842 protein-coding genes, 10 tRNA genes, 3 rRNA genes, 2 other RNA genes, 9 pseudogenes and 1 riboswitch (2 of these 867 running past the window's edge) are annotated in these 899,461 nt (G+C 65.7%); of the genes and pseudogenes, 353 read left to right on the top strand and 513 right to left on the bottom strand.

Features of this window, described 5'->3' with window-relative positions; genetic code table 11:
- The 7 genes from FOC67_RS06605 to ycaC form a co-directional block, all read right to left on the bottom strand.
- Nucleotides 1-750 carry the 5' portion of an NAD(P)/FAD-dependent oxidoreductase gene (locus FOC67_RS06605; RefSeq protein WP_003086655.1) on the bottom strand. It extends 750 nt beyond the left edge of the window, so 750 of the gene's 1,500 nt are visible here — the first part of the coding sequence; the start codon lies at nt 748-750; its stop codon lies off the left edge, out of view.
- 166 nt (nt 751-916) lie between these two features.
- Nucleotides 917-2,758 carry a glutathione-regulated potassium-efflux system protein KefB gene (gene kefB / locus FOC67_RS06600; protein WP_003086638.1) on the bottom strand — a complete coding sequence of 614 codons (1,842 nt, stop codon included), beginning with the start codon at nt 2,756-2,758 and terminating at the stop codon, nt 917-919.
- A 2-nt stretch (nt 2,759-2,760) separates the two neighbouring features.
- Entirely contained in the window at nt 2,761-3,234 is a 474-nt protein-coding gene (locus FOC67_RS06595) for an SRPBCC family protein (RefSeq protein WP_009315492.1), read from the bottom strand.
- A gap of 159 nt (nt 3,235-3,393) precedes the next feature.
- Nucleotides 3,394-4,341, bottom strand: coding sequence for a pirin family protein (locus tag FOC67_RS06590; protein WP_009315491.1), 948 nt, complete (start codon nt 4,339-4,341; stop codon nt 3,394-3,396).
- A 26-nt stretch (nt 4,342-4,367) separates the two neighbouring features.
- Nucleotides 4,368-4,925, bottom strand: a complete 558-nt coding sequence (locus FOC67_RS06585; RefSeq protein WP_003082483.1) for an NAD(P)H-dependent FMN reductase — start codon at nt 4,923-4,925, stop codon at nt 4,368-4,370.
- A gap of 28 nt (nt 4,926-4,953) precedes the next feature.
- The gene (locus FOC67_RS06580) at nt 4,954-5,361 is read right to left on the bottom strand and encodes an OsmC family protein (protein ID WP_003086631.1); all 408 of its coding nucleotides are present in this window, start codon (nt 5,359-5,361) and stop codon (nt 4,954-4,956) included.
- A 142-nt stretch (nt 5,362-5,503) separates the two neighbouring features.
- The gene (gene ycaC / locus FOC67_RS06575) at nt 5,504-6,121 is read right to left on the bottom strand and encodes an isochorismate family cysteine hydrolase YcaC (protein ID WP_003082476.1); all 618 of its coding nucleotides are present in this window, start codon (nt 6,119-6,121) and stop codon (nt 5,504-5,506) included.
- Nucleotides 6,122-6,421: 300 nt separating this feature from the next.
- Here ycaC and FOC67_RS06570 point away from each other — a divergent pair, with 300 nt between their 5' ends.
- The gene (locus tag FOC67_RS06570) at nt 6,422-7,336 is read left to right on the top strand and encodes a LysR family transcriptional regulator (RefSeq protein ID WP_003082475.1); all 915 of its coding nucleotides are present in this window, start codon (nt 6,422-6,424) and stop codon (nt 7,334-7,336) included.
- A gap of 7 nt (nt 7,337-7,343) precedes the next feature.
- Here FOC67_RS06570 and FOC67_RS06565 read toward each other — a convergent pair.
- The 5 genes and pseudogenes from FOC67_RS06565 to ddaR form a co-directional block, all read right to left on the bottom strand.
- Nucleotides 7,344-8,005, bottom strand: a pseudogene (locus FOC67_RS06565) (O-methyltransferase).
- Between the two features lie 19 nt (nt 8,006-8,024).
- Nucleotides 8,025-8,558 carry a C40 family peptidase gene (locus tag FOC67_RS06560; protein WP_003086623.1) on the bottom strand — a complete coding sequence of 178 codons (534 nt, stop codon included), beginning with the start codon at nt 8,556-8,558 and terminating at the stop codon, nt 8,025-8,027.
- A gap of 82 nt (nt 8,559-8,640) precedes the next feature.
- Entirely contained in the window at nt 8,641-9,258 is a 618-nt protein-coding gene (locus FOC67_RS06555; protein WP_003082470.1) for a C40 family peptidase, read from the bottom strand.
- Nucleotides 9,259-9,323: 65 nt separating this feature from the next.
- The gene (locus FOC67_RS06550; protein ID WP_003112457.1) at nt 9,324-10,094 is read right to left on the bottom strand and encodes an NAD-dependent deacylase; all 771 of its coding nucleotides are present in this window, start codon (nt 10,092-10,094) and stop codon (nt 9,324-9,326) included.
- Nucleotides 10,095-10,106: 12 nt separating this feature from the next.
- Entirely contained in the window at nt 10,107-11,507 is a 1,401-nt protein-coding gene (gene ddaR, locus FOC67_RS06545; protein WP_009315488.1) for a transcriptional regulator DdaR, read from the bottom strand.
- 210 nt (nt 11,508-11,717) lie between these two features.
- Between ddaR and ddaH the strand changes: the two genes are divergently transcribed.
- Complete coding sequence (ddaH, locus tag FOC67_RS06540) at nt 11,718-12,482, top strand: dimethylargininase (RefSeq protein WP_003086612.1); 765 nt, start codon at nt 11,718-11,720, stop codon at nt 12,480-12,482.
- Nucleotides 12,483-12,586: 104 nt separating this feature from the next.
- Nucleotides 12,587-14,005, top strand: a complete 1,419-nt coding sequence (locus tag FOC67_RS06535; RefSeq protein WP_003082465.1) for a basic amino acid/polyamine antiporter — start codon at nt 12,587-12,589, stop codon at nt 14,003-14,005.
- 1 nt (nt 14,006) lies between these two features.
- Here FOC67_RS06535 and FOC67_RS06530 read toward each other — a convergent pair whose 3' ends face one another.
- Both FOC67_RS06530 and ttcA read right to left on the bottom strand, forming a co-directional pair.
- A complete protein-coding gene (locus tag FOC67_RS06530; protein ID WP_009315487.1) occupies nt 14,007-14,678 on the bottom strand; it encodes a DNA-3-methyladenine glycosylase I in 672 nt (223 codons plus the stop codon).
- A gap of 46 nt (nt 14,679-14,724) precedes the next feature.
- Nucleotides 14,725-15,549 (bottom strand): tRNA 2-thiocytidine(32) synthetase TtcA, encoded by an 825-nt coding sequence (gene ttcA, locus FOC67_RS06525; RefSeq protein ID WP_009315486.1) that lies wholly within the window; start codon nt 15,547-15,549, stop codon nt 14,725-14,727.
- Nucleotides 15,550-15,651: 102 nt separating this feature from the next.
- Here ttcA and FOC67_RS06520 point away from each other — a divergent pair, with 102 nt between their 5' ends.
- The 3 genes from FOC67_RS06520 to FOC67_RS06510 all read left to right on the top strand — a co-directional run bounded on the left by FOC67_RS06520 (nt 15,652) and on the right by FOC67_RS06510 (nt 17,668).
- A complete protein-coding gene (locus tag FOC67_RS06520; RefSeq protein ID WP_003082458.1) occupies nt 15,652-16,245 on the top strand; it encodes a DNA-J related domain-containing protein in 594 nt (197 codons plus the stop codon).
- Nucleotides 16,246-16,403: 158 nt separating this feature from the next.
- Nucleotides 16,404-17,003 (top strand): Yip1 family protein, encoded by a 600-nt coding sequence (locus FOC67_RS06515; RefSeq protein WP_003082455.1) that lies wholly within the window; start codon nt 16,404-16,406, stop codon nt 17,001-17,003.
- 167 nt (nt 17,004-17,170) lie between these two features.
- Complete coding sequence (locus FOC67_RS06510) at nt 17,171-17,668, top strand: SprT family zinc-dependent metalloprotease (protein ID WP_003082453.1); 498 nt, start codon at nt 17,171-17,173, stop codon at nt 17,666-17,668.
- 1 nt (nt 17,669) lies between these two features.
- On the opposite strand, the gene FOC67_RS06505 is transcribed toward FOC67_RS06510, so the two are convergent.
- The 4 genes from FOC67_RS06505 to FOC67_RS06490 all read right to left on the bottom strand — a co-directional run bounded on the left by FOC67_RS06505 (nt 17,670) and on the right by FOC67_RS06490 (nt 21,826).
- Nucleotides 17,670-18,851, bottom strand: a complete 1,182-nt coding sequence (locus tag FOC67_RS06505) for a CaiB/BaiF CoA-transferase family protein (protein WP_003082450.1) — start codon at nt 18,849-18,851, stop codon at nt 17,670-17,672.
- Between the two features lie 88 nt (nt 18,852-18,939).
- Nucleotides 18,940-20,079 (bottom strand): acyl-CoA dehydrogenase family protein, encoded by a 1,140-nt coding sequence (locus FOC67_RS06500; protein WP_009315484.1) that lies wholly within the window; start codon nt 20,077-20,079, stop codon nt 18,940-18,942.
- 101 nt (nt 20,080-20,180) lie between these two features.
- Complete coding sequence (locus FOC67_RS06495) at nt 20,181-21,200, bottom strand: LLM class oxidoreductase (RefSeq protein WP_009315483.1); 1,020 nt, start codon at nt 21,198-21,200, stop codon at nt 20,181-20,183.
- A complete protein-coding gene (locus FOC67_RS06490; protein WP_003140525.1) occupies nt 21,197-21,826 on the bottom strand; it encodes a glutathione S-transferase family protein in 630 nt (209 codons plus the stop codon). Before FOC67_RS06490 ends, FOC67_RS06495 begins: the two co-directional genes overlap by 4 nt.
- A 201-nt stretch (nt 21,827-22,027) precedes the next feature.
- Here FOC67_RS06490 and FOC67_RS06485 point away from each other — a divergent pair, with 201 nt between their 5' ends.
- Complete coding sequence (locus tag FOC67_RS06485; RefSeq protein ID WP_003109209.1) at nt 22,028-22,918, top strand: LysR substrate-binding domain-containing protein; 891 nt, start codon at nt 22,028-22,030, stop codon at nt 22,916-22,918.
- 74 nt (nt 22,919-22,992) lie between these two features.
- Here the strand turns inward: FOC67_RS06485 and dctA are convergent, their stop codons facing one another.
- On the bottom strand, nt 22,993-24,303 hold the full coding sequence (gene dctA / locus FOC67_RS06480; protein ID WP_003082442.1) for a C4-dicarboxylate transporter DctC: 1,311 nt from the start codon (nt 24,301-24,303) through the stop codon (nt 22,993-22,995).
- 335 nt (nt 24,304-24,638) lie between these two features.
- Here dctA and FOC67_RS06475 point away from each other — a divergent pair, with 335 nt between their 5' ends.
- Complete coding sequence (locus FOC67_RS06475; RefSeq protein ID WP_003106595.1) at nt 24,639-25,640, top strand: AraC family transcriptional regulator; 1,002 nt, start codon at nt 24,639-24,641, stop codon at nt 25,638-25,640.
- A 3-nt stretch (nt 25,641-25,643) separates the two neighbouring features.
- On the opposite strand, the gene FOC67_RS06470 is transcribed toward FOC67_RS06475, so the two are convergent.
- From FOC67_RS06470 to FOC67_RS06455, 4 genes are all read right to left on the bottom strand, one after another.
- The gene (locus tag FOC67_RS06470; RefSeq protein ID WP_009315482.1) at nt 25,644-29,006 is read right to left on the bottom strand and encodes a diguanylate cyclase; all 3,363 of its coding nucleotides are present in this window, start codon (nt 29,004-29,006) and stop codon (nt 25,644-25,646) included.
- Nucleotides 29,007-29,107: 101 nt separating this feature from the next.
- Nucleotides 29,108-30,454: a two-component system sensor histidine kinase PhoQ gene (phoQ, locus tag FOC67_RS06465; protein WP_003082438.1), complete on the bottom strand. Its 1,347-nt coding sequence runs from the start codon at nt 30,452-30,454 to the stop codon at nt 29,108-29,110.
- On the bottom strand, nt 30,451-31,128 hold the full coding sequence (phoP, locus tag FOC67_RS06460) for a two-component system response regulator PhoP (RefSeq protein WP_003082436.1): 678 nt from the start codon (nt 31,126-31,128) through the stop codon (nt 30,451-30,453). Before phoP ends, phoQ begins: the two co-directional genes overlap by 4 nt.
- A 79-nt stretch (nt 31,129-31,207) precedes the next feature.
- On the bottom strand, nt 31,208-31,810 hold the full coding sequence (locus tag FOC67_RS06455; RefSeq protein WP_003082431.1) for an outer membrane protein: 603 nt from the start codon (nt 31,808-31,810) through the stop codon (nt 31,208-31,210).
- A gap of 221 nt (nt 31,811-32,031) precedes the next feature.
- Here FOC67_RS06455 and napE point away from each other — a divergent pair, with 221 nt between their 5' ends.
- Genes napE through FOC67_RS06425 form a run of 6 tightly spaced genes read left to right on the top strand, consistent with a single transcriptional unit; the run spans nt 32,032 to nt 36,615 of the window.
- Nucleotides 32,032-32,199, top strand: coding sequence for a periplasmic nitrate reductase, NapE protein (gene napE, locus FOC67_RS06450; RefSeq protein WP_003082429.1), 168 nt, complete (start codon nt 32,032-32,034; stop codon nt 32,197-32,199).
- Nucleotides 32,200-32,207: 8 nt separating this feature from the next.
- A complete protein-coding gene (napF, locus tag FOC67_RS06445; protein ID WP_009315481.1) occupies nt 32,208-32,699 on the top strand; it encodes a ferredoxin-type protein NapF in 492 nt (163 codons plus the stop codon).
- A complete protein-coding gene (locus FOC67_RS06440) occupies nt 32,692-33,021 on the top strand; it encodes a chaperone NapD (protein WP_009315480.1) in 330 nt (109 codons plus the stop codon). The genes napF and FOC67_RS06440 overlap by 8 nt, the downstream gene beginning before the upstream one ends.
- On the top strand, nt 33,002-35,506 hold the full coding sequence (gene napA, locus FOC67_RS06435) for a nitrate reductase catalytic subunit NapA (RefSeq protein WP_003107632.1): 2,505 nt from the start codon (nt 33,002-33,004) through the stop codon (nt 35,504-35,506). The genes FOC67_RS06440 and napA overlap by 20 nt, the downstream gene beginning before the upstream one ends.
- A gap of 10 nt (nt 35,507-35,516) precedes the next feature.
- Nucleotides 35,517-36,008: a nitrate reductase cytochrome c-type subunit gene (locus FOC67_RS06430; protein ID WP_003082414.1), complete on the top strand. Its 492-nt coding sequence runs from the start codon at nt 35,517-35,519 to the stop codon at nt 36,006-36,008.
- Between the two features lie 10 nt (nt 36,009-36,018).
- The gene (locus tag FOC67_RS06425) at nt 36,019-36,615 is read left to right on the top strand and encodes a cytochrome c3 family protein (RefSeq protein WP_003082412.1); all 597 of its coding nucleotides are present in this window, start codon (nt 36,019-36,021) and stop codon (nt 36,613-36,615) included.
- A 31-nt stretch (nt 36,616-36,646) separates the two neighbouring features.
- On the opposite strand, the gene FOC67_RS06420 is transcribed toward FOC67_RS06425, so the two are convergent.
- On the bottom strand, nt 36,647-37,843 hold the full coding sequence (locus FOC67_RS06420) for a lytic murein transglycosylase (protein WP_003133821.1): 1,197 nt from the start codon (nt 37,841-37,843) through the stop codon (nt 36,647-36,649).
- 456 nt (nt 37,844-38,299) lie between these two features.
- On the opposite strand from FOC67_RS06420, the gene FOC67_RS06415 reads away from it, so the two are divergent.
- On the top strand, nt 38,300-39,034 hold the full coding sequence (locus FOC67_RS06415) for a TerC family protein (RefSeq protein ID WP_009315477.1): 735 nt from the start codon (nt 38,300-38,302) through the stop codon (nt 39,032-39,034).
- A 43-nt stretch (nt 39,035-39,077) separates the two neighbouring features.
- Here the strand turns inward: FOC67_RS06415 and FOC67_RS06410 are convergent, their stop codons facing one another.
- The 3 genes from FOC67_RS06410 to FOC67_RS06400 form a co-directional block, all read right to left on the bottom strand.
- A complete protein-coding gene (locus FOC67_RS06410; protein ID WP_009315476.1) occupies nt 39,078-41,135 on the bottom strand; it encodes a lipoxygenase family protein in 2,058 nt (685 codons plus the stop codon).
- Nucleotides 41,136-41,212: 77 nt separating this feature from the next.
- Nucleotides 41,213-41,533, bottom strand: coding sequence for a hypothetical protein (locus FOC67_RS06405; protein WP_003082401.1), 321 nt, complete (start codon nt 41,531-41,533; stop codon nt 41,213-41,215).
- 499 nt (nt 41,534-42,032) lie between these two features.
- Nucleotides 42,033-42,704: a polysaccharide lyase family 7 protein gene (locus tag FOC67_RS06400; protein ID WP_003082396.1), complete on the bottom strand. Its 672-nt coding sequence runs from the start codon at nt 42,702-42,704 to the stop codon at nt 42,033-42,035.
- Nucleotides 42,705-42,879: 175 nt separating this feature from the next.
- Between FOC67_RS06400 and FOC67_RS06395 the strand changes: the two genes are divergently transcribed.
- The gene (locus FOC67_RS06395) at nt 42,880-43,668 is read left to right on the top strand and encodes a dienelactone hydrolase family protein (RefSeq protein WP_003086555.1); all 789 of its coding nucleotides are present in this window, start codon (nt 42,880-42,882) and stop codon (nt 43,666-43,668) included.
- 227 nt (nt 43,669-43,895) lie between these two features.
- Nucleotides 43,896-44,624 (top strand): 4'-phosphopantetheinyl transferase, encoded by a 729-nt coding sequence (locus FOC67_RS06390; RefSeq protein ID WP_003082383.1) that lies wholly within the window; start codon nt 43,896-43,898, stop codon nt 44,622-44,624.
- On the opposite strand, the gene tcdA is transcribed toward FOC67_RS06390, so the two are convergent.
- Entirely contained in the window at nt 44,625-45,437 is an 813-nt protein-coding gene (gene tcdA, locus FOC67_RS06385) for a tRNA cyclic N6-threonylcarbamoyladenosine(37) synthase TcdA (RefSeq protein ID WP_003086553.1), read from the bottom strand.
- A gap of 211 nt (nt 45,438-45,648) precedes the next feature.
- Here tcdA and ndvB point away from each other — a divergent pair, with 211 nt between their 5' ends.
- The 4 genes from ndvB (at nt 45,649) to FOC67_RS06365 (ending at nt 50,728) form a co-directional block, all read left to right on the top strand.
- Nucleotides 45,649-48,258, top strand: coding sequence for a glycosyltransferase NdvB (gene ndvB / locus FOC67_RS06380; protein ID WP_009315475.1), 2,610 nt, complete (start codon nt 45,649-45,651; stop codon nt 48,256-48,258).
- Nucleotides 48,259-48,372: 114 nt separating this feature from the next.
- A complete protein-coding gene (gene dapE / locus FOC67_RS06375) occupies nt 48,373-49,524 on the top strand; it encodes a succinyl-diaminopimelate desuccinylase (RefSeq protein WP_003082377.1) in 1,152 nt (383 codons plus the stop codon).
- Entirely contained in the window at nt 49,524-50,327 is an 804-nt protein-coding gene (locus FOC67_RS06370; protein WP_003140543.1) for a putative RNA methyltransferase, read from the top strand. The genes dapE and FOC67_RS06370 overlap by 1 nt, the downstream gene beginning before the upstream one ends.
- Before the next feature lie 17 nt (nt 50,328-50,344).
- Entirely contained in the window at nt 50,345-50,728 is a 384-nt protein-coding gene (locus tag FOC67_RS06365; RefSeq protein WP_003082373.1) for a hypothetical protein, read from the top strand.
- Nucleotides 50,729-50,833: 105 nt separating this feature from the next.
- Here FOC67_RS06365 and FOC67_RS06360 read toward each other — a convergent pair whose 3' ends face one another.
- The 3 genes from FOC67_RS06360 to FOC67_RS06350 all read right to left on the bottom strand — a co-directional run bounded on the left by FOC67_RS06360 (nt 50,834) and on the right by FOC67_RS06350 (nt 53,773).
- Complete coding sequence (locus FOC67_RS06360; RefSeq protein WP_003082372.1) at nt 50,834-51,043, bottom strand: cold-shock protein; 210 nt, start codon at nt 51,041-51,043, stop codon at nt 50,834-50,836.
- Nucleotides 51,044-51,362: 319 nt separating this feature from the next.
- Nucleotides 51,363-52,979 carry an ATP-binding protein gene (locus tag FOC67_RS06355; protein WP_003109067.1) on the bottom strand — a complete coding sequence of 539 codons (1,617 nt, stop codon included), beginning with the start codon at nt 52,977-52,979 and terminating at the stop codon, nt 51,363-51,365.
- Nucleotides 52,980-53,062: 83 nt separating this feature from the next.
- The gene (locus FOC67_RS06350) at nt 53,063-53,773 is read right to left on the bottom strand and encodes a winged helix-turn-helix domain-containing protein (protein WP_003082360.1); all 711 of its coding nucleotides are present in this window, start codon (nt 53,771-53,773) and stop codon (nt 53,063-53,065) included.
- 732 nt (nt 53,774-54,505) lie between these two features.
- Between FOC67_RS06350 and FOC67_RS06345 the strand changes: the two genes are divergently transcribed.
- The 4 genes from FOC67_RS06345 to FOC67_RS06330 all read left to right on the top strand — a co-directional run bounded on the left by FOC67_RS06345 (nt 54,506) and on the right by FOC67_RS06330 (nt 60,888).
- Nucleotides 54,506-57,397: a ribonucleoside-diphosphate reductase subunit alpha gene (locus FOC67_RS06345; protein WP_009315474.1), complete on the top strand. Its 2,892-nt coding sequence runs from the start codon at nt 54,506-54,508 to the stop codon at nt 57,395-57,397.
- Nucleotides 57,398-57,660: 263 nt separating this feature from the next.
- The gene (locus FOC67_RS06340) at nt 57,661-58,908 is read left to right on the top strand and encodes a ribonucleotide-diphosphate reductase subunit beta (RefSeq protein WP_009315473.1); all 1,248 of its coding nucleotides are present in this window, start codon (nt 57,661-57,663) and stop codon (nt 58,906-58,908) included.
- A 359-nt stretch (nt 58,909-59,267) separates the two neighbouring features.
- Nucleotides 59,268-59,801 carry a transposase gene (locus FOC67_RS06335; protein WP_009315472.1) on the top strand — a complete coding sequence of 178 codons (534 nt, stop codon included), beginning with the start codon at nt 59,268-59,270 and terminating at the stop codon, nt 59,799-59,801.
- A gap of 532 nt (nt 59,802-60,333) precedes the next feature.
- The gene (locus FOC67_RS06330) at nt 60,334-60,888 is read left to right on the top strand and encodes a Bro-N domain-containing protein (protein WP_009315471.1); all 555 of its coding nucleotides are present in this window, start codon (nt 60,334-60,336) and stop codon (nt 60,886-60,888) included.
- Nucleotides 60,889-61,093: 205 nt separating this feature from the next.
- Here FOC67_RS06330 and FOC67_RS06325 read toward each other — a convergent pair whose 3' ends face one another.
- The 9 genes and pseudogenes from FOC67_RS06325 to FOC67_RS06290 all read right to left on the bottom strand — a co-directional run bounded on the left by FOC67_RS06325 (nt 61,094) and on the right by FOC67_RS06290 (nt 65,224).
- Nucleotides 61,094-61,327, bottom strand: a complete 234-nt coding sequence (locus FOC67_RS06325) for a pyocin S6 family toxin immunity protein (RefSeq protein WP_019725958.1) — start codon at nt 61,325-61,327, stop codon at nt 61,094-61,096.
- Nucleotides 61,324-61,577: pseudogene (locus tag FOC67_RS06320) on the bottom strand (colicin E3/pyocin S6 family cytotoxin). The gene FOC67_RS06325 and the pseudogene FOC67_RS06320 overlap by 4 nt, the downstream one beginning before the upstream one ends.
- Nucleotides 61,578-61,743: 166 nt before the next feature.
- A complete protein-coding gene (locus tag FOC67_RS06315) occupies nt 61,744-62,016 on the bottom strand; it encodes a colicin immunity domain-containing protein (protein WP_083842339.1) in 273 nt (90 codons plus the stop codon).
- A 166-nt stretch (nt 62,017-62,182) separates the two neighbouring features.
- Nucleotides 62,183-62,535, bottom strand: a pseudogene (locus tag FOC67_RS29815) (hypothetical protein); the annotation flags it as partial.
- Nucleotides 62,532-62,791: pseudogene (locus tag FOC67_RS06305) on the bottom strand (hypothetical protein). The pseudogenes FOC67_RS06305 and FOC67_RS29815, both read right to left, overlap by 4 nt.
- Nucleotides 62,792-62,889: 98 nt before the next feature.
- Nucleotides 62,890-63,153: a pyocin-S1/S2 immunity protein gene (gene imm, locus FOC67_RS06300; RefSeq protein ID WP_031627698.1), complete on the bottom strand. Its 264-nt coding sequence runs from the start codon at nt 63,151-63,153 to the stop codon at nt 62,890-62,892.
- Between the two features lies 1 nt (nt 63,154).
- Nucleotides 63,155-63,328, bottom strand: a complete 174-nt coding sequence (locus FOC67_RS29910) for an HNH endonuclease signature motif containing protein (protein ID WP_372242497.1) — start codon at nt 63,326-63,328, stop codon at nt 63,155-63,157.
- A 32-nt stretch (nt 63,329-63,360) separates the two neighbouring features.
- A complete protein-coding gene (locus tag FOC67_RS29905) occupies nt 63,361-64,020 on the bottom strand; it encodes an S-type pyocin domain-containing protein (RefSeq protein WP_231279756.1) in 660 nt (219 codons plus the stop codon).
- Nucleotides 64,021-64,358: 338 nt separating this feature from the next.
- Nucleotides 64,359-65,224 (bottom strand): annotated as a pseudogene (locus FOC67_RS06290) (hypothetical protein).
- A gap of 462 nt (nt 65,225-65,686) precedes the next feature.
- On the opposite strand from FOC67_RS06290, the gene FOC67_RS06285 reads away from it, so the two are divergent.
- The 5 genes from FOC67_RS06285 (at nt 65,687) to FOC67_RS06265 (ending at nt 72,122) form a co-directional block, all read left to right on the top strand.
- Nucleotides 65,687-66,055, top strand: a complete 369-nt coding sequence (locus FOC67_RS06285) for a DUF2195 family protein (RefSeq protein WP_003082340.1) — start codon at nt 65,687-65,689, stop codon at nt 66,053-66,055.
- Between the two features lie 27 nt (nt 66,056-66,082).
- Entirely contained in the window at nt 66,083-66,862 is a 780-nt protein-coding gene (locus FOC67_RS06280; RefSeq protein WP_003082336.1) for an ATP-grasp domain-containing protein, read from the top strand.
- Nucleotides 66,863-67,172: 310 nt separating this feature from the next.
- Nucleotides 67,173-69,089 (top strand): exotoxin A, encoded by a 1,917-nt coding sequence (toxA, locus tag FOC67_RS06275; RefSeq protein WP_009315468.1) that lies wholly within the window; start codon nt 67,173-67,175, stop codon nt 69,087-69,089.
- A gap of 259 nt (nt 69,090-69,348) precedes the next feature.
- The gene (locus FOC67_RS06270; RefSeq protein WP_009315467.1) at nt 69,349-70,839 is read left to right on the top strand and encodes an APC family permease; all 1,491 of its coding nucleotides are present in this window, start codon (nt 69,349-69,351) and stop codon (nt 70,837-70,839) included.
- A gap of 101 nt (nt 70,840-70,940) precedes the next feature.
- Nucleotides 70,941-72,122 carry an iron-containing alcohol dehydrogenase gene (locus FOC67_RS06265; RefSeq protein ID WP_003133856.1) on the top strand — a complete coding sequence of 394 codons (1,182 nt, stop codon included), beginning with the start codon at nt 70,941-70,943 and terminating at the stop codon, nt 72,120-72,122.
- A gap of 4 nt (nt 72,123-72,126) precedes the next feature.
- Here the strand turns inward: FOC67_RS06265 and FOC67_RS06260 are convergent, their stop codons facing one another.
- Complete coding sequence (locus FOC67_RS06260) at nt 72,127-73,029, bottom strand: LysR family transcriptional regulator (protein ID WP_009315466.1); 903 nt, start codon at nt 73,027-73,029, stop codon at nt 72,127-72,129.
- Nucleotides 73,030-73,522: 493 nt separating this feature from the next.
- On the opposite strand from FOC67_RS06260, the gene FOC67_RS06255 reads away from it, so the two are divergent.
- The 5 genes from FOC67_RS06255 (at nt 73,523) to FOC67_RS06235 (ending at nt 78,417) form a co-directional block, all read left to right on the top strand.
- Nucleotides 73,523-74,857 carry an MFS transporter gene (locus FOC67_RS06255; RefSeq protein ID WP_003140556.1) on the top strand — a complete coding sequence of 445 codons (1,335 nt, stop codon included), beginning with the start codon at nt 73,523-73,525 and terminating at the stop codon, nt 74,855-74,857.
- Between the two features lie 67 nt (nt 74,858-74,924).
- Entirely contained in the window at nt 74,925-75,578 is a 654-nt protein-coding gene (locus FOC67_RS06250) for an HAD family phosphatase (protein WP_003086534.1), read from the top strand.
- A gap of 81 nt (nt 75,579-75,659) precedes the next feature.
- Complete coding sequence (locus FOC67_RS06245) at nt 75,660-76,376, top strand: UTRA domain-containing protein (RefSeq protein WP_003086532.1); 717 nt, start codon at nt 75,660-75,662, stop codon at nt 76,374-76,376.
- A gap of 165 nt (nt 76,377-76,541) precedes the next feature.
- Entirely contained in the window at nt 76,542-77,444 is a 903-nt protein-coding gene (locus tag FOC67_RS06240; RefSeq protein WP_003109090.1) for a LysR family transcriptional regulator, read from the top strand.
- A 136-nt stretch (nt 77,445-77,580) separates the two neighbouring features.
- Nucleotides 77,581-78,417 (top strand): bifunctional allantoicase/(S)-ureidoglycine aminohydrolase, encoded by an 837-nt coding sequence (locus tag FOC67_RS06235; RefSeq protein ID WP_003086528.1) that lies wholly within the window; start codon nt 77,581-77,583, stop codon nt 78,415-78,417.
- A gap of 97 nt (nt 78,418-78,514) precedes the next feature.
- Here FOC67_RS06235 and FOC67_RS06230 read toward each other — a convergent pair whose 3' ends face one another.
- Together FOC67_RS06230 and FOC67_RS06225 are read right to left on the bottom strand one after the other, a co-directional pair.
- Complete coding sequence (locus FOC67_RS06230) at nt 78,515-79,363, bottom strand: CAP domain-containing protein (protein ID WP_009315465.1); 849 nt, start codon at nt 79,361-79,363, stop codon at nt 78,515-78,517.
- Nucleotides 79,364-79,453: 90 nt separating this feature from the next.
- Complete coding sequence (locus FOC67_RS06225) at nt 79,454-80,329, bottom strand: LysR family transcriptional regulator (protein ID WP_003101845.1); 876 nt, start codon at nt 80,327-80,329, stop codon at nt 79,454-79,456.
- 145 nt (nt 80,330-80,474) lie between these two features.
- Between FOC67_RS06225 and FOC67_RS06220 the strand changes: the two genes are divergently transcribed.
- A complete protein-coding gene (locus tag FOC67_RS06220; protein ID WP_003082297.1) occupies nt 80,475-81,461 on the top strand; it encodes an NAD(P)H-quinone oxidoreductase in 987 nt (328 codons plus the stop codon).
- 6 nt (nt 81,462-81,467) lie between these two features.
- Here FOC67_RS06220 and FOC67_RS06215 read toward each other — a convergent pair whose 3' ends face one another.
- Complete coding sequence (locus FOC67_RS06215) at nt 81,468-82,199, bottom strand: PA1136 family autoinducer-binding transcriptional regulator (RefSeq protein ID WP_031627697.1); 732 nt, start codon at nt 82,197-82,199, stop codon at nt 81,468-81,470.
- Between the two features lie 171 nt (nt 82,200-82,370).
- Here FOC67_RS06215 and hchA point away from each other — a divergent pair, with 171 nt between their 5' ends.
- The 3 genes from hchA (at nt 82,371) to FOC67_RS06200 (ending at nt 84,332) form a co-directional block, all read left to right on the top strand.
- The gene (gene hchA, locus FOC67_RS06210; RefSeq protein ID WP_009315463.1) at nt 82,371-83,246 is read left to right on the top strand and encodes a glyoxalase III HchA; all 876 of its coding nucleotides are present in this window, start codon (nt 82,371-82,373) and stop codon (nt 83,244-83,246) included.
- 255 nt (nt 83,247-83,501) lie between these two features.
- A complete protein-coding gene (locus FOC67_RS06205; RefSeq protein WP_003163116.1) occupies nt 83,502-83,915 on the top strand; it encodes a thiol-disulfide oxidoreductase DCC family protein in 414 nt (137 codons plus the stop codon).
- Nucleotides 83,916-83,981: 66 nt separating this feature from the next.
- A complete protein-coding gene (locus FOC67_RS06200; protein ID WP_003133878.1) occupies nt 83,982-84,332 on the top strand; it encodes a hypothetical protein in 351 nt (116 codons plus the stop codon).
- Between the two features lie 9 nt (nt 84,333-84,341).
- Here FOC67_RS06200 and FOC67_RS06195 read toward each other — a convergent pair whose 3' ends face one another.
- Nucleotides 84,342-85,031, bottom strand: coding sequence for a hypothetical protein (locus FOC67_RS06195; protein ID WP_073647482.1), 690 nt, complete (start codon nt 85,029-85,031; stop codon nt 84,342-84,344).
- Between the two features lie 311 nt (nt 85,032-85,342).
- Here FOC67_RS06195 and FOC67_RS06190 point away from each other — a divergent pair, with 311 nt between their 5' ends.
- Nucleotides 85,343-86,611 carry a tetracycline resistance MFS efflux pump gene (locus tag FOC67_RS06190; protein WP_009315461.1) on the top strand — a complete coding sequence of 423 codons (1,269 nt, stop codon included), beginning with the start codon at nt 85,343-85,345 and terminating at the stop codon, nt 86,609-86,611.
- On the top strand, nt 86,599-87,576 hold the full coding sequence (locus tag FOC67_RS06185; RefSeq protein ID WP_003082283.1) for a rhamnosyltransferase: 978 nt from the start codon (nt 86,599-86,601) through the stop codon (nt 87,574-87,576). The genes FOC67_RS06190 and FOC67_RS06185 overlap by 13 nt, the downstream gene beginning before the upstream one ends.
- Here FOC67_RS06185 and FOC67_RS06180 read toward each other — a convergent pair.
- Complete coding sequence (locus FOC67_RS06180; protein WP_003082280.1) at nt 87,573-87,980, bottom strand: FosA family fosfomycin resistance glutathione transferase; 408 nt, start codon at nt 87,978-87,980, stop codon at nt 87,573-87,575. The two genes, FOC67_RS06185 and FOC67_RS06180, sit on opposite strands and share 4 nt — an antisense overlap.
- Before the next feature lie 34 nt (nt 87,981-88,014).
- Nucleotides 88,015-88,926 carry a LysR family transcriptional regulator gene (locus FOC67_RS06175; RefSeq protein WP_003086503.1) on the bottom strand — a complete coding sequence of 304 codons (912 nt, stop codon included), beginning with the start codon at nt 88,924-88,926 and terminating at the stop codon, nt 88,015-88,017.
- 134 nt (nt 88,927-89,060) lie between these two features.
- Between FOC67_RS06175 and FOC67_RS06170 the strand changes: the two genes are divergently transcribed.
- Both FOC67_RS06170 and FOC67_RS06165 read left to right on the top strand, forming a co-directional pair.
- A complete protein-coding gene (locus tag FOC67_RS06170; protein ID WP_003082273.1) occupies nt 89,061-90,050 on the top strand; it encodes an aldo/keto reductase in 990 nt (329 codons plus the stop codon).
- 94 nt (nt 90,051-90,144) lie between these two features.
- Entirely contained in the window at nt 90,145-90,732 is a 588-nt protein-coding gene (locus tag FOC67_RS06165; RefSeq protein WP_003082271.1) for a DUF4234 domain-containing protein, read from the top strand.
- 6 nt (nt 90,733-90,738) lie between these two features.
- On the opposite strand, the gene FOC67_RS06160 is transcribed toward FOC67_RS06165, so the two are convergent.
- Both FOC67_RS06160 and dgt read right to left on the bottom strand, forming a co-directional pair.
- On the bottom strand, nt 90,739-91,491 hold the full coding sequence (locus tag FOC67_RS06160) for an NAD-dependent deacylase (protein ID WP_003082269.1): 753 nt from the start codon (nt 91,489-91,491) through the stop codon (nt 90,739-90,741).
- A gap of 13 nt (nt 91,492-91,504) precedes the next feature.
- Nucleotides 91,505-93,001 (bottom strand): dGTPase, encoded by a 1,497-nt coding sequence (gene dgt / locus FOC67_RS06155; RefSeq protein ID WP_009315460.1) that lies wholly within the window; start codon nt 92,999-93,001, stop codon nt 91,505-91,507.
- A gap of 230 nt (nt 93,002-93,231) precedes the next feature.
- On the opposite strand from dgt, the gene FOC67_RS06150 reads away from it, so the two are divergent.
- Together FOC67_RS06150 and FOC67_RS29695 are read left to right on the top strand one after the other, a co-directional pair.
- On the top strand, nt 93,232-93,552 hold the full coding sequence (locus tag FOC67_RS06150) for a DUF2025 family protein (RefSeq protein WP_003082265.1): 321 nt from the start codon (nt 93,232-93,234) through the stop codon (nt 93,550-93,552).
- Nucleotides 93,553-93,684: 132 nt separating this feature from the next.
- Entirely contained in the window at nt 93,685-93,816 is a 132-nt protein-coding gene (locus FOC67_RS29695) for a hypothetical protein (RefSeq protein WP_003086493.1), read from the top strand.
- Between the two features lie 33 nt (nt 93,817-93,849).
- Here FOC67_RS29695 and def read toward each other — a convergent pair whose 3' ends face one another.
- Complete coding sequence (gene def, locus FOC67_RS06145) at nt 93,850-94,389, bottom strand: peptide deformylase (protein WP_003086490.1); 540 nt, start codon at nt 94,387-94,389, stop codon at nt 93,850-93,852.
- Nucleotides 94,390-94,598: 209 nt separating this feature from the next.
- On the opposite strand from def, the gene yfiR reads away from it, so the two are divergent.
- The 5 genes from yfiR (at nt 94,599) to FOC67_RS06120 (ending at nt 98,266) form a co-directional block, all read left to right on the top strand.
- On the top strand, nt 94,599-95,171 hold the full coding sequence (yfiR, locus tag FOC67_RS06140) for a diguanylate cyclase inhibitor YfiR (protein WP_003086488.1): 573 nt from the start codon (nt 94,599-94,601) through the stop codon (nt 95,169-95,171).
- On the top strand, nt 95,171-96,478 hold the full coding sequence (tpbB, locus tag FOC67_RS06135; protein ID WP_003116327.1) for a diguanylate cyclase TpbB: 1,308 nt from the start codon (nt 95,171-95,173) through the stop codon (nt 96,476-96,478). The genes yfiR and tpbB overlap by 1 nt, the downstream gene beginning before the upstream one ends.
- Nucleotides 96,450-96,956 carry an OmpA family protein gene (locus FOC67_RS06130; protein ID WP_003133895.1) on the top strand — a complete coding sequence of 169 codons (507 nt, stop codon included), beginning with the start codon at nt 96,450-96,452 and terminating at the stop codon, nt 96,954-96,956. Before tpbB ends, FOC67_RS06130 begins: the two co-directional genes overlap by 29 nt.
- A 274-nt stretch (nt 96,957-97,230) precedes the next feature.
- Entirely contained in the window at nt 97,231-97,785 is a 555-nt protein-coding gene (locus FOC67_RS06125) for a magnesium transporter (RefSeq protein ID WP_009315457.1), read from the top strand.
- A 106-nt stretch (nt 97,786-97,891) separates the two neighbouring features.
- Nucleotides 97,892-98,266, top strand: coding sequence for a hypothetical protein (locus tag FOC67_RS06120; RefSeq protein WP_009315455.1), 375 nt, complete (start codon nt 97,892-97,894; stop codon nt 98,264-98,266).
- A gap of 9 nt (nt 98,267-98,275) precedes the next feature.
- Here the strand turns inward: FOC67_RS06120 and FOC67_RS06115 are convergent, their stop codons facing one another.
- The gene (locus FOC67_RS06115; RefSeq protein ID WP_003082250.1) at nt 98,276-99,115 is read right to left on the bottom strand and encodes a S1 RNA-binding domain-containing protein; all 840 of its coding nucleotides are present in this window, start codon (nt 99,113-99,115) and stop codon (nt 98,276-98,278) included.
- A 254-nt stretch (nt 99,116-99,369) separates the two neighbouring features.
- Here FOC67_RS06115 and FOC67_RS06110 point away from each other — a divergent pair, with 254 nt between their 5' ends.
- Both FOC67_RS06110 and FOC67_RS06105 read left to right on the top strand, forming a co-directional pair.
- Complete coding sequence (locus FOC67_RS06110; RefSeq protein ID WP_003109109.1) at nt 99,370-101,694, top strand: LTA synthase family protein; 2,325 nt, start codon at nt 99,370-99,372, stop codon at nt 101,692-101,694.
- A 103-nt stretch (nt 101,695-101,797) separates the two neighbouring features.
- Nucleotides 101,798-102,133, top strand: coding sequence for a lysozyme inhibitor LprI family protein (locus FOC67_RS06105; protein WP_009315452.1), 336 nt, complete (start codon nt 101,798-101,800; stop codon nt 102,131-102,133).
- Nucleotides 102,134-102,135: 2 nt separating this feature from the next.
- Here FOC67_RS06105 and hcuC read toward each other — a convergent pair whose 3' ends face one another.
- Nucleotides 102,136-103,902, bottom strand: coding sequence for a hydrophobic compound transporter HcuC (gene hcuC, locus FOC67_RS06100; protein WP_003086478.1), 1,767 nt, complete (start codon nt 103,900-103,902; stop codon nt 102,136-102,138).
- A 469-nt stretch (nt 103,903-104,371) separates the two neighbouring features.
- Here hcuC and FOC67_RS06095 point away from each other — a divergent pair, with 469 nt between their 5' ends.
- Nucleotides 104,372-104,563 carry a hypothetical protein gene (locus FOC67_RS06095; RefSeq protein WP_003109112.1) on the top strand — a complete coding sequence of 64 codons (192 nt, stop codon included), beginning with the start codon at nt 104,372-104,374 and terminating at the stop codon, nt 104,561-104,563.
- 100 nt (nt 104,564-104,663) lie between these two features.
- Entirely contained in the window at nt 104,664-104,885 is a 222-nt protein-coding gene (locus FOC67_RS06090; RefSeq protein WP_003082243.1) for a VF530 family DNA-binding protein, read from the top strand.
- A 3-nt stretch (nt 104,886-104,888) separates the two neighbouring features.
- Here the strand turns inward: FOC67_RS06090 and hcuB are convergent, their stop codons facing one another.
- Both hcuB and hcuA read right to left on the bottom strand, forming a co-directional pair.
- The gene (gene hcuB / locus FOC67_RS06085) at nt 104,889-106,037 is read right to left on the bottom strand and encodes a hydrophobic compound transporter HcuB (RefSeq protein WP_003133903.1); all 1,149 of its coding nucleotides are present in this window, start codon (nt 106,035-106,037) and stop codon (nt 104,889-104,891) included.
- Between the two features lie 91 nt (nt 106,038-106,128).
- The gene (hcuA, locus tag FOC67_RS06080; RefSeq protein ID WP_003086467.1) at nt 106,129-106,752 is read right to left on the bottom strand and encodes a hydrophobic compound transporter HcuA; all 624 of its coding nucleotides are present in this window, start codon (nt 106,750-106,752) and stop codon (nt 106,129-106,131) included.
- A 112-nt stretch (nt 106,753-106,864) separates the two neighbouring features.
- Between hcuA and FOC67_RS06075 the strand changes: the two genes are divergently transcribed.
- Nucleotides 106,865-107,575 (top strand): rRNA pseudouridine synthase, encoded by a 711-nt coding sequence (locus FOC67_RS06075; protein WP_003086466.1) that lies wholly within the window; start codon nt 106,865-106,867, stop codon nt 107,573-107,575.
- A 4-nt stretch (nt 107,576-107,579) separates the two neighbouring features.
- Here FOC67_RS06075 and FOC67_RS06070 read toward each other — a convergent pair whose 3' ends face one another.
- Nucleotides 107,580-108,359 carry a helix-turn-helix transcriptional regulator gene (locus FOC67_RS06070; RefSeq protein WP_003082235.1) on the bottom strand — a complete coding sequence of 260 codons (780 nt, stop codon included), beginning with the start codon at nt 108,357-108,359 and terminating at the stop codon, nt 107,580-107,582.
- An 89-nt stretch (nt 108,360-108,448) separates the two neighbouring features.
- Here FOC67_RS06070 and FOC67_RS06065 point away from each other — a divergent pair, with 89 nt between their 5' ends.
- The 3 genes from FOC67_RS06065 to FOC67_RS06055 all read left to right on the top strand — a co-directional run bounded on the left by FOC67_RS06065 (nt 108,449) and on the right by FOC67_RS06055 (nt 111,831).
- Nucleotides 108,449-109,606, top strand: coding sequence for a multidrug effflux MFS transporter (locus FOC67_RS06065; protein ID WP_003109115.1), 1,158 nt, complete (start codon nt 108,449-108,451; stop codon nt 109,604-109,606).
- Nucleotides 109,607-109,722: 116 nt separating this feature from the next.
- Complete coding sequence (roeA, locus tag FOC67_RS06060) at nt 109,723-110,919, top strand: diguanylate cyclase RoeA (RefSeq protein WP_009315449.1); 1,197 nt, start codon at nt 109,723-109,725, stop codon at nt 110,917-110,919.
- A 198-nt stretch (nt 110,920-111,117) separates the two neighbouring features.
- A complete protein-coding gene (locus FOC67_RS06055; protein ID WP_003086461.1) occupies nt 111,118-111,831 on the top strand; it encodes a TorF family putative porin in 714 nt (237 codons plus the stop codon).
- 4 nt (nt 111,832-111,835) lie between these two features.
- Here the strand turns inward: FOC67_RS06055 and fliJ are convergent, their stop codons facing one another.
- From fliJ to FOC67_RS05870, 37 genes are all read right to left on the bottom strand, one after another.
- The gene (gene fliJ, locus FOC67_RS06050) at nt 111,836-112,279 is read right to left on the bottom strand and encodes a flagellar export protein FliJ (protein WP_009315448.1); all 444 of its coding nucleotides are present in this window, start codon (nt 112,277-112,279) and stop codon (nt 111,836-111,838) included.
- A 13-nt stretch (nt 112,280-112,292) separates the two neighbouring features.
- Complete coding sequence (gene fliI / locus FOC67_RS06045) at nt 112,293-113,648, bottom strand: flagellar protein export ATPase FliI (protein ID WP_009315447.1); 1,356 nt, start codon at nt 113,646-113,648, stop codon at nt 112,293-112,295.
- Nucleotides 113,638-114,444: a flagellar assembly protein FliH gene (gene fliH, locus FOC67_RS06040; RefSeq protein ID WP_003082217.1), complete on the bottom strand. Its 807-nt coding sequence runs from the start codon at nt 114,442-114,444 to the stop codon at nt 113,638-113,640. Before fliH ends, fliI begins: the two co-directional genes overlap by 11 nt.
- A gap of 1 nt (nt 114,445) precedes the next feature.
- The gene (gene fliG / locus FOC67_RS06035; protein WP_003082212.1) at nt 114,446-115,462 is read right to left on the bottom strand and encodes a flagellar motor switch protein FliG; all 1,017 of its coding nucleotides are present in this window, start codon (nt 115,460-115,462) and stop codon (nt 114,446-114,448) included.
- Nucleotides 115,463-115,467: 5 nt separating this feature from the next.
- Nucleotides 115,468-117,264, bottom strand: a complete 1,797-nt coding sequence (gene fliF, locus FOC67_RS06030) for a flagellar basal-body MS-ring/collar protein FliF (RefSeq protein WP_003109118.1) — start codon at nt 117,262-117,264, stop codon at nt 115,468-115,470.
- Nucleotides 117,265-117,286: 22 nt separating this feature from the next.
- Complete coding sequence (gene fliE, locus FOC67_RS06025; protein WP_003086454.1) at nt 117,287-117,616, bottom strand: flagellar hook-basal body complex protein FliE; 330 nt, start codon at nt 117,614-117,616, stop codon at nt 117,287-117,289.
- 246 nt (nt 117,617-117,862) lie between these two features.
- The gene (gene fleR, locus FOC67_RS06020; protein WP_003082202.1) at nt 117,863-119,284 is read right to left on the bottom strand and encodes a sigma-54-dependent response regulator transcription factor FleR; all 1,422 of its coding nucleotides are present in this window, start codon (nt 119,282-119,284) and stop codon (nt 117,863-117,865) included.
- Nucleotides 119,285-119,288: 4 nt separating this feature from the next.
- Nucleotides 119,289-120,497 carry a sensor histidine kinase FleS gene (gene fleS / locus FOC67_RS06015; protein ID WP_003109120.1) on the bottom strand — a complete coding sequence of 403 codons (1,209 nt, stop codon included), beginning with the start codon at nt 120,495-120,497 and terminating at the stop codon, nt 119,289-119,291.
- A gap of 112 nt (nt 120,498-120,609) precedes the next feature.
- Entirely contained in the window at nt 120,610-122,082 is a 1,473-nt protein-coding gene (gene fleQ / locus FOC67_RS06010) for a transcriptional regulator FleQ (protein WP_003086448.1), read from the bottom strand.
- A 281-nt stretch (nt 122,083-122,363) separates the two neighbouring features.
- Nucleotides 122,364-122,657 (bottom strand): flagellar protein FliT, encoded by a 294-nt coding sequence (locus FOC67_RS06005; RefSeq protein WP_003086445.1) that lies wholly within the window; start codon nt 122,655-122,657, stop codon nt 122,364-122,366.
- A gap of 25 nt (nt 122,658-122,682) precedes the next feature.
- On the bottom strand, nt 122,683-123,063 hold the full coding sequence (gene fliS, locus FOC67_RS06000) for a flagellar export chaperone FliS (RefSeq protein WP_009315446.1): 381 nt from the start codon (nt 123,061-123,063) through the stop codon (nt 122,683-122,685).
- A 58-nt stretch (nt 123,064-123,121) separates the two neighbouring features.
- The gene (gene fliS / locus FOC67_RS05995; protein ID WP_009315445.1) at nt 123,122-123,520 is read right to left on the bottom strand and encodes a flagellar export chaperone FliS; all 399 of its coding nucleotides are present in this window, start codon (nt 123,518-123,520) and stop codon (nt 123,122-123,124) included.
- Entirely contained in the window at nt 123,520-124,956 is a 1,437-nt protein-coding gene (gene fliD / locus FOC67_RS05990; RefSeq protein ID WP_009315444.1) for a flagellar filament capping protein FliD, read from the bottom strand. The genes fliS (FOC67_RS05995) and fliD overlap by 1 nt, the downstream gene beginning before the upstream one ends.
- A 77-nt stretch (nt 124,957-125,033) precedes the next feature.
- Entirely contained in the window at nt 125,034-125,420 is a 387-nt protein-coding gene (locus tag FOC67_RS05985) for a flagellar protein FlaG (RefSeq protein WP_003086436.1), read from the bottom strand.
- Nucleotides 125,421-125,499: 79 nt separating this feature from the next.
- Complete coding sequence (locus FOC67_RS05980) at nt 125,500-126,663, bottom strand: flagellin (protein WP_003086434.1); 1,164 nt, start codon at nt 126,661-126,663, stop codon at nt 125,500-125,502.
- Between the two features lie 226 nt (nt 126,664-126,889).
- Nucleotides 126,890-130,396 (bottom strand): glycosyltransferase, encoded by a 3,507-nt coding sequence (locus tag FOC67_RS05975; protein ID WP_009315443.1) that lies wholly within the window; start codon nt 130,394-130,396, stop codon nt 126,890-126,892.
- Between the two features lie 120 nt (nt 130,397-130,516).
- Entirely contained in the window at nt 130,517-131,683 is a 1,167-nt protein-coding gene (locus tag FOC67_RS05970) for an FkbM family methyltransferase (RefSeq protein WP_015503346.1), read from the bottom strand.
- Nucleotides 131,680-132,294 (bottom strand): acetyltransferase, encoded by a 615-nt coding sequence (locus tag FOC67_RS05965; RefSeq protein WP_003086429.1) that lies wholly within the window; start codon nt 132,292-132,294, stop codon nt 131,680-131,682. Before FOC67_RS05965 ends, FOC67_RS05970 begins: the two co-directional genes overlap by 4 nt.
- Nucleotides 132,291-133,421, bottom strand: coding sequence for an aromatic ring-hydroxylating dioxygenase subunit alpha (locus FOC67_RS05960; protein WP_009315441.1), 1,131 nt, complete (start codon nt 133,419-133,421; stop codon nt 132,291-132,293). The genes FOC67_RS05965 and FOC67_RS05960 overlap by 4 nt, the downstream gene beginning before the upstream one ends.
- A 17-nt stretch (nt 133,422-133,438) precedes the next feature.
- Nucleotides 133,439-134,071, bottom strand: a complete 633-nt coding sequence (locus FOC67_RS05955; protein ID WP_003086423.1) for an acetyltransferase — start codon at nt 134,069-134,071, stop codon at nt 133,439-133,441.
- A 10-nt stretch (nt 134,072-134,081) separates the two neighbouring features.
- Nucleotides 134,082-134,849, bottom strand: coding sequence for an SDR family NAD(P)-dependent oxidoreductase (locus FOC67_RS05950; RefSeq protein WP_003086422.1), 768 nt, complete (start codon nt 134,847-134,849; stop codon nt 134,082-134,084).
- Nucleotides 134,850-134,874: 25 nt separating this feature from the next.
- The gene (locus FOC67_RS05945; protein WP_009315440.1) at nt 134,875-135,915 is read right to left on the bottom strand and encodes a ketoacyl-ACP synthase III; all 1,041 of its coding nucleotides are present in this window, start codon (nt 135,913-135,915) and stop codon (nt 134,875-134,877) included.
- Nucleotides 135,916-135,917: 2 nt separating this feature from the next.
- Complete coding sequence (locus FOC67_RS05940; RefSeq protein ID WP_003086419.1) at nt 135,918-136,142, bottom strand: acyl carrier protein; 225 nt, start codon at nt 136,140-136,142, stop codon at nt 135,918-135,920.
- A gap of 54 nt (nt 136,143-136,196) precedes the next feature.
- A complete protein-coding gene (locus FOC67_RS05935) occupies nt 136,197-137,333 on the bottom strand; it encodes a DegT/DnrJ/EryC1/StrS aminotransferase family protein (protein ID WP_003086416.1) in 1,137 nt (378 codons plus the stop codon).
- A gap of 288 nt (nt 137,334-137,621) precedes the next feature.
- A complete protein-coding gene (flgL, locus tag FOC67_RS05930) occupies nt 137,622-138,923 on the bottom strand; it encodes a flagellar hook-associated protein FlgL (protein ID WP_003086414.1) in 1,302 nt (433 codons plus the stop codon).
- A gap of 38 nt (nt 138,924-138,961) precedes the next feature.
- Nucleotides 138,962-141,010 carry a flagellar hook-associated protein FlgK gene (flgK, locus tag FOC67_RS05925; protein ID WP_003133935.1) on the bottom strand — a complete coding sequence of 683 codons (2,049 nt, stop codon included), beginning with the start codon at nt 141,008-141,010 and terminating at the stop codon, nt 138,962-138,964.
- An 18-nt stretch (nt 141,011-141,028) separates the two neighbouring features.
- Complete coding sequence (flgJ, locus tag FOC67_RS05920) at nt 141,029-142,231, bottom strand: flagellar assembly peptidoglycan hydrolase FlgJ (RefSeq protein ID WP_003116316.1); 1,203 nt, start codon at nt 142,229-142,231, stop codon at nt 141,029-141,031.
- A gap of 10 nt (nt 142,232-142,241) precedes the next feature.
- On the bottom strand, nt 142,242-143,351 hold the full coding sequence (locus FOC67_RS05915) for a flagellar basal body P-ring protein FlgI (RefSeq protein WP_003082169.1): 1,110 nt from the start codon (nt 143,349-143,351) through the stop codon (nt 142,242-142,244).
- Nucleotides 143,352-143,362: 11 nt separating this feature from the next.
- Nucleotides 143,363-144,058, bottom strand: a complete 696-nt coding sequence (gene flgH / locus FOC67_RS05910) for a flagellar basal body L-ring protein FlgH (RefSeq protein WP_003082166.1) — start codon at nt 144,056-144,058, stop codon at nt 143,363-143,365.
- A 45-nt stretch (nt 144,059-144,103) separates the two neighbouring features.
- On the bottom strand, nt 144,104-144,889 hold the full coding sequence (flgG, locus tag FOC67_RS05905) for a flagellar basal-body rod protein FlgG (RefSeq protein ID WP_003082164.1): 786 nt from the start codon (nt 144,887-144,889) through the stop codon (nt 144,104-144,106).
- Between the two features lie 46 nt (nt 144,890-144,935).
- A complete protein-coding gene (gene flgF, locus FOC67_RS05900; RefSeq protein WP_003082159.1) occupies nt 144,936-145,685 on the bottom strand; it encodes a flagellar basal-body rod protein FlgF in 750 nt (249 codons plus the stop codon).
- Between the two features lie 217 nt (nt 145,686-145,902).
- Nucleotides 145,903-147,291, bottom strand: coding sequence for a flagellar hook protein FlgE (flgE, locus tag FOC67_RS05895; protein WP_003086405.1), 1,389 nt, complete (start codon nt 147,289-147,291; stop codon nt 145,903-145,905).
- Nucleotides 147,292-147,318: 27 nt separating this feature from the next.
- Nucleotides 147,319-148,032 carry a flagellar hook assembly protein FlgD gene (flgD, locus tag FOC67_RS05890; protein WP_003082153.1) on the bottom strand — a complete coding sequence of 238 codons (714 nt, stop codon included), beginning with the start codon at nt 148,030-148,032 and terminating at the stop codon, nt 147,319-147,321.
- A 12-nt stretch (nt 148,033-148,044) separates the two neighbouring features.
- Entirely contained in the window at nt 148,045-148,485 is a 441-nt protein-coding gene (gene flgC, locus FOC67_RS05885; RefSeq protein ID WP_003082150.1) for a flagellar basal body rod protein FlgC, read from the bottom strand.
- 5 nt (nt 148,486-148,490) lie between these two features.
- Entirely contained in the window at nt 148,491-148,898 is a 408-nt protein-coding gene (flgB, locus tag FOC67_RS05880; RefSeq protein ID WP_003082144.1) for a flagellar basal body rod protein FlgB, read from the bottom strand.
- Between the two features lie 252 nt (nt 148,899-149,150).
- Nucleotides 149,151-149,513 carry a DUF5064 family protein gene (locus FOC67_RS05875; protein ID WP_003082140.1) on the bottom strand — a complete coding sequence of 121 codons (363 nt, stop codon included), beginning with the start codon at nt 149,511-149,513 and terminating at the stop codon, nt 149,151-149,153.
- 66 nt (nt 149,514-149,579) lie between these two features.
- Nucleotides 149,580-149,897 (bottom strand): DUF2288 domain-containing protein, encoded by a 318-nt coding sequence (locus FOC67_RS05870; protein WP_003086400.1) that lies wholly within the window; start codon nt 149,895-149,897, stop codon nt 149,580-149,582.
- A gap of 298 nt (nt 149,898-150,195) precedes the next feature.
- Between FOC67_RS05870 and FOC67_RS05865 the strand changes: the two genes are divergently transcribed.
- From FOC67_RS05865 to FOC67_RS05845, 5 genes are all read left to right on the top strand, one after another.
- Nucleotides 150,196-151,317, top strand: a complete 1,122-nt coding sequence (locus FOC67_RS05865; RefSeq protein ID WP_003086396.1) for a branched-chain amino acid ABC transporter substrate-binding protein — start codon at nt 150,196-150,198, stop codon at nt 151,315-151,317.
- Nucleotides 151,318-151,577: 260 nt separating this feature from the next.
- Nucleotides 151,578-152,501, top strand: a complete 924-nt coding sequence (gene livH, locus FOC67_RS05860; protein ID WP_003086391.1) for a high-affinity branched-chain amino acid ABC transporter permease LivH — start codon at nt 151,578-151,580, stop codon at nt 152,499-152,501.
- Nucleotides 152,498-153,751, top strand: coding sequence for a high-affinity branched-chain amino acid ABC transporter permease LivM (locus FOC67_RS05855; RefSeq protein ID WP_003082131.1), 1,254 nt, complete (start codon nt 152,498-152,500; stop codon nt 153,749-153,751). Before livH ends, FOC67_RS05855 begins: the two co-directional genes overlap by 4 nt.
- On the top strand, nt 153,748-154,515 hold the full coding sequence (gene livG / locus FOC67_RS05850) for a high-affinity branched-chain amino acid ABC transporter ATP-binding protein LivG (RefSeq protein WP_003082125.1): 768 nt from the start codon (nt 153,748-153,750) through the stop codon (nt 154,513-154,515). The genes FOC67_RS05855 and livG overlap by 4 nt, the downstream gene beginning before the upstream one ends.
- A gap of 2 nt (nt 154,516-154,517) precedes the next feature.
- Entirely contained in the window at nt 154,518-155,219 is a 702-nt protein-coding gene (locus FOC67_RS05845; RefSeq protein WP_003086389.1) for an ABC transporter ATP-binding protein, read from the top strand.
- 76 nt (nt 155,220-155,295) lie between these two features.
- On the opposite strand, the gene FOC67_RS05840 is transcribed toward FOC67_RS05845, so the two are convergent.
- The 3 genes from FOC67_RS05840 to FOC67_RS05830 all read right to left on the bottom strand — a co-directional run bounded on the left by FOC67_RS05840 (nt 155,296) and on the right by FOC67_RS05830 (nt 160,550).
- A complete protein-coding gene (locus FOC67_RS05840) occupies nt 155,296-157,590 on the bottom strand; it encodes a hypothetical protein (RefSeq protein WP_009315439.1) in 2,295 nt (764 codons plus the stop codon).
- 36 nt (nt 157,591-157,626) lie between these two features.
- Nucleotides 157,627-159,537, bottom strand: a complete 1,911-nt coding sequence (locus FOC67_RS05835) for an ATP-binding protein (RefSeq protein WP_083842338.1) — start codon at nt 159,535-159,537, stop codon at nt 157,627-157,629.
- A 98-nt stretch (nt 159,538-159,635) separates the two neighbouring features.
- Nucleotides 159,636-160,550 (bottom strand): LysR family transcriptional regulator, encoded by a 915-nt coding sequence (locus FOC67_RS05830; RefSeq protein WP_003082110.1) that lies wholly within the window; start codon nt 160,548-160,550, stop codon nt 159,636-159,638.
- Nucleotides 160,551-160,655: 105 nt separating this feature from the next.
- On the opposite strand from FOC67_RS05830, the gene FOC67_RS05825 reads away from it, so the two are divergent.
- The gene (locus FOC67_RS05825) at nt 160,656-161,255 is read left to right on the top strand and encodes a short chain dehydrogenase (RefSeq protein ID WP_009315437.1); all 600 of its coding nucleotides are present in this window, start codon (nt 160,656-160,658) and stop codon (nt 161,253-161,255) included.
- A gap of 10 nt (nt 161,256-161,265) precedes the next feature.
- On the opposite strand, the gene FOC67_RS05820 is transcribed toward FOC67_RS05825, so the two are convergent.
- Nucleotides 161,266-161,664 carry a DUF488 domain-containing protein gene (locus FOC67_RS05820; protein WP_009315436.1) on the bottom strand — a complete coding sequence of 133 codons (399 nt, stop codon included), beginning with the start codon at nt 161,662-161,664 and terminating at the stop codon, nt 161,266-161,268.
- Nucleotides 161,665-161,758: 94 nt separating this feature from the next.
- On the opposite strand from FOC67_RS05820, the gene FOC67_RS05815 reads away from it, so the two are divergent.
- Nucleotides 161,759-162,424, top strand: a complete 666-nt coding sequence (locus tag FOC67_RS05815) for a COG3650 family protein (RefSeq protein ID WP_003082099.1) — start codon at nt 161,759-161,761, stop codon at nt 162,422-162,424.
- Between the two features lie 28 nt (nt 162,425-162,452).
- On the opposite strand, the gene FOC67_RS05810 is transcribed toward FOC67_RS05815, so the two are convergent.
- The 11 genes from FOC67_RS05810 to FOC67_RS05760 form a co-directional block, all read right to left on the bottom strand.
- Nucleotides 162,453-162,704 carry a hypothetical protein gene (locus FOC67_RS05810; RefSeq protein WP_009315435.1) on the bottom strand — a complete coding sequence of 84 codons (252 nt, stop codon included), beginning with the start codon at nt 162,702-162,704 and terminating at the stop codon, nt 162,453-162,455.
- Nucleotides 162,701-163,222 (bottom strand): GNAT family N-acetyltransferase, encoded by a 522-nt coding sequence (locus tag FOC67_RS05805; RefSeq protein ID WP_003086379.1) that lies wholly within the window; start codon nt 163,220-163,222, stop codon nt 162,701-162,703. Before FOC67_RS05805 ends, FOC67_RS05810 begins: the two co-directional genes overlap by 4 nt.
- 10 nt (nt 163,223-163,232) lie before the next feature.
- Nucleotides 163,233-164,330 carry a PLP-dependent cysteine synthase family protein gene (locus FOC67_RS05800; protein ID WP_003086377.1) on the bottom strand — a complete coding sequence of 366 codons (1,098 nt, stop codon included), beginning with the start codon at nt 164,328-164,330 and terminating at the stop codon, nt 163,233-163,235.
- Nucleotides 164,331-164,340: 10 nt separating this feature from the next.
- Nucleotides 164,341-165,246, bottom strand: a complete 906-nt coding sequence (locus FOC67_RS05795) for a DMT family transporter (RefSeq protein ID WP_003140610.1) — start codon at nt 165,244-165,246, stop codon at nt 164,341-164,343.
- Between the two features lie 113 nt (nt 165,247-165,359).
- Nucleotides 165,360-165,707: a Na+/H+ antiporter subunit G gene (locus FOC67_RS05790; protein WP_003086373.1), complete on the bottom strand. Its 348-nt coding sequence runs from the start codon at nt 165,705-165,707 to the stop codon at nt 165,360-165,362.
- A complete protein-coding gene (locus FOC67_RS05785; protein WP_003082079.1) occupies nt 165,704-165,973 on the bottom strand; it encodes a K+/H+ antiporter subunit F in 270 nt (89 codons plus the stop codon). The genes FOC67_RS05790 and FOC67_RS05785 overlap by 4 nt, the downstream gene beginning before the upstream one ends.
- Complete coding sequence (locus FOC67_RS05780; protein WP_003086371.1) at nt 165,958-166,482, bottom strand: Na+/H+ antiporter subunit E; 525 nt, start codon at nt 166,480-166,482, stop codon at nt 165,958-165,960. The genes FOC67_RS05785 and FOC67_RS05780 overlap by 16 nt, the downstream gene beginning before the upstream one ends.
- Nucleotides 166,479-167,978: a monovalent cation/H+ antiporter subunit D gene (locus tag FOC67_RS05775; protein ID WP_009315433.1), complete on the bottom strand. Its 1,500-nt coding sequence runs from the start codon at nt 167,976-167,978 to the stop codon at nt 166,479-166,481. Before FOC67_RS05775 ends, FOC67_RS05780 begins: the two co-directional genes overlap by 4 nt.
- Complete coding sequence (locus FOC67_RS05770; protein ID WP_003082068.1) at nt 167,975-168,313, bottom strand: Na+/H+ antiporter subunit C; 339 nt, start codon at nt 168,311-168,313, stop codon at nt 167,975-167,977. Before FOC67_RS05770 ends, FOC67_RS05775 begins: the two co-directional genes overlap by 4 nt.
- Nucleotides 168,313-171,114 (bottom strand): monovalent cation/H+ antiporter subunit A, encoded by a 2,802-nt coding sequence (locus FOC67_RS05765; protein ID WP_003108684.1) that lies wholly within the window; start codon nt 171,112-171,114, stop codon nt 168,313-168,315. The genes FOC67_RS05770 and FOC67_RS05765 overlap by 1 nt, the downstream gene beginning before the upstream one ends.
- Nucleotides 171,115-171,442: 328 nt before the next feature.
- The gene (locus FOC67_RS05760) at nt 171,443-171,907 is read right to left on the bottom strand and encodes a glycine zipper 2TM domain-containing protein (RefSeq protein WP_003082056.1); all 465 of its coding nucleotides are present in this window, start codon (nt 171,905-171,907) and stop codon (nt 171,443-171,445) included.
- Between the two features lie 187 nt (nt 171,908-172,094).
- Here FOC67_RS05760 and FOC67_RS05755 point away from each other — a divergent pair, with 187 nt between their 5' ends.
- Nucleotides 172,095-172,337, top strand: a complete 243-nt coding sequence (locus FOC67_RS05755; RefSeq protein ID WP_003082053.1) for a hypothetical protein — start codon at nt 172,095-172,097, stop codon at nt 172,335-172,337.
- Here FOC67_RS05755 and FOC67_RS05750 read toward each other — a convergent pair.
- The 8 genes from FOC67_RS05750 to dinG form a co-directional block, all read right to left on the bottom strand.
- On the bottom strand, nt 172,316-173,461 hold the full coding sequence (locus tag FOC67_RS05750) for a glycerate kinase (RefSeq protein WP_003108682.1): 1,146 nt from the start codon (nt 173,459-173,461) through the stop codon (nt 172,316-172,318). The two genes, FOC67_RS05755 and FOC67_RS05750, sit on opposite strands and share 22 nt — an antisense overlap.
- 41 nt (nt 173,462-173,502) lie before the next feature.
- Nucleotides 173,503-174,861 (bottom strand): GntP family permease, encoded by a 1,359-nt coding sequence (locus FOC67_RS05745; protein ID WP_003116305.1) that lies wholly within the window; start codon nt 174,859-174,861, stop codon nt 173,503-173,505.
- 159 nt (nt 174,862-175,020) lie between these two features.
- On the bottom strand, nt 175,021-176,133 hold the full coding sequence (locus tag FOC67_RS05740; RefSeq protein WP_003112517.1) for a CdaR family transcriptional regulator: 1,113 nt from the start codon (nt 176,131-176,133) through the stop codon (nt 175,021-175,023).
- Between the two features lie 7 nt (nt 176,134-176,140).
- Nucleotides 176,141-176,788, bottom strand: a complete 648-nt coding sequence (gene pdxH / locus FOC67_RS05735) for a pyridoxamine 5'-phosphate oxidase (protein WP_003086357.1) — start codon at nt 176,786-176,788, stop codon at nt 176,141-176,143.
- A gap of 98 nt (nt 176,789-176,886) precedes the next feature.
- Nucleotides 176,887-177,768 carry an OmpA family protein gene (locus tag FOC67_RS05730; RefSeq protein WP_009315422.1) on the bottom strand — a complete coding sequence of 294 codons (882 nt, stop codon included), beginning with the start codon at nt 177,766-177,768 and terminating at the stop codon, nt 176,887-176,889.
- A gap of 205 nt (nt 177,769-177,973) precedes the next feature.
- Nucleotides 177,974-179,119 carry an EstA family serine hydrolase gene (locus FOC67_RS05725; RefSeq protein ID WP_009315420.1) on the bottom strand — a complete coding sequence of 382 codons (1,146 nt, stop codon included), beginning with the start codon at nt 179,117-179,119 and terminating at the stop codon, nt 177,974-177,976.
- A gap of 109 nt (nt 179,120-179,228) precedes the next feature.
- Nucleotides 179,229-181,502, bottom strand: a complete 2,274-nt coding sequence (locus FOC67_RS05720) for a beta-agarase (RefSeq protein ID WP_083842336.1) — start codon at nt 181,500-181,502, stop codon at nt 179,229-179,231.
- Between the two features lie 78 nt (nt 181,503-181,580).
- Entirely contained in the window at nt 181,581-183,725 is a 2,145-nt protein-coding gene (gene dinG / locus FOC67_RS05715) for an ATP-dependent DNA helicase DinG (protein WP_003086351.1), read from the bottom strand.
- A 129-nt stretch (nt 183,726-183,854) separates the two neighbouring features.
- Here dinG and FOC67_RS05710 point away from each other — a divergent pair, with 129 nt between their 5' ends.
- Nucleotides 183,855-184,319, top strand: coding sequence for a CopD family protein (locus FOC67_RS05710; protein ID WP_003082024.1), 465 nt, complete (start codon nt 183,855-183,857; stop codon nt 184,317-184,319).
- Between the two features lie 38 nt (nt 184,320-184,357).
- Here FOC67_RS05710 and FOC67_RS05705 read toward each other — a convergent pair whose 3' ends face one another.
- The 3 genes from FOC67_RS05705 to FOC67_RS05695 form a co-directional block, all read right to left on the bottom strand.
- Complete coding sequence (locus tag FOC67_RS05705; protein ID WP_009315414.1) at nt 184,358-185,167, bottom strand: hypothetical protein; 810 nt, start codon at nt 185,165-185,167, stop codon at nt 184,358-184,360.
- Nucleotides 185,160-185,459, bottom strand: a complete 300-nt coding sequence (locus FOC67_RS05700; protein ID WP_003086345.1) for a DUF1145 domain-containing protein — start codon at nt 185,457-185,459, stop codon at nt 185,160-185,162. Before FOC67_RS05700 ends, FOC67_RS05705 begins: the two co-directional genes overlap by 8 nt.
- A 115-nt stretch (nt 185,460-185,574) precedes the next feature.
- Entirely contained in the window at nt 185,575-186,207 is a 633-nt protein-coding gene (locus tag FOC67_RS05695; RefSeq protein WP_003082015.1) for an OmpA family protein, read from the bottom strand.
- Nucleotides 186,208-186,337: 130 nt separating this feature from the next.
- On the opposite strand from FOC67_RS05695, the gene FOC67_RS05690 reads away from it, so the two are divergent.
- The 4 genes from FOC67_RS05690 (at nt 186,338) to FOC67_RS05675 (ending at nt 188,331) form a co-directional block, all read left to right on the top strand.
- Nucleotides 186,338-186,835: a DUF6231 family protein gene (locus tag FOC67_RS05690; RefSeq protein WP_003086343.1), complete on the top strand. Its 498-nt coding sequence runs from the start codon at nt 186,338-186,340 to the stop codon at nt 186,833-186,835.
- Between the two features lie 2 nt (nt 186,836-186,837).
- Entirely contained in the window at nt 186,838-187,311 is a 474-nt protein-coding gene (locus FOC67_RS05685) for a YchJ family protein (protein WP_003125052.1), read from the top strand.
- A complete protein-coding gene (locus FOC67_RS05680) occupies nt 187,311-187,628 on the top strand; it encodes a hypothetical protein (RefSeq protein WP_009315410.1) in 318 nt (105 codons plus the stop codon). The genes FOC67_RS05685 and FOC67_RS05680 overlap by 1 nt, the downstream gene beginning before the upstream one ends.
- 82 nt (nt 187,629-187,710) lie before the next feature.
- Complete coding sequence (locus FOC67_RS05675) at nt 187,711-188,331, top strand: trimeric intracellular cation channel family protein (RefSeq protein WP_003081997.1); 621 nt, start codon at nt 187,711-187,713, stop codon at nt 188,329-188,331.
- A gap of 117 nt (nt 188,332-188,448) precedes the next feature.
- Here FOC67_RS05675 and FOC67_RS05670 read toward each other — a convergent pair whose 3' ends face one another.
- Complete coding sequence (locus FOC67_RS05670; RefSeq protein WP_004348538.1) at nt 188,449-189,009, bottom strand: hypothetical protein; 561 nt, start codon at nt 189,007-189,009, stop codon at nt 188,449-188,451.
- Nucleotides 189,010-189,323: 314 nt separating this feature from the next.
- Here FOC67_RS05670 and FOC67_RS05665 point away from each other — a divergent pair, with 314 nt between their 5' ends.
- The 4 genes from FOC67_RS05665 to quiP all read left to right on the top strand — a co-directional run bounded on the left by FOC67_RS05665 (nt 189,324) and on the right by quiP (nt 193,500).
- Complete coding sequence (locus FOC67_RS05665; RefSeq protein WP_003123186.1) at nt 189,324-189,818, top strand: LEA type 2 family protein; 495 nt, start codon at nt 189,324-189,326, stop codon at nt 189,816-189,818.
- Nucleotides 189,819-189,825: 7 nt separating this feature from the next.
- Entirely contained in the window at nt 189,826-190,026 is a 201-nt protein-coding gene (locus FOC67_RS05660; RefSeq protein ID WP_003081984.1) for an SEC-C metal-binding domain-containing protein, read from the top strand.
- A 166-nt stretch (nt 190,027-190,192) separates the two neighbouring features.
- Nucleotides 190,193-190,834, top strand: coding sequence for a glutathione binding-like protein (locus FOC67_RS05655; protein WP_003081964.1), 642 nt, complete (start codon nt 190,193-190,195; stop codon nt 190,832-190,834).
- Between the two features lie 122 nt (nt 190,835-190,956).
- The gene (gene quiP, locus FOC67_RS05650) at nt 190,957-193,500 is read left to right on the top strand and encodes an acyl-homoserine-lactone acylase QuiP (protein WP_009315399.1); all 2,544 of its coding nucleotides are present in this window, start codon (nt 190,957-190,959) and stop codon (nt 193,498-193,500) included.
- A gap of 154 nt (nt 193,501-193,654) precedes the next feature.
- On the opposite strand, the gene rmuC is transcribed toward quiP, so the two are convergent.
- The 5 genes from rmuC to FOC67_RS05625 form a co-directional block, all read right to left on the bottom strand.
- Nucleotides 193,655-195,016, bottom strand: coding sequence for a DNA recombination protein RmuC (gene rmuC / locus FOC67_RS05645; protein ID WP_083842341.1), 1,362 nt, complete (start codon nt 195,014-195,016; stop codon nt 193,655-193,657).
- 771 nt (nt 195,017-195,787) lie between these two features.
- A complete protein-coding gene (locus FOC67_RS05640; RefSeq protein WP_009315395.1) occupies nt 195,788-196,543 on the bottom strand; it encodes an RES family NAD+ phosphorylase in 756 nt (251 codons plus the stop codon).
- A gap of 134 nt (nt 196,544-196,677) precedes the next feature.
- On the bottom strand, nt 196,678-197,046 hold the full coding sequence (locus FOC67_RS05635; protein WP_003086329.1) for an antitoxin Xre/MbcA/ParS toxin-binding domain-containing protein: 369 nt from the start codon (nt 197,044-197,046) through the stop codon (nt 196,678-196,680).
- Nucleotides 197,047-197,118: 72 nt separating this feature from the next.
- Nucleotides 197,119-198,405, bottom strand: coding sequence for an FAD-binding oxidoreductase (locus tag FOC67_RS05630; protein WP_003086327.1), 1,287 nt, complete (start codon nt 198,403-198,405; stop codon nt 197,119-197,121).
- Between the two features lie 55 nt (nt 198,406-198,460).
- Nucleotides 198,461-199,954, bottom strand: coding sequence for an aldehyde dehydrogenase family protein (locus tag FOC67_RS05625; protein ID WP_003086325.1), 1,494 nt, complete (start codon nt 199,952-199,954; stop codon nt 198,461-198,463).
- A 173-nt stretch (nt 199,955-200,127) separates the two neighbouring features.
- On the opposite strand from FOC67_RS05625, the gene FOC67_RS05620 reads away from it, so the two are divergent.
- A complete protein-coding gene (locus tag FOC67_RS05620) occupies nt 200,128-200,604 on the top strand; it encodes a hypothetical protein (RefSeq protein ID WP_003086322.1) in 477 nt (158 codons plus the stop codon).
- Between the two features lie 2 nt (nt 200,605-200,606).
- Here the strand turns inward: FOC67_RS05620 and FOC67_RS05615 are convergent, their stop codons facing one another.
- The 13 genes from FOC67_RS05615 to FOC67_RS05555 form a co-directional block, all read right to left on the bottom strand.
- Nucleotides 200,607-200,882, bottom strand: coding sequence for a zinc ribbon domain-containing protein (locus tag FOC67_RS05615; RefSeq protein ID WP_023088486.1), 276 nt, complete (start codon nt 200,880-200,882; stop codon nt 200,607-200,609).
- Nucleotides 200,883-200,980: 98 nt separating this feature from the next.
- On the bottom strand, nt 200,981-202,231 hold the full coding sequence (locus FOC67_RS05610) for an OprD family porin (RefSeq protein WP_009315389.1): 1,251 nt from the start codon (nt 202,229-202,231) through the stop codon (nt 200,981-200,983).
- Nucleotides 202,232-202,309: 78 nt separating this feature from the next.
- Nucleotides 202,310-203,296: an NADH:ubiquinone reductase gene (locus tag FOC67_RS05605; protein WP_009315388.1), complete on the bottom strand. Its 987-nt coding sequence runs from the start codon at nt 203,294-203,296 to the stop codon at nt 202,310-202,312.
- Between the two features lie 16 nt (nt 203,297-203,312).
- On the bottom strand, nt 203,313-204,230 hold the full coding sequence (locus FOC67_RS05600) for an SDR family NAD(P)-dependent oxidoreductase (protein WP_003116998.1): 918 nt from the start codon (nt 204,228-204,230) through the stop codon (nt 203,313-203,315).
- Between the two features lie 40 nt (nt 204,231-204,270).
- Nucleotides 204,271-205,416, bottom strand: coding sequence for an acyl-CoA dehydrogenase family protein (locus tag FOC67_RS05595; RefSeq protein WP_003086301.1), 1,146 nt, complete (start codon nt 205,414-205,416; stop codon nt 204,271-204,273).
- Nucleotide 205,417: 1 nt separating this feature from the next.
- The gene (locus FOC67_RS05590; RefSeq protein WP_003086299.1) at nt 205,418-206,179 is read right to left on the bottom strand and encodes an enoyl-CoA hydratase/isomerase family protein; all 762 of its coding nucleotides are present in this window, start codon (nt 206,177-206,179) and stop codon (nt 205,418-205,420) included.
- On the bottom strand, nt 206,179-207,243 hold the full coding sequence (locus FOC67_RS05585; RefSeq protein WP_009315383.1) for an acyl-CoA dehydrogenase family protein: 1,065 nt from the start codon (nt 207,241-207,243) through the stop codon (nt 206,179-206,181). Before FOC67_RS05585 ends, FOC67_RS05590 begins: the two co-directional genes overlap by 1 nt.
- 140 nt (nt 207,244-207,383) lie before the next feature.
- A complete protein-coding gene (locus tag FOC67_RS05580) occupies nt 207,384-207,791 on the bottom strand; it encodes a PaaI family thioesterase (RefSeq protein WP_003108633.1) in 408 nt (135 codons plus the stop codon).
- A gap of 23 nt (nt 207,792-207,814) precedes the next feature.
- Nucleotides 207,815-209,170 (bottom strand): MFS transporter, encoded by a 1,356-nt coding sequence (locus FOC67_RS05575; RefSeq protein ID WP_003108631.1) that lies wholly within the window; start codon nt 209,168-209,170, stop codon nt 207,815-207,817.
- Between the two features lie 81 nt (nt 209,171-209,251).
- Nucleotides 209,252-210,118 (bottom strand): MaoC/PaaZ C-terminal domain-containing protein, encoded by an 867-nt coding sequence (locus FOC67_RS05570; RefSeq protein ID WP_003086287.1) that lies wholly within the window; start codon nt 210,116-210,118, stop codon nt 209,252-209,254.
- Nucleotides 210,102-212,249 (bottom strand): acetate--CoA ligase family protein, encoded by a 2,148-nt coding sequence (locus FOC67_RS05565; protein ID WP_003112541.1) that lies wholly within the window; start codon nt 212,247-212,249, stop codon nt 210,102-210,104. The genes FOC67_RS05570 and FOC67_RS05565 overlap by 17 nt, the downstream gene beginning before the upstream one ends.
- A 109-nt stretch (nt 212,250-212,358) precedes the next feature.
- Nucleotides 212,359-213,510, bottom strand: coding sequence for a thiolase (locus FOC67_RS05560; protein ID WP_009315370.1), 1,152 nt, complete (start codon nt 213,508-213,510; stop codon nt 212,359-212,361).
- Nucleotides 213,507-213,893 carry a Zn-ribbon domain-containing OB-fold protein gene (locus FOC67_RS05555; protein WP_003086280.1) on the bottom strand — a complete coding sequence of 129 codons (387 nt, stop codon included), beginning with the start codon at nt 213,891-213,893 and terminating at the stop codon, nt 213,507-213,509. The genes FOC67_RS05560 and FOC67_RS05555 overlap by 4 nt, the downstream gene beginning before the upstream one ends.
- A gap of 157 nt (nt 213,894-214,050) precedes the next feature.
- Between FOC67_RS05555 and FOC67_RS05550 the strand changes: the two genes are divergently transcribed.
- The gene (locus FOC67_RS05550; protein WP_003112543.1) at nt 214,051-214,851 is read left to right on the top strand and encodes an IclR family transcriptional regulator; all 801 of its coding nucleotides are present in this window, start codon (nt 214,051-214,053) and stop codon (nt 214,849-214,851) included.
- Nucleotides 214,852-214,890: 39 nt separating this feature from the next.
- Here FOC67_RS05550 and wapB read toward each other — a convergent pair whose 3' ends face one another.
- From wapB to dapA, 6 genes are all read right to left on the bottom strand, one after another.
- Nucleotides 214,891-215,883: a 1,2-glucosyltransferase WapB gene (gene wapB / locus FOC67_RS05545; RefSeq protein WP_073651541.1), complete on the bottom strand. Its 993-nt coding sequence runs from the start codon at nt 215,881-215,883 to the stop codon at nt 214,891-214,893.
- 350 nt (nt 215,884-216,233) lie between these two features.
- A tRNA-Ser gene (locus FOC67_RS05540) sits at nt 216,234-216,323 on the bottom strand.
- A 93-nt stretch (nt 216,324-216,416) separates the two neighbouring features.
- Nucleotides 216,417-217,127 carry a phosphoribosylaminoimidazolesuccinocarboxamide synthase gene (purC, locus tag FOC67_RS05535; RefSeq protein WP_009315365.1) on the bottom strand — a complete coding sequence of 237 codons (711 nt, stop codon included), beginning with the start codon at nt 217,125-217,127 and terminating at the stop codon, nt 216,417-216,419.
- A 28-nt stretch (nt 217,128-217,155) separates the two neighbouring features.
- A complete protein-coding gene (locus FOC67_RS05530; protein WP_009315363.1) occupies nt 217,156-217,914 on the bottom strand; it encodes an MBL fold metallo-hydrolase in 759 nt (252 codons plus the stop codon).
- On the bottom strand, nt 217,853-219,043 hold the full coding sequence (gene bamC / locus FOC67_RS05525; protein ID WP_003086271.1) for an outer membrane protein assembly factor BamC: 1,191 nt from the start codon (nt 219,041-219,043) through the stop codon (nt 217,853-217,855). The genes FOC67_RS05530 and bamC overlap by 62 nt, the downstream gene beginning before the upstream one ends.
- A 17-nt stretch (nt 219,044-219,060) precedes the next feature.
- A complete protein-coding gene (gene dapA / locus FOC67_RS05520) occupies nt 219,061-219,939 on the bottom strand; it encodes a 4-hydroxy-tetrahydrodipicolinate synthase (RefSeq protein ID WP_003086270.1) in 879 nt (292 codons plus the stop codon).
- 183 nt (nt 219,940-220,122) lie between these two features.
- Here dapA and FOC67_RS05515 point away from each other — a divergent pair, with 183 nt between their 5' ends.
- Nucleotides 220,123-220,680 (top strand): glycine cleavage system protein R, encoded by a 558-nt coding sequence (locus tag FOC67_RS05515; RefSeq protein ID WP_003086267.1) that lies wholly within the window; start codon nt 220,123-220,125, stop codon nt 220,678-220,680.
- A gap of 11 nt (nt 220,681-220,691) precedes the next feature.
- Nucleotides 220,692-221,165: a peroxiredoxin gene (locus FOC67_RS05510; protein ID WP_009315359.1), complete on the top strand. Its 474-nt coding sequence runs from the start codon at nt 220,692-220,694 to the stop codon at nt 221,163-221,165.
- Nucleotides 221,166-221,225: 60 nt separating this feature from the next.
- Here the strand turns inward: FOC67_RS05510 and FOC67_RS05505 are convergent, their stop codons facing one another.
- Together FOC67_RS05505 and FOC67_RS05500 are read right to left on the bottom strand one after the other, a co-directional pair.
- Complete coding sequence (locus FOC67_RS05505) at nt 221,226-222,299, bottom strand: AI-2E family transporter (RefSeq protein WP_003108615.1); 1,074 nt, start codon at nt 222,297-222,299, stop codon at nt 221,226-221,228.
- A gap of 33 nt (nt 222,300-222,332) precedes the next feature.
- A complete protein-coding gene (locus tag FOC67_RS05500) occupies nt 222,333-222,584 on the bottom strand; it encodes a sulfurtransferase TusA family protein (RefSeq protein WP_003086258.1) in 252 nt (83 codons plus the stop codon).
- A gap of 162 nt (nt 222,585-222,746) precedes the next feature.
- Here FOC67_RS05500 and FOC67_RS05495 point away from each other — a divergent pair, with 162 nt between their 5' ends.
- Nucleotides 222,747-224,180, top strand: coding sequence for a M48 family metallopeptidase (locus FOC67_RS05495; protein WP_003086256.1), 1,434 nt, complete (start codon nt 222,747-222,749; stop codon nt 224,178-224,180).
- 108 nt (nt 224,181-224,288) lie between these two features.
- Here the strand turns inward: FOC67_RS05495 and nadA are convergent, their stop codons facing one another.
- Entirely contained in the window at nt 224,289-225,347 is a 1,059-nt protein-coding gene (gene nadA, locus FOC67_RS05490) for a quinolinate synthase NadA (RefSeq protein ID WP_009315357.1), read from the bottom strand.
- 749 nt (nt 225,348-226,096) lie between these two features.
- Here nadA and mvfR point away from each other — a divergent pair.
- Nucleotides 226,097-227,095 carry a multiple virulence factor transcriptional regulator MvfR gene (gene mvfR, locus FOC67_RS05485; RefSeq protein WP_003086252.1) on the top strand — a complete coding sequence of 333 codons (999 nt, stop codon included), beginning with the start codon at nt 226,097-226,099 and terminating at the stop codon, nt 227,093-227,095.
- Here mvfR and phnB read toward each other — a convergent pair.
- The 7 genes from phnB to pqsA all read right to left on the bottom strand — a co-directional run bounded on the left by phnB (nt 227,048) and on the right by pqsA (nt 234,729).
- Nucleotides 227,048-227,650: an anthranilate synthase component II gene (phnB, locus tag FOC67_RS05480; protein WP_003086250.1), complete on the bottom strand. Its 603-nt coding sequence runs from the start codon at nt 227,648-227,650 to the stop codon at nt 227,048-227,050. The two genes, mvfR and phnB, sit on opposite strands and share 48 nt — an antisense overlap.
- Complete coding sequence (locus FOC67_RS05475) at nt 227,628-229,220, bottom strand: anthranilate synthase component 1 (RefSeq protein ID WP_003140752.1); 1,593 nt, start codon at nt 229,218-229,220, stop codon at nt 227,628-227,630. Before FOC67_RS05475 ends, phnB begins: the two co-directional genes overlap by 23 nt.
- 116 nt (nt 229,221-229,336) lie before the next feature.
- Entirely contained in the window at nt 229,337-230,242 is a 906-nt protein-coding gene (gene pqsE / locus FOC67_RS05470; RefSeq protein WP_003086247.1) for a 2-aminobenzoylacetyl-CoA thioesterase PqsE, read from the bottom strand.
- On the bottom strand, nt 230,236-231,249 hold the full coding sequence (gene pqsD / locus FOC67_RS05465; protein ID WP_009315354.1) for an anthraniloyl-CoA anthraniloyltransferase: 1,014 nt from the start codon (nt 231,247-231,249) through the stop codon (nt 230,236-230,238). The genes pqsE and pqsD overlap by 7 nt, the downstream gene beginning before the upstream one ends.
- Before the next feature lie 42 nt (nt 231,250-231,291).
- Nucleotides 231,292-232,338, bottom strand: coding sequence for a 2-heptyl-4(1H)-quinolone synthase subunit PqsC (gene pqsC, locus FOC67_RS05460; protein ID WP_009315353.1), 1,047 nt, complete (start codon nt 232,336-232,338; stop codon nt 231,292-231,294).
- Nucleotides 232,331-233,182 (bottom strand): 2-heptyl-4(1H)-quinolone synthase subunit PqsB, encoded by an 852-nt coding sequence (gene pqsB, locus FOC67_RS05455; protein ID WP_003140753.1) that lies wholly within the window; start codon nt 233,180-233,182, stop codon nt 232,331-232,333. The genes pqsC and pqsB overlap by 8 nt, the downstream gene beginning before the upstream one ends.
- Complete coding sequence (gene pqsA, locus FOC67_RS05450; protein ID WP_003086238.1) at nt 233,176-234,729, bottom strand: anthranilate--CoA ligase; 1,554 nt, start codon at nt 234,727-234,729, stop codon at nt 233,176-233,178. Before pqsA ends, pqsB begins: the two co-directional genes overlap by 7 nt.
- 558 nt (nt 234,730-235,287) lie before the next feature.
- On the opposite strand from pqsA, the gene FOC67_RS05445 reads away from it, so the two are divergent.
- Nucleotides 235,288-235,809: a methylated-DNA--[protein]-cysteine S-methyltransferase gene (locus FOC67_RS05445; RefSeq protein WP_003086236.1), complete on the top strand. Its 522-nt coding sequence runs from the start codon at nt 235,288-235,290 to the stop codon at nt 235,807-235,809.
- Nucleotides 235,810-235,888: 79 nt separating this feature from the next.
- Here the strand turns inward: FOC67_RS05445 and FOC67_RS05440 are convergent, their stop codons facing one another.
- The 4 genes from FOC67_RS05440 to FOC67_RS05425 all read right to left on the bottom strand — a co-directional run bounded on the left by FOC67_RS05440 (nt 235,889) and on the right by FOC67_RS05425 (nt 240,714).
- A complete protein-coding gene (locus FOC67_RS05440) occupies nt 235,889-238,408 on the bottom strand; it encodes a fimbria/pilus outer membrane usher protein (protein WP_009315351.1) in 2,520 nt (839 codons plus the stop codon).
- Between the two features lie 95 nt (nt 238,409-238,503).
- Nucleotides 238,504-239,217, bottom strand: a complete 714-nt coding sequence (locus tag FOC67_RS05435; protein ID WP_009315348.1) for a molecular chaperone — start codon at nt 239,215-239,217, stop codon at nt 238,504-238,506.
- 57 nt (nt 239,218-239,274) lie between these two features.
- Nucleotides 239,275-239,892: a fimbrial protein gene (locus FOC67_RS05430; RefSeq protein ID WP_003086231.1), complete on the bottom strand. Its 618-nt coding sequence runs from the start codon at nt 239,890-239,892 to the stop codon at nt 239,275-239,277.
- Nucleotides 239,893-240,336: 444 nt separating this feature from the next.
- Entirely contained in the window at nt 240,337-240,714 is a 378-nt protein-coding gene (locus FOC67_RS05425; protein ID WP_003134050.1) for an Hpt domain-containing protein, read from the bottom strand.
- Nucleotides 240,715-241,312: 598 nt separating this feature from the next.
- On the opposite strand from FOC67_RS05425, the gene FOC67_RS05420 reads away from it, so the two are divergent.
- Entirely contained in the window at nt 241,313-241,951 is a 639-nt protein-coding gene (locus tag FOC67_RS05420; protein WP_031627694.1) for an NUDIX hydrolase, read from the top strand.
- Between the two features lie 377 nt (nt 241,952-242,328).
- A complete protein-coding gene (locus FOC67_RS05415; RefSeq protein ID WP_003108605.1) occupies nt 242,329-242,889 on the top strand; it encodes a hypothetical protein in 561 nt (186 codons plus the stop codon).
- A 120-nt stretch (nt 242,890-243,009) separates the two neighbouring features.
- Here the strand turns inward: FOC67_RS05415 and FOC67_RS05410 are convergent, their stop codons facing one another.
- From FOC67_RS05410 to aspS, 19 genes and pseudogenes are all read right to left on the bottom strand, one after another.
- Nucleotides 243,010-243,414, bottom strand: coding sequence for a thioesterase family protein (locus tag FOC67_RS05410; RefSeq protein WP_003108604.1), 405 nt, complete (start codon nt 243,412-243,414; stop codon nt 243,010-243,012).
- A 392-nt stretch (nt 243,415-243,806) separates the two neighbouring features.
- Complete coding sequence (gene spcU, locus FOC67_RS05405; RefSeq protein ID WP_003134054.1) at nt 243,807-244,220, bottom strand: CesT family type III secretion system chaperone SpcU; 414 nt, start codon at nt 244,218-244,220, stop codon at nt 243,807-243,809.
- On the bottom strand, nt 244,217-246,280 hold the full coding sequence (exoU, locus tag FOC67_RS05400; protein WP_003134060.1) for a type III secretion system effector cytotoxin ExoU: 2,064 nt from the start codon (nt 246,278-246,280) through the stop codon (nt 244,217-244,219). The genes spcU and exoU overlap by 4 nt, the downstream gene beginning before the upstream one ends.
- 136 nt (nt 246,281-246,416) lie before the next feature.
- Nucleotides 246,417-246,993: pseudogene (locus tag FOC67_RS05395) on the bottom strand (integrase core domain-containing protein); the annotation flags it as partial.
- 234 nt (nt 246,994-247,227) lie between these two features.
- Nucleotides 247,228-247,303, bottom strand: a tRNA-Lys gene (locus FOC67_RS05390).
- Nucleotides 247,304-247,362: 59 nt separating this feature from the next.
- Nucleotides 247,363-248,037, bottom strand: coding sequence for a 7-cyano-7-deazaguanine synthase QueC (gene queC, locus FOC67_RS05385; RefSeq protein ID WP_003111415.1), 675 nt, complete (start codon nt 248,035-248,037; stop codon nt 247,363-247,365).
- Between the two features lie 15 nt (nt 248,038-248,052).
- A complete protein-coding gene (queE, locus tag FOC67_RS05380) occupies nt 248,053-248,700 on the bottom strand; it encodes a 7-carboxy-7-deazaguanine synthase QueE (RefSeq protein ID WP_003111416.1) in 648 nt (215 codons plus the stop codon).
- A 219-nt stretch (nt 248,701-248,919) separates the two neighbouring features.
- Nucleotides 248,920-249,744: a tol-pal system protein YbgF gene (ybgF, locus tag FOC67_RS05375; protein ID WP_003140772.1), complete on the bottom strand. Its 825-nt coding sequence runs from the start codon at nt 249,742-249,744 to the stop codon at nt 248,920-248,922.
- Between the two features lie 9 nt (nt 249,745-249,753).
- Complete coding sequence (gene pal / locus FOC67_RS05370; protein WP_003111417.1) at nt 249,754-250,260, bottom strand: peptidoglycan-associated lipoprotein Pal; 507 nt, start codon at nt 250,258-250,260, stop codon at nt 249,754-249,756.
- A 52-nt stretch (nt 250,261-250,312) separates the two neighbouring features.
- On the bottom strand, nt 250,313-251,611 hold the full coding sequence (gene tolB / locus FOC67_RS05365; RefSeq protein ID WP_003086128.1) for a Tol-Pal system beta propeller repeat protein TolB: 1,299 nt from the start codon (nt 251,609-251,611) through the stop codon (nt 250,313-250,315).
- Nucleotides 251,608-252,651, bottom strand: coding sequence for a cell envelope integrity protein TolA (gene tolA / locus FOC67_RS05360; RefSeq protein ID WP_003134218.1), 1,044 nt, complete (start codon nt 252,649-252,651; stop codon nt 251,608-251,610). Before tolA ends, tolB begins: the two co-directional genes overlap by 4 nt.
- 2 nt (nt 252,652-252,653) lie before the next feature.
- Nucleotides 252,654-253,094, bottom strand: a complete 441-nt coding sequence (tolR, locus tag FOC67_RS05355; protein WP_003086126.1) for a protein TolR — start codon at nt 253,092-253,094, stop codon at nt 252,654-252,656.
- Nucleotides 253,095-253,116: 22 nt separating this feature from the next.
- Nucleotides 253,117-253,812, bottom strand: coding sequence for a protein TolQ (gene tolQ, locus FOC67_RS05350; RefSeq protein ID WP_003086125.1), 696 nt, complete (start codon nt 253,810-253,812; stop codon nt 253,117-253,119).
- A gap of 1 nt (nt 253,813) precedes the next feature.
- The gene (gene ybgC / locus FOC67_RS05345; protein WP_003086124.1) at nt 253,814-254,260 is read right to left on the bottom strand and encodes a tol-pal system-associated acyl-CoA thioesterase; all 447 of its coding nucleotides are present in this window, start codon (nt 254,258-254,260) and stop codon (nt 253,814-253,816) included.
- A 52-nt stretch (nt 254,261-254,312) separates the two neighbouring features.
- Nucleotides 254,313-255,371 carry a Holliday junction branch migration DNA helicase RuvB gene (gene ruvB / locus FOC67_RS05340; RefSeq protein WP_003086123.1) on the bottom strand — a complete coding sequence of 353 codons (1,059 nt, stop codon included), beginning with the start codon at nt 255,369-255,371 and terminating at the stop codon, nt 254,313-254,315.
- Nucleotides 255,372-255,381: 10 nt separating this feature from the next.
- The gene (ruvA, locus tag FOC67_RS05335) at nt 255,382-255,987 is read right to left on the bottom strand and encodes a Holliday junction branch migration protein RuvA (RefSeq protein WP_009315344.1); all 606 of its coding nucleotides are present in this window, start codon (nt 255,985-255,987) and stop codon (nt 255,382-255,384) included.
- Between the two features lie 16 nt (nt 255,988-256,003).
- Nucleotides 256,004-256,528 carry a crossover junction endodeoxyribonuclease RuvC gene (gene ruvC / locus FOC67_RS05330; protein WP_003112575.1) on the bottom strand — a complete coding sequence of 175 codons (525 nt, stop codon included), beginning with the start codon at nt 256,526-256,528 and terminating at the stop codon, nt 256,004-256,006.
- 84 nt (nt 256,529-256,612) lie between these two features.
- On the bottom strand, nt 256,613-257,359 hold the full coding sequence (locus FOC67_RS05325; protein ID WP_003086107.1) for a YebC/PmpR family DNA-binding transcriptional regulator: 747 nt from the start codon (nt 257,357-257,359) through the stop codon (nt 256,613-256,615).
- A gap of 66 nt (nt 257,360-257,425) precedes the next feature.
- Nucleotides 257,426-259,201 carry an aspartate--tRNA ligase gene (gene aspS, locus FOC67_RS05320; RefSeq protein WP_003123218.1) on the bottom strand — a complete coding sequence of 592 codons (1,776 nt, stop codon included), beginning with the start codon at nt 259,199-259,201 and terminating at the stop codon, nt 257,426-257,428.
- Nucleotides 259,202-259,640: 439 nt separating this feature from the next.
- Here aspS and FOC67_RS05315 point away from each other — a divergent pair, with 439 nt between their 5' ends.
- Together FOC67_RS05315 and FOC67_RS05310 are read left to right on the top strand one after the other, a co-directional pair.
- On the top strand, nt 259,641-260,111 hold the full coding sequence (locus FOC67_RS05315) for a Dps family protein (RefSeq protein WP_003086103.1): 471 nt from the start codon (nt 259,641-259,643) through the stop codon (nt 260,109-260,111).
- Nucleotides 260,112-260,325: 214 nt separating this feature from the next.
- Nucleotides 260,326-260,940: a cold-shock protein gene (locus FOC67_RS05310; RefSeq protein WP_003106665.1), complete on the top strand. Its 615-nt coding sequence runs from the start codon at nt 260,326-260,328 to the stop codon at nt 260,938-260,940.
- 47 nt (nt 260,941-260,987) lie between these two features.
- On the opposite strand, the gene FOC67_RS05305 is transcribed toward FOC67_RS05310, so the two are convergent.
- Together FOC67_RS05305 and FOC67_RS05300 are read right to left on the bottom strand one after the other, a co-directional pair.
- Nucleotides 260,988-261,197, bottom strand: coding sequence for a SlyX family protein (locus tag FOC67_RS05305; protein WP_003086099.1), 210 nt, complete (start codon nt 261,195-261,197; stop codon nt 260,988-260,990).
- Nucleotides 261,198-261,626 (bottom strand): HIT domain-containing protein, encoded by a 429-nt coding sequence (locus tag FOC67_RS05300; protein WP_003086095.1) that lies wholly within the window; start codon nt 261,624-261,626, stop codon nt 261,198-261,200. It abuts the gene before it with no gap.
- Nucleotides 261,627-262,344: 718 nt separating this feature from the next.
- Here FOC67_RS05300 and FOC67_RS05295 point away from each other — a divergent pair.
- A complete protein-coding gene (locus FOC67_RS05295) occupies nt 262,345-263,670 on the top strand; it encodes an OprD family porin (protein WP_003109949.1) in 1,326 nt (441 codons plus the stop codon).
- A 63-nt stretch (nt 263,671-263,733) separates the two neighbouring features.
- Here the strand turns inward: FOC67_RS05295 and FOC67_RS05290 are convergent, their stop codons facing one another.
- Nucleotides 263,734-264,141: a PaaI family thioesterase gene (locus FOC67_RS05290; protein ID WP_003086091.1), complete on the bottom strand. Its 408-nt coding sequence runs from the start codon at nt 264,139-264,141 to the stop codon at nt 263,734-263,736.
- A gap of 107 nt (nt 264,142-264,248) precedes the next feature.
- Here FOC67_RS05290 and FOC67_RS05285 point away from each other — a divergent pair, with 107 nt between their 5' ends.
- Together FOC67_RS05285 and FOC67_RS05280 are read left to right on the top strand one after the other, a co-directional pair.
- The gene (locus FOC67_RS05285; RefSeq protein WP_009315343.1) at nt 264,249-265,964 is read left to right on the top strand and encodes a proline--tRNA ligase; all 1,716 of its coding nucleotides are present in this window, start codon (nt 264,249-264,251) and stop codon (nt 265,962-265,964) included.
- Between the two features lie 8 nt (nt 265,965-265,972).
- Entirely contained in the window at nt 265,973-266,929 is a 957-nt protein-coding gene (locus tag FOC67_RS05280) for a hypothetical protein (RefSeq protein ID WP_009315342.1), read from the top strand.
- Nucleotides 266,930-266,945: 16 nt separating this feature from the next.
- Here FOC67_RS05280 and FOC67_RS05275 read toward each other — a convergent pair whose 3' ends face one another.
- Complete coding sequence (locus tag FOC67_RS05275) at nt 266,946-267,221, bottom strand: acylphosphatase (RefSeq protein WP_003102385.1); 276 nt, start codon at nt 267,219-267,221, stop codon at nt 266,946-266,948.
- Complete coding sequence (locus tag FOC67_RS05270) at nt 267,221-267,685, bottom strand: TlpA disulfide reductase family protein (RefSeq protein ID WP_009315341.1); 465 nt, start codon at nt 267,683-267,685, stop codon at nt 267,221-267,223. The genes FOC67_RS05275 and FOC67_RS05270 overlap by 1 nt, the downstream gene beginning before the upstream one ends.
- Nucleotides 267,686-268,029: 344 nt before the next feature.
- Here FOC67_RS05270 and FOC67_RS05265 point away from each other — a divergent pair, with 344 nt between their 5' ends.
- Nucleotides 268,030-268,413 carry a hypothetical protein gene (locus FOC67_RS05265; RefSeq protein ID WP_003102388.1) on the top strand — a complete coding sequence of 128 codons (384 nt, stop codon included), beginning with the start codon at nt 268,030-268,032 and terminating at the stop codon, nt 268,411-268,413.
- 10 nt (nt 268,414-268,423) lie between these two features.
- Here the strand turns inward: FOC67_RS05265 and FOC67_RS05260 are convergent, their stop codons facing one another.
- Both FOC67_RS05260 and FOC67_RS05255 read right to left on the bottom strand, forming a co-directional pair.
- On the bottom strand, nt 268,424-268,609 hold the full coding sequence (locus FOC67_RS05260) for a hypothetical protein (protein WP_003112577.1): 186 nt from the start codon (nt 268,607-268,609) through the stop codon (nt 268,424-268,426).
- Nucleotides 268,610-268,767: 158 nt separating this feature from the next.
- A complete protein-coding gene (locus FOC67_RS05255; RefSeq protein ID WP_009315340.1) occupies nt 268,768-270,003 on the bottom strand; it encodes a YihY family inner membrane protein in 1,236 nt (411 codons plus the stop codon).
- A 124-nt stretch (nt 270,004-270,127) separates the two neighbouring features.
- On the opposite strand from FOC67_RS05255, the gene arsC reads away from it, so the two are divergent.
- The 3 genes from arsC to FOC67_RS05240 are packed head-to-tail and all read left to right on the top strand — an operon-like array spanning nt 270,128 to nt 271,495.
- The gene (gene arsC / locus FOC67_RS05250) at nt 270,128-270,481 is read left to right on the top strand and encodes an arsenate reductase (glutaredoxin) (protein ID WP_003109944.1); all 354 of its coding nucleotides are present in this window, start codon (nt 270,128-270,130) and stop codon (nt 270,479-270,481) included.
- On the top strand, nt 270,478-271,074 hold the full coding sequence (gene wrbA, locus FOC67_RS05245) for an NAD(P)H:quinone oxidoreductase (protein ID WP_003102394.1): 597 nt from the start codon (nt 270,478-270,480) through the stop codon (nt 271,072-271,074). Before arsC ends, wrbA begins: the two co-directional genes overlap by 4 nt.
- A gap of 1 nt (nt 271,075) precedes the next feature.
- Entirely contained in the window at nt 271,076-271,495 is a 420-nt protein-coding gene (locus FOC67_RS05240) for a DUF2069 domain-containing protein (protein ID WP_003086072.1), read from the top strand.
- A gap of 198 nt (nt 271,496-271,693) precedes the next feature.
- On the opposite strand, the gene hda is transcribed toward FOC67_RS05240, so the two are convergent.
- A complete protein-coding gene (hda, locus tag FOC67_RS05235; protein ID WP_003102398.1) occupies nt 271,694-272,398 on the bottom strand; it encodes a DnaA regulatory inactivator Hda in 705 nt (234 codons plus the stop codon).
- A gap of 201 nt (nt 272,399-272,599) precedes the next feature.
- On the bottom strand, nt 272,600-273,637 hold the full coding sequence (locus FOC67_RS05230) for a DUF2066 domain-containing protein (RefSeq protein ID WP_003123220.1): 1,038 nt from the start codon (nt 273,635-273,637) through the stop codon (nt 272,600-272,602).
- A gap of 213 nt (nt 273,638-273,850) precedes the next feature.
- On the opposite strand from FOC67_RS05230, the gene purM reads away from it, so the two are divergent.
- Genes purM through FOC67_RS05215 form a run of 3 tightly spaced genes read left to right on the top strand, consistent with a single transcriptional unit; the run spans nt 273,851 to nt 276,289 of the window.
- A complete protein-coding gene (gene purM, locus FOC67_RS05225) occupies nt 273,851-274,912 on the top strand; it encodes a phosphoribosylformylglycinamidine cyclo-ligase (RefSeq protein WP_003109942.1) in 1,062 nt (353 codons plus the stop codon).
- Nucleotides 274,912-275,580: a phosphoribosylglycinamide formyltransferase gene (gene purN, locus FOC67_RS05220; RefSeq protein ID WP_003086063.1), complete on the top strand. Its 669-nt coding sequence runs from the start codon at nt 274,912-274,914 to the stop codon at nt 275,578-275,580. The genes purM and purN overlap by 1 nt, the downstream gene beginning before the upstream one ends.
- Nucleotides 275,573-276,289 (top strand): DUF3108 domain-containing protein, encoded by a 717-nt coding sequence (locus tag FOC67_RS05215; protein WP_003086061.1) that lies wholly within the window; start codon nt 275,573-275,575, stop codon nt 276,287-276,289. The genes purN and FOC67_RS05215 overlap by 8 nt, the downstream gene beginning before the upstream one ends.
- A gap of 53 nt (nt 276,290-276,342) precedes the next feature.
- Here FOC67_RS05215 and FOC67_RS05210 read toward each other — a convergent pair whose 3' ends face one another.
- A complete protein-coding gene (locus FOC67_RS05210) occupies nt 276,343-276,903 on the bottom strand; it encodes a MarR family winged helix-turn-helix transcriptional regulator (RefSeq protein WP_009315339.1) in 561 nt (186 codons plus the stop codon).
- A 115-nt stretch (nt 276,904-277,018) separates the two neighbouring features.
- Between FOC67_RS05210 and FOC67_RS05205 the strand changes: the two genes are divergently transcribed.
- From FOC67_RS05205 to FOC67_RS05190, 4 genes are all read left to right on the top strand, one after another.
- A complete protein-coding gene (locus FOC67_RS05205; protein ID WP_003086058.1) occupies nt 277,019-277,252 on the top strand; it encodes a thioredoxin family protein in 234 nt (77 codons plus the stop codon).
- An 11-nt stretch (nt 277,253-277,263) separates the two neighbouring features.
- The gene (locus FOC67_RS05200) at nt 277,264-277,518 is read left to right on the top strand and encodes a DUF2024 family protein (RefSeq protein WP_003086057.1); all 255 of its coding nucleotides are present in this window, start codon (nt 277,264-277,266) and stop codon (nt 277,516-277,518) included.
- Nucleotides 277,519-277,523: 5 nt separating this feature from the next.
- Nucleotides 277,524-277,850 carry a Rho-binding antiterminator gene (locus FOC67_RS05195; RefSeq protein ID WP_009315338.1) on the top strand — a complete coding sequence of 109 codons (327 nt, stop codon included), beginning with the start codon at nt 277,524-277,526 and terminating at the stop codon, nt 277,848-277,850.
- Between the two features lie 93 nt (nt 277,851-277,943).
- Entirely contained in the window at nt 277,944-278,135 is a 192-nt protein-coding gene (locus FOC67_RS05190; RefSeq protein WP_003112587.1) for a hypothetical protein, read from the top strand.
- 40 nt (nt 278,136-278,175) lie between these two features.
- On the opposite strand, the gene FOC67_RS05185 is transcribed toward FOC67_RS05190, so the two are convergent.
- Together FOC67_RS05185 and FOC67_RS05180 are read right to left on the bottom strand one after the other, a co-directional pair.
- Nucleotides 278,176-279,504: a Wzz/FepE/Etk N-terminal domain-containing protein gene (locus tag FOC67_RS05185; protein WP_009315337.1), complete on the bottom strand. Its 1,329-nt coding sequence runs from the start codon at nt 279,502-279,504 to the stop codon at nt 278,176-278,178.
- Nucleotides 279,505-279,691: 187 nt separating this feature from the next.
- Nucleotides 279,692-280,231 carry a DUF2058 domain-containing protein gene (locus tag FOC67_RS05180; protein ID WP_003086049.1) on the bottom strand — a complete coding sequence of 180 codons (540 nt, stop codon included), beginning with the start codon at nt 280,229-280,231 and terminating at the stop codon, nt 279,692-279,694.
- A 232-nt stretch (nt 280,232-280,463) separates the two neighbouring features.
- On the opposite strand from FOC67_RS05180, the gene lpxO2 reads away from it, so the two are divergent.
- Entirely contained in the window at nt 280,464-281,402 is a 939-nt protein-coding gene (lpxO2, locus tag FOC67_RS05175) for a lipid A hydroxylase LpxO2 (protein WP_003140793.1), read from the top strand.
- Nucleotides 281,403-281,444: 42 nt separating this feature from the next.
- On the opposite strand, the gene mazG is transcribed toward lpxO2, so the two are convergent.
- The 7 genes from mazG to pirR form a co-directional block, all read right to left on the bottom strand.
- On the bottom strand, nt 281,445-282,275 hold the full coding sequence (mazG, locus tag FOC67_RS05170) for a nucleoside triphosphate pyrophosphohydrolase (protein ID WP_003086045.1): 831 nt from the start codon (nt 282,273-282,275) through the stop codon (nt 281,445-281,447).
- Nucleotides 282,276-282,379: 104 nt separating this feature from the next.
- A complete protein-coding gene (gene relA / locus FOC67_RS05165) occupies nt 282,380-284,623 on the bottom strand; it encodes a GTP diphosphokinase (RefSeq protein WP_003086042.1) in 2,244 nt (747 codons plus the stop codon).
- 84 nt (nt 284,624-284,707) lie between these two features.
- Nucleotides 284,708-286,060, bottom strand: a complete 1,353-nt coding sequence (rlmD, locus tag FOC67_RS05160) for a 23S rRNA (uracil(1939)-C(5))-methyltransferase RlmD (RefSeq protein ID WP_009315336.1) — start codon at nt 286,058-286,060, stop codon at nt 284,708-284,710.
- 8 nt (nt 286,061-286,068) lie between these two features.
- Nucleotides 286,069-286,968, bottom strand: a complete 900-nt coding sequence (gene cysM, locus FOC67_RS05155) for a cysteine synthase B (RefSeq protein ID WP_003086037.1) — start codon at nt 286,966-286,968, stop codon at nt 286,069-286,071.
- 249 nt (nt 286,969-287,217) lie between these two features.
- On the bottom strand, nt 287,218-289,446 hold the full coding sequence (gene pirA, locus FOC67_RS05150; RefSeq protein WP_003117107.1) for a TonB-dependent siderophore receptor PirA: 2,229 nt from the start codon (nt 289,444-289,446) through the stop codon (nt 287,218-287,220).
- A 235-nt stretch (nt 289,447-289,681) separates the two neighbouring features.
- Nucleotides 289,682-291,019 (bottom strand): sensor histidine kinase PirS, encoded by a 1,338-nt coding sequence (gene pirS / locus FOC67_RS05145; protein ID WP_003120716.1) that lies wholly within the window; start codon nt 291,017-291,019, stop codon nt 289,682-289,684.
- Complete coding sequence (pirR, locus tag FOC67_RS05140; RefSeq protein WP_009316375.1) at nt 291,019-291,738, bottom strand: response regulator transcription factor PirR; 720 nt, start codon at nt 291,736-291,738, stop codon at nt 291,019-291,021. Before pirR ends, pirS begins: the two co-directional genes overlap by 1 nt.
- A 185-nt stretch (nt 291,739-291,923) precedes the next feature.
- Here pirR and gacS point away from each other — a divergent pair, with 185 nt between their 5' ends.
- The 5 genes from gacS to FOC67_RS05115 all read left to right on the top strand — a co-directional run bounded on the left by gacS (nt 291,924) and on the right by FOC67_RS05115 (nt 298,670).
- A complete protein-coding gene (gacS, locus tag FOC67_RS05135) occupies nt 291,924-294,701 on the top strand; it encodes a two-component system sensor histidine kinase GacS (RefSeq protein ID WP_021264334.1) in 2,778 nt (925 codons plus the stop codon).
- Nucleotides 294,702-294,703: 2 nt separating this feature from the next.
- Complete coding sequence (locus FOC67_RS05130; RefSeq protein ID WP_003086027.1) at nt 294,704-295,693, top strand: 2-hydroxyacid dehydrogenase; 990 nt, start codon at nt 294,704-294,706, stop codon at nt 295,691-295,693.
- Nucleotides 295,694-295,728: 35 nt separating this feature from the next.
- Nucleotides 295,729-296,154: a hypothetical protein gene (locus tag FOC67_RS05125; RefSeq protein ID WP_003086023.1), complete on the top strand. Its 426-nt coding sequence runs from the start codon at nt 295,729-295,731 to the stop codon at nt 296,152-296,154.
- A 67-nt stretch (nt 296,155-296,221) separates the two neighbouring features.
- A complete protein-coding gene (locus tag FOC67_RS05120; protein ID WP_003086021.1) occupies nt 296,222-296,629 on the top strand; it encodes an META domain-containing protein in 408 nt (135 codons plus the stop codon).
- Between the two features lie 112 nt (nt 296,630-296,741).
- Complete coding sequence (locus tag FOC67_RS05115; RefSeq protein WP_003109931.1) at nt 296,742-298,670, top strand: sulfatase-like hydrolase/transferase; 1,929 nt, start codon at nt 296,742-296,744, stop codon at nt 298,668-298,670.
- A gap of 6 nt (nt 298,671-298,676) precedes the next feature.
- On the opposite strand, the gene dinB is transcribed toward FOC67_RS05115, so the two are convergent.
- Entirely contained in the window at nt 298,677-299,726 is a 1,050-nt protein-coding gene (dinB, locus tag FOC67_RS05110) for a DNA polymerase IV (RefSeq protein ID WP_003109930.1), read from the bottom strand.
- A 146-nt stretch (nt 299,727-299,872) separates the two neighbouring features.
- Here dinB and FOC67_RS05105 point away from each other — a divergent pair.
- Nucleotides 299,873-299,949, top strand: a tRNA-Met gene (locus FOC67_RS05105).
- 178 nt (nt 299,950-300,127) lie between these two features.
- On the top strand, nt 300,128-300,442 hold the full coding sequence (locus tag FOC67_RS05100; protein ID WP_003109929.1) for a transcriptional regulator: 315 nt from the start codon (nt 300,128-300,130) through the stop codon (nt 300,440-300,442).
- A gap of 14 nt (nt 300,443-300,456) precedes the next feature.
- Here FOC67_RS05100 and FOC67_RS05095 read toward each other — a convergent pair whose 3' ends face one another.
- On the bottom strand, nt 300,457-300,816 hold the full coding sequence (locus FOC67_RS05095; protein ID WP_009315327.1) for a hypothetical protein: 360 nt from the start codon (nt 300,814-300,816) through the stop codon (nt 300,457-300,459).
- A 248-nt stretch (nt 300,817-301,064) separates the two neighbouring features.
- Between FOC67_RS05095 and mprF the strand changes: the two genes are divergently transcribed.
- From mprF to FOC67_RS05080, 3 genes are all read left to right on the top strand, one after another.
- On the top strand, nt 301,065-303,710 hold the full coding sequence (gene mprF, locus FOC67_RS05090) for a bifunctional lysylphosphatidylglycerol flippase/synthetase MprF (protein ID WP_009315325.1): 2,646 nt from the start codon (nt 301,065-301,067) through the stop codon (nt 303,708-303,710).
- Nucleotide 303,711: 1 nt separating this feature from the next.
- Complete coding sequence (locus tag FOC67_RS05085; protein ID WP_009315323.1) at nt 303,712-304,995, top strand: virulence factor family protein; 1,284 nt, start codon at nt 303,712-303,714, stop codon at nt 304,993-304,995.
- A 160-nt stretch (nt 304,996-305,155) separates the two neighbouring features.
- Complete coding sequence (locus FOC67_RS05080) at nt 305,156-305,704, top strand: cytochrome b (RefSeq protein ID WP_009315320.1); 549 nt, start codon at nt 305,156-305,158, stop codon at nt 305,702-305,704.
- Between the two features lie 55 nt (nt 305,705-305,759).
- Here FOC67_RS05080 and FOC67_RS05075 read toward each other — a convergent pair whose 3' ends face one another.
- A complete protein-coding gene (locus tag FOC67_RS05075) occupies nt 305,760-307,664 on the bottom strand; it encodes a potassium transporter Kup (protein WP_003086004.1) in 1,905 nt (634 codons plus the stop codon).
- Between the two features lie 246 nt (nt 307,665-307,910).
- Here FOC67_RS05075 and rimO point away from each other — a divergent pair, with 246 nt between their 5' ends.
- From rimO to FOC67_RS05060, 3 genes are all read left to right on the top strand, one after another.
- Nucleotides 307,911-309,233 (top strand): 30S ribosomal protein S12 methylthiotransferase RimO, encoded by a 1,323-nt coding sequence (rimO, locus tag FOC67_RS05070; protein ID WP_003086001.1) that lies wholly within the window; start codon nt 307,911-307,913, stop codon nt 309,231-309,233.
- 62 nt (nt 309,234-309,295) lie between these two features.
- Nucleotides 309,296-309,757, top strand: a complete 462-nt coding sequence (locus FOC67_RS05065) for a DUF1456 family protein (protein WP_003085999.1) — start codon at nt 309,296-309,298, stop codon at nt 309,755-309,757.
- The gene (locus tag FOC67_RS05060; protein WP_003085997.1) at nt 309,750-310,142 is read left to right on the top strand and encodes a hypothetical protein; all 393 of its coding nucleotides are present in this window, start codon (nt 309,750-309,752) and stop codon (nt 310,140-310,142) included. Before FOC67_RS05065 ends, FOC67_RS05060 begins: the two co-directional genes overlap by 8 nt.
- Before the next feature lie 49 nt (nt 310,143-310,191).
- Here the strand turns inward: FOC67_RS05060 and mgtE are convergent, their stop codons facing one another.
- Nucleotides 310,192-311,640, bottom strand: a complete 1,449-nt coding sequence (mgtE, locus tag FOC67_RS05055) for a magnesium transporter (protein WP_003085996.1) — start codon at nt 311,638-311,640, stop codon at nt 310,192-310,194.
- Nucleotides 311,641-311,966: 326 nt separating this feature from the next.
- Between mgtE and FOC67_RS05050 the strand changes: the two genes are divergently transcribed.
- Nucleotides 311,967-312,482 (top strand): DUF4124 domain-containing protein, encoded by a 516-nt coding sequence (locus FOC67_RS05050; protein WP_009315318.1) that lies wholly within the window; start codon nt 311,967-311,969, stop codon nt 312,480-312,482.
- 45 nt (nt 312,483-312,527) lie between these two features.
- Here FOC67_RS05050 and FOC67_RS05045 read toward each other — a convergent pair whose 3' ends face one another.
- The 5 genes from FOC67_RS05045 to FOC67_RS05025 form a co-directional block, all read right to left on the bottom strand.
- Nucleotides 312,528-312,980: a hypothetical protein gene (locus tag FOC67_RS05045; RefSeq protein ID WP_009315316.1), complete on the bottom strand. Its 453-nt coding sequence runs from the start codon at nt 312,978-312,980 to the stop codon at nt 312,528-312,530.
- A gap of 52 nt (nt 312,981-313,032) precedes the next feature.
- Nucleotides 313,033-313,536, bottom strand: coding sequence for a hypothetical protein (locus FOC67_RS05040; protein WP_009315314.1), 504 nt, complete (start codon nt 313,534-313,536; stop codon nt 313,033-313,035).
- A 91-nt stretch (nt 313,537-313,627) separates the two neighbouring features.
- Entirely contained in the window at nt 313,628-313,903 is a 276-nt protein-coding gene (locus FOC67_RS05035) for a phage holin family protein (RefSeq protein ID WP_003085989.1), read from the bottom strand.
- Nucleotides 313,896-314,270: a phage holin family protein gene (locus tag FOC67_RS05030; protein WP_003085986.1), complete on the bottom strand. Its 375-nt coding sequence runs from the start codon at nt 314,268-314,270 to the stop codon at nt 313,896-313,898. The genes FOC67_RS05035 and FOC67_RS05030 overlap by 8 nt, the downstream gene beginning before the upstream one ends.
- A gap of 164 nt (nt 314,271-314,434) precedes the next feature.
- Nucleotides 314,435-314,965 carry a hypothetical protein gene (locus FOC67_RS05025; protein WP_009315311.1) on the bottom strand — a complete coding sequence of 177 codons (531 nt, stop codon included), beginning with the start codon at nt 314,963-314,965 and terminating at the stop codon, nt 314,435-314,437.
- Between the two features lie 170 nt (nt 314,966-315,135).
- Between FOC67_RS05025 and alpR the strand changes: the two genes are divergently transcribed.
- Entirely contained in the window at nt 315,136-315,849 is a 714-nt protein-coding gene (alpR, locus tag FOC67_RS05020; protein ID WP_003085982.1) for a transcriptional regulator AlpR, read from the top strand.
- A gap of 97 nt (nt 315,850-315,946) precedes the next feature.
- Here the strand turns inward: alpR and FOC67_RS05015 are convergent.
- The 14 genes from FOC67_RS05015 to aruC form a co-directional block, all read right to left on the bottom strand.
- Nucleotides 315,947-316,023, bottom strand: a tRNA-Arg gene (locus FOC67_RS05015).
- Between the two features lie 111 nt (nt 316,024-316,134).
- Nucleotides 316,135-316,211, bottom strand: a tRNA-Arg gene (locus tag FOC67_RS05010).
- Nucleotides 316,212-316,328: 117 nt separating this feature from the next.
- Nucleotides 316,329-316,419, bottom strand: a tRNA-Ser gene (locus tag FOC67_RS05005).
- A gap of 61 nt (nt 316,420-316,480) precedes the next feature.
- Entirely contained in the window at nt 316,481-316,666 is a 186-nt protein-coding gene (gene csrA / locus FOC67_RS05000; RefSeq protein WP_003085981.1) for a carbon storage regulator CsrA, read from the bottom strand.
- A 184-nt stretch (nt 316,667-316,850) separates the two neighbouring features.
- A complete protein-coding gene (locus FOC67_RS04995) occupies nt 316,851-318,089 on the bottom strand; it encodes an aspartate kinase (protein WP_003085971.1) in 1,239 nt (412 codons plus the stop codon).
- A gap of 147 nt (nt 318,090-318,236) precedes the next feature.
- A complete protein-coding gene (alaS, locus tag FOC67_RS04990) occupies nt 318,237-320,861 on the bottom strand; it encodes an alanine--tRNA ligase (RefSeq protein WP_003112602.1) in 2,625 nt (874 codons plus the stop codon).
- Between the two features lie 121 nt (nt 320,862-320,982).
- Nucleotides 320,983-321,987: a low-specificity L-threonine aldolase gene (ltaE, locus tag FOC67_RS04985; protein ID WP_003111717.1), complete on the bottom strand. Its 1,005-nt coding sequence runs from the start codon at nt 321,985-321,987 to the stop codon at nt 320,983-320,985.
- 144 nt (nt 321,988-322,131) lie between these two features.
- A complete protein-coding gene (gene astE / locus FOC67_RS04980) occupies nt 322,132-323,130 on the bottom strand; it encodes a succinylglutamate desuccinylase (protein ID WP_003134260.1) in 999 nt (332 codons plus the stop codon).
- 13 nt (nt 323,131-323,143) lie between these two features.
- Nucleotides 323,144-323,434: a hypothetical protein gene (locus tag FOC67_RS04975; protein ID WP_003085959.1), complete on the bottom strand. Its 291-nt coding sequence runs from the start codon at nt 323,432-323,434 to the stop codon at nt 323,144-323,146.
- Nucleotides 323,435-323,447: 13 nt separating this feature from the next.
- Complete coding sequence (gene astB, locus FOC67_RS04970) at nt 323,448-324,794, bottom strand: N-succinylarginine dihydrolase (protein ID WP_003085956.1); 1,347 nt, start codon at nt 324,792-324,794, stop codon at nt 323,448-323,450.
- Nucleotides 324,791-326,257 carry a succinylglutamate-semialdehyde dehydrogenase gene (gene astD / locus FOC67_RS04965; RefSeq protein WP_083842334.1) on the bottom strand — a complete coding sequence of 489 codons (1,467 nt, stop codon included), beginning with the start codon at nt 326,255-326,257 and terminating at the stop codon, nt 324,791-324,793. The genes astB and astD overlap by 4 nt, the downstream gene beginning before the upstream one ends.
- A gap of 42 nt (nt 326,258-326,299) precedes the next feature.
- Nucleotides 326,300-327,322, bottom strand: a complete 1,023-nt coding sequence (astA, locus tag FOC67_RS04960; protein ID WP_003110258.1) for an arginine N-succinyltransferase — start codon at nt 327,320-327,322, stop codon at nt 326,300-326,302.
- An 11-nt stretch (nt 327,323-327,333) separates the two neighbouring features.
- Nucleotides 327,334-328,350 carry an arginine/ornithine succinyltransferase subunit alpha gene (gene aruF, locus FOC67_RS04955; protein ID WP_003085950.1) on the bottom strand — a complete coding sequence of 339 codons (1,017 nt, stop codon included), beginning with the start codon at nt 328,348-328,350 and terminating at the stop codon, nt 327,334-327,336.
- A gap of 198 nt (nt 328,351-328,548) precedes the next feature.
- Nucleotides 328,549-329,769, bottom strand: coding sequence for a bifunctional succinylornithine transaminase/acetylornithine aminotransferase (gene aruC, locus FOC67_RS04950; RefSeq protein ID WP_003085948.1), 1,221 nt, complete (start codon nt 329,767-329,769; stop codon nt 328,549-328,551).
- Between the two features lie 166 nt (nt 329,770-329,935).
- Here aruC and FOC67_RS04945 point away from each other — a divergent pair, with 166 nt between their 5' ends.
- Nucleotides 329,936-330,259, top strand: coding sequence for a hypothetical protein (locus tag FOC67_RS04945; RefSeq protein ID WP_022580718.1), 324 nt, complete (start codon nt 329,936-329,938; stop codon nt 330,257-330,259).
- Nucleotides 330,260-330,279: 20 nt separating this feature from the next.
- Here the strand turns inward: FOC67_RS04945 and argR are convergent, their stop codons facing one another.
- From argR to FOC67_RS04865, 16 genes are all read right to left on the bottom strand, one after another.
- Entirely contained in the window at nt 330,280-331,269 is a 990-nt protein-coding gene (gene argR, locus FOC67_RS04940; protein WP_003085944.1) for a transcriptional regulator ArgR, read from the bottom strand.
- Between the two features lie 32 nt (nt 331,270-331,301).
- Nucleotides 331,302-332,066 (bottom strand): arginine/ornithine transport ATP-binding protein AotP, encoded by a 765-nt coding sequence (gene aotP, locus FOC67_RS04935; RefSeq protein ID WP_003085940.1) that lies wholly within the window; start codon nt 332,064-332,066, stop codon nt 331,302-331,304.
- An 18-nt stretch (nt 332,067-332,084) separates the two neighbouring features.
- Nucleotides 332,085-333,197: a M14 family metallopeptidase gene (locus FOC67_RS04930; protein WP_003085938.1), complete on the bottom strand. Its 1,113-nt coding sequence runs from the start codon at nt 333,195-333,197 to the stop codon at nt 332,085-332,087.
- Nucleotides 333,198-333,210: 13 nt separating this feature from the next.
- Nucleotides 333,211-333,909 carry an ABC transporter permease gene (locus FOC67_RS04925; RefSeq protein ID WP_003085936.1) on the bottom strand — a complete coding sequence of 233 codons (699 nt, stop codon included), beginning with the start codon at nt 333,907-333,909 and terminating at the stop codon, nt 333,211-333,213.
- Between the two features lie 16 nt (nt 333,910-333,925).
- Nucleotides 333,926-334,615, bottom strand: coding sequence for an ABC transporter permease (locus FOC67_RS04920; protein ID WP_003085934.1), 690 nt, complete (start codon nt 334,613-334,615; stop codon nt 333,926-333,928).
- A gap of 118 nt (nt 334,616-334,733) precedes the next feature.
- Nucleotides 334,734-335,513 carry an ABC transporter substrate-binding protein gene (locus tag FOC67_RS04915; RefSeq protein ID WP_003085932.1) on the bottom strand — a complete coding sequence of 260 codons (780 nt, stop codon included), beginning with the start codon at nt 335,511-335,513 and terminating at the stop codon, nt 334,734-334,736.
- A 540-nt stretch (nt 335,514-336,053) separates the two neighbouring features.
- The gene (gene acs, locus FOC67_RS04910) at nt 336,054-338,009 is read right to left on the bottom strand and encodes an acetate--CoA ligase (RefSeq protein ID WP_003110260.1); all 1,956 of its coding nucleotides are present in this window, start codon (nt 338,007-338,009) and stop codon (nt 336,054-336,056) included.
- A 182-nt stretch (nt 338,010-338,191) separates the two neighbouring features.
- Nucleotides 338,192-339,475 (bottom strand): C4-dicarboxylate TRAP transporter large permease protein DctM, encoded by a 1,284-nt coding sequence (gene dctM, locus FOC67_RS04905; protein ID WP_003085927.1) that lies wholly within the window; start codon nt 339,473-339,475, stop codon nt 338,192-338,194.
- A complete protein-coding gene (locus tag FOC67_RS04900) occupies nt 339,472-340,110 on the bottom strand; it encodes a TRAP transporter small permease (RefSeq protein ID WP_009315302.1) in 639 nt (212 codons plus the stop codon). Before FOC67_RS04900 ends, dctM begins: the two co-directional genes overlap by 4 nt.
- A gap of 48 nt (nt 340,111-340,158) precedes the next feature.
- The gene (locus FOC67_RS04895; RefSeq protein WP_009315301.1) at nt 340,159-341,154 is read right to left on the bottom strand and encodes a TRAP transporter substrate-binding protein; all 996 of its coding nucleotides are present in this window, start codon (nt 341,152-341,154) and stop codon (nt 340,159-340,161) included.
- A gap of 113 nt (nt 341,155-341,267) precedes the next feature.
- The gene (locus FOC67_RS04890) at nt 341,268-342,095 is read right to left on the bottom strand and encodes a CoA ester lyase (RefSeq protein WP_003134274.1); all 828 of its coding nucleotides are present in this window, start codon (nt 342,093-342,095) and stop codon (nt 341,268-341,270) included.
- A gap of 10 nt (nt 342,096-342,105) precedes the next feature.
- Nucleotides 342,106-343,308, bottom strand: coding sequence for a CaiB/BaiF CoA-transferase family protein (locus FOC67_RS04885; protein ID WP_003110264.1), 1,203 nt, complete (start codon nt 343,306-343,308; stop codon nt 342,106-342,108).
- 55 nt (nt 343,309-343,363) lie between these two features.
- Complete coding sequence (locus FOC67_RS04880; RefSeq protein WP_003134275.1) at nt 343,364-344,716, bottom strand: MmgE/PrpD family protein; 1,353 nt, start codon at nt 344,714-344,716, stop codon at nt 343,364-343,366.
- Between the two features lie 38 nt (nt 344,717-344,754).
- Nucleotides 344,755-345,135, bottom strand: coding sequence for a VOC family protein (locus FOC67_RS04875; RefSeq protein ID WP_003085915.1), 381 nt, complete (start codon nt 345,133-345,135; stop codon nt 344,755-344,757).
- 14 nt (nt 345,136-345,149) lie between these two features.
- A complete protein-coding gene (locus FOC67_RS04870) occupies nt 345,150-346,310 on the bottom strand; it encodes an acyl-CoA dehydrogenase family protein (protein WP_003085913.1) in 1,161 nt (386 codons plus the stop codon).
- A 45-nt stretch (nt 346,311-346,355) separates the two neighbouring features.
- Nucleotides 346,356-347,183 (bottom strand): MaoC family dehydratase N-terminal domain-containing protein, encoded by an 828-nt coding sequence (locus tag FOC67_RS04865; RefSeq protein WP_003085910.1) that lies wholly within the window; start codon nt 347,181-347,183, stop codon nt 346,356-346,358.
- Between the two features lie 116 nt (nt 347,184-347,299).
- Between FOC67_RS04865 and FOC67_RS04860 the strand changes: the two genes are divergently transcribed.
- Entirely contained in the window at nt 347,300-348,196 is an 897-nt protein-coding gene (locus FOC67_RS04860) for a LysR substrate-binding domain-containing protein (RefSeq protein WP_003085908.1), read from the top strand.
- A gap of 21 nt (nt 348,197-348,217) precedes the next feature.
- Here the strand turns inward: FOC67_RS04860 and FOC67_RS04855 are convergent, their stop codons facing one another.
- Entirely contained in the window at nt 348,218-349,162 is a 945-nt protein-coding gene (locus FOC67_RS04855) for a LysR family transcriptional regulator (RefSeq protein WP_003085907.1), read from the bottom strand.
- 219 nt (nt 349,163-349,381) lie between these two features.
- Between FOC67_RS04855 and FOC67_RS04850 the strand changes: the two genes are divergently transcribed.
- On the top strand, nt 349,382-351,577 hold the full coding sequence (locus tag FOC67_RS04850) for an FUSC family protein (RefSeq protein WP_003105982.1): 2,196 nt from the start codon (nt 349,382-349,384) through the stop codon (nt 351,575-351,577).
- A 268-nt stretch (nt 351,578-351,845) separates the two neighbouring features.
- Nucleotides 351,846-352,112 (top strand): DUF2790 domain-containing protein, encoded by a 267-nt coding sequence (locus tag FOC67_RS04845; RefSeq protein WP_003085904.1) that lies wholly within the window; start codon nt 351,846-351,848, stop codon nt 352,110-352,112.
- A 217-nt stretch (nt 352,113-352,329) separates the two neighbouring features.
- Here the strand turns inward: FOC67_RS04845 and FOC67_RS04840 are convergent, their stop codons facing one another.
- Nucleotides 352,330-353,889, bottom strand: a complete 1,560-nt coding sequence (locus FOC67_RS04840) for a sigma-54-dependent phenylalanine hydroxylase transcriptional regulator PhhR (RefSeq protein WP_003105980.1) — start codon at nt 353,887-353,889, stop codon at nt 352,330-352,332.
- A 284-nt stretch (nt 353,890-354,173) separates the two neighbouring features.
- On the opposite strand from FOC67_RS04840, the gene phhA reads away from it, so the two are divergent.
- The 4 genes from phhA (at nt 354,174) to pbpG (ending at nt 357,864) form a co-directional block, all read left to right on the top strand.
- Nucleotides 354,174-354,962, top strand: a complete 789-nt coding sequence (gene phhA, locus FOC67_RS04835) for a phenylalanine 4-monooxygenase (protein ID WP_009315300.1) — start codon at nt 354,174-354,176, stop codon at nt 354,960-354,962.
- A 104-nt stretch (nt 354,963-355,066) separates the two neighbouring features.
- Nucleotides 355,067-355,423 (top strand): 4a-hydroxytetrahydrobiopterin dehydratase, encoded by a 357-nt coding sequence (locus tag FOC67_RS04830; RefSeq protein WP_003085898.1) that lies wholly within the window; start codon nt 355,067-355,069, stop codon nt 355,421-355,423.
- Nucleotides 355,420-356,619 carry an amino acid aminotransferase gene (locus tag FOC67_RS04825; protein ID WP_003110269.1) on the top strand — a complete coding sequence of 400 codons (1,200 nt, stop codon included), beginning with the start codon at nt 355,420-355,422 and terminating at the stop codon, nt 356,617-356,619. The genes FOC67_RS04830 and FOC67_RS04825 overlap by 4 nt, the downstream gene beginning before the upstream one ends.
- A 312-nt stretch (nt 356,620-356,931) precedes the next feature.
- Complete coding sequence (gene pbpG / locus FOC67_RS04820) at nt 356,932-357,864, top strand: D-alanyl-D-alanine endopeptidase (RefSeq protein WP_009315299.1); 933 nt, start codon at nt 356,932-356,934, stop codon at nt 357,862-357,864.
- Nucleotides 357,865-357,886: 22 nt separating this feature from the next.
- Here pbpG and arfB read toward each other — a convergent pair whose 3' ends face one another.
- The 4 genes from arfB to hppD all read right to left on the bottom strand — a co-directional run bounded on the left by arfB (nt 357,887) and on the right by hppD (nt 361,746).
- Nucleotides 357,887-358,300 carry an alternative ribosome rescue aminoacyl-tRNA hydrolase ArfB gene (gene arfB / locus FOC67_RS04815; RefSeq protein ID WP_003105972.1) on the bottom strand — a complete coding sequence of 138 codons (414 nt, stop codon included), beginning with the start codon at nt 358,298-358,300 and terminating at the stop codon, nt 357,887-357,889.
- Between the two features lie 120 nt (nt 358,301-358,420).
- Nucleotides 358,421-358,804, bottom strand: coding sequence for a lysozyme inhibitor (locus tag FOC67_RS04810; protein WP_003085889.1), 384 nt, complete (start codon nt 358,802-358,804; stop codon nt 358,421-358,423).
- Between the two features lie 152 nt (nt 358,805-358,956).
- Nucleotides 358,957-360,375 (bottom strand): amino acid permease, encoded by a 1,419-nt coding sequence (locus tag FOC67_RS04805; RefSeq protein ID WP_003085884.1) that lies wholly within the window; start codon nt 360,373-360,375, stop codon nt 358,957-358,959.
- A gap of 297 nt (nt 360,376-360,672) precedes the next feature.
- A complete protein-coding gene (gene hppD / locus FOC67_RS04800; RefSeq protein ID WP_003134288.1) occupies nt 360,673-361,746 on the bottom strand; it encodes a 4-hydroxyphenylpyruvate dioxygenase in 1,074 nt (357 codons plus the stop codon).
- Nucleotides 361,747-362,067: 321 nt separating this feature from the next.
- On the opposite strand from hppD, the gene FOC67_RS04795 reads away from it, so the two are divergent.
- The 3 genes from FOC67_RS04795 (at nt 362,068) to FOC67_RS04785 (ending at nt 364,098) form a co-directional block, all read left to right on the top strand.
- Entirely contained in the window at nt 362,068-362,856 is a 789-nt protein-coding gene (locus tag FOC67_RS04795) for a helix-turn-helix transcriptional regulator (RefSeq protein WP_003117130.1), read from the top strand.
- Nucleotides 362,857-362,939: 83 nt separating this feature from the next.
- Nucleotides 362,940-363,113, top strand: a complete 174-nt coding sequence (locus FOC67_RS04790; protein ID WP_003109411.1) for a DUF1427 family protein — start codon at nt 362,940-362,942, stop codon at nt 363,111-363,113.
- 25 nt (nt 363,114-363,138) lie between these two features.
- A complete protein-coding gene (locus tag FOC67_RS04785) occupies nt 363,139-364,098 on the top strand; it encodes a zinc-binding alcohol dehydrogenase family protein (protein WP_003085871.1) in 960 nt (319 codons plus the stop codon).
- Between the two features lie 51 nt (nt 364,099-364,149).
- Here the strand turns inward: FOC67_RS04785 and FOC67_RS04780 are convergent, their stop codons facing one another.
- From FOC67_RS04780 to FOC67_RS04750, 7 genes are all read right to left on the bottom strand, one after another.
- Nucleotides 364,150-364,932 (bottom strand): TenA family transcriptional regulator, encoded by a 783-nt coding sequence (locus FOC67_RS04780; protein ID WP_003106577.1) that lies wholly within the window; start codon nt 364,930-364,932, stop codon nt 364,150-364,152.
- Between the two features lie 74 nt (nt 364,933-365,006).
- Nucleotides 365,007-367,463 carry an EAL domain-containing protein gene (locus FOC67_RS04775; RefSeq protein WP_003134291.1) on the bottom strand — a complete coding sequence of 819 codons (2,457 nt, stop codon included), beginning with the start codon at nt 367,461-367,463 and terminating at the stop codon, nt 365,007-365,009.
- Nucleotides 367,464-367,757: 294 nt separating this feature from the next.
- Nucleotides 367,758-369,548, bottom strand: coding sequence for an ABC transporter ATP-binding protein (locus FOC67_RS04770; protein ID WP_003106581.1), 1,791 nt, complete (start codon nt 369,546-369,548; stop codon nt 367,758-367,760).
- Nucleotides 369,541-370,143: a DsbA family protein gene (locus FOC67_RS04765; RefSeq protein ID WP_023980573.1), complete on the bottom strand. Its 603-nt coding sequence runs from the start codon at nt 370,141-370,143 to the stop codon at nt 369,541-369,543. Before FOC67_RS04765 ends, FOC67_RS04770 begins: the two co-directional genes overlap by 8 nt.
- Nucleotides 370,144-370,182: 39 nt before the next feature.
- A complete protein-coding gene (locus tag FOC67_RS04760; protein WP_003109414.1) occupies nt 370,183-371,121 on the bottom strand; it encodes a rhodanese-related sulfurtransferase in 939 nt (312 codons plus the stop codon).
- Between the two features lie 164 nt (nt 371,122-371,285).
- The gene (locus tag FOC67_RS04755; protein WP_003109415.1) at nt 371,286-371,591 is read right to left on the bottom strand and encodes a BolA family transcriptional regulator; all 306 of its coding nucleotides are present in this window, start codon (nt 371,589-371,591) and stop codon (nt 371,286-371,288) included.
- 13 nt (nt 371,592-371,604) lie between these two features.
- On the bottom strand, nt 371,605-372,153 hold the full coding sequence (locus tag FOC67_RS04750; RefSeq protein ID WP_003120754.1) for a DUF2059 domain-containing protein: 549 nt from the start codon (nt 372,151-372,153) through the stop codon (nt 371,605-371,607).
- Nucleotides 372,154-372,320: 167 nt separating this feature from the next.
- On the opposite strand from FOC67_RS04750, the gene FOC67_RS04745 reads away from it, so the two are divergent.
- From FOC67_RS04745 to FOC67_RS04725, 5 genes are all read left to right on the top strand, one after another.
- A complete protein-coding gene (locus tag FOC67_RS04745) occupies nt 372,321-373,340 on the top strand; it encodes a DUF2804 domain-containing protein (protein WP_003109416.1) in 1,020 nt (339 codons plus the stop codon).
- A 128-nt stretch (nt 373,341-373,468) separates the two neighbouring features.
- The gene (locus FOC67_RS04740) at nt 373,469-374,863 is read left to right on the top strand and encodes a class II fumarate hydratase (RefSeq protein WP_003085854.1); all 1,395 of its coding nucleotides are present in this window, start codon (nt 373,469-373,471) and stop codon (nt 374,861-374,863) included.
- On the top strand, nt 374,856-375,479 hold the full coding sequence (locus FOC67_RS04735; protein ID WP_003140847.1) for an NAD(P)H-dependent oxidoreductase: 624 nt from the start codon (nt 374,856-374,858) through the stop codon (nt 375,477-375,479). The genes FOC67_RS04740 and FOC67_RS04735 overlap by 8 nt, the downstream gene beginning before the upstream one ends.
- Before the next feature lie 279 nt (nt 375,480-375,758).
- Nucleotides 375,759-376,928, top strand: coding sequence for a chitin-binding protein CbpD (cbpD, locus tag FOC67_RS04730; RefSeq protein WP_003109418.1), 1,170 nt, complete (start codon nt 375,759-375,761; stop codon nt 376,926-376,928).
- 176 nt (nt 376,929-377,104) lie between these two features.
- Nucleotides 377,105-378,067, top strand: a complete 963-nt coding sequence (locus FOC67_RS04725) for a threonine dehydratase (protein ID WP_009315294.1) — start codon at nt 377,105-377,107, stop codon at nt 378,065-378,067.
- Nucleotides 378,068-378,077: 10 nt separating this feature from the next.
- Here FOC67_RS04725 and FOC67_RS04720 read toward each other — a convergent pair whose 3' ends face one another.
- The 3 genes from FOC67_RS04720 to FOC67_RS04710 form a co-directional block, all read right to left on the bottom strand.
- Nucleotides 378,078-378,497, bottom strand: a complete 420-nt coding sequence (locus FOC67_RS04720) for an MAPEG family protein (protein ID WP_003085846.1) — start codon at nt 378,495-378,497, stop codon at nt 378,078-378,080.
- Nucleotides 378,498-378,750: 253 nt separating this feature from the next.
- Nucleotides 378,751-379,701, bottom strand: coding sequence for a thioredoxin-disulfide reductase (gene trxB / locus FOC67_RS04715; protein ID WP_003109420.1), 951 nt, complete (start codon nt 379,699-379,701; stop codon nt 378,751-378,753).
- Between the two features lie 133 nt (nt 379,702-379,834).
- A complete protein-coding gene (locus FOC67_RS04710; protein ID WP_003085842.1) occupies nt 379,835-380,434 on the bottom strand; it encodes a peroxiredoxin in 600 nt (199 codons plus the stop codon).
- Nucleotides 380,435-380,618: 184 nt separating this feature from the next.
- On the opposite strand from FOC67_RS04710, the gene FOC67_RS04705 reads away from it, so the two are divergent.
- The 6 genes from FOC67_RS04705 to FOC67_RS04680 all read left to right on the top strand — a co-directional run bounded on the left by FOC67_RS04705 (nt 380,619) and on the right by FOC67_RS04680 (nt 390,273).
- Entirely contained in the window at nt 380,619-382,574 is a 1,956-nt protein-coding gene (locus FOC67_RS04705) for a diguanylate cyclase domain-containing protein (protein ID WP_023980572.1), read from the top strand.
- Between the two features lie 84 nt (nt 382,575-382,658).
- Entirely contained in the window at nt 382,659-383,399 is a 741-nt protein-coding gene (cysZ, locus tag FOC67_RS04700) for a sulfate transporter CysZ (RefSeq protein WP_003085838.1), read from the top strand.
- A gap of 378 nt (nt 383,400-383,777) precedes the next feature.
- Entirely contained in the window at nt 383,778-385,790 is a 2,013-nt protein-coding gene (gene cerN / locus FOC67_RS04695) for a ceramidase CerN (RefSeq protein ID WP_009315291.1), read from the top strand.
- A gap of 341 nt (nt 385,791-386,131) precedes the next feature.
- The gene (locus tag FOC67_RS04690) at nt 386,132-388,324 is read left to right on the top strand and encodes a phosphocholine-specific phospholipase C (protein ID WP_009315290.1); all 2,193 of its coding nucleotides are present in this window, start codon (nt 386,132-386,134) and stop codon (nt 388,322-388,324) included.
- 17 nt (nt 388,325-388,341) lie between these two features.
- Complete coding sequence (gene plcR / locus FOC67_RS04685) at nt 388,342-388,965, top strand: phospholipase C accessory protein PlcR (RefSeq protein WP_009315289.1); 624 nt, start codon at nt 388,342-388,344, stop codon at nt 388,963-388,965.
- 87 nt (nt 388,966-389,052) lie between these two features.
- Nucleotides 389,053-390,273 (top strand): glycosyltransferase family 1 protein, encoded by a 1,221-nt coding sequence (locus FOC67_RS04680; protein WP_003085828.1) that lies wholly within the window; start codon nt 389,053-389,055, stop codon nt 390,271-390,273.
- A gap of 3 nt (nt 390,274-390,276) precedes the next feature.
- Here the strand turns inward: FOC67_RS04680 and FOC67_RS04675 are convergent, their stop codons facing one another.
- The 5 genes from FOC67_RS04675 to FOC67_RS04655 form a co-directional block, all read right to left on the bottom strand.
- Nucleotides 390,277-391,236 (bottom strand): DegV family protein, encoded by a 960-nt coding sequence (locus FOC67_RS04675; RefSeq protein WP_003085826.1) that lies wholly within the window; start codon nt 391,234-391,236, stop codon nt 390,277-390,279.
- A gap of 190 nt (nt 391,237-391,426) precedes the next feature.
- Nucleotides 391,427-392,539, bottom strand: a complete 1,113-nt coding sequence (locus FOC67_RS04670) for an NADH:flavin oxidoreductase (RefSeq protein ID WP_003085824.1) — start codon at nt 392,537-392,539, stop codon at nt 391,427-391,429.
- Between the two features lie 40 nt (nt 392,540-392,579).
- Nucleotides 392,580-393,170 carry a TetR/AcrR family transcriptional regulator gene (locus FOC67_RS04665; RefSeq protein ID WP_003085819.1) on the bottom strand — a complete coding sequence of 197 codons (591 nt, stop codon included), beginning with the start codon at nt 393,168-393,170 and terminating at the stop codon, nt 392,580-392,582.
- 152 nt (nt 393,171-393,322) lie between these two features.
- Nucleotides 393,323-393,805 (bottom strand): glutathione peroxidase, encoded by a 483-nt coding sequence (locus tag FOC67_RS04660; protein WP_003109429.1) that lies wholly within the window; start codon nt 393,803-393,805, stop codon nt 393,323-393,325.
- A gap of 205 nt (nt 393,806-394,010) precedes the next feature.
- Nucleotides 394,011-394,496, bottom strand: coding sequence for a peptidylprolyl isomerase (locus FOC67_RS04655; RefSeq protein ID WP_003085816.1), 486 nt, complete (start codon nt 394,494-394,496; stop codon nt 394,011-394,013).
- On the opposite strand from FOC67_RS04655, the gene FOC67_RS04650 reads away from it, so the two are divergent.
- The 4 genes from FOC67_RS04650 to FOC67_RS04635 all read left to right on the top strand — a co-directional run bounded on the left by FOC67_RS04650 (nt 394,465) and on the right by FOC67_RS04635 (nt 399,205).
- Nucleotides 394,465-394,803, top strand: a complete 339-nt coding sequence (locus tag FOC67_RS04650; protein ID WP_003109430.1) for a DUF3565 domain-containing protein — start codon at nt 394,465-394,467, stop codon at nt 394,801-394,803. The two genes, FOC67_RS04655 and FOC67_RS04650, sit on opposite strands and share 32 nt — an antisense overlap.
- Complete coding sequence (locus FOC67_RS04645; RefSeq protein WP_003085814.1) at nt 394,803-395,987, top strand: acetate kinase; 1,185 nt, start codon at nt 394,803-394,805, stop codon at nt 395,985-395,987. The genes FOC67_RS04650 and FOC67_RS04645 overlap by 1 nt, the downstream gene beginning before the upstream one ends.
- A gap of 62 nt (nt 395,988-396,049) precedes the next feature.
- Nucleotides 396,050-398,164 carry a phosphate acetyltransferase gene (gene pta, locus FOC67_RS04640; protein WP_003085813.1) on the top strand — a complete coding sequence of 705 codons (2,115 nt, stop codon included), beginning with the start codon at nt 396,050-396,052 and terminating at the stop codon, nt 398,162-398,164.
- A gap of 126 nt (nt 398,165-398,290) precedes the next feature.
- On the top strand, nt 398,291-399,205 hold the full coding sequence (locus tag FOC67_RS04635) for an acyltransferase (RefSeq protein WP_003085811.1): 915 nt from the start codon (nt 398,291-398,293) through the stop codon (nt 399,203-399,205).
- A gap of 69 nt (nt 399,206-399,274) precedes the next feature.
- On the opposite strand, the gene FOC67_RS04630 is transcribed toward FOC67_RS04635, so the two are convergent.
- The 3 genes from FOC67_RS04630 to oruR all read right to left on the bottom strand — a co-directional run bounded on the left by FOC67_RS04630 (nt 399,275) and on the right by oruR (nt 401,856).
- Nucleotides 399,275-399,988 carry an OmpA family protein gene (locus FOC67_RS04630; protein WP_003085808.1) on the bottom strand — a complete coding sequence of 238 codons (714 nt, stop codon included), beginning with the start codon at nt 399,986-399,988 and terminating at the stop codon, nt 399,275-399,277.
- 105 nt (nt 399,989-400,093) lie between these two features.
- Complete coding sequence (locus FOC67_RS04625) at nt 400,094-400,735, bottom strand: MBL fold metallo-hydrolase (RefSeq protein WP_003085806.1); 642 nt, start codon at nt 400,733-400,735, stop codon at nt 400,094-400,096.
- Nucleotides 400,736-400,836: 101 nt separating this feature from the next.
- On the bottom strand, nt 400,837-401,856 hold the full coding sequence (gene oruR, locus FOC67_RS04620) for an ornithine utilization transcriptional regulator OruR (protein WP_003114220.1): 1,020 nt from the start codon (nt 401,854-401,856) through the stop codon (nt 400,837-400,839).
- A 124-nt stretch (nt 401,857-401,980) separates the two neighbouring features.
- On the opposite strand from oruR, the gene FOC67_RS04615 reads away from it, so the two are divergent.
- Nucleotides 401,981-402,814 (top strand): metal-dependent hydrolase, encoded by an 834-nt coding sequence (locus FOC67_RS04615; RefSeq protein WP_003109433.1) that lies wholly within the window; start codon nt 401,981-401,983, stop codon nt 402,812-402,814.
- 134 nt (nt 402,815-402,948) lie between these two features.
- Here the strand turns inward: FOC67_RS04615 and FOC67_RS04610 are convergent, their stop codons facing one another.
- Both FOC67_RS04610 and FOC67_RS04605 read right to left on the bottom strand, forming a co-directional pair.
- Nucleotides 402,949-403,890: an alpha/beta fold hydrolase gene (locus FOC67_RS04610; protein ID WP_009315286.1), complete on the bottom strand. Its 942-nt coding sequence runs from the start codon at nt 403,888-403,890 to the stop codon at nt 402,949-402,951.
- 108 nt (nt 403,891-403,998) lie between these two features.
- Entirely contained in the window at nt 403,999-404,682 is a 684-nt protein-coding gene (locus tag FOC67_RS04605) for a TetR/AcrR family transcriptional regulator (RefSeq protein WP_003085795.1), read from the bottom strand.
- A gap of 87 nt (nt 404,683-404,769) precedes the next feature.
- Here FOC67_RS04605 and FOC67_RS04600 point away from each other — a divergent pair, with 87 nt between their 5' ends.
- The 3 genes from FOC67_RS04600 to FOC67_RS04590 all read left to right on the top strand — a co-directional run bounded on the left by FOC67_RS04600 (nt 404,770) and on the right by FOC67_RS04590 (nt 407,125).
- Entirely contained in the window at nt 404,770-405,648 is an 879-nt protein-coding gene (locus tag FOC67_RS04600) for a hypothetical protein (protein ID WP_009315285.1), read from the top strand.
- Nucleotides 405,649-405,709: 61 nt separating this feature from the next.
- Nucleotides 405,710-406,062: a transfer-messenger RNA gene (ssrA, locus tag FOC67_RS04595) on the top strand.
- A gap of 187 nt (nt 406,063-406,249) precedes the next feature.
- Nucleotides 406,250-407,125 carry a toll/interleukin-1 receptor domain-containing protein gene (locus FOC67_RS04590; protein ID WP_009315284.1) on the top strand — a complete coding sequence of 292 codons (876 nt, stop codon included), beginning with the start codon at nt 406,250-406,252 and terminating at the stop codon, nt 407,123-407,125.
- Here the strand turns inward: FOC67_RS04590 and FOC67_RS04585 are convergent.
- Nucleotides 407,113-407,868 (bottom strand): tyrosine-type recombinase/integrase, encoded by a 756-nt coding sequence (locus FOC67_RS04585; protein ID WP_234306245.1) that lies wholly within the window; start codon nt 407,866-407,868, stop codon nt 407,113-407,115. The two genes, FOC67_RS04590 and FOC67_RS04585, sit on opposite strands and share 13 nt — an antisense overlap.
- Nucleotides 407,869-408,029: 161 nt before the next feature.
- Here FOC67_RS04585 and FOC67_RS04580 point away from each other — a divergent pair.
- The 8 genes and pseudogenes from FOC67_RS04580 to FOC67_RS04545 all read left to right on the top strand — a co-directional run bounded on the left by FOC67_RS04580 (nt 408,030) and on the right by FOC67_RS04545 (nt 416,822).
- A protein-coding gene (locus tag FOC67_RS04580; RefSeq protein ID WP_174707710.1) for an IS3-like element ISPa32 family transposase occupies nt 408,030-409,168 on the top strand; the annotation gives its coding sequence in 2 pieces (ribosomal slippage) (nt 408,030-408,279 and nt 408,279-409,168; 1,140 coding nt in all).
- 234 nt (nt 409,169-409,402) lie between these two features.
- Nucleotides 409,403-409,909 (top strand): hypothetical protein, encoded by a 507-nt coding sequence (locus FOC67_RS04575; RefSeq protein ID WP_009315282.1) that lies wholly within the window; start codon nt 409,403-409,405, stop codon nt 409,907-409,909.
- A 90-nt stretch (nt 409,910-409,999) separates the two neighbouring features.
- The gene (locus FOC67_RS04570) at nt 410,000-412,408 is read left to right on the top strand and encodes an AAA family ATPase (protein WP_009315281.1); all 2,409 of its coding nucleotides are present in this window, start codon (nt 410,000-410,002) and stop codon (nt 412,406-412,408) included.
- A 705-nt stretch (nt 412,409-413,113) separates the two neighbouring features.
- On the top strand, nt 413,114-413,752 hold the full coding sequence (locus FOC67_RS04565; protein ID WP_003109444.1) for a hypothetical protein: 639 nt from the start codon (nt 413,114-413,116) through the stop codon (nt 413,750-413,752).
- Between the two features lie 240 nt (nt 413,753-413,992).
- Nucleotides 413,993-414,328: a TM2 domain-containing protein gene (locus FOC67_RS04560; protein ID WP_003140884.1), complete on the top strand. Its 336-nt coding sequence runs from the start codon at nt 413,993-413,995 to the stop codon at nt 414,326-414,328.
- 173 nt (nt 414,329-414,501) lie between these two features.
- Nucleotides 414,502-415,019: pseudogene (locus FOC67_RS04555) on the top strand (PAAR domain-containing protein).
- Nucleotides 415,016-415,717 carry a VRR-NUC domain-containing protein gene (locus tag FOC67_RS04550; RefSeq protein WP_009315280.1) on the top strand — a complete coding sequence of 234 codons (702 nt, stop codon included), beginning with the start codon at nt 415,016-415,018 and terminating at the stop codon, nt 415,715-415,717. Before FOC67_RS04555 ends, FOC67_RS04550 begins: the two are co-directional and overlap by 4 nt.
- A gap of 16 nt (nt 415,718-415,733) precedes the next feature.
- Nucleotides 415,734-416,822, top strand: a complete 1,089-nt coding sequence (locus FOC67_RS04545; protein WP_009315279.1) for a DUF3396 domain-containing protein — start codon at nt 415,734-415,736, stop codon at nt 416,820-416,822.
- 375 nt (nt 416,823-417,197) lie between these two features.
- Here FOC67_RS04545 and FOC67_RS04540 read toward each other — a convergent pair whose 3' ends face one another.
- From FOC67_RS04540 to FOC67_RS04530, 3 genes are all read right to left on the bottom strand, one after another.
- Entirely contained in the window at nt 417,198-417,521 is a 324-nt protein-coding gene (locus FOC67_RS04540; protein WP_009315278.1) for an XRE family transcriptional regulator, read from the bottom strand.
- Nucleotides 417,522-417,543: 22 nt separating this feature from the next.
- A complete protein-coding gene (locus FOC67_RS04535; protein ID WP_031627689.1) occupies nt 417,544-417,879 on the bottom strand; it encodes a type II toxin-antitoxin system RelE/ParE family toxin in 336 nt (111 codons plus the stop codon).
- 263 nt (nt 417,880-418,142) lie between these two features.
- A complete protein-coding gene (locus FOC67_RS04530) occupies nt 418,143-418,382 on the bottom strand; it encodes a hypothetical protein (RefSeq protein ID WP_049877205.1) in 240 nt (79 codons plus the stop codon).
- Nucleotides 418,383-418,588: 206 nt separating this feature from the next.
- Here FOC67_RS04530 and FOC67_RS04525 point away from each other — a divergent pair, with 206 nt between their 5' ends.
- Entirely contained in the window at nt 418,589-418,861 is a 273-nt protein-coding gene (locus FOC67_RS04525) for a hypothetical protein (RefSeq protein ID WP_009315277.1), read from the top strand.
- Nucleotides 418,862-418,891: 30 nt separating this feature from the next.
- Here the strand turns inward: FOC67_RS04525 and FOC67_RS04520 are convergent, their stop codons facing one another.
- Nucleotides 418,892-419,317 carry a VOC family protein gene (locus tag FOC67_RS04520; RefSeq protein WP_003111827.1) on the bottom strand — a complete coding sequence of 142 codons (426 nt, stop codon included), beginning with the start codon at nt 419,315-419,317 and terminating at the stop codon, nt 418,892-418,894.
- 100 nt (nt 419,318-419,417) lie between these two features.
- On the opposite strand from FOC67_RS04520, the gene FOC67_RS04515 reads away from it, so the two are divergent.
- The gene (locus tag FOC67_RS04515; protein WP_003140892.1) at nt 419,418-420,302 is read left to right on the top strand and encodes a LysR substrate-binding domain-containing protein; all 885 of its coding nucleotides are present in this window, start codon (nt 419,418-419,420) and stop codon (nt 420,300-420,302) included.
- Here FOC67_RS04515 and FOC67_RS04510 read toward each other — a convergent pair.
- Nucleotides 420,275-421,228, bottom strand: a complete 954-nt coding sequence (locus FOC67_RS04510; protein WP_003085661.1) for a LysR family transcriptional regulator — start codon at nt 421,226-421,228, stop codon at nt 420,275-420,277. The two genes, FOC67_RS04515 and FOC67_RS04510, sit on opposite strands and share 28 nt — an antisense overlap.
- A 220-nt stretch (nt 421,229-421,448) precedes the next feature.
- Here FOC67_RS04510 and FOC67_RS04505 point away from each other — a divergent pair, with 220 nt between their 5' ends.
- From FOC67_RS04505 to FOC67_RS04480, 6 genes are all read left to right on the top strand, one after another.
- On the top strand, nt 421,449-421,883 hold the full coding sequence (locus FOC67_RS04505; protein ID WP_003158601.1) for a RidA family protein: 435 nt from the start codon (nt 421,449-421,451) through the stop codon (nt 421,881-421,883).
- Nucleotides 421,880-423,127, top strand: a complete 1,248-nt coding sequence (locus FOC67_RS04500) for an aminotransferase class V-fold PLP-dependent enzyme (RefSeq protein WP_009315276.1) — start codon at nt 421,880-421,882, stop codon at nt 423,125-423,127. Before FOC67_RS04505 ends, FOC67_RS04500 begins: the two co-directional genes overlap by 4 nt.
- A gap of 288 nt (nt 423,128-423,415) precedes the next feature.
- The gene (locus FOC67_RS04495; RefSeq protein WP_003085656.1) at nt 423,416-424,711 is read left to right on the top strand and encodes a 3-keto-5-aminohexanoate cleavage protein; all 1,296 of its coding nucleotides are present in this window, start codon (nt 423,416-423,418) and stop codon (nt 424,709-424,711) included.
- Nucleotides 424,708-425,955 (top strand): MFS transporter, encoded by a 1,248-nt coding sequence (locus FOC67_RS04490; protein WP_003085654.1) that lies wholly within the window; start codon nt 424,708-424,710, stop codon nt 425,953-425,955. The genes FOC67_RS04495 and FOC67_RS04490 overlap by 4 nt, the downstream gene beginning before the upstream one ends.
- Before the next feature lie 30 nt (nt 425,956-425,985).
- Nucleotides 425,986-426,687, top strand: a complete 702-nt coding sequence (locus FOC67_RS04485; protein WP_009315275.1) for a haloacid dehalogenase type II — start codon at nt 425,986-425,988, stop codon at nt 426,685-426,687.
- 106 nt (nt 426,688-426,793) lie between these two features.
- Entirely contained in the window at nt 426,794-428,110 is a 1,317-nt protein-coding gene (locus FOC67_RS04480; protein ID WP_003106624.1) for an Nramp family divalent metal transporter, read from the top strand.
- Nucleotides 428,111-428,161: 51 nt separating this feature from the next.
- Here FOC67_RS04480 and FOC67_RS04475 read toward each other — a convergent pair whose 3' ends face one another.
- The 3 genes from FOC67_RS04475 to FOC67_RS04465 form a co-directional block, all read right to left on the bottom strand.
- Nucleotides 428,162-428,635, bottom strand: a complete 474-nt coding sequence (locus tag FOC67_RS04475; protein WP_003085649.1) for an SRPBCC family protein — start codon at nt 428,633-428,635, stop codon at nt 428,162-428,164.
- 68 nt (nt 428,636-428,703) lie between these two features.
- Complete coding sequence (gene ampDh3 / locus FOC67_RS04470; protein WP_003114198.1) at nt 428,704-429,471, bottom strand: N-acetylmuramoyl-L-alanine amidase AmpDh3; 768 nt, start codon at nt 429,469-429,471, stop codon at nt 428,704-428,706.
- A gap of 626 nt (nt 429,472-430,097) precedes the next feature.
- Entirely contained in the window at nt 430,098-430,493 is a 396-nt protein-coding gene (locus FOC67_RS04465; RefSeq protein WP_009315274.1) for a hypothetical protein, read from the bottom strand.
- 560 nt (nt 430,494-431,053) lie between these two features.
- On the opposite strand from FOC67_RS04465, the gene FOC67_RS04460 reads away from it, so the two are divergent.
- Nucleotides 431,054-431,281, top strand: coding sequence for a hypothetical protein (locus FOC67_RS04460; RefSeq protein ID WP_003085644.1), 228 nt, complete (start codon nt 431,054-431,056; stop codon nt 431,279-431,281).
- A 209-nt stretch (nt 431,282-431,490) separates the two neighbouring features.
- Here FOC67_RS04460 and FOC67_RS04455 read toward each other — a convergent pair whose 3' ends face one another.
- The 5 genes from FOC67_RS04455 to FOC67_RS04435 all read right to left on the bottom strand — a co-directional run bounded on the left by FOC67_RS04455 (nt 431,491) and on the right by FOC67_RS04435 (nt 435,006).
- A complete protein-coding gene (locus FOC67_RS04455) occupies nt 431,491-432,312 on the bottom strand; it encodes an aldo/keto reductase (RefSeq protein ID WP_003109743.1) in 822 nt (273 codons plus the stop codon).
- 31 nt (nt 432,313-432,343) lie between these two features.
- The gene (locus tag FOC67_RS04450) at nt 432,344-432,784 is read right to left on the bottom strand and encodes a VOC family protein (RefSeq protein ID WP_003109744.1); all 441 of its coding nucleotides are present in this window, start codon (nt 432,782-432,784) and stop codon (nt 432,344-432,346) included.
- Between the two features lie 85 nt (nt 432,785-432,869).
- Entirely contained in the window at nt 432,870-433,193 is a 324-nt protein-coding gene (locus FOC67_RS04445) for a DUF3325 domain-containing protein (RefSeq protein WP_009315272.1), read from the bottom strand.
- On the bottom strand, nt 433,193-434,713 hold the full coding sequence (locus tag FOC67_RS04440; protein ID WP_009315271.1) for a PepSY domain-containing protein: 1,521 nt from the start codon (nt 434,711-434,713) through the stop codon (nt 433,193-433,195). The genes FOC67_RS04445 and FOC67_RS04440 overlap by 1 nt, the downstream gene beginning before the upstream one ends.
- On the bottom strand, nt 434,710-435,006 hold the full coding sequence (locus tag FOC67_RS04435) for a DUF3649 domain-containing protein (RefSeq protein WP_003085639.1): 297 nt from the start codon (nt 435,004-435,006) through the stop codon (nt 434,710-434,712). The genes FOC67_RS04440 and FOC67_RS04435 overlap by 4 nt, the downstream gene beginning before the upstream one ends.
- A gap of 655 nt (nt 435,007-435,661) precedes the next feature.
- Between FOC67_RS04435 and FOC67_RS04430 the strand changes: the two genes are divergently transcribed.
- A complete protein-coding gene (locus FOC67_RS04430) occupies nt 435,662-437,653 on the top strand; it encodes a DEAD/DEAH box helicase (protein ID WP_003140910.1) in 1,992 nt (663 codons plus the stop codon).
- A gap of 13 nt (nt 437,654-437,666) precedes the next feature.
- Here the strand turns inward: FOC67_RS04430 and FOC67_RS04425 are convergent, their stop codons facing one another.
- Nucleotides 437,667-438,317 (bottom strand): class I SAM-dependent methyltransferase, encoded by a 651-nt coding sequence (locus FOC67_RS04425; RefSeq protein WP_003118644.1) that lies wholly within the window; start codon nt 438,315-438,317, stop codon nt 437,667-437,669.
- A 117-nt stretch (nt 438,318-438,434) separates the two neighbouring features.
- Here FOC67_RS04425 and FOC67_RS04420 point away from each other — a divergent pair, with 117 nt between their 5' ends.
- From FOC67_RS04420 to prpD, 6 genes are all read left to right on the top strand, one after another.
- Nucleotides 438,435-439,157, top strand: a complete 723-nt coding sequence (locus FOC67_RS04420) for a GntR family transcriptional regulator (RefSeq protein ID WP_003085635.1) — start codon at nt 438,435-438,437, stop codon at nt 439,155-439,157.
- A 10-nt stretch (nt 439,158-439,167) separates the two neighbouring features.
- Nucleotides 439,168-440,064, top strand: a complete 897-nt coding sequence (gene prpB, locus FOC67_RS04415; protein ID WP_003085630.1) for a methylisocitrate lyase — start codon at nt 439,168-439,170, stop codon at nt 440,062-440,064.
- Between the two features lie 92 nt (nt 440,065-440,156).
- Nucleotides 440,157-441,284, top strand: coding sequence for a 2-methylcitrate synthase (prpC, locus tag FOC67_RS04410; RefSeq protein WP_003085628.1), 1,128 nt, complete (start codon nt 440,157-440,159; stop codon nt 441,282-441,284).
- A gap of 130 nt (nt 441,285-441,414) precedes the next feature.
- Nucleotides 441,415-444,021 (top strand): Fe/S-dependent 2-methylisocitrate dehydratase AcnD, encoded by a 2,607-nt coding sequence (gene acnD / locus FOC67_RS04405; protein WP_009315270.1) that lies wholly within the window; start codon nt 441,415-441,417, stop codon nt 444,019-444,021.
- Between the two features lie 118 nt (nt 444,022-444,139).
- Nucleotides 444,140-445,327: a 2-methylaconitate cis-trans isomerase PrpF gene (gene prpF, locus FOC67_RS04400; RefSeq protein WP_003103056.1), complete on the top strand. Its 1,188-nt coding sequence runs from the start codon at nt 444,140-444,142 to the stop codon at nt 445,325-445,327.
- Nucleotides 445,328-445,461: 134 nt separating this feature from the next.
- The gene (gene prpD, locus FOC67_RS04395; protein WP_003109750.1) at nt 445,462-446,946 is read left to right on the top strand and encodes a 2-methylcitrate dehydratase; all 1,485 of its coding nucleotides are present in this window, start codon (nt 445,462-445,464) and stop codon (nt 446,944-446,946) included.
- On the opposite strand, the gene FOC67_RS04390 is transcribed toward prpD, so the two are convergent.
- On the bottom strand, nt 446,924-447,712 hold the full coding sequence (locus FOC67_RS04390; protein ID WP_009315269.1) for a helix-turn-helix domain-containing protein: 789 nt from the start codon (nt 447,710-447,712) through the stop codon (nt 446,924-446,926). The two genes, prpD and FOC67_RS04390, sit on opposite strands and share 23 nt — an antisense overlap.
- A 106-nt stretch (nt 447,713-447,818) precedes the next feature.
- Here FOC67_RS04390 and FOC67_RS04385 point away from each other — a divergent pair, with 106 nt between their 5' ends.
- Nucleotides 447,819-448,634 carry a sulfite exporter TauE/SafE family protein gene (locus FOC67_RS04385; RefSeq protein ID WP_003085615.1) on the top strand — a complete coding sequence of 272 codons (816 nt, stop codon included), beginning with the start codon at nt 447,819-447,821 and terminating at the stop codon, nt 448,632-448,634.
- 121 nt (nt 448,635-448,755) lie between these two features.
- Here the strand turns inward: FOC67_RS04385 and FOC67_RS04380 are convergent, their stop codons facing one another.
- From FOC67_RS04380 to FOC67_RS04370, 3 genes are all read right to left on the bottom strand, one after another.
- On the bottom strand, nt 448,756-450,171 hold the full coding sequence (locus tag FOC67_RS04380; RefSeq protein WP_003109752.1) for an amino acid permease: 1,416 nt from the start codon (nt 450,169-450,171) through the stop codon (nt 448,756-448,758).
- 322 nt (nt 450,172-450,493) lie between these two features.
- On the bottom strand, nt 450,494-451,159 hold the full coding sequence (locus FOC67_RS04375; RefSeq protein ID WP_009315268.1) for a bifunctional 2-polyprenyl-6-hydroxyphenol methylase/3-demethylubiquinol 3-O-methyltransferase UbiG: 666 nt from the start codon (nt 451,157-451,159) through the stop codon (nt 450,494-450,496).
- Nucleotides 451,160-451,163: 4 nt separating this feature from the next.
- On the bottom strand, nt 451,164-451,373 hold the full coding sequence (locus tag FOC67_RS04370) for a hypothetical protein (RefSeq protein ID WP_009875978.1): 210 nt from the start codon (nt 451,371-451,373) through the stop codon (nt 451,164-451,166).
- A 154-nt stretch (nt 451,374-451,527) separates the two neighbouring features.
- On the opposite strand from FOC67_RS04370, the gene FOC67_RS04365 reads away from it, so the two are divergent.
- The gene (locus FOC67_RS04365) at nt 451,528-454,653 is read left to right on the top strand and encodes a transglycosylase domain-containing protein (RefSeq protein ID WP_031627687.1); all 3,126 of its coding nucleotides are present in this window, start codon (nt 451,528-451,530) and stop codon (nt 454,651-454,653) included.
- A gap of 4 nt (nt 454,654-454,657) precedes the next feature.
- On the opposite strand, the gene FOC67_RS04360 is transcribed toward FOC67_RS04365, so the two are convergent.
- From FOC67_RS04360 to azoR1, 3 genes are read right to left on the bottom strand one after another with little or no spacing between them, the layout of a single operon-like run.
- Entirely contained in the window at nt 454,658-455,821 is a 1,164-nt protein-coding gene (locus FOC67_RS04360) for an AAA family ATPase (protein ID WP_009315266.1), read from the bottom strand.
- A gap of 55 nt (nt 455,822-455,876) precedes the next feature.
- A complete protein-coding gene (locus tag FOC67_RS04355; RefSeq protein ID WP_003103070.1) occupies nt 455,877-456,182 on the bottom strand; it encodes a multidrug efflux SMR transporter in 306 nt (101 codons plus the stop codon).
- Nucleotides 456,183-456,191: 9 nt separating this feature from the next.
- Nucleotides 456,192-456,830: an FMN-dependent NADH-azoreductase AzoR1 gene (gene azoR1 / locus FOC67_RS04350; RefSeq protein WP_003085596.1), complete on the bottom strand. Its 639-nt coding sequence runs from the start codon at nt 456,828-456,830 to the stop codon at nt 456,192-456,194.
- 126 nt (nt 456,831-456,956) lie between these two features.
- Between azoR1 and FOC67_RS04345 the strand changes: the two genes are divergently transcribed.
- The gene (locus FOC67_RS04345) at nt 456,957-457,886 is read left to right on the top strand and encodes a LysR substrate-binding domain-containing protein (RefSeq protein ID WP_023875769.1); all 930 of its coding nucleotides are present in this window, start codon (nt 456,957-456,959) and stop codon (nt 457,884-457,886) included.
- Nucleotides 457,887-458,030: 144 nt separating this feature from the next.
- Here FOC67_RS04345 and putP read toward each other — a convergent pair whose 3' ends face one another.
- Both putP and putA read right to left on the bottom strand, forming a co-directional pair.
- Complete coding sequence (gene putP / locus FOC67_RS04340) at nt 458,031-459,551, bottom strand: sodium/proline symporter PutP (protein WP_003085592.1); 1,521 nt, start codon at nt 459,549-459,551, stop codon at nt 458,031-458,033.
- 311 nt (nt 459,552-459,862) lie between these two features.
- Nucleotides 459,863-463,045, bottom strand: a complete 3,183-nt coding sequence (gene putA / locus FOC67_RS04335) for a bifunctional proline dehydrogenase/L-glutamate gamma-semialdehyde dehydrogenase PutA (RefSeq protein WP_003085590.1) — start codon at nt 463,043-463,045, stop codon at nt 459,863-459,865.
- Between the two features lie 463 nt (nt 463,046-463,508).
- Here putA and FOC67_RS04330 point away from each other — a divergent pair, with 463 nt between their 5' ends.
- Entirely contained in the window at nt 463,509-465,572 is a 2,064-nt protein-coding gene (locus tag FOC67_RS04330; protein WP_003101985.1) for a TonB-dependent receptor, read from the top strand.
- Between the two features lie 120 nt (nt 465,573-465,692).
- Here FOC67_RS04330 and FOC67_RS04325 read toward each other — a convergent pair whose 3' ends face one another.
- Complete coding sequence (locus tag FOC67_RS04325) at nt 465,693-466,445, bottom strand: AraC family transcriptional regulator (RefSeq protein ID WP_009315261.1); 753 nt, start codon at nt 466,443-466,445, stop codon at nt 465,693-465,695.
- Nucleotides 466,446-466,635: 190 nt separating this feature from the next.
- Between FOC67_RS04325 and lon the strand changes: the two genes are divergently transcribed.
- The 6 genes from lon (at nt 466,636) to cmoB (ending at nt 472,915) form a co-directional block, all read left to right on the top strand.
- Nucleotides 466,636-469,035, top strand: coding sequence for an endopeptidase La (gene lon / locus FOC67_RS04320; protein WP_003085583.1), 2,400 nt, complete (start codon nt 466,636-466,638; stop codon nt 469,033-469,035).
- 110 nt (nt 469,036-469,145) lie between these two features.
- The gene (locus tag FOC67_RS04315; protein WP_003085581.1) at nt 469,146-469,550 is read left to right on the top strand and encodes a protease inhibitor I42 family protein; all 405 of its coding nucleotides are present in this window, start codon (nt 469,146-469,148) and stop codon (nt 469,548-469,550) included.
- Nucleotides 469,551-469,648: 98 nt separating this feature from the next.
- Nucleotides 469,649-470,401 (top strand): ABC transporter substrate-binding protein, encoded by a 753-nt coding sequence (locus tag FOC67_RS04310; protein ID WP_009315260.1) that lies wholly within the window; start codon nt 469,649-469,651, stop codon nt 470,399-470,401.
- A 131-nt stretch (nt 470,402-470,532) separates the two neighbouring features.
- Complete coding sequence (locus FOC67_RS04305; RefSeq protein ID WP_003085577.1) at nt 470,533-471,105, top strand: hypothetical protein; 573 nt, start codon at nt 470,533-470,535, stop codon at nt 471,103-471,105.
- Nucleotides 471,106-471,209: 104 nt separating this feature from the next.
- Nucleotides 471,210-471,950 (top strand): carboxy-S-adenosyl-L-methionine synthase CmoA, encoded by a 741-nt coding sequence (gene cmoA / locus FOC67_RS04300; RefSeq protein WP_003123029.1) that lies wholly within the window; start codon nt 471,210-471,212, stop codon nt 471,948-471,950.
- Nucleotides 471,947-472,915, top strand: coding sequence for a tRNA 5-methoxyuridine(34)/uridine 5-oxyacetic acid(34) synthase CmoB (cmoB, locus tag FOC67_RS04295; protein WP_003085573.1), 969 nt, complete (start codon nt 471,947-471,949; stop codon nt 472,913-472,915). Before cmoA ends, cmoB begins: the two co-directional genes overlap by 4 nt.
- Nucleotides 472,916-473,005: 90 nt before the next feature.
- Here the strand turns inward: cmoB and pdxJ are convergent, their stop codons facing one another.
- The 12 genes from pdxJ to rpoE form a co-directional block, all read right to left on the bottom strand.
- On the bottom strand, nt 473,006-473,752 hold the full coding sequence (gene pdxJ / locus FOC67_RS04290; protein ID WP_009315257.1) for a pyridoxine 5'-phosphate synthase: 747 nt from the start codon (nt 473,750-473,752) through the stop codon (nt 473,006-473,008).
- Nucleotides 473,745-474,446, bottom strand: a complete 702-nt coding sequence (gene recO / locus FOC67_RS04285) for a DNA repair protein RecO (RefSeq protein WP_003085569.1) — start codon at nt 474,444-474,446, stop codon at nt 473,745-473,747. Before recO ends, pdxJ begins: the two co-directional genes overlap by 8 nt.
- Nucleotides 474,447-474,506: 60 nt before the next feature.
- Nucleotides 474,507-475,424, bottom strand: a complete 918-nt coding sequence (gene era / locus FOC67_RS04280; protein ID WP_003085566.1) for a GTPase Era — start codon at nt 475,422-475,424, stop codon at nt 474,507-474,509.
- A complete protein-coding gene (gene rnc / locus FOC67_RS04275; RefSeq protein WP_003085565.1) occupies nt 475,417-476,106 on the bottom strand; it encodes a ribonuclease III in 690 nt (229 codons plus the stop codon). Before rnc ends, era begins: the two co-directional genes overlap by 8 nt.
- Nucleotides 476,103-476,480, bottom strand: coding sequence for a DUF4845 domain-containing protein (locus FOC67_RS04270; RefSeq protein ID WP_003085562.1), 378 nt, complete (start codon nt 476,478-476,480; stop codon nt 476,103-476,105). Before FOC67_RS04270 ends, rnc begins: the two co-directional genes overlap by 4 nt.
- Nucleotides 476,481-476,648: 168 nt before the next feature.
- On the bottom strand, nt 476,649-477,503 hold the full coding sequence (gene lepB, locus FOC67_RS04265) for a signal peptidase I (protein WP_003085558.1): 855 nt from the start codon (nt 477,501-477,503) through the stop codon (nt 476,649-476,651).
- 5 nt (nt 477,504-477,508) lie between these two features.
- Entirely contained in the window at nt 477,509-479,308 is a 1,800-nt protein-coding gene (gene lepA / locus FOC67_RS04260) for a translation elongation factor 4 (RefSeq protein WP_174707709.1), read from the bottom strand.
- A gap of 149 nt (nt 479,309-479,457) precedes the next feature.
- Complete coding sequence (mucD, locus tag FOC67_RS04255) at nt 479,458-480,882, bottom strand: serine protease MucD (protein WP_009315254.1); 1,425 nt, start codon at nt 480,880-480,882, stop codon at nt 479,458-479,460.
- A gap of 39 nt (nt 480,883-480,921) precedes the next feature.
- Entirely contained in the window at nt 480,922-481,377 is a 456-nt protein-coding gene (gene mucC, locus FOC67_RS04250; protein WP_174707708.1) for an alginate biosynthesis regulator MucC, read from the bottom strand.
- Nucleotides 481,374-482,324, bottom strand: coding sequence for a sigma factor AlgU regulator MucB (gene mucB / locus FOC67_RS04245; RefSeq protein ID WP_003085548.1), 951 nt, complete (start codon nt 482,322-482,324; stop codon nt 481,374-481,376). The genes mucC and mucB overlap by 4 nt, the downstream gene beginning before the upstream one ends.
- Nucleotides 482,325-482,332: 8 nt before the next feature.
- Complete coding sequence (gene mucA / locus FOC67_RS04240) at nt 482,333-482,917, bottom strand: anti-sigma factor MucA (RefSeq protein ID WP_003101958.1); 585 nt, start codon at nt 482,915-482,917, stop codon at nt 482,333-482,335.
- Nucleotides 482,918-482,948: 31 nt separating this feature from the next.
- Nucleotides 482,949-483,530: an RNA polymerase sigma factor RpoE gene (gene rpoE / locus FOC67_RS04235; protein ID WP_003085543.1), complete on the bottom strand. Its 582-nt coding sequence runs from the start codon at nt 483,528-483,530 to the stop codon at nt 482,949-482,951.
- 408 nt (nt 483,531-483,938) lie between these two features.
- Here rpoE and nadB point away from each other — a divergent pair, with 408 nt between their 5' ends.
- A complete protein-coding gene (gene nadB / locus FOC67_RS04230; protein ID WP_009315252.1) occupies nt 483,939-485,555 on the top strand; it encodes an L-aspartate oxidase in 1,617 nt (538 codons plus the stop codon).
- Here the strand turns inward: nadB and FOC67_RS04225 are convergent.
- Together FOC67_RS04225 and FOC67_RS04220 are read right to left on the bottom strand one after the other, a co-directional pair.
- Nucleotides 485,524-485,976: a protein YgfX gene (locus FOC67_RS04225; protein ID WP_003085534.1), complete on the bottom strand. Its 453-nt coding sequence runs from the start codon at nt 485,974-485,976 to the stop codon at nt 485,524-485,526. The genes nadB and FOC67_RS04225 overlap by 32 nt on opposite strands.
- Nucleotides 485,960-486,214, bottom strand: a complete 255-nt coding sequence (locus tag FOC67_RS04220) for a succinate dehydrogenase assembly factor 2 (RefSeq protein WP_003085532.1) — start codon at nt 486,212-486,214, stop codon at nt 485,960-485,962. Before FOC67_RS04220 ends, FOC67_RS04225 begins: the two co-directional genes overlap by 17 nt.
- Before the next feature lie 272 nt (nt 486,215-486,486).
- Between FOC67_RS04220 and FOC67_RS04215 the strand changes: the two genes are divergently transcribed.
- Both FOC67_RS04215 and FOC67_RS04210 read left to right on the top strand, forming a co-directional pair.
- The gene (locus FOC67_RS04215) at nt 486,487-487,431 is read left to right on the top strand and encodes a folate-binding protein YgfZ (RefSeq protein WP_009315251.1); all 945 of its coding nucleotides are present in this window, start codon (nt 486,487-486,489) and stop codon (nt 487,429-487,431) included.
- A 100-nt stretch (nt 487,432-487,531) separates the two neighbouring features.
- Nucleotides 487,532-488,368: an HDOD domain-containing protein gene (locus FOC67_RS04210; RefSeq protein WP_003085528.1), complete on the top strand. Its 837-nt coding sequence runs from the start codon at nt 487,532-487,534 to the stop codon at nt 488,366-488,368.
- Nucleotides 488,369-488,375: 7 nt separating this feature from the next.
- On the opposite strand, the gene FOC67_RS04205 is transcribed toward FOC67_RS04210, so the two are convergent.
- Nucleotides 488,376-489,758, bottom strand: coding sequence for a sensor histidine kinase (locus FOC67_RS04205; RefSeq protein ID WP_003085526.1), 1,383 nt, complete (start codon nt 489,756-489,758; stop codon nt 488,376-488,378).
- Nucleotides 489,751-490,422 carry a response regulator gene (locus FOC67_RS04200; RefSeq protein ID WP_003085524.1) on the bottom strand — a complete coding sequence of 224 codons (672 nt, stop codon included), beginning with the start codon at nt 490,420-490,422 and terminating at the stop codon, nt 489,751-489,753. Before FOC67_RS04200 ends, FOC67_RS04205 begins: the two co-directional genes overlap by 8 nt.
- A gap of 210 nt (nt 490,423-490,632) precedes the next feature.
- Here FOC67_RS04200 and FOC67_RS04195 point away from each other — a divergent pair, with 210 nt between their 5' ends.
- Genes FOC67_RS04195 through FOC67_RS04175 form a run of 5 tightly spaced genes read left to right on the top strand, consistent with a single transcriptional unit; the run spans nt 490,633 to nt 496,006 of the window.
- The gene (locus tag FOC67_RS04195; RefSeq protein WP_003140943.1) at nt 490,633-491,916 is read left to right on the top strand and encodes an OprD family porin; all 1,284 of its coding nucleotides are present in this window, start codon (nt 490,633-490,635) and stop codon (nt 491,914-491,916) included.
- A 29-nt stretch (nt 491,917-491,945) separates the two neighbouring features.
- On the top strand, nt 491,946-492,929 hold the full coding sequence (locus tag FOC67_RS04190; protein ID WP_009315250.1) for a tripartite tricarboxylate transporter substrate binding protein: 984 nt from the start codon (nt 491,946-491,948) through the stop codon (nt 492,927-492,929).
- Between the two features lie 48 nt (nt 492,930-492,977).
- On the top strand, nt 492,978-493,448 hold the full coding sequence (locus tag FOC67_RS04185) for a tripartite tricarboxylate transporter TctB family protein (RefSeq protein ID WP_003085516.1): 471 nt from the start codon (nt 492,978-492,980) through the stop codon (nt 493,446-493,448).
- Nucleotides 493,449-493,458: 10 nt separating this feature from the next.
- Nucleotides 493,459-494,976 (top strand): tripartite tricarboxylate transporter permease, encoded by a 1,518-nt coding sequence (locus FOC67_RS04180; RefSeq protein WP_003110251.1) that lies wholly within the window; start codon nt 493,459-493,461, stop codon nt 494,974-494,976.
- On the top strand, nt 494,969-496,006 hold the full coding sequence (locus FOC67_RS04175) for an AbrB family transcriptional regulator (RefSeq protein WP_009315249.1): 1,038 nt from the start codon (nt 494,969-494,971) through the stop codon (nt 496,004-496,006). Before FOC67_RS04180 ends, FOC67_RS04175 begins: the two co-directional genes overlap by 8 nt.
- Before the next feature lie 125 nt (nt 496,007-496,131).
- Here the strand turns inward: FOC67_RS04175 and ung are convergent, their stop codons facing one another.
- The 3 genes from ung to FOC67_RS04160 all read right to left on the bottom strand — a co-directional run bounded on the left by ung (nt 496,132) and on the right by FOC67_RS04160 (nt 498,686).
- Entirely contained in the window at nt 496,132-496,827 is a 696-nt protein-coding gene (ung, locus tag FOC67_RS04170) for a uracil-DNA glycosylase (RefSeq protein ID WP_009315248.1), read from the bottom strand.
- 99 nt (nt 496,828-496,926) lie between these two features.
- Nucleotides 496,927-497,748, bottom strand: coding sequence for a VanW family protein (locus FOC67_RS04165; RefSeq protein WP_003085508.1), 822 nt, complete (start codon nt 497,746-497,748; stop codon nt 496,927-496,929).
- A gap of 56 nt (nt 497,749-497,804) precedes the next feature.
- Nucleotides 497,805-498,686 (bottom strand): AraC family transcriptional regulator, encoded by an 882-nt coding sequence (locus FOC67_RS04160; protein WP_009315247.1) that lies wholly within the window; start codon nt 498,684-498,686, stop codon nt 497,805-497,807.
- A gap of 132 nt (nt 498,687-498,818) precedes the next feature.
- Between FOC67_RS04160 and FOC67_RS04155 the strand changes: the two genes are divergently transcribed.
- The 7 genes from FOC67_RS04155 (at nt 498,819) to FOC67_RS04125 (ending at nt 506,014) form a co-directional block, all read left to right on the top strand.
- Nucleotides 498,819-500,327, top strand: a complete 1,509-nt coding sequence (locus FOC67_RS04155) for a CoA-acylating methylmalonate-semialdehyde dehydrogenase (protein ID WP_003085501.1) — start codon at nt 498,819-498,821, stop codon at nt 500,325-500,327.
- 11 nt (nt 500,328-500,338) lie between these two features.
- Nucleotides 500,339-501,502: an isobutyryl-CoA dehydrogenase gene (locus FOC67_RS04150; protein WP_003085499.1), complete on the top strand. Its 1,164-nt coding sequence runs from the start codon at nt 500,339-500,341 to the stop codon at nt 501,500-501,502.
- A 65-nt stretch (nt 501,503-501,567) separates the two neighbouring features.
- Complete coding sequence (locus FOC67_RS04145) at nt 501,568-502,386, top strand: enoyl-CoA hydratase (protein WP_003085498.1); 819 nt, start codon at nt 501,568-501,570, stop codon at nt 502,384-502,386.
- Nucleotides 502,387-502,444: 58 nt separating this feature from the next.
- Nucleotides 502,445-503,548 (top strand): enoyl-CoA hydratase/isomerase family protein, encoded by a 1,104-nt coding sequence (locus FOC67_RS04140; RefSeq protein WP_003114169.1) that lies wholly within the window; start codon nt 502,445-502,447, stop codon nt 503,546-503,548.
- A gap of 111 nt (nt 503,549-503,659) precedes the next feature.
- Nucleotides 503,660-504,556: a 3-hydroxyisobutyrate dehydrogenase gene (gene mmsB / locus FOC67_RS04135; RefSeq protein ID WP_003116513.1), complete on the top strand. Its 897-nt coding sequence runs from the start codon at nt 503,660-503,662 to the stop codon at nt 504,554-504,556.
- Between the two features lie 56 nt (nt 504,557-504,612).
- The gene (locus FOC67_RS04130) at nt 504,613-505,257 is read left to right on the top strand and encodes a potassium channel family protein (RefSeq protein WP_003085490.1); all 645 of its coding nucleotides are present in this window, start codon (nt 504,613-504,615) and stop codon (nt 505,255-505,257) included.
- Nucleotides 505,258-505,372: 115 nt separating this feature from the next.
- A complete protein-coding gene (locus tag FOC67_RS04125) occupies nt 505,373-506,014 on the top strand; it encodes an NAD(P)-dependent oxidoreductase (RefSeq protein WP_003110820.1) in 642 nt (213 codons plus the stop codon).
- Nucleotides 506,015-506,048: 34 nt separating this feature from the next.
- Here the strand turns inward: FOC67_RS04125 and FOC67_RS04120 are convergent, their stop codons facing one another.
- Entirely contained in the window at nt 506,049-508,025 is a 1,977-nt protein-coding gene (locus tag FOC67_RS04120; RefSeq protein ID WP_009315246.1) for an alkyl/aryl-sulfatase, read from the bottom strand.
- A 102-nt stretch (nt 508,026-508,127) separates the two neighbouring features.
- On the opposite strand from FOC67_RS04120, the gene FOC67_RS04115 reads away from it, so the two are divergent.
- Nucleotides 508,128-509,042 (top strand): LysR family transcriptional regulator, encoded by a 915-nt coding sequence (locus FOC67_RS04115; protein WP_009315245.1) that lies wholly within the window; start codon nt 508,128-508,130, stop codon nt 509,040-509,042.
- Between the two features lie 3 nt (nt 509,043-509,045).
- Here FOC67_RS04115 and FOC67_RS04110 read toward each other — a convergent pair whose 3' ends face one another.
- The 4 genes from FOC67_RS04110 to FOC67_RS04095 all read right to left on the bottom strand — a co-directional run bounded on the left by FOC67_RS04110 (nt 509,046) and on the right by FOC67_RS04095 (nt 510,433).
- Complete coding sequence (locus FOC67_RS04110; protein WP_009315243.1) at nt 509,046-509,234, bottom strand: hypothetical protein; 189 nt, start codon at nt 509,232-509,234, stop codon at nt 509,046-509,048.
- A 122-nt stretch (nt 509,235-509,356) separates the two neighbouring features.
- Entirely contained in the window at nt 509,357-509,602 is a 246-nt protein-coding gene (locus FOC67_RS04105; RefSeq protein ID WP_003085479.1) for a DUF1145 domain-containing protein, read from the bottom strand.
- Nucleotides 509,603-509,718: 116 nt separating this feature from the next.
- Entirely contained in the window at nt 509,719-510,168 is a 450-nt protein-coding gene (locus FOC67_RS04100) for a hypothetical protein (protein ID WP_009315242.1), read from the bottom strand.
- Between the two features lie 91 nt (nt 510,169-510,259).
- On the bottom strand, nt 510,260-510,433 hold the full coding sequence (locus FOC67_RS04095) for a hypothetical protein (protein ID WP_009878032.1): 174 nt from the start codon (nt 510,431-510,433) through the stop codon (nt 510,260-510,262).
- Nucleotides 510,434-510,665: 232 nt separating this feature from the next.
- Between FOC67_RS04095 and FOC67_RS04090 the strand changes: the two genes are divergently transcribed.
- The 8 genes from FOC67_RS04090 to FOC67_RS04055 all read left to right on the top strand — a co-directional run bounded on the left by FOC67_RS04090 (nt 510,666) and on the right by FOC67_RS04055 (nt 517,093).
- On the top strand, nt 510,666-511,742 hold the full coding sequence (locus FOC67_RS04090; protein ID WP_009315241.1) for a DUF2157 domain-containing protein: 1,077 nt from the start codon (nt 510,666-510,668) through the stop codon (nt 511,740-511,742).
- Nucleotides 511,739-512,554: a DUF4824 family protein gene (locus tag FOC67_RS04085; RefSeq protein ID WP_009315240.1), complete on the top strand. Its 816-nt coding sequence runs from the start codon at nt 511,739-511,741 to the stop codon at nt 512,552-512,554. The genes FOC67_RS04090 and FOC67_RS04085 overlap by 4 nt, the downstream gene beginning before the upstream one ends.
- An 80-nt stretch (nt 512,555-512,634) precedes the next feature.
- Entirely contained in the window at nt 512,635-512,847 is a 213-nt protein-coding gene (locus FOC67_RS04080; protein WP_009315239.1) for a cysteine-rich CWC family protein, read from the top strand.
- The gene (locus tag FOC67_RS04075) at nt 512,847-513,539 is read left to right on the top strand and encodes a pseudouridine synthase (RefSeq protein WP_003085458.1); all 693 of its coding nucleotides are present in this window, start codon (nt 512,847-512,849) and stop codon (nt 513,537-513,539) included. The genes FOC67_RS04080 and FOC67_RS04075 overlap by 1 nt, the downstream gene beginning before the upstream one ends.
- 135 nt (nt 513,540-513,674) lie before the next feature.
- Entirely contained in the window at nt 513,675-514,718 is a 1,044-nt protein-coding gene (locus FOC67_RS04070) for a L,D-transpeptidase (protein WP_003134392.1), read from the top strand.
- 79 nt (nt 514,719-514,797) lie between these two features.
- Complete coding sequence (locus FOC67_RS04065) at nt 514,798-515,535, top strand: murein L,D-transpeptidase catalytic domain family protein (protein WP_009315238.1); 738 nt, start codon at nt 514,798-514,800, stop codon at nt 515,533-515,535.
- Between the two features lie 451 nt (nt 515,536-515,986).
- Nucleotides 515,987-516,889 (top strand): (R)-3-hydroxydecanoyl-ACP:CoA transacylase, encoded by a 903-nt coding sequence (phaG, locus tag FOC67_RS04060; protein WP_003085447.1) that lies wholly within the window; start codon nt 515,987-515,989, stop codon nt 516,887-516,889.
- 130 nt (nt 516,890-517,019) lie between these two features.
- Nucleotides 517,020-517,093 (top strand) — tRNA-Gly (locus tag FOC67_RS04055).
- A gap of 332 nt (nt 517,094-517,425) precedes the next feature.
- Here FOC67_RS04055 and FOC67_RS04050 read toward each other — a convergent pair.
- The 10 genes and pseudogenes from FOC67_RS04050 to FOC67_RS04000 all read right to left on the bottom strand — a co-directional run bounded on the left by FOC67_RS04050 (nt 517,426) and on the right by FOC67_RS04000 (nt 525,433).
- Nucleotides 517,426-518,415, bottom strand: a pseudogene (locus tag FOC67_RS04050) (tyrosine-type recombinase/integrase).
- A complete protein-coding gene (locus tag FOC67_RS04045; protein ID WP_009315235.1) occupies nt 518,415-519,707 on the bottom strand; it encodes a hypothetical protein in 1,293 nt (430 codons plus the stop codon). The pseudogene FOC67_RS04050 and the gene FOC67_RS04045 overlap by 1 nt, the downstream one beginning before the upstream one ends.
- Before the next feature lie 229 nt (nt 519,708-519,936).
- On the bottom strand, nt 519,937-521,211 hold the full coding sequence (locus tag FOC67_RS04040) for a zonular occludens toxin domain-containing protein (protein ID WP_009315234.1): 1,275 nt from the start codon (nt 521,209-521,211) through the stop codon (nt 519,937-519,939).
- 3 nt (nt 521,212-521,214) lie between these two features.
- Nucleotides 521,215-521,571, bottom strand: a complete 357-nt coding sequence (locus tag FOC67_RS04035; protein WP_003114150.1) for a DUF2523 family protein — start codon at nt 521,569-521,571, stop codon at nt 521,215-521,217.
- Nucleotides 521,572-521,575: 4 nt separating this feature from the next.
- A complete protein-coding gene (locus FOC67_RS04030; RefSeq protein ID WP_031627684.1) occupies nt 521,576-522,838 on the bottom strand; it encodes a hypothetical protein in 1,263 nt (420 codons plus the stop codon).
- Nucleotides 522,839-522,973: 135 nt separating this feature from the next.
- Nucleotides 522,974-523,222 carry a major capsid protein gene (locus tag FOC67_RS04025; protein ID WP_003125072.1) on the bottom strand — a complete coding sequence of 83 codons (249 nt, stop codon included), beginning with the start codon at nt 523,220-523,222 and terminating at the stop codon, nt 522,974-522,976.
- A gap of 12 nt (nt 523,223-523,234) precedes the next feature.
- Nucleotides 523,235-523,486 (bottom strand): hypothetical protein, encoded by a 252-nt coding sequence (locus FOC67_RS04020; RefSeq protein WP_003115979.1) that lies wholly within the window; start codon nt 523,484-523,486, stop codon nt 523,235-523,237.
- 121 nt (nt 523,487-523,607) lie between these two features.
- Entirely contained in the window at nt 523,608-524,042 is a 435-nt protein-coding gene (locus FOC67_RS04015) for a hypothetical protein (RefSeq protein ID WP_003140508.1), read from the bottom strand.
- 515 nt (nt 524,043-524,557) lie between these two features.
- Complete coding sequence (locus FOC67_RS04010) at nt 524,558-524,848, bottom strand: DUF5447 family protein (RefSeq protein ID WP_031627683.1); 291 nt, start codon at nt 524,846-524,848, stop codon at nt 524,558-524,560.
- A 369-nt stretch (nt 524,849-525,217) separates the two neighbouring features.
- Nucleotides 525,218-525,433 (bottom strand): hypothetical protein, encoded by a 216-nt coding sequence (locus FOC67_RS04000; protein WP_009315230.1) that lies wholly within the window; start codon nt 525,431-525,433, stop codon nt 525,218-525,220.
- 113 nt (nt 525,434-525,546) lie between these two features.
- Between FOC67_RS04000 and FOC67_RS03995 the strand changes: the two genes are divergently transcribed.
- The 4 genes from FOC67_RS03995 (at nt 525,547) to FOC67_RS03980 (ending at nt 529,105) form a co-directional block, all read left to right on the top strand.
- Nucleotides 525,547-525,819 (top strand): DNA-binding protein, encoded by a 273-nt coding sequence (locus tag FOC67_RS03995; protein ID WP_083842333.1) that lies wholly within the window; start codon nt 525,547-525,549, stop codon nt 525,817-525,819.
- A gap of 151 nt (nt 525,820-525,970) precedes the next feature.
- Entirely contained in the window at nt 525,971-527,041 is a 1,071-nt protein-coding gene (locus FOC67_RS03990) for a DNA cytosine methyltransferase (RefSeq protein WP_009315229.1), read from the top strand.
- Complete coding sequence (locus tag FOC67_RS03985) at nt 527,026-528,627, top strand: TIGR02391 family protein (RefSeq protein ID WP_009315228.1); 1,602 nt, start codon at nt 527,026-527,028, stop codon at nt 528,625-528,627. The genes FOC67_RS03990 and FOC67_RS03985 overlap by 16 nt, the downstream gene beginning before the upstream one ends.
- Before the next feature lie 55 nt (nt 528,628-528,682).
- The gene (locus tag FOC67_RS03980; protein ID WP_083842332.1) at nt 528,683-529,105 is read left to right on the top strand and encodes a very short patch repair endonuclease; all 423 of its coding nucleotides are present in this window, start codon (nt 528,683-528,685) and stop codon (nt 529,103-529,105) included.
- A gap of 308 nt (nt 529,106-529,413) precedes the next feature.
- Here FOC67_RS03980 and FOC67_RS03975 read toward each other — a convergent pair whose 3' ends face one another.
- The gene (locus FOC67_RS03975; RefSeq protein ID WP_024100039.1) at nt 529,414-529,890 is read right to left on the bottom strand and encodes a hypothetical protein; all 477 of its coding nucleotides are present in this window, start codon (nt 529,888-529,890) and stop codon (nt 529,414-529,416) included.
- Nucleotides 529,891-530,121: 231 nt separating this feature from the next.
- Nucleotides 530,122-530,415 carry a DUF2845 domain-containing protein gene (locus tag FOC67_RS03970; RefSeq protein ID WP_003120795.1) on the bottom strand — a complete coding sequence of 98 codons (294 nt, stop codon included), beginning with the start codon at nt 530,413-530,415 and terminating at the stop codon, nt 530,122-530,124.
- Nucleotides 530,416-530,754: 339 nt separating this feature from the next.
- Here FOC67_RS03970 and FOC67_RS03965 point away from each other — a divergent pair, with 339 nt between their 5' ends.
- Nucleotides 530,755-531,012, top strand: coding sequence for a YjhX family toxin (locus tag FOC67_RS03965; protein ID WP_003085431.1), 258 nt, complete (start codon nt 530,755-530,757; stop codon nt 531,010-531,012).
- A gap of 59 nt (nt 531,013-531,071) precedes the next feature.
- Nucleotides 531,072-531,578 (top strand): GNAT family N-acetyltransferase, encoded by a 507-nt coding sequence (locus FOC67_RS03960; RefSeq protein ID WP_009315226.1) that lies wholly within the window; start codon nt 531,072-531,074, stop codon nt 531,576-531,578.
- Nucleotides 531,579-531,621: 43 nt separating this feature from the next.
- On the opposite strand, the gene gloA is transcribed toward FOC67_RS03960, so the two are convergent.
- Together gloA and FOC67_RS03950 are read right to left on the bottom strand one after the other, a co-directional pair.
- A complete protein-coding gene (gene gloA, locus FOC67_RS03955; protein WP_009315225.1) occupies nt 531,622-532,017 on the bottom strand; it encodes a lactoylglutathione lyase in 396 nt (131 codons plus the stop codon).
- A gap of 44 nt (nt 532,018-532,061) precedes the next feature.
- Entirely contained in the window at nt 532,062-532,358 is a 297-nt protein-coding gene (locus tag FOC67_RS03950; RefSeq protein ID WP_003085421.1) for a putative quinol monooxygenase, read from the bottom strand.
- A 115-nt stretch (nt 532,359-532,473) separates the two neighbouring features.
- On the opposite strand from FOC67_RS03950, the gene FOC67_RS03945 reads away from it, so the two are divergent.
- The 8 genes from FOC67_RS03945 (at nt 532,474) to FOC67_RS03910 (ending at nt 540,827) form a co-directional block, all read left to right on the top strand.
- Complete coding sequence (locus FOC67_RS03945; RefSeq protein WP_009315224.1) at nt 532,474-533,328, top strand: LysR family transcriptional regulator; 855 nt, start codon at nt 532,474-532,476, stop codon at nt 533,326-533,328.
- 285 nt (nt 533,329-533,613) lie between these two features.
- Nucleotides 533,614-534,393: a toxA transcriptional regulator ToxR gene (gene toxR / locus FOC67_RS03940; RefSeq protein ID WP_003120800.1), complete on the top strand. Its 780-nt coding sequence runs from the start codon at nt 533,614-533,616 to the stop codon at nt 534,391-534,393.
- 92 nt (nt 534,394-534,485) lie between these two features.
- Nucleotides 534,486-535,124, top strand: a complete 639-nt coding sequence (catB, locus tag FOC67_RS03935) for a type B chloramphenicol O-acetyltransferase (RefSeq protein WP_009315223.1) — start codon at nt 534,486-534,488, stop codon at nt 535,122-535,124.
- Between the two features lie 254 nt (nt 535,125-535,378).
- On the top strand, nt 535,379-536,281 hold the full coding sequence (migA, locus tag FOC67_RS03930; RefSeq protein ID WP_003098436.1) for an alpha-1,6-rhamnosyltransferase: 903 nt from the start codon (nt 535,379-535,381) through the stop codon (nt 536,279-536,281).
- A gap of 33 nt (nt 536,282-536,314) precedes the next feature.
- Nucleotides 536,315-536,935: a CatB-related O-acetyltransferase gene (locus tag FOC67_RS03925; RefSeq protein ID WP_003116522.1), complete on the top strand. Its 621-nt coding sequence runs from the start codon at nt 536,315-536,317 to the stop codon at nt 536,933-536,935.
- A gap of 126 nt (nt 536,936-537,061) precedes the next feature.
- Entirely contained in the window at nt 537,062-538,456 is a 1,395-nt protein-coding gene (locus FOC67_RS03920) for an amidase (RefSeq protein ID WP_009315222.1), read from the top strand.
- Between the two features lie 70 nt (nt 538,457-538,526).
- A complete protein-coding gene (locus FOC67_RS03915; protein WP_009315221.1) occupies nt 538,527-539,843 on the top strand; it encodes an MFS transporter in 1,317 nt (438 codons plus the stop codon).
- A gap of 78 nt (nt 539,844-539,921) precedes the next feature.
- Complete coding sequence (locus tag FOC67_RS03910) at nt 539,922-540,827, top strand: sterol desaturase family protein (protein ID WP_003085391.1); 906 nt, start codon at nt 539,922-539,924, stop codon at nt 540,825-540,827.
- Here the strand turns inward: FOC67_RS03910 and FOC67_RS03905 are convergent.
- The 22 genes from FOC67_RS03905 to gspG form a co-directional block, all read right to left on the bottom strand.
- Nucleotides 540,810-541,475 (bottom strand): helix-turn-helix domain-containing protein, encoded by a 666-nt coding sequence (locus FOC67_RS03905; RefSeq protein WP_003085387.1) that lies wholly within the window; start codon nt 541,473-541,475, stop codon nt 540,810-540,812. The two genes, FOC67_RS03910 and FOC67_RS03905, sit on opposite strands and share 18 nt — an antisense overlap.
- Before the next feature lie 71 nt (nt 541,476-541,546).
- Nucleotides 541,547-542,533 carry a LysR family transcriptional regulator gene (locus tag FOC67_RS03900; protein ID WP_003120804.1) on the bottom strand — a complete coding sequence of 329 codons (987 nt, stop codon included), beginning with the start codon at nt 542,531-542,533 and terminating at the stop codon, nt 541,547-541,549.
- Between the two features lie 9 nt (nt 542,534-542,542).
- Nucleotides 542,543-542,968 carry a hypothetical protein gene (locus FOC67_RS03895; RefSeq protein ID WP_009315220.1) on the bottom strand — a complete coding sequence of 142 codons (426 nt, stop codon included), beginning with the start codon at nt 542,966-542,968 and terminating at the stop codon, nt 542,543-542,545.
- Nucleotides 542,968-543,912, bottom strand: coding sequence for a peptidylprolyl isomerase (locus tag FOC67_RS03890; RefSeq protein WP_003110839.1), 945 nt, complete (start codon nt 543,910-543,912; stop codon nt 542,968-542,970). The genes FOC67_RS03895 and FOC67_RS03890 overlap by 1 nt, the downstream gene beginning before the upstream one ends.
- Before the next feature lie 4 nt (nt 543,913-543,916).
- On the bottom strand, nt 543,917-544,396 hold the full coding sequence (locus FOC67_RS03885) for a YbjN domain-containing protein (RefSeq protein WP_003098446.1): 480 nt from the start codon (nt 544,394-544,396) through the stop codon (nt 543,917-543,919).
- Between the two features lie 28 nt (nt 544,397-544,424).
- A complete protein-coding gene (locus FOC67_RS03880; RefSeq protein ID WP_031627681.1) occupies nt 544,425-545,087 on the bottom strand; it encodes a hypothetical protein in 663 nt (220 codons plus the stop codon).
- Nucleotides 545,088-545,121: 34 nt separating this feature from the next.
- Nucleotides 545,122-546,828 (bottom strand): putative porin, encoded by a 1,707-nt coding sequence (locus FOC67_RS03875; protein WP_009315218.1) that lies wholly within the window; start codon nt 546,826-546,828, stop codon nt 545,122-545,124.
- A gap of 67 nt (nt 546,829-546,895) precedes the next feature.
- Nucleotides 546,896-547,642: an energy transducer TonB gene (locus tag FOC67_RS03870; RefSeq protein ID WP_003098450.1), complete on the bottom strand. Its 747-nt coding sequence runs from the start codon at nt 547,640-547,642 to the stop codon at nt 546,896-546,898.
- Between the two features lie 8 nt (nt 547,643-547,650).
- Nucleotides 547,651-548,070, bottom strand: a complete 420-nt coding sequence (locus tag FOC67_RS03865) for a biopolymer transporter ExbD (protein ID WP_003085366.1) — start codon at nt 548,068-548,070, stop codon at nt 547,651-547,653.
- A 10-nt stretch (nt 548,071-548,080) separates the two neighbouring features.
- A complete protein-coding gene (locus tag FOC67_RS03860) occupies nt 548,081-549,928 on the bottom strand; it encodes a DUF2341 domain-containing protein (RefSeq protein ID WP_003116530.1) in 1,848 nt (615 codons plus the stop codon).
- A gap of 23 nt (nt 549,929-549,951) precedes the next feature.
- Complete coding sequence (locus FOC67_RS03855; protein WP_003110842.1) at nt 549,952-551,586, bottom strand: ShlB/FhaC/HecB family hemolysin secretion/activation protein; 1,635 nt, start codon at nt 551,584-551,586, stop codon at nt 549,952-549,954.
- A gap of 164 nt (nt 551,587-551,750) precedes the next feature.
- Complete coding sequence (locus FOC67_RS29900) at nt 551,751-552,353, bottom strand: transposase (protein WP_003085362.1); 603 nt, start codon at nt 552,351-552,353, stop codon at nt 551,751-551,753.
- Nucleotides 552,354-552,744: 391 nt separating this feature from the next.
- A complete protein-coding gene (locus FOC67_RS03845; protein ID WP_174707707.1) occupies nt 552,745-565,287 on the bottom strand; it encodes a filamentous hemagglutinin family protein in 12,543 nt (4,180 codons plus the stop codon).
- 158 nt (nt 565,288-565,445) lie between these two features.
- Nucleotides 565,446-566,546 carry a substrate-binding domain-containing protein gene (locus FOC67_RS03840; RefSeq protein WP_003112210.1) on the bottom strand — a complete coding sequence of 367 codons (1,101 nt, stop codon included), beginning with the start codon at nt 566,544-566,546 and terminating at the stop codon, nt 565,446-565,448.
- An 85-nt stretch (nt 566,547-566,631) separates the two neighbouring features.
- Entirely contained in the window at nt 566,632-567,738 is a 1,107-nt protein-coding gene (lapA, locus tag FOC67_RS03835; protein WP_009315215.1) for an alkaline phosphatase LapA, read from the bottom strand.
- 513 nt (nt 567,739-568,251) lie between these two features.
- Nucleotides 568,252-569,466 carry a type II secretion system inner membrane protein GspF gene (gene gspF, locus FOC67_RS03830; protein WP_022579875.1) on the bottom strand — a complete coding sequence of 405 codons (1,215 nt, stop codon included), beginning with the start codon at nt 569,464-569,466 and terminating at the stop codon, nt 568,252-568,254.
- On the bottom strand, nt 569,466-570,875 hold the full coding sequence (gspE, locus tag FOC67_RS03825; protein ID WP_003120811.1) for a type II secretion system ATPase GspE: 1,410 nt from the start codon (nt 570,873-570,875) through the stop codon (nt 569,466-569,468). Before gspE ends, gspF begins: the two co-directional genes overlap by 1 nt.
- The gene (gene gspD / locus FOC67_RS03820) at nt 570,872-573,283 is read right to left on the bottom strand and encodes a type II secretion system secretin GspD (RefSeq protein WP_009315212.1); all 2,412 of its coding nucleotides are present in this window, start codon (nt 573,281-573,283) and stop codon (nt 570,872-570,874) included. Before gspD ends, gspE begins: the two co-directional genes overlap by 4 nt.
- Nucleotides 573,280-573,873: a type II secretion system protein M gene (locus tag FOC67_RS03815; protein WP_009315211.1), complete on the bottom strand. Its 594-nt coding sequence runs from the start codon at nt 573,871-573,873 to the stop codon at nt 573,280-573,282. The genes gspD and FOC67_RS03815 overlap by 4 nt, the downstream gene beginning before the upstream one ends.
- Nucleotides 573,860-575,071 carry a type II secretion system protein GspL gene (gene gspL, locus FOC67_RS03810; RefSeq protein ID WP_009315210.1) on the bottom strand — a complete coding sequence of 404 codons (1,212 nt, stop codon included), beginning with the start codon at nt 575,069-575,071 and terminating at the stop codon, nt 573,860-573,862. Before gspL ends, FOC67_RS03815 begins: the two co-directional genes overlap by 14 nt.
- A complete protein-coding gene (gene gspK, locus FOC67_RS03805) occupies nt 575,068-576,033 on the bottom strand; it encodes a type II secretion system minor pseudopilin GspK (protein WP_003085351.1) in 966 nt (321 codons plus the stop codon). The genes gspL and gspK overlap by 4 nt, the downstream gene beginning before the upstream one ends.
- A 7-nt stretch (nt 576,034-576,040) precedes the next feature.
- Entirely contained in the window at nt 576,041-576,490 is a 450-nt protein-coding gene (gene gspG / locus FOC67_RS03800; RefSeq protein ID WP_003085349.1) for a type II secretion system major pseudopilin GspG, read from the bottom strand.
- A gap of 233 nt (nt 576,491-576,723) precedes the next feature.
- Here gspG and gspI point away from each other — a divergent pair, with 233 nt between their 5' ends.
- Nucleotides 576,724-577,098: a type II secretion system minor pseudopilin GspI gene (gene gspI, locus FOC67_RS03795; RefSeq protein ID WP_003085347.1), complete on the top strand. Its 375-nt coding sequence runs from the start codon at nt 576,724-576,726 to the stop codon at nt 577,096-577,098.
- Between the two features lie 2 nt (nt 577,099-577,100).
- Here gspI and FOC67_RS03790 read toward each other — a convergent pair whose 3' ends face one another.
- The gene (locus FOC67_RS03790; protein WP_003085345.1) at nt 577,101-577,532 is read right to left on the bottom strand and encodes a type II secretion system protein N; all 432 of its coding nucleotides are present in this window, start codon (nt 577,530-577,532) and stop codon (nt 577,101-577,103) included.
- Between the two features lie 147 nt (nt 577,533-577,679).
- Here FOC67_RS03790 and gspH point away from each other — a divergent pair, with 147 nt between their 5' ends.
- Both gspH and FOC67_RS03780 read left to right on the top strand, forming a co-directional pair.
- Nucleotides 577,680-578,129, top strand: coding sequence for a type II secretion system minor pseudopilin GspH (gspH, locus tag FOC67_RS03785; protein ID WP_003085343.1), 450 nt, complete (start codon nt 577,680-577,682; stop codon nt 578,127-578,129).
- The gene (locus tag FOC67_RS03780; RefSeq protein WP_003085334.1) at nt 578,113-578,754 is read left to right on the top strand and encodes a type II secretion system protein J; all 642 of its coding nucleotides are present in this window, start codon (nt 578,113-578,115) and stop codon (nt 578,752-578,754) included. Before gspH ends, FOC67_RS03780 begins: the two co-directional genes overlap by 17 nt.
- A 9-nt stretch (nt 578,755-578,763) precedes the next feature.
- On the opposite strand, the gene vreR is transcribed toward FOC67_RS03780, so the two are convergent.
- The 3 genes from vreR to vreA form a co-directional block, all read right to left on the bottom strand.
- On the bottom strand, nt 578,764-579,723 hold the full coding sequence (gene vreR, locus FOC67_RS03775) for an anti-sigma factor VreR (protein ID WP_003106396.1): 960 nt from the start codon (nt 579,721-579,723) through the stop codon (nt 578,764-578,766).
- A 69-nt stretch (nt 579,724-579,792) separates the two neighbouring features.
- A complete protein-coding gene (gene vreI, locus FOC67_RS03770; protein WP_003085329.1) occupies nt 579,793-580,338 on the bottom strand; it encodes an RNA polymerase sigma factor VreI in 546 nt (181 codons plus the stop codon).
- Nucleotides 580,335-581,051: a TonB-dependent outer membrane receptor VreA gene (gene vreA, locus FOC67_RS03765; RefSeq protein WP_009315209.1), complete on the bottom strand. Its 717-nt coding sequence runs from the start codon at nt 581,049-581,051 to the stop codon at nt 580,335-580,337. Before vreA ends, vreI begins: the two co-directional genes overlap by 4 nt.
- A gap of 165 nt (nt 581,052-581,216) precedes the next feature.
- Between vreA and FOC67_RS03760 the strand changes: the two genes are divergently transcribed.
- Nucleotides 581,217-581,537, top strand: a complete 321-nt coding sequence (locus FOC67_RS03760) for a hypothetical protein (RefSeq protein ID WP_003085325.1) — start codon at nt 581,217-581,219, stop codon at nt 581,535-581,537.
- Between the two features lie 116 nt (nt 581,538-581,653).
- Here FOC67_RS03760 and pigA read toward each other — a convergent pair whose 3' ends face one another.
- Nucleotides 581,654-582,250 (bottom strand): biliverdin-producing heme oxygenase PigA, encoded by a 597-nt coding sequence (gene pigA / locus FOC67_RS03755; RefSeq protein WP_003085321.1) that lies wholly within the window; start codon nt 582,248-582,250, stop codon nt 581,654-581,656.
- Nucleotides 582,251-582,501: 251 nt separating this feature from the next.
- Between pigA and imuA the strand changes: the two genes are divergently transcribed.
- Genes imuA through dnaE2 form a run of 3 tightly spaced genes read left to right on the top strand, consistent with a single transcriptional unit; the run spans nt 582,502 to nt 587,601 of the window.
- Nucleotides 582,502-583,107 carry a translesion DNA synthesis-associated protein ImuA gene (gene imuA, locus FOC67_RS03750; protein ID WP_031627677.1) on the top strand — a complete coding sequence of 202 codons (606 nt, stop codon included), beginning with the start codon at nt 582,502-582,504 and terminating at the stop codon, nt 583,105-583,107.
- A gap of 7 nt (nt 583,108-583,114) precedes the next feature.
- A complete protein-coding gene (locus FOC67_RS03745) occupies nt 583,115-584,530 on the top strand; it encodes a DNA polymerase Y family protein (RefSeq protein ID WP_003085289.1) in 1,416 nt (471 codons plus the stop codon).
- Nucleotides 584,506-587,601, top strand: a complete 3,096-nt coding sequence (gene dnaE2, locus FOC67_RS03740; protein WP_083842331.1) for an error-prone DNA polymerase — start codon at nt 584,506-584,508, stop codon at nt 587,599-587,601. The genes FOC67_RS03745 and dnaE2 overlap by 25 nt, the downstream gene beginning before the upstream one ends.
- Nucleotides 587,602-587,955: 354 nt before the next feature.
- Here dnaE2 and rrf read toward each other — a convergent pair.
- The 5 genes from rrf to FOC67_RS03715 all read right to left on the bottom strand — a co-directional run bounded on the left by rrf (nt 587,956) and on the right by FOC67_RS03715 (nt 593,113).
- Nucleotides 587,956-588,071: ribosomal RNA gene (rrf, locus tag FOC67_RS03735) — 5S ribosomal RNA — on the bottom strand.
- A gap of 144 nt (nt 588,072-588,215) precedes the next feature.
- Nucleotides 588,216-591,106 (bottom strand): 23S ribosomal RNA (locus FOC67_RS03730).
- 226 nt (nt 591,107-591,332) lie between these two features.
- Nucleotides 591,333-591,408: transfer RNA gene (locus FOC67_RS03725), tRNA-Ala, on the bottom strand.
- Between the two features lie 28 nt (nt 591,409-591,436).
- Nucleotides 591,437-591,513 (bottom strand) — tRNA-Ile (locus FOC67_RS03720).
- 64 nt (nt 591,514-591,577) lie between these two features.
- Nucleotides 591,578-593,113, bottom strand: a 16S ribosomal RNA gene (locus FOC67_RS03715).
- Together the 16S, 23S and 5S rRNA genes with 2 tRNA genes alongside form the textbook arrangement of a ribosomal RNA operon.
- 672 nt (nt 593,114-593,785) lie before the next feature.
- On the opposite strand from FOC67_RS03715, the gene FOC67_RS03710 reads away from it, so the two are divergent.
- Both FOC67_RS03710 and FOC67_RS03705 read left to right on the top strand, forming a co-directional pair.
- Entirely contained in the window at nt 593,786-595,015 is a 1,230-nt protein-coding gene (locus FOC67_RS03710) for an exonuclease SbcCD subunit D C-terminal domain-containing protein (protein ID WP_009315984.1), read from the top strand.
- Nucleotides 595,016-595,023: 8 nt separating this feature from the next.
- A complete protein-coding gene (locus FOC67_RS03705; protein WP_009315983.1) occupies nt 595,024-598,659 on the top strand; it encodes an AAA family ATPase in 3,636 nt (1,211 codons plus the stop codon).
- 21 nt (nt 598,660-598,680) lie between these two features.
- Here FOC67_RS03705 and recD read toward each other — a convergent pair whose 3' ends face one another.
- The 5 genes from recD to FOC67_RS03680 all read right to left on the bottom strand — a co-directional run bounded on the left by recD (nt 598,681) and on the right by FOC67_RS03680 (nt 609,819).
- Complete coding sequence (recD, locus tag FOC67_RS03700) at nt 598,681-600,846, bottom strand: exodeoxyribonuclease V subunit alpha (protein WP_009315982.1); 2,166 nt, start codon at nt 600,844-600,846, stop codon at nt 598,681-598,683.
- Nucleotides 600,843-604,580, bottom strand: coding sequence for an exodeoxyribonuclease V subunit beta (gene recB, locus FOC67_RS03695; RefSeq protein ID WP_009315981.1), 3,738 nt, complete (start codon nt 604,578-604,580; stop codon nt 600,843-600,845). The genes recD and recB overlap by 4 nt, the downstream gene beginning before the upstream one ends.
- Entirely contained in the window at nt 604,577-608,092 is a 3,516-nt protein-coding gene (recC, locus tag FOC67_RS03690) for an exodeoxyribonuclease V subunit gamma (RefSeq protein ID WP_174707706.1), read from the bottom strand. The genes recB and recC overlap by 4 nt, the downstream gene beginning before the upstream one ends.
- 40 nt (nt 608,093-608,132) lie before the next feature.
- Complete coding sequence (locus FOC67_RS03685; RefSeq protein ID WP_003110110.1) at nt 608,133-608,816, bottom strand: biotin/lipoate A/B protein ligase family protein; 684 nt, start codon at nt 608,814-608,816, stop codon at nt 608,133-608,135.
- Between the two features lie 112 nt (nt 608,817-608,928).
- Nucleotides 608,929-609,819 (bottom strand): DMT family transporter, encoded by an 891-nt coding sequence (locus tag FOC67_RS03680; RefSeq protein ID WP_003093799.1) that lies wholly within the window; start codon nt 609,817-609,819, stop codon nt 608,929-608,931.
- 99 nt (nt 609,820-609,918) lie between these two features.
- On the opposite strand from FOC67_RS03680, the gene FOC67_RS03675 reads away from it, so the two are divergent.
- A complete protein-coding gene (locus FOC67_RS03675) occupies nt 609,919-610,722 on the top strand; it encodes a helix-turn-helix domain-containing protein (RefSeq protein WP_004364263.1) in 804 nt (267 codons plus the stop codon).
- 54 nt (nt 610,723-610,776) lie between these two features.
- On the top strand, nt 610,777-611,982 hold the full coding sequence (gene chrA, locus FOC67_RS03670; RefSeq protein WP_058150797.1) for a chromate efflux transporter: 1,206 nt from the start codon (nt 610,777-610,779) through the stop codon (nt 611,980-611,982).
- Here chrA and FOC67_RS03665 read toward each other — a convergent pair.
- Nucleotides 611,979-613,595, bottom strand: coding sequence for a methyl-accepting chemotaxis protein (locus tag FOC67_RS03665; RefSeq protein WP_009315977.1), 1,617 nt, complete (start codon nt 613,593-613,595; stop codon nt 611,979-611,981). The genes chrA and FOC67_RS03665 overlap by 4 nt on opposite strands.
- A 430-nt stretch (nt 613,596-614,025) precedes the next feature.
- Here FOC67_RS03665 and FOC67_RS03660 point away from each other — a divergent pair, with 430 nt between their 5' ends.
- A complete protein-coding gene (locus FOC67_RS03660; protein WP_009315976.1) occupies nt 614,026-614,277 on the top strand; it encodes a hypothetical protein in 252 nt (83 codons plus the stop codon).
- A gap of 143 nt (nt 614,278-614,420) precedes the next feature.
- A complete protein-coding gene (locus FOC67_RS03655; protein WP_003093821.1) occupies nt 614,421-615,890 on the top strand; it encodes an inorganic phosphate transporter in 1,470 nt (489 codons plus the stop codon).
- Nucleotides 615,891-615,961: 71 nt separating this feature from the next.
- Here FOC67_RS03655 and pprA read toward each other — a convergent pair whose 3' ends face one another.
- Nucleotides 615,962-618,733 (bottom strand): two-component system sensor histidine kinase PprA, encoded by a 2,772-nt coding sequence (gene pprA / locus FOC67_RS03650; protein ID WP_009315975.1) that lies wholly within the window; start codon nt 618,731-618,733, stop codon nt 615,962-615,964.
- A gap of 9 nt (nt 618,734-618,742) precedes the next feature.
- Entirely contained in the window at nt 618,743-619,249 is a 507-nt protein-coding gene (locus FOC67_RS03645) for a TadE/TadG family type IV pilus assembly protein (protein ID WP_003120840.1), read from the bottom strand.
- Between the two features lie 63 nt (nt 619,250-619,312).
- Here FOC67_RS03645 and fppA point away from each other — a divergent pair, with 63 nt between their 5' ends.
- A complete protein-coding gene (gene fppA / locus FOC67_RS03640; RefSeq protein WP_009315974.1) occupies nt 619,313-619,795 on the top strand; it encodes a type 4b pilus Flp prepilin peptidase in 483 nt (160 codons plus the stop codon).
- A 120-nt stretch (nt 619,796-619,915) separates the two neighbouring features.
- Nucleotides 619,916-620,743, top strand: a complete 828-nt coding sequence (pprB, locus tag FOC67_RS03635) for a two-component response regulator PprB (protein ID WP_003103959.1) — start codon at nt 619,916-619,918, stop codon at nt 620,741-620,743.
- A gap of 25 nt (nt 620,744-620,768) precedes the next feature.
- On the opposite strand, the gene tadG is transcribed toward pprB, so the two are convergent.
- Genes tadG through rcpC form a run of 9 tightly spaced genes read right to left on the bottom strand, consistent with a single transcriptional unit; the run spans nt 620,769 to nt 629,938 of the window.
- A complete protein-coding gene (gene tadG / locus FOC67_RS03630) occupies nt 620,769-622,439 on the bottom strand; it encodes a type 4b pilus Flp biogenesis protein TadG (RefSeq protein ID WP_003141184.1) in 1,671 nt (556 codons plus the stop codon).
- Between the two features lie 24 nt (nt 622,440-622,463).
- Nucleotides 622,464-622,748, bottom strand: a complete 285-nt coding sequence (locus FOC67_RS03625) for a DUF3613 domain-containing protein (protein ID WP_003103957.1) — start codon at nt 622,746-622,748, stop codon at nt 622,464-622,466.
- A gap of 22 nt (nt 622,749-622,770) precedes the next feature.
- Nucleotides 622,771-623,508: a type 4b pilus Flp biogenesis protein TadD gene (gene tadD / locus FOC67_RS03620; RefSeq protein ID WP_003134587.1), complete on the bottom strand. Its 738-nt coding sequence runs from the start codon at nt 623,506-623,508 to the stop codon at nt 622,771-622,773.
- Nucleotides 623,505-624,416: a type 4b pilus Flp biogenesis protein TadC gene (gene tadC, locus FOC67_RS03615; RefSeq protein WP_003093845.1), complete on the bottom strand. Its 912-nt coding sequence runs from the start codon at nt 624,414-624,416 to the stop codon at nt 623,505-623,507. Before tadC ends, tadD begins: the two co-directional genes overlap by 4 nt.
- A gap of 9 nt (nt 624,417-624,425) precedes the next feature.
- Entirely contained in the window at nt 624,426-625,310 is an 885-nt protein-coding gene (gene tadB / locus FOC67_RS03610) for a type 4b pilus Flp biogenesis protein TadB (protein ID WP_003093848.1), read from the bottom strand.
- Complete coding sequence (gene tadA / locus FOC67_RS03605; protein WP_003093851.1) at nt 625,307-626,572, bottom strand: type 4b pilus Flp biogenesis ATPase TadA; 1,266 nt, start codon at nt 626,570-626,572, stop codon at nt 625,307-625,309. Before tadA ends, tadB begins: the two co-directional genes overlap by 4 nt.
- Nucleotides 626,569-627,753 carry a type 4b pilus Flp biogenesis protein TadZ gene (tadZ, locus tag FOC67_RS03600; protein WP_003093855.1) on the bottom strand — a complete coding sequence of 395 codons (1,185 nt, stop codon included), beginning with the start codon at nt 627,751-627,753 and terminating at the stop codon, nt 626,569-626,571. The genes tadA and tadZ overlap by 4 nt, the downstream gene beginning before the upstream one ends.
- Nucleotides 627,754-627,762: 9 nt before the next feature.
- A complete protein-coding gene (gene rcpA, locus FOC67_RS03595; protein ID WP_003110119.1) occupies nt 627,763-629,013 on the bottom strand; it encodes a type 4b pilus Flp secretin RcpA in 1,251 nt (416 codons plus the stop codon).
- 13 nt (nt 629,014-629,026) lie between these two features.
- Nucleotides 629,027-629,938, bottom strand: a complete 912-nt coding sequence (rcpC, locus tag FOC67_RS03590) for a type 4b pilus Flp biogenesis protein RcpC (RefSeq protein ID WP_003110120.1) — start codon at nt 629,936-629,938, stop codon at nt 629,027-629,029.
- Nucleotides 629,939-630,347: 409 nt separating this feature from the next.
- Between rcpC and flp the strand changes: the two genes are divergently transcribed.
- Nucleotides 630,348-630,560: a type 4b pilus Flp major pilin gene (gene flp, locus FOC67_RS03585; RefSeq protein ID WP_003141191.1), complete on the top strand. Its 213-nt coding sequence runs from the start codon at nt 630,348-630,350 to the stop codon at nt 630,558-630,560.
- A 188-nt stretch (nt 630,561-630,748) separates the two neighbouring features.
- Nucleotides 630,749-632,647 (top strand): methyl-accepting chemotaxis protein PctC, encoded by a 1,899-nt coding sequence (gene pctC, locus FOC67_RS03580; RefSeq protein ID WP_172441027.1) that lies wholly within the window; start codon nt 630,749-630,751, stop codon nt 632,645-632,647.
- Between the two features lie 103 nt (nt 632,648-632,750).
- Here pctC and FOC67_RS03575 read toward each other — a convergent pair whose 3' ends face one another.
- Nucleotides 632,751-634,241: a helicase HerA-like domain-containing protein gene (locus FOC67_RS03575; protein WP_003093869.1), complete on the bottom strand. Its 1,491-nt coding sequence runs from the start codon at nt 634,239-634,241 to the stop codon at nt 632,751-632,753.
- A 399-nt stretch (nt 634,242-634,640) separates the two neighbouring features.
- Here FOC67_RS03575 and pctA point away from each other — a divergent pair, with 399 nt between their 5' ends.
- The 5 genes from pctA (at nt 634,641) to FOC67_RS03550 (ending at nt 641,833) form a co-directional block, all read left to right on the top strand.
- Nucleotides 634,641-636,530: a methyl-accepting chemotaxis protein PctA gene (gene pctA, locus FOC67_RS03570; RefSeq protein WP_011666750.1), complete on the top strand. Its 1,890-nt coding sequence runs from the start codon at nt 634,641-634,643 to the stop codon at nt 636,528-636,530.
- Nucleotides 636,531-636,766: 236 nt separating this feature from the next.
- Entirely contained in the window at nt 636,767-638,656 is a 1,890-nt protein-coding gene (gene pctB, locus FOC67_RS03565; RefSeq protein ID WP_003141216.1) for a methyl-accepting chemotaxis protein PctB, read from the top strand.
- 309 nt (nt 638,657-638,965) lie between these two features.
- Nucleotides 638,966-640,081, top strand: coding sequence for a glycosyltransferase family 1 protein (locus FOC67_RS03560; RefSeq protein WP_003110035.1), 1,116 nt, complete (start codon nt 638,966-638,968; stop codon nt 640,079-640,081).
- Nucleotides 640,074-640,835, top strand: coding sequence for a DUF2334 domain-containing protein (locus tag FOC67_RS03555; protein WP_003093883.1), 762 nt, complete (start codon nt 640,074-640,076; stop codon nt 640,833-640,835). The genes FOC67_RS03560 and FOC67_RS03555 overlap by 8 nt, the downstream gene beginning before the upstream one ends.
- A complete protein-coding gene (locus FOC67_RS03550) occupies nt 640,832-641,833 on the top strand; it encodes a lysylphosphatidylglycerol synthase transmembrane domain-containing protein (RefSeq protein ID WP_003093885.1) in 1,002 nt (333 codons plus the stop codon). The genes FOC67_RS03555 and FOC67_RS03550 overlap by 4 nt, the downstream gene beginning before the upstream one ends.
- Here FOC67_RS03550 and FOC67_RS03545 read toward each other — a convergent pair.
- Together FOC67_RS03545 and purU are read right to left on the bottom strand one after the other, a co-directional pair.
- On the bottom strand, nt 641,808-642,020 hold the full coding sequence (locus tag FOC67_RS03545; RefSeq protein WP_003093886.1) for a hypothetical protein: 213 nt from the start codon (nt 642,018-642,020) through the stop codon (nt 641,808-641,810). The genes FOC67_RS03550 and FOC67_RS03545 overlap by 26 nt on opposite strands.
- Nucleotides 642,021-642,069: 49 nt before the next feature.
- Complete coding sequence (gene purU, locus FOC67_RS03540; RefSeq protein ID WP_009315969.1) at nt 642,070-642,921, bottom strand: formyltetrahydrofolate deformylase; 852 nt, start codon at nt 642,919-642,921, stop codon at nt 642,070-642,072.
- 259 nt (nt 642,922-643,180) lie between these two features.
- Between purU and mvaT the strand changes: the two genes are divergently transcribed.
- Entirely contained in the window at nt 643,181-643,555 is a 375-nt protein-coding gene (mvaT, locus tag FOC67_RS03535) for a histone-like nucleoid-structuring protein MvaT (RefSeq protein WP_003093888.1), read from the top strand.
- An 84-nt stretch (nt 643,556-643,639) separates the two neighbouring features.
- Here the strand turns inward: mvaT and sbcB are convergent, their stop codons facing one another.
- The gene (gene sbcB, locus FOC67_RS03530; RefSeq protein WP_003120852.1) at nt 643,640-645,082 is read right to left on the bottom strand and encodes an exodeoxyribonuclease I; all 1,443 of its coding nucleotides are present in this window, start codon (nt 645,080-645,082) and stop codon (nt 643,640-643,642) included.
- Nucleotides 645,083-645,306: 224 nt separating this feature from the next.
- On the opposite strand from sbcB, the gene FOC67_RS03525 reads away from it, so the two are divergent.
- Genes FOC67_RS03525 through FOC67_RS03495 form a run of 7 tightly spaced genes read left to right on the top strand, consistent with a single transcriptional unit; the run spans nt 645,307 to nt 653,026 of the window.
- A complete protein-coding gene (locus FOC67_RS03525; RefSeq protein ID WP_003101171.1) occupies nt 645,307-646,044 on the top strand; it encodes a hypothetical protein in 738 nt (245 codons plus the stop codon).
- A 37-nt stretch (nt 646,045-646,081) separates the two neighbouring features.
- On the top strand, nt 646,082-646,879 hold the full coding sequence (locus FOC67_RS03520; RefSeq protein WP_024947524.1) for an RDD family protein: 798 nt from the start codon (nt 646,082-646,084) through the stop codon (nt 646,877-646,879).
- Nucleotides 646,876-647,856 (top strand): stage II sporulation protein M, encoded by a 981-nt coding sequence (locus tag FOC67_RS03515; RefSeq protein ID WP_003134640.1) that lies wholly within the window; start codon nt 646,876-646,878, stop codon nt 647,854-647,856. The genes FOC67_RS03520 and FOC67_RS03515 overlap by 4 nt, the downstream gene beginning before the upstream one ends.
- A complete protein-coding gene (locus FOC67_RS03510; RefSeq protein ID WP_009315967.1) occupies nt 647,843-649,414 on the top strand; it encodes a DUF4129 domain-containing protein in 1,572 nt (523 codons plus the stop codon). The genes FOC67_RS03515 and FOC67_RS03510 overlap by 14 nt, the downstream gene beginning before the upstream one ends.
- On the top strand, nt 649,411-650,694 hold the full coding sequence (locus FOC67_RS03505; RefSeq protein ID WP_009315966.1) for a DUF4350 domain-containing protein: 1,284 nt from the start codon (nt 649,411-649,413) through the stop codon (nt 650,692-650,694). The genes FOC67_RS03510 and FOC67_RS03505 overlap by 4 nt, the downstream gene beginning before the upstream one ends.
- Nucleotides 650,691-651,698 (top strand): MoxR family ATPase, encoded by a 1,008-nt coding sequence (locus FOC67_RS03500; protein WP_003093896.1) that lies wholly within the window; start codon nt 650,691-650,693, stop codon nt 651,696-651,698. Before FOC67_RS03505 ends, FOC67_RS03500 begins: the two co-directional genes overlap by 4 nt.
- The gene (locus tag FOC67_RS03495) at nt 651,695-653,026 is read left to right on the top strand and encodes a DUF58 domain-containing protein (protein WP_003110040.1); all 1,332 of its coding nucleotides are present in this window, start codon (nt 651,695-651,697) and stop codon (nt 653,024-653,026) included. Before FOC67_RS03500 ends, FOC67_RS03495 begins: the two co-directional genes overlap by 4 nt.
- A 4-nt stretch (nt 653,027-653,030) precedes the next feature.
- Here FOC67_RS03495 and FOC67_RS03490 read toward each other — a convergent pair whose 3' ends face one another.
- The 3 genes from FOC67_RS03490 to FOC67_RS03480 form a co-directional block, all read right to left on the bottom strand.
- The gene (locus FOC67_RS03490; protein WP_003093898.1) at nt 653,031-653,390 is read right to left on the bottom strand and encodes a PilZ domain-containing protein; all 360 of its coding nucleotides are present in this window, start codon (nt 653,388-653,390) and stop codon (nt 653,031-653,033) included.
- Between the two features lie 60 nt (nt 653,391-653,450).
- The gene (locus FOC67_RS03485; RefSeq protein ID WP_003093901.1) at nt 653,451-653,873 is read right to left on the bottom strand and encodes a DUF4124 domain-containing protein; all 423 of its coding nucleotides are present in this window, start codon (nt 653,871-653,873) and stop codon (nt 653,451-653,453) included.
- A gap of 100 nt (nt 653,874-653,973) precedes the next feature.
- Entirely contained in the window at nt 653,974-654,357 is a 384-nt protein-coding gene (locus FOC67_RS03480; RefSeq protein ID WP_003120855.1) for a tol-pal system YbgF family protein, read from the bottom strand.
- Nucleotides 654,358-654,450: 93 nt separating this feature from the next.
- On the opposite strand from FOC67_RS03480, the gene FOC67_RS03475 reads away from it, so the two are divergent.
- The 3 genes from FOC67_RS03475 (at nt 654,451) to pyk (ending at nt 657,790) form a co-directional block, all read left to right on the top strand.
- Nucleotides 654,451-655,257 (top strand): tetratricopeptide repeat protein, encoded by an 807-nt coding sequence (locus FOC67_RS03475; protein ID WP_009315965.1) that lies wholly within the window; start codon nt 654,451-654,453, stop codon nt 655,255-655,257.
- An 84-nt stretch (nt 655,258-655,341) separates the two neighbouring features.
- A complete protein-coding gene (locus FOC67_RS03470) occupies nt 655,342-656,256 on the top strand; it encodes a universal stress protein (RefSeq protein ID WP_009315964.1) in 915 nt (304 codons plus the stop codon).
- Between the two features lie 82 nt (nt 656,257-656,338).
- Complete coding sequence (pyk, locus tag FOC67_RS03465) at nt 656,339-657,790, top strand: pyruvate kinase (RefSeq protein WP_003093930.1); 1,452 nt, start codon at nt 656,339-656,341, stop codon at nt 657,788-657,790.
- Between the two features lie 189 nt (nt 657,791-657,979).
- Here pyk and FOC67_RS03460 read toward each other — a convergent pair whose 3' ends face one another.
- The 3 genes from FOC67_RS03460 to FOC67_RS03450 form a co-directional block, all read right to left on the bottom strand.
- Complete coding sequence (locus FOC67_RS03460; protein ID WP_003110043.1) at nt 657,980-658,753, bottom strand: enoyl-CoA hydratase; 774 nt, start codon at nt 658,751-658,753, stop codon at nt 657,980-657,982.
- A gap of 65 nt (nt 658,754-658,818) precedes the next feature.
- Complete coding sequence (locus FOC67_RS03455; protein ID WP_003134650.1) at nt 658,819-659,745, bottom strand: iron-sulfur-binding ferredoxin reductase; 927 nt, start codon at nt 659,743-659,745, stop codon at nt 658,819-658,821.
- Nucleotides 659,738-660,865, bottom strand: coding sequence for a diguanylate cyclase (locus FOC67_RS03450; protein WP_003093937.1), 1,128 nt, complete (start codon nt 660,863-660,865; stop codon nt 659,738-659,740). Before FOC67_RS03450 ends, FOC67_RS03455 begins: the two co-directional genes overlap by 8 nt.
- A 277-nt stretch (nt 660,866-661,142) precedes the next feature.
- On the opposite strand from FOC67_RS03450, the gene FOC67_RS03445 reads away from it, so the two are divergent.
- The gene (locus FOC67_RS03445; RefSeq protein WP_003093938.1) at nt 661,143-662,666 is read left to right on the top strand and encodes a fumarate hydratase; all 1,524 of its coding nucleotides are present in this window, start codon (nt 661,143-661,145) and stop codon (nt 662,664-662,666) included.
- Between the two features lie 96 nt (nt 662,667-662,762).
- Here the strand turns inward: FOC67_RS03445 and FOC67_RS03440 are convergent, their stop codons facing one another.
- The 16 genes from FOC67_RS03440 to FOC67_RS03365 all read right to left on the bottom strand — a co-directional run bounded on the left by FOC67_RS03440 (nt 662,763) and on the right by FOC67_RS03365 (nt 678,075).
- Entirely contained in the window at nt 662,763-664,019 is a 1,257-nt protein-coding gene (locus tag FOC67_RS03440) for an Nramp family divalent metal transporter (protein WP_003134654.1), read from the bottom strand.
- Nucleotides 664,020-664,152: 133 nt separating this feature from the next.
- Entirely contained in the window at nt 664,153-664,461 is a 309-nt protein-coding gene (locus FOC67_RS03435; RefSeq protein ID WP_003093942.1) for a ribbon-helix-helix domain-containing protein, read from the bottom strand.
- A gap of 20 nt (nt 664,462-664,481) precedes the next feature.
- Complete coding sequence (locus tag FOC67_RS03430; RefSeq protein ID WP_019485779.1) at nt 664,482-665,066, bottom strand: DJ-1/PfpI family protein; 585 nt, start codon at nt 665,064-665,066, stop codon at nt 664,482-664,484.
- 103 nt (nt 665,067-665,169) lie between these two features.
- Nucleotides 665,170-665,781 (bottom strand): DUF2846 domain-containing protein, encoded by a 612-nt coding sequence (locus FOC67_RS03425; RefSeq protein WP_003093944.1) that lies wholly within the window; start codon nt 665,779-665,781, stop codon nt 665,170-665,172.
- A 93-nt stretch (nt 665,782-665,874) separates the two neighbouring features.
- On the bottom strand, nt 665,875-667,155 hold the full coding sequence (locus tag FOC67_RS03420; RefSeq protein WP_003141232.1) for an acyltransferase: 1,281 nt from the start codon (nt 667,153-667,155) through the stop codon (nt 665,875-665,877).
- A gap of 99 nt (nt 667,156-667,254) precedes the next feature.
- The gene (locus FOC67_RS03415) at nt 667,255-668,334 is read right to left on the bottom strand and encodes a phosphatidylserine/phosphatidylglycerophosphate/cardiolipin synthase family protein (RefSeq protein WP_003120863.1); all 1,080 of its coding nucleotides are present in this window, start codon (nt 668,332-668,334) and stop codon (nt 667,255-667,257) included.
- A gap of 74 nt (nt 668,335-668,408) precedes the next feature.
- Nucleotides 668,409-668,981, bottom strand: a complete 573-nt coding sequence (locus FOC67_RS03410; RefSeq protein WP_003093949.1) for a YceI family protein — start codon at nt 668,979-668,981, stop codon at nt 668,409-668,411.
- Between the two features lie 64 nt (nt 668,982-669,045).
- A complete protein-coding gene (locus tag FOC67_RS03405) occupies nt 669,046-669,816 on the bottom strand; it encodes an IclR family transcriptional regulator (RefSeq protein WP_009315962.1) in 771 nt (256 codons plus the stop codon).
- A gap of 99 nt (nt 669,817-669,915) precedes the next feature.
- Entirely contained in the window at nt 669,916-671,400 is a 1,485-nt protein-coding gene (locus tag FOC67_RS03400; protein ID WP_003093953.1) for an amidase, read from the bottom strand.
- Entirely contained in the window at nt 671,401-672,720 is a 1,320-nt protein-coding gene (locus tag FOC67_RS03395; protein WP_003093955.1) for a citrate-proton symporter, read from the bottom strand.
- A gap of 37 nt (nt 672,721-672,757) precedes the next feature.
- Nucleotides 672,758-673,978: a M20 aminoacylase family protein gene (locus tag FOC67_RS03390; RefSeq protein ID WP_003093956.1), complete on the bottom strand. Its 1,221-nt coding sequence runs from the start codon at nt 673,976-673,978 to the stop codon at nt 672,758-672,760.
- Nucleotides 673,979-674,142: 164 nt separating this feature from the next.
- A complete protein-coding gene (locus FOC67_RS03385; RefSeq protein WP_003093959.1) occupies nt 674,143-674,733 on the bottom strand; it encodes a YceI family protein in 591 nt (196 codons plus the stop codon).
- Nucleotides 674,734-674,793: 60 nt separating this feature from the next.
- On the bottom strand, nt 674,794-675,129 hold the full coding sequence (locus tag FOC67_RS03380; RefSeq protein WP_003093963.1) for a hypothetical protein: 336 nt from the start codon (nt 675,127-675,129) through the stop codon (nt 674,794-674,796).
- A complete protein-coding gene (locus FOC67_RS03375) occupies nt 675,126-676,241 on the bottom strand; it encodes a serine hydrolase (RefSeq protein WP_009315960.1) in 1,116 nt (371 codons plus the stop codon). The genes FOC67_RS03380 and FOC67_RS03375 overlap by 4 nt, the downstream gene beginning before the upstream one ends.
- A gap of 67 nt (nt 676,242-676,308) precedes the next feature.
- The gene (locus FOC67_RS03370; protein ID WP_009315959.1) at nt 676,309-677,094 is read right to left on the bottom strand and encodes an MBL fold metallo-hydrolase; all 786 of its coding nucleotides are present in this window, start codon (nt 677,092-677,094) and stop codon (nt 676,309-676,311) included.
- An 84-nt stretch (nt 677,095-677,178) separates the two neighbouring features.
- Nucleotides 677,179-678,075, bottom strand: coding sequence for an acyl-CoA dehydrogenase family protein (locus FOC67_RS03365; RefSeq protein ID WP_003093969.1), 897 nt, complete (start codon nt 678,073-678,075; stop codon nt 677,179-677,181).
- Nucleotides 678,076-678,277: 202 nt separating this feature from the next.
- On the opposite strand from FOC67_RS03365, the gene olsB reads away from it, so the two are divergent.
- On the top strand, nt 678,278-679,033 hold the full coding sequence (gene olsB / locus FOC67_RS03360) for an L-ornithine N(alpha)-acyltransferase (RefSeq protein ID WP_003093970.1): 756 nt from the start codon (nt 678,278-678,280) through the stop codon (nt 679,031-679,033).
- Nucleotides 679,033-679,809, top strand: a complete 777-nt coding sequence (olsA, locus tag FOC67_RS03355; protein WP_003112769.1) for a lyso-ornithine lipid O-acyltransferase — start codon at nt 679,033-679,035, stop codon at nt 679,807-679,809. Before olsB ends, olsA begins: the two co-directional genes overlap by 1 nt.
- Here the strand turns inward: olsA and FOC67_RS03350 are convergent.
- Both FOC67_RS03350 and FOC67_RS03345 read right to left on the bottom strand, forming a co-directional pair.
- A complete protein-coding gene (locus FOC67_RS03350; protein WP_003093974.1) occupies nt 679,806-680,666 on the bottom strand; it encodes a universal stress protein in 861 nt (286 codons plus the stop codon). The two genes, olsA and FOC67_RS03350, sit on opposite strands and share 4 nt — an antisense overlap.
- A 149-nt stretch (nt 680,667-680,815) precedes the next feature.
- Entirely contained in the window at nt 680,816-681,388 is a 573-nt protein-coding gene (locus tag FOC67_RS03345) for an ACP phosphodiesterase (RefSeq protein WP_009315958.1), read from the bottom strand.
- Between the two features lie 152 nt (nt 681,389-681,540).
- Here FOC67_RS03345 and pyeR point away from each other — a divergent pair, with 152 nt between their 5' ends.
- The 3 genes from pyeR to FOC67_RS03330 are packed head-to-tail and all read left to right on the top strand — an operon-like array spanning nt 681,541 to nt 684,147.
- The gene (gene pyeR, locus FOC67_RS03340) at nt 681,541-681,843 is read left to right on the top strand and encodes an ArsR family transcriptional repressor PyeR (RefSeq protein WP_003093978.1); all 303 of its coding nucleotides are present in this window, start codon (nt 681,541-681,543) and stop codon (nt 681,841-681,843) included.
- A 48-nt stretch (nt 681,844-681,891) separates the two neighbouring features.
- Nucleotides 681,892-683,058, top strand: coding sequence for an MFS transporter (locus FOC67_RS03335; RefSeq protein WP_003103801.1), 1,167 nt, complete (start codon nt 681,892-681,894; stop codon nt 683,056-683,058).
- Between the two features lie 36 nt (nt 683,059-683,094).
- Nucleotides 683,095-684,147 (top strand): alkene reductase, encoded by a 1,053-nt coding sequence (locus FOC67_RS03330; protein ID WP_003120873.1) that lies wholly within the window; start codon nt 683,095-683,097, stop codon nt 684,145-684,147.
- Nucleotides 684,148-684,207: 60 nt separating this feature from the next.
- Here FOC67_RS03330 and FOC67_RS03325 read toward each other — a convergent pair whose 3' ends face one another.
- From FOC67_RS03325 to FOC67_RS03310, 4 genes are all read right to left on the bottom strand, one after another.
- On the bottom strand, nt 684,208-684,450 hold the full coding sequence (locus FOC67_RS03325) for a FeoC-like transcriptional regulator (RefSeq protein ID WP_003093982.1): 243 nt from the start codon (nt 684,448-684,450) through the stop codon (nt 684,208-684,210).
- The gene (feoB, locus tag FOC67_RS03320) at nt 684,450-686,750 is read right to left on the bottom strand and encodes a Fe(2+) transporter permease subunit FeoB (RefSeq protein ID WP_009315957.1); all 2,301 of its coding nucleotides are present in this window, start codon (nt 686,748-686,750) and stop codon (nt 684,450-684,452) included. The genes FOC67_RS03325 and feoB overlap by 1 nt, the downstream gene beginning before the upstream one ends.
- Before the next feature lie 17 nt (nt 686,751-686,767).
- On the bottom strand, nt 686,768-686,995 hold the full coding sequence (gene feoA / locus FOC67_RS03315) for a ferrous iron transporter A (protein ID WP_003103819.1): 228 nt from the start codon (nt 686,993-686,995) through the stop codon (nt 686,768-686,770).
- 215 nt (nt 686,996-687,210) lie between these two features.
- A complete protein-coding gene (locus FOC67_RS03310) occupies nt 687,211-688,047 on the bottom strand; it encodes an ATPase (RefSeq protein ID WP_003093989.1) in 837 nt (278 codons plus the stop codon).
- Between the two features lie 290 nt (nt 688,048-688,337).
- Between FOC67_RS03310 and FOC67_RS03305 the strand changes: the two genes are divergently transcribed.
- The gene (locus FOC67_RS03305; protein WP_003103821.1) at nt 688,338-688,601 is read left to right on the top strand and encodes a hypothetical protein; all 264 of its coding nucleotides are present in this window, start codon (nt 688,338-688,340) and stop codon (nt 688,599-688,601) included.
- Here the strand turns inward: FOC67_RS03305 and FOC67_RS03300 are convergent, their stop codons facing one another.
- On the bottom strand, nt 688,602-689,591 hold the full coding sequence (locus FOC67_RS03300) for an NAD(P)-dependent oxidoreductase (RefSeq protein WP_003103823.1): 990 nt from the start codon (nt 689,589-689,591) through the stop codon (nt 688,602-688,604).
- 184 nt (nt 689,592-689,775) lie between these two features.
- Between FOC67_RS03300 and FOC67_RS03295 the strand changes: the two genes are divergently transcribed.
- A complete protein-coding gene (locus FOC67_RS03295; RefSeq protein ID WP_003093996.1) occupies nt 689,776-690,834 on the top strand; it encodes a trans-acting enoyl reductase family protein in 1,059 nt (352 codons plus the stop codon).
- Here FOC67_RS03295 and FOC67_RS03290 read toward each other — a convergent pair whose 3' ends face one another.
- Nucleotides 690,835-691,737: a LysR family transcriptional regulator ArgP gene (locus FOC67_RS03290; protein ID WP_073656334.1), complete on the bottom strand. Its 903-nt coding sequence runs from the start codon at nt 691,735-691,737 to the stop codon at nt 690,835-690,837.
- Between the two features lie 97 nt (nt 691,738-691,834).
- Here FOC67_RS03290 and FOC67_RS03285 point away from each other — a divergent pair, with 97 nt between their 5' ends.
- From FOC67_RS03285 to bifA, 4 genes are all read left to right on the top strand, one after another.
- The gene (locus FOC67_RS03285; RefSeq protein WP_003094000.1) at nt 691,835-692,236 is read left to right on the top strand and encodes an ACT domain-containing protein; all 402 of its coding nucleotides are present in this window, start codon (nt 691,835-691,837) and stop codon (nt 692,234-692,236) included.
- Between the two features lies 1 nt (nt 692,237).
- Nucleotides 692,238-692,840, top strand: coding sequence for a LysE/ArgO family amino acid transporter (locus FOC67_RS03280; RefSeq protein ID WP_003094003.1), 603 nt, complete (start codon nt 692,238-692,240; stop codon nt 692,838-692,840).
- Between the two features lie 346 nt (nt 692,841-693,186).
- A complete protein-coding gene (gene sodB, locus FOC67_RS03275) occupies nt 693,187-693,768 on the top strand; it encodes a superoxide dismutase [Fe] (protein ID WP_003094005.1) in 582 nt (193 codons plus the stop codon).
- A 180-nt stretch (nt 693,769-693,948) separates the two neighbouring features.
- Entirely contained in the window at nt 693,949-696,012 is a 2,064-nt protein-coding gene (gene bifA, locus FOC67_RS03270) for a cyclic-di-GMP phosphodiesterase BifA (protein ID WP_003094007.1), read from the top strand.
- Here the strand turns inward: bifA and FOC67_RS03265 are convergent, their stop codons facing one another.
- Together FOC67_RS03265 and FOC67_RS03260 are read right to left on the bottom strand one after the other, a co-directional pair.
- On the bottom strand, nt 696,013-696,915 hold the full coding sequence (locus tag FOC67_RS03265) for a GIDE domain-containing protein (protein WP_009315955.1): 903 nt from the start codon (nt 696,913-696,915) through the stop codon (nt 696,013-696,015).
- Between the two features lies 1 nt (nt 696,916).
- Nucleotides 696,917-697,489, bottom strand: coding sequence for a LemA family protein (locus FOC67_RS03260; RefSeq protein ID WP_003134692.1), 573 nt, complete (start codon nt 697,487-697,489; stop codon nt 696,917-696,919).
- Nucleotides 697,490-697,682: 193 nt separating this feature from the next.
- Between FOC67_RS03260 and FOC67_RS03255 the strand changes: the two genes are divergently transcribed.
- The 7 genes from FOC67_RS03255 to pncB all read left to right on the top strand — a co-directional run bounded on the left by FOC67_RS03255 (nt 697,683) and on the right by pncB (nt 708,527).
- Nucleotides 697,683-699,023: an imelysin family protein gene (locus FOC67_RS03255; RefSeq protein WP_009315954.1), complete on the top strand. Its 1,341-nt coding sequence runs from the start codon at nt 697,683-697,685 to the stop codon at nt 699,021-699,023.
- 162 nt (nt 699,024-699,185) lie between these two features.
- Nucleotides 699,186-700,607 (top strand): di-heme oxidoredictase family protein, encoded by a 1,422-nt coding sequence (locus FOC67_RS03250; protein ID WP_009315953.1) that lies wholly within the window; start codon nt 699,186-699,188, stop codon nt 700,605-700,607.
- Nucleotides 700,608-700,616: 9 nt separating this feature from the next.
- On the top strand, nt 700,617-701,681 hold the full coding sequence (locus tag FOC67_RS03245; protein ID WP_003094017.1) for an imelysin family protein: 1,065 nt from the start codon (nt 700,617-700,619) through the stop codon (nt 701,679-701,681).
- A gap of 10 nt (nt 701,682-701,691) precedes the next feature.
- Nucleotides 701,692-702,786 carry a DUF1513 domain-containing protein gene (locus tag FOC67_RS03240; protein ID WP_003110734.1) on the top strand — a complete coding sequence of 365 codons (1,095 nt, stop codon included), beginning with the start codon at nt 701,692-701,694 and terminating at the stop codon, nt 702,784-702,786.
- Between the two features lie 169 nt (nt 702,787-702,955).
- Nucleotides 702,956-704,086 (top strand): multidrug efflux RND transporter periplasmic adaptor subunit MexV, encoded by a 1,131-nt coding sequence (mexV, locus tag FOC67_RS03235; protein ID WP_003102651.1) that lies wholly within the window; start codon nt 702,956-702,958, stop codon nt 704,084-704,086.
- Between the two features lie 50 nt (nt 704,087-704,136).
- A complete protein-coding gene (gene mexW, locus FOC67_RS03230) occupies nt 704,137-707,193 on the top strand; it encodes a multidrug efflux RND transporter permease subunit MexW (RefSeq protein ID WP_003110732.1) in 3,057 nt (1,018 codons plus the stop codon).
- A 137-nt stretch (nt 707,194-707,330) separates the two neighbouring features.
- Nucleotides 707,331-708,527, top strand: a complete 1,197-nt coding sequence (gene pncB / locus FOC67_RS03225; RefSeq protein WP_003102657.1) for a nicotinate phosphoribosyltransferase — start codon at nt 707,331-707,333, stop codon at nt 708,525-708,527.
- Nucleotides 708,528-708,651: 124 nt separating this feature from the next.
- On the opposite strand, the gene FOC67_RS03220 is transcribed toward pncB, so the two are convergent.
- The 5 genes from FOC67_RS03220 to FOC67_RS03200 form a co-directional block, all read right to left on the bottom strand.
- Complete coding sequence (locus FOC67_RS03220) at nt 708,652-708,894, bottom strand: hypothetical protein (RefSeq protein WP_003102660.1); 243 nt, start codon at nt 708,892-708,894, stop codon at nt 708,652-708,654.
- A complete protein-coding gene (locus tag FOC67_RS03215) occupies nt 708,891-709,595 on the bottom strand; it encodes a lipopolysaccharide kinase InaA family protein (protein ID WP_003094029.1) in 705 nt (234 codons plus the stop codon). Before FOC67_RS03215 ends, FOC67_RS03220 begins: the two co-directional genes overlap by 4 nt.
- Before the next feature lie 2 nt (nt 709,596-709,597).
- The gene (locus tag FOC67_RS03210) at nt 709,598-710,281 is read right to left on the bottom strand and encodes a class I SAM-dependent methyltransferase (protein ID WP_003094031.1); all 684 of its coding nucleotides are present in this window, start codon (nt 710,279-710,281) and stop codon (nt 709,598-709,600) included.
- A gap of 79 nt (nt 710,282-710,360) precedes the next feature.
- Nucleotides 710,361-711,641 carry a HAMP domain-containing sensor histidine kinase gene (locus FOC67_RS03205; RefSeq protein WP_003094037.1) on the bottom strand — a complete coding sequence of 427 codons (1,281 nt, stop codon included), beginning with the start codon at nt 711,639-711,641 and terminating at the stop codon, nt 710,361-710,363.
- Nucleotides 711,631-712,314, bottom strand: a complete 684-nt coding sequence (locus FOC67_RS03200; RefSeq protein WP_003094039.1) for a response regulator transcription factor — start codon at nt 712,312-712,314, stop codon at nt 711,631-711,633. The genes FOC67_RS03205 and FOC67_RS03200 overlap by 11 nt, the downstream gene beginning before the upstream one ends.
- A gap of 216 nt (nt 712,315-712,530) precedes the next feature.
- Here FOC67_RS03200 and FOC67_RS03195 point away from each other — a divergent pair, with 216 nt between their 5' ends.
- Nucleotides 712,531-713,325, top strand: a complete 795-nt coding sequence (locus FOC67_RS03195) for a phosphatase PAP2 family protein (RefSeq protein ID WP_003110730.1) — start codon at nt 712,531-712,533, stop codon at nt 713,323-713,325.
- Here FOC67_RS03195 and FOC67_RS03190 read toward each other — a convergent pair.
- Together FOC67_RS03190 and crcB are read right to left on the bottom strand one after the other, a co-directional pair.
- Nucleotides 713,268-713,597 (bottom strand): DUF190 domain-containing protein, encoded by a 330-nt coding sequence (locus FOC67_RS03190; protein ID WP_003094048.1) that lies wholly within the window; start codon nt 713,595-713,597, stop codon nt 713,268-713,270. The two genes, FOC67_RS03195 and FOC67_RS03190, sit on opposite strands and share 58 nt — an antisense overlap.
- A gap of 19 nt (nt 713,598-713,616) precedes the next feature.
- Nucleotides 713,617-714,000 carry a fluoride efflux transporter CrcB gene (crcB, locus tag FOC67_RS03185; protein ID WP_003094051.1) on the bottom strand — a complete coding sequence of 128 codons (384 nt, stop codon included), beginning with the start codon at nt 713,998-714,000 and terminating at the stop codon, nt 713,617-713,619.
- Between the two features lie 64 nt (nt 714,001-714,064).
- Nucleotides 714,065-714,127, bottom strand: a riboswitch (Fluoride riboswitch).
- A gap of 102 nt (nt 714,128-714,229) precedes the next feature.
- Here crcB and FOC67_RS03180 point away from each other — a divergent pair.
- Nucleotides 714,230-714,916, top strand: coding sequence for a ParB-like protein (locus tag FOC67_RS03180; RefSeq protein ID WP_003094054.1), 687 nt, complete (start codon nt 714,230-714,232; stop codon nt 714,914-714,916).
- Nucleotides 714,917-714,972: 56 nt separating this feature from the next.
- Here FOC67_RS03180 and groL read toward each other — a convergent pair whose 3' ends face one another.
- The 4 genes from groL to FOC67_RS03160 all read right to left on the bottom strand — a co-directional run bounded on the left by groL (nt 714,973) and on the right by FOC67_RS03160 (nt 718,426).
- Nucleotides 714,973-716,616 (bottom strand): chaperonin GroEL, encoded by a 1,644-nt coding sequence (gene groL, locus FOC67_RS03175; RefSeq protein WP_003094059.1) that lies wholly within the window; start codon nt 716,614-716,616, stop codon nt 714,973-714,975.
- A gap of 50 nt (nt 716,617-716,666) precedes the next feature.
- Nucleotides 716,667-716,960 carry a co-chaperone GroES gene (locus FOC67_RS03170; protein WP_003094064.1) on the bottom strand — a complete coding sequence of 98 codons (294 nt, stop codon included), beginning with the start codon at nt 716,958-716,960 and terminating at the stop codon, nt 716,667-716,669.
- Nucleotides 716,961-717,155: 195 nt separating this feature from the next.
- Nucleotides 717,156-717,623 (bottom strand): FxsA family protein, encoded by a 468-nt coding sequence (locus FOC67_RS03165; RefSeq protein ID WP_003094066.1) that lies wholly within the window; start codon nt 717,621-717,623, stop codon nt 717,156-717,158.
- Between the two features lie 68 nt (nt 717,624-717,691).
- A complete protein-coding gene (locus FOC67_RS03160) occupies nt 717,692-718,426 on the bottom strand; it encodes a HugZ family protein (RefSeq protein ID WP_009315950.1) in 735 nt (244 codons plus the stop codon).
- 108 nt (nt 718,427-718,534) lie between these two features.
- Here FOC67_RS03160 and FOC67_RS03155 point away from each other — a divergent pair, with 108 nt between their 5' ends.
- Complete coding sequence (locus FOC67_RS03155) at nt 718,535-719,293, top strand: SDR family oxidoreductase (RefSeq protein ID WP_003094072.1); 759 nt, start codon at nt 718,535-718,537, stop codon at nt 719,291-719,293.
- A gap of 58 nt (nt 719,294-719,351) precedes the next feature.
- On the opposite strand, the gene FOC67_RS03150 is transcribed toward FOC67_RS03155, so the two are convergent.
- Both FOC67_RS03150 and FOC67_RS03145 read right to left on the bottom strand, forming a co-directional pair.
- On the bottom strand, nt 719,352-720,359 hold the full coding sequence (locus FOC67_RS03150) for a DUF481 domain-containing protein (RefSeq protein ID WP_083842351.1): 1,008 nt from the start codon (nt 720,357-720,359) through the stop codon (nt 719,352-719,354).
- A gap of 114 nt (nt 720,360-720,473) precedes the next feature.
- Nucleotides 720,474-721,475 (bottom strand): DUF481 domain-containing protein, encoded by a 1,002-nt coding sequence (locus tag FOC67_RS03145; RefSeq protein WP_003120893.1) that lies wholly within the window; start codon nt 721,473-721,475, stop codon nt 720,474-720,476.
- Between FOC67_RS03145 and FOC67_RS03140 the strand changes: the two genes are divergently transcribed.
- Nucleotides 721,474-721,857 carry an MGMT family protein gene (locus FOC67_RS03140; protein ID WP_003094074.1) on the top strand — a complete coding sequence of 128 codons (384 nt, stop codon included), beginning with the start codon at nt 721,474-721,476 and terminating at the stop codon, nt 721,855-721,857. The genes FOC67_RS03145 and FOC67_RS03140 overlap by 2 nt on opposite strands.
- 42 nt (nt 721,858-721,899) lie before the next feature.
- The gene (ampG, locus tag FOC67_RS03135) at nt 721,900-723,684 is read left to right on the top strand and encodes an MFS transporter AmpG (protein WP_003094076.1); all 1,785 of its coding nucleotides are present in this window, start codon (nt 721,900-721,902) and stop codon (nt 723,682-723,684) included.
- Nucleotides 723,685-723,739: 55 nt separating this feature from the next.
- Here the strand turns inward: ampG and FOC67_RS03130 are convergent, their stop codons facing one another.
- Nucleotides 723,740-724,576 (bottom strand): mechanosensitive ion channel family protein, encoded by an 837-nt coding sequence (locus FOC67_RS03130; protein ID WP_003094078.1) that lies wholly within the window; start codon nt 724,574-724,576, stop codon nt 723,740-723,742.
- Nucleotides 724,577-724,808: 232 nt separating this feature from the next.
- Nucleotides 724,809-725,288, bottom strand: a complete 480-nt coding sequence (locus FOC67_RS03125) for a YajQ family cyclic di-GMP-binding protein (protein WP_003094081.1) — start codon at nt 725,286-725,288, stop codon at nt 724,809-724,811.
- Between the two features lie 103 nt (nt 725,289-725,391).
- Here FOC67_RS03125 and FOC67_RS03120 point away from each other — a divergent pair, with 103 nt between their 5' ends.
- Genes FOC67_RS03120 through FOC67_RS03105 form a run of 4 tightly spaced genes read left to right on the top strand, consistent with a single transcriptional unit; the run spans nt 725,392 to nt 730,170 of the window.
- The gene (locus FOC67_RS03120) at nt 725,392-726,492 is read left to right on the top strand and encodes a response regulator (RefSeq protein ID WP_003110161.1); all 1,101 of its coding nucleotides are present in this window, start codon (nt 725,392-725,394) and stop codon (nt 726,490-726,492) included.
- A 36-nt stretch (nt 726,493-726,528) separates the two neighbouring features.
- Nucleotides 726,529-727,440 carry a putative 2-dehydropantoate 2-reductase gene (locus tag FOC67_RS03115; protein WP_003110160.1) on the top strand — a complete coding sequence of 304 codons (912 nt, stop codon included), beginning with the start codon at nt 726,529-726,531 and terminating at the stop codon, nt 727,438-727,440.
- Between the two features lie 50 nt (nt 727,441-727,490).
- Nucleotides 727,491-729,587: an ATP-binding protein gene (locus FOC67_RS03110; protein WP_003106517.1), complete on the top strand. Its 2,097-nt coding sequence runs from the start codon at nt 727,491-727,493 to the stop codon at nt 729,585-729,587.
- A 4-nt stretch (nt 729,588-729,591) separates the two neighbouring features.
- On the top strand, nt 729,592-730,170 hold the full coding sequence (locus FOC67_RS03105) for a cob(I)yrinic acid a,c-diamide adenosyltransferase (protein ID WP_003094089.1): 579 nt from the start codon (nt 729,592-729,594) through the stop codon (nt 730,168-730,170).
- A gap of 70 nt (nt 730,171-730,240) precedes the next feature.
- Here FOC67_RS03105 and FOC67_RS03100 read toward each other — a convergent pair whose 3' ends face one another.
- The 5 genes from FOC67_RS03100 to FOC67_RS03080 form a co-directional block, all read right to left on the bottom strand.
- On the bottom strand, nt 730,241-731,188 hold the full coding sequence (locus FOC67_RS03100) for a Nudix family hydrolase (protein WP_003110158.1): 948 nt from the start codon (nt 731,186-731,188) through the stop codon (nt 730,241-730,243).
- Between the two features lie 53 nt (nt 731,189-731,241).
- Nucleotides 731,242-731,877, bottom strand: a complete 636-nt coding sequence (locus FOC67_RS03095) for a glutathione S-transferase family protein (RefSeq protein WP_009315946.1) — start codon at nt 731,875-731,877, stop codon at nt 731,242-731,244.
- Nucleotides 731,878-731,997: 120 nt separating this feature from the next.
- Nucleotides 731,998-733,215, bottom strand: a complete 1,218-nt coding sequence (gene argJ, locus FOC67_RS03090; protein WP_003094095.1) for a bifunctional glutamate N-acetyltransferase/amino-acid acetyltransferase ArgJ — start codon at nt 733,213-733,215, stop codon at nt 731,998-732,000.
- 146 nt (nt 733,216-733,361) lie between these two features.
- On the bottom strand, nt 733,362-736,112 hold the full coding sequence (gene secA, locus FOC67_RS03085; protein ID WP_003110155.1) for a preprotein translocase subunit SecA: 2,751 nt from the start codon (nt 736,110-736,112) through the stop codon (nt 733,362-733,364).
- Between the two features lie 133 nt (nt 736,113-736,245).
- Nucleotides 736,246-737,169, bottom strand: coding sequence for a M23 family metallopeptidase (locus FOC67_RS03080; protein ID WP_003094103.1), 924 nt, complete (start codon nt 737,167-737,169; stop codon nt 736,246-736,248).
- 146 nt (nt 737,170-737,315) lie between these two features.
- Between FOC67_RS03080 and FOC67_RS03075 the strand changes: the two genes are divergently transcribed.
- Nucleotides 737,316-737,711: a DciA family protein gene (locus FOC67_RS03075; protein WP_003134732.1), complete on the top strand. Its 396-nt coding sequence runs from the start codon at nt 737,316-737,318 to the stop codon at nt 737,709-737,711.
- Nucleotides 737,712-737,771: 60 nt separating this feature from the next.
- On the opposite strand, the gene lpxC is transcribed toward FOC67_RS03075, so the two are convergent.
- The 18 genes from lpxC to rsmI form a co-directional block, all read right to left on the bottom strand.
- Nucleotides 737,772-738,683 (bottom strand): UDP-3-O-acyl-N-acetylglucosamine deacetylase, encoded by a 912-nt coding sequence (gene lpxC / locus FOC67_RS03070; RefSeq protein ID WP_003094111.1) that lies wholly within the window; start codon nt 738,681-738,683, stop codon nt 737,772-737,774.
- 112 nt (nt 738,684-738,795) lie between these two features.
- The gene (ftsZ, locus tag FOC67_RS03065; protein ID WP_003094113.1) at nt 738,796-739,980 is read right to left on the bottom strand and encodes a cell division protein FtsZ; all 1,185 of its coding nucleotides are present in this window, start codon (nt 739,978-739,980) and stop codon (nt 738,796-738,798) included.
- Between the two features lie 50 nt (nt 739,981-740,030).
- Nucleotides 740,031-741,284, bottom strand: coding sequence for a cell division protein FtsA (gene ftsA / locus FOC67_RS03060; RefSeq protein ID WP_003094115.1), 1,254 nt, complete (start codon nt 741,282-741,284; stop codon nt 740,031-740,033).
- Nucleotides 741,285-741,305: 21 nt separating this feature from the next.
- Nucleotides 741,306-742,169: a cell division protein FtsQ/DivIB gene (locus tag FOC67_RS03055; RefSeq protein ID WP_003094118.1), complete on the bottom strand. Its 864-nt coding sequence runs from the start codon at nt 742,167-742,169 to the stop codon at nt 741,306-741,308.
- A gap of 3 nt (nt 742,170-742,172) precedes the next feature.
- Entirely contained in the window at nt 742,173-743,132 is a 960-nt protein-coding gene (locus FOC67_RS03050; RefSeq protein ID WP_003094120.1) for a D-alanine--D-alanine ligase, read from the bottom strand.
- Complete coding sequence (murC, locus tag FOC67_RS03045) at nt 743,129-744,571, bottom strand: UDP-N-acetylmuramate--L-alanine ligase (protein ID WP_003094121.1); 1,443 nt, start codon at nt 744,569-744,571, stop codon at nt 743,129-743,131. The genes FOC67_RS03050 and murC overlap by 4 nt, the downstream gene beginning before the upstream one ends.
- The gene (gene murG, locus FOC67_RS03040) at nt 744,564-745,637 is read right to left on the bottom strand and encodes an undecaprenyldiphospho-muramoylpentapeptide beta-N-acetylglucosaminyltransferase (RefSeq protein ID WP_009315945.1); all 1,074 of its coding nucleotides are present in this window, start codon (nt 745,635-745,637) and stop codon (nt 744,564-744,566) included. Before murG ends, murC begins: the two co-directional genes overlap by 8 nt.
- A complete protein-coding gene (gene ftsW, locus FOC67_RS03035) occupies nt 745,627-746,826 on the bottom strand; it encodes a putative lipid II flippase FtsW (RefSeq protein WP_003094125.1) in 1,200 nt (399 codons plus the stop codon). The genes murG and ftsW overlap by 11 nt, the downstream gene beginning before the upstream one ends.
- Nucleotides 746,826-748,172, bottom strand: coding sequence for a UDP-N-acetylmuramoyl-L-alanine--D-glutamate ligase (gene murD, locus FOC67_RS03030; protein WP_009315944.1), 1,347 nt, complete (start codon nt 748,170-748,172; stop codon nt 746,826-746,828). Before murD ends, ftsW begins: the two co-directional genes overlap by 1 nt.
- Nucleotides 748,173-748,185: 13 nt before the next feature.
- Complete coding sequence (gene mraY, locus FOC67_RS03025) at nt 748,186-749,268, bottom strand: phospho-N-acetylmuramoyl-pentapeptide-transferase (protein ID WP_003094129.1); 1,083 nt, start codon at nt 749,266-749,268, stop codon at nt 748,186-748,188.
- Complete coding sequence (murF, locus tag FOC67_RS03020) at nt 749,268-750,644, bottom strand: UDP-N-acetylmuramoyl-tripeptide--D-alanyl-D-alanine ligase (RefSeq protein ID WP_009315943.1); 1,377 nt, start codon at nt 750,642-750,644, stop codon at nt 749,268-749,270. The genes mraY and murF overlap by 1 nt, the downstream gene beginning before the upstream one ends.
- Entirely contained in the window at nt 750,637-752,100 is a 1,464-nt protein-coding gene (locus FOC67_RS03015) for a UDP-N-acetylmuramoyl-L-alanyl-D-glutamate--2,6-diaminopimelate ligase (protein ID WP_009315942.1), read from the bottom strand. Before FOC67_RS03015 ends, murF begins: the two co-directional genes overlap by 8 nt.
- Complete coding sequence (gene ftsI, locus FOC67_RS03010) at nt 752,100-753,839, bottom strand: peptidoglycan D,D-transpeptidase FtsI (protein ID WP_003094139.1); 1,740 nt, start codon at nt 753,837-753,839, stop codon at nt 752,100-752,102. The genes FOC67_RS03015 and ftsI overlap by 1 nt, the downstream gene beginning before the upstream one ends.
- A complete protein-coding gene (gene ftsL / locus FOC67_RS03005) occupies nt 753,836-754,129 on the bottom strand; it encodes a cell division protein FtsL (RefSeq protein WP_003094142.1) in 294 nt (97 codons plus the stop codon). The genes ftsI and ftsL overlap by 4 nt, the downstream gene beginning before the upstream one ends.
- The gene (rsmH, locus tag FOC67_RS03000) at nt 754,126-755,067 is read right to left on the bottom strand and encodes a 16S rRNA (cytosine(1402)-N(4))-methyltransferase RsmH (RefSeq protein ID WP_003134737.1); all 942 of its coding nucleotides are present in this window, start codon (nt 755,065-755,067) and stop codon (nt 754,126-754,128) included. The genes ftsL and rsmH overlap by 4 nt, the downstream gene beginning before the upstream one ends.
- Before the next feature lie 2 nt (nt 755,068-755,069).
- Nucleotides 755,070-755,525, bottom strand: coding sequence for a division/cell wall cluster transcriptional repressor MraZ (mraZ, locus tag FOC67_RS02995; RefSeq protein WP_003103101.1), 456 nt, complete (start codon nt 755,523-755,525; stop codon nt 755,070-755,072).
- Nucleotides 755,526-755,839: 314 nt separating this feature from the next.
- Nucleotides 755,840-756,189, bottom strand: an RNA gene (rnpB, locus tag FOC67_RS02990) — RNase P RNA component class A.
- Between the two features lie 40 nt (nt 756,190-756,229).
- A complete protein-coding gene (rsmI, locus tag FOC67_RS02985; RefSeq protein WP_003134739.1) occupies nt 756,230-757,078 on the bottom strand; it encodes a 16S rRNA (cytidine(1402)-2'-O)-methyltransferase in 849 nt (282 codons plus the stop codon).
- Between the two features lie 126 nt (nt 757,079-757,204).
- Here rsmI and FOC67_RS02980 point away from each other — a divergent pair, with 126 nt between their 5' ends.
- The 4 genes from FOC67_RS02980 to FOC67_RS02965 are packed head-to-tail and all read left to right on the top strand — an operon-like array spanning nt 757,205 to nt 760,590.
- Complete coding sequence (locus FOC67_RS02980) at nt 757,205-759,019, top strand: penicillin-binding protein activator (RefSeq protein WP_009315940.1); 1,815 nt, start codon at nt 757,205-757,207, stop codon at nt 759,017-759,019.
- Nucleotides 759,016-759,393, top strand: coding sequence for a YraN family protein (locus tag FOC67_RS02975; RefSeq protein WP_031627741.1), 378 nt, complete (start codon nt 759,016-759,018; stop codon nt 759,391-759,393). The genes FOC67_RS02980 and FOC67_RS02975 overlap by 4 nt, the downstream gene beginning before the upstream one ends.
- A 28-nt stretch (nt 759,394-759,421) precedes the next feature.
- The gene (locus tag FOC67_RS02970; RefSeq protein ID WP_003094149.1) at nt 759,422-760,015 is read left to right on the top strand and encodes a phosphoheptose isomerase; all 594 of its coding nucleotides are present in this window, start codon (nt 759,422-759,424) and stop codon (nt 760,013-760,015) included.
- Complete coding sequence (locus tag FOC67_RS02965; RefSeq protein WP_003094151.1) at nt 760,012-760,590, top strand: BON domain-containing protein; 579 nt, start codon at nt 760,012-760,014, stop codon at nt 760,588-760,590. Before FOC67_RS02970 ends, FOC67_RS02965 begins: the two co-directional genes overlap by 4 nt.
- Nucleotides 760,591-760,645: 55 nt before the next feature.
- Here FOC67_RS02965 and FOC67_RS02960 read toward each other — a convergent pair whose 3' ends face one another.
- The 7 genes from FOC67_RS02960 to rplM form a co-directional block, all read right to left on the bottom strand.
- Nucleotides 760,646-761,053, bottom strand: a complete 408-nt coding sequence (locus FOC67_RS02960; RefSeq protein ID WP_003094153.1) for a ClpXP protease specificity-enhancing factor — start codon at nt 761,051-761,053, stop codon at nt 760,646-760,648.
- A gap of 11 nt (nt 761,054-761,064) precedes the next feature.
- Nucleotides 761,065-761,682, bottom strand: a complete 618-nt coding sequence (locus tag FOC67_RS02955) for a glutathione S-transferase N-terminal domain-containing protein (protein WP_003094155.1) — start codon at nt 761,680-761,682, stop codon at nt 761,065-761,067.
- An 85-nt stretch (nt 761,683-761,767) separates the two neighbouring features.
- A complete protein-coding gene (locus tag FOC67_RS02950; RefSeq protein WP_003455493.1) occupies nt 761,768-762,550 on the bottom strand; it encodes a cytochrome c1 in 783 nt (260 codons plus the stop codon).
- Nucleotides 762,550-763,761 carry a cytochrome bc complex cytochrome b subunit gene (locus FOC67_RS02945; protein ID WP_003094159.1) on the bottom strand — a complete coding sequence of 404 codons (1,212 nt, stop codon included), beginning with the start codon at nt 763,759-763,761 and terminating at the stop codon, nt 762,550-762,552. Before FOC67_RS02945 ends, FOC67_RS02950 begins: the two co-directional genes overlap by 1 nt.
- Entirely contained in the window at nt 763,761-764,354 is a 594-nt protein-coding gene (gene petA, locus FOC67_RS02940; protein ID WP_003100631.1) for a ubiquinol-cytochrome c reductase iron-sulfur subunit, read from the bottom strand. Before petA ends, FOC67_RS02945 begins: the two co-directional genes overlap by 1 nt.
- Nucleotides 764,355-764,603: 249 nt before the next feature.
- The gene (rpsI, locus tag FOC67_RS02935; protein WP_003098810.1) at nt 764,604-764,996 is read right to left on the bottom strand and encodes a 30S ribosomal protein S9; all 393 of its coding nucleotides are present in this window, start codon (nt 764,994-764,996) and stop codon (nt 764,604-764,606) included.
- Nucleotides 764,997-765,010: 14 nt separating this feature from the next.
- Nucleotides 765,011-765,439 carry a 50S ribosomal protein L13 gene (gene rplM, locus FOC67_RS02930; RefSeq protein WP_003094164.1) on the bottom strand — a complete coding sequence of 143 codons (429 nt, stop codon included), beginning with the start codon at nt 765,437-765,439 and terminating at the stop codon, nt 765,011-765,013.
- 245 nt (nt 765,440-765,684) lie between these two features.
- Between rplM and FOC67_RS02925 the strand changes: the two genes are divergently transcribed.
- Entirely contained in the window at nt 765,685-766,722 is a 1,038-nt protein-coding gene (locus FOC67_RS02925; RefSeq protein WP_003111840.1) for an NADP(H)-dependent aldo-keto reductase, read from the top strand.
- 84 nt (nt 766,723-766,806) lie between these two features.
- Here FOC67_RS02925 and FOC67_RS02920 read toward each other — a convergent pair whose 3' ends face one another.
- Nucleotides 766,807-767,952 (bottom strand): acyl-CoA dehydrogenase family protein, encoded by a 1,146-nt coding sequence (locus FOC67_RS02920; RefSeq protein WP_171946555.1) that lies wholly within the window; start codon nt 767,950-767,952, stop codon nt 766,807-766,809.
- A gap of 253 nt (nt 767,953-768,205) precedes the next feature.
- On the opposite strand from FOC67_RS02920, the gene FOC67_RS02915 reads away from it, so the two are divergent.
- Nucleotides 768,206-769,105, top strand: coding sequence for a GlxA family transcriptional regulator (locus FOC67_RS02915; protein WP_003120906.1), 900 nt, complete (start codon nt 768,206-768,208; stop codon nt 769,103-769,105).
- Nucleotides 769,106-769,263: 158 nt separating this feature from the next.
- Nucleotides 769,264-770,226: a hypothetical protein gene (locus FOC67_RS02910; protein ID WP_003110032.1), complete on the top strand. Its 963-nt coding sequence runs from the start codon at nt 769,264-769,266 to the stop codon at nt 770,224-770,226.
- A 64-nt stretch (nt 770,227-770,290) separates the two neighbouring features.
- Here the strand turns inward: FOC67_RS02910 and zapE (FOC67_RS02905) are convergent, their stop codons facing one another.
- From zapE (FOC67_RS02905) to FOC67_RS02895, 3 genes are all read right to left on the bottom strand, one after another.
- A complete protein-coding gene (zapE, locus tag FOC67_RS02905; protein WP_003094297.1) occupies nt 770,291-771,385 on the bottom strand; it encodes a cell division protein ZapE in 1,095 nt (364 codons plus the stop codon).
- A gap of 94 nt (nt 771,386-771,479) precedes the next feature.
- Nucleotides 771,480-772,826: a tryptophan--tRNA ligase gene (locus FOC67_RS02900; protein WP_003094300.1), complete on the bottom strand. Its 1,347-nt coding sequence runs from the start codon at nt 772,824-772,826 to the stop codon at nt 771,480-771,482.
- A gap of 67 nt (nt 772,827-772,893) precedes the next feature.
- A complete protein-coding gene (locus FOC67_RS02895) occupies nt 772,894-773,523 on the bottom strand; it encodes an alpha/beta hydrolase (protein WP_003094302.1) in 630 nt (209 codons plus the stop codon).
- 144 nt (nt 773,524-773,667) lie between these two features.
- Between FOC67_RS02895 and FOC67_RS02890 the strand changes: the two genes are divergently transcribed.
- Entirely contained in the window at nt 773,668-774,114 is a 447-nt protein-coding gene (locus tag FOC67_RS02890; RefSeq protein WP_003094304.1) for a YhcB family protein, read from the top strand.
- Nucleotides 774,115-774,187: 73 nt separating this feature from the next.
- Here the strand turns inward: FOC67_RS02890 and cysN are convergent, their stop codons facing one another.
- Nucleotides 774,188-776,089: a sulfate adenylyltransferase subunit CysN gene (gene cysN / locus FOC67_RS02885; RefSeq protein ID WP_009315932.1), complete on the bottom strand. Its 1,902-nt coding sequence runs from the start codon at nt 776,087-776,089 to the stop codon at nt 774,188-774,190.
- An 11-nt stretch (nt 776,090-776,100) separates the two neighbouring features.
- Nucleotides 776,101-777,018: a sulfate adenylyltransferase subunit CysD gene (cysD, locus tag FOC67_RS02880; protein WP_003094311.1), complete on the bottom strand. Its 918-nt coding sequence runs from the start codon at nt 777,016-777,018 to the stop codon at nt 776,101-776,103.
- A gap of 344 nt (nt 777,019-777,362) precedes the next feature.
- On the opposite strand from cysD, the gene mltB reads away from it, so the two are divergent.
- The gene (mltB, locus tag FOC67_RS02875; RefSeq protein ID WP_009315930.1) at nt 777,363-778,466 is read left to right on the top strand and encodes a lytic murein transglycosylase B; all 1,104 of its coding nucleotides are present in this window, start codon (nt 777,363-777,365) and stop codon (nt 778,464-778,466) included.
- Here the strand turns inward: mltB and FOC67_RS02870 are convergent.
- Nucleotides 778,453-779,211 (bottom strand): Nif3-like dinuclear metal center hexameric protein, encoded by a 759-nt coding sequence (locus tag FOC67_RS02870; RefSeq protein WP_003094318.1) that lies wholly within the window; start codon nt 779,209-779,211, stop codon nt 778,453-778,455. The two genes, mltB and FOC67_RS02870, sit on opposite strands and share 14 nt — an antisense overlap.
- A 116-nt stretch (nt 779,212-779,327) precedes the next feature.
- On the opposite strand from FOC67_RS02870, the gene algW reads away from it, so the two are divergent.
- Entirely contained in the window at nt 779,328-780,497 is a 1,170-nt protein-coding gene (algW, locus tag FOC67_RS02865) for a Do family serine endopeptidase AlgW (RefSeq protein WP_009315929.1), read from the top strand.
- A gap of 42 nt (nt 780,498-780,539) precedes the next feature.
- On the opposite strand, the gene hisC is transcribed toward algW, so the two are convergent.
- The 10 genes from hisC to FOC67_RS02815 form a co-directional block, all read right to left on the bottom strand.
- On the bottom strand, nt 780,540-781,595 hold the full coding sequence (hisC, locus tag FOC67_RS02860) for a histidinol-phosphate transaminase (RefSeq protein WP_023100218.1): 1,056 nt from the start codon (nt 781,593-781,595) through the stop codon (nt 780,540-780,542).
- Between the two features lie 2 nt (nt 781,596-781,597).
- Nucleotides 781,598-782,920 (bottom strand): histidinol dehydrogenase, encoded by a 1,323-nt coding sequence (hisD, locus tag FOC67_RS02855; RefSeq protein ID WP_003094326.1) that lies wholly within the window; start codon nt 782,918-782,920, stop codon nt 781,598-781,600.
- A gap of 125 nt (nt 782,921-783,045) precedes the next feature.
- The gene (gene hisG / locus FOC67_RS02850) at nt 783,046-783,681 is read right to left on the bottom strand and encodes an ATP phosphoribosyltransferase (protein WP_003094331.1); all 636 of its coding nucleotides are present in this window, start codon (nt 783,679-783,681) and stop codon (nt 783,046-783,048) included.
- Nucleotides 783,682-783,698: 17 nt separating this feature from the next.
- Nucleotides 783,699-784,964, bottom strand: coding sequence for a UDP-N-acetylglucosamine 1-carboxyvinyltransferase (gene murA, locus FOC67_RS02845; protein ID WP_003094332.1), 1,266 nt, complete (start codon nt 784,962-784,964; stop codon nt 783,699-783,701).
- A 20-nt stretch (nt 784,965-784,984) separates the two neighbouring features.
- The gene (locus FOC67_RS02840) at nt 784,985-785,224 is read right to left on the bottom strand and encodes a BolA family protein (RefSeq protein ID WP_003094334.1); all 240 of its coding nucleotides are present in this window, start codon (nt 785,222-785,224) and stop codon (nt 784,985-784,987) included.
- Between the two features lie 116 nt (nt 785,225-785,340).
- The gene (locus FOC67_RS02835; RefSeq protein WP_003094335.1) at nt 785,341-785,649 is read right to left on the bottom strand and encodes a lipid asymmetry maintenance protein MlaB; all 309 of its coding nucleotides are present in this window, start codon (nt 785,647-785,649) and stop codon (nt 785,341-785,343) included.
- A complete protein-coding gene (locus FOC67_RS02830; protein WP_003094337.1) occupies nt 785,646-786,293 on the bottom strand; it encodes a phospholipid-binding protein MlaC in 648 nt (215 codons plus the stop codon). Before FOC67_RS02830 ends, FOC67_RS02835 begins: the two co-directional genes overlap by 4 nt.
- 11 nt (nt 786,294-786,304) lie before the next feature.
- The gene (gene mlaD / locus FOC67_RS02825) at nt 786,305-786,778 is read right to left on the bottom strand and encodes an outer membrane lipid asymmetry maintenance protein MlaD (RefSeq protein ID WP_003094339.1); all 474 of its coding nucleotides are present in this window, start codon (nt 786,776-786,778) and stop codon (nt 786,305-786,307) included.
- Nucleotides 786,779-787,576 (bottom strand): lipid asymmetry maintenance ABC transporter permease subunit MlaE, encoded by a 798-nt coding sequence (mlaE, locus tag FOC67_RS02820; protein WP_003094341.1) that lies wholly within the window; start codon nt 787,574-787,576, stop codon nt 786,779-786,781.
- Nucleotides 787,576-788,385, bottom strand: coding sequence for an ABC transporter ATP-binding protein (locus FOC67_RS02815; RefSeq protein WP_003094343.1), 810 nt, complete (start codon nt 788,383-788,385; stop codon nt 787,576-787,578). Before FOC67_RS02815 ends, mlaE begins: the two co-directional genes overlap by 1 nt.
- Before the next feature lie 413 nt (nt 788,386-788,798).
- Between FOC67_RS02815 and kdsD the strand changes: the two genes are divergently transcribed.
- The 10 genes from kdsD to FOC67_RS02765 all read left to right on the top strand — a co-directional run bounded on the left by kdsD (nt 788,799) and on the right by FOC67_RS02765 (nt 795,885).
- Nucleotides 788,799-789,779 (top strand): arabinose-5-phosphate isomerase KdsD, encoded by a 981-nt coding sequence (gene kdsD / locus FOC67_RS02810; protein WP_003094347.1) that lies wholly within the window; start codon nt 788,799-788,801, stop codon nt 789,777-789,779.
- Nucleotides 789,779-790,318, top strand: a complete 540-nt coding sequence (locus FOC67_RS02805) for an HAD family hydrolase (protein WP_003094350.1) — start codon at nt 789,779-789,781, stop codon at nt 790,316-790,318. Before kdsD ends, FOC67_RS02805 begins: the two co-directional genes overlap by 1 nt.
- A gap of 8 nt (nt 790,319-790,326) precedes the next feature.
- Complete coding sequence (lptC, locus tag FOC67_RS02800) at nt 790,327-790,899, top strand: LPS export ABC transporter periplasmic protein LptC (RefSeq protein WP_003094353.1); 573 nt, start codon at nt 790,327-790,329, stop codon at nt 790,897-790,899.
- Entirely contained in the window at nt 790,886-791,413 is a 528-nt protein-coding gene (gene lptA, locus FOC67_RS02795; RefSeq protein ID WP_003120916.1) for a lipopolysaccharide transport periplasmic protein LptA, read from the top strand. The genes lptC and lptA overlap by 14 nt, the downstream gene beginning before the upstream one ends.
- Nucleotides 791,413-792,138 (top strand): LPS export ABC transporter ATP-binding protein, encoded by a 726-nt coding sequence (gene lptB, locus FOC67_RS02790; RefSeq protein ID WP_003094355.1) that lies wholly within the window; start codon nt 791,413-791,415, stop codon nt 792,136-792,138. Before lptA ends, lptB begins: the two co-directional genes overlap by 1 nt.
- A gap of 225 nt (nt 792,139-792,363) precedes the next feature.
- Nucleotides 792,364-793,857 carry an RNA polymerase factor sigma-54 gene (locus FOC67_RS02785; RefSeq protein ID WP_009315926.1) on the top strand — a complete coding sequence of 498 codons (1,494 nt, stop codon included), beginning with the start codon at nt 792,364-792,366 and terminating at the stop codon, nt 793,855-793,857.
- Nucleotides 793,858-793,934: 77 nt separating this feature from the next.
- On the top strand, nt 793,935-794,243 hold the full coding sequence (gene hpf / locus FOC67_RS02780) for a ribosome hibernation-promoting factor, HPF/YfiA family (RefSeq protein ID WP_003094359.1): 309 nt from the start codon (nt 793,935-793,937) through the stop codon (nt 794,241-794,243).
- 13 nt (nt 794,244-794,256) lie between these two features.
- Complete coding sequence (gene ptsN, locus FOC67_RS02775) at nt 794,257-794,721, top strand: PTS IIA-like nitrogen regulatory protein PtsN (protein WP_003098853.1); 465 nt, start codon at nt 794,257-794,259, stop codon at nt 794,719-794,721.
- A gap of 1 nt (nt 794,722) precedes the next feature.
- Nucleotides 794,723-795,583: an RNase adapter RapZ gene (rapZ, locus tag FOC67_RS02770; protein WP_003094361.1), complete on the top strand. Its 861-nt coding sequence runs from the start codon at nt 794,723-794,725 to the stop codon at nt 795,581-795,583.
- 29 nt (nt 795,584-795,612) lie between these two features.
- Nucleotides 795,613-795,885, top strand: a complete 273-nt coding sequence (locus FOC67_RS02765; RefSeq protein ID WP_003094362.1) for an HPr family phosphocarrier protein — start codon at nt 795,613-795,615, stop codon at nt 795,883-795,885.
- A gap of 96 nt (nt 795,886-795,981) precedes the next feature.
- Here FOC67_RS02765 and FOC67_RS02760 read toward each other — a convergent pair whose 3' ends face one another.
- The 6 genes from FOC67_RS02760 to pmbA all read right to left on the bottom strand — a co-directional run bounded on the left by FOC67_RS02760 (nt 795,982) and on the right by pmbA (nt 801,295).
- Nucleotides 795,982-796,914, bottom strand: coding sequence for a ZIP family metal transporter (locus tag FOC67_RS02760; RefSeq protein WP_003120918.1), 933 nt, complete (start codon nt 796,912-796,914; stop codon nt 795,982-795,984).
- A gap of 18 nt (nt 796,915-796,932) precedes the next feature.
- Nucleotides 796,933-797,544, bottom strand: coding sequence for a superoxide dismutase (locus tag FOC67_RS02755; protein WP_009315925.1), 612 nt, complete (start codon nt 797,542-797,544; stop codon nt 796,933-796,935).
- 12 nt (nt 797,545-797,556) lie between these two features.
- Nucleotides 797,557-798,006 (bottom strand): hypothetical protein, encoded by a 450-nt coding sequence (locus FOC67_RS02750; protein ID WP_003094369.1) that lies wholly within the window; start codon nt 798,004-798,006, stop codon nt 797,557-797,559.
- Nucleotides 798,007-798,033: 27 nt separating this feature from the next.
- A complete protein-coding gene (gene fumC / locus FOC67_RS02745; RefSeq protein WP_003098863.1) occupies nt 798,034-799,410 on the bottom strand; it encodes a class II fumarate hydratase FumC in 1,377 nt (458 codons plus the stop codon).
- Nucleotides 799,403-799,798 (bottom strand): hypothetical protein, encoded by a 396-nt coding sequence (locus tag FOC67_RS02740; protein ID WP_003094374.1) that lies wholly within the window; start codon nt 799,796-799,798, stop codon nt 799,403-799,405. The genes fumC and FOC67_RS02740 overlap by 8 nt, the downstream gene beginning before the upstream one ends.
- Before the next feature lie 147 nt (nt 799,799-799,945).
- Entirely contained in the window at nt 799,946-801,295 is a 1,350-nt protein-coding gene (gene pmbA, locus FOC67_RS02735; protein WP_003110024.1) for a metalloprotease PmbA, read from the bottom strand.
- A gap of 98 nt (nt 801,296-801,393) precedes the next feature.
- On the opposite strand from pmbA, the gene yjgA reads away from it, so the two are divergent.
- Nucleotides 801,394-801,918, top strand: coding sequence for a ribosome biogenesis factor YjgA (gene yjgA, locus FOC67_RS02730; RefSeq protein ID WP_003094378.1), 525 nt, complete (start codon nt 801,394-801,396; stop codon nt 801,916-801,918).
- A 30-nt stretch (nt 801,919-801,948) separates the two neighbouring features.
- On the opposite strand, the gene tldD is transcribed toward yjgA, so the two are convergent.
- From tldD to mreB, 8 genes are all read right to left on the bottom strand, one after another.
- A complete protein-coding gene (tldD, locus tag FOC67_RS02725) occupies nt 801,949-803,391 on the bottom strand; it encodes a metalloprotease TldD (protein ID WP_003098866.1) in 1,443 nt (480 codons plus the stop codon).
- Nucleotides 803,392-803,393: 2 nt separating this feature from the next.
- Nucleotides 803,394-804,242, bottom strand: coding sequence for a carbon-nitrogen hydrolase family protein (locus FOC67_RS02720; protein ID WP_009315924.1), 849 nt, complete (start codon nt 804,240-804,242; stop codon nt 803,394-803,396).
- A 49-nt stretch (nt 804,243-804,291) separates the two neighbouring features.
- A complete protein-coding gene (locus tag FOC67_RS02715; RefSeq protein WP_009315923.1) occupies nt 804,292-808,122 on the bottom strand; it encodes a YhdP family protein in 3,831 nt (1,276 codons plus the stop codon).
- A 14-nt stretch (nt 808,123-808,136) separates the two neighbouring features.
- Entirely contained in the window at nt 808,137-809,594 is a 1,458-nt protein-coding gene (gene rng, locus FOC67_RS02710; RefSeq protein WP_003094386.1) for a ribonuclease G, read from the bottom strand.
- 33 nt (nt 809,595-809,627) lie between these two features.
- Entirely contained in the window at nt 809,628-810,233 is a 606-nt protein-coding gene (locus FOC67_RS02705; protein WP_003145924.1) for a nucleoside triphosphate pyrophosphatase, read from the bottom strand.
- 89 nt (nt 810,234-810,322) lie between these two features.
- Nucleotides 810,323-810,817, bottom strand: a complete 495-nt coding sequence (gene mreD, locus FOC67_RS02700) for a rod shape-determining protein MreD (RefSeq protein ID WP_003094389.1) — start codon at nt 810,815-810,817, stop codon at nt 810,323-810,325.
- Nucleotides 810,817-811,809 (bottom strand): rod shape-determining protein MreC, encoded by a 993-nt coding sequence (mreC, locus tag FOC67_RS02695; RefSeq protein ID WP_003123307.1) that lies wholly within the window; start codon nt 811,807-811,809, stop codon nt 810,817-810,819. The genes mreD and mreC overlap by 1 nt, the downstream gene beginning before the upstream one ends.
- A 79-nt stretch (nt 811,810-811,888) precedes the next feature.
- Entirely contained in the window at nt 811,889-812,926 is a 1,038-nt protein-coding gene (gene mreB, locus FOC67_RS02690; protein WP_003094393.1) for a rod shape-determining protein MreB, read from the bottom strand.
- Nucleotides 812,927-813,165: 239 nt separating this feature from the next.
- Between mreB and gatC the strand changes: the two genes are divergently transcribed.
- From gatC to FOC67_RS02665, 5 genes are all read left to right on the top strand, one after another.
- Nucleotides 813,166-813,453 carry an Asp-tRNA(Asn)/Glu-tRNA(Gln) amidotransferase subunit GatC gene (gene gatC, locus FOC67_RS02685; protein WP_003094397.1) on the top strand — a complete coding sequence of 96 codons (288 nt, stop codon included), beginning with the start codon at nt 813,166-813,168 and terminating at the stop codon, nt 813,451-813,453.
- 15 nt (nt 813,454-813,468) lie between these two features.
- Entirely contained in the window at nt 813,469-814,923 is a 1,455-nt protein-coding gene (gene gatA, locus FOC67_RS02680) for an Asp-tRNA(Asn)/Glu-tRNA(Gln) amidotransferase subunit GatA (protein ID WP_009315920.1), read from the top strand.
- 91 nt (nt 814,924-815,014) lie between these two features.
- Nucleotides 815,015-816,475 (top strand): Asp-tRNA(Asn)/Glu-tRNA(Gln) amidotransferase subunit GatB, encoded by a 1,461-nt coding sequence (gatB, locus tag FOC67_RS02675; protein WP_228379463.1) that lies wholly within the window; start codon nt 815,015-815,017, stop codon nt 816,473-816,475.
- A 59-nt stretch (nt 816,476-816,534) separates the two neighbouring features.
- Complete coding sequence (locus tag FOC67_RS02670) at nt 816,535-816,918, top strand: septal ring lytic transglycosylase RlpA family protein (protein WP_003109016.1); 384 nt, start codon at nt 816,535-816,537, stop codon at nt 816,916-816,918.
- 31 nt (nt 816,919-816,949) lie between these two features.
- Complete coding sequence (locus FOC67_RS02665; protein ID WP_003094405.1) at nt 816,950-817,336, top strand: carboxymuconolactone decarboxylase family protein; 387 nt, start codon at nt 816,950-816,952, stop codon at nt 817,334-817,336.
- 114 nt (nt 817,337-817,450) lie between these two features.
- Here the strand turns inward: FOC67_RS02665 and FOC67_RS02660 are convergent, their stop codons facing one another.
- The 8 genes from FOC67_RS02660 to FOC67_RS02625 all read right to left on the bottom strand — a co-directional run bounded on the left by FOC67_RS02660 (nt 817,451) and on the right by FOC67_RS02625 (nt 829,739).
- Nucleotides 817,451-818,242, bottom strand: coding sequence for a YfaP family protein (locus FOC67_RS02660; RefSeq protein ID WP_023096992.1), 792 nt, complete (start codon nt 818,240-818,242; stop codon nt 817,451-817,453).
- A gap of 4 nt (nt 818,243-818,246) precedes the next feature.
- Nucleotides 818,247-819,896 (bottom strand): YfaQ family protein, encoded by a 1,650-nt coding sequence (locus tag FOC67_RS02655; protein ID WP_009315918.1) that lies wholly within the window; start codon nt 819,894-819,896, stop codon nt 818,247-818,249.
- The gene (gene magD / locus FOC67_RS02650; protein ID WP_031627736.1) at nt 819,893-824,443 is read right to left on the bottom strand and encodes an alpha-2-macroglobulin MagD; all 4,551 of its coding nucleotides are present in this window, start codon (nt 824,441-824,443) and stop codon (nt 819,893-819,895) included. The genes FOC67_RS02655 and magD overlap by 4 nt, the downstream gene beginning before the upstream one ends.
- A 26-nt stretch (nt 824,444-824,469) precedes the next feature.
- Complete coding sequence (locus tag FOC67_RS02645) at nt 824,470-825,108, bottom strand: DUF1175 domain-containing protein (protein WP_003094413.1); 639 nt, start codon at nt 825,106-825,108, stop codon at nt 824,470-824,472.
- Complete coding sequence (locus FOC67_RS02640) at nt 825,105-826,874, bottom strand: DUF2138 domain-containing protein (RefSeq protein WP_009315915.1); 1,770 nt, start codon at nt 826,872-826,874, stop codon at nt 825,105-825,107. The genes FOC67_RS02645 and FOC67_RS02640 overlap by 4 nt, the downstream gene beginning before the upstream one ends.
- Nucleotides 826,875-826,912: 38 nt before the next feature.
- Complete coding sequence (locus FOC67_RS02635) at nt 826,913-827,722, bottom strand: YfaP family protein (protein WP_003094417.1); 810 nt, start codon at nt 827,720-827,722, stop codon at nt 826,913-826,915.
- 162 nt (nt 827,723-827,884) lie between these two features.
- On the bottom strand, nt 827,885-828,445 hold the full coding sequence (locus FOC67_RS02630; RefSeq protein WP_003094419.1) for a response regulator transcription factor: 561 nt from the start codon (nt 828,443-828,445) through the stop codon (nt 827,885-827,887).
- A gap of 25 nt (nt 828,446-828,470) precedes the next feature.
- Nucleotides 828,471-829,739 (bottom strand): ATP-binding protein, encoded by a 1,269-nt coding sequence (locus tag FOC67_RS02625; protein WP_003094421.1) that lies wholly within the window; start codon nt 829,737-829,739, stop codon nt 828,471-828,473.
- A gap of 276 nt (nt 829,740-830,015) precedes the next feature.
- On the opposite strand from FOC67_RS02625, the gene FOC67_RS02620 reads away from it, so the two are divergent.
- The 3 genes from FOC67_RS02620 to FOC67_RS02610 all read left to right on the top strand — a co-directional run bounded on the left by FOC67_RS02620 (nt 830,016) and on the right by FOC67_RS02610 (nt 834,284).
- Nucleotides 830,016-830,726 carry an SIMPL domain-containing protein gene (locus tag FOC67_RS02620; RefSeq protein WP_003094423.1) on the top strand — a complete coding sequence of 237 codons (711 nt, stop codon included), beginning with the start codon at nt 830,016-830,018 and terminating at the stop codon, nt 830,724-830,726.
- Between the two features lie 252 nt (nt 830,727-830,978).
- Nucleotides 830,979-832,592 (top strand): ABC transporter substrate-binding protein, encoded by a 1,614-nt coding sequence (locus FOC67_RS02615; RefSeq protein WP_009315914.1) that lies wholly within the window; start codon nt 830,979-830,981, stop codon nt 832,590-832,592.
- A 93-nt stretch (nt 832,593-832,685) separates the two neighbouring features.
- Entirely contained in the window at nt 832,686-834,284 is a 1,599-nt protein-coding gene (locus tag FOC67_RS02610) for an ABC transporter substrate-binding protein (RefSeq protein ID WP_009315913.1), read from the top strand.
- A gap of 67 nt (nt 834,285-834,351) precedes the next feature.
- On the opposite strand, the gene mdpA is transcribed toward FOC67_RS02610, so the two are convergent.
- Nucleotides 834,352-835,569 (bottom strand): metallopeptidase MdpA, encoded by a 1,218-nt coding sequence (mdpA, locus tag FOC67_RS02605; protein WP_009315912.1) that lies wholly within the window; start codon nt 835,567-835,569, stop codon nt 834,352-834,354.
- A gap of 168 nt (nt 835,570-835,737) precedes the next feature.
- Here mdpA and psdR point away from each other — a divergent pair, with 168 nt between their 5' ends.
- The 8 genes from psdR to FOC67_RS02565 all read left to right on the top strand — a co-directional run bounded on the left by psdR (nt 835,738) and on the right by FOC67_RS02565 (nt 845,491).
- Nucleotides 835,738-836,301: a transcriptional regulator PsdR gene (psdR, locus tag FOC67_RS02600; RefSeq protein ID WP_003094433.1), complete on the top strand. Its 564-nt coding sequence runs from the start codon at nt 835,738-835,740 to the stop codon at nt 836,299-836,301.
- 265 nt (nt 836,302-836,566) lie between these two features.
- On the top strand, nt 836,567-838,168 hold the full coding sequence (locus FOC67_RS02595; RefSeq protein WP_009315911.1) for an ABC transporter substrate-binding protein: 1,602 nt from the start codon (nt 836,567-836,569) through the stop codon (nt 838,166-838,168).
- Between the two features lie 224 nt (nt 838,169-838,392).
- The gene (locus FOC67_RS02590; protein ID WP_003141335.1) at nt 838,393-839,847 is read left to right on the top strand and encodes an OprD family outer membrane porin; all 1,455 of its coding nucleotides are present in this window, start codon (nt 838,393-838,395) and stop codon (nt 839,845-839,847) included.
- Between the two features lie 49 nt (nt 839,848-839,896).
- Nucleotides 839,897-841,492 carry an ABC transporter substrate-binding protein gene (locus FOC67_RS02585; protein ID WP_009315909.1) on the top strand — a complete coding sequence of 532 codons (1,596 nt, stop codon included), beginning with the start codon at nt 839,897-839,899 and terminating at the stop codon, nt 841,490-841,492.
- Between the two features lie 67 nt (nt 841,493-841,559).
- A complete protein-coding gene (locus FOC67_RS02580; RefSeq protein ID WP_003105448.1) occupies nt 841,560-842,570 on the top strand; it encodes an ABC transporter permease subunit in 1,011 nt (336 codons plus the stop codon).
- 11 nt (nt 842,571-842,581) lie between these two features.
- Nucleotides 842,582-843,493 (top strand): ABC transporter permease subunit, encoded by a 912-nt coding sequence (locus FOC67_RS02575; protein WP_003105451.1) that lies wholly within the window; start codon nt 842,582-842,584, stop codon nt 843,491-843,493.
- A gap of 52 nt (nt 843,494-843,545) precedes the next feature.
- Entirely contained in the window at nt 843,546-844,520 is a 975-nt protein-coding gene (locus tag FOC67_RS02570) for an ABC transporter ATP-binding protein (RefSeq protein WP_003094451.1), read from the top strand.
- A complete protein-coding gene (locus FOC67_RS02565; protein ID WP_003110330.1) occupies nt 844,520-845,491 on the top strand; it encodes a peptide ABC transporter ATP-binding protein in 972 nt (323 codons plus the stop codon). Before FOC67_RS02570 ends, FOC67_RS02565 begins: the two co-directional genes overlap by 1 nt.
- A gap of 32 nt (nt 845,492-845,523) precedes the next feature.
- Here FOC67_RS02565 and FOC67_RS02560 read toward each other — a convergent pair whose 3' ends face one another.
- Nucleotides 845,524-846,156, bottom strand: coding sequence for a LysE family translocator (locus tag FOC67_RS02560; RefSeq protein ID WP_009315908.1), 633 nt, complete (start codon nt 846,154-846,156; stop codon nt 845,524-845,526).
- Between the two features lie 141 nt (nt 846,157-846,297).
- Between FOC67_RS02560 and FOC67_RS02555 the strand changes: the two are divergent.
- A pseudogene (locus FOC67_RS02555) lies at nt 846,298-846,758 on the top strand (Lrp/AsnC family transcriptional regulator).
- 4 nt (nt 846,759-846,762) lie between these two features.
- On the opposite strand, the gene FOC67_RS02550 reads toward FOC67_RS02555, so the two are convergent.
- From FOC67_RS02550 to FOC67_RS02540, 3 genes are read right to left on the bottom strand one after another with little or no spacing between them, the layout of a single operon-like run.
- Nucleotides 846,763-847,692 carry a biotin-dependent carboxyltransferase family protein gene (locus FOC67_RS02550; protein WP_009315905.1) on the bottom strand — a complete coding sequence of 310 codons (930 nt, stop codon included), beginning with the start codon at nt 847,690-847,692 and terminating at the stop codon, nt 846,763-846,765.
- Complete coding sequence (pxpB, locus tag FOC67_RS02545) at nt 847,689-848,366, bottom strand: 5-oxoprolinase subunit PxpB (RefSeq protein ID WP_009315904.1); 678 nt, start codon at nt 848,364-848,366, stop codon at nt 847,689-847,691. Before pxpB ends, FOC67_RS02550 begins: the two co-directional genes overlap by 4 nt.
- The gene (locus tag FOC67_RS02540; protein ID WP_009315903.1) at nt 848,363-849,118 is read right to left on the bottom strand and encodes a 5-oxoprolinase subunit PxpA; all 756 of its coding nucleotides are present in this window, start codon (nt 849,116-849,118) and stop codon (nt 848,363-848,365) included. Before FOC67_RS02540 ends, pxpB begins: the two co-directional genes overlap by 4 nt.
- Nucleotides 849,119-849,247: 129 nt before the next feature.
- On the opposite strand from FOC67_RS02540, the gene lpxO reads away from it, so the two are divergent.
- The gene (gene lpxO, locus FOC67_RS02535) at nt 849,248-850,147 is read left to right on the top strand and encodes a lipid A hydroxylase LpxO (protein WP_009315902.1); all 900 of its coding nucleotides are present in this window, start codon (nt 849,248-849,250) and stop codon (nt 850,145-850,147) included.
- 170 nt (nt 850,148-850,317) lie between these two features.
- Here lpxO and FOC67_RS02530 read toward each other — a convergent pair whose 3' ends face one another.
- Entirely contained in the window at nt 850,318-852,870 is a 2,553-nt protein-coding gene (locus tag FOC67_RS02530; protein ID WP_009315901.1) for a sulfite reductase flavoprotein subunit alpha, read from the bottom strand.
- A gap of 215 nt (nt 852,871-853,085) precedes the next feature.
- A complete protein-coding gene (piuA, locus tag FOC67_RS02525) occupies nt 853,086-855,347 on the bottom strand; it encodes a TonB-dependent siderophore receptor PiuA (protein ID WP_003116241.1) in 2,262 nt (753 codons plus the stop codon).
- A gap of 217 nt (nt 855,348-855,564) precedes the next feature.
- Here piuA and FOC67_RS02520 point away from each other — a divergent pair, with 217 nt between their 5' ends.
- From FOC67_RS02520 to FOC67_RS02510, 3 genes are all read left to right on the top strand, one after another.
- A complete protein-coding gene (locus FOC67_RS02520; protein ID WP_003110338.1) occupies nt 855,565-856,245 on the top strand; it encodes a Fe2+-dependent dioxygenase in 681 nt (226 codons plus the stop codon).
- Between the two features lie 2 nt (nt 856,246-856,247).
- Nucleotides 856,248-857,063 carry a tetratricopeptide repeat protein gene (locus FOC67_RS02515; RefSeq protein WP_003141344.1) on the top strand — a complete coding sequence of 272 codons (816 nt, stop codon included), beginning with the start codon at nt 856,248-856,250 and terminating at the stop codon, nt 857,061-857,063.
- A 122-nt stretch (nt 857,064-857,185) separates the two neighbouring features.
- Nucleotides 857,186-858,988, top strand: coding sequence for a phosphoethanolamine transferase CptA (locus FOC67_RS02510; protein WP_003141345.1), 1,803 nt, complete (start codon nt 857,186-857,188; stop codon nt 858,986-858,988).
- Between the two features lie 55 nt (nt 858,989-859,043).
- Here FOC67_RS02510 and FOC67_RS02505 read toward each other — a convergent pair whose 3' ends face one another.
- The 6 genes from FOC67_RS02505 to FOC67_RS02480 all read right to left on the bottom strand — a co-directional run bounded on the left by FOC67_RS02505 (nt 859,044) and on the right by FOC67_RS02480 (nt 867,216).
- Nucleotides 859,044-859,469, bottom strand: coding sequence for a VOC family protein (locus tag FOC67_RS02505; RefSeq protein ID WP_003094613.1), 426 nt, complete (start codon nt 859,467-859,469; stop codon nt 859,044-859,046).
- A gap of 115 nt (nt 859,470-859,584) precedes the next feature.
- On the bottom strand, nt 859,585-860,748 hold the full coding sequence (locus FOC67_RS02500; protein WP_003094617.1) for a type III PLP-dependent enzyme: 1,164 nt from the start codon (nt 860,746-860,748) through the stop codon (nt 859,585-859,587).
- A gap of 451 nt (nt 860,749-861,199) precedes the next feature.
- The gene (locus FOC67_RS29895; RefSeq protein WP_343147655.1) at nt 861,200-861,865 is read right to left on the bottom strand and encodes a methyl-accepting chemotaxis protein; all 666 of its coding nucleotides are present in this window, start codon (nt 861,863-861,865) and stop codon (nt 861,200-861,202) included.
- A 1,545-nt stretch (nt 861,866-863,410) separates the two neighbouring features.
- Nucleotides 863,411-864,247 (bottom strand): regulatory signaling modulator protein AmpE, encoded by an 837-nt coding sequence (gene ampE, locus FOC67_RS02490; protein WP_003141346.1) that lies wholly within the window; start codon nt 864,245-864,247, stop codon nt 863,411-863,413.
- Nucleotides 864,244-864,810 (bottom strand): 1,6-anhydro-N-acetylmuramyl-L-alanine amidase AmpD, encoded by a 567-nt coding sequence (ampD, locus tag FOC67_RS02485; protein ID WP_003112844.1) that lies wholly within the window; start codon nt 864,808-864,810, stop codon nt 864,244-864,246. Before ampD ends, ampE begins: the two co-directional genes overlap by 4 nt.
- A gap of 150 nt (nt 864,811-864,960) precedes the next feature.
- Nucleotides 864,961-867,216 (bottom strand): DUF1631 domain-containing protein, encoded by a 2,256-nt coding sequence (locus tag FOC67_RS02480; RefSeq protein WP_009315900.1) that lies wholly within the window; start codon nt 867,214-867,216, stop codon nt 864,961-864,963.
- Nucleotides 867,217-867,501: 285 nt separating this feature from the next.
- Here FOC67_RS02480 and nadC point away from each other — a divergent pair, with 285 nt between their 5' ends.
- Nucleotides 867,502-868,350, top strand: a complete 849-nt coding sequence (nadC, locus tag FOC67_RS02475; RefSeq protein ID WP_009315899.1) for a carboxylating nicotinate-nucleotide diphosphorylase — start codon at nt 867,502-867,504, stop codon at nt 868,348-868,350.
- Nucleotides 868,351-868,402: 52 nt separating this feature from the next.
- Here nadC and FOC67_RS02470 read toward each other — a convergent pair.
- Together FOC67_RS02470 and pilA are read right to left on the bottom strand one after the other, a co-directional pair.
- Nucleotides 868,403-868,478 (bottom strand) — tRNA-Thr (locus FOC67_RS02470).
- 83 nt (nt 868,479-868,561) lie between these two features.
- Nucleotides 868,562-869,011, bottom strand: coding sequence for a type 4a pilus biogenesis protein PilA (pilA, locus tag FOC67_RS02465; protein ID WP_031627735.1), 450 nt, complete (start codon nt 869,009-869,011; stop codon nt 868,562-868,564).
- A 231-nt stretch (nt 869,012-869,242) separates the two neighbouring features.
- On the opposite strand from pilA, the gene pilB reads away from it, so the two are divergent.
- From pilB to yacG, 5 genes are read left to right on the top strand one after another with little or no spacing between them, the layout of a single operon-like run.
- Complete coding sequence (gene pilB, locus FOC67_RS02460) at nt 869,243-870,943, top strand: type IV-A pilus assembly ATPase PilB (RefSeq protein WP_003112841.1); 1,701 nt, start codon at nt 869,243-869,245, stop codon at nt 870,941-870,943.
- 3 nt (nt 870,944-870,946) lie between these two features.
- Nucleotides 870,947-872,167, top strand: a complete 1,221-nt coding sequence (pilC, locus tag FOC67_RS02455) for a type 4a pilus biogenesis protein PilC (RefSeq protein WP_009315898.1) — start codon at nt 870,947-870,949, stop codon at nt 872,165-872,167.
- Nucleotides 872,168-872,170: 3 nt separating this feature from the next.
- Entirely contained in the window at nt 872,171-873,043 is an 873-nt protein-coding gene (pilD, locus tag FOC67_RS02450) for a type IV prepilin peptidase/methyltransferase PilD (RefSeq protein ID WP_009315897.1), read from the top strand.
- Entirely contained in the window at nt 873,040-873,651 is a 612-nt protein-coding gene (gene coaE, locus FOC67_RS02445; RefSeq protein WP_003094654.1) for a dephospho-CoA kinase, read from the top strand. Before pilD ends, coaE begins: the two co-directional genes overlap by 4 nt.
- Entirely contained in the window at nt 873,648-873,848 is a 201-nt protein-coding gene (gene yacG, locus FOC67_RS02440) for a DNA gyrase inhibitor YacG (protein ID WP_003094656.1), read from the top strand. The genes coaE and yacG overlap by 4 nt, the downstream gene beginning before the upstream one ends.
- A 36-nt stretch (nt 873,849-873,884) precedes the next feature.
- On the opposite strand, the gene FOC67_RS02435 is transcribed toward yacG, so the two are convergent.
- The 4 genes from FOC67_RS02435 to FOC67_RS02420 form a co-directional block, all read right to left on the bottom strand.
- Nucleotides 873,885-874,094 (bottom strand): hypothetical protein, encoded by a 210-nt coding sequence (locus FOC67_RS02435; protein WP_003094660.1) that lies wholly within the window; start codon nt 874,092-874,094, stop codon nt 873,885-873,887.
- A 105-nt stretch (nt 874,095-874,199) separates the two neighbouring features.
- Nucleotides 874,200-874,889, bottom strand: a complete 690-nt coding sequence (locus tag FOC67_RS02430) for an energy-coupling factor ABC transporter permease (protein WP_003094662.1) — start codon at nt 874,887-874,889, stop codon at nt 874,200-874,202.
- Nucleotides 874,886-875,356 (bottom strand): hypothetical protein, encoded by a 471-nt coding sequence (locus FOC67_RS02425; RefSeq protein ID WP_003094664.1) that lies wholly within the window; start codon nt 875,354-875,356, stop codon nt 874,886-874,888. Before FOC67_RS02425 ends, FOC67_RS02430 begins: the two co-directional genes overlap by 4 nt.
- The gene (locus FOC67_RS02420; RefSeq protein ID WP_003103865.1) at nt 875,353-875,778 is read right to left on the bottom strand and encodes a GNAT family N-acetyltransferase; all 426 of its coding nucleotides are present in this window, start codon (nt 875,776-875,778) and stop codon (nt 875,353-875,355) included. The genes FOC67_RS02425 and FOC67_RS02420 overlap by 4 nt, the downstream gene beginning before the upstream one ends.
- Before the next feature lie 132 nt (nt 875,779-875,910).
- On the opposite strand from FOC67_RS02420, the gene FOC67_RS02415 reads away from it, so the two are divergent.
- From FOC67_RS02415 to FOC67_RS02400, 4 genes are all read left to right on the top strand, one after another.
- Nucleotides 875,911-876,540, top strand: coding sequence for a DUF1780 domain-containing protein (locus FOC67_RS02415; RefSeq protein WP_003094668.1), 630 nt, complete (start codon nt 875,911-875,913; stop codon nt 876,538-876,540).
- A complete protein-coding gene (locus tag FOC67_RS02410; protein ID WP_003094670.1) occupies nt 876,537-876,986 on the top strand; it encodes an MOSC domain-containing protein in 450 nt (149 codons plus the stop codon). Before FOC67_RS02415 ends, FOC67_RS02410 begins: the two co-directional genes overlap by 4 nt.
- Nucleotides 876,987-877,011: 25 nt before the next feature.
- Entirely contained in the window at nt 877,012-877,182 is a 171-nt protein-coding gene (locus FOC67_RS02405) for a DUF3094 family protein (RefSeq protein ID WP_003094672.1), read from the top strand.
- 63 nt (nt 877,183-877,245) lie between these two features.
- Nucleotides 877,246-878,553: an NAD(P)/FAD-dependent oxidoreductase gene (locus tag FOC67_RS02400; protein ID WP_003112837.1), complete on the top strand. Its 1,308-nt coding sequence runs from the start codon at nt 877,246-877,248 to the stop codon at nt 878,551-878,553.
- A gap of 39 nt (nt 878,554-878,592) precedes the next feature.
- Here FOC67_RS02400 and zapE (FOC67_RS02395) read toward each other — a convergent pair whose 3' ends face one another.
- Nucleotides 878,593-879,684 carry a cell division protein ZapE gene (gene zapE / locus FOC67_RS02395; RefSeq protein ID WP_079390154.1) on the bottom strand — a complete coding sequence of 364 codons (1,092 nt, stop codon included), beginning with the start codon at nt 879,682-879,684 and terminating at the stop codon, nt 878,593-878,595.
- A 548-nt stretch (nt 879,685-880,232) separates the two neighbouring features.
- Here zapE (FOC67_RS02395) and FOC67_RS02390 point away from each other — a divergent pair.
- From FOC67_RS02390 to dnaB, 11 genes are all read left to right on the top strand, one after another.
- Nucleotides 880,233-881,870 (top strand): ShlB/FhaC/HecB family hemolysin secretion/activation protein, encoded by a 1,638-nt coding sequence (locus FOC67_RS02390; RefSeq protein ID WP_033951920.1) that lies wholly within the window; start codon nt 880,233-880,235, stop codon nt 881,868-881,870.
- A gap of 48 nt (nt 881,871-881,918) precedes the next feature.
- Nucleotides 881,919-886,118: a two-partner secretion system exoprotein TpsA4 gene (gene tpsA4 / locus FOC67_RS02385; protein WP_009315894.1), complete on the top strand. Its 4,200-nt coding sequence runs from the start codon at nt 881,919-881,921 to the stop codon at nt 886,116-886,118.
- Nucleotides 886,119-886,485: 367 nt separating this feature from the next.
- The gene (locus FOC67_RS02380; RefSeq protein WP_003158180.1) at nt 886,486-887,346 is read left to right on the top strand and encodes a ParA family protein; all 861 of its coding nucleotides are present in this window, start codon (nt 886,486-886,488) and stop codon (nt 887,344-887,346) included.
- A 1-nt stretch (nt 887,347) separates the two neighbouring features.
- Nucleotides 887,348-888,073, top strand: a complete 726-nt coding sequence (locus tag FOC67_RS02375; protein WP_009315893.1) for a hypothetical protein — start codon at nt 887,348-887,350, stop codon at nt 888,071-888,073.
- Nucleotides 888,070-888,567 carry a hypothetical protein gene (locus FOC67_RS02370; RefSeq protein WP_009315892.1) on the top strand — a complete coding sequence of 166 codons (498 nt, stop codon included), beginning with the start codon at nt 888,070-888,072 and terminating at the stop codon, nt 888,565-888,567. The genes FOC67_RS02375 and FOC67_RS02370 overlap by 4 nt, the downstream gene beginning before the upstream one ends.
- Before the next feature lie 5 nt (nt 888,568-888,572).
- A complete protein-coding gene (locus tag FOC67_RS02365) occupies nt 888,573-889,394 on the top strand; it encodes a hypothetical protein (protein ID WP_174707760.1) in 822 nt (273 codons plus the stop codon).
- On the top strand, nt 889,391-890,077 hold the full coding sequence (locus tag FOC67_RS02360; protein WP_003122071.1) for a hypothetical protein: 687 nt from the start codon (nt 889,391-889,393) through the stop codon (nt 890,075-890,077). The genes FOC67_RS02365 and FOC67_RS02360 overlap by 4 nt, the downstream gene beginning before the upstream one ends.
- Nucleotides 890,077-890,778, top strand: a complete 702-nt coding sequence (locus tag FOC67_RS02355; RefSeq protein ID WP_009315890.1) for a DUF2786 domain-containing protein — start codon at nt 890,077-890,079, stop codon at nt 890,776-890,778. Before FOC67_RS02360 ends, FOC67_RS02355 begins: the two co-directional genes overlap by 1 nt.
- Nucleotides 890,775-891,254, top strand: a complete 480-nt coding sequence (locus tag FOC67_RS02350; protein ID WP_009315889.1) for an HNH endonuclease signature motif containing protein — start codon at nt 890,775-890,777, stop codon at nt 891,252-891,254. The genes FOC67_RS02355 and FOC67_RS02350 overlap by 4 nt, the downstream gene beginning before the upstream one ends.
- Nucleotides 891,238-891,462 (top strand): hypothetical protein, encoded by a 225-nt coding sequence (locus FOC67_RS02345; RefSeq protein ID WP_009315888.1) that lies wholly within the window; start codon nt 891,238-891,240, stop codon nt 891,460-891,462. Before FOC67_RS02350 ends, FOC67_RS02345 begins: the two co-directional genes overlap by 17 nt.
- Nucleotides 891,459-892,802, top strand: coding sequence for a replicative DNA helicase (gene dnaB / locus FOC67_RS02340; RefSeq protein ID WP_009315887.1), 1,344 nt, complete (start codon nt 891,459-891,461; stop codon nt 892,800-892,802). The genes FOC67_RS02345 and dnaB overlap by 4 nt, the downstream gene beginning before the upstream one ends.
- A 438-nt stretch (nt 892,803-893,240) precedes the next feature.
- Here dnaB and FOC67_RS02335 read toward each other — a convergent pair whose 3' ends face one another.
- On the bottom strand, nt 893,241-893,687 hold the full coding sequence (locus FOC67_RS02335) for a hypothetical protein (RefSeq protein WP_031627734.1): 447 nt from the start codon (nt 893,685-893,687) through the stop codon (nt 893,241-893,243).
- A 177-nt stretch (nt 893,688-893,864) separates the two neighbouring features.
- Between FOC67_RS02335 and FOC67_RS02330 the strand changes: the two genes are divergently transcribed.
- The 10 genes in view from FOC67_RS02330 to FOC67_RS02285 are tightly spaced (at most 27 nt apart) and all read left to right on the top strand, a layout consistent with a single transcriptional unit that may run on beyond the window.
- On the top strand, nt 893,865-894,050 hold the full coding sequence (locus tag FOC67_RS02330; protein ID WP_009315885.1) for a hypothetical protein: 186 nt from the start codon (nt 893,865-893,867) through the stop codon (nt 894,048-894,050).
- The gene (locus FOC67_RS02325) at nt 894,040-894,567 is read left to right on the top strand and encodes a hypothetical protein (protein ID WP_009315883.1); all 528 of its coding nucleotides are present in this window, start codon (nt 894,040-894,042) and stop codon (nt 894,565-894,567) included. Before FOC67_RS02330 ends, FOC67_RS02325 begins: the two co-directional genes overlap by 11 nt.
- Complete coding sequence (locus FOC67_RS02320) at nt 894,564-894,821, top strand: hypothetical protein (RefSeq protein WP_009315881.1); 258 nt, start codon at nt 894,564-894,566, stop codon at nt 894,819-894,821. Before FOC67_RS02325 ends, FOC67_RS02320 begins: the two co-directional genes overlap by 4 nt.
- Nucleotides 894,814-895,308, top strand: a complete 495-nt coding sequence (locus tag FOC67_RS02315; protein WP_159068403.1) for a hypothetical protein — start codon at nt 894,814-894,816, stop codon at nt 895,306-895,308. The genes FOC67_RS02320 and FOC67_RS02315 overlap by 8 nt, the downstream gene beginning before the upstream one ends.
- Nucleotides 895,301-895,534, top strand: a complete 234-nt coding sequence (locus FOC67_RS02310) for a hypothetical protein (RefSeq protein WP_009315877.1) — start codon at nt 895,301-895,303, stop codon at nt 895,532-895,534. Before FOC67_RS02315 ends, FOC67_RS02310 begins: the two co-directional genes overlap by 8 nt.
- Nucleotides 895,534-896,550: a nucleoid-associated protein YejK gene (gene yejK, locus FOC67_RS02305; RefSeq protein ID WP_174707705.1), complete on the top strand. Its 1,017-nt coding sequence runs from the start codon at nt 895,534-895,536 to the stop codon at nt 896,548-896,550. Before FOC67_RS02310 ends, yejK begins: the two co-directional genes overlap by 1 nt.
- A gap of 2 nt (nt 896,551-896,552) precedes the next feature.
- On the top strand, nt 896,553-896,807 hold the full coding sequence (locus FOC67_RS02300) for an Arc family DNA-binding protein (protein ID WP_009316384.1): 255 nt from the start codon (nt 896,553-896,555) through the stop codon (nt 896,805-896,807).
- Entirely contained in the window at nt 896,804-898,546 is a 1,743-nt protein-coding gene (locus tag FOC67_RS02295; protein WP_174707704.1) for a ParB family protein, read from the top strand. The genes FOC67_RS02300 and FOC67_RS02295 overlap by 4 nt, the downstream gene beginning before the upstream one ends.
- Nucleotides 898,547-898,573: 27 nt before the next feature.
- On the top strand, nt 898,574-899,329 hold the full coding sequence (locus FOC67_RS02290) for a DUF2857 domain-containing protein (RefSeq protein ID WP_009315870.1): 756 nt from the start codon (nt 898,574-898,576) through the stop codon (nt 899,327-899,329).
- Nucleotides 899,326-899,461 carry the 5' end (the start) of an STY4528 family pathogenicity island replication protein gene (locus tag FOC67_RS02285; protein WP_009315868.1) on the top strand. It continues 1,190 nt past the right edge of the window, so the window shows 136 of its 1,326 coding nt (coding positions 1-136); it begins with the start codon at nt 899,326-899,328; its stop codon lies beyond the right edge, outside the window. The genes FOC67_RS02290 and FOC67_RS02285 overlap by 4 nt, the downstream gene beginning before the upstream one ends.

Genomic DNA, 899,461 nt, shown 5'->3' with positions numbered 1-899,461 from the left:
GACCATCTGCATGGCCACGTTGCGCGCCCGCGCCTGGCGGTAGATCCAGGTTTCCGGAAGGAAGCGGCGGAGGAAATTGGAGATCGCGTCCTTCTGCGGCAGGGTGATCACGTAGGACGGCGAGCGCTGCAACATGGTGACGTGGGCGGCCTTGTCGGTCAGCGACGGCACCAGGGTCACGGCGGTCGCGCCGCTACCGATCACCACCACCTTCTTGCCGCTGTAGTCGAGGTCCTCGGGCCACAGCTGCGGATGGACGACCTGCCCGGCGAAGTCCTCGCGACCGACGAATTCCGGGGTATAGCCGGCCTCGTAGCGGTAGTAGCCGGTGCACATCAGCAGGAACTGCGCGGTCATGCGCAGCGGCTCGGGCTCGTCACCGCGCTGCACGTCGAGGTTCCAGCGCGCATTGGCGGAATCCCAGTCGGCCCTGAGCACCCGGTGGCGGTAGCGGATCTTCCGGTCGATGCCGTTCTCCCGCGCGGTCTCCTCGATGTAGCGGCGGATCGACGGACCGTCGGCGATGGCCTTGGGATCGCTCCATGGCTTGAAGTTGTAGCCGAGGGTGAACATGTCCGAGTCGGAACGGATGCCGGGGTAGCGGAACAGGTCCCAGGTACCGCCCATCGCCGCGCGCCCTTCGAGCAGGGCGAAGCTCTTGCCGGGGCAATGCTTCATCAGGTGGTAGGCGGCGCCGACGCCGGACAATCCGGCGCCGACGATGAGTACGTCCAGGTGTTCGACAGGCATAAGGTTCCTCGTTCGGCGGAAGCGTCCAGCCGTCTGCTGGGCTGATGCCCTCCACCCTACAGAGGGGATGCCGCGCGGGTATCCCAACCTTCGTACTGCGATATCCGCAAAGTATGGACCCAGGCGTGGGAATCACCCATGCCGGCGTACCGGCATGGGTCGGGCGCTAGGAGGCGCGGGAAGGTTTCTCCGGGGTCTCCGCCGCTACCGCGCCACGGTCTTCCAACTGGTCGGTCTGGAACAGCGTCTCCAGCTCGACCCGCGCCTCGCGAGCGCTTTTGATCAGCGCGTCGCGGTCGTTGTAGAACAGGTGCTGGGAGGCCAGGACCTCTTCGTCGTGCCGACGGAAACGACGGATCCGCGCGTCCGCCTGTTCCTCGCTCAGACCCAGGCCGCAGAGCACCATGCGGCTCATCTCCAGGCTGGAGAAGAAGGTCTCGCGCACCGGCTCGACCCCGGCGTCGAGCAACAGGTGGACGTGCTGGCGGTTACGCGCGCGGGCGATGATCTTCAGGTGCGGATAGAGCTTGCGCACGCGCTTGGCCGTCTCGATGTTGGTCTCCGGGTCATCGGTGGCGATGACGAAGAACTCGGCCTTCTCTACCTGGGCCGCGCGAAGGATCTCCGGGCGCATCGGGTCGCCGTAGAAGATCGGGATCGCGCCGAGGGTACGGGTCAGCTCGATGGTCTCCACCGAGGTGTCCAGGGCGATGAACGGCACGCGCTGGGCGCGCAGCACGCGAGCGACGATCTGGCCCATGCGGCCGACCCCGGCGATCACCACGCGCGGGGTGTCGTCGTTGTCGATGCGTTCCATTTCCGGCGGCGGCTTCGTCGCCTCCGGCTCCTTCGCCAGCAGGCGCGCGAGGCCGAGTACCAGCAACGGGGTCAGGGCCATCGACAGGGTGATGGAAAGCACCAGCAGGTTGTGCAGGTCGTTCTGGAACAGGCCCTGGTCGCGGGCCATCTTGAACACGACGAAGGCGAACTCGCCGCCGGCCGCCAGGACCACGCCCAGGCGCAGCGCCGAGGCCTTGTCGAGGCCGCCGGAAATGCGTCCGACGAAGTACAGCACCGGCGCCTTCAGGGCGATCAGCAGCACGGTCAGGCCGAGCACCATCCACGGCGACTTGAGCAGCAGGCTGATGTCCGCGCTCATCCCCACGCTGATGAAGAACAGGCCGAGCAACAGGCCCTTGAACGGCTCGATCTGCGCCTCCAGTTCGTGGCGGTACTCCGAGTCGGCCAGCAGCAGGCCGGCGAGGAAGGCACCGAGGGCCATGGACACGCCGGCCAGCTCCATCAGCAGCGCGGTACCCATCACCACCAGCAGCGCAGTGGCGGTGGACATGTCCTGCAGCTTGGTCTGGGCGACGATGCGGAACACCGGGCGCAGCAGGTAGCGGCCACCGACCACCACCGCGGCGATGCTGCCGACTACCTTGAGGGTCTGGGTCAGTTCGCTACCGCCGGCGTCGCTGTGCGCACCGCTGAGCAGCGGGATCATGGCGATCAGCGGGATCGCCGCGATATCCTGGAACAGCAGGATGGCGAAGGCCAGGCGGCCATGGGGCTGGGTCAGTTCCTTGCGCTCGGCGAGGATCTGCAGGCCGAAAGCGGTGGACGACAGCGCCAGGCCCAGGCCGAGCACCACCGCGCTGTTCACCGGTTGGTCGAAGCCGACCAGGGCCACGGTGCCGATCACCACGCCGGTCAGCAGCACCTGCAGCAGGCCGACGCCGAACACCGACTTGCGCATCACCCACAGGCGCCGCGGCGACAGCTCCAGGCCGATGATGAACAGCAGCAATACCACGCCCATCTCGGAGATCTGCGCGACGCTTTCCGGGTTGTCCACCAGGCCCAGCACGCTGGGACCGATCAGCACGCCGGCCAGCAGGTAGCCGAGCACCGCGCCCAGTTGCAGGCGCTTGGCCAGCGGCACCATGAACACCGCCGCGATCAGGAAGACCACGCCGGACTGGAGAAAACTGCTTCCGTGTTCCACGCTCAACTCCCGCTGGCGGCGCTGGCGCCGAACCGGTCGCGGATGGTGGCGATGGTCTCCACATCCATGGCGATATAGGCCTGCTTGACGAAGGCGTCGTAGGGCAGTTCGTCGCCCAGCGGCTGCAGGTAGCGGGTGCAGTAGGCGAAACGCACGAACAGCGAGCCGGGCTCCGGCTCCTCGATGGTCATGTCGAGGCTGCCGCCGGCCACCTCGGCGCTCGGCTTGATGCTGTAGTGGGCACTGGCCGGCGCCTTCAGCACGACTTCGTCCTCGACCACCAGACCCGGCAGGTACAGGCGCCGGTGCAGGCGGTCGCCGTCATCGACGAGGATCTCGAAACGCTCCAGGCCGACGACGAAATACTGTGGCTCGCGCGCACGGCAGACCAGGCCTTCCCAGAGTTGCAGCCGGTCGAGGACCGGCAGGTCGACAAGCGTCCGGTCGTTGACCTGGACCAGGTGTTCGAATTGCATGTGGCTCACTTCCTGTTCGGTGCATGCGATAGGCGAGTTCTGACCGGCGATGGGTGCAGAAAGTTTTCCCGCTGCCGGCGAATCGCCAGACCGCAGGTCCGCAACGATCGCCGACAGGCATTCGAGGACGCCGCCGGGGCACCCGGCGGCACATCGACCTCACTCGGCGTCGATCTTCCAGGGAATCGGCGGAGCGCTCAAGCGCGGCCCTTCCAGGGCGTCGAGCCGGCCGAAGCGAGCATCCCCCTCCTCCCAGGCCTTCTGCGCCCGGGCGATCTCACCCTTGCTGTGGCCGACGAAGTTCCACCACATGAAGATCTCCGCGCCGAACGGTGCGCCACCCAGCAATAGCACCCGCGCGCCAGGGTCGAGTTGCAGTTGCAGGCCGTCGCGGCCGTCGCCCAGGTAGGCCAGTTCGTTCACCGCGAAATGCTCGCCGCCAACTTCCAACCCGCCTTCCAGCGGCAGCAGGCCGTACTCGAAGTGCGGGTCGAGCGTCAGTTGCAGGGTCGAGGCGTCGTGGCAGGCCAGGTCGGCACCGAGCAGCGGCGAGTAGAGCCGGCACGGCGCCTGCCGACCGTCCAGAGCGCCGGCCAGCAGGGTGAAGGTGACCCCCTGCTCCTGCCAGCGCGGCAGGTCGGGATGATGGTCGAAGGCCGGGGCGATGTCGCGCTGCTCGTAGGGCAGCGCGATCCACAACTGCGCGGCGTGGGCGTGGCGCTCGTCGGGCAGCGACTCCTCGGTGTGGGCGATGCCATGGCCGGCGGTCATCAGGTTGACCTGGCCCGGACGGATCACCTGGACGTTGCCCAGGCTGTCGCGGTGCAACGCCTCGCCCTGGATCATCCAGGTGAAGGTCTGCAGGCCGATGTGCGGGTGCGGGCCCACGGCCAGGCCGCCGCCGGGTTCGAATTCGGCGGGACCGGCATGGTCGAGGAAGCACCAGGCACCGATCATCCGCCGCTGGCGCGACGGCATCAGCCGACTGACGGTGATCCCGCCGCCGATTTCCGCGGCACGCGCGGTGACCCGTTGCAGCAGGTGTTCGTGGCGTTCCGGACAGTCCCGCGAGGAGGACAGGTCGCAACGCTCTTCGGTATTGCTCATGTTCAGGCTCTCCGGTGACGAGGCATTCAACCGCGCAGGCGGCGCACCCATAGCTGCAGGGCCTGCAACTGCTGCTGGATCAGCTCGCGCGCCTTGTCGTCGAGCAGCCGGCCCTGGGCATCGAAGGCGTTCTGCGCGCTGGAGATCATCACTTCCGGCTTGTTCAGCGGATGAACGTCGAGGAACACCAGCGTCTGGCGCAAGTGATACTGCGCCCGCGCGGTGCCGAAACGCCCGGCACTGGCGCCGAGGATCGCCGCCGGCTTGCCGGAGAACGGCTGCTCCGGCGGCCGCGAGGCCCAGTCGATGGCATTCTTCAGCACCCCGGCCATCGAATAGTTGTATTCCGGGGTGGCGAACAGCAGCGCGTCCGCCGCGCGAATCTGCTCGCGGAAGCGTTCCACCGCGGGCGGGAAGCCGAGGGCGTAGACGTCCTCGTTGTACAGCGGGATGCCGGAGATGTCCGCCAGCTCGATGCTCATGCCCGGCGGGACCAGACCGATCGCCTCCTGCAGCGCCGCGCTGTTGTAGGAGCCGCTGCGCAGGCTGCCGGAAATGCCCAATACCTTGATGTCGTCGCTCATGCCGTGCTCCTCGATGTGTGTGCGGGGTTCAGTCGCGCAGTTGGCTGCTGACGCTGACCTCTCCGGAGAGTACACGATGGATCGGGCAGGCATTGGCGATCTCCAGCAGACGCTGGCGTTGCTCGGCGTCGAGATCGCCGGCCAGGCGGATGTCGCGGCGGATATGGGTGAAAGGCTCCGGCTTGGTGCGTTCCTCGACGATGTCCAGTTGCACGTCGATGCCTTCCAGCGGCCACTCCTTGCGCTGCGCGTACATCGCCACGGTGATCGCCGTGCAGGCGCCCAGCGCCGAGAGCAGGATCTCGTGCGGCGAGGGACCGCTGTCGCCGCCGCCGAGGGCGGCCGGCACGTCGCTCAGCCACTGGTGGCTGTCGTCGCCGAGGGTCACGCGATAAGGGGTGGCGCCGAGGGAAGCGTTGACGACCTGGGTAGCCATGGGGTTTCTCCTGTGCATGGGGGGCGTGCCGGAACCTCGGGTTCCGGCGAAGCGGCGTTCCGATGAAAACACCTGGACGGAAAACGACACAAGGCACCCGATGGTCGGAGTGCCTTGTGTCCGGGACAGCGGCGAAGCCGGCTTACTTCTTCGTGCCGAAGCTCTGGATCAGGTTGGCGTACGCCGGCAGGTGGCCGCCGAGGATGGCACCGAAGCCTTCGATGTCGTTGCGCCAGTCGCGGTGCAGTTCGCAGCCGACGCTGAACCAGTTCATCAGTTGCGCGCCGGCGGCGGTCATGCGCGCCCAGGCGGCGTCGCGCACCACCGGGTTGAAGGTGCCGGAGGCGTCGGTGACGACGAATACGTCAAACCCCTCCTCCAGCGCCGAGAGGGTCGGGAAGGCTACGCAGACATCGGTCACCACGCCGGCGATGATCAGTTGCTTCTTGCCGGTGGCCTTGACCGCCTTGACGAAGTCCTCGTTGTCCCAGGCGTTGATGTTGCCGGGGCGGGCGATGTACGGGGCCTGCGGGAACATTTCCTTGAGTTCCGGCACCAGCGGGCCGTTGGGGCCGTCCTCGAAGCTGGTGGTGAGGATGGTCGGCAGGTTGAAGAACCTGGCGATGTCGGCCAATGCCAGGACGTTGTTCTTGAACTCGTCCGGGCTGAAATCGCGGACCAGGGAGAGCAGGCCTGCCTGGTGGTCGACGAACAGCACCGCCGCATCGTTCTTGTCGAGTCGCTTGTAGGTGAAGGACATGGTGTTTCTCCGGTCTCGGGCGGCGTCCGTCGCCGCGCGGTGTGAAACGAAGCGCCTCCTGGGAGGCATGCATGGGCGGTCTCGGGAGCGCACGCCGCCCATCAAGAGTAGTGACAGCGACAGCGATTTACCGCCCGGCAAAATGCGAAAACGGTGTTCTCGATACCAGAACAATGCCATTCCCCGGGCGCGCTACGCTTGCCCTGCCATTGCCGTTCCTGCACGTTCGACGCGCGCGTCCCCTTACCAGGAGTTCTCCCGCATGCGACAGTCTGCCTCCCGATTGTTTCGAGATTCGCCATGAGCCTGCGCCTTGAAGACATACAGGCCTTCCTCAACGTGGTCGAGCTGGGCAGCATCAGCGCCGCCGCCGAACGCATGAGCCTGTCCAAGTCCGTGATCAGCAAACGCGTCAGCGACCTGGAGCGCCACCTCGGCGTGCGCCTGCTCTACCGCTCGACGCGCAACGTCGAGCCGACCGAGGCCGGCGGCTTCTTCTACAAGTCGGCCAAGGCCTCGCTGCAGGACCTGAACAACGCCGCGGAAAGCGTGGCCCTGCGCGAGAACGACCTGTGCGGGGAATTGCGGGTGATGGCGCCGATGAGCTTCGGCACGCTCTGGCTGGGGCCGCTGGTGATGGAATTCATGGCGCGCAACCCGCGCCTGGAAGTGGTCCTGCAACTGGACGACCGGATCGTCGACTTCGAGAAGGAAGGCTACGACCTGGCGATCCGCATCACCCGCCTGCAGGACAGCTCGCTGATCGCCCGCCAACTGGGCACCAGCCGCCGGGTAGTGTGTTGCAGCCCGGAATACCTGGAACGGCACGGCCCGCTGCAACGTATCGAAGACATCCTCTGCCATCCCTGCATCGGCTACAGCCACAACACCCCGTCGCAGCTATGGAGCTTCGAGCCGCGGGTGGCCGGCGAGCCGGCGCGGATGATCACCCCGCGCGGACGCTTCAACACCAACAACGGCCAGACCATGCGCGACGCCGCGGTGCGTGGCCTGGGCCTGGCGATGCTGCCGCTGTTCATCGCCGCCGAAGACCTGGCCGCCGGCCGGCTGGTCGAGGCCCTGCCCCAGGAGCGGCCGCTGGACGACCTGATCTACGCCATGTATTCGCGAGCGGCGACCCTCTCGCCGAAGGTGAAGCTGTTCGTCCAGTTTCTCCAGCAGGCCCTGGGCAGCCCGCCGTGGGGCGTGCGCTGAGCCTCGCTCAGCGCTTGCGGCAGACGCTCAGCCCGTCGCCGATCGGCAGCAGCGAGTAGTCCACCCGCGCGTCGTTCTTCAGCGCCAGGTTGAGCTGCTGGATGCCGCGGGTATCCGCACTCTTCGGCTGCGCTTCGAGCACCCGGCCGCTCCACAGCACGTTGTCGAAAAGCACCAGCCCACCCTGGCGCACCAGCGCCAGCGCGGCTTCCAGGTATTCGGGGTAGTTGGCCTTGTCGGCGTCGATGAAGGCCAGGTCGAATTGCCGGCCAGGCCTTCGTCGAGCAACGCACGCAGGGTTTCCAGGGCGGGCCCGAGGCGCAGCTCGATGCGCTCCTCGACAGCGGCTTCGCGCCAGTAGCGGCGCGCGGTGAGATGGTAGTCGCCGGGCAGGTCGCAACAGGTAAGACGCCCCTGCTCGCCAAGGGCGGTAGCCATGCACAGGGCGCTGTAGCCGGTGAAGGTGCCGACCTCCAGCGCCCGCCGCGCACCGATCAGGGTCAGCAGCAAGGCGATGAACTGGCCCTGCTCGGGGGCGATCTGCCAGCGCGCGTTGGGCAGCTTCGCGGTTTCCTCGCGCAGGCGGGTCATCAGCGGGGTTTCCCGCAGCGAAACGTCCAGCAGGTAGCGGTAGAGGTTGTCGTCGAGGTTGAGGGTGCGGGTGGTCATCGGCCCTGACCTCCCCGCCTCAGGGCATCCGCGCCAAGGGCGACGGCGCGACCAGCACGCGCTTGGCGTCCAGGTACGCGCGTTGCCAGTAGCTGTTCTGCAGGCTGTCCAGGCGCACCGTGCCGCCGGTGCGCGGCGCATGCACGAAGCGACCCTCGCCGACGTAGATGCCGGCATGGCTCACGGTGCGTCCACCGGAGGTGGCGAAGAACACCAGGTCGCCGGTCTGCAGGGCCTGCACCGGCACGCTGGGCGCGCGCATGGAAATCATCTCGCGGGTCGAGCGCGGCAGCTTGATGCCGGTCATGTCGCGGTAGACGAAGTTGATCAGGCCGCTGCAATCGAAGCCCGAATCGGGCGTGTTGCCGCCCCAGCGGTAGGGCGTGCCGACCAGGCCGAGGGCACGGAACAGCACATCGTCGGCGGCGGGCGAGAAATTCGTCGCCGGACGGAATACGACCTGTTTGGCGGGCGCGGGGGGCGGCGCTTTGCTGGCGCAGGCGGTAAGCAGCGCAGCAAAGGCGAGGATCGAGAATCGGGCCAGTGCATGCATAGTGGAAGCCTTCCTGGTGAGGAATGCTTCCACTTTGCTACGACAAGGAGTTAAACGCAATACTTAAAGTAAAACTTTAAGTTTAGCGCTTGCTCGTCAGGGCGTCCTTGTAGCCGGGTTCGAGCACCCGCTTGGCTTCCATGTAGCTCAGGCTCCAGTAGCTGGAGTCCAGGCTGTCCACCCGCACCCCGCCGCCGCGACGGCTGGCGGAATGGATGAACTGGCCATCGCCGATGTAGATGCCGGCGTGGCTGACGCGGCCACGGCCACGGTTGTTGAAGAACAGCAGGTCGCCCGGCTGCAGCTCGTCCTTGGAGACCAGCGGCACGTCCATATCGATGAGTTCGCGGGTGGAGCGCGGCAGCTTGATGCCGGCCTCCTCGCGGAACAGGTAGCCGACGAAGCCGCTGCAATCGAAGCCTTTCGCCGTCGTACCGCCGAAACGGTACGGCGTACCGATCAGTTCGAAAGCGCGCTCGAGGATGCTGGACGCCAGCGCAGGCGTACCAGCCGATGAATTGTCCGCCCCTTCGTCCTCAACATCCTGCCAAGCGATCGCGTCGCGTTCGACGTCGATGCTGCTCTTGGCTGCGGTCGGCTCTTTGGCGACCTGCGGCTCCGGCGAATGGCTGGCGCAAGCGGCCAGCAGCAGAACGAAACTCATGGGCACGAGGGGTGCTAAGCGTTTAAGCATGGGCACGACCGTGTCTCATTAGTTTTACTAGCGGGCTAATTTGCCTTCTCGATCAATCCTATGCAAGTTTTTTATCGATAAATGTGACTTACCACCTGCGGCATGATGTCTAAGGCTCGTCCTGTCATTTTCACATCGACCCGCTCGCTGAGGTCGGTCACGCCAGGATTCACCTCCGCGGTGAAGCCTCCCGCCTGCCGCGTGCGCAGCACCGGTTCGACGATATAGGGGAAGCTCGCGGTGGTTCCCACCACCAGCACCGCATCGAAGCCTTTGCGCAATTCGCGGTACAGGGTATCGATCGCCTCTTCCGGCAACATTTCCTCGAACAGCACCACCGGCGGCCGCAGCACCCCACCGCAAGCGGCGCAGCGCGGCGGCAACTGGCCGTGCAGATGCTCCTCCAGGCCGCCGCTCTCGGCACCGCAGGACTGGCAGTAGAGCGGCGCCAGTTCGCCATGGATCTCGATCAGCCGCTCGGCCGGCGAGCCGGCCTGGCGATGGAAGCCGTCGATGTTCTGGGTCAGCACCCAGCATTCCGGTTTGTGCTTCTGCAACTCGGCGATGGCTTCGTGGCCGGCGTTGGGTCGGGCCGCCAGGCAAGCCTTGCCGAGTTCCGCGAGGTACTTCCAGCACAGCGCCGGATCGCGCCGCAGCATCGGTCCGGAAAGTGCCGCCTCGATCGGCAGGCCCTCTTCCGTGCGACCGTTGTAGAGACCGCCGAGGCCGCGATAGGTGGGCATACCGGAGTCCGCGGAGAGGCCGGCGCCGGTGATGACCAGGATGCGTTCGGCGCGCCGCAGGGCCTGGGCGACGGTGGCGATCGGGCTGTGGCTGTCCATGGTTGGCTCCTGTCAGGCTGGCGGATCGAGGGAAGCCGGCAAGCCGAGCCGGCGCATGCGCCCGAGCAGGGTCGTGCGCGGAATCCGCAACCGGGCGGCGGCCCGGGAGAGATTGCCGCGCGCCTGGCGCAAGGCGTCTTCTATCAGGTTGCGCTCCTGTTGCGCCAGCGCCTCGCGCAGGCCTCCGACCGCCGCGCTGTTCATCGAGCGCGCGGCCTCGCCGCCCACGGCCTCGGCGCCGTCGTCGGCGAACGCCACCTCATCCAGCAGTGCGCCGCCCTCCCCGTGCAGCAACAGGCTGCGCCGGATCACGTTTTCCAGTTGCCGGACGTTGCCCGGCCAGTCGCAGGCCAGCAACTGCGCCAGCGCCCGCTCGCCAAGAGCGGTGACACGCGGGTTGAGGCTGCGCGCATCGCGACGGACGAACGCCCGTGCCAGCAGTTCCACATCGCCGGGGCGCTCGCGCAGCGGCGGGATGCACAGGCTGCCCACGTCCAGACGGTAGTACAGGTCCTCGCGCAGGCGTCCCTCGGCGATCGCCTGGCGCGGCGGCTGGTTGCTCGCCGCGATCAGGCGTACATCGGCCCGCTGCGGGCTCAGACTGCCCAGAGGCAGGTAGCTGCCGTCCTGCAGGACCCGCAGCAGCTTGCTCTGCATGGCCATCGGCATGGAATTGATCTCGTCGAGGAACAAGCTGCCGCCCTGCGCCAGGGCGAACATGCCCTTGCGGTTCTCGGCGCCGGTGAAAGCGCCGCGGGTGGTGCCGAACAGGGTACTTTCCAGCAGCGTCTCGGGAATCGCCGCGCAGTTCAGGCTGATCATCGGACCGCTGCGTCGCGGGCTCAGGGCATGGGCGCGACGGGCGAACAGTTCCTTGCCGGTGCCGGTCTCGCCATGGATCAGCAGCGGCAGGTCGGTGGCCGCGAAGACGTCCAGGCGCTGCAACTGCCGCAGCAGGCTCGGCGCCACGCTCAGGATGTTCGGGCAATCCGCCGGGCCTGCGGCCTCTTCGGTCTCGGCGACGACTTCGCCGAGCTCCATCGCGCCGAGCAGGGAACCGTCGCGCCCGCGCAGCGGGATCGCCCGGTGGCGATACTGCAACAGCTCGCCGCCGGCCCCCACGTAGGCCTGCAGCGTATCGATCGACGGCCGCCCTTCGGCCAGGCAACGCAACAGCGTGCTTTGCTCGGCCGCCAGCCAGGGAGCGCTCTGCAACAGGTGCATGCCCAGCGCCCGCTGCGGGTCGAGACCATCGAGCAGGCCGCTGGCACGGTTGTAGTAGACGAAGCGACCGGAGGGGTCGACCACCGTGACCGGTTGCCGCAGGCCGTCGAAAATCGGCGCCAGGCAGTCCACCAACCAGGCCAGTTCACCGCTTCGCGCGGAAATCGTCGGCTCCTCGACAAGCGCCATGCTCTCCCCCTCGGTTTCCCGGATGTCGAAATCTCGTCAGTTGTCCCATCTTCGACGCAGCGCGACCGAGCATCCTTGGCGTGGATCAACCAAGTCCTCGGAAAACCAGGAAAATCCTCCGATTTATCAAGGATTTCCAAGGCAATTCCCGGGCGTTGGCTGGCGCGTGGCTTGCAACGACCTCGTCGTCCCCACACGAGGAAAATCGTCATGTTCAAGCACATCATCGCTCGCACGCCCGCCCGCAGCCTGGTCGACGGCCTGACCTCCAGCCACCTCGGCAAGCCGGACTACGCCAAGGCCCTGGAGCAGCACAACGCCTACATCCGCGCCTTGCAGACCTGCGACGTGGACATCACCCTGCTGCCGCCGGACGAACGCTTCCCCGACTCGGTGTTCGTCGAGGACCCGGTGCTCTGCACCTCGCGCTGCGCCATCATCACCCGCCCCGGCGCCGAATCGCGGCGCGGCGAGACCGAGATCATCGAGGAAACCGTGCAGCGCTTCTATCCGGGCAAGGTCGAGCGCATCGAGGCACCCGGCACGGTGGAAGCCGGCGACATCATGATGGTCGGCGACCACTTCTACATCGGCGAATCGGCCCGCACCAACGCCGAGGGCGCCCGGCAGATGATCGCGATCCTGGAGAAACATGGCCTCAGCGGCTCGGTGGTGCGCCTGGAAAAGGTCCTGCACCTGAAGACCGGGCTCGCCTACCTGGAACACAACAACCTGCTGGCCGCCGGCGAGTTCGTCAGCAAGCCGGAGTTCCAGGACTTCAACATCATCGAGATCCCCGAAGAGGAGTCCTACGCCGCCAACTGCATCTGGGTCAACGAAAGGGTGATCATGCCCGCCGGCTATCCCCGGACCCGCGAGAAGATCGCCCGCCTCGGCTACCGGGTGATCGAGGTGGACACCTCCGAATACCGCAAGATCGACGGCGGCGTCAGTTGCATGTCGCTGCGCTTCTGAATCATGCCGCGGCGGACCGACCCGCCGCCTCCCGCCGTCGCACCCCGGCGCAGGCTCCGCCTGCGCCTGGCGCGACATACCGGATGCAGTTTCGGAGGTGCCACATGGCCGATTCGGACAAGGGAAAACTGGGGCTGCCGGCGCTGACCGCGCTGGTGGTGGGCGGCATCATCGGCAGCGGCATCTTCAGCCTGCCGCAGAACATGGCCGAAGGCGCAGGCGCAGGCGCGATCCTGATCGCCTGGGCGATCACCTTCGTCGGCATGCTGACCCTGACGCGGATATTCCAGTGGCTGTCGACCACCCGCCCCGAACTGGACGACGGCGTCTACGGCTACGCCCGCGAAGGCTTCGGCGAATACCTGGGGTTCAATGCCGCCTGGGGCTACTGGATTTCCGCCTGGGTCGGCAACGCCGGCTACCTGGTGGTGCTGTTCAGCGCCCTCGGCTCGTTCGGCGCGCTGGCCTTCTTCGGCGACGGAACCACCTGGCCGGCGCTGCTCGGCGAATTGACGGTGCTCTGGCTGATGCATGCCTTCGTCCTCCACGGCGTGCACAACGCGGCGATCACCAACGCCATCGTAACCCTCGCCAAGGTGGTGCCGATCGCCCTGTTCATCCTCTGCGTAGCCCTGGCCTTCCGCATCGAGACCTTTCACCTGGACTTCTGGGGCAGCCCGGCACTGGGCAGCGTCACCCGCCAGGTGGAAACCACCATGCTCTACACCGTCTGGGTATTCCTCGGCATCGAGAGCGCCACGGTCTATGCCAGCCACGCGCGGCACGCGGCCGATGTCAGCCGCGCAACCCTGCTCGGCTTCGTGGTCACCCTGCTGTTGCTGGTCTGCGTCTCGGTGCTGTCGCTGGGCGTGGTGCCGCAGCACGAACTGGCGCAGATGAAGAACCCCTCGATGGCCCAGGTGATGGCCGCGGCGGTGGGCCCCTGGGGCGCCACGCTGATCAACGTCGGGCTGATCGTTTCGGTCGGCGGCGCGCTGCTGGCCTGGACCATGCTCGCGGTGGAAATGCTCTACCTGGCCAGCCGTGGCCCAACGCACACCGCGCCGGCACTGTTCGGCCGCACCAATGCGGTGGAAACCCCAGCGCCGGCACTGTGGCTGACCAGCACGCTGATCTCTGCGCTGCTGCTGGTGGCCTTCCTCAACGCCTCGGGCTACAACGCGCTGATCCAGTTGGCCACCTCGATGGCGCTGATCCCCTACCTGCTCTGCGCCGGCTTCTGCCTGAAGCTGGTGGCGCGCCGCCCGCACTCGGGCGCGATGCTGGCGCTGGCGCTGTTGGGGACGCTCTACGGGGTTTGGCTGATCTACGCCGCCGGGCTGAAATACCTGCTGCTGTCGATGATCCTCTACGCGCCGGGCCTCGGCTTCTTCCTGCATGCCCGTCGCCAGCGCGGCCTGCCGGCGTTCGGCAATCGCGCCGAAGGCAGCGTCGCGGCGCTGGTGCTGGTCCTCGCGCTGGCGGCGCTGTGGATGATCGGCAGCGGTCGGCTGAGCCTCTAGCTCAGTGATTGACCGTATGCGCCAGCATCACCGACAGCTGGCACAGCGGCCGACCGCTCTCCTCGCGCCACTGGTTGAAGGCTCCCTGGACGGCCGCCAGGTCCTTGAGGCTGGTGGGCGGTTTGTCGATGATCTCCTGGGCCTTCAGCGCGGCGACCATGTCGTCGCTGGGAATGAAGGTGTCCTTGCCGGCCATCCGCAGGAAACGCGGCGCCGACAAGCCGCCGAGCTGGTTGCCGCGCTTGCTCAGCAGCTTCCACAGGCCGACGATGTCGGTTTCCGGCCAATCCGCGAGGAAGTTGCCGAAGCTGCCATGCTCGCGGGCCAGGTCGAGCACCATCTGCGCATTGCGCGGCACGCTCTTGAGCTTGCCCAGGTGGCGGATCAGGCGGGCGTCCTGCATCAGCCGCTCGAGATGCTCGGCGCTCATGAGCACGACCTTCTGCGGATCGAAGCCGAAGAACACTTCCTCGAAGGCCGGCCACTTGGCGTCCACCAGGCTGTGCTTGAGGCCGGCGCGGAAGATCCGCAGGCTGATCAGCGACAGGTAGCGGTCGTCACCCACCGTGCGCAGCTCGGCGGCGCTCTTCGGCTGCGGCAGGCGCGCTTCCAGCGCCTCCCTGGAGCCGAAGCGGTTCAGGCAGTATTCGTACATCCAGGCGTAGTCGCGCATCGGGAATCCTTGCAGACCGTAGGGAAGAACTGACCGGCGGCGCGGCTCAGAGGTTCATCACGTCGAGGAAGCGCGGCGCGGCGTTCTCGTCGATGCGCAGGTTGGCGAAGTCGAACAGGTTGCGGTCGGCCAGTTGCGACGGCACCACGTTCTGCAGGGCGCGGAACATGATCTCGGTACGCCCCGGCGATTTGCGTTCCCATTCCAGCAGCATTTCCTTGACCACCTGGCGCTGCAGGTTCTCCTGCGAACCGCAGAGGTTGCAGGGGATGATCGGGAACTCCTTGAGCTGGGAATAGGCCTCGATGTCCTTCTCGCTGCAATAGGCCAGCGGCCGGATCACCACGTTGCGCCCGTCGTCGGCCAGCAGCTTCGGCGGCATGGCCTTCAGGGTGCCGCCGTAGAACATGTTGAGGAAGAAGGTCTCGAGGATGTCGTCGCGATGGTGACCGAGAGCCATCTTGGTCGCGCCGATCTCGTCGGCGAAGGTGTACAGCGTGCCGCGGCGCAGGCGCGAGCACAGCGAGCAGGTGGTCTTGCCTTCCGGGATCTTCTCCTTGACCACCGAGTAGGTGTCCTTCTCGACGATGTGGTACTCCACGCCGATCGACTTCAGGTACTCCGGCAGGACGTGCTCGGGAAAACCGGGCTGCTTCTGGTCCATGTTCACCGCGACGATCTCGAAGCGGATCGGCGCGACCTTCTGCAGGTAGAGCAGGATGTCGAGCATGGTGTAGCTGTCCTTGCCGCCGGACAGGCAGACCATGACCTTGTCGCCATCCTCGATCATGTTGAAGTCGGTGATGGCCTCGCCGGCCAGGCGGCGCAGGCGCTTCTGCAGTTTGTTCTGATTGACCGAAAGGGTGCCCATGGTGCTCTGGAATCCGGGTGTTCGAGGAGAAAAGCTGGCTATTTTACGCACAAAGCGACGCCGACCCCAGCCCCTCCCGACGCCCGATGCTAGTCTTGCCCCATGACTCCCGACCTCGACCACCGCCTCGACCTCGCCGGGCAGATCCTCTGCCTGCTGCGCGAGCATCCCGAGGGGCTTTCCGAATACCAGTTGATCCAGCTGCTGAAGGCCCGCCATTCGACGCATATCCCCCATCGCGAACTGGCCGACAAGCTGGTGCTGTTCCGCACCCATTTCCTCCTGTTCAACGCGCTCTACCACCTGCGCGACCACCTCTGGGCCGAGCGCGAGGCGCACCTGGAGATCAGCCCGCTGAGCCTGCGCCTGCATCCTTACGTGGATGGCACGCAGGCGCTGGAACAGGGCGATCCGCTGCGCGACTACTACCTCGACCTGCGCCACCTGGGAGAGACCAGCGAGGCCGACGTCGAGCGGCTGCTGCAGAGTTTCTGGACGCGCATGCAGGGCAGCGAGGAGAAGGCTGCCGCCCTCGCCCTGTTCGAGCTGGAGGGCGCGGTCGACTATCCCGCCATCAAGCTGCGCTACCGGCAACTGGTCAGCCAGCACCATCCCGACCGCGGCGGCAGCACCGCGCGCCTGCAATCGATCAACAAGGCGATGGAAATACTGCAACGCTATTACAGCCGGCCATGAAGCTTCGATTTGCTCTAACCCCGCGAGCGACGCGGGCTCGGGCCGTTCCTATACTGCGACATAAGGTCGCATAGGTCGGCCGAGCACCGGGTGGCGCTGTCCATGCGCGCCCGGCGCTTCGCTGGGGGGCGACCACATAAGAACGAGGAGGAAACGGCATGATCCATCATGTATGGGGGCTCTTCACCCATCCCGATCAGGAATGGCAGGAAATCCGTGGCGAAGAAGAAAGCATCAGCCACATGTACCTGACCCACATCCTGATCCTGGCTGCCATTCCGGCGATTTCCGCCTATATCGGCACGACCCAGGTCGGCTGGGTGGTCGGCGGCGGCGATCCGGTCAAGCTGACCCAGGCCAGCGCGTTGCAGATGACGGTCCTCACCTACCTGGCGATGCTCGCCGGGGTGGCGGTGATGGGCGCATTCATCCACTGGATGGCGCGGACCTACGACGCCAACCCGAGCCTGACCCAGTGCATCGTGTTCGCCGCCTACAACGCCACGCCGCTGTTCATCGCCGGGCTGGCGGCGCTGTATCCGCACCTCTGGCTGGGAATGATCGTCGGGGTGGCGGCGATCAGCTACACGGTCTACCTGCTCTACGTGGGGATTCCCACCTTCATGAACATCCACAAGGACGAAGGCTTCCTGTTCTCCAGCTCGGTGCTGGCGGTGGGCCTGGTGGTGCTGGTGGCGATGATCGCCCTGTCGGTGATCCTCTGGGGCAGCGGGGTCGGCCCGGAATACACCAGCTGACGTCCAGCGAACGCATCGTACGACCGGGCCGCGGGCAACCGCCGCCCGGTTTTTTCTTGCCCGCCGCCGCGCTTGCCTGATCCTGCACCCCGGACGAGCGGTCGTCCCGACGCCTGCGCCCGCCCTCCTGTCTCCGGCATAATCGCCCGCTGCTGGAGTCTTCCCGAATGCCCGAACACCTCAACGCCCGCGTCGAGGCCTGCTATCGGCAGGCCGAACACTTCTTCCAACGCAGCTTCCCCCGCCCGACCGTCAGCTTCCGCCTGCGCGGCCAGAAAGCCGGGGTCGCCCATCTCGACGAGAATCTGCTGCGCTTCAATCCCCAGCTGTACCGCGAGAACCGCGAGCACTTCCTGGAACAGACCGTGGCCCACGAAGTCGCGCACCTGATCGCGCACCAGTTGTTCGGCCCGCGCATCCGCCCCCACGGCGAGGAGTGGCAGTTGATCATGCGCGGCATCTACGGCCTGCCGCCGGACCGCTGCCACACCTACGCGGTCAAGCGCCGCGCCACCACCCGCTACCTGTACCGCTGCCATTGCCCGGAGCACAACGACTTCCCGTTCTCCCCGCAACGCCACACCCTGGTGGCCAAGGGGCGCCGCTACTACTGCCGGCGCTGCAAGGCGACCCTGGTGTTCACCGGCGAAGTGCTCCGCGAGTGATTCAGGCGATGGCCCCGGCCGCCTTCAGCTCGGCGATCCGTTCGGCGGAGTAGCCCAGGCCTTCGAGCACCGCCACGGTGTCGGCGCCGAGCGCCGCGCCGATGTGGCGAGGCGCCGGCAGGCCGGCGGAAAACTTGATCGGACAGGCCATCTGCGCCTGGCTGCCGCCGTCCGCCAGCGGCACCCGGGCAACCAGCCCGCGCGCCTGCAACTGCGGGTGCTCCAGCGCCTCGGAGAGCGGCAGCAGCGGCTCCACGCAAGCATCCAGGGCGGCGAACACCGCCTGCCATTCGGCGAAGTCGCGTTTCTCGAACTCCATCTCGATCTCGCGCTTCAGCGCCCGCTGCTCTTCCGGCTTCGGCGACAGGCCGCGGGCGGCCAGTTCCGGGCGGCCGATGGCGGCGCAGAACTGCTGCATGAACTGCGGTTCCAGGCTGCCCACCGAGAACCAGCGGCCATCGCGGGTGCGGTAGTAGTCGTAGAAGCTGCCGCCGTTCAGCGCCAGCGCCTCCATCTCCGGCTCGACCCCGGCCGCGAGATAGCCGGCGCCGGCCATGCCGTTCAGGCTGAAGGCGCAGTCGGTCATGCTGATGTCGACGAACTGCCCCTCGCCGGTCTGCTGCCGGTGGATGACCGCCGCCAGCAGGCCCATCACGCCATGCAACGAACCGCCGGCGAGGTCCGCCAGTTGCACCCCCAGCGGCAACGGGCCACGCTCGCGGCGCCCGGTGTAGCTGGCGACGCCGGCCAGCGCCAGGTAGTTGATGTCATGCCCGGCGCGCTCGCGGTACGGCCCGGTCTGGCCGTAGCCGGTGATGGCCACGTAGATCAGCCGCGGGTTCGCCGCCTTCAGCGCCTCGTAGCCGACGCCGAGCTTGTCCATCACCCCCGGACGGAACTGTTCGAGGACGATGTCGTATTCGCGTACCAGCTCCAGCACCACCTCGCGTGCGCCCTGCCGCTTCAGGTCGAGGCCGATGGAACGCTTGTTGCGGTTCAGGTAGGCATGGCTGGCCGAGGTGCCGTCGACGTGCGGCGGCAGCACCCGCACCAGGTCCATGCGCCCGGGCGACTCCACGCGCAGCACGTCCGCCCCCATGTCGGCCAGCAGCAGCGAGGCGAACGGCCCCGGCAACAGGGTCGAGAAATCCAGCACTTTCAACGATGACAACGGGCCTTTCATGCTCCCTCCTCTGGGTCGCCGGGCATTGGTCGGGATCGCCTGCCGAGCAGCCTATCCACCCGCCGCGCGGCGCGACATGGCCGTGGCGTCAGAGCTTCATTCCGCGGCTGATGATCTCTTTCATGATCTCCGAGGTACCGGCGAAGATCCGCTGGATGCGGGCGTTGGCGTACATCCTGCAAATCGGATACTCCCACATGTAGCCCCAGCCGCCATGCAGTTGCACGCCTTCGTCGACCACCTTGCCCAGCAGCTCGGTGGTGAACAGCTTGGCTTCGGCGGCGACCTCGGGGGTCAGCTTCTTCTGGTTGTGGTCCATCACGCAGCGGTCGGTGAAGACCTGCGCCACGTCGATCTGGGTACGCATTTCGGCGAGCTTGAAGCGGGTGTTCTGGAAGTGCGCCACCGACCGGCCGAAGGCCTGGCGCTCCTTCACGTAATCGATGGTCGCCTGCAACGCCGCCTCGGCCCCAGCCACCGCGCCGCAGGCGTTGGTCAGGCGTTCCTGGGCGAGCATGTTCATCAGGTAGAAGAAGCCGCCCTTGGCGTCGCCCAGCAGGTTTTCCTTCGGCACCCGCACATTGTTGAAGAACAGCTCGGCGGTGTCCTGGCTCTTCATGCCGAGCTTCTTCAGGTTGCGCCCGCGCTCGAAGCCTTGCATGCCGCGCTCCACCAGGAACAGGCCCATGGCGTGCTTGTTCGCCGGATCGGTCTTCGCCGCGACGATCACCAGGTCGGCCAGCAGGCCGTTGGAGATGAACACCTTGGAGCCGTTGAGCAGCCAGTGGTCGCCCTTGTCCACCGCGGTGCTGCGCATGCCGGCCAGGTCGGAGCCGGCGGACGGCTCGGTCATGGCCACGGCGAGGATGGTCTCGCCACGGACGATCCCCGGCAACAGGCGGGCCTTCTGCTCGGCGCTACCGTATTCGGCGATGTACGGCCCGCACAACGCCGAGTGCAGCGGGATCATGAAGCCCGGCTCGTTGATCCGCGCCAGCTCCTCGCACATGATCTGCTCGTAGCGGAAGTCCTTGAGCCCGGCGCCACCGTACTCCTCGTCCGCCCAGGGCAGCAGGAAGCCCATCTCCCCCGCCTTCCTCCAGACAGCGCGGTCGACCACCCCGGCCTCTTCCCAGGCGTCCTGGTGCGGCACCACCTCTTTGTCGAGAAAGGCGCGGAAGGCATCGCGGAACAGGTTGTGTTCGGTCTCGAAGATCTGCCGTTGCATGTACGGGGACTCCCTGCGGTCAGTGGTTCCGCAGGGTAGGCGGCGCCGGCCGGCGCCCTCAATGACGCGAGCGCTCAGGCTCGGTTGACCGAATCGGTCAGCTACCAGTCCATGCTCGCCGGCTGCACGCCCGGGTGGGACGGGAACAGCGGCAGCACCTCCTCGGCCAGTTCCTGGATGACTTCCGCTGCCGGCCTGGCGGAGAACTGGATGCCCAGGGCGGCATGGTTGACGCCCGCCGCACGCCATTCGCCGAGCAGCTCGATCAGGCCGTTGCGCCCGGTGCGCAGGACGTAGCCGCCATGCAACGACGTACGCGGATACGCCGGGTCGTCCACCAGGTCCAGCCATTCGTTGGTCATGTGCGGGCGGAACCCGCCGTCCGCGATGGACATCCTCCAGGCGCGGATCCTCCCGGCCAGGCGACGTGGTCCGGACGCATCGACAGTCGACTCCGGATAGGTCAGCCAGCCATCCGCCTGGCGTGCCAGCCAGTCCGCCGGCTGCCGCGCGGAGCCGGTGACGACCAGCGGGATGGCGCCGGCCGGCGGACGCGGCAACAGTTCGGCGTCGTCCAGCGTACCGAGCGGCGAGGCGACGTGCCGGCAGCCGTGCAGCAGTTGGCGCAGGTAGTCCAGGCCCTGGGCGAACCGCTCGCCGCGCTGCGCATGCTCCAACCCGTAGGCGGGGAACTCCACCGGCCGGTCGCCGGAGGCGAGGCCCAGCACCAGGCGTCCGCCGGACAACCGGTCGACGCTCGCCGCGGCCTTGGCCAGGTCGACCGGTTGGCGCAGGGCAAGCACCGCGCTGCCGGTGGCCAGGGCGATACGGCGGGTCCGCGCGGCCAGATAGCCAAGGTAGGTGAACGGGTCGAACACTTGTCCGGCATCGCCGAAGCGTGGGTCGAACAGCGGTACGTCGCGTACCCAGACGGCGGCGAACCCCAGTCGATCGATTTCTTCGACCAGCCGCGCCTGGCCCAGCAGCACCCGCATGTCGCCCTGGTAGAAACGCAACGGCAGGAACAGGCCCAGGGTCAGCGCGTCTGCGGCGAACATGCGCCGATAGCCAGGGTGCCCGACGAAGGCCGGCGCCGAGGCGCCTTGCAGCAGGGCGCTCATGGACCCACCGCCGGTTCTGGCAGGACGATCCCGCGCTGCACCGCAGGCCGCAGGGCCATGCGCCGGTGCCAGTCGTCCAGGTGGCGATAATGGCTGAAGTCGAAGTCGACGATCCGCGCCGTATGGGTCCAGCCGAAGGTGGCGATATCAGCGATGGAGTATTGCTCACCGGCCAGCCAGGGCCGTCCGGCCAGGCGCTGGTCGAGGGTGGCGAAAACCTCCTCGGAGAGCCGCCGATAGCGTTCGATGGCCGGCGGGTACCGCTCTTCGGCGAAGATCTCGAAATGCACGCGCTGGCCGAGGATGGGGCCCATGCTGGAAGCATGGAAAGTCAGCCAGGTCAGGGCCTCCCAGCGTTCCCGGGGGGCGTCGGGAAGCAACCGCCCGCTGGTCTCCGCCAGGTACTGCAGGATCGCCGCCGACTCGAACAGGGTGATGCCGGCGGCCCGGTCTACCAGCACCGGTATCCGGCCATGTGGATTCAGGCGCAGGAATTCCGGGCGGCGTTGCTCGCCATGGTCGATGCGAACGTGGTGCAGTGCGTAGGGCAGCCCCAGTTCCTCGAGGGCGATGGTGATCTTGAATCCGTTGGGTGAACTGTCGCTGTAGAGCTGGAGGGAAGGCATGGCAAGTATCCTTGCAGCGCTGGACTATCCGGCGCCTGGGCGATGGGGGCGGCGCCGACCGGGGAAACCGCCTCGGCCGCTTCCCGCACACCGAAGAAAGCAGCTAGGCTAAAGTCTCTCGTTTCGCCACACATGCTGAAGCCCAGGTCGGCGGATGAAAAACGATCCTTTCTACAACCTGTTTATAGAAAAACTGAATTCATGGGTGCCGTCCTCCCGCTCCTCGCGCTACGCGCTTTCGTCGAAACCGCCCGCCACGGCAATCTCACCCGCGCGGCCGCGGCCATGGGCGTCACTCCCGGCGCGGTAAGCCAGCAGCTCAGGGCTCTGCAGGCGCGCACCGGCGTCGTCCTGTTCCAGCGCTTCAGCCATGGCATGCGCCTGACGCCGGAGGGCGAGCAGGTCTATCCCGGCCTCCGCCAGGCCTTCGAGCAGATCACCGCGAGCCTTGCCCAGCTGGAGGCGATCAATGCCCGCCAGACCCTCACGGTCAGCACCGAGCCCTCCTTCGCCGCCACCTGGCTGGTGCCGCGCCTCGGTCAATTCAGCGCGTCGCACCCGCAGGTGGAAGTCCGCGTGGAGGCTACGGCACTGCTCGCCGACCTGCGCCGGGAACGAATCGACGTCGCCATCCGCCACGGGCTCGGCGACTACCCCGGACTCGACGTGCAGGCGCTGATGGCCCCGCCGCTGATCCCGGTGGCCAGCCCGCGCCTGCTGGCGGAAGGCCCTGAGATCCGCGAAGCGATCGATTGCCTGGCCTACCCGCTGTTGCAGGAGTCGGAGCGCAATGACTGGCGCCTGTGGCTGCGGGCGATGGGGGTGGAGGACGACCCGCGCAGCGAGAGAGGTCCGGCTTTCGCCGACGACCTGCTGCTGGTTCGCGCCGCCGAGGCCGGCCAGGGTATCGCGCTGGTACGGGAGATCCATGCCCGCGCCGAGATCGCCAGCGGCCGCCTGGCGGTCGCCCTCGAGCGGCCCTGGCCGAGCCGCTTCGCCTATTACGCGGTGAGCCTGCCAGGAGCGGCGCAACGAGCACCCCTCTCGCTGTTCCTCGCCTGGCTGCGCGAGCAGGCCGCTGCCGAGGCATAAAAAAACCCGCCACGAGGGCGGGTTCGAAGGGCGGCAGGGAGCTCTTCACTTCCCCCTGCCGAACAGGTTTGAGCTTAGACCGCTTCGCGGCCGCCCACCGGAATATCGCTGGCAGGCGACGAAGCGTTGCCCTCGCCGGCCAGTTCGCGCTGCAAGGTGCCCTCGTCGAGCTGCTTGCACCACTTGGAAACCACTACCGTGGCCACGCCGTTGCCGACCAGGTTGGTCAGCGCGCGGGCTTCGGACATGAAGCGGTCGATGCCGAGGATCAGCGCCAGGCCGGCGACCGGCAGGTGGCCGACGGCGGAAAGGGTCGCGGCGAGCACGATGAAGCCGCTGCCGGTGACGCCGGCGGCGCCCTTGGAAGCGATCAGCAGCACCAGCAGCAGGGTGATCTGGTGGGTGATGTCCATCGGCGTATCGGTGGCCTGGGCGATGAACACCGCGGCCATGGTCAGGTAGATCGAGGTGCCGTCGAGGTTGAAGGAGTAACCGGTGGGAATCACCAGGCCGACCACCGACTTGTTGCAGCCGAGCTTCTCCATCTTGTCGATCATCCGCGGCAGAGCCGACTCGGAAGACGAGGTGCCCAGCACGATCAGCAGTTCCTCGCGGATGTACCTGATAAAGCGCAGGATGCTGAAGCCGTGGGCGCGGGCGATGCCGCCGAGGACGATGAGCACGAACAGGATGCAGGTGATGTAGAAGCACAGCATCAGCTGGCCGAGCTGCACCAGCGAACCCACGCCGTAGGCGCCGATGGTGAAGGCCATGGCGCCGAACGCGCCGATCGGGGCGACCTTCATGATCACGTTGATGATGTTGAACATCACGTGGGAGACACGCTCGATGAACTCGAACACCGGCTTGCCGTAGCTGCCCAGGCGATGCAGGGCGTAGCCGAAGAGCACGGAGAAGAACAGGACCTGGAGGATGTCGCCGTTGGCGAACGCGCCGACCACGGTGCCGGGGATCACGTTCATCAGGAAGTCGACGGTGCTCTGCTTCTCGCCGGCAGCGGCGTAGGCAGCGATCTTGCTGGTGTCGAGGGTGTTCGGGTCGACGTGCATGCCGGCGCCCGGCTGGACCACGTTGACCACTACCAGGCCGATGATCAGGGCCACGGTGGAGACGACCTCGAAGTACAGCAGCGCCATGCCGCCGGTCTTGCCGACCGACTTCATGCTCTGCATGCCGGCGATGCCGGTGACCACGGTGCAGAAGATGATCGGCGCGATGGCCATCTTGATCAGCTTGACGAAGCCGTCGCCGAACGGCTTCATCGCCACCGCCGTTTCCGGGTACCAGTGGCCGAGCGCGATACCGATGGCGATGGCGACCAGAACCTGCACGTACAGGCTCTTGTAGAAGGGTTGTTTGGTCATGGGCAGAGTCCTCACGGGGGCGCTTCGCCAGTTCCCTGGAACGCGCTCACCGGTAGCGTTACCCCCCTTGCTGGGGAGATTTTTTGTCGTGAACCGCCGCGGCGGAACCTTGCCCAGGCATTGCAGAGGCTGTGCCAGGATGCTCTTTCTCTAAATAAAATCCTTATATATCAACAAGTTAAATAAAAAATGAAAATTGCATAGCGGGCTAAGCGTGGCGGATTACCGCCCGGCGGGCCGGCTGTGCCGCGCGAGCATGGCGGGAGTCCGCCACCACCCTTGTCGTCTTCCGGGTGGCGCCCTACCATCGCCGTTCCAACAACAAGGACGCCGCCATGCGTGAGCGCACCATCGCCAGCCATTTCGTCCGCGCCGCGTTGCGCGGGGCCACGCGCCAAGGCCTGGACGGCCCCGCCCTGCTGCGTCGCGCCGGCATCCAGCCGGCCCTGCTGGACGAACCGCGGGCACGCATCGCGCCGGAGCAGTTCACCCGCCTGATGCAGTTGCTCTGGGAAGTGCTGGACGACGAATACATGGGCTTCGGCGAAGTCCGCAGCAAGCGCGGCACCTTCGCCATGATGTGCCACACCCTGATTCATTGCCGGACCCTGGAAAAGGCCCTGCAGCGCGGCGAACTGTTCTACGGCCTGTTCCCCCAGGCGCCGCTGATCCACCTGCGGCGCGACGGCGACCTGGTGCGCCTGAGCCTCGAGGAACGCCACCTGTCGGACCCGGATCACTTTCTCGCCGAAAGCCTGCTGGTGATCTGGCACCGCCTCGCCAGTTGGCTGATCGGCCAGCGCATCCGCCTGGAGGAAGCCACCTTCAGCTACCCGGCGCCGGACCACCAGGCCGAGTACGACCTGCTGTTTCCCTGCCCCCGGCGGTTTTCCGCCGGCTGCACCAGCCTGCTGTTCGCCGCCCGCTACCTGGGCATGCCGCTGCTGCAGGACGAACGCACCCTCAAGCAGTTCCTCCAGCACTCTCCCGCCGACCTGCTGGCGCGCCCGGACGGCGGCGACAGCCTGACCAGCCAGATCCGCCGCCTGCTCGGCCGCGACTGCCGGCGCTGGCCGGACCTCGACCAGGTCGCCCGCCAGCTGCACATGAGTTCGCAGACCCTGCGACGCCACCTGCGCGAGGAAGGTGGCAGCTTCCAGCAACTCAAGGACCACCTGCGCCGCGACCTGGCGATCTACCACCTGGGTCGGGACGAGCTATCGATCCAGGACATCGCCGAGCAGCTCGGCTTTTCCGAGCCCTCGGCCTTCCATCGCGCGTTCAAGAAGTGGACCGGCCTCACCCCCGGCGCGTACCGGCACCAGGCGGAAGCCTGAAGCTCAGCCCAACTCCTGGCGACGAAGCCCGCTGCGCAGTTGGTCGAGCACCGTGGCGAACGGCTGCGGCCGACCGACCGCGTAGCCCTGGGCGAAATCCACCCCGAGGCGCGCCAGGTGATCGAGGATTTCCCGGCTCTCGACGAACTCGGCCACAGTCACCGCGCCCAGGCGGTGGGCGATCTGGTTGATGGAGTCGACGATGGCCTGGTCCACCGGGCTCTTGTCCAGGTTGCGGACGAAGCTGCCGTCGATCTTGATCACGTCGACGACGAAATTCTTCAGGTAATTGAAGGAACTCAGGCCGGAGCCGAAGTCGTCCAGCGCCACCTTGCAGCCGAGGTCGCGCAGCTTGGCGACGATCCGCGAAGCCACCGACAACTGGTTCATCAACGCCGTCTCGGTCAGCTCGAAGTACAGGCGCTCCGGCCTCAGCGGCGAGTGTTCGATGCGATCCAGCAGGTAAGGCAGGAACAGCGGGTCGTTGAGCGAGTTGCCGGACAGGTTGATGCCGATGCTCAGGCCCTCCACCGCGGCGATCCGCGCGCCGAAGTTGATCAGCGCCTCGTTGATCACCCAGCGGTCGATGCTGGCCATCAGGTTGAAGCGCTCGGCGGCCGGGATGAAGGCGCCCGGCGGAGTCATCTGGCCATCCGGATCGTACAGTCGCAGCAGCAGCTCGTAGTGCCGGTCGCCGTCGCGGCGGGGGCCGACCGGGACGATCTCCTGCGCCTGCAACTGGAAGCGGTCGTTCTCCAGGGCCTCGCGCAGCCCGCTGGCGAGGAGTATGTCGCGGTGCTGGCGCTCCACTTCCTCATGGCCGAACTGGTACACCGAAACCCGGTTGCGCCCGGCATGTTTGGCCGCGTAGCAGGCCACGTCGGCCTGGCTCATCAGTTCGCTGGTGCTGCGCGAGGTGGCGGTAAGGGCGGTGATGCCGATGCTCGCGCCCACGTCGTAGAGCCGCCCTTCCCAGGGGAAGCGCACCGAGCAGATCTGCTCGATGAGCTTGCTCGCCACCTGCTCCGCCTCCGCCAGGTAGCAATCGAACAGCAGCAGGCCGAACTCATCGCCGCCCAGCCGCGCCAGGGTGTCGGAGGCGCGGGTGCGGTCGGCGAGAATCCGGCTCAGCTCGCGCAGCAGCATGTCGCCCGCCGCGTGCCCGGCGGAATCGTTGACCACCTTGAAGCGGTCGAGGTCGATGAAGCACAGCGCATGCTGGGTCGCCCGCTCCTGGGCGTTGGCCAGGGCGCGTTGCAGCTCCTCCTCGAACTTGGTGCGGTTGAACAGCCCGGTGAGGGCATCGTGGGAGGCGTGATAGCTCAGCTCGCGCTGCATCGCCCGGGCCTTGGTGACGTTCTGGAACACCAGCACGGTGCCGATGATCTCGCCATCGCGGGTGCGCACCGGCGCCGCGCAATTCTGGATATCGTGCTGCTCGCCCTTGCGGCTGATCAGCGTGGCGCCGTCCTCCAGGTAGAACACCCGGGTGTTCTGCAGGCAGCGTCGCACCGGGCTTTCCAGGGCCTCGCCGGTGTCGCTGTCGAGCACGTTGAAGACCAGTTCGTGGGGCGCGCCGATGGCGTCCTGCAAGGTCCAGCCGGTCATCGCCTCGGCCACCGGGTTCATGAAGGTCACGCGGCCGCCGGCGTCGGTGGTCAACACGGCATCGCCGATGGAATACAGGGTCACCTGCAGGCGTTCCTTTTCCTCGTGCAGGGTTTCCGCCAGGGTGCGGATCTCGGTGATGTCGCTGTTGATGCCGATCATCCGCACCGGACGGTTGTCCTCGTCGCGCGTCAGCGTGGCGATCGCCCGCAGGTGGCGAACCTCGCGGTTGGGGCGGACGATACGGAACTCGCAGTCGAATTTCTGCAACCCGCTGACGGCGCGCTCCAGCTCGCGCAGCACGCGGTCGTGATCCTCGGCATGCAGGCTCGCCTTCCACTGCTCCACCGTGGTCTCCCCGGGACCGCTGCGGATGCCGTACAGGTCGAACATGCGGAAATCCCAGTGCAGGCGGTTGCGCGCCAGGTCCCACTCCCAGATGCCGATCTGCCCGGCGTCGGTGGCCAGCTTGATCCGTTCGGCGAGGCGCTCGCGCTCCAGCTCGGCACGCTTGCGACTGTCGATATCCTCCACCTGGGTGACGAAGTACTGGGCGACTCCCTCCTCGTCGCGCACCAGCGACACGCTGATGCGCGCCCAGAAGGTTTCGCCGTCCTGGCGCAGGTAGCGCTTCTCCATCTGGTAGGAGTTGATACGCCCGGCGAGCAGGTCGCGCACCAGGTCGAGGTCCAGTTCCAGGTCGTCCACATAGGTGATCTCCTGGAACGACAGCTCGCCCAGGCGTTCGGCGGAATAGCCGAGCATCCGGCACAGCGCCTCGTTGACCTTGAACAGCCGCCCCTCCAGCGACACCAGGGCCATGCCGATCGCCGAGAATTCCATGGCGCCGCGGAACTGCGCCTCGCCGATGGCCACCTGATGCTGCTCGCGGCGGCTGCGCTCCATGATCACCGAGACCAGGAAGGCGGGAATGAGGGTCAAGGCCATCGGCAGGTACAGCAGCGGCTCGCCGAAACGCTGCTGGGACGACTCGGGGACGAACACGCCGAGGGCGATCAGCACGGCGATGAAACAGGTGTTCAGGCAGCCGATCAGCGCGGTGCCGAACACGCTGGTGCTGGCGGCGGCCACCAGCAGCGGCAGGAGCACGTAGATGAAGGCGTAGGGCAGGCGCGTCAGGGCCACGAAGCTGATCACCAGGGTCACCAGCAGGAGCATCGCGTTGTCCACTCCCGCCCGCCCCGACAGAGCGTGACGCCAGGCCGCCAGGTTGCTGGCCATGCACAACGGCAGCAGCGCGAGCATGCCCATCGCATCGCCCACGTACCAGCGCGCCCACATTTCCGGGAAACGCCCCATGCCGAAGACGCTGACCAGCACCGCGCCCACCGAGGCACCGAGCAAGGGCGGGATCAGCGCGCCGGCCCAGAGCACGCGAACCGCCGAATGCAGGTTGAACTCGAAGTCCTCGCGCACCCGGTTGATGCGTAACAGCATCGCGGCGAAGATCGCTTCGCTCAGGTTGGCCGGCAGGAACGCCGCGCTCATCCACAGGCTGTCGCCATACAGGCGGTTGGCCGCCAGGTTGGCCACGGCGGAGCAGAGCAGGATCGCCGGCCACTGGCGCAGCGGCGCGCGCAGCAGGGCGGCGGTGAGGATCGCGTTGGGCAGCCAGATCGCCGCGATGGTGGCAGGCTGGCGCGACAGGTAGATGCAGGCCAGGGCGGCGAGAAAGAACAGCACACCGGCCTGGATGCCCGCCCACAAGCCCCTGTCGTCGGTTTTGCCACTGAACATCCGCTCGAATCCCCGGTACCTGCGTCAAAGGAACTGCGCCAGCCGAACAGACTTCAGCGTAGCGCGGAAACACCTCAGACGTAGGTAACGGCCGCCAAGTCTCAGACTGTAGCGAAACGTATGCGGAAGCAGGCGCCGCCCAGCTCGGAATCGTCCAGGCTCAGTTCGCCGTCGTAGCTCTCGATGATGTCCAGCGCCACGGCCAGGCCGATGCCCTGCCCCGGGTGCTGGGTATCGGCGCGCTCGCCGCGGCGGATGATTCGTGCGCGCTGTTCGGCAGGCACTCCGGGACCATCGTCCTCGACCCACAGCTCCGAGTAACCCGGCCCCAGCCGGGCGCCCACGCGGACCCGGCCCAGGCACAGGCGATAGGCGTTCTCCAGCAGGTTGCCGAGCAGTTCCAGCAGCGCGCCGCGCTCCACCGGCACGCTGAAGGACGGCGAGAAGTCCCGCTGCAGGCTTACCCGCTTGTCGCGATAGACCTTGTCCAGCGCGTCGCACAGGGTCTCCACCAGCGGCGCCAGTTGCTCGCGATGGCGTACCAGGCCGCTCTTGCGCAGGCTGGCGCGCTGCAACTGATAGCCTATCTGCTGGCTCATGCGCTCGATCTGGCCCTGTAGCACCCGCACCTGCTCGCGGTTGCCGGGCTCCTCGGCGAGCTGGTCGCCGACCCCCTGCAAGACCGCCAGCGGCGTCTTCAGACTGTGCGCCAGGTCGCCGAGGGAGTGGCGGTAGCGCTCGCGCTGCTTGTGCTCGCTGCGCAACAGGCGGTTCAGCGAGTGGGTCAGGCGCAGCAGCTCGCGCGGATGCTCCTCGCTCAGACTCTCGCGCTCGCCGGATTCGATCTGGTCCAGCTCGGAACTCAACCCGCGCATCGCCCGGAAGCCCCAGGTCAGACCTAGCCAGAGCAGCCCGAGCAAGACCAGCAGGGCGCCGCCGAGCCACAGGTAGAGTTGCTCGCGGAACCCCTTGAGCAGGCTCTCGAACTCGCTGACCGATTGCATGGTGACGATGCTGTAGGCCGCCTGCTTGCCGCGCAGCAGGTCGATCTCGACGTCGAACACGAAGAACTCCTCGCCCTTCGCGTCGCGGGTGGTGTGGAATTCATTGCCGCGGCCGTCGTAGCGCGGCGTGTAGTTGATCGACTCGTCGGCCGCCGAGGTGGAGCGCCAGAGCAGATCGCCATTCTGGTCGTAGATATAGCCGAGGACCTTGGCCTCCGGCAGGTTGAACTCCTCCACCGGCAGGTGCTCGGGCATCACCAGGCGGCCCTTCTCTACCCGCGCCGCCGAGACCAGGGTCGCCACGTCGGCGGCCAGGCGCTGCTCGATGGTGTTCTCCAGGGCGATGCCGAAGGCCCGCTGCAGGGCCGGCAGCAGCGCCAGCATGAACAGCACCGCCAGGGCGGCGGCGCCGAGCATCAGGCGGATGCGCAGGGAACGGATCACCGGCAGCGCTCGGTGAACAGGTAGCCCTGGCCGCGCACCGTATCGATCGGCTTGAAGCCGCCGCAGGCCTCCAGCTTGCGCCGCAGGCGGCCGACCAGCACCTCGATGACGTTGGCGTCGCGCTCCTCGTCGTCGGGATAGAGCTGTTCCATCAGGCGTTCCTTGGCCACCACCTGCTGGTGATGCCGCATGAGGTATTCGAGGATGCGGTATTCGTAGGCGGTCAGCGCCACCGGTTGCTCCTCGACCAGCGCCTGCTTGCGGTTCAGGTCGAGGACCAGGGGGCCGGCCTCGATGGTCGACTGGACGAACCCCGAGGAGCGTCGCAGCAGCGCGTTCAGGCGCGCTTCCAGTTCCTCGAACTGGAACGGCTTGACCACGTAGTCGTCGGCCCCGGCGGCCAGGCCTTCGACCTTGTCCTGCCAGTTGCCGCGGGCGGTGAGGATCAGGATCGGGAAGGACTTGCCCTGCGAACGCAGCTCGCGGATCAGGTCCAGGCCGCTCATGCCCGGCAGGCCGAGGTCGATCACCGCCAGGTCGTGGTGGTATTCGCTGACCCGGTAGAGGGCTTCCTCGGCATCCGGTACCGCGTCCACCACGTGCCCCTGTTCACCCAGGCGGGTATAGAGGTGGTGGCGCAACAGCGCCTCGTCTTCCACTACCAGCAGTTTCATGAGGTTCCTCCGGATGAGATGCGGCCGGACCTTCCGGCCCGGCCATCGAAGCATGCCCTCGCGGGCGCTGCGCGGTCATTTAGAACTTGTAGTTGGCGCCCAGGTAGAATTGCGAGCTGCTGTGCAGGTCCAGGGAGCCCAGCTTGTTGCCGCCATGCGGGGTCATCTCGGTGCTGGCGTTGGTGCGCAGGTAACGATAGCCGCCTTCGATCGAGGCATTCTTGCTCAGCTCCTGCAGGATACCGGCCTGCAGCCCGGCAGCGTAGCCGACATCGCTGTCGCGCTTGAAGCCCTTGCCGTCCTGTTCCAGCTTGACCAGGCCGAGGGTGGCACCGCCGAACAGCTTGGTGTTGTTGTCGCCGATCGGTAGGAAGGCGTCGTAGCTGCCGAGCAGGTTCTGCTGGCGCAGCTTGTTGCCGCTGCTGGTGTCGGAGATGTTCTCGTAGGTCGCGTAGTAGCGGCCCTGCTCGAACTGCTGGCCGGCGCGGATGCCCCAGGTGCCGGTGTTGTCGATCACCTTGTCGAGGTTCGGGCTGTTCAGGTTGCGGTTCAGCGACTTGGATTTCTGGATGTTGTTGCTGGTCTCGCCCCAGGTCAGGCCGACGAAGTTGTCGGCGGCCTGGACGCCGGCGGCGGAACCCAGCAGGGCGGTGGCGATGAAGAGAGTCTTGAGTGCTTTCATGGTGTTTCTCCGTTCTGCGAGAGTCGTGTCGTTCACGGCTTGCAGAGTACGGACAGGGTACTGAACCGCCCCTGAACGCTTGCTGAACCCGGGCTGAACGACTCGCGTTTGCCGGCGAACGCTCTGTTTCCAGGCTGCCGCGCGCCGGCTCGGCGAGGTTTTTGCCCGTACTGCAAGTAGGGTCTAGGCTTTCTACAGTCGCCTGCATAGAGGCTGGGCCAATGAACGAACAACCCGACCAGGGACGCGTCAAGGGCATGGAAGCCAGGCTCTTCCTGTTCCTCGTGATCTGCCTGTTCCCGCTGCTGTCCGTCGCCCTGGTCGGCGGCTTCGGTTTCTGCGTCTGGATGTACCAGCTACTGGCCGGCCCGCCCGGGCCGCCGGCCTGAGGTCGGGTATGAGCAGTCGCCGAGAGCTGTTCCGCCGCCTCGGCGGGCACCCGCCGACGCGGCGCCCGCCGTGGACCGCCGCCGACTTCGCCGAAGGCTGCACAGGCTGCGCCGCCTGCGTCGAGGCCTGTCCGGAAGGCGTGCTGAAGCTCGGCGCCGGTCGGCTCGTCGAACTCGACCTCTCCAGCGCCGGCTGCACGCTGTGCGGGGAATGCGCCAGCCGCTGCGAGGCCGGCCTGTTCGATGGCGCGCGCCCGGCCTTCCCCTGGATCGCCACGATCGGCGAAGCCTGCCTGGCCCTGGCCGGGATCCACTGCCGCAGTTGCCAGGACGCCTGCGAACCCGCCGCGATCCGTTTCCGCCCGGCTCCCGGCGGCGTCGCCCTGGCCGAGCTGGACAGCCAACGCTGCAACGGCTGCGGCGCCTGCCTGGCGCCCTGTCCGAGCCAGGCCATCCAACTGCGCGCGCTATCCACCAAGGAGTCTCCACGACATGTCTGAAGCCCTGCAGATCGCCAGCCTCATCCTGCATTGCCGGCCCGAGCGACTGCCGGCGGTGAAGGCCAACCTGGCGCTGCTCGACGGCCTGGAGATCTACCAGGAAAGCCCGCAGGGCAAGCTGATTCTGGTGCTGGAAGCCGAACGCGAAGAACAGATTCTCGACACCCTGGGCCAGTTGCAGAACCTGCCAGGAGTGCTCAACGCCGTGCTGGTCTACCACGAGATCCTGCACGACGACGATAGCAACGACGCGGCGGCCATGACCGACCGCGCGATACCGTGCTCGCCCGAGGAGACAATCGATGAACCTCACCCGTCGTGAATTCGCCAAGGCCAACGCCGCCGCCATCGCCGCGGCGGCGGCCGGCCTGCCGATCCTGGTCCGCGCCAGCAACCTGGTGACCGAGGCGGACGTCACCAGCCTGGTCTGGAACAAGGCCCCCTGCCGCTTCTGCGGCACCGGTTGCAGCGTGATGGTCGCCACCCGCGACGGCCAGGTGGTGGCCACCCATGGCGACATCAAGGCCGAGGTCAACCGCGGGATCAACTGCGTGAAGGGCTACTTCCTGTCGAAGATCATGTACGGCAGCGACCGCCTGACCCGCCCGCTGCTGCGCATGAAGGACGGCAAGTTCGACAAGCAGGGCGAGTTCCAGCCGATCAGTTGGGAACAGGCCTTCGACATCATGGCCGAGAAGTTCAAGGCCGCGCTCAAGGCCAAGGGACCGGAGTCGGTCGGCATGTTCGGCTCCGGCCAGTGGACGGTCTGGGAAGGCTATGCGGCGAACAAGCTGTTCAAGGCCGGCCTGCGCAGCAACAACATCGACCCCAACGCCCGCCACTGCATGGCCTCGGCGGTGATGGGCTTCATGCGCAGCTTCGGCATGGACGAGCCGATGGGCTGCTACGACGACATCGAGGCCACCGACAGCTTCGTCCTCTGGGGCTCGAACATGGCCGAGATGCACCCGGTGCTCTGGTCGCGGGTCACCGACCGCCGGCTCAGCGCGCCGCAGGTCAAGGTCGCGGTGCTGTCCACCTTCGAGCACCGCAGCTTCGAGCTAGCCGACCTGCCCATGGTGTTCAAGCCGCAGACCGACCTGATCATCCTCAACTACATCGCCAACCACATCATCGAGAGCGGCGCGGTGAACCGCGACTTCGTCGAGCGCCACGTGCGCTTCGCCCATGGCGCCGAGGACATCGGCTACGGCCTGCGCCCGGACGACCCGCTGGAGAAGAAGGCGAAGAACGCCGACAAGGCCAACACCTGGAGCGACATCGACTTCAAGGCCTTCGCCGAGTTCGTCAAGCCCTATACCCTGGAGCGTACCGCGCGCGAAAGCGGCGTGCCGGCCGAGCGGCTGAAGGCCCTCGCCGAACTCTACGCCGACCCCAAGCGCAAGGTGGTGTCGTTCTGGACCATGGGCTTCAACCAGCACACCCGCGGGGTCTGGGCGAACAACCTGATCTACAACATCCACCTGCTCACCGGGAAGATCAGCGAACCGGGCAACAGCCCCTTCTCGCTCACCGGCCAGCCCTCGGCCTGCGGCACCGCGCGCGAGGTCGGCACCTTCTCCCACCGGCTCCCCGCCGACCTGGTGGTGACCAACCCGAAGCACCGGGAAACCGCGGAGAAGATCTGGAAGGTGCCGGCCGGGACCATCCAGGAGAAGGTCGGCTTCCACGCCGTGCAGCAGAGCCGGATGCTCAAGGACGGCGTGCTCAACGTCTACTGGACCCAGGTCAGCAACAACATGCAGGCCGGTCCCAACGTGATGCAGGAAGTGCTGCCCGGCTGGCGCAACCCGGACAACTTCGTGATCGTCTCCGACGTCTACCCCACCGTCTCGGCCCAGGCCGCCGACCTGATCCTGCCCAGCGCCATGTGGGTGGAGAAGGAAGGCGCCTTCGGCAATGCCGAGCGCCGCACGCAGTTCTGGCACCAGTTGGTGAAGGCACCGGGCGAGGCGAAGTCCGACCTCTGGCAACTGGTGGAATTCTCCAAGCGCTTCACCACCGACGAGGTCTGGCCCGCGGAACTGCTGGCGAAGGCCCCCGAGCTGAAGGGCAAGACCCTCTACGACGTGCTGTTCCGCAACGGCCAGGTCGACCGCTTCCCGGCCAGCGACCTGGCCAAGGGCTACGCCAACGACGAGGTCGACGCATTCGGCTTCTATATCCAGAAGGGTCTGTTCGAGGAATACGCCGCCTTCGGTCGCGGCCACGGCCACGACCTCGCCCCCTTCGACGCCTACCACGAGGCGCGCGGCCTGCGCTGGCCGGTGGTGGACGGCAAGGAGACCCGCTGGCGCTACCGCGAGGGCTACGACCCCTACGTGAGCAAGGGCAGCGGCGTGCAGTTCTATGGCTATCCGGACAAGAAGGCGATCGTCTTCGCCCTGCCCTACGAGCCGCCGGCCGAGGCGCCGGACCAGGACTACCCGTTCTGGCTCGCCACCGGCCGGGTGCTCGAACACTGGCACACCGGGAGCATGACCGCGCGGGTCCCGGAGCTGTACAAGGCGGTGCCCGACGCGCTGGTCTACATGCACCCGGAGGATGCGCGCCAGCTCAAGCTGCGCCGCGGCAGCGAGGTCAAGGTGGTGAGCCGGCGCGGCGAGATCCGCGCGCGGGTCGAGACCCGCGGGCGCAACAAGCCGCCCCAGGGGCTGGTGTTCGTGCCGTTCTTCGACGCCAACAAGCTGATCAACAAGGTCACCCTGGACGCCACCGACCCGATTTCCAAGCAGACCGACTACAAGAAGTGCGCCGTTCGCATCGAACTGCTCAACCTGGCCTGAGGAGCGCGCCATGAAACCTCTGCTGACTGCCCTGCTCCTCGTCCTGCTCGGCGCCCCCGCGGCCTTCGCCGCCGACCTCGGCTACCCGCTGGACGCGCCCGCCCCCGACGGCCGCCGCCCCGGCGGCACGCTGGCCGAAAGCCGCCCCGCGCCGCCGCTGGCGGCCGAGGAAAACAAGGACCTGAAACGCGAGCGCAACTACCCCGAGCAGCCGCCGACCATTCCCCACAGCATCGTCGGCTATCGCATCGACAAGGACAGCAACAAGTGCCTGTCCTGCCACAGCCGCGCCAACAGCGCGCGAACCCAGGCGGTGATGATCAGCATCACCCACTACATGGACCGCGACGGCCAGCCGCTGGCCGCCGTCTCGCCGCGCCGCTACTTCTGCGTGCAGTGCCATGTGCCGCAACAGGACGTAAAGCCGCTGGTCGACAACCGCTTCGAGAACATCGACCAGATCCTCGAGAAAGAAGCCGCCAATGCGGCGCGCAAACCCTGAGGGAGGCCGCATGAAAGCACTCATCGCCTGGCTGGCCGGTTACTGGCGGGTCCTGCGTCGTCCCAGCGTGCATTTCAGCCTGGGCTTCCTCACCCTCGGCGGCTTCATCGCCGGGATCGTCTTCTGGGGCGGCTTCAACACCGCCCTGGAGGCGACCAACACCGAGACCTTCTGCATTTCCTGCCACGAGATGCGCGACAACGTGTTCGTCGAACTCAAGGACACCATCCACTACAGCAACCGTTCCGGAGTCCGCGCCACCTGTCCCGACTGCCACGTGCCACACAAGTGGACCGACAAGATCGCGCGCAAGATGCAGGCCTCCAAGGAGGTCTGGGGCAAGATCTTCGGCACCATCAACACCCGCGAGAAATTCCTCGATCACCGCCGCGAGCTGGCCGAGCACGAATGGGCACGGCTCAAGGCCAACGATTCGCTGGAATGCCGCAACTGCCACAACTTCGAGTTCATGGACTTCACCCGGCAGAGCGTGCGCGCGCGGCAGATGCACTCCACCGCCCTGGCCAGCGGCGAAGCCACCTGCATCGACTGCCACAAGGGGATCGCCCACCACCTGCCGGACATGACCGGGGTGAAGGGCTGGTAGCGCCGCCCGCGGACCGGGCGGCGCGGCGCAATCAGGGCTGGGCGCCCTTCAGCGCCTCGAGGATCTTGCGCCCGGCGCGACCGTCGGCCGGGGTCAGGCCGAGGCGCTTCTGCTCGGCCTGGATCGCCTTGCGCGTGCTGGTGCCGATCAGCCCGTCGGCCTCGCCGATGTCGTAGCCGCGCGCCAGCAACGCCTTCTGCAATTGCTTGCGCTCGAGCCGGCTGATGCCCGGGTCGTCGGTCGGCCAGGACGCCACCAGGCCGCTGCCGCCGCGCAGGCGGTCGGAAAGCAGGGCGATGGCCAGCGCGTAGCTTTCCGCGGCGTTGTAGGAATAGATCGCATCGTAGTTGCGATAGACCAGGAAGGCCGGGCCCTGGGCCCCGGTCGGCAGGAGGATCGCGGCCTTCTCGTCGCCGCCCGGCAGCGGCTGGCCGTCGGCCCGCTTCACCCCGCGGGCGACCCAGGCCGACAGCGGCTGGCGCTTGCCGCGCCCGGCCAGGCTGGCGGGGAAGTCGGCCGGCACCTTCACTTCATAGCCCCACGGCTGTCCCGTGCGCCAGCCAGCCTTCTTCAGGTAGTTGGCGGTGGAACCGAGGGCATCCGGCACGCTGCCTACCAGGTCGCGACGACCGTCGCCGTCGAAGTCCACGGCGATCCGCGCGTAGGTCGATGGCATGAACTGGGTATGGCCGAAGGCCCCGGCCCAGGAGCCGGTGATGCCGGCGTCGCGGATGTCGCCGGCCTGCAACAGCTTCAGGGTGGCGAGGAACTCGCCCTGGAAGAACGACTGGCGGCGCCCGTAGCAGGACAGGGTCGACAGCGAGGTCAGCAGCGGACGCTTGCCGAAGATCCGCCCGTAGTCGCTTTCCACGCCCCACACCGCCACCACCGTGTACTTGTCCACGCCGTAGCGCGCGGCCACCTGGTCGAGCAGCTTGTCGTGCTGGGCGAGCATCGCCTTGCCATCGCTGACCCGCTGCTCGTCCACCAGGCCGGCCAGGTAGTCCCACAGCGGGGTGGTGAACTCCGGCTGCGCGTCGAGCAGGTCGAGCACGCTGAGGTCGGCCTGCAGGCCGCTGGTGAAGCGCTCATAACTGTCGGCGGAAATGCCCTGCGCCTGGGCCTTCTTCTGCAGGCCGGCGAGGCAGGAAGGGAAGCTCGAGGCGTCGGGTTGCGCCAGGGCCAGGGCGGGTAGCAGGGCCAGCGAGGAGAGAAGAAGGCTGCGCATGGGGTTTCCTTGTACGGTGAACGGTCATCCATGGCACCGGCGGGCTTCCCCCGGCGCCGAAGGCCTGGTGGCCTGTACGGTTGACTCGGTGATCGGCGTTCGACTGGTCGAGTCAGCCACACGGGCCACTAGCCTACCGTCCCGCCGGGTGCGGCGCCATCTCCGCCCTGAAAGGCGGGTGAAACCTTGCTCGGGCAGACTGGCGACGGAATACGCATGCCGGGTGTCTCGCGGCCGATCCGCCGCGTCACATCCGTGCCCGAACGCGCTGCGCCACCCGCGCGTCCGTTTTCCGGGCACTGGCCGGGCGTTCGCCTGTCCAAGCAGTGTTCCCCGCCTCCGTCCACAAGCCGGAGCCGGCCCCGACGGTCCCAGACCACCGCAGGAAAGCCGGGCGGCCGCCACCCGCCACCGCCCCGGGCTTTCCACCCTCACTACACGTTTCGGAGTACAACCTTGATCCACTGGTTGAGCGACCCGACGTTCTGGACAGCCCTGCTGCAGATCGTCGCCATCGATATCCTCCTGGGCGGCGACAATGCCGTAGTCATCGCCCTCGCCTGCCGGCACCTGCCGGCGCACCGGCGCAAGCAGGCGATCTTCGGCGGCGTCGCCGGCGCCATCCTGATCCGCATCCTGCTGCTGTTCTTCGCCCTGCACCTGCTCGACCTGCCCTACCTCAAGGCGATCGGCGCGCTCCTGCTGCTGTGGATCGGCATCAAGCTGCTGCTGCCGGAGGAGGAGGACGGCGACGACATCAAGGGCAGCACCCACCTGCTCGGCGCGATCAAGACCATCATCATCGCCGACGCGGTGATGAGCCTGGACAACGTCATCGCCCTGTCCGCCGCCTCGGCCGGGGATTTCTTCCTGGTCTCCCTGGGCGTGCTGATCAGCATCCCGATCATCGTCTGGGGCAGCCAGCTGATCCTGCGCCTGATCGACCGCTTCCCGCTGATCATCCTCTTCGGCGGCGGCCTGCTCGGCTGGATCGCCGGCGGCATGCTGCTCACCGACAGCGCGCTGAAACCCTGGCTGGCGCCCTACGCGCAATGGGATTCCTACCTGCACTACGGTGCGGCGGCCTTCGGCGCGCTGTTCGTGATCCTCCTCGGTAGCCTCCTGGCGCGCCGCCAGTTGAAGCAGCGGCATGCCGCGCCGACGGCCGCCGCCGAAAGCGAAGGCCGCTAAGAGCGACGGGGCGCCCAGGGGCGCCCCGTCCTCTTTCTCCGTCTCAGATATTGGTGCTCGCCGGGATCCGGCTCGGCAACAGGTACTCGTAGGGCCTGCGGCGCGCCTGGTTGCGCGTGCGAATGGTCGCCTCGATCTCTTTCAGACGTGCCTGGAAGCGCTCCAGCGGGCCGCCGCTGGCGGTCACCCGCCTGTCCGAGAACACCGGCGCGTAGGGGAACCCGGTCTGCCGGTAGTCGCCGAGGCGACCGTGGTAGACCGAACCGAGCAGGTGATAGATGTTCACCTTCTCCAGCGCCACCAGGGTCGGCGGCATCATCTTCAACCAGTCGGCCTCGCTCTTGCCGCTCGGCGAGTCCGGTGCCGGCGCCGCGCTCATGGCGCAGATCGCTGGCGCGTAGGTCATCATCGAAGGCTGGGGAAAATTGACCGCCGCATGCTGCGCAGAGGCGGTGAAGATCACCATGGTCAGCACCTCGACCAGTTGGCTGCGACCGGTGATCGGGCGGAACCCGGCCACCTTGCCGCTGCCGATCACTTCGCCGACCCAGGCCGCCAGTTCGACGTCAGCGGTGACGTCGCCGTCGCTGGCGTAGTACACCGCCACGTAGTCGGCCGCCCACTGGCGGATCGCATTCCACACCAGCAGGCCGTCGTCGCGGTAGGGGTAGTCCGGTAACGCGGCCGGGTCGTCGACGTTCCGCGCCTTCAGGCTCTCCGGCAACATGCCGCGGTAGAAGTCGAACCCCAGCCGGTTGCCGCCGGCGGTGGCCTGGGTGTCCTGGATCGGCGCGGCGAACATCACGTCGATGAAGCCCGCGCTGGGCAACAGGATCCGCGCCGCCCCCTCGTTGATGAACAGGGTGCCCTCGAAGTGCGGGGCGAGCAGGACGTGCAGCGGATGGCTGGGCGCCAGGGTGCGCTGGGTGGCCAGGCAGAACGCCTCGCTCACCAGGTGGGTCTGGGCCAGGTGGACGAACATCTCGTGGTAGTTCTCCTCGGCGACCTGGACCACCGTCTTGGCCATCTGCCAACCCCAGTACAGATCACTCTCCGACTCCGCGGGACGCACGAACATCGGATGGGTAGCGGGGTCCTGGCCGCACTGGATGGCCACCGGCAACAGCCTCGCCCGATCCTTGCCAAGGGCGAACAGGGCGATCGGCGCATAGGCGAAGCCCGTCCCGGTGAGCAGTTTGTCCACCGCTCCCGACGGCGCCAGCTTGCCCAGCTCGGAGTAGTCCAGCAGGTACAGGCGGCGGCTGGCGGCGGCCTCCAGCAAGCTGTCGTCGGCGCCCATCACCCGGCGGAACTGCTCTTCGCCCAGCGGAAAGTTGGCCGGCAGCGCATCGACGCGGCGGATCAGCAGCGGATTAGGCCCGGCCACCCGCCAGTAGGCGAACGCTTCGTCGTCACGGAAGCTGTCGGCGACCTCCGGCAGGCGTAGGGTGCCGAACACCGCGCGGAAGCGATTCAGGCCGTCGCCCTGTCCACCCTGGGTAACCAGGTTGCTGGCGCTCTTGAGGATGTCGTCGACCAGCAGGCCGACCCGCGTCAGCAAGGCGATCACCCGCGTCTGCAATTCCGTGAAGCGCAGCAGCAGGCTGCCGGCCGCGGCCGGATCGTTCTTCGCCTCCTCCAGCAACGCCTCGTGGACCTGGCGCGCCGCTTCCAGGTCACCGCTGAGCCCGGCGGCGATCCGCTCGAACTGCGCGGCGGCCGACGCCGGCAACGAGGCGACGAAATTGACGATCAGCTCGACGATCACCCCGGCGGTCTTCAACAGCCAGTCGACATTCGGCAACTCGCCCAGCGGCACCGAGCGGGCCATCGGCACGCCTTTGACATTGGCGAAGTTCTCGGTCCAGACATATACCAGTTTCTTGCTGGTCAATACCGCACGCCGCGCCAACTTTCCGGCCAGGTTGTCATATTGCGGCAAACTCGGCGGAATCAGGTTGTCCAGCAAACTTCGCGAGGCATCGATAGATCGCTGTTGTTCCGCCCCGAGGTATTTCAAGGGCGAAAAGAATATCGAGTCATTGGCCAGTGCGGTTCCACTCAGGGCGACACCCGACAAGAGCACACTCCTGCGTTTCATATCATCGACTCCATCAATGCATTAACCAGGAACGACTCGATGCCTGAGCATCGAATCGCTCTTTCAACAGGTTGCGATCAGCTGTAAAGCCCTTCGCCGCTTTCCTTGTTGTAATGCAACGGAACATTGTGGTTGTCGGTCCCGCCGAGAATCTTGCCGACGGTGATCGCCGCCACCGAAGGCACCTGGAAGGCCAGCAGGTCGACCAACTCGTGGGTACGGTTGAGGCCGATGGCGCTGGCCGCGTTGCCGATGCTGGAGAACAGCGGCGAGTTCAGGAAGGAGTTGGCCGCGTAGACGCCATTGATGATGGCATCGCCCAGGAAAGTCCCGGCGCCAGAAACTTGTTCGATTTCACCCACACTTAGAACCGCCAGGGCATTCACCTGATTTTTCATGTCTGAATCTCCACGTATTCAAATGATCGAAACGAATGGTTCTCGCTGAAAACAGCAAAGAAACCTGTACGTCCGAACTTCTTCGGAACGTGGAGAAAGCAATAGCGAGAGGGAAAATCGGCAATAAGCTGACGCTTCGCACAGTTGACAGGAAAAGCCTGAAACAATAGTTATCCACAATAATTATTGACGGCAAACTTTTGACTTGCAAAGAACTACGCCGGACAACGGCAATAGCCGATTTTATCCCGCCAGGCCTCGACCCATTGTGCAAACCCGGCAGGGCGTTGCGCAGAACGTGGCATTTATTCGGGGCGATCCGCCAAGGCGATTTCATGTACTGAAGTACCAGAATCAGCGGATCGTGAGACCTATTTCCCCTTGGAACGATACGGATATTTTTTCCCGCGCCCGGTTTCCTCTCTTCCGCGCCTGCCAGATCTGGCAGTTGCAAAACGCCACGGCAACGCGAAGTCCGCGGCGCAGACGCCTCGACCGCTCATTGATGGCTAACGCGCAGCTCGCTGAACGTCGCCCGCCCGCCCTCGCTGGACGGCCCGCGGTTGTCCTGTAGATAGAGTCCGGCCTTGAAATAGAGGCCCTGGTAGGCCCACTGCGGGTCCAGTTGCTGCTCCAGGGCGCTGCCATTCACCGACACGCTGAGCAATCCGCTACGAGACACGCCGATGCGGTAGCTGAACGACTGGCCGAGAGGAATCCCGTCCATCAGCGTGTAGGCCCTGGTCCCGCCATCGTCCGGTCGCTCGCGGACCAGCGCCTGGACCCGCCCCTGGTCGAGCCGCAACTGGTAGAGCAGCTTCACCAGAGGCGCGGCCTGGCCGCTATTGCTGCCATCGCTGTGGATCTGGCCGATGATCATGCGCCGGGTCGAGGGCACCGCCTCGATGCGCAGGGTCGCCTCCAGCCAGTTGTCGGCCCTGGCGTAACGCCAGTTGTAGGGCCTGCCGCTGGACAGGGTCTCGCGCAACTCGCTGCGCGGAAACTCGCTGTTGCGCGTGTGGCTGCCGTTGACCGGCACCCAGAAGCGAATGCCGTCGGCGGTGCGTTGGAAATAGTCGCTGCGGTAGTCGCGCTGCAATTGGCTGGTGGAGATGGTGATGGCCGGGCGGCCCTGGGGAATGGTCAGGTTCCAGGTACTCAGGTCAGGCATCCAGACGGTGTCCTAGCGAGGGGAAGGGACTCGCCCATAGGGTAGATGAGCGGCGCACCCTTTGCCTGGCCGAATGGCCCGCGTTTGAGCGGCGCAAGGCCGGCACCGAGGGTTTTCCCCGCGTCCCGCGCACAAGCGTCTATCTTGATCGGGGACCCTTTCACGGAGAGATGCCATGCGCCTGCTCTGCGCCCTGCTGCTCATCGCCTGCGCCGCCAGCGCCCAGGCCGCTATCCAGACCCGCGAGATGCCTTACCGGAGCGCAGACGGCACGCGCATGGTCGGCTATTTCGCCTACGACGACAGCAAGCCGGGGATCCGCCCTGGGGTCATCGTGGTCCACGAATGGTGGGGGCTCAACGACTATGCCAAGCGCCGCGCCCGCGACCTCGCCGAACTCGGCTACAGCGCCCTGGCCATCGACATGTACGGCGAAGGCAAGCACACCGAGCACCCGCAGGACGCGATGGCCTTCATGCAGGCCGCGACCCGGGATGCCGACGCCGCCAAGGCGCGCTTCCTCGCCGGCCTGGAACTGCTGAAGCGGCAACCGCAGACCGATCCCAGCCAGATCGCCGCGATCGGCTACTGCTTCGGCGGCAAGATCGTCCTCGACATGGCCCGCCAGGGCCTGCCGCTGGCCGGCGTGGCGAGCTTCCACGGCGCCCTCGGCACCGCCACCCCGGCCAGCAAGGGCAGCGTCAAGGCGAAGATCCTGGTGGAGCACGGCAGTGCCGACAGCCTGGTCCCGGCCAAGGACCTCGACGCCCTGAAACAGGAACTGAGCGCCGCCGGCGCCGACTACCGGGTGGTGATCCAGGACGGCGCCAAACACGGCTTCACCAACCCCGACGCCGACGCGCACAAGGGCCACGGCCTGGACATCGGCTACGACCGCCAGGCCGACCGACGCTCCTGGGCAGACCTGCAGGCGTTCCTCAAGGACATCTTCGGGCAGGGTTGAACCCTGCGCCGACGCATAAAAAAACGGGAGTCCCCGGAGGGACTCCCGTCTTGAAAGGTCGAGACAGGACAGTATCCCGTCATCAACAAACAACCTCACCTGCATTCCACTGGAATGCGCGGCGCAGTCTGTCAAAACCGGGCCTTGCGGTCCGTTTTCCTTTGTTGCGCTTTTGCAATCTTGTGTAAGCGTCGCGTGACTGGTGGGCCACGTCGGGAACCGGCACAATGCGCGCCATGAACGACCGTCTCCCCTCCTTCTGCACCCCGCTGGACGACCGCTGGCCGCTGCCCGTCGCGCTGCCCGGCGTGCAACTGCGCAGCACCCGCTTCGACCCGGCGCTGCTGCAACCCGGCGACTTCGCCCTGGCCGGCATCCAGCCGCCGGCGAACATCCTCCGCGCGGTGGCCAAGCGCCAGGCCGAGTTCCTCGCCGGGCGCCTCTGCGCACGCGCCGCCCTGTTCGCCCTCGATGGCCGCGCCCAGACGCCGGCCGTCGGCGAGGACCGCGCACCGGTCTGGCCGGCCGCGATCAGCGGCTCGATCACCCATGGCGACCGCTGGGCCGCCGCCCTGGTGGCGGCGCGCGGCGACTGGCGCGGGCTCGGCCTGGACGTGGAAACCCTGCTCGAAGCCGAGCGGGCGCGCTACCTGCATGGCGAGATCCTCACCGAAGGCGAGCGCCTGCGCTTCGCCGACGACCTGGAGCGACGCACCGGCCTGCTGGTGACCCTGGCGTTCTCGCTGAAGGAAAGCCTGTTCAAGGCGCTCTATCCGCTGGTGGGCAAGCGCTTCTACTTCGAACATGCGGAACTGCTGGAATGGCGCGCCGACGGCCAGGCCCGGCTGCGCCTGCTCACCGACCTGTCGCCGGAGTGGCGCCACGGCAGCGAGCTGGATGCCCAGTTCGCCGTGCTCGACGAACGCCTGCTCAGCCTGGTGGCGGTCGGCGCCTGATCAGGCGTTCCCCGGCGTGCGCCGCGACGGCCGCAGCGCGCGGCCTTCCGCCAGGCGCTCGACGGCGCGGGCGGCGGCGACCATGCCGAAGGTGGCGGTGACCATCATCACCGCGCCGAAGCCGCCGGCGCAGTCCAGCTTCACCCCTTCGCCGACGAAACTCTTCGACTGGCACACCGTGCCGTCCGGCTTCGGGTAGCGCAGCTGCTCGCTGGAGAACACGCAGGGCACGCTGTAGGTGCGCCCCGGCGTGCGCGAGAAGTTGTAGTCGCGGCGCAGGGTGGAACGCACCTTGGCCGCCAGCGGATCGTTGAAGGTCTTGTTCAGGTCGGCGACCTGGATCTGCGTCGGGTCGACCTGGCCACCGGCGCCGCCGGTGGTGATCACCGGGATCTTGCGCCGCTTGCACCAGGCGATCAGCGCGGCCTTGGCGGCCACGCTGTCGATGCAGTCGATCAGGTAGTCGAAGTCGACGATGTACTCGGCCATGGTCTCGCGGGTGACGAAATCGGCCACCGCGTGGACCCGGCAGGCCGGGTTGATGGCCCGGATGCGCGCCGCCATCACCTCGACCTTGGCCTTGCCCACCGAGCCTTCGATGGCATGCACCTGGCGGTTGGTGTTGGTCACGCAGACATCGTCGAGGTCGAACAGGGAAATCTCGCCGACGCCGCTGCGGGCCAGCGCTTCCGCCGCCCAGGAACCGACCCCGCCGATGCCGACCACCGCGACGTGGCTATCGGCCAGGCGTTGCAGCCCCTCGCGACCGTACAACCGGCCGATACCGCCGAAGCGCTGTTCATCCACCTGCATCACCAACCACCTCTGAAACCGAATCGCGGATTGCCGCGCGCATTATAAAAAGCCGCGGCCGCCGCGTCGCCTGCGTTCTTACGGCTCGTCGCGCAGGCCGGACTAGACTTGCAACAGACCCGCCGGCCCGGCGCCTGTACACCCCGGGGGGTGCGGGGTAGCATCCGCCGCCCCGTGTTCAGCGAAACATCCGGAACCTGGTTTCATCTCTATGTCTTCACGCAAGATCGGGCTCAACCTGGTGGTCATCGTCGCCCTGGCCGCCCTCTTCACCGGCATCTGGGCCCTGTACAACCGTCCGGTCAGCGTACCGGACTGGCCGGAACGCATCTCCGGCTTCTCCTTCTCGCCGTTCCGCCTCAACCAGAACCCGCAGAGCGGCCGCTACCCCAGCGCCGAACAGATGCGCGCCGACCTGGAACTGGTCGCCCGGCACACCCACAGCATCCGCACCTATTCGGTCCAGGGCGCGCTCGGCGACATCCCGGCGCTGGCCGAGGCGTTCGGCCTGCGCGTCAGCCTGGGCATCTGGCTCGGCCCGGACCTGGCCGGCAACGAGGCCGAGATCGCCCGCGCCATCCGCATCGCCAACGAGTCGCCGAGCGTGGTGCGGGTGATAGTCGGCAACGAGGCGCTGTTCCGCCGCGAGGTGACGGCGGAACAGTTGATCGCCTACCTCGACCGGGTCCGCGCGGCGGTCAAGGTTCCGGTGACCACCGCCGAACAGTGGCACGTCTACCGCGAACACCCGGAACTGGCGCAACACGTCGACCTGATCGCCGCCCACGTCCTGCCCTACTGGGAGGCCACGCCGGTGGCCGACGCGGTGGACTTCGTGCTCGAACGCGCGCGTGAACTCAAGGCCGCCTTCCCGAGGAAGCCGCTGCTGCTCGCCGAGGTCGGCTGGCCGAGCAACGGGCGCATGCGCGGCAGCGCCGAGGCGACGCCCGCGGACCAGGCCATCTACCTGCGGCGCCTGACCAACGCGCTCAACGGCGAAGGCTACAGCTACTTCATCATCGAAGCCTTCGACCAGCCCTGGAAGGTCAGCGCCGAAGGCTCGGTGGGCGCCTACTGGGGCGTCTACAACGCCGACCGCAAGGCCAAGTTCAACTTCACCGGGCCGGTGGTGCCGATTCCCAAGTGGCGCGCCCTGGCCATCGCCTCGGCGGTACTCGCGGTACTCGCCTTCACCCTGCTGCTGATCGACAGTTCCTCGCTGCGCCAGCGCGGGCGGACCTTCCTCGCAGTGGTCTCGTTCGCCTGTGCCTCGGTGCTGGTGTGGATCGCCTACGACTACAGCCAGCAGTACAGCACCTGGTTCAGCCTGACCGTCGGCGCGCTGCTGGGCATCGGCGCGCTGGGGGTGGTCATCGTGCTGTTCACCGAGGCCCACGAACTGGCCGAGGCGGTCTGGACGCACAAGCGGCGCCGGCCGTTCCTGCCGATCACTGCCGCGCAGGCCTATCGGCCCAAGGTGTCGATCCACGTGCCCTGCTACAACGAGCCGCCGGAACTGCTGAAACAGACCCTCGACGCCCTCGCCCGCCTCGACTACCCGGACTACGAAGTCCTGGTGATCGACAACAACACCCGCGACCCGGCCGTCTGGCAGCCAGTCGAGGCGCACTGCGCGCGCCTGGGCGAGCGCTTCCGCTTCTTCCACGTCGCCCCGCTGGAAGGCTTCAAGGCCGGCGCGCTGAACTTCGCCCTGGGCCACGTGGCGGCGGACGTCGAGGTGGTCGCGGTGATCGACGCCGACTACTGCGTCGACCCCGACTGGCTCAGGCACATGGTGCCGCACTTCGGCGACCCGCGGATCGCCGTGGTGCAGTCGCCGCAGGACTACCGCGACCAGCACGAGAGCGCTTTCAAGCGGCTCTGCTACGCCGAGTACAAGGGCTTCTTCCACATCGGCATGGTCACCCGCAACGACCGCGACGCGATCATCGAGCACGGCACCATGACCATGATCCGGCGCAGCGTGCTGGACGAGCTGAGATGGCCGGAATGGTGCATCACCGAGGACGCCGAGCTGGGCCTGCGGGTGTTCGAGAAGGGCCTGTCGGCCGCCTACTTCGAGCGCAGCTACGGCAAGGGGGTGATGCCCGATACCTTCATCGACTTCAAGAAGCAGCGCTTCCGCTGGGCCTACGGCGCGATCCAGATCATGAAGCGGCATACCGACGCCCTGCTGCGCGGCCGCGGTCCCGACGGCAGCCGCCTGACCCGCGGCCAGCGCTACCACTTCGTGGCCGGCTGGCTGCCGTGGATCGCCGACGGCCTGAACATCTTCTTCACCCTCGGCGCGCTGCTCTGGTCGGCGGCGATGATCATCGTGCCCAAGCGCGTCGACCCGCCGCTGCTGATCTTCGCGATCCTGCCGCTGGCCCTGTTCGCCTTCAAGGTCGGCAAGATCCTCTTCCTCTACCGGCGCACCGTCGGCGTCGACCTGCGCGACTCGTTCTTCGCCGCCCTCGCCGGCCTGTCGCTCTCGCACACCATCGCCAAGGCGGTGCTGTACGGCTTCGTCACCCGCGGCATCCCGTTCTTCCGCACGCCGAAGATGCGCTCCAGCCACGGCCTGCTGGTGGCCCTGGCGGAGGCCCGCGAGGAAGTCTTCGTGATGCTCCTGCTGTGGGGCGCGGCGGCCGGCATCGTGGCGGTTCAGGGCGTGCCGAGCCGCGACCTGCTGATCTGGGTCGCCATGCTTCTGGTGCAATCGCTGCCCTACCTGGCGGCGCTGGTCATGGCCCTGCTCTCGTCGCTGCCGAAACCGCGCGAGGAACTGGCCGGCGGCGCCGAGCAGATCGGCGGTTGAGGTCGGGCGAGGCGTCGGGACGGCCGGCTCCGCTCGCCTAAACGGCGTCCCTTCGCCCGCGTTTATGCTTTAAGATTCCCCCTTTCCGCTCGACCCGCTCAGGATGCCCTCCCCATGACCGCCTCTTCGCCGAGTCTCTCGCCGACCCTCGAACTCGCCTGCGAGTTGATCCGCCGCCCCTCCGTCACGCCCCTCGACGCCGACTGCCAGGCCCTGATGATGCGCCGCCTGGAAGCCGCCGGCTTCGCCCTGGAGCCGATGCGCATCGAGGAGGTGGACAACTTCTGGGCACGGCGCGGCGGCGACGGCCCGGTGCTGTGCTTCGCCGGGCACACCGACGTGGTCCCCACCGGCCCGCTGCAGGCCTGGCAGCACCAACCCTTCGACGCCCTGATCGACGACCAGGGCATGCTCTGCGGGCGCGGCGCGGCGGACATGAAAGGCAGCCTGGCGTCGATGATCGTCGCCGTCGAGCGCTTCGTCGCCGACCACCCGGAGCACAAGGGCGCCATCGCCTTCCTCATCACCAGCGACGAGGAAGGCCCGGCCCACCACGGCACCAAGGCGGTGGTCGAACGCCTCGCCGCACGCGGCGAGCGCCTGGACTGGTGCATCGTCGGCGAACCGTCGAGCACCAGCCTGGTCGGCGACGTGGTGAAGAACGGCCGCCGCGGCTCCCTCGGCGCCAAGCTGACCATCCGCGGCGTACAGGGCCATGTGGCCTACCCGCACCTGGCGAAGAACCCGATCCACCTGGCCGCCCCGGCGCTGGCCGAACTGGCGGCGGAACACTGGGACGACGGCAATGCCTTCTTCCCGCCGACCAGCTTCCAGGTTTCCAACCTGAACTCCGGCACCGGCGCCACCAACGTCATCCCCGGCGAACTGACCGCGCTGTTCAACTTCCGCTTCTCCACCGAATCCACCGTCGAAGGCCTGCAGAAACGCGTCGAGGCGATCCTCGACAAGCACGGCCTGGACTGGCACGTCGAATGGGCGCTGTCCGGCCTGCCGTTCCTCACCGAGCCGGGCGAACTGCTCGATGCGGTGGCCGCCAGCATCAGGGCGGTCACCGGCCGCGAGACCCAGCCCTCGACCAGCGGCGGCACCTCCGACGGACGCTTCATCGCCACCATGGGCACCCAGGTGGTCGAACTCGGCCCGGTCAACGCCACCATCCACCAGGTCAACGAGCGGGTCCTGGCCAGCGACCTGGAGCTGCTCACCGAAATCTACTACCAGACCCTGGTGAGGCTGCTCGCCTGATGCTGATCTGCCCGCTCTGCTCCGCCGCCCTGGGCGAGGTCGACAACGGCGTCGCCTGCCCCGCCGGGCACCGCTTCGACCGCGCCCGCCAGGGCTACCTGAACCTGCTGCCGGTGCAGCACAAGAAAAGCCTCGATCCGGGCGACAACGCCGCCATGGTCGAGGCCCGTCGCCAGTTCCTCGGCGCCGGCCACTACGCGCCGCTGGCCCGGCGCCTGGCCGAACTGGCCGTCGAACGCGCGCCGCGACGCTGGCTGGATATCGGCTGCGGCGAGGGCTACTACAGCGCCCGGCTCGGCGAAGCCCTGGCCGGCGCCGAGGGCTACGCCCTGGATATCTCCCGCGAGGCGGTGAAACGCGCCTGCCGCCGCGCGCCGCAGTTGTCCTGGCTGGTGGCGAGCATGGCCCGGCTGCCGCTGGCCGACGCCAGTTGCGAGCTGATCGCCAGCGTGTTCAGCCCGATCGACTGGAACGAAGCCGTGCGCGTCCTCGCCCCCGGCGGCGGCGTACTGCGCCTGGGCCCGGCCAGCGCGCACCTGCTGGAACTGCGCCAGCGGCTCTATGACGACGTGCGCGACTACGCCGACGACAAGCACCTCGCCGGCCTGCCCGCGCAACTGAGCCTGCGCCACACCGAGACCCTCGAGTTCCGCCTGGCGCTGGACAGCTACGACGCGCGGGAAAACCTCCTGGCCATGACCCCGCACGGCTGGCGGGTCAACCCCGAGCGCCGCGCGCGAATCCTGGCCGAACCCTTCGAAGTCAGCGTGGCGGTGCGCTACGATTGGCTGCAACGCGACTGACCGTCCCCGAGGACCCCATGCGCCAACCGGATATCGAGATCTACCTGAAAGACGCCGAGCACGCGGCCGTCGCCGCCTGGCTGGAACAGGCGCTGGGGCCCTGCGGCCCATGGCAGGAGCACGGCCAGACCCTCAAGTGCACCGCCCGCGGCGAGCACGGCGCGGTGCGCGTCACCTGGCTGCCGAAGGCGGTGGGCAAGTGGCACAGCCTGTTCTTGGAGAGCGACAGCACGCCCTGGGACGACGACCTCGCCTGCGCCAGGGCCGCGCATGCCGCGCTCGGCGTGGAGATCCGCTGCGCGCCGGGCGGCTGGGAGGAAAACCAGGGCGAAGAGGACGCCGACCGCTGGCTGCGGGTCGACGCCGGGGGCGTCGAGGAAATTACCTGGCGCACCGCCTGAACGACGAAAACCCCGCGCTGCGAGGGGCCACCCAACGGGGGCCTGGCGGGGTGGATGCATTGGATGACAAAAGCCCGTCTCGCGACGGGCTTTTGCTTGCGGGAATCAGACCTTGGAGACGTCTTCCGCTTGCAGGCCTTTCTGGCCCTGGATCACCGAGAATTCCACTTTCTGGCCTTCCACCAGGGAGCGGTGACCCTCGCCGCGGATGGCGCGGTAGTGAACGAACACGTCCGGACCGCTATCGCGTTGAATGAATCCATAACCTTTGGCGTCATTGAACCACTTGACGGTTCCGACCTCACGATCAGCCATTACCACACTCTCCAACTTGCAATTTTTTATAAGTGGCCTTCCCAATCCGGGAAGACTTCGACGGTTCGGCTGCGCAACGCTGTTCTTGTTATCCGACCCCGGCAAAATGCCGTTGGAGCGGGCATTTCGAATGGCGTTCCACTAGCCACCGCGTCCCGGAGTATAAACAAACGAGTCCAACTGAAAAGGACTTTTTTAGCCCCTGGCGGAATACCCGCCACGCCCGGCGGGACTGGCCTTTCGATATGTTTTCGCTACGCCTGGAATACGTCTGCGCAAGCACTTGCAGATAGCTAGCCGCCATATTTCCGTCAACTTTTCAGCGGTCGCGCAGACCTGCCTTGCGCGGCCAGGCCAGGGTGAAGCAGGCACCGCCCAGAGTCTCGCTGCGGCCGATGGAGGCCCGGCCGCCATGCCAGTAGACGATCCGCCGGACGATGGACAGTCCCAGGCCATGCCCGCCGGAAGCACGGGTCCGGCTGTCGTCCAGGCGTAGGAATGGCGTAAAGAGCCGCTCCCATTGCGCCTCCGGCACCCCCGGCCCGTCGTCCTCGACATCCACCCGGCAACGCTCCAGGCTGACCCGGTAGCTGATCCTGACCCGACGATCGGCATGCCGCAGCGCATTGGTCAGCAGGTTCTGCAAGGCCCGATGCAGGTAGCGCGGCTCGGCCTCGATCCAACTGCCCAGCTCCTCAGGCACCAGCGCGCCCTCCTCGCAACTGACCAGCACCTCGCGGCGCAGCGGAGCGATCTCCTCCACCACCTGGCGCACCAGCACGCCCAGCTCCAGGCGCTGGTAGGTCAGCGGCGGCGAGCCCTGTTCCAAGCGCGCGTAGGTGAGCATCTCGTCGACCAGCTTGTCGAGGTCCTGGATATCGTTGTCCATGCCCTCCAGGTACTTCAGGCGGGCGCCGTCGGTCTCGGCGGTCTCGATCATCTCCAGGCCGAAGCGCAACCGCGCCACCGGCGTGCGCAGCTCGTGGGACACCGCGCGAACCATCTCGCGCTGCACCGTCAGCAGCCGGTGGATGTGCTCGGCCATATGGTTGAAGGCCGCGCCCAGGCGTCCCACCGAGTCGCCTCCGCGCACCTCGACGCGAGTATCCAGGCTGCCGCGGGCGATCCGCGTGGCGGCCGCCTCCAGGCTGCGCAGGCGCTGCTCCAGACGACGCACCAGCAGGTAGGTGATCAGGCCGATGAAGCTCAGGCACAGCGCGCCGAGCAGCAACAGCAGCTGCGGCGGATAGAGGTTCATCTGGAACAGCGGGCCCAGCTCCAGCACCCAGGGCGTGTCGAGGATGCCGGCGAAGATGCGGATCGAGTCGCCGTCCTTGCCCAGCGCCATCACCGTGTCGCCCTCCACCACCCGCCGGCGCTGGTCGTCGTCGAGGTCCAGCTCCTTGACCTGGAGCAGGTGCACCGGGAAGCCGAAGCGCTTGTCGCGGACGATCCGCGCCAGGTGGTAAGGCTGTTCGCTGGCCGGGTAGCGCACCAGTTCGTCCATCAGCAGGTAAACCGTGGCCCGCGCCAGTTGCTCGCTGACCTGCTGCACCTCGCCGCTGAGCACCAGGTTCTCGGCGGCGCTGGCCTGTGTATAGACGGTGACGGCGTGCTCGGCGGTCTGCTTCACCAGCACCTGGCCGTTCATCAGGCGCGCGCGGCTGCGCCCATCCATCCGCAGCTCATCCAGCCCGCGCAGTTGCAGGGGAATCCCCAGCAAGCGGCTCCACTGCGCCAGGGCGCGCTTGCGCTCGGTGGCGGTCATCGGTTGCAGGTTGTCGGCCATCAGGCGGAAGGTGCCGCGCGCCAGCTCCTCGCGGTAGTGCTCGCCGCGCACCTCGTTGATCCAGTGCAGGCCGAGCAGGCCCAGGCCGCTGACCAGCAGCAGGGCCAGGAGCATGCCGCCATAGATGCGCAGGAAGATGGATTTCATCGGCGAGCCCCCGGCCGCTGTCCGCTGCTGTTGATTCTGGCCGACCGGGACGCCCGCGCCCCGGCCCGCAGGAAAAAAGCGCCTCAGCCCTCGCCGACGAACAGGTAGCCCTTGCTGCGCACGGTCTTGATCAGCCGCGGGTGCATCGGGTCGTCGCCGATCTTCGGGCGGATCCGCGAGATGCGCACGTCGATGGAGCGGTCCTGGCCGTCGTACTCGATGCCGCGCAGGGCGTTGAAGATCTCCTCGCGGGAGAGAATGCGCCCGGCGTTCGCCGCCAGCAGCCAGAGCAGGTCGAACTCAGCGCTGGTCAGCTCGATGGTGGTCCCGTCCAGCCAGGCCTCGCGCATCGCGTTGTCGATCACCAGGCGACCGAACGCCAGGCGCTTGCTGTCCGCCGCCGGGGCGCCCGCTTCCGGCGCCTCGCTGCGCCGCAACAGGGCACGGATGCGCGCCAGCAGCACACGCGGGCGCACCGGCTTGCACACGTAGTCGTCGGCGCCCATCTCCAGGCCGAGCACCTCGTCCATGTCGTCGGTGCGCGCGGTGAGCATCAGGATCGGACCGTCGAATTGCGGACGCACCTGGCGGCAGATGGACAGGCCGTCCTCGCCCGGCAGCATCAGGTCGAGCACCACCAGGTCCGGGCGTTCGGCGAGGATACGCGCCGCCGCCAGTGCGCCGTTGGCTTCGATGTCGACCTTCAGGCCGTTGCCTTCCAGGTATTCCCGGGTCAGCTCGGCCAGGCGTCGATCGTCCTCGACGATCAGGATGCGCCAGGCTTCTTGCTCCACACAGCCTCCTCGTATCGCGGTCCCGGAGCCGCCGCGCGGCCCCCTCAGAGCGGCCCGCATTGTAGCCAATACGGGGGCCGCGCGGCAGCACGCGAGGAACATCTTGCAAACACTACATATTGTGGGTAGGGTGCGCGCCCCGAAAGGTTGGGGAGTAGGTCTGCGCCGGTGCTTTCCGAGGGCGACGAATGGCATTCTCCAGCGCTGCCGCGGCCTACGGACGCTTCCTAGGACTCACGCACAGAAGACCCACACTTTATCCACAGGTTTCCCCCAGACTGTCACCTTGCAAACACCCCATTAGCGCATTATCTTGTATCCCCATCGTCGCCACCCCCTATATCTTGGGTTTCGAGCGCACGAACGGCTACAACGGAACCAACCGCGCACGGACCACTCTGATGGCTCCGGCGGCTCCGCAAAAAAGCATTTTCCAGACGTACTGAAAGCATCGACGGCGCTCACCGCAAGGAGCCCTTCATGACGATGGAAAAGCGGTACGGGTGTTGCAACGGACGCTGTAAACAGACAGTCAACACCACTAGGTATTGTGTTCGACGGCAAAACGCCACGAACCCGCCAGGGCCAGGGAGGCACGCACAGTCCCCACCCTCAGCATTCGAATGAAGCAGCCGCCGCGAGGCCGGCTGCCCGGCTCTTTATCGATTCAAGGGAATGGGCGCCCCGGCGCCCGCTAGCAAAACCATTACGAGAACGTGGAGATACCCACCCATGCATACCGACACCACACGCGAGAACCCGCAGGCCAGCGCGCCGCAGGCCGCCGATTCGTCGCAGGATCTGGCCGCCACCGCGCCGGGCCAGCTGCGCGTGATCAAGCGCAACGGCACCGTAGTCCCCTACACCGATGACAAGATCACCGTGGCCATCACCAAGGCGTTCCTCGCCGTGGAAGGCGGCACCGCCGCCGCCTCGTCGCGTATCCATGACACCGTGCGCCGCCTGACCGAGCAGGTCACCGCCACCTTCAAGCGCCGCATGCCGTCCGGCGGCACCATCCACATCGAAGAGATCCAGGACCAGGTCGAACTGGCCCTGATGCGCGCCGGCGAGCAGAAGGTCGCCCGCGACTACGTGATCTACCGCGAAGCCCGCGCCGCCGAGCGCAAGAACGCCGGCGCCGCCAGCGACGTCGCCCAGCCGCACCCGAGCATCCGCATCACCCGCGCCGACGGCAGCCTGTCGCCGCTGGACATGGGCCGCCTGAACACCGTCATCAGCGAAGCCTGCGAAGGCCTGGCCGAGGTGGACGGCGCGCTGATCGAGCGCGAGACCCTGAAGAACCTCTACGACGGCGTCGCCGAGAAGGACGTCAACACCGCCCTGGTGATGACCGCGCGCACCCTGGTCGAGCGCGAGCCGAACTACTCCTACGTCACCGCCCGCCTGCTGATGGACACCCTGCGCGCCGAAGCCCTGGGCTTCCTCGGCGTGGCCGAGAGCGCCACCCATCACGAAATGGCCGAGCTGTACGCCAAGGCCCTGCCGGCCTACATCGAGAAAGGCGCCGAGTTCGAGCTGGTCGATGCCAAGCTGAAGGAATTCGACCTGGAGAAACTGGGCAAGGCCATCGATCACGAGCGCGACCAGCAGTTCACCTACCTCGGCCTGCAGACCCTGTACGACCGCTACTTCATCCACAAGGACGGCATCCGCTTCGAACTGCCGCAGATCTTCTTCATGCGCGTGGCCATGGGCCTGGCCATCGAGGAGAAGGACCGCGAGGCACGCGCCATCGAGTTCTACAACCTGCTGTCGTCCTTCGACTACATGAGTTCCACCCCCACCCTGTTCAACGCCGGCACCCTGCGTCCGCAGCTCTCCAGCTGCTACCTGACCACCGTACCGGACGACCTGTCGGGCATCTACGGCGCCATCCACGACAACGCCATGCTGTCGAAATTCGCCGGCGGCCTGGGCAACGACTGGACCCCGGTGCGCGCGCTGGGCTCCTACATCAAGGGCACCAACGGCAAGTCCCAGGGCGTCGTGCCCTTCCTGAAAGTGGTCAACGACACCGCGGTCGCGGTCAACCAGGGCGGCAAGCGCAAGGGCGCGGTCTGCGCCTACCTGGAGACCTGGCACCTGGACATCGAGGAATTCCTCGAGCTGCGCAAGAACACCGGTGACGACCGTCGTCGTACCCACGACATGAACACCGCCAACTGGATCCCCGACCTGTTCATGAAGCGCGTCTTCGACGACGGCTCCTGGACCCTCTTCTCGCCGTCCGACGTCCCCGACCTGCACGACCTCTACGGCAAGGCCTTCGAGGAGCGCTACGAGTACTACGAGGCCCTGGCCAGCTACGGCAAGCTGAAGCTGCACAAGGTCGTCCAGGCCAAGGACCTGTGGCGCAAGATGCTCTCCATGCTGTTCGAGACCGGCCACCCGTGGCTGACCTTCAAGGACCCGTGCAACCTGCGCAGCCCGCAGCAGCACGTGGGCGTGGTGCACAGCTCGAACCTCTGCACCGAGATCACCCTGAACACCAACAAGGACGAGATCGCCGTCTGCAACCTGGGCTCGATCAACCTGGTCAACCACATCGTCGACGGCAAGCTGGACACCGCCAAGCTGGAGAAGACCGTCAAGACCGCGGTACGCATGCTCGATAACGTCATCGACATCAACTACTACTCGGTCCCGCAGGCGCAGAACTCCAACTTCAAGCACCGTCCGGTCGGCCTGGGCATCATGGGCTTCCAGGACGCCCTGTACCTGCAGCACATCCCCTACGGTTCGGACGCGGCCATCGCCTTCGCCGACCAGTCCATGGAAGCCATCAGCTACTACGCGATCCAGGCTTCCTGCGACCTGGCCGACGAGCGCGGCGCCTACCAGACCTTCCAGGGCTCGCTGTGGTCGCAAGGCATCCTGCCGATCGACTCGGAGAAGAAGCTGATCGAAGAGCGCGGCGCCAAGTACATCGAAGTCGACCTGTCGGAAACCCTCGACTGGGCGCCGCTGCGCGAGCGCGTACAGAAAGGCATCCGCAACTCGAACATCATGGCCATCGCGCCGACCGCGACCATCGCCAACATCACCGGCGTCTCGCAGTCGATCGAGCCGACCTACCAGAACCTGTACGTGAAGTCGAACCTCTCCGGCGAGTTCACCGTGATCAACCCCTACCTGGTGCGCGACCTCAAGGCCCGCGGCCTGTGGGACCCGGTCATGGTCAACGACCTGAAGTACTACGACGGTTCCGTGCAGCAGATCGAGCGCATCCCGCAGGACCTCAAGGACCTCTACGCCACCGCGTTCGAAGTCGAGACCCGCTGGATCGTCGAAGCCGCCAGCCGTCGCCAGAAGTGGATCGACCAGGCCCAGTCGCTGAACCTGTACATCGCCGGCGCCTCGGGCAAGAAGCTCGACGTGACCTACCGCATGGCCTGGTTCCGCGGCCTGAAGACCACCTACTACCTCCGTGCCCTGGCCGCCACCAGCACCGAGAAGTCCACCATCAACACCGGCAAGCTCAACGCCGTGTCGGCCGGTGGCAACGACGGCCTGCAAGCCGCCCCGGCCGCCGAGCCGAAGCCGGCGCCGGTGCCGCAGGCATGCAGCATCGACAACCCCGACTGCGAAGCCTGCCAGTGATCGCGCGTCGCTGAACGGCGTCCGTGTCGTGGCCGGGTAAGCCGGACTCCTCCCGTGAGTCCGGCCTGCCCGGCGCCTGACGGTCGCTCGTCCAGCGCCACGCTGGCAGCGCAAGGCCCCTCGCCAGGGCCAGGAACAATCCCCTTCTTCCCTCCGGGGGAGAAGAACGGCCCGGCCAGACCGTGCCGGACCACCGCTTTCGCGTGCACCTCACGCCCCATATCCAGGCCGCCGAGACGGCCGCCAGACCAGGAGAGAGCAAGATGCTGAGCTGGGACGAATTCGACAGAGAAGACCCGACCGAAGCCAAGGCCGCGCCCGCCGCCGCCCAGGCCGTTGCCCAGGGCCATGACAAGCTGGACGACGAAGCCGCCGGCTCGGTGGAAGAAGCGCGCGCCGTTTCCGCCGACGACTCCGACGCCGTCGCCCGCGCCAAGAAGGCCCTGAACGACCTCGACATCCAGGAAGGCCTGGACGATCTCGAAGGCTCCGCCGCGCGCGTGCAGGTCGGCGACAAGCAGATGATCAACGCCCGCGCCGACCTCAACCAGCTCGTCCCCTTCAAGTACGACTGGGCCTGGCAGAAGTATCTGGATGGTTGCGCCAACCACTGGATGCCGCAGGAAGTCAACATGAACGCCGACATCGCCCTGTGGAAGAGCAAGGACGGCCTCAGCGAGGACGAGCGGCGCATCGTCATGCGCAACCTCGGCTTCTTCTCCACCGCCGACTCCCTGGTCGCCAACAACCTGGTGCTGGCCGTATACCGCCTGATCACCAACCCCGAGTGCCGCCAGTACATCCTGCGCCAGGCCTTCGAAGAGGCGATCCACACCCACGCCTACCAGTACTGCATCGAGTCGCTGGGCATGGACGAGGGCGAGATCTTCAACATGTACCATGAGATCCCCAGCGTGGCGAAGAAGGCCTCGTGGGGCCTGAAGTACACCCGCTCGATCTCCGACCCGATGTTCCAGACCGGCACCCCGGAAACCGACCGCCAGTTCCTGCGCAACCTGATCGCCTACTACTGCGTGCTGGAAGGCATCTTCTTCTACTGCGGCTTCACCCAGATCCTCTCCATGGGCCGCCGCAACAAGATGACCGGCACCGCCGAGCAGTTCCAGTACATCCTCCGCGACGAGTCGATGCACCTGAACTTCGGTATCGACGTGATCAACCAGATCAAGATCGAGAACCCGCACCTGTGGGACGCCCAGATGAAGGACGAGGCGACCCAGATGATCCTCCAGGGCACTCAGCTGGAGATCGAATACGCGCGCGACACCATGCCGCGCGGGGTGCTGGGGATGAACGCGGCGATGATGGAGGACTACCTGAAGTTCATCGCCAACCGGCGCCTGACCCAGATCGGCCTGAAGGAAGAGTATCCGGGGACCACCAACCCGTTCCCGTGGATGTCGGAGATCATGGACCTGAAGAAGGAGAAGAACTTCTTCGAGACGCGGGTTATCGAGTACCAGACGGGCGGAGCACTGAGCTGGGATTGAGATTCTCGATTTAGGTCAAGACCGTTAGACGCTGTCGCCGGAAAGGGATTTCGGGACAGTGGTAGAGATGAAGAGCCCCGCCTTGTGCGGGGTTCTTCATTAAAGAGAAATAAAAACCCAAGGTGTTCAGCAAGTTAATCCACCAAATCAAATAGAAGATATGTGCCAAGCTCACTATCCCCAAGACACCATCGACAGACTATTTGAGGACTGTCAAACAGCCCTAGAAAACAAGAAATAAAAACATGCCCAACCATTCGCTCAATCTGAAATCTCCGTAGGGCGAGTAACGCGCAGCGTTATCCGCCGGCTGGCCACGGTACGCTCCGAAATCCTTCTGGATACACGGACGATCCCCAATGCCAAGCTACCGACGAACCTGGGTCCCCGGCGGCACCTATTTCTTCACAGTCACCCTGCATGACCGCCGCTCCAACCTGCTGACCCGCGAAATCGACCTGCTGCGCCGCGTGGTCGCCCAGACCAGGCGCCGGCACCCCTTCCGCATCGATGCCTGGGTCGTGCTGCCGGAGCACATGCATTGCCTCTGGACCCTGCCGCCCGACGACGCTGATTTCGCCACCCGCTGGAAGGTCATCAAGTCCGGCTTCGCCCGACGCATCCCCTGCCACGAATCACGTACCCTCGCGCAACGGCGGCGAGGACAACGCGCCATCTGGCAACAGCGCTACTGGGAACACCTGATTCGCAATGACACGGACTACCGGCGCCATTTCGACTACATCCATCTCAACCCTGTGAAACACGGGCTGGTTACGGCGGTCAAGGATTGGCCCTTCTCCACCTTCCACCGGGCCGTGGCTGAAGGGCTTTATCCCGAGGATTGGGCCGGTGATCCTTCCTTGGAGGTCCGAGCGGCGGAGCGGGTTTGAGTCTGCTGGCGGATAACGGCTGTGCCGTTACTCGCTCTACCCCGGCTACCAAGTCTTTTTCTCGGCCTCGCAGGATGGCCAGCCCCGAGAAAGTAACCAAAGCGCTTGCCCCTGCATTCGACCTCCTATACGACGATTCCGCTCGGCCTCCTGATGGGGCGGACCGGAGCGTCGGATGTTTCTCTGGAAGAGGTAGGGCGAATAACGCGAAGCGTTATCCGCAACTACACAGGATTTTCCTGTAACGCCCGAGCATCGGGGGATTGAAAGAACTTCGTCAAGTCGATGTACAAGCAATGGCTTCAGAGAATCAGCGGATAACTGCTTTGCAGTTATTCGCCCTACCGTTGACCGCTATCGGTGCGCTCCATAATCATTCTTCGGCGCTAAGAACGCATACCACCCAGCGGCAAACCGCTCCCGAAAGTAGCGGTGTATTCCATTGAGGAAATGCGTATGCCATTCGTTTTTCAACCCACCCCATTCATCCCCTCGCGGCACGACACCAACACCACCTCCCCGGAGGTGCGCCATGTCTGACACCCTCCTCCACCCCAGCCGTTTCACCCACCACCATCGGGTCCTGCGCGCCGTGCTGCTGGATGAGGAAGGCTGGTTCGTGCTCTCCGACCTGGTACGGCTGCTGGGCCGTTACCTGGGCGGTCGGGCGCCGGCGGCGTTGTGTGACGAGGCGCCGTGGCCGCTGGCGACGACGGAACAGCGCGAGCGCTTGTTCGCCCTCTGTCATGCGCTGGAGCGGCATCTGGACACCGATCAGTGGCGGCTCGCCTGGCTCCATGACGAACGCCACGGGCCACGCCAGGACTGCCTGGTCAGCGAGTCCGGGTTCTACGCTCTGCTCTGGCTCGCAGTGCCTGGCGCGGCGCGAGGCTTGCGCCGTTGGGTCAGCGGCTCGGTGCTGCCACGCCTGCGCAGCCAGTCCCACCCCAACGCCACGCCCCAGCGCGCCGTGCTGCACTGGAAAACCGCCGAGATCGACACCCTGCACTGGCAAGGTAAGACCTGGATCCCCCTCTGCGACTGCCCCCAACTCCTCGACAGCCCACGCCCGCTGATCCGGGCCTGACCCCGTCATACGCCCTGAAAGGAGTCAGGGCTTGAAGCAACAGAGTGATCTTTTCCCTCATGACCACTAAAAATCTAGGTTTTTCCAGTAACGCTCTCTTTCTTTACAACTATCAGGCCAAGGAAGAGCACTCTATTGCCATATAGAATATTTTTAACTTGAAAAAGAAGCCCCATACAGCAGGGCCTTCCTCTACAATCTATAGTTAGGCGTAAACCCCAATAAAATACTCCAATCCAACCGGAAGCTTTTCGCCTATAACCTCCTCAATCCTTACAACATCATCATTCTTAATAGGATATTCACCCTCAATATTCTCACCCTTCTTCCAACGCATCACCTCCATAACTTGCGAAATATATTCGAAAGGAACAATTTTTTCATATTTCAAGGACTCATCATTTCCCGATGGTAGGTACCCAGAAATCAATACAGTCATGCTTCTACACTCCTTTTTTGATCAGCAGACTTCGTGCGAGCACCAGTATTAGAATCAAACCCTCCCAAGTGCCGCCCTCTCTTGTCATACATCTCAAAACTGCCATGCTGAGAATCCCATTTATAGATATTCCCTTTTTATCCTTCCAGCGCTTCCGCAACCCACCACCACCTTGAATAGAAGTTTTTGGCTTAGCTCTCAAGGCGTCGGGGAAGGCAGGTAGTGTTGCCGGAGCAGGATAGTAATGCACAAAGCATTCAATTCAACATCGCAGACTCACGCACTTTGCGACTGACGCACTAACTGACAATCCGGCGAATTACATCTGCTCCCGAAGCATGAATTGGCTAAGAAGCAGGCGTAGCCCATAAATTGACTTCGCCTGATCTGTATACTGGAGTATAAAATACTATCAACTAGATATATTTATACTTCTTCAAGAGTTCTCTAACCTCCTGTTTTAGCTCCACTTCATTTATCTCACCATCATTATCCTTCGGTCCATCCGTGAAACAATCTGCCATTCCAAACATAAGCCTGAGGCAAGCGCCAAGATTATCATCATCCTTTTTCAGCAAGCCTGACGCACCTTCGCTACGCCACATTTCAAAGAATTTTTTTGTGAAACTCTTTCCGCTTAACGATCCATCCAAAAATTTTCTTGCAAGATCAATAAGTGCCATGCTCATTTAAATCACCTCATTCTCAAAATAGTTTTTTCCTGTCTGCTTCCTGGCTCAAGATACCACCCTGACAAAAACATTCCATCCTCTTTGAGAACAACCACAATACTAGTATCAGGACTGTAAAATAATTGGATCCTTGATACCTATGACAAACCCCTTGCAAATTATGTCGTGCTTTATCGAAGCGCTCCTGCCTTATCTGCATGACTTCTTCATAAATGTACGATTTGGCGTCGCCTTCAGCTTCCCGCTGGACTCCCTTGACCTTACGAGTCATCCGCTCGTAATCTTCCGGCCACAACGCTTGCTCCATGCGCAACGATGCCTGACCCAGCAAATGCAGCAGGCCGAACAGGCGCATATCGTTGGTGGCAACGATGTGTTCTCGAATCCACTCTTGGGTTACTCCGCAGGCCAGATGTGTTTCTGGCGTTGATGTGCTGTCATAGTCGGCTCGGAATCCCGCTTCTTTGGCGAGCTGTGCCCAGTGCTGGCCAATGCCTGGATGTTGGATGTACTCATTTGCTCATCCACTTGCGCAGCAGGCGCTTTTTCAGGGACGCGCGTTCTTGCGGGTTGTGTCCCTTGAGGTTAGCGACACGATCTGCCGTAGCAGCCTGGCGTATGAGGGGCCAGTAGGAACGCCCATCCTTACGTGGCACCAGTGTTATTGACCTGACTTTCCAGTAGGGAGAGGTGGGCTGCTGGCCAACGTGGAGAGCTCGCTACGGCAGCTCGTGCGCCCGACGATGGGTGTTTTGCGGTGGTTGCGGCTCATAATGTGATTGTCTTCAAGAATATTCAGGACAGACTGTCAAGATAGAGCAGCGTCAACATGGAACAAGCCCCGTCGAAACGGGGCTTGTTGATGGCCAACTAACCGGCCTTAAAGCCAGGAAGCCCCTTGGAAGCACGCCATTCTTTAACTTCCTTTACAACTCCAGCTGGGCTATCTTCTCTATTTTCGTTGGGGTAGTAAAGAAGGTCTGAGCCGCTTGGGTGTTCCGTTAGTTTTTTAAACTCAAGCACGGCTTGAATATGAGACTCCTCGGTAGGGAACTTTTTCTTATTGTTTGTGTATATGTCTTTAACAAACTCAAGAAACTCTTTTTCCGTATATTCGGAAATCTTGGACCTCATATCACTTCCCTCCCTTGTGGATTTCTATATGACGTTTTGGCGTTACTGCAACAAGGTTCCCCATATTGTAAACGCCGCCTCCATCTGCTATTCGAACCTTGTGGTGGATTTCGATCTTTATTCTCCCGCCAGCCTGTTCTGACTCTCTGACATAAGGAGCACCTCCATCTCTCATTACAGCTAAACTACCAGGATTAAACTGTTTACTTACTCAGGATCATTAGCCACAGCTATCCAGAATTGTTCCGGAAAGTCCCGCCAGTTTTTGAATGTCTTACCACGTAGTTTATCCGCAATCTGGCTTGGAATTGGAGCCGCCTCACCTTGAGAGGCGGCGCCGAGCCAATTACCGCTGACGGGCTGTCCCTTGCCAGTCGCAGCACCAGGTACATCCCGCGGATCCCTGAACATCACATAGATCGGCTTGATCCCCGAGTCGGCCGGGAAGCCGATGATCAGGTCTTCCGGTAGTGTAATCACCCCAGGATAGGTTTCCGGGGTAGCCTTCACCGGTGTAAGGGTCGCTCCCTCATATACCGGCACCGGCTTCGGTACGACCGGAGTGGTACTCGAAGGGTTCTGGTTTCCTGGAGGACTCGCCGGCGTCCAGGTCAGGATAAGCGGCGGTGCTTCTGCGACCGTAGAGGGAACCGTAACCTCGTACAGTCCTGTCGCGGTGTTATAGGCCGCCATCCGGACTGGAACGGCTTTCGGAACGCTCACACCATCGGTGCTGACCACCGAAAGGGTCGTCGTGCTGCCCCGTGCCTCGTTGGTCAGTCGCATCGGCAGATCGACGGTACCACCTGCTTTTGCAACCGCGTTCAGATTTACGCTTGAGGGAAGCCCCAGCTTGTTGGCATCCATGCCCAGGGCGTAACGAACGCTATCGGGCGTTTGGTCCTGCCATTGCTCGGCAGTCCGGGAGGAGTAGGTCAGACTGGCAAAGCCCACGGCCATCACCGATGGGTGCTGAAGCCAGGACCCGGCCCAGGACGGCAATCGCATCGGAGATCGCTTGAGCAAGGGATGCGGCGCCTTGTGCGACCTGGATCAGACCCCGGCCTGCGGCGGTGGCGACAACGCTGCCATCGGCTGGCATGGCATAAGTATTGGCAGCCCTGATCGCCGCTTGACGAGCGATTTCCTTGCGCCTTGCCGTTTCGGCGTTCAGCTTGTCCAGCCGGGCTTGCAGGCTGGCGATTTCATCCACCAGGAGATCGGCGTTGTAGGTTGCCTTTTGTTTCTCCAGTGCATTGGGTGCCTTGGCAATCAAGGCATTGTTTGCAGTCTGCAATTTCTTCTTATTGGCGATCGCCTGCGTAACCAGTTGAGTAGCGCGTTCAAGCCACTGCTCTGGCGTTGGATTGGTCAGTTGAGGCAAAGCATTCCCAGCCTGGTCAAGCTCGGACTGCACTTTTTTCTCGACATTTGCCTTCCTGGCCTTGTAGTCCGCCTCCACCTCAGCAGCGGCTCGCTGGGCTTCTGCTTCCAATGACCGGGCTTTATTCTCCAGCTCTTGAGACGTTTGTTTCAAGATAGCGATTTGCGCCTTATAGATATCGGCGCTGTACGCTTTGGCTAGCTCACTCATATGGCGATCCAGGAACTCTCCATAGAATTTTCGGCTGGCCAGCAACTGACTCTGGTACATCGACTCTGACTTCTGAGGAAAGTCTGAAGCCGTATAAAGATTGGCCGGGCGATCCTCAATGGCCTTTAGCGATTTTGCTTTGGCATCCATGAGTGCATCAACGATACTCTTTTCATCGCGGATGTCATTGGCACTGACCGCTTTACCTGGCAACCCCGCTTCACTCTTGAGTTCATCAACCTCCTTCAGGGTTTCATTTTTCAGGTTTTTCTTGAGTTCTGAATGGGACTTATCAAGCGTACTTCTTAGCTTCCTGTACTCCTGCATTCCAGTACCGACATACGGACTTGGTCCTGGTGGGACAAATGGTGGAGTACCGTAGCTTGATCGAGCAGGAATATACTGGATTATGTCACGCCCACCACCCTGCACATGTGTAATAACCATCGAACCAGGTTCGTAATCATTGACAGCCATAGATCGCCCCTACATTAATTTGAAAGTGTAATGTATTGAGCGACTCCCACCTAGAGAACCCTCTCCCAGTCAATAAGCCCCAATGCATCGGCAATACACTGCAATCAACTTTTAGATGATCCAGAAGGTGCGCTCTCTCGCCTCTTATAATCGCGCCTGCGTCAAACGGTCATTTCCTGAACGCACACCTCATCTACCCCGGCCAGTCACGGAAGCCGCATACCTTCAGTTCATTAACGAACTCCCACTTTCAAAATTCATCCATGCCGCCCCTTCGCGAGCTTCCGGACAAAACCACGCTGATTGCGAGCCCAGCGTTTTTGATTGCAAGCCGCTGCACTTGGTCAGGCCGTTTCCGCAGCGCATGAAGTCCTGGCCGATATACCGGCAGGGCCAGCCATCGTTCGACGAATAAAGCCACCTCAGCCATGATGCCCTTTCCATCCCCAGCGGAACCCCGACATGGACGCCAAAGCTCTGCTCCTCGGCAGCCTCTGCCTGGCCGCCCCATTCGCCGACGCGGCGACGCTCGACAATGCCCTCTCCGCCTGCCTCGCCGCCCGGCTCGGTGCACCGCACACGGCGGAGGGCCAGTTGCACCTGCCACTCACCCTTGAGGCCCGGCGCTCCACCGGCGAATGCGGCTGTACCTCAGCGCTGGTGCGATATCGGCTGCTGGCCATGCATGCCAATGCGAAGGCACAGGTCCTTCAGGAAGGTCTGCTCGACGGTCGCTACGAAGGCGCCCGTACCCTAACGCTGGCAGCGGATGCGCAACTGGCGGCCGACAGCACGCTCGTGGTACGTCTTGGTTGCGCCGTCGCCGAATGACCATCCACCGACCCAGCGAGGTTCGCGATGCACCTGCTTTACCCCTCCGCCCCCGACCGCAGCAACGCGGTCGATGAACTCTTCGCCGAGGAATATGACGCGGCCCGTTCGGCAGGCTTGGCCTGTTCGCTGTTCTGCGACGAGGAACTGGAGAGTGGACGCTTTCGCGCCCGCCCGGAGTTTCCGGCAAACACCCAGGTGCTGTATCGCGGCTGGATGCTCACACCGGAAAACTACGCTCGCCTGCACGGCGCGATCCTCGTCGCTGGCGGACGGCCCCTGACCAGTCCACAGCAATATCGGCACTGCCATTACTTGCCGGAGTGGTATCCGCTCTGTGAGGACCTCACGCCGGCGACCCTGTTCCTGTCCAGGAACGCCGACTTCGAGGCAGTGTTGGCGCAAAGCCCGTGGCGCGCCTGGTTCGTCAAGGACCATGTGAAATCCCTGACCACCCAGCGCGGCTCGAAGGCCACCAATGCTGCGGAAGTGCGGGAAGTCCTCGATTCGATCGAGCGTTATCGAGGCACCATCGAAGGCGGTGTATGCCTTCGGGAGTTCGAGGCGCTGCGTGCGGAAACCGAGGAACGCTACTTCGTTCTTCACGGCCGCGCTCACGGGCGTCTCGATACCGTCCCGCCGCTAGTGGAACAGGTGGCACAACGTATCGATTGCCCGTTCTTTTCCGTCGACGTGGTCGAGTCGACCAGTGGCGAGTTGCGCCTGATGGAACTCGGCGATGGCCAGGTTTCCGACCGCAAGCAATGGCCCGCCGCACGCTTCGCGGCGATGCTGGCACAGGCATAGTCGGAACCGCTGCAATCCCAACCCGACCAAGCTCCCCTTGATCGATCCCGAGGGGGCTCGTCACTCGCGCAGTGCCTCGACCACTTACTCTCATCCGAAGCCCAGGAACGGTTGTCCGTCCCCTCGCCCATGGATATTTCTTCCACTCTGCAATCCAGTTCATAAATCCCATAAAAGCCCTCTTCCGCTCCCCGCCAGCCTCCCCGCATCCCGCACCCTAGACGCCCCGCCGCTCTCCGCCGGCTCGCCCGACAAGAAAAACCAACCGCTCGATCAGCCTCATCCTTCACCCATCACAGGAGCCATCGCGATGCACCTGACACCCCATTGGATCCCCCTGGTCGCCAGCCTCGGCCTGCTCGCCGGCGGCTTGTCCGCGTCCGCCGCCGAGGAAGCCTTCGACCTCTGGAACGAATGCGCCAAGGCCTGCGTGCTCGACCTCAAGGACGGCGTGCGTTCCAGCCGCATGAGCGTCGACCCGGCCATCGCCGACACCAACGGCCAGGGCGTGCTGCACTACTCCATGGTCCTGGAGGGCGGCAACGACGCGCTCAAGCTGGCCATCGACAACGCCCTCAGCATCACCAGCGACGGCCTGACCATCCGCCTCGAAGGCGGCGTCGAGCCGAACAAGCCGGTGCGCTACAGCTACACGCGCCAGGCGCGCGGCAGTTGGTCGCTGAACTGGCTGGTACCGATCGGCCACGAGAAGCCCTCGAACATCAAGGTGTTCATCCACGAACTGAACGCCGGCAACCAGCTCAGCCACATGTCGCCGATCTACACCATCGAGATGGGCGACGAGTTGCTGGCGAAGCTGGCGCGCGATGCCACCTTCTTCGTCAGGGCGCACGAGAGCAACGAGATGCAGCCGACGCTCGCCATCAGCCATGCCGGGGTCAGCGTGGTCATGGCCCAGGCCCAGCCGCGCCGGGAAAAGCGCTGGAGCGAATGGGCCAGCGGCAAGGTGTTGTGCCTGCTCGACCCGCTGGACGGGGTCTACAACTACCTCGCCCAGCAGCGCTGCAACCTCGACGATACCTGGGAAGGCAAGATCTACCGGGTGCTCGCCGGCAACCCGGCGAAGCATGACCTGGACATCAAGCCCACGGTCATCAGTCATCGCCTGCATTTCCCCGAGGGCGGCAGCCTGGCCGCGCTGACCGCGCACCAGGCTTGCCACCTGCCGCTGGAGACTTTCACCCGTCATCGCCAGCCGCGCGGCTGGGAACAACTGGAGCAGTGCGGCTATCCGGTGCAGCGGCTGGTCGCCCTCTACCTGGCGGCGCGGCTGTCGTGGAACCAGGTCGACCAGGTGATCCGCAACGCCCTGGCCAGCCCCGGCAGCGGCGGCGACCTGGGCGAAGCGATCCGCGAGCAGCCGGAGCAGGCCCGTCTGGCCCTGACCCTGGCCGCCGCCGAGAGCGAGCGCTTCGTCCGGCAGGGCACCGGCAACGACGAGGCCGGCGCGGCCAGCACCGACGTGGTGAGCCTGACCTGCCCGGTCGCCGTCGGTGAATGCGCGGGCCCGGCGGACAGCGGCGACGCCCTGCTGGAGCGCAACTATCCCACTGGCGCGGAGTTCCTCGGCGACGGCGGCGACGTCAGCTTCAGCACCCGCGGCACGCAGAACTGGACGGTGGAGCGGCTGCTCCAGGCGCACCGCCAACTGGAGGAGCGCGGCTATGTGTTCGTCGGCTACCACGGCACCTTCCTCGAAGCGGCGCAAAGCATCGTCTTCGGCGGGGTGCGCGCGCGCAGCCAGGACCTCGACGCGATCTGGCGCGGTTTCTATATCGCCGGCGATCCGGCGCTGGCCTACGGCTACGCCCAGGACCAGGAACCCGACGCGCGCGGCCGGATCCGCAACGGTGCCCTGCTGCGGGTCTATGTGCCGCGCTCGAGCCTGCCGGGCTTCTACCGCACCGGCCTGACCCTGGCCGCGCCGGAGGCGGCGGGCGAGGTCGAACGGCTGATCGGCCATCCGCTGCCGCTGCGCCTGGACGCCATCACCGGCCCCGAGGAGGAAGGCGGGCGCCTGGAGACCATTCTCGGCTGGCCGCTGGCCGAGCGCACCGTGGTGATTCCCTCGGCGATCCCCACCGACCCGCGCAACGTCGGCGGCGACCTCGACCCGTCCAGCATCCCCGACAAGGAACAGGCGATCAGCGCCCTGCCGGACTACGCCAGCCAGCCCGGCAAACCGCCGCGCGAGGACCTGAAGTAACTGCCGCGACCGGCCGGCTCCCTTCGCAGGAGCCGGCCTTCTCGGGGCCTGGCCATACATCAGGTTTTCCTGATGCCAGCCCAATCGAATATGAATTCATCCTGATAGGTAATCCGCCTAACCTGCGTCTGCCACGCTTTCGCTCGTCCCGGAAGCGGCCATAACAATTCCAATAGCCGACGAGGACTCTCCATGCTCACCCATCGCATCGGTGGCATCCGCCTTTCCCCTTCCCCGCAGCGCTCGCCCGGAGACCGCCATGACTGATCTCCGCGATGCCTCCCGCGACGAACGCCTGCTGGCGGCCCACGGCTATCGCCAGGAACTGGAGCGCGGGCTGAGCCTGTGGTCGTCCTTTTCCGTCGGCTTCGCCACCATCTCGCCGGTGGTGGGCATCTACTCGGTGATGTCCCTCGGCACCATGAGCATGGGCCCCTCCTGGGTCTGGGTGGTGCCGCTGTGCCTGCTGCTGCAGTTCGGCGTGGCGCTGGTCTACGCCGAGCTGTCCTCGCAGTTTCCGCTGGCCGGCGGCTGCTACCAGTGGGTGCGGCGCCTGGTGGGCGACCGCCTGGCCTGGTTCACCGGCTTCCTCTACCTGGCTTCGGCGCTGGCCTCGCTGACTACCGTGGCCTACCTCGGTGGCTTCTGGCTCGGCCTGCTGGCGACCGGCGCGCCGCCGTCGGCCAACGGCCAGGTGCTCTGCGGCGCGCTGCTGCTGGCGCTGGGCCTGGCGGTGAACCTGCTGGGGATCAACCCGTTGAAGTACTTCGTCAATGCCGGGATCGTCGCCGAGGCCATCGCCTCCATCGGTATCGGCGTGCTGTTGCTGCTGTTCTTCCGCAACCATCCGCTCGACCTGCTGTTCAGCGGCCCGGGCGGCACAGGCGGTGCGGACGGTGCCTACCTGGACGGCGTGCTGACCGCGCTGGCGGTGGGCGGCTGGGCCTTCCTCGGCTTCGACGCCTGCTCGCAGATTTCCGAGGAAACCACCGATGCCCGCGTCTCCACACCCCGGGCGATCCTGCGCTCGATGCTGGTGGTGGGATTCACCGTGATGCTCACCGCCTTCGCCGTGACCCTGTCCTACCAGGACATCGGCGCGGTGGTCAGCGGCCAGGTGGTCGACCCGGTCACCCCGGCGGTGGTGGACGCCTTCGGCGCCTGGGCCGAGCGGCCCTTCGTCGCAGTGGTGCTGATCGCCTTCGTCGCCTGCGTGGTGTCGGTGCAGACCTACATCGGCCGGGCGATCTTCGGCATGGCGCGCGACGCCATCTTGCCCGGCTCCGCCCTGCTGCGCCGGGTCGACCGGCGCAAGGTGCCGATGGCGGCGATGGTCTGCAGCACGCTGCTGGCCAGCCTAGGCCTGGCCCTGGGGCTGAACGCCACGGCGGTCGGCACGCTGATCGCGTTCGGCAGCGGCGGTTTCTTCGTGGTCTTCCTGATCGTCACCGCCTGCGCCCTCTGGGCCCGCCTCGTCGGCCGCTGGGACCCGGACAAGGGCGCCTTGCGCCTGGGACGCGCGGGGCTGGCGGTGAACGTCCTGGCAGTCGCCTGGCTGTCGTTCGAGGCGCTCAACGTCGCCTGGCCGCGGGCCAGCCTCGCCCCGCCCGACGCGCCCTGGTTCCAGGTCTGGGCGGTGGTCGTGGTGTTCTCCGCGCTGGCCGCGTTCGGCCTGCTCTACATGGTCATCGCCAAGCCGCATCGGCGCATCGCCACCAGCCTCAGCTTCGCCGCTCCGCCGGCGGACTGACCCGCACGCGCCGGCCGTTCCGGCGTCTCCTCCGGTTGTTCCCGCACGCTGGCTTCGCGCCCGGCGGGGCCCGGCTCATCCTGCTTTCACGGAGCATCGCCATGAGCGACCTGCATTACTGGAACTACCCCACCGATATCCTCTGCGGCGTCGGCGCCCTGGAACAACTGCCGAGGCGTTGCGCGCTGGCGGGCGCACGCCGGCCCCTGCTGGTCACCGATCCCGGCATGCTCGCCCTGGAGCCCCTGCGCCTGGTGCGCGAGTGCCTGGAACGCGCCGGCATCGACCATGACCTGTTCCACGAACTGTCGAGCAACCCCAGCCTCGCTGAAGTCCAGGGCGGCGCCAGGCGCTTCGAGGCCGGCGGGCATGACGCGCTGATCGCCCTCGGCGGCGGCAGCGCCCTCGACGCGGCCAAGGGAATCGCCCTGCTCAGCCGCGATCCGCACGGACTCGAACGCTTCGAATGGACACAGACGCTGCGCAGCTATCCGACCCTCGCCGACTACCCGCCGCTCGGCCTGCCGCCGCTGCTGGCGCTGCCCACGACCGCCGGCACCGGCTCGGAACTGGGACGCGAGGCGGTGCTGACCGACACGCAACTGGGCATCAAGCGGGTCGTCGGCCACCGCGAGCTGCTGGCCGCCTGCGTATTCCTCGACCCGCGCCTGACCCGCGGGTTGCCGCCGGCGCTGAGCGCCGCCACCGGCATGGACGCCCTCACCCATCACCTGGAGGCGCTGTTCTCGCCGCTCTACCATCCGATGTCGGCGGGTATCGCCCTGGAAGGCGTGCGCCTGGTCAGGCAGCACCTGGAAAACGCCGTGCGCGACGGCAACGATCTCGCCGCCCGGGAAGGCATGCTGGTAGCCTCGGCCAGCGCCGCGGTGGCATTCCAGAAGGGGCTTGGCGGGGTCCACGCCCTGGCCCACCCGCTGGGCGCTCGCCATCACCTGCACCACGGCCTGCTGAACGCCGTGCTGCTGCCCTACGTTCTGCTGGCCAACCGCCCGGCGATAGAAGCCGACGCCGCGCGCCTGGCGCGCTACCTGGAACTCGACGAAGCGAGCTTCGACGGCCTGCTGGCGTGGATCCTCGAACTGCGCGCGCGCATCGGCATCCCGGCGAACCTCGCCGCCCTCGGCCTGGATGGCGAGGACGCGCAATGGGTGGGCGAGCAGGCGCTGGCCGACCTGTCCTCCTCGGCGACCAACGCCCTACCGCTCGATGCCCGGGATTATGCGCGCATCTACCGCCAGGCGGTGGCAGGGACTCTCGCCTGAGTGCTCAGGCCCCCAGGCCGTGGACCTGCAGCAGGTCGTCGATGAAGGCGCGGGCGGCTTCGCTGAGGGGGCGCCCGGCATAGACGATCATGCTGTGCTCCACCGGATAGCTCAGCCGCTCCGGCAACAGCGCGCGCATCCGCCCGCGCTCGATCCAGGCTTCGGCGTAATGGGTCGGCAGATAGCCCAGGTGGGTGCCGGCCAGCACGGCATGGGCGACCGCTTCCATGTGGTAGGCGGTGGCGCGGCTGCGCGACGGGCGTAGCGGCAGGACCAGGTTTTCCGGCAGGAAGCCGTGCATCACCCAGTCACAGGCGGCGATCCGCTCCAGAGTCGGCTGCGCCTCGGCGAACAGCGGATGGCGATCGCCACAGAACACGCCGATCTCTTCGCGATACAGCGGGCGGTATTCGAGGCTCGGCCGCGAACGGCTGAAATAGGAAATCGCCAGGTCCAGCTCGCCTTCGATCACCGCCAGTTCCAGCTCGGTGGGCGAATTCACGAAAAGGTTCAGCTGGACATCCTGGTCGCGCCGCTGGAAGCGCGCCAGCGCATCGCCGAAACGGGCCTGGGGCAAGGTCGCGAGATTGTCCGCCAGGCCCAGGTACAGCTCCCCGACCAAACGTCCGGACAACGCCTGCGCCTGGTCGCGAAACAGGCCGATGGCGTCGAACATCGTTCGCGAAGCCTCCAGCACCCGGCGGCCCTTGGCGGTCAGTCGGAAGCCGCCCTTGCCGCGCTCGCAGAGCCGGTAGCCGAGGCGCTTCTCCAGGCTGGCGATGTGCATGCTGATGTTCGACTGGCTCATGTTCAGCTCGGCCTGGGCCGCGGTGAAACCGCCGCACTTCACCACGCAGGCGAAGATGCGCAACAGACGCAGGTCTAGGTCGGTGACGTTTCTCAGCATGGCGGTCCGATCCGGCGCGAGGTCCCGCAGTCTAGCCGAGCGCCGCGACACACGGCCATCCAGCGGCGGCGCACGGCGCGCCAGAGGCGCTGGCACATCATCGAAAATCTGGTCTATTCCAATTTCTTGAAAATACGCGGGAAAGTCCCACCCAAAGGCGCAACCAGGACAAGAAAACGCACCAATACCGGGCAATCCCCCGAAAAAATCGAATGGTTTCGCTCTATTTTTGGTCTAGACCATAAAAATACCCGGTGCTAGATTGACCTTCGCCAGCCGGCCCAGCCTGACCGGATCGGCGCCACGCACCGCCGCCACACCTTCACAATCCATCTCAGCCTCGGCAGGACCGAGCAGGAGCGCGCCGACAGCCAACCTTGCGCACGAAAAAAGTCATGGAAAAGGCATCTGGCCTAGACCATGCATCCGGACAGCTTTGCAGCAGCACAACAAGAACAACCTCCCCGCACTGTCTAGACCCATAGGGACCCACATGAACAACCACAACGGTACCCTGCACCGTGGCTGGCAATCGCTCCAGCGCTGGCGCATCCAGATCTTCGTCATCACCTGGCTGGCCTACGCCGCCTTCTACTTCACCCGCAAGGCCTTCTCGGTGGCCAAGCTCGGCATCGCCGAAGACCCCTCCTTCGAACTCGACAAGAGCGCCATGGCCGATCTCGATGCCCTCTACCTGGCCGCCTACGCCGTGGGCCAGTTCATGTGGGGGGTGTTCGCCGACCGCTTCGGCACCCGCGTGGTGGTGCTCGGCGGTTTGCTCACCTCGGCGCTGGCGGCGCTGGCGATGGGTACCTTCGCCACCCTGCCGATCTTCGCCGCCTGCATGGTGGTCCAGGGCCTGGCGCAGTCCACCGGCTGGTCGGGGCTGTGCAAGAACATCGGCGCCTTCTTCGCCACCTACGAGCGAGGCCGCGTGCTCGGCCTGTGGAGTACCTGCTACGCCTTCGGCGGGCTGGTGGCGACGCCGTTCGCCGGCTGGTGCGCCTACCGGTTGACGCATGACTGGCGCATGGCCTTCCTGTCCTCGGCGGGAGTGGTGCTGGCGGTGGCCGTGCTGTTCTTCTTCCTCCAGCGCAACCGTCCGCAGGACGTCGGCCTGCCGCCCGTGGAGGCCGAGGCCGCGCCCCCCGCCAACGCGCCCCGGCCGAGCCATTCCGGCGCCCTGCTGAAGGCGCTCAGGAATCCCCACGTGCTGGTCCTCGGCATCGCCTACTTCCTGCTCAAGCCGGCGCGCTACGCGATCCTGCTCTGGGGCCCGGTGATCATCTACGAACGCATGCCGGAGATCGGCAAGGTCGCCTCGGCCATCGTGCCTTCGGCCTTCGAGGTCGCCGGGCTGGCCGGGCCGATCCTCATCGGCCTGGCCTCGGACAAGCTGTTCGGCGCCCGCCGCATGCCGGCCTGCGTGCTCAGCCTGGCGGCGCTGACCCTGAGCCTGGCGCTGTTCGTCCCGGCGATGCAGAGCGGCAGCCTGTACCTGGTGGTCGGCCTGCTGTTCATGATGGGCGTCACCCTCTACGGGCCGGACTCGATGATCAGCGGCGCCGCCGCCATCGACTTCGGCACCAGCGAGGCGGCCGGCACCGCCACCGGCTTCGTCAACGGCTGCGGCTCGGTCGGGGCGATCCTCGGCGGCCTGCTGCCGGGCTACTTCGACACCCTCACGGTGTTCTTCGTGTTCACCGCCACCGCGCTGCTCGCCAGCCTGCTGCTGGTGCCGTTCTGGAACAGCCGGCCGGGCGCGCGCCGCGTCGAACCGAAGGCGCATGCCGGCGGGCCGCTGCTGGCGGCCGGCAAGCCGCGTTGAAACCTCTCCGAACCACCGCCCGGCGCCAGGCGCGCCGGGCCAATCCCTAGCGAACAAGGAACCGCCTATGCCACTTGCCCTCTTCGACCTCGACGACACCCTGATCGACGGCGACTGCGCGACCCTCTGGGGGCGCTACATGACCGAACTGGGCTGGGTCGAGAAAACCGCCTTCCTGCACCAGGAACGCCGCCTCATGGAACTCTATGCCGAGGGCCGGCTGGCCATGGAGGACTACATGGACTTCAGCCTGGCGCCCATCGCCGGCCGCACCCCGGCGGAAATCGCCGGCGCCGTCGAGGATTTCGTCGCGCGGATCGTTGCGCCGCGCATCCACGCCGACGCCGTGCGCTGCCTGGAACGCCACCGCCAGGCCGGCGACCGCCTGCTGATCATCTCCGCCTCGGCGCACTTCCTGGTCAGCGCCATCGGCCGCCGGCTGGGGGTGGACGAGGTGCTGGCGATCGACATCGAGGAGCGCGACGGCCTCTACACCGGGCGCACCCGCGGCACCCTCACCTACCGCGAGGGCAAGGTCCGTCGCCTCGACGCCTGGCTGGCCCAGGAGGGCGAGACGCTGGCCGGCGCGACCTTCTATTCCGACTCGCGCAACGACCTGCCGCTGCTCTCGCGGGTCGACCGGCCGCACACGGTGAACCCCGACCCGGCGCTGCTCGGGCACGCCCGCGAGGCCGGCTGGCCGGTGCTGCAATGGCGCTGAGAAGGCGCGCCGCGCTATACCGCCGGCGGCCCGGAAGCATTACCCTGTAGCCCCCCGGAGCCCCAGCGGAGAAGCGTCGATATGCGCGACGAGCCGTCCCGACCCCTGACGGTGATCTACCAGTCCCTGCGCGAGCAGATCGAGCGCGGCCTGCTCGCGCGCGGCAGCAAGCTGCCCAGCGAACGGCAGTTGAGCGAGCTGTTCTCGACCACCCGCATCACCCTGCGCGAGGCGCTCGGCCAGTTGGAGGACCAGGGCCTGATCTACCGCGAGGAACGCCGCGGCTGGTTCGTCTCGCCGCAGCGGCTGCTGTACAACCCGCTGGTGCGCAGCCACTTCCACGCGATGGTCGCCGACCAGGGCCGGGTGCCGGAGACCGAGGTGCTCGGCGCGGCGATGATCCCGGCCAGCGTCGACATCTGCCAGCGCCTGGAGCTGCCGGCGCTGTCGCGGGTGTTCCAGATCCGCCGGGCGCGGCGGGTCGACGGGCGGCTGGTGCTGTACGTCGAGCACTACCTGAATCCCGCCTACTTTCCCGGCATCGAGCGCTTCGACCTGACTCGCTCGCTGACCGATCTCTACGCCAACCACTACGGCATCCGCTACGGCCGGGTGCGCTTCGAGATGGTCCCGACCATCCTCCCGGCGGAGGCCGCCGGGCCGCTGCGGGTCTCGGTGGGCAGCCCGGCGCTACAGATCGTGCGGGTCAACCGCGACCAGGCGGGCCGCCTGATCGACTGCGACCTGGAGTACTGGCGCCACGACGCGCTACAGGTCAACGTCGAGGTGCCCGAGTAGCGCTCCGCAGTCCTGTTCCTGGCGCATGCATGACCGCCTGGCGGGTTTCCCGCCGCTTCCAGCGCATTGGTCGACCGCTGGGCACGCTGCGTCGACGCTGAGCGGTTGCCGCTGACGGCACGGCCTGCTAAAAGCGGCGAAAACATTCGAAAATGCGATACGACCATGAGCGACAGTGAAAAATCGAATAGCCGCCTGTTCGACCTCGACCTGCTCCGCGCCATCGTCACGGTGGCCGACTGCGGCAGCTTCACCACTGCCGCCGCGCGCCTGCACTCGACCCAGTCGACCGTCAGCCAGAAGGTTCGCCGCCTGGAGGAAATGGCCGGACACCGCCTGCTGGAGCGCGGCAACCGCGACGTGTTGCCGACCGACGCCGGCGATACGCTGCTCGGCTACGCCCGTCGCCTGCTGGCGCTGAACGACGAACTGGCCGAGGCGCTGTCCGGCGCCACGGTGGCGCTGACGGTGCGCATCGGCGTGCCGGACGACTTCGCCGCCGGCCGCACCACCGAGCGACTGGCGGCCTTCAACCGGCGTTATCCACAGGTCAAGCTGGAAGTCACCAGCGGCATGAGCCGCGACCTCAGCGCCAGCTACGACCGCGGCGAACTGGACCTGGTGCTGCTCAAGCAGCGCCGCGCCAGCCGCGAGGCACTGGCCTGCTGGCCGGAAAAGACATGCTGGGTGGACAGCGCCAGGAACCCCTGCATCGACCTCGACCCGCTGCCCATCGTCACCTTCCCGCCGCGCGGGGTCTACCGCGACGAGATGATCGCCGCCCTGGAAGCGGTCGGCCGGCGCTGGCACATCAGCTTCACCAGTTCCAGCCTCAGCGGCCTGCAATCGGCCATCGCCGACGGCATGGGCATCGGCCTGCTGCCGCTGCGCGCGGTGAGCGCAGGCCATGCGGTGCTGCCGAAGAACGCCGGGCTGCCGGCGGTGGACGTGTTCGAAGTGGCGCTGCTGCACCGGCCGGCGGCGGATCCGATGGTGAAGGCGCTGGCGCGCGTGCTGTCGCGGGTGCTGGCGGAAGATACCCGGAGCCGGCCCGCATTCGAAAAATGAATATACTGGATTCCAACATTTAATTTGTGCATGCGCCAGGCGCTGGATATCGTTGCCGTCAGCAACGGCTCGCGCCCGCCCGTTTCGCTCCGGCGGCGCGTGAGCCGGCAGCAAGACAACAACGAGGAAACGCTCCATGTCCAAGTCCAGCTACTACGCGCCGCACGGCGGGCACCCGGCACAGACCGAGCTGCTCACCGACCGGGCGATGTTCACCGAAGCCTATGCCGTGATTCCCAAGGGGGTGATGCGCGATATCGTCACCAGCCACCTGCCGTTCTGGGACAACATGCGCATGTGGGTGATCGCCCGCCCGCTGTCCGGCTTCGCCGAGACCTTCTCGCAGTACATCGTCGAACTGGCGCCCAACGGTGGCAGCGACAAACCGGAGCAGGATCCCAACGCCGAGGCCGTGCTGTTCGTCGTCGAAGGCGAGCTGAGCCTGACCCTGCAGGGCCAGGTCCACGCCATGCAGCCGGGCGGCTACGCCTTCATTCCGCCGGGCGCCGACTACAAGGTGCGCAATACCACCGGCCAGCACACCCGCTTCCACTGGATCCGCAAGCACTACCAGAAGGTCGACGGCGTACCGCTGCCGGAAGCCTTCGTCACCAACGAGCAGGACATCCAGCCGCTGGTGATGCCGGACACCGAAGGCCGCTGGAGCACCACCCGCTTCGTCGACATGAGCGACATGCGCCACGACATGCACGTCAACATCGTCAACTTCGAGCCGGGCGGCGTGATCCCCTTCGCCGAGACCCACGTGATGGAGCACGGCCTGTACGTGCTGGAAGGCAAGGCGGTGTACCGCCTGAACCAGGACTGGGTCGAGGTGGAGGCCGGCGACTTCATGTGGCTGCGCGCCTTCTGCCCGCAGGCCTGCTATTCGGGCGGCCCGGGGCGCTTCCGCTACCTGCTGTACAAGGACGTCAACCGGCACATGCGCCTGACTCTCAATGCGCCGCATTGAGGGCGGGACAGGCTGAAAGGGAACCCGGCGCCATGGCGCCGGGTTTTTCGTTTGCGGAAGGCGCCCAGCCCTTCGTCAGCTCCGGGCGCGGAGGACTTCAGGGCGAACCGAACATGGCCGTCCAGTAGATTCCCGCGTCACTCTTCGGATCGGTGGCGTAGGCCGCGCCCAGCTCGCGGTAGCCGGGGTTCATCAGGTTGGCGCAGTGGCCCGGGCTGGCCAGCCAGCCGTCGACCACCTTGTCCACCCCGTCCTGGCCGGCGGCGATGTTTTCGCCGATCAGCCCGCCGCTGTAGCCGGCCAGCTCGGCGCGGTCGCCGGGGGTGCGGCCGTCGCGGTCGAGGTGGTCGAAGAAGTTGCCGTTGGCCATCGCCCGCGAATGCGCTTCGGCGGCGCCGCCAAGGGTGGCGTTCCAGGCCAGCGGCTGGGCCGCTGCGTAGGGCTTGCCACCGCACTGGCGGGCTTGCCCGCGGGCGGCGTTGATCCGTTCCAGGAGCTTCTGCCCTTCCGCCTGCCAATCGCCCATGCCGCCGCGCAGCAATGGCCGGGCGAGGACGATGCGCCAGTCGCGGTCCTGGCGGCTGACGCCGACGTCGACGAACTGCGGGTCGAGCACCACGCGGCAGAAGCTTTCCTGCAGCGCCTTCATCGCCGCGCCGGCATCGCGCGGCCCGGAAAGGCTGATCGACTGCACGTTGACCATCGGGTAGGCGGCCTGTGCCATCGCCTGCTGCAGGTCGCCGGCGGCATTCACCGGCAAGGCCAGGCGCGGGTCGGCGGCCAGCGGCGGCAGTTCACCGCTGGCCTGCCCGCCGCAGGACTGCACCTGGCCACGGTAGGCGTTGATCGCCTCGACCAGTTGCGCCTCGTCGGCGGCACTGGCGGCCGCTGCGAGCGCCAGCCCGACCGTCAGTACGGCCAAACGCGGGATGCTTGGGATTGCCATGGAAATCTCCTCGATCTGATGGCGCCTATGATGCGCGATTCCGCGGCGCGCCGCCGCATTCGACCGGAACCCGGCGCCGGCGTTGCAGGCTCAGGCCGGCGCTTCGGCGAACGCCTCCACCAACCGCTCGATCACCGCGCGGACCCGCGCGGTGTGGCGCAGGTCCTTGTGGGTAACCATCCACACCTCGTATGGCCGGCGTCGCTCGCGCTGCGGCCAGACCCGCACCAGTCCGTCGCGCTCGCCCATGTACAGCGGCAGCTCGCAGAGCCCCAGGCCGCGCGCCAGGGCCTGGCGCACCATCATGTTGGAATTCACCGCGATGACCACCCGGCCGTCGCGGATCGGCTCGCCGCCCAGGGTCAGTTCGCGCTGGCTGTGCCAATAGGGTTCGTACATCACCAGGTCGTGGCCGCGGAAACGCTCGCCGGGCACCGGCACGCCGTTGCGCCGCAGGTAGTCCGCGGAAGCGAACAGGCCCATGGGCCAACTGGCGAGTTTTCTCAGGATCAAATCGGGATTTTCCGGCCGCAGGGTGCGAATCGCGATGTCGGTCTCGCGCTTGGGCAGGTCGACCACGGCCGAAGCGCTGTCGAGCAGCACGCGGATATCCGGGTGTTCAAGGTGCAGGCGGCCCAGGGCGGGTAGCACGAAGTCGACGGCCAGGGAGTCGGTGGTGGACAACCGCACCTCGCCGGACAGTCGGTGGTCCATCCCGCGGGTCCGCCGTAGCAACTCCAGGGCCGAGCGCTCCATCTTCTCGGCCAGTTCGAAGGCCGCCTCGCCGGCCGGGGTCAGCAGGTAGCCGGACGAGGTGCGCAGGAACAGGGTCGAGCCCAGCGCCGCCTCCAGCGACGCCAGCCGCCGGCCCACCGTGGCCTGGTCGACGTGAAGCGCGCGGGCGGCGCCGCGCAGGGTGTGCTCGCGGCAGAGCGCGAGGAAGACGCGGGTGTCGTCCCAATTCATGGCGGTTTTCCTGATGCATTTTCGCATCAGTCTAATGAAAAAGCGCTGCGCGACCACGGCATCCGCGCTGCTTACCATGCGAACCAGGTCCGAACCATTTTCCCAGGAGCATGCAATGAGCAGTACGAACCGATTTCCCGAACGAATGACCGCCATCGAGATCGCCCGGCCCGGCGGCCCCGAGGTACTGGTGGCGACCAGCCGGCCGCTGCCGACGCCCGGCCCGCGCGAGGTCCTGGTCGAAGTCCGCGCCGCCGGCGTCAACGGTCCCGACGTGCTTCAGCGCAAGGGCGTGTACGACCCGCCACCCGGCGCCTCGGACATTCCCGGCCTGGAGATCGCCGGCACGGTGCGGGCGGTCGGCAGCGAGGTCAGCCGCTTCGCCGTCGGCGAGGCGGTGATGGCGTTGATTCCCGGCGGCGGCTACGCGCAGTTCGCGGTGGCCGACGAGCGCACCACCCTGCACCTGCCCGACGGCCTGGGCATGGAGGAAGCGGCGGCGCTGCCGGAAACCTTCATGACCGTCTGGGTCAACCTGTTCCAGCGCGGTGGCTTCAAGGCCGGCGAGACGCTGCTGGTCCACGGTGGCGCCTCCGGCATCGGCACCGCCGCGACCATGCTGGGCAAGGCCTTCGGCGCGGCGAAAATCTTTACCACGATCTCCAGCGAGGCCCAGCGCGAGGCCAGCCTGCGCCTCGGCGCTGACCTGGCGATCAACTACACCGAGCAGGATTTCGTCGAGGAAGTGCTGCGCGGCACCGAAGGTCGCGGGGTCGATGTGATCGTCGATATCGTTGCCGGCGACTATGTGACGCGGAACTACCAGGCGGCGGCGATGAACGGACGGATCGTGCAGATCGGCGTGATCAAGGGCAAGGCCGCCGAAGTCGACCTGTTCCCGATGCTGAGCAAGCGCCTGGTCCATCTTGGCTCGACCCTGCGCTCGCGGAGCCACGACGAGAAAGGCGCGATCATCGCCGAACTGGAGCGCCAGGTCTGGCCGCACGTGCGCGCCGGCACTGTCCGGCCGCAGGTGTTCCGCACCTTCCCCCTGGAACAGGCGCGCCAGGCCCACGAACTGATGGACTCCGGCCAGCACATCGGCAAGATCGTCCTCACGTCAGCTCCCTGAGGCCGCTCAGACCTCGATATCGCCCAGGCGCAGCGCCCGCGCCACCGCCTGGGCGGTGGACGCCGCGCCGAGACGGCGGCGGGCGGCACGCAGGTGATTCTCCACGGTGCGCTCGGAAATCATCAGGATCGCCGCCACCTCCGCCTGCTGCTTGCCCAGGGCGATCCATTGCAGGACTTCCCGCTCGCGCTCGCTGAGCGCTTGCGCATCGCCCGCCGACACAGGGCCGCGCAGGCGCTTCAGGGCGAAGAACAGGATCGGGCAGAAGGCCTGGGCGGCGAGCTTGCAACCGGCATTCAGGTCCAGCCGCTCGCCGGCAAAAGACACCGCGCCCTCCAGGCCATTGCGGCCGAACACCGGCACCTGCATGCCATTGACCTGGCCGAGGTCGCGGACCCCACGGACGATGCGGTAGGCCATGCGCGCCGGATCCTCCGAGGGGCTCTTCGACCAGAAGAACGGCTCGTCCAGTTCGAGGATGTGCCGGGTGACCGGGCAGTGCAGAAGATAGGCGTCGCGCTCCTGGGCGCTGCGCCCCTCGGCCCAGTCGCCATGGACGAAGAACAGCTCGTCGATCAGTTCGTCCTCGCCGGGGCGGGGGAACAGGCTGCAGACGATCACCCGGTCGAAGCCCAGGCGTACGGCGAACTCCACCATCTCGCGGCAGACCGCCTCGGTGGTAGCGGCCTTGCGCAGCCGGGCGACGCTGTCGAAGAGAAGGCTGGCGTAGTCGGTCATGGCGCGGGCATTCCTGGCTTTTCCCGCATGATCCCCGGCTTGCCGGCAAAAGCCCATAGGGGAAAACCCTCAGGCGACCGATCGTGGGTTAGGGGATTTCCCCTATTTCGCCGGCCGGCGACCCCGCCTATCGTCTTGGTGCGACCTCCATCACGCAGAAAGGAACGAGCCATGAGCAACGAGCGCGATACCAGCAGAACCCCGACGCCCGACCACGCCGAGCACAACGCGTTCTTTCCCTCGCCCTATTCCCTGAGCCAGTACACCTCGGCGAAGACCGACTTCGACGGCGCCGACTACCCGACCCCGTACAAGGGCGGCAAGAAGGTGCTGATGATCGGTACCGACGAACGCTACATCCTGATGCAGAACGGCAGCATGTTCTCCACCGGCAACCACCCGGTGGAAATGCTCCTGCCGATGTACCACCTGGACAAGGCCGGCTTCGAGTTCGATGTCGCCACGCTCTCCGGCAACCCGGTGAAGCTGGAGATGTGGGCGATGCCCGGCGAGGACGAGGCGGTGAAGAGCATCTACGCGAAGTACCTGCCCAAGCTGAAAGCGCCGCAGAAGCTCGCCGACCTCCTGGAGCAGGCCGTCGCCGACGACTCGCCGTACGCCGCGGTGTTCGTTCCCGGCGGCCACGGCGTGCTGGCGGGCATTCCGCACAGCCGGGAGGTGAAACGGCTGCTCAATGCCTTCCTCGCCAAGGACCGCTACATCATTACCCTTTGCCACGGTCCGGCCTGCCTGCTGGCACCGGCGGTCGACGAGAAGCCGGAGGACTACCCGTTCAAGGGCTACGAGATCTGCGTGTTCCCCGACGCCCTGGACACCGGCGCCAACCTGGAGATCGGCTACATGCCCGGTCCCCTGCCCTGGCTGGTGGGCGAGAACCTGCAGAAGCTCGGGGTGAAGATCCTCAACAAGGGCATCACCGGCCAGGTCCACCGCGACCGCAAGCTGCTCACCGGCGACAGCCCGCTGGCCTCCAACAACCTTGGCAAGCTGGCCGCCAAGACCCTTCTCGAAGCGTTCGCCCGCTGATTCCCCGCCGCGCCCCGTCCGTGCCCCACGGACGGGGACATCTCCCGTTCGTCCCGGCGTCATCGAACTTAAACCGGCCTGGCGCAGCATCGTCCTTCAGGAAGAGGAATGGCGCGTTGCCCGACGCCGTCCGGCGAAAGACGAATCGATGACCGCACAGAAAGAAAACTCTGACAGCACACCGACTAGTCGTCCTCCCTTCCCGCCGTTACGGTTCCGGGCTTGCGCACAAAGCCGAACCCAAGGGGGCCCCTCATGTCACTGCCGCCGTACCTCAAGCCCGGCGACAAGGTCGTGTTGTACGACCAGCACTGCCGCTTCTGCACGCTCTGGAGCGGTTTCCTGGCACGCCGCGCCGACCACCGGCTGAAGCTGCTTGCCGCGCAGTCCGCCGAAGGCCTGGCGATTCTCGATTGGTTCGGGCTGGCACCCGATCATTTCGACACCTGGCTGTTCGTCGACGGCGCCTACGCCTGCGACGACAACGATGCCCTGCTCGAGGTGCTGCGCCTGTTGCCGGGCCCCTGGCGTCACCTGCGCTGGCTGCGCCTGCTGCCAGCCTGGCTGCGCGACGAGTGCCACGAGGCGCTACGGCGCAACCGCTGGCGCTGGTTCGGCCGCCAGCGCCCACCCCTTCGTCGTCGCTCCTGGCGTCCCCGTCGAGCCTGACGCCTCTCCGCGCTGGCCGTGGCGGGTTATGCTGCCTGCGCACCAGCCTGCGGACCCATACTTGCCATGGCCCTTGACCCGAGCCAACGCCGACGACTGCGCCACGCGCTATCCGACGCCTTCGTCGACACTCTCCTGGAGCCCGAGGATATCGCCCGGCGGATAAAGGGCGTCGACCCGGCGTTGCTGGAGCGGTTGTTCTTCGAGGAAGTGGCGCCGGTCTGCCACGGCAACCTGCTCAGCCCCGCTCCGGCGGTCTGGACCGCCTTCGACGAGGCCTGGCTGGAAGAGGCCATCGAGCGACGCCTGGCGCGGCAAAGGAGCAGCGCCCTGCGACGCTGGCACGAGCGCTGCCTGGTCGCCTGGCTGCGATGGCGATACGCCGACACCTGGCGCGCGATCGCCGGCGCTCTTTGAACGAGCGCCTCAGCGAAATACCGAATGGATGAGCTTGCCGGCCTTCTTCGTGTCGACCGCCTGCTGGCGTACCGGCGGCAGCGGCTCGCGCTTGTCCTTGTCTGCCTCGTTCATCTGCGCCACCCAGGCGTCCACCCGATCGCGGCTGACGGCGCCGTAGTTGAGACGGCAGCTGTCGACGAGGGTCTTGCCCTTCTTCTCCTTGTAGCTGCACTGCACGCGGAAGTCGCCGATGTAGTTGGTGGCGAAGCTCTCGGCACGGAACGGCGCGGAGAACGGCTTGGAGGTATAGGTCTCGTAGTAGTAGTCGGTTTTGGTCAGCGGCGTAGAACGACAGTTGGACTCCACGTTTACCGACGTGTGGGTGACGCTGCGCTTCCTTTTCTGGACCGTCTTCTCCAGCGCCTCGCCGTTGGCCTCGCAGCGCTCCTCGTACGCACCGGTCTCGCGGGTGACGGTATAGGACAGGTACCTCACCTCGAACTCGTAAAGCTCGTAGTAGCGCGGCGTCAGTGCGAGGCTGAACAGCTCGGAGTACGACGAGGTGGTGACGTGGGCCGCATGGGTCTTGGAGGCGGGATCGCGGAAACGCAGGGTCAGGCGGGTGGACGGGTCGTTGCTGCCGGTGTTCTCGAAGCCGACCACGCCGGTGACGAAGCTGGGCGGATCGCCGGCGCGCATGGAGAACCAGGACGACACCGAGCCCTGGTTCGCCGGGTTGATGTTGCAGCCCGCCAGCGATGCCATGCAGGCGAGCACGGCAGGTAGCTTTCCTTTTCTGGGCGTCATTGAAATCCCTTTGCTCGCGACAGGAGGAAAATATCGTTAGGAAACAACGTTGGAGGCCGGCAAGGATACCCGACTGGCGCACGGGTCGCATCATTATGACATCACGCCGCCCGCCGGCGTTGCCGCGACCGTTCGTCGAACCTGTGAATTCCGGTAGTTTCCCTTGCCGTCGCTGGCGTCCCAGGATCGGGATTTCCTGTGTTCGCCGGGAGGATCCTGGCGTGTCCACGACCAGCCTCTGCCCCTCCGCCACGCGGGAACACGGTCCCGGCGCGAAACGCGTCCTGCCTCTGCTGTTCCTCACCTGCCTGCTGGATGCCGCTGGCGTCGGCCTGATCGTGCCCCTGCTGCCGACGCTGATCGGCGGCGTGGCGCCGCTGGCGGTCCGCGACGCGGCCACCTGGGGCGCCGCCCTGGTGATGACCTTCGCGCTGCTGCAATTGTTCTTTTCGCCGGTCCTCGGCAGCCTCAGCGACCGCTTCGGACGCCGCCCCGTCCTGGTCCTGGCGATGCTCGGCTTCGCCCTCAGCTATCTGCTGCTGGCGCTGGCCGACAGCCTCTGGATGCTGTTCCTCGGTCGCGCGCTGGCCGGGCTCACCGGCGCCAGCGTGGCCACCGCGATGGCCTGCGCGGCTGACCTCGGCACGCACGGGCAGCGCACCCGGCACTTCGGCTGGCTGTACGCCGGCCTCGCCCTGGGCATGATCCTCGGCCCCGCCCTCGGTGGGCTGCTGGCGGTGCACGGCACGACGCTGCCGCTGTTGCTGGCCGCCGGCCTGTGCCTGCTCAACGCCCTGCTCGCCGGCCTGTTCCTCGAGGAAACCCTGCCCCCCGCGCGACGCCGCCGGCTGGATCCGAGGCGGATGAACGCCTTGCGCTCGATCAGCGGCCTGGCTCGGCAACCGGGGGTCGGACGCCTGCTGGCGGTGCTTGCCCTGGTATTCCTCGGCTTGCAGGCGGTGATGGTGGTCTGGCCCTTCTTCGTGATCGAGAAGTTTCACTGGAGCAGCGCCTGGATCGGCTACTCGCTGGCCCTCTACGGCGTGCTCGCGGTGCTCGCCCAGACCCTCGGCGTGAACCTCTGCAAGCGGCGCCTGGACGACGCCCGCCTGCTGCGCCTGGGCCTCGCCCTGCAAGGCTGCGGCCTGCTGCTGTTCGCCCTGGTCGACTCGTCATTCTGGCTGGTCTGCGCGCTGCTGCCCTTCGCGCTCGGCAGCCTCGCCACCCCGGCCATGCAGGGGCTGCTCTCGGCCCGCGTGCCGGTCGATCGCCAGGGCGAGTTGCAGGGCGTGCTGAGCAGCCTGATGAGCCTCGCCGCGATCGTCGGTCCGCCGCTGATGAGCGGCCTGTTCCACTGGGGCAGCGGTCCGCTCGCGCCAGTGCCCCTGGCCGGCGCGCCATTCCTCGCCGGCGCCCTTCTCGTTCTGGCCGGGCTGGTCCTGGCCTGGCAACTTCGACCTACGGGAGAAGAACGATCATGGACCGGATAGACATGGGCGTGCTGGTGGTGCTGTTCAATCCTGGCGACGACGACCTGGAACACCTTGGCGAACTGGCGGCGGCGTTTCCGCAACTGCGCTTCCTCGCCGTCGACAACTCACCGCACAGCGATCCGCAGCGCAATGCCCGGCTGCGCGGGCAAGGCATCGCCGTGCTGCACCACGGCAACCGGCAGGGCATCGCCGGCGCCTTCAACCAGGGGCTCGACGCGCTGTTCCGGCGTGGCGTGCAGGGTGTGCTGCTGCTCGACCAGGACTCCCGTCCCGGCGGCGCCTTCCTCGCCGCCCAGTGGCGCAACCTGCAGGCGCGCAACGGTCAGGCCTGCCTGCTCGGCCCACGGATCTTCGACCGGGGTGACCGGCGCTTCCTGCCGGCCATCCATCTCGACGGACTGACGCTCAGGCAATTGTCTCTGGACGGCCTGACGACCCCACAGCGCACCTCGTTCCTGATCTCCTCCGGCTGCCTGCTGACCCGCGAGGCCTACCAGCGCCTCGGCCACTTCGACGAGGAACTGTTCATCGACCACGTGGACACCGAGTACAGCCTGCGCGCCCAGGCGCTGGACGTGCCCCTGTACGTCGACCCGCGGCTGGTCCTCGAGCACCGCATCGGCACGCGCAAGACCCGCCGCCTCGGCGGTCTCAGCCTCAGCGCGATGAACCACGCCCCGCTGCGCCGCTACTACCTGGCGCGCAACGGCCTGCTGGTCCTGCGCCGCTACGCCCGGTCCTCGCCGCTGGCCCTGCTGGCGAACCTGCCGACCCTGACCCAGGGCCTCGCGGTGCTCCTGCTCGAGCGCGACAAGCTGCTCAAGCTGCGCTGCCTGGGCTGGGGCCTGTGGGACGGCCTGCGGGGGCGCGGCGGCGCGCTGGAGCGCAACCGCCCGCGCCTGCTGAAGCGCCTCGCCGGTCCGGCCGTGGCGTCCGTAGCTTCCGGCAAGGCCAAGGCCTAGTCGGCGAAACGCATTCCCGCATAGGGCGCTTGCCGGCACGCCGCGAGCCGGCTGCGCAGGTCGCCGACGTGGGCCTCCAGGCGATGGCCGTCCGGGTCGAGGAAGTAGAACGAATCGCCCTCGCTGCGGTTCTGCTTCCATTCGCGCACGCCATGCGCGCGCAGCTGCGCGGCGAAGCGGGCGAAATCCGCGGCGGCGATGCCGAAGGCGTAGTGCGTGTAGTCCGCGGCCGGCCCGCCGTACTGCGGCTCCCGGGACAGGCACAGCCACAGCGAACCCAGTTCGAGATAGGCGCCCTGGTCCCAGCGCGCTTCCAGGCGAAAGCCGAGAAGATCGCGGTAGAAGGCGATGCTGGCCGGCAGATCGGCGACCGCCAGGGTCAGGTGATTGAGACCGGTGAGCATGGGGGCTCCTTGCAAGGTGTGGCGGGAGGTCGACTCAGGCACGTCCCAGCCAGTCGCCGCGGATCATTTCCATCAGTTGGCGCAAGCCGGGTTGCGGCTGGCGTCGGCTCGGATAGTAGAGGCAGAACGGCGCGCCCATCGAGGTCCAGTCCGGCAATACCAGTTGCAGCCGGCCGCTACGCAGCTCCTCGGCGATTCCCACCTCCAGGCAGTAGGCCAGGCCGACACCGTCCAGGGCCGCGGCAACCGCCGTATTGCTTTCGTTGACGCTGAAGGGGCCGGGCACGTCGACCTCGACCATCCGCTCGCCGTCGCCCAGTTCCCATTTGTAGAACGAGTTGTCGCCCAGGCGCATGCGGATGCAGGCGTGCCGCAACAGGTCGTCCGGCCGCTGGGGCACGCCGTGGCGCGCCAGGTAATCGGGCGACGCGGCCACCACCCAGCGCAGCTCCCCGGTCAATGGCACCGCGACCATGTCCTGGGGCACCGTGCCGCCGTAACGGATGCCGGCGTCGTAGCCGTCGGCGACGATGTCGACCATGCGGTCCTCCACCGAAAGTTCCAGTTGCAGGTCCGGATACGCCTCGGTGAAGCGCCTGAGGACCGGCCCCAGCAGCAGCCGCGAGGCATCGCGCGGCACGTTCAGGCGCAGCCGGCCCACCGGCGAGGTGCGATAGGCATCGAGCTCGCCGAGCGCCTCGCCGATCACCTGGAAACCATCCTCCAGCTTGGCCGCCAGCGCGCTGCCGGCATCGGTCGGCACCACCGAACGGCTGGTACGGTTGAGCAGCTTCACCCCGAGCCGCGCCTCGAGGTTGCGCATGCTGTGGCTCAGCGCCGAGGTACTGACACCCAGTTCCTGGGCCGAGTGACGGAAGCTGCGGCGCCGGACGATGGTCATGAAGACGTTCAGGTCGGCGAGTTCGGAACGGGTGAAAGCCGGCATTCCAGGGCTCCTGGCAGTTCTCGGAGGTCAATGCAGCATTGAGCCACATTCAATCTCGGGTGATCTAGAGTAATCGCTCCGTGCCGCCGAGCGCATTGCCGGCAAGCGTTTTCCCGATCTGCAGGAGTATTTCCATGAGCGTTGAAAGCATTCGCATCGAGGGTATCGACACGCCGGTCTCGCGCATCGGCCTCGGCACCTGGGCCATCGGCGGCTGGATGTGGGGCGGCGCTGACGACGCGACGTCGGTGGAAACCATCCGGCGTGCGGTGGAATCCGGGATCAACCTGATCGACACCGCGCCGGTCTATGGCTTCGGCCATTCCGAGGAGGTCGTCGGCAAGGCCTTGCAGGGCCTGCGCGACAAGGCGGTGATCGCCACCAAGGCGGCGCTGGAGTGGAGCGACGCGGGCATCCACCGCAACGCCTCCGCCGCACGCATCCGCCGGGAGGTCGAGGACTCGCTGCGGCGGCTGAAGACCGATCGCATCGACCTGTACCAGATCCACTGGCCGGACCCGCTGGTGGCGCACGAGGAAACCGCCGGCGAACTGGAGCGCCTGCGCCGCGACGGCAAGATCCTCGCCATCGGCGTGAGCAACTATTCACCGGAACAGATGGACGGGTTCCGCCAGTTCGCTCCGCTGGCCAGCGTGCAGCCGCCCTACAACCTGTTCGAGCGCGCCATCGACGCCGACGTGTTGCCCTACGCCGAGCGTAACGGCATCGTCGTGCTGGCCTACGGTGCGCTGTGCCGCGGCCTGCTTTCCGGACGGATGAACGCCGAGACCCGCTTCGATGGCGACGACCTGCGCAAGTCCGACCCGAAGTTCCAGCAGCCCCGCTTCGCCCAGTACCTGGCAGCGGTCGCGCAACTGGAGGAACTGGCTCGCGAGCGCTATGGCAAGTCGGTGCTGGCCCTGGCCATCCGCTGGATTCTCGATCGCGGCCCTACGGTGGCGCTGTGGGGGGCGCGCAAGCCGGAGCAGTTGAACGGCATCGCCGACGCCTTCGGCTGGCGCCTGGACGACGAGGCCATGGCCCGCATCGAGCGGATCCTCGCCGAGACCATCCAGGATCCGGTCGGTCCCGAGTTCATGGCGCCGCCCAGCCGCAACGCCTGATCGGACGGCCGGGGCGGCAACGCCCCTGGCCGCTGGCCTGACGGAGCGGCGGAAGGCAAAATGGCGGTTTTTCTCAAGGACTGCCGGATCAGTTATGGAAAACGTCTACAAGACCCCGGAAGCGCCCCTGGTGGAAACCCGCGGCGCGAAGCGGGCGCATTTCTTCGTCACTTCCCTGGGCAAGATGAGCGTGCTCTTCCTCGTCACCCTGGGGCTGTACGGCGTGTACTGGATGTACAAGCACTGGAAGGCCCAGCAACCGCAGATGGAGCGGCGGATCAGCCCGGTATGGCGGGCGATCTTCGGCATCTTCTTTTTCCACGCCCTCGCCCGGCGGATCCACCAGGCCCTGCCGGAAGAGCGCCAGGCACTATGGAGCCCGAGCAAGGATGCGACCTGGGCGGTGCTGCTGACGGTCGCGGCGAACCTGATCAGCCACCTCACCGATGTGGTCCCCGCGCTGGAGCCCTACTCGCTGCCCTCGCTCCTGCTGCTGCTCACGCCGCTGATCCCGATGCGCAACATCCAGCGCCAGGCCAACCTCGCCAGCGGCGACCCGCAGGGCACGGGCAACGCCGGCTATTCGGGCTACAACCTGCTGTTCATCGTGCTCGGCGCGCTCTACTGGCTGCTGATCCTGATCGGTTCCGCGGTGATCCTCTTCGGCTCGTCCCAGGGCTGAGCCGCCTCAGCCGGGAAACGCCCGGCGCAACAGTTCGGGCAGCATCTCGCCGGCCGGACCGACGAGACAGTGCTCGCGCGGATGGCGGGTGCGCACCGTTTGCGGGTTCACATGCACGACGCTGGCACCGTGTTCCAGCGCCAGTCCGGGTATCCGCGCCGCCGGCTGCACCACGCCGGAAGTGCCGACGCTGAGCAACAGGTCGCACTCGCAGGCCGCGGCGAAAGCCTCGCGCAGCGCCGCCTCGGGCAGCGCCTCGCCGAACCAGACCACGCCCGGCCGGACCTGTCCGCCGCAGGCCGGACAACGCGGCGGCTCGATCCGTCGTCCCTCTTCCGGCTCGACCGAATCGGGCAAGGCGTCCCGGTAGGCTGCCGCGCAGGTCGCGCAACGCGGCGCGTGCAGGCTGCCATGCAGGTGAAGGACGTCGCGGCTGCCGGCGCGTTCATGCAGGTCGTCGACGTTCTGGGTGACCAACCGGGTGTCGGCGATCCGTCCGCTCAATGCGGCAATCGCCCGGTGCGCGGGATTCGGCTGGACACCCAGCACCTTCAGGCGGCGCCACTCGTACCAGCCCCAGACCAGCGCGGGATCGTCGGCGAAGGCCGCGGGCGTAGCCAGGGCCGCCGGATCGTAGCGCGCCCAGAGACCGCCAAGGGCATCGCGGAAGGTGGGAATCCCGCTTTCCGCCGACACCCCGGCGCCCGTGAAGATCACCAGGCGGCGGGCGCCGGCGAGCAGTTCGACGACAGCGCGCATCTCGCTCCTCCGCTTACAGCGCGGACAACGCGCGGTATTCGTCCTGGGCATGCTGGTCGGTCATGCCGCTGACGAAATCCTGGAGCATGCGGCAGCGGTGGTAGAACTCCCACTGCCGCTGCAACGGGTCCTCCGCCACACTTTTCATGGCCTCCAGGTAAGCCTTGATCTGCTGGCTCGGCAGGCGCCGAACCAGCAGTTGCGGATGCGGCGCGGCGGCCTGGCGACCTTCGGCGAGGGCCTGGAACTCCTCGGCCGGCAGGCGCAGCAGCGGCGCGTAGAAATCCAGCAGGCCCTGGATGATGCGGTAGCCCTGCAATTCCAGGGTTTCCACCTCCGGATGGCAGAACACCCATTCCATGGCCACGTCCTTGAACGTCTGGACGATGGCGTGCGGCAGGCTGCCGTCCTCCATCAGCGCGCGGCCGAGGGTGCCGGCATGAACCGCTTCGAGGTTGTCGATGAACTGCTGGGCGGCGTGCTGGACCAGCGGGTGGATCATTTTCACCCGCAGGCGGATGAAGAATTCGCTGACCTTGTTGATCGGCTCCCGCTCGGCCTTTTCCAGCGAGTAGTCGACCATCCGCTGGAAGCTCATGTTGTCCGCGTCGCCGGGAATCGGCGCGTCCGGCGAATGGTGGACGGCAAACTTCTTCACCAGCAGATCCGCCAATTGACGGATGTCGAGGATGCCTTTTTCCACCGAGTCTTCGATATCGGCCAGGCAATAGGAGATATCGTCGGCCGCTTCCATGATGTAGGCCACAGGGTGGCGAGTGCCCGGGCGCATGCCGAGGACTCGGCGCAGTTCGTCGACGAAGGCTTCCTCGGAAAGATAGAAGCCCGGCTTCTTGTTCAGGTAGTGGTTCGCCGCCGCCTTGTCCGGCTTCGGCTCGTAGGCCGGGCGCACGTACTTGAGCAGGCCGGCGGTCTGCGTGTAGGTGAGGTTCAGGCGCAGCAGCTTCACCACCAGGCGGATGGCCTGGGCGTTGCCTTCGAAGTGCTTGAGGTCGGTGAGCATGCGCTGCTGCAACAGGCCGTCGCCCTGGCCCGGCGGTATGCGGCGCTCGAACAGGGCGTCGAGGTTGCGTTCGAACCAGTCGTTGATGGCGTACTCGCCGAAATGACCGAACGGCGGATTGCCGACGTCGTGCATCAGGCAGGCCATTTCCACCAGGCTTTCCAGCGCGCCTTCCAGCCCGTCCAGGCCGACCTCCGCGGCACGCGGGCCCAGTTGGCGGAACAGCGTGCGGACGATGAAACGCCCGGTCTGCTGCACTTCCAGGGAATGGGTCAGGCGGCTGCGCACCGCCGCGTTGCGCTCCAGCGGGAAGACCTGGGTCTTCTGCTGCAAGCGACGCACGGCGGCGGAATTGACGATGCGCCCGCGGTCGCTTTCCAACTGGTAGACGATGTCTTGCAGATCGGTATTCCCGGCATGTCCGTAGGTTTCCCTGTCATGCGGACGCTGGCGGGATATCCGCTCCTTGAAATCCACGGCCCCTGGCATCTGGCGCTGTTCTCCACTCGGTCGGCTGCGAACCCCGAGCCTAGCGCGTGGCGGCGGTTTAACCAAGGTCGCGACAATCCGTCCCACTACCGTTCGCGATCCGCCCTCTTCCCCGGGCGGCGACAACTGGCAGAATACCCCGCTCGGCACCAGCGACCCCCGCCGCAGAACGGGGGCGCCGCCGATCATGCGTGCGCCCAGAGAAACAGGAACGTTCAGGGAGGTTCCGCATGAGCATCACATCCACCGACATCTGCCAGGCCGCCGATGCCCTCAAGGGGTTCGTCGGTTTCAACCGCAAGACCGGCCGCTACATCGTGCGTTTCAGCGAAGACTCCTTCGGCATGGACGTAGCCGACGACAGCATCACGCCCACCAGCGAGTTCGTCTGGAGTTCGGTACGCGACGACGTCATGCGCCTGGGCCGCGAGCAGTTGCAGATCCTGCTGGAACAGAACATCAACGAACGACTGAACATCGGCGAGCCGCTACTGGTCTATCTGCGCCGCCAGGACCTGCCGGAAATCACCGCACAACGCCAGTTGCGCTGAGCGCCGTCGATCGCCACCCGCGCCGGGCGCTGCGCCACGCATTATGCTGGAAGCGTCCGCCGCCGTCCGGCGTCGCGGACGCCATCGGCCATCCGGCGCGCCACGCAGGTGCTGCGTGGGGAGGTGAACGCCATGAGCAAGGGACTGAACGCGAAGAAGGAAACTCGTAGGAAACCGCTGAAAACCGCCCAGGAGAAACGCCTGGCGAAACGAGCGAAAAAACACGCTCCGGCGGCGCCGCTCGGCACCCCATCGCGGAGCTGAGCCAGGCCGGAGCGGAGCCGCAGGCGCAATCGCTCAATCGTCCGCGGCGGGGTCCAGGTCGGGGAACAGCACCTCGGTGAAGCCGAACTTGCTGAAGTCGGTGATTCGCGAGGGATACAGGCGGCCGATCAGGTGGTCGCACTCGTGCTGCACCACCCGCGCATGGAACCCTTCGACGCTGCGGTCGATCGGCTGTCCCTGCGGGTCCAGGCCCTGGTAGCGGATGCGCCGATGGCGCGATACCGCGCCGCGCAACCCCGGCACCGACAGGCAGCCCTCCCAGCCCTCTTCCATCTCGTCGTCCAGCGGGGTGATCCGCGGGTTCAGCAGGATGGTCGGCGGCACGGCCGGGGCGTCCGGATAGCGCTCGCTGCGCTCGAAACCGAAGATCACCAGTTGCAGGTCGACGCCGATCTGCGGCGCGGCCAGCCCTACCCCGCCGACGTGATGCATGGTTTCGAACATGTCGTCGATCAGCCGTTGCAGCTCCTCGCTGCCGAGCAGTTCGGACGGCACCGGCTGCGCAATGCGCAACAGGCGCTCGTCACCCATCTTGAGGATTTCCCGGATCATGCCGCCCCCTGATTAAGGTCAGTAACGTCCTACATGCTCAGCCAGAAAACCAGACAGGACAAGACGCAAAGAGCTTCCATCTCCGGCAATTGCGTCATTGGTTTGACACCGAACGGCTTTCTTTCCCGGCACATCCGGTAATATTCGCCGCACACCGACTACACTGGCCAGTCGTACCACCCCGCTACGTTTTCCTGGAGGAAACCTTTTTGCCTTCGTTGCCCACCTTGCAGCCCCTCGACCTCTACAGGCGCACCCTGGCCTGCCTGGTCCTGGCGGTTTCCTGCCTGGGCGGCGGAGGCCTGTGGGCGGACGACGCACGGACGTCGGTCGAGCAACGCAGCAACGCGGTCAGCCAGGTTCTGCTGGGCATATTCAGCTACGTGCGCTGGCCGAAGGAACCGGCGGTTCTGCAACTCTGCGTGGTCGGCCCGACCGAGTACGCCGACGGCCTGCTCCGCGGCATGGTGCAGGCCAATGGCAGGCGCGTGCATGCGGAACGCCGCGCGGTGGACAACCCGGACCTCGGCACGCTCTGCAACGTGATCTACCTCGGAGTGGTCGACGAGCGCGAGCGCCAGCAGGTGTTCCACAGCCTGGCCGGGCATCCGGTCCTGTCCATCAGCGAGCGTGGCACCGAATGCAGCGTCGGCAGCATGTTCTGCCTCAACGTCGGCGGTCCGCGCATCACCTTCGAGGCCAATCTCGACTCCATCGCCCGCAGCGGCGTACGCGTGCACCCGAGCGTATTGAAACTGGCAAGGCGGCAGGCCACTCCGTGATGAACCGTCGTCGTCGCTATACGGGTTCCAATCCATCGCTGCGCCGGGTGCTCTATCGCGCGCACCTGGGCGTGGCGCTGGTCGCGGTATTCACCGCCGGGCTGGCAGTGACCCTGGTCGGCCTGCTGACCCTGCGCGCCTACGCGGACCCCAACCAGCAACTGATCGCCCGTTCCATCAGCTATACCGTCGAAGCCGCGGTGGTCTTCGGCGATGCCCAGGCCGCCGAGGAATCCCTGGCGCTGATCGCCTCCAGCGAAGAGGTCTCCAGCGCCATCGTCTACGACCGCCAGGGGCAGCCCCTGGCCAGCTGGCATCGGGAAAGCACCGGGCCGCTGCACCTGCTGGAACAGCAACTGGCGCACTGGCTGCTCAGCGCGCCGACCGAACAACCGATCCTGCACGACGGCCAGAAGATCGGTTCGGTGGAGGTGAAAGGCTCCGGCGGCAGCCTGCTGCGCTTCCTGCTCACCGGTTTCGCCGGCATGGTCCTGTGCCTGCTGCTTACCGCCCTGGGCGCCTTCTACCTGTCACGGCGGCTGGTACGCGGTATCGTCGGCCCGCTCGACCAACTGGCGAAGGTCGCGCATACCGTGCGCCGCGAACGGGATTTCGAGAAGCGCGTACCGGAAGCCGGCATCGCCGAGCTGAGCCAACTGGGCGAGGACTTCAACGCCCTGCTCGACGAACTCGAATCCTGGCAGGCGCGCTTGCAGGACGAGAACGCCTCGCTGGCGCACCAGGCCCACCACGACAGCCTGACCAGCCTGCCCAACCGCGCCTTCTTCGAAGGCCGCCTGAGCCGGGCGCTGCGAGATGCCAGCGAGCACCGCGAGCAATTGGCGGTACTGTTCATCGACAGCGACCGTTTCAAGGAGATCAACGACCGCCTCGGCCATGCCGCCGGCGACACCGTGCTGGTCAACATCGCCATGCGCATCCGTGGGCAGTTGCGCGAAAGCGACCTGGTGGCGCGCCTGGGTGGCGACGAATTCGCCGTGCTGCTCGCACCGCTGGCGTCCGGCGCCGACGCCCTGCGCATCGCCGACAACATCATCGCCAGCATGCAGGCGCCGATCCGGCTCAGCGACGGCAGCACGGTGAGTACCTCGCTGACCATCGGCATCGCCCTCTATCCCGAGCACGCGGATACCCCGGCGGCGCTGCTCCACGACGCCGACATGGCGATGTACATCGCCAAGCGCCAGGCCCGCGGCAGCCGGCGCCTGGCGGAACTCAACGACCCCCGCATCCTTCAGGAAGAAAAGGAGATAGACAGTGCTACCCCAGAGGCTCCACCCAAGTAGATTGCTCGCCCTCGCCCTGTTCAGCCTTGTGCTGGGCCTGGCCGGTTGCCAGACCAAACCGCCGCAGACCGGCCTGAGCGCCGAGCAGATCGCCGTGCTCCAGGAGCAGGGCTTCGAACTCCGCGACGAAGGCTGGGAGTTCGGCATGTCCAGCAAGGTGCTGTTCGGCAACAATCTCGACCGTCTCAATCCCGACAGCCGCAACACCCTGACGAAGATCGCCCACGCCTTGCTCGCGGTAGACATCGACAAGGTCCGCCTGGAAGGCCACACCGACAACTACGGCGACGAAGGCTACAACCAGAAGCTCTCCGAACGGCGCGCCGAATCGGTAGCCGCGGTGTTCCGCGAAGCCGGCATGCCGGCGGCCAACATCGAGGTCCGCGGCCTGGGCATGAGCAAGCCGGTGGCCGATAACAAGACCCGCGCCGGCCGCAGCGAGAACCGCCGCGTCGCCATCATCGTTCCCGCCGAGTAATCCTGCGCTCGCGGGCTGCGTACGGCCCACCCGTACCTGGCCCGTCCATCGCCCGGCCCCGCCGCCACCCCGCTTCCGGCCCATGTTGAAGGAAGAAGCCAGCAGACCGGCGTACCGGCCGCCGCTGCCGCGGATGCTAGACTGAATGCTGCGCAAGAAACCGACAATCCCGGCCGACCTGCCGTTTGCGGGTGCTCCGGGATTCACCGACAGGGGGTATCGACCTTTGCCTGTTCGCCCAAGGAACAGGCCGTCAGACGATGGGAGGCATGCCATGAACCGGCATTACTACATCAGCGACAACCTCGACGAGCTGGAACGGCTCGAAGCCGAACTGGAAGCCAGCGGCATCGCCACCGAGCAGATCCACGTCCTCAGCGAAAAGGACGCGGAGACCGGCCAGCGCCATCTGCACGAAGTCTCTCCGTTCATGAAGAAGGATGTGGTCCGCTCCGGCCGTGTCGGCCTGTTGGTCGGCCTCGTCCTGGCCATCGTCGCCGTGGCCTTCGCCTATGCCAGCGGCTGGACGGAAACCGCCGCCGGCTGGATTCCGGTGATCTTCCTCGGCGCCGTGCTCTGCGCGTTCTGCCTGTGGGAAGGCAGCTTCTTCGGCCTGCAGCGCACCAACCGCGCCTTCCGCCCCTTCGAAGAACGCCTGCACCAGGGGCAGCACCTGTTCTTCGTCGATGTGAAGAACGCCCAGGAGCCGATCCTGGTCAACGTGGTCAGCCACCACCCGCGCCTGCAGGACGCCGGCACCGGCCCCGCGGTCTCTCCGCTGCTGCTGGGCTGGCAGCAACGCTGGCGGCGGTTCCGGCGGATGGTCTGAGCGGCGGGGCCTGCGCACCGCGCAGGTCCTGCGGCGTCCCTCCGGCTGCTAGAATATCCGGCTACCCGCCCGCCATCCCGGCCGGCGCGGCCCGTCAGGAAACTCCATGAAACTCGATAAAGCGGCAGCCATCGCACAGCTCAACCAGGCCTTGGGCATGTCCGCGCTGGATGCCGGCAACACCCTGCTCGCCCGCTTCAACAAGAGCAAGAACGTCTGGTGGTTCGATATTCCGCTCAGCCAACTGAAGGCCGGCAAGTTCCTCAACCTGCTGCTGGCGAACCCGGCCGGCGATGCAGTGGAGCACCTGAAGGTGCCCACCGGTTTCCTTCGCCAGCAGCAGGACAGCCTGGAACTGCGCGACAAGAACGCCCGCCGGCCGACCCTCAGCCTGGAGCTGAGCGCGGACCCCGGCAAGCGCCTGCGCGACGTCCGCCCCGGCGGCGCTGGCCTGGACTTCGCCCCGTTCCTCCAGCCCTGAGCGGAAACCTCAGCGCGGCAGTTCGATGCGTTCCGGGTGGATCAGGATCAGGCCTTTCTTGTAGAGACCGCCGATGGCCTTCTTGAAGGTCCCCTTGCTGACCCCGAAGAGCCGGTGGATATCTTCCGGCGAACTCTTGTCGCTGAGCGGCAGGCTGCCGCCGGCCTCCAGCAGCCGGGCGAGAATCTGCTGGCTCAGCTCGACGGCGGCCTCGGCGCCGACCGGCTGCAGGCTCAGGGCGATCTTGCCGTCCGCGCGCAACTCCTTGATGTAGCCCTGTTCGCGCATGCCGCTGCGGAGGAACTTGAACGCCTCGTTCTTGTGGATCAGGCCCCAGTGCTTGCCCTCGATGATCGCCTTGAAGCCCATCTCGGTACGCTCCACCACCAGCAGGTCGACCGCCTGGCCGACGCTGTAGCGCGGCGGCAGGTTGTCCAGCTGCCGGTCCAGGCGCGCGGTGGCGGTGATGCGGTTGGTGCGCTTGTCCAGGTAGACGTAGACCACGCAGTAGTCGCCGACCTGCAACGGACGCTTCTCTTCCGAATGCGGCAGCAGCAGGTCCTTGGGCAGGCCCCAGTCGAGGAACAGGCCGATCCGGTTGATCTCCACGACCTTCAGGCTGGCGAAACCGCCGACCTGGACCTTGGGCGTCTGGGTGGTGGCGATCAGGCGGTCGTCGCTGTCCAGGTAGATGAACACGTTGAGCCAGTCACCCACTTCGCTGGGCTGGTCCTTCGGCACATAGCGCTTGGGCAGGAGGATCTCGCCGTGCTGGGTACCGTCGAGATAGAGCCCGAACTCCGTGTGTTTGACCACCTGCAGTGAATTGAAACGCCCGATGACCGCCATGTTGTCTCCCCCTGTCGAAGGGGCGGCATTCTACCGGGCGCCACGCAGGCGGGCGGAAGTTTTTGCCGGTACGCCGACGCCGCTCATCGCCTTGCCGGCCGTTCGCGCCGAAACATCCTGAACCACGCGGACATTTCCCAAATGCCGACTGTCTACTGGCAGTAAGCACAACGATGTTTCAAAATCGTGAACCCTAAAGACTTTTTTGGAACATCCTTATCAAGGATTCTCGCTGCCGCTCATCAGGAGTTCCTGTGCGTCCACTCAGCCGTTGGCTCTCATCTTGCGGCTCGCTTCTGGCGCTGGCCGCGCTGTTCCTGGTCGTTCCCCTCGCCGGCCGCTACTGGCTCGGCTGGTCGACGCCGTTCGGCTATCTCTCGGACCTGGCCCTCGGCAGCCTGCTGGTGCTGCTCCTGCATCGACGCTCCCTGTGGTTCGCGCTCCCGGTCATGCTGCTCTGGTGCCTGTTCCTGATCGGCAATGCCGAACTGGTCGGCGCGGTCGGGCGCATGCCGGAGCCTTCCGACCTCAAGTACCTGCTGGATCCGCAGTTCGTCAGCAGCTCCACCCAGGGCGGCGGCCTCGCCCACCTGCCACTGGCGCTCGGCCTCGGCGGCGCGACATTGCTTTGCGTGCTGCTCTGGCGTCGCCGCGGTCCGCGCCTGCCGCGCTATGCCTACGCGCTGCCGGCGGCGTTCCTGGCGGCGCATGTCGGCCTGCAATACCTGCGTCCGAGCGATGCCGACCAGTGGCAGCAGTACAACCTGCCGCACAAACTGCTGGCCAGCGCGCTCAGCAGTGGCCAACTGGCGGTCGAAGACTGGCTCGCCGGCGACCGTCCGGACACCCCGCCGGACGTCGCCGGGCTCAACCAGCTCGACCTTTCCGGAACGCCGCTGCTGGCCGGCGGAGGACGCGCGCGCAACGTCCTGATCGTGGCCATGGAGGGAATCCCTGGCGCGTATATCGCCGCCAACCGCGCCGCCATCAACAGCAGCTACCACGAAGCGCCGATGCCCCGGCTGAGTGGCTGGGCCGAACGGGCGATGACCACCCCGGACTACGTGCTGCACAGCCACCAGACCATCCGCGGCCTCTACGCCATGCTCTGCGGCGACTACAGCAAGCTCGACTCGGGCACGCCGAAGGGCGTCGAGCTGCTCAACAACCCGGCCCGGGCCAGGGAGTGCCTGCCCGCCCAGCTGCGCCAGCACGGTTTCAGCACGCACTTCCTGCAGGGTGCCGGCCTGCGCTTCATGGCCAAGGACAAGGTCATGCCGCAGATGGGCTTCGACAAGACCCTCGGGCGCGACTGGTTCCGCAACACGTCCTACCTGGAGTTTCCCTGGGGCATGGACGACAAGGCCTTCTTCGAGGGCGCCGCGACCTACGTGAAGCAGCTGCGCCAGCAGAAGAAACCCTGGATGCTGACCCTGCTCACCGTCGGCACCCACCAGCCCTACTCGGCGCCTGCCGACTACCTGGCCCGCTACCCGAACGCCAAGCAGGCCGCGGTGGCCTATCTCGACGACGCGATCGGCGCCTTCCTCGCCGACCTGGAGAAACAGGGCGTGTTGCGCGACACCCTGGTGGTGCTCACTTCCGACGAATCCCACGGTGTCGACCAGGTGCGCCTCGCCTCGGCCTGGGGCTTCAACCTGGTGCTGGCACCGGAACAGGCGGCGCTGCCGCCGATCAAGAGCGGCGTCTACGGCCACGTCGACCTCGCCGCGTCCGTCCTCGACTATTTCGGCTACCGCGTGCCGGCGGGGATTTCCGGGCGCTCGCTGTTCCGCGACTACGCCAGCGGTCGCGAAATGATGTCCTACACCAACGGCATGCTGCGCCACCACGACGGCAAGGCCACCTTCGTCGAGTGCGATTTCCAGCAGGTCTGCCGGCGCTACCGCAGCGAGGGCTTCATCGCCGACGAAGCCGAGTTCCTCGGTCGCTTCAGCGGACGCCAGGCACGCCTGGTCAGCCAGCGCGCCGCCGTCCTCGACCACTCCGTGCAACAGGCCGGCCAGTTGGGCCAGGAGTTCCAGTTCGCCACCCACGAACGCATCCGCCTGAAGCCGGAAACCCACAACGACTGGACCGACAACCTGATCGGCGCGCAATACCTGGAGATGCCGAAGAACAGCAGGACCACGGTCACCCTGAAGATCCGCGCCTTGCAGATGGACCGCAACGGCGCCCGGGTGACGCTGAAGACCAAGGAGTTCGAACGCGACGTTCCCATACCGGTACCGGACATCCCGCGCCTGCTCAAAGGCAAGCCGCTGGACATGAGCTTCACCTTCGACAACCCGGAAGCGCGCAAGGCCTTCTCCTTCCACTTGCTCGCCGAGGGCCGCGGGATCATCGAGATCAGCGACTTCCACGTGGTCACGGCGGCCAACCCGGAACCCGTGGAAAGCCGCAGCCAGGTCGCCGAAGCGGCGAAGGAACAGCCGCTGCTGAGCACCCTGAAAAGCCTGTTCGCCAACCGCCCCGAAACCGAGGAAGCGGAACGCGCGGACGCCCCTCGGGAGCGCACCGTCATCCCCGAGCAGAAGGCCCTGATCCTTTCGCACTGACCGCGCCGGAGCGGCCCGCCCGGCCGCCGCGCGCTCCCCGCTGAACCCAGCGCCGTCGCTGGCGTCGAAGATTCGCAAGCAACCAGGCGAAACGGAGAACGGCATGAAGCACCTGGCATTCCTCGCCCTCGGCGGACTCCTGCTGGCGCCCCTGGCCGAAGCGGCCAGCTTCGATTGCGAAAAGGCTGAGCGAGCGGACGAAAAGGCCATCTGCGCGAACCGGGCGCTGAACGACAAGGACGTCGAGATGAGCGTCAAGTACCACTTCCTCCGCGGCCTGTTCGCCATGGGCGGCCGCGGCGCCATGCAGGACCGGCAGCAGGACTGGCTGCGTGAGCGCCGGCGCTGCGGTGGCGACACCGACTGCCTCTCCCGTGCCTACACGCAGCGTATCGACGAGCTGGACAAGCAGTACGCGGGTATCGACAAGCCGCTCTGAAGCTAGCGTCCGCCGACGGCGAACTGCAGTTCCGCCAGGCGCGCATAGAGCGGGTTCTCGGCGATCAGACGGGCGTGGCTACCAATCGCCACCAGCCGCCCCTGGTCGATCACCGCGATGCGGTCGGCGCTCTGCACCGTGGCCAGGCGATGGGCGATCACCAGGGTGGTACGTCCGCTCATCAGGCCTGGCAGGGCCTGCTGGATCAGGTGCTCGCTTTCCGCATCCAGGGCGCTGGTCGCCTCGTCGAGCAGCAGCACCGGCGCGTCTACCAGCAACGCCCGGGCGATCGCCAGGCGCTGGCGCTGGCCGCCGGACAGGCCGATGCCGCCCTCGCCCAGGTGGGTGGCGTAGCCCTGCGGCAGACCCAGGATGAACTCGTGGGCATGCGCGGCACGCGCTGCGGCCTCGACCTCGGCGGCGCTGGCATGCGGACGGCCGTAGCGGATGTTTTCCTCGACGCTGCCGAAGAACAGCGCGGGGTTCTGCGACACCAGGGCAAAGCTGCGGCGCAAGTCGGCCGGGTCCAGTTCGACGATCGGCTGTCCGTCCAGCAGCAGCCGTCCCTGCTGCGGATCGAAGAAACGCAGGAGCAGATCGAACAGGGTCGACTTGCCGGCACCGGAAGGTCCGACCAGGGCCAGGGTTTCCCCCGGTTCGACGGCCAGGCTGATGTCGTCGATGGCCCAGTGTTCGGGACGGGTCGGATAGGCGAAGCGCACCGCCTGCAATTCGATCCTCCCGCTCACCCGCGCCGCCAGCTTGCGTGGTTGCGCTGGCGGGCGGATCTCGCTGCGCGCCCTGAGCAGCTCGGCGATGCGCTCTGCGGCGCCGGCGGCGCGCTGCAATTCGCCGATCACCTCGCTGAGGGTGCCGAAGGCCATGCCGACGATCAGGCTGTAGAAGACGAACGCGGCCAGTTCGCCGGCCGAGATGCTGCCGGCGATCACGTCGCGGCCGCCGACCCAGAGCATGATGCCGACCGCGCCGAGCACCAGCACGATCACCACGGTGATCAGCCAGGCGCGCTGGGCGATGCGCTTGCGCGCGGTGTCGAAGGCGCGTTCGACGGTGCCGGCGAAGCGCTGGCGATCCTGCGCCTGGTGGTTGTAGGCCTGCACGGTCTTGATCTGGCCGAGGGTTTCGCCGACGTAGCTGCCGACGTCGGCCACCCGGTCCTGGCTTTCCCGCGACAGGCTGCGCACGCGGCGGCCGAACAGCAGGATCGGGGCGATCACCAGCGGCAACGCCAGCACCACGATGCTGGTCAGCTTGGCGTTGGTGACGAACATCAGCAGCACCCCGCCGACCAGCATCAGGGCATTGCGCAGGGCCATCGACAGCGAGGAACCGATCACCGTCTGCAGCAGCGTAGTGTCGGCGGTCAGGCGCGACTGGATCTCGGAGCTACGGTTGGTTTCGTAGAAACCGGGATGCAACTCGATCAGGTGGTCGAACACGCGCTTGCGGATATCGGCGACGAAGCGCTCGCCGATCCAGGACACCAGGTAGAAACGCACGAAGGTGCCCACGGCCAGGCCGAGCACCAGCACGAAGAACAGCAGGATGTAGCGATTGAGCAATTCGGGCGAGGCGGTGAGGAACCCCTGGTCCACCAGCAGGCGGATGCCCTGGCCCAGGGACAGGGTGATCGCCGCGGTGAACAGCAACGCCACCAGGGCCCCGAGCATGCGCCAGCGGTAAGGCGCCATGAAGCGCCAGGCCAGGCGCAGGGCGATACGTTGGCGGGAGGAGAGAATGGCTGGCATGCGGCGCTCGCTCGGCGGCTGGGGTTCCGCAGGTTAGCACCGGGAACGCAGCGAGGCGATGCATGCCCCGGCCGGCAGCGCGATGATATCGACGTATATATCCGGGCAACTTAGCCGATAACTAATCGTGAACTTTTCATTATTCTCGATATAGGCGAGTTAGAGCCCCGGAGAACTTTCTCGCTCAATTAGTGCAAACATTGGAATTCATGCCGGGATGCGCGAAGGAGTTATCCACCTGGCGGTATCCTGCGTCGCCCGGGGTCGCGGGACATCCAGCCGCGGAGACCTCGAGCAGTTCGCCGCCGGCTCGCCAATGCCGCAGCGCCTCGCTCGGGTATTGCCTAACGGACTTTATAGAAAACAGCAGGTTACGTCCGAAATCTGATCGACAATATTCAAGATGAAATAAAACGCCGCTTCGGTTATAATGAACGGCCATATTTAATGCAGAGACAGGTCCCCGGATATGGCCATCATGAAGAAAACCGTCGCGCCGAAAGCCGCCAAGCCGGCTCCCGCGGTCGAAACCCGCGAATCCATCGAAGCGCAGGTCGCCGCCTTCCTCCAGGCCGGCGGCGAGATCCAGAAGATCGCCAAGGGCGTCAGCGGCCAGGTCTACGGCCCGTCGCGGCAGATCACCATCAGCAAGAAGCGCTGATCGCCCGCCCCTCGCCGGGGACTACGAAGGGGATGGCAGGCCGGCACGCAGATGTGCCACGCTCCATCCCCTTTTTCATTGCCTGAATCCCGAGCCCTTCATGCCTGGCCATCCCGATCCACTGCACGGCGTCACCCTGGAAAAACTGCTCACCGAACTGGTCGCCCACCACGGCTGGGCGGAGCTTGGCAAACGGGTCGACATTCGTTGTTTCAGGAACGACCCGAGCATCAAGTCCAGCCTCGCCTTCCTGCGCAAGACGCCCTGGGCCCGGGAAAAGGTCGAGGCGCTCTACGTCCAGCTCAAACGCAACCAAGGCTAAAGGCTAGCGCGCCAACCCCAGGCGCAGCAATTGCCCGTCCTTCTGGTCGGTGAGCAGGTAGAGATAGCCGTCCGGGCCCTGCCGCACGTCGCGGATGCGCACCCCGAGATCGCCCAGCAGGCGCTCTTCGTGGACGACCCGGTCGCCATCCAGTTGCAGGCGGATCAGTTCCTGCGTCGCCAGCGCGCCGATGAACAGGTTGTGCTGCCAGGCCGGGAAGCGCTGCGCATCGTAGAACGCCATGCCGCTGATCGCCGGCGACTTCTCCCAGACATGGTGCGGCGCCTCGGTACCGTCGACGGCCTTGCCCCTGGCTTCGGGGATCGGCAGCAGGGTGTAGTTGATTCCATGGGTCGCCAGCGGCCAGCCGTAGTTCCCGCCGGCCTGGGGTATGTTGATCTCGTCGCCGCCGCGCGGGCCGTGCTCGTGGGTCCAGAGCCGGCCGGTCCAGGGATTCAGCGCGGCGCCCTGCTGGTTGCGGTGGCCATAGCTCCAGATCTCCGGCCGCGCGTCTGTACGGCCGACGAAGGGATTGTCCTTGGGAACGCCGCCGTCCGGATACAGGCGGACGATCTTGCCCTGCAACTTGTCCAGGTCCTGCGAGGTGCTGCGCTGGTTGTTCTCGCCGAGGGCGATGAACAGGTGGCCCTTGCCGTCGAAGACCAGGCGCGAGCCGAAGTGATGGCCGCTGGAAAGCTTCGGCAACTGCCGGAAGATCACGTGGAAGCCCTCCAGCCGTCGCTTGTCCGCCGATAACCGGCCGCGTCCCGCCGCCGTTCCGGCGCGGCCGTCCTCGCCGGCCTCGGCATAGGTCAGGTAGACCAGCCGGTCCTCGGCGAACCCCGGCGACAAGGCGACGTCGAGCAGGCCCCCCTGGCCGCTGGCGAAGACCCTGGGTACGCCTTCCAGCGGCGCCGACAACTGGCCCTCGGGACTGACGAAACGCAAGCTGCCGGGCCGCTCGGTGACCAACATGCCCTGGTTGTCCGGCAGGAAGGCGACGGCCCAGGGATAGGCCAGACCGCCAACCACCGGAGTGACCTCGACGGCGCCCAGCTCGCTGTCGTGGCGACCGGCGTCCACCGCCTCGGCCGACGGGGCGAGCAGTGCGACAGCGCTCAGCAGGATGGCATTCAAAGACAGGCCCGGCATGCGTTCTCTCCTTCCCCAAGCAAAAACACCACTCTAGTCGCAGATCCGCCGCGCCTGGCGGTCCGCACACGGGCTGTAACAAACCCGCCCCTCAAAGCAAGGCGACCATTTCCTTGAGGGTCACCGCCCAGGTGCCCTTGGCATTGATATAGCGATAGCCGAACCGGGAACCGTGCGCCTCGCTGGTGATCACCGCGTTCCAGGCCTGCCCGCGCGGCAGGTCGTGGGCCGGGTCGAGGAGCAGGAAGGCGCGCTCGCTCATGCCGATGGCCAGGCCCCAATGGCGGATATCGCTGCCCTTGCGGCCGTGGAAACCGAGCACTACCGGAAAGCCGGCCTCCAGGTATTCGCGGGTGTGCCGGACCAACCTGCGCCCCTCGCCCTTGAGGGCGAAATGCTCGGTATCGTTGATCTCGGCCAGCAGCTCCAGCAGGTCGACGCCGGTGGTGCCGACGCGCAGCAGCGGGCCGTGCTGGTCCAGCGCCTTCATCAGGCGCCCGTAGCGACTGCGACTGTCGACCCGCTCCAGGCCCTTGGCCTGGCGCCGGCGCAGTTGGCCGCGGACCAGCATCGCCATGACCAGGCAGTAGGGCCCGCAGGCGCCGTCCATGTCGCCCTGGCGCAGATGGACCTTGTCGCCATTGGCGTTGCACAGGCCGCCGCTGCCATCCTCGTCCAGGTCCCATTCCAGGCCATCGATCAGGCGTGACTGCATGAGGGTCTCCTCTCCGGTTCCTTAAGTTGGGACCGAGCGGGCGCCGAATCATTCCTCGGCGCCCATCGCCACAACGAGTAAACTGGCGGTCTTTCATTCCAGTAGCCTCGCCATGACCGACCCGATCCGCCTGTCCAAACGCCTCGCCGAACTCACTGCCTGCTCGCGCCGCGAAGCCGAGCTGTACATCGAGGGCGGCTGGGTCAGCGTCGACGGCGAAGTGATCGAGGAGCCACAGTTCAAGGTGCTCGACCAGCGCGTGGAGCTGCTGCCGGGCGCCCGCGCGGAAACGATCGAACCGGCCACCCTGCTGTTGCACAAGCCGGCCGGCTGGCGCCACGACGATTTCGAAGGTCTGCTCGCCGCGGGGCGGCGCTGGAGCGATGACCCCAGTCCCTTGCGAGCGCTGAAGAAACACTTCGCCCGCCAGCGTCCCACCCTCGCGCTGGACAGCGAGGCTTCCGGGCTGGTGGTGTTCAGCCAGCAACACGGCGTACTGCGCAAGCTGGTGGACGACGGTGCACGGCTGGAGCAGGAATACCTGGTCGAGGTCGCCGGCGACCTGGCCGCCGGCGGCCTCGAGCGCCTGCGCCACGGCCTCGCCTACCAGGGCCGCAGGCTATCGCCGTGCAAGGTCAGCTGGCAGAACGAAAGCCACCTGCGCTTCGCCCTCAAAGACGTGCTGCCCGGCCAGTTGCGCTTCATGTGCGAAAGCGAGGGGCTGGAAGTGCGGAGCATCCGCCGCCTGCGCATCGGCGCGCTGTCGCTGGCCAGGCTACCGCTCGGCGAATGGCGCTACCTCGGCCTCCACGAACGCTTCTGAGCGCTCATTCGAGACCACGCAGGGCGCGCCCCGGCGACTGCCCGCAGACCCGCCGGTACATGGCGATGAACGCGCTGTCGCTGGCGTAGCCCAGGGCGTGGGCGACCTCGGTCACCGAGCGGCCTTCGGCCAGGCGCCTCCGCGCTTCGAACAAGCGCGCCTGGGTTCGCCAGCGGGAGAAACCCAGGCCGGTCTGCTCGGTGAACAGACGCGCCAGGGTCCGCCCGCTGGCGCCGACCTCACGTCCCCACGCCTCGATGCTCCAGTCCAGCGCGGGTTGCGCCAGCAGCGCCTCGGCCACCTTCAGCGCCCGCGCATCGCGCGGCATCGGCAGGCTCGCGGCGTGTGCCGGCGCGCTCGCCAGTTCATCGAACAGTGCGCGCAACAGCGTCAGGTGCGGCCCTTCCAATTGCAAGTCGGCTGCCCAGCCGGTCATGCGCAGGATCAGTTCGCGCATTAGCGGCCCGACCTCGAGGACCTGGACGCTGTCCGGCAGCTCGGCGAACGCCGAGGGTTCGAAGTACAGGCTACGGTAGGCGAAGCGCCCGTGAAGGACCGTGCGATGCGGCACGCCGGCCGGCAGCCAGGCGGCCTGGAGCGGCGTCAATTGGCAAATGCGCTCGGCGAAATACAGCGTGACGCTACCGGCCGCCATGTACAGCAACTGCGCGCGCCGGTGGCAATGCCAGTCGCTGCGGTGGCCGGTGCTGTCGACCTCGAGGCCGACCACCGGGCAGCGGGCGAGATCGGGATCCTCGACCCGTTCGTAGGGATAGCGCGGCACCTTGTCCTCTTCGCGATGTTTTCCGTCCTGACCGCAGCATTCTGCCAGGCGCAGGCGGCCTAGGCTTGGCTCTTTTTTCCGGAGCCATCATGCCTGACCGTCCTTGCCCTCCCCTGCTGCTGGTGCTCGCCCTGCTAGCCCTGCCGCAAGTCGCCGAAACCATCCTTTCCCCCGCGCTGCCGGCCCTGGCCAGCCACTGGCGACTGGACGACGCTACCAGCCAGTGGACCATGGCGCTGTTCTTCGTCGGTTTCGCCCCCGGCATCTGGCTCTGGGGCTGGCTGGCCGACCGCCTCGGCCGGCGCCCGGCTCTGCTCGGCGGGCTCGGCCTGGCGACCCTGGCGACCTTCGGTGCCTGGGCCAGTACCGACTATTCCTACCTGCTTGCCTGTCGCCTGGTCCAGGGCCTCGGCCTGGCGACCTGCTCGGTGACGGTGCAGGCCAGCCTGCGCGATGTGCTGCAAGGCCCGGCGTTGATGAGCTATTTCGTCACGCTCGGCGCGGTGCTGGCCTGGTCGCCGGCAGTCGGCCCCCTCGGCGGCCAGTGGCTGGCCGACCTCGGCGGGCACCCGGCGGTGTTCGCCACCCTGGCGGTGCTGCTCGCCTCGCTGGCGGCGCTGGTCGTCCCGGCCTGGCCGGAAACCCGTCCGCTGCTGGCGGGCACGCCCGAGCCCGCGACCCTGGCGATCTTCCGACGGGTCCTGGCCGACCGCCCGCTACAGACGCGCGCACTGCTGGTGGCGGTGCTCAATGTACTGGTGTTCTCCTTCTACGCCGCCGGGCCGTTCATGGTCGGCGACCTGCCCGGCCTGGGCTTCGGCTGGATCGGCCTGGCCATCGCCCTTGCCGGGAGCCTCGGCGCCTTGCTCAACCGACGCCTGCCGCACACCTGGAACAGCGCTCGCCGGGTACGCCTGGGCCTGGCGCTGGCGGCCGCCGGCGCGACAGCGCAGACGCTGTTGGCCGCCGGCGGATACGCCGAAGGCCCGTACTGGGCCCTGCCGGCCCTGCCGATCTTCGTCGGCTTCGGCGTGGCGATTCCCAACCTGCTGGGTCCGGCGCTGCACGCCTACGACGATTGCCGGGGACGCGCCGGAGCCCTGTTCGGGCTCGCCTACTACCTGCTGATCGGCCTCGGACTGGGCGCGTCCACCCTGCTACCGTTCGACCGTCCCTGGCCGCTGGCGGCGTACTGGAGCCTGCTGGGCCTGGTCGCACTGCTGCTGGCCAGGCGGCTGCCGGAATGAAAGCGGCGCCAGGTACGCCCGTGCAAACCGGACGATCGGCCCGGAAAGCCGGATAGGGCGGCCGTCGCGACGCTGCTATGCTGTGATGGCACAGCGCCCACGCGGACCCGCAGAACGTGGCCAGAACGACGCTCGAATCGATCCAGCACGCCATCGAGGTGAATTCGTCCCTGGCCCTTCCCATCGCCCTGGAGAATCTCTCGCGTCTGACCCACCTCGCGCTGCTGACCGTCCCCTTCAACCTGATCCACATCCTGGTGTTTTCCCTGAAGGACTTCCGCCCGGACCTCGGCCATCAGCTCTGGCGCCAGGAAATCATGTACGCCCATGGCGCCATGGCCCTGCTCTTCGGCGGCATCGGCCTGCTCGCGCTATGGCTGCGCCGCCAGCCACCCAAGCTGTGGCGCATGCGCCTGCTGATCCTGCTGGGCGGCGCAGGGATCATAGGCTTCGGCGTCGCCATCGCCTGCATCGACCAGCGCATCACCAGCAACATCACGCCGCTGCTGCTGGCCTGTTTCGCCTGCGCCATGTTCATCCTGATCCGCCCGGCCTACGCCGTGCCTTTCTACGGCCTGGCCATGCTGGTCTTCGAGGTGGCGATGGACCACGCCCAGGCCGACCCGCAACTGCGCCTGTCGAACCAGGCCAACGGCCTCACCGCGTTCGGCCTCGGCCTGCTGCTGTCGCTGATCCTCTGGCACGGGCACGTGCGCAACCTGCGCCAGCAACGCAAGCTGGAGTTGCAGCGGCAGGAGCTGGAGGAGAAGAATCGCCAGTTGGAGTACCTGGCCGGTCACGACCCGCTGACCGGCCTGTTCAATCGTCGCGAATTCGACCAGCTGGTGCTCATGGAACTCGCACGCATCGCTCGCCAACCGCAGCCGCTGAGCCTGCTGATGGTCGACCTGGATCACTTCAAGTACATCAACGACCGCTATGGGCACCCCTTCGGCGACGAGGTCATTCGCCATGCCGCCAACCTGCTGCGCGGCAATACCCGTAGCAGCGACAGCGTGGCGCGCCTGGGCGGGGAAGAATTCCTCCTGCTCCTGCCCGACACCGCCGAGCAGCAGGCTCGCAGCCTTGCGGAAAAACTCCGCGAACGCCTCGAAGGTACCCCGCTGGCGACGCAGGACGGCGTGCTCTGCCTGACCGCCAGCTTCGGCGTGGCCAGCCTCGACGGAGGCGGCCAGGCCAGCTACGAGCAGCTCTACAGCGCCGCCGACCAGGCTCTCTACCGGGCCAAGAGCAGCGGTCGCAACCGGGTGGAAGTGATTCGCCTGGCCAGCCTCGCGGAAAGCCTGCGGTAACAATTGATCGGCCGGCCCTGACGAGCGGTCGGTCAGCCGCCCGAACCTTGGTTAAGATGGTCCGTGGCGCTCTAGCTCGCCGCTCTTCCTGCCCTTCCGACCTGCCCGACCTCGCCCGGCCCCATGCCGCGGCCTTGCCGTTGGCGTCGTGCGGGAAGACCGGCGCAGCGCCGTTGTCCGCATTACCAGGGGAGAACCATGCTCAAGCACCTGCTCGTGCTCACCTGTGCCCTGCTCGCCAGCTCCTCGGCCCTGGCCCAGGTGATGGCCCGCGACCTGGGCGATTTCGAACTCAAGCTGGCCACCAGTCCGACCCGCAGCATGGCCCAGGGCCTGGTCACCCCGGGCAGCTCCGGCAGTTTCCACGGCGGCCTCGACCTAAGCCACGAAAGTGGCTGGTACATCGGCAACTGGACCTCCAACCTCGACCCCGGCAAGCCCACCGAGATCGACTCCTACGCCGGCTTCAAGCGCCCGCTGAACAACCGCCTGGGCTACGAAATGGGCCTGATCCGCTACAGCCGCCCGGAGCAGCCGGCCAACGACGCAGCCGAACTCTACGGCGGCCTGTCGATCTTCGGCAGCCGGCTCGGCGCGGCCCTGAGCAGCGACCCGGGGCGCAACGACACCACCCTGTTCGCCGACCTCGGGGTCAACCCGCCGTTCGGTTTCGACGTCACCCTGAAGTACGGCAACCATCGCCTGGACAACCCGGCAAGCCTCAGCGGCGGGGGCTACGTGAGCGTCTTCAACGACTGGTCGGTGAACCTCTCGCGGCCCTGGCTGGGCATCGACCTGAACCTGTCCTACAGCGGCACCAGCCTGACCGGCAGCGATTGCAGCGCCTACTCGGGACACAACAGCTACTGCGACACCACGTTCATGCTGAAGGCGTCGCGTCCGTTCTTCTGAGTCGTCAGTCGTCCTGGCGGCGGGTACGCTGGGCGAGTTCGTCGAGCTGTTTCTGCTCGCGCTTGTCCTCGGCCTGGCGCGCCTCTTCCAGGTAGCGCTCGACCAGCTTGCGCAGCCCTTCCAGGCGGGCGTATCTCTCCTGCCAGTTGAGCCGCGCCTTGTCCACCGCCTCGCGGTGCCAGGTCACGCTGTTGGCCTGCTGGACAACGGCGGTCTCCAGTTGCGAGAGGAAGCGCTGGTAGTTCATCAGCCACTGGCCGCTGACGCCCTTCTGGCCTTGGCTGATCCATTGCTGCTGGTAGTCGTTGCGGTAGCGCTCCAGCTCCACCAGCTTCTGCTGTGCCGCGAGCAATTGCTGCTGGCACCTGCCCAGCTGGGTCGCGGCATCCCGCTCGGCCTTGCTGGCCATGTCCACCACCGGCGCCAGCCGCGCCGCGCGCTTCTCCATGCCTCAGGGCGCCTCAGGCCTGCCCGCCGGCGAGCAGGCTCGCCAGCCGCGCACGGCTTTCCGCCAGGCGTTCGCTTTCGTCGAGGCCCTGGCGCAGGAACTGGCGCATGACCGGGAAGCGTGCGATGGCCAGGTCGGTCTCGGGATCGCCGCCGGCCACGTAGGCACCGACGCTGATCAGGTCGCGACTCTGCTGGTAGCGCGACCAGAGCTGCTTGAAGCGCTGGGCGTCGCGCAGGTGCTCGGCCTCGACCACCTGCGGCATCACCCGGCTGATCGAAGCTTCGATATCGATGGCCGGATAGTGGCCTTCCTCGGCCAGCCGCCGGGACAATACGAAGTGCCCGTCGAGCACGCCGCGAGCGGCGTCGGCGATCGGGTCCTGCTGGTCGTCGCCCTCGGAGAGCACGGTGTAGAACGCGGTGATTGAGCCGCCACCGGCTTCGGCATTGCCGGCGCGTTCCACCAGCTTCGGCAGCTTGGCGAACACCGATGGCGGATACCCCTTGGTCGCCGGCGGCTCGCCGATGGCCAGGGCGATCTCGCGCTGGGCCTGGGCGTAGCGGGTCAGCGAGTCCATCAGCAGCAATACGTTCTTGCCCTTGTCGCGGAAGTACTCGGCGATCCGCGTGCAGTATTGCGCGGCGCGCAGGCGCATCAGCGGCGCGTCGTCGGCCGGCGAGGCGACCACCACGGAGCGCTTGAGGCCTTCCTCGCCGAGGATCTCGTCGATGAACTCCTTCACCTCGCGACCCCGCTCGCCGATCAGACCGACGACGATGATGTCGGCCCTGGTGAAACGGGTCATCATCCCCAGCAGCACCGACTTGCCCACCCCGGTACCGGCGAACAGGCCGAGGCGCTGGCCGCGGCCGACCGTGAGCAGGCCATTGATCGAGCGGATGCCGACGTCGAGAGGTTCGCTGATCGGGTGGCGCTTGAGCGGGTTGATCGTCGGGCCGTCCATCGGCACCCAGTCTTCGGCGCGCATCCCGCCCTTGCCGTCGAGGGCGCGGCCGGCGCCGTCGAGCACCCGGCCGAGCATCGACATGCCCATCGGCAGGCGCCCGGTGTCCGGCAGCGGCACGACCCGCGCGCCAGGCGCGATGCCGGCGAGGCTGCCGACCGGCATCAGGTACACCTTGCTACCGGAAAAGCCCATCACTTCGGCCTCCACCTGCACCGGGTGGTAGCCGCTTTCGTTGATCACGTTGCAGCGGCTGCCGACCGCGGCCTGCAGGCCTTCGGCTTCGAGGGTCAGGCCGACCATGCGCAGCAGGCGGCCCTCGACCACCGGCTGCGCCGGCAGCGAGACAGCCTCGGTGTAGCCCTCCAGGCGCCTGGCGAAACTGGTTCGCTCAAGGCGCATCGACGTCTCCGGGGGCGTCGAGGTCGATCCGGATGTCGCTGGCCAGCGGATGGGTCGCCTGTTCGCGCTGTTGCTCGAACAGTTGCTTCACTGCCTGCGCCAGGCGCGTCTCGATGGTCGCGTCGATGCGACTGTGCTCGGTCTCGATGCGGCAGCCGCCGGGCAGCAACGAATCGTCCTCGAGAATCCGCCAGCTCTCTTCGTGGCGCTCGCGCAGCGCCTTGACCCGCTCGAAGTCCTGCGGGTTGACATGGATACGGATGTTCGCCGCGCCCATCGGCAGCAGCTTCAGAGCCTCGCGCAGGACCTGGCGGACATGGCTGGAGTCCATGTGCAGTTCGCGCTGGATCACCTGGCGGGCAACGTGGTTGACCAGGTTGACCATGCCCTGCTCGATCAGGGCGTCCTGCTCGGCGATGGGTTCCAGGAGCTGCGTCATCAGGCGCTCGAGACTTTGCAGGCGCTCCTTCAGCGCCTCCTCGGCTTCCTGCCGCGCCTTCAACTGGCCGGCGTGGAAACCGTCGCGCTCGCCGGTGGCGAAGCCTTCGTTGTAGGCGTCCTGGCGGATCGCCTCGATTTCCTCCAGCGTCGGCGGCTTGACGGTCTCCAGCTCGACCTCTTCCACCGCCGGCGGCGCCGGCGCGGGTTCGGCGACCGCGGGCACCTGCGGCGCGGCAACGGCCGGCTCGTCGCGCGGCTCGTCGAAGCTCGGCAACGACCAGAGGCCGAAGGCCGCCACGTCCTTGCCGCGGATCAGTTCGCTGGGATTGTCTTTGTCCTTGTCGTGGGGGACCACCTCAGATCATCTCCTCGCCACCCTTGCCGCCCAGCACGATATCGCCGGACTCGGCCATGCGCCGGGCAATGGTGAGGATTTCCTTCTGCGCACCTTCCACTTCGCTGACCCGTACCGGCCCCTTGGCCTCCAGGTCGTCGCGCAGCAGCTCGGCGGCACGCTTGGACATGTTCTTGAAGACCTTCTCGCGGATCGCCTCGTCGGAGCCTTTGAGCGCCAGCACCAGTACGTCCGAGGAGACTTCCCGGAGCAGCGCCTGGATGCCGCGGTCGTCGACGTCGGCGAGGTTGTCGAAGACGAACATCAGGTCCTCGATCTGTCCGGACAGGTCTTCGTCGACCTCGCGGATCGAATCCATCAGCTGGCCTTCGATGGAGCTGTCGAGGTAGTTCATGATGTCCGCCGCGCGCTTGACCCCGCCCATGGTGGTGCGGGTGGCGTTGGAGTTGCCGGCGAACTGCTTCTCCAGGATCAGGTTGAGTTCCTTCAGCGCCGAGGGCTGCACGGTGTTCAGCGAGGAGACGCGCAGGACGATATCCAGGCGCACCTTGTGGTCGAAATGGCTGAGCACCTCGGCGGCCTGGTCGGGATCGAGGTAGGCGACCACGATGGCCTGGATCTGCGGGTGTTCGTAACGGATCACGTCGGCCACGGCACGCGGCTCCATCCACTTCAGGCTGTCCAGGCCGCTGGTGCTGCCGCCGAGGAGGATGCGGTCGATCAGGTTGTTGGCCTTGTCCTCGCCGAGGGCCTGGGTGAGCATCTTGCGGATGTAGCCGTCGGCACCGACGCCGAGGCTGGTCTGGTCGCCGACCACTTCGACGAACTCGCCCATCACCTGCTCGACCTGTTCGCGGTGCACGTTGCGCATCGACGCCATGGCCACGCCGACCCGCTGCACCTCTTTCGGCCCCATGTGCCGCAGCACCTGCGCCGCGTCGGTCTCGCCGAGCGACAGGAGCAGGATGGCGGCCTTGTCGACCTTGGTCAGTTTGGCGGCGAGACGATTCTCACTCATGGCACTTACTCATCGGCGTTGATCCACTCTTTCACGACCTGGGCGACGCGGCCCGGGTCCTGTGCGACCAGGTTCTTGATCGCGTTCAATTGCGCATCATACCCCTCCGTGGGGCTCGGCAGGAGGATGCTCGACGGCCCGCCGATGCTCACCCGGTCGTCGGCCAGCGAGCCTTCCAGGCCACTCTCGCCCAGCGCCAGGTCGCCGTCGCGACCGCCGCCGCCGGCCAGCGACTTGCCCTTGCCGCCGCCGGTGATGTTGCTCAACACCGGACGCAGCACGCCGAACACCAGGACCAGGATGAACAGCACGCCGAGCACCTGCTTGACGATGTCCCAGAACCACGGCTGCGAGTAGAACGGAATGCTGTCGATCTCTTCGGCCTGGGCCGGGGCGAACGGCGCGTTGATCACGCTGACGCTGTCGCCGCGGCTGGCGTCGTAGCCCACCGAATCCTGTACCAGGCGGGTGAAGCGCGCCAGTTCGTCGGCGCTCCAGGGCTGGTGGCTGACCTCGCCGGTCTTCGCGTCGACCTTCATCTGGTCGTCCAGCACCACCGCCACCGACAGTCGGCGCAAGCGCCCCTGCTGCTGCTTGGTGTAGCTGATCGAGCGGTCCAGTTCGTAGTTGCGGGTGGTCTGGTCGCGCTTGTCGGTCGGGTACGGCGCCAGCTCCGGCTTGCCGGTCTTCGGATCGATGATGGTCTGGCCGTTGGCGTCCTTCAGCGGCTGGCCCGGCGCGACGTAGTCGGCCGGCGCGCTGGCGGTGGCCTGCTGCGGAGCGCTGGCCGGGCCCGGCGGCTGGTTCGACAGCGCCCCCGGCACGCCCTGCGGCCCGGACGAATTCTGCCGTTCCTCGTTGTTGCGTTGCTCGCTGCGCAGGGCCGGCTGGTCCGGGTTGTACATCTCCGAGGTCGACTCGACCGCGCTGAAGTCGACGTCGGCGGACACCTCGGCCTTGTAGCGACCGTTGCCCAGCACCGGTTGCAGGATATTGTGCACGCGCTGGGTGAGCAGGCCTTCCATGCGCCGGGTGAAGTCGAACTGCTTGCCGGCCATGGTCAGCTCGGAGAGTTCCTGCTGGTCGGAGAGCAGGTTGCCCTTCTGGTCGACCACGGTGACTTGCGACTTGTCCAGCTCCGGCACACTGGTGGCGACCAGGTTGACGATCGCCATCACCTGGCTCGGCTCCAGGCTGCGACCCGGATACAGCTCGACCAGCACCGAGGCGCTGGGCTTGCGGTCGTCGCGGACGAACACCGAACTCTTCGGGATCGCCAGGTGCACGCGGGCGGCCTTGACGTTGTTCAGGCTCGACACGGTGCGCGCCAGCTCGCCTTCCAGGCCGCGGCGGTAGTTGGTGGCTTCCATGAACTGGCTGGTGCCCAGCGCCTGTTCCTTGTCGAGGATCTCGAAACCGACGTTGTTGTCGGTCGGCGCCACGCCGGCGGAGGCCACCTTCATGCGTGCCCGGCCGAGGTCGTCGGCCTTGACCAGCAGCGCGCCGGAGTTGGGTTCGACCTTGTAGGGAATGTCCGCCGCGGTCAGCGCTTCCACCACACGGTTCGCGTCGACCCCGTTGAGGCTGCCATAGAGCGGCTTGTAGTCCGGCTGCTGGGACCAGAGCACGACGGCGAAGCCGATCGCCACGCTGGCGGCGAGACCGACCAGCAGGCCGATCTGGCGCAGCATGGTCATCTCGGAAAGGTTGTCGAGGAACGACAGTCCCGGGAAGGATTTCTTCAGCATCCCGGCACCGCCGCTCTTGGCGGGAACCTGGCTGTCGATCAGTGCATCGGCCATGAACTAGTTATCCTCGCGCCGCTCAGACCGGCATCTGCATGATGTCTTGGTAGGCCTGGACCAGTTTGTTGCGCACCTGGGTCATGGCCTGGAACGACACGCTGGCCTTCTGGCTGGCGATCATCACGTCGGTCAGGTCGACGCCGCTCTGGCCGACCTCGAAGGCGTTGGCCATCGCGGTGGAGGCCTGCTGGGTCTCGTTCACCTTGTCCACGGCCTGGGAGAGCATTTCCGAAAAGCTCGGCGCCCCCACTTCGGCCGGCGCCTGAACCGGTTTGGCCTTGGCCATGGCTTCCATTTGCATGGAACGCATTTCCAGCATCAGACGATTGAACTCGACACCCTGACTCATGACTCTTCCTCCAACAGCCGCGGCTTTTTTGACGCCGCCCGGCACTTTGCAGAGGAGTTAGCAACAAGGGTGCCAAGTCGACCCCAAGGCCCGGCATCGGCGTTCGCCGCCAATGCCCGCGACCGCTGCAGGGTCCGTCCCTGCTCCGGTTATCGGCAGGCGCGCACGCTCGAACAGCCCCGGGCGACGACCGGCGGCGGACGCAAAAGGCCCGCACGAGGCGGGCCTGGGGAACATGGCGAGCCCTCAGATGGCGTAGAGATAGGCCTCCACGTCCATCCCCGCGTCGCGCATCTGGGCGAGCTTGTAGCGCAGGGTCCGTGGGCTGATGCCAAGGCGCTCGGCAGCCTCCTTGCGGCGGCCGCGCTCGGTGCGCAGGGTATCGATGATCACCTGGAATTCGCGGCGGCGCAGGTCGTCGCCCAGCGCGCCGCTAGCGTCCTGGCCTGCGGCCGGCGACGGAATCTCGACGCTCGGCGGGGTGGCCGGTGGCATTGCCGGCATGGGCACCGGCACCGGGGCCGCGAGCGGCATGCCGATCGGCGCGGTGAGGCACAGGTCGGCGGGCTGGATCAGGCCGCCCTGTTGCAGGATCAACGCACGCTGGATGGCGTTGTCGAGTTCCCGTACGTTGCCCGGCCAGGCATGCCGGACCAGGCACTGGGCGGCCTCGGGGCCGAGCGCCACCGCGCCGAGGTTCATCTTGCGGCTGTGCTTGCGCAGCAGACGCTCGGCCAGCGGCAGGATGTCCGCAGGGCGTTCGCGCAGCGGCCGCCAGGCCAGCGGGAAGACCGACAGGCGATAGTAGAGGTCCTCGCGGAAACGCCCCGCCGCGACTTCCGCCGCGAGGTCGCGGTTGGTCGTGGCAAGCACGCGGATATCCAGGTTGATCGGCTTGCGCGCACCGACCCGCTCCACCTCGCGCTCCTGCAATACGCGCAGCAACTTGGCCTGCAGGCCGAGGGGCATTTCCGATATCTCGTCGAGAAGAATGGTGCCGCCGTCGGCCAGCTCGAACTTGCCGGGCTGGGCGGCAATGGCGCCGGTGAAGGAACCTTTCTCGTGGCCGAACAGGGTGGCCTCGAGCATGTTGTCCGGGATCGCCGCGCAGTTGATCGCGATGAACGGCTTGCCGGCACGCGGCGATTGCTGGTGGATATAGTTGGCCAAGACTTCCTTGCCGGTCCCGGACTCGCCGGAGATCAGCACGGTGGAATCGCTGCGCGCGACCCGCGCGGCCAGTTCCAGTAACTGCCGGCTGGCCGGCTCCAGGGCCACCGGACCATCCTCCTCGCTGCCCGGCAACTGGCCCAGCGCATGGCGTGCCACCAGGTCGAGCAGCGCCCGCGCCTCGAACGGCTTGACCAGGTAGTCGGCGGCGCCCTGGCGCATCGCCTCGACGGCGCGATCGACCGCGCCGTAGGCGGTCATCAGCAACACCGGCAGGTGCGGGTAGCGTGTACGGATCAGGCCGAGCAACTGGTGTCCGTCCATGCCCGGCATGTTCACGTCGCTGATCACCAGGCTGAAGGCTTCGCGGGCCAGGACCGGCAGCGCCGCCTCCGCCGAGTCCACGGCGACGAACTCGTGACCGCCCAGCAGCAGGGTGTCGCTGAGGGCTTCGCGTAGTGCGCGGTCGTCTTCGACCAGCAGGACTTTGGCTGCCATGGGGTTACTCCTGAATCGCAGAAAGAGGCGCCGCCGGAATCAGCGGCAGGATCAAGGTGGCGCAGGTGCCGCGCCCGGGCCGAGAGCGCAACTGCAATTGCCCCTGGTGGGCGCGTGCCACGGCCTTGACCACCGCCAGGCCAAGCCCGGTACCGGTGGTCTTGGTGGTGAAGAAGGGTTCGCCCAGGCGCGCCAGGGTCGCCGGGTCCATGCCCGGTCCATTGTCGCTGACGCTGAGGCGCAGGCTGTCGGCGCGGGCATAGAGATGCACCTTCAGGCGCAGTTCGGGCCCGCAGGCCTGGATCGCGTTCTCCACCAGGTTGAGCACGGTGCCCACCAGGGTGTCGCGATTGCACAGCAGCTCGCCGCCGCGCGCCTCGCACTGCCAACGCACCTGGAGCCCCTGGACATGGACTTCGGCCGCCGCGCGCAGGCTGTCGAACAGCGCCTTCGGCGCCACCCGGTCGGTCAGTGGCAGCTCGCCGCGGGCGAACACCAGCATGTCGCGTACCTGATGCTCCAGTTCGTGCAGGCGCTCCTTCAGGCGCCCGGCGAAGCGTTGCTGCTGGTCGGTCGGCAGCGCCTGCTCGCTGAGGTGCCCGGCATAGAGCAACGCCGCCGACAACGGCGTGCGGATCTGGTGGGCCAGCGAGGCGACCATCCGCCCCAGCGCCGACAGGCGCTCGTGGCGCGCCAGTTGCTCCTGGAGACGGCGGGTATCGGTAAGGTCGTTGAGCAGGATCAGTTGACCCGGTTCGCCGTTCAGCGAGCGGGTGGCGATGGACAGGCGACGTCCGTCGCGCAGGGAAATCTCGTGGCCGTCATCCTCGCGCGGAGCGAAGCAGCGGGCGATCACCTCGCGCCAGAGCATGCCCACCAACGGCTCGCCAAGCAGGCCCAGGGCCGCCGGGTTGGCCTCGCGGACCACGCCATGGGCATCGATGACGATGACGCCGCCGGGAAGCAGGTCGAGCAGGCTCTGCAAGCGGTTGGCCAGGCGCTCCTTTTCCGCCAGCTCCTCCATGCGCTGCGCGCTGACCAGGGCCAGTTGCCCTTTCAGCTCGGTAACGCGCTCCTCCAGCAGGCTGTAGGACTCGCTGAGCTGGCTGGACATCTGGTTGAACAGCGCGAAGGCCTGCTCGAGGCCGGCGCGGCTGGTGGCCTCGGCCGTATCGGCTGGCTGCTCGGGGAAGGCGTTGAGGGCTGGTTGCATTGCGTTTCTCTCGGTCGGCGCGACGTCATGGTTCTGTCGGTCGACGGAGATATAGCAATACCCGTGCCTAAATTTTTTTCATTTGAAAATCAAAGCGTTGCGAAACGACCTGTCAATCATCCGACAGGTCGTCGTCGCGCCGGCTCATGCCGTACTTGCGCATCTTCTCCACCAGCGTGGTGCGGCGGATGCGCAGGCGTTCGGCGGCCCGCGCGACCACTCCGCCGGCATCGTCGAGGGCCTGCTGGATCAGGCCCTGCTCGAGGTTGGCCAGGTAGTCCTTGAGGTCCAGGCCTTCGGCCGGCAGCATCGCCGGCGCGTCCATTCCCGGCAGCCCGGCGTTGATCGCCGCGCGCTCTTCCAGCTCTTCGCGCAGGCTGCTGGCGAGTTGCTCGTCCTCGTCGTCGACATGGCGGAATTTCTTCGGCAGTTCGCCGACCCCGATCACCCCGTAGGGATGCATGATCGCCAGGCGCTCCACCAGGTTCGCCAGTTCGCGGACGTTGCCCGGCCAGTCGTGGCGGCAGAGCGACATGATGGCCGCCGAGTTGAAGCGGATCGACCCGCGCTTCTCGTGCTCCATCCGCGAGATCAGTTCGTTGAGCAGCAGGGCGATGTCTTCCACCCGCTCGCGCAGCGGCGCCATCTCGATGGGGAATACGTTGAGGCGGTAGTAGAGGTCTTCGCGGAAAGTGCCGTCCTCGATCATCTTCTCGAGGTTCTTGTGGGTCGCGGCGATGATCCGCACGTCGACGTTCTGCGTCTTGTTGCTGCCGACCCTTTCGAAGGTGCGCTCCTGCAGCACGCGCAGCAGCTTGACCTGCATCGGCAGCGGCATGTCGCCGATCTCGTCGAGGAACAGGGTGCCGCCGTTGGCCAGCTCGAAACGTCCGGCACGACTGGTGATGGCACCAGTGAAGGCGCCCTTCTCGTGGCCGAACAGTTCGCTTTCCAGCAGTTCCGCCGGGATCGCCCCGCAGTTCACCGGGACGAAGGGCCCCTCGCGGCGCTTGGAATGGTAATGCAGGTTGCGCGCCACCACTTCCTTGCCGGTGCCGGACTCGCCGAGGATCAGCACGCTGGCATCGGTATCGGCGACCTGCTGCATCATCTGCCGCACCTGCTGGATCGCCCGGCTGGTGCCGACCAGGCTGCGGAACAGGTTCGGCTCGCGGGAGCGGCCGCGCTCGCGGGCCTGGTCGTACATCTCGCGGTAGACCTGGGCGCGATGCAGGGAGTCGAGCAGCTTGTTGTAGCTGGGCGGCATCTCCAGGCTGGCGAGCACCCGGCGGCGCAGCTCTTCCGGCCAGTCGGCCGGGGCCGGCTCGCCGATCAGCAGGATCGGCAGGTACTCGTCCCAACTGGCCAGTTGCTTCAGCAACTCTACCGCCCCGCCCTTCGACTCGACGCTGCCGAGCAGCACGCACAGGGCTTCGCGACTGTTGCTCAGGCCCGCCGCTACCTCTCGCCAATCCTCGCTGTTGCAGGTCAGCTGATCTTCGCCGAGGAAGTTGAGAATGACTGCCAGGTCGCGACTGCGATCGAGATTGTCGTCAATCAGCAAGAGTTTGGTTTCGCGCCACATTTTGATCAGCTGCCTTGCATCGAATGGGTCTCGCTCGACCCGAAAGAGGGCTGGGACTAATGCCTATTTCTAATAAGCAGCCAGCATTTGGCCACTAGTTAAGTCAAATGTGAACGATTAGTCAATTTTATGGCGTGTTTTTTTTGCTGTTTCCGACAGGGAGAGGCAATAAAAAACCCCTACAGACCGCATGGAAAGCAGTACTGGCAGGGGTTTTGGGGGATATGTAAATTTTTCCGAAAAGCCTTGCGCCAAAGTAACGGCACAAAGCCATGAAAAACTTATCCGAACATCTGGTAGACCTTGGCGCCTTGCTTCGACTGGTTCAGCTGGATCAGATCGGTGGCCAGCTTGCGCTGCTCGCCCTGGCAGACATCGATCAGCTCGCGATACAGCGCCAGCAGCTCTTCCATCCGCGCCCGCAAGGTGGCTTCGTCCTGTACATCGAGCATCGCCTCGTCGACGGCCTGGCGGCAACGCTGGTCGAGTTCACCGATGGCCTCCCAGTTCTGGCTGGCCAGGGCAACGCGCAGGGCGCTACCGGTTTCTTCAAGGATCTGTACAGCTGCACTCATTGCTTGGTCCCTCTGGGGATGCCTCTCAGGGGGCAATCGCATCCCAACCGGATTTGATGTTGCGCAACAGCTCGGAAACTTCCTCGAGCTTGCCCGCGTCGTTCTTCAAGTTGGCTTCCGTCAGGCGCATCGACATGTAGGCGTAAAGGCGGTCGAGGTTGACTGCCAGCTCGCCGCCCGCCTCGAAGTCGAGCCCTTCGCGCAGGCCACCGACGATGGCGATGGCCTTGCCGATCAGCTCGCCCTTCAGCGCCACTTCGCCGCGCTCCAGGGCTCCGCGGGCCTGCGCCATCCGGGTCAGGCCGCCTTCCATCAGCATCTGGATCAGGCGATGCGGGCTGGCATCGATAGCCTGAGCCTGGGTACTGACATTCTGGTATTGCCGCATGGCTGCCATTGCGTTCATCGACGGTTGCCTTGTTCGGTGACTGATACGCTCTATATCGGTCGGCTACCGCGATTCTTTAGCGCCGTTCGCTGTCTTCGCCCTGCGCTTCGGCGCTGCCAATGGCATCCCAGGCGTGCTTGATCTGGCCCAGCAGCGCCTCGACCTCGTCCAGCGGACGCGGTGTGTCGTCCAGCGCGACACCAGCCAGGCGGCGGGTCATGTAGTCGTACAACGCATCCAGATTGCCGGCTATCTCGCCGCCCTGCTGGTGATCGAGGCCAGCCTGCAAGGCGCCGATGATCGACAACGTGGTGCCTACCGCTTCGCCGCGCAGCGCCGGGTTGCGCTCCAGCACCGCGCGCCGGGCCAGGGCGATGCGTTCGAGCGCGCCGTCCAGCAGCAGCTTGACCACCTGGTAGGGCGGGACGTCCTGTGCGCTGCCTACCTGCCGGTAGGTATCGATAGGACGCGACATCAGCTTTTCTTCACAAGGCCAGGCAGGCTGCTAAGAGCCTGGGCCATGCGTCCGCTGGTCTGGTTGAGCTGGCCGATCAACTGGTCCATGGCGGTGAACTGCTTGAGCAAACGATCCTGCAACTGCTCGACCCGGCGATCGAGCGCTTGGCGCTGGGTATCCACCGACTTGATGGTGTCCTGCAATCCATCCAGGCGCTGCTGGAGCACACCGCCGGTCTGGGTGTAAGGCGTGAGCTTGTCGTCGAGACGCTTCATCAGGCCGGTATCGCCGGTGAACAGAGCGGAAACCGACTCGAACTTGTCCTTCAGAACCTTGTCGAGTTTCTTGTCGTCGATCTCCAGGGTGCCGTCTTTCTTGGTGGTGATACCCATGTCGGCGAGCATGCGAACATCGGTACCTTGCCCCGGCTGGACCATCTCGTTGCGCATGGTGGTGAGCAGGTTGCGCACGCTGCTGTCACCGACCAAGGCACCGACCACGGGAGCCTTGTCGTCGCCCACCTTGGTCACGCCGGTCAGTTCCGAAGTCACGCCGACCAGCTTGTTGTAGGCCTCGACGAACTTCTTGATGTTGTCCTTGACGCCGCCACGGTCCTGCTCGACCGAGATGGTGATCGGCTTGTTGGTGTCGGTGACCGTCTTCAGCTCGAAGGTGACGCCGTTGATGACCTTGTCGACCGTATTGGTCGGACTTTCCAGGGTCAGGCCGTCGATGCTGAACTTGGCATTCTTCGCCTGGGTGATATAGCCGCTGCTGCTGGAGGACGTACCGTCCAACTGGGACAGGGTCAGCTTGCCATCGGCGCCGACGCTGCCGATGTTGAAGTTCTCCAGGCCGGAACTGCCCTGGACGAACACGTCCTTGCCGGCGCCGGAATCCTTGCCGGTGAAGACCAGTCGCGAGGTTCCGTCTCCAGGGTTGTTGACGATGTTGGCGGTGATGCCCTTGTCCTTCAGCTGCGCGTTGAGCGAGTCGCGCACTTCGGCGAGGGTCGCGCCCGCCGCGACGTTTACCGTGACACCGGCATCGTCGGCACCCTGCTTGATGGTCAGGGTTCCGCCGGAAGTGGTCTTGTAGCCATCGGCAAACGACGCGGTGGCCACCTTGCTGACGCTGGCCAGCTGGGTCACTTCGAGCTTGTAGATACCCGGCAGGGCGTCCTTGGTGGCGGTGGCGGTGGCGAACTTCTCGTCGCTGGTGCTCGCCGAGCGCTTCTGGAACAGCTCGGGCTTGTTCAGCTCCTTGAGGGTGGTCTGCAGGTCGGAGATCGCGCTCTTGAGCTGGCCGATGCCGGTGAACTTGGCGGTGGTGTCGCTTTCCAGGCGCTTGAGCTGCGCCTCCTTCGGCGCCTTCTCGGCCGCCACCAGGGTGGAAACGATGTTCTTGATATCAAGGCCCGAGTTGTAGCCGTTGATCGTCGTACTGTTCGCCATCTTGCTTCACCTCGTCAGCTCATTGACGCTTTGTCCTTCCAATTCCAACAGACAGTCAAAAGACGTGCCAATTCCGCTCAGGCTTCCGCCTTGAACAGCAGGCTGCGCGCTTCGTCCAGTCGCTCTGCCAGGCGCAGGGCCTCTTCGGAAGGGATTTGCCGGATGACTTCTCCGGAAGTCGAATCGGTCACCTTGACCACTACCCGCCCCGTGGAGTCGTCCAGGCTGAAACTCAGATCACGGCGGATGCTCTGGGTGAACTTCTCGATGGAGGAAACCGCCTCCTCGACCGCAGCGCGTTGCTCCTTGTCGCCCATCCTGACGTCGCCCGTCCGTTGCGCGCTTGCGCTGGCGGCCGCCTCGCCGGCCTGGCCGGCCGGGCGTGCGCCATCGGAAGAAGACGCCGAGCCGAACAGCCGGATTACCGGAGCAGCCGTCGAATTGTTGACATTGCTGACGTCCATCGTCGCTACCTCTCAATGAGATACGAGGGGAAGCGCGCCAGCGCTCCCCCTCGTGACTTCACCTTGACCTCGCCGAAGCTTAGCGCAGCAGGCTCAGAACCGACTGCGGCAGCTGGTTGGCCTGGGCCAGGATCGCGGTGCCGGCTTGTTGCAGCACTTGGTTCTTGGTCAGGTTGGCGGTTTCGGCTGCGAAGTCGGTGTCTTCGATCCGGCCGCGAGCAGCCGATACGTTCTCACCGATGTTCTTCAGGTTGTTGATGGTGTTGTCGAAGCGGTTCTGCACCGCACCGAGGTCGGCACGCTGGGCGTCGATCTGCTTGATCGCCTCGTCGATCACCAGCACGGCGGACTGAGCGCCCTTCGCGGTGGAGATGTCGATCTTGGCGACGGTGTCGTTAGCCTCGGTGAACGTCGTGGTGCCTGCCGCGGTGCCTGCGCCGGTGCTGCCGGTGTCGGTGATGGCTACGCCGGAAACCGCACTGGTAGTACCATCCGCACTAGCCTTGGACACGTAGCTGATCTGCGCGCCGTCGGTGAAGGCACCGATGCCGACGTTGGCGTCGTTGACCGCAGCGGCGATCTTGGCAGCCGCCTGCTCGGCGGTTTCGTTGCCCTTCATGTCGACCTTGACGTTCACGGCGCTGCCGCCAGTGATGCCGATCGCGATGTCGACGGTGCCCGAAGCGGTTGCAGCAGTGACCGCACCGCCGCCAGTAGCCGTGAAGTAGGTGCCGTTCAGCGACTCTGCACTCATCTCGTCGATGCCGACGCTGATGATTTCGTTGGCGGCCGAACCCACCTGGAAGCTGGCGACGCCGAAGGAACCGTCGAGCAGCTTGCGGCCACCGAAGGTGGTGGTGTTGCTGATACGATCCAGTTCTTTCTGCAGTTGCTTCACTTCGCCATTCAGAGCGGTACGCTCGGAGTCGCTGTTGGAGCCGTTGGCCGACTGCAGGGACAGGTCACGCATACGCTGCAGGATGTTGGTCGACTGCTGCAGGGCGCCTTCAGCGGTCTGCGCCAGGGAGATACCATCGTTGGCGTTCTTGGTAGCCACGTTCAGGCCGTTGACCTGGCTGGTCAGACGGTTGGCGATCTGCAAACCGGCGGCGTCGTCCTTGGCGCTGTTGATGCGCGAACCGGTGGACAGACGCTGCAGCGAAGTGTTCAGCGACGCGGAAGAGTTGTTCAGGTTCCGCTGAGTGTTCAGCGAAGCGATGTTGGTGTTGACGGTCAAGGCCATCTTGATGCCCTCCAAGGACGATATGTTTGCCTGAGCTTGCGACCTCGGGTGGGCATCGCCCAGGCACCCCTAAAGTTCGCATTCGTGATCTTTATCGGCGCTTCCCTGGGGAGCTTTAGGTTTTTTTTTGACCATCCTCGTTTTTCATGCATCGTCCCCGTCGGAGGGGTTCGCGCAAGGCCTCCCGAGCGCTGCGGACAGCGCGACGGAAAGCCCCGTCGGCCGCTCAGTCCGGCATCCAGGCGCGATACCAGGCGCGCAAACGCTCGCCGTCGAGCATCCAATCCGCCAGCACCCGTTCGCGCAGGTGATCCCCTGCCCTGGCCGCGGAATCCAGGTCGCGGGTATGCATGCGGATCGCGTCCACCCAGTCGCGGAAACGGTTCTTCACCCGCGTCACCGGCAGATCGTCCTGGTAGCAGCGCACGTCGCTGCAGACCACCGGGAAACCGCAGGCGCCGTATTCCAGCAGGCGCAGATTGCTCTTGCACTCGTTGAACAGGTTCTGCTCCACCGGCGCCAGCGCCAGGTCGAGATCGAGAGCCGCCAATGCCCGCGGATAGCGTTCGATAGGCACCCCCGCATGCACTTCCCTGACGAAGGGACGGATGGACGGCGGGCACATGCCGAAGAACACCCAGTCGACTTCGTCGGCCAGTTCCCGGACCACGTCGGCGATCAGTTCCAGATCGCCGGTATGGCTCGAGCCGCCCGCCCAACCGACACGTGGCCGCTCGCCGCGCCGCCGCTGCGCCCGCAGCCCCTGCCACCACCCCACCGGCAGGCGGTTCTCGATCACCCGGATATCCGGGTGGAGACCGGCGAAGGCCTCTGCCAGGGCCGGCGTCGACACCACGAAGCGGTCGACGTAACCCAGCCCGCGACGCAACGTGCGCAGGATGTCCTTCGGCAGGTGCTGGCGATGGGCGCTCTTGAGGGGCACGTTGGGCAGATAGTCGTCCAGCTCGTAGACCTTGAAGGCTCGCGAGAACGCCTGCATCCGCCGCATGGCCTCGAGACGCTCCTCGCCGACCTGGCGCTGCAGCACCAGTACGTCCGGGTCGTAGCGCTCCAGATCGGCCACGTGCATCAGGCCGATCGACAGCGCGCCATCGATGGATGCCGACTCGCGCAACGCGCTGAACGGCTGGATCACCCGGTAATGGCCGCAGCCGAACAGGTCGGCGGGGTGCGCCAGGACAGTGGGCAAGGGCCGCCACCCCTGCAACGGGCGCCAGGCCAGCTGCGGGTCGGCCAGCTTGAAACCGCCTTCGGCCTGCAACGAAAAGCCCGGGTTATAGGCGGGATCGCGTGCCAACAACGGTAGCCAGCGCGCGTACAGCGCATCTTCTTCCTCGACGCTCGCCGCCGTCGTGGCAGGCGCATCGAGCAACAGCCGCGCACGCGGCGTCCATACGTTCAGGTAGCCCGCCTGGACCGCCCGCAGGCAGATGTCGACATCGTCCCAGCGCGTCAGCGCCTCGTCGAAACCGCCCAATTCGAGGAACAACTCGCGGCGCATCAACAGGCATTCGCCAGCCACCGCCGAGTAGTTCTGGTCCACCTGCAGGCGCTGCAGGTAACCGGCGTCCTCGTGCGAACGCCCTTCGAAGGCCCGCCCGGCCGGTCCGCACAAACCGAGCAGCCAGCCGGCGTGGCAGACCCGTCCGTCCGCCGCCAGGAGCTTGGCGCCTACCGCGCCGACTTCCGGACGCTGGCCATGGTTGAGTAACTGCTGCAGCCAGTCCTTGTCGAGGATGCCGCTGCCGGCATCGAGCCAGAGCAGGAATTCGCCGCGCGCCCGGGACGCCGCCAGGTTGCGCAGAGCCCCACGGGACAACTGCCCATCGCCTCGCAGCACCCGCACCTGCTCGACGCCCATGCCCTCGACGGCGAGCAGCCATTCGCGAACGTCGGCCGCTTCGCCACCCTGTTCCAGCAGAAGGATCTCGTAGTTGGGATAGGCGGTATTCTCCAGCACGGTTTCTACGCAACGCTGGAGCTGCGCCAGGCGCTCCCCGGCCAGCACCAGGATGCTGACCGGCGGTTGCCCGGCGTGGCCGTAGTCCAGCTCGTAGCGCCCCGGCAGCCGGCTTCCGACTGTTGCCTGCGCGTAGCCACGGGCGCGCAGGTGGCCTTCGATCGCCGCACGCTCGGCGGCGCTGTCCTGCAGACGCAGCGCTTGGCCAGACAGCAGTGGCTCGCTGATGTGTCCGATACAGCCCAGGCCCCGCTGCTCGACGAGACGCAACTGGTAGGCCAGCTCGAAAGCCTCGCCGGCGGTCTCGTCGAATCCGCCCGTGGCAAGCAGCGGCTCGCGGCGGAACAACCAGTGCCGGGACAGGCCGGCGGGGAAACTGAGCAGAAGGTCGAGATTCAGGTCCGGGCGCAACGCCGCGCCCAGCTCGCCGTCATCCAGGCGCATGAGTTCGTCGGCATACACCGCCTGGCAGCTCTCCGGTGCCGCCAGCAGGTCCAGCGCCGCCACCAGCAGGCCGCTGACAGTGAATTCGACGCCCGCTTCGACCAGGAGCAACCAGTCGGTATCAAGCCGGGCAAGCGCCTGGTTGATCGTCGGCACCGGCCCCACCTCTGGATCGAAGAGCATCGCTCCGTTCCGCGGACTCGTGCCCAGCGGCGCGAACAGGTGGCTCTCGACACGTGGATACGAATTGACGTGCTCCAGGCTCTGCAGGGTACGCTCCACGGCCTCGGTATCGCCGTGGGCATCGAGCACCAGCACCGCGAAGCGCGGCCCACCACCCTGCTCCTGCAGGAATCGATCGATCAGCACCTTCTGCACCGCATCCGGCCGCCGCGCCTCCAGCCAGGTCGACAGCGTGACGCTACCGAAGCCCGCCGCCCGCCTCAGCGCGGCGAGCAGGTTGACCGGCTTGAAGACACGGGCGTCCAGGCGGGTGATCGGTGCCACCCGGACGAAGCGGTTGTCGCCGGCCTGGCGATACCAACCCAGTTCGCGGATAGCCAGGCGGAAGTCGGCATGGCCCTGCTCGCCGATACCGGGCTGGTCGCGCCCGATCTGGCTGAACTGCTGGCGGGAGACGCGGAAACGGGTCAGCGGCCGCGACAGGAACGCCAGGTCGCCACGCTGTAGCAACTGCGCACACATGGCCAGGTCGCCGATCCAGTCGATGGCCCGGCCGTTGAGCATCATCAGGCGCTCGCAGATCTGCAGCAGCGCATCGCGCCGGGCCATCAGGCAACTGGGTTCGCCGATGAAGTTGATGGTGTGGTCGGCGAGGAACGAGACCAGCTCGCGACCGTCGATCAGGACGTCGCCGGCGAACGGGAAGCAGGTCGCCAGGATGTCCGGCAGCGGCTGCCCTTCCTCGTCGATACGCAACCGCCGCGACGAGGCCAGGACCACGTTCGGCTCGCGCTCCATCGCTCCCACCAACGCCTCGACGCACTCGGGAAGCAACACGTCGTCGTCGTGGAGAAACTTGACGTACTCGCCCTCCGCCAGGCGGATGCCTTTCGCCGTGCTACCCAGCTCGCCGAGGCGCGTCTCGTTGCGGAAGTAGCGGATCGGGAATGCCGCGGAGGCGCGCTTCTGCTCGACCAGCGTGGCGATCCGCTCGTCGCTGCTGTCGTCGCAGATGATCAGCTCCAGGGCCGGATAGGTCTGCCCGAGCACGCTGTCGAGGGCGTCCTCGAAGTACTCCAGCTTGTAGGTCGGCATGACGATGCTGACACGAACGTTCGCGCTCATTGAGCCATTCCTGAGTAATTGGTGCAGCGCATGGTGATCGGAAGGGCCGGGCCATGGCCCTTCGTGTCGCCGCTCCCGGTCTCGACTCCCCGCGGCGGAGCATCTGCTCCGACGAGCGCGTCAGCGCCCTTCACGAAGAGCATCGGGCCAGTCGACATAGAGGATCGTGTCGTAGAAATACAGCGAGTAATGGCGCAGGCGCAGCCGGGCTCCCGCAGCGATCCCGTCGATCGCGGCGACGATGTCCAGCAGGTCCTGCACATGGTGGTAACAGGTGATGGCCATGCGCGGCCGGCACTCGTCGATCAGCCGCGCGGCCCCCCGCAGAACCCGTGCCTCATGGCCTTCCACATCCATTTTCAGCAAGGTCATGACATCGAGGACATCGTCGAGCCGCACGCACGGCACCTGCACGGTGCCGTCTATCTCGACCCTGCTTCCCATGGTGCCGTGGGCTGCGAATGCGAGATGGCCGCCGGTATCGGACACCGCCTGGTTATGCAGATGGAGACCGACACTTCCAGCAAGCGACGCATGCATGAGCCGGTAATTCGCCGGATCAGGCTCGAAGGCATGGATCGAAGCATATTCATGACGAGCCGCCAGCATGAACTTCTTCACCGTATCGCCATCGTAGGCACCGATATCCACGTAATGCTCGTCGCTTCGCAAGACGATCGGATGCTCGGGGCCCCGGTACAGGGAAAAGTATTCCTGCTCTCCCGGACACAACACGTCCAGCAACGCAGCGCGGTTGCCGTCCAAACGCAGGCGCATGATGGCTTCCAGGGTCTTCCGGCTTCGCTCGTCGGCCAGGCGCTCGCGCAGCGAGACGAACTCGGCGTGATGCTGCATCGCCAATTCGCGAGTCAGCGCGCCGGTCTGGTAGACCAAAGGAATATCCAGCAGGTAGAGAAGCTCGGGCAGATCGAGGGTGATGCATTGCGCAGTCTTCGCCAGGTGATCCAGCGTCAGCCAGGTAGGCAGCGAATAGGCACAATTCACTGCGGGTTTCCCTGCGTGGCATGGTTCCTTCAACTGGGCGGTAGGAATCACCTGGTCGAAACCATCGGGAACGCTATTGCTGGCGAAAAGCACATCGTCCACAGCAATCAGGCGAACCCCAGGCAGACGCTGCGACAAACCGGCAACCACCTGTGAGCGGAACACCCCTCCAAGATAGGAAGTAGGCACCAGCACCAATAGATATCCGCTCCGTTCGCATCGCGAAAGGAAGTCCGCCTGCGTCATATCGTTTCCCGCCATCATCGACAGCTCCCCGCTCATAGGATGCGTGCCCCATCGGGCATGAGTTCATCGTAAAAGGAGTAATTGGGTAGTTCCCGGGGAAGCCTGCCCGGCAACAACCATTCGCAGTGTCGCCCCACCCGGGTGTCGGCGAGCGCGACGCTGCCCGCACCCAGCGTGCTGCCCTGGCCGATCTCCACTCGCCGTCCCAACTGCACGCCAGCGAGCAGCGTGCTACAGGTTCCGACCCGGCAGTCCTCCTCCACCAGGACCTGCAGCTCCAGCCAACTGCCAGTGCCGATGCGGGCAGGACCGGCGAGCACGCAACCGGCGCCGACGAACACGTTGCCCAGCAGTCGCACGCCTTCGCCGACGATGGCCTGAGGCGAGACGATATCGAATAGCCGGTAGCCCGCCAGGCGGATATCCGCGATGAGCTTGTGGCGGGCGTAGTTCACCGCCCGCTCGTCCAGCGCCACGAATACTTCGCTTTCCGCAGCGGGGTAGCGTTCGAGCAGAGGCGCAATATCGAAGTTGTGTCGATCCGCAGCATTCAGCTCCAGGACCCGGTGTTCCAGTCCCCGTTCCCGCGCAGTACTGTCCGCCCGTTCGAGCGCGCGCCCTTCCCCGACGATGATCGCCTGCTTCATGCCCTCTCCCCCAGTACCTGCGCGCGATACCACAGGTGCTGGCGCACCAGCTGCACCTCGTAGTCGCCGTGCATGAACGGCGGCGAATGTGCGCCCAGCCCCTCCTGGAGGCGTTCCAGGACCAGGGTGTCCTCGCCGATCACGTTACGCTCGCCGCGAATCAGGGTGCTCAGCAAAGCGCTGAAATCGGTCTTCGGATCCTTGCGCCGAGCAGTCATCATCCACAGGTGGTAGTCGGTCTCGCCGGGTGCCACCGGATCGTACTGCTGGAGCAGGAAGTGCTCGCCACGGACGCTGCAGAAGTTCACGTTCGGGTAGATGAACCAGTTGTAGTAGGCGTGCTCGTCGCCGTAGCCCTCACAGAGGTCGGAGAACCAGCTCTTGTAGGGCTGGATCGGCGCCTTGGTGGGGAAGCTCAGCGAACGCAGCTCCGGCGTTTCGCCTTCCTGCAGCAGGCGCAGCACCTCGGATGGCACCGCAGCCTCGCGTGCCAGACCGCGCACCGGGGCGGTCATCACCGGGAGGAAGGTCTTCGGATGGACGAAAGGAACATGGTTGTAGTCCTTCACGTTCTCCATGTTCAGCTTCCAGTTGTAGCGCACCTTGTGGCAGCTGTAGATCAGCCGCGTATCCAGGTGCGAGGAGACCTCCCGCAAGGTTTCCAGGAATCCATCGTCGAACTGCTCGCGCAGCGACAGCGGGTCGTCCGCCAGGTTGACGAACAGCAGTTGCCCCACCTCTTCCAGGTGCAGCTTGCGCAAGCCGATCCGCGCCCGCTCCTCGGCGCTGAACTGGTACAGACTGGAGTTCGGAATGCCCTGTAGCTGCCCCTCGGCGCCGAACGACCAGGCATGGTACGGGCAGACCAGCGGTCGCTGGCCGGTGCATTCGGTCTGGATGGCCGACAGACGATGCGGACACTGGTTGAGAAAGGCCCGGATGCCGGACTCGGTACGCTGCACCACGACCGGCACGCCGGCGATCTTGCGGGTGAAGAACTGGTTGCGCTCGCGCACCATCGAACTGAAGCCGACGAAGATCCAGAGCCTGCCGAACAGCCTTTCGCGCTCCAGCGCGAGCGTCTGCGGCTCGGTGTAGTGCGCTGCGTCCAGCGCATGGCGAGTCATGTCCACATCCACAACCTTCACTTGCTGAAAATAACCCGGGCCGGATTGCCGACCACGGTCTGTCCGGCCGCCACGTCCTTGAACACCACCGCGCCCATGCCCACCACGGCGTCTTCGCCGATACTGACGTCGCGGGCGATCATCGCCCCGGAGTTGATCACCGCACGATCGCCCACCTTCACGTAGCCGGCCAGCAGGCAGCGCGGGCCGATGTGTACATAGTCGCCGATGACCACGTCGTGGCCGAGCATGGTTTGCTGGTCGATGAAACCGTAGGCGCCGATACGGCAGTCCACGCCGCTGCTCACGTCGTAGCCGAAGAAGGTCGGGCCGTAACTGGTCCGCACGCCAAGGGTGCAGCGGGTGCGGATAGCGACGAACTCGGCGCCCTTCGCCAGCAGGCATGCGACCTGCTTCTGGCGACTGAGCGGATCGCCGACCGCGGCGACGAACAGTTGGTCAGGCTCCGCGACGAAGCTCTCCGGATACCCGAGCCACGGGTAGTAGAGCGACTCCGCGACCGCGTCGGGGCCGCGCTCGTCGAGAAACCCGCCGATCACCCAGTCGATGCCGTGACCGTAGTCGACCTGCAGCTGGGCCAGCACCTGACGCCCCAACCCACCGGCGCCGAGGATGATGATCCTCTTCATTGCATCGTCCTCAACTGATGGTCAGGCCGCCGTCCATCACCAGGGTCGTGCCGGTCACCCAGCGGCTGGCATCGGAAAGCATGAAGATAGCGGCGTTGGCGATATCCTCGGGCTTGCCGAAGCCCATCGGGTGGTTGCTGCGTTGACCGTCCATCGAACCGACCGTCTGGGTGGCTGCATCCAGAAGCGGTGTTTCCACCAGTGATGGAGACAGGCAGTTAACCCGGATGTTGCGCTTCACCACTTCCATGGCCAGGCAGCGGGACATGGCGATCAGAGCGGCCTTGGTTCCCGAGTATGCCCCCACTCCGGCAACCCCGATGTGGGCGGCGATGGAAGCGATGAACAGGATCGAACCGCCGGGCGCTACCAGGTTGCGTTTGAGCAACGCCTGGGTAAGCAGCATCGGCGAGTCGACATTGATCGACTGGACTTCATGCAAGTGCGCTTCGGTCATCATCCGCACTGGACACAGACGGGAAATACCGGCGCTATGCACCAGTCCATGGATTTCGCTGTCGACAGCCGCTACCACCGCAGCGCGCTCCTCGGCTACCCGAAGATCGGCCTGGACAGCACGGTGCGGCAGCTCCGAGATCGACTGCAAGGTTGTCAGGCATCCATCCAGGCGGGTCTGGTCACGTCCGGTAACGATCAGCTCGGCGCCCATCCGCGCGCAGCTCTGCGCGATGGCCAGGCCCAGGCCGGAGCTGGCGCCGGTGACCAGGATGCGCCTGCCCGACAGGCTGAAGGGATTGAAGGAAGTCTCGTCGTTCACTTGGCTGATTCCGCGTTCAAGGCTCTCAGGATTCGATCAGGTCGGGGAACTTCGCCCCTTCGATATCCACCAGGCAGGTACCCCAGGACAGGCCGATACCGAAGCCGCAGAGCAACACGCGATTGCGGCCGGCCTCGAGCTCCCGGTTGATCCGCGCGGTCATGGTCACCGGCAGCGAGGCGCCGCTGGTGTTGCCGAAGTCGCGCAGGGTCGAAGGCACCTTCTCTACCGGCAGGCCGAGCTTCTTGCGGATGGTCTCGTTGATCATCCGGTTGGCCTGGTGGAAAACGAAGTAGTCCACTTCGTCCTTGCTCGCACCGGCATAGTCGAGCAGCTTTTCCACCGCCGGCGGTACGCGCTGGGTGGAGAAGCTGAGCACGGCGGTGCCGTCGAGCTGCAGGTCGATGGCACGGTGCCAATGGTCGTTCTCGTCCTCACGGAACGGCAACAGGTGCTGCACGCCGACCGGTTCGCGATGGCCGCCTACCGGCAGGATGATGGCCTTGTAGCCGCTGCCGTCGCTGTTCAGGTCGAAATGCATCGGCGGCGCGCCTTCGCAGAACTCCAGCGCCGTCGCGGTGCCCGCGTCGGAGAAGATCGGATCGTTGACACTGGCGCCGCGGTCGCCGACCAGCACAAGGCCCTTCTTCACCCCGCCGGCGGCAATCAGCGAACCCAGCAGGTTGAGGGCGAACGGATAGGCCGAGCAACCCAGGTTGACGTCGAAGGCCACGGTGGAATGCGGCAGCCCCAGGCGGTCCTGGAGGATGATCGCGGTAGCCGGCGCCAGGTAGTCGGGAGACTGGGTCACGACGATCAGCGCATCGACCTCCTCGCGCTTCCACTCCAGGCTTTCCAGCAGGCGCTCGGCGGCGTCGAAGGCCAGGTCGGAGAAGCACTGCCACTCCTGCGCCATGCGCCGCGTCTCGATGCCGATGTTGCGCACCAGGCGTTCGCGCTCGGCGCGCAACTGCGGCTTGCAGTCGGTCAGGTTGGAGATAACGCGCTTGGGGACGCAGGTCGCCATCCCGGCGAAACGGACGTTCTTCAGCGTGGAGGTGGCCATGGTCAGAGTCCGAGCATCTGGTAGAGGTCGCCCACCGTGCGAGCCTTGATCAGGTCTTCGCCGGTGATGGTCTTGCCGTATTCCATGTCGAACATGACGATGACCCCGAGCGCGGCCAGCGAGTCCCATTCCGGCAGGTCTTCGAGCTGGGTGTCCATGCTGACCTCGACGGGATTCTGGAAATCGGTGGCGGAAAGGAAGTCTTCGATGAATTTTGCTTGGCTCATTTCTTGTCTACCTGAGTGAGGCGGTTGTTCATTCTGTTATCGGTCGCGACGGGCTCAACTTGATGCTCGCCGCCGCGGCATGGCGGCGGAAGCGATCAGGCCGGCGACGAACTCGACGTCTGCGGCGGCCAGCCCGGGATAGATCGGCAGGCACAGCACCCGCGAGGAAATCGACCGCGCCACCGGAAGATTGGCGGGCGCCGCCGAGGGCAGCGAATGGTACATGGGGAAGTCGCTGATGAGTGGGTAGAAGTAGCGCCGCACCAGCACATCCCTGTCGCGCAGGCGCTGGTACAGCTCGTCGCGCGAAAGCGGAAAATCGTCTTCCACCAGGATCGGGAAATAGGCGTTGTTGGCGAAGGTCTGGGTACCAGGCCGGAGGCACTGGATGCCAGGGACGCCGGCCAGCAGGCGCCGATAGCGCTCGGCGATCTCCCTGCGCTGCTCCAGGGCCTGGTCGACGTGCTTGAGTTGCAGCAGCCCGAAGGCAGCGCCGACCTCGTTGAGCTTGCCGTTGATGCCGGGCATGACCACCGTGACCTCGTCGACGAAGCCGAAATTCTTAAGGTGGTTGAGGCGTTGCCGGGTGTTTTCGTCCGAGCAGATGATCGCACCGCCCTCGAAGGTGTTGAACACCTTGGTGGCATGGAAGCTGAGGATGCTCAGGTCGCCGTGGCGCAGTACGCTGCCGCCGGCGTCGCGCACGGCGAAGGCATGCGCGGCATCGTAGATGACCTTCAGGTGGTGGATATCGGCGATCCGCTGGATCGCCTCGACATCGCAGGGGTTGCCGTAGCAATGCACCGGCAGGATCGCGGTGGTCTGCGGGGTGATCGCCGCCTCGATCCGCGACGGGTCGAGATTCATGGAGTCCTGGTCGATGTCCACGAAGATCGGCTTGAGCCCGTTCCACAGCAGCGCGTGGCTGGTGGCGACGAAGGAGTACGGCGTGGTGATCACCTCGCCGGTCACCCGCAATGCCTGCAGCGCGGTGATGAGCGCCAGGGTGGCGTTGGCGAAGAGCACGATGTGCTTCACCCCCAGGTACTCGCACAGGGCCTCTTCCAACGCATGGTGCATGTCGCCCCCGTTGGTCAGGAAACGGCTCTCCCAGATCTTTTCCAGGTAGGGGATGAACTCTTCCAGGGGCGGCAGCAGCGGGCTGGTGACCGGGATCGTCTTGTTGTTCATGTAGGGCCCTGATGAATGGATACTCAGGCGAGTAAAGGGCGAAAAACCCGAGCACGCCACTCTATGCAAGGCCCGTACCCAAAGAGCTTGATGCAGGTCAAAGCCCCTGGTCGCGCGGCCCCTGGCTGTTCCACAGGCGCTGCGGCGCGAATCGGCAGTCAAACTTCTGACAAATTCTCCCGTGTTTCCGTAGACCTTGCGGAACATACCCTCCAGCGACACAGGTACAGTCCCTGCGAACGAAAAGGCCCATGACGGAGTCATGGGCCCTGTTCCACAGAGGGACTGTCACTTCAGGTAGTTGAACAGGCTCAACCCCTGGATCTTCACGTAGCTCTGCTGCGCGGCATCCATGATGGTGGACTGCAACGACAGCCGCGACAACGCCTCGGCGTAGTCCAGGTCCTGGATCTGCGACATCACCGACGCATTCACCAGCTTCACATCGTCGATGAAGGTCTCGGTGCTTTCCACGGTATTCAGGCGCGCGCCGATCTTGCCCTGGCCGCCATCCACGGCGGCAGCCACGGCGGAGAGGTTGGTCAGGGCCACCGCCGTCGCATCGCGGATGGCGTCGTTGCCGGCCTGGTTGTCGGTGGAGCTTTCCAGGGCCTTGCGCAGGTCCGACACCACGTTCAGCAGGCTGCGCTTCTCGCTGCCCGGCTTGTAGTTGACGTTGAACTCGTCGCCCGCCTTCGGCGTGCCGTCGATCGTCACGCTGACACCGGCGTAGAGCACCTTGTCGATGGTCTTCGGGTCGTCGTCGATGGCGCCCTTGGACAATTGCCAGGCCGGCGGCGAATTCGGATCGTAGGTGGTCCAGTCATAGCCCGGAGGCAGGCTCTTCGGATCGTAGACCACATACTCCTTGTCGCTGACGAAGTGGATGTTGAAGCCGTCGGTTGCCGCAGGCGGATTGCTCGCCGGGAACTGGCTGTCGAAGGCCAGCTCGTCCTCGACCAGGCCGACCGAGATGCGACCGTCGCCGGTATTGCCAGCCGCCGCCTTGGTATCGAGACGAGCGGCATTGACGATGTCCTCGAACAGCACCTTGCCGCTGTCGCTGACCGGAATCCGCGTGCTGCTGGCGATCTGCACCTCGCGCTGGCTCTCGTCGCCCATGTAGCTGTAGGTGCCGTCCTCGTTGCGCACGAACGGCTGCACCGAGCCCTGGGACCCGGAAAACAGGTATTTGCCACTCGCGTCGCGGCTGTTGAGCAGGTTCAGCAACTCGTCCTCGCGCTGGCGCAACTCGCTGGCCAGCGACTTCTTGTCGTTGGAGTCCAGTGCGCCGTCGCCGGCCTGGCCGGCGATCTCGCGGATGCGCTGGAGGACGTTGCCGACCGAACGGAGGATGGTTTCCTCCTGGCTCAGGCTGTTCTTCGCCTCGGTCATGCCGGTCTTGTACTGCTCGTTCAACCCCTGTTCCTGGTCCAGGCGCAACAGGCGTACCGAACCGACCGGGTCGTCCGCCGGGGTCAGGATGCGCTTGCCGGTGCTGATCTGCTCGAAGGTACGGTTCAGGTCCGCGTAGTTGCGGGAAATCCCGTTGACCGAGTTGTTGAAGGCCTGGATGGTGGAAATGCGCATGGTGGCGGTCTCGCTGGCTTAGGCCCCGTCGAGAGAACTCAACGGAACGCTCCAATCAGGGTATCGAACAAAGTGCGGGCAACTTGAATCACCTGGGCCGAGGCACCGTAATACTGCTGGAACTGGATCAGGTTGGCCGCCTCTTCGTCGAGGCTCACCCCGGACAACGAATCGCGGCTGTCCTGGGCCTGCTTCAGCACCGTGGCGCTGGCCTCGCTGCTGGCACGCACCTGGGCGGTCAGGGTGCCGACCCGCTCGACCAGGCCACCATAGGCCTCGTTGTAGGTGGAACCGGTGTTGTCGGTGCCGCCGACGGTCGGCTTGGTCTGCAGGGCCAGCAGGTTGAGAGCGTTGCGGTTGTCGGAAATGCCCTTGTCGTTGAAGCCCAGCTTGAAGCTGTCGGAGTTCTGCGGTACGCCGCTGAGCTCGAATTCGTAGCTGTATTTCTGCCCGCTCGGGTCGGTGAACGCCATGCGCACGGTATTGGTATTGCCGCTGGTCAGCGTCGGGCTGCCGGTCAGGGCGTTACCGTCCTTGTCGACGTAGTTCCAGCCGGCCGGCAACGGCGAGGACAGGGTATAGGTCTTGCCGTCGGCGCTGAGCGTCGCGCCCAGGCTGATCCCGTTGGGCCCGAACGCGCCCTGTAGCACCGCCGGGTCCACCGGCGACGGACCGCTGGTGAGGGTCGGCGCGCCGATCTTGCCGGTGCCGCGGTTTTCGGTGGTCGATTCGGTACGCGCGGTACCGGCGAACGCCAGTTGCGAGGCATTCTTCAGCGTCGCCTCGATATCCGCCGCGCCACGCCGGGTCGGCTGCAGGGTGAAGCGGTCGCCGGCAGCCGGGAGCTGGTCGAGGGTCAGGTTGAAGCCCTGGTCGACGCCGTTGGCATCCTTGAACGAGAGGGTGTAGGGACCGGTACCGCTGACCGTGACCTGCATGCTTGCGTCGTCGCCCAGGCGCCGCGCGGTGAAATTGGTGCCGTCGAAGTCCAGGCGGAAATCGCTGGAATTCAGCTTGCTGGTATCGGTGATGTTCAGGTTGGCGTGGACATTGCCGGTGTTGCCGTTCTTCGCCAGGACCCGCAGCGCGGTGATGTCCGGATCGTTGATGTCGCCGAACAGGTTGGCGCCGGCCTTGCCGGCCAGGTCGAGGCCCTGCCCCAACTGCTTGTTGATGGTATCGGCGAGGGTGATCGCCAACTGCCCGAGCTTGTTGTAGCTGCTGTCCAGGGCGCTGTTGCGGTAGGCCAGCAAGCCACCCATCTCGCCGCCGGACACCAGGCCGGTGACGTTCTGTATGGAGTTGCCGTTGCTCAGTTGCACCTGGTAGCGGGTCGGGTCATCCAGCCCGGGCACCACGCTCAGGGTCGACACGGTATTGCCCACCACCAGCGGCTGGCCGCTACCGATGAACAGGCTGACGCTGTTGTCGTCCTGGGTGACCGCGGTCACCCCGATCATCTCGGATAGCTTGCGCACGGCTTCGTCGCGCGCATCCATCAGGTCGTTGGGCACCGCGCCCGCCGACTTGGCCTTGGCGATGGCATCGTTGTAGCTGGCCACGCTCTGTGACAGATGGTTGACCTGCGAAGCCAGCGCGCCCAGTTGCTGGTTGATCAAGCTGTTCTGCTTGTCCAACTGGTCATAGAGGGTATTGAAGGTCTTGCCCAGCCCCTCGGCCTGGGCAAGCACTGCCTCGCGCGCTTCGGTCGAGGAGGGATTGTTGGCGGCGGCCTGCAGTGCGGCGAAGAAGCGCTGCATGGCCGGGCTGACGCCGGTGGTGGTGTTGGACAACAGGCCGTCGAGCTGCTCGATCTGGCTACGGAATGCGCTCAACTCGCTGTTCTGGCTGGTGGCGTTGCGCAACTGGCCGGTGAGGAAGTCACTGGCCAGGCGGCGCACGTCGACGATCTGGCTGCCCGAGCCCATGTAGCCGGCACCGCTGAACTGCGGGACCTGGGTCTGCTGGATGGCATCCTGGCGGCTGTAGCCCGGCGTCTTGACGTTGGTGATGTTGTGCCCGGTGATGGTCAGCCAGGTCTGGCTGGTGCCGAGGCCGGACAGGCCTATCGAGAGTAGGTCGGACATGGGTCAGTTCCTCCTTGCTCAACCCAGAGGCGGCGTGCCGGCGGCGGCGACGGCCTGGTAGGTCTGCATCTGTCTGGCGATCTGCGCCACCTTGCGGGCGTACTGCGGATCGGTGGCGTAGCCGGCGCGCTGCAGTTCCTGCATGAAGCGCTCGGGGTTGGCGGCGCTGTCCAGGGCGTTCTGGTAGCGGTCGTTGCCCTGGAGGAAGCTGACGTAGTCGTGGAAGCTCTGCTCGAACGACGAGTAGGAGCGGAACGCCGCGACCTCCTTGACCGCCTTGCCGCCTTCGTATTCGGTGGTGAGGGCGCGCGCCGAGGCACCATCCCAGCGGCTGCCGGTCTTGATGCCGAACAGGTTGTGGCTGCTGCCGCCATCCTGCTGGCGGATGATCGATTTACCCCAGCCGGTCTCCAGCGCGGCCTGGGCCACCAGGTAGCGGGCATCGACGCCGATCCGCTCGGCGGCCTTCTGGGCCATCGGCAGCATGGTGGCGATGAATTCGTCGGCGGAGGCGAACATCGACTTGCCCCTGGCCAGCGGCGGCTGGGCGATGCGCCGGCTGCCCTGGCTGTCGACGCCATCGGTGGAGAAACCGCGGCGGCTCGCCGCCGGGTAGCTCTGCGCCGGCAGGTAGCTGTCCTGGCCCAGGCTCTGCATCTGGCTGGCGGCCGGCGAGGCGGAGGGAACGATGCCGGCGAGCATGCGCTCGGCCAGCTTGCCCGGCAGCGCCAGGCGCCGCTGGTTGAGCAGCTTCGAGTCGTCGCGGCCGGCTTCCGGCATCGGCAGGGCCTTGCCGGCCTGCGCGCTGGGGTTGCTCGGCCAGCGACCGGCGCCGTTCTCGGCGACCCGGGCGAACGGGTTTTCGCCGTTGCCCCTGGAGCCTTGCTTCATCTTCGACAACTGGCGCACCAGCACGTCGGCCAGGCCGATGCCGCCGGCATTCTTCGACAGGCTCACCGACAGTTGCTGGTCGTACATGTCCTGGTACTGCTTGGTGGTCTGGCTGTTCATGAAATTGCCGTCGCCCAGCGCTTCGTTGGCCGAACGCATGGACTTGAGCATCTCGTTGAGGAACAGCGATTCGAATTCCTGGGCGACCTTGCGGATGTTCGCCTCGCCGTCGCGGTCCTTGCCGACCTTGAGCTGGTTGAGGCGGTTGAGATCGGTATAGGAGCCGCTGTCGGGGCCTGCGCCGATACCGCTGAGCAAACGGGAATCCATGGCGTCGTCCTCAGATCACGATCAGGTCGGCCTGCAACGCGCCGGCCTGCTTCAGGGCTTCGAGGATCGCCATCAGGTCGCTCGGCGCGGCGCCGACCTGGTTCACCGCGCGGACGATGTCGTCCAGGGTGGTGCCGGGACCGAACTTGAACATCGGCTTGGTCTCCTCCTCGGCGTTCACCCGCGAGCGTGGCACCACCGCGGTCTGGCCGTTGGAGAAGGCACCGGGCTGGCTGACGATCGGGTCTTCGGTGATGCTCACGGTCAGGCTGCCGTGGGTGACGGCGGCCGGCGATACCTTGACGTTCTGGCCGATGACGATGGTGCCGGTGCGCGAATTGATGATGACCTTGGCCACCGCCTCGCCCGGCTGCACGTCGAGGTTCTCCAGGATCGACAGGTAGTCGACCCGCTGGTTCGGGTCGAGCGGTGCGCTGACCCGCACCGAGCCGCCGTCCACCGCATGGGCGACGCCCGGACCGAGCAGTTCGTTGATGCGGTCGACGATGCGCTTGGCAGTGGTGAAGTCCGGGCGGTTGAGGTTCAGCGTCAGGCTGTTGCCCTGGTCGAAGCCGCTCGGCACCGCGCGTTCGACGGTGGCGCCGGCCGGGATACGTCCGGCGGACGGTACGTTGACGGTGATCTTCGAGCCGTCGCGGCCTTCGGCGTCGAAGCCGCCGACCACCAGGTTGCCCTGGGCGACCGCGTAGACCTGGCCGTCGATACCTTTCAGCGGAGTCATCAGCAGGCTGCCGCCGCGCAGGCTCTTGGCGTTGCCGATGGACGACACGGTGACGTCGATCGGCTGGCCCGGCTTGGCGAACGGCGGCAGGTCGGCATGCACCGATACCGCGGCGACGTTCTTCAACTGCACGTTGCCGACGTTGGCCGGCACCTTGATGCCGAACTGCGCCAGCATGTTGTTGAAGGTCTGCAGGGTGAACGGCGTCTGCGTGGTCTGGTCGCCGCTGCCGCTCAGGCCGACCACCAGGCCATAGCCGATCAACTGGTTGGTCCGCACGCCCTGGATGCTGGCGATATCCTTCAACCGCTCGGCCTGGGCCGCGCCGGCGGCCAGGAGCAGCGCGGCGAGGGCCAGCAGGTGCTTGAACTTGGTCATCGCGAGCGTCCTCAGAACGGCCACAGCGGGCTGAGGAAGAAGCGGTCCAGCCAGCCCGGCTGACTGGCATCGGCGAAGGCGCCGGTGCCGGAATAGGTGATCCGGGCGTCGGCCACGCGGGTCGAGGACACGGTGTTGTCGGTGGCGATATCGTCGGCGCGGACCAGGCCGGCGATGCGCACCAGCTCGTTGCCGGTGTTCAGGGTCATCCACTTCTCGCCGCGCACGGAGAGGATGCCGTTGGGCAGCACCTCGGCCACGGTCACGGTGATCGAGCCGGTCAGGCTGTTGCTCTGCCCCGCCTGGCTGTCGCCCTTGGCGTCGCGCGAGCCGCCGTATTCGGCGCTGAGGCTGAGGTCGCCGCCGCCGATCGGGTTGTTGGTGGTCATGCCGCTACCGAACAGCGAGGTCAGCCCCATCTTGGTCTTGCTGTCCTTCTGGATATCGGAGTTGGCTTTCTTGCTCGCCTGGGTCTTCTCGTTGAGGGTGATGGTAATGATGTCGCCCACGCGGAAGGCCTTGCGGTCGTCGTAGAGGTTCTGCTCGAAGCCGGCCTGGTAGATCGCGCCGTTGTTCTGCGCGGCGGGCAGCGGGGTGCGCGGCAGCACCGGCGCGTAGTACGGATCGTTCGGCTTCGGCGGTGGATTGACGCAACCGCCCAGGGCGGTGGCGATGCCAAGCAGGGAGACGATCATCAGCCGGTTCATATCAAGCTACCTCGCGGCGTACAGCCAGGGTCCGGTCAGGGCCCGTCAAAGATTCTGGGTGACGAAGGACAACATCTGGTCGGCGGTGGAGATGACCTTGGAGTTCATCTCGTAGGCGCGCTGGGTGGTGATCATGTTCACCAGCTCCTCGACCACGTTGACGTTGGAGTTTTCCAGGGTGTTCTGGGCAACCGTGCCGAGGCCGTTGAGACCCGGCGTACCGACCTGCGGCGCGCCGCTGGAGCCGGTTTCCAGGAACAGGTTGTTGCCGATGGCCTGCAGGCCGGCCGGGTTGATGAAGTCGGCGGTCTGGATGTTGCCGATCACCTGCGGCTGGGCGTTGCCGGTGGTGGTCACCGAAACGGTGCCGTCCTGGCCGACGGTGAAGGTCTGGGTCTCGTTGGGCACCACGATCGCCGGCTCCAGGGCGAAGCCGTTGGAGGTGACGATCTGCCCGTCGGAGTTCAGGTGGAAGCTGCCGTCGCGGGTGTAGGACACGGTGCCGTCCGGCAGCAGGACCTGGAAGAAGCCGCGCCCGTTGACCGCCATGTCCAGCGGCTGCTCGGTGGTCTGCAGGCTGCCCGGGGTGAAGATCTTCTGGGTGCCGACGACGCGCACACCGGTACCCAGTTGCAGGCCCGAAGGCAGCTCGCTGTCCTGGGTCGACTGGCCGCCCGGCTGGCGCCGGATCTGGTACAGCAGGTCCTGGAACTCCGCGCGGTCGCGCTTGAAGCCGGTGGTGGATACGTTGGCCAGGTTGTTGGAAATGGTGGTCAGGTTCATGTCCTGGGCGGACAGACCGGTCTTGCTGACCCACAGTGCCGATAACATCGTCGTGCTCCTCGGGTGCCGGTTTTATGGCACCACGCTCAAGTGATTAGCTGATTTGCAAAACCCGCGCCATGGCCGCCGAATCGTCCTCGGCGGTGCGCATCATCTTCACGTGCAGCTCGAATTGACGGGACAGCGAGAGGATCGCGGTCATCTCTTCCACCGCGTTCACGTTGCTGCTTTCCAGGAAACCGGAGACCACCTTCACGTTGGCGTCGGCCAGCGGCGCCTGCTCGCCCGGCTGCGGCTTGTAGTGCAGCAGGCCGTCGGTACCCTTCTCCATCTGCTTCAGGTTCGGGTTGACCAGCTTGATCCGGTCCACCACGGCGACCACGTTGGGGTTCTCGCCAAGGGCGCGGATGCTGATGGTGCCGTCCTGGCCGATCTCCACCTTTTCCTCCGGCGGCACGGCGATCGGCCCACCGTTGCCGAGCACCGGCAAGCCGTCGCCGGTGCGCAGCATGCCGAGGGCGTCGATGTGCATGCCGGCGGTACGCACGTAGGCCTCGCTGCCATCCGGCGCCTGGACCGCGACGAAGCCGTCGCCGTCGATGGCGATGTCCAGCTCGTTGCCGGTTTCCTGGAGGCTGCCATGGCTGAAATCGGTACCGGGCCGCTCGCTCATGGCGAATACCCGCGCCGGGAAGCTGTCGCCGAACACCTGCATCGAACGCGCCTGCTCGAAGTCGCGACGAAAGCCGCTGGTCGAGATGTTCGCCAGGTTGTTGGCATGAGCGCGCATCGCCAGGGTGTTCTGGCTGGCCCCGCTCATGGAGACGTACAGCATCTTGTCCATCGAATCCTCCAGGCACCGGCACAATCCGCCGGGCTTTCTTGCAGGTTATCCAGCAAGCGCCGTGCCAGAATTCGAAAAACAAATTAAGTTATTGATTTAGATGGATTTTACAAAAAAGAAAGCCTCCTTTCGGAGGCTTCGGGGGCAACCCCTGGCCAGGGGTTGCCGCTGGCGGCAAGGGCCTTGCCGGCGCCCGGACGGCACCGGCTCGCCGTCATCAGCGCAGGTTGATGATGGTCTGGGTCACCGCATCCTCGGTCTGGATGGTCTTGGCGTTGGCCTGGTAGTTGCGCTGGTGGACGATGAGGTTCACCAGTTCGTTGGAGATGTCCACGTTGGACGCTTCCAGCGCGCCGGATTGCAGCGCCCCCAGGGTGCCCGAGCGCGGCGCGCCGACCGCCGGCTCGCCGGACTCCGCGGACTGCACCCAGGAGGTCTTGCCGATCGGCGTCAGGCCCTGGATGTTGGCGAAGTTGGCCAGCACCACCTGGCCCTGCACCTTGGACTGGCCGTTGGTGTAGCGGGCGAAGATCACCCCGGTGTCGTCGATTTCCAGGCCTGCCAGCTGACCGGTGGTGTAGCCGTCCTGGATCGGGTTGCTCTGGGCGAACGCGGTGGAGTACTGGGTGGTCTTGCGCATGTCGAAGGAGATGCCGCTGGCGGCACCGGTCGCGCCATTCCAGGCGTAGGTCGGCGGGGTCTTGCCGTCCGAGGCCGCCGGAATCCAGCCGGTGCCGGGAGTCGGCGGATTGCCGGTGGCCGGGCTGAACTGGATCACGTTGGTGGTCGCGTCGATGCTGAAGCCCGGCCCGCTGGTGCTGCCGTCCGGCGCCCGTACCGAGGTCATCTGGCCGCTGGCGTCGAAGGTGACGTTGAAGCTCATCGGCGTCTTGTTCGAGGGGTCGAGCGGATTGACCCCGTCGATCAGCACTTTCATGGTCCAGCTGTTCTCCGGAATCGGCGGGGTCGCATTCGGGTCCGGCTCGTTCTTGATGAAGAACTGGCTCATGGTGTGGGAGTTGCCCTGGCTGTCATAGATGCCCAGCGAAGAGGACGAGTTGTAGGTAGCGGCGTCGGACGGATCGAACGGCGTCACGGTCGGCGGCTTCAGCGTCGAGTTGAGGTTGTACGACTGCTGGATGCTCGAGGTGGCCTGCGGCGCCTGATTGGCGCGCTCGACCTTGAGGTCGGTGACCACGCCGTTCTGCAACTGGCCGTTCGGCCCGACGGCATAGCCCTGCAGGCGGTAGCCGTTGTTGTCGACGATGAAATCCTGCTTGTCGGTATTGAAGTAGCCGGCGCGGGTGTAGCTGATCGCCCCGTTGTTGCTGGTGACGAAGAAGCCGTTGCCGTTGATGGCCAGGTCCAGCACGCTGTTGGTCGAGTCGATGTTGCCCTGCTTGAACATCTGCGAGACGTCCGAGAGCAGCACGCCGCTGCCCTGCGGGTTGCTGCCCGAACCCAGCACCGAGGCGGCGTAGACGTCGGCGAACTCCGCGCGGGATTGCTTGAAGCCTACGGTGCCGGCGTTGGCGATGTTGTTGCCGGTGACGTTCAGGCCGCTGGAGGCCGCCTGGATGCCGCTCAGGCCGATGTTGAAACTCATGGATAGCTCCTTGCCGGAAACGCCGGCTTACTGGCCGATGATCTGTACTTTGGACAGCGCGATGCTGCCCAGGCCTGCGAGGTTGAGCATCAGCTCGCCGCCGTTCTGCCCCAGGGTGACGCTGTCGACGTTGGCCGGCAGGTAGGTCTGGAGCCCGTAGGTCTTGCCGTCGATCGAGGTCTGCGCCTCGAACTTGTAGGTGCCCGGCGGCATGATGTTGCCGCTGCTGTCCTTGCCGTCCCACATGAAGCTGACGCTGCCGGCAGCCTGCTGGCCGAGGTTGATGCGATTGACCACGGTGCCCTTGTCGTCGTAGACGTTGACCCATACGTTGCTGCTGGAGACCGGCAGGTTGAGGGACGCCTTGAAGGTGTCCTTGGTGTCCACCACCGACTTGTCGGTCGCCACGATGACCTTCCGCCCCACCAGCGACGAGGCTTGCAGGGCCTGCGACGACTGGTAGTTGGAGAGAATGCTCTCCATGCTCTTGTTCAGCGACTGCACGCCTTCCACGGTGCTGAACTGGGCCAGTTGGGCGATGAACTCGCCGTTCTGCTGCGGCGACATCGGGTCCTGGTTCTTCAACTGGGCCACCAGCAGCTTGAGGAATTCGTCCTTGCCAAGGTTGCTGCTGCCCTTGACGCTCTGCCCGGTCTCGGTGGCGCCGCTGCCGGCGGCGCGCTTGCTGCCGTTGACGTTGCCGGTGTTGCTGCTGGTGCCGCTGACGTTATCGATGCTCATGCTCTACTCCGCTCACTGACCCAGGGTCAGGACCTTCTGCATCATCTGTTTGGCGGTATTCATCATTTCCGCGTTGGTCTGGAAGGCACGGCTGGCGGAAATCATGTCGGCCATTTCCTCGACCACGTTCACATTGGGGTAATACACGTAGCCGTTGGCATCCGCGGCCGGATGGTTCGGCTCGTAGCGCGGCATCAGCGAACTCTGGTCCTCGACGATGCCCAGCACCTGCACGCCGGCGCCGGAGCTGTCCTGGTCGGCGAACAGCGAGCCGCTGTCGCCCTGGGCCTGCTGGAACATGGTGGAGAACACCGGATGGCGGGCGCGGTAGGTCTTGTCGACGCTGGAGGAAACCGTCTCGGCGTTGGCGATGTTGCTGGCCACGGTGTTCAGGCGGGTGCTCTGGGCGCTCATGCCGCTACCGGCAATGTTGAAGACACTGGCGAGGGACATGGCGGTTACTCTCCACGCAGGGCGCTGACCAGCCCTTTGAATTTGCTGTTGAGGAAGGTGAAGGACGCCTGGAAGTGCATGGCGTTCTCGGCGTAGTTGGCCTGCTCGATCTGGGCGTCGACAGTGTTCTGGTCGATCGACGGCTGGACCGGGATGCGGTACTGCAGGCTGCCCTCGCCCATGCCGAAACCTTCGGCGGCGATATGCCGCTCGTTGGTGGTGCGGGTGGCGAAGGTACCCTTGGCGGCCTTGTCCTTCTGCTCGGCGAGAACCGCGGCGAAGTCCAGGTCGCGAGCCTTGTAGTTCGGGGTATCGGCGTTGGCCAGGTTGTTGGCCAGCACTTCGGCGCGCTGGGCGCGGAAGCTGAGGGCCTGCTGGTGGATACCGAGTGCTCTGTCGAAACTGATGCTCATGGCTGCGAACCTGTTTGCCGGTGTGGCTTTCGTCGCCAACACTTCAGCAAGGCCCGTGCCAGATTATTAAAAACCTTTATATTCAATAACTTGAGTTTATTTAAGGGCAACCCGGAAGCGGCAAGCGGCAAGCCGTTTCCGCTTGCCGGCAAGGGTGGCAAGCCCCTGGAACGGCTTCTCCGGCAAACGAAAAAAGGCCCGATATCGTCGATATCGGGCCTTTCCCATGCTTCCGGCCGCCGGGGACACGGCTCACTCGTGGCGAATGATCCGCTCGAGATCCACCGGTTCGCCGGGATGGGCATGCAGCTTGGCGCGAATATCCTCGAACATCGCATCGTATTCCTTGTGCACCCGGGTGATCGCGCCGAACTTCGGGTGCAGGCCGTGCTTCTGGGCGACCCGCGTGGCATCGCTGGCGAAGTTGAAGGCGGTATCGCGCGGCAGCTCGAAGGAGTCGCTGAACGGCTTGCCGTCGATCTCGCCGTCCATGTCGAAGTGCACATAGGCGCCGGATTCGGCGTTCTGCCGCACCTCGTAGCGGATATGGATATTGATGTCCTGCTGGTCGAGGCCGGGCAGGCTGACCAGATGGAGGTGGCCTGGTTCGAACATGACGAATCTCCTGGTGGGAATCGGAATCAGTCTAGCCAGGGTCGAGCGAAAGAAAACCGCCCTGGATCAGTGCAACGTCGCTTTTTCCGCGCGTTCCTGAATGACCACCCAGGGCGCCACCACCACCGCCCAGAGGGTCGGGTCGCGTTCGAGGAAGTCCTTGGCCGCATCCTCCCCGACCTTGCTCAGGCCGCCGCCGGAAAGCCAGGCGGCGACCTTCTCGCGGTCATCCCCGGCCAGGGCCTCGGCGACTTCCACCAGGTCCAGCGCGGCATCGACCTGGAGCAAGGCGCCACGGGCGAAGAACGGTTGCAGCTCGGCCCAGGAAATGACCGCGGTCTCGCCGAGCAGCTTGGCATAGAGGGTGCTAGTTTGTTCTGTCATGGGATCTACCTGGATTGCATGGGCGCCATGATAACGCCCGCCGGTAGCCCACGACAGCCGAAGGGAAACCGGGCCCAGGGAGGTGAGGCAGGTCCGCGCCGTTTTTCTATACGTTTATGTCAACCAGGCGACACGACTCACGGGAGCTCGCCGTGCCGTGCTTTTCAAGCGACGAAGCGCCGCTCTACACTGTACCGGTACAGTTCCCGGGGTCCGTCCATGACGATCACCCGGTCTCCTCCGGCCCCCGCGGCCGCGAGACTACAACAATGACAACACACAAGAAGAGTGGAGCACTATGAAGAAGGGTACTCAGCGTCTATCCCGCCTGTTCGCCGCGATGGCCATTGCCGGGTTCGCCAGCTACTCCATGGCCGCCGACACCATCAAGATCGCCCTGGCTGGCCCGGTCACCGGTCCGGTAGCCCAGTACGGCGACATGCAGCGCGCCGGTGCGCTGATGGCAATCGAACAGATCAACAAGGCAGGCGGCGTGAACGGCGCGCAACTCGAAGGCGTGATCTACGACGACGCCTGCGATCCCAAGCAGGCCGTGGCGGTCGCCAACAAGGTGGTCAACGACGGCGTCAAGTTCGTGGTCGGCCATGTCTGCTCCAGCTCCACCCAACCCGCCACCGACATCTACGAAGACGAAGGCGTGCTGATGATCACCCCGTCGGCCACCGCCCCGGAAATCACCTCGCGCGGCTACAAGCTGATCTTCCGCACCATCGGCCTGGACAACATGCAGGGCCCGGTGGCCGGCAAGTTCATCGCCGAACGCTACAAGGACAAGACCATCGCGGTACTGCACGACAAGCAGCAGTACGGCGAAGGCATCGCCACCGAGGTGAAGAAGACCGTGGAAGACGCCGGCATCAAGGTTGCCGTCTTCGAAGGCCTGAACGCCGGCGACAAGGACTTTAACGCGCTGATCAGCAAGCTGAAGAAAGCCGGCGTGCAGTTCGTCTACTTCGGCGGCTACCACCCGGAAATGGGCCTGCTGCTGCGCCAGGCCAAGCAGGCCGGGCTGGACGCGCGCTTCATGGGCCCGGAAGGGGTCGGCAACAGCGAAATCACCGCGATCGCCGGCGACGCCTCGGAAGGCATGCTGGCGACCCTGCCGCGCGCCTTCGAGCAGGATCCGAAGAACAAGGCCCTGATCGACGCCTTCAAGGCGAAGAACCAGGATCCGAGCGGCATCTTCGTCCTGCCCGCCTACTCCGCGGTCACCGTGATCGCCAAGGGCATCGAGAAAGCCGGCGAGGCCGATCCGGAGAAGGTCGCCGCGGCCCTGCGCGCCAACACCTTCGAGACTCCCACCGGGAACCTCGGGTTCGACGAGAAGGGCGACCTGAAGAACTTCGACTTCACCGTCTACGAGTGGCACAAGGACGCCACCCGGACCGAGGTCAAGTAAGCATCGTTGCAGTACGGAGCCCACGTCACCCACCGTGGGCTTTGTTTTAGTACCCGCATGATTCCGCGAGCGGCGGCCCGGCAAGGGCAGGCGAAGACCGGCAGCGTTCACTCCTGGTGGACGGGAGCGCGGCTTTCCCCTGCCTCCCGCCGGCCCGCCGCGCGCCGGATCGTGACGGGTCTCAGCAGCGTTCCGGCCCCACACCCGCGAGCCGAACGTCTACCTGCCGTACAACGGCGGGCGTTTAGCGAGAGAGTCCCATGCCCGAGATTTATCATTACCTACAACAATTGGTTAACGGCCTGACCGTCGGCAGCACCTATGCGCTGATCGCGATCGGCTACACCATGGTCTACGGCATCATCGGCATGATCAACTTCGCCCACGGCGAGGTGTACATGATCGGCTCGTACATCGCCTTCATCGCCATCACCCTGCTGGCGATGATGGGGCTGGACAGCGTTCCGCTGATGATGCTCGCCGCGTTCGCCGCCAGCATCATCGTCACCAGTGCCTTCGGCTACAGCATCGAGCGGGTCGCCTACCGCCCGTTGCGCGGCGGCAACCGCCTGATCCCGCTGATCTCCGCGATCGGCATGTCGATCTTCCTGCAGAACGCCGTGATGCTCTCGCAGGACTCCAAGGAAAAGGCCATCCCGACCCTGCTGCCCGGCAACTTCGTGTTCGGCGAAAGCAGCATGAACGGCGTGGTGATCTCCTATATGCAGATCCTGATCTTCGTCGTCACCTTCCTGGTGATGTTCGGCCTCACCCTGTTCATCTCCCGCTCTCGCCTGGGCCGCGCCTGCCGCGCCTGCGCCGAGGACCTGAAGATGACCAACCTGCTGGGTATCAACAGCAACAACATCATCGCCCTCACCTTCGTCATCGGCGCCGCCCTGGCCGCCGTCGCCGCGGTGCTGCTGGGCATGCAGTACGGCGTGATCAACCCCGGAATCGGCTTCCTCGCCGGGATCAAGGCGTTCACCGCCGCGGTGCTCGGCGGCATCGGCAGCATCCCCGGCGCCATGCTCGGCGGCCTGCTGCTGGGCGTCGCCGAAGCCTTCGGCGCCGACGTGTTCGGCGACCAGTACAAGGACGTGGTGGCCTTCGGCCTGCTGATCCTGGTGCTGCTGTTCCGACCTACCGGCATCCTCGGTCGTCCGGAGGTGGAAAAAGTATGAGCCAGTCCCTCAAGCGCGCGCTGTTCAGCGCCCTCCTCGTGATCCTGGTGTCCTATCCGATCCTCGGCCTGAAGCTGCGCACCGTCGGCATCAAGCTCGAGGTCCTCGGCGCCGATGCGCAGACCCTCTGGACCATCGCCGCGGCCGCCCTGGCCATGTTCGTCTGGCAGCTGTTCCGCGACCGCATCCCGCTCAAGCTGGGTCGCGGCGTCGGCTACAAGGTCAACGGCAGCGGCCTGAAGAACTTCCTCAGCCTGCCGTCGACCCAGCGCTGGGCGGTACTCGCCCTGGTCGTGGTGGCTTTCGTCTGGCCGTTCTTCGCCTCGCGCGGGGCGGTGGACATCGCCACCCTGATCCTGATCTACGTGATGCTCGGCATCGGCCTGAACATCGTGGTCGGCCTGGCCGGCCTGCTCGACCTCGGCTACGTCGGCTTCTACGCGGTGGGTGCCTACACCTACGCGCTGCTCGCCGAGTACGCCGGGTTCGGCTTCTGGACCGCCCTGCCGATCGCCGGGATGATGGCCGCGCTGTTCGGTTTCCTCCTCGGTTTCCCGGTGCTGCGCCTGCGCGGCGACTACCTGGCGATCGTGACCCTCGGCTTCGGCGAGATCATCCGCATCCTGCTGCGCAACATGACCGAGATCACCGGCGGCCCCAACGGCATCGGCTCGATCCCCAAGCCGACCCTGTTCGGCCTGACCTTCGAACGCCGCGCGCCGGAAGGCATGCAGACCTTCCACGAGTTCTTCGGCATCGCCTACAACACCAACTACAAGGTCATCCTGCTCTACGTGGTGGCCCTGCTGCTGGTGCTGCTGGCCCTGTTCGTGATCAACCGGCTGATGCGCATGCCGATCGGTCGCGCCTGGGAAGCGCTGCGCGAGGACGAAGTGGCCTGCCGCGCTCTCGGTCTCAACCCGACCATCGTCAAGCTCTCCGCCTTCACCATCGGCGCCAGCTTCGCCGGTTTCGCCGGCAGCTTCTTCGCCGCCCGCCAGGGCCTGGTGACGCCTGAGTCCTTCACCTTCATCGAGTCGGCGATGATCCTTGCGATCGTCGTGCTCGGCGGCATGGGTTCGCAGCTCGGCGTGATCCTCGCCGCGGTGGTGATGGTGCTGCTCCAGGAAATGCGCGGGTTCAACGAATACCGCATGCTGATCTTCGGCCTGACCATGATCGTGATGATGATCTGGCGTCCCCAGGGACTGCTGCCGATGCAACGCCCGCACCTGGAGCTGAAGCCATGAGCCGACCGATTCTCGAAGTGAGCGGCCTGACCATGCGCTTCGGCGGCCTGCTGGCCGTCAACGGCGTCAACCTGAAGGTCGAGGAAAAGCAGGTGGTCTCGATGATCGGCCCGAACGGCGCCGGCAAGACCACCGTGTTCAACTGCCTGACCGGCTTCTACCAGCCCACCGGCGGCCTGATCCGCCTCGACGGCGAGGAGATCCAGGGCCTGCCCGGCCACAAGATCGCTCGCAAGGGCGTGGTGCGGACCTTCCAGAACGTCCGCCTGTTCAAGGAAATGACCGCGGTGGAGAACCTGCTGGTCGCCCAGCACCGCCACCTCAACACCAACTTCCTCGCCGGCCTGTTCAAGACCCCGGCATTCCGCCGCAGCGAGCGCGAGGCCATGGAGTACGCCGCGCACTGGCTGGAGGAAGTCAACCTTACCGAGTTCGCCAACCGCAGCGCCGGCACCCTCGCCTACGGCCAGCAGCGACGCCTGGAGATCGCCCGCTGCATGATGACCCGCCCGCGGATCCTCATGCTCGACGAGCCGGCCGCCGGCCTCAACCCGAAGGAGACCGACGACCTCAAGGCGCTGATCGCCAAGCTGCGCAGCGAGCACAACGTGACGGTATTGCTGATCGAGCACGACATGAAGCTGGTGATGAGCATTTCCGACCATATCGTGGTGATCAACCAGGGCGCCCCCCTGGCCGACGGGACGCCGGAGCAGATCCGCGACAACCCGGACGTGATCAAGGCTTATCTGGGGGAAGCGTGAGCATGCTGAGTTTCGACAAGGTTTCCACCTACTACGGCAAGATCCAGGCGCTGCACGACGTCAGCGTGGAAGTGAAGAAGGGCGAGATCGTCACCCTGATCGGCGCCAACGGCGCCGGCAAGTCGACCCTGCTGATGACGCTCTGCGGCTCGCCGCAGGCGGCCAGCGGCAGCATCCGCTACGAAGGCGAGGAACTGGTCGGCCTGCCCTCCTCCACCATCATGCGCAAGAGCATCGCGGTGGTCCCGGAAGGCCGCCGGGTCTTCTCCCGCCTGACGGTGGAAGAAAACCTGGCGATGGGCGGCTTCTTCACCGACAAGGACGACTACCAGGTGCAGATGGACAAGGTGCTGGAACTCTTCCCGCGCCTGAAGGAACGCTACGAACAGCGCGCCGGGACCATGTCCGGCGGCGAACAGCAGATGCTCGCCATCGGCCGCGCGCTGATGAGCAAGCCAAAGCTGTTGCTGCTGGACGAACCTTCGCTCGGCCTGGCGCCGATCATCATCCAGCAGATCTTCGAGATCATCGAGCAGCTGCGTCGCGAAGGCGTCACCGTGTTCCTCGTCGAGCAGAACGCCAACCAGGCGTTGAAGCTCGCCGATCGCGCCTACGTGCTGGAGAACGGCCGGATCGTCATGCACGACACCGGCGCCGCCCTGCTGACCAACCCGAAGGTGCGCGACGCCTACCTCGGCGGCTGAGCACTGTCCCGCCGTAGACTTCAGCGCCTACGAAAACGGCCCTCACGGGCCGTTTTTTTATGCCGAGGCGTACCGGCTACAGGCCGTAGCGCTCGATAGCGTCCAGGTGCGGCTGGGTGTCGACCTCCGCCGCTTCCGCCAGGCGCAGCCAGCACATGCGGTGCGGCCATTGCCCGGTGGCCTCCTGCAACGCCTGGTGCAGGTCGCGCGGCGCCTGCTGCGCAGGTGTCGCGACGGTGAAGTAGATCGCCCGCAGTTCCTCGCCGCTGCTGGCATCGGTGACCTGGTAGTCGCGGTTGCTGTGCACCCAGACCTTCCAGCCGCGCGCGTCGAGCGTTTCGCGGAAGGCGTCGAAGGCCTCGTCGCCCGGATAGACGCCGTCCACCAGCCAGCTCGGCGAGTAACCACCGCTCTCGAGGACGTGCACCACCGCATAGGTGGGAACGAAACGCTTGCGCTCCTCCTCGTCTTCCGGAGCCGGATAGATCAGGCCGGCGTCGAACACCACCCAGTCACCGACCCGCTGGCTGCGATTGCCCGGCGCGTTCTCGAGGACCCGCGCGGTCACCGGGCCGGTGCGCCGGGCGTAGTAGTCGAGCGCTTCGCCATCCTCGATGTAACGGACGATCACCCAGCCCCAGTCTTCCTCGATCGGTCCGTCGCCGGCGGCGAACTCCATGCCCATGCCGGCAGCGACCTCGCGCAGCATCGTCCAGTCGCGCGCGGCGCTGGCGGCGGTCATCTGGTCCCACTGCACCGACTGCGGCTCCTCCAGCTTGCCGGCCAGACGCTGGTAGGCCAGCGCCGCCTCGGCGAAGCGATCCTGCTCCATCAGCGCCTTACCCAGCAGGCTATGGGCTCCCAGCGAGCCGGGAGAAATTTCCAGCACCGATTGGCAGGCGCGCTCCAGCTCCGGCCAGTCGTTGAGTTTCTCGGCCAGCTTGACTTCGCTCCACAGCGCGATCAGCGGCACGCTGTCGGCGTAGAGCCGGCCGAGGCGCTTGACCTGGTCGTACTCGCCGCGCGCCAGCAAGGCATTGAGCAGGTAGTAGGCCAGTTGCTGCTCCTCGTCGGTGTGGCGCTCGACGTACTCCCAGAGCAGGTCGATGGCCTCGTCGTCGGCGGAGCAGGCCTGTAGCGCCGAGGCGGCCACTTCGCGCAAGGCGGTGTCGTCGGGCCGCTCGGCCAGCGCCTGGAGCAGCCACTGCACTTCTTTCTCCGGGTTGCGCGGCGCGTCTTCGCTGCCCTGCGCAGCCAGCCAGTCGAGCAACTCCGCAGCCGGCACCGGCAGTTCCTGCTGCTGCGGCGCGGCATCGATCTCGGCCCTCAGGCCAGCGAGCAACTGGCTGGCGCCACGGTCGCGCTGCAACTGCTGCGCATGCTGTTCGGCCAGCGCCAGGTGGCGCCTGGCGCTCCACACCGAACCGCGTTGCAGCGCGAGGCGGATGGCCTGGCTGGCGACGTCGATGACCACCCGGTGTGCGCCCTTCTGCGAATAGTGTTCGAGCATCTGCTGCAAGCGCCCGCCGAAGTCCCAGGTGTTGCGCTCAGGGGTCCGTTGCAGCAGCAGGTAGACCGCGCGCAGCCAGATCGTACGGTAGCGCGGGGCAATCTCGGAGAACGGCAGCAGCGCCTCCAGGGCCTCCTCGTCGCGCCCCAGCAACGCCAGGCCGTGGGCCTTGTACAGACGCCGCGGCTGGCTGATGTTGTTCCACTCCGCGCCCTCGACCTTCTCCTCCATCTCGCCGATCAGGGCCAGCGCCTGTTCCGCGCGCCCCAGGTTCAGCAGGATCGCCACGCGCATCTCCAGGAGGCTGTCGAATACCTCCTCGCCGGCGGCGAGGATCTTCTTCTCCTGTTCGGCCAGGAAGGCCAGGGCATCTTCGCCGCGCCCGTCGTCGAGCAGCGCCTCGGCCTTCTCGTTGCTCAGGCAGTGGAAGCAGGCCCAGGTCGGGTCGATCCGCGCCAGGGTCTCGTCGCACACCTCGATGCGTTCCTCCACCCAGCCCGGGCCGTCGACGTTGGCGTAGCACGACGCCAGGTCCTGGGTCACGCAGACCGACTGCGGGCAGGCCTGGGTGTCGTCGCGGTTGGCCAGTTCGAACAAGGAAACGGCGTCGGCCAGGGCGGTCTCGCCCTCCAGCTGGTTGCCGACCCGGTTACGCATCTCCCAGTGGCGGACGAAGATTTCCAGCCACGGGTTGTTCAACGTCCGGCTCAGCGCCTTGACCTCCGGCAACAGCGCCTCGGCGCGCTCCACCTCGAGGTCGCAGACGTACGCGGTGAGTTCGTCGATCAGCCGCGCACTCTGCTCCTGGCCGGCCTCACGCAGGTCGGCGCGGAGCTTCTCCACCCAGTTCCAGATATCCATATGCTTCAGTCTCCATCAGGCGTGTTGCGAATTTTCTTATTGCCCCAGCAGGCGCTTCACCGAATCGGCGAGTCCGGCCAGGGCCTGGTTCAGCGAGGTCGCGGGCTGGCCGCGTCCCTGTCCGGCGATGATCACTTTGAACGAGCGCAGCAGCAGCGCCGCATGGGCCGCTTCGCCGCGTTCCTCGCCGACGGCCGCGAGCAGCGCCTGCACCGCCGGATTGTCGAGGTTGACGTAGAGCCGGCTCGGCTGGCGATTGTCGAGCCTGCGGGTGAACTGCCGGGCCAGGCGCAACGCCGCGGTGGAAATACGCTTGTCGGCCTCGTCGTCCTCCAGTCGCCGCTTGAGTTCGGCGTCGCGGTCGGGCACCACCACAAGCGGCAATTCCTCGGGGCTGAAGCGGGCGATCACCAGTTGCTCCTCGGCGCCGCCCAGGTGTTCGGCCAGCCAGCCGGTCTCGCGCTCGGGCAGTCGGTCGAGGCGGAACAACTGGCGGTTGCCCTGCTCGGTGCCCAGCTCCACCAGGCGCATCCCCTTGGCCTGCGCCCAGCGACGGAGGAAGGGTACCACCGCATAGCGATTGCCATGGGCCACCGGTACGCCCATGGCACGGAACAGCATTTCCTCGAAGCCGCTGTCGTTGTCCAGCAGCACATGCACCGCTCCGCGCGAAAGGAGTTCGGAAGCCGGGAGGTCGCCCTGGGAGGTGGGTACGCGCAGGCTGTCCATCATCAGCGCGAACAGACGCTCGTCGCACAACGCCGCTCCCAGCAGGGCCTCGTTGTGCCGCAGCAGGACCCGCCGCCAGGCCTCCGGCTGCTGCCGCGCCACCTCGCCGAGCCCGGCGATCAGCGCCTCGGCCAGCGCATGCTGGATCGCCGCGTAATGGTCGTCACGCTGCAGGTCCTCGCGGCTGGCGGTGGGCGTCAGGCGGTTCGACTCGATCACCCCGCCGACGAACCCGGCCCAGGACGGCAGCAGGTCGCGGGCGTCATCGTCGAGCAGCATGCCGCGGAGGAAAACCGAGAGATTGCGGTTGTCGCTGGTGCCATAGGTGCCGCCGTCCTGGATCCACAGCAGACCCTGCACGTCGACCCGCTCGTCCGGGCGCACCGGCAGGCAGCAGATCGGCTCGAAGTCGTGCTCGAAGCGTGCGGCGAACTCCAGGTCGCGGCGCTGCCGTTGCAGCGGGTGCAGCGCGGCGTCGGCGATCAGCCGCCACGGCGGCGGCTCCGGGTTGATCGGCTGGGCGTCGCCGCCGACGTGGATCGGCTCGCGCAACAGCACGCAGTAGCGTTCGAGGATCTCGCGCAGGCGCGCGGCCTGGGTCAGCGCACTGTATTCGTCCTGCAGTTCGAGGGTGATCTCGGTGCCTACCGGGCGTGCCGGCATCGGCGTCACGCTGTATTGCTCGGCGTTGCTGGAGACGTAGCAGAAGCCCAGCTCCGGCTGCTGGTAGGACGTGGTCCGCACGCTGACCCGGCGGGCCAGGACGAAAGCGGAGAGGAAGCCCAGGCCGAACATGCCGATCAGCCCGCTGTCCTCGTGGCCGGACTGGCGCAGTCCACGGGTGTAGCCGACGCCGACGGTGGCCAGGTAGGCGTGGATTTCGTGTTCGGTGAGCCCGGCGCCGGTGTCGACGATGCGCACGGTGTTGCTGGCGCTGTCGCCGATCACCTCGATTCGCGACGGCCCTTGCCAGTCGGGCTGCTCCAGGCGGCGACGGAGGATCGAGTCGTGGGCGTTCTGCACCAGCTCGCGCAACGCCACGGTGGGCGTGGAATAGAGGTGCTTGCTGAGCACCGACATCACGCCGTTGAGGTCGACTCCAGCGCGACGGATCTGGGGAGTGTTCGATTGCGGAAAGCTGCTTTGCATGTCCCTATCCAAGCGTTCGATGAATGGCGTCCGCTCGCACGCGAGCGGTCCGGTGCGGGATTCTGCCACGTTCCGTCACGTTCCTTGTGCAACGGCGTGCCCGCGATGAGCTTCAGGCCGCATGGAAGCGGCCCGGAGTGCAATAGAGCCGCGTCGCGGCGAAATGTTCAACCCTCCAGGCCGATCAATTGTCGCCGGCTGCGCTCGAACCAGTCGAGCAGGTAATCGGCGAGCACCTGGGTGCGCCGCGGCAGGCCGCCCTGGAACGGATGGACGAGGAACATCGGCGTGCTGCGCGTCTGGTAGTCGCGCAGCAACCAGGCCAGGCGGCCGTCGCCCAGTTCGTCGTGGACCATGTATGACGGCAGCCGGGCGATGCCGGTGCCGGCCAGCGCGGCTTTCTTCAACAGGCTGTAGTGGTTGCTGGCGAGAAAGCCGGCAACCCGTACCCGCTCCAGCCGATGGTGGCGGTGATAGAGCCACTCCTCGTGGCCGCTGTAGTGCGAGTTCAGCAGGCACTCGCGCTCGGCCAGCTCGGCCGGGCGTTGCGGCTCGCCATGTCGCGCCAGGTAGGCGGGACTGGCGCAGGTGATTTCCTGCAGGACGAACAGCGGCCGCGCCACCAGCCGGGCGTCCTGCTCGACCCCAGAGCGGATCGCCAGGTCGAAGCCCTCGCCAACCAGGTCGCGCAGGCCGTTGTACAGGTCCAGCTCGACGCGCAGCAGCGGATGGCGTTCCTGGAAGTCCTCCAGCAGCGCGTCGAACAGGGTCTCGCCCAGCGAGACCGGGAGGGTCACCCGCACCCGTCCTTCCGCTCGCTCCTGCAAGCGCGCCACCGCCTGCCGCGCGCGCTCGGCCTGCACCAGCAACGCCTGCGCCTCGGGCAGCAGCGCGGCGCCGGCGGCGGTCAGCGAAAGACGGCGGGTGGTGCGGTGCAAGAGGGTTACGCCGAGCTTCTGCTCGAGGACGCCAATGCGCTTCGACAGTTGGCCCTTGCTGCAACCGAGGCGCTCGGCGGCGCGGGTGAAACTGCCCAGGTCGTGGAGTACGGCGAAGGCGGCGAGATCGTCCAGGTCCTTCACGATTGTTTCCCTATGAAAACGGCAGGTTGTCGATTGACAGGATTATCCACAGCAAAGGCGACTCTACACTGGAAACCACTCACCTTCACGCAACGAGAGGCCTGTATGAAAATCATCCTGATCGGCGCCAGCGGCACCCTTGGCAAGGGCATCGACAAAGAACTCGGCGAGCGCCACGAGATCGTCCGGGTAGGCCACAGCAGCGGCGATTTCCAGGTCGACATCAGCGACGCGGACTCCATTCGCGCCCTGTTCGAGAAGACCGGTCGCTTCGACGCGCTGGTCGCCGCGGTCGGCAAGGTGCACTTCGGCGCCCTGGAGGAAATGGGCGAGGCGCAATACCAGCTCGGCCTGCGCGACAAGCTGATGGGCCAGGTCAACCTGGTACTGCTCGGCCGCGAGTACGCCAACGACGGGGGCTCCTTCACCCTCACCAGCGGCGTGCTCGCCGAGCAGCCGATCCGCTTCGGCAGTTCGGCGAGCATGGTCAACTGCGCCGTCGAGGGCTTCGTCCGCGGCGCAGCCCTGGAGTTGCCGCGCGGCCTGCGCATCAACGCCGTCAGCCCGACCGTGGTCAGCGAGGCGCTGCCCGGCTACGCGCCCTACTTCCGTGGCTTCAAGCCGGTTCCGACGGCGGACGCCGCGCTGGGCTACGCACGCAGCGTGGAAGGCGCGCAGACCGGCCAGGTGTACCGCATCTGGTAAGCGATATTTCTCAGGAGAGGCGGTCGGCGTAGCAGGTCGGCGAACTGCCCGGCTTCTGGCGGTCCAGCTCTTCCTCGAGGAACTCGGCCAGCACCACGGCATTGTTGTGCTGCTGGTCGTGGGCGCCGTAGAGCAGCGTCAGGGTGCCCTCGCGAGCGCAGTCGAGCAGGCCCCACCAATGTTCCGGGTGCGCCTGCAACTCGGCGCGGTAGTGTTCACGGAAGCTGTCGAAGAGTGCCGGATCGTGGCAGAACTGCTTGCGCACCTCGTTGGAGGGCGCGACCTCCTTCAGCCAGTCGTCCATGGCCAGGGCTTCCTTGCGGATGCCGCGCGGCCACAGCCGGTCCACCAGTACGCGCCGGCCATCGGCGGGCGACGCCGGTTCGTATACACGCTTGCATTGGATCATCGATCGACTCCCTGGTTGCGATGAAGTCCGATCCGGACTTGAGCTAGGCCCGGACGCTCGGTAACGTGGGCGCATTTTCGATGGAGTCTTCCCTATGCGCCCTGCCCGTCTGCTGGTCTACAGCCTGCTCCCCTTGTTCGCCGCCTGCCAGGTGTGGAAGCCCGAATCGCCGAGCACCAGTGTAGACACCCGCTTCCAGGGTGAACTGGTGAAGATCAACGGCGCGCTGCAATTCCGCCCCTGTACCGAGAAGCGCCTGTTCAGCATCGAGGACGTGGCCAATACCGGCCTGCGCCGCGAAGCCGATAGCCTGTTCGACGACGGCGCCCAGGGCCTGTTCGTCGACCTGCGCGGCACCATGGGACCGGCCAAGGTCCGCGGTACCGACGGCAAGCTGGAGGTCAGCCGACTGTACCGCGTGCAGAACGAGGGCCCCGGCTGCGACGACCCGAACTTCAAGCTGCTGACCTTCGCCGCCAACGGCAACGAACCCTTCTGGAGCGCCAGGGTGAACAACCAGGGCCTGCGCCTGGACCGCCCCGAACACGAGACCCTGGCCTTGCCTTACGTCGCCGAGGAACTGCCGAACGGCAGCACCAGCTATTCCAGCGAGGCGAACGGCAAGAAGGTCGAACTGTGGATCGCCCCGTCGTCCTGCACCGACAGCATGAGCGGTGCCTTCAGCAGCTACTCCGCCGAACTGCGCATCGATGGCGAGACGCTGCGCGGCTGCGCCTATCCGGGCGCACTGGGCAAGTGAAGCGAGGGGCCGCGCGACGGCCCTTTCCCTACAAGAGCAATCCGGCCTGCTCCAGGCGCCGCCGCAGCGCCGTCAGGCCGCTCTCGTACTCCCAGTAGGCGACGCGCCCGTGGGAGGCGCTGACCAGCAGGTATTTCTCGCTGATCGACTGGATCCGTTCGATGCGCAGCAGTTTCTCGACGAAGCGTTCCTCGCCGATCTGCTCGACGATTTCCCGGTTGTCCGCGTCGTAGCCGTGGACCATGAAGGCGGCGCGCACCTTGAGGCGGATGAAACTCATCGCACGGCTCTGCGCTGGAGGGAAAGATTGCGATGGCACACCGTCGAGCGCCCCGAGCCGTTCGGCCGCCGCGCCGGATCGGCGTAGGTCTCCAGCTCGACGAAGCCGGCCTTGCGCATCATTCCCGCCGACGCCAGGTTCTCTTCGTGACGATCGATATAGACATCCTCGATGCCTTCGTCGGCCAGTTGGGCCAGCACCGCCTCCAGCAACGCGCTGCCGAGCCCCTGGCCGGCCGCCGCCGGATGCACTACCGCCTCGCAGATGTAGGCCCGCGGCGCATCGGCACGCTGCGGCTGGTAATGGGCGAAATCCTCGGTGCGGCGGAAGCTGGCGAACCCCAGCAGCCGATCGTCGCGCTCGGCCAGGACGGCCCGTACCTCGCCGTCGGCGATGGCTCGCAGATGCGCACGCACCCCCTCCTCCGGCAAATGGTTCCAGGGATTCGGCCCGTGGCTCAGCAGCAGGTCGGTCATGGCCTCGATATCGCCGGTTTCGGCAGCTCGCAAACGGTGCATATCCACTCCTTCAAAGTCCAACCACCAGCAGCCCGTCGGGCAACGCCACGCCGCGCTCGACGCAGGCAGCCAGCGCCTCGACCAGGGGTTCCAGCGCATAGCCCTGTCTGGCCAGCCAGACAGGATCATAATAGGTGGTCGCATAGCGTTCGCCGCCATCGCAGAGAATCGCCACCAGCGACCCCTTCTCGCCGGCCGCGACCATTTGCCGTGCGGCCACCAGGGCGCCGATCAGGTTGGTTCCGCTGGAGCCGCCGACCCGCCGCCCCAGGCGCCGGGCCAGGTAATGCATGGCCGCCAGCGACCAGGCGTCCGGTACCTTGACCATCGCGTCGATCACTTCCGGCAGGAAGGACGCCTCGACCCGCGGCCGGCCGATGCCCTCGATCCGCGAACCGCAATCCAGGGTCAGGCCACGGTCGCCGCTGACATAGGCGTCGAAGAACACCGAACGCTCGGCGTCGGCGCAGAGCACCCGGGTGCAGTGCTGGCGATAGCGCACGTAGCGGCCGAGGGTCGCCAGGGTGCCGCCGGTACCGGGGCTGGAGATCAGCCAGGTCGGGGTCGGGTACGGCTCGTGGCGCATCTGCTGGAAGATCGACTCGGCGATGTTGTTGTTCGCCCGCCAGTCGGTGGCGCGCTCGGCATAGGTGAACTGGTCCATGAAATGGCCACCGCTCTCCCGCGCCAGGCGTTCGGACTCGGCGTAGATCTGGGTGGGGTCCTCCACCAGGTGGCTCTGGCCGCCGTAGAAGGCGATCTGGGCGATCTTTTCCTTCGAGGTGCTGGCCGGCATCACGGCGATGAAGGGCAGGCCCAGCAGGCGTGCGAAATAGGCTTCGGAAATCGCCGTGGAGCCGCTCGATGCCTCGATCACCGGCGCGGCCGGCCTGAGCCAGCCGTTGCACAGCGCATAGAGGAACAGCGAGCGCGCCAGGCGATGCTTGAGGCTGCCGGTGGGGTGACTGGACTCGTCCTTGAAGTACAGTTCGACGCCAGGCAGGCCGGGAGTCTCCAGGGGGATCAAATGGGTATCGGCGCTGCGCTGGAAATCCGCTTCGATGATGCGGATCGCCTCGCGGGCCCATTGGCGTTGGTCGACGGTCATGGAAACTCCTTCAGTTCAGGACGCCGGCAGGAGGCGGCGGCGGAGCGCTGCGCCACTGGCTGATGGCGACGCCGATGAAGACCAGGCCGGCAGCGAGCATCTGCGGGCCGTTGAGGGTTTCGCCGAGGAACAGCGCGGCGAATACCAGGGTGAAGACCGGGATCAGGTTGATGAATCCCGAGGCCTGGCTGGCCGGCAGTCGACCGACGCCGAAGTTGTACAGGCCGTAGGCGCCCACCGTGACCACCACGCCGAGATACACCACCGCCTGGATCCCCAGCGCGCTGGGCTGGCTCGGCAGGTCGGCGCTGGCCAGCGCCAGCGGCAGGAAGAACAACGTGCCGACGAAGGCCTGCATGGCGGTCAGGGCGAATGCCGAGTAGCGCGCCGACAGGTGCTTCAGCAACAGGGTATAGCCGGTGGCGCAGAGCATCGCGAGAAGTTCGAAGAAGTTGCCCAGCAGCGGCTGCGGCGCGTGCAGGTCGGGCTCGCCGGCGAGGCTCAGCCAGATCGAACCGAGCACCGCCAGGCCGAAGCCGATCCAGGTCATCCGACCGATCCGTTCGTGCAGCAGCAACCAGGCCCCCACCGCCACCAGCAACGGCAGCAGCGCGGTGATCATCCCGGCCTGGGCCGCGCTGGTGTATTGCAGGGCGAAGGATTCGCAGAGGAAGTACAGGCAGGGTTCGCAGACGGCCAGGCCGAGCAGGTACTTCCAGTCGCCCGAGCGGTAGTCGATGCGTCCCCGCCAGCGCCAGGCGACGAGGAACACCAGGCTGCCGAGGGCCATGCGACCGAAGATCACCCAGAGCGGCGGCAGTTCGCGGAAAGCGACCTTCAGCACCACGTACGAACTGCCCCACAGCGCCATCGCCAGGATCAGGCAGGCCAGGGCGAACCAGCGCGTCCGAGTCAAGGGAATCTCCACCACGGGCGCCGTCGCGGCGCCGGAAAAAGGACTCCCAGTATAGGCAGCCGACTAGCCGCGCCGACAGGCACAGAAAGCGGGCAAAACTGTTGCGCCGTGCCTCACTGCTCCCAGGGCTTGCCGCGAGTCTTCTTCTCCAGCGGCAACTGCTGCAGCACCGCGGCCTTGGCCAGCATGTAGGCGCTGACCGGAGCGCTGATGAAGAGGAACAGGCTGATCAGCAGCTCATGCAGGCTGATGCCCGCCTGGCGGTTGGAGAAATAGATCAGCGAGGCGACGATCACCCCGCCGACCCCGAGGGTGGTGGCCTTGGTCGGCCCGTGCAGGCGCATGAAGAAGTCCGGCAGGCGGTACAGGCCGATCGCGCCGATCAGGACGAAGGCGCTGCCCAGCAGGAGGAACGCCGAGACGAGGATTTCCACCCACAGGCTCAGGGGTTCGCCAGTCATTCGATGATGTCTCCGCGCAGCATGTATTTGGCCACCGCCACCGTACCGACGAAACCGAGCACCGCGATCAGCAGCGCCGCCTCGAAGAACAGGTCGCTGTCGCGCCAGATGCCGTACAGCACCAGCAGGGCGATGGCGTTCACGTAGAGGGTGTCCAGCGCCAGCGCCCGGTCCGGCAGGCACGGCCCCTTGACCAGGCGCGCCAGGGTCAGCAACAGGGCCAGGCCGAGCAGCGCCAGGCACAGCGGGATCACGTAAGCGAGCATGGGAAGATCTCCTTCAGCGGCGCTTCGTAGCGTTGCTTGATCTCGGCGATCAGCGCCGCCTTGTCCGGCACGTCGAGGCCGTGCACCAGCAGGGTCTTGCGGTCGTCGCTGAGGTCCGACGACACCGACCCCGGGGTCAGCGAGACGATGCTCACCAGCACGCTGATGGCGAGGTCGTTCTCCAGCTCGATCGGCACCTCGACGAAGGCCGGACGCAAGCGCTGGATCGGTCCGAGGGTCAGACGGGCGACCTGGACATTGGCGACGAGGATGTCCCACATCACCAGCACCAGCAGCTTCAACAGCAGCAACGGATGCCACTCCTGGCTGCGCCCGACCAGCAGGCGGTTGGTCAGCAGCGGAATGCACACGCCGAGGAAGGCGCCGAGCAGCCAGTGGCCGATGGCGAAGGAATCCACCAGCAGCAACCAGACCAGCAACAGCAGGACACTAAGCACGGGATGAGGCAATACGCGAAGAAGCGGACGCGGCAACGAACGGCTGATCATGCGGCACCTCCGCGGGTGATGATCTGGCGATACAGGTCGAGGTCGTGCAACTGCGCCGCGGTGGCCTGGACGTAGGCCAGCAGCGGCTTCGCAGCGAACACCAGCAACGGGCCGGCGGAGAGCAACAGGATGCAGGCGAACAAGCGGCCGTGGTCCAGTTCGGCGCTACCGAGCACGGTATGCCCGGTGCGCCAGAACAGTGTGCTGCCGGCCCGGCTCAACGCCACCAGCGCCACCAGGCCACTGCCCAGTACCACGCTCCACAGGGCCAGCGCCTGGCTGCCGGGAGCGACCGACTGCAAAAGCATGATCTTGCCGAAGAACCCCGACAATGGCGGCAGACCGGCGACGGCGATGGCACCGATGAAGAAGGCCCCGCCGAGCAACCGAGGGTTCTGCAACGCCGGGCCCTGGACCAGGTCGCCGGCCTTGTCGCCGCGCTGGCGGGCGACCAGGTCGGCGAGCAGGAACAGGCCACCGGCGATCCAGGTACTGTGCAGCAGGTAGTACAGCGACGCCGCCAGCGCCCGCTCGCTGCCCAACGCCACGCCAGCCAGGAGGGTTCCGGCGGAGACCACCACCAGGTAGGCCAGCAGGCCTTGCAGGGTCCGCGCCGCCAAGGCACCGATCGCGCCCAGGCCGAGGGTCGCCAGGGCCAGCGGCCAGAGCCAGGCCTGCGCCAGGTTGGCCAGCTCGCCGGCGGCCTCACCGAAGACCAGCGTGTAGACCCGCAGGATCGAGTAGATGCCGACCTTGGTCATGATCGCGAACAGCGCCGCCACCGGCGCGCTGGCCGCGGCATAGGCGCGCGGCAGCCAGAAGTACAGCGGCAACAGCGCCGCCTTCAGGGCGAACACCACCAGCAGCAGGAACCCGGCAGCCGCCAGCAGCGGCGCGCGCTCGGCATCGGCCATGGCGATCTTCTGCGCCATGTCGGCCATGTTCAGGGTGCCGGTGAGGCCATACAGGGTACCCACGGCGATCAGGAAGAACGCCGAGCCGACCAGGTTGAGGATCACGTAGTGCAGGCCCGAGCGGACCCGCTCCGCGCCGCCGCCATGCAGGAGCAGCGCGTAGGAGGCGATCAGGAGTATCTCGAAGAACACGAACAGGTTGAACAGGTCGCCGGTCAGGAAGGCGCCGTTGATACCGAGCAGCTGGAACTGGAACAACGCGTGGAAATGCTTGCCCAGGCGGTCGTCGCCACGCAGCGCGTAGATCAGCGCGGCGCTGCCGAGCACCGCGGTGGCCAGCAGCATCAGGGCGGCGAGACGATCGAGCATGAGCACGATGCCGAACGGCGCCGCCCAGTTGCCCAGGGCATAGACGCTCAGGTCGCCGCTGGCGGCCGTGCGCATCAGCAACAGACTCAATGGGATCAGCGCCAGCGCCGCGAGCAACGACAAGCCGCGCCGCCAGCGCTCGGCCAGCGGCAACAGCAACAGGCTGCCGGCAAACAGGGGGAGCAGGATCGGCAGGATCAGCCAATGGCTCATGGGCGCGGCTCCTCCTCGTCCGGGCGTCCATCTACGTGGTCGCTGCCGAGGTCGCCGAGGCCACGCAGGGCCAGGACCACGACGAAGGCGGTCATGGCGAAGCCGATGACGATGGCGGTCAGCACCAGCGCCTGCGGCAGCGGGTCGCCATACTCCCCGGGAGTGCCGATCACCGCGACGCTGCCGCCGAGCCGGCCCATGGCGAACAGGAACAGGTTGACCGCGTAGGAGATCAGCGTGAGACCGAGCACCACCGGGAAAGTCCTCGCCCGCAGCAGCAGGTAGACGCCGCTGGCGGTGAGCAGGCCGAGGGTGATGGCGAACAGGGCTTCCATCAGAGCGCCTCCTCTTGTGCGACGGGTTCAGGCATCAGGCTGAGCTTGCCGAGGTAGGACAGGATCAGCAGCGCGGCACCGACCACGGTGAGGTACACGCCGAGGTCGAACAGCATCGCCGTGGCCAGCTCGATCTCGCCGATCAGCGGCAACTCGAAGTGGCCGAACGCAGAAGTCAGGAACGGATAGCCGAACAGCCAGCTGCCGAGCCCGGTGAGCCCGGCGATCAGCACTCCGGCGCCAGCCATGGCCGCATAGTTCAGCGGCAGGCGCTGCTCGACCCACTGCGAGCCGCTGGCGATGTACTGCAGCACCAGGGCGATGGCAGTCACCAGGCCGGCGATGAAACCTCCGCCCGGCAGGTTGTGGCCGCGCAGGAAGATGAACACCGAGATCAGCAACGCCAGCGGCAGCAGCACCCGCGACAGGGTTTCCAGGATCAGCGGGTGCTTGGCGTGGGCCCAGTTGCGACCCTGCGGGTCGCAGGTCGGCTTGTGCAGGGCGAAACCGGCGAGCATCGCGTAGATGCCGACGCCGGCGATCGCCAGCACGCTGATCTCGCCGAGGGTATCGAAACCACGGAAGTCCACCAGGATGACGTTGACCACGTTGTAGCCGCCGCCCCCGGAGACGCTGTTCTCGACGAAGAATCCGGCGATGCTCTCGTAGGGCCGGGTCAGCACCGCGTAGGCCAGCAGCGCCACCAGCATGCCGACCCCGCCGGCCAGCGCCACGTCGCGCAAGCCGCGCAGGCTGGAGGACTCCGCCGGAGTGCGCGAGGGCAGGAAATACAGCGCCAGCATCAGCAGGACCATGGTCACCACTTCCACCGACAGTTGGGTCAGCGCCAGGTCCGGGGCCGAGAAGCGAGCGAAGGCCAGGGCCACCAGCAGGCCGGCGACGCTGAGGATCAATAGCGCGACCAGGCGCATGCGATGGAACAGCGCCGTGGCCAGGCCGCTGAAGGCCAGCACCAGCATGCCCAGGGCGGTGATACCGTCCAGCGGGGTCAGCCCGCGCGAGCCGGTCAGCCTCGCCAGCGGCGCCAGCTCGACCGCCACCACGACCAGCGCCGCGCCCAGCAGCCAGGCCAGGTAGCGCTGCAGCGACCCGTTCTCCAGCCAGGCGGTCAGGCGCGCGGCCAGGGCCACCACACGTTGCACCTGCTGCTCGAAGACCAGCTTGGCGTCCACCTCCGGCAACCCGGCGTACCAGTTGAACAGCGGCTTGCGCAGGACATAGACCAGCACACCGCCAACCAGCGCCACCACGCTCATCAGCAATGGCAGGTTGAAACCGTGCCAGATCGCCAGGCTGTATTCCGGCAGTTGCCCGCCAAGGCTGGCACTGGCGGCGGCGGCCAGCAGCGGCGCCACGGTGTAGGCCGGCAGCATGCCGACCAACAGGCAGAGGAACACCAGGATCTCCACCGGTACCTTCATGTAACGCGGCGGCTCGTGGGGCGGGAACTTCGGCAACCGGGCCGGCTCGCCGTTGAAGAACACGTCGTGGATGAAACGCAGCGAATAGGCCACCGAGAACACGCCGGCCAGGGTCGCCACCGCCGGCACCAGCCAGTTGAAGCTGCCCAGCAGGTTCTGGCTGAGGGTTTCGCCGAAGAACATCTCCTTGCTGAGGAAGCCGTTCAGCAGCGGCACCCCGGCCATCGCCAGGGAGGCGACGATGGCCAGCACCGCGGTATGCGGCAGGTACTTCCACATCCCGTTGATCAGGCGCATGTCGCGACTGCCGGTCTCGTGGTCGATGATCCCGGCGGCCATGAACAGCGAGGCCTTGAAGGTCGCGTGGTTGATGATGTGGAACACCGCGGCGACGTTCGACAGCGGGGAGTCGAGGCCGAACAGCAGGGTGATCAGGCCCAGGTGGCTGATCGTCGAGTAGGCCAGCAGCCCCTTCAGGTCATGCTGGAACAGTGCCATGCCGGCGCCCAGCAACAGCGTTACCAGGCCGCTCAGGCTGACCAGGTAGAAGAACCACTCGGTGCCGGCCAGCGCCGGATACAGCCGGGCCAGCAGGAACACGCCGGCCTTGACCATGGTCGCCGAGTGCAGGTACGCGGAAACCGGGGTCGGCGCCGCCATCGCGTGGGGCAGCCAGAAATGGAAGGGGAACTGCGCCGACTTGGTGAACACGCCGAGCAGGATCAGGATCAGTACCAGCGGATACAGGGCGTGGGCGCGGATCAGCTCGCCAGCCGCGAGGACCTCGGTGAGTTCGAAGCTGCCGGCGATGTGGCCGAGCAGCAGCACCCCGGCCAGCAGCGCCAGGCCGCCCCCTCCGGTAACGGTCAGGGCCATCCTCGCACCCTTGCGGGCGTCGGAACGGCTGCCCCAGAAGCCGATGAGCAGGAACGAGGACAGGCTGGTCAGCTCCCAGAAGAGCATCATCAGCAAGAGATTTTCCGCGAGCACCACGCCGAGCATGGAGCCCATGAACAGCAGCAGGAAAGCGAAGAAACGCCCCATCGGCTCCTGTTCGGAGAGGTAGTAGCGGGCGTAGAGGATCACCAGCAGGCCGATGCCGAGGATCAGCAGGGCGAAGAGGAAACCGAGGCCGTCCAGGCGCAGGCTGAGGTTGATGCCGATTTCCGGCAGCCAGGAATAGCTGGCGGTCAGGGTCTGCCCGGCGAACACCGTGCCGCGCTGCCCGAGCAACAGGACCAGGCCGATCAGCGGCGCCACGCCGGCGGACGCCGCGCACAAGGTGCGGCCGCCACGCTCGGCGAGCAGGGGCAACAACGCCCCCATGAACGGCAGCGCGATGATCAGCGCCAGAATCATGGGCTACTCCTCTTCGGTGGCGGAGCCCCCGGCATGCCTGGCCGGCGGTGCTTCCCCGCGGTTGTCGGTGCGCGGCCGGATCGCCAGCAGCTCGAAGCCCCGCCCGCCACCGGCAGGCGCGGCGCAACGGAGCTGCGATTATCGCAATCTATCGAACGAACGTCATGGATTGAATTATTACAAAATTCAGGCGTTCCGACTGCCGGAAAGCCGAAAAAAACTCTGCAACGGCAACGACTTGAAGCTTAGCAAGACAACCCCGGCAGTGGCTCGGCGACACAACGAAAACGGCCGGCGAAGTGCCGGCCGTGGGACAACGAGGGAAGAATCAGTGAGCGACGCGGCTGGTGCCGTTGACGGTCAGGATGCGCACGCGCTCGCCGACGCGGAAGATCTGGCCCTGATCGACCTGCTGGACGTAGGCGCGGGTGCTGCCGTCGTCTTCGCGCACGGTGATCTCGACGCCCTGGGTGCGCGTCAGGCCTTCTTCGGTAGCCGCGCCCAGCAGGCCGCCAGCGACCGCGCCGATGATGGCCGCGACGTAGCTGCCCTTGCCGCCGCCCACCGCGCTGCCGGCGACACCGCCGACGCCGGCACCGGCGATGGAACCGATCGGGGTCTTGGTGCCTTCGATCTTGACCGGGCGCAAGGCCTGGATGGTGCCCATGCGTACAGTCTGCACGGTACGGGCTTCCTCACGGCTGTAGGTATCGCCGGTGAGGCTGGATTGGCAGCCGCCAAGAGCCAGGGCCATGGCGGTGAAGGAAGCAACGATCAAGGCAGACTTGCGCATAACGGCATCTCCGAAAGGGATAACTGACGAATATTAGACTCTCCCGCAGCCGCTCCTGTCACCTGGCCGGCGCGAGATAATCGAATCGATTCAGCAATGGTACAGGTTCGTTCAGTTTCGACCGAACCCTCCCGCTTTCATCGGCGGGACCGATCGGCTAGGGTGAGCGCCCGCAGAAGGAACAGCCATGGACTATTTCATCATCGTCGTCACCACCGCCGCCGGCCTGTATTTCCACTGGTGGATCTACTGGCGCATCCGCCGCTGGATGGACCGCGACCTGGCGCTGTCATTCGCCGGCGACGACCCGCAAAAGCGTGACTATCTGTTACAGCGACTGGCCGAGGCCAAGGCCAGCAAGGTGAAGCGGCGCGACCTGCCGGCCTGGCTGGAGCGCGCCGCCGCCGACTACCCTTCTCGCGAAGCCTGAGCCAGGCGCCAGAGCCGGGCGATCTGCTCGGCGCGCGCCTCCAGTTCCGCCGCCGCTCCGGCACAGGCCTGCTCCAGGCTGATCGGTCCCGGCGCCAGGCTGAACGCCGCATCGATGCCGGCGTCGTGCAGGCGCTGGTAGCCGTCGCCCAGGCTGCCGGCCAGGGCTACCACGGGAACGCCGGCCTGGCGCGCGATCCGCGCCACGCCCACCGGGGTCTTGCCGTGCAGGCTCTGCGCATCCAGGCGGCCCTCGCCGGTCAGCACCAGGTCGGCACCGACCAGCGCATCGGCCAGCCCGGCCAGCTCCGCCACCAGTTCGATGCCTGGGCGGAAACGCGCACGGAGGAATGCCCTCGCGGCGAAACCCAGGCCGCCGGCGGCGCCGACGCCCGGCACCCGGCTGAAGTCCTCGCCCAGGGTCGCCGCGACCACCTTGGCGAAGTGCGCCAGGGCGGCATCCAGTTGCGCCACCTGTTCGGCGCTGGCGCCCTTCTGCGGACCGAACACCGCCGACGCGCCGCGCGGCCCGCATAGCGGGTTGTCGACGTCTGCGGCGACTTCCACCGCGACATCCACCAGGCGCGGATCCAGCCCGCCCAGGTCGAGACTGTGCAGGCCAGCCAGCGCGGCGCCGCCGGGCGCCAGTTCCTCGCCGTCGGCAGCCAGGAAACGCACGCCGAGCGCGCTCAGCAGGCCGGCGCCGGCATCGTTGGTAGCGCTGCCGCCGAGGCCGAGGATGATCTTCCGCGCCCCGGCGTCCAGCGCCGCACGGATCAGCTCGCCAGTGCCACGGCTGCTGCTGCGCGTGGCGTCGCGGCGGTCGCGCGGAACCAGGTGCAAGCCGCTGGCGGAAGCCATTTCGATCACTGCGGTGGCGTCGTCCAGCCAGCCCCAGTGCGCCAGGGTCGGCTCACCGAGCGGGCCTTCGACCCGGCATTCGCGACGTTCGCCGGCGGTGGCGGCGAGTACCGCATCGACCGTGCCTTCGCCGCCGTCCGCCAGTGGCCGCAGCAACACCTCGGCCTGCGGGAAGACTCGCCGCCAACCGCGGGCGATAGCCTCGGCGACGTCGGGCGCGGACAGGCTTTCCTTGAACGAATCAGGAGCAATCACGATTTTCATCAGTCACCTCACAGGGCCGGGAGTCCCCGGCCCCGCTTCAATCAGAGCAGCACAAGGCTGAGCAGCCATACCGCGAGCATACCGGCGAGACCCTGGACCAGGGTCGCCAGGGTCTGGGCGCGATAGGCAGTGGATACGGTCATGCGGCTGAACTGGGTGACCACCCAGAAGAAGCTGTCATTGGCGTGGGACACCGTCATCGCCCCGGCACCGATCGCCATGACCGTCAGCACCCGGCCCATCTCGCTGTCCAGGCCGAGCTGCGGCAGCAGCGGAGCGACCAGCGCCGAGGTGGTGACCAGCGCCACGGTGGTCGAGCCCTGCGCGGTCTTCAGCGCGGCCGCCACCACGAACGGCATGAACAGGCCGATGCCCAACGCGGACAGGGTGCTGCCCAGGTAGTCGCCGAGCGGAGTGATCTTCAGCATCGCACCGAAGGCGCCGCCGGCGCCGGTGATCAGCAGGATCGGCGCGGCCGACTGGATGCCTTCCACCACGCGCTCATGGAATTCCTCGCGCTTGCTCTGGCCCTTGAGCAGGGTGCAGGCCAGGGCCAGGCCGACCAGCAGGGCGATCACCGGTTGACCAAGGAAGTTCAGGCAGGCGAACAGTACGCCCTCGCCCAGCGGCTTGCTCGGGAATACCGCGACCGAGCCAAGGCAGATCAACAGGATCGGTACGAAGATCGGCGCGAACGCCTGGGTCGCGCTGGGCAGCTTGCCGTAGCGGGCACGCAGCTCGCTGAAATCCTCTTCGGTCTGGACGACCTGGCCGTCGTCGACCAGGGGAATGTCCTTGCCGACGAAGCGATTGGCCCACCACATGCCGGCCATCGCGGTGACGAAGGCGACCACCAGGCCGACCGCGATCACCAGGCCAAGGCTGGCGTCCAGGCCGAGGTTGCCGGCCGCGGCGATCGGTCCCGGGGTCGGCGGCACGAAGGTGTGGGTGGCGTAGAGACCGGTGGCCAGGGCCACGCTCATGGCGATGGTGGATATCTTCATCCGCGCCGCCAGGGCGTTCTTCAGCGAGTTGAGGATGACGAAGCCGGAATCGCAGAACACCGGGATCGACACCAGGTAGCCGATGATCGACATGGTCAGGGTCGGGAAGCGTTCGCCGAGCAGGCGGATCACGCTTTCCGCCATGGTGATCGCCGCACCGCTGCGCTCGAGGATCACCCCGATGATGGTGCCGAGCACGATGACGATGCCGATGTAGCCGAGGATGCTGCCGAAGCCGCCGGTAACGGTCTTGACGATTTCCGCCGTGGGTACCTGGTAGGCGAAGCCGGCGATCAGCGCGGCCGCCAGCAGGGCGAGGAACGGGTGCAGCTTGAGTCGCGTGGTGGACAGGACGATAAAGGCGATCAACGCCAGCAGGATCAGGACCAGGGTCATGAGCCGCCTCCTTGTTGTTATGGGTGTGGGATGGGCGCCCAGGGGCGGGTCATTTTCGCTCCGTCGGGACCGGCCACGCCTTGTGCAACGGCCAGAGGAAGACGGCGCTGGAAGGGGAACATTTTGTGCGACTGCACAGTGAATCGATTGATCCGCCCGTTACCCGCGGCGCGGAACGAGCAATTGCAGCCCCAGCAACAATTGCTGGCGGTGCTCCAGGCGAGCGAGATCGAGCCCGCTGATCGAAGCGATGCGCTCCAATCGGTAGCGCAGGCTGTTGCGATGGATTCCCAACGCCTGGGCACAGGCCTGGGCGTGCCCGTCATGGGCGCACCAGGACTCCAGGGTAGCGGCCAGCGAACCTTGCGGATCGTGGTCGAGCAACCGCTGCAAGGGCGCCAGCAGCTGCCGCACCTGCCAACTGTCGCGCTGGCTGAACAGCAGGCTGGCGAGGCGGTGTCCGTCCAGGGTCACGACCCGCCGACCGGGCAACCGGCTGCGCGCATAGTCCAGCAGGTCGCGTGCGGCGCAGGCCGAGGCGCGCAGCTCGGCCAGGTCGTGCGCCGGGTCGCCGGCACACAGGCGCGCCACGCCCCAGCCGCGCGCGTCGGCGCGCTCCAGCCAGTGCTCGAGCGTATCTGCGTGGGCTACCGGCCGGCACCAGAACACCAGGCGCTCGCCCAGCGCCGCGCTCCAGTGCTCCGCCCGGCCGCCGAGTGCCGCCAGTAGCCGAGCCTGGCAAGGCAGCGGATCGGCATGCTCGGGCAGCTCCAGGAAGACCGCCTGGCGCGGCCAGTGCATGGCCAGCCCCAGGTGTTCGGCATCGGCCGCCAGCGCCCCGAGGCCGTGGCCGGGATCGAGCAACTGGCGCAGCCAGGCTTCGTGACGCTGGCGTTGCCAGTGTCGCTCGTCCTGCATCTGGCGCTGTTCCATGAGCATTTCCGCTGCCATCCGCACCAGCTCGGCATAGGGCCGGACCACCTCCGGCGCGCCGGTGATGCCGAGCACGCCGACCAGCCGCTCGGCGTGCAGCAACGGCAGGTTCACCCCTGGCCGCACCCCGCGCAGGCAGGCGGCGGCCTGCTCGTCGATTTCCACTACCCGCCGGTTGGCCAGCACCAGTTGCGCCCCTTCGTGGCGAGTATGCAGGCGCGATGGATCGCCGCTGCCGATGATCATGCCCTGGGCATCCATCACATTGATGTTGTGCGGCAGGATCGCCATCGCCCGATCGACGATGTGCTGCGCCAGCGTCGAATCCAGTTCGAACATGGAGGACTCAGGGCGCCAGGCGTTCGCGCGACCAGCCGCCGTCCTGGCGTCGATAGTCGAGACGGTCGTGCAGGCGGCTCGGCCGCCCCTGCCAGAACTCGATGCGCTGCGGCAGGAGACGGTAGCCGCCCCAGTGCTCGGGACAGCTCGGCGGCTGGTCGGCGAAACGCCGCTCGGTGTCCGCGAGCAGCCGTTCCAGCTCGGCGCGATCGGCGATGACCCGGCTCTGCGGCGAGGCCCAGGCGCCCAGGCGACTGCCCAGCGGACGCACCTGGTAGTAGGCGTCGGATTCCTCGGGAGTGACCTTCTCGACGCTGCCTTCGATGCGCACCTGACGCTCCAGCGCCGGCCAGAAGAAGGTCATGGCCGCCCGCGGATTGGCCGCCAGTTGCCGGCCCTTGGCGCTTTCGTAGTTGGTGAAGAAGGTGAAGCCGCGCTCGTCGAGGCCCTTGAGCAGGAGGATACGGCAATGCGGATAGCCGTCGGCGTCGACGGTGGCCAGGGTCATGGCGTTGGGTTCGACCGGCAGGCGCTCGGTCTTCACCGCGTCGTCGAACCACTGGCGGAACAGGCTGAAGGGATCGCTAGGGGCGTTGGCCTCGCTGAGGCCATCGCGGGTGTACTCGCGGCGCATATCGGCCAGGGACTGGGTCATGGCGCATCTCCAGGGGGAAATGCGCCATAGCTTAACCGCAGACTCCGCCTCGCGCTTGATCCGGGACAATGGCGCCAAGCGCCCTGCCCCGGTTCGGCTCAGTTGCCCTGGGCCAGGGACAGCAGGCTGGCGCGCTGGGTATAGAGCACTTCGACGCGACGGTTCTGGGCACGGCCGGCGGCGCTGGCATTGTCCGCGCGCGGCATATCGGAACCGACCCCCTTCAGGCGCAGCTGGTCGCCTTTCAGGCCGCTGAGGCGGAAGATCGCCGCCACCGACTGGGCACGCTCGAAGCTCAGCTTGTCGTTGACCGCCTTGCTGCCGGTGCTGTCGGTATGGCCGAGTACCAGAATACCGCTCTGCGGATCGGCCTGGGCCATCTTGGCGACCTTGCCCAGCGGGTTGAGGGTGATCGGCATCAGCATGGTATGGCGCTTGGGATTGAACGAGTAGTCGGCGGGGGCGATGACGATCAATGCGTTGTCGCGGCGTTCGAGGGTGAACTCGCTACCGGCGATCGCTTCGCGCAGGGCTTTCTCATGGGCATCCAGCCACTCCTTGGTGACCTTCTGCTGGACCAGTGCCGGCTTGCCCGACGCCTTGCTCGCCGAGCTGGCGCCGAACGGCCACCACCAGGGGTTGGCGGCCTTCGGCTCGGCTGCGGCGGCGACTTCTTTCTTCGCCGCGTCGATCTCGGCCTTCTGCTCCGCAGCCTTGGCGGCTACGTCCCGACCGCCTTCGTCCTTGCCGAACGGCCACCACCAGTGGCTGGAGCCGACATGCTCGGCTTCGGCCTTCTGTTCCGTGGCCTGCTTGGCGACGGTCTGTCCGTCGTCCTTGCCGAACGGCCACCATGAATGGCTGGAAGCCTGCTCGGCCGGAGCCTTGGCTGGCTGCGAGGAAGCATCCTGGGTCTGGAAATAGCTGCAGCCGGAGGCGGTCATGCAGAGAAGAAGCGTCGAGGTCTTAAGCAGTTTCATACGTCGGGGTCCGTTGGAAGTGAAAGAAGGCGAGCCCGATGGAACATTCGGCTCAACCGCCGGTCACATCGCAGCGATGCCGGAGTCGATCCACTGCCCCGGCAACGCCCTATCTCATACGACGCTTTAGATTGTGTCGCTAAGCCATTATTTGGCAATGAAATTTAGCGTCGAGCCGACAAGCGGTTAAAAGTTAACCAACGGATTACAGACACTCCCCCGCGACACGCGCCAGCTGTTGCGCCCGCGGATCCATCAGCACGTACGGCCCCAAGGCGTTGCTGACAAAGGAAAAAGCCAGGTCGCGCTCGGGATCGGCGAAGCCGATCGAGCCACCCGCCCCAGGGTGGCCGAAGGCCTTGGGGCCGAGTCCGTAGGTCGCATTGGCCACGCCCGGTTGGTCGAGCATGGTGCCGAGGCCGAAGCGGGTCCGGGTCAGCAAGGTCCGATCCTCGCCTACCGCGTGTTCGTGGGCCAACTGGCCCAGCAGTTCATCTTCCAGCAAACGTCCCTGCAACAGGCCGCTATAGAAGCCGGCGAGCGCGCGCGCGTTGCCATGGCCATTGGCGGCCGGCTGCTGCATGCGTCGCCATTCCGGCTTGTTGGTGCTGGTGAGGATCGACGGCGGATTGGTGAAGGCGCGGGTGGTCAGCGCCAATGGCTCGCTCATCATGGTCTTCAGCATGCGCTGGGCGGCAGCGTCGCCGAGGCTGCCCTTGCTCCGCGCCATGTGGGCGACGCGGCCGAACTGGCTGTCGTCCAGGCCGATATGGAAATCCAGGCCCAGCGGTGTCGCGGTACGCGCCACGATGGCCTCGCCCGGCTCGCGGCCGTCGACCCGGCGGATCACCTCGCCGAGCAGCCAGCCGTAGGTAATCGGTGCATAGCCGTGCGCTTCGCCGGGCGTCCACCAGGGCTCCTCGGCGGCCAGTGCCGCGGTCATCGCCTGCCAGTCGTAGAGTGCCTCGGGCGGCATCTGCTTGCGCAGCGCCGGCAGGCCGGCGCGATGGCAGAGCAACTGGCGCACGCTGATCGCTGCCTTGCCGGCCGCGGCGAACTCGGGCCAGTAGCGTGCCACCGGCGCGTCCAGTTCGAGCTTGCCCTCGGCCACCAGTTGCAGCACGGCAACGGCGGTGAAGGTCTTGGTGCAGGAGAACAGATTGAGGATGGTGTCGCGCTGCCAGGGCTGCTCGCCGTCCTTGTCCGCGACGCCGCCCCAGAGGTCGACCACCGTCTCGCCACCGACCTCCAGGCACAACGCCGCGCCGCGCTCCTGCGGATTGTCGAAAAGCCGGGCGAAGGCCTCGGCAAGCGGGGCGAAACGGCTGTCACAGTGGCCTTCGGGCGTCATGGGCAAGTTCCGGTGGGAAAGTGGTCGGGGCATTCTTCCAGCCCTCGGCGGCCTTGTGAACCCTGACATAAGAGGGGTTCGCCGCAAGCGGGCGGCGGTGAATGCGCGCTCATGAACCGGCTGAATCCTCGCGCGTCGGCGGAGGCTCGACGGCAGGCATGGAACTGGCCATCGCCGACAGTCGCGACAGGGCGGCAAGGTTGCTTCGGCGCACCGTGTCGACGAAGCCGGCGAACGGCAAGCCCGTGATCCCGACCAGGCCGATATGGCCGTTCTCGCCGTCCAGCAGGCGCCCGCTGGCCGGTTGGTCGAGGTACTGGAACCAGTGGGCGCCGACGATATACGGACTCTTCAGCGCCGCCTCCAGGAACGTTCGGTAGGAGTCGCCGCGCGCCCGCTCATTGGCCGCCTCGCTGACGCCACCCCAGAACGGACCGCGATCCCGCGAGCCGAAGTGGAACTCGCTGATCAGCACCGGCTTGTCCAGCCGCGCCAGCAGGGAGTCGTCCAGGCCCTGCCCGGGCAACGGCGTATAGAGGTTGAAACTGAGCAGGTCGCAATACCGGGCGCAGGAGGTGATCGCCTCGGGAGTGCTGACGGCGAAGCGGCCGCCGAGCAGGAGGTGGTTCGGTGCGTGCCATTGCAGGGCGTCGCGCAGGGTCTTGAAGTAAGCGTCGGCATACAGCCGGAGGAAGGCGCTGTAGTCCTCGGCGATGGCCGGATGCCCCTCGCCCGGCAGCGGAGCCGCGTAGCCCGGCGCCTCCAGGGCCTCCCAGGCGGCCAGCTCGATGCCCCAGGCCTGTGCCAATGCCTCATGGCGCAGGTACTTGGCTTTCAATTGCTTGACGAAGGCGCGCTTCGCCGGACTGTCCATGGACAGCCTCAAGGCTCCGAAAGCGAGGCCGTAGCGCGCCTGGGCCGAGCCGTCGCGCCCGGCCCAGGCCAGTTCGTTGTCGGCGTAGTAGCCGAGCAGCCAGGGATCGTCGCGGTGGTCGCGAGCAGCGATGGCGATGACGCGCTCGGCGGCCATGGCGAAGCGCGGGTCGAAGGGATCGGGCATGGCTCCCCACCAGTCGAAACCGCTGCTGACCGTGGCGTAGTCGCCGGCGATCGACAGCGGCAGGCTGTAGGGCATCCGCGCCTGTGCGGCGAGCGCCGGATCGCTCCAGTTGCCGAGGCTGTTGAAACCCCATGCCGAGAGGCGCTCCAGGGTGTGCTGGCGCCATTCGCCGGCGAGCTGGTCGGCGCTCGCCTGGGGAGCGATGCGCTGGCGATTGGCACCGAGGAAATCGAACCAGCGGCCATGCCCGAAGCGCCGCCCGGCCTGCGCGGCGACGCCGCGGCGGTCGTCGCCCTCACCGAAGAATGCCGCCAGCGGCTCACCCTCCGCCGGCAGTTCGGCGAACATCGGCTCGCGTCCCTCGACGTAGGTCCGGCTGCCGTCGGCGGTCACCGCATTAACGCCCAGCGACCAGAACGGATGTCCTTCCGGAGTAACCAGCCACCAGCGCCCGCCACGTTTTTCCGTGCGGAAGAAACCGCTGGCTTCGAACACCGGCCCACCCAGCAGGCCGCCGAAACGGTCGCGCGCCGGTGTCTGCCGTTCCCAGTCGCGGAGCTGTGCGGCCTCGGCCGCATAGGCGCTGCGCAACTGTTCGTCGGAACGAATCTTTTCCGGCCAGTCGGCGCGGCTGTACTGGCCATAGCGATCGATCAGGCCGGTCAGGATGCTCCGCTCCACCGCTCTCCCTGCGCGTATGCCGAAACGTCCGAGCAGGATGCTCTGGGGAGCTTGCGGCGAGCGCAGGGACAGGCTCAGCGCCCCGACCCTGGCGCGGTCCAGCGAGCCCTCCACGCGTGGCGCCAGCAGCACCCGCTGGCCTTCGACCATCTGCGGCATCGGCGGCCCCGCACGCATGCCCAGAGCCTCTGGCGAAACCGCCCGCAACGGCACCAGCAGGGTCTGCGGCGGGCCTGCCGGAAGCTCGATGGATGCCTGCAACCCCGGCGCACCCTGCTCGCCCTCGATCGCGACCTCCAGGGTCATGTCCCAGCTCATGGCGTTCTGGATGCGCAGGCTCACGTAGTCCGCTGCGGACCAGTCCCAACGGCCCTGCGCCGGACTCATGCGCAAGGTGGGCCGTTGCGCCGGGCTGAAGGTGACGCGACGGAGAATGTCGCCCTCCGGGGTGGCCTCCGCCGTCACGCTGGGCAGGTCGGCATCCTCCAGGGTGATGCCGACCACGGCCATCGGCTTGACGAAGTTGAACAGCACCTGCTGGGTGTCGTTCGCCGCCAGCGGCGCGGCCACCGCGAGCAGGCCGAGAAGCAGGGGAAGATGCCAACGCGAACGGATCATGAAGCCTGTTTTCCTTAACTCCATCCCGGCATGGACAAATGCCGGGAATTTCCCGATGCGGCTCGGACGTGAAGGCTGGCGCCCTCCGCGCAGATCAGCGCGTCAGGCGATTTCCCGCCGGAACGGCGGCAATGCATTGAGGATAGCCTTGCCGTAGCGCTGGGTGACCACGCGGCGATCCAGCAGGGTGATGGTGCCGCGGTCCTGCTCGGTGCGCAGCAGCCGCCCGCAGGCCTGGACCAACCGCAGCGAGGCGTCTGGCACGGCGATCTCCATGAACGGATTGCCGCCGCGCGCCTCGATCCACTCGGCCAGCGCCGCCTCCACCGGGTCGTCGGGTACCGCGAAGGGAATCTTGGCGATCACCACGTGTTCGCAATAGGCCCCCGGCAGGTCCACGCCTTCGGCGAAGCTGGCGAGGCCGAAGAGCACGCTGTCCTCGCCGTCGTCGACTCGCGACTTGTGCTTGTTCAGGGTTTCCTGCTTGGACAGGTTGCCCTGGATGAACACCCGCTTGCGCCAGTCGCGGTCGAGACCGTCGAAGACTTCCTGCATCTGCTTGCGCGAGGAGAACAGCACCAGGCTGCCGCGCGCGCCCTTCACCAGTTCCGGCAGCTCGCGAATGATCGCCGCGGTGTGCTCGGCGGCGTTGCGCGGATCCGCCTTGAGGTCGGGAACCCGCAATACCCCGGCCTCGGCATGGTGGAAGGGGCTCGGCACCACCGCGGTGACCGCGTTGCGCGGCAGGCCGGCGCGCATGCGGTAGCGGTCGAAGGTGCCCAACGCGGTCAGGGTCGCCGAGGTCACCAGCACGCCATAGGCGACGTTCCACAGGTTGCGGCGCAGGGTCTCGGCGGCGAGGATCGGGCTGGCGTTGGCTTCGATGTCGTAGAAGCTGCCGCTCTCGGCGAGGGTCAGCCAGCGCGCCATCGGCGGGCTGTCCTGCGGGTCCTCGCAGGTGAAGGCGGTCCACAGTTCCCAGTTGCCCTGGGCGCGCGCCAACAGACTACCGAACAGTGGGTACCACTCCTCCGCCTGGTGGCTGGCGATGCCGCCGGCGCCTTCGCCGTCCATCGCCTCCTTGAGGATATCGGTGAGGCGGGTGAACAGGTCGGTCAGCTTGGAGAAGCCTTTCTTCAGCTCGATGCCCATCTCGCGGATATGCTCGGGGACCACCCCGCCGACGAAACGGTGACGCGGCCGCTCGCGACCTTCCATGTCCTCGCCGGCGCGGAAATCGCCGATCTCTTCGCAGGCGGTGAACATGAACTGCTGCTGGGTCTTGATCTCCCGGGCCAGCTCCGGCACCTGTTCGATCAGGCGGCCGAGGTCGCCCGGCAGCGGGTGCTGGGCGAGCAGCTTGGTGAGGTTCTTGGCGATCTGCTCCAGCCAGTCGGCGGTAGCGCGCAGGCGGGTGAAATGGGCGAAATGGCCAATCGCCTTGTCCGGCAGGTGATGGCCCTCGTCGAACACGTAGAGAGTCTCGCGCGGATCGGGCAGGATGGCGCCGCCGCCCAGGGCCAGGTCAGCCAGGACCAGGTCGTGGTTGGTGACGATCACATCGACCTTGGTCATCCCTTCGCGCGCCTTGTAGAAGGCGCACTGCTGGAAGTTCGGGCAATGTCGGTTGGTGCACTGGCTGTGATCGGTGGTGAGCTGCGCCCAATGCGCGTCGTCGATCGCCTCCGGCCAGCTGTCGCGGTCGCCGTCCCAGCGGTTGCCGGCCAGGCGTTCGATCATCTGGTTGAACAGCTTGCTGCTGGTCTCGTCGACGTCGATGTTGAAACCGTCGTCGGCGAACAGTTGCGCCGTCGCGCTTTGCGCCTGGCCTTCCTGCAGCAGCACGTCGAGCTTGGACAGGCACAGGTAGCGCCCGCGGCCCTTGGCCAGGGCGAAGCTGAAGGCCAGCCCGCTGTTGCGCAGCAGGTCGGGGAGATCCTTGTGGACGATCTGCTCCTGCAGGGCGACGGTCGCGGTGGCTATCACCAGGCGCTTGCCACTGGCCTTGGCGCAGGCGATCGCCGCCAGGCTGTAGGCCACGGTCTTGCCGGTACCGGTTCCGGCCTCCACCGCGACCACCGCCGGCTCGCCCTCGCGGTGCCCCTCCTCGTCCTCCTTGATCGCGCCGAGGGCCTTGGCCACTTCGGCGATCATCAGGCGCTGGCCATAGCGAGGCTTCAGCTCCTTGGCTTCGAGAAAGCGGGTGTAGGCACCCTGGATCTGGGACTTGAGTTCGGCGCTGAGCATGGAATTCCTGGGCCCGGCGCGCAGCGGAAGGCGAATCCGCCGGCGCGCCATAGCTGGATAAATTTTCAGTGGTTCGACAGGGCGGCTATGATAACGCGCTTCGTCACAACCGCCAGCGGAGATCGCCGAATGACCCCCTACGCCCTCGTCTACGCCCTGCATGTCCTGGCCGCCCTGGTCTGGGTCGGAGGCATGTTCTTCGCCTGGACGATTCTTCGTCCGGCGGCCGTCGCCGCGCTGGAGGCCCCAGCCCGCCTGGGCCTGTGGCTGGAGGTGTTCCGCCGTTTCTTCCATTGGGTCTGGGCGGCGGTGATCCTGCTGCCGATCAGCGGCGTCGGCATGCTGCACCTGAGTTTCAACGGTTTCGCCGGCGCTCCGCGCTACGTACAGGTAATGATGGGACTCTACGTCGCCATGCTGGCTCTCTTCCTGCGGGTGCAGGCGCTGCAAGTGCCGGAACTGCGCCGCGCGGTGCAGGCCCAGGACTGGCCGGCAGGCGGGCAGGCGCTGGGGAAGATCCGCCGCACCGTTGGCTTCAACCTGCTCCTCGGCCTGTTGCTGATAGCCCTGGTAGCGGCACGCCCGAGCCTCTGAACCGGCGATGCGCCGGCAGCTATGCTGCCGGCCGCTCCTCAGAAGCGCACGACGTCCAGGCGGCCATCGCTGCCGTTGGTGCCGTTCGCGCCGTCCTCTCCGCTGCGCCCCGCACGACCGGCATCCACCGAGTAGATCCAGCAACCGGTGGCGTTATCCGCCGCACCCGGTTTGCCGGCCTTGCCTCCAGCGCCGCCGACGCCGCCTTGCAGACGGGTTTGCAAGCGCTCCAGAGGAAAATCGCCCGGCACTTCCAGACGAATCCGACCGCCCGCCCCGCCCGGACCGCCGTCGCTTCCGGATTGGCCGTCGCCACCTTTCAGCGCGCTGCCCCAGAGGCAGCCGGAGGCCTTGCCGGAAGCCCCGTCCAGGCCATCGTAGCCTGGCGCGCCGACGCCACCGCGGGCGTCCAGCAGCAGGCTTTCCACCTCCACCGCCTGCAGGCGCAAGGTCAGGTCGCGGCCGTTACCGGCGCTTTGCCGGAAGGTGCCGGTCGCGCCGGGCGCGGAAATGATGCTGCCATCGGCCAGGTGGCCGCTGACGACTTCGATGCTGATTCGCTCCTCGCCCGGCGCCACGCCGATCCGGGCGTTCTTCGCCATGTGCAGTTCCTCGATGCGCAGGACGCTGACCTCCAGCGGAATCAGCAGGGCGGCATCCTCGCCGATCTCCACTCTGCGCAGGCGCAGCTCCTGGGCCCGCTTGGGCAGGCGCATCACCGAGTTCGCCTGAACCTTCACGGTTCCGCCGATACCCTGCTGGCGTGCCGTCGGCGCCTCGGCCGAAAACGCGGCGCCAGCCCAGGCCAGGGGAACGACCAGGAACAATCCGAGCATGGCCTTACGCATGATCGTCCTCCTTGTCCTGCGGCAACTCGCTGGCCGGGCTCAGCGCCGGCAACGCAAGCATGTGGAAGACCCCGAACAGCAAGACCTGGAGACGGTCCAGCCAGGGATGCGCACGCGCTTTCAGGCGTCGTCCGAGGACGAGAATCTCGATCAGGTGGATCAACAGGATCAGGCCGCCGGCTATCGACAACAGCCAGTTCAGCGGATAGGCGAACGGATGCAGCAGATTGACCAGCACCGCGCCCCAGAACACCAGGGTCACGAGCTTGCCCAGCCCGAGAAACGCTTTCATGGAACTCCCCCCAAGACATCGTGTGCGGGGGAACATACTCGCCAGCCCGCCGCGGCGCCAGCCATGAACGAAAACGGGGGCTTCGACGCCCCCGTTCTGCTCCGTGCCGCCAGCGTCATTCGCGCTTGATGAGGATTTCCACCCGGCGATTCTCGGCCCGCCCTTCGCGAGTCTTGTTGTCGGCGACCGGCTGGCTTTCGCCCAATCCCTGCACGCCGACGATGATGCTCGAAGGCACCCCGGCATCGATCAGATAGTTCGCCACGGCATTCGCGCGCCGTTCCGACAGCTTCTGGTTGTAGGCATCGGAACCGACGCTGTCGGTATGCCCGGTGATACTCAGGCGCGTACTGGCCGCCTCGCCTTTCAGGCGTTCGGCGATGCCGTTGAGCTTCTCGCTGTCGGCGGCGTCCACCTTCGACGAATCGAAGGCGAAGTGCAGGTCGCGCACGACAATGGTTTCTTCCTTGACGACAGGAGGCGGCGGCGCGACTTCCTCGACCGGCTGCGGAGGCGGCGGCGCGACCTGTTCGCCGGCACCGTGCACCCAGCAATAGGCGGCACCGACGCCACCGCCGATCAGGGCGCCCCAGCCGGCCCAGCTGCTGCTTTCGATCGCGCCCAGGCCGGCGCCGGTAACACCACCGACCGCCGCACAGGTCGGCCAGTCGCTTTTCTGCAACCCTGCGCAACCGGTCAGCAAGCCGCTGACCAGAATCAGGGGTAAAGCGGTCCTCGTGATGCTCATTGGAACTCTCCTCGTGGATCGGTTGTAACCGACAAATAGGGAGTAAAGACCCCAGCCGAAAAAAGCGCCAGCACTAGGCCATGCAGGCGCTTCAGGCTAGTCTTGGCGAATCCCAGGAGAGTGTTTTCCCATGAGCGAACCGATTTCTCCCCGCACCCCGCAGCAGGCCCTGGCCGCGTTGCTCGCCCGCTACGCGCCGAAGCGCTTGCTGCTGGTCGGCGCCAGCCGGCTGCCGGCGGTGGAGGCCTTCATCCACAACCATCCCCAGTGCCAACTGGCGCACAGCCCGGCGGCGGCATTGCCCGCCGAACTGGCCGGCCAGCGCTTCGACCTGGCGCTGTTCGTCGATTGCCTGGAACACCTGCCGCAGCGCACCGGTCTGCAGTTGCTCGCGGGCGTGCGCAACCTGAACGCCAGCCGGGTCGCCGTACTGGTCGACCTCGAGGCCAGCGACTGGCAGGAAACCGACTTCTTCGCCCTCGCCATGCAGAACAGCGAACGCTTCCAGCGCGAAGGCCAGACGCTGACCCTGTACACCTACGACCTGTACGAATACAAGCAGGTCCCCGATTGGCTGAACGCCAAGTTCTGGGCCAACCCGGAAAACTTCGGCAAGTACTGGTGGTAACCATGACCCAACCCTCCTGCCCCTGCGGCAGCGGCGACCCGCTCGACGATTGCTGCGGCCGCTATCACCAGGGACATCCCGCGCCCACCGCGGAAGCCCTGATGCGCTCGCGCTACAGCGCCTATGCTCTCGGACTGGTGGACTACCTGCGCGACACCACGCTGCCGGCGCAACAGGCCGGCCTCGATCTCGACGGCATCCGCGCCTGGAGCCACGGCAGCACCTGGCTCGGCCTGGAGGTGGAAAACCACGAGGTGCTCGGCGGCCAGCCGGAGCATGCGCGAGTCACCTTCGTCGCGCGCTGGCACGACGCCGAGGGGGAACATGCCCATCGCGAATGTTCCGGCTTCGTCCAGCGCAACGGTCGCTGGTACTTCCTCGATCCGACCGTGGCCCTGAAACTCGGCCGCAACGACCCCTGCCCCTGCGGCGCCGGCGGCAAGCTGAAGAAATGCTGCGGTCCATGGATCACCTGATGCATTCGCTCGCCAGCTATATCCGCGCCATCCATGCCCTGCCCTCGCCAGTCTCGATAAGCGATGCGCAGGTCGAAGAGCAACAGCGCTGCGAGGACGGCGTCGAGATCCACAGCTGCGAAGCGCTCTACCGTTTCGACAACGGCGTGCGCCTGCGCCAGCACTGCGAGCGCGACCTCCTGCCGAGCAGCGGGGCCTGCGAGGAATGCTGGATCGGCTACGAAGTGCTGGATTCCGCCGGGCAGGAAATCAGCCCACGCCACAAGCACTTCGTCAACGCCTGCCAGGAACGCTTCTGGTTGCGCATGCACGCCTGAGATGCAGCGCCAGGCGGCGCGGTTTGGGCGTTGACGAGCGCTCGGGTAGAATGCGCAGCCTTTTCATCCGGGCCCCATCCCCATGCTGCTGACCGTGCTCTACATCATCGCCATCACCGCCGAAGCCATGACCGGTGCGCTGTCGGCCGGCCGGCGCAGCATGGACCTGTTCGGCGTGGTGCTGATCGCCTGCGTCACCGCCCTGGGCGGCGGCTCGGTACGCGACATGCTGCTGGGCCATTACCCGCTGACCTGGGTCCGTCACCCGGAATACCTGGCGCTGACCGCAGTCGCCGCGCTGGTGACAGTGTTCATCGCGCCGCTGATGCGCCACCTGCGCTCGCTGTTCCTGGTACTCGACGCGGTCGGCCTGGTGGCCTTCACCCTGATCGGCTGCCAGGTCAGCCTGGAAATGGGCCACAGCCTGCTGATCGCGGCGATCAGCGGGGTGATCACCGGGGTGTTCGGCGGCATTCTCCGCGACATCCTGTGCAACGACGTACCCTTGATCTTCCGCCGCGAACTCTATGCCAGCGTGTCCTTCGCCAGCGCCTGGTGCTACCTGATCTGCGTGGAGCTGGAACTGCCCTCCGAACAGGCGATGCTGATCACCCTGTTCAGCGGCTTCCTGTTCCGCCTGCTGGCCATCCGCTTCCACTGGGAAATGCCCAAGTTCGTCTACCAGGACGATTTCGACCACTGAGGCAAGCGCCTGCCCCTGGTCGACGCGTTCCTCCAACCCCGCGCCTGTCCCCGATGCCACGGCCCGCGACGCGGTTATCCGCCCCACGCCCTGGCTTGTCGCAGGCCGCTGCCCGCCTCAGTCCTGCAGGCGCAGGTGGCTGGTGTCCGGAGCCGGAGCCGCTGGCTCGGAGCGTGCCTGGCCCATGTCGCTACCGACCGGGGCGACGCTGAAGCGGCTCAGGTCGAGTTTCGGCGCCTCGGCTTCGGCCTTGGCGTCCTGTAGGTCGGCGCCTACCGGAGCCAGGCCGAAATCCGGCGCATCGACCTCGGCGAACGCCGCCATGTAGCCGTCCCGCGGCGCTACCTGCAAACGCCCGGAGGGCGCGCTGTCCCGCGCAGCGACGCGGGCCTGTGGGGCTTCCACGGCGGCCTGCTGCGCAGGCGGCGGCGCCATGACCACCTCCTCGATCTCCATCTCGGCGACCACGGCGATCGCTCCCGCTCGCTCCAGCACGCTGCGGTATTTTTCCGCGGAGGCGGCATCAAGGTTGTTCTTGATCACCACCCGGCGGCCGGAGAACAGCAGCTCGATACGCTGCGCGTCGGCCTGGAACAGCTTGGCCAGGTTGGCCTTGACCACCTCGGGCCGGGCGCCGGCGACCAACTGGCCGGAAAAGGCGATTTCAAAGCGGCTCATTGGCATCTCTCCGAGTGAAGGGCCGCTCGGCATGGCGGCCCTGGCGTTTCGTCGAACGATTGTACCCATCGACAGCCACGCGTGGAGTGACTGGGTCCGGCAAATTGGCCGGCGGGTCCGTTCAGGTTAGCCGAGCCGGTCACGCCAGCCGACGGGAAGACTTGCACGGGCGTACGCGCTTCTCCATGCTCCCCCGACTGCGCTACGGGAAACATATGGACACAGGCCTGTACCTGAAACATCTTTCCTCTATACAACAATAAGTTGCAGCACAATCACTGCTTGTTAAACTGGGGCGTCTCGGGGGGAATAGCATGAATTACCAGGCGCAAATGATAAGAATTATCAGCCTAATAATGGCGTGGGGAGTTCTCTCCAATCTCTCGGGCTGCAGCTGGATGACCGGCAGCTTCGAAGACCCCGACGTCAAGCTGCTGAAGGTGGAAGTGGTCAAGGCACGCTTGCTGGAACAGGAGTTCGTGATGCGCTTCCGCATCGACAACCCCAACGATTTCAGCCTGCCGGTACGCGGCCTGCAGTACGCCGTGCAACTGAACGACATCCAGCTCGCAGAAGGCGAGTCCGGCCAGTGGTTCACGGTTCCCGCCCACGGCCACGAGGTATTCGACGTGCCGGTGCGAACCAATCTCTGGCGCCACATGAAATACATCGTCAAGCTCCTTGAACGTCCCGAGGAGCCGATCCGCTACCGCCTGCAGGGCGAAGTGAAGACCGGACTGATGTTCGGCCGCAGCGTGCACCTGAGACGAAATGGCGAGATAATTCCCGGCGATTTCATCCCAGAATAGGTCCACCATGAGTCAGGAACCCCACGTACACGGCCCGAACTGCAACCACGACCACGATCATCATCACGATCATGGCCATGGTCATGTCCATGGTCCGCACTGCAACCACAGCCACGAGCCGGTGCGCAATCCGCTCAAGGCCGTAGGCCGCAACGATCCCTGCCCCTGCGGCAGCGAGAAGAAATTCAAGAAGTGCCACGGCGCCTGACCCTTCGCACGCGCCGGCATCCGAAGGCCCGCTGAGCAGCGGGCCTTTTCGTTGGCGCGCCACCAGCCCCGCCGGGGCGTCATGCGCGACAGCGGTTTGCATCGAACCTAGGTTCCTGGCGTAGAGTCTTCCGTTCGTAGCCCATCGACGAGCCGGAGACGCACCGATGATCGACCTGTACTACTGGACCACCCCGAACGGCCACAAGATTACTCTTTTCCTGGAAGAAACCGGCCTGCCCTACGCCATCCATCCGATCAATATCAGCCAGGGCGACCAGTTCCAGGCGGATTTCCTGAAGGTGTCGCCGAACAACAAGATTCCCGCCATCGTCGATCGCCAACCAGCCGACGGCGGCGCTCCCCTGTCGCTGTTCGAGTCCGGCGCCATCCTGCTCTATCTCGCGGAAAAGACCGGACGCTTCCTCGCCAAGGACCTGCGCGCGCGCCAGGAAACCCTGCAGTGGCTGTTCTGGCAGATGGGCGGGCTGGGGCCGATGGCCGGGCAGAACCACCATTTCAACCGCTTCGCCCCGGAGAAGATTCCCTACGCCATCGACCGTTACGTCAAGGAAACCGCGCGCCTGTACGGCGTTCTCGACCAGCGCCTGGCGGACCGCGCCTTCGTCGCCGGCGACGACTACAGCATCGCCGACATGGCCATCTATCCGTGGATCGTCCCACACCAGTGGCAGGAGCAGGATCTCGCCGACTTCCCACACCTGCAGCGCTGGTTCGAGAGCATTCGCCAGCGTCCGGCGACGCAACGCGCCTATGCTTTGGTGGAGCGCATCAATCCGCCGCAGTAGCGGGTCCCGAGCCGGCCTGCGGACGTCCTCGCGGACGACCGCAGGCGGAGCTTGCGCAGCCCTGCGCTCCTCACTAACGTAGCGCCTCTCGACGCGACCACTCCCGCAGGAGCCCCCACCCCATGGCCTCGCCAGCCTTCATGCGTTTTCTTCCCCGTTGCGGCGCCGCCGCGGCCTTCGGCACCCTCCTGGGCCTGGCCGGTTGCCAGTCCTGGCTCGACGATCGCTACGCCGACAGCCTGCCGCCGACCTCCGGCGTACAACCGATCAAGGGCCTGGCGCAAAACGTATCGATCCGGCGCAACGCGCTGGGCATGCCACTGATCGAAACCGGCACCTTCCATGACGCGCTGTTCGCCCTGGGCTACGTACACGCCTCCGACCGCCTGAGCCAGATGGTCAGCCTGCGCCTGCTGGCCCAGGGACGGCTGGCCGAGATGGTCGGCCCCGGCGCGCTGGAGATCGACCGTTTCATGCGTACCGTGAACCTGCGCCAGGCCGCGGAGATCCAGTACAGGAACGCCTCGCCGCGCCTGCAACGCTTCTTCGAGGTCTACGCGCGCGGGGTCAACGCCTACCTGTATCGCTATCGCGACAAGCTGCCGATGGACCTGGCCCAGTCCGGCTACCGTCCGGAATACTGGAAGCCCGAGGACTCGGCCCTGGTCTTCGCCCTGCTCAACTTCGGCCTGGCGGTGAACCTGCAGGAAGAAATCGCCTCGCTGACGCTCGCGCAGAAGGTCGGCAGCGACAAGCTGGCCTGGCTGACGCCGACCTATCCCGACGAAAACCTGCCGTTCGACGAGGCGGAAAAGCTCAAGGGCCTGCGCCTGGACGGGCAGGTTCCCGGCCTCGCGGGCGTCGAGGACGCGGCGCGGCAGGTCGCAGCGCTGAGCATGCTCGGGGTCGCCGCCTCGAACAACTGGGCTATCGCGCCGCAACGCAGCCGCAGCGGCAAGAGCCTGATGGCCAACGACACCCACCTGCCGCTGAGCATGCCGTCGGTGTGGAACTACGTGCAGATCCGCTCGCCCAAGTACCAGGCCGCGGGCGTTTCCATCGCCGGTCTGCCGGGCGTGGTGGCGGGCTTCAACGGCAAGCTGGCCTGGGGCATGACCATGGTCCTGGGCGACAACCAGGATCTCTACCTGGAACAGTTGCGACGCCAGGGCAACCGGCTCTATTACCTGGCCGACGGCAAGTGGCAGCCAACCCGCGAACGCCAGGAAACCTTCTTCATCAAGGGCCAGCGGCCGATCCGCGAGGTCATCCACGAAACCCGCCATGGCCCGCTGCTCAACAGCGCCCTGGGCGAGCGCAAGAACATCCTCCAGCCGCTGCCGCTGAAGAGCGGCTACGGACTGGCCTACCGGAGCATCCAGCAGGAAGCCGACAAGACCCTGGACGGCTTCTTCGACCTGTCGCGGGCCAAGACCATCGAGCAGGCCTTCGACGCCACCCGCGAGATTCGCGCGATGCCGCTGAACATCGTGTTCGCCGACGAAAAGCACATCGGCTGGCAGGTCACCGGACGCTATCCGAACCGCAAGGAGGGTCGCGGCCTGCTGCCCTCCCCTGGCTGGGACGGCCGCTACGACTGGGATGGCTATGCCGACCCGATCCTCCACCCCTCCGACCAGGACCCGCAGCAGGGCTGGCTGGGTACCGCCAACCACCGCACCGTGCAGCCCGGCTACGGCGCCCAGTTGTCCAATTCCTGGTACTACCCGGAGCGCGCCGAGCGCATCGCCCAGCTCGCCGGTGCCAGCAAGAGCCACGACACCCAGAGCATGATCCGCATGCAGTACGACCAGACCTCGCTGTTCGTCGCCAAGCTGCAAGCCATGTTCGACAATCCCGGCATGGCGGCGCCGCTGCGCCAGGCCATCGACGCCTTGCCGGAGGCGCAACGCAGCCGGGCGCGGGAGGCCTACGACCGGCTGATGGCGTTCGACGGCAAGCTGACAGCCAGCTCCAGCGACGCCGCGCTGTACGGCGCCTTCCTCCACGAGAGCGCCAGGCAGATATTCCTCGACGAGCTAGGACCGGAAGACGGCCCTGCCTGGAAAGCCTTCGTCGAGACCGCCAACCTCTCCTACTCGGCGCAAGCCGACCACCTGCTCGGGCGCGACGACAGTCCGTTCTGGGACGATACCCGCACTCCGCAGAAGGAGGACAAGCCGGCAATCCTCGCGCGCAGCCTCGCCGCCGCCGTGGAGTTCTGCGAACAGCGACTGGGGAGCGAGCGCAAGGCCTGGCAATGGGGCAAGCTGCACACCTACGAATGGCGGAGCGACAGCTCGAAAATGGCCCCCTACCTGGGCGCCGGCGAGCGCGCCGGACTCGGCGCGATCAAGGGCTATCTCGATCGCGGGCCCTATCCGGCCGGCGGCGACCACACCACGCTGGACGTATCGGCCTACGGCTGGGGCCAGGACTTCGACACTTGGCTGATCCCGGCGATGCGGCTAATCGTCGACTTCGGCCAGAGCGAACCGATGATCGGCGTGAACAGCAGCGGCCAATCCGGCAATCCGGCCAGCCCGCACTACGCCGACGGTATCGACGCCTGGCTCAAGGGGCGCTACGTCAGCTTCCCGTTCCAGCCACAGAACCTCGATCGCGTTTACGGCAACAAGCGGCTGACGCTCACTCCCGCTCGCTGAACGGACGGCGCGGAACTTTCCTCCGCGCCGTGGCTCTGAACAGCCGACTTACTCCATGATCATCTTCAGGGCGTCCTTCCGGACGCCCTTCTTTTATCCCCCTCCCGGAAAGCCTCCGTTTTCTCGAAAGCCCGGGCACGGGATCGAACTGATCTCACTCCTCTCCGGCCTCTTCCACGGGCGCCACCAGCGCCCGGTCCAGCCAGTCCGTCGGCAGGCTCTTGCTGGCGCGGGCACCGAGCAGCTTGAGTTGCTCGCTGCGACTGATCAGGTTGCCACGTCCCTCGGTGAGCTTGTTGCGCGCCGCGGCATAGGCCTTGTCCAGTTGCTGCAGGCGCGAACCGACCTCATCGAGGTCCTGGACGAAGAGCACGAACTTGTCATACAGCGAACCGGCACGTTCGGCGATTTCCCGCGCATTCTGGTTCTGCCGCTCCTGGCGCCAGAGGCTGTCGATTACCCGCAGGGTGGCCAGCAGGGTGGTCGGGCTGACGATCACGATATTCTGCGCGAAGGCGTCCTGGAACAGGTTCGGCTCGGCCTGCAGGGCCGTCGAAAAAGCCGCCTCGATCGGCATGAACAGCAGGACGAAGTCGAGGCTGTGCAACCCTTCCAGGCGTCGATAGTCCTTGCCGGAGAGGCCTTTCACATGGTTGCGCAACGACGTTACGTGCTGCTTCAGCGCCTGCTGGCGCAGCAGATCGTCGTCAGCGGCGATGTACTGCTGGTAGGCCGTGAGACTGACCTTGGCATCCACCACCACCTGCTTGTCGCCGGGCAGGCGGATCAGCACGTCCGGCTGGAAGCGTTCGCCCTCGGCGCCCTTCAGGCTGACCTGGGTCTCGTATTCCCGGCCTTTTTCCAGGCCCGCATGCTCGAGCACCCGCTCCAGCACCAGTTCGCCCCAGTTGCCCTGGGTCTTCTGGCCCTTGAGCGCGCGGGTCAGGTTGGTCGCTTCCTCGCCCAGGCGCAGGTTGAGCTGCTGCAGACGCTCCAGTTCCTTGCTCAGGGAGAAACGCTCGCGCGCTTCCTGCTGGTAGCTTTCCTCCACCCGCTTCTCGAACGCCTGGATGCGCTCCTTGAGCGGATCGAGCATCTGCCCCAGGCGCTGCTGAGTGGTTTCGGCGAAACGCTGTTCGCGTTCGTCGAAGATCTTTCCCGCCAGTTCGGCGAACTGTGCCCGCAACTCGTCGCGGGCCGACTGCAGGTCGGTCAGGCGCTGCTGGTGGCTTTCCTGCTGCTCGCGCAGTTCCGCAGCCAGCGCAGCCCGTTCGGAAGCCAGGCGACGCAATTCCTCTTCCCGGCCCTGGCGCTCGCTGGCCCAACGTGCCTCCGCCTGGGACGCCCGTTGCCGCTCCTCCCCCATCAACTCGGCTTCCCGACGCAGCGCGGCGACCTCACCGGCGAGCCTGGCATGGCGCTCGCCGAGTTGCTGGTAAGCCTCCCTGCTGGTCTCCAACTGCGCATTCAGCCCGTCCTGGGCCAGTTGCGCGGTCGCCAGTCGCTCGCCGAGCAAGGCTATCTCGCGCTCCGCCAGGCTGGCCCTTCTCTGTAGCTGCCATGCCAGGCCGGCCAGGGGAATCGCGGCAGCCAGCAGGCCAAGCAACAGGTTCGGTAGATCGACGGGCATGGGGCACTCCAGCGGAAAACGACGCAACACCCGCCTGGCAGGCGCGCGTGCAGCGGATTCTAGGTTCTTGGGAAAAGACCGTCGAGCGAATAGCGCCGCGCCGAACGAGCACTCCGCTTCCGAGCTGTGCGTAACCCCATGCGCAGGACATTTTCAGATACTTCCGTAACGGAAGCCATCGTCCTGCGCCCTTCGCCGCCGGGACATTTCTGCTTCCACGGCATTTTTGTCGCGGCTACAGGGCTTGCCTTGGAGCGTGCGATGTGCTGTCGAGCAAGCGCTTGGGAAATCCACAGATCCTGTGGATAACCCAGTGGAAAAGCCCCTAAAAAACTGCCGAACCCCCGATGGAGTGGGGCTATGGGACAGATTGACGATTTTTTCACCAACTATTTTTATCGTTATTTTTCAATAAGTTACGTTTCAAACATGAAAAATCAAGCGTTTAGAGCCTAACGCTCTCAACCCTTGACAAGCTGCTTTCCATTTGTGCACAAATTTTCGCCGAAGCCTCTTGCCGCCCCATTGCAGGGCAATGCCGTTCGAAATCCCCAGCCACTCTTTCCCTCGGGGCATGCAGGCCAGCCCTGCCCACCCAGCAGGTTGCTGGCCTCCAGACGGCGACCCCGGATCGCTGGCAACCGTGCGACCCTCCACTCACGCCGGATGCGGCAACTTTCCGTCCACCAGGAACAGCTCCCAGGAGAAGATTTTCGGCGACCCCGGCACATGCGCCGGCTTGAAGGCCACGTAACCGGCCGTGGTTTCGCACAGCCAGGGCGTCAGGTTGCGAGGGCGCTTTTCGGTGAAGGCCGCGGGCGTGAACAGGGCGACATTGCAGCCGCGCTCCGGGCAACGCGCCGAACGGTATTCGAATGCCTGCACCCCGGCGCTGCGCATGGCACTCCCCAGTTCCTGGGAAGCGCGGTAGTCGGCGATGTCGGTCAGCGCAGCCTCGTGATCGGAGAAAGGCGGCGCCTGCAGACGGATTCCCCGCTCCACCTTCCAGCCCGCCTCGAACGAAGCGTGCTCGGACAGAATCCTCCCGCTCGGTGGCGGCACCGCCATGCCACTCCACAGGACACAACGGTAATACGCGCTTTCGGCCATGGCCGTTTCCAGCTTCAACGCGGCGTAGAACAGGCTTGGCTCGTGACGACGGCCAAACCGCGACCCCCAACGCAAGGGCGGATAACGGAACGGGGTCTTCAACAGGTAATGCAATGGCTCGGCATCCGCCGGCACCGGCGGCTTGCTCGACTCGAGCAGTTCCTCGAGCAACGCCTGTTCTTCCAGGGTGTCGACCAATTGCAGGGTCGCCACCTGCTCCTGGCTCTCCACCAACCGCACCAGCCGCCCCTGGAGCGGTCGGACATGCCGCTCACCCTTGCACTGTCGCCAGATCTCGCTCACCTTCCGCCCCTCGCTTCCTGTGGTGTCGGATGCCAGCGTAGCGGCACCGCAGTCTCCATTCAGCCAGGCGTGTCGCCTCTGGCTGCCAGCCTTTTCCGTGACAGGCGTAGGCCCCCGTACAGGCGCGCCGGGCATCAGACCTTGCCGCGGATCGCATCGAGGTATTCCAGCACATGAACCAGGCCCTGCACCTGTCCCATCAGTGCCAGCGGCTCGCCCGCCAGGTGATGGTTGGGAGTGCGCAGGAAGTGGCGCATGTCCTCCTGCTGCCCGCCGAACAGGGCATACAGTGCGCGATAGACCCGCACCAGCAGCAGAGCCAGCTCGCCGGTCTTGCTGTCCACCCGCAGGCCCTGGGTCTTCCAGCGGCTGATGGCGCTGCGATCGACGCCGACGATGCCGGCCAGTTCGAGCTGCGTCAGCCCCAATTGCTCGCGCGCGGCCAGGACGGCCTTGGCCAGGACAGCATCGGCGCTGGGACGTTCCTTGATGAGAGCGCTCATGACGACCTCCTCATGTGTGTTTACAACAAACTATCATTATTTTGCTGAAAACACACCTTGATTCGGTCGAACCTAGAGAACCACGCGCAAGCATTGACCGGCGTGATAGAGAGAAAAACCCATCTCGTAGGCGCAACTGCGCAGCCTGGCCGCGGGGACGGGCTTCATGTCACTGAACGGCAACGGCAATGTCGCTCGCTCGCCGCTCAGCAGGTAGTCGGCGAACGCCTTGCCCACTACCGTACCGGTGGTCACGCCGCGTCCGTTGTAGCCGGTCACCGCCAGCAAGCCTTGCGCAGGCTCGAACAGGCGCATCAGATGATCGGGGGTGAAGGCGATGCAACCCGTCCAGCTGTACTCCCAGTTGACCTGGCCCAGGTCGGGAAAGTAATGGCTCTGGATTCGATCGGCCCATTGCCGCAGGAACCAGGCGGGCTTGTTCGCGCCATTGCCGAGGCTTCCCAGCAACAGGCGGCCCTGGGCATCGCGACGGATGCTGCTGAGCACCGTCCTGGTGTCCCAGGAACCCTGGCCGTGAGGCAGGATGCGCTCGGCCGCGGCGCCGTGCAGCGGCGCCGAAGCCACCTGGTAGTAGTAGCCGGGAAAGAAGTGCCGCCTCAGGTTGGTCCACTCGCCCTCGGTATAGGCGTTGGAGGCGATCACCACCTGTTCCGCCAGTACCGCCCCCGCGGCGCTGCGCACCGCCCACAGCGCGCCCTGCCGCTCCAGGGCGAGCACCGGCGAGCGCTGGTACAGTTGCCCGCCCCGCTGTACGACGGCGGTGGCCAGTCCGCGCGAATAGGCCATGGGATTGAGAGTGCCGGCGCGTCGGTCGAGCAACGCCGCGCTGATTCGCCGGGTGCCGCAGGCCTCGTGGCAAGCCGCGCCGGTCAGCAACTCCAGCGGAGCACCGCGGCGCGTCCACTGCGCGTGACGGCGTTGCAGATCGGCCACGCCGCTGGCGTTGTGCGACATGTGCAGGGTGCCCTCGCGGCGCAACTGGCAATCGATGCCGAGGCGTTCGATGGTCTCCATCACCAGCGCCGGCGCCCGCCCCAGCACGGCGTTGAGCTTTTCTCCCTGCTCGGCGCCGAGGGTGGCGACCACCTCGTCCGGGGGAATCCAGGTGCCGGCGTTGATCAATCCGACATTACGTCCCGACCCGCCGTGGCCGACCTCGTACGCTTCCAGCACGCACACCGAACGGCCCGCCTCCAGCAGGTGGAGCGCCGCCGAAAGCCCGGTGAAACCGGCGCCGATCACACATACGTCGGCGCGCTGCTCGCCGTTCAGGCTCGCCGCTCCGGACAGGCGAGGCGTAACCACTTCCCACAAACACCGTTGCTGCAAACCGCCCATGCGCGACTCCGCTGCCAGCCTCATTGCCATGCGGCGGGAGCCCGCCGCGCCCCGTTCAATCGAAGGTGATGCCCTGTGCCAGCGGCAGCTCGCGGGAATAGTTGACGGTGTTGGTCTGCCGTCGCATGTAGGCCTTCCAGGCGTCCGAGCCGGACTCGCGACCGCCGCCGGTCTCTTTCTCGCCGCCGAACGCCCCGCCGATTTCCGCCCCGCTGGTGCCGATGTTGACGTTGGCGATCCCACAGTCACTGCCCGCCGCGCCCTGGAACAGTTCCGCCTCGCGCAGGTCGGTGGTGAAGATGCACGACGACAGTCCCTGGGGAACCTCGTTGTTCAGGCGCAGGGCCTCGTCGAAATCGCGGTAGCCGACTACGTACAGGATCGGTGCGAAGGTCTCCGTGCGCACCACTTCGGTCTGTCCCGGCATCTCGACGATGGCCGGCGACACGTAGTAGGCATCCGGATAACGCTCCTGCAATTGCCGCTCGCCGCCGAACACCCGTCCCCCCTGCTCGCGGGCTCGCGCCAGGGCGTCCTGCATGGCCAGGTAGCTGCGTTCGTCGATCAGCGGCCCGACCAGGTTGCCCTCCAGCGGATGACCGATACGGACCCTGGAATAGGCTGCCTTGAGGCGCTCGACTATCTCGTCCTTCACCGACTCATGGGCAATCAACCGGCGCAAGGTGGTGCAGCGCTGCCCGGCGGTGCCCACCGCGCCGAACAGGATGCCGCGCACCGCCAGGTCGAGGTCGGCGCTTGGCGCCAGGATCATCGCGTTGTTGCCGCCCAGTTCGAGGATGCAGCGAGCGAAACGCGCCGCCACCCGCGGCGCCACTTCGCGCCCCATGCGAGTGCTGCCGGTGGCGCTGACCAGGGCGACGCGACGGTCGTCCACCAGCGCTTCGCCGGCCTCGCGGTCGCCGATCAGCAATTGGCTCAGGTGCGCCGGCGCATCGCCGCCGAAGGCCCGCGCGGCACGCTCGAACAGTGCCTGGCAGGCCAGTGCGGTGAGGGGGGTCTTCTCCGAAGGCTTCCAGACCACGGAATTACCGCAGACCAGCGCCAGCGCGGTATTCCACGACCACACCGCGACTGGGAAGTTGAACGCGCTGATCACGCCTACCACGCCCAGCGGGTGCCAGGTCTCGCGCATGTGGTGGCCGGGACGCTCGGATGCGATGGTAAGACCGTACAACTGGCGCGAGAGGCCCACCGCGAAGTCGCAGATATCGATCATTTCCTGGACTTCGCCGAGGCCTTCCTGGGTGATCTTGCCCGCCTCCCAGGACACCAGTTCGCCGAGTTCGGCCTTGTGCCGACGCAATTCCTCGCCGAACAGCCGCACCAGTTCACCACGGCGCGGCGCCGGCACCTGGCGCCAGGCGCGGAACGCCTGTTCGGCGCGCTCGACCTTGGCGGCAACGGCGGCGCGCCCCTCCAGTCGCACCGCAGCCAGGCGACTGCCGTCGATGGGGGTATGCACGGCAAGCTCGCCATCGCGAAAAGCATTGGGGTCGAGGCCGAGACTGCGCAGCAATCCGTCGATCATGTGAGGTTCTCCTGGCTGTTCGTTTCCGCTCGTTTTAGTCGGTTTGCCCGGGAGCGACAAACGACCTTTATTCGCCACGTCATTCCGAGTTTTCATACTGGCTCCGAGCTGTCGCGATCCGCCGTCTTTCCCGTACCATGCACGCCTTCGCCGGCCAGCCCCGCCTACCCGACATGGACAAGAAACAGCTGTTGCGCCTGATCACGGAAAAGCTCGCCGCGGACCTGGAAGTCGCCGTCCGCGCCGCGCAGACCGCCCATGAGACGGCAACCCACGAAGAGAACGTCGCCGAGAACAAGTACGACACCCTCGGCCTGGAAGCGGCCTACCTGGCCGCCGGGCAGTCGCGCCGGGTCGAGGAGATCCGCCAGGCGCTGGGCCTGTACCGCAACCTGGTGCTGCGCGATTTCGACGAGGAACAGGGCATCCAGCTCACCGCGCTGGTCACCCTGCTGAACGCCGACGGCAGCCGGCGAACAGTGTTCCTCGGCCCCGAGGCGGCCGGGCTGAAGATCGATTGCGAAGGTCGCGAGGTGTTGGTCATCACACCTCGCTCGCCACTGGGCCAGAGCCTGATCGGCAGGCACCCGGGCGACGAGACCGGGGCGAAGGACTCCCCCCTTGCGGTGGAAATCCTCGCCGTCGACTGAGGCTACTGCTGCGGCGCACCGCAGGCGCCGCAGAACTTCGCGCCCGCCGCGAGATCGGCGTTGCAGGCGATACAGCGCAGCGGCGCCAGGGCGCCGCCGCAGCCCTGGCAGAATCGTGCCGTCGCCGCATTCGCGGTGCGGCAGGCGGGACAGGCCATTCCCGCCGCGACTGGCGCCGGCGGATAGCCGCCCTGACCGCGGTGATGACCGCCGCCGTGATGACCACCGCCCTGCCCATGATGACGCCCACCCATCAACAACCGTTCGAAGAACCCCATGGCGCAACCCTCTCGTCTGGATCTGACGGCTCCCAGTGAAAAGGCTGTAGCCACTACAGGGTCAATGGCGCGGAAACATCGGGAAACTCAAGTCCGCGTCACCACAGCGGCAACGCGTAGCTGACGATCAGCCGGGTCTCGTCGATGTCGTTGCCGAAATCGCTGCGGAAGGTGCCGTTGCGCAACTTGATCCCCAGGTTCTTCAACGGCCCCGATTGCACCAGGTAGGCGATATCGGTGTCCCGCTCCCATTCCTTGCCGCGCCCACCGCCGTCCAGAAGGTCGATGTGTTCGCCACGCAGGTAGCGGCTCATGAATGTCAGCCCGGGCAGGCCGATGGCGGCGAAGTCGTAGTCGTAGCGCAACTGCCAGGAGCGCTCGTCCTTGTTGGCGAAATCGCCGATCTGCACGAAGTTGACCAGATACGGATCGGTCCCGGCCAGGTAGGCGAAACCGCTGTCGCCGGACATGCGCTGGTAGCCGAGGCCGAAGGCGTGGCCGCCCAGGCGATAGGTGAACAGCGCATTCAGCGCGCGATTGTCGACGCGGCTGCCGCCCTCGTCGGTGGAACGCGCCCAGCGGATGTCGGACTTCAGCGACTGGTCATCGGCGAGCGGCAAGAGGTGCTGCACGCCGAGATGATGCTGGCGGTAGAAATCCTCCAGGTTGGCGTAGTGGTAGCTGCTGCTCAGGCGCTCGCTCCAGCGGTAGGTACCGCCGGCGAAGTCGAAGCGGTCGCTGCCGGGGTGCCGGCCCGCCAGTACGTTGCGCTTGTTGCCGCGGGTGATGCCGAGGTCTTCGGCGTTGGTCGAGTCGCGCTGCTTGACCTGGCGCAACTGGCCGAACTGCAGCGCCAGCCCGTCGATCTCGTTCACTTCCAGCAGTCCGCCCTGGAAGGTTTGCGGGTGCAGGCGCGTGTCGTTGAACTGCACCACCGGCAGCCTGGGCATCAGGGTGCCGATCTTCAGCGTACTGTGCGAGACCCGTAGCTTGGCGGTCAGGCCCAGGCTGGAATAGTCGTGGGCGGCGCGCCGGTCGCTCGTCGAATACGGCAACAGACCGCTACCGGATCGCTCTGGCGAGGAGTCCAGCCTGACACCCAGCAGGCCCAGCGCATCGACACCCAGGCCGAAGAGCCCCTCAGTGTAGCCGGACTCGTAGCGCAACAGGAAACCCTGCGCCCACTCCTCCGAATAGGACTGGCTGGCGCCGGGCTGGCGATAGTCGCGATTGAAATAGAAATTGCGCAGTTCGAGGCCGGCCTTGCCGTCGGCAAAAAACTCCGCCTGGGCGAACGACGGCAGCAACGCCAGCCCCGCGGCCAGCATCGGAACGGGAAGAATTTTCATTGTTGTTGTCTCTTCGTCGTCAGTGGATAGACACGGCGCCGCGGCCACTCCCTGCCGCGACCGCCGTGGCGGAGCGGATCAGACCCCGGCGAGCATGCCCTCCAGGCGTTGACGCACCAGTTGGCGCGCCTGCTCGACGATGTCCCTGAGCAACTCGGCGCAGGCCGGTTCGTCGTCGATCAGGCCCTGGACCATGCCGGCCGACCAGATCCCCAGGTCGGTATCGCCCTGCTGGTACACCTGGCGACCGCGCTGGCCGCTGACCAGCGCGGCGATATCGGCGTAGCCGGCGCCGCCGCGTGCCTCGATCGCCAGTACTTCCTGGCTGATCGCGTTGCGCGCCACCCGCGCGGTATTGCGCAGGGAACGCATGATCAGGTCGGTGGAACGCTCGTCGGCCGCACGGATCGCCGCCTTCACCGCAGGGTGTATCGGACATTCGCGAGTGGCCAGGAAGCGCGTGCCCATGTTGATCGCGTCGGCACCCAGCGCCAGCGCCGCGACCAGGCCACGTCCATCGGCGAAACCGCCGGAGGCGATGATCGGCACGCGTAGCCGGTTGGCCGCGGCCGGCAGCAACACCAGGCCGGGGATGTCGTCCTCGCCCGGGTGGCCGGCACACTCGAAGCCGTCGATGGAGACGGCGTCCACACCCAGTCGCTCGGCCTTGAGCGCATAGCGCACGGCGGTGCACTTGTGGATCACCTTGACGCCGTGTCGACGGAATTCGGCGATGTGCTCGCCGGGGTCGTTGCCGGCGGTTTCGACGACGGGGATTCCCGCCTCGATGATGGCTGCGCGATATTCGGCATAGGGCACCGGCTTCTGCGTCGGCAGCAAGGTCAGGTTGACCCCGAACGGCTGATCGGTCAGCTCGCGGCAGCGGGCAATCTCCGCAGCCAGTGCCTCCGGGCTCGGCTGGGTCAACGCCGACAGCGTCGCCAGGCCACCGGCGTTGGCCACCGCCGCGGCCATCTCGGCACGGCCGACCCACTGCATGCCGCCCTGCATGATCGGGTGTTCGACGCCGAAGGTCTCGGTGAAACGGGTCCTGAACACGCCCATGGATTGCCTCCTCGGTTCAGATCGGGTCCCAGGAGAACACGTCCGGGCTGCGCGCCAGGTCCATGAAGCTGCCGCGCAACGCCGGCATGCCGTGCTCGGCGATGCTCTCCGGGGTCCAGCCGCGCTCGCTATGTACACTGCGCAGCGGCCGGCTCTGGCTCATCAGGAAGAGTTCGTGGTGACGCGCGGCGAACACCTGGCCGGTGACCTCGCGGGCGGCGTCGGACGCCAGGTAGACGGCCAGCGGCGCGTTCTTCTCGGGGGTCATGCGCTGCAGCTTGTCGACGCGGGCCTTCTGCTCCGGGGTTTCGGCCGGAATCGAGTCGGTCATCCGGCTCCAGGCGAACGGCGCGATGCAATTCGAACGCACGTTGTAGCGCTGCATGTCGAGGGCGATGGATTTGCTCAAGGCGACGATGCCCAGCTTGGCCGCGGAATAATTGGCCTGGCCGAAGTTGCCGATCAGCCCGGAAGTGCTGGTCATGTGTACGAAGGCGCCGGCCTGCTGGGTACGGAAGCGTTCGGCGGCGGCCCGGCTGACGAAGAAGCTGCCGTTGAGATGGACATTGATCACCGACAGCCAGTCGTCGGCGCTCATCTTGTGGAAGATCGCATCGCGCAGGATGCCAGCGTTGTTCACCACGATATCCAGACGCCCGAAACCGTCCATGGCGCATTCGACGATACGCCGCGCGCTGTCCCAGTCGGCGACGCTGTCGGTGTTGATCAGACCTTCGCCGCCTCGCTGGCGGATCAGGCCAAGGGTCTCTTCGGCCGGCGAGGCCGACCCGCCCTCGCCCTGTAGCGATACGCCGATATCGTTGATCACCACCCGTGCCCCGGAATCGGCCAGGGCCAGGGCGATCTCGCGGCCGATGCCGCCGCCCGCGCCGGTAACGATCGCGACCTTGCCTTCATTGAGTCTGCTGCTCATGGGTAATCCTCTTCGTCCCGTGGATGTCGTTCGGTTGCGCTCAGCCCGGCAGGCCGAGGACGCTCTTGGCCAGGATGTTGCGCTGGATTTCGTTGCTGCCGCCGTAGATGGTGGTCGGCCGCGACTGGATGAAGATCCCCGCCGGATGCAGCTCGGGGTCTTCGGCGAAGGGCTGTAGCAGGGCCGAGTCCTCCCCGGCGACCTCCAGGCCCAACTCGCTGATGCGCTGGAACAGTTCGGACTGGAAGATCTTCAGCATGGATACCTCCGGGCCGAGGCTCTCCCCACGCCGCAGGCGTTCGGCGAAACGCTCGTAGAGCGCCTTGTGGCTGTCCAGGTCCATGCTCAACGCGGCGAAGCGGCGCGCGAACAGAGGGTCGTGCCACAGTCCCAGGTGCCGGGCCAGGCGCTCCAGGCGCTGGAGGGCGAAGGTGGACTGCTTGGGCGAACCGAGGAAGATCCGCTCGAAACCGAGCAGCGCCTTGGCCATGCTCCAGCCCTGGTTGATTTCGCCGACCAGGCTGTCGTAGGGCACCCGCACGTCGTTGAAAAACACTTCGCAGAACTCGCCGTGCAGCTCCAGGTTGAGGATCGGCCGCACCTCGATGCCCGGGCTGTCCATCGGCACCAGCAGGAAGCTGATGCCGTGCTGCGCCTTGGCGCTGCGCTCGGTGCGGACCAGCAGGAAGATCCAGTTGGCCTCCGAGCCCATGGTCGTCCAGGTCTTCTGTCCGTTGATCACCCACTCGCCGTTTTCCAGGCGCGCCTCGGTGCGCAGGCTGGCCAGGTCGGAGCCGGCGTTGGGCTCGCTGTAGCCCTGGCACCAGATGTCTTCGCCGCTGAGAATGCGCGGCAGGAAGCGCGCCCGTTGCGCCTCGTCGCCATAGCGGATCAACAATGGGCCGAGCATGGTCACGCCGCTGTCGGGCAGGCGCGCGCAGCCGTACTCCTCCATTTCCTCCATCATGATCAGTTGCTTGCCGGCGCTCAGCCCCATGCCGCCGTACTCCCTGGGCCAGCCGGGACACAGCCAGCCCTGGCGCGACAACAGCAGGTACCACTCGCGGGTTTCCTCGCGCCCCAGGCGACGGGGCGGATTGCGGATGCGCTGCGGATAGTTGGCGGCGATCCACTCACGGACCATCAGGCGAAAGGCGTTGTCATCGAGACTGTCGTAGTCGGTCATCTCAGTTTCCTCTGAATACGGGGGGACGCTTGGCGAGAAAGGCCGCCTTGCCCTCGGCGTGGTCGGCGCTGAGAAACAACTGGCTCTGCAACTCGCCCTCCCGCTCCAGCAATAGGTCAAGGCCCTCGGCGAGCAACGCCTTGGTCATCGCCAGGGGCAACGGCGCCTGCTGCTCCACCCGCCCGGCCAGTTCCAGCGCCATCGCCAAGGCGCCGCCAGCGGCGCAGAGGCGGTCGGCCAGGCCGATGCGCAGTGCCTCCTCGGCCTCTACCACCTGGCCGAACATCAGGATCTGCCGTGCCCGCCCCCAACCGATGCGCGCCGGCAAGGTATGCAACTGGCCAAGGTCGGCGAGCAGCCCGACCTTGCCGAAGCCGGCGGCGAAGCGGGCGCCGGCGCCGCAAACGATGCTGTCGCAGGCCAGCGCCACGGACAGCCCGGCCCCCACCGCCCAGCCCTCGACCGCGGCGATCAGCGGCTTGCCCATGCGCACCATCTGCCGCACCAGCCGCGCGTTGTCCTGCATTCGCGCCCTGCCGGCGGCCAACTCGGTCACCCGCATGTCGCCCAGGTCGCCGCCGGCGCAGAACACCTCTTCGCCACCGGTCAGCAGCACGCTGCGGATCGATGGGTCGCATTCGGCCGCCTCCAGGGCCCGCAGCAATTCCATGCGCAGCGCCGGCGACAGTGCGTTGCGCCGGGCCGGGTTGTCGAAGCGCAGCAGGCGCACCGTGCCGCGCGTTTCCTGCAACAAACCGCTCATCAGACCACCTCCCGCTGTAGCAGCGCGGCGTAGCGCGCCTTGTGGAACGCCAGCGAGCCGTGGGCATTGAGCAGTACCATGGCGCGGCGCAGGAACAGGCCGATGTCCGCCTCGTCGGTGTAGCCGATGCCGCCGTGCAACTGGATGGCCTGGCGGGTCACCAGCAGAGCCGCTTCCGAGGCCCGTACCCGTGCGCTGGAAACCTGCCGCTGGCGCTCGCTTTCCGACGCCCCGGCATCGATCGCGGCGGCGGCCTGCTCGACCATGGCGCGCGACAGTTCGATCTGGATCCTCAGGTCGACCATGCGGTGCTGCAGCGCCTGGAAACTGCCGATCTCGCGGCCGAACTGGCGACGTACCTTGAGGTACTCCAGGGTTCGCTCGAAGGCGCCATCCATCAGTCCGACCAGATAGGCAGCGCAGGCCAGCGCTGCCTCGTCCAGAACCTGTTCCGTTACCTCGCCGGACAACCACCGTGCCGGCGCATCGCGGAAACGCAGGCGCGCCAGGTGAGCGCCATCCTGGGTCGCCTCGCAGAGCAGTTCCACGCCATCGGCATCGCGCTCGACCAGCGCCAGGCCCTGCTCGCAGGCCACCAGCCAGGCATCGGCGGCACCAGCCAGATGTACGTGAGCGACTTCGCCGTGCAACCGCCCTTCCTGCATACGAGGGCGTCGCCGCCCATCGCGGTAGGCGATGCCCACCGGCAGGACCAGCCGCTCGGCGGCCAGCAACGCAACGCGCTCGTCTTCCGGCAGCAGCGGCGCCACCAGCCCGGCCTCGATCAGCGGCTCGGGCAGCAGGCCGCGCCCCAGCGCCTCCAGCAACGCCGCGTATTCGCTCATGCCCAGGGCGCTGCCGCCCAACGCTTCATCCAGGCGCAGCGCCGGCCAGCCCATGGCGCAGACCTCGCGCCAGGCCTGGCGGTCCACCCCGCTACCGGTGAAACGACCGCGGCGCACGCGGCTCAGGTCGCCGTCGCGCGGCACCAGCGAAGCCGCGCTGTCGCGGATCATCCGCAGACGCTGCTCGCGCTCGCCGGCCCACTCGTCTTGCTCACTCATCTGTTCGCCCTCCTGTCGATACGCCGTCCGCCCGTCCGTCATCTGCACGGGCGGCGCCGGCTTGTCCGCGCGGAGCGACCGCGCAGGCCGTGGTCCGGACGCGCGACGGATGGCTCCGCTGCCGCGCCGCCGGAACTCCGCTACGGCTTAGCCGCGCGGTACCTGAAGCTGCCCGAGGCCATGGCGATGACCTCGCCGTCCTCGTTGCAGATTTCCGCCGTGCAGAAGCAGATCGTGCGGGTCCGTCGCACCACCCTGCCAACCGCACGAAGCTCGCCGCGGGCGCTACCCATGAAGTGGGTAGCCATGTCGATGGTCACCATCGAGCAGTCCGGCAGGCAGGCACGGATCGCCTGGGCCATGGCGGCGTCCAGCACCGACATCAACACCCCGCCGTGGAACTGTTGCAGGTAGTTCATCAGTTCCGGGCGATGCCCCAGGCGCACCCGCGCCATCCCGTCGGCATCGGTCCAGCGCTCGAGGCCGATGAACTCCTGGAAGCTGGCGGGCCGCTGCTCCGCCGCTGGCTGTCGTGGAAAAGAACTCATGGATGTGCACTCCTTCCGCAGGATCAGGCCTTGGCCGCGCGCCGCTCGGCGGTATCCACGGCACTGCCCGGCGCTTGCCGTCGGGAAGCGCTCTCGGCATCGCGGGACTCGCGGTTCGGGTCGTAGAGCCGGTCCGCAATGAACAGCGCCGGGATCAGTCCGGTGAGCACGTAGGTGATGCCCATCACCAGGAAACCCGCGCCGATCGACACGTGGGTGGCCAGCAGGCCGATGCCGGCGGGCGCCACCGCCGCGCCGATACGACCCAGGTTGTAGGCGGTGCCCACCGCCGAGCCGCGGACGCGGGTGGAGAAGCTCTCGGTCATGTAGGTGGCCAGCACCCCGACCGGAACGCCGTAGATGAAGCCGAAGGTGATGAGGATCCAGAGGATGTTGGAGGGCGAGTGGTAGAACACGATCAACGGCATGAAGGCGGCGCTGCCGATGGCCCCGGCGGCGAAGGTCAGGCGCCGGCCGAAGAGATCGGCGCAGACACCGGCGGCGACCTTGCCGAGGATCATCGCGCTGTAGGTGCCGACCATGTAGCCGGTCATCGACTTGAAGTTCATCCCCAACTCGCTCTCCAGGTAGGACGGCATCCAGTTGTTGGTGCCGTAGTAGCCGAACAGCAGGAAGCAGGAGGTGAGGCTCCAGAGCAGGAACATGCCGCGCGTTTCCGGATCGCCCAGCATCCGTCCCAGCGGGCCGGCGCCGCCAGCCTCGGCGTGGCTCTGCGGAGCCGCGCCGGGACGCTGGCGCCCGGCCTGGGCCGCGAGCCAGGACGGCGACTCCGGCACCCAGGGCCGCAGGGCCAGGCAGACCAGCGCCGGCGCCACGGCGGTGAAGAACAAGGTGCGCCAGCCGAACTCGGGGATGATCTGCCCCGCCAGCAGGGTCGCCACCAGGTAGCCCACGGTCCAGCCGGCCTGCATGGCGGCGAGGATGGTGGTGCGGTACTTGGTTCCGACGCACTCGGACATCAGGATGTTGCAGGCGACGAACAGCGAGCCGAGGCCGAGCGAGGCGACGAAGCGGATCAGCGCGAACTGCCAGTAGTTCTGGGTCAGCCCCAGCAACGCGGTACCGATGGAGAACAGCACGATGGTCCAGGTCACCACTCGCACCCGGCCGAAGCGGTCGCAGCACCAGCCGCCATAGATACCGCCGACGGCCATGCCGGCGAGAGTCAGGCTGCCGAGGGAGCCGGCTTCGAAGTTGCTCAGGCCGAATTCGGCCTTCAGGCTGTTGAGGCTGTAGGCCAGGAACATCAGGTCGACGCCGTCGGCGAGCAGGCCGAGGAAGCAGAAGACGAAGGCGATCAGCATGGTGCGCCGGGAGATGGCCGGCGCCGGGTTCGGGGAAAGCGCGGTTGCATTCATTATTCTTGTTCTCGCAAGCAGGATTTCGGTTGATCTTCACGGCAGCCCGACGGTCGTTCCCTCGCGCCACCGCCCTTCGCTTCAGTCCGGCCGCTCTGGCGGCGGACCTACCCGGCCGTTGTCCAGCACCACCACATCGCGCTCGACGACGCGAGTGCGGAACGAGCCGTCGCTCCACATCTCGGTACGCAAGGTCTCGCCGGGAAACACCGGAGCCGAGAAACGCACCTGCAGATGTCCCAGTTGCTCCGCGCGGTAGTCGGCGAGCCCGCGCAACACCGCGTGGAATGCCACGCCGAGGGTGCACAGGCCATGCAGGATCGGCCGCGGGAAGCCGGCCCGCAGCGCTGCCGCGGGCTCCGCGTGGAGCGGGTTGTCGTCGCCGTTGAGGCGGTAGTACAGGGCCTGCTCCGGACGGGTCGGCAGGTCGAGTCGCAGGTCGGGCGTCCGTTCAGGCAAGCGATGCGGCATTTCCGGCACCTGCCGGGAACCACCGAAGCCGCCGTCGCCACGAAGGAAGGTGGTGCTGCGGGCGACAGCCAGCACCTCGCCGCTGAGCGCGTCGCTGAGCACCTTCTCGCTGTAGAGCAGCGCGCCCTTGTCGGCGCCCTTGTCTACCAGACCGGTGACCCGGGTCCGACCGATCACCTCGCCTTCCGCCGGCAACGGCCGCCGCCACTCCAGGCGCTGCTCGCCGTGAACCAGGCGCAGCGCGTCCACGCCAGTCGCCGGATTGCCCAGCCAGAAGCCCGGATGACCGAGCACCAGGGCCATGCACGGCAATGCCTGGAGATCGCGGCACGGATCGACGTAGACCAGTTGGCGCTCGTCCAGCGGGTCGCCGCCCAGACCGAGGGTCAATGCGTAGAAGGCGCTGTCGCGCCGGCTGTAGCGCTGGCGTACTTCGGGGATCGGGTAGTTCAGGAGTACCTCAGGATCGAGCGCCATCGGCCACCTCCTCGACTTCCAACACCGCATCCACCGCCCAGGCGCCCTGGCCCTCCGGCAAGGCGATGACCGGGTTGAGGTCCACCGAGCGCAAGCGCTCTCCCGCCTCCCAGGCGAACCGCGAGAGATTCGACAGCAGCCGTGCCAGCGCCGCGACGTCGGCCCGCGGCCGGCCACGCGCGCCGAACAGGAGCGGCGCGCCTCTGATGCTACGGATCATCGCCTCGGCTTCGTCGACCTCGAACGGGCAGCGGCGGAACACCACGTCCTGCAGCACTTCGACGAAGATCCCGCCCAGGCCGAACAACGCCACCGGGCCGAACAGCGGATCGCGCTGGATCCCCATGAAGCACTCCACCCCGCCCTGCAGTTGGCGCGCCACCAGGACGCCATCGAGACGCGCCTGCGGCGCCTTCTCGGCGGCCCGGCGCAGGAGCAGTTGGAAACCGGCGCGTACCGCGTCCGCATCGCTTACGCCAAGCAGCACGCCGCCGATTTCCGACTTGTGCTGGATGTCCGCCGAGGCGAGCTTCAGCACCACCGGGTATCCGATGCCCTCGGCGAAGGCAACCGCCTCTTCGGCACTGCCCAGCACCGCCTCGGCGGCGGACTCGATACCGGCGCGCGCCAGCAGGCGCTTGGCCTCGGCTTCGCCGGGCGTGGAGGCGGGCAACTGTAGCCCGCCGGCAGGCCGGCGCAGGCGCAACGGCCGGGCGAAGGCTTCGCCGAGCCGCCCCATGGCCTGGATCGCCACTACCGCCCGGGTGGGGTCTTCGAACAGTGCGAAGCCGGCCTCCTCGTAGGGTGCCAGCTCCTCCCCCTCGCCCATCACCGAGACCACGAACAGACGCTCGGGATGAGCCTCCTTGATCCGCCGGAACTGCTCGGCCAGACGCGCGCCGATGGAGGCGGCGGTGCCGGCCTGGGTGAAGAAGGCGAGCAGCGAACGGTAGCCACCGTCGACCACCATCGACTCGGTAAAGTCGCGCACCAGCGTCAGGTCGTTCAGGGCCTGCGCGGTGCAGTCCACCGGGTTGATCGGCGAAGCGAAGGACAGCCGTGCCTTCAGCCGCTCCTGGGCCATGTCCGGCATCGGCGGCATCGGCAGGCCGACTTCCTCGGCGACATCGCTGACGATGATCCCGGCGCCGCCGCTGACGGTGATCATGCCGAGGCTGTTGCCCACCGGATAGATACGCCGGGTGGCGAGGTAGGCGATGTCCATCAGTTCCTCGGTGGTCCTGGCGCGGATCACCGCATAGTCGCCCAGCACGGCGTCCAGCACCTTGTCGTCGCCGGCCAGCGAAGCGGTGTGGGACAGCGCCGCGCGGCTACCCAGGGCGCTGCGCCCGACCTTGTGCAGGATCACCGGCTTGCCGGCGCGATGCGCTGCCTCCAGGGCGGCGAGGAAGCTGTCGACGTTGCGGATGGATTCGGCGTAGGCCATCACCACGTCGATCTCCGGCGACTCCACCAGCCAGCCGATGCTGTCGCCCAGGGTGACGTCGGCCTCGTTACCGGTGGCCACGCAGATAGGGGTTCCCAGGCGCCGCTGGCGCGCCATGCCGAGCAGGTGCGCGCCGTAGGCACCGGACTGGGTGGCGATGCCTACCCGGCCGGGCAGCGGTACGCCACGTTCCAGGCTGGTGGAGAAGAACGCGTAATAACCCAGGTTACTGTTGAACGCGCCGAGCGCATTCGGACCGAGCAGGCGCATACCGTGCTCGCGGGCAGCGGCTACCACCGCATCCTGCATCGCCGCGCCGGCCTCGCCGACCTCGCTGAATCCGGAAGAGAACACGATGGCACTGCGCGCCCCCTGGCGGCCCAGCGCCCGGACGGTCTCCAGCACCTGAGGCGCAGGCACCGCGACAATGGCCACGTCCGGTGCCTGCGGCAGCTCCGCAACGCTGGCGAAGGCCGGCAGCCCCTGGATTTCAGCACGATTCGGATTGACCGGGAGGATTTGCCCGGCATAGCCATGGCGCAGCATGTAGGCGATGGGACGGCCACCGATGCGGGTCGGGTCGCTGGAAGCGCCGATCACCGCGACCGAGCGTGGTTCGATCAATGGAGTAAGACTGGCGAAACGGGGAGCGTCGATGAGCTGTTGCGAGTGGTTCGCTGACATGGGTTCACCTGATCCGTTTGTCTGTGGCCGGCACGACAACCTTCTCGCGGGCGAGCGCGCCCGCGGGACGCCGCCACGGCAGCGCCCGGAAGGCCTGTCGGCCAGGGGTCTAGAGCGTGTCGCCGGTGCCGAGCAACGCGGTTACCTGGCTGGACAGCGTGCCGCCGTTGCCGTGCAGCAACGCCACGTCGGCCTTGGCCAACTGCCGCTCGCCGGCCTGGCGGCGGAGCTGGGTCACCGCCTCGATGATCAGGAACATCCCGTACATCCCCGGATGCACGCAGGACAGCCCGCCACCGTTGGTGTTCACCGCCAGCTCGCCGCCGGGCGCGATGCGTCCGCCCTGGACGAATGGGCCGCCCTCGCCCTTGGCGCAGAAACCCAGGTCCTCGAGGAACAGCAGGGTGTTGATGGTAAAGGCGTCGTAGAGCATCACCAGGTCGATGTCGGCGTGCCGCACACCGGCCATCTGCATGGCTCGCGGAGCGCTTTCCGAGGCCGCCGTCACGGTGAGGTCGGGCATCGACACGATCGAGCGATGCCACTGCGCTCCGGCCGCGCCAAGGAAGTACACCGGCGCATTGGGCAAGTCGCGGGCGCGCTCGGCGCGCACTACCACGCAGGCGCCGCCGCCGTCGGTGACCAGGCAGCAGTCGGCGGCGCTCAGCGGGTCGCTGACCATCCGCGCGGCAAGGACGTCATCGACGCTCAACGGTCCGCGGGCGAACGCCTCGGGATTCAGGTTGGCCCATTGCCGGGCAGAGACCGCCACCTCGGCGAGCTGCTCGCGTGTGGTGCCGTACTGGTGCATGTGCCGGCTGGCCGCCAGGGCATAGGCGGTGATCGGGTGGCGCGGCTTGTAGGGCGTCTCGTGCCATTGTGGCTCGCTCATCGATACCAGGCGGCCGCCGGCGGTTCGCTGGTTGGAGCCGTAGCAGATCAGCGCAGCGTCGCAGAGACCGGCCTCCAGTGCCAAAGTGGCCTGCAGCAGGTGCAGCTCGAAACTGGAGCCGCCAATATTGGTGCCATCCACGAATTTTGGGCGGATGCCGAGGTATTCGGCGACCGACAAGGTGGGAAAGGCATGGGAGCTGGTGGCGGCGAAGATCGCGTCGATGTCGGAAAGCTTCAGGCCGGCATCGGCAATGGCCTTGAGCGACGCCTGGCCGAGCAGTTCGATGGCGCTGTAGCCCGGCACCTCGCCGACGCCGGCGCTACCGATGCCGACGATGGCGGTCTTGCCACGGATGGCCGCGCTCATGGTCGTCCCTCCTGGTGGGGAACGAACACCACGACATTGGCACCATCCTGCTCGACGATGCGCGCCTGCACACGGGTGCCGATCGGCAGGCTCTGGTGCCCGTCGATCCGCGACATCATGCGCACGCCCTCGTCCAGGTCGACCAGCGCGACATTGTGATTGCCGCCGCGGGAGCGATTGACAGTGATCGCGTAGAGCGTACCCAGGCCGCTGGCGGGAACCCACTCGAGATCAGTCTCGCCGCTACCCGGCACCAACTGGCGCGGGTAGAACACATGGCGACCGCTGGAACGGCTGCGCTGCAACATGAAACGGCCCTGGGCGAGAAACGCAAGGTACTGCGCCTCAGGTCCCGGAGTACTGCCATCGGGAAGATCTGCCACGAGGTTTCTCCTTTGTTCTTGTCGACCTTTGCTGCAAAGTGCATCGCGCTGGACGCCGAACCGGATACTGCTTCCGCCCCCGGTTGTACGTTCCGGAAGGCCAGAATATATTCACTATAGTGAATGTCAATCACAATACTGAACGAAAAGAGGAAAAATGACCAAGGACGCCACAACCAAAGGCACCAGCAGCAAAGATGTCGGCGCGGTAGTGAACGCCATTCAGATACTTCGCCACCTGGCCCACGCCGACGGACCGCAAGGCGTGGCCGCCATCGCTCGCGCCACCGGCATCAGCCCGAGCAGCGCCTTCAATATCCTGCGCACCCTGAGCAACGAACGGCTGACCTCCTTCGACGATGCGGGCAAGACCTACCAACTGGGCCTTGGCCTGTCGGAACTTGCCGTAGGATTCGTCGGACGCAGCTATGCCGACCTGATCCAGCCAGAGCTGGAGCGACTGAGCCTTGCCCACCACATCCTCATCGCCCTGTGGCAAGTCACCGACGATGCGCACATCCGCGTCATCGCCCTTGCCGCACCGCCCGTCGCCCACGTCAACGTCGCCGTCGGCACGCGCCTGCCGGAACTGGTCGGCGCCGCCGGGCGTTGCATTGCCGGCCTGCGCGAACTGCCGGAGGACGAACTGCGCCGCCGACTGACCCGCGTGCGCTGGGAAAATCCGCCGAGCTTCGAGCGCTACCAGGCCGAAGCGACCGAGGCCGTCGAGCGCGGCTGGGCTATCGACCAGGAACACCTCTACCGCGGCGTGAGCATGGTCGCCAGCGCCATCACCGACCGCGACGGACAACCGCGCTTCGCCATCTCCGCGATCGGCATCAGCGCCCAGCACCAGCCCGACGACCTGGAACGGATCGGCACCAGCCTGCGGGATACCGCGCGCTTCGTGAGCCGCGCGCTATTTCCCCAGGGCGAGGCACTGAAGGAGAAATCCTGAAATGATATTCAACCCACTGAAAGATTAGCCGGCCAGCCGTCATCGACCCTCGACGCCGGTACCACCTTTCAACCCGAGGACCGGCAGATAACGGAGAAAGCGCCAGAATCGCTTCAGCGTCACCCGGTCCCACGCCCTCAGCGGCACCGAGCGGAACAACTGCCAGGCATATCGCCCATCCTGGACAACAGCCTTCTTCAGCGCCTTGTTCAGGATCAGTTGCCGGGCCCGGCGATAATTCGGGTGAGCCCGATAAGGCTCGATGGCTTGCATATCCGCCTCGTAATTGAGCTTGTACCTGCCGGACAGACCGCTTCCATGCCGGCGATAACGCCCCATGTAGGCCGGCAGTCGATGAATTTCATAGCCCTGCGCCGCGATCCTTAGGGTGATCTGGAAATCCTGCACGCGAATCGACGGGTCGAAGAAATCCGCCCGCTTCATCGCTTCCATGCGGTAGAGCGCCGTCAGCGGCATGACCACCAGGGTCTCGGCCAATGCTGCATCGAACCCCCAACGTTCCACACACCCCTCGCTGAAACCGTCTCGCGCCACTTCGTTACCGGCACTGTCGATACAGATATTGAAACCGCCCACGCACCCGACCTCGGGGTGCGCAAGCAAGTAGTCGACGCGCGTGTCGAGCGCTCCAGGCAGGAGAATGTCGTCCAGGTCAGGAGTCATCACGAACTCGCCCCGCGCATGACGCAAACCGTGATTGAGCGCGTCGCTCACCCCTCGGTTAGCCTGGCGGTAGAGCTGGAAACCGTGACGCTCGCGGAGCATGGCGAGACGCTCATAGGTGTCGTCCGTGGATCCGTCATCCACCACGATCAACTCGAGATTGGGATAGCCCTGCGCGTAGATGCTGGCGATCGCCTCGTGCAGATACTTCGAGATATTGAAACAGGCGCAAACGACGGAAACGAGCGGACGCATTTCTTCCTCCCCAGCCCCGTCTCCGGGACTCGGCACAAACCGATATCCTGGCTGTCCGCCGGAGGGAAACCGTGCCATGCAGCTCGGCCACACATCCGCGGCGCCTTCAAGCGCCGGGATACTAAGAAGAACCGCACCGACCATCGAAACCGGCAGGTCGCCCGACCCGGCGCCCGAAGGACAGAAAATCGGAAGCGGTGGAGAAATGCGCGCTCAGCGCACCCACGAAACCCAGGCAGAGCGGGACGACCACCCAGAGGAGAAGGAAGGGCAGAACCAAGGAAGAGCCCGCAGCATTCCTAGGAAAGCTGCACGACCTGGCCGGCACCCGAAACCATGGCACGGCTTTTTCGCCCGCCCGGCAGAGGGGATGCCCGAACGCTCGCCAGAAAAGACAAAGCCCCCGGAACGCCAGGCATTCCAGGGGCTTTGCTCATATGTAATGGCGGAGAGATAGGGATTTGAACCCTAGGAGCCATTGCTGACTCAACGGATTTCGAATCCGTCCCGTTCGACCACTCCGGCATCTCTCCGTGCGGCGCGCATGATACCAGCTTGTACGAAGAACGCGAAGCTTTCTCGAAGATTTTTTCGCGTTCTTTCAGATGGTTGCGCGCGTTCGGAGGTTAAAGCGGCACGCCCAGGCGCTTGGCTACCTCTTCGTAGGCTTCGATCACATCGCCGAGGCCCTGGCGGAAGCGGTCCTTGTCCATCTTCTTGCGGGTTTCCTTGTCCCACAGACGGCAGCCGTCCGGGCTGAACTCATCGCCGAGGACGATCTGGCCATGGAACAGGCCGAACTCCAGCTTGAAGTCCACCAGCAGCAGACCGGCGTCGTCGAACAGCTTGCTCAGCACTTCATTGACCTTGAAGGAATAGGTCTTCATCTGCGCCAGCTGCTCGGGAGTGGCCCAGCCGAAGGCCTGGACGTGGGATTCGTTGATGAACGGATCGCCCAGGGCGTCGTTCTTCAGGAACAACTCGAAGGTGGGAGGAGTCAGGGCGATGCCCTCTTCCACGCCGAGGCGACGCACCAGGCTGCCGGCGGCAAAATTGCGCACCACGCACTCGACCGGGATCATGTCGAGCTTCTTCACCAGGCACTCGGTATCCGACAGCAGCTTGTCGAACTGGGTCGGAATGCCGGCAGCTTCCAGCTTCTGCATGATGAAGGCGTTGAACTTGTTGTTCACCGCGCCCTTGCGATCGAGCTGTTCGATGCGCTTGCCGTCGAAGGCGGAGGTGTCGTTGCGGAACAGCAGGATGAGACGATCGGCATCGTCGGTCTGGTAAACCGACTTGGCTTTGCCGCGGTAGAGTTCTTCGCGTTTTTCCATGATGGGCTCCGCTTACGGGTAATAGGGCCTAGGCGATCTCGCGCCAATCCAGGCCTGAATGCTGATCGGCCACCTGCAGCCAGCCCGGATCGCACCCCAGGGTGTCGACGAAGGTTTGCCGGGCCAGCTGCGGCGAGTTGTTCTTTTCGCTGAGATGGGCCAGCACCAGGTGCTGCATGTGACCCCAATCCAGCTGCTTCACCAGTTCTGCGGACTGATGGTTGTTCAAGTGCCCTCGCGAACCGCCTACGCGGGCCTTGAGAAAATAGGGATACGGGCCACCGGCAAGCATCGTGCTGTCGTGGTTGGCCTCGACCACCAGAGCATCCACCGCACGATAGCACTCCAGCACCTCGGCCGTGGCCATTCCCAGATCGGTGAGCATGCCGAAGCGCCGCTGTCCGTCGGACAGCACGAACTGGGTAGGTTCGCGGGCGTCGTGCGAGACGCCAACCACCTGCACTTCCAGCCCGCGGATCGCCAGGCGCTGGCCGGCCCTCAACAGCTCGGCGGGGTGCACCGGGCGGCGCATGCCGCTCAGGGTACCCGCACTGAGATAGACCGGGATTTGGTAATGCCGCGCCAGCAGTTCGACGCCATGGATGTGATCGGAGTGTTCGTGCGTGACCAGGATCGCGTCCAGCTGCGCGGGACTCAGCCCCAGGCGCGCCAGACGCTTGATGATTTCACGCAGCGGGAAGCCGCAATCGATCAGTATCCGGGTGTCAGAACTGCTCACCAAGGCCGAATTGCCCCGGCTTCCGCTGCCCAGAACCGCGAACCGCATTGCGCATGCTCTCCTGGAGTTTTTCCAGTACGTTTTGCGCGACATCGGCCGGCGCAGAGGTGTTGATGTCCTTGTCGACGGTGACCTGCACGGCGTCGCTGACGGTGGTCAGGCGGACCTGGTAGCGCTGCGCCTTGGCGTCTTCCTCTTCCTTGGTCTTCTCGCCGCCGCCGAACAGGCGACTGAAGAACCCGGGCTTGTCTTCGTCGGGCTTCTTCGCCCCTTCGGCGATGTTCACGTAGTACACGCCAAGGCTGCGGTTGAGGTCGTCGACGCGGATATCGGCGTTATCCAGGGCACGCCCGACGCTGACCCAGGAGCGGTCGAAGTCGGATTGCAAGGTCAGCACCGGGTTGCCGCTGCCGTCCTTGCTCAACTCGAAGGTGCCGGGCGTGTCGTAGATCGAGTTGGCTGCCAGCAGGGAGACCGAGCCGCCCTGCTCGGCGCTGCGCGCCATGCTCGCGACCATCTCGTCGAGCAGCGCCGCGTCGAGGCTCGGCGCCACCGACTTGCTCGGCCAGCTCGGGCTGCTGGTGTCACCGGCGGCGCGGGTCTGGCTGAGCACGTAGACCTCGCTGGTATTGCTTTGCACGCCGGGCTCGATACGCACCCGAACCCGTGCCTGGCCGTCCGGCTCGACACCGCTCACGCGGCTGCTAAGGCGGCGTGCCAGCGGCGCGGAAAGCTGCGACAGCGATTGCCAGTCGGAACTGAACTCGCCGGTCTGCGGGCGCTCGTCGGCGATGCGGAAACCGTTCTCCTCGAAGAACTGCCGGGCCACCGGCCAGACTTCCGCCGGCGGACGCTGGGCCACGACCCAGCGGCTATCACCGCTGCGCTGCAGGCTGTAGTCGCTGATGTCGCCGGCGTTGGCCAGCGGCTGCGGACGCGGAACCTCGTACTCACCCTCTTTTTCGTGGGTGGTGGCGACGTTCAGCGGAATCGGCAGCAGCGGATCGAGCGGCTTGCTGTGCACCCCTTCGGGCAATTGCATGGGAGGCGTTTCGCGGGCGCCGAGGTAGTCGTCACCGCGGTCGCGGAAATAGCCCTCCGGCCCCCACAGCCAGCCGCAGCCGGAAGTGTTGCCGATAACCAGGGCGAGGGCGGTCAGTCCAGCCAGTCGCTTCATTGCGTGGAGCTCCTTGATCAAGCCAATACGCCGGTCTGGCGCATGGCCTGACGCAGCGGCTCGTGGCAACGCGGGCTGAGCCAGGTCAGGGGCAGGCGGATGCCCTCGGGGATCAGACCCATCTCATGCAGGGCCCACTTCACCGGAATGGGGTTGGATTCGATGAACAACGCCTTGTGCAGCGGCATCAGGCGGTCGTTGATGGCGCGCGCGGCAGCGGCGTCGCCGCGCATGGCGGCGGCGCACAGGTCGCTCATGGCGCGCGGCGCGACGTTGGCGGTCACCGAGATGTTGCCCTTGCCACCCAGCAGCATCAGCTCGACGGCAGTGGCGTCGTCGCCGGAATAGACGAGGAAGTCCTTGCCGACGCGCTCGATGACTTCCTTGGCGCGTTGCAGGTCGCCGGTGGCCTCCTTGATGCCGATGATGTTCGGCACCTTGGACAGGCGCTCGACGGTCTCCGGAAGCATGTCACAGGAGGTACGCCCGGGCACGTTGTAGAGGATCTGCGGGATCGCAACGGCTTCGGCGATATGGCGGAAGTGCTGGTACATGCCTTCCTGGGTCGGCTTGTTGTAGTACGGCGTCACCAGCAGGCAGGCGTCGGCGCCGCCGCTTTTCGCGGCCTCGGTCAGCGCCACCGCCTCGCGGGTGGAGTTGGCGCCGGTGCCGGCGATCACCGGGATGCGGCCCTTGACCTGGTCGACCACGCGACGGATCACCTGGATGTGCTCTTCCACGTCCAGCGTGGCCGATTCACCGGTGGTGCCGACGGCGACGATGGCGTTGGTGCCTTCCTGCAAGTGGAAGTCCACCAGCTTGGCGAGGCTGTCCCAGTCCAGTCGACCCTGAGCATCGAAGGGGGTGACCAGTGCCACCATACTGCCCGCAATCATGCAACCGCTCCTGCCGCGAAATTAAAGCGGTAATGGTACTGTCGGCGGCAGGCCTTGCACAAGACGAGCGCCACCTCGTCGGAAGCCGCTGACAGGCGGCAGACGTTTCCCTCGGCGGCGCTTTTCGCTACCCTTCCCGCTTTAGGTACGGCCCGTGCCGCCAGCGTATTCCAGGAAAGTTGAATGTCCACCAGCCAACCCCGCGAACAATTCCTTCTGATCAGCGCCCTCGGCCCCAATCCGATGGAGCTGACCACCCTGCTCTGCCGCGCCTGCGTCGAGAGCCGCTGCGCCGTGGTCAGCAGCCGCCTGACCCGCCACGGAGAGTTCAGCGCCCTGGTGCTGCAGATCTCCGGAAGCTGGGATGCCCTCGCCCGCCTCGAGGGCAGCCTGCCGGCCCTCACCAAGCGCGGCGACATCACCCTCAGCATGACCCGCAGCAACGCCCACGTGACCCGCGCCCAGGCGTTGCCTTACGTGGCCTATGTCAGCGCGGTGTATCGCCCGGACATCCTCAACGAACTCTGCCAGTTCTTCATCGACCACAACATCGAGCTGGAGAACCTGACCTGCGACACCTACCAGGCGCCGCACACCAACACCACCATGCTCAACGCCACGATTACCGTGACACTGCCCGCCGGCACCCAGATCAGCTGGCTGCGCGACCAGTTCCTGGACTTCGCCGACGCCCTGAACCTGGATGCCCTGATCGAACCCTGGCGCCCCCAACACCCCTGAGGAGCCGAGCCATGCCGGTCGCAATCGACAACCCCGTACCCGACTTCACCGCCCCCGCAACCAGCGGCAAGGAGGTGACCCTGTCCGCGCTGAAGGGCAAGCAGGTCGTCCTGTACTTCTACCCGAAGGACAGCACTCCCGGTTGCACCACCGAGGGCCAGGGCTTCCGCGACCAGTACGCGGCGTTCCAGAAGGCCAATACCGAGGTCTTCGGCATCTCCCGCGACGGCCTGAAGTCCCACGAGAACTTCAAGTGCAAACAGGAATTCCCCTTCGAGCTGATCAGCGACAAGGATGAAGCGGTCTGCCAGCTGTTCGACGTGATCAAGCTGAAGAAGCTCTACGGCAAGGAATACATGGGCGTCGACCGCAGCACCTTCCTGATCGATAGGGACGGCGTACTGCGCCAGGAGTGGCGCGGCGTGAAGGTGCCCGGGCATGTCGACGCGGTTCTCGCCGCCGCCCAGGCGCTCAACGGCGCCTGAGCCCCGCCCCGAAAAAAAAGGCCGCATCCGCGGCCTTTTGCATTTTTCATGCGGCCGATGCTATCGCGTGGCTGCCGGAGTCTCGGGAAGGTCCTTGGGCCAGGCATCCAGCACCGCTTTCACCAGGGTCGCCAGGGGGATCGCGAAGAACACGCCCCAGAAGCCCCAGAGCCCGCCGAACAGCAACACCGCGCAGATGATCGCCACCGGGTGCAGGTTCACCGCCTCGGAGAACAGCAGCGGCACCAGCACGTTGCCATCCAGCGCCTGGATGATCGCGTGGGCCACCATCAGGTAGATGAACTGGTCGCTCCAGCCCCACTGGAAGAAGGCGATCATCGCCACCGGTACGCTCACCACCACCGCGCCGATGTACGGCACCACCACCGACAGGCCGACCAGCAGGGCCAGCAGCGCTGCGTAGTTGAGCCCCAGGTAGGCGAAGGCGATGTAAGTCACCGCGCCGGTAATGACGATCTCGATGACCTTGCCGCGAATGTAATTGGCGATCTGCTGGTTCATCTCGGCCCAGACCTGTTTCATCAGCCCGCGCTCGCGCGGCAGGTAGCGGTGGAACCAGGTATGGAAGCGCTTCTTGTCCTTGAGGAAGAAGAACACCAGGATCGGCACCAGCACCAGGTAGATCATGACGTTCACCACCACCGGCAGGCTGGCCAGCGACGAGGTCAGCGCCCACTGGCCGATCTGGCCGAATTCGCCGCGCGCGGTCTCGATGGCCTTGAGCACCTGCTCCTCGCTGATCAGGCTGGGATAGCGCTCGGGCAGCATCAGCAGCACGCTCTGCCATTCGCCGAGCATCCGCGGCAGTTCGTTGAACAGGGTGAACAATTGCTGCCAGAGCAGCGGCAGCAGGACCACCAGGAACAGCGCCAGCAAGCCGAGGAACAGGCTGTAGACCAGCCACACGGCGAACAGGTGCGGCACCCGGAAGCGTTCCAGCATGCCGACCACGCCCTGGATCAGGAAGGCGATCACCATCGCCGCCAGTACCGGCGCGAGCATCCCGCCGAAGGCGAGGATGACGCTGAAGCCGAGCACCAGCATGATCGCCAGCACCACTGCCTCCTCGTCGGAGAAGTAGCGCTGCATCCAGTCGCGTAACACCTTGATCATCGGAAATCCTGAATCGGAACGGCGAAGGCTCCGCTAACGCTTGCGCAGCCAGTATCGATAGACGCCTTCGGCGGCCTCTTCGCGCAGCAGTTCATGGCCGGCGAGCTGGGCGAAGGCCCGGAAGTCTCGCTGCGACCCGGCATCGGTGGCGATCACCTTGAGCACCCCGCCGCTGGGCAGGCGGTTCAGCTCCAGCTTGGCCTTTAGCAGGGGCAGCGGACAATTGAGACCACTGGCATCCAGCTCCGCGTCACATACCAGGGGGGATGAATCGTTATCCGTCATGACAGCCTCTCCCGAAGGGCCGACAAGCATACCCAAGCCTATCCGCCGCTGGCCAGTTGAAACGGCGCTCGAAGTCCAACAGCTTCGGGTCTCGGGCAGATACCTAGGCAGTGCCGATAACCAACGGCTAAAGTAAGGCCTTTGCCAACCTGAGCCTCCTGCATGAATGTACTGCGCCCTGCCCTGTTGACGCTCGCCTGCATGCTCGCTTCGCCGGTCATGTCGGACGATCTGCCCTCCCTGGGCGACGCATCTTCCTCGATCGTTTCGCCGGAGCAGGAGTTCCAGCTGGGCCGCGCCTGGCTGAGCATGCTGCGCAACCAGGTCGATGCGATCTCCGACCCGCAGCTCAAGGACTTCGTCGAAAGCAGCGTCTACCGGCTGGCCGAAACCAGCGACCTGCAGGACCACCGGCTGGCCTTCATCCTCATCCGCGACGCACAGATCAACGCCTTCGCCGCGCCCGGCGGCGTGATCGGGGTCAACGGCGGGCTACTGCTCAACGCCCAGACCGAAGGCGAGTATGCCGCGGTGCTGGCCCACGAACTCGGCCACCTGATCCAGCGCCACTTCGCCCGCGGCATCGAGGCACAGCAGCGCATGCAACTGCCGGTGATGGCAGCGATGCTCGCCGGCATCGTCGCCGCGGCCGCCGGCGCAGGGGATGCGGGTATCGCGGCGATTGCCGGGACCCAGGCGGCGGCGATCCAGAACCAGTTGCGCTTTTCCCGGCAGAACGAGCAGGAAGCCGACCGCGTCGGCGTCACCAACATGGTTCGCGCCGGTTACGATCCGCGCTCGATGCCGAACATGTTCGAGCGCCTGGCGCGGCAGTATCGCTACGACGGCAAGCCGCCGGAGTTCCTCCTCACCCACCCGGTCACCGAATCGCGTATCGCCGACACCCGCAACCGCGCCGAACAGTATCCCCAGGGCGGCAAGGAAGACAGCCTGCGCTACCAGCAGATGCGCGCGCGCACTCAGTTGCTCTTCGAGGAAACCCCGGGGATGGCCGGCAAGCGCTTCCGCGCCATGCTCAACGACAATCCCAAGCTGGATGCCGCGCGCTACGGACTGGCCATCTCGCAGACGCGCATCGGCCAGCTCAACGATGCCCGTGACAACCTCAGGCAATTGCTGGCGAAGGCACCCAACGACGTCGCCTACAACCTGGCCCAGGTCGAGCTGGACATCACCGCCAACCGCCTGCCGGATGCCGACCAGCGGTTGAAGAAGATGCTCGCCCAGTTCCCCAGTAGCTACCCGCTGAAACAGGTGCGCGCCGACCTGATGCTGAAGATGAGCAAGCCGCAGGAATCGGAGAAGATCCTCGACGACCTGAGCAAGGCGCGGCCGCTGGACCCGGATGTCTGGAACCGCCTGGCCGAGGTGCGCAGCCTGACCAACAACGCCATCGGCGTGCACCAGGCCCGGGCCGAGTACCTGTCTCTGACCGGCGACTACCAGGCCGCCATCGAGCAGCTCGATTTCGCCAAGCGCCGCGCTGGCGGCAACTTCCAACTGGCTGCGCGACTCGACGCTCGCCAGCAGGAAATTCGCCAGCAGGAAAAGATGGTCAAGGAAATGTTCCGCTGAGCGGCATATCCGAGGAAAAACACCCGGCGAAGCTCATCGAAACAGGGGGTTGGGCGAACAACCGCACCGCGCTTACTCGCCCTACGCAGCGGGACGCCCTCGCCAGGATCAGGCGTTCCCGGCCTGGCGCAGGCGCGCGGCCTGGGTGAAGTCGAGCATGCGCTTGAGCGGACGGACCGCCCGCGGGATCAACGCCGGGTCGACGAAGATTTCCCCGCTGCCCTCGCGCAGGCAGGCCAGGGTCCGCTCGAGCGTGTTCATCGCCATCCACGGGCAGTGCGCGCAGCTGCGGCAGGCGGCGCCGTTGCCGGCGGTGGGGGCCTCGATGAAATCCTTGTCCGGGCACAACTGCTGCATCTTGTAGAAGATGCCGCGATCGGTGGCGACGATGAAGGTCTTGTTCGGCAGGGTCTGCGCGGCCTTGATCAACTGGCTGGTCGAGCCCACGGCATCGGCCAGCGCGACCACGCTTTCCGGCGATTCGGGGTGGACCAGGATGGCGGCGTCAGGGTAGAGCGCCTTCATGTCTTCCAACTGCTTGGCCTTGAACTCCTCGTGGACGATGCAGGCGCCGTCCCAGAGCAGCATGTCGGCCCCCGTCTCGCGCTGGATGTAGCGTCCCAGGTGCTGGTCCGGTGCCCAGAGGATAGGCTCGCCGTTGTCCATCAGGTGTTCGACGATCTCCACCGCGCAACTGGAGGTCACGACCCAGTCGGCGCGTGCCTTCACCGCCGCGGAGGTGTTCGCATAGACCACCACGGTCCGTTCCGGGTGCTGGTCGCAGAATGCCGAGAATTCATCCACCGGGCAGCCCAGGTCGAGCGAGCAGGTCGCTTCGAGGGTCGGCATCAGCACGCGCTTCTCAGGGTTGAGGATCTTCGCCGTCTCGCCCATGAAGCGCACCCCGGCCACGACCACCGTCTGCGCCGGATGCTGGTTGCCGAAACGGGCCATCTCCAGCGAATCGGATACGCAACCGCCGGTCTCCTCGGCCAACGCCTGGATCACCGGATCGCAGTAGTAATGCGCCACCAGTACCGCGTTCTGCGCCTTCAGTTCGGCCGCGATCGCCGTGCGATGCTCGGCACTCTCCTGCTCGCTCAACACACGGGGTTGCTTGGCGGCCAGGTGGGCCTGTACCAGGAGTCGTTCGGAAATGTGCGTCATAGTCGCTACACCTGAAGGCGCAACAGCGCGTCTCTCGATTTTATACCCGGCGGCAGGCTGGACCGCCGGGAGCTGACGATTGCAGGTTTCGGGCACGGCACCCGCGACACCCTCGAGCGAAGCTCGGGGTATCCGCCTGCAAGGCCGCGGATTCTAACCGCATAGGTCGCGCCAGGGCCATCCCGGCGTCCGTACCGGCCTGGCCGGTGGCTACGCTAACAAAAGACATAGGTTTCGGTCGTTAGACCTACGCGACATAATTTTTTCGTTTCTTAGAACCGTCCCTAGCTCGGCTCGCTCCACGACCGAACACGACATGCCGGCATACCAGCGTTAATACTTTGGTATTAGGCCCTTGGTATTAGCGTTAAATAACCGGTAAATATCCGGATTTTCTTTTCGTCGAATTTACGAGCAATATGAAACATATTTCGTTGAAATAAGCTCTTCTTTCACATAATTATAAAAATATCCTGAAACAGAGCCGTCATCCCTCACCTCCAAAACGACGACTCCCCGTGCCGTGCGCCCGCCGCGCAGAAAGCGAGCCGGCGGCCGATTCCACCCTCGCACGCCAGCCCTTGCGCTTCACTGACCGACGGGAGGTTTCCCCGATGAAAACGTCATCCAGAAGACAAGTTGAAACACTCGGGCGCTATCTATCGAGTCCTCGACGCTTCTTCCACAGTAGCGGCAACCTGACCCGATCAAGGGAAGCGGCACGCGCCACCCAATAAAAGGAATAAGGGATGCCTATTCATAACCTGAATCACGTGAACATGTTCCTCCAGGTCATCGCCTCCGGTTCGATTTCCTCCGCTGCGCGGATCCTGCGCAAGTCGCACACCGCGGTCAGCTCGGCGGTCAGCAACCTGGAAATCGACCTGTGCGTGGAGCTGGTCCGTCGGGACGGCTACAAGGTCGAACCCACCGAGCAGGCGCTTCGCCTGATCCCTTACATGCGCAGCCTGCTGAACTACCAGCAGCTGATCGGCGACATCGCCTTCAATCTCAACAAGGGTCCGCGCAATCTCCGGGTGCTGCTGGACACCGCCATCCCGCCGTCGTTCTGCGATACGGTGAGCAGCGTACTGCTCGACGATTTCAACATGGTCAGCCTGATACGCACCTCGCCCGCCGACAGCCTGGCGACGATCAAGCAGGATAACGCGGAAATCGATATCGCCATCACCATCGACGAGGAACTGAAGATCTCCCGCTTCAACCAGTGCGTGCTCGGCTACACCAAGGCGTTCGTCGTCGCCCATCCGCAGCACCCGTTGTGCAATGCCTCCCTGCACAGCATCGCGAGCCTGGCCAATTACCGGCAGATCAGCCTCGGCAGCCGCTCCGGGCAGCATTCGAACCTGCTGCGGCCGGTCAGCGACAAGGTGCTCTTCGTGGAAAACTTCGACGACATGCTGCGTCTGGTGGAAGCCGGCGTCGGATGGGGCATCGCGCCGCATTATTTCGTCGAGGAACGCCTGCGCAACGGTACCCTGGCAGTCCTCAGCGAACTCTACGAACCGGGCGGCATCGACACCAAGGTGTATTGCTACTACAACACCGCGCTGGAATCCGAGCGCAGCTTCCTGCGCTTTCTCGAAAGCGCCCGCCAGCGCCTGCGCGAACTCGGCCGCCAGCGTTTCGACGATGCGCCGGCCTGGCAACCGAGCATCGTCGAAACGGTGCAGCGCCGCTCAGGCCCGAAGGCGCTCGCGTACCGCCAGCGCGCCGCACCAGAGTAGAGCGTTCTCCAGCAGACGCTGGCCGTGGGTGGTGAGAATCGACTCGGGATGGAACTGCAAGCCCAGCTGTCGATTGCGCGGATCGGCCATCGCCATGATCTCACCATCGGCATCGGCCAGGCAGTCGAAACCTTCCGGCAGGCGACTGACCACCAGCGAGTGGTAGCGCGCGACGCGCAGGTCAGCGATGCCGTCGAACAGCGGGTGATGCTGATCGAAACGCAGGGACGTGCTCTTGCCATGCAGCGGTTTCCTCGCCTCGCCCACCGCGCCACCGGCGGCCAGCGCCAGCGCCTGGTGGCCGAGGCAGACGCCGAGCACCGGCAAGCGCCCGCGGGCCCAGGCGAGCAATTCCAGCATGCAGCCGGCGTCTTCCGGCCGACCGGGCCCCGGCGACAGCACCAGCAGTTCGCAACCGTCGGCCAGCAATGCCGCCTGGATCGTCGGCAACGGCGTATCGTTGCGCATCACCCGGACCTCCGCGCCGAGCAGGCAGAACTGCTCGACCAGGTTGTAGGTGAAGGAATCGAAGTTATCCAACAGCGTGATGCGCATCGCGCTCTCCCCTTTCGCGTTCGGCAGCGGCCACGGCGGTCAGCACCGCCAGCGCCTTGTTGCGGGTTTCCTCGGCCTCCAGCCGTGGATCCGAATCAAGCACCACGCCGGCGCCTGCCCGGACCCGCGCGATACCTTCGCGGACCTCGGCGGAGCGGATGACGATGCTGGTATCGAGGTTGCCGGCGCTGTCGAGAATGCCGATCGCGCCACCGTAGCTGCCGCGATAGCCATCCTCGTACTGCCGCAGCAACTGCATGGCACGGACCTTCGGCGCACCGACCAGGGTGCCCATGTTCAGGCAGGCACGGTAGGCATGCAGCGCATCCAGTTCGCCATGCAGTTCGCCAGCCACGCGCGAGACCAGGTGCATCACGTGGCTGTAGCGATCGACCTTGAGCATGTCGCGCACCTGCCGCGTACCGCTGCGGCAGACCCGCGCCAGATCGTTGCGCGCCAGGTCGACCAGCATCATGTGCTCGGCGATCTCCTTGGCGTCCAGGCGCAACTCCGCTTCCAGGCGATTGTCCAGTTCCGCATCGATGGCGCCCCGGGCATCGCGTCCGCGCGGGCGAGTGCCGGCGATGGGGTAGAGTTCCACCTCGCGACTCTCCGCGTCGTACTTCAATGCCGACTCCGGCGAAGCGCCGAACAGGCAGAAGTCCCCCGCATCGAGGAAGAAGCGGTACGGGCTGGGGTTGCGCAGGCACAACTGGCGATAGGCCCGCCAGGGGTCCGCGCACGGCATGCTGAAGCTGCGCGACGGTACGATCTGGAACACGTCGCCGGCCCTCACGTGGGCCTGCAGGCGCTCCACCTGGCGAGCAAAGCTCGCATCGTCCAGGTCGACCTGGTAGTTGCCGGCCCGTACGCCTGCCACCGGCGACTCGGAAGCCTCCTCCACGGCGCCATGGAATTCGTCGGCACACTGGCGCAGGCTGGCGGCCAACCGGTCGTGCCCGGCCGGATCGTGGACGAACGCCTGCAGCGAAGTCCGGCGCGCCAGGTGATCGATATCCAGCAGCAACTCCGGCACCAGGAACAGGTAGTCCGGGCAATGCCGCGCAGGTTCGGCCGGCGCCGGCAAGGGTTCGAACTGCTCGGCCAGGTCGAAACTGAACAGGCCGCCCAGCAGCGCAGGCTCCTCCGCGTCGCCCAGCGTTCCGAGCACGCGGCGCAGCGCCTCCAGGCTGGACAGGCCATGCAGGCGTCGCCACTCGTCCGCCTGCGACTCTTCCTGGGGGAAGCGCCAGTGCAGGGTGTCGCCGTCACGCAAGCAGGTGACCTGGGCCGGACAGGCCTCGCTCAACGGTGCCAGCAAGGCGCGTCCGTTGGCGTTCAACGCCCGCAGCACTACATCGCGCCCCCAGCACTCGATGCGCAGGCAGCTGGAAAGGATCGCCACGCTACGCCGCGCAGCCTTGCTGTCCACGTCGAAGCAGTCGAACAGCATCCGGTTGGCGCCGGCCATGCGCCAGATCGACAGCGCCTCCGGCACCAGCGTGCGGTACTCCAGACTTTCTTCCAGTCGATAGCCAACCCCGCTCACGAGCCATCTCCCCGCGCCCATGGACGACTGGCCTGCGCGACGCTAGCGCGCAACGGCATGTTCATCATCGATAACCCCCTTTTCCCCCAATTGCGACCGCTGCCGTCGGCGGCGATCGCCGCAATGGATGTCCCGCCTCAGTCCAGAGGCAGCGCCTGGCGGGAGAGAATCTCCAGCATCCGGCGCATGCTCCCCAGGTGCAGTTCGCCGGGCAGGAAGTCGACGCTCTGCCCACCCCAGGCGCGGTGCAGCTCCTCGCTCAGTTCGTCGAGGGACTCGCCCATGGACTGGCGCCAGAGCAACCGCCGGCACAGGCGCAGACACTCGGTATAGGCCGACTCGGCCCCATCCGCGGCCAGCCGCCCCCGCAGCAGGCCGCCGTGTCCCGGGATCAGTTGCAGCAGGGTCGGCAGACGCTGCAGACGTTCCAGGGACTCCAGGTAAGCCTCCATGTCGTCGAACACCAGCGGCCGCCACACCCCCTCTGCCTCGTCGAACTCGCCCAGGGCATCGCCGCAGAACAGGCGTCGGCGTCGCACGTCGTAGAAAACCACGTGATCGTCGCTGTGGCCGTGGGCCTCTATGACCTGCAGGCGATGCCGCGGTCCCAGCTCCAGCCACTCGCCGTCGGCCACCGCGCGAACCGGCAGAGCGTCCCAGGCACAGGCCTCGGGCAACCGCTGCTCCGCACGCAACAGTTGCCGGTTCAAGCGCTCGACCACCCGCACCGCGCTTTCCGACTTCCAGGCCTGGCAGGTCCGCTCGGACGCCAGGACCTGTACGTTCGGCAGCCGCGGACACAGGTAGGGCAGCAGGCCGCAGTGGTCATAGTGCTTGTGGGTGATCAGCCAGTAGTGCACCTGGGACGGGTCGGCGACCCAGCGGCACAGGTCCGCCCAAACCAATTCGGCATCCCGGCTGATCCCTCCTTCAACCAGCGCCCAGCTCGCCTCACCGAGACGCAGCAGAAACACCGGCACCTGGACGTCCCCCAACAGGCACAGGTCATCATCCAGTTGACCGGGAGCCGAAAGCCTCAACATGGCCGGTTCACCTCCTCAGGTTTACGGTACAGCGCCGCGCCCCAGGTCGCGCCGGAACCGTAGGTCAGGACCAGCACCCGCTGTCCGGGCTGGATGTCCGGCCAGAACATCGCCAGCGTGACCAGGGTCGAGGCCGAAGCCATGTTGCCCAGACGATCCACGGTCACCGCGAACTTGTGCTGGGGAATGCCCAGTTGCTCCTGCACCGCATCGAGGATGCGCAGGTTCGGTTGATGGCAGATCACATGGTCGATGTCGTCCAAGGTCAGCTCATGGGCCACGAGCATTTCGCCGGCGATCCGTACCAGGGTCTGGCTGGCATGCTCGAACATCGGCCGGCCGCGCATGAGGAACTCGCCCCCGCCCTCGCGCAGGACGTTCTCGTCGAGGAAGGTCGGCGAGGCACTACCCGGCGCCGCGGTCATCAGCAGGTCGAAGTAGTTGCCGTCGGCGCCCAGGCGCAGGTCCAGCAGTCCGTCTTCGAGACTCTCGCCGGCGCTGACCACTACCGCGCCGGCACCGTCGCCGAGCAGGATCGACAGGTTGCGGCCGCGGTCCGAACAGTCCATGCGCTTGGACAGCACCTCGCCGCAGACCACCAGGACATGCCGTGCCAGCCCGGCGAGGATCTGCCCGCGAGCCATCTGCAAGCCGTACAGCAACCCGCTGCACTGTGCCCGGATATCCAGCACCGGGATGTGCCGCAGGCCCAGCAGCGGCTGGATCAGGCAGGCCTGGGACGGGTCGTGGTGGTCCGGCGACAGGGTGTTCACCAGCAACAGGTCGATGTCCTCCGGCAGCAGCCCGGCAGCCTCGATGGCCTGGCGCGCCGCCGGTACCATCAGCGCGCTGACCGCCTGTTCCGGCTCGACGTGATAGCGGGTGCGTACGCCGGTGCGTTCAACGATGAACTCATCCGACGTGTTGATGCGCCCTACCAGGTCATGATTGCTGACCTGGCGTTTCGGCAGGCTGAAACCCAGCCCGGCCAGGATCGGATTACCCATGTACAGCCCTCCTCGGACACCGTGGTTCAACATGGCGATGCCTCAGCACACCAGCACCTCGCCCAATTGCCAGACCTGGGCGGCGAAACCCCAGCCGGTGGCTGCGCCGGCCATGACGATACGATCGCCGGGGCGGATCTTGCCCTCGCGCAGGCCGGTCATCAGGGTGTACGGGATGGAAACGGAGATCATCACGCCGGTATCGCCCATCGTCAGCTGGTACTGCTCCGGACGGGCACCGATGCCCTCGGCCCAGGCTTTGACCAGGAACGGCGCTGGCTGGTGGAAGACGAAATAATCGATGTCATCGCTGCCCAGGCCGGCCTTTTCCAACGCCCGGCGCATCGCGATCGGCACGTTGGTCGGGACGAAGCTGGCCATCTTGTTCTGGCCGTCGCTGAACAACGAGAAATACAGCCGCGGCTTGGCCTCGCCGGTCGGGTTTTCCGGCAGGCGCCAGCGACCGGTGGCCACTTCATAGAACGTGGCGTCGCTGTGTTCGGCCGAAGCCAGCAGATCGCAGTTGTCGTCGTCGCCGCGGGTCAGCAGGGCCACCGCGCAGCCATCGGCGAACAGGGTCGAGGTACGCGAGGTGAAGTCGAGCAGGTTGGAGATGTACTCGCTGCACACCACCAGCACTTTCTCGGCCTTGCCCTGGCGGATCATGCTCGCTGCCAGGCGCAGGTTGAGCAGGAAGCTGGCGCACTCCATCTGCGAATCCAATGGCAGCGCCCGGCTCAGGCCGAGCTGCTTGGACAGCACGTTGGCCATGCGCGGATAGAGACGCCCGCGCAGGTCCGGCAGGACATCGCCGGCGTCGGTCATGATCGGCGAGGAAGCCGAACAGATCAGCATGTCCACGCTATCCGGCGCGGTATCGCTGCTGCGCAGCAGGCGCTCGGCGGCCCGGACCACCAGGCTGAACTCGTTCTCACCGTTCCGCGGGTCGAAATAGCCCCGCCGATTGACGCCCCAGAATTGCCACCAGGACTCGCTGAGGTCCGGTACCGCAGCGAACACCGGATCGTCGTTTTCGTAGCTGCGAGCCGGAAGTTCACAGGTGATCGCTGCCAGTTTGACCTTATGCATGAGCTTCTCCCGCCAGTTCCAGGGTCACGCCCTCCACCACCATGCCGAACGGATCGAAGCTGATCAGCAGCAGTTCATCCAGACGGTCGCGCTGTGCCGCGCGCAGTTGCGACGCCAGTTCGAACGGCCCCAGGCAACGACCATCGGGCCGTCCCTGGCCGAACCATTCCTCGCGCACCCAGTTCAGTTGCGGGAAGTCCCCGGCCAGACGGGTGAATCCGGCACGTACCGCTTCGGGCAATCCAGGTTGGGCCGGCAGGTTGAGGTGTCCCTTGACGTCGCCTACCTGGCGAATATCGGTATTCAGCGGAATGCTCAGCGGCAGCCATTCCTGCGCCGGATCACCGCCCAGCGCACCGCGACGGAACGCGGCCTTGCCGGTCGGCCGGCAGAGCAGCGCCAGGGCGCCGTCGGCAAGGGCGAAGCCAGACTCGCTGTCCACTTCCAATCCCTGGCTGGATTCGCCGCGCACGACCAGGACGTTGCGATAGCCCTGGTCGCTGGCGAGGGTATCGACCACGTAGAGGGCGCGAGCCAGGCTCGAGTCGGTGAGGTCGAAGACATGCGCGCGATTCGCGCCGAGGATCTTCTGCAACGGATGGCCGATCTTCGGCGCCATGATGTCGCGGTTCTCGATCAGATGGTCGGGAGACAGGGCGAGGCCGACGATCAGGTCGATCTCCTCGGGCTTGACCGCCGCCTCGTCCAGGGCTTCGCGAACCGCCGGCAGCAAGCGCTGCATCAGCATCTCGTCGCCCTGGGCGCGAGGGCGTTCGCCTCCCAGCGGCCCCTCCAGACACACATAGGATGGGGGCAGGTTCACCCCCACAGCCTGAATCAACATGCCCGTTCCTCCGGAAGGTTGTCGTGATAAAGGGTGTCGGCCAGGTGGCGCAGCTCGGCGCGCGCCAACTTGCCGTTGTCGTTGCGCGGCAAGGCCGGCAGCACATGCAATTGGCTAGGCAGCATGTGCGAGGGAATCTGTTCGGCGAGATGCTGGTCGATACGCTGCGCCAGCAGGATCTGGTTGTCGTCCAGCGGAGTGGCCAGGGTGACGAACAGGGTCGGACGCAAGCCGTCGTGCAGCCGGCAGGTAGGAACCAGAACCGCCTCGCTCACTTCCGGCAGATGACGGCAGATCGCCTGCTCGACCTGGGTCGGCACCACCCAGCGGCCATTCACCTTGAACAGATCGTCTTCCCGCCCACAGTGGCGGTAGGCACCCGACTCGTCGCGCTCGAACAGGTCGCCGGTGCGATACCAGCCACCTGCGAAGCGCGCCTGCTGCTCTTCGCTGGCCCGCCAGTAACCCGGACTCAGCCCAGGGCCACGCACCAACAGCACGCCTTGCTGGCCCGCTTCCTCGATAGTGTGTCCTTCGCGGTCCACCAGCCGGCACTCATAGCCAGGCAACGGCAGCCCGGTGCTGTCGGCACGCGCCTGCCCCGGGCGGTTGGCGAGGAACACATGGCCGACCTCGGTAGCCCCGATGCCGTCGCAGATCTCCAGCCCGTGCGCGGCCCAGAATTCGAACTCGCCGCGCGGCAGCGGCGAGCCGGCGGAAAACGCCAGGCGCACGCTGCTCAACAGCTCCCTGGCCTGCGCACGCAGCGAGGCATAGATGGCTGGCACCCCAAACAGGACCCGGGGGCGGAAGGCGACCAGGTTCTCCAGGACCCGCTCCGGGCTCGGCCAGGTATCGTCGAGCAGCGCCGAGGCTCCGCTGAACCAGGGAAAGAACAGGCTGTTGCCCATGCCATAGCCGAAGAACATCTTGGGAATCGAATACAGCCGGTCCCCCGCCTGCAATGCCAGCAGCTCCGTAGCGAACGCCCGACAGAATCCGAGCGTGTTGCGCAGGCTGTGCATCACCCCCTTGGGCGCCCCGGTGGAACCCGAGGTGTATTGCAGGAAACAGGCTGCCGCCGGGTCCTGGCGATGGAAGGCACTCCAATCGAGGTCCGCAGGACCGACCAGCGCGTCCAGCGAGAAATCGTCGAGCAAAGGGCGACCGGCGGCCGCACGCAGGGTCAACGGCGCCAAAGGACCGCTCAGCGACGGTGCATCGGCTTCACGCACCACCAGGCTGGCCTGGCAGTCGGCAGCGATATCGGCCAGGGCCTGCTCGCGGGACTTGGGGTTGATCACGGCGGGAATGGCGCCGACCGCGATGCAGGCCAGGAACAGGCAGGCCAGCGAAGGCGAGTCGTTCAACGCCAGCACCACGCGATCGCCGGGCTTGAGCAGGCGGGCCAGTTGGCTGGCCTGGGAGAGAATGTAGGTCCGGCATTGCAGCCGGCTGAGAGTCTGGCCCCGATAGTGATAAACGGCGGTATCGGGATCGAAATCGAGGCGGAACAGAACCTCGGTCAGGTTGGCCAATGTGGACATGACAGAACGTTCCCTCTTCAGCGATATGCATCCGGATCAGGAGATACCTGAGCCAGAGCGCTTGCTTTGTCAGGAACGGGAAACTAGCGGCGCTGGGCGAAGCGCGATATTCGGAGTCCGAACGAAAAAGTTTCGGGGAGAAGAACCACGGGCTTCGTAGGCCGCGGCAATCGGCGCGATCCAAACCGCGAGAAATTTGGCACACCCACCGGGCTGCGCGGGATCCGAGAACGGCAACCAAGCAAGAAGGGCGGCAGCCTTTTTACGCAAGAGCCCCATCGGCCAGACAAAAACCGTTACAACCCTTGCTCGAGGCCTCGTCCGAACCCATGAGATGGCAAACCAATGACAACCCACTTTGCTCGGCAAATCGCCTCCCAGATCTCACAGTTCGAGGCGCTCGGCCTGGGCTCCACGGGGGCGACGGCATGCCTGGAAGCGAGCGGCCATCCATCGGGCCGATAGCGCTCCACCCCGTCTCGCCTGCCATTTGCAGGCCTCCCTGTTGAAATCCCATTGCGTAGTACACTGGGCGATCCTGCCGAAGAGGACACCTACATGCCCCATAGCTACAGGAAAATGGAATCGCCGGTCGGGACACTGACCCTGGTAGCCAGGGACGATGCCTTTCTGGTCGCGATTCTTTGGCAGCATGAGCGTCCCAACCGAGTACCGCTGGACGAGATGCGCCTCTCCGAGGACAGCTCCCTCCTGGCGGAAACCGAACGCCAGTTGCGGGAATATTTTTCCGGCAAACGTTCCCGGTTCGAACTCCCGCTCGACTTCCAAGGTACCGAATTTCAGAAAAAGGTCTGGTCTGCCCTGCTCACCATTCCATTCGGCGAGACCCGCAGCTATACGGAAATAGCCGTGCAGATCGGCAGCCCCAACGCAGTACGGGCGGTTGGAGCCGCCAACGGACGGAACCCACTGTCCATTGTTGCACCTTGCCATAGGGTGATCGGAGCCTCTGGCGGCCTCACCGGTTTCGCCGGTGGGTTGGCCGCCAAGCAGTGGTTGCTGCGCTTGGAAACCCGAGGCAGGACACCGGATCTGTTGAGCATGATCGAGGACGAGTGAGCTGCCGCTTGCCCTCGCGCCCGGTGTTCAGCGGGAAAGTCCTCGCCTTTTGCCTTGACCCGACTGCAGCGGGGGCATTTCAGATCGAGGACCGACGGCAACTGAGCGCAACTCGTTCGTAAGTCAGATCCTTGTTCCTGGGCGGCAACTGATAGTCGACGGAACAGGAGCCATCGCTCCAGCGAATGGACAGGCGCCCCTGGTCCTCGATACCGAACACCAGCAAACGGGACAGGTTGTCGACCATTCCCACGACCCGCTCTTCCTTGTCGTATGCCTGTGCACCGAAGGGAATCTTTCCTTCAGACTCCATGCTCAGGTCGAACTGCACCCGCCGACCGGACTCCGCGGAGAAACGCTTGGCAACCACGGCGCCCCGGGTCGGCACGGCCATTTGCGTGCTGTCGCTGATCTCGGTATCGCTTCCAAGGGTATTGGTATCCAGGTTCACCCAGTTGTAACGATAGGGTTGCATGTAGGGGAGCACGGCATAGCCACGGCCGTCGGTGCGAACCGAAGAGTAGCCGTCGAGGCCGACGCCGCCGACCTCCGGAACCTCCACCAGGCCGAACGTTTCCCCCACCGGCTGGCCGAAGGTCACTCCCCCCGGATGCACCACTACCGAACCGCTTGCTCCCAGGTTGATCTGCTTGTTGTCACGCCCCTGGCTGTAATTGGCGGACAACTTGGCCTTGGACGTGTCCCAACCCAGGCCGACGCTGCCGGAGTTGCCGCCGTCCTTGCTGTAGTTGGCCTGTGCGCTGTAGTTGAACGCATTGGCTTCATCCAGGTATCCGGAGATACCGGTGTTCAGACTCGAATCACCATGCTGTGAACTCACGGCATTGGCATATACCTGACTGGAGCGTGCGCTACCGCCCAAGGGGATGCTGACGGAGGCCGTGAACTGGGTATCGGAGCGCCCGAACGACCCCGTCTCCTGGGTACGGGAAACCGCCAGGCTGTAGCTCGCGCGCTTGATGCCGCTGCTGAAGCCGAACTGCACGCGACGGCTGCTGCCGGGGCGATTCCAATATGTGGTTTCGCCCGCCGTGAGATAGAGCGAACTGCGTCGGAACAGCGTCTGGTTCACCGTCAGGTCTATGCGGCTCTTCTGCCGACTGGAACTTGAGCCATAGAGGTAGCTCTCGTCGGACATGTCGTCGATATGCTGGCTGAGAGTACGGTAGCCTTCCGTGGAATAGCGATAGCCCACCACGGTAAAGCTGGTTTCGGTGGCGTTGATGGTCTTGGAATAGAGAAGCCGCAGACTCTGCCCCTGGTTGCGCCCACCCCGTCGCGTGCGGGACTGGCTATGGGTCACGTCCGCAGAAAGACCGCCCAGGGGCGTGTTGAAGCCGAGACCCAGGTTGGTGGCATTGTACTTCTCCGCAGCCAGCAGGCCGCCAAAGCCGGTAACCCTGTCGGACAAGCCATACACAGCCGATCCCTGGAGCAGGTTGACCGACGGCTGGCCGTCATTATGGTATTCACCGGCGGCCAGGCCATAGCGCAGGTTCCCCTTGCGGGTCATGACCGGCAGGTAGGAATAGGACTGCTTGAAGGACCGCTGGCGTCCGTCCGCCTCGATGATCTTGATCTCCAGGTCGCCATTGGAGCCGCTGGGATAGATGTCGGTGATCTCGAACGCACCGGGCGGTACGTTGGTGGAATAGATCACGAAGCCATTCTGGCTCACCTCGACCGTCGCATTGGTTTCAGCGATACCGCGCACCACCGGGGTATAGCTGATCTCGTTGTCGGGCAGCATGCCGATATCGGATTGCAGTTGCACGCCGCGCATACGCACGCTCTCGAAAGCATCCCCCTGAGCGGAGGTATACAACTCACCGAGGGACAAGGTCCCCTTCAGGGCACGAATGTCACGTTCCACATAGGTACGGTTGCTACTGAACTTGTTGCGCATGCCGGTACCTCCGCTCAGGGAAGAGTCGTTGCGCAGGCGCCAGCCAAACAGGTTGAAGCCGTTGCGCAGACCCAGGTAGCGGTAATCGCTGTTCTGGCCAAAATTGGTGTTGCGCGTGAAGTTGGCCTGGTAGTTGGAAAACAACGCGGTGACGCCGTCATCCCAAAGAGAGGGATCCACATAGCCACGCGAGTGCCGCTGTACATACAGCTGTGGAATGCTGACCAGCAGGGAAAGGCTGTTGACGTCGAACTCTACGGATGCACCGGGGATGAGTTCGGCGACATTCAGGGGCGTATTGTTTTCCAGGTTGGCCGGAATGAGCTTGTCCCGAGTCAGCCGGGCGATATCGACCCCAATCTCCTTGAGCAGGCCCATCCGAATGATCGGGCGAACGCTTCCGGTGTCGGGATCGGCACTGAACACGACATCTTCGCGCCGGATCATGATCTGGTTCAAATGAATGTCGACGCTGTAAGTGCCGGGCGACACCGAGTTGCCGTTCTCGAAATACTTCAGTTCAACGGGCGCCCCGCCCTCGTTGTTCAGGAACTCGGCGTTGAATTCCACCGCGAAAGTTACGGCAGGCAAAGCCAATCCCAAGGCCACGAGACAGGAAGACCTGGAATAGACGGACACCTTGAGGTCGAACCTTTTCCTAAATATGGCCACGCGAATATTCCTTGGACTAATTTCCGACAAACCGGAAAAACCCATCCATAGGGGAAGTTAAGAGCAGCTCTTCTGCCCTTCTGCTCTTCTGAGCTTCAGTCGGATAAGGAGCTGGAATGTTTATCGAGGCCGCCATAGTCATTTACGCTCTGGAACTCGATCTTTCCAGAAACGCCGGGGGGAGTTCCCTTGATTTCGAATCGGCGACTCGACTTCGGCGCGACCATGTCGGCATCAACGACATAGGAGGCATTGCCAGCTTTTAATTTCACGTTGGCGAAAGAGACATGAAATGCAGTATCGTTGGAAACTTCGACAACCGACTTGCCACCCTGCCGAACAAGACGCCAGATCAACTTTCCAGGCGCTTCGGCGGAAGTTCCCGACAAGTTATCGGGGCGGTAGAAGACCTTGATACGCTGGCGCAAAGCTATCTGCAACGTATTAGCCGACGCAGATTTTTGCGGAATTTCCTGGACGTTCAGGCGGAATACGGATTCCCTGTCGCTCGGCAAGCCTTCCCCTTGAAACAGGATACGCAGGGTTTGCTGCTTGTTGCCTCCCAAACGACTTAGGGCAGGCGTGATGGCAAACGGGACCTCGCGATTATCTGCCCCATTATCAGCCTCTACCCAGGATTGAATCATCACGTCCTTGGAAGCCTGGTTCCTGACCAGGATTGCAGCCTCCTTGGCAGGCGCCTGCAGAACGACCCGGGTTCCTCCCAGTGTGATTCCCGCATTGGCAAGGGTGGAAAAAAGCAAAAGGATGCCACCCCAGATAACTCTGGAAGAAAATGGATATTTCATGACGAACTCACACCTCATGGAGCGGGGTATATACATACCCCGCCCATGTAGCAGAACTTAGTTGTATTCCAGGGTGAAGGGCAGGGAGCCGTTGGCAACACCTGCCGTAGCGGCCGCAGCGCCAGACTTTACGTAAGCAGCCCGCAGATTCAGATTGGCGCTGTAAAGGGTGATGTCTTGGCCTTCGCCATCTTTTTCAACCCTGGAATTCAAGGGTGCATCAATGGTCTCGTTCGCCGACAGGTTCAGCAGCTTGCCATCGGAACCATAGATGCCAATACCGACGCCAGTGGCAGTGGAGTCTTTACCAAGCTTCAGCAGGCTTTCGTTGTGCGAATCGATGCCGGTACCGGACATCGGGTCGAACTTCAGCTTCACGGTGGTCAGACCGGTACCGGTCTTGCCACAGTCCAGGTTCAGATTCAGGCTGGTACCACCAGCGATGCTGCCGCCCGCGGTGCCGCTCAGCGAGTCGATGCTGATCTTGCCGAGGTTTACGTCGATGGTCTGGTTGCCCGCTGCACCGCCAACGGTGGTGCCAGCACCTCCAGTGATGCTGCAAGCGGCCGCGGTGATTTCACCTTTGAAATTGATGGTGCCGTCTGCCGCCATGGCATTGCCGACGACCAGGCTGGCTACTGCGGCAGCCAGAATGCTTTTCATGGAAATGGACACGATTGAGCTTCCTTTTGACAGTGAAAGTGTTGCGATTTTTGAACTCTATAAGAGCCAGCAACATTCTCCGAAAAGCCGAATAGAACGACAACGAAGCACTTCCCAGGCAATCGTGTGAAACTTCCCCAGTGCTTGTATGAAGTTTCCTACAAGCGCCAAAAACCTCGTAGTTAAAAACCCTCCGACACCACAAGCTCGCTGCCACCAACAGCCAAAGACAATGAACGATCCGAAAGAAGCGCCATCAGCTTCGATAGCGCCTCTTATATGGAAGAATGAAAAACCAAGACAAATCAAAGCAAACCCAGCAAGTACCCAATTACCACATTGCCCCAGCAGCAAACGCGGAGCTTATGGGTTCGAGAAATCCATGCTGGAGAATAGAGGCGATTCAGGTTATGGAGAAACCTGAACAGCTTCTGAAAGTTCTATCCGGCCCGATCTCTAGAGCCTTGCCAATTCGGTTGAGATACTGATTTCGAACGCACTTAGTTTGCCTTCCAATGAAGAGGCCAGATTGGCTATCCGCTCGGAAGACTCCGATGGGTTCTGGCAAGCCTTTTCAAGGCAGGAACAAGACTCGACCAATAGGCTGCTGCCCACCACCCTCGCAGCCCCTTTTATCCTGTGCGCAAGTTCGGCCACTCCTTGCAGGTCTGCGAGTTCAAGCAATTCCGCCAACCGAGTACGATCATCCCGACTGCTGGCCAATAAAGTTTCCAGCAACCGCCGCAATGCAGCCGGCTCGCCGCCGGTAATGGCCTCCAGCGAACGAATGTCGAAAAGACTTTCCATCGGCGATTCCGAACCAAGCGCTTTCATACAGACTCCATCGATATGCTTAAAGGAAGGTCACTGCGCATTGCGCTGTCCCGCCTGCGGGACTCCAGGCATCCGTAGAACGACAAGGCCGTACATGCCGTCCGGGCCAGTTATCCGCAAGCAGCATAAGGGAATTGCCTCCGCCTCTGCCGTCCAAACAGGGGAGCATCGCTTGTTGCGCCTCATCGAACGGCCCCAAACGGCCCTGGAAACGCTCATGGCCGGCACGGAGTCTACCTTTGCCAGCCGACCGCAGCCGGCCCGACCGCTCGTTTCGGGGAGGGAAACTCCTACGGTAAGTCTGTGCGAAGAGGCGTCATCAGTTGCGACCGCCTGACGGTTCGAAGCGAACCTGGCAGTGGAGCCATCGCTGCGACACGCGAACCTGGGTTACGCGCATGTGTTGGAAAGCGACGGTCGCAACCAGGGTTTGATGAACCACTATTGGCGTGCACAGGCATACGAGGAAGACGCAGGGAACACCTGGTTGAAAACCAGTTCTACAGATCATCGAGCAGCGAGGGGTCTATCTATGGCACAACCATTGGACGGCTCGCACGACGCGGACCACCCGAAGGCCGAAAGAACGGAAGGAAAGGTGCCATCGGTCAGCGATCCCAGGGCGCTTGCCCATCTTCTGGAATTGATACTGTCCACCGCCCAGGCCGGTCTCGCCTTTTCCAAGGACCGCTTCGACATCGGACGCTTTCGCGCGCTCCAGCATGCCGTCGCCGAATTCATCGCCAGCGACCAGGGGGTAGCGTACGAACGGGTCGAGAACTGGATCGCCCTGGACAGCCACTACCCGACCCCGAAACTGGACGTCCGTGCGTTGATCCTCGACTCGCAACAGCGGGTCCTGCTGGTCCGCGAGGCCTCGGATGGTTGCTGGACCCTACCAGGCGGCTGGTGCGACGTAAACGAGTCGCCGGCAGATGCGGTAGTTCGCGAAACCCAGGAAGAAAGCGGACTGGAAGTTCGAGCGATACGCCTGTTGGCATTGCTGGACAAGCACAAGCATCCCCACCCTCCCCAACTGCCGCATGCGTTGAAAGCCTTCTTCTTCTGCCACGTCACCGGTGGCAGGCTTCAGCAACAAACGGACGAAACGTCGGCGGCCGAGTACTTCCCGGTGGACGCCTTGCCGCCGCTTTCCGAGCACCGGGTACTGGCCTCGCAGATCCAGACGTTATGGCAGCGAATCCGCGCAGGAACGCCAGAGGCGCTTTTCGACTAGGCTGCAGACCTCATGGAGTCATCGCGCGGCAGACGGCCTGACCCCAACGGCGTCCAGCAGGCGCACCCGGCAGATCGACCGACCAGTCGATGAGCGCCTGCCGCCCTCCACCATCGCCGGCAGCTTGACGCCGCCAACAGCGGCGCAGCGTGCCTTCCGACCAGTAAAGCCAGCCCGTCGTTCTCGTTCGAATGCTTGCCGGAGCGCACCCGAAGCGCCAGCCGCCCGACCATCCCGAACGTGCAAGCTCCGAGCGAGCTCCCCCCGCTTCGTCCATAGCTCATCCGTGCTAGTCGACCCTCACCTTGGGATGCACCTATGATTCGTCCCTTGGATGACCCTCCGCGGTCGGGAACAAGACATTCAAGGACGAACTCATGGGCAAACCATTCCTTCACGCTCGGCGCTGGCTGCTGCCGCTCGCCTTCATCTGCACGGCAACGACTGCGGTCGCCGAAAGCACTGGCGACTACTGGATCGTCTACGGCAAGGGCGAACGCTACAACAACGAGGTATTCGTCGCCAACGCCACCGGCATCTTGCAGCAACCCAAAGGTATCCAGTCGGCGCAGATCATCCAGCTATTCGAAGACCGGTCGATGCCGACGCTGACGGCCTACGAGGTCCAGTTCAAGTGCAAGGAGCGCAGGGTTCGCTTCGACAACGCGCGCGCCATGCGCCGCATCGACAACGTCATCACCAACGTGAAAACCGTCGACGGCTGGATCGACCCGGAGAAATACGATTATTGGCTGCAACGCTCGTTCGCCTTCGTCTGCGCCCCGGCCATCCGCGACAACAACCAGATGTTGCCGCTGGGCAAGATGCCCATTGCGCGCATGGTGCAGACCGTCCAGGCAATGTTCGTCGAACTGCAGGGCGTCCAGGCCAAGAAACAGACCATGCGCGATCTGGATGCGATGCTCGGCAACGAGTAGAAATGAAGGAAGGCGGCTTGCCGCCCTCCTCCGGAGCGCCACGGAGCAGGTCAGCGGCATGCCGCTCGCAGCGTCCTGCCGGCCGTAGCCAGCGCCGCGACGAATAGCCAGAATGTGTCTCTATGCGAGGAGCGCGCGGAGCTGCGCGGGGACTTCCATGACTTCGCGGGTATCCGGGGAGACACAGACCTGCGTCAGACTCGCAGTGAACGCCACCACGTCCGGCGAAAGACGTCCTTCGACTGAAAACGAGAAAGAATGCGTCCCCACGTTCGACACACCCACTCGCAGCGTGAGTTCGTCGTCCCAGGTGACCGGATGCAGGAATTCCAGGGAGAACGCTCTCGCCGGGGGAAGAATCCTGAAACCCAGGAGGGTTCTGAGCCCCGGGCCTCCCAGCCAGACCCCGAGCGCCTCCTGCACCGCTTCCAGCACGAAGTATGAAAAACGTGGCGTATAGACGATCCCTTCGGGATCACAGTCGCCAAACAGTACCGTTCTTTTTATGAAAACCGGGGTCGGCATCGCGTCACTAATCCAGTCGCGAGGAAAGGAGCTTCACTCTATGAAAGTCCAGGCCCACTGACAAATCCTCGGATAGCCATGCACCTGTTCACCAGGCTGCATGGAAACAGACTGGCAGGCACACGAATGTGGGCCAGTGCCGATATAACTGGCGAAAGCACGAAACCAGCCGCTCGTTCTGGCGCGCTGTGGATCAGATATCCGGACTCCAGAAACAGAAAAGCCCACCTCGAGGGCCTCGGCTCGTTGAACCAGGATGGGGCTCGGTAGAAATGGTGTTGGCACGACAACTCATTGCAGCATGAACAGATAGGCCACCTTCGGGTGGCCCATCTATTAGAGAAATTACCAACTGCGGATTTTATTGGCAGTATCGCTCCTTCCCCTTGCGTTCAAACGAACACTAACGCGCTGGTTTGTATCTGAGCTGGAACCAACTCACCCGTGGGCTCTAGCAATGGCACTAATCGTGAATGTCCTTCCCGCAGCCTATCGTGCAAGCGGTTCAGTGCATCCACATCGTCAACGCCATCACGTGCCTCAGCCCAGAGCACAAGTCTACCGGCATCGTCCGCCGCAAGTTTCACCGGTGCCAAGGATGAGAATGGAGAGTTCACTTGTAACAATTGCAAGATCACACCCAGCGGTAACCCTGAAGGCACAAGTCCCAACTCGACGACGAAAAGCCAACCGCCCTCGAGGCGCTCCATAACCAGTTCCGGTCCCTCTGCCGGTTGCAGCCGCAACGTGGCATCGTTGCTCGAGGGAAGTCTCAAGCCCCACTGTGCCAGCCATGTATCAATCATGTGAACTCCTTATTCCGCCAAGCCTTAGCCATCTCAACGGTAGTCGAACTCAAGGGTTTGCCGAAACGCAGGAAGCCTCGTGCCGAGTAGTTGTCGACGATATCGTTCAGCGCTTGATTGATTTCCGCCGGACTGGTGGCATGCCGTAGCTGCTCCTCCGCCCGACGTAACAGAGCTACGTTGGAATCCGGCTGGCCAGGGCGATACAGAGAGGGGAAGATAACTTCCTTACGAATGTTCTCGGCAATAACCGCCACTTTGCGGCGCTGCGCCTCTGCTAACGCAGCGGCGAGCACCGGCGACTGCACCGTCTGCCCGCGCATGGCATCGAGTAACTGCTGATGATCAACGTTATCAGCATGGTTCAACTCAGCTGCCAACCATGCTAGGCGTTCCGGAGTATCTGCCAGCGCATCGAGTCGCTGAAGAGCGGAGCGCATAGCCTCGTCCAACTTGAGCCTACCCGCCAAGCCATTGGCGCTAACGATAGCGACAGTCAGCTCGGTGAACGCATCCCGCGCCTTCTGGCGAAAAGCCACCGCCCCGTCTGTGATCTCCGGGTTCTGTTGAGCAACACTGGTGAGCATACTGTCATCAAGTGCCAGCAGCGCCTCGTCGAGAGAAGCGAAGGTATGACGCTCTGAAGCCTGAAGACGTTTCTCCAGATGTTCACCGACTCGCTCCTGGAGGCGCTCCTGAAGATGCGCCTTGATCTCGTCCGGCATGGTGAAGTTCAAGGTGCCACCGAGCATGCCACTGAAATCACCGCGCTCGCTCTTCAACGGCACCACAACGGTTTGCTCGCGCAATTCCTCCAGGCCCTCGAGCTGCAGCATTTCGCGCGCCTGCAGGGCAGGCACCCCGACGACCCAGCCCTTGAGCGCGCCGCCCCTAGTACCTCGGTCGGGCGCTACCTCCCCAGCTTCGCCCTCGAACTCAAGGATCAGGTTGTCGTTGCGCCGCAGTGGCCCGCTGTCAAAATTCTTGTCGATCATCTCAGGGACCGGCACGTTAATCATCACCCCGCCATCCTGGAATTCTGTCCACTCTACGCCGGCCTGGTACGGCTGATCACTCAAGCTGACCTTCTGGAACACTCCTGGGAAGGAACCGGAGATATGTGCCGCCTGGGCGACCTCCAGATCCGGTGTGTGGCTGGCATTGAACACCACTAATTGCGGACGCCCCTCGAACATGGCCGTACCTGTGATGTTCAGCGTCTTAATCTGGGGAATGTAAGCACTCAACCGATCTAGATCGCCAAAGGTGACTCCGGAGCCGGACTGCAATCTGCTGGCGATGGCGGCAACGGTCGGCTGGCGTGCAACCTCTGGATGCGTAGCGATCTGTCCGAGCACGGCCTTGCGTGTCTCGTCGCGCAATAGGCGTTCTAGGGGCTCAGCCCGCGAATCTATGCGTGGGAGTACATTGAGCAGCAACTCAGAGAAGCCGCCGATCTTGTTGCCCAAGCCCTTTTTCAGCGATGCGCCGATCTCGCTGCTAATGTGTTGGAACAGCTTCAGCTTCTTGTTCGAGCTGTCGAGCAGCGAAATAAGATCCATCTTGTCGGAAAGGGTCTTGAACGCCGCCGGGCTCATACCTGAGGCCAAAAGGGCGGCGGTGATGCCGCCAGCGGACGAACCGGACATGCTGCGGATGCCATCGAGCATGCCTTTCTCTTCTAGCGCCAGCATTGCTCCCGGGTATGCCGCACCTTTGGCACCACCGCCGCTTAGGACCAGACTGGTCAATGGTGGCCGACTGAGCTGTAGCTCGGTGACTCCGTTCTCAAACTGGCGCAGAGTGATCTGCCGCGGCCCTGCCGAGTCAGTCAGAGTACGGGACTCCCCTTGCCCTTGGGGACTGCTGAAACGCACGTCGCTAACGCTTTCCGGCAACTTCCCGGAAAGTATTCCCGGCGTGCTCTTTAGGGCAACCCCGAGACCTTGCCCTGAAGGTTCCTGACGCAAGCTGGCGGACTTATGCGCTGCCTGCGACGGGGTTTCGACAGGCTCCTGATTCAGCGAGGAGGCAGTAGCCCCCAACGATTGGATATGCATGTTCGCTCCTTGAAATACCGAGGGTTCGGAGCAAATATTAGGAAAACCGGCCATAAGGTTTTGCCAGTTTCGGACGTTTTTTTATCAGTTCGGACTGGCCTGCCCCCAGTTTTAGTACCGCTGCCTAGTTAGTAGGCTATGGGGTTGATATCAACTTTTCCCGCTTCAGCTGCTGCTGGTTGGTTCGCCACTTCGCAGCAAGCTCTGCCGGGGAGAGATTGCCAATGGCGCTGTGTGGTCGGTGCTCGTTGTAATCCCGCCAAGCCGCGATACGGATTCTGGCTTCGACCAGCGAGCAGTGCTCATTGAGGCATTCGCCCCGGAACTTGCCGTTGAATGACTCGATGAAGGCGCTCTGCGTGGGCTGGCCAGGCTGAATCAGCTTCAACTTGATGTCACGCTGACAGGCCCACTGATCAAGCGCCTTGCCGGTGAACTCGGGGCCCTGGTCGGTGCGGATCGCCTGCGGGTAGCCGCGAAACCGCGCCACCACGATCCTCCGCCGCCTCACCATCAAGCCGGCGGCTCGGTACAGCCGGTAAATCCGCTTGTGGTTGACCTGCACGCCACAGCAGGATGTGCAGGCGGCGTTAGCCACAGCGTCGATGCTCCTGGGCCAGTTCCACCAGTTGGGCGTGCAGCTCGGTCGGTACACTGGCCTCGACCCGCTTGAGGAAGTCGAGAAGAACGCTTCTGCACTGCCGTCTCCTGCTTGGAAAACGGACTCTACTAAGTTCAGCGTGGTACTGAAGTTGGGGAGCAGGTCACGTTTGCTACGCCTGCAGAATGGTTTCAGGTCCTTAGAAACAGAAAAGCCCACCTAGATAGGTGGGCTTTTCCATATTGATATCACATCGATACGGGCTTCATATTTGGCCCATACGGCTGTTGGACAAGTAAAAGGCGTAACACCCCTTTCTATATCTATGCAACACGCCGTAGAGAAATGGTGGGTCGTGTAGGATTCGAACCTACGACCAATTGGTTAAAAGCCAACTGCTCTACCGACTGAGCTAACGACCCAACGCGAGGCGTATAATACTGATTTCTAACGTAAAAACAACACCCCTCGCGAATTTTTTTCAGAAATATGGCGTCGGGTCGGAAATACCAGCCGCCGCGAAGCCATCCGCACGCAGCCGGCAGCTATCGCATTTGCCGCACGCACGTCCCTGCTCGTCGGCTTGATAACAGGACACCGTCAGGCCGTAATCCACCCCACGCGCCACGCCCGCCTGGATGATCTGCGCCTTGGACAGATACTGCAGCGGCGCCTGGATGCGGAAGCCATTGCCTTCCACGCCCGCCTTGGTTGCCAGGTTCGCCATGCGCTCGAAAGCCTCGACGAACTCAGGGCGACAATCCGGATAACCAGAGTAATCCACCGCATTCACACCGATGAAGATGTCACGGGCATCCAGGACCTCGGCCCAGCCCAGGGCGAGCGAGAGGAACACCGTATTGCGCGCCGGCACGTAAGTCACCGGTATACCTTCGCTAGGCGACTCGGGCACCGCGATGCTCTCGTCGGTCAATGCCGAGCCGCCCATGCCATTGAGGTCGAGCCCTATCACCTTGTGCTCGATCACGCCCAATTGCCGGGCCACGCGCTCGGCGGCCTGCAGCTCGGCGCGATGGCGCTGGCCGTAGTCGAAACTCATGGTGTAGCAGGCGTAGCCGTCGGCCTTGGCCATGGCGACAACGGTGGCGGAGTCGAGGCCGCCGGAGAGCAGGATGACCGCTTTCTTCTGGTTCATGATGGATTCCTCGTCTCAATGGCCCGGTTCGTCGTTCCAGAGAATCTTGTGCAGTTGCAATTGCAGGCGGACCGGCAGGTTGTCGGCCACGATCCAATCGGCCAGTTCTCGCGCGCTGACCTGATGGTGGCTCGGCGAGAACAGGACTTCACCGGCACGCTGGTCGAGGCGGTACTCGATCAGCTTGGATACCGCCCAGTCGTAGTCCTCTCGCGAACAGACGACGAACTTCACCTGATCGTTGTCGGTCAGCAACGGGATATTTTCGTATCGGTTGCGTCCGACCTCGCCAGATCCCGGCGTCTTGAGGTCGAGAACCTTGCTTACGCGCGGGTCGACCCGTGACACATCGAGGGCCCCGCTGGTTTCCAGGGAAACCTCGTAGCCGGCGTCGCAAAGCCGCTCCAGCAGAGAAATGCAATTCGGCTGGGCCAGCGGCTCCCCGCCGGTCACGCAGATGTAGCGAGGCTTGTAGGTGGCAACCCGCTCGAGAATAGCGTCCAGGCTAACGACGTCGCCGCCGCTGAAGGCATAGGCGGTATCGCAATAGTGACAGCGCAGGGGGCAGCCGGTCAGGCGCACGAAGACCGTCGGCAAGCCGGCGGTACGTGTTTCCCCCTGCAACGAGTAGAAAATCTCGGTGATGCGCAGGGTCTGTTGCATATTCAGCCACGGGCGTGACGACTGAACAGGTCGTCCGCCTCCGTTGCGGTAAATGAAGGGGCGCCACGGAACGTATCCTGTCGTGGCACTCGAAATCCCGGAAGGTCTCGCGAGGAGAGGCACGAAGATCAGCCGAGCTGAAACCATGCAGCTTCACGGGGGCGCAGATTCTAACGAAAAAACCCGCGACAGGCGCGGGTTTGTTCATCGGGAACGGGGTCAGCGAAGGTTCTTCAGGTCGCGCTGCGCCAGTTGGGCGGCCGAAGTGCCCGGGTACTGGGAAATGACCTGCTGGAGGATGCCCTTGGCCTTGTCGTTGTTACCCAGGCGACGCTCGACGTCCGCCAGCTTGTACAGCGAGTCGGGCACCTTCTGGCTGCTGGGGTAGCTCTGGCTGACCCGCGCGAAAGCCTGGCCGGCACCTTGCAGGTCGCCCTTGGCCAGGTTCACCTCGCCGAGCCAGTACTGGGCGTTGCCGGAGTACTGGCTGTTCGGGTACTTGCGCAAGAAGGCATTGAACGCCTGGCTCGCCTTGTCGAAATCCTTGCTCTTTATCAGGTCGAAGGCCGCGTCGTAGTAGAGCTTCTCCTTCGCCGGGTCGCCCGGCTCGCTACTCGGCGCCGGTGCGTTGTTGCCTGCGGGAGCCGCAGGCGCCCCATTGGCGTTGATGGCGCCAGCAGGTGCGGAATTCTGTGCAGCGGGAGCGCCACCACCGGAAATTCGACGGTCGAGGTCCTGGTAGCGTTCCAGGCTTTCCTGCTTGAGCTGCTGGATCTGGTTCTGCTGTTCCTCGAGCGTGCCACGCAGGCGAGCCAACTCGTCCTGCATCTGCTGGAGCTGCATGAACAGCTCGCCCTGCACGGAGGTGGGGGTTGTCACCCCACCTCCGGCAAAGGCGCCGCCGGCACCTGCCGTGCCATACCCGGAAGGAGGAACGTTGCCGCCATTGTTGGCGGCAACGCCGTCATACACAGGAACTTCCGCCCAGGCCGCGAATGGCAGGCTGAGCGCGAGGAACGTCAGGACACGCAGGTGCTTGGGCATAACGACTTCTTACTTCTTCAGCTCGACGCGACGGTTCTGAGCCCAGGACTGCTCGTCGTGGCCGGTGGCGACCGGACGCTCTTTACCGTAGGAAACCAGTTCCAGCTGGGCCGGCGAAACGCCCTGCAGCACCAGGTAGCGCTGAACGGCCTTGGCACGACGCTCGCCCAGAGCCATGTTGTACTCGCGGGTGCCGCGTTCGTCGGTGTGGCCTTCCAGCACTACGCGCTGACCGCTGCCTTTCAGGTCTTTCGCGTGTACGTCCAGAGCGCGCATGGCTTCCGGCTTCAGGTCGGAGCTGTCGTACTCGAAGTAGAAGGTGGTGATCGCACGCAGAGCGGCTTCGTCGCTCAGGCTGCCGTCAACGGCACCGCTGTTGGCGCCATAGCCTGCGTTCGGGTCGACGCCGCCATTGGCACCTTCACCGGAAGCATCGCCGCCCTTGGAGGAGCAACCCACAGCCACAGCCATGGCCAGAGCCAGCGCAGCAAATTTGCCGAATTTCAGCATTTCCATCATGTAACTCCTAATGAACCCCAGTGTATAAGTTTGTAACCGTTGGCGACCGTCAGTTCAGGTAAGGGGACCAGGAAGGCTCGCGCACATCGCCCTGAGCGGTAGGGAGAGGTATCCGTACGCGTCCGTTGATGGATACGAGCATCAGCACGCCCCGGTCCTGCTGGCGGGTGGCGTAGATTAGCATGGTGCCATTGGGCGCAACAGTGGGCGAATCGTCCAGAGTGGTGTTCGACAGCACCCGCAGATTGCCGCGCTGGAGGTCCTGGGCGGCGATCTGGAAGTTGGTGTAGCCCTGCTGGCGGTGAACCATTACCAGGGTCTTCTCGTCGGCCGAGAGTTTCGGGTTGGCGTTGTAGTTGCCGATGAAGGTTACCCGGTCCACTGCACCGCTGTTCACGTTCATCTTGTAGATCTGCGGCTTGCCGCCACGGTCCGAGGTGAAGTACAGGGTAGAGCCGTCCTTGCCCCAGAAGGGTTCGGTATCGATCGCCAGGTTGTTGGTCAGGCGGCGCAGGGCGCGGCTGCCAAGGTCCATGACGTAGATTTCCGGGTTGCCGTCGCGCGACAGGACGAAGGCCAGGCGGTTGCCGTCAGGGGAGAATGCCGGAGCGCCATTCAGGCCCTCGAAATTGGTGATCTGCTCACGACGGCCAGTATCGACGTACTGGATGAAGATACGCGGGCGCTTCTGTTCGAAGGAGACATAGGCGATACGGCGGCCATCGGGCGAGAAGCGCGGCGACACGATGGGCTCGCGCGACTGCAGCAGGGTCACCGGGCGGGCGCCGTCGTAGTCGGAGCGCTGCAAGGTGTAGCGGGTGTTGTCGACCGAGAAACGCTCGGCGGTGACATAGAGCATCTTGGTGGAGAACGCGCCCTTGATACCGGTGAGCTTCTCGAACGACTGGTCGGCGATGTAGTGCGACATGTCGCGGAGCTGATCGGTGCTGCCGGTCACGCTGCCGGTCAGGACCTGCTGCTCGGTGCCGACATCGAACAATGCGTACTGCACCTGCAGGCGCCCGCCGGCAGGCACGATGTTGCCGACCATCACGTAGTTGACGCCAACTGCCTTCCAGTCACGGAAGATCACTTCGCTGGCCTGCGCCGGCTGGCTGATCATGTTCTGCCGGGGCAGCGGCTCGAAGTAGCCGGAGTTGCGCAGGTCGTTGCCGATGATATTGGACATGTCTTCCGGCAACACGTTGCCCCCCTGGAAGCCGAACGGCACCACGGCGATGGGAATGGCACGGTCGTTACCGCTGGAGATCACCAGCGGGTCGGCAGCCTGCGCAGCACCTGCCACCAGGGCCAGGGCGAACAGCGCAATGCGAATCAGGGTACTCACAGACTCAAATCCTCCGGTTTAAAGATGATGCGGCGCTGACGATACAGGCTGTCGAAGGTAGCCCGCGGCAATTGCTGCATCTCGGGAATACGGCCGACGTTGCGCACCGCCGCCACCGCCGAACTGTCGAAAGGCTTGTCGCCACTCGAACGGCTGACGCTGGCATTGGTGATGGTACCGTCCGGCAGCATTTCGATCAGTACTTCTACGCTCATTCCATTACGCGCCGATGGAGGACGCCGCCACTGCTGGCTCACCAGGTTGACGATCAGGTCGTCGAGACTGCCGGTGACCTCGCTGCCCACCTCGTCGGCCAAGGCCTGCTGGCGCTCGGTCGTATCCGAAAGCAACTCGGCCAACGCCTGCGCCTTCTTGTCCTCGGCAGCCTTGCGGGCTGCCGCGGCAGCGGCGGCGGCCTTTTTCTTGGCGGCCTCGACGGCGGCTTTCTTCTTCGCCGCTTCCGCAGCAGCCTTCTTCTTGGCCTCCTCGGCCGCTTTCTTCTTCGCGTCCTCGGCAGCCTTCTTCTTCGCGTCGTCAGCGGCCTTTTTCTTGGCCTCGTCCTCGGCGCGCTTCTTGGCTATGTCAGCCTGCCTCTTCTGTTCGGCGGCCTTGGCCTCGGCAGCTTTCTTGGCTTCATCGGCCTTCTTCGCCTCGGCGGCTTTCTGGGCCTCGGCCTTTCGAGCCTCGTCAGCCTTCTTTTGTTCCGCCGCTTTCGCAGCAGCGACCTGCTGCTGTTCCAGCTTTTGTTGCTCGAGTTTCTGCTGCTCGAGCTTCTTCTGTTCGAGCTGCTCGACTTCGTATTGCTTGGAGGCGGTCTTCTTCGCCTCACCAGCGATCTTCTGGTTGGTCTGGGTCGTCGCCTGGCTCTTCGACTTGAGCTGGTAGAGCGTGGCCTGCACGATCGGCTTGGAGGGAGGAAGCTCCGGAGCAAACGCCCAGCTGACGAACAGCATGGCGAAGATCAGAACGTGCAGGACCACCGCCAGGACGACGGGCCAGAAATAACTCTCGGAAGGCGAGCGCTCGAACTGTTGCTTCAAGATCAGGGGGCCTCGGTAATCAACCCGACGTTGGGCACACCGGCCTGCTGCAAGGCACCCATGGCGCCAACCACCGCACCATAGTTCACCGCCTTGTCGCCGCGGATGAATACCTGGGTGTCCGGACGGGCACTCATGATCTTGGTGACTGCATCGGTCATCTGTTCCAACGACACGGCACTATCGGTCTGTTTTTCAGTATCCACTTCGCTGCCGACGTTCCAGTAATAGGAACCGTCAGCCTTCACCGAAAGGGTCAGGACCTGCTTGTTGTTGTCCTGAGGCAACGCCTCGCTGGACACCTTCGGCAGGTCGACCTTGACCCCCTGGTTGAGCATCGGTGCGGTCACCATGAAAATCACCAGCAGTACCAGCATCACGTCGATGTAAGGCACCACGTTCATTTCCGCGACCGGCTTGCGCTTGTGACGAACCCTTGCCATATCGGCTTACCTCTCAGTCGTCTTAGTCGTCGCTGGTGTGCACCTTGCGGTGCAGGATGGCCTGGAACTCGTCGGCAAAGGTGTAGTAACGACCGATCAGCATCTCAGAACGTGCGGAGAAGCGGTTGTAGGCGATGACCGCGGGGATCGCGGCGAACAGGCCGATGGCGGTGGCGATCAGCGCTTCGGCGATACCCGGGGCGACGGTGGCCAGGGTAGCCTGCTGCACGGTGGCCAGGCCACGGAAGGAATTCATGATACCCCAGACGGTACCGAACAGGCCGACGTACGGGCTGGTGGAGCCGACGGTTGCCAGGAACGGCAGGCTGGCCTCGAGTTTCTCCTCCTCACGGGAGATGGCCACACGCATGGCGCGCGCCACGCCCTCCATCACCGCATCGGGATCGACGCCGGGCTGCTGGCGCAGACGGGAAAACTCCTTGAAGCCGGCACGGAAGATCTGCTCGACGCCGGAGTCCGGGTCCGGATTGCTACCGGCCTGGCGGTACAGCTTGGACAGGTCGATGCCCGACCAGAAGCGTTCTTCGAAGGCATCCAGTGCCTTCTTGGCGGCGCGCATGGCGTTGCCGCGCTGGAAAATCATGATCCAGGATGTGACCGAGGCGGCCACGAGGGTCAGCATGACCAGCTGCACCACGATACTGGCGTTGCTGATCAGGCTCCACATGGAGGTATGGTCGACGACGTTCGGTTCCACTTTAATCTCCTGCTGAAAAAGAATCCGGGCTTCCGGCAAAAGCCGCACGCAACGTTTCGGGGATAGCACGTGGCTTCAGGGTGTCCGCTCGCACGCACGCCACCAGGAACCGTCCCTCGCAGAGCAGGACGGAGTCCGACGCTCGACGAACCTGTTGACGAAACTTCAGGCTCGCCCGGTTCAACTCCTCGACCTCGGCGCTGACAAGCAGTTCATCGTCGAGCTTGGCCGGGGCGTGGTAACGCGCCTCGGCGGAGTGCACGACGAACAGCAGATTGTCGCCGACCAGTTGCGATTGGGCGAACCCCAAAGCTCGCAGCCGCTCGGTCCGAGCCCGTTCCATGAACTTGAGATAGTTGACGTAATAGACGATGCCGCCGGCATCCGTGTCCTCGTAATAGACCCGGAAACGCTGCTGGAACGGCTTTCCCCCGTGTTGCGCGCGCATACTCTAGAACCAAGTCCCGGCTTTGCCAATCGGCAATCGCCCACAAATGCAATTAATTACCATCTTCAGACGTGAACAGATCCGTCGTCACCCCCGGCCCCAACCTTTTCGGAATATTCAGGCCAAAGTGCAGGTACGCATGGCGTGTTACCACGCGTCCCCGCGGTGTCCGCATGATGTAGCCCTGCTGGATCAGATAGGGCTCCAGTACATCTTCGATCGTGTGCCGCTCCTCGCTCAACGCCGCAGCCAAGTTGTCGATTCCTACAGGCCCGCCATCGAACTTGTCGATCATGGTCAGCAACAGACGACGGTCGAGGTGGTCGAAGCCACGCTCGTCGACATCGAGCAGGTTCAATGCCTTGTCGGCGATCACCCGGGTAATGTCGCCCTGCCCCCGGACCTCGGCGAAGTCGCGTACCCGGCGCAGCAGGCGATTGGCGATTCGCGGCGTACCGCGGGCGCGCTTGGCGATTTCCGCCGCGCCCTGCGGCTCGATCTCCAGGCCGAGAATGCCGGCCGACCGACTGACGATGGTCGCCAGGTCCTCGACGTTGTAGAACTCCAGGCGCTGGACGATACCGAAGCGATCGCGCAGTGGATTGGTCAGCATGCCGGCACGAGTGGTCGCGCCGACCAGGGTGAACGGCGGCAGGTCCAGCTTGATGGAGCGGGCCGCGGGCCCTTCGCCGATCATGATGTCCAACTGGAAATCTTCCATGGCCGGATACAGCACTTCTTCGACGATGGGCGAAAGACGGTGGATCTCGTCGACGAACAGGACGTCGCCGGCCTCCAGGTTGGTCAGCAACGCGGCGAGATCGCCGGGACGCTCGAGCACCGGCCCGGAAGTACTCTTGATGGAAACGCCCATTTCCTGGGCGATGATATTCGCCAGGGTCGTCTTGCCCAGCCCCGGCGGACCGAAGATCAGCGTATGGTCGAGCGCCTCCTGGCGGCCGCGCGCGGCATGGATGAACAGCTCCATCTGCTCGCGCACGCTGGGCTGGCCGATGTAGTCGGCCAGCTTCAGCGGGCGAATGGCGCGGTCCAGCTGCTCATCGCGTTCGCGACCGGAAACGGCGGATATGAGGCGATCAGGCTCGATCATCGGGCGCCACCTAGACCATGCCCTTCAGGGCCTGGCGGATCATTTCTTCGCTGGACAAATCCTCTCCCGGTACGGCTGCGACGGCACGACTGGCTTCCTGTGGCTTGAAGCCGAGGGCGATCAGCGCGCTGACTGCATCGGCCTCGGCGCTTGAGACTGTAGCGCTGCCACGGGGTTCCATCACCAACGGTGCAATCGTGGGCATGTTTTCCCAAGCCTTGAAGCGGTCCTTCAACTCCACCAGCAGGCGCTCGGCGGTCTTCTTGCCAACACCGGGGATCTTCACCAGGGTGGAAGTGTCCTGTGCCTGGACGCAACGCACCAGTTCGTCCACTTCCAGGCCCGACATCAGCGCCAGAGCCAGTTTCGGACCCACGCCGTTGAGTCGGATCAGCTCACGGAACAGCTCTCGCTCGCGCTTTTCGGCGAAGCCATAGAGCAAGTGCGCATCCTCACGCACAACCAGATGGGTATGCAAGGTCACCGGCTCGCCTACCGAAGGCAACCGATAGAGGGTCGTCATCGGCACTTCCACTTCATAGCCGACGCCATTCACATCGAGGATCAGGTGCGGCGGCTGTTTCTCCGCCAGGGTGCCACGCAAGCGTCCGATCACGAAGAGCTTTCCTTATTCAAAGACGCAGGCGCCCGCCACGTCGGCGTGCGCCCACCAGGCCATGGGGGACCAGACTCTGTTGGGTATGGGCATGACACAGGGCGATGGCCAGGGCGTCGGAGGCATCGATCTGCGGTTTCTGGGTCAGCTTCAACAGATGCATGACCATCATCTGCACCTGCTGCTTGTCTGCACCGCCGGTCCCCACGACTGCCTGCTTGACCTGCGAGGCGGTGTACTCCGCCACGCTCAACCCCTCCTCCATTGCCGCGACGATGGCCGCCCCCCGCGCCTGCCCCAGCTTCAGGGCCGAATCGGCGTTGCGCGCCATGAACACCTGCTCGATGCTCAGGGCCGTCGGGCCATGGGTGCGGATCACCTCGCGGACGCTGCGAAACACCACGTGCAGACGCTCGTGCAAGGGGCCATTACCGGTCCGTATACATCCAGACGCCACGTATTCGCAACCGCGCGCCGTTTCCCGCACCACGCCGAAGCCGGTGATGCGCGAGCCCGGGTCAATCCCTAGAATCAAAGTCATAAGCTGGATACTAAAAGCCGGAAGCGGGGTTCGAACGCATCAAGCGTACCCCACTTCCGGCTTCGCGTTATCGCTCCGATCGGCTCAGCCGAGCTGCGCCATCACGTCGTCCGGGATATCGGCATTGGAATAGACGTTCTGCACGTCGTCCAGATCCTCGAGCATGTCGATCAGCTTGAGCACCTTCTGCGCGGTTTCCAGGTCCAGGGTCGCGGTGGTCGAAGGGATCATGGTGACTTCGGCTTCGTCGCCCTTGAATCCGGCGGCGGCCAGCGCCTCGTTCACCGAAATGAAGTCGGCGAAGGTGGTGAACACGTCGATGGAGCCATCGTCGTTGACTACCACGTCATCGGCGCCGGCCTCCAGGGCCGCGTCCATCAGCGCCTCCTCGTCCACGCCGGGAGCGAAGCTGATCTGTCCCTTGCGTTCGAACATGTAGGCGACCGAACCATCGGTGCCCAGGTTGCCGCCACACTTGCTGAAGGCATGACGCACTTCGGCAGCGGTACGGTTGCGGTTGTCGGTCATCGCCTCGACGATGATCGCTACGCCGCTCGGCGCATAGCCTTCATAGGAAAGCTCGACCATGTTGTCGGCATCGTTGGAGCCGACGCCGCGTGCAATGGCACGATCGATGGTATCGCGGGTCATGTTGGCGGTCAGCGCCTTGTCCACGGCCAGGCGCAGACGCGGGTTGTCCGCCGGTACGCCGCCGCCCTGCCTTGCAGCGACGGTCAGCTCACGGATCAGCTTGGTGAATATCTTGCCTTTCTTGGCATCTTGCCGCTCTTTGCGGTGCTTGATGTTGGCCCATTTAGAATGACCAGCCATAACTCACTCCGTATTGCTCTCTCGGCAGGAGGCGCCGCAAGCGGCGCCACCGCGGGTTGATTCGAATCACTCGGCCTTCGGCTGCTCGCGCAGGCGAATGTGCAGCTCGCGCAGGGCCTTGCCGTCCACGGAACCCGGTGCCTGGGTCATGACGTCGCCAGCGCTCTGGGTCTTCGGGAAGGCGATCACTTCGCGGATCGACGATGCACCGGTCATCAGCATGACCAGGCGATCCAGGCCGAAGGCCAGGCCGCCATGCGGCGGCGCACCGTACTTGAGCGCGTCGAGCAGGAAGCCGAACTTCTCTTCCTGCTCCGCCTCGTCGATGCCCAGCACGCGGAACACCGCCTGCTGCATGGACTTGTCGTGGATGCGGATGGAACCGCCACCCAACTCGGTGCCGTTGAGCACCATGTCGTAGGCGCGGGAAAGCGCCGCGCCCGGATTGGCCTCAAGCTCGGCCGGGGTGCACTTGGGCGAGGTGAACGGGTGGTGCAGCGCGGACAGCGAGCCGTCGTCGTTCTCCTCGAACATCGGGAAGTCCACGACCCACATGGGCGCCCACTCCCGGGTGAGCAGCTTGAGGTCATGGCCGACCTTGATACGCAGCGCGCCCAGGGCATCGCAAACGATCTTGGCCTTGTCGGCGCCGAAGAACACGATGTCCCCGTCGACCGCGCCAACGCGATCGAGGATCACGTTCAGGTTGGCCTCGGGGATGAACTTCACGATCGGCGACTGCAGACCTTCCACGCCCTTGGCGCGCTCGTTGACCTTGATGTAGGCCAGGCCCTTGGCACCATAGATGCCGACGAACTTGGTGTAGTCGTCGATCTGGCTGCGCGGCATGGAGGCGGCGCCCGGTACGCGCAGGGCGGCGACACGCCCCTTCGGATCGTTGGCCGGACCGGAGAAGACCTTGAACTCCACTTCCTTCAACTGGTCGGCGACGTCCACCAACTCCAGCGGGATGCGCAGGTCGGGCTTGTCCGAACCGTAGCGGCGCATGGCCTCTTCGAACGGCATGTGCGGGAACTCGTCGAACTCGACGTCCAGCACTTCCTTGAACAGCTGGCGCACCATCTTCTCGGTGATGCCGATGATGTCGCTCTCGTCGAGGAAGCTGGTCTCGATGTCGATCTGGGTGAATTCCGGCTGGCGGTCGGCACGCAGGTCCTCGTCACGGAAGCACTTGGCGATCTGGTAGTAGCGATCGAAGCCGGCGACCATCAGCAGTTGCTTGAACAGCTGCGGCGACTGCGGCAGGGCGAAGAAGTGGCCCGGGTAGGTACGGCTCGGCACCAGGTAGTCGCGCGCGCCTTCCGGCGTCGGCCGGCCGAGGATCGGGGTCTCGACGTCGAGGAAGCCGTTGTCGTCCAGGTAGCGGCGAATGCTGCTGGTGATGCGCGCGCGCAGCTTCAGCTTGGCAGCCATCTCCGGACGACGCAGGTCGATGAAGCGGTAGCGCAGGCGGGTTTCCTCGCCCACATCGGAATATTCATCCAACGGGAACGGCGGAGTCTCGGCCTGGTTCAGCACTTCCAGTTCGTAGCCCAGTACCTCGATGGAGCCAGACGCCATGTTCGGGTTGCGCGCGCCTTCAGGGCGCAGGCGCACCTTGCCGGTGATCTTCACCACGAACTCGCTGCGCACCCGGTCGGCCTTGGCGAAGGTTTCCGCACGGTCCGGATCGAACACCACCTGGGCCAGCCCCTCGCGATCGCGCACATCGAGGAAGATCACTCCACCATGGTCGCGGCGGCGGTGAACCCAACCGCAAAGGGTGACTTCCTGGCCGTCCAGGCTCTCGTTCAGTTGGCCGCAATAGTGGCTGCGCATCATGGTGTGGTTCGCTTCTCGTAAGTCTTGGATTCTGTGGAGCCGCCGGCTGCCTGGCGACCATTGCCGGGCTCTCGCCGGCCCTGACCGAGCACCGGAACCATCGGTACGCCCCCGGAAGGACATCTCCCGCGCTGCCCGGTGAACGGCAACGGCGAAGCACCCGCATCCGGGCCCACTTCGCATTGAAGGCGGGCATTATAGCCTGAAAAATCCATGGCTTGCAGCCAGCCCCGCCGGCCTGTCACGCGGGAAGCCAGGCCGTTGAACGGAAGCATTTCGCCGCACCCTGCGAACCATTCGCTTGACCGGGCAGTCGGAATAGATTCTCCCTATCGCCGCCTTTGACATAGACCAAGAGCGCTGGGAAAAACCCTGTGTTAGCCTCACTCCAACTGTTTCGGAGTGCCCCATTCACAAGGCCGACTGAAAGGAGAACGCCATGGAAATCAATATCGGAATCGGCGAACAGGATCGCGCAGCCATTGCCGAGGGCCTGTCGCGGCTACTGGCCGACACCTACACCCTCTACCTGAAAACCCACAACTTCCACTGGAACGTCACCGGCCCGATGTTCAATACGCTGCACCTGATGTTCGAAGGTCAGTACACCGAACTGGCCGTTGCCGTGGACGACATCGCCGAGCGCATCCGGGCCCTGGGCTTCCCGGCGCCCGGCACCTACGCCGCCTACGCCCGCCTGTCGTCCATCAAGGAAGAGGAAGGCGTGCCGGAAGCCGAGGAGATGATCCGGCAACTGGTCCAGGGCCAGGAAGCCGTGGTGCGCACCGCCCGCAGCATCTTCCCGCTGCTGGACAAGGTCAGCGACGAACCCACCGCCGACCTGCTCACCCAACGCATGCAGGTGCATGAAAAGACCGCCTGGATGTTGCGCAGCCTTCTCGCCAGCTGATCGTCGATCGCTCGATAGAAAGCGGGGCCCGCCTCAGGGCCCCGCCCTCCCCCTCCAGCGCCAACCGCTTGATTTGAGTAGCCTCCTGCTTTCCTGTTAAATAGCCGCCGTGCGTCACGCGCATAGGCCGGCCGTCCTTCCGCACCTTTCGTTTCATGCACCGAAGCGCTGTCCGGCTACTTGATCGTTACCCCATCAAGGTGAACTCATTGACATGTTGAAAATCGTCCTTCTGGTCACGGGCGTCGCCGCCCTATTGCTGTCCTTCATTCCCAGCCTAAGAACCGAAGCCACACCCTTCCTGCAACATCCCGATGCCATCTACCTGGCCATTCTGGGCCTGATCAACCTGCTCTTCGCTCCCGTACTGCAATCGTCACATCCAACCCGCCCGCTGCAGGCCGGCGCAGCCGCCCTGCTGGTCCTTGGCGTCGTCCTGCAGGCACTGATCCTGCTGGCGCCGCTGCCGACCATCGCCGACCAGCCGGCGATCGTCCTGCCCCTGCTAAGCCTGGTGCTGGCCACGGCCCTGCAACTGGCGGGCAGTCTGAAACCCGGCAAACCGGTCTCGCGCAGCGCCAGCGCCCCGGCAGCCCTCGGCGGCAGCCAGGACAGCGGCAACCGGGAGACCGGTACCGTGAAGTGGTTCAACACCTCAAAAGGTTTCGGCTTCATTTCCCGCGATTCGGGCGAGGACATCTTCGTCCACTTCCGAGCGATTCGCGGCGAAGGCCACCGCATCCTCATCGAAGGCCAGCGCGTGGAGTTCTCGGTGGTACAACGGGACAAGGGCCTGCAGGCGGAAGACGTAATCGCCTCCCGCCGCTGACCGCCGCGAAAACAAAAAACCCGCCGAACGGCGGGTTTTTTGTGCATTCAATAATGGGGAGGAGGCGCTTCGTCTTCCCCCGCCTCGCCCACCAGCCCCTGGACGTCTTCCAGACGCTTGATCAATGCCGCGACCTGAAGCTGCAGTCGCTCAATGCTGCGCTGCTGCTCGACCACCACATCGTTGAGAGCCTGCAAAGTGTCATCCTGGAAAGCCTGGCGGCATTCCAGGTCATCCATGCGCGCGTCCAGCTCCATCTAGGCCTCCCCGGCAAAACGGAAGCCGTCGGTCAGCACCATCCGCAACTTGCCGCGGATCGCCTCGACCTGCTCGGAAGAATAAGGCTGAGCCGGATGGCGCCCCCAGACAGGGCCGGGCCAGGCGTCGTCGCCACGTCGCCGGACGATCACGTGCATGTGGAGCTGGCTGACCACATTGCCCAGGTTAGCGACATTCATCTTGTCCGCACGGAAGGTGTCCTTGAGCACCTCTGCCAGCAGCGTGGCCTCGCGCCACAGCGCCTGCTGGTCATCGACATCGAGCTGAAACAGCTCGGTGACATCCTCCCGCCTCGGCACCAGGATGAACCACGGATAGCGGGCATCGTTCATCAGCAGCAGGCGGCTGAGGGGAAAGTCGCCGAGCAACAGGGTGTCCTGCTCCAGCCGGGGATCCAAAGCGAACATACTGACCTCTCCTGTTCGACCGTCATTCATGGACAGCTTAGCCCCTCCTTCCGAGAAGGGACCCGCCGTAACTGCCGCGCAGGATACTTCGCCGCCCGGCCAAAGCAAGCCCGCACATCCGCCCGCCCCAGCTTGGCGCGCCACTCCAGCCGAACGCCCCATAAGATGCCGGTCGAATGAATACAGCGCGACGCCGAACAGGAGACATGCCGTGGATACAAACGCATTCGCCACAGACAACTCGATGGCAACCAACCCTTGAAGCAGACGGATTACAAACAGGTTTCAAGGCATGATTCGTTTGCTTTCAAACAGAATAGTTTCGCTCTCGCAGAGACCAACTGGAATACATAGGCGAAGCCGTTTTCCAATTTGTGCACGGAGTTTGCTTATACCTCTTTCATCACAGTAAGAGGGGCCGCACGGAACATGACATTTTTATTACAAGACCCCGCCAATCGGGAAAAGCGACTTGAGAAGCGACCTCAACAAGAGTGACCAAGCCCGCGACATACGTCATTTTTTCAACTGCTCACCTACGCAGATGCGACATACGTCATGCAATTTTGCGACAACGCCGTAAAGAATCCGTCGCTTCGAAACCTCAACTATCGCCAAGAAACACTGCGTGCTATAAGTTAGCGCCGACAAGAAGAACTAGCCGTCACTGCGGCACTGTGATGGCAGAGATAATTTCAAAACCAAAGGAGCAATCACAATGAAAGTGATGAAGTGGAGCGCCATTGCACTGGCGGTTTCCGCAGGTAGCACTCAGTTCGCCGTGGCCGACGCATTCGTCAGCGATCAGGCCGAAGCGAAGGGGTTCATCGAAGACAGCAGCCTCGACCTGCTGCTCCGCAACTACTATTTCAACCGTGACGGCAAGGAAGGTCGGGGCGATCGCGTCGATTGGACCCAGGGCTTCCTCACCACCTACGAATCCGGCTTCACTCAAGGCACCGTGGGCTTCGGCGTCGATGCCTTCGGCTACCTGGGCCTGAAGCTCGACGGTACCTCGGACAAGACCGGCACCGGCAACCTGCCGGTGATGAACGACGGCAAGCCGCGCGACGACTACAGCCGCGCTGGCGGCGCCCTGAAGGTGCGCATTTCCAAGACCATGCTGAAGTGGGGCGAAATGCAACCTACCGCGCCGGTCTTCGCCGCCGGCGGCAGCCGCCTGTTCCCGCAGACCGCGACCGGCTTCCAACTGCAGAGCAGTGAATTCGAAGGGCTCGATCTCGAAGCGGGCCACTTCACCGAAGGCAAGCAGGGCACCACCACCAAGTCGCGCGGCGAACTCTACGCAACCTATGCAGGCCAGACCGCCAAGAGCGCGGACTTCGCCGGCGGCCGCTACGCGATCACCGACAATCTCAGCGCCTCCCTGTATGGCGCCGAATTGAAAGACATCTATCGCCAGTATTACCTGAACACCAACTACACAATCCCGCTGGCATCCGACCAGTCGCTGGGCTTCGACTTCAACATCTACCGCACCACCGATGAAGGCAAAGCCAAGGCCGGCGACATCAGCAACACCGCCTGGTCCCTGGCCGGCGCGTACACCCTGGACGCGCACACCTTCACCCTGGCCTACCAGCAGGTGCATGGCGACGAGCCGTTCGACTACATCGGCTTCGGCGAGAACGGTTCCGGCGGCGGCGGTGACTCGATTTTCCTCGCCAACTCCGTGCAGTACTCCGACTTCAACGGCCCCGGCGAGAAATCCTGGCAGGCCCGCTACGACCTGAACATGGCCTCCTACGGCGTTCCCGGCCTGACCTTCATGGTTCGTTACATCAACGGTAAGGACATCGACGGCACCAAGGTCGACTCCAGTTCCTCCTACGCGGGCCTGTACGGCGAGGACGGCAAGCACCACGAGACCAACCTGGAAGCCAAGTACGTCGTCCAGGCCGGCCCGGCCAAGGACCTGTCGTTCCGTATCCGCCAGGCCTGGCACCGCGCCAATGCCGACGAGGGTGAAGGCGACCAGAACGAGTTCCGCCTGATCGTCGACTATCCGCTGTCGATCCTGTAATCGACCGACAGGCAACGAAAAAACCCGGCATCGCCGGGTTTTTTCTTCTCGGCGGCAACGCGCCTATAAAGGAAGGGCGTAGGTACCGGTCACATGGGCCACCAGGTCTTCCTCATTACTCTGCGAAAACACTCCGACCTCGCAGACGACCTGGCGCCGCCCCAGCTTGAGGATGCTCGCCTCGGCCAACAGGTCCTCGGGCCTGGGCTTGCTGAGGAAGTTGATGTTCAGGTTCGAGGTCACGGCCATCTCGACCGCCCCGAGACGCCCGAGAATGACCGCGTACATCGCCGCGTCGGCCAGCGCCATGATGGTCGGGCCGGACAACGTTCCACCGGGACGCACCAGCTTGCCGTGAAAAGGTATGCGCGCCAGCGCATGTCGTTCGTCGAGACGCTCGACACGAAAATCGATGTCCTCGGCCATGGGCAGCCCCATGCGGATCAACGCCTGTACCTGCGCCGCGTTCATTGCCTGCTGACTCCTCATCATCGATGGCCGGCGCCCTGTACGCAGCCAGACCGGCACCGTACAATGCCCAGCCATTCCTCCCGATACAACCGACATAACGGCCAAAGATGCGTACCAGTCAGTATCTGCTTTCCACGCTCAAAGAAACCCCCGCCGACGCGGTGGTAATCAGCCATCAACTGCTGCTTCGCGCCGGCATGATCCGTCGCCTGGCCTCGGGTCTCTACACCTGGCTGCCAATGGGCCTGCGGGTACTGCGCAAGGTCGAGACCATCGTCCGCGAGGAAATGAACGCTGCCGGCGCCCTGGAAGTGCTGATGCCGGCGGTGCAGCCGGCCGAGCTGTGGCAGGAGTCGGGGCGCTGGGAGCAATACGGCCCTGAGCTGCTGCGCCTGAAGGACCGCCACGAGCGCGAATTCTGCGTAGGCCCGACCCACGAAGAAGTGATCACCGACCTCGCGCGCAACGAGCTGAACAGCTACAAGCAACTGCCGATCAACTTCTATCAGATCCAGACCAAATTCCGCGATGAGATCCGCCCGCGCTTCGGCCTGATGCGCGGACGCGAATTCATCATGAAGGATGCCTATTCCTTCCACCTGAGCCAGCACTCGCTGCAGCAGACCTACGACGGGATGTACCAGGCGTACAGCAAGATCTTCTCCCGCCTCGGCCTGGATTTCCGTCCCGTGCAAGCCGACAACGGCTCCATCGGCGGCAGCGACTCCCATGAGTTCCACGTGCTGGCCAACTCCGGCGAGGACGATATCGTCTTCAGCGACAGCTCCGACTACGCCGCGAACATCGAGAAGGCCGAAGCCGTGCCGCGCGAGAGCGCCCGCGGCAGCGCCACCGAGGACATGCGCCTGGTCGACACGCCCAACACCAAGACCATCGCGGCCCTGGTGGACGGCTTCCAGCTACCGATCGAGAAAACCATCAAGACCCTGGTGGTGCATGGCGCCGAAGAAGGCACCCTGGTCGCCCTGATCGTCCGCGGCGATCACGAGCTCAACGAAATCAAGGCCGCCAACCAGCCGCTGGTCGCCAGCCCGCTGGTATTCGCTTCGGAGGCCGAGATCCGTGCCGCCATCGGCGCCGGCCCCGGCTCGCTGGGCCCGGTCAACCTGCCGATCGCCTGCATCGTCGACCGCTCCGTCGCCCTGATGAGCGATTTCGCCGCTGGCGCCAACATCGAGGACAAGCACTACTTCGGCGTGAACTGGGAGCGCGACCTGCCGCTGCCCGAGGTCGCCGACCTGCGCAATGTCGTCGAAGGCGACCCCAGCCCGGACGGCAAGGGCACCCTGGTGATCAAGCGCGGCATCGAGGTCGGTCATATCTTCCAGCTTGGCACCAAGTACAGCGAAGCGATGAAGCTGAACGTCCTGAGCGAACAGGGCAAGCCGGTCAACCTGATCATGGGCTGCTACGGCATCGGCGTATCCCGCGTGGTCGCCGCCGCCATCGAACAGAACCATGACGAGCGTGGCATTCTCTGGCCAAGCGCACTGGCGCCGTTCCAGATCGCCCTGGTACCGCTGAAGTACGAAACCGAGAGCGTCAAGCAGGCGACCGACAAGCTCTATGCCGAGCTGACCGCAGCCGGTTTCGAAGTGCTGCTGGACGATCGCGACAAGAAGACCAGCCCCGGGGTGAAGTTCGCCGACATGGAGCTGATCGGCATTCCCCACCGCATCGTGATCAGCGACCGCGGCCTCAACGAAGGCGTCCTGGAATACAAGGGCCGCCGTGACAGCGAGTCGCAGAACCTGCCGATCGGCGAACTGATGTCGTTCATCACCGAAAAACTCAGCCGCTGAGCGTAACGATGCCCACCGGAAGCCCCCTGCGCCTATTCGCCGCCGCCCTGTGCGGCGGCCTTCTGCTGAGCGGCTGCGCCAACCAGTTGCCGCAGCGTAGCGAGCATGAGGAGCGCGTCGAGCGGAAGCTGCTCGAACATACCCTGCAAGTCGATGTCGGCCAGCCCGATGTGCTCGAACTACCGCAGCGCCGGGTCCGGATCAACGACCAGAAGTCCTTCGAGGTCACCGAGTTCGAGGTGACGCGCCGTTACGACCGCTATACGCCGTACCAGGCCTGGCGGGAGATCTACGAGATCCCGTTGGGCGCGGTGGCGCTGGTGGCCGGCGTCGGAGCGAACATCGTCAACGTGGTGACCTTCGGCAGCGTACCGGACAACATCACCCACGGCTGGATCAACTATGGGCTGGCCGGGGTGAATCCGTTCATGAACGTGGAATCCAACGGTCGCGCCGAACAGAATCTCGCGAGCATCGACGAGAAACAGCGCGACAAGCGCCTGGAGTACTCCAGCCTGCCCTGGGCGGAGCGTCCGGTCATGGTCAGTTCCGGCAAGGAACTCAACGAACTGCTTACCGACCGTCATGGCGTGCTGCGCCTCAACCTGCTTGACAGCCCCTTCGCCGAACAGGACATCAGCCGCATCTCGCAGATACATCTTTCGGTGAGCGACCCGCAGGATGGTACCCGCGCCGATGCCAGCCTCCGCGTCAGCCGCAGCCTGCGCGGCAAGCTCCTGGAAGCTCACGCCCTGATCTATGACGACCTGGAAGGCGATGACGTCCACCACTGGGTCCATCGGGTGAAACGCCTCGCGGAGCTGGGCCTGGAAGAAGAAGCCAGCGAACTGGAACAGAGCCTGATCGAGCTCACGCGCAACGACCCCGAACTGCAGCAGCAGTTCATGCATGCCCTGCTCCGGGATGCCGGACGCCTGGCCGCGGACCCTGGCGAGACGCCCTGACGGCGAACTCGCCTCGTCAGCGACGGACGACGAAGCCAGCGATCCCCTGCAGCGGCATTTGCTCGACCTCGACCGCAGAGACCTCCGCGTGCCGCGGGCCCCGCCCCAGCCATCGCTCCAGGGCTTTCGCCCGGTCCTCCTCGCCCTCCCAGACGACTTCGACACGCCCGTCATCCAGGTTGCGCACCCAACCGTCGAGTTCGAGGCGATCAGCCTCTTCCCGGGTCGCCTGGCGGAAACCGACGCCCTGTACCCGGCCGCCGACATAGGCATGCAAGCAGATCCTCGCCATCAGCGTCCCTCCCGCAAAGCCTCGAGCTGTTTCAATATGCCATCGGCCGTCTGCTCACCCAGCAGACGCTGACGCATTTCCCCCCGAGCATCGACGATATAGGTGACAGGCAACGCTTCGCTGCGAGGGAGCTTGAAGCGATGCGCCGGATCATCGGCCAGCACGGTGAAGCGAATCCCCATGCCATCGGCCGACTTCTTCAACTCGGCATCGCGCAAGCCATCGAAATTCACGCCAATGACGCGCCCGCCCTGCCCTTCCAGCACCTGCGCAAGGCGATTCATCTCCGGAATCTCGGTCCGGCAGGGCGCGCACCAGTCAGCCCAGTAATTGACCACCAGCCAATGCCCGTCCAACTGCTCCGCAGCGACAGGACGCCCGTCCTGGTCGACTCCGTAATCCGCCGAACAGCCCGCGAGAAACAACACCGCAGCAGCGCCCAGCGGGCGTAGCCAACTCCCCATGTCAGGAACCTCTCGAGTCAGGAAAACATCGGCCGGACCAGGGCAACCCGGCGCGGCACTATGGCGAGACCTTACTGGAAGCCATCCACCTCTGCAAAACCGAGTGGAGACGAATATGGGAAGAAGAAGCCCCGATACTTCCTACAAGGCACAAAGTGCGAGAAGAGTCACGACGATCGCCGTCGAACCGCACAGTTTGACGCAAAGGACCACCCCTATAATCCGCGTGCCACACACGACGCGACGACTCAACCGGCCGTATGCCCAGGCATCGGCAGGATCGACTTGGGGAGAAGTCGAGAGCGACGAGTCCGAAGCCCTTTTAAACGGACACACTGCTGCTTATGAAAGACCATCTGATCGGAAGCGTCCCCGCACACCTGGTGGATGCCGCACGCCCGACCCTGACAGCCCACGAGGGCCTGGTCGCGGACTACAACATTGCCGCCTGGCTACATCTTCCGGATGCCTGCGACCTGCTGGTGTCACTGGTGGTCAGCTATCTGGATGGCGGGCGCCAGCGCGAAGTGGCGGTGGATCACGGACGAATCGACCGCCAGCAACGCATCCTGCTTTCCGGCATTGCCCGCCTACCCGTACGGCAGAAAGTGGAGAACATGCAGGTACGCCTGAAGTCGGCGACGGCCTTTTCCCGACTGGTCGTGGAGGAGTTCTTCGTACAAGCGGTGGAGCAGGAAAACAGGACCCAGCAGCTGTCCGAAGCTTGAGCCGGATCGCTCAGCCCTGGCGCACCTGATCGAGCAGGGGTTCGTCCCGCGCTTTCTCAGGCGACGGTTCGCTGACGCTACGCGCCGGCACCAGCGACTCCGGCCAACTGCTGAACTGCAGCCCGGTAATCCGGTTCAAACGCTCAAGCGCTGCCTGCTCATCCTTGTGATGCAAATGGACGACCTTGTTCGACATTGGGAGCATGAACGGGAACCTCGGCGGAACTACGGAGTGAAACGACTGTCACATGAGGGTTTGCCAGAAGCGTGCCAACAGCGCTTTCCCTGCGCTTGCTGGGATTCCTCCGGCAGAATGCAGCGCCTCATGCACATCGTTCGCCGCAAACTGACACTTTACGTCACCTTCGCTCCCGAGGTTCCGTCCGCCAGCCAGTGGGCCAGGCTTTCTCCGAACAGCGCCTCCTGCTCCACCTGCAAGCGTTCCATCGCCTGCTGGAACGGCGGATACCACGCCTCGTCCAGATTCGCAGGCATGCGCTCTCGGCTAGGCATGGGCCAGGGGCAGCGATTCAGCAAGCGATGCAGACTGTAGGCGCCAAGATCCCGGCACAGCACCCACTCGCCGCCGCCGGCGCGGCAGACGAACTGCTCCTTCTCGAGAAAGTCCAGCAGTTCCTCCCACTCATCCTCGGGCAACAGCCAACCCGCACGATGCAAGTGGGTCAGGCGTAGCGACTGTCCAAGCTGCTGGCGCTGGTGGAACACCCTCAGCACGCCGAGCAGAACGATCAGCTTGGGCAGCGAGCGCCGCCGCCAGAGACGGGAAGAAGAGAGATTGCAGACCAGCACCGCGCCGAACAGAACGATCATCCAGGAAAGATAGATCCACAGCAGGAAGATAGGCACGGTGGCGAAGGCACCGTAGATCAACTGGTAGCCGGGAAACAGGCTTACGTACAGCCCGAACAGGGTTTTCGCGGCTTCGAACAGTACCGCGGTGAACACGCCGCCCATCAGGGCATGGCGCACCGGGACCCGGGCGTTCGGGACCGCCGAATAGAGCAGGGTGAAGGCCGCCACGCTGAACGCCAGCGGCATCAGCCCTAGCAGCGTCTCCGCGCCCGGCAACGCGTCCGGGCCATGGAGCAGCGACAGCGAAGTGATGTAGGTGGACACGGCGAAGCCGGCCCCCAGCAACAATGGGCCCAGGCTGAGGATCGCCCAGTAGAGGAGGAACCGCCCGACACCCCGGCGTGGCTGGCGAACCCGCCAGATCTCGTTGAAGGCTTTCTCGATGGTCACCAGCATGGTGAAGGCGGTGACTGCCAGAAAGACCACCCCGACCCAGGTCAGGTGCCGGGCCTGGGTGGTGAAACTCTTCAGGTAGGTTTCCACCGCTTCTCCAGCGGAAGGCACGAAATTGCGAAAGATGAAAGTCTGGATCGACTCGCCCATGCCATGGAATGCCGGAATCAGCGAAAGCATGGAAAACATCACCGTCATCATCGGCACTACCGCGAACAACGTGGTGTAGGTCAGCGCCGCCGCGCTGTTGGGAGCCTTGTCGGTGACGAAGCGATGAGCGAGGAAGCGAGCGAACTCGACCCCATCGTTGAAATGTTCGCGCATGCCCTCTCCTTGAAGTCGCGCCGGTTCTTCGCCTCTCGGGGCGGTACTTCGCGCCGACGGGTTCAGTCCTGGTCGACGAGGCGGTTAGAATAGCCGTCACTTCACCGGCCATGCGACCCCTGACATGAGCGAACTGATCCTGTTGCACAATCCGCGCTGCTCGAAATCCCGCGCAGCGCTCGAACTGCTCGAAGCCCGCGGCCTGCAACCGCAAGTGGTGCGCTATCTGGAGACCCCGCCGAGCGCCGCCGAGCTGAAAGCGATCCTGGCCAAGCTCGGCATTCCCGCCCGCCAGTTGCTGCGGACCGGGGAGGACGAATACAAGGCCCTCGGCCTGGATGAGCCCAGTCTTGGCGAAGAGGCCATCATCGAGGCAATGGCCAAACATCCGAAGCTGATCGAGCGTCCGGTGCTGGTCGCGGGTGACAAGGCGGTGGTTGGCCGGCCTCCGGAAAGAGTCCTGGAGATCCTCGCTTGAGCAGTCCCTACATCCTGGTGCTGTACTACAGTCGCCATGGCGCTACCGCGGAAATGGCCCGGCAGATCGCCCGTGGTGTCGAACAAGGCGGCTTCGAGGCGCGCGTACGCACGGTTCCCGCGGTATCCACCGAATGCGAAGCGGTCGCCCCGGACATCCCCGCGGAGGGGGCGCTGTACGCAACCCTGGAGGACCTGAAGAACTGCGCAGGCCTGGCCCTCGGCAGCCCGACCCGCTTCGGCAACATGGCTTCCCCGCTGAAATACTTCCTCGACGGTACCAGCAGCCTGTGGCTGACCGGCGGCCTGGTCGGCAAGCCGGCAGCGGTCTTCACCTCCACCGCCAGCCTGCACGGCGGCCAGGAGACCACTCAGTTATCGATGCTGTTGCCGTTGCTGCACCACGGCATGCTGGTCCTGGGCATTCCCTACAGCGAACCCGCCCTGCTGGAAACCCGCGGCGGCGGCACGCCTTACGGCGCCAGCCACTTCGCCGGCGCCGATGGCAAGCGCAGCCTCGACGAGCACGAACTGACCCTGTGTCGCGCGCTGGGCAAACGCCTGGCGGAAACCGCCGGCAAGCTGGGGAGTTGAAATGGCCCGCAAGAACAAACCGCTGCCCGAAGTAGCGTGGCTGCAGCCGCGCCTGGCGCTCAGCCGCGCCATCAGCCTGGGAAGCTTCGTCGGCCTGGTCCTGCTCATCCTCATTCGCGACCTGATCTACGCGGACGCCCATGGTGCGGCGAGCTGGGTGCCCTGGCTGGTCCTCGCCTTCAAGCTGCTGCCGCTGCTGGTGGTGGCCCCCGGACTGCTCATGGGCAGCGCGCGCGGGCATGCCTGGGCCTGCTACGTGGTCAACCTGTATTTCATCCTCGGCGTACTCGCCGCCTTCGATCCCACGCAGCGCCTGTTCGGCTGGGCCGAAGTGCTACTCAGCGTGACCTTGTTCTGCGCCGCGCTGCTCTATACGCGCTGGCGATTCCAGTACGACCGAAGGGTCGCCGGGGAACGCTGATGGTAAGGCAGGAGCCCCTCCTGCCCTGCCTGCGCCGCTTTCCAGTGCCGACCGCCGGTAAGCCTGCGGACAGCCAGCGCTCCGGTATTGCCGGCGCATGGATGGAGAGACGGATAGAAGGCGGTCACTTCCTGCCGCAAGCGAAACCCAAGGACTGCGGCACGGCCATGCGGGAGTTCGCCGACGGACTGTCGACGCTTACCAGCCGAGGGTTTCCTTGAGGAAAGGAATGGTCAGCTTGCGCTGAGCCTGGAGCGAAGCGCGATCCAGTTGCTCCAGCAGATCGAACAGAGAGTTCATGCTGCGCGAACCGCGGTTGAGGATGAAACGACCGACTTCATCGGTCAGATGCAAGCCACGACGGGATGCCCGCAGTTGCAGGGCACGAAGCTTGTCCTCGTCGGAAAGACCGTGCAACTGGAAGATCAGCGCCATGGTGAGGCGGGACTTCAGGTCCGGCAGCTTGACCTGCAGCTCCCGGGGCGACTTCGATGCCGCCAGCAGCAGGCGCCGACCGGTATCGCGCAGTCGATTGAACAGGTGGAACAGCCCCTCTTCCCACTCTCGCTTGCCAACCAGCACATCCAGGTCGTCGATGCAGACCAGCTCGCACTGCTCGAGATCGTCGAAGATTTCCGGGCCGTACTGCACCAGATCTGCCATCGGCAGGTAGATGGTTCGCTCTTCGAACTGCTCGAAACGCAAGCAGGCCGCCTGCAACAGGTGGCTGCGACCGACGCCGTCGTGTCCCCAGAGGTAGATGAGGCTTTCCGCCCAGCCAGCCTCGGCTTCGCACAAACGCTCGACATATCCCAGTGCCGCGGCATTGGCACCGGGATAGTAGTTGGCGAAGGTGGCGTCGTCGCGCAGACGCACACTGAGGGGAAGCTGAATAGGTTTCATGCCAGGCTGGGCGGACAATCCGAAAACGCCGCAGGAGTCACCGTAAAGGCTGCAAAGTTTATACGCCTCGGCAAGGCCGCACAATGAGCAACTAGGCAAGCAAAATCAAAGGTTTGCCGATAGCCGAGGCTCCTTGCCCAGAGCATCGGCCGGTCGCGCGCCGGCCCGCTCCGTTGCATAGGAGCGGATCGGCGCGCCGACTCACTGCCAGCGGAAATTCAGTTGGGACGACGACGGCACCGCCGCGCTGGGCGCTGCGGGCTGGCCGGAGGCATCCAGCGGTACGCTGTCGGCCGGGATTTCCTGCAACTGCGCCAGGCCCAGCTGGGCACGTAATTGCTCGGGACTGGCCTTCACGGAATAGTCGAGGCGATCGCCCCGCACGCCTACCAGACGCGCGCCGAACGGATCGAGCAGGCGTTGCAACTCGGCATAGCGTGCCAGTGTCGCGCCCTGGACCTGGAGGGTCAGGCCGGTCGCCGCTCCCGGCGTGGCAACGAAACGAGTGGACAGGCGGTTGCCGACGGCCAGCATCACGCTGTCTGCCAACGCGTCGGGCGTAGCGCCTTCAGCCTGGCCTTGCTCCCGCGAATCGCCCATCCACAGCCGCCATTGCGCCTGCCATTTGCCGTCCGCCTCCTTGGCGTCCACTGCCAGCAAGGCATCGGCGGCATAACGCTCGGAGGCTGCGCGCAGGGCATCGGGTTGGGCGGCGGTGAGGTTCTCCGGGGTACCGACGATCTGTTCGTCGAGATCCGCCAGAGGCAGGCGCAACGGCAAGCCGCGGTTCTGCGCCGCACGCTTGAGCGGTTCGGCCGAGGCCTGGTTGTCACCGACCAGGGTGCTGCCATCGGCGCTTTCGTTCAGCCACCAGGCCAGCACCGCCGGGCGGTTGGCGCCCCAGCTCGGCAGGCCGGCGGCACGCAGCGCATTACCGGTGGCGGTTGGATCGAAATCGACCACCAGCGCCAGCGGCGGACCATTTTCGAAGGCGTACTGGCTGATCAGTTGCTGCGGATCCTTCAGGTACCCCGCCAATGCCGGGTTCTGCGGCGCCTGCGGATTGCCGGTCAGGCGCACCAGCAGGGTCTGCAGGGCTCGCACCAGTCCGGCATCGCGCTCCCCGGGCTGCTGCGACGAAACCGGCTCGTGGACCTGGTAGAGATTGGGGACCGTTGCCGCGAAGACGGGCAAGCCTAGCAGGGAAAAACAGAGAACGAAGAGTCGGGCTATGCGCATGGAGGGCTCTCGACGAACGGATGGGAACGGCGGCGACGAGCTGTGAGGGCCGCGCAAGTGGACCTATACCTTAAACAGCAGTCCGTCCAGCGGCAACCGAGATGGCCGCTGCGTGGCAAGCCTGATAAAATCGCGCGCCTTCAAAACCGGCAAACAGCGTTGCACGCCTGGGCGGCCGGCCGATCTCCGAATTACCCCTATAGGCCTGGATTTATGAGCAGCAAGCAACCCTCGTTGAGCTACAAGGACGCTGGTGTGGACATCGACGCCGGCGAAGCCCTGGTGGAACGCATCAAAGGCGTGGCCAAGCGCACCGCACGCCCGGAAGTGATGGGCGGCCTCGGCGGCTTCGGCGCCCTCTGCGAAATCCCGGCCGGCTACAAGCAGCCGGTGCTGGTATCCGGCACCGACGGGGTGGGCACCAAGCTGCGCCTGGCGCTCAACCTGAACAAGCACGACAGCATCGGCCAGGACCTGGTGGCGATGTGCGTCAACGACCTGGTGGTCTGCGGCGCCGAGCCGCTGTTCTTTCTCGACTACTACGCCACCGGCAAGCTCAACGTCGACGTCGCCGCCACCGTAGTCACCGGCATCGGTGCCGGTTGCGAACTGGCGGGCTGTTCCCTGGTCGGCGGCGAGACCGCCGAAATGCCCGGCATGTACGAAGGCGAAGACTATGACCTGGCCGGCTTCTGCGTCGGCGTCGTGGAAAAGGCCGAGATCATCGACGGCTCCAGGGTCCAGGCCGGCGACGCGCTTATCGCCCTGCCCTCCTCCGGCCCGCACTCCAACGGCTACTCCCTGATCCGCAAGATCATCGAGGTTTCCGGCGCCGACATCGAGCAGGTCCAACTCGACGGCAAGCCGCTGGCCGACCTGCTGATGGCGCCGACCCGCATCTACGTCAAGCCGCTGTTGCAACTGATCAAGCAGACCGGCGCGGTCAAGGCCATGGCTCACATTACCGGCGGCGGCCTGCTGGACAACATCCCGCGCGTCCTGCCGGACAACGCCCAGGCCGTGATCGATGTCGCCAGCTGGAACCGTCCGGCGGTATTCGACTGGCTGCAGGAACAGGGCAACGTCGACGAGACCGAGATGCATCGCGTACTCAACTGCGGCGTCGGCATGGTCATCTGCGTGGCCCAGAGCGACGCCGAGAAAGCCCTGGAAGTCCTGCGTGCCGCCGGCGAGCAACCCTGGCAGATCGGTCGCATCGAAACCTGCGGCGCGGACGCCGAGCGCGTGGTCCTGAACAATCTGAAAAACCACTGATGCCGAAACTCTGCAATGTCGTGGTGCTTATTTCCGGCTCCGGCAGCAACCTGCAGGCGCTGATCGACAGCCTCCGGGAGGGCGCCACGCCGGCCCGGATCCGCGCGGTGATCTCCAACCGCGCGGACGCCTATGGCCTGGAACGCGCGCGCCAGGCCGGCATCCAGACCGAGGTGCTCGATCACAAGGCCTATGCCGATCGCGAAAGCTTCGACCAGGCCCTGGCACAACGGATCGATGCCCATGAACCGCACCTGGTGATCCTTGCCGGGTTCATGCGCATCCTCAGCGCCGATTTCGTTCGCCATTACCAGGGGCGACTGCTGAATATCCATCCCTCGTTGCTGCCGCGCCACAAAGGGCTGCATACCCATCAACGCGCCCTCGAAGCCGGCGACCGCGAGCACGGTTGCAGCGTGCACTTCGTGACGGAGGAACTCGATGGGGGGCCACTGGTCGTACAGGCAGTAATCCCGGTAGAGTCGCAAGATACGCCGGAACGCCTGGCCAGACGGGTTCACGAGGAAGAACACCGGATCTACCCGCTGGCCATGCGCTGGTTCGCCGAGGGCCGCTTGCGCCTGGGCGAACAGGGCGCCCTGCTGGATGGCCAGGCCCTGCCTGCCACCGGCCATCAGATTCGCACCAAGGAGATTCGCAATGCGTAAAGCCATGCTGTTCCTGCTGACGCTGCTGACCCTGCCGGCCTATGCCTTCGAGCTGAAGCCGTTCACCGCCAGCTATACCGCCGACTGGAAACAGATGCCCATCAGCGGCAATGCCTCCCGCAGCCTGAAGGCTCTCGGCGACGGCCGCTGGCAACTGGACTTCGAGGCCTCCATGCTGCTGGCCAGTCTCAACGAAGTCAGCACCTTCAAGGTCGAGAACGACACCTTCCTGCCACAGACCTACCGCTTCGCCCGCCAAGGTCTGGGCAAAGGCAAGCAGATCGAACTGGACTTCGACTGGTCGCAGAAGCAGGTGCTCGGCAGCGACCGCGGCGATGCGGTGCGGCAACCCCTGAATCGCGGTCAACTGGACAAGTCCACCTATCAACTGGTCCTGCAGCATGACGTTGCCGACGGCAAGAAGAGCATGAGCTACCAGATCATCGAGGGCGAGGATGTCGATACCTACGACTTCCGGGTTCTCGGCGAGGAAAAGGTACGCACCCAGGCCGGCCTGATCAACGCGATCAAGGTCGAGCGCGTGCGTGATCCGGGCAAGAGCAACCGCAAGACCATCCTCTGGTTCGCCAAGGACTGGGACTACCTGCTGGTCCGCCTGTACCAGATGGAAACCGACGGCAAGGAATACCAGATCATGCTCAAGGAAGGCACCATCGACGGCAAGACCGTCACTGGCGAAAAGAGCTGACCCCCTCTCCCACGAAAAGCCGGGCCATTGCCCGGTTTTTTATTGCCCGCGGGTCAGCCGCAGGCCTGGTGCTCGCGGCAGATCAGCTCGGCATCGACAGCGCTCAACGGCTCCCCGGTTAGACCGCAGAAGGGCGAACCCGCACGCCGTTGATGGAACCGGCAGGACCGACAAAGGCCGAAACCAGGCACATCCTCCTGACGCTGGATGATGACCAGAAGATCACGCAACAAGCCTTGCAAGTGTTCGCCCTTCTCGCCCAGTGCCGTGACGGCCTGCTCGAGGAACTGCGGCGGAATCACCGCCTCGATCAGCGCGCGCCCCGCATCGGTCAGCCGCAGATGAACGCTGCGCCGATCCCGCGCATCCGGCAGCTTGCTGATCAGCCCCCGCCCTTCCAGCACCTTGAGCGATTGCGACACTGTGCCCTTGGTCAAGCCGAGGTATTCGGTCACGCCCAGCGGAGTATCCGAATAGCGATTACAACGCGCCAGGTAATGCAAGGCGCTCAACTGCACCGGCTGCAGCTCAGCCACCAGCGGCTGCTCGCGGGACCAGGCACGCATCAGGCTGGTCAGCCTTTCCAGGTAATCGTAAAGGGCGATGGCGGACATGGGATACCTCCTTGCCAATATAGTATCGACTAAAAACATGTTTGACAAAGAGGTCACCTCTTGTTTAGGCTGAAAAAGTATCGTATCGATACTAAATTCCTACAGGAGAATCAGCATGACCAAAGCCATCTACTACCACGCCGGCTGCGCAATCTGTGTCGAAGCCGAACGTTCCTTGCTGCCATTGCTCGATCGCAAGCAGGTGGACATCGAAGTGGTCCATCTCGCCGAACAATCGGCACGCATCGCCGAGGCGGAAAAGGCCGGGGTCAAGTCGGTTCCTGCCCTGGTTGTCGACGGACAGGTACTGCACCTTAACTTCGGTGCGGCGCTCAGCGATCTGAAATAAGGAGAACGGCCATGGAGGTGAAGATCTTCGACACCCATGTGCGAACCCGCGACGGCCGCTACCTGCACTTCGATGTCCTGGTCACGGAGGAGCTGGGGGCTCGCGCCGGCGAGTTCGCTCGACGCTGGCTCGCCGGAAGAGGCATAGACGAGGCCGATATCAGCCAGGGGCATTGCAGCTACTGCCATAGCGAGATTGCGACAGCAGAGGTTGCCGAAGCCATTCGGCTCCATGGCCATTACATCCTTCCCCTGGAAGGCTGTTGAGGCCAATGGACAGCTACCACCCGATCGCCTGCGATCTCCATGACTACCTGGAGATCGCCTGCCTCTACCGCTACCGGTTGCTCCTCGAACTCGAGGACGGTGTTCGCTTCGAAGCCGAGGCGCGCACGACGCATACCCGGGCCGTTCGGCCAGGCGGCGGCAAGGAGGAATACCTTGAGGTGGCCGTCGAAGGAGCGACTCTGCTGCTGCGCCTGGATCGCCTGTTGGCGATTAGCGCCCTCACGGAAGCGGCCTTGTTCGGCCGCATACGCCTGAGGGAAGAGGCCTGTTCCAGAGCATCCGGCATGCCATCTTCACACCTTGGAAACTGAAAAGGTTTTTCTCAATTCCAGGGCTATTTGATTAGCCTGCTATTGAAATAGGCTGGATTTGCCTTGATGCAGATCAACCCTGGAGCAGAAAAGATGAGTGTGACAGTGACCGAGCGTGACGATGACCACAAATCCCGCGAGCTGCGTGCGCTTGGCCGCCGCTGCTGGGACGTGCATCAGCAGGGACTGCTGGTTGGCGTCTTCCATAACGAGGATGACGCCCACGCCTATCGGATCAAGCTGGAGAAAGAAGAAGAACTGCGGCAGATAGGTGAATCGGCCTGAACCATGCGCCCCCGCGTACTTCGGGGGCGCACCTTTGGTCTCAGGTCCCGGAAAGGCTCCGGTCGAGGCTGACGACTCCCGGCGGCAGGCTATCTTCCTGTACCCGTTGCCGTGGGGCACGCAACATCGCCCGAACCAGAGCCACCAGCACGCCGAGCGCCAGCCCACCCAGGAGGCCCAAGGCCACCACCAGGGCCTTGCGTGGCTTGATCGGCCTCAGAGGCGTTGCAGCTTTCTGGTCGACCCGTACCAGTTCGATCTTAAGGTCACTTGCCCTCAAGGTCTGTAGACGCGCCTGCTCTCCACGCAGCTTGTCGATGTTTTCGAAGAAACGCTCCTCGCCCTTTCGAGCCTGCAGGTATTGCACTTCACGGTTGTTCTCCAGCTGCTTCAGCTCCTGCTGGATCTTCGCCACGCGGGGCTCGGTGAAGTCATCGCCCTTGCGCTTGAGCAAGGTATCGCGCTCGGCGGTCAAGGCATCGACACCCATGAAATACAGGGGAATCTGCTGGTTATTCACCTCGGTGCGGAAAACGCTGCGCGAGCCATCCTGCCCGACCTCTCCCAGTGCGCCCGGGGTCGTCGGCTTGACGATCCCCAGCCGCGTGGCGATCTGGATGGCTTCGTTGAGCTGCTGGATACGCGAGTCGCGCACCATCTTCAGCCGCCCGCGCAACGCCCTGAGCTCATCCTCCAAGCCAGCCCGCCGGATGCTGTCCGCTTCCAGCAACCGGGCGATCTTGCCTTCCTTGCTAGCCTGGTAACTGGCACGCTTGCCTTCGATATCCTGCTCGAGGAATTGCAGGCGACCGTCGATACGTGCCTGGAGGTCGTCCAGGATTCGCTGGCGCTCGTTCTCGATGGTCGACGCGAGCATGCCGTTGAGAATGGCGGCACCATCCATGCCCTGGGGATACTGCATGGACAAGCGGAAGAAAGGCGCCGCCTGGGGGTCCTTCTTCAAGTCCGTCTGCTGCATGCTGAAGGCATCCTGGTTGAACTTCCAGAAAGCCTGCTCGGGGGACAGACCCTCGGCGTTCAATTGCTGGAATAGCTCTGGATGGGCTTCGAAATACTCCAGCCTGCCGGAGTAGGCTGCCAGCTCGTTGCCGACGCGATCCAGCGCTTCCCGCGGAGTCAGGGCATAAAGCCCCTTGACATTGACAGCCTCCAGGGCCTTGGTCTGGATCGGCCGCAACAGGACATCCACCTGGTAGGTCGGAACGGCCAACAGCGCGTAGGCGAGCGCAGCGGCGGTCGCCAAGGCCGCGATCAGCGCTATCAGCCACTTCGACGCCCACAATTGCTGGAACAGCTGAACGATATCGATCTCCGAGGGCGAAGCCCCCGGAAGCTGTGAGGAAGGCATACCAACGTCCTTTTCGATAGGCGGCTAGCCCACAGATGCACGCAAAGGCAGCCGTAGGAGATTTCTGAGGAAAAGCATTATGCTATCGAAACGAAATCATCGGTAGTTATTTTAGAACTGCTTCGCATTCCAGAATTGGTAGTTGACCGGCATCCGTACCGGTCAAGCGACACTCCGGATGCGGACCTCACCACATGAGATCGTCGGGCACCACATAGTCCTTGTAGGGATCGTCTTCGTCCGGCTCCTGGCTCTGTACGTTGAGCAGCACCACCCGCCGCGGATCGCGCTCCTGGATCTTCACCGCCGCATCCCGGGGCACGATCTCGTAGCGTCCGTCATAGCTGACGATAGCCAGGCTGCCTCGGCTCAGCTTGTCGCGGATCAGGTCGTTGACCGCGATCCGCTTGACCTTCTTGGCGTCGACGAAATTGTAGTAGTCGTCGCTTTCCAGCTTGGGCAGGCGCGTCCCTTCGATAAGTTGCTTGATCTGCGCGGCCTTGGCCTTCTTCTCGGCTTTTTCCTGCTGCTGGCGGTTCAATTCCTGGTCGCGCGCCAGCTTTTCCGCCTTGGCCTGCTCCGCCGCCTGGCGCTGGGAGTCGTCCTTGTCGACCTGGTTCTTGTGCTCCAGGCGCTGCTGTTTCTGTTTCTGCTTGGTGGCCTGCTTGGCCTGTTTCTCATTGACCAGCCCGGCTTTCAGCAACTGGTCACGCAATGACATGCTCATTCGTCAACGACTCGCTCGCGTGGCACGCCCGGTGGGGTGCGGCATAATCTTCCAGCCGACTGGGGTTCAGCCGGCCCTCGCAGGGGGTATAATCCTCCAGCCTCAGCCGCCTCAACGCAAGTCTCGGCGGCTCGCAAACTGCCACGCATGCCCTGGAGACCCCTCCCTACCGTCCCGAGCACCCGCAGGCACTCCTCCCGGCCCCTGATATCGAAGGCATGGAAAGCAAGGCATGAGCGTTTCTCTCCTGGTAAAAGTCACTCTGGTGGGCCTGTTCGTCGCCAGCGTCCTGTTCGTCCATTTCCGTGGGCGCGCGCGCTTGCCCTTCCTGCGTCAACTGGTCAACCACTCCGCCTGGTTCGCCCCCTACAACTCGCTGATGTACCTGTTCTCCAGCGTCCCCTCGAAGCCCTATCTGGATCGCAGCCGTTTTCCGGAGCTGGACGAACTGAAGAACAATTGGCAAACCATCCGCGAAGAAGCCCTCAACCTGTTCGACGAGGGTTATATCCGGGCTGCCCTGAACAACAACGAAGCCGGCTTCGGCTCGTTCTTCAAGAAAGGCTGGAAGCGCTTCTACCTGACCTGGTACGACGGCCCGCTGCCCTCCGCCCAGCAGCTCTGCCCGAAGACCGTAGAGCTGGTGAGCCGCATCCCCAACGTCAAGGGCGCGATGTTCACCCTGCTTCCCGGCGGCAGCCACCTGAATCCGCACCGCGACCCCTTCGGCGGCTCACTGCGCTATCACCTCGGCCTGTCCACGCCGAATTCGGACAACTGCCGCATCTACGTCGACGGCCAGCCCTACGCGTGGCGTGATGGCGAAGACGTGATGTTCGACGAAACCTTCGTCCACTGGGTGAAGAACGAGACCGAGCAGACCCGGGTGATTCTCTTCTGCGATATCGAGCGGCCGCTCCGTTCCCGCCTGCTGACCCGGCTCAATCGCTGGATCAGCGGCATTCTCGGGCGTGCGACCGCACCGCAGAACGTCGAAGGCGAACGCGTCGGCAGCATCAACCAGGCCTACTCGGTCGCCATTCGCGGCGGCAATGCCATCGGCGCCCAGGTGAAGCGCTTCAAACGCGCCTACCCGAAGGCCTACCGAGTCCTCCGCCCGGTGCTGGCGGTGATCCTGCTGGTCATCCTCTATCGTTGGATCTTCGGCTGATTCAGATGCCGTGGCAGCCCGGCTGCCACGGTAATTTTCCCATTAACAGCCGGGCGCGCTCCTCTCCGCTTTCTTGGCCTCACCCCAGAGGCTGTCCAGTTCCTCCAGCGAACACTCTTCGGCTTTCCGGCCGGCTTCGCGCAGGTTCCGCTCGATGAACCGGAATCGCCGCTCGAACTTGCCGTTGGCCTGGCGCAGAGCAGCCTCCGGATCGACCTTGAGATGCCGGGCCAGGTTGACCACGACGAACAGCAGGTCGCCAACCTCCTCGCCCACGGCACCCTCGTCACCCTCTGCCATCGCCTCGAGGACTTCGTCCAGCTCCTCGCGAACCTTGTCCACCACAGGCAGCGCTTCCGGCCAGTCGAAACCGACCTGCGCCGCGCGCTTCTGCAGCTTCGCCGCCCGTGACAACGCCGGCAGGGCGACAGGAACGTCATCCAGCAGCGACAACTGCTGCGGCTCCTTGGCCTTGGCGGCACGCTCCTCGGCCTTCAGTTCTTCCCAGCGCTGCTTGACCGCCGCTTCGGCGAGCTTCGCCGCATCGGGCTTGCCATAGAGATCGCCATCGAGGAATACGTGGGGATGCCGACGGATCAGCTTGCGGGTGATGCCGTCCACCACCTCGTCGAAAGCGAAGCGATCCTCTTCGCGAGCCAACTGGCTGTAATAGACCACCTGGAACAGCAGGTCGCCCAGTTCCTCGCGCAATTGCGGGAAGTCCCCCTGCTCTATGGCGTCCGCTACTTCGTAGGCTTCTTCCAGGGTGTGCGGGACGATGGTCGCGTAGCTCTGCTGGAGATCCCAGGGGCAGCCGAATTCGGGATCGCGCAGGCGCGCCATGAGGTGGAGCAGGTCGTCGAGTCGGTACATGGGTATCTCGGGTCTTCAGTGAACGGTCCGGGCATTCTGCCCTTTCCGGAAACGAAAAGGCCACGGGCAGCCTGCGAGCGCCCGTTGCCTGTTTCCGCCTCGCCTCAAGGCGTACGGTTGCGCCGCGCCTCGATGATGTTGGGCAGTTGCGAAACGCGCGCCAGCAGGCGTCCAAGAGCGTCCAGACCGGGAATCTCGATGGTCAGTTGCATGGTCGCGGTGTTGTCTTCCTTGTTCGAACGGGTATTCACCGCCAGAACGTTGATCCGCTCATTGAGCAGCACCTGGGACACGTCGCGCAACAGGCCGGAACGATCATAGGCACGGATCGCGATATCCACCGGATAGGTGCGAACCGGCTCCGGCCCCCAGCTGACCTGGATCATCCGCTCCGGTTCGCGTCCCGCCAGTTGCAGCGCGGTGGCGCAATCCTGGCGGTGGATGGTGACCCCACGGCCCAGCGTGATGTAGCCGACGATGGGATCTCCCGGCAGCGGCTGGCAGCAGCCGGCCATCTGCGTCAGGAGGTTGCCGACACCCTGGATCTGCACGTCGCCGCGCTTGCCGTGGCCGATCTTGCTCGGCTTGCGCGGGATCAGTTCGAGTTGCTCGCTGTCGCGGTCCGGCTCGACCAGTTGCTGGGCATAGTTGACCAGGTGCGCCAAGCGCAGGTCGCCGGCGCCGAGAGCGGCGAACATATCCTCGGCGGTACGCACGTTGGCCTTCTCCGCCAGCCGGTCGAAATCCACCGGCGGCAGCGCCAGGCGCGACAGCTCGCGTTCGATCAGGGCCTTGCCGGCAGCGACGTTCTGGTCCCGCGCCTGTAGCTTGAACCAGTGGACGATCTTCGCCCGCGCCCGGGAGGTGGTGACGTAGCCCAGGTTGCTGTTCAGCCAGTCACGGCTCGGACCGCTGTGCTTGCCGGTGATGATCTCGACCTGCTCGCCGGTCTGCAGGCTGTAGTTCAGCGGCACGATGCGTCCGTTGATCTTCGCCCCGCGGCAGTTGTGCCCGACTTCAGTGTGGACCCGATAGGCGAAATCCAGCGGGGTCGCGCCCTTGGGCAGGTCGATGGCATGGCCGTCGGGAGTGAAGACGTAGACCCTGTCCGGCTCGATATCGACCCGCAGTTGCTCCGCCAGGCCACCGATGTCGCCCAGTTCCTCGTGCCATTCGAGCACCTGGCGCAGCCAGGAGATCTTTTCCTCGTAATGGTTGGAGCTGGCCTTGACGTCGGTCCCCTTGTAGCGCCAGTGCGCGCAGACTCCGAGCTCCGCCTCTTCGTGCATGGAGTGGGTACGGATCTGTACTTCCAGCACCTTCCCCTCGGGGCCGATCACTGCGGTGTGCAGCGAGCGATAGCCGTTTTCCTTGGGGTTGGCGATGTAGTCGTCGAATTCCTTGGGAATGTGCCGCCAGAGGGTATGCACGATGCCCAGCGCGGTGTAGCAGTCGCGCATCTCCGGAACGAGCACGCGCACGGCGCGAACGTCGTAGATCTGGCTGAAGTCCAGGCCCTTGCGCTGCATCTTGCGCCAGATCGAATAGATGTGTTTCGCCCGTCCGCTGAGATCGGCCTGTACGCCGGTGGCCGCGAGAGCTTCCTTCAACTGGCTCATCACGTTGGCGATGTACTGCTCGCGATCCAGCCGGCGCTCGTGCAGCAGCTTGGCGATCTGCTTGTACTGGTCGGGCTCGAGGTAACGGAAGGACAGGTCCTCCAGCTCCCACTTGATATGCCCGATGCCCAGGCGGTGGGCCAGCGGCGCGTAGATATCGAAGACTTCCCGGGCGACGCGGTGGCGCTTTTCCTCGTCGGCATTCTTCACCGCGCGAATGGCGCAGGTGCGCTCGGCCAGCTTGATCAGAGCGACGCGAACGTCGTCGACCATCGCCACCAGCATCTTGCGCAGGTTCTCCACCTGCGCCTGGGTACCCAGCACCATGGAATGGCGCGGATTGAGGCTGGCGCTGATTGCGGCCATGCGCAGCACGCCCTCGATCAGCTTGGCCACCACCGGCCCGAAATGCTTGTTGACCGCTTCCAGGGTGATCTTGCCTTCCCGCACGCCTCGATAGATGACCGCGGCGACCAGGGACTCCTGATCCAGCTTGAGGTCCGCGAGGATCTCGGCGATTTCCAGTCCGGTCTGGAAGCTGGACGTGCCTTCTGCCCAGGAGTTCTGTGCGGCGATCGCTCGCTGCTCGGATTCGCGAGCGAACTCGCAAGCCTCCAGCAAGCCCTGACGATCGAGCCCGGGGACGAGGTTCTGGACGTGGTCCAGCCAGGCCTCGAGGTTGATACTGCCGTCGGTGTTGACCGGCTGGTGCGCTCTCACCTGTACCATCTTGCCTACCCTTTACCACGGTGCGCGTAGCCCACCGATGACTGCGCCAGCCTTCGAACGGGCTGGTCGGATTACGCAGGCATCCTAGCCTGCCTCGAACAAAGCCATGGCCTCGACATGTGCGGTCTGCGGAAACATATCGAGGATTCCGGCGCGCTTCAGACGATAGCCCTGCCTGGCCATTTCGCCAGCATCGCGCGCCAGGGTCGCCGGATTGCAGGATACATAGACTACCCTCCGGGCACCCAGAGAACTCATTTCGCGTACCGCCTCGAACGCGCCGTCGCGCGGCGGATCGAGCAGCACAGCGGTAAAACCTTGCTCCGCCCAGGGCGCTTCGGCAAGCGCTTTGGACAGGTCGGCCTGGAAAAAGTGCGCGTTGCCAAGGCCATTGGCCAGCGCGTTGGCGCCTGCCCGCTCGACCATCGCCGCCACGCCCTCCACCCCGACTACCCGCGCCACCCGGCGCGCCAGCGGCAGGGAGAAATTGCCCAGCCCGCAGAACAGGTCGAGGACCCGCTCGTCGGCGGTCGGTGCCAGCCAGTCAAGGGCCTGGCGGATCATCGACTCGTTCACCGGCGCATTGACCTGGACGAAGTCTCCGGGTCGGTACGCCAGAGTCAGTTGCCAGTCACCCAAGGAGTAGCCCAGTTCGGCGGCCGGCTCCACCGGCAAGGGCTGTTCCGCACCTTGCAGCCAGAGCTGGGCCTGGTGTGCGGAACAGAAAGCGGCCAGGCGCTGGCGATCCTCGTCGACCAGGGCAGTCGTATGCCGCAACAGCAATGCACTGGCCGTGCCATGGAAGAGTTCCACGTGGCCGATGCTTTCCGGCTTGCGGAAGTCCTGCAGAAGAGCAGGCAGGGCACGGGCAATCGTTTGCAAAGGCGGCACCAGGACCAGGCACTCATCGAAGGCGACGATCTCCTGGCTGGCCGCGGCACGGAAGCCGACATCCAGACGCCGCGCCCTGGCATCCCAGCGCACGGCGATCCGAGCGCGGCGCCGATAGCCGAATTCGGGCCCGACCAGGGGGGCGGCCCATTCTTCCGGCTCGATCCCGGCGAAACGCTGCAACTGCTCCTGCAAGGTACGCTGCTTCAGGGCCAACTGCTCGCCGTGTTCCAGGTGCTGCAGGGTGCAGCCGCCGCAGCGACCCGCTACAGTGCAGGGCTCGCGGCGACGCAGGTCGCTACTGCTGAACAGGCGCTCGCTGCGCGCGTCGACCACCTTGCTTCGCGCGCCCAGCACCCGTGCCTCAAGTTCCTCGCCAGGCAGCCCGCCGCTGACGAACCAGGTCATCCCCGCCTCGTGGGCGATACCTCGGCCGTCATGGGCCAGGCGCTCGATGGTCAGGCGCTGCTTCTTGCCTACCGGTATCGCGGGACCGCGCGCACCACCGCTGGGCTGGAAGCGCAGCCCGCCCTTATTTCTGGCCATGGACATGCTCAGCGCGGGTCATAGACGCCGGAAGACAGGTAGCGGTCGCCGCGGTCGCAGATGATCGCCACCAGCACGGCATTCTCCAGTTCGCGGGACAGGCGCAGCATCGCCGCCACCGCCCCGCCGGAGGACACGCCGCAGAAGATGCCTTCCTCGCGGGCCAGCCGGCGCATGATGTCCTCGGCTTCGTCCTGGTGCATGTCGACGACCCGGTCGACGCGACTGGCGTCATAGATCTTCGGCAGGTATTCCTGCGGCCAGCGTCGGATTCCCGGGATGGCCGAGCCTTCCATGGGTTGCAGGCCGACGATCTGCACCGCCGGGTTCTGCTCCTTGAGGTAGCGCGATACGCCCATGATGGTCCCGGTGGTGCCCATGGAGCTGACGAAATGGGTGATGCTGCCGCCGGTCTGCTGCCAGATTTCCGGGCCGGTGCTGTGGTAATGGGCTTCCGGGTTGTCGCCATTGGCGAACTGGTCGAGGACCTTGCCGCGGCCTTCGCGCTGCAGCTTGTCGGCCAGATCGCGCGCGCCCTCCATGCCCTCTTCCTTGCTGACCAGAATAAGCTCGGCGCCATAGGCGGTCATCGCCGCCTTGCGTTCAGCCGTGGAGTTGTCCGGCATGATCAGGATCATCTTGTAACCCTTGATCGCCGCCGCCATGGCCAGGGCGATGCCGGTGTTGCCGGAAGTAGCCTCGATCAGCGTATCGCCGGGGCGGATGTCGCCGCGCAGTTCGGCACGGCTGATCATCGACAGGGCCGGGCGGTCCTTCACCGATCCCGCGGGGTTGTTGCCTTCGAGCTTCACCAGCAGGGTATTGGAGGTTTCCCCGGGAAGGCGCTGCAGACGCACCAGAGGGGTATTGCCAACGCAGTCGGCGATAGTCGGGTACTGCACGGTCATGGAGGCACTCGTTCGGCACTGACGGTAAAGGCTGAGCATGATACCGGGAAACTGGGGCCGGACCCTAGCACCGCAATATCCGGTCATGCATGCCGATTCAGCCGAAAGACCGCCCGAAACGGCATGCGATGCGATGACCAGAGGCGTCCGAAGAGAAAACCTGGCGTTGGACAGCCGATGCCTGACCAACGCCAAAGAAAGGTCCGACAGGCGTTGCGCCTGCCGGTGAAAGCACGTTGGCCGCGGCGATCAGAACGAGGTGGTCATCGAAACGTAGTAGGCGCGACCCGGCTCGTTGTAGGTTGCCGCGCCGGCGTCGAAGGAGTTGCCCTGGCGGTACAGGCGCTTGTCGAAGAGGTTGCTTACCCCGCCCCGTACGCTCAGGTTCTCGCTGAAGGTGTAGCCGGCGCTGACGCCCCAGATGCCATAGGTACCCACCTCTTTTCGCGAGACCACCGGCGTGTTGCGGCTGGTGCCATGCTTCGGCGGCTCCTGGCGGCCGTAGATGGTGCTGGTCAGTTGGGTGGAAAGACGCTCGCTGGCCTGCCAGTCCAGGGTCGAGTTCAGGGTGTACTCGGGGATCACCGAAAGCGGGTTGCCGGTGTCCTTGTCCTTGGATTGCAGCATATAGGTCAGGTTGGTGCTCCAGCTCAGGTCCTCGTGCAGGGGGACCAGCAGGTTGCCTTCCAGGCCTTCGACCACCGCCTTCTTCGCGTTGCTCCATTGCAGGATGTTGTTACCGGTCCCGGTCTGTCCCATGACATCCAGCGGCGCGACGATCTTGTTCTTGTAGTCGTTGCGGAAGTAGGTGAGCCCGGCGACCCAGCCATCGCGCCGGAACTCGATGCCCAGTTCCTTGTTGACGCTGGTCTCGGCGTCCAGGTTCTCGTTGCCGACCAGGTAGCAGCCGCCGCTGCTGGTCTGGATCGGGCAGCCGTTGCCACGGGTATAGAGCAGGTAGTTCGGGTTGCTCTGGTACAGGTTGGGCGCCTTGAAGGCCCGTGCGATACCGGCCTTGACCGTGAAGTATTCGCCGAGCGTCTGGGAAGCGTTCAGGCTCGGGCTCCAGTTCAGGCCGAAGTCGCTGTGATCGTCCAGGCGCAGCCCGGGGGTGAGCATGGTGCCGGGGCGCAGTTCGATATTGTCCTCCACGTACAGCGCCCGGATCTCCGCCTTGCTTTTCGGGCTTCGCGAGCCGGCCGCGGGGGTCCCCGGCAGGCTATCGCTTCCCACGAAGCCCTGCTTGAGCGAGGACGGGTCGTTGAGGGTTTCCTTGTTCCACTCCGCGCCCACCGTCAGCACCTGCTCGAACAACGCATGCAACGGAAGGTTGAGTTCGCCGCTGAGGCGATAGTTCTCCAGCTTGCTGGTGCTGAACGAACGGTCGGCGCCGATCTGCCCCTCGACGGAACCGGCCAGCCCCTCCTCCAGACGGTTGTTGCGGGTGGAGTCGTACTGGGCGACGAACCTGGAAGTACCGAACGACCAGGTCCCGTTGTGGGTGATGGCGTAGTTCTCGCGATACATGCGGTTGGTCTCCGCACCGTCGTCGGCGAGTCCCTGGGTATTGGCGGTGCCGTTGTTGTTCTGGGTATCGCCGGCATAGATGTTGCCCTGTCGGCTGAAGCCCGCTTCGAAATCGACGACCTGGTCGGGGGTCACCTGCCACGACAGCATCCCGCTGAGATCGCGATTGCGTACCCCTTCGCGTCCGGCCACGGTACGGCTCGGGTTGACGGTATGTCCGAGGTTGATGTCGGTATCGTCCGAATCGGTCTTGTTCGCGCTGCCGTACGCGCGGAAGCTCAAGGCTTCGGTCAGCGGCCCGCTGAGGCTGAAGTTGGCGCGGCGCGTGGCGCCATCCTTGGAGCTTTCCGGAATGTTGGTGAACACCGTCATGGAGCCACGCAAACGATCGGTCGGGCGCTTGGTGATGATGTTGACTACCCCGCCCGCCGCGCCGGAACCGTAGCGTGCCGCCGCGGGCCCACGGAGGACCTCGATGCGCTCGACCTCCTCCGGCGGCACCCAGTTGCTGTCGCCGCGGGTGTCGCGTTCGCCACGCCAGCCGTAGCGTACCGAGTTGCGCGAGCTGACCGGCTTGCCGTCGACCAGGATCAGGGTGTTCTCCGGCCCCATGCCGCGGATGTCGATCTGCCGGTTGTTGCCGCGCTGGCCGCTGGAACTGTTGCCGGTGAGGTTGACCCCGGGCATGGTGCGGATGATCTCGGAGAGATCGTTCACCGGCGGGCGCTTCCTGATGTCCTCGGCGGTGATGATGGATACCCCCGGTGCCTGCTTGAGTTCCTGTTCGGCGGTGCCCAGCACCACCTCGTCACCCAGCTGGACCACCGATTCGGCGCGTTCGTCCAGTTCTTCCAGGCGCTCGTCCTCGGCCAGGGCCTGCCCGCCCAGCAGGCTCGATGAAGCGAAAAGGACGGCAGCGGCGAGATGGCCGCGACGGAATTGGGGGTACATGCGTGACTACTCCTGTCGAGGGAAAACGGGTAGCAGGCGAGCCACGAGGGATACGTTGACGTTTTTTCTGAAGCCTGGGTCGCCGGCGTTGCGCGGGTGACGTCTCGGCACGGGTAGGACAGGGCGCAGACCCGGAACAAGGCCGGCCGAGGAGATCGGCACGGATGATAATCATTCACAAAAGAGAGTAAAGATCATTTACATCTAGGTAAAATGTAAAGGCACCTGCGCCTCGCTAGGCAGAAGGCAGCACCAGGCACAGGCGCAGCCCCGGATCGGCGGCTTCCGCCCATAGGCGGCCGCCCTGGAGCACCACGGCGCGACGGGCAATGCTCAGTCCCAGGCCGAAGCCCTTGCCGGTACGTGCCGAAGACAGTCGGGTGAACGGGCGGAAGATGGTCTCCAACTGGTGCTCGGCCACACCCTCGCCCTGGTCTTCCAGGCAAAGCCACCAGCAACTTCCTTCGCGCCGACCATGCAGGCGGATCACGCCGCCCTCCGGCGAATGCCGGATGGCGTTGCGCAGCAGGTTCTCCAGGGCCTGGGCAAGTGCATTGAGGTTGCCACGCACGACACAATCCTCGGGCAGATCGCTGCGGAACCGCTCGGCGGCCCAGCCGCTTTCGAAGCGTGCGTTCTCCACCAGCAGGTCCCATAACGCCGGGATGGAAATGTCCTCCAGCGCCAATACCGGGCGTTCGGTGTCCATCCAGGCCAGCTCCAGGGTGTTGTCCACCAGTTGCTGCATGCCCTGTACCTCCTGCTCCAGGCGCTCGCGCAGGAGCTGCGCGGACAGCGTGCCCTCTGCCGCCACCTGCAGGCGCGCCAGCGGCGTGCGCAGCTCGTGGGAGAGATCGCGGAGCAGTTGGCGCTGCAACACCATGTGCTCGTCGAGTCGCTCGGCCATATGGTCGAACGCCCGCCCCAGATCGCCCAGCTCGTCGCTGCGCCGGCTGATCTCTGCCTGCGTACGCGCCGTCAGGTCGTTGCCGCGCAGGGCATTGGCCTGCGCTCGCAGGCGTCCCAGCGGCACTATCCAGCGCCGATACAGCAACACTCCCAGCAGCAGGGCCAGCCCGGCCGGCACCAGGCCATGGGTGACCAGGCGCTTGGCCGGCGACAAGCCGGGAGGGACGAACTCGGCGGGAAGACGCAGGACCACCCGGCCTTGCTCCGGATGTTCGGGGAAGCGCAGGCTGATGAACGGCCGCGACAACGAGCGGGAGCTCATCGGCCAGTCGACGCCCCGCAGGAAAGTCAGGCGCTCGGCTTCCTCCGTGGTGAGCGGACGACTGCCCAGCGATTGCAGCCGTCCGTCGAGCACGACCACCCAGTCCAGCGCCCGCTGGCGCGGCTCGGCCAGCCAACGGTCGATGCCCTCGCGGCCATCGTCGAGCCAGGCACGCTCGGCTCGCCGCGCATAATCCGCCAAGGCGGAGCGGGCTTCGGCGGACAGGTAGTAACCCTTCAGTTCAGCACTACGTCCCCAGGTCCAGGACAGCCATACCGATAGCAGGAAGAACGCCACCAGCACCAGGGCCAGGCGCCAGAACAGCGAATGGCGGTTGGGCATCATGGCGCCGGTGTCAGGACGTAACCCTTGCCCCAGACGGTATGCAACTGGTGACCGGCGTAACCGAGGCGTTGCAGCTTGCGCCGCAGGTGACTGACGTGCATGTCCAGGCTGCGATCATGCTGGGTATGACCGCGGTGCAGGACATGCTGGTAAAGGAAGGCCTTGGTCAGGGTCTCGCCTTCCGCGGCGAGGAAGGTTTCCAGCAGGCGGTATTCGGTCGGCGTCAGGCCGGCGAACCGCTCGCCAAGGCTGACATCGCAGACATCGGCAGAGAATTGCAGCGAGGGCCGCGCCAGCGGTTCGGCGCAGCGGCCCGGCGCGCCCCCCCGCTCCAGGGCGATCCGACGCAGGATGGCATCGATGCGTACCCGCAGCTCGGCCAGGCTGAAAGGCTTCGGCAGATAATCGTCGGCGCCCTGGCTGAACCCGGCGATGCGGTCCTGCTCGGCGCCCAGGGCCGACATCAGGATCACCGGCAGCGCCTGCTCCTGGCGGAGTTGGCGAAGAATCTCGAGGCCATCGCGCCCCGGCAGCATGATGTCCATCAGGATCAGGTCATAGGCGCCGCTGCGCGCAGCCGCCAACCCCTCTTCCCCGTCTCGGCACCAGGTCACCTCGAAACCGCTGCCATTGAGGTGCTGGAACAGATGTGCGCCCAGTGTCGGATCGTCCTCGATGGCCAGCAGTCGGGGGTCGGGCGTCAGGGATGGGAGCATGGCAGCCAAATAAGATTGATTAGCAATCGTGCCAGTATTCACGATCTTTCCGCTTCGTCGCAAGCCGAATCCGCCGGGCTGCGCACATCGGTGCAGATTCCCCTTCCGCGACCCGCTAAACTGCGCGGGGTAAACGTATGGCCGGGGAGCGTCGGCCATCCCGATCTGGCTCGACGGAGAGACGTGTGTTCAAGGATCTCGGCATCAAGGGGCGCGTACTGCTGCTCACCCTGCTCCCCACCAGCCTGCTGGCGATGGTGCTTGGCGGTTACTTCACCTGGGTCCAGCTGTCCGACATGCGCGCCCAGTTGATCGAGCGCGGGCAACTGATCGCCGAACAACTGGCGCCGCTGGCCGCCACCGCGCTGGCGCGAAAGGATACCGCCGTGCTCAACCGCATCGCCAACGAGGCGCTGGACCAACCGGACGTGCGCGCGGTGACCTTCCTCGACGCCCGCCAGGAACGCCTCGCCCATGCCGGGCCAAGCATGCTCACCGTCGCCCCGGCCGGCGACGCCAGCCATCTGAGCATGTCCACCGAACTGGACACCACGCACTTCCTGCTACCGGTTCTTGGCCGCCACCACAGCCTGTCCGGCGCCACCGAGCCTGACGACGAGCGCGTACTCGGCTGGGTCGAACTGGAACTGTCGCACCATGGGACTCTGCTGCGCGGATATCGCAGCCTGTTCACCAGCCTCTTGCTGATCGCAGCCGGCCTCGGCGTCACCGCCCTCCTCGCCCTGCGCATGAGTCGCGCGATCAACGCGCCGCTGGAACTGATCAGCCAGGGCGTCGCCCAGCTCAAGGAAGGCCGCATGGAAACCCGCCTGCCACCGATGGGCAGCAACGAGCTGGACGAACTGGCCTCCGGCATCAACCGCATGGCGGAAACGCTGCAGAGCGCCCAGGAGGAAATGCAGCACAACATCGACCAGGCCACCGAGGACGTACGGCAGAACCTGGAAACCATCGAGATCCAGAACATCGAGCTGGACCTGGCGCGCAAGGAGGCCCTGGAGGCGAGCAGGATCAAGTCCGAGTTCCTCGCCAACATGAGCCACGAGATCCGCACCCCGCTCAACGGCATCCTCGGTTTCACCAACCTGCTGCAGAAGAGCGAGCTCAGCCCGCGCCAGCAGGACTACCTCACGACCATCCAGAAATCGGCGGAAAGCCTGCTGGGGATCATCAACGAGATCCTCGACTTCTCGAAGATCGAGGCCGGCAAGCTGGTTCTGGAAAACCTCCCCTTCAATCTCCGCGACCTGATCCAGGACGCCCTGACCATGCTGGCTCCGGCCGCCCACGAGAAGCAACTGGAACTGGTCAGCCTGGTCTACCGGGATACCCCGATCCAATTGCAGGGCGACCCGCAGCGGCTGAAGCAGATCCTCACCAACCTGGTCGGCAACGCCATCAAGTTCACCCAGGGCGGCACCGTCGCCGTACGCGCCATGCTCGAGGACGAAAGCGACGACCGCGCGCAGCTGCGGATCAGCGTCCAGGACACCGGTATCGGCCTCTCCGAGGAGGACCAGCAGGCCTTGTTCAAAGCCTTCAGCCAGGCCGACAACTCACTGTCGCGGCAAGCCGGTGGCACCGGCCTGGGCCTGGTGATCTCCAAGCGCCTGATCGAGCAGATGGGCGGCGAGATCGGCGTCGACAGTACGCCTGGGGAAGGCGCCGAATTCTGGATCAGCCTGAGTCTGCCGAAAAGTCGCGACGACAACGAGGAGCCAGGCGCCTCCTGGGCCGCGGGCCAGCGCGTGGCGCTGCTCGAACCGCAGGAGCTGACGCGCCGCTCGCTGCACCACCAGCTCACCGACTTCGGCCTGGAAGTGAGCGAATTCGCCGACCTCGACAGCCTCCAGGAAAGCCTGCGCAACCCGCCGCCCGACCAGTTGCCGATCAGCCTGGCGGTGCTCGGCGTCTCGGCCGCGATCCATCCGCCGGAAGAGCTGAGCCAGTCGTTCTGGGAATTCGAACGGCTCGGCTGCAAGACCCTGGTGCTCTGCCCGACCACCGAGCAGGCGCAATACCACGCGACCCTGCCCGACGAACAGGTCGAGGCCAAGCCCGCCTGCACCCGCAAGCTGCAACGCAAGCTGCAGGAGTTGCTGCAGGTCCGCCCGACGCGCAGCGACAAGCCCCACGCCATGGTTTCCGGACGGCCGCCACGGCTGCTCTGCGTCGACGACAACCCGGCCAACCTGCTGCTGGTGCAGACCCTGCTCAGCGACCTCGGCGCCCAGGTCACCGCGGTGGACAGCGGCTACGCAGCCCTCGAGGTGGTGCAGCGCGAGCGCTTCGACCTGGTCTTCATGGACGTGCAGATGCCCGGCATGGACGGCCGCCAGGCCACCGAGGCGATCCGCCGCTGGGAGGCCGAGCGGGAAGTCAGCCCGGTGCCGGTGATCGCGCTCACCGCACATGCGCTTTCCAACGAGAAGCGCGCATTGCTGCAGGCCGGCATGGACGACTACCTGACCAAGCCGATCGACGAACAGCAATTGGCCCAGGTAGTGCTGAAGTGGACGGGACTGAGCCTGGGCCAGTCGCTGGCCAGCATGAGCCGTGCGCCGCAGCTCGGCCAGTTGAGCGTGCTCGACCCCGAGGAAGGGCTGCGCCTGGCCGCCGGCAAGGCCGACCTCGCCGCCGACATGCTGGCGATGCTGCTGGCCTCGCTGGCGGCGGACCGCCAGGCGATTCGCCAGGCCCGCGACAACGACGACCGCACCGCTTTGCTCGAGAGGGTCCACCGGCTGCATGGCGCCACCCGCTACTGTGGCGTGCCGCAGTTGCGCGCAGCCTGCCAGACCAGCGAAACCCTGCTCAAGCAGAACGATCCGGCGGCGGCCGCGGCCCTGGACGAGCTGGACAAGGCCATCGAGGCCCTGGCCGACACTGCCTCGGCCACCACCCACCTGTCCTCCACCAGCCTCGACTCCAGCGAACTCTGACCATGCGCATCCTGTTCTTCAGCACCCAGGCCTACGACAGCGAGAGCTTCCAGGCCAGCAACCACCGGCACGGCTTCGAACTGCACTTCCAGCAGGCCCACCTGCAGGCGGACACGGCGGTCCTCGCCCAGGGCTTCGAAGTAGTCTGCGCCTTCGTCAACGACGACCTCTCGCGGCCGGTGCTGGAACGCCTGGCCGCCGGCGGCACGCGCCTGGTCGCCCTGCGCTCGGCCGGCTACAACCACGTCGACCTGGCCGCCGCCGAAGCGCTCGGCCTGCCGGTGGTGCACGTCCCGGCCTATTCGCCGCACGCTGTCGCCGAGCACGCGGTCGGCCTGATCCTGACGCTCAACCGGCGCCTGCACCGCGCCTACAACCGGACCCGCGAGGGCGATTTCTCGCTGCATGGGCTGACCGGCTTCGACCTCCACGGCAAACGCGTGGGAGTGATCGGCACCGGACAGATCGGCGAGACCTTCGCCCGCATCATGGCCGGCTTCGGCTGCGAGCTGCTGGCCTACGATCCCTATCCCAATCCGCGCATCCAAGCGCTCGGTGGCCGCTACCTGGCGCTCGACGCCCTGCTCGCCGAGTCCGACATCGTCAGCCTGCATTGCCCGCTGACCGCCGACACCCGCCACCTCATCGACGCGCAGCGCCTGGCGACGATGAAGCCCGGCGCGATGCTGATCAATACCGGCCGTGGCGCCCTGGTGAACGCCGCGGCGCTGATCGAGGCGCTGAAGAGCGGACAACTGGGCTACCTCGGCCTGGACGTCTATGAAGAGGAAGCGGATATCTTCTTCGAGGATCGCTCCGACCAGCCCCTGCAGGATGACGTGCTGGCACGCCTGCTGAGCTTCCCCAACGTGGTGGTGACCGCCCACCAGGCCTTCCTTACCCGCGAGGCGCTGGCGGCGATCGCCGACACCACCCTGGACAACATCGCCGCCTGGCAGGACGGGACGCCACGCAATCGGGTCCGGGCCTGATGGCGTGGTAGCATGCGCGGCTGATTGGAGGCTCCATGGCTGAACACGATTTCCGTTACACCCTGCTCAACCCGCAATACACCCTCAACGAATGCCGCGCGCTCTCCCCGGGGCGCTACCAGGTCACCGGCACCGGCGGCTCGATCAAGGCCGACGACGTGCTGCTGGTCAGCCTCAAGGGCAGCAAGACCCTGAGCATGCGCCTGACCGTGGAAAAGGTTCGCCACCTGATCAACCCACCCGGCCAGTGGCTGGCGGTCGCCCGCGGCCCGGCATTCCGCGAACTGGCGATCCATACCTGGCAGGTCGACTGCGACCAGTGCCAGGCTCGTCTCGACTTCGAGTTCGCCGTGGACGCCAGTCTCGGTCGCAAGGCCCTGGCGCCGGCCGCCGAAGAGCGCATTCACGAACTGGGTTGGAGCAGCCGCGAAGGCAAGCACCTGTGCCCGAAATGCCAGTAGGGCGAACGCTCCGTCCGACCGACGGTCTGTGAACTATCGCCCGTACGAAATGCGCAAAGGAAACGCCATGAAACCCTCTCTCGCCCTCTTCGCCTCCACCGCCCTGGTACTGGGCGGTTGCGCCAGCCAGGAGACCACCCTGGAAACCGAGCAGGCCTACCAGGTCGACTGGGTCGGCGCACAACCGACGATGGACTACAGCCACATCAGCCTGACCTTCGACGGCCAGGGCCGTGCCTTCGGCAACGGCGGCTGCAACCACTGGTTCGCCAGCTACACCTTGCAGGACGACCTCCTTCAGTTCGGCGCCATCGGCAGCACCCGCCGCCTGTGCGCGGCGGAGATCATGGAGCAGGAACGGCGCTTCCTGGCCCTGCTGCAGAGCGTCCAGCACTGGGACATTTCGCCGTCCGACGAGCTGCGCCTGTGGCCGGCCGAAGGCAAGCCGCTGCGCCTGGTCCCCGAGCACGACTGAAGCCTGAAGCGGCGCTGCCCGGCGCCGCCCGTTTACATTTTTTTGACATCCATTTCATTCCCGCTTGACCACCACGTCCCTAGGCTTCCGCATCCTCGCCCGGAGACGCTTGATGTTCGCCCCACCCAGCACCGAGACACTCAACCGCTTCTTTCTGTTGTCGTGGCTGGTGGTGCTCTGGCAGGTGCTGCGCCTGCAGGACGGGATCGTCTTCGACGACGCCTGGCTGCCGCTCTGGAGCGTCGCTGCCAGCCTGAGCTACGCCTTCCTTTATATAGTCCCGGTGTACCTCGCCTGCCGACTGCTCCTGCATTTCCATGATCGCCTTCCCGTGCGCCTCAGTCCGTGGCTGGCAGGCGTGCTGGCCATCGTCGGCAGCGCGGCGGTACAGATACTGCTCTACGCCGACCGCACCCTCTACGACCTGTACGGATTCCACCTCAACGGTTTCAGCATCGGCCTGCTGGTCTCGCCCGGCGGCCTCTCCAGCCTCGGCAGCGGCGACGGCACCCTGCTCAGCGCAAGCCTGGCGGCCCTGGCCCTGCTCTGTCTGCAGGTGCTGCTGTACAGCGCCTGCCAGGTCAGCCGCGAACGCCTTCCCGCGCTCCCTCGGCGCGCCTGGCGCTACCTGTTGGCGGCCTTCCTCTGCCTGGCCCTGGGCGAACGCCTGGCCTATGCGTTCAGCTCCCTGCGCGACTACCGGCCGATCCTGCTGGCCAGCGAACGCTATCCGCTGTACCTGCCATTGACCGTCCGCAGCCTGGCGAGGAGCCTGGGCATCCAGCCGACGCCCACCCAGCGCGAGCTGCTCCAGCAGCAGAGCGACCTGCACTATCCGCTCCGGCCGCTGGAGATCAGCGCCCCGGCGCACCCATTGAACATCGTCTGGATCGTCGCCGAGTCGCTCCGCGGGGACATGCTCGATCCGCGCTACATGCCCAGGCTGTGGGACTTCTCCAACCGGGCAATCCGCCTGGACAACCACTACAGCAGCGGCAACCTGACCCAGATGGGCGTCTTCGGCATGTTCTACGGGCTGCACGGCGGCTACTGGGACGCCGTGCTGAAGGCTGGCCAGCCGCCGGTGCTCATGGAGGTACTCAGGCAGCAGAACTACCAGTTCCGGATCAATGCCGCGCAACGTTTCAGCTATCCGCCCTTCGACCGCAGCGTGTTCGTCAACCTGCGCCCCCAGGACCTGCACGTGCTGGATAGCCCGGAGCCTGCCTGGCAGCGCGACGCCCGGAACACCGACGACCTGCTGCGCTTCGTCGATCGCCGACTACCCGACCGGCCGTTCTTCGCCTGCCTGTTCCTCGAGTCGAGCCACGCCAACTACAGCTTCCGCGACGAGACCGCGAAAATCCGCCCCTATCTGGTCAACTTCAACTACCTGACCACCGATTTCCAGGCGCAGATGCCGCTGATCAAGAACCGCTACCTGAATGCCGTGCGCGAAGTCGATACACAGATCGGCCGCCTGCTGCAGCACCTGGAAAACCAGCACCTGCTGGAAAACACCGCGGTAGTGGTGCTCGGCGACCATGGGGAAGAGTTCATGGAACGCTCGCGCTGGGGCCACAATACCGAGTTCAATCGCTACCAGACCGGCACCGTCGCCGTGCTGAGCATTCCCGGACAGGCGCCCCGTGCCGTCCGCGGCATCACCAGCCACATCGACCTGCCCGCAACGCTCCTGCCGCTGCTGGGCGTACGCAATCCGCCCCGCGACTACTCGCTGGGACAGGACCTGCTCGCAGCGGACTACCATCGCGACTATGCGGTGAGCGCCGATACCACGCGCATCGCCTACCTGGGCGAAGGCTTCAAGGTGAGCTTCCCACTGCGTGGCGCGGACCGTCACCACGGTCCGGTGAGCGATGGCGACGACCGCCCGCTCGACGTGGAACAACAGGAAGCCATACGCGGCCCACTCCGTGCAGCACGCCTGGAACTGCTGCAGGATCTCGGCCGCTTCAGCGCCTTGCCGGTAGGGGAAGAGCCGTCGCCGCGGAACCTCGCGACTTCGTTGAGGCCATGAGGAGCATCAGAACAACCTGAGTTGTTCGTGGGCGCCCTGCAGGTCGAGCAGGCGCACGCCGACGCCGATCAGGCGCACCGGACGATTGCCACGGGCAAAGGCCTGGCCGAGCAATTGCCGGTAGCTCTCCAGGTCGCGCCCGGCGCCGGACTGTTCCACCGTGGTCTGGGTGAAATCGTGAAACTTCAGTTTCACGAACGGCTTGTCCGGCCGATAACTGCCATCCAGGCGTTGCAGGCGTCCGTCCAGCTCCCCGAGCAGGGTCGGCAGTTCCTCCAGGCAAGCCGCCAGGTCCGGCAGGTCGCGATCGAAGGTACATTCGACGCTCACCGACTGGCGCCGGCTGTCGACTTCCACCGGTCGCTCGTCGATACCATGGGCCAGTCCCCACAGGCGTTCGCCGAAGCTGCCGAACTCGCGCACCAGGCTCAGCTTGCTGCCCTGGCGCAGGTCGGCGCAGGTGCGGATGCCCATCCGCGCCAGGCGCTCCGCCGTGACCTTGCCGACGCCATGCAACTTGGCCACCGGCAACTCGGCGACGAACCCGTCGACCTGCTCCGGGGTAATCACGAACAGCCCGTCCGGCTTGCGCCAGTCGCTGGCGATCTTGGCCAGGAACTTGTTCGGCGCGACGCCCGCCGAAACGGTGATGTGCAGCTCCTCGGCCACCCGGCGGCGGATGTCCTGGGCAATCCGCGTGGCGCTACCGGCGAAATGCGGCGAAGCGCTGACGTCCAGGTAGGCCTCGTCCAGCGAAAGCGGCTCGATCAGATCGGTATAATCGCGGAAGATCGCATGGATCTGCTTCGACACCGCCCGGTAGACATCGAAACGCGGGCGCACCACCAGCAGATCGGGACACAGCTTGAGCGCCGTGCGCATGGCCATCGCCGAGCGCACGCCATAGGCTCGCGCCTCGTAGCTGCAAGTGGCGACCACTCCGCGCTTGTCCGGCGAACCGCCAACCGCCAGCGCCTTGCCGCGCAGGCTGGGGTCGTCGCGCATCTCGAGGGCGGCGTAGAAACAGTCGCAGTCTATATGGATGATTTTCCGCACCGGAATCTCGCTACAAGCCCCGCCGGGCCTGCCCCGGAGCGCTGAATTCTAACATTGGGCAAGCGCTAAGCATTTGAAGAAAAAACACTTTTTTCGAAAAATCGATTGACAGCCCGACGAGAGTCCGTAGAATGCGCCCACACAGACGCGGGATGGAGCAGTCTGGTAGCTCGTCGGGCTCATAACCCGAAGGTCGTTGGTTCAAATCCAGCTCCCGCAACCACATTCGAAAAGCCCCGGCACTAGCGATAGCGCCGGGGCTTTTTGCATTCCGCCCCTCCTGTTCCACTGCATCGCCTCGCCCTCCGTTCGCTCGCATCATCGCACATTTAACTGTATATTCGTACAGCCAGCTCAGCCTTCGATGAATGCTCGGTAACGGATACGGAAAGGACAGACAGATGCTGAACGTCGAACAATTGAAGCGCAGCGTGAACCGGATGGGACTCGACGACATCCGCCAGGCAGTGGACGAACTGCAGATGGACGGCCTGGTCACCGACGGCAAGACGCCGTTCACCCGCGTGCACTTCAACACCTGCTTCGCCGAGATCGAGGCGCTGTTCCAGCGCGCCGGCTTCCACCGGCCGCTCGATGTGGTCGGCTACCAGGGCGAGATCTATGCGTTGTACGACCCCTCTCGCTGGGAGGCCGTGGAAGTGCTGCGCTGGTTGAAGGAATACCGCGAGGAATCGCGTCACCTGACTCCGGCGTGAGCGCAACGCCTGCGTCAGCGCAACTCGTGTGCCAGGCGCGCGCAGGCCATCCCCACGACCAGCATCACCAGCGGACCGAAGGCCCGCATGGAGATCCGCGCCAGGCTCCAGGACTCTTTCGCAGCGAACAGGCTTGCCGGATTCACCGAATAGACCAGCAGGAAACCGCAGAACAGCCCCAGGCCCAGCAGGCCCAGGCGGCGCAACCAACCGTCGTGGCGGAGCAACACCACCAGCAGGACGCCGTACAACAGGCAATCGACCCGCGCCACCGAATCCTTGACCTGCAACGACTGTTCCCAATCCCCCAGCCACCATCCGGCGGCCACGCCCAGCACGACTCCGGCGCCGACATGAATGCCCGCCTGGATCATCGTCACCCCTCCCCCCTCGGAAATGGTCGGACAGTGCAAGCCGCCACTATGCCCACGGCAAGCTGAACCATCGCTGAACGAACACCAGCAAATGGCCTTCGGCCACTTCGCCGACGCAACTCCTGCAAAACCCGGCGGTCTTCTCCCTGTGACAGGACGCCGCCCCGCACAGAAAAAATCTGCTGCGACCACTTGGGAACTCGCCCGAGAGGCCATACTCTGTCGCGCAAATTCCCATGAGGTGGCTGATGCGCACCGACGCTCCCGTTCCAGAACATCCCGCTCCACCCAGCTCTCCCGCGTCCCCACAACGCATCCGGCTGATCGATCGGATTACCGCCTACCGCCAGCCCATCGGCCTGGTCTTCACCTTGCTGCTGTTCGGCCTGGCGCTGGTGGCCTGCTACCACCTGCTACGGGAGATCGATCCCGGCGCCCTCCACGATGCCATCGCCGACGTGCCCAGGCCGGCGCTGCTCGGCGCCCTGGGCGCGACCGCCCTCGGCTTCGTCATCCTGCTCGGCTACGAGTGGTCGGCCAGCCGCTTCGCTGGCGTCACGCTGCCCATGCGCAGCCTGGCCACCGGTGGCTTCAGCGCCTTCGCCATCGGCAATGCGGTAGGTCTGTCGCTGCTTTCCGGCGGCTCCGTACGCTACCGACTGTATTCCCGGCATGGCATCGGCGCTGCCGAAATTGCCCGGATGACGCTATTTGCCAGCCTTTCCCTGGGCTGCGCACTGCCGGTGCTGGCGGCACTCGCCGCACTCTGCGACCTCGACGATGCGGCATCGGCGCTGCACCTGCCCCACGCCCTGGTCGCCGTCATCGCGATCGCCGTCCTGTCGCTGGCTGTCGGCCTGGTGGCGTTCCTGGCCCGGCACCGTCTGCCGGGAGAACGGCCGTCCCCCGACAGCCTGCTGGTCCGCCTCGGCCGCCGCAGCCTGCGCCTGCCGGGCCTGCGCCTGTCGCTGCTGCAACTGCTGATCACCGCCCTCGACGTCGCCGCCGCCGCTACCGTCCTTTATCTGTTGCTGCCGGAAACCCCACCCTTCGCGGCGTTCCTGCTGGTCTACCTGCTCGCCCTGGCCGCCGGCGTACTCAGCCACGTACCGGGCGGAGTCGGGGTGTTCGAGGCGGTGCTGCTGGCCGCGTTCGCCGGCCAACTGGGCGCCGCGCCGCTGGCCGCGGCCCTGCTCTTGTACCGCTTGATCTACGTGGTGCTGCCGCTGCTGCTGGCCTGCCTGTTGTTGCTGTTCCTCGAAGCGCGCCGGTTGTGGGTGACGCGCCAGGCGATCCGCGTCGCCTCGGGTTTCGCCGCACCGATCCTGGCGATCCTGGTCTTCCTCTCCGGTGTCGTGCTGCTGTTTTCCGGCGCCACACCGGCGATCGACACCCGCCTGGAGCACCTCGGCTTCCTCATTCCACATCGCCTGATCGATGCCTCGCACCTGGTCGCCAGCCTGATCGGCGTGCTCTGCCTGCTGCTCGCGCAGGGTTTGCGCCGACGGCTGTCGGCCGCCTGGGCCCTGACCCTGGTGCTGTTGCTGGTGGGCGCCCTGCTTTCGCTGCTGAAAGGCTTCGACTGGGAAGAAGCCAGCCTGCTGAGCCTGACCGCCGCGCTGCTCGCCATGTTCCGCCGCTCCTTCTACCGTCCCAGCCGGCTGATGGAAGTACCCTTCTCGCCGCTCTATGTAGGCGCCAGCATCTGCGTGGTCGGCGCCTCGGTCTGGCTGCTGCTGTTCGCCAACCAGGACGTGCATTACAGCAACCAGCTCTGGTGGCAGTTCGCCCTGGACGCCGACGCCCCGCGCGCCCTGCGCGCCGCCCTCGGCAGTTGCCTGCTGCTCCTGGCCCTGGCCCTTGGCTGGCTGCTGCGCGCGGCACCGCCGGCGATCCGCGAGCCGGACGCGGAAGAGCTGCAGCGCGCGGCGCGGATCATCCGCCACTCGGACCAGCCGGATGGCGGCCTGGCCCTGACCGGCGACAAGGCCCTGCTCTTCCATGAGGGCGACGACGCTTTCCTCATGTACGCCCGCCGCGGTCGCAGCATGATCGCCCTGTACGACCCGATCGGCCCGGCCATGCAGCGCGCCGAACTGATCTGGCAGTTCCGCGACCTCTGCGACCTGCACCATGCCCGCCCGGTGTTCTACCAGGTGCGTGCCGAGAACCTGCCGTTCTACATGGACATCGGCCTGACCGCCCTCAAGCTCGGCGAAGAAGCGCGAGTCGACCTGCTGCGCTTCGACCTGGAGAACAAGGGCAAGGAAATGAAAGACCTGCGCTACACCTGGAACCGCGGCCAGCGCGACGGCCTGGCCCTGGAGTTCCATGAACCGGGCCAGGCTCCGCTGGACGAGCTGAAGGCGATATCGGACGCCTGGCTGGGCGGCAAGCAGGTGCGCGAGAAAGGCTTCTCCCTGGGCCGCTTCACCCCGGCGTACCTGAACTTCTTCCGCATCGCCATCGTCCGCCACCAGGGCAAGCCGGTGGCCTTCGCCAACCTGCTGGAAACCGACAGCCGCGAACTGGCGAGCCTCGACCTGATGCGCGTGCACCCGGACGCGCCGAAGCTGACCATGGAGTTCCTCATGCTCGGCCTCATCCTCCACTACAAGGCCCAGGGCCACGCGCGCTTCAGCCTCGGCATGGTGCCGCTGGCCGGGCTCCAGCCAAGGCGCGGCGCGCCGTTGACCCAGCGCCTGGGCGCGCTGGTCTTCCGGCGGGGCGAACAGTTCTACAATTTCCAGGGGCTGCGACGCTTCAAGGACAAGTTCCAGCCCGACTGGGAACCCCGCTACCTGGCCGTGCCAGCCGGGCTCGACCCGCTGGTGGCCCTGGCCGATACCGCCGCGCTGATCGCCGGCGGCCTGACTGGATTGGTGAAACGCTGATATGTCTGTCGTGAAACGTCACTGGCGCCGTTTTCTGGTCGCCGCCCTGGTGCTGATCGTCGGTGCCGCCCTGCTGCTCTGGAGCCGACCGGCGGCCCAGGCGAAACTGGAAGCCCTGGACCTCGACGACGGCGGCCACGCCACCCTTGCCGAACCCGGCGAGAAGCCGCGCTCGCGGGTGGTGGTGATCGCCGCCCCCGAACAGCAACTGAACGACGCCCAGATGCTGAACCTGGCTCACGACAGCGCCGCCCGGGTGATCCAGTACTTCCCCCCGGAAAACGGCGATTGCAGGGCGCAGCAGTCCCGGCTCGAAGCGGTCATTGCCCGCCTCGGCGGCAAGCCGAACCTGGTCGCCGGCATCGGCCCGGGCTCGACCACCGCCTGGCGCTGGCTCGCCAGCCAGGACGACGACAAGGCCAAGGCGCTCTCGGTCGGCTTCGACATTGCCCTGGCCGAGCGCGACTGCGACGCCCCGCTGCCGCATCAGGCGGCGCACGGCCAGTGGCTGCTGGCCTGGAACGACAACCCGGACGACGACACCGCGGTCTTCGTCCGCAAGCAGTCGAGCGCGGAAACCAGCATCAGCGACTACGACACCCCGCTGTCCGACGTGCTCGCCCATCAGTTGCGCCTGCAACTGCAAGGCAACGCCGAGGCCCTGCCGGTACTCGAGGTCCCCGCGGCGAAACCCTCGGACATCGTCACCCTGTTCTATTCCGGCGACGGCGGCTGGCGCGACCTGGACAAGGACTCTGCCGAGCATATGGCGAGCATGGGCTACCCGGTGGTCGGCATCGACACCCTGCGCTACTACTGGCAACACAAGAGCCCGGAACAGAGCGCCGCCGACCTCTCCAAGCTGATGCAACACTACCGCGAGAAGTGGGGCGCGAAACGTTTCGTCCTGGCCGGCTACTCGTTCGGCGCCGACATCCTGCCGGCGATCTACAACCGCCTGCCCGGAAAGGACCAGCAACAAGTGAAAGCCATGCTGCTGCTGGCGCTGGCGCGGACCGGCAGCTTCGAGATCGAAGTGGAAGGCTGGCTGGGCAAGGCCGGCGAGGAAGCCGCCACCGGCCCGGAAATGGCCAGGTTGCCGGCGGCCAAGGTGTTCTGCATCTATGGCGCCGAAGAAAAGGACGAAAGCGGCTGTACCCAACCCCAGGCCGTCGGCGAGAAGCTCGAACTGCCGGGCGGCCACCACTTCGACGAGGACTACCTGTCCCTGGCGAAGAAGATGCTCCAGGCCATCCGCGACCGCGAGAACGCTCCCGACGCCTGATCGCGATCAAGCTCTCCCCGCTCCGCCCTTCTTGTCCCCGGCCGGCGCCAGCTAGACTGAGCCTGCCGGGGGCATTCAGGCTGGCTTCAGCGGAGCCGCCGAGAATACCGGCCGACCCGCCGCAGAGCTGGCTCCCGAGAGCCGAAGAGAAGGAACCGTGATGAGCTGGAAAAACACCGAATCCCGTTATGGGAGCCTGACCATTGCCCTGCACTGGCTGACCCTGCTGCTGATCGCCGGGGTCTACGCCTGTATCGAACTGAAGGGCAATTTCCCCAAGGGCAGCGAAACCCGCGAACTGCTCAAGCAATGGCACTTCATGCTTGGCCTGAGCGTTTTCCTGCTGGTCTGGTTGCGCCTGCTGGTGCGCCTGGCCACCCCTACCCCGCGCATAGAGCCCGCCATCCCCGCCTGGCAGGCGACGCTGGCCAGGCTGATGCACTACGCCCTCTACCTGATGATGATCGGCCTGCCCTTCGCCGGCTGGCTGATCCTCAGCGCCGCCGGCAAGCCGATACCGTTCTTCGGCCTGGAGCTACCGCCGCTGATCGACAAGAACCCCGACCTCGCTGGGCAAATCAAGGAATGGCACGAAACCATCGGCAACGCCGGTTATTTCCTGATCGGCCTGCACGCCGCCGCGGCGCTCTTCCATCACTTCGTCAGCCGCGACAACACCCTGGTACGGATGCTGCCGCAACGGCGCTGAGAAACGTGCAAAAAAACGCGCCCAGTCGGGCGCGTTTTTTTTGCAGCGGAACGGATCAGATCTCGACCTGGGTTCCCAACTCGATCACCCGGTTGAGCGGCAGGTTGAAATAGCGCAGGTTGCCGTTGGCGTTCTTCAGCAGGAAGGCGAACAGCCCCTCGCGCCAGCGCGCCATGCCGATGCGCTTGGATGGAATCACCGTCTCCCGGCTGAGGAAGTAGGTGGTGCGCATCGGGCTGAAGTCCAGTTCGTTGAGATGGCACAGGCGCAAGGCCGCCGGGATGTCCGGCTCTTCCATGAAGCCGAAGTGCAGGATCACCCGGAAGAATCCGTCGCCATAGGCCTCGACCTCGAAACGGCGATCCGGCGAAACCCGTGGGCTGTCTTCGTTGACCACGGTGAGCAGCACCACCTGCTCGTGCAGCACCTGGTTGTGCAACAGGTTGTGCAGCAGCGCGTGAGGCACCGCGTCGGTACGCGCGGTAAGGAACACCGCGGTCCCCTGGACCCGGTGCGGCGGCTGCACGCGCATGCTGGAAATGAACACCGAGAGCGGCAGAGAGCCCTCGTCGAGACGCTCCACCAGCAGTTGGCGGCCACGCTTCCAGGTGGACATCAGGATGAAGATGACGATACCCGCGATGACCGGGAAGGCGCCGCCCTGGATCACCTTGGGCAGGTTGGCGGCGAAGAACAGGCTGTCCACCGCGAGCATCACGCAGAAGAACGGGACGCCCAGCCACAGCGGCCATTTCCACAGGCGCCAGATCACCACGCCCATCAGCAGGGTGGTGATCAGCATGGTTCCGGTCACCGCCACGCCGTAGGCCGCCGCCAGCGACGCCGAGGACTCGAAGCCGAGCACCAGCAGGACCACGCCGACCATCAGCGCCCAATTCACCCCGCCGATGTAGATCTGCCCCTGCTCGTGGCTGGAAGTGTGCTGGATGGTCATCCGCGGCACGTAGCCGAGCTGGATCGCCTGACGGGTCAGGGAGAAGGCGCCGGAGATCACCGCTTGGGAGGCGATCACCGTGGCCAGGGTGGACAGCGCCACCATCGGCAGCAGCGCCCAGCCGGGCGCCAGCAGGTAGAAGGGGTTGCGCGCCGCCTCGGCGTTGGAAAGGATGGTCGCGCCCTGGCCGAAGTAGTTCAGCACCAGCGCCGGCAGCACCAGCAGGAACCAGGCACGGGCGATCGGCTTGCGACCGAAGTGGCCCATGTCGGCGTACAGCGCCTCGGCGCCGGTCAGCGCCAGTACGGTGGCGCCGAGGATGGCGACACCGATGCCGGGATGCGAGCCGAAGAAACGCACGGCCCATACAGGGTTCATCGCCTGCAGCACTTCCGGCTGCTGGATCACCCCGTAGACACCCAGCGCCGCCAGGGCGCCGAACCAGAGCACCATGACCGGGCCGAACAGGATGCCGATCCGCGCGGTGCCGTGCTTCTGGATCAGGAACAGGCCGATCAGCACGATAAGCGCCAGCGGTACCGTCCAGTGCTCCAGGCCGTCGAAGGCGATCTCCAGCCCTTCTACCGCCGACAGTACCGAGATCGCCGGGGTGATCATGCTGTCGCCGTAGAACAGCGCCGCGCCGATCAGGCCGGCAACCACCACGAAGGTCTGCAGCCTGCCGAACGGCGCCGCCGCCCGGCGCGCCAGGGCCGACAGCGCCATCACCCCGCCCTCGCCCTGGTTGTCGGCACGCAGGACGAAGATCACGTACTTGATGGAAACGACCCAGACCAGCGACCAGAAGATCAGCGACAGCACGCCAAGGACGCCATCGTGGTTGGCCTGCACCCCGTAGCCGCCGATGAAGACCTCTTTCAGGGTATACAAGGGACTGGTGCCGATATCCCCATAGCAGACTCCAACCGCCCCGACCATCAGGCCGATGGCAGAGCTGGAATGCCCCTCCGACGTCTCCTCGGCACGCGTCGCTGCATCACTCATGAAACGCTTTCCCCCGGAAAAATTCGGCAAATGCTGCGCCCATGCCGTCCGCGATGCAAGCGCCGAGGCCCCGGACTGCTATGACTATAGAAGGCCGGGGAGCCGATTGCCGAGCGCCCGCGGAGAGTTTTTCCAGGGCCGGAAAAGAGCTGCACGGGAGACTGGAAAAGCCGCGGCGCTGCCGCTAGAATTGCGCACTTTTTGATCAGAGGCGCCAGCAAGCGCGCCCGCCTACCGAGGTTAGCCATGTCCACCCCCACTCCCAAAGTCGGCTTCGTCAGTCTTGGATGCCCCAAGGCGCTGGTCGACTCCGAGCGCATCCTCACCCAGCTGCGCATGGAAGGCTATGAGGTCGTCCCGACCTACGAAGACGCCGACGTCGTGGTGGTCAACACCTGCGGTTTCATCGACAGCGCCAAGGCCGAGTCCCTGGAAGTGATCGGCGAAGCCATCGCCGAGAACGGCAAGGTCATCGTCACCGGCTGCATGGGCGTGGAAGAGCACGCGATCCGCGACGTGCATCCCAGCGTGCTGGCGGTCACCGGCCCGCAACAGTACGAGCAGGTGGTTACCGCGGTGCACGAAGTGGTGCCGCCGAAGACCGAACACAACCCGCTGGTCGACCTGGTCCCGCCGCAAGGCGTCAAGCTGACCCCGCGCCACTACGCCTACCTGAAGATTTCCGAAGGCTGCAACCACAGCTGCAGCTTCTGCATCATCCCGTCCATGCGCGGCAAGCTGGTCAGCCGGCCGGTCGGCGACGTGCTGAGCGAGGCCGAGCGCCTGGTCAAGGCCGGGGTCAAGGAACTCCTGGTGATTTCCCAGGACACCAGCGCCTACGGCGTGGACCTGAAGTACAAGACCGACTTCTGGAACGGCCAGCCGGTCAAGACCCGCATGAAGGAACTCTGCGAGGCGCTGAGCAGCATGGGCGTGTGGGTTCGCCTGCACTACGTCTACCCGTACCCCAACGTCGACGACGTGATCCCGCTGATGGCCGCCGGCAAGCTCCTGCCGTACCTCGACATCCCCTTCCAGCACGCCAGCCCGAAGGTGCTCAAGGCCATGAAGCGCCCGGCCTTCGAGGACAAGACCCTGGCCCGGATCAAGCAGTGGCGCGAGATCTGCCCGGAACTGACCATCCGCTCGACCTTCATCGTCGGCTTCCCGGGCGAAACCGAAGAAGACTTCCAGTACCTGCTCGACTGGCTGACGGAAGCCCAGCTCGACCGCGTCGGCTGCTTCCAGTACTCCCCCGTCGAAGGCGCTCCGGCCAACGAGCTGGGCCTGGAGCCGGTGCCGGACGAGGTCAAGCAGGACCGCTGGGAACGCTTCATGGCCCACCAGCAGGCGATTTCCGCCGCTCGCCTGCAGCTCAAGGTGGGCAAGGAAATCGAAGTGCTGATCGACGAAGTCGACGAACAGGGCGCGGTCGGCCGCTCCTGGGCCGACGCTCCGGAAATCGACGGCAACGTGTTCGTCGACAGCGACGAGCTGAAGCCGGGCGACAAGGTCCGCGTGCGCATCACCGATGCCGACGAATACGACCTCTGGGCCGAGCTGGTCTGAGCCCTCCCTGAAGAGCCCCGCCCCGCGGGGCTTTTTCATCGCCAACCGTTCCGGAGAGCACGATGCTCAACAACGACGTACTACGCAGCCTGCGCTACCTGCTGGATCTTCCCGATGCACATCTGGCCGAACTGGCCGCCCCGTTCGGCGAGCAAGTCGAAGCGGACCTGCTCGAGGCTTACCTGAAGAAGGAAGACGAAGACGGCTTCCAGGCCTGCCCCGACCGCTACCTGGCGCGCTGCCTGGACGGACTGATCATCCAGCGCCGCGGTCGCGACGAGTCGCGTCCGCTACCGCCGCTGGAGCTGCCGTTGAGCAACAACATGATCCTGAAGAAGCTGCGGGTCGCCTTCGAACTCAAGGAGGAAGACCTCCATGCCATCCTCGCCAGCGTCGACTTCCCGGTCTCCAAACCCGAGCTGAGCGCCCTGTTTCGCAAGCCCGGCCACAGCAACTACCGGACCTGCGGCGACCAGTTGCTGCGCAACTTCCTCAAGGGCCTGACCCTGCGCGTCCGTGGCTGAACGCGCGGAGCCGCTGCTGGCGGTTCTGCTCCAGGCGCCGCCCTGCGTCGACCCCTGGTTCCTGGAGTGCCGCCAGGATCGCGCCGGCCTCACCATCCTCGTCCGCGACCTCGCCAACCAGCGCACCTGGCGCGTCGAGTTCGTCGAAGTCGAAGGCCTGCGCCAGCTCGACGCTGCCGACCTGCTGGAATTCTGGCCAGCCTGTGCGGCATCCGAGGGTTGGCTGTACCGGGTCGAGCAAGGCGGCTGGCTGGACCAGGAATGCCGTCGCGAGGGCTTCGTCGCCCGCGAGACCAAGGCCGTCGACGAGTATTTCGTCAATGGCGGCGATCGCTGCCTGAGCGTGCTGTCCTGGTCGCCACCGAAGGTTTCCCCGCTGATCTGACCGCCATGAAAAAAGCCGCCCGTGGGCGGCTTCTCGCGTGGCGCTCCGGCTACATCAGGAAGATCGTCGCCAGGCCGAGGAAGATGAAGAAACCGCCGCTGTCGGTCATCGCAGTGATCATCACGCTGGAGCCCATCGCCGGATCGCGTCCGAAACGATGCAGGGTCATCGGGATCAGCACTCCCATCATCGCCGCCAGCAGCAGGTTCAGGGTCATCGCGGCGGTCATCACCACGCCCAGTTCCCAGTTGCCGTAAAGATAGAAGGCCACCACGCCGATCACTCCGCCCCACGCCAGGCCGTTGACCAGCGCGACGCCAAGCTCCTTGCGCAGCAGGCGGTTGCGACTGTTGCTGGTCGGCTGTACCTGGTCGAGCGCGATGGCGCGGACGATCATGGTGATGGTCTGGTTGCCGGAATTGCCACCGATGCCGGCAACGATCGGCATCAGCGCGGCCAGCGCCACCAGTTTCTCGATGGAGCCTTCGAACAGACCGATCACCCGCGAGGCGACGAAGGCGGTGATCAGGTTGGTGGCCAGCCAGGCCCAGCGGTTGCGCACCGACTTCCAGACCGAGGCGAAGATGTCTTCTTCTTCACGCAGACCGGCCATGTTGAGGACTTCGCTTTCGCTTTCCTCACGGATCAGGTCGACCATCTCGTCGATGGTCAGACGACCGATCAGCTTGCCGCCCTTGTCCACCACCGGCGCGGAAATCAGGTCGTAACGCTCGAATGCCTGGGCGGCGTCGTAGCCGTCCTCGTCCGGGTGGAAGGTCACCGGGTCGGTGGCCATGACTTCCAGCACTTGCTTGTCCGGATCGTTGACCAGCAGGCGCTTGATCGGCAGCACGCCCTTGAGCACGCCGTCGTAGTCGACCACGAACAGTTTGTCGGTATGCCCGGGCAGTTCCTTCAGGCGGCGCAGGTAGCGCAGCACCACTTCCAGGCTGACGTCCTCGCGGATGGTGACCATCTCGAAGTCCATCAGCGCGCCGACCTGGTCCTCCTCGTAGGACAGCGCCGAACGCACTCGCTCGCGCTGCTGCGCGTCGAGGCTTTCCATCAGTTCATGGACCACGTCGCGCGGCAGTTCCGGTGCCAGGTCGGCGAGTTCGTCGGCGTCCAGGTCCTTGGTCGCGGCGATGATCTCGTGGTCGTCCATGTCCGCGATCAGGGTTTCCCGGACCGCGTCGGAGACTTCGAGGAGGATGTCGCCGTCGTCCTCGGACTTGACCAGCTGCCAGACCGTCAGGCGGTCGTCCAGCGGCAGCGATTCGAGGATGTGGGCGATGTCGGCGGGGTGCAGTTCCTCCAGCTTGCGCTGGAGTTCTACGAGATTCTGCCGGTGGACGAGGTTTTCCACCCGGTCATGGTGCTGGCCTTCCTGACGATGGGTCAGGTCCTCCACCACCTTGTGGCGATGCAGCAGCTCGACCACCTGCGCTAGGCGGTCCTGCAGGCTTTCCTGCGGCTTCTTGGCTTCTACTTCGGTCATAGCGCGCTCCACCCCCAGTAGCGGAGCACGCCAAAGGGGTCAATCAGAAACGTGATTGGTCAAACGGGAAACTGTTCGAGTTTCTACTGGGTAAGTCCATGGGGGTGTTCCAAGGGCCCTCTCGGGGCAGATACGGATAATGATAACACTCCGCTTGCGTTTTGCGCGTTACAAAATGGCGGCAAGAACAAGCGCTTGCGGCACAAAGTTCATCGTCACTCGACGCCTGACTGCGACGCCGGAAATTTCACTCAGGACACTCGGCCCCGCGGAAAAAGGCAACGCGTTAGCCTGCACTCACCCTTATCCGACCCGGAGTGCCGGCCATGCGTTCCCTGTCCCTCCTTCTCCTCCTCTCGCTGGCGTCCACCTGCGAGGCCGCTGCGGTATTCCGCTGCGAAGACGCCAGCGGCCATGTCAGCTTCACCCAACTCGGTTGCCCCGCCGGGCAGGCCGGCGAGACCGTCGTGGCGGACAACCCGCCGCCGGGAGGCAGGAGCGCCACGCCGATGGCCGAGACGAAGACGAAAAAGGCGTCCATCGGCCGGAAAAGCGTGCCGCTCGCGGTGATCGGAGAAAGAGAAGATCGCTGCGGCAGACGCCTGGACGAGAAGGAACGCCGCAAGGCGATCGTGGAGCAGCGAATAATGGCGGGAATGACCCGCTCCGATGTGGAGCGGGCGCTGGGCAAGCCGGACCGGGTCAGCGGGAACAATGCGGAGGTGCGTTATCAGTACAAGGCCGACAAGCGACGGGGAGCGAGAAGCGTGAGCTTCGATCAGGAGGGATGCGTGAAGGGAAAGGGAAGGTACCGGGTGGAGCGAGTCGATCCCGGGAGCTAAGGCCGGGCCGACCTCATACCGATGAAAGCAGGACCGGCATCGCCTTTAGCGTGCCGGGCAGGGTGTCGCCCTGCCCGCATGGAAAAGACGGACGACAGTCTTCAGCAGCCTACCGCCTGCGCGCAGCGCACGCCTCTGGCTGGCGGTTATGGTCAGGCTCAATCCTCTTTCTGCGGTTCGCCGGGCAACAACGCGCGTGATGAACAGACCGCGATACAGGTGGAATCCCGTTTGCACGTCCACCGTTTCGGAAGCGCCTTGCAGTGAAGTCAAGGCAGCGATGCCCTTGCGCACACGGCACTCGTTCAACGCGCGGCTGCCTCCCTCCATCGGCAGCAAGGAGGGCAACGGCTCGCCAGCGGGCGCATGGTCGACAATGCTGCCGACGATGGTGATGAGCTGGTCGCCGCGCGCGCTGACGGCAGCCTGCGCGAGGTTTTCGGAAATCACCGCATCCAGGCGAACGATGCCGACGCGACGACTGATCAACATGACCATGGATCTCTCCTCTATGTATGGATGGCATCGCTACGATGCATCGCAACGACCTCTAGGAAGCCGTTCCACCCGTCCCCCCGGAGGCCTGCCCGGAAGCGGTGCGCTCGAGGTCGACGAGCAGCACGTGTTCGTGAGCGAGAACAAGGTCGAAACGAGCCTGTCCCAGCGCCTGGCCATCCTGCACGACGGACAGGTTTTCGATGGGCGTCAGGCGCAGCAGGCTGGCCTTCAGCACGCGCAGGCGCTCGCCGGCATTGCCTGACTGCAGCAGGCAGCGGGCATCCTGCAGGTACTGGTGCGCCTCGGGACCATGCCAGGTCAGGCGAAAGATGCTCTCGCAACTGGCCAGCAGGGACTCCTGCTCGCCACTGGCGGAAAACTCCCGCCGCACCTTGCCAAGCAGGCTCGAGGACTCCAGGCGCAAGGTCATGAAGAGGATGGCCGGCGGGGCCAACAGTTGATCGGCATCGACGACGCTGCCGGCGGGCAGGCCGAACAACTGCCGCAACGTTTCGCGCAGGGCGGCGTGATCCAGGCGCACGGTTGCACTGGACATGGCGAACTCCTTTTTCAGGATGGGTGGATGACGGACAGGCACCGACGCGGCGGATACAACCGCCGGCCAGGCCGGAGCGAAGTGCGTTCGTTCAATGCAGGCGCAGGACCCGCGCCAGGTTGCCACGCGCCTGCAACAGCAGGACCAGCAGCACCAGCAGTACCCCGAGCATCCACGGCGAGAGGTGCTCGGCGCGATACAGCCCGGCCACTATTCCCAGCGCCTGGCAGCCGGTGCACAACGCCAGCAGGTAGGCGCACAGGGAAACGCCGGGGCGGAAACGCGCGCCGGCGCGGCGATAGGTGATCAGGCGCATGCAGATCGCCGAGCAGACCAGCACGGTCAGGGTGGACAGCGGATCAACCATCGGACTTGCCTCCCCGGCGGCGCAACAGCCCGCGCATCCAGTTGGGCAGTTCACCGCCACGCATCCACTCGAGCATGCCGATGCCGCCGGTCACGCACAGGGTCGCGGCGACGAAGGCGGCCATGCCGCTGGTCTGGGTCAACCCGCGGCCGAGCGCCTCGATTCCGGCGTAATAGCCGCCGACCCAGGACACCAGCAGATAGCCGAGGCGGGTCAGGGCGTTGTAGTCACGGGCGAACACGACAAAGAAGATGGCGCCGCCGAAGCCTCCCAGCAAGGCGTTGCCATCGATACCCGGCAGGTACATGGCCAGGCCGACGCCAGCCATTGCGCTGGCGGCGGAGGCCGCAGAGCTTGGCTCGGACATGGATGACTCCCGGAAATGCAAAGGCCCGCCGAAAAGGCGGGCCCGGAACGGCCGAAGCCCGCATCGGCGGGCCTCGGCCAGAGGAATTTCAATCGTGGAGAATTTATACCTTTACCGTCCCATAGCGTCAACATGGGAAAACCCGTTTTCATATAGAAATTTTTTTAGCGCTCGCACACGATCCCCACCTCCGCCATCGGCTCCTCCAGTCGCTGCAAGGCCTGGCGCAGCAAAGCGACGACCCGCTCGCGCCATTCCTTGTCCCAGCGATGCAGGGTGCTCTTCGACAGGCCGCTGAGTCGCTCGATCTCGCGGATGCTCGACGGCGGACGACGGAACATGCGCATCAGCAAGGCCAGGGTTGCCCGCTGCTCGATCGGGTCGGCCCCGGGCTTCAGCCAGTCGCGCAAAGCCGCCAGGCCAAGGACGAAATCCCGCCCGCGGGCGAACTCGGCCCGCACCACCGCCAGCTCCAGTGGGTGCGCAGCCAGCTGGCGCTGGGCGAAACGCACGGTCATCACCGCCTGGGCCTGCCATTCGTGCGGACTCAAACCGCTGGGCAGGTGTTCGATGAAGCTGCGATCGAAGCGCTCGCGCAGGCCATCGATCACCATCGCCGTCGACGACTTCGGTCCCGGCTGGTGCTCGAACATCCAGTAGGCCACGGCCAGCGCCTGCTCGGTACTTTGAAACATGGTATTCCCTCCTTGGCCGGCCCACCTGGCTGGCCGCTCGCATTAGCCACCCGCAGTGGCTGTGTTGGGCCGCCGTCCTACCCGAGGCGAGTAGGAAAGCGCTGAAATTATGGTAATACCTATATACGGACGCTTGCAATGCCACAGGCATACCCTTAGTCTTGCCCCCTATGGAACTCAAAGATCGCATCAAGGCGGCGCGCAAGCACGCCCATCTCAGCCAGGTCCAGCTTGCCCAGGCGGTAGGCATGACCCAGACCTCCATTTCCGATCTGGAGCGCGGCAAGTCCCGCGCCACCAGCTTCGTCGCGCAGATCGCCGGCGCCTGCGGCGTCAACCCCCTGTGGCTGGCGGAAGGTCGCGGCGAGATGCTCGCCGAGCGCGGCCAGGCGAACGCAGGACCCAATGCCAGTTGGCTTGGCGCAGTAGAGTCATGGGACGACGAAACGCCCCTGGATGCCGACGAGATCGAACTGCCCTTCTACAAGGAGATCGAGCTGTCCGGCGGCAAGGGCAGCACGGTGATCCTGCAGACCGGCGGGCGCAAGCTGCGCTTCGGCAAGTACACCCTGCGCAAGAAGAACATCGATCCGGCCAGTGCCGCCTGCGTCACGGTCAGCGGCAACAGCATGGAGCCGGTGCTGCCGGACGGCAGCACGGTAGGTGTGGACACTAGCGCGCGGACGATCAAGGACGGCGACATGTACGCCTTCGACCACGACGGCCAACTGCGCGTGAAACTGCTCTACCGCCTTCCGGGCGGCGGCCTGCGCATTCGCAGCTTCAACAGTGACGAGCATCCGGACGAGCGCTACGAGCCCCAGGAAGCCGCCGAGCACATCAACGTGATCGGCCGGGTGTTCTGGTACTCGGTGCTGGTCTGACCCCTTCCCGCCCCGCCTGACGACGGGGCCGCGTTCCGGCGGAAGAAAAATCCCGGGCAAAGAAAAAGGGCCTGCATTGCTGCAGGCCCTTTCGGTATGGCGCACTCAGGAGGATTCGAACCTCCGACCGCTCGGTTCGTAGCCGAGTACTCTATCCAGCTGAGCTATGAGTGCGTGTCGGTGCTTTTTCCGGCCACCTGCCGGTAACGCTTGTTTTACCGTGAAAGACCGCAACTGTCGATCCTTCGTCCGTCGAGCCCCTGACGAGAGGAACCCTTCGAAATATGGCGCACTCAGGAGGATTCGAACCTCCGACCGCTCGGTTCGTAGCCGAGTACTCTATCCAGCTGAGCTATGAGTGCGTCGTGGGGGCGCATTATAGATTGTGGATTTTATCCGTCAAGCGATTTTTTCAATCAAATCAGTAACTTAGTTACCAAGATGGCTTTCGCCGCCTGAATCAACCTCTAACGCTTGAATGGCGGAGAGGGGGGGATTCGAACCCCCGACACCCTTTTGAGGTGTACTCCCTTAGCAGGGGAGCGCCTTCGGCCACTCGGCCACCTCTCCGCAACACGGGGCGCATGATACCCATCTTTACCCCGTTTGCAAAGGGAAAATTAGATAAAAATTAATGGTTTGGCTCTTGATCTTTCTCTTTCTGGATGCGCTGGTAAATTTCCTCCCGGTGTACGGCGACTTCCTTCGGCGCGTTGACGCCGATGCGCACCTGGTTCCCTTTGACACCCAGTACCGTCACGGTGACGTCGTCACCTACCATCAGGGTCTCTCCGACCCGACGAGTCAGAATCAGCATTCCTTTCTCCTCACGCGAATATTTCAGGACAACAGTCTGCAAAAAAGAAATGGCGGCGGATCCGCAGAAATCAAGAGCGCGATCCTTCACCCAGTATTGACCAGTCCCGCCGGAATGAAAGTTCCTGCCGAACGGTCAAAAACGACAAAAGGCGCGGGGTTGCCGCGCCTTTCGCCTGCCAGCGTCACTCACCCTGTCGCGCCGGCGCGTCGAGCTCGAACGCCGTGTGCAGGGCACGTACCGCCAGTTCCAGGTACTTCTCTTCGATCACCACGGAAACCTTGATTTCCGAGGTGGAGATCATCTGGATGTTGATGCTTTCCTTGGCCAGCGCCTCGAACATGCGGCTGGCCACGCCGGCGTGCGAACGCATGCCGACGCCGACGATGGAAACCTTGGCGATGTTGGTGTCGCCGATGGCTTCGCGCGCGCCGATGTTGGCGGCGGTCTGCTTGAGGATTTCCAGGGCGTTCAGGTAATCGTTGCGATGCACCGTGAAGGTGAAGTCGGTGGTGTTATCGTGCGCCACGTTCTGCACGATCATGTCGACTTCCACATTGGCGGCACTGATCGGCCCGAGGATCTTGAAGGCCACGCCGGGGGTATCGGGTACGCCACGGATGGTCAGCTTGGCTTCGTCGCGGTTGAAGGCGATGCCGGAGATGATCGGCTGTTCCATGGATTCCTCTTCATCATCGATAGTAATGAGGGTGCCCGGACCCTCCTGGAAGCTGTGCAGCACGCGCAGCGGAACGTTGTACTTGCCGGCGAACTCGACCGCCCGGATCTGCAGCACCTTGGAACCGAGGCTGGCCATTTCCAGCATTTCCTCGAAGGTGATCTTGTCCAGCCGGCGGGCCTGCGGCACTACGCGCGGATCGGTGGTGTAGACGCCGTCGACGTCGGTGTAGATCTGGCATTCGTCGGCCTTCAACGCCGCCGCCAGGGCCACCCCGGTGGTATCGGAACCGCCGCGGCCCAGCGTGGTGATGTTGCCGTTGCCGTCGACGCCCTGGAAACCGGCGACCACCACTACCCTGCCGGCCTTGAGGTCGGCGCGGATATGGGTGTCGTCGATGTGCAGGATGCGCGCCTTGGTGTGCGCGCTGTCGGTGAGGATACGCACCTGGTTGCCGGTATAGGAGACCGCCGGCACGCCGCGCTTGATCAGGGCCATGCTGAGCAGGGCGATGGTCACCTGCTCTCCGGTCGAGACCATGACGTCCAGTTCGCGCGGAACCGGCTGCTCCATGATCTGGTTGGCCAGGCCGATCAGACGGTTGGTCTCGCCGCTCATGGCGGATACCACCACGACGACGTCATCGCCCGCTTCGCGGAATTTCTTCACCTTCTCGGCCACCTGCTCGATACGCTCGACGGTGCCGACGGAGGTCCCTCCAAACTTCTGTACGATCAAAGCCATTTCAAACCGCCTGATTCCGTGAAGGGCGCCCTTTTGAACCTGCCACATTCTTTCGCTACCCGGACTGGCGGGGCGCACCGCCGGCCGGGCATCAAGGGGCGCTGGCCGCCCGGCCCCGCGTCGCTCTGGCGCGGGGCCGGCATGGCATCAGAGCCCTTGCTCGACGAAGCGCTGGGCCAGGGCCAGGGCCTCGTCCAATTTCGCTGCATCGGTGCCGCCGCCCTGAGCCATATCCGGGCGTCCGCCACCTTTGCCACCAACTGCCGCCGCGGCTTGCTTCATAAGCTCGCCGGCCTTCAGTTGGCCGGTCAGGTCCTGGGTCACGCCTGCGACCAGTACGACCTTCCCGTCCAGCTCGCCGCCGAGCAGGATCACTGCGCGGCCGAGCTTGTTCTTCAACTGGTCGACCAGCGCCAGCAGCGCCTTGCCGTCCAGACCATCGAGGCGCGCGGCGAGTACCTTCGCGCCCTTGATTTCCACCGCCGCCGCCGAAAGGTCGTCGCCGGCCGCGCTGGCAGCCTTGGCCTTGAGCTGTTCCAGCTCCTTCTCCAGCGAGCGGTTGCGCTCCAGCAAGGCGCCGAGCTTGTCCAGCAGGTTATCGCGGCTGCCCTTGACCAGGCTGGCGGCTTCCTTGAGCTGCTCCTCGGCACCGTTCAGGTAGGCCAGCGCCGCCGCGCCGGTGACCGCCTCGATACGGCGTACGCCGGCAGCCACGCCACCCTCGCTGGTGATCTTGAACAGGCCGATGTCGCCGGTGCGGGATACGTGGGTGCCACCGCACAGCTCGACGGAGAAATCGCCGCCCATGCTCAGTACGCGCACCTGGTCGCCGTACTTCTCGCCGAACAGCGCCATGGCGCCCTTGGCCTTGGCGGTGTCGATATCGGTTTCCTCGGTCTCGACCTCGGTGTTGCGACGGATTTCGGCGTTGACGATATCCTCCAGGGCCTTCAGTTGTTCCGCCTTGATCGCCTCGAAGTGGCTGAAGTCGAAACGCAGGCGCTGGCTGTCCACCAGCGAGCCCTTCTGTTGTACGTGGTCGCCCAGTACCTGGCGCAGCGCGGCATGCAGCAGGTGGGTCGCGGAGTGGTTGAGCGCGGTGGCCTGGCGTACCGAAGCGTCGACCTCGGCCTTGACCGCGCCGCCAACGCTCAGGTTGCCCCGGGCGACCACGCCGTGGTGCAGGTGCGCGCCGCCGGCCTTGGTGGTATCGCGCACGTCGAAGCGCACGCCAGCCGCCTCGAGGTAGCCACTGTCGCCGACCTGGCCGCCGGACTCGGCGTAGAACGGCGTCTGGTCGAGGACCACGACGCCCTCCTCGCCCTCCTCCAGGCGCTCGACGGCCTGGCCGTCCCTGAACAGCGCGACGATCTGTCCAGCGCCGGAGACACCCTGGTAGCCGAGGAAGCGGGTCTCGCCGTCGACCTTGACCAGGCTGTTGTAGTCCATGCCAAAGGCGCTGGAAGCGCGGGCGCGCTCGCGCTGGGCCTCCATCTCGCGCTCGAAGCCGTCCTCGTCGATGGTCAGCTCGCGCTCGCGGGCGATGTCATTGGTCAGGTCGACCGGGAAGCCATAGGTGTCGTACAGCTTGAACACCACGTTGCCGGGAATCACGCTGCCCTGCAGTTCGGCAAGGTCCTGTTCGAGGATCTTCAGGCCTTGCTCCAGGGTCTTGGCGAACTGCTCTTCCTCGGTCTTCAGCACGCGCTCGATGTGTGCCTGCTGTTGCTTCAGCTCGGGGAAGGCATCGCCCATCTCGGCGACCAGCGCTGCGACGATCTTGTGGAAGAAGGTGCCCCTGGCGCCCAGCTTGTTGCCGTGGCGGCAGGCGCGGCGGATGATCCGCCGCAAGACGTAGCCGCGACCTTCGTTGGACGGCAGCACGCCGTCGGCGATCAGGAAGCTGCAGGAACGGATGTGGTCGGCTACCACCTTCAGCGACGGCGCGTCGTCGTTGGCGCAGCCGATGGCCTCGGCGGAGGCTTTCAGCAGGTTCTGGAACAGGTCGATCTCATAGTTCGAGTGCACGTGCTGGAGTACCGCGCTGACGCGCTCCAGGCCCATGCCGGTGTCCACGCTCGGCGCCGGCAGCGGGTGCATGACGCCGTCCGCGGTGCGGTTGAACTGCATGAACACGTTGTTCCAGATCTCGATGTAGCGGTCGCCGTCCTCTTCCGGCGAACCGGGCGGGCCGCCCCAGATCTCCGGCCCATGGTCGAAGAAGATCTCGGTGCAGGGACCGCAGGGTCCGGTATCGCCCATCGCCCAGAAGTTGTCGGACGCATAGGGCGCGCCCTTGTTGTCGCCGATCCGCACCATACGCTCGGCGGGCACGCCGACTTCCTTGGTCCAGATGTCGTAGGCCTCGTCGTCGGTGGCGTAGACGGTGACCCAGAGCTTTTCCTTGGGCAGGTTCAGCCATTTCTCGCCAGTGAGGAACTCCCAGGCGTAATGAATGGCGTCGCGCTTGAAATAGTCGCCGAAGCTGAAGTTGCCCAGCATTTCGAAGAAGGTGTGGTGCCGCGCGGTGTAGCCGACGTTTTCCAGGTCGTTGTGCTTGCCGCCGGCGCGCACGCACTTCTGGCTGGTGGTCGCACGGGTGTAGGCGCGCTTTTCCAGGCCGAGGAAGCAGTCCTTGAACTGGTTCATGCCCGCGTTGGTGAACAGCAGGGTCGGATCGTTCGCCGGGATCAGCGAACTGGAAGCGACACGGGTGTGTCCCTTCTCTTCGAAGAAGCGGAGGAAGGCTTCACGGATTTCAGCGCTTTTCATAGGTTCTTCCACGGAAAATTGGCGGCCACGAATCGCCGGCAAAGGGCCGCATTATATCGGCCCTTGGGCAAGGTTGTAGTGTATTTGCGCGATAGTTATTGCCTATTGCCGACCTTTTCGCTTATGAGCGACGAAAGGCCGCGAAGGCATCCAGTACTTGTCCTATGGACTCGGCGGAAACGTCCAGGTGGGTGACCAGGCGCAAACGCGCCGCCGCGCTGATCCGCACCTCGCGCTCGGCGAGGAAGTCGCGCAGCGCGACCGCCCGCTCGCCGACATCGACGTAGACCATGTTGGTCTGCACCGGCTCCACCGCATAGCCCAGTTCGCGCAGCCCGTCGCCCAGGCGCGCGGCGTTGGCGTGGTCGTCGGCCAGGCGTGCCACCTGGTGATCGAGGGCGTACAGGCCGGCAGCCGCCAGCAGACCGGCCTGGCGCATCCCGCCGCCGACCATCTTGCGCCAGCGACGGGCCTTGCCGATCAGTTCGACGCTGCCGCAAAGCACCGAGCCCACCGGCGCACCGAGGCCCTTGGACAGGCACACCGACACCGAGTCGAAGTGCCGGGTGATTTCGCTGGCGTCTACGCCCAGCTTCACCGCCGCGTTGTACAGGCGCGCGCCATCCAGGTGCAGGGCCAGGCCACGCGCGCGAGTGAAAGCGCGCGCCGCGGCCAGGTAGTCGAGCGGCAGCACCTTGCCCTGCATGGTGTTTTCCAGGGCCAGCAGGCGGGTCCTGGCGAAATGGAAGTCGTCGGCCTTGATCGCCGCCGCGACCTTGTCCAGGTCGAGCGATCCGTCGGCCTCGCCGTCGATCGGCTGCGGCTGGATCGAGCCCAGCACCGCGGCACCGCCGCCCTCGTATTTGTAGGTATGCGCCTGCTGGCCGACGATGTATTCGTCGCCGCGCTCGCAGTGGGCCATCAATCCGAGCAGGTTGCTCATGGTCCCGGTCGGTACGAAGAGCGCCGCGGCGAAGCCCAGGCGCGCCGCCAGTTCGGCCTCCAGGCGGTTGACCGTAGGGTCCTCGCCATAGACGTCGTCGCCCAGTTCGGCCGCGGCCATGGCTTCGCGCATGCCGGCGGTGGGCTGGGTGACGGTGTCGCTGCGCAGGTCGATGACAGGCACGGAGGGCTCCTCGGTTCGGCGGAAAAGCCCGATCCTACGGCGCTCTACCGACAGCCACAAGGGAAGTCGGGAAATCTTCCCGGCCGCAACGGAAACGGAGCGCCGAAGCGCTCCGTCATGATCGAGAGGGAAGGCCGATACGCCTCAGAGCTTGGCCGGCACCACCAGGATTCCGGCACGCAGGCCGTTCTTCACCCGTGGATTGGGGAAGATGATGCGCGCGCCGACCTCGTCCACCACCCAGCGCGTACCGCCGATATCCTCGGCCAGCAGGTAGCCCGGCGAGAGTTCGGTGAAGTTGGCCACGTCATCGTCGAGGTGCAGGCGGAAGTGGTCGCTGTGCTTGATCACCTCGCGCGACACGCTGAACAGCTTGAGGCCATCGAGCCGGGAGCCGTCCGGCTGTTCTTCGCTGCCGTCGATCAGCAGCTCCAGGCTCCGCTCCAGGCGCTCCAGGTTGACCTCCTGGTTCTCTCCGAACGGACGTGCCTTGCCCAGTTCCAGGGTAAAGGCCTCGGCGCCGAGCTGGCCGTAGGTGTAGGCGCTGAAAGTGATGCCCGGCTTGTTCTGCAACAGCACCGCCTCGATGCCGGCGTCGCGCAGGCGGGCCAGTTCGCTGCGGGAATGCTCGCGGCCCTCGGCCCAGGGGTAGAGGGCGAACTGCTCGATCTTCGAGCCGCGGATCGCGGTATGCAGGTCGTAGTGCAGGTGGACTCGCTCGGTCTTGCTGAAGAACACCTGGGCCAGGCGCTCCAGCTCGGCGGCACGGAAGGCCTCGTTGCCGCTGCCCTCCTCGTGGCGACCGTTGAACAGGCGGTTCATGTCCTGTTCGACGTAGCGCTCGCCGCGGCGGATGGCTTCGGGGTTGCCGAACAGGAAGAGGACCCTGGCGGCAGGCTTGAGGGTGCCCGCGGCGACCTTGCGGATCAGCCGTTCGAGCAGTTCGATGGGCGCGGTCTCGTTGCCGTGGATACCGGCCGAGAGCAACAGGTCGACGCCGTTGTCGCGGGCGCCGATCGGCGTGACTTCCAGCGCGCCCTCGGCCAGCCAGTGCAGGCGGGTGCCGTCGGCGGTGAGCTGGATCTTCTCGGTCGGCTCGCGGCCGGCCAGGGTCAAGTCGAGCAGTTTGCCGAGGGCGAGCATGGGATGTCCTCAGTCAGTGGGTGTGGTCGCAGCCGCAGTCGGGGCCGTGCTCGTGGTCGTCGCCCTCTTCGATCGGCTCCATCTCCAGTTGCAGGCTGACCAGGTTGGTCGCCATCGGCCGCAGCAGCAGGTTGGTGTATTCGGTATCGCCGTCTTCGACGTCGACGCCGATCAGCAACTGGCCGTTGCCGGCTTGCTGGACCCACACTTCCTTGCCCTGCCAGACCACGGCGAAACGGGTGCAGGAAGTTTCCAGCTGGGTGCCGTCGGTATCTTCGAGGATCAGTTGCAGGCTATCGGACATGGTGGCGAGGCTCTCAATCGAGTTGGAAGGAATAAACCGAACCCAGTTTAAGGATCTGCGTCAGTTCATCCAATGCCGTCCGGCACTCCAGCAGCAGTTGCGGGTCGGCCAGGTCGGTTTCGCTCAGGCGGTCGCGGTAGTGCCGGTCGACCCAGGCTACCAGCGTGTCGTACAGGCCGGCGCTCATGATCACCCCCGGATTCACCGCCGCCAGCTCCCGCTCCTGCAGCGCCACGCGCAAGCGCAGGCAGGCCGGGCCGCCGCCGTTCTGCATGCTCTGTTTGAGGTCGAAGACCTTCACTTCGCGGATCGGGCCGTCGTCGCCGGTGAGCTGGTCCAGGTAGTTCCAGACCCGCGGGTTGTTCCGGCACTCCTCCGGTACCACCAGCAGCATCGAACCGTCGGCCTTCGACAGCAACTGGCTGTTGAACAGGTAGGACTTCACCGCGTCCTCCACCGCGACCTGGTCGCGCGGCACGCAGATGGCGCGGAAGCGGCCGCCGCGGCGGCCCAGCTTGTCGTGCAGTTCGGCAAGGACCTTCTCGGTATCGAGGAAGGCGTCCTCGTGATGGAACAGCACCTCGCCATTGCCCACCGAGATCACATCGTTGTGGAACACGCCCTGGTCGATCACCGCCGGGTTCTGTTGAGCGTAGACCACTCCGGCCTCGCTCAGCCCGTGCAGACGCGCGACGGCCTGGCAGGCTTCCAGGGTCTGGCGCGCCGGATAGCGTTGCGGCGCCGGGAAGCGACTGTCGAAGGCGCTGCGGCCGAAAACGAAGAACTCCACGCCGGCATCGCCATAGTCCTTGCAGAAGCGCGTGTGGTTGGCCGCGCCTTCGTCGCCGAACTGGCTCACCGCCGGCAGCGCCGCGTGATGGGCGAAATGCCGCTCGTCGTTGAACATCGCCGCCAGCACGCGGCTGGTGGTGGGATGCTCGATGGATCGGTGGAACTTGCAGTTCAGGTTGGCCGCGGTGAAATGCACGCGGCCGTCGGCGGTGTCGGCGCTCGGGCTGACCGTGGCGGCATTGGCGGTCCACATGCTCGACGCCGAACTGCAGGCGGCGAGGAGAGGCATCGCTTCCTTCGCCGCGCGGCGGATCACCTCCTCGTCGCTGCCGGAGAAGCCCAGGCTACGTAGCGCAGCGGTATCCGGGCGGGCTTGCGGGGCGAGCACCCCCTGCTTGAAACCCATCTCCATCAGCGCCTTCATCTTCGCCAGGCCCTGCTTCGCCGCTTCCTTCGGGTTGGACACCGCCTGGCTGTTGCTTTGCGAAGCGACATTGCCGTAGGACAGGCCGCCGTAGTTGTGGGTCGGGCCGACCAGGCCGTCGAAATTCACTTCATGGGCATTCATAGGCTGATCCCGGGAGTCAGGGTGGCAGGAAGGGACACGCTGGGGCTTTCCAGCGAGGCGACCGGATAGGCGCAGTAATCGGCGGCGTAGTAGGCGCTCGGCCGGTGGTTGCCGGACGCGCCGATACCGCCGAACGGCGCGCTGCTGGCGGCGCCGGTGAGCTGCTTGTTCCAGTTGACGATGCCGGCGCGGCTTTCCACGAGGAACTGCTCGAAACGCTCGCGGGAATCCGACAGCAGCCCGGCGGCCAGGCCGTACTGGGTGGCGTTGGCTTCACGGATCGCCGCAGCGAAATCGGAGTAGCGGATCACTTGCAACAACGGCCCGAAGAACTCTTCGTCCGGTCGCTCGGCCACCGTGCTGACGTCGAGGATGCCCGGGGTCAGCAGGGCGGCGCCGTCGATCGGCTGGGTCATCGCCAGCAGCGGCTGTGCGCCCTTGCCGATCAAATGCTCCTGGGCCTTGAGCAGGTGCTCGGCGGCGCTCAGCGAAATCACCGCGCCCATGAACGGCGCCGGCTGTTCGTCGAAGCGGCCGACCCGCAGGGTAGCGCTGACCGCCACCAGGCGCGCCAGCAGTGCGTCGCCCCAGGCGCCCTGCGGCACCAGCAGGCGGCGGGTGCAGGTGCAGCGCTGGCCGGCGGAGATGAAGGCGGACTGGATGATGGTGTAGACGGCGGCGTCGAGGTCGGCGACCTCCTCCACCACCAGCGGGTTGTTGCCGCCCATCTCCAGCGCCAGGATTTTCTGCGGCTGGCCGCCGAACTGGCTGTGCAGCAGGTTGCCGGTGCGACTGGACCCGGTGAAGAACAGACCGTCGAGCCCACGGTGGGCGGCCAGCGCGACGCCGGTTTCGCGACCGCCCTGGACCAGGTTGAGCACGCCGGCCGGCAGGCCGGCCTCGATCCAGGCCTTGAGCGTCAGCTCGGCGACCTTCGGGGTCAGCTCGCTGGGCTTGAACACCACGCAGTTACCGGCCAGCAGCGCCGGGACGATATGCCCGTTGGGCAGGTGGCCGGGGAAATTGTAGGGACCGAATACCGCCACCACGCCATGCGGCTTGTGCCGCAGCACGGCGGTGGCGTCGGCCAGCGGACCGGACTTCTCGCCGGTGCGCTCGCGGAACGCCTGCACCGAGATCGCCACCTTGTTGACCATGCTGGTCACTTCGGTGGCCGACTCCCACAGCGGCTTGCCGGTTTCCTCGCCGATCGCCCGGGCCAGCTCGTCGGCGCGGGACTTGAGGGTCGCAGCGAAGCGCTCGAGCAACTCGATGCGCTGCTCCAGCGGGCGCCGCGCCCAGGCCGGGAAGGCCTCGCGGGCGGCACGCACGGCGGCATCGACCTGGGCGGCGTCAGCGCCGCGCCCGGACCAGACCACGCCCTGGCCAACCGGGTCGAGGGACTCCAGGGTCTCGCCCTGGCCCGCCAGCCACTGGCCGGCAATGTAATGGGTACTCATCATCGACTCCTCGGGCGCCCTCGCCGGGACGCCTCCATCAGGCTTTCAAGCGCGCTTCTGCGCCGACAGCGGCACCGCGCGTACCGAGGCGCCGGCCGACAGGCGCAGGCGCTTGGCGGTCAGCGGATCGACCACCAGGGTGCCGGCGGCGGCCCGCGCCGGCGCGGCGGTGATGCGACAGTCTTCGCGCTTGCGGTTGTGGATCAGGTAGGGCTCGGCGTCGTCGCCGGGAGTGCCCACCGCCAGCACCAGGTTCTGGCTCTCGGCGATGGCGCGGATCTTGTCGGTCTCGGCCTCGATCGCCGGGCCGGCGTCGAAGATGTCGACGTAGCCCTGGTAGCTGAAGCCCTCGGCCTTGAGCATGGCCAACGCCGGCTCGGTGTTCGGATGGACGCGGCCGATCACCCCGCGCGCCTCCTCGGAGAGGAAGCAGGTGTAGAGCGGGAACTTCGGCATCAGCTCGGCGATGAAGGCCTTGTTGCCGACCCCGGTGAGGTAGTCGGCCTGGGAGAATTCCATCTTGAAGAAGTGCCGGCCGAGGCTTTCCCAGAATGGCGAACGCCCCTCCTCGTCGGACATGCCGCGCATCTCGGCGATCAGCTTGTCGCCGAACAGGTGGCGGAATTCGGCGATGAACAGGAAGCGCGCGCGCGACAGCAGCTTGCCGTTGAGGCCGCTGCGGTGGTCGGCGTGGAGGAACAGCGAGCACAGCTCGGAATTGCCGGTCAGGTCGTTGGCCAGGAACAGCGTGGGGATCTCGCGATGGATGTTGAGTTCCTGCGAGGCGCTCACGGTGAGGCCGACCCGGTAGTTGTACCAGGGTTCGCGAAGCCCTACCGCTCCGGCGATGGCGGAGATGCCGACGACCTTGCCGGCGTCGTCCTCGAGGACGAACAGGTAGTCGGCGTCGCCGCGTTCGGCCTCGCCACGGAAGGCCTTCTCGGCCCAACTGACGCGATGCTGCAGGCGCTGCTCGTTGGCCGGCAGGGTGGTCAGGCCGGTGCCGGTGCTGCGCGCCAGCTCGATCAGGGCCGGCAGGTCGGCGCTGGTAACAGGACGTACGATCATGACTGGCTCCTTCAGACCGCTACCAGGCGCACGCTGGCGCCTTCGCCGACGCCCAGGGCCTCGGCGGCTTCAACACTCAGGGCCACCGGCTTGCCGGGCGCCCAGTCCAGGTCCAGCACGACCGCGCGGAAGTCCTGCAACTGGCCGTTGGTGACCAGGTATGGACGCCCGCTCTTCGGCGCCTCGCCGATCTTCACCGGAACCACCCGGCTCTGGGCGATCGAGCGAATCCCCGAGGTGCGCGCGTGCAGGGTCGGGCCGCCATCGAAGATGTCGATGTAGTTGTCGGTCTCGAAGCCTTCGCGCATCAGGATGTCGAAGGTGATCTGCGCTCGCGGGTGAACCTGGCCCATGGATTCCTGGGCAGCATCCGGCAACAGCGGCACGTAGATCGGATAGTGCGGCATCAGTTCGGCGAGGAAGGTGCGGCTCTTCAGCCCGGAGAGCTTTTCCGCCTCGATGTAGTTCAGGTCGAAGAAGTTGCGCCCGACCGCGTTCCAGAACGGCGATTCGCCCTGCTCGTCGCTGTAACCGACGATCTCCACCACCACCGCGTCGGCGAAGCGCTCCGGATGGCTGGCCATGAACAGCAGGCGACCGCGCGAGTTGAGTTCGGCATAGACGCTCTGCACCAGGTCGCGCTGTACGTAGAAACTGGTCAGCAGGCTGTTGCCGGTAAGGTCGTGGCACAGCGAGAGGACATGGATCTTGTTGTGGATCGACAGCGAGCGCGAGGCGTGCACGAAGGTTTCGTTGCGGAAGCTGTAGAACGGTTCCGAGAACCCGGCCGAGGCGACGATCGCCGAGCAGCCGACCAGCTCGCCGCTGGCGCTGTCCTCGAGGACGAAGAAATAGCTTTCCTCGCCGTTGTAGCTCACCTCCGCGGCGAACGAGGCCTCGGAAGCGAGGATCTTGTCGCGCAGGCGTTCGGCGTCATCCGGCAAGGACGTGACGCCTACCGGGCTGTCCGCCGCCAGACGCTGCACCTGTGGCAGGTCGGCCGCTTGGGCGGGGCGCATCACCAACATGGCGTCACTCCTTTCTCAGACAACGATGATTGCCGCATCCATGCGCGGGACCGCGGCACCTTCCTGTGCCACGGTTTCGAACGTCCAGCAGGGAATATCCCGCGCCACGCACGGCGGCACGGTTCCCGGCTCCGGCGCGGGCCGCTCCGGGATGTCGCATCGGGTGCCCCGGCCTGCGCCGGGGCCCCGTGGGTTCGCTCAGCCGCGGACCAGCTTGGCCACGGCGCGCTCGAAGCGCTCCAGGCCTTCGTCGATCTCGGCGTCGTCGATCACCAGGCTCGGCGCGAAGCGCACCACGTCCGGGCTGGCCTGGAGCACCATGACCGCCTCTTTCTCGGCGGCGTTGAGCACATCCCTGGCCTTGCCCTTCCACTCGTCGGTCAGCGCCGCGCCGATCAGCAGGCCCATGCCGCGAATCTCGCCGAAGATGCCGTACTCCTGGCCGATCTTCTGCAGGCGGGACTTGAAGCGCTCATGCTTGGCCTTCACGCCATCCAGCACTTCCGGGGTATTGATCACGTCCAGCGCCGCCTCGGCCACCGCCGAGGCCAGCGGGTTGCCGCCGTAGGTGGTGCCGTGGGTGCCGACCGACAGGTGCTTGGCGATCTCGCCGGTGGTCAGCATCGCACCGATAGGGAAGCCGCCGCCCAGGCTCTTGGCACTGGAGAGGATGTCCGGGACCACGCCGTAGTGCATGTAGGCGAACAGCTCGCCGACCCGGCCCATGCCGCTCTGGACCTCGTCGAAGACCAGCAGCGCGTTGTGCTCGTCGCACAGCTTGCGCGCCCCTTCCAGGTAGGCCTGCTGCGCCGGCAGCACGCCGCCCTCGCCCTGGATCGGTTCCAGCACCACGGCGCAGGTCTTGTCGGAGATCGCCGCCTTCAGCGCTTCCAGGTCGTTGTAGGGAACGTGGGTGATACCCTCGAACTTGGGCCCGAAGCCATCGGAATACTTCGGCTGGCCGCCGACGTTGACGGTGAACAGGGTGCGCCCGTGGAAGCTGTTGCTGGCGGCGATGATCTCGTACTTCTGCGGGCCGTAGACATCGTTGGCGTAGCGGCGAGCCAGCTTGAAGGCCGCCTCGTTGGCCTCGGCGCCGGAGTTGGCGAGGAACACCCGCTCGGCGAAGGTGGCGTCCACCAGCTTGCGCGCCAGGCGCAGGGCCGGCTCGTTGGTGAAGACGTTGGAAACGTGCCAGATGCGCTGGGCCTGCTCGGTGAGCGCCTTGACCAGCGCCGGATGCGCGTGGCCCAGGGAGGTCACGGCGATGCCGCCGGCGAAATCGATCAGTTCGCGGCCGCTCTGGTCCCAGACGCGCGATCCCTCGCCTCGCACCGGGATGAAGGCGGCGGGGGCGTAGTTGGGGACCATATACCGGTCGAAATCGGCACGTTCTACCTGCGCATGGGGAGCGGACATCGGTGTTTCTCCTGCCTGAAGGCGGCTATCGATGAAAGGATTGTAGGGATTGGGACCGGGCCGGCATTGCCGCCATGCGACAACTTGTTATAGCGCCAACCCGGGAATTTCCGCGGCTTTCGGAAATGCGACAGAAAGCATCGGGAAGGCGCAGTGTAAACGCGCGATGCACTCGGTTGCATACTTCTTCTACGCCGCCCCGCGGGCGGGAACAGCAGGGAAACAAGCCATGCCCATCGAGGGAATCGACTACCGTCTCGTCTTCGCCTCCGACGTCAATCCGCGCGACGGCCTCGGCCTGGAGTGCTGGCGCGGCGAACAGCCGCTGTTCGAGGTATTTCGCGACGACGCCGGCCGGCGTTTCGTGGTCAACCTGTTCGCCAGCGACGTTCCGCTGGAACTGCTGGAGGCGATCATTCCGACGGCCCGTCGCGAACTCGGCGACTTCCCGAGGCGATCCGCCTCCCGGGGCGTCGCAAAACCCGGCTGAAACCGCCGCGCCGTTGGCGATCAGCCGCGTTCGACGGGAGTGAAGGTCGTCTCGAAGGCGCTGCCGCCGCGCCGCTGGTTGCGGTCCTCGCGCGGAGTGACGCCGAAGAAGTTGCGGTAGGCGCTGGAGAAATGCGGCCCGGAAGAGAAACCGCAGGACAGGCCGATCTGGATGATCGACTTGCTGGTCTGCATCAGCATCTGCCGCGCGCGGTTCAGGCGCAGCTCCAGGTAGTACTGGCTGGGTACGCGGTTCAGGTATTGCTTGAAGATCCGTTCCAACTGGCGCCGCGAAACGCACACATGCTGGGCGATCTCGTCGGTGGTCAGTGGCTCCTCGATATTGGCTTCCATCAGCAGTACCGCCTGGGTCAGCTTCGGATGGCTGGAGCCGAGGCGATTCTTCAGCGGGATGCGCTGGCGCTCGTTGCCTTCGCGAATGCGCTCCACCACCAGCTCTTCCGAGACCGCGCCGGCCAGTTCAGCGCCATGGTCGCGGGACAGCAGCGCCAGCAGCAGGTCGAGTACCGCCATGCCGCCGCAGGCGGTCATGCGGTCGCGATCCCACTCGAACAGGTGGTTGGTGGCGATGACCTTGGGGAAGCGCTCGGTGAAGTCATCGTGCCAACGCCAGTGCACCGCGGCGCGATAACCGTCGAGCAGGCCGAGCTGGGCCAGCGGGTAGATGCCGGCGGACAGCGCGCCGATCGCCGCTCCCGAACGCGCCAGTTGCTTGAGCGCCAGGCCCAGCGCTGGCGACACCGCCGCCGGCGCCTCGTCGGCGACCAGGAACAGCCGCGAGCATTGCTCCAGCCTGCCGTTCCAGGCCGTTCCCGGCAGGCGCCAGCCCTCCTCTTCGGCCGGCGCTTCGGCGAGCAGGAACAGCGGCTCGTAGAGCGCCTCGGGGTGCAACCGCCGGGCCGCCCGCAGGGCTTCCTCGGCAAGCGATAGCGTCAGCGCGCGGGTGGCGGGCCAGAGGAGGAAACCGATGCGTTGGGGTTGGGCAGTCATGGGAGCAGCTTAGCCGGCCTCTGCGATGAATGTTACTTGAGGCTGCCGGAGAGGAACTGCTTGAGGCGGTCCGACTGCGGGTTGGCGAGGACTTCCTTCGGGCAGCCGTGTTCCTCGACCAGGCCCTTGTGCAGGAACACCAACTGGTTCGACACCTCGCGGGCGAAACCCATCTCGTGGGTCACCACCACCATGGTGCGGCCTTCCTGGGCCAGGTCCTGCATGACCTTCAGCACTTCGCCCACCAGTTCGGGGTCGAGCGCCGAGGTCGGCTCGTCGAACAGCATCACTTCCGGCTCCACCGCCAGCGCCCGGGCGATCGCCACGCGCTGCTGCTCGCCGCCGCTCATGTGCGCCGGGTAGGCGTCCTTGCGGTGCGCCACGCCGACCTTGGCCAGGTAGTGCTCGGCCTTCTCGATGGCTTCCTTCTTCGACACGCCGAGCACATGCACGGGCGCCTCGATGACGTTCTCCAGGGCGCTCATGTGCGACCACAGGTTGAAATGCTGGAACACCATCGACAGGCGCGAGCGCATCCGCTGCAACTGGCGGGAGTCGGCGGCCTTCAGCGCGCCGTCGCGGCCGGGCACCAGCTTCAGCTCCTCGCCGTTGAGCAGGATCTTGCCGGCGTGCGGCTGCTCCAGCAGGTTGATGCAGCGCAGGAAGGTGCTCTTGCCGGAACCGCTCGAGCCGATGATGCTGATCACGTCGCCCGCTTTCGCCGCCAGCGAGACGCCCTTGAGCACCTCGTGGCTACCGTAGCGCTTGTGCAGGTCTTGGACTTCCAGTTTGTACATGTGTGTGTTCTCGGCTAATCAGTCGCTGAGCAAGCGTCCCTGACGGATCGGTTGACGACCGGCCACCTTGGCCAGCCAGAGTCCCGGCTGCGCGTAGCGCATCCGTTCGATGGCGAAAAGCACGCCGGAGACCCCGGCGCACACGGTGCTGGCACGGTCGGCCAGGGGATCGATGACCTGGAACAGCGGTTCGCCCGCCTCCACCCATTCGCCCGGCCGGCGCAGGAAACTCACCACGCCGGTATGCGGGGCGTGGACGTATTCGGTGCCTTCGAAGGGCAAGCCTTCGCAGCAGGCTTCGGGCGCCGCCGGCCATTCGCCCTCGACGAAGCCCTGCTCGGCGAGGAAGGCCAGGATCGCCGCGGCGTTGGCCTCGGCCTGCTGCGCCGTGGTATCGGCCTGGCCGCCGAGTTCGACGGTGGTCGCCAGGCAGGCCAGCGGCAGCTCGGCGCGCGGATACAGGCGCGACAGGCGCAGCCACGGCACCGAGCAGGCCTCGTCGAAGGAACCGCCGCCGGACTCCTCGGCGAGCAGCCCGACGGCGGCGCCCAGGCGTGCGGCCAGGGAGGCGAAGGCGGGCCATTGCTGCGGCAGGGTATAGAGATGGATGGCGGCCTCGAAGTCGCAATGCAGGTCGAGCACCAGGTCGGCGTCGCAGGCGTGGCGATAGAGCAGGCGCTGCATGCCCTCCAGTTCCGAGGTCGCCGGCGGCAGGGCGTCCAGCGCCGCGCGCAGGGCCTGGCGGACCAGCGCGACATTGGCCGCCGGATCGCTGCCGAGACGCTCGCCGACGCTGTCGATCACCGCGTCCAGCAGGTCGGGAAAATCGCGGTTGAAGTTGCGCCCGCTGCTCATTTCGAAGCGCCCCTGGTGCAGCGCCTGGATCATCTGCCCGAGACCGACCGGATTGGCCACCGGCACCAGCTCGACGGTACCGCGCAGGCGGCCTTCCGCCTCCAGCAGGCGCAACCGCTGCTTCAGCTCCCAGGCGGTGCGCATGCCCGGCAGCTCGTCGGCGTGCAGGCTGGACTGGATGTAGACCTTGCGCGCGCCGCAGCCGAAGCGGAACACGCTCAGGCGCTTCTCGCTTCCCAGGGTGCTCCACGGCAGCAGGTGGTCGATACGCTCCATGCGGTCCTCCGGATCAGGATTTGCGCGGCGCCAGGTAGGCCAGCCAGCGGCGCTCGGCAAGCTTGAACAGGCGCACCAGGATGAAGGTCAGGCACAGGTAGAACAGGCCGGCGGTGATGAACGCTTCGAACGGCAGGTAGTACTGCGAATAGACGGTTCGCGCGGCGCCGGTGATGTCCACCAGGGTGACGATGGACGCCAGGCTGGTGGTCTGCAGCATCATGATCACTTCGTTGCTGTACTGCGGCAGCGCACGCCGCAGTGCCGATGGCAGGAGGATGCGGCGGTACATCTTCAGGCGCGACATGCCCATCGCCTTGGCCGCCTCGATCTCGCCATGGGGCGTGGCCTTCAGGCTGCCGGCGAGGATCTCGGCGGTGTAGGCGCTGGTGTTGATGGCGAACGCCAGGCAGGCGCAGAAGGACGCGTTCGACAGCCAGGGCCACAGCGCGCTCTCGCGCACCGCGTCGAACTGCGCCAGGCCGTAGTAGATCAGGAACAGCTGGACCAGCATCGGCGTGCCGCGGATCACGTAGGTGTAGAGCCAGGCCGGGAAGTTCACCAGCGGCTGCTTGGAGACCCGCATCAGCGCCAGCGGCACCGCCAGCAGCAGGCCGATCAGCAGGGAGATCGAGAGCAGCTTGAGGGTGACCAGCAGGCCGTCGAAATAGAGCGGAAGGCTGTCCCAGATGACGGAGAAATCGAAGATCACGATAGGGCCCCTTGACTCACAGTTCCGCGGTTTTCACGCCGACCGAATAGCGGCGTTCGAGCAGGCGCAGCAACAGCAGCGACACGCTGGTCACCAGCAGGTACAGGCCGGCCACGGCGAGGTAGTAGGTGAACGGCTCGCGGGTCGCATCGGAGGCCTGCTTGGCCTTGAACATCATGTCCTGCAGGCCGACCACGGAAATCAGCGCGGTGGCCTTGACCAGCACCAGCCAGTTGTTGGTGAAGCCGGGGATCGCCAGGCGGATCATCTGCGGCACCTGGATGCGGAAGAACACCTGGCGGTGGCTCATGCCGTAGGCGTAGCCGGCCTCGCCCTGGCCCTTGGGAATCGCCATGAAGGCGCCGCGGAAGGTCTCCGAGAGATAGGCGCCGAAGATGAAGCCGAGGGTGCCGACGCCGGACACGAAGGGATTCAGGTCGATGTAGTCGTCGTAGCCGAGTTGCGGGGCGACCCAGTTCAGCAGGCCCTGGCCGCCGTAGAAGATCAGCAGGATCAGCACCAGGTCGGGAATGCCGCGCACTACCGTGGCGTACAGGTCGCCGCACCAGGCCAGCCAGCGCACCGGCGACAGGCGGAAGGCCGCGCCCAGCAGGCCGAGGACGATGGCCAGGAGCATGGAAAGCAGGGCCAGCTGGAGAGTCAGCCAGGCGCCATCGACGATGGTCGCACCGTAGCCAGTGATCATCAAAACGGTACCTCTATGCAGCTAATGCAGCGCTAAAGCAGTGGCGTCCACTCAATAAAAAAGTGGCACAAACAGCGCGAGGCGTCGCGGACGTTTGTGCCACCTCTGACGGATAGCGTCAGTTCGAACCGTAGACGTCGAAGCTGAAGTACTTGTCCTGGATCTGCTTGTACTTGCCGTTGGCGCGCAGCGCGTCGATGGCCGCGTTGAACTTGCCGGCCAGCTCGCTATCGCCCTTGCGCACGGCGATGCCGACGCCTTCGCCGAAGTACTTGGCATCGGTCAGTTGCGGACCGACGAAGGCGTAGCCCTTGCCGGCATCGGTCTTGAGGAAGCCATCTTCGAGGTTCACCGAATCGGCGACCACCGCGTCGAGGCGACCGGCCACCAGGTCCATGTTGGCTTCCTGCTGGGAGTTGTAGCGCACCACTTCGACGCCGGCCGGGGTCAGTTCGGCGGAGGCGTAGCGGTCGGCGGTACTGCCACGCAGCACGCCGGCCTTCTTGCCCTTCAGGTCGGCCTTGGGATCGTTGAGGCTGGCGCCTTCCTTCATCACGAAGCGCGCCGGGGTGTTGTAGTACTTGTTGGTGAAGTCCACCGAACGCTTGCGCTCGTCGGTAATGGTCATCGACGAGAGGATCGCATCGATCTTGCGCACCTTGAGGGCCGGGATCAGGCCGTCGAACTCCTGCTCGACCCACTTGCACTGCACCTTCATCTCTTCGCAGAGGGCATTGCCGATATCCACGTCGAAGCCTGCCAACTGGCCGTCCGGGGTCTTCAGCGAGAACGGCGGGTAGGCCGCCTCGATGCCGATGCGCACCGGCTTGTCGGCGGCGAAAGTGGGCAGGGAGAGCACGGACAGCGCCAGGGCGCCGAGAAGTGCGAGCTTCTTCATCTGGAACTCCTTCGAAGGGGATGGCATCGATTGGCAGGAGAAATAGAACCTTGCCCAGGCTGCCGACGGATATGCGTGATCACCGGCTCTTGCGCATGGCGCCTTCTCGTGGACAGGGCGCCAGCTGGGGTGAGCGGCATTCTAGCGACAGGCCGAAAGTGGTTATTTCTTCAATGCGACAACTAATTATAAAAGCACCGAAGAGGGCATTCGGCGATATTGACAGGCAGCGACATTTGTGCCCGGAAAGCGCGAAGTGTAATCAATGAGTAAAGCAAATCTCAAGCCATAAATTGCCAATTCCTTCTCCTTCAATGGCTTGGCCGCTACGACTCGCCTCGACTGCTACCCCGTGTCGCACCTTTGCTGTGCGTGGCGTTTCCTCTCGCCCCAATTATGCGCAGGCGCGCATCACCGAAGTGTTACCGCCGCCCCATTCCCGGCTCGAGCCCATTCGAAACGCCCTCCTCCTCGGCCCGCGCCAAATGAAAGACCCCGCGCGGCTCGCACCGCGCGGGGTCGTTTCGGATCAGGCGGAATTCAGGCGGCCTGCATCGAGCGATGGGTCTCGATCAGGTGCTGAACCACGCCCGGGTCGGCAAGGGTGGAGATGTCGCCGAGGGTGTCGTACTCGGCCGCGGCGATCTTGCGCAGGATGCGCCGCATGATCTTGCCCGAACGGGTCTTCGGCAGTCCCGGCGCCCACTGGATCACATCCGGCGTGGCGATCGGACCGATCTCGCGGCGAACCCATTGCTTCAGCTCCTGGCGCAGCGCCTCGCTCGGCTCGACCCCGGAGTTGAGGGTGACGTAGACATAGATGCCCTGCCCCTTGATGTCGTGCTGCATGCCGACCACCGCCGCCTCGGCGACCTTCGGGTGGGCGACCATCGCGCTTTCCACCTCGGCGGTGCCCATGCGGTGGCCGGAGACGTTGAGCACGTCGTCGACCCGCCCGGTGATCCAGTAGTAGCCGTCCTCGTCGCGGCGCGCGCCGTCGCCGGTGAAGTACATGCCCTTGAAGGTCTTGAAGTAGGTGTCGACGAAGCGGTCATGGTCGCCGAACAGGGTCCGCGCCTGGCCCGGCCAGGAGTCGAGGATCACCAGGTTGCCCTCGGCGGCGCCCTCGATCAGGTTGCCGAGGTTGTCCACCAGTGCCGGAACCACGCCGAAGAACGGCTTGGCCGCGGAGCCCGGCTTCATCGCGTGGGCGCCCGGCAGCGGGGTCATCAGGCAGGCGCCGGTCTCGGTCTGCCACCAGGTGTCGACGATCGGGCAGCGCGACTGGCCGACGGTCTCGTAGTACCACTGCCAGGCTTCCGGGTTGATCGGCTCGCCCACCGAACCGAGCAGACGCAGGCTGGAACCGTCGGCACCGGCCACCGCCGCCTTGCCTTCGGCCATCATCGCGCGGATCGCGGTCGGCGCGGTGTAGAGGATGTTGACCTTGTGCTTGTCGATGATCTTCGCCACGCGGGTCACGTCGGGGTAGTTCGGCACGCCCTCGAACAGAATGGTGGTGGCGCCGTTGGCCAGCGGGCCATAGACGATGTAGGTGTGGCCGGTGACCCAGCCGATGTCGGCGGTGCACCAGTAGACTTCGCCCGGACGGTAGTCGAAGACCCGCTCGTGGGTCAGCGAGGCGTACACCAGGTAGCCGCCGGTGGTATGCAGCACGCCCTTCGGCTTGCCGGTGGAGCCGGAGGTGTAGAGGATGAACAGCGGGTCCTCGGCGCCCATTTCCTTGGGTGCGCAAGTGCTGCCGGCAACCTTCATCAGGTCGTCGTACCAGACGTCGCGGTGCTGGTTCCACTTGATCTCGGCGCCGGTACGCTTGCAGACGATGATCTTCTGCACGCTGGAGGTTTCCGGGTTGGTCAGGGCGTCGTCGACGTTGGCCTTCAGCGGAGTACGCTTGCCGCCGCGCACGCCTTCGTCGGCGGTGATCACCACCTTCGACTTGCAATCGATGATGCGTCCGGCCAGGGCCTCGGGGGAGAAGCCGCCGAAGACCACCGAGTGGATCGCGCCGATGCGGGTGCAGGCGAGCATGGCGACCACGGCCTCGGGGATCATCGGCATGTAGATGGTCACTACGTCGCCGCGGTGCACGTCCTGCCCGCGCAGGGCGTTGGCGAACTTGCAGACCTGCTCGTGGAGCTGGCGGTAGGTGATTTCCTGGTGGTCGGCGGGATCGTCGCCTTCCCAGATGATCGCCACCTGGTCGCCGCGTTCGGCGAGGTGACGGTCGAGGCAGTTGTGCGACACGTTGAGGGTGCCGTCGGCGAACCACTTGATGTCCACGTGATGGTCGTCGAAGGAGGTCTGCTTGACCTTCTCGAACGGCTTGATCCAGTCGATCCGCTGGGCCTGCTCGCGCCAGAAGCCGTCGGGGTTGACGACGGACTGCTGGTACATCGTCTTGTAGGTGGCTTCGTCGGTGAAGGTCCGTGCCACCGCTTCCGGGTGCACGGGGTACAGGGATGCCGCAGACATGGCTTTAACCTCGGTACGTGAGTGTTGTTTTTGTTGTGCCCAGTTGTAGCGAGCGCACACCCCACGAACCATACGACCATGGTCTTACCACTGCGCGACAGCGCCGATCGTAGCTATAAGCCGCGCCGATCGTAGCCTTGCGCCGGGCGGCGGAGCGCGTCCCGCGCCCCGCCGCCGCGACCTCAACTCATGCCCAGCAGGCCCGGCAGCCACAGCGAGATCAACGGCACGTAGGTCACCAGGATCAGGAACAGCAGCAGGATCATCAGCCACGGCAGCGCCGCGCGGATGGTCGCCCCCAGCGGCATGCCGGTGACCGCCGAGGTGACGAACAGGTTGAGGCCCACTGGCGGGTGTACCAGGCCGATCTCCATGTTCACCACCATGACGATACCCAGGTGGATCGGATCGATGCCCAGCTTCATGGCGATGGGGAAGAAGATCGGCGCCAGGATCAGCACGATCGCCGAGGGCTCCATGAAGCTGCCGGCAACCAGCAGCACCACGTTGACCATCAGCAGGAAGCCGATCGGGGTCAGGCCTTCCTGCACCACCCATTCGGTGATCTGCTGGGGGATCTGCTCGGTGGTCAACACATGGGCGAAGAGCATGGCGTTGGCGATGATGAACATCAGCATGATGCTCAGCCGCCCCGACTCCAGCAGCACCTTGGGACAGTCGCGCAGGCGCATGTCCTTGTACACGAACAGCGCGACGAAGGCCGAGTACACCGCCGCCACCGCCGCCGCCTCGGTGGGGGTGAACAGCCCGGAATAGATGCCGCCGAGGATGATCACCAGCAGCAACAGGCCCCAGCCTGCACGGCGTGCGGCGGCCAGCCACTCGCGGAAGCTGGCGCGCGGCTGCGCCGGCAGCTTCTTGACCCGTGCGACGATGTAGATCACCACCATCAGGATCACCCCGAGCAACAACCCCGGAACCACCCCGGCGACGAACAGCTTGCCCACCGAGGTCTCGGTGGCGGCGGCGTAGACCACCATCACGATCGATGGCGGGATGAGGATGCCCAGGGTCCCGGCATTGCAGATGATCCCCGCGCCGAAGGCGCGCGGATAGCCGGAGCGGACCATGCCGGCCACGGCGATCGAGCCGACCGCCGCCACTGTCGCCGGCGACGAACCGGACAGCGCGGCGAACAGCATGCAAGCGAGCACCGCAGCGATCGCCAGGCCACCGCGGATATGCCCGACGCAGGCATTGGCGAAGTCGATCAGGCGCCGCGCCACGCCACCGGTGGTCATGAACGCGCCGGAGAGCAGGAAGAACGGGATCGCCAGCAGGGTGTAGGCCTCGGAGGTCTCGAACAGCTTGATCGCCAGCGAGCGTACCGAATCCGGGCTGAACAGCAGGATCGTCAGGGCGCCGGACAACCCCAGGGAGATGGCGATGGGCACGCCGATGAACATGAACAGGAACAGCAGCAGGAACAGGATCAGCACGGTCATGGGCGGTTCTCCCCGGCCTCTTCGCCGGCCAGTTTGGAGGCCTCGGCGGCCTCGTCGGCGAGGCCCAGCCCGAGCTGGCGACCGCGCAACAGGTTGACGAGGATTTCCAGGTAGCGCAGCAGCACCAGGCCGAAGCCGACCGGCACCACCACCGCGATGTAGGCCTGGAGGATGCCGAAGTGGTCGAGGTCCTCGGCGCCGATGCCGGCGACCAACAGGGTCTTCACCCAGTCGTAGCTGGCGACCATGAACAGCCCGGCGTAGCCCAGGCAGCAAAGGCAGGCGAGTATCCCGATCAGGCGCTGCAAGGGACGCGGCGTCAGGCGCACCAGGGCGTCCACCCCGAGGTGGCCGGCGGTGCGTACGCCGTAGGCGATGCCGAGGAAGATCAGCCAGCCGAACAGCGCCTTGGTCAGCGCGTTGCTCCAGGACATGTCCTGGGCTACCCCGAGGATTGCGTCGCCCACCGAGTACAGCGGAGCCCGCAGTGCCGGCAGGCGGTCGCCGAGGTCGTAGAACAGGGTGAAGACGTTGGTCATCACCACATAGAGGAAGGTCACCAGCGTCATCGCCGCCAGCAGGAAGGCGATAGCGCCCTCCTCGAAGCGGTTCCAGACGCGCACGAGTCGATTCATCGCAGCGTTCTCCACAATGCCCCGCCCGGCCGGGCGGGGCCGGACGGGTCAATCGGGACGGTTGGAGGCTTCGGCGGCCTGGAGCAGGTCAGCGCCGACATTGCCGCGGAATTTCTGCCATACCGGCTGCATCGCCTGGCGCCAGTCGGCGCGCTGCTGCGGGGTCAGGGTATGGATCTCGCTGACACCACTGGCGAGGATGCGCTGGCGGGCGTCGCGGTTGAGGCGCTCGGCTTCGATGTTCACCTGCACGGTGACCTCGTCCATGATCCGCTGCAGCGCTTCGCGGATGTCCGCCGGGAGGCCGTTCCAGAACTTCGCGTTGGTGATCACCATGTAGTCCACCAGGCCGTGGTTGGACTCGGTGAAATACTTCTGCACCTCGTTGACCTTCTGGCTCTCGTAGTTCGACCAGGTGTTCTCGGTGCCATTCACCACGCCGGTCTGCAAGCCCTGGTAGACCTCGGCGAAGGACATCTTCCGGGAGATCGCGCGGAGCTGGCGGAACTGCTCATTGAGCACGTCGGAGGCCTGCACGCGGAATTTCAGCCCGCGCGCGTCTTCCGGCTCCAGCAACGGGCGATTGGCGGAGAGCTGCTTCATCCCGTTGTGCCAGTAGGCCAGGCCGAGGATGCCCTTGCCCTGCATGCTGGTCAGCAGGGCGCGCCCCTGCGGGCTGCGCTGGAAGCGGTCGACCGCCTGGATGTCGTCGAAGAGGAACGGCAGGTCGAAGATCTGCACCTTGCGCGTGTACTGCTCGAACTTGGCCAGGGACGGCGCTAGCATCTGCACGTCGCCCAGCAGCAGCGCCTCCATTTCCTTGCCATCGCCGAACAGCGACGAGTTGGGATAGACGTCCACCTCGACCCGGCCGCCCAGGCGCTGTTCGACGAGCTTCTTGAACAGCAGCGCGCCCTGGCCCTTGGGCGTGTTTTCCGCGACCACGTGGGAAAACTTGATGACGATCGGCTGCGCGGCATTCGCCAGGCAGGAGCCACCGATCGCCAGGGCGCACAACAGCGCCCGTACCATCGTCTTGAACATTTCGTGACCTCAGATTGTTGTTGTGCTTTCGAGGTATCGACGAGCCTGACGCAGCCGGCGCGTTCGGAGAATTCGCCATTGCTCAAGCCCGCGTTCGCGTCTGTCGAACGCGTTCAGCCACCCTCCCCGGCCCGCTCCAGCAGGCGTCGCGCGCGTCCCAGCACCGGCGCGTCGACCATCTCGCCGTCGACCACGAAGACGCCGGCACCGGAGGCGCCGGCCTCTGCCACCCGACGCGCCCACTCCAGTTCCGCGAGACTCGGCATCAATGTCTGGTGGATCGGCTCGACCTGGCTCGGATGGATGCACAGCAACCCGCCGAAGCCCATGTCGCGAGCGAAGCGCACTGCCTCGACCAGTCCGACACGGTTCTGGATCGCCGGATAGACGCCGTCCAGCGGCGGCGCCAGGCCTGCCAGGCGCGATTGCAGGAGCAGCGCGTAACGGGCGTGACCGAGAATCTGTTCGGCTGCGTTGCTGCCGGTGTTGAGATCGAGATCCAGGGCCAGGTCGAGGCTGCCGAAGGACAGCCGCTCGACCCCCGCGGCGGCGGCGATCTCGCCCAGCGCGGCAAGGCCGCGGGCACTCTCGACGATGGGCCAGACCGGCTTGCCGCTGGCCACGGCGGCGTGGCGCACCTGGGCGGCGCTCTCCACTTTCGGCAGGAGCAGGCCGATCACTCCGGCGTGGTCGCGGCACAGCGCCAGGTCGTCGGCATGTCCGGGATGCTCCGCCGCGTTGATCCGCACCAGCACCCGGGCTTCCGGCGTATCGACGAGGAAACGCCGGAGATTGGCCCGCGCCTCGACCTTCAGCCCCTCCTCCACCGCATCCTCGAGGTCGACGATGACCCGGTCGGCGCCGCTGGCAAGGGCCTTGGGGATCCGCTCCGGGCGGGTCGCCGGGACGAACAGCGCGCTGCGCACGATCTGTCGGTTCATGTCCGCCTCCTCATACCGTTCCGGTCGCGCGCAGGCGCTGGATATCGGCCGCGGTACAGCCCAGTTCGGCAAGCAGCGCGTCGCTGTCGCCGCCCAGCGCCGGCACCGCATCCATGCGCGGAACGAAGGCGCTGCTGCTGGCCGGCGGCAACAACGCCGGCAGGCGCCCGGCCGGGCTGTCGATGGAGGTCCAGCGTTGCCGCGCCTGCAACTGCGGGTGCGCCCAGACCCCGGCCATGTCGTTGACGTGGGCGTTGGCGATCTGCGCCTGTTCCAGGCGCGCCACCACCTCGGCGGCCGGCAAGGCGGCGAAGGCTTCGACGATCAGCGCGCGCAGCTCCTCGCGGTTGGCCGAGCGCTTGAAGTTCGCCGAGAAGCGTTCGTCGTCGGCCAGCTCCGGGCGGCGCAGGACCTTGTCGCAGAAGGCCCGCCACTCGCGCTCGTTCTGCAGGCCGAGCATCACCGTGCCGCCGTCGCCGGCGGGGAATGGCCCATAGGGGTAGATGGTCGAGTGCGAAGCGCCGGCGCGCGGCGGTGGCGGCGCGTCCTGGTAGGCGTAGTACATCGGGTAGCCCATCCACTCCACCAGGCTCTCCAGCATCGACACGTCGATGCGGCTGCCCTCGCCAGTGCGCTCGCGCAGCAGCAGGGCCGAGAGGATGCTGCTGTAGGCGTACATGCCGGCGGCGATATCGGCGATCGAACAGCCGGCCTTGGCCATCTCGTTCGGCCCGGCGCCGCCGGTCACCGAAAGGAAGCCGCCCTCGCTCTGGATCAGCAGGTCGTAGGCCTTCTTCTTCTCGTAGGGACCGCCTTCGCCGTAGCCGGAGATATCGCAGACGATCAGTCGCGGGAAGCGCTCGCGCAACGCCTCGTAGGACAGGCCCAGGCGCGCGGCGGCGCCCGGCGCGAGGTTCTGCACCAGCACGTCGGCGCCGGCCAGCAGCTTCTCCAGCAACGGCAGCGCCTCGGCCTGCTTGAGATCGAGGCTGAGGCTCTGCTTGGAACGATTGGTCCAGACGAAGTGCGACGACAGGCCGTTGACCCGCTCGTCGTAACCGCGGGCGAAATCGCCGACGCCGGGGCGTTCGATCTTGATCACCCGCGCGCCGAGATCGGCCAGTTGGCGGGTGCAGAAGGGCGCGGCGATGGCGTGCTCCAGGCTGACCACGGTGATGCCGTCGAGCGGGCGCGGCTGGTGGGATTGCGTCATGGGTCGGACTCCCTGCCCTCGTCCGTCGAAGACGAGGTGCGGCTGGTTCGGTTGATCAGATCAGGGGCGTTACGGAAGGCGCCTGACGCAGGCCCCAGGCCCGCTGGATAAGGATCTCCGCCTCGGCGCCGGTGGCCGCGCCGGAAAACGCCAGCAGGCGGCGGAACTTGTCGGCCAGCTCGTCGCGGCTGAGGGTATTGCCGGGATCGCCCTTCGGTTCGTCGATGGCGGCGGTATGGCGCCGCCCTTCGCCATCCAGTACTTCGACCCGCCCGAGCCAGCGCTGCGGATAGGCGGCGTCGACCTCCGGGTCCAGGCGCATCTCGACCCGCTCGCGGAACGCAGCGACCCGTGGGTCGCTCAGCGCATGCCGATGGAACTCGCCGAGGCCGGCCTTGCCGTACACGGCGATCAGGCCCAGCACGGTGCCCATGGAGAACTTCGCCTGGTGCACGGTCTGCGGCTCGACCACCCGGCCGAGCACGTCGATGGCGCCCTGGTGGACCCGCGCAGTGACCGCGGCGATCTGCGAGTGATCGAGCCCTTCGCGCTGCATCAGCGCCAGCAGCGCGTCGGCCGCGGGATGGGTATGGCGGCACGAGGCGTGGAACTTGAACGAGGTTTCCAGCAACGCCCAGCGGCTGCCGAGGCGATCCACCAGGCGCTCGGGGTCGGCGTCGCTGGACATCCCGGCGGCCATCCCCTGCTCGCCTTCGAGGATGTGTCGCGCGCCGCTCAGGCCGTCGGCGGTGAGATAGGCGGCGAGCAGCCCGTCGGCGGCGGCCTTGGCGGTATGCAACTGCTTGGAATCGGCGGCGTCGCGGAGGAACTCCCAGAGCCCGGCGGCCTGGGTTCCGGCGCTGCCGAGCAGGTCGACGAAGCGCTCGCGGTCGAAGTCCATCAGCTTGCCCACCGCCACTGCCGCGGCGAGGGTGCCGACCGTGGCAGTGGTATGGAACACCCGGTAGTGGGAACGACCGAGGAATTCGCCGATGCGGATGCCGGCCTCGTAGCCGGCCACCGCCGCGAGGATCAGCTCGGCGCCACTGCGGCCGAGGTCCTGGGCCGCGGCCAGGGCGGCAGGGAAGACCACTGCCGCGGGGTGCAGCACCGAGCTGTTGTGCAGGTCGTCCTGCTCCACCACGTGGGAAGCCGCGCCGTTCACCAGGGCGGCGAAATACGGCGAGCTGCGCCGCCGGCTGGGCAGGATCTGCGCGCTACCATCGGCCGGGCCCATGCGTTCGGCGTAGCGCTCGAACAATGGGATCGGATGCTGGCCCTTGCCGGCCAGCGCCGAGCCGAGCCAGTCGAGGAACAATTCTTCCATCCGCGCCAGCACCGCCGGCGGCAGGTCCTGGTAGCGCAGGCCGGCGAGAAAGCCGGCGAGTTGCTGGGTGTAGTCGGTCATGACCAACGCTCTCTTGTAGTTGTCCCGAGGCACGCGGCCTACAGCGGGTTGCTCAGTTCGATCAGGTTCAGGTCGGGGTCGCGCAGGTACAGCGAGAGGATCGGCCCGCCGGCGCCGGTGCGCTGCACCGGGCCCTCGAGGATTTCCACGGCCTGCTGGCGCAGTTGCTCGGCCACCGCCTCGAGTGGCGTGGCGACGATGAAACAGAGGTCGGCGGACCCCGGCGTAGGTCGCTCGGCCTTGGGTTCGAATTCGCCCCCGGCCTGGTGCAGGTTGATCTTCTGCGCACCGAAGGCGAGGGCCTTGCGACCCGCGCCGAAGGTAACGGCGCGCATACCCAGTACGCGGGTGTAGAAATCGATGCTGGCGTCGATGTCGCGGACGGTGAGCACCAGGTGGTCGAGACGGTCGATCTGCATGGGCGGCTCCCGCTTCAGAACGAGCGCGGCAGTTCGAGCAGGTGCTCGGCCACGTAGGACAGGATCAGGTTGGTGGAGATCGGCGCCACCTGGTACAGGCGGGTCTCGCGGAACTTGCGCTCGACGTCGTACTCGCAGGCGAAGCCGAAGCCGCCGTGGGTCTGCAGGCAGGCGTTGGCCGCCTCCCAGGAAGCTTTCGCCGCCAGGTACTTGGCCATGTTCGCGCTGGCCCCGGCGTTGAGCCCGGCGTCGTACTCCTGGCAGGCGCGCCAGCGCATCAGGTCGGCGGCCTCCACTTCGATGTGCGCCTCGGCGATGGGGAACTGCACGCCCTGGTTCTGCCCTATCGGCCGGCCGAAGACCACGCGGTCGCGGGCATAGTGGCTGGCCTTGTCGATGAACCAGCGGCCGTCGCCGATGCATTCGGCGGCGATCAGGGTGCGCTCGGCATTGAGGCCGTCGAGGATGTAGCGGAAGCCCTTGCCTTCCTCACCGATCAGGCTATCGGCGGGGATCTCCAGGTTGTCGAAGAACAGCTCGTTGGTCTCGTGGTTGACCATGTTGGCGATCGGCTGCACGGTCAGGCCCTTGCCGATGGCCTCGCGCAGGTCGACGAGGAAGATCGACATGCCTTCGGACTTGCGCTTCACCTCGGCCAGCGGCGTGGTGCGCGCCAGCAGGATCATCAGGTCGGAGTGCTGGATCCGCGAGATCCACACCTTCTGCCCGTTGATCACATAGCGGTCGCCCTTGCGCACGGCGGTGGTCTTGATCTTGGTGGTATCGGTGCCGGTGGTCGGCTCGGTCACCCCCATCGACTGCAGGCGCAGCTCGCCGCTGGCCAGCTTCGGCAGGTAGAAGCGCTTCTGCGCCTCGCTGCCGTTACGCAGCAGCGTGAACATGTTGTACATCTGCCCGTGCACGGTGCCGGAGTTGCCGCCGCAGCGGTTGACTTCCTCCAGGATCACCGAGGCCTCGGCCAGGCCCAGGCCGGAACCGCCGTACTCCTCCGGGATCATCGCCGAGAGCCAGCCGGCGTCGGTCAGGGCCTTGACGAAGGCCTCGGGAAAACCGCGCTGCTCGTCGATGCGGCGCCAGTAGGCGGCGTCGAATTCGGCGCAGAGGGCACGTACGCCCTCGCGGATCGCGTTCAGCTCTTCGCTGTTCGGATTCATCGGTGACTCCTCGATTCTTGTCGTTGGATGGGCGCTGGGGCCCTTTCAATCGAATTCCACGTCGCCGCGCTGGGCCAGGCCGGCGCCATTGCCGACCCATACCTCGGCCTTGCCGGCAGCGAGCAGGCGGCCGCCGACCTCGAACGGCTCGGGACAGATCAGCGGGCGCAGGCCGCGATAGGCGAAGCGACGCAGGCGTGCCTGCGGATTGGCCCGGCAGAACGCGCGCAGGGCCAGGGTGGCGATCAGCGGACCGTGCACCACCAGGCCCGGATAGCCTTCGGCATCGGTGACATAGGGCCAGTCGTAGTGAATGCGGTGGCCGTTGAAAGTCACCGCCGAGTAGCGGAACAGCAACACCGGATCGGGTTCCAGCGCCTCGCGCCAGTCGCCCTCGGGCAATGCCTCGGTACCGCCGAGCTTGGGCGGGGTCGGTTCGCGGTAGACGATGTCGTGCTCTTCGCTCAGCGCCAGTTGGCCGTCCTGGCGGTAGTCGTGGCGCAGGGTGACGAACAGCAGCGCGCCGCTGCGCCCGTGCTTCTCCTCGACCCGGAGGATGGTCGAGGTGCGGCTGGCCTCGCCGCCGACCCGCAGCGGCTGGTGGAACTCCAGGCGCCCGCCGGCCCACATGCGGTTGCGATCGTCCGCCGGCGGCAGGAAACCGCCGCGCGCCGGGTGGCCGTCGACGCCGAGGCCGGCGGCCTCCACCGGGTCCTGGAAGAACGCCCAGTGCCAGAGCGGCGGCAGCGCTTCGCCGTGGGCCGGGGTCGGCTCGCCGAAGGTGGCGGCGATGCGCTTGACCAGGTTGCGGCTCAATTGATCGTGGGTTTCTTCCTGGCGACCGATCCAGGGGGCGAAAGCGGACTCACTCATGCGTGGCTTCCCATGACCTAGGGGGTGATGGGAGGAGAATGATAGGATGCTAGCGTTTTGAGAATTTGCAATTACGCAATGGCGCGTTCGGATTTGCCGAACGCCATGGAGTGCCCATGCATTTCGATCTCGCCGACCTGCGCCTGTTCATCCATATCGCCGAGTCGCCCAGCCTGACCCAGGGCGCGCGCCGCGCCTTCCTTTCCCCGGCCGCCGCCAGCGCACGGGTCAAGGCGCTCGAAGGCCAGCTCGGCAGCCGCCTGCTGTACCGCGACAGCCGCGGCGTCGAACTGACCCCGGCGGGCCAGCGCCTGCTACAGCACGCGCGGCTGATCATGCGCCAGGTGGAATACCTGAAGAGCGAGTTCACCGAGTACGGCAGCGACGCCGCCGGGCATATCCGCATCTTCGCCAATACCACCGCGGTCACCGAATTCCTCCCGGAAATCCTCGCCGGCTTCCTTGCCGCTCGTCCCGGGGTCACCGTCGACCTGCAGGAACGCCTCAGCCGCGACATTGTCCGCGGCGTGCTGGACGGCTCCACCGACCTCGGCATCATCGCCGGGCCGGTGGCGGCCAGTGGCCTGCAGGTCCTGCATTTCAGCACCGACCGCCTGGTGATGGCGGTGCCCCAGGGCCATCCGCTGGCCGGACAGGCCAGGGTACGCCTGCGCGACACCCTGCAGTTCCAGCATATCGGCCTGCCCGAGGGCACCACCCTGCACGCCTTCCTGTACGAACGGGTGGAGCAGATGGGCGAGCAGCTATCGCTGCGCATCCAGGTCTCCAGCTTCGAGGCGATCTGCCGGATGATCGAGGGCGGCGTCGGTATCGGCGTGATCCCGCAGTCCGCCGCGCGCCGCCACAGCCGGACGATGAAACTGGCGACCATCGAACTCGACGAGCCCTGGGCGATCCGCGAGCGCAGCCTGCTGGTACGCGACCTGGAAGCACTGCCGAGTTGCCTGCGGGCGTTGATCGAGGAGTTGCAGAGGGTGGGAGACAGCCTGTAGGGCGCCGCCCACCACTCCCGCTCAGTTCGCCAACCCACCGCTCTCCGCCAGGCTGCGCTCGTCCGCGGCGAGCATCGCCGGCATGTGCTCGCGGAGGAACTCGACCCAGGTGCGGATCTTCGCATCCAGGTACTGCCGCGAGGGGTAGAGGGCGTAGACGTTGAGATGGAACAGGCTATAGCGCGGCAACACCCGCACCAGGCTGCCGTCCTTCAGGCCGTTGACCGCCGCGTACACCGGCAGCGCGCCGATACCCATGCCGGAGACCACCGCCTCGGTCATGGCGTCGGCGGTGTTGACCTGGAAATGCGTCTGGTTGATGCAGGCCAGTTCCTGGCCGTCGGGCCCGTCGAACAGCCAGCGGTCCAGCGACATCACCGAGTTCACCAGGCGCAGGCAACGGTGCGCGGACAGCTCCGCCGGCAGCTTGGGGAAGCCGTGCGCGGCAATGTAGCCCGGCGAGGCGCAGAGGATGCTGTAGGTCTGGCCGATGCACTTGGAGACGAAACCGGAGTCCGGCAGCTCGGGGGCGATCACCACGGAAATGTCGTAGCCCTCGTCGAGAATGTCGGTGATCCGGTTGGCCAGGGTCAGGTCGAAGCCAACCTCCGGGTAGGTCTCGCAATATTGCGAGATGGCCTTGATCAGGTAGTGCTGGCCGATGCCGGTCATCGCGTGGACCTTCAGCGTGCCCGACGGCCGCGCATGGGCGTCGCCCGCCTCGGCCTCGGCCTCCTCGATGTAGGCGAGTATCTGCTGGGCGCGCATCAGGTAGCGCTGCCCGGCTTCGGTCAGCGCGATGCGCCGGGTGGTGCGATGCAGCAGGCGGGTCTGCAGGTGGGCCTCCAGCTTGGCCACCGCACGGGAGACATAGGCGGTCGTCAGGTCCAGGCGCTGGGCGGCGGCAGTGAAACTGCCGGTCTCCGCGACGCTGACGAACGCGCGCATATTGAACAGGATATCCATCACGGCCCTCTAGGCTCTGACGCTTATGGCGCGTCTCTTTTCCACGCAACCCGGAGGACACCCCAAGGCGGCGCAGATTCTGTCACGAGTCAACCCACCTATTATTGCCTTTTGTGACAAAAATTTTTCACCTATCCGAGCTCTTATCCGCAAGCGCGGGCGCTCCTAGAATTCCCAGCCGTTTCGGCCTCCCCTCGCCGTCGTTCAGGATTCGCAGCAGTGCCCCGCGCCACCCGGAAAGGTCTCCCCCTGGTTCCACCGGCTCCCCTCGCGTTCTTTCCCAGCCCCGACGAATTGCGCCGCGCCCTGCTCGAATGGGCGCGTAGCGACGGCGTCGCCTGGGTCTTCGTGTTCAAGGCCCTGCTCACCGCCAGCCTCGCCCTGTGGCTGGCCTATCGCCTGGAACTGCCGCAGCCGAGCACGGTGCTGGTGACGGTCTTCATCGTCATGCAGACGCAGAGCGGGCAGGTCCTGGCCAAGAGCTTCTACCGCATCGTCGGAACCCTGATCGGCCTCAGCGTGATGGTCACTCTGATCGCCCTGTTCGCCCAGGAGCGCGTGCTGTTCCTCGCCTGCCTGGCGCTCTGGGTCGGCCTGTGCACCGCCGGCGCCGCGCGCTACCGCGATTTCCGCGGCTACGCCTGCGTACTCGCCGGCTACACCGCGACCATGATCGGGATTCCAGCCACCGCGCACCCGGAAGGCGCCTTCATGGCGGCGCTGTGGCGGGTCCTGGAAATATCCCTGGGCATCCTCTGCACCGGTACCGTCAGCGCCATCTTCCTGCCGCAGACCAGCGGCGCCGCCCTGCGCAACACACTCTACGGGCGCTTCCGCGACTTCGCCGGGTTCGCCGCCGAAGGCCTGCAGGGCAGCCTCGACGGCGAGCGCTTCGGCGAGCTCAGCGCGCGCTTCGTCGCCCAGTCCGTGGGCCTGGAAAACCTGCGCAGCGCCACTACTTTCGAAGATCCGCACATGCGCCTGCGCAGCGGCCGGCTGATTCGCCTGAACAACGAATTCATGGTCATGACCAGTCGCTTCCACGGCCTCCACCGCCTGCTCGAACGCCTGCGCGGGCGCGGGGCGCAGAATGTCCTGGAGGTCCTGGCGCCCTGCCTGGCGGAGCTTGCCGGGCTGCTCGCGCCGATTCGCGAACGGACGCCCACCGACGCCGACGCCGCGCGCCTGGCCGAACGCATCGAGGCCTACAAGCCGGAACTGATGCAGAACATCCGCCAGGCCCGCCAGCGCCTGGTGGAGCAGCGCCCCGGCGAGAACGACCTGCTGGATTTCAACACCGCTGCCGAACTGGCCTTCCGTTTCACCGACGACCTGCACAACTACGCCCTGACCCACGCTTCCCTGGCCGAACACCACCATGCCCGCGAGCAATGGAAGGAAAGCTTCGTCGCCCGCGCCAACCCGGTCGCCGCGCTGGTCGCCGGAGCGCGCAGCGCGCTGATGATCGGCCTGCTCGGCACGTTCTGGATCCAGACCTCCTGGCCCCACGGCGGCACCTTCGCCCTCACCGCGGTACTGATCTCGGCGCTCTCCTCGACCTCGCCGAATCCCGGCCGGTTGTCGCTGCAACTCACCCTCGGGACCCTCGCCGGGGCCTGCACCGGGCTGTTCGTGCTGCTCTACCTGCTACCCCACGTGGACGGTTTCCCGATGCTGCTCTGCTGCCTGCTGCCGGTCTTCGCGGTCGGCGCCCTGCTGCTCTGGCGGCCGCAGTGGAACGGCTACGGCGTCGGCCTACTGGTGTGGTTCTGCTTCGCCTCGCTGCCGGCCAACATGGCGCGCTACGACGCCCTGGCCTTCTTCAACGAATACCTGGCACTACTCTTGTCGATGGTCCTCGCCACGGTCGCCGCCATGGTGATCCTGCCGCCGAACCGGCCGTGGATGTGGAAGCGCCTGGAGCACGACCTGCGCGAGCGGGTGGTGTTCGCCATCAGCGGCAAGAGCAAGGGCCTGGTCTCCGGTTTCGAAAGCGGCACCCGCGACCTGCTGAACCAGGCCTACACCTTCTCCGCCGGCCGCCCGGACGTGCAACGCCGGTTGCTGGGCTGGATGTTCCTGGTGCTGGAGGTCGGCCAGGCGATCATCGAGCTGCGCCTCGAACAGCAACGCCTGCCCCAGGAGCCCTGCTACGCCGAACGCACCGCCTGGCGCCGGGCGATCCGCCTGATGGGCCGGGCGCTGATCCGGCTGTTCCTGCAACCCGGGCCGAGCAACCGCCAGCGCGCCCTGCACGCGGTGAACCAGGCGATCATGGCGGTACGGGCGGCGCCGGAGCCGCGCGCACCGCAGTTCGATACCTCGCCGCTGCGACGGGTGCTCAGCTACCTGCACTTCATTCGCAGCGCCCTGCTCGACCCGCAATCGCCCCTGGGCCAGGAAAGAAACCCGTGAGCCGGTCGCAAAGCCGCGGCGCAGAAGGCCACAGGGATATTGTTACCGATCCGTACAAGGTTCTTGTCTTGACTGAGTCTATATGTCGCAGCCTATCCCAACTTACAATAAACCCAACAGCCGAAGTTAACTCCCGTTGAACTTCGACTCCGCAACTTGATTGCAGACTTACTTACCCAGCCTTGTTTATCGAGTTGCCCCGGTGACCTGTCCGCCTGTCTTCCGACGGCAGATCGTACCCACTCAGAAACTACTCAGGTAAATAGTAATGAAGGCTTTCGCCCTGATGGCCCTGTTCGCCTGCTCGCCGCTGGTGATGGCGGCTGGCGCCCAGGATCAACCTGCCAGCCAGCAGGAAAACGCTGTTGAAGAATATGCCTATGGCATGCAACTGGATGTGGCTCGCGTTATATCTTCAACCGACACTTCCAATGCCTGCGGCATCGTTCCCGCACGCATGACCTACGAAGATTCGAACGGCCAGAAACATACCGTCGAATATCAGGTCTGGGGCAACGGCTGCACTGGCGGCTAAACTCTCCTCGACCTCCGGGTCGACCTCCGAAGGATCGCGCCACGAGGGGCAGCTCGCCCATCCGGCGCGATCATTGTGTACTCGGCGGCGAAAATCCCGCCCCTCGGCGAACATCCTGGCCGTCTTCCCCGCGCCTCACCGCGCTGGCGCCCTTCCACAGGGGCCGACGCCTCCGCCGTTTCTTTCCCAGCCTGCAACAAACCGGCAAGCATGCCGCTCAGCCCTCGCCTTGCCCCACGCCATGCTGGCGCAGCTTGTTCGCCGCCGTGGTATGCGAAACGCCGAGGCGCTTGCCCAACTGGCGGCTGCTCGGATGCTCGCGGAACAGGCGCTCCAGCACCGCCTTCTCGAAGCGCCCGACGATGGCGTCGAGGTCTCCTTCCAGGGAAAAATCCCCCAGCGGCTGCGGTGCGCCGTAGTCCGGCAGGCGGATGTGCTCGGCCTTGACCGTTCCCCCTTCGCACAGCGAAACCGCCTGGAACAGCACGTTTTCCAATTGCCGCACGTTGCCCGGCCAGTGGTAGCGTTCGAGACGTTCCAGCGCCTGCGCGGAAAGCTTCGGCAGGCCGCAGCCGATCTGCCGGCTGGCCTGGTCGAGGAAATGCTCGGCGAGCGGCGCCAGGCCATCCAGGCACTCGCGCAGCGGCGGGATGTGCAGCGAGAGCACATTGAGACGGTGATAGAGGTCCTGGCGGAATTCGCCCTTGGCGCAGAGTTCGGACAGGTCTACCTGGGTGGCGCAGATCACCCGCACGTCCAGGTACACCTCCTCGTCGCTGCCGACCCGGCGGAAACAGCCGTCCTGCAGGAAGCGCAACAACTTGGCCTGCAGGCGCGGGCTCATCTCGCCGACGCCGTCGAGGAACAGCGTACCGCCGGCGGTAAGCTCCAGCAGGCCGAGCTTGCCTTCCGGACGGGCGCCCTCGAAGGCTCCCGGACCATAGCCGAACAGCTCGGTCTCGGCCATGGATTCCGGCAGGCCGGCGCAGTTCAACGCCATGAACGGCGACTGCCCGCGCGGGCTGGCCAGGTGGCAGGCGCGCGCCAGCAGCTCCTTGCCGGTGCCGGTCTCGCCCTCGATCAGCAGCGGCGCGTCCAGCGGCGCCATGCGCCGCGCCTCGCGGACCACCGCGGCCATTACCCGCGAACTCTGGAAGATACTGTCGAAGCCACGCAGCTCCTGCTTGCGCACATGGTAGATGCGCTCGCCGACGCGATCCGCGCGATGCAGGGTCAGCACCGCTCCAGCCAGCGCCTCGCTCTCGTCGTGCTCGGATTGCAGCGGCGCGATGTCGGCGAGGAACACGTCGCCCTTCACCTTGACCCGCAGCCCGTTGATCCGCGCCTTGTTGGCGCGCACCAGTTCGGGCAGGTCGAGGTCCTCGACATAGCGCGACAGCGGAATCCCCGGCACCTCGTCGACGCGCACGCCGAGCAACTGCGCGGCGGCACGGTTGGCGGCGACGATCTGCCCGCCCATGTCCACCGAGAGCACCGGGAAGTCCAGGGCGGCGAGCAGCGCGTTGAGTTCCAGGTGCCGGCGCTCGCTGGGCATCAGGCCGACGCGCTTGACCCCGAAGACCCCCGGCACCGCCTCCAGCTTGGGCCGCAGCGACTGCAACTGGAGGTTGATCATGTTCGGACAGAGCAGGTAGATGGCGTTGCCCTGGTCGCCGCCGACTTCGCCGCGATTGACGTTGATGCCGTAGTCGACCAGCAGGTTGAGGATGTCGCGGAGGATGCCTACACGGTTCTGGCAGTGCACTTTGATACGCATGGCGTGGCCCGGTGTTGTCGTTCTGATGGGCTCGCGGCCGGTTTTTTTAACTCCCGGCCGGAAATTTCCGTCAAGAATATGTGACAGTTAGACTCACCAGCAACAATGCCTGGCCCAATGAACAGGCGACCCAGGCCAATTCGTAAGGAAAACTTTACGAAAACGCCGATTCCTCCCCGTTGCCCGGTCCCTATCCAGGGCTGCACGGACCGTCCCGACGCGGTATCGATAAGGCAACGACAACAACAAAGACCCCGCGGCCACAAGCCGCTCATGGAGTCCGTATGAAAACGACGCAGTACGTGGCCCGCCAGCCCGACGACAACGGTTTCATCCACTATCCGGAAACCGAGCACCAGGTCTGGAATACCCTGATCACCCGGCAACTGAAGGTGATCGAAGGCCGCGCCTGTCAGGAATACCTCGACGGCATCGAACAGCTCGGCCTGCCCCACGACCGGGTCCCCCAGCTCGACGAGATCAACAGGGTTCTCCAGGCCACCACCGGCTGGCGCGTGGCGCGGGTTCCGGCGCTGATTCCGTTCCAGACCTTCTTCGAACTGCTGGCCAGCCAGCAATTCCCCGTCGCCACCTTCATCCGCACCCCGGAAGAACTGGACTACCTGCAGGAGCCGGACATCTTCCACGAGATCTTCGGCCACTGCCCACTGCTGACCAACCCCTGGTTCGCCGAGTTCACCCATACCTACGGCAAGCTCGGCCTCAAGGCGAGCAAGGAGGAACGCGTGTTCCTCGCCCGCCTGTACTGGATGACCATCGAGTTCGGCCTGGTCGAGACCGACCAGGGCAAGCGCATCTACGGCGGCGGCATCCTCTCCTCGCCGAAGGAGACCGTCTACTGCCTCTCCGACGAGCCGCTGCACCAGGCCTTCAATCCGCTGGAGGCGATGCGCACGCCCTACCGCATCGACATCCTGCAACCGCTCTATTTCGTCCTGCCCGACCTCAAGCGCCTGTTCCAACTGGCCCAGGAAGACATCATGGCACTGGTCCACGAGGCCATGCGCCTGGGCCTGCACGCGCCGCTGTTCCCGCCCAAGCAGGCGGCCTGACGAGAATCGCCGCCACCGCGGCTGACCCCGCGGCGGCCTTGAACTATGGTGGACGGGTCCGGCCCGTCCGCCGCTCCCACATGCGACAACCAAGGACTCCCACCATGACCGCACTCACCCAAGCCCATTGCGAAGCCTGCCGCGCCGACGCCCCGCACGTCAGCGACGAAGAACTGCCCGTGCTGCTGCGGCAGATTCCGGATTGGAACATCGAAGTCCGCGACGGCATCATGCAACTGGAGAAGGTCTACCTGTTCAAGAACTTCAAGCACGCCCTGGCCTTTACCAATGCCGTCGGCGAGATATCCGAGGCCGAAGGCCACCATCCGGGCCTGCTGACCGAGTGGGGCAAAGTCACCGTGACCTGGTGGAGCCACTCGATCAAGGGCCTGCACCGCAACGACTTCATCATGGCGGCGCGCACCGACGAGGTAGCGAAAACCGCCGAGGGGCGCAAATGAGTCATTTCGCCAAGGTCGCCCGCGTACCGGGCGACCCGATCCTGGGCCTGCTCGACGCCTACCGCAACGATCCGCGCGCGGACAAGCTGGACCTCGGCGTCGGTGTCTACAAGGATGCCCAGGGCCTGACCCCGATCCTGCGCTCGGTGAAACTCGCCGAGCAGCGCCTGGTCGAGCAGGAAACCACCAAGAGCTACGTCGGCGGCCACGGCGATGCGCTGTTCGCCGCGCGCCTGGCGGAACTGGCGCTCGGCGCCGCCTCGCCGCTGTTGCTGGAGCAACGCGCCGACGCCACCCAGACGCCCGGCGGCACCGGCGCCTTGCGCCTGGCCGGCGACTTCATCGCCCATTGCCTGCCCGGCCGCGGCATCTGGCTGAGCGACCCGACCTGGCCGATCCACGAGACGCTGTTCGCCGCCGCCGGCCTGAAGGTTTCCCACTACCCCTACGTCAGCGCCGACAACCGCCTGGATGTCGAGGCGATGCTTGCTGGCCTGGAGCGCATTCCCCAGGGAGACGTGGTGCTGCTGCATGCCTGCTGCCACAACCCGACCGGTTTCGACCTGAGCCACGACGACTGGCACAGGGTGCTCGACGTGGTACGTCGCCGCGAGCTGCTGCCGCTGATCGACTTCGCCTACCAGGGCTTCGGCGACGGTCTCGAGGAAGACGCCTGGGCGGTACGCCTGTTCGCCGGCGAACTACCGGAGGTGCTGGTCACCAGTTCCTGCTCGAAGAACTTCGGCCTGTACCGCGACCGCGTCGGCGCGCTGATCGTCTGCGCGCAGAACGCCGAGAAGCTCACCGACGTGCGTAGCCAACTGGCCTTCCTCGCCCGCAACCTCTGGTCGACCCCGCCGGCGCATGGCGCCGAGGTGGTCGCGGCGATCCTCGGCGACAGCGAGTTGAAGGGACTCTGGCAGGAAGAGGTCGAAGGCATGCGCTCGCGCATCGCCAGCCTGCGCATCGGCCTGGTCGAAGCCCTGGCGCCGCACGGCCTGGCCGAGCGCTTCGCCCATGTCGGCGCGCAACGCGGGATGTTTTCCTATACCGGACTGAGCCCGCAGCAGGTCGCTCGGCTGCGCGACGAGCACGCCGTTTACCTGGTCTCCAGCGGCCGGGCCAACGTCGCCGGTCTCGACGCGCGCCGCCTCGACCGCCTGGCGCAAGCCATCGCCCAGGTCTGCGCGGACTGAATCCTCACGGTTACCCTGAGCCGGCTGTGATGGCCGGCTTTTTTTCGCCCCAGCGAATGCCGCGCACTCCCGCCGAGGCGGCGGATAACCGCGTTGCGGTTATTCGCCCTACCGCACCACGACCTTGTGGGCGTAGGGCGAATACCGCCACAGGCGTTATCCGCCGAACCTCTCCGAACCGGGCCAACCATAAGTCAGCACTTTCAAAGCCCTACGTGCTTTTCCTACAAAAGAGCATAAAATGCTCAATTATGGGCACCAGTTCACACTGCGCCCCACGGCCCCACTTTCTCGTCTTAGTGAGCAACGCACGTGAGAAACCGTCTCCTGTCACTGGTCACCCTGTTCCTGTCCCTCAGCGTTGCCACCGCGGTATCCGCCTCCCCGCCGCCCAAGGCCGGGCTGCCGCTGCAACAGGAGCTGGCGTCGGGCAGCGCGCTGGTTACCGACCAGAACACCGGCAAGGTGCTCTACTCGCGCAACCCCGACCTGGTGGTGCCGATCGCCTCGATCACCAAGCTGATGACCGCCATGGTCGTGCTCGACTCGAAACTGCCGCTGGACGAGGTACTGCCGATCGCCATCAGCGAGACCAGCGAAATGCGCGGGGTGTTTTCCCGGGTGCGGGTCGGCAGCCAGATCAGCCGCCGGGACATGCTCCTGCTCGCCCTGATGTCCTCGGAGAACCGCGCCGCCGCCAGCCTCGCGCAGAACTATCCGGACGGCAAGAACGCCTTCGTCAAGGCGATGAACGCCAAGGCCCACGCCCTCGGAATGAAGAACACCCGCTACGTCGAGCCGACCGGGCTGTCGCTGCACAACGTCTCCACCGCTCGCGACCTCACCCGCCTGCTGGTGGCCAGCCGGCAATACCCGCTGCTCAGCCAGTGGAGTACCACTCCGGAGAAGACCGTGGCCTTCCGCCACCCCAACTACACCCTGGGCTTCCGCAACACCAATCACCTGATCAACAACAAGACCTGGAACATCCAGTTGACCAAGACCGGCTTCACCAACGAAGCAGGTCACTGCCTGGTGATGCGCACCACGATCAACCGCAATCCGGTCAACCTGGTGGTGCTGGACGCCTTCGGCAAGTACACCCACTTCGCCGACGCCACCCGCCTGCGACGCTGGCTGGAAACCGGCCAGGTCACTGCGATCCCGGCCGCGGCCAAGGCCTATCGCCTGCAACGCGACCGCGAGCGCGGCCTCGGCCAGCCGGTGGCCCAGGCCGTACGCTGATCCGTCGCGAAGACCGGCCGGATCAGAAATCCACCTTGCCGCGCCCGGCCTTCACCGCGCCGCGCTTGGCCTTGCCGTCCAGCCGGCGCTTCTGCGAGCCGCGCGTAGGCTTGGTCGGGCGCCGCGCCTTCTGCACCTTGGCCACGCTGCGGATCAACTCCGCCAGGCGCTCCAGGGCATCCTCGCGGTTCTGCTCCTGGGTCCGGTACTGCTGGGCCTTGATCACCACCACGCCGTCGCCGCTGATGCGCTGGTCGTTCAGTGCCAGCAGACGCTCCTTGTAGAACGGCGGCAACGACGAGGCCTGGATGTCGAAGCGCAGGTGCACCGCGCTGGAGACCTTGTTGACGTTCTGCCCGCCGGCGCCCTGGGCGCGAATGGCATTCAGCTCGATCTCATGGTCGGGCAGGTGGACGGCATTGGAGATGATCAGCATGGGGCGGCACGGTGGACCAACGGGCTGCCAGCATACCCCCTTTGCCGAGCGGAAAAGCAGGCCAAAAGAAACCCGGCCGCGGCCGGGTTCCTTCATTTCGGCTAAAGCGCCAGGTCGAACTCAACGCTCCTTGCAGGCGACCCCGTCGGTGGGCTCGCCGCCCTTCCAGTCGCCGTAGAGGGTGGCTTCCTCGCCCTTGGTCCACCAGATGTACTGGCCGGCGGCGTACTTGGCGCCGGAGGCGGAAATCACATTGCTGAAGACCAGCGTCGAGTTGTCGCTGACCGGCACCACGGCGAGGCTGTTGTCGCCCTTGTTCAGGTACTGCACGGTGAACTTGCGACCGTTCTCGCACTTGTAGTCGACGCTGCGGGTATCCAGCTTGGCATCCCCCGGCAGGGCCAGGTAATCGACCTGGGCGGTCTGCTTGTCGTCGTCGCTGCCGCCGCAGGCGACCAGGACCACGGGAACGGCAGCCAGAAGCAGCCAGAGCGCTTTTTTCATGGAAATCCCTCTAACGAGAAAAAATGGCGCTGCCACTGTAGGAATTCGGCACCTGCCGCGTCAACGACAGGCGCCCCTAGAAAAAGTCTTGTGGGCCGCCGGGACGCGCAAAGGAGCGCTCCCCTCTCCTCTGCGCGCCGGCGCCCCATCGATCACTCGGTGACCGGCTTCACCCGCAGGCCCGGCATCGGCCGCGGGGCTCCCTTGAGTCGGTAGCAGGCCCACATCACCAGCAGCCAGACCGGGATGGCATAGACCGAGACCTGGATGCCGGGGATCAGCAACATGACGCCGAGGATGAACACCACGAAGGCCATGCACAGGTAGTTGCCGTACGGATACCAGAACGCGCGGAAGTGCGTGCGGGTGCCCTGGCGGTCCATCTGCGCGCGGAACTTCAGGTGCGCCATGCTGATCATCGCCCAGTTGATCACCAGCGCCGCCACCACCAGCGACATCAGCAGCTCCAGCGCCTGGTGCGGGATCACATAGTTCACCACCACCGCGAGGAAGGTCACCAGCGCCGATACCACCAGGGCGCGTACCGGTACGCCGCGCTTGTCGACCCTGGCCAGCGCGCGCGGGGCATCGCCCTGCTCGGCCAGGCCGAGAAGCATGCGGCCGTTGCAATAGGTGCCGCTGTTGTACACCGACAGTGCGGCGGTGAGCACCACGAAGTTCAGCAGGTGCGCGGCAGTGCCGCTGCCGATCATCGAGAAGATCTGCACGAACGGGCTGCCGCTGTAGGCATCGCCGGAAGCGTTGAGGGTCTGCAGCAGGCTGTCCCAGGGCGTCAGCGAGAGCAGCACGACCAGGGCGCCGATGTAGAAGATCAGGATGCGATAGATCACCTGGTTGATCGCCTTCGGGATCACCGTCCTCGGCTTGTCCGCCTCGGCCGCGGTGAAGCCGAGCATTTCCAGGCCACCGAAGGAGAACATGATGATCGCCATGGCCATCACCAGGCCGCTCACTCCGTTGGGGAAGAAACCGCCGTGTGCCCAGAGGTTGCTCACCGAAGCCTGCGGACCGCCGCTGCCGCTGAACAGCAGGTAGCAGCCGAGCAGGATCATGCCGATGATCGCCACCACCTTGATGATCGCGAACCAGAACTCGGCTTCGCCGAAGGCCTTGACATTGGCCAGGTTGATCGCGTTGACGACGACGAAGAACAACGCCGCCGTGGCCCAGGTCGGCACCTCCGGCCACCAGTAGTGGATGTACTTGCCGACCGCGGTCAGTTCCGACATCCCGACCAGGATGTACAGCACCCAGCAGTTCCAGCCGGAGAGGAAGCCGGCGAAGCCGCCCCAGTACTTGTGCGCGAAGTGGCTGAAGGAGCCGGCAACCGGCTCCTCGACGATCATCTCGCCGAGCTGGCGCATGATCATGAAAGCGATGAAGCCGGCGATGGCGTAGCCGAGGATCATCGACGGGCCCGCCGACTTAAGCACCCCGGCCGAGCCGAGGAACAGGCCGGTGCCGATGGCGCCGCCGAGGGCGATCAACTGGATGTGACGATTCTTCAGGCCGCGCTTGAGCTCGCCCGAATGCGGATGTTGGCCGTCCATTGAGTTATCTCACGCAAGTGGAAATTTATTGTTGTCGGAGGCGAAACGGGGCCGTGCGGCTCAGGCGGCAGGCGCACGGCGGGCGCCATGCGGGGCGCGTGGCGGCGGGCGGTCGGCTGGGCGAAGGAAGGACTCACGGATCATGCGTCACCTGTTTGTTGTTGTACGTGACGTGAATGGGCCGCCAGGCTTGTGGCTCGGCGGTGCGGGCAAGGCTGGCGCGATCGGCGCCGCTGGAACGGAAACGCGGAGCGCAAGGAAAACCGCCAGCCCCGGAACAGGCTGGCGGCAGCGGGATCAGATCACGCCGCGGCGAATCTGATCTTCCTCGATGGACTCGAACAGGGCCTTGAAATTGCCCTCGCCGAAACCCTGGTTGCCCTTGCGTTGGATGATCTCGAAGAAGATCGGGCCGATCACCGTGTCGGTGAAGATCTGCAGCAGGATGCCGTCGTCGCCCGGGGCGCCGTCGATCAGCAGGTTCAGTTCGCGCAGTTGCTCGAGCGGCTCGCCATGCCCGGCGACGCGGGTGTCGACCTTCTCGTAGTAGGTGTCCGGGGTCGACATGAACTTCACGCCGTTGGCGCGCAGCTTGCGCACCGTGGCATAGATGTCGTCGGTGGTCAGGGCGATGTGCTGGATGCCTTCGCCATGGTATTCGCGGATGAATTCCTCGATCTGCGAGGTATCGTCGGCCGACTCGTTGATCGGGATGCGGATCTTCCCGCAAGGCGCGGTCATGGCGCGGGAGAACAGGCCGGTGAGCTTGCCTTCGATGTCGAAGTAGCGAATCTCGCGGAAGTTGGCGATGCGCTCGTAGAAGCCGGACCAGACGTCCATCTGGCCGCGCTTGACGTTGTGGGTCAGGTGGTCGATGTAGGTCAGGCCGACCGAGTTGTCGTTGGCGCTGCGGCCTTCGATGAACTCGAAGTCGACGTCATAGATGCTGCGGTCGCCGTAGCGGTCGACAAGATACAGCAGCGAACCGCCGATGCCTTCCAGGGAAGGGATGTTCAGCTCGCCGAAGTTGGCGTGGCTGCCCACCAGCTTGGCGCCCTGGGATTCGGCGTAGGCGGCGGCCTGGGAAGCGTTCTTCACCCGGAAGGCCATGGCGCAGGCGCTCGGGCCGTGCTTGAGGGCGAATTCATGGACATGCCCGGTCGGGCTGCCGTTGAGCACGATGTTGATATCGTTCTGCTGGAACAGGAAGACTTCCTTGGAACGATGCTTGGCGGTTTCGGTGAAGCCCATCATGTTGAACAGCTGGCGCAGCTGCTCGATGCCCTTGGCGTCGGGGGCGGTGAACTCGACGAATTCGAATCCGTCGGTACCGATGGGATTGTGCTGTTCGATCTTGGCCACGGCGTTCATCCGGCCTCCTCGTTGTTCTTGTTGAATGGACCGCCGCCGGTCCAGGCGGCCGGCGACATGGGAGATGCCTTCATCTCACCCCGTGGCGGCGCGGCGGACAAGCCGTCGGCAGGGCCCGGCGCAGGGCCTGGCGCAGGGTTTCTGGCAACTATTCCTTACGCGCCGGCGGCATGCATGGCGAACGCCCGGTCTTCGTAAAATTATCTTTACAGTGCGGTGCGAAAAGCTGCCAGCAGCGCTGTCACGGCTGCGCTGAAAGCCGGCGCTGCATGATCGGCGTCAAGCGGTTAACCTGCGTCTTTCCTCCGCGACGGCATTCCCATGGCACGACCCGCCCCACCCGACCTGAGCGACAGTCGCCGGCCCCTGCGCGGCGTCGCCCGCAGCTATCCTGCCGGGCACCGCGTCGATGCCCACGAGCACGCCTGGGGCCAGGTGCTCTATGCGGTGTCCGGGATGATGTGGCTGGAGACGCCCGACGAGGCCCTGCCGGTCCCGCCGCAACGGGCGGTCTGGTTGCCACCGGGCCTGCGCCATGCGGTGCGGGTCGCCTCCGAGTTGCAGATGCGCAACATCTACCTGAGCCCGGAACTCTCCCGCGGCCTGGAGGACCGCACCCTGGTGCTGGTGGTCGGCCCGCTGCTGCGCGAGCTGATCGTCAGCCTGGTGGAGCAGGAACGACAGAGCGACCCCCACTACTATGGGGCGCTGGCCGATCTCGCCGTGCTCGAACTCGGTCGCGCGCGCCGTTCCAGCCTCCGCGTACCGCTGCCGGACGCCTCCGACAGGCGCCTGCTCGCGCTGTGCCAGGCGGTGATGGCCAATCCCTCCCTGGACATCGGCCTGGAGCGCCTGGCCGAAGACGCCGGGGCCAGCGTGCGGACCCTCTCGCGCCTGTTCCAGCGCAGCCTGGGCATGGGCTTCGCCGACTGGCGGCGGCAGGTGCAGCTGGCGACCGCCGCCGCCGCACTGATCGATGGCCGTCCGGTGGCAGGCATCGCCCATGCCCTGGGATATACGCCGAGCGCCTTCAGCGACATGTTCCGCCGCGAGCTGGGCGTCTCTCCCACCGAGTACAGGGCCGAGCATCACCAGCCGTTCCAGCCTTGACCGGTATTCGATAGCGATTGGCCGATAGATGTTTTTTCGGCCAACTAGACTGGCACCATCGTTCACCGTCCCTGTCAGCCGCCATGAACTACCTGATCTCCCTCGGCATCGGCCTGCTGGTCGGCCTGCTCTACGCCGTACTCGACTTCCGCTCGCCGGCGCCACCCGCCATCGCCCTGGTCGGCCTGCTTGGCATGCAGCTCGGCGAACAGCTTTTCCCCCTTGGCCGCGACCTGCTGCAGCAGTGGCTGCACTGATCGCCGCGACGACACGGAGCCCCCGATGAAAGCACTGCAATTCGACCGTACCGGCGACCTCGCCGCCCTCAAGCTGGTGGACATGCCCGACCCGCTTCCCGCCGCCGATGAGGTGCGGGTGGAAATCCGCGCCGCCGGGCTGAATCCGAGCGACGTGAAGAACGTCCTCGGCCGCTTCCCCTATACCACCCTGCCCCGGGTACCGGGCCGCGACTTCGCCGGGGTGGTGGTGGAGGGACCGAAGGCCCTGCTCGGCCAGGCGGTCTGGGGCACCGGGCGGGAGCCGGGATTCTTCCGCGACGGTAGCCACGCGCAGTTCCTGACCCTGCCAGCCGCCGGCGTCGCGCTCAAGCCGGAAAGCCTGAGCTTCGCCCAGGCCGCCAGTTGCGGGGTGCCCTACAGCACCGCCTGGGACGCCCTGCAACGCAGCCAGGTCAAGGCCGGTACCCGGCTCCTGGTAATCGGCGCCAACGGCGCGGTCGGCAAGGCCGCGCTGGCGCTGGCCAAGGCCTTGGGGGCCGAAGCGATCGGCGCGGTGCGGCGCGAGGAGCAACGCCAGGCGCTGGAAACGCAGGGCATCGCCGCGCTGCTGCTGGGCGAGCCGGCCGAACTGGCGGCACAGGTGGAAGGGATCTTCCCCGGCGGGGCCGAGGTGATCTTCGATACGACCGGTTTCTGGCTCGAGGCGGCGGTCCCGGCGCTGGCCGCCTTCGGTCGCCTGGCGATCATCGCCGCACCGGCCGACGGCCATGTGCGCCTACCCGCATTGAACCTGTACCGCCGCGGTGGCTCGGTGGTGGGGATCAACTCGCTGCTCTATGGCGTGGAAGCCTGCGCAGGCTTCCTCGACGCCTTCGGCAAGCTGTTCGACCAGGGCCGCCTGCCGCTGCCGGACGGGCTGCGGGAAGTCCCGCTGGAGCAGGGCGTGGAGCAGTACCGGGCGGTGAACGAAGGCACCTGCGAGAAGATCATCCTGGTGCCCTGAGGAGCGGGCGGAATCCCGGCGGAACACGCCGGGATTCCGCTGTGCGCAAGGCTACTCCGCGCCGACCGCGAGCTTGCGGGCGCTGCGCGCCTCCTCCAGCTGCATGCAGCGCTCGAGGAACAGGTACATGTAGTCGTAGCTCTTGCAGATCGCGTCGCGCAGTTGCCGGCGCAGCTCGGCGCTGGGATTGGTGCCGGCCAGGGTGCAGATGATCTCCAGCGCCTCCCAGGGGTGGGCATCGTCGTACTGGGCGTGGAGCTTGAGCCACTTCATGGCGCGCTTGCGGCCTTCCTTGGGGAAGGCGTTTTCGTAGACGCCGTTCGAACAGACCAGCGCCGACCACTCGCCGGTGACGCCTTCGATGGCGTAGTTGGTGGCGGCCATGGCCACCGCCAGCGAGTCGCTGGCGCAGGTGTGCCAGCACCAGTGGCTGAGCGCGTGCAGTTCGGCCGGCACGTCTTGCGCCTGGATCTCGGCCAGGCTCACGCCGTGGGCCTCGGCCCAGTGCAGCCAGTAGTCGGCGTGGTTGAGTTCGACCCGAATATTGCGCATCAGCCAGCGGCGCGCCATGTCTTCGCCGGGATGGCGGGCGAAACGGGTCTTCAGCAGGTTCTGCGACATGTACAAGGGGAACTGCTCGACCACCGGCCAGCCGCCGATCAGGTACAGGCGCATCAGCGCCGGGCTCAGCTCGGCGTCGCGCATGCGCCGGTACAGCTCGTGGCCGGAAACCCGGTCCTTGCTCGCCTGGCAGTCGACGATCAGTTGCTGCGCCCACTGCGGATAGCTTCCCGCCTCCTGCAAGGGGCCCGTACGGTCAAAGAACTCGCTCACACCCGTCTCCCTTCTCTTCTTCTCGGCAACGGCCTCATAGCAGCGAAACTACTCTTTCTTCGCTCCGCGGTCACCTACCGGAGGTTCTGTCCGAGGCTCGGCCACAGGCCCTGGGCATCCAGCCCTGCGCCCGGAGGCTGGCGACTGAACGGCAGGGGCGCGCCGATGGCCAGGCCCTGGGCATAGTCGATGCCGATCTCGCGCAGCGCCTCCATCACTTCGACGGTCTCGACGAACTCGGCGATGGTACGTTTGCCCATCACGTGGCCGATATGGTTGATCACCTGGACCATGGCGCGATCGATGGGATCCTCGAGCATGTCCTTGACGAAGCTGCCATCGATCTTCAGGTAATCCACCGGCAGGTGCTTGAGGTAGATGAAGGACGACATGCCGGCGCAGAAATCGTCCAGGGAGAAACGACAACCGGTGTCCTTGAGCTCGTTGATGAAGCGGATGGCGCTGGCCAGGTTGGCAACCGCCACGGTTTCGGTGACCTCGAAGCAGATCGTCTGCGGCGGAATGCGGTAACGGGCGAACAGCTCGGTGAGGAACTGCAGGAACGACTCGTCGCCGATGGTCGCGCCGGAGAGGTTGATGGCGCAGGTGCCGATCGGCTCGGCGCGAGGGTCCTGGGCGCGCTCGACGAGGGTGCGGAAGGCATTCTCCACCACCCAGCGATCGATCAGCGTCATCAGGCCGTAGCGCTCGGCGGCGGGTATGAAGCTCAGCGGCGGCACCAGGCGCCCGCCCTCGTCGCGCAGGCGCAGCAGCAGTTCGACGTGCAAGCCCTCCTCCGCGCCTTCGCCCAGCGGCACGATAGGCTGGGCATAGAGGCTGAAGCGGTCTTCCTCCAGCGCCAGGTGGATGCGCTGGACCCAGGTCATCTCGCCGAAGCGCATCGACAGTTCGACGTCGTCCTGATGGAACACCTGGACCCGATTGCGCCCCTTTTCCTTGGCCATGTAGCAGGCCATGTCGGCGGAGCGCAGTGCCTCCTCGAGGGTCGAGATACCCGGCAGCAGGTGCACCAGGCCGACGCTGACGGTGCAGTTGAACGGCTGCCCGCTCCAGGTGAAGTGCAGGTCCTGGACCGTCTTGCGCAGATGGTCGGCGATCTCCACGGCTTTTTCCGCCGGGCAGTTCTCCAGCAGGATGCCGAACTCGTCGCCGCCCAGCCGCGCCAGCGTGTCGCCCTCGCGCAAGCCTTGTTGCAGCAGGGTGCAGACCTGGCGCAGCAGTTCGTCGCCGGCGGCGTGGCCGCAGGTGTCGTTGACCAGCTTGAACTGGTCCAGGTCGAGGAACATCAGGGCGTGCCGCCCGCTGTTGCGCTCCAGGCGTTCCAGCGCTATCTGCAGGCGATACTCGAACTCGCGGCGGTTGGTCAGCCCGGTCAACGCATCGTGGGTCGCCTGCCAGGACAGGCGCGCCATATACTGGCGCTCGCGGGTCATGTCGTGAAGCACCAGGACCACCCCGGTGATCTCGCCGCCGCGATGGATCGGCGCGCCCACCAGGGTCACCGGCACGCTGCTGCCGTCGTGGCGCAGGACCAGCTTGGAATGCTCGCGGCCGCCGTCGATCTCGCCGCTGAGGATCTGCTCGATCAGCAGCATGCCCTCCTCCCGCGAGCTTTCGTCGACGATCCGGAACAGCGACGCCAGGGGCAGGCCGCGGGCCTTGTCCAGCGTCCAGTTGGTCATCTGCTCGGCGGCCGGGTTGAGGTAGGAAATGCCCCCCTGGGTGTCGGCGGTGATCACTCCGTCGCCGATCGAGGCCAGGGTGATCTGGGCCCGTTCGCGCTCGGCATCGAGGGCGTTCTCCACTTCCTGGCGCTGCATCAGTTGTTGCCGGGTACGCAGGAACGCCAGGAGGATGAGCACGCTGGCGGTGGTCAGGTTGGCCACCAGCAGCAGCCTGAGCAAGGCCCGCGAGCCCTCGCCGAGGGCGTCGCTGAAGGCCTTGGCCGCCGGCGTGACCTTCTCGTTGATCGCGTGGATCTCGGTCTTCCACTGTTGCACCTGCTCGGCACTGGCCTGCCCGGTGCCGATGCCCGCGCGCATCTTGCCGGCGACGTCGATCAGTTCCATGACGTACTTGTCGCCCACCAGCCACAGCTCGATGGCGCGCTCGAAGTAACTGAAGTCGTGGAAGTTGCGGTACAGCCAGATGATCGCGGTAACGTCGTCGGCATGGTTGCCGCCCTTGAGGATGCCCTGGCGGGCCGCCTCGATGTCCGGGTCGGGCTGGTCCAGGGCAAGGCGCATCTCGCGGTCGCCGAGGGGGATCGCGATGGCCTCCTCGTAGCGGCGGAAGTCTTCGTCGGCGCGTGAGTCGGCATAGAGGGTGAGATAGTAGATGGCATCCTTCTGGCCCTTCGACCAGAGGCTTTCGCCGCCGACATAGCTGCGCACCGCGGAGAGGACGTAGAGACTGCCGCCCGCCAGCATGGCCTGCAACAGCACCACGACGATGAAGGGCCATACCAGGCCGAGCAGGCGGGGCTTGTCGAGAGTCCGGTTCTGCCTCATTCCATCTACCATTCAAACTGGCGCTAAGCGATCGGGTGCCGTCTCCGTCACCCCTGACTGCATCACCTGTCGGCCGCTCAAGATCCCGTCGCAGAACTCCCGAGGCCTTGCCTGCCGGCAGCCACGACGCTGGAGTAGGCGGACACCCGGCAAACAGTAGGAGTCTAGTGGCTGTTTGCCGAACCTGCCCTGCACCTGGCGGAACAGACAGCGTTTTTTATTGCCGCAGCCAATAAAAACCGGATGTCTTATATGGAATATACGAGAAAAACCGCCAGGCGACAGCCTGGCGCCTCACATCTGTTGCAGATGTCCGTAGAGCCGGGCGTAGAGGCCGCCTTCGGCGATCAGTTGCTGGTGGTCGCCGTCTTCGGCGATATGCCCGCCATCGAAGACCAGGACCCGGTCGGCCTGCTTCACCGCCGACAGCCGATGAGCCACGATCAATGTGGTGCGGCCTTCGAGGAAGTCGCCGAGCGCCTGGTGCAGGGCGTACTCGGTAGCGGCGTCGAGGGCCGAGGTGGCCTCGTCGAGGATCACCACCTTGGGCTCGGCGAGGATCATCCGGGCGATCGCCAGGCGCTGCCGCTGACCGCCCGACAGGCGCACCCCGGAACGCCCGACCACGGTGTCCAGCCCCTGCGGCAGGCGCCGCACGCCGTCGGCCAACTGGGCGATCTCCAAAGCCCGCCAGCAGGCCTGGTCGCTGCGTTCGCGGCCCATGGTCAGGTTGGCCCGCACGCTGTCGTTGAACAGCGCCGGATGCTGGAGAACCACCGCGACATGTTCGCGCACGCAGTCCAGGCCGATTTCCTCCAGGGGCACCCCGCCGTAGCGGATGCTGCCGCGCTGCGCACTGTAGAGGCCGAGTAGCAGTTGCACCAGCGTGCTCTTGCCGCCGCCGCTGGCGCCGACCAGGGCAACCTTCTCGCCGGCGCCGATGTTCAGGTCCAACTGCTCCAGGACCTTGTCCTCGCCGTAGGCGAAATCCAGCCCGCGCACCTCGATGCCAACGGTCGTGCGGCCGGCGAACGGATCGCGCAGCGGCGGGTAGCGCGGCTCGTCGGCCCGCGCCAGCAACTCGTTGATCCGCTGCAACGCGCCGCCAGCGGCGTAGTAGGCGTATTGCAGGCCGAGCAGCTGTTCGACCGGACCGATCATGAACCAGAGGTAGCTGAATACCGCGAGCATCTGGCCGATCGACAGGTCCGAGAGCAGCACGGTAAGCATCGCCGCGGCGCGGAACACATCGATGCCGAACTGGAACAGCAGGCCGCTGGCGCGCCCGGCGGCGTCGCTTTTCCATTGCGAGGCCACGGCGTAGTCGCGGACTTCCTGGGCGCGGTGGCCGAGGCGGCCGAGGAAATAGCCCTGGCGATTGCCGGCGCGGACTTCCTGGATCGCCTCGAGGGTCTCGGTGAGCGCCTGGGTGAAGCGCGCGGTGCTGTCGTTCTCGAGCTTCTTGAGGTGCTTGACGCGCTTGCCCAGTTGTACCGTGGACCAGATCACCAGCGGGTTGAACAGCAGGATCAGCAAGGCCAGCTGCCAGTGCATCCAGACCAGGATCGCGGCGGTGCCGAGCAGCGTCAGCAAGGCGACCAGGAAGCGGCTGAGGGTTTCCCCGACGAACTTGTCCAGGGTGTCCAGGTCGGTCACCAGGTGGGCGCTGATCGAACCGCCGCCGAGGGTTTCGTATTCGCCCAGGGCGATATGCCGGAGGCGCTCGATCAGACGCAGGCGGATGCGGTAGACGATGTCCTTGGACAGCCGCGCGAACAGCTTCGCCTGGAGCACGTTGAACACCAGCGCCGCCCCCCGCAACAGGAGGGTCGCCGCCAGCATCAGGCCGATGTAGCCGAACGCCACCTGCCAGTCGGCGGGCAACAGGCGGTCCATGAAACGCAGCGCGCCGTCGCCCTTGCCGAGCAGCACTTCGTCCACCAGCAACGGCAGCAGCAAGGGGATCGGCACGGTGCAGAGGGTGGCCAGCACCGCCACCAGGTTGGCGAGCAACAGGGCTTTCTTGTGGCGCAGTGCGAGTCGACGAATCTCCGCCCAGCTCAGGCGGTCTCCGCGCTCACTCATGCCGGCCCCGTTCCAGCCAGCGGCCGAGCAAGGGTGAAAGTTCGGCAAGCGGCTGGTAGCCGTTGGTGAGCAACGCCAGTTGGCCGTTGCGCTCGGCCAGCAGGGTCGGGAACCCGGCGATGCCAAGGTCCTGGACCCAGGCGAAATCGGCGGCGGTGGCGTCACGCGCCTCGCCGCTGTCGAAGACCGCGGCGAACTCGATGCGTGGAATTCCCACCGCTTCCGCCAGGTCGGCGAGCACCGCCGCCTGGGTGACATCGCGACCCTCGGCGTAGAACGCCCGCTGGATCGCCCTCACCAGCGGCCAGGCGCTTTCCTCGTCGAGGCTGCGCGCCGCCACCAGGGCCCGGCAGGCCGGCTCGGTGTCATAGACGAAGCCTTCGGGCAACGCGTCGTCGAAGCGGAACGGCTGGCCGGTGGTCTGCTGCACGGTCTGCCAGTGGCCGAGGATGTAGCCGCGGGTATTCGGGTCGAGCGCCGCGCCGTGGCCGGCGCGCAGGCCACCGGCTACCAGGTGGAAAGCGACGCCGTCGGCGGCCGCCTGCCGGGACAGCGCCTCGGCGACCGGGGCGAAGCCCCAGCACCAGGAACACATGGGGTCCATCACGTACAGCAGGCGGGCCTTGGCCAAGGTTCAGTTCTCCAGCGTGGACTGGCGCGGATCGCGACCGAGCGGGTGCGGCTGGTTGCGCTGCCGCGCCAGTTCGATCTGTTTCTGCCGCTCGCGGGCGCCGGCGCGGGTCTTCTCGCTCAGCGAGTCCCAGCAGTGCGGACAGCTGATGCCGGGCACGTAGTGCTCGGACTGGCGGTCTTCCAGCGAAACCGGGTTGCGGCAGGCGTGGCACTGATCGTACTCGCCCTCGCTAAGATCGTGGCGCACGGTCACGCGGTTGTCGAATACGAAGCAGTCGCCGCGCCACAGGCTCTGTTCCTGCGGCACCTCTTCGAGGTACTTGAGGATGCCGCCCCTGAGGTGGAAGACCTCCTCGAAACCGGCGCCGAGCATGTAGCTGGAAGCCTTCTCGCAGCGGATGCCGCCGGTGCAGAACATCGCCACCTTCTTGTGCCGCGCCGGGTCGTAGTGGGCCTTGATGTACTCGGGGAACTCGCGGAACGACCTGGTCTTCGGATCGACCGCGCCCTCGAAGGTGCCGATCGCCACCTCGTAGTCGTTGCGGGTATCGATCAGCAGGACTTCCGGATCGCTGATCAGGGCATTCCAGTCCTTCGCCTCGACATACTGGCCGACCTGCTTGTTCGGATCGACGCCAGGCACGCCGAGGGTGACGATTTCCTTCTTCAGCTTGACCTTGGTGCGGTAGAACGGCTGTTCGTCGCAGTAGGATTCCTTGTGCTCGATATCGGCCAGCCGGGGATCGCTGCGCAGCCAGGCGAACAGCGCATCGATGCCTTCGCGGCTACCGGAGACGGTGCCGTTGATGCCTTCCTCGGCCAGCAGCAAGGTGCCTTTCACACCGTTGTCGAGCAGGGTTTGCAGCAGGGGTTCACGCAGCGCCACGTAATCGTCGAGAGTCACGAACTTGTACAGCGCCGCCACGACGATGGATGTCATGGGGATATAGCCTCCAGGTGGTCGCCCGCGTAAAGGGCGGACCGGAACGAAAAGCGCCAGCCGCTGGCGCCATGGAAACGACAACGCCGGCGGAAGGCCGGCGCTGGGTGCGTAGTCTAGCGCAGCAGGGGCAGGCTCTGCACCCCGCCGCGACGGACGCCGTCTCAGGGTATGTCGTGCTTGCTCCCGCCGCGGCAGGTCGGCGAGGACGGCACCGCAGCCTGGCTCCACTCCTCAGGGGTGAAGGTATGCAGCGCCAGGGCGTGGAACTCGCCCATCAACCCACCGAGGGTGGCATATACCTTCTGGTGCCGCTTCACCGCGTTCAACCCGGCGAACTGCGGGCTGACCAGCACCACCTTGAAGTGGGTCTCCAGCCCGCGGCTGTGCATGTGGCTCTCGTCGAGCACCTCGACGTGTTGCGGATCGAGGGGCTGCAGGGCGGTCTGGATACGGTCACGCATGCTCATCGCGAATCACGACTCACTTTTTCTTCTGGGCCGGCGCGGCGACGCCGAGTTCCTTGTCCATGTCGGCCATCAGCTTGTTCACCGGCTCGACGGCGCCTTGCAGCTTGGCCTGGGTCAGTTGGGCGGATTCGGCGGTCAGGCGCGGCATCTTCTCCAGCACCTTCTTGCCCAGCGGCGACTGGTAGAAGGCATTCAGGTCCTTCAGCTCGGACTCGGTGAAGTTGGTGGTGTAGAGCTTGATCAGCTCGGGCTTGATCTTGTCCCAGCCGATGGCGCGGTCCAGTTCGGCATTGGCCTTGGCCTGGTAACGCTCGAGAACCGCCTTCTTGCTCTCCGGCGCCTTGGCCTGGGCGAAGCGCTGGGCCAGCATCTGCTGCACCTGGGCATAGACCGGGACCGTCAGCTTGTCGGCATGGACCAGCTTGAGGAATTGCTCGGCCTGGCTGGCGGAATCGGCCATGGCCATGGAGCTGAGGCTGAGCAGCACGGCGCTGCCGATGAGGCGAAGACGGGTCATGGAAAATCCTTGAGGTTGGGTAGATGTGTCCGTGGGACCCGACATTCTGCGCCTAAGTTCGAAATCCGCTCAAGCGCGGCGCCGAATATCGGGAGAATCCTATCCGGCGCCCGCCCGCTCCATGCCGTCTACTATCAGTTCTGTAGTGGGTACTTGCCGCCTTCCTTCCGCAGCCGGCATGCTTGCGTCAGCCTGTCACATGGATGTGTTAGATGAACGGAACCGCCGCCGATACCCTCGCCGTATCGCCCCCGCCCCTGCGCAACCTCTGCGACAGCCACGGCCGGCTCGATCCCCGGGCGGTCGGCTGGTCCGCCCGGCCGCGGGTGCTCTGCCACATCCCCGGCCACTTCGGCCGGCGCAAGCGCTGGAACCACTGGTGCATCGTCAGCCCCGGCTGGATGCTCTCGCTGACCATCGCCGACCTCGACTACCTGACCTACGGCGCCGCCTATTTCCTCGACCTGGACAGCGGCCAGGCGGTAGCGCACACGCAGATCCGCTTCTTCGGCCTCGGCTGCCAGTTGCCCGACGAGCCGCAGGCCAGCCATGCCTTCGAGCATCCCCGCCTGCAATTGCGCTTCGACGAACAGCCCGGGCGCCTGCGCGTCACCGGCCAGGCCCCGGACCTCGGCGGCCTGCCGCTGGAGCTGGCGCTGGAAGTGCGACGACCGTCGCACCTGGAGTCGGTGAACCTGGTGGTGCCGATGGGCGAACACACCTTCCATGCCTGTAGCCGCCAGCTCGGCCTGCCGATCAGCGGCTGCCTGCAACTCGGCCGCCGGCGCTACGACTGCCAGGCGGGCCAGAGCTTCGCCGCGCTGGACTTCGGCCGCGGCGTCTGGCCGCTGCATACCTACTGGACCCGCGCCGCCTTCGCCGCCCCCGGCGGCATCGCCGGCAACTTCGGCACCGGCTGGACCGAAGCCAGCGACCTGCGCGAGAACGCCCTGTGGTTCGGCGGCAAGCTCAGCCGCGTGCTCGACGACGTGCACATCCGCGAGCCTCGCGACCCGCTGGCCGAATGGCGCCTGGACAGCGCCTGCGGTCGCGTCGAGCTGCTCTTCCGTCCCGAACAGCTGCACCAGGCGCGGCCCAGCGTCGGCCTGTTCTATGCCAATACCCGCCAGTGGTTCGGCCGTTTCAACGGCACCCTGCGCCACGACGACGGCGACTGCGTGCCGGTGGACGGCGCCCTCGGCTGGATCGGTTCGACCCGCGCGCGCTGGTGACGCCGGCGGCGGGCAATCTATTTCCGACCCGCAGCGCGGCGAAAAATGCCCACGAGGAAGCGACGGCAGCGGAACCCAAGGCGGGAGCGAAGGCCTAAACTGCCGGATACGCACCCTGGAGAACACTCATGAGCCGGACCGAAACCGATAGCCTGGGCACCATAGAGGTGCCCGACGACGCCTACTGGGGCGCCCAGACCCAGCGCTCGCTGGAGAACTTCGCCATCGGCGGCCAGCGCATGCCGCTCGCCGTGATCCACGCCCTGGCGCTGATCAAGAAAGCCGCCGCGCGGGTCAACGACCACCTCGGCGAACTGCCGCCGGAAGTCGCCCGGTTGATCGAACAGGCCGCCGACGAGGTCCTCGCAGGCCGCCACGACGAACACTTCCCGCTGGTGGTCTGGCAGACCGGCAGCGGCACCCAGACCAACATGAACGTCAACGAGGTGATCGCCGGCCGCGCCAACGAACTGGCCGGCAATCCGCGCGGCGGCAAGTCGCCGGTGCATCCCAACGACCACGTCAACCGCGCGCAGAGTTCCAACGACAGCTTCCCCACCGCCATGCACATCGCCGCCGCCAAGGCCGTGCACGAACAATTGCTGCCGGCCATCGCCGAGCTTTCCGGCGGTCTCGCCGAACAGTCGGCGCGGCACGCCAGCCTGGTCAAGACCGGGCGCACCCACCTGATGGACGCCACGCCGATCACCTTCGGCCAGGAACTCTCGGCCTTCGTCGCCCAGCTCGACTATGCCGAGCGCGCCATCCGCGCGGCGCTGCCGGCGGTCTACCAGTTGGCCCAGGGCGGCACCGCTGTGGGCACCGGGCTCAACGCGCCGAAGGGCTTCGCCGACGCCATCGCCGCGGAAATCGCCGCCGAATCGGGCCTGCCCTTCGTCGCCGCGCCGAACAAGTTCGCCGCCCTGGCCGGCCACGAGCCGCTGGTCATCCTCTCCGGCGCCCTGAAGAGCCTGGCGGTGGCCCTGATGAAGATCGCCAACGACCTGCGCCTGCTCGGCTCAGGCCCACGCGCCGGCTTCGCCGAGGTGAAGCTGCCGGCCAACGAGCCGGGCAGCTCGATCATGCCCGGCAAGGTCAACCCGACCCAGTGCGAGGCGCTGTCGATGCTGGCCTGCCAGGTCATGGGCAACGACAGCACGATTTCCTTCGCCGCCAGCCAGGGCCATCTGCAACTCAACGTGTTCAAGCCGGTGATCGTCTACAACCTGCTGGAGTCCATCCGCCTGCTCGCCGACGGCTGCCGCAACTTCAACAAGCATTGCGTCGCCGGCCTGGAGCCGGACGCCCAGCGCATGGCCGACCTGCTGGAGCGCGGCCTGATGCTGGTCACCGCACTGAACCCGCACATCGGCTACGACAAGGCCGCCGAAATCGCCAAGAAGGCCTACGCCGAAGGCACCACCCTGCGCGCCGCGGCGCTGCAGCTGGGCTACCTGGACGAAGCGCAGTTCGACGAATGGGTACGGCCGGAGCAGATGCTGGAGGCCGGCCATCATGGTTGAAACCGCCAAGTCCGGCGCCACCCCGCTGGAAGGCGACGGCAAGCGCATCCTGCTGATCGTCGGCTCGCCCAAGCGCAAGAGCTTCTGCCACCTGCTCGCCGAATGCTACGCCCAGGGCGCGCGCAGCAAGGATCACGTGGTGCGCGAACTGAAACTGGGCGAACTGGCCTTCGACCCGATCCTCCACGAAGGCTACGAGCAGAGCCAGGTGCTCGAACCTGACCTGCTGGAAGCGCAGCGGCAGATCCACTGGGCCGAGCACCTGGTGTTCGTCTACCCGGTCTGGTGGGGCGGCCTGCCGGCGCTGCTGCAGGGTTTCTTCGACCGCGCCCTGCAGCCGGGCTTCGCCTTCCGCTACCGCGGCACCCAGGACAAGGACTGGGAGCAACTGCTGGGCGGGCGCAGCGCCGACCTGCTGGTCTGCCACGACCAGCCGCTGTCGCGGCTGCGCTTCCTCAAGGGCCCGCCGGCGCACCGGCAGATGGTGCGCAGCGTGCTCGGCGCCTGTGGCATCGCCACCCGCCGCCTGGAAGAGTTCGCGCCGATGCGCAGTTCCAGCGAGGAACAGCGCCAGGGTTGGCTGCGTCGCGCCGAACAGCTCGGCAGCCAGGTCTAGTTCCCTTCCCGCCCGGCTGCGGCCGGGCGCGGACACTGATCGTTCTGACAGGTCCGCCACCTTCCCGCCGGCTTGCCTTCCCCGCCCCCATGGCGGCCCTTTGCCTGCCTCTACCGGCTCACAGTGCGGGTGCCGACCGCTTTGCATTCCGCGACATCCATCAGGAATGGGTAGCGAATCTGACCGGCCCGTCACATTTGGTAGGGACCTCAAACCGGCACCGAGGGCTAGGATCAGCCCGCTTCGAAATGAATCCGGTTCTGGAAAAAAGGACTTGTCATGAAACACTACTCAGCCACCCTGGCACTCCTGCCACTCACCCTCGCCCTGTTCCTGCCCCAGGCAGCCCATGCCCACGGCTCGATGGAAACGCCGCCCAGCCGGGTCTACGGCTGCTTCCTCGAAGGTCCGGAGAATCCCAAGTCGGCCGCCTGCAAGGCCGCCGTCGCCGCCGGCGGCACCCAGGCGCTGTACGACTGGAATGGCGTCAACCAGGGCAACGCCAACGGCAACCACCAGGCGGTGGTCCCCGACGGCCAGCTCTGCGGCGCCGGCAAGGCACTGTTCAAGGGCCTGAACCTGGCTCGCAGCGACTGGCCCAGCACTGCCATTGCGCCGGACGCCAGCGGCAACTTCCAGTTCGTCTACAAGGCCAGCGCGCCGCACGCGACCCGCTACTTCGACTTCTACATCACCAAGGACGGCTACAACCCCGAGAAGCCGCTGGCCTGGAGCGACCTGGAACCCGCGCCGTTCTGCTCGATCACCAGCGTCAAGCTGGAGAACGGCACCTACCGGATGAACTGCCCGCTGCCCCAGGGCAAGACCGGCAAGCATGTGATCTATAACGTCTGGCAGCGCTCGGACAGCCCGGAAGCCTTCTACGCCTGCATCGACGTGAGCTTCAGCGGCGCCGTCGCCAACCCCTGGCAAGCGCTGGGCAACCTGCGCGCGCAGCAGGACCTGCCAGCCGGTGCTACCGTCACCCTGCGTCTGTTCGATGCCCAGGGCCGCGACGCCCAGCGTCACAGCCTGACCCTGGCCCAGGGCAACAACGGTGCCAAGCAATGGCCGCTGGCGCTGGCGCAGAAGGTCAACCAGGACTCCACCCTGGTCAACGTCGGCGTGCTGGATGCCTACGGGGCGGTCAGCCCGGTGGCCAGCTCGCAGGACAACCAGGTCTACGTGCGCCAGGCCGGCTACCGCTTCCAGGTCGACATCGAACTGCCGGTCGAGGGCGGCGGCGAGCAGCCGGGCGGCGACGGCAAGGTCGACTTCGACTATCCGCAAGGCCTGCAGCAATACGACGCCGGGACCGTAGTGCGCGGTGCCGATGGCAAGCGCTACCAGTGCAAGCCCTACCCGAACTCCGGCTGGTGCAAGGGCTGGGACCTCTACTACGCCCCGGGCAAGGGCATGGCCTGGCAGGACGCCTGGACCCTGCTGTAACGCCCTCGACTGCCGCCCGCTCCGGGCGGCAGTCGTTTTCGCCGCCAGGCACCCGCCGCGAGACGGCGAATCCGCGCAACGGTACAGTCCCCCGGCGAAACCCTGGCTACGTGTGCCTGTTCAATCTGCCGTGCGCTCCCTAGGCTGGTCCGACCACCAGCACGGGGAAACCACGCATGCCTTTTTCTCTCGCCTCCCTCCAACAAGCCGCCGCCATCGTCCACCAGAGCCTGCCGCCGACGCCGCAGATACGCTGGCCACTGCTATGCGAGGCACTGGGTTGCGAAGTGTGGATGAAGCACGAGAACCACCTGCCGGTGGGGGCCTTCAAGCTGCGCGGCGGCCTGGTGTATTTCCACCACCTGGCGCACCAGGGTGAGCGGCCGGCCGGCGTGATCAGCGCCACCCGCGGCAACCACGGCCAGTCGGTGGCCTTCTCGGCGAGCCGCTACGGCATCCAGCCGATCATCGTCGTGCCGCACGGCAACAGCCGCGAGAAGAACGCGGCGATGCGCAGCCTCGGCGCGGAGCTGATCGAGCATGGCGAGGACTTCCAGGCCTCCCGCGAATACGCCGCCAAGCGCGCCCGGCGCGAAGGCCTGCACCTGATTCCGGCGTTCCATCCCTGGCTGGTGGCCGGAGTCGCCAGCTACAGCCTGGAGTTGTTCGCCGCGCTGGCCGACCTTGACGAAGTCTACGTGCCGATCGGTATGGGTTCGGGCATCTGCGGCCTGATCGCCGCGCGCGACGCGCTGGGCCTGAAGACCCGCATCGTCGGCGTGGTGTCCGCCCATGCGCCGGCCTACGCCCTGTCGTTCGAGGCCGGCACGGCGATCAGCCACCCGGTCGACACCCGCCTGGCCGACGGCATGGCGTGCAGTACGCCGGACCCGAGCGCGCTGGAAATGATCCTGGCCGGCGCCGATCGCCTGGTGCGGGTCAGCGACAGGGAGATCGGCGCGGCCATGCGCCTGTGCTTCACCAGCACCCACAACGTCGCCGAGGGCGCCGGGGTGGCGGCGCTGGCCGCCGCCTGGCAGGAGCGCGAGCGCCTGAAGGGGCTGAAGGTAGGCCTGATCCTCAGCGGAGCGAACGTCGACCGCGAGGTATTCGCCGAGCAACTGGCCGCCGGCGACTGAGCCGGCGCCGCTAGGCCAGCCCCGCGAGGAGCAGCAGCCACCAGGCGAGCACCAGCAACTGCACGAAGAAGCCGGCGAAACGCAGCCAGACGAACAGCGCGGAGGTGCTGACCAGGTGCATCAGCGACTGGAACAGCCGGGCGCCGAGCACCAGTGGCGCCAACGGGTCGGTCAGGCTGCTCTGCCCGCTGGCGATCGCGTAGAGCAGCGCGCCGGCCAGCAGCGGCAGGTTCTCCACGCAGTTGGCATGGACTCGCACCAGCCGCTGGCCGAAACCGCCAGGCGTGTTGCTGCCATCGGCGGCGAAGGCGTTCACCGCCATCCGCCCGCCGAGTACCAGCAGGCCGCGCTGGCTGACCAGCAGGAAGACCAGCAACAGGGTCCAGGCGATCAGGCCGAGCAGGCAGATCGCGCTAGGGCTGAGAAACATGGATGACGCTCCTTCTATTGTCTTGTCGTGGGAAGGATGAAGCGTCTGGATTCTAGGCCGGCTAGAGCAATTGCTCTATTCGCAGTCCGCCGTCCTTAAGTCGTGTTCTGCCGGTACGCCGCTCGGCCCCGATGTCCGCCGTCGGCGGATGCGTAACCGGACGACCCACTGCCCGCGGCTTTCCGAACGGACAAAGAAAAGCCCCGCCGAAGCGGGGCCTTCCTTGCACGCAGCACTCAGGGCTGTCTTCTCATCAGAGCGAATCGAGATAGCGCTCCACATCCAGCGCGGCCATGCAGCCGGCGCCGGCCGAGGTGATCGCCTGGCGGTAGACGTGGTCGGCCACGTCGCCGGCGGCGAACACACCCGGTACGTTGGTCGCGGTGGCGTTGCCTTCACGCCCGCCGTTGACCACCAGGTAGCCGTCCTTCAGGGCCAGTTGCCCTTCGAACAGCGAGGTATTGGGAGTATGGCCGATGGCGACGAACATGCCATCCACGGCGATCTCCTCGGTGCCGCCGTCGCGGGTCTTCAGGCGCACGCCGGTGACGCCCATCGCGTCGCCAAGCACCTCATCGACCTCGGCGTTGAGCTTGAGCACTATCTTGCCTTCGGCGACCCGCGCCTGCAGCTTGTCCTGGAGGATCTTCTCGGCGCGGAAGGTCTCGCGACGATGCACCAGGGTCACCCGGCTGGCGATGTTGGCCAGGTACAGGGCCTCTTCGACAGCGGTATTGCCGCCGCCGATCACCGCTACTTCGCGGTTGCGGTAGAAGAAACCGTCGCAGGTGGCGCAGGCCGACACGCCCTTGCCCATGAACGCCTGCTCCGACGGCAACCCCAGGTAGCGCGCGCTGGCACCGGTGGCGACGATCAGTGCGTCGCAGGTGTAGGTGCCATTGTCGCCGCGCAGGGTGAACGGCTTGCCGGCCAGGTCCACGGCATGGATGTGGTCGAAGACGATCTCGGTCTCGAAGCGCTCGGCGTGCTCCTGCATCCGCTGCATCAGTGCCGGGCCGGTCAGGCCGTGGGGATCGCCCGGCCAGTTGTCGACCTCGGTGGTGGTGGTCAACTGGCCGCCGGCCTGCATGCCGGTGATCAGCAGCGGCTTGAGGTTGGCGCGCGCGGCGTAGACAGCCGCGCTGTAACCGGCGGGACCGGAACCGAGAATGATCACTCGGGCGTGGCGGAGGGTATCGGGCATCTCGTCGGACTCCTGCCGACATCAGCGTCGGCGCGAATAAAAACGGGGCCACCAAAGCACATGGGGAAGGCTTGGAAGGAGCGGTCGCCCCGGAAAAAGGTCGGTCGGGCACACTTCGCGCCCGGCAGCGGGATCACAGTGCCTCGGCGTTCTCGGCCAGGTACGAGGCCACGCCCTCGGCGCTCGCCTTCATGCCTTTCTGGCCCTTGCGCCAACCGGCCGGGCAGACCTCGCCGTGTTCCTCGGTGAACTGCAGGGCCTCGACCAGGCGCACCATCTCGTCCACCTCGCGCCCCAGCGGCAGGTTGTTCACCACCTGGTGCTGGACCACCCCGGCGCGGTCGATCAGGAACGAAGCACGCAAGGCCACGCCGTCCTCGTGCTCGATGCCGTAGGCGCGGGTGATCTCGTGCTTGACGTCGGCGACCATGGTGAACTCGACCGCGCCGATGCCGCCCTTCTCCACCGGCGTGCTGCGCCAGGCGTGATGGGTGAACTGCGAGTCGATGGAGACACCGACCACCTCGACGCCCAGCTCGCGGAACTTATCCATGCGGTTGTTGTGGGCAATGATTTCCGAGGGGCAGACGAAAGTGAAGTCGAGCGGCCAGAAGAACAGTACGACGTACTTGCCGCGCAGGCTGGAAAGCTGGAAGGCATCGACGATGGAACCGTCGCCGAGGACCGCGGCGGCAGTGAAATCGGGGGCTTGCTTGTTGACCAGTACGCTCATCGCGAGGCTCCTAGAAGGTTGGGTTCCGCCCGGCGACGCCAGGCTCCCGGAAGAATATGCAGCGCAGGTTACCCAGCCACGACGATGCATTGAAATGTCGAATTTCAATTCGCACGATAGAGTCAGCCTATGCTCTCAACCTGCGGCTAGACTCATGCTGTCGCCCATTACCCGTCCTCACCGCATGCCCCTACGCACACGCCTGCTCTGGCTGTTCCTGCCGTTGCTGGCCGCCAGTCTCGGCGGTATCTGGCTCTTGTCGGAAAGCATCCTGCTGAGCCGTTTCGACCGAGAGGACCAGCAACGCCTGCAAGAGGGCGCCACCGTCCTGCACAACCGGCTGGACTTCGAGTTGAAGCGCCACCTGGACATCGTTCGCACCTACGCCTGGTGGGATGCCAGCTACGACTTCATCCAGCGCCCCAACGAGACCTTCGAACAGGAAAACCTCGACCACGAGATGCTCGACGACCTGGGATTCGACTTCGTCCTGTTCCTCGACGACCGGGGTCACCTGCAACTGAAGCAGTGGTCCCCGCCCGCGCCCGACCAGCGCGTGCTCTTCGGCGCCCCCTCGGCGAGCGACCAGGCCCTGCTCGAGGCACTGCAGCAACGCGCCATCCGCCTCGGCGCGCTGGACTTTCGCGGACGCACCGACCACAGCCTGAGCGAGCTGCTGCTGGTCGACAACCTGCCGACCCTGCTGGTCAGCGTGCCTATCAGCAACAACCAGGGTAGCGCGCCGGCGAAGGGCGCGATCCTCGCCGGCTACTTCCTCGACCGGGAACGCCTGGCCAACCTCCGCGAACAGATGCAGGCCGACCTGCAACCGATGCCCAACATCGCCACCGACGCCACCTGGAAGCCGCTGCGCAGCCGCAGCGGCAGTACCCACAACCAGGCCCTGCTCAGCCCACGGCGGTTCATCGGCGAACATGTCCAGCAGGTCTCGGTGCAGTACCTGAGTTCCAGCGGCGAGCCGCAGCTGCGCTTCGACATCACCAAGAAACGCCTGCTCTACATCCAGGGCGAGAAGGCCATCAACTTCTTCCTCGGCGCCTCCCTGCTGGTCGCGCTGGGCGCTTTCCTGGTCGGCTACCTGGCCCTGGAGCTGTGGGTCCTGCGCCGGGTCCAACGGCTCAACCGGGAGGTCGCCGAAGTCGGACGCAACGCCCACTCGATACGCCTGAGCGACTTCGGCAACGACGAGCTGGGACAACTGGCGGGCGAGATGAACCAGATGCTCGAGCGCCTGGAACACAGCGAGGCGCGCGACCGGGCGATCCTCCAGTCGATGCGCGACGGCTACTTCGAAATGGACGTCGACGGCGTGATCCTCACCGTCAACCCCGCGCTCTGCCAACTGCTCGGCCAGACGCGCGAAACGCTGATCGGCCATCCCTACTACGAACTGCTCGGCGAAGACGACCTGGCGCGTGCCCGCCAACCCTTCCAGCGCGCCATGCAGAGCGGCGCAGGCAAGACCTTCGCCATCCCCCTGCAGCGCGCCGACGGCAGCCTCGGCTACTTCGAGGCCACGGTTTCGCTGATCCACGACCTGCAGGGCGAACTACGGGGCTACCGCGGCATCGTCCGCGACGTCAGCGACCAGATCGCCTACCAGCAGCAATTGCTGGAAATGGCCTACCGCGACCCGCTGACCGGCCTGGGCAACCGCAAGGCCTTCGACGAACAGCTCGGCCAGGCGTTGCTTCGCGCCGGCTCCGGCGGAAGCGAACTGGCGCTGCTGTACCTGGACCTGGACCGCTTCAAGGAGGTCAACGACCGCTTCGGCCACGACATCGGCGATGCCCTCCTCAGGACCGTCGCCGAACGGGTACGCAGCACCCTGCGGCAGCCGGACAAGGCCTACCGCCTGGGCGGCGACGAATTCGCCGTGCTCCTCGAGGACAGCCAGGAAAACAATCCGCAGCGCCTCGCAGAACGCCTGCTGGCGGCGCTGGTCCAACCGATCGCGCTGAATGGCGAACGCATCGACTTCGTCACCCCGAGCATCGGCATCGCTCTCTACCCGCGGCATGCCGGCGATGCCGAAGGACTGGTCCGTGCCGCCGACAGCGCCATGTACCAGGCCAAGCGCCAGCGCAACCACTATTGCCTGTACCAGGCGCCAGCCTGAAATGCGCGGTCAAACAGGCTCTGTCGCGGGCTTTCGCCAGTCTGCTAAGGTTTCAGCCCGCATCCCATCGGAGAACCATTCCCTATGCCAGCCCTGAGCGGCCCGCAATACCTCGGCGAAGGCCTGAAGCTGATCATGCGTCCCGGCCTGCGCCTGTTCGTGCTGATCCCCCTGACCCTCAACCTGCTGGTGTTCGCCCTGCTGATCGGCTTCGCGATGCAGCAGTTCAGCCACTGGGTCGACCTGCTGATGCCCAGCCTGCCCGACTGGCTGAGCTTCCTGCAGTACATCGTCTGGCCGCTGTTCGTCCTGCTGGTGCTGGTGATCGTGTTCTTCACCTTCACCATGGTCGCCAATATCATCTCCGCGCCGTTCAACGGCTTCCTCTCGGAAAAGGTCGAGGTGGTGGTTCGCGGCCGCGACGACTTCCCGCCGTTCAGCTGGGCCGAACTGCTGGCGATGATCCCGCGCACCATGGGTCGCGAGATGCGCAAGCTCGCCTACTTCCTGCCGCGCGCGCTGGTGCTGCTGGTGCTGAGCTTCGTGCCCGGGGTCAACCTGATCGCCACGCCGCTGTGGATCCTCTTCGGCATCTGGATGATGGCGGTGCAGTACATCGACTATCCGGCGGACAACCACAAGCTCGGCTGGAACGAGATGCTCGCCTGGCTGCGCAGCAAGCGCTGGGCGTGCATGGGTTTCGGCGGGATGACCTACCTGGCGCTGCTGATCCCGCTGGTCAACCTGGTCATGATGCCCGCCGCCGTCGCCGGCGCCACCCTGTTCTGGGTCCGCGAGGAAGGCGAGAAGGCGCTGGTGAAATAAGCATGCGCCCGGTGTCCGCTGTCGGCATTGTCAGGCGGGCGTCAGCGCCCTGACAGCCGGCGTCGGGCACACTACGAATGCCCTCGGGAGCGTCGGCGCAGGCCGCAGCCGAGACCTGCGCCAGCCCTTGCAGACCGGCTCGACGCTGCCGAACCGACTGGCCGCCGGTGCTTCCCCACGCAGGCGGCCTTTTTTTACCCCCCTGCCTTGCCGTCCATGCAGGATGGCCGGCGCTCACCCCCTTCCTGTCCGCTACGCCCCCCCTCGACGCCGCCACCCTGGCACTACAGTGGCAACCAGGCGAGGCAGGCTCCGGCCCGCTTTCGATGACCACCGTCCCCAGCCCGCCCAGCGGCGGAAAACAAGAAGAGGGTCGCCATGTCACGTTCCGCATTCACCGCGCTCTTGCTGTCCTGCGTCCTGCTGGCGCTCTCCATGCCTGCCACGGCCGACGACCTGCCCTACCGCTTCGGCCTGGGCAAGGCGGACATCACCGGCGAAGCCGCCGAAGTCGGCATGATGGGTTACTCCTCCCTCGAACAGAAGACCGCCGGCATCCACATGCGCCAGTGGGCGCGTGCCTTCGTGATCGAGGAAGCGGCCAGCGGCCGTCGCCTGGTCTACGTCAACACCGACCTGGGGATGATCTTCCAGGCCGTGCACCTGAAGGTCCTGGCCCGGCTCAAGGCGAAGTACCCCGGTGTCTACGACGAGAACAACGTGATGCTCGCCGCCACCCACACCCACTCCGGTCCGGGCGGCTTCTCCCACTACGCGATGTACAACCTGTCGGTGCTCGGCTTCCAGGAAAAGACCTTCAACGCCATCGTCGACGGCATCGTCCGCTCCATCGAGCGGGCCCAGGCCAGGTTGCAGCCCGGCCGCCTGTTCTACGGCAGCGGCGAGCTGCGCAACGCCAGCCGCAACCGTTCGCTGCTGTCGCACCTGAAGAACCCGGACATCGCCGGCTACGAGGATGGCATCGACCCGCAGATGAGCGTGCTCAGCTTCGTCGACGCCAACGGCGAGCTGGCCGGCGCGATCAGTTGGTTCCCGGTGCACAGCACCTCGATGACCAACGCCAATCACCTGATCTCCCCGGACAACAAGGGCTACGCCTCCTATCACTGGGAGCACGACGTCAGCCGCAAGAGCGGTTTCGTCGCCGCCTTCGCCCAGACCAATGCCGGCAACCTGTCGCCCAACCTGAACCTGAAGCCCGGCTCCGGTCCCTTCGACAACGAGTTCGACAACACCCGCGAGATCGGTCTGCGCCAATTCGCCAAGGCCTACGAGATCGCCGGCCAGGCCCAGGAGGAAGTGCTCGGCGAACTGGATTCGCGCTTCCGTTTCGTCGACTTCACCCGCCTGCCGATCCGCCCGGAGTTCACCGACGGCCAGCCGCGCCAGTTGTGCACCGCGGCCATCGGCACCAGTCTGGCCGCCGGTAGCACCGAAGACGGTCCAGGCCCGCTGGGGCTGGATGAAGGCAACAATCCGTTCCTCTCGGCCCTTGGCGGGTTGCTCACCGGCGTGCCGCCGCAGGAACTGGTGCAATGCCAGGCGGAAAAGACCATCCTCGCCGACACCGGCAACAAGAAACCCTACCCCTGGACGCCGACGGTGCTGCCGATCCAGATGTTCCGCATCGGCCAGTTGGAACTGCTCGGCGCCCCCGCCGAGTTCACCGTGATGGCCGGGGTGCGGATCCGCCGCGCGGTGCAGGCGGCCAGCGAAGCGGCCGGTATCCGCCATGTGATCTTCAATGGCTACGCGAATGCCTATGCCAGCTACGTCACCACCCGCGAGGAATACGCCGCCCAGGAATACGAAGGCGGCTCGACCCTCTACGGCCCCTGGACCCAGGCCGCCTACCAGCAGTTGTTCGTCGACATGGCGGTGGCGCTGCGCGAACGCCTGCCGGTGGAAACCTCGGCGATAGCGCCGGACCTGTCCTGCTGCCAGATGAACTTCCAGACCGGAGTAGTGGCCGATGATCCCTATATCGGCAAGTCCTTCGGCGACGTGTTGCAACAACCCAGGGAAAGTTATCGCATCGGCGACAAGGTGACCGTCGCTTTCGTGACCGGACATCCGAAGAATGACTTGCGCACCGAGAAGACTTTCCTGGAAGTGGTGAATATCGGCAAGGATGGCAAACAGACGCCCGTGACCGTTGCCACCGATAATGACTGGGATACCCAATACCGCTGGGAGAGAGTGGGTATATCTGCCTCGAAAGCGACTATCAGCTGGTCCATTCCACCAGGGACCGAGCCCGGCCATTACTACATCAGGCACTATGGCAACGCGAAGAACTTCTGGACCCAGAAGATCAGCGAAATCGGCGGCTCGACCCGCTCCTTCGAGGTGCTCGGCACCACTCCCTAGCGGGCTCCAGCCAAGGTTTCGAGATTCGCCAGCCAACTTTATGACGCATGAAAGTCGTCAAATAAAATGTGATTTAAAACACATGAACAAGTGACCTTTCATTCAGCCGACAAGGGCATGGAACTCTATTTCCATGCCCTTTGTTTTTATCCAGAAAAACTTCTCAAGTTGTCGCTCAAGGTCATATCGAAGTCGCTTTCGGGATCAACCGATAAATTATCGCCATGAAACCATCGGCTCGCTGTATTCCCTGCCGGAAAAACAGCGAAGACGATTAATCATCTCGAAACAAGAAGTACGCAGATTGATGGAAATCAAAAAACCACCCGGGAAATAAAACGATGACCGAAAACTGGAAATTCCGCCGTCGAACCTTTCTCAAGCACGGCGCCCAGGCCGCTACCCTGGCCGGCCTTTCCGGGCTGTTCCCGGAGACGCTCCGGCGCGCCCTGGCCATCGAGCCGGACATCCGCACCGGAACCATCCAGGACGTCCAGCACGTGGTCATCCTGATGCAGGAGAACCGCAGCTTCGATCACTACTTCGGCCACCTCAACGGCGTCCGCGGCTTCAACGACCCTCGCGCGCTCAAGCGCCAGGACGGCAAGCCGGTCTGGTACCAGAACTACAAGTACGAGTTCTCCCCCTATCACTGGGATACCAAGGTCACCAGCGCCCAGTGGGTGAGTTCGCAGAACCATGAATGGTCGGCCTTCCACGCGATCTGGAACCAGGGCCGCAACGACAAGTGGATGGCGGTGCAGTATCCCGAAGCCATGGGCTACTTCAAGCGCGGCGACATTCCCTACTACTACGCCCTGGCCGACGCCTTCACCCTGTGCGAGGCCTACCACCAGTCGATGATGGGCCCGACCAATCCGAACCGCCTCTACCACATGAGCGGACGCGCCGCCCCCAGCGGCGACGGCAAGGACGTACACATCGGCAACGACATGGGCGACGGCACCATCGGCGCCAGCGGCACGGTGGACTGGACCACCTATCCCGAGCGGCTAAGCGCCGCTGGCGTGGACTGGCGGGTCTACCAGGAAGGCGGCTACCGCTCCTCGTCACTCTGGTACCTGTACGTCGACGCCTACTGGAAATACCGGCTCCAGGAGCAGAACAACTACGACTGCAACGCCCTCGCCTGGTTCAGGAACTTCAAGAACGCTCCGCGCGATTCGGACCTCTGGCAGCGCGCCATGCTCGCCCGCGGCGTCGACCAGTTGCGCAAGGATGTGCAAGAAAACACGCTGCCGCAGGTGTCCTGGATCGTCGCGCCCTACTGCTACTGCGAGCATCCCTGGTGGGGCCCCTCGTTCGGCGAGTACTACGTGACCCGGGTGCTCGACGCGCTGACCAGCAACCCCGAGGTCTGGGCCAGGACCGTGTTCATCCTCAACTACGACGAGGGCGACGGCTTCTATGACCACGCCAGCGCCCCGGTGCCGCCGTGGAAGGATGGCGTCGGCCTTTCCACGGTCAGCACCGCCGGCGAGATCGAGGCATCCAGCGGGCTGCCCATCGGGCTCGGCCACCGCGTCCCGCTGATCGCCATCTCGCCCTGGTCGAAGGGCGGCAAGGTCAGCGCCGAAGTGTTCGACCATACCTCGGTGCTGCGCTTCCTCGAACGCCGCTTCGGCGTCGTCGAGGAAAACATCTCGCCCTGGCGGCGTGCCGTCTGCGGCGACCTGACTTCGCTGTTCGACTTCCAGGGCGCAGGCGATACCCAGGTCGCCCCCGACCTGACCAACGTCCCGCAGAGCGACGCGCGCAAGGAGGACGCCTACTGGCAGCAGTTCTACCGGCCCAGCCCCAAGTACTGGTCCTACGAGCCCAAGAGCCTGCCCGGCCAGGAAAAGGGCCAGCGCCCTACCCTCGCGGTGCCCTACCAGTTGCACGCCACGCTGGTCCTCGACATCGCCGCCGGCAAGCTGCGCCTGACCCTGGGCAACGACGGCATGAGCCTGCCGGGCAATCCGCAGGGACACTCCGCTGCGGTATTCCAGGTGCAGCCGCGGGAAGTCGGCAATCCGCGCTTCTATACCGTGACCAGCTATCCGGTGGTCCAGGAAAGCGGAGAGGAACTGGGCCGGACCCTCAACGACGAACTCGACGACCTGATCGACGCCAACGGCCGCTACGCCTTCGAGGTGCACGGCCCCAACGGCTTCTTCCGCGAGTTCCACGGCAACCTGCATCTCGCCGCGCAGATGGCGCGGCCCGAGGTATCGGTCACCTATCAACGCAACGGCAACCTGCAGTTGAACATCCGCAATCTCGGCCGCCTGCCGTGCAGCGTGACGGTGACGCCGAACCCGGCCTATACCCAGGAGGGCAGCCGTCGCTATGAACTCGAACCGAACCAGGCGATCAGTGAAGTGTGGCTGTTACGCAGCAGCCAGGGCTGGTACGACCTCAGCGTGACCGCCAGCAATACGGAAGCCAACTATCTCCGCCGCCTGGCCGGACACGTCGAGACCGGCAAGCCGAGCAGGAGCGATCCATTGCTCGACATCGCAGCGACCTGAAGCGAGGAGTCCATCGCATGAGACCTACCCTGACCTGGACCTTGCTGGCCCTGCTGCTCTGCGGCACGGCCATCGGCGCCGTCCTGTTGCTTTACCCATCGGAGCCGGCGCCCGTCGCGCCCTTCGCGTCTCCCCCGCAGGCCACACCGGCGGCAAAACCTTCCATTCCTTCCCGAGCCCCCGAGATGAATACAGCCACCGCTCCCGACAACCTGGAACAGCAACTCGGCGAGTTCGGCCGCAACGCCGGGCAGATGTCCGAGATCGAACGCAAGCAGGCCGCCGAAGGCCTGATCGAACAGCTCAAGCGCGAGGTGGCGGTCGGCGCCGATCCGCGCCAGACCTTCGAGGAGATCCAGCGTCTGACGCCCTATGTGGAGGCCGATGCCAGGCGCCGCGAGGCGCTCGACTTCGAGATCTGGATGGCGCTCAAGGACAACGCCTCCGTCCAGCAGCAAGCGCCGACGCCTGGCGAGGAAGAGCAACTGCGCGAATACGCGCAAGAGTCGGACAAGGTGATCGCCGAGGTGCTCGCCAGCGTCGACGGCGAGGAGCAGCGTCACGCCGCCATCGACGAACGCCTCAAGGCCCTGCGCAAGCAGATCTTCGGCGAGGAGAACCCACGCCTGCTGCAACGCTGAAATCCACGGCGCCCCGACCGGGGCGCCGTCACGCAAGCGTCACCAAAACTTCACATCCGCTACACGGCGTCGGTCGACACTGACGTCATGAGCAGACCTCTAAGCATCGCCCTGATCAGCGAAACCTACCCACCGGAAGTCAACGGCGTCGCCAATACCCTGGGTCGCCTGCATGCCGGTCTCCAGCAGCTTGGCCATCGGGTTCAGGTGGTGCGCCCGCGCCAGCCCGGCGACGACGGCCGGCGCAGCGACGCCGAGCTGGTGCTGACCCGCGGCTGGCCGTTGCCCGGCTACCCCGGCCTGCAATGGGGCATGTCGAGCCTGCACAAGCTGCTGCGCTGCTGGAAGCGCCAGCGCCCGGACGTGCTCTACATCGCCACCGAAGGCCCGCTCGGCTTCTCCGCCCTGCGCGCCGCGCGGCGCCTGGGCATCCCGGCGGTCAGCGGTTTCCACACCAACTTCCAGCAGTACAGCGAGCACTACGGCTTCGGCCCGCTGACCCGGCTGGTCACCGGCTACCTGCGCTGGTTCCACAACCGCACGCAGATGACCCTGGTGCCCAGCGGCAGCCAGCGCATGGAATTGCAACGGCGCGGTTTCGAACGCCTCAACCTGCTCTCCCGCGGGGTCGACAGCCAACTCTTCCATCCCTCCCGGCGCGATCCCGAACTACGCCGGCGCTGGGGCCTGGGCGAACAGGACATCGCCGTACTGCACGTCGGCCGGCTGGCGGCGGAGAAGAACCTCGGCCTGCTCGGCGGCACCTTCCGCGCGCTCTGCGCCGCCCATCCGCAGCTGAAGCTGCGCCTGGTACTGGTGGGCGACGGGCCGGAGCGCAAGCACCTCGAACGGGACCTGCCCGAAGCGCTGTTCTGCGGCGTCCAGCGCGGCGAAACCCTGGCCGCCCACTACGCCTCGGGCGACCTGTTCCTCTTCCCAAGCCTGTCGGAGACCTTCGGCAACGTGGTCCTCGAAGCCCAGGCCGCCGGCCTCGCGGTGGTCGCCTTCGACCAGGCCGCCGCCGGCCAGCACATCCGCCATGGGCACAACGGCGTGCTCGCCGCGCCGGGCGACAAGAGCGGCTTCGTCGAAGTCGCCAGTTGGCTGCTGGACGACCAGGAACGCCTGCGCCGGGTCCGTCTCAACGCCCGCCAGCACGCCAGCCGGCAAGGTTGGGACAGCATCGTCGAGCACTTCCAGAACTACCTGGAGGACGCCTGCGCCAGTCCGCTGGTCCAGCCCGCTCGGTCGAAGCCCGAGCGGCCGCCGGCGGAGGATGGCGGGGCCTTGCCACGCAGCCGCGAGTAGGTCTCAGGCAAAGGCTTTCGGCGCGGCGATGAAGCCCAGGCTCATGGCCCCGGCGCCCAGATTGATGCCGCCGGTGGGACTGAGCATGCCCAGGTGCAAGTGGATGTCGCGCTCGCGGCAGGCGTTCTCCAGCGCGGCGAAGCCCGGCAGGTCGCGCAGCGCGGTCGGATCGCCGGCATAGCTGAGACCCAGTTGCGGTGCCAGCAGCTCACCCGCCTGTACCCGCGCCAGGGCATAGCCGAACAGCTTCTCCGCCGATTTCTCGAAGCTCGGCGAGAGCGCCACCGGTTTGTCCTCGCCATCGGCCAGGCTGAACACCGGCTTGACGTCGAGCAGCGAGCCCAACCCCAGCGCCGCGCCCTTGACCCGGTCGACGAAACCGCTGCGATCACCCTTCTGGAAGCCGCGCCGGCGCAAGTGGCCCAGGTCGTCGGCGACCAGGTAGGTGCAGGTCTGCTGGCTGAGTTGTTCGAGGCGCGTGCGCAGCGCGTTGGGGTGGCTGCCCTGCGCCAGCAGGCGCGTGCCCTCGGCCGCCAGGCAGGCGATGCCGGCGAACACCGAGTGGCTGTCGAGTACGCGCAGGGTGAAGGGACCGGCGATGCCGGCCGCGTGGCGGCGCTCGTGGTAATGCTGGAGCAGGCCGAAGGAGGCCTGGGTGGCGTGCTCGAAGATCGGACTGCGCAGGCTGTCGACGGTGAGGCAGACCACGTAGTCGAAGTCGGTCACCAGTTCGTCGAGGAACCATTGCTGCAACTCGGCGGCGGAGAGCGGCTGGCTGCCGTCCTTGCTGCCGACCTTGGGCAGGTGGTCGCGGTAGAAGCTCAGGGTGGTGTCGGGGTCGCGTCGATCGATGAGCCGCTGCTCGCCCAGGCGGATCCCGATCGGCATCACGCGGATGCCGTGGGCGGCGAGGAATTCGGGCGGCAGGTCGCAGGTCGCGTCGACCACCAGGCCGATACGCATGGATTCGCTCCTCTGGCCGTTTCTCGGCCTATTGTTGTGTTGGCGGTCATACAATGCCGGTTTCGGACTTTGAAGTCAGCCGGTCGCAGGGCGGGTTTTCGGAAAAAATCACGGCCATGAAAAATCCCACCCCGAGGGGTGGGATTTCCTTGCCGGCGCAGCGCCGGACCGGTGTGTCGCGGACGCGCCTTCAGACCAGGCTGGCCAGGGCCTCGCGGCTGAACGGCTTGATGTCGCCGATGCGCCCCTCGCGGACCTTCACCGCCCACTCCGGATCCACCAGCAGCGCGCGGCCCACCGCGACCAGGTCGAACTCGCCCTTGTCCAGGCGCTCCACCAGGCCGTCGATGCTCGCCGGCTGCGCCACCTCGTCGGTTTTGCCGAAGAATTGCAGGAACTCGCTGCCGTCCAGGCCGACGTTACCCACGGTAATGGTCGGCTTGCCGGTCAGCTCGCGGGTCCAGCCGGCCAGGTTGAGTTCCGAGCCTTCGAACTCGGGAATCCAGAAGCGGCGGGTCGAGCAGTGGAAGATATCGACGCCGGCCTCCACCAGCGGCGCGAGGAACTCGCGCAGGCCCTCCGGGGTTTCCACCAGGCGCGCGGAATAGTCCTGCTGCTTCCATTGGGAGAAGCGGAAGATGATCGGGAAATCCGCGCCGACCGCCGCGCGCACCGCCCGCACCAGCTCGACGGCGAAGCGCGAGCGATTGGCCAGGCTGCCGCCGTACTCGTCGTCCCGCTGGTTGCTGCCTTCCCAGAAGAACTGGTCGATCAGGTAGCCGTGGGCGCCGTGGATCTCCACCCCGTCCATGCCGATCGCCTGGGCGTCGCGGGCGGCCTGGGCGAAGGCGGCGATGACTTCCTGGATGTCGGCCTTGCTCATGCCGTGGACCAGCACCTTGCCGTCCTTGGCCTTCTCCATCGGGCCGTAGCCGGGCACGCTGGCGTCCGGCTCCACGCCCAGGCGCCGAACGCTGCCGACGTGCCAGAGCTGCGGAACGATGCGCCCGCCCTCGGCATGCACTGCGTCGACCACCTGCTTCCAGCCGGCCAGGGCGTCCTCGCCATAGAAGCGCGGCACGTTCGGATAACCGTTGGCGGCCTTGTGGCCGACCGTGGTGCCTTCGCTGACGATCAGGCCGACGCCGGCGGCGGCGCGCCGGCGGTAGTACTCGACGACCTTGGCGTTGGGTACGCCGCCCGGGGAAAAGTTGCGGGTCATCGGCGCCATCACCACACGGGTGGGCAGCTCCAGGGCGCCGAGACGGAACGGTTGGAACAGGGCTTCTACGGGGGCACTCATGGACGGACTCCTGAGGGGGAATGGGAGGTTCGGGCAGGTATCAGGCGCGGAGCAGCAGTTCCAGGCGCGACATGAAAGCATTCAACGGAGCGAGGCCGGCGCCGACCTTGAAGCGCGCCAGGGCGCCCTGCCAGGCGAAGCCGATGAAGCCGGCCAGGCTCGCGCAGTCCTCGTCGGCGGCCAGTTCGCCGGCCTCGCGCGCCTGCTCCAGGCAGTCCTGGAGGATTTGCGCGGAAGCCTGCAGGATCGACTCGACCTTGGCCGCGATCGGCGGCGACAGCTCGGCCATCTCGAAGCTCAGGCTGCCGATGAAGCAGTGGTATTCGGGCTTTTCCTGGCGGGCGAAGTGCTCCAGCAGCTCGCCGTAGTAGCGCAGCACCCGCTCGCGCGGGCTGAAGCGGCTGTCGCCGAGGGCCTGGGCGTAGCGCGCCAGGCGCGGCGCGTAGACGTGCTCCAGGGCCTGCTGGGCGAAGGCTTCCTTGCTGTCGAAGTAGTGATAGAAGGAGCCCTTGGGGATGCGCGCGGCCTGGACGATCTCCAGCACCCCGGTGCCGTGGTAGCCACGCCGGGTCATGACCTCGGAGCCCTTGGCCAGGATCAGTTCGCGCTTGTCGAGTCGGTTGCTAGTCATGGAACGAGAGAATATGACCGGTCGTCTCGTCCGCCCAGCATTATCAACGGCGGTGATCAGGCGTTACAGGCAGGGACTTATCGCGTTGCGTCATGAACCGGCGCAAGACAGGAAAGGAAGCGGCGGGACGCGAACGCGTCCCGCGGGGGAGATCAACCCAGGGCCTTCTCGATGGCTTGCACCAGGGCCGGGTCGTCCGGCGCCGTGCGCGGGCTGAAACGCGCCAGCACGCGACCGTCGGGACCGAGGAGGAATTTCTCGAAGTTCCAGGTGATGTCGCCGGGAAACTCCGCGCCCTCGCCCGCCAGCAGGCGATAGAGCGGATGCCGCGCGCTGCCGTTGACCTCGACCTTGGCGCTCATCGGGAAGCTGACGCCATAGTTCAGGCTACAGAAGGACTGGATATCCGCCTCGCTGCCCGGCTCCTGGCCGGCGAACTGGTTGCAGGGCACGCCGAGCACCGCGAAACCGCGCTCGCGGTAGGTCTGGTAGAGATTCTCCAGGCCGGCGTACTGGGGTGTCAGGCCGCATTTGGAAGCGACATTGACCACCAGCAGCACCTTGCCCTTGAACGGGGAAAGCGGCAGGTCCTGTCCATCCAACCCCTGCAGGGTGAGATCGTGAAAGGCACTCATGACGTACTCCTTGCGCATTCAGCGACACAACGTGCCAAGCCCCGCACCGGGCAAGAACCCTGGCTGCGGCGCATCCCCAGGGACGGGGTAAAGAGCCCAGGCATGGCGCATGACGCGAAAGGCGCCCAAAGGCGCCTTTCGCTATACCAGCTTAGCAGTTCCGCCGGCGGACGGCTCAGGCCATCAATCGGCGAATGAACGCCGATCAGTGGTGGTGACCGCCTTCGCCATGGATGTGACCATGGGCGATTTCCTCGGCGTTGGCCTCGCGCACGTCGACTACCTTGACCTTGAAGTTCAGGCGCTGGCCGGCCAGCGGATGGTTGCCGTCGACGGTCACGTCGTCGCCGTCGATGTCGCGGATGGTGACGATCTGCATGCCGCCGTCCGGAGCCGAGGCGTGGAACTGCATGCCGACTTCCAGTTCGTCGACGCCTTCGAACATCTCGCGGGTCAGGGTCGCGACCAGTTCGGCGCTGTATTCGCCATAGGCGTCTTCCGGCTCGATGGCGACGCTCAGTTCGTCACCGACGTTCTTGCCTTCCAGGGCCTTCTCCAGGCCGACGATGATGTTGCCGGCACCGTGCAGGTAGACCAGCGGCGCGCCACCAGCGGAACTGTCGATGACATCCCCGGCGTCGTTGGTCAGGGTATAGTCGATGGAAACCGCCTTGTTGGCCGCGATCTGCATGGTTCGAAACCTTTTCGATAAAGAAGATGAATGCGTAAGTGTACGCATCAATAGCCCCGAAAGCGACCGCGCCCCTGATGAACGGGGCGCGCGAGCGCCGTCGCGGGTGATTGATTTTCATCAGGACGAGGAAGGCCATTGGGTGGCAGTCTTGTCCTGTGGCCATACTCAACACCTGCGCCACCAACCGCCCTGGCAATCGCGCGCCTGGGTCCTTGACGAAAACGAGCGGCACAGACAGCTCGGCCGCGAATTTCGCTGCGGCTGGTGTGCCCGGGAAGAAGAAGAGCAGACCAAGGAGCAGTGATGCCCTCACGCAACATACTGGTGATCAACTGCGGCAGTTCGTCGATCAAGTTCGCCCTGGTCAACGAGGCCCACTCCCTGTTTCCCCTGCACGGCCTCGCCGAGCGCCTGGGCAGCCGCGATGCGGTGCTGCGCTGGAAGCGCGGCGGCGACAGCGACAGCCTGATGATTCCCAACGCCGACCACCGCGCCGCCCTCGCCCAGTTGCTGCCGATGGTGCAGAACGCCGCGGGCGGCAAGCTCCACGGCATCGGCCACCGGGTGGTGCATGGCGGCGAGCTGTTCACCCATGCCACGCGCATCGACGACCGGGTGGTCGAGGCGATCCGGGCCACCGCGCCGCTGGCGCCGCTGCACAACCCGGCCAACCTGCAAGGCATCGAGGCAGCGATGACGCTGTTTCCCAAGCTGCCCCACGTCGCCGTGTTCGACACCGCCTTCCACCAGAGCCTGCCGGAGCACGCCTACCGCTACGCCCTGCCGGAAGCCCTCTACCGCGAGCATGGCGTACGCCGCTACGGCTTCCACGGCACCAGCCACCGCTACGTCAGCCACCGCGCCGCGGAAATGGCCGGGTTGGCGGTCGGCGACAGCAGTTGGCTCAGCGCCCACCTCGGCAACGGCAGCTCGACCTGCGCCATCGTCAACGGCCAGAGCCTCGACACCAGCATGGGCCTGACCCCGCTGGAAGGCCTGGTGATGGGCACCCGCAGCGGCGACGTCGACCCCAACCTGCACAGCCACCTGGCGCGGACCCTGGGCTGGAGCCTGGAGCGCATCGACTCGATGCTGAACAACGAAAGCGGCCTGCTCGGCCTCTCCGACCTGTCCAACGACATGCGCACCCTGGAACAGGAGCGCGAGCAGGGCCACCCCGGCGCGGCCCTGGCGATCGAGGTGTTCTGCTACCGCCTGGCCAAGTCCCTGGCGGCGATGAGCTGCGCCCTGCCGCAACTGGACGGGGTGATCTTCACCGGTGGCATCGGCGAGAACTCGCCGCTGGTGCGCGCCAAGACCGCCGCCCACCTGCGGCTGTTCGACCTGCGCCTCGACCAGGAGGCCAACGCCCGCTGCGTGCGCGGCGTCGCCGGGCCGATCCAGGCCGCGGGGCATCCGCGGGTACTGGTGATCCCGACCAACGAAGAGCGGCAGATCGCCCTCGACACGCTGGCCCTGCTCGACTGAACTGGATCGACGCCCCCGCCCAACCAGGCGGTGAGGCCAAACGCACGGCTTAAGGAGCCCAGATGCATACCTTCTTCATCGCCCCGACCGGTTTCGGCGTCGGCCTCACCTCGATCAGCCTCGGCCTGCTTCGCGCCCTGGAACGCGCCGGGCTGAAGGTCGGCTTCTTCAAACCCATCGCCCAGCTGCATCCCGGCGACCTCGGCCCGGAGCGCTCCAGCGAACTGGTGGCGCGCACCCACGGCCTGGATACGCCGAAGCCGCTGCCGCTGGCCCAGGTCGAGCGGATGCTCGGCGACGGCCAACTGGACGAACTGCTCGAAGAGATCATCAGCCTCTACCAGCGCGCCGCCGCCGACAAGGACGTGGTGATCGTCGAAGGCATGGTGCCAACCCGTCACGCCAGCTACGCCGCGCGGGTCAACTTCCACCTGGCGAAGAGTCTCGACGCCGAGGTGATCCTGGTCTCCGCGCCGGAAAACGAGACGCTCACCGAACTGACCGACCGTATCGAGATCCAGGCCCAGCTGTTCGGCGGCCCGCGCGACCCGAAGGTGCTCGGGGTGATCCTCAACAAGGTCCGCGGCGAGGCCGACGCGGCCAACGCCGAGGACGGCGTGGCGGACTTCGCCCGGCGCCTGACCGAACACTCGCCGCTGCTGCGCGACGACTTCCGCCTGATCGGCTGCATTCCCTGGCAGGACGAACTCAACGCCGCGCGCACCCGCGACATCGCCGACCTGCTCAGCGCACGGGTGATCAACGCCGGCGACTACGAGCAGCGCCGGGTGCAGAAGATCGTGCTATGCGCCCGCGCCGTGCCCAACACCGTGCAACTGCTCAAGCCCGGCGTGCTGGTGGTGACCCCCGGCGACCGCGACGACATCATCCTCGCCGCCAGCCTGGCCGCGATGAACGGCGTACCCTTGGCCGGCCTGCTGCTGTGCAGCGACTTCCCGCCCGACCCGCGGATCATGGAACTCTGCCGCGGCGCCCTGCAGGGCGGCCTGCCGGTGCTGTCGGTGGCCACCGGCTCCTACGACACCGCGACCAACCTGAACCGGATGAACAAGGAAATCCCGGTGGACGACCGCGAGCGCGCCGAGCGGGTCACCGAGTTCGTCGCCGGGCATATCGATTTCGAATGGCTCAAGCAGCGCTGCGGTACGCCGCGCGAGCTGCGCCTGTCGCCGCCGGCGTTCCGCTACCAGGTGGTGCAACGCGCGCAGAAGGCCGGCAAGCGCATCGTCCTGCCCGAGGGCAGCGAGCCGCGCACCGTGCAGGCGGCGGCGATCTGCCAGGCGCGCGGCATCGCCCGCTGCGTGCTGCTGGCCAAGCCGGACGAGGTCCAGGCGGTGGCCCAGGCCCAGGGCATCGTGCTACCGGAAGGCCTGGAGATCATCGACCCGGACCTGGTTCGGCAGCGCTACGTCGAACCGATGGTCGAGCTGCGCAAGGGCAAGGGGCTGAACGCGCCGATGGCGGAGCAGCAACTGGAGGACAGCGTGGTCCTGGCGACCATGATGCTTGCCCTGGACGAGGTCGACGGCCTGGTCTCCGGCGCCATCCACACCACCGCCAGCACCATCCGCCCGGCGCTGCAACTGATCAAGACCGCGCCCGGCTACAACCTGGTGTCGTCAGTGTTTTTCATGTTGTTACCGGACCAGGTGCTGGTCTACGGCGATTGCGCGGTGAATCCCGATCCTTCGGCCAGTGACCTGGCCGAGATCGCCGTGCAGAGTGCCGCGTCGGCGCAGGCTTTCGGCATCCCGGCACGGGTCGCGATGATCAGCTACTCCACCGGCGACTCCGGTTCCGGGGTGGATGTCGACAAGGTTCGCGAGGCCACCCGCCTGGCGCGCGAGCAGCGCCCCGACCTGTTGATCGACGGACCCTTGCAGTATGATGCCGCCGCCATCGCCAGCGTCGGCCGCCAGAAGGCGCCGAACAGCCCGGTGGCCGGGCAGGCCACGGTGTTCATCTTCCCCGACCTGAACACCGGCAACACCACCTACAAGGCGGTGCAGCGCAGCGCCGATTGCGTCAGCGTCGGGCCGATGCTGCAAGGCCTGCGCAAACCGGTGAACGACCTGTCGCGCGGCGCGCTGGTGGAAGACATCGTCTACACCATCGCCCTCACCGCCATCCAGGCGGACGCCCAGGCCCCGGCCTGAAGGAACGCCGCCCAGTGGGCGGCACTGGCTTCGGCCAGGCACGAGGATGTGCCATGTGAACGGCGGGACCACGCCCCGCTCCACGCGCCCGGCCCTGGCCGGGCGCCTACGTACAAGGACTCCTTGATGCTGTCGTTTCTCCCCCATTTCCTGCGCGGCTCCCTGGCCGGCCTGCTGCTGGTGTCCAGCACCCTGTGCTGGGCCTGCCTGCTGTTCGGCATGACCCTGGTCAAGCTGCTCCTGCCGTTCGCCGCCGCCCAGCGCCTGTGCAGCAAGATCATGAGCCTGATCGCCGAAGGCTGGATCGCCTGCAACAAGGGCTGGATGAACCTGGTCCAGCGCACCCGCTGGAACGTCCAGGGCCTGGAGGGCCTGGAGTACCAACACTCCTACCTGGTCACCAGCAACCACCAGAGCTGGGTCGACATCCTCGTCCTGCAATACCAGTTGAACCGGCGCATCCCGCTGCTGCGCTTCTTCCTCAAGCAGGAACTGATCTGGGTCCCGATCATCGGCCTGTGCTGGTGGGCCCTCGATTTCCCCTTCATGAAGCGCTACAGCAAGGCCTACCTGGCCAGGCACCCGGAGAAGAAAGGCCAGGACCTGGCGACCACGCGCAAGGCCTGCGCCAAGTTCAGCCGCATCCCGGTAGCGGTGTTCAACTTCCTCGAAGGCACCCGTTTCACCCGCGCCAAGCACGACGAGCAGCAGTCGCCGTTCCGCCACCTGCTCAAGCCCAAGGCCGGCGGCATCGCCTTCGTCCTCGACGCCATGGGCGAGCAATTGAAGACCCTGGTCAACGTGACTATCCACTACCCGGACGGCAGCCCGACCTTCTGGTGCCTGCTTTCCGGACGCCTGAAGGACGTCGTGGTGCGCTTCGAGGAACTGGAGATTCCGCGCCAGTTCGTCGGCAAGAGCTACGACCAGGACGCCGGCTACCGCGCGGAATTCCAGCAATGGGTCAACCAGCTGTGGGAGCGCAAGGACCAGTTGCTCGACAGCCTGCACCGCGAGTTTCCCGGTAACGCCAAGGCGTAGGACGAAGAGCGCCGACCAGCGCCCATGAAAAAGCCCGCCGAATGGCGGGCTTTTTCTTCCAGGCCGCGATCAGTACTGCGGCTGGGTCTGCGCCGGGCCCTGGGCGCCCGGAACCGGTCGCAGGTTGACCTCGACGCGCCGGTTCTGCGCGCGACCGTCGGCGGTGGAGTTGCTCGCGATCGGCTGGTCCGGGCCCATGCCGCGGGTACTCAGGCGAGTGCCGTCGACGCCCTGGGCGGTCAGGTAGCCGGCCACGCTCTGCGCACGACGCTGGGACAGGTCCATGTTGTGCTGGCGGCTGCCGGTGCTGTCGGTGTAGCCGACGATCTCGATGGTGTTCTGGTTGTACTGCTTGAACGAGTTCGCCAGGTTGTTCAGCGGCGCGTAGAAGCTCGGAGCGATGTTCGCCGAATCGGTGGCGAAGGTGATGTTGCCCGGCATGATCAGCTTGATGTCGTCGCCCTGGCGCTGCACTTCCACGCCGGTGCCTTCCATCTGCCGACGCAGCTCGGCTTCCTGCTTGTCGGCGTAGTAGCCATAACCCGCGGCGGCCGCGCCGGCAACGGCAGCGCCGATCAGCGCGCCCTTGCCACGGTTGTTGTGGTCGATCGCGGCGCCGGCGACGGCGCCGGCCAGCGCACCCAGTCCGCCGTATTTGGCCGTCTTGCTCATGCCACCCTGGCTTTGGCTTTGCGTGTCGTAGGGGTTGTTGTTGGCACAACCGGCGAGCAGCGCCAGTGCGGTGACGGCTGCGGCCAGAGGCAGGCAACGGGAGGTGAACATGGGAAAACTACTCCTCGAGGTACTGAAACGCCCCTGCGTGAGGGGCGGCTGACATCTTAGAGCATAGCCAGGTGGCAAAATTCCCGATGCTCGGAAAAATCCTTTTCAGCCCCTGACGAAGGGATTCTCGCGCATCTCCTCGCCCAGCGTGGTATCCGGGCCGTGGCCGGCGACCACCGTGGCATCCTCGTCGAGGCTGTACAGGCGCTGCCGGATCGAACGCTGGATCGCCGCCGAGTCGCCGCCCCACAGGTCGGTGCGGCCGATGCCGCGGCGGAACAGGGTGTCGCCGGCGATCAGCAGCTTCGCCCGGGGGAACCAGAAACTCATCGAGCCCGGCGTATGCCCCGGCGTGTGCAGTGCCACTCCGCAACCGCAGGCCAGTTCCTCGTCGTCGGCCAGCCAGCGGTCCGGGGCCGGCACCGGCGTGTAGGGCACGCCGAACAGTTGGCACTGCATCTCCAGGTTGTCCCAGAGGAACTGGTCGTCCTTGTGCAGGTGCAGGCTGGCGCCGGTGCGCTTCTTCATCTCGCCGGAGGCGAGGAAGTGATCCAGGTGCGCGTGGGTATGGATGATGCTGACCACTTGCAGGCCGAGGCGGTCGAGGCGCTGCAGGATCAGTTCGTGGTCGCCGCCCGGATCGACGACGATGGCCTTCCTGGTCAGCGGATCGCCAATGATGGTGCAGTTGCACTGCAAAGGCCCGACGGGAAAGGTTTCGCGGATCAGCGCGGGGGATGTCGACATGCAAGACTCCGATCACGGTCGGCGCGGCAAGCGCGCCATGGATTTCTATGAAACGCCAAGCATCGCACATCCGCCTGGTGCCGAGGACCGTCGGCGTCGGCTCAGGGCGCTTCGCGGTAGTCGCTGGGCAGCTTGCCGGTCCACTTGCGGAACGCCCGGCGGAAGTTCGACGAGTCGTTGAAGCCGAGCAACAGGGCAATCTCGTACAGCGGTAGCTGGGTGGTGGTCAGGTATTGCAGGGCCAGGCGCTTGCGCACATCGTCGAGGACCTGCTGGTAGGTGGTGCCCAGCGACGACAGGTGCCGGCGCAGGCTGCGCCCGCTGGTGTGCAGTTCGCGGGCGGCCTGTTCGAGATCGGGGAAGTCGCCGGGACGCGCCAGCAGCAGGCGGCGCACACGGGTCAGCAGGCCTTCCTGGACGTCCAGGGTGGCCAGCAGCGCCTCGCACTGCTGCTCGCACATCTGCACCGTGGCCGGGTTGGCCAGCGCCATCGGTCGTTCCAGGTACTCGCTGGGCATGCTCAGCCAGTGCCAGGGCTGCTCGAACTCCGCGGCCACCCCGAACACCTCGGCGTAGCGCCGGGCATGGGCCGGCGGCGGATAGGCGAAGCCGACCCGCACGTCCTGCAACGGCTCGCCGACCAGGAAGCAGGCGATGGAATACAGCGTCGCCATCAGGCCCTCGGCGGCGAACACCGAAGCGGCGCCCAGCGGCATCGACTCCACCGCGCGCAACTCGGCGCGGCCGTCATCGAGCACCAGTTCCAGTTCGTAGGCCAGGCCGAGCACCCGGTAGTACTTGAGGGCGAACTGGATGGCCTTGCCCAGGTTGGCGCTGGACAGCACCGCGTAGCCGAGGATGCCGTGGGCGGAGACGTTCAGGCGCTGGCCGAGCACCAGCCCCAGCGCCGGCTCGCCGCACAGGGCCTGGGCGCTGTAGGTGAGCTGGTTGAAGTCGAGGAAGGACAGGCGGCCGTTCGGGCTGTCCAGCACCTCGGGACGCACCCGCGCAGCGTCGAACAGCGCCTGGCGGGATACGCCGTACTCCGCGACGAGATCGAGGAGTGCCTCGGCATAGGCCACCGGCACCAGTTCGGCGGTGAAATTGAGCGGTTGTTTCATGGCTGTTTATTGTTCTGACCGCTGGCCGGATATGACCGGAAAGTTGGCAGAAGATAACCTTGTGAGGCTATCCCCCGCAAGCGATAGTCGATCCCATGGTCCTTCACCATCACAGGGAGCCGCTATGGCCAGCACCACCCCCGAAGGTCTGGAGATCCGCCCGCGTCATCTGGACTTCGACCTGCCCGATCCGATGCCGCGCCATTGGCACAGCGGCGACGCTTTCAAGACCCACATGTTCAACGCCATGTCGGTGCTGTTCCCCGATGGCGAGCGCTTCTTCATCGACTCCGTGCGCCACTACCGCGAGCGGGTCGAGGACCCGGCGCTGAAGCAACAGATCCGTGGCTTCATCGGCCAGGAAGGCCACCACAGCCGCGAGCACCTGGTCTACAGCGACCGCCTGCGCGCCCTCGGCTACGACATCGACCGCCTGGAAGGCGGTGCCAAGCGGCGCATCCGCTTCGCCCAGCAGAAACTGCACCCGTCGCGGCAACTGGCGGCCACCGCGGCCCTGGAGCACCTCACCGCGATCATGGCCGACGGCCTGCTGAGCAACCCCAGGTGGCTGGAAGGCGCCGACCCGACCATGGCCCGCCTGTGGCGCTGGCACGCACTGGAGGAAACCGAGCACAAGGCGGTGGCCTACGACGTGTTCATGCTGGTCAACGGCAAGGCCAGGCTGCGCCGCCGGGCGATGGTCCAGGGCACCTTTTTCTTCGCCCTCGACACCACCAAGGGCCTGGTCCACATGCTCAAGCGCGACGGCCTGCTGTGGAACTTCAAGGTCTGGCGCGACGGCATCAAGTGGCTGTGGGGCAAGGACGGCGTGTTCCGCTCGCTGGTGGGCGTGTACCTGGACTTCTACAAGAAGGACTTCCACCCCTGGCAGCACAATAACCTGCACCTCATCGAGCAGTACCGCGACCAGTTCGAACCGGAACCGAAGGCCGCCTGACCCTCCTCGCCGCCCCTCCGCGCCGCGAGAGGGGCTTGCATCGCTTCCCTGCCCTGCCTGGTATTTCGGCCTTTCGTCCATGCATTAAAAAGCCCGCGACTGACCAGCGCGGGCTTCTTCATGACGGCCTGGGATCAGGCCATCAGGAAGCGCAGTGCATCCGCCGCGGTCTGCTCGGGAATCTCCTCCATGGGGATATGCCCGACGCCCGGATAGGTCTTCACCTGGATCCCCGGCAGGTCGCGTTGCCACAGCGGTACGTGCTTCGGCGAGATCCAGCGGTCGCGTTCGCCCCACATCAGCAGGGTCGGCGCGGCGATCCGGGCGATGCGTTCGCCGGAGGTGCCGAGTTCCTCGCGGTTGACCTTCAGCAACACGCGGAAGATCTCCATCATGCCCTTGCGGTTGCCCGGGCGGCGGCTCAGGTCGTAGTAACGGTCGACCACCCCCGGCTTGATCCGCCCCGGCTCGCCATAGACTTCCTTGATGCCCTGGGCGATCAGCGCCCGCGGCATCCACAGCGGCATCGCCAGGGTCGAGCCGGGCAGCGCCGCCGAGGCGATCATCCACGGCACCTTGCGCATCTGGTAACCGGCCGGGTCGATCAGCACCAGCCGCTCCACTCGCTGCGGCTGCGCCAGGGCGAAGTTCCAGGCGATATAACCGCCCAGGGAGTTGCCGGCGATCGAGGCCTTGTCGATCTTCAGGAAATCGAGCAACTGGCCGAGGATCGCCACCATGCGCTCGCCGGAGTAACGGCTGTCACGCCCCGGCCCGGTCAGGCCGAAGCCCGGCACGTCGAAGCGCACGATGCGGAAGTAGGGCGACATCGCCTTCACCCAGTCGTCCCAGGTGTGCAGCGAGGCGACCACGCCGTGGATCATCACCAGTACCGGCTTGTCGCGGCTGCCTTCGTCGCGGTAGTGCAGCGGGAAACCGTCCAGCTCGATGAAGCGCGAGCCGCTGGACGGTGCGGCGTAGCGCTCGCGCAACGACTCCAGCGAGAGGGAGCCGAAGCCCAGGCGGGCGAATCCGACCGCCAGCGGCGGTTGCAGCAGATAGGGTGTCGCGGACATGGACGCACGTCTCCCGTCTTGTTGTTATGACAGGGCATCAGAGCATGGCCACGGCGGGCTGCGAGCCCAACCTAGGTTCTGTAGGCGCGAGCGGCGATTGCCCGGCTGTTACCCTTGCAGTCTCGTCGGAGCCTGGGTGCTGGGACAGAGCGTACCCACCAGCAGGTCGCCGAGCACCCGCTTGACCCGCGGCAGCTCCAGCGGGTCGCTGGCATTGAGCAGCTCCAGCGAAGCCGCCTCCATCGCCCAGATCAGCACCCGGTAGGTCAGCGCATCGTGGGCCGCGCCCTGGGCGCCCAGGCGCTCGGCCCACAGCTCGATAATCTTCAGGTGCGCGCGCTGCCGGTGCGCCGCCAGCGGCGAGCCGGCATGCAGGGCCTCCTCCTGCATCATGCGGATGATCGGACCGACCGCCAGGTGGTAGTCGAAGAACAGCGAGACCATCGCCCGCAGCCAGTCCTCGTCGCTGCCGGCCTCGCTGCGCAGCCCGCCGAAGCGCGCCAGCAGCAATTGCACGGCGCTGTGGTAGATGCTTTCCAGCACCTCCAGCTTGCCGGCGAAATACTTGTAGAAAGTCCGCCGCGAGACCCGCGCCGCCTCCAGCAGGTCGTTGACCGTGGTCTCGGCGACTCCCTTGCGGGTGAACACCGGGATCGCCGCGAGCTGGATGTTGGTCCGTTGCAGATGCCCCACCAGCGGCCCCTCGCCCTGCGCCGCCTGGCGCGCCAGCGCGCCGTAGCCGCCGAGGTCCTCGAATACCGCCTGCAAGCCGTCCCACTGCGCCGTTGCCATCCCGTCCGCCCCAATCGAAGCGCGGGGTGACGGCGGCCCCGGCCATCGCTAACCTAGGCCGATCCACGCGCCCCGCAAGGAAAGTCCGTGCCGACCCTATCACGCCGCCTGCTCTGGCCGCTGGCCATCCTTTTACTGGTTCTCGGCCGCCCGCTCGCGGCCGCCGACCTCTACTACCTCGGCCAGCGCATCCCGGACATCCAGAAGCCCTGGGACAGCCACGACTACCAGGTGCTGATCGACGCCCTGAAGAAGATCGAGGAAACCCAGAAGAACGCCCTGCCGCGACGCAGCGGCGAATTCACCGGGCCGCTCTACCTGCGCATGGTCAGCGAGGAAAACTTCCGCCCGCAGCTGAACATCTACAGCCCCCTGGAGATCCGCCAGAACGAGGCCCGCGAAGTGCTGTTCAAGCTCAAGGAGCTGATGCGCCTGTACTTCGACTTCCGCGCCGCCAAGCAGCCCTACGGCGCCGAAGCGCTGGGCCTGATGAGCTACTCGCTGCGCGAGCAGTCGATCCTGTTCACCCTCACCGTCGAATTCTGGATGACCCTGTCCCAGGCCGAACAGCGCAACCCCGCGCGCCTGCAGGGCATGCAGGAAACCAAGGCGGCCGCGGCGATGCTCACCGGCAGCGCCCTCGACTACCTCGGCCTCACCGCCCAGTTCGAGCGCCAGGACCTGGTGCTCTACTCCGCCGAACTGGCCAAGGAAATGCCCGAGCTGTTCATCCACCTGCCCTCCCCGGTGCGCGCCCAGTTGCTGGAACGCATCGCCGGTTTCGCCAAGGACCACCCTTACCCCGAGGTCCGCGACAACATGCGCGACCTGCAACCGGTGTTGCAGGCGATCCAGGCCGACGTGGAAAAACAGCTGGCGCCCGGGCGGAACGCCAAGGCACCGGACAAACCCCTGGACCTGAGCCCGCCTCCGGAGGGGAAACCCAGCGGCGTCAACGGTTTATGAGCGGCGGATTGGACTCTCGCAGCCCTTTGCCGTAGACTGGTCGTCGACCTGTCAAGGTTTTGGGGCCGATTAGGATTCGACGCCGGTAACAAAACTTGAGGGGCATGCCGAGCTGGTAGCAGAACTCGTAAATTCGCTGCTGCAAACTTATAGTTGCCAACGACGACAACTACGCTCTAGCTGCTTAATGCGGCTAGCAGTCGCTAGGGGATGCCTGTAAACCCGAAACGACTGTCAGATAGAACAGGATCGCCGCCAAGTTCGCTGTAGACGTAACGGCTAAAACTCATACAGCTCGCTCCAAGCACCCTGCCACTCGGGCGGCGCGGAGTTAACTCAGTAGAGCTGGCTAAGCATGTAGAACCGATAGCGGAGAGCTGGCGGACGGGGGTTCAAATCCCCCCGGCTCCACCAAACACAAACGATAAGCCCCTGATTTTCCTAGTGAATTTCAGGGGCTTTTTCATTTCTGCTGCAAACCGTCGAAGAAATGTCGAAAATGTTGGTTCGGAGCTCATGACTACCATCGGCGGGTAGCTGTCTCGTCTCACCGCATCCTTGAGCTCGGCCCCGTCACCAGTTGCAAAAGGACTAGCAAGCCATGACCGTCAGAGTGTTCTTGAGTCACAACCATCACGACAAGCCCTTCGTTCGCAAGCTAGCCGCTGACCTTGAGGGGCATAATGTGAAGTGCTGGGTGGATGAAGCGGAAATGAAGATAGGTGACTCGCTGATCCAGAAGATTAGAGAGGGTATCGACAACTCTGATTACTTCGCAGTTATAGTCTCCCCAAACTCTATAATCGCGCCCTGGGTAGCTAACGAACTTGACGTTGCAATGTCGCAGCAAATATCTGGAAAAAGCATAAAAGTACTACCCATTGTTGTAAAAGAGTGCGAACTACCGGGATTACTTCCAGGAAAGCTATATGCAGACTTCAAGGACGAATCGCTATACGAGGAATCATTCAAACGACTCGTAAAAGACATGGGGATTGTCTACAATAAAAACATATTGAACCCGCAAAAAACACAGCACAGCCTAAAAACATCAACTGATAAGGCGTTTTTCAGCACCTTACCGCTCATGAGCAGGCCTTATCACCGTCCTTTCCAATACATCGGTATGTCCATTGAGCGAGCCGAGAAGGAGGTTAGCGGAAAGGCTAACGACGTGGGCAATATTATTATTGAAAACGCTGATTGCAGAATGATTCTAGAGGCAGAAGGAAATTACATCAGTTTTATATCAGTCGAATTTAAAGCAACTGCACCTCACTTTCAGAACCAAGAATTCGATTCCGAACCGCTACTCGGCGCACTGAGCATTAGCCTATCTGAGCTTGAATTCGTGCGGAAGAAAACCTATTTCCACACTTACTACGATCACAAACGGCGACTTAAGGTTAGCGTCAGCTGTGATTGTGACGAAGGCCCACTTTCAGTTTCGTTCAGCTCCAAGTACTACAACATGTAGCGACCCGTACAGAGAGGCCCAAACTTTATTGAGTCCTGAAGATGATCAGGCGATAGATTTGCATATCGCATGGTCATCGTCAGGGTCGAATGCCCAAGGATTTTCTGAAGAGTGAGAATGTTGCCCCCATTCATCATAAAATGACTGGCGAAGGTATGTCGTAGGGCGTGGCTCGCCTGCCCTTTCGGTAGCCGAATTGTGGTCCGCTCTAGGGCGCGGCGGAACGAGGTAATACAGGACGAGAACAGGCCGTGCGTTCGCCAATGCACCCTGATCTTGTCGGCCAACTCGGTGGGGATCGGAACGTGGCGCACCCTCCCCGACTTCGTTCCGGCATAGGTCACGACGTTGCCCTGTAGCCGTTGTGGAATCAGCTTTTCCGCCTCAGACCAACGGCCCCCCGTGGCAAGACAAAGCAATGTCACCAGTTCCGTATGGGGGTTGTCACTGCCGCTGCGAATCGCTTCTAGCAACTCCGTGATTTGTTCTGTCGTCAGCCAAGAAAGCTCACGCTCTTGGAGCTTTAAAGGTTTCACCCCTACCAACGGGTTGGCATAGTCAATCTGGCCCAGGTCTTTCAATTCGTTGAATACGGCCCGCACATAGCCCAATTCGTTATTCAACGTCTTCCCGGATATCCCATTCTCTAGCCGTTTGCGGCGCAGTTGCGCATAGCTAGACGCATCGAGTGCAGCCCCTACCGGATCACCCAAACGAACCGTCAATTGCTGGAGCTTCGACAAGCGCCGCTTTCCATCGCGCAGGGAGTGGCCGTGCAGTTCATACCAAAGCAGGACCAGTTCAGAGAATCGGCGCCGATCTTTCGGTTTTGTGACCTGCCCCCCCCCCGATTTCAGTACCACGTCAAACTTAGTAGAGTCCGTTTTCCGAGCAGGAGACGGCAGTGAAAAAGCGTTTTACCGAAGAGCAGATTCTCGACTTCCTCAAGCAGGCGGAGGCCGGTGTGCCGGTGAAGGAACTGTGTCGCCGACACGGCTTCAGTGATGCCTCGTTCTACACTTGGCGGGCGAAGTTTGGCGGTATGACCGTGGCGGACGCCAAACGGTTGAAGGATCTTGAACTGGAAAACAGCCGATTGAAGAAATTGCTCGCCGAGGCCCACCTCGACATCGAGTCGCTGAAAGTGGTCGCTCGGGGAAAAGGGTAAGCCCGACAGCACGGCGGGAGGCGGTGCAGGAGATGCAGGCGCGAACCGGCATCTCCGAGCGTCGTGCCTGTCAGTTGATCGGGCTGTTCCGCTCGGTGTTGCGCTACCAGCCGCGAGCCAGTGTGCAAAACACCGAGCTGCAAGCCCAACTGGTGGAACTGGCCCAAGAGCGCCGGCGCTTTGGCTATCGCCGCCTGCACATCCTGCTGCGGCGTGCTGGCGTGCAGGTCAACCACAAGCGGATCTATCGCCTGTACCGCGCTGCCGGCTTGATGGTGAAACGGCGGCGGCGCCGCCATGGCGTCGCGGTGGAGCGCGAACGTCTGAGTTTGCCGAGCGCACCAAACCAGGTCTGGTCGATGGACTTCGTCTTCGATGCACTGAGCACCGGGCGGCGGATCAAATGCCTGACGGTGGTCGATGACTTCACCAAGGAGTCGGTCGGCATCCTGGTGGAGCACGGTATCAGCGGCTTTCGCGTCACACGGGCGCTGGACGAGATGGCGCGGTTTCGCGGCTACCCGAAAGCGATCCGCACCGACCAGGGGCCCGAGTTCACCGGCAAGGCACTCGATCAATGGGCCTATCAGCGCGACATCAAGCTGAAGCTGATTCAGCCTGGTAAGCCCACGCAGAATGCCTTCATCGAGTCGTTCAACGGTAAGTTCCGGGACGAATGCCTCAATGAGCACTGGTTCTGTTCGCTGGCCGAAGCGAGAATCCGCATCGCGGCCTGGCGGCGGGATTACAACGAACACCGACCGCACAGCGCGATTGGCAATCTCACCCTGGCAGAATTTGCTGCAAGTTGGCGAACTCGCCAGCAGCAGCTGAAGCAGGAAAAATTAATATCAACCCCAGGGCCTACTAACTAGGCAGCGGTACTAAAACTGGGGGCAGGTCAGCATGACGCTGAAGTACGAGATAGCTCATCGCTCGCTCCATGTTGCGGCTACTGGCCGACGCAACATGGCAGAGCGCAGAAGCGCTACAAGGCCGAAACGGGCGTTTCAGCACTGTCGTACTTTCAAGATGCCATCATCCTACATGCCGGTTAGAATCGACCCACGTAGACCCTGAGTCCGCCAGCAAGCAAGGACGCAACGTGCATGGAAAAGCGCGAAATTGACGAGCAGCTCAAAAGCCTGAGCTTCGACATGGACGAGGAAATCGACGATCGCAACGAACGTCGGGGCCGGAAAGCCGCGCCACCTCGCCACGCCCACACTCCCATGGACCCCAGCCACGCCATCATCCTGGCCGCCATCATCATCGTCGGCGGCCTGTGGGGCGGGAAGCTTCTCTACGACTACATCCAGGAACAACGCATCAAGGCCGCCTTCAACGAAGCTGCCGCCTACATGCAGCAGACCATGCAGCAAGCCGAGCAAGACACCAGACGCGCACAGGCAGAAATGCAGCAGCGAATGGCGGTAGAGGAAGAGGCAAGAGAACAGCGGCGCGCTGAACAGCTTGTTCAATTGCAGGCAGAACAAGCCCGAGCGGATCAGGAAAAACGCTTCAAATCATCCCAGTGCCAGTTCTGGTGGCAGCAAAATGATCAGAACCCTTCGCAGAGAACAATGAAGAAAAAGGCAGAAGCATGCGGGGAATAAATCTTTCAGCTCTCCTATCATTCGGGGACTTTTTATAAAACCGCTTATCACCCCGCAAAGTGAAACAAACACATTCACATGGAGTAAAAAATGAAGGGACAAATAAAGAGCATTGACGCAATAAAAAACATGGCTGTTTTCAAGGATTTCTCATGGAGCAAATCCGTTCGTGACAAGGGCAATAACGTCGCCGAATTCAAAACAGTAAATATAATATACGGCCGAAACTATTCAGGCAAAACAACTCTATCTCGAATAGTTAGAGCCCTAGAGACAGGTACACTGTCTAGCAATTACAACCAGCCAGAATTCAAAGTAAGCTTTCGCGACTTAGCTAGCGCCACTAGCACATCACTTACAGCACACGGTGAGTGCATTCGGGTATTCAATGAAGATTTTGTCCGAGAAAATCTCCGCTTTATAGGTAACGAATCAGAGTCAATAAACTCTTTCGCAATTCTCGGTGAGGATAACGCACGAATCGAGAATGAAATCCTTGAACTTATGAACAAGCTGGGCAGCCCCGAAGACACTGCTTCTCTCTTAGGAAAATACCGCGACGCAGAAATCAAATACAATGCAGCAATTGCAAAACTTAACTTAAAGAGTGAAGCACTGGAGACAAAGCTTAAGGACAAGGCAAACAAAGCAGGAACAGGAATAAAGCACAACAAACTATTTGGCGATGCAAATTACAATGTAAACAAGCTAAAAGCAGACATTTCAGCAGTTTCAAGTAAAGGCTACTCAGCATTATCACAAGAACAATCAGATGAGTATCACGCCTTACTACGAGAGGACGCCAAAGAAGAAATTCCGCCTCTAGCCTCATTTGAGCTGAAGCTTTCAGGACTAGCCGAAAAGGTTAAAGAGCTAGTCGAACGGAAGATTACGATCGCGAACCCCTTGCAAGAACTTCTAGGTGATGCAGCACTTGAGTCCTGGGTACGAAGTGGCCGCGAATTGCACCGGGGAAGACGGGAGTCCTGTGGGTTCTGTGGCAATCAACTCCCTGCTGATCTCTGGGAAAAATTAGACCAACACTTTAATTTGCAGTCTGAGAACCTCAGAGTTGAAATTGAAGCTACGATTAAGCTACTGAACAAAGAGAGCGACCGGATACCGGGGCTATTAAAAATCAAGAGGTCCGATTTCTACGCAAACTTCACCAAATCTCTTGATGAACTGGAAAGTGAATTTAATCAGGAGGCCAAAAATTACCAGACGGCCTTGGACTCACTAACTTCCCAGCTATCTACTCGCCTTACTGAAATCCACTCGCCTTTAGTTTACTCGCAACCGGCCAGATCAGGCTCAGATCTAAATAGTCTACATGATGAATATGAAGCTCTTCGCGAGCAATCAAACGACTTTGCAACCAAGCTAGTTACAGAGCAAAAACAAGCACGACATTTGCTTCGCCTTAACGAGGTTTACACCTTTTATGTCGACATAAAGTACTCGGAAGAAGCTGAGGCTATAGACACTCTTGAAAGCAACAAGAGCGCAGCCGCTGAGGTAAAAGAAGCTGCACAGATAGCGGTAAAAAAAACCGAGCTAGAGATTAAAGACCTGAAGTCTCAACTGAAAGATGAGAGCAAGGGGGCCGACAAAGTAAATGAATACTTAAATAGTTTCTTTGGACACAACTCATTGAAACTTGAGGCCTTTGAAAACAGCGGACTAGCCACTTCTGGCGGCTATAGATTCGAAGTAACCAGAAGCGGAAAGAAAGCCTTTCATCTCAGCGAAGGGGAATGCAGTCTTATCGCCTTCTGTTACTTCTTGGCCAAGCTAAGCGACTATGAAACAAAAGGAACTCAACCTATAATTTGGATAGACGACCCAATCTGCAGTCTAGATTCAAATCATATATTTTTCACCTATAGCCTGATTCATTCAGAGATCATTGAGCCAGAGAAGTATGACGACGGAGGCGAAATAAAAGAACGCAGTCGCTTCAAGCAAATTTTTGTATCCACCCACAACTTGGACTTTTTAAAATACCTAAAGAGGCTACCTGGCGCTGGAAACAAAAAAGAATCTCAATACTTCACCATCAATAGGGCAGGTGACTTCAGCGAAATAAAGGTAATGCCTGATTACCTGAAGAATTTCGTCACTGAATTCAACTACTTATTTAGCCAGATTCACACCTGCGCCTCAATTGACATTATAGATGATCAAAATTACACCGCATACTACAACTTCGGCAATAATGCCCGAAAATTCTTTGAAATATACCTTTATTATAAATACCCAAATAAAGGCATGACAGATGAGACAATGGAGGCTTTCTTCGGAGAAAACATACCCGCCATCCTTACAGATCGAATTAATAATGAGTACTCTCACTTAGCGGGAGTCTTTGAGCGAGGAGCCACTCCGACTGAGGTTCCCGAGATGAAGCGCGCCGCAACCCACATAATTGAGCGTCTTCGGCTCAACGATCCAGACCAGTACAGCTCCCTCCTAGACAGTATTGGAGTCGCTGAATAGATGAATAGATGAATAGATGAATAGATGAATAGATGAATAGATGAATAGATGAATAGATGAATAGCTTCGGCGGTTGTGTCGAAAAAAGTCGAAAAAAAGTCGAAAAAAATGCCGACACTGCTCATCACAATCCAATTTTACCTAGGTAAAAGCCCCGAAATCACAGGCATTGCACAAGGTAGTCCAACAATCACCCGCGGTGAAAACGGGTTCAAGTCCCCCCGGCTCCACCAAACGCAAACGATAAGCCACTGATTTTCCTAGTGAATTTCAGGGGCTTTTTCTTTGCCCAGTCCCTTGCCTGCTCCTCCAGCGCCGGGCCTTTCCTGTTGCCGGCTCGCCTTGCTGCTCCCTCCCCTACCGTGACCGACACCCGGCGAGCTTCGCCAGCCCGCTCTTTTGGCTGCGGACGCGCGGAATGATATTTCCCGAATCTGTTAATGAGACCGTTCGATTCCGCCGCCAACAAGGCTCTGGAACGCTGGCAGGAAAACATTCATGGATTCAGGTTCGAAACTCCCCGTCCAAGAAAACGAGCCTCCGAGAAACCGACGCATACTTTTCGTCAAGCAAAGAAAAAGAATTTGAGCTAGACACTCACTACCAGGGTAAGCAGGCGTCTTATATCCCTGGAAAGCGAAACCTAAAACAGAGATTCCAAAACACGATAAACCGGCCTCCACAGACGCTCGAAGGACAAGAAAAATGAAAAAGGAACCGAAAGGAGCAAAAAACAGGATAGTCATCGCCAAAGATGAGAAGAACGTTCTGACCTGCACCAGCGAAGGGTTCGAATATACGCCAGACATCGTCAAGAACGTCTACGGAAAGAGCAGCCGACCCGCACTGGAAGACTGGTTCCTGACGGAACTTGATTTCTTTCGCAGGTATTACCCGGGATACGAGATTTTCACCCTCGGCTCCAGTTGTGTCTTCGGCGAAAAGTTCGTGAACTACCTGACCATCTGCGAATTCGACATAGACAGTACCTACGCCTTCGACTGTCTCAAGAAGGCCCTGAGGGAGTCCGACCAGGCCATTAGGCGGAAACTCTCCGCCATGTGGAAATGGGACATAGCCGCCAGGAAGGACTGGAGCATCGTCTTCATGGTTGGGCACATGGACTTCGCCTACTTCCTCCAGCACAGGAAGGAGTTCCAGGGGGATGCCCATAAGCGCTTCATGAGTACATTCACCACGGCGGAGACGAAAATCACCTCTCGCGACTACAAGGTCATGCATGACGGCGCGATCCTGCCCTTCGACGAAACGGCCCTGTCGCCGGAAGACAGGTTCATTTTCGAGAACTATCAAAAGATAAAGTTCGAAACCACGCCACTATGAAGTTACCGAGCAAGAACGAAAGGCGCCCGGCCGGACGCCTTTCGCCAATAAACTTCAGCCACTCGCCAGTTGCTTTCAAGCACTTCTACGAAGCCCAGGAGTTCCGACTCCTGACCGACTCTTCCAGAGTTCCGCAATAAAACTACAAATCAAAAATATCCTCAGACTGGACGCTTGAAAAAACACCGTTGGCAACGTTTCAATTCCCACCATATCTTCCGCATGGCAGTGGGAAAACTCATGTCACTACAGTCTGAAATGCTCGTGGAGCAGAAAGTTTCCAACGCCCAGAAATCCACCGGCACCGCCTATCTTCTGTGGTTCTTCCTGGGCGGTTTCGGCGCACACCGCTTCTACCTGGGGAAAACCGGCACGGCGGTTACCCAACTGATCATCACGCTGATCGGTTGTTTCACCCTGTTCCCCCTGATCATTACCGGCATCTGGTGGATCGTCGATGCCTTCCTGATTCCCGGCATCATCCAGGGCCATACGGAACAGACCCGCCGCGACGCCCGGCTGGAAGTTGCAGCGCTGCAGGTAGCCGGCGCTTCCGCGTCGCACCCTCAAGACTGACCGGCGCACCTCGCTACGGTCCTCGGCGGGCCGGAGAAGAAACCGATGCCGGGAGGTGGGACAAGGAGAAGTCCCCTTCTGCGTTTCTTCCGCTGGCGATAGGTGCCGACTCGTTCAATCCCGAATTGGCCGCCAGAGCGGCCAGCACATCTCACTGATGCAAGGACCCGCATATGAGTGGAAAACCCGCCGCCCGCGTCACCGATCCAACGACCTGTCCAGTGCCAGGGCATGGCAGCAACCCCATCGCCCACGGTTCTCCCGACGTCGTTTTCGACGGCCTGCCGGCAGCACGGCAAGGCGACGTCTCAGCCTGCGGAAGCCCGATGATCTCAGCCGTTTCGTCGACGGTACTCATCAACGGCCTGCCGGCGGTGACGCTGGGTAGTATCGGGGCGCACGGCAACGTGGTGATCGGCGGCTCGGGGACGGTACTCATCGGCGACGTCTTCACGCCCGCCCCGCGCACTCCCGCCCTTCCCCTTAACCGCAACAGCGTGCCCTGTTCCGGGCGCTTCCAGCTCATCGACCACGAAACGGGCAAGCCCGTCGCCGGACGCCGGGTCAGGGTCTGGTCGAGTGGCGGCTGGAATGCCTTCGACACCACGGATGCCGACGGCATGACCTCCTGGATCGAGCGCCCCACCGGGAGACCCTCTACATCGACCTGGTGCAGAGGGGCGACGCATGAGCGACCAGCCCAGCCTGTCCCGGGGAGGCATGAGCCCCGAAGGCAGGACCAACCCCGTCGGCACCCTGGAACCCAGACTCGATCCGCAGGACAAGAAGGTGCTGTGCTCGGCGGTCTGCCATTGCAGCAGCACGCCCAACCTCAGCCAGGATGGAAAAAGCCTCAAGCAGGCGTGCGTGGCACAGCGGCTGGGAGAGTTGGACGAAATTCTCCAGGGACGCAGCCCCTACAAGCCCGAGGTCAGCTACGACATGACCAAGAACCCACCGCAGCCGATTCTCGATAGCCAGACCGGTAACAGTCCACATGGCTGGATACCGGGATGGATCAGCAAGTATTGGGATGAAGATCCGGAGCATCCGCCGTTCAAGCCAGGGAAAGGAATGATTCGCAGGCCCGACGTGATCATCGTTCAGAATCCCAACAGGCCGCCAACCCAGGACAATATCAAACAGGTGGTGGAGATGAAGTTTCCGCCTGACCCACATAATAGGGAACAACTTGAGGATTATGCAGCGATTGCCGGCAACAAGAACAAGATTGTTGAAATGAAACCCTCCGACTGCGACTGTGGCCAGGAAAATCAACGATCCAAGGTGCCAGTAGAGCAAGCAGGGTGGGCCGTCGCCATCGCAGGTGGAGTGATGTTCGTCTTGACCCGAGGCCGTTCCCCTCGCCCGATGATTCCCGCCTATTGATCAAGAGGAAAAGCCCATGGAACAGCCATTCGATCTGGCTGCAGAGTTAGCCAAGCAACCCCATCTACTGGAAATAGCCGGCAACCTGTTGATGAAGGGCGGCCCCGAAGACTATATCGGTGCCGTGCTTTGTCTACGCGGTACTCTCTACTTCAAAGATGCCCATACCCCACTGGTACGTGAGTCATTATGCCAATGCTTCGATGAGTTCAAGCGCCTAGCAGAGCCTCACCTCACCTGGCTCTGGCGTGAAGAGCCTGCACAAGGAAAGCCACTGACCGCATACCGTGACACCCAACCACTGCGCGAGATGATGGGGGCAATGGATGAAGACGATCATCTCAGCTTCTGCTACACCAGCGGCAAGAAATCCCGCGATGCAGGCGCCTGGCTGTTTGATATTTACGGCAAGCGGAGCTGGCAAGCCAAAATGGGCCATGATCTTAGTGTTCTGGAGTTCTCCGTACCTCTGCTATATCAAGAGCGGCAGCCATTGGATTTCCTACAGCTGTTTATTGACTTCGCACGGCGACTAGAGCCGGAGCAGGGGTATGCGGGGCATGCCTACAATCTCTCGCCGACCAGTTGGGACAATGACGAGCCCTCCGAAGCCTTTATGGCGGCGCGTATGCCGGGTTTGGATGTAGGGACGGCTTGTCTGCTGGCCAATACTCCCGAGTTCAAACCTACAAGAATCAAAACTGTCAGTTGGCTAACCCTCCTGAACAACGAGCGCCTGGCGCTGGCCGGCGGGCTCGATGCCCTGCGTGCGCAACTGCCCTCCAGCCACTTTGCCTTCTACCGCTACGGCGATGGCGTGGTAATCCAGGCCGGTGCCTATCCCTATATCGCGGGTGATGCGGAAGACTCCAGACCCGCTCCGTATGTGCTGCTGAACCACGCGCTCAAAGGCATTCGCTATGAAACCGTCGGCTCGCTACACGGCGGCTCCCACGACGGCGAATTGCGGCTGGTGGGCTGGGCGGCCGATCAATGGCTGAAACGGCTGGATGTGGAAGACAGCGAACTCCCCCGCTGGCGCGACAAATTGCTCAACACTGAGCCATGCTTGGACGCGACGAACTCACTGCCGGAGCGCCCGTAGGGGCTTACGTTTTCTGGGATCAAAAGTGCTCGCCAAGGCTACACTCCCTATGAGGCGAGCCTGACAGAAAAAATATCTGCACCTCACAAGAGTGCTTACAAGCAAGAATTCAACCTATCTAATCGTGCCTTCAATATCACCCAAACAGTATCTATTACTTATTATTCAACAACCATCCCTCTTTAATAGATTCGCGACTCGAAACCCAAACTCAAACTCAAAATCTGTCTTCTTTACACCTTACTAAAACTTCTTCAAACCCATAAGACCATCTCCATTGGCGTCATTTACTTCTTATCGGTGATATCTAAAATACCTTTAAATTGGAAACAGCTCTAAGGCTTTGAAGTCGAAGAACTGTCGTAACGAATAGCCTTAGGCGCCCGCCTCTTCGATATCAGCGAAGTTGCTGATTTTCACCGCGCCATCCGGGAAGCGTGCAATCACTTCCAGATGGCCGCCCATGGCTTCGATGTGGCTGCGCAAGGTGGAGATGTACATATCCGTACGCCGCTCCATCTTGGCAATTGCCGGCTGCTGCACCTGCAGCACTTCAGACAGCATCTTCTGCGACAAGCCTCTAGCCTGGCGCAACTCATTCAGGGGCATTTCAGCCAATAGTTTCTGGGCCTTGGCCTCGACGCGGGCCTGTGCCTCAGGCGACATTTGCGCCCGAAGGTCGGAGAATTTCTTAGCCATCGATCAGTCCCTCCTCACGGAGCTAGTGCAAGTGTTCGTCATGGAGGCGGTCGGCAATGGGCACGTTCAATTCGTACCAACGATCATCGCCAGTCTTGTCGCCACCGATCGGCAGTATCGCGGAGCGTCTGGGGTCAAACGCGTAAAGCGTTCGGAAAGGTCGCCCGCCGTGTTGAGTCCGTAGCTCTCTCATATGGCCAGGGCGGGAGCCATTGATGCCGCTGCTGTGGGGGTGCCCCAAGGATGGCCCTCGCTCCTCAAGCAAGCGAACCGTCACAGCTAGCGACTCCTGCTCATCCTCGGACAGAGAACCCCACCAATCACCGAACTCGTCGGTGTACTCGATATCCCACGCCACAAAATATAACCCCCAGGGAATATTCCATCAAAGGAATCCTACTCAAAGAGAGCGCTTCCCGACAACGGACCGAGCGCACGGAGTCCTGAAGACGATCCGGTCCCAGATGGACGCACCAGGACCCGCGAGGCAGCCTCATTCCGTGTGTCGAAAAAGTGTCGAAATTACTCGCCCATACAGGCCGGCATAGCACAGAGCTTGGCCCGTCCCCTCCTCTCCAGCCCCAGTCCTACCCAGCCTTGGCCATTTACCGCCTCCGTCGGTTATCGGTGTCTGCGTGCGTATTCCGCCTCGAACAGCGACAGCAAGGAGCCGGTGATGCGGCGGTGCTTTCGCCGGTCTTCGGTTTCGTCGAGCAGGTCAAGGAGGCTCAGCGTTCCGATCGCCGACTCCAGCCGGCGGCGGGCGGTGTCGAACAGATCTTCGCTGGCTGCGCTGCAGTCCAGGTAGAGGGTGGCGCAGCCGGGATGCTGGTTGCATTGCGAGGTGCGTCGCAGGGGGATGAAGGTGGAAGGGGACTGTGCGGTGACGGTTTTGCCCGTACAAGGTGCCGCTCCGGCAAGGTGCGAAGCGCTTCACAAAATGCCAAACAGAGGGCGAGCGCATCCCATCGCCAACACGCAATCGCCTTGAATGGCCGCTTCGATTCCTCGTCATGCGGGGATGCCGTGCCCGGCTCCAGCGCATCGCCACCCACACCGGAAACCCCATGCCCTACCGCGTTCTCCTGCTCATCCTGGCCCTGACGCCCGCCCTCGCCTCCTCCGCCACCCTGGACGAACGCCTGGGCGACCTTGAACACGCCTTCAAGCCCGACCTCGACGGGACGGAAAGCGCAAAGCCGGCCAGCCCGCCGCCGAAGCGGTTCAAGCTGGCGCCGCTGGGCAGCGTGGTGCGCAAGAAAGAGTGCGCGACATCGAGCCTGCCGGACGAGCAGTCCAGCTGCGCGGCGCTGGAGTTCTGCACGGACTGCGCGCAGTAAGCGCAGCCTCCAGGCGGAGTGCCGGCAATCTCACTTGGCGAACAACTGGCCCAGGTCGCGGAAGCTCTTGAACTCCAGCGCGTTGCCACAGGGGTCGAAGAGGAACAGCGTGGCCTGCTCGCCGACCTGGCCCTTGAAGCGGATGTAAGGCTCGATCACGAAGCGGGTGCCGCGCTGCTTCAGGCGTTCGGCCAGGGCGTGCCAGTCGTCCCAGGCGAGGACCACGCCGAAATGCGGCACCGGCACGTCGTGGCCGTCCACCGGGTTGCTGCCGGCGTGGCGCTGGGAGTCGGTCTGCGGGTGCTGGTGGATGACCAACTGGTGGCCGAAGAAGTCGAAGTCGACCCAGTGCTCGGCGGAGCGGCCTTCGCTCAGGCCGAAGACTTCGCCGTAGAAGCGCCGGGCGGCCGGCAGGTCGTGGACGGGGATGGCGAGGTGGAAGGGCATCAGGCTCATGGCGTGGTTCCTCTGTGGGTGTGCCGGGATTATTTGCCGTGCCGATTTCGATGGAAAGCGCATAATATTTCGCCTGAGCAATACTTTTTTCGAGGCTTGGATGATCCGCGAACTCCGCACCCTGGTCGCCGTGGCGCGCCGGGGCTCCTTCGCCGCGGCGGGGGAACAGGTGGGGCTGACGCAGTCGGCGGTGAGCGCGCAGATACGCGCGCTGGAACGCAGCGTCGGCGTCGAGTTGTTCAAGCGCACGCCGCGCGCGGCGCACCTGAACGAGGCCGGGCGGCAGGCGGTGCGTACGGCCGAGCAGATCCTCGCGCTGTTCGACGGCATCGGCCAGGGCGACAGCCCGCGCGGACGCCTGCGCATCGGTGCGGTGAACACGGCGCAGACCGGGCTGCTGCCGGAGGTGCTCAAGCGCCTCGCCGAACAGGCGCCACACATCGAGCCGCAGGTGGTGCCGGGCGTCTCGCTGCACCTGCTGGACCAGGTGGACGCCGCCGAACTGGACCTGGCGATCCTCATCCGCCCGCCGTTCAACCTGCCGCGCGGGCTCTCCGCGCAACGGGTCGAGCGCCAGCCGTTCGTGCTGATCGCGCCGCCGCAATGCACCGCGACGGATGCGCTGGAATTGCTGCGCACGCAACCGTTCATCCGCTACGACCATGTGTCCTTCGGCGGTCGCCTGGTGGGCGATTTCCTCGAGGCGCAGCAGCTCAGGCCGCGCCAGGTGATGGAGCTGGACGAGATCGACGCGATCGCGCGGATGGTGGAGAACGGTCTCGGCGTGGCGCTGCTGCCCCGGGCCGGGCTGTGGCTACGCGAGCCGGCGCGGGTACGGGTGATCGAACTGGGCGCGCTGGAATTCCAGCGCGAGCTGGTGATGGTCAGCCGCAGCGGTTCGGCGCAGGACGACCTGGTCGGTGAATTCCGCCGCGCCCTGCTGGCCGAGACGGCGGCTCAGGAGGCCGCGCCGACCACCGCGTAGCGCGGCGCCGGGCGCGCCAGCTCGCCGAGGAAGGTCCACAGGCGTTCGGCCTCGCCGGGTAGCGGCAGGCGGCGACGGATCAGGGTGTAGCGCAGCGGTACGTCGAAGCGCTGGCCGCCGGCGCGCACCAGGCGACGGCTGGCGAGGTCCTCGCGGACCAGGGTATGCGGCAGCCAGGCGACGCCCAGGCGCGATTGGGCGAAGAAGCGCAGCCCCTCGGTCTGGCTGGAGCTGTGATGGCGCTGGAGGAACAGGCCGCTGTCGCGCAGCAGCGGTTCCAGGGCCCAGCCCAGGTGGCATTCCTCGGAGTAGCCGAGGAACGACAGCGCTTCGGTCTGCAGGCGGTCGAGGTTGAACAGCGGCTGGCCGGCGGCGTCCGGCGCGCAGACCGCCACCAGTTGTTCGTGACCAAGCTCCAGGCGCTGGAACTCGGCTTCGCTGTCGATGCCCAGGCGGCGCGACACCGCCTCGCCTTCGTCGAGCAACGCCACCACGTAGTCCACCGAGCCGTCGCGCAGGCGCGACAGGCATTGCGGCAGGTAATCGCAGTCGACGCTGAACTTGGCGCTGCGGAAGTCCGCCTGCAGACGCGGAATCCAGTGCGGGAAAAACACCGAGGAGAGGATGTGCGGGGCGCAGAAACGGATGCGCCGCTGGGCGTCTTCGTCGCGCTCGCGGATCGACTGGCGCAGGTTGTCCAGGGCGCGCACCGCGTCCTGCGCCACGCCTTGCAACTGGCGGCCGGCCTCGGTCAGTTCGAGGGCGTGCTTGTGGCGCTCGAAGACCGGCGCGCCGAGCCACTGTTCCAGGGTCTGGATACGCCGGCTGAGCCCGGACACGGAGACATGGCACTCCTGCGCCGCACGGCTGAAGCTCTTGATCCGACAGAGGACGAGGAAGTCCTTGAGCATCACCAGGTCGATCATCGTTGCGCGTTCCTCAACGGTCGGGCGTTTTCAGTCTACTTCGCGCGGCGGTGCCTGTTGCAAGGCTAAAGTTCGGTTTGTTTTGCCGATTTGGCAAGCAGCTCGTCGACTCCCGCAAAACAGACCGGGAAAACCGGCCCACAGTAGTGAGGTCGCGCTTTTCCAGCCATCGACCCGCCCGAGCATCGTGGCCGGGCGGGTCCGCCACGAGGACAGGACCATGCAGACATCCCCCGCTCCGGCCATCGTCGCCGGCGGCGCCTACCAGCCGGTGGTGCTCCACGCCGGCATCGCCTACGTCAGCGGCCAGTTGCCGCGCCAGCACGGCGAGCTGCGCTGGACCGGCAAGGTCGGCAGCGAACTCGACCTGGAACAGGCCCGCCAGGCCGCCCGGCTCTGCGCGGCGCGCTGCCTGCTGGCGCTGGAGGAGGCGCTGGGCGGCCTGCAACGGGTCGAGCGGCTGCTCAAGGTGACCGGCTACGTCGCCAGCGCGGCGGGTTTCGTCCAGCAGCCGGCGGTGATCGATGCCGCCAGCGAGTATTTCGACGAGGTGCTCGGCGCGCGCGGCGGCCACGCCCGCGCCGCCGTCGGCGTGGCCGAGCTGCCGCGCGGCGCCGCGGTGGAGGTGGAACTGATCGCGGCGGTGCGGCCATGAGCGCGCTCTTCCCCGCCGGCCCCGACGCCTTCGGTGCCGACGAACTGCTGCGCCTGCGCCGCGAGACCCCGGCCTGGGGCAGCTACGCGCACTTCGCCCACGGCTCCGCCAGTCTGCCGCCGCAGGTGCTCTACGAGGCCCTCGACAGCTGGCTGGAAGCCGAGCGGCGCTGGGGCGTGCAGCGCGCCGCCGAGCATTTCGCCGAGCCCTTGCAGGCGGTCCGCGACAGCGTCGCGCGGGTGCTCGGCACCCAGCCACGGCACATCGCCCTGCTCGACTGCGCCAGCCGCGCATGGTCGGTGGCCTTTGCCGCGGCCCTGGCCGCCCATCCACGGATACGGGCGATCAGCAGCTTCGACGAATACGGTTCCAACAGCCTGTGCCTGCTCGCCGCGCGCCAGCAGCGCGGGCTGGAGCTGCGCCTGATCGACGCGCGCGGCGACGCCGCACAGCTGTTGCAACGGCTCGACGAGCAGTTGCACGACCTCGCCCCCGGCCAGACGCCGCTGCTGTCGCTCAGCGCGGTGCCCACCGGGCATGGCGCGGCTACCGCACTGGAGGGCGTGGCCGAGCGCATCCGCGCCCATGACGGGCTGTTCTTCCTCGATGCCAGCCATGCGGTCGGCCAGTTGCCGCTGGCGGTGGAGGCGATCGGCTGCGACGTGCTGGTGTTCCCGCCGCGCAAGTGGCTGCGCGGACCGAAGGGACTCGGCGTGCTTTATCTCGGCGAACGTGCCCTGGAGCGCCTGGCCCTGCCCGACGGGCTGGACGTCGGCGGCGCGCAATGGAGCGACGCCTTCGCCCTGCAGGCGCGGGATGACGCGCGGCGCTTCGAATGCTCGGAGTTCAACCCGGGACTGCGCCTGGCGCTCAAGGCCAGTTGCGACTACCTGTTGCAGACCGACGTCCGGCGCATCGCCCGGCGTAACCGCCAGTTGCGCGAACGCATCGCCCAGCAGCTCTACCGCCGGCTCGGCTGGACGCCACTGGAACAAGGGCCGCACGCCAGCGCGTTGATGACCTACGCGGCCCCCGAACTGAGCGGCGAGCAATGGCTGAAGCGCCTCCACGCGCGCGGCGTGAACGCCTCCTACATCGGCCCGCAGTATGCCCGCTGGGCGCTGCGCGAGCAGGCGCTGCCGGGGGTACTGCGCCTGACTCCGCACTACCTGACCGACGACGGCGAGATCGAGCGCCTCGGCGAGGCCCTGGAGGATTGCCTGCGACAGCGCGCCGCCAGTTGAGCGACCTTGCGCGAATGGCAACGTTGCGCCGCCGTGCCGGCGGTTGGCGCAACGCCGGGCGATTTGCGCAAGGTCTTTGTGCCGGCGGCAACGAGCGTTGCCGAATGCGCCGCGCACGGCCGCCGCCATGCGGTTTAAATCCCTCTCGTAGAACGACGCATAACGATCCCGCCAGCGACATCTTTCACCTGCCTGAGACACCGACGACTTTCGACGCCCTGGGCAGCCTTTCGGTCCGCCGCGGACCGCTCCGCCCTCAATGGAATGATGAATGGAGGAAAGACGACCATGACCGGATCCCGGAAAACCCTGATTCTCGGATGCGCCTCCACCGGCGCCAAGTTCACCCCGCGCAACCACGCCGCCACCGGCGACCGCCTGCTCGACAGCATCTGCACCGGCGCCACCATCCGCACCGCCCCCGGCGAACTGCTGGACGAAGCGCGCCAGCTCTACGAGATGGGTTGCCGCTACTACCACTATCATGCGCGCAACCCGCTGACCCAGGAACAGACCACCGACAACGACATCTACCAGGCGGTCAGCCGCGCCCTGCAGAACCGCTTCCCCGACCTGATGCTGAGCTTCGGCGCCAGCCGCAACGGCAGCGAGGTGCAGGAGAACATCCGCCGCTTCGGCGAGTGGGAGCGGGTCAGCCACTGCGCCATCCCGCTGCACCTGGGCGGTGCGCACTTCGTGACGATCCAGGCGGCCATCGAACTGCAGGTGATCTGCGAGCTGGAGAAGCAAAGGCGCAAGCTCGACCTCGACTATGCCTCCAGCCCGGCTTTCCTCGCCGACCTGCGCGACTACCAGCCGTCGACGGCGCTGGAAAGGGCCGAGTTGCAGACCCACTCCACCAGCAAGGGCGCCGACTACGGGGTGACCTCGCCGATGACCCAGTTCCAGGTCTACCGCAACGCCATCCAGGCGCGCCAGAAGCTCGGCCTGTTCCACGAGGTGGAGTGGGTGCAGCATGTGCGCAGCTACGCCATGACCCGTTTCGCCGTGGAGCACCCGCGCCTGCGCCTGGGCGGTTCCGGCCAGTTGAACGTGATCCTGCTGTTCGGCTTCTCGCCACGCCTGCCGTTCCCGGAGACCTACCAGCAGTTCCGCGCGGTGATCGAGAGCGCCAAGAGCCTGGAGTACGACATCGGCGAACCCGGCGTGCGCAAGCGCAAGGTCAGCATCACGGTCGGCGCGGCGGTGATGCCGCAGCATGCCGCGCAGCACTTCCGGCCGCTCGACGTCGGTCCTCGCGCCGGCACCCCGCTCTGCGCGGTGCGCCGGCTGGCCGCCTATGCCGCGCAGGCGGACAGCCAGGTCGATGTGCTGCGGGTCGGCATGGAGGACACGCCCTACGCGGTGGACGATGACGGCCGGGTGACGCTCAGCGACAACTGCCAACTGCTGCGCCAGGCCCTCGACGAACTGCGCGCCAACGGCGCCGAGGCCGAGCTCGACGGCGAACGGATCTTCCAGCGCATGGGCATGGAACGCACCCTCGGCGAATACCTGTCGCTGCAGCGCCTGCATCCGCTCGGCGAAGCCAACTTCACCCTCGCACGGGAGTTCGTCCAGTGACCGCCGCCCTCGCCGCGAACCCGACCCAGCGCTACCGCTGGGTCATCCTGCTGATCGCCACCTTCGCCCAGGCCTGCGCCTGCTTCTTCGTCCAGGGCATCGGCGCGATCGCCGTGTTCATCCAGAACGACCTGCAACTCTCGTCGCTGCAGATCGGCCTGCTGGTGTCGGCGGCGCAGCTGGTGCCGATCGTCGGCCTGCTGGTGGCCGGCGAGCTGCTCGACCGCTACTCCGAACGGCTGGTGGTCGGCCTCGGCACGCTGATCGTCGCGCTGGCCCTCTGCGCCTCGCTGTGGGCCACCGACTACCTGACCATCCTGCTGTTCCTGGTGGTCGTCGGCGCCGGCTACAGCACGGCGCAGCCGGGCGGCAGCAAGTCGGTGTCGCGCTGGTTCGCCAAGACCCAGCTGGGCTTCGCCATGGGCATCCGCCAGGCCGGGCTGCCGCTGGGCGGCGCGCTGTCCGCCGCGCTGCTGCCGTACCTGGCGGGGATCTACGGCTGGCGCAGCGCATTCCTCGCCGGCGGCCTGGTGGCGTTCCTCGGCGCGCTGGCCTTCATGCTCTTCTACCGCACCCCGCCGGACGCCCCCGCGCCCGGCGCGAACCCCGCCGAACGCGACCTGGGCGCGGTGGTGAAGTCGCGGCTGGCGATGATCACCGACCCGGCGATGAAGAACATCGTCTGTTCCGGGGTGGCGCTGATCTCGGTGCAGTACGGCATCCTGGTGTTCACCGTGCTCTACCTGCACGAGACCCTGGAGATCGGCATCGGCATGGCCGCGACCCTGCTGTTCGTCGCCCAGGGCAGCGGCGTCGCCGGGCGCATCCTGCTGGCCGCCTGGAGCGACCGCTGCCGCGCCGGGCGCTACTTCCCGGTGATGGTCTGCCTCGGCGCGGTGATCCTCGGCCTGCTGGCGCTGGTCCTGCTGCCCCTGCAATCGCCGTTGGGGATGGGCCTGGTAGTGGCCTGGCTGGGCTTCTTCGGCTTCGGCTGGTACGGTCCCTGGGTGGCCTATGTGGCGGATACCGCGCCGGTCGGCAAGACCGGCTTCGCCCTCGGCCTGGCGATGGCCATCAACCAGCTGGCGATCGTTCTCGCGCCGCCGGCGCTGGGGCTGCTCAAGGACTTCAGCCACAGCTTCGTCCCCGGCTGGCTGGCACTCTGCCTGATGGCGGCGGTAGCCCTTGTGGTCACTGCCTGGAGCGGCCGCGGCCTGCCCACGGCGCTGCCACAGAAGCACTGAAGCGATGACGGCCACGGCCGAGGAGGCACGATGCGCGCGATCCTGTTCGATGTGTTCGGTACTCTGGTGGACTGGCGTTCCAGCCTGATCGAGCAGTTCCAGGCGTTGGAGCGCGAACTCGGCGGAACCCTGCCCTGCATGGAACTGACCGACCGCTGGCGCCAGCAATACAAGCCGGCGATGGACCGGGTACGCAACGGCCAGGCGCCCTGGCAGCACCTCGACCAGTTGCACCGGCAGAGTCTCGAGGCCCTGGCCGGAGAGTTCGGCCTGGCGCTGGACGAGGCCCTGCTGCAACGCATCACTGGCTTCTGGCACCGCCTGCGGCCGTGGCCGGACACGCTCGCCGGGATGCACGCGCTGAAGGCCGACTACTGGCTCGCCGCGCTGAGCAACGGCAACACCGCGCTGATGCTCGACGTCGCGCGGCACGCCGGGCTGCCCTGGGACATGCTGCTGTGCGCCGACCTGTTCGGCCACTACAAGCCCGACCCGCAGGTCTACCTCGGCGCCTGCCGCCTGCTCGACCTGCCGCCGCAGGAGGTGATGCTCTGCGCGGCGCACAACTACGACCTCAAGGCCGCGCGCGCCCTCGGCCTGAAGACCGCGTTCATCGCCCGGCCGCTGGAATACGGCCCCGGCCAGACCCAGGACCTCGCCGCCGAGCAGGACTGGGACCTGATCGCCAGCGACCTGCCGGACCTGCACCGGCAACTGGCGGCCTCGGCCTGACCGACTTCCTCCTTCCTGCCCCCTGAACCGCTCGCCCAACCTGCGCGCCACGGCGCGCCGGGAAAGGCGCGCGCAGCGCCGGCACGCGTCCGGCAGGAGCTTCGTCATGTCCGCGAAGGATACCCCGGCCCCCCAGGCCGCCGAGCCCGGTCGCGCCCAGCCGGTCGAAGTCCCCGGTGGCGGCCACTGGTGGCGCCGCCTGCTGGCCTTCGCCGGCCCCGGCTACCTGGTCGCGGTGGGCTACATGGACCCGGGCAACTGGGCCACCGACGTCGCCGGCGGCGCGCAGCTGGGCTACCTGCTGCTCTCGGTGATCCTGCTCTCCAGCCTGATGGCGATGCTGCTGCAGGCGCTGTCCGCGCGCCTGGGCATCGCCAGCGGCCTGGACCTGGCCCAGGCCTGCCGCGAACGCTACTCGCCGAGCACCTGCCGCCTGCTGTGGCTGGCCTGCGAGACGGCGATCATCGCCTGCGACCTGGCCGAGGTGATCGGCACCGCCATCGCCCTGAAGCTGCTGTTCGGCCTGCCGCTGGCCTGGGGCGCGTTGCTCTGCGTGGGCGACGCGCTGCTGGTGCTGGTCCTGATCGGACGTGGCCAGCGGCCGCTGGAGGCCTTCGTGGTGGCGTTGCTGACACTGATCTTCGCCTGCTTCGCGGTACAGTTGCTGCTCTCGCGCCCCGAACTCGGCGAGGTGCTCCAAGGGTTCTTGCCGAGCCCGCGGGTGCTCAGCGACCCGGCTGCCCTGTACCTGGCGATCGGCATCGTCGGCGCGACCGTCATGCCGCACAACCTCTACCTGCATTCCTCACTGGTGCAGAGCCGCGCCTACCCGCGCAGCCTCGCCGGCAAGCGCCAGGCGCTGCGCTGGGCGGTGGCCGACAGCAGCCTGGCGCTGACCCTTGCGCTGCTGGTCAACGCGGCGATCCTGATCGTCGCCGCCAGCGTGTTCCACCGCAACGGGCACACCGAAGTGGTCGATATCGAGCAGGCCCACGCGCTGCTCTCGCCATTGCTCGGCCTGGAACTCGCCTCGCTGCTGTTCGCCGTGGCGCTGCTCGCGTCCGGCCTCAACTCGACGGTCACCACCACCCTGGCCGGGCAGATCGTCATGGAGGGCTTCCTCCGCCTGCGCCTGGCGCCCTGGGCGCGGCGCCTGCTGACCCGTGGCGTCGCGGTGCTGCCGGTGCTGCTGGTGACCCTGCTCTACGGCGAGGACGGCACCGCGCGGCTGCTGATCTTCAGCCAGGTGATCCTGTCGATGCAGTTGCCGCTGGCGGTGATCCCGCTGCTACAGTTCGTTTCCGACCGGCGCCTGATGGGCCCGCTGGCGATCGGCGCCGGGACCCGGTGGCTGGCCTGGGCGGTAGCGCTGGCGATCGTCGGCCTGAACCTGCAACTGCTGGCCGACTTCGCGTTCGGCTGAGCATTGCCTGAGGGCACGCTGCGCGGTGCGGGACGCGCACTCGGGCAATGCTCAGCCATCGAGGCCGCGGGGAAAACGGTCGGCCACCAGGTTCAAGGCGATGCCATGCTCCAGGCAGGCCTTGAGTCCGGCCAGCACCAGGGTGAAACCTTCGGTGGCGTCGACCACCCGCGGGATGACTTCTTCCGGGGTGCCAACGAAACCGCTGTTGCGGATGCTGACGAAGGTCCCGGCGCCGGGCAGTTCCTCGAACAGCCACTCCACCTGGGAAGGGTTGCTGTCGCCATTCGGCCATTCGATGAGGATGCGGCGGTTCGTCTGCAGGTCCTTCACTTCGATTTCCTGGGAAACCCCGTACATGTCCCAGTGCCAGCGCAGCCGTTTCCCGGCTTCGAGGCGGGCATCGCCGCGGCTGAACCAGAACCTGGCGGTGATGGCCGGATCGACGAAGGCTTCGAAGACCTCGGCGATGGGGCGGCGGATCAACATTTCCGCCTTGGCGACGACCTGTGCGACGGCAGTCATGGCAAGTCCTCCATGCGGGTGGGCAAGGAAGCGGCCGCCGCATCGGGCGGCCGCTCGCGGTTAATGGCTCAGGCCGGGTATTTCTCGTTCAGAGCGTAGAGGATCGCCGCCGTCTCCACATCCAGCGCGCCGTCGTAGTTCTCCGGGCGGAAATGCATCTGGAAAGCGCGCAGCAGGCTGGCGAAGTAGGCGTCGTCGACCGTCGCCGGCAGCGCATAGCCGTACAGGCGGAACGCCTCCAGCAGGTCGGCGCGCGGCGGCAGGCCGTCGCGCTCGAAGCCTTCGCGATAGCGATCGCGGGTGGCGTCGTCGTACCAGGCGCCGATACCGGCCTCGTAGAGTTCCTTCCAGGGCAGCTTCGGACCCGGGTCGGACTTGCGCCCGACGGCGATGTCGGAGTGGCCGACCACGTTCTTCGGGGTCATGTCCGGGTAGCGCTGCAGGATGTTCTTCGCCAGTTGCTTGAGTGCGTTGATCTGCGAGCGCTCGTAGTCGGGGAAGGTGAACACGCCGTCGTCGTCGCGGGCGAGGTTGACGATCTCGATGCCGATGGAGGTGTCGTTGAGGTTGTCGCGGCGCGCCCAGCCGCTGACGCCGGCGTGCCAGGCGCGGTCTTCCTCGGCGACCAGGTTGAAGATGCGCTGGCCCTTGAAGCCGGCGGCCTTGTAGCTGGGGTCGTGCGGCGCCGGGATCAGGTAGTGGGCGCTGGCGGCGCCGGTGGTCAGCGCCTTGACCGAGGCGGCGAAGTCGAGCGCGGTGTAGTGCAGCACCAGGAAGCGCACGCGTTTGCCGTAGGGGGTAGTGGTGCGATAGCTGTTGTAGTCGATGGTCAGCATGGTTTTCACCTTTTTTCGGATGATGGAAAGCCTCCGGCCACAGGCTCGCCTGTAGCTAGGGACGTCGATGCAGCGATGAGGTTCAGGGGCCGGCCGAGGAAACGCGGGCCCCGGCTAAACCGGAAGGAAGAAGACCGGGCATAAAAAAGCCCGGCACGCGGCCGGGCAAAAGGGATACACCAAAGGCAAGCCCCAGCGAACTGGGGGTACGGGGGCTCACCGAGGCCACTGAACGATGGCGTTATGACAGCAGTCGGCACAACCGAACTTTAAGTTGGCCGGACGCCGTGCGGGCGCACGCCAGAGCCTTTCGCACCGGTCGCCGCCCGCTGCGTCCGGTTGCGCGGCGGGCGGAAACGACGAAGCCCGGCGCTGGGGCCGGGCTTCGAGGGCGACCACGGGAAACGTGATCATGGGAAAAAACTACCGCGAGCGTCCCGCCGCGCGCAACACCGTTCGTCCGTTGGCCGCTCTACTTTGCACTTCTTCACAAAGTTCACCAATAGCCATACAGACCCTCGACAGAGCGGCTACTACTCTATCCACGCCAGGTCCGATTGCTCCTCCATCTCCTGGCATTCCCGGCCACTGTCCACCCCCGCACAGTGGCTTTTTTTCGCCTGCGCCTAGCGTTGTGCCAGCGGCGCCTCGTCCCGCGCCAGCATCAGCGCCAGGATGCAGCCGAGGAGGAACGCCTGCAGCGCCAGGCGAGCGGCCAGCAGCGTCGGCGGGAAGGATGGGAACAGGTCGGGGTGCTGCCACATGTAGAGGTTGGCCGGGGTCACGCAGAGGGTCAGGATGAACAGCCCGCACGCCGCCAGCCGGCGCCATGCCGGCACCAGCAGGGCGGCGGCGCCGAGCAGTTCGAAGACCCCGCTGACCCACACCGCCGCCAGCGGCCAGGGCACGTAGGGCGGGACGATGCCGACGAAGAAATCGGTGAAGACGAAGTGGCCCAGCCCACCCAGCAGGAACCAGGCGGACACGAAGGCCAGGAGCAGCGTGCGAGCGGGCGACGGCATGGATAACCTCGGCGCGGCGATGGAACGGCAATCCTGCCACGCGCCGCCGACGCCAGGCCCATAACCTTTGCACGGTTGGCAGGCGTCCGCCGAAACAAATTCTCAAACATTCCCGCCGCCGGGACGACATCTGCTCAAAAAATGTCCTGGCCTTTCTTCGTCGAAAGACATAGAATCCGGGACTGCGTACCAAACTGAAAGTCAATCAGGCTTTACCCCACGACCGGGCCCACAGATGAAAAGGGCTCTACCATCAGGGTTACAGCCTTCCGATGGTTCTTCGGTCGCCACTCTTCTGAAGCAATCCCCTGCCACGCAGGGCCGATGGGAAGACCGGCGTCCCGCAATACCACCCGCAGATTGATCAGGATCCTGGCCTGGAAACTTTCCTGCCAATCGATCCTCTGATTAGTACCTGAACTGCCAGCTTGCTCTTTTCGAAAAAAGCCGGCATAACCAGTACGTTCCCCCGACACAAAGCTTTCTTGGCACTGTCACGGAGCGGGAACATTTGCAATATACGCTGCTCCATAAGCGTGAAAGTAAAGGAACATAAGAATATGTCTATTCAACATCGTACTCAGGATGCAATTCGCACCCTAACCGCCGCATTTGCGCCGTTCGACTGCCTGATCCAGGCAACTCGTAAAGGAAACTTCAGTTTCACCATCGTTGACCAGCATGGCGTGGCCTGCCACAGCGAGCGCCTGTATCCGGAGCAGTACGACGACTCCGGCAAAATGGAAGAAGTGATCAATCGAGTTCGCAAGAAAACACTGGCTGCCTGAATCATGCAAGCATCAGCGCGAATGCAAGGAAAAGCCCCGTCCCCGACGGGGCTTTTTTGTGGGACAGCGAAAAGTACAGGTTAAGTTGAAGAAAGTTCCCACGCAGGAAATAAATATTTACTTATTCCTTTTTAAATATTTCCTCGGCAACTTCGTCATATTCCCGCGGCCAGGGAAAACAAGCGCAGGCCGTTTCTCCCGTACTCCACTCAGACGATCGCCAGGTTTCGCTTGCGGGTAGGTGGCGGGAACGCCTGGTCGAGCGCCCGCAGGTCGTCGGCGCTCAGTTCCAGGTCGGCCGCCGCCGCATTCTGGCGGATGTGAGCGGACGTCACCGCTTTCGGGATCGCGATCACCCCCTGCTCCAGTAGCCAGGCCAGGGCGACCTGGGCGCTGCTGGCGTCGTGGCGCGCGGCGATCTCGCCGAGCGCCGGGTGCCGTAGCAGCCTGCCGCCCTGCCCCACCGGACAGTAGGCCATCACCGGCATGCCGCGCTCCTGGCACCAGGGCAGCAGGTCGTATTCGATACCGCGTTCCTCCAGGTTGTACATCACCTGGTTGGCGGCACAGGCGCTGCCGTCCAGTTCGTACATGTCGCCCAGGTCGAAGTTGGACACGCCCCAGCGCAGGATCTTGCCCTGGTCGCGCAACCGCTCGAAGGCTTCGATGGTTTCCTCCAGCGGATACCGGCCCTGCCAGTGCAGCAGGTAGAGGTCGATGGTTTCGCAACCGAGCCGGCGCAGGCTGCGCTCGCAGGCCGCCGGCAGACCCTTGCGGCTGGCGTTGTGCGGGTAGACCTTGCTGACCAGGAAGACCTCTTCGCGGCGTCCCGCGATAGCCGCGCCGACCACGTCCTCGGCGCCGCCCTCGGCGTACATCTCGGCGGTATCGATCAGCGTCATCCCCAGTTCGATGCCTTCGCGCAGCGCCGCGACCTCGCGCTTACGTTCGCCGGGCTGCTCGCCGATATGCCAGGTACCCTGGCCGATGGCGGCGACCTCCTGGCCATCGATCAGCGTGAGCGTTTTCATGCAGCGTCTCCTGTGGTGAATGGACGGGGCCTCATGCCCAGGGATCATAGCTGCCGAAGCTCCAGACGTGGCCCTCCGGATCGCGGCAAGTGAAGCCGCGACCGCCGTAGTCCTCGTCCTTGATGTCGATGACGATCTCGGCGCCGGCGGCCTGGGCGCTGCGGAACAGGGCGTCGGGATCGGCGACCACCAGGTAGAGGCTCTGGGTATTGCCGCCGGCTTCGTCGACGTGCCGCATCAGCCGACCGTAGGCGTTGTCGCGGACGCTCGAACCGAGCATCAGCATGCCGTTGGCGCCGTTCGGGCTGGCGTAGGTCAACTCGGCGTGGAGCACCTGTCCGTCCTCGCCGGGCACCACCAGCCTGCGCTGGAAGCCAAAGGTCCGGCACAGCCAGTCGATGGCGGCCGGCGCATCGCGGTAACGCAGGCAGGGAATGACGCTGGCGACGGTGTTGCTGGCGGGCGTGTGCATGGCGCATACCTCCGGGGGAAAGCACGACCACCAGCATAGACGCTGGACCGGGCCGCCCCCGAGGCACGGATGGGCGGCGCGCCCTTCAGCGCAGCAGCGCCAGCACCCCGCCGAGCAACGGCACTCCGGCGGCGCAAGGCAATGCCCAGCGTGGCCGCCAGGCGAGCAGCAGGACCAGCGTGCCGGCCGCCAGCATCAGCAGGCAGAACCAGAAGACGATGCCGATCTCCACGCCCTGCCGGTGGATCGAGAAGGCCAGCGCCAGGCCCAGGTCGAGCAGCGCCACGCCGCGTAGCAGAAGCACCCGGGAAGCCGACGGCTGGTGGCCGAGGAGGTTCTTGTGGTGGCGGTTCATGGCCAGGCAGAGAGCGGTGAAGGCCAGCAGGTTGAGGCCGAAGACCAGCAGCATCAGGCCACCTCCTGGACGTTCAGGCGTCGCCGGGCGGGCTTGCTCGACGCTTGCCGACGTCGCCAGCCGAGCCAGGCGCAGAGCAGGCCGAGGCCCAGCAGGCTGAGGTCGACGCCGGCCAGCACCCAGTCGCCGCGCTGCAGGCTGGCCAACAGGTTGCCTTCCGGGCTACGCAGCAGGCCGAGCAGCGGCAGGCCCAGCGCCAGCACGGCGGCGAGGCGCAGTTGCGTGCGACCGAGGGTCCCGCTGTTGCGGCGGACGATGGCCCACAGCGCGACCAGCGCCCAACTGGCGCAAAACACGCGGATCTCCCAGGTGTCGCGGCCGGCCAGTTGCGTCGGCAACAGGCGGTTGCCCCACAGCAGCGCCAGGCTGGCCAGCGGCAGGCCGCCGCAGACCGCCAGGTTCAGCGCCCGCACCAGACCAACGCCGAGACTGCCGCGGGCCTCACGCTTGGCCAGCCAGACCTGCAACCCGCCGAAGATCATCATCGCCCCGGACAGCCCGAGCAACAGGTACATCCAGCGCACCAACTGGCCGCCCCACTGGATCATGTGCAGGCCGGTCAGCCAGCCGTAGGTGGCGTAGCCGGGCGCATAGGACGGCTGGGCATGCAGCAGTTCGCCGCTGGAGGCATCGAAGTTGACCGTGCGCTGGTCGTCGAGGATGCGCGAGGCGTCGCGCCGGCGGATGTCCACGGTGGCCGCCTCGTCATAGGGATGGTGGACGCTGATCCAGCCCGGCGCGCCGCCGTCGGCCCAGACCTTGCCGGCCTCGACGATCAGGCCGTCGATGGACGCCGGCGGCCCCGCCGGGCGGCCGACTTCCTCGCGTTCGTAGGAGCCCTGCACTTCATGGAAGAAGCGCTCGCCATCGTTCTGGTAGACCACCTGCAGGCCCGCCTGCATGTAGTAGACGATGAAGATCACCAGGCCGGTGTAGGCGATCATCAGGTGGAACGGCAGGCCGATCACCCCCAGCACGTTGTGCGCGTCGAGCCAGGCGCGCTGCCGCGCCGCCTGCGGGCGCAGGGTGAAGAAGTCCTTGAAGATCCGCCGGTGCACGATGGTCCCGCTGACCAGCGCCACCAGCATCAGCATCCCGGCGATGCCGACGATGTACAGGCCGACCATGCCGGCGTGCAGGTCGTAGTGCAGGGTGAAGAAGAACTCGCCGCCGACCGTCTTCGGCAGCGGCTGGCCGCTCACCGCGTCCAGCTGGAAGGCCTTGAACTCGCTGCCGTCGCGCGGTTCCCAGCCGGCGTTCCAGTAAGGCGCCCGCGCGCTCGGCGGCAGCATCCACCAGGCATGGGCATCGGGGGCGCGCTGGCGCAACCAGTCGCGCACCTGGTCGGCGCCCAGCGACTGCGCGCCGGGCAGGTGCAGGTCCGGCTGCATCCAGCGGGTCAGCTCCTTGTCGAAGCTGGCCAGGCTGCCGGCGAAGACGATGACGAACAGCAGCCAGCTGACCAGCAGCCCCGACCAGGTATGCAGGCCGGACATCGATTGACGCAGGTTCATGGACGCGCTCCGTAGTCGAGGCCGAGCCAGGCCAGGCCGCCCAGCGCCAGGCTGGCCAGCGCCAGCACCCAGCAGGCGCGCCAGGCGCTGCGCGCGGCGAAGGCGTAGACGATGGCCGCGACCCACACGGCGAAGCAGCCGAGGCTGCCGAACGAGACCCGGTCGGGACGCGGCAGCGGCAGGTAGATGCTCAGGCAGGCGGTGACCGCATAGGCCAGCGCGTAGCCAAGCAGGACCGCGACGAGGATGCGGCCGGTGACGGACAGTCCGCCGGCCAGGGCCTGGCTGGTCATGGGGCGGCGTCCCGGGTGGAAACAGGGCCTTGCATCGTCGCTACCTCGTCTGGCTGGCACGGCGACGCCGCGCTCGCGGGTGGCGAGGCGGTCGTCGATTCGGAAGGTTTGCGACTGTATCTCAATTACGTTCGCATTTGTACTTGCTCCGGACGACCGCCAGGTCGCGGCACGCCTGGGATTGCCGGGGTCCGACGAGAGCGGGTCGTATCCCGCCGTCCCCGCCCGCCTCGCCATACGTCCATCTCCGCTCTGCGCAAGCGCGTCGAGCTTGGTAATATCGGCTGTTTGCGGTTTCGGCTGGTTCCGCCGAAGGACATACCGGATGACTTCACCCTCCGCCCCAGACACCCAGCTCAGCCTGGCCATCGACCCGGCCCGGCCGTATGCGCGGCTGACCCTCGGCAGCCACGTGCACAGCGGCTACGACCTGCGCAGCGGACGCATGCAGAGCATTTCCCGGCACCGCGCGGCGCTGGCCTTCATCTATGCCGGCGAGGCGGTTTCCGGGCGTCCCGGCAGCGAGCCACGGGAGGCCCAGCGGCGTATCGAACGGCGTCCGGCGCACGAGCAGGAATACCGCGAGACCCTGCGCCGCCTCGGCTTCAAGCCGGCGACCCGGCGCAGCGACGCGCTCGAGGAAAGCGCCGGCGAGATGTTCGAACTGCCCGGCGACAACGCCTGGCTGCACTTCATGCAGGACGATCTGCCGCGCCTGCGCCAGCAGGGCTGGTTCATCGACATCCGCGCCGACTTCGCCTACGACCTGACGCCCATCGACGCCTGGTACGCCGAGGTCGAGGAAGCCGACGACCGCCAGTGGTTCGAGCTGGAACTGGGCATCCAGGTCGCCGGACAGCGGGTCAGCCTGCTGCCGGCGCTGACCGAGCTGATCCGCCGCAGTCCGGCCCTGCTCGATCCGCGCGCCCTCGCCCGGCACGCCGACGAAGAGCAACTGGTGCTGCGCCTGGAACTCAACCCGCCGCTGCGCGTGGCGCTGCCCTTCGGCCGTCTGAAGCCGGTGCTGGCGACGCTTTCCGACTTCTACCTGGGCGACCCCGAACCGCAGCGCAAGCTGCGCCTGGGCGCACCGGACGCGGCGCGCCTGGCCGATCTCGACGAGTTGCCGCTGGCCTGGGAAGGCGGCGACAACCTGCGCGACTTCGCCCGCCGCCTACGCAGTTTCCAGGCTCGTCCGGCGACCCCGCCGCAAGGCCTGCGCGCCGAACTGCGGCCCTACCAGCTCGAAGGCCTGAGCTGGATGCAGACCCTGCGCGAACTCGACAGCGGCGGCGTGCTGGCCGACGACATGGGGCTGGGCAAGACCTTGCAGTCGCTGGCCCACGTGCTCCTGGAAAAGCAGGCCGGGCGGCTCGACACGCCGGCGCTGGTGGTGATGCCCACCAGCCTGATCCCCAACTGGCTGGACGAGGCCGAGCGCTTCGCTCCCGATCTGCGCGTGCTGGCCCTGCACGGCGCCGGCCGGCGCCGCGACTTCGCCCGCATCGACGAGCACGACCTGGTGCTGACCACCTATGCCCTGCTGCCACGCGACGCCGCCGAGCTGGGCAAGCGGCGGTTCCACCTGCTGATCCTCGACGAGGCGCAGAACATCAAGAACGCCACCACCAAGGCCGCCGTCGCCGCCCGCGAGCTGGCGGCACGGCATCGCCTGTGCCTGACCGGCACGCCGCTGGAGAACCACCTCGGCGAACTCTGGTCGCTGTTCCATTTCCTGATGCCCGGCTGGCTCGGCGACGCCCGCCAGTTCGCCCAGGACTACCGCACGCCGATCGAGAAGCACGGCGACGAGGCACGCCTCAGCCACCTGGCCGCGCGCCTGCGGCCGTTCCTGCTGCGACGGACCAAGGAACAGGTGGCCTCGGAACTGCCGCCGAAGAGCGAGTTCACCCAGTTCGTCGAACTCAGCGAGGCGCAACGCGAACTCTACGAGACCGTGCGCCTGGCGCTGGACCGCAAGGTCCGCGAGGAGATCGCCCGGCGCGGCCTGGCGCGCAGCCGCATCGTGATCCTCGAGGCGCTGCTCAAGCTGCGCCAGGTCTGCTGCGACACGCGCCTGCTGCAACGCCAGGAAGACGGCGCGCGCAGCGGCCGGGCGCTCAGCTCGGGCAAGCTGGCCTACCTGCTCGACATGCTCGACGAACTGATCGCCGAGGGTCGCCGGGTCCTGCTGTTCTCGCAGTTCACCTCGATGCTCGCGCTGATCGAGGACGCCCTGCGCCAGCGCGGCGTCGACTACGTCCTGCTGACCGGCGAGACCCGCGACCGCCGCGCCCCGGTACAGCGCTTCCAGAGCGGCAAGGTGCCGGTGTTCCTGATCAGCTTGAAGGCAGGCGGGGTCGGCCTCAACCTGACCGCGGCGGACACCGTGATCCACTACGATCCCTGGTGGAACCCGGCGGTGGAGAACCAGGCCAGCGACCGCGCCTACCGCATCGGCCAGGACAAGCCGGTGTTCGTCTACCGGCTGATCGCCCGCGGCACGGTGGAAGAGAAGATCCAGCACCTGCAGCAGGAAAAGGCCGCCCTCGCCGACGGCCTGTTCAGCGAAGGCAACGGCGACGGCTGGAAGCTCGACGAGGCCGATATCGACGCGCTGTTCGCGCCCTTGCCCAAGGCGCTCTGAGCGCCGCCCGGATTCAGCGCGCGACGCCGCGGTAGACGTAGGTCATCGGCCGCGGCCCGGGCAGGTAGCCCTGTTCCAGCTCGTCGATGCGAAAGCCGGCCTCGCGCAGCAAGGCCGGCATGTCGCGGTCCAGGTGGCAACCGCCGGCCAGCGGTTTCCACCAGGGCGTCAGGCGTCGTTGCCAGGCCAGCACCGAGGCGTCCGGCGCGCGCCCGTGCTCGCAGAACAGCAATTCGCCGCCACGCTTCAGCACCCGACGCATCTCGCCCAGCGCCGGCAGCGGCGCGGCGATGGAGCAAAGGGTGAAAGTGCAGACGATGGTGTCGAAGCTTTCCGCCTCGGCGCGAATCTCGCCAAGCTCGAGGGCGACCATTTCCACCGGGATGCCGATTTGCGCCGCGCGCTCGCGGGCCAGCGCCTGCATTTGCGCGGCCGGGTCGACGCCGACGATCGCCGACACCTTCGCCGCGTCGTAGAAGCCCAGGTTGAGCCCGGTGCCCAGACCGATCTCCAGCACCCGCCCATGGGCGCGCGGCACCAGCAGCGAACGCTGCTTCATCACGTCGCCCATGCCGCAGGCGAAGTCGATCAGGCGCGGCAACACGTAACGGTCATAGATGCCCACGAAACTCTCTCCTGGCACAGCGGCTGGAGGGGAAAGCATAGACCAGCGATGCATTAGACGATTGTCGACAATCAAGCGACGAATGATTGACCCCACGCAATCCAGGCGGTAGCTTTCGCAAACATTGTCGACACATCGACCCAGACAGCCAGTACCATGACCCAGAACCCGCCCCCTCTCGAAATTGCCCATGACGACGGCGAGACCTTGTCGGAACACGTCTTCCGCAAGATCCAGAGCGCCATCGTCAGCGGCGAGATCGCGCCGGGCAGCAAGATCTCCGAGCCGGAGCTGGCGCGCACCTACGGCATCAGCCGCGGCCCGCTGCGCGAGGCGATCCACCGCCTGGAAGGCCTGCGCCTGCTGGTGCGGGTGCCGCATGTCGGGGCGCGGGTGGTGTCGCTGAGCCACGCCGAGCTGATCGAACTCTACGAGATCCGCGAGTCCCTGGAAGGCATGGCCTGCCGACTGGCCGCCGAGCGCATGAGCCAGGCCGAGATCGACGAACTGCGCCGGGTGCTCGACACCCACGAGCGCGACGAGGCGTTCCAGGCCGGGCGCGGCTATTACCAGCAGGAAGGCGACTACGACTTCCACTACCGGATCATCCAGGGCAGCGGCAACGCCACCCTCACCCGCATGCTCTGCGGCGAGCTCTACCAACTGGTGCGGATGTACCGCATCCAGTACTCGACCACACCGAACCGGCCGCGCCAGGCCTTCGCCGAACACCACCGCATTCTCGACGCCATCGCCGACCGTGACGGCGAACTGGCCGAGCTGCTGATGCGCCGCCACATCAGTGCGTCGCGCCGCAATATCGAGCGCCAGCTGGAACCCCAGCCGGCGAAGCTCGCCTCCGCTTCCTCCACCGTCTAAGAGGTCCGTGATGAGCCAGACGTCCCTTACCCCCGGCCAGCGCTTCCGCGAAGCCGTGGCCACCGAGCACCCGCTGCAGGTGGTCGGCACCATCAACGCCAACCACGCCCTGCTGGCCAAGCGCGCCGGCTTCAAGGCCATCTACCTGTCCGGCGGCGGCGTCGCTGCCGGTTCCCTGGGCCTGCCGGACCTGGGCATCAGCGGCCTCGACGACGTGCTCACCGACGTGCGCCGGATCACCGACGTCTGCGACCTGCCGCTGCTGGTGGACGTCGACACCGGCTTCGGCTCCTCGGCGTTCAACGTCGCCCGCACGGTGAAGTCGATGATCAAGTTCGGCGCCGCCGCGATGCATATCGAGGACCAGGTCGGCGCCAAGCGCTGCGGCCATCGGCCGAACAAGGAGATCGTCTCGCAGCAGGAGATGGTCGACCGCATCAAGGCCGCCGTCGATGCCCGCAACGACGACTCCTTCGTGATCATGGCGCGCACCGACGCGCTGGCCGTGGAAGGCCTGCAGGCCGCCATCGACCGCGCCTGCGCCTGCGTCGAGGCCGGCGCCGACATGATCTTCCCGGAAGCCATGACCGAACTGGCCATGTACAAGGAGTTCGCCGCCGCGGTGAAGGTGCCGGTGCTGGCCAACATCACCGAGTTCGGCGCCACCCCGCTGTTCACCACCGACGAACTGGCCTCCGCCGACGTGTCCCTGGTGCTCTACCCGCTGTCGGCCTTCCGCGCCATGAACAAGGCGGCGGAGAACGTCTACACCGCGATCCGTCGCGACGGCACTCAGAAGAACGTGATCGATACCATGCAGACCCGCATGGAGCTGTACGATCGCATCGATTACCACAGCTTCGAGCAGAAGCTCGACGCGCTCTTCGCGCAGAAGAAGAACGCCTGAGCATCGAGCCCGGCGTGCGCCTGAGCGCCGGTCCGCGAACCCCGTGAAACCGAGTTGCAGCATCCAGAAAAAATTCAAGAAAGGAGAGAGCAATGGCTGAAGCAAAAGTACTGAGTGGTGCCGGCCTGCGTGGCCAGGTGGCCGGCCAGACAGCCCTGTCCACCGTCGGCCAGGAAGGCGCCGGCCTGACCTACCGTGGCTACGACGTCCGCGACCTGGCGGCGGCGGCGATCTTCGAGGAGGTCGCCTACCTGCTGCTCTACGGCGAACTGCCGAACAAGCAACAGCTCGACGCCTACCTGAAGAAGCTCCAGGGCCAGCGCGACCTGCCGCAAGCGCTGAAGGAAGTTCTCGAACGGATTCCCAAGGACGCCCACCCGATGGACGTGATGCGCACCGGCGCCTCGGTCCTCGGCACCCTGGAACCGGAGCTGAGCTTCGACCAGCAGCGCGACGTCGCCGACCGCCTGCTCGCCGCCTTCCCGGCGATCATGACCTACTGGTACCGCTTCACCCACGAAGGCCAGCGCATCGACTGCAACAGCGACGAGCCGACCATCGGCGGGCACTTCCTCGCCCTGCTCCACGGCAGGAAGCCCAGCGAGCTGCACGTGAAGGTGATGAACGTCTCGCTGATCCTCTACGCCGAGCATGAGTTCAACGCATCCACCTTCACCGCGCGGGTTTGCGCCTCGACCCTGTCCGACCTCTACTCCTGCGTCACCGGCGCCATCGGCTCGCTGCGCGGCCCGCTGCACGGCGGCGCCAACGAGGCGGCGATGGAACTGATCGAACGCTTCTCTTCGCCGCAGGAAGCCACCGCCGAGCTGCTGAAGATGCTCGAGCGCAAGGACAAGATCATGGGCTTCGGGCATGCCATCTACAAGGATTCCGACCCGCGCAACGAAGTGATCAAGGGTTGGTCGAAGCAGCTCGCCGACGAGGTCGGCGACAAGGTCCTGTTCGCGGTTTCCGAGGCCATCGACAAGACCATGTGGGAGCAGAAGAAGCTGTTCCCCAACGCCGACTTCTACCACGCCTCGGCGTATCACTTCATGGGCATCCCGACCAAGCTGTTCACGCCGATCTTCGTCTGCTCGCGGACCAGCGGCTGGACCGCCCACGTCTTCGAACAACGCGCTAACAACCGCATCATCCGCCCGAGCGCCGAGTACACCGGCGTCGAACAGCGCGCGTTCGTGCCGCTGGAGCAACGCTGATCCACGCCGTCCGGCGCGCCGAACGCGAGCGCGCCGGACGGTTGCCGCACCCAGAATTCGAAAGGCCGGCGTGGGCTGCGCCACGGCGCGAGCGACACGCTTCCGAACACCCCGTGATTGAGTCCGAGCCATGAACAGCGCACACCGCAAACCGCTCCCCGGCACCCGCCTGGACTACTTCGACGCCCGCGAGGCGGTCGAGGCGATCCAGCCCGGCGCCTACGCCAAGCTGCCCTATACCTCCCGCGTGCTCGCCGAGAACCTGGTGCGCCGCTGCGCCCCGGCGACCCTGGAGGCTTCGCTGCGCCAACTGGTCGAGCGCAAGCGCGACCTCGACTTCCCCTGGTACCCAGCGCGGGTGGTCTGCCATGACATCCTCGGGCAGACCGCGCTGGTCGACCTCGCCGGCCTGCGCGACGCCATCGCCGACAAGGGCGGCGACCCGGCCCAGGTCAACCCGGTGGTGCCGGTGCAACTGATCGTCGACCACTCGCTGGCGGTGGAATGCGGCGGCTACGACCCCGAGGCCTTCGCCAAGAACCGCGCCATCGAGGACCGCCGCAACGAGGACCGCTTCCACTTCATCGACTGGACCAAGCAGGCCTTCCGCAACGTCGACGTGATCCCGCCGGGCAACGGCATCATGCACCAGATCAACCTGGAGAAAATGTCGCCGGTGATCCAGGCGCGCGACGGCGTAGCCTTCCCCGATACCTGCGTGGGCACCGACAGCCATACCCCGCACGTCGACGCCCTGGGCGTGATCGCCATCGGCGTCGGCGGCCTGGAAGCGGAAAACGTGATGCTCGGCCGCGCCTCCTGGATGCGCCTGCCGGACATCGTCGGCGTCGAGCTGAGCGGCCGTCGCCAGCCGGGCATCACCGCCACCGACGTGGTGCTGGCCCTGACTGAGTTCCTGCGCAAGCAGAAGGTGGTCGGCGCCTACCTGGAGTTCTACGGCGAAGGCGCCTCCAGCCTGACCCTCGGCGACCGCGCGACCATCTCCAACATGGCTCCGGAATACGGCGCCACCGCGGCGATGTTCGCCATCGACCAGCAGACCATCGACTACCTGCGCCTCACCGGCCGCGACGACGAGCAGGTCGCCCTGGTGGAGGCCTATGCGCGCACCGCCGGGCTCTGGGCCGACAGCCTGGTCGACGCCGAGTACGAGCGGGTGCTGAAGTTCGACCTGTCCAGCGTGGTGCGCAACATGGCCGGCCCGTCCAATCCGCACGCCAGGGTCGCCACCAGCGAACTAGCGGCGAAAGGCATCGCCGGCAACCTCGAGCGGGCCCGCGCCGAGGAAGCCGAGGGCCTGATGCCGGACGGCGCGGTGATCATCGCCGCGATCACCAGTTGCACCAACACCAGCAACCCGCGCAACGTGATCGCCGCCGGCCTGCTGGCGCGCAACGCCGACCGCCTCGGCCTGGTCCGCAAGCCATGGGTGAAGACCTCGCTGGCACCCGGCTCCAAGGTGGTCACCGAATACCTGCGCGAAGCCGGCCTGCTGCCGCACCTGGAAGCCCTCGGCTTCGGCGTGGTGGCCTACGCCTGCACGTCCTGCAACGGCATGTCCGGCGCCCTCGACCCGGCGATCCAGCAGGAGATCGTCGAGCGCGACCTGTACGCCACCGCGGTGCTCTCCGGCAACCGCAACTTCGACGGGCGCATCCACCCCTACGCCAAGCAGGCCTTCCTCGCCTCGCCGCCGCTGGTGGTGGCCTACGCCATCGCCGGGACCATCCGCTTCGACATCGAGCGCGACGTGCTCGGCGTGGTGGACGGCAAGGAGATCCGCCTGAAGGACCTCTGGCCGAGCGACGAAGAGATCGACGCGGTGGTCAGGGCGGCGGTGAAGCCCGAGCAGTTCCGCCAGGTCTACATCCCGATGTTCGACATCACCCACGGCGAGCGCGAGAAGGTCGACCCGCTCTACGCCTGGCGCCCGACGAGCACCTACATCCGCCGCCCGCCGTACTGGGAAGGCGCCCTCGCCGGCGAACGCACCCTGCGCGGCATGCGCCCGCTGGCGGTGCTGCCGGACAACATCACCACCGACCACCTGTCGCCGTCCAACGCGATCCTCGCCGACAGCGCGGCGGGCGAATACCTGGCGAAAATGGGCCTGCCCGAGGAGGACTTCAACTCCTACGCCACCCACCGCGGCGACCACCTCACCGCGCAACGCGCGACCTTCGCCAACCCGAAGCTGTTCAACGAGATGGTGCGCAACGCCGACGGCAGCGTGAAGCAGGGTTCGCTGGCGCGGGTCGAGCCGGAAGGCAAGGTGATGCGCATGTGGGAAGCCATCGAGACCTACATGGAGCGCAAGCAGCCGCTGATCATCGTCGCCGGCGCCGACTACGGGCAGGGTTCTTCGCGCGACTGGGCGGCCAAGGGCGTGCGCCTGGCCGGGGTGGAGGCGATCGTCGCCGAGGGCTTCGAGCGCATCCACCGCACCAACCTGATCGGCATGGGCGTGCTGCCGCTGGAGTTCAAGCCGGGCACCACCCGCCTGACCCTGGGGATCGACGGCAGCGAGACCTTCGACGTGCTCGGCGCTCGCCGGCCGCGCGCCGACCTGACCCTGGTCATCCACCGGCGCGACGGGGAGCGGCTCGAAGTGCCGGTGACCTGCCGCCTGGACAGCGACGAGGAAGTCTCCATCTACGAAGCCGGCGGCGTACTGCAACGCTTCGCCCAGGACTTCCTGGAGGCGGCCGGCGCCTGATGGCGCCGGCGAAACACCCTGGTAGGACGGGCGACGCGTAGCGTCATCCGCCGACGACCGGCAGCGGCTGTCGAACGCAGCCGCTGCCCTTGAATTCGATTGCCGAGGACGACGACGCATGGCCCACCCCCCCCAGATCCGCATCCCCGCCACCTACCTGCGCGGCGGCACCAGCAAGGGCGTGTTCTTCCGCCTGGAAGACCTGCCGGAATCCTGCCGGGTCCCCGGCGAGGCGCGCGACCGGCTGTTCATGCGGGTGATCGGCAGTCCCGACCCCTATGCCGCGCACATCGACGGGATGGGCGGCGCCACCTCCAGCACCAGCAAGTGCGTGATCCTCTCGAAGAGCAGCCAGCCGGGCCATGACGTCGACTACCTCTACGGCCAGGTCTCCATCGACAAGCCCTTCGTCGACTGGAGCGGCAACTGCGGCAACCTCTCCACCGGGGCCGGCGCCTTCGCCCTGCACGCCGGGCTGGTGGATCCGGCGCGGATACCGGAAGACGGCATCTGCGAGGTGCGCATCTGGCAGGCCAATATCGGCAAGACCATCATCGCCCACGTGCCGGTGAGCGGCGGCCAAGTCCAGGAAACCGGCGACTTCGAACTGGACGGAGTGACCTTCCCGGCGGCCGAGATCGTGCTGGAGTTCCTCGACCCGTCCGACGACGGCGAGGACGGCGGCGCCATGTTCCCCACCGGCAACCTGGTGGACGACCTGGAGGTGCCGGGGGTCGGCACCTTCAAGGCGACCATGATCAACGCCGGGATTCCCACGGTGTTCGTCAATGCCGAGGAGATCGGCTACCGCGGCACCGAGCTGCGCGAAGAGATCAACGGCGACCCGCAGCAACTGGCGCGCTTCGAACGGATCCGCGTCGCCGGCGCCCTGCGCATGGGCCTGATCAAGACCCCCGAGGAAGCCGCGACCCGCCAGCACACGCCGAAGATCGCCTTCGTCGCCCCGCCCCGCGACTACCGCACCGCCAGCGGCAAGCTGGTGGCGGCCGGCGATATCGACCTGCTGGTCCGCGCGCTGTCCATGGGCAAGCTGCACCACGCGATGATGGGTACCGCGGCGGTGGCCATCGGCACCGCCGCGGCCATTCCCGGCACCCTGGTGAACCTCGCCGCCGGCGGCGGCGAACGCAGCGCGGTACGCTTCGGCCATCCCTCCGGCACCCTGCGAGTGGGCGCCGAGGCCAGCCAGGCGAACGGCGAATGGACGGTGACCAAGGCGATCATGAGCCGCAGCGCGCGAATCCTCATGGAAGGCTGGGTGCGCGTGCCCGGCGACGCCTTCTGAACCGACCTATCCTTGCTCCGGCCTTCCGCCACCGCGAAAGGCCGGGGCGTCTTGCAGCCACGACAAGAAAAACCATCCCCGAACCAGCCTGACCCGAGAGGAAACCCACCACTTACGAACCACTGGAGTACGCGATGAGTGCCAACGTCGATCTCAACCAACGTCCCGACTACGACGCCGTCCTGCAGGACATCGCCGACTACGTGCTGGACTACCGCATCGATTCCGCGGAGGCCCTGGACACCGCCCGCAACTGCCTGATGGATACCCTCGGCTGCGGCCTGCTGGCGCTGCGCTTCCCGGAATGCACCAAGCACCTCGGCCCGCTGGTCGAGGGCACCCTGGTCCCGCACGGCGCGCGGGTGCCGGGCACCTCCTTCCGGCTCGACCCGGTCAAGGCCGCCTGGGACATCGGCTGCATCGTCCGCTGGCTGGACTACAACGACACCTGGCTGGCCGCCGAGTGGGGCCATCCCTCGGACAACCTCGGCGGCATCCTCGCCGTCGCCGACCACCTCTCGCAGAAACGCCTGGCCAACGGCGAAGCGCCGCTGAGCATGCGCCAGGTACTGGAAGCGATGATCATGGCCCACGAGATCCAGGGCGTGATCGCCCTGGAGAACTCGTTCAATCGCGTCGGCCTCGACCATGTGCTGCTGGTCAAGGTCGCGTCCACCGCCGTCTGCGCCAAGCTGATGGGGGCCGACCGCGAGCAACTGCTGGCCGCCCTCTCCCACGCCTTCGTCGACGGCCAGGCCCTGCGCACCTACCGTCACGCACCGAACGCCGGCTCGCGCAAGTCCTGGGCTGCTGGCGACGCGACGAGCCGCGGCGTACGCCTGGCGGACATCGCCTTGCGCGGCGAGATGGGCATCCCCGGCGTGCTCAGCGCGCCGCAGTGGGGTTTCTACGATGTCCTGTTCAGCCACACCAGCAAGGACCTGGCGACCAAGCCCGAGGACAAGCGGCGCTTCAGCTTCCCCCAGGGCTACGGCAGCTACGTGATGGAAAACGTACTGTTCAAGATCAGCTTCCCCGCCGAATTCCACGCGCAGACCGCCGCCGAGGCCGCCGTGCGCCTGCATCCGCTGGTGAAGGACCGCCTGCAACGGATCAGCCGCATCGTCATCACCACCCACGAGTCGGCGATCCGCATCATTTCCAAGGTCGGCCCGCTGGCCAACCCCGCCGACCGCGACCATTGCCTGCAGTACATGACCGCCGTGCCGCTGATCTTCGGCGACCTGGTGGCCGAGCACTACGAGGACGCCTTCCACGCCGCCCACCCGCTGATCGACCGCTTGCGCGAGAAAATGGAGATCGTCGAGGAGCCGCGCTACAGCCGTGAATACCTGGAGGCGGACAAGCGCTCCATCGCCAACGCCGTGGAAGTGTTCTTCGACGACGGCAGCAGCACCGGCCAGGTCGCCGTGGAGTACCCGCTCGGCCATCGCCGCCGGCGCGCCGAGGGCATTCCGCTGCTGCAGGAGAAGTTCAAGGCCAACCTGGCCACGCGCTTCCCGCCGCAGCGCTGCCAGAGGATCTTCGACCTGTGCAGCCACCAGGCGTCGCTGGAAGCCACGCCGGTGAACCGCTTCATGGACCTCCTGGCGATCTGAGCGCGCCCGCCTGGAAGGCGCTGGGCGGCTGGCCGAGGACCCGGCGGAACATGGTCGAGAAGGCTGCCGGGCTCTCGTAGCCGCAGTCCAGGGCGATGGCGGTGACCGTTTCGCCGCCGGCCAGCCGCGCCAGTGCCTGCACCACGCAGGCGCGTTGCTTCCAGGCCCCGAAGCTGAGGCCGGTGTAGCGACGGAAGGTGCGGTTGAAACTGCGCAGGCTGGTATGCAGCAGCCCGGCCCAGCGCTCGGCGCTGGCGCGGATGTCGGGCTCGACGAGGAACGCCTCGCAAAGCGCCAGCCAGCGCGGCTCGGGCGGCAAGGGCACGTGCAGCGGCAGCGTCTCGGCCGCCGCCAGCTCATGGAGCAACAGCGTCGCCAGCGCGCCGTCGCGACCTTCGGTGTCGTATTCCAGGGGCATGTCCACCGCCGCCAGCAACAGTTGCCGCAGCAACGGCGACACCGCCAGCACCTGGCAGTGCGCCGGCATCGCCGTGGCGCTGCCGGGCTCGATGTACAGGCTGCGGGTGCTCACCCCGAGCATTCGCACCTCATGCTCGACGCCCGGCGGAATCCACACCGCGCGCTGTGGCGGCACCACCCAGCCGGCGTCGCCGGTACGCACCTGCATCACTCCGCTGGCACCGTACAGCAATTGCGCGCGACGGTGCCGATGGCGCGGCAGCAGGTAGCCGTCGGGATAGTCGGTACCCATGGCCACCACGGCCCGGGGCGTGGCGTCGTACTGCTCGATGGAAGCGTTGCGCATGGTCGAAGCACCTGGCCGAAACACGAATAGTATTGGCCAACCTCGCGAAGCGGGCCAACCCCGGGACGCCTAAGCTGGCCTTCCGCTCTCGTTCCGGAAACCCGCCATGTTCTATCTCCTGCTCTTTCTCTGCGGCTGCCTCACCGGGGTCAGCGCCGTGTTGTTCGGCTTTGGCGGCGGCTTCGTGGTGGTGCCGCTGCTCTATCACCTGCTGCAACTCGGTCGCGCCGCCGACGACCCGCTGGCCCAGGCGGCCATGCAGGTCGCGGTGGCCACCTCGACCTGCGTGATGATCGTCAACGCCGCCCTCGCCACCTATCGCCACCGGCGCGCCGGCAGCCTGCTGCGCGCCTATGTCTGGCCGCTGGGCGCGTACATCGGTGTCGGCGCGGTGCTCGGCGCGGCGCTGGTCGGCCTGGCCAGCGGCGACTTCATCCGCCTGGCCTTCGTCGCCTACCTCGCCATCACCATCCTCGACTGCCTGTTGCGCCGCGGCTTCCTCAGCCGCGCCGAGGAGCGCCAGGCCCGGCCGCTGGGTGTCGGCGAGACGCGCCTGGGCGGAACGCTGATCGGTGCGATCGCCACCTTCCTCGGCGTCGGAGGCAGCGTGATGACCGTACCGCTGCTGCGCCGCTGCGGGCTGAGCATGACCCAGGCGACCTCCATGGCCAACCCGCTGAGCCTGCCGGTGGCTCTTGGCGGCACCCTTACCTACCTGGTCCTGGCCGGCTACCAGGAGCAAGGCCTGGGCCGAGGCTTCGTCGGCTACATCGACCTGCTGGCCTTCGCCACCCTGGCCGGCGGCGGCTGGCTCGGCATCCGCCTGGCGACCCCGCTGATCGGGCGGATTCCCGATGCGCTGCATGCGCGGGTGTACGTCGGCCTGCTGGCGGCAGTGATGCTGAGCATGCTGGCGGGCTGATGCCCCAGCCTGGGTAGGGCGAATAACGCCAACGGCGTTATCCGCCGCACCGGGCCGGATATCGGCGCAACGAAAAAAGGGCCTCGTCCGAGGCCCTTCTTCCTTTCCGGCGCTACACCGCTCAGGACGCCGCGCGGCTTACCGCGCCGGCGCCGGCAGGCTCCTTCGGCGCCAGGTTGAAGGCGTAGTACAGGACGGTCAGCAGCAGGATGAACGGCGGGCCGATGTAGAGGGCGATGCGGGTGTCCTCGAAGAAGGCCATCAGCACCACCACCATCACCAGGAACGCCAGCGCCAGGTAGGAACTGAGCGGGTACAGCCACATGCGGTATTGCAGCTTGTCGCATTCGGCCGGGCTGAGCGTCTTGCGGAAGCGCAACTGGGCCAGCAGGATCATCGCCCAGGTCCAGATCGCGCCGAAGGTGGCGATGGAGGTCACCCAGACGAACACCTTCTCCGGCACCAGGTAGTTCAGCAACACGCCCAGCAGCAGCGCCAGGATCGACAGGATCAGCGCCCGGCGCGGTACGCCGCTGCGCGAGGCCTTGCCGAAGAAGGCCGGGGCCTGGCGATGCTGGGCCAGGCTGTAGAGCATGCGCCCGGTGCTGAAGATGCCGCCGTTGCAGGACGACAGCGCGGCGGTGATCACCACGAAGTTGATGATCCCGGCGGCGGTCTTGATGCCCATGCGCTCGAAGGTCATCACGAAGGGGCTGCCCTGGGTGCCGATCTCGTTCCACGGATAGAGCGACATGATCACGAACAGCGAGCCGACATAGAACAGCAGGATGCGCCAGAACACCGAGTTGATCGCGCTGGGAATGGTCTTGGTCGGGTTACGCGCTTCGCCGGCGGTGAGGCCGATCATTTCCACCCCGAGGTAGGCGAACATCACCATCTGCAGCGACATCAGCACGCCCTGGATGCCATTGGGCATGAAGCCGCCGTGGGCCCAGAGGTTGGAGATGCCGGTGGCGATGCCGTCGTTGCCGAAGCCGAAGGCGATCATGCCGATGCCGACCACCACCATCGCCAGGATGGTGACGATCTTGATCAGGGCGAACCAGAACTCGAACTCGCCGAAGGCGCGCACCGCGATGAGGTTGATCGTGCCCATGCTCGCCAGGGCCGCCAGGGCCCAGATCCAGCGCGGCACGTCGGGGAACCAGATGCCCATGTAGACGGCGACGGCGGTGATCTCGGCGACACAGGTCACCAGCCAGAGGAACCAGTAGTTCCAGCCGGTGATGAAGCCCGCCAGCGGGCCCAGGTAATCCTTGGCGTACTGGCTGAAGGAACCGGCCACCGGATTGTGTACCGCCATCTCGCCGAGGGCGCGCATGATCACCAGGATCGCCAGGCCGCCGAGGATGTAGGAGATCATGATGGCCGGGCCGGCCATCTGGATGGCCTTCGCCGAGCCCAGGAACAGGCCGACGCCGATACAGGCGCCGAGCGCCATCAGGCGGATGTGTCGCTCACCGAGCTCGCGCTTCAGGGAGCCGTCTTGAACCTTCTGTTCGCCGACAGACGACATGGGAACAACCTCATTTTGTTATTGAGATAGATCAGTTGCGGACTCGCTCGTGCGGTCGGGGTAGGGAAGCGGATTTCGCCAACGGCGCGGCCCCTGCGCGATACCGCACAGCAGGCGACGACGGGGCGTCATAGGTTCCAGGACTGCACACCGGAAGAGGCTGTCCGCTCTCGTGGAGCGAACGTGGGCATTGCGGGAGTCGACTACAACTGAGGTCGGGCCGGAGTTTTACACAAGATTTCGAGGCCGTCATGCCCCGCGACAGGGCAACTGGACCAAAGGCGTAAGCGCTCTGCAACGCCCATTGCGGGGCTGAAAGGTTTCACTCGGCGAGTCCCGCCCGCAGCAACAGGGACAGCGGCCTGCCGAGCCGGGGATGGACGGTTTCGCTCAGGCCCCGCAGGCGCCAGCCGCTGCCGTCGAGCAGCGCCAGCCAGGACTCCAGGGTGCGGAAATACCAGGGCATGCTGTCGCGGAAGCCTTCGCCGAAGCCGTCGAAGCGCTCCTCGCGCCAGCCGTCGCGGTAGTCCTCGTCGCCGGCGGCCCAGGGATGCAGGGTCTGGATCAGCAACTCGCCGCCGCTTTCCAGCAGCGCCGGCCAGGCCGCCAGGCAACCGGCAAGGTCTTCGTCGAGCAGGGAGAAATTGCACACCAGGGCGTCGAAACGACCGAGCCCCGAGGCCGCATCCAGCTCGCGGTAGGCCAGGCGCCGGAAGCGGCCGCCGCCCGCCGCGCAGGCGAGTTCGATCAGTTCCGGCGAGGCGTCGATGCCGACGCATTCGCCGACCTCGCCGGCCAGCGCCCGGCACAGCCAGCCCTCGCCGCAGCCGATATCCAGCAGGCGCCGCGGCGCGCGCTGGCGCAGCGCCTGGAGAATCGCGTCGTCGGTGGCCAGGCGGCGGCTTTCCAGGCGTCCCTCGCGCACGGCGCGGGCCCAGGCCTCGGCATTGCCGCGCCAGCTGCGCTCGAGCCGTCGGCTGCGCTCCACGGGGTCAGCGCAGGGGTTCGCGGCAGCGGAGGTCGCGGTAGGGGCCGTCGAGCCTGACCCAGCCGTCTCCCGGCGAGGTCTGCATGCAGGCGACCTGGCCGTCGAGCTTGCTCTGCCATTTGTAGAAGGGCGCCGGCGCGGCCTGCGCCGCGAGGCCGGAGAAACCCGCCAGGACGACACCGACGAGAAGGGGGAAAAGTGTGCGCATCGACATTCCGGACCCGAAACACAAGGAACTCAGACAGACACTCTAACCCCTGCGCCACGCCGCTCCAATCCTCGGTCGTCCGATTGCCGCCGGGGAGATTTTCCTTGCACGAATGACAGCAGGGTTGCAGCGGGACAACTAGACTTCCCCCCAGGTGCGGATGAATTGCGCAGCTACAGGCGGTGCGAGCATGGGTGCATCAGAACGATCCACGAACGACCCTTCCGAGCTGCAACCCTGCAGTCTCCCTGCCTCCGCTTCTCCTCGAAAAAGCCGTCTCCGCCAACGCCTGATGCTGATCGGCTTCGCCTTGCCGATCCTCGCCGCGGTAGGCATCGTGGTCCTTCACGAAGCGCACACCTCGCGGTTGCAGGCACGCGAGCTGGCACGCTACGCCGCGACCCTGGACTACGAGGTGCGCCAGGGTCCCAGCGAGGCCATCCTGTTCCCGGCGGACGGCCCCTTCGACCGCCGCCTCGGCTACCAGTTGCTGCCTTCGTTCATGCAGCGCCTGTACGACCGCGACTACGCCATCACCCGCCAGGCGCACTTCTCCCCGGCGCTGATGCGCTACGCCGAACACCGGCTGTTCCCGCCCTACGCGGAAAAGGCCCAGGCCGGGCTGGACATCGCCGATTGCCGCGGCGTGCCGATCTACGACTTCCGCTATCCGCAACGGCGCTACGCGAACTTCGCCAGCCTGCCGCCGCTGGCGGTGCAGAGCCTGCTGTTCATCGAGAACCGCGACCTGCTCGATCACGAACGCCCCTACCTCAACCCGGCCGTGGACTGGGGTCGCTTCACCCAGGCGGCGCTGTCGCAGGTCGGCAAGATGCTCGGCTTCAGCGCGCATTCCTCCGGCGGCAGCACCCTGGCGACCCAGATCGAGAAATACCGCCACTCTGCCGAAGGGCGCACCAGCAGCATCGGCGACAAGCTGCGGCAGATGCTCTCGGCCAGCGTACGCAGCTATCGCGAAGGCCCGGCCAACTTCGCCGCGCGCCAGGACATCGTGCTCACCTACCTCAACTCGGTGCCGCTGTCGGCGGCGCCGGGCTACGGCGAGGTCACCGGCCTGGCCGATGGCCTGTGGGTCTGGTACGGCGCCGACTACCGGCAGGTCGGCGAGGCCCTCGACGGCAAGGCCGGACTCGCCGCCCAGGGCCTGGCCCTGCGCCAGGTGCTGGCGCTGATGATCGCCCACCGCCGGCCTTCCTTCTATCTGGCGCCGCGCGGCCGCGACGAGCTGGACCGGATGACCGACAGCCACCTGCGGGTCCTGACCCAGGCCGGCGTCATCGAGGCGCCGTTACGCGATGCGGCGCTGGCGCAGAAGCTGGCGTTCCGCGACCCACGCAGCCAGCCGACGGTGCAACCGCTGCCGACCAACAAGGGCGTGACCCTGGCTCGCACCCGCCTGGCCGGGATGCTCGGCGTGCCACTGTACGACCTCGACCGTCTCGACCTGCGGGCCAATACCACCCTCCAGCACGAGTTGCAGGAAAGCGTCACCGCCTACTTGCAGAAACTCGCCGACCCGGACTACGCCGCCCAGCTCGGGCTGATCGGCGAACGCCTGCTGACCCCGACCTCGACCCGCTCGGTACGCTACAGCTTCACCCTGTTCGAACGTACGCCGAGCGGCAACCAGGTGCGGGTGCAGACCGACAACACCGACCAGCCCTTCGACATCAACGAAGGCAGCAAGCTGGAGCTGGGCTCCACCGCCAAGCTACGGGTGCTGGCCAGCTACCTGGAGACCGTCGCGCAGATCCACCGCGACTATGGCGGCATGAGCGTCGCCGAGCTGCGCAAGGTGGAAGTGGAGCCGCTCGATTTCATCCTCCGCTGGGGCATCGACCACCTGGTGGCCAGCCGCGACCGCGATCTTTCCGCGATGCTCCAGGCGGCCATGGAACGGCGCTATTCGGCCAGCCCCTACGAGAGCTTCTTCACCGGCGGCGGGCTGCACACCTTCAACAACTTCCGCAAGGAAGACAACGGCCGCCGGCCGATGCTGCTGGAAGCCCTGCGCGAATCGATCAACCTGCCCTTCGTGCGCCTGCTGCGCGACCTGATCCGCCACGACATCTACCAGAACGCCGGGAGCAAGGTGCAATTGCTGGCCGACGACAAGGACCCGCGCCGCGCCGACTACCTCGACCGTTTCGTCGACAAGGAAAGCCAGGTCTACCTGCGCCGCTTCTGGGTCAAGTACCGCGACAAGGACGCCAACCAGCGCCTGGAGACCTTCCTCGACGGCCTGCGTCCCTGGCCGGTGCGGCTGGCTGCGATCCATCGCTACCTGCAGCCACAGGCCGACCTGGCGAGCTTCAGCGCCTTCCTCCGCGAACGCCTGCCCCGCGGCAGCCTGACCGACAAGCGCGCCGCCGAGCTGTACGAGCGCTACGGCCCGGGCAAGTTCAACCTCAACGACCAGGGCTACGTCGCCCGCGTGCACCCGCTGGAGCTATGGCTGCTCGGCTATCTGCAGAAGCAGCCGCAGGCGACCTTCGGCGAGGCGGTGGCGGCCAGCGGCGCCGAGCGCAAGGAGGTCTACGGCTGGCTGTTCAAGTCGCGGCACAAGAACGCCCGCGACAAGCGCATCCGCATCCTGCTGGAGGTGGAGGCCTTCCTCGACCTGCACCAGCAATGGAAGAAACTCGGCTATCCCTTCGATCACCTGGTGCCGTCCTACGCCACCGCCCTGGGCAGCTCCGGCGACCGCCCGGCGGCGCTGGCCGAACTGATGGGGATCATCGTCAACGATGGCGTGCGCATGCCGACCCTGCGCCTGGAGCACCTCGACTTCGCCCTGGGTACGCCCTACGAGACGCGCTTCGCCCCGGAAGCCACCCTCGGCCAGCGGGTGATGACCTCGGAGGTCGCCGCCACCCTGCGCAACGCGCTGTCCCAGGTGGTCGACGCCGGCACCGCGCGGCGCCTGCAAGGCACCTTCAGCCGTCCGGACGGCGCGCCGCTGGTGATGGGCGGCAAGACCGGCACCGGCGACAACCGCCTGCAGACCTTCAGCGCCGGCGGCCACGTGCGCAGTTCGAAGGCACTGAACCGCACCGCCACTTTCGTCTTCTACATCGGCCCGCGGCACTTCGGTACCCTCACCGCCTACGTCGACGGCAGCGAGTCGAGCCAGTTCAAGTTCACCTCGGCCCTGCCGGTGCAGGTACTCAAGGGCATGGCACCGCTCCTCAGGGACTACCTCGACCCACGCACCGCCACCCGCTGCCAGGTACCGTTGTCGCCGCAACAGATCGGCCGCCTGTAGCGGTTCAGCGCACCGGCCAGTACCAGGCCGGCCGGTCCAGCTCGCGCAGCCCCTGGATGCGGGTCTCGCCGAAGTCCTTCTCCAGCCCCAGCGAATGGCATTCCGGGTGCTCTTCGAGCGTCGCGACAAGCCGCGCGGCGTGCGACACCACCAGCACCTGGGAGTGCTGCGCGGCCTGGCCGACCAGGCGCCCGAGGGCCGGCAGCAGGTCGGGATGCAGGCTGGTTTCCGGTTCGTTGAGCACCAGCAGCGCCGGCGGCCGCGGCGACAACAGAGCGGCGATCCACAGCAGGTAGCGCAGGGTGCCGTCCGACAGCTCCGCGGTGCGCAGCGGCCGCAGCAGGCCGGGCTGCTCGATCAGCACTTCGAAGCGCCCTCCCGGGTTGTCGATGTGCAGGCGGCTGCCGGGAAAGGCATCGTCCACCGCTTCGTCCAGCGCCGCCGCATCGCCGATCTCGCGGATGGTCTGCAGGGCCGCGGCCAGGTCGGCGCCGTCGGCGCCCAGCACCGGCGTATGGGTGCCGATCTGCGGACGCCGCGCCGGTGCCTCGGCGTCGCTGCGGAAATGGTCGTAGAAGCGCCAGGAGCGGATCCGCTCGCGCAGGCCGAGCAGTTCCGGCACCTGCCGCGGGTCCACCGCCGCGCCCAGCATGCTGTCGAAGGTGGCGAGGTGCTGCGCCGCCACTTCCCAGCGACCGCCGCCGCCGCGTGCGCGCAACAACGGCCCGCGACGGTCGACCAGGACATTGGCCGGGCGCAGGAACGGGCCGGCCCAGATGCATTCGCGCTTGATCACCGGGTCGAGACCGAACTTGCTCTGGCTTGGCTCCGGCAGGCCGAGGTCGATGCAATAACCGAAATCCTCCCCGGCGAAGCCCAGGCGCAGATTCACCGACTGCCGGCGCACGCTGCCTTCGATCGGCTGGGCGCCACTGCGCATGGCCCGGCTGATGTCCTCCGGTCCCGCCCACAGGGTCGATGGCAGGCCGCCCTCGCGCGCCAGCGACGGGATCACTTCGCCGCGCGCGCTGTCCGCCAGCAGGCGCAAGGCCCGGTAGGCGTTGGACTTGCCGGCGCCGTTGGCGCCGGTGATCAGGTTCAGGCGCCGCAGCGGCATCACCAGGTCGCGCAGGGTGCGGTAGTTGGACACCGCCAGGGTGGTCAGCATGGCTGCTCTCGAAGGAACGGAAACGCGGCCGATTGTAGGCCAAATGCCGCATCGCTTACTTGAGCCCGGCCACCCCGGCGACGATCAACCCGACAGAAACCAGCTTCACCGCCGTCAGGCTCTCGCCAAGCAGCAGGACGCCGAGGAACACCGTGCCCAGCGAACCGATCGCAGTCCAGATCGGATAGGCGACGCTGACTGGCAACTCGCGCAGCGCCAGGGTCAGGAAATAGATCCCGCCGATCGCCGCGACCACCGTCAGCAGCGATGGCCAGAGCCTGCCGAAGCCGTTGGAGAACTTCATGCCCATGGCGAAGGCGACCTCGAAGGCCGCCGCCACCAGCAGATGGAACCAGGCCATGGCGGCTCCTCAGGCCGACTGCGCCAGCGCCAGCAGGCGCTGTTCCGCCTCGGCGCAGGAGTCCTCGAAGGACCTGCCGCCGGATTCCTCGCCTTCCGCCGCGACCACCGTGACCTCGTCGATGCCGATGAAACCCAGCGCGGTGCGCAACCAGGGATCGGCGTGGTTCATCGCCTGGTTCTCGCCGCCCGGGCCGAAGCCATGGCCACCGCGACTGGTGACGATCAGCGCACGCTTGCCGCGCAGCAGCGGCCGGTACTGGGCGACGCCATTGTCGAGGACGAAATCGAAGGTCACCCCGAGGCGCACGATCTGGTCGATCCAGGCCTTCAGGCCGCTGGGCACGCTGAAGTTGTACATCGGCGTGGAGATCACCAGCAGGTCGCTGTCGAACAGTTCGCCGACCAGTTGGTCGCTCAGCGCCAGGTCGGCCTGCATCGCCAGCGAACGCTGTTCCGGCTGGGGATGGAAGGCGGCGGCGACGAAGGCCTCGGTGACCGCCGGAAGCGGTACCCGGCCGACTTCGCGGCGAGCCACGCGGGCCTGCGGATGGGCTTCGCGATAGGCCGCCAGGAAAACCTCGGCGAGACGCCGGGACTGCGAGCGCTCGCCTCGCGGACTGGCATGCACTGCAAGAATTCTACTCATCTGTATCTCCTTGGATTCGGCTAGACTCGAATGACCTCAAGGCCCTTCGCCTGGAGCCAGAAATTATTGGCAGCGGGGGTTCCCGACAAATGAGCAATAGTTGTTCAGGGTGAATTCAGCTCACCCATGGAGATTCCCATGTTCGCTTCCCTGCCGCTGACCGCGTTGCGCACCTTCGAATCGGCGGCCCGTCAGTCGAGCTTCAAGGCCGCCGCCGAGGAGCTTGCGGTAACGCCAACCGCGGTTTCCCACCAGATCCGTTCGCTGGAAGCCTGGCTCGGCGTTCCGCTGTTCCAGCGCCTGCCACGGCAAGTGCGCCTGACCGACTGCGGCGAACGGCTGTTCCGCAGCCTGCACGGGGCCCTGCTGGAAATTTCGCAGAGCGTCGACACGCTGCGTCCGCAGCGCAGCGGCGGCAACCTGACGGTCTCCACCACCCCGGCCTTCGCCGCCCTCTGGCTGGTGCCGCGTCTCGGCCGCTTCTACACCGCACACCCACAGATCAACCTGCGCCTGGACACCAACTGCGAAGTCCTCGACCTGCACCAGGACGCCAGCATCGACCTGGTGATCCGCTACAGCCTCGACGACTACCCGAACTTCTACGGTCTCTGCCTGTTCGACGAATGCTTCGCGGTCTACGGCTCGCCGGCCCAGGTCGCCCTGGCCGGAGAACGGCAGCCGACCCTGATCAGCGTGCGCTGGCACAACTCCAGGCTCTACGCCCACGGCTGGGAGGCCTGGTGCGCTCAGGCCGGCGAAAACTGGATGGAGGGCCAGCCGGTGATCCGCCAGTACGACGAGGAGCACTATGCCCTGCAGGCGGCCATCGCCGGCCAGGGACTGGTGCTGGCCAGTTCGATCCTGGTTTCGGAAAGCGTCGCCAGCGGCCTGCTGCAACCCTACAGAGCGGATATCAGTGTCGACGGCGCCGGCTACAGCGCGCTATGCGTGCCCGGACGGGAACGTCATCCGCCGGTGAAGGCATTCTTCGAATGGCTGAGGCTGGAGGCACGACAGTCGGGGCACGCTTGCCGGCTGGAGCGGGACGCCTGAGCGGCGCGGCGGGACAGGAACAACGCGGCTGCCGTTATCCGTCCTGCGCGGCCAGGCGCAGCAGCCGCCGGAAAAAACGACGGCCCGCACCTTGCGGGGCGGGCCGTCTCCATGCGCGGGCGCTTCACGCGCCCACAGGCTCGATCAGCGCTGGGTTACCGGAGCGGCGGAACCCTGGTGCGCCTCGCGGTACTCCTGCTCCGCATCGTCGAAGCGCTTGAGCATGCTCGTCGAAGGCGCCTTGCCGAGCAGGCTGAAGACGACGATGGCGACGCTGGCGAAGAGGAAGCCGGGGATGATCTCGTACAGGCCGGTCCAGCCCAACAGGTTCTTCCACAGGATCACTGTCGCTGCGCCGACGATCATGCCGGCCAGCGCACCGTTGCGGGTCATCCGCTTCCACAGCAGGGAGAACAGCACCAGCGGGCCGAAAGCGGCGCCGAAGCCGGCCCAGGCATAGGACACCAGGCCGAGCACGCGGTTTTCCGGGTTGGCGGCCAGCCAGATGGCGATCACCGCCACCAGCAGCACCATGGCGCGACCGACCCAGACCAGTTCCAGCTGGCTGGCGCCCTTGCGCAGGAAGGCCTTGTAGAAGTCCTCGGTGAGCGCCGAGGAGCAGACCAGCAGCTGGCAGCTCAGGGTGCTCATGACCGCGGCGAGGATGGCGGACAGCAGCACGCCGGCGACCCACGGGTTGAACAGGATCTTGGCCAGCTCGATGAACACCCGCTCGGGGTTGTCGCTGACCGCGCCGGCCTGCTCCGGATGCGCCTGGAAGTAGGCGATGCCGAAGAAGCCCACGGCCACGGCGCCGCCGAGGCAGAGGATCATCCAGGTCATGGAGATGCGGCGCGCGGCCGGGATCGATTTCACCGAATCGGCGGCCATGAAGCGCGCCAGGATGTGCGGCTGGCCGAAGTAGCCCAGGCCCCAGGCCATCAGCGAGATCACGCCGATGAAGGAGGCGCCCTTGAGCATGTCGAAGCTGGTCGCGTCCTTCAGCTCGATGGCGGTGAAGGTCGGCTCGACGCCGCCGGTGGCGAGCATCACGATCACCGGGGTGAGGATCAGCGCGAAGATCATCAGCGAGGCCTGCACGGTGTCGGTCCAGCTCACCGCGAGGAAGCCGCCGATGAAGGTGTAGGCGATGGTCGCCGCGGCGCCGGCCCACAGCGCGGTCTCGTAGGAGAGGCCGAAGGTGCTCTCGAACAGGCGCGCACCGGCGACGATGCCGGAAGCGCAGTAGATGGTGAAGAACACCAGGATCACCAGGGCCGAGAAGATCCGCAGCAGGCGGCTGTTGTCCTCGAAGCGGTTGGTGAAGTAGTCGGGCAGGGTCAGCGCGTTGCCGTTGTGCTCGGTCTGTACCCGCAGGCGGCCGGCGACGAACAGCCAGTTGAGGTAGGCGCCGACGATCAGGCCGATGGCGATCCAGCTTTCGGACAGGCCGGACAGGTACACCGCGCCGGGCAGGCCCATCAGCAGCCAGCCGCTCATGTCGGAGGCGCCGGCGGACAGCGCCGTGACGAAGCTGCCGAGGCTGCGGCCGCCGAGGATGTAGTCGGAGAAGTTGTTGGTGGAGCGATATGCCGCCAGGCCGATCAGGACCATGGCCGCGATGTAGATCACGAAGGTGATCAGCGTGGGCGTATTGACACTCATAGGGACTCCCCTATTGCTTGTTTTTATCCGGGCCCTTGCGTGTGCAAGCAACGGGTAGCGGGCCCTTGGTTGGCAGAATGGCGCTTGTGGCGTCACTCCGTGAGCGCTTGCCGGAGCAAGCCGGAAACGTGGGTGGCCTCAAACGAGTCCGAACAGGCCCACGCCTCACGATCCCTCCCCTGTCGGGCAGGGAAAATCGTCCTTTATGGTCCGCTCCGGGCACGCACCGGAACGGCGGTCATTTCCCTCGGCGTCCGCCACGGCGAACCCCGGAAACCGACCCGGGCGCCAAGGCGCCCGGGAACGGAGTATCACTCGGCGTCGGCCAGCGACAGCAGCGACGCGTTGCCGCCCACCGCGGTGGTGTTCACCGACGTGGTGCGCTCGCTGACGAAACGCAGCAGGTAGTTCGGCCCGCCGGCCTTGGGACCGGTGCCGGACAGCCCGTGGCCGCCGAACGGTTGCACGCCCACCACCGCGCCGATCTGGTTGCGGTTGATGTAGAGGTTGCCGACCCGCGCCAGCTCTTCGATGCGGCGGGCGGTTTCCTCGTTGCGGCTATGGACCCCCATGGTCAGGCCGAAACCGGTGGCGTTGATCGCCTGCACGACCTTTTCCAGGTCCTGCGCGGCATAACGCACCACGTGCAGCACCGGGCCGAAGTTCTCTTTCTTCAGCTCGTCGATGCCGCTGATCTCGAACGCGACGGGAGCGACGAAGTGACCGTTCAGGTTGCCCGGCACCTTGGTCTCGGCGATCAGCTTGCCGGCGGCCTTCAGCGCGGCGATGTGCTGCTCCAGGCCGGCCTTGGCCTCGGCGTCGATCACCGGGCCGACGTCGCTGACGCGCACGTCGGTCGGGCCGACCTTCAGCTCGGCCATGGCGCCCTTGAGCAACTCGATCACCCGCTCGGCGATGTCCTGCTGCACGTACATCACGCGCAGCGCGGAGCAGCGCTGGCCGGCGCTGGTGAACGCGGATTGTACCGCATCCTTGATCACCTGTTCCGGCAAAGCGGTGGAATCGACGATCATCGCGTTCTGCCCGCCGGTCTCGGCGATCAGGGTGGCGATGGCGCCGGGCTTCTCGGCCAGTTGGCGGTTGATGATGCGGGCGGTGTCGGTGGAGCCGGTGAAGGCCACCCCGGCGACCCGCGCGTCACGGCAGAACACGCCGCCGAGGGTGGCGCCGTCGCCCGGCAGCAGGGCGATAACGTCCTTCGGCAGGCCGGCTTCGAACATCAGTTCGACGGTGCGCGCGGCGATCAGGCTGGTCTGCTCGGCCGGCTTGGCCAGCACGGTGTTGCCGGCCACCAGCGCGGCGCTGATCTGGCCGAGGAAGATCGCCAGCGGGAAGTTCCACGGGCTGACGCAGGCGAAGATGCCGCGGCCTTCGTAGAACAGTTCGTTGCGCTCGCCGGTCGGGCCGCGCAGTTCCTCGCGGACCAGGCGCTGGCGGGCCTGCTGGGCGTAGTAGCGGCAGAAGTCGACCGCCTCGCGGATCTCGTCGATACCGTCCTGCAACGACTTGCCGGCTTCCAGGGTGCACAGCGCCATCAGCTCGCCGCGCTGGGCTTCCAGCAGGTCGGCGAGACGTTCGAGGATGCCGGCGCGCTCGTCCACCGGGGTGGCGCTCCAGCGCGGCCAGGCCGCCTGCAACACGTCGAGGGCCTTGCCGGCCTGCTCGGCGGACGCGTACTGGACGCTGCCGACCAGCCTCTCCAGGTCGTACGGGCAACGCACTTCGTGGGCCGGGCCGGAAAGTTTCTCGCCGTTGACGATCGGCGCGGCTTGCCACTGGCGGGTCAGGTGCGGCTTGTAGGCGAGCTCCAGCTCGTTCCACTGGTTCTGGATGTTCATGTTGATGCCCTGGGAGTTTTTCCGCCCGGCGCCGAAGATCGCCTGGGGCAGAGGGATACGGTCGTTGGCCAGCGTCTTGAACTGGCGCAGTTGGGTAACCGGGTGCTGGATCAGCGTCTCCACCGGCACGCGCGGGTCCACCAGCTTGTGCACGAAGGAAGAGTTGGCGCCGTTCTCCAGCAGGCGGCGGACCAGGTACGGCAGCAGGTCCTTGTGCGCGCCGACCGGGGCGTAGATGCGCACGTTGCGGCGGTACTTCTCGATCACCGTGTCGTACAGCGCGTCGCCCATGCCGTGCAGGCGCTGGAACTCGAAGTCGCGCTCCTCGCCGCCGGCGGCCCTGGCTTCGTCGGCCAGGGCGAGGATGGCGGTCACGGTGTGGGCGTTGTGGCTGGCGAACTGCGGGTAGATCACCCCGCGGGTGTGCTCGCTGAGCAGGTAGCGGGCGCAGGCCAGGTAGGAAGTGTCGGTGCCTTCCTTGCGGGTGTAGACGGGGTAGCCGTCGGCGCCCTGCACCTGGCACTGCTTGATCTCGCTGTCCCAGTAGGCACCCTTCACCAGGCGCAGCGGGATGCGTGCGCCAAGCTCGCGGCCGAGCAGGGTCAGCCACACCAGCACCGGCAGGCAGCGCTTGGAGTAGGCCTGGATGACCAGGCCGAACTCGCCCCAGCCGGCGATGGCCGGGTCGCGCATCAGCTTCTCGTAGAGTTCGAGGGACAGCTCCAGGCGATCGGCTTCCTCGGCGTCGATGGTGATGCCGACGTTCAGCTTGCGCGCGCGCACCGCCAGTTCCAGGACGTTGGCGAACAGCTCGCTGAGCACCCGCTCGCGCTGCGCCACTTCGTAGCGCGGATGCAGCGCCGAGAGCTTGATCGAGATCGACGGCCGCGGCCCCGGACCGACCTGCGGCTCGGCGCCGACGGTGTCGATGGCCTGGCGGTAGTCGGCCATGTATTTCTCGGCGTCGGCGGCGGTCAGCGCGGCCTCGCCGAGCATGTCGAAGGAATAGGTGTAGCCCTGCTCGCGGCATGGACGACCGTTCTTCAGCGCTTCGGAGATGGTCCGGCCAAGCACGAACTGCTTGCCCATCAGCTTCATCGCCTGATTCATCGCGGCGCGGATCACCGGTTCGCCAGAGCGCTGCACCAGCCGGCTGATGACGCTCGGGGCGCGGCCGTCGGTGCGTTCGTCGATGTTCACCACCTTGCCGGTCATCACCAGGCCCCAGGCGGCGAAATTGACCAGAACGTTGTCGCTCTGGCCGAGATGGCGCTGCCAGTCGGCGGCGGACAGCTTGTCGCGGATCAGCGCGTCGGCGGTCGCCGCGTCAGGCACACGCAACAGCGCCTCGGCCAGACACATCAGCATCAGGCCTTCCTGGGTGTCCAGGCTGTATTGGCGCAGGAGTGCGTCGAGGGTATCGACGGCGTTGTCCCGGCTGCGCACGGTTTCGATCAGTGCGCGGGCGTTGCGGCGGATAGCCTCGATGCCGTCGGGACCGGGGTCGGCGAGCTGCAGCAGTTCGCCCAGGTAGGCTTCCTCGTCGACCGCGTAGTTGGCGCTGATGACAGGGAAGAATTCGGCTGCGGACCGGGTCTGGTCCTCGCCCTGCAAGACGTGACTGGCTTTGAACATCACGCCCTCCTCTTGTGGAGCCATTGTTATTGAAAGAAGTCCGGCCAGGCGTCCATTGCCCGGGGCACCGCCGCCGACGGGTTGTGCCGGCGGCGCGGCACGTCCTGTGGCGCGGGAATACGGATCAGTATGGGTCAGGCCCATTCCGCCGGCGCAAGGCACCAGCGGATAGCGGAATGTAGTGGCTGCGAGAGGGGCGATTCTTGCGAAAGACTCTGGAGTTTTTGCGGAAAACTCCTGGCCGCGGAACTTTCCCGTTCCTCTTCGCCGGCAGGCATGCGGACATTGCCGCTGCTCGTCGGCACGACGCCATGCAGAGTGGCTACGCGGGTCTATCGACACAAAAAGAAATAATATAACATCCCAATAAATACGCCGATCCGACCCCGTCGCCCCTCCTCCGGGAAGGGCCTGGGTTCGCTTTGGCCTGAAAAAAGTTCGACCCATGACCATGGAGCCCGCAATGTCCTCTTCCGGCCTTTTCCCTTCCCGTCCGCTCTGGCCTCTCACGCCACTGGCGCTGGCCTGCCTGATCGTTTCGGGGGAAACGCTCGGCGCCGACGGCCGCCCCAGCGAATTGCCCTCCCAGGTGATCACCGCCAACCCACTGGGCAACGAATCTCCCGCCACGCCCAGCAGCGTGCTCGAAGGCGACGAGCTGACCCTGCGTCAGAAAGGCAGCCTCGGCGAAACCCTCAACGGCCTGCCCGGGGTGTCCTCCACCTACTTCGGACCGGGCGCCAGCCGACCGGTGATCCGCGGCATGGACGGCGACCGCATCCGCCTGCTGCGCAACGGCGTCGGCGCGCTCGACGCCTCGTCGCTGTCCTACGACCACGCGGTGCCGGAAGACCCCAACAGCGTCGAACGCCTGGAAGTGGTACGCGGCCCGGCCGCCCTGCTCTACGGCGGCAATGCCATCGGCGGGGTGGTGAACAGCTTCGACAACCGCATCCCCAGCGAACCCGTCGACGGCATCCACGGCAGCGGCGAACTGCGCTATGGCGGCGCCGACACCACCCGTAGCCGCTCCGGCGCACTGGAGGCCGGCGACGGCAACTTCGCCCTGCACGTGGACGCCGCCAGCCGCGAGTTCAACGACGTCAGGATTCCCGGCTACGCCCATTCCAGCCGCCAGCGGCAGATCGACGGCGACACCGGCAAGCATCGGGTGCAGAACAGCGACGGCCGCCAGGATGGCGGCGCCGTCGGTGGCTCCTATCACTGGGAGCACGGTTACGCCGGCCTCTCCTACAGCGGCTACGACAGCAACTATGGCTCGCCGGCCGAGGACGACGTGCGCCTGAAGATGCAGCAGGACCGCTACGCCTTCGCCTCCGAGATCCGCGACCTCGAAGGCCCGTTCACCTCGCTGAAGCTGGACGCCGCCTATACCAAGTACGAGCACAAGGAAATCGAGGACGGCGAGACCGGCACCACCTTCAAGAACGAAGGCTACGAAGGCCGCATCGAGGCCCGCCACCGCCCGCTCGGCCCGCTGAACGGGGTGGTCGGCGCGCAGTTCGCCAACAGCCGCTTCTCCGCCCTCGGCGAGGAAGCCTTCGTGCCGCACACGGAAACCGACAGCGCCGCGCTGTTCGCCCTGGAGGAATGGAAGCTCAGCGACCGCCTCGACCTCAGCTTCGGCGCCCGCCTGGAGCACACCCGCGTGGACCCCGACGCCAAGGGCAACGAGCGCTTCGCCGAGAACGACGGTTCACAGAGCTTCACCACCGGCAGCCTGTCCACTGGCGCGGTGTACAAGCTGACGCCGATCTGGTCGCTGGCCGCCACCCTCAGCTACACCGAGCGCGCACCGACCTTCTACGAGCTGTACGCCAACGGTCCGCACGCCGCCACCGGCACCTACGAGGTAGGCGATGCCGACGCGGACAAGGAAAAGGCGGTCTCCACCGACCTCGCCCTGCGCTTCGACAACGGCGTGCACAAGGGCAGCGTTGGGGTGTTCTACAGCCGCTTCTCCAACTACATCGGCCTGCTCGCCAGCGGTCGCCATCGCAACGAGGAAGGCGAAGTGGTCGCCGCCGGCGATGACGAGGCGCTGCCGGAATACCTCTACAGCGGCGTTCGCGCGGACTTCTACGGCGTCGAGGCGCAGGACCGCATCCACCTGCTGGAAAGCCCGTACGGCAACTTCGACCTGGAACTCTCCGGGGACTACACCCGCGCCAAGAACAAGGACACCGGCGAACCGCTGCCACGCATCGCCCCGCTGCGCCTGAACACCGCGCTGATCTGGGAGTTGCAGCAGTGGCAGGCGCGGGTCGACGTCGAACACGCCGCCTCGCAGCACCGCGTGCCGGAGGAAGAACTCTCCACCGACGGCTACACCACCCTCGGCGCCAGCCTCGGCTACAACTTCGACCTCGGCGAGAGCCGCTGGCTGGCCTTCGTCAAGGGCACCAACCTGACCAACCAGACCGTGCGCTACGCCAGTTCGATCCTGCGCGACCGGGTGCCGGCGGCGGGACGCGGCATCGAGGCGGGGGTGAAGGTGGCGTTCTGAGACAGGCCGTGCGGGACGAATTCGCTCGGCGGATGACGTCCGCGCCGTTATCCGTCCTACACCACTCCCGGTAGGGCGAATAACCGCCTGCGGTTATCCGCCGAAGGTGGCGGATGGCGCTCAGCCCTTGCGCAGCGACTTCGGCGTCAGCCCCAGGTAGCGGCGCATCGCCGTGGTCAGCGCGCTCTGGCTGGAGAAGCCGCATTCCTCGGCGATCCGCACCAGGGGCAAGCGGCTTTCCCGCAGCAACCGCGCGGCGCAGTCGAGGCGGACTTTGAGCAGGTACTGGTGCGGGGTCAGGCCGACGCTGTCCTTGAACTGCGCGTGGAAATGGCTCGGGCTGAGACAGGCGACCTGGGCCAGTTCGGCGACCGTGATGCGTCGCGCCAGGTTCCGCACGATATGCGCGTCCAGGTGCTCCAGGTCGAGCGGCCCGCTGGCCGCCAGGGGCTGCTGCTCGCCGAACAGGCGCAGGTGCAGGGCGCGGATCAGCACTCCGCCGAGGGCACGGGTCAGCAACGGGTCGCTGCCGTAGCGGGCCAGTTCGGCGCCGGCGTAGCTGAGCAGGTTCTGGAAGTCGGCGTCCAGGGTCGGGTAGCGCGGCGCCTCGAACAGGCGCGCGAGCAGGTCGGGGTCTTCCGGGGTCGGGTTGTCCTCGCCCAGGTCGATGATCAGCATGCGGTTGTCGCCCACCCCGGCGAACACGTGGCCCGCCTCGCCCGGCACCAGGCAGGCGCGCATCCGGCAGACTTCCCCGCCACAGCCGTTGACCTCGAATTCGGCGCGCCCGGCCAGCGACATCACCAGTTGATGATGTTCGTGGGCGTGGGTGTGCGACTGGTCGGGCAGACGGATGAGACGGGTGTCGAACATGAACGGCAACTGCTCAATTTTTGCGCACTCTACTCGACTTGCCCGACGCTGCCCAGCACCTTGCCGCAAGTGGTACCCGCGTACCGCGTGCTGCGTGGAAACCTTCGGCAACATCCTTGAACGGACAGGGATTGAAACCCGCCCCCGGGGCCCCATCTAGACTCTCATGTTTCAGTCAGTCAGGTGCCTCATGAGCGACCAGGACGTTAATCCCGAACACATCAGCGACGCGCAGCCCGCCGGCACCGGCCTGGTGCTGCCCGGCCAGACCCTGCCGACCACCCTCTACGTGATCCCGATCCACAACCGCCCCTTCTTCCCGGCGCAGGTGCTGCCGGTGATCGTCAACGAAGAACCCTGGGCGGAAACCCTCGAACTGGTGGCCAAGACCGACCACCATTCGCTGGCCCTGTTCTTCATGGACAATCCTCCGGAAGACCCGCGCCACTTCGACGTCAACAGCCTGCCCGAGCACGGCACGCTGGTCCGGGTGCACCATGCCTCGCGCGAGGGCGGCAAGCTGCAGTTCGTCGCCCAGGGCCTCTCGCGGGTGCGTATCCGGGGCTGGATCAAGCGCCATCGTCCGCCGTTCATGGTGGAGGTGGACTATCCGAAGACCCCGATCGATCCCAGTGACGAAGTGAAGGCCTACGGCATGGCCCTGATCAACGCGATCAAGGAGCTGCTGCCGCTCAATCCGCTGTACAGCGAGGAACTGAAGAACTACCTGAACCGCTTCAGTCCCAACGACCCGTCGCCGCTCACCGACTTCGCCGCGGCCCTGACCACCGCGCCCGGCGGCGAACTGCAGGAAGTGCTGGACACCGTGCCGATCCTCAAGCGGATGGAGAAGGTCTTGCCGCTGCTGCGCAAGGAGGTGGAAGTCGCGCGCCTGCAGAAGGAGCTGTCCGCCGAGGTCAACCGCAAGATCGGCGAACACCAGCGCGAATTCTTCCTCAAGGAACAGTTGAAGATCATCCAGCAGGAGCTGGGCATCACCAAGGACGACAAGAGCGCCGACGCCGACGAATTCCGCGCCCGCCTGGAAGGCAAGGTGCTGCCCGAGCAGGCGCGCAAGCGTATCGACGAAGAGCTGAACAAGCTGTCGATCCTCGAGAGCGGCTCGCCCGAGTACGCCGTCACCCGCAACTACCTGGACTGGGCCACAGCCCTGCCCTGGGGCGTGTACGGCAAGGACAAGCTCGACCTCAAGCATGCGCGCAAGGTCCTCGACAAGCATCACGCGGGCCTCGACGACATCAAGGATCGCATCCTCGAATTCCTCGCCGTGGGTAGTTTCAAGGGCGAGATCGCCGGTTCCATCGTGCTCCTGGTCGGCCCGCCGGGGGTGGGCAAGACCAGCATCGGCAAATCCATCGCCGAGAGCCTCGGCCGGCCGTTCTACCGTTTCAGCGTCGGCGGCATGCGCGACGAGGCGGAGATCAAGGGCCACCGCCGCACCTACATCGGCGCCCTGCCCGGCAAGCTGGTGCAGGCGTTGAAGGAAGTCGAGGTGATGAACCCGGTGATCATGCTCGACGAAATCGACAAGCTCGGCGCCAGCTACCAGGGCGACCCGGCCTCGGCGCTGCTGGAAACCCTCGACCCGGAGCAGAACGTCGAATTCCTCGACCACTACCTGGACCTGCGCCTGGACCTGTCCAAGGTGCTGTTCGTCTGCACCGCCAACACCCTCGACTCGATCCCCGGACCGCTCCTCGACCGGATGGAAGTGATCCGCCTGTCCGGCTACATCTCCGAGGAAAAACTGGCCATCGCCAAGCGTCACCTGTGGCCCAAGCAGTTGGAAAAGGCCGGCGTGCCCAAGGGCCGCCTGAGCATCAGCGATGCCGCGCTGCGTGCGGTGATCGAGGGCTATGCGCGGGAAGCCGGGGTGCGCCAGTTGGAGAAACAGCTCGGCAAGCTGGTGCGCAAGTCGGTGGTCAAGCTGCTGGAGGATCCCGAGTCGAAGGTGAAGATCGGTCCCAGGGACCTCGAGGACTACCTCGGCATGCCGGTGTTCCGCAGCGAGCAGGTGCTTTCCGGGATCGGCGTGATCACCGGGCTGGCCTGGACCAGCATGGGCGGCGCCACCCTGCCGATCGAGGCGACCCGCATCCACACGCTGAACCGTGGCTTCAAGCTCACCGGCCAGCTCGGCGACGTGATGAAGGAATCCGCCGAGATCGCCTATAGCTACATCGGCTCGCACCTGAAGAAGTATGGCGGCGACCCGACCTTCTTCGACCAGGCCTTCGTCCACCTGCACGTGCCGGAAGGCGCCACGCCCAAGGATGGCCCCAGCGCCGGCGTCACCATGGCCAGCGCCCTGCTCTCCCTGGCGCGCAACCAGGTGCCGAAGAAAGGCGTGGCGATGACCGGCGAACTGACCCTGACCGGCCAGGTCCTGCCCATCGGCGGGGTCCGCGAGAAGGTGATCGCCGCGCGCCGGCAGAAGATCTTCGAGCTGATCCTGCCGGAAGCCAACCGCGGCCACTTCGAAGAGTTGCCCGACTATCTCAAGGAAGGGCTCACCGTGCATTTCGCCAAGCGCTACGGCGACGTGGCCAAGGTGCTGTTCCCGGCCTGAGTCGGCGGCGGATGGCCGACCTGTTCGGCCATCCGCCGCGCCAACCTTGGCGCTCGGGCGCCGGCAGGGTTTATGCTGGCGCCCTTTCCATTCGAGCCGAGGAGCGCTGCATGTCCTTTTCCCCCTCCCGTCTGCTGCTGCCATTGTCCATCGTGGTCCTGGCCGGCTGCGCCGGGCAACAGAAGCCGGTGGTCACCCTGGACGACGCCGACGACTGTTCGCCGCTGAAGCTGACGCAAGGCCAGGAACTGGTGCTGACCCTGCCGAGCAATCCCACCACCGGCTTCCGCTGGGAACTGCGCAACCCCGCCGCCAGTGTGCTCAAGCGCCTTGGCCCGGAGGTCTACAGCAATTCCGAAGAAGACAGCGGCCTGGTTGGCAGCGGCGGCGAATCGACCTGGCGCTTCCGCGTCGCCGCCAGCGGCGACGACCGCCTGGAACTGGTCTACCGGCGGCCCTGGGAAAAGGACGCGGAACCGGCGGAAAGCTTTTCCTGCGCGATCCAGGTGCGCTGAAACCGCTGCCCCCGGCGGACACATTCTGTACGAAGACCAACGTCCTGCGCCGTGGCGACCTGGCCTATCCTGACAGGCCCCGTCGCCCCGAGGACTCCATGCTCCGCGCCTCCTTCGTCCTGCTCGCCCTGTCCTGCGCCGCTCCGCTGCCCACGCTGGCCGAACCGTTGCGCTTCGCAGGCGACGACGGCTGCCCCTACCTGTGCCCTGGCACGCCGCAGCGGCCCGGCTACCTGGTCGAGGCGCTCAGCCAGGTCCTTCGGGAGCCACCGCACTTCGACAGCCTGCCCTGGCCGCGCGCCGTGCAGATGGTCCGCGACGGCCATCGCGACGGCCTGGTCGGCGCCTATGGACTCGACGGCCTGCGGGTCGGCAGCGAGCCCATCGGCTGGGTCGGGCTGGCCTTCTACACCCGCCACGACAGCGACTGGCGCTACTCCGGCGATGCATCCCTGCTCGGCCAGCGCCTGGGCCTCGCCCAGGGCTACGTGAACAATCCGCGCTTCGAAGCCTGGCGCAGCCAGGCCGGCGACGACGACCTGCACCTGCAGGTCCTCGGCGGCGAGCGCGTGCTGCCGCGCAACCTGCAGAAACTGCTGCTCGGCCGCATCGACGTGCTATTGGAAGACCGCGACATCATCGAGCACTACCTGGAGCATCATCCGCAGCTCGCCGGACAGGTCCGCCGCGCTGGCGAACTGCCCGGGCGGCAGCCGCTGCACGTCGGCCTCAGTCCGCACCTGCCGGAGGTCGACGCGCGTCTCGCGGAACTCGACGAAGGGCTGCGCCAACTGCGTCGCGAAGGCACCCTGAAGGTCCTCGGCGAGCGCTATAGGCTTTCTTTCGAATGACTTTCCGGGCCGCCGGAAATCCGCCGCCAGACCAGCAACCACGCTGCTTTCAGCCGATTGAATAAATTCCGGCAGGCCTTTTTGGCGTCGTCTATTACTCAATCTACGACGGCACCGAAAGGAGGCGCGTCATGGGCACCGCTCTTCGTTACTCACTGCTCTGGGCATCCACTGTCTTCGTTTCCTCCTGCGGCAGCCTGCTGCCCAGCGAACGAGCGGAAGTCCAATCCCCCTTCGTCGACTACCTCGATGCCGAACTGCGCTATTCCCAGGCGCAACCCGGCAGCACGACCCGTTCGCAGCTGTTCGGGTTGGGTTTCGATCCATTGACCCAGGGCAACGGCCGCATGCTGTCGTTCATCGACGTGCGGCTCATGTTCATCCAGCCGAACATCCCCATCGATTACCTGCCGGGCGGCCTGGTGCAATGCCTGGAAGCGAAGGACCGCTGCATCGGCTACGCCTTCGATTTCAGCAAGACCGACACCCAGCGGGTCGGCAGCTTCTGGGCGGACGTGTTCAACTTCCGCAAGAAACGGGAGTTGCAGGGCTGGTCGTTCAAGGCAGTGTTCGTCTTCGTCAACGACGTGCTGGTGCACAAGGTCAGCAACGGCGAACCGAACATCCATCGCCTGGAAGACAAGAAGAACCCGCTGGGTCCGCTGCAGGGCGCGGGAGAGTACTTCTCCGACAAGCTCAGGTGATTCGCCTGCGCGCATGGGTGAATCGTCGCCGCGCAGTTGGGCGACGCTCGTCCCTCGGCTACAATTCGGCCCCCTGAAAAGCCGTGATGCCCGAGGTCACCCGCGTGAGCGAGTCCGATCGCCTGTTCGCCCAACCCCAGCAACGTGTCGCCGACTTCGTATTCAACGAAGACGTGGTGCGCGTGTTCCCCGACATGATCAAGCGCTCCGTGCCGGGCTACCCCACCATCGTCGAGAACATCGGCGTACTCGGCGCGCAGTTCGCCCAGCCGAACAGCGTGCTCTACGACCTCGGCTGCTCGCTCGGCGCGGTCACCCAGTCGCTGCGCCGCCACGTCCGCAACGACGGCTGCCGGGTGATCGGGGTGGACAACTCGCACGCGATGATCGAGCGCTGCAGTGAATACCTGCATGCCCAGGACGCCATGTACCAGGAGCTGCTGCCGGTCGAGCTGATCGAGGCCGACATTCTCGCCCTGGACCTGCAACCCACCTCGCTGGTGGCGATGAACTTCACCCTGCAGTTCGTCGCCCCCGACCAGCGCCTCGGCCTGCTGCGCAGGATCCGCCAGGCACTGCTGCCCGGCGGCGCGCTGATCCTCTCGGAGAAACTGCGCTTCGCCGATGCGCAGGAGCACGCGCTGCTCACCGACCTGCACATCGCCTTCAAGCGTGCCAACGGCTACAGCGAGCTGGAGATCGCGCAGAAGCGCAGCGCGCTGGAAAACGTCATGCTCCCCGACACCTTCGAGGAACACCGTGAACGGCTCCTGGCCGCCGGCTTCAGCCGGGTCAGCCAATGGTTCCAGTGTCTCAACTTCGCCTCGATGATCGCCCTGCCATGATCCAGCACCTCGCCCTCGACGCCCTCCAGCGACACCTCGCCGGCTCGCCGCTGTACGGCTGGGCGACCAGCCTGCCCGCGCAGATCGCCGCGCGCATCGAGGAAGGCCACGGCGACCTGGCCCGTTGGTGGAGCGCGGTCCAGCGCCTGCCCCAGGTGCCCGCGCCGAAGGTCGAACTGGCCCAGCGCTTCGCCCTGCACAGCGACCACGATGCGGCGCTGCAAGCGCAGGTGAAGGAAGCGCTGCAAGGGCTGATTCCCTGGCGCAAGGGGCCGTTCGACTTCTTCGGCGTACAGGTCGATACCGAATGGCGTTCCGACTGGAAATGGGAGCGTGTCTCGCCACATGTCGAACTGCGTGGCAAACGCGTCCTCGACGTCGGCTGCGGCAACGGCTACTACCAGTGGCGCATGCTCGGCGCCGGCGCGGAAAGCGTGGTCGGGGTCGATCCGAACTGGCTGTTCCTCTGCCAGTTCCTCGCCGCCAAGCGCTACCTGCCGGAGCTGCCGGCCTGGCACCTGCCGCTGGCCCTGGAAGACCTGCCGGAGAAGCTCGAAGGCTTCGACACGGTATTCTCCATGGGCGTGCTCTATCACCGTCGCTCGCCCATCGACCACCTGCTGGCGCTCAAGGACTGCCTGAAGCGCGGCGGCGAACTGGTCCTGGAGACCCTGGTGGTGGAAGGCGACGCCAGCACCGTGCTGGTGCCCGAGGACCGCTACGCGCAGATGCGCAACGTCTGGTTCCTGCCCTCGGTGGCAGCCCTGGAGCTCTGGCTGCGCCGCGCCGGGTTCGCCGACGCGCGCTGCGTCGACGTCAGCCTGACCAGCGTCGAGGAACAACGCTCCACCGAATGGATGCGTTTCCAGTCGCTGCCGGAATTCCTCGATCCGCAGGACCGTTCGCGAACCGTCGAAGGCCTGCCGGCACCGATGCGCGCCACGCTGGTGGCGCGCAAGCCCTGACAGCGAATAGGGAAAAGCCCATCCTCGGATGGGCTTTTTTTCATGGCTTCATCCGCCCCGCAGGTCGACGGGAAGCGGGGCGCGATTGCCTCAGCGCTTGGTCGCCGCGGCCAGCATCAGCGCTTTCATCTCGGCCACCGCCTGCTTGAAGCCGACGAACAGGGCGTGGGCGACGATGGCGTGGCCGATGTTCAGCTCGTTGATGCCGTCGATGGCCGCGACCGGCTCGACATTGTGGTAGTGCAGGCCATGCCCGGCGTTGACGATCAGGCCGAGGGAACGCCCGAGGGCCACGCCCTCGCGTACCCGCTGCAGCTCACGGGCCTGCTCCTCGGGGTCTTCGGCGTCGGCGTAGCGACCGGTATGCAGTTCGATAGCCGGCGCGCCGACCCGGGCGGAGGCCTCGATCTGCCGCGGATCGGGATCGATGAACAGCGACACTTCGCTGCCCACCGCAGCCAGGCGTCGCACCGCGTCGCGGATGCGCTGTTCCTGGCCAGCGACGTCGAGGCCGCCCTCGGTGGTCAGTTCCTCGCGGCGCTCGGGGACCAGGCAGCTATGCGCCGGCCGGATCTCCTCGGCGAAGGCGAGCATTTCCTCGGTGACCCCCATCTCGAAGTTCATCCGCGTCTGCAGCACTTCCTTGAGCACCCGCACGTCGCGTTCCTGGATATGCCGGCGGTCCTCGCGCAGGTGCACGGTGATACCGTCGGCGCCGGCTTCCTCGGCGTCCAGGGCGGCCTTCACCGGGTCCGGATAGCGGGTGCCCCGGGCCTGGCGCAGGGTGGCGACGTGATCGATGTTCACGCCGAGCAGAATTCGAGTGGCTTCAGTCACGGGGTGACTCCTTACGGTTCATGAACAGCTCGCGGCTGACCAGCGGCCGGCCGCCCAGATGGGGAGCGAGCGCCTGGCGCATCAGGCGCTTGGCCGCCGCCAGGGCGCCGGGGGCGCTCCAGTCGGCGTCGGCCATGGATAACAGTTCGGAGCCCTGGAACAGCCCGGGTTGCAGCTGCGCCACCGGCTCCAGGCCGGCCTCTGGCAAAAGCTGGTACAACGCCTGCGGCTCGATCGGGCGCCCATCGATGTCGACATCGAGAGCGAAACCATAGCCCAGTTGCTCCAGCAGGCGCCATTCGAACGCGCGCAGCAGCGGTTCGATGGGTCGCCCCGCCGCCAGCAGCGGCAGGGTCGCGGCGTAGTGGGCGAAGATTTCCGGCTGCGGGTCTTCCGCCGGCAACAGGCGGATCAACAGCTCGTTGAGATAGAGACCGCTGAACAGCGCCTGGCCATTGAGCAGGTTGGGAATACCGGCGCTTTCCAGGCGGGCCACGGTCTTCAGTTCGCCGCGCCCGCGCCACTCCGCTTCCAGCGGCACGAATGGCCGCGCCAGGGCGCCAGCCTTGCCGCGGGCGCCGCGCAGGACCGCGCGCAGGCGACCCAACGGGGTGAAGAAGTCCACCAGGGCGCTGGTTTCCTTGTACGGCCGGCTATGCAGCACGTAGGTGGCTTGGGCGGCGGCGAAGGACATGGCGGGTCGACCGGGCGCGAGAGGAATGGCGCCCGGCTGGCGCCGGGCTGCCGGGAACGGTCAGAGGTCGCCGTAGCCCAGCGAGCGCAGGGCACGCTCGTCGTCGGACCAGCCGCCCTTGACCTTGACCCAGAGGTTGAGCATGACCTTGGAGTCGAACAGCACTTCCATGTCCTTGCGCGCGTTCTGGCCGATGCTTTTGATCCGCTCGCCCTTGTCGCCGATGATGATCTTCTTCTGCCCCTCGCGCTCCACCAGGATCAGCGCATGGATATGCAGGATGCGACCTTCCTGCTTGAACTCCTCGATCTCCACGGTGATCTGGTAGGGCAGCTCGGCGCCGAGCTGGCGCATGATCTTCTCGCGGACCAGCTCGGCGGCCAGGAAGCGGCTGCTGCGGTCGGTGATCTGGTCTTCGGGGAAGAAGTGCTCGCTTTCCGGCAGACGCTCGGCGACCAGCTTCTCCAGCACGTCCAGGTTGGTCCCGTGCTGCGCCGAGATCGGTACTACCTCGGCCTTCGGCAACTGCTGGGTGAGCCATTCGAGGTGCGGCAGCAGGTCGGCCTTCTCCTCTATGCGGTCGGTCTTGTTCACCGCGATCAGCACCGGGCAACTGACGTACTGCACGCGCTCCAGGACCATCTGGTCCTCTTCGGTCCAGCGGGTGCGGTCGACCACGAAGATCACCACGTCGACATCCTTCAATGCCGCGCTGGCGGTACGGTTCATGTAGCGGTTGAGGGCCTTCTCGCCGCTCTTGTGCAGGCCGGGCGTATCGACGTAGACGGCCTGCACCTCGCCCTCGGTCTTGATCCCGAGCATGTTGTGACGGGTGGTCTGCGGCTTGCGCGAGGTGATCGCCAGCTTCTGCCCGAGGATGTGGTTGAGCAGGGTGGACTTGCCCACATTGGGGCGCCCCACGATCGCCACGTAGCCGCAACGGCTGCCGGCGGGGATGTCGTCGTGCATGTCAGTCATGGCCATTCTCCACGCCCAGAGCCACCAGCGCGGCGGCCGCGGCCACCTGCTCGGCGATGCGGCGGCTGCCGCCGTGCCCGTGGGTCTTGTCGCTCAGCAGGGCCACTTCGCAATCGACGAAGAAGGTCCGGCAATGGGGTTCGCCCTGGATATCCACCACCTCGTAGCGCGGCAGGTCGCAGCCACGCGACTGCAGGAACTCCTGCAGGCGGGTCTTGGGGTCCTTGTTGGTGTCCACCGGGGTCAGCTCGCGCAGTTGCGGTCCGAGCCAGGCGATGATCCGCTCGCGCGCGGAGTCCATGCCGGTATCCAGGTAGATGGCGCCGATCAGGGCTTCCATCGCATCGGCGAGGATCGACTCGCGGCGGAACCCGCCGCTCTTCAGCTCGCCCGAGCCCAGCCGCAGGTAGTCGCCCACCTCGAAGCCGCGCGCCAGCAGGGCCAGGGTCTCGCCCTTGACCAGTCGCGCGCGCAGGCGCGAAAGCTGGCCTTCGCGAGCCTGCGGGAAGTGGTGGAACAGCGCCTCGCCGATGACGAAGTTGAGAATGGCGTCACCGAGGAACTCCAGGCGCTCGTTGTTGCGCCCGGCGTAGCTGCGATGGGTCAGGGCCAGGACCATCAGGTCCCGGTCTTTGAAGGTATAGCCGAGCTTGCGCTCGAGTCGGTCCAGCGAATTACTCACGGCATGCGTACACGGAATTCTTTGTCGAAGTGGACCACCAGGTCGATGTTGCTGATCAGTGGCTCGCGTTTTTCATATTTCAGGTGCGCCCGGAATTGGTTGTCTTCCAGTTGCACCTCCAGGGCCTTCTCCAGGTCCAGGTTGCGGATGCCGTTGATCTGCATCCCCTTGCCGACGTAGCTGTAGAACTCCGGCACGGAACGCACCTCGGCCGCCTTGTCGGTCTCCACGGAAGTGATCACCTTCTCCAGCGAGTAGTAATCCATGTAGTGCGGGATGATCTTGAATGCGGCGCTGGCGAAGAACGCCACCACGCCCAGCACCACCAGCCACCCCAGCAGGGACATCCCCTTCTGCGAACGCGCGAACCTCATGTCGGACCTCATGTCAGTGTAGTTATTCCGTCCAGCGAGCGGTAACGCCATCGGGCAGGGCCCTGCGGCGGCGTTCGCGGAAGTGAAAGCGGGGCTGCCCTCGGGAGCAGCCCCGCTTCGCGATTATTCAGCAGGAGCGCCCTTCCGCGTGGCGAACCTGCGCACAGGTCAGTGAATCACGCCGACCCGGGAGAAGTTCGGCAGGTTGCTCATCTTCGGATCGGGCCAGCTCATCCACACGGCGAAGGCCTTGCCGACGATATTGCGGTCCGGAACCATGCCCAGCAGATCCTTGGGGATCTTCGGATCGTTCCAGTAGCGGCTGTCGTTGGAGTTGTCGCGGTTGTCGCCCATCATGAAGTAGTGGCCGGCGGGAATGGTCCACTGGCGGTCGGGCTCGATGCGATAGCGGCTCATTTCCTTGCGGATCAGGTGCTCGGCCTGGCCCAGCTTCTCCTGGTACAGGGTCACGCTGCCCAGGGTACCCGGTTCCTCGCCGACCAGTTTCTCCGCCACCAGCTCGCCGTTGACGTACAGGCGCTTTTCCCTGGTGTAGCGCACGGTGTCGCCGGGCAGGCCGACCACGCGCTTGATGTAGTTGATGTTCGGTTCACTGGGATAGCGGAACACCATGACATCGCCGCGCTGCGGATCACCGATCGGGATCACCTTGGTGTCCAGCACCGGCAGGCGGATGCCGTAGGCGAACTTGTTGACCAGGATGAAATCGCCGACCTCGAGGGTAGGTTTCATCGACCCCGAGGGAATCTGGAACGGTTCGACCAGGAAGGAACGCAGCACCAGCACGATGAACAGCACCGGGAAGAACGACTTGCCGTACTCCACCAGCAGCGGTTCCTTGTTGAGCTTCTCCAGCACCGCCGGATCGGGCTCGTTCACCTGCCCTTCGTAGGAAGAGATCGCGGCCCGCCGACGCGGCGCGAACAGCACCAGGTCGACCAGGGCCAGGGCGCCGCATACAGCCACGGCGATGACCAGCAACAACGGGAAATTGAGTGTCATGGGTTCTAGCTATCCACTTTGAGCACGGCGAGGAAGGCTTCCTGGGGAATTTCCACGCTACCGACCTGCTTCATCCTTTTCTTACCAGCCTTCTGCTTCTCCAGCAGCTTGCGTTTACGGCTCACGTCGCCACCGTAACACTTGGCCAGCACGTTCTTCCTGAGCGCCTTGACCGTCGAGCGGGCGATGATCTGCCCACCGATGGCTGCCTGGATCGCCACGTCGAACATCTGCCGCGGGATCAGTTCCTTCATTTTCTCCACCAGCTGGCGGCCCTTGTAGGGGGCGTTGTCGCGGTGGACGATCAGGGCGAGGGCGTCGACCTTCTCGCCATTGATCAGCACGTCGAGACGAACCAGGTTGGACGGCTCGAAACGATCGAAGCTGTAGTCCAGGGAAGCATAGCCGCGGCTGGTGGACTTGAGGCGATCGAAGAAGTCGAGCACCACCTCGTTCATCGGCAGGTCGTAGACCAGCTGCACCTGGCCGCTGAGGAAGTGCATGTCGCGCTGCACGCCGCGCTTCTCGATGCACAGGGTGATCACGTTGCCCAGGTGGTCCTTGGGCACCAGGATGGTGGCGCGGCAGATCGGTTCGCGCATTTCCTGGATGGACGCCAGGTCCGGGAGCTTGGACGGGTTGTCGACGTAGATGATCTCGCCGTTCTTCTGCACGATCTCGAAGACCACCGTGGGCGCGGTGGTGATCAGGTCCAGGTCGTATTCGCGCTCCAGGCGCTCCTGGATGATCTCCATGTGCAGCATGCCGAGGAAGCCGCAACGGAAGCCGAAGCCCAGGGCTTCGGAGCTTTCCGGCTCGTATTGCAGCGACGAGTCGTTGAGGGTCAGCTTCTGCAGGGCGTCGCGGAAGTCCTCGAAATCGTCCGAGCTGACCGGGAACAGGCCCGCGTAGACCTGCGGCTTGACCCGCTTGAAGCCCGGCAGGACCTCGACGTCCGGCGTGTTATTCAGGGTCAGCGTATCGCCCACCGGCGCGCCGTGGATATCCTTGATACCGGCGATGATGAAGCCCACCTCGCCCGCCTTCAGGTCGACGGTCTCGGTGTGCTTCGGAGTGAATACCCCGACGCTGTCCACCTGGTGGACCTTGCCGGTGGACTTCACCAGGATCTTGTCGCCCTTCTTCACCCGGCCGTTCTTCACCCGTACCAGCGAGACCACGCCGAGGTAGTTGTCGAACCAGGAGTCGATGATCAGCGCCTGCAGCGGCGCCTCGATCTCGCCTTCCGGGGCGGGGATGGCGGTCACCAGGCGCTCCAGCACCTCCAGCACGCCCATCCCGCTCTTGGCGCTGCAGGCCACGGCGTCGGTGGCGTCGATGCCGATGATGCTCTCGATTTCCTCTTTCACCCGCTCCGGCTCGGCCTGGGGCAGGTCCATCTTGTTCAGCACGGGCATCACTTCCAGCCCCTGCTCGATGGCGGTGTAGCAGTTGGCGACGGACTGCGCCTCGACGCCCTGGCCGGCGTCCACTACCAGCAGCGCGCCCTCGCAGGCGGCCAGCGAGCGGCTGACTTCGTAGGTGAAGTCGACGTGGCCGGGGGTATCGATGAAGTTGAGCTGGTAGGTCTTACCGTCCTGCGCCTTGTAGTGCAGGGTCACGCTGTGGGCCTTGATGGTGATCCCGCGCTCGCGCTCCAGGTCCATGGAGTCCAGGACCTGGGCCTCCATTTCGCGATCGGAGAGGCCGCCGCACATCTGGATGAAGCGATCGGCCAGCGTCGACTTGCCATGGTCGATATGGGCAATGATGGAGAAATTGCGGATATGGCTCAGGTCGCTCACGGCTCAACACACTCGAAAAGGGCAAGGGCGGCAATCCGCCGAAAAATAGCCGGGGAGTTTACCTGATGCTCGGGCAAGGCGTCACGCAGGTAACGGATTGACGGGCATGAAAAAGGGCGGTGGAAACCGCCCTTTTTTCGCCAGCCGGCTTATTCGGCCAGCTTGAAGGTGATGAAGCTGGCACGTCCCTGGCGCAGCACCCGCATCGAAACCGAACGGTTCTTCGGCAGGGCCTTGGCCACGTCGGCGAAGATCTTGGTCGAGGTCACCGCCTTGTTGTCCAGGTGGGTGATGACATCGCCCGGACGCAGGCCGATGACCGCGGCCGGACCGTCCTGGACTTCCTTGATCACCACGCCGCCCTGGATATCCAGGCTCTTGCGCTGCTCGGCGGTCAGGTCGGCGACGGTCACGCCCAGGCGGTTGCTGCTGCGCTCGGCGCCCGGAGCGCCCATCGAGGCGATTTCCTCGTCGTCGTCCGGAAGGCTGCCTACCGCCATGCTCAAGGACTTGCGCTGGCCGTTGCGAATCACGTCAAGGTTGATCTTGTCGCCCGGCTTCATGTTGCCCACCAGGTGCGGCAGGTCGGCGGACTCGTTGATCGACTGGCCGTTCAGGCTGAGGATCACATCGCCCACCTGCAGGCCGCCCTTGGCCGCCGGACCGTCTTCCACCAGCTGCGCCACCAGCGCGCCGGACGGCTTGTCGAGGCCGAAGGACTCGGCGAGATCCTTGTTCACTTCCTGGATCACCACACCCAGCCAGCCGCGGCTGACCTTGCCGGCTTTCTTCAACTGGTCGGCGACGTTCAGCGCGACATCGATCGGAATGGCGAAGGACAGGCCCATGAAGCCGCCGGAACGGGTGAAGATCTGCGAGTTGATGCCGACCACTTCGCCCTCCAGGTTCAGCAGCGGACCGCCGGAGTTACCCGGGTTGATCGCCACGTCGGTCTGGATGAAGGGTACGTAGCTCTCGTTCGGCAGGCTACGCCCCTTGGCACTGACGATACCGGCGGTGACCGAGTGATCGAAGCCGAACGGCGAACCGATGGCCAGGACCCATTCGCCCACTTTCAGCTTGTTCGAATCGCCCAGTTTCAGGGTCGGCAGGTTCTTCGCCTCGATCTTCAGCACCGCCACGTCGCTGCGCGGGTCCGCGCCGATCAACTTGGCCTTGTGCTCGCTACGGTCGGACAGGCGCACCAGGATCTCGTCGGCATCGGCCACGACGTGATTGTTGGTGAGGATGTAGCCGTCGTTGGAGATGATGAAGCCGGAACCCAGCGATTGCGCCTCGCGCTGCTGCCCGCGCGGATTGCGCGGAACCTGCGGGATGCTGCGCTCGAGGAAGTCGCGGAACATCGGCGGCAGCCCTTCGAGGTCGGGGATCGACAGCTGCCCGCGCGCCATGGCGCGATCCGGCAGCTTCTGCCGCGTACTGATATTCACCACCGCCGGCGACGCCTGTTCGACCAAAGGCGTGAAGTCCGGCAGTTCTGCCCGGGCCGTCATCGCCAGGCTCAAGGCCAGCAAGGCCACCATCGCAGCCATACAGCGTTTTAGGGTATGCATCGACTACAGCTCCCGTGATGTTCGAGGGAAGAGAAAGACTCAGGCCGAATCGGACGGCCCGGAAATCAGCGCTCGCAGAACCACCGGCTGCGAGGCTGGATCATCGGCATGACGACGAGCATGCCGACGCACCAATAGCCAGGCCGCCAGCAAACCCGCCAGCCCGGACACGATGATCAGAGGTTCGACAAGGCCCGCCCGGGTCGCCAGCAATGCTGCCACGAAAAACCCGAGCAGAGGGAAAAGATAGAAGAGGACGGAGGCGCGCAACAACAGGTCTTCATGAATTCCTAGGACGACCGCATCGCCGACCCGCAGGCTCAGGTCGCTCAACGCGCGCACCCGGGCACGCCCCGCGCCGACGCCCAGGCGCTGCATCAGCCCCTGGCCGCAACCGGCATTGGCCGAGCAGGACGAGCAGGTACTGCGGCACACGGTCTCGACCCATACCGCTCCCGGCTCGGTCGCCACCACTCGCCCCTGCTCCTCGATCATTTCTGGGCGGCGGCCTCGGGCCGGATGGACAGCGCCACCCGCTCGGCGGTGCCCAGCGGCACTTCGCCGACGACGGTCACCATCTGGCCGCCGTCATCGGTCTGCAGGCGCTTGGAAACCACCACGGTCGGGCCGAGCTGGCTGCGCGCGTCGCCAACCATGGCACCGTGCAGCGGCTCGATGAACACCGAGAATCGTGCCAGGCCATCGCCATAGGTCAGGCAGGCGACCGGATCGGGGGTGACCGGACTGCGACGCATGAAACTGCGGGTCAGGGTGAAACCTGGCGGCAGCCACTCCGAGCGCCAGGCCACGGCCTTCTCGCCGTCGGCCTTGGCCGGGCCGACGACCTGGCATTCGGCGCCCGCCTGCAACTGGTCTTCGGCAGGTGCCGCGCCGGTATTCAACTGGGTGAACTGGAAGCGCTCGAGCAACTGCCCCTTCTCGTTCAGCAGCAGCGATTTCAACGGCAGGCCGGTGTCGCGGTCCAGGTGCAGCTCGAAGCCGTAGCGATGCTGGTCGCGCGGGGTCACCGCGAGGACCACTGCCGGGCGGCCGGCGACACGGGATTCGCCGACCAGGCGCAGGTCGTACCAGGAAGCCAGTTGGGAAGGATCGAACTTGCGCACCGGCCACAGCTGGGCATCGGCCAGTTGGTCGGCAAGGCCGCCGCTGATGCACTGGGTGCGCCCATCGACCCGGACCACTTCCTGGCGCGCGCCGTCGAGCTGGAGCAGGCGCTCGCGAACCGCGCCATCGCTCTCCACGCGATGCCAGATCTCATGGGTGGAGAAGCTGCCATTGCGCTCGTAGACGAAGGTGCCTTGGAAACTGTTCTGGCGATCGGCCTCGGCGAGACGATTCAGCCAGTCGGAAGCGTCGGCAGCCTGAGTGGCGGGCACCGCCATCAGGCTGCCAAGCAAAAGCAACAGGGAGGTGGTGCGCATGTCTCTCCTCAGCGGTTTTCCAGGCTGGCTGCCCGAGCGTAGGGCAGCGCGCTCTCTGTACCACTGACGGCGGATTGTTGCACGTGCTGACGCAGGTAGATCGGCAGACGCTGCTCATGCCAGCGGGTATCGCTGGACGAGGAGTTGGTGATCACCTGCGGCGCCCCCTGCTCTTCGCTGTAGCCGGCCAGCACGGCCGGGCCTTTCACCTGCGGCAGGGCGATCTGCGGGGTGGTCCCCTGTTGCGCCATCTGCGGCAGGGCGTCGTTCTGGTTGTACAGACGCACGCCGGCCAGCACCGCCAGGGTCACCGAGGCAGCGACCGCCAGGCGACCGACCATCCGCCACGGCCCCTTCTCCGCTTTCGGCGGAGCGGCCTCGTCGGCCAGGGCAGCCGAGACCGCCGCAGCGATATCCAGCTTCGGCAGGGTAGGCTCGCGGTGCATGACGGACCGCGCCAACTGGTAGCGCGACCAGGTGGAACGCAGCTCGGCATCCTCGCCGCAAGCTGCGAGCACCCGCCGCAACTCGAGTTCATCCGCTTCGTTATCCATCACAGCGGACAGAGTTTCCTGCAGGGCTTCACGACTCATAGCGATACCTCTCTTGGCATTTGCCGCTGTGTCAGGCTTCTCGCAACAAAGGCTGCAGAGCTTTGTCGATTGCTTCACGAGCGCGGAAGATCCGCGACCGCACCGTCCCCACCGGACACTGCATCACGGTGGCGATATCTTCGTAACTCAAACCTTCGAACTCGCGCAGGGTCAGGGCCGTGCGCAAATCCTCGGGCAACTGCTGGATGGTCTGGTGCACGGTGGCCTCGATCTCATCCCGCAACATCGCCCGTTCCGGCGATTCGATGTCCTTCAGGGCGTGGTCGCCCTCGAAGAACTCCGCATCCTCTGCGGTCACATCGCTGTCCGGTGGCCGACGCCCGCGAGCGACCAGATGGTTCTTCGCGGTGTTGATGGCGATCCGATACAGCCAGGTATAAAAAGCACTATCGCCGCGGAAATTGCCGAGCGCGCGGTATGCCTTGATGAAGGCTTCCTGCGCTACGTCCTGGGCTTCCTGGGCGTCGTGCACGAACCGCACGATCAATCCCAGTATCTTGTGCTGGTATTTCAGTACCAGCAGATCGAAAGCCCGCTTGTCTCCGCGCTGTACCCGTTCAACCAGTTGCTGATCCTGTTCCTGGGTTAGCATGAAAGCTCCTCTTCGAACCTGGAGGAGCTTCGAGCGTCCCAGCGAATCGTCTTGCCAAGATAGACTCGGGCTTCTTGCAAAAGTTCTCCCCTCCAAGCATGCGTCACGAGTTTTTTCCTCGCTCGTGACGTGCGGCCCCGGACATCGTGTCCGGGCCCCGCGAAAATGGATTGCATCGGGCTCAGGGCCCGGCCTCTGTGCCGCTGGGTAGGCCAACCGGACGAGGTCTTCAGGCATCCTGCTTTGGAACCGATGCGTCTAAGAAAGTTCCAGCACTACATCGCCCCGCTCTGATGACGCCTGCCGATGACAGGCCCGCAGCTCATCCGCCGGACCGGCAGCGGGGGTGCGCTATTGTGCCGCCAGGCCCTTCTATATACTAGGGCTCCACCACGGGGAAATGCGGGCATGAGCCAACATTATCAACACGATGTACTGGTCATCGGCAGCGGCGCCGCCGGCCTGAGTCTGGCCCTGACCCTTCCGGAACACCTGCGCATCGCCGTCCTCAGCAAGGGCGAACTGTCGCAGGGCTCGACTTACTGGGCCCAGGGCGGCGTGGCCGCCGTGCTGGACGATACCGACACCGTGGAATCCCACGTCGAGGACACCCTGGTCGCCGGTGGCGGCCTGTGCCGCGAGGACGCGGTGCGCTTCACCGTGGAGCATAGCCGCGAAGCGATCCAGTGGCTGATCGAACAGGGGGTGCCCTTCACCCGCGACGAGCAGCACAACCACGAGGAAGGCAGCTTCGAATACCACCTGACCCGCGAAGGCGGGCACAGCCACCGGCGCATCATCCATGCCGCCGACGCCACCGGCGCCGCGATCTTCAATACCCTGCTGGCCCAGGCCCGGCGGCGACCGAACATCGAGTTGCTGTCGCAGCGAGTGGCGGTCGACCTGATCACCGAGCGCAAGCTAGGCCTGCCGAGCAAGCGCTGCCTGGGCGCCTACGTGCTGAATCGGGAAAGCGGCGAAGTCGATACCTTCCGTGCCCGCTTCAGCGTGCTGGCCTCCGGCGGCGCGAGCAAGGTCTACCTTTATACCAGCAATCCCGACGGCAACTCCGGCGACGGTATCGCCATGGCCTGGCGCGCCGGCTGCCGGGTCGGCAACCTGGAATTCAACCAGTTCCATCCGACCTGCCTGTACCACCCGCAGGCCAAGAGTTTCCTCATCACCGAGGCATTGCGCGGCGAAGGCGCCCTGCTCCGCCTGCCCAATGGCGAGCGTTTCATGCCGCGCTTCGATCCGCGTGGCGAACTGGCGCCCCGGGACATCGTGGCCCGCGCCATCGACCATGAAATGAAGCGCCTGGGGATCGACTGCGTCTACCTGGACATCAGCCACAAGCCGGCCGAGTTCATCAAGGCGCACTTCCCCACCGTCTACGAGCGCTGCCTGGACTTCGGCATCGACATTACCCAGCAACCGATCCCGGTAGTGCCGGCCGCGCACTATACCTGCGGCGGCGTGCTCGTCGACCAGCACGGGCATACCGACGTGCCAGGCCTCTACGCCATCGGCGAGACCACCTTCACCGGCCTGCACGGCGCCAATCGCATGGCCAGCAATTCGCTGCTGGAATGCTTCGTCTATGCCCGCTCTGCCGCCGCCGACATGCTCCAGCGCCTGCCCGGCACGCCCCTGCCGGAAAGCCTGCCGAGCTGGGACGCCAGCCAGGTCACCGACTCCGACGAAGACGTGATCATCGCGCACAACTGGGACGAACTGCGGCGTTTCATGTGGGACTACGTCGGTATCGTGCGCACCAACAAGCGCCTGCAGCGCGCCCAGCACCGGGTGCGCCTGCTGCTCAGCGAGATCGACGAGTTCTACAGCAACTACAAGGTCAGCCGCGACCTGATCGAGTTGCGCAACCTGGCGCTGGTCGCCGAACTGATCATCCGCTCGGCCATGCAGCGCCGCGAAAGCCGGGGCCTGCACTACACGCTGGATTATCCGGACCTGCTGCCCGAAGCCCGCGACACTATCCTGGGGCCGCCCATCTACGGCGACTGAAGCGCAGGCGGACACGCAGGCGCCGATGGCTGTCGGCGCCCAATGCATCGGCCGGGATACAGCAGCCAAGGATGCGCCAGCGGCCCGGCAGGCGCACGCGCAGTACGATCAGCCAGGGCAGCGCCAGGCTGTCAGGGCGCAATTGCACCGCTTGCCAGCCGCTTCCGGCGCTCCACAGCTGCCAGCCCTGCTCGTCATGGCGCAACCCACGGAAGGCCCGCGAGCCGCGCAGCAGTACCTGGCGGTACAGCCCCCAGGCACCGTAGGCCAGGCAGACCAGCGCCAGCGGCGGCTTCAGCCAGACCGGCAGCGCCGCCAGCAGGATCGACAGCAGCGCCAGGGCCCACAGTGCCAGGCTCGCCGCCAGCAGGATCGGAGAGACCCGCCAGCGGCATTCGAACGGCTCAATCCGGCTGGACACGGTCCAGGATCATCCGCACCATCCGCCGCAGGTCGGCGTCTTCCGGCTCGCCGCGCTGCATGAACCAACCGAACATGTCCTGGTCCTCGCACTCCAGCAGCTTGCGGAAGCGCGCCTGGTCCTCGGCGTCCAGGCCCGGGTAAACCTCCTGCACGAAAGGCACCAGCAGCACATCCAGTTCCAGCATGCCGCGACGGCTGTGCCAGTAGAGTCGTTTCAGTTCGGTTTCATCTGCCATGTTCGGGCTCCTCGAAAACGCCCGGCATTATAGGGCGGTTGCGCTCGAATGGCGCGGCCCGATGACGAGGCGTCGCTCCGCCGGCGTCCGCCCTTGGTCGTATTGCCCGGCAAACCAAGGGCATCCGCGCGGGACGCAGGCCCATGCCGACGGCGGCCTCGGAAGTGTCCGACAACCGTCAAGGCGGATGCGCCAGGCATTCTTGCCCGCTGACAAGCCTCGGACCGAGTTCTATGATGACGGTCCTGACTGACTGACCGCGCAGCATCGCAATGGCCGACCCCGCTTTCCACACTCCGCTAGTCCATGAAGGCATCCTCGCCGTCCGCGGCCCGGACGCCGCCAAATTCCTCCAGGGCCAGTTGACCTGCAACCTCGCCTATCTGAACGACGAGACCTCCAGCCTCGGCGGCCGCTGCAACATCAAGGGCCGCCTGCTATCGAGCTTCCGCATCCTGCCCGAGGGCGACGGCCTGCTGCTGGCGATGGCCGGCGAGCTGCTCGAGGCCCAGTTGGCGGACCTGAAGAAATACGCCGTATTCTCCAAGGCCAGCCTTGCCGACGAGAGCGCAGCCTGGCTCCGCATAGGCTTGCGCGACGCCAGCGAGGCACTGCGCGCCCTGGGGATAGACACCCCGGCGGAGAGCGGCAGGATCGCCCGCCACGGCGACCTGCTCGCCGTCGCCCTGGGCGACGCCCGCGTCGAGCTGTGGGTTCCGGCGCAGCGTGCCGAGACGGTGCTTGCCACGCTCCGCGAGCACAGCCGCGAGGCGCCGCTTGACGATTGGCTGCTCGGCCAGGTGCGCGCCGGCGTCGGCCAGGTGTTCGGCGCTACCCGCGAGCTGTTCATCCCACAGATGATCAACCTGCAGGCGGTCGGCGGAGTCAGCTTCAAGAAGGGCTGCTATACCGGCCAGGAAATCGTCGCCCGCATGCAGTATCTCGGCCGCCTCAAGCGCCGCCTGTATCGCCTGGCGCTGGACGCAGACGAGGTGCCGGCGCCCGGCACCGGGCTGTTCTCGCCGGTCCATTCCACCAGCGTCGGCGAAGTGGTACTGGCCGCCCGTACACCGGAGAACAGCGTGGAATTGCTCGCCGTGCTGCAGGACGACGCCGTCGCCGACGGCCGGATCAGCCTCGGAAGCGCCGAAGGAGCGCCGCTCGTCCTCCTCAATCTGCCTTACACGCTGGACAGCGACCGCGAAATCCAGCGCTGACCGTAAACTGTGCCTCGCCGTCCGCGGACGGCCCGCCAGTATTCCCATGGCCGGTGCACGTACAGCGTGCTCCGGCCATTGCGTTTTCAAAGGAAATGCCATGAGCAAGCTTGCCGACAAAGTCCAACAGGACCTGATCCGCGCCATCGATCAGGATGAACTGGTGCTGCCGACCCTGCCCGAGGTGGCCCTGCAGGTCCGCGAGGCGGCGGAGGACCCGGATGTCAGCATCCAGGCCCTGAGCAAGGTGATCGGCAACGACGCGGCGCTGACCGCGCGCATCATCCGCGTGGTGAACAGTCCGCTACTGCGCAGCCCGAAGGAAATCACCGACCTGCAGATGGCGATCAGCCGGCTGGGCATCAACTACACCTGCAACCTGGCCACCGGCCTGGCCATGGAGCAGATGTTCCAGGCCACCACCGACGTGGTCGACCGCAAGATGCGCGAAGTCTGGAACAAGAGCACCGAGATCGCCGGCATCTGCCACGTGCTGGCCCGTCACTACACCCGCCTGGCGCCGGACCAGGCGACCCTGGCCGGGCTGGTGCACCAGATCGGCGTGCTGCCGATCCTCACCTACGCCGAGGATCACAACGAGCTGCTGTCGGACTCCATCAGCCTGAGCCACGTGATCGAGCGCATCCATCCGCTGATCGGCGAGCGCATCCTCAAGGCCTGGGATTTCCCCGCGCCGATCGCCGAGGTCCCGCGCCAGCACCTGGACTTCACCCGCAACTCGCCGCGCGCGGACTATACCGACCTGGTCCAGGTCGCCACCCTGCAGAGCTACCTTGGCAGCGAGCATCCCTATACCCGCCTGGACTGGAGCCAGATCCCGGCGTTCGCCAAGCTCGGCCTCGAGCCGACCGTCGACATGAAGGAAGACGAGGACCTCTCCAGCGCCCTGGAAGCCGCCACCAGCATGCTGCAATAGGCCCGCCCTACTCCGCCGGGAAGCGCACCCGCACCAGCAAGCCGCCCAGTTCGCCCTGGTCGAGCTGGATCTGCGCCCGGTGCGCCCGGCAGACCTCGCCGACGATCGCCAGCCCCAGGCCGCTGCCGGGGCTGTCGCCGCGCCGGTAGAAGCGCTGGAAGACCCGCTCGCGGTCGGCGGCGGGAATTCCCGGGCCATCGTCTTCCACTTCCAGCACGCCTCCCTCCAGCACCCTGAGGATCACGTTGCCGCCCTGCGGGGTGTGCGCCAGCGCGTTGTCCAGGAGGTTGCTGAGCAATTCGTTGAGCAGCGTCGGTTCACCCTGGATCCACACCGGCCCGGCGCTTTCCAGCGCCAGCGAGGCTCCCCGCGCATAGGCCAGCGGCGCCAGCGCCAGGCCCAGTTCCCGGGCCAGGGCAGTCAGGTCGATACGCTCGGCGCCACCCTCGGCGATGGCCTGGGCGCCGCTTTCGATGCGCGCCAGGGAGAGCAACTGGTTGGCCAGGTGGATCAGGCGGTCGGTGTTCTTCGCCGTGGTCTCCAGGGTCGAACGCCAGGCTTCCGGCTCCTGCTCGCGCAGGCCCAGCTCCAGGCGCGCCTTGAGCGCCGCCAGCGGCGTGCGCAACTCGTGGGCGGCATCGGCGATGAACTGCGACTGCCGCTCGAACAGGCTGCGCAGGCGCTGGGTGAAGTGGTTCAGCGACTCCACCAGCGGCCGCAATTCATGCTGGACCTCGAGCATCGGCAACGGCCGCAGGTCGTCCGGCTGGCGCTCTTCCACCTCGCGGCGCAGGCGATCCAGCGGACGCAGCGCGGCGCTCACCGCCAGCCACACCAGCACCAGCGCGCCGACGCCGAGGACGCCCAGGCGCAGCAGGGTATCGGTCATCAGGCTGCGCGCCATGCGCTCGCGGGCGCCTTCGGTCTCCGCCACGCGGATCTCCGCCATGCCGCTCATGCTCGGTTCGCTGACCGGTTGCAGCAGGCTCACCACGCGTACGTCGACGCCCTGGTAGACGCCGTCGTAGAACTTCGCCAAGGCCGGGTAGTCGTCGGTGCGCAGGGTCTCGGCGGGTGCTGCCGGAAGATTCTCGTAGCCGGAGATCATCCGACCATGGATGTCGTTGACCTGGTAGAAGATCCGCCCGGCGCTGTCGTAGGCGAAGGTATCCAGCGCCACGTAGGGGACGTCGGCGCGCAGGGTGCCGTCCTTCTCGTAGAGCCCGTCGGCGATCGCCCGCGCCGAGGCCAGCAAGGTCCGGTCGTAGGCGGTGTCGGCCACCTCGCGGCCGTTCCAGTAGGCGCTCAGGCCGCTCGCCAGGAGCACCAGCAGCAGGAGCAGGGCCAGCCACAGCAGCAGCCGTCCGCGCAGACTGCCGGCATCAGTCACCCTGCGCCTCCAGCAGGTAGCCGAGGCCGCGGAAGGTGACGATGCGCACGGCGCCGCCTTCCAGCTTCTTGCGCAGGCGGTGGACGTAGATCTCGATGGCGTCGGCGCTGGCCTCCTCGTCCAGGCCGAAGACCTGGGCGGCCAGTTGCTCCTTGCTCATCACCCGCCCCGGACGGGCGATCATCGCTTCCAGCACCGCCTGTTCCCGCGAGGTCAGGGTCAGCGGCTGCTCGTCGAGGCTGAAGCGCCGAGTGCCGAGGTCGTAGACCAGGGCGCCGCAGCGCTGCAACTGTTCGCCGCCGAGCACGCTGCGGCGCAGCAGGGCCTTGACCCGCGCCTCCAGCTCGGACAGTTCGAAAGGCTTTGCCAGGTAGTCGTCGGCGCCGAGATTGAGGCCGTGCACCCGGTCCTTCACCTCGCCGCGCGCAGTCAGCATCAGCACCGGCAAGGTCTTGCCGCGCCCGCGCAGGCGCGCCAGCACCTCGAAGCCGTCCATCCGCGGCAGGCCGACGTCGAGAATCGCCAGGGCGTACTCCTCGCTGGCCAGGGCCAGGTCGGCGGCCACCCCGTCCTGCAGCAGGTCTACCGTCCAGCCAGCGCCCTTGAGCGCCTGGACCACGCTTTCGGCGAGCTGCGGATGATCTTCCACCAGAAGGATGCGCATGGACGGTTCTCCACCACCGGATGAGGGCACAAGAGGCGAAGTGTACCGGGGAAAACCCTCCGGTAAATGGCTTCTCTGCCACCGGGGATTGCTGAAAGCCTGGCGAAAGCTTGGCGTCTTAGGATCAGTCGATGGACGGCGCAGATCGTCCGCCAAAACGCCCTGCAGCGTGGTGCTCGGCGTACAAGAACAAGAATCGGAGACCACTGCATGTCGACTTCCCTGCCGCAGGCCGCAAGGTCTGTACGTTTGTCCCGCAGCACCACCCTGACCACCACCGCCGTCGTGCTCGCCGGCATCGCGCCCCTGGGCAACGCCGCCGGCTTCCTCGAAGACAGCAAGGCCAGCCTGGAAACCCGCAACTTCTACATGAACCGCGACTTCCGCGACGGCCCCGGCCAGTCCAAGCGCGAGGAGTGGGCGCAAGGCTTCATCCTCAACCTGCAGTCCGGCTACACCCAGGGCACCGTCGGCTTCGGCCTCGACGCCATGGGCATGCTCGGCGTCAAGCTCGACTCCGGCCGCGGCCGCAGCGGTACCGGACTGCTGCCGAAGGATTCCGACGGCCGCGCACCGGACACCTACTCGAAACTGGGCCTGACCGCCAAGGTCAAGGTCTCGCAGAGCGAGCTGAAGGTCGGCACGCTGATTCCGAAGCTGCCATCGGTACAACCGAACAACGGGCGGATCTTCCCGCAGATATTCGAAGGCGCGCTGCTCACCTCGAAGGAGATCAAGGACCTCGGCTTCACCGCCGGGCGCCTGGAAAAGACCAAGATCCGCGACTCCAGCGACTCCGAGGACCTCGCGCTGAACGACAAGAACGGCCGCTTCGCCGGGGTCAGCGCCGATCACTTCGACCTCGGCGGACTGGACTACAAGCTCACCGACCAACTCACCGCCAGCTATCACTACAGCAACCTGCAGGACGTCTACCGCCAGCACTTCGTCGGCCTGCTGCACAGCTGGCCGATCGGTCCCGGCGAACTGACCAGCGACCTGCGCTTCGCCCGCAGCACCGACAGCGGCTCGGCCAAGGCCGGCGGCATCGACAACAAGTCGCTCAACGGCATGTTCACCTACAGCCTTGGCAACCATGCCTTCGGCGCGGCCTGGCAGCGAATGAACGGCGACGACGCCTTCCCCTACCTGGAAGGCAGCAACCCCTACTTGGTCAACTTCGTCCAGGTCAACGACTTCGCCGGCCCCAAGGAGCGTTCCTGGCAACTGCGCTACGACTACGACTTCGTCGGCCTCGGCATTCCCGGCCTGACCTTCATGACCCGCTACGTCAAGGGCGACAATGTCGAACTCGCCGGGCAGAGCGGCGAAGGCCGCGAATGGGAACGCAACACCGAACTGCAGTACGTGTTCCAGAGCGGCGCGCTGAAGAACCTCGGAATCCGCTGGCGCAACGCGACCTTCCGTTCCAATTTCACCCGCGACATCGATGAGAACCGCCTGATCGTCAGCTATACCCTGCCGATCTGGTAAGCCAGAACAAGAACTCCACAGGAGCACCGATGATGATGAAACTGTCTTTTCGTCCCCTCGCCTTGGTTGCCGCCGGCCTGCTGCTGGCCGGCGCCGCCGTGGCCGAACCCAAGCGTCCCGAATGCATCGCCCCGGCGTCCCCCGGCGGCGGTTTCGACCTCACCTGCAAGCTGGCGCAGAGCGCCCTGGTCGAGGCCAAGCTGCTGAGCAAGCCGATGCGCGTCACCTACATGCCCGGCGGCGTCGGCGCGGTCGCCTATAACGCGGTGGTCGCCCAACGCCCGGGCGACGCCGGCACCATCACCGCCTTCTCCAGCGGCTCGCTGCTGAACCTGGCCCAGGGCAAGTTCGGCCGCTTCGACGAGAACGCGGTGAAATGGCTGGCCGCCATCGGCACCAGCTACGGCGCCATCGCGGTGCGCACCGATTCGCCCTACAAGAACCTCGACGACCTGGTGAAGGCGCTCAAGGCCGACCCGAGCAAGGTGGTGATCGGCTCCGGCGGCACCGTCGGCAGCCAGGACTGGATGCAGACCGCGCTGATCGCCAAGGCCGCCGGGATCAATCCGCGCGACCTGCGCTACGTGGCCCTGGAAGGCGGCGGCGAGATCGCCACCGCGCTGCTCGGCGGGCACATCCAGGTCGGCAGCACCGACATTTCCGACTCCATGCCGCACATCCTCAGCGGCGACATGCGCCTGCTCGCGGTGTTCTCCGAAGAACGCCTGTCGGAGGCGGCGATGGCCAACATCCCCACCGCCAAGGAACAGGGCTACGACATCGTCTGGCCGGTGGTTCGCGGGTTCTACCTCGGGCCGAAGGTCAGCGACGAAGACTACGCCTGGTGGAAGAACGCCTTCGACCAACTGCTGGCCTCCGAGGACTTCGCCAAGCTGCGCGACCAGCGCGAGCTGTTCCCCTTCGCCATGACCGGCGAGGAACTCGACGGCTACGTGAAGCAGCAGGTCCAGCAGTACAAGCAACTGGCCAAGGACTTCGGCCTGATCCAGTAAGCCAGCCCGCGCGCGGCCGGGCCCCGGCCGCGCCACGAGGATAGTCCCATGACCCGTTCCAACCTGTACCAGCGCCTGTTCGCCGGGCTCTGGCTGCTCGCCTGCGTCGGCCTGGCGGTCGCCGGCTGGCGTTACCAGGCGCCGTTTTCCTACGAACCGGTCGGCCCGCGCGCCTACCCGCTGCTCTGCCTGGCGCTGATGGGCGCCGGCCTGGCCTGGTTGATCGTGCGGCCGACGCCGATCCGCCACGCCGAGGACGAACAGCCGCTGAGCGGCGCCGTGCTGCTCAAGGTGCTCGCCTGCATCGCCCTGCTGCTGGTGTTCGCCGGTCTGTTCGAAGCGCTCGGTTTCATCCTCAGCGCCGCCCTGGTCGGCTCCTGCATGGCCATTCTCTACGGCGCCCGGCCACTGCCCGCGGTGATCACCGCGAGCCTGCTCGGGATCGGCCTCTACTGGCTGTTCGACCGCGCCCTGGACGTCCCGCTGCCGCTGGGCGTTCTCGACTTCCTGCCGCTGTGAGGACTTCGCGATGGAAACCTTGAACTACCTCGGCCAGGGCTTCGGCGTCGCGATGACCCCGACCAACCTGATCACCGCGCTGATCGGCACCCTGATCGGCACTATCGTCGGCCTGCTGCCGGGCCTCGGCCCGATCAACGGCGTGGCGCTGCTGATCCCGGTGGCCTTCGCCCTGGGCCTGCCGCCGGAAACCGCGCTGATCCTGCTCGCCGCCGTGTACCTGGGCTGCGAGTACGGCGGGCGGATCAGCTCGATCCTGCTCAATATCCCCGGCGAAGCCTCGACCGTGATGACCACCCTCGACGGCTACCCGATGGCACGCAAGGGCCTGGCCGGCGTGGCCCTGTCGCTGTCGGCCTGGAGTTCCTTCATCGGCGCCTTCATCGCCACCTGCGGGATGGTCCTGTTCGCCCCGCTGCTGGCCAAGTGGGCGATCGCCTTCGGTCCGGCGGAATACTTCGTACTGATGGTCTTCGCCATCGTCTGCCTCGGCGGCATGGCCGGCGACAAGCCACTGAAGACGCTGCTGGCGGCGTTGCTCGGGCTGTTCCTGTCCTGCGTCGGGATCGACGCCAACAGCGGCGTGTACCGCTTCACCGGGGACAGCATCCACCTCGCCGACGGCATCCAGTTCGTGGTCCTGGTACTGGGTCTGTTCTCGGTCAGCGAGATTCTCCTGTTGCTGGAAAAGACCCACCACGGCCAGGAAGCGGTCAAGGCCACCGGGCGGATGATGTTCAACTTCAAGGAAGCCGCCAGCGTATTCTTGGTCAACCTGCGCTGCGGCGTGCTCGGCTTCGTCATGGGCGTGCTGCCCGGCGCCGGCGCGACCCTGGCCAGCGCCGTGGCCTACATGACCGAGAAGAAGCTGGCCGGCGCCAAGGGCGAGTTCGGCAAGGGCGACATGCGCGGCCTCGCCGCCCCGGAAACCGCCATTGGCGGCGCGGCCTGCGGCGCCATGGTGCCGATGCTGACCCTCGGCGTGCCCGGTTCGGGCACCACCGCGGTGATGATCGGCGCCCTGACCCTGTACAACATCACTCCCGGCCCGCTGCTGTTCCAGCAGCAACCGGACATCGTCTGGGGCCTGATCGCCTCGCTGTTCATCGCCAACGTCATGCTGATCATCCTCAACGTGCCGATGGTCCGTGTGTTCACCCGCATCCTCGCGGTGCCGAACTGGGCCCTGGTGCCGGCCATCGCGATCATCACCGGGATCGGCGTGTACGGCGTGCACGCGACTACCTTCGACCTGTTCCTGATGGTCGGCATCGGCGTGCTCGGCTACATCCTGCGCAAGCTCGACTTCCCGCTCTCGCCGCTGCTGCTGGGCTTCATCCTCGGCGGGCTGATGGAACAGAACCTGCGCCGCGCGCTGTCGATCTCCAACGGCGAACTGGGCATCCTCTGGTCGAGCCCGATCAGCCTGGTGACCTGGGCCCTGGTGGTGGTGATGCTGCTGTTGCCGCTGGTCCGCGCCTGGCGCCGCCGCGCGGCCCGTCGCACGACAGGGCTGGCCGATGCCTGAGCGCGTCACCTGGAGGCTGTACTGGGCGACGCCGTTGGTCGGCGCCCTTGGCGGCTGGCTGGCAAGCCTGGTCGGCTGGCCGCTGCCGTGGATGATCGGCTCGCTGCTGGCGGTGATGCTGGTGCGCTGCCTGGCCGACCTGCCGCTGGCCGAAGTGCCGGGGGCACGCAAGTGCGGGCAATGGATCGTCGGCATCGGCATCGGCCTGCACTTCACTCCGGCAGTGATCGAGCAAGTGCTGGCGCACAGCGCGATCATCGTTTTCGGCGCCGTGGCCACCACGCTTTCCAGCGTACTGGCGATCGCCTTCATGCGCCGCAGCGGCGAGGACCGCGCCACCGCGTTCTTCGCCAGCATGCCCGGCGGCGCCAGCGAGATGGTCAACCTCGGGCAGCGCCACGGCGCGGTGCTCAGCCGCGTCGCCGCAGCGCAGAGCCTGCGCCTGTTGCTGGTGGTGCTGCTGGTGCCGGCGGCGTTCCAGTACCTGCTCGGCGGCGGCCAGCCGGGCCCGCACCAGGCCGCGCCGGTGGACTGGCGCTGGCTGGCCCTGCTGTTCCCGGCCGGGGCGCTGGTCGCGCTGGGCTGGCAGAAGTTGCGCCAACCCAATCCCTGGCTACTCGGCCCGCTGCTGCTGGCGGCCAGCGTCAGCCTCGGCTTCGACCTGCATATCGGCCTGCCGGCCGGTTCCAGCGGCGTTGGCCAATGGCTGATCGGCAGCGCCCTGGGTTGCCATTTCAACCGCAGTTTCTTTCGCAGCGCTCCGGCCTTCGTCAGTCGCACCCTGGTCTGCACGCTGTGGATGATGTTCGCCGCGGCGCTCGCCGCCGAGTTGCTCGGCTGGCTGGCCACCCTCGACCACCAGTCGCTGATGCTCGGCATGATGCCCGGCGGCATCGCCGAGCTGAGCCTGACCGCCGAAGCCTTGCAGCTCTCGGTGCCGCTGGTCACCGCCTTGCAGGTACTGCGGCTATTGCTGGTGCTGTTCCTCGCCGAGCCGTGCTTCCGCTACTGGAGGAAGCGCGCCGGCTGATCGAGCCACGCCGCCACACTGGATGTGTGGCGTTTTCCAGCCCGCCTCGTGCGGGCTTTTTTATTCCGCGCGCGGCCAGAGGGCACACAGCGGCGCCCGCCATGTGAAGAGCTGGGCGACAGTGGTCAGAGGTCCGGCAGCGACCAGTCGATAGGCGTCTTGCCGTTCTGCTCGAGGAACTTGTTGGTGCGGCTGAAGTGACCGTTGCCGAGGAAACCGCGGTAGGCCGACAACGGCGACGGGTGCGCCGATTTGAGGATCAGGTGGCGCTGCGGGTCGATCAGCTTCTGCTTGCTCTGCGCGTGGCTGCCCCAGAGCAGGAACACCAGGCGCTCGCAACGCTCGTTGACCACCTCGATGACGCGGTCGGTGAACGGCTGCCAGCCGGCATTGGCGTGGGAGCCGGCCTTGGCCTGCTCGACGGTCAGCGAGGTGTTGAGCAACAGCACGCCCTGCTCCGCCCAGCGCTGCAGGTAGCCGTTGTTGGGAGTCGGGATGTTCAGGTCGCGGTTGAGTTCCTTGTAGATGTTCTGCAAGGACGGCGGCGTCGGCACGCCGGGCTGCACCGAGAAGCACAGGCCGTGGGCCTGGCCCGGCCCGTGGTAGGGATCCTGGCCGATGATCACCACCTTGACGTTCTCCAGCGGCGTGGTGTTCAGCGCGTTGAAGATCAACGGCCCGGGCGGGAAGATCGCCTTGCCGGCGGCTTTCTCCTGGCGCAGGAACTCGCCCAGTTGCTTCATGTAGGGCTTGTCGAATTCCTCGCGCAGCGCTTCCTTCCAGCTCGCCTCGAGCTTGATGCGGTCGTCGTTATCGGTCATGGAACCCCCTGTCTCGGTACTGAAAAAGTCGTCCGGCCTTTTTCAGAAGGTCGCCGACAGCCTGTGGCCGCGGAACCGTAGAAAAGCGCGCCGCGCTTGTCAATCTCGGGACAGGCGGGCCTCTTCCAGCGGATACTTCACGCGCACCCGGTTGCGGTACAGGCACTCGCTGGCCAGCAAGGTGCCGGCCTGGCCCTTTTCCCGGATGTCGCGCCAGATCTCGTTGAGCCTCAGCACTGCCTCGCCGTCGCGGACAAAACGCTGGGCCCTCTCGTAGACGTGGTAGCGCACAGGGCGCGGCGCACTGCACAGCAGTTCGCCTTCCAGTTGGTGGGCGGCGATATGGAAGCGCAACTGGAAGGTATCCGCCGTCGGATTGTGCAGCACCAGGTCGATGAAGTTGTAGAAGATCGCCGCGCCCGAGCCGAACGGCAGGATCCGTCCCTCGTCGGGAAACGGGTCGAAGCTGTGGTTGGCCCGCTCCACCACGCGCAGCGGCGAATGCAGGGCCATCCAGTGGATCAGGTTGCTCAGTTGGCAGATGCCGCCGCCGATTCCGCTGCGCGCCTCGCCGAAGGACAACTCCATGCCTTCGACGAAGCCACGCCGGGCGCTGGGCCGACCGACCAGCCGGCAGAACGAGAAGTACTCGCCGGGGCCGATGCGCACGCCGTTCATGCAGTCCACCGCCAGGCGCAGGTTGACCACCTTGTTGCGTTGCAGGGCGAGGTCGCTGTCGCCGAGGCGGCGGATCAACTTCGAGGTGTGCTTGATGTAGCGGTACGGCAGGCGCTCGTCGACCGATGGCAGCCGCACGTAGCGACGGCCGCCAAGACGCCAGCGGCAGTGCCGCCAGAGACGTCGTTGCCAGACCCGCAGCCAGTAGAGCCAGGGGTGGTAGAGCGATAGGGGTTTGCGCATCGACGATCCTTGTCGGTCTCGGCCCACGGGCCGGAGGCAGCATTATGCCCGGAGCACTAGCCCTGGTGCAGCGCCCGGTAGTGACTGGGCGCCATGCCCACCACCTTGCGGAACAGCCGCGAGAAGTAATAGGGATCGGCGTAGCCGAGCTGCTCGGCGATCTGCCGCACCTCCAGCGCGCCCTCGTCGAGCAGGCGGCAGGCGTGGGCCATCTTCATCTGGATGAAGTCCTGGATCGGCGCCTGGCCGGTCAGGGCGCGGTAGGTCTTGGCGAAATGGAAGCGCGACAGCTTGAACTGCGCCGCCAGCTCGTCGAGGTTGAGGCTGTCGTGCAGGTGCGCGCGCATCAGCGCCTGCACCGCATCGATGTCCAGCACCCGCCCGGACTTCAGGCTGGCCCGCGCCGGACGCACCGCCAGCGAGGTGAGCAGGCCCTGCAACAGGTGCGCGGCATGGATGAAGTGCGGCAGGCTGAGGCCCTGGCGGCGCAGCGCCAGCAGCGCGTCGAACTCCGCCAGCAGGCGCGGCTGCATGCCCAGGCGCAGGCGCGGAGCGTTGCCCAGCGGACGCAGGAAGTCCTCCGCCAGGAGGCCTTCGAAATGTACCCAGTAGATGCTCCAGGGCCGCTGCGGGTCGGCGCCGTAGGCATGTTCCAGGCCCTTGGGCAGGACCAGCAGGTCACCGCCGCCGACCTCGACGCGCTCGTCGGCGCACTCCAGCCAGCCGCGTCCGGCACGGCAGTAGATCAACAGATGGTCGTCCGGCGCGCGCCGCTGCATGTGGTGGCCATGTGCCTCCGGGTAGTAACCGAGGGCCAGCGGGTAGCAGGCCTGGCCGAGCGGATGGCGGGCCAGGGCGCGACGCAGGCGGGGCGGCGTGATGAAACGCACCCCCTGGTTGGGCAGGGGCCAGGCGGAGGTCTGTACGGAACGCTTCACGGCGACGCGACTCGGTAATCTGAATCCCAAGATCGTCCATCCCTTGCGCAAGATCGTCAATCCACAGGCGGCTTGCGGCCGGCTATAACGACTCAAAACAACATCCCGGTCCACCGGGAAGCGGAGGCGACGATGGCCAAGGCAATCCCCCAGCTGATCGACGGCGAATGGCGCGGCAGCCGTTCCCGCGAACTGATCGAAGTCACCGATCCGGCGACCCAGGACGTCCTCGCGCTGGCGCCGAAGGCCACCGCCGACGAGATCGAGCAGGCCATCGCCAGCGCCCAGCGCGCCTTCGAGACCTGGCGCGAAGTCCCGGCTCCCGAGCGAGCGCGGTTGATGCTGCGCTACCAGCACCTGCTCAAGGAACACCACGACGAACTCGGCGAACTGCTGGCCCGGGAGACCGGCAAGAACCTCGCCGATGCCAAGGGCGACGTGTGGCGCGGCATCGAGGTGGTCGAACACGCCGCCAACGTGGCCAGCCTGATGATGGGCGAGACGGTGGAAAACGTCGCCCGCGAGATCGACACCGCCAGTTGGATCCAGCCCCTCGGCGTGTGCGCCGGGATCACCCCGTTCAATTTCCCGGCGATGATCCCGCTGTGGATGTTCCCGCTGGCCATCGCCTGCGGCAACACCTTCGTCCTCAAGCCCTCCGAACAGGATCCGCTGACACCCAATCGCCTCGCCGAGCTGTTCCTCGAGGCCGGCGCGCCGAAGGGCGTGCTGCAGGTGATCCATGGCGGCCGCGAGCAGGTCGATGCCCTCCTCACCCACCCGGACATCCGGGCGATTTCCTTCGTCGGCTCGGTCGCCGTCGGCCAGCACGTGTACCGCACCGGCACCGCGCACCTGAAGCGGGTGCAGGCCTTCGCCGGGGCGAAGAACCACATGGTGATCCTCCCCGACGCGAACAAGGCCCAGGTTCTCGGCAACCTGGTCGGTGCCAGTTGCGGCGCCGCCGGCCAGCGCTGCATGGCGATCAGCGCGGCGGTGTTCGTCGGCGCGGCGCGCGAGTGGATTCCCGAACTGGCCGAGCGGATGGCCGCCCTGCGCCCCGGCCACTGGCAGGACCCGGACGCCGCCTATGGTCCGCTGATCAGTCCGCAGGCGCGCCAGCGCGTGCTGCGCCTGATCGCCGAAGGCAAGGCGGAAGGCGCCGAGTGCCTGCTCGACGGCTCGCAGTGCCAGGTCGAAGGCTATCCCAACGGCAACTGGCTCGGTCCCACCCTGTTCCGCGCAGTGACGCCGAAGATGGGCCTGTACCGCGAGGAGATCTTCGGCCCGGTGCTGGCTTGCCTGGAGGTCGATACCCTGGAAGAGGCGATTGCCCTGGTCAACGCCAATCCCTATGGCAACGGCACCAGCCTGTTCACCCGCTCCGGCGGCGCCGCTCGGCGCTACCAGCACGCGGTGCAGGTCGGCCAGGTGGGGATCAACGTGCCGATCCCGGTACCGCTGCCGTTCTTCTCCTTCACCGGCTGGAAGGGTTCCTTCTACGGCGACCTGCACGCCTACGGCAAGCAGGCGGTGCGCTTCTATACCGAGACCAAGACCGTCACCAGCCGCTGGTTCGACGATGAACCGACGACCGACGAATCGTCGGCCGGCCCGAACATGACCATCCATCTCAAGTGACCCGAGGACCTATGGATTTCGACCTCACCGAAGAACAACGCCTGCTGGTGGAGAGCGCCCGCGCCTTCGCCCGCCACGAACTGGCGCCGAAGGCGGCCGACTGGGACCGCGACCATCACTTCCCGGTGGAAGTCATCCGCGCCGCCGCCGAACAGGGCTACCTCGGCCTGTACATCGCCGAGGAAGACGGCGGCCTGGGCCTGTCGCGGCTGTCCACCTCGCTGATCTTCGAGCAACTGGCCGCCGGCTGCGTGGCCACTACCGCCTACATCAGCATCCACAACATGGCCGCCTGGATGCTCGCCTCGTTCGGCGACGCGGCGCTGAAGGAGGCCTGGCTGCCCGGCCTGATCGGCGGCGAGTCGCTCGCTTCCTATTGCCTCACCGAGCCCGATGCCGGCTCCGACGCCGCGCGCCTGCGCACCCGCGCCCGCCGCGAGGGCGACGAATACGTGCTGGACGGCAGCAAGTGCTTCATTTCCGGCGCCGGCAGCACCCAGGTGCTGATCGTCATGGCGCGCACCGGCGAGGACGGCGCCAGGGGCATCTCCTGCTTCCTGGTGCCGGCCGACGCGCCCGGCATCCGCTACGGCCGCAACGAGGACAAGATGGGCTGGCGCGCGCAGCCGACCCGCACCATCACCTTCGAAGGCGTGCGCATCCCCGCCGGCAACCGCATCGGCCCGGAGGGCCAGGGCTTCGTCTATGCCATGAAAGGCCTCGACGGCGGCCGCCTGAACATCGCCAGTTGTTCCCTGGGCGCCGCCCAGGCGGCGCTGGAGCAGTCGATGCGCTACGTCGAGGAGCGCGAGCAGTTCGGCAAGCCGCTGGCGACCTTCCAGGCCTTGCAGTTCAAGCTCGCCGACATGCTCACCGAACTCACCGCCAGCCGCCAGATGGTCCGCCTCGGCGCCCATCGGCTGGACCGCGGCGACGCCGAGGCGACCCTGTACTGCGCAATGGCCAAGCGCTTCGCCACCGACCGCTGCTTCGATGTCTGCAACGAGGCCTTGCAACTGCACGGCGGCTACGGCTATCTCAACGATTATCCGCTGGAGCGCTGGGTACGCGACACCCGCGTGCACCAGATCCTCGAAGGCACCAACGAAATCATGCGGGTGATCGTCGCCCGCCGCCTGCTGGAGCAGGGCGGCATGCTCGATCGCCTGCTGTGAACGCCGCGAACCATCGCATCCGATAGTGCCGGGACGCCCCGGCCCATGATCCAGTGAGGGACTTCATGAACACTGCCGTCGAACCCTACAAGGCTTCCTCCTTCGACCTGACCCACAAGCTCACCGTGGAAAAGCACGGGCACACCGCGCTGATCACCATCAACCACCCGCCGGCCAACACCTGGGACCGCGACTCGCTGATCGGCCTGCGCCAACTGATCGAGCACCTCAACCGCGACGACGATATCTACGCCCTGGTAGTGACCGGCCAGGGGCCGAAGTTCTTCTCCGCCGGCGCCGACCTGAACATGTTCGCCGACGGCGACAAGGCCCGCGCTCGCGAGATGGCCCGCCGCTTCGGCGAGGCCTTCGAGGCGCTGCGCGATTTCCGCGGGGTGTCGATCGCGGCGATCAACGGCTACGCCATGGGCGGCGGCCTGGAGTGCGCCCTCGCCTGCGACATCCGCATCGCCGAGCGCCAGGCGCAGATGGCCCTCCCGGAGGCCGCGGTGGGCCTGCTGCCCTGCGCCGGCGGGACCCAGGCGCTGCCCTGGCTGGTGGGCGAAGGCTGGGCCAAGCGGATGATCCTCTGCAACGAGCGGGTGGACGCGGAAACCGCCCTGCGCATCGGCCTGGTCGAACAGGTGGTGGACAGCGGCGAGGCGCGCGGCGCCGCCCTGCTGCTGGCGGCCAAGGTGGCACGCCAGAGCCCGGTGGCGATCCGCACCATCAAGCCGCTGATCCAGGGTGCCCGCGAACGCGCGCCGAACACCTGGCTGCCGGAGGAGCGCGAGCGCTTCGTCGATCTGTTCGACGCCCAGGACACCCGCGAAGGGGTCAACGCCTTCCTCGAGAAGCGCGATCCCAAGTGGCGCAACTGCTGAGCCTTCCCATCGAACCCGGCGGGCTGCGCCACAGCCCGCCCGAGCCGAGAGCCCCGACATGAACGTGCTTTTCGAAGAACGCCCGAGCCTGCATGGCTTCCGCATCGGCATTGCCACCCTGGATGCGGAAAAGAGCCTGAACGCCCTGTCCCTGCCGATGATCGAGGCCCTGGCGGCGAAACTCGACGCCTGGGCCGAAGACGCCGGCATCGCCTGCGTGCTGTTGCGCGGCAACGGCGCCAAGGCCTTTTGCGCCGGCGGCGACGTGCGCAAGCTGGTGGACGCCTGCCGTGAGCAACCCGGCGAGGTACCGGCCCTGGCGCGACGCTTCTTCGCCGATGAATACCGCCTCGACTACCGCATCCACACCTACCCGAAACCCTTCATCTGCTGGGCCCACGGCTATGTAATGGGCGGCGGCATGGGGCTGATGCAGGGTGCCGGGATTCGCATCGTCACCCCGTCCAGCCGCCTGGCGATGCCGGAGATCGGCATCGGCCTGTACCCGGACGTCGGCGCCAGCTGGTTCCTCGCCCGCCTGCCCGGCAGGCTCGGCCTGTTCCTCGGCCTGAGCGCGGCGCAGATGAACGCCCGCGACGCTCTCGACCTCGACCTGGCCGACCGCTTCCTTCTCGACGACCAGCAGGACGCCCTGCTCGCCGGCCTGGTGCAGATGAACTGGAACGAGTCGCCCCAGGTGCAACTTCACAGCCTGCTTCGCGCCCTCGAACACGAGGCCCGCGGCGAACTGCCGGAGGCCCAGTTGCTCCCGCGCCGGCCGCGCCTGGACGCACTGCTCGACCAGCCGGACCTGGCGAGCGCCTGGCAGGCGCTGGTGGCGCTGCGCGACGACGCCGACCCGCTGCTTGCGCGTGGCGCGAAGACCCTGGCCGAGGGCTGCCCGATGACCGCGCATCTGGTCTGGCAGCAGATCGAGCGTGCGCGCTACCTGTCGCTGGCCGAGGTGTTCCGCCTGGAATACGCCATGAGCCTGAACTGCACGCGCCATCCGGACTTCGCCGAGGGGGTACGCGCAAGGCTGATCGATCGCGACAACGCACCGAACTGGCATTGGCCGCAGGTGGAATCGATCCCGCAGGCGGTGATCGAGGCGCACTTCGAGCCGACCTGGGAGGGCGAGCATCCGCTGGCGGGGCTCTGATCCGCCGCGCCGCCCTCTGCCGAAGGAGGGCGCGGGCCCGCCACGTCCATAGCGTCTAAGCTGTTTCACAGCATCCCCAAGAGGCCTCGCGGCCGCCACAGGAGGAGCTCCATGAAACAGATCGCCTTCATCGGCCTCGGCCACATGGGCGCGCCGATGGCCACCAACCTGCTCAAGGCCGGCTACCTGCTGAACGTCTTCGACCTGGTGCAGAGCGCCGTCGACGGCCTGGTCGCCGCCGGCGCCAGCGCCGCCCGCAGCGCCCGCGACGCGGTGCAGGGCGCCGACGTGGTCATCAGCATGCTGCCGGCCAGCCAGCACGTCGAAGGCCTGTACCTCGACGACGATGGCCTGCTCGCGCACATCGCCCCCGGCACCCTGGTGCTGGAATGCTCGACCATCGCCCCGACCTCGGCGCGCAAGGTCCACGCCGCCGCCCGCGAGCGCGGCCTGGCGATGCTCGACGCGCCGGTGTCCGGCGGCACTGCCGGCGCGGCGGCCGGCACCCTGACCTTCATGGTCGGCGGCGACGCCGAAGCCCTGGAGAAGGCCCGGCCGCTGTTCGAGGCCATGGGTCGGAACATCTTCCATGCCGGCCCCGACGGCGCCGGCCAGGTCGCCAAGGTGTGCAACAACCAGCTCCTCGCGGTGCTGATGATCGGTACCGCAGAAGCCATGGCCCTGGGTGTGGCCAACGGCCTCGAGGCGAAGGTGCTGGCCGAGATCATGCGCCGCAGCTCCGGCGGCAACTGGGCGCTGGAAGTCTACAACCCCTGGCCGGGGGTGATGGAGAACGCTCCGGCGTCGCGCGACTACAGCGGCGGCTTCATGGCCCAGTTGATGGCCAAGGACCTCGGGCTGGCCCAGGAAGCCGCCCAGGCCAGCGCCAGCAGCACGCCGATGGGCAGCCTGGCGCTGAGCCTGTACCGTCTGCTGCTGAAGCAGGGCTATGCGGAGCGGGACTTTTCCGTGGTGCAGAAATTGTTCGATCCGACCCAAGGCCAATAGACAGACAGGCGGGTCCGCGCCCAGGCTGGTCGATTCGACGATGCGAGGAGCCCGCCTTGAACGCCCTGCTGCTGCGTTACCGTTTCCGCCTGCTGTTCTTTTCCACCGTGCTGTTCACGGCGATCCTCGGCCTGCCGTCGAGCACCAAGCCACGGGTGCTCGGCAGCCTCCTGCTGCTGGTGCTGGCCGGGATGAACACCTTGCGCAGACGCAGTCCGCTGGTCTACCTGACGGCCTTCTTCGGCCTGTTCAGCCTGGCCCTGTACACCACTGCGGATTTCAGCAGTCCCTACTCCAGCCTGCCGCCCGGCCTGCTGCGCGGGCTGAGCCTGATCCTGCTGTACCTGACCCTGTTCGCCGCGCTGTTCCGCCGCGTCACCCAGGAGCGCCCGGTGACCCACGAGCTGCTCTACGGACTCTGCGCGCTCTACCTGCAGATGGCGCTGGCCTTCGCTCTCGCCTACTACATGGTCGAACAGATGCAGCCGGCCAGCTTCATCGCCAGCCATGGCGCACTCGGCCTGGATACCTTCGTCTACTACAGCCTGGTGACCCTGACCACCGTGGGCTACGGCGACATCCAGGCGATCAACCCGCTGGCGCGCCTGCTGGCCGGCAGCGAAGGAGTGATCGGGGTCCTGTTCATCGCCCTCGCCGTGGCCCGCAGCCTGACCCTGATGAGCGACAGCGAGGAGGTCTGATTATTAAGCTGGGCTAACGAGTGCATCCCCCTCGCAGCGGTTTATCCCGGCGAGCGCAGGGCGGATGATGCTGATCGACGCCGCTCTGCGGCATTTCTCGAACGGAAGGTGCAGCATGAAAATCGCCCTGATCGGCGCCACCGGCCACGTCGGCCACTATTTCCTCAACGAAGCCCTGCAACGCGGCCACGCGGTAACCGCCCTGGTCCGCGACCCGAGCAAGCTGGCGGCGCGCGACGGCCTCTGCGTAGTGCAGGCGGACGTCAGCGACCCGGCCCAGGTGGCCAGCGCCGTGGCAGGCCACGAGGTGGTCATCAGCGCTTTCAACGGCGGCTGGGGCAGCGCCGACCTCCGCGCCCGCCACGCCGCCGGCAGCCAGGCCATTCTCGACGGCGTGAAACGCTCCGGCGTGCCGCGCCTGCTGGTTCTCGGCGGCGCCGGGAGCCTGGAGATCGCCCCCGGTCAGCGCCTGGTGGACAGCCCGGAATTCCCCGAGCAGTGGAAGCAGGGCGCCCTCGGCGCCGCCGACGCCCTCGACCAACTGCGCGGCGAGCAACGACTGGACTGGGTGTTCCTCAGCCCGGCGATGCTCCTAGAACCCGGCCAGCGCAGCGGCAAGTTCCGCCTCGGCGGCGACCAGGTCCTGTTCGACGCCAAGGGCGAGAGCCGGATTTCCCTGGAAGACCTGGCGGTAGCCATGCTCGACGAGGCCGAGCAGCCCCGTCATCATCGCCAGCGCTTCACCGTGGCCTACTGAAAAGACCAGGCGCCCCTCTCGGGCGCCTTCGTCGTCAGCCTTCGGACTTCGCCGCCGGCGTGACGATATCGAACCAGAAGTCGAAGTCGCCGAGCATGCCGAACAGTTGCCCCAGCAACAGCGGATTGCCGGAACTCTTCAGTTTGCCCTCGAAGACCAGGCGTACCGCCGATACCTCCTTGAGCAGCAGCCGGTTGAGATCGGCGCGGTCGATGCTCACGGTCTGCCCGGCGTCCTCGCTCTGCACGCCGCGCAGGTTGTTCAGGTGCGAGTTCTTCAGTTCCAGCAGGTAGTTCTCGCCGATGTCCGGCAGGCGCAGGTTGATGCTCAGCGCCTTGCCCTCCGCAGCGCCGGCGTCCAGGCGCACGCCGAGATAATCGAACAGCAGGCCGGTGTCCATCGCCGCCAGGGCATCGGCGCTGCCGGCCTTCATCGTCGGCTGGTCGCGCGGTACGCCGTGGCGCAGTTCGTAGGCGGCGCTCAGGTAGCTGTTGCGCCAGCCGGCGTTCTCCGCCTGGTAGCCGAGCTGCTCCAGGGCGTCGGCCTGCAGCTCGCGCGCGGCCCGATTATCCGGCTCGGCGAAGACCAGCCTGTTGACCACCTCGACCACCCAGCGGTACTCGCCCCTGGCGTACGACGCCCGCGCTTGCTCCAGCAGGCGCTCGGCGCCGCCCATGTATTCCACGTAGCGGCCCGCCGAGTCCTCCGGGCTGAGCGGGTCGAGGCTCGCCGGGTTGCCGTCGTAGTAGCCCAGGTAGCGGTTCAGCACGGCCCGTGCGTTATGGCTGACCGAGCCGTGGTAGCCGCGGTCGTACCATTCCTGGTCGAGGCTGGGCGGCAGGCGCAGGCGGTTGTGCACCTGGCCGATGGTCACGCCCTGGTTGGCCAGGTGCAGGGTCTGGTCGTGCAGGAAGCCGTACAGGTCACGCTGCTTTTCCAGCACCTCGACGATCTCCGCGTTGCCCCAGCGCGGCCAGTTGTGCACTGCGAACATCACCTCGGCCTGCCTGCCGAAACGATGCAGCGCCTGGTTGATGTACTTGCTCCAGCCCAGCGCATCACGTACCTCGGCGCCCCGCAGGGTATACAGGTTGTGCAGGGTACCGACCACGTTCTCGGCCATCAGCAGGGCCTTCTGCCGCGGCAGCCAGATGTTCATCTCCGCCGGCGACTCGGTGCCCGGCGTGTTCTGGAAGGTGAACGGCACGCCGTCCAGCACCAGGTCCTCGCCCTCGCCTTCGATCAGGCGGGTCGGCGCCAGCAGGCTCAGCGGTCCGCGCGCCAATCCCTTGCCGATGGCCATGTCGACCTGCCCCTGCGGCCCCTTGGGCAGTTGCGTGCCGTACTGGTAGGTGGCGCGGCGCATCATGGCGTTGCCGGCCAGGACGTTCTCCTTGATCGCCGCCTCCATGAAGCCAGCCGGGGCGATGATCTGCACCGCGCCACTGGCGACCTGCTGTGGCTCGACCAGACCGCGCACGCCTCCAAAGTGATCGGCGTGGGCGTGGCTGTAGATCACCGTACGGATCGGCCTCTCGCCCAGCTCGCGGCTGACCAGCTCGTAGGCCGCCCTGGCGGTGGCCGGGGTGGTCAGGGTGTCGACCACGATCCAGCCGCTGTCGCCGCGGATGAAGGTGATGTTGGCCAGGTCGAAGCCGCGTACCTGGTAGATACCCTCGGCAACCTCGAACAGGCCGTACTTGAGATTGAGCAGGGCCTGGCGTTGCAGGCTGGGATTGATGCTGTCGCGGGGCTTGCCGTCGAGGAGGAAGTCGTAGCCGCCGAGCTGCCAGGCGACGCTGCCGTCGGGGTTGCGGATGAGCACCCGCTCCGGGCGCCGGATCAGGCCGCGTTCGGCGCGCTCGAAGTCGGCACGGTCGGCGAACGGCAATTCCGCTTCGACCCGCCGCTGGGCCTCGACGGTGAAGGCACTGGGCGGTTTGGGCGCGGTGGTTTCGGCGGCGCCGGCGAGCAGCGGGGCGAGCGCCAGGAGTGCGAGCAGACGGCTCATCGGATACTCCGTTTTATTGTTGTGGGCTTCGGCTGGCACTATGCCGAGCGGCACGGCAATAATTCCAATGCATTCCAGGCCGATATTCGATGCGGAGTCCGCATGAGCGATCTACGCCAGTTCCGCCACTTCGTCGCCCTCGCCGAGCACGGCCACTACGCCCGCGCCGCCGAAGCGGTGAATCTCAGCCAGCCGGCGCTGTCCCGCAGCATCCAGGCGCTGGAGGGACAGTTGGGTTGCACCCTGGTGGAGCGCGGCAGCCGCGGCGTGGCCCTCACGGCCCACGGCCGGCTGGTGCTGGAACACGCTCGGCGCCTGCTGGCCGGGCATCGCGCACTGCACAACGCTGTAAGCCAACTGGGCAATCTCGACAGCGGCGAGCTACGCCTGGGCGGCGGTCCCTTCCCCGCCGCACGGCTGTTGCCCGAGGCACTGGCCGGTTTCTCCAGCGCCCACCCACGCGTGCGCGTCGCACTGCTCATCGAGGACTGGCAGACCCTGCGCCAGCGCCTGCTGGATGACGCCGTCGAACTCTTCGTCGCCGATATCCGCGAGCTGCAAGGCGATCCGCAGTTGCGCATCCACCCGCTACGCGAGCATCCCGGCGTACTCTTCTGCCGCCCCGGCCATCCGCTGCTGGGTCTGGAGCGGCCGAGCGCCGAGCAACTGGCCGATTACCCGCTGGCCGGCCCGCGTCTGCCCGCGGAAGTCCGCGGCGACCTGGCGCGCCTGCTGCAACGCGACGAACCGCTCGGCATACAGTGCGACGACGTGCTGATGCTCAAGGGCCTGGTCGGCTCCAGCGAGCTGATCAGCCTGGCGCCCTGGGACGTGGTTGCCGCCGACGTCGAGGCCGGCCGCCTGGCGCTGCTGCCCTGGCCCGCCGGCGCCGAGCCCGCCCGCGCCAAGGGCTCCGCCTACGGTCTGGTCAGCCGTGCCGGCCGCAGCCTGTCGCCGGCCGCGGCGGTGTTCGTCGAGCGGGTGCTGGAACAGGACCGGCGCTTCGCCGCCGCCTGAGGCTCAGCGCCAGCGAGCGTCGTCGCGGCGCTCCTGCCAGGTACGGTTCCAGTCGCGCCCGCGGTTGTCACGGTCACGGTCGTGATAGCGCTCGTAGCGGTAGTCGGGACGATACCGGTGGTCGTCGCGGTCGTAGACCACGCAGGCCGACAACGGCAGGACGAGGATCAGCAAGGAAAGCAAACGACGCATGGCGCCTCCTGTGCGGCTCCGGCCTCTCCTGCGGATGCCGGAGGAATGCCTGTTCCGGAGCCTGCACATCGGACTGCGCGGCGCGCGGGCGGTGCCCGCGGCGAGGGTAAAGCCTGGGTAAATCAGCCGAGGCTACGCAGGTGCAGGACGCCGAACAGCAGCACCTGGAGGCGCTCCAGCCAAGGTGCCGGGCGCGCCTTGAGACGCCCGTTGAGCAGCAGGATCTCGGCGGCATGGACCAGCACCAGCACGCCGGACAACAGCAGGATCGGTCGATGCAACTCGCCCAGCGGGTAGGCCAGGTTGACCAGCGCGACGAGCCAGAACATCGCCAGGGCGCCCTTGGCGAACGACAGAAAATGACTCATGGGAACCTCCTCGTTTCGGTATCGGCAGAGTGTGCCGAGCAAATGCGCCAAGAGGGTCCGCACTTTCGACTGGAAAGCACGACGGCGCCCGCAGGCGCCGCCTTTCCTTGCGCACCTCAGTTGCGCCAGCGAGGCGCCCCGCCCTGCTGGCCCCGGTGCCGCGGACGATCCTGCCCACCGTGTTGCTGCCAGCGTTGCGGAGAATGCCCGCGCCATTGCGGCTGGCCGCCGCGCTGCCAGTTGCCCGGATGCCGCTCGCCGCGATGGGCCGGGCGCGATTCGTGGTGGCGCTGCGGGTAGCGATATTGCTCGCGCCGGTAGTCGCGGTGGCCATCGTAGCGGCGTGGCGCCGGGTAGTAGCGTTGGTCGTAGTAGCGCGTCGAGTAGTAGCGCCGTTCGCTACGCCAGCCATCGTCGTAGACGCGATAGCGCGGCACTTCGTAGGCGTAGGGCTGGCCGCGATAGCGGCGCCAGTCGCCGTCATCGTAGTCGTAGTCATACACCGCGCAGCCACCCAGGCTGGCGAAAAGCAGAAGAAGCGGGACTCTCAGGAATGTGCGCCACATGGCAGCCTCCTGCGGCCCCGCCGCCAGCCGGACGACCGGCGACGCTGCGAGGCGCGCATACGACGTGAAGACTCGGGAAAAGGGAGCGGGCTCAGCACCAGCCTTTCTTGGCCTGGCCTGGAGGACAATGGGGCGGGCCGCCGCGATGGTAGCCGTAGTAACCCTGGTCGAAGTCCAGTTCGACGCAGGCGCCCGGCCCCCCGCTGCAACCGCTCCCCAGGAAGGCCGCCGGCAGCAGCCCGATCAATCGCATGACCATCAGCATTCTCCTTCATCGCAGAACGCAGCCGAACCACGCCTGGACAAGATCCCGATGGAGCGGGAAGCCGGTTGCGGCGGTTGCAACCCGGCTGCACTAGAGACCGAAGGGAAAAACGGAAATTCCCTGAATCCGACCAACGACAGGCCCCTCCAGGGCGTGACCGCCGCCGGCGTTTCTCGGTAGAGTGCGCGGATCAAGGACTGTCGGCCCCGCCGGCAAGGCTCAAGGAGCATGCATGCAACCCATCGACCGCGCCCAGGCACAGCAGCGCGCCAACGACATTCTGGTGTTCCAGCGCGAGCTGCAACGCCTCGACCAGGAGCAGGCGTTCCGCCTCGAACCGACCCAGGCCCGGCAACTCGCCGACTATCACCTGGCCCTGCTGGACAGCTACCGCGACCGTTTCGACATCGACCACGACCTGCGCAGCCAGCAACTTTCGCTGGGCATGCGGGTGGCCTCGTTCTTCGGCGCCCTGGCCTTCGCCGCCAGCGTGTTCCTGCTGTTCTATCGCTTCTGGGGCCTGTTCCCTACCGTCGCCCAGGTGGCGATCCTGGTCGGCAGCGCCTTCGTCGCGTTCTTCGCCACACTCTGGGTCCAGGCCAAGGACACCTCTGGCTACTTCAGCAAGCTGGCGGCGATGGTCGCGTTCGCCTGCTTCGTCCTCGACCTGACCATGCTCGGGCAGATATTCAACGTCACCCCCAGCGACCTGGCCCTGGTGCCCTGGGCGCTCTACGCCCTGCTCCTGGCCTACCTGTGCAACGCCCGCCTGCTGCTGGCGGCGGCGATCCTCTGCGTGATGGGTTTCATCGCCGCGCGCGTCGGCACCTGGGGCGGCGGCTACTGGCTGGGCGTAGGCGAGCGACCGGAGAACTTCTTCCCCGCCGCCGCGCTGATCTTCGCCGTGCCGCTGTGCTTCGAGCAGCGCAACTTCAGCGGCTTCGCCGTGATCTACCGGGTGTTCGCCCTGCTCGGCCTGTTCCTGCCGATGCTGGTGCTGGCCAACTGGGGCTCAGGCAGCTACCTGGCGCTGCCGTCGGCGCTCATCGAGGGGCTCTACCAGGTCGCCGGCTTCGTCGCCGCCGCCCTGGTGATCTGGCTCGGCGCGCGACGCAACTGGGCCGACGTGAGCAATACCGGGATCACCTTCTTCGTCATCTTCCTCTACACCAAGTTCTTCGACTGGTGGTGGGAAGCGATGCCGAAGTACCTGTTCTTCCTGGTGCTCGGCCTCAGCGCCCTGCTGATCCTGCTGGTCCTGCGCCGCCTGCGCACGCCCCTGGGCATCGCCGCGAGGACTGACGCATGAATCGCAACCGTCGCAACGCCCTGGTCGCCGGCAGCCTCCTGCTGCTGGCGGCGAACCTGGCCGCCCTCGGTGGCGTCGCCTGGAACCGGTCCGGCGAGGCCGAAAGCAAGTTGGTGCTCAGTCAGCGCGAACTCCAGCGCAACTGGTCCTACGGCTTCTGGAGCGAAGAGAACAGTGGCGTCGAACTGCGCCTGGAGCTTCGCTCGCCGAACGGCGAGCCGCCCAATGACCTCGCGCCCCCGCTGCCGCCCGAGCAGATGCGCGCCCTCGGTTTCAGCATCCCGGACGCGCTCGACGAAGAGAGCGTACGGCGCTACCGCCGCCAACAGGAAAAACAGGTGCTACTGGTCCTGGAGCTCGACGGCCCGGCCTATCGCCGCGAAGTACGCCTGGCCGAGGAGCGCCTGGCCGAGGCCCGCGCCCGCAGCAAGGCCCTGCCCAAGGACGAAATGCTGTCCAGCCAGATGGAGGCCGCTCGCCACCAACTGAAGCATGAGCAGGGAGAGGCCAGCCGACTGTTCATCGTCGACACCGGCCTCGACCTGGCCGCCCTGCGCCAGCGCTACCCCGAGCGCCAGCGCTACGCCATCGTCAAGGGCCGGGTGCGCCCCTGGTCCGCGGTCGACGAAGGCAGGACGCTGGTCGGCGGCTACATCAGCCGTACCGACCTCGCCGCGATCAACGTGCCACGACAATGGCACGCGGTATTCGCCAAAGTCGACGGACAAAACTACCGGCTAGCGCCGCTGGAACTGCACCTCAGCTTCGGCCAGCGCCTGGAGCCCTGGATCACCAACGCCGTTCGCCGCTGAAACGCCCCGCCCGGCGCGCGATGCTTGCATCCGCGCGCCGGGCGCTGCACCCTGGGCACCCGCCAGCCATCCACCGCGCCATGAACAGCGAAATCGACCCCGGCCGCTGCCCGCTGTGCCAGCAATCCAACCGCTGCACCCTGGCCGATCCCGCTAGCGCCGTCCAGGCTTGCTGGTGCTTCACCACGGAAATCGATGCGGCCGCGCTGGAGCGGATTCCCGCCGAGCTGCGCCGCCGTGCCTGCCTCTGCCCGCGCTGCGCGCAACTATTGCCGCCCGACGCCGACGACTGATGCGCCTGGACCGCTTCCTCGCCAACCTGCCCGAACTCAGCCGCCGCGACGCGCAGATGCTGATCGCCGGTGGACGCCTGCGCGTGGACGGCCAGGTGGTGCGCGACGGCACCCACGAAGTGCGTGTCTTCAGCCGGGTGGAACTGGACGAGCAGCTGCTCCAGGCTGGCAAGCCGGCGCGCTACTACATGCTGCATAAACCGATGGGCTGCGTCAGCGCCACCCGCGACCCGCAACACCCGACCGTCCTCGACCTGTTCCCGGAAGACCAGCGCGACGACCTGCACATTGGCGGTCGTCTCGACTACAACACCACCGGCCTGATGCTGCTGACCAACGACGGCCAGTGGTCGCGCCGCCTGACCCTGCCGGGCAGCCGGCGCGACAAGGTCTACTACGTGGAAACCGAGGCGCCCATCGACCAACGCTACGTGGATGCCTTCGCCGCCGGCCTCCACTTCCGCTTCGAAGACCTGATCACCCTCCCCGCGCAGCTCGAACCGATCGGCCCACGCTGCGCCCGCCTGACCCTGCACGAAGGCCGCTATCACCAGGTCAAGCGCATGTTCGGCCACTTCGACAACAAGGTGCTGCGCCTGCACCGCGAGCGCATGGGCGATATTTGTCTCGACCCGCAGTTGCCGCCGGGTGCCTGGCGCCCCCTGAATGCTGAAGAAATCTGTTCGGTGTGAAACCCCGCCGCCCGCCGCCTGTCCACCGAAAGAGGCCGGACCGCAGGGGTTTGGCCGGCCGTCGCGAGCGACGCTAAGCTGAATGGCGTCTGTCGGAGCGACAGCCTTTCCCGCATGGAGCAAGAGAAAGCGCCGATGAAAAGATCCCTTGCCGTACTGCTGCTGGCCTTCGCCGTCGGCAGCCTCCACGCGGCGCCCGCCAGCCCAGCGAACGCGCCTTTGCCGCCGGCCGACATCAAGGCGCGGCTGAAGAGCATGAAGCCCGGCGAGTACCTCTGGTACCCGGAGGTTTCCCCGCAGGGACCGGTGACCATCGTGGTCAGCCTTACCGAACAGAAGGCCTACATCTACCGCAACGGTATCGCCATCGGGGTCAGCACCCTCAGCTCCGGCAAGAAGGGCCGGGAGACCCCGACCGGAGTGTTCTCGATCCTGCAAAAGAGCGTCGACCACAAGTCCGACCTCTACAACAGCGCGCCCATGCCCTACATGCAGCGCCTTACCTGGGACGGCATCGCCCTGCACGCCGGCAACCTGCCCGGCTATCCCGCCTCCCACGGCTGCATCCGCCTGCCCATGGCGTTCGCCAAGAAGCTCTACGGCATCACCGGATTCAGCTCCACCACGGTAATCATTTCCAACGCCAGCAGCGCGCCGAAGGAAGTCGACCACCCCGGCCTGCTGGCGCCGACGGTAGCGGACGGGCGACCGGTGACGCTGCCGGTAGAGCCCGGAGAGATCGCCTGGAACGACCCCGGCGCGGAGCGCGGTCCGTTGTCGGTGCTGATCAGCCGCGCCGACCAGCGCGCCTATGTCTACCGCGGCGGCCAGCGCATAGGCACCGCACCGGTGCAGTTGCCGGCACGCCCGCAAACCGGCATGGCAGTGTTCTCGCTGCTGGAAAAGCCGACCCTGGACGAAATCGGCGAGACCTCGCCGAACCTGCGCTGGTCGGTGGTCCAGGTGAGCAACCCGGGACAGGGCCTGACACCCTCCGAGCAACTGGGCAAGATCCGCATGGACCCGACCTTCGTCCGCGAAATGCTGAGCGCCATGGACGTCGGCAGTACCCTGGTGATCACCGACTGGGCCTCGACCCGGGACACCCACAGCGACTCCGATTTCACGGTGATCGCCACGGAAACACCGAACAATCCGACGAAATCGCTTAAAAAGTAGTCGGCAAGTTGTTCAAAAATCGAGCACAATGCCTCTCATCCGGTAAAAACCACACTGAACCGATGGGAATACTGCTCGTATGCCAACCTTCCTCCGTGCCGCCCTGCGCAGGCTGAGCCTGGCGGGCGCCACCCTTTGCGCACTGGCCAGCGGGCCGGTGTTCGCCATGCCACTTCCCTCCGCCAAGGACCTTCAGAAACTCGCTCCCCAGGCCAGCCTGCCGACCCTCGAACTGGCCCTCACCGCCTATGCCTGCGCGAGTGCCAGCCAGGGTGACGACAACGGCCTGCTGACGGTGATCGACTACTCGCGGCCGTCGCGCGACAAGCGCCTCTGGGTATTCGACCTGAAGGCCCGCAAGCTGCTCTTCGAAGAGTGGGTGACCCACGGCAAGAACAGCGGCGATGACCTTGCCACCTCCTTCTCCAACCGGCCGAACAGCTACCAGTCGTCGATCGGGCTGTTCCAGACCGGCCAGCTCTATACCGGCAAGCACGGCCAGTCGCTGCGCCTGGTTGGCCTGGAGCCGGGTTTCAACGACAAGAGCGAAGAACGCGCCATCGTCATGCACTCCGCCGCCTACGCCGATCCCAGGGTGGTTCCCGGGCTCGGCCGCCTGGGCCGCAGCCAGGGCTGCCCTGCGGTACGCCCGGCCGTGGCCGCCCGGCTGATCAACACCCTCAAGCGCGGCAGCTACGTGTTCGCCTACTACCCACAGCCGAAGTGGCTGGAAACCTCGCGCTTCCTCGCTCCGCAGAGCTGCGCCGTGGCACGTGCGGCACGCACGTCGGAAGTCATCGCCAGCCTGCTCAAGTGAACCACCGGGGCGGCGGCCGCGCCGCCCCTCTCCTTCCCGGCCCCCCGAAATCGCGGCATCGGCGCTTGCCCGGCGGCATTTCGTCGGATTCCTTCCCTTCTTCCCCCATCCACAAGCGAAACAGGGCTTGCAGCCCGGCACGCCGGCTGCTTAACTGACGCTCACGTTGTGACCGATCGGTCACAAACGACTTCCAAGAAAGCCCGCGTGACTGCCCGCGCTTCGGCGCCGGCCTTTCCTGCCCGGCCAATAGCCGCATCGCCAAGACCCGAAAGGGTTTCGGACGAACTCTATTTGCCTGTAAGTCGTTGAAAATTAAAAGTTTATTAAATCCATCCGAATGACATTCAACTGTCATTGGGAGGCGCTTTCATCTGCCCATGAGCATTTTGTATTCGCCGCGACAAGCAGGTCGCCGCGTTCCCATCGAACGATTCCAGGAGGAAGCGACATGAGGCCGGAAACAGCCATCATCGAGATCCACGGGCAATACAGGATTCACACCGAGTTCTACGGCAACCCCTCGGCGCAGCAGACCATCATCCTGGTCAACGGCTCGCTGTCGACCACAGCGTCCTTCGCCCAGACCGTGAAGTACCTGCAGCCGCATTACAACGTGGTGCTCTACGACCAGCCGTATGCCGGCCAGTCCAAACCCCATAACGAAAACCGCACGCCGATCAGCAAGGAATGCGAGGCCAGGATCCTGCTGGAACTGATCGAACGCTTCCGCGCCGACGTGGTGATGTCGTTCTCGTGGGGCGGCGTCGCCACCCTGCTGGCCCTGGCGCAGCGTCCCGGACGGATCCGCAGGGCGGTGGTCAACTCATTCTCGCCTCAGCTCAACCCGGCCATGCTCGACTACCTGCATCGCGGCCTCGACTACCTCGCCGCCTGCGATCGCACCCAGGTCGGCAACCTGGTCAACGAAACCATCGGCCGCTACCTGCCGCAGTTGTTCAAACGCTACAACTTCCGCCACGTCAGCAGCCTGGACGAGCACGAATACCACCAGATGCACTTCCATATCCGCGAAGTGCTGCGCCTGAACGCCGATAGCTATACCGAGAGCTTCGCCGGCATCGAGATCCCGGTGCTGTTCATGAACGGCGAGCTGGACATCTACACCACGCCCCACGAAGCCCGCCAGTTCGGCCAACTGATCCGCGGCGCGGAATTCCACACCATCCGCAATGCCGGCCACTTCATCGACGTCGAGCACAAGGCCGCCTGGCAACAGACCCAGGACGCCCTGCTGGCCTTCCTCCGCCCGCAGCGCACGCAGCCGCTCAACCCGATCTACCGCCCCCAGCCCAACGGCGCCAGCGTCCCCCTCGCCGCCCTCGCCAGCTAACCGCCACCGCCACGGGGAGCCCCGCTCCCCTGGCGGAAAAACCCAGCGAAATCAACAAAAACCCCGCCCCGGGCTTCACCTGCCGCCGCGCATCTGGTAAAAAGGCGCCCTGGCCGCAAAAGCCGTCCGAGCGGGCGTCGTATAATGGCATTACCTGAGCTTCCCAAGCTCATGACGAGGGTTCGATTCCCTTCGCCCGCTCCAGATTCCATAGCTAAACCCCTGAAAACATTGCGTTTTCGGGGGTTTTGCTTTTTAGGGATCGGAAACGTGTCGAAAAAATGTCGAAATGCACCTGATAAACTCTGCTGCATCAGTCTCCCCAAAAGGATGGATCATGGTGAGTGATCGATACCACGTGTCTATGAAACCCGTTAGCCAAGCGCAATCCATCGTACCTGGACAAAATGAAATACAGCCGCCGCCTAAGCGGCAGTGGGTTATTAGAGAAATCGCTACCAAAGATGAAGTTGGAGAGCCGTTCGATAATCAACCCGATGCTGAAGATGAATGTCTCCGCCTAAATCAAGAAAACCTTAGAAGAATGCGAGAAGGGGGTTAAGCCGCACCGCTTCCGATAAATGATCCTGCGATAGATGCGCATAGCGCATCGTCATCGACAATGAGGCGTGCCCCAGGATGTGCTGTAGGGTCACGATGTGCCCGCCGTTCATGATGAAGTGACTAGCGAACGTGTGGCGCAGTACGTGGCTGGCCTGCCCCTTCGGCAGCTTGATCGAGGTAGACAGCAGCACTAGGCGGAACACGCCAAGGCAGTTTGTGAACGGCCCGTGGGTCTGCCAATGCCGGCGAATGTCGGCGGCCAGTTGTTCCGAGATCGGCACCGAGCGCACACGCTTGGACTTGGTGTTGGCGAAGATCACCGTATTACCTTTCAGACGTTCCGGCGTCAGCGCCTGAGCCTCACCCCATCGAGCCCCTGTCGCTAGGCAGATACGAGCGACCATCTTCGGATGTGGCGACGTGGTGCGCGCATCCAGGGCCGTAAGCAGTTCGGACACCTGATGCTTGGTCAGGTACGACAGCGGTCTTTCCTGAAGCTTGAGCGGTCGCATGCGCCCTACCGGATTCTCATAGTCAATGACGCCGAGTTGGCGCAATTCGTTGTACATGGACTTGAGGTAGCCAAGACGGTTGTTCGCGGTCTTGCCCGACATGCCATTGGCTATCTGTCAGCTACGCAACCGAGCCACTTTCGCAGGCTCCAGGGAGACAGCGACCGGGTCGCCCAAGTCCTTTGCCACCAACCGCAGAATCGCCACGCAACGATGCCCGTTGCTCAGGGTCTGGCCATGCAGCTCATACCAGAGTTCGACCAACTCGGAGAGACGCCGACGGTCCTTCGGCTTGAGCGTCCAGCTGGGGTTTTCAGCACACTTCTGACGCGCAGTGGCCTCGAATTGCTGCGCCTCCATCTTGGTCTTGAACCGCTTGCGAAAGCGCTTGCCCTTGATCGGTTCTACATCGACGAACCAACGGCCATCGGGGAGCTTGGTGATCGACATTAGACGGCATACCCCCGCCGTAGATACCGATCACACATCAGCTTGTGTATATGCCTTTCCAGATCGCGACGAGTCCAACCCTTGGCGAGATAGTGGTCTTCGATAACGTGCCAGAACTCCAGTTTACGGGCGGACTCAATAGCCTTTTTTGCCGGGACACGCTCCCGCGCGATCAGGCTCACGAACTGGCCGAGAAACATCTCGCAGTTGCGCCCGCTAAAGCCCTTGGCGGTCTTGTAATAGCGCCGGTACTCAGCGCGCTCGATCAGCGGATCGCACTCGACCTGGACGCGGGCGTCCTGGCTGATCAGGCTCCAGAACGGATCGTAGACCGCCGTCCGGCTCAGCAGCTTGAAGCTTTCGCAGGCGTAGTTCCACAGTCCTTGCAGGTGCGGGCAAAGCCCCCCATAGGTGCGGCAGCCGATGACCTCTCCCGAAGCCATGCGCGAGCCTTCGGAGAACTGCTGGACGATGGAGTGGTGGAAACGGAACTCGAGCCGCCACACCGTTTCCAGGGGGTTATAGGCCGGGTCGCCATCGCCGAACGGATCCCCGTTCAGGGTCGCCCACACGCTTTCCCAATAGTCGAGCTTGTCGGTGGCCCGAGCCTGGAGGGTCTTGTTATAGATCGACAGTTGCAGGCCGTTGGCCGAGCCGAACATGTACGTCTCGCCACGCCCGTAGACCGAGGCGTTGCCGTCGAATTCGATCCGCTCGATCCCGCTGATTTGTCGCACCCGACGCGAGCGGCAATGCATGCGATCCACCAGATCGCGAGGCGGTTTCCAGCCTTGTACGTCCAGGGCGATATGCACAGCGGCTTGGTTGGTTTCGCAGTGGCTCAGTACGGCAGCGGCCAAGTCATCCAGCACGCCCTGGAGGATGCGCGGATCGGCGCCATCGAGGGCGTGAGGCGATACCTCGATCTTGAGGTGCGAGCCGAGGGTATCGACCTTGATGCTGTGGTTCTTGATCAGCAGGATCAAGCCCATTTCAGCGTTCTGCAGGCGGTACTGATAGCCGGAGTCGCGACCGATGCGGCCCTTGGACCATTCGTAGCCGGCGAACTCGACCACATCCACCGAGAGGTCAAACAGCGCCATGACTTCCGGCCGGAGTTTGCCGTTGTACAACTGCCGCACCGTATCCACGCCGCACCGCAGAATGCGCACGCCTGACAGGTCGGTGAATTGAGCCGTGGTATCGTCGAAGAACAACCGCCCTTTCGGGCTTTCCAAGACCTGACCGTCCGACTCGATACTGACGCGAATTTGATGGCTGATTTTCTTCATCTTTAACGATCCAAATTGGTACGAATTGAAACCGCAATAGGTGGCTTATCTGACGTGTTACAGGGGCGTCGGCCGCGCCTTCGGCCTATCGCTCATGCCTTGCGCTCCCGGCCGGCGGCGCGGCCCGCCCCTCATGGCGGCACCCCTACCGCCGCTAGCGCCGTCATCACCGTCCACCAGTGATGCAGCGCCCAGCCCATCGCCACCGGAACGAGGAATTCCCAATCGATCATTTGTGCCTCCAGGGCCGCGAGGCGTATTCGGAATCGGGGACGATGGTCAGCGGCGACTGGCCCCTGGCCGGTGCGTCTGCGGAGGCGGCAACAGGCGCTGCCGGAACGATGCTGGCCACCGCGCCGGGCTGCCTCCCGGCACAGGTGACGGTCTGTTTCCAGTCCTCATAGCGAAGCTCTACGACGCACTCGCCCTTGGGCGCCACCCGGTAGCCGGAGCCGATCAGTTGCCAGCTAGTCAGTTCCAGGCGCCGGCCCGTGGGATCGTCCAGAGCGAACAGGTAGATATCGCCCCGCGACTTGCGGTAGGCGTGGGCGAGGATGGAGATCCGTCGATCGGCGAAGGGATGGGCGTTCAGATCAACAGGCGCAGCAGCAGGCCCATCAGGTACAAGCCCAGGAGGAAGAAAGCTATTCGCAGCAGGACGCGCTGGAGCAGCCACAGCAGCGGGCGCAGCAGGGGCTTGAGCAGGGTCGCCAGGAGCGTCGGCAGGTGTCGCAGCAGCCGGACCGCCAATCGTGCGCAGAGGCCCCATATACCAGACAAAGCCAATAGTGCCGGCCAGCAATGCCAGTAGAAGAACCAGCTTAGGCGACCGGAAGAGGCTCTTGCCCGCCTTGGTGTCTTGGGTCTTGCCGGTGGCCGTGGACTGGTAGAGGGCGAAGGTCTGCTTTCGGATCCGCTTGTATTCGATGATGGTGCCATCGGCGGGCGGACGGTTGAGTTGGGCGTCATGCTGGGCCTCCTTGTAGCGGCCAGGGATGCCGATCACCGCGAGGTTGGAATGCTTGTAGGCCATCTCGCAGGTCATGCGGATGTCGTCGCGAATGTAGGAAATGTTCGGCGTGGTGAGGACAATGTCCCAGTTGAAATGCCGGTGCCGGGTCCAGGCGTCGAGCCAGCCCATGGGGCGGTCAGCCGCGTGGGCCGCTTCCGGTCCACCGGGGTAGTCGAAGCGCTCGAGGTCTTTTTCCCGCCAGGACTTGGGAAACAGCAGTTGGGTTTCGTCGAAGATCAGGAAGGCCCCGCGGGGCGCCCACTGAAACCACGTGCGCATCTTTTCGAGGTCTTCCAGCGACTCCAGATCGAGGTTGATGATTTCCGCCGTGTTGGGCAGGTCCGGAAAGACCTGATAGGCCCGCTCCAGGGTGAAGCCGCGCACGTTGGTGATGATCACCCGCCCGTCTTTCAGCGCGGGCACGGCGTCATCCTGGATCGCGCCGGAGGTCTTGTAGGAGCCATTGGGGCCGTGGTGGATCTTGATCGACACGGATCACCTCCCAATGAACGGCACGAAGCGCATGCAGAAGCGCGTCGCCGCCGCGACCATGATGATGTTCAGCGCCTGCGGCACGCCGAAGAAGGCCAGCCCCGCCGCAATCGGACCCGGCAGCGCGGCATACATGCTGCGGATCATCTGCGGCACGCCAAGGCTGTCGATCAGTTCGCGGGCGGCGGTGTAGCTGACATCGATCAGCAGGATCAGGGTCTGGAGCGCGGCGTACATCGACGCCTTGGTGGCAACCACCAGGCCGTCGCGCACGAAGTCATAGATGCCTTGGGCGAAGAAATCCCAGATCCACTGGAAGAAGGCGATGATCTGATCGAGAAAACCGGAGAGCCATTCCATAGGGTCAGTCCTTCAGCAGAATGAGGGCGGCGATCAGCGCGGCCATCAGCAGCAGCGCCACGCGCAGGCTGGAGAGTTGGCCGGCGTAGTCGGAGATACAGAGGGAGTAGGACTTGCCCCAAATGGTCATGGACTCGCAGGGCAGTTGCCCGCCGCCTTCCGCCAGGTTGAGGTCGAAGGCGCCCTTCATCTGGTCGACGTTGGCCTTCACCTTGGTCTTGAGTTCTTTCTTGGCTTCCTCGACCTTCTTTTCCCAGGTGGCGATGGCGTCATCCCAGGTGCCGAGCGTGGGCTCCTTGAGTTCGCCGCCAGGGCCTTCTGGGCCGGTGGAGCAGTTCTCTTTCGCCGGGTCGCAGGTGCCATTGCCATCGCCGCCCGTGCCGCTGCCGTCACCGTCGCCGCTACCATCGCCCCCGCCGTTGCCGTCCCCTCCCCCGCTGCCGTCGCCGCCATTGCCGGTGCCGCCGTCATTGCCCCCGCCGTTATTGTTTCCACCGCCATTGCCATCGCCGCCGCCGTCACCGCCCGGCGTGGTCGGGTCGGTTGGATCCGTGGGATCGGTCGGGGTCTTGACGCAGGTAGTCCCCGACCACGACCAACCGGGCGGGCAGCCGGGGTCGTTCGGGTCGGAAGGATCGGTGTTCGGAGTGTCGGGCGGGTTCAGCGAATCGCCGGTCTGGGAGAAGGTGTAGGAGTCGGCACCGCAGCTTTGGCCGGTGCCCTTGAGGATGTAATTGCAGAAGCCCGTCGTGGTGGAGCCTTTGACCAGATAGCAACTGGCCGGGCTGGGATTGCCGCCATACTCACAGCTTTGATAGCAGGCGGTCGGGGCGCCGCCGTCACCGACATAGTTACGGCCTCCCGAGGTAACTACGGGCGAGTCCGGGCCTTTGGCCGGGAACAGTTCGCCTTCCTTGCATTCTTGCGGAGGCGACTTACAAACCCCGGTCGCCTTATCGTATTCCGTCCCCTCGGGACAGCTATCGCCATAGCGTCCGGCAGGACCATACGCGGCAGCAGTCTTGCCGGTTTCGTTGTTCGTGAACTCGCACCAAAACGAGGTCTGGTCACGGGCTTTCATAGACCCGGTGAAGGTGAACTCCCCAGGGCGTCCCGTGTCTTTGGCCCACGCCGCGCAAGCTGCCGAGGGCGAAGAAAAGCGTTCAGGCAGTGACTGAATTTTCCAGTAGTAATCCTCAGCCCTCGCCAGCGTGGCAAAGAAAAGCATCAGAATCAGGCTCGCAAACTTCATCGTAAGACCCCACACAAAAAAGCCCCCTGCCGGAAACTCCGGAGGGGGCTTCCGCCTCGGTCTGTTCGGTTAGAAGAATTCGCCGGTCCGGTACCCGGTGATGAAGGCGCCGGCGAAGAACGCCCCCAACCACACCGACCAGAGCACCCGTTACGCCTTGCGCAACATGCTGTAGATCAGGCCGGCAACGGCCAGGATCACCAGGGCGCCAACGATGTAGCCGCCAATGGCCTTCATATCGCCCTGGCCATCGGTAATCGCCGATTCCACCGCGCTGGTGTCGATCACCCCGGCGAAGGCCGGCAGCGAAGTCGCGGCAGTGACGGAACCGGCGATGCACAGGTTGCGGAACGAGGCGACCGGGCTGAACTTGGCGATGCGTTGCTTCATTGCTTTCATGGTGTTTCCTCTCTACTTGGCTTTACGAAGAAGTGACGCGACCCAGCCAATCAAAAGCCCCGTCACGAACGATCCCAGGACGCCAGCGGCACCGATGCCGAAGGCTTCCGGGGAGAAACCACCGTTGACCAGGATGTCCACGTATCCAGCGGCCTCTGGCGGAATCAGGTAGGCCTGTTGCCATGCGAGTTCGCGACACGCCATGAAGCCCTCGGGGGTCGAGGTCCACGCGGTACACACCTGCACAGCGACAACGCCTGACATAGCGATCAGTCCTCAAACAGCCAGGGAGGCCGCTAGGCCGTCGATCCAGCCCCAGGCGTAGCCGGTGGCCAGACCTACCGCGAACAGCGAGAGATAGCGGAACATCGCGGCCTCCTACGGCTTACGCCTTGGCGTCCGGGGACTTGTCTTGTTTGTCCTGGCCCTGCGGCTGCTGGGCCGGGCGCGGGGCTTGGGCCTGTGCTTGCGGGCGGGCCGGGGCTTGGGCGGTCGGCGCCATCGGCTTGCCGCCCACGGCCAGCAGATCCACAAGGACCTGGGTATTGGTGATCCGGCCGAAACGGTCTTGGGTCGGGCGGACCACGCTGGCGAACTTGCAGAGCACCGGCTGGCCTTCGAAGACGATGGCGTCCAGCAGGGTCGGCTCGATGTTGTATTCGCTGATCTCGAAGCCCTTGGCGTTGCCACGGGCACCTTCCGGGATCGGGGCGATGGACTGGACCGAGGCGTAGATTTCCCCGGTCTTGGTCGAGGTATAGGTGTCGGTCTTGGTGACCCACAGCTCGACGACGCCGCCTTGGGTTGCAAACATGTTCATCGGTGTTTCTCCTTCAATTCGCCTTTTTCGGCGTGAGTTGTCCCGCTGCTGCAAATTCGGCTGTTTCGCCTTCATTCAGCGGTGTTGGGTGAAAGTGATTTGTCGGGCGATCCCTTCGGGCCGGGCTCTATTCGCTAGCGAACCAAGCCAACCACGGGTGTTCGTCTCGGCCCATCCGGGTAACGATCCCTATCGCAACGTCGTCTCCGACGGCCAAGGGGAACGCTTCCCCTTGGAACCCGCAGAGCAACACCAAGGGCTCTGCCCTTGTCATCCCGCTCTTGCCGCCGAGGGCTCGGGAGCGCGGGGCGGAGGAGCTGCCCCACACTCCCCAGCGGAGGCTGTTTCAGGGGGGAAGCGTTCAAGGGTGCGCTCCGCCCGTGCTTCCGTTCGCCGGAACGGTGAAGCTGTTCCGACGAGCCGGGAGCGCGGCCCTTGACCGGATCGGCCACGGTGCGGGCGGCCTGGATCAGGCAGAGCAGGAGCAGCGCTTTCAGGGTGTCAGCGAGCATGGGTCAGCCCTCCAGTTGGAATGCTTCGCGCACGGGCACGAAGGGCGTGGGTTTCCCGCTGTCGTACACAACGTGCCAGTACTTCGGCGGACGCCGGGACGGGTCGTGTTTCGAGCAGAAGGAACGGGAACGGCAAGTCCAACGGCCATTTTCCAGATAGGGGAGCCCAGGGGGCTGGCAGTCCGTACACGGAGATTGGCTGCACAACGGCGCAACGACCTGCCTTGCGGACCAGCACACAGAGCAGGCGCAGTCCGGGGCGTGGGTTTGGCGCAAGTAATTCGGAGACGACATGGTCAGCTTCCTCCTCATCTTGGCGAGCACGGCCCCAGGCGAGAGCTTCAACCCGCAGGTCGGACAGATAGGATTCTTCCGGTTGGGAGAGGTAGCCGGCATCAATGAGGCCATCGATCAGCATCAGAGCGCGGTCGAAGGGTTCGCCAGGGTGCGGTGCCGCGTGCAGCAGATAGCCTTCAAGGAAGCTCAACAACGCGTTAATCGGGTTGCTCGACAGAACGCGCGCTACCTCAACGCCTTCAAAGCTCTGCTCAACACGGAAGACCAGTTCGGCATTTAGGGAACGCATAGAGGCCTTGGCAGCCTGCTCAACCCGGGCGCGAAGGGCTGGAGGCATACGGAGCTTGAATTGCGGATCGGTGCGGCTCATGCCGTCCACTCCTGTTCCAACAGCCAGTTGCGAAGCAGCGCGCTATTCACCATGCGCAGCTTTCCGAGCTTCACGGACGGCAGCACACCCCGGTAAACCCAGGCGCGGGCGGTGCCATAGCTAATGCCGTTGCGCTCCGCCCACCGTTCGATGGACTCCACATCCTGTTGCGGCCCTATCGGGGCGCTGGGGTTAAGCTCTTCCAGTTCCATGCTCGTTCCGTCACTATTCGTGGCATTAGTAAAAAACTTATTATGGCTATAGTCCATATGGACATTATCCATAAATTAGCAATTATGACAATAGTCCATAATGGTATTTATCAATGGCTGAAAGCATGGCCAATAGAGCGCTTCAATTACTCGATCAGACCAGTTTGAAAGAGTTGGCAGAGGTCAATAGCAAGGACTACGTCCGCTGGCAGAGTATTAAGAGAGGCAGGGCGAGAATTGGCGCAGAAGAGCTAGAACAGCTTGGAAAAATTTACCCCCAGTATCGCTGGTGGCTAATGACCGGAGAAGTCATGCCTGAAATTGGTCAAGTCAGCCCTTCCTATAACGAAGCCAATTCAAACTTGCCCAGTCAAAACGCGGGATAGCAATTACCAAAAAAGTAGCATTGCGATGGTATGCCCAAAGGAGGGGTGATAAGACGTGGTGAAAATAAAATTATATTTAAAATTTAGGCAAGAAAACTTTCATCATTTAAGCTGTGCAAGTTTTTTAGGTTGAGTAGGTAACAGATAACTAATGAGCAAATCAAAGCCCACAGCTATCGATTTATTTTGCGGTGCAGGTGGACTCACCACTGGCCTCAAGAAAGCTGGATTCAAAGTTCTGGCCGGTTTTGAGCTAGACAATACAGCTGCTGAGACTTACAAATCCAACCATAGAAAAACCAGGATTTTTATTTCAGATATATCCCGCCTAAATCCCACAGAAGTAATGGCGGAATTAAAGCTAGAGAAAGGTGAGTTAGATCTACTCGCTGGATGCCCCCCATGCCAGGGATTTTCAACTCACAAAACGCGGAATAAATCAAGCTCCGTCGAGGACGAACGGAACAATCTAATCTTCAGCATTTTAGAGTTCATAAAAACTCTAGAGCCGAAGACAATAATGATAGAAAACGTACCAGGTTTAGCCAAAGACCCTAGGATTGAAGAGTTCAAATCGGAAATTGGGCTCCTAGGTTATAAAATTGACAAAAATACAATTCAAGTTCTAGACGCAGCAGACTTCGGAGTCCCACAAAGAAGGAAGCGGATGATCCTGCAAGCATCGCGCTTCGGATACATTTCTCCACCAACACCAGTCAAAAAGCGCAAAACAGTTAAGCAGGCTATAGGTAAATTACTAAGCCCCGGACTCTCTGGCGACGCTCTTCATGACCTGCCCTTCACAAGAAGTAAGAAAGTTAATGAAATAATTAAGAACGTGCCTAAAGACGGAGGCTCTCGCGCTCAACTCCCTCTTAGACTATGGCTGCCTTGCCACATAAAGCGTCCTGGCTCTTATAGAGATGTATATGGACGAATGGCGTGGAACGATGTATCTCCCACCATAACTGGCGGCTGCACAAATCCTTCTAAAGGTCGTTTTATCCATCCTGAACAGGATAGAGCAATTACTCTCAGAGAAGCGGCCCTTTTACAAACATTCCCGCAAAACTATAAATTCTCCTTAAAAAAAGGGAAAGACTTCACCGCACTCATGATTGGGAATGCACTCCCACCACATCTTATTTACACACACGCAAAGAAGTACAGAGAACATTTAAATACTGTTAACGCAGGGGATAAGGAATGTCTGAAAAATTAGTAATGAAGTTCGACCCTAAGACTATTGAGCATCTTGGGGTAAGAATGTACTCCACACTTCCACCTGCACTAGCCGAACTTATATCCAACGCTTACGACGCCGATGCTGCGAATGTAAGGATAAGTCTAAACGAAAAGCCAAGCGGTCCAATTTCAATAACCGTCATTGATGATGGGCATGGAATGAACTCCAGCGACATTCAAAATAAATTCCTTGTCATTGGGCGAAACAGAAGAAAACAAGAAGGGGACAAACCCACTGATCGTTTCAAGCGCCTTGCTACCGGCAAAAAAGGATTAGGAAAGCTCGCCCTATTTGGGCTATCAAAACACATTACCATAGATACAATAAAAGACGGCATTAGAAATAGATTTAGCCTGGACTGGGACAGTTTAATGACATCTGAGGGTGAATACTCCCCTCAAACAGAGATCGACAATGAAAAAACAGATCGCCCAAATGGCACATCCATAAAGCTTTCAAAACTGAAGCGGCAGTCTGCTTTTGATATCGAAGGTTTGGCGGATAGCCTCTCAAAAATATTCATTTCCGACAAAAATTTTAACATAACCATAACAAATGGAGATCAAAAGGCTCTTGTAAACGAAGAGCGTCGTTATGCCAACTTCAACAAGCAATTCGAGTGGGATATACAAGAGGTCAATCCAAAAGACTCACCCTACCCAAATTTAGAGGGCGTATTCTATACAGCAGAAACCCCCATACGTCCCAACTCCGGCCTCCGTGGGATTTCTATTTTTTCAAGAGGAAAGCTGGTAAATGCACCAGAATTCTTTTCCAGTAGCACTTCCAGTCACTTCTACCAGTACTTAACAGGGTGGATCAGAGCTGACTTTGTAGATGAGCTTGAAGAGGATGTCATATCGACCAATCGACAGTCCATAAACTGGGACAACGAAGATATGGCAGAGTTTCGAAGATTCCTCTCAGAAATAATCTCAAAGGTAAATCTAAGCTGGCGAGAAAAGCGTAAAAAAAAGAAAGATGACGAAATATTAGTAGAAACGGGAATCGACACCCAAAAATGGATGTCGACCATGCCTGAAGATGTACGATCAGAAACTTCAAAAATTATTGATGCAGTTTCAAGTGAGGAAGCTGTAGCAAAATACACTCCGATTATTGAGGCTCTACACAAACTAGTACCTGAATATCCGCATTTGCATTGGCGACACCTTACCCCGGACTTGAGGGATAGAGTAAGTACCTATTATAAAAACGAGCAATATGGCGAAGCTGCGGATCAAGGTGTAAAAATTTACTGCCAGAAAATCCGTGAAGTAACTGGACTTAACGAAGATGGAACCGAGCTTGTAGGCAAGGCGTTGGGTGGCAAGTTACCAATTCTGATGGTGGCAGATAACAATTCTGTAAGCGGAAAAAGTATACAACTCGGTCAAGAGCAACTATCGCGCGGATTAATCGCCGCTTTCAGAAACCCTATTAACCATGCCCCTATAGACTCGGTTGTCCCCAACACATTCAGCGAAAAAGACTGCCTCGATATTCTGAGCCTGACCTCATACCTTCTAAATCGTATTCAAAATCATAGGCATAAATCTTAATCCGCAAGCGCCCCATCACAAGGGGCGCATCCAGTTTGATGCTATCTTTGTATTTATGGACAAAATAACTCCCGAACACAGAAGCTGGTTAATGGGTCGAGTCAGATCAAAAAATACAAAGCCCGAATTAATGGTAAGGCGATTACTCTTTGCAATGGGATATAGATATCGTCTACATCGAAAAGACCTTCCTGGCTGTCCTGACATCGTCTTCCCCAAAAAACAAATAGCCATTTTTATAAATGGTTGTTTTTGGCATGGTCATACTAACTGCAAATATAGCCGCCTCCCTTCATCCAATGTCGAATTCTGGAAAGCCAAAATTGAAGGTAACCGCCTGAGAGACAGCACAAATACTGCCTTATTGGAGAAAGAAGGCTGGCGAGTAATAACAATATGGCAATGTGAAATCCAAGAAATAGATCGTCTATCTAAACGTCTAAGAAATCTCATCCAAAACGTCTCTCCCCATAAATAAACAGCCAATAGTTAGTAAAACAACGACCCAGGAATGTCGAAAAAGTGTCGAAAACACCAACATGCATTGTGCTGAAAGGAAACTATAGATTCCCAGCCAAGTACCACTCTGGCACACACTGAGATATTCTGACACGCGGCCATATAGGGTTCGATTCCCTTCGCCCGCTCCAGATCCCAATGCAAAGGCCCCTGACACCAACCAGTGCCAGGGGCTTTCTGTTTTCAGGCTTTACCGCGTAAAGCCCGGGAAAGATCGGAAGCGCCCCATGGATTTCGGCGGAGGCGCAGCCGGAAGGTTCCTCTTCCTTACATCATCAGCGAGTAGGCCCGCTCCAACTGGTCCAGATCGATATCCAGAGGCAGCGGCAGGGGCGCTTCGCCGATGTGCTGCTCGCTCGCGAACTTTCCCTCGGCCAACACACGTGCCGGGTCGTTGAGGGCGAGGAAGTCACCCCCGTCGTATTCCCAGAAGTTCAGCGGTGAGCGGCCGGAATAGGTTTCGTTCCAGCAGGCGACGTACGAACGTTCGCCCAGGACTTTCGGACGGCAGGAAACGTAGGGTTCCAGATAGACCTCATGGGTGAGGTACAGGAAGGTGAGGTCATCCACGCGATAGGCCGGCGCTTCGCTGACCTCCTGAGGCTCCTCGTCCAGTTGCGCTTCGGGGTTCGCTCCCGGATCGACCGCTGCGACAGCGGAAAACCCATCCGCCCCCCCGGGCTCTCCCATGGCCATGCCTCCGCCGATGAAAAGGGAAGCAACCACGACCAATAACTTCAACACGACGCGTCCTCGCCTGAAAATCGCGGAGATTACGCCGCCAACTTTTCAGGTATGCGATCAGGGTGGCCCGCAACCTTCCGCCCCGCCGCCCGATATCGGGCAATTCCTACACGACGGAAGACGCATCCACCTGGGCCCGCACCCGGCTCGTCTTCTCGCTCAGCGCTCTTTCACGGTGTTCCGCAGCGAATTAGTAATTATCTGTAGGAATAACTCCTCAACAGCCTCGTATCACTTCCGCTCGAGCCGAATCTCGACCAGCTTGCCATCGATGAAGCGCAAGTGTCGGTAGACGCCTCCACTGGGGCCATACACCCAGAATTCGGTGCGTGCGGCATTCAACTTGGGCACGCCGTTGTTGCGCAGGGCAGGCTCGTTGACGATCCTGCTCAGCGGTTGCCCGCACCTTTCCAGGACTTGCTCGACGCTGTCGCCCTCGTCCACCAGATGCGTGCCGCATCTCATCGAGGCGACGGCAGGAATTGCCAACGAAGACATGAACAGCATCAGCGCCGTGCGAAACATGGTTACCTCCCGCCTCCCCCGATAATGAAAGCGCGGACCGCCGCGGGGCGAGGCGAACTCCCTCACAAAGGCGCAAGCGTCGCACAGCGGCATGGCGACGCAGGCAGTTCCTTGCCGTCGCTTCGCCAGCTTCGTTAGACTGCCGCATCGCAGCACGCTTTGGTGGCTGCGCCCTCCCCGATCCGAGGCTTGCATGTTGGAGATAGTAGTCATCCGATAACCGCCACTTCGTCATCCCGCACGAGGTGTCGCCGGTTATCTGCCTTCGCCATGGCTCGCACGCGCCTTTTCGCGCAGTGCGGCCGCGTTGTCACACCGATGATTACAGGTTCTACCGACATGAACGTTTCCAAGCCGGAACAACGGACGCTTCACGCCTTGGCCCAGGGCGGCCATATCGCCTTCCTTCGCGACGCTTCGGGCAAGATCACCCGCGTCGAGTGCTACAACCGCGACGGCCACCTGCTGCTCGACTGCACCCTGGCGGTGTTCTCCAGGCTGAAGAACAAGGGCCTGGTCCACTCCCGCCAGGGCAGGCCCTACCGGATATCCATGGCCGGGCTGAAAGCCGTGCGCCCGCAGGCGGACAATCGCTGACCCTCTTCCTTTTCCATTGCCCCCGCCGGGACAAGGCGGGGGTTCCGAGGAGTGCTTGCATGAATATTTCCATCCGTGCGGAAACGCCCGGCGACATCGACGCCATCGCTCGCCTGACCGAAGCCGCGTTCCGCAACGAAACGCACAGCAGCCATACCGAGCAGTACATCATCGACGCCCTGCGCCGTGCCGGCGCGCTGACGTTTTCGCTGGTGGCCGAAGCGAACGGCCAGGTGATCGGCCATATCGCTGCCTCACCAGTGACCATCGATGGCGAAGCGGGCGGCTGGTACGGCCTCGCGCCGCTATCGGTGGCGCCCGGGCGACAGCGCCAGGGTCTCGGTTCGCAGTTGGTCCGGCGCCTGCTCACCGAGTTGCGACTGCTGCCCGCGGGTGGCTGCGTGGTACTGGGCGAACCGACCTACTACTCGCGCTTCGGCTTTCGGGTGGAAAGCGGCCTGGCGTTGCCCGGCGTTCCCGCCGAATACTTCCAGGCACAGACCTTCAGTGGGCGCGTGGCGCGAGGAATAGTGGCCTTCCACGCCGCATTCGACGCCAGCGACTGAGCCGGAACGACAGCAGCCGCTATGTCGCCCCCTGGTCGCGGGCTCAATCGAACTGGGTACCCTTCTGGATCAGTTCCACCTTGTAGCCGTCCGGGTCTTCGAGGAAGGCGATCACGCTGCGTCCGTGCTGCATCGGCCCGGCCTCGCGGGTGACCCGATAGCCCAGCGCCCTGGCCCGGGCGCAGGTGACGGCGGCATCCCCGACTTCGATGGCCAGGTGGCCGTAGCCGTCGCCCTGGGTGTAGCCGTCCCGGTCCCAGTTGTGGGTCAACTCCAGGGCAGCGGCCGCGCACTCGTCCTGGTAGCCGACGAAGGCCAGGGTGAAGCGGCCGTCGGGATAGTCCCGGCGCCGCAGCAGACGCATGTCCAGGGCGCGGGTGTAGAACTCCAGCGCGGCCTCGAGATCGGCCACGCGGAGCATGCTGTGCAGGATTCGCATGGAAACTCTCCGTGGAGTCCGGCGGCGAGCCGCCGGAGCGGGGATCAACCCTCGACGCGGTAGCCCTTGAACAGGAAAAGCGGACCGAAGGCGTAGCTGTCGATCAGTTCGTAGAAGCGCGCGATGGTTTCGTTGCGGCAATGCTGGAGGAACGCCGCCTCGTCTTCGTACACCTCGTCGAGGTAGAAGCGGTTGCGGTTGTTCTCGTCGCGGATCACCTCGAAGCGCAGGGTGCCCGGTTCGTTCTGCAACGAGCCATTGGCATCGAACAGGCCTGCCGCGGCGAACGCTTCGCGCTTGTCGGAGGGAACGTCGAACTGAACCAGTACGTGGTAGGTCATGGAATCTTTCCTCGTGAAATGGGGTTGGAAGCGATCGCGAGGTCCATGCTAGGGTGGCCTTTTACTCATTAAAAGTAATCAATAATCAGCAAATCGCTCACTTAAAGAGAATGATGTGAAACTCTCTCAACTCGGATTCTTCTGCGCGGTGGTCGAACGCGGCACCATCGCAGCCGCGGCCGAACAGTTGCATTGCGTGCCGTCGAACATCACTACCCGCTTGCGCGAACTCGAAGGACAACTCGGCGTAGCCCTGTTCAATCGTGAAAGGAACCGCCTGCTGGTCACCCCCGAGGGCCGCCTGTTGTACCGCCATGCCCGGCGCCTGCTGGCGCTGGCCGACGAGACCGCCGCGCTGTTCGCCGGCGACCAGGCGCACGGCGCGCTACGGGTCGGCGCACTGGACGTGGCCCTGGCCAATCACCTGCCCCAGCGCCTGGCCCGCTACCGCCGTGAGTCGCCGGGCGTTGAACTGCACATCCGCCCGGAGCATTCGCTGCTGCTCGAGCGCCTGCTGATGGAGGGAGAGCTGGACCTGATCGTCACCGACGGCCCCATCGAACACCCGTTGCTGGCCAGCCGCCTGGCCTTCCGCGAGCGCCTGTTGCGGGTCACTCCCGCCGACCTGCCGGCGCCCACTCCCGAGGACCTCGCCGGCCTCGAACTCTATGTGTTCGGCCACACTTGCCACTACCGCCGCCAGGTCGACCGCTGGCTGGCGGAGAGCGCTATCCAGCCGCGGGCAACCCTGGAAATCGAGTCCTACCCGAGCCTCTTCGCCTGCATCGAGGCCGGTCTCGGCTTCGCCTGCGTGCCGGAGAGCTTCGTTGCACGCAGGCCCTCCACGCGACGGGGTTTCCATGCCGAACCGGTAGCCGGCCTGGACTCCAGCGATATCCATTTCGTCTGGCGCAAACAGCAAGCCTCGCCGCTGATCCAGGGCTTCATCGACAGCATCGGCGCCGACTGACGCCAACGAACGATGCCGCAACACAAACGCACTCGGAAAAATCGGTAACAGCGGAACCACTGCACAGACCAGAGAAAAAGCCGCCACCAACCAGGCCTGGCGGCGACACCGGAAGTACCCTCGGCGGCCGATTGCCGAGCCGATCCCCTACCTGCCCCCTGGGTTTTCCGACGAAAGACCTTGATTCGTGGGAGGTAGGGTCGTCTCCGCTAGATACCCCTCAACCCTGCGTGCGGGCTCCATGCCCGGGCGCCTTGGCGAGATTTGCCCATAGAGCCATCACTTATGACTGCGACAGACAGAACGCCCCCGCCATTGAAATGGCTCTGCCTCGGCAACCGTGATGCGAACGACGGATTCGAGCTCTTCGCCCATGGCATCTATGCGAGGAACGGCGCGTTGGTCGGCAGCAAGCTCTCCCTGCGCGAACGGCGCCAGCGCGTCGACCTGTCGGCCTTCCTTTCCGGCGCACCGCCGCTGCTTGCCGAGGCGGCGGTCAAGCACCTGCTGGCGCGCCTCCTGTGCGTGCACCGGCACAACACCGACCTCGAACTGCTCGGCAAGAACTTCATTCCCCTGCATGCCAGCAGCCTGGGCAACGCCGGGGTCTGCGAGCGGATCCTGGCCTCGGCCAGGCAATTGCAGCAGCACCAGGTCGAACTCTGCCTGCTGCTGGCCATCGACGAGCAGGAACCCGCCTCGGCGGAGTACCTGGCGTCCCTCGCCCGGCTACGCGACAGCGGCGTGCGCATCGCGCTGCACCCGCAACGCATCGATACCGACGCTCGTCAGTGCTTCGCCGAGGTCGACGCCGGCCTCTGCGATTACCTGGGCCTGGACGCGCGCCTGCTTGCCCCCGGCCCGCTGACGCGTAACCTGCGCCAGCGCAAGAGCATCGAGTACCTGAACCGGCTGCTGGTAGCACAGGACATCCAGATGCTTTGCCTCAACGTCGACAATGAGGAACTGCACCAACAAGCCAACGCACTCCCCTTCGCCTTCCGTCACGGCAGGCACTATTCGGAACCTTTCCAGGCCTGGCCGTTCAGCAGTCCTGCCTGCTGAACGCCGACGTGGCTGCCAGCCGTCACGCCAGGCTGGCCCGCTATCCCGCCAGGCGCTACCCTTGGCGGTTTCGACGGACAGGGACGACGGTCATGGGCAACTATTTCGAGAGCCCCTTCAGGGGCAAGCTGCTCTCGGAACAGGTCAGCAACCCGAACATTCGGGTGGGGCGCTACAGCTACTACTCCGGCTACTATCACGGGCATTCCTTCGACGACTGCGCCCGCTACCTGATGCCGGACCGCGACGACGTGGACAAGCTGGTCATCGGCAGTTTCTGCTCGGTCGGCAGTGGCGCCGCCTTCATCATGGCCGGCAACCAGGGACACCGCGCCGAGTGGGCATCGACCTTCCCCTTCCACTTCATGCACGAAGAGCCGGCCTTCGCCGGCGCCGTGAACGGCTACCAGCCAGCGGGCGACACGCTGATCGGCCATGACGTCTGGATCGGTACCGAGGCGATGTTCATGCCCGGCGTACGGGTCGGCCACGGAGCCATCATCGGCAGCCGCGCGCTGGTGACCGGCGATGTCGAGCCCTATGCCATCGTCGGCGGTAACCCGGCCCGGACCATTCGTAAGCGCTTTTCCGATGGCGATATCCAGAACCTGCTGGAAATGGCCTGGTGGGACTGGCCACTGGCCGATATCGAGGCAGCCATGCCACTGCTGTGTGCCGGGGATATCCCCGCCTTGTACCGGCACTGGAAACAGCGCCAGGCCACGGCCTGACGGTTGGACGAAGGAGGTCGAGGATTTTTCTCGGGCCCGATGGCCTACCCTCTATGCTTCCGACGGTATACTGTCGCGATGCCTGGCCATCCAGGCATGCGTGCCAGAGCCACTCCAGCGACCGTACCGGCGGAGCGAAACGCTGTGTTTCCGACAGCCCGTGCCGAGCACCGATCGCCGGAACGATCGCAGGACTTCATGACCGACGGCCCCCTGGAGCGGCTACCGGGCAAGACGAGTGACAAGAACGACACATGATTGAAGAAGCCACTTCCAGCAAGCACTCAGGCACGACGGACGCCCCGCTGGTATCCGTCGTAGCACCCTGCTTCAACGCGGAAAAGTACCTGGAAGAAGCCCTGCGCAGCATCTACGAGCAGGACTACCCGAATTTCGAAGTGATCATCGTCGACGACGGTTCCACCGACAACAGCTACGCCATGCTGGAGCAGTTGCAGAAAGTCCACGGTTTCCAGCTCTACCGCCAGCAGAACCAGGGCGTCAGCGCAGCGCTGAACTTCGGTCTGCAACACGCCCGCGGCGACTACGTAGCCACGCCGGACCTGGACGACATCATGCTGCCGCACTCGTTGAGCGTGCGCGCCGCGTACCTCGACCAGCACCCGGAGGTCGGCTGCGTCGGCGCCCTGGTGATCTACATCGACAGCGAAGGCCAGGAAACCAAGCGGCAGAACGGCAATCGCATCCGCCAGCTGGACTTCGACTACCTGCTCGGCAACGCCTATGTCTGCGGCGCCCCGGTGTCCCTGTACCGCATGGAGGCCCTGCGCGCCGCCGGCTTCTACGATCCCGAGATCAAGGTGCAGGACTTCCAGATGACCCTGCGCATCGCCAGCCAGGGCTACCAGATCCACAAGCTGCCGGTGCTGGTCACCCGCTACCGGCGCCACCCTGACAACCTGTCGCGGCGCTACAAGGTGCTGCTCGATGCCGACCTGCGCACCATCGCGCCCTACCAGTCGCATCCCGCCTACGAGCGCGGCCGCACGGAGCTGGTCAACAAGGCCCTGAAGTACGCCGTGGTCGCGGACAAGCGGCATGCCTGGCAACTGCTCCGCTCGCTGCCGCTGCGGCAGTGGAACCGCACCACCTTCCGCCGGTTGAAGCGCTTCCTTCTCCATCACGAGACCACCTGAGCCCCGTGGACTCCAAGGTGGCAAGGTAATTCGATGAAATTCCTGGAAAAACTGAAAAAACGCAAAGAGCGGAAGTACTTCCGTGGCTGGGAAAAGATCTTCAAGGCCCCGGAGAAGATCCGTCTTGCCTACCCACATTACGAGGTCGGCGTGGGCACCTACGGGATCCCGGAGGTCACCGAGTTCGGCGACAAGGCCACCCTAAGGATCGGCGCCTACACCTCGATCGCTGCCGGCGTGAAGATCCTCCTCGGCGGCGAGCACCATACCGACTGGCTCACCACCTACCCCTTCCCGAAGATGATCGATGAGGTCGCCGACATCCCTGACAGCACCACGACCCGCGGCGACGTGGTCATCGGTAGCGACTGTTGGATCTGCACGAACGCGCTGATCCTCTCCGGGGTCACCATCGGGCATGGTGCGGTAGTCGCCGCCGGCGCGGTGGTGACCCGCGACGTGCCGCCGTTCGCCATCGTCGGCGGCAACCCGGCCCGGCAGATCCGCTGGCGCTTCGAGGAAGACATCCGCGAAGCCCTGCTGGCTTCGGCCTGGTGGGACTGGCCGGTGGACGAGGTGAAGCAGGTCGCCCGGACCCTGTGCAGTACCGACATGACAGCCTTCCTGCGCTACATCGAGCAACGCAAGGGCTGATTCCCCGGCGGGAACGATCGCCGGTCATGGGCTATACCTCCCCGATATACTTTGGTTTCGAATTGCCGCCCGACAACGGGTAGGCCGGCCGCTTGACGCCCGCGGCCGTTCTTCGAGGGAGCTTGAATGACCGCGCTGCACGACCTCCCGGGAACCCGCCTGCTGGCACTGTTCGCCCGCCGGGAACTCTCGCCCAGCGAGTACTACGAGCATCTGCTGGCCCACATCCAGCGCTGGGAACCGCATCTCAACGCGCTGTATCGCTTCGACCCGCAACGGATTCGCGAACAGGCCGCGGCGGCCACCGAGCGCTGGCGCAAGGGACAGCCCAAAGGCCCGCTGGACGGGCTGCCGGTAACCATCAAGGAGCTGATCGCCACCGCTGGCGAACCTATCCCATTGGGCAGCGCCGCCACCGCCCTGCAACCCGCGCCCTGCGACGCGCCGCCGGCCGCTCGGCTGCGCGAAGCCGGCGCGATCGTCCTGGCCAAGACTACGGTTCCGGACTTCGGCATGCTTTCATCCGGCCTCTCCAGCTTCCACGGAGTCACCCGCAATCCCTGGAACCTGGCCAACAATACCGGCGGCTCCAGTTCGGGTGCGGCAGCGGCGGCCGCCGCCGGCTACGGACCGCTGCACCTGGGCACCGACATCGGCGGCTCGGTGCGACTGCCGGCGGGCTGGTGCGGCCTGGTGGGCTTCAAGCCAAGTCTCGGGCGGATCCCCATCGACCCCTACTACACCGGTCGCTGCGCCGGTCCGATGACCCGCTGCATGGACGACTGCCTGCTGCTGATGCGCTACCTCGCGCAGCCCGACGCCCGCGACGCCACCAGCCTGCCGCCGGAAGCGCTGGACTGGAGCGCCGAGCCGCTGTCGGTGCGCGGCCTGAGGGTCGGCCTGCAACTCGACCCCGGCTGCGGCCTGCAGCCCGACGCGGAAATCCGCGCCGCGATCGAGGCCGCGGCGCGGCTGTTCGAGGAGCACGGCGCCCAGCTCAGGATCGTCGAACCGCTGATGGACCGGAGCCTGCTCGACGGCCTGAACGACTTCTGGCGCGCCCGCCTGTGGAGCGAACTGCTGCTCCTCGACGAGACGCGGCGGGCCAGGGTGCTGCCCTATGTCCACGCCTGGGCCGAGGGCGGCGCACGGGTCAGCGGGGTCGATGCGGTGCGCGGTTTCAACCAGACCTTCGAGATGCGCCGGCGCGCCGCCCGGCTGTTCGGCGAGATCGACCTGCTGCTGACGCCGACCAACCAGGTCGAGGCCTTCCCCGCCGACTGGGCCTCGCCGCTGAACGATCCGCAGCGGCCGTTCGAGCACATCGTCTTCACCGTGCCGTGGAATATGGGCGAACAGCCCGCGCTCTCGATAAACTGCGGCTTCACGGCCGCCGGCATGCCGATCGGCCTGCAACTGGTCGCGCCGCGCTTCGCCGATACCTGGCTGTTGCGCATCGGCAAGACCTACGAAGGCTGGCGCGGTCCGATCCACGGCTGGCCACGGCCGCCGGCTGACTGAAGCCGGCAGCCGCTCGTCGCTCGGCTCCAGGCCTGAGTGTTTCAGTCGTCACTCCGAGAGGGCCTTCGCCATGCGCTCCCCCACCCGTCCCCCGGCGGCCGCCGATCCGGCCAGCCGCCGCAGCGTCTTTGCCGTGGTCCTCGGCAACGCCGTGGAATTCTTCGACTTCGGGGTCTATGCCACCTTCGCGGTGATGATCGGACGGACTTTCTTCCCCTCCGACAGCGCCTTCGTCAGCCTGCTCCTGTCGGTCACCGCGTTCGGCGTCGGCTTCGTCATCCGCCCCCTCGGCGCGATCCTTATCGGCGCCTACGCCGACCGCGCCGGGCGCAAGCCGGCGATGCTCCTTACCCTGTTCCTGATGGCGCTGGGCACCGGCGGCATCGCGGTGCTCCCCGGCTACGACAGCATCGGCCCGGCCGCGCCGCTGCTGCTGGTGTTGACCCGCCTGCTGCAAGGCCTGGCCTGGGGCGGCGAGGCCGGGCCGGCGACCACCTACATCCTCGAGGCGGCACCGCCGCACAAGCGCGGCACCTACGCCTGCTGGCAGGTCGTGGCGCAAGGCATCGCGGCGGTCGCCGCCGGGCTGATGGGCTACCTGCTCACCCTCTGGCTCGACGAGCGCCAACTGCAGGAATGGGGCTGGCGGATTCCCTTCGCGGCCGGCCTGCTGGTCCTGCCGATCGGCCTGTACATCCGCCTCAACCTGGCCGAGACCTTTTCCGGACGCGGCCGCCAGGCCAGCACCCGGAGCCTGCTCGGCGAGTTGTTCGGCAATCATCGGCGGGCCCTGCTGCTCGGCCTGCTGATCCTCTCCGGAAGCACCATCACCCAGTACTTCCTCAACTACATGACCACCTTCGCCCTTACCGAGCTACACCTGCCGGCGGGCATCGCGATGCTCTCGACGCTGGTCGCCGGCGCCGCACTGGCGCTCTCGGCGTTGCTCGGCGGCGTGCTCTGCGACCGCTACGGGCGCCGCGCCGTGCTGATCCTGCCGCGCCTGGCGCTGCTCGCGGTGCTGTTCCCGGCACTGCAGGCAATGACCCGTCACCCCGAGCCGGCAGTCTTCCTCGCCGTCCTCGCCCTGCTCTCGGCCCTGCATGGCATGAGCGGCGCGGCGCTGATCGTGCTGCTGGTAGAAAGCTTCCCGCGGGCGCTGCGCTCCACCGGTTTTTCCCTGGTCTATGCGACCGGTGTCGCCGCGTTCGGCGGCACCGCGCAGATCGTGGTGACCTGGCTGATCGGCGTCACCGGCAATCCGCTGTCGCCGCTGGGCTACCTGCTGCTGGCCAACCTAGTCTGCCTGGGTGGGGCCTGGCTGGCCCGCGAGACCTGGCCGGGTCGCGGGGACATGGCAGGCGCGCCGCTGGTGCTGCGCGACTGAGAACTTGCGCGGTTCGTTCAAGCGCCGCCAGCCTGTCGCGAGCGACGCTGGGGACCTCATTCATCCGGAGGTCCCACCATGCAGTTCTTCCTGCGCTACGCCTACGCGCCCCTCTTCTGGTCCGGCTTCATCGGCCTGGCGACCTGGCAGGTCGGCTATCGCCAGGCTTCCCACGCCTGGCTGGTCGCCCTGTTCCTCGGGGCGCTCGGCCTGTCCTTTCTCGCCGAACGACGACTGCCCTACCAGCCACGCTGGAACCGGCCGCACGCCGACCGCCTGCGCGATGTCCTGCACGCGTCGGTCAACGAAAGCCTGAACGCACTTGGCATCCTCGCCCTGCCACTGCTGGCCGGAGTCCTGGGCTTCTGGCCGGTGTGGCCGCAGGCCTGGCCGCTGTGGCTGCAACTGCTGCTGGCGATCGTCCTGGCCGATCTCGGCATCACCCTGGTGCACTACGCCAGCCACCGTTCGGCGCTGCTTTGGCGGCTGCACGCGGTGCACCATAGCGTGCAGCGCCTGTACGGTTTCAACGGTCTGATGAAACATCCCCTGCACCTGGGCCTGGAAGCGCTCGGCGGCACCCTGCCGCTGTTGCTGCTCGGCGTGCCGCAGACGGTCGCCGCGCTGCTCGCCTTCGCCATCGGCATCCAGTTGCTGCTGCAACACAGCAACGTCGACATGCGCATCGGCGGGTTACGCCATGTGTTCGCCTGGGCACCGCTGCATCGCCTGCACCACATCCGCTACGGGCGCGCCGGCGACGTCAACTTCGCGCTGTTCTTCAGCGTCTGGGACCGCCTGCTCGGCACCGCCCTCCATCGTCCCGACTACCGCCTGGACAGCACCGACATGGGCATCGGCGACCAGCCTGACTATCCCCGCGACTATGCCGGCCAGTTGCTCGCGCCATTCCGCGACCTGCCACGCAGCAGGCACGTCCCACAGCCGCCGGAAGGATTGGGGCGTTCAGCCGGCCAGGCGTAGGTGCGGCAGCGACAGGCCGGCGCGGATACCGAGCAGGCTGCGTACGCTGCGCGACAGGTGCGCGGCGTCGGCGAAGCCGGCGTGATGGGCCGCCTCGGTCAGGCTGCGCCCCTGCAAGGCCAGGGCGAAGGCCAGGTACAGGCGGCGCCAGAGCACCAGGCGGCGTACCGACAGGCCGACCTGGACGGCGAACAGCCGCTCCAGTTGGCTCAGCGAAAGACTGGCGCTGCGCGCCAGTCTTTCCGCCTCGACCCGCGCCGCGAGTTGCTCGTCGAGCGCCGCCAGGGCCTTTTCGACGCGGCGGTCGAGCCGTCGACGAGGCAGCCGCGCAAGCCGCCCCAGCAACGCCTCGGGCTCGCCGGGAGCGTCCTCGAGAAGCTGACGCAGGTCGTCGCTGTCGAACGCCAGCGGCTCGGCGTACAGCGCCAGCAACGGCTGCGACGCGTCGACGCGATGGGCTTGCAGCGAGGGCACCAGCAAGCGCCGGGCCTCCAGTACCTGGCCAGCGACGCGCACCCGCAGCGGCGTCTCCGCCAGCAGCAACTGGTGGGCATAGTGCGCGTGCTCGCGGGTATCGCCGTTGACCCCGGCGAACAGCGCGTGGTCCCGCGCCAGCCAGACCTCGCCCTGCCAATGCCGCTCCGTCATCGCGTACCTTCCGTCAACCGTTCCGTGGCGAAACGGTGTCGGCTATGGCGACCGCCGTCAAGCCCGCAAGGTCAGCGTCCGAACCAGTCGCGCCGATCGTCGAAGGCGTGCTCGATCAGATCGAGCAAGGCACGCACCTCCACGCGGTTCTCCGCTTCCGGCTGCACGCTCATCCAGACTTCCCGCCGCATCGGCTCGTCGAAGACCTGCGGCAACGCCGCCAGGTTGCGCTCCAGGCGTCCGGCGTAATGCGGCAGCAGGCCGATGCAGGCGCCCCAGAGGATCGCCTGTAGCAGCAGGTCGTGGCTCTGTACCTCGATCACTCCCGACTGGCGAGCCGCCACCCGCCGGTTCCAGGGCGCCAGGGCGGCGCTGGCGGCGTGACCGTGGAGCTGCGCCAGCAGGTAGTCGTCCAGCTCGTCCTCGCTGGCCGGCCGCGTGCGCTCGCGCGAATAGCGCTTGCCGATGTGCGGCTGGTACTCCAGCTCGGCGATGCGCGCCGGTGCGGCGAAGTGGCCTTCCATCGGCGGATGCGGCTGCCCCGGATCGGCGATCCAGATGGCGATCTCCGCCGGCCCTGCGCTTTCCGGCCAGCCCTCGCGCAACTCGGCGAGGGCTACGCGCAGGTTGGCGTTCTTGCGCAGGTAGCCCCACAGCTCGCGACTGAGCACATCGTGCAGGACGCTTTCGGCCACCGCCAGGCGCACCAGCGGCTGTTGCCGGTGAAGATCGGCGTGGCTCTGGCTGTCCTCGACCAGGCGCTGCCCGGCGGCCTGGACGATGCGGCCCTCGCGGGTCAGCGAGAGGGCGTTGCCCTCATGCACGAACAGATGCAGGCCGAGGCGCTCCTCGAGCCGGGCCAGGGTCTTGCGCAGCAGCGTCGGCTTGACGTCCAGGCTGCGCGCAGCCTGCATGAAACAGCCGCAACGGGCGGTGACCAGGAAGAAATGCACCACCTCCAGGGAGCCGAACAGCTCGTGCCAATAGGCACGGTCGTCGCGTCCCTGCGCGGGCCTGAGCAGTGCCGGGCGCTGCCCGGCGGACTCCGATAGGGCCATGCTTCCTCGCTAGCGTCCAGGCATGAGGCGAATCCGCAGTTCGATCGGCTGCGGCATGTGTTCCGGCGGCGGCAGGCGCAACGAACGGTCCATCAGCGCGCGCCGCAGTTCATTCTCGATCGGCTCGGCGTCGCTGCGCAGGCAGGCGAGACGGACGATCCAGCCGCGTTCGTCGAGCCAGATCCGCAGGTCGATGTCGGTATTCGGCAACTGCCCCGCCGCGCGCCGCGACTCCAGGAAGGCCAGCAGCCGCGGCGCGGTTTCGGCGTCTTCGCCCAGGCGCTGCTGGACCTGCTCGCCGAGCCATGCGGCATAGGCGCCCCAGAGCCGCTGGCGTTCGTCGCGGAACCGCTCGGGCTCGCCGAACAGCCAACTGCGCAGGTGCCGCCAGCGGCTCGCGCGCGGCCCACGCCTGGCCTCCGGGATGCCGTCCATCAGTGCAGTTCCGCCAGGGTCTTGCCGAGCAACGCGCCGTCGATGCTCAGGGTAGCGTTGTTCACCAGGCCATCCAGGTAGGCCTTGGCTATCTGCTCCTGGCGTTGCGCGCGCAGGCTTTCGCGCAGGCGACCACGGACCTCGTCGAGGGTGGCGAGGCGAGCGTCGCGACGCTCGGTCAGCTTGACCAGGTGGAAACCGTTGGCGCCCTGGATCGGCTCGGACACCGCGCCGACCTTCAGCCGTTCCAGCGCCGGACGGATCGCCGGCAGCAGTTGCGCCTGCGCCAGCAACCCACCGATGTCGCCGCCGTTGCGGGCGGTCTGCGGGTCGTCGGAATGCTTGCGCGCCAGTTCGGCGAAGTCGCCGTCCGCGGCCTGCCGGAAGAGTTCCTGGGCGCGCTTGCGCGCTTCGGCAAGCCCGCCGGCCGCAGAGGCGGCGATGAAGATCTGGCTGACCCGGTACAGCGCCGGTACAGCCAGTTGCGCCTTGTTCGCCTGGTAGGCGGCCTGCAGTTCGGCATCGCTGGGGTAGTCCTCGGGCACCGTGCTCACCGACTCCAGGTAGGTACGCAGGACGATCTGCCGCGCCGCCGCATCGATCAGCGTCTTCACCTGCGGACGCTGTTGCCAGTCCTGGGCGCTGGCCTGTTCGTAGAGCGCCTTCTCGGCCAGTCGCGCACGCATCCAGCGTTCCATCGCGTCGCGGTTCTCGCTCAACTGCGCGCGGGTTTCCGCCGGCACCTCGGCCAGCAGCGCCTTCAGTTCGTCCGGCGCCACCTGCAAGGCACCGAGGCGGGCCACCGCGGGTTCCGCGGCGGCGCTGGCAGATGGCTTGGCAAGCGCGGCCTGGGCCTGGCCCGCGCCGCCGTCCTCGCGCTGGCCACAGCCGGCGAGAACGGCAAGCGCGAACGCCAGGATGCCGCAACGAAATGCCGGCCGCATCGGCTCAGGCCTCGCCATCGACGGGTTGACCGGCATCCTGCGCCATGCCCTGCTGCTCCGCGGCCAGGCGGCTGTAGTCGCGCAGATAGGCGATGAACTCCTGCAGCAGGCGATCCCACAGTTCGATATGGCTACGCAGGTTGGCCGGGCTGACGCCGCCGGCGACGATCACGTCCATTTCCATCACCAGGAACTCGCCCTGCTGCGACAGGCGGCCGAAGCGCCGGCTGAGATTCCAGCGCTCGGTCAGCCCGGCGGGCAATTCGCCCTGCACGCGCAGGGCGCAGCTGAAGGTGAAGTCGAGGTAGCTCGCCGGCGTCGCCGCCGGATTGCCGAAGCGCACCGCGTAGCCGATTCCCTGGCTGGCGCTGAGCAGTTGCACGACGCCGTTCTGCTCGCTGCGGTTGACCCGATAGCCGGCCTCCTGCAAGGCCTCGGTCAGGCTGTCGACGGAAAGGTGTTCGATCAGGGTGATGTCGTTCATGTCCGGGTTCCTGGTTTGCTATCGGATTTCACTGGGCGAGCGCCGCCTGGCGGTTCTCGACCTGGGTCTTGTAGAGGTCGTCGCCGAGCTTCTGCGCCATCTCTTCGAATTTCACCCGCGCACCGCTGGCGAACGGTTGGCGGATCTTCATCACCTCGGCGACGCTGACGTTCTCGTAGGCGCCGAGGATCTCCTTGGCCACGCCATACATTTCCCGGTTCTTCGCGGTGCACTGCTGCAACTGCTGGTCGTGCTCGCGGAACGCCAGGTCGAGCTTCTGCCGCTCGGCCTCCTTGGCTCGCGCCATGACCAGCAACTCGTCGTAGGCCTGCTTGTACTTGCCCAGTTGCTCGTTGCTCGCCTCGACCATCTGCCGCGCCCGGTCGTGCAAGCCCTGTTGCTGGGCCGAGAGCTGCTCGGCCTGGCCCTTGGCCCGGGCCAGCTCGGCGCTCAGTTGCTTGACCTGGGCCAGCGCCGCATCGCGCTGGCTTTCCAGCGCGGCTTTCGCCGCGGTGACCTGGGCCTGTTCGGTCTGCAGCGCCTGGAGTTGCTGGGTGGTGCTGCGCAACTGGGTGCGCAGGCGTTCCTCCAGACTGTCGGCGTAGGCCGCCTGGCTGGCGTAGGCGGCGAAGGCGGCCCCGGCGAGCAGCGCCTGGGCCCAGATCGGTAATGAGAAAGGTCGCGTGTTCATGGTCTGCCTCTTCATGGTCTGCCTCGAGGAGCGCTCAGAAGCGCGTGTTGACCTCGAGTTGCAGGACGTCGATGGAGAACGGTGCGCCGTAGACCTCGTCGGAGCTGAGCCAGCGCGCGGTACCGTAGACGCGCTTGTCGAAGCCATAGCTGGCGCCGAGGATGTAGCCCTTGGCGTTGGTCCCGCCAAGGTGGAAGGTGGAATCGTTGAAACCGTCCGGCAGGGCATCCGGCTGGATGTACTTGTAGGCGGCGAAGACCTGCCAGTCGCCGGCGTCGCGCATGTCCAGGGCGTTGCCCAGGGTGAACTGGAGCATCCAGGCGTTCGCCCCGCTCTTGATGTCGCCATCGGAGCCGAGGTTGTTGGCGATCTGCGCCACACCGCCGGCGCGCTTGCGCATATCGCCCTCGTCGTAGCCCAGGTTGTGCACGTAGTTGCCGGCCACCCGCAGCTTGAAGTCGTTGGGCAGCTCGGCATCCCAGCCGAGGTTCAGGTCGAGCAGGTTGAACTCCGAGGCCAGGCCGACGTACTGCGGGTTCGGCGTGTTCGCCGGGTCGGCCGGGTTGGGCACGATGTCGCGCAGGAGGAACACCGTGTTGCCCTTCTGCATGAAGGTCGGACGGCTGCCGTCGGTGTCGCACTCCGGATCCCCGGCCCAGGGCCGGCAGGGGCTGGAACGCCGCCCTTCGATATCGTCGAAGCGGTAGTAGGCCAGCGCGCCGGTAAGGCTGTGCTGCGGGTTGATCTTCCAGGTGGCGCCCAATTGCGCGCCGTACATCCACTTGTTGTCGCTGTCTTCCTTGTCGAAACCGTTCGACGAGGCGGTGTCCGAGCTGTACTCCACGGGGAACGCGCCGACCGTGCCGAACAGCGAGACATCGCGGCTCAGCGGCTGGTTGAAGATCGCCGCCACGCCGTCGAAGTTGAGGTCGTTGGAATACAACAGATCGGTGGACAGGAACGGATTGGCGATCCGCCCGCCGGTCAGGCTCAGGCGCTCGCTGGGCTTCCAGGTCAGGTAGCCCTGGTCGAGCCAGAGGTCCTTCTTGCCGAAGCCGCCGCCGAGGGTCTGGGTGGTCGACACCGGGTTGTTGTCCGAACCGGTGCCGATGCGGATGCCGGCGCTCCAGCTTTCCGACAGCGCCGCCTTGAGGCCGAAGCGCGCGCGCAGGCGCAGCAGGCTGTCGCGGTCCTCGCGGGTATTGAGCAGCGGCGGCAGGCCCGAGCTGGTATTCGGGTTGACGTCATAGGGACCGTCGTCGTTGAGTTCGGCGAAGTCGGTGATCTGGTTGCTGTTGCCGTTGCCGAAGGAGCGCGACTCGTAGCGCAGGCGCACGTCGCCGTCGAAGCTGATGCGCGAGGCCCAGTCCGGGAAGGCGTTGGGCTGCGCCCAATTCTCCGCCTTGGCCTGGGTCATTACCTCGGCCTTCACTTCGTCGCGGATCTGGTCGCGCACCACCTGCGGGATATAGGGTACGCGGACCTCCCCGGGGACAGCGGCAACGGCCGCCGCGGGCGCCACGGCCTGGCGCGCCTGCTGGGCCTGTTGCGCCTCGGCCTCGGCCTGCCTGACCAGCGCATCGGCCTGTTCCTTCTTCAACACGCCCTGCTGTACCAGCAGGCGGATCAGGTTGATCGTGGCGTTCTCCGAGGGCGCCGGCGGCTGGGCCTGCGCCTGGCCGGCCAGCGCGGCGAGCATGACGCCCATCCCCAGCGCCAGTCGGTTCACTTTCGCGTTCATCTGTGTACGGCTCCTAAGGTCCTTCAAGGCAGTCGCCTGCCGGAAATCGTTCTGGGTTGGCGTCTTCTCATCCCGGCCGCTTGCCCTGCAGGGCGATGCGCACCGGCAGGGTCAGCGAAGCCGGCGGGCGTTCTTCCAGGCGGCCGGCGGCGCGCAGCGCGGCCAGCACCTTCTGGTCGGTCTCGGGGTCGCCGCTGGAGCGGGTCAGTTCGGCCCGGGTGATATCCCCCGAGGAACTCAGCCAGATCTCCGCCTGCAGGCGGAACGCCAGGTTGCGCAGCTCCGGGTTGTCCCGCAGCAGGCGCTGGAAGGCGTAGGCCAGGTACTGGCTATAGCTGGCGTTGCCGGCGCGACCGCCGCCGGAACCGGCCATCCCGCCGCCCTTGCCGGCGCCGATGTTGAAAGCGTCGGAGCCGGACTGGGCGTCGCCATCCATCTGCATCGGGTCGGCCAGGTCGTCGGCCGGCGACGGCGGCGCTTCCTCCTGCGGCTTGACCTCCTCCAGTTCGGGTTGCGGTTCCGGCTCGACGATCTTTTCCTCTTCCACCGGCTGCTCCGGTTCCGGCGGTTTTTCCGGCGGCGGCGGAGGCGGTGGCGGCAGCGGGATGATCGCCGGCACCTTGGGCGCCTCGCGGCGCACGCCGCTCATGTCGTTGGCCCACTCCCAGACCAGCCAGGCGAGGCCGGCGAGCAGCAGCGCGCCGAGGCCCCACTTGAGGTAGCGCAGGGTCGGGTTCGCCGGGCGGCCGTCGATGGACAGCGGCGCGGCATTTTTCGGCTCGGGGGTGTGCTTGGGATCGGCGGACATGTTCATCCCGGGCCTCAGGTCGGTTTGCCGGTGACCAGGCCGACCTGGGACAGCTCCAGGCGGCGCAGCAGGTCGAGGACCTCGATGACCTTCTGGTACTGCACCGTGGCGTCGCCGCGGACCACTACCGGGAAGTCGGGGTTGAGGGCCTTCTCCGTACGCAGGCGGTCCTCCAGCTCGGGCAGGGTCACCGGGTAGGCGTCGAGGAACACCTGGCCGGCATCGTTCACCGAGATCGCCTTGGTCTTGGGCTGCGACAGCGCCACGGTGGCACTGGCCTTCGGCAGGTTGATCTGGATCCCGGCGACCTGGGCGGTGGCAGTGAGGATGAACATCACCAGCACCACCATCAGCACGTCCACCAGCGGGGTGATGTTGATGCTGTCGACGGCGCCGTCGTCGTCATCGTCGTGGCTGCTGTTCACGGAAGCCATGGTGTTCTCCTCAGGCCGGCAACGGCTGGCCGTTGCGACGATGGGCCACTTCGCTGAGCTGGCTTTCGCCATGCACCTCGGCGAGGCGGGTGACGAACTCGTCGACGAACACCCGCATGTCCGCGCTGACTTCCTTGTTCCGCGTGACCAGGCGGTTGTAGCCGAACAACGCGGGGATCGCGACGAACAGGCCCATGGCCGTGGCCAGCAGGGCGGCGGCCATGCCCGGGGCGATGGCATTGATGTTGACGTCGCCGGCCATGGCGGTGCCGAGGAACACCACCATGATCCCCAGCACGGTGCCGAGCAGGCCGATGTAGGGGCCGCCGGCGATGGCGTTGGACAGGCTCGACAGGCGCGAGCCGAGCTGCTGGTTCTCCTTGGTGCGCACGCCGTCCATGGAGGCGCGGATCGCCTCGATGGTGGCCGCGGAGACGGAAGAGGTGTCGGCGCCCTGCTCGCGGCGGGTGCGGATCTCCTTCACCGCCACCTGGTACAGGCGCCACAGCGAGGAGTGTTGCAGGCGGGCGGCCAGCTCGCGGTCGTCGGCGAGCAGTTCCAGGCGCGTGCCGACCTCGGCGAAGCGCTCGCGGAACAGCCCGTTGGCGCGACTGACACGGCCGACGTTCTGGTTCTTGCGGTACATGATGACCCACGACTGGACCATCATCAGCGCCAGGATCGCGATGATCACCCAGGCATCCAGCGGCACTGCGTTGAGCAGGAAGCCGAGCTTGCCGAAGCCGAAGCCGGACTGCTTCTCGTCGACCCCGTAGGCCACCAGGCGCGACTCGGCGCCCTGGGCGGTGGCGTCGGCGAGGAGCAGCGCCGCCGGGCGGGCGATCTTCGACAGGCGCAACTCGTCGATGGCGCCCTGGAAGGGTTGCAGGGTCGGCGCCGCGGCGCTCGCCTCGCCTTCCCCGCTTGCCGCTTCGGTGGCGACCGCAGGCGCGGCCTGGCCTTCCGCGCCGATGGCGATCGCACCGCTGAACGCCGGCAGCGCCGCCGCCAGGCTGGCGACTTCGCGCCCCCCGAGATACAGCGCCAGCCGGGTACCGTCGGCGACCAGCGCCAGATGCTGCCATTGCCCCTGCGCCAGGGCCTGGCTGGCGGCAGCGCGCTGACCGTTCAGCTCGACGAAGGGCGCGCCCTGGGCCAGGCCGACCAACAGGGCGTTGCCGCCTTCGCGGCGCGACAGCAGGACCTGTTCGCCGGCCAGTTGATCGGGACGCACCCAGCCGCTGAAGCTGAAGGTGCCACCGGCGCTCACCGCCAGCGATGGGCTGGCCGGCAGCAGCAGCGGCTGGCCCAGCAGTTGCGCGGAGCGACCGATGACGCCCTCCACCGGACTGCCGGCTGCGGTCTGCGCATTGTTGGCGTAGGCGGTGGAGTCCCGCGGCGGAGTGCCCGGCGCACCGTCGAAGTGATAGACCAGGGTGTAGTCCGGGTCGAACACCGACTGGCCGTTGCCGCTCTCCGGCGCCTTGGCGTTGCCGTAGTACATCCAGATGTCCTGGCGCTGGCCACCCTCCACCCGCGGCACGTCGACCCAGATCAGGGCCATGCCCATCAGCGGGTCGAAGCTCTCGACCTGGTGGCGCAACACGGTCTTGTCGTCGGCGGCGACGAAGCGGATGTCCGAGCCGTTCTCGTTGACCCCGTCGAAGGTGAAGTTGCCGGTATGCAGGCGCACCAGCAGCGGCAGGCGACCGAGACTGTCGTTGATCGCCGCGCCTTGCGGGGTGGTATCGACCGAGACCTGCTTGCGGTACTGCCAGTCGTCCTGCCACCAGGCACTGGCGCTGGCCGGGGCCAGCAGGCCCAGGCAGATCAGCGATGTCAGCAATAAGCGATACATGTGGGGTTACTCCGGGGTCAGCGTCAGAAGCTCGCCTGCACGCTGAAATGCAGGCGCGAGTCGTGTTTGTCGGTGTTCGTCCCTTCCAGCAGCGGGAAGGCCCAGTCGAGGCTGCCGGACAGCCAGTCGGCGAGTTGCGCGCGGGTGCCGATGCCGACGCTGGCCAGGCTGAAGTCGTCGTCCTGCTCGGGCAGCGCATCCTGCAGGCGCAATTGCGCGCCCTCGGCGAACACGTAGAAGCGCCAGTCGTTGACATAGCCGCCGGCGCGCTTGCCGAGGAAGCGTCCGAGGGACGGCGTACGCCATTCCTGGGAGAGCAGGTAGCCGTCGTCGGCGGTGTTCTCCGCCGCCAGGTAGCCACGCACGCTGGTGGCTCCGCCGGCGGCGAACTGTTCGTTGGAGATCAGCGGCCCGGAGGCAAGCTGGAAGGCCGCCTTGGTCGCCACCTGCCAGTCGCCGCCGAAGGTCAGGGTGTGGTTGAGATCGCCCTTGAGCACACCGAAGCCGGACTTGGCGCGATAACGCTTGCGGTCGAATTCCTCGTCGTCGTCGCCGTAGCCGAGGAGACTGCCGGTACCGGCCACCAGGCTCAGGCCGAGGGCCAACTGGGAACGTTCGGTGTAGCGGAAGCCGTTGTAGCCGAGGGTCAGCGGGGCGTACTTGATCGGCACCCTGTCGTTGTTGCCGCCGATCCGGGTCTGTTCCTCGAAGTCCTTGAAGTCGACGCCGAAGGAGAACGAGTGCGACCAGAGGCCGGTGACCGGCAGGCTGTAGATCGCCGCCACGCCGTAGGAGTGGCCCTGGCCGACCACATTCATGCTGCCCACCGTGGCCACGTCGCTGTCGGACTGGTAGCCGGACAACTGCACGCTCCAGCGCTGGCTCAGCGGCGCGGTATAGGAGCCGGACCAGACCTTGGCGTTGTCCTGGTCCTGCGGCGCGGTGAAATAGGTCAGCGAGATGGCGTGGCCGAGTTGCCAGAGGTTGTCGTAGCCCAGCGAAACCACCGAGCGCAAGTGACGGGTGTCGGCGCTGTAGTCGTTGTTCAGGCCGATGCTGGCGTGCCAGGGATTCTTGTCTTCCACCTGCAGGTCGACGTCCATGGTGCCGGGCCGCTGGCCCTCGCGCACCATCGGCAGCACCTGGCGGCCGGGGGTGCGGTTGACCTGCGCCAGCTCGCGCTGAACCTGGGCGAAGTCGGGCACCTTGCCCTCCTCCAGGGCCGGCACTTCCTCGCGCAACTCCACCGGCGAATAGTGCTTGGCGCCGACCACCCGGACGCGACCGACAGTGGTCTCGGTGACCTGCAGGTAGACCACCCCGCCGCTCACCTGCTGCTCCGGCAGCTCGACGTAGACCGACTGGTAGCCCTTCTCCTGGTAGGCGGCCTGCAGCGCATCGCGCGCCCCCTCTATGTCGCCCAGGCTGCGCTGCGGTCCGAGGAAGGGATACACCGCCGCCTCGATGGCGCGGTTGTCCAGCACGGTGTTGCCGCGTACCACGTACTCGTTGATGTCCACCAGACGCTGGGGCTCGGCTCCCGCCGCGGCGGGAGGGGCCTCGTCGGCCAGCGAAGCGCACGACAATGCGACAGCCAGGCAACCGATCGACCAGCGCTGGCGAAACGGGTGCGCACAATTGAACAGCGAACGCTTCACACGGTCCCCCGAAGTTCCATCGGGACTTATTGTTCTAATGCAACAAGTCCGTTCATCGAACAGTTCTATGAAAGACAACAAACTAGCGATGACGCATGAACAACCTGTTAAAAACAGCGCCCCGCCCTTATGAAATTTCGTTCTTCTCTATTTTCACTTTCGCGCTAGATATTCAGCCGTCGCGCTCCGCCATGGCGCGCTTGCCATGTATGCAACAAGGCGAAGTTCAGGGAGAACTCCGGCATCTGCATGAGATCCCCGGAAATCACTTCCCCGATAATCCTGCCTATTATCCTTACCGCCTCCGCGCTGTTCAGCAGGACGGTTATATCGCCGACGAAAACCGGAAAACTCCAGATCTTCTGCTTCATTTCCAGGCCGACGAACCAGCGATACAGCAGGTTGTAGTTCAATTGCTCGTACAACTGCTGCTCGCTGGGAATCGCGTACAGCAGTTGCAGCAGCAGCGCATGGATCAGCGGCTCCGGGGCCAACTGCATGCCATGTTCGCGGGCGAGCGCCGAGAGGACTTTAGCCTCTTCGCCAAGGAGACTTTCTATTTGCGGTTTCAGCAACGCCAGGGAATGTCCCGGCGGTATATAGCTGGACACTTCCTTGAGCGCACCCTGCCAATCTTCCTGGGACACTATCCAGACCCATGGCGCCCCATATCGATAAACCGATACCGGTTTCTTGCGTGCGGCTTCGACGATCTTCGATAGGCGCTGGTCAAGTTCCTGCATACCGACTTTCGAGTAACTTTCCATCAATACTCACCGTCCTTCGCCGTATTCACCGGTGTGTCCACGGCCGTTAGCGGATACTGTTCTCTTGTTTCAGAGCGGAACGCGTCTTGCTCGAACGACACGCTCATTTCCAGCAACCGGTCAGCGCAACCGGGAAATGGCCGATTCCTTTCGTTCCCGTCCCTGCCTTTCACCACTGAATTCCGTTTTCCTCATTCACACCTGTTTGACGGCGACCCCGCCGCACCACCGAACTTTTGTCATGAAAACTTCATGCGACCGGCCGTTCGCGCGCCGCCGGCGGGGACGAACGGGCATTCACCCGAGAATCGACCAGCGCCTCGGAAGTTCGCCGAAAAAAAGGCCCTCCGTGGGGAGGGCCTGGCGGGTATCGTGCCTCCGCGGCGGTGCCTTACAGGATCAGGTTGCCGCGCTCTTCATCGGTCAATTGGCTGCGCGCCTGTTCGCCGAGGGCTCCGGCGCCGAGCACCTGCACGGCGCTGTCCGGGTTGTAGCCCGGCGAACGACTGGCGCCGTCGCGCGAAGGCTCCAGGCGCTCGTTGCCGAACCCGAGCACCTGCACCGTGATCACCGACGGCATGCGCTGCCGCGCGGCGGCCTGCTGCTGGCGACTGACGTCCTCCGCCGCCTGGGTCGCGGAACTCGCCGCGGCGCTGGCGGAGGTCAACGCACCGGTATTCACCGAAGCCACCAGCGGAATGCCGCTGGACTGGCCCTGGGTCTGGATGTTCGCCGCGTTGACCACCTGCAGCGCCGCCACGTTGACGTTGCCGGAGACCCGGATGCCCGCCTCGCCGGCATCGATGGTGCCGAGCGGGGCGATCAGGTCGATGTCGCCCGGCGCCACTTCGGGAATCGGGTTGAGGGTGGCGATACCGGCGCCGGTGCTGGGCACCTGCGGCGACAGGCTGACGTTGCCCCAGGCGTCGTAGATGCGCCGCGGCGGGGTGTACACCACGGTGGTCTGGGAACCGCGACCGGCGTTGATGTCGCCTTCCGCCGACCAGGCCAATATGCTGCCGCCGAAGGTGGTCATGATGCGGCTCTGGCCGAGCAGGATGCTGTCCCGCGAGTAGGCCTGGATATCGCCCTGGCCCTGGGTGACGATGCCTGCGGTAGACGGCGGCGCCTCGCCCTCGATACCGAACACCTGGCGCCCGCCGGGGCTGAGCAACTGGATGTCGCCGCCGAAGTCGGTGTGCACGCCGGCACCGCCATACATGACGATATCGCCTTCGTAGCTGATCGGATTGCCCGCCGGATCGCGCTCGGGGAACAGCGCGGCGATCGCGTTGCGCCCGCGCAGGTAGCTACCCTGGCGTACCCCGCCGACTTCGTTGTACTCGCGGCCGCCGGCCCTGAGTTCGGCGAAGTACACCTGGCGGGCGAAGATCCGCTGCTGCTCGGCGGGCAGGCCGGCGAAGAACGCCTGGGCCTGTTCCGCGTCGCCGGCGAAGCCGAAGCGCTCGTTCAACCACTTGGCCAACTCGCTTTCGTAGGTCCTGACCACCTTGCCCGGCTGCTCGGCCAGCGGGGTGCCGGCCTGCGCCAGGTTGGCCGGATCCAGGTAGCGCTCGAGGAAGGCCTGATAGTCGGCCCCCGCCGCGCCGGCCTGGAGCACGATATCGGCACCCGGCCGGCTGTCGCCCGGCACCACCGCACCGAGACTGGTGATCGCCGCGCGGTCCTCCATGAGGATGTTGCGCCCGGCGCTGATCTCCAGGGTACCGGGGCCGGCGACGTTGAAGTTGCCGTAGAGGATGTCGCGGCCGGCCTGGACCAGCGAGAGGTCGTTGGGGTCGTCGTGGACGAAGAGGTTGCCGGTGAACGAGGCATCCGTACTGATCTGACTGGGAGCGCTGATACGCTGTCCCAATGGGGTTCCGGAGGCAACGATGTCGCGCCCGGCGCGCATCCAGACGGGACCGGCGCCTTCATACCAGGTTTGCCCGGCGCGGTTCCCCGCCTGCTCGCCGAAACGAATCTGCGCACCGCTATTGAGCCCGACGATATCTCCTGTCAACGCATAGAAACGCGCCGGTTGCAGATCGCGCGCCAGGCTCGCAGCGCTATCGGGGCCGAAGTAGAACAGAGGCAATCCGCCAATGACGGCCGGATTCCCGTCCGGACTGCCGTTGCCGGCTATCGGGTTGAGCAGCGCGGCATCGGAGTAGCCGGCAAATGCCGGCGTCCAGATCGATGGCAGGTTCGCAGGATCGGCACCTGAGCGTTGCACCGAATAGCCACCGGCATAAATGGAGTCTCCAGCCAGCAACTCCAGTTCACCGTTGAGCGACGGTGCCAGTAACAAGGAGTAGGGAGTGGTCGAGACATTCAGGCTCACGCCTCCCATGTAACCGCTGGAAGGACCGAGATAGATACTTCCTTCCGGGGCAGCCGCACGTACTATCGATGGATAGATGAATCGCCCATCGCTAGGCGACAGGTTTCGGCCTGCCATGGGAATAGCGTTGGTTGCCTCGACCAATTGGGTGCTGGGCGTCAGGTTGCCGCCCGCCGCAAACAGATCGATCGAGGTGTGTGCAGTCCAGAGACTGAACCAACCGATCCCACCCCCTTGGTAGACGCTGCCATCGGGAGCCGTGAAGCCAACGGTATTCGGCACCCCCACCCTACCGGGGTCAGTCACCCCACCCAGGACCAGGTCGCCACGGGTTTCCAGACGCATGCCAGTATCTCCGGCCACCAGGGTGAGGCCACCCGTGGAGCTAGCCAGCGTCGGGCTGAACGCATCCCTGCTGCGCACTTCGGCGGGGTCCCGCAGTAGAGTGTCGTAGCGAGGATCGATGCCTCCCAGCGCACCACTGTACAAGCTCGCGGAACCGCGCAGATTGATGAGGGCCCCCTGCAGATCGTGAATGGTGCCGCCGCTGTAAAGACCGTCAAACCCCGAACTCGAGTAGGTCTGGGTAGCCCGCGCCTCCCGGCTCGGGTTCACCTCCCCGCCAATTCTCACATTCAGGTCACCGCCGCCGCCAAGTTGCAGCGCGCCGTCGGAGGTGAGCCGGCCAGTGCCGGCAACCGCCAAGACCAGTCCCTGGCTGCGCGGATTAAGGTTACCGGATGAAGGTATCGAACCATCTCCGCGTGGCGCGATATTGCCGGCATCACCTCCGGTTCGCATGCTGAGATTGCCGCCTCCCAGAGTGCCGAAACCGGTGAAGCCGACCAGATAGGGAGCATCTCCCTCCGCGCCACGCACATAGCTGCCGAAATTCACCCACCAGGCCGTCGGCACTCCTTCCCTGTCGGCGCTGCCCTGGCGCCAGAGCCAGTTGCCGACTGCAGCGCTGGGGGGCAAGGGGCGAATGGGATCGCTACTTGTCAGTTTCTCGGCCCATTGATCACCAACCACATCACCGCCAACGGCGATATCGAGGTTGCCGCCATGTTCCGGATACCAGGCCTGGTACTGGCTGGTTGAGAGCACTTCGTAATCCGCGCCACCGGCGCCCAGTACCGACCCATTGAACAGACCGCGAGGCTGATTGAATCCCGTCGCGACATCGGCGGCCTGCGTTCCGGCGGTATAGACGCCGTACGGCGACCATTGCGTAAGGTTACCGGCACTGGCCAGGTCAAGATCGCCAGTGCCGGTGCGCAGCACACTGAACAACTGGTTCTGCGGTGTGACCACGGTTTTGCCGAGATTCTCGATACACAGGGACGGATCGACACTGCACCACCACAGATCGCCCTCGCCGATCGCCGTACCAGCAGGCATGCCCAGGTAATTGCCGGGCGCCCAGGTCCAGCGGGGAGGCTCGGCACAATACGGCCCCAGCCCGCAGATCCATTCATTGCTCTCGTCGACCGGAGTTCCCGGGGTGATCCCCCAGTCGGTAGCCTGATCGGTGAACACCAGCCCTCCCGAGCTCTGTTCGATCTTCGCCTGATAGTGCGTATCGGCCAGGTTCAGGCTGGCCGAGGAGTCCGGACGCACCAGACGGTTGTCGGCAGCCGCGAGATCGGCACCGGCGACCAGGCGCATGGACCAGGACTGGCTACCGGCCGGCAGCATCTCGGCCAATGCCCAGTTGCGTCCCTGGCGGACACCGTCGCTGGGCCGCAATTCGATGAAAGGCGCATCGCCAGCCAGTACCACCTCGGTCTGCGAAGGGATCAGAGAACCACGTGCCAAGGCCAGCTCTCCATTGAGCAGCAGGACATTGGGTCTGCTTGGCCCCTCGCGCAGGATGCTCGGCAAGGGCACGCCCGCAGGCCAGGTCATCGCCTGCACGCTGGCCGGTGCAGCCAGCAGGGTACCGGCACCCAGCCGGCTGCCGACCTCCAGCGTCACCCCGTCGCGCAGCAGGCTGCCCGCGGCGTACAGCAGGTTGCCGGCGGCATCGTGGATGTCCGCTACCAGCACGCTGCCGGCGGCCAGGGTATAGGGCTGTTCGAGTACTGCCTCGGTGGCCAGACGGGTGCCGGCGGCCAGGGTGGTGCCCTTGATCGGCAGGTCGTAGTTGAGGGTGCGGCCGCCGAGGAACGCGGTACCGTCGCCGAGCACCACGCCCGGGCCGGGAACCACCAGGTCGCCGCCGAACGGCTGCACCCCCGGGGTGAGGATCCAGCCCTTGTCGTCCGGCGAGTCCGGCGGCGGCGCGAAGCCGTCGTTGATACTGCCGTAGAGGTTCAGGTCACCGCCGGCGCGCAGCACCAGCGCGCCGACCTCGCCGGAACCGTAGACCTCGGTCAGCGGCGTGTTCGGATTGAGGCTGGCGTAGCGGTAGCCGGACAGATCGAGATCGCCCTGCACCACCAGGTCGCCGTCCGCCGTTGCGCTGACGATCTCCACCCCTGGACGCAGGTGGAAAGCATCCGCGTAGGTGGCATTGGTCAGTCCGGCCAGCTTGCCGTCGAGCAACTCGCGGTTGGCCAGCGCCGCGGCGATGAACGCGCTGCTCTCGGCATGCCGCGCATCGAGGTAAGCCTGGTCGATCACCTGGTAGGGCCGCCCGCCGGCCGCCGGATCGTTGCCCCAGGGCGCATCGTCGTAACGCTGCACCGCGTTCAGGGCGATGCTGCCGGCGCCGCGGATGTCCAGCGCGCCGCTGGCATCGATGGCGATGTCGCCGGCGCTGACCCCGCCCAGGCGTGGCGCGTTCAACTCCAACGTGCCACGGGCGACGCCATCAACCTGTTCCGCTGGCGCCGCGGTGCCATGGCGCAGGTCGATGCGCGCGCCGCCGGCCAGGACCAAGGTGCCGCTGCCGGAACTCAGCTCGACCATCGCCCGGTTCGGGCTGTCGATGATCTGCCCGTAGCTGTCGCGCCGCAGCAGGCTCCCATGCGCATCCAGCAGCGCGTTGCCGCCCAGGCTCAGGCCGCGGCCACCGGCCAGGCGGATCTCGCCGACCTGCGCGCCGCTGGCGTCCACCGTTCCGCTCACGCCGAGCTGGCCATTGTCGAGGGACACCTCGATGCGATGCGCCTTCAGGCCGTCGCCGATCTGCAGGTCGCCTTGCTTGAGCTGGAAGCGCCGCGCGCCGAAGACCTCGCCCTGGTTCAGGCGCTGGTTCAAGGCGGTGAACTGCTCGCTCAGGCTGCCGCCGTCGCCCAGGCGCTGGGCGCGGATCTCCAGCTCGCCACCGAGGAACGGCACGCGGGTGCCGCCGGCATCGTAGTCGCCGCTGGCGCCACCCAGTATGCGGCCCTGCAGGTCCACCACCCCGGCGTCCTCGGCCAACGCCACGGCGCTCAGGGTACCGCCGCGGTTGTTGCGCGCCGACAGGTCGATCAGCGAACCGGCGGCCTGGCGAATGTCGCCGGCGCGACTGCTCAGCAGCAGGTCGCCACCCCAACTGTATTTATCCACATCGTTGAAGCTGGCCTTGCGTCCGGCCAGGTCGATGCGCGCGCCATCGCCCAGCTCCAGGTCGTCTTCGGCGCTCAGGCTCAGCTTGCCGCTGGGTAGCGAGACCGCGCTATCCAGGCGGATCTCGCGGGCGCTGAGGGACAACTCGGCACCAAGCCCGGCGGTGCCGCTGTCGAAGGTCACCGCGGCAGCGCCCGCCGGCGCCGCCAGGCTGAGGCTACCGCCGCTGCTGATCCGACTCAGCGAGCCGGCCTCGCCGGTCAGCAACGGCGTGCTCAGACGCAGGTCGCCGCCACTGTAGCGCAGGCCTTCGCCGGCGACGTAGCCGTCCAGGCGCTGGTAGACCCGCAAGCTGCCCTTGTGGTTGGCGCTGATCCGCTCGCTGGCGTTCAGTTGCACCTCGGCGAAGCCCAGCGCCAGGCGCGCCTCGTCGGTCTCGCCGGCCGGCTGGGTATTCGCGCCGTAGCCCAGGGTGATGCGCTCGGCATCCACCCGCAGGGTTCCGCTACCGCTACCGGCGCCGCCGGCGACCGGTGCTGCGGCCGGCTGGCTGGAGCCGCTCCAGACCAGGCTGGCGGTGCGAATGCTGGCGACATCCTCGCCGGTGCCATGGCCGTAGATGGCCGGGGTGCCCAGCACCAGGTTGGCCAGGCTGGATTTGCCGGTGGCCGGGTCGTAGGTGTCGAGGCTGACGCTACCGTACATGTTGACCGCATCGCGGGCGCTGAGGATCAGGTTTTCCAAGGCCGGAATACCCGCCCCGCGCTCGCCGCGCAGCAGGCGCTGGAGCACCGTCTGGTCCAGCGCCAGGCCGTTCGGCAACACGCCGCGAGCGGCCGCGTCGGCCAGCGACTGGCTGGAGCCGATATTGATCGTACTCAGCGCCAGGCTGAGATTGCGTGTCCCGTAACGAACGTTGTCGCCAAACGTCACCGTACCATTGGTGGCGATACCCAGAGTGCCCTCCGAATAGAGTTCGGTGTCGGCGCAGCCCGCCCCTTCCGCACAACCTCCGAGACGAACCGGTAACGAGCTATCCGCTGCGGGTGCCAGCAGGTTCAGCCATCCGTTGGACAAGAGCAGCAGGTTACGGCCGCCGGGTTGATAGATGAAACCATCGGACGAATCGTATGCAGTCTTGCCTTTCCCCAGAGTGCTGATGCCACTCCCACCTTCAAGGGTGATATCCCTGCCAATGATCACCTCCGGTGCGGAAAGGTGCGCGCCCTTTCGCAGCACAACGGGAAAGAGCCGGTTGCTCCCGCCGAACTGGACGAAGTTTCCTTGCTCGCCGTATTCGACGTAGGGCAGCGTGCCAATGGCGATACGGCTGGCGCCTATTGCATTCAGATCGTCCGCAACCAACGACACGCCAGCGAAATCGGAGTCGGGCAGCCCACCTTCAGGCAGAATCTCGATGCCCGCCTCGGCATCCACGATGAGGCTGCCGCCATATCCGCTTTCTTCCGGCGTGAAGTCGACCTTCCCCTCGAAGCTCAGGGCGTTTTCCCGAAGCTCCTCATCCGCGCGCAATCCCAGGTAGAGGGATCTGGCATCCACTGGCAACATCGCTCTGGGGATGTTCTTGCGCGCGGCATCGGCGCGAATGAAATCCGCATAGCTCATTTCGTTGTACTGCGAGTAGCGGCGCAGCGTATCGGCGGAAGACAGGATGACCTGACGGCTCAGACTGTCGCGGATGGACGTGCCGGCAATCGACAACTGCCCGGACGTCGCCCAGGAGCCATTGCGCAACCCCTGCGTCGCCATGGGCGCGCCTTGCCCCGCCAGACCGTTGATCTCGACGCGGAAAGCGCCCGGCAACAGGGCATAGGTCGAAGGCAGCAAGGTGTAGGTACCGGCGGCCAGGCCGGGAACGCCATCCCCGATGGTGACCTGTTGCCCGACCAACGGCTGGATGGCGCCCGCCTCGCCGCCCAATGGCGCACTAACGGCTTGGTGTCCAGGTACGATGGCATACACCGGGTTGCTGGACAGCTCCGGCAGACGGAACCCATCATTGTCCTGCTGCACCAGGGGATGAAAACGCACATCGGTCGAACCCCCTCTGCCGGAGATGAATCCAGCCCCCGCGAGTTCGCCGCCGCCGGACAGGTCCAGCCGCGCCCCCTGTTGCACATCGACCTCGCTGGCATAAAGGCCGACTCCCGCAACCAGTGTCCCAGCAGCGAGAGCGCCCCCGGCACCGGTCAGTTGAATGGGGACCTGGTTGACCAGATAGTTGATCCCATCGGTCGTGCCTCCATAGGGCATAACCAGCTCAGCGCCGCTGACCGAGGTCAGGCTACCCGGCAACAACCTTACCGTGCCCGGGGCACGATCCAGATTGCTGCCGAACTGGATGAGCCCCAGCGGCGCACGCACCACGCCACCCTGCTCGATATTCGATGCCATGAACGCCAGACTGCCGAATACCGACAGCGGAGTGTCCGGCAAGGACTCGCCGCTACGTTCGATAGCCAAATGCCGTTCGGCATCGAAGACGGCCTGCCCCCTCTCATCCAGTCCATACCCGGCATAGAGGGTCGAACTCGCTCCCGTCACCGGATAGAGTTGGGCCGCAGTCAGTTGCAGATCGCCGTGGGTTATCAAGCGCCCCGACGGATCGCCATTCTCTGGATAGTCGCCAGCGAAACGCAGGTCGCCCTCGCTGCGCAGCGTTACCTTCTCGAAACCTGGTCGCTGATAGCGGACAGCCTCTGCGTTGACCCCATTGATCACCCCGTCGCTACCGAATGACAAGCGCCCGGCGATATCCAGCAGGCGCCCGGCAGAAACCTGCAAGCGAACCTGCTCCGCTGTCGCGGTCGGCCCGTACGTGAGACGCGGACGAAACTCGCCAGAGGCCTGCTGCCCATACATCCCGATGCCGGAAAGGCGGACATAGGGCGCCTGCAACTTCACCTCGCTCGGCCCGCCACCTGTGGCGGCTATCGTCCCCGCGTACAGATTCAGGCTGCGCCCCATCGCAAGATCGATGTTCCCCTCGAACGACAGCGGACCGTTGCTGAACAACGAAAGTTGGTCGAATCCGCCGCCCGTCAGCGACTGCGTCCCAACTCGGCTCTGGCCATAGCGCAGAGCCGAATCGTCCATTCCCGGTTGCAGCAAGGTCGGTAATCCCGAATCGGCATGCCCTGCCGTCAGGATCAGCTCGCGCATGGCCAATACCCGGTCATCCACGACAGTAAAACCTTGGTACAGGGGAGCGTCCGCAATGATCTCCAGGCTGCCGCCCGCCGCTCCCGAGCCGCCGGCTGCGGCGCGCAACGAACCGTCAAGATACAGCCCATTGTAGGAACTGAGAGCGATGCGCCCGCCGTCGCCGGTCAGCAAAACCCTTCCCAGTCCCGGTACATCCAGCTGTGCCTGGCTGCCGGAGGCCTCCAGTCGTGCACCGGGGCGTACGATGACGAACGCATCCGCCGAGGTCGCGATCGCCTTGCCCGGATCGATCTCGCCGCCGATGACGATGCTGCCGCCGGACTGTACTTCTCCATAGCGGCGACCGCGCCCATCCACGGCAGTGACAGCGCGGCCGGCAACATCCAGCAATGCCTGCTCTCCAATCCAGATGGAGCGTGCATGGGGCTGGCCTTGGGCCTTGGGCTGATTGTCCTGGGTAACGTCGAGCGCGCCGAACTGCTGCTGGCGCACGTCGATGCGTCCGCCCCAAGCGTTCAGAGTGCCATCCAAGGTGATCTGTCCGGGACCGCGCAGGACGATGGCGCGCCCCGGATCGACCTCGACCAGCGAACCGCGCCCCAGCTCCAGCGTCTGGCTGGCGGGATCGAGCTGCCCGAGGATATTGCCGTCGCCGCCTGCCTGCAGGTACAGGTCCGCCCCTTCGCGTTGGATCAAGCGTCCGGCCAAGGCATCCTCCAGGTACAGCGGCGGTGTCCAGCCCTCCAGCGCCTCTCGCGGCGCCTCGCCAGCCGCGACCTCGCCGGCCCCGCTGGCGAAACGGTAGACCGGCCGCGCGACCCGCACCTGGGCATCCTCGGCTACCGTCAATCCGGAGCGACCGACCACCCGGTAGCTGGCGAAGCCCTGCTGGAAGAAATCTTCGGCCAGTTGCAGGCTGCCATCCCCGAGGTCGTCGCCGCCGATCCGCACCTTGCCGCTCTGCAGCGACAGCGTGCCGGCGCCACTCGTGCCGAGACCATTCAATGTGCCGCCCAACTGCAATTGGCCATCGCTGGCCTGCGCCAGCCCGGCACTGGCGTGCAAGGCGATGTCGCCGCCGCGTCCGCCCAGTCGTTTGCCGTCGGCCAGCAGCGCCGCCCCGGACGACACGTCGAGCAGACTGCCCTGTCCCAGGCTCAGGTCGCCGCCGCTGCGCAGGGAAATCCGTCCGCCGTCGCGGTAGGCCAACGTATCGTTGTCCTCCGGCGCCAGCAGCAGGTTGCTCCACAAGCCGCTGGCATCCAGCCGTACGCCGTCGCCCACGCGCAAGATGCCGTCTTCGCGGCCGGAATCGACGAAACCATCGATCGTCCCGTTCGGGGAAATCTGCGCCAACACGTTGCCGGCCTGCAGGCTGCCGCCATGGGCGGTGATGTCGGCGTCGATCGCCACGTCGTTGGCGAACAGGATTGCCTCGCCGCCATTGGCCAGGGTCAGCGCGCCGTCGACTCGGATGCTCTCGCCGGCCGCCACCTTCAGGCCGCCCAGCTGGAAGCCGTTGAGCAGTTCGCTGTCCAGGCTCAGGCGGCCCTGGCGCTCGGCGGCCACCGGAGCGTCCAGGGTCGGCTCCTCGGCCGCCGCCTCGCCGGCACCGATGACCACCTGCTTGAGGCTGCCGGCATCGGCGCCGAGAGCGTACTCCAGCAGGCCGCTGCTCTTCACGTAGTAGGGGGTGTAGCGCCCGACGACCAGCTGTGCGCCGCGCGCCACGGCATTCTGCGACTGGTTGTAGCCGTCCAGGCCGGCCTGTGGCGCTTCGGTCTGCCGCTCGCCGCGATAGGTATCGCCGACCACCTGGCCGTCGAGCCGCGCATTGGCGCTGCCGATCACCAGACTGCCGGCGTCGCGGCCGACGATGTAGCCGTTCTCGTAGCGCTGGGTCGGCGCGATCAGCGGATTGTAGAAATAACGGGTCTGGTCCCAGCGCTCGCTGTGTGCCTCGTAGCCGCGGTAGATGCCGTCGTAGAGCAGGTCGCCCGGCGCCGACCCGAGTTCGTAGAGGCGTCCGTCCGAGCCCTTCAGCCAGGTCTGGCGGATGTAGCCGCCCTGCACATCGAGGGTTCCGCCGGACAGGTTGATCTGCGAACCGGCCTGGGTCACCACGTCGTTGCCGGTGAAACTGACGATGCCGCCCTGGGCCATCCACTCGCCCGCCGAGTGGCCCTGGGTGCCCAGGTAGCCACCGACCTCCAGCAGGCCGCCGGCGGTGTACCAGCGGTCGCTGGCATAGCCGTTGGTGCCGGCAGGCACCCGTACCAGGTCGCGCACGTCGACCCACACGTCCTGGCTGTTCAGACCGCCGCCCTCGCGGTTGACCGAGGCGTCGCGCTGCTCGTTGCCGCGCACGTTGACCTTGATGCTGTTGGTCTCCATCGCCACTTGCACACCTTGCGCGCCGGAGACATCGATCACCGCGCCGTCGCGCAGCAGGGCGCGCTGGCCAGCGTTGACCGCAACCTGGCCGCCGCTGGCGAGGGTGATGGAGCCGTCGCGGAAATCGACGCTGCCGGCGGAGTCGATCTCCACCCGCGACAGGTCGCGGCGGTCGTCGTCGCCCCGACTGACAGCGGCACTGGAGCCGTTCAACGGCTTGAGCAAGGCCTCGCGCTGGCTGTCGAGGGCGGCGCTGCCGCTGCTATCCACCAGGATCGCGCTGGTGGCGCCTTCGGCCAGGGTGATCCGCTCGCTGGCCTTCAGGTGCAGGGTGCCGCGGCTGTCCACCGAACTGCTGGAAAGCAATACGCCGGCCTGCTCCACCTCGCGGCCGCTGAGGCTGATATCGCCGGTGGCGGCCTGCACCAGGCCGCTGTTGCGTACCCGGCCGGCACTGCTGTCGGCGGCGAAGCCCGGCAGCACCTCGTTGCCGCGGGTGGTGGAGGTCAGGTTGCCGTCGGTGCCCTGGCCACGGCGGATGACGAAGCTGTCGCCGGCGGACAGGACCGTCTGCCCCTTCGGCGTGACGATGCTGCCGGCGTTGTCCACCTCGCTGCCGAGCAGCAGGACGTAGCCGCCGCCCCTGGTCGAGCCGGACGGCGCTGCCGTACGCAACTGTGCGCCCTGCTCCACGCGCACGGCGCCGGCCGCGTCGGTGAAGGTCGGACGGCTGCCGGCGTTGTCGTAGTAGAGGCCGCGCTGACGGAACTGTTCGTCCGAGATGTTCGCCGCCGCCACCGTCAGGTTGCGCACGTCCACCTGGCTGCTGCCGGAAAACACCACGCCGTTGCGGTTGACCAGCATCACCGTGCCGTCGGCCTTGATCTGCCCCTGGATCTGGCTGGGCCGCGCGCTGGGGTCGTTGACCCGGTTGAGCAGCGCCCAGTCGGCGTGCTGCTGGAAGTCCACGGTGGTGTTGCGGCCGACGTTGAAGGTCTCCCAGTTGAGCACCGCCTTGTCGGCGGTCTGCTCGATGCTCACCGTGGTCTTGCCGCCGGCCTGGGTCTGCACCGGTCCCTTGGCGTTCTGCCAGGCCTGCTCGAACGGCAGCGAGGCGTCGACCTTGAGGCCGCCCTCGCCGAGTCCGTCCGGAACATCCTGCGGAAGGTTCAGCGCCGCCTGGCGTCCGGCGGCCTGGGCGGCCTGCTGGGCGGCAATGGCGGCGACGGTGTTGTTCAGGTTGGCCATCGAACGCTGCAACTGCTGGTTGACCCGCTGCTGCTGCGCCAGCGGCGGCGGCGCCCCCGGCAACTGCGCTCCCGGTCGCGGCGCCCCGGCAGCGCCGCCCTGCGCCGCGCCCTTGGCAGCGAACCAGGCGGCGCTGAACGGCTGCCCGGCGGCCTGGGCGCCCCCTGCGACCAGCAGCAGGGCGATGGCCTGGGCCAGCGGCTTCAGGCGCGGCGCGTAAAGCGCGCGGGAGGAACGGGCGGACGACGGCGAACGGGACGGCATGGCGAAGGGGTCCTTGAGCATGAAGTCGGTCGGGCGCCCGCAACGACGCCCGTTACTGGTAGACGGCCTGGCGGAGGGTGGGCCGAAGACTTGTCATGGAAAGTTCATGGAGCGGAGATCGACGGCGATCCTTTGTGGAGCGCCGCCGGGCAGGGAAACTAAGGACGGCCGCGGTTGGTGCAGATGTTTGGATTGTTGATGTTCAGGTTTTCGCCGTTGCCGCTGACGAAGGTGTTCATGACCGCGCTCTTCCAGATCGCAACCAGGGGGACGAAGCCATGGGCGACGGTCGCCGCGTTGTTCACGCTCGACCCATAGTGCCTGGTCAGGAATGCCCGGATCTGACTGGCCGCGTTGGCGTCCCGATAGCACTGGCTGAAGATGAAATTGGTATAGCCGACGATGGCATAGCCACGGGTGGGGTTGGCAAATGTCGGAACCCATTCCAGAGGGTTGGCGCGAGCGGTAGTGGTAGTCGGAGGTACGACGGTGGACACGGCCGCCACGACATTGGCCGCGCTCGGCAGAAGCCCGTTCACCCGCGCGATCTTCGCATTGTCGGAAAGAGGAAGCCCCTCCGGTCCGGCATAGCCGATCGAACCGTCCACTGCATTGATCGCGGAGCGAACCTCGGCATCGCTCGATACCCCGGTCCAGTTGGCGGGCAGCGGGCCGTTGAGCGGCAAACGGGCATTGGCGAACAGCGGACCGGTGGCGAATCGCGTCGGACAGATACTGTTCAGGTGACGCGCCAGCAACTCGGTGGTGCCGCTGCCATCGACACGGTAGACGATGCGAATCGGCGTGGTGTCGCCGCTGCCCAGCAGTTGCCCCCAGGTAGTCCTGGCGCCGGAGAAGACATCGCACAATTGCAGGCTGCTCAAGTTGAGCGCGGTGGTTCCAGCCTTCCGATAGGGAACGACCACCGGAGTGACCACCGAGGGAATCTGGATCAGCGGACCGTATTCTTCGTTGAAGCGCACGAGGTAGTCCAGCAGCTCGACGTTCCGCAGCACCGAGTCACTTCCGGCGTAGTGCACGCTGCCGGTCGCGCCGAACAGCACCGGGTCATTGGTCAGGAAGGCCCGCTTGCCGGCACTGCTCCCCACCCCCTCATAGCTGAAAGTAGCCGGCAGAATGCTGTCGGGAGAGCCTTTGTAGAGCGCTTCCGGCAGCGTGGCGCCACCACCGGTCACGGCCAGGGCCACCTGGCTGGCGAAGAGCGTCAGTGCAACGACGCCAAGCATTGGCTTGAGCATGAAAACCTCCTGGGTTCCCCACAAGAAAAAAGACCGGCAGCCACAGGGCTGCCGGTCCTCGTATCGATTCGCCTAGGCGAAGCGCTTACGGGCGGCCTTTGGTGTTGCAGACGTTGGTGTTGCCGATGGCCAGGTTTTCGCTGGTGCCGGTGTAGAAGGCGCTCACGATGGCGCTCTTCCAGGCCGGAGTCAGCGGGATGAAGCCATGGGCGGCAACTGCGGCGTTGGTGGTGGTGCCACCGTAGTGCTTGTTGATGAAGGCGCGGACGTCGGTGGAAACGCTGGCGTCCTTGTAGCACTGGCCGAAGACGAAGTTGGTGTAACCGACGATGGAGTAGCCGGCGCTCGGATTGGCGAACACCGGAACCCACTTGCTGGGATCGGCACGGTCGGCGGCGTTGGCCGGCGGAGCCACGCTGCCCAGGGCAGTGGAAACGTTAGCCTGGGTCGGCAGGTTGCCGTTCACACGGGAAACCTCGGCGTTGCTGTTGATGTTCACCGCATCCGGGCTGACATAGCCGAGGGAGCCGTTGGTTGCCTTGACGGTCGACACCACGGTGGAAGTGGCGGCGACGCCAACCCAGTTGCTCGGCAACGTACCGCCGGCCGGCAGACGGGCGTTGGTAAAGGTCGAGTTGGTGGCGAAGCGAGTCGGGCAGATCGAGTTCAGGTGGCGGGTGAACAGTTCGGTGGTGCCGCTGCTACCGGTGCGGTAGACGATGCGGATCGGCGTGCTGTCGGTAGTGCCCAGCAGTTGACCCCAGGTGGTCTTGGCGCCGGAGAAGGCGTCGCAGAGTTGGGCGCTGGTCAGGTTGAGCGTGGTGTTGCCGTCCTTGCGATAGGGCACGGTGACCGAGGTGGCTACCGACGGGATCTGGATCAGCGGACCGTAGGTGCCGTTGTAGTTGCTGTTGTAGGTGGTCAGTTCGCTACCGCTCAGGACCGAGTCGCTACCGGCATAGTGAACGGTACCGGTGGTGCCGAACAGCGAGGAGTTGTTGGTCAGGAAAGCGTTCTTGCCGGTGCCGCTGCCGGTCACGGCATAGCTGAAGTTGGCCGGCAGGATGCTGTCGGCGGAGCCTTTGTACAGCTCGGCCGGCAGGGAAGCGCCACCGCCGGTGACGGCCATGGCTTGGGCGGATACGAGGGCGGCCACGCTCAGCGAGGCAGCGATCAGAGAGCGCTTGTACATGAAGAATCTCCTTTCATCGTGGTGTTGGTACGTTGAGGAAGTCGTCTTGCATGAGGCGGCGCCGTGCTTGCCGGGCTTTGCATCCCTAGCCGGTCGAAGGGGCCGCTGGGGATAAAACTCGCAAGTTCCGGTGACAGATCGGGGAAAAAATCTCGGGAGCATCGAATTGTTTTCGCAGCCTTTCCTCGGGTGTTCGCAGGCTCTGCGCCGGGCCTTTTCGCGGGACCTGCGAGGTTCCGCGAGCGCCTCCCGGCAGCCAGCCCGCGACGGCCATGGCGCGCCCTCGGGGCAACCTCGCTGAAACATGCACCCGAGCCCTGGCGAGGGGCCACACGGGTTGATGACAGCGAGAGGAAGGCCGGCTTGCACAAGCCCCTCCCGTAGGGCGGATTACGCCAGCGGCGTTATCCGCCGATACCTCTCTTCGGAAGACTGCTGAGACGCCCCATCCCCACGGCGGATAGCCGCGAGCGGTTAACCGCCCCGCACGGGAAGGGCTTGTTCAGGCACGGACTACTGGACCAGCTGGTTCATCTCGATGATCGGCATCAGCACCGCCATCACGATGGTCAGCACCACCCCGCCCATGACCACGATCATCAGCGGCTCGAGCAGCGCGGTCATGCCCATGGCGCGGCGCTCGATGTCGCGCGACAGGGTCTGCGCCGCGCGGTCGAGCATCGGCGGCAGCGCGCCGGTCTTCTCGCCGCTGGCGATCAGGTGGGTGAGGATCGGCGGGAATACCTGCCGCGTGCGCAGCGCCGAGGCCAGCGAGACACCTTCGCGAACCTGCGCGGTGGCCTCCTCCACCGCCTGCGCGAGGCAGTCGTTGGCCAGCGTCTGGCGCGCCGCATCGAGCGCGCGCAGCAGCGGTACGCCGGCGCTGCCGAGGATCGCCAGGGTGGAGGCGAAGCGCGCGGTATTCACCCCGAGCACGAAGCGTCCGAGCAGAGGCAGGCGCAGCACTCGCCGGTGCCAGCCGAGCCGCGCCTGCGGGTCGCGCAGGTACAAGCGCCAGCCCCAGTAAGCGCCACCGATGGCGCCGGCGCAGAGCCAGCCCCAGGCGCGCACGAAGTCGCTGGCCTGGAGCATCGCCCGGGTCAGCGCTGGCAGGTCCTGGCGCGCCTGGGAGAAGGCGCTGACCACCTGCGGCACCACGTAGCCGAGGAGGAAGATGACGATGCCGATGGAGACCACGCCGACCACCGCCGGGTAGATGAACGCGGTGAGGATCTTGCCGCGCAGGGCGTTGCGTTCCTCGATGTAGTCGGCCAGGCGCTCCATCACCTGGGCCAGGTCGCCGGACTCCTCGCCCGCAGCCACCAGCGCCCGGTAGATTTCCGGGAAGTCCCGCGGCCGTGCGGCAAGGGCGTCGGCCAGGCGCATGCCGCCGCGCACGTCGCTGCGCACGGCGCTCAGGGTCTGGGCGATGTGCTTGCGCTCGGCCTGGTCGAGGGTGGCGCTCAGCGCCGCCTCCAGCGGCAGGCTGGCGGCCAGCAGGCTGGCCAGTTGGCGGGTGGCCCAGGCCAGGTCGCCGTCGGACAGGCGCGGGGCGAACAGCGCGCCCGCCCCTTGCCCGGCCCCGCCGCCAGCCTGTTCGCGGACCTCCAGCGGGGTCAGGCCACGGGCGCGCAGTTGGCCGAGGGCGCCACGCTGGCTGTCCGCCTCCAGGGTGCCGGTCTCGATCCGGCCCTGGGCGTCGGCGGCTTCGTAGCGGAAGGTCTGCATCAGGCGTCCCGGGTCACGCGGAGGATTTCCTCCAGGGTGGTGGAGCCGCTGGCGATCCAGCGCTCGCCGTCCTCGCGCATGCTGCGCATGCCGGCGGCGCGGGCGGCTTCGCGGAGATCCTGCTCGGCGCGGCCCTGGTGGACCAGGCGGCGGATCTCGTCGTCGATCACGAACAGTTCGTGGATGCCGGTGCGCCCGCTGTAGCCGGTCTGGTTGCAGGCCGGGCAGCCGACCGCGCGCCAGCCGCCGTCCTCTTCGACCCGGCAATGCGTGCACAGGCGCCGCACCAGGCGCTGGGCGAGTACACCAAGCATCGACGAGGCGAGCAGGAACGGCTCGACGCCCATGTCCACCAGCCGGGTCACCGCCGACACCGCGTCGTTGGTGTGCAGCGTGGCCAGCACCAGGTGCCCGGTGAGCGAGGCCTGCACGGCGATCTGCGCGGTCTCCAGGTCGCGGATCTCGCCGATCATGATGATGTCCGGGTCCTGCCGGAGGATCGCCCGCAGGGCTACGGCGAAGGTCATGTCGATGCGCGCGTTGACCTGGATCTGGCTGATCCCCGGCAGGTCGTACTCCACCGGGTCCTCGACGGTGAGGATGTTGCTGGTGCTGGCGTCGAGCCGCGCCAGGGCGGCGTAGAGGGTGGTGGTCTTGCCGCTGCCGGTGGGCCCGGTGACCAGCACGATGCCGTGCGGCTGGCGGATCAGGTTGTCCAGCGGCGCCAGCACGCCGGGAGCCATGCCCAGGGTCTCCAGCCTCAGGCGCCCGGCCTGCTTGTCGAGCAGGCGCATCACCACCCGTTCGCCGTGGCCGGTGGGCACGGTCGAGACGCGAATGTCGATCGGCCGCCCGGCTACCCGCAAGGCGATGCGGCCATCCTGGGGCAGGCGTTTCTCGGCGATATCCAGCTGCGCCATGATCTTGATCCGCGACACCAGCGCCGCGTGCAGCGCCTTGCGCGGCGCGACCACGTCGCGCAGGGCGCCGTCGACGCGGTAGCGCACCACCGAATGGGTCTCGAAGGGCTCGATGTGGATGTCGCTGGCCTCGTCGCGCGCCGCCTGGGTCAGCAGCGCGTTGATCATGCGGATCACCGGCGCGCCATCCTGGGTGTCGAGCAGATCGGTGACCTCGGGGATATCGTCCATCAGGCGGTCGAGGTCGACCTCGCTCTCCGCCGCGCCGACCACCGCCGCGGCGCTGCCGGTATCGGAGTAGGCGCTGGCCAGCAGGGTGTCGAGTTCGTCGTCGCGGACGCTCTCCAGGCTGGCCAGCGCATGCCGCTGGCGCACCTCGCTGATCGCCCAGCCGGGCGTCCGCGGGCTGACCAGCAGGGTCGCGCCATGCTCGCCCGGCCGCAGCAAGGCGCGCTGCGCCTTGGCCCAGGCGTAGGGCAGCAGGCTCATAGCGGCGCCGCCTCGCCCAGCGGTACCGCGCGCAGCGGCCGCGGACTCGGGCGCAAGTCGTAGGCGGCCTGCGGGATGCCCTGCTGCGCCGGCGGCAGCACCGGAGCCTGCATGTCGCCGACGCTCCAGTCGTGGCGCGGCTGCACGCGCTGCTGGGCGCGGCGGATGAAGTCGTAGCGGTTGAGGGTGATGCTGCGCCCGGCGGCGGCGTCGCGGACGATGTAGGGACGCAGGAAGACCATCAGGTTGGTCTTGGTCCGCGAGCGCTTCTGGTAGCGGAACAGCGAGCCGACGCCGGGGAGGCTGGAGAGTCCGGGAACGCCGTCGGTGTTGTCCTGCACGTTGTCCTGCAACAGGCCGCCGAGGACCATGATCTGGCCGTCGTCGAGGAGGATGCTGGTATCGATCGCGCGCTTGTTGGTGACCACCCCGGCGGCGGTGCTGGCGCGCTCGTCGACGCTGCTGACCTCCTGGTAGACGTCGAGCTTGACCGTTCCTCCCTCGGAGATCTGCGGACGGATGTTCAGCTTCAGGCCGACGTCCTCGCGCTGGATGGTCTGGAACGGGTTGTTGCTGGTACCGCCGCCGTCGGTGACGTACTGGCCGCTGACGAAGGGTATGGTCTGGCCGACCATGATGCTCGCCGACTCGTTGTCCAGGGTCAGCAGGTTCGGGGTCGACAGGACGTTGGTGCCGCCGCGGCTCTTCAGCGCCCGGGCGAGCACCTTGAGGTCGAGGATCTTGCCGATCCCGGGGATGTCCACGGTGCCATCCACCAGGCCGATGTTGAGCCCCTTGGGCAACACGTCGATGGTGTTCTTGCCGGCCGTGTTCAGCGCCGACTGGCCGAAGTTGACCCCGCCGAACACGCCGTTGCCGCCGAGGTTGCCGGCCTGCCACTGGATGCCGAACTCGCTGGAGTCGTCTTCGCTGACCTCGACGATCAGGCTTTCGATCACCACCTGGGCGCGGCGCTGGTCGAGCAGGTCGATGACTTCGCGGAGGTTGCGGTACAACGGCTCGGGTGCGGAAATCAGCAGGGTGTTGGTGGTGGCGTCGGCCTGTACGGTGACCCCGCCGGCGGAGAACGCCGAGTTCTCCTCGCCCATCGCACCGGGTCCGGCGCCGCCCTGGCCGCTGCCCATCGCACCATAGGCGCCGCCGCTGCGGTTGCTGCCGCCCAACCCGCTGGAACCGCTGCCCGTGGTATTGCCGCTGCTCCCCAGGCCCTGGCTACCAGTACCGCTGTTGCCGCCACCGAGCATGCCGCCGCCGCTCAGGCGCGCGCGCTGCTGGTCGCCCTCGTTGCCCTCGCCGCCGCTGTCGCCGGTGATCAGCCCGCGCAGTGCCTGGGCCAGGCGGGTCGCCTGGGCGTTGCGCAAGTAGACCACATGGAGGTTGCCGGGATTGCTTTGCACGCTGTCCAGCTTGCCGATCAGGTCGCGCGCCAATTGCGTGCGCTCGGGGCTCGGCGAGCGGATCACGATGCTGTTGGAGCGTGGGTCGGCGAGCACCACGGTCTTCTGGCCCTGCTCGGCGCCGCCGCTGCCCTGGCTGTCGAGCAGTTCGGAGACGGTGCTGGCGATGTCCACCGCGATACCGTTCTGGATCGGCACCACGTCGGTGTCGCTGGCGCTGGGGATGTCGATGCTGGCGATGATCCCGGCGACCCGGTCGAGGTTTTCCGCGTAGTCGGTGACCACCACGGTGTTGTTCCCCGGATAGGCATTGATCGGGTTGTTCTGCGCGACGATCGGGCGCAGCACCGGGATCAGGTTCACCGCGTTCTCGTAGCGCAGGCGGAAGGTCCGCGTAACCATGCCGTTGGCCGCCGGCCGGTCGGCGCCGTAGACCGGCCCGCCGAGCAGCTTGGCGTCGGCCTCCGGCACCACCTGGCTGACCCCGTCGACGTCGACCACGCTGAAGCCCTGCATGCGCAGGGCGCTGGTGAGCATGCGGTAGGCGGTGCGCGCCGGTACCTGGCCTTCGGAAACCAGGGTCAGCTTGCCCTTCACCCGCGGGTCGACCAGGAACTGCCGGCCGGTGGCGCGCGACAGCGCGCGCACCACCGCTTCCACCTCGGTATCGACGAAATTCAGGCTGACCGGCTGCTCGCCGAGTTCGGCCGCTGTCGCTGAGACCGGAGCCACGCCACCGGAGCGCGCCACGCCGCGTCCGGCACTCAGCGCGCGGCGGGCCTGCTCGGCCTGGGGCCGCTCGCGGACGTCGGCGCTGCGCAACGGCGCACCGGAGCGGACACTGCTCAGCGGCCGGCCGACTTCCTCGTCGGCCGGGGGCACGCCGGGGACCTTCGGCGTCTCGCTACACGCCGCGACCAGCAGCGCGCCCAGCGCCACGCCCAGTACAGGCCAACGACGCCGGGCATGGTGGAAAGCTGATTGCCTCATGGGGAATCCTTGGGAGCGGAAGTCGACTGCAAATGGATCGAGGCGGACACCAGCCCGCCGGACGGCTCGCTCGAAGAGCCAGAGCGCTCCTCGGAAGGAGCGTCGAGACGCGTCACCTGCGCCTCGCTGACGCTCAGGCGCAACGCCGCCGGGCTGCGCGCCAGCCAGCGCAGCAAGGCCTCGCCGGACACGCTGGCGAAGTCCAGTTGCCATTGGCCCGGTTGCGGGGCGTCCAGTTGGAAACCGTCGAGTCCCTGATCGCGCAGGCTGCGACGGATCGCCTCGGCGTCCGCCGTACCGCTCAGGGTCGGACCGCGCAACGCCTCGACCTCGCGCAACACGCCGTCCACCGCCGCGGCCTGCGCACGCAGGCGCGGCAGCTCGGCTTGCCAATGCTCGATCCGCGCCAGCGGCGGATCGATGAACACTTGCCAGGTCAGCGCCAGGCATAGCGCCAGGCCACCGCCGGCGAGAATCTTGCGCTCGCGCGGCGCCAGTTGCCGCCAGTAGGCCTGCAGCCGCAGCAGCAGGGGACTCCAGCGCTGCGCCGGGGTATTCAGTAGGCCCGCCAGGCGCTTATTCATCTTCATCGGCAGCCGCCTCGGCAGTGCCACTGTCTGCCGCGCCAGCGGCCGGCGCTGGCGGCGCTTCCATGGCGCGCACCTGCCAGCCCTTGTCGGAGGCATCGGCCTGCAACCCGTGCTTGCCCAACTCGCCCTGCCAGGCAGCGGCATCGCCGCCTGGCGGTCCCGGCAGCAGCTCCAGGTCCAGTTCGCCGGCGTGGTAGTCCAGTCGTTGCAGGCGCCCGGCGAGGAACGGCATCGCCTCGCCGGCGCCATGCAGCAGCGCGGCCAGCCCCGGTACGGCATCGCCATCGGCCTTGCCGGCCAGATAGGCGTCGCGTCGCTCGCGAGCCTGGCGCAGCGGATCGAGCACCACCGGCAGTTCCGGGAAGGCCTGCTGCACGCGTTGACTGCTCTGCCGTTGCAAGGACTGGCCCTGCCCGGCCAGTTGCCCGGCGTACAGGTTCAGACCGGCGACCCACACCAGCAAGGCCAGGGCAGCGCAGATCAGGGGCATCTTCCAGGTGCCGTTGCCGGCGCTCGTCGCCGGCGCTTTCAGCGCCAATCCCCACGGACTGGCGGGCCCGCTCCAGCGCAGCGCTTCGTCCAGCGCCTCGGCCCGCTCCAGGGCTGCGGAGCGCCACGCCGGTCGCTCGCCCAGCCAGAACAGTCGCAACTCCTGCGGGACCTCAGCGAGGCCCTGCTCCGGCAAGGGATGGACCGCAGCGTCGCTCAGCGAGCGGCGCAACAGCAGATGGCCGTCCCACTCGCCGGCCACCCAAGCGTCATCGCGCAACGGCAGGAGGAACGGCGCGGCCTGCACCTCCCGCACGTCGAGCCGCAGCCGCTGCACGGCCTGCTCCAGCGAGGCCAGCGCCGACGCCTCCAACCACCCCAAGGTCAGGCGCCCGTCGGCGCCGCGCGGGCCGTGGGCCAGGCGTAGCTGCGCCGGATCGCCGAGGACCAGCGCCTCGGCCGCGCAGTTCACCGCGGCGGCGAGCTTCGCCGCAGGCAGCGCCGGCAGTTCGAGACTGACCAGGCGGCAATCGCGCGGATGCAGGAACAGCGCCACCGGCAACCCCTGGCGTCGCCGCGCCAGTTCCGCGAGCGAGGCCTCGATTCGTTCCTGCACCGCGCCGCGCGCATCCAGGCGCAGGCAATGCAGCGGCGCCGCCTCGGCGAACTCGCTCAGCGGCGGCAGCAGGCAACGCCAGGTGGCTTTCATGAGCCCACCCTCACCCAGTTGACCGCCGTGCTTTCACCGGCCTTGCGCTGCACCAGGGCTTGCAGGCGCACCTCTTGCCGGTCGCGCCGAGCATAGGCGGTGAGCAGGAACCAGTCGCTGGTGATCCCGACCTTCACCGACTGCGCCTGCAATTGCGGCATGTTCAGGCGGTTGACGAAGTCGCCGCGATTGAGGAACCAGCGGCCCCGGTCGCGCTCGCCGAGCACCCGCCGCGCCTGGTCCAGCCCGAGGCCGGGGACACAGGCGGCGAGCACTTCGGCGCGCGCGGTGTTGCCGTTGATCCAGGTGGTTTCGGGCAGGATGGTGACGTAGGGCCGCAGGCGTTCCAGGGTCGCCGGCGGAATGCCCAGCCGGGCCAGGTCGTCGAGACGCCTGAGCGCCGGCATGCGCGCCGGAAGCGCACGCAACACGGCGCCCGGCGAAGTCTCGCGGCCGCTGTCGAAGCCTGCGGGTTGCGTCTCGGCCGGCGGCGCTTCGGCGGGCAGCCGTGCATAGGAATCGAGTACCCGCTCGACGATCAGCCGCGTCTCCTTCGGGCGCACGCCGAGCAGACCGGCGAGGCGTTCGAAGTTCGCTCGCTCCTGGAGATCGGGGCGCTGGTCGACCAACAGGTTGCGCAGGTTGAACTTGCCCTGCTCGTCTTCCAGTTGGCCGTTGAACGGCAATTCGGCGCTGCTCAGACGCAAGCCACGCATCGGTTGCGCCCAGCGCTGGTCGAGGCGGGTCAGCGGGTCGCGGCGGCTGTCCTCGAGCAGCAACTGGCGGCTCCATTCCAGGCCGCCGCGCAGCATCCAGCCGGCCTGGATGCGTAGCTGCTCGCTTTCCAGGGCGCGGATGAATGCGCTCTGGCGGGCGATCAGGCCGGCGGCTATGACCGCAACCACGGTGACGATCAGCAGCGCGCTGATGATCGCCATGCCGCGCTGGCGATGACCGTTCATGGCGCGCTCAGAGCTGCCAGGAGCCGATGTCGGCGTTGATGCCCTCGCCGCCCGGCTGCCCGTCGGCGCCGAGGGAGAACACGTCGATCTCGCCGTTCACGCCGGGATTCAGGTACTGGTAGGGCTTGCCCCAGGGGTCGTTGGGCAGGCGCTCCAGGTACGAGCGCCAGTTGCTCGCCGAGGCATCGGCAGGACGCTCCGCGAGCACCTTCAAGCCCTGCGCCTGGCTCGGATAGCGGCCCTGGTCGAGGCGGTAGAGCTTGAGCGCCTGCATCAGCCCGGAGATGTCCTGGCGCGCCGCGGTGGCACGGGCCTGGTCGGGACGGTCGAGCACCTTGGGTACCACCATCGCGGCGAGGATGCCGAGGATCACCACCACCACCATGATCTCGATCAGGGTGAAGCCCCGCTGTCCCCGATGTCCTTTCGGGCTGGAGCTGAACTGCACGACATCCATCTCGACACTCCTCGGCATGGTTCGATTCGCCGCGGATTGTTTCAGGAAGATATGTCAACGATATTGAAAATCCTCGGGTGCGCCGCTCTTCCGGAGGCGCCCGCAAGGCCCTGGAGCCGGGCTTTCCGGCAGGCGCCGGGGATGGCTCGCGGGAGCGCCCTCCCGAGCTTTTGTCAGGGATCGGTCAGATTTCCCGGCTAGCCTGGAGGTCCCCTTTCGCCGACCTTCCCGCGATGTCCACGCGCCTGTCTTCCCGCGGTTTCACCCTGATCGAAGTGCTGGTCGCGCTGGCCATCGTCGCCATCGCCCTGGCCGCGGCGATCCGCGCGGTGGGCCTGATGACCGACGGCAACGGTCTGTTGCGCGACAAGTCGCTGGCCCTGCTGGCAGCGGAGAGCCGGCTCGCCGAGCTACGCCTGGGCGTCGGCGCGGCTCCGGGAAACAGCGATTTCGAATGCTCCCAGGGCCGCCTGCGGTTGTACTGCGAACAACGCGTCGAGGCCACCGACGACCCCGCGCTACTCTGGGTGGAAATCCGTGTGCGCACGCAGCGCGAACAGGCGGTGCCGCTGGCGCGCCTGAACACCCTGCTGAGCCGCTCCCGGTGATCTCAACCGCGCTTGAGGGTAGCCAGCGGCGGCGGTTCGGCGAGCCGCTGCATGGGCACCCGGCGAACCTCGCCGTTCTGCTCGATGAGCACCGCGTCGGCCTCGATCCGCCGCACCTTCGCCGCACGTGCCAGGACCTCGCCCTCCCGATAGGCCTGGGCCGGCGCGCCGTTCACCGAGAGGATGGCGATCGCCGCGGGACCACCGCTGATCAATCCCGCCAGTTGCACCTCGACCTCACCGGAAGGCGCCGCGAACCAGCGTTGAGCGGCGTCCTCGCCGCTGGGCGGCGGAACGTCGGCGACCTCGGCCTGGACCACGCCGGGAATCGGCGCCAGCAACAGATAGCCCCAGAACAGCAGGCCGGCGAGGATCGCCAGCACGGCGGCGAACTGGACCAGGCGGGGCGGATCGATACGGGGCATGGCCGGCATGGCGGGGCTCTCCTGGCGTATGGGCGACGGGCGCCACGAACGGCGCCCCGGCACCAGCCTAGCGCGGAATTCTCTCCGTTATGTTTCACACGCCGATCATCTTCGTCGGGCACTCTGGAAACCTCTCTCTTCGCGGAGCGGCATCCGGTGAGGCGACCCCGGCAAGGCGGTTTCACCCTGATCGAACTGATGGTGGTGCTGGTAATCGTCGGCATCGCCACGGCGGCCATCAGCCTGAGCGCCCGCCCCGACCCGACGGGTCTGCTGCGCCAGGATGCCGCGCGCCTGGCGCGGTTGCTGGAAATAGCCCAGGGCGAAGCACGGGTACGCGGTACGCCGATCCTCTGGCAGCCCAGCGCCAAGGGCTATCGCTTCAGCCCGCAGGCCTATCGCGGCAAGACCGACGCCTTCGCCGCCGACACCGAATTGCGCGCGCGCGACTGGCAGGCCGCGCCGCTGCGGGTCAGCGTGCGCCCGCCGCGGCCGGTGTTGCTGGACGTCGAATGGATCGGCGCGCCGTTGCGGATAACGCTCTCCGACGGCCAACACAGCGTCACCGTGCTGCGCGAGGCGAACGGCCATGTCCGGGTACACTGAACGCGCGACGACGCGGCGCCGGCAAGCCGGCTTCACCCTGATCGAGGTGATGGTCGCGATCATGCTCATGGCCATCGTCAGCCTGATGGCCTGGCGCGGCCTGGACAGCATCGCCCGGGCCAGCGCGCACCTGGAGGACAGCACCGAGCAGGGCGCCGCGCTACTGCGCGCGCTGAACCAGCTGGAGCGCGACATCGCCCTGCACAGCGCCATCCGGGAGGAGACCGGCCTGCCCATCGGCGACGAGCCGATCCGGGCCGGCGACAGCCTGCCGCCCGGACTCGCACTGAAGCGCCTGAGCGAGATCCCATTGCGCCTGGACATCGTCCGCGCCAGTACCGAGCCAGGCGCGCCGCTGCAGCGCGTGCGCTGGTGGCGACAGGGCAAGATCCTCTACCGCGCCGCCTCGCCCAGCGGCGACCGCCTGCCGTTGCCGCCGCTGGCGGAGCGGGTGGCTGTGCTGGACGACGTGAGTCGGTTCGAGATCCGTGCCTGGGTGCCGGGAAAGGGCTGGACGCGCCTGCCGGCACGCAGCAAAGTCCGCGCCAGCGGACTGGAGATCAGCCTGTCGCGGGTCACCCGCAACGGCGTGGAGCGCTATCGACGGGTGGTGGCCCTGCAATGAAGCGGTGGCTCAGCCGAGCAGCACCACCCCGCCCGGCAGGCGGGTGACCTCGATGCCATAGGCATCGCGGATCAGGGTCGCCACGTCGGCCAGTTGATCGAGGCTGAAACGGGCCTGGACCCGGCGTCGGCCAAGGGCCTTGTCCAGCAGCAGGAGCATGCCGGGACGGTAGCGGTTGATTTCGTCGATCACCGTGGCCAACGGTACGTCGTTGAACACCAGCATGCGCTCGCGCCAGGCCATCACCTCGGCAACGTCGAAAGGCACCGGCGGACCGTTGCGTCGCTCGTCGAAGGTCAGCTGCTGGCCGGCCTGGAGGTCCAGGCGCTGGCCGAGGTGTTCGAGCCGCACGCTGCCCTCCAGGCAGGTCACCACGCAGACGTCACCGCTGCTGCGCACGTTGAAGCGGGCCCGGCTGGCGCTCAGCCAGGCGCTCCCGGCCATCACCCGCAGGCTGCTCTGCGGCGGGTGGCTGGCGATGATCTCGGCCTCGCCGCCGAGCAGTTCGATGGTTTCCTGCTGCTCTTGATTGCGCCGCACGTTCAGGCGGGTGCGGGTGTTCATCTCGATCCGCGTCTCGCCGCTCACCTGCACCTGGCGTTGCTCGCCGACCGCCGTGACATAGTCGGCGCCGCCCAGGCCATGGTCGAGCAGCGACGGGCGCAAGACGAACAACGCCACCGAGGCGGCCAGCGCACCGCCGACGAACCAGCGACGACCGAAACGCCTCGGCGCGATCTGCGCCACGGCCGGCGGCTCCAGCGGCAGAGCGGCGGCACTGCCGAGTGCCTGCCAGAGATCGCGCGCCTCGACGAACGCTCGCAGGTGTTGCGGGCTGCGCGCACACCACTGGCGGAAGGCCCGCGCGTCGCCCTGGGTGACGCGTCCGGAGGTCAGGCTGATCACCCAGGCGTGCGCTTCGTGGCGAAGGTCGCCGGTTTCATCGGCGGCGGAGTCTGAGGCTGTCATGACTGTGCTGTACGGACACCGGAATGGCTCATGGGATGGATATGGCGGCGGTTTTCCACCTGCTTATGCTTATGACGGTTTTCCGGCCCCGGGACCGAACCTCTGGATGACTTTTCTTTCCAGGCGCTCCGCGCAGAACCACAGGGCGGCCTTGAGTTCCTTCTCCACGGTGCGGGTGGAAATGCCGAAGCGACGGGAGATTTCCGCATGCGGCGTCTCTTCCAGGCGCGAGGCGATGAGAATCTGCCGACGCCGCGCCGGCAGTTCGCAAAGCGCCTCCAGCAGGCGACGGATCTCGGCGTGACCGCCGACGATGCGCTCCGGGTCGAGGCCTTCGTCGGCCACCTGCAACAGCTCCGCCACCTCCTCCCCGGTGAGCAGGCGGGCGTCGCCCTCGCGGCGGTCGGCGGCAATGTTCAGGGCAATACGGAACAGGTAGGCCTGGGGCTTCTTGACCTCCAGGGCATCATCCAGCCGGTCGACTCTCAGGTAGGTTTCGTGCAGCACGTCGCACGCCAGGTCCTCGGAGCCCAGGCGCCGTTTCAGGCGCGCCTTGAAGTCGTCGTAGGAGGCGAGGAACAGCTTCACCATCGCGCTTTGCCGCGAATCGCTCATGACCCTCCCATTCCCTCCGTCAGCTTGCATTCCATGGCCTTGCCCGTCGTCTTCGGCAGCAACAGGATGGTCAGCGGCTGGGCCAGCGTAGCGGGCGTCGCCTGCATCACCCGCACGCCGCGCAGGCTTTCCACCAGGGCGCTGTCCCGCTGCGGGTCGCCGGTCGAGCCGAGCAGGCGACTGTGGCGAACCTCGCCGAAGCGACCGATCCAGAGTTGCAGCACCGCGCGATAGGTACCCGGACGAGTGCGCGGCGAGCGGCACAACTGTTCTTCCAGCGCCGCCTGGACCGCTCCCGCGTAGCGGCGATCCAGCGGCTGCTCGACCTTCGGCATCTCTGCCGGCAGCGGCGCAGCATTCCTGACGGCCTGCGCCGGCAGCAGGGTGAACGCTTCCTGGCTGGTGTAGCGCGCCATCAGGCCGGTTCCGCCGAGCAGTCGGGTCAGGGCGTCGCTGGCGGTGAAGCGCCCCTGCAAGCGGGCCGAGCGCCGTCCACGGGCCAGCTCGCCATCCACCAGAACCGCCATTCCCGTCACCCCGCTGTAGGTCACCAGCGCCGATGCCAGGCTCTGCGGAGGAATATCGAACGCGTGCACCGCCAGGCGCAACGGCGGCCTGCCGCCATCGCCCGGCACGGCGCCGGACGCCGGCAGCAGCATGCCGAGACCGAGCAACGACACTGCGCACGACCTTGCCACCCCGAGGATCGACATCAACGGATTCCAGTCCGAACTACCCGGTTCAGGCCAGATGGCCATCACCCAGGAGGGACATCCTGATGGCACTGTGTGACTGTGGTGTGACGGTACCTGCGGTGACATGTTTTCACCGATTGCCGTATAAGCGGGAAACCACCATCCCAGCGCGGGAGAATCGCCATGCACCGTTCATCGCAGGTTCTGCCGGCCCTGATCCTGGGCCTGGCCATGAACGCCACCCTGGCCGACGAGCCGACGCCGCCGGCGAACTGCATCAACACCGAGGTCAACGGCTACCAGGCTTTGTCCTATGAATGCCTGAGCCAGCAGATGACCGATCCTGACAGCGCGGCCAGGGCCCGCCGCGAACAGGAGCTGGATTCCGCCGCCATCGTCCGGCGTCCGCCAAACCAGCTCGGCCTGTACAACCAATCGGCGACGCGCATTCGCCTGGGCACCTCGTTCGGCAACTCAGTGGAAGCGCAGCGGCCGCCTCGCTAAGGGCCTCCGCAGGTCCGCGTCCTGGCCGGCGGCGCAAGACAGAAAACCCCGACAACCAGGCCGGGGCAATCGTCGTCGGCGAGGTTGGCCGCCGATCAAAGGACAAGGAACGCCCCTCAGGCGAAGGTACGCTCCAGCAGGTCGCCGAAACGATTGAAGGCATCGCTGGCGCCCTTGGCGGCCAGGCGCTCTTCCTCCTCGTTCAGCTCGATGCCGTCGAGGATCGCCACGAAGCTCTTCCAGCCTTGCGCGCGGCCGCCTTCCGGCTCGGCCAGATGGCGGGCGCCGAAGTTCTCGTCGAGTTCGAGCGCGGCGGCTTTCTTGAACAGGAACGCAGCGCCCAGCTTCGAACCTTCGGAAACGAACAGCCAGCCCAGTGCCTCGGCCAGGCTCAGGTCGGCCTCGCGCACGCTCTGGTCGCCCTCCGGCACCGGATGGCCGAGGTCCGCCAGGTCTGCACGAGCGGCGTCGTCGCGGGCGCGGGAAGCCAGGCCGGGGAACAGGCGGGCCAGCGCTTCGTTGCGATAAAGCGGCTCCAGGTCATGCTGGAAGAGGTACTGGGCGGCGACGAAGCGGGCGAAATTGTCCCGGCTGGCGAAGGGTTCCTTGCTCTTCACCAGGCTCTCCAGGCGCTGGTGCGGCTCGTTGGTCAGCAGGTTGAGGCGTTGCGAACGCAGGTTTTGCCGAGTGGATTCAGGGGCCAGGGTATCCATAGGGGAATTCCTTTCGAGGGACGGAACGCACTGGGCCGACATAGCGTGCCCAGGGTTAATAACGATTCTCAATTATATTCGTTATTGAATCTCAATGTCACAGGAAAGGATGCCGACCGACTGCCATTGACCAGAAAAGGACTACAGCAAATACTGTATTTACATACAGTATTCGAGTTATTTCCTTGGCCTCCCTTTCATCCGTAGCCGACATCACCCCACCCGCAGCCGTCGCCGGACGAGGCAATGGCATAGCGCTGAGTGCGCTGCTCGACGCACGTAGGATCTGGAAAGGCCAGTCCGCCGTGCCGGCCGGCGCTTCCCTGCCCACCGGGCATGCGCGCCTGGACGCACTGCTGCCCGGCGGCGGTTGGCCGGAGCATGCCCTGAGCGAAATCCTCCATGCCCGCGACGGTGTCGGCGAACTGCAACTACTGATGCCGACCCTCGCTCGCCTGACCCAGGCGCAACGTCGCGTCGTCCTGGTCGGCGCACCCTACGTACCCTATCCGCAGGCCTGGCTGGCCGCCGCGGTCGACCTGCGCCACCTGGTCCTCTTGCAGGCCAGCGGACGCGACGCCTTGTGGGCTGCCGAACAGTGCCTGCGCTCGGGCAGTTGCGCCGCTGTGCTGTGTTGGCCGCAACAGGCCGACGACCGCGCCCTGCGCCGCCTCCAGGTCGCCGCCGAAAGCGGTCAGGCCCTGGGTTTCGCCTATCGTCCTCTGCGCGAAGCGGTCAACCCTTCGCCGGCAGCGCTACGCCTATGCATCGAAACCCGCCCCCCACGCCTGCGCATCCTCAAGTGCCGGGGCGGCCTCGCGCCGGCGACCGCCCTGCCAGCCAGCGCCTGGCAATGAGGCGGCCATGCTCTGGGCTTGCATTCTCCTGCCGCAACTGGCCATGGACAGCGCGCTGCGTCAACGGAGCAATCCCGACGCACCGCTGGCGCTGCTCGGCGGCCCAGCGCAGCGCCGGCAGTTGCAGGCGGTCAACCCAGCGGCACGCGCGCTCGGCCTGAGGCCCGGTCAATCGCTGATCGCCGCCCAGGCCCTGAGCCGGGACTTCGCCACGGCGGAATACGACCTCGCCGCCGTGGAGCGCTGGCAGGCCTTCCTCGCCGCCTGGGCCTACGGTTTCAGCTCGCAGGTCAGCCTGCACTATCCGCGCGCGCTGCTGCTGGAAGTGCAGTCCAGCCTTGCCCTGTTCGGCCCCTGGCCACGCTTCGAGGCCCGCTTGCGCAAGGAACTCACGGCGCTGGGCTTCCGCCATCGCCTGTGCCTGGCGCCGAACCCGGTGGCGGCGAGGGTCCTGGCGAACAGCCACGACGGCCTGGCCATCGAGGACGAGACAGCGCTGCAACGCCAGTTGTCCGCCCTTCCGCTGGACCGCCTGGGACTCTCGCGGGAGCTGGCCGTCGCCCTCGGACGCATGGGACTGCGCCATCTGCGCCAGGTCCTCGAGTTGCCGCGCGCCGCCCTGGCCCGTCGCTTCCCGGCCGAACTGCTGTTGCACATCGACCGCCTCTGCGGCCGCAGCCCGCTGGCGCTGGAGCACTACCGGCCGCCGGACACCTTCGACCTGCGCATCGAACTCAATTTCGACGTGGAATCGCACCAGGCCCTGCTCTTCCCCCTGCGACGGCTGAGCGCCGATCTCGCCGCCTTTCTCGCCGGACGCGACAGCGGCGTGCAGCGCTTCACCCTGCATCTGGAGCATCACGGGCGCGCCGACAGCCAGGTCACGGTCGGCCTGCTCAGCGCCGAACGCGAGGCGGCCATGCTCTTCGAACTGACCCGCGGCCGTCTCGAACAGCTGCAACTGCCCGCCCCCGTGCATGCCGTGCGCCTGGAGGCCCGCGAGCTGCCTCCTTTCACGCCGCAGCACCGCGAACTGTTCGACGAGCGCCCACAGCAGTATCTCGGCTGGGAACAGTTGCGGGAACGCCTGCGCGCGCGGCTGGGCGACGAGGCGGTACAGGGCCTGAGCGCCGTCGCCGAACACCGTCCGGAGCGAAGCTGGCGGCCGCACAGCTGCGACAGGGCGCAATCGCCGGCAGCCTGCGGCCTCCGCCCCGGCTGGCTGCTGGCGGAGCCACGCCCCCTCGGCGAGGCCTTGCCCACCGTGCTGGCCGGCCCGGAGCGGATCGAGTCGGGCTGGTGGGATGGCGAAGACATCCGCCGCGACTATTATCTGGTGGAAACCCGCAGCGGACAACGTGCCTGGGTCTATCGCGAGGTCGGCAGCGAAGGGCCGCTGTGGCTGCATGGCTGGTTCGCATGAGCGCCTACGCCGAACTGCATTGCCTGTCCAACTTCAGTTTCCAGCGCGGCGCCTCCAGCGCCGCGGAACTCTTCGCCCGTGCAGCGCGCCTGGGCTATCGGGCCCTGGCGATCACCGACGAATGCAGCCTGGCCGGTATCGTGCGGGCCTGGCAGGCGGCGCGGGAGCATCAGGTACAACTGATCGTCGGCAGCGAAATCCGCCTCGAACAGGGGCCCAAGCTGGTCCTCCTGGCGGAGGACCTGGAGGGCTACCAGAACCTCTGTCGCCTCATCACCCGCGGCCGGCGACAAGCCGACAAGGGCCACTACCGGCTGCTGCGCGAAGACCTGCAACAGCCGCTCGCCGGCCTGTTGGCGATCTGGTTGCCGAACGACCATGGGGACGAGCAGGTTGCCTGGCTCCGCGAACGCTTCCCCCAGCGCCTTTGGCTGGGCGTCGAGTTGCATCGCGGCGCCGATGACGATGCCCGCCTGGACAAACTGCTCGCGCTCGCCTCGCATCTCCGGCTACCGCCCGTGGCCTGCGGCGACGTCCACATGCACGCCCGCGGCAGGCGAGCCCTGCAGGACTGCATGACAGCGATCCGCAACCATCTGCCGGTCAGCGAGGCCGGCGCCTATCTCTTCCCCAACGGGGAACGCCACCTGCGTACCCTGGAGGCCCTGCTGGGGATCTACCCGCAAGCCCTGCTGGCGGAAACCCTGAAGATCGCCGAACGCTGCCGGTTCGATCTGGAACAGCTGAAATACCAGTATCCACGCGAATTGGTACCGGCCGGACACGACCCGGCGTCATGGCTCCGCCATCTCACCGAACAGGGCATCGCCAGGCGCTGGCCGAACGGCGCGAGCGCCAAGGTCCGCAAGCAGATCGAGAGAGAACTCGAGCTGATCGCCGAACTGGGCTATGAAAGCTATTTCCTCACCGTGCAGGACATCGTCGCCTTCGCCCGGGGCCGGGAAATCCTTTGCCAGGGCCGCGGCTCGGCGGCCAATTCGGCAGTGTGCTTCGCCCTCGGCATCACTGAGTTGGACCCGGACCGGACCAACCTGCTGTTCGAGCGCTTCCTTTCCCGCGAGCGCAACGAACCACCGGACATCGACGTGGATTTCGAACACGAGCGCCGCGAGGAGGTCATCCAGTACGTTTTCACACGCTACGGACGCCAGCGCGCGGCGCTGACCGCGGTGGTCAGCACCTACCACGGCGCCGGCGCGGTGCGCGACGTAGCCAAGGCCCTGGGTCTGCCGCCCGAGCAGGTCGACGTCCTGGCCAACTGCTGCGGCCGCTGGAGCGACCAGGCCCCCAGCGCCGAACGCCTGGAAGAGGCCGGCTTCGATCCGCAGAGTCCGATCCTGCGCCGGGTGCTGGCCCTGACCGGCGAGTTGATCGGTTTTCCGCGCCACCTCTCGCAGCACCCCGGCGGCTTCGTCATCTCCGAGCAGCCATTGGACACCCTGGTCCCGGTGGAGAATGCGAGCATGGCCGAACGCACGGTGATCCAGTGGGACAAGGACGATCTCGACGCGGTCGGCCTGCTCAAGGTCGACGTCCTCGCCCTGGGCATGCTCAGCGCCCTGCGCCGCAGCTTCGACCTGATCCACGCGCTGCGCGGCGGCAAGCGGTTGAGCATCGCCAGTATCCCGAGCGAAGACCCGGCTACCTACGAAATGATCAGCCGCGCCGATACCATCGGTGTGTTCCAGATCGAATCGCGCGCCCAGATGGCCATGCTGCCACGCCTGCGCCCGCAGAAGTTCTACGACCTGGTGATCCAGGTCGCCATCGTCCGCCCAGGGCCGATCCAGGGCGACATGGTGCATCCTTACCTGCGCCGGCGAAACGGTGAAGAGCCGGTGGCCTATCCATCGGCCGAACTGGAGAAGGTCTTCGAACGTACCCTGGGCGTCCCGTTGTTCCAGGAACAGGTCATGGAACTGGCGATCGTCGCCGCCGACTACACGCCGGGCGAGGCGGACGAACTGCGTCGTTCGATGGCCGCCTGGAAGCGTCATGGCGGCCTGGAACACCACCGCGAGCGGCTGACCCGGGGCATGCTCGCCAACGGCTACGAGGCCGACTTCGCAGCGCGCATCTTCGAGCAGATCAAAGGCTTCGGCAGCTACGGTTTCCCTGAATCCCACGCCGCCAGCTTCGCCCTGCTCACCTACGCCAGCAGTTGGCTGAAACGTCACGAGCCGGCGGCCTTCGCCTGCGCCTTGATAAACAGTTGGCCGATGGGCTTCTACAGCCCCGACCAGTTGCTCCAGGACGCCCGCCGCCACGCCCTGCAGACACGCCCGGTGGATGTCCGCCACAGCGGTTGGGATTGCAGCCTGGAGCCGTTCGGCCAGGCGCAACCGGCCATACGCCTTGGCCTGCGGATGATCCGAGGCTTTCGCGAGGAGGATGCCAGGCGTATCGAGCAGGTCCGGGAGGCCCAACCGTTCCTCGACGTGCACGATCTTGGCCGACGCGCCAGGCTCGACGCCCGGGCCCTGGAGTTGCTGGCCGATGCCGGCGCCCTGCGCGGTCTCGCCGGACACCGGCACAAGGCGCGCTGGGCCGTCGCCAGCGTCGAGCCGCAATTGCCGCTGTTCGCCGAAGGGACCGTCATCGAAGAGAGCACGGTCAGCCTGCCACTGCCTTCGCGCGGCGAGGAACTGCTGAGCGATTACGCTCTCCTCGGCACCACCCTCGGCCCGCATCCGCTGAAACTCTTGCGTGGACAGCTCAAGGCCCGCCGCTGCCGCGACTCCCGCGAACTGGCGAAACTGGGACATGGACGACCGATACGGGTCGCCGGCCTGGTGGTCGGCCGGCAGCGCCCACAGACCGCCAGCGGCATCACCTTCATCACCCTGGAGGACGAGTTCGGCATGGTCAACGTGGTGGTCCGACACGACCTTGCCGAACGGCAGAGGCGGCCATTCCTCGAGTCCCGGCTGCTACAGGTGGAGGGCATCCTGGAGTCCTCCGGCGAGGTGCGCCACGTCATCGCCGGGCGCCTGCATGACCTGAGTCCTCTACTCACCGGCCTGGACGTCCGCAGCCGGGATTTCCATTGAGACAAAGAAAAAGGCAGCTCGAGAGACGAGCTGCCTTGGGATGGCCAACAGGGATGGCCACGAAGGGGGGAGCGCTCAAGATACTGTTTATTCATACAGTAAATCAAGCGATTCCCTTCATCGGAAGCCACCTTTTGTCTTTCTCCTCGAAGCGAGGCTCTAACTCGCGGATCGGGATCGGTACGGCGAACGCAAGAGCGCCAGCGCCATGCGGATCCGCCCGGACTCTCGCTACGCTAGACGCGAAAGAGGACATGCCAGGAGGGGTTCGGCAAGGTGAACAGGAAGCACGCCTTTTTCCGCGCGCAAAAGCAAAACCCCCGGTCATCGCTGACCAGGGGTTTTGGGATAGGAGCTTGACGATGACCTACTCTCACATGGGGAGACCCCACACTACCATCGGCGATGCGTCGTTTCACTTCTGAGTTCGGGAAGGGATCAGGTGGTTCCAACGCTCTATGATCGTCAAGCAATTCGGTTGGATATCCGTTCGCTTGGGCTTACGTCTATCCGGATTCAGGTATGTGATTTCAAGGTGTTTTGCGGTTCATGCGAACTTTCGGTTCGTCGACTTCACCTTACAACACACAATCGTCAGATTGTTTGGGTGTTATATGGTCAAGCCTCACGGGCAATTAGTACTGGTTAGCTCAACGCCTCACAACGCTTACACACCCAGCCTATCAACGTCGTAGTCTTCGACGGCCCTTCAGGGGAATCAAGTTCCCAGTGAGATCTCATCTTGAGGCAAGTTTCCCGCTTAGATGCTTTCAGCGGTTATCTTTTCCGAACATAGCTACCCGGCAATGCCACTGGCGTGACAACCGGAACACCAGAGGTTCGTCCACTCCGGTCCTCTCGTACTAGGAGCAGCCCCTCTCAAATCTCAAACGTCCACGGCAGATAGGGACCGAACTGTCTCACGACGTTCTAAACCCAGCTCGCGTACCACTTTAAATGGCGAACAGCCATACCCTTGGGACCGGCTTCAGCCCCAGGATGTGATGAGCCGACATCGAGGTGCCAAACACCGCCGTCGATATGAACTCTTGGGCGGTATCAGCCTGTTATCCCCGGAGTACCTTTTATCCGTTGAGCGATGGCCCTTCCATACAGAACCACCGGATCACTAAGACCTACTTTCGTACCTGCTCGACGTGTCTGTCTCGCAGTCAAGCGCGCTTTTGCCTTTATACTCTACGACCGATTTCCGACCGGTCTGAGCGCACCTTCGTACTCCTCCGTTACTCTTTAGGAGGAGACCGCCCCAGTCAAACTGCCCACCATACACTGTCCTCGATCCGGATCACGGACCAGAGTTAGAACCTCAAGCATGCCAGGGTGGTATTTCAAGGATGGCTCCACGCGAACTGGCGTCCACGCTTCAAAGCCTCCCACCTATCCTACACAAGCAGGCTCAAAGTCCAGTGCAAAGCTACAGTAAAGGTTCACGGGGTCTTTCCGTCTAGCCGCGGATACACTGCATCTTCACAGCGATTTCAATTTCACTGAGTCTCGGGTGGAGACAGCGCCGCCATCGTTACGCCATTCGTGCAGGTCGGAACTTACCCGACAAGGAATTTCGCTACCTTAGGACCGTTATAGTTACGGCCGCCGTTTACCGGGGCTTCGATCAAGAGCTTCGCTTGCGCTAACCCCATCAATTAACCTTCCGGCACCGGGCAGGCGTCACACCCTATACGTCCACTTTCGTGTTTGCAGAGTGCTGTGTTTTTAATAAACAGTCGCAGCGGCCTGGTATCTTCGACCAGCCAGAGCTTACGGAGTAAATCCTTCACCCTAGCCGGCGCACCTTCTCCCGAAGTTACGGTGCCATTTTGCCTAGTTCCTTCACCCGAGTTCTCTCAAGCGCCTTGGTATTCTCTACCCGACCACCTGTGTCGGTTTGGGGTACGGTTCCTGGTTACCTGAAGCTTAGAAGCTTTTCTTGGAAGCATGGCATCAACCACTTCGTCATCTAAAAGACGACTCGTCATCAGCTCTCGGCCTTGAAACCCCGGATTTACCTAAGATTTCAGCCTACCACCTTAAACTTGGACAACCAACGCCAAGCTGGCCTAGCCTTCTCCGTCCCTCCATCGCAGTAACCAGAAGTACAGGAATATTAACCTGTTTCCCATCGACTACGCTTTTCAGCCTCGCCTTAGGAACCGACTAACCCTGCGTCGATTAACGTTGCGCAGGAACCCTTGGTCTTTCGGCGTGGGTGTTTTTCACACCCATTGTCGTTACTCATGTCAGCATTCGCACTTCTGATACCTCCAGCAAGCTTCTCAACTCACCTTCACAGGCTTACAGAACGCTCCTCTACCGCGTCACTTACGTGACACCCGCAGCTTCGGTGTGTGGTTTGAGCCCCGTTACATCTTCCGCGCAGGCCGACTCGACTAGTGAGCTATTACGCTTTCTTTAAAGGGTGGCTGCTTCTAAGCCAACCTCCTAGCTGTCTAAGCCTTCCCACATCGTTTACCACTTAACCACAACTTTGGGACCTTAGCTGGCGGTCTGGGTTGTTTCCCTTTTCACGACGGACGTTAGCACCCGCCGTGTGTCTCCCATGCTCGGCACTTCTGGGTATTCGGAGTTTGCATCGGTTTGGTAAGTCGGGATGACCCCCTAGCCGAAACAGTGCTCTACCCCCCAGAGTGATACATGAGGCGCTACCTAAATAGCTTTCGAGGAGAACCAGCTATCTCCGAGCTTGATTAGCCTTTCACTCCGATCCACAAGTCATCCCCTACCTTTTCAACGGGAGTGGGTTCGGTCCTCCAGTCAGTGTTACCTAACCTTCAACCTGCTCATGGATAGATCGCCCGGTTTCGGGTCTATACCCAGCGACTAAACGCCCTATTAAGACTCGCTTTCGCTACGCCTACCCTATACGGTTAAGCTTGCCACTGAATATAAGTCGCTGACCCATTATACAAAAGGTACGCAGTCACCTAACAAGTAGGCTCCCACTGCTTGTACGCATACGGTTTCAGGTTCTATTTCACTCCCCTCTCCGGGGTTCTTTTCGCCTTTCCCTCACGGTACTGGTTCACTATCGGTCAGTCAGTAGTATTTAGCCTTGGAGGATGGTCCCCCCATGTTCAGACAAAGTTTCTCGTGCTCCGTCCTACTCGATTTCACTTCAAAGATCCTTTCGCGTACGGGGCTATCACCCACTATGGCCGCACTTTCCAGAGCGTTCCGCTAAAATCAATGAAGCTTAAGGGCTAATCCCCGTTCGCTCGCCACTACTAAGGGAATCTCGGTTGATTTCTTTTCCTCAGGGTACTTAGATGTTTCAGTTCCCCTGGTTCGCCTCTTGCACCTATGGATTCAGTACAAGATACCTAGGTTATCCTAGGTGGGTTCCCCCATTCAGAGATCTCCGGATCAAAGTCTGTTTGCCGACTCCCCGAAGCTTTTCGCAGGCTACCACGTCTTTCATCGCCTCTGACTGCCAAGGCATCCACCGTATGCGCTTCTTCACTTGACCATATAACCCCAAGCAATCTGGTTATACTGTGAAGACGACATTCGCCGAAAATTCGCGCTTGAACTCGCAAATTTTACCTTGACTTGAATGATCACCAGTGAAAGAGATCATTCAGTCTTACTTCTATCACATACCCGAATTTTTAAAGAACAGTTCTGGTGCAAAGACCAGAAATCAATGTTCATTCACGAACATTCATTTCTGAGCTTTCGACGATTGTTTTAGATGGTGGAGCCAAGGAGGATCGAACTCCTGACCTCCTGCGTGCAAAGCAGGCGCTCTCCCAGCTGAGCTATGGCCCCGTATCGGATCACGCAGCACACCAACAATTGGTGGGTCTGGGCAGATTCGAACTGCCGACCTCACCCTTATCAGGGGTGCGCTCTAACCAACTGAGCTACAGACCCAATCGTCTAACCAGTGAATCAAGCAATTCGTGTGGGAGCTTATGAAGAAGCTGAGATCTTCGATTAAGGAGGTGATCCAGCCGCAGGTTCCCCTACGGCTACCTTGTTACGACTTCACCCCAGTCATGAATCACTCCGTGGTAACCGTCCCCCTTGCGGTTAGACTAGCTACTTCTGGAGCAACCCACTCCCATGGTGTGACGGGCGGTGTGTACAAGGCCCGGGAACGTATTCACCGTGACATTCTGATTCACGATTACTAGCGATTCCGACTTCACGCAGTCGAGTTGCAGACTGCGATCCGGACTACGATCGGTTTTATGGGATTAGCTCCACCTCGCGGCTTGGCAACCCTTTGTACCGACCATTGTAGCACGTGTGTAGCCCTGGCCGTAAGGGCCATGATGACTTGACGTCATCCCCACCTTCCTCCGGTTTGTCACCGGCAGTCTCCTTAGAGTGCCCACCCGAGGTGCTGGTAACTAAGGACAAGGGTTGCGCTCGTTACGGGACTTAACCCAACATCTCACGACACGAGCTGACGACAGCCATGCAGCACCTGTGTCTGAGTTCCCGAAGGCACCAATCCATCTCTGGAAAGTTCTCAGCATGTCAAGGCCAGGTAAGGTTCTTCGCGTTGCTTCGAATTAAACCACATGCTCCACCGCTTGTGCGGGCCCCCGTCAATTCATTTGAGTTTTAACCTTGCGGCCGTACTCCCCAGGCGGTCGACTTATCGCGTTAGCTGCGCCACTAAGATCTCAAGGATCCCAACGGCTAGTCGACATCGTTTACGGCGTGGACTACCAGGGTATCTAATCCTGTTTGCTCCCCACGCTTTCGCACCTCAGTGTCAGTATCAGTCCAGGTGGTCGCCTTCGCCACTGGTGTTCCTTCCTATATCTACGCATTTCACCGCTACACAGGAAATTCCACCACCCTCTACCGTACTCTAGCTCAGTAGTTTTGGATGCAGTTCCCAGGTTGAGCCCGGGGATTTCACATCCAACTTGCTGAACCACCTACGCGCGCTTTACGCCCAGTAATTCCGATTAACGCTTGCACCCTTCGTATTACCGCGGCTGCTGGCACGAAGTTAGCCGGTGCTTATTCTGTTGGTAACGTCAAAACAGCAAGGTATTAACTTACTGCCCTTCCTCCCAACTTAAAGTGCTTTACAATCCGAAGACCTTCTTCACACACGCGGCATGGCTGGATCAGGCTTTCGCCCATTGTCCAATATTCCCCACTGCTGCCTCCCGTAGGAGTCTGGACCGTGTCTCAGTTCCAGTGTGACTGATCATCCTCTCAGACCAGTTACGGATCGTCGCCTTGGTAGGCCTTTACCCCACCAACTAGCTAATCCGACCTAGGCTCATCTGATAGCGTGAGGTCCGAAGATCCCCCACTTTCTCCCTCAGGACGTATGCGGTATTAGCGCCCGTTTCCGGACGTTATCCCCCACTATCAGGCAGATTCCTAGGCATTACTCACCCGTCCGCCGCTGAATTCAGGAGCAAGCTCCCTTCATCCGCTCGACTTGCATGTGTTAGGCCTGCCGCCAGCGTTCAATCTGAGCCATGATCAAACTCTTCAGTTCAATACTGCTTGGGTTTTGAGAAAACCCTAAACTTGGCTCAGCAATCGCATTCTCTTAAAAAGAGATAAAACTCTCGAATTCACGAGTGTTACTTGCGTTGCTGATAATCTTGCGATCACCAGTCTTACATCACAAGCACCCACACGAATTGCTTGATTCGACTTGTTAAAGAGCAGTTGGTCAAGGCTTTCGCCTCAACCGAGGCCGCGCATTCTACAGCAACCTCTCGTTCCGTCAAGCGTTATTTTCGAAAATTTTCTTTTCTACTCAACCGCTTGCGCCGACCTTCAAACCATCTTCCGATCAGCGGGAGGCGCATTCTACAGCGTTCAAATTCGCTGTCAAGCACCTCGATGAAGCTTCGTTTCGAACCCCTTTCGGGACCGAGCCGCTGCGGCGAACAACCTGCCGGAGCGCTTCACCACCCCTGGGGGGAGAATCCGTAAATCCTTGATTTTCAAGCATTTACTCTTCGTCGCCGCCGGGAGTGGTGCGCATTATAGGGAGATAGAAACTGGCGTCAACACTTATTTGAAACTTTTTAACCCAAAGGTCAGGAAGCCCAGAGGACGCCCCATTCCTCCTTTATAGGCTGGCTTGCCCCGCTCTCTCCTTCTGTTGCCTCATATAAGGAATGCGAGCCACGGCTCCGCCGCTTTCGACGAGTGTTCCATGCGCCTCATACATACCTCCGACTGGCACCTGGGTCAGACCCTGCACGGCCAGGACCGCGATCATGAACACGCGCGCTTCCTCGACTGGCTGCTACGCCAGCTGGAAGAGCAGCGCGCCGATGTCCTGCTGATCGCGGGCGATATCTTCGACACGATCAATCCACCGCTCAAAGCCCAGGAGCGCCTCTACGACTTCATCGTCAGCGCCCATCGGCGGCTGCCGCAGCTGGAGATCGTGATGATCGCAGGCAACCACGACTCCGGCGCGCGCATCGAACTGCCCGCTCCGCTGATGAAACGACTGAACGCCCATGCCATCGGCCGGATCGGCTGGATAGACGAAAGCCTCGATAGCGATCGCCTGCTGCTGCCCCTGCACGACACGGATGGCCAGGTCGCCGCCTGGTGCCTGGCCCTGCCCTTCCTGCGTCCCGCCGAAGTCACCGGAGGCGGGCTCGGCGACGATTACCTGGCCGGTATCCGCCAGGTGCACGAACGCCTGGTTGCCGCCGCGCACGCCCGTCGCACACCGGGACAGGCACTGGTCGCCGTCAGCCACGCACACATGGCCGGCGGCTCGGTTTCCGAAGACTCCGAGCGAAACCTGATCATCGGCAACGTCGAAGCGCTGCCCGCCAGCCTGTTTCCGGAGCAGATCGCCTACGTAGCCCTCGGTCATCTGCACAAGCCACAGAAAGTCGCCGGACAGGAGCGCATTCGCTATAGCGGCTCGCCGCTGCCGCTGTCCTTCGCCGAAGTGAACTATCGCCACCAGGTCCTCCTCGTCACCCTGGAAGGTGAGCGCCTGAAGGATGTACAGAGTCTCCTGGTGCCACGCGCGGTGGAACTGTTGCGCATCGGCCCCGCGCCTCTTGGCGAGGTGCTCGATCGAATCGGCGAACTGGCCGAGGCCGACCTGCTGAACGAACAGCGGCCCTGGCTGGAAGTCCGCGTCATGCTGGATCAGCCGCAACCGGACCTGCGCCAGCAGGTCGAGAGCGCCTTGCAGGGCAAGGCTTGCCGCCTGGTGCGCATCGCCAGCGAATACCAGCGCCGCGACGAAGAACAGGCGCCGCTGCTCGGGCTCGACCAACTCAACCCCCAGGAACTGTTCAGCCGCGCCTGGGAAAGCGCCTATGGCGCCGGCCCGGATGCGCAGGCGCTGGACGACTTCGCCAGCCTGCTGCAAAGCGTCGAACTGGCCACCGAAGAACCCCCGGGGAAATAAGCCGCTCCATGAAGATTCTCGCCATCCGCCTGAAGAACCTCGCCTCCCTCGCTGGCGAGCAGGAAATCGACTTCACCCGCGAACCGCTGTCCAGCGCCGGGCTGTTCGCCATCACCGGCCCGACCGGCGCCGGCAAGAGCACCGTGCTGGACGCCCTGTGCCTGGCCCTGTTCGGCAGCACGCCGCGGCTGGAAAGCACTTCGGCCAGCAGCAAGGTTCCCGATGGCCGGAACGAGCTGTCCAGCAACGACGAACGCAACCTGCTGCGCCGCGGTTGCGCCAGCGGCTACGCCGAAGTGGATTTCGTCGGCATCGACGGCCACCGCTATCGCGCCCGCTGGGAAACCCGGCGCTCCCGGGACAAGGCGGACGGCGCCTTGCAAAAGAGCCAGCAGAGCCTCCAGGACCTGGAGACCCAGCAAATGCTGGCAGCGAACAAGAAAAGCGAGTTCCGCGAACAGCTGGAGCAGAAGCTCGGCCTCAATTTCGCCCAGTTCACTCGCGCCGTGCTGCTGGCCCAGAGCGAATTCAGCGCCTTCCTCAAGGCCAGCGACAACGACCGCGGCGCATTGCTGGAGAAACTCACCGACACCGGCCTGTACAGCCAATTGAGCAAAGCCGCCTATCAGCGCGCCAGCCAGGCCGACGAGCAGCGCAAGCAACTCGAGCAACGCCTGGAAGGCAGCCTGCCCCTGGCCGAGCAGGCCCGGGCCGGGCTCGAGGCGGCGCTGGAATCCCACGCCCAGGCGCGTCTCCAGGAGCAACAGGCCCTGCAGCACCTGGAAGGCCAGCAACAATGGTTCACCGAGGAGCAGCGGCTGCTGCAATCCTGCGAGCACGCACAAGGCCAACTGGCCGAGGCCAGGCAGGCCTGGGACGCCCTGGCGACGGAGCGGGAAACCCTGCAATGGCTGGAGCGCCTGGCTCCGGTTCGCGGACTGATCGAACGCCTGAAGCAACTCGAGCAGGAACTCCGGCACTCCGAGCAGCAGCAGCGGCAGCGCACCGAGCAGCAAGCCGCGGGCGCCGAGCGCTTGCAAGGATTGCAGGCCCGCGTGCAGGAGGCGCGCGAGCGCCAGGCCCAGGCCGACAACCATCTGCGTCAGGCCCAGGCGCCGTTGCGCGAGGCTTTCCAGCTGGAGAGCGAGGCCAGGCGCCTGGAGCGAACGCTGGCCGAGCGACAGGAACTCCATCGGCAATCGAACCAGCGCCACGCCCAGCAAAGCGACGCCGCTCGGCAACTGGATATGGAGCAGCAGCGCCATGTCGCGGAACAGGCGCAACTGCAGGCGGCATTGCGCGACAGCCAGGCTCTCGCCGCGCTCGGCGACGCCTGGGCGACCCACCAGGGCCAGCTCGCCGCCTTCGTGCAACGTCGCCAACGCGCGCTCGAAAGCCAGGCGCAGCTCCCCGAGCTGGAAAAATCCCTGGCCCAGGCCGGGGAACCGCTCGAACGCTTGCAGGCGCAATGGACCGCCCTCCATGGCAGCGAGCCGGACGACCTGGCGGCACGCCTGGACGAATTGCGCCGGCAGACCGATAGCCTGGAACGACAACAAGCGCTCCACAAGGAATGGCAACAGGCCCTCGACCAACGCACCGGCCTGGCTCGACGCCTGGGCGAACTCGACCAGCGTATGGTCGAGCAGGAGCAGGCATTGCTCGACCTGAAACGACAAGGCAGCCAATGCGCCGAGCAGGTGAAGGCGGCGGAGCAGGCCCTGGAGGTCACCCGCGAGTTGCTCCAGCGCCAACGTCTGGCCCGCAGCGCCAGCGTCGAGCAACTGCGCGCCGGCCTGGTGGACGGCGAGGCCTGCCCGGTCTGCGGCAGCCAGGAGCATCCCTATCACCAGTCCGAGCAACTGCTCGCCGCCCTCGGTGAACACGACGACCAGGAGCAGGTCCGCGCCGAGCAGTCCCTCGAGCGGCTGCGACAGACCCTGGTCGGTCTGCGCGAGGGCTATTCCAGCCAGCGGGAAAGACTCAACCAGAGTCGCCAGGAGCAGCAGGAACTGACTGGCCAACTGGCCGCGCTCGATCGGCAACTGGACCAATGGACGCTGCCGGAAGAACTGCGACTCCTGCAGCCGTCCGCGCAGTTGGAGTGGCTGGCACAACGCCTGGACGACCTGGCAGGGCAGCGCCAGCAGTGCCAACGAGACTTCGACCGGCTGATCGCCCGCCAGCGCCAGACCCAGCAATTGCAGCAGGAACTGCGGGCCGCCGAGACGATCCTGCAACAGCGCCAGCAGGCGCTGACGGAACAACGGCAGCGCTACGAACATTTGCAGCAGCAGGTCGAGGAGGACAGCCAGCAATTGCGTCCATTGCTCTCCGACGAGCACTGGCAGCGCTGGCAGACAGATCCGCTGCGGACTTTCCAGGCCCTCGGCGAGTCCATCGAGCAACGCCGGCAGCAACAGGCGCGGCTTCAGCAGATCGAACAGCGTCTGCAGGAGCTCAAGCAGCGCTGCGATGAAACGAGCTGGCAACTGAAGCAAAGCGACGAGCAACGCAACGAAGCCCGCCAGGCAGAGGAAAGGGCCCAGGCGGAACTCGCCGAGCTGAACGGACGCCTCGGCGCTCACCTGGGCCAGCACGCCTGCGCCCAGGACTGGCAGCTATCGCTGGAGCACGCCGCGCAAGCGGCGCAGAGCGCCGTCGAGACGCTCCAGGCGCCCCTGGATTCGCTGCGCGAGGAACAACTGCGACTCGCCGAAGCCCTGGAACACCTGCAGCAGCAACGCCAGCGCCAACAGGATGAGTTCCAGCGCCTTCAGGCCGACTGGCAGGCCTGGCGCGAACGCCAGGACAACCTCGACGACAGCCGCCTCGACGCCCTGCTCGGCCTTTCCGAGGAACAGGCGACGCAATGGCGGGAGCAATTGCAGCGACTGCAAGAGGAGATCACCCGCCAGCAGACGCTGGAAGCGGAGCGCCAGGCGCAACTGCTCCAGCATCGCCGGCAGCGGCCGGAAACCGACCGCGAGGCGCTGGAAGACAACCTGCGGCAACAGCGCGAACGCCTGGCCGCCAGCGAACAGGCCTACCTGGATACCTACAGCCAGTTGCAGGCCGACAACCAGCGCCGCGAGCAGAGCCAGGCGCTGCTTGCCGAGCTGGAGCGAGCCCGCGCCGAGTTCCGTAGATGGGGCCGCCTGAACGAACTGATCGGTTCGTCCAGCGGCGACAAGTTCCGCCGCATCGCCCAGGGCTACAACCTCGACCTGCTGGTGCAGCACAGCAACGTGCAGTTGCGCCAGTTGGCGCGGCGCTACCGCCTGCAGCGCGGCGGCAGCGAACTGGGCCTGCTGGTGGTGGACACCGAGATGGGCGACGAACTGCGCTCGGTGTATTCGCTCTCCGGCGGCGAGACCTTCCTGATTTCCCTGGCCCTGGCGCTCGGCCTGGCCTCGATGGCATCGAGCAAGCTGCGCATCGAGTCGCTGTTCATCGACGAAGGCTTCGGCAGCCTCGACCCGGAATCCCTGCAACTGGCGATGGATGCCCTGGACAACCTGCAGGCCCAGGGGCGCAAGGTGGCGGTGATTTCCCACGTCCAGGAAATGCACGAACGGATCCCGGTCCAGGTGCGGGTCCAGCGCGAGGGCAACGGCATGAGCAGCCTGAAGGTGGTCGGCTGAGCCGACCGCCCAGGCGGCACGTCAGAACGGCAGCTCGGTCTGTTCACCCGGAGCATGCGGCGGCTGCTCTTCCCTTTCCGGCCGCAGATGCAGCATCAGCCCGCTGAGCCGGCGCACCTTGCGCCGCACTGCTTCCTCGAACACCCCGGGCAGGCTTTCCACCAGGCTGAACCAGTCGCGGGCGCGGGTGATACCGGTGTACACCAGCTCCTTGGTCAGCACCGGGTTCAGCGCGTCCGGCAGGACCAGCGCGGTATGGGCGAACTCCGAACCCTGCGACTTGTGCACGGTCATGGCGAACACGGTGTCCACCTCGACCAGGCGGCTCGGCAGGACGAAGCGCACGCCGCCGCTACCGTCGTTGCGCGGGAAGGCCACGCGCAGCGCGAAGCGCAGGCTGCCGTCGTCGTTGCGCTCGGGCAGGCGCAGGGCGATGCCGATATCGCCGTTCATCAGCCCCAGGCTGTAGTCGTTGCGCGTCACCAGTACCGGCCGCCCCTCGTACCAGCCGTGATCGGCCTCGATCAGGCCAAGGCGCAGCAGTTCCGCCGCCACCCGCTGGTTCAGTCCTTCCACGCCCCATGGGCCGCGGCGCAGCGCGCAGAGCAGGCGGAAGGCGTCGAAAGCCGTCAGTACCGACTGCGCCCAGCGCTCCCAGGCGCCCTCCTCCAGCGCCAGTCCGGCGGCCGGGCGGCCCTCGGCCAGGCGTTGCAGGTAGTGCCGGTAGCCGTACGGCGTGCCCGGCGCCTGCGGATGACCGTCGACGAACAGCCGGGCGAAGGCTGCATCGCGCTCCCCGCGCAGGCGCAGGTCGAAGAGGTCGGCGGGCGGACTGTCCAGCAGCGCGCGCGCGTCGCCGGCCTGTTGCCGGTTGACCAACCGCGCCAGGCGCCCGATCCCGCTGCTCGCGCCGAAGCGCCGGGAATGCCGCAGCATGACGGTCTGTTGCGCCAGCGGATGCGCCTGCGCCGAACCTTCGCGCAAGCCCTGCCAGGTTTCGCCGCTGACCCGCTGCAACCAGGCGCGGGTCTCGGCGCTGTACCAGCCCTCCTCGGCATCCCGGCAGAGATCGCCGAGCACCGCGCCGGCCTCTACCGAGGCCAACTGGTCCTTGTCGCCGAGCAGGATCAGGCGCGCCTGCGGCGGTAGCGCATCGAGCAGGCTGGCCATCATTTCCAGGTCGATCATCGAGGCCTCGTCCACCACCAGCACGTCCAGCGCCAAAGGGTTGTCCCGGTGGTGGCGGAAGTGCCGGGTATCCGGACGGCTGCCGAGCAGACGGTGCAGGGTAGTGACCTCGGCGGGGATCGCCTGCAACACGTCTTCCGCCAGCGGCAGGGCCCGGACCTGCTGGCCGATGGATTCGGAGAGACGCGCCGCGGCCTTGCCGGTGGGCGCCGCGAGGCGGATGCGCAGCGGCTGGCCGGCGGCTACCGCCGGTGCCTGGAGCAGACCGAGCAGGCGCACCACGGTGGTGGTCTTGCCGGTACCGGGACCGCCGGTGATCAGGCTGAAATAGCCGCGGGCCGCCAGGGCACAGGCCAGCTTCTGCCAGTCGGTGACGCGCTGGCCGTCTTCCGTCGGCGCCTGCGCGAACAGCGCGGCCAGGCGCGGCGCCAGGTCTGCGGCCAGGGGCGCCTGCCGACCCAGGCGCTCGCGCAGGGCCAGAGCGATCTCCAGCTCGTGCCGCCAGTAACGACGCAGGTAGAGACGCTGAGCGCAAAGCACCAGCGGCGAGGTCGCCGTCTCGCTCGGCTCGGGATCGCCTGGGCGCTCGTCGACCACCTCCACCAGCGATGACGCCGCCAGAGCCTCGCGCCAGGCGTCGAGGCGCACGCCACGCAGCAGTTGCGACGGCAGCAGCACATCGCGGCCTTCGTCGCCTTCCGGCGGCAGCGACAGTGCCGCGTCAGGCGCGCCGAGGGTCGCCTCCAGGTCCAGGCAGACGTGCCCGTGGCCCAGTTGGTGGCTGGTCAGCGCTGCCGCCAGCAGCACCCGGGGATCGGCCTGCGGCTGCAACTCGACGAGGAAGGCGACGAACGCCCGGTCCAGCGCCCGCAGCCAGCCACGCGCCACCCACAGGTCGAGCTGGCGCAGCAGGTCGTGGCGTGCCGCCAGCGGTTGCGCTACCTGGTCGTCGCGGCCATCGCGGACTTCGCCGGCCAGTTGCTTGAGGGTCGGATTCATCGCTCGGCTCCCGGCTGGCCGCTGAACAGCGCGTCCAGGCGTTCGATCAGTTCCCGCGGCGGGCGCTCGAAGTGCAGGCCCTGGGTCGCCGCGCGGGCGCCGCGGAGGAACAGGTACACGGCGCCGCCCATGTGGCGGTCGTAGTCGTAGTCGGGCAGGCGCGCCTTCAACTGCCGGTGCAGGGCCAGCAGGTACAACACGTACTGCAGGTCATAACGGTTCTCCAGCACCGCGGCGGTCATCGCTTCCGGGCTGTAGGCGCCATCGTCGGCGCCCAGCCAGTTGGACTTGTAGTCGGCCACGTAGAAACGCCCCTGGTGCTCGAAGACCAGGTCGACGAAGCCCTTGAACATGCCGTTCAGCAGGGTCGGCGCCAGCGTCGGACGCGCCGCGCCGCCAAGGGTATGGCGCCGGACCAGGGCGTCGATCGCCTCGGCCTGGACCTGGTGGGTGGCGAACCAGAACTCCATTTCCACCTGGTAGGCGACCAGCCCGGCCAGGCTGGTTTCGCCACCGGGCCAGCGCAGCGGTTCGGCGAGATACTGTTCCAGCCACAGATCGAGCGGTTCGGCCCAGTCCTTCCAGCCCCGCAGGTCGCAGCGTCGCGCGACCAGTTCGCGGCGCCGCTGGGCATCGGCGCGCGCCACATCGAAGCCTTCGCGGCCGGCCCATTCGAGCAGCCCGTGGAGGAAGGTGCCGGGAGCCGGTCCGCGCGGGAAGCGATGCAGGTCGTCGCGCATCTCGCTGGCGTGCGCGACCGGCGGCTGTTCGGCGGAACGGCCTTCTTCGTGGAAGGTGGCTTCCTCGGCGCTGATCGGCTCCTGCGATTCGTCGCTCTCCAACGCCTCGTCATCGTCCAGCCCGGCGGAGGCCTGCAATTGCAGGCCGGAATAGCTGGCGACCCACCACTTCTCGCGGCTGCTGCGGCGGGTTTCGCGGGCCTGCCCAAGGCCCTGGCCGCGCCCTGCGACATAGCGTTCGGCGTCCGCCTCGGGGGCCGGCTCGACGACGATCTCCCGGCACTCGCCGCGCAGCGCGGCGAGGCATTGGCCGAGGCCATCGCTACCGATGGTCGCGCCGCCGGCAAGCAGGTAGCCCAGAGCCCCCTTGTGCAACTCCGGCGACTTGCTGTTGCTCGCCACCAGCGGCGCGATGCCCAGCCACACCGAATGGCGAGCGCGGGTCAGGGCCACGTAGAGCAGGCGCATGTCTTCGCCGAGGCGCTCGTCGTTGGCCTGCTCGTAGGCCCGCGCAGCCTGCTCCTTGCGCCGCGCCAGCTCGATGACCCGCCCTGCAGCGCCATCCTCGTGGAAACTCGCCGGCGCGCCGCTGTTGCCGTCCAGCTCCCTCCAGCTGCAGATGAAGGGCAGCAGCACCAAGGGGTATTCCAGCCCCTTGGACTTGTGGATGGTCACCACCTTGATCAGGTCGGCGTCGCTTTCCAGGCGGAGGATCTCTTCGCTCCCCGGACTCTGCACCTGCTCGGCCAGATGACGGATCAGCGCGTGCTCGCCGTCCAGCTCCACCGCCGCGCGCTGCAGCCACTCGGCCAGGTGCAGCAGGTTGGTCAGGCTGCGCTCGCCATCGGCATGCCGCAGCAGGCGCGCCGGCAGTTCGAAGTCGGCGAGCAGGCGCCGCAGCATCGGCAATACGCCCTGGGCCTGCCAGGACCGGCGATAGTCGCGGAAGCGCAGGACCATCCGTTCCCAGAACAGTTCGTCCTGGTTCAATCGTTCCAGGGTCGCCCAGTCCAGGTGCAGGCTGCGGGTAGCCAGGGCGACCCGCAGCAGCGCATCGGCACCGGGGTCGGCGCAGGCGCGCAGCCAGTGCAGCAGGTCGGCGGCTTCCTGGCTGTCGAACACCGAGTCGCGGTCGGACAGGTAGACGCTGGCCAGACGCCGCGCCGCCAACGCGCTACGGATCGCCTCGGCCTCGGCGCGACCGCGGACGAGGATGGCGATATCCGCCGGGCGCAACGCACGCCAGCCGCCCTGCTCGTCGGCGAAGCCGGCGCGGCCCAGGTCGGCCAGGCTCAGCCAGCGGCGGATGGCGCTGGCGCTGCGCTCGGCCATTTCCTGGCGATACGCCGCGGAGCCGAGCACGCCGGCTTCGGCGTCAAGGTTCCAGAACGTCATCGCCGGCGCCTCGGCACCGTCGATCAACAAACGTTCGGCGCGCCCCTGGGCGTCCACCGCATGGAACGGCACCGGGTTTTCCAGCCCCTCGCGGGCGAAACGGAAGGCGCCGCGCGGATGCTCTTCGGCGAAGGCGAAGCAGCGGTTGGCGGCCGCCACCATGGCGGCGGTCGAGCGGAAGTTCTTGCCGAGGGTGTAATGCCGCCCGCGAGTGGCCTCGCGGGCGCGCAGGTAGGTATGGATGTCGGCACCGCGGAAGGCGTAGATCGCCTGCTTGGGGTCGCCGATCATGAACAGGCCGGTTTCCCGCGCCTGGGGCTCGTCGGGATCGGCGGCGATCCGGTAGATGCGCTCGAAGATCCGGTACTGCACCGGGTCGGTATCCTGGAACTCGTCGATCAGCGCCACCGGGAACTGCTCGCGGATCAATTGCGCCAGGCGCTCGCCACCAGGCCCCTGCAAGGCGCGGTCGAGGCGGCTGAGCAGGTCGTCGAAGCCGATCTCGGCACGCCGCTGCTTCTCGACCTCCAGTTCGCGCCCGACTTCGCCCAACGCGTGCAACAACAGGTGGGGAGCGAGATCGGGACGCTCTTCCTGATGCGCGGCCCAGGCGTCGATGGCCCTTAGCGCGGCATGCTCGGGCGCCACGCGCTTGGCGGTGAGCTTGATCCGGGTCTGGCCGAACTTGCCCAGGTTGGCCGGCTGCTCGCCGCCCTCGCTCCAGTCCGCCAACGCTTGCAGCCAGGCGTCGAAGGTCTCGTCGCTGTCCTTGCCGCGATAGCTGTTGCCGTTCAGGTAGGGACGCAGGTCGCGCAGCAGCGCTTCCAGTTCGACGCGCGCTGCGCGCCAGGCGGCGCGGGCCTGCGCGTCCAGTTGGTCGAGCTGGCGATACCAGTCGCCGCCCTGCTCCAGCAAGGCTGCCAGCGACTCGGGCGCACTCAGCGCCTGGTCGGCGTAGCGGAAGTCGGCGTCCTGCCGCGCCAGCAGCGGCTGCAAGGCCTTGCCCAGCGCCTCCGGCCCACTGTAGCAACTGGCCACGGCTTGCGCCGCCGGAGCCGTCAGGCCGTAGAAGTTGCGCCGCCAGTAGTCCCGCACCACTTCGGCGAGCAATTCGCTCTGGTCGGTTTCCAGGTTCTGGGTGAACAGGCTGCCGCTGTCGAAGGCGTGCTCGCGCAGCATCCGGTAGCACCAACTGTGGATGGTCGATACCGCGGCCTCGTCCATCCACTCCGCGGCCAGGCGCAGCAGACGCGCACAGCCCGGCCAGCGCTCGGTGGGATACTGCTGGCGCAACGCGACCAGCAGGCCGTCGTGGCGCTCCTGCGGCTCGGCGAAACAACGCGCCGCTTCGCCGAGGCGGCTGCGGATACGCTCGCGGAGCTCCTGGGTCGCCGCATCGGTGAAGGTCACCACGAGGATTTCCGGCGGGCTCAGCGGCCGGCCGAAAGCGTTCTCGCCGCCATGGTCGAGGACCAGGCGTACGTATAGCAGGGCGATGGTGAACGTCTTGCCGGTACCGGCGCTGGCCTCGATCAGGCGGCTGCCGTGCAACGGGAAGTCCAGCGGATCGAGGGCCACGGGCATCTGCTGCTGGCTCATGCCTGCTCCTCCGCGCCACGTCCCAGGGCAGCCAGCAGCGGCGCGTAGAGCTGCTCGGCCCAGTGCGCGAACTCACCGCTGGCGAGCAGCCGGTCGAAGTCCGGATAGACCCGAGCCAGCGCCGGCGAGGCGTCCACCTCGCCCCCCATGCCGAACCCTCCCTCGTAGCGCTTGCGCGCCTCGCGCATGGCTTTCTCGGGCTCTGCGGCGCCACCACTGACGAGCCAGGCGAAAGCGGTCCGGCAGGCCACCGGCAACGGCTGGCGCATGCCCTGGCGCCAGCCGTCGATCAACTGGTCGAGGTACTCGCCGGCGCGCTCGCTCGGCAACGGCGGAATCTCCAGGGTGCCGGTCTGGCTCACCAGCACGCTGCTCACCGGCTGGCCGAGACGTTGCAGGGCGAGGTGCTGCAACCAGTGGCGCACCAGGCTGTGCCACTTGAAGCCGCGCCCTTCATGGAGCTTGCCGCTGAGCAACTGCAGGCGCGCCAGGCGCCCGGAAGCGTCGCGACGCAAGCCGCCGAGCCAGTCCTCCAGCTCCAGCCCGGACGGATGGCGATGGCGCAACTCCTGCTGCTGCTCGACCGCCTCCGGCCAGCGCTCGATTTCCTGGCGGTAGCGCCAGAGCAGGTCGGGCAGCGGTTGCAGCAAATGGCGCGCGGAGAACTCGCCGAACGCCGCCAGCGGCAGGCGACCCTGTCGCCGCAGTCGCTCGACCTGGGCCTGCAACTGCACCGGCAGACCCTCGGCATCCCAGTCCCGCTCGACCCAGCGCTTCATGCGTTCGGTCAGCTCGAATTGCAGCTTCCAGTTGTCCAGCGCGTCCAGTTCGAAAGGCTCTTCGTCGTTGCCGGTCAATTGCTCGTCGTCGAAACGCACCTTGAGCCGCTGCTGGAAGAACGCATTCACCGGGTTGGCGAGGAACTCCGCCAGCGCTCGCAGCCCCAGCGCGCCCTCCAGCTCCAGCGGCGGCAGGGGCGCTTCAGCGTCGGGAACGGCAATGTCGTCCTCGCGATGGACCTCGCGCCACTCGCGGGCGTAGGTGAACAGGCCATCGACGCCCTGCTCCGGCGCATCGTGAAAATACCGGCGGCTGAACGGCTGCAGCGGATGCTCCTGGGTCAGGGCACGCAGCAGCGCCTCGCCGTCGCCGTCCGAGTCCAGGCGCCAGCCGGCCGCCAGGTGATCGCGCAACTGGCCGATCAGCACCGAGGGCGGCCGCTCGCCATTGTCGCGGATACTCCGCCCCACCCAGCTCACGTAGAGTTGCTCGCGCGCCGAGAGCAGCGCCTCGAGCAGCAGGTAGCGGTCGTCCTCGCGCCGCGAGCGGTCGCCGGGGCGGTAGTCGTTGCGCATCAGGTCGAAATCCAGCGGCGACTGCTGGCGGGGGTAGTCGCCATCGTTCATGCCAAGCAGGCAGACCAGCCGGAACGGGATCGCGCGCATCGGCATCAACGTGCAGAAACTCACCGCGCCAGCCAGGAAGCGCTGGTTCAGGCCGCCCTGGTCCAGGCCGCCGAGCCAGGCCTCGCGTATCACGCTGATCGGTAGCGGCTCGGCGAAGGCCGCACAAGCGCAGTGTTCCTGCCAGCGCTCGAGCAATTGCAGGAGCTGGGTGAGAAGCAGTTCGTCGCGCTCGTCGTGGGCTTCGAAGAACACCGTGAGCAGGGCCTGCAGGCGCTCGCCCCACTGCGCCGGGGTGGCCGGTTCGGCCAGCTCCGCGTAGGCTACCTCGAGGCGCTCCAGCAGCACAGCCAGCGGGCCTGCCAGGGCGGCGTCCAGGCCACCGACCTCATCGTAGGGCTGGATGCCTTGCAGGGCCGCGCCTTCGCCGACCGCGTAGCCGAGCAGCATGCGCCGCAGACCGAAGCGCCAACTGTTGCCCTCCAGTCCCGCTGGCAGGCCGAGACGCTCGCGCTGCGCGGCATCCAGCCCCCAGCGCACGCCGGCGCCTTCGATCCAGCGGTGCAGGGTCGCCAGGTCGGCCTCGTCGACGCCGAAACGCCGGCGCAATGCCGGGACGTCCAGCAGGTCGAGGATCTCGCTCACGGCGAAACGGCTGTCGGGCAGTTTCAGCAGGTGCTCCAGGGCGATCAGCAGCGGCTCGCGACCGCGCTGTCCCTGGTCGGCCAGGGTATAGGGAATGAAGCGCTGGTCGTCGCGCGGCACCTGGCCGAACACCGCCTCGATGTGCGGTGCGTAGGCGTTGATGTCGGGGACCATGACGATCACGTCGCGCGGCTTCAGTCTCGGATCGGCGTTGAAGCGGGCGAGCAACTGGTCGTGGAGGATCTCCACTTCGCGCTGCGCGCTGTGGGCCACATGGAAGCGGATCGAGGCGTCACTCCGCGGCGCCACCGGCGGCCAGTGCTCGCGGGTTTCCGCCAACGGGCGCAGTTCGAGGATATCGTCCTGCAACTGGCCGAGCAGCCCGTGCGGGGCCTCCTCGCTGAACAGGTCGATGCGCCCGCCGTTGACCTCGCCGAACAGGTTCCGATAGCTGTCCGGGTCGTCGTAGCTGTCGAGCAGGTTGATGTAGTCGCGGCCCTGCTTGCCCCAGGCCGCCAGCAACGGCTGGGCATGCTGGTGCTGGCGGTCCTCGTCGAGGTCGGCGGGGACGCCGGCGCGGCGCTGCTGGCGGCGGTACTCGTGGCGCAACAGGTCCTTGTCGGCGACGATGTCGGCCCAGTGGTGGCGACAGGGGTTGTGCACGCAGAGCAGCACCTGGCTGAACCTGGCCAGGGCGGCCAGCGCCTCGAGGGTCTGCGCCGGCATCGAGGAAATCCCGAACACCACCACTCGTCGCGGCAACGCGCGCGGCGCCGCGCTGGCGAAGCGCAGCGCCTCGATGAAGCGCCGGTGCACGCCGGAGCGGCTGCGGGCCAGGCTATCGGCACCGACGTCGGCGAGCAGCGCGCGCCACAATTCGGCCTGCCAGCGCTCGTCGGCACCGAGCGGGCGCGCCTGCCCGTTCGCCGTGCGCAACTGGTCGCGGCCCTGGCTCCAGTCGTCGAGCCAGTCGCCGCGATAGACCTGGTACTGGTCGAACAGGTCGGCCAGGCGCTCGGCCAGTTGATGACGCTTGCGCAGGTCGGCATCGTCGGCGAGGAAACGTTGCAGGGTGCGGAACTCTGGACGCTCCAGCAATCCGGGAAGCAGACGCATCAGGCGCCAGGTCAGCGGCGCCTTGTCCAGTTCGGAAACCTCGGGAATGCTTTCGCGGCCCAGCACCGCGCGATAGGCCTGCCAGAGGAACTGCGCCGGCAACTGCACCTCCAGCGCCGCGGCGATGCCGCCACCGCCGCCGCCGTCCTCGCGGGGATCTTCGGCCAATGCCAGCTTCAACCATTGGGCGATGCCGTTGCTGTGCACCAGGACCCGCTCGCTTTCCAGCGGCGCCAGCGGATAGCGGCGCATCCAGGAAACGGCGAGGTCGCGCAGGTCGTCCAGGCGATTGCCGTGGACGATCATGAATCCGGGCGTGAGGGCGGTGGTTCCCAAGGGTTCTGGCATCGGTACGGCTATTCCTGGCGCAAGGCTCTGGCGAAAGAGGTCAGGATCGGGCGGCGACGAAGCGTCGTTCCAGTTCGAGGCTGTCGGCCATGCGGAAATCGCTCCAGCGCTCGCTCAGGCCGAGATGGCTGTCCGCCTGGCAATCCGGGGCACTGGCGCAACGGCGGGTGAAGGTGTTGACCACCTCGACCATCTCCTCGCGCTCGGCGCCGACCAGCAGCGCCGCGTGCGCCAGCACCACCGGCCGGCCGGCGCCGTTGCGCCGCCAGCGTTGCGCGGTCCCGGCGAGCTTGCGCCCATCCAGGGTGACATTGTAGCGGCCGTCGCAGAAGGAACCGGCCACGGCGCCCACACCGGCGTCCAGGCCGCGCTCACGGAGCCAGTCGCAGATCGGCTGGCACAGCCGCAGGTAGGCGGTTTCGATACGGGTCTGCTCGTTGTCGCCGGGCCCCAGCGCATAGGACAGGGCGATGTTCAGCACGCCCGGCGATTGCGGCACCGGCTCGCCGCCGGTATCGCGCAGCAGCACCGGCCAGCCGCGTTCGGCGACCGCTGCGCTGGCCGGCGCGAACCCTTCCAGGCGCTCCATCCGGCGCGGCATGACCAGCGCCCGATCGCACGGCTGCCAGAGCAACAGGCCATGCTCGCGGGCACCGCCACACACCTCGTCGAGCAGGGCGCGCTCGGCGTCCAGCCCATCCTGCACGGAAAACACTTCGACCACGATTCTTCCTCTTCCAGGCTGGCACGGCTCGGCTCCCGCGCGGGGAGCGCTGCTTATGATAGCCAGTGGCGGCGCCTCCGTGCGCCGTAATCGCGAGGAAGTTGCCGGGAAATCAGCAGGTTGCCGAGCGCAGGCGGGCCGGGCGGCGCTGCCAGAACTCGGCCAGCAGGACCCCGGCCAGGGTCAGCGCGCCGCCGACCAGGTGATGGACGGTCAGGCGCTCGCCGAGCACCAGGGTGGCGATGCAGGCGGTGATGATCGGCAGCAGGTTGAAGAACAGCGCCATCCGGCTCGGCCCGAGACGGGCGACACCGTGCATCCAGGCCAGCGCGGCGACGATCGAGGCGAACAGCGCGGCGTACAGCACCAGCGGCAGGTTGGCGGCGTTCAGGCCGGTGCGCGGCGACAGCAGGTACAGCGGCAGCAGGGCGAGGATCGCCACCAGCACCTGCAGGTAGAGCAGTTGCATGGCCGGCAGCTTCAGGCTCCATTTCTTCAGCAGCACGCTGTACACCGCATAGGCCAGGGTGGCGACGATCATCATCGCGTCGCCGAGGTTCACTCCATGCTCCAGCAAAGCGCCGAGATGGCCCTGGGAGATCACCAGCACCACGCCGGCCAGCGACACCAGCGCGCCGAGCAGCGCCCCGGCGTTCAGCCGGTGGGCCAGGATGCTGCTGGCCAGGCCCAGCGACATCAGGGGCATCAGCGACAGGATGATGCCCATGTTGGTGGCGCTGGTCAGCGCCGCCGCGTAGTAGGCCAGGCTCTGGTAGACGGCCATGCCGAGCAGGCCGAGGACCACGAACTTGCCGAGGTTGGCGAGGATGTAGCGGCGGTTGCGCAGCACCGGGCCGAGCATGAAGGGCGTCAGCGCCAGGCCGACCAGCAGCCAGCGGAAGAAACCGATCTCGGCGGGCTGGATGATCCCCACGGCGAGCTTGTTGACGACGGTGTTGCCGGCCCAGATGAACACGGCCAGCAGGGGAAACAGGTATTGCATGAGGGTTCCGCACTATGAAAAAGGAATATGCGGCCATTCTGAGCCAGTCCGAATACAGACGTATAATGAATTCCAGACAAACCACCCGTAGGTTCGGACATGTCGACCACCACCCTGCTGCGCCTTCCCGATCTCCAGGGGCAGTCTTTCGACGTCTATTTCCGCTATGACGAGTTCGGCGCCGACACCCATTCGCCGCCGCACACCCACGCCTGGGGCCAGCTCAACTATGCAGCCCATGGCGTGATGCAGCTGGAGATCGACGGCCAGCGCTTCCTCTCGCCTCCGCAATACGCGGTATGGATACCACCGGAGCGGGTGCACAGCTGCTACAACAGCCAGGCCATCGTCTACCGCTCGCTGTACCTCTCCACCGAGCTGTCACGACGCCTGCCGGCGACACCCTGCACCCTGGCGATCAGCGCGATCCTCAAGGCGATCCTCTCGGACTTCGCCGAGCGCGGGGTCAACCTGCCGACCTCGGCGCAGGACCTGCGCCTGGCCCGGGTCGTCATGGACCAGCTGGAATGCGCCCAGCCCCACGACGACTACCTGCCCTACGGCCGTACCCCGGCGCTGCGCGAGGTGCTCGACGCACTGCAGGCCGAGCCGGGCGACAACCGCTCGCTGGCGCAATGGGCGCAGCAGGTGCACAGCACCGAGCGAACCCTGGCCCGACACTGCCAGCGCGAACTGGGCATGACCTTCGGCGAATGGCGCCAACGCCTGCGCTTCCTCGCGGCCATCGAGGCGCTGGAAGCCGGCAGGGGGATCCAGCAGATCGCCTTCGACCTCGGCTACAGCAGCCCCTCGGCGTTCATCTCGATGTTCCGCCGGCTAGCCGGCACCACGCCGGAACAATACCGCCTGGCCAGCCGCGCCCAGGACATGCCGATGCTGTAACCCGCCGTGCATGCGTTGCGGCTATGCTCGCAGCAGCCGCCATCCGGAGTTCGCATGCCAACCGCCAGCCGCCATCCCGACACTGCCCTCGCGGTGTTCCTCGCCTTTCTCAAGCTGGGCTGCAGCGCCTTCGGCGGGCCCATCGCCCACCTCGGCTATTTCCGCGACGAGTTCGTCCGCCGCCGCGGCTGGCTGAGCGAAAGCAGCTACGCCGACCTGGTCGCCCTCTGCCAGTTCCTCCCCGGCCCCGCCAGCAGCCAGGTCGGCATGGCCCTCGGCCTGGCCCGCGCCGGCTACCCCGGCGCCCTCGCCGCCTGGCTCGGTTTCACCCTGCCCTCGGCGCTGCTGCTGGTACTCTTCGCTCTCGGTCTGGGACGCTGGGGCACGCTGTTGCCCGAGGGCGTGCTGCATGGCCTGAAGATCGCGGCGGTGGCGGTGGTGGCCCAGGCGGTCTGGGGTATGGGCCGCAGCCTGTGTCCGGATCGCCCGCGCCTGGCGCTGATGGCGCTGTCCTGCGCGAGCGTGCTGGCCTGGCCCACGGCCTGGGCCCAGGTCGCGGTGATCGCTGGCGCCGGCCTGGCCGGCCTCGCCCTGTTGAAAACGGAAGCCGGGGAAGGCCACGAGCGGCTGCCGATCGCCATTGGCTACCGCGGCGCGCTGCTGCTCCTCACCCTGTTCGCCGTGCTGCTGGTCTGCCTGCCGCTGGCCGCACGCCTCTGGCCGGAACACTGGCTGCGCCTGCTCGATGCGTTCTACCGGGCCGGCTCGCTGGTGTTCGGCGGCGGCCATGTGGTGCTGCCGCTGCTACAGGCGGAAGTGGTGCCCAACGGCTGGGTCGACGGCGATACCTTCCTCGCCGGCTACGCGGCCGCCCAGGCGGTACCGGGCCCGCTCTTCACCTTCGCCGCGTTCCTCGGCGCAGCCTCGGGCCCGGCGCCGAACGGCTGGAGCGGCGCGCTGCTGTGCCTGCTGGCGATCTTCCTGCCGTCGTTCCTGCTGGTCGCCGGTGCCTTGCCATTCTGGGAACGCCTGCGCCACGAACGCCGGGTACGGGCAACGCTGGCCGGGGTCAACGCGGCGGTGGTCGGCCTGCTGCTGGCGGCGCTGTACCAGCCGCTCTGGACCGAAGGCATCCTGCGCCCGGCCGACTTCGCCCTGCTGCTCTTCGCCCTGCTGGCCCTGCTCGCCTGGAAGACGCCGCCCTGGCAAGTGGTGCTCGCCTGCGCCGTGGCCGGCGGCCTGATCGCCGCAGCCGGCTAGCCGTTCAAGGCCAGGCTCAGCCCCTGCGCCGCCGGCGCGGCCGCCTTGCCCGGCTCCGCGCCCTCCGGCCGATAGCCGAGGCGCAGGCCGCCCCAGTGCTTGCCGTGGATGAAGATCGGCACCGAAAGATCGTGCATCAGCTCGCCGGTGTCACGGGTGTAGGTCTGTAGCAACAGCGGCTGCTGGTGGCTGCCGCAGCGAATCCCGGTGCGGTCGTTGAACAGGCGCTTGCTGCGGCTGCGCAACGCGTCCGTCTGCGGGTCGCCGCTGGGCGGATGGGCGAAGGCGCGATTGTGGGTGGGCACGTAGCCTTCGGGGGTACAGGCGATGGCGAACACCAGGTTGCGGTTGCGCTCCAGCAACTGCTCCTGGATGCCCGGCAGGACCTGGTCGGTGTAGCTGTCGAAGCGGGTCCGGTACTTGGTCGGCTGGGTATTGGGCAACGGCTGGTAGCTGCGGTCGAACAGGTCGTCGAGGTCGATGCGCCCGCTGCGCACGTCCTCCTCGAAGCGAGCGGCGATAGCCGCCGCGCCCTCCCGGGCGAGGTCGTAGACCGACTGGTGGTAGGCGTCCAGGCTGACCTCGGCGAGGCGCTCGCTGATCACCTCGGCCTGGTTCTCCAACTGGCTGGCGGCTTCGCCGAGGCGCAGGGTCTGTTCCTCGCTGGCACTGAGGTCGCCGCGCACTTGCTCGACCGCGGCGAACAGGCTGGCGAGTTGGCTGCGGTTGATCTCGGCGCCCTGGGCGATCTCGGTAATCTGGCTCTCCACCCCGGCCGCCAGTTCGGCAATGCCTTCCAGTTGCCGACCGGTCAGCTCGACCTGGCCGACCCCTTCGCCCAACTCTTCGGAAAGCTGGCGGATCTGCTCGACCACCTCGCTGGTCTGGCTCTGGATCTCGGCGACCATCTGGCCGACTTCCTCGGTGGCCTCGGCGGTACGTCCGGCCAGGCCGCGTACCTCTTCGGCGACCACCGCGAAGCCGCGCCCATGCTCGCCGGCGCGGGCCGCCTCGATGGCCGCGTTGAGGGCCAGCAGGTTGGTCTGGCTGGCGATGCCCTGGATCACCAGGGTGACCCGCTGGATGTCCTCGCTGCGCTGGTTCAGCGCCTCGATCGCCTCGCGGCTGGCGCCCATCCGCTCGCTGAGCCGATGCATGCGCTCGATGGTCGAGGCCAGCAGCACCTGGCCCTCGTCGCTGCCGGCGCGCGCCCGGGTAGCGGCGTCCATGGCCTGGCGCGCCAGATTGGAGGTGGCGCGCTCGGTGTGGATCATCACTTCGGCGCTGCCGACGATCTGTTCGGCGGCGTCGAGCTGGGATTGCAGCTTCTCCGCCAGGCGCTTCACCGAGAACGCCACGCCGGCGGCCGACAGGGCGTTCTGGCTGGTGTTATGGGACAGGTCGCGAGCCAGCCGGGCGATGTCGGGCTCGCCGACGGTCGCCACCGCCGTGCGGTTGCCGGGAAGCAGCCAGGGCAACCAGAGCAGCGCCACGCCGAGCGGCAGGGCCAGGTACAGCGGCAGCCAGCCATGCCGGGCGCCGACCAGCAGGAGAACCAGGGCCAGGCTCTGCAACAGGCAGACGAAGAGGATACGGGAACGAGCGGGCTGCATGAGTAAATCTCCGGCCTCCGGGGCGTTGCGTCATGACCCTGGGGTCGGACGGGCGGCGGGGCTTCTTTATTTGACTTGTAGTCCGGTTTGTAGCCCGCCCCCGGAAGCGCCGCCATCGTTCCTTAGTGGTATGGCCAATGGCTGGCATTCGACTAGCGCAGGCCGCGACGAAAGGCGGAGAACGCCCCATCCGCGTCGGCCAGGCCTTGATCCATGGGGGCTTCACCGCATTTCCAGGGGACGCTCGAAGAACTTCCGTCCTGCCGTCCGTCGGCCGACACCGTATGACAAGCCCGGAGCCCACGTTATAATTCCGCGCCCATTTACAGCCGGTAGCGGTCGACTAGACTCCCAACCGGCGCTGGCCGGACCCCGCTTCCGCCCAGCCTGGTCGCTATCGGGCCCGCTCTTTTTGGACTCAGGACCACCCGTGACGAAAGACGAATTGCGTGCCGCGCTGGCGCGCGAGGAACAGCGTTACAAGGACGTGTACGGCGGCGAAGTGACGCTTTATGCCGCCCAGCCGGAACCCGACCGCAAGCCCTGGCGCAAGCGCCCAACCGTTCAGGATCAGGCGTTCGACAGAGAACTGCAGAAGATCGAAGAAGAGCGTCTCAAGGCCGGGCAGGAAGCAGCGAACCCCATTCCATTTACCTCCAACCGACAGGAGAGCGACGGATAACGAAGCGTTTCAATCTGTTTCGTTTTTCCCGCAAAGCCCGATGCGACGGGGCGTTGCCCGCGACAATGGCAACCTTCCGGAGTTCCAGACGGATAAAAACGCATCTGGCATAATCGCCGCCCCGTCTCTGACCGGTTTCTCACATGTTCGATCTTTTCAGCGGGCTCGATGCCTGGGTGGGTATCAGCCTGGTGCTGGCCCTGGCCTTCGTCCTCACCTTCGAGTTCATCAACGGCTTCCACGACACTGCCAACGCGGTGGCCACCGTCATCTACACCAAAGCGATGTCCCCCTACCGGGCGGTGATGCTCTCCGGTGTGTTCAACTTCCTCGGCGTGCTGCTCGGCGGTGTCGGCGTGGCCTACGCCATCGTTCACCTGCTGCCGGTGGAGCTGCTGATCAACGTGAACACCGGCCATGGCCTGGCGATGGTCTTCTCCCTGCTCGCCGCCGCCATCGCCTGGAACCTCGGCACCTGGTACTTCGGCATCCCGGCCTCCAGCTCGCACACCCTGATCGGCTCGATCCTCGGCGTCGGCCTGGCCAATGCGCTGATCACCGACGTGCCGCTGGCCGAAGGGATCAACTGGCAGAAGGCGATCGACATCGGCCTGTCGCTGATCTTCTCGCCGCTGGCCGGCTTCATGGTCGCCGCGCTGGTCCTGCTCGGACTGAAGTGGTGGCGTCCGCTGTCGAAGATGCACAAGACCCCGGAAACCCGTCGCGAACTCGACGAGAAGAAGCACCCGCCGTTCTGGAACCGCCTGGTGCTGGTGCTTTCCGCCATGGCGGTGAGCTTCGTCCATGGCTCCAACGACGGCCAGAAGGGTATCGGCCTGATCATGCTGGTACTGATCGGCATCGTCCCGGCCAAGTTCGTCCTCGACCTGAACAGCACCACCTACCAGATCGAGCGCACCCGCGACGCCGCCCTGCACCTCAGTCAGTTCTACCAGCGCCACACCGATACCCTCGGCGACATGCTGGCCCTGGGCAAGAGCAATGGCAGCGAGATGCCGCAGTTCTACCGCTGCGATCCGAAACAGACCGAGCCGACCATCAACGCGCTGCTTCGCGACCTGCGCGGCGTGCCCAGCTACAACGACCTGGACGCCGACGAGCGCGTGCAGGTGCGTCGCTACCTGCTGTGCCTGGACGACACCGCGAAGAAGGTCGGCAAGCTGTCCGACCTGCCGGCGCGGGAGAAGGCCGACCTGGAGAAGCTACGCAAGGACCTGACCGCGACCACCGAATACGCGCCGTTCTGGGTCATCATCGCGGTGGCCCTGGCTCTCGGCATCGGCACCATGGTCGGCTGGAAGCGCGTGGTGCTCACCGTCGGCGAGAAGATCGGCAAGCAGGGCATGACCTACGCCCAGGGCATGAGCGCGCAGATCACCGCCGCCGCCGCCATCGGCATGGCCAACATCTACAGCCTGCCGGTGTCCACCACCCACGTGCTGTCCTCCGGCGTGGCCGGGACCATGGTGGCGAACAAGAGCGGCCTGCACGGCGGCACCGTGCGCAACATCCTGATGGCCTGGGTGCTCACCCTGCCGACTTCGATGGCGCTGTCCGCCGGCTTGTTCTGGCTGGCCTCGCAATTCATCTGAGCCGCCTCGCCGGTTGAAAAAACGCCTGCTTGTCCGCAGGCGTTTTTTTTCCTGCCGCGCTCCCGCCGACGTCATCCGTCCGCCTCGGCGGGCAGCGCCGCCAGCGGCAAGCGAACCACGAACAACGCACCCTCCCCCTGGTTGGCCGCCGTCAGGCTACCGCCCATGTTGCGCACCAGATCGTGGCTGACCGAGAGACCCAGGCCGGTACCCTTGCCCTCCGCCTTGGTGGTGAAGAAGGGTTCGAATATCCGCTCCAGCAGGAGCGGTTCGATCCCACCGCCGTTGTCGTGCACGTGCAATTCGACCCAGCCCGGTTCGCGGCAAGCCACCTGCTCCAGGCGAACGCGCCGGCTGGCCAAGCCGGGATTGCCGAGCAGGGCATCGCGGGCGTTGGCGAGCAGGTTGATGATCACCTGCTCCAACTGGTCCGCCTGCCCTCGCACCACCATCCGCTGCGTCGGCGCCGGGCACTCCACCTCGATGGCGTGCTGACGCAGCCCCTCGCCGAGCAGGCCCAGGGCGCCTTCGAAGGCGGTATAGGGGTCGAACGGCAGCGCCTCCAGCGCCGACTTGCGGCTGAACACGCCGAGGTGGCTGACCAGGCGGTCGACGCGCAGGACCTGGGCATCCATGCGCTCGAGTTTCTCGCCCAGGTAGTCGCCGTCGAGGCCGACGCTGTTCATCCGCTGGCGCATGTTGAACAGGGTCATGCGCAGCACGTGCAGCGGCTGCTTCACCTCGTGGGCGAGGCCGCTGACCATCTCCCCCAGGCTGGCCATCTTGGCGCCTTGCGCCAGTTGCTGCTGGGCCCGACGCACCGGTGTGTTGTCGCGTCCCACCGCCTGTACCTCGCACAATTCGCCACGGGCGTCGAACAACGGTCGCTCGGCCCACACCAGCCAGAGAAAACGTTGCCCCGGCAGGTTGAAGCGCAGCTCCGGCACCTCGCTGGCGCCCTCCCGCGGCGAGCCCAGCAGACGCGCGCGCAAGGCGCTGGCGTCTTCCGCCGCCAGCCACTCGTCGAGTCGGCGACCGACCAGGCGCTCCGGGCTGGTCGCGAGGCTATCGGCGAAGGTCCGGTTCACGTAGGTCAGCACCAGGTCGGCGGTATAGCGACAGATCAGCGCCGGCGAATCCTCCACCAGGACCCGGTAGCGTTCCTCGCTCTCGGCGATACGCTGTGCCGCCAGGTGCTGTTCGGTCACGTCCAGCCACAGGCCCACCGCCTCGCTGGGCATGCCCTGGGCATCGCGCAGCAGCTTGGCTTCGTCGTAGAGCCAGTGCCAGTTGCCCTGGCCATCGGCGAGGCGATAGCGGGTCTTCACCCGGCCCTCGCGAAGCAACTCGCGGCCACGGGCGAAAAAGGCCTCCAGATCATCCGGATGCACCCGTTCGGCGAGCGCCTGCCAACTCTGTCCCTGCAAGTCGAGGCCGAGCAGGTTGCTCGCGCTTTCGCTGTAGAACTCCGGCACCAGGTGTCCCTGCTCGACCCGCTGGACGTAGATCACCACCGGCGCGCTGTCGATCAGGCTGCGCAGCCGCGCGTGGGCCGCCTGTACCCGTTCCTCCTGGCGCCGGCCTTCGCTGATGTCGAGCAGCACGCCGGACAGCCCCAGCGCGCTGCCGCGCCCCAGCGGTCGGCCCTCGATGCGCAGCCAGCGGCGCTCGCCGCGGCTATTCGGCTGACGCAGGCAAAGGTCCTGGGCCAGCGCCTGGCCGCTGCGCAGGCAGGCGCGCAGGCGCAGGCCGAGTTCGTCGGCGTCCGCCGGTTGCAGCAGACCCTGCAGGTGTTCCAGCGGCACCCGACGATACTCGCCGGTCAACCCCAGGCTGTCGTGCAAGGCCGGCGCCAGTTCGAAGAGTTCCTGCTCCGCCCAGTAACGCCACCAGCCGCCGCCGATCATCTCCTGCAACAGCCCCAGCTTGCGCGAACTGTCGTGCTGCTCGTGGAGTTCGCAGCGGTCCGCCACCTGGTTCGCCAGCAGTTCCGCGAGGTATTGCCAGTCCTGCGGCGCGGGCCCCTGGGCGAGCTGCTCCAGCGACAACGGCCGCACCAGCAATGCCCCCAGGCGGCCACCGCGCATCGCTGCCGGCACCAGGTAGAGCGCGTCCTCGCCGATCTGCCGGAGCAGCGTCGAGGCGCCTTCGCCACGGCGTAGCAAGCGCGCGCCCGCCCCTTCGCGCAGGTCGTCGTCGGCGAGTTGCAGGGTCGGTCGCAGCAAACTGTCGCTGCCAGGCCGCACATGACTGGCGAAGACCGTGCAGAAACCCTTGCCGTCGCCCAGCAGCAGGGCGATAGCCTGCATCTGGAACGCGCCGGAGAGCGATTCGAGAATCTCCTGGACCGCCTCCGCCAGGTGCCCGTGGGAGACATGGCGCAGACGCGAAAGGATCAGCTTGCCCAGGCTCAGGCTCTGCAACTGGTGCTGCTGGCTGTCGGACTGCCAGTTGAGGTCGGAGATGTCCATGCCCAGCAGCAGCGAGCGTCCCAGGCCGTCGAGCGGCTGCATCGGCTGGAAACGACAGGTCAATGGCGCGGCGGCATCGCTGCGCAGCGTCAGGTCGAGACGCTCGCCCCGGCGCAGGCCGGCCAGCGTCGGCGCACCGGGGGCGCGCCGCTCCAGATACTCGGCGAAAGGCCGCGGCTGTTCGCCAAGCCCATGGGCGCACTGCAGACGATACGCCTGCCGCCCGCCGACCCGGATCACGCGGTCCTGTTCGTCCATCTCGAAACACAGGTCCCAACTCCTCAGCGAAGCGCTCCAGAGGGCGGGGCCTTCCTGCGAAAAGGGTTCCGGCCTCTCGGCCTCGGCGGACGACGAGCGGGAAAATTCGAACATGCGACCACCTCACAGCAACAGGTTGGCACTCGCCTTCAGCGTCTGCGGCAGGTTGGGAATCGCGCCGATGCCGGGGAAGCTCAGCACGGGGATGATCGCCTTGCCCGGATCGCCGTACGGGTACTGCACGCAGACCTCGATCCGCGACGTGGCGCTGACGTAGTCGGCGTACTGGCCGTTACCGGCACAAGGCTGGAGGTTCGCTCGCCAGGCCGCCGGCATCCAGTCCAGGCGTGCGAGCAACTCGTCCCTGGCACGGGCTTCGGCGAGGCTCTCGTAGCCCGCATCGGAGGGATCGACAGCGATCGCCGCACGAGCCCCCACGGCAGCGGCATCGTTGAACGACTGCAACATGAGCAAAGGAATGCTGTAGCTGATCAGGCCGTAGACCAGCGCGAAAAACAGCAGGAAGATCGCTGTGAATTCGATGGCGACGGCGCCGTGCTGGCGTCGCCGGGAAGCTTTTCCGAGCATGAGCTGACATCCCCGATCCGCATCCTTAATACTAGTCGTCATTCGCTCCGCCAACGTTACTGAAAAGGTATTAATCCAGATGTCGAAAAAAGGCTGAAGAACAGGATGGAGCAAGTAGCACTGGCCTTGTGGGCAAGCGTTTGCGGATATCAGGACATCAAACGTTTGCGCGTCTCCAACTGGCTTATCCTGGGCGGTTTTCTTATTTCCTTTGTTTATTTATATGTGAAAGAGTCAAGCCTGACCGGCGCTACGGTTAATATGGCAATGACCGCACTTTTTATAGGCGTCTGCCTCAGCCTTCCCGGCTACCTTCTCGGCAGGCTCGGCGCCGCCGACGTCAAGTACCTGGCCGCACTGGGGCTGGCCAGCGACCCACTTACGGTGCTCTATAGCCTGGCCTTCGGCTGCCTGCTGTGCATCGCGCTATTCATCCTCGTAAAGTTATTCAAACGTTCGGTAGAAAAGTCCGCAATGAATGAAGAAGTTCGCCTTCGAAGGGCACCGTCAAAAAACAAGTCATTCCCTTTTATATTCGCCATGAGCGCCGGCCTTTTGGCACATCTGATTATCAGTAAAATTATCTGAGTAAACTTGCGGAAGACCTCACTTAGCGACTATATGCTTATGGCTAATACCATTCGGTATGGCTGCATTCCAATGCACGTCCCCTGTTAAAAACAAAATAAGCAAATGGAGCGTATGACCATGGACAAACCGGCCTCGCGGCATTTCAGCGTCTTGATCATCGATGATGAACCCCAGGTGACCTCGGAACTCCGCGAACTGCTGGAAAACAGTGGCTACCGTTGCGTAACCAGCACCCACCGGGAGTCGGCGATCGCCAGCTTCCAGGCCGACCCGAACATCGGCCTGGTCATCTGCGACCTCTACCTGGGGCAGGACAACGGTATCCGCCTGATCGAGAGCCTCAAGGAAGTCGCCGGCAACGGCAGGTTCTTCGAATCGATCATCCTCACCGGTCACGATGGCCGCCAGGAAGTGATCGAGGCCATGCGGGTCGGCGCCGCCGACTACTACCAGAAACCGGTGGCGCCGCAGGAACTGCTGCATGGCCTCGAACGCCTGGAGAACCGCCTGCACGAGCGCGTCCGCAGCCAGTTGAGCCTGAGCCACGTCAACCAGCGCCTGGAATACCTCGCCGAATCGCTGAACTCGATCTACCGCGACATCCACAAGATCAAGTACGAGGTACACGGCAACAGCCAGCCGAGTGCCCTCAAGAGCGAAGACAGCCAGCCGTCCGCGCCGCCGGCGTCGGTCGCGGAAAGCCAGGTGTCCCCGAGCAATCCGCTGTTCGGCAAGCTGTCGCCCCGCCAGCAGGCGGTGGCGCGGCTGGTGAGCAAGGGCCTGACCAACTACCAGATCGCCTACGAACTGGGCATCACCGAGAACACGGTGAAGCTGTACGTCTCCCAGGTGCTGCGCCTGATGCATATGCACAACCGCACACAGCTGGCGCTGGCCCTGTCGCCTGCGGCGATGCAGCAGGGCAGCGGAGCGGTGGTGCACTGACAGGCGCGATGGCCCGGCGGACCTGCTAGATCAGCAGTTCCGCCCTGCCGACATCGACCTTCAGAATCTCCGCGTCGATGTATCCAAGTTGTACCCCCAGCAAGGGCAGGACCAGATTCAGGATCGGCGTCAGCAGCCCATCGACCAGAGGTGCCACCACGGAATTCACGATGAGGTCGGTGAGCGCCGTCGAGCCGCACAGCAAAGGCAAGCACAGTCCGAGCACCACGGGATTGACGTTGATGCTGGTTTTCAGGGTACTGGCGAGAAAGCCGCTTTCCGGCAACCTGCGGCTCTGGACGAGATCGGAACCGTCGGCTTTCACGTTGAATCGCGTATCGCCCGAGCTGCCGGCGATCGAGGTATCGAGCTTGAGATCCAATCGCACCAAGCCGCCAAGCACCAGAATCGAGCCGACCTGATCGATGTTGGCCGGACTGCCGATCTTTATCGTCGCTCCGCTGCTTCTCCAACCGAAGTCCAACGCGGTATCCGGGCGGGTACAGGCCATGCTTTTCAGCCAGACGGCTCCCGACGCGCCTTCGATGGCCAGTTGCAGTTTCGTGGTGGCGAGAATGGACAGGAACCCGGAATCGATGTCCGCCGTAAGTCGTACCTGGGACTGGCGCACCTCCGTGCGCCAGGCACCGCTCTCATCCTGCCCTGGCGGCCCGGAGACGATCCTCTTCGGCTCTACGACCGTGAGCCGTGCATTGGCCAATCCGGGGATGCCCAGGTTCACGGCGACCGCGGAATTCTTGTTGGCGACCTGGGCAACCGCCATGATGAGATCCAGCGCATTGATCGCCGTATCCAGCTGCGACATGCTGTTCACCTCGCCGGCGCTCAGCCCCAGCAAGTCTCCCAGTTTCAACGTGGCCGACTTTACCCCCACCAATTGCGTTCTCAGGGCCTCGACCGAGGCTACGCCGTTCTTCGCCAGGACGTTCACGCTGGCGGCGAGTACCTGCTGCAAGCCGACGTTGGTATTCAACAACTGTTCGATGGTCCCCAGGCTGGTATCGACCCCGATCAAGCCCATTCCATCCGCGCCGAGAATGTCCAGCACACTGAGCTTCGCGTCGGCGATACCGTTGTAGGCCGCCGCGGAGAGATCGATGTGGGTGCCCAGCAATCCGCTCAGGATGGGGTTGAGCAACGCCGATTGGCCACTGTTCACGCTGGCCAGCCCCGTACCTGCGGAAATCGTGGCGTTCGGCAGGCGTCGCGCCACGGCCTCTGCGCGGAGATCGACGTTGGCATTGCCGCCGCCGAACAGTCCCCCGAGGTTGGCGACCAGGCTGCCGGGAACGCTCTTGGTCACCTCGACATGCACCGCCTCGTTGGCGGCAGCCGCGTTCGACGCGCTGGCTATGAAACTGCGCAGGCCGCCGGCACTCAGCACGCCGCCGACCTCCGCCGACAGGCTGGAGCCGGCGGCGTCCGCATCGAACCCGTTGAGCATCGCGCTGGCCTTGGCGAAAGACGTCGCCTGGGCAGAACTCTGGTCGCCGCACAAGGCTCCCTGGGAGGCACTCTCCAGCGCCGCCACGTCCGCCACTCGCTGCAGGTTGCGCTGCTCCAGGTAGAGCCGCCCGGTATCCACCACCAGCAACAGGCAGATCAAGGCCAGCAGCAGGGTGGTCGCCGCCAGGATGCCGATCGCCCCGCGCTGTCTTGCAGGCCATCCGTTCATGCCCTGCCCCTCCGCCAGGAACCGTCAGTTCTTGCTCTCGCCGAAGCCACGATCTTCCAGCAGGTACTCGGGAATCTCGTGCTCATAGCTTTTCAGGTAGCGCTGGTAGGCCCGCTGGCGCTCGGCGGCGGTCGCGCTTTGCCGAACCGGGCTGGCGGCCCGGCCGCTCGCCTGGATGGCCAGCCAGGCGCGGGTGGCGGTCTGCGGTTCGGCCGTCGCTGGCGCGGCGGGACGGACCGCCGGCGTGTCCGCGGCCCAGGCCGGGCCGGACAGGAGCAGCAAGACGCCGAACAGGATTCGCTCGTGCATGGTTCACCTCTCCGGCGCCGGCTCAGGACGCCTCGTTGGCCATCGCGGTATGCATATTCGCCTCCGCCGGCAGTTCCGCCAGCGGGTCGTCGCTTGCCGGCGCCGCGCCGGGTGTCGGTACGGCACCCCAGCTGCGCGCCCGCGCCTCGGCCGCGCGGATGTCCCGGGCATCCAGCTGCAAACGCTCGATCAGGCGCTGCGCATCTTCCCGGTCGCCTTGCAGGTACAGCAGGCCGAGCAGGTTGGTCGCCGGTAGCTTGCCGCCCTGCTGCAACTCCAGCGCAGTGATGAATTCGAAGCGCGCGCCGACACGGTCGCCGCGCTTGAGCAGGGCGACCCCCAGGTCGTTGCGGAAGCGGCTCTCGGTCGGCCGCAGGCGCGCCGCCTCGCGCAGCTCGAGGACCGCCCGGGCGCTGTCGCCATTGCGCAGGGCGAGCAGGCCGAGGCCGTGGTGCGCCTCGGCTGCCTTGCAGGTTTCCAGTAGGGCCTGGTACTCGGCCCTGGCCCGCGGGTCGCCGATCCGGCGCAGGATCAGCGCCCTTTCCTCGCGCACGTCGAGCAACCCCGGCGGCATGCTTTCCAGGTTGGCCAGGGCCGCATGCAGGCGGCCCTCGCGGATCATGTCGCGGACCATGTTCATCTGCAGTTCCTGCTCCTGGCCAAGCTGCTGCGAACACTCCCGTGGGCCGTCCCGCCCCGGCAGCGCGGCGCAACCACCGAGCAGGGCGGCGCACAGGCCGATGCCGATCAGTGCTTTCATCCCAGTCCTCCCAAGGCCTTGGTAATGGCGATGACGCCCGGACCAGCGAGGACGATCAGCAGCGCCGGGAACAGCAGCACCATCATCACCAGGCTCATCTTCGCCGACAGCTTGCCGATGCGTTCCTGCAAGGTGGTCAGGCGCCGGTCTTCGAACAGTTGCTTGAGCGTCAGCAGGGTGCTGCGCGCACTGCCGCCCTGGCGCAACATCTGCCGTAGCACGCCGCAGCAGTCGTTCAGCGGGTCCACCTGCAGGCGCCGGGCAAGCGCGTCCAGCTCTTCCGCCAGGTCGATACCGTTGTCGGCACGGGTCAGCGCCAGGTCCAGCTCGCGGGCCAGTTGCGGGGTGATCCCGCGGCCTTCCAGGCAGACCACGCGCAGCGTCTGCTCCACGGTCAGGCCGGCATCGAAGAGGATGCGGATCAGTTGCACGAACAGGATCATCTCGTCGGCGATCAGCGCCCGGCGCGCCTTGGCGAAGTGCTTGAGCACCTGCTTGGGCAGGAGGAAACCGATGCCGGCGGCGAACAGCAGCGGCACCGCGTAGGACGCCTCGCTCTCGGCGCGCAGCAGCTTGACCAGCAAGACCAGGAGAACGAACAGCAGCGGCGTGAGAAACACCGAGATCAGGTACAGGGTCCGGTAGCGACTCTCGTGCCAGCCGGCCTGTTGCAGCAACTGGCGGGCCTCGCTGTCCATCAGTTGCAGGCGCCGCACCCAGAAGCTGTCGTCCATCCGCTCGGTCATGCCGGCCAGCCACCTGGTCGAGCCGCCAGGGTTGGCCAGCGCTCCCAGGCGCCTCTCGATCAGGCGCTGCTCGCGGCTGCCGTTGCGCGCCTGGAGCAACAGCAACAAGGCACCGCCGACCGCCATCAGGAGCGCCGCGAAAATCAGCCACTGTGCCTGCATGGCCACCTCCTAGACGCTCTTGAGCATGCGCCACAGCGCATAGCAGCCGAGCAGTTGCAGCCCGAGCGAGGCCAGCAGCAGGAAACGCCCGGTGCCGTCGGCCCACATGTTCAGCAGATAGCCCGGGTTGCTCGCCAGGATGTAGCCGCCCAGGGCGCTCGGCACGCCGGCCAGGACATAGGCGCTGATCCGTGTCTCGCCGGTCATCGCGTGCAACTGCCGGCTGAGCTTCTCGCGCTCGTGGATGAGCTTGACGATGCTGTCCAGCAGGTCGCTGGTATTGCCGCCATAACGGTGGTTGACCGAGACACCCAGGGCGAGGATGCGCAGTTCCTCCACCTCGTAGAGTTCGGCGACTTCCTGCAACGCCTCCGGCAGGTGGATGCCGAGAAGCACGTGGTTGCGTGCCAGGGTGAAGATGTCGCGCAGCGGCTCCTCGGCGTTCTCCACCGCCTGCATCAGCGCGTCGCCCAGCGTGCGCCCGGCGTGCAGGCTGCGCACCACCTGGTCGAGGAAGCGCGGCATCTGCCGGATCATTCGCTTCAGGCGGCGCTGGTAGAGCATGCCCAGGGCGACGCGGCAGGACAGCGCCGCCAGTAGCAGGCCGCCTAGCGCACCGACGATGCCGAACAGGCGCAATCCGCTCCAGACCAGCAGCAGCGCGAGCACTGCCGCCCCGAACAACCACGGGCGCGGGCGCTGGATACCGGCGCGACGCATCTGGCGAGCCAGCCAGTGACTGCTGCGCGGCCGCACCGCGACCGCCTCCTGGCGTCCCAGCAGCCGTTCAACCACCAGTTCGTTGCGCCCGGCGCGCCAGCCCATGAACGCCAGAGCCAGCGCGGCGAAAGCCAGCACGCCGCTGAACAGCACCAACAGTTGCGCGCCGTTCACAGCAGCGCCTGGCGGAATTTCTGCCCGACCGGCGCGGCCTGGCGGACGAACTGCCCGCTGCCACGCCGGTCGAGACTGAACAGGGTATTGGTGACGTACACGCCGTCGCGCACCTCCAGCACCTCCAGCACTTCGCTGATGCAACGCCGACCGCTGGCCAGGCGGGTGATCTGCACCACCACGTCCAGCGCGGCGCAGATCATCAGGCGCAAGGTCTGCTCCGGCAGCCTGTTGCCGGTCAGGCCGACCAGCATCTCCATGCGCAGCAGCGAATCCATCGCCGAGTTGGCGTGCACCGTGCTCATCGAGCCGTCGTGGCCGGTGTTCATCGCCTGCAGCACGTCGAGCACCTCGACGCCGCGGATCTCGCCGAGGATGATCCGGTCCGGGCGCATCCGCAGGGCGTTGCGGATCAGGTCGCGGGCGGTCACCTCGCCGTAGCCCTCGGCGTTCGGCGGACGGGTCTCCAGGCGCACCACGTGGTCGTGGCCGAGTTGCAGCTCGGCGGTGTCCTCGATGGTGACGATCCGCTCGCGTTCGTCGATGAAGCCGCTGATGACGTTGAGCAAGGTGGTCTTGCCGGTGCCGGTGCCGCCGCTGATGAGGATGTTGCAGCGGCGCGAGACCGCCTGGCGGAGGAACTCGAGCAAGGCTTCGTCGACGCTCTGGTAGGCCAGCAGGTCGGCACTGCGCAGCAGCTCCTGGCTGAACTTGCGGATCGAGATGCACGGCCCGTCCAGCGCCACCGGGGGAATGATCGCGTTGACCCGGCTGCCGTCCGGCAGGCGCGCGTCGACCATCGGGCTGGACTCGTCCAGGCGTCGGCCGAGGGGCGCGAGGATACGCTGGATCACCCGCAGCACATGGTGGTCGTCGATGAAGCGCAGGTCGCTCTGGTAGAGCCGCCCTTCCCGCTCGACGAACACCCGGCCCGGTCCGTTGACGAGGATTTCCGAGACGCCGGGATCGCGCAGGAGGATCTCCAGCGGGCCGAAGCCGGTGAGTTCGTCGACCACCTCTTCGGCCAGGCGGTCCAGTTCGTAGCGGGAGATCGCCAGTTGATGGCGCGAGCCGTATTCGCAGACCTTTTCCGAGACGTACTGGACCACGGCGGAGCGCGCGCCCTCCAGCAGGTTCATGCCGTCTTCGTCGATCTCGTCGATGATGTAGCGGTGCAGGCGCAGCTTCAGCGCCTGGATGTCCTGCTCCTGGCGGTAGTGGAAGGCACCGCCGTCAGGACGCGCGCCGAATCCCGTGCTCATAGCAGCGCCGCCTTGGCCCGGCCGAGCCAGGACAGCAGCGAACGGCGCTCGCCGCGTGTCACGCACAGGCTGTCCGCCAGTTGCCGCAGCTTGGCCGCCAATGGGTCGCGCGGCGCCACCTCGAACAGGCTCTTGCCGAGGTTCTTCGCGCGCAGGCGCGATTCCGGGGACAACGGCAGGACACCGAACAGATCGAGGTCGAACATCCGGCTGAGGGCCTGCTGGTCCGGCGCCACATTGGGCAGGTAGCGCTCGATCAGCAACTCGATGGAGGGCAACGGCAGGTTGCGCTCGCGCAGGCGGCGCAGGCGCTCCAGGCCCTTCTTGCAGGACGGCACGCTCTGGTCGACCATCCACAGCACACGGTTGGCCTGCACCAGCAACTGGTTGCTCAGCTCGCCCTCGGGCAGCCCGGTGAGGTTGACCACCACATGGCTGAACGCCCCGCGCAGGTTGCCCAGCAACAGATAGAGTTCGGCGGTGGTGACTCGCTCCAGCACGCCGGGCTCGTCGGTCAGGCTGAGTATCCGCAGGCCGCTGTCGAGGCGGGTGAAGGCGCTGTCGATCAGGGTCTGGTCGAGGCGCCGCAGGTTGCGCAAGGCATCGCTGAAGGTGAAGGCCGAGTCCAGGCCGAGGATCGCCAGCGCCTCGCCGGTGGGCTGGCCGACGTCCAGCAGCAGGACCTGGTTCGGCGTCTGCTCCTGCAACGCCTTGGCCAGGTGCAAGGCGACGAAGGCGCCGTCGGCGTCCGGTCGGGCGCTGACCAGGGTCAGCAGCTCGCCCTGGCGCGCCGCGCTCACCGGCACGCTGGGCAGGCGTCCGCCGAGGCGCCGGATCAGCCCGGTCAGCTCGCTGGCGCGGGCGCCGTAGGTGATGAAGTCGCGCGCGCCGGCGCGCATCGCCGCCAGCACCAACTGGTTGTCCAGGCCGTCGCCGATGGCCACCACCGAGAGCATCGGCCGCGCCGATACCAATCCCTCGACCAGCGCGCCCTGGGACACCAGGTTGCTCTTGCCGAGGCTGATGAACAGCACCCCGGCGGCGGTGACGTCGAGCAGCGCCAGCAACTCCTCCAGGCTGGCGCTGCCTGCCGGTACCACCTGGCCGGCGGACGCCAGGCTGTTCTGCAACCAGTCGAGTTCGCCGGGATGCTGGGTCAGCGCCACGAAGTTCTGGTTCATGCGCGCCTCCTAATCCGACAGGCCGGTGTCGTTCTGCTGGCCGTCGTACTCGCCGCGCTCGAGGAAGTACAGGCGCGAGAACCCCGGATCGTAGTGCCGCAAGCCCTCGCCGGGCAGGTCCGGCAACTGTGCGTCGGCGGCCAGCGGCTGGACCAGGTGCGGGGTGACGATCATCAGCAGCTCGCGGTCGTCCTTGTCCAGCTTGGTCGAGCGGAAGAACGCACCGAGGATCGGGATGTCGCCCAGCCAGGGAAACTTGTCGACGTTGCTCACCGAGTTGCTGCTGGTCAGCCCGCTGATCACGAAACTCTCGCCATCGGCCAGCATCACGCTGGTGTCGGTGCGCCGGACGCGCAGTGCCGGCACCGCCACCCCGCCGCTCTGGATGCCGGCGCTGTAGTCCAGTTCGCTGACCTCCGGCGCCACCTTGAGAGCGATGCGGCGGTTGTTCATCACCGTCGGGGTGAGGGTCAGGCGGATGCCGAACTCCTTGTATTCGATGGTGACGTTGTCGTTGGTGCCGTTCGGCACCGGGATCGGAAACTCGCCGCCGGCGAGGAACGACGCGCTCTGCCCGCTCATCGCCACCAGGCTCGGGCGCGCCAGGGTATAGGCGAAGCCGCTGCCCTCCAGGGCATTCATGAAGCTCAACCACTTGCCGCCGCCGAAGATCAGGTTGAATCCCGAGCTGCCGGTGCCGAAGGTGCCGCCCAGGCCGCTGCCGTCGGCATTGACCTTGATGTCGCCGAGGCTGCCTGGCGCACCGAGCACCCAGAGGTTGCCGCCGCGCCGGACGAACGAGGTGCTGGCCTGCTTCAGCTTGCTGCGGCTGACCTCGACGAAGCGGATATCGGTCTGCACCTGGTTCGGTAGCTCCTCCGCGGCGCCGGCGGTGAACGCTGGAGCACCGCGGGTATCGACGCTACCGCGTCCCTCGACCTCCACCAGGCTGCGCAACGGCTCGGGACTGCAGCCGGTCCAGATCAGCAGGCTGGTGGAGCCCTGTTCCTTGCCGGTGACCAGGAAGCCGCGACGATCCAGCAACTGTACGTCGGCGATCTTCGGATCGCCGATGGCCAGCCGTTCGATCGGCACCGCCAGGCGCAGGTCACGCTGTTGTCCCTGGACGACGTCGACCCGCGGCGCCTGCGCCAGCAACTCGATGCAGCCCTGCGGCAAAGCCAGTGCCGGCAGCGCCAACGCCACCCCCAGCAGCCCTCCCAGCCAGCGCGACACGCCTATCCCGGTGCTCCGATGCATATGCCGGCTCCCCTCAAGGCGCTTCATGGGTCATGGCGCTGCCACGGTAGACCGTGACCCCGTTGGCCACCGGCACGCGCGGAGCCGTGCTGCGCACGCTCGGCGCCGCCGGTTTGCGGCGCTCCAGCAGTTGGTCGAGGCTCAGCGCCGCGCTCGGCGCGCCCAGCGACGCTTGCAGCAGCGCGCCTTCCTGCTCCCTGCGGTAGAGTTCTTCGTCCTTGCTGCGGATGGCCAGGCGCAGCGAACCGGCCTGGCTCGCCAGCATCAGCCGCGCCACGCCGTCCTCCGGTACCGCCAGCACCGCGGTACGCGGCGGACGCGGGTCCTTTTCCTGGTTCGAGCGGTCCTGCCCATCGCTGCCCACGGCGATCCGCTCGCCGTAGGTCAGTACCCGGACGCCGGGCAACACCAGTTGCGCCAGCGGGGTCGACTCGCCGTCCCGCTCGTCACGCACGAAGAGCATCACGTCGACATAGTCGCCGGGCAGGACGAAGCCGCCGCCGCCGACCACTTCGTCCACAGCGATCGCCATCGCCCGCTCGTCCGGACGGATGGTCCGGGCCAGCGGACCGCCGGGTTCTAGGGTCGCGGCGGAAAGAATGCTGCCGGCCGGCACCGCGACCCAGACCCGCTTGCCGAGCAACGCCTCGGGCCTGTCGTAGCTACCGACCGGTGCGGTCCGCAACAGCTCGACGCTCAGGTCGTCCTTGCCGATCACCGCCAGCGCCGGGAGATCGCGACTGGCCACCAGCACTGGCTTGCGTTCGAGCTTTTCCAGCGAAGCGTCCACCGCCGCCGAAGCCGGCGCCACGGATGGAGCATGCGCGTTCGATGGCGCGCGGCCGATGGATACGCCGAGGTATCCGAGCAGCACCGCACCGAGCAGCAGCAGGCCGGCCAGGGCCATCAGCACCTTGCTATTCATGGGCAGACCCCTGCTATGCGTCCGGACAGGTCGATGAACGGAAAATCACCGGCGATCGCCGATGATCGGAAAAGAAAAACGGGCGTCTCGCTGTCCGTGTCATGGCCATACTCCGGGACTGGCTTTCCATGGCAGGTACATTGGGGTTATCGACTGGCGACAGTCGTTATTCAAGAACCAAAGTTCATAACTTCGAACTTGCGACGATAGGCCTGAATCTAGACTCGGGATAATCAATGTCAATTTGTCATTAGATGTAGTCCAAGCCTTGTAACCCGCCATATAACCTTGCGACTAATCCACTCCTACTAATGCCATTTAGTTGTTGCAAAACGCCATCATCGGCCTAGCCTCAGCGTGGAGGCAGGGCTCTGTCTCGGTGATTGCCGCGTTCGAGGAGCAAACAAGAATGAAGAACCTGACTCTGCTCGTGTATTGCAAAGTTCGCGCATTCCTGGCGGACGAAGAAGGGGCAAATGCCATCGAATACGCGGTTATCGCCGGTTTGATCGCGGTGGCTCTGATTGCCGTATTGAGTCCCACGGACAGCGGTATCGTCGGCGGTCTGAAAGCCTTCTTCGACGGCGTCGGCACCAAAGTCGGCGGACTGGCTCCGGACTGACGTCCTCTTCCAGAGCGATTTCCCTCCAGTGGCGCCATTTTCATGGCGCCACTATTTTGCCTTTATGCTGGCACTGTGCTACAAAGCCGGCCGTTCAGGCGCTGGATCATGGCTTTCCCCCGCAAGCTCCCTACCTGGTGGCCTGGGCTCCCCGCCCTTCTTGAGGCTTTTGCCAGGACGCATCGCTCATGCTTCGCTCGCTGTCGTTTGCCAAGAAAATCCTTCTCGCCGCCGCATTGGTGGTGGTTTTCGCCTTCACCTGCTTCATCCTCTACAACGATTACCGACAGCGCGAGGCCGTGCGCACGGACACGGAAAACTACCTCGGGGAAATCGGCACCCTGACCGCCAGCAACATCCAGAGCTGGCTGGAAGGCCGCATGCACCTGGTGGAAGGCCTGGCCTCGCAACTGGCGCTGCTCGAGCAGCCCGACGAGGCGAATATCGCAAGACAACTGGAACAGCCCGTCTTCAGCCGCAATTTCGCGTCGGTCTATCTTGGCGAGGCGGCCAGCGGCGCCTTCATCATGCGCCCCTACGACGCCATGCCGGAAGGTTACGACCCACGTACCCGCGCCTGGTACAAGGACGCGCTGGCGGCCGACCGGCTTATCGTCACCGAACCCTTCGTCGATGCCGGCACCGGCGAGCAGATCCTCGCCATGTCGCTGCCGGTGCGGCACGCCGGTCAACTGCTGGGCGTCGCCGCCGGCGACATGAAGCTGGAGACCCTGACCGCGATCCTCAATTCCCTGAAGTTCGACGGTGCCGGCTACGCCTTCCTGGTCAGCGACGCCGGCAAGATCCTCCTCCACCCCGACTCCGGGCTGGTCCTGAAGACCCTCGCCGAAGCCTATCCCAAGGGCGCACCGAACATCGACCCCGGGGTCCACGAGGTGGAACTCGACGGCCGCAGCCAGTTCGTTTCCTTCACCCCGGTGAAGGGACTGCCCGGCGTGACCTGGTACGTCGCCCTGGTCCTCGACCGCGACACCGCCTATTCGATGCTCAGCGAATTCCGCACTTCGGCGATCGTCGCCACGCTGATCGCGGTGGTCGGCATCATGCTTCTCCTCGGCATGCTGATCCGCGTACTGATGCAACCGCTCACCGACATGGGCCGCGCCATGCAGGACATCGCTCAGGGCGAGGGCGACCTGACCAAGCGCCTGAAGGTCACCAGCAACGATGAATTCGGTACGTTGGCCAATGCCTTCAACCGCTTCGTCGAGCGTATCCACGAATCGATCCGCGAGGTCGCCGGCACCGCCCGTCAACTGCACGACGTGGCGCAACTGGTGGTGAACGCCTCGAACTCTTCGATGGCCAACTCCGACGAGCAGTCCAACCGTACCAACAGCGTCGCCGCGGCGATCAACGAACTCGGTGCCGCCGCCCAGGAAATCGCCCGCAACGCCGCCGATGCCTCGCACCATGCGTCCGACGCCAACCACCAGGCCGAGGACGGCAAGCAGGTGGTCGAGCAGACCATCCGCGCGATGAACGAGCTTTCCGAGAAGATCAGCGCCTCCTGCGCCAACATCGAGGCCCTCAACAGCCGCACGGTGAACATCGGCCAGATCCTCGAAGTGATCAAGGGCATCTCCGAGCAGACCAACCTGCTCGCCCTCAACGCCGCCATCGAAGCCGCCCGCGCCGGCGAGGCCGGGCGCGGCTTCGCGGTGGTCGCCGACGAGGTGCGCAACCTGGCCCATCGCGCCCAGGAATCGGCCCAGCAGATCCAGAAGATGATCGAAGAGCTGCAAGTCGGCGCCCGCGAGGCGGTGGCCACCATGACCGAAAGCCAGCGCTACAGCCTGGAGAGCGTGGAGATCGCCAACCGTGCCGGCGAACGCCTGGGCAGCGTGACCAGCCGGATCGGCGAGATCGACAGCATGAACCAGTCGGTGGCCACCGCCACCGAGGAACAGACCGCGGTGGTCGACTCGCTGAACATGGACATCACCGAGATCAACACCCTCAACCAGGAAGGCGTGGAGAACCTCCAGGCCACCCTGCGCGCCTGCGGCGAGCTGGAAGCCCAGGCCGGGCGCCTGCGGCACCTGGTGGACAGCTTCAAGATCTGAGCCCGTCCGTCCCACAGGCCAGCTAACCGCGAAGCGGTTAGTCGGCGATCATCCAGCCCCCATGAAAAAGGCGCCCGCGGGCGCCTTTTTCATGGCCTGGCGCTCAGCGCCGCTTCTTCCCGCCCATCAACGAGCCGAGCAGGCCACGCACCAGCTCCCGGCTCAACTGGTTGGCCGCCTGGCGCATGGCGCTCTTCACCGTCGAATTGGACAGCAGGCTGCCGAGTATCTGCCCGGCCATGCCGCCGACGCCGGACGCGCTTTCCTGCTGTGCGGGCGCCTGGCCCTGGACCTCGGGCTTGGCGTCCGCCTTGCTCGCCAGCACCTCGTAGGCCGACTCGCGATCGATCGGCTGGTCGTAGCGCCCCTTCAACGGCGACCGCTGGACCAGTTCGGCGCGTTCGCTGTCGCTCAGCGGGCCGATCCGCGAATAGGGCGGCGCCACCGCGACGCGCTGGACCATGGCCGGCGTGCCCTTTTCCTCCAGGGTGCCGACCAGCGCCTCGCCGATACCCAGTTCGGTCAGCACCCCCAGGGTGTCGAACGCCGGGTTCGGGCGGAAACCATCGGCCACCGCGCGCAGCGATTTCTGCTCCTTGGCGGTGAAGGCGCGCAGGCCATGCTGGATACGCAGGCCGAGCTGGGCCAGGACATCGTCCGGCAGGTCGCCCGGCGACTGGGTGACGAAGTACACCCCGACGCCTTTCGAGCGGATCAGCCGGACCACCTGTTCCAGGCGGTCGCGCAAGGCTTTCGGCGTGCCGTTGAACAGCAGGTGGGCCTCGTCGAAGAACAGTGCCAGCACCGGCTTGTCGGCATCGCCGCGCTCCGGCAGTTGCTCGAACAGCTCGGCCAGCAGCCAGAGCAGGAAAGTCGCGTAGACCTTCGGCGCCTCGTGCACCAGGCGGCTGGCGTCGAGCAGGTGGATGCGCCCGCGCCCGTCCGGCTCGGGGCGGAGGATGTCTTCCAGTTGCAGGGCAGGCTCGCCGAAGAAGGCCTCGGCGCCCTGCTGCTCCAGAGTGGCCAGGCGGCGCAGCAGCGCCTGCCCGGAAGCGCCGGTGAACAGTGCCCGGTCCTCGCCGAGGATCTCCGGATTGTCCTTCAGGTGGTTGAGCAGCGCCTTCAGGTCCTTCAGGTCGAGCAGCAGCAGGCCTTCCCGGTCGGCCACCTGGAAGGCGGCGAACAGCGCGGCCTGCTGGCTATCGGTCAACTCCAGGAGGTTGGCCAGCAGCAGCGGGCCCATCTCGCTGATGGTGGTGCGCAACGGGTGGCCGGTCTTCCCGGCGATGTCCCAGAGCGTGGTCGGGTAGGCCTTCGGCTGGTAGTTCAGCCACGGCATGCTGGCGATGCGTTCGGCGACCTTGCCCTGCGGGTTGCCCGGCGCGGCGATGCCGCACAGGTCGCCCTTGATGTCGGCGGCGAATACCGCGACACCGGCATCGCTGAAGGATTCGGCGAGGTGCTGCAAGGTCACCGTCTTGCCGGTACCGGTGGCGCCGGCGATCAATCCATGACGGTTGGCCAGGCGCCAGGCCTGCCCTACCGGCTGGCCATCGGGGCCAGCGCCGATCAACAACTCATTCGCTTGCGACATCCATTCATCCTCGGGACTAAAGCTCCGGCACGCTGTGCCGACAGTAAGGGAAAGCCCTTGTACAACGGGGCTTCCAGCGGAACCCGCGTACCAATATGCGCGGGTTCCCGCGAAGGGCGTCGGGCCAGCGCATCGACCCGATCTGGCCGTCCAGCTTCAGCGAAGACCTTCGGGCCTTGCTGAGACAGGAAAAATCGCCATCGTATCCGTATCACGCATTCTTCGGAGCCACCCAGGGAACCGTGGCTTCGTGGCACAAGGCCGTGCCTGGGTCGACGGACTACCCACCCGCGCGACCCGCCCGACGCTGCAAGGCGTACGGAAAGCCCCTGCGCCCGCGGAACGGTCGCAGGGGTCTGGTCAAAGACTGGCGCTACATACTCCTGGACGCAATACAACATGATCAAAAGTCTGAAGTTCAGCCACAAGATCCTCCTCGCGGCCTCCCTCGTGGTGTTCGCCGCTTTCGCACTGTTCACCCTCTACAACGATTACCTGCAGCGCAACGCGATCCGCGAGGACCTCGAAAGCTACCTGCGGGAAATGGGTGACGTGACCTCCAGCAACATCCAGAACTGGCTCGGTGGCCGTCTGTTGCTGGTCGAGCAGACCGCCCAGACCCTGGCCCGCGACCACAGCCCGGAAGCCGTCAGCGCCCTGCTCGAACAGCCGGCCCTGACCTCGACCTTCAGCTTCACCTACCTCGGCCAGCAGGACGGCGTCTTCACCATGCGCCCGGACAGCCCGATGCCGGCCGGCTACGATCCGCGCAGCCGGCCCTGGTACAAGGACGCCGTAGCGGCCGGCGGCCTGACCCTGACCGAGCCCTACGTCGACGCCGCCACCCAGGAACTGATCATCACCGCGGCGACGCCGGTGAAGGCCGCCGGCAACACCCTCGGCGTGGTGGGCGGCGACCTCAGCCTGAAGACCCTGGTACAGATCATCAATTCGCTGGACTTCAGCGGCATGGGCTACGCCTTCCTGGTCAGCGGCGACGGCAAGATCCTGGTGCACCCGGACAAAGAGCAGGTGATGAAGACCCTGAGCGAGGTCTACCCGCAGAACACGCCGAAGATCGCCACCGGTTTCAGCGAGGCCGAATTGCACGGGCATACCCGCATCCTCGCCTTTACCCCGATCAAGGGCCTGCCTTCGGTGACCTGGTACCTGGCGCTGTCCATCGACAAGGACAAGGCCTACGCCATGCTCAGCAAGTTCCGCGTCTCGGCCATCGCCGCCGCGCTGATCTCCATCGTCGCCATCCTGGTCCTGCTCGGCCTGCTGATCCGCCTGCTGATGCAGCCGCTGCACCTGATGGGCCGTGCCATGCAGGACATCGCCCAGGGCGAGGGCGACCTGACCAAGCGCCTCGCCGTGACCAGCCGCGATGAATTCGGCGTGCTCGGCGATGCCTTCAACCAGTTCGTCGAGCGGATCCATCGCTCGATCCGGGAAGTCGCCGGGACCGCGCACAAACTGCACGACGTCTCGCAACTGGTGGTGAACGCCTCGAACTCTTCGATGGCCAACTCCGACGAGCAGTCCAACCGCACCAACAGCGTCGCCGCGGCGATCAACGAACTCGGCGCCGCCGCCCAGGAAATCGCCCGCAACGCCGCCGATGCCTCGCACCATGCGTCCGACGCCAACCACCAGGCCGAAGACGGCAAGCAGGTGGTCGAGCAGACCATCCGCGCGATGAACGAGCTTTCCGAGAAGATCAGCGCCTCCTGCGCCAACATCGAGGCCCTCAACAGCCGCACGGTGAACATCGGCCAGATCCTCGAAGTGATCAAGGGCATCTCCGAGCAGACCAACCTGCTCGCCCTCAACGCCGCCATCGAAGCCGCCCGCGCCGGCGAGGCCGGGCGCGGCTTCGCGGTGGTCGCCGACGAGGTGCGCAACCTGGCCCATCGCGCCCAGGAATCGGCGCTGCAGATCCAGAAGATGATCGAAGAGCTGCAAGTCGGCGCCCGCGAGGCGGTGGCCACCATGACCGAGAGCCAGCGCTACAGCCTGGAGAGCGTGGAGATCGCCAACCGTGCCGGCGAAAGCCTGGGCAGCGTGACCCGGCGGATCGGCGAGATCGACGGGATGAACCAGTCGGTGGCCACCGCCACCGAGGAACAGACCGCGGTGGTCGATTCGCTGAACATGGACATCACCGAGATCAACACCCTCAACCAGGAAGGCGTGGAGAACCTCCAGGCCACCCTGCGCGCCTGCGGCGAGCTGGAAACCCAGGCCGGGCGCCTGCGCCAACTGGTGGACAGCTTCAAGATCTGAGCCCTGCCTGTCCCGTAGCCGAACCGGCCGGATAACCGCGAAGCGATTATCCGGCCTACCGATGAAGAGCGCCCACGGGCGCTTTTTTCGTTCTCCAGGTCGCATTCGGTGAAACCATTCATCCATTGCGCTAAAGCTTCCGGGCTTGCCGCCGACAGACACGGCAAGCCTTGCAGTTGCGATCCAACTGGGGCTGTTCACGACAGCGCGCCCGCGCCTCCCGGATGCAAGAAACCATGATCAAAAGTCTCAAGTTCAGTCACAAGATCCTGCTCGCCGCCGCGCTGGTGGTGATCGCGACCTTCTCCCTCTTCACCCTCTACAACGACTCCCTGCAGCGCACCTCGATCCGCGAGGACCTGGAGGACTACCTGCACGAAATGGGCGAGATCACCGCCAGCAACGTGCAGAACTGGCTGAGCGGGCGCATCCTGCTGATCGAGAACCTGGCCCAGACCCTGGCCCGCGACCACAGCCCGGAGACCACCCAGGCCCTGCTGGAACAGCCGCTGCTGGGCTCGACCTTCCTCTTCACCTACCTGGGGCAGACCGACGGCACCTACACCGCGCGCCCCACCAGCGACCTGCCGGCCGACTACGACCCGCGCCGCCGCCCCTGGTACAACGCCGCCACCAGCGCCGGCCAGACCACCCTCACCGAACCCTACATGGAGCCGGCCATCCACGAGCTGGTACTGACCATCGCCAGCCCGGCGCGCCAGGGCGGCCAGCCGTTCGGCGTGGTCGGCGGCGACCTCAGCCTGCAGACGGTGGTGAAGATCATCAACTCGCTGGACTTCGGCGGCATGGGCTACGCCTTCCTGGTCAGCGGCGACGGCAAGATCCTCGTCCATCCGGACAAGGACCAGGTCATGAAGAGCCTCAGCGACGTCTACCCACGCAACACGCCGAAGATCGGCAGCGGCTTCAGCGAGGCCGAGCTGCACGGCAACACTCGGATCCTCAGTTTCTCTCCGGTCAAGGGCCTGTCCGGCCTGGACTGGTACATCGGCATCTCGGTGGACAAGGACAAGGCCTATGCCATGCTCACCAAGCTGCGTACCTCGGCGATCGTCGCCGCGCTGATCGCGGTGGTCGCCATCGTCCTCCTCCTCGGCATGCTGATCCGCGTACTGATGCAACCGCTCACCGACATGGGCCGCGCCATGCAGGACATCGCCCAGGGCGAAGGCGACCTGACCAAGCGCCTGAAGGTCACCAGCAACGATGAATTCGGGGTCCTGGCCATTTCCTTCAACCGCTTCGTCGAGCGTATCCACGAATCGATCCGCGAGGTCGCCGGCACCGCCCGTCAACTGCACGACGTGGCGCAACTGGTGGTGAACGCCTCGAACTCTTCGATGGCCAACTCCGACGAGCAGTCCAACCGTACCAACAGCGTCGCCGCGGCGATCAACGAACTCGGTGCCGCCGCCCAGGAAATCGCCCGCAACGCCGCCGATGCCTCGCACCATGCGTCCGACGCCAACCACCAGGCCGAGGACGGCAAGCAGGTGGTCGAGCAGACCATCCGCGCGATGAACGAGCTTTCCGAGAAGATCAGCGCCTCCTGCGCCAACATCGAGGCCCTCAACAGCCGCACGGTGAACATCGGCCAGATCCTCGAAGTGATCAAGGGCATCTCCGAGCAGACCAACCTGCTCGCCCTCAACGCCGCCATCGAAGCCGCCCGCGCCGGCGAGGCCGGACGCGGCTTCGCGGTGGTCGCCGACGAGGTGCGCAACCTGGCCCACCGCGCCCAGGAGTCGGCCCAGCAGATCCAGAAGATGATCGAGGAACTGCAGATCGGCGCCCAGGAAGCGGTCAGCACCATGACCGAGAGTCAGCGCTACAGCCTTGAAAGCGTGGAGATCGCCAACCGTGCCGGCGAACGCCTGAGCAGCGTCACCGGACGGATCGCCGAGATCGACGGGATGAACCAGTCGGTGGCCACCGCCACCGAGGAACAGACCGCGGTGGTCGATTCGCTGAACATGGACATCACCGAGATCAACACCCTCAACCAGGAAGGCGTGGAGAACCTCCAGGCCACCCTGCGCGCCTGCGGCGAGCTGGAAACCCAGGCCGGGCGCCTGCGCCAGCTGGTGGACAGCTTCAAGATCTGAGCACTGCCCGAGCCGTAGCCGAACCGGCGGATAATCGCGCCGCGGCTATCCGCCCTGCCCCCGGCCATTCGTAGGGTGAACAACGCCAACGGCGTTGTTCACCCTTATCCTGCCTCCCGAGGCATGCCTTCCTCTCCGCCCGCTCCCTCTGCGACCTATTCCCGCGCTGGCTGCCCCGAACGCGCCGGCTCGCGCTTTCTTTCCTAGACTTGAAGCTACCCATGGCTCCCGCACACCGTTCGAACGACTGCCGGCGCCGGTGGTCCACTGAGTGGCAGAAGGAACAAGCTCAACGGAGGAAGGCCCATCGTGCACATCGCCGATATGACCATGTTCTACGCGCCTGCCAGCGGGGGGGTACGCACCTATCTCGAAGCCAAGCATCGCCATCTCTGGCACTATCCCGGCATTCGCCACAGCGTGCTGGTTCCCGGCGCCGGCTATCGCCAGGCGAACGGCATCCACGAGGTGCCGGCGCCGCCGCTGCCATTCGGCAATGGCTACCGCTTCCCTCTCCGTCGCGGCCCCTGGCGCAAGGTGCTGCGCAATCTGCAACCGGACCTGATCGAGGTCGGCGACCCGTACCTCACCGCCTGGGCGGCGCTCGACGCGCGACGTCGGCTGGACGTGCCGGTGATCGGCTTCTACCACTCCGACCTGCCGCTGCTGGTGAGCAATCGCATGGGCGCCTGGCTCGGCACCAACGCGGACAACTACGTCAGCAAGCTGTACGGCCACTTCGACCGGGTCCTGGCCCCCAGCCGGGTGATGGCGGAAAAGCTGATGCGCCTGGGCGTCGCCGACGTGCATGTACAACCGCTGGGCGTCGACCTCGTCACCTTCCATCCGAGCAACCGAGATCCGGGGCTGCGCCAGGAACTCGGCCTGGACGAGGAAACCCGCCTGCTGGTGTTCGCCGGGCGCGGTTCGCGGGAAAAGAACCTGCCGGTACTGCTCGACGCCATCCAGCGCCTCGGCGACGGCTATCACCTGTTGCTGGTGGGTTCCAACATGCCGACCCGGGTACCGCGCAACACCAGCGTGGTCGACCATTTCTGCGACAGCCGCGAAGTCGCCCGCCTGCTGGCGAGCAGCGACGCGCTGCTGCACGCCGGCGACCAGGAGACCTTCGGCCTGGTCGCACTCGAAGCGATGGCCAGCGGCATTCCGGTGGTGGCGGTGCGCGCCGGGGCACTGGCGGAAATAGTCCCGGAGCGTTGCGGCGTGCTCTGCGCGCCGAACAACGGCGACGCCATGGCCTGCGCGGTGCGCGAACTGTTCAGCCACGACGTCGAGCTGCGCGGCCAGCGCGCCCGCCGTCACGTCGAGCGCCAGCATGCCTGGGACGCGGTGGTCGCCGGCCTGCTCCTGCACTACCACGCGGTACTCGGCGACAGCGAGGCGAGGTTCCCGCGCTATGGCTGAACGCAGCCTGCTGCTGGTGTTGCACGACGTGGCCCCGGAAACCTGGCCGGACTACCGGCCCTTCGTCGAGGCCGTGGACGCGCTCGGCCAGGTCCCCATGACCTGGCTGGTAGTGCCCGATTTCCACCATCGCAACCCGTTGGAAGCCGACGAAAAGTTCTGCGAACTGCTCTCGCGGCGGGTGGCCCGGGGTGACGAACTGGCTCTCCACGGCTTCTATCACTACGATGACGCCCCACCACCGCGTACTCCAGGGCAATACTTCATGCGTCGCATCTACACCTGGGAGGGAGAGTTCTATGCCCTCGACCACGCCGAGGCCAAGGCCCGCCTGGCCGCCGGCATCGAACTGTTCCGCCGCCGCGGATGGCCGCTGCACGGTTTCGTCGCGCCGGCCTGGCTGATGAGCGCCGGCACCCGCCAGGCGCTCGGCGAGAGCGGACTGCGCTACACCAGCGACCCGTCCAACCTGTATCGGCTTCCCCACCTGCAACCGATCGAGGCCCCCGGTCTGGTCTGGAGCGCGCGCAGTGCCTGGCGTCGCGGCCTCTCCTGGGCGCTCAGCGAGCAGCGCCGGCGGGCCTGGCGCGCAGCGCCGGTGATCCGCCTCGGACTCCATCCGGTCGACATGCGCCATCGCTTTTCCCGCGAATACTGGCTGCGTACCCTGCGCACCCTGCTGTCCGAGGGGCGCCAGCCGCTGACCAAGATCGACTGGCTGGAGCGCCGCCTCGCCCTGGACCACGCGGCATGAGTCGAGGCTGGTTACTGCTGTTCGGTTTGATCGGTGCCTCGCTGATTCCGCTGGTGCTCGGCGGCAGCGACATGTTCTCGCGCTTGCGCGCCTTCCCGCTGGACAGCCTGCTGCTGATGTTCGGCATGATCGTGGTCTGCTGGTTCATCAACGGCCTGCGCCTGCGGCTGCTGCTCGCTGGGCGCGCCGGCAAGCTCGGGCAGTTGCAGAGCGTCGGCATCATCATGGCCAGCGAATTCGCTTTCTGCGCCACTCCGGGCGGCAGCGGCGGGCCGTTGACCCTGATGGCGCTGCTGGCCCGGCGCGGCCTGCGCCCGGCACAGACCAGCGCGGTGTTCGCGGTCGACCAGTTGGCCGACCTGACGTTCTTCCTCTGCGCCCTCGGCGCGATCCTGATCTATGCCCTCAGCCATTCGCTGAGCCCGAACATGGAATCGAGCCTGATCTTCAGCGCGGTATTCCTGGTCGGCCTGTTCGTCGGCGCGGTAATGCTGATCCGCTACCTGCACCAGGTGATCCGCTTCAACGGGCGGGTTCTAGCGCGGCTCGGCGTGTCATCGCGCAAGCGCCTGCACTGGGGCCGCAAGATCCTGCATTTCCGCATTGCCCTGCACGACAGCCTGCGCCTGCCGAAACGACGCCTGCTGGCGGTCTTCCTTCTCAGCAGTACGCACTGGCTGCTGCGCTTCAGCGTGCTCGACCTGACCCTGCGCGGCCTGGGAGTGGACATCCAGTGGGCCTGGACCTTCCTGATCCAGATGGTCTCGCTCAGCGCCGGACAGCTCTCGCTGATCCCCGGCGGCGCCGGCGGCACCGAGTTGACCTCGGCGGCCCTGCTGGCCCCCATGATCGGCAAGTCGACGGCGGCGGCGGCCATCGTCATCTGGCGAGCGGTGACCTTCTATTTCTACCTCGTCGCCGGCGGCCCGGTGTTCGCCGTGCTCGCCGGACGCCCGCTGCTGAAGAAGCTGATCAGCAGTCGCGAGGCTTCTTCCTGAGCGCATCCTCGGCGTTAGCCTCGCCCGTCTCGCTGGCGCTCTCCTGGATACGCCGCCAGAGTTCGGCCGCGCCGGGAAACTCGGTTCCGTCCTCGTCGCCGAGGGCGTCGATGTCGTAACGGCTGGTGCAACCCTCGCCGAGGGTCGGTGGCGGGCTGGCGGTGCCCGCCGACCTGGGATCGCTCATGTTCGTTCCTCCGGGTGCCGGCCCCGGCCGGCATTCCAGGGGAGCCGGCTCAGTCGAACACCACCGTCTTGTTGCCGTGTACCAGTACGCGGTCTTCCAGGTGATAGCGCAGTCCGCGCGCGAGCACCAGCTTTTCCACGTCCTTGCCCAGCCGCACCATGTCTTCGACATTGTCGCGGTGAGTGACCCGCACCACGTCCTGCTCGATGATCGGACCGGCATCCAGTTCCTCGGTCACGTAATGGCTGGTCGCGCCGATCAGCTTGACCCCGCGCTTCGACGCCTGGTGATACGGCTTGGCGCCGATGAAGGACGGCAGGAAGCTGTGGTGGATGTTGATCACCTGGTGGGCGTACTTGCGGCACAGGTCCGGCGGCAGGATCTGCATGTAGCGAGCCAGGACGATGCAGTCGGCGCCATGTTCGTCGATCAGCCGGGAAACTTCATCGAAAGCCGGCTGCTTGTCCTGCGGATCGACGGGAACGTGGAAATACGGGATACCGTGCCACTCGACCATGCTGCGCAGGTCGTCGTGGTTGGCGATCACGCAGGGAATCTCGCACTCCAGTTCGCCGCTGTGCCAGCGGTGCAGCAGATCGGCCAGGCAATGGGACTCCTTGCTGGCCATCAGCACCACGCGCTTCTTCACCTCGGAATCGGTGATCCGCCATTCCATGGAGAATTCGCGGGCGATCGGGGCGAAAGCCTGGCGGAAGCCATCCAGGTCGAACGGCAGAGAGTCGGCACGGATCTCGTGGCGCATGAAGAACCAGCCGTTATCGTTGTCGGAATGATGGCTGGCTTCGGTGATCCAGCCATTGTAGGTGGCCAGGAAGTTACTCACCTTGGCAACGATCCCGACCCCGTCGGGACAGGCGATCACCAGCCGAAAAGTGCGCATGGGTATACTCCAGAAACATCGCGAAAGGCCGCCATTCTAGCGGCATGGCGGGAAAAGTTCAGCCTCGGCGAAGGCCTTTCGACAGGCTGTTGCGCGAGAGAATAAACCCGCACAACAGGGCAATCCCGATGCGGAATTAATTACTTTGAATTTCATCGAGAAAAGTTTTCATCGCGGTTTACTTACAGTTTCACCCTGACTATTATTGAATCTACTTACATGCCCGCCACCGCCACTCAGCACAGACAAGGTACCTGACATGTCCCTGATCAACGAATATCGCGCCACGGAAGAAGCCATCAAGGAACTTCAGGAGCGCCTGAAGTCCCTGGAACAAGACGACAAACTGAAAAAAGAACTGGAATTCGAAGAGAAGCTGCGCACGCTGATGGGCACTTACCAGAAGTCCCTGCGTGACGTGATTTCCCTGCTCGATCCGGACGCCAAGATCGGCAAGAGCACCCGCACCGCCAAGGCGCCTGCCGGCAAGCGCGCGCGCAAGGTCAAGCAGTACAAGAACCCGCACACCGGCGAAGTCATCGAGACCAAGGGCGGCAACCACAAGACTTTGAAAGAGTGGAAAGCCAAGTGGGGCCCCGAGGCCGTCGAGAGCTGGGCCACCCTGCTCGGCTAAACCAGTCAGTTCCACGAAGAACGCCAGCCCAGTGCTGGCGTTTTTCATTTCCGCCGTATCGTACCGACTCCTCTGCCTACGTCCTCAAGTCTCCAGCGAATAGCGTTGACGCAGTTCCGCGGCGTAATCGCGCCAGGCCGCAAGTACCGCCGGCAATGTGCCGCCCTGCTCTTGCCGACAAGCCTCCAGCGCCGCCTCGAAGGCCGGCAAAGTATTCGGTGCGCCGTATTCTTCATGGGACAAACGATTGCGGCAGAAGCTTTCCCATTGTTGGCGCTCGGCCACATTTAAAGTTTCCGGGAAATTTCGCGCACGATAGCGGAAGAACAACTCCTGCAAGCGGGCATCGTCGAAGGGCCATTGTTCTTTGGCCAATTGCTCCGGTTCGGCAAGGCGTAGCTGTTCACAAAGGCGTCGATCCCGATCGCCAATAAATCCGTCATACAACTGTTGCTCGGGGTCGTCGCTGGCGGAGAAACTTTCTTCGCCATATAGCGCTGTCAGTTTGTCCGCCCAGACGGTTTGATGCTGGCGCAACAACTCGGCTTTTCGCTGGCACTCCTCGAGTTCGATGCCGGTTCGCTGGCGATCCTCGGCGCGCAATACCGACAGCGGCGCCACCACCGGGCAACGGTTGACCTGGATCTGCTTCAGCGGCACCGGCAACTCGCCCTCGGCCAGTTCGTCGCGACGGGTATACAGGCGCCTGCGCAAGTCTTCGGCCGACAACTCCAGCAGCGGCGCGGGATCGGCGCAGAGGTCGCAGACGATCAGGGCATTGCGGTTGCGCGGGTGCCAGGCCAGCGGCAGGACCACCGAGAGGAAATGGCGCTCCGCGGAAAAGCGTCCGGAGACATGCACCAGCGGCTGCAGCAGGCGCACCTGGTCGAGCACCTTGTGCTTGCTGCGCAACTGGTAGAGGTAATCGTACAGGCGCGGCTGGCGCTGACGGATCAGGCGGGCCAGGGCAATGGTGGCGCGAACATCGGAAAGCGCGTCGTGGGCCTGGCCATGCTCCAGGCCGTTCGCGGCGGTGAGCATTTCCAGCTTCAGCGACAGCCGGCCGTCCAGCTGCGGCCACTGGATGCCCTCCGGGCGCAGGGCATAGGCGGTACGGACCATGTCGATCAGGTCCCAGCGGCTATTGCCGCCTTGCCACTCGCGGGCGTAGGGATCGAAGAAGTTGCGGTACAGGCTGTAGCGCGTCACTTCGTCGTCGAAGCGCAGGGAGTTGTAGCCGGCCACGCAGGTCGCCGGCTGCGCCAACTGGGCGTGTACCCGGGTCATGAAGTCGGCCTCGGACAGCCCCCGCTCGGCCAGCCGCTGGGGAGTGATGCCGGTGATCAGGCAAGCCATAGGGTGAGGCAGGATATCGTCGCTGGGACGGCAATACAGGTTCATCGGCTCGCCGATCTCGTTCAGCGCCTCGTCCGTGCGGATCCCGGCGATCTGCAACGGCCGGTCGCGGCGAGGGTCGATGCCGGTGGTTTCGTAGTCGTACCAAAAAATACTCGCGTTCACGGTCATTCCCTTTCTGGCGGCACCGGGCAGTCTACCAGTGACTGCCGCGAAGCTCGCGACCCACTTCGGGGATTTCCAGGTTTTCCAACGAACTCACGGAGAGCGCCGTAGGCACAGCCCGCCAGGGCGCGTCAGTGCGCATATCTGCCATCCGAACCTTGCGTTGTCCCCTCCGCCCTCGCTAGCATTCCGCTCGCACGGATGCCCGTTTCACTGACAAGGACAGCACCATGAACGACACCAGCAATCCCTACGCCACCCCCGCCAGCGCCCTGCAACCGACCCAGGCGGTGCCGCCGGTCATCGGCGACTACGACTTCCGCATCGGCGACGTGATCAGCGAAGCCTGGGCCAAGATCAAGGGCGTCAAAGGCATCCTGATCGGCGCCTTCGTGGTCTACAGCGTGGTGATCCAGACCATCACCTTCATCCTCACCCTGCTCTTCGGCGGTATCGGCCTGATGAGCGAGGCCGATCCCATCGCCTTCGCGGTCGGCCAGATGATCGCCAGCCTGGTCGCCACGGCGGTGGGCTACCCGTTCTTCACCGGCCTGACCATGATCGGCATCCGCCGCGCCGCCGACCAACCGGCGACCTTCAACGAAATGTTCAACTACTTCGGCATGCTGGTGCCGCTGCTGCTCACCGGCCTGCTGATGATGCTGATGGTCTACGTCGGCTTCTTCCTGCTGATAATCCCCGGCCTCTACCTGAGCGTCGCCTACATGCTCGCCCTGCCACTGGTGGCCGAGCGCGGCCTGACGCCCTGGCAGGCCCTGGAAACCTCGCGCAAGGCCATCAGCCGCCACTGGTTCAAGGTGTTCGGCCTGCTGCTGGTGCTGAGCCTGCTGATGCTGGTGAGCATGATCCCGCTGTTCATCGGCCTGATCTGGACCGGCCCGCTGTTCGTCGTTTCCATGGGTATTCTCTACCGCACCATCTTCGGCGTTCGCCCGCTGGGCAACTGAGGTGCAGACCGGGCCGTCGCGGCGGCCCGGTTGCCTGATGACGCCACGCTGGCTAGCATCTGACTTTCCCCGACACGGCCCCCCGATGCCACCGAACGCAGCCGCCCGCCTCGTCGCGCCCGCCCCCCGGCCAGGCGCCGAGGTCCTCGACACCCACTACCACGTGGAAACGCCGGAAGGCATCGACCTGCTCCTGCGTCCCGCCGGCGTCGTCCCCCGGGCCCTGGCCTATACCATCGACCTCTGCATCCGCGGCCTGATCATGCTGGTGCTGATGCTCGGCCTGGCGTTCCTCGGCAAGCTCGGCGCCGGCCTCGGCCTGCTGCTGACCTTCGTCATGACCTGGTGGTACATGGTCCTCTTCGAGGTGCTCAACCAGGGCCGCTCGCCCGGCAAGCAGATGATGGGACTGCGCGTCGTCCACGACGACGGCACTCCGGTGGGCTGGGCCTCGTCGCTGCTGCGCAACCTGCTGCGCTTCGCCGACATCCTGCCCTTCGGCTACGCCCTCGGTCTGCTCTGTTGCCTGAACCATCCGGCCTTCAAGCGCCTGGGCGACATCGCCGCCGGCACCCTGGTGGTCTACCGCGAACCCGAACTGAGCCGGCCCAGCCTGCCTGACGTCGAGCCGCAACTGCCGCCCTTCCCCATGAGCCTGGAAGAACAGCGCGCTTTCCTCGGCTTCGCCGAACGCGGCGCGGCGCTTTCCTCGGCACGCCGCGAGGAACTGGCGGGCATTCTCGCCGAACCGCTGGGCGTCGAGCCGGTACGCGCCCAGGCCGAGATCAACGGCATCGCCCGCGGCTTTCTCGGCCTGCGCCAGGAGAGCGCATGAAACAGAGCCTCTTCGAACAGCGCCACCAGGCCGCCTGGCAACGCTTCGACAAACGCCTCGCCTTCCTCGAGAAAGGCAAGAAGCTGGAAGGCTCCAGCGACGACTTCGCCGCCGATTACCGGCGCCTCTGCCAACAACTGGCGCTGGCCCAGGAGCGCGGCTACAGCAGTCACCTGATCGACCAGTTGCAGCAACTGGCGATGCGCGGCCACCAGCAGTTCTACCGGCACCGCAGCCAGCTCGGCAGCCGCATCCTCGGTTTCCTGCTCGCCGGCCTGCCGCGCCTGGTCCGCGAGGAATGGCGCAGCATCGCCGTGGCCAGCCTGCTGTTCTACGGCAGCGCCCTGCTCATGGGGCTGCTGGTCTATCACTTTCCCGACCTGATCTACAGCGTGGTCAGCCCGGACAAGGTCAGCGAGATGGAGTCTATGTACGCCCCGGAAACCACCCGCCTGGGTCCGTTGGGGGCACGCGACACCAGCGACGACTGGGAAATGTTCGGCTTCTACATCATGAACAACATCGGCATCGCCTTTCAGACCTTCGCCAGCGGCGTGCTGCTGGGACTCGGCAGCCTGTTCTTCCTGCTGTTCAATGGCCTGATGATCGGTTCGGTGGCCGGCCACCTGACGCAGATCGGCTACGTGCAGACCTTCTGGCCCTTCGTCATCGGCCACGGCGCGTTCGAACTGACCGCCATCACCTTCGCCGGCGCCGCCGGCCTCAAGCTCGGCTGGGCGCTGCTCGCGCCAGGTCGCCTGACCCGCGGCGAAGCCCTGCGGCTGGCCGCCCGGCGCAGCGTGCAACTGATCGCCGGGGTGATCGTGCTGTTGCTGCTGGCGGCCTTCACCGAGGCCTATTGGTCTTCCATCAGTCATTTCGAGCCGCGGGTGAAGTACGCGGTCGGCGCGGTCCTCTGGTTGCTGGTCGGCAGCTACTTCCTGTTCGCCGGACGGAGCCGCCATGCGCCTGACTGACGCCAGCGTGGCGATTCGACCGCGCAGCGCCTGGGAAGCGCTCGACCTCGGCATCCTCCTGGCGCATCGCCATGCGCGCCTGCTGATGGGCAGCTGGGCGTTGCTGAGCCTGCCGCTGTTCGCCGTGCTCAGCCTCCTGCTGTGGCAGCATCCGACCCTGGCGATCCTGATCTTCTGGTGGCTCAAGCCGGCCTTCGAACGACTGCCGCTGTACATTCTCTCGCACGCCCTGTTCGGCGATACGCCAACCCTGAAGCAGGCCCTGCGCGCCTATCCCGCCCTGCTGAGGAAACAGTTGCCGGCCAGCCTGCTGTGGCGCCGCTTCAGTCCGACGCGCAGCTTCGACCTGCCGGTCCTGCAACTGGAAGGGCTCGCCGGGGAGCCCCGCAGCCAGCGCCTGATCGTATTGTCCCAGCGCAACGCCGGCGGCGCGACCTGGCTGACCGTGGTCGGCGTGCACCTGGAAATGGCGCTCTGGGCCGGCTTCGCCATGCTTCTCTACCTGCTGATCCCGGCGCAGAACGAGATCGACTGGAACTGGCAGAGCCTGCTCGACCCGGAAGCCGGCGAGTGGCTCTGGCTGGAGCACCTCTCGAACCTGCTCTACGTCCTGGTGCTGGTAGTCTGGGAGCCGATCTACGTGGCCTGCGGCTTCACCCTCTACCTGAACCGGCGCACCGAACTGGAGGCCTGGGACATCGAGCTGGTGTTCCGCCGCCTGCGCCAGCGTCTGGTCGGCAGCGCCTATGTCCTGCTGCTCGGCCTGGCCGCTTCGCTGGCCTGGCTGCCCGCCCCTTCCGCCTACGCCGAGCCGGCGGCCGCCGCCAGCGCCGGCGACGCCGAGCTGCCGCCCGAGCAGGCCCGCCTGCTGCGGCAGAAACTCAACAGCGAACAGGCCGGCAAGCAGATCCGGGCGATCGTCGACGGCGCGCCGTTCAAGAACAGCGAGACCGTTACGGGCTGGCGCTTCGGCGACAAGACCGAGAAAAAGGACAGCCGCAAGGAGGACGAAGAGCGGCTCAAGGCATTCTTCGAGGCCCTGGCCAACTGGGTGCCGTTCCGTCACGCGGCGCAGGTCATCGAAGTGCTGCTCTGGGCGCTGCTGTTCAGCGCGGTGTTCCTGCTGGTCTGGCGCTACCGTGAATGGCTGCGCCTGTTCGTCGGTAACCTGGGCTTGCCGCAACGGGCCCGCCGCGAAGCGCCGACGGTGATGTTCGGCCTCGATCTCAGTCCGGAAAGCCTGCCCGACGACATCGCCGGCAACGCCGAACGGCTCTGGAACGAGAAACCACGGGAAGCCCTCGGCCTGCTCTACCGCGGGCTGCTCAGCCGACTGCTGCATGACTACCGCCTGCCGTTGAAGGGCTCCCATACCGAGGGCGAGGTCCTGCGCCTGGTCGAAGGACTGGAGCAACAACGGCCGCTGCTGCACTACAGCCAACTGCTGACCGCCCAATGGCAGGCGCTCGCCTACGGCCACCGGCTGCCGGCCGACGACGCTCGCCAGCGCCTCTGCGATGGCTGGCGCAGCCTTTTCGCCGCGGGAGCCAAGCCATGATGAGCCGGCGCGCGCGCTTCCTGTTGCTTGCCGTGCTCCTGCTGCTGGCCGGGCTGCTGGCGATCTTCCTGGCCAGCCGCCTGCAACCCTATACGGAGACGATCGACCTCGGCCCATCGCCGGAGGCCCGGCGCAATCCCTACCTGGCCGCCGAACTGTTCCTGCGCAAGCAGGGGGTCACGGTGAGCCGCGCCGACGGCCTTGAGGTCCTCAAGGAGCTGCCGCCCTCCGGGCATACCCTGCTCCTGCTCGGCAGCCGCTCCGGCATGACTCCCGGCCAGGCGCGCCGCCTGCTGCAATGGAGCGAGCAGGGCGGGCACCTGGTGCTGATCGCCGAACGCCTGTGGGACGAGGACGAGAAGAAGAGCGGCGACCTGCTGCTCGACAGCCTGGATATCCGCCAGTACCTCACCGAGGACTTCGACGACAGCCAGGACCGGGCCAGCGAGGAAACCGCCGACGCCGACGCCGACGCCGACGCCGACGAAGGTAGCGTCGACGACCATGCGACCGAAGCGCCGCCGGAGGAAGCCGCCGGCGAGGAAGAAGAGCCCGCCGACAGCGTGCCGGACTATTCCGCACTGACCCGCCTGTACCTGGAAAACGAGCGCTCGCCGGCCTACATCGGCTTCGATCCCGACTACCACCTCTACGATCCGCAGAACCACGCCTACGCCTGGGCCAACAGCGGCGACGCCACCCACCTGTTGCAGATGCAGCACGGCAAGGGCCTGGTCACGGTGCTCACCGACGCCTGGATCTGGCAGAACCGCAACATCGAGCAGTACGACAACGCCTGGCTGCTCTGGTACCTGACCCAGGACAACCAGGTGACCCTGCTCTACCGCGCCGAACGCGACAGCCTCGCCACCCTGCTCACCCGCCACTTCCCCGAGGCCCTGGCGGCAGCGCTGCTGCTGTTGCTCGCTGGCCTGTGGCGCGCAGGGCTGCGCCAGGGTCCCTTGCAGCCGGTGGCCAGCCGTTCGCGCCGGCAACTGGAGGAACACCTGCGCGCCGGCGCCGACTTCCTCCTCCGCCAGCGCGGCCACGTCGCCTTGCTGCACGGTCTGCAACGCGACATCCTGCGCAGGGCGCGGCGTCGCCACCCCGGTTTCGAACAGCTCGGCGTCGCCGAGCAATGGCAGATCCTCGGGCGCATGACCCGCCTGCCACCCAGCGCCATCAGCCAGGCCATGCGCCCATATCCGGCGCAGCGCCTTTCCGCTGCCGACTTCACCCGCCAGGTCGCCCACCTGCAAAGCCTCAGGAATGCCCTATGAGCGAACAGACGCCCGAACAACCGAGCACCGCGCCCAACCCGGCGCTCCAGCGCCAGCGCGCCAGCCAGCTGGCCCAGGCCCTGCGCAGCGAACTGCAGAAAGCCCTGATCGGCCAGGGCGCGGTGATCGACGATGTGCTCACCGCGTTGCTCGCCGGCGGCCACGTGTTGGTGGAAGGCGTGCCGGGGCTCGGCAAGACCCTGCTGGTACGCGCCCTGGCGCGCTGCTTCGACGGCGGCTTCGCGCGCATCCAGTTCACCCCCGACCTGATGCCCAGCGACGTCACCGGCCACGCCGTATACGACCTCGCCAGCGAGCAGTTCAAGCTGCGCAAGGGGCCGGTGTTCACCCACCTGCTGCTGGCGGACGAGATCAACCGCGCGCCGGCCAAGACCCAGGCCGCCCTGCTGGAAGTGATGCAGGAGCGCCAGGTCACCCTGGAAGGACGCGCCCTGCCGGTGCCGCAGCCGTTCATGGTGCTGGCGACGCAGAACCCGATCGAGCAGGAAGGCACCTATCCGCTGCCGGAAGCCGAACTCGACCGCTTCATGCTCAAGCTGCGCATCGATTACCCGGCCGAAGCCGAGGAACAGACCCTGGTGCGCCAGGTGACCCGCTCCGCGCGCAGCGACATGCTCGACGTGGCCAACCTGCGGCCGCTGCTGAAGGACAAAGACGTTCTCGCCCTGCAGCGGATCGCCAGCGACCTGCCGATCGACGACCAGGTCCTCGACTATGCCGTGCGCCTGGCCCGCACCACTCGCAACTGGCCGGGCCTGGCCCTCGGCGCCGGACCTCGCGCGTCGATCGCCCTGGTCCGTTGCGGCCGGGCGCGGGCGCTGCTGCGCGGCGGCGAGTTCGTGGTGCCGGACGACATCAAGGGCTGTGCCCTGGCGGTCCTGCGCCATCGGGTCCGGCTGTCTCCGGAGCTGGACATCGAGGGGCTGTCGGTGGACCAGGTCCTGCAACAGTTGCTCGACCAGGTACCGGCCCCCCGCGTATGAAGCCATCGCGCGCCCTGCTGGCGCTGTTCGCCGCGCTCCTGCTGCTGGCCATCGGCCTGGGCAGCCTGTCGGCGCTCGGCCAGCGGTTGCCTGCGCAACTGCATACATTCTGGTGGGCGGCGCTCGCCGCGCTGCTCCTGCTCGGCCTGCTGGACGCCCTGTGGGCGCGCCGCCAGGCGGTGCCGAAGCTGAGCCGCCAGCTCAGCGGCAACCTGCCGCTGGGGCGCTGGAGCGAAGTGCGCCTGCATCTGCAGCACACCTATCGGCGTCCGGTTCGCCTGACCCTGTTCGATCACCTGCCGGCCGGCATGGATTTCGAGTACCTGCCGCAGGAGGTCGAACTGCGCCCGGGCGAAAGCACCGAGGTCGGCTACCGGGTGCGGCCGCTCAACCGCGGTCACTTCGTGTTTCCCCGCTGCGAGCTGGAACTGCCCAGCCCGCTGCGCCTGTGGCGGCAGCGCCGCTACCTGGAAGCACGTGGCGAGACCCGCGTCTACCCGGACTTCGCCCGCCTCTACGGCGCCGAACTGATGGCGGTCGACCACTGGCTCAACCAGATCGGCGTACGCGGCGGCCAGCGCCGCGGCCTCGGCCTGGAGTTCCACCAGTTGCGCGAATTCCGCGACGGCGACACCCTGCGCCAGATCGACTGGAAGGCCACCGCTCGCAAACGCACGCCGATCGCCCGCGAATACCAGGACGAACGCGACCAGCAGATCCTCTTCCTGCTCGACTGCGGCCGCCGCATGCGTAGCCAGGACGGCGACCTGTCGCACTTCGACCATGCCCTCAACGCCAGCCTGCTGCTGGCCTACGTGGCCCTGCGCCAGGGCGATGCGGTGGGCGCCATGACCTTCGCCGGCGACGACCGCCGGCACCTCCCGCCGGGCAAGGGCAGCGCCCAGCTCGGCGCGCTGCTCAACACCGTCTACGACCTGCAGACCAGCCAGCGTCCCGCCGACTTCCCGGAAGCCGTGCAGGCGGTGCTGTCCCGCCAGCGGCGGCGGGCCCTGGTGATCCTGGTGACCAACCTGCGCGACGAGGACGACGAGGAACTGCTCGGCGCGGTGAAACGCCTGGGCCGCCAGCACCGGGTGCTGGTCGCCAGCCTGCGCGAGGAAGTGCTCGACACCCTGCGCCAGGAGCCGGTCGCCCGCTACGAGCAGGCGCTCGCCTACACCGGCACCATCGACTACCTGAATGCGCGCAACGGCCTCCACGAGAAGCTCGCGGCCCACGGCGTGCCAGTGCTCGATGCGCGTCCCAGCGAACTCGGGCCGGAGCTGATCAGCCGCTACCTGGGCTGGAAGCGCGCCGGCGTGCTTTGACGGATCAGACCGACTGCGGCTGGCGGGGGAAGCTGAAGTAGCGGCGCAGCGCCTCCACCAGTTCGAGGAATTCGGCGGGCGGCGCCAGCAGGTGGAAGCCGGAATCGAAATGACCGGGCGTGACGTCCTCGCAGGTCCACCGGCAGTCGGCGGAAAAATCGATGCATTGCGGGCGACCGCCCAGTCCCGGAACCTTCAGGCGCAGTTCGAAACGCGCGCCGACCAGCATCGGCAGTTGGCTGATCAGCAGCAGGCCGTCCTCGGAGACGTTGCCGATGTAGCCCATCGGCTTATCGGTGATGCGATTGAACACCTTCAGGTAGCTGGGCAACTGATGGCGCTGGATATGTCGTTGAAGACCCATAATGGCATTTCGCTATGATTTGCAGTCCAGTATGACGATGCCGGCGCTCGGGGAACAAGCTCAGCGGCAGCGTTCGGACTCCCGCGAGGCCAGTTCGCGACGAATGGCGTCCAGCTCGGCATCGCTCAGGTAAACCGGCCCGCCGCCGGCGTCCTGCCGATAGAAGCGGCCGCCGCGTTCGAGCTGGGACAACTGTTGCCGCAAGCGCCCGCATTCCTCGGCCAGCGCAGCCTGGCGCTGGCCGGCACGTTCGGCGGCGGCGGTGCGTTCCTCGCGACGAGCATCGAAATACTCCTGGGTGCGCTGCTCGCGCTGGCGGGTCGCGGCGTCACGTTCCACCACCTGCGGCCTGACTTCGACGCGTTGCGCGCCGGCCGGTGGCGTGGCGGAGAAGTGTACCTTGCCCTGGGCATCGGTCCAGCGATAGATGTCCGCCTGCGCCAGCACGGGCATCAGGGCGACACAGAACCACAGGGCACGCATGCGAACCTCCTCCGTGAAATCCAGGACGAAGCTTACCGGATAGACCGGGGTCCCATGCGACCGACGGTCAGCCTGAACGCCCGTCCAGTCTCCCGGCCGCCTACAGGCGGGTCGGCACGGCGCTGGCCGAGGCCGGCGTCTCGCTCAGCCGGCCCAGCTGGCGCAACGTCTCCAGCCGCGCCTTGGCACGGTAGGCATATTCGCTGGTGGGGTAACGGGCGATGATGAAGTGGTAGGTCTGCGCCGCGTCGACGAACAGGCTCTGGCGTTCCAGGCACTGGCCGCGCAGCAGCGAGATTTCCGGCTGCAGGTAGGGCCGCGCGCGAATCCGCCGTTCGGCCCGCGACAGGTCGAGCATCACCTGTGCGCAATCGCCTTTGTCGTAGGCGCGGTAGGCCCCGTTCAGGTCGCTGTTCAGCGACCAGCTGTTACAACCGGTGGCACTCAGCGCCAGGCAGGCAACGATCAAGCTTCGCATAGGCATATCCTCCGTTGGGAACTGTATCGGCGCGTATTGGCGTGACTGAAGGGCCTGACTAGACTGGGGTGGCTCTCGCCCTGGCGCTAAGGAGATGCCATGCGCTTCGCCCGCCGTCTCGTCCTGCTCCCATTGTTGTCGCTGCTGGCCGCCTGTTCGCCGACCACGCCGCTGTTCGTCGCCCAGGTGACCACTGGCGAAGTCGCCGAATACAAGCAGATGAAGAGCAACCGCATGACCGCCGCCATCGAGGAGGAAGGCGACCTGCTGACCTACAGCGCCATGGCGATCCGCGACAACAGGAGCGCCGAGGCGGAGAAGCTCTACCTCACCGGCTACGACAATAGCCGCTACAGCGCCGAGGTGCGCGGTATCTCGCTGTACCAGATCGGCCTGATCTACATGAGCCGCTACAACGACCAGCGCGACGACGCCAAGGCCACCGACTACTTCCAGCGCGTGGTCCGCGAGTTCCCCGGCACCCACGCCGCCGAGCATGCCCAGGCGCGCCTGCTGGCGATGCGCCAGCGAGCCAGGGAGCCGGTGCAGAAGAGCGCCCGCGAATTGCTCGCCACCTGGAAGCCACAGCAGAACCTCGACCTCTACAAGACCAGCCTCGACCCGGACATGGCCCTGCTGTCGCGCCGCGCGGTGCTCAAGGATCGCGTCGACGAAGCCGCCGAGCTCTACCTGCTGGCGGTCAACGATCCGGCGATTCCTGCCGGTATAAAGGAAAAGGCCCTCTACCAGCTCGGCCTGATGTACCTGGCGCCGGACAACCCGCACCCGAACCGCGACAAGGCCATCGAATACCTGCGCCGCCAGTTGCTCGACTATCCTGAAGGCGAATTGTCGAACAAGGCCAGCCGGCACCTCGACCAGGCGCTCAACGTGCAACCGCGCTGATCCCCGCCGGACTGACCCAGATCAAGCGCCCGTCGCGGCGTCTGGTCTGCAATGGCATTCCCGCCCAGTGCCAGGAGCGTTGCCATGAACCTGCATAACCTGCTGGTGGTCGTCGATCCGAGCAGCGACGAACAGCCGGCCCTTACCCGCGCCCGGTGGATCGCCGAACGCAGCGGCGCCAGCGTCGAGTTGCTGCTGTGCGACTTCAACCCGGCGCTGGACGGCGGGCTGTTCTTCGACAGTCACTCGCTGCAGCGTGCCCGCGACCTTTACCTGGACGAACGGGTCACCTGGCTGGAGCAGCTTTCCATGCCGCTGCAGCAGGCCGGCATCCGCACTCAGGTCGAGGCCCAGTGGGGCAAGCCGCTGGACCGGATGGTCCTGCAACGGGTCGGCGAAACCCGGCCCGACCTGGTCCTCAAGAGCACCCGCAAGCACAACCTGCTGCGCCGCCTGCTACTGGGCAACAGCGACTGGCAATTGATCCGCCACTGCCCGCAGCCGCTCTGGCTGGTCCATCACGACGCCTGGCGCGGCCAGCGCCTGTGCGCGGCGCTCGACCCACTGCATGCCAGCGACAAGCCGGCCGCCCTCGATCACCGGCTGATCGCCGCCGCCCGCCAGCTCGAAGCCAGCCTGGGGCTGCGCGCCGACTACCTGCATACCCACGCGGCGATGCCGCGCAGCCTGCTGTTCGACGCGGAAATGCTCGCCGGCTACGAGCGTTTCGTGCTGCAACATGAGGAACGTCACCGCCAGGCCTTCGACGACCTGCTGGCGGCCTACCCGGAGATCGCCGCGGAGCGCCGCCACCTGCTGGCCGGCTATGCCGAGCAGGCGATCCCCGACTTCGTCCGGGCCAACGACATCGACCTGCTGCTGATGGGCGCGGTCGCCCGGGGGCACCTGGACAACGCGCTGATCGGGCAGACCGCCGAACGCGTCCTGGAGGAGGTGGAATGCGACCTGCTGGTGCTCAAACCGACAAATGACATCTGATGCAGATAGTATGACTCCGCAGTCGCCGCCGAGCCTCGCCGGTGGTAGCCTGCACGCCAGCGTTATCCAAGGAGTCCTTTGCATGTCCGTTCGCCGCACCAAAATCGTCGCCACCCTCGGCCCAGCCAGCAATTCCCCGGAAGTGCTGGAGCAACTGATCCTGGCCGGGATCGACGTCGCCCGCCTCAACTTCTCCCACGGCACCCCCGATGAACACCGCGCCCGCGCCAGGCTGGTGCGCGAACTGGCGGCCAAGCACGGCCGCTTCGTCGCCCTGCTCGGCGACCTGCAAGGACCGAAGATCCGCATCGCCAAGTTCGCCAACAAGCGCATCGAATTGCAGGTCGGCGACAAGTTCCGCTTCTCCACCAGCCACGCCCGCGACGCCGGTACCCAGGAAGTGGTCGGCATCGACTACCCGGACCTGGTGAAGGACTGCGGGGTCGGCGATGAACTGCTGCTGGACGACGGCCGGGTGGTGATGGTGGTCGAGGAAGTCGCCGCCGACGAACTGCGCTGCCGGGTGCTGATCGGCGGCCCGCTGTCCGACCACAAGGGCATCAACCGCCGCGGCGGCGGTCTCACCGCGCCGGCGCTGACCGACAAGGACAAGGCCGACATCAAGCTGGCCGCGGACATGGACCTGGACTACGTGGCCGTTTCCTTCCCGCGCGACGCCAAGGACATGGAATACGCCCGCCGCCTGCTCACCGAGGCCGGTGGCAAGGCCTGGCTGGTGGCCAAGATCGAGCGCGCCGAGGCGGTCGCCGACGACGACGCCCTCGACGGCCTGATTCGTGCCAGCGACGCGGTGATGGTGGCCCGTGGCGACCTCGGCGTGGAAATCGGCGATGCCGAGCTGGTCGGCATCCAGAAGAAGATCATCCTGCACGCCCGCCGCAACAATAAAGTGGTGATCACCGCGACCCAGATGATGGAGTCGATGATCCACAGCCCGATGCCGACCCGCGCGGAAGTCTCCGACGTGGCCAACGCCGTGCTCGACTACACCGACGCGGTGATGCTCTCGGCGGAAAGCGCCGCCGGCGAGTACCCGGTGGAAGCGGTGAAAGCCATGGCCCGCGTCTGCCAGGGCGCCGAGAAGCACCCGACCAGCCAGAAATCCAGCCACCGCCTCGGCCAGACTTTCGACCGCTGCGACGAGAGCATCGCCCTGGCGTCGATGTACACGGCCAACCACTTCCCGGGGATCAAGGCGATCATCTGCCTGACCGAAAGCGGCTTCACCCCGCTGATCATGTCGCGCATCCGCTCGTCGGTACCGATCTACGCCTACTCCCCGCACCGCGAGACCCAGGCTCGCGTGGCGATGTTCCGCGGCGTGGAAACCATCCCCTTCGACCCGGCGGCGCTGCCGGCGGAGAAGGTCAGCCAGGCCGCGGTCGACGAGTTGCTCAAGCGCGGCGTGGTGACCAAGGGCGACTGGGTGATCCTGACCAAGGGCGACAGCTACACCGCCCAGGGCGGCACCAACACCATGAAGGTGCTGCACGTCGGCGACCTGCTGGTATAAGCGCACGTCGCGGCGGATAACGCCCGTGGCGTTATCCGCCCTACGGACCGGCGCTCCGCTAACTCAACGTGGTGTAGGGCGAATAACCGCTACGCGGTTATCCGCCGTTTCAGCCGCATCGCGGCGAATAACACCTGGGGCGTTATCCGCCCTACGGATCGTCGCTCCGCTGGCCCAACAGCGGTGTGCTCAGGCGAACCTGGAGAAATCCGGCTGGCGCCGGTGCATGAAGGCGCTGAGCGCCTCGATCGCCTCGGGCGAGCGCAGTCGGGTACTGAAGATATCGCCTTCCTCGGCGATCACCCGGCGAAGCTCCTCGATAAACGGCGCTTTCATCAGGCGCTTGCTCTCCACTACCGCCGAGGGCGCCAGGTGCAGGAAGCGCCGGGCCGCATCGCGGGCGTGCTCCAGCACCGTGGCGCCATCCTCCAGCGCCGCATTGGCCAGGCCCCAGGCCGCCGCCTGCTCGCCGCTGAAGTCCTGGCCAAGCATCAGCAATTCCGCAGCCCTGGCATGACCGAGCATGCGCGGCAGGATCAGGCTCGAGCCGAACTCCGGTGTCAGGCCGAGGTTGACGAACGGCATCTTCAATCGCGCGTTGCGACCAACGAAGACCAGATCGCAATGCAGCAGCAGGGTGGTGCCGATACCCACCGCCGGTCCGTTCACCGCGGCGATCACCGGCTTGGGGAATTCCAGCAGGGCGCTCATGAAGCGGCCGACCGGGCTGTCGCGCAGGGATGGCGGTTGCTCGAGGAAGTCGAGGATGTCGTTGCCGCTGGTGAAGCAGGCATCGCCGCCAGTGATCAGCACTACCCGCACAGCCGTATCGGCCTGCGCCTCCAGCAGCGCCTCGGCCATCCGGCTGTACATCGCGCGGGTCAGCGCGTTCTTCTTGTCCTGGCGGTCCAGGCGCAGGGTCAGCAGCCCTGTTTCGCGTTCGACCCGAATCAGCTCGCTCATCGTCACTCCAGGGATGCGGCGCAAGGCCGCGGCAATGGCTGCAAGGCACCGCCACCGGCGCCGCGTCAGGCGTGGGGCAGGAACAGGTCCGCCAGGGTCTGGCTACGCGGTACGCCGGCCAGGTAGAGATGCCGGGCGAAGCGTTCGACGCTGACGGGTTGGCCGCAGAGTAAGGCCATGCTGCGCCGCGGAACAAGGCGGAGATCGGCCAAGGCAGAGGGCAACTGCGCCGCCGACACCAGGTTGACGCGCAGTTGCGGATGACGCCCGGCCAACTCCGCCAACTCGCTCGCCAGGTAGTGGTCGCGCGCCAGGTGCAGCAGCTGGATCGGCGCCTGGTGTTCCGCGCGCAAGGCCTCGCGAAGTATCCCCCAGAGCGGCGCCAGCCCGGTGCCGGCGGCCATCAGCAACAGCGGTCGCTCCTGCCAGTCCGGCTCGTAGCGCAACGCCCCGCCGCGCAACTCGCCCAGACGCAGGAGCGCGCCAGGCGCCAGGCGCCGGGCGCGGTCGCAGAACGCGCCGGGAGCGCTACAGTCGATGTGGAACTCCAGCCATGGGTCCTCGTGAGGCAGGCTGGCCAGCGAATAGGGACGCGCCACGCCATCGTCGCTCCACAGCAGCAGGTGCTGCCCGGCGCGATAGCGCAAGGGCCGCTCCGGCTCCAGGCGCAGGCGCAGCACATCGCCCAGCCAGTGGCAGGCGACGACCCTGGCCGGCAGCCCGTCGCGCTCAGGATCGAAAGGCTGCAACACGAGGTCGCCGAGCACCCGGCACTGACAGGCCAGCCGCCAGCCCGCTTCGCGCCGTACCGGATCGAGCGCCTCCGGGAGGGTGTCTTCCACCTCGCCCTGCAGGCAATGCACCAGGCAGGCGTGGCAACTGCCGGCGCGGCAGCTATGGGGCACGGCGATGCCGCCGGCGAGCAGCGCATCCAGCAGGTTGCTGCCGGCGGCGACGGCAAGACGTCGCTCGCCGACCCGTATGTCAGGCACTGGTGACCTCCCAGGTGGCGTCGCAGCGGTTTCGTCCGCCACGCTTGGCACGGTAGAGCGCCTGGTCGGCCCGCTGCAAGGCCTCGTCGAGATCGTCGTCGGCATACAGCAGGGTCATGCCCACCGAAAGGCTCAGGGTATCCACCGTGACCCCGACCGGTTCCGCCTGTTCGAACGCCAGGCGCAGGCGTTCGCAACAGCTTTCCAGCTGTTCCGCGTCGGCGTGGGGCAGCAGCAGGACGAACTCCTCGCCGCCGTAACGGGCCAGGACGTCGCCATCGCGTAGACAGGAACGCGCCACCGCGGCGAAGGTCTGCAGGACCCGATCGCCGGCGGCGTGGCCGTGGCGGTCGTTGATCCGCTTGAAGTGATCGAGGTCGATCAGCGCCAGGCCGTGCTGCCGGTTCGGCAGCAGGTCTTCCAGCGCCCGACTGGCCAGGCGCATGAAATGCCGGCGGTTGAACAGCCCGGTGAGTTCGTCGGTGGCCACCAGGTCTTCCAGTTGGCGCATCATGCCGCGCAGCGTGTCCTGGTGCGCCTGCAAGGCATAGCGGCGCTGGCGCATGCGTTGCCGCATCGCCTGTATGTAGCTGGCGAACAGGCTCAGCCAGACCATTACGATGAACATCACGAGCACCTGCAATGCAGCCCGGCCCGGCAGCTCGAGACGCTGCTGCAAGGCCTCTACCAGGTAGATGCCGGAAAAAGCGATGAACGCCAGCGCCGCACAGCGGGCGAAGACCCGCGGCGGCAGTTGGAACACGCCGAACAGCAGGGCCAGCACGTAGAACACCATGAAGGTGCCGCGCAGGCTGTCGACGTGATAGAGGAAATAGGTCAGCCAGGCGATCGCCACCAGCACCTGCGGCTCGGTCAGGCTGGGATCGGCGTAACGCAGGTTGCGACCGCTGGCGAACAGCCAGAGGAAGGCCAGTTGGCAAGCCACCACCAGGGTGGTGCTGGCTGCCGCGGTGGTCGGCGCTGCGCGGTAGAAGCCGCTGAGTAGCGCCAGCCAGAGCAGGACCAGGCCGAGCAGGTAGGTGCCTGCGGCCATGCCGAACCGGCGGAGCAAGAGCTTTTGCAGCGCACGCTGTTTCAGAGGAGGCTTGTCTGTGCGCATGGGCTCCGTCCCGTAATGGCACCTGGCCGCAATGTACCCTGCCCCCTGCGGGTTGCCTAGTCGAACGAACTGCCAGCTAGCGGACCGCGGATTTATCGGCCGACCAGCCGGCTGGCCGACCAAGGTCTGATCGTCGGCGCGTGCGCCCGTCTCGCCGGAACGGCTATACTGTCGCGCCTTTTTTGCGCCGGTGCCTGACCGGCGCGCTCCTCGGCTGCGGCCGGCTCCGTGACCCTGCCCCGCATCCGAATTACCCGCCTGAAGAGGACCGTGCTCCATGGCCGTGATCAAGCAAGACGACCTGATCCAGAGCGTCGCCGATGCCCTGCAGTTCATCTCCTACTACCACCCGGTCGATTTCATCCAGGCCATGCATGAGGCCTACCTGCGCGAAGAATCGCCGGCTGCCCGCGACTCCATGGCGCAGATCCTGATCAACTCGCGCATGTGCGCCACCGGCCACCGCCCGATCTGCCAGGACACCGGGATCGTCACCGTGTTCGTCCGGGTCGGCATGGACGTGCGCTGGGACGGCGCTACCATGAGCGTCGACGATATGATCAACGAAGGCGTGCGCCGCGCCTACAACCTGCCGGAGAACGTCCTGCGCGCCTCGATCCTGGCCGACCCGGCCGGCGCGCGGAAGAACACCAAGGACAACACGCCGGCGGTGATCCACTACTCCATCGTTCCCGGCGACAAGGTCGAAGTCGATGTCGCGGCCAAGGGCGGCGGCTCGGAGAACAAGTCGAAGATGGCCATGCTCAACCCGTCCGACTCGATCGTCGACTGGGTGCTGAAGACTGTACCGACCATGGGCGCCGGCTGGTGCCCGCCGGGCATGCTCGGCATCGGCATCGGCGGCACCGCGGAGAAAGCAGCGGTGATGGCGAAGGAAGTCCTCATGGACCCGATCGACATCCACGAACTGAAGGCCCGCGGCCCGCAGAACCGCATCGAGGAACTGCGCCTGGAGCTGTTCGAGAAGGTCAACCAGTTGGGCATCGGTGCCCAGGGCCTGGGCGGCCTGACCACCGTGCTCGACGTCAAGATCATGGACTACCCGACCCACGCCGCCTCGCTGCCGGTGTGCATGATCCCCAACTGCGCCGCGACCCGCCACGCCCACTTCGTGCTCGACGGCTCCGGCCCCGCCGAACTGGAAGCGCCGTCGCTCGACGCCTACCCGGAGATCGTCTGGGAAGCCGGCCCGTCCGCGCGCCGCGTCGACCTGGACAAGATCACCCCGGAAGAGGTGCAAAGCTGGAAACCGGGCGAGACCCTGCTGCTCAACGGCAAGATGCTCACCGGCCGCGACGCCGCGCACAAGCGCATGGTCGACATGCTGAACAAGGGCGAAACGCTGCCGGTGGACCTGAAAGGCCGCTTCATCTATTACGTCGGCCCGGTCGATCCGGTCGGCGACGAGGTGGTCGGCCCGGCCGGTCCCACCACCGCCACCCGGATGGACAAGTTCACCCGCCAGATCCTCGAACAGACCGGCCTGCTGGGCATGATCGGCAAGTCCGAGCGCGGTCCCATCGCCATCGAGGCGATCAAGGACAACAAGGCGGTATACCTGATGGCCGTCGGCGGCGCCGCCTACCTGGTCGCCCAGGCGATCAAGAAGTCCAAGGTGCTGGCCTTCGCCGAACTGGGCATGGAAGCGATCTACGAGTTCGAGGTGAAGGACATGCCGGTCACCGTCGCGGTCGATACCAACGGCGAGTCGGTGCACATCACCGGCCCGGCGGTCTGGCAGAAGAAGATCGCCGAAAGCCTGGCGGTCGAGGTCAAGTAAGCCTGCTCCATCCCTGGAAAAGCCCGGCCCCGCGCCGGGCTTTTTCGTACGGCCACTGGCCGGAGCCTGGACTGGCAGCGCCGCAGGCGCCTTGGTTCAGCCGAACCAGAAATACAGCAAGGTCAGGTTCGCCGCCGAGATCAGGCCGAACAACGACCAGGCCAGCGCGCTGACCCAGCGCGGGTTGACGAATTCCCCCATGAGGCCCCGGTCGCTGCTGAAGCGAATCAGCGGCCACAGGGCGAACGGCAATTGCAGGCTAAGCACCACCTGGCTGAACACCAGCAGCTTGCCTACCGCGCCTTCGCCCAGCCAGAGCACGCCGATCAAGGCCGGCACCAGGGCCAGGCCGCGGGTGATCAGGCGCCGCTGCCAGCAGGGAATCTTCGCCCGGAGGAAACCCTCCATCACCACCTGCCCGGCAATGGTGCCGGTGAAGGTCGAGCTTTGCCCTGCCGCCAGCAGGGCGAAGCCGAACAGGAAGCTGGCCAGGGCGCCGCCCACCAACGGGTCGAGCAGGTGGTAGGCGTCCTGGATCTCCACCACCTCGGTATGGCCGCTGCCGTGGAAAGCCGCGGCGGCGAGGATCAGGATCGCCGCATTGACCAGCAGCGCCAGGGACAGCGAGCCGATGGTGTCGAGCCGGGAAAAGCGGATCGCCGAGCGTTTGCTCGCCGCGTCGTCGCCGCTGACCCGGGTCTGCACCACGGACGAATGCAGGTAGAGGTTGTGCGGCATCACCGTCGCGCCGAGGATGCCGATCGCCAGGTACAGCGGCTCCTGGCTGCTCAGGGTGTCCCAGGATGGCCGCAGGCCGGCGGCGACATCCGGCCAGTAGGGGCCGATCAGCACCAGTTCGACGAAGAAACACGCGCCGATGGTCGCGATCAGCCCCAGCACTATGGCCTCCAGGCGGCGGAAGTTGGCGCCCTGCAGGGCCAGCACGATCAGGGTATCGAAGGCGGTGAGGACCACCCCGGTGGTAATCGAGACTCCCAGCAGCAGGTGGAAGGCCAGCGCCGCGCCGAGCACCTCGGCAAGGTCGGTGGCGACGATCGACAGCTCCGCCAGTAGCCATTGGCCACGCGCCACGCCAGGGCGGTAGCGCTCCCGGGAGAGCTGCGCGAGGTCGCGGCCGGTGGCGATCCCCAGGCGCGAACAGAGGCTTTGCAGGAGCATCCCGGAAAAGCTCGCCAGCACCACCACGAACAGCAGCGCGTAGCCGAAGCGCGAGCCCGCCTCGATGGCGGTGGCCCAGTTGCCGGGGTCCATGTAGCCGACCGAGACCAGCAGGCCGGGGCCGACGAACAGCGCCAGCTTGCGCAGCGGCGAGGCGTCGGCCGGCACCGCCACGCTGTGGCTGACCGCCGAGGGACAGAACGGCGCGGTGGCCGTGGTGGGCAGGGAGTATTTCACGAGGCGACGCCGGATGGGGAGGAAGTGCGACCAGCCTAAACGTTTCACCCCGGTCGCGTCTTCCCTCGCCTCAGGCCTGGGCGCGCTGGCCGACCAGGCTCAGCTCGGCGACCTTCTCGCGCCGCTGCGCCAGGTAGCGGGTGCAACTGACACGCAGGAAGGAGGCGAAGTTGAGCACCTCGCCGCGATAGTCCATCACTTCCTCGTAGAGCTTGGTGATCAACTGGTTGGTGCTCAGGCCCTCGCCTTCGGCGATTTCCCGGAGGATGTCCCAGAACTGGTTCTCCAGGCGCAGGGTGGTCACCACCCCGCGGATGCGCAAGGAACGCGAGCGCGATTCATAGAGGATCGGGTCGGCTTTCACATAGAGTTCGCACATGCGCGGGGGTCTCCTGGGTCTCAGTGGCTGATACGGGTGCCGAGCACCTCGAGGAAGCGCGCCAGCCACGCCGGATGCGCCGGCCAGGCCGGCGCAGTGACCAGGTGGCCGTCGACGTGGGCCTGGTCCGACGGAATGTCGACGTACTCGCCGCCGGCCAGCCGCACCTCCGGGGCGCAGGCCGGATAGGCGCTGCACGCCCGCCCTTGCAGGACGCCGGCGGCGGCCAGCAGCTGGGCGCCATGGCAGACCGCGGCGATCGGCTTGCGCGCGGCGTCGAAGGCACGCACCAGAGCCAGCACCTGCTCGTTCAGGCGCAGGTATTCGGGGGCGCGGCCGCCGGGGATCAGCAGGGCATCGTAATCCTCGGCGCGGGCCTGGGCAAAGTCGGCATTGAGGGTGAAGTTGTGGCCCGGCTTCTCACTGTAGGTCTGGTCGCCTTCGAAATCGTGGATGGCGGTGCGCACGCTTTGCCCGGCCCGCTTGTCCGGACACACCGCATGCACCTGGTGGCCCACCATCTGCAGGGCCTGGAACGGGACCATGGTTTCGTAGTCTTCGGCATAGTCGCCAACCAGCATCAGGATCTTCTTCGCAGCCATCACGCGCACTCCTTCGGGCAGGGCCCGGTCATACCGGGGATGCACCTAAGGTAGCCAATCCGCAGGGGGACGCGGGTAATAGACGGTTACTACACGCGTGCCGGGTTCAGATGCCGATCTTGTCCAGGGCCCGCCCGACGCCTTCCCAGAACGAGCGCTGCACGCGTTTCCGGTAGCCGCTGGCGGCGAACTGCATGGGTTCCTGGACCTGGTGGGTAGCGCCGATTTCCGCAGCGCCGAGATCGGCCGCCACCAATTGCAGCGGGCCATCGCCCTCACCCGCCGGGTGCTCGCTCTTCGGTGGCGGGTTGAGTTCGTCGTAGCGCAGGTAGTAGACCGAGCCGGCCCTGGCCTCGAGCATGAAGCTGGCGATGCGGGTGAAATCCATCGGACCGTCGGCGAACAGGGTCCAGAAGCTGCCCGCCAACGGCCGGCGCATTTCCAGCTTGTAGCTGCCGGTCTCGAACTCGAACGCCAGGTAGCCGTTGCTCGGCAGGCTGCCGATCAATTCGTTGTTGAGGAAGATCCCCGGCGCCTCGAGTTCCTCGTCCGCCCACTGGCTCCGCGGACGGTAGAGGTAGACTGTGGCGTGGCTGGCATCGGCGCTCGGATGGGCGACGAAGGCCGGTCCGTCCACCGAACCGAAGAACGCGCCGGGCGTGCTGCAGCCGACCAGGCTCGCGACGATCGACAGGGCCAGCGACAGGCTGCGCAGCATGCTCCATCCCTCTTCTTATGGTTATCCGCGCAGCATAACCAGCCGGGTCGGGCCTGCCACCCGTCGAAAGTCCGGTTCTCCGGGAGAACGGCCTCAGGCCGGGCGCGGCACCTTGGCCAGCGCCGGCGTCGGCATCAGCCGGCGCACCAGCCACTTGCGCACCGGCACCACGCCGCGCTCCTGGAACAGTACGCAGAACGCCACTAGCAGGACCAGGAACAGCGGGTAGTAGAGCAGCGACGATGGCAGCGCGGCCGCCGCCTCGGTGCAGGCGCGCCAGTCGTCGAGACAACGCCCCGGCACGGCGATAAGGCGCTCGCTACGGGAGAACAGGGTGAACATCGGCACATGCAGGGCGAACAGCGACAGCGAGGCGGCCCCCAGGCGCGGCGACCAGTGGCGGACGAAAGCGCTCTTCGGGTCGGCGGGCAGCGCGCAAAGGCACACCAGCAGCAACTGGGCCGGCAGCAGCAGGCCGTTGTGCAGCAGGAAGTACCAATGCTTGGCGCCCTGGGTGAACAGGTAGTCGGCCACCAGGAAGGCCGCCACCACCAGCGCCACCAGCGCGGCCAGCAGGCCACGTCCCGGCACCATGCCGCGGTCGCGGTAGCCGCGGAACAACCCGTAGGCCAGGATGCCGCCAAGGAATTCCGGCAGGCGCAGCAACGGATTGCGATGCAGCAGGCCGGTCCAGGGGATCCCGTAGCTCTCGCTGGCCACCACCAGCACCGGCGGGATCAGGTAGACCAGCCAGACCAGCGCCAGCACCTTCCACTTGTGCCGGCTGCGCATCAGCCGCGGGGCGACGAAGGGAAACGCCAGGTAGAAGAACATCAGCGTCGACAGCGACCACAACGGCGCGTTGAAGGTCAGGTAATAGGGATTCCAGGCCTGCAGCAGGAGGATCTGCAGGATGCTGTTGACGAACAGTTCGGTGTTGCTCATCCAGTGCAGGAAGAGTTCCGGGTGGGTGCGGCCGAGCACTTCGTTGGTGTCGTAGATGACGAAGCGCGGGGTGGCCTTGTCCAGCTCGGGACCGATTCCCAGGTGGCTGAGGGCCAGCAACACCAGGATCGACAGCAGCAGGGAGAACAGGTGCAGCGGATAGAGATTGGACAGTCGCTTGGTCCAGAAGCTGCGGGCGCTTTCGCGCAACCGGCCGCTGCGTGCGTAGACATGGGCCAGGAGGAAGCCGGAAAGCACGAAGAAGGTACTGGTGGCGAAGAACCCCAGGCTGGTCAGTTCGTCGAGACCTGGAAACTTCTGCTCTTTCGGATAGGTATGCAGGGTGTGGTACACCACCACGTACAGGCCGAGCAGGAAGCGCAACCATTCCAGTCCGATGAAACGTTCCTTGGAGTCGGGCGTTGCCACGCATCTCTCCTTTGTCATTGTAATGGGCGGTCCGGGGTAGACCCGCAAGCTCCCCGGCAAGTTTCACCGGGCCGGCCAGCGGCTACGAACGGCCGCTCCCTAGCGCCGGCGGTCGAGGAAATTCACCACTACCCGGTCCAGCCAACCCCACAGGCGCTGGTGCAGGCGCATCCACAGGGGTCGCGCGCGCCACATCGCCAGGGTCACCTCGCGGCTGTCGGCGAAGTCCGCCAGCAGGCTCGCCGCCGCCTCGTTGGTGAAGTCCGGGTCGAGGGCCTCGAGATTGGCGTCGAGGTTGAAGCGTAGATTCCAATGATCGAAGTTGCAGGAGCCGACGCTCACCCAATCGTCGACCATGACCATCTTCAGGTGCAGGAAGCGCGGCTGGTATTCGTGGATGCGCACGCCGGCGCGCAGCAGGCGCGGGTAGTAGCGCTGCCCGGCATAGCGCACCGGGGCGTGGTCGGTGAGCCGCCCGGCCAGCAGCAGGCGCACCTCCACGCCGCGCTGGGCGGCCTTGCGCAGGGCCCGGCGAACCTTCCAGGTCGGCAGGAAGTACGGCGTCGCCAGCCAGATCCGTCGGCGCGAGCCGTTCAGCGCGCGGACCAGCGATTGCAGGATGTCGCGGTGCTGGCGGGCGTCGGCGTAGGCCACCCGGCCCAACCCACGGGCCGCCCCCGGCTGCGGCGGAAGGCGGGTAAGGGTCATGCCCTCGCGGGGCTTCCAGGCTTTCTCTTCGAGACAGGCCAGCCATTGCCGCTCGAACAGCGCCGCCCAGTCCGCCACCACCGGGCCGTCCATCTCGACCATCACCTCGCGCCAGGCGCTGACGTCGCTGACCGGTTCCCAGAATTCGTCGGTGATCCCGGCGCCGCCGACATAACCGAGGCGCCCGTCCACCAGCAGCAGCTTGCGATGGTCGCGGTAGAGATTGCCGCCAGTCAGCTTCCAGCGCAGCGGGTTGTACAGCCGCAGTTCGCCGCCGGCCTCGCGCAGGCGCTGGATCCAGGCGCTGCCCAGGCCTAGGCAGCCGAAGCCGTCGAACAGGCAGCGCACGGCGACGCCCCGGCGGCGGGCATCCAGCAGGGCGACGAGAAACAGTTCGGCGCAATGCCCGTCTTCCACCAGGTACAGCTCCAGCTCGATGCTCCGCTGCGCCGCCTCGATGGCCAGCAGCATGCGCGGGAAGAACCGCACGCCGTCATTGAGCAGGGCGAAGCGGTTGTCGCTGCGCCAGGGAAAGACCGGGCCGCTCACCGCGAAGTGAAGATCAGCACGGCGCCGACCGGCACCGAGAGCCCGATGCTGCCGGCGCCGGCCAGCTTGCGCAGGGTCTCGATGCCGGGGGCGAGGTCGAAGTCGGCGGCGTCCAGCACCAGCGGCGACAGGGTCACCACCTGGAAGCGATGCTCGTCCAGGCGGGTCACCAACAGGTCGCTGGCGTAGCTCTTGCGCTTGCCGTGCAGGCTGACGGTCACCGGCTGGCGCATTTCCAGTTGCACGCCGTCGGCCAGCTCGACGATCGGCGCCAGGTCGAGCTGGGCGGTGATCTCCGCCTCGGCGAAGCGCTTGGTCTCGAACAGATGCTCGCGGATGCGTTCGTCGCGCAGCGGGATGTCGGTGCTCACCGAGTCCAGCTCGACGCGCAGGCGCGCCTGACCCTTGTCGTCGACCTTGCCGTGCATGACCAGGAAGCGGCCGACTTCCGAAAGGGTAGCGTTCTTGGTGGAGATGAAACTGAGTCGCGACGACTCGTAGTCCAGGTACCAGGCGGCCTGGACCGGCAAGGCCAGGAGGGCCAGGCCGAGGCAGATCAACTTGTGCATGCGGGCTCCCTTTGCGTCCGGCGCCACCTTAAACCGGCCGCCTGGGAGCAGGCAAACTCCCGCGTCAGTCGAGCGCGTGCTGCAACTGACTGACGGTATCGGCCAGGGTTCCCAGGTGCCGGCGGCGCACCCGTTCGACGCAATCCTGATCGCGCGGCCAGTGCAGCGCCACGCTGCCGAGCAGGCGACCCTGGGCGCGTACCGGCAAGGCCACCGCGCGGATCAGGAACGGCAGGCGCACCGGATACTCCCAGTGTCCCTCGGTACGCTCGCCGTAGCCCTGGCCGTGGGCCTGCTCGCGGGTGCGCAACCAGAGGTCCTCGTCTACCTGGTGCTGGCGCGCCAGGCGGCGCACCTCGCTGTCTGCCAGTTCGCCCAGGCAGGCCTTGCCCATGGCCGAATGGAACAGGCTGGCGTGCTGGCCGACCACCAGCCGGTTGGCCGGGTAGCGCTTGCGCAGGGCGCCGGGCACCGAGCTTTCCGCCACCAGCAGGCGGTCGCCGTCGAGAATCGACAAATCGGCGACCAGCCCGGTGCGCTCGCTCAACTCCACCAGCAGCGGCGCGGAACGCTCCACCACCTGGCAGCGGAAGCGCTCGGCGGCGTCACCGTAGAGGCGGGTGGAACGCAGCCGGTAGCGCCGGTCGGTCAAGCCGCGGTACAGCCAGCCCTGCTCCAGCAGGGTATGCAGCAGCCGCGACACCGTGGCCTTGGGCAGTTCGGTCAGGTAATGCAGCTCCTCGAGCCCCAGCGCCTGGTGCTGGCCCAGCAGATCGAGGATCGCCAGCGCCCGCTCCACCGAACGCACGGTTCCCGCCTCTTCTCTTTCCGGCATGACGACACCTCCACCGTCGACAGACCGTTATGGCAAAGCAAGATGCAGGCCCAGGTCATGTAGGAAGAATCTGCGAATACGGCAGCATTGCTCCGCGGCCTAGTCGATTCCCCCTGGAGCCTCGAGCATCGCCGGCGGACGGCGGCTGACCCAACGGGTCAGGCCCTCGTGGGCATGGGCCAGTTGCAGCACCGCCAGGTCGGCCTGCGCCGGGCCGATGATCTGCAATCCCATCGGCAGGCCCGCCGCGCCGAAGCCGATCGGTACGCTGATCGCCGGCAAACCGGCCAGGGTCGGGCCGATCACCACCTCCATCCAGCGGTGATAGGTGTCCATCGGCCGCCCGGCGACCTGCCGCGGCCACGCCGTTTCTGCATCGAAAGGAAACACCTGGGCGCTGGGCAGCAAGAGGAAATCGTAACGTTCGAACAGACGCGCCAGCGCCCGATACCAGTCGCTGCGATCCAGCGAGGCGCGATAGACCTCGGCGGCGCCGAGGCCGAGCCCGGACTCCACTTCCCACTGCGCCTCCGGCTTGAGTCGGACGCGCCGTGCGGGATCGGCGTAAAGCTCGCCAAGCGAGCCCTGCACCAGCCACTGGCGATGGACCAGCCAGGTGCGCCACAGGCGCTCCAGGGGATAGTCCGGCAGGCACGCCTCGACGTCGCAGCCCAGCTCGGCGAAATCGCCCAGCGCGGCTTCGCAAAGCTCCAGCACGCCCTCCTCCATCGGCAGGTAGCCGGCGTAGTCGCCGAGCCAGCCGAGCCGGGCTCCGCGGAAGTCGCGCCCGAGGTCGTCGGCGAACCTGCGCGGATCGTCGCGCAACGACAGCGGACAGCGCGGATCGTAGCCGGCCTGGGTGGCCAGCAGCCGGGCCAGGTCGGCCACGCTGCGCCCCATCGGGCCTTCGGTGGCCAGTTGCTGAACGAACAGTTCCGCTTGCGGGCCGTGCGGCACCCGTCCCTGGGACGGGCGGAAGCCGTAGACGTTGTTGTAGGCGGCGGGGTTGCGCAGCGAACCCATCATGTCGCTGCCGTCGGCCACCGGCAGCATGCGCAGCGCCAGCGCCACCGCCGCCCCACCGCTGCTGCCGCCGGCGATCCGCGCCGGATCGTAGGCATTGCGGGTGGTGCCGAACAGCGGGTTGTAGGTCTGCGAGCCGAGCCCGAACTCCGGTACGTTGGTCTTGCCGATGACGATCGCACCGCTGCTCTTCACCCGCTCGACGACGATTGCGTCGTGCTCCGGCACCTGCCCGGCGAACAGCGGCGAACCCAGGGTGGTAGGAATGCCGGAGGTGGCGGCGAGGTCCTTGATCGCCTGCGGCATGCCGTGCATCCAGCCCAGCCATTCGCCGCGCGCCAGTTGCCGGTCGCGCTCGTCGGCCTGGGCGAGCAGGCGGCTTTCCGCCTGCAGCGAGACGATGGCGTTGACCCGCGGGTTGAACCGTTCGATCTGCGCCAGGTAGGCCTGCATGACCTCGCGGCAGGACAGTTCGCGTCGGCGGATCGCCGCGGACAGCGGCAGCGCGTCAAGCGCGACGATTTCCTCGTGGCCGTCGCTTCGATGGCGGGTGGCGCTCATTCACAGACTCCTTGCCGGCTTGCCCAGGGCCGGTTCACGGGGGCGCGGGGCGGGCGTCGCGCCCTCCCGCAGATAGAGGGTGGCGAGCAGCCCGAGGAAGGCCGCGCCGAGCACGTAGAACGCCGGCGCCACTGGCGAGCCGCCGACCTCGGTGAGCCAGGTGACGATGAACGGGGCGAAACCGCCGAACAGCATCACCGCCAGGTTATACGCCACCGCCAGGCCGGTGGAACGCACCCGCACCGGAAACTGCTCGGCCACCGCGGTCGGCGCCGGGCCGAAGAAGCCGCCGATCGCCGTGCACAGCAACAGTTGCATCAGCAGCAGGCGCCCCAGGCTCGGCGCCGCGGCGACCCAAGCGAACAGCGGATAGACCATGAGCATGAAGGCCAGGGTCGCGACCAACAGCACCGGGCGCCGCCCGAGCCGGTCGGAGAGTCCCCCAGCCAACGGGATCACCAGGGTCATCAGCGCCACCGCCGCCATCTGCACCATGAACACCTCGTCCAGCGGCAGGCCCAACTGCTTGTGGGCGAAGGTCGGCATATTCACCAGCACCACGTAGAAGGACACCGTGCCGATCACCGTCAGGCCCATGCTCACCAGCACGCTGCGCCGGTATTCGCGCAGCACGCCGAGCAGCCCCTGGCGCTCGCCGGGCTCCCGGATGGCTTCGAGGAAGGCCTCGGTCTCGCCCATGTAGCGGCGGATCCACAATCCCACCGGACCGATCAGCAGACCGAACAGGAACGGCACCCGCCAGCCCCAGCTCTCCAGGGACTCGGCGTCCAGGCAATGGGTGACCAGCGCGCCCATCCCCGCACCGGCGAACACCGCCAGGCACTGGCCGAACAATTGCCAGGAACCGTAGAGACCGCGCCGGTGCGGCGGCGCGCTTTCCACCAGGAAAGCCGTGGCGCTGGCGTACTCGCCGCCGGTGGCGAAACCCTGCAGCATTCGCGCGATCACGATCAGCAATGGTGCGCCGACGCCGATCGCCGCGTAGGTCGGGGCGAAGGCGATCATCGCGATGGACAGCGTCATCAGCAGGATGATCAGTTGCATCGCCGCCTTGCGTCCCCTGCGGTCGGCATACAGGCCGAGCAGGACCCCACCGACCGGACGCATGAAAAAACCGACACCGAAGGTGGCCAGGGCCATCAGCAGCGAGGTGTACTCGTCGCCGGAGGGGAAGAACAGCCTGGCGATCAGGCTGGAAAGGAAGCCGTAGACGATGAAGTCGTACCACTCCAGGGCGTTGCCGATCACGGCAGCCGCCACCTGGCGGGTACGCGAGGTACCGCTCGGGCAAGCGTGCATGGGAATCTCCTGGTAACCGGGGGAATGCCGGCGCGGCTCAAGCCGCGCCGTTATTGGCGGCAGTCAGTCGAAGGCCGGACGCCGCGGGGGCGGCCAGCCAGGTCTCGGCGAGCGCGCCCCAATAGGCCGCGCCCCGGACCAGGATGTCGTCGTTGAAGTCATAGGCCGGGTTGTGCACCATCGGCCGTCCTCTGCCGTTGCCGATGAACAGGTAGCTGCCGGGGCAGCGCTGTAGCATCCAGGCGAAGTCCTCGCTGCCCATCAGCTTCGGCGTGGCTCCGTCGACCTGCTCCGCGCCGGCCAGCTCGACCCCGACCTGGCGGGCGAACTCGGTTTCCTCGACGCTGTTGACCAGCACCGGATAGGCCGGGTAGTGCTCGATGCTGGCCTGGCACCCATAGCTGGCGGCCTGCAACTCGATGATCTGGCGAACCCGCTGCAGCACCTGCTCGCGCACCTGGCCGTCGAGCGCCCGCAGGCTCAGGCGCAGCACGGCGCGCTGGGGTATGACGTTGGCCGCCTCGCCGGCCTGCAATGCACCGACCGTGACCACTGCGGCCTTCTGCGGATCGACGTTGCGCGCCACCACGCTCTGCAGGGCCATCACCGCGCTCGACGCGGCGAGCAGCGGATCGACGCTCAGGTGCGGCATCGAACCGTGGCCACCGACGCCCTCCAGGGTGACGCTCAGCAGGTCCTGGGAAGCCATCATCGGTCCCGCGCGGAAGCCCAGGTGCCCGGCCTCCAGTCCCGGCATGTTGTGCATGCCGAACAGCGCATCGCAGGGAAAGCGCTCCAGCAGCCCGTCGGCGAGCATCGCCTCGGCGCCGCCCTGGCCTTCCTCGGCGGGCTGGAAGATCAGTACCAGAGTGCCGTCGAAACGCCGCGTCGCCGCCAGGTAGCGTGCCGCGCCGAGCAGCATCGCGGTGTGTCCGTCGTGGCCGCAGGCGTGCATGCGCCCGCCGTGGCAGCTGCTGTAGCCGAGCCCCGTGGCCTCGACGATCGGCAGCGCATCCATGTCCGCCCGCAGGCCGAGCCGCCGCGTGCCGTCGCCCTGGCGGAGGACGCCGACCACGCCGGTGCGGCCGATCCCTTCGTGCACTTCGTAGCCCCAGCCGCGCAGGCATTCGGCAACCAGCGCGGCGGTGCGTCGCTCCTCGAAGCCCAGTTCAGGATGGGCGTGGATGTCCTGGCGCAGGCTACGCAGGTCGTCGGCGACCTCCTCGAGCCAGGCCACGATGTGTCGATGTCGAGCCATGCCGTCTCTCCTCTGGCCGGATTGCGCTCCGGTCTTGTTGGCGGGAGGCCCGGACGCAAGGCCGGCCGGGCGTGGTCACAGCTAAGCGCGGCGCGCGGCGAAGGACAACGGAAGGCGGTTCCACTGGGTGGAACCCAAGGCCCGCGCCGCCCTGCACCGGCGCGTCAGAACTGTTCCGGCGGCACTTCGCGGAAGTTCAGCACGGCGAACACCGGTACCTCGGGAGTGATCGAGGGAATATTGGCCATGTCCTTCAAGGGCTTGAGCTTCTCTTCCAGGTCGAAGTCGAGCAGCTTCAGCAGCACCGGCTCCAGGGTCGCCACCTGGACCAGCCCTTCGCCCTGGCGGGTGACCAGCACGTCGGCCTTCAGGCGGCGCTGCTGGCCGTGCAGGTCGAGGGTGAAGTCGAGCTTCTCGACCCGCGACTGGCCGACCCGCAGGTCGTCGAAGCCGGCCATGTCCAGGCGGCTCTCCACGGTGGCCTCGGGGAAGCGCGAGGTTTCGAAGAAGTTGTCCTTCATTCGCTCGTCGCGCAGGGCCAGGCCGCTGTCCAGGGTACCCAGCGGCACCACGATGCGCGCGACGCCCTGCTTGTCGATCTGGCCGCTGAGACGGTCGAAGCGCTGCACCTCGGCCATCTTCGCGCGTTTCACGGAAACGAAGCTGATCCGCGAGTAATCCGGCTCCAGTTGCCATTCCGCCGCCGACAGCAGCGGGCTGAGGAGCAACAACAGGACACACAATACAACAGGCATTCCACCTCCGGCTTCGGGCCGGCGCCGTCCCTCGCCCCGCGCCCCGACATGCGCCGCCGGTCAGTCCGGCAGCCTGTCCGCCTCGGGCATGAGCCGGCATCCCTCGCGCGGGCCCAGCCAGGCGGCCGTCTGCGTACTGCCGAGGCCGCGGGCGGTCACCCGGCGGCGGGCTTCGTCATCGAAGAAACCGCTGATCGGCACGTACTGTTGGGTATAGGCCCGGCAATAGTCCGCGGAGTTCCCCATCACGTAGCGGCAGGAGCAGTACTCCTTGGCCGTGTAGGCGCCGATGATGGCGGGAAAGGCCGCCAGGTGGATGCGGTTCTGCCAGGCCCACGCGAGGGCGGCGAGCAGCCCCAGGACGAACAGGAAGAGCAAGGGATGGCGACGGATCATGGCCGCGCCTCCCCGGCGAACGCCGCCTGTGCCAGGCGCAGGAATTCGTTGTGACGGAAACGCCCGTCGCGGTCGTCGGCGTAGCGCACGATCACCAGCTTCTCCTCGGGCAGCACGTAGAGCGCCTGGCCCCAGTGGCCGAGCGCGGCGAAGGCGGTCTCGGCGACGTCCGGCCAGGGCGCCGGCGCGCCTTTCACCGCACGGTTCAACCACCACTGGCCGCCCGGCACCGCCTCGCCCTCCTCTTCCGCGCTCGGCCGGTAGCGGGCGAAGGGTGTCAGGTTGAACTCGACCCATGCCAGCGGCAGCAGTTGCCGCTCGCGCCAGCGCCCGTGGCGCTGCATCAGCAGGCCGACGCGCGCCAGGTCGCGGGCGCTCATGTAGACATACGACGAGCCGACGAACGTGCCGGCGGCGTCTCGCTCCCATACCGCCGAACGGATGCCCAGCGGCTCGAACAGCGCGCGCCAGGGGTACTCGGCATAGTCCGCGCCGAGCATGCCGTGGAGAGCCGCCGCCAGCACGTTGCTGTCGCCGCTGGAGTAGCGGAAACGCCGGCCCGGCGGCCGGGCCTGCGGGGTCTCGGCGACGAAGCCGGCCATGTCGTCACGCCCACGGGTGTAGAGCATCGCCACCACGGAGGATTTCAATGGCGCGAACTCGTAGTCCTCCTGCCAGTCCAGCCCGGAAGACCAGTTCAGCAGGTGGCGTAACGTCACCTCGGGATGACGGGCGAACGGCGGGTAGTAGCGTGCCACCGGGTCGTCGAGCTGGAAGCGCCCTTCGCCCTCGGCGACGCCAAGCAGCGTGGCGAGCAGGCTCTTGCTCACCGACCAGGTAAGGTGCGGGGTCTCGGCACGGCTCGGGCCGGCGTAGCGCTCATAGAGCAGGCGACCGTCGCGGATCACCACTACCGCGTCGGTGCGGATGCCTTTGCGACGAACATCGTCGCGACGGCCGAAGGCATAGCGCTCGAATGCCTCCAGCGCCGGCCCCGCGGGCTGTTGGGCACGGGGCCAGTCGGTGTCGGGCCAGTCTTCGCCCAGGGCAGGGAGGGCGAATACCAGGGCCAGCGCGGCGAGGGCGCGGCGGGACAACGGCAAAGCGGGCATCGGCGGGCCCTCTCGACGGTCGAGGGGCAACCCTAGCATGGCGTCGATGACGCCAGGAAGCGCGGACTCAGCCGGGCATGCGGTAGTCGTCCGGACCGAGCAGGTCGATGCCGCACTCGAGGTTCTCGATCCAGTAGAGGAAGGCGCTGATCATTTCCTTGCCGACGAAGGGCCGCCCGTGTTGCGGCACGATCATCTCCACATCCATGTCCCGGACCATCCGCGCCCACAGGCGGCAGATCTTGTTCGCCGCCATGTAGCGGCGATGGAAACCGTCCATGTACTGGATATGCGCGGCGAAATCACCGACCGGCGCGGCGTCGTCCACCAGCGAGGCGCCCATATCGCCCGAGAAAAGGATCTTGCTCACCGGGTCGTAGAGCTGGAAGTTGCCCACCGAATGCAGGAAATGCGCGGGGATCGCCTTCAGCGAGCAATCGCCGAGAGCGATCGCCTGGCCGCGGTCGGGCAATGGCATGACCCGGTCGTAGGTGTTGATGCCATGGCTGACCGCCAGGTAGTTGGCCGTCAGGTGCGGCAGGAAGCGCGCCCACAGCTTGGAGCAGATCACCCGGGCGCGGGTGTGCAGCAGCCACTTGTCGAGGGCGGCGATGATGTCCGGGTCCTGGTGCGAAGCGAAGATGTAGTCCAGCTCCTGCAGCGGAAAGCGTTTCGACAATTCCAGCGAGAGCGGCGTGTAGGTCAGGTCGCCGCCGGGATCGAGCAGCAGGTACTGGCTGTTGTCGACGATCAGGAACTGGTTGGACTGGACCCCTTCGCCGCTGACGAGGTCATCGAAACACAGGCACTGGTGGCTGCCGTTGTCGAACAGCACGATCGGTTCGCGTCGCATGGTCGGTGAAATCTACTCTGTGCAGGCGCCGAGGAGCATTCCTCGCCGGATGCTGCGCAGGGTAAGCGCCTGCGGCGCGGCGCCTCACTGACCTGGGTCAAGCCCGAGGCGGGTCAAGGCCTTCTCCAGGCGAACTTTGCGGGCCCCGTTGGCAATCGCCAGCAAGCCGCGATCGCGTTGCCACAATGCCTCCCAGGTCGAGGCGTTGGCGGCGAAGGCGGCATCCAGTTGCCCCTCCAGCGCCGAGAACTGTTCGAACAGCCCAGCCAGTACCGCCTGGGTGCCGACGCAGGCGACCGGATGCCGCGCGACCTCGGCGCAGCCGCCGAGGATGCCGGCCAGGCGCAGCAGCAGCGGCGAGGGCCAGCCGCATTCATGGCCGACCCCATAGAGCCAGCCGACCAGCGCCGCCAGCACATGGACATCCTCCAGCAGGCGGAACGGCCTGACGTAGTCGTCCCAACCATCGCCGGGCAGGCGCTCGCAATGGGCACCGTCGAGCAACAGACGGGAATGCGGCACGTCCGGCATCAGCGGCAGCGCCGGCAACGCCTCCAGGCGCGCCCCCGGGGCGCCGGCCAGGACCACCGTCATCGACAGTCGCGGCGGCTGCCCCGGTGCCTCGTCGCGGGCGGCCACCAGCCACCAGGAGGCGCTGTCGCCAGCGGTGACGAAATCCTTTTGTCCATGCAGGACCAGCCCCTCCAGGCGGGTCTGCAGATCCGCCGGGCGCACGCTGCGCTTCTCGGTCACGCACAGCGCGCCGAGACCTTCCGGCGCCGCCGGCCAGAGCGCGCGCAGGGCCGCCTGGTAGCCGGCGAGGAAGGCCAGACCCGGACTCGCCGCCAATCGTCCGCCGAGCACCGCCCGCTCCAGGGTGCCAAGACCGTCGGCGCGCGCCAGGGCGGCGGCGTGCCAGTCTTCCAGGGAGCCTTCGGTGGGCAGGCGGTCGAGCGGGCCGAGCAAGCGTTGCCAGGACATGGCGGACTCCAGTGTGGAATGTGTCGGAACCGGCATCCTGCCGAGGGTGCCAGCGTTGAACAACGGCGCGTTACATCCGGCGACAATGTCATACAAGCATCACGCCCCTGTCACAGGGGTGACACCGCGCCTTCCTAGCCTGAGCTTGCACAACAAAGCCGAGCGGCCGCAACCCGCGGCGCCGGCCCAAGGAGGCCCAGGCATGACCCAGACCGCCATTACCCGCGAACCCGTCGCCGGACGCCGCCTGAAGGCCGAGCGCCTGAACGGCGCCCGCGCCCTGCGCGAGGCCCAGGCCCTGCGCTACCGCGTATTCAGCGCCGAGTTCGACGCCAAGCTCGAAGGCGCCGAAGACGGCCTCGACCGCGACGACTACGACCGTCACTGCGCGCACATCGGCGTCCGCGACCTCGACAGCGGCGCCCTGGTGGCCACCACCCGGCTGCTCGACCATCGCGCCGCCGAACGCCTCGGGCGCTTCTACAGCGAAGAGGAGTTCCACCTCTCCGGCCTCGACGCCCTGCACGGCCCGGTCCTGGAGATCGGCCGCACCTGCGTCGCTCCCGAATACCGCAACGGCGCCACCATCGCGGTACTCTGGGGCGAACTCGCCGAGGTTCTCAACGAGGGCGGCTACCGCTACCTGATGGGCTGCGCCAGCATTCCCATGCGCGACGGCGGTATGCAGGCCAAGGCGGTGATGCAGCGGCTGCGCGAACGCTACCTGTGCACCGACTACCTGCAGGCCGAGCCGAAGAACCCGCTGCCGCCGCTGGACGTCCCGGAAAACCTCACCGCCGAGCTGCCGCCGCTGCTCAAGGCCTACATGCGCCTGGGCGCGAAGATCTGCGGCGAGCCCTGCTGGGACCCGGATTTCCAGGTCGCCGACGTGTTCATCCTGCTCAAGCGCGACGAACTCTGCCCGCGCTACGCCCGCCACTTCAAGGCGGCGGTCTGATGGCGCGGCTGCGCCTGCTGCTGCGCAGCGCCCGCCTGCTCGGGCTGGTCGCGCTCGGACTGGGCCTGGCCGCTTGGGTCAGCCTGCGCGAGCGGCTGCCCGGCGCCGACGTCACGCCGCTGCGCCAGCGCCTGACCCGCTGGTGGCTGGCGCGCCTCTGCGCGGCCCTGCCCTTCGAGGTCAGGGTCAGCGGCGAAGCGCCCCGGCAACCCATGCTGTGGGTAGCCAACCATGTGTCCTGGACCGATATCCCGCTGCTCGGCGCCCTGGCGCCGCTGACCTTCCTGTCCAAGGCCGAGGTGCGTGCCTGGCCGCTGGCCGGCTGGCTGGCGGAAAAGGCCGGCACCCTGTTCATCCGCCGCGGCTCGGGCGACAGCCGGCTGATCAACCAGCGCTTGGCCGAACAGCTGCACCGCGGACGCAACCTGCTGATCTTCCCGGAAGGGACCACCACCAACGGCGAAAGCCTGCGCACCTTCCACGGTCGCCTGATGGCCAGCGCCCTGGAAGCCGGCGTGGCGGTGCAGCCGGTGGCGATCAGCTACCGCCGCGACGGCGTGCCCGATGCGCAGGCGCCGTTCATCGGCGACGACGACCTGCTCAGCCACCTCGGCCGCCTGCTGCGCGGCGAGCGCGGCAGCGTGCATATCCAGCTGCTGGAACCGATCCCCAGCCAGGGCCTGGACCGCGCCGAACTGGCCCGCCAGGCCCAGCAGGCGGTGCGCCTGGCGCTGTTCGGCACTGCCGCCCCTACGCAAACCCGGCGCGCCGCCTAGTCGCGCTTGGGCGGCACCGCCAGCACGTCACATGGCAGGTCGCCGAGGGCCGCCTCGGCCACGCTGCCGATCAGCGCGCGGCGGAAGCCGGTCAGGCCCTGGGTGCCGAGCACCGTCAACTGCGGCGCCTGGCGGCGTACCTCGGTCATGATCACGTTGATCGGCAAGCCTTCGCCGACGCGCAACTGGATGTCCTCGCGGCCCAGCCCCAGGCCGGCGACGTAGTCGCGCAGCTCGACGTTGGCCTTGAGTTCCTCCTGGTCGACGTAATGCTCGACGCGGTCTTCCTTGATCCCCGAATAACGCATCATGCCCTTGGCGAACGGCTCGAAGGCATGCAGCGCGGTGAGGCTGGCGGCGTCGAGGAAGCCGAGCTGGCCGGCCATCTGCACCGCGCGCGTCGAGGTCGGCGAGAAGTCCAGCGCCAGCAGCACCCGGCGGTACTCCTCTTCCGGCGCACCGGCCGCGCGCAGCACCGGGATCTTCGCATTGCGTACCACCCGCTCCAGGGTGGTGCCGATGAACAGATCGCGCAGCGGCGTGTGCCGGTGCGCGCCCATCACCAGCAGGTCGGCACCGATCTCCTCGGCCACCGCGTTGATCACCACCACCGGATCGCCGACCCGCACGATCGCCTTGGACTCGACGCCGAGGCGCTCCTTCAGGGCCTGTCCGTTCACTTCCAGCAGGTTGGCGATGGCCAGCCGTTGCGGCGCGATCAGCACCGGCGGCTGGTCGTCGTCGAGCACGTTCAGCACGGTCAGTTCGGCATTCCTCGCCTTGGCCAGCGCCGCGGCGCGCATGACCGCCAGCTCGGAACGCGAGGACAGGTCGGTCGCCACCAGGATTCGTTTCATCTTCCACCTCCATTGGCAGAGCGTTGAACGTCGGCCCCATTGAACGATCGACGCGACCGCTGCCGGTTGATGTGCATCAAGCGGATGCTTCGGACTGAAACAATTGATAGGTGATTCCGCCGGCCGGGCCAATGGCCGCTGCGCCAGGCTCAGCGCTGGCTCAGGGCGAAAGCCTGGAGTTGCGGGTAGAAGGCGCGGAAATCCGCGCTCAGGTCATCGTAGCGCTGGGCCAGTTCTTCCCAGGAGCCGTCCAGCAGGTGCGGTCGCGACAGCCTCCGCGACATACCGCCCAGCACTTCGCGCAAGACCGCGAACTCGCGGTAGCTGCCCAGCCAGTCCTGGGCCGCCATCCGCGGCGCGATGCGCGCCAGGCGCTCCGGCAGCGGCGAGGCGGTGCGCAGGGTGCCGTAGACCCGCTCGACGAACTGCGGCAGCGGTTCGTCGGCGTAGTCGTTCCAGTCGCGCGCCAGGCAGTGGTCGAAGAACACGTCCAGCAGGACGCCGGCGAAACGCCGGCGCTCCAGCGGGAGGCGCCGCTTGGCCGCATGCACCAGTGGGTGGCTGTCGGTGAAGGCGTCGATGCGCCGGTGCAACTGGATGGCCCGCTCGATCTCGTCCGGCCATTGTCCCTGCAGGCGGCCCTTGACGAAGTCGCCGTACAGGCTGCCGAGCAGTTGGGCCGGTTGCGGGCCGCCGAGGTGGAGATGCGCGAGGTAGTTCATGCGGGCTAGCTTACCCCAGGGACGGAACGGTCGTTTCGATCATCGTCATCAGCCCTGTCGATAGCGACTATCGTCGCAATCGATCCCCATATCGTCCCACACCGATATATAGTTCGTCCCAACCCGATATGGACGGCCAACGGACCACCGCCATGCCACTGGACATCGACGAAATCATCAAGGCTCTCTCCCACCCGGTGCGACGCGACATGCTGCGCTGGCTGAAGGAACCGGAGAAGTACTTCGTCGAGCAGGACCACCCGTTCGAGATCGGCGTCTGCGCCGGCAAGTTCGACCAGCGTACCGGTCTCTCCCAGTCCACCGTGTCGGTACACCTGGCCACCCTGCAACGCGCCGGTCTGGTGACCAGCCGCCGGGTCGGCCAGTGGAATTTCTTCAAGCGCAACGAGGAGACCATCCAGGCCTTCCTCGACCAACTCGGCGACGAGCTGTAAGCAGCACTCGCTTCCCCCCCACCACCTCGCAGTCCAGGAGCTCGACCGATGCCGGCGTCTCTTCTCGTCCTCGCTTTATCCGCCTTTGCCATCGGTACCACCGAATTCGTCATCATGGGCCTGCTGCCGCAGGTCGCCGGCGACCTGCGGGTATCCATTCCCAGCGCCGGCTGGCTGATCAGCGGCTACGCCTTCGCCGTGGCCTTCGGCGCCCCGCTGATGGCCATGGCCACCGCCCGCCTGGAACGCAAGAAAGCCCTGCTCGCGCTGATGGGCATCTTCATCGTCGGCAACCTGCTCTGCGCGGTGGCCGCCAACTACGGCCTGCTGATGCTGGCGCGGATCGTCACCGCGCTCTGCCATGGCGCCTTCTTCGGCATCGGCTCGGTGGTCGCCGCCAGCCTGGTGGCGCCGAACCGCCGCGCTTCCGCCGTGGCCCTGATGTTCACCGGCCTGACCCTGGCCAACGTGCTCGGCGTGCCGCTGGGTACCGCGCTCGGCCAGGAAGCCGGCTGGCGCGCGACCTTCTGGGTGGTGACCCTGATCGGCGTGGTCGCCTTCGTCGGCCTGGCCAGGGTGCTGCCAAACGACCGCGAGGAAGAGAAGGTCGACCTGCGCCAGGAAATGTCCGCGCTGAAGAACCCGTCGCTGTGGCTGGCCCTGGGCACCACCGTGCTGTTCGCCGCCTCGATGTTCGCCCTGTTCACCTACGTCGCGCCGCTGCTCGGCGAAGTCACCGGGGTCAGCCCGCGCGGCGTGACCTGGACCCTGCTGTTGATCGGCGTCGGCCTGACCGTCGGCAACGTGATCGGCGGCCGCCTCGCCGACTGGCGCCTGGGCACCACCATGGCCGCGGTGTTCGCCGCCATGGCGCTGGTCTCGGCGCTGTTCAGCTGGACCAGCCAGGCCCTGCTGCCGGCGGAGATCACCCTGTTCTTCTGGGCCGCCGCCGCCTTCGCCGCGGTGCCCGCGCTGCAGGTCAACGTGGTCCGCGTCGGGCATGCCGCGCCGAACCTGGTGGCGACCCTGAACATCGGCGCCTTCAACGTCGGCAACGCGCTCGGCGCCTGGGTCGGCGGCAGCGTCATCGACCACGGCCTGGGCCTGACCCGCGTGCCGCTGGCCGCCGCCGCGCTGGCCGCGCTGGCGCTGCTGGCCACCCTGATCGCCTTTTCCGGAAACGGCCGCGCCCAGGCGCAGCCGGTCCTCGATTGATCCCCTGTCCGTCTATTCCCTAGTGGAGGATGTTCCATGGCTACTCTGTTCGATCCCATCGTGCTCGGCGACCTCGAGCTGCCCAACCGCATCGTCATGGCGCCGCTGACTCGCTGCCGCGCCGATGAAGGCCGCGTGCCCAACGCCCTGATGGCCGAGTACTACGCCCAGCGCGCCGGTGCCGGCCTGATCCTCAGCGAGGCCACCGCGGTCACGCCGATGGGCGTGGGCTACCCCGACACCCCCGGCATCTGGTCCGATGACCAGGTCCGTGGCTGGAGCAACGTGACCAAGGCGGTGCACGCCGCCGGCGGGCGCATCTTCCTGCAACTCTGGCACGTCGGGCGGATTTCCGATCCGCTCTACCTGAATGGCGAGCTGCCGGTGGCGCCGAGCGCCATCGCCGCCGAGGGGCACGTCAGCCTGGTGCGCCCGAAGCGTCCCTACGTCACCCCGCGCGCGCTGGACACCGAGGAGATCGCCGACATCGTCGAGGCCTACCGCCAGGGCGCCGAGCGGGCCAAGGCCGCCGGCTTCGACGGCGTGGAGATCCACGGCGCCAACGGCTACCTGCTCGACCAGTTCCTCCAGGACAGCACCAACAAGCGCACCGACCGCTACGGCGGCTCCATCGAGAACCGCGCGCGCCTGCTGCTGGAAGTCACCGACGCGGCGATCTCCGTATGGGGCGCCCAGCGCGTCGGCGTACACCTGGCGCCGCGTGCCGACTCCCACGACATGGGCGATTCCAACCGCCTGGAAACCTTCAGCCATGTCGCCCGTGAGCTGGGCAAGCGTGGCATCGCCTTCATCTGCGCCCGCGAAGCGCAGGCCGACGACAGCATCGGCGTAGCCCTGAAGAAAGCCTTCGGCGGCCCCTACATCGCCAACGAAAAGTTCACCCTCGACAGCGCCAACGCCATCCTGGCCAAGGGCGACGCCGATGCGGTGGCCTTCGGCGTCCCCTTCATCGCCAACCCGGACCTGGTCGAACGCCTGCGCCAGGGCGCCGAACTGAACCCGCCGCGCCCGGAGACCTTCTATACCGGCGGCACCGAAGGCTACCTGGACTATCCGACCCTGGCCTGATCGCGCCAGCCAGGAAAGAGCCCGCCACGCTTGCCGTGGCGGGCTCTGTGCTTTGCCCGTCTAGCGCAGGCGGAAATACGGCTCCGGCTCCGCGCACGGATCGCGCTGGGCGCAGCCCTTGCAACCGCCGCCGCAACCGCCCGAGCTTTGCGCAGCCACCCGCTCGACCTTGCCGAGCGCGATCAGCCGCTCCAGGATCGCCTCCACCAGCGCCGGCGGCGCGTCCACCTGGCGGCTGAGCTGTTTCAGCCCACGCGCCTGGCCGTCTTCCAGGGCGGCGCGGATCTGCATGAGTGTCGCCATCAGTGACATCCTCCCTGCCCGCTCGAGGCATCGGCCATTCGGCCTGGCAGTTGCAGTACCTGCTCGCGGCCGAACAGACGCAGGCAGGTCATCAGGATCAGGTTGAAGAGCAGCACCACGGCGATGGTCAGGACGCTACGCTCGGGGTGCGCGGCGAAGGTGGCGACCTGGTAGCAGAGGGTCGCCAGCGAGTAGGCGACGTTCAGCCCCCAGAGCACCGAGAAAGCCATCCAGCCCTTGCTGCTTTCCCGGGCGATCGCGCCCATGGCGGTCACGCAGGGCACGTAGAGCAGGACGAAGACCAGATAGCTGTAGGCCGCGATGGGGCTGCCGAACTTGCTCGCCATGGTGCCCATCGAGCCGGTCTCCATGTCGCCGTCGGCCATGCTCGCCTCCACCGGGTTGGCCAGCACGCTGAGGCTGAAGGTATCGACCAGGCCGTCCCAGGTTTCGACCAGGGCGTCGCGCAGTTGCCCGGGCAGGTCGTAGCCTTCGTAGTCGAAGGCCTCGCCCTGGATCTGCTCGGCGGTGTAGAGGGTGTTCAGGGTGCCGACCACCACTTCCTTGGCCATCGCCCCGGTGACCAGGCCGACGGTGGCCTGCCAGTTGTCCGGCTGCACCCCGAGCGGCGCCAGCAGCGGAGTGAGACGCTGGCTGACGCTGGCCAGCGCGGAATGGCCGATGTCGCCCTGCACCGGCTTGCCGTCGAGGGTGATGCTGTTCAGGCCGCCGATCACCAGGCTGACCAGGATGATCACCTTGCCGGCCCGCACCACGAAGCCGCGCAGGCGCGACCAGGTCTGCAGCAGCAGGCTCTTAAGGTGTGGCACATGGTACAGCGGCAGTTCCATGACGAACGGCGAGGCCTCGCCGCGCATCAAGGTGTGCTTGAGCAACAGCCCGGTGAGGATCGCCACGACGATGCCGAGCAGGTACAGGGAGAAGATCACCAGCGCGCCGCCCTGGCCGAAGAAGGCCCCGGCGAATACGGCGAAAATCGCCAGGCGCGCGCCGCAGGACATGAACGGCGCCATCATGATGGTAATCAGCCGCTCGCGCTGCGCGTCCAGGGTCCGCGCGCCCATGATCGACGGTACGTTGCAGCCGAAACCGACGATCAGCGGCACGAACGACTTGCCCGGCAGGCCCAGCGCCTGCATCAGGCGGTCCATGACGAAGGCCGCGCGGGCCATGTAGCCGGAATCCTCGAGCAGCGAGAGGAACAGGTACATCAAGCCGATCTGCGGCACCAGCGGCAACACCGTGTTGACCCCGCCACCGATGCCCTGGGCGAGGAACACCGTGAGCCAATCGGGCAGGCCGAAGCGGATACCCAGCCACTGGATGCCGTCGATGAAGATCGCCGACGAGCCCTTGTCGAAGATCGGCTGTAGCGCCCCGCCGATGTTGATGGCGAAGAAGAACATCAGGTACATCACCAGCAGGAAGATCGGCAGACCCAGCCAGCGATTCAGGACGACCCGGTCGAGCCATTGGGTCAGCCGGTGCGGCTGAGCCTGCTGGTGGTCGCAGACCGCCGCGCAGATCTCGCCGATCAGCCGGTAGCGCGCATCGACGATCGCCAGCTCGGGCTCCTCACCGCAGCCCTGGCGCGCCTGTTCCAGGGTGGCGGGCGGCAAGCCCAGCGCCGGGCCGTTGAAGATGTCGCCTTCCAGCGCCTGTAACGCCAGCCAGCGCGGCTCGATGGCCGAGGCCGCCGGAGCGCGCGTTTCCAGGAGGTAGCCGACCTGCGCCTGGATGGCCGGCGGGTAATCCACCGCCAGCGCCGCCTGCGGGAGCTGTAGGGAGTCGATGGCCGCCTTCAGTTCGTCGATGCCATCGGCGCGGGTGGATACCAGCGGCACCACCGGGCAACCGAGACGCCGCGCCAGACCGTCAATGTCGATGCGGATGCGCTGGCTACGGGCGATGTCGAGCATGTTCAGCGCGACGATGCAGGGGATGCCCATCTCCCGCAGCTGCACCGTGAGGTACAGGTTGCGCTCCAGGTTCGCCGCATCCACCACGTTGACCAGCACGTCGACTTCGCCGCTGGCGATGTAGCGGCAGGCAATCTGCTCGTCCAGCGAGGCCTGGGCGGAAACGCTGGTCAACGAATAGGTGCCGGGCAGGTCGACCAGGCGTACCGCGTGGCGGGCGGTGTGGAACGCACCCTCCTTGCGCTCCACGGTGACGCCGGCCCAGTTGCCGACCCGCTGGCGCGAGCCGGTGAGCTGGTTGAACAGGGTGGTCTTGCCGGAGTTGGGATTGCCGATCAGGCCGAGGGTCAATGCGGTCATGGGGATTCCGGGCGGGGTCAGTCGAGCGGGACGAGGGTCAGCAGGGCGAGGTCCTTGCGCCGCAGCGCCAGGCTGGTCTGGCGGGTCTCGACCTGGATCGGGTCGCCCAGCGGGGCGATGCGCACCACGCGCAGCGCCGCGCCGGGCAGAAGCCCCATGGAGAACAGGCGTTGGCGATAGCCGTTGCTGATGGCGGGGGAATAACCGGTGATGCGGTAGGAACGGGACGGTTGCAATGCGCTCATGGCGGATTCCAGGCAGAGGAAGGGACCAATGGCCTCCCTGGCCGGTGACCGAGAATCTAAACGACTCTCACTTAAGGCTCGCTTAAGGACGCAGTATCGGAGTGGAGGAGCAGCGGATTCGCTGATCCAGAGCAATGGAAGCGGGGATTTTCGCCGGGCGCGGCGAACTGTCGCCGCCAGCGCCCGGTGCGACGGGCGGCTGGCGGCGCAAGGGGTCAGCGGGTATTGAGCTGCTGCTGCAGGTTCTGCACCTGGGCCTGGAGGGTGTTGATGTTGCGCATCACCTGGGTGCGGAAGGCGTCGAACTCGGCGGTATTGCCGCCCTGGGCCGGGCGGTTGTCGAGCTGGCTGCGCAATACCAGCAGGTCATCCTGGATACCCTTGATCGTCTGGCTCGGGTTGCCCTGCTTCTTCAGCGCCGCGACATCGCCGCCGAGGGCCTTGAGTTGCTCGTTGGTCTTGCCCAGTTCGACCTGCAGGGCTTTCAGCTTCTCCTGTTCGGCGGCCAGTGTCTGCAGCTTGCCGTCCAGTTGCGCGACCAGTTGCGCCGCGCTTTCCTGCTGGGCCTTGAGATCGCTGGCCAGTTGATCGAGGCGTTTGCCCTGGCCGCCGAACTGGTTGCTCACATCGGCCTGCTGGCGTTCCTGGCTGCCGAGTTTCTCCTGCAGTTGCTTGACCTGCAGGCGCAGCGCCTCGCGTTCGCTGGTGACGCTGGACTCGCTGGCGACCACCTTGCCGCGAATGTCGTCGAGGCGCCCGGCGGCTTCTTCGCTGATCCTCACGAAGCTTTCCTGGGTCGCCACCAACTGCTGTTCCATCAGGCTGATTTGCTGGTGGCTCCACCAACCCACCCCGGCGAGGGCGATCAGCATCGCCCCGAGCAGGGCCCAGAGCGGGCCGGTAGAGGCCGGACGGCGCTCCTTGGTGTCGACGACCCGGCGCTGCTCCGGTTCGTAGACGTGCCGCGGGTGGTGGCCGAATTCGTCGCGGTCGGCGGCATCGGTGGTCAGGCTGGGCACATCGTCGAGTTCGTCGAAAGCATCGTTACGCATGGTGAAAACCTGTGAAGGGGAACGGCATCCTGCCGGAGGCCTGGAGAAAGGGCCGAACGGCGCATTATATCGGTTCTGCCCCGCCCCTTCAGCGTCTGCTCGAAGCAAATTGCCGGACCGGGGCGCTCCACCGCGAAGCCGTGCGCCCCAAGACGGAGCGAACGCTGTCCGGCACAGACCGCCGCAGGCCGCCAGCGGTTCCCCGCCCCGCACGCCGGCGCTGGTCCGCGGCCCGCATGGCACGTCGCTTGCCTGGGCTTTGCCGGGCAGATTCGAGAGCCGGAGGATGCATGGAGTTGAACAAATCCTTGCTGGATTGCATGCGCGCCGTGCGCCGACGCCTGCGCGAGGAACAGGCGCTGGATATCCACTTCCAGCAACGCGATGCGATCGCCGCGATGCAGGCGGCCTGCGCCCGCTCCGGCGATGCGACGACGCGGGAGCTGGGACAGCGCCTCGGTAGGCTCAGTGGGGTCGCGCTGCCGCCGGCGGAACCTTCCCTGTTGCCCGCGCAGGCGCCGAGCCGACAATACGCCGGCCCGCTACGCGGCTGATCAGAGTCCCTGGGCGCGCCACCAGGCGCAGAACTCGTCGAGCGCGGTCCACAGGCTGACCCGCGGGTCGTAGTCGAGGTATTCGCGGGCGCGGTTGATGTCCAGGGTGAAGTTCTTCGCCATCACCGCCATGCCCAGGCGGAACAGCACCGGCTCCGGGCGCCCCGGCAGGATCCGGCAGACGCCTTCGTTGAGCGCCGCCAGGCCATAGCCGACGGCATACGGCAGGTGACCGCCGACCGGCGGCAAGTCGAGCTGGCGCATCACGTAGTTGACCGCATCCCAGAACGGTACCGGCTGCCCGTTGCTGATGTTGTAGACCTTGCCCAGCGCCGGCTCGCCGGCCAGCAGGCAACTGAACAGCGCGTCGTTGAGATTGTGCACGCTGGTGAAGTCGACCCGGTTCAGGCCGTTGCCGAGGATCCGCAGGCGTCCCTTGCGGTGGGCCTGGATCATTCGCGGGAAGATGCTGGTGTCGCCGGCACCGACCACGAAGCGCGGACGCAGCGCCAACACTTCCAGGCCCAGGTCGCGGGCGCTGAGCACCAGTTGCTCGGCCTGGTACTTGGTCGCCCCGTAATGGTCGGAAAAACGCCGGGGTACGTACTCTTCGTTCAGGTCCAGGTGATCGCGCCCGTCGAAATAGATCGACGGCGACGACAGATGCACCAGGCGCCGCACCTTTTGCCGCATGCAGGCCTCGACGACGCTCTCGGCAAGCCCGACGTTGGCCGCCAGGAAGCGTTCGCGCGGTCCCCAGACTCCGACCGCGCCGGCACAATGCACCACCGCCTCGACATCCTCGCAGAGGCGCAGGACCAGCGCCGGGTCGGCGAGGTCGCCGGGAACGAACTCGGCGCCCCGCGCCACCAGATGCTCCACCGCGTCCGCACGACGACCGCTGACCCGTACCGACAGGCCCTGCTCCAGGGCGAAGCGAGCGAAACGCCCGCCGATGAAGCCCGTCGCCCCCGTTACCAGAATCCGCATTGCGTTTCTCCCGTTGTTCTTCTTGTGCCGCGACTCTAGCAACCCGGAGCCGCGCCACCACTGGCACAGCATGCCAGAACAACGACCTTGCGGGCCGCCGGCACGACTTGCGTTGGGCGACAGAAGCGGCGCTGCGCGCTACAAGGTCTAACCTGAAAGCCACCTGCACGCTGGGAGACGCACCATGGCCAGTCACTGGATGATCTACGGCGCCAACGGCTACACCGGCCGGCTGGTCGCTGAACAGGCGCAGCGCGAGGGCCTGACGCCGCTCCTCGGCGGACGCAACCCGGCCGCCCTGCACGCCCTCGGCAGCCAGCTCGGGCTGGAGTGCCGGGTCTTCGACCTGGGGGATCCGCAGGCCTGCCGCGAAGCCCTGGACCAGGTGAAGGTGGTGGCCCATTGCGCCGGTCCGTTCTCCGCCACCAGCACGCCGATGATCGCCGCCTGCCGCGCCGCCGGCACCCACTACGTGGATATCACTGGAGAGATCGCGGTGTTCGAGCAGGCCCACGCCGGCGACGCCGAGGCCCGCGAGGCCGGCATCGTGGTCTGCCCGGGCGTGGGCTTCGATGTGATCCCCACCGATTGCCTGGCCGCCTGCCTGAAGGAGGCGCTGCCGGACGCGCAACGGCTGGCGCTGGGCTTCGACACCGGCAGCGGGCTTTCGACGGGAACCGCGAAGACCAGCGTCGAAGGCCTCAAGTTCGGCGGCAAGATCCGCGAGAATGGCCGCCTGCGCGACGTGCCGCTGGGCTATAAGCGCCGCGACATCGATTTCGGCCGCGGCCTGCGGCACGCCGTGACGATTCCCTGGGGCGACGTGGCCACCGCCTACTACAGCACCGGCATCCCGGACATCGAGGTCTACCTGCCGGCGCCGCCGCTGCTGGCCCTGGGCATGCGCCTGATCGACCCGCTGCGTCCGCTGCTCGGTCGGCAACGGGTCCAGGACTGGCTCAAGGGGCAGGTCGACAAACGCATCGCCGGTCCCGACCAGGCGGCCCGCGAGCGCCTGCGCACCTGGGTCTGGGGCGAGGCGCGCAACGCCCGCGGCGAACGCCGCACGGCGCGCCTGGAGACGGCCAACGTGTACGACCTGACCCTGCACGGCGTGCTCCTGGCAGTGCGCCACCTGCTGGACTACCAGGGTCCCGGCGGCTACTTCACGCCATCGCGGTTGCTCGGCGCGCGCTGCGTCGAATCGTTGCCCGGCTCCGGACGAATCACCGTCATCGGTTGATCAGCCTGCCACCCGCACCAAGCCGTCGCCGGCGCGGGCGAGCAGGTGCTCGGTGAGCGACGCGAGCAGTTCGCCGCCGTTGCGCCAGTAGTGCCAGTACAACGGTACGTCGATGACCTGGCCAGGCAGCAGCTCGACCAGTTCGCCGCGCGCCAGCTCGCCTTGCACCTGGCGCTCCGGCACCAGGCCCCAGCCGAGACCACCGGCGGTGAGGCGGACGAAACCTTCCGAGGATGGGCAGAGGTGGTGGATGAAACCGCCCTCGACGCCGAGGTCCTTGAGAAAGCGGTGTTGCAGCAGGTCGTCCGGGCCGAACACGATCGCCGGCACGCCGGCCAGGGCGGCCGCCTCGACCCCGCGGGGAAAGTGCCGGGCAATGAAATCCGGGCTGGCCAGGCCGCGATAACGCATGGCTCCGAGCAGCAGCGAACGCGCGCCGGCCACCGGCCGCGCGCTACCGCAGACGCAGCCCGCCACTTCGCCCGCGCGCATGCGCTTGAGCCCGACCTCCTGGTCCTCCACCACAAGGTCCAGCAGCACCCGCCGCTCGGCGCAGAAATCGCCCACCGCGGCGGCCCACCAGGTCGCCAGGCTATCGGCGTTGAGAGCGATGCGCAGGCGCTCCGGGGCACCACCTTCATCCAGGTTCGGCACCCAGCGCTGCAGGTCGCCCTCCAGTAGCCGCACCTGCTGCACATGGTTGAGCAGGCGGCGCCCGAGATCGGTGGGATGCGGCGGCGTCTCGCGCACCAGGACCGGCTGGCCGACCCGCGCCTCGAGCAGCTTGATCCGCTGCGATACCGCCGATTGCGACAGCCCCAGCGCCTGTGCGGCGCGCTCGAAACCGCCCTGCTCCACCACCGCGGCCAGCGCGGCGAGCAACTTGTAGTCGAACAAAATCAATTTTCCTAATGAGAGATCAGCAGGATTCGTTTTCCTTATAAACCGCCCGCGGCCACACTCGCCAGCACTTTTCCGATCCACCCGACGCGGACCGACCATGGCTGGCGAAACCTCGCTGCGCACCCTGCTGCGCACGCTCACTCCCGAACTCAATCCCGGCGACTATGTGTTCTGTACCTGCGCCGATGGCGCGCTGCCGAACGGCGCCGAGCCGCTCGCCAGCTTCCGCGAGCGCGAGGGCCTGACCCTGGTGCTCGAACGCCGGCAGGCCGAACGCCTGGGCCTGCCCTACGAATACGTGGCGGCCTGGATCACCCTGACGGTGCACTCCTCGCTGGCGGCGGTGGGCCTGACCGCCGCCTTCGCCACGGCGCTGGCCGAAGCCGGGATCAGTTGCAACGTGATGGCCGGCTATTTCCACGACCACCTGTTCGTCGCCCGCGACGAGGGCCGGCGCGCCCTCGCCGTGCTCCAGCGGCTGGCGGCGGAGGCACACTGACATGTGGCAGAGCTATCTCAACGGCATCCTGGTGGCTGCCGGCCTGATCATCGCCATCGGCGCGCAGAATGCCTTCGTCCTCGCGCAGAGCCTGCGCCGCGAGCATCACCTCTCGGTGGCCGCGCTCTGCGTGTTCTGCGACGCGGTGCTGGTCAGCCTCGGCGTGTTCGGCCTGGCCAAGCTGCTGCTGGAAAACCCGACGCTGCTGGCCATCGCCCGCTGGGGCGGGATCGCCTTCCTGACCTGGTATGGGCTCAAGGCGCTGCTTCGCGCGTTGCGCCCGGACGCTCTCGGCAACGCCGCGGAAACCGGGCCACGCTCGCGCAAGGCGGTGCTTCTGGCGGCACTGGCGGTCACCCTGCTCAACCCCCACGTCTATCTCGATACCGTACTTCTGATCGGTTCGCTCGGCGCCCAGCAAGCCGCGCCGGGCGCCTATGCCCTCGGCGCGGCCAGCGCCTCGCTGATGTGGTTCTTCGCCCTCGCCCTCGGCGCGGCATGGCTGGCCCCCTGGCTGGCGCGCCCGGCCACCTGGCGCCTGCTCGACCTGATGGTGGCGGCCATGATGCTGGGCATGGCCGCGCAACTGCTGTTCCGGGGATAACGCGGTTTCCGTCTACCCGAGCGAACCCTCGCGCCGCCAGGCAGTCCAGAGAGAATGCGGCGGTGTTCGCCGGCGAGCTTGCAGAAGCCCGTCGCAGCGCGCCGCCGCCGGCCTTTGCCCCTACAGTTGCTGCGTGGATATGCCCCGACACGGGTGCTATGATCCGGAGTTCGCGGCACTGGGAGCCTAGGCTCCGAGTCGCACCCGGCGCCCTTTCCGGAGCGCTCCGCCGAACGTCCCCCCGGGGATCCAGGACGGGCTCCCGGACAGGCATCGGACCGGCCCCGTGAACCGGTCGCGCGCTAGCCGCGCCAGTCCTGACCTGAGGAAGAATAGGAGAGACACCATGGCTTTCGAATTGCCGCCGCTGCCTTACGAAAAGAACGCCCTTGAGCCGCACATTTCCGCAGAAACCCTGGAATACCACCACGACAAGCACCACAACACCTACGTGGTGAACCTGAACAACCTGATCCCGGGTACCGAGTTCGAAGGCAAGAGCCTCGAAGAGATCGTCAAGAGCTCCTCCGGCGGCATCTTCAACAACGCCGCCCAGGTGTGGAACCACACCTTCTACTGGAACTGCCTGAGCCCGAACGGCGGTGGCCAGCCCACCGGCGCCCTGGCCGACGCCATCAACGCCGCCTTCGGCTCCTTCGACAAGTTCAAGGAAGAGTTCACCAAGACTTCCGTCGGCACCTTCGGTTCCGGCTGGGGCTGGCTGGTGAAGAAGGCCGACGGCTCCCTGGCCCTGGCCAGCACCATCGGTGCCGGCAACCCGCTGACCAGCGGCGACACCCCGCTGCTGACCTGCGACGTCTGGGAACACGCCTACTACATCGACTACCGCAACCTGCGTCCGAAGTACGTCGAGGCGTTCTGGAACCTGGTCAACTGGGACTTCGTAGCGAAGAATTTCGCTGCCTGAGTCTGATCAGAACCACGAAAAAGCCCGGCATTCGCCGGGCTTTTTCGTTTTAATCTGCGGTCCAGGAGCCATCGTCTACCCTCAGGAACTGGTAGACCTTCGCTCGTGATAGCCTCTTGAGGTAAACAAGCTCTTCCTACCGGCTTGTCTTTCGCCCTGGCGACGAACAAGGAAGGCCCCTTGAAACTGGACTCCCGACACAGCCTCTCGCTCAAGCTGCTGCGTGTCGTGCTACTGGCGGCGCTGGCCGTTGGCGTAGTGCTCAGTTGCGCGCAGATCGTCTTCGACGCCTACAAGGCCAAGCAGGCGGTGAGCAGCGACGCCCAACGCATCCTCGCGATGGTCCGCGACCCTTCCACCCAGGCGGTCTACAGCCTCGACCGGGAAATGGCGATGCAGGTCCTCGAAGGCCTGTTCCAGCACGAGGCGGTGCGCCAGGCGAGCATCGGCCATCCCGGCGAGCCGATGCTGGCGGAGAAATCCAGGCCGCTGCTGGACCTGCCGACGCGCTGGCTGACCGACCCGATCCTCGGCCAGGAACGCACCTTCAGCATTCGACTGATCGGCCGCCCGCCCTATAGCGAATACTACGGCGACCTGAAGATCACCCTGGACACCGCGCCCTACGGCGAGAACTTCGTCACCACTTCGGAAATCATCTTCATCTCCGGCATTCTCCGCGCCCTGGCCATGGGCCTGGTGCTGTTCCTGGTCTACCACTGGATGCTGACCAAGCCGCTGTCGAAGATCATCGAACACCTGGTCAGCATCAATCCCGACCGCCCCAGCCAGCACCAGTTGCCGCTGCTCAAGGGGCACGAACGCAACGAGCTGGGGCTCTGGGTGACCACCGCCAACCAGTTGCTCGCCTCGATCGAAAGCAACAGCCACCTGCGTCGCGAGGCCGAAGACAACCTGCTGCGCATTTCCCAGTACGACTTCCTCACCGGCCTGCCGAACCGCCAGTTGCTGCAACAGCAACTCGACCAGATCCTCGACGGCGCCGGCCGCCAGCAGCGCCGGGTGGCAGTGCTGTGCCTGGGCCTCGACGATTTCAAGGGGATCAACGAGCAGTACACCTACCAGCTCGGCGACCAGCTGCTGATCGCCCTCGCCGACCGCCTGCGCGGGCACAGCGCGCGGCTCGGTTCGCTGGCGCGCCTGGGCGGCGACCAGTTCGCCCTGGTCCAGGCCGACATCGAGCAACCCTACGAGGCGGCCGAACTGGCGCAGAGCATCCTCGACGGCCTGGAAGCGCCGTTCGAGATCGACCAGCACGAGGTGCGCCTGCGCGCCACCATCGGTATCACCCTGTTCCCCGAGGACGGCGAGACCACGGAGAAACTGCTGCAGAAGGCCGAGCAGACCATGACCCTGGCCAAGACCCGCTCGCGCAACCGCTACCAGTTCTACATCGCCAGCGTGGACAGCGAAATGCGTCGCCGCCGGGAACTGGAAAAGGACCTGCGCGACGCCCTGCAGCGCCACGAGCTGCACCTCGTCTACCAGCCGCAGGTGGACTACCGCGACCACCGCGTGGTCGGCGTCGAGGCACTGCTGCGCTGGCAACATCCGTTGCACGGCTTCGTCCCGCCGGACCTGTTCATCCCGCTGGCGGAACAGAACGGCAGCATCTTCAGCATCGGCGAGTGGGTGCTCGACCAGGCCTGCCGGCAGTTGCGCGAATGGCACGACCAGGGCTTCGACGACCTGCGCATGGCGGTCAATCTTTCCACCGTGCAGCTCCACCACAACGCCCTGCCACGGGTGGTCAGCAACCTGCTGCAGGTCTACCGCCTGCCGGCGCGCAGCCTGGAGCTGGAAGTCACCGAGACCGGCCTGATGGAGGACATCTCCACTGCCGCCCAGCACCTCCTCAGCCTGCGCCGCGCCGGCGCGCTGATCGCCATCGACGATTTCGGCACCGGCTATTCCTCGCTGAGCTACCTGAAGAGCCTGCCGCTGGACAAGATCAAGATCGACAAGAGTTTCGTCCAGGACCTGCTGCAGGACGAGGACGACGCGACCATCGTTCGCGCCATCATCCAGCTCGGCAAGAGCCTGGGCATGCAGGTGATTGCCGAGGGCGTGGAAACCGCCGAGCAGGAGGCGTACATCATCGCCGAAGGTTGCAACGAAGGTCAGGGCTACCTGTACAGCAAGCCGCTGCCGGCCAGGGAACTGACCCAGTACCTCAAGCAGGCGCGACGCCTGAGCCAGGCCACCAGCAGCGAACGGCCCTGATCAGAACAGGCGGCTGAACAGCCAGCCCGCCAATAGCGCGCTGCCCAGGCAGAGCAACGCGGCCCCCGCCGCCTGGCGGCGCAGTTGCACGGCGAGATCGTCCTCGCCCTGGCTGGAGAGAATGAAGGGATGCGCCTCCCCCGGCTTGCCGAGCCGGTGGCGGGTCGGCGCGGCGCTGCTTGCCCGATGCCGATCCTCGGCCTCCAGCCGTGCCGCCAGGCGCACCCGGTTCCATTCGCGCTCGTCCAGCTCGCCGTTGCCGTCGCTGTCGAAGCGCGCCAGCAGGCCGTGGAAATCGCCCTTCCATTCACGGATCACCGCACCCTGCTCCCGTTCGGCATCGAGTCCCTGGCGACCGCCACCGCTGCTGCGGAATTCGCCCAGCGCATAGAGCGGCTCGCCGGCATGCAGGCGCTCCTCGGTGTAGCGGTAGAGCCGCTCTCCGCCGACCAGGGTGCCGAAGCTCTCCAGCAGTCGCAGGGTATCGATCGGTGCTTCGCGAAAAGCCTCCCAGCGCTGCTGGGTCAAGGGTCGCACCTCGGCGCCGCGTGGGTCGACCAGGCAGGCATCGGTGGCATCGCGCAAGCCGAATGGCGACTCGCTGGCACCTTTGTCGACGGTGCGCCAGGCCTTCTCGCGGCCGCTGCGCTTTTCCTCGACTTCGATGCGGTAGCGCCACCACAGGCACGGCTTGCCAGTCAAGGGAGCCTGCAGCGGGCCTTCCGGGCCCTCCTCGAGCACCCCGTAGAGTTCGACGAAACCCTGCGCCGCCGAACGGATCCGCGAGGTCGGTACGTCGCCGAGCAGACGCGCCCGGGCAAGGCGGTGCACGAACTGCCAGCCGGCCCAGGCGCAGAGCCCCAGGCTGGCGGCGATGAACAGCCAGCGCAGGTCGAAGTCCATCTCAGCCGAACAGGGCCTTGAGATCGACGTCGACCTTCTCCGCCTCGCTGAACTGCAACAGCTCGGCGGCCTTGAAGCCAGCGACACGAGCGATCAGCAGGTCGGGAAATTGCTCGATGCGCACGTTGTTCAGGTTCACCGCCTCGTTGTACAGCTCGCGGCGATCGGCGATCCCGTTCTCCAGGCCGCTGATGCGCTGGGAAAGGAACTGGAAACTTTCGTTGGCCTTGAGCTGCGGGTAGTTCTCGGCCAGCGCGAAGAGCTGCCCCAGGCCGGCGCGCAGGCCGCTCTCGGCCTTGCCCAGGGCATTCACGTCGGCGCGCTCGCGGGCGCTGGCGACGGCGTTGCGGGCGGCGATGACCCGCTCCAGGGTGGCGCGCTCGTGCTGCATGTATTGCTTGCAGGCCTCGACCAGCTTCGGCAGCTCGTCATGGCGCTGCTTGAGGAGCACGTCGATGTTGGCCCAGGCCTTGCCCACGGCGTGCTTCAGCCGTACCAGGCCGTTGTAGAGCACCACCGCGTAGCCGGCGAGCAGCAGCAGGACAACCCAGAAAGCGATAGCGGTCAGACTCATGGACGGAGCTCCGGACGAAGATACTGGCATTCTAGCTGCGCCCGACATGTCCAGGCACGACGGCGATCACGCTGCGCCCTTTTCAAAAATGCAAATCTTTCGCATTATGTGGCGGTTTTTTAACGCCCTCGCGGGTGTTTCCGACAAGCGCACGCCGCTTCGGCACGCCACCAATAAAGCAAAGGAATCCGCCATGACTCGTATGCCCCTGGCCACCGCCAGTCTGCTGGCCCTCGCCATCTCCCTCGCCGGCTGCGGCGACGACAAGAAAGCCGAAGCGCCCGCAACACCGGCGGCCAGCACGCAGCCCGCCGCGCCCGCCGCCGCCCCGGCCGCCAAGGTCGACGAGGCCGCCGCCAAGGCAGTGATCAAGAACTACGCGGACCTCGCCGAAGCCACCTTCGCCGATGCCCTGAGCACCGCCAAGGACCTGCAGAAAGCCATCGACGCGTTCCTCGCCAAGCCTGACGCGGAGACCCTGAAAGCCGCCAAGGAAGCCTGGTTCGCCGCTCGTACCCCTTACTCCCAGAGCGAAGCCTTCCGCTTCGGCAACGCGATCATCGACGACTGGGAAGGACAGGTTAACGCCTGGCCGCTGGACGAAGGCCTGATCGACTATGTCGCCAAGGACTACCAGCACGCCCTGGGCAACCCCGGCGCCACCGCCAACATCGTCGCCAACACCGAGATCCAGGTCGGCGAAGACAAGATCGACGTCAAGGAAATCACCGGCGAGAAACTGGCCAGCCTGAACGAGCTGGGCGGTTCCGAAGCCAACGTCGCCACCGGCTACCACGCCATCGAGTTCCTCCTCTGGGGCCAGGACCTGAACGGCACCGGTCCCGGCGCCGGCAACCGTCCCGCCACCGACTATGCCCAGGGCAAGGACTGCACCGGCGGCCATTGCGACCGTCGTGCCGCCTACCTGAAGGCCGTCACCGACCTGCTGGTCAGCGACCTCGAATACATGGCCGGACAGTGGAAAGCCGGCGTCGCCGACAACTACCGCGCCAAGCTGGAGGCCGAACCGGTGGATACCGGCCTGCGCAAGATGTTCTTCGGCATGGGCAGCCTGTCCCTCGGCGAACTGGCCGGCGAGCGCATGAAGGTCGCGCTGGAGGCCAACTCCACCGAAGACGAGCACGACTGCTTCAGCGACGACACCCACCACACCCTGTTCTTCAACGGCAAGAGCATCCGCAACATCTACCTCGGCGAGTACAAGCGCATCGACGGCAGCGTGGTCAAGGGCCCGAGCCTGGCCGACCTGGTCGCCAAGGCCGACGTCGCCGCCAACGACGCCCTGAAGGCCGACCTGGCCGACACCGAGGCCAAGCTGCAGGCCATCGTCGACAGCGCCGAGAAGGATGGCGTGCACTTCGACCAGATGATCGCTCCGGACAACAAGGACGGCCAGCAGAAGATCCGCGACGCCATCGCCGCCCTGGTCAAGCAGACCGGCGCCATCGAGCAGGCCGCGGGCAAGCTGGGTATCCAGGACCTGAAGCCGGACAACGCCGACCACGAGTTCTGATTCCTTCCTGCGCCAACAGCGTGCGGCCCATGGCCGCACGCTGCGTTTCAGGGCCTCGAAAGCGGACTTCGCGGGCCTTTACAAACGCAAATCCCTCTTATTTTGATTAGCTCCAACTGGTAAGCTTGCGGGCTGTTTCCACGCAGTCCGGGATGTTCGCCGATGTCGTTGCCGTCACCTTCCATGCCGCTCGCCTGTCTCCTGACGGCGCTCCTTCTGGGCGGATGCGGCGCCGACGACGAACCGCTGCGCGCCGAGCCCGGTGAACACCTGTCCGGGGGCACGACCACGGTGCTGCAAAGCGACCGCAACGCCTTCTCCCTGCCCTCCGCCAACCTCGCCCCGAGCCGGCGCCTGGACTTCAGCGTGGGCAACAGTTTCTTCCGCAACCCCTGGGTCATCGCCCCTTCCTCCACCACCGCGCGCGACGGTCTGGGACCGCTGTTCAATACCAACGCCTGCCAGAACTGCCATGTGAAGGACGGCCGCGGCCACCCGCCGGGAGCGGACGCGGTCAGCGCGGTGTCGATGCTGGTACGCCTGTCGATCCCGGCCGGCCCTGCGGACGGCAAGACCCTGTTGCACCAGGGGGTGATTCCCGAGCCGACCTACGGCGGCCAGTTGCAGGACGTCGGCATTCCCGGCGTCGCCCCGGAAGGCAAGGTGCGGATGGACTACGAGCCGATGAAGGTGAGGTTCGAGGACGGCACCGAGGTCGAACTGCGCAAGCCGATCCTGCGTATCAGCCAGCTCGGCTATGGGCCGATGCATCCGCAGACGATGTTTTCCGCCCGCGTCGCCCCGCCGATGATCGGCCTCGGCCTGCTCGAGGCGATTCCCGAAGAGGCGATCCTGGCCAATGCCGATCCGGACGACCGCAACGGCGACGGTATCCGCGGGCGCGCCAACCAGGTCTGGGATGCCGCACGGCAGCGCACCGCGCTCGGCCGCTTCGGCTGGAAGGCCGGCCAGCCGGATATCCCGCAGCAGAACGCGCACGCCTTCGCCAACGACATGGGCCTGACCAGCAGCCTGCTGCCCCACGACGACTGCAGCGCCGCCCAGGTCGAGTGCCGCCGGGCGCCCGACGGCGGCGAGCCGGAAGTCAGCGACAACATCTTCGCCCAGGTGCTGTTCTACAGCCGCAACCTGGCGGTCCCGGCGCGGCGCAAGGTGGACGACCCGCAGGTGCTGGCCGGCAAGCGCCTGTTCGCCCAGGCCAACTGCGTGGCCTGCCACGTTCCCGCCTTCACTACCGGTTCCGACGCCAGCGAGCCGGAGCTGGCCAACCAACGGATTCGTCCCTATTCCGACCTGTTGCTGCATGACATGGGCGACGGCTTGGCGGACAATCGCCCGGAATTTCTCGCCAGCGGGCGGGACTGGCGAACCCCGCCGCTATGGGGCATCGGCCTGACCGAAACGGTCAACGGTCACACCCAGTTCCTCCACGACGGGCGCGCCCGCAATCTGCTGGAGGCGATCCTCTGGCACGGCGGCGAAGCCGAAGCGGCCAAGCGGCACGTGCTCGGCTTCGACGCCGACCAGCGCAGCGCCCTGCTGGCCTTCCTGAATTCACTCTGAGGAGCCCACATGTTCCGCCCACGACTGCTCTTGACCAGCCTCGCCATCGCCCTCGGCGCCTGTTCGCCGCAAGACCCGCAGGCCGTCACCAGTGCCGCCCTGGCGCAACAGGTGATCCTGCCGACCTACAGCCGCTGGGTGGAGGCCGACCAGGCCCTGGCCAGCAGCGCCCTGGCCTACTGCCAGGGCAAGGAAGACCTGGCCAAGGCCCGCGACGCGTTCCACGCCGCGCAGAAGGCCTGGGCCGAGCTGCAACCGCTGCTGATCGGCCCGCTGGCCGAGGGCAACCGCGCCTGGCAGGTGCAGTTCTGGCCGGACAAGAAGGATCTGGTCGGGCGCCAGGTCGAACAGTTGCTGAAGAACAACCCGCAGGTCGACGCCGCGGCCCTGGCCAAGGCCAGCGTGGTGGTGCAGGGGCTCTCCGCCTACGAATACATCCTCTTCGACAGCAAGATCGACCTCGCCGACGCCGCCACCAAGGCCCGCTATTGCCCGTTGCTGGAAGCCATCGGCACCCACCAGCAGCAACTGGCCCAGGACATCCTGGCGCGCTGGAAAAACGACGGCGGCATGCTCACCCAGATGAGCAAGTTCCCCAACGACCGCTACGCCGACGCCCACGAGGCGATCGCCGAGCTGCTGCGGGTCCAGGTCACCGCCCTGGACATGCTGAAGAAGAAACTCGGTACTCCGCTGGGCCGGCAGAGCAAGGGCATTCCCCAGCCCTACCAGGCCGAGGCCTGGCGCAGCAACGCCTCGCTGGCCAGCCTGGACGCCAGCCTGAGCGGCGCCCAGGCGCTCTGGGAAGGTATCGACGGCAAGGGCCTGAAGACCCTGCTGCCGGCCGAACAGAAGGCCCTGGCCGGCAAGATCGACGCCGCCTACGCCGACAGCCACGCGAAGCTGGCGGCGCTGGAACAGAAACCGCTCTCCGAACTGCTCGCCAGCGAAGACGGGCGCAACCAGCTCAACGCCCTCTATGACAGCCTGAACGTGGTCCACCGCCTGCACGAAGGCGACCTGGCCCGCGCCCTCGGCGTGCAACTGGGCTTCAACGCCAACGATGGCGACTGAGGTCGGCACCATGCTGCGACGTCATGTGATCGGCCTGGGCAGCCTGCTGCTCGGCGCCTTGTCCTTCGGCGGCTGGAGCTTCAGCCGCCAGGGTAGCCAACCGCTGGTGCTGTCGGCGCGCGACGACGCCGATGGCCAGCATTACGCGGTGGGCTACCGCCTGGACGGCAAGTGCCAGTTCGCCACCCGCGTGGCCCAGCGCTGCCACGACATCGTCCAGCACCCGAGCCTGCCGCTGGCGCTGTTCGTCGCCCGCCGGCCAGGCACCGAAAGCTACCTGATCGACCTGAACGACGGTCGCCTGCTGCAGACCCTGGTCTCGCAGAAAGACCGCCACTTCTACGGCCACGGCGTGTTCCACCAGAGCGGCGAATGGCTCTACGCCACCGAGAACGACACTACCGATCCCGGTCGCGGCGTGCTCGGCGTCTACCGTTTCGACGGCGAGCGACTGCAGCACAGCGGCGAGATATCTACTCACGGCCTCGGGCCGCACCAGGTTTCCTGGATGCCCGACGGCGAGACCCTGGTAGTGGCCAACGGCGGCATTCGCACCGAGGCGGAAAGCCGGGTCGAGATGAACCTCGACGCCATGGAGCCCAGCCTGGTGCTGATGCGCCGCGACGGCAACCTGCTGTCCAAGGAAACCCTGGCGCAGCAGATGAACAGCGTCCGCCACCTGGCGATCGGTCGCGACGGCACCATCGTCGCCGGCCAGCAGTTCATGGGCGATGCCCACGAACATGCCGACCTGCTGGCGATCAAGCGCCCCGGCTGTCCCTTCGAAGCCTTCCCGGTGGCCGAGGAGCAGCGCCTGGCGATGGCCCAGTACACCGCCAGCGTGGCGATCCACGACGACCTGCGCCTGGTGGCCCTGACCGCCCCGCGCGGCAACCGTTTCTTCATCTGGGACCTGGACAGCGGTGCCGTACGCCTCGACGCGCCGTTGCCGGACTGCGCCGGCGTGGGCGCGGTGAAGAACGGCTTCGTCGTCACGTCCGGACAGGGCCGTTGCCGCTTCTACGACTGCCAGGGCGAGCGCATTGCCGCGCAACCGCTGGAGCTGCCTTCCGGCCTCTGGGACAACCACTTGCACCTGGCCTGAGAGCGCGGCATCAACCTCTCGCCATACCGGTCCGCGAAAGTCGGAAGCGACCTGCAACACGCTTGAAATCTTTCGCCAATCCTGTGCTTTGACAAGCCTTGAAAGCTGCACGTAATGTGTCGGATTCGCCCCGAAACGGGGCGCTCTCGGCATACCAGGGACCAGGATTATGTTGCTCCGCCGCATGTTGATCATGCTCGCCGCGGTGATCGCCGTGGTGGCGATTCTCGCCGGCTACAAGGTCTACTCCATCCGTCAGCAGATCGCCCTTTTCAGCGCACCGAAACCGCCGATCAGCGTGACCGCCAGCCTGGCCGAAAAGCGTCCCTGGCAGAGCCGCCTGCCAGCCATCGGCAGCCTCAAGGCATTCCAGGGCGTGACCCTCACCGCCGAAGTCTCCGGCACGGTACGCGACGTACTGTTCCTTTCCGGCGACCAGGTGAAGCTGGACCAACCGCTGATCCAGCTGGAAAGCGACGTCGAGGAAGCCACCCTGCGCACTGCCGAGGCCGATCTCGGCCTGGCCAGGGCCGAGTACCAGCGCGGCCGCGAACTGATCGGCAGCAAGGCCATCTCGAAAAGCGAATTCGACCGTCTCGCCGCGCAGTGGGCCAAGACCAGCGCCACCGTCGCCGAGCTGAAGGCGGCGCTGGCGAAGAAGCGCGTGCTCGCGCCCTTCGCCGGGACCATCGGCATCCGCCAGGTGGACGTCGGCGACTACGTCTCGCCCGGGACGCCGATCGCCACCTTGCAGGACCTTTCCACCCTGCTCCTGGATTTCCACCTGCCCGAGCAGGACTTCCCCCTGCTCAGCCGCGGCCAGTTGGTGAAGGTCCGGGTCGCCGCCTACCCGGGCCAGGTGTTCGACGCCGAGATCGCCGCCATCAACCCCAAGGTCGACAACGAGACCCGCAACCTGCAGGTCCGCGCCGCCCTGGAGAACCCGGACGGCAAGCTGCTGCCGGGCATGTTCGCCAACCTCGAGGTGATGTTGCCTGGCGAGGAACAACGCGTCGTGGTGCCGGAGACGGCGATCACCTTCACCCTCTACGGCGACTCGATCTACGTCGTCGGGCAGAAGAAGGACGAGCAGGGCCAGGTGTCGAAGGATGACAAGGGCCAGCCGCAACGGGTCGTCGAGCGCCGCTTCGTCAGGATCGGCGAACGCCGCGAAGGCCTGGCGGTGGTGCTCGAAGGCCTGGAGGGCGGCGAGCAGGTAGTGACTTCCGGGCAACTGAAGCTCGACAACGGCGCCGCGGTGGCCATCGTCGCCGAGCGGGACCTCCAGCAAGAGCACTGAGTCGCGCGCCTTCCCGCTCCAAGGCGGAAGGCTTGCCAAGGGACTGAAACATGGCTTTTACCGATCCGTTCATCCGTCGTCCGGTCCTGGCGAGCGTGGTCAGCCTGCTGATCGTCCTGCTCGGCATGCAGGCCTTCAGCAAGCTGGTGATCCGCGAGTATCCGCAAATGGAGAACGCGCTGATCACGGTGACCACGCTCTACGCCGGAGCCAACGCGGAGACCATCCAGGGCTACATCACCCAACCGCTGCAGCAGAGCCTGGCCAGCGCCGAAGGCATCGACTACATGACCTCGGTGAGCCGGCAGAACTATTCGACCATCTCCATCTACGCGCGGATCGGCGCCAATACCGATCGCCTGGTCACCGAGCTGCTGGCCAAGTCCAACGAAGTGAAGAGCCAACTGCCGCCGGACGCCGAGGACCCGGTGCTGCAGAAGGAGGCCGCGGATGCCTCGGCGCTGATGTACATCAGCTTCTACAGCGAGCAGATGAACAACCCGCAGATCACCGACTACCTGTCGCGGGTGATCCAGCCCAAGCTGGCGACCCTGCCCGGTATCGCCGAGGCGGAGATCCTAGGCAACCAGGTGTTCGCCATGCGCCTGTGGCTGGACCCGGTGAAGATGGCCGCGTTCGGCGTCACCGCCGGCGAGATCAACCAGGCGGTGCAGCAGTACAACTTCCTCGCCGCCGCCGGCGAGGTGAAGGGCCAGTTGGTGGTCACCAGCGTCAATGCTTCCACCGACCTCAAGTCGCCCCAGGCCTTCGCCGCCATCCCGGTGAAGACCGACGGCGACCGCCGGGTGCTGATGGGTGATGTCGCACGGGTCGAACTGGGCGCCGCCAGCTACGACGCGATCAGTTCGTTCAATGGGATTCCCTCGGTCTACATCGGCATCAAGGGCACGCCCAGCGCCAACCCGCTGGACGTGATCAAGGAAGTGCGGGCGAAGATGCCCGAACTGGAAGAGCAATTGCCGCCCAACCTCAAGGTGTCCATCGCCTACGACGCCACGCGCTTCATCCAGGCCTCCATCGATGAAGTGGTGAAGACCCTCGGCGAGGCGGTGCTGATCGTCATCGTGGTGGTGTTCCTGTTCCTCGGCGCGTTCCGTTCGGTACTGATCCCAGTGGTGACCATTCCGCTGTCGATGATCGGCGTATTGTTCTTCATGCAGGCCATGGGCTACTCGATCAACCTGCTGACCCTGCTGGCGATGGTCCTGGCCATCGGTCTGGTGGTGGACGACGCGATCGTGGTGGTGGAAAACATCCACCGCCACATCGAGGAGGGCAAGCCGCCCTTCGAGGCCGCCCTGGAGGGCGCGCGGGAGATCGCCGTACCGGTGGTCAGCATGACCATCACCCTCGCCGCGGTCTACGCGCCGATCGGCTTTCTCACCGGCCTCACCGGCGCCCTGTTCAAGGAATTCGCCTTCACCCTGGCCGGCGCGGTGATCATTTCCGGGATCGTCGCCCTGACCCTGTCGCCGATGATGTGCTCGCGCCTGTTGCGCCACGAGGAGAATCCCTCGGGCCTGGCGCATCGCCTCGACCTGATCTTCGAGGGCCTGAAGCGACGCTACCAGCGCGCCCTCCACGGCACCCTGGACACCCGTCCGGTGGTCCTGGTGTTCGCCGTGCTGGTACTGGCGCTGATCCCGGTACTGCTGATGTTCACCAAGAAGGAGCTGGCGCCGGAAGAGGACCAGGGCATCGTGTTCCTCATGACCAACTCGCCGCAGACCGCCAACCTCGACTACCTGAATCGCTATACCGCCGAGTTCGAAGGCATCTTCCGCAGCTTCCCGGAGTATTACTCGGCGTTCCAGATCAACGGCTACAACGGCGTCCAGGCCGGCATCGGCGGCATGCTGCTCAAGCCCTGGGACGAACGCGAAAAGAGCCAGATGGAATTGCTCCATGCGGTGCAGGCGAAGCTCAACGAGATTCCCGGCGTGCAGATCTTCGCCTTCAACCTGCCGTCGCTACCGGGCACCGGCGAGGGCCTGCCATTCCAGTTCGTGCTCAACACCGCCAACGACTACGAGTCGCTGCTGCAAGTGGCGCAACGGGTGAAGCAGCGCGCCAGCGAGTCCGGCAAGTTCGCCTTCCTCGATCTCGACCTGGCGTTCGACAAACCCGAGCTGGTGGTCGACATCGACCGCGAGAAGGCCGCGCAGATGGGCGTCTCCATGCAAGACCTGGGGGTGGCGCTGGCCAGCCTGCTCGGCGAGGGCGAGATCAACCGCTTCACCATCGACGGGCGCAGCTACAAGGTCATCGCCCAGGTCGAACGCCCCTATCGCGACAATCCCGGCTGGCTCGGCAGCTACTACGTGAAGAGCCGCAACGGCCAACTGGTCGCCCTCTCGACCCTGATCGAGACCCACGAACGGGCACGGCCGCGGCAACTGAACCAGTTCCAGCAGCTCAACTCGGCGATCATCTCCGGCTTCCCCATCGTCAGCATGGGCGAGGCCATCGAGACGGTTCAGCAGATCGCCCGCGAGGAAGCCCCGCGCGGCTTCGCCGTCGACTACGCCGGCGCTTCCCGGCAATACGTGCAGGAAGGCAGCGCATTGCTGGTCACCTTCGGACTGGCCCTGGCGATCATCTTCCTGGTCCTCGCCGCACAGTTCGAAAGCTTCCGCGATCCGCTGGTGATCATGGTCACCGTGCCGCTGTCGATCTGCGGTGCGCTGATACCGCTGTTCCTCGGCGTGTCGAGCCTGAACATCTATACCCAGGTCGGCCTGGTGACACTGATCGGCCTGATCAGCAAACACGGCATCCTGATCGTCGAGTTCGCCAACCAGTTGCGCCACGAACAGGGGCTGGAGCGTCGCGAGGCCATCGAGCAGGCCGCCGCGATCCGCCTGCGGCCAGTACTGATGACCACCGCGGCGATGGTGCTCGGGGTGATCCCGCTGATCCTCGCCACCGGCGCCGGGGCGGTCAGTCGCTTCGACATCGGCATCGTGATCGCGACCGGCATGTCGGTGGGCACCCTCTTCACCCTGTTCGTCCTGCCGTGCATCTACACCCTGGTGGCCAGGCCGGATGCCCCGCCAGGCGTGACGCAAGCGGCAAACGCACACTGATCGGAAACGGCGGACAGCGACAACAGCGCTGTCCGCCGGCGCTGTCGCTCCATCCCACAGCCCTCCGGGCGCGATCCTATGTCCGCCGGCAGCCGCCTCCAGTAGACTGCCCGCTGAAACGCAGTGGTGAGACGAGCATGGCCGAGAGCGCTTTTTCCGAACGTATCGTGCAGAACCTGCTGGATACCGACTTCTACAAGCTGACCATGATGCAGGCGGTGCTGCACAACTATCCCAACGCCGAGGTGGAGTGGGAGTTCCGCTGCCGCAACCAGGAAGACCTGCGCCTGTACCTGCCGGCCATCCGCGAACAACTGGAATACCTGGCGGGCCTGGCGATCAGCGACGAGCAACTGGCCTTCCTCGAACGGATTCCCTTCCTCGCGCCGGACTTCATCCGCTTCCTCGGGTTGTTCCGCTTCAACCCGCGCTACGTGCAGACCGGCATCGAGAACGACGAATTCTTCCTGCGCCTGAAAGGCCCCTGGCTGCACGTGATCCTCTTCGAAGTGCCGCTGCTGGCGATGATCAGCGAGGTGCGCAACCGCGCCCGCTACCCGGCCGCCACCGTCGAGCAGGCGCGCGAACGCCTGCAGGAAAAGTTCGATTGGCTGCGCCGGGAGGCCAGCGCCGAGGAACTGGCCGGCTTCAAGATGGCCGACTTCGGTACCCGCCGCCGCTTCTCCTATCGGGTCCACGAGGCGGTGGTGAGCGGTCTGAAGGAGGACTTTCCGGGCTGCTTCGTCGGCACCAGCAACGTCCACCTGGCACGCAAGCTCGACCTCAAGCCCCTCGGCACCATGGCCCACGAATGGCTGATGGCCCACCAGCAGCTCGGTCCGCGCCTGATCGACAGCCAGAGTGCCGCGTTGGACTGCTGGGTCCGCGAATACCGTGGGCTGCTCGGCATCGCGCTGACCGACTGCATCACCACCGATGCCTTCCTGCGCGACTTCGACCTCTATTTCGCCAAGCTCTTCGACGGCCTCCGCCACGACTCGGGCGACCCATTGCTGTGGGCGGAAAAGACCATCGCCCACTACCTCAAGCTGGGCATCGACCCGCTGACCAAGACCCTGGTGTTCTCCGACGGCCTCGACCTGCCGCGGGCCCTGAAGATCTATCGCGCGCTACAGGGCCGGATCAACGTCAGCTTCGGCATAGGCACGCATTTCACCTGCGACCTGCCGGGCGTCGAGCCGATGAACATCGTGGTGAAGATGAGCGCCTGCAACGGCCATCCGGTGGCGAAGATCTCCGATACGCCCGGCAAGGCGCAATGCCGGGACCCTGACTTCATCCACTACCTCAAGCACGTGTTCCAGGTCGCCTAGGGCAAGCCTGGCGCGCTGCGGCAAGGTGGCGCATGAGGCCTGGTCCTTATTCGGCCCATGCCTCCGACGATCTCATCGCCCATGAAAAAGCCCCGCCAAGGCGGGGCTTTTTCGACAAGGAGACTCAGCGCGACAGGCTGGCTCCCCCCTGGGAAAGACCGAACATCAGCAGCAGGATGTCCTTGTTCGGCTGGACCTCCTGGCGCGTCGGCCGCTCGGCCTTGAGCGCCGAAGGTGTCGGGCAGTACTCATGACCGCCGCTCATCTGCACCACGTTCGGCGCGGGTTCGTGCCAGGCGGCAGCCGCGGCTGTAGCCACGGCGAGAGCGCCGACCAGCAACAAACCTCGAGTGATTTCTAATTTCATGTCTGCAACCCTTTGATGGCGCTGCCAAACGCCGTCTGGTAACCATAGATGAAGGCTTGCCACTGCGCGCCAGTCCACGACGAACGGCGCTTCAACTGCTTCAGGTCGTGCTGGGACGCCTTGTTCACCGTAAGGCGGCGGCGGCTCTTCTCCAGGTCGATCAGCGCTACTTCGATGGCCTCGCCCTCGACGCGGACGAAGATGTGCTTCGGATAGAGACAACCGTGCTGCCAGTGGGCGAGATTCATCCGGGCAATGGTAGCGCCGATTTGTTGCAGAATTCTTTGGTGCTTCGCTTCGCCCCAGCGGTCCTGGTCACCGCGCGCATAGCACTCGTCGAGGCTGGAGAAACCCTCCAGGGCTTCGGTCACCAGCAGCGCCTGCCATTGTCCGTCGACCTTGCGGCAGCCGGAATAGACCAGGCGCGGCACGCGAATACCAAGCGACTCGAAGGCCCGTAGCGCATCGCGCTCGCGCATGGCGGTGGGATAGCCGAAAGGGCGCTGCCAGTCGCGGTAGACGTGGCCGGTCTGCTGCTTGCGATAAAGCAGCCGTCCATCGCCGGTGTACACCCGCTGCACGCCGCTGGCCCCGCCGCGGCGCTCGTTGGGCTCCTCGACCCAGCTGCCGGGTACCTGCAACCACTGGTCGATGGCGGAGTCGCCGGAGATACGTTGCAGGGATGCCAGATCGGGAGCCATCGTTATTCCTTTCGCAAGATATAGACCCGCCACATGTGATACAGCGGGATGAAATCGAGATGCTTCTGGACGACGAAGCCGGCGTCGCGGAACTCGCGCTCGACCGTTTCGGCTGGTAACACGAAGCGGTTCTGGTAGCCGGTCTGTTCCCCGTTCGCTACCCGCCGTGCCTCCATGCGCCTACGCTTCCAGGCCTTGAAATTGCCATCGACCCAGAGGGAAAGAATCACGCTGTCCCGCGTGACCCGGTGAAACTCGCGGAGCAGGACGCGTCGATCGTCCGCCTCGCCGATGTGGTGGAGCAGCCGCATGCAGAAGATATTGTCCACCGAGCTGTCCGGCAGGTCGATGGCGAAAGCGGAAGTCTGCAAGGGCCGTACCCGTTTCACCACACCGTCCGGCTGACCGGCGCAGGCGACCGCCAGCATGTCCGCGGAATTGTCGGCGCCGATGATCACCCGGTTGTCCTTTTCCGCCAGCAGCGGCCAGAAGCGTCCGGCGCCGCAGGGCAGGTCGAGCACCAGGTTGGGCTGCCCCGCGAGCTTCAGCGCGTGCCGGGCGAGTTGGACGTCGCGCCGGTGGGAAAGTTTCCGGGCGAGGCCGTCCTGATGCTTCTTCAGGTAGGCCTCAGCATGCTCGCGATCATACTTGTGAGAAAAGTCGAGGTCGACAGGCGGATTGTTCATGACGGGAACTCCAGGATTCATGAGACGAACGGTATGAATCCAGCCGTCAAGCTCGGGTCAAGGGGTGGTGAATTTTTCGTCAAGCAACATCGAGTAAAACTTCGAACCGGCAGCCGTGCGGCTCCACCGCGCTGAGGGTTACGCTCCAGCCCTCGGCCGCGCAGATCCGCTTCACCAGCGAGAGGCCGAGGCCAAGGCCTTCGCCGCGCCCGGAGCTGGAACTGCCGCGAACGAAGGGCATGAAGATGCGTTCGCGTTGTTCTTCCGGGACGCCCGCCCCGGTGTCCTCGACGCTGAAACCATGCTCGTCGAGGGTCAGCGTGATGCTCCCGGCATCGGTGTAGTGGGTCGCGTTGCGCAACAGGTTGCCCATCACCGCGCGCAGCAGCGGCGCGTTGAACTGGCCGGCGCAGGCGCCTTCGTTGCGGTAGTGCAGGGTCAGTCCTCGCGCCTCGACCTGTTCGCGCCAGACCTGGACCAGGTCGTCGGCGATGCTCTCCAGGCTACCGTGGGGCGCCAGGCTTTCCTCGCCCTTCTGCGCACGCGCCAGCAACAGGAAGGTTTGCACCAGGTCGCGCATCTCCTCGGTGGCCTTGGTCATCCGCTCCAGTTGGCCACGGGCGCGCGGGCCGAGGCTGGGTTCTTCGGCCAGCAGTTCGCATGAGGTGGCGATGACCATCAACGGCGTACGCAACTCATGACTGACGTCGCTGGTGAACAATTGCTCGCGCTTGAGCGCGTCGCGCAGGCGGCCAAGGGTCTCGTCGAAGGAAGCGGCCAGCTCGCCGACCTCGTCGTTGGCGTAGTCCGGCGCCAACGGCGGCGCCAGACCGAGCAACTGTTCGCGATGCCGCACCTGGCGCGCCAGGCGCACCACCGGCTCCATCACCTTGCGCGCGAGCATCCAGCCAAGCAGGCCGGCCAGGGCGATGCTCAGCACGTAGCCGGTCAGCACCGAGGCGTAGAGCACCTGCTCGCGCGCTTCGAAATCGCTCTGGTCCTGCAGCAGGACGAAACGGCGACCATCGATGTCGCGCACCAGCGCATGGAACGACAAGTCGCCCTCGAACACTTCGTGGAAACCGACATCCAGTTGGTCCAGCGCCGGCGGCATGGCGTAGGAGCCCTGGCCGTCGCTGATGAAGAAGCGCATGCCGGGATCGAGCACCGGGTTGCGTCCCTGGGCCAGGTCGTCGCGCAGGATGCGCTCCAGTTCGCCGCCCAGGTCGCGGGAAATCAGGCGCTCCTCGATGATGTGGACCACGCCGACGATGCCGGCGGAGAACAGTCCTCCCACAGCGACCGTCATCAACATGAAGGCGATGACGATCCGGCGGGCGAGGCTCTGCTTATACTCCATTCGGCTCCTCCGCCAGGCGGTAGCCAACGCCATGCACCGTATGCAGCAAGGCCACGGAGAATGGCTTGTCGATCACCTGACGGAGTTGATGGACGTGGCTGCGCAGGCTGTCGCTGTCCGGGCAGTCGTCGCCCCAGACCGCTTCCTCCAGGGCATCCCGGCGCACCACATGGGGGCTCTTCTGCATCAGCACGGCGAGCAGCTTGAGGCCGATCGGGTTGAGCTTGAGCGACTTGCCCGCGCGCTTGACCTCCAGGGTGTCCAGGTCATAGCTCAGATCGGCCACGCTCAGCTCGCGGCGGCCGCCACCCTGGGCGCGACGCAGCACCGCCTCGATGCGTGCGGAAAGTTCGGAAAGGGCGAAGGGCTTGACCAGGTAATCGTCGGCGCCGGAACGAAACCCCTGCAGGCGGTCGTCCAACTGGTCGCGGGCGGTGAGCATGATCACCGGGGTGTCGCGCCGTGCGTCTTCGCGCAGGCGCCGGCACAGGGCATAGCCGTCGATTCCCGGCAGCATCACGTCGAGCACGATCAGGTCGTAGTGCTCGGTGGCCGCCAGGTGCAGGCCGGACAGCCCGTCCTGCGCGCAATCCACGGTATAGCCCTTGAGCGACAGGTAATCGGCCAGGTTGGCCAGGATGTCGCGGTTGTCTTCGACCACCAGTATTCGCATGTCCCACTCCTTCGCAGGAAGACCGATCGAGCGCCTCTCGCGCATTTACGGATTCTTCACCGGCGATTCACACCGGCTCTACGCTCGCCACCAGAGACTGCATGGCGTCTTCCATGGCCGCCGATCATAGCGGCTTTGCGGATGCGCACGAACCCCGGCGGTGGATTTAACCAGCGTCGAAGTCAAGAGAACGTCAACGCCAGCGTTGGAGATCGCATGACCCAGGCCGCCGTCCATTCCCCTTCCCGTCCATTCAACCCCTGGCTGTTCCTCGCCCTGCCGCTGGGCCTGGCGGCACTGCTGCTGGCCTTCGAGCCGGTGACCCTCGACCTCGCCCTGGCCAACCTGATGTACGACCCGGGCGCCGGCTTCATCGGCCGGCACAGCTGGTTCCTGGAGAACATCCTGCACGACCGGGTCAAGCAACTGGTGATCGCCATCAGCGTCCTCGGCCTTCTGGTCTCCATCGCCGGACTGTTCCACCGGCCATGGCGCGCACTGAGCAAGCCGCTGGCCTATGTGTTCCTCGCCATGAGCCTTGCAGCCAGCATAGTCACTCCGCTCAAGGCGCTCACCGCCGTGCAGTGCCCCTGGAGCCTGGCGCAGTTCGGCGGCGAGGAAACCTACAGTTCGCTGCTCAGCCCGCGGCCGCCGACCGAGCACCCCGGACGCTGCTGGCCGGGCGGGCACGCATCGTCCGGATTCGTCCTGTTCGCGCTGTTCTTCGCCCTGCGCGACCGCAAGCCCAGGCTGGCGCGCTACGCCCTGGCCTTCGCCTTCGCCATGGGCTGCCTGCTGTCGCTGTCGCGCATGCTGCAAGGTGCGCACTTCCTCTCGCACAACCTGTGGACGATGCTGTTCGACTGGCTGATCTGCCTCGGCCTGTACCGCCTGATGCTCTACCGACCGGAGAAGCGAGGACAGCGCAACGGCGGCGCCGACGAAAACCGCGTTCAGGGAGACGGTTCGTCCGCTCCCAGCACGCCGAACTCGATGGGCACCTTCATGTAGAACAGCCGCACGCCGGCCTGGCGGATCGACTCGAACAGCCGTTCTGCCTGCTCGGGATCGACCGCCATGAGGATTTCCTGCGGCTGGTCGGCCAGCTCGAAGAAATGCATCGAATGCAGCCGGCCGCTCTGGCCGAAGCCTTCGCTGGCAGCCAACGCGGTGGCACCGCGCACGCCCAGGCGGCGCGCCTCTTGCAGCAGCCAGTCGCAGATCGGCTGGCCCTGGTGGCAGCGCCCCTGCTGGGTGATGAAGGTCAGTTGATAGCCTTGCATGGTCGGGCCTCCCGCTACGCTATTTGCCCAGCATCCAGTTCATCGAGAACAACCCCAGCAGAGTCATCAGCAACGAGCCGCTGACGTGCGTCGCGATGGCCCCGGCGGCCCAGCCCAGGCGGCCCTCCTGAAGCAGGCTGACGACCTCGGCGGAAAAGGTGGAGAAAGTGGTCAGGCCGCCGCAGAACCCGGTGATGATCAGTAGCCGCCATTCCGGAGCGATGCCCGGCGCCTGGGCGAAATAGGCAATCGCCGCGCCGATGACATAGCCGCCGACCAGGTTGGCCAGCAGCGTGCCGGGGGGAATGCTGGGCAGCAGGCTGTTCAGCTTTAGCCCGAGGAACCAGCGCAGCAACGCCCCCAGGGCGGCGCCGAGGGCGATGGCGAGAATGGATTTCCACATAGTCCTGTCCTTGTAGGAGCGATTCGGACAGGCGGCAGGCGAGCGCCTACGCGCCTTTCCAGGTTCATGCGTAGGCATCATCAGCCCCAGGGGCGGTTGAAGGAGGAATGCCATCTCCTGTCGGCAAGATTGGCACAAAGCGAGGCACCTATCAAAGGCCGGAGTACGCCGGATCGCCCGAAGCGTGCCAGTCTAGGGAACCTTTCCCCTTCCTTCGCCGGAGCCCCCCATGCGCCCAGCCCTGCTGCTTTGCTGCCTGTTCCTGTCCGCCACCGCCCAGGCCGAGGATTGCTCGCCGCAAACCTCTGTCGGTAGCTGGTGCGAGCTGCCGCTCGCGGCCCTCCACCCGACCCAGCAGAATGTCGGCCTGCTGCAGGTCGAGGATGACCAGGCCAAGCTCGCCGGGAAGAAGCCCAAGGCTCTCGAGCGCTACTTGCGCAAGAAGGAGATTCCGGTGGTGATCGGCCCCGGCGGCCGCTTCTACCTCACCGATCGCCATCACCTGAGTAGCGCGCTCTGGCGCCTGGACCCGAAACAGGGCGTACCGGTGAAGGTGATCGGCCGGCTCCCCCAGGCCACCGACTTCTGGAAGAAGATGCAGGAAAACCACTGGGTCTGGCTGCACGATGCGCGTGGCGCGGAGATCCCGCCCGAGGCGCTGCCGGACGCTCTCGCCGGGCTTGGCGACGATCCCTACCGCGCCCTGGCCGGCTACGCCGAGGACGAGAACGCCTTCGACAAGGATCGGCAGAGCTATTTCATCGAATTCCACTGGGCGCGCTATTTCGGCGAACGCATGCACTGGCGGCCGATCAGCCGCGCCACTCTGCCCGACGACCTGAAGCAGGCGCTGCGCCTGGCCTGCGAACCGGCGGCAAAGGAGCTGCCGGGCTACCGCCAGGACTGCCCGCGCTGAGGAATAAAAAAAGCCCCGCCGAAGCGGGGCTTTTCCAACCACAGGGGCCGGTCGGCTTACATCATGCCGCCCATGCCGCCCATGCCGCCCATGTCAGGCATGCCGCCCATGGCCGGCTTGTCTTCCACGATCTCGGCAACCATGGCTTCGGTGGTGATCATCAGACCGCCGATGGAGGCCGCAGCCTGCAGAGCGGAACGAGTGACCTTGGCCGGGTCCAGGATGCCCATCTCGATCATGTCGCCGTACACGCCGGTAGCAGCGTTGAAGCCGTAGTTGCCGGAACCCTGCTTGACCTTGTCGACCACTACGCTCGGCTCGTCGCCGGCGTTGGCCACGATCTGGCGCAGCGGCGATTCGACGGCGCGACGCAGCAGGGCGATACCGACGTTCTGCTCCTCGTTGTCACCCTTCAGGCCTTCGATGGCTTGCAGGGCACGAACCAGGGCTACGCCGCCGCCGGGAACCACGCCCTCTTCCACCGCCGCACGGGTAGCGTGCAGGGCGTCTTCGACGCGGGCTTTCTTCTCTTTCATCTCGACTTCGGTGGCAGCGCCTACCTTGATCACGGCAACACCGCCGGCCAGCTTGGCCAGGCGCTCTTGCAGCTTCTCGCGGTCGTAGTCGGAAGTGGTTTCCTCGATCTGCTTGCGGATCTGCAGGACGCGGGCTTCGATATCAGCCTGCACACCGGCGCCATCGATGATGGTGGTGTTTTCCTTGTTGATCACGACGCGCTTGGCGTTGCCCAGGTGCTCCAGGGTAGCGCCTTCCAGGCTCAGGCCGACTTCTTCGCTGATCACGGTACCGCCGGTGAGGATGGCGATGTCCTGCAGCATGGCCTTGCGGCGGTCGCCGAAGCCCGGAGCCTTGACGGCCGCGACCTTGACGATGCCACGCATGTTGTTCACCACCAGGGTGGCCAGGGCTTCGCCCTCGACGTCCTCGGCGACGATCAGCAGCGGACGGCCGGCCTTGGCGACGGCTTCCAGCACCGGCAGCATTTCGCGGATGTTGGAGATCTTCTTGTCGACCAGCAGCAGCAGCGGGCTATCCAGCTCGGCAGCCATGGTGTCCGGCTTGTTCACGAAGTAGGGGGACAGGTAGCCGCGATCGAACTGCATGCCTTCGACGACGGACAGTTCGTTTTCCAGGCCCGAGCCTTCCTCGACGGTGATCACGCCTTCTTTACCGACTTTTTCCATGGCTTCGGCAATGATCTGGCCGATGGACTCGTCGGAGTTGGCGGAGATGGTGCCTACCTGGGCGATGGCCTTGGTGTCGGCGCAGGGCTTGGCCAGCTCTTTCAGCTGGGCGACGATGGCCACGGTGGCCTTGTCGATGCCACGCTTCAGGTCCATCGGGTTCATGCCGGCGGCAACGGCCTTCAGGCCTTCGTTGACGATGGCCTGGGCCAGGACGGTCGCGGTGGTGGTGCCGTCACCGGCAGCATCGTTGGCCTTGGAGGCAACGTCTTTCACCAGTTGCGCGCCCATGTTCTCGAACTTGTCTTTCAGCTCGATTTCCTTGGCGACGGAAACGCCATCCTTGGTGATGGTCGGAGCGCCGAAGGACTTGTCCAGAACCACGTTGCGGCCTTTCGGGCCGAGGGTGGCCTTGACGGCATCGGCCAGCACGTTCACGCCGACCAGCATTTTCTTGCGAGCGGAATCGCCGAACTTAACTTCTTTGGCAGCCATGTTCTCTTTCCTCTAAATCGAATTCGGTGAAAACGGAGTGGTGAGACCGATCAGTCTTCCAGGACGGCGAGGATTTCGGACTCGCCCATCACCAGCAGTTCCTCGCCATCGACCTTGATGGCGTTGCTGCCGGAGTAAGGCCCGAAGACCACCTTGTCGCCCACCTTCACTGCCAGAGCGCGCACTTCGCCGTTGTCCAGTACACGACCGGTACCTACGGCTACCACTTCACCGCGGTTCGGCTTCTCGGCGGCGGAACCCGGCAGCACGATGCCGCCTGCGGTCTTGGTCTCTTCCTCGCTGCGACGGATAACGACGCGATCATGCAGAGGACGAAGCTTCATAGTCGTAACTCTCCCAAACAGTGGTTTCCAACGGCCGGATCGAAGTCCGGCGGGTTTTGTTGAAGCCGGCGTTGCCGGGTTGCGACTCGACGCGCGAGCCGCGTAAGACAGCCTGCCCTTGTGGCAGGGACCTTGCGGTGACCGTTACATAAGGTCGCCACAAGCCATTTCAAGGGCATGCAGTGAAAATTTTTTTCAGTTGCGCGAATCGTCGCGGCGCTCGTACTCACCCTCGATGACGTTCGGCCGCGACGGCCCCTGTCCGTAGCGGGCGTTCAGGTCGTCGGCGAAGGCGCGCCGGCGCAGCGCCTGCTGTTCGACGCGGCGGCGCAGGCCGCCGAGCATCAGGCGACGGGTGAAAGGAATCAGGCAGAGGATGCCGAAGATGTCGCTGATGAAACCCGGCAGCATCAGCAGGCCGCCGCCGACGGCGATCAACAGGCCTTCGAGCATTTCCTGCTCCGGCAGTTCGCCACGGGCCAGTCGTTCGCGGGCGCGCCAGGCGGTGGCCACACCGGCCACGCGCAACAATGCGGCACCGATGAAGGCGCTGGCGACGATCAGGAACAGGGTCCAGCCGACCCCGATGACACTGCCGACCTTGATCAGGACGGCCAGCTCGACCAGCGGGAAGAGCAACAGCAGAAAGAGGAAAGCGCGCATTTCAGAGTCCTTGGCGGGGCCCGTTTGCCCCCGGTACCACCAGTAGTTGGCGCCAGCCGGGGAAGAATTCAACCCTGCTCCGGCTCGACGGTCGGCCAGCGCTCGGCCCTGGCCAGTTGCACCAGCGCCTGGCGCACGGCCCCGGGGTTGCCGCAGGCGGCGGGGAACGGCAGCCAGTGCAGGCCCTGGCCGATGCGCAGGTGGAAACCTTCTGTATCAATTCCCGCCAGCTGCGCCGCGGCATGCGCCGGCAGTCCGGCCAGTTCCACATAGTGGGCGATGGCGGCGGCGTGGTCCTTGTTCATGTGCTCGACCATGCCGCGCTCGGCTTCTCCGGCGAACGGATTGGCCAGCGGCACGCGCTCGGCGGCCAGCCAGTGGATCGCGCCGAAACCGCCGATGAAACGCCACTGGACCGGCTGCAGCACCCAGAAATCGAAATCGTGGACCCGATGGTAGTCGGCGGACTCGGGGAAATAGCGGTAGTAACGCTCGGCCGCCGCGGCGACCTCCTCCTCCGCCAATTGCCGCGCCTCGGCCAGCAGGGTGAGGCGGCCGACAGCCTGGATATCCTCGGCGCCGCGCTCGCCTACCAGCATCGAGCAGCGCGGGTCCGCCTGCAGGTTGTGGGTGTGCTGGGCGATCCGGCTGATCAGGATCAGCGGCCGGCCTTCGGCATCCAGGCAATAGGGAACCACCGAGCCGAAGGGAAAGCCCGGCCATTTCTTCGAGTGGGTGGAAAGGACCGCACGGTATTCCTTGAGCAGCAATTCTCGGGCATTCTTTGCAGCTTCAACGCTCAATTTATGACTCCTTGCATAGAATCCGTCGTAAACGGACGGGCATATCAAAGTACGTTCGCAGGTGCCGGCAAGGTCCGCTTCCAGAAACTGCTCGTGGGGTTCCAAGCAATGCAATTGAAAGACAAGGTCATCATCATCACCGGCGGCTGCCAGGGGCTCGGTCGGGCAATGGGCGAATATCTCGCCGGCAAGGGCGCCAGGCTGGCCCTGGTCGATCTCAACCGCGAACGTCTCGACGAAGCCGTCGCTGCCTGCAAGGCCGCCGGCGGCGACGCTCGCGCCTACGTGTGCAACGTGGCGGACGAGGAACAGGTTACCCACATGGTGGCCCAGGTCGCCAGCGACTTCGGCGCGATCAACGGCCTGGTCAACAACGCCGGCATCCTCCGCGACGGCCTGACCATCAAGGTCAAGGACGGCCAGTTGAGCAAGATGAGCCTGGCCCAATGGCAATCGGTGATCGACGTCAACCTCACCGGTGTATTCCTTTGCACCCGCGAAGTGGCGGCGAAGATGATCGAGCTGAAGAACGAAGGCGCGATCGTCAACATTTCCTCGATCTCCCGCGCCGGCAACATGGGCCAGGCCAACTACTCGGCAGCCAAGGCCGGGGTCGCCGCGGATACCGTGGTCTGGGCGAAGGAACTGGCGCGCTACGGCATCCGCGTGGCCGGCGTGGCGCCGGGCTTCATCGAGACCGAGATGACCGCCGGGATGAAACCCGAGGCGCTGGAGAAGATGACCGCCGGCATCCCTCTGAAGCGCATGGGCAAGCCGGTGGAGATCGCCCATTCGGTGGCCTACATCTTTGAGAACGACTACTACACCGGCCGCGTTCTCGAACTGGACGGCGGCCTGCGCCTGTAGGCCCCGGCCCGGCAAGGAAAAAGCCCCGCTATCGCGGGGCTTTTTCGTGCAGGCCGGCTTACCAGCCGACCCCGAGGCCGAAGGTATAGCGGCGCTGGTTGACGTTGCCGTCGTTGCCGCTGAACTTGTCCCATTCCGCCTTCATGCTCAGCGAAGCCCAGCTGGTCAGCTTGTAGCGGATCCCCGCCTCGGTCTGCAGCTCGTAGTCCAGGCCGGATTGCAGCGGCTTGCTGACCTCGCCGTTGGTGAACAGCTCGAACTGCTTGGCCAGCAGGTAGCGGTTGTAGTCCCACTTGAAGCTCGACGAATAGAAGTGCTCCTTCTCGCCGTCGGCGAACTCGTAGTCGTTGCGGTTGACCAGGATGGCGATGGAGAACGCGCCCAGCTCGTTGTCCCAGAACTGGTAGCCAGGGCCGGTACCGACGGTACGCTTCTTCGCCAGGTCCTCGATCATGTCGCGCTTGTAGGCGACCTGGCCCTGCCAGAACCAGTGGTCGTCGATGAAGCGGTCCAGCGCGTACTGGCCGGAATAATTGTCGGTGCTGACCAGGCCGTTCTTCTTCTCGCGGTTGTACTCGCCCTGCACGTTGTGGCGCCAGAGTCCGTGGCGGGCGTTGGTCTTGAAATCGATGTCGTAGTCGGACACATCGTTCTCGGCCTGCTTGCGGTCCAGCGAGAAATCGACGTTGCCGTTCCATACCCAGTCCTGGAGGATCGGCTTGGGCGGCATCATCTGCTGGATGCTGGCCAGCTCCACGGTCTTCGGCTCGCCGTTGACCAGGGTCACCTGGCCCGGCCCGGCGGCCCTGATGCCCTTGGAATGCTCGCCGGTCTCGGCATCCTGCTTGACCAGCAGGTTCTGCTCGCTCTCGAAGGTGGAGATCTTGTCCCACTTGAGCGTGATGTCGCCGCCATAGTCGGTCTTCAGCAGCAGCTTGCCGCCGTCGAACAGGGTGATCTTGCCGGTAAGGCGGTCACCGTTCTTCATCCAGACCGTATCGGCAAGGGCAGAGGTGGAACTTGCAAGGGCAGCGAGGCACAGCAGGATTCTCGACAACATGAGCACAAATCAACTGAGTTGGGTTCGAAGAGGCCGGCATTATCCAAATGCCGGGCGGCAGAGCAAGGACCGGGGCACGGGCGGTAAAGTTCAGCCGGATCGACCGAAAGGTGAGCCGCATCACCAGCCGACGCCGACCCCGATCAGGTAATGCCGGTCGGACTGGGTGCCCCCCTCGGTGCGCAACTGGTCCAGTTCATAGAGGAACGAAAGACGCGCCCAACTGTTCAGGCGATAGCGCAGGCCGTATTCGCTGTCGAGCAGGTAGTCGATCCGCTCGATGCCGGGAACCAGCACGGTTCCCTTGCTGTACAGCTCCAGCCGGGTGCCGGCGAGCAGCCGCTTGTAGTCCCACTCCAGCGAATAGGAGGTGAAATCCTCGCGCGGCTGATCGCGCCACTCCAGTTGCCAGCGACTGATCTCGGCGACCAGGTCGAAACGCCCGAGTTCGTCGTCCCAGAACTGGTAGCCGGGGCCGGTTCCCAGCGCGCTCTGGCGCTCCAGGTTGTCGATCGCATCGTGCTTCTGCGAATAGCTGCCACGCCAGAACCAGTGTTCGTCGAAGAAGCGATCGAGGTCGTAGTCCAGCTCCCAGTTGTCCTCGACCTTGCGCCCGTCCTTCTTTTCCCGCTCCACTTCCCCCGCCAGCACGTGGCGCCAGGCACCGTGGCGAAGCCGGGTATCACCCTTGAGCTTCCATTCGTCCTTGTCGCTGTCGTTGCGCTTGCTATCCAGCTTGACGTCGAGATTGCCCTCCCAGACCAGGTCCTCCACCAGCGGTCGCGGCGGCACCATCTGGCGAATACTGGCCAGCGGGACGGTATGGCTGCCGCCATCGACGATCCGCACCATGCCCTTGCCCGCCGCCTCCAGGGTTCGGCTACGCTGCCCGGATACGCCCTGCTGCTTGATCAGCAGGGGTTTGTCGGAACTGATGGTGTCGATATCCTTCCAATCGATCAGCACCTGGCCGGCATAACGGGTCTTCAGCGCCAGCTTGCCGCCGTCCATCAGCACGATCTCGCCGGACAGGCGGTCGCCGTTGTCCAGCCATACGGTGTCGGCCAGCGCGGGGCCGGCCAGGAGCATCACGACGATTGAACAGAGGGCTCTGAGCGACATGGGCGTTCACAAGGCGGACAGGAAAGGGAAAACCGATGAGCATGCCTGGGCCGGCAGCGACCCGGCAAGTGCCCAGGCGCGCCGCGAGGCCCTGTACCTGGTGCTGGCGCAGGTGCCGCCGGGGCAGGTGGTCAGCTACGGGCAACTGGCCGAACTGGCCGGCCTAGGCCGCGCCGCCCGCTGGGTCGGCAGGACGCTCAGCCAGTTGCCGGTGGATACCCGCCTGCCCTGGCATCGGGTTCTCGCCGCCGGCGGTCGCATCAGCCTGCCGGCGGACAGTCCCGGCGGTCGCGAACAACGCGCACGCTTGCGCGAGGAAGGCGTTCTCCTGCACAACGACAGGGTGGACATACGTCGGCATGGCTGGCTTACAGCGAAGTAGAGCGGTTAGAGTGCGCGTTATTTTTTGCGGAACGGTTACCCCATGACTCAGCAATCCTGGCGAGAGGCCCTGGTCGCCTACAAGTCTCCCGCCAGCCTGGCCCTCCTGCTGCTCGGCTTCGCCGCCGGCCTGCCCACCATGCTGGTGTTCAACACCCTGTCGGTGTGGCTGCGCGAAGCCGGCGTGGCGCGGGATACCATCGGTTTCGCCAGTTGGCTGGGGCTGGTGTACGCCTTCAAGTGGGTCTGGTCGCCGATGCTCGACCAGTGGCGCCTGCCCTTCGTCGGCCGTCTCGGCCGGCGCCGTTCCTGGCTGGTGTTCTCGCAGGTGCTGATCGCCCTGGGACTGCTCGGCATGGCCCTGTGCAATCCGCAGAGCCACCTGCCCTGGCTGATCGGCCTGGCCCTGCTGGTGGCGTTCGCCTCCGCCACCCAGGACATCGCGATCGACGCCTACCGCCTGGAAATCGCCGAGGATAGCCGCCAGGCCGCCCTCGCTGCCTGCTACATGACCGGCTACCGCGCGGCGATCCTGCTGGCCAGCGCCGGCGCGCTGATTCTCGCCGAATGGTTCGGCTCCACCAGCCTCAACTACAGCCAGTCGGCCTGGGGCCTGACCTATGCGTTGTTCGCCCTGCTGATCCTGCCCGGGCTGGTCACCAGCCTGCTGATCCGCGAGCCGGCGGTGGACGTGCCGATCCACGTCAATCCGTCGCGTTTCGACTTCAACCACCAACTGCTCTCGGTGCTCCTGCTGCTGATCCTGCTGATCTCGCTGCCGGCGATGATCACCGCCCTCCTCGACCGCGCCTGGCCGCGCGCCGGCCTCTACGCGCTGCTCATGGGGATCTGCCTGTCGCCGTGGGGACGCCAGCAGATCCGCCCGGTCCGCGAACTGCTCGCCACCGTGCGCAGGCCGCTGCTGGTGGCGGCGCGCGGCAAGGAAGTGCCGCTGTTCGATTTCGTCCACCAGGCGGTCTCGGTGATGGTGCTGATCATCCTCCTCGTCACCGTCACCGCCATGTGCCGCGCCTACTACTCCGGTGCCTGGCCGCGCGGCACGCTGTTCCTGCTGATCGCCGCGTCCTGCCTGTCGGCACCCGGACGCCTGCTGATGGCCCCGGTGCTGACGCCGATCACCGAGTTCGTCCAGCGCTATCGCTGGCAGGCCCTGCTGCTGCTCGGCCTGATCTCCACCTATCGCCTGTCGGACACGGTGATGGGGGTGATGGCCGGGGTCTTCTACATCGACATGGGCTTCTCCAAGGAAGTCATCGCCAGTGTCAGCAAGGTCTTCGGCGTACTCATGACCCTGATCGGCGCCGCCGCCGGCGGGGTGCTGATCGCCCGCTTCAGCATCCTCTCCATCCTGTTCATCGGCGGTGCCGCTTCGGCTGCCACCAACCTGCTGTTCGCCATGCTCGCCCAGCTCGGCCCGCTGCACGCCGAGGCCCTGCCCAGCCATGACGTGATCAGCCTGGTGATGGCGCTCGAGCCGCACGTGCTGATGCTGGTGATGACCATCACCCTCGACAACTTCAGCGGCGGCCTCGCCGCCTCGGCCTTCGTCGCCTACCTGTCGAGCCTGACCAACCTGAAGTTCTCCGCCACCCAGTACGCCATGCTCAGCTCGACCATGCTCCTGCTGCCGCGCTTCATCGGCGGCTACTCCGGAACCATGGTCGAGAGCCTCGGCTACGAGCACTTCTTCTACGTCACCGCGGTGATGGGCATTCCCACCCTGCTGCTGATCGGCTGGTTGTGGCTGCGCCGCGCGCCGTCCAGCGAGACGCCGGCGCCGGGCCACCAGAACGCCGAGCAGCACTGAGGCAAGAATGAAAAAGGCCGGCATTCGCCGGCCTTTTTCGTGGATCGTGCGGGCCTCAGTCGGCCATCGCGCCCTGCACAACCTTGACCACCCGCTGCGGGAAGGGAATGCCGATACCTTCCTTGCCCAGCGCGTCGCGGGCCTTTTCGTTGAACATGAACATCACGTCCCAGTAGTCGGCGTTCTTCACCCAGACCCGCAGGGACAGGGTAATCGCGCTTTCGCCGAGATTGGAAACCACTGCCACCGGTGCCGGGTCCTTCAGAACCCGCGGGTCGTCGGCCATGGCCAGGAGAATGTTCTGCGCATTCTTCAGGTCGGCGTCGTAGTCGATGCCGACGTCGAAGATCACCTTGCGCAGCGGCTCGGCGGAGTAGTTGGTCACCGTTCCGTTGGACAGCGCCCCGTTGGGCACGATGATCCGCTTGTTGTCGCCGCTACGCAGCACGGTGTGGAAGATCAGGATCGAATCCACGGTGCCGGCCACGCCCTGCGCCTCGATCCAGTCGCCGACCTTGAACGGGCGGAACAGCAGGATCAGCACGCCGCCAGCGAAGTTAGCCAGGCTGCCCTGCAGGGCCAGGCCGATGGCCAGGCCGGCGGCGCCGATGGCGGCGACGAAGCTGGTAGTCTGGATGCCGATCATGGAAGCCACGCTGACCACCAGCAGGATCTTCAGGACGATGCTCACCAGGCTGCCGACGAAGCCCTGCAGGGTGCGGTCGACGCTGCGCCTGGCGAGCAGGCCGCCGACCCGGCCGGTCAGGGTGTTGATCAGCCACCAGCCGATCGCCAGGGTCAGCAGCGCCAGGGCGACCTTGCCGCTGTACTCCAGCACGATCGGCAGCCAGGACTCGGTCTGCTGCACCAGTCGGTCGTAGTTCAATTCCATGCATTACCTCCATTTCTCGAAAAAACACCCCTCCCTTCCGCAACGGAAACGGGACGGGCTTGCAGATTCCTGCCCGGACGCCGTGGGCCGACGTTCCCGGGCCTGGATACGAATCGGCGCAGCGCGGACGAACCGACGCTGCGCCGACAGGGGCGGACAACGCGGGAGAGGTCGCGGCGGCGCTACTCCCTATTGCGATGCCCGGGATGGCGAGAGGTTCCGAAAAACCTCGTCAATCGCGGAAGTTGGTGAACTGCAGCGGCATGCCGAGGGATTCGCCGCGCAGCAGGGCGATGGCCTCCTGCAGATCGTCGCGCTTCTTGCCGGTGACGCGCACCTGCTCGCCCTGGATGGCGGCCTGGACCTTGAGCTTGCGCTCCTTGATCAGGCCGACGATCTTCTTCGCCAGGTCCTTGTCGATGCCCTCGCGGAAGTTCACTTCCTGCTTGACCACCTTGCCCGACGGGTAGGCATCCTTGATCTCCATGCACTGGCTGTCGACCTTGCGCTTGACCAGGTTGGAACGCAGGATGTCGAGCATCTGCTCGAGCATGAAATCGGCTTCGGCGGTGAGGGTCACCGACTTGTCCTTGGCTTCGAAACTGCATTTGCCTTTCAGGTCGAAACGGCGATCCAGTTCCTTGATGGCGTTGTCCACGGCGTTGGTCAACTCGTGTTTGTCCAGTTCGGACACCACGTCGAACGAAGGCATGTCATCTCTCCAGATGGACGGCGCGACAGGGTTCACAGACGGAACCGCGCCTGGCTTGACGGTAAAAAATGCCCGCCCATTATAACCGAGCCCTCGCGAGCGAATGCCCGCCGGTGTGGCGGAGACCGACGATTTCTTCCCGATGGCGCGCGCGATCGCGGCCGGGACCCGGCCTCCCGCGACGAACCGGGCCCTTGCCGGCAGCGTACCGGCGCCCATCCTCTTCTCGAGTCCGTTCATGCCCAACCCCGATCTCAGCATCCTGGTCGTCGACGACGCCAAGTTTTCCAGCGCCATGATCGGCCGCGCCCTCAGCCAGGCCGGCTACCAGGACATCCGCTTCGCCAGCAGCGCCAGCGAGGCCCTGCAGCAGCTCGAACAACGCCCGGTCAGCGTGCTCCTGGCCGACTGGCTGATGCCGGAGATGGACGGCCTGGAACTGACCGCCCGGGTCCGCCAACTGGACGAAAGCATCAACCACTACACCTACATCGTCCTGCTCACCGGCAAGGAGGGCGAGAACGTCCTCGGCGAGGCCTTCGACCGTGGCGTCGACGACTTCGTCAGCAAGGCCGCGATGAACGAGCAACTGGTGCCGCGCATCTACGCAGCCGACCGCCTGTGCAACACCCTGCAACGGTTGCTGGTGGAAAACCGCCTGCTCACCGAAAACATCGCGCGGATGGAAGAACGCAACCTGGTGGATACCCTCACCGGCCTCGGCAATCCCCGCTACCTGCGCCAGAAGCTGGCCGACAGCCTGCGCCAGGTGGAAACCCGCGGTGGAGCGTTGTGCTACCTGCTGGTCGGCATGCCCGAGGCACCGGTCCTGCGCCAGCGGCACGGCGAGGCCTTCCATCGCGAGCTGCTGCTCGGCGTGGCCAGGCGCCTGCAACAGCTGGTCCGGCCGCTGGACGTGCTGGTGCGCCTGGACGAGCAGCATTTCGCCCTGATCACCTTGGTGGAGGACCTGCACGAATGCTCGTCGAGCAGCTTCAAGCGGCTGCACGACGGGCTCAACCTGAAGGCCTTCAAGACCAGCGAAGGCTTCATCAGCCTGAAAGCCGGCATCGCCATGCTCGGCCTCGACAGCGGGGCATTGCCGCTGGGCATCGACGAACTGCTGCAGCGCACCGAGGCCCTGTTGCCCGATGCCTATGCCAGCGGCAGGATCGCAACCTGCCGGCTACCGGCACTGCGCTAGACTTCGCTCTATCGTCAGCCATTCGCAGTAGCCACCATGACCTGGCATATCCTCGGCGCCGGTAGCCTCGGCAGCCTATGGGCCGCGCGCCTCGGGCGCGCCGGCCTGCCCGTCCGCCTGATCCTGCGCGACCGCCAGCGCCTGCGCCGCTACCAACAGGCCGGCGGACTGAGCCTGGTGGAAGACGGCCAGGCCAGCCTCTACCCGATCGCCGCGGAAACCCCGGACGGCGGGCAACCCATCCAGCGCCTGCTGCTGGCCTGCAAGGCCTACGACGCGGAGGAAGCCGCCTCCAGCGTGGCCCATCGCCTGGCCGGCAACGCCGAACTGCTGTTGCTGCAGAACGGCCTGGGCAGCCAGCAGGCGGTCGCCGCCCGCCTGCCGCGCAGCCGCTGCCTGTTCGCCTCCAGCACCGAAGGCGCGTTCCGCGATGGCGATTTCCGCGTGGTCTTCGCCGGCCGCGGGCACACCTGGCTCGGCGATCCGCGCGACACAAGCGCCCCCGCCTGGCTGGCGCAGCTGTCCCAGGCCGGGATCCCGCACAGCTGGAGCGACGACATCCTCGAACGCCTGTGGCGCAAGCTGGCCCTGAACTGCGCGATCAACCCACTGACCGTCCTTCACGATTGCCGCAACGGCGGCCTGCGGCAGCACCCGGAAGAGATCGCCGCGCTTTGCGACGAACTCGGCCAGTTGCTCCACGCCAGCGGCTACGACGCCGCCGCCAGGAGCCTGCTGGAGGATGTCCGGGCGGTGATCGACGCCACCGCAGCCAACTATTCCTCGATGCATCAGGACGTCACCCGGGGCCGGCGCACGGAAATCGGCTATCTGCTCGGCTACGCCTGCCAGCACGGGCAGCGCCTGGGACTACCGTTGCCACGCCTGGGAACCTTGCTCGCCCGCCTCCAGGCCCATCTGCGCCAGCGCGGTTTGCCCGACCGCTAAAGCGCGTTACCCTGCCCGCCATTCCTTTTCGCCGCGGACCGCCAGAGCCCATGAACCTGCGCCAGCGCCTCGACAACCTGCCCGTAGGGCAGAAACTGCTCGCCGCCCTGCTGATCCTGCTGGCCACCGTGCTGCTGGTGGCCAACCTGGCGTTCATCAGCGCCGCCTACTGGATTTCCCAGGAAAGCGTCGCCCCCCAGGCGATGCAGACCATCGGCCGGCTGATCGCCAACCCGGCGCTCAGCCAGCCGGCGCTCAGTTCGCCGCAGACCGCCGAGGTCCTGCTGCGCCAGCTCAACGATTACCAGCCGTTGCGCGCCGCGGCCCTGTACGACAGCAATGGGCTGATGCTAGCCGACCTGCAACGCGGCGACACCCTCAAGCTGCCGGCCCGCCTGGACCGCCTGGAGCACTGGAGGCGCGGCGAGTACCGCCTCAACGCGCTGATCGAACTGCCCCAGGAAAACGCCCGCCCCGGCTACCTGCTGCTGGTGGCCAGCGGCGAACTGCCGAGCGCGTTCTACACCGGAACCCTCACCGCCAGCCTGGCGATCCTCGGCGTCAGCGTGCTGCTCTGGCTGCTGGTGGCGCAGCAGATACGCCGCCTGATCACCCGGCCGATCCGCGATCTCGAGGAACTGTCGCGACAGGTCACCCGCGAGGAGAACTACGCCCTCCGCGCCCAGCGCGGCAACGGCGACGAGATCGGCCGCCTGGCCGACGCGTTCAACACCATGCTGACCCGCATCGAGGCCCGCGAGCAGCAGCTCAAGCGCGCCCGCGACGATGCCCAGGAAGCGGTCGAGCAGGCCCAGAGCCTGGCCGAGGAAACCCGCCGCTCGAACCGCAAGCTGGAACTGGAAGTGCAGGTGCGCAGCAAGATCGAGAAGAAGCTCACCGGTTTCCAGCACTACCTCAACAGCATCATCGACTCCATGCCTTCGGCGCTGATCGCGGTGGACGAGCAACTCTACGTCACGCAGTGGAACCAGGAGGCCAGCCAGCTTTCCGGCACCAGCCTGGACGATGCGGTCAACCAGCCGGTGTTCCTCGCCTTTCCCTCGCTCAAGCCGTTCCTTCCGCAGCTCACCCGGGCTGCCGAGAAGCACAGCGTGGAGCGTGTCGAACGGGTCACCTGGGCGCTGATCGACACGCCACGCCACTACGCCCTGACCTTCTACCCGCTGATGGGCGGCACCGGCCGCGGCGCGGTGATCCGCATCGACGACATCACCCAGCGGCTGAGCCTGGAAGAAGTGATGGTGCAATCGGAGAAGATGCTCTCGGTCGGCAGCCTCGCCGCCGGCATGGCCCACGAGATCAACAACCCGCTCGGCGCGATCCTGCACAACGTGCAGAACATCAAGCGGCGCCTGTCCCCGGAGCTGGCGAAGAACGTCGAGCTGGCGGCCGAGGTCGGAGTACCGCTGGAAGACATCAATCACTACCTCGACGGCCGCGACATCCCGCGCCTGCTGGAAGGCATCCAGCACGCCGGCTCGCGGGCAGCGAAGATCGTCACCCACATGCTCGCCTTCAGCCGCCGCAGCCACCGGCAGATGACCGCTTGCGAACTGCCCGCACTGCTCGAACAGGCGGTGGAAATCGCCGGTAACGACTTCGACCTGGCCGAAGGCTTCGACTTCAAGTCGTTGCAGATCGTCCACGAGTTCGACCCCAACCTCGGCCCGGTGCCGGTGATCGCCAACGAGGTCGAGCAGGTCCTGCTCAACCTGCTGAAGAACGCCGCCCAGGCCATCCACCAGCGCGACGACGAAGAGGAAGGCGAACAAGGTCGGATCGTCCTGCGCACGCGCCTGACGCCGCCCTGGGCGGAAGTCCAGGTGGAAGACAACGGCAGCGGCATGCCCGAACTGGTGCGCAAGCGTATCTTCGAGCCGTTCTTCACCACCAAGGAAGTCGGCCAGGGCACCGGTCTCGGCCTGTCCGTCTCGTATTTCATCATCACCAACAATCACAAGGGCCAGATGGAAGTACGCTCGGAACTGGGCCGCGGCACATGCTTCAGCATCCGCCTGCCGCTGGAAAGCTCCGAAGCGGTCGCCCCGGCACAAGCCAAGGCCCTGCCGCCCGCTCTGCCGCAACCCGGTAGCAGCCTGCGGCGGGGCGACGAAGAGGAAGGTTGAAACCATGGGCAATCGATTGTCGAAGATCTACACCCGTACCGGCGACCGTGGCGAGACCGGCCTGGCCGGCGGACGCCGGGTGCCCAAGAGCCATCCACGCATCGAGGCGATCGGCGCGGTGGACGAATTGAACAGCCAGTTGGGGCTGCTCCTTGCCGAGCTGCTGGAAGCGCGTGGCGCACATCCCGGCCTGGAGGAGATCGTCCAGGCGCTGGCGCCAGTGCAACACCGCCTGTTCGACCTCGGCGGGGAGCTGGCGATGCCGGAGTATCGGGCCCTGGACGAGACGGAAGTGGCACGCCTGGAAAGCTGCATCGACCGCTGGAACGACGAGCTGGGCCCGCTGAAGAATTTCATCCTCCCCGGCGGTTCCCGCCTGGTCGCCCAGGCCCATGTCTGCCGCAGCCTGGCGCGCAGTGCCGAACGGCGCTGCCAGGCGCTGGACCAGGAGGAAACGCTGGAGGGCGTCGGCCTGCGCTACCTGAACCGGCTCTCCGACCTGCTGTTCGTCGCCGCCCGCGCCATCGCCCGGCGCCAGGGCGTGGCGGAGATTCTCTGGGAAGCGGCGGCAAAACCGGACTGACGGCGAGCGAGGGCTCGGCATCGAGACGAAAAAAAAGAGGCCGAAGCCTCCTTTTTTCTTCATTCCACCGTCAAAGGCCGCCCGGCCAGAACGCACGGATACCCGCCACGCCCTGGGCTCCATGCTCCCAAGCCTGCTCGGCTTGCTGCGGACCGACGCCACCCAGCAGGTAGACCGGCTGGTTGAAGCCGGCGATCAGTTCGGCGGCCTTGTCCCACCCCAGCGCCGGCTCGCCGGGATGGCTCTCGGTCGGCTGTACCGGCGAAAGGGTGACGAACTCCACTCCCATCGAGGCGGCCAGGGCCAGTTCCTCCGCGTCGTGGCAGGAGGCGGCCAGCAGGCGCCCTTCGGGGAACGGCCGACCGGCGCTGGCGTATTTGCGCAGTTGAGCGGAGGTCAGGTGCCAACCGGCAGCCGGGAAGTCGCCCAGCCACTCCAGCGGGCCTTTCAGCATCAGTTGCGCCTTGCCGGCGCAGAGTCCCTGGATATCGATGGCGAGATCGCGGTATTCGGGACTGAACATGTTCGGCGCGCGCAACTGGATCAGGCGGATGCCCGCCTCCACCGCCTTGCGTACGCCGCTGATCAGCTCGCCCGGCTCCAGGCCGTCCGGAGTGATCAGATAGTGCGCCGGCAGGCGCGCGGCCTGGACGATCGGCGCGTTGGCAGCGGGGAACTCGTAGTCCGCCAGCTCGCGCGGCTCCACCCAGGCCAGCGGTTGGCCCTCGACGCCGTGGGCTTCGCCGGAAAACCCGTCGACCTCCCAGACATCGAGCAGGACGTGCTTGTCGGCATAGTCGTGACGGACCTGGATCAGCGGCCGGGCCCGCTCGACACGGATGCCCAGTTCCTCTTCCAGCTCACGGGCCAACGCCGCGCGCACCGGCTCGCCGTCCTCCACCTTGCCCCCGGGAAACTCCCACAGGCCGCCCTGATGCTTGTCTTCCGGCCGCCGGGCGATCAGCACCCGGCCATCGGAGCCACGAATCACGGCCGCGGCGACATGTACTCGTTTCACGGATCATCTCCTCGCTACTGCCGTCACGCACCGCCGGAAGCGGCGGACGGCCATCAACTACCGGCCTGCTCGCGCAATGCCGCGTCGTACCAGGTGCGGAACGCAGGCCACTGATAAATCGTCTCGACATAGGTCCGGGCGATATCCGGCAACTCCACCGCATAACTGCGGAAACGCGCCGCCACCGGTGCGTAGAACGCATCCGCCAGGCTGGCGTGGCCGAACAGGAACGGACCGTCCTGGCCGAAGCGCCGCCGGCAATCCGCCCAGGCTTCGCAGATACGTTGAATATCCTGTCGTGTCGCCTCGGACAATTCCACCAATGGCTGCTGGCGCCGCAGGTCCATCGGCAGCTCGCCGCGCAACGCGGCGAAACCGCTGTGCATTTCCGCGCAGACCGAACGGGCCAGCGCCCGCGCCGCCTCGCCGCGCGGCCACAGGTGGGCCTCGGGGAAGCGCTCGGCGAGGTACTCGGCGATGGCCAGGGAATCCCAGATGTCGCCATCCTCGCTTTTCAGCAAGGGCACCTTGCCGGTCGGCGAATATTGCAGGATCCGCTCCCGGGTATCGGGCCGCCCCAGCGGGACGAGGATCTCGTCGAACGCCGCCCCGCTCATGCGCAGGGCCAGCCAGCCCCGCAGCGACCAGGACGAGTCATTGCGATTGCCAATCACGATGGTCAGGGCCATGCGCCTCTCCTCTTCGGCCGCCCGACGCGGACGGCCATGCACCAGAGAACTTAAGAGGCGCACGGACCGATGGCAAATTCCCGATTTTCATCCATCGATGAAGGATCGGAATGCCTGGCTTCAGGTGCGGTACTCTGCGTTGATCTTCACGTATTCGTGGGACAGGTCGGTGGTCCAGATGGTCTCGCTGCAGGTGCCGCGTCCCAGTTCGATGCGGATGCCGATCTCGGCCTGGGCCATCACCGCCGCACCCTGCTCCTCGGTGTAACTGGCCGCCCGGCCGCCACGGCTGGCGATACAGACGTCGCCAAGGAACACGTCGATCTTGCTCACGTCCAGATTGGCCACGCCGGCACGTCCGACCGCGGCGAGGATGCGTCCCCAGTTCGGGTCGGAGGCGAACAGCGCGGTCTTGATCAGCGGCGAGTGGGCCACGGCATAGCCGACATCCAGGCACTCCTGGTGGGTGGCGCCGCCGTTGACCTGAACAGTGACGAACTTGGTCGCGCCCTCGCCATCGCGAACGATGGCCTGGGCCAGCTCCATGGAAACCTCCAGTACCGCTTGCTTTAACGCGGCGAACAGCGCGCCGCTGGCCTGGGTGACTTCCGGCAGCGCCGCGCGACCGGTGGCGATCAGCATGCAGCAGTCGTTGGTGGAGGTATCGCCGTCGATGGTGATGCGGTTGAAGGACTTGTTGGCGGCGTCGCGCAACAGATCCTGCAGCACGCCCTGGGCGACCTTGGCGTCGGTGGCGATATAACCGAGCATGGTCGCCATGTTCGGCTTGATCATCCCGGCGCCCTTGCTGATCCCGGTGACGGTCACGGTCACGCCATCGTGCACGAACTGGCGGCTGGCGCCCTTGGGCAGGGTATCGGTGGTCATGATTCCCGCGGCAGCTTCGGCCCAGCGGTCCTCGGCCAGGTCGGCCAGGGCCGCAGGCAACGCCGCCTCGATCTTGGCCACCGGCAGGGGCTCGCCGATCACCCCGGTGGAATATGGCAGCACCGAAGTCTCGGCGACCCCGGCCAGTTCGGCGAGCTTGGCACAGGTTTGCGCGGCGGCGACGAGGCCGGCCTCGCCGGTACCGGCGTTGGCGTTGCCGGTATTGGTCAGCAGGTAGCGCACCTCACCGAGGAAACGCTGCTTGGCCAGGGTCACCGGCGCGGCACAGAACGCGTTCAGGGTGAACACCCCGGCCACGCTGGAGCCTTCGGCGCAGCGCATGACCACCACGTCTTTGCGCCCCGGTCGCTTGATGCCGGCGGAAGCGATGCCGAGTTCGAAACCGGGGACCGGGTGCAGGGTGGACAGGGGGCCAAGACCGACAGCCATGGGAACGCGCTCCTTTACCAAACAGTGGACTCGATGCCGTCTGCGACGGCGTGACGGAAAACGCATCGGCGCCGGGCTGGCGCCAATTCGAACAAACGCCGCGAGCGGCAGGACCGGTCGCGGCGTTGGTGAACCAGGCGGGAAGCTTAGTCCAGCTGCCCGTGGCAGTGCTTGTATTTCTTGCCGGAACCGCACGGGCAAGGCTCGTTGCGGCCGATCTTCTGCTCGTTGCGCACAGGCTCGAGCGGCACGACCGGAGCCGGGCCCTCGGGAAGCGCTTCTTCCTCGCCGGCCACGGCCTGCTCCATCGAGGGAGCCTCGGCGTGCTGGAACTGCATGCGCTTGGCCAGTTCCTCGGCCTCGCGACGCAGGCGGGCCTCCTCTTCGGCCGGGTCTTCGCGACGGACCTGGACGTGGGACAGCACGCGGATGGTGTCGCGCTTGATCGAGTCCAGCAGCTCCTGGAACAGGGTGAAGGACTCGCGCTTGTATTCCTGCTTCGGATTCTTCTGCGCGTAGCCACGCAGGTGGATGCCGTGCCGCAGGTGGTCCATGGTCGACAGGTGGTCCTTCCACAGGTCGTCCAGTACCCGCAGCAGCATCTGCTTCTCGAAGGCGCGCAGGGCTTCGGCGCCGGCCAGCTCTTCCTTCTCGTAGTAGGCGGCGACGATCTGCTCGAGGATCTTGCTACGCAGGGTTTCCTCGTACAGCTTGTCGTCTTCGTCCAGCCACTGCTGGATCGGCAGGCGTACGGCGAAGTCGCTGTACAGCGCGGCCTCCAGGCCTTCGATGTCCCACTGCTCGGGCAGCGACTGCGGCGGAATGTGCTGGTTGATAGTGGCGCTGAGGGTTTCCTCGCGGAACTCCTTGATGGTCTCGCCCACGTCCTCTGCCGACAGCAGGGTGTTGCGCATGTGGTAGATCACCTTGCGCTGCTCGTTGGCTACGTCATCGAATTCCAGCAGTTGCTTGCGGATGTCGAAGTTGCGCCCTTCGACCTTGCGCTGGGCCTTCTCGATGGCGTTGGTCACCATGCGGTGCTCGATCGCCTCGCCGGACTGCATGCCCAGCGCCTTCATGAAGTTCTTCACCCGGTCGGAGGCGAAGATCCGCATTAGGTTGTCTTCCAGCGACAGGTAGAAGCGGCTGGAACCCGGGTCACCCTGACGACCGGCGCGGCCGCGCAACTGGTTGTCGATCCGGCGGGATTCGTGGCGCTCGGAAGCGATCACGTGCAGGCCGCCCGCCTCGATCACCTGCTGGTGGCGCTTCTGCCATTCAGCCTTGATCTGGGCGATCTGCTCCTCGGTGGGGTTCTCCAGGGCCGCGACTTCGACTTCCCAGTTGCCACCGAGGAGGATGTCGGTACCGCGGCCGGCCATGTTGGTGGCGATGGTCACCGAACCGGGCGCGCCAGCCTGGGCGATGATCTCGGCTTCCTTCTCGTGGTACTTGGCGTTGAGCACCTTGTGCTCGATGCCTGCCTCTTGCAACAGCTTGGAAACGTACTCGGAACTCTCGATCGACGCGGTGCCGACCAGGATCGGCCGGCCGAGGGCCTGGCACTGCTTGATGTCGGTGATGATCGCCGCGTACTTCTCTTCCTGGGTCAGGTAGACCAGGTCGTTGAAGTCCTTGCGCGCGATCGGCCGGTGGGTCGGGATCACCACCACGTCGAGACCGTAGATCTGGCGGAACTCGAAGGCCTCGGTATCGGCGGTGCCGGTCATGCCGGCCAGCTTGTTGTACAGGCGGAAATAGTTCTGGAAGGTGGTGGAGGCCAGGGTCTGGCTCTCGGCCTGGATCGGCAGGCCCTCCTTCGCTTCGATGGCCTGGTGCAGGCCCTCGGACAGGCGACGGCCAGGCATGGTGCGGCCGGTGTGCTCGTCGATCAGGAGGATCTGGTCGCCCTGGACGATGTACTCGACGTTGCGGTGGAACAGGGTGTGCGCGCGCAGCGCTGCGTAGACGTGGGTCAGCAGGCTCAGGTTGTGCGCCGAGTAGAGGCTCTCGCCTTCGCCGAGCAGGCCGTTCTGGCTCAGCAGGTCCTCGATGAACTGGTGGCCCTGCTCGTTGAGTTCGACCTGGCGGGTCTTCTCGTCGATGCTGTAGTGGCCTTCCTCGGTCGGCTTGCCCTCGACCTCTTCGACCTGGCGCTTGAGACGCGGGATCAGCTTGTTGATCTTGATGTACAGCTCGGAGCTGTCTTCGGCCTGGCCGGAGATGATCAGCGGGGTACGCGCCTCGTCGATGAGGATCGAGTCCACTTCGTCGACCACGGCGAAGTTCAGCTCGCGCTGGAACTTGTCGTCCAGGCTGAAGGCCATGTTGTCGCGCAGGTAATCGAAGCCGAATTCGTTGTTGGTGCCGTAGGTGATATCGGCGGCGTAGGCGGCGCGCTTGTCTTCCGGCGGCTGGAAGGGAGTGACCACGCCGACGCTGAGGCCGAGGAACTCGTACAGCGGGCGCATCCAGTTGGCGTCGCGGCGCGCCAGGTAGTCGTTCACCGTGACCACGTGCACGCCCTTGCCGGACAGCGCGTTGAGGTAGACCGGCAGGGTGCCCACCAGGGTCTTGCCCTCGCCGGTACGCATTTCGGCGATCTTGCCGTCGTGCAGGGTCATGCCGCCGATCAGCTGGACGTCGAAGTGGCGCATGCCCATCACCCGCTTGCCAGCCTCGCGAACCACGGCGAAGGCTTCGGGCAGCAATTGGTCGAGCGTTTCGCCCTTGGCGTAGCGCTGCTGGAATTCAGCCGTTTTCGCCTTCAACTGCTCGTCGGAGAGCGCCACCATCTGGGGCTCGAGCGCATTGATGGCCTGTACAGCCTTGGCCATGCGCTTTACATCACGCTCGTTCTTGCTTCCAAAGAGTTTCTTCAACAAAGGCGCAAACATATCGACTTGGTCATCCACACGTGGGGAATGGAAGGCTCACCCATCCGGCGGCCCGTGCCGATCAACGGCATGAAAGGGAACATTCTACCCGGAAACGGGTATGAGAAAAGTACAGCAGATCAATGCGCGTCGCTCACTCGGAAACAGACGCTCGTGCGATGAAGCTTTGCGGATTCATTACCCGGCCATCCTTCATCACTTCGAAATGTACGTGGTAGCCGGTGGAGCGTCCGGTGCTGCCGACCTTGGCCAGCACCTGGCCGCGCTTGACCAGGTCACCGACCTCGACCAGGTTCTTCTGGTTATGGGCATACAACGTGGTGTAGCCATCGGCGTGCCCGACCTCGACCACGTTGCCATAGCCGTTCTTGCGCCCGGACCAGGTCACCACCCCCGCCGCCACGGCCACCACGTCGCTGCCGGCCGGCGCGGCGAAGTCGATGCCCTTGTGCATGCTCAGGCGGCCGCTCACCGGATTGACCCGGCGCCCGAACGGCGAGGAGATGTAGCCCTGGCGCACCGGCTGGCCGGCCAGGTAGGTCGACTGGCTGATGTGCTTGTCGGCGAGCAGTTGCTCCAGCACCTCGAGCTGCTGCTCGCGGGTATCCAGGCGTGCCGCCAGTTCGTCCAGCGTCGCCATGAACGACGGCGGGGCATAGGCGCTGCCCTCCAGCGGTTCGTCGACGCCACCCTGGCCGACGCTCAGGGAGAAGTCGAACTCGTCGGGGTCGACGTCGGCCAGCTCGGTGAGACGTTCGCCGAGGGCATCCAGCCGAACCAGGCGCGCCTGCAGTTCGCCGAGATGCACGCTCAGTGCGTCCATCTGCCGCTGCGCGTCCTCGCGGGCGCTGCTGATCTCGGCGCTCTGCGCCTGCAGCGCGGCATCGACTTCGATGCCGGCCACCGGAGCCGGCGCGCGGAACAGCCAGGCGCCCATGAAGCCCCCGGCCAACAGGCTGGCACCGACCACGCAGGCCCCGGCCAGCATCAGCAACCGCGGCTGCAGATGGACGGAGCGAGCGGCCCCATGGTGCCGGCTCAGAAAAATGATGTGCATGACTTATCCTTCATACGGGCCGGCAGTAGCGAAACGCTTTCTGCTACCATTCCGACTCAGTAACCCCCAGGCTTCCCGCCATGTCTTTTCGTCCCTTGCCCGCCCAGGCATCGACCCAGTTGCTGCGCCAGGCCAGGCCGCTGCAGATGCTGTTCGCCGAAGCCCAGCGCATCTGCCGCCTGCAGCAACTGCTGGAAAGCCAGTTGCAACCGGCGGCGCGCCCGTACTGCCATGTGGCTTCGTGGCGCGGCGGTTGCCTGCTGCTGATCGTCACCGATGGCCACTGGGCCACACGCCTGCGCTATCAGCAGCGGCGCCTGCAGCGGCAGCTGCAGGCTTTCGAAGAATTCGCGAACTTAGCGAAAATCCTTTTCAAGGTGCAACCCACCACGTCCACACAACGTGCGGCACGTCGCAGCTTGACCCTGTCTGCCGTCGCGGCGGAAAACCTTCGCGAATCCGCCGACATCGTCGGCAATCCACGCCTGCGGGAAGCGCTCGAGCGGTTGGCAAGCCGCGCCGAGAAAAGCCGGCAAGAATAAATCCCGAAATAAAAAGAGGCCACCCTGAGGTGGCCTCCAAATATGGAAAGGAGAGTTTTCCTACACTGCCGCCGCCGGGCGCATATAGGAAATAGGCGCGGTACGCGCGTCTTCGAAGGTCACCACTTCCCAAGCATCCTTGTCTGCGATCAACGTACGCAGCAGTTGGTTGTTCAGGGCATGGCCGGACTTGAAGCCACGGAACTCGCCGATAAGACTGTTGCCGAGCAGATACAGATCGCCGATGGCATCCAGGATCTTGTGCTTGACGAACTCGTCCTCGTAACGCAGGCCGTCTTCGTTGAGCACGCGGTTCTCGTCGACCACGATCGCGTTCTCCACGCTACCGCCGAGTGCCAGGTTCTGCGAACGCAGGTACTCGATGTCGCGCATGAACCCGAAGGTACGGGCGCGGCTGACCTCCTTGACGAAGGAAGTACTGGAGAAATCGACCGAGGCCTGCTGGGTGCGACCACGGAAGACCGGATGATCGAAATCGATCTCGAAGCTGACCTTGAAGCCGTCGAACGGAACGAAGACGGCGCGCTTGTCGCCCTCTTCCACGCTGACTTCGCGCTTGATGCGGATGAACTTCTTGGCAGCTTCCTGCTCTTGCAATCCGGCGGACTGGATCAGGAATACGAACGGACCAGCGCTGCCATCCATGATCGGCACTTCCGAAGCGGACAGCTCGACGTAGGCGTTGTCGATACCCAGGCCGGCCATGGCCGAGAGCAGGTGCTCCACCGTATCCACTTTGACGTCACCCTTGACCAGGGTGGTCGACATGGTGGTTTCGCCGACGTTCTCGGCCCGGGCCGGGATTTCCACTACCGGATCCAGGTCGGTGCGGCAGAACACGATACCGGTGTCCACCGGCGCCGGTTTCAGGGTCAGGTAAACCTTTTCCCCCGAGTGCAGACCGACGCCAGTAGCCCGGATGATGTTCTTCAAGGTGCGTTGTTTGATCATGGCTTTGGCCGCTTAAGCGCTGACTGCGAACTGTTTTCAACAATGGCCGGCGATGATAGCAGAACCGGCCTTTGCTGAACACCAATCACATCTCTACTCCTGATTAATTACTTCAATCAGCCTGACGACGCAGGAACGCCGGGATATCCAGGTAATCCAGGTCATCCTGCGGGTTCAGCTTGGCCGCGGTCGCCGCGCTGCCGTGAGACTGGTTGCGCATCACGGTAGGACGGTCGAGGTCGCGGTAGTTCACCGACTGCTGCTCGCGCTGGGCCGGAGCGGCTGCCTGGGCTGCACTGCCCTGCACGGTGTTGTCGACGACCTTCACCGGTTTCTCCAGGCGCGCGCCCAGGCCGGTGGCGACTACGGTGACGTGCAGCTCATCGCGCATGTCCGCGTCGATCACGGTGCCCACCTTCACAGTGGCGTGCTCGGAAGCGAACTGTTCGATGATGTTGCCGACATCGGAGTACTCGCCCAGGGACAGGTCCGGACCCGCGGTAATGTTCACCAGGATGCCGCGCGCGCCCTGCAGGTTGACGTCTTCCAGCAGCGGGTTGCGGATTGCCGCCTCGGTGGCCTCGCGGGCACGGTTCGGACCGCTGGCGCAGCCGGTACCCATCATCGCCATGCCCATTTCGCTCATGACGGTCTTCACGTCGGCGAAGTCGACGTTGATCATGCCCGGACGCTTGATGATGTCGGAGATACCGCGCACGGCACCGGCCAGCACGTCATCGGCCTTGGCGAAGGCAGCCAGCAGGCTGGCATCCTTGCCGAGGATGGTCAGCAGCTTCTCGTTCGGGATGGTGATCAGCGAATCGACGCTCTCGGCCAGCGCGCGGATGCCCTCGTCGGCGATCTGCATGCGCTTGCGACCTTCGAACGGGAACGGACGGGTCACCACCGCGACGGTGAGGATGCCCATTTCCTTCGCCACTTCGGCGATGATCGGCGCGGCGCCGGTACCGGTGCCGCCACCCATGCCGGTGGTGATGAAGACCATGTCGGCGCCTTCCAGCACTTCGGAAATGCGCTCGCGATCTTCCAGAGCCGCCTGACGACCGACTTCCGGATTGGCGCCGGCACCCAGCCCCTTGGTGACGCCCGGGCCGAGTTGCAGAACGGTGCGCGCCGCGATGTTCTTCAGCGCTTGTGCGTCGGTGTTGGCGCAGATGAACTCGACGCCCTCGACGTTGTTCTTGGCCATGTGATTGACGGCGTTGCCGCCACCACCACCTACACCGATCACTTTTATGACGGCGGTTTGTGCGATGTTATCGACCAGTTCAAACATTTCCCCTCTCCTTCCTTTCTAGTTTTGTCGCCTACTGTTACTGCGTTGAATCAGAAATTGCCCTGGACCCAGCGTTTGAGCCGTTCCAGGACAGGTGCCTTGGGTTCGTCGCTGCTGTAGCTGCTGCCTGACACAGACATCGACATGCCATCGGACTGCTTCTGCAGTCCGTACATCAGCAGGCCGACGCCCGTCGAATAGATCGGGTTGCGCACCACGTCGGTGAGGCCCTTCACGCTATACGGCACGCCGAGGCGTACCGGCATGTGGAAGATTTCCTCGGCCAGCTCGACCGCGCCTTCCATCTTCGAGGTGCCGCCGGTGAGGACGATCCCGGCCGGGATCAGGTCCTCGTAGCCGCTGCGGCGCAGCTCGGCCTGGACCAGGGTGAACAGCTCGTCGTAACGAGGCTCGACCACTTCGGCCAGAGCCTGGCGCGACAGTTCGCGCGGCGGCCGGTCGCCGACGCTGGGCACCTTGATGGTCTCGCCGGCACCGGCCAGCTTGGCCAGGGCGCAGGCGTAGCGGATCTTGATCTCTTCCGCGTACTGGGTCGGCGTCCGCAGGGCCATGGCGATGTCATTGGTGACCTGGTCGCCGGCGATCGGGATCACCGCGGTATGGCGGATCGCGCCTTCGGTGAAGATCGCGATATCGGTGGTGCCGCCGCCGATATCCACCAGGCACACGCCCAGTTCCTTCTCGTCCTCGGTCAGCACCGAATAGGCCGAGGCCAACTGCTCGAGGATGATGTCGTCGACCTCGAGGCCGCAGCGGCGCACGCACTTCTCGATGTTCTGCGAGGCATTCACCGCGCAGGTCACCACGTGCACCTTGGCTTCCAGGCGCACCCCGGACATGCCCAGCGGCTCGCGCACGCCTTCCTGGTTATCGATCACGTAATCCTGGGCCAGGGTATGCAGCACCCGCTGGTCCGCCGGGATCGCCACCGCCTGGGCGGCATCCAGTACCCGTTCGATATCCGCCGGGTTCACCTCGCGATCGCGGATCGCCACGATGCCGTGGGAATTGAGGCTGCGGATGTGGTTGCCGGCGATGCCGACGAACGCCGAGTGGATACGGCAACCGGCCATCTGCTGGGCCTCGTCGATGGCGCGCTGGATCGACTGCACGGTGGACTCGATGTTCACCACCACGCCCTTCTTCAGGCCGCGGGACGGATGAGTACCGATGCCAACGACCTCCAGCTGGCCATCGGCCGTCACCTCGCCCACCAGCGCCACCACCTTGGAGGTACCGATGTCGAGGCCGACGATCATCTTGCCGCTCTGCACGCTTGCCATGGTTATTACTGTCTCCTCAACTCACTGCACGGCGCTGGCCGTGGCCACCGTCGCGGGCGTGACCGGCTCGCGCCACGCAACGGCGAGGCCGTTGGGGTAACGCAGGTCGATCCGCGCAATGTTCGAAATCTGATCTTTGAGTGCCTTGTCGTAGATGCTTACGAAGCGGCGAATCTTGTCTACCACGTGGTCGCGCCCGATCTGGATCTCGACGCCCTGGGCCGTGGTCAGCGCCCAACCGCCGCGATCGCTCATTTCCAGGCGGGCAATGGAGAACCCGAGGGGACGCAGCAACTGGCTGAGCAACTGGTATTGCTGCATCACCTGCTGTTGCGCCCGCTGTGGACCATGCAAGCGGGGCAGATGTTCATAATTCGCCAGCTCCTTTGGCGTAAAAGCCTGTCCCTGGTTGTTCAGCAGCGCTTCGTCGCCCCACCGGGCGATCGGCAGTTGCTCGTCCAGGCGGATCACCACCTGGTCCGGCCACACCCGGCGCACCTCGGCGTGGGCGATCCAGGGCATCTGTTCCAGTTGCCCGCGCATGCCCGCCAGGTCGATGGTGAAGAAGCTCGCCGCCAGGTACGGGGAAATCCGCTGCTGCACCGCGCGCTGGCTGATGTAGCTGAGGTCGCCCTCGACACTGACCTTGGCGATCGGCCGGTCGGCGTACGGCAGGATGTACTCGGCGCCGCGATAGGCGCCATAGCCGAGAACGGCCAGCAACAGCGGCCAGGCCAGGTACTTGAGGAAACTGAAGTCGGCTTTCGGCAGGCGCACGCTCAGCGGTTCCTTGGCCACCAGACGGCTGGCGCCGCGCGGCATCGGCTTGCGCGGAGCGCGGCCGAGTCCACCGGGTTGCTGATGACGGAGCAGTACGCCGTTCATGGCTTATCCCCTCGCCTCGCGGCTATCGGCCAGGATCGCCAGCACCAGTTGCTGGAAATCCAGGCCGGCGGCCCGCGCGGCCATAGGCACCAGGCTGTGGTCGGTCATGCCTGGTGCGGTGTTGACTTCAAGCAGCCAGAAACGCCCTTCGGCGTCCTGCATCACGTCCGCCCGCCCCCAGCCCTGGATGCCCAGGGCGTCGCAGGCGCGCGCGGTGAGTTCCTTCAGCTCGCGTTCCTTGGCCTCGTCGAGACCGCAGGGCACCTGGTAGCGGGTATCGCTGGCCAGGTACTTGGCGTCGTAGTCGTAGAAGGTGTGCGGCGTGCCCAGACGGATCGCCGGCAGCACCTGCCCGCGCAAGGTCGCCACGGTGAATTCCGGGCCGCTGATCCACTGCTCGACCAGCACCTGCGAGTCGTAGCGGGCCGCTTCGCGCCACGCCGCGATCAATTCGTCGAGCCCGCCGACCTTGGCCATGCCGATGCTCGAGCCTTCGTGAGCCGGCTTGACGATCAGCGGGAAACCCAGTCGCTGCGCCGCGTCGCGGCAGTCATCCTCGCTGGCCAGCACCGCGTAGTCCGGGGTCGGCAGGCCGAGGCTGAGCCAGACCCGCTTGGTCCGCAGCTTGTCCATCGCCAGCGCCGAGGCCAGCACGCCGCTGCCGGTGTAGGGAATGCCCGCGCACTCGAGCAGGCCCTGCATGCTGCCATCCTCGCCGCCACGACCGTGGAGAATGATGAAGGCACGGTCGATCTTCTCCTCGACCAGGCGTTGCAGCAGGTCTTCGCCGACATCGATGCCGAAGGCATCGACCCCGGCGGCCAGCAGGGATTGCAGGACCATCGCGCCGGACTTCAGCGACACCTCGCGCTCGGCGCTCTTGCCGCCGAACAGCACGGCGACGCGGCCGAACGCCTTGGGATCCTGGGTGCCGTTCAGCAGGCTATCGAGGCAAAGGTTCATGCGCCCTTCCCTCCCTTGCCGGCGAACAGCGGGTTCTTGATCAGTTGCGGGGCCAGGCCGCCGACATCGCCAGCGCCCTGGCAAAGCAGGATGTCGCCAGCGCGCAGCAGCGGCTTGACCAGCGGCGCCAGGTCGGCGTCGCGCTCGAAGTAGATCGGGTCGAGCTGACCGCGCTGGCGGATGCTGTGGCACAGCTGGCGGCTGTCGGCTCCCGGGATCGGCTCTTCGCCGGCCGGATAGACCTCCATCAACAGCAGCACGTTGGCTTCGCCCAGCACCTGCACGAAGTCTTCGTACAGGTCGCGGGTACGGGTATAGCGATGCGGCTGGTAGACCATCACCAGGCGACGCTCCGGCCAACCGCCACGGATCGCCTTGATCACCGCGGCGACTTCGCGCGGATGGTGGCCGTAGTCGTCCACCAGCATCACGCTGCCACCCTCGACCTGCAGCTCGCCGTAGACCTGGAAGCGCCGGCCTACGCCCTGGAAGCCGGACAGCCCCTGGACGATGGCTTCGTCGGAGATGCCCTCGTCGGTAGCGATGACGATGGTCGCCAGGGAATTCAGCACGTTGTGCAGGCCGGGCATGTTCACCGAGACGTCCAGCGGCTCGCGCTCCGGGCGCAACACGGTGAACCAGGTGCGCATGCCTTCCTGGCGGATGTTGATCGCGCGCACGTCGGCGTCTTCGCTGAGGCCGTAGGTCACGGTCGGGCGGGCGATCTGCGGGAGGATCTCGCGCACCACCGGGTCATCCACGCACATCACTGCCAGTCCGTAGAACGGCAGGTTGTGGAGGAACTCGACGAAGGTCTTCTTCAGCTTGTTGAAGTCGCCGCCGTAGGTCGCCATGTGGTCGGCGTCGATATTGGTGACCACCGCGACCATCGGTTGCAGGTGCAGGAAGCTGGCGTCGCTCTCGTCGGCCTCGGCCACCAGGTAGCGGCTGGCGCCAAGCTGGGCGTTGGTCCCGGCGGCGTTCAGTCGGCCGCCGATGACGAAGGTCGGGTCCAGGCCGCCGGCGGCGAACACCGAGGCGATCAGGCTGGTAGTGGTGGTCTTGCCGTGGGTGCCGGCTACCGCGATGCCGTGCCGGTAGCGCATCAGTTCGGCGAGCATCTCCGCACGCGGCACCACCGGAATCCGCCGTTCCAGGGCCGAGGCCACTTCCGGGTTGGCCCGGTTGATGGCACTCGACACCACCAGCACGTCGGCACCGTCGGCGTTTTCCGCCTGGTGGCCGATGAAGATCTGCGCGCCGAACTTCTCCAGGCGCTCGGTCACCGCCGAGGCCTTGAGGTCCGAGCCGGATACCTCGTAGCCGAGGTTCAGCAGCACTTCGGCGATCCCGCACATGCCGGCGCCGCCGATGCCGACGAAATGGATGCGGCGGATACGGCGCATGGTCCGGGTGACGCCATTCGGTTCTTTAACCACGGGCCACCTCCAGGCAGGCATCGACCACCGTCCGGGTAGCCTCGGGTTTCGCCAGGCTGCGTGCCTGGTCTGCCATGGAGCGCAGGGTTTCGGGATGCATCAGGACCTCGGACAGCTGCGCGGCCAGTTCGGCCGCGCCGGTAGACTTTTGCGGCAGCAGGCGGCCGGCGCCGCTGCGTACCAGGAATTCGGCATTGCGGGTCTGGTGATCGTCGATCGCGTGAGGCAACGGCACCAGGAAGGCGGGTAATCCCGCCGCCGTCAGCTCGCTGACGGTCAGCGCGCCGGCGCGGCAGATCACCAGGTCGGCCCAGGCATAGGCCGCGGCCATGTCGCTGATGAAGGGCGCGACGTCCGCTTCGACCGCCACTGTGCGATAACGCTCGGCGGTAATCTCGGCATGCTGACGACCGGCCTGATGGCGGATTGCCGGACGGATTTCCCGCGGCACCTGCGCCAGGGCCTCTGGCAACAGCTTGTTCAGCGGTTCCGCGCCAAGGCTGCCGCCGAGCACCAGCAGATTGACCCGACGGCCGGTCAGCGGCGCGCGGGCATGCGCGTCGAGGAACAGCTCGCCGCGCACCGGATTGCCGGTGGTCAGACGCTTGTCGCTGGCCGGGAAGGTATCCGGGAATGCCTCGCAGACGCGCCTGGCGATCGGCGCCAGGCTGCGGTTGGCGGTGCCGGCCACAGCGTTCTGCTCGTGGATCACCAGCGGCACGCCGTTGAGGCGCGCGGCCAGGCCGCCCGGGCCGGTGACATAGCCACCCAGGCCGAGCACGCAGACCGGCCTCAGCTGGCGGATCACCCGCAACGCCTGGAACAGCGACTTGAGCAGTTCCAGCGGCGCCTTGACCAGCGACTTCAGGCCCTTGCCGCGCAGCCCGCTGACCTGGATCAGGTGCAACGGCAGGCCGGCCTTGGGTACCAGGTCATTCTCGATGCCGCGCGGCGTCCCTAGCCAGTGCACGGCATAGCCGCGCGCCTGGAACTCCCGCGCACAGGCGAGTGCCGGGAACACGTGTCCGCCGGTGCCACCCGCCATGATCAGGACATTACCTTTCATCGGCAAAGTCCTCTTCGTTGAACTCATATTCCTCGCTACCCAGGTGGGTTCGCCGTTCCCATTCGATGCGCAGCAACATCCCCAGACAGGCACAGCAGATCACCAGCGAACTGCCGCCGTAGCTGAGGAACGGCAGGGTCAGGCCCTTGGTCGGCAGCAGGCCGACGTTCACCCCGATGTTGATCAGGAACTGGCCGATCCAGAGGAAGGCCAGGCCGTAGGCCACGTAGGCGGAGAAGAACTGCTTGGCCTGCTCGGCCCAGATGCCGATGTACAGCGCGCGCAGGCTGACGAACACGAACAGGGCGACGGTCGCCAGGGCGCCGACGATGCCCAGTTCCTCTGCAAGCACGGCGAAGACGAAGTCGGTGTGCGCCTCCGGCAGGTAGAACTGCTTCTGGATGCTGTTGCCCAGCCCCATGCCCAACCAGCCGCCGCGGCCGAAGGCGATCAGCGCCTGGCTCAACTGATAGCCGGCGCCGAACTGGTCGGCCCAGGGGTCGGTGAAGTTGGTCAGGCGCGCCATCCGGTAGGGCTGGGTCTGGATCAGCAGGACCACCGCGCCGACCGCCAGCAACACCATCAGACCGAAGCGGAACAGCCCCACCCCGCCGAGGAACAGCATGGCCGCGGCAGCGCCCATCATTACCACGGTGGCGCCGAAGTCCGGCTCGCGCAGCAGCAGGCCGGCCATCGGCAGCAACACCACGAAGGGCTTGAAGAAGCCCATCCAGCTTTCCCGGACCTCCTGCTGGCGGCGGATCAGGTAGCCGGCCATGAAGATCACCACGCAGACCTTGGCGATCTCCGAAGGCTGGATGTTGAACAGGCCGAAGCCGATCCAGCGCATCGAGCCGTTCACCTCGCGGCCGATGCCGGGGGTGATCACCAGCACCAGCAGGCCGAAGGCGACCAGCAACAGCTTCCAGCCCCAACGCTGCCAGGTGGCCATCGGGACCATCATGGTCAGGCCGCAGGAAATCAGGCCGATCACCAGGTAGATCAGGTGACGGACGGAGAAGTACAGCGGGTTGCCCGACTGCGCCGCCGCCACCTCGGAGGAGGCGGAAGTCACCATCACCAGGCCGAGGCCGAGCAGCGCCAGGCAACCCGCCAGCAGCGGGAAGTCCAGGTCGATGCCGTGCCGGCTCAACAGCGGCGACGGGAAGGGGCGCAACACCGACAGCATCACGCTAGCTCCTCTACGGCTTTGGCGAACAGGCGTCCGCGTTCTTCGAAGTTCTTGAACATGTCCAGGCTCGCGCAGGCCGGCGACAACAGCACCGCATCGCCTTCGCGGGCCAGCTCGGCGGCCTGCCGGACTGCTTCGTCCAGCGTTGCGACGCGCACCAGCGGTACCGCGTTGCCCAGTGCCTGGGCAATCAGCCCGGCGTCACGGCCGAGCAGTACCACCGCCCGGCAGAAGCGCGCGACCGGCTCGCGCAGGTCATGGAAATCGGCGCCCTTGCCGTCTCCGCCGGCGAGCAGCACCAGCTTGCCGTCGATGTCGGCACCCAGCCCCTCGATCGCCGCCAGGGCGGCGCCGACGTTGGTGGCCTTGGAATCGTCGTAGTAGCTCACGCCCTGCCGCTCGCGTACCCACTGGCAGCGATGAGCCAGGCCGGAAAACGCCTTCAGCGCGCCGAGCATGGCGTCGAACGGCAGGCCGACCGCATGGCCCAGCGCCAGCGCGGCGAGCGCGTTGGAATAGTTGTGGGCGCCACGGATCTTCAGTTCGCCAACCGGCAGCAGCTTGTCGAACTGGAACGCCAGCCACTTCTGGCCGTCTTCCTCGATCAGGCCGAAAGCCTTGAAGTCCGGCTTGTTCAGGCCGAACGACCAGCACGGCACGCTATCGGCGATCAGCGGTCGGGTCAGGGCATCGGCGCGATTCACCACGACCTGGCGGGCACCGCGGAAGATCCGGTGCTTGGCCAGGTGGTAGTCAGCCATGCCGTCGTAGCGATCCATATGGTCTTCGCTGACGTTCAGCACGGTCGCCACCTCGGCGTTGAGGCGATCGCAGGTTTCCAGCTGGAAGCTCGACAGCTCCAGCACGTACAGCTCGATGTCATCGGCCAGCAGGTCGAGCGCCGGGGTGCCGAGGTTGCCGCCGACGGCGACACGCTTGTCCGCGGCCACCGCCATTTCGCCCACCAGGGTGGTCACGGTGCTCTTCGCGTTGGAACCGGTGATGGCGACGATCGGTGCCTTCGCCTCGCGGGCGAAGAGATCGATGTCGCCGGAGATGCGCACGCCTTTCGCGGCGGCCTGTACCAGCGCAGGGGTGCGCAGCGACAAGCCGGGGCTGACGTAGAGTTCGCGGGCGGAGCAGAGGAACTCGGCGTCGAGTTCGCCGCAACGCACTTCCACCTGCGGATACTGGGCACGCAGGGTGGCCAGCTCCGGCGGGTTCTCTCGGGTATCGACCACGGCGAAAGGCAAGCCGCGGCGCGCCAGGTAGCGCACCAGGGACATGCCGCTCTTGCCGAGGCCGACAACGATGCGGAAGTGGTCGGAGGCGATCAGGCTCATGCTCTCTTCGTCCTCAACGCAGCTTCAGGGTGGCGAGGCCGATCAGCACCAGGATCACGGTGATGATCCAGAAGCGCACGATCACGCGCGGCTCCGGCCAGCCTTTCAGTTCGAAATGGTGATGGATCGGCGCCATGCGGAAGACGCGGCGTCCGGTCAGCTTGAAGGAAGCGACCTGGATCATCACCGAGAGGGTTTCCATGACGAACACCCCCCCCATGATGAACAGCACGATCTCCTGGCGCACGATCACCGCGATGGTGCCCAGCGCGGCGCCCAGCGCCAGCGCGCCGACGTCGCCCATGAAGACCTGCGCCGGATAGGTGTTGAACCAGAGGAAACCGAGGCCGGCGCCGACCAGCGCGGCGCAGAACACGATCAGCTCGCCGGCGCCCGGTACGTTGGGAATCAGCAGGTACTCGGCGAACTTCACGTTGCCCGACAGGTAGCAGAAGATGCCCAGCGCGCCGGCAACCATTACCGTCGGCATGATCGCCAGGCCGTCGAGACCGTCGGTGAGGTTCACCGCATTGCTCGAACCGACGATGACGAAGTAGGTCAGAACCACGAAGAAGATGCCCAACTGGATCTCGACGCTCTTCAGCATCGGCACGATCAGGGTGGTCTCGATCGGGGTTTCGGCAGTCATATAGAGGAACACGGCGGCGCCGATGCCGAACACCGACTGCCAGAAGTACTTCCAGCGGCTCGGCAGGCCGCGGGAGTTCTTCTCGATCACCTTGCGGTAGTCGTCCACCCAGCCGATGGCACCGAACAGCAGGGTAACGACCAGCACCACCCACACGTAGCGGTTGGAAAGATCCGCCCACAGCAGCGTGCTGATGGCGATGGCGGTAAGGATCAGGGCGCCGCCCATGGTCGGGGTGCCCTTCTTCGACAGGTGCGACTGCGGACCGTCGTTGCGCACGGCCTGGCCGATCTGGCGGATCTGCAAGGTACGGATCATCCAGGGCCCCAGCCACAGCGACAGCGACAGCGCGGTGAGCACGCTGAGAATGCCGCGCAGGGTCAGGTACTGGAAGACGCCGAAGCCCTTGTAGAACTGTTGCAGGTATTCGGCCAGCAGCAGGAGCATTAGTGACTCTCCTCGGAGGAACCGCACAGCGCCGCGACGACTTTGTCCATCGCCGCGCTGCGGGAACCCTTGATCAAAATGGTGGTTGTCGGTTGTTCGGTGGCCAGCGCCCCGATCAGGCTGGCCTGGTCGGCGAAGTGCCGGCCCGTGGCGCCGAACGCCTGTACGGCGTGGGCCATCAGCGGTCCGACCGCATAGAGCGCGGACACCTTGCCAGCGGCGTAGGCGCCCACCTCGCGGTGGGCCTGCTCGGCCCAGGAGCCGAGTTCGCCCATGTCTCCGAGGACCAGGACGGTGCGCCCGGAAAAGCCGCTCAGTATATCAATCGCCGCCAGCATTGACGCGGGGTTGGCGTTGTAGCTGTCGTCTATCACACGCAGCCCGCTGGCGGTCAGTTGCGCTACCGCGCGGCCCTTGACCGGTTGCAGTGCCTGCAGCCCGGCGACGATCCCACCCAGCGGCACGCCCAGCGCATGGGCGGCAGCGGCGGCAGCCAGGGCATTGGCGACATTGTGCCGCCCCAGCAGGTTGAGCTGGACCTGCGCTTCACCCGCTACGCCCTGCAACCTGAACCCCATGCAGCCGCGCGCATCGCGCTGCAGATCGGCGGCGCGGAAATCGGCCTGGGGCCGGTCGAGGGAGAAAGTCAGCAACGGACGGCCGCTGGCGCGGGCCTTCCAGGTGTCGAAGGCCTTGTCGTCCAGGTTCAGCACGGCGGTGCCGTCGGCGGCCAGCCCTTCGAGTATCTCGCCCTTCGCCTCGACGATCTTCTCCGGTCCGCCGAACTCGCCGACATGGGCGGTGCCGGCATTGGTGATGATCGCCACGTGGGGGCGGGTCAGCTCGACCGTGTAGGCGATCTCGCCGATGCGCGAGGCGCCCAGCTCGATCACTGCGCTACGGTGCTGCGGCGCCAGTTGCAGCAGGGTCAGCGGTACGCCGAGGTCGTTGTTCAGATTGCCACGGGTAGCCAGCACCGACTCGGCATCGCCGGCCTGGGTACGCAGGATGCTGGCGAGCATCTCCTTGACCGTGGTCTTGCCGCTGGAGCCCGTCATGGCCGCCAGCGGGCCGGTGAACTTGCGCCGGTTCAGCGCGCCCAGTCGCCCCAGGGCCGCACGGGTATCGCGCACCAGCAATTGCGGCAGGGGCGCGTCGGCGACTTCGCGCTCCACCAGCGCAGCCACCGCGCCCTTGGCGGCAACCTCGGCGAGATAGTCGTGGCCGTCGAAACGCGGCCCACTCAGGGCAATGAACAGTTGGCCGGGCCCGATGGCGCGACTGTCGGTGGAAACCGCCGAAAAGACGACGTCGTCGCCGATCAGGCGGGCGTCCAGCGCGACCGTCAACTGGCTGAGGCGAAGAGGCTCAAGCATGCGGCACCTCCCAGGCGGCCAGGGCGCGCTCGGCCTGCTCGATGTCGGAGAACGGATGGCGTACGCCGTCGATCTCCTGATAATCCTCGTGACCCTTGCCAGCCAGGAGCACCACGTCATCCACCGCAGCGGAAGCGATCAGATGGGCGATCGCCTCACCGCGCGACGGCAGGAAGGTAACCTTGTCAGCGGCAGCGAAGCCTTTGCGGATATCGGCGATGATCGCCGCACTGGCCTCGGTGCGCGGGTTGTCGTCGGTGACCAGCACCCCATCCGCCAGGCGTTCGGCGATCGCAGCCATCAGCGGACGCTTGCCGGCATCGCGATCGCCACCGCAGCCGAACAGACACAGCAGGCGCGCGGCCGCGTGCGGACGCAGGGCCTCCAGGACTTTTTCCAGGGCGTCGGGAGTATGCGCGTAGTCCACCACCACCAGCGGCTTGTCGCCGCCTCCCAGGCGCTGCATGCGGCCGACCGGCCCCTGCAGTTGCGGCAAGGTGCGGAGGATATCGCCCAAGGGATAACCCAGGCCAAGCAACGCACCGACCGCCGCCAGCAGGTTGCTCAGGTTGAAGCGGCCGAGCAACGGGCTGCGCAGCAGGCCCTCGCCGTGCGGAGTGACCAGTGCCGCCTCGATGCCGGCGTCGCCGAAGCGCGCTTCGCGGCAATAGAGAAACGCCGAGCTGTCGGTGAGGCTGTAGGTGATCAGCTCCGAGTTCTGCTCCTCGCCGGCCAGTCGACGGCCGAAATCGTCGTCCAGGTTGATCACCCGGCAGCGCAGGCCCGGCCAGGCGAACAGCTTGGCCTTGGCGGCGGCATAGGCTTCCATCGAACCGTGATAGTCGAGGTGGTCGCGGGACAGATTGGTGAACACCGCGATATCGAAACCGAGCGCCGCCACGCGGCCCTGGTCGAGGCCGTGGGAAGACACTTCCATCGCTACCGCGCGGGCGCCGGCCTGCTTCAGCGTGGCCAGCGTGGCCTGCACCGCGAGCGGGTCCGGCGTGGTGTGCCGGCCGCTCTCCAGGGCGCCGTAGAAACCGGTGCCGAGGGTGCCGACGATGCCGCAGCGCTCGCCGAGCAGATCCAGGGCCTGGGCCACCAGTTGGCTGACGCTGGTCTTGCCGTTGGTGCCGGTGACGCCGATCAGGTCCAGCCCGCGGCTCGGCTCGCCGTAGAAACGCCCGGCGACCGCCGACAGTTGCGCGGCCAGCCCCTTCACCGCGATCAGCGGCGCATCGCTGGGCGGCAGCTCTCCGGCGCCTTCCGCCTCGTAGGCCACGGCAGCCGCGCCCTTGGCCAGGGCATCGGCGATGTGCGCACGACCATCCTGGCGCCCGCCCGGCACCGCCAGGAACAGGTCGCCCGGACGAACGCCGCGGCTATCCAGGGTCAGCTCGCGGATCAGCAGATCGCGCTCGGCCTGGGGAAACAGTTGGTTCAGGCTCATAGGCATCAGCCACGCCCTCCTTTTGCGGGCGCAGCATTGACCTGCTGCTGTTCGGTGGCCGTCGGCAGGTTATCCGGCGGCACGTTCATCAGGCGCAGCGCGCCAGCCATGACCTTGCTGAACACCGGCGCCGACACCAGGCCGCCGAAGTAGCCCGCCTTGCTCGGCTCGTCGATCACCACGACCATCGCGATGCGCGGATCGGTGGCCGGGGCGAAACCGGCGAACAGCGAGCGATAGGCGTTTTCCCGGTAGCCCTTGGTGCCGACCGAGACCTTGCGCGCGGTCCCGCTCTTGCCGGCGGCGTGGTAACCCGGCACCTGGGCGCGGAACACCCCGCCCTGGGCCTCGACCACTTGTTGCAACATGCCCTGCACGGTGGAAGCCACTTCCGGCGAAATCACCTGCACGCCATCCGGCACGCGGTCGACTCGGGTCATGCTCAGCGGCACGCTCTTGCCGTCGTTGGCCAGGGCCGCATAGGCATGCGCCAACTGGATCGCGGTGACCGAGAGACCGTAGCCGTAGGCCAGGGTCGCAGTTTCCGCCTTCGGCCACTTGCGGTGGTTGGGCAGGTTGCCGACGCGCTCACCGGGGAAACCCAACCCCGTGTCCTGCCCAAGGCCGACCTGTTGCATGACCGAGTAGATGGATTCGGCGCCGATGTCGAAGGCGATCTTGCTGATGCCGACGTTGCTCGACTTGATCAGGATGCCGGTGAGATCAAGTTGCCGCGAATTGCGCGATACGTCGCGAATGGTGTAGCGGCCGATCTGCAGGGTGCCCGGGTAGACGTCGACGATATCGCTGGGTTTCCAGCGCCCGCTGGCCAGCGCCGCGCTCATCGAGAACGGCTTGACCGTCGAGCCCGGCTCGAACACGTCGATCATCGCCCGGTTGCGCATGGCCGCCGGCTGCAGGTTACGACGATTGTTCGGGTTGTAGGTCGGCTGGTTGGTCATGGCCAGGATCTCCCCGGTCTTCACGTCCATGATCACCAGGCTGCCGGCCTTGGCGCCGTTCTCCAGCAGAGCGTTGCGCAGTTCGCGATGAGCCAGGTACTGCAGGCGCAGGTCGATGGACAGCGCCAGAGTCTTGCCCGGCTTGGCATTCTTGGTGACCTGCACGTCCTTGATCACGCGGCCACGGCGATCCTTGAGCACCTGACGCTTGCCCGGCACGCCGGCCAGCCATTCGTCGAAAGCCAGCTCGATACCTTCGCGACCACGGTCGTCGACATCGGTGAAGCCGACCGCATGGGCCACCACTTCGCCAGCCGGGTAGAAACGCCGAAACTCCTCGATGGAGTACACGCCGGGCACCTTCAGGGCGATCACGCCTTCGCCCTGCTCCGGGGTCAGCCCACGGACCAGATAGATGAACTCGCGCTCGGCGTTCTGCTCGATGCGGTCGGCGAACAGCTTGGTATCCTGCCCGAGCGCCGCCGCCAGTTGCGGCCAGCGTTCCTTGGCGGTCATCAGTTCCTTGGGGTTGGCCCACAGGGTGGTGACCGGGGTGCTCACCGCCAGCGGTTCGCCGTTGCGGTCCGTGATCAGGCCCCGGTGCGCAGGGATGGCGATATGCCGCACGCTACGCGCATCGCCCTGGCCCTTGAGGAAGTCATGGTCGATCACGTGCAGGTCGACGATTCGCCAGACGATGGCGCCGACCATCGCCAGCAGCAGGCCGACGATCACGCAGAACCGCCATGGGTAGAGGGCGCCCTGGAAATAATTCAGTTTCATGGCGCCACCATCCTGACCTCGGCCGGGTCGGGAACGCGCATGCGCAACTGTTCCACCGCCAGGCTTTCGATGCGGCTATGAGCGGTCCAGGTGCTCTGCTCGAGAATCAACCGGCCCCACTCGGCCTGCGCCTTGTCGCGCACGCTCAGCTCGGAATACAGCGAGTTGAGCAGTTGCCGGTTCCAGTAGGTGCTGTAGGCCACGGCAATCGCCGAGAGCAACAGACCTATATAAAGCAGCAACATGAGGAAGCTGCCGGTAGGCAGGCGCTTGACGAAGAGACGGCTCATCTCAGCTTCTCCGCCACGCGCATGACCGCGCTGCGCGAGCGCGGGTTGGCCTTGAGTTCTTCTTCCGAAGCGTACTGCGGCTTGCCCAGCAGCTTCAGGCGCGGTTCGAAGACCTTGGAACGGATCGGCAGGTCGCGCGGCAGGTTGTCCGCCTCGCCCTTGGCGTGCTTGCGCATGAACAGCTTGACGATGCGGTCTTCCAGGGAATGGAAACTGATCACCACCAGGCGGCCGCCGACGGCCAGCGATTCGAGCGCGGCGTCAAGGCCGCGCTCGAGATCGCCCAATTCATTGTTCACATGGATGCGCAGGCCCTGGAATGCGCGGGTCGCCGGATTCTTGCCCTTCTCCCAGGCGGGGTTGGCAACCGTGATCACTTCGGCGAGATCAGCGGTCCGTTCGAACGGCCGCTCCTGGCGGCGCTGCACGATGGCGCGGGCCATCCGCTTGGCGAAGCGCTCTTCGCCATATTCCTTGAAGACCCGGGCGATTTCCTCTTCGGTGGCGTTGGCGATGAACTCCGCTGCGCTGATGCCCTGGCCGGGATTCATGCGCATGTCCAGGGGACCATCGTTGAGGAAGCTGAAGCCGCGCTCGGGATCGTCGAGTTGCGGCGACGACACGCCAAGGTCGAGCAGGACGCCATCGACCCGACCTTCGAGACCGCGTGCGCGCACCTCATCGCCCAGTTCGGCGAACGAGCGCTGCACAATGACGAAGCGGCCGTCTTCGGCCGCCAATGCTTTTCCTGTCTGGATGGCCTGGGGATCTTTGTCGAATCCGAGCAGGCGTCCCCCGGTGCCCAGTTTCTCGAGCAAGGCTCGACTATGGCCCCCTCTTCCGAAGGTACCGTCCAGATAGCAGCCGTCCTCCCGCGGGGCCAGTGCGGAAACGGCCTCCTCGAGCAGAACGGTGATATGGCGGTAGGTGGCATTCATAGTCAAAGGATCAGGTCGCGTAGTTCGTCCGGCAGCCCACCGGGTTGTTTGATTGCCGCCAGGTCGGCTTCAGCCATGGCGTTCCAGGCATCCTCATCCCACAACTGAAACTTGTTCAGTTGCCCCACCAGCATCGCCCGCTTGTCCAGCTTGGCGTACTCGCGCAGGCGCGGCGGAATCAGGAAACGCCCGTTTCCGTCCAGTTCCAGATCGACGGCATTACCGATCAGCAGCCGCTGCAGGCGCCGCGTTTCTTCTCGCAAAGAAGGCAGCTCGCGCAGCTTGGCTTCGATCAGTTCCCATTCGGGCAAGGGGTAAACGGTGAGGCAGGGGTCGACTGCGTCGATAGTGACGATGAGCTGGCCGGCACAACGCGAAACGAGCTCGTCACGATACCGACTCGGCATCGCGAGGCGCCCTTTGGCGTCAAGACTTATGGCATTAGCTCCGCGAAACACGTCAGCGCTTCCCCTGTGGTTGGCTTTCCATGCCAATTGATCCCACTTTTACCCACTTCATACCACTTCTGCACACTATAGAAATCCACACTCCCCACCGTCAAGGCGCGTCAGAAGTGAAAAATCCTTACAGGACGGAGATTTAGCGTGCTTTTGGAAGGTTGCGGAGCGCTTTTAGAAGTAAAAGAGATGACAAAACACAATAAGCCCAAAGTCTTAGCCTTCGAACTTAAAGTGATTTATCAAGAGTTGCGGCTTTTCGCTTTTGCGACGGACGGATAAAACCGGGAAAAAGCGAAGAGAGTGGGAAGAAGTGGGAGAGTCGATCTATAAGCCGGGTTCTGTCGAGGACAGCCATTCCTCTGGGACGCACATCACTGTACGCCTCAAGCGACCTACCCGAATCCAACGCGGGCCGCGCCAATGGATTCCTATTTGGTCTTGCTCCGAGTGGGGTTTACCTAGCCACGCACTGTTGCCAGCCGTGCGGTGCGCTCTTACCGCACCTTTTCACCCTTACCGGCGCTGTTGCGCTTAGGCGGTTATTTTCTGTGGCACTTTCCGTAGGCTCGCGCCTCCCAGGCGTTACCTGGCACTCTGCCCTATGGAGCCCGGACTTTCCTCCACCGCGCTATTGCGCGACAGCGACTGTCCAATCGACTCTCCGCCGACAAGGTTAGCGGGAGCAGGCGCGAAGAACAAGCTCAACTCTTCCCTTGGCGTTGCAAAGCCTGTTGATACAAAAGGTTTTTTCGCACCCCGGTGATTTCCGCCGCCAGCGCCGCGGCTTTCTTCAACGGCAGCTCGGCAAGCAGCAGGTCGAGCACCCTGAGCGCCTCTGCACCGATCGACTCCTCGCCTTCCGGCGCCTGCCACCCCGCCACCAGCACAACGCACTCGCCGCGCTGCTGGTTGCTGTCCGACGCGACCCAATCATGCAGTTCGGCCAACGGCAGGCTGCGAATGGTCTCGAAGGTCTTGCTCAGCTCCCGCGCCAGCACCGCACGGCGCTCCCCGCCGAACACATCGCGCATGTCCGCCAGGCTTTCCAGCAGACGATGGGGCGCCTCGTAGAAAATCAGCGTGCGTGGCTCTTCCTGTACCGCCTGGAGGCGGCTGCGTCGTCCCGCAGCCTTGGCGGGCAGGAAACCTTCGAAGATGAACCGGTCCGACGGCAATCCCGCCGCCGACAGCGCCGCGATCAGCGCGCAGGAGCCCGGCACCGGGACCACCCGGATACCCAGCGCCTGTGCCTGGCGCACCAGGTGGAAGCCGGGATCGGAAATCAGCGGGGTACCGGCGTCCGAGATCAGCGCGACGTCCTCCCCCCCCTGCAGCCGGGAGATGAAGCGCCCGCCCTCCTCGCGCTCGTTGTGCTCGTGGCAGGCCGCCAATGGCGTCTCGATGCCGAAGTGCTGGAACAGCCGGATCGAATGGCGGGTATCCTCCGCAGCCACCAGGGCCACCTCCCGCAGCACCCGCAGGGCGCGCGGGGTGATGTCGTCGAGATTGCCGATCGGGGTCGCCACTACGAACAGAGTGCCTGCTGACACGAAAATACCTCGGGAGCTATCTGAAAAGGCGGCATTGTATCGCGATTCAGGGTGCCGCCATCGCACCCGAGGCGGGCCTCCGGTACAATCGGCGACTCTTCGTGAATGCGCCATGAGAAGCCCTATATGATCGCTTGCCTGCGTCCGCTTTCTGCTCTGATCCTGGCCGGTCTGCTGACCGCCTGCGCGACCTCGTCCAATTCCGGACTGGGCGAACTTCCCCGTACGCCGAATGCCAGCATCGAGCAGTTGTTGCAACAGGCCAGCCAGAGCAAGCCCGAGGAAGCGGCGCTGCTGCGCCTCTCGGCAGCGGACCTTGCCTACCAGCAGAAGGACCTCGCCAGGTCCACCGCCATCCTGGGACAGATCCCGCTGGAAAGCCTGAAGCCGGCCCAGCAGGTCTTCGCCAGTACCCTGAACGCCGAACTGGCCCTCGCCCGCAGCAAGCCCAAGGCCGCCCTGCAGGCATTGCAGCATCCGAGCATGCAGCATCTCAGCGAGCTGCCGGTGACCCAGCAGGTTCGTACCCAGCGCGCCAAGGCCCAGGCCCTCGCCGCCGACGGCCAGGTCCTTGCCGCAGCCAAGGAGCGCATCTACTTCGCCCCGCTGCTCGAGGGCCCGGCGGTGATCGAGAACCAGGAAAAGATCTGGACCCTGGTCAGCAGCCTGCCGGTCGACCAGTTGCAACCGAGCGCCAACGAAGGCGACCTCAGTGGCTGGCTGGCCCTGGCACGCATCACCAAGACCTCGCCGACCCTGCAGCAACAGCAGGCCAGCATCGAGAGCTGGCAACAGCAGAACCCCGAGCACCCGGCGGCCAAGCACTTGCCGGCGGCGCTGGAGAAACTCAAGACGCTGTCCCAGCAGCCGCTGACCCGCATCGCCCTCCTGCTACCCCAGCAGGGGCAGTTGGCCAACGTCGCCCGGGCCCTGCAGGACGGCTTCCTCGCCGCCCACTTCCAGGCCCAGCAGGCCGGCCAGAACCCTCCTTCGATCAAACTCTACGACAGTACCCAGGTGCGCTCGCTAGATGACTTCTACCGCCAGGCCCAGGCCGATGGCGTCGAACTGGTCGTCGGTCCACTGGAGAAGCCGCTGGTCAAGCAACTCGCCAGCCGCGAGCAACTACCGATCACCACCCTCGCACTCAACTACAGCGACAACAGCCAGGAAGGCCCGGCGCAGCTGTTCCAGTTCGGCCTCGCCGCCGAGGACGAAGCGCGCGCGGTGGCCAGCCGGGCCTGGGGCGACGGCATGCGCCGGGCCGTGGCGCTGGTGCCGCGCGGCGAATGGGGCGACCGCGTGCTGGCCGCCTTCAGCCAGAGCTGGCAGTCCGCGGGCGGCAGCCTGATCGCCGCCGAGCATGTCGACCAGCCGGTACAACTGGCGCAACAGATCGCCGACCTGCTGCAACTGCGCCAGAGCGAAGGCCGCGCCCAGCGCCTGCAGGGCGCCCTCGGCAGCCAGATCGCCACCCAGCCGTCGCGCCGCCAGGACATCGACTTCGTGTTCCTCGCCGCCACCCCGCAGCAGGCCCGCCAGATCAAGCCGACCCTGGCCTTCCAGTACGCCGGCGACCTTCCGGTCTACGCCACTTCGCACCTCTACACCGGGACCAACAACCCGACCCAGGACCAGGACCTCAACGGCATCCGCTTCTGCGAGACCCCGTGGCTGCTCAACCCCAGCGACCCGACCCGCCAGCAGGTCGCCGCCCAATGGCCCCAGGCCAACGGCAGCATGGGCCGCCTCTACGCCATGGGCGTCGACGCCTACCGCCTCGCTCCGCGTCTGCCTGAACTGAAGGCCGTGCCGAGCCTGCAGATCGACGGCCTGACCGGTACCCTGAGCCTGAATCCGACCCAGCGCATCGAACGCCAGTTGCAATGGGCCGAATTCCGCAATGGCCAGGTCCAGCCGCTGGGGACCACCAGCTTTTGAGCGATAGGGAAAGCTCCCGGGACAAGGGGCGCCAGGCCGAGGAACTGGCCTGCGCCCATCTACGGCGACAGGGCCTTGCCACACTTGGCAAGAATTGGACTTGTCGCCGCGGAGAGCTCGATCTGGTCATGCTCGACGGCGATACAGTAGTATTCGTCGAAGTCCGCTCCCGCCGGCATCGCGCCTGGGGCGGAGCCCTGGAGAGCATCGACGCGCGCAAGCGGCAACGCCTGATTCTCTCCGCCGAACTTTTTCTGCAACAGGAGGCGCGCTGGGCCAAACGCCCCTGTCGCTTCGATGTGGTCACCGTCGATACCAGCGACGGACAATCACCACCGCGACTGGACTGGATTCAGAACGCATTCGACGCCTGATCAGCCGCCCCACCGAAGGTCATTACCGATGGACATGCAACACCGTATCCGCCAGCTCTTCCAGGCCAGCATCGAGACCAAGCAGCAGGCGCTGGAAGTACTGCCTCCCTATATCGAGCAAGCCAGCCTGGTGATGGTCAATGCGCTGCTCAACGAGGGCAAGATCCTCTCCTGCGGCAATGGCGGCTCGGCCGGCGATGCCCAGCACTTCTCCTCCGAACTGCTCAACCGCTTCGAGCGCGAACGTCCGAGCCTGCCGGCCGTGGCCCTGACCACCGACAGCTCGACCATCACCTCGATCGCCAACGACTACAGCTACAACGAAGTCTTCTCCAAGCAGATCCGCGCCCTGGGCCAGCCGGGCGACGTCCTGCTGGCGATTTCCACCAGCGGCAATTCGGCCAACGTGATCCAGGCCATCCAGGCTGCCCACGACCGCGAGATGCTGGTGGTCGCCCTGACCGGCCGCGACGGTGGCGGCATGGCTTCGCTGCTGCTGCCGGAAGACGTGGAGATCCGCGTTCCTTCCAAGATCACCGCACGCATCCAGGAAGTCCACCTGCTGGCCATCCACTGCCTCTGCGACCTGATCGACCGCCAACTGTTCGGGAGTGAAGAATGAGCCGTACCGCCTTCGTCGCCGCCACCCTGGCCCTGAGCCTGGCTCTGGGAGGCTGCAGCAGTTTCCTCAGCGCCACCCGGGACAAACCGATCGACGACGATCGCGGGACCCGAACCATCGGCAGCAAGATCGACGACTCGCTGATCGAGACCAAGGCCGCGGTGAACATCGCCAAGGCCGATCCGGCCCTGGACAAGGACTCTCACATCGTCGTGGTCAGCTACAACGGCATCGTGCTGATCGCCGGCCAGACCCCGCGCGCCGACCTCAAGAGCAAGGCCGAGCAGGCCGCACGCACGGTGCAGAAGGTCAAGAACGTGCATAACGAACTGCAGGTGACCTCGCCCTCCTCCCTGCTCGCCCGCAACAACGACGCCTGGATCACCACCAAGCTGAAGACCCAGATGCTCAGCGATCCCAACGTGCCCTCGTCGCGGATCAAGGTGGTCACCGAGAACGGCATCGTCTACATGATGGGCCTGGTCAACCAGCAGGAAGCCGCCCAGGCTGTCCGCGTCGCCCAGGGCGTCGACGGGGTGCAGAAGATCGTCAAGCTGTTCGAATACATAAACTGAAGAACAGCGAACGAAAAAAGGCGATCCTTCGATCGCCTTTTTCATTGCTCGCCGTTTACTTGACCACCTTCAGGGATGGCCTGCCACTGGGACGCGGCGGCTCATCGGACGGTCCGCCATCGTCATCGCCCGGCTCGTCGTCCACCGGACCCGGCTGCTCCAGATCGAAGACCATGCCCTGGCCGTTTTCCCGGGCGTAGATGGCCATTACCGCCAGCGCTGGAATGTACAGGCTCTGCGCCACGCCGCCGAAACGCCCCTCGAAGCTGACCGCCTCGTTGTCCATGTGCAGATGCCGCACGGCAGAGGGCGAGACATTGAGCACGATCTGCCCATCGCTGGCATAACCCGGAGGCACCTTTACCCCGGCGAACTCTGCGTTCACCAGGATATGTGGCGTGCAATCGTTGTCGACGATCCATTCATAGAGCGCGCGGACCAGATAGGGACGGCTGGAATTCATCTTCATGTTCCTTAACGCATATCTCGTTCAACGGAAGACAGGCTGGCCCGGAAGCTTTCCCGGGCGAATCCGCGCTCCATGTAGTCGAGCAACGGCTTGGCCTGCCGCGGCAACTCGATGCCCAGCAGCGGCAGACGCCAGAGGATCGGCAACAGGCAGCAATCCACCAGGCTGAAATCCTCGCTGAGGAAATATGCCTTGTCGGCGAACAGCGGGGAAACCCCGGTCAGGCTCTCGCGCAACTCCTTGCGCGCCTGGACCCGCTCGGCCTCCTTGCTGCGCGCATCCAGGATCCGGTCCACCAGGGAACACCAGTCCCGCTGGATACGATGGATCAACAGGCGGCTGTTGGCACGCTTCACCGGATAATCGGGCAGCAGCGGCGGATGCGGATAGCGTTCGTCGAGGTATTCCATGACCACCGTCGGCTCGTACAGCGCCAGGTCGCGATCGACCAGGGTCGGTACGCTGCCGTAGGGGTTGACCTCCGCCAGCATCGGCGGACAGCGGCCCGCCTCGATATCGATCACCTCTACCGCCACGTTCTTCTCGGCCAGGACCAGGCGGATGCGATGGCAGTAATGATCGGCAGGGTCGGAATAGCAGGTCAGCTTGTTGATTGAAGCCATGGAGCCCTCCTCGCAGGTCGACTTGTGGGAGGTGAAAAGACGCGCGCGCCCCGTAGGGCGCGCGCTTCGAAGACCAACGTGCGGGTTAGTGCACGTCCTTCCAGTACTCGCGCTTGAGGAGATAGGCGAATACGAAGAAGAAGGCCAGGTAGAGCAGGACGTAGGTACCGATACGCTCGGAGGCCAGCTTGTTCGGGTTGGCCGAATAGGCCAGGAAGGTCACCAGGTTCTTGACCTTCTCGTCGAACTGGGCTTCGTTCAGCTCGCCGGTCTTCGGCACCACGGTCAACTGGTCACAAGCTTCGTGAGTCAGCGGGGTACCGGTCAACGGATCGAACTGCTTCTTGCCATCCTCGACCACCTGTACCTGCTTGCAGCCGATCACCTGGCGTCCCTGCAGGGGCGCCAGGACGTTCGGCATGCCGACGTTGGGGAAGATCACGTTGTTCACGCCCCACGGACGCTTGGGATCCTCGTAGAACGAGCGCAGGTAGCTATACAGCCAGTCGGTGCCGCGTACGCGGGCAACCAGGGTCAGGTCCGGCGGAGCAGCGCCGAACCAGGTCTTGGCGTCGGCCGGCTTCATGCCGATGTCCATGTGGTCGCCGATCTTGGCGCCGGTGAACACCAGCTTCTCCATCATCAGATCGGTAGGAATGCCCAGGTCGGTGGCGACACGCTCGTAACGCTGGAACTTGGCGCTATGGCAGCCCATGCAGTAGTTGGCGAAGGTACGCGCGCCATCCTGCATGGCCGCCTTGTCGGTCAGGTCGATGTCGACATGATCCAGTTGCGGCCCATGGCCGCCAGCGGCGAAACCCAGGACTGGCAGTACCGCCAGAATCAGTGCAGCGAATTGCTTTTTCATCAGCCAGTCACCCTTTCCGGAACCGGTTTGGTCTTCTCCATCCGGGTGTAGAACGGCATCAGGATGAAGAAGGCGAAATACAGGACGGTGCAAACGCGCGACAGGGTAGTACCCAGCGGGCTCGGAGCCTGGGCGCCGTAGTAGCCGAGGATCACGAAGGACACCGCGAAGATCACCAGCCACAGCTTGCTCAGCCAGCCCTTGTAGCGGATCGAGCGAACCGGGCTGCGATCCAGCCACGGCAGGACGAACAGCACGGCGATCGCCGCCCCCATCGCCACCACGCCCATCAGCTTGTCCGGAACCGCGCGGAGGATCGCGTAGAACGGGGTGAAGTACCAGACCGGAGCGATGTGCTCGGGGGTCTTGAACTGGTTGGCCATCTCGAAGTTGGGCTTCTCGAGGAAGTAGCCGCCCATTTCCGGGAAGAAGAAGATCACGGTGCAGAAGATGAACAGGAACACCACCACACCGACGATATCCTTCACGGTGTAGTACGGATGGAACGCGATGCCGTCCAGCGGTACGCCGTTCTCGTCCTTCTTCTTCTTGATGTCAACGCCGTCCGGGTTGTTCGAACCGACTTCGTGCAGCGCCAGGATGTGCAGCACGACCAGGCCGAGCAGGACGATCGGCAGGGCGATCACATGCAGGGCGAAGAAGCGGTTCAGGGTGATGCCGGAGATCAGGAAGTCACCGCGGATCCACTGGGCCAGGTCTTCGCCGACCACCGGAATCGCGCCGAACAGGGAAATGATCACCTGGGCGCCCCAGTAGGACATCTGACCCCAAGGCAGCAGGTAGCCCATGAAGGCCTCGGCCATCAGCGCCAGGTAGATCAGCATGCCGAAGATCCACACCAGCTCGCGCGGCTTCTGATAGGAGCCGTAGAGCAGGCCGCGGAACATGTGCAGGTAGACCACGATGAAGAACGCCGATGCACCGGTGGAGTGCATGTAGCGAATGATCCAGCCGTAGTCGACATCGCGCATGATGTATTCGACGGAAGCGAACGCCTCTTCGGCCGACGGCGTGAAGCTCATGGTCAGCCAGATGCCGGTGAGGATCTGGTTGACCAGCACCAGCAGCGCCAGGGAACCGAAGAAATACCAGAAGTTGAAGTTCTTCGGTGCGTAGTACTTGCTCAGATGGTCTTCCCACATCTTGGTCGCGGGAAAACGCGCATCGACCCAAGCCATGAACTTGTTCATCAGGCTTTCTCCTGGTCCACGCCGATGGTGATGACGTCGTCAGCATCGAACGTATAAGGCGGAATCGGCAGGTTCAGCGGCGCTGGCTGGCCTTTGTAGACACGACCGGCGAGGTCGTAGTGGGAGCCGTGGCAAGGGCAGAAGTAGCCACCCTTCCAGTCCGGACCGAGGTCGGCGGGGGCGACTTCGGGACGGAAGGTCGGCGAGCAGCCCAGGTGGGTGCAGATGCCGACGATCACCGCCAGTTCCGGCTTGATCGAGCGAAGCTTGGGATCGACGTACTCCGGCTGCTCCGAGGCCTTGGAGTCCGGGTCGGCCAGTTGTCCTTCGAGGCTCGGCAGGGCGTCCAGCATCTCCTTCGTGCGGTGCACGATGAATACAGGCTTGCCGCGCCATTCAGCGATGATCTGCTGACCTGGATCGATCTTGCCCACGTTCACCTGCACCGGCGCGCCAGCAGCCTTGGCTTTGGCACTGGGGAACCATGACCCTACGAACGGGACCGCAGCACCCACCGCTCCCGCCGCGCCAACCACAGAGGTGGCCGCGACGAGGAAGCGACGCCGGCCTGCATTCACGCCGTCATTACTCATTCAGTCGTCTCCCATCAGCTTCAGACCTGTTCTAATCAGGCCTTTAAGTAAAAATTCGAGCCGCGCAAAAAATTCGCCAAATGGTAAAGAAAACCCCCTTTGATGACAAGGTAATAGCCTGACACAAAACGCCCGAAACCCTTGTAGGGCGCGCCCTTCGGCCATGCGACACCTTGCCGCAGAGTTAAAGCGTAGACATAAAAAAACGCCCAGCTCCGAAGAGGTGGGCGTTTTTCAGCAAGCGTCGAATTAACGCTTGGAGTACTGCGGACGCTTACGCGCTTTACGCAGACCGACTTTCTTACGCTCGACTTCACGGGCATCGCGAGTCACGTAGCCGGCCTTGCGCAGCGAGCTACGCAGGGTTTCGTCGTACTCGATCAGGGCACGGGTGATGCCGTGACGGATCGCACCGGCCTGACCGCTTACGCCACCGCCAACGACGGTAACGAAGATGTCGAACTTCTCGACGGTCTCGGTCAGCTCGAGCGGCTGACGCACGACCATGCGAGCGGTTTCACGACCGAAGAACTGATCGAGACCACGGTTGTTGATGGAAATCTTGCCAGTACCCGGACGCAGGAAGACGCGAGCGGTAGCGGTCTTACGACGGCCAGTGCCGTAATTTTGAGTCGCCGACATAATGAGCTATCCCGTTAAATCTTCAGTTCTTGGGGCTGCTGAGCGGTGTGCGGGTGGCTGGCACCCTTGTACACCTTCAGCTTGCGATACATATCGCGACCCAGAGGGTTCTTCGGCAGCATGCCTTTTACAGCGGTCTCGATGACGCGCTCAGGGGCCTTGGCGATCAGCTTCTCGAAGTTGATCGACTTGATGCCGCCCGGGAAGCCGGAGTGGTGGTAGTACATCTTGTCGGTGGTCTTGGCACCGGTCACACGCACCTGCTCGGCGTTGATGACGACGATGTAGTCGCCGGTGTCAACGTGCGGAGTGTACTCAGGCTTGTGCTTGCCACGCAGGCGGCGGGCAATTTCGGTCGCCAGACGACCCAGGGTCTGGCCGGCAGCGTCGACGACGAACCAGTCGCGCTGTACAGTTTCCGGTTTCGCGGTATAGGTTTTCATTCGTTATAGCCTCAGGGGCCGCCTGAAAATAAGACGGCGAATCTTACTGGACAGTGGTTGCCTTGACAAGTCAAGGACAGCCGAAAACAGACACGAATTGGGGCTCGGGTCGGTGTGCGTCCGTAACGACTAGATACATCGATCGGCAGGCTTGGCATCCCCCACCGATGAAAGGCTGCGGAATTATGCAGATTTCGCCAGAATTTACAACCGCATTAACCACTTAATTTCACGAGGACACCCGCATGGAGTATCGCCCGCTCGGCCGCACCGATCTGAAAGTCAGCGCCCTCTGCCTCGGCACCATGACCTGGGGCGAGCAGAACAGCGAGCAGGACGCCTTCGCCCAGATCGCCAGGGCCAAGGCCGCCGGGATCAATTTCATGGATACCGCCGAAATGTATCCGGTGCCGCCCCGCGCCGAGACCTACGCCAGCACCGAGCGCATCATCGGCAACTGGTTCCGCCGCAGCGGCGACCGCGCCGACTGGATCCTCGCCAGCAAGATCGCCGGCCCCGGCAACGGCATCAGCCATGTGCGCGACGGCAACCTCAAGTTCAACCGCCAGCACATCGTCGCCGCCCTCGATGCCAGCCTGGAGCGCCTGCAGACAGACTGGCTGGACCTCTACCAGTTGCACTGGCCGGAGCGGCGGACCAACTTCTTCGGCCAGCTCGGCTACCAGCACCAGGAAGAGAGCTTCACACCGCTGGAGGAAACCCTGGAAGTGCTCGACGAGCAGGTGCGCGCCGGCAAGATCCGCCACATCGGCCTGTCCAACGAGACACCCTGGGGCACCATGACCTTCCTCAGGCTCGCCGAGGAGCGCGGCTGGCCGCGCGCGGTATCGATCCAGAACCCCTACAACCTGCTCAACCGCAGCTTCGAGGTGGGCCTGGCGGAAATCGCCATCCGCGAGCAGTGCGGCCTGTTGGCCTACTCGCCGATGGCCTTCGGCATGCTTTCCGGCAAGTACGCGGACGGCGCCCGCCCGGCCAACGCGCGCATCAGTCTCTACAGCCGCTTCACCCGCTACACCAACCCGCAGGCGGAAGCGGCCTGCGCGCGCTACGTGGCGCTGGCCCGCGAACATGGACTGGAACCGGCGCAGATGGCACTGGCCTACGTCACCTCGCGGCCGTTCGTGACCAGCAACATCATCGGCGCGACCTCGCTGGAACAGCTGGAAGCCAATCTCGGCAGCGTCGACCTGAGGCTGGACGAGGAGGTACTCGCCGGTATCGATGCGATCCACCGGGAGCAACCGAACCCGGCTCCCTGAGGCTCCAGGGGCCTGGCGCTGCCGCGGGTTCGGCGGACAACCGCGCGATGCGGTCGTTCGCCCCTCCCGGTGGCCAGGAGCGCCTCACAGGGCCCGCGCGATGATCTCCTTCATGATCTCGTTGGTACCGGCGTAGATCCGCTGTACCCGGGCATCGGCCCAGGCCCGCGCCACCGGATATTCCCACATGAAGCCGTAGCCGCCGTGCAACTGCACGCATTCGTCGAGCACCTTGCATTGCAGGTCCGTCGTCCAGTACTTGCACATGGCGGCGGTGGGTACGTCCAGCTTGCCCTGGAGATGCAGCTCCATGCAGCGATCGACGAAGACCCGGCCGACCTGGATCTCGGTAGCCATCTCGGCAAGCTTGAAGCGGGTATTCTGGAAGTCCGCCACCGACTTGCCGAACGCCTTGCGCTCGCGAGTGTAGTCGAGCGTCCATTGCAGGGCCGCCTCGGCCGACGCCAGCGCGCCGATACCGACGGTCAGGCGCTCCTGCGGCAGCTCCTGCATCAGGTAGATGAATCCCTGGCCGTCCTTGCCGAGCAGGTTCTCCCGGGGAATCCGCACATCCTGGAAGAACAGCTCGGAGGTGTCCTGGGCCTTCATCCCGACCTTCTCCAGGCGCTTGCCCTTGCTGAAGCCCGGCGTACCCGCCTCGACCACGAACAGGCTTATGCCCTTGGCGCCAGCCTTCGGATCGGTCTTCGCCACCACGATCACCAGGTCGGCGAGGAAGCCGTTGGTGATGAAGGTCTTCGAGCCATTGATGACGTACTCGTCGCCATCCAGTACCGCCGTGGTCTTCACCCCTTGCAGGTCGGAACCGGCCCCCGGCTCGGTCATGGCGATGGCCCCGACCATCTCGCCGGATACCAGCTTCGGCAGGTACTTGCGCTTCAGCGCCTCGCTGCCGTAGTGGAGGATGTAGGGCGCAGCGATGTCCGAATGCAGGGAGAAACCGATCCCGGTCAGGCCGGCCCGACCGATCTCTTCGATGACCACGGCGCTGTAGAGGAAGTCCGCGCCCATCCCGCCATACTCTTCCGGCAGGTGCGAACAGAGCATTCCGGCCTCGCCGGCCTTGTTCCAGAGCGCGCGGTCGACATGCCCATCCTTTTCCCATTGGTGATGGAAAGGCACGGCTTCCTGTTCGAGGAACTTGCGCACGCTGTCGCGAAACAGTTCGTGGTCGGAGCTGAACAGGGTTCTCGGTATCATCGTGGTCACCTGGAAACGGTCTGGGATCGGGTTGGCTGCACGCGGCAGGTCTTCGACTGTAGGGAAATGCCCCGACCGACGCACTGGACAGTTGCGCCAAAAAATAAGACGATCCAGCCGCCTTTTGACCGCTTTCCCTTACTCACAACAACGATAAAAATCCATGCGCGCTCAATCCGCTCCGGTGCTGAAACATGTCGGCATCGTCGCCATCGACGGCGTCTTCGCCTCGACCCTGATGCAGGCCAAGGACTTCTTCCACATGGCCAGCCTGCGCCACGGCAAGCAGCAGGGCCTCGGTCTCCAGCCGGCCTTCCGCACCCGCATCCTCAGCCCCGACGGCCAGCCGGTACGCAGCTTCAGCGGCGACAGCATCGCCGTCGACGGTCCCCTCGCCGCCTGCGATATAGTGGTCCTGCCCGCCTTCTGGGGCGACTTCGACGCGCTCGAACGGCGCTATCCGCAAATCGTTCCCTGGTTGCGCCGCAGCCATGCCGAGGGAACCGCCCTCTGCGGCGAGGCGACCGGGGTTTTCTGGCTGGCCCAGGCAGGCCTGCTGGATGGCAAGGAAGCGACCACCTACTGGCGCTTCTATCGGGAATTCGCCGAACGCTTCCCGAACGTGCTGCTCAACCAGGAGAAGCACCTGACCGATGCCGACGACCTGTTCTGCGCCAGCGGCGTCACCTCCGCCTGCGACCTCTACATCTATCTGATCGAGCGTTTCTGCGGCGGATCGGTGGCCCAGGCGGTGGCCCGGGATACCCTCTACGAAGTACAGCGCAGCTACACCCCAGGGCGTATCGGCTTCGGCGGACAGAAGCTGCACCATGACCCGACGATCCTGCAGATCCAGCAATGGCTGGAAGACCACTTCGCCGACAAGTTCCGTTTCGAGGACGTCGCCCGCGACCACGGCATGAGCATCCGCAACTTCATGCGGCGCTTCCAGGCCGCTACCGGCGACAAGCCGCTGCACTACCTGCAGCGACTGCGGATCGAGACCGCCAAGGGCATGCTCTCGAGCACGCGCAAGAGCATCAAGACGATCAGCTACGAGGTCGGCTACGACGACGCCAGCTTCTTCGCCCGCCTGTTCCGCCAGCACACCGAACTCTCTCCCCACCATTACCGTCGCCAGTTCATGCAGAAGGAAAGCTGAGCCGGACATCGCCGGGCCTGCCCGAACGGCATCGGCGCCGGCGCTTTCCCTACAGAACCTAGGATAGGTAGCCAGGTCGGCCTTCGCGGGTTCTCATGAACCCGCAGGCCCGCCGCAGACGCGGGCGTTCCGAACAACGACAAGAACGGACCTTTGCCATGCGCCTTTATCTGCTCGCCTTCCTGGCCCTCTTCGGTATGAATGCTATGGCCGCCGACAACTGGAAAGCCTTCCCCTACGACCAGAGCGCCTATGACTATCCAGGCGACAAGTTGAAGGAAGCCTGGCCGCGCCTGACCCGCGGCTTCGGCGACTATCCCTATCCGGACGCCGACTGGGTGGTGAACATGGCGACCGCCCATCCGGATGCCCTGGAAAAGACCGTGAAGGCCGGCACCGGCTTCACCGGCAAGCCGGAAGAGGCCGCGCAATATGCGGCGCGCCTGCAGGATGTCTGGCGCCTGCTGTTCCGCGGCGACTACGCCAAGGCCAAGGAGCAGGGACTGGCCCTGGGAGTCGGCGGCCAGGTACCGGCGATGTTCGCCCAGGTGCTCTACGCCATGTTCCTGGCTCCCGACCAGGCGGAGAAACAGCGCCTGCTCGAAGAGGTCATCGACTACACCGAACAGGCCGGCCCGCTGGTCAAGGCCGATATCGTCGCCCAGTTCGGCAGCGTCTACGCCAAGGCGCGCCTGGCCGAGGAGCTATCGGTACCGGTAGTGCTCAAGCGCGGCTATACCAGCGAAATCCCCAAGGAACTGGACGCCCTCCTGGCCAGGCAACCCAACCAGCCGTTCGCCCTGGCGCTCTACGGCGGCTACGAGGCGGGAGTGATCCGCAAGGTCGGCAAGCTGGTCGGCAAGATGACCTACGGGGTCAGCGCCGACAAGATGGAACAGTACTTCGCCCGCTCCTTCCGCCAGGCCAACGACCTGCCGATCGGCCACTACGAGTACGCCAACGCGCTGACCTACGTATACGGCGACGACGAGCGGGAGAAGGCCATCGCCCAACTGAAGCAGGCCGTGGCGATCAAGCCGATCAACGCCATGGAAGCCCTCGAAGTGGCCCATGCGAAGAAGCTCCTCGCCGGCTTCGAGCAGAACACCGCGCAGCGCTGAAACGCCGCGCGTCCATGAAAAAAGGGGTTGCCATCGGCAACCCCTTTCTCGTTTCCGCCCCGGATCAGGGCCGGTGCGGACGCGTCAGGTATTCGTGGGACTGCATTTCCAGCAGACGACTGAGGGTGCGCTGGAATTCGAACTCCAGCCGGCCGCCGCTGTAGAGATCCTTTAGCTCGACCTCGGCGGAGATGATCAGCTTGACGCTGCGGTCGTAGAACTCATCCACCAGGTTGATGAAACGCCGCGCCATGTCGTCCTTGGTGACGCCCATCTGCTCGACGTTGGAGATCAGCACGGCGTGGAAAATCTTCGCCAGCTCGATGTAGTCGTTCTGGCTGCGCGGGCCGTCGCACAGCTCGCGGAATTCGAACCAGGCCACGTCGTCGCAGGTCAGGCGCGCGCGGATCTCGCGGTTCTCGATCATCAGCGCCTCGTCGCGCTGGGCCTTGGCGCAGTCCGGGGTCAGGGCCTTGAAGCTGCGCGCCATCTCCTCCTCGACCTGTTCGCTGAGCGGCCAGTGGAACAGCTCGGCCTGCTCCAGCGCGCGCAGGCGATAGTCGACGCCGCTATCGACGTTGACGATCTCGGTATGCTCCTTGAGCAGGGCGATCGCCGGCAGGAAACGGGCGCGTTGCAGGCCGTCCTTGTACAGGCCGTCCGGCACGATGTTGGAGGTCGCCACCAGGCTCACGCCGTTCTTGAACAGCTCTTCCAGCAGGGTGGCGAGGATCATCGCATCGGTGATGTCGGAGACGAAGAATTCGTCGAAGCAGATCACCCGCGCCTCGTCGGCGAAGCGCTTGCCGATGATGGTCAGCGGGTTCTTCTCGCCCTTGAGGGTCTTCAGTTCTTCGTGCACCCGCTTCATGAAGCGGTGGAAGTGCGTGCGCACCTTCTGCTCGAACGGCAGCGACTCGAAGAAAGTGTCCACCAGGTAGGTCTTGCCACGGCCGACGCCGCCCCAGAAATACAGGCCCTTCACCGGCCCGCCGGACTTCCTGCCGAGCAGCTTGCCGAACAGGCCGGGCTTGGCGTGGTCGGCGGCGACCAGGTCATCGTAGAGGCGTTGCAGATGCTTCACGGCATTCGCCTGTGCGGCATCGTGGAAGAAATCGGGGCGTTGGAGATCGGCCTGGTAGCGCTCGAGGGGCGTCATGATCGGTAGCAATGCAACGAAAACGGGGCCGTCACTTTAGCGACGACCCCGTCTCTTGGCAATCGGCCATCCGTCGAGGATGCACCGGGGAGGCCTACTCCTGCGGCGCCAGCGCTTCGCGGGTGCGCTCGATGGCGGCGTCACGGGCGGCGGCGTCGGCGAAGGCCGGGCTCTGCGCCACCGCCTCGCCATCCAGCCACAGGCCAAAGGCATTGCCCTCGGCCCGCAGGTCAGCAGTCTCGCCAGCCAGCAGGCGCTTGCTCACCGCACCGGCGGCCTTGCCGTCGGCGAAGGCGCGGGACAGCAGCAGCTGTTCGCCGGCGGCGTCCAGCAGGCGGAAGCGGAAGCTGCCGTCGTCGTCGCGGAAGCTGACCAGGCGCGCAGCCTTGGCGGCCTTCTTCTTGCCGCTCTCGGTACTTTTCAGCGGCTCGCGCAGGGAGCGCAGGCCGACGGCCTCGCGCAACTCGGCGATGAATGGGGTGGCGATGCGGCGCGCCTTGGCGGCGCCGGCGAGGAGAATGTCCTCGATATCGTCGGGCTTGGCGATCAGCGCCTGGTAACGCTCGCGAGCCTCGCCCAGTTCGTTGTCGAGCAACTGGAACAGGCGCTGCTTGGCTTCGCCCCAGGCCAGGCCGTCGAGCAGTTCCTGGCGGAACGCGGCGACCTGTTCGGCGCTGGCGAAGGCCGAGTAAAGAAGGAACAGGTGCGAACTGTCCGGGTCCTTCGGCTCGCCCGGCGCGCGCGAGTCGGTGACGATGCGTGCGATGGCGTCCTTGAGCTGCCTGGACGGGCTGAACAGCGGGATGGTGTTGTCGTAGCTCTTGGACATCTTGCGCCCGTCCAGGCCCGGCAGGGTGGCGACGTTTTCCTCGATCACCGCTTCGGGCAGGACGAAGAACTCGCGGCCGTTGCCGAACAGGTGGTTGAAACGCTGGCCGATGTCGCGGGCCATCTCCACGTGCTGCACCTGGTCGCGGCCGACCGGGATCTTGTGCGCGTTGAACATCAGGATGTCCGCGGCCATCAGCACCGGATAGCTGTAGAGGCCCATGGTCACGCCGGCGTCCGGGTCTTCGCCGGCCTCGACATTGCGGTCCACCGCGGCCTTGTAGGCATGCGCGCGGTTGAGCAGACCCTTGGCACTGACGCAGGTGAGCAACCAGGTCAGCTCGGGAATCTCGGGGATGTCCGACTGCCGGTAGAAGGTCGCACGCTCGACGTCCAGGCCGCCGGCCAGCCAGGTCGCGGCGATTTCCAGGCGCGAGCGCTGGATACGAGCGGGATCGTCGCACTTGATCAAGGCGTGGTAGTCCGCCAGGAAGTAGAACGAATCCACGTCGCTCCGACGGCTGGCGAGGATCGCCGGGCGGATGGCGCCGGCGTAGTTGCCCAGGTGCGGAGTGCCGGTAGGAGTGATGCCGGTCAGGATACGAGTAGTCATGCGATACCAGATGTCAGGCAAAGAAAAGAATGGCGCGCCGGATGGTAGCAGGGCCGGCGCGACAACGTCAGTCCTGCAGGCGTGGCAGCAACAGGTCCTTCAGATCGATCAGCTTGCCATGGAAGAAATGTCCGCTTTCCGCCACCCGCAACAGCTCGTGCGGTCGTGCCAGGGACTCGCTCCAGGCATATACCGCGGCCGGCGTGACCACGTCGTCATCCTCCGGCTGCACCACGGTCAGCGGGCAGCGCGCAGGCAGGCTGACCGCGAAGCGCTCCACCGGCGGCGCGATCATGAACAGCCGCGCCAGCCCGACGCCCTCCGCTTCCAGGCGACCCGCCAGATTGCCGGCGACGCAGGAGCCGAAGGAAAAGCCCATCAGTGTCAGCGGCAGCCCCGGATGGCGTGCCAGCAACCAGCGCGCGGCGGCCTCGGCGTCGTCGATCTCGCCGATCCCCTCGCCATAGCTGCCGGCGCTCTGGCCAACGCCACGGAAGTTGAAACGCAGGGTCGCCAGGCCGGCATCGCGGGCGCTGCGTTGCAGAGTGGCGACCACCTTGTTCTGCATGGTGCCGGCGAACAGCGGGTGCGGATGGCAGACCAGGGCGATGCCGCGGGCATCGGGCAGATCGAGGTGCAGGGCTTCCAGCGGCCCGCAGGGGCCATCGATGGATACAGGGATTTCGCGGGTAGACAAACAGGAACTCCGTGACCCCGGCTCGGGTCGACTCGTCTAGCAGATTACTCCAAGCGACACAGGCACTTACTCGCGTGCCGTGGTATACAGCTCGGACTCAAGCCGTTAACGTAAAGCAAAGCCGTCTATAGAGGAAGGATTCGCGTGGAACAGTCGCTCACCGCCTGGCTGCTGCCGGCCCTCGCCCTGGTCGCCGGGGTCGCCATCGGTTTTCTGATCGCCCGCCTGCTGCCCAACGCCGCGCCAAACAAGGTGCAACGCCAGATGGACGACCTGCAGGACCGCTTCGACAGCTATCAGCGCGAAGTCGTGACCCATTTCAACACCACCGCCAGCCTCGTGAAGAAGCTGACCCAGAGCTACCAGGACGTGCAGGAGCACCTCTCCGACGGCGCCCAGCGTCTGGCCCTGGACGAACAGACCCGCCAGCGCCTGCTGGCCGCGCTGCATGCCGACGAGGCCTACCCGGCCGAGCGCCGCGAGCGCCTGACTCCGCCGGCCTCCGGTGAAGTGCCGAAGGACTATGCGCCGAAGAGCCCGGACAGCCCCGGCACCCTCGACGCCACCTACGGCCTGAAAGGCAAGTACTGACGCGCTGCGCGAACCTGCCGACGCCCATGAAAAAGCCCCGCATCCGCGGGGCTTTTTCATGGCTGCGAGACGATCAGATCGCCTGGCGTTCGCGCAACAGGTCGAGCACCTGCTTCACGCCGTCCTCGAGGCTCAGCGACTGGGTATCGATCACCAGGTCGGCATCCAGCGGCACGTCGTAGGGGAAGGACTCGCCGGGGATATTGTCCTCGCCCGCCGCATACAGCCCCTGGGGATCGCGCTCGCGGCAGACCTGCGGCGACGCCTGCACATAGACGGTGATCAGGCGCTCGGCGCCGATCAGCGCCCTGGCCTGCTCGCGCCCTTCCGCGCTCGGCGCGACGAAGGCGCAGAGGCTGATCAACCCGGCCTCGTTGAACTGCTTGGCGACATGGGCGGTACGCAGCCAGTTCTCGGTGCGCCCGGCGCGGTCCTGCGGCAACCCCTTGTTCAGGTCGTGGCGCAGGTTCTGCCCGTCCAGCACGTAGACCGCTCGGCCCATATCGAACAGCTTGCGCTCCACGGCGTAGGCCAGGGTGCTCTTGCCGGCGCCGGAGAGGCCGCTGAACAGTACGGTCGCCGGCTGCTGGCCGAAGCGGCCGGCACGCTCCTCGCGCGTCACATGGGCATTCGAACCGTGATGCGCGCTGCTGCCATGGGCCGCCGGCGGAGCGGAGACGATCATGCCGGCGCCAACGGTGCCGTTGGTCAGGCGATCGATGACGATGAAGGCGCCGGTGGTGCGGTTCTGCTCATAGCCATCGAGCGCGATGGGCGCGTCCAGGCTGACCTTGACCCTGGCGATCTCGTTCAGCTTCAGCTCGCTGCCCGGGGTCCGCTCCAGGGTATTCACGTCCACCTTGTGGACGATGCTCGGAATCGAACCCGGCACATAGCTGGTAGCGCGCTTGATATCGTACTTCTTGCCCGGAAGCATCGGCTCCTCGGCCATCCACACCAGCATGGCATCGAAACCGTCGGTGACCAGCGGGCGATTGTCGGCATGCACCAGCATGTCGCCGCGGGAAACGTCGATCTCGTCTTCCAGGGTCAGGGTGACGGCCTGGCCGGGACCGGCCTGCTCCAGTTCGCCCTCGAAGGTGACGATGGATTTCACCTTGCTGCCCTTGCCCGACGGCAAGGCCACCACCTCGTCGCCCTTGCGCACCACGCCGCTGGCCAGGGTGCCGGCGAAACCGCGGAAGTTCAGGTTCGGCCGGTTCACGTACTGCACCGGGAAGCGCATGTCATCGAGGTTGCGGTCGGCGGCGATCTCGACGGTTTCGAGGATTTCCATCAGCGACTGGCCGGCGTACCAGGGCGAACGCTCGGACTTGTTGACCACGTTGTCGCCCTTGAGCGCCGACATCGGCACGAAGTGCAGCGAACTGGTCTTCAGACCGATCTTCTCGGCAAAGGCCAGGTAGTCGGCCTTGATCTGTTCGAAGACACCCTGGTCGAAGTCCTTCAGGTCCATCTTGTTGATGGCGACCACGATATGCCGGATGCCCAGCAGGGACGCGATGAAACTGTGCCGGCGGGTCTGGGTCTGCACGCCGTAGCGGGCATCGATCAGGATGATCGCCAGGTCGCAGGTCGAGGCACCGGTGGCCATGTTGCGGGTGTACTGCTCATGGCCGGGCGTGTCGGCGATGATGAACTTGCGCTTGGCGGTGCTGAAGTAGCGGTACGCCACGTCGATGGTGATGCCCTGCTCACGCTCGGCCTGCAGGCCGTCGACCAGCAGCGCCAGGTCGACGTCGTCGCCCGTGGTGCCGACTTTCTTCGAGTCGCGGGTGATGGCCTCGAGGTGATCCTCGTAGATCATCTTGGAGTCATGCAGCAGGCGCCCGATCAGGGTGCTCTTGCCGTCATCGACGTTGCCGCAGGTAAGGAAGCGCAGCAGTTCCTTGCGTTCGTGCTGCCCCAGGTAGGCGAGGATGTCCTCGCTGATCAGATCGGATTGATGAGACATGCTGCGTACCCTCAGAAATAGCCCTGACGTTTCTTTTCTTCCATCGAACCGGCCTGGTCATGGTCGATGACCCGGCCCTGGCGTTCGGAAGTACGCGTCAGGAGCATTTCCTGGATGATTTCCGGCAGCGTGGTGGCGCTGGACTCGACCGCGCCGGTGAGCGGGTAGCAGCCGAGGGTACGGAAGCGCACCATGCGCTTCTCGATGCGGGCTTTCTCTTCGTCAGAGAGATGCTCGAGGATGCGCTCGTCGTCGATCATGATCAGCGTGCCGTTCTTCTCGATAACCTCGCGCTCGGCGGCGAAGTACAGCGGGACGATCGGGATGCCTTCCAGGTAGATGTATTGCCAGATGTCCAGCTCGGTCCAGTTGGACAGCGGGAAGACGCGGATCGACTCGCCCTTCTTCACCTTGCCGTTGTAGATGTTCCACAGCTCGGGACGCTGGTTCTTCGGGTCCCAGCGGTGCTTGCTGTCGCGGAACGAATAGACCCGTTCCTTGGCCCGCGACTTCTCCTCGTCGCGGCGCGCACCGCCGAAGGCAGCGTCGAAACCGTACTTGTCCAGGGCCTGCTTGAGTCCCTCGGTCTTCATCACATCGGTGTGCTTGGCGCTGCCGTGGGTGAACGGGTTGATGCCCTGGGCGACGCCGTCCGGGTTGACGTGGGTGATCAGGTCCAGGCCCATTTCCTCGACCATCCGATCGCGGAACCTGTACATCTCCTGGAATTTCCAGCGGGTGTCCACGTGCATCACCGGGAAGGGCAGCTTGCCGGGGAAGAAGGCCTTGCGGGCCAGGTGCAGCATGACCGCGGAATCCTTGCCGATCGAGTACAGCATCACCGGGTTATCGAACTCGGCGGCCACCTCGCGGATGATGTGGATGCTTTCCGCCTCCAGCTGTTTCAGGTGCGTCAGTTTGTCGACCATGGCTACTCACGGAATTGCTTATGGACGGCCGTCGGGCCGTAGACGAACGCGCACTCTATCACAGCGCAAGGCTCTAAAAGATTCGCCATTTATACCGAAAAAATATACCCATATAGCCATCAGCGCTCAGCCTTGCAGCCGGCGAAAACACTGGCGTCGAGAGGTTTTCCAGGGGCGTTTCGCAGACCGGGCGGACAAAGCTGAGACGGCATCGTCCCGGACCGGACAAAGCCGTCGCCGCGACAGCGAGCAGACGGTCCGCCCCCCTTTCGGCGGCTCGACTTGTACGCCAGCGGCACTGCGCTAGCATAGCGGGCATCGTCATTCCGCCAAGAAGACCCCAGATGCGCCGTACCGCCCTCGCCCTGCCCCTGTTCCTTCTGGTCTCAGCATGCAGCAGCGAACCGACGCCACCACCGAAACCCGCCGCCAAACCCCAGGCCCGCACCGTCATTTCACCCCGCCCCGTACGCCAGTCGGTGCAACCGATACTGCCGCTGCGCGGCGATTACGCGAACAATCCGGCGGCACAGCGCTTCATCAACAGGATGGTCAGCCAGCACGGCTTCAACCGCCAGCAACTGCACGACCTGTTCGCCCAGACCCAGCGCCTGGACTGGGTGATCCGCCTGATGGACCGGCAAGCCCCGACCTATACCCCACCCAGCGGACCGAACGGCGCCTGGCTGCGCTACCGGAAGAAGTTCGTCACGCCAGGCAACGTACAGAACGGCGTGCTGTTCTGGGACCAATACGAAACCGACCTGCAACGGGCATCGCGCGTCTACGGCGTGCCGCCGGAGATCATCGTCGGCATCATCGGCGTGGAAACCCGCTGGGGGCGGGTGATGGGCAAGACGCGGATCATCGATGCGCTGTCCACCCTGTCCTTCTCCTACCCTCGCCGCGCGGAGTTCTTCAGCGGCGAGCTGGAACAATTCCTCCTCCAGGCGCGCAAGGAAGGCACCGACCCGCTGGCCCTGCGCGGTTCCTATGCCGGCGCCATGGGCTACGGCCAGTTCATGCCGTCTTCATTCACCAAGTACGCGGTGGACTTCGACGGCGATGGGCATATCGACCTGTGGAATCCGCGTGACGCGATCGGCAGCGTCGCCAACTATTTCAAGCAGCACGGCTGGGTCAACGGCGATCGCGTGGCGGTTCCCGCCAGCGGCCGGGCGCCCTCGCTGGAGGATGGCTTCAAGACGCTGTACCCGCTGGACGTGCTCGCTTCCGCCGGACTACGCCCGCAGGGTCCGCTCGGCGGGCACCGGCAAGCCAGCCTGCTGCGCCTGGACATGGGCAGGAACTACCAGTACTGGTACGGCTTGCCGAACTTCTACGTGATCACCCGCTACAACCACAGCACCCACTACGCGATGGCTGTCTGGGAACTGGGCAAGGAGGTCGACCGGGTGCGTCACCGCTCCGTCGTCAGGCAGGATTAGGACAGTCGATGAACAGGTGCTCGATGGCGAAGCGCTTGCCCAGGTAGTCGCCCAGCGCCTGCACCCCGTAGCGCTCGGTGGCGTGGTGTCCGGCGGCGATGAAGCTGATGCCGTTCTCCCGCGCGCTGTGCACGGTCTGCTCGGAAACCTCGCCGGTCAGGTAGGCATCGACGCCGGCGGCGATCGCCTGGTCGATATAACCCTGGGCGCCGCCGGTGCACCAGGCGATGCGTCGGATCGGCTGGCCGGCGTCGACCAGCAGCGGCTCGCGCCCCAGCGCATCGCGCACATGCCGAGCGAAATCGGCAGGCTGCATCGGCTCGGCAAGCGAACCGAGGAGGACGATGGAACGCGGGTTGCCCGGCTCCAACGGCCCTTCCACTTCGAAGCCGAGCTGCCGGGCGAGCTGCACGTTGTTGCCCACCTCCGGATGCAGATCCAGCGGGAGGTGGTAAGCGAGCAGACTGATATCGTTGTTCAGCAAGGTCTTCAGGCGCCGTTGCTTCATGCCGACCACGCAGGGATTCTCACCCTTCCAGAAGTAGCCGTGATGCACCAGCACCACGTCGGCGTCGGCCTCCACGGCGGCATCCAGCAGCGCCTGGCTGGCAGTGACCCCGCTGACGATCCGCCGCACCTGCGGCCGGCCCTCGACCTGCAGGCCGTTCGGGCAGTAGTCCTGGATGCGCGCGGCATCCAGATAACGGTCGGCCTCTTCGACCAGGGTGCTCAGGGCGATAGCCATGCAAATTCCTCTTCATTCAGGCAGGGCGCGCCGCTCCTCTAATGGACGGCTTCCCCCTATAATGGGCGCCACCTTATCGGCCGCTTTTCGGCCTCGCAACCCCAAGGATTGTCCCGATGCCCAAGGCCCTGCGTTTCCTCGGCTGGCCCGTGCTGGTCGGCGTGCTGCTGGCCCTGCTGATCATCCAGCGCAACCCCGAGCTGGTCGGCCTGCCACGCCAGGAGGTGCACGTCGAGCAGGCGCCTCTGCTCAGCCGCCTGCAGGAAGGCCCGGTGTCCTATGCCAATGCGGTGAGCCGGGCGGCTCCGGCAGTGGCCAACCTGTACACCACCAAGATGGTCAGCAAGCCCTCCCACCCATTGTTCGACGACCCGATGTTCCGCCGCTTCTTCGGCGACAACCTGCCACAACAGAAGCGCATGGAATCGAGCCTCGGCTCGGCAGTGATCATGAGCGCGGAAGGCTACCTGCTGACCAACAACCACGTGACCGCTGGCGCCGACCAGATCATCGTGGCCTTGCGCGACGGCCGCGAAACCATCGCCCAGTTGGTCGGCAGCGACCCGGAAACCGACCTGGCCGTGCTGAAGATCGACCTTAAGAACCTGCCGGCGATGACCCTCGGCCGCTCCGACGGCATTCGCACCGGCGACGTCTGCCTCGCCATCGGCAACCCGTTCGGCGTCGGCCAGACCGTGACCATGGGCATCATCAGCGCCACCGGACGCAACCAGCTCGGCCTGAACACCTACGAAGACTTCATCCAGACCGACGCGGCGATCAACCCCGGTAACTCCGGCGGCGCGCTGGTGGACGCTGCCGGCAACCTGATCGGCATCAACACGGCGATCTTCTCCAAGTCCGGCGGCTCCCAGGGTATCGGCTTCGCCATCCCGACCAAGCTGGCCCTGGAGGTCATGCAGTCGATCATCGAGCACGGCCAGGTGATCCGCGGCTGGCTCGGCGTCGAGGTCAAGGCGCTGACCACGGAACTGGCGGAGTCCCTGGGCCTCGGCGAAACCGCCGGGATCGTCGTCGCCGGCGTCTATCGCGACGGTCCGGCGGCGCGCGGCGGCCTGCTGCCGGGCGACGTGATCCTGACCATCGACAAGCAGGAAGCCAGCGACGGCCGCCGCTCGATGAACCAGGTGGCGCGCACCCGTCCGGGACAGAAGATCAGCATCGTGGTGCTGCGCAACGGACAGAAGGTCAACCTGACCGCCGAGGTCGGCCTGCGTCCGCCGCCGGCACCGGCTCCACAGCAGAAACAGGACGGCGGCGAGTGATCCCCTCCATTGAAAACGGCGCCCTCGGGCGCCGTTTTCGTATCACTTGAGGAAGTGCAGGGCGTCCAGTAGCGCCTGGTTCTGCTCCGGACTGCCGATGGTGATACGCAGGAACTGGTCGATCCGCGCCTGCTTGAAATGGCGGACGATCACTCCCTGCTCGCGCAGGGTCGAGGCAATCTGCCCGGCATCGTGCCGCGGATGACGGGCGAAGACGAAGTTGGCGGCCGACGGTAGCACCTCGAAGCCCAGCGCCTGCAAAGAGGCGCTCAACGCCTCGCGGCTATCGATCACTGCCTGGCAGGTCCGACGGAAATAGGCGTCGTCCTCGAAAGCCGCCGCCGCGCCGGCGATCGCCAGGCGATCCAGCGGATAGGAATTGAAGCTGTTCTTGATCCGCTCCAGCGCCTCGACCAGATCGGCATGGCCGACCGCCAGGCCGACCCGCAGGCCGGCCAGGGAGCGCGACTTGGACAGCGTCTGGGTGACCAGCAGGTTCGGGTAGCGATCGACCAGGGCGATGGCGCTCTCGCCACCGAAGTCGACATAGGCCTCGTCGACCACCACCACCGAATCCGGCGACGCCTTCAGCATCGCTTCGATGGCGTCCAGCGGCAGCAGGCAGCCGGTCGGCGCGTTCGGATTGGGGAAGATGATCCCGCCGTTGGGCCGCGCGTAGTCTTCGACGCGGATGCGGAACCTTTCATCCAGCGCGATCTTCTCGTACGCGATCCCGTACAGGCCGCAATAGACCGGGTAGAAGCTGTAGGTCACGTCCGGGAACAGCAGCGGCAGGTCGTGTTGGAACAGGCCATGGAAAATGTGCGCGAGCACCTCGTCGGAGCCGTTGCCGACGAACACCTGGTTGGCCTGTACGCCGTAGTGCGCGGCGACCGCCTGCTTCAACCGCTCGCCGTTGGGATCGGGATACAGGCGCAGGTCGTCGTTGAGTTCCGCCTGCATCGCGGCGAGCGCCTGTGGCGACGGACCGTAGGGATTCTCGTTGGTGTTCAGCTTGACCAGCCGCGACAGCTTCGGCTGCTCGCCCGGCACATAAGGCACCAGGTCCTTGACGAAGGGACTCCAGAATTTGCTCATGCTCAGGCCTCCTTCTCGTCGAGGATGCGGTATTCGGCGCTGCGCGCGTGGGCGGTCAACGACTCGCCGCGAGCCAGCACCGAAGCGGTGCGACCGAGGACCGAAGCGCCCTCGGCCGAGCAGTTGATGATCGACGAACGCTTCTGGAAGTCATATACCCCCAGCGGCGAAGAGAAACGCGCGGTACCGGAGGTCGGCAGCACGTGGTTCGGGCCGGCGCAGTAGTCGCCCAGGGCCTCGGCAGTGTAGCGGCCCATGAAGATCGCGCCGGCATGGCGGATCTCCGGCAGCCAGCTTTCCGGATCGGCCACCGACAGCTCCAGGTGTTCCGGGGCGATGCGGTTGGCCACCGCACAGGCCTGGGCCTGGTCGGCGACCTGGATCAGCGCGCCGCGCCCCTCCAGGGAGGTGCGGATGATCTCGGCGCGCTCCATGGTCGGCAGCAGGCGAGCGATGCTGTCCGCGACGCGGTCCAGGAACGCCGCGTCCGGACTGACCAGGATCGACTGGGCGTCTTCGTCGTGTTCGGCCTGGGAGAACAGGTCCATGGCGATCCAGTCGGGATCGGTCTGGCCATCGCAGACCACGAGGATTTCCGAGGGACCGGCGATCATGTCGATGCCGACCTGGCCGAACACGTGACGCTTGGCGGTGGCCACGTAGATGTTGCCGGGGCCGACGATCTTGTCCACCCGCGGCACGCTTTCGGTGCCGTAGGCCAACGCGGCCACGGCCTGTGCCCCGCCGATGGTGAAGACACGGTCGACACCGGCGATGCAGGCGGCGGCGAGGACGATCTCGTTGATCTCGCCGCGCGGGGTCGGTACGACCATGACCACTTCGGACACCCCGGCGACCTTGGCCGGGATCGCGTTCATCAGCACCGAGGACGGGTAGGACGCCTTGCCGCCCGGCACATAGAGCCCGGCGCGGTCCAGCGGGGTGACCTGCTGGCCGAGCACCGTGCCGTCGGCCTCGGTGTAGCGCCAGGAACCCTGCTTCTGCTTCTCGTGGTAGCTGCGCACGCGCTCGGCGGCGACTTCCAGGGCTTCGCGCTGGGCTACGGTGATGCGGGTGAGAGCCAGCTCCAGGCGCTCGCGCGGCAGGATCAGGTCAGCCATCGAGGCGGCCTGGAGACCGTCGAAGCGCTGGGTGAACTCGACCACGGCGGCGTCGCCACGGCTGCGTACGGCGGCGATGATGTCGAGGACGCGCTGGTTGACCGAATCGTCGGAGACACTTTCCCAGCTCAGCAGATGATCCAGATGACGCCCGAAGTCCGGATCAGCGGCATTGAGTCGACGGATAGCGAAGGGAGCGGTCATAGCGAGCCTCTTTTATGGATGGCGTTGTCTCGGGCGCCGCTAGACTACCAAGCCCACCGTGCGGGCACCCGAGAAAATTTGGCTATGACACGGATAGGCAGGTGCGGCGCGGAGCCGCACGGGTATCAGTGACGGTGTCGCGCCTCGACGGCGTCGCGCAGGGTATCGATCAGCGACTGGATGCGACCGTGCTGCATCTTCATCGAGGCCTTGTTGACCACCAGGCGCGAGCTGATCGTGGCGATCAGTTCCTGGGGCTCCAGGCCGTTGGCGCGCAGGGTGTTGCCGGTATCCACGACGTCGATGATCTTGTCGGCGAGACCGACCAGCGGCGCCAGCTCCATCGAGCCGTACAGCTTGATCACGTCGACCTGGCGGCCCTGCTCGGCGTAGTAGCGCTTGGCGACATTGACGAACTTGGTGGCCACCCGCAGGCGTCCCTTGGGTTCAGGCGCGCCAATGGCGCCGGCGGTCATCAGCTTGCAGTTGGCGATACGCAGGTCCAGCGGTTCGTAGAGTCCCTGGCCGCCGTACTCCATCAGCACGTCCTTGCCGGCCACGCCGAGATCGGCGGCGCCATGCTCGACATAAGTCGGCACGTCGGTGGCGCGCACGATGAGCAGGCGCACATCGGGCAGGGACGTCGGGATGATCAGCTTGCGGCTCTTGTCCGGGTTCTCCGACGGCACGATGCCCGCCGCTGCGAGCAGCGGCAGGGTATCGTCGAGAATCCGGCCCTTGGACAAGGCGATGGTCAGCATTTGCGCGACAGCCTCCGCTAGCCCGGTACGCGGCGGATCTTGGCGCCGAGCAGCTGGAGTTTCTCTTCGATGCACTCGTAGCCACGGTCGATGTGGTAGATGCGATCGATCAGGGTGTCGCCCTCGGCCACCAGGCCGGCGATCACCAGGCTCGCGGATGCGCGCAGGTCGGTCGCCATGACCGGAGCGCCCTTGAGCTTGGGTACGCCGGTGACGATGGCGGTGTTGCCTTCGACGAGGATCTGCGCACCCATGCGGTTCATTTCGTAAACATGCATGAAGCGGTTCTCGAAGACCGTCTCGATGACCGCGCCGGTGCCTTCGGCTACCGCGTTCATGGAGATGAACTGGGCCTGCATGTCGGTGGGGAACGCCGGGTACGGCGCGGTACGCACGTTGACCGCCTTCGGCCGGTTGCCCTTCATGTCCAGCTCGATCCAGTTGCTGCCGGTGCTGATGTGGGCACCGGCCTCTTCCAGCTTCTGCAGGACCGCCTCGAGGATGGTCGGGTCGGTATCCTTCAGCTTCACCCGGCCGCCGGTCGCGGCCGCGGCCACCAGGTAGGTGCCGGTCTCGATACGGTCGGGCAGTACGTCGTAGCGAGCACCGCCGAGGCGCTTCACGCCTTCGATGACGATGGTATCGGAGCCAGCGCCCTGGACGTTGGCGCCCATGGCGTTCAGGCAGTTGGCCAGGTCGACCACCTCCGGCTCGCGAGCGGCGTTCTGCAGCACGGTGCGGCCGTTGGCCAGCGCGGCGGCCATCATCAGGTTCTCGGTGCCGGTCACGCTGACGGTATCGAAGAAGAAGTGACCGCCACGCAGGCCGCCGGCCGGCGCCTTGGCCTTGATGTAGCCGCCTTCGACCTCGATCTGCGCGCCCATGGCCTCGAGACCGCGGATATGCAGGTCGACCGGACGCGAACCGATCGCGCAACCGCCCGGCAGGGCCACTTCGGCCTCGCCGAAGCGCGCCAGCATCGGACCCAGCACCAGGATCGAGGCACGCATGGTCTTCACCAGCTCGTACGGCGCGACCAAGGTCTTGATGCTGCTGGCGTCGACTTCGACGTTGAGCTTCTCGTCGATGATCGGCTGCACGCCCATGCGGCCGAACAGTTCGATCATGGTGGTAATGTCGTGCAGGTGCGGCAGGTTGCAGACGGTGACCGGAGTATCGGCCAGCAGGGTCGCGGCCAGGATCGGCAGCGCCGAGTTCTTCGCGCCGGAAATGCGGATTTCGCCATCGAGGCGGTTACCGCCGGTAATAATCAGTTTATCCATTGCAATGATCCCCCGTGGGCTCAGGAACGCTCGGCCCAGGCGGCGCGGCTGAAGAATTTCATGGTGACGGCATGGATGCTGCCATCGGCGATCCAGGCGTTCAAATGGGCGTAGACCTGCTGCTGACGCTTGACCGGGCTCTGGCCGGCCAGTTCGTCGCTGATCAGATTCAGTTGGAAATTGCACCCTTCGCCCTCGACTTCCACCTGGGTGCCGGGGAGTTTTTCCTGGAGAAGGCTCTTAACGTCTTCGGCCTGCATGCTCAACCTCAATCGGGCGCCCTACGCGCACGGTCGGCCATCATACAAAAAAGCCCTCCGCCTGCGAACCCCAGGAAGGGACGCGCAGACGGAGGGCCGCTCGTTCCGCCGGCCGGTCATTCCTGCAAAGGCAGGATCTCCAGAAGGCTGCTGACCTTGGCAATCTCCCGCATGTCGTCCGGCAACGCCCTGACGCTCAGGACCTTGCCGGCCTTGCGTGCGTCGCGCATGAAGGCCAGCAACAGGGAAATGCCCACGCTGCTGGAGCGCTCCACCGCCGAGCAGTCGACGACCAGTTCCGCCGCCTGGCTGGCGCGGATCAGCCGACCGCCCTGCTCGCGCAACGCCGGCCCGCTGCTGTAGTCGAGCACGCCGGCGAGCTGCAGTTCGCCGGCCGCGCCTTCGCGCAGGCTGGCCTGGCTCATTTCGCCCCGGCCTCTTCCGCTTTCGCGGTTTCCTTGGCCTTGGCGACCACCTCGCCCCAGCCGGCGATGGTCTTCTCGAGGTCGTTGCGGTTCTTCTGCATGGTGTCGGCGAACTGGTCGCGGAACAGCTTGCCGATGTTGATGCCGTTGATGATCACGTTGCGGACCTTCCAGCCACCGGCCAGGTTGGTCATGGTGTAGGAGACCGGGTAGACCGTGCCCTTGCTGTCACGGATTTCCATGTTGACGCTGGCGCGATCGTCGCTCGGCTTGGCCGAGCTAGGCAGCACGCGGATGTCCTGGTTGTCGTATTCGAGCAGCGCGTTGCCGTAGAACTGCATCAGGCTGTTCTTGAACACTTCCTCGAAGCGCTTGATCTGCTCGGGTGAGGCCTGGCGCGAATACTTGACGGTCATCACGCTCTTGGCGATGCCTTCGGCATCGACCACCGGCCCGAGGATACGGTCGAGAGTGGCGTAGAGCTTTTGCGGATCGGCCTTGTAGGCGGCCTTGTTGGCCTTGATGTCGGAAAGCAGTTCGTCGACCGTGCCCTGCACCACCTGTTGCGGGGTCGGCGCCGCCATGGAAAGCAGCGGGAAAGCCGCCAGGAACACCAGCAGGCCGCGACGCAGAAGAGTCAGCATGGAAGAAAACCTCACTTTTTGGCTTCGTCTTTGTTAACCGAGTTCAGCAGGAACTTGCCGATCAGGTCTTCCAGCACCAGCGCCGACTGGGTGTCGTGGATGGTGCTGCCGTCCTTCAGAACGTCCTCGTCGCCGCCGACGCTGATGCCGATGTATTTCTCGCCCAGCAGGCCGGCGGTCAGGATCGACGCCGTGGAATCGACCGGCAGGTTGTTCACGTTCTGGTTGATCTCCATGGTCACGCGACCAGTGTAGCTGTCGCGATCCAGGTCGACCGCCGTCACCTTGCCGATCGTCACGCCGGCCAGGGTGACCTTGCCGCGCACGGTAACACCGGCGATGTTGTCGAAGTAGGCGTAGACCTTGTAGGTATCGCCGGCGTTGCCCACGCTCAGGCCGCTGACCCGCAGGGCCAGCAGCAACAGGGCCAGCAGGCCGGCCAGGAGGAACAGGCCGACACCGATTTCCAGGGTGCGGGTTTGCATTCAGAAATCTCCAAACATCAAAGCAGTCAGAATGAAGTCGAGCCCCAGCACCGCCAGGGAGGCATAGACCACGGTCCGAGTCGTCGCCCGGCTGATTCCTTCCGAGGTCGGCTCGCAGTCGTAGCCTTGGTAGACCGCGATCCAGGTCACCACGAAGGCGAATACGATACTTTTGATCACGCCGTTGAGCACATCCTCGGTGAACTGCACGCTGTTCTGCATGTTCGCCCAGAACGACCCCTCGTATACGCCCAGCCAGTCGACCGCGACCATCGCCCCGCCCCAGATGCCGACCACGCTGAAGATCGCGGCGAGCAGCGGCATGGAGATGAAACCGGCCCACAGGCGCGGCGCGACGATGTACTTGAGCGGGTCGACACCGATCATTTCCAGGCTGGAAAGCTGTTCGGTGGCCTTCATGTTGCCGATTTCCGCGGTAAGCGCAGAGCCGGCACGGCCGGCGAACAGCAGGCCGGTCACCACCGGCCCCAGTTCGCGCAGCAGGGTCAGGGCCACCATCTGCCCGACCGCCTGCTCGGAACCATAGGAAATCAGGATGTTGTAGCCCTGCAGGGCCAGCACCATGCCAATGAACAGGCCCGAGACGACGATGATCGCCAGCGACAGCACGCCTACCGAGTAGAGTTGCTTCACCAGCAGGTGCAACCCGGTGCCTGGCGTGCGCCGGCCGAGCAGGGCGTGGCCGAGGAACAGGGTCGAGCGGCCGAGCGCGGCGACCACGTCCAGGCCGGCGCGGCCGAACAGGCGGATACGCTCGAGGGGAGAGACTCTACGCATCAGCGCTCTCCCAGCAGGTCGGCCCGGTAGTCGCGGGCCGGATAATGGAACGGAACGGGACCATCCGGGATTCCCTTGACGAACTGGCGGATACGAGGATCGTCGGTTTCCTTGAGGACGTCCGGCGTCCCGTGGCCAAGTACCCGGCCGTCGCCGACGATATAGATGTAGTCGGCGATGCTGGCGGTCTCGGCCAGGTCATGGGAAACCACGATGCTGGTGATGCCGAGGGCATCGTTGAGCAGGCGGATCAGGCGCACCAGGACGCCCATGGCGATCGGATCCTGCCCCACGAACGGCTCGTCGTAGAGCAGGATCTGCGGGTCCAGGGCGATCGCCCGGGCCAGGGCGACGCGGCGCTTCATGCCGCCGGAAAGCTCGTCCGGCATCAGTTCCACGGCGCCGCGCAGGCCGACGGCCTGAAGCTTCATCAGGACGATGTCGCGGATCATCTCTTCCGGCAGCTGGGTATGCACGCGCAGCGGAAACGCGACGTTCTCGAAGACGTCGAGATCGGTGAACAGCGCCCCGCTCTGGAACAGCACGCCGAACTGCTTGCGCATGTCGAACAGGTCGCCGCGCGAAAGCTGCGGCAGGTTCTGCCCGTTGACCCAGACCTCCCCCTTCGAAGGACGCAACTGGGAGGCGATCAGCCGCAGCAACGTGGTCTTGCCGCAACCGGACGGGCCCATGATGCCGGTCACCTTTCCGCGCGGGATACGCACATCGATGTTGTCGAAAATCGCCCGCGATCCGCGCTTGAAGGTCAGGCCCTTCAACTCGACCGCGTAGGCACTATCGGTGCTCATCAGGACTCCTTGCGATGCGACCCGTCCATGCTGGACGCCTTGCCCGTTGCAAAGGCACGCATCCCGGAGGGGTCGAATGGGCGCGGACTATAGCACTGCGGCGGGTTCTGGCCCAAGGCCTGGCACCGTGCCGTTCAGCTTGGATTCAGCTTGTTCGGAGCGTTCTCTCAGCCCTTTAGGACATATCGCACACTTCAGGTTCACTACGGACAGAAAAAAATCGCGTCGACGTCGAATATATCGACATTTATGCAGTCATAGCGCGGAGTGCAGATAACGGCGGCGTAACAGAGCATTGCAGTCCATACAACATTGCGCCGCGGGGGGATGCGGACCGACTTCACAGCATGGCTGGTGTAAGCGGGACACGCTTTCCCGTTATAATCCCGCCTTTAATCCAGGCGCCACATTCGTTGAACATGAGCCAGAACCTCGATTTCATCCATTCCGCCCAGCGCACCATCGGCCTCGAGCGCGACGCGGTAGACAGCCTGCTGGCGCGGATTGGCGACGATTTCGTCAAGGCCTGCGAACTGCTGCTGGCCGGCAAGGGCCGGGTCGTCGTCGTCGGCATGGGCAAGTCCGGTCACATCGGCAAGAAGATCGCCGCTACCCTGGCCAGCACCGGCACCCCCTCCTTCTTCGTGCATCCGGCCGAGGCCAGCCACGGCGACATGGGCATGATCACCAAGGACGACGTGGTCCTCGCCCTGTCCAACTCCGGCTCGACTGCCGAAATCGTCACCCTGTTGCCTCTGATCAAGCGCCTGGGCATCACCCTGATCAGCATGACCGGCAACCCCGAGTCGCCCCTGGCCAAGGCTGCGGAAGTGAACCTGGACGCCAGTGTCGGCCAGGAAGCCTGTCCACTGAACCTGGCCCCGACCTCCTCCACCACCGTAACCCTGGTCCTCGGCGACGCCCTGGCGATCGCCCTGCTCGAAGCCCGCGGCTTTACCGCGGAAGACTTCGCCTTCTCGCACCCGGGCGGTGCGCTGGGCCGCCGACTGCTGCTGAAGGTGGAAGACGTCATGCACGTCGGCGAAGGGCTGCCGCAGGTGCTGCTCGGCACCTCGCTGACCGGCGCGCTGATGGAAATGACCCGCAAGGGCCTGGGCATGACCGTAGTGCTCGACGAACACGGCAAGCTTGCCGGCATTTTCACCGATGGCGACCTGCGTCGCGCCCTGGATCGGGGCATCGACGTCCGCCAGGTCACCATCGACCAGGTGATGACCGTCCACGGCAAGACCGTCCGCGCCGAGATTCTCGCCGCGGAAGCCCTGAAGATCATGGAAGACAACAAGATCGGCGCACTGGTGGTGGTCGACGCGGACGACCGTCCGGTCGGCGCCCTGAACATGCACGACCTGTTGCGCGCAGGAGTGATGTAATGAGCGATACCCATTCGGCCGCGGAACTCCCGGTCCGGGCCCGCCGGATACGCCTGGCGATCTTCGACGTCGACGGCGTGCTGACCGACGGCAAGCTGTATTTCCTCGTCGACGGCAGCGAGTTCAAGACCTTCAATACCCTGGACGGACATGGCATCAAGATGCTCATCGCCTCCGGCGTGCGCACCGCCATCATCACCGGCCGCGACACTCCGGTGGTCGAACGGCGCGCGCGCAACCTGGGCATCCAGCACCTCTATCAGGGCCGGGAAGACAAGCTCGCCGTCCTCGACGAACTTCTCGGCGAACTCGGACTAGGCTATGAGCAAGTCGCCTACCTTGGCGACGACCTGCCCGATCTGCCGGTGATCCGCCGCGTCGGCCTGGGCATGGCGGTAGCCAGTGCCGACCCGTTCGTGCGCCAGCATGCCCATGGCGTCACCGCGGCCCGCGGCGGCGAAGGCGCCGCCCGCGAGTTCTGCGAACTGATCATGCGCGCCCAGGGTACGCTCGAAGCCGCCCAGGGCGCCTATCTGTAGAGCCGACCATGCCGAAGACACTACGCCAGAAACTGCTGCTCGCCCTGATCGCCCTGTTGCTGATCGTCGCGGGCTACTACTGGAACGTCGGGCTCGAGCTGTTCAACGAACAGCCGACCCGCCCCGGCCAGGACAACACCATCGACTACTATGCCGAGAATGCCCATAGCCTCCAGTACCAGGAGGACGGCAGCCTCGACTACGAGATGACCGCGGTGAAGCTGGAGCACCAGAAAGCCACGGACATCACTTTCGTCACCACCCCCGACCTGCTGCTCTTCCGTGGCAACGTGCAACCCTGGCACATCCAGAGCGCCCGCGCCGAAGTCGGACCGAAAGGCAAGGAGGTCGAACTCATCGACGACGTGCGCGTCGCACGTACCGATGCCAAGGGCCAACCAAGCATCCTGACCACCACTCGGCTGACCGTATTCCCCGACAAGAATTATGCACAGACCGAGCAAGCCGTTAAAATCGACGCGGCCAATGGAGTGACGACGGCTGTTGGAATGAAAGCGTATCTGAAAGACAGCCGGATGCACCTGCTGTCCAACGTAAGAGGTCAGCATGAGGTTCGTTAATACCCTCCCCCTTATTTTCGGTCTGACTGCCGCCCTCGGCAGCTCCATGGCCTTGGCCCTGCCTTCGGACCGCGAACAACCGATCCGCGTCCAGGCCGACAGCGCCGAACTGGACGACAAGCAGGGCGTCGCGGTCTACCGCGGCGACGTCGTGGTGACCCAGGGCAGCACCAAGCTGACCGGCAACACCGTGACCCTGAAGCAGGACAAGAACGGCGACATCGAGGTCGTGACCTCGGTCGGCAAGCCTGCCTACTACGAGCAGAAACCCGCTCCGGACAAGGACGTGACCAAGGCCTATGGCCTGACCATCCAGTACTTCGTCACGCAGAACCGGGTCGTGCTGATCGACCAGGCCAAGGTGATCCAGGAAGGCAACACCTTCGAAGGCGAGAAGATCGTCTACGACACCCAGCGCCAGATCGTCAACGCGGGTCGTGCCACCGGCTCCCAGGTGACCAGCCCGCGCCCGCGCATCGACATGGTCATCCAGCCGAAGAAAAAGGCCCAGTAATGGCAACGCTCAAAGCCCAGCACCTGGCCAAAAGCTATAAAGGCCGGCAAGTCGTCCGCGACGTCAGCATGTCCATCGATAGCGGGCAGATCGTCGGCCTGCTCGGTCCGAACGGTGCCGGCAAGACCACCTGCTTCTACATGATCGTCGGCCTGGTCCAGGCCGACCAGGGCGTGGTCCGCATCGACGAGCAGAACGTCACCCACCTGCCGATGCACGGGCGCGCCCGGGCCGGCATCGGCTACCTGCCGCAGGAAGCCTCGATCTTCCGCAAGCTGTCGGTATCCGACAACATCATGGCGATCCTCGAGACCCGCAGCGACCTCGATCGCAACGGTCGCAAGGAAGCCCTGGAAGGCCTGCTGCAGGAATTCCACATCCACCACATCCGCGACAACCTCGGCATGAGCCTGTCCGGCGGCGAACGACGCCGGGTGGAAATCGCCCGCGCCCTGGCCAGCGCGCCGAAATTCATCCTCCTCGACGAGCCCTTCGCCGGCGTGGACCCGATCTCGGTCGGCGACATCAAGCAGATCATCCATCACCTCAAGGCGAAGGGTATCGGCATCCTCATCACCGACCACAACGTCCGCGAGACCCTGGACATCTGTGAAACGGCGTATATCGTCAATGATGGGCAGTTGATCGCGGAGGGGGATGCCGAGAGCATCCTCGCCAACGACCTGGTCAAGGAAGTCTACCTGGGGCACGAGTTCCGCCTCTGAAGAAATCTCCTAGCGCGCCCTCCGGCCTCGCCGGAGCGGTTCCGCTCGCCCGCGGTTTCGCAACCGCGAGTGCCGCCTGGAGCGGATGATTTATTCAGAGCAACCCTAGGCAAAGTACGAAAATTCAGGCATATAATTTGCTTCCTGGCGGTGCCGCCACCTCGGCACCCGTAGTAGTGGATGGTGCCATCCGGTACCAGCGAATAAGGTACTAAGCCCTCAGCCATGAAACCATCGCTAGTCCTCAAGATGGGCCAGCAGCTGACGATGACGCCGCAGCTGCAACAGGCCATACGCCTCCTCCAGCTATCCACCCTGGACCTCCAGCAGGAAATCCAGGAAGCGCTGGAATCCAATCCCATGCTCGAACGCCAGGAAGACGGCGACGATTTCGACAACAGCGACCCTCTCGCCGATGGCGTCGAACAGGCGGCCAGCGCGCCCCAGGAGAGCCCTCTCCAGGAAAGCGCCACGCCCAGCGTCGAAAGCCTCGACGACGACCAGTGGAGCGAACGCATACCCAGCGAGTTGCCGGTGGATACCGCCTGGGAAGACATCTACCAGACCAGCGCCAGCAGCCTGCCCAGCAACGACGATGACGAATGGGACTTCACCGCGCGCACCAGCAGCGGCGAGAGCCTGCACAGCCACCTGCTCTGGCAGGTCAACCTGGCACCGATGTCGGACACCGATCGGATGATCGCGGTGACCATCATCGATAGCATCAACAACGATGGCTATCTCGAAGAGTCCCTCGAAGAAATCCTCGCCGCCATCGATCCGGAACTGGACGTCGAGCTCGACGAAGTGGAAGTCGTGCTGCGCCGCATCCAGCAACTGGAACCCGCCGGCATCGGCGCCCGCAACCTGCGCGAGTGCCTGCTGCTGCAACTGCGCCAGTTGCCGTCCACCACGCCCTGGCTGAACGAAGCGCTGCGCCTGGTATCCGACTACCTCGACCTGCTCGGCGGCCGCGACTACAGCCAATTGATGCGGCGCATGAAGCTCAAGGAAGACGAACTGCGCCAGGTCATCGAGCTGATCCAGTGCCTGCATCCCCGGCCCGGTTCGCAGATCGAATCGAGCGAAGCCGAATACATCGTCCCCGACGTCATCGTGCGCAAGGACAACGAGCGCTGGCTGGTCGAGCTGAACCAGGAGGCGATGCCGCGCCTGCGCGTCAACGCCACCTACGCCGGCATGGTCCGCCGCGCCGACAGCAGCGCCGACAATACCTTCATGCGCAACCAGTTGCAGGAAGCCCGCTGGTTCATCAAGAGCCTGCAGAGCCGCAACGAAACGCTGATGAAGGTCGCCACCCAGATCGTCGAGCACCAGCGCGGTTTCCTCGACTACGGCGAAGAAGCCATGAAGCCGCTGGTCCTGCACGACATCGCCGAAGCGGTGGGCATGCACGAATCGACCATTTCGCGGGTCACCACGCAGAAATACATGCATACGCCGCGCGGCATTTTCGAGCTGAAATATTTCTTTTCAAGTCACGTCAGTACCGCTGAAGGCGGGGAATGCTCGTCCACCGCGATCCGCGCGATCATCAAGAAACTGGTGGCCGCGGAAAATGCGAAAAAGCCATTGAGCGACAGCAAGATCGCTGGTTTACTGGAGGCACAGGGCATTCAAGTGGCTCGCCGCACCGTCGCCAAATACCGCGAATCCCTGGGCATAGCCCCTTCGAGCGAGCGCAAGCGACTGGTGTGACGTTGATCCACGCCAAGGTGTTCCGGAGGCAGGTTGCTAACCTGCCACTTACACACGGGCAACAAGGAGAACGCGGTATGCAAGTCAACATCAGTGGCCATCAACTGGATGTGACCGACGCCCTGCGCGACTATGTCGGCGAGAAACTGAGCCGTCTGGAGCGCCATTTCGACAAGATCACCAATGTTCAGGTGATCATGGAGGTCGAGAAACTGAAGCAGAAGATCGAAGCCACCCTGCGCATCGCCGGTGGCGAGATCGTAGCCAATGCGGAACATGAGGACATGTACGCGGCCATCGACCTGCTGATCGACAAACTCGACCGTCAACTGATCAAACACAAAGAGAAGTATCTCGAACGGCAGCAAGGCGTAGGCGCCCGCTGATCTCCCCTCCCCTATGATCCGACTTGAGCAAATCCTGACCCCCGGCCGTTCCCTCGTGAACGTGCCGGGCGGCAGCAAGAAACGCGTACTCGAACAAATCGCCAACCTGGTAGCCAGGGAGCTGCCGGAGTTCGACGCCCAGACCATCTTCGAAAACCTGGTGGCCCGGGAAAAACTCGGCTCCACCGGCTTCGGCAATGGCATCGCCATTCCGCACTGCCGCCTGTCTGGCTGCCAGAGCCCCATCAGCGCCGTGCTGCACCTGGATGCTCCCGTGGACTTCGACGCGCTGGACGGCGCGCCGGTCGACCTGCTCTTCGTCTTGCTGGTACCGGAGGCCGCGACCGAAGAACATCTCGAACTGCTCCGGCAGATCGCCGCCATGCTCGACCGTGCCGACGTACGCGACCGCCTGCGCAGCGCTCCCACTGCCGAAGCGCTTTATCAGATCGTGGTAGACGTACAGAACGGGCAATGACATGCGCCTGATCATCGTCAGCGGCCGCTCGGGCTCGGGCAAGAGCACCGCCCTGAACGTCCTCGAAGACAACGGCTTCTATTGCATCGACAACCTTCCCGCCAGCCTGCTTCCCGACCTGGCGCAGCGCGCCCTGTTGCACACGGAGCTACTGCAGCCACAGGTGGCGGTGTCGATCGACGCCCGCAACCTGCCCAGCCAGTTGCAGCGCTTCCCCGAACTGTTGCAGGAAGTGCGGGACAACCACATCAACTGCGATGTGCTGTATCTCGACGCCGACGACGAGACGCTGCTCAAACGATTCTCGGAAACCCGCCGGCGCCACCCGCTGACCACCGACACCCGTTCGCTGGCGGAGGCGATTGGCGACGAGAGCCAATTGCTCGGACCGATCGCCGACCTCGCCGACCTGAAGCTGGACACCACCAGCCTCAACCTCTATCAGTTGCGCGACACCATCAAACTGCGCCTGTTGAACAAGCCGGAACCCGGCACCGCGTTCCTCGTCGAATCCTTTGGCTTCAAGCGCGGCATGCCAGTCGACGCCGACCTGGTGTTCGATGTGCGCTGCCTGCCGAACCCCTACTGGAAGCCCGAGTTGCGCGATCATTCGGGGCTGGAGCCGGAAGTCCGCGAGTATCTGGCCGCCCAGCCGGACGTCGAGGAAATGTACCAGGACATCGTCGGCTACCTGAACAAATGGTTGCCGCGCTTCGCCGCCAGTAACCGCTCATATGTAACAGTTGCGATAGGCTGTACCGGCGGGCACCATCGTTCGGTCTACCTCGCCGAGCGGATTGGCGCTGCACTCAGGGATTCCCTGAAGAACGTGCAGATTCGCCACCGCGATCTCAGCAGCTAGCCCATAACAAGAAGGACAGACTCCCCAAGATGCCCGCCCTCGAGATCACCATCATCAACAAGCTCGGTCTGCACGCCCGCGCGGCGGCCAAGTTCGTCGGCGTCGCGGGGCGCTACCCTTGCCAGGTCCGGGTCGGCCGCAATCCTGAAAGCTGCGTCGACGGCAAGAGCATCATGGCCGTGATGATGCTGGCTGCCGGCAAGGGCACCAACCTGCACCTGCATACCGAAGGCGAACAGGAAGACGAGGCGTTGAACGCGCTGGTCGAACTGATCAACAACCGTTTCGACGAAGGCGAGTAGCCTCTTCCCAGCGACAACGAAAAAGCCGCCAACTGGCGGCTTTTCCTTTCCGGCGATTGCGGCCGGCGTCAATTCAGCGCGGGTCGGATGAGTCCCCTAGCCCAGCGCGGTATCCAGCACCATCATCAGGCAGAAGCCGAACACCAGGCCCAGCGTAGCCTCGGCGGCATGTCCCTGGCGGTGGGACTCGGGAATGATCTCGTGGGTGACCACGAAGAGCATCGCTCCCGCCGCGGCGGCCAGCCCCCAGGGCAGGAGCAGCGCGGAGAGGCCGACCAGCCAGGCGCAGAGCACCGCGAACAGCGGCTCGACCAGGCCCGACGCGGCACCGACCAGCATCGCCTTGAAACGCGACATACCGACTCCGGCCAGCACCAGCGCCACCACCAGCCCTTCCGGCACATCCTGCAGAGCGATGCCCAGGGCGAGGCCGTTGGCCTCGTCCAGGCCGGCACCGGCCGACACGCCAACCGCCATGCCTTCGGGGATGTTGTGCAGGACGATGGCCGTGACGAATAGCAGGATGCGCGGGGGAATGCCACCGGACAGTGGCGCGCCCTCGCAACCGGGATGGACGTCCGGCATCAGCCGGCCGAGGATGAACAGCCCCATCACGCCGACCGCCAGGCCGAAACTGACCAGGAACCCCGCGCCGAACTTCGAGTAGCCGAGGTCGCCGGCCGCGGATAGCGCCGGCATGATCAGCGAGAAGGCCGTCGCCGAGAGCATCACGCCGGCACCGAAGCCCAGCAGCGCATCCGACAGGCGCGCCGGCATGGTCTTCACCACCAGCACCGGCATCGCCCCGAGAGCGGTACCGAAGGCGCAGAGCAGGCCGCCTTTCAACGCCAGCACGATGGGCGCCGGCAGGTTGAGCTCGGCCAGCAACAGGGCGTGGCGGCCGAGCAGGTAGCCGCCGCCGATGAAGATCAGCAGGCCCAGCAGGTTGCGCAGCGTCCGCCCGTTACCTTCGGCGATGCCATGGAGCAACGCCTTCATCGCTGCACCGCCAGGCTGCCGGCCAGCCATCTCGCATCACGGGTAGTATTAGGCCAGGGCTTGCGCATAGCGACGCGCGACCTCCCGCCAGTCGATCACGTTGTAGAAAGCGCCGATGTATTCCGGGCGGCGGTTCTGGTACTTCAGGTAATAGGCGTGCTCCCATACGTCCAGGCCGAGGATCGGCGTATTGCCGTTCATCAGCGGGCTGTCCTGGTTACCGCTGCTCTCCACCAGCAAGCTGCCCTGGGGAGTCACGCTGAGCCAGGCCCAGCCGCTGCCGAAGCGGGTCAGCGCAGCCTTGGTGAACGCATCCTTGAACGCCTCGAAGCCCCCGAGCTGCTCATCGATGGCCCGCCCCAGGTCGCCATCGGGACGGCCACCGCCCTGGGGCGACATCACGGTCCAGAACAGCGAGTGGTTGGCATGCCCACCGCCATTGTTGACAACCGGGGTGCGCAGCTTCTCCGGCAGACCAGCCAGTTGCCGCAGCAGGCTTTCCACCGGCTGCTCGGCATAGGGCGTGCCTTCCAGCGCGGCGTTCAGGTTGTTCACGTAGGTCTGGTGGTGCTTGCTGTGGTGGATCTCCATGGTCAGCGCATCGATGTGCGGTTCCAGGGCATCGTAGGAGTAGGGCAAGGGCGGCAAGGCGTGGGGCATGGAAACTCTCCGTCAGTGATAGCGAAGTGAGGGGGGCGGAGCGAGGAACTCGGGTCGGACCTCCGCGTTCGGCGGTCCCTTGAGCAGGCGCTCGGTGCGCGGATAGGCACCGTGCTCGCCGATGAACGACAGCAGTTCGACATAGGTGCGCCGGCTGTGATGCTGGGCCGCCTGGCGCAGGGCCAACGGCAGCTTCTGGTCGGCGCTGACCCGCAACAGGCGCTCGTGGCAGGCGCAGAGGTATTCGGCGGTTTCCTCCGGTTGCTCCAGTTGCAGGTGCAAGTCGGCCAGGTTGTGATGGGAAATGACGAACGCCATCACCGCCTCGTCGGCGTCGCCCCAGCGTTCCAGCAGCACCTGGGCCAGGGCCAGGGCATGGAGGTAGTGCTCACGCGCATCGATCAATGCGCCGGTGACGAAACAGCGGTTGCCCTGTTCGATCGTTCGTTGCCAATGACGCATGGCGGTACCTCCAGTGGTGGGGCGGCCTCAGAGGCCGCCAGCCGTGAGTTTTTCCGGATCCAGCAACACCTCCAGGCGCGCACGGTCCAGATCGGTGTTTTCCAGCGCCACATCGATGATCGGCCGTCCCTCGCGATAGGCCTGCTTGGCGATTTCCGCAGCCTTCTGGTAGCCGATGATCGGGTTCAGCGCAGTGACCAGGATCGGGTTGCGCGCCAACGCCTCGCTGAGCTTGCCCTGGTTGACCTTGAAGCTGGCGATGGCCTTGTCCGCCAGCAGCCGGCTGACGTTGGCCAGCAACTGGATGCTGTGCAACAGGTTGTCCGCCACCAGCGGCAGCATCACGTTCAGTTCGAAGTTGCCCGATTGGCCGGCGACGGCAATGGCGGCGTCATTGCCGATCACCTGGGCGGCGACCATCGCGGTGGCCTCCGGGATCACCGGGTTGACCTTGCCGGGCATGATTGAGGAGCCTGGTTGCAGCGCTTCCAGCTCGATCTCGCCGAGCCCGGCAAGCGGCCCGGAGTTCATCCAGCGCAGGTCGTTGGCCAGCTTCATCAGGGTCACGGCCAGGGTCTTCAACTGGCCGGACGCAGCGACCGCCGTGTCCTGCGAACCGATCAGGGCGAAGAAGTCGTCGCCGGGGCGGAACGCCAACCCGGTCAGGTCGTTCAGCTCCTGGCTGAAACGTTCGGCGAACCGCGGATGGGCGTTGATCCCGGTGCCCACCGCGGTGCCGCCCTGTGCCAACTGCTGCAAGGCAGGAAGTACGCTCTCGATGTGCACGCCGGCCTGTCGCACCTGCTGCGCCCAGCCACCGAGCACCTGGCTCATGCGTACCGGCATCGCATCCATCAGGTGGGTGCGGCCGGTCTTCACATAGGCATGCACTTCGCCGGCCTTGCTCTGGATAGTCTGCTCCAGGTGGCGCAGCGCCGGCAGCAGGCGTTCGCTGATCTCGAGGGCGGCACTGATGTGGATGGTCGAGGGGATGATGTCGTTGCTGCTCTGCCCGCAGTTCACATGGTCGTTCGGATTGACCTTGCCGCCCAGGCGGCGACTGGCCAGGGTCGCCACCACTTCGTTGGCGTTCATGTTGGAACTGGTGCCGGAGCCGGTCTGGAACACATCCACCGGGAAATGCTGCATGAAGTCCTCCTGCAGCAGTTGCAGGCAGGTCTCGGCGATCGCCTCGCCCATCGGTGCATCCAGTTGCTGCAGGGAGACGTTCGCCCGCGCCGCCGCGGCCTTGGCCAGCAGCAGGGCGCGGACGAAGGCCTGGGGCATGCGTTGGCCGCTGACCGGGAAGTTGTTCACCGCGCGCTGGGTCTGGGCGCCATAGAGGGCGGTCGCCGGGACCGCCAGTTCGCCCATGCTGTCGCGTTCGATGCGGGTGTCAGTCATCTTGGTTTCCTTGTTGCGGGTGATCGAAGCTCATCGACGGCGCCAGGTCCTGCCTGGCCATTCGTACGGAGAGCTGGCGCAGCCGTCGCCGCTGGCTGCCGTTGGTGGTCAGTCGCTGAAGTTCGCAGAGGGGCCGGTAGGCGTAGTCGAGGCAGAGGCTGCGCCAGTGCCAGGGCAATATCGGATCGCGACCGGTATCGAGCAGGAGGTTGTAGGCTTTCTCGAACAGCGGCCAGGCGGCCACACCTTCCCAACCGGCGAGATAGCGCGCCTCGCCGAGGTACTGGTCGAGCAGGCGCGGTTCGTCGGGATCGAGCGCGCAGCGGATCTGCGTGCCCAGCCAGTACCAGTGATCCAATGCTTGCGGGTCGTGCGCCTCGAAGGACATGGCAACCTCACCAGACGATAATGAGATTGATTATTGTTTTCTTCTTGGCAAAAGACAAGCATGGTCCCCATAGAGGCGGACAATCGAACAGGCGGAAACGAAAACGCCAGCGACGAGCGCTGGCGTTCTACAGAGGGAAACCCGGCCTCAGCGCCCGGCTACCATCATCGACTCGACCAGTACAGAACCGGTATGCAGGTTGCCGCGCCGTTCGATGTCCTTGCCGACCGCGACGATACGGCGGAACAGGTCGCGCAGGTTGGCGGCGATGGTGACTTCCTGGACCGGGAACTGGATCTCGCCGTTCTCGACCCAGTAGCCGGCGGCGCCGCGGGAATAATCGCCGGTCACCAGGTTGACGCCCTGCCCCATCAACTCGGTGACCAGCAGGCCACGCCCCATCCGGCGTATCAGAGCGGCCTGGTCCTCGTCGCCATGGCTGACGAACAGGTTATGCACGCCGCCGGCGTTGGCCGTGCTCGGCAAGCCGAGCTTGCGCCCGGAATAGGTGCCCAGGACATAGGACACCAGCTCGCCGTTCTCGACGAATGGCTTGGCATAGGTCGCCAGGCCGTCGCTATCGAAGCTGGCGCTGCCGAGCGCGCCGACCAGGTGCGGCCGCTCGTCGATGCTCAACCATTCGGGAAACAGGCGCTGGCCCAGCGCGCCTTCGAGGAAGGATGACTTGCGATACAGGCTGCCGCCTGAGATCGCCCCGAGGAAATGGCCGAACAGGCCAACAGCGATTTCCGGAGCGAACAGCACCGGCACTTCGGCGGTCTGCACCGGCCGCGCGCCCAGTCGGCTGGCGGCGCGCTCGGCGGCGCGCCGACCGATCGACTCGGCGCTGGCCAAGGCCTCGCCACGGCGGTTGACGTCATACCAATAGTCACGCTGCATCTGTCCTTCGCCCTCGGCGATCATCACGCAGCTGAGGCTGTGCCGGGTGCTGGCGTAACCACCGATGAAACCGTGGCTGTTACCGTATACCCGGCAGCCCTGGTGGGTATTCAGGGTGGTGCCGTCGGCCTTGGTCACCCGCTTGTCGGCGGCAAACGCCGCTGCCTCGCAAGCCAGGGCACGTTCCACGGCCTGCTCGGGACTCAGGCTCCATGGATGATAGAGGTCCAGCTCGGGCAACTCGCGGGCCATCAACGCGGCATCGGCGAGACCGGCGCATTCGTCCTCGGAGGTATGGCGGGCGATCGCCAGCGCCGCCGCCACCGTCTCGCGGATGGCCGCCTCGCCGGTCGCCGAGGTGCTCGCCGAGCCCTTGCGCTGGCCTGCGTAGAGGGTGATGCCGAAACCTTGGTCACGGTTGAACTCGACGGTTTCCACCTCGCCCTGGCGCACGCTGGTGGACAGGCCCTGCTCCAGCGACACCGCCACTTCGCAAGCACTGGCGCCCTGGCGGCGGGCCTCGGCGATGATCTGCTCGACCTGCTCGCGAAGGTCCGGAAGCACGGAGGGACCGACTGCCGCGGCATGTAGACTCATCTGTTGACTCTCCTGTTGACGTGGCCGCCCACGCGGCCGGGCCGGACAAGCGGCCCCTGACTCGTTATCATGGCGGCGTTTTCCACTGGACCACCACCATGGCTGAATTTCACGACGACGACTCGCAATTCGAAGAGAAGAGCAAGTCGCAGATCAAACGCGAGCTGCATGCCCTGCAGGACCTCGGCGAGCGCCTGACCACCCTGCAACCGCAGTTGCTGGAGCGCCTGCCGCTCACCGACCCGCTACGCAAGGCGCTGCTCGAGGCGCCGAAGCACAAGGCGCACATCGCCCGCAAACGGCATATCCAGTACATCGGCAAACTGATGCGCGACCAGGACGTGGACGCCATCGTCGCCCTCATCGACCAGGTGGACTCCTCCACCCGCCAGTACAACGAACGTTTCCATGCCCTCGAACGTTGGCGCGACCAGTTGATCGCCGGCGGCGACGCAGCGCTCGACGCCTTCGTCGGGGAGTTCCCCGAGTGCGATCGCCAGCACCTGCGCGGCCTGGTCCGCCACGCCCAGCACGAGGCCGCGCACAACAAACCGCCGGCCGCCGCACGCAAAGTGTTCAAGTACATCCGCGAACTGGACGAAACCAAGCGCGGCCTGCGCTAGGTTTCGCCGCGCCGGCGCCCGGGCCATGCCTCAGGCGCCGGTGCCGCCGACGGTGATCGCATCGATCTTCAGGGTCGGCTGGCCGACGCCGACCGGCACCGACTGACCGTCCTTCCCGCAGGTTCCCACGCCACTGTCCAGGGCCAGGTCGTTGCCGACCATGGACACCCGGCTCATCGCTTCCGGACCGTTGCCGATCAGGGTGGCGCCTTTCACCGGGGTGGTGATCCTGCCGTTCTCGATCAGGTAGGCCTCGCTGGTGGAGAACACGAACTTGCCGCTGGTGATATCGACCTGGCCACCGCCGAGATTGGCGCAGTAGATACCCTTCTCCACCGAGGCGATGATTTCCTGCGGATCGCTCTCGCCGGCCAGCATGTAGGTGTTGGTCATGCGTGGCATCGGCAGGTGCGCGTAGGACTCGCGGCGGCCGTTACCGGTGCGCGCCACGCCCATCAGGCGGGCGTTGAGCTTGTCCTGCATGTAGCCCTTGAGCACGCCGTTCTCGATCAGCACGTTGCAGTTGCTCGGCGTGCCTTCGTCATCCACGCTCAGCGAGCCGCGACGCCCGGCCAGGGTGCCGTCGTCGACGATGGTGCACAGGCTCGAGGCGACCTTTTCGCCGACCCGGCCGCTGTAGGCGGAGCTGCCCTTGCGGTTGAAGTCGCCCTCCAGGCCGTGGCCGACCGCTTCGTGGAGCAGGACCCCGGACCAACCCGCGCCCATCACCACCGGCAGGGTGCCGGCCGGCGCGGGGATCGCCTCGAGGTTGACCAGCGCCTGGCGCAGGGCCTCGCGGGCGTAGCCCATGGCACGATCCTCCTGGAGGAAATAGCGATAGTCGGTGCGACCGCCGCCGCCGTGGCCGCCGCGTTCGCGTCGGCCGTTCTGTTCGACGATCACGCTGACGTTGAAACGCACCAGCGGACGAATGTCGGCGGCCAGCGAACCGTCGCTGGCCGCTACCAGGATCTGCTCCCAGACGCCGGCCATGCTCACCGTGACCTGCTGGATGCGGGGATCGAGCGCACGGGTAGCTGCGTCGATCTGCTTCAGCAACTCGACCTTCTCGGCACGGCTGAGCACGTCCAGCGGGTTCTCGCCGGCGTACAGGCGAGCCGGCACCACGGCCTTGAACGCCTGCACGCTGCCGTTCTGTCCCGCACGGGAAATCGAACGGGCCGCCACCGCGGCCTGTTTCAACGCCTCGGCGGTGATCGCATTGCTATAGGCGAAGCCGGTCTTCTCGCCCGACTGCGCGCGTACCCCGACGCCCTGGTCGAGATTGAAGCTGCCTTCCTTGACGATGCCGTCCTCGAGCATCCACGACTCGGAGACCTGGCTCTGGAAATACAGGTCGGCGGCATCGATGCCCGGGCCGTTCAGTTCATGAAGAATGCCGGGCAGGCTGTCCAGCTCCAGACCACCGGGGGCCAGCAACTGCTGGCTGACGGATGACAACAACTCGCTCATATTCACTCCGTACGCGCCGGCCGCGGTTCGGCCGGCGGGAAAAATCGTCTGTGCGCCACCACCGGCATGCGCCGGCGGATATCCGCCTGTTCTGCGGCGTCGCGCGCCGCCAGCAGCACCGCTTCGCCCTGCGGCCGCTCGGCCAGGACCCGGCCCCAGGGATCGACGATGGCCGAATGGCCGAACGTCTCCCGGCCCCGTGGGTGGACGCCACCCTGTCCGGCCGCCAGCAGGTAGCACTGGGTCTCGATGGCGCGGGCGCGGACCAGCACCTGCCAGTGCGCCGCGCCGGTCACCGCGGTGAACGCCGACGGCGCCGTGATCAGTTCTGCGCCAGCCTCGCGCAGCGCGGTATAGAGTTCCGGAAAACGCAGGTCGTAGCAGACCGTCAGGCCAAGGCGACCGACCGGCGTATCCGCCACCACGATCTTCTGACCGAAAGCATAGTCGTCGGATTCACGATAGCGGCCCCGCGCATCGGCTACGTCCACATCGAACAGGTGCAGCTTGTCGTAGCGGGCAACCCGTTCTCCATGCTCGTCGATCAGCAGCGAACAGGCATTCGCCTTCGCCTCGGGTTGCCCCTCCGGCGGCAGCGGCAGCGTTCCGGCGACTATCCACAACCTGAGGTCGCGAGCGGCGGAATTCAACCACGGCAGGATAGGCCCGTTCCCCCGCGCCTCGGCGCGCCCCAGCTCGGCCAGGTCGCGCCGGCCCATGGCGGCGAAGTTTTCCGGCAGCACGGCGAGCCGCGCCCCACCCTCGGCGGCCTGTTCCAGCAGGCGACGGGCGGCGGCCAGGTTGGCCGTCACGTCGTCCTGGCTGACCATCTGGATCACGGCAATGGACATGGTTTCCTCCTTGCGGACGAAAGCGCCGCGTCGCGGCACCGGGCGCCGCTCAGCGGGGCTTCTCGAATGGCTTGTCGAAGCTGATCTTCGGATCCTGCCAGGGGCCCTTGACGCTGTATTGCACGCTGGCGAAGCGCGAGACCCGGTCGCCGAGCAGCTTGTCGACGACGAAGACCGCGCCGCCGACGGCCGGACCGCCGACTATCAGTGCCGCCAGGGTCAGGTTGTTGGTCAATGGCAAGGTCACCAGCAGCTTGGCGTCGATCCGATCGTGAGCCAGGTCCAGGGTACCGTTCAACTCCAGGTTGCTCGACGGCCCTTCCAGCTTCAGCGGCTCGCGGGTGATGTAGACGCCGTCGGTGGCGGAGAGAACCCCCTTCACCCGGTCATAGCTCAGTCCCTTGCCGAGGATGTCCGAGAAGTCCAGGCGCAGCCGGCGGTTGATCGCGTTGAAATTGAGCAGGCCGAACACTCGCAGCGCCTGGGCGCTGCCTTCGACCTCGACGAACTGCCCCTTGCGCAGCGATGCATCCATGCTGCCGCTGAAGCGCTTCAGGGCCATGTAGGCCGGCGATCCCGGCCACTGGCCGTTGATATCCATGCGGAAACGTTCGCTGGTGGCGCTCGGCGCGAAATTCCAGGCCTTGAGCACATCCGCCAGGTTCTTGCCCTCGATCCGTCCCTGGTAGGTGCTGCGGGTATTGCCCGGACTGCCGTCCCAGCGCAGGCTGCCATTGACGTGCAGGCCACGCAGGTCGAGGTCCAGGTCGTTGAACGCCACGCCGTTGCTGCCCGGCCGTACCTTCAGGCTCCAGGCGCCCAGCGGCTGGCCGCCAAGGGCGACCTGGCCGATCTTCACGTCTACCGCCGGCAGGCTGCGCGGATCGACGGCGGCCAGCGGGTCCGAGTCCTCCACCTTGTTCTCGTCGGGAAGGGTCGACTTCGGCAGGTTCAGGCGGTCCAGATCGACCACGATCGGCGCGCCCCTGGCATCCGGCAGGAGCAGACGCCCCGATGCGAGGTCGCTGACCAGCACCAGTTGCCAGGCCCGCTCCTGGCGGGCCAGGTCGACGGTCAGGTTCTTCAGCTCCTGGCCGAAGCCCTTGAAGCTGTCGATGCGCAGGTCGGCGCCGCGCAGCAGGCCCGCAGCGCTACTGGCAGCCTGGTCGCCATTGCCGTAGCGCTTCAGGGTGGCCTGCCAGGCGTCCCAGTCCAGTTCCGCCAGACGCCCGCGCACCCGCAGCCCCTGTGCCGAGGGCAGCAGCGCCGGGTCACCACCCAGGCGCAGGGCGCCGCGTCCGTTCAGCGGCTTGTCCGCCGGGGCCGCATAGGCCAGGCTGGCGAGGCCGTCGTAACGCGCCCAGTAACGCCGTTCGGCGCCATCCAGGGTCATCCGCCACTGGGTCGGCCGCGCCTGGGCGGCCGTCTTGCCGAACGGCGCCGGCAGGTCGACGACGGCGCCCTTGAGATCCGAATCGATCTGCAACTGGCTGTCCTTGCCATCCAGCAGCAGGTTGAGCTGGAACGGCAGGCGTCCCGAGACCGGCAACGGACGCTGGCCAGCGCCGAGCCAGTCGCTCAGTGACTTGACCGCCACCTGGCCGTTGAGCAGCAAGCGCGTGCGCGCATCGCCGCGCCCCTCGGCGACGATCCGCCCGCGTACCTCGCTGCCCAGCACCCGGGCCTGCACCGCCGGGGCGCTCAGGCCCTTGGCCAGGTCAAAACGGAAGTCGCCCTTCACTTCGCTCATATCCAGCTTCGGACTGGGCATCTTCAGGGTCGCGCCCACGGTGGAGAAATCCACGACCACCCCGGTCTTGCCGGCCTCGTCGTGGTCCAGTGGAATATCCAGCTTCAGGTGGCCCTGCAAGGGCCCGTCGCCCTCCCAGCCGGCGAAGATCTTGCGGGTCGGGATCGGCGCTTCCTGGAGCAGCTTGATGCCGTCCTTCAGGTTACTGTCGACGGCGCCATCCACATACAGGTGCGGCGTCTGTCCCGGCCGGCCGAGAGGTATGTCGACCTTTACGTCGCTGACCCGGGAATTCAGCAGATTCCCGCTGGAGGCCAGCACGCGGACTCCGGAATCCTCGACGAACACCTCGCCGACCGTTTTGCTCAAGGCGGGCCAACCGGGCTGGTAGGCCAGCTCGCCGTCGCGGACCTTGAAGTAGAGGTTCATGACGTGGGCTTCGGCCGCCGCGCCGCGGTTCAGCGAGCCCTGCCACTGGAAGTAGCCCTGCTCGACATGGCCACTGCGGATCGCCGTCTTCAACCAGTTCGCCAGGCTTTTGTTCATTCCCGGCAACTGGGTCGGCAGGTACTTGGCGGTGAAGCGCGCGTCGCCGTCGCTGAGGCCGACCTGCAGGTCCATGTAGTCTTCAGCGCCGGGATCGCGCATCAGGCGGATCAGCATGTCGCCGGCCAGGCTGCCCTCCTCGCCCTCGACCCGCATCAGGTGGCTGCCGAGGGTGAAGGCGCGGTCGTCCAGGCTCCAGAACATCCGCGTGCGAGCCTCGCGGTAGCGCCACGGCTCGGGAAATACCTTGGCCAGGTGCAGCATGAAATCCTGCGCCGATGCGTCGAGCTGGCCTCCGGCCAGGGTGCCGGTCAAGGTGCCGCTGACGTTTTCCACCGCCGGGACCTCATGGAACGCCGAGATACCGACCTTTTCCAGGTTGGTCGCGTAGCTGACCCGCTCGGGCACCTCCCGCTGCGGCCAGAAATCGGCGTTCAGGTTGTGCAGGATGCCCTTCGGCTTCAGGCCCGCCACCCACTCCGCCGCCGCGTCCGGCAGCGGCGCCAGCGCTTCTATCGCCGGCACCAGGGGCGTCAGGTCGACGCGGTCGGCCTGCAGCTTCCAGTGTGGCTCGTTGTTCTGCTGGTCGCGACGCAACAGCAACTCCACCTCGCCCCAGCGCTGCTCGCCGAAATTCGCCGCCAGGTCGCCGACCCGAACCTTCCAGCCCTGCGCTTCGCGATCGAAGAACAGGTTCATGCCCAGGTCGTTGATTTCCACCGGCTTGCGCGCGGCATACGAGGCCTTCAACTGCGGCGCCAGCAGCCGTGCCACCAGCCGTTGCGCCTTGCCGTCGCGCCAGTCGAACCAGAAGTCTCCGCCGGCCTTGGCCCGGACGATCTTCCATTCCTGGGTCAGACCGGCCGGCAACCATTGCGCCCAGTCGCTCTGCGGCAGGCTGAGATAGAACCTGGCGCTGCTGCGCGGCCAGTCCTCGCTGTCGATCCGCCCTTCGGCGTGCAGCGCCAGGGGTTGGCCGTCCGGCAGTTGCAGGCGGGCATCGAGACTCTGCCCACCAACCGATGAACTGCGCAGGGTCGCGCCGACCGCGCTGAGCGACAACGCTGCGCTTCCCCGCGGCGCCACCTCCAGTTGACTGTCCAGCAGCGAGATGCGTTGGGTCTGCAGCAGGAATTGCAGGAGCTTCCGGGGATCGCTGGGCTTGTCGCTGTGCGGCAGGCCATCCAGGCTCCACTGGCCATCCTCGCCTTCGCGCAGGGTCAGCTTGAGTCCCTCCAGCTCCAGGCTGCCGATCCGCACCTGGCGCGCCAGCAGGCTGCCGAGCAGGTCCGGCGCCAGCCGCACCCGCGCCAGGCGCAGACTCTGTTCGCCGTCGCCGACCTGGATGTCGCGCGCCACCACCAGAGGCTCGAAGCCGCGCCAGGAGCCCGTCAGCTCGGCAATCCGCACCGGTATGCCGAGTTGCTTGCCAGCTTCGTCCTCCAGCTGCTGGCGGTATTCGGCCACCAGCGGCACCAGTTGCCGGCCAAGGCTGACGTACAGCGCCAGCAGCACCAGTACCAGGGCGCACAGACCCAGGACGATCCGTAGCAGTCGCGTTCCGAGGCTTCCCACATCCGCCATTTCAGCCATACGCCTCAGAGCAGGACCACGTCATATTGCTCCTGCGAGTACATCGCCTCGACCTGGAACTTGATGGTGCGGCCGATGAACGCCTCGAGATCGGCGACGTTGCCCGACTCCTCGTCGAGCAGCCGGTCCACCACCTTCTGGTTGGCCAGCACCAGGTAGGAGTCGGCCTGGTAGGCACGCGCCTCGCGGAGAATCTCGCGGAAAATCTCGTAGCAGGTGGTTTCCGCAGTCTTCAGCATGCCGCGTCCCTGGCAGCAGGGGCACGGCTCGCAGAGGATCTGCACCAGGCTTTCGCGGGTGCGCTTGCGGGTCATCTGCACCAGGCCCAACTCGGTGATGCCGATGATGTTGGTCTTCGCGTGGTCGCGCTCCAGTTGCTTCTCCAGGGTGCGCAGGACCTGCCGGCGATGCTCCTCGTCCTCCATGTCGATGAAGTCGATGATGATGATCCCGCCCAGGTTGCGCAGGCGCAGTTGGCGGGCGATCGCGGTGGCCGCCTCGAGGTTGGTCTTGAAGATGGTTTCCTCGAGGTTGCGATGGCCGACGAAGGCGCCGGTGTTCACGTCGATGGTGGTCATCGCCTCGGTCGGATCGACGATCAGGTAGCCGCCGGACTTCAGCAGTACCTTGCGCTCCAGGGCTTTCTGGATTTCGTCCTCGACGCCGTAGAGATCGAAGATCGGTCGCTCGCCCGGGTAGTGTTCGAGGCGATCGGAAATCTCCGGCATCAATTCTTCGACGAAGGAAGTGATCTTCTGGAAGTTCTCTCGCGAGTCGATGCGGATCTTCTCGATCCGCGGGTTCACCAGGTCGCGCAGGGTACGGATCGCCAGGGACAGGTCTTCGTAGATCACCGAAGGCGCACCGACGGTCTGGATCTGCGCGGCGATCTGGTCCCATAGCCGGCGAAGGTAGCGGATGTCGGCGAGAATCTCGTCCTCGCCCGCACCTTCCGCGGCGGTGCGCAGGATGAAGCCGCCCTGTCCCTCGATGCCTTCCGCCGCCACGCAGTCGGCCACCACCTTCTTCAGGCGCTCGCGCTCGACTTCGTCCTCGATCCGCAGGGATATCCCGACATGGCTGGTGCGCGGCATGTACACCAGATAGCGCGAAGGAATCGACAGGTGGGTGGTCAGCCGTGCGCCCTTGGTGCCGATCGGATCCTTGGTCACCTGCACCACCAGCGCCTGCCCCTCATGGACCAGGGCACTGATGCTTTCCACGGCGCTGCCTTCGCGATTGGATATCTCGGCGGCATGGATGAACGCCGCACGTTCCAGGCCGATGTCGACGAACGCCGCCTGCATCCCCGGCAGTACCCGTACCACCCGCCCCTTGTAGATATTGCCGACGATGCCGCGCCGCTGGGTGCGTTCGACATGCACTTCCTGCAGGACGCCGTTTTCCACCACCGCCACGCGCGACTCCATCGGCGTGATATTGATCAGGATCTCTTCGCTCATGCGTCCACTGTCCTTATTTCGGCGCGTTAGGCGTTACGGCGGGTTGCCACCCACGGGCTGCCAGCAAGGGATGCCGAATTCCCTCAACAGTTCCGCAGTTTCACACAAAGGCAGCCCGACCACCGCACTGTAACTGCCTTCGATGCGACTGACGAATATCGCCCCGAGGCCCTGGATCGCATATCCGCCTGCCTTGTCCGCCGGCTCGCCGCTCTGCCAGTAGCGCAGCGCTTCTTCCGGAGCGACCTGGCGGAAGCGCACCCGGCACTCCACCACCCGCGCCTCGACGCCGCCAGCGGCGGCCAGGGCCACGGCGGTGAGAACCTGGTGTTCGCGCCCGGACAGCGCAGCCAGCATGGCCAGCCCGTCGGCCTGGTCCACGGGCTTGCCGAGAATTCGCCCGTCGATCACCACCGAGGTATCCGCGCCCAGGACACAACCGTCCTCGCCGCGCCCTTCCAGCATAGCCAGCCCGGCGGCCGCCTTGCCGCGCGCCAGGCGCTCGACGTAGGCGGCGGGCGCTTCGTTCGGCAAGGGGGACTCGTCGATAGCGGTGGCGAGCACGGACAGCGGCACGCCGATCTGGGTCAGCAGTTCACGGCGACGGGGCGAGGCGGAGGCGAGATACAGCGACGGCATGGAGGCTCCCGGGAAACGCGTCGGGCGATGCGCCGATCACCCGTTTCGAAGAATGACGATATCCGCCGCAGCATAGCTGCGAAGCGGACCTACCTCACGTTGAGACGCAGGCGGACGAACTGCAGCAGGGCGTACACCCAGGGCCAGAGCAGCGCACTGACCAGGGCCGGGAGCAGGAAGGTCAGGGTCGGCGGACGATTGCCGGTCAGGGCGTTGAGCCAGAGCTGGAGCAGCTGCGCCAGGCCGTAGACCACCACCAGCACCAGGCACTGCTGCCAGGCCGGGAACATGCGCAGGCGCTGGTGCAGGGACAGCACGAGGAAGGTGATCAGGCCGAGGATCAGCGCGTTCTGCCCGAGCAGGTTGCCGTAGAGCACGTCCTGGGCCAGGCCGAGCAGCCAGGCGGTGACCATCCCGACGCGCTCGGGCAGCAGCAACACCCAGTAGGTCAGCAGCATCGCCAGCCACAGCGGGCGGCCGATCTCGGTGAAGGTAGGCATCGGCGCTACGGCCAGCACTAGCCCGACCAGCAGGCTCAGCCAGATCACCCAGACATTGTTCGAACCTTGAGTCGCGCGAGCCATCAGCGGCGCCCCCCGTTCGCCGCCGGAGCGGCAGGCTGCGTGGGAGCTGGCGCGGGCGCGGCGGCGGGCTGCTGCGCAGCGCCCTGGGCTGCCGGGGTGGCCGGCGACGGCGCGGCGGCCGGTTGCGCGGCAGGCTGGGGCGCCTGGGCGCCGGCGGCGGCTTTCTTGTCCGCCTCTTCCTGGGCCTCGGCGGCGTCGTTGGCGCGCTGTTCCGGGGTGCGGCTGTCGCTGAACACCAGCAGCACGTAGCGGCTACGGTTCATCTTCGCGGTCGGCACCGCGCGCACCACGGCGAACGGCTGGCCGGAATCGTGGATCACTTCCTTGACCGTGGCCACCGGATAGCCGGCGGGGAAGCGTTGCCCCAGGCCGGAGCTGACCAGTAGGTCGCCTTCCTTGATGTCGGCGGTGTCGGCGACGTAGCGCAATTCCAGGCGCTCGGGATTGCCGGTGCCGACGGCGATGGCGCGCAGGCCGTTGCGATTGACCTGCACCGGGATACTGTGGGTGGTGTCGGTGAGCAGCAGGACCCGCGCGGTATAGGGCATCACCTCGACCACCTGGCCCATCAGGCCGCTGGCATCGAGCACCGGCTGGCCGACGAAGACGCCGTCGTTCTCGCCCTTGTCGATCATGATGCGTTGGGTGAAGGGGTTCGGATCGACGCCGATCAGCTCGCTGACCAGTACCTTGTCGTCGACCAGCGCGGCGGAATTGAGCAGCTCGCGCAGGCGCACGTTCTGCTCGGTGAGCGCGGCGAGTTTCTGCACCCGGCGCTGCATCAGCAGGGACTCGGCCTTGAGGCGTTCGTTCTCGGCGATCAGCTCGCTACGGCTGCTGAACTGGTCGCGCACGCCTTCCCAGGCGCGCACCGGCATTTCCGCCAGGCCGTAGAAAGGCGTGAGCACCATCCCCAGCTTGCTGCGGACGGGCTCCAGATAGTCGAACCGGGCGTCCACCACCATCAGGCTGACCGACAGCACGGCCAGCACCAACAGGCGAACGCCCAGCGACGGGCCTTTGGAGAATAGCGGTTTGATGATCCGCTCCTAGGCGACGATGCTCGCCACCTTACTCGGTGGAGAGCAGGTCCATGGAGTGGCGATCCATCATCTCCAGCGCACGGCCACCGCCGCGAGCCACGCAGGTCAGCGGCTCCTCGGCGACGATCACCGGCAGGCCGGTTTCCTGTGCCAGCAGCTTGTCCAGGTCGCGCAGCAGCGCGCCACCGCCGGTCAGCACCAGGCCGCGCTCGGCGATATCCGAGGCCAGCTCCGGCGGCGATTGCTCGAGGGCGCTCTTGACCGCCTGGACGATGGTCGCCAGGGACTCCTGCAGGGCCTCGAGGACCTCGTTGGAGTTCAGGGTGAAGCTGCGCGGTACGCCTTCGGCCAGGTTACGGCCGCGGACGTCGACTTCGCGAACGTCGCCGCCCGGGAAGGCGGTGCCGATCTCCTGCTTGATGCGCTCGGCGGTGGATTCGCCGATCAGGCTGCCGTAGTTGCGGCGCACGTAGGTGACGATGGCTTCGTCGAAGCGGTCGCCGCCGACGCGGACGGATTCTGCGTAGACAACACCGTTGAGGGAAATCAGGGCGATCTCGGTAGTGCCGCCGCCGATGTCTACGACCATCGAGCCGCGGGCCTCCTCGACCGGCAGGCCGGCGCCGATGGCGGCAGCCATCGGCTCTTCGATCAGGAACACCTCGCGGGCGCCGGCGCCCAGGGCGGATTCGCGGATGGCCCGGCGCTCGACCTGGGTGGACTTGCACGGTACGCAGATCAGCACGCGCGGGCTGGGCTGCAGGAAGCTGTTCTCGTGAACCTTGTTGATGAAGTACTGCAGCATCTTCTCGCAGACGCTGAAATCCGCGATCACGCCGTCTTTCATCGGACGGATGGCGGCGATGTTGCCCGGGGTACGGCCGAGCATGCGCTTGGCCTCGGTGCCCACGGCGACGACGCTCTTCTGGCTGCCATGGCTGCGAATGGCGACCACGGACGGTTCGTTCAGGACGATGCCGCGCTCGCGCACATAAATAAGGGTATTGGCAGTACCCAGGTCGATCGACAGATCGCTGGAAAACATGCCACGCAATTTTTTGAACATGGGAAAGAAACCCTAGGCGAAGCGTGGGTGAAAAATACGCGGGTAAAAAAGTGCGGCAAACTCTAACAACGACGGGGATTTTGGGCAAGGCGGGCAATATGCTAAATTGCAGGCTTTTCCCGGCCCCACAAGGCCCGTCCAGGCGGAATTAGACCGCCGACCGCGGCATCCGTTCCCTGCCTTATATAACGCATGGCGCCCCGCCGCCCTTCCAAGGCCGCTTTTGCTGGAGACTCCCGATGGCGCTTGAACGCTCCGACGTGGAAAAAATCGCCCATCTCGCCCGCCTGGGCCTGAGCGAGGCCGATCTTCCGCGCACCACCGAGACCCTGAACAACATCCTCGGCCTGATCGACCAGATGCAGGCGGTCGACACCAGCGGCGTCGAACCGCTTGCCCACCCGCTGGAAGCCACCCAGCGCCTGCGTCCGGACGCGGTCACCGAGACCGATCACCGCGACGCCTACCAGACCATCGCCCCCGCCGTGGAAGAAGGTCTGTACCTGGTTCCGAAAGTCATCGAGTAATAAGGACGCGGACACATGCTGCATCAATTGACCCTCGCCGAGATCGCCCGCGCCCTCGCCGACAAGCAATTTTCCGCCGAAGAGCTGACCCGCACCCTGCTCGGTCGCATCCGGCAGCTGGATCCCCAGCTCAACAGCTTCATCAGCATCACCGACGACCTGGCCATCGCCCAGGCCAAGGCAGCCGACGAACGGCGCGCCAACGGCGAGAACGGCGCCCTGCTCGGCGCGCCGATCGCCCACAAGGACCTGTTCTGCACCCAGGGCGTACGCACCAGCTGCGGTTCGAAGATGCTCGACAACTTCGTCTCGCCCTACGACGCCACCGTGGTCGAGAAGCTCACCGCCGCCGGCGCCGTTACCCTCGGCAAGCTGAACATGGATGAATTCGCCATGGGCTCGTCGAACCAGTCCAGCCACTACGGCGCGGTGAACAACCCCTGGAGCCTCGACCGCGTGCCGGGCGGCTCCTCCGGCGGCTCCGCCGCGGCAGTCGCCGCGCGCCTGCTGCCGGCCGCCACCGGCACCGATACCGGCGGCTCGATCCGCCAGCCGGCGGCGCTGACCAACCTCACCGGGATCAAGCCGACCTACGGCCGGGTTTCCCGCTGGGGCATGATCGCCTACGCCTCCAGCCTCGACCAGGGCGGCCCGCTGGCGCGCACCGCCGAGGACTGCGCGCTGATGCTGGGGGTGATGGCCGGATTCGATCCGAAGGACTCGACCAGCGTCGAACAGCCGGTGGACGACTACCTGGCCGCCCTGCAGAAGCCGCTGAGCGGCCTGCGCATCGGCCTGCCGCGGGAATACTTCGGCGCCGGCCTCGACAGCCGCATCGCCGACGCGGTGCTGGCCGTGGTCGAGGAGCTGAAGACGCTCGGCGCTACGGTGAAGGACATTTCCCTGCCGAACATGCAGCACGCCATCCCGGCCTACTACGTGATCGCGCCGGCCGAGGCGTCCTCCAACCTGTCGCGCTTCGACGGCGTGCGCTATGGCTATCGTTGCGACGCCCCGCAGAACCTGGAAGACCTGTACAAGCGCTCGCGCGCGGAAGGCTTCGGCAGCGAAGTGAAGAACCGCATCATGGTCGGCACCTACGCACTGTCGGCCGGCTACTACGATGCCTATTACCTGCAGGCTCAGAAGATTCGCCGGCTGATCAAGAACGACTTCGTCAGCGCCTTTGCCGAAGTGGACGTGATCCTCGGCCCGACCACGCCGAACCCGGCGTGGAAGATCGGCGAGAAGAACGACGACCCGGTTTCCCAGTACCTGGAAGACATCTACACCATCACCGCCAACCTCGCCGGCCTGCCGGGGCTGTCCATGCCCGCCGGCTTCGTCGACGGCCTGCCGGTGGGTGTCCAGTTGCTCGCGCCCTACTTCCAGGAAGGTCGCCTGCTCAACGTCGCGCACCAGTACCAGCAGGTCAGCGACTGGCACACCCGCACCCCGGCCGGCTTCTAAGCCATGGCAACGCCACGCAGTCCCCTCCCCTCTCCCGGCGCGGAGAGGGCGACCCGCAGGGTCGGCAGCGGGACTGCGCAGGCACAGAAGGATTGAGGAACACCACATGCAATGGGAAACCGTGATCGGGCTGGAAATCCACGCACAGCTCGCCACCCAATCGAAGATCTTCTCCGGCAGCTCGACCGCCTTCGGCGCCGCGCCGAATACCCAGGCCAGCCTGGTCGACCTGGCCATGCCGGGCACCCTGCCGGTGCTAAACGAGGAGGCCGTACGCATGGCCTGCCTGTTCGGCCTGGCGATCGACGCACGGATCGACCGGCAGAACGTGTTCGCCCGCAAGAACTACTTCTACCCCGACCTGCCGAAGGGCTACCAGACCAGCCAGATGGACCATCCCATCGTCGGCAAGGGCTATCTCGACATCACCCTGGAAGACGGCACCACCAAGCGCATCGGCATCACCCGCGCGCACCTGGAGGAGGACGCCGGCAAGAGCCTGCACGAAGACTTCCAGGGCATGAGCGGCATCGACCTGAACCGCGCCGGCACGCCGTTGCTGGAGATCGTTTCCGAGCCGGACATCCGCAGCGCCAAGGAAGCCGTGGCCTACGTCAAGGCGATCCACGCCCTGGTGCGCTACCTGGGCATCTGCGACGGCAACATGGCCGAGGGCTCGCTGCGCTGCGACTGCAACGTCTCGGTGCGACCGAAGGGCCAGGCCGAATTCGGCACCCGCGCCGAGATCAAGAACGTCAACTCCTTCCGCTTCATCGAGAAGGCGATCAACCACGAGATCCAGCGCCAGATCGAGCTGATCGAGGACGGCGGCAAGGTGGTCCAGGAAACCCGCCTGTACGACCCGAACAAGGACGAGACCCGCTCCATGCGCGGCAAGGAAGAAGCCAACGACTACCGTTACTTCCCCTGTCCCGACCTGCTGCCGGTGGTCATCGAGCCCGAGTACCTGGCGAAGCTGCGCGAGCAACTGCCGGAACTGCCGGTGCAGAAGCGCGAACGCTTCGAGAGCCAGTACGGCCTGTCCGCCTACGATGCCAGCGTGCTGTCCGCCAGCCGCGAGATGGCCGACTACTTCGAGAAGGTCCAGGGTATCTGCGGCGACGCCAAGCTGGCGGCCAACTGGGTGATGGTCGAGCTGGGCAGCCTGCTCAACAAGGACGGCCTGGAGATCGAGCAGTCTCCGGTGTCCGCCGAGCAACTGGGCGGCATGATCCTGCGCATCAAGGACAACACCATCTCCGGCAAGATCGCCAAGATGGTCTTCGAAGCCATGGCCAACGGCGAGGGTTCCGCCGACCAGATCATCGAGGCCAAGGGCCTGAAGCAGGTCACCGACAGTGGCGCCATCGAGAAGATGCTCGACGAGGTGCTGGCGGCCAACGCCGAGCAGGTCGAGCAGTACCGCGCCGCCGACGAGGCCAAGCGCGGCAAGATGTTCGGCTTCTTCGTCGGCCAGGCGATGAAGGCCTCGAAAGGCAAGGCCAACCCGCAGCAGGTGAACGAGTTGCTGAAGAAAAAGCTCGAAGCGTGAGTCAAAGCCAGACGCCGGGTTCGCCCGGCGTCTTCTTGTCCGCCAGGAGCCTGTTGTCCATGCCCAACCCATCCGCCGCCGCGCGCCTCGCCCTCGCCTTCGCCGTCCTGCCCCTGTTCCTCGCCGGCTGCTCCAGCCTCGCCGGCAGCGGTTCCGCGGATACCGGCGAAGCCTCCTACTATGGCAGCCGCCACGCAGGCCTGCGTACTGCCAGCGGCGAGCGCTACAACCCCAACGCAATGACCGCTGCCCACCGCACGTTGCCGTTCGGTACCCGCGTGCGGGTAACCAACCTCGACAACCGCCGCAGCGTGGTGGTGCGGATCAACGATCGCGGGCCGTTCCGCCGCGGGCGGATCATCGATGTATCGCGCAAGGCCGCCGAAGGCCTGGGTATGATCCGCAGCGGCGTGGCGCCGGTTCGGATAGAGTCGCTGGATTGAGCCACCTTCTACCCACGACAGGAACCTTCCGATGAGCGAACAAGGCAAGACCGGCCTGGAGATCCGACGTGAAGTCATGGGCGACGCCTTCGTCGAGCGCGCCATGGGCAACGCCACCGCCTTCACCCAGCCATTGCAGGACTTCGTCAACGAGCATGCCTGGGGCTCGGTCTGGGCCCGCGAGGCGCTGCCGCGCAAGACCCGCAGCCTGATCACCCTGGCCGCCCTGACCGCCCTGAAATGCCCGCAGGAACTCAAGGGGCACGTGCGCGGCGCGCTGAACAACGGCTGCACGGTGGAGGAAATCCGCGAGGCACTGCTGCACTGCGCGGTCTATGCCGGGGTGCCGGCGGCGATCGATGCGTTCCGTGCGGCGCAGGAAGCGATCGATACCTGGCAGGGCGAACAGCCCGCCTGAGCCCAGGAGCCATTCGCAGCGGCATGAGCGCCGCCGTCAGGCCACGCGGTTGGTAACGCCGATACCTGAACGACGGCGAATAACGCCAGAGGCGTTATCCGCCAGCGCAGGCGCCTACGGATAACTGAAGCGCTTCACCAGCGTCAGCTCGCCAGGCTTGCGCATCGGCACCAGGAAGGTTTCCTGTTTCTCGTTCGGCGTGCCCTCTTCGGTGACCAGGGTGATGCGCGCCGTGGTCAGGTCCTGGGCGGCCTGTTCGGCGCCATCCTCGCTGCTGCCGTAGCCACCGCCGAAGTAGTTGACGTAGACCAGGTAGGGCCCCTTCTGTGGCGTCGGCGTGGCGATGATTTCCGGGCCGTAGCCGGTGGTGACGTCGACATCCAGGGTCGCGCCGTTGGCCAGCGAACGATTGCCATACCAGACATGGTCGCCGTCCGGGGTCACCAGGTGCAGGTCGAGGTCGGTGTTGTCGCTGTCCCAGGACAGCAGCACGCGCAGCTTGGCCGGCACTTCCCCGCCGCCGCCACCGTGATAGAACTGGACCCGTCGCGACTGCCCGGCGGCGTTGCGCACCTCGACGCTGTTGCTGCCGGACGGGAAGGCGAACGGGCGGTCGAAGCTGCCATCGGCGTCCACCTTCAGCGGCATGCTCACACCGTTCACCACCAGCGTCGCCGGACGCTCCTTGGGCTGGCTCTCGATCGCGCCGCGAATGCGCGCGGTGGTCGCCTGGTCGGCGGCGACGTTGACCGAGGACGCCGGGTAGTTCACCACCTGCCGGTAATTGGCGGCGGAACCGTCGCCGGCACGCCAGCCGGAGACCGGCGTATCCAGTTTCACGGGGTTGTCCGCCCAGGCGACGAGGGGAAGGCAACTGAGCAGGGCGGCAAGGGACATTCGGTTCATGGAGTCATTCCAGTAGCAGGCGCCGGGCCAGGCTTTCGACATAGTTTTCGTCCTGGCCGCTGGGATGGGCGCGGAAGGCCAGGTGCAGGTATTCGTGGGTGAGGTCCAGGCGTTCCTGTAGGGAATACAGGCCGCGGACGAAGATGCGTTCGCGCTCGCGATCGACATAGGGCCGCCCGGAAGCCAGGCGGCACACGGAAAAACTCGGAATCTCCTCGTAGCCGGGCTCGCGGTCGAGGCGCTCGCGCCACTGCCGGCGCTGCTTGCGCAGCCAGTCTTCGGCGGCCGGCAACGGCTGGCAGGCGGCCACCGGGTTGTCCCAGCGGCTCAGGCTGCTGCGCGGGAAAGCCTGGGCGAGGATGCTGTCGTAGCCCAGTCCCTGCCCGGCTTGCTCCACCGCGTGCTTCCAGGACAGGCGCGCCGGGCCAGGCTGGTCGGAGTGATAGTTGACGGTCGCCCCGGCCAGCACCAGGTCGGCGCTCCAGGCGGCGATCCGCCGCGTCGGCGCGCTGGCCGGGCGCGGCGCCACGCGCTGGCGCTGGCTGCTGTCATCGATGGCCAGGCATTCGCCGCGCGGCGCGGCGTTTTGCAACAGATAGGTGCGAATGGTCACCGCCAGCGCGCGAGCGGCTTCCTTCGGCTGCGCCGAGGCTTCGCGCTCCAGCACCCGCGCCACGTACTCTTCGCGCGAAACCCGCGCGACCAGCCGCGGCACGCCATCCACCCGCTGCAGGAAGAGGTCGCCGGCGCTGGCGATGTCCAGGCGATTGCCGTTGGCGAACAGCACTTGCTGCGGACCATGCAGCAGGCCTTCGGAGGCCGGGTGGCCGGCGGGATCGCTGACCGAACGCAGCGGATAGCGGCTGAACAGGTTCACTTCCACGCAACGGCCCGGATCGGCCGGCCACGGACTCGGCAGGAAGCGCCCGAGCACCTCGGCGTAGCGGTCCAGGATCACCTTGCTGGTTCCCGGGCCGCCGAGCCAGAGCGGCGTTCCATCGACCAGCCAGCCGGCGAAACCGCCCTGGCGCGCCTGCGGGTCATGGTCGTCGAGCCAGCTCCAGGTCTTCACCCGCAGGCGGCCGCCAAGGCTGGCCACGGCATGGCCCTCGCCGGCCTGCAACGCCACGTCGAGCAGTACCCGCCGCGCCTCGCCCTGGGCCGGTAGCCGCTGCAACTGTTCCAGAAGCTCCTTAACCGGCACCCGCGTCTGCGGTTGCAGCCGCTCCAGATCGAGCAACCAGGCCGGTGCCCGGCGCGCCTGCCAGTAGTCGCGCCAGGCCTCCGGCCGCAAGGCGAGGCGCTGCGGCTCGAAATACAGCCCGCAGGAGCGCACCAGGGCGCGGTCACGACCGATCGTCTGGCCATTCTCGCAGCAGTAGACCTCCTCGCGGCTGCGCCCCTGGCAGGCATAGGGCGGCTCGGCCTGGCCGGTGTCGCTCAGCCAGGCGAAGACGAACAGTTTCCACAGGCTGCCCAGCGGAGCCTGCAAATCGGCCGGCAACGGCCGGCGCTCGAGCATCCGCTGGCGATCCAGGCTCACCAGTTCGTAGCCCTGGGTCGTGCGCCAGGCCAGCTGGACCGGCGCCTCCGCTGCGCGAAGCAGCAACGGCACGGCGCACAGCAGGACCAGCCAGGCGCGCAACGCAATCACTCGACCTTGACCTTGGCCAGCGCCGGCTTGGCTTCCAGGGCCTGCTGTTCCGGCGCGTAGAGACGCAGGTAGCGGGCCGGTGGCAGGTTGAAGCTGCCTTTCTGGGAGAAACGCACCAGGTGACGGAAACGCTGCTCGCCACTCAGGCTGTCCACCGGCACCCCGTAGAACAGCTCGCCCGGTTCGTTGCGCGCGCGCTCCAAGGTGGTCGCCTCGTCGCCGGCCAGGCCGCTGATCTTGATGCCCCAGGTGGTGCGCTCGACATCCGCGCCGGGCGGCAGCGGCAGTTCCAGCATGCCGTAGCGTAGAGCGGTGTCTTCCGGAACGGTCAGGGTCACTTCGTCGAGATACAGTTCGTCGCTGGAAAGCGGCTTGTCGCCGACCTCCTCGACCTTGAACTCGAACGCCCCCTCGCCGGGCACCAGGCGCAGCAGGCGACGGCTGATCTGCACCGGCAGTTGCCCGCTCGGCGCCTGGGCGCTGCGGTAGCTGAGCGCAACCGGCAACGGCCGGGCCGGCGCCTCGTCCAGGTCGACCCAGCTCGGAATGCCGCGGCCGCGCCATTGCCAGTAGGTTTCGCCGCTGGCGCCGCGCTGCGCCTGCCAGTCCTTCGGCGGCTGCGGCAGCTTGCCCTGCGGCGCCTGGGCCAGGGCGCCCTGCAGCCAGGTCAGGGCCAGGGCGCGTTCCAGGGTCGATTGCGCCGGCGCCAGGCGTTGCAGCAGAGCGCTGGCCTGCTGGCCATCCACGGCCGAGCGAGAGGCCAGCAAGGCATCGGTGAACGGCAAGCCGGCCTCACGCAGGCGCTGCGTCGCCGTCTCGGCCTGGGCGGCCAGCGGCGCGGGCACCGCAACCCGCAGTTGCCGTGCCAGGTCCACCGCCAGCACTCGCGCCGCGGCCAGGCCGACGGCCGAGTCCGGGTCGCCCAGCACCAGGCCGTCGTCGGCCTCCAGCGGCTCCGCGCGCGCCTGCCCTTCGCCGGCGTTGGCCAGATCGTTGAGCAGGCCGCCGAGCAGGGTGTTCACCGGCAACTGCATGTCGCGGGCGAAAGCCAGGATCAGCGCGCGCTGCAGCAGCGGGGTCTGCGTCGCCTGCTTGGCGTAGGGCTCGAGGATGCGCTGCCAGTGTTCGGCCGGCAGTTGGATCTCCAGTGCGCGGCTGGCGTACCAATCGGCGTAGTAGGCGTAGGCGGTGAGGAAAGCGTCGCCATCGACGTCGCCGCCCCACCAGGCGAACCAGGCGTCCGGGCCAGCCATCTGCACCAGGCGCAGGCGACTGTTCTGCATGATCAGGCGCAGGCGGTCGCGAATCCGCGGCTCGCCGCCGGCCAGCGCCGGATAGGCGATGCTCAGCGGCAGCAGTTGGCTGGCGGTCTGCTCGACGCCGCCGTAGGGATACTCCAGCAGATCATCGAGATTGCCCAGGTAGGCCGCGGCCGGGCCATCGGCCAGGCGCAGGCGTACGTCGCGGGCGTCCGCCGGCAGTTGCAACGGGTTGCTCGCCGCCGCCAGGCTGAGGTTCTGCGCCTGCTCCACCTGCCAGCCGTCGGCCAGCAGGTTGAAGCGCACAGCCAGGCGGTCGCGGACCTGCCCGTCCTGGCGCAGCTCGGCGCTCCAGTCGCCATCGCTGAGCGGCTGTTGCGCCAGCGGAATGTAGTTGACTCCCTTGGCCAGCTCCAGGGTCTGGCTGCGCTGGCTGCCAGGCGGCCCGCTGAGCAGCTCGGCCTTGACCGGCTGTTCGCCCTGGTTGAAGACGAACAGGCCGAGGTCGGGCTGGTCACCCTGGCGGAAGCGGGTCGGCCCGCTCCATTTCAGGTACAGCGGCTTCTCCGAGCGAAGGAACTGCTTCTTCTGGCCGACCTGGCCGTTGTCGTCGATGGCCCGTGCGGTGATCCGCCAGCGGGTCAGCGAGTCGGGCATGCGGAAGCTGAAGCTGGCCTTGCCCTGGGCGTCGGTGACCAGCTCCGGCTGCCAGGCGGCGGTGTCGACGTCCTCGCGGCGCGGCCGCTCCAGTACCTTGACGCCGCGCTCGCTGCGATTCGCCCGTCCGGGTGCACTGGTGCTGCCGGGCAACGCCACGTCGTAGCTGATGAAGGCCAGGCTGGCGCTGGTGCGCACGTTGTTGCGCCGCGGATGGTAGAAGAACTGGTCGATGCCGGGGGCGATCTCCGCCTGCAGGGCATAGACCATCTCATCCACCACGCTGACGGTCAGGTGGCTGGAAACCGGTTTGCCGGCGAAGCGCGTGGCCAGGGTCACGGTCACCGTCTCGCCCGGTTCGTAGCGCTCCTTGTCGGTGGCGATGTCGATCTCCACCTGGGGCATGCCGACCTTGATCCCGGCGTTCTGGAAGCTGTAGTCGCCGCCCTTGGTGTAGAGCACCGAGAAGGTCAGGTTCGGCGAGAACTCCTCGCGCACCGGGATCCGCACGCGGTACTGGGTCGGATTGAGCTTTTCCAGGCGCAGCCAGTCGGCGCCCTTGGACAGCAGGGCGGTGGCCTCGACCTTGTCGCGCTCCAGAGACAACAGTGCATCCTCCACCGGCTCGGGGAAGGTGATCAGTGCGGAGGCTTCCTCGCCGGTGCGGTACTCGGGCTTGTCGAACACCACCTCGACGGTGCCAGGCACCGACTTCACGCCCTCGCCGCTCACCGAGTGGCCGGTGGCGCCAAGGAGCTGGCCCTTGTCGTCGCGCAGCTCCACGGAATAGGTACCGGGACGCTCGAAGGCCAGCGCGAAGCGGCCGTCGGCGACCGGACCGCTGTCGGTGGCGCGGTCCTCCAGGCGGATCCACTGGTAGCTGCTCGGCTTGAGCGGGGTCGGCTGTTCGCTGGCATAGCTGAACTCGACCTTCTCGCCGGCGGCGCCGAAGCGCTGCGGCGCGCTCAGGCGGTAGCGCGCGGCACCGCGCTCGATGAGGATCTCCTTGCTGGTCTTGACCCGGTAGGCGGCGCCGTCGCTGGCGAAGATGGTCAGCATGTAGCGACTGGGTTTCTCGGCCGGCGGCAATTCGATGGCGGCGCGGCCCTTGCCGTCGGTGGTCAGTTCGGTGCTGCTCAGTTCCACCGGGAACTGGCCGAGATACTGCAGTTCGTTGTCCACCATCGACAACTGCTGGGCGCGCAGGCTCAGTTGCAGGCGCGCGTTGGCCACCGGCTTGCCGTCCGGATAGAGCAGGACGATCTCGCCCTTCACCGGCTCGGCGGTCTTGAAGTCCGGCTTGGCCAGGTCGAGGGAGACTTCGAAGTGCGGCTTGATGTATTCGGCGACGCGGAAGGCGCTGCTGTAGGTCTGCCCGCGGTAGTCGAAGCGCAACTCGTAGCCGCCGGCGACGGCGTTCTCCGGCAGTTGGAAGCGGCCATTGGCGCCGCTCTTCGCGTCGAAGCGGAGGTCCAGGCTTTGCAATACCGTGCCGCTGGCGTCGATCACGCTCAGGCGCACCGGCGCGCTGGCGGCGGCCTGGGATTGACGGGCGTCCTTGAACTCGCGGCCGACCATCTTCAACGAGACCCAGTCGCCCGGCCGGTACAGCGGGCGGTCGGTGAAGGCGTAGATCTTGGTGTCGTAGATCTCGCTGTCGTAATAGAAGTTCTCGGAGACGAAGACCCCGCCCTCGCGGTCCTCGCCGATCACGTAGGAGCGCTCCGGACTGGCGTGCTTGAGCCGCAGCAGGCCGTCGGCGTCGGTATTGCCGCTGCTCATCACGCCCAGGCCGTCGGTCCACAGCACCTTGGTGTCGGGCACCGGGGTGCCTTCGTGCTTGCGTGCGGTCCAGACCAGCAGCTCGTCGCCGGCGACCTTGCTCACCGCCACGCTGTTGGAGACGAACACCACGGTGGTGGCGCGGTACTTGCCGACCAGCGCCTCGACCAGGTAGAGGCCCGGCTTCAGCTTGCCCAGCGGGATGTAGACATTGCCCGGCACGACGTTGATGAACTCGCTGGAGGAACCGGCCAGCTTGACGTCCTGCGGCGGCTCGATGGGCTTGGCGTCCCACAGCGGATAGCGGAACTGGCTGACCAGCGGCAGGCCGGGAATCGGCGCGTATTGCGGCTGCGCGTCGTAGGGCGTCGGCGCGGTCATGGCGTTGCCCATCTTCAGCTCGGGCACCGCCTCGGTGACCTGTTGCCGCGACTCGTAGGAGAAGGCGCGCTGCATCACCCGGCGCGACTTGCGATACCAGTTGTCCCAGAGATAGGCCAGGGTGTTCGACAGGCCTTCGCCCTTGAACTGTCCCTCGGCCAGGACCCGGTGCAGGTTCTTCTGCCGCTTGAGGAACTCCAGCGGCTGTTCGATCCGGTACAGGCGCACGTCGACCCCGCCATAGGGCTCCATGCGGTAGCGCCGGTAGTCGCGGCCGGGCGCTTCGAGACGGACCCGCGCTTCCTCGTCGGTGGCGAAGCTGCTGTCGGCGAGCAGGAAGAAGGATTCGCCGGCCATCGGCGTGTAGCCGCTCGGTTCCACCGTGTCTTCCGCCTGGACGGCGGCGAACGGCAGCAGGACCAGGGCGGCGACCGCCAGGCTACGGCTGAAACGGCGCAGGTTGCTCATTGCTGTGGTCTTCACTGGGACGCGATTCATTGAGAGAGGAAAGCCAGCCGATAGATGCCGATAAAGTTGGGATTGGATTCGTCGGGGATCCATCGGGTGTCCTTCCATGTCATGAGTTGTTGCAGGCTGACCGAGCGCATGCCGTTATCGGTCGGGGTGCTGCTGCCGGTGTGATAGGCGATGGAGCGGCCCATCCAGATCATCAGGTGCTGGTCGTCGCCCTGGTCGTAGAACATCAGGTCGCCGGGGCGCGCCTGGTTGAGGTCGCGGCCGACCAGCCGACTGTTGAACTGCACCAGCTTGATCGCATTCACGTAGGGCCCGACCTGGCCGCCACCCTGCTGCCAGTTCTGCGCCAGGCGCCGTTGCTCGGGACTGAGCGCCAGCTCCGGGGGCAGGTAGCGGTTGGACAGGCCGTTGGCGCGCAGCCACTTGCCATCGTGGACTTTCAGCGCCTCGTTGGCGGCGAAGCGCACCAGGCCGGCGCAGTCCTGCTGGTGCCAGCGCGGACTCGGCCCTTGGCGCAACTGTTCCTGGGCGATGCGCACGAACCAGGCGCGGAATACCTGCGATTGCTGCGGGTCGAGCGTTACCGCGGGCTCGCCGCGGGCACCGCCGCTGGCCAGCAGGAGCAGCGCCAGGCCGAAGGCAGTCAGACGTCTCACAGCGACCGCCATTCCAGCGGCAGCCATTGCCACGGTGCGTTGGCCTGGCTTCCGGCAGGCAGCCCGAGGGCGTAGCTGCCCTTGCCGGCGAGGGTTTTCAGGCGCGGCATCAGGTAGGTGTCGGCGGCATTGCGGAATACCGGCTCCATGTCCTGCGGCAGGCTGTCGAGGGTTTCCCGTTGCAGCAGTTCGGAGAGCGGCTGCGGCGCCAGGTAGGCCGGTACCAGCGCATCCTTCGGCAACACCTCGGCGAGCGGCGGATAGCGTTTGTCGAGGGTGTCCAGGGCCTTGCCGAGCAACTGGTCGTCGAGGGAGAACAGCAGGGTCTGGCCATGGCGCGCCATGCCGATGCGGAAGAACGCGCGGCCGCTGATGCTGTCCGGGTTGTCCGCCTGGCTGGCCGGATAGGCGCCGAAGTTCGAGCTGACCTGGCGGGTCCAGCGGCGGGTCTGGCCATCCACCCGGTCTTCCACCGGGAAGCTGCCACCCTCGACCTTGGCTTCCTTCGCGCCGATCACGCGACCGAACAGCTTGCCCAGCTCGTCGTCGAGTTCGGCACTGGCCGGCGCGCTCAACTGGCCCACCAGCAGCGGCGAATGCAGCCGCGAACTGGCGTACCAGCAGAGACCGGCAGCGCCGCTGAGATGCTCGGAGAAGGCCTGGGCCATCTTCTGCTCGGCCCCCAGGCGCTCCAGCATCACCCCGTACAGGCCGGGGATGACCGGCAGCGCCACGCAGGCGCTGGCGCCCATCGGCATGGCCTGCCAGACCGGGGCGAAGTCCAGCGGCGGCTGGCGTTCCACCTCGTTCAGCGCCAGGTAGCTGCTCCAGCCCTGCTCGCCCTTCTCGAAGCGCACCCCGGCGAAGCTCGGGATGAAGCGCTGGTAGCCCATGGCCAGGACGCTGGCATTGAGGGTGATGCGCTGGCGCAGCTCGCCGCGGCCCGGCAGGCCGAAGCGCTCGGGGAACAGTTCGTCGCCGTCGAGCAGTGCCTCCAGGTCTTCGCTGGCCGGAGCGTTCAGCGGGCTGTCGTCGCTTTCGCCACCATCGTCGAAGAGCATCCGTGGGTTCGACAGCAACAACAGCCGGTCGCCCTTGGACAGGAACAGCATCGCCTTGTCGTTGCCGTAGCGCAGGCGATAGACCGAGGTTCCCGCCAGCTCGCCGACCTTGCGCAACTGCTGGTCGTCGGCGGCGATATGGGCCAGCGGCTCGAGCACCCGCGCCAGGCCGCCACGCTTGAGCACCACCACGAAGTCGCGCAGGCGGCCGTCGGCGCCGCGCCAGAGGGCGACCTGGGCCGGTTGGTCGAGCAGTTCCTCGACCAGGCTGTCCTTCAGGGTCAGGTCGTGCTCGTAGATGATCCGCCGCAACGTACCGGTCAGGCCAAGGCGGTCGCCATTGTTCTCGTAATAGAAGACGAAGTCCTCGGTCAGGGTATCGCGCAGCAACGGCACCTCGAGGATTTCCTTCGGCAGGCGGCTCAGCGACACGCTCTCGATCAGCGCGTCGGGCTTGCGCAGGTCACGGTAGGCTCGCGGCGCGTCGGCGTCCGCGGGAGCCTGGGCGCCGATCGGCTGGCCGAGGTCCTCTTCGGCCGGGCGCCCTCCGCCGAGCCGCTCCAGCCAGCCCATCTGCCAGGCCAGCACACCGCCGGCGGCCAGCGCGGCGACGATCCCCAGCACCGGCCACAGGGCGCTTCGGGTGCGCGCAGCGGCGGGCGCAGGGGTTCCGTTGGCAGGGCTGGGGGTGTTGTTCTCGCTCATGGTTCGCTAATCCCGTGTCATCCGTACGAGGGGATGCTTCAGTAGGTAAAGGTCTTGACCAGCACCAGGTCGCCGATGGTGCGCAGGGGCACGACGAAGGTCTCGTGCTTCTCGTCGACGCTGTTTTCGTTGAACACCAGGTTGACCTGCGCGGTGATCACGTCCTGTACGTTGCTGCCGGCCTGGAAGTTGTAGCCCTGGTTGTTGAGGTTGCCCCAGTAGTTCACGTAGATCAGGTAGGTGCCGTGCAGCGGCGCGCCCATGGTGAACATCTCCGGGCCGGGCCCGTCGACGCCATCCGGATCGAGGCCGCCGCTGTTGCTCAGGCGCGGATGCGCCCAGTAGGCGTGCTGGCCATCGGGGGTGACGATATGCAGGTCAAGCTCGGCCTTCGGATCGTCCCAACCCAGCACCACGCGCACGCGCGGCGGCAGTTGGGAGCGATTGGCCTCGTAGAACTGCACGCGCTTGAGGATCTTGCCGTCGGCGCTGCCGACCTGGACGCCGTTGGAGCCGTGGCCGAACGCATAGGGGCGGACGAAGCGCCCGGCGCCGTCGGTATAGAGAGGGAGAGGATTGCCGTTGACCACCAGGCGCTGGGCGCGCTCGGTGCCGACCAGTTCGCGCAGGTGTCCTTCGATCAGGCTGCGGCCGCGCTGGCCGCCGCGATCGATGGGCGGAGTCGGATAGGCGACACGCGGGGCATCGGGCTGTTCGAGCAGGCCGGAATAGCGCCAGCCTGCCGTCGGACCATCCAGGTCCACCGAAGGCTCGGCTAGTGCAGGCAGCCCGAAGGCCAGTCCGAACAGCACCGACAGGCAGCCGGCACTCGAACCGAAGATACGCATGATCAATCCCTGGTCGTGCGATTCATGAAAGCTGCATCTTAACGATTGCGCTGTCCGCTGGATATCCCCGGCGACCGGCGGAATCTGCGAAATCCACCGCGATTCGACGGAAAACGGAAAGCACAGGGGGCGCCATGCGGCGCCCCCGTTGTCATTTACGCTTCAGCGCCGTACCGGCCGCTTCTGCAGCTTGCGCTGCAAGGTCCGTCGATGCATGCCCAGGGCACGGGCGGTGGCGGAGATGTTGCCCTCGTGCTCGGCGAGCACGCGCTGGATGTGCTCCCATTGCAGGCGATCCACCGACATCGGGTTTTCCGGCACCAGGGTGTCCAGGTCGGCGTGCTCGGAGAGCAGCGCGGCCAGCACGTCATCGGCATCCGCCGGCTTGCACAGGTAGTTGCAGGCGCCGCGCTTGATCGCCTCCACCGCGGTGGCGATGCTGGAATAGCCGGTGAGGATCACCACCCGCATGTCCGCGTGCAGCTCCAGCAGCTTCGGCAGCAGCACCAGGCCGGAGTCGCCTTCCATCTTCAGGTCGAGCACGGCGTAGTCCGGCGTATCCTGCTGGGCCAGCGCCAGGCCTTCCTCGGCGGAGCCGGCGGTGCTGACCCGCAGGCCGCGACGGCTCATGGCCCGGGCCAGGACCCGGGTAAAGGTGGGATCGTCGTCCACCAGCAGGAGGTGGGGATGTTCTTCCCCTTCGAAGAGCAGCTCTTCAGACATAGGCAGGGCCTCTCAGACGGATCACTCAAGCCATTCCGTAGCTGCGCGGCAAGCGCAGTTCGGTCAGAGTGCCGCCATCTTCGTGGTTATACAACTTCACCGTTCCACCAGCGCGGGTCACGCTGGCCTGACTGAGAAACAGGCCGAGGCCGAAGCCCTTGCCCTTGGTGGTGAAGAACGGTTTGCCGATCTGTTCGGCGATCGCCAGGGGCACCCCGACGCCGTGGTCGCGGATACTCAGGCAGATACTGCTGCTGTCCCAGTCCAGGCGGATGTCGAGGTCGTCGGGACAGGCGTCCGCCGCATTGTTCAGCAGGTTCAGCAGAGCCTGGCTGAGGTCGGTCGGCGGGGTCAGGCGCGGCGCGGAGCCGAGGCCCAGGCACTGGTAGCGGTAGGAAGCCTCCGGACGCATCAGGTGCCAGCGGCGCAGCACCGATTCCAGCCATTCCGCGGCGCTTTGCTCTTCGATCGCCTGGCGACGGTCGGCCTCGGCCGCCCGTACCAGTTGCTGGAGGGTGTGCTTGCACTGCTTGACCTGTTCCTGGAGCAATGCCAGGTCTTCCTGCAGGGTCGGGTCCTGCGGGCGCTCCTGGCGCAGCTCGTTGAGCAGCACGCTCATGGTCGCCAGCGGCGTACCCAGTTCGTGCGCGGCACCGGCCGCCTGGGTGGCCACCGCGAGCAACTGCTGGTCGCGCATGCTTTCCTCGCGCCGCTCGGCCTGCATGTGCGCCTGCCAGCGCAGCGCCTCGGACATCTTCACCACGAAGAAGGTGATGAAGGCCGCCGACAGGGCGAAGTTCAGCCACATGCCGAACAGGTGTAGGTTGATCAGCATCGCCTCGTGCTGAACCGCCTGCAGGTGCAGCGGGTGGTACCAGATCAGCAGCAGGGTGTAGCCGGTCAGGGCCAGGCCGGAGAGCACCATGGAGTAGATCCAGGGCAGGGTCGCAGCGGCGATGGTCAGCGGTACCAGGTAATAGGAAACGAAGGGGTTGGTCGAGCCGCCCGAGTAATACAGCAAGGTGCTGTGGATGATCAGGTCGCAGGCCAGTTGTACCGCGTACTCCTGGTCGGTCACCGGCCACGGCGCGCGCAGGCGCAGCGCGGTGAACAGGATCAGGCAGGCGGACAGGCCAAGGGTCAGGCCGAGCGCCAGCCACGGCAGCGGCAACAGGTCGGAGAGCCAGGCGAAACCCACCGAGCCGGCCTGCGCGGCCAGCACGAGAATACGGATGAGGAGCAGACGGCCAAGGTTCTGGCGACTGGCGGAGAGCAGGAAAACCGGTGCGCGCATGTTTTCTTCCGGAATAAGCGCGAGTATAGCCAAGACGCTGTCGGCAACTCTGCGGCAAAGTGACTCAGAAACCTCGCAGGTCGCCATCCTGCCCTGTTTCGCCGAGCGCTGTCAGGGCTCAGATCAGTAAATTTCACGTTTTTTCCAAAATCGCCTAACCCGTTCCGGGAAAAGCCTTCGTCTCATGGTCCAAGACTGGCGTATAGGCGTGTTTGCCGCGCCTGCCGGAACGATGCTCTACAGTGTGAATTCAGCCTTAGTACAAGGAGTTGCCCAATGTCTGCGATTTCCCGCCTGGCCGCCGCCGTCACCCTCTGCGCCGCCAGCCTCTCGGCCGTCGCCGAGGAAGCGCCGCGCTACAACCAGGTCTCGCTGCACGCCGAAGTCAGCCAGCAGGTGGCCCACGACCTGATGCAGGTCACCCTCTACAGCGAAAACCAGGGCAGCGATCCGGCCAAGCTCGCCGCCGAGACCACCAGCGTCCTCAACGCCGCCGTCGCCGACGCGCGCAAGGTCAAGGGCGTGACCATCAGCCTGGGCAGTCGCAACAGCTATCCGGTCTACGACGACAAGGGCCAGAAGATCACCGGCTGGCGCGAGCGCGCCGAGCTGCGCCTGGAAAGCTCCGACTTCGCCGCCCTCGGCCAGCTTTCCGCCGACCTGCTGGGCAAGCTGAAGATGGGCGGCATGGACTTCAGCATCGCCGATGCGACCCGCAAGAAGAACGAGGACCAATTGATGAAAGGCGCCGTGGACGCGTTCAAGGAGCGCGCCCAGTTGCTCACCGAGGCGCTCGGCGGCAAGGGCTACAAGCTGGTCAGCCTGAGCGTGAACAGCGCCGGCGCGCCGCGCCCGTATCCGGTGATGCGGATGGCGGCGATGAAGGCCGACGCCAGCTTCGGCGGCGCCCAGGCGCCGGAGATCGAGGCCGGGACCAGCCAGGTCACGGTCAACGCCGACGGTGTGATCGAGGTGCAGATGCCCTGATCCGGTCGGCGCGCACCACAAGAGGCAGCCTCCGGGCTGCCTCTTGCGTTTCCACTGTCTCTCGCGCAGCAAACGCAGCCTGCGTCGCGTTTGCGCAAATTCGAAAATGCGACATTCCCTTTCAATCGGATAACAACATCTACACTGAAGCGACCTCGACGCTTGCGGCCGGCACACGCCCTGCATAGCTTCGCGCAAGACAGCTCACGAGGCTGTCCCTCGCAGACAATCAAAATAACCAGAGGTCACTCCATGCGTAGAAACGCCGTCATCCGCTCCGCGATCATGCCCTCGCTGCTCGGCGCAGCGCTGGTCGCCGCCGTTCCCCAGGCCTTCGCCAGCAACCTGATCTTCTGCTCGGAAGGCAGCCCGGCCGGCTTCGATCCCGCCCAGTACACCACCGGTACCGATTTCGACGCCGCGGCGGAAACCGTCTTCAACCGCCTGACCCAGTTCGAGCGCGGCGGCACCAAGGTCCTTCCCGGCCTCGCGGAAAGCTGGGACGTCAGCGACGACGGCAAGACCTATACCTTCCACCTGCGCAAGGGCGTGAAGTTCCACAGCACCGACTACTTCAAGCCGACCCGCGAATTCAATGCCGACGACGTGCTGTTCACCTTCGAACGCATGCTCGACAAGGATCATCCGTTCCGCAAGGCCTACCCCACCGAGTTTCCCTACTTCACCGACATGGGCCTGGACAAGAACATCGCCAGGATCGAGAAGCTCGACGAGCACACGGTGAAATTCACCCTCAACGAGGTCGACGCGGCCTTCATCCAGAACCTGGCGATGCCCTTCCCATCGATCCAGTCCGCCGAATACGCCGCGCAACTGCTCAAGCAGGGCAAGGCCAGCGATATCAACCAGAAGCCGATCGGTACCGGCCCGTTCGTGTTCAGCCGCTACCAGAAGGATGCGCAGATCCGTTTCAAGGGCAACAAGGACTACTGGAAGCCGGACGAGGTGAAGGTCGACAACCTGATCTTCGCCATCAACACCGACGCCTCGGTGCGCGCGCAGAAGCTCAAGGCCGGCGAGTGCCAGATCACCCTCAACCCACGCCCCGCCGACCTCGACGCGCTGAAGAAGGACCCGAACCTGAACCTGCCGTCGCAGGCCGGCTTCAACCTCGGCTACATCGCCTACAACGTCACCCACAAGCCGTTCGACAAGCTGGAAGTACGCCAGGCGCTGGACATGGCGGTGAACAAGAAGGCCATCATCGACGCCGTCTACCAGGGCGCCGGCCAGTTGGCGAGCAACGGCATGCCGCCGACCCAGTGGTCCTACGACGAGACCATCAAGGACGCGCCCTACGATCCGGCCAAGGCCAGGGAGCTGCTGAAGAAGGCCGGGGTCGCCGAAGGCACCGAGATCACCCTGTGGGCCATGCCGGTACAACGCCCCTACAACCCCAACGCCAAGCTGATGGCGGAAATGCTGCAGAACGATTGGGCGAAGATCGGTATCAAGGCGAAGATCGTCACCTACGAATGGGGCGAATACATCAAGCGCGCCAAGGGCGGCGAGCATGACGCCATGCTGATCGGCTGGAGCGGCGACAACGGCGACCCGGACAACTGGCTCGGCACCCTCTACGGCTGCGACGCGGTGGACGGCAACAACTTCTCCAAATGGTGCGACGCCGGCTACGACAAGCTGGTCAAGGATGCCAAGCGCACCACCGACCAGGGCAAGCGCACCGAGCTGTACAAGCAGGCCCAGCACATCCTCAAGGAACAGGTGCCGATCACCCCGATCGCCCACTCCACCGTGTACCAGCCGATGCGCAAGACGGTACACGACTTCAGGATCAGTCCCTTCGGCCTGAACTCGTTCTACGAGGTCAGCGTCGGCAAGTAGCTTCGCCTGCCAGCCGCGCCGCCCCGCCACGAGCGAGGCGGCGCCTCTCCCCAGGGCGGCCGACCCGGCCTTCCCGCTCCAGAGGAGTCATCCATGCGACCACGCTCTGCCCTGCGCTACAGCCTGCTGCTGCTCGCCTTCGCCGCCAGCGCCGCCATCCAGGCCCAGCCGAAGACCCTGGCGGTGTGCACCGAAGCGGCGCCGGAAGGGTTCGATCCGGCCCGCTATACCTCCGGCTACACCTTCGACGCCTCAGCCCATCCGCTGTACAACGCGCTGGCCGCGTTCGCTCCGGGCAGCGCCACGGTGATCCCGGCCCTGGCGGAAAGCTGGGACGTCTCCGCTGACGGCCTCGTCTACACCTTCCGCCTGCGCCAGGGCGTGAAATTCCACAGCACCGACTACTTCAAGCCAACCCGCGAATTCGACGCCGACGACGTGCTGTTCAGCTTCCAGCGCATGCTCGATCCGCAGCACCCCGCCCACGACCTTTCGCCCAGCGGCTACCCCTACGCCGACGCCATGCAACTGCGCGACATCATCGAGCGCATCGAGAAGATCGACGAACATCAGGTGCGCTTCGTCCTCAAGCACCCGGAGGCGCCGTTCCTCGCCGACCTGGCCATGCCGTTCGGCTCGATCCTCTCCGCCGAATATGCCGGCCAACTGATCGCCAGGGGCAAGGGCGATGAACTCAACAGCAAGCCGATCGGCACCGGCCCGTTCGTCTTCATCCGCTACCGCAAGGATGCCCAGGTGCGCTACGCGGCCAACCCCGACTACTGGAAGGGCAAGCCGGCCATCGACCACCTGGTGCTGGCGATCACCCTCGACCCCAACGTGCGCGTGCAGCGCCTGCGCCGCAACGAATGCCAGATCGCCCTGACGCCCAAGCCGGAAGACGTCGCCGCGTTGCGCCAGGACCCGCAACTGACGGTGCTGGAAGAAGCGGCGATGATCACCTCCCACGCCGCGATCAACACCCGGCACGAACCGTTCGACGACCCGCGCGTGCGCCGGGCGATCGCCATGGGCTTCAACAAGTCGTCCTACCTGAAGATCGTCTTCGGCGACCAGGCCCGCCCGGCCATCGGCCCCTACCCGCCGATGCTGCTCGGCTACGACGACAGCATCCGCGACTGGCCCTACGACCCCGAACGGGCCAAGGCTCTGCTGAAGGAAGCCGGCGTCGCCCCGGACACACCCCTGAACCTCTACATCAGCACCGGCAGCGGCCCCGGCGGCAACCCGGCGCGAGTGGCGCAACTGATCCAGTCCGACCTGGCCGCCATCGGCATCCGGGTGAACATCCGCCAGTTCGAGTGGGGCGAGATGGTCAAGCGCACCAAGGCCGGCGAACACGACATGATGCTCTACAGCTGGATCGGCGATAACGGCGACCCGGACAACTTCCTCACCCACAACCTCGGCTGCGCCTCGGTGGAGTCCGGGGAAAATCGCGCGCGCTGGTGCGACAAGGGCTTCGACGAAGCCATCCGCAAGGCGCGCATGAGCAACGACGAGAGCCAACGGGTAGCGTTGTACAAGGAAGCGCAGCGGATCTTCCACGAGCAGATGCCCTGGTTGCCGCTGGCGCATCCGTTGATGTTCGACGCGCAACGCAAGAACGTCAGCGGCTACCGCATGAGCCCGATGTCGGCGCGGGACTTTTCGCGGGTGAAGCTGGACTGATCGCTGCGCCGCACGCGGGAAGCCCTGGCCCTTGCCTTGCCGCGTGCGGCGTTATCGTTCGGCCGGCTCAGCCGCCGAGGCCGAAGGGATCGTCGATGGACGGGCTCGGTTGGGTGAACCAGCGCGGACCTTCCTCCGTCATGTAGAAGTGATCCTCCAGGCGAATGCCGAACTCGCCGGGCACGCAGATCATCGGTTCGTTGCTGAAGCACATGCCGACATCCAGCGGCGTGCGATCGCCACGCACCAGGTACGGGCCTTCGTGGACGTCCATGCCGATGCCATGCCCGGTGCGGTGCGGCAGGCCAGGCAGGCGGTAGTCCGGCCCCAGGCCGTTGGCCTCCAGCGAACGCCGCGCAGCGGCGTCCACCGCCTCGCAGGGCTGGCCCAGACGCGCGGCCTCGAAGGCCGCCAGTTGGGCGTCGCGCTCCATCCCCCAGAATTCGCGCTGGCGTGCGCTGGGCGTGCCGAACACATAGCTGCGGGTGATATCCGACTGGTAGCCGTGGACCTGGCAGCCGGTATCGATCAGCACCATGTCGCCATCCTTCAGCACCTGCGCATGCTTCACCCCATGGGGGAAGGCACTGGCGGCACCGAACAGGACGATGCAGAAGGTCGAACCGGGCGCGCCCACCTTGCGGTGCGCCTGGTGGATGAACTCGGCGACTTCGGTGGTGCTGATGCCTTCACGGAGAATGCTCGCCGCGGCCTTCTGCACTTCCAGGGTCATGTCCTTGGCCCGCTGCATCAGCGCCAGCTCCTCGGCCGACTTGCGCATCCGTCCCTGGTCGATCAGCGACGCGGCGCTGACGAAGTTCCTGCCCGGCGCCAGTTGGCGCAAGCGCTCGAACATGCCGAACGGCAGGCTCGGACACAGTGCGACCGTGCTGCGCTCACCCACGCCGAGCGCCTCCAGGCGATCGAGCAGCAGGCGGTAGGGGTCCTGGTGTTCCTCCCAGGTGTGGATGGCGCCGTCGACCACCTGGAAGTCGCGCACCGTACCTTCCTCGAAGGCCGGCGCAAGGTATTCGAGGGCGCCCTCGGCGGGCAGTAGAGCACCCACCAGGCGTTCACTGGGGTGCCATTGCACGCCGCTGAAGTAACGCAGGTTGCTGCCTGCATGCAGGTACGCCGCGGCGATGCCATGCTCGCTCATCCACGCCTGGGCCGCGGCGATTCGCGCACGGTAAGACGCCAGGCCGATCGGCTGCGCGCCGTCCATCATGTTCCGCAGACGCTCCAGCGCCTGCGCAGGGGTACTCCCGCCAACACCCACGGTCATTTGTTGTTCTCCTCGTCTGGACCGGGCTGAAATTTAAGTCGAGCTTAAATTCAGGTCAAAACAAATTTTCAGTCACACTTAAAAAATAGGGGTTCGGGTAGTTCATCTGTCAGACTTTATTGACGCCCCGCGCTGGGTATACTGCGCCTTTCAACAAGAGTCTCCCCAATGACCGTAGACCGCATCGGCGAACGCCTGCGCCGCTATCGCCGCGCCGCCAAGAAGACCCTGCACCAAGTCGCCAGCGAATCCGGTCTCACCGCGAGCTTCCTCTCCCAGGCGGAGCGCAACCTCACCGGTGTATCGATCTCTTCCCTGGCCAACATCGCCAAGTCGCTGAATATCCCGCTCAATGCCCTGTTCGACCAACCGGCACAACCCCAGCCCGACTCCCACGAAGGCGAGCGGGTACGCTACACCATCGAGGGCCAGCCGCTGGCCTACGAACGCCTGTCCAGCTCCTTCCCCGGCAACCTGATCAATGCGGTCAAGATGAACATGCCGGTGGGCTATCAGTCGGAGCTGATCTCCCATGAGGGCGCCGAGTTCTCCTACGTCCTGTCCGGGCAGATCGTCTACACCATCGAGGGTCGCCAGTACCCCCTCGGCGCCGGCGACTCGGTGCACTTCGACGCGACCAAGACCCATTGCCTGGCCAACGTCGGCAGCGATGTGGCGGAGGTCCTGACCATCACCACCATGGGCCTGTTCGACGACCATCCGACGCCCTGAGCCAGTCCGCAGCGTACCTTACCCTCCTGTCAGGCAAACGTTTTCGCAAGAGAAATGTTAGTCGTGCTTAATTTTCGTTGACCACAATTTCAGCATGACTTAATTTCGGCATCAGCGAATCGTCGACCAACAACAAACGGACGATCGCTGTCGCCGCACAGGGTCCATGGCTGTCACCCGCCATCCATGGAAAGGCGAGAGTTGCCATGGCCCATAAGGCCGATCCTCAGACGATGCCCTTAGAAAAAGAAAAAATGAGGTTTGCATGCGTAAGATCCTTCCCCTTCGGGCCTGGCTGGCAGCCGGTCTGATCCTCGGCTCCCCGTTCTCCCACGCCGCCAGCAACCTGGTGTTCTGCTCGGAGGGCAGCCCGGCCGGCTTCGATCCCGCCCAGTACACCACCGGCACCGACTACGACGCGACCTCGGTCACCCTGTTCAACCGCCTCGTCCAGTTCGAGCGCGGCGGCACCCGGGCAATCCCGGCCCTGGCGGAAAGCTGGGACATCGGCGACGACGGCAAGACCTATACCTTCCACCTGCGCAAGGGTGTGAAGTTCCACAGCACCGACTACTTCAAGCCGACCCGCGAATTCAACGCCGACGATGTGCTGTTCACCTTCCAGCGCATGCTCGACAAGAATCATCCGTTCCGCAAGGCCTACCCCACCGAGTTTCCCTACTTCACCGACATGGGCCTGGACAAGAACATCGCCAGGGTCGAGAAGCTCGACGAGCACAGGGTGAAGTTCACCCTCAACGAGGTCGACGCCGCCTTCATCCAGAACCTGGCGATGGACGTCGCCTCGATCCAGTCCGCCGAGTACGCCGGGCAGTTGCTCGAGGCCGGCAAGCCACAGCAGATCAACCAGAAGCCGATCGGCACCGGGCCTTTCATCCTGAGCCGCTACCAGAAGGATGCGCAGATCCGCTTCAAGGGCAACAAGGACTACTGGAAACCCGAAGACGTGAAGATCGACAACCTGATCTTCTCGATCAACACCGACGCCGCGGTGCGCGCGCAGAAGCTCAAGGCCGGCGAGTGCCAGATCACCCTCAACCCACGCCCCGCCGATCTCAAGGCCCTGCAGGAAGCGGCGAACCTGAAGGTGCCCTCGCAGCCAAGCTTCAACCTCGGTTACATCGCCTACAACGTCACCCACAAGCCGTTCGACCAGCTCGAAGTACGCCAGGCGCTGGACATGGCGGTGAACAAGCAGGCCATCATCGACGCCGTCTACCAGGGTGCCGGGCAACTGGCGGTGAACGGCATGCCGCCGACCCAGTGGTCCTATGACGAAACCATCAAGGACGCCCCGTTCGATCCGGCCAAGGCCCGGGAACTGCTGAAGAAGGCCGGCGTCGCCGAGGGCACCGAGATCACCCTGTGGGCGATGCCGGTGCAGCGTCCCTACAACCCCAACGCCAAGCTGATGGCGGAGATGATCCAGGCCGACTGGGCGAAGATCGGCATCAAGGCCAGGATCGTCAGCTACGAGTGGGGCGAGTACATCAAGCGCGCCCATGCCGGCGAGCATGACGCCATGCTGTTCGGCTGGACCGGCGACAACGGCGATCCGGACAACTGGCTGGCGACCCTCTACGGCTGCGACTCGATCAACGGCAACAACGTATCGAAATGGTGCGACGCGGCCTACGACAAGCTGGTCAAGGCTGCCAAGCGGGTCTCCGACCAGGACAAGCGCAGCGAGCTGTACAAGCAGGCCCAGCACATCCTCAAGGAGCAGGTGCCGATCACCCCGATCGCCCACTCCACCGTGTACCAGCCGATGAACAAGTCGGTGCATGACTTCAAGATCAGCCCCTTCTCGCGGAACGCCTTCTATGGCGTAACCAACCAGCCCTGATGCCGACGCCGCCCCGGTCGTGAAACGACCGGGGCGCAGAAGAACGGCACGACCCGCACTTCATTTCTTTGCTTTTCCTGCCCGTGTTCCAGAACGGCGCTGCGCGCGTTCCGCCAGGAGCGCTCGCCTCGCCGTATTCGACCGCCGCGCCCAGGCGCGGGCGAAACCGGCGCAAACCTGGTGGGTAAAACAGGTGCCATGACAACAATAAAGGGAGCAATCAGGTGATGAGATACCAACGAGTGACCGGCGCGACGCTGGGACTGGCCTTGATGGCATCGGCCGCGCCAGGCTGGGCGGCGGACGAGCAGGAAACCCCGCCGACCCCGGACAATCCCAGCTACGCCGCCCAGGTGCAGAGCATCCCCAGCGTGGAGAAACCGATCAAGGGCCAGGCCGGCGCCAGCGGGCTGTTCGAGGGGCAGAGCCTGACCCTGACCACCCGCAACTTCTACTCGCGGGAAAACATGAAGGACAGCTTCACCTTCCGCATTCCCAAGGCCGGCGGCGGCTCCCAGCGCATCCACCAGCGCAACGCCTGGGTCCAGGGCACGGTGCTCAAGTACAGCTCGGGCTACACCCAGGGCAGCATCGGCTTCGGCTTCGACGTCGCAGCCTTCAACGAGATCGCCCTGGAGCGCGGCAAGGGCCGCATCGGCGGCGGCGGCAACCGGACCCTGGCGAACAGCGATGGCGAGGCGATCGGCGAGTGGTCCAAGCTGGGCGTCGCCAACATCCGCCTGCGCGCCTCGAACACCGAATTCAAGGCCGGTCGCTTCCTGGTCAACACTCCAGTGTTCAGCTATATCGACAACCGTGCCCTGCCCTCCAGCTTCACCGGCTTCGCCGTGACCAGCGAGGAGCTGGACAACCTCAGCCTGCAGGCCGGCAGCTTCCGCAAGGTCAGCCCGCGGACCGGTTCCGGCGACGAGGACATGACCACCGAGTACGGCACCCGCCAGGTCAAGGGCGACCGCCTGAACTACCTGGGCGGCAACTACAAGCCGCTCGACGGGCTGGAGATCTCCCTCTATGGCTCGCATTTCCAGGACGTCTGGAACCAGTACTACCTGGGCGTGACCCACGACATCGGCGACCTCGAGAACGGCATCGCCCTGCGCACCGCCTTCAACGGCTACCACACCGGCGACACCGGGGCGCGCGAGGCCGGCTACATCGACAACGACACCTGGAGCCTGGCCTTCACCCTCGGCCATCGCGCCCACGCCCTGACCCTGGCCTACCAGCAGGTCGACGGCAACGAATACTTCGACTACGTGCACGAGACCTCGGCGATCTTCCTGGCCAACTCGATGCTGGCCGACTACAACAGCCCCAACGAGAAGTCCGCGCAGATCCGCTACGAGACCGACTGGAGCTACTACGGGGTCCCCGGCCTGAGCACCGGCGTGTGGTACGTGAAGGGCTGGGACATCGACGGCACCCACTACGACGGCGATCGCAACGGTGCCTACGGCAACTACGCCGAGGTGCGCGCCCAGGACGGCGAGAAGCACCACGAGCTGGGCCTGATGGCGGCCTACAAGGTGCAGAACGGGCCGATCAAGGACAGCACCTTCAAGCTCACCTACATGATGCACAAGGCCAGCCAGAACCAGGTCGACGGCAGCGTCAACGAACTGCGCCTGGTCAGCACCTTCCCCTTCAACCTGCTGTAAACCTGCGACAACCGGCGGCCCCGGCGACGGGGCCCACGAGGAGGACCCCATGCTCCATCCGTTGCTCCGACACCTGCCCCTGGCCCTGGCGCTATGCGCCGCCGGCGCGGCCCAGGCGAAGAACCTGGTGGTCTGCACCGAGGCCAGCCCGGAAGGCTTCGACATCGTCCAGTACACCGGCGCGGTGACCGCCGACGCCTCCGCGGAAACCGTGTTCAACCGCCTGCTCGCCTTCCGCCCCGGCACCACCGAGGTGATCCCGGAGCTGGCCGAGCGCTGGGACGTCAGCGCCGACGGACTGAGCTATACCTTCCACCTGCGCCCCGGCGTGAAATTCCATACCACCGACTACTTCAAGCCGACCCGGAGCCTGAATGCCGATGATGTGCTGTGGACCTTCCAGCGCGCCCTCGATCCGAAGCATCCCTGGCATGCCTCGGCGCTGCGCGGCTACGCCTACTTCGACGCGATGGGCATGGGCGAGCTGATCAAGTCGGTGGAAAAGGTCGACGAGCTCACCGTGCGCTTCGTCCTCAACCGTCCCGAAGCGCCGTTCCTGCGCGATATGGCGATGCCCTTCGCGTCCATCTATTCCGCCGAGTACGGCGACCAGTTGCTCGCCGCCGGCAAGCAGGGCCAGTTGAACAACCAGCCGATCGGCACCGGGCCGTTCGTCTTCAAGCGCTACGCCAAGGACGCCCAGGTCCGCTACACGGCGAACCCGGACTACTACGCCGGCAAGCCGCCGATCGACAATCTGGTGTTCGCCATTACCCTCGATCCCAACGTGCGCATGCAGAAGGTCCGTGCCGGCGAGTGCCAGGTCTCGCTGTACCCGAAACCGGAGGACGTGCCGCGCCTGAAGCAGGACCCGAACCTGGCGGTGGACGAGATCGATGCCCTGCTGACCACCTACATTGCCATCAACACCCAGCACAAGCCGCTCGACGACCCGCGCGTGCGCCAGGCGATCAACCTCGCTCTGGACAAGAAGGCCATGCTCGACGCGGTGTTCGGCCCCGGCGCGGCCAGTCCGGCGGTCGGTCCCTATCCCCCGACCCTGCTCGGCTACAACCATTCGATCCAGGACTGGCCGCACGATCCCGAACGCGCCAGGGCGCTGCTCAAGGAAGCCGGTGCGGAAAATCTCAGGATCACCCTGTTCATTCGCAACGGCACCTCGCCTACCATCCCCAACCCCGCCCTGGCGGCACAGATGCTGCAAGCAGACCTGGCCAAGGCCGGCATCCAACTGACCATCCGTTCCCTGGAATGGGGCGAGCTGCTCAAGCGTTCGAAGGCCGGCGAGCACGACCTGTCGCTGCTTGGCTGGGCCGGCGACAACGGCGACCCGGACAACTTCCTCAGCCCGAACCTGAGCTGCGCCGCCGCCGAGTCGGGTGAAAACCAGGCGCGCTGGTGCGACAAGGACTTCGAGGCGCTGATGCGCAAGGCCCGCGAGGTGAGCGATCCGGCCGAGCGGGCGAAACTGTACGAGCAGGCCCAGGTGGTATTCCACGAACAGGCCCCATGGATACCGCTGGCCTACCCGAAGCTGTTCAACGTCCGGCGGAACACGGTGCAGGGCTACGTGATCAATCCGTTGAGCAACAACAACTTCGCCACCACCTCGGTGAAGCCGTAGAAGAACAAGGACCACAGCCCCGCCGCCAGCGGGGCGCACGGTCCGCGATGAGGAGTTACCCGCCAACATGCTTAGTTTCATTGCACGACGATTGGGGTTGCTGATCCCCACCTTCTTCGGCGTGACGCTGCTCACCTTCGCGCTGATCCGCCTGATTCCCGGCGACCCGGTGGAAGTGATGATGGGCGAACGTCGCGTCGATCCGCAGATGCATGCCGAGGCCCTGCACCGCCTGGGCCTGGACAAGCCTTTGTACCAGCAGTACCTGGACTACGTGGGCAACCTGGCACAGGGCAATCTCGGCGAATCGCTGACCACCCGCGAAGGCGTCTGGCACGAATTCCTCACCCTGTTCCCGGCGACCCTGGAACTGTCCCTGGCCGCCATGCTCTTCGCCGGCACCTTCGGCCTGCTGGCCGGGGTGATCGCCGCCCTGAAACGCGGTTCGCTGTTCGACCACGGGGTGATGACGGTGTCCCTCGCCGGCTATTCGATGCCGATCTTCTGGTGGGGCCTGATCCTGATCATGCTGTTCTCCGTGTCGCTGGGCTGGACGCCGGTGTCCGGCCGTCTCGACCTGCTCTACGACATCGAGCCGAAGACCGGCTTCATGCTGATCGACACCCTGCTTTCCGACGAACAGGGCTCGTTCCTCGATGCCGTGCGCCACCTGATCCTGCCGGCCATCGTGCTGGGCACCATCCCGCTGGCGGTGATCGCCCGCATGACCCGCTCGGCGATGCTCGAGGTGCTGCGCGAAGACTATGTGCGCACCGCCCGCGCCAAGGGCCTGTCGCCGGCCCGGGTGGTCTTCGTGCACGCCCTGCGCAACGCGCTGATTCCGGTGCTGACGGTATTCGGCCTGCAGGTCGGCACGCTGCTCGCCGGCGCGGTGCTGACCGAAACCATCTTCTCCTGGCCGGGCATCGGCAAGTGGCTGATCGACGCCATCAGCCGTCGCGACTACCCGGTGGTGCAGAACGGCATCCTGCTGGTCGCCACCCTGGTCATCCTGGTCAATTTCGTCGTGGACATCCTCTACGGCCTGGCCAACCCGCGCATTCGCCACCAACGCTGAGGAGCCAGCCGATGAACGCCATGCACAACGCTCCCGCCAGCGACCCGAGCCTGGTCTACCCGTCCCCGCTGAAGGAATTCTGGCAGGCCTTCGCGCACAACAAGGGCGCCCTCGGCGGCCTGCTGTTCATGCTGCTGATCGTGTTCTGCGCGCTGTTCGCCCCCTGGGTCGCCCCCTACGATCCGAGCGAGCAGTTCCGCGACTTCCTGCTGACCCCGCCATCCTGGCTGGAAGGCGGCCAGGCGCGCTTCCTGCTCGGCACCGACGAGCTGGGCCGCGACCTGCTCTCGCGGCTGATCCACGGCGCCCGCCTGTCGCTGCTGATCGGCCTGTCCTCGGTGGTGATCTCGCTGATCCCCGGCATCCTCCTCGGCCTGCTCGCCGGCTTCTCGCCGAACCGTGCCGGGCCGCTGATCATGCGCCTGATGGACATCATGCTGGCGCTGCCGTCGCTGCTGCTGGCGGTGGCCATCGTGGCGATCCTCGGCCCGGGCCTGATCAACACCGTGATCGCCATCGCCATCGTCTCGCTGCCGGCCTACGTACGCCTGACCCGCGCCGCGGTGATGACCGAGCTAAACCGCGACTACGTCACCGCCTCGCGCCTGGCCGGCGCCGGCACCCTGCGACTGATGTTCGTCTGCGTGCTGCCGAACTGCATGGCGCCGCTGATCGTCCAGGCCACCCTGAGCTTCTCTTCGGCGATCCTCGACGCCGCCGCCCTCGGCTTCCTCGGCCTCGGCGTGCAACCGCCGACCCCCGAGTGGGGCACCATGCTCGCCTCCGCCCGCGACTACATCGAGCGCGCCTGGTGGGTGGTCAGCCTGCCCGGCCTGACCATCCTGCTCAGCGTACTGGCGATCAACCTGATGGGCGATGGCCTGCGCGACGCCCTCGATCCGAAACTGAAGAACGCGGCATGAGGAGCACAACCATGAACAGCGCATCCGTATCCGCGCCACAGGAGACCGCCGCATGAGCCTCCTCGATATCAAGAACCTCAGCGTACGCTTCGGCGACACCACCGCCGTGCCCGTGGTCGACGGCCTCGACCTGAGCGTCGACAAGGGCGAGGTGCTGGCCATCGTCGGCGAGTCCGGCTCCGGCAAGTCGGTGACCATGATGGCCCTGATGGGCCTGATCGACGCCCCCGGCTGGGTATCCGCCGATCACCTGCGCTTCGACGGCCACGACATGCTCACTCTCAAGGGCCGCCAGCGCCGGCGCATCGTCGGCAAGGACATGGCGATGGTCTTCCAGGACCCGATGACCGCCCTCAACCCCAGCTACACCGTCGGCTACCAGATCGAGGAGGTTCTCCGCCTGCATCTCGGCCTGCGCGGCAAGGCCCTGCGCCAGCGCGCCCTGGAACTGCTCGAACGGGTCGAGATCCCGGCCGCCGCCAGCCGTCTCGACGCCTACCCGCACCAGCTCTCCGGCGGCATGAGCCAGCGCGTGGCGATCGCCATGGCCATCGCTGCCGAGCCCAAGCTGTTGATCGCCGACGAGCCGACCACCGCCCTCGACGTGACCATCCAGGCGCAGATCATGGAGCTGCTGCTGAACCTGCAGCGCGACCAGGACATGGCGCTGATCCTGATCACCCACGATCTCGCCGTGGTCGCCGAGACCGCCCAGCGCGTCTGCGTGATGTACGCCGGCGAAGCGGTGGAGATCGGCGGCGTGCCGGCGCTGTTCGACCGCCCGACCCATCCCTACACCGAGGCGCTGATCAAGGCGATCCCCGAGCACTGTGCCGGCGAAGCCCGCCTGGCCACCCTGCCCGGCATCGTTCCGGGGCGCTACGACCGCCCGCGCGGTTGCCTGCTGTCGCCACGCTGCCCCTATGCCCAGGAGCATTGCCGCCAGGAGCGGCCGGCCCTGGAGGCACACGAGCGCGGCGCGGTGCGCTGCTTCTATCCGTTGAACCTGCTGAACGAGGTGGCCTGATGGAAACCGTTCTGACCGCCCGTGATCTGACCCGTCACTACGAAGTCTCCCGCGGCCTGTTCAAGGGCCACGCCCAGGTGCGCGCGCTGAACGGCGTATCGTTCGAACTGGAAGCCGGCAAGACCCTCGCCGTGGTCGGCGAGTCCGGCTGCGGCAAGTCGACCCTGGCGCGCGCCCTGACCCTGATCGAGGAACCCACCTCCGGCTCGCTGAAAATCGCCGGGCAGGAGGTCAAGGGCGCCAGCAAGGACCAGCGCCGGCAGTTGCGCCGCGACGTGCAGATGGTCTTCCAGAACCCCTACGCCTCGCTCAATCCGCGACAGAAGATCGGCGACCAGTTGGCCGAGCCGCTGCTGATCAACACCGCGCTGTCGCGCGAGGAACGCCGCGAAAAGGTCCAGCAGATGATGCGCCAGGTCGGCCTGCGGCCGGAGCATTACCAGCGCTACCCGCACATGTTCTCCGGCGGCCAGCGCCAGCGCATCGCCCTGGCCCGGGCGATGATGCTGCAACCCAAGGTGCTGGTGGCGGACGAGCCGACCTCGGCCCTCGACGTGTCGATCCAGGCCCAGGTACTGAACCTGTTCATGGACCTGCAGCAGCAGTTCCGCACCGCCTACGTGTTCATCTCGCACAACCTGGCGGTGGTCCGCCACGTCGCCGACGACGTCCTGGTGATGTACCTCGGCCGACCGGCGGAGATGGGGCCGGCGGACAAGCTCTACGAGAACCCGCTGCATCCCTATACCCGCGCGCTGCTCTCGGCGACCCCGGCGATCCACCCGGACCCGACGAAGCCGAAGATCCGCATCCAGGGCGAACTGCCGAACCCGCTGCACCCGCCGGAGGGTTGCGCCTTCCACAAGCGCTGCCCCTACGCCACCGAGCGCTGCCGCAGCGAGGTGCCCGAGCTGCGCCTGCTCGACCAGCGCCAGGTGGCCTGTCACCACGCCGAGCAGTTCCTCGGCTGAGCGCCACGGGGCGCTCGCCGCCCCGCAGCCCTTCAGAGCTGGCGCAGCAGCGCCAGCCTTACCCCGAACCCTATCAACAACCCACCGAAGCCCCACTGCTGCAGGCGCTGTGCCCGCGGCCGGGACGCCAGCCAGCGGCCCAGGCGGCCACCGACCAGGGCGTAGGCGCAGTCGAAGGCCAGGCCAACCAGAACCAGGACCGCACCGAGCGCGGCGAACTGGACGGCCAGCGAACCGGCCTCGGGGCTGACGAACTGCGGCAGCAGTACCGAACAGAACAGCAGGGCCTTGGGGTTCAGCAGGTTGGTCAGGAGTCCGCGCAGCAAGGCCCGGCGGTCGGCGTGGGGGACTACCGGCGCGAAACCCGCGTCGCTGGTCGGCAAGGCCAGTCCGCCACCGCGCAGCATCTGCAGGCCAAGCCAGGCGAGGTAGGCGGCGCCGAGCAGGCGCACCAGGTCGAAAGTCCAGGGAGCGGTACGGAACAGCAGCGCCAGCCCGGTCGCGGCCATCAGCACATGGCAGGCCCGAGCCAGGGCCAGACCGAGGGCGGTGACCAGCGCCGCGCGACGGCCCTGACGGGCGCCGGTCTGGAACAGCAGGAGCATGTCCGGTCCGGGGACCAGGTAAACCACCGCCAGGGCAATCAGGAAAGCGCTCATGTCCATCGTATCGGCTCCAGGAAGGTGACCCGGATAACGATTCTATGTCCGCAAGGCAGGGCAGGTGCTTGCGTTTTCCACCAGCCTATCCATTCTATTTGGCAGTAAATTCCACTCTCTGGAGACTATCCATCCGGATATGCCAAGATGAAACTCGACGCCTATGACCACCGCATCCTCGCCGCCCTCCAGCGCGACGGCCGCCTGAGCAACGTCCAGTTGGCCGAGGAGATCGGCCTCTCCCCGTCCCCCTGCCTGCGCCGCGTGCGCCTGCTGGAAGAGGCCGGGGTGATTCGCGGCTACCAGGCCAGCATCGACCGCGACGAGGTCGGCCTCGGCCTCACGGTGTTCGTCGGGATCAAGGTGGAACGCCGGCCGAGGCCTTCCACCGTGCGGTGGTCGACCTGCCGGAGGTGATCTCGGTGCACCTCGTCTCCGGCGAGTCGGACTTCCTCCTGCAAGTGGTGGTCCCCGACCTGCGCGCCTACGAACGCCTGCTCAGCGAGACCCTGCTGCGCCTGCCCGGGGTCAGCGACATTCGCAGCAACTTCGCGATCAAGACGGTCAAGGCGCCCTCGCCGCTGCCGCTCGGCCACCTGGCCGGCTGAGCGCTCAGCCGCGGAAGAAGCGGTAGAAGCGCAGCAGATCGGCCTGCTGCGTCGCCAGGTCGCTCTCGACGAAGGTTACCTCGCTATGCGCGGGGCTTTGCGCCAGGCGCGAGAGGTCCAGTGGATGGACGAAGCCCAGCAGCGGATAGCCGCCCATGCTCTGGCGGTCGGCCATCAGCACGATGGGTTGGCCATCGGGCGGAACCTGGATAGCGCCCTCCACCACGCCCTGCGACCAGGCGCGCGGCGCCCCGCGCAGTGGCTCGCCGGCCAGGCGGACGCCCATGCGATCGGACCGCGGGCTGATTCGCCAGGCGCTGGCGAAGAAGGCTCGCCGGCTGGCTGCGTCGAAGGCCGCCGCATCGCCGCCGAGCAGCACACGCAAGGGCCGCTGCTGCCGGTAGTCCGGCTGGAAACGCCAGGGCACGCTGGCATCCCACGGACACGCCGCTCCCGCTTCGGCACACGGCAGGCAATCGCCCTCCGCCAGGATCCGGCCATCGCCCTGTAAACCGCCGAGCCCGTCGCGAACCTGGCAGGCGACGCTGCCCAGTACCGGCCTCGCCCGGAAACCGCCGGCGCAGGCCAGGTAGGCACGCTGCCCGGCCTCGGCGAAGCCCAGTTCGATGCGTTGCCCGCGGCGGACCCGGAAGCGACTCCAGGGCAGGCATTCGCGACCGTCCACCGTCAGCGCCAGGCGCGCTCCGGTCAGCGCCAGCCAGGTCGCCTCCACCCTGCACTCCAGCGCCAAGCCGCCGAAAGCAATTTCCAGCAATGGCGTCCCCCAGGGATTACCGAGCAGACGATTGGCCCAGGCTGCCGCCTGGCGGTCCAGAGGGCCGCCCGCGGATACGCCGAGGTGCTGCCAGCCGCGCCGGCCGTCGTCCTGCAGCAGGCTCTGCGGACCCGCCTTGACGACCCACAAACCATTCATTCGCGCCCGCCCAGGTCGAGGAAAGCCTCGCGCCCGATGGCGACGAAGCGCACCCGGTCGCCCAGCGCCAGTGGGCACGGAGGAATGGCGGCCGGATCGAACGGACGCCACGGGCTGCGTCCCAGCAGGTGCCAGCCGCCGGGCGAGGCCTGCGGATAGATCGCCGTCTGCGCCTCGGCAATGGCCAGGCTGCCGGCCGGTACACGCGCCCGCGGGGTGGCCCGCCGCGGCAGGACCAGGCGCGGATCGAGGCCGCCGAGGTAGGCGAATCCCGGAGCGAAACCGATCGCGCCGACCCGGTATTCGGCCGCGCTGTGCAGTTCGATCACCCGTTCGCCAGTCAATCCGCAGGCAACCGCTACCGTCGCGAGGTCCTCGCCGGCGTACCAGACGGGAATCTCGTGCAGGCGCCCGGCATCCTCGGCGGGGCGCCAGGCGTGCCACTCCGCCAGCAGCGGACCCAGGCGTTCTTCCAGTACCTGCGGGGCGATGCGGTAGGGGTCGTAATGCAGCATCAGGGTGGTCCAGCCCGGCACCAGATCCCTGACGCCTTCGCCGAGCCCCTCGCGCAGACGTCTGGCCAGCTCGGCCAGGCGCACAGACAGGTCCACTTCGGGTTCTTCGGCGAGCGTCAGCAGCAGGGCTTCGGCACCAGCGGGTTCGATGCGGATCACAGGCTGTCCAGGGCCGCGCGCAGGCGCCGGAGGACCGCCAGCGACTCCGGGTTGTCGCCATGCACGCAAAGACTGTCGGCGGTCAGGCGCAGCGGGTTGCCGTCGTAGTCGGGGAAGGCCTCGCCACGGGCGATGGCCAGGGCCTGTTCGATGATCCGCTGCGGATCGTGATGCACCGCGCCGCCAAGCCGCCGCGGCGCCAGCCGCCCGTCCGGCAGGTAGGCGCGATCGGCGAAGGCCTCGAACAGCAGCGGCACGTCGGCCTCGTCGGCCAGTTCCAGCTCGCGGCCGTTGTCGGCCAGGGCCAGCACCATCAGCGGCAGGCCCTTGCGATAGGCGGCGCAGGCGTCGAGCACGGCGCGCAGCAGCTCGTCGTCGCCGACCAGGTCGTTGTACAGCGCGCCATGCGGTTTGACGTAGGCCACCTGGGTACCGAGGGAACGGCAGAAAGCGTCCAGCGCGCCGATCTGGTACAGCACCATGGCATGCACCTCTTCGGCAGAGCAGGCCAGCGAGCGCCGGCCGAAGCCGCTCAGGTCGGGATAGGCCGGGTGCGCGCCGATGCTCACGCCATGGCGTACCGCCAGCTCCACCGCGCGCCGCATGGTGAGCGGGTCGCCAGCGTGGAAGCCGCAAGCCAGGTTGGCCTGGTCAACCAGCGGCATGCTGTGGACATCGTCGCCCATGCGCCAGGCGCCAAAGCTTTCGCCCATGTCGCAGTTGAGCAGGATACGCCGGCCGGTGTCGTTCATTGTGCGTTCCTTTCGAGGCCAGGATTACGGAAAAATGAGCGCAGTGCTGGCGAATTAGCGTCAGGTAGCATACTCAGGCACTGAGAACAGGAGTAAATTCTCCTCTTTTGCACCGACGACCTTGCATTCATGAAAGTTCTCATCCTGGCGGCCTATGCGCTGAGCATCCTCTATGTCCATTTTCGCGGCCGGGTACGCCACAAACTCTCGCGCCAATTGAGCGACCACTCCAGCTTCCTCGCTCCGATCAACTGCCTGATGTACCTGTTCTCGAAGGTACCGAACCGCCCCTACCTGGCACCGCAGACCTTCCCCGAACTGCAGGTTCTGGTCGACAACTGGCAAGCCATCCGCAGCGAGGCGCTGCACCTGCACGACGCCGGCAACATCAAGCGTTCCGAACAGTACGACGATATCGGTTTCAACTCGTTCTTCAAGAGCGGCTGGAAGCGCTTCTACCTGAAATGGTACGACGAGGCCCATCCCTCCGCCGGACAACTCTGCCCGCAGACCACCACCCTGTTGCGGCAGATTCCCTCGGTCAAGGCGGCGATGTTCGCCGAACTGCCGCCGGGCTCGAAGCTGGTGCGACACCGCGATCCCTACGCCGGCTCGCTGCGCTTCCACCTGGGACTGTTCACCCCCAACGACCCGGCCTGCTTCATCGAGGTGGACGGCGAGCGCTACCACTGGCGCGACGGCGAGGCGGTGGTGTTCGATGAAACCTTCATCCACTACGCGGAAAACGCCACCGAACACAACCGCATCATTCTCTTCTGCGACATCGAGCGGCCGCTGACCCAGGGCTGGGCCACCGCCTTCAACCGCTGGTTCAGCCGCAACGTGATGGCTGCCGCGGCCGCCCCGAACAACGCAGGCGACCGGACCGGCGGACTCAATCGGATCTTCGACAGCCTCTACAAGATCCGCCTGCAGGGCAAACGTTTGAAGAAGCGCAACCGCAAGCTCTACTACCTGCAGAAATGGGGCTTCTTCGCCCTGGTACTGGCTTTCATCCTGTGGATCTGAGGCCCGGCGACGCAAGGCCCCGCTAGCTCCGTGGGGCGGATGACGCCAACGGCGTCATCCGCCGATACCTCGCCGAAATGGCAGATAGCCGCTCTACGCCACGGAAAGCCCGGCAGTCCCAGTAGCTGGCAACGAAAAGGCTCCCTTGGGAGCCTTTTTCATTCATCCGTTCAGTACACGTCGCGCCGGTAACGTCCTTCGTCGGCCAGGCGTTGCAAGGCCTCCTCACCGAGCACTTCGCGCAGCACCCGGTCGACACCACCGGCCATGCCCTGCAGGCTGCCGCAGACGTACAAGGCCGCGCCCTCGTCGATCCAGCGCCGCAGTTCATCCGCCGCTTCATGCAGGCGGTCCTGGACATAGATCTTCTCCGCCTGGTCGCGGGAGAAGGCCAGGTCCAGGCGTTGCAGCTCGCCCCTGGCCAGGGCCTGCTCCAACTCCGCACGACAGTAGTAGTCGTGGGCGAAATTGCGTTCGCCGAACAGCAGCCAGTTGCGCTTGCGCCCGGCGGCAATGCTGGCGCGCAACAGGCTGCGCAGGCCGGCGAGCCCGGTGCCGTTGCCGATGAGAATCAGCGGCACGTCATCCTCCGGCAGGTGGAAACCCGCGTTGCGGCGCAGGCGCAGGGTCAGCGCGGCGCCGAGCGGCAGGTACTCGGTGAGCCAGCCGGAGCAGATGCCCAGGCTGCCGTCGGCATGCTGCTCCTGGCGTACGATCAGTTGCAGGTCGCCATCGCTCTGCAGCGACGCGATGGAGTACTGGCGCACGGAAAGCGGAATCAGCGCATCCAGCAGCGCCTGCGGGTGCAAGCCGACCAGGTGTTCGAAAGAATCCGGCAGCAGGCGCCCGGCCAGGGCCTGCTCCAGGCTCTGCTCGACGCCCTCGACCGCCACCCGCGCCTGGCCGTCCAGGTGATGCCGCTGCAGCCATTCGCGGATGCGCGCGGGCGCCTGGTGCGGAACGATCTCCAGCAGATCGCCGGCGCGCCATTGGATGGCGCTGTCGGCCGGCGCACGCAGGTCCAGCAGCCAGGTCGACTCGCCCTGGCTGCCAGGGTTCAGGCACTCCCGCCGCGCCAGCGACCAGACCTCGAAAGCCGGCGCTTCCCAGGCCGCCGGGGCGGCACCGCCGGTTACCTCGGCCAGGCTTTCCTGCCATTGGCGCAGGGCCGCGGCGTCGCCATCATCGACCTCCACCGGGGCGAACAGGCTCCGCGCGCCCTGCCCCTGCAACCAGCCCTGCATGCGCCGGGCGAAGCCGCAGAACTGCTCGTACTGGCGATCTCCCAAGGCCAGCAGGGCGTAGCTCAGGCCATCGAGGCTGGCGGCCTGGCCAAGCACCTTGCGTTCGAAGCCGCGGGCGCTGTCCGGCGCCTCACCGTCGCCGAAGGTGCTGACCACGAACAGCGCCTTGCGCGCCTCGGCGAGTTGCCCGGCATCCAGGCGCGCCAGCGATTCGACCCGCACCGGCAACCCGGCCGCCTGCAACTGGCCGGCGCTCTGCCAGGCCAGTTGCTCGGCAAAACCACTCTGGCTGGCGTAGCCGATCAACCAGGGGTCGCCGCTGGCGCCGGCGCTGCCGCCCAGGTCGGCGCGGCTCGCCCGTACCGCGCGTTTCTTGCGCCGGCGGTCGAGGTAGAGCAGCCAGCCGGTGATGAAGAACAGCGGCATCGCCAGGCTGGCGAGCATCATCAGGATGCGTCCGGCCATGCCGAAATAGCTGCCTACGTGCAATGCATAGACGCTGGCCAGCAACTGGCTGCCGAAAGAACGGTCGCTATAGCGCTGGTCGCTTTTCACCTGGCCATTGGCCGGGTCCAGGGTCAGGGTGTTGAAGGCACGCTCGTGCGGCGCGTCGGTCAGGCGATAGAACACTGTCGCCGGCTGGCCGCCCGCCGGCGGCAGGCGCAGGTTGTAGGCCTGCAAGCGGTCGCCGCCGGCCTGGCGGATGCTGTTCCATACCGCCGCGTAGTCGACCACCAGCGGAGCCGCATCGGCCGGGCGCTCGCCACGTCCGCCCGGCTTGCCGCGCTGCGCCTGCTGGCCGGCGGGCGCGTCGTCGAGCAGTTTGAACAGGCCGTTGCGGTACCACTCGTAGGACCAGTACAGGCCGGTCAGCGCAGCCAGCAGGTAGAGCGCCAGGCACCAGGTGCCGGCCACGGCATGCAGGTCCCAGTTGAAACTGCGCCCCTTGCGCGACCAGTCGAGGGTCAGCCAGGCGCGCCAGTCGAGGACCTTGCGCGGCCAGCGCAGGTAGAGACCGGACAGGCAGAAGAAGATCAGGATCAGGGTGCAGGCGGCGGTGACCTGCTTGCCGTACTCGCCCATGGCGAGGAAACGGTGCAGTTGCATCATCAGGTTGAAGAAACCCTCGCCGCGCGGCTCGCCGACGAAAGCCCCGGTGTAGGGATCGATCCAGCGCGACTCGCCGCGGCGCTGTCCCGGCGGCGGGGTGTAGAAGATCCGCCCGGCCTTGTCGCTGTCCATCTCGACCCAGACGAAGGCCACTTTCCGCCCCGGCTCGGCGCCTTCGATACGGCGCACCAGTTCGTCCAGCGGCAGCACGCCCTCGGGGCGCTTCTGCACCACCAGCACGTCAGGGTTGAGCGCGCGCATCAGTTCGTCCTGGAACGACAGGGTCGCTCCGGTGACGCCCATCAGCGCCAGCACCAGGCCGGCGCTGATACCGAAGAACCAATGCAACTGGAACCAGACTTTCTTCACAGGATCACCTTCACGGCCGCCGCGCGGCAACAACGGGACTACGCCGACGCCAAGCGCCGGCCAGACGACACGAGGACGTCGGCGGGCAATTCTATTTGATAATCAGTTGCGATAAAGCCGAATTAACGTTCTTTACGCTCTATTTACCCACCTGGATGCGGGAAAGCCCCATCCCGCAGGGGGAATGGGGCTTTCGTGGGGAGCGAGAGCGGCAGTCAGAAGTGGAAGTTCACCCCGAGCAATGCCGTGCGGCCCGGAGCGACGTGGGCCATGTGCGTGCTGTAGACCTGGTCGAAGTAGCGCTTGTCGGTCAGGTTCTGCACGTTCAGTTGCAGGTCGACGTTCTTGCTCACCTTGTAGCTGGCCATGGCGTCATAGCGCCAGTAGGACGGGATATAGGTAGAGTTCGCAGTGTTGCCGTACTGCTTGTCCACATAGGTGGTACCACCGCCGATAGTGAAGTTCTGCAATAGATCGTAGGTGGTCCACAGAGTGAAGTTGTTCTGCGCGGTCTGCGGCATCTTGTTGCCTTCGTCGCTCTTCACCGTCGACTTGCGGATTTCGCTGTCGAGGTAGGTATAGCCGCCGAAGACCTTCCACTTCTCGGTCAGCTTGCCATTGAAGCCCAGCTCGACGCCCTGCACCCGCTGCTCGCCGTCCAGTACCTGAAGAGTGGAGACATCCGGCGAAGCGACCCGGGCATTGGTCTTGTCGGTGCGGAAAAGCGCGGCGTTCAGCGACAGAGCATCGTCGAAGAAGGCCCACTTGGTACCCAGTTCGAGGTTACGGTTACGCTCCGGATCCAACCCGTTGTTGCCTACGCTGATGTCCGCCTGGCCCTCGCCGCCGGTCTCGCCGGTGGGGTTGCTCGAGGTCGACCAGGCCAGGTAGATGCTGCCGTTGGGCGCCGGTTTGTAGACCAGACCGGTCTGGTAGTTCCAGAAGTGGCTGTTGTTCTCGCGCTTGAAGTAGCCGGCGGGACCGTTGCGGCCAGCCGTCTGGTAGCCGCTGGACTTGGTATCGAAGTCGTCGTAGCGCAGGCCGAGATTCAGCTCCCATTGTTCGCTTAGCTTCAGGGTATCGAACACATAAGCCGCGCTGGTCTTGGTGTCGGTATCGGTATAGGCCAGGCCGTCGGTGATGCTGCCGGTCCAGTTGTCGCCCGGAGTCGGGCGATTCAGGCTGGTGCAGTCGCCACTGGCGAGCAATCGTGCATTGCAGGTGTTGCCGGCGCCGCCACCGGAAGTAATGGCGTACGGACGGTTGTGCACGTCCTCGTAGCTGAACTCCAGGCCGGTCACCAGGGTGTGCTTGATGAAGCCGGTTTCGAAGTTGGCCTTCAGGTCGGTCTGGTTGACCCAGCCCTTCGAGGTCGAATTGCGGCTTTTCGCCGAACGGTAGACGTAGCCGTTGGCAACGTTGCCACGGCTGTCGTCGGGGTTGCTGACGATGTAGTCGAGCGTCGTGCGCACCAGGCGGGTGCTATTCGACAGGGTCAGGTTGTCGTTCAGGTCATGCTCGATGCGGAAGGTGCCGCTGTCGGTGGTGCTCTTGCGGTAGTCGCGGTCCTTCAGGCCATAGAAGTTATCGCGATCCACCGAGGCCGGCTTGCTCGGATTGGCTTTGCTGCGGTTGACGTTGGTCAGCGGCAGGCCGTAGTCCGGCATGTCATCGGTGCTGAGATGGTAATAGGACAGGGTGGCGCGGGTCGGCGTGTCGAAGCCGAAGGTAACGGTCGGAGCCACGCCCCAGCGGCTGACGCTGACTTCGTCGCGCCCTGCGACGTGGGCATCGTGCTTCATCAGGTTGAGGCGGAAGGCGGCGTTGTCGCCAATCATCCGGTTCACGTCGAGAGTAGTGCGGCGGGTCTGGTCTGAGCCCCAGGTGAAGCCGGCGTCGGTGAAGTTGTCCTGCTTGGCGGTCTTGCTGATCAGGTTCAGGCTGCCACCGGTGGAGCCGGCGCCGGTGTAGGCCGAGCCCGGGCCCTTGCTGACCTCGATCTGCTCGACGTTGAACACCTCGCGGGTTTGCGAGGCGACGTCGCGCATACCGTCGAGGAACGTATCGCTCTCGGCGTTGAAGCCACGGATGAATGGCCGGTCGCCTGCGGGGTTGCCGCCCTCGCCCGCGCCGAAGGTGATACCCGGGGTGGTGCGCAGTGCGTCGGCCAGGGTCAGGGCGCCAGTGTCCTTGATCACCTGTTGCGGGATCACGGTGACGGTCTTCGGCGTATCCAGCAGCGGCGCGGTGTACTTCTTCGACGCCGAGCGGTCGACGTTGTAGGTGGTTTCGTCCTGCTGCTCGCCGACGATGGTGGCCGCATCCAGCGACAGTACGCGGTCCTTGTCGGTCTTTTTCTGCCCGGCCTCGTCGGCGTGGGCTGCCTGCGGTGCGGCGATGGCGGTGATGGCGACACCGATGGCAGAAGCCAGCAGACGTTGCGAAGAAACGGCGGTATCCGTGGACTGACGCGACATTCGAAACCCCTCCCCGGGAGCTGTGAAGGTCGCGGAATTTATTGCAGATCAGAATTGTTATCAATTATTACGGATTCGCATTCGACAGGAATTTACATTCTTTACAATTTTCTCATTACATTTTTTCCCATCTCGCTCGTCTACAACCCCTGGCGGTTTTACATGTCCAATGCAAATCAATATCATTGGCAATCATTTCGCCTTCATGGACAGCGCCATGTTGCTGCATATTCCCGCCATCTTCACCGCCGAGGAAGTCTCCCGGATCCGCGCAGCCCTGGAGCAGGCGGAATGGGCCGACGGCAAGGCGACCGCCGGCTACCAATCGGCCAAGGCCAAGCACAACCTGCAACTGCCGCAGGACCACCCGCTGGCCCGGGAGATCGGCGAAGCCATGCTGCAGCGCCTGTGGAACCATCCCCTGTTCATGTCCGCCGCCCTGCCGCTCAAGGTCTTCCCGCCGCTGTTCAACTGCTATACCGGCGGGGGCTCGTTCGACTTCCACATCGACAACGCCGTGCGCGACGTCCATGGCGGCCGCGAGCGGGTCCGTACCGACCTGTCCTCGACCCTCTTCTTCAGCGACCCGGAGGACTATGACGGCGGCGAACTGGTGATCCAGGACACCTACGGCCTGCAACAGGTGAAGCTGCCCGCCGGCGATCTGGTGCTCTATCCCGGCACCAGCCTGCACAAGGTCAATCCGGTCACCCGCGGCGCGCGCTACGCCTCGTTCTTCTGGACCCAGAGCCTGGTCCGCGAAGACAGTCAGCGCACCCTGCTATTCGAAATGGACCAGTCGATCCAGCGACTCACCCACGACGTGCCCGACCATCCCTCGCTGATCCGCCTAACCGGCACCTACCACAATCTCCTGCGGCGCTGGTCGGAACTCTGAACATGCGCCACCTGCTGCTCCGTCACGACGCACTGGACGCCGAAGGTTTCGCCGCACAACTGGCCGGTACCCCGGGCGAGGTTGCCCAGGCCATCCTCGGCGCTGCGCGCGAGGGCCTGACGGAAGCCCAGGCCCTGCTCGGACAGATCCTTCTGGACGGCCAAGGCATCCAGCGCGACCCGCCCTTGGCGCGGACCTGGTTCGCGATCGCCGCCGGGCACGGCCACGCAATGGCGCGCAATATGCTCGCTCGCTGCCTGGAACATGGCTGGGGCGGCCCGGCGGATCCAGCCGCGGCAGCGGTCCACTATCGGATCGCCGCCCAGGCCGGCCTCGACTGGGCCCGCTACAACCTGGCCAATCTTCACGCTACCGGCCGCGGGGTGCCCCAGGACCAGCCGCGCGCCTATGCGCTGTATCGGCAAGCGGCCGAGCAGGGCCACGCGAAAGCGATGAACCTGGTGGGGCGCTACCACGAAGAAGGCCTGGTGGTCGCTCGCGACCTGGCGCAAGCTGCGCACTGGTATCGACGCTCCGCCGAGGGTGGTGATTTTCGCGGCCAGTTCAGCCACGCCGCGATGCTCAGCGCCTCGGGCCGCCATGCCGAAGCCGAAACCTGGCTCCGGCGTGCCCTCGAAGGCGGCAACCTGAACTTCCTGCGCAGCGCCCGCCATGGCCTGGAGCAGTCGGCCCACCCACCGTTCCGCAGCCTGGCGCTGGCCTACTACCGACGCGCGGCGCAGTTGGGCGACGACACCGATCGAGAGGCCCTGGAACAGGCGCTCGAACGTCACGGGCACGCACGACTGCCCGCCTGACGAACAACGCACGACCCTTTGTTCACGCCCACATAACACTTTTTTGACAAGCCTTTCCCTACCCTCGCCGTTTCATCGAGGCGAACGACGATCGCGCCTCCGATCCATCGAACGAGGCTATCGTGTCCCCCACCCCACCACGCGTTACGCGCAATCGCATCGACTGGGCCGGCCTGGGCTGGCTGTTCCTGTTCTTCTGGTTCTTCTCCGGTATCACCCAACTGCTCCTGCTGACCTCCGGCAACAGCGGTTTCTCCGGTTTCCGCAACGCCATGGTGCTGAGCACCATCTGGCTTGCGCCGGTGTTACTGTTCCCGCGCTGGACCAAGCCGCTGGCCGCCGTCATCGGGCTGGTGCTGTGGGCCGCCTCGCTGGTCGGCCTGAGCTATTTCGGCATCTATCACCAGGAATTTTCGCAAAGCGTGATCTTCGTGATGTTCGAGTCGAACACCGCCGAGGCCAGCGAATATTTCAGCCAGTACTTCAACCCCTGGATGACCCTCGGCCTGGTGCTCTACAGCCTGGTCGCCATCCTCCTCTGGCGCCGCCTGCGCCCGGTCTACCTGCCGCGCTTCAGCGCCCTGCCGGTGGCGGTGCTGCTGATCGTCGCGACCATCGGTTATCCGTTCTACAAGCAACTGGTCAGCCAGGGCCGGCCCTTCGACGAAGCCCTGGACAAGGTCCAGGCGCGCATGGAACCGGCGGTGCCCTGGCAATTGCTGATCGGCTACCAGCAATACCGCCAGCAACTGGGCAGCATGCAGGCGCTGTTGCAAAAGAACGCGGCCCTACCGCCGCTGAAGAACCTCGTCGATGCCAATGGCGATACGCCGCGCACGCTGGTCCTGGTGATCGGCGAATCCACGTCGCGCAAGCACATGAGCCTCTACGGCTATCCACGCGAAACGACCCCGCAGCTGGACGCACTGAAGGCCGCGAACCGGAACCTCACGGTATTCAACAACGTGGTGGCGTCGCGGCCATATACCATCGAGGTGCTGCAGCAGGTGCTAACGTTCGCTGACCAGGAGCATCCCGACCGCTTCCTCACCGATCCGTCGCTGATGAACCTGATGAAGCAGGCCGGCTACAAAACCTTCTGGATCACCAACCAGCAGACTATGACCAAGCGCAACACCATGCTGACGACCTTCGCCCAGCAGACCGATGCGCAGTTCTACCTGAACAACCAGCGCAGCCAGAACGCCAGCCAGCTGGACGGCGCGGTGCTGGCGCCCTTCGCCAAGGTGCTGGACGACCCGGCGCCGAAGAAGTTCATCGTGGTCCATCTGCTCGGCACCCACATGAACTACAAGTACCGCTATCCCGCCGACTACGCTCGCTTCGTCGACCGCCAGGGCGCCCCGGCGGCCCTCAGCGACGACCAGGTGGAGGTCTACAACAGCTACGACAACGCCGTGCTGTACAACGACTACGTGGTCTCCAGCCTGATCAAGGGCTTCGCCAACAGCGATCCGAACGGCTTCCTGGTCTACCTCTCGGACCATGGCGAGGAAGTCTTCGACGAAGCCCCGCACGACCGCCTCGGCCGCAACGAAGGCGACCCGACCCGCGGCATGTACACCGTGCCCTTCCTGGTCTGGACTTCGCCCAGCTGGCAGCAGACCCACCCACGCGACCTGCAGGCCCTGGTCGACCGACGCTACAGCAGCGAAGACCTGATCCATACCTGGTCCGACCTCGCCGGCCTCAACTATGACCTCTTCGATCCGACCAAGAGCCTGGTGAGCAACGACTTCCAGCATGAAGTCCGCTGGATCGGCAACCCCTATGCCCACAATGGCTTGCGCGACTTCGACAAGCTGCCGCTGGACAAGGCCGACGCCGGGCAGCAGGTCGCCCAGGCCGGACGACCCGCGCCAACGACGCCGCGCGCACCGTCCCGCCAGCCGAACGAAGGCTGACCGCCGCCAAAGAAAACGCCCCGCCGAGCGGGGCGTTTTTCCATCCGTAGCGCCCTCAGGGCAAGACCAGGTTGCCCTGCTCGTCGAACGGCCAGAACGGGTTGTAGGCAATTTCCCAAAGGTGTCCATCCGGGTCGGCGACATATCCGGAGTAGCCACCCCAGAACACTTCCTGCGGCATCTTGGTCGCCTGCCCGCCGGCCGCCGTAGCTGCGGAGAACAGACGGTCCACCTCGTCCCGCGAGGCGCAGTTGCAGGCCAGGGTGATAGCCGCGAAGCCGGTCGGACGATCTTCCACCTGCGCATCCTCGGCGAGGGCGCTGCGTCCGTAGAGGCCGAGGACCAGGTTGCGGCCCTTGAGAAATACCACCTGCTCGTTGCCGTCCGAAGAGGGCTGCCAGCCCAGCGCCTGGTAGTAGAGAGAGGAGCGGGCCAGATCGGCGACCCCGAGGGTCACCAGGGAAACACCGTTACCTGTCATGTCGGCGTCCTTGTCATGGGTTGTCGAACAAGGCTGGCACGAGCGCCGCGAGGCTTCCAGAGCGACATGAAAAAGCCCCGCCGAGGCGGGGCTCTTCGTAACAGAGGCGACTGCGCTAGAGGTAGAACGCCTTCAGCGGCGGGAAGCCGTTGAACTCCACCGCACTGTAGCTGGTGGTGTAGGCGCCGGTAGACAGCCAGTAAAGGCGGTCGCCGCTCGCCAGGTTCAGCGGCAGGCCATACTTGTAGTGCTCGTACATGATGTCGGCGCTGTCGCAGGTCGGGCCGGCGATCACCACCTCTTCCATCTCGCCCTGCTTCTCGGTCCAGATCGGGAACTTGATCGACTCGTCCATGGTTTCGATCAGTCCGGAGAACTTGCCGACGTCGGCATAGACCCAGCGCTCCACGGCGGTCCGCGACTTGCGGGCGACCAGCACCACTTCGCTGACCAGGATGCCGGCATTGGCGATCAGCGAACGGCCCGGCTCGAGGATGATTTCCGGCAGGTCGTCGCCGAAGTCCTCCTTGAGGAAGCGGATGATCTCCTCCGCATAGGTTTCCAGGTCGTTGGTCTTGGTGATGTAGTTGGCCGGGAAGCCGCCGCCCATGTTGATCATCTTCAGGACGATGCCGTCTTCTTCCTTCAGGCGCTCGAAGATCACCTTGACCTTAGCGATCGCCGCGTCCCACACCGAGATGTCGCGCTGCTGCGAACCGACGTGGAAGGAAATGCCGTAGGGCTCCAGGCCCAGCTGGCGGGCCAGGATCAGCAGGTCCATGGCCATGTCGGTCTGGCAGCCGAACTTGCGCGACAACGGCCAGTCTGCGGTAGTCGAGCCCTCGGTGAGGATACGCACGTAGACCTTGGCGCCGGGAGCGGCCTTGGCGATGTTGCGCAGGTCGGCTTCGGAGTCGGTGGCGAACAAGCGCACGCCCTTCTCGTAGAAGTAGCGGATGTCCTTGGATTTCTTGATGGTGTTGCCGTAGCTGATGCGCTCCGGACCGACGCCGGTCTTCATCACCTTGTCCAGTTCGTAGATCGAGGCGATATCGAAGTTCGAACCCTTGTCGCGCAGCAGCTCGGTGATTTCGGTAGCGGGATTGGCCTTTACCGCGTAGTAGATCCTGGCGAAGGGGAAGCAGTCGGTCAGTTGGTCGTAGGCATCGGCGATGGTTTGCTTGTCGATGACCACGAAGGGGGTTTCCTGCTTGTCGGCGAAGGCCTTCATGCGCTGGAAGGTTTCAGGGGCGAAATAATCCTCGACCTTGATGGACATGGTTGGGACTCCCAATGGCAAAGCACATGGATTCGTAGGGGTGAAGCTGAACGTCTAATCCGTTTCCCCACTTTGGTTCGCCTACTTCCCAAGGCATGTCGCCGAGTATCACCTGCCTGCCGGCAGCCACCGCCTGTTCATCCTGGTAGGTCGCGCGCGTGTCCCGCGCGACGACCTGGCCGCTTGAGCAGCGGACGTCGCCTTGCCACAAGGCGATCTCTCGTCGTCAGTACTTGAGCCGGATGGATCGTTTCCAGCATGGACGTTCGGGCGCGAACTTTAGGACCAAGGGGACGCGAGATCAATAAAAAAATGCCGCGATTTCGCCTCCGCCTGTCGCACCGCCGGATTGACCTGCTCAGCCTTTACCCCATGTGCATGACAGTGGGATGTCCCCGTCCGCCCAGCGTTCAATCGGATGGACGAAAAACGTCCCGCGCAGGCCTTGCGCCTACACCCGGAACGCACCGATCAGGCGTTTCAGCTGGGTCACCTGGGCGCCCAGTTCGCGGCTGGCCCGTTCGGTCTGGCTGGCGCCTTCCGCGGTGCGCTCGCCGGCCTGGTTGATCTCGACGATGTTCTGGTCGATATCGTGGGCCACGGCGGTCTGTTGCTCGGCGGCGGCGGCGATCTGCTGGTTCTGGTCGACGATCATGCCCACCGCGCCGAGGATATTCTCCAGTGCCTGCTGCACCTGCGCCGACTCGTTGACCGTGCCATCGGCGGTATGGTGGCTGCTGCCCATCGCCTTCACCGCCGCATCGACGCCGCCCTGCAGGCGCAGGATCATCTGTTCGATCTCGGCGGTGGATTGCTGGGTGCGCTTGGCCAGCGTGCGCACCTCGTCGGCCACCACCGCGAAACCGCGCCCCTGCTCCCCGGCACGAGCGGCCTCGATCGCCGCATTGAGCGCCAGCAGGTTGGTCTGTTCGGCGATGCCCTTGATCACATCCAGCACCTGGCTGATCGAGGCGCTGTCACTGGCCAGGCGATTGATCGCCGCCACCGACTGGTCGATCTCGCCGGCCAGGCGCTGGATGCTACCCACCTGCGACTCGACCAGGCTGCGCCCGCTGAGGGTTTCCTGGTTCACGCTGTTCGCGCTGCTCACCGCCATCGCCGCGCTGCGTGCCACTTCCTGGGCGGTAGCGGCCATCTGGTTCATCGCCGTGGCCACCTGCTCGATCTGGCTGCGTTGCCCGGCTACCGCCTGGTTGCTTTCGGCCGACACCGACTCGACGCGCAGGGTCTGCCGCTCGACCTCGCCGACGGTCTGGCTGACCCGCTCGATCAGGTCGTGGATCTTCGCCACCGACTCGTTGAACGATTGTCCCAGCTCGCCCAGTTCGTCACGGCTGCGGGCCTGGAAGCTGACCGTCATGTCGCCGCCGGCGACGCGCTCCATCATTCGCCCGAGATCCTTCAGGGTGGCGCGGGTGGAGACGTAGAAACCGCCGTAGAGGTATAGGATCGCGGCGAAAACCACGGCCAGCGCGGCGACTAGCAACAGCATCTGCGTGCGCACCTGTTGCAGGCGCTTTTGCAACTGGGTATCGAGATAGCCGAGAACGGCGTCGTCGAGCTGGTAGGTCTTGTCCATCGCCGCGCTGACCTGATCGTAGAACTGCGTCCACGGGGTATCCAGCGTCTCGGCCACGATCACCCGGTCCTCGAACAACTGCCCCAGGCTCTTCAGGGTCTCGCGACTGGCCTGGGCGGCCTCCTCGAGCGCCGGTGGGCTGCCGGCCAGGGACTCCTGCAGCTTCAGGCCGTACTCGCCATGCAGTTTCTCGAACTCCAGCAGCAGTTCGTCGAGCCGCGCGCTGGAGGACGAATTGAGGAAACCCTGGCCCAGGGAGTAGGCGCCGATGGCGCGCCCCTTGCTGATGGCCGCCGTCACCTCCGGCGTTATCGAACCGACCAGCTCGCTGAGCTGGCGCACCTGGCGCTGGCTGTCCTGGCTGAGCCCGGCCTGGGCGATAAGCAACTTGATGAATACCTGTGCGCTACCGAGCAGCTTCTCCGCCCGTGCGCCCTTGCCCTGCAAGGACCCTTCGGCCTCCACGGCCTGCAAGCCGTTGAGCAACCGGTCGCGCTGGGCCTCGAATTCGGCTACCGCCGCACCATCCTCGCTGAGCGGCGCCAGCGCCTCGAGCCGCCCGCGCAGCCCCTTCTGGACGTCCGCGATGCGCGCTTCCAGATCGCCGGCCTTGCCGGACTGGCCGATGACCGCATTGATCTGCAACAGATCGTTGAGGGACTCCAGGCCACGCCGGATCTGAAGTCCGCTACCCAGCAGCGTCAAGCTCTGCAGTTCGATCCGGGTGTCGCTGAACTGGCGATAGGCATCGCGCACCAGATAGAAGCTGGTGATCAGCAGCGGCAGGAAGAACAGCACGCTGATCAGGCCGAACTTCATGCCGAAGCTGAGCCGGTTCATCAGCGCGATAGCGGGATAGAGTACGGTCTTCACCCAGACGTCTCCTGATTGTTCTTATCGTTCTGAGAGATGCCGCCGCGTGGCGACATTGACGCACGGAGTCCGCTCGGTAATGGCCTTTCGAAATCATGCGGACACGTTCACCTGTGTACCCGATATCGGCCTGGTGTTCTGTAACTTAAGGTTAACGGGGAATCGCAGGCGGACTCCCCGTCGCTACGCTCAGAGGAACAGCGCGCAGAAGGCGAACACGGCATACCAGAGCACGGCCGCGCGCACCAGCAATTGCCAGAGCGCATCCAGGCTGGCGACGCCGGCGGCACCCAGTTCGACCGCTTCGACATCGCTGGCGACCCGTCCGGCCTTGCCCAGCAGCGCGGCCGCCGAGATGTCCCAGGCCAGCAGCCAGTGCAGCAGCACGCGGATAACCGCGAGGAAGTTGCCGACCAGGGCGAAGCTCAGCACCAGCGCACGCACCGGCAACCAGTCGAGGATATGCCGGACGCGCGCCGCCTGTTCGCGCAACGCCGGCTGGCGGGCGTGCTCCAGCGCCAGTGCCAGCAGGCGATAGGCCAGGGCCGCCACCGGGCCGAGCAAGGCATACCAGAAGATCACCGCGAAGAAGCTCTGGTAGCCCTGCCAGAGCAGATGGCCGTGCACCCGGCCGATCAGGTCGCTCTCGCTGCCGCCCAGGATCCCCAGATCGCGTTCGGCGACATGGAAGGCAGCCTGGGCCTCCTCGCGCCGCCAGGCGTCGCGGAACGGCCCGAGGTCGGCCATGACGTCGCCGCGGCCGAGACTGTAGACCACCACCAGAAGATGCAGCGGAAGACTCAGCCAGCCATAGGCCAGCGGCTGCAGCAATGTCAGCAGCAGGGCCAGCGGCAGCAACGGCAGGACTACCGCGAGCAGCAGCCCCAGCCAGGAGCGGCGGGACACCGAGGGCAGGTCCTCGACCAGGCTCAGCCAGGCGAGCCAGGCGCCATCGCGCTGGATACGCCGGCGCCAGCCGGAGAACTTCTCCAGCGCAAGGGCCAGCAGCAACACCAGGAACGTCATGTTTCCTCCTTGGAATCGGTCAATCCGGCGCGGTAGCGCGACCAGTCGAAAGCCTCGCCGGGATCGGTCTTGCGCTCCGGGGCGATATCGCAGTGGCCCTGGATGCGTTCCGGGGTGATCCCCGGGAAGGCCGCGCGCAACAGCCGCGTCAGCCCGGCCAGGGCAGTGTACTGCGCGTCCGTGTACGGTTCCGTGTCGGTCCCCTCCAGTTCGATGCCAAGGGAGAAGTCGTTGCACGCCTCGCGACCGTCGAAGCAGGAAACCCCGGCATGCCAGGCGCGGTCGTGACAGGAGACGAACTGGGTGATGGCGCCGTCGCGTTCGATGAGGAAATGCGCGGAAACCGTCAGGTGGCGGATCTCCTCGAAATAGGGATGTTCGTTCGGGTCCAGGCGATTCTGGAAGAACGCCTGGACCTTGCCGGTGCCGAACTGTCCCGGCGGCAGGCTGATATTGTGGATGACCAGCAGCGACACCGCGTCCCCTTGCGGACGCAGGTTGAAATTCGGTGAAGGGCAGTGGCGGACGCCACGGACCCAGCCGGTAACGGAATCGAAATGCATACGGGCTCCTGAACGAGCCCCCACTCTAATCCAGCGGCGCCGGAATGACGATCAGGCGGGCTCTGGATCGGCCGCTTCGACATGCTTCGAGGAAAGGTATTACCCGCAAGAACGAAAAGACCCGGCATCCGCCGGGTCCTCGAGAAGCGGCTAGGCGCCCTTGAGGCGCCGCAGGTTGCCGATCACCGACTCCAGGGCCCGGTCGAACAGCAAGGCATCGTCCAGCAGGCGTACCGCCTGCCGGCGAAACTCCACCGCCAGGCCCATGCGGGTCTTTTCCAGGACCTTCATCCCGGTGCGATTGACGAAGATGTAGCGCCCGGTGGGCCGGATCACTGCCGCCAGCTTGCAGCGCAGCTTGTGCTCGGCGTCCTCCTGGATTTCCACCCAACTGCCGACACGCAGCGCATCGACCCGCAGCAGTGCCTCGTCGTTGTCCGGCAGGCGCACTTCGCTCTCGACAGGCGCCGGGGCGGCGTCCGGCGAGGTCAGGACGATTTCCTCGACCACCCGCAGCATGACCGGCGTCCGGGGCTTTTCCGCGGCCGTGCCCGGGGTCGCTTCGTCGAGCAGGGGGCTGTCCGCGACCGCCGCCTCGCCGCGCTTGTCGCGCTGCAGGCCCTGGACATGCAGGGTTTCCAACTGGCTGAAGAATTCACCGGTGGAAAACGGATCGAAGGCTGCGCTGGCCAATCCCTCGCGCAGCGCCTTGAGCAGCCCTGGCACGCGCTCCAGCAACTGTTGGCGGGACAGCGGATCATCATGCGGGCCGACGCTCCAGATCAGCTCGTCCATGGTATCCAGGGCCTCCCGCCACTCGGCCGAAGCCTTGCCATGCTTGAGGCAGATCAGCAGCATCACCTTGCTCCAGGCATCCCGCAGCAGGCGCACCACCACCTCCGGCAGGACCTTGCCGAGCAGTCGCTGGTTCAGCACCTGCTCCACGTCCTGCCGTGCCAGTTCGGCCTTGGCGCGGCCTTCCTCGGCGTCGCGGGTGCGTTGCTCGAGGAGCTCGCTGCGGCGGCGCTCGTCGCCGGTGAAGGCAATGAAGTCCTCCAGCAACTCGGCGAAGATCGCCGGGTCGTCGACGAAGTCGTTCAACAGCCGCATCACGACCTGTTCGATCTTCTGGTACAGGCTGTCGCGCCGGGCATCATTGTGTTCGGCCCAGCCCAGCGACGCGGATGCGATCTCGTTTAGCAGGCGACGCGCCGGATGGCTACCGCGGCTGAAGAAGGTCTTGTCGAGCAGGGCCACCTTGAGCATCGGGATCTGCATCCGACCGATCAGGGCCTTCAGCGAATCAGGCAGGGTGCGGTCGTCGAGAATGAACTCGAACAGCATCGACACCAGGTTGATGACGTCATCGTCCACCTGGCCGACCACCCGAGAACGGCCGCTCTTGTGGCTGACCCGCTGGAGCAGTTGGTCGACCCCGTCGCGGACGTCGAACTCCGCGGCGCCAGGGCCCGGCAAGTGCTGTTGCAGGTGGGAAAGCAGGCGCATCAGGTCGTTGCTGGAAATCGGCGCGGCATTCTCAGGCGTTTCGCGACGGTAGAAGGAAGGATTGTCGCGGACCTGCGCCAGCAGTTCCTGCAGCGCGCCGAAGACTTCCTGCTGACCGCCGTCGAGCAGCGCAGCCTGTGCCTGCAGGGTCCCGGCATCGCGCACCGCTTCGGGACGGACAGCGGGCTGACGCCGCGGCAGCGCGGATTTGAGTTCCGGCAGCACGCCCGCAGCGACCAGGATCTGGTTGGCCTCGGCGTACAACTGGTCGCAATGGGCCAGGACGTACTTCTCGAACAGCTTGAGAATGATCAGCTTGACCTTGATCTCGACGCCGAGCCCCTGGCAGGCATCGAGGAAAGCCGCGGTCAGCGGACGCGGAGCGAGGGGATTGCTCTTCTCGTCGACCTTCCGGCCGACCAGGGTGTTCAGGCGGGTGCTCAGGTGGGCCAGCGCGGAGGCATCGCGGCTCATCACCCGCGCCACCATCGCGTCCACCGCGACGGACTCCTCCAGTTCCTCGTTCTGTACCAGGCTGAGGCTATCGAAGGACACGGTATCCAGGGTCGGCACGGATTTGCCGGACTGTACCTGGTTGAGCGCCGAGAACTCCTCGAAGACCTTCTGCAGGTAGACCCGCTCGATACTCTTGCGCTTGAGGCGCAGGTCGCGCATGGCTTCGAAGAAAGCGTTCTGTTCGAGGTTGCTGGTGGCTCGGTCGGCCATTTCGAAGAGGGTGTCGTCGGCGTTGTCGAACAACGCCTGCAACGCCTGTTTCAGCTGCAGCGCCGCCTTGTCGCGCACCTGCACGAGGATGACCGGCAGGCGCCCCGCTCCGGCGTTCGGCGACGGCTCGGAAGCGACCCTGGTCAGGTGCACCACATTGGCATCGTTCTGCATCGGGACTCTCCTGCCACCCTCGCGGCCGCGCATGGAATGGCAAAAATCGGGCACAGAGGATCGATTGGCGTCGTCCGTAACGTCAATTTCCAGGCGTCAAAAACAAGTATCTACATTCATTATAGAGATACTTTCAAATCTAGATAGAGGGTTTTCCTATAGACATGACTCTCTTCACACAAGCGAAGGCCGATGAATGGCGGCCGTCCCGACCGGCGCCCAGGCAGGCACAGACGCCGTCCGCCGCGCTCCGTATAATCGCCCGATCTCGTACAGGAGCCCGCCATGCCTAACCTCACCCTTGCCGACCTCCAAGGCGAAATCCAGGCCAACGTCCGTACCGCCCTGGCGGAAGACGTCGGCGGCGGCGACCTTACCGCTCAGTTGATCGATCCACAACGCGAGGCCGAGGCCCGGGTGATTACCCGCGAGCACGCGACGATCGCGGGCCGCGCCTGGGTCGACGAGGTCTTCCGCCAGGTCGATCCGCGAGTGCTGGTGACCTGGCAGGTGGAGGACGGCCAGCGAGTCGAGCCGAACCAGACGCTGTTCCAGCTAAAAGGTCCGGCCCGCGCCCTGCTCACCGGCGAGCGCAGCGCGCTGAACTTCCTCCAGCTGCTTTCCGGTACCGCCACCCGCAGCCAGCACTACGCCGACCTGGTCGCAGGCACCACGGTGAAGCTGCTCGACACCCGCAAGACCCTGCCCGGCCTGCGCCTCGCGCAGAAGTACGCGGTCACCTGCGGCGGTTGCCACAACCACCGCATCGGCCTCTACGATGCCTTCCTGATCAAGGAAAACCACATCGCCGCCTGCGGCGGTATCCATCGGGCAATCGCCGAAGCCCGGCGCATAGCACCCGGCAAGCCGGTGGAAGTGGAAGTGGAGAACCTCGATGAACTGCGCCAGGCGCTGGAGGCCGGCGCCGATATCGTCATGCTCGACGAACTCAGCCTGGACGACATGCGCACCGCCGTCGCCCTCACCGCCGGCCGTGCCAAGCTGGAAGCTTCCGGCGGAATCAACGAGAGCACCCTGCGCAACATCGCCGAGACCGGCGTCGACTACATCTCCATCGGCACCTTGACCAAGGATGTCAGGGCCGTCGACCTGTCCATGCGCCTCACCCTCTGAACGAATCGCAGGCAATAAAAAGCCCCGCCGAAGCGGGGCTTTTTTATGCGACTGGTGCCGGATAGAGGAATCGAACCCCCGACCTTCTCATTACGAATGAGCTGCTCTACCGACTGAGCTAATCCGGCGGCGGGCGGGAGCCTACCATTAGAGAGAGCCAATCACAATGGAAAGTAGCCACTTAAGCCCCTCCCGATACAAATATCCAGCCTTACTTAGTGCAGCCTTTCGGAATGAACATCTCATCCTGAGTGGACTTACAAGTCCAAACACCATCCGCAGTACGACTCAGAGTAATAGCCTTGGTGGCGTTCTTAGGACTAGAGGTACCAGTCTGGAAGGTAAAGGAAATATCACCTGCACCACTATCCTCGATTGCCACAGCAATTACACCCAACTTGTTGGCATCCGGAGCGACGCCGACATATGTTTCGGTCGCAGTAGAAGCAGTAGTACCAATTTTAATTTTGCTACCAGCAATTCCACGCGACAGCGACTCTTCAACAGTGGTCTTCAGCGGGTTGATCGTCGCCAGCGCCGAAGCACCTTCCGAACGCGCAACATAGTTCTGATACTGGGGAATGGCAATTGCCGCCAGGATACCGATGATCGCAACCACGATCATCAGTTCGATCAAGGTAAAGCCTTTTTGAGCTTTCATGAATCTCTCCGTTGATTATGTATAGGCCTAACGCCTGAACCTCAACAAGCACTTACCATGCCAAATATCAAACCGCGCCACGATCAAGGAAACTGGGTTCCTTTCTCGATGAGAGTCAAACTTAAAACGGACAGGATGTGACATTTTTTGACAGCTGGATTTCCTCGATTTGGCAGCCCCTGTTATCTGCGTTATAAGGCACCTCAATAGCCCTTCTGCGATTCCTTCCCCATGAACGACAGCATCCAACTGAGCGGCCTGTCCCGACAGCTCGTCCAAGCCAATCTACTCGACGAAAAGACCGCCGTGCAGGCCCAGGCGCAGGCGCAGCGCAACAAGCTGTCGCTGGTGACGCACCTGGTGCAGAGCAAGCTGGTAAGCGGCCTGGCCCTGGCCGAATTGTCCGCCGAGCAGTTCGGCATCGCCTATTGCGACCTGAACAGCCTGGACAAGGAAAGCTTTCCGCGGGACGCCATCAGCGAGAAGCTGGTCCGCCAACACCGGGTCATCCCTCTGTGGCGGCGCGGCAACAAGCTCTTCGTAGGCATCTCCGACCCCGCCAACCACCAGGCCATCAATGATGTCCAGTTCAGCACCGGCCTGACGACCGAAGCGATTCTGGTCGAAGACGACAAGCTTGGCCTGGCCATCGACAAGCTGTTCGAAAGCGCTACCGACGGTCTCGCAGGCCTCGACGATGTCGACCTCGAGGGACTGGATATCGGCAGCGCGGACAAGTCCACCCAAGAGGATGCCAGCGCAGAAGCGGACGACGCACCTGTAGTACGTTTCGTCAACAAGATGCTGCTGGATGCCATCAAGGGCGGCTCTTCCGACCTGCACTTCGAGCCCTACGAGAAGATCTACCGGGTGCGCTTCCGTACCGACGGCATGCTCCACGAAGTGGCCAAGCCGCCGATCCAGTTGGCCAGTCGTATCTCTGCTCGTCTCAAGGTAATGGCCGGCCTGGATATCTCCGAACGACGCAAGCCGCAGGACGGACGGATCAAGATGCGCGTGTCGAAGACCAAGTCCATCGACTTCCGCGTCAACACCCTGCCGACCCTGTGGGGCGAGAAGATCGTGATGCGGATCCTCGACTCCTCCAGCGCACAGATGGGCATCGACGCCCTCGGCTACGAGGAGGACCAGAAGGAACTCTACCTGGCCGCACTCAAGCAGCCGCAGGGCATGATCCTGGTCACCGGCCCCACCGGCTCGGGCAAGACGGTATCGCTATACACCGGCCTGAACATCCTGAATACCACCGACATCAACATTTCCACCGCCGAAGACCCGGTGGAGATCAACCTGGAAGGCATCAACCAGGTCAACGTCAATCCGCGCCAGGGCATGGACTTCTCCCAGGCGCTGCGCGCCTTCCTGCGCCAGGACCCGGATGTGATCATGGTCGGCGAGATCCGCGACCTGGAGACCGCCGAGATCGCCATCAAGGCGGCGCAGACCGGGCATATGGTGATGTCCACCCTGCACACCAACAGCGCCGCCGAGACCCTGACCCGGTTGCTGAACATGGGCGTGCCGGCGTTCAACCTGGCGACCTCGGTGAACCTGATCATCGCCCAGCGCCTTGCGCGAAAACTCTGTTCGCACTGCAAGAAAGAACATGAGGTGCCGAGGGAAACCCTGCTTCACGAGGGCTTCCCGGAAGACAAGATCGGCACCTTCAAGCTTTATTCGCCGGTGGGCTGCGACCATTGCAAGAACGGTTACAAGGGCCGTGTCGGTATTTATGAAGTAGTTAAAAACACCCCGGCCCTGCAGCGGATTATCATGGAGGAAGGCAACTCCATCGAGATCGCCGAGCAAGCCCGCAAAGAAGGCTTCAACGATCTGCGCACCTCAGGCCTGCTGAAAGCCATGCAGGGGATCACCAGCCTGGAGGAAGTCAACCGCGTGACCAAGGATTAATCCATGGCGGACAAAGCGTTAAAAACCAGCGTTTTCATCTGGGAGGGCACCGACAAGAAAGGCGCCAAGGTCAAGGGCGAACTGACCGGGCAGAATCCCATGCTGGTGAAGGCCCATCTGCGCAAGCAAGGCATCAATCCGCTCAAGGTACGCAAGAAAGGTATCTCCCTGCTAGGCGCAGGCAAGAAAGTGAAACCCATGGACATCGCCCTGTTCACCCGGCAGATGGCGACCATGATGGGCGCTGGCGTTCCCCTCCTGCAATCGTTCGACATCATCGGCGAAGGCTTCGACAATCCCAACATGCGCAAGTTGGTGGATGAGATCAAGCAGGAAGTGTCCTCGGGCAACAGCCTGGCCAACTCACTGAGAAAGAAACCACAGTACTTCGACGAACTCTATTGCAACCTGGTCGATGCCGGCGAGCAATCGGGCGCCTTGGAAAACTTGCTGGATAGAGTCGCGACCTACAAGGAAAAAACGGAATCGTTAAAAGCAAAGATCAGGAAGGCGATGACTTATCCTATCGCCGTCATCATCGTTGCCTTGATCGTCTCCGCCATTCTTCTGATCAAGGTCGTTCCGCAGTTCCAATCCGTATTCCAAGGTTTTGGCGCAGAGCTGCCTGCATTCACTCAAATGGTCGTAAATTTATCCGAGTTCCTACAGGAGTGGTGGCTTGCCGTCATCGTTGGTGTGGGGGCGATTGGCTTTACCTTCAAGGAACTGCATAAACGCTCGAAAAAATTCCGCGACGCACTCGACAGAACGATCCTCAAACTTCCCATTTTCGGAGGCATCGTCTACAAATCCGCGGTCGCCCGTTATGCACGGACCTTGTCCACGACCTTCGCCGCAGGTGTTCCCCTGGTCGATGCGCTCGACTCCGTCTCCGGAGCGACCGGCAATATCGTGTTCAAGAACGCGGTCAGCAAGATCAAGCAAGACGTTTCCACCGGCATGCAGCTCAACTTCTCCATGCGCACCACCAGCGTCTTTCCCAACATGGCGATCCAGATGACCGCCATCGGCGAGGAGTCCGGTTCGCTCGATGAGATGCTGAGCAAAGTCGCCAGCTACTACGAAGAGGAAGTCGACAACGCCGTGGACAACCTCACCACGCTCATGGAACCGATGATCATGGCCGTTCTCGGCGTACTGGTTGGCGGCCTGATCGTGGCCATGTACCTTCCGATCTTCCAACTCGGCAACGTCGTCGGATAACTGATGCCCCTTCTCGACTACCTGGCCAGCCATCCGCTGGCCTTTGTCTTGTGCGCCATCCTCCTTGGCCTGCTGGTCGGCAGCTTCCTCAACGTCGTCGTGCATCGCCTGCCGAAGATGATGGAGCGCAACTGGAAGGCCGAGGCCCGCGAAACGCTCGGGCTGGAGCCGGAACCCAAGCAGGCGACCTACAACCTGGTGCTGCCGAGTTCGGCGTGCCCGCACTGCGGCCATGAGATCCGCCCCTGGGAAAACATCCCGCTGGTCAGCTACCTGGCGCTGGGCGGCAAGTGCTCGTCCTGCAAGGCCGCCATCGGCAAACGCTACCCCCTGGTGGAACTGGCCACCGCGCTGCTTTCCGGCTACGTCGCCTGGCATTTCGGCTTCACCTGGCAGGCGGGCGCGATGCTCCTGCTGACCTGGGGCCTGCTGGCGATGAGCCTGATCGATGCCGATCACCAACTGCTGCCGGACGTGCTGGTGCTGCCGCTGCTCTGGCTGGGTCTGATCGCCAACCATTTCGGCCTCTTCGCCAGCCTCGACGATGCGCTGTTCGGCGCGGTGTTCGGCTACCTGAGCCTGTGGTCGGTGTTCTGGCTGTTCAAGCTGGTGACCGGCAAGGAGGGCATGGGCTACGGCGACTTCAAGCTGCTGGCCATGCTCGGTGCCTGGGGCGGCTGGCAGATCCTGCCGCTGACCATCCTGCTGTCGTCGCTGGTCGGGGCGATCCTCGGGGTGATCATGCTGCGCCTGCGCAACGCCGAAAGCGGCACGCCGATCCCCTTCGGTCCCTATCTGGCGATTGCCGGGTGGATTGCTTTGCTCTGGGGTGATCAAATAACCCGGACCTATCTGCAATTCGCCGGATTCAAATGACCCAACCCTGGATACTAGGCCTCACGGGCGGTATCGGCAGCGGCAAGAGCGCAGCCGCCGAGCATTTCATTTCCCTCGGCGTCCACCTGGTGGACGCCGACCATGCCGCCCGCTGGGTGGTGGAGCCGGGGCGTCCGGCCCTGGCGAAGATCGTCGAACGCTTCGGCGACGGCATCCTCCTGCCCGATGGCCAGCTCGACCGCGCCGCCTTGCGCGAGCGGATCTTCCAGGCGCCGGAGGAACGGCGCTGGCTGGAGCAATTGCTGCACCCGCTGATCGGCGCGGAGATCGTCCAGTACCTGGCCAGGGCCGAATCGCCCTACGCCATCCTGGTCTCGCCGCTGCTGGTGGAGTCCGGCCAGCGCCAGATGACCCAGCGCGTGCTGGTGGTGGATACCCCGGAACATCTGCAACTACAGCGCACCATGCTTCGCGACAAGGTCTCCGAGGAGCAGGTGCGCTCGATCCTCCAGGCCCAGGCCCGGCGCGACGAGCGCTTGAAGCACGCCGACGACGTGCTGGTCAACGACGGCGACCTGTCCCACCTGCAGCGTGAAGTCGAACGACTGCACGCCTTCTACCTGACCTTGCGAGGAGGCCGAGCATGAGCCAGCCCCTGACCGTGGAGTGCCCGACCTGCGGCGCGCCCGTCGAATGGAAAAGCGACAACAAGTACCGCCCCTTCTGCTCCGACCGCTGCAAGCTGATCGATCTCGGCGCCTGGGCCGCCGAGGAACATGCGATCCCCGGCGACACCCTGGAAGACGATATCTTCTCCGCCGACCTGCCGCCTCGCGAGCATTGAACGCAACGGGCCAGCCAATCCGGCTGGCCCGTTCCTTCAGGGACGCATGAAAGCGTAGTCGCGCTGGTCGTCGAGATTCTCCGCAAGAAATTGCAGTTCGCTGGCCAGGTCGCCAGCATCGCGCTCCGCCCGGTTCAGTTCGACGATTGCGCTGAGCAACGCGCGCAGGCGCATTGCCCGGTCCGCCTCGTCGCTCTTCGACAGCAACTCTCGCAGGCCCTCTCGGGCCCATTCATGGACCCCCATGTTCCGCTCCTCACCTGGGAAAACGGCAGGATCGCGGCCGGCTTCGTCCGAAACACTGACGCAAGTCAGCCGCCGCCCGCCATGAACCTGGCGAATGACTGGTCATCAGGGCTTGCGCTCTTCGTCCTTCCAGGGCGCCTGCAGGTAGCGCGTGCGATTGAAGGTTTCCAGCCACTCCGGGTAGTAGACCACCAGGCCGGTGATCACCGTGCCGTTGATGAAGGCCTCGGGGAACATGATCAGCCACAGGTAACCGGCGAAGTCCTCCAGCCAGGGCGGCATCGGGAAAAGGCCGTCGATCCAGACCACGCCAAGGCCGAGCAGCAGGACCACCACCGCGGTGAGGGCCGCCGGGAAGAAACCGCAGCAGAAGATGTAAACGAACAGATTGCGCGGCTGGCGCTTTTCCACGAACAACGCCGCCAGCTCCGCGATCAGTGCGGGGATCGCCACCAGCAGCACGCCGTTGACGCCGATCGCCAGCCAATCCTGGCGGCCGAGCAGGCACAAGCCCAGTTGCGCCACCAGCCCCACCACGATCGCCAGCGGCCAGTCGAGCAGCAAGGTGACGGCGGTCATGCCGATGAAATGGAAGGACAGCCCCGATTCGAAGTCCCGGCGCACCAGCCAGAGCAGGAACAGCCCGAGCATGGTACCGAACACCAGGTGCTGGCGGCGGGTATCGCTGACCAGCTCGACCCAGGGCGCGCGCCAGGCGGCGAGCAGCAGCAGCGGCGCATAGATGGCCCAGCCCAGTTCCAGGCTTTCCGCCGACAGCAACTCGGCAGCGATCACGGCTGCAGTTGTTCCAGGGCGATGCGCAGGGCCACCGGCGAATCCAACTGGCGGGTTTCCAACACGCGGCGCTGCTCCAGCCTGACCCAGAGCACCTTGCCCTCGTCCGAGGCATAGCGAGAAGCGATGGCCGCGTCGCGATCGAGCAGCACCGGATAACTGTAGTCACGCATGGCCGGCACCGCGAAAAGCCGGGAAATCAGCGCCGGCATGCGGCTGATGTCCGCCAGGAACAGCGCGTGGCGCGCCTCCAGGTAGCCCTTTGGGCGTTCCGCCAGCGCCGCCTTGACCAGCTTCGAGCCGTCCATGTCCCGCGCCACCAGCAGGACCCGGGTGGAGTCGTCCAGCGAGTGCGCCTTTTCGAACTGGTCCTGCAACGTCCAGGGCTCCAGGGTGGAGCCCTTCTCCACGGCCAGCGCCAGGCCGGGCAGCAGCATGCCCAGCAGAACCCAATGCAATCGTTTCACGCGTGTCCCTCCCGAGTGGAAAATACCTGGATGTCCTTGCGCCGCTCCCAGTCCGACTGGGCTCGCCAGAATGCCTGTGCCTCCTCGGCGGCATCCAGGACGAAGACATGGGATTTGCCGATCCCCTCCCTCGCCAGACGCGCCAGCACTTCGTCGAGCATCCGCCGCGCCAGCCCCAGCCCTCGATAACCGGGATCGACCACCAGGTGCTGGAGGTAACCACGGCGACCGTCATGCCCGGCCATCAGGCAGGCGATCACCTCCCCTTCGGTTTCGACCAGCAGGCTCAGCCCGGGGTTGCGTTGAAGGTAGGCGAGGAAGAAGGGATAGGCGTCCTCCGCACGGAGGCGAATACCTGGCGTTCGCGACCACAGCGCGAAGAGTGCCGGGTGATCGGCGGCGATGACGCTGCGAAGTTGCATCGGAACGGCTCCGGCCCAAGGGGAACGGCAGTGTACACCGAGCCTCGCCGCTGGCGCGCTCCGGGACGGATTGTCGCAACCGGAACGCCTGCAGGCTGGAAAGCGGGCCCGCCGGCAGACTAAGCTGAGCCCATGAACGAAGCGGATTATCTGCGCCTGCTCACCCGTCAGGCCGAACAAGCCAACGACTTCCTCTCCAACGCACGTAAATGGGACCGCGAGCGCTGGGTCTGCCAGCGCTTCCTCGAAGCCCTCAACGTGCCCTATCGCCAGGAGGATTTCGCCGCCCCCGGGGAACAGCCGCCGGACGTCCTGTTCAAGGGTGCCGGCTTCGAGGTGTTCTTCGTCCTCGATGAAGGTCGCCGGCTGAACGAGGAGTGGCGCGAGGAACTGACCCGTCGCCGCCAGGCCGTCAGCCTGCGCCAACTGATCCGCCGCGAAGAGCGGCCACAACGGATCGCCGCCGCCGAGCTGCAGGCACGGCTGGCGCCAACCCTGCGCAAGAAGGCGCACAACTATAGCGAGCGCGGCATCGACCACGGCGAACTGGACCTGCTGGCCTTCGTCAACCTGAAGCGCGCGGTGCCCGATTTCAATACGCCCTTCCCGCCGCCCACCGAATACCTGCGCCAAGGCTGGCGCTCGCTGTCGATGGTCGGTCCGACCTTTGCCCGGGTGCTCTTCGCTCACTCCGGCGCCCCCGAATTCCTGCGCGCCAACCTCGGCCGCAGCATCCTGTTCGACGCCGGGGTAGGCCTGTGAGCGAAGGGCGGGTGAAGTGGATCGGCGTGCGCTCCGGCAGCCGCGCGCCGATCCAGGAACTGGAGGCGGTGGAAGCACGGCGCGGCCTGGGACTGACGGGCGACCACCCGCACCCGCCGCGCCAGGTCACCCTGGTGCAGTGGGAACACATCGAGGCCCTCGGTACCCTGCTGGGCAGGCCGCTGTTGCCCAACGAGATGCGCCGCAACATCGCCGTCGCCGGCATCAACCTGCTCAGCCTGAAGGACCGTCGCTTCCGCCTCGGCGGCGCGCTGCTGGAAACCACTGGCTGGTACCAACCCTGCGGACGCCTGGAAAAGCACATCGACCACCGCACGCTGAAAAGCGTGCGCGAACAGGGCGGCATCACCGCGCGGGTGATCGGCAGCGGAGTGATCCGTCTCGACGATCCGCTGGTGATCGAGCCCCCTGTCTGTCTAGAATGACCGACATCGAAAACGGAGGCCTGCCATGTCCAGCCGACTGAGCCCCGAAGACCAGCAGAAGGTCGAGCAGTACCTCGCCTCGCCGCTGCACCAGGTCGAGCGTGCGCCGTTCCGCCCGTGGTTCCTGATGTTCGTCCTGCTCGCCGTGGTCATCGGCCTGGGCCTGCTCAGCCGCCTCCTCAGCTACCTGGCCTGAGTCGTCCGGTCGAGCCACGCTCCCGACGACCGCCTCACGGAATTCCCACTATGAGATATCCACATGTCCCATCGCATCGTGATCGTCGGCGGCGGCGCCGGCGGGCTGGAGCTCGCCACCCGTCTCGGCCGCACCCTGGGTAAACGCGGCAAGGCCCAGGTCACCCTGGTCGACGCCAACCTCACCCACATCTGGAAACCCCTGCTGCACGAAGTCGCCGCCGGCTCGCTCAATTCCTCCGAGGACGAGCTGAACTACGTCGCCCAGGCGAAGTGGAACCACTTCGAATTCCAGCTCGGCCGCATGCAGGGCCTGGATCGCGCCGGCAAGCGGGTCCGCCTGGCCGCACTGGTGGACGAGAATGGCGTTGAACTGGTTCCCGAGCGCGACATCGCCTACGACACCCTGGTGATCGCCGTCGGCAGCACCACCAACGACTTCGGCACCGAGGGCGCTGCGGAACACTGCATTTTCCTCGATACCCGCGCCCAGGCCGAACGCTTCCACCGCCAGCTGCTCGGCCAGTACCTGCGTGCGCATACCGGGCACGACGCGAACAACAACGCAGTGAGTATCGCCATCATCGGCGCCGGCGCCACCGGCGTCGAACTGGCTGCGGAACTGCACCACGCCGCGCAGATGCTGGCCGCCTACGGGCTCGACCGGATCCGCCCGGAAGACCTGCACATCAGCCTGGTCGAAGCCGGCCCACGGGTGCTGCCGGCGCTGCCCGAGCGTATCAGCCAGCCGGTACACCAGACCCTGAGCAAGCTCGGCGTACGGGTGATGACCGGCTCCGCGGTGAGCAAGGTAGATGCGGACGGCCTCTGGACCGGCGACGGCGAGTTCGTCCCGGCGACGCTCAAGGTCTGGGCGGCGGGCATCCGTGCTCCGGCCTTCCTCAAGGAACTCGACGGCCTGGAAAGCAACCGTATCAACCAACTGGTGGTCCGCCCGACCCTGCAGACCACCCGCGACGACGACATCTTCGCCTTCGGCGACTGCGCCGCCTGTCCCCAGCCGGCGCAACCGGGAGAGCAACCGCGCAACGTGCCGCCACGCGCCCAGGCCGCGCACCAGCAGGCCTCGCTGCTGGTGAAATCGCTGCGTGCCCGTCTCGAAGGCAAGCCGCTGGGCGAATATCACTACCGCGACTACGGTTCGCTGATCTCGCTGTCGCGCTTCAGCGCGGTCGGCAACCTGATGGGCAATCTGATGGGCAGCGTCATGCTCGAAGGCTGGCTGGCGCGGATGTTCTACGTATCGCTATACCGCATGCACCAGATGGCGTTGTACGGTCCGCTGCGCACCGCGATGCTGATGCTTAGCGGCCGCCTGCGCAGCACCGAGCCACGCCTCAAGCTGCACTGAGCCATTACGCCCCGTTTGCCGTCGGCGCGGGGCGTTCCTTCAACAGCGAAGCTGGCGCAACTGCGCCAGCCGACTGGCGGTACGCTGCATGTTCGCAGGCAGGTCGCTGCCCTCGACCAAGTCCGGCAGCGCCTTTTCGGCACTCAGGAAAAAACGCCGGTCATTGTCGTAAAGGACGTCGACGAGATTGATGAAGCGCTGCTGGGCGGCGACCGAACAGCGCGCCATCGGCGGTACGCCCTCCAGCACCCAGGTAGAGAAGCGTTCGCCGAGGGCAAGGTAGTCCATCACCGCGGTTGGCGCCTCGCAAAGGTCGGCGAAGGCGAACCACACCAGGTCGCCGCACACCGCGCGCGCCTGCAACGTCCTCGCGCCGCTTTGCAGGATCACGCGTTGCGAGCGCTCGGGCGCGGACAAGCCCAGCTCGTCCAGGCAAGCGCATGAGGCTGGCCAGCAATACCCGCCGCTGGCATAACCGGAAGCGATCTCCTGCCGCGGCGAAATCGTCCGGTAGTCCCGGGCGCCGGCTACTTCCAGCACTTCCATGCGCGTCTCGATCAACCGGATCGCCGGCAGGAAGCGTTCGTGGTAGAGCGGATTGGGCAGCAGTTGCCGCGGCGCGTAGTTGGAGGTGCAGACCAGGGTGATCTTCCTGCGGAACAGCTCCCTGAACAGGCGTGTTATCAGCATCGCGTCGCCGATGTCGTGGACATGGAATTCGTCGAAGCAAAGCAGCCGGCAATCTCCTAGCAGTTCGTCGAGCGCACCGCCCAGGGCATCGGGCCGCCCCTGGCGGCGGAACATGCCGTCATGAAGCTGGCGAAAGAACGCATGGAAATGCGTCCGGCGCAGGCCCTGCAAATCGGCGCTGCGAAAGAAGCCATCCATCAGCCAGCTCTTGCCGCGCCCGACCGGACCCCACAGGTAGAGGCTGCGCGGCGCTTGCCGGAATAGCGACGGGCCTCGACGCAAGCGCTCCGCCAATCGATCGAGATGAAGAATGGCATTGCCCTGAGCTGCGTCCAGCACATAGCCGCGCCGTTGCGCCTCTTGGTGGAAATAGCGGGCTACGGGCGTTGTGGGCTTGATGCCGGTCATGGGTGAACGCCACGAAAAAGAACCGAAAGACACACGCCGTTGATGCTCAGCCTGAGAGGGCCCTTAAACCGAGAACGGCATTCTAGCGCTGCGTCCTGCCCATGCTCCAGCCGCCAGACCGAACGGCGGGCGATAGTCGGACAGGCGCTTTGATCATGACCGCCACGGTCGCGATACGGAATCGCGCTCAGCCGCTACTTCCGCCCCACTGTTTCCGCCGCTTCCGCAGCCGAGCCCGTTATCACCGGAGTTTTTTCCTACAGCAGTCCTCCCAGTCCCCTACGAAAACCAAGAAGTTCTACCGGCCAACGCCAGAAAACTACGATTGTCGCCGTTTCAGCCTCGCCCCAGGCTATCGCCCACTCGATTCTCCGCCTTGAAACCGATCGTTCTGCACATGCCTGCGGATATCGGCTTCTTTTCCCTGCAAGAACCGCGCTCCGGGCCGATTGACCATGCATCCAGCTTTTCCGCGTAACCAGGCTAGCCTTTCTTTCCCGCCGCCCTCCCCAAAGCCTTCCGGCAGTTCCACTTCGATCGTTCCATCCTTCAGGGCCGGACCGCTGCTCCGTACGGGCCTCCTGGGAATGGCCATGTTGTCGTCCGGCCTTGCCAATGCCGCCCCGGATGCGGGGCAGGCGCTGCGTGACGTGGAAAGCCGACGCCTGAACCTGCCCGCGCCGGTGGAACTGGACGCCGAGCGCCCCAGCCCCGAGGACGGCGTATCACGGGCTGCCGAAGAGGGCGGCCCGACGGTGCTGGTCAAGCGCTTCCAACTCAGCGGCAACAGGCAGTTCGACGATCGACGCCTGCTGGCGCTCCTGCACGACCTGCCGGGCCAGGAACTCAATCTGAGCCAATTGCACGCCGCCGCCGCCCGCATCGGCGATTTCTATCGGGAAAAGGGATATGTGCTGGCGCGCGCCTTCCTCCCGGCACAGGAAATCCAGGATGGAACGGTACGCATCGAAGTGCTCGAGGGACGCTACGGCAGGATCGAACTGCACAACACGTCCCGAACGCTGGACCGCGTTCTACTCCGCCCCTTGAGCGCACTCGAACGAGATACCGCGGTCCAGGGCTCGGAGCTGGAGCGTGCGCTTCTGCTCCTGAGCGACATTCCCGGCCTCCAGGCCAAAGGCACCCTGCTGCCGGGCCAGGCGCAGGGAACCACGGACTTGCGCGTCGAGGCCCGCCCCGGCCCGCTGGTCGGCGGAAGGCTGGAGGCAGACAACTATGGCGGCCGCTACATGGGGGAATATCGCCTGGGAACCACCCTCGACTTCAACAGCCCGCTGCGACTGGGCGACCAGGCGAGACTGAGCCTGCTGGGCAGCGACCGGCACCAACGCTACTACCGTGCAGCCTATCAACTGCCCCTTGGTTCCCGAGGCACGCGCATCGGACTGGCCCACGCCGAGACGACCTATCGACTGGTACGCGATTTCTCGCGCCTGGACGCCCATGGCCGGGCCATTACCGACAGTCTGTTCGTCAGCCAGCCCCTGCTGCGTAGCCGCAGCTTAAGCCTGTCCACCCAGTTGCAATATGAAAACAAACGACTTCGCGATGACCAGGAGCGTACCGGGAGGCATAGCCGCAAGGAGATCCGCCTGTGGACCGCCAGCATCAGCGGAAACGCCCAGGACCGCTTGTTCGGCGGTGGACAGAGCGGCTTCTCGCTGGCCTATGCCCACGGCCAGCTCGCCATCGACTCCGCCGAAGAGCGGCTGCTGGACCGCTACACCATCGGTACCGCCGGCAGCTTCGACAAGATCATGCTCAACGCCGTACGCCTGCAGCACCTGGGCGACCGCCTGCAGTTGTTCGCCCAACTCAACGCCCAGTGGAGCGGCGGCAACCTCGACAGCGCGGAACAGTTCGACATGGGCGGCCCCTACGGCGTTCGGGCGTTCCCCCTGGGCAGCTACAAGGGCTACGGCGACGAAGGCTGGCAAGCCAGTGCGGAGCTGCGCTACAGCCTGGCTCCGGGCTGGCAGCTGAGTTCGTTCGTCGACCAGGGCGCGGTGAAATTCCTCAAGCACCCCAATACCACGGAAGGCAATCGCAACCGCATGGCCGCCGTCGGCAGCGGCGCAACCTGGTACGGAACGGATCACCAGGTCAGCCTGACCGCCGCCTGGCCCCTGAGCCAGGAAAACAACATCGAGCCCGAGCGCACTCCCCGGCTGTGGTTGCAAGCGACCCGCTACTTCTGAGCAAGCTCCCGCCCGCCATGCCGGCGGGCCCCACTGAAAGGAAAAGCCATGAACAAGAGCTATACGCTGGTCTGGAACCAGGCCACAGGCTGTTGGAACGTCGCAAGCGAAGGTACCCGTCGGCGCAGCAAGAGCGGACGCGGCAAGGCGCTCGTAGTCGCCGGAGCGTCACTGCTCGGCCTGTTCTGCCAGGCCCCCGCCTTCGCCCTGCCCAGCGGCGCCACGGTCGTTTCAGGCGATGCCGGATTCCAGACATCCACCGATGGCCGGCATATGGTCATCGACCAGCAGAGCCACAAGCTGATCACTAATTGGAACGAGTTCAGCGTCCGTGCCGATGAGCGGGTCAGCTTCCACCAGCCGGGCCAGGACGCCGTCGCCCTGAACCGGGTGATCGGCCGCAACGGCAGCGATATCCAGGGGCGGATAGATGCCAACGGCAAGGTCTTCCTGGTCAATCCCAACGGCGTGGTCTTCGGCAAGTCCGCCCAGGTCAACGTAGGCGGCCTGGTGGCTTCCACCCTGGACCTGGCCGACAGGGACTTCCTCGCCGGCAACTACCAGTTCTCCGGCGACTCCGGCGCAACCGTAAGCAATGCCGGCAGCCTGAAAGCCAGCGAAGGCGGCAGCATCGCCCTGCTGGGCGCCCGGGTCAGCAACGACGGCGTGATCCAGGCGCAACTCGGCGCCGTGGCCCTGGGCGCAGGCCAGGGCATCAACCTCAATTTCGACGGCGACGGCCTGCTCAACCTGCAGGTGGACAAGGGCTCGGTCGACGCTCTTGCACACAACGGCGGCCTCATCCGCGCCGATGGCGGCCAGGTGCTGATGAGCGCCCGCAGCGCCGACAGCCTGCTCAAGACCGTCGTCAACAACCAGGGCACTCTCGAGGCCAGGACGCTACGCAGCGCGGAAGGACGCATCGTCCTCGACGGCGGCGAACAGGGTACCGTGCGGGTGGCCGGCAAGCAGGACGCCAGCGCCATCGGCGGAGGCAATGGCGGCCTGGTGCTGAACCAGGGCGCGAACGTCGAGATACAGCGAACCGCGCAGGTGGACACCCATGCCGACCAGGGCGCAACCGGCACCTGGAGGATTCTCTCGCATGAGGTCAGCGTAGCCGCTGTCGGCCAGGCAAACGCTGCCGGTGATGGTTCCGGCCAGGTCCATGTAGCGCAGGGCCCAGCCGGGGCCAATGCGTCCGATAGTAACGGCGTGACCATCGTTCAGCAGCAGCCGGCCGTCGACCTCGCCGCCGGCGCCAACGGTACCTCCGCAGTGCAGAGCCAGAGCGGCGCCAACATCGGCTCGGGCGCAAGTGGCATCAGCGTCGTGCAAAGCCAGAATGGCGCCAATATCGGCGCCGGCGCGAGTGGCATCAGCGTCGTGCAGAGCCAGAACAGCCCCAATATCGGCTCGGGCGTCAATGGCGTGACTGTCGTGCAGAGCCAGAACGGTGCCAATATCGGTTCGGGCGCAAGTGGCATCACCGTTGTGCAAAGCCAGAATGGCGCAAATATCGGTTCAGGCGCGAGTGGCATCAGCGTCGTGCAGAGCCAGAGCGGCCCCAGCATCGGCTCGGGCGTCAATGGCGTCACAATCGTGCAGAGCCAGAGCGGTGCCAACATCGGCCCCGGCGTCAGCGGAATCGATGTCGTCCAGACCCAGACCCTCCCCAACCTGAGCCCAGGCGCCAATGGATCCAGCATCGTCCAGGTCCAGACACTACCCGATATCGCCGCCGACGCCGGCAATGTGCATGTCGTCCAGGTCCAGACCGGCGGTAACAAGGTCTTCGGCAATTCCGCCACCAACGTCAGGTCACGTACCGTTCAGGCCCGGAGCAGCGAGAATGTCGGTTCCGGCCTGGCGAATCCAAGCAGCGCGGGAAAGGGCCCGACGCTGCATGCCGATACCCTGGCCCGCAACCTTTCCACAAGCAACGTCGAAGTGGTCGCCACCCGGGGCAACGCGCATGTCGGCGCGCCGCTGTCCTGGGACAGCGGCAACGGCCTGACGCTAACCGCCGAGCGCGGGGACCTCAGGATCAATGGCGCGCTGACGGCCCAGGGGGAAAACGCCAGCCTTACTCTCAATGCCGGGCAGCGCCCTCTCCGTATCGACGACAGCCTCTCTCTCACCGGCCAGGGAGCCCGGGTCGAATTCAATTCGGACAAGGGTTATGCCCTCGCCGAAGGCGCCCGGATCACCCTGTCCGGAAAGAACGCAGGATTCCGCGCCAATGGGCGGGACTACAGCGTGATCCAGGACCTGCAGCAGTTGCGCGGCATAGATAGGGACCTGGGCGGCAGCTATGTCCTCGGCAATCGAATCGCAGGCGGCCATTCCAGCTTCCTGTCGATAGGCAACGCCAGCGCCTTCGGCGGTACCTTCGACGGCCTGGGCAACACCATCGATAATCTTGCCGTCTACGGCACCGGTGCCTACTCCGGCCTGTTCAGCGTCAACCGGGGCACCCTTCGCAACCTGAACCTGGAACGCATTTCCGCCGATGGAGCACGGGCCACCCACTACAACGTCCAGGTCGGTAGCCTGGCCGCCGCCAACCTCGGTCGCATCGACAATGTGAACGCCAGCGACATCCGTATCGCCGCGGCCTCGAAGCTGAACAGCCTCGGCGGGCTGGTCGCGCTGAACCTGGGCAGCATCGACAACGCCAGCGCCAGCGGCACGCTGGTCGGCAACGGCCACACCTATGCTCTGGGCGGACTCGCAGCCGAAAACATCAGCACAGCCAGGGGCGTGGCCAGCATCTCCAACAGCCGGGCCGATTTTGCCATCTCCGGCCAGTTGAAGGACCATGCCAGCCACTACGGCGCGGGGGGCCTGGTAGGCAGGAACCGCGGCGGCCTCATCCGCAGCAGCGGCAGCCAGGGAACGCTGTCGCTGAGCGGTCACGGGATGAACCTGGGAGGACTGGTCGGATACAGCTCCGCTGGCGGACTGGCGGACGTATCCGCCTCCGTCGACGTCTCAGGCAACGGACAGCACGGCCTGTACGGAGGGCTCATCGGCCTCAACGTAAACAGTGGTATCGCCCACGCCACGGCCAGCGGCAAGGTCCGGGGCACAGACGCGGAAGCACTGGGCGGGCTGATCGGCCGGAACCTGAACGCGGCCATCACCAACGCCAGCGCCCATGGCGACGTCGTCCTGCAAGCCGGTCGCTACCTGGGAGGCCTGATCGGCCACAACCAGGCAGGCAACCTGGCCGACGTCAGTGCCAGCGGCAACCTGAGCGGTGGGTCGCTGCTCCAGGCCGGCGGCCTGATCGGTCTCAACGCCAATGCCTCGCTGGTCAATGCCTCCGCCAAGGGTAACGTCGCTACCCGCGGAGCAGAAGCGGTTGGCGGTCTGCTCGGCGAAAACCTGTACGGCTCCATCATCAACGGTTCCGCCAGTGGCGAAGTCACCGACGGCAGCGGCAAAACCCTGGGTGGCCTGATAGGGTCCAACCTCGGCGGCAATCATTCCAACCTGAAGGCCTCCGGGTGGGTAAACGCAGGGGCGAACAGTGACGTGGGAGGGCTGATCGGCCACAACCGGGGCGGCAACCACAGCACCCTGGCCGCATCCGGCAATGTCACCGGGGGCAAGGGCAGTCGCGTCGGCGGACTCGTCGGCTACAACGATGCCGCCTCGCTGACGAACGTCTCGGCTTCGGGCAACGTCAGCGCCAACGGTTCCAGGGCCATCGGCGGGTTGCTCGGCAGCGATCTGCGAGGCTCGCTGATGCTCGCCAGTAGCCATGGGACGGTAATCGACATGACCGGCCACAATCTGGGAGGACTGCTCGGCCGCGGCGAAAATACCTCGATCCGCTCCGCCAACGCCACCGGCGCGGTCACCGGGGGCGGCGGCGCCAGTGTCGGCGGGCTGGTCGGCTCCCTGGAAGGCTGGCGGGCTCTCGTCCTGGGGGCCTCGGCCAGCGGCGATGCGAGGGCGGGATACGACAGCTATATCGGCGGGCTGGCAGGCTTCAGCACCGGCACCATCAGGGGCGCCTCCGCTTCCGGCAAGGTCGGAGGCTCGGGCCTGCTGGGCGGCCTGGTCGCCTGGAACCAGGGGAATGTCATGGGTTCTTCGGCCAGCGGCAGGCTGGAGCCGCAAATCCCCAACCAGATCCATGGCGGACTGATCGGCATCAATTTTGGCTGGCAGTCCTGGAACTCGGTATACGGGGCTGCGGCGGCCGTTCCCATGATAGGTCGCCACTACAACCTGTGAATCGATCCTCCCGGTACCCGTACCGGGAGGCTTCCTGTTCGATGGAGCGGCCGGGCCTCAGGGCCCGCCGCCTCCAGACGCTCGATGGAATGCCATGCTGGAAGGCCAGGCGTCGGGAGAAACTGGGCTGGAAGAGCGGACCATCCTCCTTCCCACAGGCCAGCATTCGGAAAGTAATGGCACAGAAACGAAAAAGCCCACCTTTGCAGGTGGGCTTTTTCGTCTTGAATATGGTGGGTCGTGTAGGATTCGAACCTACGACCAATTGGTTAAAAGACAATTGGCCTAGGTCTCTCTAGGAAGGGTTTTAAAGCCCCGTACCGATTTAGCTGAGCAGCCTCTAATGACCCCATTAGAGGCTATCTCAATGAAAGCGACTTCGGTTGTATCCACCAAGGGTGGTGTAGGGAAATCCACCACCGCCGCCAACCTCGGTGCATTTTGCGCCGATGCTGGCCTGAAGACCCTCCTCATCGACCTGGACCCTGTCCAGCCCTCCCTATCTTCGTACTACGAGCTTCCTGAAGTCGCCCAGGGCGGCATCTACGACCTGCTCGCCGCCAACATAACTGACCCAGCGAGGATCATCTCCAGGACGATTATCCCCAACCTGGACGTCGTGATTTCCAACGACCAGAACAACCAGCTCAACAACCTACTGCTCCAGGCGCCCGATGGCCGGCTCCGGCTGGCAAACCTCATGCCGTCCCTGAAACAGGGCTACGACCTAGTGCTGATCGACACCCAAGGTGCGCGCTCCGCTTTACTAGAAATGGTCGTGCTCGCATCGGATCTGGTTGTTTCCCCCCTGCAGCCCAACATGCTCACTGCCCGCGAGTTCAACCGCGGCACCATGCAAATGCTCGATGGACTGCGTCCCTACGAGCGCCTCGGCATGCGGATCCCCTCGGTTCAGATCGTCATCAACTGCCTGGACCAGACCAATGACTCCCGGGCGATTCACGAGAATGTGCGCGCCATCTTCGATGAGCATCAGGACATTTCTGTGCTCGAAACGACTGTCCCGGATGCCGTCGTGTTTCGCAACGCAGCATCGCGCGGGCTACCAGCGCACCGCCTCGAAACGCGGCAACCCTCCAATCGCACATCAGCGCCCGCGCTGGAAATCATCCGTAACCTGGCCATCGAGGTCTTTCCCGAGTGGACTGACCGCTTCCTCGCGCTGACGCCGGAGGCGGTAGCAGCACTGGTCAAGGGAGGGCGCTGACATGGCGAAGCCTCCTATCACCCAAGCCCGCGACGTCGACGCGGAACTTGTGCTGCAACTGAACAAGTTCGGCAGCGCCGCCGACCTTCGGAGCCAACAGGCCAAGTTGACCGGCGCTGCGCGAGAAATACGCAAGCTGACTGGTGGCGGTACCGACCTGTTCGGGAAGCTGGGTTGCTACTTGAGCTTCGAGCAAAAGCAGCTCCTACAAGACGCTGCGCGCTTGCTCGACTCGGTGAACCAGCAGGTCGAGCATGCGAAGGAAAAGCGTGATCGCGACGAGAAACAGGCCAAGAAGCGGCGTGAGCTGCGCGGGCGCCTGGCCAAGCAACTGGTCGACTCGAACTACCCGCTTCCGGGAAATACGCTCGAAGAGCGGCTGGAAATCCTGCAGATCGCGTTGATCTACAACCGGGCCAAGGTGTTCGATCCCCTGTACTCCACGCACCAGCTCCACTCAAAACTCAAACGCTGGCTGGAGCGTCCCAAGCACCTCATCGGGTGGCGCAGTGAAGCCGAGTATTTCGCTAGTCAGGTGGGGAGCCTGCGATGTGACTTCATTAGCCATCTGACTAACGAAATCGCCTACGACGATGGCAGTGAAGTCGAGGAGCGCCTGCGCGTCATCAAGCAGAAGACCGCACAGATCGCTCTGACCAGCGAGGAGCAGGAAACCCTTCGGCTCTGGAAAGACGCTCTGCAATCGGCTCCGGAGGGCTCCATATGAACCTCCAGAACCGCAACAACCTCCTCCTGAGCTTGATCGCCGAGACCCAGTTCGACGCCTACGTGCAAGGCTACATGGCCAAAGCAGGCGCTGCCGCCGGTGCTTCCGAGAATCTGCAAATCGAGGCTGAAGGTGCTGCGATGTTGCAGGGTCTGGTCGCTCCCATTCGCGATCAGCAGCGTGCCTCTGGACAGCCCCTGCAGAACGCCCTGCTCCAAATCGCCCACGACCTACTGTTGCAGACGAAGTCGCAACTGGCCATCGCGGCCAATGCCAGCTCGATCCACGTGATCCAGCGGGACATGAACAGGGCTATCTGGAATATCGCGACTGCCATCGATCACCTGGCCGAGTTCGCCCAACCCTCCCAGGACACCGTGAAGGTCATCGAGCGGCTGATGCTCTTCGTCGGCAGCTCGCCTAGCCCGGAAGGCCAGCAACTGGCCGCAGAGGCAAGTGCAGTGCTTGGCATGAGCGAGGGGGGCCTGGCATGAAGCCTATGATTCAAGCCCACCTGGTCGAGCGCGACCAGTTCGGCTTCTGGACCCATCCGAACTATCCGGACCTGGCCGACAACTGCTCTTCCAGCGAGGCGCAGGAAACTCTGCGCCGGCTTGGACTGGAGTTGCAGAACGTCTTCATGGAGTCGGATGCGCCTCGCCTCTACAACTCTGCCCGTTCGGACCAACGATACAGCGAGTGGATCCCAACGCGGCCCGAAGGCGCCGGTTGGTTCGTGCTGTCGATCCACGATACCGATAACGGCCCGGTGTGTCAGTACGTGCGACCGCTCGGAGAGCACCTGAGTCCAATCGGTCTCGATGCGGCAGCAGAACAGCATGAGCGCCTGCTCAGCGAGGCTTGTGCCAAGGCCTTGAATCAGCGCGACGTCGCCCAGGCCAGGGTCGCGGAGCTGGAGCACGTCCTGCGGGTAGTGGTCAACGCTGCCGACCATGGCTCATGGCCGACCACGGTGATGCATGGCATCGAGAAGGTGCGTGAAGTTCTCGCAGGCTCAGCCCCGCCCGCCAAGGCTCAGCACAGCGTGCCTGATGGCTACCGCCTGGTCCGCCTCGAACACTTCGCCGCCATCAAGGCGCAGCTCGATCCTGAGCAGGTCGACGCGTACCGGGGCCGGAACATCTACGACGAAGACAAGGTGTACGCGAACTGGAACAAATGCCGCTCGGCACTCGACGAGATAAAGGATGTGTTTCAGCAGATCGATTGGGACACCGAAAACGAGCTGGCCGACCTGCTCGCCGCCGGCTCCTCCCAAGCTAAGCCCAGCACCGACGACGGGCAGGGAGGCAGGCCATGAGTGACCCCAAGCTCAAGCCCTGCCCGCTCTGCAGCAGCACGAACATTCGAATGCTGGAACCCGAGCTGCTCGACACCGATGCCTGGAACTGTGCCATTGAATGCCAGGACTGCCAGGTTCACATCGGGCCGTCCTACTGCGAGCCAGACCCGGTAACAGCGAGGTATTCAGCACAGGTCGACTGGAACAGGCGCCCAAGCGCAAAAAGCCACGCGGACGAGCGTGAGCAGTTCTTGATGGCCAACCTGCTCGCCGCCCTGGAGGTCGCACTGGGCAACGTAGCAGCCCTGGCTATTGTCGACCGGGTACGGCAGGTCGCAGACCGAATTTACCCAACTTCAAACCTCTCCCCTGTTCCGCAGGCCTGGCTCGATGTACAGGCCGAGCGCCGGCGCCAGATCACCGTCGAAGGCTTCGATACCAGCAACGACGACGCTAGCGCTGGCCAGATCGCCCAGGCAGCCGGCTGCTACGCACTCCATGCCGGCGGCATCGGCACCGACTGGCCGGGCGGCATTCGGAATGGCTCTGCACTGTTCTGGCCCTGGGACGAAGAGTGGTGGAAGCCTAAGTCGGCGCGCGAGAACCTGGTACGCGCCGGCGCCCTGGTGCTAGCCGAGATCGAGCGCCTGGACCGCTCCGCCACCGAGCAGGGCTCAACCTGCTGCAAGGGGGGCGCGTAATGGACAAGCAAAAAGTCCTTGCCAAGGTCGAGAAGCTGATGGCCCTTGCGAATGCCAAGGGGGCCACGCCGAACGAGGCGGAAACCGCATTGCGCCAGGCCGCGATCCTGAAGCGCCAGTTCGACCTCAGCGATGCGGAGATCTCGGCCCACACGGTGGAGACCGCGTGCGTTCCCACTCGAACCAGGCGCTCTCCTGCCCCATGGCTGCATGAACTGGCCGGGATCTGCGCCAGTTCCTTCGGCTGCGACTACCTGGCGGCATACGCGATGCCAGCGGGCTGGACGTTCAAGTTCATGGGCCGAGGGATCGGCCCTGAGCTAGCCGCTCACGCCTACTCTACGCTCCACCACCAACTGGTGGCGGCGCGCTCGGCTCATGTCGCTCAACAGAAGCGCTGCAAGCTGTCGACCAAGCGCCGTCGCAGCAAGCTCTTCGTCGAAGGCTGGCTTCTCGCAGTGCGTTCGCTGGTACGTGACTTTGCTGGCAGGCCGGACGAGTCGACTCAAGCAGCCATCAAGGCCTACCTCGAACTACACCATCCGGCGTTGAAGTACCTGGAGCCGGCGGCGCTTACGAAGGCCCTTGCCTATGACCAGGCCTCGCTGCAAGCAGGCTGGGAGCACGGCAAAAACACTCGCCTGCACCGCGGCGTCAGCCGGCGAGTTCAGGGCGCGCTCGAGCAGGGAGGTTCCCGATGACTCGCTCTGCTCTCTCGACCATCGCCTACGAGGCCCTGGTGCGTGCCCGCCGCAAATTCAGCAACCGAGAGGAGCGCTGCATCCGCGAAACTTGGACCGCCGAACAGGAACTGGTGCTGCTGCGCCTGTATCCGGATATGCCGAACGAGGTCCTGGCAGCCAGGTTGAACAAAACGCTCCAGCAGATCTGCTCCAGAGCGTATCGGATACCGGCTATCCCCCCCCGGGACTGGAAGGGCATCCACATCCTGCTCTGGGAAGAACACTTCGGCCCCATCCCAACCGGCCATTGCGTCTGCTTCAAGGACAACAACAAGCAGAACGTCGTCATCGACAACCTGGAGCTCATCACCCGGGCCGAACGCATGCGCCGCAACTCCATCCATCGCTATCCACCTGAGCTGAAGAGCGCAATCCGCGTCATCAGCAAGCTCAAGCGCACCATTCAGGAGGTCGAGCATGAAGAACAAGATTGAGGATCTGCGGAATCACCTCTTTGCCACCATCGAAGGGTTGCTTGACGAAGACAAGCCCCTGGATATCGAGCGCGCGAAAGCGGTGGCTCATGTGGGTTCGGTGATCATCGAGTCCGCCAAGGTGGAAGTGAAAGCGCTGGAGATCATCGGCTCCCCGGACGGCAGCGGAAGCACGTTTCTGCAGATCAGCCGGGAGGACTCGAAGTGAGTGTTCTGGAACTTACGCCGCCGCACTCCGTCGAGGCGGAGCAAGGGGTACTCGGCGGCCTGATGCTGGACAACGCGGCATGGGACATTGTCGGCGATCAGTTGCAGAAGGAGGACTTCTTCCGGCATGAGCATCGGCTGATTTTCACCGCCATCAGCGAGTTGGCCGCGAAGGACGCCCCGTTTGACGTCGTGACGGTGTCGGAAGCGATCGAAGACCTTCCAGAAGCCGGCGGGCTGGCCTACCTCGGCCAGCTCGCTGACAACACGCCCTCCGTGGCCAATATCGAGGCTTACGCGCAGATCGTTCGCGATCGGGCGCACCTGAGGCTCTTGATGTCTCTCGGGCACCACTGCACCAGAACCGCCTCGAACCACCAGGCGAATCCCTGTGAGGTTCAGGAGGAGATCGAGCAGAAGCTGTTCGCCCTCGGCCAAGATCAGCACAAGTCCGACTTTGTCGATATCAACAAGGGCCTCGCGAGGATCGTCGACACCATCGATTACCGCTTCAACAACAACGTGACGGTAACGGGGGTCCCGACAGGCCTGAAGGATCTCGACGAGCTCACCGGCGGACTACAGAAGTCGGATCTCATCATCGTCGGTGCCCGTCCCTCGATGGGCAAAACGTCGTTTGCCCTCAACCTTATCGACGCCGCGCTGCAGAGCGACCAACAGAAGTCTGTCCAGGTTTACAGCATGGAAATGCCGGCAGAGCAGCTGCTGTTCAGGCTGGCCGCCCTGCTTGGCCATCTGGACCTTGGCAAGCTGATGAAAGGCCAACTGCAAGAGGAGGATTGGCCCCGGCTGTCTGTCGCGATCAAGCGCATAAACGAATATGGCAGCCGCCTGGTCATCAACGACCAGGGCAACCTCTCGCCGACGGAGCTACGTGCCAAAGTACGCCGTGCGGCCAGGAAGTACGGCCATCCCGTGCTGATCTTGGTCGACTACCTACAACTGATGCGCTGCCCAGGCCTGGAAAACCGAGCCACCGAGATCTCGGAGATATCCCGCTCGCTGAAAGCACTGGCCAAGGAGATGGATTGCCCCGTCGTGGCCCTGTCCCAGCTCAATCGCAGCCTGGAGAACCGGCCGAACAAGCGACCGAACAACGCAGACCTGCGTGAGAGCGGCGCAATCGAGCAGGACGCGGACGTGATCATGTTCGTGTACCGCGACGAGGTCTACCACCCCAACACCGAGGCCAAGGGCATCGCCGAAATCATCATCGGCAAGTACCGCAACGGCCCGATCGGCACCGTCCGCGCCGCCTTCATCGCCAACCAGACCCGCTTCGCCGACCTTGCACCAACTTGGCAGGGAGCTCTTGCATGAGCCCCTTCATTGAACTTCCGATCTCTCGCCGGCGGGAGCCGGCAAGGAGTCTAGTCATGCGTGACCAGCAGCCCGCTAACAATCTCCTTTCGATAGCGAGCGCCGAATGGATACAAGCCTTGCAGAACTTCTGCCACCACGGACGAGTGTATGACGGGTCCGCCGCCAATGCCTGGCTATTGGATGCCTGCCTACTTGTTCCCAGCGCTGCCCTCATCCACGGTGTCATCGAGTACGTTCTTAACAGCCGTGAGGACATACCATACGGAGGGCTACGCCCAAGCTGGGTGGCTCAGCGGCTCGAGCAGGAGGGATTGATTAGTCACCGGTGCGGGGCAGTCTTGCACTGGCAGGAGCACGGCTATCGCTTTTCCACGGTGGTCAGGATCGACCCCGAACAGATTTGGCCCGATAAGCGCTCGAGACCCGAAGCATTCGTTACCGGACCACTAGATAGCCAGGAGCTTGGGGTAATTGAAATCCTGGCGCATCCGAACGCCAGACGTCGTAGTCCGTCCCCGGTGCGCCTGGCAGCACTGGTTCGATCTTCGCTAGCCATACCTGCTGAGCCTCTTCATCCCATTGCAAATCCGCCAGTTCTTCATGCAGTGCTAGCCACCTATCCCGAATTGGCATCTCCCGAATGGTTTCCAGTGGCCAGGAGTAGCGACGCATGAGCGCATACTCAATGGCATCCATGCCCCATAGCCTCCAGCCTTTGTCACGTGCCAGTGAGTTACCAAGGGTACACAGCACAAAGACTTGGCTTATCCATTGCGCTCTGGCCATCGTCATAGGCAATCCGTCCCCCTTTGGTGAGTCAGGAACGCATGCCTGGATCTGGATAAGCATCTCGTCGTATCCAAAGCGGTATTCGTTCTTCATGCCGGACCTCCTGTGGTCTGGGTGGGTTTGTTTGGCGACGCCAACCTTACCACCGGATGCGTCCGGCTCCCTTTTAGCAGCGACCGTCACGCCTTCAGCGCTACCGGTCCTGCAATCTCATTTTTCATCTCATCTTCCGCTGCCAGTTGCCGGCCCACGCCGGCAAGGAGTCCACGCATGAACGCTTCCCAGCACCTGGTCACCCACGAGTGCATGAATTGCGGTCAGCACCACCCTCTCCACCTGGTGCGCCAAATCCTCCCCGCAGAGAACACCCCGGAAGGTGAAGCTGAGGTCTTGGTCTGCCCCTGCTGCGGGAGCTACGACTTCCATCAGTTGGAGGCTGTCCGTGATGAACACTGAAACCCGTTTTCCGAGCATCCACGCCTCGGCCGCGTTCACCGACTCGGCGGTGGTTCATGCCAATCACGTTGGGGTCAACCCGATCGAGCTGGACGCCCTCAGCCAAGTGATCTCGCGCCTTTCTCAGGACGAGAGCACGGTCGCACCCAGCTCGATGGAGAGAGAGCTTCGTGAGCTGGAGGAACTGGGGTACATCGAAATCTCGACCACTCAGGCCGGGACCCTGGTGGTCACTACGCGCGCTCCGGGGCAACTGCTTTCGGCTTACTTCTGGTCGGTATGGATCCCGCGACACCTGTTCAGTTGCTCGCTGAAAGTGAGCCTGGTGCCGCACCTCTGCTGCGGCACTCAGGACTCCCAGCACCTCACCGCCGTGTTCCGCATTGCAGGCAGCAAGGACGCCGCGCGTGAGTTCCTGCATCAGTTGGCCAACAACTATCCCGGGCATGAGCCGGAGTTGCCCGAACTGGTGGCCGTTCAGGTCGGTGATGCACTCAGCAAGGAGGCCGAATCATGAAGGCATCCCAGACCTATCAGTGCATCGTCAAGTTCGATGGCGCCGGTTTCTGGACCAATACCATTCAGAAGCAGCGTGCGACCTGCACCTGGAGCGACAGGGTGGCAGCCTCCCGCCTTGCCGAACGATTGTTTGGCGAGGACAACGCATACATCACCCGTATGCCGGCACAGGCAGGCGACCACGAAAAGCGCATCGAGAGCCGCTGGTCGCTGTCCTGTAGAAATCCCAAGGAGGTAGCGCACGATGCCTGACGTCACTGCCTACCGGCCGCTCGAGCACTTCCAGAAAGTCGAGCTGATGCTTGAGCTCAAGTTGCGTGAAGGTCCTTCGTGGATCTGTCTGAACTGCGGCTATCACCTGGATGGCAGCGGCGCACAGCCCTGCCCTGACTGCGGAAAGTCGCGCTACTGGACCAGCGGTTGGAGTGTAGGTCGTGGCCATCGCTTCTCGGCAGCAAGGGAAGAGTGGGAAAACCGCCTCAGGACACGGTCGCGGTCACCTATCGCGTCAACGGCACCAGTAGCAACTGACGACGTATGCACTCAACTGCACACAGAGGTCCGCATGCTGCGTTCCGCGCATGACGACCTGGCCTGCAGCCGGCAGAGCGATCGTCGCAGCCTTCAGGCGCTGGTGAAACGTCTCCTGGATGCCGCCGCCACCGATAGCCTTCCCCGCTCCCTTGCAGAGATGGAGACCTGGCTGCAGCTCAACAGCGAGGAGACCACGAATGCGTAGTTTCCTTCGCGGCGCCCGAGAAAGCGTTCGACGGCTGGTGGCCTTCGCTCAAGCAGAAGGCTGGAGCGTCGACCGCTCCGCAGGCGGCCACTTGAAGCTCAGCAAGATCGGCTGCGCCTCGATCTTCATTTCTTCCACGCCAAGCGACGCACGCGGCGAGCTCAATGCCCGCGCCCTGCTCCGTCGAGCCAACAGGCAGCATTCCCTGAACCAGGAGTCTTTCTGATGCCTATCAAACACGCCATCGTCCACCTGATCGAGAAGAAGCCCGACGGCACCCCGGCCGTGCTCCACGCGCGCGACGCCGAGCTGGGCGACTCCCAGGCCATCGAGAACCTGCTGGCCGACCTCAACGAAAGCTACAACGCCAAGAACAAGGCCTGGGGCTTCTTCCAGGGCGAGTCCGGGGCCTACCCGTTCAGCGGCTGGCTCGGCGAGTACCTGGAGGGCGACCGCGACTTCGTCGGCTTCAGCCGCGAAGCGGTCGAGCACCTGCAAAAGCTGATGGAGGAGTCCAATCTCTCCACCGGCGGCCACGTCCTGTTCGCCCACTACCAGCAAGGCATGACCGACTACCTGGCGATCGCCCTGCTGCACCACAGCGAAGGCGTGGCGGTGAACGAGTCGCTGGAGGTCACCCCGTCGCGCCACCTGGACCTCGGCCAGTTGCACCTGGCCGCGCGGATCAACATTTCCGAATGGCGCAACAACAAGCAGTCGAAGCAGTACATCTCGTTCATCAAGGGCAAGGGCGGGAAGAAGGTCTCCGACTATTTCCGCGACTTCATCGGCTGCCAGGAAGGGGTGGATTCGCCGAGCGAGACGCGCACCCTGCTGAAAGCCTTCAGCGATTTCGTGGAAAGCGAGGACATGGCCGAGGAACAGGCCCGCGAGAAGACCGAGACGCTGGTCGACTACGCCACCTCGCAGGCGCGCATCGGCGAGCCGATGACCCTCGACGCGCTTTCGGAACTGATGGACGACCAGCAACCGCGGGCGTTCTACGACTACATCCGTAACAAGGACTACGGCCTGTCGCCGGAAATCCCGGCGGACAAGCGCACCCTCAACCAGTTCTGCCGCTTCACCGGCCGCGCCGAAGGCCTGTCGATCAGCTTCGAGGCGCACTTGCTGGGATCCAGAATCGAGTACGACGAGGAGCGCGACACGCTGCGGATCAGCAGGCTCCCCACTCAACTCCGCGACCAGCTCAAGCGGCGCAAGGCCCAAATTGGAGAATGACCATGGCCCGAGAAACCGAAGATAAGTTCGTTGTCCGTATGCCCTTGGGCTTGCGCGATCAGCTAAAGCAAAAAGCCGCGCATAACCACCGCTCGGCCAACAGCGAGATCGTCTACCGGCTGGAGCGCAGCAACGAGCTCGAAGAAGAACTCGCGCGAGCAAACCGAATGGTCGACGAGCTCTTCGCCAAGAACCAGCGTCTGCAGGCAGAGCTGGCTGCGGCGAACACGCCTCAGGTTCAGGTGGCGGAGGCATGACGATGGCCAAGATAAACCCGCAAGATCTGCAAGATCTGAAAGACCGGCTACTTGCCCCAGGTTTCACCGCGCCGCCGGTTCTGGAGCAGTTGTCAGACCCGATCAGCGACACGCCCATGGTGCTGACACTCGACCAGGTCCTCCCCTGGCACGACAACCCCCGGACCACTCGAAACCCGAAATACGATGAGCTGAAAGAATCGATCCGGCATCGAGGCCTCGATACGCCGCCACCAGTGACTCGACGCCCTGGGGAAGACAAATACCGCATTCGCAACGGCGGAAACACTCGCCTGGAAATTCTCAACGAGCTCTACAAAGAGACCGGCGACGAGCGTTACTTCCGTTTCAACTGCCTGTTCAGGCCCTGGGACAAGCAGCGCGGCGAAATCATAGCGCTGACCGGTCACTTGGCCGAAAACGATTTGAAGGGTGACCTCAAGTTCATTGAGCGAGCCGTGGGCATTCAGAAAGCGAAAGCCTGGTATGAGGAGGAGAAAGGCGAACCGGTCGGCATCCGCGAGCTGTCACGGAAGCTCACCGATGACGGCTATCCTGTTTCACCCTCACACATCAGCAGGATGCTGGATGCCGTTGAGATACTGCTTCCAGCCATCCCTGTGATGCTGTATTCAGGGCTCGGTAAACCGCAAATCGAAAAACTCCTGTCACTCAGAAAGTCGGCATCCTCCTGCTGGACACGTCTATACGCCGGTGAAGGGATCGACTTCGAAATGATGTTCCAGGACACTCTGGCGATCTTCGACAGTAGCCCTGACGAATTCATTTTCGAGCGTTTCCAGGACGAACTCATCGACCAGATGAAGCGGCCCCTGGGCCTGCGTTATGACCAAATCCTGCTCGAGATCACCAACGGCCAGCAGGAACAGCGCCGGGGCACTCTGGTCGACCTGCCCGCACCTGCCGCACCACCTGAAATCCCACCAGTAGGGCAGGAAAGTCCTGCCGCGTCGACTACTGGACAAGCACAATCACAGAGCCCCGCTGCCGGCCTCCAAACGTCCAAGACCAATAGCCTCCCGGGTAATCCCTCTACCCCGCCAACTCCGCCGCTACCTGTACAACAGCAGCAACTGACCGACGAGGAGCGTGCTGAGCTCTTGGCAGGTCATATCGTGAGCCCGGTATCCACCAAGATCCAGCAGACTCGCCAACGGCTGGCCGCTCTCGAGGGTGAACATCTACCTGTCTTCGAGGAAACAGCTCTGCAGGCAATCCCGGTGCAAGTCGGCGGCCTGCACCCGATCACCGACCTCTGGTACATCGAGCGTTCGATCGACACCCCCGAAATCCTGCGACAGCACATCGCTGATCTGGCTGAAGAAATCGCTCTGCACGTCGGTGCCCCAGGCGAGATCGTCAGGATCCAGGGCGGTGTGGGTTACACGTATCGCGAGCCCAATGAAGACAATGAGATTACTGATTCAGCGCTGCACCTCATGACGCTGCTTCAAGCGCTCAGCGGCCAGGTCCAAGTCGTCCTGAATTCACACGACCAGCAGACCTGCCGCGACGCCCTGGGCGAGTTTCAATTCTCAGCTGGCCTCGCTCAGTTGCTGCTGGGCCAACCCACCACAGGCGATCAGCCATCCAGCCAGGCAGGCCGTCTCAATGACGAAGCCCTGGTGAAACTGTTCCGGATAATTCGTCTTGCCCGACGCCTGGTTGACCTTGAGCTGCTGCCGGCCGCCTCCGAGCAAGCAGCCACCGACCAGTGATTTCGCACGATTTGGGGAGGGATCGACATGTCGAAGTCGTTGATCAATGAAGCGGTCCTGACGCAGGTGATCAACCACCTGCGCAATGGGCAGTTCAAACGCTGCGCCGAAATGGGCCTGAAGCCAGAAATTCTGGCTCAGCTACAACAGCCGTTCGTCATGAGTCTCCTGACGAATACCCCCGTGTCGTGGGTCGAGGTGAGGGTGAACACCGACGTCATGGAAAAAATCCTGGCCACCGCCGAGCGCTCTCAGCAAGAGGAGCTGCAAATTGAGCGTGCTCTCAAACTCGGGGCTACCACCACGATGATTCAGAGCTTCTTCGGTCTATCGCCGGAAGACACTGCGACCAAGCGGCTGATCATGGCGATACACCCCCGACGGGGCCGCTGGCGTCAGCTCGACGGAACACTGGAACACCAGATCTGGTATCGCTGGGAGCACTTGATGCAAGAAAACCAGGTCAGCCTGGACGACAGCTTGGCGCTTCTCGACATCGCCATGATCTTGACCGAGGAAATCAACGCCGGCACAGATCAGGACAGCCCGGAGTTCATAAGCCTCGCCGTAGTTTGGTCGCTCATTCAGAGCTGGTTGAAAGACGGACTCTATTCGTCTGACAAATCGGGTCAGGCCCAAGCAGGTCAGCCCAGGTCTCCGACGACCCTTTATCTTGCCAGCGTCAGTTCACACCTGCCCCAATCTGCATCACAGGTGGACGCTGAAACAGAACGTCAACAACTACTGAACCTGGTTCAGTCGGAAGGCGACACAGCACCATGAGGCTGTCGCGCTTTCCCATCTCGACTCTGCTGGATTCGGCCTCGGGACATCTCGAGGCCCATTTGTATAAGAAGCGGCTTGCTGCCGAAAGCGGCGAACCGCTGGCTCAACAACATTCCGGCATCATTTTCA

This window comes from Pseudomonas sp. FDAARGOS_761 (genome assembly GCF_013343155.1).
In the GTDB taxonomy this organism is placed as follows: Bacteria; Pseudomonadota; Gammaproteobacteria; order Pseudomonadales; family Pseudomonadaceae; genus Pseudomonas; species Pseudomonas aeruginosa.
Note: the sequence above shows the minus strand (reverse complement) of the source record. Positions and strands in the feature narration are given on the sequence as shown.

What these genes read in the sequence shown, in the direction of transcription:
- FOC67_RS06595 (WP_009315492.1), bottom strand. Translation starts at nt 3,234, where the DNA reads ATGCAATTCGAACACCTGGTCCAGGTCAACGACCGGACGCTTGTCGAC.
- FOC67_RS06590 (WP_009315491.1), bottom strand. Translation starts at nt 4,341, where the DNA reads ATGAGCAATACCGAAGAGCGTTGCGACCTGTCCTCCTCGCGGGACTGT.
- FOC67_RS06585 (WP_003082483.1), bottom strand. Translation starts at nt 4,925, where the DNA reads ATGAGCGACGACATCAAGGTATTGGGCATTTCCGGCAGCCTGCGCAGC.
- FOC67_RS06580 (WP_003086631.1), bottom strand. Translation starts at nt 5,361, where the DNA reads ATGGCTACCCAGGTCGTCAACGCTTCCCTCGGCGCCACCCCTTATCGC.
- ycaC (WP_003082476.1), bottom strand. Translation starts at nt 6,121, where the DNA reads ATGTCCTTCACCTACAAGCGACTCGACAAGAACGATGCGGCGGTGCTG.
- FOC67_RS06570 (WP_003082475.1), top strand. Translation starts at nt 6,422, where the DNA reads ATGAGCCTGCGCCTTGAAGACATACAGGCCTTCCTCAACGTGGTCGAG.
- FOC67_RS06560 (WP_003086623.1), bottom strand. Translation starts at nt 8,558, where the DNA reads ATGCATGCACTGGCCCGATTCTCGATCCTCGCCTTTGCTGCGCTGCTT.
- FOC67_RS06550 (WP_003112457.1), bottom strand. Translation starts at nt 10,094, where the DNA reads ATGGACAGCCACAGCCCGATCGCCACCGTCGCCCAGGCCCTGCGGCGC.
- ddaR (WP_009315488.1), bottom strand. Translation starts at nt 11,507, where the DNA reads ATGGCGCTTGTCGAGGAGCCGACGATTTCCGCGCGAAGCGGTGAACTG.
- ddaH (WP_003086612.1), top strand. Translation starts at nt 11,718, where the DNA reads ATGTTCAAGCACATCATCGCTCGCACGCCCGCCCGCAGCCTGGTCGAC.
- FOC67_RS06535 (WP_003082465.1), top strand. Translation starts at nt 12,587, where the DNA reads ATGGCCGATTCGGACAAGGGAAAACTGGGGCTGCCGGCGCTGACCGCG.
- FOC67_RS06530 (WP_009315487.1), bottom strand. Translation starts at nt 14,678, where the DNA reads ATGCGCGACTACGCCTGGATGTACGAATACTGCCTGAACCGCTTCGGC.
- ttcA (WP_009315486.1), bottom strand. Translation starts at nt 15,549, where the DNA reads ATGGGCACCCTTTCGGTCAATCAGAACAAACTGCAGAAGCGCCTGCGC.
- FOC67_RS06520 (WP_003082458.1), top strand. Translation starts at nt 15,652, where the DNA reads ATGACTCCCGACCTCGACCACCGCCTCGACCTCGCCGGGCAGATCCTC.
- FOC67_RS06515 (WP_003082455.1), top strand. Translation starts at nt 16,404, where the DNA reads ATGATCCATCATGTATGGGGGCTCTTCACCCATCCCGATCAGGAATGG.
- FOC67_RS06510 (WP_003082453.1), top strand. Translation starts at nt 17,171, where the DNA reads ATGCCCGAACACCTCAACGCCCGCGTCGAGGCCTGCTATCGGCAGGCC.
- FOC67_RS06505 (WP_003082450.1), bottom strand. Translation starts at nt 18,851, where the DNA reads ATGAAAGGCCCGTTGTCATCGTTGAAAGTGCTGGATTTCTCGACCCTG.
- FOC67_RS06500 (WP_009315484.1), bottom strand. Translation starts at nt 20,079, where the DNA reads ATGCAACGGCAGATCTTCGAGACCGAACACAACCTGTTCCGCGATGCC.
- FOC67_RS06495 (WP_009315483.1), bottom strand. Translation starts at nt 21,200, where the DNA reads ATGAGCGCCCTGCTGCAAGGCGCCTCGGCGCCGGCCTTCGTCGGGCAC.
- FOC67_RS06490 (WP_003140525.1), bottom strand. Translation starts at nt 21,826, where the DNA reads ATGCCTTCCCTCCAGCTCTACAGCGACAGTTCACCCAACGGATTCAAG.
- FOC67_RS06485 (WP_003109209.1), top strand. Translation starts at nt 22,028, where the DNA reads ATGGGTGCCGTCCTCCCGCTCCTCGCGCTACGCGCTTTCGTCGAAACC.
- dctA (WP_003082442.1), bottom strand. Translation starts at nt 24,303, where the DNA reads ATGACCAAACAACCCTTCTACAAGAGCCTGTACGTGCAGGTTCTGGTC.
- FOC67_RS06475 (WP_003106595.1), top strand. Translation starts at nt 24,639, where the DNA reads ATGCGTGAGCGCACCATCGCCAGCCATTTCGTCCGCGCCGCGTTGCGC.
- FOC67_RS06470 (WP_009315482.1), bottom strand. Translation starts at nt 29,006, where the DNA reads ATGTTCAGTGGCAAAACCGACGACAGGGGCTTGTGGGCGGGCATCCAG.
- phoP (WP_003082436.1), bottom strand. Translation starts at nt 31,128, where the DNA reads ATGAAACTGCTGGTAGTGGAAGACGAGGCGCTGTTGCGCCACCACCTC.
- FOC67_RS06455 (WP_003082431.1), bottom strand. Translation starts at nt 31,810, where the DNA reads ATGAAAGCACTCAAGACTCTCTTCATCGCCACCGCCCTGCTGGGTTCC.
- napE (WP_003082429.1), top strand. Translation starts at nt 32,032, where the DNA reads ATGAACGAACAACCCGACCAGGGACGCGTCAAGGGCATGGAAGCCAGG.
- napF (WP_009315481.1), top strand. Translation starts at nt 32,208, where the DNA reads ATGAGCAGTCGCCGAGAGCTGTTCCGCCGCCTCGGCGGGCACCCGCCG.
- FOC67_RS06440 (WP_009315480.1), top strand. Translation starts at nt 32,692, where the DNA reads ATGTCTGAAGCCCTGCAGATCGCCAGCCTCATCCTGCATTGCCGGCCC.
- napA (WP_003107632.1), top strand. Translation starts at nt 33,002, where the DNA reads ATGAACCTCACCCGTCGTGAATTCGCCAAGGCCAACGCCGCCGCCATC.
- FOC67_RS06430 (WP_003082414.1), top strand. Translation starts at nt 35,517, where the DNA reads ATGAAACCTCTGCTGACTGCCCTGCTCCTCGTCCTGCTCGGCGCCCCC.
- FOC67_RS06425 (WP_003082412.1), top strand. Translation starts at nt 36,019, where the DNA reads ATGAAAGCACTCATCGCCTGGCTGGCCGGTTACTGGCGGGTCCTGCGT.
- FOC67_RS06420 (WP_003133821.1), bottom strand. Translation starts at nt 37,843, where the DNA reads ATGCGCAGCCTTCTTCTCTCCTCGCTGGCCCTGCTACCCGCCCTGGCC.
- FOC67_RS06410 (WP_009315476.1), bottom strand. Translation starts at nt 41,135, where the DNA reads ATGAAACGCAGGAGTGTGCTCTTGTCGGGTGTCGCCCTGAGTGGAACC.
- FOC67_RS06405 (WP_003082401.1), bottom strand. Translation starts at nt 41,533, where the DNA reads ATGAAAAATCAGGTGAATGCCCTGGCGGTTCTAAGTGTGGGTGAAATC.
- FOC67_RS06400 (WP_003082396.1), bottom strand. Translation starts at nt 42,704, where the DNA reads ATGCCTGACCTGAGTACCTGGAACCTGACCATTCCCCAGGGCCGCCCG.
- FOC67_RS06395 (WP_003086555.1), top strand. Translation starts at nt 42,880, where the DNA reads ATGCGCCTGCTCTGCGCCCTGCTGCTCATCGCCTGCGCCGCCAGCGCC.
- FOC67_RS06390 (WP_003082383.1), top strand. Translation starts at nt 43,896, where the DNA reads ATGCGCGCCATGAACGACCGTCTCCCCTCCTTCTGCACCCCGCTGGAC.
- tcdA (WP_003086553.1), bottom strand. Translation starts at nt 45,437, where the DNA reads ATGCAGGTGGATGAACAGCGCTTCGGCGGTATCGGCCGGTTGTACGGT.
- ndvB (WP_009315475.1), top strand. Translation starts at nt 45,649, where the DNA reads ATGTCTTCACGCAAGATCGGGCTCAACCTGGTGGTCATCGTCGCCCTG.
- dapE (WP_003082377.1), top strand. Translation starts at nt 48,373, where the DNA reads ATGACCGCCTCTTCGCCGAGTCTCTCGCCGACCCTCGAACTCGCCTGC.
- FOC67_RS06370 (WP_003140543.1), top strand. Translation starts at nt 49,524, where the DNA reads ATGCTGATCTGCCCGCTCTGCTCCGCCGCCCTGGGCGAGGTCGACAAC.
- FOC67_RS06365 (WP_003082373.1), top strand. Translation starts at nt 50,345, where the DNA reads ATGCGCCAACCGGATATCGAGATCTACCTGAAAGACGCCGAGCACGCG.
- FOC67_RS06360 (WP_003082372.1), bottom strand. Translation starts at nt 51,043, where the DNA reads ATGGCTGATCGTGAGGTCGGAACCGTCAAGTGGTTCAATGACGCCAAA.
- FOC67_RS06355 (WP_003109067.1), bottom strand. Translation starts at nt 52,979, where the DNA reads ATGAAATCCATCTTCCTGCGCATCTATGGCGGCATGCTCCTGGCCCTG.
- FOC67_RS06345 (WP_009315474.1), top strand. Translation starts at nt 54,506, where the DNA reads ATGCATACCGACACCACACGCGAGAACCCGCAGGCCAGCGCGCCGCAG.
- FOC67_RS06340 (WP_009315473.1), top strand. Translation starts at nt 57,661, where the DNA reads ATGCTGAGCTGGGACGAATTCGACAGAGAAGACCCGACCGAAGCCAAG.
- FOC67_RS06335 (WP_009315472.1), top strand. Translation starts at nt 59,268, where the DNA reads ATGCCAAGCTACCGACGAACCTGGGTCCCCGGCGGCACCTATTTCTTC.
- FOC67_RS06330 (WP_009315471.1), top strand. Translation starts at nt 60,334, where the DNA reads ATGTCTGACACCCTCCTCCACCCCAGCCGTTTCACCCACCACCATCGG.
- FOC67_RS06325 (WP_019725958.1), bottom strand. Translation starts at nt 61,327, where the DNA reads ATGACTGTATTGATTTCTGGGTACCTACCATCGGGAAATGATGAGTCC.
- FOC67_RS06315 (WP_083842339.1), bottom strand. Translation starts at nt 62,016, where the DNA reads ATGAGCATGGCACTTATTGATCTTGCAAGAAAATTTTTGGATGGATCG.
- imm (WP_031627698.1), bottom strand. Translation starts at nt 63,153, where the DNA reads ATGAGGTCCAAGATTTCCGAATATACGGAAAAAGAGTTTCTTGAGTTT.
- FOC67_RS29910 (WP_372242497.1), bottom strand. Translation starts at nt 63,328, where the DNA reads ATGAGAGATGGAGGTGCTCCTTATGTCAGAGAGTCAGAACAGGCTGGC.
- FOC67_RS29905 (WP_231279756.1), bottom strand. Translation starts at nt 64,020, where the DNA reads ATGGATGCCAACAAGCTGGGGCTTCCCTCAAGCGTAAATCTGAACGCG.
- FOC67_RS06285 (WP_003082340.1), top strand. Translation starts at nt 65,687, where the DNA reads ATGGACGCCAAAGCTCTGCTCCTCGGCAGCCTCTGCCTGGCCGCCCCA.
- FOC67_RS06280 (WP_003082336.1), top strand. Translation starts at nt 66,083, where the DNA reads ATGCACCTGCTTTACCCCTCCGCCCCCGACCGCAGCAACGCGGTCGAT.
- toxA (WP_009315468.1), top strand. Translation starts at nt 67,173, where the DNA reads ATGCACCTGACACCCCATTGGATCCCCCTGGTCGCCAGCCTCGGCCTG.
- FOC67_RS06270 (WP_009315467.1), top strand. Translation starts at nt 69,349, where the DNA reads ATGACTGATCTCCGCGATGCCTCCCGCGACGAACGCCTGCTGGCGGCC.
- FOC67_RS06265 (WP_003133856.1), top strand. Translation starts at nt 70,941, where the DNA reads ATGAGCGACCTGCATTACTGGAACTACCCCACCGATATCCTCTGCGGC.
- FOC67_RS06260 (WP_009315466.1), bottom strand. Translation starts at nt 73,029, where the DNA reads ATGCTGAGAAACGTCACCGACCTAGACCTGCGTCTGTTGCGCATCTTC.
- FOC67_RS06255 (WP_003140556.1), top strand. Translation starts at nt 73,523, where the DNA reads ATGAACAACCACAACGGTACCCTGCACCGTGGCTGGCAATCGCTCCAG.
- FOC67_RS06250 (WP_003086534.1), top strand. Translation starts at nt 74,925, where the DNA reads ATGCCACTTGCCCTCTTCGACCTCGACGACACCCTGATCGACGGCGAC.
- FOC67_RS06245 (WP_003086532.1), top strand. Translation starts at nt 75,660, where the DNA reads ATGCGCGACGAGCCGTCCCGACCCCTGACGGTGATCTACCAGTCCCTG.
- FOC67_RS06240 (WP_003109090.1), top strand. Translation starts at nt 76,542, where the DNA reads ATGAGCGACAGTGAAAAATCGAATAGCCGCCTGTTCGACCTCGACCTG.
- FOC67_RS06235 (WP_003086528.1), top strand. Translation starts at nt 77,581, where the DNA reads ATGTCCAAGTCCAGCTACTACGCGCCGCACGGCGGGCACCCGGCACAG.
- FOC67_RS06230 (WP_009315465.1), bottom strand. Translation starts at nt 79,363, where the DNA reads ATGGCAATCCCAAGCATCCCGCGTTTGGCCGTACTGACGGTCGGGCTG.
- FOC67_RS06225 (WP_003101845.1), bottom strand. Translation starts at nt 80,329, where the DNA reads ATGAATTGGGACGACACCCGCGTCTTCCTCGCGCTCTGCCGCGAGCAC.
- FOC67_RS06220 (WP_003082297.1), top strand. Translation starts at nt 80,475, where the DNA reads ATGACCGCCATCGAGATCGCCCGGCCCGGCGGCCCCGAGGTACTGGTG.
- FOC67_RS06215 (WP_031627697.1), bottom strand. Translation starts at nt 82,199, where the DNA reads ATGACCGACTACGCCAGCCTTCTCTTCGACAGCGTCGCCCGGCTGCGC.
- hchA (WP_009315463.1), top strand. Translation starts at nt 82,371, where the DNA reads ATGAGCAACGAGCGCGATACCAGCAGAACCCCGACGCCCGACCACGCC.
- FOC67_RS06205 (WP_003163116.1), top strand. Translation starts at nt 83,502, where the DNA reads ATGTCACTGCCGCCGTACCTCAAGCCCGGCGACAAGGTCGTGTTGTAC.
- FOC67_RS06200 (WP_003133878.1), top strand. Translation starts at nt 83,982, where the DNA reads ATGGCCCTTGACCCGAGCCAACGCCGACGACTGCGCCACGCGCTATCC.
- FOC67_RS06185 (WP_003082283.1), top strand. Translation starts at nt 86,599, where the DNA reads ATGGACCGGATAGACATGGGCGTGCTGGTGGTGCTGTTCAATCCTGGC.
- FOC67_RS06180 (WP_003082280.1), bottom strand. Translation starts at nt 87,980, where the DNA reads ATGCTCACCGGTCTCAATCACCTGACCCTGGCGGTCGCCGATCTGCCG.
- FOC67_RS06175 (WP_003086503.1), bottom strand. Translation starts at nt 88,926, where the DNA reads ATGCCGGCTTTCACCCGTTCCGAACTCGCCGACCTGAACGTCTTCATG.
- FOC67_RS06170 (WP_003082273.1), top strand. Translation starts at nt 89,061, where the DNA reads ATGAGCGTTGAAAGCATTCGCATCGAGGGTATCGACACGCCGGTCTCG.
- FOC67_RS06165 (WP_003082271.1), top strand. Translation starts at nt 90,145, where the DNA reads ATGGAAAACGTCTACAAGACCCCGGAAGCGCCCCTGGTGGAAACCCGC.
- FOC67_RS06160 (WP_003082269.1), bottom strand. Translation starts at nt 91,491, where the DNA reads ATGCGCGCTGTCGTCGAACTGCTCGCCGGCGCCCGCCGCCTGGTGATC.
- dgt (WP_009315460.1), bottom strand. Translation starts at nt 93,001, where the DNA reads ATGCCAGGGGCCGTGGATTTCAAGGAGCGGATATCCCGCCAGCGTCCG.
- FOC67_RS06150 (WP_003082265.1), top strand. Translation starts at nt 93,232, where the DNA reads ATGAGCATCACATCCACCGACATCTGCCAGGCCGCCGATGCCCTCAAG.
- FOC67_RS29695 (WP_003086493.1), top strand. Translation starts at nt 93,685, where the DNA reads ATGAGCAAGGGACTGAACGCGAAGAAGGAAACTCGTAGGAAACCGCTG.
- def (WP_003086490.1), bottom strand. Translation starts at nt 94,389, where the DNA reads ATGATCCGGGAAATCCTCAAGATGGGTGACGAGCGCCTGTTGCGCATT.
- tpbB (WP_003116327.1), top strand. Translation starts at nt 95,171, where the DNA reads ATGAACCGTCGTCGTCGCTATACGGGTTCCAATCCATCGCTGCGCCGG.
- FOC67_RS06125 (WP_009315457.1), top strand. Translation starts at nt 97,231, where the DNA reads ATGAACCGGCATTACTACATCAGCGACAACCTCGACGAGCTGGAACGG.
- FOC67_RS06120 (WP_009315455.1), top strand. Translation starts at nt 97,892, where the DNA reads ATGAAACTCGATAAAGCGGCAGCCATCGCACAGCTCAACCAGGCCTTG.
- FOC67_RS06115 (WP_003082250.1), bottom strand. Translation starts at nt 99,115, where the DNA reads ATGGCGGTCATCGGGCGTTTCAATTCACTGCAGGTGGTCAAACACACG.
- FOC67_RS06105 (WP_009315452.1), top strand. Translation starts at nt 101,798, where the DNA reads ATGAAGCACCTGGCATTCCTCGCCCTCGGCGGACTCCTGCTGGCGCCC.
- hcuC (WP_003086478.1), bottom strand. Translation starts at nt 103,902, where the DNA reads ATGCCAGCCATTCTCTCCTCCCGCCAACGTATCGCCCTGCGCCTGGCC.
- FOC67_RS06095 (WP_003109112.1), top strand. Translation starts at nt 104,372, where the DNA reads ATGGCCATCATGAAGAAAACCGTCGCGCCGAAAGCCGCCAAGCCGGCT.
- FOC67_RS06090 (WP_003082243.1), top strand. Translation starts at nt 104,664, where the DNA reads ATGCCTGGCCATCCCGATCCACTGCACGGCGTCACCCTGGAAAAACTG.
- hcuB (WP_003133903.1), bottom strand. Translation starts at nt 106,037, where the DNA reads ATGCCGGGCCTGTCTTTGAATGCCATCCTGCTGAGCGCTGTCGCACTG.
- hcuA (WP_003086467.1), bottom strand. Translation starts at nt 106,752, where the DNA reads ATGCAGTCACGCCTGATCGATGGCCTGGAATGGGACCTGGACGAGGAT.
- FOC67_RS06075 (WP_003086466.1), top strand. Translation starts at nt 106,865, where the DNA reads ATGACCGACCCGATCCGCCTGTCCAAACGCCTCGCCGAACTCACTGCC.
- FOC67_RS06065 (WP_003109115.1), top strand. Translation starts at nt 108,449, where the DNA reads ATGCCTGACCGTCCTTGCCCTCCCCTGCTGCTGGTGCTCGCCCTGCTA.
- FOC67_RS06055 (WP_003086461.1), top strand. Translation starts at nt 111,118, where the DNA reads ATGCTCAAGCACCTGCTCGTGCTCACCTGTGCCCTGCTCGCCAGCTCC.
- fliJ (WP_009315448.1), bottom strand. Translation starts at nt 112,279, where the DNA reads ATGGAGAAGCGCGCGGCGCGGCTGGCGCCGGTGGTGGACATGGCCAGC.
- fliI (WP_009315447.1), bottom strand. Translation starts at nt 113,648, where the DNA reads ATGCGCCTTGAGCGAACCAGTTTCGCCAGGCGCCTGGAGGGCTACACC.
- fliG (WP_003082212.1), bottom strand. Translation starts at nt 115,462, where the DNA reads ATGAGTGAGAATCGTCTCGCCGCCAAACTGACCAAGGTCGACAAGGCC.
- fliF (WP_003109118.1), bottom strand. Translation starts at nt 117,264, where the DNA reads ATGGCCGATGCACTGATCGACAGCCAGGTTCCCGCCAAGAGCGGCGGT.
- fliE (WP_003086454.1), bottom strand. Translation starts at nt 117,616, where the DNA reads ATGAGTCAGGGTGTCGAGTTCAATCGTCTGATGCTGGAAATGCGTTCC.
- fleR (WP_003082202.1), bottom strand. Translation starts at nt 119,284, where the DNA reads ATGGCAGCCAAAGTCCTGCTGGTCGAAGACGACCGCGCACTACGCGAA.
- fleS (WP_003109120.1), bottom strand. Translation starts at nt 120,497, where the DNA reads ATGCAACCAGCCCTCAACGCCTTCCCCGAGCAGCCAGCCGATACGGCC.
- fleQ (WP_003086448.1), bottom strand. Translation starts at nt 122,082, where the DNA reads ATGTGGCGCGAAACCAAACTCTTGCTGATTGACGACAATCTCGATCGC.
- FOC67_RS06005 (WP_003086445.1), bottom strand. Translation starts at nt 122,657, where the DNA reads ATGAGTGCAGCTGTACAGATCCTTGAAGAAACCGGTAGCGCCCTGCGC.
- fliS (WP_009315446.1), bottom strand. Translation starts at nt 123,063, where the DNA reads ATGAACGCAATGGCAGCCATGCGGCAATACCAGAATGTCAGTACCCAG.
- fliS (WP_009315445.1), bottom strand. Translation starts at nt 123,520, where the DNA reads ATGTCGCGTCCTATCGATACCTACCGGCAGGTAGGCAGCGCACAGGAC.
- fliD (WP_009315444.1), bottom strand. Translation starts at nt 124,956, where the DNA reads ATGGCGAACAGTACGACGATCAACGGCTACAACTCGGGCCTTGATATC.
- FOC67_RS05985 (WP_003086436.1), bottom strand. Translation starts at nt 125,420, where the DNA reads ATGGACGTCAGCAATGTCAACAATTCGACGGCTGCTCCGGTAATCCGG.
- FOC67_RS05980 (WP_003086434.1), bottom strand. Translation starts at nt 126,663, where the DNA reads ATGGCCTTGACCGTCAACACCAACATCGCTTCGCTGAACACTCAGCGG.
- FOC67_RS05975 (WP_009315443.1), bottom strand. Translation starts at nt 130,396, where the DNA reads ATGAGCGCGAACGTTCGTGTCAGCATCGTCATGCCGACCTACAAGCTG.
- FOC67_RS05970 (WP_015503346.1), bottom strand. Translation starts at nt 131,683, where the DNA reads ATGAGCGGGGAGCTGTCGATGATGGCGGGAAACGATATGACGCAGGCG.
- FOC67_RS05965 (WP_003086429.1), bottom strand. Translation starts at nt 132,294, where the DNA reads ATGAAGCAGGCGATCATCGTCGGGGAAGGGCGCGCGCTCGAACGGGCG.
- FOC67_RS05960 (WP_009315441.1), bottom strand. Translation starts at nt 133,421, where the DNA reads ATGACTCGCCATGCGCTGGACGCAGCGCACTACACCGAGCCGCAGACG.
- FOC67_RS05955 (WP_003086423.1), bottom strand. Translation starts at nt 134,071, where the DNA reads ATGAAGAGGATCATCATCCTCGGCGCCGGTGGGTTGGGGCGTCAGGTG.
- FOC67_RS05945 (WP_009315440.1), bottom strand. Translation starts at nt 135,915, where the DNA reads ATGGCCACCTCCACGCTGAAGAACGTCCGTTTCGCCGGGATGGCGACC.
- FOC67_RS05940 (WP_003086419.1), bottom strand. Translation starts at nt 136,142, where the DNA reads ATGAGCCAAGCAAAATTCATCGAAGACTTCCTTTCCGCCACCGATTTC.
- FOC67_RS05935 (WP_003086416.1), bottom strand. Translation starts at nt 137,333, where the DNA reads ATGAACAACAAGACGATCCCGGTCACCAGCCCGCTGCTGCCGCCCCTG.
- flgL (WP_003086414.1), bottom strand. Translation starts at nt 138,923, where the DNA reads ATGCGCATTTCCACCATCCAGGCCTTCAACAACTCGGTCAACGGGATT.
- flgK (WP_003133935.1), bottom strand. Translation starts at nt 141,010, where the DNA reads ATGTCCGACCTACTCTCGATAGGCCTGTCCGGCCTCGGCACCAGCCAG.
- flgJ (WP_003116316.1), bottom strand. Translation starts at nt 142,231, where the DNA reads ATGGATTCCCGTTTGCTCAGCGGTATCGGCGCAGGCCCCGACAGCGGC.
- FOC67_RS05915 (WP_003082169.1), bottom strand. Translation starts at nt 143,351, where the DNA reads ATGACCAAGTTCAAGCACCTGCTGGCCCTCGCCGCGCTGCTCCTGGCC.
- flgH (WP_003082166.1), bottom strand. Translation starts at nt 144,058, where the DNA reads ATGAACCGGCTGATGATCGTCTCCCTGCTTGGCATCGCCACCGCCCTG.
- flgG (WP_003082164.1), bottom strand. Translation starts at nt 144,889, where the DNA reads ATGTTATCGGCACTGTGGGTCAGCAAGACCGGTCTGTCCGCCCAGGAC.
- flgF (WP_003082159.1), bottom strand. Translation starts at nt 145,685, where the DNA reads ATGGACAAGATGCTGTACGTCTCCATGAGCGGGGCCAGCCAGAACACC.
- flgE (WP_003086405.1), bottom strand. Translation starts at nt 147,291, where the DNA reads ATGAGTTTCAACATCGGCCTGAGCGGCATCCAGGCGGCCTCCAGCGGC.
- flgD (WP_003082153.1), bottom strand. Translation starts at nt 148,032, where the DNA reads ATGAGCATCGATAACGTCAGCGGCACCAGCAGCAACACCGGCAACGTC.
- flgC (WP_003082150.1), bottom strand. Translation starts at nt 148,485, where the DNA reads ATGTCCCTCGCCAGTGTCTTCAACATTGCCGGTAGCGGCATGAGCGCC.
- flgB (WP_003082144.1), bottom strand. Translation starts at nt 148,898, where the DNA reads ATGAGCATCAGTTTCGACAGAGCACTCGGTATCCACCAGCAGGCCCTC.
- FOC67_RS05875 (WP_003082140.1), bottom strand. Translation starts at nt 149,513, where the DNA reads ATGTTCGAACCAGGCCACCTCCATCTGGTCAGCCTGCCCGGCCTCGAC.
- FOC67_RS05870 (WP_003086400.1), bottom strand. Translation starts at nt 149,897, where the DNA reads ATGACAGAACAAACTAGCACCCTCTATGCCAAGCTGCTCGGCGAGACC.
- FOC67_RS05865 (WP_003086396.1), top strand. Translation starts at nt 150,196, where the DNA reads ATGAAGAAGGGTACTCAGCGTCTATCCCGCCTGTTCGCCGCGATGGCC.
- livH (WP_003086391.1), top strand. Translation starts at nt 151,578, where the DNA reads ATGCCCGAGATTTATCATTACCTACAACAATTGGTTAACGGCCTGACC.
- FOC67_RS05855 (WP_003082131.1), top strand. Translation starts at nt 152,498, where the DNA reads ATGAGCCAGTCCCTCAAGCGCGCGCTGTTCAGCGCCCTCCTCGTGATC.
- livG (WP_003082125.1), top strand. Translation starts at nt 153,748, where the DNA reads ATGAGCCGACCGATTCTCGAAGTGAGCGGCCTGACCATGCGCTTCGGC.
- FOC67_RS05845 (WP_003086389.1), top strand. Translation starts at nt 154,518, where the DNA reads ATGCTGAGTTTCGACAAGGTTTCCACCTACTACGGCAAGATCCAGGCG.
- FOC67_RS05840 (WP_009315439.1), bottom strand. Translation starts at nt 157,590, where the DNA reads ATGGATATCTGGAACTGGGTGGAGAAGCTCCGCGCCGACCTGCGTGAG.
- FOC67_RS05825 (WP_009315437.1), top strand. Translation starts at nt 160,656, where the DNA reads ATGAAAATCATCCTGATCGGCGCCAGCGGCACCCTTGGCAAGGGCATC.
- FOC67_RS05820 (WP_009315436.1), bottom strand. Translation starts at nt 161,664, where the DNA reads ATGATCCAATGCAAGCGTGTATACGAACCGGCGTCGCCCGCCGATGGC.
- FOC67_RS05815 (WP_003082099.1), top strand. Translation starts at nt 161,759, where the DNA reads ATGCGCCCTGCCCGTCTGCTGGTCTACAGCCTGCTCCCCTTGTTCGCC.
- FOC67_RS05810 (WP_009315435.1), bottom strand. Translation starts at nt 162,704, where the DNA reads ATGAGTTTCATCCGCCTCAAGGTGCGCGCCGCCTTCATGGTCCACGGC.
- FOC67_RS05805 (WP_003086379.1), bottom strand. Translation starts at nt 163,222, where the DNA reads ATGCACCGTTTGCGAGCTGCCGAAACCGGCGATATCGAGGCCATGACC.
- FOC67_RS05800 (WP_003086377.1), bottom strand. Translation starts at nt 164,330, where the DNA reads ATGACCGTCGACCAACGCCAATGGGCCCGCGAGGCGATCCGCATCATC.
- FOC67_RS05790 (WP_003086373.1), bottom strand. Translation starts at nt 165,707, where the DNA reads ATGACTGGCGAACCCCTGAGCCTGTGGGTGGAAATCCTCGTCTCGGCG.
- FOC67_RS05785 (WP_003082079.1), bottom strand. Translation starts at nt 165,973, where the DNA reads ATGCTCGCTTACGTGATCCCGCTGTGCCTGGCGCTGCTCGGCCTGGCC.
- FOC67_RS05780 (WP_003086371.1), bottom strand. Translation starts at nt 166,482, where the DNA reads ATGATCAGCCGTTCGTTGCCGCGTCCGCTTCTTCGCGTATTGCCTCAT.
- FOC67_RS05775 (WP_009315433.1), bottom strand. Translation starts at nt 167,978, where the DNA reads ATGAGCCATTGGCTGATCCTGCCGATCCTGCTCCCCCTGTTTGCCGGC.
- FOC67_RS05770 (WP_003082068.1), bottom strand. Translation starts at nt 168,313, where the DNA reads ATGGAAGCCCTGTTCGCCATCACCCTCGGCCTGCTCACCGCCAGCGGC.
- FOC67_RS05765 (WP_003108684.1), bottom strand. Translation starts at nt 171,114, where the DNA reads ATGATTCTGGCGCTGATCATCGCGCTGCCGTTCATGGGGGCGTTGTTG.
- FOC67_RS05760 (WP_003082056.1), bottom strand. Translation starts at nt 171,907, where the DNA reads ATGCGCAAGTCTGCCTTGATCGTTGCTTCCTTCACCGCCATGGCCCTG.
- FOC67_RS05755 (WP_003082053.1), top strand. Translation starts at nt 172,095, where the DNA reads ATGGACTATTTCATCATCGTCGTCACCACCGCCGCCGGCCTGTATTTC.
- FOC67_RS05750 (WP_003108682.1), bottom strand. Translation starts at nt 173,461, where the DNA reads ATGAAAATCGTGATTGCTCCTGATTCGTTCAAGGAAAGCCTGTCCGCG.
- FOC67_RS05745 (WP_003116305.1), bottom strand. Translation starts at nt 174,861, where the DNA reads ATGACCCTGGTCCTGATCCTGCTGGCGTTGATCGCCTTTATCGTCCTG.
- FOC67_RS05740 (WP_003112517.1), bottom strand. Translation starts at nt 176,133, where the DNA reads ATGTTCGAACTGGATTCGACGCTGGCGCAGCACATCGTCGATCGGGCG.
- pdxH (WP_003086357.1), bottom strand. Translation starts at nt 176,788, where the DNA reads ATGACCCAGTCCCTGGCCGATATGCGCCGCGAGTACACCCGCGATGGC.
- FOC67_RS05730 (WP_009315422.1), bottom strand. Translation starts at nt 177,768, where the DNA reads ATGAAACTGCTTAAGACCTCGACGCTTCTTCTCTGCATGACCGCCTCC.
- FOC67_RS05725 (WP_009315420.1), bottom strand. Translation starts at nt 179,119, where the DNA reads ATGACGCCCGAAGGCCACTGTGACAGCCGTTTCGCCCCGCTTGCCGAG.
- FOC67_RS05720 (WP_083842336.1), bottom strand. Translation starts at nt 181,502, where the DNA reads ATGGAGTTAAGGAAAACAGGCTTCATGATCCGTTCGCGTTGGCATCTT.
- dinG (WP_003086351.1), bottom strand. Translation starts at nt 183,725, where the DNA reads ATGCTCAGCGCCGAACTCAAGTCCCAGATCCAGGGTGCCTACACCCGC.
- FOC67_RS05710 (WP_003082024.1), top strand. Translation starts at nt 183,855, where the DNA reads ATGACCCCCTACGCCCTCGTCTACGCCCTGCATGTCCTGGCCGCCCTG.
- FOC67_RS05705 (WP_009315414.1), bottom strand. Translation starts at nt 185,167, where the DNA reads ATGCGTAAGGCCATGCTCGGATTGTTCCTGGTCGTTCCCCTGGCCTGG.
- FOC67_RS05700 (WP_003086345.1), bottom strand. Translation starts at nt 185,459, where the DNA reads ATGAAAGCGTTTCTCGGGCTGGGCAAGCTCGTGACCCTGGTGTTCTGG.
- FOC67_RS05695 (WP_003082015.1), bottom strand. Translation starts at nt 186,207, where the DNA reads ATGAGCATCACGAGGACCGCTTTACCCCTGATTCTGGTCAGCGGCTTG.
- FOC67_RS05690 (WP_003086343.1), top strand. Translation starts at nt 186,338, where the DNA reads ATGAGCGAACCGATTTCTCCCCGCACCCCGCAGCAGGCCCTGGCCGCG.
- FOC67_RS05685 (WP_003125052.1), top strand. Translation starts at nt 186,838, where the DNA reads ATGACCCAACCCTCCTGCCCCTGCGGCAGCGGCGACCCGCTCGACGAT.
- FOC67_RS05680 (WP_009315410.1), top strand. Translation starts at nt 187,311, where the DNA reads ATGCATTCGCTCGCCAGCTATATCCGCGCCATCCATGCCCTGCCCTCG.
- FOC67_RS05675 (WP_003081997.1), top strand. Translation starts at nt 187,711, where the DNA reads ATGCTGCTGACCGTGCTCTACATCATCGCCATCACCGCCGAAGCCATG.
- FOC67_RS05670 (WP_004348538.1), bottom strand. Translation starts at nt 189,009, where the DNA reads ATGAGCCGCTTTGAAATCGCCTTTTCCGGCCAGTTGGTCGCCGGCGCC.
- FOC67_RS05665 (WP_003123186.1), top strand. Translation starts at nt 189,324, where the DNA reads ATGAATTACCAGGCGCAAATGATAAGAATTATCAGCCTAATAATGGCG.
- FOC67_RS05660 (WP_003081984.1), top strand. Translation starts at nt 189,826, where the DNA reads ATGAGTCAGGAACCCCACGTACACGGCCCGAACTGCAACCACGACCAC.
- FOC67_RS05655 (WP_003081964.1), top strand. Translation starts at nt 190,193, where the DNA reads ATGATCGACCTGTACTACTGGACCACCCCGAACGGCCACAAGATTACT.
- quiP (WP_009315399.1), top strand. Translation starts at nt 190,957, where the DNA reads ATGGCCTCGCCAGCCTTCATGCGTTTTCTTCCCCGTTGCGGCGCCGCC.
- FOC67_RS05635 (WP_003086329.1), bottom strand. Translation starts at nt 197,046, where the DNA reads ATGAGCGCTCTCATCAAGGAACGTCCCAGCGCCGATGCTGTCCTGGCC.
- FOC67_RS05630 (WP_003086327.1), bottom strand. Translation starts at nt 198,405, where the DNA reads ATGGGCGGTTTGCAGCAACGGTGTTTGTGGGAAGTGGTTACGCCTCGC.
- FOC67_RS05625 (WP_003086325.1), bottom strand. Translation starts at nt 199,954, where the DNA reads ATGATCGACGGATTGCTGCGCAGTCTCGGCCTCGACCCCAATGCTTTT.
- FOC67_RS05620 (WP_003086322.1), top strand. Translation starts at nt 200,128, where the DNA reads ATGGACAAGAAACAGCTGTTGCGCCTGATCACGGAAAAGCTCGCCGCG.
- FOC67_RS05615 (WP_023088486.1), bottom strand. Translation starts at nt 200,882, where the DNA reads ATGGGGTTCTTCGAACGGTTGTTGATGGGTGGGCGTCATCATGGGCAG.
- FOC67_RS05610 (WP_009315389.1), bottom strand. Translation starts at nt 202,231, where the DNA reads ATGAAAATTCTTCCCGTTCCGATGCTGGCCGCGGGGCTGGCGTTGCTG.
- FOC67_RS05605 (WP_009315388.1), bottom strand. Translation starts at nt 203,296, where the DNA reads ATGGGCGTGTTCAGGACCCGTTTCACCGAGACCTTCGGCGTCGAACAC.
- FOC67_RS05600 (WP_003116998.1), bottom strand. Translation starts at nt 204,230, where the DNA reads ATGAGCAGCAGACTCAATGAAGGCAAGGTCGCGATCGTTACCGGCGCG.
- FOC67_RS05595 (WP_003086301.1), bottom strand. Translation starts at nt 205,416, where the DNA reads ATGACCGACTACGACAGTCTCGATGACAACGCCTTTCGCCTGATGGTC.
- FOC67_RS05590 (WP_003086299.1), bottom strand. Translation starts at nt 206,179, where the DNA reads ATGAGCGGTTTGTTGCAGGAAACGCGCGGCACGGTGCGCCTGCTGCGC.
- FOC67_RS05585 (WP_009315383.1), bottom strand. Translation starts at nt 207,243, where the DNA reads ATGAGTGAGCAAGACGAGTGGGCCGGCGAGCGCGAGCAGCGTCTGCGG.
- FOC67_RS05580 (WP_003108633.1), bottom strand. Translation starts at nt 207,791, where the DNA reads ATGAGTTCTTTTCCACGACAGCCAGCGGCGGAGCAGCGGCCCGCCAGC.
- FOC67_RS05575 (WP_003108631.1), bottom strand. Translation starts at nt 209,170, where the DNA reads ATGAATGCAACCGCGCTTTCCCCGAACCCGGCGCCGGCCATCTCCCGG.
- FOC67_RS05570 (WP_003086287.1), bottom strand. Translation starts at nt 210,118, where the DNA reads ATGGCGCTCGATCCTGAGGTACTCCTGAACTACCCGATCCCCGAAGTA.
- FOC67_RS05565 (WP_003112541.1), bottom strand. Translation starts at nt 212,249, where the DNA reads ATGTCAGCGAACCACTCGCAACAGCTCATCGACGCTCCCCGTTTCGCC.
- FOC67_RS05560 (WP_009315370.1), bottom strand. Translation starts at nt 213,510, where the DNA reads ATGAGCGCGGCCATCCGTGGCAAGACCGCCATCGTCGGCATCGGTAGC.
- FOC67_RS05550 (WP_003112543.1), top strand. Translation starts at nt 214,051, where the DNA reads ATGACCAAGGACGCCACAACCAAAGGCACCAGCAGCAAAGATGTCGGC.
- purC (WP_009315365.1), bottom strand. Translation starts at nt 217,127, where the DNA reads ATGGAAAAACGCGAAGAACTCTACCGCGGCAAAGCCAAGTCGGTTTAC.
- FOC67_RS05530 (WP_009315363.1), bottom strand. Translation starts at nt 217,914, where the DNA reads ATGCGGTTCGCGGTTCTGGGCAGCGGAAGCCGGGGCAATTCGGCCTTG.
- bamC (WP_003086271.1), bottom strand. Translation starts at nt 219,043, where the DNA reads ATGAAGCGACTGGCTGGACTGACCGCCCTCGCCCTGGTTATCGGCAAC.
- dapA (WP_003086270.1), bottom strand. Translation starts at nt 219,939, where the DNA reads ATGATTGCGGGCAGTATGGTGGCACTGGTCACCCCCTTCGATGCTCAG.
- FOC67_RS05515 (WP_003086267.1), top strand. Translation starts at nt 220,123, where the DNA reads ATGTCCACCAGCCAACCCCGCGAACAATTCCTTCTGATCAGCGCCCTC.
- FOC67_RS05510 (WP_009315359.1), top strand. Translation starts at nt 220,692, where the DNA reads ATGCCGGTCGCAATCGACAACCCCGTACCCGACTTCACCGCCCCCGCA.
- FOC67_RS05505 (WP_003108615.1), bottom strand. Translation starts at nt 222,299, where the DNA reads ATGATCAAGGTGTTACGCGACTGGATGCAGCGCTACTTCTCCGACGAG.
- FOC67_RS05500 (WP_003086258.1), bottom strand. Translation starts at nt 222,584, where the DNA reads ATGACGGATAACGATTCATCCCCCCTGGTATGTGACGCGGAGCTGGAT.
- FOC67_RS05495 (WP_003086256.1), top strand. Translation starts at nt 222,747, where the DNA reads ATGAATGTACTGCGCCCTGCCCTGTTGACGCTCGCCTGCATGCTCGCT.
- nadA (WP_009315357.1), bottom strand. Translation starts at nt 225,347, where the DNA reads ATGACGCACATTTCCGAACGACTCCTGGTACAGGCCCACCTGGCCGCC.
- mvfR (WP_003086252.1), top strand. Translation starts at nt 226,097, where the DNA reads ATGCCTATTCATAACCTGAATCACGTGAACATGTTCCTCCAGGTCATC.
- phnB (WP_003086250.1), bottom strand. Translation starts at nt 227,650, where the DNA reads ATGCGCATCACGCTGTTGGATAACTTCGATTCCTTCACCTACAACCTG.
- FOC67_RS05475 (WP_003140752.1), bottom strand. Translation starts at nt 229,220, where the DNA reads ATGGGCGCGGGGAGATGGCTCGTGAGCGGGGTTGGCTATCGACTGGAA.
- pqsE (WP_003086247.1), bottom strand. Translation starts at nt 230,242, where the DNA reads ATGTTGAGGCTTTCGGCTCCCGGTCAACTGGATGATGACCTGTGCCTG.
- pqsD (WP_009315354.1), bottom strand. Translation starts at nt 231,249, where the DNA reads ATGGGTAATCCGATCCTGGCCGGGCTGGGTTTCAGCCTGCCGAAACGC.
- pqsC (WP_009315353.1), bottom strand. Translation starts at nt 232,338, where the DNA reads ATGCATAAGGTCAAACTGGCAGCGATCACCTGTGAACTTCCGGCTCGC.
- pqsB (WP_003140753.1), bottom strand. Translation starts at nt 233,182, where the DNA reads ATGTTGATTCAGGCTGTGGGGGTGAACCTGCCCCCATCCTATGTGTGT.
- pqsA (WP_003086238.1), bottom strand. Translation starts at nt 234,729, where the DNA reads ATGTCCACATTGGCCAACCTGACCGAGGTTCTGTTCCGCCTCGATTTC.
- FOC67_RS05445 (WP_003086236.1), top strand. Translation starts at nt 235,288, where the DNA reads ATGCCCCATAGCTACAGGAAAATGGAATCGCCGGTCGGGACACTGACC.
- FOC67_RS05435 (WP_009315348.1), bottom strand. Translation starts at nt 239,217, where the DNA reads ATGAAATATCCATTTTCTTCCAGAGTTATCTGGGGTGGCATCCTTTTG.
- FOC67_RS05425 (WP_003134050.1), bottom strand. Translation starts at nt 240,714, where the DNA reads ATGAAAGCGCTTGGTTCGGAATCGCCGATGGAAAGTCTTTTCGACATT.
- FOC67_RS05415 (WP_003108605.1), top strand. Translation starts at nt 242,329, where the DNA reads ATGGGCAAACCATTCCTTCACGCTCGGCGCTGGCTGCTGCCGCTCGCC.
- FOC67_RS05410 (WP_003108604.1), bottom strand. Translation starts at nt 243,414, where the DNA reads ATGCCGACCCCGGTTTTCATAAAAAGAACGGTACTGTTTGGCGACTGT.
- spcU (WP_003134054.1), bottom strand. Translation starts at nt 244,220, where the DNA reads ATGATTGATACATGGCTGGCACAGTGGGGCTTGAGACTTCCCTCGAGC.
- exoU (WP_003134060.1), bottom strand. Translation starts at nt 246,280, where the DNA reads ATGCATATCCAATCGTTGGGGGCTACTGCCTCCTCGCTGAATCAGGAG.
- queC (WP_003111415.1), bottom strand. Translation starts at nt 248,037, where the DNA reads ATGAACCAGAAGAAAGCGGTCATCCTGCTCTCCGGCGGCCTCGACTCC.
- queE (WP_003111416.1), bottom strand. Translation starts at nt 248,700, where the DNA reads ATGCAACAGACCCTGCGCATCACCGAGATTTTCTACTCGTTGCAGGGG.
- ybgF (WP_003140772.1), bottom strand. Translation starts at nt 249,744, where the DNA reads ATGCCCAAGCACCTGCGTGTCCTGACGTTCCTCGCGCTCAGCCTGCCA.
- pal (WP_003111417.1), bottom strand. Translation starts at nt 250,260, where the DNA reads ATGGAAATGCTGAAATTCGGCAAATTTGCTGCGCTGGCTCTGGCCATG.
- tolR (WP_003086126.1), bottom strand. Translation starts at nt 253,094, where the DNA reads ATGGCAAGGGTTCGTCACAAGCGCAAGCCGGTCGCGGAAATGAACGTG.
- ybgC (WP_003086124.1), bottom strand. Translation starts at nt 254,260, where the DNA reads ATGCGCGCGCAACACGGGGGAAAGCCGTTCCAGCAGCGTTTCCGGGTC.
- ruvB (WP_003086123.1), bottom strand. Translation starts at nt 255,371, where the DNA reads ATGATCGAGCCTGATCGCCTCATATCCGCCGTTTCCGGTCGCGAACGC.
- ruvC (WP_003112575.1), bottom strand. Translation starts at nt 256,528, where the DNA reads ATGACTTTGATTCTAGGGATTGACCCGGGCTCGCGCATCACCGGCTTC.
- FOC67_RS05325 (WP_003086107.1), bottom strand. Translation starts at nt 257,359, where the DNA reads ATGGCTGGTCATTCTAAATGGGCCAACATCAAGCACCGCAAAGAGCGG.
- aspS (WP_003123218.1), bottom strand. Translation starts at nt 259,201, where the DNA reads ATGATGCGCAGCCACTATTGCGGCCAACTGAACGAGAGCCTGGACGGC.
- FOC67_RS05315 (WP_003086103.1), top strand. Translation starts at nt 259,641, where the DNA reads ATGGAAATCAATATCGGAATCGGCGAACAGGATCGCGCAGCCATTGCC.
- FOC67_RS05310 (WP_003106665.1), top strand. Translation starts at nt 260,326, where the DNA reads ATGTTGAAAATCGTCCTTCTGGTCACGGGCGTCGCCGCCCTATTGCTG.
- FOC67_RS05305 (WP_003086099.1), bottom strand. Translation starts at nt 261,197, where the DNA reads ATGGAGCTGGACGCGCGCATGGATGACCTGGAATGCCGCCAGGCTTTC.
- FOC67_RS05300 (WP_003086095.1), bottom strand. Translation starts at nt 261,626, where the DNA reads ATGTTCGCTTTGGATCCCCGGCTGGAGCAGGACACCCTGTTGCTCGGC.
- FOC67_RS05295 (WP_003109949.1), top strand. Translation starts at nt 262,345, where the DNA reads ATGAAAGTGATGAAGTGGAGCGCCATTGCACTGGCGGTTTCCGCAGGT.
- FOC67_RS05290 (WP_003086091.1), bottom strand. Translation starts at nt 264,141, where the DNA reads ATGAACGCGGCGCAGGTACAGGCGTTGATCCGCATGGGGCTGCCCATG.
- FOC67_RS05285 (WP_009315343.1), top strand. Translation starts at nt 264,249, where the DNA reads ATGCGTACCAGTCAGTATCTGCTTTCCACGCTCAAAGAAACCCCCGCC.
- FOC67_RS05280 (WP_009315342.1), top strand. Translation starts at nt 265,973, where the DNA reads ATGCCCACCGGAAGCCCCCTGCGCCTATTCGCCGCCGCCCTGTGCGGC.
- FOC67_RS05275 (WP_003102385.1), bottom strand. Translation starts at nt 267,221, where the DNA reads ATGGCGAGGATCTGCTTGCATGCCTATGTCGGCGGCCGGGTACAGGGC.
- FOC67_RS05270 (WP_009315341.1), bottom strand. Translation starts at nt 267,685, where the DNA reads ATGGGGAGTTGGCTACGCCCGCTGGGCGCTGCTGCGGTGTTGTTTCTC.
- FOC67_RS05265 (WP_003102388.1), top strand. Translation starts at nt 268,030, where the DNA reads ATGAAAGACCATCTGATCGGAAGCGTCCCCGCACACCTGGTGGATGCC.
- FOC67_RS05260 (WP_003112577.1), bottom strand. Translation starts at nt 268,609, where the DNA reads ATGTCGAACAAGGTCGTCCATTTGCATCACAAGGATGAGCAGGCAGCG.
- FOC67_RS05255 (WP_009315340.1), bottom strand. Translation starts at nt 270,003, where the DNA reads ATGCGCGAACATTTCAACGATGGGGTCGAGTTCGCTCGCTTCCTCGCT.
- arsC (WP_003109944.1), top strand. Translation starts at nt 270,128, where the DNA reads ATGAGCGAACTGATCCTGTTGCACAATCCGCGCTGCTCGAAATCCCGC.
- FOC67_RS05240 (WP_003086072.1), top strand. Translation starts at nt 271,076, where the DNA reads ATGGCCCGCAAGAACAAACCGCTGCCCGAAGTAGCGTGGCTGCAGCCG.
- hda (WP_003102398.1), bottom strand. Translation starts at nt 272,398, where the DNA reads ATGAAACCTATTCAGCTTCCCCTCAGTGTGCGTCTGCGCGACGACGCC.
- FOC67_RS05230 (WP_003123220.1), bottom strand. Translation starts at nt 273,637, where the DNA reads ATGCGCATAGCCCGACTCTTCGTTCTCTGTTTTTCCCTGCTAGGCTTG.
- purM (WP_003109942.1), top strand. Translation starts at nt 273,851, where the DNA reads ATGAGCAGCAAGCAACCCTCGTTGAGCTACAAGGACGCTGGTGTGGAC.
- purN (WP_003086063.1), top strand. Translation starts at nt 274,912, where the DNA reads ATGCCGAAACTCTGCAATGTCGTGGTGCTTATTTCCGGCTCCGGCAGC.
- FOC67_RS05215 (WP_003086061.1), top strand. Translation starts at nt 275,573, where the DNA reads ATGCGTAAAGCCATGCTGTTCCTGCTGACGCTGCTGACCCTGCCGGCC.
- FOC67_RS05210 (WP_009315339.1), bottom strand. Translation starts at nt 276,903, where the DNA reads ATGTCCGCCATCGCCCTTTACGATTACCTGGAAAGGCTGACCAGCCTG.
- FOC67_RS05205 (WP_003086058.1), top strand. Translation starts at nt 277,019, where the DNA reads ATGACCAAAGCCATCTACTACCACGCCGGCTGCGCAATCTGTGTCGAA.
- FOC67_RS05200 (WP_003086057.1), top strand. Translation starts at nt 277,264, where the DNA reads ATGGAGGTGAAGATCTTCGACACCCATGTGCGAACCCGCGACGGCCGC.
- FOC67_RS05195 (WP_009315338.1), top strand. Translation starts at nt 277,524, where the DNA reads ATGGACAGCTACCACCCGATCGCCTGCGATCTCCATGACTACCTGGAG.
- FOC67_RS05190 (WP_003112587.1), top strand. Translation starts at nt 277,944, where the DNA reads ATGAGTGTGACAGTGACCGAGCGTGACGATGACCACAAATCCCGCGAG.
- FOC67_RS05185 (WP_009315337.1), bottom strand. Translation starts at nt 279,504, where the DNA reads ATGCCTTCCTCACAGCTTCCGGGGGCTTCGCCCTCGGAGATCGATATC.
- FOC67_RS05180 (WP_003086049.1), bottom strand. Translation starts at nt 280,231, where the DNA reads ATGAGCATGTCATTGCGTGACCAGTTGCTGAAAGCCGGGCTGGTCAAT.
- lpxO2 (WP_003140793.1), top strand. Translation starts at nt 280,464, where the DNA reads ATGAGCGTTTCTCTCCTGGTAAAAGTCACTCTGGTGGGCCTGTTCGTC.
- mazG (WP_003086045.1), bottom strand. Translation starts at nt 282,275, where the DNA reads ATGTACCGACTCGACGACCTGCTCCACCTCATGGCGCGCCTGCGCGAT.
- relA (WP_003086042.1), bottom strand. Translation starts at nt 284,623, where the DNA reads ATGGTACAGGTGAGAGCGCACCAGCCGGTCAACACCGACGGCAGTATC.
- rlmD (WP_009315336.1), bottom strand. Translation starts at nt 286,060, where the DNA reads ATGGCCAGAAATAAGGGCGGGCTGCGCTTCCAGCCCAGCGGTGGTGCG.
- cysM (WP_003086037.1), bottom strand. Translation starts at nt 286,968, where the DNA reads ATGACCGTGCAGTACCCGACTATCGCCGACTGCGTTGGCAATACCCCT.
- pirA (WP_003117107.1), bottom strand. Translation starts at nt 289,446, where the DNA reads ATGTACCCCCAATTCCGTCGCGGCCATCTCGCCGCTGCCGTCCTTTTC.
- pirS (WP_003120716.1), bottom strand. Translation starts at nt 291,019, where the DNA reads ATGCCCAACCGCCATTCGCTGTTCTGGCGCCTGGCCCTGGTGCTGGTG.
- pirR (WP_009316375.1), bottom strand. Translation starts at nt 291,738, where the DNA reads ATGCTCCCATCCCTGACGCCCGACCCCCGACTGCTGGCCATCGAGGAC.
- FOC67_RS05130 (WP_003086027.1), top strand. Translation starts at nt 294,704, where the DNA reads ATGCGCATCCTGTTCTTCAGCACCCAGGCCTACGACAGCGAGAGCTTC.
- FOC67_RS05125 (WP_003086023.1), top strand. Translation starts at nt 295,729, where the DNA reads ATGGCTGAACACGATTTCCGTTACACCCTGCTCAACCCGCAATACACC.
- FOC67_RS05120 (WP_003086021.1), top strand. Translation starts at nt 296,222, where the DNA reads ATGAAACCCTCTCTCGCCCTCTTCGCCTCCACCGCCCTGGTACTGGGC.
- FOC67_RS05115 (WP_003109931.1), top strand. Translation starts at nt 296,742, where the DNA reads ATGTTCGCCCCACCCAGCACCGAGACACTCAACCGCTTCTTTCTGTTG.
- FOC67_RS05100 (WP_003109929.1), top strand. Translation starts at nt 300,128, where the DNA reads ATGCTGAACGTCGAACAATTGAAGCGCAGCGTGAACCGGATGGGACTC.
- FOC67_RS05095 (WP_009315327.1), bottom strand. Translation starts at nt 300,816, where the DNA reads ATGATCCAGGCGGGCATTCATGTCGGCGCCGGAGTCGTGCTGGGCGTG.
- mprF (WP_009315325.1), top strand. Translation starts at nt 301,065, where the DNA reads ATGCGCACCGACGCTCCCGTTCCAGAACATCCCGCTCCACCCAGCTCT.
- FOC67_RS05085 (WP_009315323.1), top strand. Translation starts at nt 303,712, where the DNA reads ATGTCTGTCGTGAAACGTCACTGGCGCCGTTTTCTGGTCGCCGCCCTG.
- FOC67_RS05080 (WP_009315320.1), top strand. Translation starts at nt 305,156, where the DNA reads ATGAGCTGGAAAAACACCGAATCCCGTTATGGGAGCCTGACCATTGCC.
- FOC67_RS05075 (WP_003086004.1), bottom strand. Translation starts at nt 307,664, where the DNA reads ATGAGTGATGCAGCGACGCGTGCCGAGGAGACGTCGGAGGGGCATTCC.
- rimO (WP_003086001.1), top strand. Translation starts at nt 307,911, where the DNA reads ATGTCCACCCCCACTCCCAAAGTCGGCTTCGTCAGTCTTGGATGCCCC.
- FOC67_RS05065 (WP_003085999.1), top strand. Translation starts at nt 309,296, where the DNA reads ATGCTCAACAACGACGTACTACGCAGCCTGCGCTACCTGCTGGATCTT.
- mgtE (WP_003085996.1), bottom strand. Translation starts at nt 311,640, where the DNA reads ATGACCGAAGTAGAAGCCAAGAAGCCGCAGGAAAGCCTGCAGGACCGC.
- FOC67_RS05050 (WP_009315318.1), top strand. Translation starts at nt 311,967, where the DNA reads ATGCGTTCCCTGTCCCTCCTTCTCCTCCTCTCGCTGGCGTCCACCTGC.
- FOC67_RS05045 (WP_009315316.1), bottom strand. Translation starts at nt 312,980, where the DNA reads ATGGTCATGTTGATCAGTCGTCGCGTCGGCATCGTTCGCCTGGATGCG.
- FOC67_RS05040 (WP_009315314.1), bottom strand. Translation starts at nt 313,536, where the DNA reads ATGTCCAGTGCAACCGTGCGCCTGGATCACGCCGCCCTGCGCGAAACG.
- FOC67_RS05035 (WP_003085989.1), bottom strand. Translation starts at nt 313,903, where the DNA reads ATGGTTGATCCGCTGTCCACCCTGACCGTGCTGGTCTGCTCGGCGATC.
- FOC67_RS05030 (WP_003085986.1), bottom strand. Translation starts at nt 314,270, where the DNA reads ATGTCCGAGCCAAGCTCTGCGGCCTCCGCCGCCAGCGCAATGGCTGGC.
- FOC67_RS05025 (WP_009315311.1), bottom strand. Translation starts at nt 314,965, where the DNA reads ATGTTTCAAAGTACCGAGCAGGCGCTGGCCGTGGCCTACTGGATGTTC.
- alpR (WP_003085982.1), top strand. Translation starts at nt 315,136, where the DNA reads ATGGAACTCAAAGATCGCATCAAGGCGGCGCGCAAGCACGCCCATCTC.
- csrA (WP_003085981.1), bottom strand. Translation starts at nt 316,666, where the DNA reads ATGCTGATTCTGACTCGTCGGGTCGGAGAGACCCTGATGGTAGGTGAC.
- FOC67_RS04995 (WP_003085971.1), bottom strand. Translation starts at nt 318,089, where the DNA reads ATGGCTTTGATCGTACAGAAGTTTGGAGGGACCTCCGTCGGCACCGTC.
- alaS (WP_003112602.1), bottom strand. Translation starts at nt 320,861, where the DNA reads ATGAAAAGCGCTGAAATCCGTGAAGCCTTCCTCCGCTTCTTCGAAGAG.
- astE (WP_003134260.1), bottom strand. Translation starts at nt 323,130, where the DNA reads ATGCTCGCCCTCGGCAAACTGCTCGACTTGACCCTGGCCGGCCGCGAG.
- FOC67_RS04975 (WP_003085959.1), bottom strand. Translation starts at nt 323,434, where the DNA reads ATGTCCGATAGCCTGCAACTGATCCTCGAAGATACCGACGGCACCCAG.
- astB (WP_003085956.1), bottom strand. Translation starts at nt 324,794, where the DNA reads ATGAATGCCCATGAAGTGAATTTCGACGGCCTGGTCGGCCCGACCCAC.
- astD (WP_083842334.1), bottom strand. Translation starts at nt 326,257, where the DNA reads ATGATGAGTACCCATTACATTGCCGGCCAGTGGCTGGCGGGCCAGGGC.
- astA (WP_003110258.1), bottom strand. Translation starts at nt 327,322, where the DNA reads ATGATCGTACGTCCTGTTACCAGCGCCGACCTGCCGGCCCTGATCGAG.
- aruF (WP_003085950.1), bottom strand. Translation starts at nt 328,350, where the DNA reads ATGTTGGTGATGCGCCCCGCCCAAGCGGCCGACCTGCCACAGGTGCAG.
- aruC (WP_003085948.1), bottom strand. Translation starts at nt 329,769, where the DNA reads ATGTCCGCTCCCCATGCGCAGGTAGAACGTGCCGATTTCGACCGGTAT.
- FOC67_RS04945 (WP_022580718.1), top strand. Translation starts at nt 329,936, where the DNA reads ATGCACTCGGTTGCATACTTCTTCTACGCCGCCCCGCGGGCGGGAACA.
- argR (WP_003085944.1), bottom strand. Translation starts at nt 331,269, where the DNA reads ATGACTGCCCAACCCCAACGCATCGGTTTCCTCCTCTGGCCCGCCACC.
- aotP (WP_003085940.1), bottom strand. Translation starts at nt 332,066, where the DNA reads ATGTACAAACTGGAAGTCCAAGACCTGCACAAGCGCTACGGTAGCCAC.
- FOC67_RS04930 (WP_003085938.1), bottom strand. Translation starts at nt 333,197, where the DNA reads ATGGAGCGTATCGACCACCTGCTGCCGTGGAGCACCCTGGGAAGCGAG.
- FOC67_RS04920 (WP_003085934.1), bottom strand. Translation starts at nt 334,615, where the DNA reads ATGATCACTGGCTACGGTGCGACCATCGTCGATGGCGCCTGGCTGACT.
- FOC67_RS04915 (WP_003085932.1), bottom strand. Translation starts at nt 335,513, where the DNA reads ATGAAGAAGCTCGCACTTCTCGGCGCCCTGGCGCTGTCCGTGCTCTCC.
- acs (WP_003110260.1), bottom strand. Translation starts at nt 338,009, where the DNA reads ATGTCTGCGGCATCCCTGTACCCCGTGCACCCGGAAGCGGTGGCACGG.
- dctM (WP_003085927.1), bottom strand. Translation starts at nt 339,475, where the DNA reads ATGACCGTGCTGATCCTGTTCCTGCTGCTGTTCCTGTTCATGTTCATC.
- FOC67_RS04900 (WP_009315302.1), bottom strand. Translation starts at nt 340,110, where the DNA reads ATGAATCGACTCGTGCGCGTCTGGAACCGCTTCGAGGAGGGCGCTATC.
- FOC67_RS04895 (WP_009315301.1), bottom strand. Translation starts at nt 341,154, where the DNA reads ATGTTCAAGACGATGGTACGGGCGCTGTTGTGCGCCCTGGCGATCGGT.
- FOC67_RS04890 (WP_003134274.1), bottom strand. Translation starts at nt 342,095, where the DNA reads ATGAACCGACAGATCGTGCGCAGCGCGCTGTTCGTCCCGGCGACCCGC.
- FOC67_RS04885 (WP_003110264.1), bottom strand. Translation starts at nt 343,308, where the DNA reads ATGACGCAATCCCACCAGCCGCGCCCGCTCGACGGCATCACCGTGGTC.
- FOC67_RS04880 (WP_003134275.1), bottom strand. Translation starts at nt 344,716, where the DNA reads ATGACCGACTACACCCAGCAACTCGCCGGCTTTCTCGCCGGCCTGCGC.
- FOC67_RS04875 (WP_003085915.1), bottom strand. Translation starts at nt 345,135, where the DNA reads ATGCAGATCGACCGTCTCGACCACCTGGTGCTCACCGTCCGCGACATC.
- FOC67_RS04870 (WP_003085913.1), bottom strand. Translation starts at nt 346,310, where the DNA reads ATGAATCCGAACAGCGAAGAGCTGAACGCGATCCGCGAGGGCGTACGT.
- FOC67_RS04865 (WP_003085910.1), bottom strand. Translation starts at nt 347,183, where the DNA reads ATGAGTGAGTCCGCTTTCGCCCCCTGGATCGGTCGCCAGGAAGAAACC.
- FOC67_RS04860 (WP_003085908.1), top strand. Translation starts at nt 347,300, where the DNA reads ATGCATTTCGATCTCGCCGACCTGCGCCTGTTCATCCATATCGCCGAG.
- FOC67_RS04855 (WP_003085907.1), bottom strand. Translation starts at nt 349,162, where the DNA reads ATGGATATCCTGTTCAATATGCGCGCGTTCGTCAGCGTCGCGGAGACC.
- FOC67_RS04845 (WP_003085904.1), top strand. Translation starts at nt 351,846, where the DNA reads ATGAAGGCTTTCGCCCTGATGGCCCTGTTCGCCTGCTCGCCGCTGGTG.
- FOC67_RS04840 (WP_003105980.1), bottom strand. Translation starts at nt 353,889, where the DNA reads ATGCGTATCAAAGTGCACTGCCAGAACCGTGTAGGCATCCTCCGCGAC.
- phhA (WP_009315300.1), top strand. Translation starts at nt 354,174, where the DNA reads ATGAAAACGACGCAGTACGTGGCCCGCCAGCCCGACGACAACGGTTTC.
- FOC67_RS04830 (WP_003085898.1), top strand. Translation starts at nt 355,067, where the DNA reads ATGACCGCACTCACCCAAGCCCATTGCGAAGCCTGCCGCGCCGACGCC.
- FOC67_RS04825 (WP_003110269.1), top strand. Translation starts at nt 355,420, where the DNA reads ATGAGTCATTTCGCCAAGGTCGCCCGCGTACCGGGCGACCCGATCCTG.
- arfB (WP_003105972.1), bottom strand. Translation starts at nt 358,300, where the DNA reads ATGCTGATCATCTCCAATGCCGTCCACCTGCCCGACCATGAGATCGAG.
- FOC67_RS04810 (WP_003085889.1), bottom strand. Translation starts at nt 358,804, where the DNA reads ATGAAAAAAGCGCTCTGGCTGCTTCTGGCTGCCGTTCCCGTGGTCCTG.
- FOC67_RS04805 (WP_003085884.1), bottom strand. Translation starts at nt 360,375, where the DNA reads ATGGACGGCCAACATCCGCATTCGGGCGAGCTCAAGCGCGGCCTGAAG.
- hppD (WP_003134288.1), bottom strand. Translation starts at nt 361,746, where the DNA reads ATGAACGCCGTGGCCAAGATCGAACAGCACAATCCCATCGGTACCGAC.
- FOC67_RS04795 (WP_003117130.1), top strand. Translation starts at nt 362,068, where the DNA reads ATGGCACGACCCGCCCCACCCGACCTGAGCGACAGTCGCCGGCCCCTG.
- FOC67_RS04790 (WP_003109411.1), top strand. Translation starts at nt 362,940, where the DNA reads ATGAACTACCTGATCTCCCTCGGCATCGGCCTGCTGGTCGGCCTGCTC.
- FOC67_RS04785 (WP_003085871.1), top strand. Translation starts at nt 363,139, where the DNA reads ATGAAAGCACTGCAATTCGACCGTACCGGCGACCTCGCCGCCCTCAAG.
- FOC67_RS04775 (WP_003134291.1), bottom strand. Translation starts at nt 367,463, where the DNA reads ATGAGGCAGAACCGGACTCTCGACAAGCCCCGCCTGCTCGGCCTGGTA.
- FOC67_RS04770 (WP_003106581.1), bottom strand. Translation starts at nt 369,548, where the DNA reads ATGAGTGAGCGCGGAGACCGCCTGAGCTGGGCGGAGATTCGTCGACTC.
- FOC67_RS04765 (WP_023980573.1), bottom strand. Translation starts at nt 370,143, where the DNA reads ATGTGTTCCTGGTGCTGGGGCTTCGCCCCGGTCGCCGAGGCGCTGTCC.
- FOC67_RS04760 (WP_003109414.1), bottom strand. Translation starts at nt 371,121, where the DNA reads ATGACATCCATCGTCGTGGCGGCGCTGTACAAGTTCGTGACTCTCGAC.
- FOC67_RS04755 (WP_003109415.1), bottom strand. Translation starts at nt 371,591, where the DNA reads ATGAGCATGCGTGACCGTATCCAGACCGCCCTGCAGCCCCTCGATCCG.
- FOC67_RS04750 (WP_003120754.1), bottom strand. Translation starts at nt 372,153, where the DNA reads ATGTCGGGTCCCACGGACACATCTACCCAACCTCAAGGATTTTCCATG.
- FOC67_RS04745 (WP_003109416.1), top strand. Translation starts at nt 372,321, where the DNA reads ATGAACGGAACCGCCGCCGATACCCTCGCCGTATCGCCCCCGCCCCTG.
- FOC67_RS04740 (WP_003085854.1), top strand. Translation starts at nt 373,469, where the DNA reads ATGAGCCGGACCGAAACCGATAGCCTGGGCACCATAGAGGTGCCCGAC.
- FOC67_RS04735 (WP_003140847.1), top strand. Translation starts at nt 374,856, where the DNA reads ATGGTTGAAACCGCCAAGTCCGGCGCCACCCCGCTGGAAGGCGACGGC.
- cbpD (WP_003109418.1), top strand. Translation starts at nt 375,759, where the DNA reads ATGAAACACTACTCAGCCACCCTGGCACTCCTGCCACTCACCCTCGCC.
- FOC67_RS04725 (WP_009315294.1), top strand. Translation starts at nt 377,105, where the DNA reads ATGCCTTTTTCTCTCGCCTCCCTCCAACAAGCCGCCGCCATCGTCCAC.
- FOC67_RS04720 (WP_003085846.1), bottom strand. Translation starts at nt 378,497, where the DNA reads ATGTTTCTCAGCCCTAGCGCGATCTGCCTGCTCGGCCTGATCGCCTGG.
- trxB (WP_003109420.1), bottom strand. Translation starts at nt 379,701, where the DNA reads ATGCCCGATACCCTCCGCCACGCCCGAGTGATCATTCTCGGTTCCGGT.
- FOC67_RS04710 (WP_003085842.1), bottom strand. Translation starts at nt 380,434, where the DNA reads ATGAGCGTACTGGTCAACAAGCAAGCCCCCGATTTCACTGCCGCCGCG.
- FOC67_RS04705 (WP_023980572.1), top strand. Translation starts at nt 380,619, where the DNA reads ATGCCCCTACGCACACGCCTGCTCTGGCTGTTCCTGCCGTTGCTGGCC.
- cysZ (WP_003085838.1), top strand. Translation starts at nt 382,659, where the DNA reads ATGCCAGCCCTGAGCGGCCCGCAATACCTCGGCGAAGGCCTGAAGCTG.
- cerN (WP_009315291.1), top strand. Translation starts at nt 383,778, where the DNA reads ATGTCACGTTCCGCATTCACCGCGCTCTTGCTGTCCTGCGTCCTGCTG.
- FOC67_RS04690 (WP_009315290.1), top strand. Translation starts at nt 386,132, where the DNA reads ATGACCGAAAACTGGAAATTCCGCCGTCGAACCTTTCTCAAGCACGGC.
- plcR (WP_009315289.1), top strand. Translation starts at nt 388,342, where the DNA reads ATGAGACCTACCCTGACCTGGACCTTGCTGGCCCTGCTGCTCTGCGGC.
- FOC67_RS04680 (WP_003085828.1), top strand. Translation starts at nt 389,053, where the DNA reads ATGAGCAGACCTCTAAGCATCGCCCTGATCAGCGAAACCTACCCACCG.
- FOC67_RS04675 (WP_003085826.1), bottom strand. Translation starts at nt 391,236, where the DNA reads ATGCGTATCGGCCTGGTGGTCGACGCGACCTGCGACCTGCCGCCCGAA.
- FOC67_RS04670 (WP_003085824.1), bottom strand. Translation starts at nt 392,539, where the DNA reads ATGAGTGCCCCCGTAGAAGCCCTGTTCCAACCGTTCCGTCTCGGCGCC.
- FOC67_RS04665 (WP_003085819.1), bottom strand. Translation starts at nt 393,170, where the DNA reads ATGACTAGCAACCGACTCGACAAGCGCGAACTGATCCTGGCCAAGGGC.
- FOC67_RS04660 (WP_003109429.1), bottom strand. Translation starts at nt 393,805, where the DNA reads ATGAGTGCCTTTCACGATCTCACCCTGCAGGGGTTGGATGGACAGGAC.
- FOC67_RS04650 (WP_003109430.1), top strand. Translation starts at nt 394,465, where the DNA reads ATGGAAACCGCCTTGTTGGCCGCGATCTGCATGGTTCGAAACCTTTTC.
- FOC67_RS04655 (WP_003085816.1), bottom strand. Translation starts at nt 394,496, where the DNA reads ATGCAGATCGCGGCCAACAAGGCGGTTTCCATCGACTATACCCTGACC.
- FOC67_RS04645 (WP_003085814.1), top strand. Translation starts at nt 394,803, where the DNA reads ATGCCCTCACGCAACATACTGGTGATCAACTGCGGCAGTTCGTCGATC.
- pta (WP_003085813.1), top strand. Translation starts at nt 396,050, where the DNA reads ATGCATACCTTCTTCATCGCCCCGACCGGTTTCGGCGTCGGCCTCACC.
- FOC67_RS04635 (WP_003085811.1), top strand. Translation starts at nt 398,291, where the DNA reads ATGCTGTCGTTTCTCCCCCATTTCCTGCGCGGCTCCCTGGCCGGCCTG.
- FOC67_RS04630 (WP_003085808.1), bottom strand. Translation starts at nt 399,988, where the DNA reads ATGTTCACCTCCCGTTGCCTGCCTCTGGCCGCAGCCGTCACCGCACTG.
- FOC67_RS04625 (WP_003085806.1), bottom strand. Translation starts at nt 400,735, where the DNA reads ATGTCGACATCCCCCGCGCTGATCCGCGAAACCTTTCCCGTCGGGCCT.
- oruR (WP_003114220.1), bottom strand. Translation starts at nt 401,856, where the DNA reads ATGAAACAACCGCTCAATTTCACCGCCGAACTGGTGCCGGTGGCCTAT.
- FOC67_RS04615 (WP_003109433.1), top strand. Translation starts at nt 401,981, where the DNA reads ATGGCCAGCACCACCCCCGAAGGTCTGGAGATCCGCCCGCGTCATCTG.
- FOC67_RS04610 (WP_009315286.1), bottom strand. Translation starts at nt 403,890, where the DNA reads ATGTCCGCGACACCCTATCTGCTGCAACCGCCGCTGGCGGTCGGATTC.
- FOC67_RS04605 (WP_003085795.1), bottom strand. Translation starts at nt 404,682, where the DNA reads ATGGCAACGGCGCAGTGGGACGGCTTGCAGGCGGTATTCGAGGACCTC.
- FOC67_RS04590 (WP_009315284.1), top strand. Translation starts at nt 406,250, where the DNA reads ATGACCGTCAGAGTGTTCTTGAGTCACAACCATCACGACAAGCCCTTC.
- FOC67_RS04575 (WP_009315282.1), top strand. Translation starts at nt 409,403, where the DNA reads ATGGAAAAGCGCGAAATTGACGAGCAGCTCAAAAGCCTGAGCTTCGAC.
- FOC67_RS04570 (WP_009315281.1), top strand. Translation starts at nt 410,000, where the DNA reads ATGAAGGGACAAATAAAGAGCATTGACGCAATAAAAAACATGGCTGTT.
- FOC67_RS04565 (WP_003109444.1), top strand. Translation starts at nt 413,114, where the DNA reads ATGAAAAAGGAACCGAAAGGAGCAAAAAACAGGATAGTCATCGCCAAA.
- FOC67_RS04560 (WP_003140884.1), top strand. Translation starts at nt 413,993, where the DNA reads ATGTCACTACAGTCTGAAATGCTCGTGGAGCAGAAAGTTTCCAACGCC.
- FOC67_RS04550 (WP_009315280.1), top strand. Translation starts at nt 415,016, where the DNA reads ATGAGCGACCAGCCCAGCCTGTCCCGGGGAGGCATGAGCCCCGAAGGC.
- FOC67_RS04545 (WP_009315279.1), top strand. Translation starts at nt 415,734, where the DNA reads ATGGAACAGCCATTCGATCTGGCTGCAGAGTTAGCCAAGCAACCCCAT.
- FOC67_RS04540 (WP_009315278.1), bottom strand. Translation starts at nt 417,521, where the DNA reads ATGGCTAAGAAATTCTCCGACCTTCGGGCGCAAATGTCGCCTGAGGCA.
- FOC67_RS04525 (WP_009315277.1), top strand. Translation starts at nt 418,589, where the DNA reads ATGCCCTACCGCGTTCTCCTGCTCATCCTGGCCCTGACGCCCGCCCTC.
- FOC67_RS04520 (WP_003111827.1), bottom strand. Translation starts at nt 419,317, where the DNA reads ATGAGCCTGATGCCCTTCCACCTCGCCATCCCCGTCCACGACCTGCCG.
- FOC67_RS04515 (WP_003140892.1), top strand. Translation starts at nt 419,418, where the DNA reads ATGATCCGCGAACTCCGCACCCTGGTCGCCGTGGCGCGCCGGGGCTCC.
- FOC67_RS04510 (WP_003085661.1), bottom strand. Translation starts at nt 421,228, where the DNA reads ATGATCGACCTGGTGATGCTCAAGGACTTCCTCGTCCTCTGTCGGATC.
- FOC67_RS04505 (WP_003158601.1), top strand. Translation starts at nt 421,449, where the DNA reads ATGCAGACATCCCCCGCTCCGGCCATCGTCGCCGGCGGCGCCTACCAG.
- FOC67_RS04500 (WP_009315276.1), top strand. Translation starts at nt 421,880, where the DNA reads ATGAGCGCGCTCTTCCCCGCCGGCCCCGACGCCTTCGGTGCCGACGAA.
- FOC67_RS04495 (WP_003085656.1), top strand. Translation starts at nt 423,416, where the DNA reads ATGACCGGATCCCGGAAAACCCTGATTCTCGGATGCGCCTCCACCGGC.
- FOC67_RS04485 (WP_009315275.1), top strand. Translation starts at nt 425,986, where the DNA reads ATGCGCGCGATCCTGTTCGATGTGTTCGGTACTCTGGTGGACTGGCGT.
- FOC67_RS04480 (WP_003106624.1), top strand. Translation starts at nt 426,794, where the DNA reads ATGTCCGCGAAGGATACCCCGGCCCCCCAGGCCGCCGAGCCCGGTCGC.
- FOC67_RS04475 (WP_003085649.1), bottom strand. Translation starts at nt 428,635, where the DNA reads ATGACTGCCGTCGCACAGGTCGTCGCCAAGGCGGAAATGTTGATCCGC.
- ampDh3 (WP_003114198.1), bottom strand. Translation starts at nt 429,471, where the DNA reads ATGCTGACCATCGACTACAACAGCTATCGCACCACTACCCCCTACGGC.
- FOC67_RS04465 (WP_009315274.1), bottom strand. Translation starts at nt 430,493, where the DNA reads ATGCCGTCGCCCGCTCGCACGCTGCTCCTGGCCTTCGTGTCCGCCTGG.
- FOC67_RS04460 (WP_003085644.1), top strand. Translation starts at nt 431,054, where the DNA reads ATGTCTATTCAACATCGTACTCAGGATGCAATTCGCACCCTAACCGCC.
- FOC67_RS04455 (WP_003109743.1), bottom strand. Translation starts at nt 432,312, where the DNA reads ATGAAAACGCTCACGCTGATCGATGGCCAGGAGGTCGCCGCCATCGGC.
- FOC67_RS04450 (WP_003109744.1), bottom strand. Translation starts at nt 432,784, where the DNA reads ATGCACACGCCCGCCAGCAACACCGTCGCCAGCGTCATTCCCTGCCTG.
- FOC67_RS04445 (WP_009315272.1), bottom strand. Translation starts at nt 433,193, where the DNA reads ATGCTGCTGGTCTTCGGCCTCAACCTGCTGGCCTTCACCGCTCTCTGC.
- FOC67_RS04440 (WP_009315271.1), bottom strand. Translation starts at nt 434,713, where the DNA reads ATGAACCTGCGTCAATCGATGTCCGGCCTGCATACCTGGTCGGGGCTG.
- FOC67_RS04435 (WP_003085639.1), bottom strand. Translation starts at nt 435,006, where the DNA reads ATGACCAGCCAGGCCCTGGCCGGCGGACTGTCCGTCACCGGCCGCATC.
- FOC67_RS04430 (WP_003140910.1), top strand. Translation starts at nt 435,662, where the DNA reads ATGTTCGAACTGCCCGGCGACAACGCCTGGCTGCACTTCATGCAGGAC.
- FOC67_RS04425 (WP_003118644.1), bottom strand. Translation starts at nt 438,317, where the DNA reads ATGCTTTCCCCTCCAGCCGCTGTGCCAGGAGAGAGTTTCGTGGGCATC.
- FOC67_RS04420 (WP_003085635.1), top strand. Translation starts at nt 438,435, where the DNA reads ATGACCCAGAACCCGCCCCCTCTCGAAATTGCCCATGACGACGGCGAG.
- prpB (WP_003085630.1), top strand. Translation starts at nt 439,168, where the DNA reads ATGAGCCAGACGTCCCTTACCCCCGGCCAGCGCTTCCGCGAAGCCGTG.
- prpC (WP_003085628.1), top strand. Translation starts at nt 440,157, where the DNA reads ATGGCTGAAGCAAAAGTACTGAGTGGTGCCGGCCTGCGTGGCCAGGTG.
- acnD (WP_009315270.1), top strand. Translation starts at nt 441,415, where the DNA reads ATGAACAGCGCACACCGCAAACCGCTCCCCGGCACCCGCCTGGACTAC.
- prpF (WP_003103056.1), top strand. Translation starts at nt 444,140, where the DNA reads ATGGCCCACCCCCCCCAGATCCGCATCCCCGCCACCTACCTGCGCGGC.
- prpD (WP_003109750.1), top strand. Translation starts at nt 445,462, where the DNA reads ATGAGTGCCAACGTCGATCTCAACCAACGTCCCGACTACGACGCCGTC.
- FOC67_RS04390 (WP_009315269.1), bottom strand. Translation starts at nt 447,712, where the DNA reads ATGCGCAACGCTTCCATCGAGCAGTACGACGCCACGCCCCGGGCCGTG.
- FOC67_RS04385 (WP_003085615.1), top strand. Translation starts at nt 447,819, where the DNA reads ATGTTCTATCTCCTGCTCTTTCTCTGCGGCTGCCTCACCGGGGTCAGC.
- FOC67_RS04380 (WP_003109752.1), bottom strand. Translation starts at nt 450,171, where the DNA reads ATGTCGTCTGTCGGCGAACAGAAGGTTCAAGACGGCTCCCTGAAGCGC.
- FOC67_RS04370 (WP_009875978.1), bottom strand. Translation starts at nt 451,373, where the DNA reads ATGTCGATGCGCACACTTTTCCCCCTTCTCGTCGGTGTCGTCCTGGCG.
- FOC67_RS04365 (WP_031627687.1), top strand. Translation starts at nt 451,528, where the DNA reads ATGAATTGCGCAGCTACAGGCGGTGCGAGCATGGGTGCATCAGAACGA.
- FOC67_RS04360 (WP_009315266.1), bottom strand. Translation starts at nt 455,821, where the DNA reads ATGCTGACCACCCTGGCGGTGTCCAACTACCGCACCCTGCGCGACCTG.
- FOC67_RS04355 (WP_003103070.1), bottom strand. Translation starts at nt 456,182, where the DNA reads ATGGCCTGGTTCCATCTGCTGGTGGCGGCGGCCTTCGAGGTCGCCTTC.
- azoR1 (WP_003085596.1), bottom strand. Translation starts at nt 456,830, where the DNA reads ATGAGTAGAATTCTTGCAGTGCATGCCAGTCCGCGAGGCGAGCGCTCG.
- FOC67_RS04345 (WP_023875769.1), top strand. Translation starts at nt 456,957, where the DNA reads ATGGAGATTCCCATGTTCGCTTCCCTGCCGCTGACCGCGTTGCGCACC.
- putP (WP_003085592.1), bottom strand. Translation starts at nt 459,551, where the DNA reads ATGAGTGTCAATACGCCCACGCTGATCACCTTCGTGATCTACATCGCG.
- putA (WP_003085590.1), bottom strand. Translation starts at nt 463,045, where the DNA reads ATGTTCAAAGCCAGTCACGTCTTGCAGGGCGAGGACCAGACCCGGTCC.
- FOC67_RS04330 (WP_003101985.1), top strand. Translation starts at nt 463,509, where the DNA reads ATGTCCTCTTCCGGCCTTTTCCCTTCCCGTCCGCTCTGGCCTCTCACG.
- FOC67_RS04325 (WP_009315261.1), bottom strand. Translation starts at nt 466,445, where the DNA reads ATGTTCGACACCCGTCTCATCCGTCTGCCCGACCAGTCGCACACCCAC.
- lon (WP_003085583.1), top strand. Translation starts at nt 466,636, where the DNA reads ATGAGCGACCAGGACGTTAATCCCGAACACATCAGCGACGCGCAGCCC.
- FOC67_RS04315 (WP_003085581.1), top strand. Translation starts at nt 469,146, where the DNA reads ATGTCCTTTTCCCCCTCCCGTCTGCTGCTGCCATTGTCCATCGTGGTC.
- FOC67_RS04310 (WP_009315260.1), top strand. Translation starts at nt 469,649, where the DNA reads ATGCTCCGCGCCTCCTTCGTCCTGCTCGCCCTGTCCTGCGCCGCTCCG.
- FOC67_RS04305 (WP_003085577.1), top strand. Translation starts at nt 470,533, where the DNA reads ATGGGCACCGCTCTTCGTTACTCACTGCTCTGGGCATCCACTGTCTTC.
- cmoB (WP_003085573.1), top strand. Translation starts at nt 471,947, where the DNA reads ATGATCCAGCACCTCGCCCTCGACGCCCTCCAGCGACACCTCGCCGGC.
- recO (WP_003085569.1), bottom strand. Translation starts at nt 474,446, where the DNA reads ATGTCCTTCGCCGCCGCCCAAGCCACCTACGTGCTGCATAGCCGGCCG.
- era (WP_003085566.1), bottom strand. Translation starts at nt 475,424, where the DNA reads ATGACTGACATGCACGACGACATCCCCGCCGGCAGCCGTTGCGGCTAC.
- FOC67_RS04270 (WP_003085562.1), bottom strand. Translation starts at nt 476,480, where the DNA reads ATGAGGTTCGCGCGTTCGCAGAAGGGGATGTCCCTGCTGGGGTGGCTG.
- lepB (WP_003085558.1), bottom strand. Translation starts at nt 477,503, where the DNA reads ATGACACTCAATTTCCCGTTGTTGCTGGTCATCGCCGTGGCTGTATGC.
- mucD (WP_009315254.1), bottom strand. Translation starts at nt 480,882, where the DNA reads ATGCATACCCTAAAACGCTGTATGGCTGCGATGGTGGCCTTGCTGGCC.
- mucC (WP_174707708.1), bottom strand. Translation starts at nt 481,377, where the DNA reads ATGATCGAGGAGCAGGGGCGAGTGGTGGCGACCGAGCCGGGAGCGGTA.
- mucB (WP_003085548.1), bottom strand. Translation starts at nt 482,324, where the DNA reads ATGCGCACCACCTCCCTGTTGCTTTTGCTTGGCAGCCTGATGGCGGTG.
- mucA (WP_003101958.1), bottom strand. Translation starts at nt 482,917, where the DNA reads ATGAGTCGTGAAGCCCTGCAGGAAACTCTGTCCGCTGTGATGGATAAC.
- rpoE (WP_003085543.1), bottom strand. Translation starts at nt 483,530, where the DNA reads ATGCTAACCCAGGAACAGGATCAGCAACTGGTTGAACGGGTACAGCGC.
- nadB (WP_009315252.1), top strand. Translation starts at nt 483,939, where the DNA reads ATGAGCCAACATTATCAACACGATGTACTGGTCATCGGCAGCGGCGCC.
- FOC67_RS04220 (WP_003085532.1), bottom strand. Translation starts at nt 486,214, where the DNA reads ATGGCAGATGAAACCGAACTGAAACGACTCTACTGGCACAGCCGTCGC.
- FOC67_RS04215 (WP_009315251.1), top strand. Translation starts at nt 486,487, where the DNA reads ATGGCCGACCCCGCTTTCCACACTCCGCTAGTCCATGAAGGCATCCTC.
- FOC67_RS04210 (WP_003085528.1), top strand. Translation starts at nt 487,532, where the DNA reads ATGAGCAAGCTTGCCGACAAAGTCCAACAGGACCTGATCCGCGCCATC.
- FOC67_RS04200 (WP_003085524.1), bottom strand. Translation starts at nt 490,422, where the DNA reads ATGCGCATCCTTCTGGTGGAAGATCATCCGCAGCTCGCCGAAAGCGTG.
- FOC67_RS04195 (WP_003140943.1), top strand. Translation starts at nt 490,633, where the DNA reads ATGTCGACTTCCCTGCCGCAGGCCGCAAGGTCTGTACGTTTGTCCCGC.
- FOC67_RS04190 (WP_009315250.1), top strand. Translation starts at nt 491,946, where the DNA reads ATGATGATGAAACTGTCTTTTCGTCCCCTCGCCTTGGTTGCCGCCGGC.
- FOC67_RS04185 (WP_003085516.1), top strand. Translation starts at nt 492,978, where the DNA reads ATGACCCGTTCCAACCTGTACCAGCGCCTGTTCGCCGGGCTCTGGCTG.
- FOC67_RS04180 (WP_003110251.1), top strand. Translation starts at nt 493,459, where the DNA reads ATGGAAACCTTGAACTACCTCGGCCAGGGCTTCGGCGTCGCGATGACC.
- FOC67_RS04175 (WP_009315249.1), top strand. Translation starts at nt 494,969, where the DNA reads ATGCCTGAGCGCGTCACCTGGAGGCTGTACTGGGCGACGCCGTTGGTC.
- ung (WP_009315248.1), bottom strand. Translation starts at nt 496,827, where the DNA reads ATGACCGATAACGACGACCGCATCAAGCTCGAGGCGAGCTGGAAGGAA.
- FOC67_RS04165 (WP_003085508.1), bottom strand. Translation starts at nt 497,748, where the DNA reads ATGCGCAAACCCCTATCGCTCTACCACCCCTGGCTCTACTGGCTGCGG.
- FOC67_RS04155 (WP_003085501.1), top strand. Translation starts at nt 498,819, where the DNA reads ATGGCCAAGGCAATCCCCCAGCTGATCGACGGCGAATGGCGCGGCAGC.
- FOC67_RS04150 (WP_003085499.1), top strand. Translation starts at nt 500,339, where the DNA reads ATGGATTTCGACCTCACCGAAGAACAACGCCTGCTGGTGGAGAGCGCC.
- FOC67_RS04145 (WP_003085498.1), top strand. Translation starts at nt 501,568, where the DNA reads ATGAACACTGCCGTCGAACCCTACAAGGCTTCCTCCTTCGACCTGACC.
- FOC67_RS04140 (WP_003114169.1), top strand. Translation starts at nt 502,445, where the DNA reads ATGAACGTGCTTTTCGAAGAACGCCCGAGCCTGCATGGCTTCCGCATC.
- mmsB (WP_003116513.1), top strand. Translation starts at nt 503,660, where the DNA reads ATGAAACAGATCGCCTTCATCGGCCTCGGCCACATGGGCGCGCCGATG.
- FOC67_RS04125 (WP_003110820.1), top strand. Translation starts at nt 505,373, where the DNA reads ATGAAAATCGCCCTGATCGGCGCCACCGGCCACGTCGGCCACTATTTC.
- FOC67_RS04120 (WP_009315246.1), bottom strand. Translation starts at nt 508,025, where the DNA reads ATGAGCCGTCTGCTCGCACTCCTGGCGCTCGCCCCGCTGCTCGCCGGC.
- FOC67_RS04115 (WP_009315245.1), top strand. Translation starts at nt 508,128, where the DNA reads ATGAGCGATCTACGCCAGTTCCGCCACTTCGTCGCCCTCGCCGAGCAC.
- FOC67_RS04110 (WP_009315243.1), bottom strand. Translation starts at nt 509,234, where the DNA reads ATGCGTCGTTTGCTTTCCTTGCTGATCCTCGTCCTGCCGTTGTCGGCC.
- FOC67_RS04105 (WP_003085479.1), bottom strand. Translation starts at nt 509,602, where the DNA reads ATGAGTCATTTTCTGTCGTTCGCCAAGGGCGCCCTGGCGATGTTCTGG.
- FOC67_RS04100 (WP_009315242.1), bottom strand. Translation starts at nt 510,168, where the DNA reads ATGTGGCGCACATTCCTGAGAGTCCCGCTTCTTCTGCTTTTCGCCAGC.
- FOC67_RS04095 (WP_009878032.1), bottom strand. Translation starts at nt 510,433, where the DNA reads ATGCTGATGGTCATGCGATTGATCGGGCTGCTGCCGGCGGCCTTCCTG.
- FOC67_RS04090 (WP_009315241.1), top strand. Translation starts at nt 510,666, where the DNA reads ATGCAACCCATCGACCGCGCCCAGGCACAGCAGCGCGCCAACGACATT.
- FOC67_RS04085 (WP_009315240.1), top strand. Translation starts at nt 511,739, where the DNA reads ATGAATCGCAACCGTCGCAACGCCCTGGTCGCCGGCAGCCTCCTGCTG.
- FOC67_RS04080 (WP_009315239.1), top strand. Translation starts at nt 512,635, where the DNA reads ATGAACAGCGAAATCGACCCCGGCCGCTGCCCGCTGTGCCAGCAATCC.
- FOC67_RS04075 (WP_003085458.1), top strand. Translation starts at nt 512,847, where the DNA reads ATGCGCCTGGACCGCTTCCTCGCCAACCTGCCCGAACTCAGCCGCCGC.
- FOC67_RS04070 (WP_003134392.1), top strand. Translation starts at nt 513,675, where the DNA reads ATGAAAAGATCCCTTGCCGTACTGCTGCTGGCCTTCGCCGTCGGCAGC.
- FOC67_RS04065 (WP_009315238.1), top strand. Translation starts at nt 514,798, where the DNA reads ATGCCAACCTTCCTCCGTGCCGCCCTGCGCAGGCTGAGCCTGGCGGGC.
- phaG (WP_003085447.1), top strand. Translation starts at nt 515,987, where the DNA reads ATGAGGCCGGAAACAGCCATCATCGAGATCCACGGGCAATACAGGATT.
- FOC67_RS04045 (WP_009315235.1), bottom strand. Translation starts at nt 519,707, where the DNA reads ATGAAGAAAATCAGCCATCAAATTCGCGTCAGTATCGAGTCGGACGGT.
- FOC67_RS04035 (WP_003114150.1), bottom strand. Translation starts at nt 521,571, where the DNA reads ATGGAATGGCTCTCCGGTTTTCTCGATCAGATCATCGCCTTCTTCCAG.
- FOC67_RS04025 (WP_003125072.1), bottom strand. Translation starts at nt 523,222, where the DNA reads ATGAAAGCAATGAAGCAACGCATCGCCAAGTTCAGCCCGGTCGCCTCG.
- FOC67_RS04020 (WP_003115979.1), bottom strand. Translation starts at nt 523,486, where the DNA reads ATGTCAGGCGTTGTCGCTGTGCAGGTGTGTACCGCGTGGACCTCGACC.
- FOC67_RS04015 (WP_003140508.1), bottom strand. Translation starts at nt 524,042, where the DNA reads ATGAACATGTTTGCAACCCAAGGCGGCGTCGTCGAGCTGTGGGTCACC.
- FOC67_RS04010 (WP_031627683.1), bottom strand. Translation starts at nt 524,848, where the DNA reads ATGTCGTCTCCGAATTACTTGCGCCAAACCCACGCCCCGGACTGCGCC.
- FOC67_RS04000 (WP_009315230.1), bottom strand. Translation starts at nt 525,433, where the DNA reads ATGGAACTGGAAGAGCTTAACCCCAGCGCCCCGATAGGGCCGCAACAG.
- FOC67_RS03995 (WP_083842333.1), top strand. Translation starts at nt 525,547, where the DNA reads ATGGCTGAAAGCATGGCCAATAGAGCGCTTCAATTACTCGATCAGACC.
- FOC67_RS03990 (WP_009315229.1), top strand. Translation starts at nt 525,971, where the DNA reads ATGAGCAAATCAAAGCCCACAGCTATCGATTTATTTTGCGGTGCAGGT.
- FOC67_RS03985 (WP_009315228.1), top strand. Translation starts at nt 527,026, where the DNA reads ATGTCTGAAAAATTAGTAATGAAGTTCGACCCTAAGACTATTGAGCAT.
- FOC67_RS03980 (WP_083842332.1), top strand. Translation starts at nt 528,683, where the DNA reads ATGGACAAAATAACTCCCGAACACAGAAGCTGGTTAATGGGTCGAGTC.
- FOC67_RS03970 (WP_003120795.1), bottom strand. Translation starts at nt 530,415, where the DNA reads ATGTTTCGCACGGCGCTGATGCTGTTCATGTCTTCGTTGGCAATTCCT.
- FOC67_RS03965 (WP_003085431.1), top strand. Translation starts at nt 530,755, where the DNA reads ATGAACGTTTCCAAGCCGGAACAACGGACGCTTCACGCCTTGGCCCAG.
- FOC67_RS03960 (WP_009315226.1), top strand. Translation starts at nt 531,072, where the DNA reads ATGAATATTTCCATCCGTGCGGAAACGCCCGGCGACATCGACGCCATC.
- gloA (WP_009315225.1), bottom strand. Translation starts at nt 532,017, where the DNA reads ATGCGAATCCTGCACAGCATGCTCCGCGTGGCCGATCTCGAGGCCGCG.
- FOC67_RS03950 (WP_003085421.1), bottom strand. Translation starts at nt 532,358, where the DNA reads ATGACCTACCACGTACTGGTTCAGTTCGACGTTCCCTCCGACAAGCGC.
- toxR (WP_003120800.1), top strand. Translation starts at nt 533,614, where the DNA reads ATGACTGCGACAGACAGAACGCCCCCGCCATTGAAATGGCTCTGCCTC.
- catB (WP_009315223.1), top strand. Translation starts at nt 534,486, where the DNA reads ATGGGCAACTATTTCGAGAGCCCCTTCAGGGGCAAGCTGCTCTCGGAA.
- migA (WP_003098436.1), top strand. Translation starts at nt 535,379, where the DNA reads ATGATTGAAGAAGCCACTTCCAGCAAGCACTCAGGCACGACGGACGCC.
- FOC67_RS03925 (WP_003116522.1), top strand. Translation starts at nt 536,315, where the DNA reads ATGAAATTCCTGGAAAAACTGAAAAAACGCAAAGAGCGGAAGTACTTC.
- FOC67_RS03920 (WP_009315222.1), top strand. Translation starts at nt 537,062, where the DNA reads ATGACCGCGCTGCACGACCTCCCGGGAACCCGCCTGCTGGCACTGTTC.
- FOC67_RS03915 (WP_009315221.1), top strand. Translation starts at nt 538,527, where the DNA reads ATGCGCTCCCCCACCCGTCCCCCGGCGGCCGCCGATCCGGCCAGCCGC.
- FOC67_RS03910 (WP_003085391.1), top strand. Translation starts at nt 539,922, where the DNA reads ATGCAGTTCTTCCTGCGCTACGCCTACGCGCCCCTCTTCTGGTCCGGC.
- FOC67_RS03905 (WP_003085387.1), bottom strand. Translation starts at nt 541,475, where the DNA reads ATGACGGAGCGGCATTGGCAGGGCGAGGTCTGGCTGGCGCGGGACCAC.
- FOC67_RS03900 (WP_003120804.1), bottom strand. Translation starts at nt 542,533, where the DNA reads ATGGCCCTATCGGAGTCCGCCGGGCAGCGCCCGGCACTGCTCAGGCCC.
- FOC67_RS03895 (WP_009315220.1), bottom strand. Translation starts at nt 542,968, where the DNA reads ATGGACGGCATCCCGGAGGCCAGGCGTGGGCCGCGCGCGAGCCGCTGG.
- FOC67_RS03890 (WP_003110839.1), bottom strand. Translation starts at nt 543,912, where the DNA reads ATGCGGCCGGCATTTCGTTGCGGCATCCTGGCGTTCGCGCTTGCCGTT.
- FOC67_RS03885 (WP_003098446.1), bottom strand. Translation starts at nt 544,396, where the DNA reads ATGAACGACATCACCCTGATCGAACACCTTTCCGTCGACAGCCTGACC.
- FOC67_RS03880 (WP_031627681.1), bottom strand. Translation starts at nt 545,087, where the DNA reads ATGAACACGCGACCTTTCTCATTACCGATCTGGGCCCAGGCGCTGCTC.
- FOC67_RS03875 (WP_009315218.1), bottom strand. Translation starts at nt 546,828, where the DNA reads ATGAACGCGAAAGTGAACCGACTGGCGCTGGGGATGGGCGTCATGCTC.
- FOC67_RS03870 (WP_003098450.1), bottom strand. Translation starts at nt 547,642, where the DNA reads ATGAACATGTCCGCCGATCCCAAGCACACCCCCGAGCCGAAAAATGCC.
- FOC67_RS03865 (WP_003085366.1), bottom strand. Translation starts at nt 548,070, where the DNA reads ATGGCTTCCGTGAACAGCAGCCACGACGATGACGACGACGGCGCCGTC.
- FOC67_RS03860 (WP_003116530.1), bottom strand. Translation starts at nt 549,928, where the DNA reads ATGTATCGCTTATTGCTGACATCGCTGATCTGCCTGGGCCTGCTGGCC.
- FOC67_RS29900 (WP_003085362.1), bottom strand. Translation starts at nt 552,353, where the DNA reads ATGGAAAGTTACTCGAAAGTCGGTATGCAGGAACTTGACCAGCGCCTA.
- FOC67_RS03845 (WP_174707707.1), bottom strand. Translation starts at nt 565,287, where the DNA reads ATGCCGTCCCGTTCGCCGTCGTCCGCCCGTTCCTCCCGCGCGCTTTAC.
- FOC67_RS03840 (WP_003112210.1), bottom strand. Translation starts at nt 566,546, where the DNA reads ATGCTCAAGCCAATGCTTGGCGTCGTTGCACTGACGCTCTTCGCCAGC.
- lapA (WP_009315215.1), bottom strand. Translation starts at nt 567,738, where the DNA reads ATGTACAAGCGCTCTCTGATCGCTGCCTCGCTGAGCGTGGCCGCCCTC.
- gspF (WP_022579875.1), bottom strand. Translation starts at nt 569,466, where the DNA reads ATGCAGACCTTCCGCTACGAAGCCGCCGACGCCCAGGGCCGGATCGAG.
- gspE (WP_003120811.1), bottom strand. Translation starts at nt 570,875, where the DNA reads ATGAGCCTGCTGCCCTACGCCTGGGCCAAGGCGCAGCGCGCCTTGCTG.
- gspD (WP_009315212.1), bottom strand. Translation starts at nt 573,283, where the DNA reads ATGAGGCAATCAGCTTTCCACCATGCCCGGCGTCGTTGGCCTGTACTG.
- FOC67_RS03815 (WP_009315211.1), bottom strand. Translation starts at nt 573,873, where the DNA reads ATGAAGATGAATAAGCGCCTGGCGGGCCTACTGAATACCCCGGCGCAG.
- gspL (WP_009315210.1), bottom strand. Translation starts at nt 575,071, where the DNA reads ATGAAAGCCACCTGGCGTTGCCTGCTGCCGCCGCTGAGCGAGTTCGCC.
- gspK (WP_003085351.1), bottom strand. Translation starts at nt 576,033, where the DNA reads ATGAACGGTCATCGCCAGCGCGGCATGGCGATCATCAGCGCGCTGCTG.
- gspG (WP_003085349.1), bottom strand. Translation starts at nt 576,490, where the DNA reads ATGGATGTCGTGCAGTTCAGCTCCAGCCCGAAAGGACATCGGGGACAG.
- gspI (WP_003085347.1), top strand. Translation starts at nt 576,724, where the DNA reads ATGTCCACGCGCCTGTCTTCCCGCGGTTTCACCCTGATCGAAGTGCTG.
- FOC67_RS03790 (WP_003085345.1), bottom strand. Translation starts at nt 577,532, where the DNA reads ATGCCGGCCATGCCCCGTATCGATCCGCCCCGCCTGGTCCAGTTCGCC.
- FOC67_RS03780 (WP_003085334.1), top strand. Translation starts at nt 578,113, where the DNA reads ATGTCCGGGTACACTGAACGCGCGACGACGCGGCGCCGGCAAGCCGGC.
- vreR (WP_003106396.1), bottom strand. Translation starts at nt 579,723, where the DNA reads ATGACAGCCTCAGACTCCGCCGCCGATGAAACCGGCGACCTTCGCCAC.
- vreI (WP_003085329.1), bottom strand. Translation starts at nt 580,338, where the DNA reads ATGAGCGATTCGCGGCAAAGCGCGATGGTGAAGCTGTTCCTCGCCTCC.
- vreA (WP_009315209.1), bottom strand. Translation starts at nt 581,051, where the DNA reads ATGTCGATCCTCGGGGTGGCAAGGTCGTGCGCAGTGTCGTTGCTCGGT.
- FOC67_RS03760 (WP_003085325.1), top strand. Translation starts at nt 581,217, where the DNA reads ATGCACCGTTCATCGCAGGTTCTGCCGGCCCTGATCCTGGGCCTGGCC.
- pigA (WP_003085321.1), bottom strand. Translation starts at nt 582,250, where the DNA reads ATGGATACCCTGGCCCCTGAATCCACTCGGCAAAACCTGCGTTCGCAA.
- FOC67_RS03745 (WP_003085289.1), top strand. Translation starts at nt 583,115, where the DNA reads ATGCTCTGGGCTTGCATTCTCCTGCCGCAACTGGCCATGGACAGCGCG.
- FOC67_RS03710 (WP_009315984.1), top strand. Translation starts at nt 593,786, where the DNA reads ATGCGCCTCATACATACCTCCGACTGGCACCTGGGTCAGACCCTGCAC.
- FOC67_RS03705 (WP_009315983.1), top strand. Translation starts at nt 595,024, where the DNA reads ATGAAGATTCTCGCCATCCGCCTGAAGAACCTCGCCTCCCTCGCTGGC.
- recD (WP_009315982.1), bottom strand. Translation starts at nt 600,846, where the DNA reads ATGAATCCGACCCTCAAGCAACTGGCCGGCGAAGTCCGCGATGGCCGC.
- recB (WP_009315981.1), bottom strand. Translation starts at nt 604,580, where the DNA reads ATGAGCCAGCAGCAGATGCCCGTGGCCCTCGATCCGCTGGACTTCCCG.
- recC (WP_174707706.1), bottom strand. Translation starts at nt 608,092, where the DNA reads ATGCCAGAACCCTTGGGAACCACCGCCCTCACGCCCGGATTCATGATC.
- FOC67_RS03680 (WP_003093799.1), bottom strand. Translation starts at nt 609,819, where the DNA reads ATGCAATACCTGTTTCCCCTGCTGGCCGTGTTCATCTGGGCCGGCAAC.
- FOC67_RS03675 (WP_004364263.1), top strand. Translation starts at nt 609,919, where the DNA reads ATGTCGACCACCACCCTGCTGCGCCTTCCCGATCTCCAGGGGCAGTCT.
- chrA (WP_058150797.1), top strand. Translation starts at nt 610,777, where the DNA reads ATGCCAACCGCCAGCCGCCATCCCGACACTGCCCTCGCGGTGTTCCTC.
- FOC67_RS03665 (WP_009315977.1), bottom strand. Translation starts at nt 613,595, where the DNA reads ATGCAGCCCGCTCGTTCCCGTATCCTCTTCGTCTGCCTGTTGCAGAGC.
- FOC67_RS03655 (WP_003093821.1), top strand. Translation starts at nt 614,421, where the DNA reads ATGTTCGATCTTTTCAGCGGGCTCGATGCCTGGGTGGGTATCAGCCTG.
- pprA (WP_009315975.1), bottom strand. Translation starts at nt 618,733, where the DNA reads ATGTTCGAATTTTCCCGCTCGTCGTCCGCCGAGGCCGAGAGGCCGGAA.
- FOC67_RS03645 (WP_003120840.1), bottom strand. Translation starts at nt 619,249, where the DNA reads ATGACGACTAGTATTAAGGATGCGGATCGGGGATGTCAGCTCATGCTC.
- fppA (WP_009315974.1), top strand. Translation starts at nt 619,313, where the DNA reads ATGGAGCAAGTAGCACTGGCCTTGTGGGCAAGCGTTTGCGGATATCAG.
- pprB (WP_003103959.1), top strand. Translation starts at nt 619,916, where the DNA reads ATGGACAAACCGGCCTCGCGGCATTTCAGCGTCTTGATCATCGATGAT.
- tadG (WP_003141184.1), bottom strand. Translation starts at nt 622,439, where the DNA reads ATGAACGGATGGCCTGCAAGACAGCGCGGGGCGATCGGCATCCTGGCG.
- FOC67_RS03625 (WP_003103957.1), bottom strand. Translation starts at nt 622,748, where the DNA reads ATGCACGAGCGAATCCTGTTCGGCGTCTTGCTGCTCCTGTCCGGCCCG.
- tadD (WP_003134587.1), bottom strand. Translation starts at nt 623,508, where the DNA reads ATGAAAGCACTGATCGGCATCGGCCTGTGCGCCGCCCTGCTCGGTGGT.
- tadC (WP_003093845.1), bottom strand. Translation starts at nt 624,416, where the DNA reads ATGCAGGCACAGTGGCTGATTTTCGCGGCGCTCCTGATGGCGGTCGGC.
- tadA (WP_003093851.1), bottom strand. Translation starts at nt 626,572, where the DNA reads ATGAGCACGGGATTCGGCGCGCGTCCTGACGGCGGTGCCTTCCACTAC.
- tadZ (WP_003093855.1), bottom strand. Translation starts at nt 627,753, where the DNA reads ATGAACCAGAACTTCGTGGCGCTGACCCAGCATCCCGGCGAACTCGAC.
- rcpA (WP_003110119.1), bottom strand. Translation starts at nt 629,013, where the DNA reads ATGCATCGGAGCACCGGGATAGGCGTGTCGCGCTGGCTGGGAGGGCTG.
- rcpC (WP_003110120.1), bottom strand. Translation starts at nt 629,938, where the DNA reads ATGAATAGCAAGGTGCTGATGGCCCTGGCCGGCCTGCTGCTGCTCGGT.
- flp (WP_003141191.1), top strand. Translation starts at nt 630,348, where the DNA reads ATGAAGAACCTGACTCTGCTCGTGTATTGCAAAGTTCGCGCATTCCTG.
- pctC (WP_172441027.1), top strand. Translation starts at nt 630,749, where the DNA reads ATGCTTCGCTCGCTGTCGTTTGCCAAGAAAATCCTTCTCGCCGCCGCA.
- FOC67_RS03575 (WP_003093869.1), bottom strand. Translation starts at nt 634,241, where the DNA reads ATGTCGCAAGCGAATGAGTTGTTGATCGGCGCTGGCCCCGATGGCCAG.
- pctA (WP_011666750.1), top strand. Translation starts at nt 634,641, where the DNA reads ATGATCAAAAGTCTGAAGTTCAGCCACAAGATCCTCCTCGCGGCCTCC.
- pctB (WP_003141216.1), top strand. Translation starts at nt 636,767, where the DNA reads ATGATCAAAAGTCTCAAGTTCAGTCACAAGATCCTGCTCGCCGCCGCG.
- FOC67_RS03555 (WP_003093883.1), top strand. Translation starts at nt 640,074, where the DNA reads ATGGCTGAACGCAGCCTGCTGCTGGTGTTGCACGACGTGGCCCCGGAA.
- FOC67_RS03550 (WP_003093885.1), top strand. Translation starts at nt 640,832, where the DNA reads ATGAGTCGAGGCTGGTTACTGCTGTTCGGTTTGATCGGTGCCTCGCTG.
- FOC67_RS03545 (WP_003093886.1), bottom strand. Translation starts at nt 642,020, where the DNA reads ATGAGCGATCCCAGGTCGGCGGGCACCGCCAGCCCGCCACCGACCCTC.
- purU (WP_009315969.1), bottom strand. Translation starts at nt 642,921, where the DNA reads ATGCGCACTTTTCGGCTGGTGATCGCCTGTCCCGACGGGGTCGGGATC.
- mvaT (WP_003093888.1), top strand. Translation starts at nt 643,181, where the DNA reads ATGTCCCTGATCAACGAATATCGCGCCACGGAAGAAGCCATCAAGGAA.
- sbcB (WP_003120852.1), bottom strand. Translation starts at nt 645,082, where the DNA reads ATGACCGTGAACGCGAGTATTTTTTGGTACGACTACGAAACCACCGGC.
- FOC67_RS03525 (WP_003101171.1), top strand. Translation starts at nt 645,307, where the DNA reads ATGAACGACACCAGCAATCCCTACGCCACCCCCGCCAGCGCCCTGCAA.
- FOC67_RS03520 (WP_024947524.1), top strand. Translation starts at nt 646,082, where the DNA reads ATGACGCCACGCTGGCTAGCATCTGACTTTCCCCGACACGGCCCCCCG.
- FOC67_RS03515 (WP_003134640.1), top strand. Translation starts at nt 646,876, where the DNA reads ATGAAACAGAGCCTCTTCGAACAGCGCCACCAGGCCGCCTGGCAACGC.
- FOC67_RS03510 (WP_009315967.1), top strand. Translation starts at nt 647,843, where the DNA reads ATGCGCCTGACTGACGCCAGCGTGGCGATTCGACCGCGCAGCGCCTGG.
- FOC67_RS03505 (WP_009315966.1), top strand. Translation starts at nt 649,411, where the DNA reads ATGATGAGCCGGCGCGCGCGCTTCCTGTTGCTTGCCGTGCTCCTGCTG.
- FOC67_RS03500 (WP_003093896.1), top strand. Translation starts at nt 650,691, where the DNA reads ATGAGCGAACAGACGCCCGAACAACCGAGCACCGCGCCCAACCCGGCG.
- FOC67_RS03495 (WP_003110040.1), top strand. Translation starts at nt 651,695, where the DNA reads ATGAAGCCATCGCGCGCCCTGCTGGCGCTGTTCGCCGCGCTCCTGCTG.
- FOC67_RS03490 (WP_003093898.1), bottom strand. Translation starts at nt 653,390, where the DNA reads ATGGGTCTTCAACGACATATCCAGCGCCATCAGTTGCCCAGCTACCTG.
- FOC67_RS03485 (WP_003093901.1), bottom strand. Translation starts at nt 653,873, where the DNA reads ATGCGTGCCCTGTGGTTCTGTGTCGCCCTGATGCCCGTGCTGGCGCAG.
- FOC67_RS03480 (WP_003120855.1), bottom strand. Translation starts at nt 654,357, where the DNA reads ATGCCTATGCGAAGCTTGATCGTTGCCTGCCTGGCGCTGAGTGCCACC.
- FOC67_RS03475 (WP_009315965.1), top strand. Translation starts at nt 654,451, where the DNA reads ATGCGCTTCGCCCGCCGTCTCGTCCTGCTCCCATTGTTGTCGCTGCTG.
- FOC67_RS03470 (WP_009315964.1), top strand. Translation starts at nt 655,342, where the DNA reads ATGAACCTGCATAACCTGCTGGTGGTCGTCGATCCGAGCAGCGACGAA.
- pyk (WP_003093930.1), top strand. Translation starts at nt 656,339, where the DNA reads ATGTCCGTTCGCCGCACCAAAATCGTCGCCACCCTCGGCCCAGCCAGC.
- FOC67_RS03460 (WP_003110043.1), bottom strand. Translation starts at nt 658,753, where the DNA reads ATGAGCGAGCTGATTCGGGTCGAACGCGAAACAGGGCTGCTGACCCTG.
- FOC67_RS03450 (WP_003093937.1), bottom strand. Translation starts at nt 660,865, where the DNA reads ATGCGCACAGACAAGCCTCCTCTGAAACAGCGTGCGCTGCAAAAGCTC.
- FOC67_RS03445 (WP_003093938.1), top strand. Translation starts at nt 661,143, where the DNA reads ATGGCCGTGATCAAGCAAGACGACCTGATCCAGAGCGTCGCCGATGCC.
- FOC67_RS03435 (WP_003093942.1), bottom strand. Translation starts at nt 664,461, where the DNA reads ATGTGCGAACTCTATGTGAAAGCCGACCCGATCCTCTATGAATCGCGC.
- FOC67_RS03425 (WP_003093944.1), bottom strand. Translation starts at nt 665,781, where the DNA reads ATGCTGCGCAGCCTGTCGCTGGCCCTGTCGATCGTCGCGAGCCTGGTC.
- FOC67_RS03415 (WP_003120863.1), bottom strand. Translation starts at nt 668,334, where the DNA reads ATGCTGCTGGCCATCGAGGCGGCGCAGCGGAGCATCGAGCTGGAGCTG.
- FOC67_RS03410 (WP_003093949.1), bottom strand. Translation starts at nt 668,981, where the DNA reads ATGCACAAGTTGATCTGCCTCGGCCTGGCCCTCCTGGCCTTGCCGGTC.
- FOC67_RS03405 (WP_009315962.1), bottom strand. Translation starts at nt 669,816, where the DNA reads ATGCCGGAAAGAGAAGAGGCGGGAACCGTGCGTTCGGTGGAGCGGGCG.
- FOC67_RS03400 (WP_003093953.1), bottom strand. Translation starts at nt 671,400, where the DNA reads ATGAGCGCCACCCGCCATCGAAGCGACGGCCACGAGGAAATCGTCGCG.
- FOC67_RS03395 (WP_003093955.1), bottom strand. Translation starts at nt 672,720, where the DNA reads ATGCACGCTTGCCCGAGCGGTACCTCGCGTACCCGCCAGGTGGCGGCT.
- FOC67_RS03390 (WP_003093956.1), bottom strand. Translation starts at nt 673,978, where the DNA reads ATGGCTCGACATCGACACATCGTGGCCTGGCTCGAGGAGGTCGCCGAC.
- FOC67_RS03385 (WP_003093959.1), bottom strand. Translation starts at nt 674,733, where the DNA reads ATGCCTGTTGTATTGTGTGTCCTGTTGTTGCTCCTCAGCCCGCTGCTG.
- FOC67_RS03380 (WP_003093963.1), bottom strand. Translation starts at nt 675,129, where the DNA reads ATGATCCGTCGCCATCCCTTGCTCTTCCTGTTCGTCCTGGGGCTGCTC.
- FOC67_RS03375 (WP_009315960.1), bottom strand. Translation starts at nt 676,241, where the DNA reads ATGCCCGCTTTGCCGTTGTCCCGCCGCGCCCTCGCCGCGCTGGCCCTG.
- FOC67_RS03370 (WP_009315959.1), bottom strand. Translation starts at nt 677,094, where the DNA reads ATGCGACGCGAACCGATCGTGCTGTTCGACAACGGCAGCCACCAGTGC.
- FOC67_RS03365 (WP_003093969.1), bottom strand. Translation starts at nt 678,075, where the DNA reads ATGTCCTGGCAACGCTTGCTCGGCCCGCTCGACCGCCTGCCCACCGAA.
- olsB (WP_003093970.1), top strand. Translation starts at nt 678,278, where the DNA reads ATGACCCAGACCGCCATTACCCGCGAACCCGTCGCCGGACGCCGCCTG.
- olsA (WP_003112769.1), top strand. Translation starts at nt 679,033, where the DNA reads ATGGCGCGGCTGCGCCTGCTGCTGCGCAGCGCCCGCCTGCTCGGGCTG.
- FOC67_RS03350 (WP_003093974.1), bottom strand. Translation starts at nt 680,666, where the DNA reads ATGAAACGAATCCTGGTGGCGACCGACCTGTCCTCGCGTTCCGAGCTG.
- FOC67_RS03345 (WP_009315958.1), bottom strand. Translation starts at nt 681,388, where the DNA reads ATGAACTACCTCGCGCATCTCCACCTCGGCGGCCCGCAACCGGCCCAA.
- pyeR (WP_003093978.1), top strand. Translation starts at nt 681,541, where the DNA reads ATGCCACTGGACATCGACGAAATCATCAAGGCTCTCTCCCACCCGGTG.
- FOC67_RS03335 (WP_003103801.1), top strand. Translation starts at nt 681,892, where the DNA reads ATGCCGGCGTCTCTTCTCGTCCTCGCTTTATCCGCCTTTGCCATCGGT.
- FOC67_RS03330 (WP_003120873.1), top strand. Translation starts at nt 683,095, where the DNA reads ATGGCTACTCTGTTCGATCCCATCGTGCTCGGCGACCTCGAGCTGCCC.
- FOC67_RS03325 (WP_003093982.1), bottom strand. Translation starts at nt 684,450, where the DNA reads ATGGCGACACTCATGCAGATCCGCGCCGCCCTGGAAGACGGCCAGGCG.
- feoB (WP_009315957.1), bottom strand. Translation starts at nt 686,750, where the DNA reads ATGACCGCATTGACCCTCGGCCTGATCGGCAATCCCAACTCCGGCAAG.
- feoA (WP_003103819.1), bottom strand. Translation starts at nt 686,995, where the DNA reads ATGAGCGCATTGCAACCGTCCCGTTCCTACCGCATCACCGGTTATTCC.
- FOC67_RS03310 (WP_003093989.1), bottom strand. Translation starts at nt 688,047, where the DNA reads ATGCGTAACGATGCTTTCGACGAACTCGACGATGTGCCCAGCCTGACC.
- FOC67_RS03305 (WP_003103821.1), top strand. Translation starts at nt 688,338, where the DNA reads ATGGAGTTGAACAAATCCTTGCTGGATTGCATGCGCGCCGTGCGCCGA.
- FOC67_RS03300 (WP_003103823.1), bottom strand. Translation starts at nt 689,591, where the DNA reads ATGCGGATTCTGGTAACGGGGGCGACGGGCTTCATCGGCGGGCGTTTC.
- FOC67_RS03295 (WP_003093996.1), top strand. Translation starts at nt 689,776, where the DNA reads ATGGCCAGTCACTGGATGATCTACGGCGCCAACGGCTACACCGGCCGG.
- FOC67_RS03285 (WP_003094000.1), top strand. Translation starts at nt 691,835, where the DNA reads ATGGCTGGCGAAACCTCGCTGCGCACCCTGCTGCGCACGCTCACTCCC.
- FOC67_RS03280 (WP_003094003.1), top strand. Translation starts at nt 692,238, where the DNA reads ATGTGGCAGAGCTATCTCAACGGCATCCTGGTGGCTGCCGGCCTGATC.
- sodB (WP_003094005.1), top strand. Translation starts at nt 693,187, where the DNA reads ATGGCTTTCGAATTGCCGCCGCTGCCTTACGAAAAGAACGCCCTTGAG.
- FOC67_RS03265 (WP_009315955.1), bottom strand. Translation starts at nt 696,915, where the DNA reads ATGGACTTCGACCTGCGCTGGCTGTTCATCGCCGCCAGCCTGGGGCTC.
- FOC67_RS03260 (WP_003134692.1), bottom strand. Translation starts at nt 697,489, where the DNA reads ATGAGTCTGACCGCTATCGCTTTCTGGGTTGTCCTGCTGCTGCTCGCC.
- FOC67_RS03255 (WP_009315954.1), top strand. Translation starts at nt 697,683, where the DNA reads ATGACTCGTATGCCCCTGGCCACCGCCAGTCTGCTGGCCCTCGCCATC.
- FOC67_RS03250 (WP_009315953.1), top strand. Translation starts at nt 699,186, where the DNA reads ATGTCGTTGCCGTCACCTTCCATGCCGCTCGCCTGTCTCCTGACGGCG.
- FOC67_RS03245 (WP_003094017.1), top strand. Translation starts at nt 700,617, where the DNA reads ATGTTCCGCCCACGACTGCTCTTGACCAGCCTCGCCATCGCCCTCGGC.
- FOC67_RS03240 (WP_003110734.1), top strand. Translation starts at nt 701,692, where the DNA reads ATGCTGCGACGTCATGTGATCGGCCTGGGCAGCCTGCTGCTCGGCGCC.
- mexV (WP_003102651.1), top strand. Translation starts at nt 702,956, where the DNA reads ATGTTGCTCCGCCGCATGTTGATCATGCTCGCCGCGGTGATCGCCGTG.
- mexW (WP_003110732.1), top strand. Translation starts at nt 704,137, where the DNA reads ATGGCTTTTACCGATCCGTTCATCCGTCGTCCGGTCCTGGCGAGCGTG.
- pncB (WP_003102657.1), top strand. Translation starts at nt 707,331, where the DNA reads ATGGCCGAGAGCGCTTTTTCCGAACGTATCGTGCAGAACCTGCTGGAT.
- FOC67_RS03220 (WP_003102660.1), bottom strand. Translation starts at nt 708,894, where the DNA reads ATGAAATTAGAAATCACTCGAGGTTTGTTGCTGGTCGGCGCTCTCGCC.
- FOC67_RS03215 (WP_003094029.1), bottom strand. Translation starts at nt 709,595, where the DNA reads ATGGCTCCCGATCTGGCATCCCTGCAACGTATCTCCGGCGACTCCGCC.
- FOC67_RS03210 (WP_003094031.1), bottom strand. Translation starts at nt 710,281, where the DNA reads ATGAACAATCCGCCTGTCGACCTCGACTTTTCTCACAAGTATGATCGC.
- FOC67_RS03205 (WP_003094037.1), bottom strand. Translation starts at nt 711,641, where the DNA reads ATGGAGTATAAGCAGAGCCTCGCCCGCCGGATCGTCATCGCCTTCATG.
- FOC67_RS03200 (WP_003094039.1), bottom strand. Translation starts at nt 712,314, where the DNA reads ATGCGAATACTGGTGGTCGAAGACAACCGCGACATCCTGGCCAACCTG.
- FOC67_RS03195 (WP_003110730.1), top strand. Translation starts at nt 712,531, where the DNA reads ATGACCCAGGCCGCCGTCCATTCCCCTTCCCGTCCATTCAACCCCTGG.
- FOC67_RS03190 (WP_003094048.1), bottom strand. Translation starts at nt 713,597, where the DNA reads ATGCAAGGCTATCAACTGACCTTCATCACCCAGCAGGGGCGCTGCCAC.
- crcB (WP_003094051.1), bottom strand. Translation starts at nt 714,000, where the DNA reads ATGTGGAAATCCATTCTCGCCATCGCCCTCGGCGCCGCCCTGGGGGCG.
- FOC67_RS03180 (WP_003094054.1), top strand. Translation starts at nt 714,230, where the DNA reads ATGCGCCCAGCCCTGCTGCTTTGCTGCCTGTTCCTGTCCGCCACCGCC.
- groL (WP_003094059.1), bottom strand. Translation starts at nt 716,616, where the DNA reads ATGGCTGCCAAAGAAGTTAAGTTCGGCGATTCCGCTCGCAAGAAAATG.
- FOC67_RS03170 (WP_003094064.1), bottom strand. Translation starts at nt 716,960, where the DNA reads ATGAAGCTTCGTCCTCTGCATGATCGCGTCGTTATCCGTCGCAGCGAG.
- FOC67_RS03165 (WP_003094066.1), bottom strand. Translation starts at nt 717,623, where the DNA reads ATGCGCGCTTTCCTCTTTCTGCTGTTGCTCTTCCCGCTGGTCGAGCTG.
- FOC67_RS03155 (WP_003094072.1), top strand. Translation starts at nt 718,535, where the DNA reads ATGCAATTGAAAGACAAGGTCATCATCATCACCGGCGGCTGCCAGGGG.
- FOC67_RS03140 (WP_003094074.1), top strand. Translation starts at nt 721,474, where the DNA reads ATGGGCGTTCACAAGGCGGACAGGAAAGGGAAAACCGATGAGCATGCC.
- FOC67_RS03145 (WP_003120893.1), bottom strand. Translation starts at nt 721,475, where the DNA reads ATGTCGCTCAGAGCCCTCTGTTCAATCGTCGTGATGCTCCTGGCCGGC.
- ampG (WP_003094076.1), top strand. Translation starts at nt 721,900, where the DNA reads ATGACTCAGCAATCCTGGCGAGAGGCCCTGGTCGCCTACAAGTCTCCC.
- FOC67_RS03130 (WP_003094078.1), bottom strand. Translation starts at nt 724,576, where the DNA reads ATGGAATTGAACTACGACCGACTGGTGCAGCAGACCGAGTCCTGGCTG.
- FOC67_RS03125 (WP_003094081.1), bottom strand. Translation starts at nt 725,288, where the DNA reads ATGCCTTCGTTCGACGTGGTGTCCGAACTGGACAAACACGAGTTGACC.
- FOC67_RS03120 (WP_003110161.1), top strand. Translation starts at nt 725,392, where the DNA reads ATGCCCGCCGGTGTGGCGGAGACCGACGATTTCTTCCCGATGGCGCGC.
- FOC67_RS03115 (WP_003110160.1), top strand. Translation starts at nt 726,529, where the DNA reads ATGACCTGGCATATCCTCGGCGCCGGTAGCCTCGGCAGCCTATGGGCC.
- FOC67_RS03110 (WP_003106517.1), top strand. Translation starts at nt 727,491, where the DNA reads ATGAACCTGCGCCAGCGCCTCGACAACCTGCCCGTAGGGCAGAAACTG.
- FOC67_RS03105 (WP_003094089.1), top strand. Translation starts at nt 729,592, where the DNA reads ATGGGCAATCGATTGTCGAAGATCTACACCCGTACCGGCGACCGTGGC.
- FOC67_RS03095 (WP_009315946.1), bottom strand. Translation starts at nt 731,877, where the DNA reads ATGGCCCTGACCATCGTGATTGGCAATCGCAATGACTCGTCCTGGTCG.
- argJ (WP_003094095.1), bottom strand. Translation starts at nt 733,215, where the DNA reads ATGGCTGTCGGTCTTGGCCCCCTGTCCACCCTGCACCCGGTCCCCGGT.
- secA (WP_003110155.1), bottom strand. Translation starts at nt 736,112, where the DNA reads ATGTTTGCGCCTTTGTTGAAGAAACTCTTTGGAAGCAAGAACGAGCGT.
- FOC67_RS03080 (WP_003094103.1), bottom strand. Translation starts at nt 737,169, where the DNA reads ATGCACATCATTTTTCTGAGCCGGCACCATGGGGCCGCTCGCTCCGTC.
- FOC67_RS03075 (WP_003134732.1), top strand. Translation starts at nt 737,316, where the DNA reads ATGCTGTTCGCCGAAGCCCAGCGCATCTGCCGCCTGCAGCAACTGCTG.
- lpxC (WP_003094111.1), bottom strand. Translation starts at nt 738,683, where the DNA reads ATGATCAAACAACGCACCTTGAAGAACATCATCCGGGCTACTGGCGTC.
- ftsZ (WP_003094113.1), bottom strand. Translation starts at nt 739,980, where the DNA reads ATGTTTGAACTGGTCGATAACATCGCACAAACCGCCGTCATAAAAGTG.
- ftsA (WP_003094115.1), bottom strand. Translation starts at nt 741,284, where the DNA reads ATGGCAAGCGTGCAGAGCGGCAAGATGATCGTCGGCCTCGACATCGGT.
- FOC67_RS03055 (WP_003094118.1), bottom strand. Translation starts at nt 742,169, where the DNA reads ATGAACGGCGTACTGCTCCGTCATCAGCAACCCGGTGGACTCGGCCGC.
- FOC67_RS03050 (WP_003094120.1), bottom strand. Translation starts at nt 743,132, where the DNA reads ATGAACCTTTGCCTCGATAGCCTGCTGAACGGCACCCAGGATCCCAAG.
- murG (WP_009315945.1), bottom strand. Translation starts at nt 745,637, where the DNA reads ATGAAAGGTAATGTCCTGATCATGGCGGGTGGCACCGGCGGACACGTG.
- ftsW (WP_003094125.1), bottom strand. Translation starts at nt 746,826, where the DNA reads ATGCTGTCGGTGTTGCGCCCCTTCCCGTCGCCGCTGTTGAGCCGGCAC.
- murD (WP_009315944.1), bottom strand. Translation starts at nt 748,172, where the DNA reads ATGAGCCTGATCGCCTCCGACCACTTCCGCATCGTTGTCGGCCTCGGC.
- mraY (WP_003094129.1), bottom strand. Translation starts at nt 749,268, where the DNA reads ATGCTCCTGCTGCTGGCCGAATACCTGCAACAGTTCTACAAGGGCTTC.
- murF (WP_009315943.1), bottom strand. Translation starts at nt 750,644, where the DNA reads ATGCTTGAGCCTCTTCGCCTCAGCCAGTTGACGGTCGCGCTGGACGCC.
- FOC67_RS03015 (WP_009315942.1), bottom strand. Translation starts at nt 752,100, where the DNA reads ATGCCTATGAGCCTGAACCAACTGTTTCCCCAGGCCGAGCGCGATCTG.
- ftsI (WP_003094139.1), bottom strand. Translation starts at nt 753,839, where the DNA reads ATGAAACTGAATTATTTCCAGGGCGCCCTCTACCCATGGCGGTTCTGC.
- ftsL (WP_003094142.1), bottom strand. Translation starts at nt 754,129, where the DNA reads ATGAGCCGTCTCTTCGTCAAGCGCCTGCCTACCGGCAGCTTCCTCATG.
- rsmH (WP_003134737.1), bottom strand. Translation starts at nt 755,067, where the DNA reads ATGAATGCCACCTACCGCCATATCACCGTTCTGCTCGAGGAGGCCGTT.
- FOC67_RS02980 (WP_009315940.1), top strand. Translation starts at nt 757,205, where the DNA reads ATGATCGCTTGCCTGCGTCCGCTTTCTGCTCTGATCCTGGCCGGTCTG.
- FOC67_RS02970 (WP_003094149.1), top strand. Translation starts at nt 759,422, where the DNA reads ATGGACATGCAACACCGTATCCGCCAGCTCTTCCAGGCCAGCATCGAG.
- FOC67_RS02965 (WP_003094151.1), top strand. Translation starts at nt 760,012, where the DNA reads ATGAGCCGTACCGCCTTCGTCGCCGCCACCCTGGCCCTGAGCCTGGCT.
- FOC67_RS02960 (WP_003094153.1), bottom strand. Translation starts at nt 761,053, where the DNA reads ATGAATTCCAGCCGTCCCTATCTGGTCCGCGCGCTCTATGAATGGATC.
- FOC67_RS02955 (WP_003094155.1), bottom strand. Translation starts at nt 761,682, where the DNA reads ATGGCTTCAATCAACAAGCTGACCTGCTATTCCGACCCTGCCGATCAT.
- FOC67_RS02950 (WP_003455493.1), bottom strand. Translation starts at nt 762,550, where the DNA reads ATGAAAAAGCAATTCGCTGCACTGATTCTGGCGGTACTGCCAGTCCTG.
- FOC67_RS02945 (WP_003094159.1), bottom strand. Translation starts at nt 763,761, where the DNA reads ATGAACAAGTTCATGGCTTGGGTCGATGCGCGTTTTCCCGCGACCAAG.
- petA (WP_003100631.1), bottom strand. Translation starts at nt 764,354, where the DNA reads ATGAGTAATGACGGCGTGAATGCAGGCCGGCGTCGCTTCCTCGTCGCG.
- rpsI (WP_003098810.1), bottom strand. Translation starts at nt 764,996, where the DNA reads ATGTCGGCGACTCAAAATTACGGCACTGGCCGTCGTAAGACCGCTACC.
- rplM (WP_003094164.1), bottom strand. Translation starts at nt 765,439, where the DNA reads ATGAAAACCTATACCGCGAAACCGGAAACTGTACAGCGCGACTGGTTC.
- FOC67_RS02925 (WP_003111840.1), top strand. Translation starts at nt 765,685, where the DNA reads ATGGAGTATCGCCCGCTCGGCCGCACCGATCTGAAAGTCAGCGCCCTC.
- FOC67_RS02915 (WP_003120906.1), top strand. Translation starts at nt 768,206, where the DNA reads ATGGCCAGCCTGCGCCACGGCAAGCAGCAGGGCCTCGGTCTCCAGCCG.
- FOC67_RS02910 (WP_003110032.1), top strand. Translation starts at nt 769,264, where the DNA reads ATGCGCCTTTATCTGCTCGCCTTCCTGGCCCTCTTCGGTATGAATGCT.
- zapE (WP_003094297.1), bottom strand. Translation starts at nt 771,385, where the DNA reads ATGACGCCCCTCGAGCGCTACCAGGCCGATCTCCAACGCCCCGATTTC.
- FOC67_RS02900 (WP_003094300.1), bottom strand. Translation starts at nt 772,826, where the DNA reads ATGACTACTCGTATCCTGACCGGCATCACTCCTACCGGCACTCCGCAC.
- cysN (WP_009315932.1), bottom strand. Translation starts at nt 776,089, where the DNA reads ATGTCTCATCAATCCGATCTGATCAGCGAGGACATCCTCGCCTACCTG.
- cysD (WP_003094311.1), bottom strand. Translation starts at nt 777,018, where the DNA reads ATGGTCGACAAACTGACGCACCTGAAACAGCTGGAGGCGGAAAGCATC.
- mltB (WP_009315930.1), top strand. Translation starts at nt 777,363, where the DNA reads ATGCGCCGTACCGCCCTCGCCCTGCCCCTGTTCCTTCTGGTCTCAGCA.
- FOC67_RS02870 (WP_003094318.1), bottom strand. Translation starts at nt 779,211, where the DNA reads ATGGCTATCGCCCTGAGCACCCTGGTCGAAGAGGCCGACCGTTATCTG.
- algW (WP_009315929.1), top strand. Translation starts at nt 779,328, where the DNA reads ATGCCCAAGGCCCTGCGTTTCCTCGGCTGGCCCGTGCTGGTCGGCGTG.
- hisC (WP_023100218.1), bottom strand. Translation starts at nt 781,595, where the DNA reads ATGAGCAAATTCTGGAGTCCCTTCGTCAAGGACCTGGTGCCTTATGTG.
- hisD (WP_003094326.1), bottom strand. Translation starts at nt 782,920, where the DNA reads ATGACCGCTCCCTTCGCTATCCGTCGACTCAATGCCGCTGATCCGGAC.
- hisG (WP_003094331.1), bottom strand. Translation starts at nt 783,681, where the DNA reads ATGCTGACCATCGCCTTGTCCAAGGGCCGGATTCTCGACGATACCCTG.
- murA (WP_003094332.1), bottom strand. Translation starts at nt 784,964, where the DNA reads ATGGATAAACTGATTATTACCGGCGGTAACCGCCTCGATGGCGAAATC.
- FOC67_RS02840 (WP_003094334.1), bottom strand. Translation starts at nt 785,224, where the DNA reads ATGCAGGCCGAAGACGTTAAGAGCCTTCTCCAGGAAAAACTCCCCGGC.
- FOC67_RS02835 (WP_003094335.1), bottom strand. Translation starts at nt 785,649, where the DNA reads ATGAGCCAGGCCAGCCTGCGCGAAGGCGCGGCCGGCGAACTGCAGCTC.
- FOC67_RS02830 (WP_003094337.1), bottom strand. Translation starts at nt 786,293, where the DNA reads ATGCTGACTCTTCTGCGTCGCGGCCTGCTGGTGTTCCTGGCGGCTTTC.
- mlaD (WP_003094339.1), bottom strand. Translation starts at nt 786,778, where the DNA reads ATGCAAACCCGCACCCTGGAAATCGGTGTCGGCCTGTTCCTCCTGGCC.
- mlaE (WP_003094341.1), bottom strand. Translation starts at nt 787,576, where the DNA reads ATGCGTAGAGTCTCTCCCCTCGAGCGTATCCGCCTGTTCGGCCGCGCC.
- FOC67_RS02815 (WP_003094343.1), bottom strand. Translation starts at nt 788,385, where the DNA reads ATGAGCACCGATAGTGCCTACGCGGTCGAGTTGAAGGGCCTGACCTTC.
- FOC67_RS02805 (WP_003094350.1), top strand. Translation starts at nt 789,779, where the DNA reads ATGAGCGATACCCATTCGGCCGCGGAACTCCCGGTCCGGGCCCGCCGG.
- lptC (WP_003094353.1), top strand. Translation starts at nt 790,327, where the DNA reads ATGCCGAAGACACTACGCCAGAAACTGCTGCTCGCCCTGATCGCCCTG.
- lptA (WP_003120916.1), top strand. Translation starts at nt 790,886, where the DNA reads ATGAGGTTCGTTAATACCCTCCCCCTTATTTTCGGTCTGACTGCCGCC.
- lptB (WP_003094355.1), top strand. Translation starts at nt 791,413, where the DNA reads ATGGCAACGCTCAAAGCCCAGCACCTGGCCAAAAGCTATAAAGGCCGG.
- FOC67_RS02785 (WP_009315926.1), top strand. Translation starts at nt 792,364, where the DNA reads ATGAAACCATCGCTAGTCCTCAAGATGGGCCAGCAGCTGACGATGACG.
- hpf (WP_003094359.1), top strand. Translation starts at nt 793,935, where the DNA reads ATGCAAGTCAACATCAGTGGCCATCAACTGGATGTGACCGACGCCCTG.
- ptsN (WP_003098853.1), top strand. Translation starts at nt 794,257, where the DNA reads ATGATCCGACTTGAGCAAATCCTGACCCCCGGCCGTTCCCTCGTGAAC.
- rapZ (WP_003094361.1), top strand. Translation starts at nt 794,723, where the DNA reads ATGCGCCTGATCATCGTCAGCGGCCGCTCGGGCTCGGGCAAGAGCACC.
- FOC67_RS02765 (WP_003094362.1), top strand. Translation starts at nt 795,613, where the DNA reads ATGCCCGCCCTCGAGATCACCATCATCAACAAGCTCGGTCTGCACGCC.
- FOC67_RS02760 (WP_003120918.1), bottom strand. Translation starts at nt 796,914, where the DNA reads ATGGCTGGCCGGCAGCCTGGCGGTGCAGCGATGAAGGCGTTGCTCCAT.
- FOC67_RS02755 (WP_009315925.1), bottom strand. Translation starts at nt 797,544, where the DNA reads ATGCCCCACGCCTTGCCGCCCTTGCCCTACTCCTACGATGCCCTGGAA.
- FOC67_RS02750 (WP_003094369.1), bottom strand. Translation starts at nt 798,006, where the DNA reads ATGCGTCATTGGCAACGAACGATCGAACAGGGCAACCGCTGTTTCGTC.
- fumC (WP_003098863.1), bottom strand. Translation starts at nt 799,410, where the DNA reads ATGACTGACACCCGCATCGAACGCGACAGCATGGGCGAACTGGCGGTC.
- FOC67_RS02740 (WP_003094374.1), bottom strand. Translation starts at nt 799,798, where the DNA reads ATGTCCTTCGAGGCGCACGACCCGCAAGCATTGGATCACTGGTACTGG.
- pmbA (WP_003110024.1), bottom strand. Translation starts at nt 801,295, where the DNA reads ATGAGTCTACATGCCGCGGCAGTCGGTCCCTCCGTGCTTCCGGACCTT.
- yjgA (WP_003094378.1), top strand. Translation starts at nt 801,394, where the DNA reads ATGGCTGAATTTCACGACGACGACTCGCAATTCGAAGAGAAGAGCAAG.
- tldD (WP_003098866.1), bottom strand. Translation starts at nt 803,391, where the DNA reads ATGAGCGAGTTGTTGTCATCCGTCAGCCAGCAGTTGCTGGCCCCCGGT.
- FOC67_RS02720 (WP_009315924.1), bottom strand. Translation starts at nt 804,242, where the DNA reads ATGTCCATTGCCGTGATCCAGATGGTCAGCCAGGACGACGTGACGGCC.
- FOC67_RS02715 (WP_009315923.1), bottom strand. Translation starts at nt 808,122, where the DNA reads ATGGCGGATGTGGGAAGCCTCGGAACGCGACTGCTACGGATCGTCCTG.
- rng (WP_003094386.1), bottom strand. Translation starts at nt 809,594, where the DNA reads ATGAGCGAAGAGATCCTGATCAATATCACGCCGATGGAGTCGCGCGTG.
- FOC67_RS02705 (WP_003145924.1), bottom strand. Translation starts at nt 810,233, where the DNA reads ATGCCGTCGCTGTATCTCGCCTCCGCCTCGCCCCGTCGCCGTGAACTG.
- mreD (WP_003094389.1), bottom strand. Translation starts at nt 810,817, where the DNA reads ATGGCTCGCGCGACTCAAGGTTCGAACAATGTCTGGGTGATCTGGCTG.
- mreB (WP_003094393.1), bottom strand. Translation starts at nt 812,926, where the DNA reads ATGTTCAAAAAATTGCGTGGCATGTTTTCCAGCGATCTGTCGATCGAC.
- gatC (WP_003094397.1), top strand. Translation starts at nt 813,166, where the DNA reads ATGGCGCTTGAACGCTCCGACGTGGAAAAAATCGCCCATCTCGCCCGC.
- gatA (WP_009315920.1), top strand. Translation starts at nt 813,469, where the DNA reads ATGCTGCATCAATTGACCCTCGCCGAGATCGCCCGCGCCCTCGCCGAC.
- FOC67_RS02670 (WP_003109016.1), top strand. Translation starts at nt 816,535, where the DNA reads ATGCCCAACCCATCCGCCGCCGCGCGCCTCGCCCTCGCCTTCGCCGTC.
- FOC67_RS02665 (WP_003094405.1), top strand. Translation starts at nt 816,950, where the DNA reads ATGAGCGAACAAGGCAAGACCGGCCTGGAGATCCGACGTGAAGTCATG.
- FOC67_RS02660 (WP_023096992.1), bottom strand. Translation starts at nt 818,242, where the DNA reads ATGAACCGAATGTCCCTTGCCGCCCTGCTCAGTTGCCTTCCCCTCGTC.
- magD (WP_031627736.1), bottom strand. Translation starts at nt 824,443, where the DNA reads ATGAGCAACCTGCGCCGTTTCAGCCGTAGCCTGGCGGTCGCCGCCCTG.
- FOC67_RS02640 (WP_009315915.1), bottom strand. Translation starts at nt 826,874, where the DNA reads ATGAGCGAGAACAACACCCCCAGCCCTGCCAACGGAACCCCTGCGCCC.
- FOC67_RS02635 (WP_003094417.1), bottom strand. Translation starts at nt 827,722, where the DNA reads ATGCGTATCTTCGGTTCGAGTGCCGGCTGCCTGTCGGTGCTGTTCGGA.
- FOC67_RS02630 (WP_003094419.1), bottom strand. Translation starts at nt 828,445, where the DNA reads ATGTCTGAAGAGCTGCTCTTCGAAGGGGAAGAACATCCCCACCTCCTG.
- FOC67_RS02625 (WP_003094421.1), bottom strand. Translation starts at nt 829,739, where the DNA reads ATGCGCGCACCGGTTTTCCTGCTCTCCGCCAGTCGCCAGAACCTTGGC.
- FOC67_RS02620 (WP_003094423.1), top strand. Translation starts at nt 830,016, where the DNA reads ATGTCTGCGATTTCCCGCCTGGCCGCCGCCGTCACCCTCTGCGCCGCC.
- FOC67_RS02615 (WP_009315914.1), top strand. Translation starts at nt 830,979, where the DNA reads ATGCGTAGAAACGCCGTCATCCGCTCCGCGATCATGCCCTCGCTGCTC.
- FOC67_RS02610 (WP_009315913.1), top strand. Translation starts at nt 832,686, where the DNA reads ATGCGACCACGCTCTGCCCTGCGCTACAGCCTGCTGCTGCTCGCCTTC.
- mdpA (WP_009315912.1), bottom strand. Translation starts at nt 835,569, where the DNA reads ATGACCGTGGGTGTTGGCGGGAGTACCCCTGCGCAGGCGCTGGAGCGT.
- psdR (WP_003094433.1), top strand. Translation starts at nt 835,738, where the DNA reads ATGACCGTAGACCGCATCGGCGAACGCCTGCGCCGCTATCGCCGCGCC.
- FOC67_RS02595 (WP_009315911.1), top strand. Translation starts at nt 836,567, where the DNA reads ATGCGTAAGATCCTTCCCCTTCGGGCCTGGCTGGCAGCCGGTCTGATC.
- FOC67_RS02585 (WP_009315909.1), top strand. Translation starts at nt 839,897, where the DNA reads ATGCTCCATCCGTTGCTCCGACACCTGCCCCTGGCCCTGGCGCTATGC.
- FOC67_RS02580 (WP_003105448.1), top strand. Translation starts at nt 841,560, where the DNA reads ATGCTTAGTTTCATTGCACGACGATTGGGGTTGCTGATCCCCACCTTC.
- FOC67_RS02575 (WP_003105451.1), top strand. Translation starts at nt 842,582, where the DNA reads ATGAACGCCATGCACAACGCTCCCGCCAGCGACCCGAGCCTGGTCTAC.
- FOC67_RS02570 (WP_003094451.1), top strand. Translation starts at nt 843,546, where the DNA reads ATGAGCCTCCTCGATATCAAGAACCTCAGCGTACGCTTCGGCGACACC.
- FOC67_RS02565 (WP_003110330.1), top strand. Translation starts at nt 844,520, where the DNA reads ATGGAAACCGTTCTGACCGCCCGTGATCTGACCCGTCACTACGAAGTC.
- FOC67_RS02560 (WP_009315908.1), bottom strand. Translation starts at nt 846,156, where the DNA reads ATGGACATGAGCGCTTTCCTGATTGCCCTGGCGGTGGTTTACCTGGTC.
- FOC67_RS02550 (WP_009315905.1), bottom strand. Translation starts at nt 847,692, where the DNA reads ATGAATGGTTTGTGGGTCGTCAAGGCGGGTCCGCAGAGCCTGCTGCAG.
- FOC67_RS02540 (WP_009315903.1), bottom strand. Translation starts at nt 849,118, where the DNA reads ATGAACGACACCGGCCGGCGTATCCTGCTCAACTGCGACATGGGCGAA.
- lpxO (WP_009315902.1), top strand. Translation starts at nt 849,248, where the DNA reads ATGAAAGTTCTCATCCTGGCGGCCTATGCGCTGAGCATCCTCTATGTC.
- piuA (WP_003116241.1), bottom strand. Translation starts at nt 855,347, where the DNA reads ATGTCGCGTCAGTCCACGGATACCGCCGTTTCTTCGCAACGTCTGCTG.
- FOC67_RS02520 (WP_003110338.1), top strand. Translation starts at nt 855,565, where the DNA reads ATGTTGCTGCATATTCCCGCCATCTTCACCGCCGAGGAAGTCTCCCGG.
- FOC67_RS02515 (WP_003141344.1), top strand. Translation starts at nt 856,248, where the DNA reads ATGCGCCACCTGCTGCTCCGTCACGACGCACTGGACGCCGAAGGTTTC.
- FOC67_RS02505 (WP_003094613.1), bottom strand. Translation starts at nt 859,469, where the DNA reads ATGACAGGTAACGGTGTTTCCCTGGTGACCCTCGGGGTCGCCGATCTG.
- FOC67_RS02500 (WP_003094617.1), bottom strand. Translation starts at nt 860,748, where the DNA reads ATGTCCATCAAGGTCGAGGATTATTTCGCCCCTGAAACCTTCCAGCGC.
- FOC67_RS29895 (WP_343147655.1), bottom strand. Translation starts at nt 861,865, where the DNA reads ATGGCGGTGAGCAGCGCGAACAGCGTGAACCAGGAAACCCTCAGCGGG.
- ampE (WP_003141346.1), bottom strand. Translation starts at nt 864,247, where the DNA reads ATGACGTTCCTGGTGTTGCTGCTGGCCCTTGCGCTGGAGAAGTTCTCC.
- ampD (WP_003112844.1), bottom strand. Translation starts at nt 864,810, where the DNA reads ATGCATTTCGATTCCGTTACCGGCTGGGTCCGTGGCGTCCGCCACTGC.
- FOC67_RS02480 (WP_009315900.1), bottom strand. Translation starts at nt 867,216, where the DNA reads ATGCAGAACGATGCCAATGTGGTGCACCTGACCAGGGTCGCTTCCGAG.
- nadC (WP_009315899.1), top strand. Translation starts at nt 867,502, where the DNA reads ATGCCTAACCTCACCCTTGCCGACCTCCAAGGCGAAATCCAGGCCAAC.
- pilA (WP_031627735.1), bottom strand. Translation starts at nt 869,011, where the DNA reads ATGAAAGCTCAAAAAGGCTTTACCTTGATCGAACTGATGATCGTGGTT.
- pilB (WP_003112841.1), top strand. Translation starts at nt 869,243, where the DNA reads ATGAACGACAGCATCCAACTGAGCGGCCTGTCCCGACAGCTCGTCCAA.
- pilC (WP_009315898.1), top strand. Translation starts at nt 870,947, where the DNA reads ATGGCGGACAAAGCGTTAAAAACCAGCGTTTTCATCTGGGAGGGCACC.
- pilD (WP_009315897.1), top strand. Translation starts at nt 872,171, where the DNA reads ATGCCCCTTCTCGACTACCTGGCCAGCCATCCGCTGGCCTTTGTCTTG.
- coaE (WP_003094654.1), top strand. Translation starts at nt 873,040, where the DNA reads ATGACCCAACCCTGGATACTAGGCCTCACGGGCGGTATCGGCAGCGGC.
- yacG (WP_003094656.1), top strand. Translation starts at nt 873,648, where the DNA reads ATGAGCCAGCCCCTGACCGTGGAGTGCCCGACCTGCGGCGCGCCCGTC.
- FOC67_RS02435 (WP_003094660.1), bottom strand. Translation starts at nt 874,094, where the DNA reads ATGGGGGTCCATGAATGGGCCCGAGAGGGCCTGCGAGAGTTGCTGTCG.
- FOC67_RS02420 (WP_003103865.1), bottom strand. Translation starts at nt 875,778, where the DNA reads ATGCAACTTCGCAGCGTCATCGCCGCCGATCACCCGGCACTCTTCGCG.
- FOC67_RS02415 (WP_003094668.1), top strand. Translation starts at nt 875,911, where the DNA reads ATGAACGAAGCGGATTATCTGCGCCTGCTCACCCGTCAGGCCGAACAA.
- FOC67_RS02405 (WP_003094672.1), top strand. Translation starts at nt 877,012, where the DNA reads ATGTCCAGCCGACTGAGCCCCGAAGACCAGCAGAAGGTCGAGCAGTAC.
- FOC67_RS02400 (WP_003112837.1), top strand. Translation starts at nt 877,246, where the DNA reads ATGTCCCATCGCATCGTGATCGTCGGCGGCGGCGCCGGCGGGCTGGAG.
- tpsA4 (WP_009315894.1), top strand. Translation starts at nt 881,919, where the DNA reads ATGAACAAGAGCTATACGCTGGTCTGGAACCAGGCCACAGGCTGTTGG.
- FOC67_RS02380 (WP_003158180.1), top strand. Translation starts at nt 886,486, where the DNA reads ATGAAAGCGACTTCGGTTGTATCCACCAAGGGTGGTGTAGGGAAATCC.
- FOC67_RS02375 (WP_009315893.1), top strand. Translation starts at nt 887,348, where the DNA reads ATGGCGAAGCCTCCTATCACCCAAGCCCGCGACGTCGACGCGGAACTT.
- FOC67_RS02370 (WP_009315892.1), top strand. Translation starts at nt 888,070, where the DNA reads ATGAACCTCCAGAACCGCAACAACCTCCTCCTGAGCTTGATCGCCGAG.
- FOC67_RS02365 (WP_174707760.1), top strand. Translation starts at nt 888,573, where the DNA reads ATGATTCAAGCCCACCTGGTCGAGCGCGACCAGTTCGGCTTCTGGACC.
- FOC67_RS02360 (WP_003122071.1), top strand. Translation starts at nt 889,391, where the DNA reads ATGAGTGACCCCAAGCTCAAGCCCTGCCCGCTCTGCAGCAGCACGAAC.
- FOC67_RS02355 (WP_009315890.1), top strand. Translation starts at nt 890,077, where the DNA reads ATGGACAAGCAAAAAGTCCTTGCCAAGGTCGAGAAGCTGATGGCCCTT.
- FOC67_RS02350 (WP_009315889.1), top strand. Translation starts at nt 890,775, where the DNA reads ATGACTCGCTCTGCTCTCTCGACCATCGCCTACGAGGCCCTGGTGCGT.
- FOC67_RS02345 (WP_009315888.1), top strand. Translation starts at nt 891,238, where the DNA reads ATGAAGAACAAGATTGAGGATCTGCGGAATCACCTCTTTGCCACCATC.
- FOC67_RS02335 (WP_031627734.1), bottom strand. Translation starts at nt 893,687, where the DNA reads ATGAAGAACGAATACCGCTTTGGATACGACGAGATGCTTATCCAGATC.
- FOC67_RS02330 (WP_009315885.1), top strand. Translation starts at nt 893,865, where the DNA reads ATGAACGCTTCCCAGCACCTGGTCACCCACGAGTGCATGAATTGCGGT.
- FOC67_RS02325 (WP_009315883.1), top strand. Translation starts at nt 894,040, where the DNA reads ATGAACACTGAAACCCGTTTTCCGAGCATCCACGCCTCGGCCGCGTTC.
- FOC67_RS02320 (WP_009315881.1), top strand. Translation starts at nt 894,564, where the DNA reads ATGAAGGCATCCCAGACCTATCAGTGCATCGTCAAGTTCGATGGCGCC.
- FOC67_RS02315 (WP_159068403.1), top strand. Translation starts at nt 894,814, where the DNA reads ATGCCTGACGTCACTGCCTACCGGCCGCTCGAGCACTTCCAGAAAGTC.
- FOC67_RS02310 (WP_009315877.1), top strand. Translation starts at nt 895,301, where the DNA reads ATGCGTAGTTTCCTTCGCGGCGCCCGAGAAAGCGTTCGACGGCTGGTG.
- yejK (WP_174707705.1), top strand. Translation starts at nt 895,534, where the DNA reads ATGCCTATCAAACACGCCATCGTCCACCTGATCGAGAAGAAGCCCGAC.
- FOC67_RS02300 (WP_009316384.1), top strand. Translation starts at nt 896,553, where the DNA reads ATGGCCCGAGAAACCGAAGATAAGTTCGTTGTCCGTATGCCCTTGGGC.
- FOC67_RS02295 (WP_174707704.1), top strand. Translation starts at nt 896,804, where the DNA reads ATGACGATGGCCAAGATAAACCCGCAAGATCTGCAAGATCTGAAAGAC.
- FOC67_RS02290 (WP_009315870.1), top strand. Translation starts at nt 898,574, where the DNA reads ATGTCGAAGTCGTTGATCAATGAAGCGGTCCTGACGCAGGTGATCAAC.